The sequence below is a fragment of the Arthrobacter sp. TmtSoilC77 genome (genome assembly GCF_059739415.1).
Genome location: NZ_AP046050.1, coordinates 3,558,086 through 4,476,892, shown reverse-complemented (window position 1 = coordinate 4,476,892; position 918,807 = coordinate 3,558,086). Strand labels below are relative to the sequence as shown.

Sequence of the window (918,807 nt, the reverse complement as noted above, 5' to 3'; positions counted from 1 at the left end):
CGGCTCGCTGCTGGTCCTCGATTTCACCCGCGGTATCACCGGTGCCGTGCTGGCCGAAGTGGCGTTCTCCTTCATCGGCATCGGCATCAAGCTCCCCGATGTGAGCCTGGGTGTGCTCATCGGCCAGGCCACCGGCCAGGTGTCCTCGTTCCCGTGGATGTTCTGGGTTCCGCTGACCGTCATGTTCCTCCTGACCGGTTCGCTCGCGATGATGAACGATGGCCTCCGCGACGCCTTCGACCCCAGCTCCAGTTCGATCGGCCGCGCGAAGCGGACCACAGCACGAACAGTAAAGAAGACCCGCAAATGAGCACCAACATCTCCCACACCCCCGCAGAGCGGCTTCGCGACGCTGGACTCTACGCCCCCGGCGACGCCGTCCTGAGCGTCCGGGACCTCAACGTCCGCTTCAATTCCGAGAACGGTGTTGTCCACGCAGTGCGCGGCGTGGACTTCGACCTCATGCCAGGCAAGACCCTGGGCATCGTGGGCGAATCGGGATCGGGAAAGTCCGTGACGTCCATGGCCATCATGGGACTCCTCCCCGAGACTGCTGATATCTCCGGTTCGGTGCGCTACAAGGGCAAGGAACTCCTGGGCCTCAGCGACAAAGCCATGTGCAGGCACCGCGGCAGCGACATCGCCATGGTGTTCCAGGATCCGCTATCGTCGCTGACCCCCGTTTACACCGTCGGGAACCAGATCATCGAGGCCCTGACCGTCCACAACCCCACCATGAGCAAGCAGGCCAAAGAAGCCCGCGCCGTCGAACTTTTGCGGATGGTTGGCATCCCCAGTCCCAAGGACCGGCTGAAAGCCTTCCCGCACGAATTCTCAGGGGGGATGCGCCAGCGCGTGATGATCGCCATAGCGATCGCCAACGATCCACGTGTGCTCATCGCCGATGAACCGACGACGGCGTTGGACGTCACCATCCAGGCGCAGGTGCTGGAAGTCCTGCACACCGCGCAAGAGGAGACCGGCGCCGCCGTCGTCATGATCACGCACGACCTCGGCGTTGTGGCGGGCATGGCCGACGACATCATGGTGATGTACGCAGGGAAGCCGGTGGAAACCGGGACTGTGGAGGACATCTACTACAACCCTCGGATGCCGTACACCATGGGTCTCCTCGGCGCCGTTCCCCGCGTTGACACCGCCAACAAACAGTCACTGGTTCCGATCGAAGGCACGCCGCCCAACCTGACGCTTCCCGTAACCGGCTGCTCGTTCGCGCCGCGTTGCCCGCTGGCCAGCGATGCCTGCCTGCACGGCGAGCCCGAACTCTTTTCGGTGCCGGGTTCCGAAGGCCACAGGGCAGCCTGCATCAAAACGGACCAGCTATCGGGCGACGCGGACGTCCACGAGATTTTCCAGGCGCCGCCCAAGCCCGTTTCAAAGTTCGACGGCGTGGCTCGCCTTGAGCGGGACAAGGTCCTTGAGCTGAAGGACGTGAAGAAACACTTCCCACTCCTCAAGGGCGCGCTGATCAAGCGCAGGATCGGCACGGTCAAGGCCGTTGACGGGCTGAGTTTCGACATCCGCGAAGGCGAATGCCTCTCGATCGTCGGCGAATCCGGCTGCGGCAAGACCACCACGCTCCTGGAAATCATGGAATTCCACCCGGACCAAGTGGGCGAAGTGGTCATCGGCGGCGTCAGCAATAAGGTTGCCACCGACGCCAGGACGAAGATGGCCATGCGCAAGGAAATGCAGATGGTGTTCCAGGACCCCACGGGTGCACTGGATCCACGCTTCACGGTGTACGAAGTCCTGGCCGAACCGCTGGAAAACCTGGGCATGCCCAAGGCCGCCGTCCGGAAGCGCATTATGGAACTCATGCGGCTCGTGGGCCTGCAGGCGGACCACGTCAACCGTTTCCCCAACCAGTTCTCCGGAGGCCAGCGCCAGCGCATCGGCATTGCGCGGGCGCTGGCAGTGAATCCGAAACTTGTGGTGCTGGACGAACCGGTCTCTGCGTTGGATGTCTCCGTCCAGGCCGGCGTTGTCAATCTCCTGGACCAGCTACGTGCCGAACTGGGCCTGAGCTACCTGATGGTTGCCCACGATCTCTCCGTGGTCCGCCATATCTCGGATCGCGTGGCCGTGATGTACCTGGGCAAGATCGTGGAAACCGGCGACGTGGACGAAGTGTTCGACAATCCGCGGCATCCCTACACGAGAGCCCTGCTCTCTGCGATCCCGGTACCCGATCCCAATCTGGAACGCACGCGTGAACGCATCATCCTGCAGGGCGACCTTCCCAGCCCGCTTGATGCGCCAAAGGGTTGCAATTTCGCAACGCGTTGCCCGGTATTCGCCGCACTACCTGCCGCCAAGCAGGAGAAGTGCCTTACTCTGGAGCCGCCACTTGCTTCAGAAGGTCAACAGGAGTTTGCATGCTTCTTCCCGGACGGGGAAATAGATGCCGACATGCTGGTGGTGCATGCCTGACGACAAATGACTCATTGATTGAACCCTGTATTCAATTCGTAAAGATTTCCAGTCGTAAACATGAAGGGCAAACCATGAAGAAGTACACGACGATCGGCGGCGTAGCAGTTGCAGCTGCACTGATGCTGACCGCTTGCGGCGGGGGAACGCCGTCGGGTCCGGCCTCCCAGAAGGCCGAAGAAGCTGGCGGTGACATCAGCAAGCTCATTAGCGTTAATGCCAAGGAAGCCAAGGACCTGGAGCAGGGCGGCACTGTCACCCTTGCCATAGGCAGCATTGGCCCTGACTTTAACGGCTTCTCCAATGTGGGCAACAGCGCAGACAACTCTGCGCTGATGACTCCGGTTAATACGGCCTCCATCAACAGCGGCGGCATCGGTGGCTGCTGGAAGCTGGACTTCGACGGCAAAGCAGAGCCCAACAAGGACTTCTGCGAAGACGTCAAGAGCGAAGTCAAGGATGGGAAGCAGACCATCACCATCAAGGTCAATGACAAGGCGACCTGGAACGACGGAACGCCGATCGACGTCAAGACCTTTGAGAACACGTGGAAGATGCTCAAGGGCGACGATAAGTCGATCGACATCGTTTCGGCGGGCGCTTACGCTTTCGTGGACTCGGTCAAGGCCGGCGCCAACGACAAAGAAGTCATTGTCACCACCACCCAGCCCGTCTTCCCTTTGGAAGGTCTCTTCTTCGGCCTGATCCACCCGGCAATCAACACGCCTGAAATTTTCAACACGGGCTTTGCAGGCAACATGCACCCCGAGTGGATGGCCGGCCCGTTCAAGATTGAAAACTACGACACCACCGCAAAAACGGTGACCATGGTTCCGAACGACAAGTGGTGGGGCCAGAAGCCGGTCCTTGACAAGGTGGTTTGGCGCCAGATGGAGCCGAGCGCCACGATTGCCGCGTTCAAGAATGGTGAAATCGACGCAGCCAATGGCCGTACCCTGGGCCGCTACAAGCAGCTCGAAGGTACCAAGGATTCCGATATCCGCCGCGGCCAGCGCCTGTTCGCAGGTGGCCTCAACCTGAACGCCAAGCGCCCGGCCCTTACCGATGTGGCCGTACGCAAGGCAATCTTCACCGCAGTGGACCGCAAGGCCATCCGCGATGTCCGCTTCAACGGCTTGAACTGGTCCGAGGAAAGCTCGGGTTCCATGATGCTCATGCCATTCTCCGAGTACTACCAGGACAACTACCCCGTGAAGGAAACCGGCCCTGAGCAGGCCAAGAAGGTCCTGACCGATGCCGGCTACGCCCCGAATGACAAGGGCATCATGGCGAAGGACGGTGTTCCTGTTTCCTTCAAGATCACCAACTTCGGAGACGACCCCACCACGGCGGCAACGTCGCAGACCCTGCAGAACCAGCTCAAGGCAGCGGGCATGGATGTTTCCATCGATCAGCGCGGAGACGCCGACTTCGGCAAGGTCATTGGTGGCCGCGAGTTCGACGTAACCATCTCCGGTTACACCGTGGGTGCAGACGCAACCGACGCCGTGAAGCAGTTCTATGACTCCACCACCAACGAGAACGGCCTGGGCGACGCTGAGCTGGATGCCGAGATCAAGCGCCTGGCAACCATCGCGGATGACAAGGAGCGCAACAAGGCGGCCATGGACGTAGAGAAGAAGCACATGGAGAAGTACTTCTCCATGGGCACCGTCCTCAACGGCCCGGAGATCCAGTTTGTACGTACGGGCCTGGCCAACTATGGACCGTCCCTGTTCAAGAGCCTGTCCAACGTTCCGGACTGGACCACTCTCGGCTGGGAAAAGGGCGCCAAGAAGTAACGCTTTGCCCTAGGACCTAAACACAACGAGGCCGGGAGCTTCCCTGAACTGTTCAGCGGTTCAGGGCGGCTCCCGGCCTTTTCCGATCGTTCTCTCACGTCCTGCGGCCTTTTCCCGATCGTTCTCTCACATCCTGCCGCCTTTTCCCGATCGTTCTCTCACGTCCTGACCTTCCGCAGTGCGCACCGCCGGGAGGTTTACTGAATTAGCCTTGGGGCATGACTTCCAGGCCGATTCGCACCGCCATCGCAGGTTTTGGGCTATCAGGCAGCGTGTTCCATGCGCCCTTCATTGCAAGCAACAGTTCGTATGAGCTTGCCGTCATTGCAACATCCGACGCCCAAAGACAGGCCAGAGCCGCTGAACGATACCCGCAGGCAAAGGTAGTCAGCACGCCGCAGGACATCCTGGCGCTAGCCGGCGAACTGGATCTCGTCGTCCTTGGCACACCGCCCGCCACGCACTATCCGCTGGCGAAAGCCGCGCTGGAAGCCGGGCTCGACGTCGTCGTCGATAAGCCGTTTGTCGTCCACAGTGCCCAAGGTGAGGAGCTGATCCAACTCGCCGCGCAAGCGGGCCGTGTCCTCACCGTCTACCAGAACCGCCGCTGGGACGGAGACGCGCTCACGCTTAAGAAACTGCTCGACGCCGGGACGCTGGGTGCGGTGACCAGGTTTGAAGCGGGAATGGAGCGCTGGGCGCCGGAGATCGCGAAAGCGTGGAAGGCAAGCGCAACTGCCGGGGACGGCGGTGGGGTCCTGTTCGACCTCGGTGCACACGTGCTGGACCTGGCCCTCCAATTCTTCGGACCCGCGCACGTCACCTATGCCGAGATCACAGCCCGACGGCCGCAGGAGAAGGCCGACGACGACGTCTTCATCGCGCTCCAGCACCAATCCGGCGTCGTCAGCCACGTGACCCTGAACCTCAACAGCCACCTCCACGGCCCCCGCTTCCGCGTGCTGGGCACGAAGGGCGGCTTTGTTAAGTTCGGCACCGATCCGCAGGAGCCCTTTATTCTGGGCGGTGGACTGCCGACGGCCGCCGAGTACGGCGTCGAACCTGCCGAAAACTACGGGACCCTTGAGTTGGACGGCAAGCGCCGAACCGTCGCCACCGAGCGCGGGGCCTATCAGGAGTTCTATCGCCTCCTCGCCGAAAAGATCGACGACGGCGGTGCGGCCTCCGCGCTTCCCTCACCTGTGGATCCGGCCGACTCAGTGGCGGTGCTGAAGCTGATCGAACAGGCCAGGGCATTGGCTTCCTAAGCGTGGATTTGTTCAGGCAGGTCCTGCCCGGAAACATTTTTTTGAGGAAGGCGTAACCTCAGCGGTGCCCGGAACGATGTAGAGGGTGTGTGGGCCACGTCCGCACGCTGATCATCCGGCAGCGACCCAAACGCTGCCGGGGCAATCCCCACATCGTTTGTCGGAGGCTTTTATGTCCTTGTTCACTGTCCTTGCCACCAGCAAAGTCGCCGCCGGCGTCCTGGCTGCCGGAGCCGTAGCTGCCGGCGGAACCGGTGTCGCTGCCTTCAATGGCGCGCTTCCCACCGAAATCCAGCAGAGCGCCCACGACCTCGTCGGCGCACCTGCACCGCTCGCCACGAAGGCGGCAGAAGCGGCCGAAGCCGGCCAGGCCAAGGCGACTGACGCCGTCGAGACCGCCCAGGCAAAGGCTACCGACGCCGCCAAGACTGGCGAAGACAAGGCAACGGACGCTGTTGACGCTGCGAAGTCCAAGGCCGAAGACGCCGTCGCCGCAACGCCTGAAGCTTTCGGTCTCTGCACTGCCTTCATCAACGGTGGCCTCAAGGCTGACACCAAGGTCCCCGGTTTCAAGTCCCTGGTTGTGGCCGCAGGCGGCGAAGCCAACGTTGAAGCCCACTGCCAGGCAGTAGTCGACGCCGGCAAGGCTGCCGGTCTGAAGGCTGACGGATCCGCAAACGCTGACGCTTCCGTTGCAGCCAAGGTGCCGGCCGTTCCGGCTGTCCCGGCTGTTCCGGGAACGGACGGCGCCCCGGCTGTCCCCGCTGTCCCTGCAACACCGGCTGCTCCCGCGCTGCCGACGCAGGTCCCCACAGAGGTTCCTACCGCTCCCGGTGCAGGCCTCGATTCGGTCCGCTAAGCGCTCAGCGGTTACGGTTTAAGGGTGGGGCTCCTTCGTCTGGTACGGGGAGCCCCACCACTTTACGGACGGTCGAGTACGTAACAGACGGCAGTGGCAACGGATGTCCTGACCCCGGGAAAGAACCGGGGAGGGTGCTCCAGAGAGGCCGCTGCGCTGCGCGGGATGGAGGCATCCACGGGTGCTAAACCCATTAGCTGATGAATATGTGCAGACGGACAATGACGATCCCGCTCTGCTCTTCACCGATGCCTACAACCAGTTCTCCGGCCCGGTTTTCGGCTACCTCCGCGCCCGCGGGGTGGACGATCCCGAGGCCGTGACGCAGGACGTCTTCCTCGCCCTGTATCCGAAGCTGCCGGATCTGCAGGGCGGCCTCCAAGGCGCCAGGACCCTGCTGTTCTCGATCGCGCACGCGCGTATGGTGGACCATTACCGCAAGCGTGAACGGACCCCGGATTCAGCTCCGTATGAGGTTGAGCTCGATGCGCGGCAAGCGCCCTCGGCAGAGGACCAGGCATTTGGCCGCGGCAGCCTGGGCGTCACGGAACTTCTGGAGGACCTCGCCGCAGATCATCGCGAAGTCCTGGCATTGAGGGTGGTGGCTGACCTCTCCGTGGAAGAAACGGCGGCCATTATGGGCAAATCCCAAGGGGCAATAAAACAACTGCAGCGCAGGGCATTGAGTGCACTGAGGAAAAGTGCACTACGAAGGAATGGCACACCATGAGTGAACACATCACCCCGGCCGGACGACGGACCGGTGGCGCCGACGGTTATACAGGCGAGCAGGCCATTGACCGTCTGTTGGCCGATTCCGGATTCGACGACGCCCGCGACATCCGTGCCGAACTTCTTGAACTGCGCTCCCTCGCCAGCACCGCTCCGCCGCCCTCTGCGGCCGTCCGCGCGTTGATGATCGGCGGCCGGGCGGCCAGCGGCACAAGCACGACGGCGGAGGTCGCCTCCGCCACGGCGGGTGCATCGACGGCGGTACTTGCGTCCGTCGAAGGATCCACTGACTTAACTTCCGTTGACGAACTCGCGGCCCGCCGTCGTCGTAAGCGGCGCACTGCGATCGCCGGGCTCGCTGTGGCAGTGTCATTGGCAGGCGGCGCTACGGCCGCGGCTGCTTCCGAGGGTGGCATCCCGGGTGCTTTCCAACATCTGGGCTCGACGATCGGCTCAGTAGTTTCGCAGCTCACGCCGGGATCAGGCAATGGATCGGGGCATAATCCTGGTTCCCCCTCCGAGCAGGAGCGTGGCCGCACCGTGACTCCGGCAACCCCATACCGATCCGGCAGCAACCCCGGGGGCAATGGCACCTCGGGAAATGGCGCCAACCCGGGCCAGGAGCCTCAAGGGGGCACCAATGGCGCGTCCGGACATTCCAATTCACCCAAGGCTCCCAACGGGGGAACGCCCGAAGTACCCAGGCTCCCCGGGAATGGTCAGCCCGGCAACATCAGCATCCCGACTCCCGCAGCACCCATCACGCCGCCGGGCATCGAGGCCCCCAACGTAACCCCGCCGACCCTTCGGCAATCGGATATCCCTGTGCCGGTTCCCACTCACGTGGTCCCTGAGGAACCAGTCGCCCCCGGCAACGGCTAGAGCACGGGTTTGCTGCCCGGCAATTTGCTGCCCAGCACGGGTTTGCTGCCCAGCACGTGCAAAGCCCGCTATTCCGTTGCTGGACAGCAACGGAACAGCGGGCCGGCGACTTGTCACCGCCGCAAGGGCAAAGCCTAGGCGGTAACCACGCTGTGCCAGTCGGCAACGAGGGGCAGGTTGTGCGCCTCGGAAACCGAGTGGTGTGCCACGTGGCCTGCGGCGATGTTGAGGCCGGCGGCCAGGGCGGGGTCGCGGTCGAATGCGGCCTTGACGCCCAGGTTGGCCAGTGCCACGGCGTAGCGCAGGGTGACGTTGGTCAGTGCGTACGTGGACGTGTTCGGAACAGCGCCAGGCATGTTGGCAACGCAGTAGAAGATCGAGTTGTGGACCTTGTACGTCGGTTCCTGGTGGGTGGTGGGGTGTGTGTCCTCGAAGCAACCGCCCTGGTCCACGGCAATGTCCACCAGTACCGAGCCCGGCTTCATCCGGGACACGAGTTCGTTGGTGACCAGCTTGGGAGCCTTGGCGCCCGGGATCAGGACGGAGCCGATCACGAGATCTGCGTCGACAACTGACTTCTCGATCTCGTAGGCGTTGGATGCCACGGTCTTCAAGCGGCCCTGGTAAAGGGCGTCGAGTTCCCGCAGGCGGTTGATGTTGATGTCCATGATGGTGACATCGGCACCGAGGCCCAGCGCCATGGCGGCAGCGTTGGTTCCGGCAACACCGGCACCGAGGACAACAACTTTGGCCGGACGGACGCCCGGTACGCCGCCAAGGAGGATTCCCTTGCCGCCCGCCGGTGCCATCAGCGAGGAAGCGCCGACCACCACGGACAGGCGGCCTGCGACCTCGGACATCGGGGCGAGCAGCGGAAGGGTGCGGCCTTCCTGCACCGTTTCGTAGGCGATGGCCGTGACGCCGGAGTTGATGAGCTCGGCAGTGAGTTCGGGCTCGGCGGCGAGGTGCAGGTAGGTGAAGAGGATGAGGCCCTTGCGGAAGCGGTGGTACTCGGCCTTGATGGGTTCCTTGACCTTCATGACCATGTCCGCGCGGCCCCAGACGTCATCCGCGTCGGCAACGATTTCAGCTCCCGCGATCGAGTATTCCTCGTCCGTGATGCCAGAGCCCAGGCCCGCACCCCTCTCAACCAGAACGGTGTGTCCGTGAGTGCGGAACTCGTGGACACCTGCGGCCGTGATGGCTACGCGGAACTCGTTGTTCTTGATTTCTTTGGGGACGCCGATGATCATTTGCTGGCTCCATCGTTTGCGGCTTTTTCGGCCGGATATTTGCTGTGGGCTGTGATTCCAGAATAAGTCCGGCTGTGAGGCAGGCGACATGGATCTTGGAGCCCGCCTGAATGGAAACCGCGGAAATTCAAGGAATTCTTGCTATGCGCTTCGACATTTGTCGAGGTCTGGAGCGTCAGGTGTCGCCTGATGTTGGTACGCTTTCTGGATGCAGCAGGACGTCGAGGAGATCGTTGAACGCGTGGCGCTCAAGCTTGGCAGGGGGCTGTCCCTGGAAGACCTCGACGGCGTCCTCCTCGCCTACAGTTCCAACCAATCGCACGCAGACCGCGTGAGGGTGAACTTCCTCCTGAGCAAACGCGTGCCAAGCGATGTCAGTGCCTGGCAGCTCTCCCACGGCATCGCGACGGCGGTGCGACCGGTTGTTGTTCCGGCGAACGACGAGCTGGGCATGCTCGGCCGCGTTTGCGTCCCGCTGCTGGTGCGCGGTTTCCGGGTGGGCTACTTGTGGGTGCAGCAGGACCTTGAGGAGCAAACCGCGACGGCGATACTCGCCGAACTGCCCGGCGTACGTGACGAACTGGACCTGTTGGCTGCTTTGTTGCTGGACTCAAACACCGCGGAATCGGAGTTCAGAAGGAGGCGGGAGCAGGAGTTTCTGGCGGCCTGCACAGGCGAATCGAATGCAGTGGCAGCGGTGGCCGGTTGGAAGGAGATCCAAGGCCGCGGTCCTTGGCAACTGGTGACCATCCTGGACGCGGATGGCGGCGGAACCGACGTCGACCCCATTGCCGCAACGCTAACGCACCGAACAGCAGCGTTGCAGTCCACCATTGGTGTCAACGCCGCGCTATTCAGCGCCGGGACGGAGACCCATTCCGTTGTCCTGTTCCGCGAATCCGGTGGCCGGGCTGATCACGCCCAGGTTCTGGTGCACTATCAATTGGAGCTTGCAAAGCGGGCTGGCCGCAAAGTGGACCGGGTGATCCTGGGCATCAGTGAGCCGTTCCAGGTTATCCGGCAACTGGCGGGCGCCTACAGGCAATCGAAAGTGGCAGCCCAGGCCGCAGCCGTGGATCCGCCCCTGGGGGAACTGGTGGAGAGCCGGGCGGTGGGCGTGTATCAACTCTTCGATCGACTTCAGGCGCCGGGCGGTTGGGATGACACGGGCTCCGTTCATTTCCGGACGTTGGAGGACCAGGACAAGAACGGCGAACTCCTGCCCGTGCTGGAACTGCTCTATGACAACGACAGCTCAGTGCAGGACGTCGCAGCAAGACTTCATCTGCACAGGAGCAGCATCTACAACCGCCTTGGCCGGATCCGCCAACTCATCGGAGCTGATCCGTTGAGCGGGGCCATCAGGCTCGAGTTGCACGCTGCACTGAAGGCACAGCGCTGGGCTTCGCGGCCCCGGATCTAGCGAATATCCGGGGTTTCGGGCCGCCAAGTGTTTCGGGCCGCGGAGTCTTTTGGGCCGCCGAGTGTTGTAGAACGTGTGCTGCGGAACGGCCGGAATTGGACAGTCCTCCAGGCGTCGCTTACGCTGAGAAAACGGTTTCTGACCAATTCTTAGGAGCACTGTGGGCGGCGTTGTGTCCGGGATCCTCATCGTCGCCTCGGTCATCGCGGTGGGTTACTTCGCCGCCCGCTACAAAGTGCTGGCCCAGGATGTACAAAGCGCACTGACCCGGACGGCTTTCTACATCACCAATCCTGCACTGCTGTTCACGGTGGTAGGTGGAAGCGACATTCGTGCCGCCCTCGGCGTCGACGCCCCTCTTGCGCTCCTGTCGGCAACCGTCATAGGCCTTCTCTATTGTTTGCTGAGCTTCCTGTTCTTCCGGCGGCCGGTCGCGGAAACGGCGGTTGGTGCCATGGCAAGCAGCTATGCCAACGCGAACAACATCGGCATTCCTGTTTCGTTGTATGCAGTGGGCACGGCGCAGCACGTTGCTCCAGTCCTTCTGGTTCAACTCCTGATCATGGCGCCCTTCTACCTCAGCGTCCTGGGCGTGGCAGGCGGCACGAGAATCTCGTGGAAACGGATGCTGTTGCAGCCTTTCTCCAATCCCATGATTATCGCCTCGGGCCTGGGGGTGGTGATGGCCCTGACGGGGTGGGAGGCTCCGGAGCTCGTTCAGAGACCCATCGATATGCTGGCCGGCGCGGCCGTCCCCATGGTTCTGCTGGCTTTTGGCATGTCGCTGGCTGGCAAGGCGCCTCTCCAAAAGGGCGATGGCCGCGTGGAGACCGTAGTTGCTACCACGTTGAAGGTGGCTGGCATGCCAGTGGTGGTCTGGGCGCTGGGGCGCTTCGTGTTCGGCTTGGAGGGTCAGCACCTCTTGGCCAGCGTCATCATGGCCGCACTGCCAACCGCACAGAACGTCTTCCTTTTCGCTTCTCCCTACGGACGCGGGATGACAATGGCCCGGGATGTCATCCTCTGCACAACGGTCCTGTGCATCGGGGCGTTGGTTATGGTTGCGTGGCTGCTTGGATAGAAGCGATCGATGCCAGGAACAAGCGACACACGAAACAAAAGAGGCAGGCACCCGGGTGGAGCAGTTCAGGGCCGGGTGCCCGCCTCGTCTTGTTGCCGTGATTCCGGTTGCTGTGATTCCTTAGGCCCGGCGCAACCGCTGGCAGCTCCAGCGGCCCATCCGATTGCGGAAGGTGGCAGTGCGGCTGCTGCTGCAGTACCGGCCATGCCATCCGACGTGCGCGCTGGTCCTGGGAAGCCGCGTGCTCATTTCAAGATCCCAGTGGCGCCGTCAAGTATGCCGTCCAGGTCCAGGGGTGAATCGCTGGACGGTGTGGTGGCACTGGGACTGCCGGTCGGCTTTGGCTTTGGTGTCGGAGCCTGTGTTGGAGTAGGTGCCGGAGTGCCGGTGGGGGTCGGCGTCGTCGTGGCAGGTGGGGTGGTGACCGTGTCCGACGGAACCGGGCTCGGGGCCGGCTGGGTTGGAACAGGAGTTGTCACGCCCGGGACGGGAACAACAGCCGACGGGACTGCCGAAGGCACCCAAACAGGATCCGCGAGTGACACTTGCGGAGTCGGAAGGGACGACGACGGCGCCTGGTCGGGTGCCTCTCCTGACGACTGCGTTGCTACGGTTGCCGGCTTTCCGGCCTCGCTGGTGGCCGACGACGCTGAGGCGCTGGCGTAGGACGAGCTGGGTGCAGGGGTAGCCGAAGTTGACTGCCTGCTGTCGCTACCCGTCTTTGCGTCGCTTGCTTCCTGGGCCGGTGTTTCCTGCCCGAAGAAGGGAAGCTCGAAGGCCTGGCTCATGGTGCCAACGGTCAATACCAAGCCCAAGGCCCCAGCGACGACTGCCATGCGCTGGCCCATTGTTTTGACCGAGGCGGCCTTGGTGAGCACGGCGTGTGGTTCATGGCTGAAGGATGATCCACCCAGTGATGACCCACCCAAGGATGAAGCTCCGAAGGCAGGGGCGCCGCCTGCCGGGGTTTCGCCAGCACTTGCCGACTTTCGGGCCGTACCGCTCCCGGATTCCTGTGCGCGAAGGGCTTTCCGGCTTGCGAGACCAGAGGCGGCGGTCGCGGCTGCGGCGAGCTGTGCGGGGCTCTTAGCCTGAACGATTGGGATGGCAGCGGTGGCAGGTTCGGGATTCGCCGCGGGTTCGGGCACGACCGGTTCGGGCCGCTGAACGATCGGGATGGCAGCGGTGGCAGGTTCGGGATTCGCTGCGGGTTCGGACGCGACCGGTTCGGGCGCCTGAACAGCTGGAATCGCAGCAGTTGCCGGCTCCAGGGGAGCAGGGTCCGCCGGAGCTGTCACTGCTGGAGCAGAATCCGCTGGTGCTGTTTCTGCTGGAGCAGTTTCAGTGGGGACTGTCTCAGCAGAAATAGCTGCCTGGGCTGCCCGTTCACGCTCTGCCGCCCGAGCGGCCGCGCGCGTAGTGGGTGCCGCAGTTTGGGGATTGGAAGCAGAGGCGGGAATAGAAGGAGTGGCGGGTTCCGGCGTCGTGTCTGCTAAACCTGCTTCTGCTTCCGGCGTGCTGGTGGAGGATCCGCTGGGTTGGGCCCGACGGCGTCCGGTTGGCTGGGTACGCTCGCGCGCTATTTGGGCGCGGCGCGGCTGATCCATGGTTGGGGACATGGTGGTTGCCTCTCAACGCCTGCGAGGTTAGCTGTCGGGTTCGGACGAGGCCGTCCGGCCGCACATGGCGGCTTCACCCCAAGGGCCTAGGGAAAATCAGGCCCGGGAACTCTGGGTCCCCCGTCTCTGCCGCGGGTCTGGCGGATTCCGGTTTGCGGCAGAGCTCGGCGTCAACCCGGAAGCGGCCCGGCGGAGATGAGGGTCGCTCTTCGACGGTACATGAGCGGCATAGCAAAGTCACATTAATGTAACGGGCGGGACGCCTTCCGGCTCGAAGGCCCGTTAGGACTTAGGCTCCGGGGCCGGAGCCGGGGCTGGCAGCTCGTACTGGATCCTTTGGACTTGGTGTGCGTAATGGGTCTCGGGTCGGAAAATTTCGTCTGCCACACCAAGCATCCCACCCGTGGCGCCGCGCCGGACTTTACCCTTGCTGTTCTGGCGCAAGACCCAGAACCAAAGGGCCGCAATGAGGGCAGGTGCTGCCAGCACTGCCACTAGTACGGCCAAGATATCCATGGCCCAAGACTAGCTTCCGCCGCGGGCGGCAGGTAGAACATAGTCGTATGGACCTCCCAGTGATGCCGCCCATTTCGCCCATGCTTGCCAAGTCTGTTCCTTCGATCCCTGATGTGGGTCATTTTGAGCCAAAGTGGGACGGGTTCAGGACCATCGTTTTCAAAGATGGCGATGAGATCATCCTGGGTAGCCGAAACGAACGTCCCATGACACGGTATTTCCCTGAGCTGGTGGAAGCCCTTCGGAAGAATCTCCCGGACAAATGCGTGATCGACGGCGAGATCGTCCTGATAACTGGGAACAGGCTCGATTTCGAGGGTCTTCAGCAGCGCATCCATCCCGCCGACAGCCGTGTGCGGATGCTGGCCGAAAGCACCCCGTCCTCCTTCATCGGATTCGACATCCTCGCGCTGGGAGACGAGAACCTTATGGACAAGCCGTTTTCCGAGCGTCGCGCCGCCTTGGAGAAGGCACTGGCCAAGGCTGAGGCGCCCGTTTACGTAACACCGGCGGTGACGGAACTCGATCAAGCACAGGAGTGGTTCGTGCAGCTCGAGGGCGCCGGGCTTGACGGCATACTTTCCAAACCGCTCGAGGGGACGTATCAACCGAATAAGCGCGTCATGTTCAAAACCAAGCATGAACGGACCGCGGACTGCGTGGTAGCCGGATTCCGCTGGCATAAAACGGGAAAGGTTGTCGGGTCGATGCTGCTTGGGCTGTATAACGACGCCGGCCAGCTGCAGCACGTTGGGGTGGTGGCTTCCTTTCCCATGGCCAAGCGCGAAAGCCTGGTGGCTGAACTTGAGCCATACCAGACGGAGTTCAGCGAACATCCTTGGGGTCAGTGGGCCGACCAAGGAGATGCCGCCGCTACTGGTTCCCGGATGCCGGGCGCGCAAAGCCGGTGGAGCGGCGGCAAGGACTTCTCCTTTGTTCCCCTTCGGCCCGAGCTCGTCATCGAGGTTGCCTATGACTACATGGAAGGCGACCGGTTCCGGCACACCACCCAGTTTCGTCGATGGCGGCCGGACCGGACTCCGGAGAGCTGTACCTATTCGCAGCTGGAGGAGCCAGCTGACTATGACCTCGGGGAGATACTGAGGCTGCCGTAACCGGAATGGGTCGCCGCTAATACGTTGCCCCCGCTAATACGTTGCTGGCCCGCTCATGCGTTGCTGGCCAGCGACGGGATAGCGGCTTGGAGACGAGCTACTCTTCGTGTCCTTGGTCGCTGCTCATGCTGCCCTCCGCCGGTGGGGTTTCGCCCGGAGGTACGCCGCCTCCAGGCTCGAGTCCCGTGACGTTGCCGTCCAGGGGATCGGGGTTGGCGGAAGCTGCGGGATCGTCGTCCTCGTCCTGGCGCATGTCGGGATCCGTGTGGACATCGTCGGTGTCGCCGGCAGTGACGCCAGCGGTGTCGCCTGTCGTGTCGGCTGGCTCGGCGTCGCCGGAAACTCCGAAGGTCCGGGGATCGTCCTCAGGGTCATAGCTGGTCATGGTCACCCTTCCTAAGCAAACTTACTTTTGTGCTTGCCCGGCCAGCCTAGTCTCCAGGTCGCAAACCCAACAAGGGGCACCCACGCCGGGTTACGCCGTCGTGCATGAGTGCTTGCATCAGTGCCTAACTCTGGCGGGAGGTGGCAGCGACGAAGCTCATGATGGCGTCCGCAACAGCTTTCGGCCGCATGTGCTGGGCGACGTGTCCAACTCCGGGGATTTCAACGAGGCGCCCTTGGGGCACCGCGCGGGAGAGCTTAAGCGCCCACTCCGGCCCGGCCACATGATCGCGGCTCCCTCGAAGCACCAGCACCGGAGTCCGGATTTTAGCCAACTGCTTTTCGGTCGGGTACTTCATCATTACGGGCAGCTCCGTGAGGTACCAGCGGGGCCCGCATTGCAGATAGTCAGTGATCACGATCCAGTTGGACGATGGGCTTTCGCGGAGAAGGCCATCCAGGAACAGGGCCAGCGACTGCCGCCCCACGTTCTTGTGGCGTGAGTCAACCACGGGACCCATGAGGACAAGATGCAAGGCGCGTTCAGGCGCATGGAGGGCCGCTTCAATGGCGAACTGCACGCCCATCGAGTGTCCTACCAGGATGTACGACTCGATGCCGCAGGCCTTCAGTGCTTCTGCGATGAACGCGCCGTAATCTTCCACGGATAGTTGCCGCCCGGGCTTGGGAGTACCCGCAAAACCGGGAAGGTCCAGCGAGTAGGTGGGCGCGCCCCCTGCCAGGACGCCGTGAAGGCGCGCAAGGTAGCGGTGTGAGACGCCGATGCCGTGGATAAGGATGTAAGCGGGCTGCGCGCTCCCGTGCGTCCCCGGAGGAGGCGATCCCTCCGTCCAGAGAATCCGACCACCTAGACCGCAAGCCTCGACGTCGGCAGACAGTAACGTGCTCCTGTTGCCTCGGCGCCCCGTCAAGGCCGGGCCTGTTCCAGGAATACCGGAGCCCCGGGGCCGGTTAGCTCGTCCTCAGACACTGGCCGTCCGGAAACAGCGAGAAGCAGGGAAATGGCCGGTCCTTGAACCTCCGGGCCGTCGCCGTGCTGGAAGTCGGTGTCCGTGGCAACCAGTCGCCAGCCCGCGGCTATCTCCTTGCCGCCGCCGATCCTTGTTGTTGTCTTGACCTGGTAGGCAAGAGCCAACGCGACCGGCCCGGCCGGATAGTTGCGCGTCATTCCAAGGGGGCGCCGGATGTCTTCGCCATGGACGAACGCTTCCACCAATCGTGTGGCAATCCCCGCCGGTGGTCCCGATGTCCGGGACACTACAGCGCGTAGCGCCGTCAGTGTGCCGCCGGGATCCTTGGCCTTTTCGCGTTCCACCCCCACGGCGTTGTCGCGGTCGAAGTCGAAGCGGGCTTCAATCATTCGCTTGAGGAAGCCCAAACGGGTGGTCTTTGCGCTGTCCACAACGTGCGCCAGTACGTCATGGATGTCCCAGCCCGGGCAAAGTGAAGGCGTCTCCCAGAGTGGCTCGGGGAGCGGTTCCAGATCGTGGATCAGCGCACGACGTTCATCGTGCACGGCGGGCCAAACGACGGAGCGGGAAGTCGAAGCCATACCGCTATTGAAACAGCCCTGGTTCGGGTTTGGGGCTGTTCGACCCGCCCGCATGCTAATCCCGTGTGGCGTCGTCCGATTCGGCGGGGTCGCCGGCGGCGCGCGAAGCGTCGGGGGCGGCGGCAGCGTCAGCCGCGTCCCGGCGTCGGGCGATCTTGGATTCTGTCCACATGGCGACCGCGACAAACGCGACGCACGCAAACATGAAGGTGGCTACGAAGTTCAATCCCATGGCCGATCCCAAGGGTGCGGCAAGGGCCATTGCGGCCACCCCGGCCACGATATGCCACCCTTTGAAATTGCCCACCAAACAAGCGTAACCCCGGGGTAATCAGGTGCTGGCCCGTTGGCTGGGATCGTTGCTTGATCCTTATCACTCCGACGCTTTTAGTCGCTGCGTGCGTCATTTCCGGCGTCATCCCGGCCGTTGTCTTCGCCTTTATCTCCCACGGAGGTCTCGGCCTGCTTGCGCTTCTGGGTTTCAAGCCACTCCATGATCGCAGCCTGGCGGATTCGCCGGTGCGTGCCGCGGTACTCAACGGGGATTTCACCGCGGTCGGTCATATTGCGCAGGTAAGTGTGTGAGATGCCTGCCAGCTCCGCGGCCTGGGACGTCGTGAGCATTTCCTCCACGCTGCTGACCGTGACGGTTTCGCCGCGGCCCAGCCTCGCAAGAAGATCGACGACGGCGTCCCTCGCCTGGTCGGGGAGGCGGTGGACCGTGCCATCGACGAACACGGTGATGTCGTTGCTGTCCTGGAGGGAGCGTGCCAGGTTCCGGGCGTCGTCGGCCGGGAGGCCAGCTGTAACGCGGGGAGCTATCAATGCCATGGCAGAAGCCTAGCGCGGTGCCGGCTTTGTGAATGCGCGGGACAGGCTGGTGGCTGCGCTGGACGAGGGAGCTGGCCCGATTCGATGCTTCGCTGCGTGCAAGACGGTAGGAGTCGTCTTCTGCGCAGCGAGTCGTCGAATCGGGCGGAGGTGGCGCAAAAAGAAATCCGTTGACAGGAAGCAAGTAACGCGCGTAACCTAAATCACACGTTCCAAGTAACGCGCGTTACCAATATCCGTATTTCCAACAGGCATCAGAACCAGGACCCGGAGCATTCAATGGCGAAAAGCACCACCCCCAACAAAGCCGCGGCTGTGCGGCAGCGGGGAGTCACCATGAATGACGTCGCCAAGCATGCCGGCGTCTCCCGGACCGCAGTCTCGTTCGTGCTGAGCAACCGCGAAAATGCCAGCATCTCCGAGGAAACCCGCACCCGTATCAACGATGCCGTGCAGGCACTGGGCTACCGCCCGAACGCCGGAGCACGTGCGCTGGCATCCCAGCGCAGTGATTGGTACGGGATCGTCACCGAGATCGTGACGGCACCGTTCGCCGTCGACATCATCAAAGGAGCCCAGGACCAGGCATGGATTGATCGCCGGTTCCTGCTCATCGCGCCCTCCGACCAGGCCGATGCCGTAGGACCCAACCAGGGCTTGGAAGATGCCGCCATTGAAAAGCTGCTGGAGCAACGAGTGGAAGGACTTCTCTACGCAGCCACTTTTCACCGGGGCGTGCACGTTCCGCAGAGTGCCAATGAAGTACCAACCGTGCTGATCAACTGCTTCGACGCGGACGGAAAGCTGCCCTCGATCGTTCCTGACGAGCGTGCGGGTGGCAGGGTAGCCGTCGAGCGCTTGCTTCAAGCCGGCCACACCCGGATCGGAATCATCAACCTTGACCCGGTCATTCCCGCAGCAGTTGGGCGATTGGAAGGTGCCCGCGAAGCACTGGCCGTCGCAGGACTTGAGCTGGACCCGGAACTGGTGGTGTCCGGATACGCAACGGCCGACGGCGGCTACGACGCCGCCTGCCAAATCCTGGACCGCTATCCGGAAAAGGACAGGCCAACCGCGCTGTTCTGCCTCAACGACCGCATGGCGATGGGCGCCTACGACGCCATCAAAGAACGGGGCCTGACCATCCCCGGAGACATCGCTGTGATCGGCTTCGACAACCAGGAGCTCATTGCGGCCTACCTGAGGCCAAAGCTGACCACCGTTGCCTTGCCGTTCCAAAAAATGGGAGCCCTGGGAGTCCAGACGCTCGCCGCTCTTACAGCAGGACAGCCGATCATTGCCGACCAGCAATTGGTCGACTGTCCGCTGCTAGAACGCTCTTCGGTCTGACCGCGAAATCAACCTCGAAGAGCAAACCCCTTACCCACCCCTTCACCTTGGACGATGAAGATAGGAAAGAGATAACCATCATGACACAACCCCGATTCCTGAGGTCTGCCCGCATCACGGCGGCCGGACTGGCGGTGGGCGCGATGCTGCTGACCGGCTGTGCCGCCACCGTCAACAAGACCGCCGGCACAGACGCCGCAGCAAACGCGAGCGCGTTCCTCACCATCCCGCGTGAGGACATGGGCACGTTCGTGCAGAACTTCAACCCGTTCGCGCCCACCGTCAACCCGATGGTCCAGCAATCCATCTACGAGTCCTTGCTGATCTTCAACCCGGCCAAGGGAGACACGGTGCCGTGGCTCGCGACAGAGTGGAAGGCAGCCGACGACGGCAAATCGATCACCTTCACGCTGCGTGACGGCGTGAAGTGGTCCGACGGCCAGCCCTTCGTCGCTGACGACGTCGCTTACACGTTCGGCCTTCAGAAGAAGATCAAGGGTGGCTACGAGTACCTGGACACCGTGACAGCCGAGGGAACCAACAAGGTCACGTTCAACTTCAACAAGCCATGGTCGCCCGCCCTTTACGACGTCGGACAGCTCAGCATCCTGCCCAAGCACATTTGGTCCGCGCTGGCCGACCCGGAGAAGGACCCCAACGCCAAGCCCGTGGGCACCGGACCGTACACCGAGGTGGACAGCTTCCAGGCCCAGTCCTTCGTACTGAAGAAGAACCCCAACTACTGGCAGCCGGAAAAGCAGAAGATCGCCGGCATCAAGATGCTCGCTTTTGCAGGGAACGACGGCGCCAACCTCGCCGCTGCGAACGGGGACGTGGACTGGGCCCCGCAGTACATCCCGAACATCGAAAAGACGTTTGTTTCCAAGGACAAGGAACACCGCCAGTACTGGTTCCCGGCAACCGGCGCCATGATCAACTGGCAGCTCAACACCGCCAAGGCTCCCTTCAATGATGTTGACGTCCGCAAGGCCCTGAGCATGGCCGTTGACCGCGAGCAAGTCACCAAGATCGGTATGAGCGGCTACGCCAAGCCGGCCGACTGCACTGGCCTCTCCGGCAACTACGAAAAGTGGAAGAACTCCGAGGTCAAGGACAACTGCACCTGGACCAAGCTGGATGTGCAGAAAGCCAACGAGCTGCTGGACAAGGCCGGGTACGCCAAGGGTGCTGATGGCAAGCGCAAACTGAAGGACGGTTCGCCGTTCGAGTTCAAGATCTCCGTGGGCGCCTCGTCCTCCGACTGGCTGTCCGTGGCCAACGTGATCTCGCAGAACCTCGCCGAGGTTGGCGTCACGGCAAAGGTTGACTCCCCGGACTGGGCGGCAGTGGTTGCGGGTTACGAGACGGGCGACTTCGATTCCGGCATCGTGTGGAGCGCCAACGACCCCAGCCCGTACAAGTACTTCAACACCTCCATGGGCACGGCAACAGTGAAGCCGGTAGGAACCAAGACGTTCGACAACTACCACCGCTTCGGTGACACCAAGGCTGATGCCCTGCTGGCTGAATTTGCAGCAGAGTCCGACGAGTCCAAGCAGAAGGACATCGCCAACAAGCTCCAGCAAGAGTACAACGACGTCGCACCGCTGGTGCCGCTGTTCTCCGGCCCGGAATGGGGTGCCTTCAATGACACCCGCTTCACCGGCTGGCCCACCGAGGGCAACCCGTACGCAACCCTCTCGGTACGGTCACCCACCACAGTCCTGGTGCTGACCACGCTGGAACCGCGTAAGTAGTCCCCACCGCCGCCCTAACCTCGCTGCGCTTCGGCCAGGGAACCCGGGCGGCGTGGGCCCAGCACCGCTGGCTCCGGCCTGCACACCGCCGTCCGGCGGCCGCCGTCCCACGGACCGGCCGCCGGGCGTGCCCCAAACTTTCCGTAATTCCCGAATGGAGGGAAACCGTGCGCTTTATCCTGCGCCGCCTGGGTTTCTACCTGATCGCCTTCTGGGCATCCATCACCCTGAATTTCCTGCTCCCGCGCTTCATGCCCGGCGACCCCGTCTCCCGCATGTTTGCCCGCTCCCAGGACAGAATGCAGCCCGAACAGATCGAGGCCCTGCGCAAGCTTCTTGGCGTGGACGATCGGCCCATTTGGGAGCAATACGTCGACTACATGCACAACATATTCACGGGCCAGATGGGCGTTTCCATCTCCCGTTTCCCAACACCGGTCACTGAGGTTATCTCCTCGCAGATCGGCTGGACCCTCCTGCTGGGCGGAACCGCCCTGGTGATTGCCGCCGTCGTGGGTAACCTGCTGGGCATCCTGGCCGCTTGGCGGCGGGGTGGCGCGATCGACTCGGCACTGCCGCCGGTGCTCGTGTTCATCGGCTCGTTCCCGTACTTCTGGCTTGCGATGGGTGCGCTGTACCTGTTTGGCGTGGTGCTGGGTTGGTTCCCGATCCGCCACGCGTTCACGGATGGTTTGGAGCCCGGGTTTACATGGGAGTTCATCGGCGACGTCGGTGCGCACCTGGTGCTGCCGGCGCTGACGATCGTGCTGGTTTCCATTGGTGGCTGGATGTTGGGCATGCGGAACACCATGATCGCCACGAACTCCGAGGACTACATCACCATGGCCGAGGCCAAGGGTCTTAAGCCGGGCCGCATCATGCTCCGCTACGCAGCCCGGAACGCGATGCTGCCCTCGGTCACGAGCTTCGGCATGGGACTGGGTTTCGTGGTGGGCGGTGCGTTGCTCACCGAGGTGGTGTTCGCGTACCCCGGCGTCGGATACCAACTCCTCAACGCCGTCCAAGGCCTGGACTACCCCCTCATGCAGGGCCTGTTCCTGACCATTACCGCCGCCGTGCTGCTGGCGAACTTCCTGGTGGACATCCTCTACGTCCGCCTCGACCCGCGCGTGCGCAGCAACTAGAGGACTGATCATGACAACCGCACTCCTGAAGCAGCCAACTCCAACCCCGGCTGTCCGCAAGCCAAACCGCAGCTTCGTCCACGGGCTCCTCACCAATAAGAAAGCCATGCTGGGCATGGCCGTGATGTTCGTGTTCATCGCCCTCGCGCTGCTGGCGCCCGTGCTGTTCCCCGGCGACCCGTCGCGCATCACCGGGATGGCCTCGCTGGAACCCTCTCCCGAGCATTGGCTGGGCACCACCGCCAAGGGACAGGACGTGCTCGCGCTGACCGTCCACGGCTCGAGGAGTTCCTTGTTCGTAGGGCTGACCGTAGGCTTCGCGTCCACATTCGTTGGCATCCTCGTGGGCCTGGCCTCGGCGTACTTCGGCAAGTTCATCGACGAAGCCCTCTCCTTGGCGACCAACGTCTTCCTGCTCCTTCCCGGCCTGCCGCTCCTGGTCATCCTGGCCGCGTTCCTGCCACCGGGCCTTGGCACAGTGATCCTGGTCCTCGTGGTCACGGGGTGGGCCGGTTCGGCACGTGTGCTGCGCTCGCAGGCCCTGTCCATCCGTTCCAAGGACTTCGTGGCCGCTGCCGTGGTGTCCGGTGAACGGGCGGGCCGGATCATGTTCCGCGAGATCCTGCCGAACATGGCCTCGATCGTCATGGGCACGCTGCTGGCTTGCGTCATTTATGGCATCGGAGCCCAGGCTGGCCTGGAGTTCCTGGGCCTGGGCGACGTCAGTACGGTCTCGTGGGGCAACAACCTCTTCTGGGCCGGCAATGAAGGCGCCCTGCTGACCGGTAGCTGGTGGGTGTTCGTGCCCTCCGGTGTCTGCATCGCTTTGGTCGCCTTCGCGCTGGCACTCATCAATTACGCCGTGGACGAGGTTACCAATCCGCGGCTGCGGAAAATCAAGACACCTGCAACCACCGAAAGGAGCGCCGCCAAGTGACTGTCTCCCAAGTCTCCTTCGGCTCCCACGAGCCCGTCCTGGACGTCAGGAACCTCACCGTAAAGTACGTGGGCGATACCCGCTCAACCACCGCCGTCGACCACGTTTCCTTCAGTATCGGCACCGGTGAGGTGTTCGGGCTGGCTGGTGAATCGGGTTGTGGGAAGTCGACGATTGCCAACTCGATCATGCGGCTCCTGAAGGACCCGGCCAAGATCGCCGGCGGCAGCATCCGCTTCGGCGGCAAGGACGTCCTGGCCATGAGCCCGGAGGAACTGCGGCGCTTCCGTTGGCAGGACGTGGCCATGGTGTTTCAGTCGGCCATGAACTCGCTGAATCCGGTGCTGACCATCGGCGAGCAGATCGTGGACATCTTCACCACGCACGCCGGCTACTCGCGCAAGGAATCGCTCCGCCGTGCGGGCGAGTTGCTGGAGCTCGTGAGGATCGACCCCGCGCGACTGAAGTCCTACCCCCACCAGCTCTCGGGTGGCATGCGGCAGCGCGCAGTGATTGCCATGGCCGTAGCACTGAAGCCGTCGCTGCTGATCCTGGACGAACCAACTACTGCACTGGATGTGGTGGTGCAGCAGGAAATCATGGCGCAGATCAAGGAACTCCAGCGCGAACTGGGGTTCTCCGTCCTCTTCATTACCCACGACATGTCCCTCATGGTGGAGCTCTCGCACCGCATGGCCGTCATGTACGGCGGCCGGATCGTCGAAACCGCCAAGGCGCAGGACGTCTACGCCAACCCGCGTCACCCCTATACGCAGGCGCTCATGGGTGCGTTCCCGCCGCTCACTGGTCCCCGCGTTCCGCTCACGGGACTGCCCGACGGCGTGAAGTTCCGGAACATCCCGGACCTCACCGAAGTGGCGCCCGGGCACCTCGTGGCACCGTTTGGTGCCGACACTGAAGCACTTGTTCTGGAAGGAGTCGCACCATGAGCCACTCTGCACTGTCCCCTGCGATCGAAGGTTCGGCCCGCCAAGTCGCTGCTTCCGAAACACCTGCCCTCGAAGTCCGCGGTCTGGGCAAATCATTCCCCATCGGCGGCCTGTTCTCCCGCCAATCCGTCCGGGCCCTGCACGGCGTGGACCTCACCATTGGCCGCGGCGAAATCGTGGCACTCGTGGGGGAGTCCGGCTCTGGCAAGAGCACCCTGGCCCGCTGTGTTGCCCGGCTCGAAAAGCCGAGCTCCGGCGCCATCCTGGTTGACGGCGTCGACGTCCTTAAACGCGACCGGTTCCAAGCGTCCCGTGCCTTCCGATCACAGCTGCAGATGGTCTTCCAGGATCCGTTCGGCTCGCTGAATCCGGCCCACAGGATTGAGCATTTCCTGCGGAGGTCGTTGGCCATCCACGGGAAGGGCGGTTCGGAGTCCCAGACCCAGCGCCGCCTTGAGGAACTCATGACCACCGTGGGCCTGCAGGCGGACATGCTCAACTCCTACCCGCATGAACTTTCCGGCGGGCAGCGGCAGCGCGTCGCGATCGCCCGTGCCCTCGCCGTGGAGCCACAGGTCATCCTGGCTGATGAACCCACCTCCATGTTGGATGTGTCAGTGCGGATCGGCGTGCTGAATCTGATGCGCAAACTCCGCGACGAGCAAGGCATCTCCATGCTCTACATCACCCACGACCTCGCCTCGGCACGCTACCTGGCAGACCGGACAGCGGTGATGTTTGCCGGTGAGCTCGTGGAGGAAGGGGAGTCCCTTGACCTGCTGGCAAACCCCGCCCACCCCTACACACAACTGTTGGTTTCTGCCGTTCCGGACCCGGCCCGCGCAGGCTCCTACGATCCCGTCCGCCGCGCTGAACTGCGGCAGGCCGTCATGGCCTCCACGGGCTGCGCTTTCGACGGCGATCCCCACCAGGCCTGCTCCGCCACCGAACCTGTGCGCCATCAAGTGGGCGATCCCGCGAACCGCCACTGGGTGCGCTGCCACCTCTACCGGCCGCGGGCTGGAGCCGGCGGACACGCGCTGGCGACTGAACCCGTGGCTACCGAACCCGTGGCGACCGAAAAGACTGACAAGAAGGCTTCCGCATGACTGAACTGACCCACCCGCTCGCCACCGTGCCCCGGGACGAGCTGGTTGCCCGCGCCGAGTCCGACCCCCTCCGACCCCGCTTCCACTTCGTTTCCCCAGCGGGCTGGCTCAACGATCCCAACGGCGTGAGCCAGTGGAACGGCACCTACCACCTCTTCTACCAGTACAACCCGGAGGGCGCCTTCCACCACCGCATCCAGTGGGGCCATGCCACCAGCACGGACCTCGTCACCTGGACGGACCAGCCGGTGGCCTTGGAGCCGTCGGCGGGTCCGGACGCCGACGGCTGCTGGTCAGGAGTGTTGGTGAACGACGGCGGTACGCCCACCTTGGTCTATTCGGGCCGGCTCGGCGAGCGCGAACTGCCCTGCGTTGCCGTGGGATCTGCCGATCTCCTGAGTTGGAGCAAGGTGCCCGAGAACCCGGTCATCGCGGCCCCTCCGGCGGGAGTGGACATCACCGCTTACAGGGACCACTGCGTGTGGCGCGAGGGAACCACGTGGCGGCAACTGGTGGGCTCGGGCATTCGTGGGCGCGGCGGCACGGCGTTCCTGTACGAGTCCTCGGATCTGCGTTCGTGGGACTACATCGGGCCCCTGTTCATTGGAGATGCATCCCAAGGAGACCCAGCCGATACTGACTGGACCGGAACCATGTGGGAATGCGTGGACCTGTTCAGGGCGGGTGGGGGTTCGTTGGGTTCGACCACCGGGCTTTTTGCTGACGCCGATCCTGATGTGCTGGTTTTCTCCGCGTGGGACGACGGCGAGACCCGTCACCCGTTGTATTGGACCGGTCGCTATTCGGGAGATTCCTTCCAGCCTGCAGCCCTGCACCGGCTCGACTACGGCGGACGGTTCTTCTACGCTCCGCAGTCGTTCGAGGACGGGTCCGGGCGGCGCATCATGTTCGGCTGGATGCAGGAAGGACGAAGCGACGCCGCGATGGTGGAGGCCGGATGGTCTGGCGTGATGAGCCTGCCGCGCGTCACCACCCTGGCCAACGACGGAACCCTGGCTTTTGCGCCTGTCCCTGAAGTGGAGAAGCTCCGCCGGGATCACGTCAGCGTGCCGGGACAAGTCCTGGTGGGCTCCGGCAAGCCCCTGGAGACGGGAGTTTCCGGGAACCAGCTGGACCTTGAGTTGGACGTTCAGCTGGCACCGGGTGCGGTGCTGCGGCTGGGCGTGTTGGGGTCGGAGGATGGCGCTGAGGAGACGGTAGTCCAACTAAGCCGCGATCTTGAGGGCGAAAACGGCACGCTCAAACTGGACCGCACCCGCAGCAGCCTGGCTCGAGCCGATGCTGGCCTGGCCCTGGATGTGGAGGACAAGTCCGGCCCCGTTCCGATGCCCGACGGACGCGTGCGCCTTCGTGTCCTGGTGGACAGGTCCGCCGTCGAGATTTTCGCGAATGGCAAGCCGCTCACGGCCAGGGTTTACCCAACCCTTGGCGGGGAGCGCGTGACCCTCTCGGCGGCTGGGGGAACCGTCCGCGTCCTGACCTTCGACGCCTGGACCATGGCCGACATCTGGGGAGGTCCGCGCCCGCTCTTCCCCTAGCACCGCCGCCCAAACCATCCCTCTCTCACATCCCGAGCGCTTTTCGCCGATCTTCTCTCACATCATGGGCGGTTTTGGCGAACGCTCTCTCACCCCTGAGATCAAAGGCGATCTGAATGCATCGGAGAATAGTTGCCGGCCTCACGGCCGCGGTCCTTGGTGTTGGCCTGGCTGGGACGGGGGTCACTGCTCCGGCGGTGGCCCTCGACCCCGCGCCCGTCACCCTCAACAGCACTACGAGCCCCGTTCCGGACGTCGTCGGAGTCAATGGTTCGTGGACCCGGACAGCGCAGGGCGGGTACGCCGCCGTCGCGCCTTCCGGGCAAAATGCGGCGGCTGTCAGCGAGCAGGTCGTGGCGGGAACCGCCCGCTACACGGCTTCGGTGACGGTCGACGCCGGGAGTCCCTACGGTGTTGGGGCGCTCGTCTTCCGAGCGACTCCCGACGCCGGCGCGGGTTACGCCGCTACGATCGACCCCAACCTGGACCGGGTGAGGTTGTTCGACCTCGCGACCGGACAGGACGTGGTTACGCCTGTGTCCCTGCCACTGAATTCGGGGCAGGCCTACACGGTGGATGTCCATGTGGACGGACCACGGATCTATGTTGCGATCGATGGCATCAAGAGGATTGACGCCACGGACTATCGCTACGAATCAGGCCGCGTGGGCCTGCATGCGTTCAACGGATCGGTGTCTTTCGGTACGCCCGGTGTGCGGACTATCGACGCCAGCATCAGCGGCTGGGCAGTCACCGCGAACGGCTGGCAGGCCTCGGCCACAGGTTTCCGCGGTGTTGCCCCTGCGAACACCAATATCCGAGCCGTGGCCACCGGTCAGTTGCCCACAGACGTCGACTTTTCCACAGATGTTCAGGTCACGTCGCAATACGGCGTGGGCACAGCACTGTTTCGAACCAATGCGTCCGGAACGTCCGGTTACGCCGCGGAGGTCGACCCCAACGCAGGCCGCTTGCGACTGTACCGGGTCTCGGACAACGCCACGCTCGGCACGTTCAGCACAGCCATCACCGTCAACAAGGTGTACCGCCTGCGGGTCACGGCGCTCGGCAACCAGCTGGCCGTCTATTGGCAGACCGATTTCCTGGACCCGAACGGCGCCATGCCGGCCATCACGGCCACGGATGCCGCCCATGCTTCCGGCCATGTCGGGCTGGGCTCCTACAACGGCACCGCGGTGTTCCAGAGCATGACGCTTCGAGGACTAGAGACTTCGTTGCAGGGTTGGCGCTCGGCTGCAGGCTCCTGGGAGCCCGATGCCAAGGGCCTCCGGGCTTCCGCGGCGGGTGGCACCGCGCTGAGGTACGTCCCGGCGGTGACGTCCGACGTCGTTGCCTCCTTGGACCTGACCGTCACCTCACCCGCCACCGCCTCAGTGGTGGTCCGCAGCGGTACCGACGGCACCGGCGGCGTGGAACTGAGGATCGACCCCGGGGCGGGAACTGCGAAGCTCTACAACCGGACCACCTCGGCGTTGCTGCACTCCGGCAACCTTCCCTCCACAAGTTTTCAAGACGGCCAACTCAACCGTGTCCAGCTCACTGTCCAGGGCAGCGAAGCGTCTGTGCTGATTAATGGCACAGCTGTGCTAAGTGGCTCTGTGCCAGCGGCATCTGGCAACGGGTTCGCCCTGTTGACCACCGGAACGGCCTGGTTCCAGAGTGTCCGCGCGGACAGCGTGGATCAGTACATGAACGGGCTCTACCAGCCGGGCTACCACTACAGCCAGAATTCGGGCAGCAGTTCGGACCCCAATGGCCTGGTGTACTTCGAGGGCGAGTACCACCTGTTCCACCAGGACCGCGGACGCTGGGCGCACGCCGTCAGCTCGGATCTGATGCACTGGAAGCAGTTGCCCATCGCCCTCCCGCACATGGCTGCGGGGGAGTCGTGGTCCGGATCGGCCGTGGTGGATGCCTCTGACTCGAGTGGTCTTTTCGACGGCGGCTCCGGCCTCATTGCCTACTACACCAGCTTCAATCACGACGCCTGGAACGGAAACCAGTCCGTCCGTGCGGCCTACAGCAAGGACCAAGGCCGCACCTGGCAGACGGTCCAGGCAGATCCGGTTGTGGAGAACCCGGGCGGCCCCGACGGCGGCTGGGACTTCCGCGACCCCAAGGTCACCTGGGATGCAGGGTCCAGCAAATGGGTCATGGTGGTGGCCGCCGGAGACCACATCCGCTTCTACTCCTCCACAGACCTCATCCACTGGACCTTCGCGAGCACCTTCGGCTACGGCGACTGGATCCGCGGGGGCGTGTGGGAATGCCCGGACTTCTTCGAGATGCCTGTGGAGGGACAGTCCGGGGTGAAGCGTTGGGTGCTGTGGTGGAGTACTGGGGCGGTCCGAGCCACGAACGGTTCGGCCGCGCAATATGTGACGGGCACGTGGAACGGTACCGCATTTACGCCGGACACTCCCGCTTCCCAGGTCTTGCAGGCTGACCATGGCAGGGACTACTACGCAGCGATGAGCTTCTTCGGCGCGCCCGATGGCAGGCGCATCATGATCGGGTGGATGAGCAATTGGGACTACGCGTTCAGCCCGCCAACGGGCCGCTGGAACGGCCAGCTCAGCATCCCGCGCGAGCTCAAGCTTGTTGATGTTGCCGGCGCCGGACTCCGCCTGACGCAGGCTCCCGTTGAGGAGGGAGAGTCTCTACGGACATCAACCTGGCAGGCCTCCGATGTCACTGTGACGCCGAGCTCGGCGAACGCGCTCGCGGGAACGTCCGGCAGGTCCTTTGAGCTCGAGGCGGAGGTCGGGATTCCCACCATCGGCGGGGCCAGCTCCTTCGCGTTCGGGCTGAGGAAAGGGGCCGGCACCTCTGGCGCGCAAGAGACATCCGCGCAAGTAACAACGGTGAAGTACGACGCCGGCCCGGGAACCTTGACGGTGGACCGTGGCACCTCCGGACGGGAGGACTTCACGAGGTACTTCGCCGGGTCTCCGGCGGACAATTCCTCGGCGCCATGGAGCTCCACTCTGGTGGGGTCCGAGCGTCGAGTGAAGCTCCGGATGCTGGTGGATGCGTCCTCTGTGGAAGTCTTCGGCGGTGACGGCACGGCTGCCATCACGTCCCTGATCTTCCCGGACCCTTCCTCCACAGGCCTGTCCTTCACCGCTATCGGAGGGAACGCCCGGCTGGTGTCCGTCAAAGTACACCAACTCAGCGACACGGCCCGCGTGACTACCGCGCCGCCGTCGGACGTTCTGCTTCCCACCAGCGGGACAGCACGCCACAACCTGGGCGCGTATGTCGTGGTCCCGGGCGGCAAATGGGAGAGCACAGGCGCAGGCCTGACAGGTACGTTCGACAAAGATTCGACGGCCATGAGCGCAGCCGCGTTCACCAACGTGAGGGTGCAGGCAACGGTGCGGTTCGGCGGCGAACCGTTCAACGGCGAACTCCTCAACCGGGACCTGGCGCCGGAGAAAGGGTACGGCGGTGCAGGCTCGGTGTTGCTGAGATCCTCTGCCGACGGATCCAGTGCCTATTACGTGAACCTGGACCCGAACCTGCGAGAGGTGCGTGTGTTCAAGCTGGTCAGTGGCGTATTCACCGTCATTGCGAGCACGCCCGCAGCCCTGAGCCATGGAGTGAGCTACTCACTGGATGCCGCAGTGAATGGCAACCGGATCACGGTGTCCGTGGAGGGGGCCCAGCTGATCGACGTCATGGATTCTGCGCTGGCCTCCGGCAGGGTTGGCGTCAACGTGTTCGACGGCCGCGCCGCCTACCAGGACGTGGTGGTGACAGCGCTGCCGTAGCTAGTCGAGCCCGATTCGATGGCTCGCTGCAGACCAGACGACTCCTACCGTCTTGTACGCAGCAAGCCATCGAATTGGGCGCCGGGCGCAGGGCACCGAAGGCTACTCCGCGTCCAAATCCGTCTCCAACAAGGCCACGAGCGCGTCCAAGGCAGCGTCGGCGCCGTCGCCCTCCGCCCGCAGCACGACGACGTCGCCCTTAGCAGCTCCGAGCGTCATGAGCGAGAGGATGCTGGCGGCGTCGAGGGCTTCATCCGCGGGTTCGCCTTGCATGGCAATGGTGACCTCCACCGGCTGCTCACCTGCCGCTTCGGCGAACAGGGCGGCCGGCCGGGCGTGCAGGCCGGAGCGGCTGGCGATGGTGGCTGTGCGTTCTGGCATGGTTTTCTCCTTTATGGGTGGACGAAAAACGGGTTAGAGGCCGAGCTCTTCGAGTACGGGGAGCTTGGCCCGGACCCACTCGCGGGCCTCGGTGGCGCTGGGCGCAGTGAGAGCCAGGCGGGCGAGTTCCTGCGACTGCTCCAGGGTGACGGTCTTCAGGACAGTCCCGACGGCGGCCAGCGAGCGCGCGGTCATGGACAGCGTGCTGACGCCGAGTCCGGTAAGTACGACGGCGAGGGCAGGGTCCGCGGCTGCCTCGCCGCAGACGCCCACGGGTTTGCTGCTGCCTTCCCGGCCGGATGCTTCCTGCTCTGCACCTTCCACTGTGAGCTGCACCAGCCTCAGGACAGCTGGCTGCCATGGAGTGTTCAGTTCCGCCAGGGGTCCGAGTTGGCGGTCGGCGGCCATGGCGTACTGTGTGAGGTCGTTGGTGCCCAGTGAAGCGAAGCCAACCTCCCGAAGCACGGAGGCGGCGGTCAAAGCAGCCGAGGGAACTTCGACCATGACACCTGGCGTTTGGATGCCGGCAGCAGCACACAATGAGGCGAAGCGTCCGGCTTCGGCGGCCGTGGAGATCATGGGGGCCATGACCCAGACGTCGGCCTCGGATTCAGAAGCTGCCCGGGCAATGGCTTGCAGTTGGCGTTCCAAAACACCGGGCGTGGTGAAGTCTGTCCGGTAGCCGCGAACACCAAGGGCGGGGTTGGGTTCGGTGGCGTCGGTGAGGAAGGGGAGGGGCTTGTCGGCGCCGGCGTCGAGGGTTCGCAGCACTACTTTCTTGCCGGGGAACGCGTCAAACACAGCCTTGTACGCGGCGGCTTGTTCGTCGACGGAGGGCTCGGTATCGCGCTCGAGGAAGCAGAACTCGGTGCGGAACAGGCCAACACCCTGGGCGCCGAGGCCAGCTGCTGCCACGGCATCCTTGGCTCCACCCACGTTGGCGAGGAGCGGGATCAGGTGGCCGTCCGCCGTCGTGCCGTTTCCGTCAAAGGCGGCGAGCGTTGCGGAGGTTTCCGCCCAGGCGGTCGCCGCAGCGCGCTGCTCTTCCGACGGCGGGGCAGCCACAAGGCCGGCTGCCCCGTCCACGTAGACCTCTGTGCCATCAGCAATGGAATCAACGCCGTGGGCCGCAACAACGGCGGGCAGTCCGAGCGAGCGCGCAATGATCGCGGTGTGTGACTGCGGTCCGCCACCAGAGGTCACCAGTGCCAGCACTTTGGAAGGATCCAGCGTGGCCGTATCCGCCGGTGCGAGGTCCTCGGCCAGCAAAATGAAGGGCGTCTCCGAAGAAGGGATGCCTGGGGCGGGAACGCCGCGCAGTTCGGCGACGATGCGGGCGCGCACATCCAGCACGTCTGTGGCGCGCTCGGCCATGTACCCGCCCAGGTTGTGCAGCATTTCCGAAACGGAGGCACCGGCTTCCCAGATGGCCCGTTCCGCGGACGAGCCCGCATTGATGAGCTTGGCCGCGGACTTCAGGAGCATGGTGTCCTTGGCCATGAGCGCGGTGGCCTCGAGGACGGCCTTGCCGTCGCCGGAGGCGGAATCCGCGCGCCCCTTGAGCTGGTCGTGGACGGCTTGCGCTGCGGCTTTCAAGCCCGCGACGGCGTCCTCCGGACTGACGTCTGCGGCCAGCCGCTCGCCCGACGGCGGTTCACTCACCGGTTTGGGCATCTGGCGGACGGAACCAATGATGCGGCCAGGGCTTACCCCTACTCCTTGGAAATTCTGCACTGAATCCTCTGTTCCTGCGTGTTGGTTCAGACCCACCGGCGACGGCACCACGAGCCTGCGAAATTAGCCTACAAAATTCTGTTGTGAGCCACTTCATATAGCAACGCTATAGGTGCTAGGGTAGCGGTTATGAGTTTCGATGACCAGCTTCCGCCAAAAATTCGGTTGCTCCGTGCAGCTGCTGAATTGTTGGCAAATTCGGAGGGGTCAGCGGTCTCTACGCGCCAGATCACAGCGTTGGCCGGGGTTACGGCCCCAACGCTCTACCACCACTTTGGAGACAAAGAAGGACTGTTCGACGCCGTCGTTTCCGCCGGCTTTGAAGAGTACGTGGCAGGGGAGAGGGACTTTGCTCCTTCCGGGGAGCCCTTGGAAGATGTCCGGCGGATGTGGGACAACCACGTCCAGTTCGGGCTGAGCCAACCCCACCTGTATTTGGTGATGTTCGGCAATATCAGGCCGGAAAGCCGCCCAGCAATCGTGGCCGATGCTGAAGCGCTTCTGGAAGAAATGCTGAACAAGGCCGCCATCGCCGGTCAGATCAACGTGCCGCCCCGCGAAGCGGCACGAAGCATCCTCGCGGCCAACGTGGGTGTAACGCTCATGCTCATCGCCGAACCGGTGGAAGAAAGGAACCTCGAGCTCTCAACGATGACCCGGGATTCCATGATTTTCGCCGTCTCCACGGATACCGCCCGTGGCGCCGCACCGGAGGACTCCGGTAAGTCCTCCGTGGTTGTTGCGGCAATCGCCCTGAATGCGGCACTGCAGGCCTCGCATTCGGACCAACTTTCCAGCTCTGAATTGAAGCTCTTCCTTGAGTGGCTTCACCGCATTTCCAGCAGCTCCTAAGGCTGTTCTCTCTCGATCTATATCGACTGACCCCGCGACGCCGCGGGACACACGTTAGGAATTCACATGGCAACAGAGACCGTTGCGAAGCCCCGCACCAGCCTGCGCGTTGGCGTCCAAAAGTTCGGAACATTCCTGTCCGGCATGATCATGCCCAATATTGGCGCCTTCATCGCCTGGGGCCTCATCACGGCCCTGTTCATCAAAGAAGGCTGGATTCCAGTCGCGGAACTTGGCGGTTTCGGGACCAACGCTGAGGGAGTAACCAACCCCGGACTCGTTGGCCCCATGGTCAAGTACCTGTTGCCACTGCTGATTGCCTACACCGGCGGCCGGATGGTCTACGACGTCCGCGGCGGCGTAGTGGGTGCCATTGCCACGATGGGTGTCATCGCGGGTACCAGCTCTCCGATGTTCATTGGCGCCATGATTATGGGCCCGCTGGGCGGCTGGACCATCAAGCAGCTCGACCGCCTCTGGGATGGCAAGATCCGTCCCGGCTTCGAGATGTTGGTGAACAACTTTTCCGCCGGTATCTGGGGCGCAGCACTGGCCTTGGGTGGCTTCTACGGACTTTCGTGGCTCGTCAAGATTTTCACCGATGGCGCCGGTCAGGTGGTCCAGTTCCTGGTCAACAATGGCCTGCTTCCGCTGACCAGCATCTTCATTGAGCCCGCCAAGGTTCTCTTCCTCAACAATGCGATCAACCATGGTGTCCTGACCCCCTTGGGCATCCAGCAATCCCTGGACCAGGGCAAGTCCATCCTGTTCCTGCTTGAAGCCAACCCCGGCCCGGGCATGGGAATCCTGCTGGCCTACATGTTCTTCGGCCGCGGCGCAGCAAAAGCTTCGGCACCGGGCGCAGCGATCATCCACTTCTTCGGTGGCATCCACGAGATCTACTTCCCGTACGTACTGATGAAGCCGATCCTGATCCTCGCTGCCATCGGTGGCGGCATGACCGGCATCGCAACCCTGGCCATCACCAACTCCGGCCTCGTAGCTCCCGCTGCGCCAGGTTCCATCATCGCCGTCATTGCCCAGACGTCGCGTGACAGCTACGTTGGCGTGATTCTGGCCGTACTCCTGGCGACAACCGTTTCCTTCCTGATTGCTTCACTGATCCTTCGCACCTCCAGGAACAAGGGCGAGGATGACCTCTCCGCCGCAACGTCCCGCATGGAAGCCATGAAGGGCAAGAAGAGCTCCGTTTCCTCCGCGCTCGTTGGTGAGAGCGGGCGGGGAGATGTAGCCGTGCTCACCCGGCCGGTCCAGAACATCGTGTTCGCCTGCGACGCCGGCATGGGCTCCAGCGCGATGGGCGCCTCGGTGCTGCGCAACAAGATCAAGGCAGCCGGCTTCCCGGACGTCAAGGTCACCAACTCCGCAATCGCCAACCTGAGCGATACGTACGATGTTGTGATCACGCACCAGGACCTCACGGAACGCGCCCAGCCGAGGACATCCAGCGCGGTGCACTATTCCGTGGATAACTTCATGAACAGTCCCAAGTACGACGAAATCGTGGAGTTGGTCAAGACGAGCAACACCGAAGGTCCGGCCGCTGCCCATCCAGCCGGCGCAGCAGAAGCAGCAGCAGCCGCCACCCACGGCGCGCATGCCGCTGAGCCCGCTGCCGCCGTCGGGGGTAAAGAAGTCCTGCTCCCCGAAAGCGTTGTGCTGAACGGAACGGCGCACGACCGTGATGCTGCGATCGACGAAGCCGGGCAGCTCCTGCTTGACCGGGGTGCCGTGGATGTCAGCTACGTCCATGCCATGCACGAACGCGAGGAATCCGTGTCCACGTACATGGGCAGCTTCCTGGCGATCCCGCACGGCACCAATGATGCCAAGGAGCACATCCGGCACTCCGCAGTTTCCATCGTTCGGTACCCCGAGGGTATCGACTGGGGTGGCAAGCAAGTGAAGTTCGTGGTCGGCGTCGCTGGACTCAACAATGAACACCTCCACATCCTGTCCTCGATCGCCAAGATCTTCACCAACAAGGCCCAGGTGGCCCAGTTGGAGGAAGCGACCACCGTTGAGGAAGTGCTGGAGCTGTTCGGAAAGGTCAACGCATAGTGAAGGCAGTCCATTTTGGTGCAGGCAACATCGGACGCGGCTTTGTGGGGCTGTTGCTGCACGAAGCCGGCTATGAGGTGGTGTTCGCCGATGTTGCGGACGCGCTGATCAGCCAGCTGGCCTCCGCGAGCAGCTACGAGGTCCATGAAGTGGGCGAGAACCCCGCGGTCAAAACCGTAGACGGGTTCCGTGCGCTGAACTCGAGCACGCAGGAAGCCGCCGTTGTTGAGGAAATCTCGAAGGCGGATGTGGTCACCACCGCGGTGGGGCCACACATCCTGAAGTTCGTGGCACCCGTGATCGCGCGCGGACTCGCAGCCCGGGAACCATCGTTGCCGCCCCTGCAGGTGATGGCGTGCGAGAACGCCATCAACGCCACGCACCTCCTGCAAGTGGAAGTCCGGGCGGCCTGGGACGATTCCGCAGGCGATTTGGACTCAGTGGCTGTGTTCGCCAACACCGCAGTGGACCGTATTGTCCCGAACCAGGCGCCGGGCCAAGGCCTGGATGTCACAGTGGAGACGTTCTACGAGTGGGTCATCGACCGCACACCGTTTGGTGACCACGTCCCCGCGATTCCTGGAGCGACGTTCGTGGACGAACTTGGCCCGTACATCGAGCGGAAGCTGTTCACAGTGAACACCGGGCATGCATCTGCTGCGTATTTCGGCTACGCGGCGGGCCTGGAGAAGATCTCCGATGCCATGGCCGATCCGTCCGTGGCGGCGAAGGTCAGGGCTGTTCTTGAAGAGACAAAGGAACTGCTGGTGGCCAAACACGGATTCGTGGAGGCCGAGCAGGAAGCGTACGTGCAGAAGATCCTGTCCCGCTTCACCAACCCGTACCTGCCCGATACCGTGGTCCGCGTCGGCCGGGCACCGCTGCGGAAGCTTGGCCGGCACGAGCGGTTTGTTGGCCCGGCGGCTGAGCTCGCCGAGCGTGGTGTCACACCGGTCGCGTTGCTGGAGGCGATGTCGGCTGCCCTTCGTTTCGACGACGGATCCGACGACGAAGCCGTGGAACTCGCAAACATGCTCTCCGAGCTGGACGCAGCTGCCGCCGTCGAGCGCATCACCGAACTTCCGCCGTCACACCCGCTGTTCCCCGCGATCCAGAAGCTGATAGAGGACCGCAAAGCCGAAGCCTAGTTCCTCTCGCACAAATGGTTGACGGCGAAGGCGGGTGAGACTGATCGCCAAGCGAGAGAGCGTCTATGGGGCTGCGGCGTGGTGGGCATCGCGAAGCGGGCACAGCCCCATAGACGCTCTCAGAGCGCCGCTGCTACTTTGTCGCTGCCGCGGTTTCCGCTTCAGCCATCGCCTTCCATTCGGCCACGCGGGCTTGGTGCAGCGGCGACTTACGCACGACCGCATAGGCGATGCCGAGGATCGCGAACCAGATAGGCGTCACCAGCAGGGCCGTGAGAGTGTCCGGCTGCGTGGTGAGAGCCCAGACCAGGAACGCGAAGAACGCGAAAACAACCCACACCATCGGGATGCCGCCAGGCATCTTGAACGTTGACGCCGCGTGCTGCTCCGGGCGGCGCTTGCGGTAGACGAGGTAGCTGGCCAGGATGATCGACCAGACGAACATGAAGCAGACGGCGGACACGGTGGTCACCATGTCGAACGCGGCGCCAACGTCCTTGCCCGCATACAGAAGTACGACGCCGGCCAGCAGCAGAACGCAGGACAGGAACAGTGCGTTCCGGGGTACTTTGCGGCTGGAGAGCCGGCCGAAGACCTTGGGTGCGTCGCCGTCGTTGGCCAGGCCGAACACCATGCGCGACGTCGAGTAGATGCCCGAGTTGGCTGAAGACATGGCAGAGGAGAGCACCACGAGATTGACCACGGTTGCCGCCATGCCGAGGCCTGCCAGGGAGAACATGGCGATGAACGGGCTGTGTCCTGCCTTGAACTCGGTCCACGGGGTGACGGACATGAGGATGATGAGCGCACCTACGTAGAACAGCATGACGCGCAGGGGGATCGCGTTGATGGCGCGGGGAAGGTTGTGCTCAGGGTTTTTGGTCTCGGCTGCTGCCGTGCCCACGAGTTCGATGCCCACAAACGCGAAGACAGCGATCTGGAAGCCGGCGACGAAGCCCATGAATTCCTTGGGGAAGAACCCGCCATGGCTCCACAGGTTGGTGAAGCTTGCGGTTCCGGCGTTGGACTGGAAGCCGGTGAAGATCATGACCAGGCCAACGACGATCAGCGCCACAATGGCCACGATCTTGATGAGCGCGAACCAGAACTCGGTCTCGCCGAATGCCTTCACGGTGGGGAGGTTCAGGAGAAGCAGGATGATGATGGTCGCAATTCCCGGGACCCACAGTTGAACGCCTGGCCACAGCTCATTGGCATAGCCGGCGATGGCGATGACGTCGGCCACGCCTGTGACCACCCAGCAGAACCAGTAGGTCCACCCGGTGAAGAAGCCTGCCCAGGGGCCGAGGAGATCGCCGGCGAAGTCGCTGAAGGACTTGTAGTTCAGGTTGGACAACAGGAGCTGGCCCATGGCGCGCATGACGAAGAACAGCATGAAGCCGATGATCATGTACACGAAAATCACGGAGGGTCCGGCGACGGAGATGGTTTTGCCCGAGCCCATGAAGAGTCCGGTTCCGATGGCGCCGCCGATTGCCAGGAGCTGGATGTGGCGGTTGCTGAGCGAGCGTGACAGGTGGGGCTCGCTGTCCCTGCTGGACGCGCGGAGTTGCGCTTGTGTTGTCTGGTCGGACATTAGTTCAAGAACCCTTCGAAGAGCCCACCAAAATGGTGACGGCCGTTACAAATCTGTTTCGATAAAGCTATAGCTAATGTCTGACCAATGGCTAATCGGCTCTCACGGCGAAAGCTCCCCTGTGGAAAAGGGGAGCTTAGGCCGGGGGGATTAGGCGATCTTCCGTCGGTAAGCGGCAATTGCGAAGGCGAACGCCAGAACCAGGATGCCGAAGCACCAGGCCAGCGCAATCCAAATGTCGCTGCCCACCGGCTGTTGTGCGAACAGCGCGCGAATGGAGTTCACGATCGAGGTCACTGGCTGGTTCTCGGCGAACCAGGCCACAGGGCCGGGCATCGTCGCAGTCGGCACGAAGGCCGAACTGATGAACGGCAGGAAGATCAGCGGGTAGCTGAACGCGCTGGCGCCGTCGACGGTTTTCGCGGAGAGCCCTGCGATCACGGCCAGCCAGGTCAGGGCGAGCGTGAACAGGACCAGGATGCCGGCGATTGCAAGCCAGGTGCCCACGGATGCTCCGGTGCGGAACCCCATAAGGAGGGCCACTCCGACGACGATCGCGACCGAGACGAGGTTGGCCACGAGCGAGGTGAGCACGTGCGCCCAAAGCACGCTCGACCGTGCGATCGGCATGGACTGGAAGCGCTCGAAGATGCCGCCCTGCATGTCCAGGAACAGGCGGTAGGCGGTGTAGGCGATGCCGGAGGCAATCGTGATCAGCAGGATGCCGGGGAGCATGTAGTTGATGTACGACTCGTCGGATCCGGTATTGATCGCACCGCCAAGCACATAAACGAACAGCAGCATCAGCGCGATCGGCGTGACCGCGGTGGTGATGATCGTATCGGGGCTGCGCAGGATGTGGCGCAGCGAGCGGCCGGTGAGGACGCTGGTATCGCTAAGGACGTGGGTGCTCATCGGGATGCCTCCTGTTCTTTCTGCTCTTCAGCCGTTTCGCCGACGAGCGCCAGGAAGATGTCTTCGAGCGAGGGCTGCTTCTCGACGTACTCGACCTCGGCCGCCGGCAGCAGCCGCTTGAGCTCGTCGAGCGTGCCGTTCTGGATGATCGTGCCCTTGTGCAGGATCGCGATCCGGTCGGCGAGATGCTCGGCTTCGTCGAGGTATTGGGTGGTGAGCAGCACTGTTGTGCCGTTCCGGGCGAGATCCTTGACGGTCTGCCAGACCTCGAGGCGGGCTTCGGGGTCCAGGCCTGTGGTGGGTTCGTCCAGGAAGATCACCTTCGGCTGCCCGATCAGGCTCATGGCGATATCCAGGCGGCGACGCATGCCGCCGGAGTACGTCGCCACCTTGCGGGACCCCGCTTCGGTGAGGCTGAACTGAGCCAGCAACTCATCTGCGATCTGAGCCGCGTTTTTCAGGTGACGCAGTTTCGCCACCAGAATCAGGTTCTCCTTGCCGGACAGCACCTCGTCCACCGCTGCGAACTGCCCGGTCAGGCTGATGGACTGCCGTACCTGGAGCGACGCGGTGGCAACATCAAAACCCTCGACGGCGGCAGTGCCGGCATCCGCTTTGAGCAGTGTGGACAAGATCTTCACCATGGTGGTTTTGCCTGCTCCGTTGGAGCCGAGGAGGGCGAAGATGCTGCCCGACGCCACCTCGAAGTCCACGCCGCGCAGAACATGGAGATCCTTGTACGACTTCTCGATGCCCTCTACCCGGATTGCGGTAGCAGTCATGATTCAGCCTCCTTCGCTTTATCAACGGCCTTCGTGAGGCGCTCGCGTTCCTTATCAATCCAGCGCTTTCCGCCGTATGCCTGGGCAAAGGCCTCGGCGAACTCGATGGGGTCCTCGCCGACGATCTCGCTCACAGGCGTGCCGTCGACTGCGGCGCGTTCCCATAGGTCGGCGAGGTCGGTGAACATCTGCACGATCGTGTCCCCCTCGGTGACCCCGCCGTAGTACATGAAGTATCGGTTGAAGGCGTTCGCCACGGAGGAGTAGGGCTCAGGCAGCGCATCCAGCCGCGCCTTGGCCTGCTTGTACTGCTTCTTCTGCTCGAGCGATCCGGTTACCAGCTCGATCCACTTTGCTGCCATGTTAATTTCCTCCCTTGCGGAGCTGTTCAAGCCGTTCGGACAAGAAGCTCCATGTGTTCCAAAATTCCTTCAGTTCTTTTTCGCCCTGCGCGTTGAGGGTGTACACCTTGCGGGGTGGCCCCTTTTCGGATGGTCGCTTTTCGACGTCCACCAGCCCTTTTTGTTCGATCCTGACCAGCAGTGCGTACACGGTGCCCTCAGCGATCTCGGTGAAGCCCTGCGCCCGGAGCAGCGTTGTGATTTCGTATCCGTACGCCGCCTTTCCGGTGAGGAGGGCCAGAACAATGCCCTCCAACGTGCCTTTGAGCATCTCTGTCATTTGCTTGCCCATCGGACACCTCCTTCACTACTCAGTAATACTAGCTACCGCTACATAGTAGAACTAGGTACCGGTACTTAGCAATACTGAGTTCTGATCAAAATGGCATGCTGGGGTGGTGACCCCAGACTCTGCCGCCATGCCCGCCCTGATGACTGCCGACGTCGGCTCCGGAACCTTTAGTCTTCGGCGCGCCACTAAAGCCGACTTGCCGCGCATCCTTGCGCTGCTGATTGATGACCAATTAGGTGCCGCGCGTGAAAATCCGGACGACCTCGTGCCGTACGAGCTGGCTTTTGACGCGATCGACGGCGATCCGGCCCACCTCCTGGTGGTGGGCGAACTGAACGGCGACCTGGTGGCCACTTTCCAGCTCAGCTATCTCCCGGGCCTGTCCCGCAAGGGCTCTTGGCGGGCGCAGATCGAAGCCGTGCGGGTTTCTGAAGTGCTCCGTGGCCAAGGCGTAGGCGCGCTCATGATCCAGTGGGCCATCGACCAGGCCCGGGACCGTGGCTGCTCCCTGGTGCAGCTCACCACGGACAAGTCGCGCGTTGCTGCGCACCGTTTCTACGAACGGCTGGGCTTCGTCGCGAGCCATGAGGGCATGAAGCTCACGCTTTAACCCGACTGAGTCGCATTTGTGCGCGTTTTCAGGGCTCTAAACGCGCTCACCTGCGACTCACTTGCGTGCTGCATCGCTTGACTCTTAGGTATCCTAACTATTAGGCTACCTAAGTATGACGAGCACTTCGGCTTTAGACCCACGGCTTCTCCATATTGCTCAGGAATTTCGCGAGTCACTCCGCCTTGGCGTGTACATGTTCCGCCGCCTGGATCCGGAGGGTGAACTCACCGCAGCGCAGCTCAGCCTGCTGTCCATGATTTCCGACGGCGGACTCCGCGTGGGTGACATCGCCAAGAACCTGGGGATCAAGGTCCCCAGCGCCACAGAGCAGATCATCAAGCTCGAACGCTCAGGGCTCGTCAGCAGGCAGCCTGACGTCAACGATTCCCGCGCCGTGCAGGTGGTCATCACCAAAGCCGGGAGGGTCGCCGTCGAGTCCGCCAACCAGCGGCGAAACGCGATGGTGGCCGGGCTGCTGCAGGAGCTGAGCAGCGACGAAGTCGAGCAACTCGCCGCGGCGCTCCCCATCATCAGCAAGCTCAACAGCTCATTCCAGAACTAACCACAACTAAACGCATCGACAAGGAGCCCTTGAATGTCACGCCAATTGGCTGACGCTTCAGAAAGCGCCGAGACAACTACTGAAACCACCCTTGAGGCTGAAAAGGCTTCATTCCTGAGGCAGCCGAAGGCCGTGTGGGCCACTGCGCTGGCTGCCGTGTTCGCGTTCATGGGCATCGGGCTCGTGGACCCGATTCTTCCGGCAATCGCCAAGAACCTTGAGGCCTCCACCAGCGAAGTTTCCCTGCTCTTCACGAGCTACTTCCTGGTGACGGCGATCGCCATGCTGATCAGCGGCTTCGTGTCCTCGCGCATCGGCGGAAAGAAGACGCTACTGATCGGGCTGGCAGTGATCGTGGTGTTCGCATCGTTGTCCGGATTGTCCGGCAGTGTTGAGCAGTTGGTGGGTTTCCGTGCTGGTTGGGGCTTGGGTAACGCCCTCTTTGTCGCCACCGCCCTGGCGGTGATCGTTGGCGTGGCCAGTGGTGGGACCGGAACGGCCATCATTCTCTACGAAGCGGCGCTCGGCCTGGGTATCTCGCTGGGCCCGCTTCTCGGGGCCTTGTTGGGCGGCTGGCAGTGGCGGGCACCGTTCTTTGGAACCGCGGTCCTCATGGCTGCCGCCTTTATCGCGCTACTGGCCTTGCTTCCCAAGACGCCCGCTCCCGCCAGGAAGTCACGCCTGCGGGATCCGCTTCTCGCGCTGGGACACAAGGGCCTCAGCACCACCGCGGCAAGTGCCCTGTTCTACAACTACGGCTTCTTCACTATCCTCGCTTTCACGCCGTTCATCCTCGGCATGGATGCATACGGCATCGGGGGAGTGTTCTTCGGCTGGGGCGTTGCCGTTGCCGTGTTCTCGGTGTTCGTCGCGCCCGTGCTCCAGAAGCGTTTCGGTGCTGTTAAGGTCCTGACCGGCACTTTGGCAGCGCTCATGCTCGATCTCCTCGGACTGGGACTTGCTGCCGGCCACTCGGTGACTGCCGTCGTCGTGCTTGTGATCGTGGCGGGTGCCCTGCTGGGCATCAACAATACGATTTACACCGAACTGGCCATGGGCGTCTCCGATTCTCCGCGACCCGTCGCGTCCGCCGGCTACAACTTTGTGCGTTGGATGGGTGGTGCGCTGGCCCCCTTTGCCGCCGCCCAGCTAGGCGAGCACTTTGGGCCGCAGGTGCCCTTCTTTGCCGGTGCCGTCGCAATGGTGATCGCGATTCTCATTGCCTTCGGAGGCCGCGGGTACCTGAAGTCGCACGAGCCGCACCTGGTGTAATTGCCGCGACTACTGCTCGTGGGAGGTAACAGGAAGCGGTGCCACCGGCGCGCCCTTGGGGACGAAAAGCGTCTCGGCCTGCTCCAGCGACATGCCGTTGGTCTCGGGAACCTTGAACATCACAAAGAAGAACGACGCCGCAGCGAACGCCGCGTACAAGGCGTACGTCAGCGGCAGCGAACCCGCCGCCATGATGGGGAAGCTGAGCGTGATGGCAAAGTTGGCGATCCATTGCGCGGCCGCCGCCAGTCCGAGCGCGCGGGCCCGAATGCGGGACGGGAAGATCTCGCCAAGCAGCACCCAGACGAGTGGACCCCAGGAAGCACCGAAGCTGATCACGAAGACGTTGGCCGCAACCAGGGCAACTGGCCCCCAAGCGCCCGGGAGGCTGATCTCGGAGCCCGTGCCAACAGCCGCGGAGAACGCCAATGCCATGACGCCGAGCGAGGCGGCCATGCCGATGGAACCGGTCAGAAGGATCGGTCGGCGACCAATGCGGTCCACCAGCGCGATGGCTACGAGTGTCACCAGAATGTTGGTCACGGACGTGGCGACGGAGATGGTCAGGGAGTCCTTCTCCTGGAATCCAACCGCCTTCCACAGCGTGGTTGAGTAGTAGAAGATCACGTTGATGCCAACAAATTGCTGCAGCACGGACAGGATGATGCCGATCCACACCACCGCCTGCAGGCCGAATGTGTTGCCCCGCAGCGAGCCCTTCTTGGTGGACAGCAGGTCCTGCTGGATGGATTCGCGGATATCGCGGATGTGCCGTTCGGTGTCGTCGCCCGGGATGAGGGTGTCAAAGATCTTGCGTGCAGCATCTTCCTTGCCGTTGAGCACCAGGAAGTGTGGCGACTCGGGCAAGCGGAATGCGATCCAGCCATACACGGCAGCGGGGACGGCACAAGCGATGAACATCCAGCGCCACGCTTCCATGCCGAGCCAGAAGGTGCTGCCGGCGCTGCCAGCGGAATTAGCCAGGACGGCGTCGCACAGCAGTGCCGCAAAGATGCCGGTGGTGATGGCGAGCTGCTGAAGCGATGCCAAACGACCACGCACGTGTCGGGGAGAAATCTCGGAAATGTAGGCAGGGGCGATCACCGAAGCAAGGCCGATGCCCAAGCCCCCCACCAAGCGCCAGAAGATCAGGTCCCACACACCAAAAGCCAGTCCTGTACCTACGGAACTCACCAGGAACAGGAGGGCACCGATCTTCATGGCCGGGATGCGGCCGTAGCGGTCGGCCACCTTGCCCGCAAGATAGGCTCCCAGTGCGCACCCCAGCAGGGCGACGGCGACAGCAAAGCCAGTGACGGCCTCGCTCATCAGGAATTCGTCCTTCATGGCATCCACGGCACCGTTGACCACCGAAGAATCGAAGCCGAACAGGAAGCCACCCACCGCCCCAGCGACGGCCAGGCCGATCACTTTCCTGGACACTGGTGGCACGCCTTCGGTGCTGGGATTGGACATGGGTCTCCCTTGGGAATGGTGGTGTGGGATTCACGGTGCGGGACGTCGTCGGCTGTTCCGACGGGGACGCCGGTGCACACGCGCTACACAGTGTGGCACGCCATATCCGCCAAGTTCCAGTCAAGGCGGTTCAGATGACGTGCATTCACTAAATTAACGCACCTCTCCTGATTGGCAGCTGGGAGTGGGCTGGAAGGTCCAAGCACGCCCTCTCAAGGCCGGAAGGGTTGCCTTTGGCGCCACTACTTGAACGCAAAGCACGACGGCGGCAGGTGCGTCGCGAGTGGAACGCACCATGCCGCCGTCGGCCCCTTGGAGGAGCTAATGCGTGACGCTAGGACAGCTCTTGCAGCGCCTCCGACAGAAGACTGCCCGGGCTGCCGAGCTGTGTGTGGACGCCGTGCGAGGCTACCAGTTCTCCGGCGATGATGACCTCGGTGACGTCGCTGGAAGTTGCGCTGAATGCCATCTGCAAAGGTCGGGACCCGGCAGTGCGGGTGGATGCCGGATCAATAACCATGAGATCGCACACGGCGCCGACCTCAAGGCCCGACGCGGCAATGGGCGTAGCCATGGACCGGGCAGCCCCTTCGGTTGCGGCCCGCAGGAGTTCCTGAGGTGAGAACCTGCCCCGCTGTCCTGTGCCCAACCGCTCGCCGTGTTCCAACGTGCGCATTTCAGTCCATGGGTCGATCACCGCATGCTGGTCCGTGCCCAGCGCAATGGCTGCCCCGGCGTCGGCAAGCTCCCGCGCGGGACCTATCCCGTCTGCGAGGTCGGCTTCCGTGCTGGGGCACATGACCACCGTGGCGCCTGCGTTTCCGAGCAGGGCGATGTCTTCCTGCGTCAGGTGAGTTGAATGGACGGCGGACAGCCTGCTGGAAAGGAGTCCGTGGCGTTCCAAAAGACCCGCTGGCGTGGTGCCGTAGGCCTCCAGGCAGGCTTGGTTCTCGGCGGGTTGCTCGCTGAGGTGGATGTGAAGGGGGATGTCTTCGGGCAGCTGCCTGGCTACAACTTTGAGGTCTTCCTCCGGGACTGCCCGGACGGAGTGAAGAGCAGCTCCGACGCTGACAAGTTCCTGCGGAAATTGCTGGGCAACAGCTGCCCGGAGGGAACTTAGGCGATCGAGCCAGGCGTGCACATCCGCATCCCCGAACCTTGCCTGTTCGGGGTTGAGGGGCGCGCCGATTCCTCCGGCCAGATACAAGGTGTCCAGAAGAGTGAGCCGGATCCCGGCGGACATTGCAGCTCGCGCGAGGGCCAGCTCCATGGCATGGGGTTCCGCATAGGGCCTGCCGTCTGGTTGGTGGTGGACATAGTGGAATTCAGCCACGCTGCTGAAGCCAGTAACCACCATCTCAGCGAAGACAGCAGTGGCGAGCTTCTCGTATGTCTCCGGAGTCAGCTCGGATGCGCTTCGGTACATCTGCTCCCGCCACACCCAGAAATCTCCGCGGCCGTCGTGGGTGCGTCCGCGCAGCACCCGATGGAAGGCATGGGAGTGGGCGTTGGCAGCGGCAGGGAAGGTAATTCCGGTCAGCCTCTTGTCGCCGGGCTGTGGATCAGCTCCGGTGGTAATGCTGGAAATACGGCCGTTTTGCGTTTCGATGCGTACTCCGGCGGCAGCCACCAGCGTGGTGGGTCCGGCGGTGCGGTCGTTCGAACCGGCGGAATCGTCTGACGTGATGATGGCCGTTTCGCACCAAAACGCGTTCACAGGAGTCCCTCCAGAACATCCGCGAGGGCAACGGTGCCTGCCGTAGCGTCCTCGTCGGCCACATATTCTTCCGGTGAATGCGAGATTCCGCTGGGATTACGGACAAAGAGCATGGCCGAGGGAACATATCCGGCCAACACGCCGGCGTCGTGCCCCGCGCCGGTTGCCAGGACCGGGGCTCCGGGCAACAGGCCGCTGATGCGTCGACTCAGACCCGGGTCAAAGTGCACGGTGTCGCTGTAGGACTCTTCCGTGAGGGTTGCCGTGCACCCTTCGGCTGCGGCGACTTCCTGCGCCGTGCTGTAGATGGCCTCGATGAGGTGAGCCGTCACGGCGTCGTCGGGATGGCGGGCATCCAGCCATAGATCGACGCGCGAGGCGATCACGTTGGTACCGCCCGGAACGGGCGTCAAGCGGCCGACCGTGGCCCGGGCATCGGGCTGTTTGGCGGCCGTATCGCGAACGGCGACGATGATCTGCGCGGCAGCAACCATAGGATCGGCCCGGTCTGCCATGAGGGTGGTGCCGGCATGGTTTCCTTGGCCGCTGACGCTGATCTTCCAGCGCCCGTGACCCAGGATCGAACTTCCCACCGCGATGGCCGGCCCGTCTTGCCCCAGGCCCTTGCCCTGTTCCACGTGCAATTCAACGAAATCGCCGATCCGCGCCAAGGTCTCAGGATCAGGGCCGACATGCCGGGGATCGAGGCCGTTGTCCCGCGCGACGTCGGCGAAGGTGTTTCCGTCCGCGTCGCGCAGGTTCAGTGCCTTCTCGACGTCGATGGCGCCGGTGAGAAGCCGGGAACCCAAACAGGCCACGCCAAAGCGGGACCCTTCTTCTTCCGGGAAGACCGTGACGGCCAATGAACGCGGCGGCTGAACTCCGCGGGCTTTGAGGAGATCGACGGCGGCGAGCGCGGAAGCGACGCCGAGGGGTCCATCGAAGGCGCCGCCACCAGGAACGGAATCGAGGTGGCTGCCGGTGACGAGGGCGCCATCCTGTGGGTCTCCCCACCAGGCCCAGATGATGCCGTTGCGATCTGTCTCAACGTCCAGGCCACGGCTTTTTGCCTGTTCAATGAACCAGTGCCTGAGATCAAGTTCGGGTGTCGAGTAGACGGCCCTGGAGTAGCCTCCGCGCACCGCATCGCGGCCCACATCCTGTATTGAGGCAAGGAGCTGATTGACGGTTTCCACGTGTTCCTCCGATTGATGAAGACTGCCACCAAGTAAAAACCAGATGCCACCACATGGCAAGGGTTGGAGCAACTATTAACAGGCTCGAAACCTGTGCGCGCCTTAAAGGAACAAGCGACGTCTCAAATCCCGGAATGTCAAGTAATCTGCAGCGAAGCCTTGCCATTTGATGAAAATTGATTTTTACTTAGTGGCAAGACATGGTGACTTAGACCACTTGAAAGCAGGTCAGGCAGTGGCAGCAGATTCCTCCACCCGCACAGTCGAAAGGGCGTTGGCTCTCCTTAGCGCAGTCTGCACTGACGGCTCCATCAGCCTCAGTGACGCTGCGCGGGTGGTTGACCTTTCTGCCAGTACCGCGCTCCGCCTCCTTCGCACTCTGGAAGGTAGCGGCTTCGTGACACGGGATCCGGGCGGCAATTTCCGTCCGGGAGCCAGCGTCATCCAGCTGGGAGCCCTCGCCTTGGGCCAGGAATCCCTGGTGTCGCTCTGCACGCCGCACATGAAGCGGCTCGTCGCGGAAACCGGCGAGTCCTGTTATTTGAGTATTCCCGGTCCTGGGGAAACCGGGATCTACATCGCCATCGTCGAAGGTACACGCTCTGTCCGGCACACCAGTTGGGTCGGCAGGAGCATCCCACTGGAAGGGTCCGCTGCTGGCAAGGTCCTGACCGGCGGGCAGAACGGCCGCGGTTACGCCATTGTGCGCAGCGGCGTTGAAGACGACATCACTGCTGTTGCCGCGCCCATCGTGATCGGCGGCCGCACTGTGGCTGCCCTCAGCATCGTCGTTCCCAGTTACCGCTTGGACGAGGCGAAGGCCCGGACATTTGGCGAGGAACTCGTGAAGGTAGCGAACAACATCCTCGTGGAACCCGACGGAAACCATGAAGTGCCCCAGGAAAGCATGGAAGAAAAATGATCAAATTTGAAAATGTCACCAAGGCGTACCCCGACGGTACTGTCGCCGTCGATGGCCTCAACCTGGAGGCCCCGACCGGCAAGCTGACCATTCTGGTGGGCCCATCCGGCTGTGGCAAGACCACCTCGCTGAGGATGATCAACCGCCTCATCGAACCCACCAGCGGCACCATCTATCTTGATGACGAGCCCACCTCCGGCATGGATGCAGCGTTGCTCCGCCGGAGGATTGGATACGTCATCCAGCATGCAGGACTCTTCCCGCACAAGACCATCGTGGACAACGTATCCACCATGCCGGTCCTTCTGGGCGAGAGCCGCCAGAAGGCCCGCACCAAGGCCCTGGAACTCATGGAGCGGGTGGGGTTGCCCGCGAGCTTCGCCAAGCGTTACCCATGGCAGCTCTCCGGTGGCCAGCAGCAGCGCGTGGGCGTGGCCCGGGCACTGGCATCTGACCCGGCATTCATGCTCATGGACGAGCCGTTCAGTGCCGTGGATCCTGTGGTGCGCGGGCAGTTGCAGGAGGAGTTCCTCCGCCTCCAGCGTGAGATCGGCAAGACCATCATCATGGTCACCCACGACATCGATGAAGCCCTCAAGCTCGGCGACCAGGTTGCCGTGATGCGTGTCGGCGGCAAGCTTGCCCAGATGGCAACGCCGTCGGAGCTTCTCACCTCGCCGGCGGATGAGTTCGTGGCAGACTTCGTGGGCCGTGACCGCGGTTATCGCTCCCTCGGTTTCACGAAGGCCGGCAGTGTGGCCATCGGTGAGGAAGCTGTGGTTCAGCTCGGCGCTTCCGGAGAAGAGGCCCGGGCCAAGGCTTCGGGTGCCTGGGTGTTGGTAGTCGACGGCGGCCGGAAGCCTCTTGGGTGGGCCCAGCCCGAGCTTCTCAACGGTGAGCTCAAGCGTGAAAACCTGAACCTCAGCGGTATCCCGGCAGCTGCCTCGGGAACGATGCGCCAACTGCTGGACGCTGCACTCTCCTCGCCCAGCCGCCGCGGTGTCGTTGTCAACGAGCATGGTGAGCTGATCGGAACCGTGACAGCCACCGACGTCGTCAAGGCCATCGAGGCTGAACCACACCTGGAGACGGCCCGATGAACTTTGAGTGGCTGGGCCGCCAGTTCGACAACATTGTTTTCCTTCTCGGCTGGCACGTCCTGCTGGCCGTCATCCCCTTGGTCCTTGGTCTACTGATCGCCTTGCCCCTGGGCTGGTGGGCACACCGGAGCCGCAGGATCTATCCGCTGCTGGTGGGCGTCGCAGGACTCCTGTACACCGTTCCGTCCCTTGCGCTGTTCGTGTTGCTGCCGCTGGTCCTTGGCACGAAAATCCTGGACCCGCTGAACATCGTGGCGGCGTTGACCATCTACACGGTTGCGCTGCTGGTGCGGGTCGTGGCAGATGCCCTGGACTCCGTCCCTGAAGACACCGTCCAGGCTGCCAAGGCGATGGGCTACCGCGGGTACCAGAGCCTCCTGAAGGTAGAGCTGCCCGTGGGCGTACCCGTTATCTGCGCGGGCCTTCGCGTGGCCGCTGTATCCAACGTCAGCCTGGTCTCCGTTGCCGCACTGTTGGGTATCCCGCAGCTCGGCTCCCTGTTTACGCAGGGCTTCCAGCTCCGCTTCTTTACGCCGATCATCGCCGGCATCGTGCTCTGCGTGATTCTGGCCATGATCCTGGACGGGCTGATCATCCTTCTCAACCGGTGGCTGACACCGTGGACCCCCAAGGTGGTGGCATCGTGAACTACTTGTTCGACCCCGCGCACTGGAACGGCGCAGACGGCATCCCGACCCTGATCGGTGAGCACCTCCTCTACTCCCTGATCGCTCTGGCTATCGCTGCCGTTATCGCCGTTCCCCTGGGAATCTACATTGGCGTAACCGGCAAGGGCGTGTTCATGATCGCCGGCCTGGCCAATGCCTTGCGCGCCCTGCCGAGCGTCGGCCTGCTGATCCTTTTGGTTCTGCTCATTTCGCCCGCGTTCCCATCGAGGATGGGCTACATCCTGCCAAGCCTCATCGTCCTGGTACTCCTTGCGGTGCCTCCGATCCTGACCAACACCTATGCCGGCGTGCGCGCAGTGGATGCTGCCGCCGTCGACGCCGCCCGGGGCATGGGCTTCCGCACCATGAAGATCCTTACGGATGTCCAGTTGCCGTGTTCGCTTCCGCTGGTTTTGTCTGGTGTCCGCAGCGCACTGCTGCAGATTATCTCGACCGCGACCATCGCAGCATACATTTCGCTTGGCGGCCTGGGCCGGCTCCTGATCGACGGGAAGGCCCAAAATGACTACAGCCAAATGGTCGCCGGCGCTGTCCTCGTTGCTTTGCTGGCCCTGTTCTTCGACCAGCTCCTCGCTTTCATCACCCGCCGCGTTGTCTCACCCGGACTGACACGGCGAACCATCAAGTCGGTTCCAGTAGCCGAACCCGTGAAGACCCCCGTCACGGTCTAAGCAACACACTGCGCTGGACTTCCAGCACGCAAGAATCACCTCCACCCACCCCCCACCTGGCCACTGCATGCCCTGTAAGCGCCATTTCAGGAGAGTTGACATGAAGAAGTACTTGACCGGTTTCACCCTGGCGGCCGTCGCCGCCATCACCCTGAGCGCCTGTGGCGGCGGGGACCCTATGAGCACGTCCAACACCGCGGCGGCAGGAGGCTCCGGCGACAGCATCATTGTCGGTTCGGCTGACTTCCCCGAGAGCCAGCTGATCGCCAAGATCTACGCCGAGGCCCTCAAAGCCAAGGGTGTCAATGTCACGGAAAAGCCCAGCATTGGCAGCCGCGAGGTCACGATCCCTGCACTCAAGGACGGCTCCATCGACCTCATGCCGGAGTACGGCGGTGCGCTCCTCCAATACCTCGATTCCGCCACCAAGGCAGTATCGTCCGAGGAAGTCACCAAAGAACTGGCCACCAAAATCCCCTCTGGCCTGACGGTTCTGACGGCTTCGGAAGCGGAGGATAAGGACGTCCTCACTGTGAAGAAGGACATCGCCGACCAGTACAAGCTGAAGACCATCGAGGACCTCCAGCCGGTCGCCAAGGAACTCGTCCTGGGCGGGCCGCCGGAGTGGAAGACCCGCCTCAACGGCGTTGCCGGCCTGAAGTCCGTCTACAACCTTGAGTTCAAGGAATTCTCAGCGCTCGACGCCGGAGGGCCGCTGACGCTGAATGCCCTGCTTTCCGGCCAGGTACAGGTAGCTGACCTCTTCAGCACCGATCCCGCGCTGGCCGAGAACAACCTGGTGGCGCTTGAGGACAACAAGAACCTCTTCCTGTCCGAGAACATCCTGCCGGTCATCAACCAGAAGAAGTCCACGGATACCGTGAAGGAAACACTGGACAAGGTCTCTGCTGCGCTCACCACTGAGGACCTCATCAAGATGAACGGCCGCGTAGCGAAGTTTGAGGACATCGGCGAGATCGCCAAGGAATGGCTCAAGAGCAAGAACCTGGGCTAAAGCCGGCCCTCGTGCTTCCGCTGGTTTGCAGGATTTATAGGAGTAAAGAATGACTGCCGATTTCACTTCTGGTGCCCGTCCGGTTAAGGCCGCGCGGGGTACTGAGCTTACTGCCAAGTCGTGGCAGACCGAGGCGCCGTTGCGCATGTTGATGAATAACCTGGATCCGGAGGTTGCTGAGCGTCCGGATGATTTGGTGGTGTACGGGGGTACGGGCCGTGCGGTGCGTTCCTGGGCTGCGTTTGATGCGATCACCCGCACCCTGGAAACGATGGAGAAGGACGAGACCCTGCTGGTGCAGTCGGGCAAGCCGGTGGGTGTGTTCCGTACCCATGAGTGGGCTCCGCGGGTGTTGCTGGCGAACTCGAACCTGGTGGGGGACTGGGCGACGTGGCCGGAGTTCCGCCGCCTGGAGGCTGAGGGTTTGATGATGTACGGGCAGATGACTGCCGGGTCCTGGATTTACATCGGCACGCAGGGCATCCTGCAGGGCACGTATGAGACGTTCGCCGCGGTGGGCAACAAACTCAAGGCGGAGGGACGCCACCCGGCACCCGCCGCGGAGGGCTCGTCCGAGGGTCCCCTGGCCGGGACGCTGACCCTGACTGGTGGGTGTGGCGGGATGGGTGGTGCGCAGCCGCTGGCGGTGACGTTGAATGATGGTGCGTGCCTGATCGTGGATGTGGACGAGACCCGTTTGCGTCGCCGGGCGGGCAAGCGGTACCTGGACGAGGTTGAAACGGATCTGGACGCGGCGATCGCGAAGGTCCAGGCCGCGAAGGCCGAGCGCCGTGGCTGGTCGGTGGGGTATGTGGGCAACGCCGCTGAGGTGTTCCCGGAACTGCTCCGCCGCCACAAGGCCGGGGACGTGACCTTCGATGTGGTCACCGACCAGACATCCGCGCATGACCCGTTGTCGTACCTGCCGGAGGGTATCACCGTGGCGGAGTGGCACACCGAGGCTGAGGCTGATCCGGAAGGGTTCACGAAGAAGGCCCAGGCCTCGATGGCCCGGCAGGTGCAGGCGATGGTGGAGTTCCAGGACGCCGGGGCGGAGGTGTTTGATTACGGCAACTCGATCCGTGATGAGGCACGCAAGGGCGGCTACGAGCGGGCGTTTGAGTTCCCGGGTTTCGTCCCGGCGTACATCCGTCCGTTGTTCTGCGAGGGCCTGGGCCCGTTCCGCTGGGTCGCGCTGTCCGGGGACCCGGAAGACATTAGGGTCACGGACGAGGCGATCAAGGAGTTGTTCCCGGAGAACAAGCACCTGCACAAGTGGATCGATGCGGCCCAGGAGCGGGTGGAGTTCGAGGGCTTGCCGGCGCGTATTTGCTGGCTCGGGTACGGCGAACGGGCCAAGGCCGGTCTGCTGTTCAACCAGTTGGTGGCCGAGGGCAAGGTCAAGGCCCCGATTGTGATCGGTCGTGACCACCTGGACTCCGGTTCGGTGGCGTCCCCGTACCGGGAGACCGAGTCCATGGCCGACGGGTCCGACGCGATTGCTGACTGGCCGTTGCTGAACGCGCTGATCAATACCTCTTCGGGTGCTACCTGGGTTTCGATTCACCACGGTGGCGGGGTGGGTATCGGCCGGTCCCTGCACGCCGGGCAGGTTTCCGTCGCTGACGGCACGGACCTGGCCGCGGAGAAGCTCGAGCGGCTCCTGACCAACGACCCCGGCATGGGCGTGATCCGCCACGTCGACGCCGGCTACGACCGCGCCGTCGAAGTCGCCAACGAACGCGGCGTCCGCATCCCCATGAACGAAAAGTAGGCAACAAAGTGACTCTGACTACCCACGAACCCCTGACCGTTACCCTCGGTTCCAGTGGCGTGACCCCAGAAAGCAAGTAAGCCCACCATCCCCAACTAGGTAGCAGCAGATGTCGTTTTGAGGGCTGAAAACGGCATCAGCTGCTACCTGGTTGGTGGACCGAATTCACGAAGGGATCATTCCATGGTCGAGATCGACGGACGACGCCTTGGGCTTGCCGAGATCGTGGCAATTGCCGCTGGCGGCGAGAAGGTGGTTCTTGCGCAGTCGGCGATCCAACGCATGGCCGCCTCGCAGCGCTCAGCCCGGGCAACGGCACAGACACGTCCGGTTTATGGGCGCTCCACTGGTGTGGGGGCTAACCGTTCCGTAACCCTGGATACATCGGATGCGTCCGCCGACCAACACGGACTCAACTTGCTTCGGAGCCATGCGGTGGATGCCGGACGAGCCCTTGACCGCGAAACGGTGAGGGCCATGCTGGTGGTCAGAGCGTCCCAGCTGGCGGCTGGGGCATCTGGAATCAACCCGGACCTGGTCGAGGCCGTTGTGCAGATGCTGAACGCGGATACCCTGCCCGAAGTGCGGGAATTTGGCGGTATTGGCACAGCAGACCTGCCGGCTCTGGCAGGAACCGCGTTAACACTCCTGGGTGAGCGTCCCACGATGGATGGCACGCCGGTGCCGAAGGCGTTGGATTCCTGGCCTACTGAAGACGCGCTTCCGTTCATCAGTTCCAGCGCCCTCACCATCGGGCAGGCGATCCTGGCTCACCAGAAGCTGGTCACGATGATGGAGAACCTGACCACCATCAGTGCTCTGTCGTTCACGGCCATGTCCGGCAACCCGGAAGCGTTCGGCACCGAAGTCGCAAAGGCCACTGAATCGGACGCCATGGCTGATGTCGCTGCGACCCTGCAGGAATTGGTGGCTGGATCCGGCAAGCCTGCAAGGATTCAGGATCCGTACTGCTTGCGCATGTTGCCGCACTCTCTGGGGGCGGTCATGGAAGAACTCGAATCGATGAGGATCACTTTGGAGCGCTTGTCCGTAGCGGGCCACGAGAACCCTATGGTCTTTGGCTCAGTGGAAGATGGCACCAACGGCGTGTCGCATCACGGCCTGTTCCATATGTCCACACTGGCCCGGCGCATCGATGCCCTGCAGGTGGCCCTTGGGGCGGCGTGTACTACGACGTTGGGCAGGATCACCCGTCTCTGCGATCCCACTTTCACCGGCCTCCACCGATTCCTGGCAGGCAACGATGCAGGCCAGTCCGGAGTCATGATGCTGGAGTACGTCGCCGCTGCAGCGGTAGGCCGTATTCGCGCCAACGCCCAGCCCGTAAGCCTGCAAACCGTCAACTTGTCCTTGGGCGCTGAGGAAGACGCGAGCTTCGCAACTCTTGGTGCGGCGCAGTTGGAGTCCACTGCGCACGCATTGGCGACCGTCGCCGGCGTCGAGCTTCTTTGTGCGTCACGTGCGCTCCGCGCGCAAGGCAGGCGTCCGGGCGCATTCAGCAGCCCCAGGCTGCGAGCCATGATGGAGGCAGGCTTCACCTTGCCATCCGACGTTCAGGACCGCGACTTGCGCGATGACCTTGAGCAGGCGCAACGCCTTGTCCAGGACTCGTACTGATCTCAAGCCCTGAAATGCACTGACACCGAACGACAATGGCTTCAAAACAAGAACGGCAGGCAATCCTCGGACTGCCTGCCGTTCTTGTCGTGAAGGAGCACATACCGCTTAGTGCGCCGGGACGGATTCCTTGGCTGCTGCCTTCGGGTCCATGAGCTTCTTGTTGGGCAACGCGAAGCTGATGAGGAACGCGATCAGCATCAGGCCAGCTGCTGTGAGCATCACAGTGTCAATTGCCTGTGCGAAGCCCTCGGTTATTGGCCGGGTGAGGGTGCTGTTGGCCGCGTGCAGCCAACTTGTGTCGTTCAGGGAATCGTTGGTGGCGCCATTCTTGAAGAAATCGAAGAGTTTGGCATTTGCGGGATCTGCGGCCACGGCCGGATCCTTCATGACCGCTTGGTAGTCCGGGCTGGAAGCTGCGGTCTTCATGCCATCGGCGATCTTGTCCGCTGCCAGGCTGAACAGCATGGAGATGAACACGGCCGTGCCCACAGCCCCACCCATGGAACGGAAGAACGCCGCAGTAGAGGTTCCGACGCCCATGTCCTTGGGCGGCACCGATACCTGCATGGCAAGTGTCAGCGGCTGCATGCAGAAGCCCAAGCCGACGCCGAAGAACACGGCGATGAGTCCGGGAACCCAAAGGCCAGTGTCCACGCCGAGCACCAGACCCATCACAGCGGCTGCGCCAGTCAGGATTGCCGTACCGAGGATGGGGAAGATTCTGTAAACGCCCGACGACGAGATGGTGCGGCCGGCGCTGATGGAACCGAACAGGATGCCCACGGTGAACGTGATCATCATGAGGCCCGCTTCGGTGGGGGTCAGGCCCTTCACCAGCTGCAGGTACATGGGCAGCATGGCGATAGCACCGAACATGCCGATACCGATGATGAAGTTCAGCAGGGATGACAAACCGAAGGTTGCGTTCTTAAAGAGACGCAAGGGGATCAAAGCGTAGTCCCCGGCCCGCATCTCTGCGAACAGGAACGCCACGATGCCGACGACGCCAAGGCCATAACACAGCCAGGATGCGCCCGATGCCCAACCCCAGGACCGCCCCTGCTCGGCTACAAGAAGGAGCGGAACGATTGCCAGGGTGATGGCTGCCGCGCCCCAATAGTCGATCTTCTGCTTCACGTGCCGTGCAGGCAGGTGAAGGAACATGAACACCACAGTGAGTGCCGCAAGGCCAATGGGAAGGTTGATGAAGAATACCCAGCGCCAGCCGTCGAAGCCCAGGATGGTCGATGTTCCCGCGAAAGCGCCGCCGATGACAGGACCGAGGACGGAGGAGATACCGAATACGGACATGAAGTAGCCCTGGTATTTGGCCCGGTCCTTCAGAGCAACGATGTCGCCGATGATTGTCAGTGCCAGCGCCAAAAGGCCACCTGCGCCCAGGCCCTGCACGCCACGGGCGATGGCAAGCTCCGTCATGGAATGGACGGACCCGGCATAGAGGGATCCGGCCAGGAAGATCAGGATGGCTGCCAGGTACAGCGGACGGCGCCCGAAGATGTCACTGAGCTTGCCGTAGAGCGGCGTACTCACAGTAGAAGTGATGAGGTAGGCGGTAGTTGCCCATGCCTGGAGTGACAAGCCGTCGAGGTCATTGGCGATGGTGTAGATGGACGTGGACACAATGGTCTGGTCCAGTGAGGACAGGAACATGCCGAGCATGAGTCCCACCATGACGGTGAGCGTCTGACGATGCGTCAGGACCTCGCCGGCGGCCCGGACGGGCGCAGATTTGGACATATCTTCTCCAGAGGTGGCAGAAAAGTGGATTTTAAGCAGGATAGTTGCTTTCAGTAACTATCCTAATGCCTGTTTGATTCCCGGAAGAAGAATGTTTCTTGAACAACCTTCGTAAGTCGGCCAGTCCCAGGGGTTAGCGTTCCACGAGAATGCCATCCGGGTCGCTGTAGATCATTACTCCGGGTTGGATTCTCACGCGGTCGATCACCAGCTGGATATCAACCTCACCGACACCCGTCTTTGCGCTCTTCTTCGGGTTGCTGCCCAGCGCCTTGATGCCCAGCGGGAGGCGGGCGAGTGCTTCCCGATCCCTGATGGCTCCGTTAATAATGACGCCGGCCCAACCATTGGCCACCGCGCTTTCAGCGATCATGTCCCCCATGAGGGCAGTCCTCAATGATCCCTGACCATCAACCACCAGAACGGCTCCTTCGCCGGGCGTCCCAAGGACTGTCTTCACCAGGGCGTTGTCCTCGAAGCACCTGATAGTACGTACCTGTCCACTGAAGTGCGTGTGACCGCCGAGGTTCTGGAACTGGACAGCAACCGATTCCAATTCCTCGCCCCGATCGTCATAGAGATCAGCTGTATTAATCTGCTCGTTCATGTCCTTCTCCTCACTACGTTTGAGGCCACACTAACGCGTGCGCCAGGTAAGCGGCACGGACCGTCGAGGGCTATGTGGATAACTGACATGAACTTAGGTTCCATGCCCTCCACCCGCGCTAATCTGAATCCAGACGTTGAAACTAGGGGGAACCTGCCATGAGCCTGTCCGACCTGCCCGGTCCTGTGCCGGATCCTGCCATAGTCCGGGGCGGCACGGCCACTGCCCTCGCCGAACCAGTGGACCGTGTCCGCGCACTGTGGATTACTGGCGTCGTGCTCATCAACGTGGGCATCAATGCGGCGTTCTTCGGCCCCATCCAGGTGCTGTTGGGCCAGCAGGCGGCTCACTTCGATGAGGAACAAAAGGAAGCGATCCTGGCGCTGGTAACGGGTTGCGGCGCCGCCGTCTCGTTGGTTGCCAACCCCTTGTTCGGGGCGTTCAGCGACCGGACTGTCTCCCGCTTCGGACGTCGCGTTCCGTGGGTCCTCGTAGGAGCAATCCTGGGCGCTGTAGCACTCGTAGGACTGGCGGGAGCGCCGAACGTCGCGGTCATGACGGTGCTGTGGTGCTTGGTGCAGGCCGGATGCAACGGTGCTTACGCTGCCATTACAGCTGCGATTCCAGACCGCGTTCCAGTGCCGCAACGTGGCACGGTCGGTGGTTTGGCAGCGATGGGACAGACAGTTGGCATCCTGGCCGGCGCGGTGATTGCCGCCGTCGTAGCGGGAAACTTTGCTGCCGGGTACCTGGTGTGTGCAGCGGCGCTGCTTGCCGGCGTCGTGCTTTATCTTTTCAAGAATGACGACCAGCCGCTTCCAGCCCAGGCCCGCCCACCGTTCAGCCTTGCGCGGTTTTTCCAGGGCTTTTGGGTTTCGCCAGCACGCTATCCCGATTTCGCCTGGGCTTGGCTGACGCGACTGTTGGTAAACATTGGCAACCACATGGTCACCCTCTATCTCCTGTTCTTCCTCAGCGATGCCGTGCATGTGAAAGAAACCGAGGGCATCGAACCCGCGATCGGAGTGCTAATCCTGACAGGCCTGTATGCGGTCATGGTGATTATCACCAGCGTGATCGGCGGAGCTTTGAGCGACCGGATGGGCAAACGGAAGCCTTTGGTGATCGCGTCGTCCGTGATCATCGCCGTGGCGTCCTTGATTCTCGGTTTTGCGCCGACGTGGGCCGGTGCCATCACGGGGGCACTGGTCCTGGGCCTCGGCTTTGGAGCCTATCTTGCCGTGGACTTCGCACTGATCACCCAGGTCCTGCCGACGGCACTGGACCGTGGCAGGGACCTGGGCGTGATCAACGTGGCAAACTCGCTCCCGCAAGTCATCGCCCCGCTTATCGCATTCCCGTTCGTCACGTATTTGGGCGGCTACGTCTCGCTGTATGTAGCCGCCGCGGTCATCGGTCTGCTGGGTGCTGTGTTCGTGATCAAGATCAAGAGCGTGGCGTAAGCCTAGAGGCCTAGAAGACGGCCGTGAAGCCGCCCCAGCCCCAGCCGACGACCGGCGAGCCTTTCCATCGGTAGCCGGAGATGCCGGAACCCGCGAGTCCGGTTGTGTCTCCGAGATACATCGTGAGCCGGCCACTGTTATCAATTCCGTAAACGTCGGAATCACCGTCTCCGTTGAAGTCGCCTGCGACCCCAAAACGAGCAACGGTCTCCCAGCCCCAGCCGATGGAACCGGCGAATCCACCAGGCAGGCCGTATTCCTCAAACCATCCGTTTCGGTTTGTCGTGCGCACTTCAAGATTTCCCCAGAAGGGACGGGTCAGAACCACGAGATCTGATGTTCCGAGAAAGTGTCCAGCACCAACGGCGTAGTAGCCCTCCCACCCCTGGCCGATTTTGCGTGGTTGTAGCCAACCCCCGCGCCCATTGCCGGGATACAGGAAGATGTTGCCTGCTGTGTCCTTGGCGAGTATGTCATTAGTGCCATCACCGTTGAAGTCTCCGGGGGCGATCAGATCAGCAAAGCCCTGCCACCCCTGGCCGACCTGTAAGGCTTGCTTCCACCCGCCGGAGCCGTTGCCCTGGTAAAGGAACAAGCGGCCGGAATTATCGCGAGCCAGAACGTCTACCGTGCCATCGCCATCAAAGTCACCGGGAGACACCAGAAGGTTGAAGTTGTTCCAACCCCAGCCGATTACCTGTGGCGCTTGCCAGTTGCCCCGCCCGTCCGTGGGGTACAGCAGGAGCCTTCCGGAGGCGTCGCGGGCAAAGATATCCAGTGTTCCGTCGCCATTGAATCCGCGGGCACGGGCGGCGGCTGCTACCCTCAGCGGATTGCGTGCCTGCACCGTGAGCTGGGAGTCGGCGTCGTAGATGATGGTGACGTATGCGGCTATCACCCGTCCAAGGTCAGCGGCGGTTGCGCGGTAGGTGGTACTCGTTGCACCGGGGATTACAGCTCCGTCTCTCGTCCAAGAGAATGAAACGGAAGGAGAACCGCCGTCAGGTGACACGTGGGCAAAGGTCCGCGAGATGTCCAACTTCAGCAAGCCGCCGACTGTTGGATCGCCGCCCAGTTGGGGTGTTCCGTTGATGTAGACGTAGCGGGTTGGTGCGGCAATTGCAGGTGCGACGGCCTGCGCCGGGAGTGCCGGAGCTACGAGCAGACCTGTCACAACGGATGCGGCCAGGACCGAAAGCCAACGCTGGCGCCTGCGCGCGGTGGGGGGCAAAGGAGTGCTGGTATGCAAGGGATTCCTCCAAAAAGAAGGCTGGCCTGCTGGCCAACCCGGATCATTAACAATGAACTTGGCGGGGGCCTCGTCCTAATCGATTCGGACGAGGCCCCCGCCTAACGGCCTGACGCCGGACTCTAGAAAACAGCGTTGAAGCCGCCCCAGCCCCACCCAACTACAGCGGAGCCCTTCCACCCGCCTGAGCCGTTGCCGTAGTACATGCGCATCTGGCCGGAGGTGTCGATGCCCCAGACATCGTTGGCGCCGTCGCCGTCGAAATCGCCGGCACCGCCGAGCTTGGTGATAGCGTTCCAGCCCTGGCCGATCACGCGGCTGCCAGTCCAGCCGCTGTGGCCATTGCCACCGTAGAACACGAGGTTTCCCGCGCCGTCACGGGCCAGGACATCAGGCTGGTGGTCGCCGTCGAAATCACCAGGGGAGAACACCGAAGTCATGCCGCCCCATCCCCAGCCGACTGTCGAGGCAGCCAGGAAGCCGCCGTGGCCGTTGCCCGGGTACAGCACGAGCTCACCGGAAGACTTGCGGGCAAGGAGGTCGTTGTTGCCGTCTCCACTAAAGTCGCCTGCCGCGAAGATGGTGCTGAAGATCCCCCAGCCCCAACCGATCTGCTGTCGCGGGTACCAACCACCATGCCAGCCAGCTGGGTAGAGGAAGAGCGAACCGGAACTGTCGCGGGCAATGACGTCATTCTCGCCGTCGTTGTTGAAGTCGCCGGCAGCGAACATCGTGTTGAAGATGTTCCACCCCGAGCCGACTTCATATGCCTGCTGCCAGGTGCCGTTTCCGCCGGTCGGGAACAGGCCGAGTCGCCCCCAGGAGTCCCGGACGAACAGGCTCATCGTGTACGAATCCCAATATTCGGCACGGTAGAAGCCGGACGTGTGGGGACGATCGATGTCTACGGGAGTCACGTAGTTGAAGTCCAAGGCGTCCAAGGCCACAGCCGCGGTTCCGGAGGCGGGGAGGTTGCCGGGATTGTGGATCAAGGAACCGTCGCGCCAGTAACCTACTTCCTGGCCGGCTGCGGTTTGAATCTGCATGTACTGGGCAAGGTAGGTTCCCGGCGGGGTCCCCTGTGCAAAGAAGACGTCGAACGAGTACGTCGAATCAGCGGAACTGTACGAGCCCTGCGTCATCGTCGTGTGGAGTTTACCCGTTGCTGTATTCCGGAACAGGACGTAGACGTCGGTAATCGGACCGGATGCCTGGAAGGTAACGCGCGATGTTGCCTGCCCTCCAGCGCCGATCGCGTCTGGCGTCGTGGATACCGCCACAGGTACCGGCGCGAAGGTGTCATCAGCATGTGCTGCGGGTGCCAGACCCAGCCCGCCGACCAAAATAACGCTGCCCATAAATGCGGCCAGCAAGCTGCGCACGCGGCGCAGAGGAGTGCTCCCCATGGTTCCCCCAAATTAGGCCGGTCGCAGATGGCCGGCGGGTGTAAGTGACTTGAGAGTACATGGCGACACAGAAAGTCTGGGAATTTGCTGGCAAAAATTCACGCGAAAGACAAGTCAAACTCAAAACGCAACCAAAATCGGCTTAGAAAACCGCCGTGAACCCGCCCCAGCCCCAGCCAACGACTCCCGCGCCTTTCCATCCACCGATGCCGCTGCCGTAGTACATGTTCAGTTGGCCGCCGGCGTCGATGGCCCAAACGTCGTTGAAGCCGTCTCCGTTGAAATCTCCGGCCCCACCAATGCGTGACATGACGTTCCAGCCTGTGCCGATGGACCGGGCAGTGGTCCATCCGCCGTTGCCGTTGCCACCGTAGAGCCGTAGGTTTCCTGCGCTGTCACGGCCCAGGACATCAGGGTTGCCGTCACCGTCGAAGTCGCCGGGCGAGAAGACCTCGCTGAGGGCGTCCCACCCTTGGCCTACGGCGCCAGGGGATTTGAAGCCGCCTGTCCCGTTGCCGGGGTAGAGCACCAGGGCGCCCAAAGGCGTGCGGGCAAGGACATCGTTGTTGCCATCGCCCGAGAAGTCGCCTGCGGCGATGATCGAATCGAAGACGTCCCATCCCCAGCCGATCTGCTTGCGCGGAAGCCAGCCGCCGGTCCCGTTGCCCGGGTATAGGAACAGCGATCCATCGTGGTCCTTTGCGATGACGTCATTGAAGCCGTCTCCGTTAAAGTCGCCCGCGTTGAAGGCGGTGTCGAACACGTCCCAACCAAAGCCGATGGTCCGCGGAGCTTGCCAGCGGGCCGCGCCGTCGGTGGGGTACAGGAGCAGGTTCGCCGCAGCATCGCGCGCGAACAGGTCAATGGAGGCCCCGGCGTCGAAACCTGTTGTGTGCGGTTTGTTTCGAACTACGGAGCGGCCGAAAACCGTAAACGGACGCGTGGCCGTCACTGGATTGCCCGCTTGGACTACTGCCCGGAAGCCGACGACGGCGCCACGGTCCGCTGCCTGAAGGGTGTAAGTCTTCGACGTGGCACCGCTGATCGCGGTACCGTTGCGCACCCATTCGTACCTGACGATGACGGGGCCGCCGAGTGTCCCGCCGGAGACGCTGCCCTCGTTGAAGACGCCGGTGAGCTTCTCTCCGATGATCAGCTTGCCTTGGAGTGTGGGAGCGGTAGCTGTGATGGGTGACGTGGGTGTCAGTGGGAGCGAGGATGCCGACACAGCCCGGAAGCCTGCCCTTGTGGCCGTGACCCGCACTGACAGGGTCTGGTCCAGGTCTGCTTCTGCGATGCGGTAATTGCTGAGCGTGGCTCCAGGGATCGGCTGGCCGTTGCGCAGCCATTGGTAGGCGAAGCCGGTGGGCGGTTGGGCCCAGGAGCCGTTGTCCGTGGTCAGCACTTGGTCGTAGCGTGCCACGCCTGTGATGGTTGGTGGCTTGATATTTGGATTGTCCACCAGTGGGAAGCCGGGATTGTTGACGGCGAAGTCGACGCCGTCCAAGGCCCCTGGCCGCTGCGTTGGTGCTTCCAGTCCTTGCGAAAGGAAGATGATGTTGCCATCGCGCCCGTAGCGGACTATGCCCTGGCCCAAGGGGAGCATGATGTTGACGCTGAGGAGTTTGTAGCGCCCGGTTCGCTGGAAGGCGCTCCCGTCCACCGGCAGTTTGGCTTGCGCGCTGTAGGGCCCGGACAGCTGGCTGGCAGGTCCGTAGAGGGTGGCCTGCTCCAGGGTGTCCTCATTGACGTAGGTGAAACCTACTTCCTTCGCGGGACCGCTCAGTGTGAAGGACAAGGAGACAATGCTTCCGGGACCCGCCGTTGCCGCCGACGTCCGGGTAACCACGGTGGGAAGCGGGACGATTGTTCCCGCAGCTGTAGCGCGGGGCGGCGGGACTGCAATTGCCAGCGCAGAGCAGAGGAGGATGGCTAGAAGGATGTGAAAACCCGACCGTACCGAGTGCACAAAAGGCGCTGGGCGCACGGAAGAAAAAGTCGTCATGGTCTCCCCCAACCCCCTAGAACAAGGCGTTAAAACCGCCCCAGCCCCAGCCGATGGTTTGGGCGCCGTTCCAGCCGCCGTCGCCGTCGCCGTAGTACGCCAGCAGCTGGCCGGATCCGTCCACTGCATAGACGTCCACATTGCCGTTGCCGTCGATGTCGCCGGCGGCGCCAATGGCTGCCATGCCGTTCCAACCTTGACCGATCACGGCCATGCCTGCCCAGCCGCCGCTGCCGTTGCCCTTGTACAGGCGCAGGCTGCCGGCGGAGTCCCTCGCCAGGATGTCCACGTTGTAGTCGCCGTCGAAGTCGCCCGGCGTGATGATCTGGTTGACCACGTTCCAACCACTGCCGGCCAATGAACGGTTCAGCCAGCCGCCGCTGCCGTTGCCGGGGTAGAGATAAAGCAGTCCGCCGGAATCACGGGCGAGGATGTCGTTGTTGCCGTCGCCGTTGAAGTCGCCGGGGGAGACGATCGACGTAAAGCTGTTCCATCCGCTGCCCACTTGGCGTCCGGCAAGGAAGCCGCCGTCCCCAGTACCTGCGTAGAGGAAGAGCCTTCCGGAGGAGTCCTTCGCAAGGATGTCGTTGGTGCCGTCACCGTTGAAGTCGCCGGGGGAGAGGACCGTGCTGAACCCGTTCCAGCCGGAACCAACGGTCCGGGGGGCTTCCCAGGCGCCGCCAATCCGGGGATACAGCATGAGGGTGCCATCCGTGCGGCGGGCCAGCATCTCATAGGCGCCCCGACCGGTGAAGCCGTTGGCCCTGTTGGATGCTGAGATGGGCGCTGTTTCCTGGCTGGAGACTTCCTGCGGTTCACACCCGTTTTGGCTGGCTGCGACATGGGCGGCGATGGTCTTGCCGCGGTCTTCTTCGCCGAGCTTGTAGTTCCACCACTCCCAGTGGTCCCCCGCTCGAACACCGTCGCGGGTCCAGTAAATCTGGTAGTCAGGGCCTGCCGCGGCGCCGCAGCCACGGTAAGAGTCGGGATCGATCTCCAGTGTGAGCGTTGAGCCAACAAACGGCGCACCGTGAACCACGGGATCTGCGGGGTCCATGGTTGCCATGGCAGGTGCCGGGGCGAAAGCGACGGCGGCAATAAGCGCAGCCGCAATTCCGGCTACCGCTCGGCGCACGCCTGATACACGGCATGATAGAGCGTTCATTGTGTCCTCCCCAGACTTATGCGGCTAATCTTACCGCGGCTGGGACTCAGCTAGAAGATTGCTGTGAAACCGCCCCATCCGTTGCCCACGGACTGGGATGTACGCCACCCGGTCCGGCCATCGCTGTAATAGATCACCAGCCGGCCCTGTTGGTCCACGCCGTAAACGTCCTGGAAGCCATCCTTGTCGAAGTCACCCGCGGCACCCGCAGCTTTGAGGGCATTCCAGCCGACACCGATGAGCCACGACCGCGTCCAACCGCCCGCCCCGTTGCCGCCGTAGAAATACAGGTAGCCGCTGCGGTCACGGGCAAGCACGTCCACCTTGCCGTCGCCGTTGAAATCGCCAGGCGTCAGCAAGGCGTCCATCACCTGCCAGCCCTGCCCGACGGCGGTCCTCGCCAGCCAGCCTCCGGAACCATTGCCGGGGTACAAATAGAGGGCGCCGCCGGGTTCCCTGGCCAGGATGTCGTTGTTGCCGTCCCCGTTGAAGTCGCCAGGGCTGACGATTGAGTCGAAAATGTTCCAGCCTTTGCCGATGGTCTGGGCCGGCTTCCATCCACCGGTTCCGTCGCCGGCGTAGAGATACAGAGTCCCCGCCGAATCGCGTGCGATCACGTCACCCTTGCCATCACCGTTGAAGTCGCCGGGGGAAAGGACAAGGTTGAAGACGTTCCACCCCCAGCCCACGGTGCGGGCGGCGTCCCAAGCGGCGCCTGTCCGCCCGTACAACATCAAAGAGCCGTCACTTCCGCGCGCCAGGAGTTCGAAGCTGCGGCCCGTGAAACCATTGGCCCGGTTGGGCGCAGCGACGGGTCCGGTCTCGTCGCTGTGAAGGGTTTCGCCCCCGCAGGCAGTCTTGCTGGCGGTCAGGTGCACAGCCATGCGTGCGCCCGTGTCATCCTGCTGCAGGAGGTAGCTGCGCCCGGTTTCGCCCGCCACCAGGAAGCCGTCCCTTGTCCAATAGACAGTGAAGTCGGGGCCCTTGCCGCCGCCGCAGCCATAGAAGGTGTACGGGCCGATTTCGGCTGTTAGCGTCTTGCCGACAAACGCTTCACCATTGACTATGGGGTCCGGCCCGTTGCTGGCCGCCGACGCCGGCAGGGGGCCAAGTGCCACGGCCGCCAAAGCGGCGGCCAGCAGCGCTGCTGCCATCCGGCGTCGAAAATTCCCCATAGTGGTCTTCCTCCCGTGCGTGGACCCAACTGGGTCGCATTTAAGCGCGTTTTGAGCGTCCAAAACGCGCTCTACTGCTACCTAGTTGGGTTTACCTGAGCTTCCTGCAGTTTAGGGGCGCAGCGGGGGGAATCCGGGGAACGGCATGGACGCGTTGCAAGCAGGCGCTCTCAGGAAACGGTCATTTTGCTCACGTATCATTGGTGCGATCGGCCTGCCGCGGGTCCTGTGACCTGAGCCGGCCGTTTCCTTGCCAGCCTGCCAAGAGATCGCCGGAAATGCCCGAACCGTTTTCCCTGGAACCGTACTCCCTTGACCTGACGACGGGGTTGCCCCGTATGGCTGCCGCACCTACCACTCCGCGGCAGCTTTTGCGCTATGCCCGCATCCTGAAGACAGCCTCCGGCTTTGCGCAACGTCAATTCGACACCTTGAGTTTGTCGGACGTTGCCGCGAAAGCGGACGTTCCGCTGGGCACCCTCTACCGTTACTTTCCCTCTACGGCGCACCTAATGTTGGCCGTCTACCGGCAGCAGTTGCGCGAGCTTCGCGACGGCGTGCGCCAGAGGAAAGGCAAGGGCCATGCACTGTCAGGTTTGATGATGGAGATCTTCCACCTGAGGGTTATGCAGCCCGGCGTGGAGCACTGCCTCATCCGGCCTGCCGGCAAAGACAGCGACACCGCCCAGCTGCTGCGCGAGATTGACCTCTTGTCCGAAGAAGTTGTGGGTTCGTTGAGCAAAGAGCCCGGAAATGACGCACCGAAGGCCAGGATTCTGTTGCATCTGGTCAGTGGTCTGGTCCAAGCCGTCCGGTGTCGTCGCTTGTCGCTCTTTGAAGCCGAAAAGGACCTCAAGAAGGCGTGCAGCCTCATGACGGGGGAATGACACATAGCTCTTCCGGTCTAGACCACTAGCCCCTGAGAATGCGTTTTTTCGCGTGAGCTGAGTCACTTTTAGATCTGCATAAACGTTTTACTCTCGAATCGTCTCTCTTGGTATTGAATCTTGTACCCTCCGGGCTTCCCTACGCTGGAAAGACCGAAGCGGCTAGCAGCCCAACCTGCAGATGCACCTTCCGGGCCAGCCACCCTTGGTCCGAACCAGCAGTTCTGTTCCTGCCCGAACCATGCCGTGGGTCCACGGCTAGCCTGAGGAGACAAAGACGTGTCCATTGAGACAATCGCTACTGACAACGACGCCCTGGTATTGAGCGAAGAAGAGATCTTCGCAGCACACGAGGGCGGCAAGCTGACGATTTCCAGCACCGTTCCCCTGAACAACAAGCGTGACCTTTCCATCGCGTACACCCCGGGCGTCGCCCAGGTTAGCCGCGCAATCCATGCCAACCCCGAGCTTGCCCGCACCCACACCTGGGCTGAGCGCCTGGTTGTTGTCGTCAGCGACGGCACCGCCGTACTGGGCCTGGGCAACATCGGCCCCAGCGCTTCCCTCCCGGTCATGGAAGGAAAGTCTGCCCTCTTCAAGTCCTTCGGCGACCTCGACTCCATCCCGCTGGTTCTCAACACCACCAACGTGGACGAGATCATCGAGACCCTGGTCCGCCTCCGCCCGAGCTTCGGTGCAGTGAACCTCGAGGACATCTCCGCGCCGCGTTGCTTCGAACTCGAAGAGCGCCTCATCGAAGCACTCGACTGCCCCGTCATGCACGATGACCAGCACGGCACCGCCGTCGTGGTTCTCGCGGCCCTGACCAACGCTGCCAAGGTGACCAAGCGCGAACTCTCCGGCCTCAAAGTAGTTGTCTCGGGCGCAGGTGCCGCCGGCATTGCCATCGCCGAGATTCTTCTTGCTGTTGGCATCGAGGACGTCATCCTGCTCGACTCCAAGGGTGTGGTCAACGCTGACCGTGCCGACCTCGTGGCTGATCCCGGCAGCGTCAAGGCCCGTATGGCTCAGCGGACCAACCCCCGCGGCGTCACAGGTGGTCCCGGCGAGGGGCTGACCGGCGCCGACGTTTTTGTAGGCGTCTCCTCTTCCAAGCTGGACGAAGAGCACCTGAAGTTGATGAACGATCAGTCGATCGTGTTCGCGCTGTCCAACCCGGACCCCGAAGTACTCCCCGAGGTTGCCCAGAAGTACGCGGCAGTTGTCGCCACCGGCCGCAGCGACTTCCCGAACCAGATCAACAATGTGCTGGCCTTCCCCGGCATCTTCCGCGGCGCGCTCGACGCCAAGGCCCGCCGCATCACGCCGGCAATGAAGATCGCCGCTGCACGCGCCATCGCAGAGCTGGCCGAGGAAGACCTCTCCGCTGACTACATCGTGCCGAGCCCTCTGGACGCCCGTGTAGCACCCGCTGTCACCGCGGCAGTTGCCGCAGCCGTGACCGAGTAGCGGTAACCAACTAAAAACCGACGACGGCGACGCCTCCCAGACCGGGAGCGTCGCCGTCGTCGGTTTGTTAAGGAGCAACGCGGGGTCACATACGGCCCATGTTGCCCCGTCGGATGGGCCGTAAGTGACCTCGCGTTGCACGTTGTGGGGGAGGGGCCACACCTAGACTGGGGCCATGAACGCCGAACTCGTTGTGACCATCCTCTGCGGCCTGGCCATTGCCGTGGGTGTGGCCGGAACCATCATCCCTGTCCTCCCGGGAAGCATCCTCATTGGGGCGAGCCTGCTCGCGTGGGCCATTTGGGGTGGCGCAGGAACGCTCGGCTGGGTGATCTTCGCCATCGGCATGGTGTTCGTGGTGGCAGGGATGGCCGCCAGTGCCGTGCTCACAGGGCGAAAGCTGAAACAGCATGGGATTCCCAACAGGTCTGTGTTGATTGGGATAGTCCTTGGCGTCGTGGGGATGTTCGTGATTCCAGTGATCGGGCTCCTGGTGGGGTTCGCCGTCGGGCTTTTGCTGAGCGAGGTCCAGCGGACCCGTGACTTCCGTACGGCCGTCCGCTCAAGCGGCGCCGCGCTCAAGGCCACCGGCATCGGGATTCTCGTGGAGTTCGGCCTCGCATGTGCCGCCGCGAGCACATGGGTCATCGGGGTGTGGCTGTCCTAGTTCACCGAGATGGCAAAAGATGACAATCCCAGGCCGTGGGATTGTCATCTTTTGCCATCTGGGCGGGAACTAGCGGAGGCTGGGTACCCGCACCTGGGCCGGACGGAATGAAGCACCGGCTCCTGGGAACAAAGGGACGTCGATCCGGGCGTGGGTGTGGATTTCCTGAACCGTATCCTTCGTGTGCTGTGCGATCTCAGCAAGCGTGGTGACCCACATACCTTCGAGGCCCTTGACCCGTTCGATCAGCTGCTCCAACGCGACAGCCCTGGACGGCCTGCCGGAGATGAACGGGTGGTTGGTCAGGACGAAGCAGCTGCCCTGGGCGTGGTGCGCCTGGGCCTCAAGAGTCCACATCTCCAAGGCTTTGGCCGGGCTTTCGATGACCCCGCTGCCCGTGATGCCGGGGTAGAACGCGTACTGCTCCCAATCGTCCAGTGCCCAGTCGACGGGGATCTCCACGATGTCCCGGGGATCATCCTCGGCCATTGACATGCGGTAGGGGGCATCGCCGTCGAGAAGGCTTGAGTCGTACAGGAAGCCGCGGTCGGCGAGCAGCGCGGGAGACTGCCAGTTCAACTCCCACCACGGAGCCCGGTAGCCCACGGGCCGAACACCGGCGACGTTGGCGAGAGCTTCCAAACCGCGGTCCAGGTAACTGGCTTCGGTTGCGGCGTCGATTCCCTGCATGGGCTCGTGCAGGTAACCGTGGTGGGCGATTTCGTGCCCGCCATCAGCGATCCTGCGCACCACGTCCGGGTAGCTCTCCGCCGTGAAGCCGGGGATGAAGAACGTTCCCTTGATGCCCTGGCGATCCAGGATCTGAAGGAGCCGCGGGACTGCGATTTTTGGGCCATAGGACTGGTGGCTCATGAGTGACATGCGCCGGGTGCTGGACGGATCGTGGGCGATGGTGCAGGACTCGGCATCGACGTCGAAGGTGAAGGACGCGGCGGCCTTGAAGCCCTCTGGCCAGGTGATCGGGTGCAGGGAGTCCGCGAAGGCGGGCTGGCTCATGCTGTGGTCCTTTCGGGAACGACGGGAGTAGCTGATGCGGCCGACGCACTGGCGGAGACGTGGTTTTCGTCCGCGAGGACGTATTTCCGGTGCGCCCGCGGGCCGAGGATTGCGTAGGCTGCTGCGCTGGTAAGTCCGCCGGCCAGCCACGAGAGATCCCAGCCACCAAGTGCCACGGCGATGGGGCCTTGCATTACGGGTATCAGCCCGTACATGAACAGCCAGGTGCAGAAGATGCCAACCATCAGGGAGACGATGCCGGCCCAGTTGATCACGGGGAGGCGGCGTGTGCCGACGCCGTCGAAGAGCCGTTCCACCTTGCCCGGCCAACGCTTCTCCAGCCAGAAATAGTGCACCAACATGACGCCGCCCCAGGCTGCTACCCACGCCACGAGGCCGATCAGCCAGGCGTCCAGTACAGAGGCGAAGTCCTCCTGGAAGATGAAGAACACCACGGCGAGGAGCGAGAAGACGCCCACGAACAGGTTGAGCTTGCGACGATTGATGTTGATGTCCAGGGCCTGCGTGGCCACGGAGAAGGTATAGATGTTCAAGATGTTAGTGGCGATGGGGCCATGCAACACCATGAGGAGGACGGGAAGGGCAAGGACTCCGAAGTTCTGGACGATCAGCTTGCCGGGGTCGATCTCGCCGCTGTTTGTGGCAAGGCTCGCGCCGAGGACACCGAGCCAGACCACGGGAATGAACTGGCCAAGGACCGAGGCCAGGTACACCTTGCGCTTGGGAACCGAGGTGCTGACAAAGCGTGAGTAGTCCGCGGCGTAGGTGAACCAGGTGATGCCCCAGCCGATGCCGATGGCAGTCATGACCGCACTCATCGCCGCGATCCGCTCGGATCCTTCAAGAATGTTGCCGGCCGGACCTGCGTAACCCCAGTCGATCTTCATGCCGAACCATGCCACGGCGGACATGACGGCCAGGATGATGATGGTGGGCGGAACAGTCCACTTTTCAAAGGCGGCGATCGCCTTGTAACCGAACCAGGCGATGGCAACCTGGGCGGCCATAATGACGGTGGCCACGCCGATCTTCCAGGCGTAGTTCTTTTCAGTGGGGTCCACCCAGCCCAGCGTTCCGAAGAGCGCCATGACCAGGTCCAGGATGATCCATGTATTGACCGCGCACCAGCCGATGACCAGGAGAGCCTGGATGGCGGCGGGGAGATAGTTGCCGCGACGGCCGAACGCGGCCCGGGCAAGGACCATGCCGGTGGCACCGGTCTTTTGGCCGAGGAGGACGAAGCAGCCGAACAGCAGCATGCCGATGAGGTTGCCCAGGACGAGCACAAACACAGTGTCGGCGAAGCCGAGGCCGAGGTGGATTCCGAGTGCGCCCAGCACCCAGTTGATAGGGGCAAGGTTGGCGCCGGCCCAGATCCAGAACTGGCCCGAGACCTTGCGCGTGCGGTCTGACTCGGGGATGGGCTGCAGCCAGGCTTCGCTGTCATGGGCCGGCGCCGTTGCCGGAACTGACTGCGATGAGCCTGGCTGGGGTGAGGCAGGGGAGAGGTTGTCTTGCATGAGGGGGAGCCTCCGTGTGTGAAAGGGACTCTTTCAGCGTATGTGCCACAGATCACAGCAACAAGATACGATGTGTCTAAAGAAACTGCATTCGACCATACGGAGTGTCATGCCTATCCTTCTGGGTCAGGCTTTGGAACGTGAAAGCCTCAAAGCCGCTGCGCCACGCCTGCTTAATTCAGTGGCAGACGCCCTGACCCGCCCCGTCCGATGGGTGCACTCCAGCGAGGTTTTGGACATCGCTCCGCTCCTCAGCGGCGGCGAGCTGCTCCTCAGCGGCGGCCAGGCGCTTGCCCTTGAGAGCGCCGGGCGGCAAGCCGAATACGTCCGCGAGCTGGCAGCCCGCGGAATAGCCGCACTGGCCCTGGAAACCGGACCGACACTGCCAGAGGTTCCGGGTCCTATGTTGGAAGCCGCCGAAGCCGCAGGCCTTCCCATTATTGAATTGCGTCACGTTGTACCGTTCGTCGCCGTCATGCAGGAGATCAACTCACTCCTGGTCAGCGAGTCCGTCGAACAGCTTCAACGCGGCGACCAAACCAGCCACGCGATGGCCGCCGAACTCGCCCATGGCGGCGGACTTGACCAACTTCTGGCTGTCCTGGCGGAAAGGACGGGTGCCAGCGCGCGGTTGGTATCGCCGTCGGGCCTTACCCTGGGTTCGGCAGCAGGTTCGGCAGCAGGTTCCGCGGCAGGTTCCGCACCAGGCTCAGCGCCGCCGGTGGAGGACCGCGGGCTCATCACAGTTGATGTGCCTGTGCGTGGCGTCCTCGCCGCCCGCTTGGAGCTGCGAGTGCCCGACGACGGCGACAGCGGCCTCGCGCGCGTGGCGGGAGAGCGGTCCGTGGACATTCTTGGCCTGGCCCTGTTGCAGCGGATGCCGCCGGGATTGAAGGAATTGGCGGGCATCGAACTGATGCGGGCCATCAATTCCGGGAGCCAATCGTGGCAGCTCCAGCAGCTCGGGCCGGCGTCGGGTTTTCCCGCCAATGGCCCTGTTGCTGCGCTGGTGATCCGCTCCACGGGTGCCGGGCATCTCCGCTCGGCCTTGGATGCATTGCTGCGTGCGAACGTGCCGCACAGCGCCAGCTATGCAGATAACGCGGAGCTGATCGCACTCGCGTCCGTTGGCGATGGCGCTGCGACCCGGGCTGCCTTGATGGACGCGCTCAGGGTATTGGAGACGCCGGCCGGTTCAGCGATAGCGCTTGGCCCGGTGGGCAAGGGGATCGATGAGGCCCCGTGGTCGCTGGCCGAGGCGCGCCGGACCTTGGACCTGGATTTGGCGGAAGGTGGCGTGGTGGATGCTGAAGCTTTCGCCGTGGAACGTCTCGCCGAGGAACATCTTGACCCGGCCACCCGCGAAGGGTTCGTTCAGCGGCATCTGGGGGCCGTCGTCGAGCATGACCAACTGCGGCGATCCGAGCTCCTCCGGACGCTGACCGTCTGGCTGGACACCGGCTGCAACACAGCCCAGGCCGCACGCGAACTGCACCTGGAACGGCAGTCCATGCACCATAGGCTGCAGCGGATCTTCGAGCTGTGCGGGGGAGATCCGCGGGGAACGGGACGGCTCGCGGCCCTGCATCTGGCGGCGCGGCTGGCTCGGCTGCAGAACCCTTAAACGCCAAAACGACGGCCCGCTGCGCACACGACGATTTAATACGTCCAATGCGTAGCGGACCATCGAAATGGGGCGCGCAAGGCCTTACTTCAGCACAATCGTCCTGTTCCCATTCAGGATGATCCGCCCTTCGCAGTGCCAACGAACGGCGTTGCTGAGGGCCTTGCACTCCGTGTCCCGACCGGCGGCTACGAGATCGTCCGGTCCGAACGTGTGATCCACCTCAACCACCTGCTGGGAGATGATCGGGCCCTCGTCCAGCTCGCCGTTTACGTAGTGGGCGGTGGCGCCCACGGTCTTCACTCCGCGGGCGTAGGCCTGGTGGTACGGCTTGGCTCCCTTGAAGCTCGGCAGGAACGAGTGGTGGATGTTGATGGCCCGCCCGTCGAGCTTGCGGGCGAGATCGTCGCTGAGCACCTGCATGTACCGGGCCAGCACAACGAGTTCCACGTCCAGCTCGTCGATGATGTCCAGCAAACGCGCTTCCGCCGCAGGTTTGGTAGCGGCGGTGACAGGGACGTGGAAGAAGGGAATCCCGTGCCACTCAGCCAAGCCCTGGTGGTCCGTGTGGTTGGACACGACGCCCACCACATCGATCGGCAGCTCACCGATCCGCGCACGGAACAGCAGGTCATTGAGGCAGTGCCCGAACTTCGAGACCATGATCAACACGCGACGCTTGGACCCCTGGCGTTCCAGCTGCCAGTTCATGTTGTACTTCTCGCCCACAGGGGAAAACGCAGCCCGCAGCGTGTCCACGGTTGATTCGTCACCGGAGGAAGCGAAGTGCACCCGCATGAAGAAGTGGCCCTCGGCGCGGTCACCGAACTGTTTGTTGTCGATGATGTCGCAGCCATGCTCCAGCAGGAAGCCGGACACAGCGTGGACAATTCCGGGACCTTCAGGGCAGTCCAGGGTAAGGACGTGTTCCACGGTGGTTTCTTCGGCAGGGGTAACAGAGGTTTCAGTTTGGATGGCAGTCATGGCTAGCACTCCACTACGTTGACGGCGAGGCCTCCACGGGAGGTCTCCTTGTACTTGGATTTCATGTCGGCGCCTGTCTCGCGCATGGTCTTGATGGCTTTGTCCAGGGACACCTTGTGGCTGCCATCGCCGTGCAGGGCCAGGCGGGCAGCGTTGATCGCCTTGACGCTGGCGATGGCATTGCGTTCGATGCACGGGATCTGCACCAGCCCGCCTACGGGATCGCACGTGAGGCCCAGGTTGTGCTCGATGCCCACCTCGGCCGCATTCTCCACTTGCTCCGGCGTCCCGCCCAGAACCTCGCAAAGACCAGCGGCGGCCATGGAGCAGGCGGAACCCACCTCGCCTTGGCAGCCAACTTCGGCGCCGGAAATGGACGCGTTGATCTTGAACAGAATTCCGACGGCGGCTGCCGCGAGCAGGAACCGCACGACACCGTCGTCGTTGGCCCCCGGAACAAACTTGGTGTAATAGTGCAGCACGGCCGGCACAATTCCGGCGGCACCGTTGGTTGGCGCGGTGACGATCCTGCCGCCGGCCGCGTTTTCCTCGTTGACGGCCAACGCGAACAGGTTCACCCATTCCATGGCGAGCAAGGGGTCAGCTGAGGATTTGCCGTTCAGCTCGGCGTCGGTTTCGGAAAGCTTCTTAAACAACGACGGCGCCCGTCGCCTGACCTTCAGACCTCCAGGAAGGATCCCCTCGGCAGAGCAGCCGTTGTCCACGCATTCGCGCATGACGGCCCAGATGCTGAGGAGCCGCTCGCGGAGCTCGTCCTCGGATCGCCACACCAGTTCGTTGGCCAGCATGACATCGGAAATCGACATGCCCTCGCGTGAACAAATAGCGAGCAACTCGTCAGCAGTGGAGAACGGGTAGGGGAGCACGGTGTCATCGGCTACTACTTTGTCCGTGCCCGTGGCGTCCCCATCCACCACGAAGCCGCCACCGATCGAGTAGTAGCTGCGCTCACGCAGTACTGCCCCGGTGTGGTCCAGTGCCCGGAACGTCATGCCGTTGGGGTGCGCCGGAAGGGACTTGCGGCGGTGGAGGACCACGTCCTCGTCCCAGTTGAAGTCCACCCGATGGTCGCCACCCAGGCGCAGTTCGGCGTCGAGGGCAGCCGCGGCCACCTGGTCATCAGCCGTTTTGGTGTCGACGGTTTCGGGTGATTGGCCCTGCAGCCCCAGCACCACGGCTTTGTCGGAGCCGTGGCCCCGGCCGGTGGCGCCCAGGGAGCCGAAGAGCTCAGCCTGGACGCGCACCGTGGCCGGAAGCTGGCCGGACGATTCAAGACCGTCCGTGAACTGCTTTGCCGCCCGCATCGGGCCGACCGTGTGTGACGACGACGGCCCGATGCCAACAGAAAACAGGTCAAGCACACTCAGTGCCATTAGGGGACCTCGGGGGAGGCATACTCCCGCATGGCATCAAGAAGCCAGCGTCCCAGGAAATCGGCAAACGAGGCCCGGGGAAAGATCCGGTAGTTCTCGTCCGAGGTCTTCCAAAGCATCACGGGGATGTGTGCGAGCTCCGTTGAGACGGCGGTGCCGGCCTTGAAGACGCGGGGGTGAAGGTCCAACGAGCACGTCTTTTCGAGCACAGCGCGGGCGTGGCTGCCGGAGAGCTCGAACGTGGTGCGGTTGGCGGACAGGTCCACCACCTGACCTTCATCGTTGCCCAGTGCCGTGGTCAGGTCGCTGACCAAGGAGCCGCCGAGTGAGTCGTGGGACTCCTCCGGAGCGACTACCAGGAACTCGGTGGGGCCAAGCCAGAGTGTGTTCACGGAACCGGCCTCCGTCACTTCACCACAAGTGGCAGGCAAGCCGCCGGTGATGGAGGCGACGCGGGCACCGGCGTCGGACGTTCGCTCAACCCGGATACCCACCATGGCCTGGTACGGGATTTCCTTGAGGGTCACCGTGCCCGGCACTGAGCCGGAGGTGAAGGCGTCAGCGAGGTGCTCGGCCGGGCTGCGGCGGGCTCCCCGTACGCGGTCGACGTGTGCGGTTTCTGCTGGTGTTGCTGTTTCAGCCATCTTTGCGGGTCCCTTCAGCATCGAAAAGTACGGTTTCGCCAACAACCACGTCCACCAGTTGGTCTCCCACCGAGGCCACGAGGGTCTCGCCGATGCGGTTGCGGCCGTTTTGGATCAGGGCCAGGCCGAAGGATCGGCCCAAAGCGGCACTGTGGTAGCTCGAAGTTACGAAGCCCTCCATGGGGACGGGTCCGTATGCCGGGTTGACGGGGATGCCCTTCTCCACAAGCTGCGTGCCTTCGGGCAGCCTCAGCGAGTGGTCCACGGGAAGGACGCTCACCAAGTGCTTGCGGTCCTCGCGCTTGGCATCCTCACGGAGGTAGGAGCGCTTGCCGATGAAGTCCTTGGCCTTGGAAACAATCCAGTCCATGCCTGCGTCCTGTGGGGTGACCGTGCCGTCGGTGTCCTGCCCGACGATCGGGTAACCCTTCTCGGCGCGGAGCACGTGCATGGTTTCCGTGCCGTACGGGGTGATGTTGAACTCAGCACCCGCGGCGGCAACGGCTTCCCAGGTGTTCAGCCCGTACCAGGACGGAACGTTGATTTCGTAGGCCAGTTCACCGGAGAAGGAGATACGGCAAACGCGTGCCTGCACTCCGGATGCCAGCGTGGTTTCGCGGAAGGTCATGAACGGGAAGGCTTCAGCATCGAGGCCGCCGTTTTCGGCGAGCTGCGGGGCAACCTTCGCGATCACTGCACGGGACTTGGGACCAACGACGGCGATGGTGCTCCACTGCTCCGTGACGGAGGTGAAGACGACGTCCAGTTCGGGCCACTCCGTCTGGTGCCACTCTTCCAGCCAGTCCAGCACCTTGGCAGCGCCGCTGGTGGTGGTGGTCATGAAGTAGCGGTCCTCGTCCAGGCGCAGGGTCACGCCGTCGTCGAAGATCATGCCGTCCAGGGTGCACATGACACCGTAGCGGGCGGAACCCGGTGCGAGTTTCTTGAAGGCGTTGGTGTACACACGGTTCAGGAATTCGCCGGCGTCCGTGCCGCGGATCTCGATCTTGCCCAGCGTGGTTGCGTCCATGAAGCCCACGGAATCGCGGACTGCTGCGCATTCACGCAGGACTGCCGTGTCCATGTCCTCGCCGGACTGCGGGTAGTACCAAGGGCGCTTCCACTGTCCGACGTCTTCGAACAGCGCACCCTGGGCAACGTGCCACGGGTGGATGGAGGTCACTCGGGCGGGATCGAAAAGCTCCCCGCGCTGGCGGCCTGCCAATGCGGCGAATGCGACCGGGGTGAACGGTGCGCGGTAGGCGGTGGTGCCGATCTCGCCGACGCCGGGAACGCTTTCCGCGCCTCCGAACTTCAACGCAGCGGCGATGACGCCGATTGCGTTGACGCCGGAGGTCTTGCCTTGATCGTTGGCGGTGCTGATGGAGGTGTACCGCTTCACGTGTTCCACCGAGCGCATGCCGGCGCCCGTGGAGCGAAGGACGTCAGCCACGGACTGGTCACGCTGGAAGTCAACGAAGTGGTGGTGCCACTCGCCAGGTTCGCCTTCCTGGCCGGGAACCAGCCACAGCTGGCGTGTCGGCGCACTAGCCACGGGCGCCTGCAGGTCCACCGGGGTGGTTGCGGACTCAAAACCAGCAGCGATGGATGCTGCCGCTCCAGCCGAGATGCCCTCTGCGAGGCAGTCCTGGAGTTCGTAGCTGCCGCGGCCTGCGCCAACTACCTGCTGGTCCCGAACCACCGTGGACGGAACAAACGCTGCGAGCTCGTCGTCCCAGCGCAGCTTGCCCTGGCGCTGGCTGTGGAGGTGCACCACCGGGCTCCAGCCGCCGGAAACAGCAAGGAGATCTGCGGCGATCTGCTCGACGCCCGAGGTGAGTTCGCCGTCGTCGTTAATGCTGCGGACGGTGACGCCGCTGAGGCGGCCCTTGTCATCGGCGCTCGTGTCAGCAACCGCGCTGCCAATGAGGACCCGGATTCCGGACTCGACGGCGGCTGCGGCCTTCGCGCTGATCTGCGGACGGGCATCGACGACGGCGGCAATCGCCACGCCTGCTGCCTTCAGGTCTGCGGCGAGCAGGTAAGCGGAGTCGTTGGTGGTGCTGATGACGACGCGTGAACCGGCCGCGACCGCGTAGCGGTTGAGGTACGTGCGGACAGCCGAGGCGAGCATGATGCCCGGGCGGTCGTTGTTCTCAAAGACCAGCGGACGCTCGTGGGCACCCGGTGCCAGGACAACCTGCTGTGCGCGGATGTGCCAGATACGCTGACGCGAAACGCCCGGCGCGGCCGGAACGGTCAGGTGATCCGTGCGGTTCTGCGCTGCGATGAAGTAGTTGGAATCGTAGGAACCGAAGGCAGTGGTGCGGTTCAGCACGGTGCATTCTTCGGCGGAGACCAACTCGGCTTCCACGTCGGCAACCCATTCCAGGGCAGGCTTGCCCTCGATGGTTTCCTGCAGGCCTTCGGCCGTGGAACCGGAGAGCAGTGCACCGCCCAGTTCGGGCTGGTCGTCGATCAGGATGACGCGGGCGCCGGTGCGGACTGCTTCACGGGCGGCTGCCAGGCCGGCAACACCACCGCCGACCACCAGGACGTCCGTGTGGACGTACTTCTTGTCGTACTCAGCCTTGTCCTCGGCAGGGTCAAGCTTGCCCAAACCGGAGAGCAGCTCAACGTTCATGCCGTCGACGAGTGAAACAGCGGTGGCGGGGAGCATGGATTCGGCAACGTGGCCCGGGAAGCGGGGAGCGATCTTGACCAGGGCGTTGGATTCCTCCACGCCGGCGGCCATGATGCCGCGGGGGCGGTCCTCGTAAAGGGAGTTGCCTGCGTTGATGTGGCCGTTGGCCAGCAGCGCCGAGGCGATGGTGTCGCCGGGGTGGCCGGTGAATTCCTGGCCGTCCACAGTGAAGCGCCAAGCGATGCTGCGGTCAATGCGTCCGCCAGTGGCGAGGCGTGCGTTCTTGCTGGTCACTTCTAGACTCCTTCCGAGGAGGTGGGGGCGGCAGCGGCCGTCGGGGTGGTGGGGGCGCCGGGGGCGAGGCCTGCTCCGCCGGCCTGGCCGTACTCGCCGGTTGTATCCGGGCGGGGCTGGCCCATCGCGTAGATGGAGTGGATGTCGTAAGTCACGGTGTCCCGCAGCATGTTGAACCACTGGCGGCAGCCTGTGCTGTGGACCCAGCGTTCGGCGAATGCACCCTTGGTGTTCTCGCGGTAGAACAGGTACTCAGCCCACTCGCGGTCGGTGAGTTCGTTCGGGTTCTCCGGGTAGGCAACGTGTGCCTGGCCGCCGTAGTGGAATTCGGTTTCGTCGCGTGGCCCGCAGTTGGGGCATGAAATGAGAAGCATGTCTTTTCCCGTCCTTACTAGTGGGCCACGGCTGCGGCGCCGTGTTCGTCGATGAGCGCTCCGGTTTCGAAGCGTTCCAGGGCGAAGGGCTTGTTGAGCTTGTGCGGGGCGCCGGTTGCGATGGTGTGCGCGAAGGTCAGGCCAGCCGCAGGAGTGCCCTTGAAGCCACCCGTTCCCCAACCACAGTTGACGAACATGTTCTCCACCGGGGTGAGCCCAACAATGGGCGAGGCGTCCAGTGTGGTGTCCACGATGCCGCCCCAGGTCCGGAGCACGTGGGCCCGGGCGAAGATCGGGAAGAGCTCCACGGCGGCTGCCATCTGCTCCTCGATCACGTGGAACGATCCGCGCTGGCCGTAGCCGTTGTAGGAGTCCACGCCAGCGCCCATCACCAGTTCACCCTTGTGTGCCTGGGACACATACACGTGGACGTGGTTGGACATGACCACCGTGGGGTGGACCGGCTCGTGCAGTTCAGACACGAGCGCCTGAAGCGGGTGGGACTGGATCGGGAGGCGGAACCCGGCCATCTCGGCAAGGACCGAGCTGTGGCCTGCGGCGCAGAGGCCTACCTTTTCGGTGTTGATGGTGCCACGGGTTGTCTTGACGCCCGTAACCCGGTTTCCGTCCTTGATGAAGCCGGTGACTTCGCAGTTCTGGATGATGTCCACGCCGAGTTCATCGCACTTGCGGGCGAAGGCCCAGGCCACGTGGTCGTGCTTGGCGATGCCGGCACGCGGCTGGTAGGTAGCGCCCATGACGGGGTAACGGATGTTGTCGCTGGTGTTCAGGATGGGGCAGAGTTCCTTGACCTGGTCAGGCTCCAGCCACTCGGCGTCCACACCATTGAGGCGGTTGGCGCCCACGCGGCGCATGCTTTCGCGGACATCGCCCAGGGTGTGGGCCAGGTTCATCACGCCGCGCTGGCTGAACAGGAAGTCATACTCCAGCTCTTCCGGCAGGATTTCCCACAGCTTGAGGGCGTGCTCGTAAATCGCAGCGCTCTCGTCCCAGAGGTAGTTGGACCGGATGATGGTGGTGTTGCGGGCCATGTTGCCACCGGCCAGCCAGCCCTTTTCAAGGATGGCGATGTTGGTCATGCCGTGGTTCTTGGCCAGGAAGTAGGCCGTTGCCAGGCCGTGCCCGCCGCCGCCGACAATAACGGCGTCGTACGAGGATTTCGGTTCCGGGTTGCGCCAGAGGAAGTCGGGGTGTTCGGGGAGGTGGTCCGCGCTCACTGGGCTGCTCCAATCATTTCTTCGAGTTCAGCTGCGGCGTCCTTGCCGTTGCTGAGGTGTGGGTAAAGCGGGAACTTGGCGGCCAGCGCGCTCACGCGGCGGCGGAGTTCGACGGCGGTCGCATCGTCAAGGGTGACGTCACCATCGGTGCCTGCTTCGGTTCCCTCGCCGTTGGTGCCGCTGTTCGCTGCGGCGATCAACGCCGTCGCAATGATGTCCGAGACTTCGGTGAAGTCCTCGGCGCCGAAGCCGCGGGCTGCGAGGGCGGGGGTGCCGATGCGCAGGCCCGAGGAAACCATCGGCGGGCGGGGGTCGAAGGGGACGGCGTTGCGGTTGACCGTGATGCCGATGCGGTGCAGCGTGTCCTCGGCCTGCTGGCCATTAAGGACGGAGTGGCGGAGATCGGCGAGTACCAGGTGGACGTCGGTCCCACCGCTGACCACGGAAATGCCGGCTGCGGCCACGTCGTCCTGGAGGAGGCGCTCGGCAAGGATCTTGGAACCCTCAAGCACACGGACCTGGCGTTCCTTGAACTCCGGCTCGGCAGCCATCTTGAACGCTACGGCCTTGGCTGCGATGACGTGCTCCAGCGGGCCACCCTGCTGTCCGGGGAAGACTGCGGAGTTAACCTTCTTGGCGATGTCGGCGTCGTTCGTCAGGATGACGCCACCGCGGGGACCGCCCAGGGTCTTGTGGGTGGTGCTGGTGACAATGTGGGCGTGCGGGACCGGGCTCGGGTGCAGTCCAGCTGCGACGAGACCCGCGAAGTGGGCCATGTCCACCATCAGGTAGGCGCCCACGAGGTCCGCGATGCGGCGGAACTCTGCGAAGTCCAGGTGGCGGGAGTATGCCGACCAGCCGGCCACGATCAGTTGCGGCTTGTTTTCCAGGGCGAGGCGCTCCACCTCGGCCATGTCGATGGTGTGTGTGTCCTCCTGGACGCCATACGGGACAACCTTGTACAGCTTGCCGGAGAAGTTGATGCGCATGCCGTGCGTCAGGTGGCCGCCGTGGGCGAGGTTCAGGCCCATGATGGTGTCGCCAGGGGTGATCAGTGCGTGCATTGCGGAGGCGTTTGCCTGGGCGCCGGAGTGGGGCTGGACGTTGGCGAATTCTGCGCCGAACAGGGACTTCAGGCGGTCGATGGCCAGCTGTTCGATCACATCAACGTGTTCGCAGCCGCCGTAGTAGCGCTTGCCCGGGTAACCCTCGGCGTACTTGTTGGTAAGGACCGAGCCCTGTGCTTCCATGACGGCCGTGGGGGCGAAGTTCTCAGAGGCGATCATTTCCAGCGTGGACTGCTGGCGGATGAGTTCCAGGGCGATCGCCTGATCGACCTCCGGGTCCGCCTGTGCGAGCGGGCGGATCAGCGGTTCAACCATGGTGTTCTCCTTCAAAAGCTTGTCTAGTGGCCGACTGTTAGGCAACTGATATATTAGAACTATTGCCATAGTATGTTGAAGATCACAAGGTCGTCAACAGGTCTGCGGCAATCCACCCAAACTGGATTGGCGACAACGGGAGAGAGCAATGAGCGCAGCATTGGAAGCACTGGAATCAGCTCCACAGGGTTCGTCCCTGGCGGAGAACGCCTACCTGCTCCTGCGCGACAGGCTCATCATGCTGGACATCAAGCCCGGCGACCCCATCAACGACGGCCAGATTGCTGCCGAGCTCGGCATTGGGCGCACACCCGTCCGCGAAGCCATCAAGCGTCTCGAAAGCGACCACCTGGTGGTCTCCTACCCGCGGCGTGGGACGTTTGCCACGGGCGTGGACATCACCCAGCTCGCTGAAGTCTCCGAGATCCGCGAGCTGCTGGAGCCACTCGCCTCCAGGAAAGCCGCCCGCATGGCCAGCCCTTCAATGCGTTCAGAACTCCGCGCTGTCGCTGGTGCAATTCGCGATCTTGAAGGCCAGGACAATTCCTCCCAGGAACTCATGCGCTACGACATCCAGGTTCACCGCCTGATCTACAAGGCCTCCGCGAACTCACACCTGGAAGACGTCCTGATCCGGTATGACAACCTGGCTACCCGCATCTGGTGCTACATGCTGGAACGGATGCCCTCCGTCTCGGGCCACATCTCCGAGCATGCGGAATTGCTGACAGCCATCGCCGATGGCGACGAAGACCGCGCCGCCGAACTGGCCCTGCACCACGTGGTCAGCTTCGAAGAGACGATCCGCAAGGTCCTCTAGAGCCCCACCGGCTCCGCCGCCGGCACGTTCTCTCACGTCCAACGGTCTTTTGGCGGATGTTCTCTCACATCCTGCCGTCTTTCCGCGGACGTTCTCTCACGTCCGACGGTCTTTTGGCGGATGTTCTCTCACGTCCCACGGTCTTTTGGCGGATGTTCTCTCACGTCCGACGGTCTTTTGGCCGATGCTCTCTCACATCCAACGGTCTTTTCGCGGATGTTCTCTCACATCCAACGGTCTTTTGGCCGATGCTCTCTCACGTCCGACGGTCTTTTGGCCGAGGTTCCCTCACGTCCGACGGTCTTTTGGCCGAGGTTCCCTCACATCCAACGGCCTTTTGGCCGAGGTTCCCTCAAATCCTTCGGCGGCATCTGACTCGCTGTCACGCGCTAAAGCCCGACGTCGGCACTCACCGTGGGAGTGTCCGATGGCAAAGGCGTTCAGGGCCGGTTTTCATCGTGCAATCCGTCGTGCTCTGCTCCTCCCGGTGGGATCCAGTGCGCGGGTGGCCGGGTAGAGGCATTTAACGGCCGCCGGGATGGTCGGGAAGTGTCCGCGGGCCCTGACTGCGCGACGATAGCAGGCGTTGAGGATTCGATGCGTTCGTGCTGCAGATGACGCGACAGATCTCCACGTCGTAGTCCAGGAAGGGGGCGAACTCGCTCCACGCGTTCTCCCACAACCGGATGATCGCCGGATACTGCTTGCCCCATTTACCGGTGAACTCTCCAGGGCGTTCCTTGGCCGCGGGCTCGGACGGCGCCGTGTAAACCGGGCGGAGGTCCGGGCCATTTCGGTCCAGTCCTCCTTGAGGCGTATCGGAAAGTGTTCCGCACCAGATGCACGATGCAGGTATGGACCACAGCCAAGGGCCAAACGGTGTTGATCGCTTCCGGCAGGCCTTTGAGGCCGTCGCAGACAGTGATGCACACGTCCTCCACGCCCCGGTTCTTGATCACAGTCAGTACCGCGAGCCAGAACTCCGCTCCTCACCGTGGGTGTCTGACGTCGGGCTTTCTTTATGAAAGTGAGAGAACGTCCCGCAATGGGCCGTTGGATGTGAGAGAGCGTCCCGAAAAGGGCCGTTGGATGTGAGAGAGCGTCGCGAAGTGGGCCGTTGGATGTGAGAGAACGTCCGGAAAAGGGCCGTTGGATGTGAGAGAACGTCCGGAAAAGGGCCGTTGGATGTGAGAGAGCGTCCCGAATAGGGCCGCTGGATGTGAGAGAACATCCGGGGGGTGGGGCTACTGGTGCAACTCAGTCGCTTCAGCTGCAACAACCGCTCATTCAGGCACGCGAGCGTGGAACATACCCGGAACGCTCAACAAACCCCAATACGACTTTTGAAAACACTCTTGACCGTGACGCGGCCCACACGTAGTCTGGTGCAACAGCGTTGCTTCTAATGCAACCCCAAATATTCTTGGTGGACACATGAGTAATGAACTTTCCTCTGTGGCAGCCGTTCCGGGAGATCAGTCCAATGGTGGACTCGGCACTTCTCCCGAAGCCGGCCCCAATCACACAGTCAGCAAGGACACGCGCCGACGCGTAGTCACTGCAAGCTTCATCGGCAACTTCGTAGAGTGGTTCGACTACGCCGTCTACGGATACCTGGCCGGCATCATCTCGACCGTCTTCTTCCCCGAGTCGGACCGGCAGACAGCCCTTCTCGCGACCTTCGGTGTCTTTGCCGTCAGCTTCTTCGTAAGGCCGCTTGGTGGATTCATCTGGGGCCACATCGGAGACAGGCTGGGCCGGAAGCAGGCGTTGTCGCTCTCGATCGTCCTGATGTCGGTGGCCACGTTCTGCATCGCCCTGATCCCCGGGTACGCCACTATCGGCGTGATGGCGCCGATCCTGCTGTTGCTCGTAAGGGTGGTCCAAGGTTTCTCCGCTGCAGGGGAGTACGCCGGCGCGTCCGCCTTCCTGGTGGAGTATGCGCCGTCGAATCGTCGCGGACTCTATGCCGCCGTCGTGCCTGCCAGTACCGCAGCGGGTCTCCTGCTGGGCTCCTTGCTGGCCGCCTTGCTGAGTTCAGTCCTGACGCCGGAACAGCTGAACGAATGGGGCTGGCGGCTGCCGTTCCTGTTGGCGGCGCCCATGGGCTTGATCGGCAGGTACATCCGCACCAAGCTCGAGGACACCCCTGCGTTCCGTGAACTGTCCGAGAAGGAGACCCCTGTCAAGGCTCCGGCCCTGGCGATGTTCAAGACCTACCGCAAGCAGCTCATCATCGCCACGGGCGCAGTGCTGCTGAACGCGGTCGGCTTCTACGTGATCCTCAGCTACATGCCGACATACCTGTCTGTGGAACTGGGCTTCGGAGCGGCGGAATCGTTCCTTGCCACCACCATCGCCCTGGCAAGTTACATCGGCTTCATCTTCCTGACCGGCATCGCGTCGGACAAGTTCGGCCGCAAGCGCATGCTCATCACGGCGTCTGTACTGTTCGTGGTGCTGACGGTCCCGGCGTTCATGCTCCTGGATACTCGCAACTTCCTGGTGATCGTGCTGGTCCAGATCCTGCTGGGCGGAATGCTCACCCTCAACGACGGCACCCTGCCGAGCTTCCTGGCCGAACTCTTCCCGACGAAGGTCCGCTACACAGGGTTCGCTGTCAGCTTCAACCTCTCCAACGCCTTGTTCGGCGGCACTGCGCCGTTCATGGCAACGCTCCTCATCGGCATGACCCACAATCAACTGGCCCCCGGCTGGTACCTCGTGGCTGCCGCCCTTGTTTCCCTCATCGCAGTCCTGTTCGCCGCCGAAACTTCCAAGAAGCCACTGCAGCAGGACTGAAACCAACCAACCCATTGAAAGGAACACCATGACCATCACCGAGAACGAGGCCATCAACGATGTGGCCAAGCTCGATCGACTCAAGGTCCTCAACAACGGCGAGAAGGTTTCCCTGACCTTCTCCGATGCAGAGTTCGAGCGTCGCCTCGCCGGACTTCGCAACATCATGGCCGAGAAAGACCTCGACGCCGTCATCCTTACCAGCTACCACTCCATCAAGTACTACTCCGATTTCCTCTTCACCTATTTCGGCCGTTCCTACGGCATGGTGGTCACCAAGGATGACACCGTCACCATTACGGCAAATATCGACGCCGGTATGCCTTGGCGCCGCAGCTACGGCGACAACCTCGTGTACACGGACTGGCGCCGGGACAACTACATCCACGCCATCCAGGAAGTCCTGCGCACCCGCGGCATCAACCCGCGCCGCATCGGCGTCGAGGATGACTCCCTGCCGCTGGATAACCGCAACAAGATCCAGGCCGCATTCTCCGGAGCAACGCTGGTGGATGTTGCCCAGGCTGCGATGCGCCAGCGCATGATCAAGTCGGACGAAGAAATCGCAGTCATCAAGCATGGCGCCCGCATCGGCGACCTCGGTGGAGAGGCCATCCGCAGCGCCATCACGGCGGGAATCACCGAGTACGAGGTTGCCCTGATCGGCACCGAAGCCATGGTCCACGAGATCGCCCGCACGTTCCCGGACTCCGAAATCCGTGACACGTGGGTCTGGTTCCAGTCCGGTATCAACACCGACGGCGCGCACAACTGGGCAACTACACGGAAGATCCAGGAACACGACATCCTGTCCCTGAACTGCTTCCCTATGACAAGCGGCTACTACACGGCACTGGAACGCACCCTGTTCTATGGCGAACCGGACGCCCGCTCACTGGAACTGTGGAACATCAACGTGGAGGTCCACAAGAGGGGCCTGGAACTCATCAAGCCCGGCGCGGTCTGCAAGGACATCGCCGCCGAGCTCAACGAGATCTACATCGGTCACGGGCTCCTGGCCAACCGCACGTTCGGCTACGGCCACTCGTTCGGCGTCTTGAGCCACTACTACGGACGCGAAGCAGGCCTTGAACTTCGTGAAGACATCGATACGGTGCTGGAACCGGGCATGGTGGTTTCCATGGAGCCGATGATTACGGTGTTGGACGGCCAGCCGGGTGCCGGCGGTTACCGCGAGCACGACATCCTGGTGGTGGGTGAAGACGGAGCGGAGAACATCACCAAGTTCCCGTTCGGCCCCGAGTACAACATCATCGGAGCCTAGGTGATCCGGCCGGTGGACGCAGTGCACGGCGTCCACCGGCCGAACCCTGTCCCTGTCCGCGAGCTTCAGCCAAATATAGTGAACCCATGACTCCCACGGAATCCAGCGACGTTTCAGGCAACGGCGAAGCCAAAGGTACCTCGGTCATTGTCAATGCCATCGCGGTCCTGCGGAGTTTCAGTGCCGAAGAGCCGCTGTTGGGGGTCACTGAAATCGCAGGGCGCATTGGCCTGCACAAGAGCACAGTTTCCCGCATCCTGGCTACGCTGGAGCAGGAGCACTTGGTGGAGCGCGACGTCGATTCGCGCAGGTTCCGCTTGGGGCTGGGAATGATCGCCATGGCGGGCCCACTCCTGGCGGAACTCGAAGAGCGGCGCGTGGCGTATCCGGTACTACGCGAACTGACCGAGCGCACCGGGGAGACCAGCGCGCTCATGGTCTGGAACGGCACCGAATCCATGAGCGTTGAGCAGATCCCCAGCCGACACCAGGTCAAGCATCTAGCCCCGTTGGGAGTACGTTACAACGAGGCACTCAGCTCCTCTGTTCAGGTCTTCCTGGCCGCGGAGGACAAAGATCGCGTCCGTAATCTACTCCGGAGCGGTGCGGTCAGCCTTCCGGGCTTCGATGAGGAAGCAGTGGAGGCGTATCTGCAGCGGTTGGAGGACTCCACGAAGCGCGGCTGGACGGTGAACTTTGGCGAAACGTCCATCGAGGAAGTGGGCGTGGCCTCGCCCGTCTATGACCACAGGGGAAACATTGTGGCGTCCGTGCTCATCCCCGCGCCAAAGTTCCGCGTCTCCCAGGACACGCTTACGAGCCTCGGCGAAGCTTGTGCCGATGCCGCCGCCAAGGTCACCACGCGGCTTGGTGGCCGCGCCCCGCGCTGAGCCCCGCCGAGATGGCATTTAATGCCAATCCCAGAGCCAAGGATTGGCATTAAATGCCATCTCGGCGGAGACAAAAAAGAACGGCGACCGTCCCCACGAAGGGTCCGACCGCCGTCGTTCGTTGAACCGACGTCCGCGACGTTACATCCTCCGCCGTGCCGCCGTTGTCTCGTCCATGACATCCCTGCCCAGCCAAGCACCCAGACCGATCATGGCTACGCCAAGAACAAAGTGCAGCCAGTTGTCAGCGGTGTTGAACGGAACAAAGTTGGCGCCCGTTTCCTGGTTGATGATCAGGCCGTAGATCCACAGAACGAGATATACGGCGCCGCCGCCAATGAGGAAGAGGCGAGCCATGCGTGCTGTCCTGGCCATGGCCAAACCGGCTACGCCAAACAGCAGATGGACGATGTTGTGGAGAATGGATACTTGGAACACACCAAGCAGCATGGCGCCGGATTCATGTCCCGCGAAGGTCATGGCGCCGTAGTTGGTGGTGATACCCGGGATGAAGCCCAGGACACCCACGAGCAGAAATACAATGCCAACGCCCATGGCGGTGTTGTGAAGAGTCAACCCCATCGCATGATGGTGTTCGGTGGGGTGCGAAGCGGTGGTCATGAAGTCCTCCCTTTCACGCAGTTACACGGCTCTTCTCATGGAGAGCCGTCCCGCGGCAAGGGTGTCGGAAAACCTTGCCGACGCCGCCATAATACTCCTGAAATGCCTCCAATTGCAGGGGAATGGCCAGTCAGGTGGCAGTTAGCATGGGTTCATGAGCCAGGCTCCCAACGGCGATTTCCAATCAATCTTCCATGACACCCGGGATCTCACTCCCTTCCGCGAAGGATATGTGCGCACGACCGTCCGTGGATTGGCTGACGGCGTGGGTGAAGTGTTGTCCGGAGTCCTGACTGGCCGGGATCCTGCCCGCCTTTCCGTGCTGGGCGATGTTCCCCGTTTGAAGCGCCTGTCCACCAAGCAGGCCAAAGCAATGCACGAGGCCGTTTTCACCTCTACTGAGCCTGACCGGCTGATCTCCCTGGGTCGCGTCTACCCGGGGTGGGCGGGCTTGTGTTACGTGATGGCGGGCCTGTTGGCGTACAAACACGGCGGCTATCTGCGGGCGTCGGAGTTGCTGCGGCGCGGCTTAACAACAAGGATCGACGACGACGCGAGCCAGTTCTCGGCTCTCTACCTTGGGCAGGTGGTCACCCGGGTTGAGGTGGCCGAACGCATTGAAGTCCCGGTTTTGTTCAGCGAGGAGTCTGTGTTCCTAGCGTTGGCCCATTGCCTTCGGGAGATGGGAATGATCGAGTCGGCGTTGGAAGCTGTGGTGGGTTTGCCGCCGTCGTTGCCTTCAGCCCTGGCGCGCTGCACCGCAGCGTTTGCTCTGGGCCGGCACCGGGATGTGGTGATGTGTACGGAGGGGCTGTTGAATACGGATGATCTCTCGGCGGCATTGCTCCTGATCCGGGCTCGATCGCAACGGGCGCGTGGCGACTTTGAATCGGCCCAGGCGGCGCTGAAGGAGGTCCTTCGGCGCAGGAAGACCAGCCTGGCCTTGCGCAATGACGCCCTCACGGACCGCGCCCTTCTGGCGTTGGACCAGGGCCGCCGGACCTTGACTCCCCGGTCCAAGCGCCCCGCCCCTCCGGCAGAGCTGGAGGCCTTGGAAGTGATCCGCAAGGACGCCGAGATGCGCCGTTTGTGGGAGAACGACTTTAGGCAGCTAAGCGGGGAATAAGGCATTGTGCACGCCCTGATGCAAGCGTAGTCTTGTAATCAACCAAGTGATTGATAAAGCATTTGGTTGACAAAGAAAGGTCGCGCAGGGTTATGGATCCAGACGCTCTGGACAAGGCCTTCATGGCCCTTGCTGATCCCGTCAGGCGGGGAATCGTTGCCCGTCTGTCCCGGGGAGACGCAACGGTCAACGAATTGGCGGAGCCCTTCGCGATCACCAAGCAGGCCGTCTCAAAACACATCCAGGTCCTGGAGCACGCAGGGCTGGTGACCCGGTCCCGTGATGCCCAACGCAGGCCCGTGCACCTGGATGCAGCTGCCCTCGAAGAGCTGACGGCGTGGATAGACCAATATCGACTGACCGCCGAGCGTCGCTTCCGGCTGCTCGACGAACTCCTGGTCGAGTCCGGCCCCGGGGTCCTCCAGAGGTCACAACAACAAGATGAAGAGGAATTGAAATGAGCAATCCAACAGCAATCACTGCTGATGACGGCGTTCCGTTCGTCGATACTGTCCGAGAATTCGATGCGCCAGTCAGCGCGGTATTCAAGGCCCACGTGGACCCGGATCTCCTGGCCAAGTGGCTTGGTCCGCGGGACGCGATACTGAACGTCACCGAATACAACGCCACCACGGGCGGCAGCTGGCACTATGAAAGTGGCCACGAAAACGCGATGTACGGATTCCGCGGGGTCTTCCACACCGTGGACACCGACGAGCTGATCATCATGACCTTCGAATTCGACGGTGCTCCTGGCCAAGTGGGCATCAGCACCACCAGGTTCGAGGAAATTGACGGTCGCACCAGGATCGTCGTCCACGAGGTCTACCCATCGGTGGAAGCGCGTGACATGGCCCTCGCCACAGGTATGAATTACGGCGTAATCGAAGGGTACGAGCGACTCGATGAGGTACTGGCCGCCTAGGTTCCAGCGGGTTCCGGGGCCGGCCCCTGCTACGCGCCCCGCACCACGATGGGAAGGAGTTGCTCCGTCAACAGCACTGCTCCCAGCCCGATCATGATGATCCCGCTTGCCAGCGTCACCACGCGTGCTGCGCCTGGACGTGAAGCGAGCAGCTTCCGCGAGGTCAGTGCGACCCCGGTGTACACCAGGCCCGCGAGGATCACGAATGTTAATCCCAGCAACCCGGACTGAACAGGAACAGGCAGTGCGGCTTCCGGGCTGACGAATTGCGGCACCAGCGCCACAAAGAACAGCAGGCCTTTGGGGTTGATGCCGCTGGTGCCCATGCCTTGGAAGAACGTGCGGAGCTGGTTTCCGGACTGCACGACGGCGCCTTCCGCACTAAAGCTGGCCCCTCGCCAGGAACGGATGGTCCCGAAGCCAAGCCACAACAGGTACGCGGCGCCGGCAACCGTGAGCCACCCCAGCAGGCCTGGCACTCCCGCCAGCAGGGCTGCCAGACCTGCCGTCATGAGCACGGTGTGAATCACGTATCCGCTGCATAACCCGGCGACAGCGGGCACGAAGCTGCGCTGGCGAAGTCCAGCCGAGATCGAGTAAGCCCAGTCGACGCCGGGGGTGCAGGCCAATGAGACTGCGACGAGCATGAAGGCGAGGAACAGCTGTGGGTTCACGATCTCTCCAGAGGGTTAGTGGTAGGAAAACTCTAGGGAAAATCGCCCGATAAGTGTTCCCTGATTTATCCCCAAAACCTTCAATCCGGGTAAGATCATTGCGTGATTGACCACATTGACAGAAGTATTTTGCGCCACCTTCAAGAGGATGGCCGAATGACCGCCACTGCCTTGGCATCGAAGGTGGGATTGACGGTTGCTCCGTGCCATCGCCGGCTCCGGGATCTGGAGGCTTCGGGAGTTATCCGCGGGTATCGCGCGGACGTCGATCCAGCAGCGGTGGGGCTCGGATTCGAGGCAATTGTGTTCGTCACGCTCCGGCAGGTGGAGCGCACCATCATGGCGGAGTTTGAGGAGCGCGTGACGGCAAGCCCCAACATTGTGGAGGCGCAGCGGCTGTTCGGCTCGCCGGACTACTTGTTGAAGGTCATTGCGGCAGACCTCCCTGCCTATCAACGCTTCTATGACGACGAACTCGCAGCCCTCCCGGCGGTTGAGCGACTCACTTCAACGTTGGTGATGAAGAACCTGAAGACCAACATCGGACCGCCGGTCTGAGCGCTACTCCTTCAGCAGCCCGGTTGTCCGGTAGGGAATCACTTCGCGTAGGAACATGCTGGTGGACGTACGCACGATTCCCGGGCAGAGCCTGATTTCCTCCGAGACGCGGTAGAGGTCATCCGGGCTCTTGGCAACCACCCTGATGATGAGGTCGGTATCGCCCGCGGGTGCATGGCATTCGAGTACCTCAGGGATCTCCCGTAGCGCCGCGATGGCTTCGTTGAGGTGGCTTTGATCGAGTTCGGCGCTGACAGCGGCGGCCACACCCCGGCCAAGTGCCGAGGGCAGCACGCGGCTGCTGTTGGCGCGCAATGCGCCCGATGCCATCATCCGCTCCAGCCGCGACTGGACCGTGCCGCGCGCCAGGTGAAGTTTCTGGGCAAGGACCATGATGGGGACGCGGGGATCCTCATCGAGTGCGGCGATGATCCTACGGTCTGTCGCATCGAGTTCCTGCAAAATGACCACTTCCTGTCTACAAATTCAACTGTGATTAGTCAGATCGACCACTCAATGCCATGTCTATTGCACCTACTGTATGCGTACTGTTGAAATGGTGACAACGAAGCAGGGCGAGGCTACCGCCGGATCCCGCAGGCAGCAGGCACCTGGAACACCACCCGGACCCCTGTACAGGTTTCCCGCAAGGAAGCAGCCGCTGATTGACTCTTGTTCACAGCATTGTCATTCTGCACCCGCCCGTCCTGACGGGCAGCACAGCAAGAGCCCCTGAGCCACCGGATCGTTGCGGTAGCTGAGGGGCTCTTGTGTTGTGCCCGGACGCATAGGCTTGGATCATGACGTCTGCCGGCCGCTTCGCCCCGAGTCCTTCCGGGGAACTGCATGTAGGCAATCTCCGGACGGCGATCCTCGCCTGGCTCTTCGCCAAATCGACTGGCCGCGACTTCCTGCTCCGTGTTGAGGACCTGGATCGTGCCCGGTCCGGCGCGGAAGCTGAGCAGCTCCGCGACCTGAAGGCCGTCGGCGTCAGTTGGGACGCCGCCGTCGTGCGTCAGACTGAGCGCGGGCCGCTGTACGAGGACGCAATTGGGCGCCTGACTGCCCAGGGCCGCACCTACGAATGCTTCTGCACGCGCCGCGAAATCCAGGAGGCGCCGTCTGCGCCGCACTCTCCACAAGGCGCGTATCCGGGGACGTGCCGCAGGCTGTCCGAGGCCGAGCGCGAGATCCGCCGGGCGTCGCGTCCGGCCTCGATCCGCCTCCGGTCGGACGTCGCTGAGTGGGCTGTTGAGGACCAGTTGCACGGACACTACATGGGTGTGGTGGATGACTTTGTACTGCGTCGCAACGATGGCGTTACGGCCTACAACCTGGCCGTTGTAGTAGACGATGCCGCCCAGGGAGTCGACCAGGTGGTCAGGGGCGATGACCTCCTTCCGTCCACTCCGCGGCAGGCTTACTTGGCCACCCTGTTGGGCTTGCCAGTGCTGGAATATGCCCACGTTCCGCTGGTTGTAAACCACGACGGCGTGAGGCTGGCAAAGCGCGACGGTGCGGTGACGCTTGGCGACCTCGCCGCCGTCGGGGTTTCAGCGGTGCGCGTGCGCGACCTCCTCCTTGAGTCGTTGGGATTGCCGGCCGGTTCCTTGCAGGATGCGGTGCCGGAATTCGACCCCGAAAGGCTGCCGAGGGAGCCCTGGGTGTGGAAAACGCCCAAGGGCTGAAGGCAGGCCAAGTAGGCTGTCTGGATGCATTCACAGGTGATCGCCCCAGGTTTCGAATCCGTAGCCGGGCTCTTCGAAAGTTTCCTCGAACAAGACCCTGAATATTCCGCCCAGCTGGCGGCGTACCATCGGGGTGTCAAGGTGCTGGATATCAGCGGCGGGCCCCACACTCGTGCAGATTCAGTGACAGGTGTTTTCTCGTGCTCCAAGGGCATGGCAGGCCTTGTTGTGGCTCTGCTCGTTCAAGACGGCGAGCTGGATCCCGACGCGGAAGTGGCCAAATATTGGCCGGAGTTCGGTGTTGAAGGGAAGGCCTCCGTCACTGTTTCCCAACTGCTTTCGCACCAGGCCGGTCTGTTGGGCGTCGAGGGCGGCATGAGCCTTGAGGAAGTCAACAATTCCGAACTCGCGGCTGCGAAGCTCGCCAAACTTCCGCCCCTGTGGAAGCCCGGTGCGGCGTTCGGCTACCACGCCCTGACAATCGGCATTTTCATGGAGGAGCTGTGCCGTCGAATCACGGGTTCCACGCTCCAGGAGGTCTTCGAACAGCGCATCCGCTCCGTGACCGGTGCCCACTTCTACCTTGGCCTACCGGATGCTGAGGAAGAACGCTTCGCGCCTTTCCGCTGGGCGGCCGACCCCACGTGGCCCTGGGTAGACCCCGCCAGTCACTTCGGATTGTCAGCCAATGCTGCAGAGGGCGACATCCTGGACCTTCCGAACATCCTCGAGGTCCGCGCCGCCGGTATGAGTTCGGTTGCAGGCGTCTCCAGCGCTGAGGGGATGGCCAGGATCTACGCTGCGGCGGTAACGGGGTTGGCCGCCGGCGGTCAGGCCGCCGTCGCAGCCTTCCTGACGGAGGAGACCATCCGCAGGGTTTCCGCTGAGCAGGTGTTCGGAATTGATCGCGTCTTCGGCGAGGCCGGTTGCTTTGCCACTGTCTTCATGAAGCCCCACAGCCGCATGCCCTTCGGCAGCTACCGCGCGTTCGGGCACGACGGCGCCAGCGCGGCTTTGGGGTTCGCGGACCCGGTGTATGAACTTGGCTTTGGATACGTCCCGCAACAGGCCGAGCCGGGAGGAGTTGGATGCCGCAACCTCCTGCTCAGTTCAGCCGTCCGGGAGGCAATTGCAGGGCTTTCGTAGTCCTGCCTGCGCCCTCACGCTGCCTGCGCCCTCACGCTGGCCTGCCCTCATCAGGCTGGTCAGGCGCCCGCTGTGTGTGAGAGCTGCGCGGCTGGAACTCCCGCCGCCATGCCGGCCCACAGGGTGTCAGTAGTGGCAGCAACAACGTCCTCAACACTGTTGCCGTCCAGTTGCTTGCCTGCTGCCAGGAGTGCGGCGCCGTGCAAGCTCACGAAGCACACCATTGCCAGGGTTTCGGTGTCGCCCGGGGCCAGGGCCCCACTATCCTGTGCCTCCGCAATGAGGGCGCGGGCTACGTGGATTCCTTGCTCGCCGATGTTCCGCAACTCAGTGCTGGACCCGGGGTGATGCTTGGTGGAGTACATGACGGTCAAGAGCGCCGGGTGGGTGACTGCGAAGTCAACGTAGGCAGTGGCCACGCTTGCGAAGCGCTGACGAAGGTCATCTCCGGCCTGGGAGGCAGCGAGGATCCGATGGTTCATTGATTCGAACCCAGCCAACGCCAAGGCGTCGATGAGGGATTGCTTGTCGCGGAAATGTTTGGCCGGGGCCCCATGGCTGACATTGAGGTCCCTGGCCAATTGCCTGAGGGAGAGTCCGTCGACGCCGGCTTGCTCAATGGCTTCCATGGCGCGCTCCAGTAAGGCCTCGCGCAGCTTGCCGTGGTGGTAGGGCTGGTCCGTCATACAGATAGTCTAGCGGAGAAGTAGTCATTGACAACAATGTAGACAGTGCCTACGATGTTGGCATTGACTACATCGAGTCAGCGGGCTTCATCCGGAGCCGGCGCTTACAGATTGGACTTGCCATGACCATGACCTATTCGGGTACTACCGCATTGATCACAGGCGCCAGCTCCGGGCTTGGCGCTGAATTCGCGAGCCGCTTTGCCGCTCGAGGTTCCAACCTGGTCCTCGTAGCCCGCCGGGCAGACCGTCTCGAAGAACTGGCCGGGAAATTGCGCTCCGAGCATGGCGTAGCCGTCACAGTGCTTCCCATGGACCTGGGCCGGGCCGGTGTTGGCGCCGAACTCGTGGACGAAATGGCCAAGCGCGGAATCACCGTGGACACCCTCATCAACAATGCCGGGTTCGGAACACGCTCTCCCTTGGTAGAGGAAGATCCGGAAGTCATCGCTTCCGAGATCGCACTCAATGTGGCTGCATTGGTGGATATCACCAGGGCCTTCCTGCCAGCCATGCTCTCTTCGGGCAAGGGCGCCCTGGTGAATGTCTCCAGCACAGCCGCTTTCCAGCCCATCCCCGGCATGGCCGTCTATGGGGCCACGAAGGCATTCGTCCTCAGCTTCACCGAGGCCGTCGCCCACGAGGTCAAGAGCTCAGGACTTCGTGTACTGGCCCTCTGCCCGGGCGCCACCCGCACCGAGTTCTTCGATGTCCTCGGCAGTGAATCGGCTGCAGTTGGACGCATGCAAACCTCAGCGCAGGTTGTGCAAACAGCCCTCAAAGCGCTGGACCGCCCCGGAACGCCGGCAAGCGTCGTATCCGGCTGGGCCAACCGGATCGCAGCCGGTCTGGCGCAGCGCGTGCCGAGGGCGCTCGCAGTAGGCATCGCCGCTCGCGCCGTTCAGGAGTAGGGACCTGTTCAGGAGTAGTGCCAGTGCCTGGGTAGGCGCTGCGCGGGACTTTACGGATAGCCTGATGAAAGGTCCGATTCCTGTTCGGTGCCTACATCAATCCGGAGGCCCGCATGACCGAACCACGCTTCACCGTTGAGACGGCGAAGGTACTCGCCGAGGTGGCCCACAACCGCCAAAAGGACAAGCTCAAGCGCCCTTATCGGGAGCATGTCCTGGCGGTGGGGGATGCGCTCGCCGACTTTGACGACGACATTCGGATTGCGGGCTACCTTCACGACATCGCCGAGGATACTCCCATCACGCGGCAAGCCCTGTTGGACATGGGAGTGTCCGATCGCGCCCTCGCCATCATCGAACGTGTCACCCGCCGATTCCACGATGACCCCGACGATTACGAAGCAGGAATCCGGTTTGTGGCCGAGGACCACGACACCACCTTGGTCAAAATCGCCGACAATGCCCATAATTCCCTGCCGGAACGCGTCCAGGCACTGGCGGAGAAATGGCCCGACAAGCCGCCCATGACCCGCTACGCCGACGCCCGACCGGTGCTCTACCGGGCCGTGCCGCGTGAAGAAGTGGCGCTGATCCTGCAGCGGGTCAACCCGTATCTGCTTCCGGAGCTCGACGAGATCGTTCCTGGGTAACCCGGGGTCAGCCCTCCATCAGGCGCCGGCGATGCTTGAGCTCCTTGGTCCATTCCTTGGTTTGCCGCGCCGCGAAGGGAGACGCGCCGCCGTCGAGGTCGCTGACCAACGAGCCAGTTGCTTTGAGGGCGATGTCCACGCAATGTTGGGCGGCCCGTTCAGTCAGCCCAAGCTTCGCGGCCCAGGCGAGGAAGTGCCTGCGGGAGATACCGGTCTTCTTCCCGCCGACGGCCAACGCGAGCGTCTTGTCGCCGTATACCACTGTGGAGGGAATGTCGTAGACCGGGGCGATGGTGAATTCGCGCGCGCCAAGAACCCCGGGCGCCTCCACCATGGAAACGTTCTTGGCATGCAGATCCCCGTTCCCCGTCAGCCAGGCAAAGGCGAGTTGGATGACCAGATTCCGCAGTGCTGGAAGGCGGGCAGGGCAATGCCCGGCCAGCGCCGCGCAGACCTCGCTGAACGGAACACTGTACTTGTCCGCGGGGTACAGCCCCAGGATCTGCGCGCCATCCTCCACCGCCAGACGCAGAGGCGAGCCATCGGCTGCGGTAACCCGATCAAAACGCTCCACCAAGAGGCCCGCCCTGCCACCGACGTCGTGCACCAACTGCACGTTGCTCACAGGAATCCGCAGCCTGCGCGCATAACGGAACATCAGGAACTCGTTTTCCACCACAGAGGGAAACTCCGGGGCGTTGAGCTTAAGGATGTACCGCTTGCCCGCCTGCGCCACGGGCAGTGAAATCATCCCGGCAGACAACTTGTCCTGCACACCCGCCAGCGCGACGGGATCGATCAATCCGGAATCGCCCAGCAACGCATCAAAGTCCAGCGGCAGTTTTGAATCAAGCACGACGGCGGCGCCCCCTTCCGTCACTGCCTCGCCGTGGGGGACCGTCTGGACGTCGCCCACTGCGTCGCCGCCCGCTGCCATGAGGAGGGCGAGTTCGTCGTCGGCGCTCGCCTTGACACTGCGCCGCAGGGAGTTGAGCCGCCGGCCCTCAGGCAGCAGGCCGGTGAAGTAGGGCGGTACTGCGCCGCTCGGCGTGAAAACAGGCTCGGCACTCACGGGGAGCGTCGTTGCCACGGCGGGTAGGCCGGCGTCGAGGTACTTCGGAAGGTAGCTGAACTTAGTTCCGCCCTCATGCCGTTCGAGGCGCGCCGCGAGGATGCCTTGTTTGTAGACGTCGGCGATGCGGTGGAAAGTCATTGTGCTGGCTCGGAAGCTGCCCAGGAAGCGCCAGGCCTACCGGCTTGGCGGAGGGAAAGTTCCAGGCCGAGGGTGTCCAGCACTGCCACAAGGGGCTCAAGCTGGACTGTGCTCTTGCCTGTTTCCACGAACCTGACGAACCGTTCGGAGACGCCCGCAAGATCGGCGACGTCCTGCTGGCTCAGGCTCAATGAGGCGCGGCGGCCGCGGACTTCAGAACCGAGAGTTGCCATGAGGCTGTTGGCTGGCATGAGGTCCTCCCACTTCGTGAATCGGTACGAACGTGCCGATTCCCCAAGTTTGCACCCGGAACAGCGGCAAATCAAGGCATTCCTGTGAAAAACCGGCACGAACGTACCGACTCCATCCGTGCACCCTCAGCCCGCCGCCGCCTCCAGCCGACGCAGGGCTGCTGCCCGTCCCTTGTGTCCACGGCGTTCATCGAAAATGATCGACAGCCCAAGCACCACCATCATTTCCAACATGCAGAGGGGTACTGACGCGCCCGCGGTGGCCATGGCGATACTTCCCGCCAAAGCGATCACCACCAGCGCTGAGCTCCAGAGAAGCTCCCGGTCCGGGCCGAGCATAATGCTGTAGAGCGTAGTCAGCGAGACCTTGAACAGGATGACAGGGATGGCGATCGAGGCGACCGCGCCAGCCGCCGGGATGTGTGCCTCATGATCGATGAAGTAGGCGGCAACGTGAAGTCCGGCGCCGGTTGCTGCGATAGCTGCGAAAAGGGGGAGGTGCCCGTAGCCGAAGATCCACGAGCGGTGCCGCTGTACGTGGAGGGCAGGACCTGAGGGCAGGATGAAGTAAATCCACCACAGGGCGAACGCCAGGCCCGTCCCGCTCAAACCAACCAGCGCAGCATCCAAGGTCCAGCCGTGGAGGGCAACGATTGCGCGAAGCGTTTCAATGGCGCCGATCAGGCACTCGCCCAGGGCAATAATGGCCAGTAGACCGTACCGTTCGGCGATGTGGTGGGCATGCCAAGGCGTGCGGATCTTCCGTTCTGCGAAGTATGGGGCCGCCATCTCCAGGATGAACAACGGGGCTGCCATGAGGAAGGTAGTTGCGATGCTCGCATCGATCAAGAGGACTGCGACCCACCCCACTTGTACCAGTGCGACGTACTTTGCATACCGCAAACACGTTTCACGGCGGGCAGGATCCTGGCGGGCAGCGCGCAGCCACTGGAAGATCAAAGCCACGCGCATGATGATGTAGCCCAACACCATGGTCACGTTGTCCACGTGCTTGCCTTCGATGATGGAGTGGAACACCGGCTCTATGCCCATGGCCAGGATCAGCACACCCACCATTTGGACCATGGTGACCACGCGGAACACCCAGTCGTCGGTGTCATAGGCGCTCGCGAACCACGTGAAGTTTATCCAGGCCCAGATCACGGCAAACATGGCGAACGCGAACGCCAGGAGCCCTGGCCAGAAATGCGCCTCCGCCACAGCATGGGCGAACTGGCTGCCGGCAACTCCGAAGGCAATGACAAACGTCAGGTCGAAAAACAGCTCCAGCGGAGTGGCCGTGCGGTGCTTCTCGTGGGGATCTCGGCCGCCCATGCGGGCCAGGGCATGGCGAAGTGGGTTTGTGGACATGGGTCAAAGATTACCGTTGCCAAACTTTACACGCGCCCCAGCACATCGATGTCTTCGAGGAACTCCTGGTACACCTCGTCGCTCACCGTCGTGCGGGTATCGGCGATTGCGTCGAGGTAGTCCTGTGTGACCGGCCCCTTCCGTCCGTTCGACGAGACTGCGGACGACGCACCTGAAGCAGCACCGTCGTCGTACACGGCCTTTTCCAGGGCGCGCTGGGACGCGCTGCGCGCGGCAAACTCGATGTCTGCCGGCGAGAAACCCTGGGTGCGTTCCACCAACTGGGCAATATCGACGTCGTCCACAACGGTGGCGGGGATGAACCGCTGCCACATTGCCTCGCGGGCGTGGACGTCCGGCAGGCCGATGGGGATGACGTAGTCGAACCGGCCGTGGCGCAGGAACGCGGTGTCCAGGGCGCGAATGAAGTTGGTGGCGCAGACCAGGAGGCGGCCTGGCTGTTCGCGGAAAGCCGGGATGATCTTGAGGAGCTCGTTGGTGACGCCCTGCAGCGGCGACGGGGGATCGCCCGCGCGCTGCGAGGCGATCTCCTCCACTTCGTCAATGAACACCACTGCGTGTTCCAGCTCGGCGATTTCCAGGAACGTCTCGCGCAGCGCGCCTGCGAGACCCTTGGGATCAGAAGCCAGGCGCGACGGGAACACCTCCACGAACGGCCACTCCAAACGTGAAGCGATCGCCTTGGCAAAGGTCGTCTTGCCGGTGCCCGGAGGACCAAAAAGCACGACGGCGCGCGGCGGCACTACACCGTATTCGTCGGCGAGGTCCGCCTCGGCCAGCGGAAGGACCAAACGGCGTTCCAACAGTTCCTTCTCGCGCTTCATGCCCGCCACGTTTTCCCACAGGTCGCGGGCCAGGATCCGGCCACCCAGCAGGCTCAGCGGTTCCAGCTCCTGGCGCTGCACGGGAATGGTCCGCTCGAAGTACCGCAGGTTCTTCTTCACCACGAAGCCGCGCCCCAGGAACGCTTCCACGCGGGTTTCGGTTTCCGGCATGAGCGCGGACAGTTTGTTGAGGCCGTGCGGAGCCATGCGGTTCTCGACGGCGGACAGCAGCGAAGTGCCGATGCCCCTGCCACGGAACTCCGTCAGCGTGGCGAGGAAAACGACCCAGCCTTGGTCATGCGCCGCACGTCCAACCGCGGCGCCAACCACCTGATCGCCCTGGACAGCCACCACTGCATGGTCCTTCTCACACGAGGCAAGGACCTCAGAGAGTGCGTAAACGGGCTCAACACCATCAGCCTTGAGTGACTCCCAGAGGTGCAGGATGCCGTCAAGATCGGACGAATGGAAGTCCCTGATACGCCAGTTGGTCATGGGGTTTCTCCTGGGTGTGCTTGGTGGATCGCCGTTGATTCCTTGGAGTTGAGCATAGGGGAAGCATCCGCCCTGGGACGTTGCAGGCCCGTTGCGTTACGCAGCCAACACCCGACGGCGGCCTGTCGCCACCGCGTTTCGTCCCGGCGTCGTTTCCCGCACCTAAGATAAGCGCAACACCTGGCTGGGCCACGCCGCAAAGAGGGGGATCCGTGGGTTTGCTGATTGGCACAACGTTTGCTCCGGCCGCGGAAGCTGTCGACGCCGATGACCTCGTGATGTACTACGGCGATGGCCGCGGCGGTTGGAAGGGCGTCGAGACCATCGGCTGGGGCTGGAACATTTTCAACGGGCTCTACTGATTCAAAGCCCACTGAGGGGGAGGGCGAACGTGTCACCAAAGAACTCGATCATCAAAAGCATTGCGGCGCTGTTGTTCGGTCCGGCGCTCGTTGTTTCGGGCTTCGTTTCCCCTGCCCACGCTGCGGATTCGTCTGGCGTGAAGATCTCCGGTGCACCTATTGTCGGCTCGGCGCTGTTCGTTCAGGGTGCCCAGGACTACTTTTCGGGCTGCGGAGGGGACGGGGATCCTGGCTACTCCGTCCAATGGCTCCGGGACGGCCAACCCGTAGACGGGAACCCGCTCTACAACCGGAATCTCTACGTCCTGGAGAAGGACGACATCGGCGGGCGAATCTCGGCCATAGTCAAGGCTTCGCCCGGCAAGTGCCCCGGCCAGGAACTGGTCACGGAAGCAACACCGGCCGTAGCGCAGGGACCGGTGCGCGCGGCTGGCTTCACCGGCCGTGGGGTTTTTGAGCTGGTTGGCCGTACCCATGGCGGCGCACTCATGCTCTACCTCGGTAAGGACAACGTCAAAGGGTGGAAGGAATCCCGCTATGTAGGTCCGGGGTGGGGCTTCTTCACCACGATCATCGCCCCGGGCGACGTGACCCACGACGGTATCGCTGACCTCATGGTCGAGAACACCTCGGGGACGCTCTACCGGTTCCCGGGAACGGGCGACGGAGGGTTCCATACGCTGTACCCGCAAGCCACCTGGGAGTGGCAGCCGACGGTTCTTGCGATTGGACCAGGGGACTTCGACGGGGACGGAATGAACGATCTCCTCAGCGCAGAGACGAACGGCGACCTTTACATCTACCCGTCCAAGCCCTTCGGCACCTGGAATCCGCGCGTGAAAGTCGGCCAAGGCTGGGACGTCATGGACCTGCTCATCGGGCCTGGTGACTGGGATGGAGACGGCAACGTGGACGTCCTGGCGAAAGACAAAGCCGGACGCCTGTATCTGTATGGCGGTGACGGCCACGGCGGATGGACCACGGTGCGCCAGATCGGCCATGGCTGGAACGTCCTGACCATGGCTGGCAGTGCTGGCGACTTCAACCGGGATGGCTTCAATGATGTCCATGGCGTGAATGCCGCTGGCGATCTGGTGATGTACTACGGCGATGGTCGCGGTGGTTGGAAGGGCATGGAGACTGTCGGTTGGGGCTGGAACATCTTCAACGGGCTTTACTGAAACGCCACGCCAACCCAGCCCCAACCAGCGCACCCCTACTGAACCGGCCGCAACCGCGGCCCCTGCATGCCGCCGTCGACGGCCAGCGAGGTTCCCGACGTCGAACCGGACAGCGGGCTCGCGAGGTAGGCGACGGCACCGGCAACCTCGGCAGGGTCCACCATCCGGCCTGACGTGGCTCATTTGCTCAGTGCGTGAGTTTTGGACTCCGGATGGCATCGAGAATGGCTTGTTGCTCGTTGGCGATGTCGGGTGCGAAGGTCTGCGTGTGCCGTTGATGGTGATGGTCGCTGAGCGCCAGATGCCGTCCGCACCCTCCTGATCAATGCCACACCGTGACACTAGATCAAGTTCCATCAGTGCGTGAAAAACTGTACATCCGCAAACATCACCACAGGTCAGCGGCCTGCCGCTCCGCGAGACCACTGCCCGTGAGCCAACTCAGGCCCGAAGCGATTCCTGGGGTGGAGGCGGCGGCGAGGGAGCACCGGCAGGCCGGGCATCGTCTGGATAAGACCGTTGCGGCTGCGAAAGCGGCAGGCGCTTCCTGGACGGATATTGGCCGGGCAGCTGGCATCAGCCGCCAAGCTGGGCAGGTTGCCGTGACGAATTGACAGCACATTAAATGGATATCCTCCTAGCTGCTGCATTGGTTTTCTGAGCAACCAGGAGGACATCCCATATTTAGTTTGTATTAGCGAGCAAACACGTTTGCCCAGCTACCGCTTCCGGAGACTCCCACTAGTCCAGGATCAGCTGCACACCATCGGCGGCTGTGAGTACGGGCGGGAGCTCGTTGCTCGGGCTTGGAGGCATCAATTCTTCCTCTGAAACTGTCCCACGAGCTGCGTACGCTGGCCAGAAGTTCATGCTCGCTCCCCACTGACTCAAAAGAGTGTCTATGGGGATGTAGCAACCGAGAACGGAACCGTTGTAGTTAAGGGCCCCGACGTGCATGCCAACAGCTCGCAGACCTTGGCTGTCCTGTCGCCAAACGGGACCGCCGGAATCACCTCCGGCTCGGGCATAGTTGGCGCAGTAGACGTAAACTCCGTTCCAATCCAAAAAGCGGTATTGGATCGTTCCTTCAGTCCAGCCTGTTGTATTGCCCATCTTGCCGACCGCAGTGCCGAGAGTCTGATCAGCACTGGGCATCTTTCCCGTTACATGTCCGCTGCCAGGAGCATTCCCTGTCTTCGGATCAACAATGGTCTGGTATACGTCGACGCCGGCGTCGGGTCGAACGAGCCCGGAGTCACCGTCAGTGCCGTTGTACTTTCGGTACTCCAGCGTGCCGAACTGGGCGCCCGTGCCGGACACCCGTTCGCCCACAGAAAAGCAATGGCCAGCCGTCAGGATAAAAGTCCCGCTCGTGCCGTTAATGACATAACTGCCGGTACACCAAGGCGAAGTGCCTTTGTACATCGGGTGACCAGCCAAATAGTTGTACCACCCTGCGTGAGCCGGCTGCACGCCGATCACAACGACAAAAAGTGCCGCAATCAGGGCCGAGATCCCAGAGATCCCGCCCTTGATTAACTTCCGCATATTGCCCCCATAATTGAGATTTGGTTGTCGACCACGCCGACTGGAGCAGACTCTAACCTGTTCCTCAGACAATCTGGCTTCGCCACGCCTTTTGCGATCTGGAGCCGCCGTCGTAAGGAAAATACAAGGGCGGAAAGCGGGAGTAACGGGCTCGCTGTTTCTGCCGGTGAACTCGCCTAGGACGCCGCAGCAATGGGAAACTGCTCAATACTGCTTCGCGTGGGCGGGAATTGGCTGGCTAAGTGAAGCCGACGATTCTTCCTCTAACGAAATGATGTTCTGCTGAACGTGCCTCGCGACGTTCGGCGTCCTGTTGCTGTCGAATCGCACAACAAGTTCATAGGGCGTGACAAACGAGAATCACTTTCCGGATACTCTCCAGCACTCCTTCGGTCAAAGATTTCCGAATCTCAAAATCTATGCCAGATTAAAGGGGTTTAGCGTCCCTGGGGTTCATCCCAGCGGTGAGGAGAACCATCATCGCGAGGTAGGCATGCAGGGCCGGTGGACGGACCGTTCGGGCTCAGTCCGTCCACTTGGGGCGGTCATCCCCCAACGGCGACCGCCCCGCCGTGATGTGGGGCAAATCTCTCTGGGGCGACAGCTTAGGGAGCGAAGTCCACCACTGAGGTCCTCAGCGAGGTCCAAGTCGTGACGGTCCCCGCGGGATATCCGGGATAGTCCTTGAGCAACACGGACTGTACCCCGATGACCAGACCCGAGGCAGGATCGATAACGATGTTCGCTCCCGTCACTCCGTCAGATGATGCGATACCGATGGCGATGCCTGTGCGGTCGTCGATCATTGCGTGCCTGTCAGTCACCGTAACGCCGGGAATTAGAGCAGCTGCCTTGTACAGCGCAGCGCGCAGGTCAGCCGGAACGACTCCTGTCCGCAGGCCGTCCGCGATTGCCGTGAAAGCCTCACCGTCGGGAGACTTCCCGGCGCCCTTGATGCGTTCGTAGATCAAATCCAGGAGAGCCCGTGGATCCCTAGGCAGACTCGCGGCCTCCCTTAACGGCGTACCAACGATGACGGTCGGCTCACTCCCATAGAAGACACCTCCCGGGGAACGCAGAATCCCGACGAACTCAGGCTGCCCATCCCACTCGGCTTCCTGAGCCTCACGGACCTCGTCTGGCAGAGCCTTGGCTTCCTCGCTCGGCGAGTCCAAAATCAGGCGAGGTTCCCGGTTCCAGACCCATACATCTGCCCTGTCGGCTGGCACATACATCTGACTGTTTGTGGTCTCTTCCCATCTCACGTCGCTTACATTGGCAGCCTGCCCCCCCGTTCCAAAGACCGACCTCGTTGCGATCTTCAGATACTGGCCGGGTCCCACCACAGGGTCGGACGTTTGAATGGTTGCAGCAGCGGCGTTGTTCAGCACCTCGGCCGCCTCTGCCGTGGTTCCCGGACCTCCAGGTCTGACGACATCGGCAATGACGATACCGCCGACCAACAGCGCGGCAGCGGCAGAAGCGAAAAGGGCACGTCGCCGGAACCGAATAGGCGAAACGGTGGGTTTCCGCTGAGACGCTGAGGTGACGGACGCTTGCACTTTGGCCATGACTTTTTCCCTGCCCCGGGCCAACGTAGCAGGTGCTGAGCCGACATCGCTACGCATCTCGCGGAGCAGCTGAAGGTCGTCCATGGTGGTTCTCCGTTTCGGTAGGTCTTTCAAGGTTGAGCTGGGCTTGAAGTGTTTGCCGCGCACGGTTCAAGCGGGAGCGAACCGTCCCGACCGGAACGCCCATGGCCTGGGCAATGCCTTCGTAAGTCAGATCAGCCCATGCGTAGAGCAACAACGTTTCCCGGTCGATCGCAGCCATATCCCGGAGGGCTTGAGCAATTCTCCCGGTGGCTACCTTGGCGTCGACCTCAGCAGCGATCCGGTCGGAGTCATCGGCTATGGCCTCACTTGAAGCCGTTTTCGCGGCTGTTCTGAGGACGCTGGCTTCGGCCCGGTGATGCTGTCGAAGCAAGTTGGTAGCGATGCCGAACAACCATGGCCGGGCATCGTCCCGGCTCGTGTCGTATCTTTCCAGATGCTCCCAAGCGACCAGGAAGGTTTCCGAGGTAACGTCGTCCGCGGCGAATTCCCCTGCCCTTCTGGCCGCATACCTGTAAATGGCTGAGGCATGCCGATCGTACAGCTCCCCGAAAACTGCGGGGCTGTCCCGGGACCGCCTGATGATTTCGCTGTCTGTGCTCACACTATGTATTGACCGCTGGCCACAAAAGAGTTCACGCAGCGGCCCTTCTTCCTCCCTTGGACCTCGACCACAGACTATCCGTGCCTCGTCATCTCATCTGGGACGCGGCCTTACTCAAGCACTTTGACAAGGTGCAGTGAAGAACCGTCCCACTTGGGTTCTTAGTGGGAACCGCGTGGGAGCGCAGGCGGACCGGGGAGGGTTTGGACGAGTTTCGCAAGGGCAACGGAACTGGTGGTTGCAGTGCAGTGGGATGGAATCGGCCGCAGACCCTTCGGTCGCTGCCCAGCTGTTCCAGCCCGTCAGTCGCCGGGCATCTGCCAGCAGACCGAGCAGACAGGGCGTCGCTCGCTACGCTCACCCGTGCCTGGCACAAACCGAAATGCCACAACAAGCGACAACCGATGGGTACCCCGTAGGCGACACAGGAAGCCGCGCAAGTGGTAGTAAGCTTTGCTCTCATCGGTACGATAACCAGCGCCCCATTGTCACTCGGCATCCAACGTCAAGTATGGACGAGGGGCACGACAGGATAACCACGCCGGATCGGCTGGACGGCTAGCAGTCGGCACAGCCAGCTTCGAGGCCAGGGGTTCCGGCGCCTGCCTCGGAAGGTTCGAAGTCCCACTGTCCATCTCTCTTTTGACACAACACCGCAGCTCAGCGGCCTGCCGGTCCGCGAGACCTGAGCCCGTGAGCCAACTCAGGAGCCATCCCCAACCAACGCACCCCCTACTGAACCGGCCTTAGCCGCAAACCCTGCATGCCGCCGTCGACGGCCAGGGAGGTTCCCGACGTCGAACCGGACAGCGGGCTTGCGAGGTAGGCGACCGCGCCTGCAACCTCGGCAGGGTCCACCATCCGGCCATGAGGTTGACGGGCATTGAGGGCGGCGCGCTCAGCTGCAGGGTCAGCGGCGGAATCCAGGAGGCGCCCCACCCAAGGAGTGTCCACGGTGCCTGGGTTGACGCAGTTCACGCGGATGCCCTCGCGGACGTGGTCGGCAGCCATGGCCAGCGTCAAGGACAGCACCGCACCCTTCGACGCCGAGTACAGCGCCCGCTGGGGCAGCCCGGCGGTCGCGGCAATCGAGCACGTGTTCACGATGGCCGCGGACGGCGACTCGCGCAGGTAAGGCAGCGCCGCTCTGCTGACGCGCGCAATTCCCACGACGTTGATGTTCAGGACCCGGAGCCACTCGTCGTCGTCGTTTGCCGCGATGTCACCTTGGGCGCCTATACCGGCGTTGTTGACCACGATGTCCAGGCGGCCGAACTGCCTGGCAACGGTCTCGACGGCGGAACGCACCGAGGCGTCATCGGCCACGTTGCATTCCACGCCGAAGTGCGGGCTGGTTTCAGGTGCCAGGTCCAGGACGGCGACCTGCGCGCCACCGGCGGAGAGCCGGTGGGCGATGGCAGCACCAATCCCGGAGGCCCCGCCGGTTACGAGTGCTGCCAGACCTTCGAATTCCTGGCCCATAGGGGTTGCCATCAGGCGCTGATGTGGGCAGGGACGGCGGAAACAGTGCCGGCCTGCGCGCGGTAGTATTCCTGGCGCTGCCGGCCCAAGCCGTCGATCTCCAGTTCCACGACGTCGCCGGGCTGGATGTACGGGAACCGACCGGAGAGGGCCACGCCTTCGGGTGTGCCTGTGATGATGACATCGCCTGGCTCCAGAACCATGTACTGGCTGAGGTGGTGGACAATCGTGGCGGGATCGAAAATCATGTCCGAGGTGTTCGAGTCCTGGCGGGCTTCGCCGTTGACCAGGGTCCTCAGCCGGAGGTTGTTGGCATCAACGTCAGCGGCGGGTACAAGCCATGGGCCCAGGGGAGTGGAGGCGGGGAGTGACTTGCCCTTGGTCCACTGTCCGGCGGCTCCGGGAATCTGGTAGTCGCGCTCGGACAAGTCGTTGGCCACTGCGTAGCCGACGATGCATGCTTCGGCCTCGTCCAGGGAGGAAAGGTAGGACGCTTCCTTGCCGATCACGATTGCCAATTCCACTTCCCAGTCGTACTTTTCCGACGACGGCGGGATGGGCGCTGCGTCGAAAGGTCCGCTGATGGTGTTGGACGGCTTCAGGAAAACCACTGGGACCTCGGGCGGCGTGGCCCCTGATTCGGCGGCGTGCGCGGTGTAGTTCAGGCCAATGGCAATCACCGAGCCGGGCCGGGCAATGGGAGCGCCAATGCGCATGCCCTCGACGGAAATTTCCGCAAGTTCCCCGGATTGGAGGGCTGCGCGGGTCCGGGTGAAACCGTCGGAGGCGAGGAAAACGCCGTCGATGTCGTTGGTCAGCGTCGAGAGATCGAAGTACTTCTCTGTGCCGTCGGCGTCTTGGGCGATGACGGCCGGTTGTTCGTTTCCGGCCGTACCCAGCCTGGCGAATTTCAAGGTCATGGCTTCCTCCGTGCGTTTGGGACTAACATCCGAGCTCTAGTGTGCTGTTTCACTACATAATACGGAAATGTGACCCATTGACAAGGTAGACATCGGATGTTTAGCTCTACCTAGATCAACCGCCAGCTGCCAAGCAAGGAGCGCAATGAGCGTCGTCACCGCAGTGGACACTTTCGATATCCGCTTTCCCACCTCACAGGACCTCGATGGCTCCGATGCCATGAACCCGGACCCCGACTATTCAGCCGCGTACCTGATCATTCGCACTGATGCCGGTGACGGCCATGAAGGCCACGGCTTCGTGTTCACGATCGGGCGCGGAAACGAGGTTGAGACGGCAGCCCTCGACGCCCTCCGGGAGCACATTCTGGGCCGTAACGTGGAGGACCTCCTGGGCGACATGGGTGCCACCTGGAAGCTGATGGCCCACGATTCCCAGCTCCGCTGGCTTGGCCCGGAGAAGGGCGTCATACATATGGCCATAGGCGCGGTGGTCAACGCTCTCTGGGATCTGAAGGCCAAGCGGGCAGGCTTGCCGCTCTGGGAACTGCTGGCAGACATGAGTCCCGAGGAGCTCGTGGCATTGGTGGACTTCAGATACCTCACCGACGCCCTCACGCCGGATGAAGCGCTGGCGATCCTCCGGATGGCGGAGCCGGGAAAGGAGCTGCGCAAAGCAGCCCTCCGCGCTGAAGGCTACCCCGCCTACACCACGACGCCGGGATGGCTGGGTTACAGCGACGAGAAACTGACGCGCCTGGCCAAGGAAGCCGTGGCCGATGGGTTTGCGCAGATCAAGCTCAAGGTGGGTGCCTCCTTGGAGGACGATATCCGGCGCGTCGGGATTGCCCGGGCGGCGGTGGGTCCGGACACCAGGATCGCGGTGGACGCCAACCAGCGCTGGGATGTCCAGGAAGCCATCGATTGGATGGCCCACCTGGCTCCCTATGACATCGCCTGGATCGAGGAACCTACCAGCCCCGATGACGTCCTGGGGCATGCGGCCATTGCCCGCGGGGTTGCCCCCATCCCTGTGGCAACAGGCGAGCACGTCCAGAACCGGGTGGTGTTCAAGCAGATGCTCCAGGCTGGTTCCCTCCAGGTCCTGCAGATAGATGCGGCCCGTGTAGCCGGGGTCAACGAAAACATCGCCATCCTGCTGCTCGCGGCCAAGTTCGGGATCCGCGTGTGTCCGCATGCCGGCGGCGTGGGGCTGTGCGAGGCCGTTCAGCACCTGTCCATGTTCGACTTCGTTGCCGTCTCAGGTACCAAGGAAGGCAGGATGATCGAGTTCGTGGACCATCTGCACCAGCACTTCATCACACCTGTGGACGTCCGAAGCGGCGTCTACTGGCCGCCGTCGGCTCCTGGTGCGGGCAACGAAATGGTGCGTGAAACACTGACGGAATACGCCTTCCCCGACGGCCCCGTCTGGGCCCGATAACGTACCGCGACAGCACGTGCACGCTCACAAGGAAGTGATCGCATGACCCAGCAAGCACCACCGCTGCTCTCCCTCCACGGAGTCAGCAAGAGTTTCCCCGGAGTCCGGGCCCTGAACAACATGGGGCTGGAGCTTCGCCATGGTGAAGTCCTTGCGCTCGTGGGTGAGAACGGCGCCGGAAAGTCCACGCTGATGAAGCTTCTATCCGGCATCTACACACCGGACAGCGGCGCCTTCGAGCTGAACGGAACGGCCTTTGTGCCCAACAGTCCCAAGCACGCGCAGGAACTGGGTATCAGCATCATCCACCAGGAATTCAACCTGATGCCGGACCTCACCGTAGCCCAGAACATCTTCATCGGCCGCGAACCCCGGCGCTTCGGAGTGCTGAACGAACGGGCCCTCAACCATCAGGCCCGGGAACTGCTGGACAGGATCGGGCTGCAGCTGAATCCCCGTCAGAAAGTGGGGCAGCTGACGGTCGCCAAGCAGCAGATGGTGGAGATCGCGAAAGCACTGAGCCACGATTCCAAAGTGATCATCATGGACGAACCAACGGCAGCACTGAATGACGCCGAGGTGGCCGCCCTGCACCAGATCATCCGTGGATTCATCTCTCCCACCACAGGCGTCATCTACATCTCCCACAGGATGGACGAACTCAAGCAGATCTCACAGCGCATCACCGTCATCCGCGATGGCGAGTACGTGGACACCGTCAATACAGCGGAAACCACCATGAAGGAAGTCATCTCCCTGATGGTGGGGCGTCGGATTTCAGGAGAACAGCGCCCTACGGCGGTCCCCGCCGAGGTGCGTAACGACGTCGTGCTTTCGGTTGAGGGGTTATCGACGCGAGCCTTGCTGCGGGATGTCGGATTCGAACTGCGACGCGGCGAAATCCTTGGCTTCGCCGGGCTCATGGGCGCAGGTCGGACGGAGGTGGCACGGGCCCTGGTGGGCGCCGATCGTGCCACGTTCACCCGGTTACAGGTACGCGGCGTTGATGCGGCCATCCCGAACCCTGCCGCTGCCGCGAAGCTGGGCATCGGCTACCTGTCCGAGGACCGCAAGCATCTTGGCCTCATGCTTGAGCGCGACGTGAAGGAGAACATCATGCTCTCCTCGCTCGCGGCGAACGCACCGGGCGGTTTCATCAAGGATTCGGCGTTGCGCAGGACCGCTGAGGAATACAGCAGGAAGCTAAGGATCAAAACGCCATCCATCAACCAACTGGCGCGCAATCTCTCCGGCGGCAACCAGCAGAAGATCGTGATCGCCAAGTGGCTGGTCAAGGACTGCGACATTCTCATTTTTGATGAACCCACGCGTGGAATCGACGTTGGTGCCAAGGAGGAAATTTACAGGCTCCTTAACGAACTGGCCGCCGGTGGGAAATCGATCATCATGATCTCCTCGGAGCTTCCCGAGATCCTGCGCATGTCCCACCGGATCGCCGTTATGGCCGAAGGCCGGATCACAGGCTTCCTCAGCAACGCTGAAGCCACCCAGGAACAAATCATGGAGCTGGCCACCCGCCGCGCCATCGCCACACCAGGAGCAATGACAGCATGAGCCTTGTAGAGACCCCCGCGTCCCGCAACCAGGGTACAAAGCCCGGACCCGCCGAACAGAAGCCCGTACGTGACCTGGCAACCCGGTTCCGTTCATCCCTTCAACAGCTCCTGGCCTTCGGTTCACTCATTGTCCTGGTCATCTTTTTCGGTGCGATGAACTCAAGGTTCCTGGTGCCAAGCAATCTTTCGGACATCCTTCTCTCCACCGTCGTGATCGGGTTGCTGGCCCTGGGCGCGACGTTCGTGATCATTACCGGAGGCATTGATCTCTCCGTAGGCACCGGGATGAGCCTGTGCTCAGTCATGACGGGCGTGGTCCTGACCTATCTCGGCCTGCCGCTGTGGGCCGGCGTCATTGGCGGCATCCTGATGGGAGCCGTGATCGGTGCCGTCAATGGGTTCCTCATTTCGTTCCTGAAGATCCCACCGTTCATTGCCACCTTGGCCACGATGCTCGTAGCACAGGGCATGGCCCTGGTGGTTTCCGGAACCAAACCCATCTATTTCACCAGCACTGAAGGCTTCGCCAACCTTGCCCTCGGCAAGCCCATCCCCGGCCTGGTAGTTCCCAACGCAGTATTCATCTTCTTCGCGGTGGCCGTACTGGCCGGACTCGTCATGAGCAAGACGCTCTTGGGCCGCTATACCTTCTCCATCGGTTCCAACGAGGAAGCAACAGCACTTTCCGGCATCAACGTGCGGAACTGGAAATTGTGGATCTATACGGCCGCCGGAGCCTTCACAGGCCTGGCCGGCGTCATCATCGCAGCCCGCCTGAACTCCGCCCAGCCGGGGCAGGGCATGGGCTACGAACTGCAGGCTATTGCCGCCGTCGTGATCGGTGGAACATCCCTGGCCGGAGGCAAAGGCTCCATCGTCGGAACGGTGATCGGCGCCCTCATCATGTCCGTCCTGACCAACGGCCTGCGCATTATCTCCGTGCCGCAGGAATGGCAGAACGTGGCCATCGGCGTCGTGATCCTCGTGGCGGTCTATCTGGACATGCTGCGCAGGAAGGAGACCACCAAATAGCCCCTGCGCTTCGGCTCCAACCACCCGCTTCCGCTCCAACCACCCGCTTCCGCTCCACCCAATCGCATCCTCTCCAGAACGCATCTTCTCCAGAACGCATCCTCAGAAAAAGGGAGTCTTCAATCGTGAGCAAGTCCATCCACAACCGCCGTTCCTTCCTTACCCTCACTGGCCTCGCCCTCGGTGCCGTCGCCATCGCCGGCTGCGAGGCACCGGCCGGATCCGCCTCCGCCAGCGGAGCAGCAGCCAACGGCGCCAAGCCGTACATCGCCGTCGTGTCCAAAGGTTTCCAGCACCAGTTCTGGCAGGCCGTCAAGCAAGGAGCGGACAAGGCTGCCAAGGAATTCAACGTCGAGATCAGCTTTGAGGGCCCGAACACCGAGAAGGACGTCGACCAGCAGATCCAGATGCTCACCACGGCCCTGGGCAAATCGCCTGCAGCCATCGGCTTCGCAGCGCTGGACTCACAGGCCGCCACGCCCCTCCTGGAGCAGGCCAAGAGCAAGAACATCCCGGTCATTGCGTTCGACTCCGGCGTTGACTCCACCATCCCGGCCACCACGGCTTCCACCGACAACAAGGCTGCAGCAGCTGAGGCTGCCAAGCACCTTGCTGAACTGATTGGCGGATCAGGGGAAATCGCCATCATCGGCCACGACCAGACGTCCAAGTCCGGCACGGACCGTCGGGACGGCTTCAAGGAATACATCGAAAAGAACAACCCCGGGGTCAAGATCGTCGCCATCCAGTACGCCGGTGGTGACCAGCTGCTCTCGGCAGACGCTGCCAAGGCGATCATCACCGCCAACCCCAACCTCAAAGGCATGTACGGAACCAACGAAGGTTCGGCAATCGGCGTCGTCAAGGCCGTGGAGGAGCTTGGCCTCAAGGGCAAACTGACGATCGTCGGATTCGACTCGGGCAAGGCGCAAATTGACGCCATCAAGTCCGGACTCATGGCAGGCGCCGTCACCCAGAACCCTGTTGGCATCGGCTATGAGACGATCAAGGCCGCCGTTGCCGCGATCAAGGGTGAGAAGTTGCCGGGCAAGATCGACACCGGCTTCTACTGGTACGACGCCAAGAACATCGACTCCGAGACCATTAAGCCCAACCTCTACCAATAGAATCAGCCCGGATTGGGAAGCACTGCGCGGCTCCCAATCCGGGCCTGACGCTCCAAAAAGCACTGCCAAATCCCGGCACACGGAAGGTATCCCGTTGATCCAGCACGCACCTTGGTTCGAAGAGGCACGCTTTGGCATGTTCGTACACTGGGGCCTGTACGCCCTGCCCGCCCGGCACGAGTGGGTGATGAACCGCGAGGAAACCACTGTGGAGGAGTACTCCAAATACTTCCGGCGCTTTGACCCCGATCTCTACGATCCCCGCGGGTGGGCACGGGCCGCGCGCAGGGCCGGCATGAAGTACGTGGTCCTCACCACCAAGCATCACGATGGCTTCTGCCTATGGGACTCAGCTCTGACGGACTACAAAGCCACCAACACCCCAGCGGGCCGTGACCTGATTGCACCCTACGTGGACGCGCTGCGGGCTGAAGGACTCAAAGTCGGTTTCTACCACTCGCTGATCGACTGGCACCATCCGGACTTCACCATCGACGGCGTGCACCCCCAACGCAACGCAGCCGACGTCGAAAACCTCAACGCCGGACGCGACATGGCACGCTACCGCGAGTACCTGCACGGACAGGTGCACGAGCTCCTGGGCAACTACGGCACCATCGACTACCTGTTCTTCGATTTCTCCTACGCAGGAGACGGACACTCAGAGTTCTGGGGCGGCAAGGGTGCCAAGGACTGGGACTCCGAAAACCTGCTCGCCATGGTGCGGGAACTGCAGCCCGGCATAGTGGTCAACGACCGCCTTGGTATCCCCGGCGACTTCGTCACCCCCGAGCAGTACCAGCCGGCCGGACCCATGATGGTCGACGGCGTCCCCGTCACTTGGGAGGCCTGCCAGACCTTGAACGGCAGCTGGGGTTACGACCGCGACAACCTCAACTACAAATCCGTGGACCTGCTCATCCGAATGCTGGTGGATTGCGTCTCCAAAGGCGGCAACCTGCTGCTTAACGTAGGCCCAACAGGCCGGGGCAGCATCGACCCCCGGGCGCTCGCCTCCCTTGAAGGCATCGGCGAGTGGATGGAACTGCATTCCCGCTCGATTTACGGCGCGGGGACTTCGCAGTTCACAGCACCTGCGGATGCCCGCTACACCCAGCGCGGGGACCGCCTGTACGTGCATCTCTTCGCCTGGCCCTTTGAATACGTCCATCTCCCGGACCTGGCCGGCAAAGTGGAGTATGCCCAACTCCTCAACGACGCATCCGAGGTCTTCCTCCAACAGGTGGACCCCGCACAGCAGGCCATGAACATGACCCCCGGAGGCCAACCAACCGGGACCCTGACCATCAAGCTCCCCGTCCAGCGGCCCGACGTCGCTGTGCCCGTGCTTGAACTTTTCCTGAAGCCGGGGAATCTCAATGACTGAAAGCATCGCCCTCCACACCCGGCTCAAACCCGGAACCGAAGAGGCATACGCAGACGCCCACGCGAACATCCCGCCCGAACTCGTTGAAGCCCTCAAAGGAGCCGGCGTACGGAATTGGCGGATCTGGCGCAGCGGGCTGGACCTTTTCCACGTGGTGGACGTCGAGGACTACCAAGCCATGCGCCATGCGCTCGCGGATCATCCGGCGAACGTTCCCTGGCAGGCCCGGATGGCAGAACTTCTTGAGGTTCAGGACGATTACTCCGGAAACGATTCGGGTATCCAGAAAGTATGGGAACTGCCATGAACTCTGAACCACTGACTCTCGGCAGGCTCGGATTCGGTGGGGCCGGCATCGGAAACCTGTACAAAGCCATCCCGGATGGGGAAGCGTTGGCTACTGTCCTGGCGGCCTGGGATTCAGGTGTCCGCTATTTCGACACCGCACCCCACTACGGCCTGGGCTTGTCCGAGCAGAGATTGGGCGCTGTCCTCCGGGACAAACCCCGGGAAGAATTCGTCATCTCCACTAAAGTGGGCCGCTTGCTGGAAGCCAACCCCGATGCCGGCTCGGCAAAGGACGGCCCGGCAGCGGCCGGCTCGGCAAAGGACGACGAGGGCTTCGACGTCCCCGCTACCAGCAGACGCGTATGGGATTTCACCGAAGCCGGCATCCGGCGCAGCATCGAGGACTCCCTGGAACGCCTGGGCCTGGACCATGTGGATATCGCATACCTCCACGATCCCGATGTCCACGATCTCCAGAAGGGCATCTCCCACGCCCTTCCAGCGCTGGAGAAACTGCGCGCCGAGGGCTTGGTCAAAGCCATCGGCGTCGGCACCAACTCCGCGGAAGCAGCCTTGGAATGTGTCGAGGCCGCGGACCTGGACCTCATCATGCTCGCAGGACGCTACACGTTGCTTGAGCAGCCCAGCGTCCCGCTGCTTGACCGCTGCGTGGAGCAGCGCACCGGCGTCGTGGATGTTGGCGTCTACAACTCCGGGCTGCTGGCCCGTCCCGAAGTCCCCGACGACGCGCATTACAACTACGACCGCGCACCGCGTGCAGTGGTTGAGCGTGCGCGTGCGCTCGCGGGCGTCTGCAGCGACTTCGGGGTGGAACTCCCGACGGCGGCACTCCAGTTCCCCTTGCGGCATCCGGCCGTGGTGAATGTGACAGTCGGGGCCAGCAGACCTGAACAGGTCACTTCGAACGCCAGCCGTATGCAGGAATCCGTGCCCGAAGAATTGTGGGACGCGTTGGAGGCCCTGCGGCGTGATTGACGCGCATCTGCACCTCTGGAATCTCGATACCTTCGTAACGGGAGGTGTCCGGCCCTACTCATGGCTCGGCCCGCAGCACGGTGGGCTGTTCCGCAGCTTCGGCGAGGATGAGGCCGCAGAGGTCCTGGCCGCAGCGGGGGTGAGCGGAGCGGTGATGGTCCAGGCCGACGACACGGTTGCTGACACCGAGAGCATGCTGGGGGTGGCGTCGCGCAATCCGTGGGTACTCGGCGTCGTGGGGTGGATCCAACTCGACTCTCCCGCGGAAGCCGCGTCCCAACTGGACCGCTTCGCCACTCATTCCGTCTTCAGGGGCGTGCGGCATTTGGTGCACGATGATCCCCGGGATGACTTCCTTGACCTGCCCCCGGTACGCGAATCCCTGGCCCTGCTTGCCGCACGCGGCCTGGCCTTCGACGTCCCCGATGCCTTCCCACGTCATCTGGGAGGCACTGTACGGCTTGCCCGCGAACTTCCTGAGCTGACCGTGGTCCTGGATCATCTCGGCAAGCCACCCCTTGCCGACGCCGCTGCGATGGACCTTTGGCGCGCTGATTTTCGAGAACTAGGGCGTCTGCCCAACACCGTGGCCAAGTTGTCCGGCTTGCACTTGCCCGGCGTGGAATATTCCGCAGATTCGTTGCGGCCCTTGTTCGACGAAGCGCTGGAGGCCTTCGGTCCCGATCGCTTGATGATCGGCAGCGACTGGCCGGTCAGCACACTGGGTGCGCCTTACGGCCGGACCTTGGATGTGTTGTTGGAACTCATCTCTTCACTGAGCGTCCCTGAACAGGATGCCGCGCTCGAGGCGACAGCAATCCGCACCTACGGGCTGCCGGTTACGCCGCTTCCACAGGATTAGCTCCCAAGGATTAGGACTTCCTCGGACTAGAGGGCCTGCCGCAGCCAGTTCTCCACGCCGCTGATGTGGACAGTCACCAGGGCCCGGACCAGTTCGGCATCGCCGCGTTCCAGGGCGTCGGCGATAGCGCGGTGTTCTGCCAGCGTATGCGCCACAGCTTTTTCCTGCGTCAGGCCACGCCAGATCCGGGCTCGGACCGTACTGCTGGACAGGGCTTCCAAGAGGCTGCCAAGGTAGTCGTTCCCCGCAGCTTCGGTGATGATTCGGTGGAATTCGAGATCGTGGGCTACGAGTTCCTCGACGTCCGTGTTTTCATCGATGCCGTCCATGGTGGCCCGGAGCGCCATGAGCTCTGCCGGCCCGATCTTGCCGGCAGCGAGGTGGGCGGTGGCCGGTTCAAGGATTCGTCGGACCTCAAAGAGTTCCAGGATGGAGCGGTCCTGATGCAGGTCAACCACAAATGCCACGGCTTCGTTAAGCAGCTTGGCATCGAGGCTGGTGACGTAGGTTCCGTCGCCGCGGCGGACGTCGAGCACGCGGATCAGCTCCAGTGCCTTCACCGCCTCACGCAGTGAACTGCGCGAAAGGCCGAGCCGCTCGCTCAGTTCCTTCTCGGGCGGAAGCCGATCCCCGGCCTTGAGTTCCCCGCGGATCAGCATGTCCTTGATCTTGCCAATCGCCTCATCTGTGACAGCCATGGATCCATAGTAGTCGCGAATCATCGGATGTTTGGCTTAGGCGCGCTCTCACCCAACTACGTAGCAGCAGATGCCCTTTTGAGCGCTCAAAACGGCATCTGCTGCTACTTACTTGGGTTCGTTAACCAACGACGGCGGCACTTGCGTTCCGTTGTTACGGAACCCAGGTGCCGCCGTCGGGCGTTACTTGGAACTGGCGCTATTGGGGACCTTTTAGGAGTCGCCGCCGCGCATGGGGCGGTTGGCAATAACCGGGGCGCTGCCGGTGTAGCCGTCGCGGGTCGCAGCAAGCTCGTGGATCTGCTTGCGGCACAGGTACCAGCCAACCACCATCAGTGCGCATGCGATCGCCGTGACCAGCATGGTGAGCGGGGAGTCGATGAAGACCATCACCAGCACGCCTACCAGGAACAGGAGCGAGAGGTAACCGGTGTACGGCGCACCAAACATCCGGAAGGACGGGCGCTTGAGCCAGCCCTTGTCCGCCCAGCGTTTGAGTTGCATCTGGCACAGGACGATGGTGGCCCACGTGACGATGATGCCCACGGAAGCAACGTTCAGGACGATTTCGAACGCCTGTGACGGGACGAGGTAGTTCAGCGGAACGCCGAGGAGCGAGACACCTGCCGTGATCGCAATGCCACCGTAGGGGACACCGGCCTTGTTCATGCGCTGGGCAAACTTCGGGGCGGACCCTGCAACGGACATCGAGCGCAGGATACGGCCGGTGGAGTACAGGCCGGCGTTCAGCGAAGACAGCGCGGCGGTGAGGACCACGAGGTTCATGATCACGTCCACGCCCTGGATGCCGATGGAACCGAAGAACGTCACGAACGGGCTGACGCCCTTCTCGTAGGACGTGTAGGGGAGCAGCAGAGCGAGCAGGATGACCGAGCCAACGTAGAACACTGCGATACGGAAGACCACGGAGTTGATGGCCTTGGGCATGATCTTCTCAGGGTTCGGAGTTTCACCGGCGGCGGTGCCGATGAGCTCGATCGATGCGTAAGCGAACAGCACACCCTGCATGAGGATGATCATGGGAAGGATGCCATTGGGGAAGATGCCGCCGTTGTCGGAGAGGAGGCTGAAGCCAACTTCCTGGCCCTCCACCGGGGTGCCGAAGATGACGAAGTAGCTGCCTACCACCAGGAAGGCCACCAGAGCAGCGACCTTGACCAGGGCGAACCAGAATTCAAGCTCGCCAAAGACCTTGACCGAAACCAGGTTCAGGCTCAGGACCACGACAAGTGCGATAAGCGCCCATGCCCACTGTGGAACTACGCCGATCCACGGGACGTATTTGCCGAAGAAGTTCATGTACAGCGCCGCTGCTGTGATGTCCACGATGGTGGTGGTGGCCCAGTTGATCCAGTAGAACCAGCCGGAAACGAAAGCTGCCTTCTCACCGAAGAACTCACGGGCGTAAGAAACGAAGGATCCAGACGAGGGGCGGTGGAGAACGAGTTCACCGAGAGCGCGGAGGATCAGGAATGCGAAGAAGCCACATACGGCATACGCGATGACGAGCGAAGGGCCCGCAGCGTTGAGGCGGCCACCAGCGCCGAGGAACAGCCCGGTGCCGATTGCACCGCCGATCGCGATCATCTGGATCTGGCGGGGCTTCAGATCCTTGTGGTAGCCCTTGTCCTCCTTGTGGAGGGCTTTCTCGCTGGCATGCGCTTGGGCCGGGACCGTGTGGTCCGTGATGGGTGGGTTGGTCATTGGAATCCTTAGGGGTGTCCTGTTGGGGGTGTCCTGGACGCGTCCGATCGGGGGCCGGAGCGCAGGACAGGGCCTCGTGGGGGTGTGCCTTATCGGGCGGGACGGCTCTCTTGAGCCGCTGGGCTTACTGGCCGGATTCGGCTTACTTGCTAAGGTTTGCCAGACGTTCCGGGCTGAGCAGTTCCTCAAGCTGGGCAGCAGTCAGCAGACCGTGCTCCAGGACGAGTTCTGCAACACCCTTGCCGGTAGCCAGCGCTTCTTGGGCGATGGCCGTGGCGGAGGCATAACCGATGTGGGGGTTCAATGCCGTGACGAGACCGATCGACTGCTCCACGGTAAGCCGTAGCCGTTCGGTGTTTGCTGTGATGCCCCGGACGCAGCGTGCCGTAAGGGTGCGGCACGCTGCTTCCAGGTGGGAGATGCTCTTGTGCAGGCTGTGCACAATGATCGGTTCGAAGGCGTTCAGCTGAAGCTGGCCCGCCTCCGCGGCCATGGTGACTGTGACATCGTTGCCGATGACTTCGTACGCCACCTGGCTGACCACTTCCGGGATCACCGGATTGATCTTGCCGGGCATGATCGACGAGCCGGACTGAACAGCCGGCAGGTTGATCTCGCCCAAACCCGCACGCGGTCCAGAGGACAGCAGGCGGAGGTCGTTGCAAATCTTGGAGAGCTTCACTGCCACACGCTTGAGGACGCCTGACAGATGAACGAAAGCGCCAACATCCTGGGTGGCCTCAATGAGGTCCGCCGACGTCAGGAGCGGAAGGCCAGTGATTTCGGCCAGGTGACGGCAGGCGGCATCTGCGTAACCGACTGGCGCGTTCAGGCCTGTGCCAATAGCGGTCGCCCCAAGGTTGATCTCGTGGATCAGCATGTGGGACTCGTCCAAGCGGGCACGGTCCTCGCCAATGGTCACGGCGTACCCACCGAATTCCTGGCCCAAGGTCATGGGAACGGCGTCCTGAAGCTGGGTGCGGCCCATCTTCACAACCGTGCGGAATTCACGGCCCTTCTCGGCAAAGGCCAACTCGAGTTCTTCCAGAGCGAGGAGGAGTTCCTTCACAGAGAAGATCGTGGCGAGGTTCACCGCCGTCGGGTAGACGTCGTTGGTGGACTGGCTCAGGTTGACGTGGTCATTGGGGTGCAGCTTTGAGTAATCGCCCTTGGGGTGGCCAAGGATTTCCAGTGCACGGTTGGCAATGACCTCGTTTGCGTTCATGTTGGAGCTGGTGCCCGCGCCGCCCTGGATCACGTCCACCATGAACTGCTCCTGGAGCATGCCATCCATGACGTCCTGGCATGCCTGGTCAATGGCTCCGGCGCGTTCGGCATCCAGGAGGCCGAGCTCATGATTCGTGCGGGCCGCCGCTTGCTTTACCGCGGCGAGGCCGCGGACCAGATGGCGGTTCGTGGACAGAGGCTGTCCTGTGATGGGGAAATTCTCGATGGCCCGCAGGGTGTGGACGCCCCAGTAGGCGTTCCCGGGAATATCGCGGTCCCCCAGGAGGTCGTGTTCGGAACGGATGGGGATCGCCTGATCGACGGTGGTCATAGCTGTCCTTGGTTTAGTTCTTGCTGAAAAATTGCGCTGCGCGGAGCTCGCCGACCGGAAGGCCGCCTCCCAACACCGGTGGGCTTTGAAGCGTGTCCAGGCTGCCGCCGTCGACGCCCAACTGGCGGAGAACCTCAACGGTGACGGGCATGCGCGCGCGGTCACCGCCGTCGGAAATCTTCACGGCCACGCCGCGGCCGTCCGGCAAGCCCACCAACTGGAGGCCTTCAAAACCGTCCTTGGCCAGCAACCCCGGGACTGCGCGCATCAGCGCAGTGACGTCGCGGCCTTCCCCGGCCACCATCTCCGGGAAACGGCGCATGGCGTGGGCAACCTTGCCTTCGACGGTGCTTTGGTCAGCGGCGGCGAGGCGGCCATAGGCGCGGGCCATGCCGTGAAGCGTGTGGGCAAAAAGGGGCGTACCGCAGCCATCAGTGCTCACTGCGGCTGCATCCTCGCCGGTCAGTTCGGTGATGGTGTCACGAACCAGGACCTGAAGCGGGTGCTCCGGGCTGAGGTAGCCCTCCACGGGCCAACCGTTAATAACGCACACTGCGGTCATGGACGCGTGCTTGCCGGAGCAGTTCTGGGCAAGTTGGGTTGGGCCGTTGCCAGCGCGGAGCCATTCTTCGCGCTCAACGACGCCGTATGGCAGGTCAGTGCTGTTGCCCAGTGCCGCTTCGGTCAGGCCGTGAAGCGCCAGGATCTCGGCGGCGCCGTCGCGATGCGCTTTGCTGCCCGAGTGGCTGGCCGCCGTCAGGGCGAGGAGGTTCTGGGGGATGTCCAAGCCCGCGCGGAGGAGGGCAACGGCCTGCAGCGGCTTAAGGGAGGAACGCGGATACATCGGCGCGTCCGGCTCGCCGGCTTCGATGGCACTGCTGCCATCGGCGTTCAGGGCGATCAGCGATCCATAGTGGATGCTCTCCACCAAGCCGTCGCGGGTCTGTTCGACGAGCGGGACGTGGTTGGGTGTTCTCTGTGCTGTTTGGGCCGCTGCTGCCGCGGTCGCTTGAGGCATGGTGTCCTTTGGGTGGTTCATTTGCTGAGGATCGTGTCCAGTGCGACGCTGACGGCCTGAAGGTGATCGGCCATCGCTTTGCTCGCTGCTTCGGCGTCGCCTGCTTCGATTGCGTTCAGCACGGCAACATGTTCGTCGTCCGAGCGGTGTTGCCGGTCAGCGACGAGGTTGAGGGTTTCGGATTGGTGGGCCAAGGCGTCGCGGATATCGGAGACGACGCTGGCGAACACCCGGTTGCCACTGGCCCGGGCGACGGCGGAATGGAAGCTGGCGTCCAGGTTCACCCACGCTTCGGGATCGTTCTCGTTGAGCATTTCCTGGACGATGTCCTTCAGGTGCTCAAGTTCTTCCTCAGTGCGGCGCTGGGCTGCCAGTCCGGCCGCGGGTATCTCAATGTGCGGACGTGCCTCGTTCAGATCACGCGCACTGTACTGGCCCAAGGTAAGGTCATTGGCGACCTTGTTGGCCACAATGAACGTGCCCTTACCGGTCTTGGTCACAGTCAAGCCCAGCGTGTTGCAGGACCGTAGGGCTTCGCGAATGACCGAGCGGCTCACGCCATACTGGGCTGCCAGCGTTGCTTCAGAACTCAGCTTGGTGCCGATATCGAACTGGCCGCCCTCGATAGCCCTTCTGAGTGCCGCGAAGACAGCCTCAGCCGCGGAAATGCGCGAGATCGGCGTATGCCCAGCGGAAGAGCCCTGAGGGGCTGGCTGTCCGGCTGTCCGGCTGTCTGACAGGTTCACGTTATCGAATATGGCACGGGTCACAAGGCTGTGTCAACGCTGAAAGATTCGCTTCACGCTTTGGGGCCGGGGCGCTCCGCTGATTGCGGCGGGGACCTAGCTCACGCGCGCATGACCCTCGATAGACCGGAGGATGCCGAACAGCTTCACCACACCTTCGTCGCCGAACAACACGTCAGGACCGGACGGTGCCAACTCGTTGTAGGGGGAATCGAAGAGGGCAGCGGGATCCACTCTCCCGTTCTCCACCAGATGGTTGGTCAGGACTTGGAGGAAGTCGAGTTGCTGTGCCGTCAGAGTGGTGTCGGCAACGAACTCCGACAGTGCTTCCTCCACTGCATCGCGGTCGAGTCCGACAAGGGAGCGTACGAAGACACCTAAGCCGTCGCTTGCTGCACGGTCCAGGTCTTGCGAGGACCCCAAACCACTTTCGAGCAGGATGCGCTCGAGCTCGGCGATATCCAAAGCCGTTAGCTGTTTGTTCCTGCGGAGACGTTGGATGGTGGTGTGCTGCTGATGCTGCGCGAGGTAGAGGCGTGTTTTCTCTCGGTATCGGACTAGGTCCACGGTGCCATTGCTGGCTCCGGCGAGTTCCATCTCTTCCAGTTCGCCGAGTTCGTCCTGGAAATTTGTGTAAACGACGTTGCGTTTGCGCTTCTCGATGAGGTGAACAAGTTCGCGAAGCCTGAGCCTGATATCTTCCAGCCACTCAGCCGATATTGAGTCCCACTCACCGTCGTCCAGGATTGTTTCGAGCAGAGGCAATTGGGCTGCAATGGCGGGAATGTTTGGCTGGTCTTGCAACGCCGTCGCAACCGCCTGGATCTTCTTGCAGTAAGGAGCTAAGCCCCGGCCCTCCAGTACGGCAAGCTCTGTCTGGAGCACCAAGTAGTCGAAGCGCTTGGCCTCTTCCGTATCCGGCAGGGCTCCTATGGACGCCAGCCGCGCAATATCTGACTCAAGAGCGCTGAAGTCTTCCGCCTTGAGGGAATCCCAAGCGGATGCATGAGTGAACCTTTCTACCCACTTGCGTACAGGCTTCACCAGGAAGTTGTCGTGCGGCAGCCGGTCGACGGTGTGCTTCAGGGTTTTCCTCAAGTCCGCAACGTATGGAGCATCGGCGTCCCACGAAAGGTCGGCGGCAAGACGCAAGAGTTGGACGCGGGTAGCGAACGTGCTCTCTGCTAGGGACTTGCGCAGGGACCCTTCGTTGCCTGGCATTCCGGCGTTGAAATACTCTGCATTGCGGCAGATGTCGAAGATGAAGAAGTCTTTTTTGTCTTCCCCAGGGCCGAATAGATCCGGGCAGAGCCGTGTTCCGCGTCCCACCATCTGCCAGAACTTCGTTTTGGATCTAACCATTTTGAAGAAGACAAGGTTGACGGCTTCCGGCACGTCCACTCCGGTGTCCAGCATATCCACAGAGATCGCGATGTGCGGGTTTCCGTCTCGGGTGGAAAACTCTTCGATGAGTGCCTGGGCATAGTTCACCTGGTAGGTAATTACCCGAGCGAAGTGTCCCTTGTAGTTTGGGTAATTCTTATCGAAGCGGGCTGCGATGAAGTCTGCATGTTGGTTGTTCTTCGCGAAGATAATGGTCTTCCCAAGTCGGTCCCCTCCGGCAACCTTATGGCCGTGGGTCATGAGCACTTCCAGGGCCTTGTCGACGGTGTCGGTGTTGAACAGCCAGGAATTGACTACGGCTGGATCGACGAACTCCGGGATCTCACCGTCTTCGTTCCATTCGAGCTCGTCCCATTGCTCCTTTTCGCTGTCGGGTAGGTCGTCATAGGAGATGCCTTCATAGGGGAATTTAAGCGGCACGGGAATTACGCGAGGGGGCACGAGGTAGCCAGCCTCGATTGCTTCATTGAGTTCGTAAGCAAAAGTAGGGACGTTGTCTTCGATGCCGAAAAGACTGTAAGTATTCCGGTCCACTTCTGACTGGGGAGTGGCTGTAAGGCCAATGAGTAGGGAATCAAAGTACTGGAAGATCGCACGGTACTTCTGATAGATGGAGCGGTGAGCCTCGTCAATGATGATGAGATCGTAGTGGCCCACTCCAAACTTGCGTTGACCCAGGTTTCCCTCGGTCTGATTGATGAGGTTCATCATTGTGGGATACGTGGCGACGTGGATGCGGCTGTCAGCTTCGTCACCGGAGCCAAGTATCACTGGCCCGGAACCGGGCAGGTGGGTCTTGAATGCATTTGCTGCCTGCCTTACCAAAGTGACGCGGTCGGCCAGGAAGAGAACACGCTTAGCCCAGTTGGCTTCCTGCAGCAGCTTGGCGAGTGCGACGACGGTGCGCGTCTTGCCGGTGCCGGTTGCCATGACCACAAGAGCCTTGCGTTCACAGTCATTCTCATAAGCCTCTGTTACGGCTCGGATGGCATTGTGCTGGTACGGCCGTTCGACAATCGAGTTGTCGATTTGCTGCTCGGCCAAGGGTTTACGGATTTCCCGCCGATTCACGAACAGCTGGAGTTGATCCCGCGTGTGGAACCCTTGGACAGTCCGTTCGGGGTACATGGAGTCGTCCCAGATCCATGTTTCATAGCCGGACGTGTAGTAGATGATAGGTCGCCGGCCGAAACGTCGTTCGAGACAGTCAGCGTAGAGCTTTGCCTGCTGCTTCCCGACGTGAGGGTCCTTCGTCGTACGTTTCGCTTCGACGACCGCCAGAGGCAGCCCATCTGCACCCCACAGGACGTAGTCGACATACCCGATGCCGCTCAGCGTGCCGCTTGAAGTGGGCATGGTGTCTACCTTGAATTCACGATCTTCCGGGCTGGAGAGTGGCCACCCGGCTTCGTTGAGATCAAGGTCAATAAGGTGTCGGCGAGTAAGGGCTTCGTCATAGTCGTGCTGGTCAGGGACGGATTGGTTCTGCTTCTTGACCTGTGCAATCTCCGCCTGAAGCTGTATCAGCTGTGCGTTGAGATCTGCAGATTCCGCTGTCGCCTTAGCAAGGGCTTCGTCTTTGGCCTTGAGTTCTTCTTGAAGCTTCTGGAGTTGCTCGGGTGACTGCTGCGGGACAGGCGACTTGGGAACCGGAGCGAGAACCGCGGCGTCGAATACTAACGACGGCGGCAGTTGGCTTCCGTTCTTGGCGTAGTTTCGGGCGAGCCAGTAGCAAACGTGGTGGAGCTCGCGTAGGACGAGTTCTGCACCTTGAACCGTGGGTCCCACAGGGTTGTGGACCGCATTGTTTCCGGCTTTGCGAATAATGGTGAACTTGTTGCCGATGGCGCCGCCCACGAGCCGCTTGAAGGCAGGCTCGTTTAGAAGCGCATTGAGATCGTCTTTGTAGGGAAGCTCTAGTGCCGCTTCCACCTTGTAAAGCCATTCAACAAGGCGTTCGACTGTGTAGCGGGCGTAGAACACGGACGCTCGGGGATCGATGGGGCAAACTGCTCAGCGCGTCTGGCCTGCTGTGCCAAGTCCGGCCATTCGGCCAGCATGAATCCGAAATTGCTGTTTACTGCCCCCATGCAGTCGTCTCCGTTCACACGCACCGATGTCCTGGGATCAGTCAACCATGGGGGAGTGACAGTTCATGTCTTATTTCGTGTCTTGAGACTGAACCAGCGGGAGTTTACGCACGTTGGCCGCTGCGTCATCGGCAACTTTCGGAAGGGGGCCCATCCACTTCTGCAAATCGTCCCTGGCGTAGTCGAATGCTTCCACCATGTGCCGGCAGTAGTGATCGACGACGTCTTCTGCTACATCTACCGCGACGCCGAACTGCGTACCCGTGGAGACCAGCATCTGCCTGCTGATTCGCTGAAGGCGATATTCGCCTTTCACGCTCATTGCGAGGTCGATGCTTGATTCTCCGTCCCAATACGGCGCATAGGTGGCGAGGTCATAGAGCGGGGCCACTTTCACTGCGCTGCCGTTGAGCAGCAAGGAGTAGTTCTTGGCATGTGCGTCAGTGCAGCCGGCCACAGTGTTGAAGACGAAGGCACGATAAAGCACCTCTCCTGCTGTCCGGCGATCGGCCTCGAGAGGAAGCGACCGCGCGAGGGATGCCATATCGCTGGCTCCTGGGCCGCCGTCGCGATGCTGGTACTTCTTTGCAGGTGAAACGCTTAGAGACTGGCAGAGGTCTTCTTGGTGAATGCGGCGCCAAGTTCCGTCTGTGACTTGACGGTCATATCGCCGCGTAACGAACACGTCCCAAGAGCCGATGCGGGCGAGTTCAGATGCTGCTACATCAAGTCCCAGAAAAGCCGCTGCCCTCATGGTCAGCTGCTCGACGACGTCGAGCCGGCTGAAGGTGCCGGCGGAAGGCTTCAAAATGTGTGTCGTTGGCGTTGCGTCTGAGGGGACTCCCCATGTGCCGTCGGCGAACTGGTGTAGGGCAATTTTTGGTTGCGCTCCTGCAAGACTGAAGCGTCCCGCAGCGTCGTCATAGGGCGTGCCATCCTCGTATTCGGCCACGACATGATCCAGCATGTCGGCAACCTCAGATTCGGTGACAGGGGTGACCACATTGCGCGTGAGTGCTCTATCGGAAGATTCCGTGTCCGGTGGCATGAACTGGAGAGCGCCTGCCACATCTGCTCCGATGTGCTCCAGTATGGCGAAAGGATTTGAGGAGGATACCCCAAAGCGCCTGGCTATTGTCCGCAGGGCACCCTCACTGTCCGGCAGCAAGCCTTGTAGAAAGGGCAGGACTGCCCGTTTCTTATGCGAAGCGGCGGCCAGCGGCATGGACAGCGACAACGGAGTTGCGTTCGTCATGGCTCGATACTCGGATGAGTAGCGGAACGTCAGATTGCCTGAGCTTGTCTGCTCGACTAGGCCGCAATGGGTCCCATCCATAAAGACGTCGAGTGCCCGGGCGTTTACCATCGGACCTGGCCAGTTTCAGTGTTGCGTATGGCAACTTCGAACCCCAAGGCTTGAAAGACGTCCATGAATTTCGACGTCTCTACTGTGGCCTTGCCGGACTCAAGGTCGATGACGAAGGTTCGCGAAACGTTTGCCCTGCGGGCCAGTTCTGCTTGGGCCCAGCCCCGCTCTTCACGGAGCTCACGTATGAGTGGACCAGCCTCACGGACGGTTCGCATTCCAGTCTCCTGTCGCCGTACGGCAACTTTGTTAAATGTCGCCGTACGCCGACTTTACCATTTGTTGCCGTACGGCGACAGTGCCTTGACCGAGTGCCGCTCAGTGCCTAGGAAGTTCGGTTACAGCTCTCCTCGGAACGCGCGGTGCTGGAGCGAAGCGAACAAGGTATCCAGTCCGGACAGGTGCTTGCGCTGGGTCACCTTCAGACGCTCGACGGCGGCGATGCGGGTTGCGAAGGTCTGCTGAAGTTCGAGAGGAGGAAGCGGAATGGGTATGGAGAGCAATTTTGGCTTAGCTATGTTCTTCATGGAACCGCCGCTGCCGGATGAGCGTCGGCTGATTTCGTCACGAGTCTCCTTTGACTGGAGCGCCGCCAGTAAGTATCGGGCCTCCACTCGATGCGACGGTACTGCCCTCCACAGTTTGTCCGGCAGGACAGTCGTTCCATTAGTCGATTCGACAAGAGCGCTGGCGCCGACGAGTTCCGTCGTATTTGCCCGACTGATGATGACATCGCCTTTGCGGACAATGTGCTCCGCTGCGGGTTCGTAGCCCGGCGGAAGGGGTTTGGACTGAGATTCGCGGTACTGGCCAGAGGTGATTGCGCTGATTTTGAGCACCCTGCAGGGATTGGAGCTGTCGTCCGACCCGACAAGGTTCTTGCCGCCTACCAACGCCGATACGGCATCAGAAAGTACGTTGGATCTGGGGATATTGCCAAACATAGAATGGAAGATCGACTGTGTGAGGGCGTCGAGGTGGGCGATGGCTTGGCGACGCTTCGTGCGAAGCTCGTCGGCCTCATCCAAAATAGCGGCGATCCGCCGCTGCTCCTGAATGCGCGGATGCGGAACTTCCATGTCCAAGAAGACTCGATTGGGTAGCGAACGACGCCTTGCTGTTGAACCCTGAAGTTTGGCTAAGTAATACGCGATTGCCACGGGTGACCGGAGGAATCGTTCAAGATATAAGGCCTCGGTGACGGTGCTGTCTTTGATATCCCATATAGCATATGCGGGGCTGACTATTCCGGCTGGAAGGGTCCGTTGGAAGGCCAAGACAGCTTCGTCAATCGGAAATCCAACCACAAGCTGCCCGTTTTGAACCACTTTGTACTGGGACAGGTCGGCTCCCGCGACGCGCTTCTTGAACTTCTCGCCCTGAGGAACAAGCCCGTTGCGCATCGTCATGGAAAGCAACGGGTATTCGGTGCTGCCGGCACGCTCCACCTTCGCGGGCTTAACAAGGTCGCCTAGCTTCACTTCAGCAACTCCCGCAGCTCATCCATCCCCTGGGTAATTTCCGCCTCCAGCTCGTCCAGCGCAGCCAGGATCTCCTCGGGGGCGGTGTGCTCGACCTCCTCGTACTCAATCTCCTTGTACCGGTTCAGGGACAAGTCATAGTCGTTGGCCACGATCTCCGACAGTGGGACACAGAATGACTGGTCCGTGCGCCCGCTCGAGTTCCGCCGTTGTGCGTTCATTCCAGCGGGAGAGGACATCCTCAAGGTCGGAAGAACCGAGCGGTGTGCGCTTGTCGTCGAGGCTGAAGCCGTCGGACTTAACATCGTAGAACCAGACGTTCTCCGTGCCACCCGAGTTGGTCTTGGTGAAGAGGAGGATGGCCGTGGAAACACCGGCGTAGGGCTTGAATACGCCGGAGGGAAGCTTCACAACGGCGTCGAGCCTGTGACCCTCGACGAGTGTTTTGCGGAGCGATTTATGGGCCCCCGTGGAACCGAAAAGCACGCCGTCTGGAACGATGACCGCAGCTCGTCCACCAGGCTTGAGCAGCTTGATGAAGAGTGCCAGGAAAAGAAGTTCCGTCTTCTTTGTCTTCACGACTTTTAGCAGATCCTTGGCCACGTTGTCGTAGTCCAGGCTGCCGGCAAACGGAGGGTTAGCCAGAATGACGTTGTACTTTTCCTCCTCTTCGGCGTGCAGGTCGGCAAGTGAATCCCGGTAGGAGACATCGGGATTCTCAACACCGTGCAGCAGCATGTTCATGGAGCCGATACGAAGCATGGTGGAGTCGAAGTCGAACCCATGGAACTGGTCGTTGTGGAAGAACTTCCTGCTCTCATCATTGGTGAGCAGGTTGGGGTTTTTGTCCCTGAGGAATTCACCTGCTTGGACCAAGAATCCGCACGTGCCCGACGCCGGGTCGCAGATGGCCTCCAGCGGCTTGGGCGCCGTCATCGCAACCATGAGATCGATGATGTGCCGGGGCGTCCTGAACTGACCGTTCGTACCCGCCGAAGCAAGCTTGGACAGCATGTACTCGTAGAGGTCGCCCTTGGTGTCTTTGCCGTCCATGTTGATGGCATCGATGACGTCCACAACCTGCTTCAGGACACCCGCGTTGGGGATCTTGAACTGAGCATCTTTCATGTGATGGCTATATGTGGAGTCTTCGCCGTTGGCCAGCTTAGGCAGTTCGTTACGCAAGAACGGGAAGATGCTCTGCGAAAAGACCGTGAACAGCTCGGCTTGGCCAAAGTCTCTGAACTTGGACCAACGAAGGTCTCCGTAGGGGCGGCCCTGGGGATCCAAGCCCTCCGGGAATACTGCATTTTGAAGTGGTAGGCCCAGCATGTTGGCCTTCTTCTCTTCGAGAGTGTGCTTCTCGTCAAGGCGTTTCAGGAACAGCAGGTAAGTGATCTGTTCGATGACTTCCAAGGGGTTGGAGATTCCGCCGCTCCAGAATGTATTCCAGACTTTGTCTACTTGGGACTTAATTTCACCTGTGATCACCCCTGAGAGTTTAGTGGCAGGTGCAGACACTCAAGGACTCGGTGGCTACTCGCTACGCCACGGACGGCTGGGCGACGCAGCGCCCCGTTTGTTGCGGCTTGACACAATGGACCATGCTCTTCACCAAAAAGTCCCTCACCGCCCAAGGTTTCACGGGCTTCCGAGCCTTGGACGACCTCGACGTCATGCGCGTCCCCCAAGGTCCCGGGGTCTTTGCCCTGCTTTGCCCTGCCGGCTTCGAGCCCGTTTTCCTCAACAAGGGCACCGCCGGAACCTTCAAGAAGAAAGACCCATCCCTCAAGCGTGACGCTTTGGAAGCGGAGTGGGTTCCCGATGCTTCCCTGTTGTACCTGGGCAAAGCCAGCGCCGGAAGCCAGGGAAACCGGGGGCTTCGGAAGCAGATCCAGGAGTTTATGGATTACGGCCGAGGGCGACCCACTGTAGTCTGGGACGCCCGCCTCATCTGGCAGCTTAGGGACGCCCTGGACCTGATCATCGCGTGGAAAGAACTACCTCCTTCCGAAGTGAACGCAGCCGAGGCTGCCTACCACGCTGATTTCGTTGCCACTTATGGCCGCCTGCCGTTTGCGAATCTGGTTCAAGCCCGCTCCAGGAAGTAGGGCGTCAAGCACGACGGCGGCACTGGGCTTCTGTTCGGGGCCTGCCATGGGAGCGGCGGGCGGCGCATAATGTCATGCATGACGGCCAGTAACCCCGCTGGAGGCAAACCGCATGAATCCCGGATCACTGTCGAGGTGCCTGTCCTCCGCATAGGCGCCGGGCAAACCGATTACGAGGGACTAAGCCATTACGTCGACTTCCTTCGGAAGCCGCAAGGGCTGCACATGACGTTGCTGCACGTGGGTATCCTCGATGATTTGGTCCAGGACATCGAAGCCTGGACCAAAGGAATGTCGCGGTCAGAGAAGGTACTTCCGGAGATTGCGGGTTGGCTGACAGAGTTGCCCGTACTGCAAGGATTTCTGGGAAAGTCGGACAAACTGATCCCCTTGGGCGGTGGCCGCCTAATGGGCCTGGAAGTGGACGTTCCCCAAGAGGTTCACGACTATCAGGCCCTTCTGGTCCAAGGGCTCCATGTGCTTTTGGACGACCTGGGCCTGGACAACATCGACGACTTCATCCTGAGCTCACCTGCCCTTGGTTACAGGTCACCCCGGTGGTTGCCCCACATTGCTGTTGGCAAGGCCCGGACCCGCCATGAGCCGCCGATGGAAATTGCCCCCGTGCCTGTCGAATTCGGGGACTCGCAGATCCGGAATCGCGGCTCGCTTCCTCTCCCGGGGTGAACATGTTTGTCCTGTCACGGTAAATTGGACGTGACTCCCGTTTCCCAGCTGAGGACTTCCATGCTGCCCCGCACCCTGTTTCGTACCGTTGCTTTTGCCGAAGCTGTGACGTGGACGCTGTTGCTGATTGGGCTGTTCCTTAAGTACGTCACGCACACTACGGAAGTGGGCGTCAGCGTAGCGGGAGGCATCCATGGCTTTGTCTTCCTTTGCTATGGAGCCACAGCAGCCTTCACATGGATCAACCAGAAATGGACTGCCCGCACAGGACTGCTCGCAATCGTCTCTGCCGTGATCCCGTATGCCACGGTTCCCGTGGAAAACTCGCTTGACCGTCGAGGCCTCCTTGCCGGCGATTGGCGCTTGGCTGCCGGAGGAGAGGAACCTCAAGGCGGGCTGGAGAAGCTGCAAGCTTGGGTTCTCAGATACCCGATCCAAGCCGTTGCGATTGTTCTGGTGGGCGTCGCGGGCGTGTTCAGCTTCCTGCTCTTCATGGGTCCGCCGGACACGTGGTTCTCCTGATCTCCTTGCCTGTGGTCCTTTTGGGTGCTGTGGTTTCCTGACCTTCTTTGCGGGCCAAGGCTGCTGTTTTCCGGCGATTTGGCTCCCTTTTAGTCTCAATGAGGGTCGGGAAGCTGCGGGCTCCGTCATTTTTCGGCGTTGGGGCAGCCCCAGGATGTGGGGTTTTCCTGGCAGGTGTCGGCGACGAGTGCTTTTTCTGTTTTCCAGACCTGGATGGTTTTGGGTTCTGTGGTGAGGTCCAGGGTTCCGTTGATGGGCAGTGGTGGGCCGTTGTTCACGGAGTAGGTGCCGGTGTAGCTGGTGGTGATGGTGGCGGGGTAGTTCCCTGTAGCCGTGTAGCTGTGGCTGGTGCGGGTGTCGTTGAGGAGCCAGTCGGCTTCTGGGATGGGATAGCCGGCTGCCGGGGTGGGGCCGAGGCTGGTGCCGTCGCCGAAGGTGTAGGTGAAGCTGGCCGGGGTTGCTGTCAGGTGGACGGTTTGGCCGAGGATGGTGACGTCGAAGGCTTGTTCGGCGGCGGTGGTGTAGAAATTTGTTGGTCCGCCCTTGAGGGTGTGGGGGAAGGGTTGGGCTTGGAGGGTTCCCGGGTTCACGGGGAGTTGGCGGAAGTCGTTCAGGATCCGGGCTGCGATGTTCGCGAGGACGTTTTCGGGTTGGGCGTCGTACAGGCAGGTGGGTCCGCTGATCGCCGGGTAGTCTGTCCACTGCGGGTTCGCGATTGACTTCGGAGCCTGCCTCCAAATCACGGGTGTTCCTTCTTCACCGCCGGGTGTCTTAGGTGGGCATTCCATAGTTAGGCAACCTTTGTCAGGAGTGTCCGTCCCTCCCGAGCGGCAGTGAACATCGGCCATGTACTGGTTGGGGTCGTCAGTGGCGGAGGGCGTGGTAGCTCCACCAGCGCTAGGTGTGGCTGTCCCTGTCGTCGGGTCAAACTCCCATCTGGATCCAACGTCTATGGTTCCGGCGGTTTTGTTAGCCGTAGCCCAGTCCTCTTCATTCTGGGCGGCCCTGCTGAGCGGCGACGTGGCTAACAGGCCTGCGATTAGGGTAGGTACCAGAGCGAGCCTCCATGCATAATCAGCGAATGACACCCGTGTCAACCACCTTCCAGCTCGTTTGGAAGGTGGCAACCACAACAAAGGCATCATTCGTTTCTGCATCTGCCTGACGTCCCTCGGTACCGTCTGCGTTGTAGTAGTTGACGGCGTCCTGAATAACCTGGACCTTGGCTTGATGGGTGTTCTCTGTGTCGTCCCAAACAATCTCAATCGTTGGGATACGCACCTTTCCGCCCACTAGCCAGCGGCCATTCTTGTTGCTGTCCGTTGAGGCTTTTTGGAAGTATGTGCATGCTTGGCATTCGGGAGTGCTCAGTGTTCGGAGGTTTGAGATGTCGCCCGTCTCGTCGGCATAGTTACCGACTGCGTACCAATACCTGATAAACGCCTCCAGCCCCTCCTTCGAGTTCTCCTTCGCCAGCTCGGGCATCACAGGAACCGGCACATTCTCTGCCTTGCCCTTCGCGTCGGCTGGCTTGTAGACAGCGGCGGGAGCAGCACTCCCCGAAGATTCAGTAGCCGAAGGACCTGGCGACAAAACCCCTGAGGTGGGTGACGCCGTCGTCGAGCTTGTTTCGGAAGGAGGACCGCCGGGCTGGCCGCCCTGACAGCCAGTGAGCAGCAACGCGGCTGTCAGTCCGAGTCCGAAGACCGTTCCTCGAACAAGGGCACGTGAAGAATTGGCAAAAAGGCGTGACATGACAGGCTCCCCCAGCAGCTGTTTGGCGATGTGTCGGCCAGTCTAGGCGGGGCAGCGGCAGGGATTCACGTCGAAGAGGACCGCTTGTGGATAACTATTGTTGTTTGTGGAGATGTTGCCCGCAGCTTACGAGACGTCGCGCCGAGGCTTCTCGGCCGCGAGCTGCCTGACCCAGTCGGGAGTTTCTTTTCCCAGCCGGCGGTCTGTGACCAGGCGTAGCTGGGCGGCTGCGATTTGCACACCGCGGTCACGCGCAGCAGCGCCGCGGTCGATCCTGTCGGTTGCCCCGTTGCGTTCGCCGTGGTGTGCCGGCGTTCTCATTGGCTCCGTCATCGTCGACCTCTTATCTGGTATCGCTTGCCACCATTCTGCCCTGTTATCGGACGCCGTTTTCTGCCGCAGCGACTTCCACGCTATCCAAGCAGCAATGACGGCTGCGGCCAGCGCAGCCAAGGGCGCCAGCCCTGCAACAGTTTGCCACCACTCGACCGGCCCAGTATGGATGTTCACGTCGATAGGAGCAGGGGGCAGAGGGATCACTCAACCAAGCTAAACGGCCGCAAGCCAGCAGCGGGTCAGCGGGTGACCGTATGTGGACAACTAACCCCGCAATTTCTCCATGTCCCGCCGGTCCTTCTTGGTGGGTCGTCCGGCGCCGCGGTCGCGCTGGGGAAGGCCGAGCTTGGGGGCGACAGGCCGTGGGGGAGTGTGGTCGGTGAAACAGTGCGACGCAGCCTCGGCGCCAACGCGTTTCGCGATCAGTCGCCTCACTTCGAGGATCCGTTCCCAGCCGGATTCGCGGACCCTGATGGTGTCGCCGATAATCACGCTTTGCGAGGCCTTCGCAGGGTTTCCGTTGATGCGGATGTGGCCGGCGCGGCAGGCAGCGGTAGCCGCGGATCGGGTCTTGTAAGCGCGGATCGCCCACAACCAGGCATCCACCCGGACATTCGCTGGAGATGAAGATGGGATACTCATGATTTGAACGAGTCTAGTCCGGCGTTGACAGCGATCTCGAGAAGCCGGACGGACAAGCCCTACCGAACTGTCACCTCAACCCGCTGGGCCATGTTGTTCCCTATGCCCTGGTAGTTCCACACTTGATCGCTGGGCTGCAGCGCACCCGAGGAGTCCATCGCACGGCACCGCAACTCGTGCTCTCCCGGGCTCGCGACCCACACCATGGTCCACGAACGCCAAGCAAAGTCACCGACAGCAGGTTCCAGGTGGGCCGGCATCCACTCGCCGTCGATTCCTACCTCCACGCGTTCCACTTCACCGTGCCCGGACCACGCCCTGCCGTGCAGCATGACTGGGCCGGCGTCCACTACCCGGCGTCGGGTGAAGAAGTCAGGAATCCCGGGCGGCACCATCAGGGAGCGGACGCGAATGTGCGTCACGGGCAAACCTGGCCCATCGGGTCCCTGGAGGTAGTGGTAGGCCACGGCCTGTTGGAATCCCATGAACCGTGAAGTCACTGCCTCAATGGACGTCAACCACTTCACGCTTGCCATGCCATACCAGCCTGGCACCAGCAGCCGCAGCGGGAAACCGTGCTGGATCGGGAGCGGGTTGCCGTTCATGGCGTAGACCAGCATAACTTCGGGGTGCATCGCCTCGGCGATCGAAAGACTGCGGGCGTATGGTTCCTCAACTCCACCTTGGATACCGCTGTCGGCGCCCGTAAAGACAAGCTCGACGGCGTCATCCGCCAACCCTGCCTCCTCCAGCAGGGGCGCCAAAGGGGTTCCGGTCCACTCTGCAGTGCCTACTGCTCCCAGCACCCAGGGCTGGCTGAGCGGACGTGGCTGCAGGAGCGAGCGTCCATTTCCGGCGCATTCCATGGTGACTGGCATGGTCACAGAAGGCCGCGCCTTGATGTCGTCGAGGCTCAGTTCCAAGCTGTGATCAACCGCGCCACCGAGCCGCAGGCGCCATGCCTCGGCGGAAACGTGCGGGATATCGAAGTGTATGAGCAGATAGTGCAGGCCCGCCGGCGTGATGTCGTCGTGGAGGGCTTCGAGCGGCATTGAATGGTTGCGGCCGGAGAGCTGCAACTCTTCGTGGGTCAGTGGACCTTCGGTCGGCTGTCCCGGGATGACGGCTTTCGCCGCTTCTTGCTTGACATGGGGTTTGGACATGGGAGGCGGCGTTCTACTGGACCTGACGCTGCGGGCGTGCCGCAGCACTTAGGACAAGGATCACGCCATGGTCCAATGCCGTCAATAGGCGATTGTGCGCCCTGCCCGAGGTGCTTCACTAGGACTGAAGGCCACGGAGTGGGCCTCACAGCGCAAGGAACCTACCGGCGTCGAAGTTCCGGGTACTCCAGATGGGGAGCGACCGTGCCGGCGTCCCGCTCAAGGAAGTTGACGGCGGGGGCCACGATGTCATCGATTTCATCCAAAACTGCTTCGCTGAGCACCACGTCGGCGGCCTTCAGGTAGTCGGTGAGATGGTCCTCGGTCCGCGGTCCAATGATCACACTGGTCACGGCGGGGTGGTTCAGGGCAAAGGCGACAGCAAGCTGGATGAGGGTCAGTCCGTACCTGGCGGCCAGCTGTGCGAGTGCGTCTGCCGCGTGCAGCTTGCCCTGGTTGAAGGGAGCGGCCACGTCGAAGCGGCCGGGAACCGCAGCCGCACGTGAGCTTTCGGGCTGGCCCGCGCCAACGCGGTAACCGCCAGCCAGCCAACCGCCGTCGAGCGGTCCATAACTCAAAACCCCGACGCCGTATTGCTGGGTGATGGGGAAAACGTCGCGTTCGTTGGCACGAACCAGAAGGGAATAGGGAACCTGGTCCACCACCGGGGGCGTCAGGTGGTTGGTGTTCGCGATCCACTGTGCCTCGACGAGCTGCGCCGGACTGAACACCGAGGTGCCGTAGTAGAGGATCTTGCCCTGCCGGATGAGATCGTTCAGGGTGGTGATCGTCTCAAGAAGATCAGTGTTGTAGTCGGGACGGTGCGCTTGGTAGAGGTCGATCCTGTCCGTGTTCAGCCGCCTCAAGCTGTCCTCCACAGCCCGGACGATCCACCTGCGTGAGTTCCCGGCATGCGCTGGATTGGACCCCATCTGGCCGTGGAATTTGGTGGCGAGAAAAACGTCGTCGCGCCGTCCGTGGATTGCCTGGCCCACCACGACTTCGGCCTCACCCTGCGAGTAGATATCGGCGGTGTCGATGCTGGTGATGCCGCCGTCCAATGCCGCCTGGATGATGCGGATGCTCTCCGCAGGGCCGGTGGGAGCGGTCCCGGTGCCAAAGTTCAAAGTACCCAGCGTGAGGGGGCTGATCAGGGCGCCAGTGCGTCCAAGCGTTCGTAGCTCGTTGAGGCTCATGTCGGCTTCCTGTGGTGGGTCAGTGGTTTGACAGCTGCGGGCCAGTGGATGGCTCAACCGTCATCAAGGGATGTCCAATCGAGGCTACACAGGGCCGTGGGACCCCGAAATGCAAACGGTAGAACTTCTTCGTTTTTCGTCTTGCGAGGTAATGGAAGGGGCCTTACTTCGCGACATTTCTTGACACGCGGCAACACAAATGTCTTTCGAATCAACAAATATTGCCGTTCCCGGAAGCGGGTGAATTATGGGAAAGGAACTCAAGCAACGCACGATAGGGGACAGCACAATGACACAGACGACCGTGGAAGAAACGGCGGCCATCAAGGCTGCATTTGCGCAGTTCCCGTCCGGAGTGGCTGCCTTCAGTGCCATGGTGGATTTCACGCCGGAGGCCCTGGTGGCGTCGTCCTTCACTGTGGGCGTGTCATTGGAACCGCCATTGGTGATGTTCGCGGTGCAGAACTCCTCCACAACGTGGCCCAAGCTTCGGCAGGCCAGCAGGTTGGGTGTGTCCGTGCTGGCCGAGGGCCAGGAAGCTGCCTGCCTTCAGCTGTCCTCCAAGACCCGGGACCGCTTCGCCGGATTGTCCACCAGTGTCAGCGACTCGGGGGCCGTTCTTATCGACGGCGCGGTGCTGGGTTTCGAATGCGAAGTTGTCTCCGAAACGCCGGCGGGGGATCACGCGATCGTTGTCCTCGAGGTCAAGGCCACCACCATCAACCACGAATCCAAGCCACTGATCTACCACGGAGCATCGTTCCGGCAGCTCGCAGCCTAGGAGTTGCGGCTTGCCCCGCTGAGCGATCCTTTACGGATGGGGCTCGAAGACTTTCCATTCTTGGAAGTGTTCGGGCCTGATTTCTTCGGGCTGTTCCCTTGGGTGGGGCCGTTCCCTTGGCCGGACCTGTTGGATTGAGGCCCGGACTTTTCAGGACCGCTGCCAGGAGACTGCTGCGCGTCCGGGGCCTTCGGGGCGGACGGTTCGTCTTTGCTGGACGGCGGTGTTGGCTCGTCCAGCTCCCGGACCGTCACCTTGATGGCGGGCGGTTCCTCTGCCTTTGCGCGCTCGGCCGCCCTCCGGTCAGCTTCCGCGACGGCGTCGGCCCAGTCCTTTGCAAGTACGGGGGGTTCCTTGCTGGCGGCCACAAGCAAGGGGTGGTGGGCGGTCTGCGTTTCCACCACTTCCTTAACGTGGACCGGCTTGGGCACCTTTTTGGGGCGAACCTTCCACGCACCGTCCTTGACGGCAGAAGTGGCATCCGAGACCCGGCGTCGAACATCGCCAAGGAGGTCCTTCTTGGGTTCCGCGGCGGCAGGATTGTGGGCTGGCTCGGCAGCGGATCCGGCAGGAACGTAGGCAAGATCTTCAAGCGGCGATTCAACAGCGTGACTGGAGAAATCGACGTCGTCACCCGCCGGTGAGGGTACGCGTTCCGGAGCCGGGGGCAAGTGGACGATGGTGACTGTTTCCTTCTTGGGGAAGATGCCGACCATCGCCAAAAGAATCACCGACACAAGCCGTCCCACTCCGGCAACTACCAGAGTGATGATGACGACCACACCCAGGCCCAGGAACATGAGGATAGCCATCCCCACTGTGCCCAAATATGTCAGGTTGATGGCGAGTGTTGTCGGATCCTCCACGTAGCCTCCCCTGGCTGTCGTTTTGCGATGCGCGCATTGCCCACCCAGCTTGCACATCTAGCCTACGGTCCAGCACCGACGGAATCACGCCCCGCACCACCCTCGGGCAGGGTTGTTTCGAAGCTGTTATACGGCGTGGGAAAATATGTTGCCCAGCTCTCATTTTCAGCCTCAGATTGGGACCCAGTGACCCCTGATTTCAGCCGACTCCGCGACGGTGTATGCCCCTGCCTCTCCGGAGAGCAGTACGACGATTGTTGTGGGCGCTTCCACCGGGGCGAGGCCGACGCACCCACAGCCGAGCAGCTGATGCGCTCCCGGTATTCGGCATTCGTCATTCTGGACCCGGACTACCTCCTGCGAACGTGGCACGCCTCAACCCGCCCGGCTTCCTTGGAACTGGACGCTGACATGCACTGGCGCAGGCTCGACATCCTGGGCACGTCCAAGGGCGGGCCCCTGGACAGCACCGGGACTGTTGAGTTCGCTGCGCACTATCGGTCCGACGGGGAACGGGGCGTCCAGCGGGAACTCAGCCGTTTCGTACGCGAGGACAAGGTCTGGTACTACGTGGACGGCGACGTGCGCTAACGCTCCTTCCCGGTTGCCACGGCAAAAACGGCCGAACCGGAGCTTCAGCCCGCGTATCCTTGCGGACACGGCGAGGTGCGCCTGGGACTAAATGGGAAGGAACGCGCCGGATTACCGATACTTGCGGTGCAGGTTCTCCTTGCTTGAGGCACCAGGGGACGCATCGGCGATCCACGGCCCGGTTCCTTCGGACTGGTCCAGGACTCCGGCCTCAAGCCAGGCGTAATCCCCGGCGAGGACTTTGCGCGAAAGGTGGTGGTCGCCGTCGTCGGTGTTCCGCCACAGCTGGTCGAAGTATTCGTCCACCCGCACCCGTGCCTGCTCACAGTAGGCCTCGGCGAGTTCAAAGGCGGTGGCGCCGTGTTCCGGATGGGTACGAAGCAGCATTTCGGCACGTGAGCAGCATGCTGCCATGGCGAACAGTTCGGCGCCGATGTCCACGATCCTGCCCAGGAACGCTTGCTTGTGTTCCAGCTTCGCCTGCCAGCGCCCCATGCCATAGAAAGTCTGCCTGGCGAGCCGTCGCGAGGACCTTTCAACAAACCGCAGGTGCTTGCCCAGGCGCCCGAACTCGCCATAGGACCGCGGATCCATGCCTGCTCCGGCAACGAGTTTCGGCAGCCAGCGGGCGTAGAAACCTGAAGCGCCGACGGCGGCCCTCGCCTTGTCCTGCAAGCTCGCGTCCGCTGAGGCGAGGTCACCCGCGGCGGCAAGGTGCGCGTCCACGGCTTCACGGGCGATGAGGAGTTTCATGATCTCGCTGGAACCCTCGAAGATCCGGTTGATGCGGAGGTCCCGGAGGAGTTGCTCGGCCGCCACGGCGCGCTCGCCCCTGGCTTCAAGGGACTCGGCGGTTTCAAAGCCACGGCCGCCGCGGATCTGAACCAGTTCATCGGCGATCCGGCAGCTGAGTTCGGTGGACCAGAGCTTGGCCAGCGCGGCTTCGATGCGCACGTCCTTTTGGCCGGCGTCGGCCATCTCGGCCGACAATTCAAACACGGCTTCCAACGCGAACGTCGTGGCGGCGATGAACGCAATCTTCTTTCCCACGGCCTCATGCTTGCCTACCGGACGGCCCCATTGTGTACGGGCGTTTGACCATTCGCGGGCAATCTTCAGGCTCCACTTCCCAGCGGCAACGCAGAGCCCGGGGATGGAAAGACGTCCCGTATTGAGCGTGGTGAGGGCGATTTTGAGGCCTTGGCCCTCACGACCCAGGCGGTTCTCCACCGGCACGCGCACTTGGTGGAAACGGGTCACGCCATTCTCGATACCGCGTAGGCCCATGAAGCTATTCCGGTTTTCCACCGTAATGCCGGGGGAGTCCATCTCCACGACGAACGCCGAGATGCCGCCTTTGTGCGTGGTGCCGTCGGCGTCGGTGTGGGCTGGAACTCTTGCCATGACCACCACGAGTTCGGCGATCACCCCGTTGGTGGTCCAGAGTTTCACGCCGTCCAAAAGGTAAGACCGGCCGTCGTCCGACAGAACGGCAGTGGCGCCCATCCGGGCGGGGTCGCTGCCGACGTCGGGCTCGGTCAGGAGGAAAGCCGTGATGGCGCCGGCGGCGCAGCGCGGAAGGTATTCCTGCTTCTGCTCGGGCGTGCCGAATTCTTTGACGGGCTCCGGAACGCCAATGGACTGATGCGCCGAAATCAGTGCGCCCAGGCTCGGATGGACGGAGCCCACCAAAGCCAGCGCGCGGCCATAGTAGACCAGGGACAATCCCAGGCCACCGTATTCGCGGGGGATTTTCATGCCGAAAACGCCAAGGTCCGCGAGGCCTGCAAGGTACTCATCCGGGATCTTCGCGTCGCGTTCGATCACCCGTCCGGACATGGACCTGCAGAACGCCTCGAGCTTGGCCATGAACTCTTCGCCGCGCTCCACGTCCTCCGTTTTGGCTTGCGGCCACGGATGGATCAGGCTGAGGTCGAAGCTGCCCAGGTACAGGCCCTTGGCAAAGCTGGGCCGGTTCCATTCAGTTTCGCGGGCGGCCTCGGCGACGGCGCGGGCTTCTTCTGCTGTGGCGTTGACGCTTGCGGCGGTGAGACTGTTGTCAGTAGCGGACGTCATGGAATAACTCCTCTAGCCGGTTGTGCCGGATGGAGCCAGGGTCCGCCTCGGGTGGGAACCCTTCAGCTGTCCCTCAATGCTACCCGCGGGTAGCTACCCGTGCCAGAGGAAACCTGGGGCTGGAATTCGGCCGGGATTTCCACTTGTCCTGCGTGATGGACCAGGCTGTCCCACGCAAAATTGATGCCATGCACCAAGCCGCCCAGGACTGCCTTGACGGTGTACCAGGCCATTCCCATGGCACCGATCAGAACGATTGTTGCTATGGCCGCTGCTGCGATAAACGCCACCAAAATGGCGGCGAAGACCAGCGTTCCAATGAATACGTAGGTGGCTGTTTCCAGAGCAGTGAAGTCGAAATCCATGGTTCCCCCTATGCGACAGTGCGTGGGTAGACGCGGCGTGGCCGCGTCGATGATCCGACATTAGGGGTGGGCGTGGTTTTCGGCCAGCACAGAATCGCGCCGCGGCCGTGTCGATATGGGATCGAAACCGAACCGGGCGGTATGTAACGGAATGAGTACGACGGCGGCGTGCGGCTTCGGCACCTGCCCCGCCCAACTGTGAGTCTAGGTCGCAGTAGAGCGCGTTTAGGGGCCCGTAAACGTGCTCTGCTGCGACTTAGATGGGTAGGGACGCTCTGCGTTAACCTTGTACGGGGCAGTTTCCGCTGCCAGCCAGGTTTCGCAGCAGCTGAAGGAGAGTAGTTGTCCCGTTCAGCGATGTCCTCCGCCGACGCCATTAGTGCCCGGCTTCGCGACCTTGAGCAACTGACCAAAGGTCCCGCCTGGGCCCTGACGCGTTCGGCACCTTGGGTGATCGCGGTGCTGCAGGCTTCCTTCACCCGCACCCGGCCGCAGCTTCCGCTGGAAGAGTTCCATGCCGACGTCGACGCCTTCCTTGAGCAGCTCCGCCGCCAGGAACCAGGCCTGGGCGGCCAGCAGAACGGCAAGGCATTCGGCGACGAATGGACGCGCAAGCAGTTCCTGACACGCCGCAACCAGTCCGGCCAGATCGTCTACGAGGTCACCGAAGCAGCGGCGCGTGTGCTCGCATTCCTGGACAGCCTTTCCAGCGAGCGCTCCACGCTCAACGGTTCCCGCCTGGGCACGCTGCTTGGCGATGTGGAGAAGCTCGCCAACGAGACCAACCCCGACCAAAGCGCACGTTTGGAGGCACTGGAGGAAGAAATCCAGGAGCGCCAGCAACTCGTCCAGGACATTAGCTCCGGCGAATTCGACGGCCTCCTGGACGACGAAGAAGCTGTTGAGGCCGCAGGCAATATCCTTGACCTCGCCGCCAGCCTTCCCGCTGACTACAAGAAAATGCGCGACCGCATCGAGGAGTTGGTGGGCGAGCTCCGCAACCAGATCATCGAGGAGTCGCTGAGCAAGGGCGCAACCATGGCCCAGGTCCTGGAGGCCGACAAGCGCCTGCGCCAAAGTCCCGAGGGCAGGACGTTCCGCTCCTTCACAGCCTTCCTGGAAGACCCGCAGCAGCAACTGCGTTTCCGGTCCGCGATCGGCGAGGTCCTCAGCCGGCAGTTCGCAGACGATCTTTCGCACGAAGACCGCGAAACGCTGAAGAACCTCGTGGCTGAACTGCGAACCCAGCACAGTCAGATCCAGAGAATCTACGGCAAGCTCTCCGAAAGCCTGAACACCTACATCCAGAGCGACGACGTCCGTCAGTCGGTCAGCCTGCGCAAGGTTCTGGCTGAGGCAGAGCAAGCCATCCGGTCCATGCCCTACGAACGTGACCGGCCCGGCCTGGTACGCGGCCCCGTTCTGTATAACGCCGGATTCGAGTCGTTGGCCATGGTCAAGCTCTTTGACCCGGACGAGTTCGCGACCCCGCCCCGGCTGGCGGACCCCATCGCCTTCAGCGATTCGGACCGGGTGCGCTCGGCACGCACCGGCAAGGCCAAGCCGGCCGTTGTGCGGGCCGCGATGGCCGGCGCAGCCACCCTGGGCGAGGCATGGGAAAACCTGCCCGCCGAGGAACGACACATCAACACCGTCCGATCCCTGCTGTCCATGGCCCTGCACAGCGGCGCGGGATTCGACCGGGCCGCCTGGGAACACATCGACTTCGAACAAATCGACGGCAGTATCCGCACTGCGTACCTGCCTGTCGTCACGCTGAATGAGGATTCTGATGACTGAGGAAATCACGACGACGGACGTCACCGAGGAGGAACAAGTCACCCTTGAGGATGCTGAAGTCCCGGCTGAAACGGCGCCCCACGCCAGCCAAGGCGACCCATTCCGCGTTACCCCGCGGGACACGTTCGTTGACGGCGCTGCGCTTTTCCCCGGTGACACAGGCGTGCTGCCGATGAAGGTCCGTCACGCGCTGGTCAAACTGCTGAAAGGCCCCTACATCGACGGCGGCCGGGACGAGAAGCTCTGGACCACCCTCCTGGACAACCAACTCATCCTCCGCAGCCGCCTTTCGGAACTGTTCCTCACCCTCCAGCTCGATCACGACCGTAAGATCGCAGTCCTCCGCCCCGTTGACCCTGAGATCATCGGCGCCAGTTCACGATCAAGCATCCTGCGGCAGCAGCGTGCACTGAGCCGTGTGGAAACCATCGTCCTGCTGCGCCTGCGCCTGCTCCTGGACCGCCACGTCACAGCCCAGACGGACCCCACCATCACCCGCGAAGAGATCTCGGACCTCGTGGCCAATTACACTCCCCCCGGCCAGCAGGATGCACTCCGCGACTCCGACGTCGTCACCCGCACCATCACCAAACTCCTGGCCCGCCAACTCCTCCTCCCCACCCCCTTGGACGACACCTACACCATCAGCAACGCCCTCCCCCTGGCACTCCCGTTCGAAAACATCGGCGACATCCCGGCCCAAATCGAAGCTCTCGTGGCAGTGGCAGCAGACGAGTCGGGCACGGAGCCCCTCCTGGACATCGACCCAGACTCAAATCAATCCACAACCTCAGATGACGACCTGGACGACGACGCCGCGCCCGGGGCTGGGGACGACGACGACGACGCCGATGCCGCCCCCGCCCCTTCGCCGGACGACTCTGCTGCAAGCAGCGAGCCGCCCGGCTCCGGAAGGCCCGATGCCACTCCCGGGGCGGCATCGGCGTCGTCTACCTCGGGCGCGAACCTCACCGAAGCGAGCGGCGATCCCGGAGACATGCGGCAGCATGCGTCCAAGGTGGGCCCACAACCGCAGGGTTCCCTAACCGAGCTTGCGAGGTCAGGGGGCGGTTGGGGAGGCACGAGCGAGCATGCAGAGCATGTGTCCGGTACCGCCGCGATAGGGGACGAAGCAACAGAGGAGCCAGCCAAGTGACCATCGCAACCATGCTCCCGCTCGGCGAGCTCACCAACCCGGGCCAGATGCGTTTGGCACTCGTGCAGGTGGTCAACTGGGGCACCTTCCATGGGGCCCATACGATGCACGTGGACCGCAACGGGACCCTCCTGACGGGCAATTCGGGCGTCGGCAAGTCGACGCTGTTCGATGCCATGCTCCGCGTCTTTGATGCCCGACCGCGCTCGAATGAGGCTGCTGCGCAGCGTTCCGGTGGCGCTGTGGAGGACAAGAGGACCACGTTCACTTATATGCGCGGCAAGGTCGGTGATAAGGCTGTTGGGGATGGCTCGGCCAGTGCCTTCCAGCGCCCTGGTGCCACTTGGTCCGCCGTCGCACTGACGTTTGATAATGCGGCAGGCACGAAGGTGACGGTCTCTGCGCTGTTTGATTTGCCGAAGAATGGCACTGAGTCCAGTGTCGGGCGTTTTTACGTGATCGACAACAAGCCGCTGGACCTGGAAGCGATCGAGGGGATCGCCCGAAAGAGATTCACCAAGGGCGCGCTGGAATCGATCTTCCCGGACGGGCAGGTCTTCGACGTCCATAAGGCGTTCGCGGAGCGGTTCCGTAGGCTCCTCGGCATCAACTCTGACCAGGCGCTTCCCCTGCTGCGCGTCATCCAGGCCGGGAAAGGCCTTGGCGGAAGCGTTAATACGTTTTTCCGCGACCAGGTACTCGATGCTCCGGCTACGTTGGCTGCGGCTGATGATGTGGTGGAGGAATTCAGCAACCTGATGTCTATCCGGCAGCGGTTGGAGGATGTCCGGCAGCAGCGCGATCAGCTGGCGCCGGTACCTGGGCTGAACAGGGATTATGCGCAGGCGTTGTTGGACGCGAACAGGCTTCGCGAGTTGGCTGGCGAGGAATTTGAGGCGTACAAGCAGCAACTTGCGGTCACCGTCCACGCCAAGACCTTGGCGCGTTTCAAGGAATTGGCACAGTCCAAGGCCCAGGAACTCGCTGCCGAGCGCACGGTCCGGGATGCTTTGGCCAAGGAGCTCCGTGAGCTGGAGCTGGATTACAACAACCGCGGCGGTAATGCGATTTCGGCTATCGAGCAGTCGTTGGAGAACGCCCGCGTCAGTCTGAAGTTGCGCCAACAGGTGGAGGAATCTGCCCGGAAAGCGCTGGCCGATGCTGGGCTGAACCTTGAGTGGTCAGCCGAGGGCTGGGACCAGGCCCATGAGCAGGCAGCTGCCCGTTCGGCGGAGTTGAAGGACGACTCGGAGGCTTTGAAGGAGCTCCGTTTCGAGGCCTTCGACGGCCACGCGACCAAGAAACGCGAGCTGGCTGCGGCTGAGCAGGAGCTGTTGTCGTTGCGGTCACGCAAGTCCCTCTTGCCGCCGTCGAGCATAGAAAACCGGGCCGCGATCGCAGCCGCGACCGGCATCCCCGAGGAACGGATGCCGTTTGGCGGTGAGCTGATCGACCTCGCCGAGGGCCAGGATCAGTGGCGTCCGGCCGCGGAACGTGCGCTCCGCAACCTCGCCACCACGCTGTTGGTCCCGGGAGAGCACTTCGCTGCGGTTACGCGGTACTTGAACGACAACACGGTCCGGGGTGCACTGCGCGCAGTTGATGTGTCCAAGCCCGTTGCCGGTGGCGCGCTGGCTGTGGAGGACGTGTCCGACGGCGACCTCTTGACTAAGTTGAGCATCCTCACCTCGGGCGCCAACGCCGACGCCGGGGCATGGATCCGCGAGCGGATCGCCTTGGACTTCGCGTACCCGTGCGTGGAGGACCCGGACGAGCTTGCGGCGATGGACAAGGGCCTCAGCCTGGGTGGCGTGGTCAAACGCAACCGGCACACCGTGGAAAAGGACGACCGTTTCACGAGCCGGCAGGATTACGTCCTCGGCTTCGACAACGCATCCAAGCTCGAACTGGTGGCGGCCCGCGTGGGCGAGCTGGAAAACGAGCTGGCCAAGGCTGCCGAATTGGCGCAAAGCCGTGAGGATTCCCACCAAGGGATGGCCCGGCAATTGGAAGCCCTTCGCAGGGTGGCCGAGGATGAGCGTCCATGGGAACAGGTCTCCGCAGCTGTTGCCGCGGACGAGCTTGCCCGGATTGAGCAGCGGCTTTCCGATGCGTTGGCTGCCCAGGCCGACCTTGAACCGTTACGCGCCAACATCGAGGCAGTGCGGGAAAAGCACCAGTCCTCCACAGGTGCGGCGGCCGTGCTGCAGAGCGAATACAAAGCGCTCGACCAAAAGATGATCACGGCTGACGGCCTGCTCGATGCCGCCAGGTTGAAACTTGAGCAAGCACCGCCGTCGAGCTCCACCGTGGCCGCGCTGGAACCGTACTTTGCCGGCGTCGGCGATGTATCCGAGCTGTACGAACTCGACAACCTGGCCAACAGCGTCCGCAACAAACTGCTCGACGAGCTGCACGCCGCCGAATCGCGCAGCCAGGCGACGGCCGAGCGTTTGACGCGAATTTTCGAGGCCTTCGTGCGTGATTGGGGCAGCGCCATCAGTGCTGACCATGGCACGTCCATCGGGGCTGCCGGGGATTTCGAATCGCGCTATCACGCGATCGTGAGCGATGGCCTACCCGCGCAGGAGGCCGAATTCCGGCTGTTCTTCAACCAGCGCACGCACGAATCGTTCAGTACGCTGCTGCACCTGCTGGATGAGGAGCGCCGGAGTATCACCAGCCGGATCCTGCCCCTCAACGGCATCTTGTCAGAGGTCAATTTCCACGAGGGCAGCTATCTGGAGCTGGACATCAAGCAGACGCTTCCGGCAACGGCCAAGCAGTTCAAGGATGCGATCCAGAACGCGCTGAAGGCCAAGCACACGCGGCCCTCCCGCAGCGCATCTGCCGCAGCTGGAACGGAGGTCGACGACGACGCCGAGCTCACCGCCCGCTACAAGTCGCTGGAGACCCTGGTGAAGCGTCTCGGTTCCCAAACCCCTGAGGACCGCCGTTGGCGCGCCGAAGTGCTGGACGTCCGCGGCCACCTGTTTATCCAGTGCAAGGAGCACAAGGAGGTGGCCGGGAAGTCGGCGAAAACCGGCAAGGCCGGCAAGAAGAAAACCGAGGTCTTCATGCATGCCGATACGGGCTCCATGTCCGGCGGTGAACGTCAGCGCTTCACGGCGTTCATCATGGCCGCGGCCCTGAGCTACCAGCTGGGTATTGCCGAGCAGGGCTTCACTACCTACGGCACCGTGATGATGGACGAAGCGTTCGTGCTGGCATCCGAGGAATTTGCAGGAGCAGGCATCAAGGCGCTTCACGAGTTCGGCTTCCAGTTGTTGCTGGCCGCGCCGGAAAACGTGATCGACCTGTCGCGTCACCTTGGCTCGGTCACGGAAATCCTCCGCGACAAGCGGACCAACCGGTCCGGCGTGCTCACGTCTCCCGTCATTGCGGGCCCGGGAGAGCCTGGCGCATGGCGGTCAGAGGCGAATCCCGTGGATATCGTCCTCCGCTAAAGCAACGCGGGGTCACCTACGGCCCATGCTGAGGCCATTTATGGGCCGTAAGTGACCTCGCGTTGCTAGCGGGTGGAGGTGCCCCGGACCCGGTCCAGGAACTGGGCTGTGCGTTCCTCAAGCCCGGCGATTTGCCGAACCACGACGACGGCCGGGTCAGGGTTGATTTCATTGGCGGGCGGCTCCTTGCGCACATTGGCGCTGCAGCCGAACTCGGCACAGATCAGGGTCCCCACGGTGTTGCCGTCCTTGCCTGACTGTCCGGCCTTCTTGGCGACCCACAGATAGACGTCGTCTTTGGAGAAGACGTCACGGCACAATTCACAGAGGACCACGCGCTTCTTTCCGGAGCCTCCTTCAGGCGCCCGGAGCATGATTCCGGTGAGCTTGCCCCGGTGCGGGACCACCAGGTAGCCGCGCTGGGGCATTTTTTCGTCGCGCCAGCCGAGGAACTCAAGGTTTTCCCAGTCGATGGTTTCAAAGTCGCGCGGAAGGTTGAGCTTGGCGGCTTCGGACCGGCTGGCATTGATGAATGACGAACGGATTTGTTGGGCAGTAATTTTCTGCATGGCAAAACTTCTTTCGGAGTTGATCGACGGCGCGCTGAACAGGAGCGCTAGCTGGAAAGGAGCGTCGGTCATCTGTGAAAGCGAGGCACAGCAAAGAGACCCAAACAGGAGTTCGGAGTGCGTGTACCTAGAGTGATGCCGACGGGTGGGGGAGTGCCAAGCAGGCCAAAATGGCCACCTCGCCATCCATGGCTGCAGCAACTGAAATCGTGCGCACGCTCATCTCCTCGTCGTTCTCCTTGGAAGCGGTAGTCCGCTGCCGATATCTTAGCAATGTGCACGGTGGACATTACGTGACGCAAACGTTTCGTAATTATCCAAAGGGTAGGCTAGCCTTACTTAGGTTCGCATCCCTTACCTAAGGAGTCCCGTGGCTTCCCTTCTTCCACGCCGCGCCCTGCTGAAGACCGCAGGCACCGCGACAGCCGCTTTGGCCGCCGTCGCCCTTTCCCTCACTGGCTGCTCCACCGGGCCCGCCACCTCCACTCCGGCAACGGAGCAGGCAGAAACCGCTGCTTTCCCGGTGACCATCAAGCACGCTTTCGGTGAGACCACCATCAAGGAACAGCCCAAGCGCGTAGTCACCATCTCCTGGGTCAATGACGACGTCGCAATAGCCCTGGGCGTTGTCCCTGTTGGCGTTCCCAAGAACGAGTGGGGCAACAACGACAAGGGCTCCACCCCGTGGAAGGATGCCGCGCTGGAGAAGCTTGGCGCCGGATTCGGTTCGGACAAGGCTCCCGTGCAGTTCTCCGAGGCGGACGGGATCAACTTCACTGAGATCGCCAAGCTGAACCCGGACGTCATCCTCGGCGCCTACTCCGGCCTGGAGGAAGCCGATTACAAGAAGCTTTCCGAAATCGCTCCCGTGGTTGCCTACCCGGAGCTCGCCTACGGTACGCCCTGGCAGGAAAGCACCACCATCATCGGTAAGGCCCTCGGCAAGGAAGCCGAAGCCAAGAAACTGATTGAAGACACTGAAGCCACCGTCAAGGACAAGGTTTCCAAGTACCCGCAGATCAAAGACAAGACCTTTATCTACGGCAACTTGGAACCGGCCAAGGGTGACGGCGTGAACGTCTACACGGCCATCGATAACCGCCCGCGCTTCCTCTCCGAAATCGGCATGAAGCTCGCTCCGGTAGTGGAGCAGAACACGAAGACCAACAAGGACTTCTTCATTGCGTGGTCCGCTGAAAAGGCCAACGAGCTCGACTCCGATGTCTTCGTGACGTGGGTGCCCGAAGCCGCCACGGCCGACGCCATCAAGGCCGACCCTCTGCTGGGCCAGATACCCGCCGTCAAGTCCGGCGCACTGGTTGCCGACGCCGATCAGACCCTTACGTTGTCCATCTCCGCCTCCTCGCCGCTGAGCCTGCCGTGGGCCCTGGACACGTTCCTGCCGCAGCTGGGCAGTGCAGCGGACAAGGCAGGCAAGTAACTGTAATGAAATTGAGTACGACGACGGCGGCTTCCGTGGGGCAGGTTGGCGGCACATCTGTGCCTGGTAACCAGCGCGATAGCGCACCCCGGAGCAATGTGGCCGGAGGGGGAACCGGTTCCAGGGCAACAAGCGGGCGGAGTGCCTGGCTGCTGGTCGCCGTCGTCGTACTCGTCGCCGCGTGCGCAGCATCCTTGGCGATCGGCGCGCGCGGGCTTCCCCTGCCCACCATTTGGGAAGCCATCACCAACTTCAATCCTGAAAGCGGCGACCACGCAGTGGTCATCGCACGGATTCCCCGAACAGCATTGGGTCTCCTGGCAGGCGCCGCCCTGGGCTTGGCTGGAGCGGCAATGCAAGGAGTGGCCCGCAACCCCCTGGCTGATCCCGGGATTCTGGGACTCAATGCGGGTGCGGCCCTTGCGGTTGTCGTGGGCATCTATGTTTTCGGCGTCGGTTCGCTCACCGGCTACATTTGGTTCGCCTTCATCGGCGCCGCAGCTGCCGCCGTCGTCGTTTACGCCATCGCGTCCAGGGGACGTGACGGTGCGACGCCGGTCAAGCTCGCCCTCGCGGGCGCGGCGCTGAGTGCCGGCCTGTTCTCGCTGATGAATGTCATCCTGGTCTCAAGCCAGGACACCCTGGACCGGTTCCGGTTCTGGCAGGTGGGAAGTATTGGCGGACGCGACTGGTCCGTTCTGCTACCTGCTCTTCCCTTCCTGGCCGTCGGCGCCGTAATCGTTCTGGCCAGTGGCCGCATCTTGAACAGCCTCGCCCTGGGCGACGATATCGCCCGTGGACTCGGTCAGAATGTTGGCCTATCCCGTGGAATCATCGGCCTTGGGATCGTCCTGCTGTGCGGATCCGCCACCGCGCTGGCTGGACCCATCGCCTTCCTCGGCCTGGTGATTCCGCACGCTGTCCGCTCGCTCACCGGTCCGGACTACCGCTGGGTCCTGCCGTTCTCCATGATCTCGGCGCCCATCCTGCTGATCATCGCCGATGTGATCGGCCGAGTGGTCCTGCTTCCCGGCGAAGTTCCGGCCGGCATCATGACCGCGCTCGTCGGTGCGCCGGTGTTCGTGTGGCTCATCCGCCGCGGAAAGGGGGCCGGACTGTGACCACCCTTCGCAAACTCCCCGCCGAGTTGGCACTTAATGGCAATGTTCCCCGGAAACATTCGCATCAATTGTCATTTCGGCGCGTGCCCAGCCCAACGTTCTTCCTCGGCTTGGCCCTCGTTGTCATGTTCGCCGTGTACGTGCTGCTGGGCAGCTACACGGTGACCATCCCTGATTTCTTCAAGATCGTCATCGCACACTTGACCGGCGGCGAGAAGATCCCCGGCGCCAGCTTCATTGTCATGGAGCACAAACTGCCCCGCGCTGCCATCGGAACACTGATCGGCGTGGCCTTTGGCCTGGCCGGCGCGCTTTTCCAAACCATGCTGCGCAACCCCCTGGCCAGCCCTGACATTATCGGCATCAGCTACGGAGCCAGTGCAGCGGCCGTGACGGCGATTGTCATCTTTGGTGCTTCCGGAGCCGTCGTTTCCTGGGCAGCCCTTGGCGGTGCGCTGGGTGTTGCTGCCATTATCTACGCGATTTCGCGTGGCACCGGGTCCGGGGCAGGCGGAGGCAGCCGTGGCAATGCTGCCGGCAACCGCCTCATACTCGCAGGTGTGGGCATCGCCGCGGCACTGCACGCAGTGGTCAACTTTCTCATGACCCGTGCTGACATCCGTACCGCGGCTGACGTCCTCGTCTGGCTTAACGGTTCGCTGAATTCTGCGAATTGGGAGCGCACCGGGATCCTCATGGCCTCCTTGCTGGTCCTGGTTCCGGCGGTCATCATCCTGGCCGGCCCGCTGCGCATCCTCGAACTCGGTGACGATGCAGCCGCCGGCTTGGGCATCAGGGTCAACGCCACCAGGCTGGGACTGGTCTTGACCGCCGTCGGGCTTGCCGCCTCCGCGACGGCGGCTGCCGGTCCCGTTGCTTTCGTCGCTTTCCTGGCCGGACCAATTGCCCGACGCATCGTCCGCAAACCCAGCCTCCCGGCGTCGGCCTTTACCGGCGCGCTGATCGTGCTGGCCGCAGACTTCTTCGCCTCCAACATCGCACCCGCCATCCTCGACGGAACCGTCCTCCCGGTCGGCGTCATCACGGGCGCCCTCGGTGCACCCTTCCTGCTGTGGCTCCTGGTCACCTCTAATCGAAAGGAAGCCTGACATGGCAATGCTTAAGGCCAAGGACCTGACACTCCAATACGAGCAGCGCAAGGTGGTTGAGGGTCTCACCACGGAAATCCCCGAGGGTAAAGTCACGATGATTGTGGGCGCAAACGCCTGCGGTAAATCCACGCTTCTCCGTGGATTGTCGCGGCTGCTCAAGCCCGCCAGCGGGGCCGTGACGCTCGCCGGCAAGGACATCCACTCCCGGCCAGCCCGTGAGCTCGCCCGGACGTTGGGCCTGCTTCCGCAGCACCCCACCGCTCCGGACGGTATCAGCGTGCGCGACCTCGTGGGACGGGGCCGGTATCCGCACCAGGGCTTCTTCCGGAGTTGGAGCGATTCCGACGACGCCGCGGTGCAGCGGGCGCTCGAAGCCACCGCAACGCTGGAGCTCGCAGAGCGAAGCGTCGACGAATTGTCGGGCGGACAGCGCCAGCGCGTCTGGATTGCCATGGCCCTTGCGCAGGAAACTGACGTGCTGCTGCTTGACGAGCCAACCACATACCTGGACCTTGCGCACCAGGTGGAAGTGTTGGACCTCGTTACGGACCTCAACCGCAGCCGGGGCACCACCGTGGCGATCGTGCTCCACGACCTCAACCTCGCCGCGCGCTACGCCGACCACGTCATCGCCATGAAGGGCGGATGCATTGTGGCCGAAGGACCCGCACCCGTTGTGGTGACCGAGCAACTGGTCTACGACGTCTTTGGCCTGGAATCCCGCGTGGTTCCCGACCCCATCTCAGGAACACCGCTCATTGTCCCCATCGGACGCCACCACGCACAGCCCGTTTCAACCAACGAACTGGAGATCGCCTCATGAGTGCACAACCAACACGGACCCAAGCGAGCGCCAGCGTGGAACCCATGACCCTTGCCTTCGACGTCACGGTCTCGGCCGTGCAGGACCTGAGCCCGAATTTCCGGCGGATCACGTTCGGTGGCTACTCGCTGCGGGGCTTCGGCGTTGCAGGGGATACCTTGGACCTGCGCGTGAAGCTGATGATTCCTTCATTCGACGCCCAAGGACAGCAGATCCCCCTACCCGAATTCAAGATGGAAGAAGCCGGGTGGTACCAGGAATGGTTGGCCATGGATACTTCCGTCCGGGGAGCCATGCGCACCTACACGGTCAGGGCTGAGCGACTCGACGCCGTGTACCCCGAAATCGACATCGACTTTGTCATGCACTTTGACGACGCAGGCCATGGCGGACCCGCGGCCAACTGGGCTGTCGCGGCGAAGCCCGGTGACGCCCTCACCATCATCGGCCCCAACAACCGTGCAGCCCAATGCACCACCGCCGGTGCCTACGGCGGCATCGAATGGCGGCCCGGGCTGGCCCAGAGGGTCCTGCTCGCCGGAGACGAGACAGCAGTGCCGGCAATCAGCGCCATCCTCGAGAGCCTGCCCGCGGACATAACCGGCCACGCATTCCTCGAAGTACCCGAAGCCGGGGACTTCCAGGACATCAGCACACCTGCCGACGTCGAAATCACCTGGCTCGCCCGCGGCGCAGCGATTGGCCGCTCCCGCCCACATGGCGAACTCCTCAAAGAAGCCGTCGCCAAGGCTGTTCCCGTCCCGGGTTGGGTAGGAATCAAGGGATCCGAAGCTGCCGGTCCCGAGCCCGAAGACGTCAACGTGGACCAGGACATCCTCTGGGAAACCCCGCAACGCATGGACACTGCTGCCATCGAAGCCACCAAGAACCCCACTTCGCCTGCCGGTGCGCTGCCCTTCTACGCCTGGATCGCCGGGGAAGCGTTCGTCATCAAGGAAATGCGGCGGTACCTGGTGCGGGACGTCGGAATCGATCGGAAGCAGGTTGCTTTCATGGGCTACTGGCGACGCGGCAAGGCAGAGGGCTAAGCGTGAGGGCGCGTCGCGGCCCGGGTCCAACCGGTTGGGTCCGGCCGGTTGGCGGCCATCCTCTGCGTGCTGCTCCTTCGTCGCTTTGACGCACGCTGCCGGATGACCGCCAACCGGCCCCGTGCGTCCCTCACCCTTCCGATGCTCGCTCACTTCCCGCCCGTTTATTCGGTTTGTTCTCTCACTTCCCGCTGGTTTTTTGGGGATGCTCGCGCACTTCCCGCCCGACCTGTTCACTTTGGGTTGGTCGGGGAGTAACCGGGGGTGGGTAGCGTTGTCTGGATGCGGGATGGTTGCGCGGCTGGGGACAGCGGACGACGGCGGTACGTCGCCCTTGGGGATTCCTTCACCGAGGGCGTGGGGGATCCGAGCAAGGTTTTGCCCAACGGGGTACGCGGCTGGGCAGATCGTGTCGCCGAGAAATTGGCCAAAGCGCAGCCGGGCTGGGAGTACGCAAATCTCGCCGTGCGCAGCAAACGGCTCCGGCACATCATCGATGAACAACTCGAGCCTGCCCTCGCCATGGAACCAACACTCATCACGCTTTATGCCGGTGGCAATGACATCCTGGACTTTGGCACGGACATGGACGCGCTCCTCAACGACTATGAACTGCTGGTCGCCCGGCTTGCTGGCACCGGGGCGACGGTGGTCCTTTTTACCGGTTTTGACGTGAAGGTCTCAGCCGTCCTGGAACCGTTCAAGAAGCGCAACACGATGTACAACCAAAAGGTCCGTGATGTGGCCGCAGAGTACGGGGCGATCCTGGTGGATTACTGGTGCTTCGACGCCTACAAAGATTCGCGGATGTGGGCTCCCGACCGGCTTCACATGTCCAAGGCCGGCCACAAATATCTTGCCGCCCAGGTCCTTGACCATCTGAACGTCCCGCACAAGATTTCTCCGAAGCAATGGGACCCACCCCAAAGAATGACAATGCGCGAATGGGAACGCAGGCAGCGGCGCTGGGTGAACGACTGGGTCCTGCCTCTCTTTGGACGTAAACTCCGCGGCATCACCCTGGGGGACTCCCTGAATCCCCGTTGGCCCCAGCCCGTGAAAGTCCCCCGGAAGGGCGGACTGAAGAAACTGGTCGAAAACCAGCAGGCCACGCAGTGAAGGCAGCCAGCAAGCCTTAGTTCTCGAGCAGGTTCTCGTAGCCGTCGGCCACAGTGGTCGCCGTGAATTCGATGATCTCGAACTCGGCCACGCCGTTGCTGAAGAACGGGTCTTTGGCCAGTGAGTCATCCAGGGTTGCCCGGTCAACCTTTGACAGCAGCACGCCGCCCGTGGCTGGAACGCGACGTCCCGACGCAAGGAACACGCCGGCGTCGAACGCGTCTTTAAGCCAGGCCATGTGGGCTGGACGGTGGAAATCGACGATTTCGTCGGGAACTTTGTAGGTCAAGGCGACAACAAACATTCCGCCAGCCTACCGTTTGCGGCTGCAGCAAGGCCGGGGCAACCGGCTAATTCTCCTAAGATGGATCCATGACTGAACCCCGCTGGCTTAATGCCGACGAACGCCGTGCCTGGTTGGCCCTCTTGAGCATCAATACGTTGCTCCCCTCGGCGCTGGATACGCAGCTTCAGTCTGCTGGAAAATTGTCGCTGTTCGACTACAACGTGCTGGCGATGCTCTCGGAAACCGAGGGCAGGTACCTGCCCATGAGCGAGCTTGCCGCCCGGACCAGTGCCTCGCTGTCGCGCCTGTCGCACGTGGTCACCAAACTCCAGAAGCGCGGCTGGGTGGAACGTCAGGCACACCCCGGCGACGCGCGCGTCACCGTCGCCCACCTGACCGAGGCCGGCATGTCCACCATTGTGGCCCTGGCCCCCGGTCACGTTGAGTCCGTGCGGGCGCTGATGCTCGATTCACTCTCGCCCGACGACGTCGCGGACCTCGCGCGCATCGGCGAGAAGATTGTCTCCAGGCTGGACAATAACCATTGGATCCTGCGCGAATCGTAGCCTTTTCCGTGCTTTGTAGGTAGCGGTCGCCTAATGGCAGACTGACGGCATGGATTTTTCTGCCCGTTATGTTGCCTTGGGGGATTCCTTCACTGAGGGCGTTGGCGACGACGACCCAACGCGACCCAACGGCGTCCGCGGGTGGGCCGACGTCGTTGCCCGGCAGCTGGCCCACAGCAACGAGGACTTCGGCTACGCCAACCTCGCCATCCGCGGCAGGAAGCTCCGCCAAATCATGGCGGAACAAGTGGACGCGGCCGTCGCGCTGAAGCCCACTTTGGTGACGATGTATGCCGGCGCCAACGACATCCTGCGGCCCAAGATCGATATTGACTCGCTTTTGGAGGATTACGACGCCGGTATCGCCAAGTTAAGCGCGACCGGCGCCACCGTTGTGCTCTTCACGGGCTTTGACGCCCGCGGTTCGAAGGTTTTCAGCACGATGCGTGGTCGGACCGCGATCTACAACGAACTGCTCCGCGAAATCGCCGAGAACCATGGTGCCCTGCTGGTGGATTACTGGCGGTTCGATGAGTACTACGACGTCCGGATGTGGGCGCAGGACCGGATGCACATGTCGACGGCGGGCCACGTCAATATGGCCAAGCGCGTGCTGGACGTCCTCGAGCATGAGCATGTGCTCGAAGTCCCGGAGCTCGCACCGCTTCCCACGCTGAACCGGTCCGAAGCTATCCGGGCAAACGCACGATGGGTCCGGGAATTCGCCGGCCCGTGGGTAGTGCGCCGTGTACGGGGTACGTCCTCGGGCGATGGGCTTAGCCCGAAGTATCCGGCTCTGATCCGCCCGGTGTAGTTAAGCCGGGCGAGCAGAACTCGCTCAGCCCGCGCTACGAAAACCGGGTGTGGCGAGCAGCGTTCCGGTCCTGCCAACCGCGAGCACGTCGACGCCCCATTTCTCCACAGCGTGATCCAGGGTTTGCGGTCCGCCTGCGACGATGGCTGTTGCCAGGACGTCGGCCGTGACAATGTCCTGTGCCGCGACGGAAACCTGAACGAACTCCGGCCGCACTGCACCGACGGTCCAAATGTGTTCCCCGCGTTCCGCCGAGCCTGACGTTGCAAGGGCCCTCACTCCGCGTTCCGCCGAGGCACTGAGGCGGTATGTACTGAGCAGCTTCCGGCGGTCAAACGGATCAACGATGCCGGCCTGCCACGGATTGGGTTCGTCAAACCCGGAGTCCACCGGCTCCGGTGATCCGCTTACCAGCACGTCCCCGCCGGCGTTGAGGCACCAATTGTGCAGGCCGAGGGCACCCAGGGACAGTGCAGCTTCGCGCATGGCGTGGGCTTTGACGATTCCGGAAAGATCCAACGCACCGTCCGGTCGCTCTGCCGTGAACGCGCCTTCGGTCTCCACGCGCCATTCCGAGGCGACGGCATAGAGCTCCTGCATTGGCTCCGAGGCATAAGCCAACGTCAGTTCGCCACGGGCCAGCCGGCTTGCCTCAGATCCTTCCCGGTAAAGGCTGAACGTCAGGTCGAGCTGCGTAAATATCTCCCCTACGACGTCGACGGCGGACTGCAGCTCATCGACGCAGGTTTGGGCGGAGGTTCCGCTCGCCACGGTCAGGCTCACCACAGTGCCCATGCTGCGGAACGTACGCGCACGGAGCTGTTCGCCGTTAAAAGTTGGCTGCATCGAGGGCCGCCTGGAGGGAGGTCAGATAGGCCTCACTGGTGACTGTTGCGCCACTGACAGTTTGGACGTTGGCTGACTGGGACCGCAGGACTTCGGATCGCAGGACAGGTGCTGCCCGGCTGCTGATCTGGGCAGACTTCCGTTCCGCATCGGTGAGTTGCAGGGGTGTGACCTCGGTGATCTTGCCATTCTGGATAGTCACCTGGACCTGGACTGTGCCGAAGCGGGTCTGGACCGACGCGCCGTCGTACGTTGCCGCCGTCGTGCTTTCCGCGGTGCTGCCGCTGGTTCCGGTGCTGCCGTTCGCCGCTGAACTGCCGGCCGACATGCTGCTGCTCAGGCTTGTTGTTGTGGACGTGGTTGTTTCGGCAACATGAGCTCCTGATTGCCAGCCTGCGAGCAGTATGCCCGCGGACGCCAGTGCCGTTGCCAATGCTGCGCGGATTCTCACCAGTCGAACCTTTCGTAGTGGAGTTGTTCTGCAGGTACCCCTGCGGCCTCCGCGTCCTGGACCACGTTGCCGGCCCAGCCAGCAGGGCCGCAGACGTAGACGTCGGCGTTGGCCACGTCCGGGATATAGGAACGGAGCGTGAAACCGGCTTGGACGGCTGATTCGGGGAGCCATGCGTTGGGGCGTGCGGAGCGCGGGCCGGTCAGGTGGAAGAGGGTCGCGCCGCGGGCTTGGCAAAGGGCCATGATTTCCTGACCAAGGAAGAGCTCGGATTCGTCGTGTCCGCGCAGCAGGACCGTTGCATTGCCAGGCTCAAAAGGCGTGGATTCCAACAGCGACCGCAGAGGAGCAATGCCGATGCCGGCGCCGATCATCACCACTCTGTTGCGGGACCGGGCGGCGGTGCTGAACATCCCGTAAGGGCCCTCAAAGGCGACCCTGGTGCCGGGTCTGAGGCGGGCCAGTCGGACGGATCCGTCGCCTAGATTTCGGACGGTGATACGGAGTTTGCCCGCTGCAGTGCCTGTGGCCGGAAGCGGTTCCCCAGACAGGCTGAAGGGATGCGGCTGCCACCAGAACCTTGGAGCCAGGAACCTCCAGATGAAGAATCTCCCGCCGCTGCCAGCCAGTTTCTCCAGATGCAGTCCGGTCATTTCGATGCTGAAGACATCAGGTGCAACACGGACTACACGACTGACCGTGAGCTGATGCCGGACTGTCGAGGCGAGTGGCAGGTAAATCCTGAAGAACAGGAGCGCCGCGCCCGTTCCGATGCAGAAAGCCAGCCAATACCAGCGCTGCCAGGTTCCTTCGGCAAAGAGTCCGCCAACACTGAACTGGTGGGGGATTGCCGTTGCCACCGCTGCGTAAGTCAGGAGATGGATTACGTACCAGAATTCGTACGGGAACTTGCGTCGCACCGCCACTAACGAGGTCACGACCACGGCGAGGAACAGCGCCATCGCGACGAACGCGAGCCACATATCCGGGACGTTGACCCATAGGGACACCGATTCGCTGATGGGGTCGAGGCCTTCTGCGGCTCCATAGCCGACCGCCAGGAGGATCCCATGTGCCAGCAGCAGGTAAAGCGCCGGCTTACCCAGTGATTTATGGATCTCAAGAGCGCGGTCATGCCCGATTGTGTTGTCGATCAACGGGATCCGGGCCGCAAGGAGCAGCATGAGGAGGACCACGTCCATGCCGACCAAACCAGCCACGATTCCCAGGCCTGTCGCGCCACCGGCAAAGGAGGAGAACCCGCCTGCGCCGCCGTCTGCAAGCCACAAGGCGACTGCGGCCACCGGGGACACCCACGCGAGGAAACCCAGAATGTCAGCCCGGGCCAGCCGCCGTCGGGCTTGCGCCCGGAAGGGTTCGACGGCGGCCGGCGGTGTCCGTGGGCCCGGCGCCGCGGACTGTTCAGCACCCGAAACACGTGAAAGAAACGATGTCATGATCCAAGACTCGCCAGGCATCCTTTCGTTCTGCTGTGAAAGGGCTTGCGAGGGCTTATGATTCCTGATTGGTCTTAATTTGGCCTGGCCCGTAGAATAGTTAGGCGCTAGGTAGTGCGGATCGTGTGCAATTGCTCCGGTTGGCGGTGAGGTCAGTCTGACTGACATCCCGATGGCCGGTAGTTAGGGGCTCAAGTTGCGTGCATTCCTGTATTCGCCCGGTATCCCAGGATCTGTTCCAGTGTTTATCACTGACCGGTTCTGAGGCCCAACCTTCTTCGCCGTACTTGATGCGGAAACTACCGAAATGGTATGGATCGGACGCGAACGCTGCCTGTCGCACGGTAACGCAGGAACATCTGCACACCGTTACATTCAATCTTTGGAGGAGAGTCATGGCAGCACACTGCCAAGTGACCGGGGCCGAGCCGGGCTTTGGACACAGCATTTCGCACTCGCACCGCCGCAACAAGCGTCGGTTCGACCCGAACATTCAGAAGAAGCGCTACTGGGTTCCGTCCCTGCGCCGTAACGTCACGCTGACCCTGTCAGCCCGTGGCATCAAGACAATCGACGTACGCGGCATCGACTCTGTCGTCGCCGACATCCTGGCACGAGGAGTAAAGCTCTAATGGCAAAGGACAAGGACGTACGTCCGATCATCAAGCTGAAGTCCACTGCGGGCACGGGTTACACCTACGTAACGCGCAAGAACCGTCGTAACGATCCTGACCGTCTGGTCCTGAAGAAGTACGACCCCAAGATCCGCCAGCACGTCGAATTCCGAGAGGAGCGCTAAACACATGGCAAAGAAGTCAAAGATTGCTCGCAACGAGCAGCGCAAGGTCATTGTTGAGCGTTACGCTGCCAAGCGTCTCGAACTGAAGAAGACCCTGGTTGACCCCAACGCGACTGACGAAGCACGCGAAGCTGCACGCCTCGGCCTGCAGAAGCTGCCCCGCAACGCCTCCCCGATCCGTCTGCGTAACCGCGACCAGATCGACGGCCGTCCCCGCGGCACCTTCCAGAAGTTCGGTATCTCCCGTGTTCGCTTCCGCGACATGGCTCACCGCGGTGAGCTCCCGGGTATCACCAAGTCTTCCTGGTAATCACGAAGCTCTGAAAGGGCCGGCAACCGTTATGGTTGCCGGCCTTTTCTGCGTTTAAGCGTGTTTGTGCGTGGTTGGCGCGAAGGCGGTTGGGAGGTTGGCGCGTGGGTGGCTGGGTGGCTGGGTGGCTGGGTGGTTGGCGCGGCGCGAATGTGGTGGTCTTCCTCTGCGCGCTCGGTCGTTCCTCCCTTGGACGCGCGCTGCCGGATGGCCGCCGCCTTCTTCGGATGTTCTCTCAGATCGTGCGGGGTTTGGGGGATCGTTCTCTCAGATCGTGCGGGGTTTTGGTGGGTGGGGTGGAAATGTTCGACGGCGGTGGTTGGCTTGGGTGTTTGGCGGCGGGATTGTGGGGTGTGGTTGGTGTGACGGGCTTCACTGGGGTTGGTTTTTGGGGTTTTGGGGTGGTTTTGGCGGGTCTGTGGCGTTGTTTGGCCTGTGTTTGGGCGGTTTTGGCCGGTTTCTGGGTGGTGTTGGGGTGGATTTGTGTGGGGGCTGGTGGGCGTGTAATGTCTTCTGAGTCGCCGCGAGTGAGACAGCCTGGTGCTGGGAACCGCGGGGGCCGACCCCCTTTGATAACAGCCTGGAATATGGTGCGCTTTTGGGCGTGCTGGTTGCCGGGTGGGGCCGGGGCCTGGATCGGGAATCGCGGAAACGTTGATTTGCCAAGAGCGGGTTGATCGGGTAAGTTTGAAAAGTTGCTCCGGAGCGATCCTGTGGCCCTGTTGGGGTTGTGGGTGGTGCCGGTAAGTGTCTGTTGTTTGAGAACTCAATAGTGTGCCAAGTTTGTTGATGCCGATTGTTTTTTTGATTGGTTGAAATTATATGCCGGATCGTCATGCACCCCCGTGTGTGGTGGTTTGGTTTTCAGCTGGTTTCGAATTTTGTGCAGCCGTGTTCGCCGTTATTTCCGGTGGGTGTGGTTGTGTCTGTTTGATTTTTTTTGTTTTCAACGGAGAGTTTGATCCTGGCTCAGGATGAACGCTGGCGGCGTGCTTAACACATGCAAGTCGAACGATGATCCCTGGCTTGCTGGGGGGATTAGTGGCGAACGGGTGAGTAACACGTGAGTAACCTGCCCTTGACTCTGGGATAAGCCTGGGAAACTGGGTCTAATACCGGATATGACCATCTGGCGCATGTCATGGTGGTGGAAAGCTTTTGTGGTTTTGGATGGACTCGCGGCCTATCAGCTTGTTGGTGGGGTAATGGCCTACCAAGGCGACGACGGGTAGCCGGCCTGAGAGGGTGACCGGCCACACTGGGACTGAGACACGGCCCAGACTCCTACGGGAGGCAGCAGTGGGGAATATTGCACAATGGGCGAAAGCCTGATGCAGCGACGCCGCGTGAGGGATGACGGCCTTCGGGTTGTAAACCTCTTTCAGTAGGGAAGAAGCGAAAGTGACGGTACCTGCAGAAGAAGCGCCGGCTAACTACGTGCCAGCAGCCGCGGTAATACGTAGGGCGCAAGCGTTATCCGGAATTATTGGGCGTAAAGAGCTCGTAGGCGGTTTGTCGCGTCTGCTGTGAAAGACCGGGGCTCAACTCCGGTTCTGCAGTGGGTACGGGCAGACTAGAGTGCAGTAGGGGAGACTGGAATTCCTGGTGTAGCGGTGAAATGCGCAGATATCAGGAGGAACACCGATGGCGAAGGCAGGTCTCTGGGCTGTAACTGACGCTGAGGAGCGAAAGCATGGGGAGCGAACAGGATTAGATACCCTGGTAGTCCATGCCGTAAACGTTGGGCACTAGGTGTGGGGGACATTCCACGTTTTCCGCGCCGTAGCTAACGCATTAAGTGCCCCGCCTGGGGAGTACGGCCGCAAGGCTAAAACTCAAAGGAATTGACGGGGGCCCGCACAAGCGGCGGAGCATGCGGATTAATTCGATGCAACGCGAAGAACCTTACCAAGGCTTGACATGAACCGGAAAGACCTGGAAACAGGTGCCCCGCTTGCGGTCGGTTTACAGGTGGTGCATGGTTGTCGTCAGCTCGTGTCGTGAGATGTTGGGTTAAGTCCCGCAACGAGCGCAACCCTCGTTCTATGTTGCCAGCGCGTTATGGCGGGGACTCATAGGAGACTGCCGGGGTCAACTCGGAGGAAGGTGGGGACGACGTCAAATCATCATGCCCCTTATGTCTTGGGCTTCACGCATGCTACAATGGCCGGTACAAAGGGTTGCGATACTGTGAGGTGGAGCTAATCCCAAAAAGCCGGTCTCAGTTCGGATTGGGGTCTGCAACTCGACCCCATGAAGTCGGAGTCGCTAGTAATCGCAGATCAGCAACGCTGCGGTGAATACGTTCCCGGGCCTTGTACACACCGCCCGTCAAGTCACGAAAGTTGGTAACACCCGAAGCCGGTGGCCTAACCCTTGTGGGGGGAGCCGTCGAAGGTGGGACCGGCGATTGGGACTAAGTCGTAACAAGGTAGCCGTACCGGAAGGTGCGGCTGGATCACCTCCTTTCTAAGGAGCTGCTAACAACCGTGTCGGTTCCCGTGCATGCGGGGGCTGGTGGTTGTCAGTGTTGCCCATTGCGCAGGCGTATGTTCTGCGGTGGGTGCTCATGGGTGGAATATCAACGAATCAAACGTTTGTTTGGCATGGCCTGACCGGTTGTGTCCTGGTGTTAGTACGGCAGTGCGTGCCCCTTTTTTGGGGGTGTGTGGTGTTGGGAACGTGCCGGGGCGTGGTTTGTGTGGGTTGTGTTTGGCGCACTGTTGGGTCCTGAGGCAACAGGACCTTTTTGCAGCAATGCAGGGGGACACAGTTCTGGTGTTTCTTTTGTTCCTGCTTCCGGTTCGTACCGGCACCCGTGTGGGTGTTGGGGGTCTGGTTGACGGGGTTGTTGTTTGAGAACTACATAGTGGACGCGAGCATCTAGAACATGCATGGTGCCGGCTCTTCGGGGTTGGTGGGTGTGTGTTCTTACAGCAATTTCTTATGAATGAACCTGGCCTTTTGTGGTCGTGGTTCTCTCGAATAGATGATGCATCGTGAACCGGTGGGCCCCTTTGTTGTGGGTTTGCTGGTTTGTGTGTGGTCAAGTTTTTAAGGGCACACGGTGGATGCCTTGGCATTAGGAGCCGAAGAAGGACGTAGGAATCTGCGATAAGCCTGGGGGAGTTGATAACCGAGCGTTGATCCCAGGATGTCCGAATGGGGAAACCCCGCACAACGCTTTTGGGTGATTGTGTGACCCGCATCTGAACACATAGGGTGCGTGGGGGGAACGCGGGGAAGTGAAACATCTCAGTACCCGCAGGAAGAGAAAACAAGAGTGATTCCGTTAGTAGTGGCGAGCGAACGCGGATCAGGCTAAACCGTTTCCATGTGTGATAGCCGGCGGGCGTTGCATGGGCGGGGTTGTGGGACTTTCCGTACTGGTTCTGCCGGACCGGTGGGGTGTGTAGTGCAGGCATAGGTGAACGGTCTTGAAAGGCCGGCCAGAGAGGGTGTGAGCCCCGTAACCGTAATGTTGTGTACCGCCTGGAGAGGATCCCAAGTAGCACGGGGCCCGAGAAATCCCGTGCGAATCTGTCAGGACCACCTGATAAGCCTAAATACTTCCTAATGACCGATAGCGGACCAGTACCGTGAGGGAAAGGTGAAAAGTACCCCGGGAGGGGAGTGAAACAGTACCTGAAACCGTGTGCTTACAATCCGTCGGAGCAGTCGTGAGTAATCACTAGTAACTGTGACGGCGTGCCTTTTGAAGAATGAGCCTGCGAGTTAGTGTTACGTCGCGAGGTTAACCCGTGTGGGGTAGCCGTAGCGAAAGCGAGTCTGAACAGGGCGAGTGTAGTGGCGTGATCTAGACCCGAAGCGGAGTGATCTACCCATGGCCAGGTTGAAGCGACGGTAAGACGTCGTGGAGGACCGAACCCACTTCAGTTGAAAATGGAGGGGATGAGCTGTGGGTAGGGGTGAAAGGCCAATCAAACTCCGTGATAGCTGGTTCTCCCCGAAATGCATTTAGGTGCAGCGTTGCGTGTTTCTTGCCGGAGGTAGAGCTACTGGATGGCCGATGGGCCCTACAAGGTTACTGACGTCAGCCAAACTCCGAATGCCGGTAAGTGAGAGCGCAGCAGTGAGACTGTGGGGGATAAGCTTCATAGTCGAGAGGGAAACAGCCCAGACCACCAACTAAGGCCCCTAAGCGTGTGCTAAGTGGGAAAGGATGTGGAGTTGCGAAGACAACCAGGAGGTTGGCTTAGAAGCAGCCATCCTTGAAAGAGTGCGTAATAGCTCACTGGTCAAGTGATTCCGCGCCGACAATGTAGCGGGGCTCAAGTACACCGCCGAAGTTGTGGATTTCACACAGTACCCTAGCCTTCGTGGTTCAGGGGTGTGGAGTGGTAGGGGAGCGTCGTGTGGGCAGTGAAGTCGCGGTGGAAACCAGCGGTGGAGCCTACACGAGTGAGAATGCAGGCATGAGTAGCGAAAGACGGGTGAGAAACCCGTCCGCCGAATGATCAAGGGTTCCAGGGTCAAGCTAATCTGCCCTGGGTAAGTCGGGACCTAAGGCGAGGCCGACAGGCGTAGTCGATGGACAACGGGTTGATATTCCCGTACCGGCGAAAAACCGCCCATGCCAAGCGGGGGATACTAACCGCCCGGAGCCTGCCCGCCCACCCTTGTGGTGTGTGGGTTTTGGCCGAGCGCGGGACCTGATCCCGGGAGGTAAGCGTATTAACAGGTGTGACGCAGGAAGGTAGCCGGGCCGGGCGATGGTTGCCCCGGTCCAAGGATGTAGGGTCAGGGATAGGCAAATCCGTTCCTGTGTGTTTCGAGCACGATCCTGAGATCTGATGGGACTCCCGTTCGGGGGGATCCGGTGATCCTATGCTGCCTAGAAAAGCATCGACGCGAGGTTTTAGCCGCCCGTACCCCAAACCGACACAGGTGATCAGGTAGAGAATACCAAGGCGATCGAGAGAATTATGGTTAAGGAACTCGGCAAAATGCCCCCGTAACTTCGGGAGAAGGGGGGCCTGCCCCGTGATGGAGACTTGCTCTCCGTGAGCGGGTGTGGGCCGCAGAGACCAGGGGGAAGCGACTGTTTACTAAAAACACAGGTCCGTGCGAAGTCGCAAGACGATGTATACGGACTGACTCCTGCCCGGTGCTGGAAGGTTAAGAGGACCGGTTAGCCCCTTGTGGGCGAAGCTGAGAATTTAAGCCCCAGTAAACGGCGGTGGTAACTATAACCATCCTAAGGTAGCGAAATTCCTTGTCGGGTAAGTTCCGACCTGCACGAATGGAGTAACGACTTCCCCGCTGTCTCAACCATAAACTCGGCGAAATTGCAGTACGAGTAAAGATGCTCGTTACGCGCAGCAGGACGGAAAGACCCCGAGACCTTTACTATAGTTTGGTATTGGTGTTCGGAGTGGCTTGTGTAGGATAGGTGGGAGACGTTGAAGCCCGGACGCCAGTTCGGGTGGAGTCATCGTTGAAATACCACTCTGGTCACTTTGGACATCTAACTTCGGCCCGTGATCCGGGTCAGGGACAGTGCCTGATGGGTAGTTTAACTGGGGCGGTTGCCTCCTAAAAAGTAACGGAGGCGCCCAAAGGTTCCCTCAGCCTGGTTGGCAATCAGGTGTCGAGTGTAAGTGCACAAGGGAGCTTGACTGTGAGAGAGACATCTCAAGCAGGGACGAAAGTCGGGACTAGTGATCCGGCGGTACATTGTGGAATGGCCGTCGCTCAACGGATAAAAGGTACCTCGGGGATAACAGGCTGATCTTGCCCAAGAGTCCATATCGACGGCATGGTTTGGCACCTCGATGTCGGCTCGTCGCATCCTGGGGCTGGAGTAGGTCCCAAGGGTTGGGCTGTTCGCCCATTAAAGCGGTACGCGAGCTGGGTTTAGAACGTCGTGAGACAGTTCGGTCCCTATCCGCTGCGCGCGCAGGAAATTTGAGAAGGGCTGTCCTTAGTACGAGAGGACCGGGACGGACGAACCTCTGGTGTGTCAGTTGTACTGCCAAGTGCACCGCTGATTAGCTACGTTCGGATGGGATAACCGCTGAAAGCATCTAAGCGGGAAGCTCGCTTCAAGATGAGATTTCCATACACAATACGTGTGAGAGGCCCCCAGCCAGACCACTGGGTTGATAGGCCGGATGTGGAAGCGAGGACCAAAGACTCGTGAAGCTGACCGGTACTAATAGGCCAACAACTTACACCACACACAACACACTGCACGCGTCCACTATGTGGTTCCCGAACAACAACCGTTCCAGGAACCAACAACTAAATACACAACACCACAGTTGTAACCACACAGTCTTCCCACCCCACACCACAAACAGGTGCGCGGGACGGGTAACAAGGTTACGGCGGTCATAGCGTGGGGGAAACGCCCGGTCCCATTCCGAACCCGGAAGCTAAGACCCACAGCGCCGATGGTACTGCACCCGGGAGGGTGTGGGAGAGTAGGACACCGCCGGACAAACATTAACGGGAAGCCCCGACCACCACGGTCGGGGCTTCCCCACTTTAACCACACCTAACAACCGAACCAGACGCTCAGGTCCTAACGACGTCGCCACGTGCCAAAGCGAAAGGCAGACGATCGAAGATGATGCGGATCTCGGCGATCTGATCCTTGTGAATGCGATACAGTTCTGCGCCTGGAGCACTTGGAACTGCCCGATTGGCTGTGTCGTACATGAGCATTGCTTGGTCGTCGGACCCGTAAGCCGCAAGAAGCGCGGATTTTGTGAGGGTAGCAGCGAAGGGCTCCATGAATGCCCGGACAGCGGCACTACCGCTGATGGTGCCGGACGGTGCATGGCAGACGACATCCTCGGCTAAGTGCTTGATTGCTGAGTCCAGGTTCCCGGACGTCCATGCCCGGTGGTACGCGATTGCGATGTCAACGGCTATGGCCTGTTTTTCAGACATGGTCTGATTCCTTTCGTGGGCGGATACTCCTGTTTAGACACCACCTCGCAGCAGATCGGAACGCCCTGGTGGGTCCGTGCCAATATTGAACCGTGACTTCAGCCGAGTTGGAGGCTGCCCGGTCCGGTGATGAGGAGGCTTTCGCCTCGCTCGTAGCCCCCTTTCGCCGGGAGCTTCACCTGCATTGCTACAGAATTACAGAATCTGTTGATGATGCAGATGATCTGCTGCAGGAGGTTTTGCTTGCGGCATGGAAAGGGCTGCCTGGATTTGCCGGCCGATCGTCCTTGCGTACGTGGCTCTATCGGATTGCCACTACACGTTCGCTTAATGCTCTGAGGGAACAACGTCGAAGACCGCGCACGGCCCCTGTACCTCCCTTCGAGCCACCAAACCCGAACGACCGATTCGATCTACCGCATTTGCAGCCTTACCCCGATGCCTTGGTCGACGAGCTTGATCCTGCTGCGCAGGCGGTTGCCCGCGAAAGTGTCGAGCTCGCGTTTGTTGTTGCGCTTCAACGGATGCCGCCGCGCCAGGCTGCAACGTTGATCCTCTGTGATGTGTTGGACTTCACCGTTACCGAAGCTGCTGAGCTGCTCGCGATAGGCCCGACGGCGGTTAAGGGCCTTCTTCAGCGCGCTCGCTCCGCCGGGCCTTCTTCAAGGCCAATCACCACCGGACAACGCCACCACGAATTAGCCCGTAAGTTCGCGGATGCCTTCTCGCGGGACGACGTCGATTCCGTCCTTGAGCTCCTCACAGATCAATGCTGGCTAGCCATGCCCCCGGCCAGCGAACTTTACGTGGGCCGGCACGCCGTCGGGGCTTTCCTCCGTGCCAGTGCGGCTGGCCGGCCTGGCGGCAATTACGCGCTGACCGCTGTCACTGCCGGTGGCAGACCGGCGTTCGTTTGCTATCTGCAAGGCCGGGCCCGCGGACTGTTGGTGATCGAGCCAACCCAGTCTGGCGACAGGATCGCATCGATCATGCGATTCCTCAACGATGGTCTGCATCGGCACTTCGGAATGCCTGACCTTCTTGCCTGAAGTCGAAGCGCAACTGGCTCATTGACGCGTGCGGAGTAGTGCTCGACGGCGGTGCTGGCGCGGGTTTTTGGGGGTGTGTTTGGGTGTGTTGGGGTGGATTTGCGTTGGGGGTGTGGGGCGTGTATTGTTTTCTGAGTCGCCGGGTGCGAAACGGAAAGCCGGAAGGTGTGTACGGTTCGGTAGGCGGCCAAAAATAACTCTTCTTTTCCAATGGCCCTGTTGGGTGTGCTGCTTTTGTGGTGCGCTGTCCGGGGTGATGTTTTGGAGGGTCTGTTGTTTGAGAACTCAATAGTGTGCCAAGTTTGTTGATGCCGATTGTTTTTTTGATTGGTTGAAATTATATGCCGGATCGTCATGCACCCCCGTGTGTGGTGGTTTGGTTTTCAGCTGGTTTCGAATTTTGTGCAGCCGTGTTCGCCGTTATTTCCGGTGGGTGTGGTTGTGTCTGTTTGATTTTTTTTGTTTTCAACGGAGAGTTTGATCCTGGCTCAGGATGAACGCTGGCGGCGTGCTTAACACATGCAAGTCGAACGATGATCCCTGGCTTGCTGGGGGGATTAGTGGCGAACGGGTGAGTAACACGTGAGTAACCTGCCCTTGACTCTGGGATAAGCCTGGGAAACTGGGTCTAATACCGGATATGACCATCTGGCGCATGTCATGGTGGTGGAAAGCTTTTGTGGTTTTGGATGGACTCGCGGCCTATCAGCTTGTTGGTGGGGTAATGGCCTACCAAGGCGACGACGGGTAGCCGGCCTGAGAGGGTGACCGGCCACACTGGGACTGAGACACGGCCCAGACTCCTACGGGAGGCAGCAGTGGGGAATATTGCACAATGGGCGAAAGCCTGATGCAGCGACGCCGCGTGAGGGATGACGGCCTTCGGGTTGTAAACCTCTTTCAGTAGGGAAGAAGCGTAAGTGACGGTACCTGCAGAAGAAGCGCCGGCTAACTACGTGCCAGCAGCCGCGGTAATACGTAGGGCGCAAGCGTTATCCGGAATTATTGGGCGTAAAGAGCTCGTAGGCGGTTTGTCGCGTCTGCTGTGAAAGACCGGGGCTCAACTCCGGTTCTGCAGTGGGTACGGGCAGACTAGAGTGCAGTAGGGGAGACTGGAATTCCTGGTGTAGCGGTGAAATGCGCAGATATCAGGAGGAACACCGATGGCGAAGGCAGGTCTCTGGGCTGTAACTGACGCTGAGGAGCGAAAGCATGGGGAGCGAACAGGATTAGATACCCTGGTAGTCCATGCCGTAAACGTTGGGCACTAGGTGTGGGGGACATTCCACGTTTTCCGCGCCGTAGCTAACGCATTAAGTGCCCCGCCTGGGGAGTACGGCCGCAAGGCTAAAACTCAAAGGAATTGACGGGGGCCCGCACAAGCGGCGGAGCATGCGGATTAATTCGATGCAACGCGAAGAACCTTACCAAGGCTTGACATGAACCGGAAAGACCTGGAAACAGGTGCCCCGCTTGCGGTCGGTTTACAGGTGGTGCATGGTTGTCGTCAGCTCGTGTCGTGAGATGTTGGGTTAAGTCCCGCAACGAGCGCAACCCTCGTTCTATGTTGCCAGCGCGTTATGGCGGGGACTCATAGGAGACTGCCGGGGTCAACTCGGAGGAAGGTGGGGACGACGTCAAATCATCATGCCCCTTATGTCTTGGGCTTCACGCATGCTACAATGGCCGGTACAAAGGGTTGCGATACTGTGAGGTGGAGCTAATCCCAAAAAGCCGGTCTCAGTTCGGATTGGGGTCTGCAACTCGACCCCATGAAGTCGGAGTCGCTAGTAATCGCAGATCAGCAACGCTGCGGTGAATACGTTCCCGGGCCTTGTACACACCGCCCGTCAAGTCACGAAAGTTGGTAACACCCGAAGCCGGTGGCCTAACCCTTGTGGGGGGAGCCGTCGAAGGTGGGACCGGCGATTGGGACTAAGTCGTAACAAGGTAGCCGTACCGGAAGGTGCGGCTGGATCACCTCCTTTCTAAGGAGCTGCTAACAACCGTGTCGGTTCCCGTGCATGCGGGGGCTGGTGGTTGTCAGTGTTGCCCATTGCGCAGGCGTATGTTCTGCGGTGGGTGCTCATGGGTGGAATATCAACGAATCAAACGTTTGTTTGGCATGGCCTGACCGGTTGTGTCCTGGTGTTAGTACGGCAGTGCGTGCCCCTTTTTTGGGGGTGTGTGGTGTTGGGAACGTGCCGGGGCGTGGTTTGTGTGGGTTGTGTTTGGCGCACTGTTGGGTCCTGAGGCAACAGGACCTTTTTGCAGCAATGCAGGGGGACACAGTTCTGGTGTTTCTTTTGTTCCTGCTTCCGGTTCGTACCGGCACCCGTGTGGGTGTTGGGGGTCTGGTTGACGGGGTTGTTGTTTGAGAACTACATAGTGGACGCGAGCATCTAGAACATGCATGGTGCCGGCTCTTCGGGGTTGGTGGGTGTGTGTTCTTACAGCAATTTCTTATGAATGAACCTGGCCTTTTGTGGTCGTGGTTCTCTCGAATAGATGATGCATCGTGAACCGGTGGGCCCCTTTGTTGTGGGTTTGCTGGTTTGTGTGTGGTCAAGTTTTTAAGGGCACACGGTGGATGCCTTGGCATTAGGAGCCGAAGAAGGACGTAGGAATCTGCGATAAGCCTGGGGGAGTTGATAACCGAGCGTTGATCCCAGGATGTCCGAATGGGGAAACCCCGCACAACGCTTTTGGGTGATTGTGTGACCCGCATCTGAACACATAGGGTGCGTGGGGGGAACGCGGGGAAGTGAAACATCTCAGTACCCGCAGGAAGAGAAAACAAGAGTGATTCCGTTAGTAGTGGCGAGCGAACGCGGATCAGGCTAAACCGTTTCCATGTGTGATAGCCGGCGGGCGTTGCATGGGCGGGGTTGTGGGACTTTCCGTACTGGTTCTGCCGGACCGGTGGGGTGTGTAGTGCAGGCATAGGTGAACGGTCTTGAAAGGCCGGCCAGAGAGGGTGTGAGCCCCGTAACCGTAATGTTGTGTACCGCCTGGAGAGGATCCCAAGTAGCACGGGGCCCGAGAAATCCCGTGCGAATCTGTCAGGACCACCTGATAAGCCTAAATACTTCCTAATGACCGATAGCGGACCAGTACCGTGAGGGAAAGGTGAAAAGTACCCCGGGAGGGGAGTGAAACAGTACCTGAAACCGTGTGCTTACAATCCGTCGGAGCAGTCGTGAGTAATCACTAGTAACTGTGACGGCGTGCCTTTTGAAGAATGAGCCTGCGAGTTAGTGTTACGTCGCGAGGTTAACCCGTGTGGGGTAGCCGTAGCGAAAGCGAGTCTGAACAGGGCGAGTGTAGTGGCGTGATCTAGACCCGAAGCGGAGTGATCTACCCATGGCCAGGTTGAAGCGACGGTAAGACGTCGTGGAGGACCGAACCCACTTCAGTTGAAAATGGAGGGGATGAGCTGTGGGTAGGGGTGAAAGGCCAATCAAACTCCGTGATAGCTGGTTCTCCCCGAAATGCATTTAGGTGCAGCGTTGCGTGTTTCTTGCCGGAGGTAGAGCTACTGGATGGCCGATGGGCCCTACAAGGTTACTGACGTCAGCCAAACTCCGAATGCCGGTAAGTGAGAGCGCAGCAGTGAGACTGTGGGGGATAAGCTTCATAGTCGAGAGGGAAACAGCCCAGACCACCAACTAAGGCCCCTAAGCGTGTGCTAAGTGGGAAAGGATGTGGAGTTGCGAAGACAACCAGGAGGTTGGCTTAGAAGCAGCCATCCTTGAAAGAGTGCGTAATAGCTCACTGGTCAAGTGATTCCGCGCCGACAATGTAGCGGGGCTCAAGTACACCGCCGAAGTTGTGGATTTCACACAGTACCCTAGCCTTCGTGGTTCAGGGGTGTGGAGTGGTAGGGGAGCGTCGTGTGGGCAGTGAAGTCGCGGTGGAAACCAGCGGTGGAGCCTACACGAGTGAGAATGCAGGCATGAGTAGCGAAAGACGGGTGAGAAACCCGTCCGCCGAATGATCAAGGGTTCCAGGGTCAAGCTAATCTGCCCTGGGTAAGTCGGGACCTAAGGCGAGGCCGACAGGCGTAGTCGATGGACAACGGGTTGATATTCCCGTACCGGCGAAAAACCGCCCATGCCAAGCGGGGGATACTAACCGCCCGGAGCCTGCCCGCCCACCCTTGTGGTGTGTGGGTTTTGGCCGAGCGCGGGACCTGATCCCGGGAGGTAAGCGTATTAACAGGTGTGACGCAGGAAGGTAGCCGGGCCGGGCGATGGTTGCCCCGGTCCAAGGATGTAGGGTCAGGGATAGGCAAATCCGTTCCTGTGTGTTTCGAGCACGATCCTGAGATCTGATGGGACTCCCGTTCGGGGGGATCCGGTGATCCTATGCTGCCTAGAAAAGCATCGACGCGAGGTTTTAGCCGCCCGTACCCCAAACCGACACAGGTGATCAGGTAGAGAATACCAAGGCGATCGAGAGAATTATGGTTAAGGAACTCGGCAAAATGCCCCCGTAACTTCGGGAGAAGGGGGGCCTGCCCCGTGATGGAGACTTGCTCTCCGTGAGCGGGTGTGGGCCGCAGAGACCAGGGGGAAGCGACTGTTTACTAAAAACACAGGTCCGTGCGAAGTCGCAAGACGATGTATACGGACTGACTCCTGCCCGGTGCTGGAAGGTTAAGAGGACCGGTTAGCCCCTTGTGGGCGAAGCTGAGAATTTAAGCCCCAGTAAACGGCGGTGGTAACTATAACCATCCTAAGGTAGCGAAATTCCTTGTCGGGTAAGTTCCGACCTGCACGAATGGAGTAACGACTTCCCCGCTGTCTCAACCATAAACTCGGCGAAATTGCAGTACGAGTAAAGATGCTCGTTACGCGCAGCAGGACGGAAAGACCCCGAGACCTTTACTATAGTTTGGTATTGGTGTTCGGAGTGGCTTGTGTAGGATAGGTGGGAGACGTTGAAGCCCGGACGCCAGTTCGGGTGGAGTCATCGTTGAAATACCACTCTGGTCACTTTGGACATCTAACTTCGGCCCGTGATCCGGGTCAGGGACAGTGCCTGATGGGTAGTTTAACTGGGGCGGTTGCCTCCTAAAAAGTAACGGAGGCGCCCAAAGGTTCCCTCAGCCTGGTTGGCAATCAGGTGTCGAGTGTAAGTGCACAAGGGAGCTTGACTGTGAGAGAGACATCTCAAGCAGGGACGAAAGTCGGGACTAGTGATCCGGCGGTACATTGTGGAATGGCCGTCGCTCAACGGATAAAAGGTACCTCGGGGATAACAGGCTGATCTTGCCCAAGAGTCCATATCGACGGCATGGTTTGGCACCTCGATGTCGGCTCGTCGCATCCTGGGGCTGGAGTAGGTCCCAAGGGTTGGGCTGTTCGCCCATTAAAGCGGTACGCGAGCTGGGTTTAGAACGTCGTGAGACAGTTCGGTCCCTATCCGCTGCGCGCGCAGGAAATTTGAGAAGGGCTGTCCTTAGTACGAGAGGACCGGGACGGACGAACCTCTGGTGTGTCAGTTGTACTGCCAAGTGCACCGCTGATTAGCTACGTTCGGATGGGATAACCGCTGAAAGCATCTAAGCGGGAAGCTCGCTTCAAGATGAGATTTCCATACACAATACGTGTGAGAGGCCCCCAGCCAGACCACTGGGTTGATAGGCCGGATGTGGAAGCGAGGACCAAAGACTCGTGAAGCTGACCGGTACTAATAGGCCAACAACTTACACCACACACAACACACTGCACGCGTCCACTATGTGGTTCCCGAACAACAACCGTTCCAGGAACCAACAACTAAATACACAACACCACAGTTGTAACCACACAGTCTTCCCACCCCACACCACAAACAGGTGCGCGGGACGGGTAACAAGGTTACGGCGGTCATAGCGTGGGGGAAACGCCCGGTCCCATTCCGAACCCGGAAGCTAAGACCCACAGCGCCGATGGTACTGCACCCGGGAGGGTGTGGGAGAGTAGGACACCGCCGGACACACATTAACGGGAAGCCCCGACCACCACGGTCGGGGCTTCCCCACTTTAACCACACAACCAAGGACGCTAGAGTCACAGGATGCCCCTTAACCGAACTTTGGATGTGTCATCCGGGAACGCCGTGAAGGGAAAAGTCCACCTTCGCACTTTGTCCTTGTCCGACGTCGGGCCCTTGGCGGCCGCCTACACCCGGAACGCAGAGTACCTTGCCCCTTGGGAACCGCGGCGCAGCGAAGCGTTCTATACCAGGGCAGGGCAGGACGCCGTTGTTCGGGGCAAACTGAACCAATATGCCGCAGGCACGGAGGTGCCGTTTGTAGTTCTCCATGACGGGGATATCATCGGCCAGATTACGTTGACGGGCATAGTCCGTGGACCCCAACCTGGGCTATTGGGTCGACCAAGCGTTCACCGGCAAGGGCATTGCCTCTTCTTCGGTGGAGGCGGTTCTCTCCATCGCGAGTGACGATTTGGGACTCCACCGTGTCCAAGCCGCAACCTTAATGCATAACGTAGCCTCGCAGGCGGTCCTCAAACGATGCGGCTTCGAGCGGATCGGGTTGGCGCCCTCCTATCTCCACATAGCAGGCGAATGGCAGGACCACGTCCTGTATCAGCGCATTCTCTTCTGATCCACGGCGGTTGGATGCGCTGCCGGCGTCGTGGTTTCCTGCGCTGGTTGGGGGCCTCTTCAACGCCGTAGGGTACGCCATGTGCGGTCCACACCCCCAAAAACCTTGAAAAACCGGTGATTTTGGTCAAAAAAGCGCGGAAACACGCGGAATTTGCTGGCCAAGCCGGTGCAAGCTGGTAAGTTTTCGAGCAGTGGCTTGCTCGCATTCCGCTTGAAAGCTCAAAAAACGTATTAGTCCAGGAGGACGTAAATGGCTAAGAACCGTAGTGAACTCGTTGCAGAGGTAGCAGGCAAGGCTGGCACCAGCCAGGCAGCCGTCAACTCCGTGCTCGATGCACTGTTCGAAGTTTTCGAGACTTCTGTTGCCGCTGGCGAGAAGATCACCATCCCGGGCTGGCTCGCAGTTGAGCGCACCGACCGTGCAGCACGCACCGGCCGTAACCCGCAGACGGGCGAAACCATCCAGATCGCCGCTGGTCACAGCGTTAAGCTGACCGCAGGCTCCAAGTTGAAGGCTGCTGTCGCCAAGAAGAAGTAATTCCAACTTCGGCGAACGCCTAAAAGGGGCGGCAACCAACTGGTTGCCGCCCCTTTTGCTGTTAAGCCCTGCCCACTACTCCTCCCCAAATGGTTCCCGATTCGCAGCCCAGCCATAGGTAACGGACAATGGATAGGTGCCATCAGCAAGAAGCTCCGCAACCGCCCCATCGCCTGTTCCCAAGCCGGGAGCGCGGGGAGGCGATGCCGTCACGGGCATTTCCCTCACGTGGCAGCTTGCTGGACTCGCGGTGCTCTTCCTGACTTTGGCTGCAGCCCTCATCTTTTCCGGTGCTTCTGCTGCCCGACAGGTCTCGGACCCTGGTGCGCTGGTTCGGTGGGGCCTGCCGGTGGCGAAAGCCGTCCACAACGTTTCCATAGCCACAGTTATTGGTGGACTGATCTTCGCGGTCGGAATCCTGCCCAAGAACCTTAGGGCGTCGCGATCCCGTGAAAAGGATCTGGAGGCCCTGGAGCATCCAGCCTTTGCACGCGCCCTTGCCGTTGCCGCCGCGGCAGGTGCCGCCTGGACACTGTCTGCCGTAGCGGTCCTGGTATTGACCTACGCGGACGTGGCGGGTCAGGGGCTCTCCGGCGACGCAGAATTCACCCGCTCACTTGTCTACTTCATGACGGACATAGAAACGGGCAAGGCCTGGCTGGCCATCACTATCATTGCTGCGGTAGTCACCACCGCGCTCTTCGGCGTCCGATCGCTGACCGGCCTCGCTTTTACGCTGCTGCTTGCCTTGATCGGGCTGATTCCGACCGCGCTGATCGGTCACTCCTCAAGCTCCAGTGATCATGAAGGCGCCATCAACTCGCTGGGCCTTCACTTGGTTGGTGTCTCTGTGTGGGTGGGAGGCATCATCATGCTCGCGGTCCTTTCCGGATTGCTCGCTGGCTCCAGGAGGTCCGGGACAAGCGACATTACGGAACCGACCCTCCGAAGGTTCTCGGCCCTGGCTGGCTTTGCTTTCGTGTTGGTGTTTGCGTCCGGTGTGATAAACGCAGCCATCCGCGTGACGAACCCCGGCGATCTGTTTGGCTCTGCCTATGGCCAGCTCATCCTTGCCAAGGCACTTGCCACGTTGGTACTGGGTGGCATTGGTTTCATGCACCGTCAGTGGGTCATACCTCAGCTGGGGAAGAGCGGTTCGATGTCTGCCCGGCGCGTGCTGTGGCAGCTGGTTCTGGTTGAGCTGCTGGTGATGGGCGCGACGTCGGGCCTCGCCGTGGCGCTCGGGCGCTCGGCCCCGCCGCAGCCCACGACGTACGCACCGGACGCCTCGCCGGCCTTCATCCTGTCCGGCTATGAGGTTCCGCCTGAACTTACGCCAGAGCGCTGGCTTACGGAATGGCGTTTTGACTGGCTGTGGGTTGGAGTCGCCTTATTTGGCGCCGTGTCCTACATCCTCGGGATTATCAAGGTCCGCAAGCGTGGGGATAGCTGGTCCTGGTTCAAGACGGTGAACTGGATGATTGGACTGGTGATTCTCACCTACATCACGTCGGGTCCGCCAGCTGTCTATGGCCGTGTGCTGTTTTCTGCCCACATGGTGGATCATATGGCCCTGACCATGGTGGCACCGATCTTCCTGGTGTTGGGTTCACCCGTGACCCTTGCGCTGCGTGCACTGCCTTCCCGGGGTGAAGGCGCCCACGGTTCGCGGGGTCTTCGGGAGTGGCTGCTCTTGTTCGTCCACTCACGGTTCTCGCAGGTGGTGACTCATCCCCTGTTCGCCGCCGCGAACTTCGCGGGTTCCATCGTGCTGTTCTACTACTCGGACCTTTTCGGCCTTGCCATGCGGGAGCACGTAGGCCATGAGCTGATGAATCTGCACTTCCTGCTGACGGGCTACATTTTTGTACTCAGCATGATCGGCAGTGATCCACTGCCGCGACGTGCGCCGTACCCCATGCGCCTGCTGCTCCTGCTCGCAACCATGGGATTCCACGCATTCTTTGGCGTGGCCATCATGGGCGGTACAGGCCTGCTGGCTGCTGACTACTTCGGCAACCTGGGCAGGACCTGGGGTGCCTCGGCCATCGCAGACCAGCAAATGGGCGGTGCTGTGGCCTGGGGCATTGGCGAAGTTCCCACTTTGCTCGTGGCAATCGGCGTAGCGGTCATGTGGTCACGCTCGGACGAGCGGGAGACCCGACGCGTGGACCGTGCGGCCGACAGGAATAACGACGCCGATCTCAGTGCTTATAACGATATGTTTGCCCGGCTCGCTGACCGCGATGCCAAATTGGCCGGCCGCCCGGCCTCAGCCAGGCCGACGGCCCTGACTACTGAAACGACTGAAGCGACCCGACCGACCGAAGCCATACCGGCTAGCACTCCAGAGGACAGCACCATCCGAAGCGACAGCACCGTCTCAACCGACAGCACCGTCTCAACTGACAGCACCGTCTCAACTGACAGCACCGTCTCAACTGACAGCACCGTTTCAACTGACGGCGCAGCCCCTGGGGACAACGCTTCAACAGGCCACGCCAGGGGAAGCGTTGACCAAGCAAGCAGCAAGACCGAACGAAACACGAAGCTGGAAGGACGCTGATGAGCGAAACCGTACGCACCCAACTCCGGGTCCGGGCCTCCGAACTGGAGGGCCGCGGCTGGCTCAATACGGGCGGCAAGTCCCTTGACTTGGAATCCCTTCGCGGCAAAATCGTGCTGTTGGACTTCTGGACGTTCTGCTGCATCAACTGCCTGCATGTTCTCGACGAACTCCGGCCCCTCGAGGAAAAGTACTCTGATGTCCTGGTAACAGTCGGCGTGCATTCGCCCAAGTTCGAGCACGAAGCCGATCCCGTTGCCCTTGCTGCTGCCGTGGAGCGTTACGAGATCCATCATCCGGTTCTGGACGACCCTGAGCTGGCCACGTGGAAGGCGTACACAGCCCGTGCTTGGCCCACGCTGGTGGTCGTGGATCCGGAGGGTTACATCGTGGCGCATCTTTCCGGTGAAGGACACGCAGATGGTCTCGCCGTGCTGCTTGAGGAACTTGTTGCTGAGCACGAAGCAAAGGGGACCCTCCACCGGGGCAACGGTCCGTACGTCGCTCCCGTTCCGACGTCGGGCACTTTGCGCTTCCCGGGCAAAACGACCCAGTTGGCCAATGGCAATTACCTCGTCGTCGACTCCGGGCACCACCGCCTGGTAGAGCTCCACCCGGACCTGAAAACCGTTGAGCGGGTTATTGGCTCCGGCATTAAGGGGTACGCGGACGGCGACACGGACACGGCCCAGTTCAACGAGCCGCAAGGTATAGCTGTTCTTCCGGCGGAGCTCGCTTCTACGCTCGGTTATGACGCCGTGGTCGCAGACACCGTGAACCACCGCCTTCGCGGGGTGACGTTGAGTTCAGGGCATGTCCGGACTGTTGCCGGCAACGGTGTGCAGCGCTTGCTCGATGCCGGTCCTGCCCGTGTCACAGAGACGGGCGCGGGGGCCTGGTCCGAACACCACGACGGCGGTCCGGCTGACTTTGCTGCCGACGCAATCGACGTCGGGGTGCTTGGCCTTGGTACCGGGGTTTCTCTGTCCTCGCCTTGGGACGTTGTGTGGAGTGTGAAACTGCAGCGTGTTGTGATCGCTATGGCCGGGACGCACCAGATCTTTGCGTTCGATCCCGTGACCAACCAGGTTTCCATCCTGGCGGGCTCGGGCCTGGAGGGGCTGTTGGACGGCGTGGCGGAGGACGCCTGGTTCGCCCAGTCGTCCGGCTTGGCCATTGATGCCGATGACAACATCTGGGTGGCCGACTCGGAGACTTCCTCATTGCGGCGTTTGGTGCTTGACGAAACCGGCGTGACGGTGGAGACAGCCGTCGGCCAAGGACTGTTCGACTTCGGATTCCGTGACGGTGACGCCAGCGAGGCACGCCTGCAGCACCCCTTGGGTGTCACGGTACTCCCGGATGGTTCCGTAGCGATCGCCGATACATACAACGGTGCCGTTCGCCGGTACGATCCCGCCTCGAAGACAGTGTCAACATTGGCGCGTGGCCTGGCTGAGCCGAGTGACGTCGTCGTGGTTAACCACAGCAACAGTGAGCCGCTGCTGGTGGTGGTCGAGTCAAACAAGCATCAGCTGGTTTTGGTGCCGATCCCCAAGGAAGCCCAGCAGGTGGATGAGGGGGCATCCCAGACGCACCGCCCCAAGAGCCCCGTGACACCTGGAATCCTGGAGCTGGCCGTTCGCTTCAAGGCCCCCACCGGGCAGAAGCTCGATGACCGCTGGGGCGACCCCACGCAAATGAAGGTTTCTTCCACTCCGCCGGAACTGTTGGTCTCCGGGGGCGGGACATCGGTGGGCTTGTTGCGAACCATCGAATTGTCGTCCGACGTGCCCGAGGGCATCCTTCACATCACTGCCCGTGCGGCCGCCTGTGACGGACCTGAAACCGAGGACGGCGAGATTCCGGACCACGCAGCCTGCCACCTGTACCAGCAGGATTGGGGCATTCCAGTCATCCTGCAGGCCGACGGCGAATCCGAGCTGGTGTTGGATCTGCGCGGCATGGACTAAACCTGCTGAACTGGCCCGGGTTTGACCCTTGAGAGGGAGGACCCGGGCCTTTTTCATGCCTCCGGCTACTTCGGAACTGGGCCAGTCATTGTCGAAATCGACGGGCTGGCATTTCATCTGAATCCGCGCCAGTTCAAGAGGGACCGTCGGAGGGACAACGACGCGATCCGTCAGGGCTTGCTGGTCCTGAGGTTCTTCTACGGCGATGTGGTTCACACGCCGGATGCGATGCTGCGGCACGTTCGTGAGGTCCTTCGGCGGCGGCGCTTGGTGTAACGAGAGCGGTTTTGGGCCCTCGGAGCCGGCGCGAGCACAGACTGGGCGCCTTAGGTGATGAAAGGTGGGCCAGTGCGGCGCCGCCTAGAAAGTCAGCATCGGGGTGACAGTCACGGTGTTGTTGTTTGTGTCCAGCTGGGTGGTGAAGCTGAAATCGTGCTCCACGTTGAGGTCGTTGACCAGGCCGGTGAACAAATTGATCTCTTGGGCGGAAACCCTTGCCTTGCCGTTGAGCGGGGCTACGACCCATTTGCCGCCGAAGGGCTCAATGGTGATCTTGGGGTACTGGGTAATTTCCCACTTGATGGTTCCGTCTACGACGCGCGCGTTGCTGGCGTGGTAGAACGGGCAATCAGGTTGGAGGCGCTGTTGTTCGGTGGCCTGAGCGGCACAGGTATCCAGGAATTCCCGCACTTTACCGGCAACGGCTTCGTTCATGGCCTTGGTTGACCTGGTCTGCAGGTTCAAGGGGGCCTGGCCGCCGTCGCGGCTTGAAACGAGGGCTGAGGCAGGAGGAGCCTCGAAGTAGGTGCCATTCAGGCTGGCTTCGTATTTGCCGGGGTAGAACACGGCAAAGGTGTTGCGGCCGTTGGGCATGTTCACGGGGACGCCGTTGAGCGCTGCTTCACTGGAGTTGACCACCGTCACTTCGATGGTGGGCAGCGTGGTGGGAACGAAAGCCCATTTGCCGAAGAACAACCATTGGGTCCCGGTGCGCTCCATCAGGAATTCGGTGTGGAGCCGGTTGCCGTCCAAGGTGTAGTCCATGGGAACGGCAACACGGTTACTGCCCCTGGACTCGGCATTTCCGAGTTTGATGTCCGACAGTTTGGAGGCAGCAGTTTGCAGGGCCGTGCCGTCGAGCATGGCGGCATTCGCATTGGGAACTTTGGCTCGCAGCAGTCCCAGGGCTTGCTCGCCTTCGCCCTTCTGCAAGGCCTCCAGATACTCCCGGACGGGCTGTTGCGGACTGGCCACGGAGGAACTCACCAGGTTGATGCAGACGATGGCTCCGGCGACAGCAAGCATCAGACCGAGCAGCCATCCGGCTGCGGTCCTGACTATCGCTTGACTCAACTGCACGCCCTTTACGTTACCTGCCGTGGCAGCGATAGCTGTGCATGAGGGCGTCAGCGTGACCTGCGAAGACTGCTCGTAAAATGCCCGACGGCGGGTGGCACCACCCCGGGCCGCCACCCGCCGTCGGGCTTTTGACAGCCCAAAAGGGCTAGCGGCGGCGCCGCGAGGAGGTACCGAAAACGCCGCGCATGAGGTCGCGGCCAAGCTGTGTCCCCATGGAACGGACCATGCTCTTCAGGCCGCCGCCCAGGGCTCCGCCGAGTGCCCCGGCAAGGTCGCCCAACATGCCGCCGTCCTGCTGGGACGCCCGCTGCGGTGCAGGGGTCGGCGCGGGCGGCGAGGAGGGTGCAGGAAAGGAGGAGGGCGCAGGGGCCGGACGGGAACTCGGGCGGCCGAGGATCTCTTCCTCGATGCGGCGCGCTTCGGCGTCGATGTCGTAGGGCGTACCGCCGGAAGCGCCCGGACCGGAAGCGCCGGAACCGGAAGCGCCCGGACCAGAAGAGCTGGCCGGGACCGGCGGCAATCCCGGTGCGGCGTCGCCGGTGGAGGGTACGGCGTTGCTGGTGAGCTTCTCGTAGGCGGACACGTTGTCTACGGCCGTCCCGTACTTGACCAGAAGGGAGGACGAGGCCACGGTGCTGCGGATGAGGTCGTCGGCGCTGGGGCCCATCACGGATTCGGGGGCACGCAGCCGGGTGAGCGCAACAGGTGTGGGCGCGCCTTTTTCGTTCATCACGGTGATGACGGCCTCACCAATGCCTGCGGAGGTGAGTGTCTCTTCGAGGTCGTAATCGCTGACGGGGAATGTGGAGACCGTGGCCTTGAGGGCCTTGGCATCTTCCGGGGTGAACGCGCGAAGGGCGTGCTGTACCCGGTTGGCGAGCTGGCCCAGGACATCGGCGGGGACGTCCTTTGGTGTTTGGGTGACGAAGAAGATGCCGACGCCCTTGGAACGGATGAGCCGGACCGTGGTGGTGATGGCTTCGAGGAAGGCTTTGGAGGCGTCGCTGAAGAGCAGGTGTGCTTCGTCCAGGAAGAACACCAGTTTGGGCTTGTCGAGGTCGCCGGCTTCGGGGAGGTCTTCGAAAAGGTCGGCCAGTAGCCACATGAGGAAGGTGGAGAACAGCAGGGGCTTGGTCTGCAGCGTGGGGAGTTCAAGGCAGCTGATCACGCCCCGGCCATCGGGCGCCGTGCGGAGTAGCTCTGCCGTATCGAACTCCGGTTCGCCGAAGAACCTTTCCATGCCCTGCGCCTCAAGGGTGACGAGTTCCCGCAGGATGACTCCGGCAGTGGCTTTGGAAAGACCGCCAAGATCCTCCAGCTGTTCCTTGCCCTCGTCCGACGTGAGGAACTGGATCACGGCCCGGAGGTCTTTGAGGTCGATCAGTTCGAGCTTGTTCTTGTCCGCGAAGTGGAAGATCAGTTGGAGGCTGGACTCCTGCGTGTCATTGAGGTCCATGATGCGCGAGAGCAGGATGGGCCCAAATGAGGTGATGGTGGCGCGGATCGGGATTCCGTTGCCGTCCCCGCCGAGGCTCAGGAATTCAACGGGGAAGTTCTTTCCCTGCCACTGCTGGCCGAGGGCCTCGGTGCGTGCCGTGAGTTTCTCGCTGGCAGTTGCTGCCGTTGCCAATCCCGACAGATCACCCTTGATGTCCGCGAGGAAAACCGGAACACCCGCCGTCGAGAGCTGTTCGGCAATCATGTGCAGCGTGACCGTTTTGCCGGTACCGGTGGCGCCGGCCACGAGGCCGTGGCGGTTCATCATGGCCAAGGGTAGCCGGACTTGGGCTTCTTTGTGGATTTCACCATCGACGATCGCCGCGCCCAGCTCGATGGTGGCACCTTCCAGGGCGTACCCCTGCTGGATGGTGGCAAGTTTTTCAGCAGTTGTTGCAATGGGTTCGTTGGCCATGCGCATAGCTTAGCTGGGCAGCACAAGATCCTTGCTGAAGGCCAGATGCTTGATGTCTTCAGGGTCTGCGGCGAGATCGAAGAGCGCTTTATAGCCCGTGGCGAGGTACAGATTCCTGGCCTCCGGCTGGCGTGGGCCGGTGGTGAGGTAGAGCTTCCTGTAGCCCCGGCGTCGTGCTTCATTTTCCAACTCCGTGAGCACCCGCCGTGCCAGCCCGCGCCGACGATGCGCAGAGTGGGTCCAGATTCTCTTGAGTTCTGCGGTGTGCTCGTCGAAGCGCCTGAATGCGCCGCCAGCCACGGATTCGCCGTTCTCCTGGATGATGATCAGTGCTCCGTGGGGTGCGGCGAATTCCTCGGCCGGGTACCTGTTCAGTTCCTCTGCAGCGCCCCCGGTGCCGAAGAGTGTCCCGTAGCGCGTGTCATATTCGGCGGCGAGTTCGTCCAGGAGGGGACGGACGCGGGGATCGCGCATGGGCAGGCTGAGGACGGAAAGGGTTGGCGTTGTGGTCATGTCATGCCTTTCGTAGGTTCACCCCAAGTAGGTAGCAGCTGAGCTCGTTTTGGGCGGTCAAAACGCGCTTAACTGCGACTCAGTTGGGTGGGTAGTCGCCGCGAGGGTGCCCAGGATCCTTCGGGCCAACGCGTCGTTTTCCCGGAAGGGTGCCGCATTGGTGTTGGGGCGGGCAAATGCTCCCGCGCCCCAGCCGGACGTCCACGGCCCCACCCCAAACAAACCTCTCTGTGCTGTACCAACAGGTGACAGGACCTGGTGATTCCCGGAAACCAGGAGTTTGCCCGTGGAGTGCGCACCTTCGGAGGTAAGCAACCTCTGCTCGGTGCCCCATCCGGCGTCGTGCAGGTCTGCCAGGGCGGGATTCGCCGAACGTTCCACGGACGCTGACGGCAACCGTGCCTCGATGTACGCCGAAGCATCCACCACCACGGGTGACTGGAATGAGCCGGCAACAAACCGGCCCGTTGATTCGTCGGTGCGCACCCACATGCCCGGCCCCAGGAACTTCAGGAACCCCGCCCGGTGCAGCGCGAGCATTTCACGGAGACGGTGTGACGGCGGCCCGGAATCCACGAAGCTGAAGAAGCCGTGCCACCAGCCGTGGATCGCCTGTTGGGAGCGTGCATTGAGCCGATCCTGCGGGACCAACCGCCCAAGATCCATGTAGACGAACAACAACGCGGTGAAGAGTGCGAGTGTTTCGGAATGGTCGGGGCTGGTTCGGAGGTCGAGATCGTGTTGGATGTACGCGGCCACCGAGCGCTGCACGGCCTCATGGTCCGCAAACGCGCAACCGCTCAGTGGGTGGTCCAAGGCCTCCAGGTCCAGCCGCAGCGCGGGATCAGGGACGGAGAAGGCAACCAGCTCTTCCCGGGCAGCGCTGTACCAGTCCAAGGCATCGAACCTCTTCTCGAAGCTGGCCCACGTCCCCAAAACCCGCGACGGGTAGCCCGTGAAGAGCTCGCGATAGTAGGCATAACCGGCGTCCTTCGCGATCAAGGGCCACAGTTGTGAGCGGAAGTCGAGTTCCTGATGGCCAGCCAACAACGCATCAACAGCCCCGGCAGTGAAGTACCGCGGACGTGCGATCGGCTCGCCACGCACAACGGAGGAAATTTTGGAGTGGTACGGCACGCCGCGTCGTGAACCTACCCAGAGCCGTGGTTCGGCGCCGGATGGCACATACTCGAGTTCGCCGTCGGGCTTTTGTTCGAAGCGGCCGCCGCGGCCTTCGAACAACAGCACCAACAGGTCGACGAACGCGAGCCCCATTCCGGACACGATCACGTCCTGGCCGGCTTCAATCCCCGAGTAGTCCACGTCCGTTGTGTACGACGGCGGCGCATGGAACCCGCCGTGGCGGGCAGCGAAATCGCTGAGGCGGGCGGACTCGTCATCCGGCAACGAGTCCGTATGGCCCAGGGCGTAAACCACGACGTCGGCCAGCACCTCGGCGCCGGAAGCCAACCGCACGTGGTGCGCACCGGCGTCGGTCCCACCGCCGGCGTCGGAAGAACGCTCGACGGCGGTAGCCGTGTCCCGGTGGACCGTTACCGATACCTCGGGTCCCAGAGCGGTGACTGACCGACGGAAGAACCACTCAAGGTACTTGCTTTGGAGCTGCCGCGTCGGAAATGAAGAAGGTGTGAGCGAACGGAGTTGTGCCAGCAAGTGGGGCTCCAGCGCAGGGACATCGCGGATGCTGCCGTCCAGCACACCTGCCGCCCACGTGGCGAGGCCGGGGCCATCGACGGGAGGACCATCGCACGCCACGGATGCGTCGGTGAACATGGTGACGTCCGCCGCGGTGGAGTTCAGCAGCAGGCCCGGGCTCTGGTCATAGCGCCAGATCCTCCCGGAGCCTGGCTCATACGGCTCCACGACGTGGATGTGCAAGGGGCCTTGGAATAACCTTGGCCGGCTCGCGGCCAGTCTTTCCAGGACGCCGGCCGTGCGCGGGCCGCCGCCGATGAAGGCGATGGCGGGAACTCGTGACGGCATGGGATCTCCTGAAAAACGGCGGGTTGTGCTGCCCAATCTAGGGAGGCGTTGCCGCCGCGGTCGAGGAGCGGGTAACGACCGTTCACCCCGCGTCATCGGACGTTAAGTAGCGCAAAGTCCGGTCTCATATGGCGCTGGGTGAAGTCCCGTGAACCTGCACTAAGTCCAGTGAAGAAGTACAAATTTCCGCCTTGCCGGGCGTACCTGGCGCCCCTAGATTGGCAGCCATCCGATAGTCAACAACCGATCTGAAACGAGGTGGCGCATGAGTGCAACCGCACCGCCTGCCACGGCGGAAACTGCACCGCCCACCGCGGACTACTCCGACTACAAGCTGGTCCCGGCCCGTCATCCATGGCGATGGGTGGGCACTGTCCTGGTGGCGGCCGGCGTCGCCGCCATTATTTGGTCCCTGGTCACCAACCCGCACTGGGAGTGGGGCGTGGTGGCCGAATGGTTCACCGCCCAGTCCGTGGTGAACGGGCTGCTGGAGACCTTGAAGCTCACGGCGATCTCGGGGGTATTGGGTTTCGTCCTGGGTTTCATCCTTGCCCTCATGCGCCTGTCCGCTTCGCCGCTGCTGGTCTCGGTGTCCTGGACGTTCTCGTGGATCTTCCGCTCCACGCCGCTGCTGGTCCAGCTCCTGCTTTGGTACAACCTCGGCTACCTCTACGAGAAGATCAGCCTGGGCATCCCCTTCACGGACGTCCGCTTCTTCGAGGCCCAGACCACCACGCTCATCAGCCAGTTTGCAGCCGCGGTCCTGGGCCTCACCCTGAACCAGGCGGCGTACTCGGCGGAGATCATTCGTGGCGGCATCCTGTCCGTGGACCAGGGCCAGCTCGAGGCTGCGGCGGCCCTGGGCATCCCGGCGTGGCAGCGCAACACCCGGATCGTTCTGCCCCAAGCCATGCGGGCCATCCTGCCCAACGCCTTCAACGAGATCATCGGCCTGGTCAAGGGCACCTCGATTGTCTACGTACTGGCCTACTCCGAGCTGTTCTACACGGTTCAGGTCATCTACAACCGGACCCAGCAGGTGCTGCCGCTGCTCCTCGTCGCCACACTCTGGTACGTGGTGATCACCTCTGTGCTGAGCGTCTTCCAGTACTACATCGAACGCCACTTCTCCAAGGGAGCAGTACGCAACCTCCCGCTCACCCCGTTGCAGAAGGCACGGAAGTTCTTCGCCACCCACGTAGCTGTTTCACCCACAAAGGACGCCCGATGAGCATCATCGCCGCACGCAAAGAATCCACGACGACGGGAAAGGCGGCTCCCGCCGGCGCACCTGCAAGCGCGACGACGGCACAGCCCGCCTCGGCGGACAAGAAGGCCACCCGCGGCCAGGTGCACATCACCAACGTCCGTAAATCGTTCGGCGCCACCCAGGTCCTCAAAGGTGTTTCGTTGTCTGTTCCGCCCGGTGGCGTGGCCGTGATTGTTGGACCATCGGGTTCCGGCAAGTCCACCCTGCTGCGAACCATCAACCACCTGGAAAAGGTGGACGGCGGCTACATCACCATCGACGGCGAGCTTGTGGGTTACCAGGTCCGTGGCAACAAACTTCACGAACTTCGCGAGAAGGACATCCTGAAGCAGCGCACCAACATCGGCATGGTGTTCCAGAACTTCAACCTGTTCCCGCATCTCACCGCGCTGGAGAACGTCGCCGAAGCACCCGTGATGGCCAAAAAGCGTTCCAAGGTGGATGCCAGGAAGCGCGCGCTGGAGCTGTTGGATCGAGTGGGTCTGAAAGACCGCGCCGACGCTTATCCCAGGCAGCTCTCGGGTGGCCAGCAGCAGCGCGTTGCCATTGCCCGGGCACTCGCGCTCGACCCCAGGATCCTCCTCTTCGACGAGCCAACCTCGGCGTTGGACCCCGAACTCGTCAACGAAGTCCTGGACGTGATCCGTGAGCTGGCCAAGTCCGGGACCACGCTGATCATCGTGACCCACGAGATGGGCTTTGCACGGGATGTCGCAGACACCGTGGTCTTCATGGACCAGGGTCAAATCGTCGAGTCCGGCACGCCGCAGGAGATCTTCGGCAACCCCCGCGAAGAGCGCACGCGGAGCTTCTTCTCCAAAGTCATCGAACCAGCTTTCAACATCTAGGACACTCCATGCTTCGCAAGACCCTCGCCACTAACAAAAGCAAGCTCCTGGCGCTCGCTGTACTTCCCGCCGTCGTACTTCCCGCGCTTGCAGGGTGCTCCGATCCTGGGGCGTCGGCAGCCAAACCGGAATCTGAAGCCGCAAAGAACGGCGTCGTTTACAACACTTCCGTGGACCAGAACCGGATCCGAGGTGAAAAGAACACGACGGCGGCCGCAGCGGTTCCGGCGTCCATCGCCAAGGACGGCAAGCTGACGGTGGCCACCACGGCGGGTTCAATACCGCTGTCCTTCCACGCCACGGATGACAAGACGCCGATCGGCGTGGAAGTGGACATCGCCCAGCTCGTGGCAGACAAACTGGGCCTGGACCTGGACCTGCAGGTGACGTCGTGGGAGAACTGGCCGCTCAAGACCCAGTCCGGCGATTTCGAGGTCGTGTTTTCCAACGTGGGCATCAACGCTGCCCGCGTGAAGCTGTTCGACTTCTCCACCTACCGGGCCGCCTACATGGGCTTTGAAGCGAAGAAGAGCTCCAGCTACGACATCAAGGGCTCGGACGATATTTCCGGCTTGAAGGTCTCCGTTGGCTCGGGGACCAACCAGGAGAAAATCCTCCTCGCCTGGAACAAGGAGCTGGAAGCCAAAGGCAAGGCGCCTGCCACGCTGCAGTACTACTCGTCCGACGCCGACACCATCCTGGCGTTATCCTCCGGCCGCACGGACCTGAACCTGGCGCCCTACCCGTCCGTGACCTACCGGGAGAACACCCGCGACGACCTCAAGGTGGTGGGCAAAGTCAACGCCGGCTGGCCTTCCGAGACCCTGGTAGCTGCCACCACGCTCAAGGGCAACGGGCTTGCCCCGGCCATCACGGACGCCCTGAACTCCACCATCAAGGACGGCTCCTACGCCAAGGTCCTGGAACGTTGGGGCCTTTCTGAAGAAGCCTTGCCGGAATCCAAGACCGTCACTGAAACAACCTTTGGGACCGGCAAGTGACATTCCAGGTCCTGGATATCAGCAACCGTCACCGCAGACCACGCCTTTAAGAGGAGCGACTCCGAACATGTCAACGCACACTGAAACAGCACTCGAGGCCTTTGTAGAAGACTGGCAGGCATGGCACGCCGCCCACGAGCGCCACCGTGCCCACCCGCACGGCTTTCTCGCCGTGACCCACCTGCACTGGCTGGACAGCAACCCGACCCGGTTGGAAGGCGCGCCCGGCACCTGGAGTGCGGAAGCCGACGTCGTACGGGTTGTCCTGGAGCCCGGCGAAAGCCTGCAGCAGGACGGCGTTGAACTGAACGATGTTGAACTGAACGATGTTGAACTGAACGGTGTTGAACTGAGCCCGAAAGCAGGTAAAACGCTGGAGTTGGGGCCGATCGAGGAACGCGGCGGCATCAACCTGGTTTCCGGCGACACCGTGATCGAGGTAGCCAAGCGGGGCGGCGAGTACATCGTGCGGCCGCGGAACCCGTCGAATGCCCTCTTGCGGGAGTACCAAGGTACACCTGCTTATGCACCCGATGCGGCGTTCGCCGTGGCCGGTACGTTCGTGCCGTTCGAGGCCCCGCGCCCCACAACCGTGGGTGCCGCCGTTGAGGGTATCCAGCACGTTTACGAGGCGCCCGGTGAGATCCGGTTCAAACTCGCCGGACAGGAATTGGCTCTGACGGCATTCAACGGGCACGCCCCGGGCTCGCTGTCCGTGTTGTTCACAGACCAGACTTCGGGCAAGACAACGTATGCGGCCAACCGCTCGCTGTCCGTGGTTCCTGCAGCCGACGGAACCGTGCAGCTCGATTTCAACCGCGCCGTCAACCTGCCGTGCGCCTACACCGATCTGGCCACGTGCCCGCTTCCGCCCGCGGAAAACCGACTGCCCGTTGCCATCGAAGCCGGCGAGAAGATCCCTTACGAACGGCAGGACCAGAAGTGAGTACCTTCGAAGAACACACGGCCGGGTTCCTGGCCATCGAACTCGATGGCGCCGGGTATGAGGACCTCGCCCGAGCTGTCCTGGCCGCCGAGTCAGCTGGCTTCCACGTGGCCACCTTCGCGGATGCGCCGGTCCCGGGGAGGGTCAATGCTCTCCAGCGTGCAGCCTACGCCGGGCCCGTCACCAGGAATATCGCCCTGGTTCCGGAAGCGGACACGATCTATACGGAGCCCTTCCACATTTCCACGCAACTCGCGAGCCTGGACTACGTCTCCGGGGGCCGGGCCGGCTGGATCGCCACCGCAGCGGAGGCACCCGAGGCTGCTGCCGCCGTCGGGCGCTCCTTCGTTGAAGGTGAGGCGCTCGCGCAGGAAGCTGCCGCGTCCATTGAGGTTGGCCGCCGGTTGTGGGATTCCTGGGAGGACGACGCCGTCATCCGCGACGTCGCCACCGGACGGTACATCGACGTCGACAAGCTTCACTACGTGGACTTCGAAACGCCCGCCGATTTCGCTGGTCCCGGCTATTCCGTGAAGGGCCCGTCCATCATCCCCAGGCCCCTGCAGGGTCAGTTGCCGGTGCTGGCCGCTGCGTCCCTGGTGGGTGACGGTCAGGTTCCGGTGGATGCCGTGGACGCTGTGCTGGTGTCTGCTCCGACGCCCGAACTGCTCGCCGCCGAGGTTCGCCATGTGCGGGCCCGGCTTGGTGCTTCCGTCGCGATTGTCGCGGAGCTCGACGTCGTCCTCGACACGCGGGGGCAGGCTGCGGCGTCGCGGTCGGACACCTTGCAGGACGAGGGCCGGGCGCGGTTTGTCGGCTCGGCACCCGGTCTCACCGACTACCTCGATTCGCTCCTCAAGGAGGCCGACGGCGTCCGTCTCCACCCGGCGTCGCTCGCCGTGGAGTTGGACGAGCTTGCGCGGCTGGTCCTGCCCGAACTGAGGCGCCGCGGGTCTTTGCGTGCGCCGATCCAGGACGGAACGTTCCGTGGGCTGCTGGGCCTTGGACGCGCAGAGAACCGCTACTCGACGTCTGCCGCGGCCGCTGCTGCCGCCGGAAAGTAAGGGACCACCATGACACAGCACAACCGTGCTATTTTCCAGCCGAGTGGGCAGATCCAATTCGGGATCTTCTTCCAAGGCGTCAACTCCGGCACTATCTGGAAGGCCCCGGAATCGGGTTCGCAAACCGACTTCGAATCCTTCCGCCACATCGTCCAGACCGCCGAGCGCGGAAAGTTCGCCGCTTTCTTCCTCGGCGAAGGCCTGCGCCTCCGTGAACACCTAGGACGGCCGCACGCCCTGGACGTAGTGGGCCGTCCTGATGCGCAGACCATGCTCGCGGCCCTTGCCGCGGTGACCACGAACATCGGGCTGGTTGCCACGCAAAACACCACATACAACGACCCCGCGGACCTCGCGCATCGCTTGTCCTCGCTGGACCTGATCTCCGGTGGCCGTGCCGCGTGGAACGTGGTCACCACGGACAACGCGTGGACCGGAGCCAATTTCCGCCGCGGCGGCTACCTCGACCACGCCGACCGCTACAAGCATGCCGAAGCGTTCGTTGAAACGGCCAAGCGGATTTGGGACTCGTGGGAGACTGCCGCTGGACCGGCTCGTCGGGTGCTTCACGAAGGTCAGCACTACACGGTGGACGTCAGCCCACGATTGCCGCGGAGCGCCCAGTACCGGCCCGTGCTGTTCCAAGCCGGAGACTCCCCGGAAGGCCGGAACTTTGCAGCCCGCCAGGCAGATGTGATTTTCTCGGCCCACCCCAAGTTCGACGACGCCGTGGAATTCCGGCGCGACATCGTGGCGCGCTCGGTCGATGCGGGACGTGGGGCCAACGCCGTGCAGATCATGCCGGCCAGCGAGTTCATCCTGGCCGCCACTGACCGGGAAGCGCAGGAGAAAAAGGCCTGGGTTCGCAGCCTTCAGATTGGTCCGCAGCAAGCGATCGCCTACCTGGAGCAATTCTGGGGCCGCGAGCTCACTGAGTACGATCCCGATGGTCCCCTCCCGGAGATCGATCCCGTGGTCGAGGAGACCTCTGAGACCCGCGGCAGTGGCTTCCATGGTGCTAAGGCCCGGCAGCTTGCAGACCAGTGGCGTGCCGAGGCCAAGGACAAGGGCCTCTCAATCCGCCAGTTCGTGACCTCCCGCACCGCGCGGGTGGACGCTACCTTCACCGGTTCCTACACCGCCGTGGCCGATCACCTGGCCGAGTTCGCCCGCGTTGGCGCCGTAGACGGGTTCAACATCTCGCCGTGGCTCATCCCCACCGGCTTGGACGACATCGTGAACCACCTGGTGCCCGAACTCCAGGAACGCGGCGTCTACCCCACGGAATACCGCGGCACCACGCTGCGCGAAAACCTGGGGCTGGAGACACCGGTGCGCTCGGAAGAGTCGGTGCAGGTCTGATGACGGCAGGATGGCCGATGAAGAAGCTGGTGCGGTGGCTCGGGTTCCAGCCGGGCCAACGTGAAACAGCGCCCGACGGCGGCGAGGCGGGTGCCGCCGTCGTCGACGTCTCGCGCGGGAACGTCAGTTTGCAGTTGGCAGTGTGGGGGCAGCCGCTCTAGCCGCCACTTGTGTTCAGAGAAGCGCCTTGAACACGTCCCACCCCGTGCCGATGGGGCCGTAGGGGCCGTACATGCCTGTGGTTGAAGCACCGGTGGCATAGGTGATGAGGTCGCCATTCGGGTCAACGGCGAAGAGTTCGTTGTACTTCGTGTGGCCGGAGCTTCCAAGTCCGGCCACCTCGGAGAACGTGTGCCAACCAGTGCCAAGCCAGACAGGTTCCTCCCAGCTGCCTTCGCCGTCAGTGGGGTATTGGCGCAGATAGCCATATTGGTCGCGTCCGAATATATCTACGCCCCCGTCGGCGTTCATATCGCCGCCGGTGATGATTTTGTTCATGACCTGCCAGCCCCACCCGACCTGTTCCCTGGGAAGCCAGCCGCCTTCGCCGTCCCCCGGGTAGAGGAACAGACCGCCTGCGGCATCGCGTGCCAGCACATCGTTGGTGCCGTCGCCATTGAAGTCGCCCGGGCCGACGATGGCGTCGAAGATGCCCCATCCTTGGCCAACCTGTTCCCGGGCAAGCCAGCCACCTTCACCGTCGCCAGGGTAAAGGAAGAGCTTTCCGGCAGAGTCCCTGCCCAGGAGGTCGTTGTACCCGTCGCCGTCAAAGTCGCCGGGGGAGAAGACAATGTCAAAGACGTTCCACCCTTGGCCTACCTGGCGGGGTTCGTCCCAGGAACCCCAGTACGACGGGCACGGCCCCTCGCAGGCGCCCTTGTAATAGGTGTACGTCCGCGGGTAAAGGATGAGCCTGCCGTCGTAGGTGCGGGCAAGGGGTTCAAAGTTGCCGCGCCCGGTCCACCCCATGGCCCTGCTGGAGGCCTTGATGGGCTGCGTTTCGCTGCTCAGCTGCGTGCCTGTCGGGCAACCCTGGTTCCCTGGCGTGAGGGGATGAACACGCATGGAGATGCGGCTGCCCAGGTCTTCCGGCAGGATCCGCAGAGTGTCTCCTTGCCGTTCCTCCGGGAGTGGCTCGCCGTCACGTAGCCATTCCAAAGTGATGGCATCAGACGTTCCGTCCGGATTCCGGCAACCCCAATAGCTGTAGTCGTACTGTCGGCGGAGCTCCGCACCTACGTAAGGGACGCCGTCGATGATGGGTGTTGGCTGGTAGTCCGCCGTAGCGGGCCCTGTCCCGGCCACCGTGGCTGTCAGAGCTATCGCAGCAGCGCTTGCAAGCGTCCAAGCCCGCGCTAGATTTATCCCCATTGTTCCCCCAGAAGACAGCAGCAATCGTGCAAAGGTTTGTGCTGAGGCTACCGCATTGCGTGGGTTCAGTCAGGGGCTGGCTGTGGCCATCATGAAGACGTCGACGGGATCCTCGGATTCCAGCACGAAGCCATGGCGTTCATAAAGTCGCCGGGCGGGGCTTCCTTGCAGTACGTCCAGGCGGAAGGGCCTCTCGTCCACGGACGCTGCCATGACATGCCGGAGCACGGCACCCCCGAGCCCTTTACCCTGATGTGCCGGGGCCACGTAGAAGTGTTCAATCCACCGCGCATCTGGCTCCGGGCGAACCGCAATAACCCCGGCATCCACACCGCCCGTATGGATCACGTAGGTGTGCTCCGGCTGGAAGCTGTTGAGGAAGCGCTCGCGGACACGGACAGGATCGAATCGCCCGAGCCGTTCCAAATCCGGACGCATCACCACTGCGCGGAGCTCGGCGATCCACGCGGCGTCGGAAGCTACACAGGGACGGAGGACGAAGTCAGCCATGCGAACAAGCCTATGGGGCGATCAGGCTTCGGGGATGACCATGGCAAAGCGCTCTTCCCGGGCTATGTCCGGGTCCGGGCCGTTGCGGTTGCCCGTGTCGAGGGCGTCGATGGCTGCGAGTTCTTCACCGCTGAGTTCAAAGTTGAACACATCGAAGTTCCCGGCGATGCGTGACGGGTTGGTCGACTTCGGAATGGCGGAGCGGCCCTGTTGCAGGTGCCAGCGCAGCATGACCTGAGCCGGGCTCTTGCTGTGTGCCTGCGCAATGCCGGCAAGCGTGGGATCGTCCATGACGTTCCTGCGTTCCTCGCCCCACCCCGGGTAGAACGTGATCCCGCCGATCGGTGACCACGCCTGGGTCAGGATGCCATGTTCGGCATCCGCAGCCTGAACGTCCGGCTGGGTGAAGTACGGGTGCAGTTCAATCTGGTTCACCGCAGGAACAACGTCGGTGGCCGCGAGGAGCTCCTTCAGGTGGTGCGGCATGAAGTTGCTGACACCGATCGCCCGGACGCGGCCATCAGAAAGCAATGTCTCCAGCGCTTTGTAGGCAGCGATGGTTTTCTCGAACCTGTCTGGAGCCGGCTGGTGCAGAATGAGCAGGTCCAAGGACTCGACGCCGAGCTTTCCCACAGCTTTGTCCCATGCGTGCAGGGTCTGCTCGTAGCCGTAGTCGCTGACCCAGACCTTTGTCTCGATGAAGACCTCGGACCTGTCCAGGCCCGATTTGCGGATGCCTTCGCCTACCTCCCGCTCATTACCGTAGGCTGCGGCAGTGTCGATGTGCCGGTAGCCGGTGGCAAGGGCGGCCTCCACTGCCGCCGTCGTTTCTTCGGGGGCGCTTTGGAAGACGCCCAGGCCAAGTGCGGGCATAGCGACGCCGTTATTGAGTGTGATGTTCATGTTGCCTGTTCCTGTCGTTGCGTGTGGACGGGTCGTTGCGTGTGGACGGGTTTGTTAGGTGTGGACGGGCACTTTGTGTGCTTCACCGGGTGGGCGTATTTCCAGTCAACACCGGGCGGAGATTCCGTGGGAGTGCATGCCATTACCCCCTTGAAGTGGGGCCTGGTGGGTTCCGGGTAACGCCAGAGCCTCCCTCGCCTGGGAGCCGCGGCGTAGCGTGGAGGGCATGACACACAGCGATGATGTGCGGAAGTTCCTGACCTCCCGCCGCGCAAGGATCACCCCGGAGGAGGCCGGCCTTCCCGCGTACGGTGGCAACCGGCGCGTAGCGGGGCTGCGCCGCGAGGAGGTTGCGATGCTCGCCGGCATGAGTGTCGACTACTACATCCGCCTTGAGCGGGGAAACCTTTCCGGCGCCTCGGACAGTGTCCTTGAAGCACTTGGTCGGGCATTGAAGCTCGACGACGCGGAGACCGCCCACCTTTACGACTTGGCCCGCGCTGCCACCGCAGCTCCCCGGGTGCGGCGCAAGCGCAGCCCACAAACAGTGAGGCCCAGTGTCCAGCGCGTCATTGACGCCATCACCGCTGCGCCGGCCTGGGTACGCAACGACCGCGGGGACGTCCTGGCCGCCAATGAGCTGGGCAACGCCCTGTACATGGATTTGATGGCCGAAGAAACCAAGCCGCCCAACAGTGCACGCTTCACGTTCCTGAATCCAAAAGCCCGGGAGTTCTTCGCCGACTGGGAACGGGCAGCTGATGACATAGTCGCGGTTCTGCGCTCAACTGCAGGGAAAAATCCCTACGACAAGGACCTCACGGACCTGATTGGTGAACTTTCCACCCGCAGCGAAGAATTCCGCATCCGCTGGGCCCGGCACGATGTGAAGTATCACCGCACTGGGCGCAAACGGCTTCACCACCCGGTGGTCGGGGACCTGGATCTCACCTTTGAAGCCCTTGAGCTGCCCGCAGACCCGGGGCTGAGGATCAACGTCTATACCGCCGACCCCAACACCGCCTCAGAGGACGCCCTGAAAGTCCTCGCCAGCTGGGTAGCGACGCAACGCGAAACTACGGAAGCGGCAGTTAACGAGAAGAAATGAACCCGTCAACAGTGCTGACCATCCTGCGGGGGTCGCAGGGCAGGCGTCCGCCTGGACCATAGGATGATCCGCCCGGACCATAGGATGAGACGGACGAAAGGTGCAGCACACGATGGTCACACGTGAAGAAGTAGAAGCAGCATACTCACGGACGGCAGGCTGGGTACGGCACACACCGGTGGTTGAGAGCGGCAACCAGGAGCCGTATCACCTGTGGTTCAAGTGCGAGTACATGCAGCACACGGGAACGTTCAAGGCCCGGGGCGCGTTCAACCGCTTGCTCACGGCGGGGGAGAACGGCGAACTGAACCCGGAGGTTGGCATTGTGGTGGCGTCCGGCGGCAATGCGGGCCTGGCCAACGCCTACGCTGCGTCCAAGCTCGGAGTTCCTGCCACCGTGTTCGTCCCCGAGGCCGCGCCCGCTGCCAAGGTCCACAAGTTGTTCGCCAGCGGGGCCCGGGTAGTCCAAGGAGGTTCTGAGTACGCCGAGGCCTACGCTGCAGCCGTGAAGTTCGCCGAGGAATCCGGGGCGATCTATTGCCATGCCTATGACCAGCCCGAGATCGTGGCCGGCGCAGGTGGCGTTGGCCTGGAACTGCTGGACGAACTGCCCGACGTCGATACCATCCTGGTTGCCGTAGGTGGCGGTGGGTTGATGGGCGGCATTGCCGCGGCGGTTGAGGGCCGGGCCCATGTGGTGGGCGTCGAGCCTGAGACGGTTCCCACGCTGCACACCGCCTTGGCCAAGGGAGAGCCTGTGGATGTGGCGGTCTCCGGGATCGCCGCGGACTCCCTGGGCGCACGGCGAATTGGCGAGATCGGATTCGGCGTTGCCCGTCGCACGGGCGTGCAGAGCGTGCTGGTCAGCGACGAAGACATTGTCCAGGCCCGCCGCAAGCTGTGGGAGGAGTACCGAATGGTGGTGGAACATGGAGCGGCGGCAGCCTACGCGGCGCTGCTCTCAGGAGCCTACGTTCCCAAGGACGGCGAGACTGTCGCCGTCATTCTCTGCGGCGCCAATACGGATCCCGCGCACTTCTAGGACCGTTCAGGGCGTCCGGCGCAAGAATCCCCGCCGGTTGGTGTCCGGCGGGGATTCGACGTCGGCAGGTCTGCCCTGCCACAGCGGTTCCTACTTTTTGGGCAGGCCTGCCGGGTTCAGTTCGGACGCAGGGATGGCCTCGGAGGACAGGCCCCAACGGTCCAGGATCTTGGCGTAGCTGCCGTCCTTGATGAGGTGGTTGATGGCAGCCTGCGCAGCAGCAGCAAGGCCGTTGTCCTTCTTGGTGGTGAACGCAATCTCAGCCTTCAGTGGCCAGCCGCCGTTGAGCGTGCCCACTTCCTTGGTCTTGCCATCTTTCGCTGCCTTATAGGCTGCGGAGGCGTTGGGCCCGAACGTCAGGTCCGCGCGGCCCGACTGGAGGGCGAGCTGGGAGGCGGAGTCGTCGTCGTAATACTGGAACTCAACCGGCTTCAAGCCGTTCTTCTTGTTCTCCTCGTCCCAGCGCACCAGGATGGCTTCCTGGTTGGTGCCTGAACCGACGATCACGCGCTTGCCGGCGACGTCCTTGGCTTCCTTGACCTCTGAAATATCCGAATCGGCTTTGGCATAGAAACCCAGGAGGTCATTGCGGTAGGTCGCGAAATCGAACTTTTCCTTGCGTGCTTCGGTGACCGTGACGTTGGAGAGGACGGCCTCATACTTGCCCGACTCGACGCCGAGGGGCCAGTCGGCCCATGCCACCGGCAGCACTTCAACCTGCAGGCCAAGGCTCTCGCCGATGGCGTACGCGAGGTCAACCTCGCTGCCGATCAGCGTCTTGTTGTCCGTAGCGAACAGGCTCAGCGGCGGGGTTCCACCGGTTGAGGCCACCGTCAGTTTGCCATCGGCCTTGATGGCCTCCGGAACCAGGGCCGCGGCTGCGGAGTCAACGGTCACCTTGATGCGGTCCTGTTCGGGTGACAGGTTGAAGTCTTTGGCGGCGGCGCTTGAAGAAGAGCCCGACGACGGTGCTGTCGCCGCCGTCGCGCCCGGATCCGAGCAGGCGGCGAGCCCCAGTAGAGCCGTAGCGGCCAGCGCCGCGGCCAGGCCGGTCTTGGCTGCAAAACGTGCCATGGTTTCCCCTTATTTATCCCTCACTGGGACGTCAGATGCGTACTTGTGGCTGCAACTATCCAGCAGGGCGGGAACGCGGTCAAAGCAGTCTGAAACGCTGGGATACAGGGGGTAATTGCGGTTAATCGGGAGTCGAACGAGGTCACAAACGCTTCCGGGGAAACCGGAAGAAGCCCCTGCGCGACGCAACTCACAGAAATAAGCCGGGGACCGCCGTCGTTGTCGCTAGAGTGCCCGCCAACCAACAGTGCGGGTGCCGCGAAACGTACCGAAAGGCATCCCCGTGACTGTTCCTCTTTCCATCCTGGACCTGGCAACCATCGGAAAGGGCCAGACCGTGGCGGAAAGCCTCGCCGGCAGCGTGGCCATGGCGCAGAAGGCCGAAGAGCTGGGCTACCGCCGGGTCTGGTACGCCGAGCACCACAACATGTCAGCCATCGCTTCCTCGGCTACGAGCGTGCTGATCGCTCACGTCGCAGCCCACACCAACACCATCCGGCTTGGTGCAGGTGGCGTCATGCTTCCGAACCACTCGCCTCTGACCATTGCCGAGCAGTTCGGCACCTTGGAGACGCTGCACCCGGGACGCATCGATCTGGGCCTTGGCCGCGCCCCGGGTAGTGACCAAAACACCATGCGTGCGCTTCGCCGCGACCATACGTCCTCGGATGCTTTCCCGCAGGATGTCCTGGAACTGCAGGGCTACCTCACCGGACCCACCCGCATCCAGGGAGTCGAAGCGACGCCGGGCAAGGGCACCAACGTGCCGCTGTACATCCTGGGTTCCTCGCTCTTTGGAGCACAGCTGGCTGCGCAGCTTGGGCTGCCCTACGCCTTCGCTTCGCACTTCGCGCCCGCCGCCTTGCAGGATGCCGTGGCCATTTACCGCAGGGACTTCAAGCCCTCGGAACAGTTGTCCGAACCGCACGTGATCGCAGGGCTTAACGTCACTGCAGCGGACAGCAATGCCGAGGCCCAGGCGATCCACCTCGCCGTGAAGCGTGCCCGTGTCTCGTTGTTCTTTGGCGGCGGCCGGCAGTTCACGGATGACGAAGCGGATATGGTTCTGGATTCCCCGCAAGGCCAGCACATTTCCCAAATGATGAAGTACTCCGCAGTCGGCACGCCGGACGTTGTGCGCGACTACCTTGACGAGTTCGCGAAGCACGCCGATGCGGACGAACTCATCGTTGCCCACCAGAGCATTGGCACGCAGGAACGCCTGCGGTCGGTGGAACTGGTTGCCGAGGTTGCGGGGCTTGTCAGCGCGTAAGGGCGGGCGTCGAAAATAAATTCGAAAGCTTTACGCATTTGCAATGATTCAGGCATGACGCGGAAACTCCACAGGCGGAGACTATAGCTATCTGCAGTGGAAGGATCCGCTATGCCTACGCCCTTAAACCAGTCAGCCGCAGACTCCGCGCTGCTGATGAACTCGCTGCCGCTTGGCCTGCTCCGCACCTTGCTCCGGACGGACGCGCAGCAGGGCATCACGCCGCAGTTGATGGCGGAGCTTAGGGCCATTGCGCGTGTCCCGGGCCTGCTGGTGGCGTGCAACTATGGCGGCACTCTTTGTTCAGCTGAAGGGACCTCCACCGAGACCCTGCCCCTGGACAGTGCCGCTGTGGCTCTCCGTGCCCTCGCAGCACTTCCCAATACGCATACGGCCATCATTTCCGGCCGGTCATTGCGCGACCTTGCTGCGGTGTCCAGGTTGCCGGCAGAGGTTCATTTGGTGGGCTCCCACGGCGTGGAGTTCGACATGGGCTATGCGTACACCCTGTCCTTGGCCACGGAAACCCTGCTCCAGCAGGTGGCCACGGCATTGACTGAAGCGGTCGCCTTCGAGAAGGGCATCAGCATCGTCCGCAAGCCGGTGGGCGTTGCTGTCCACACCCGGCCCGCGACGCCGGAAGTGGTGGAACGCGTCATCTTCCGTTCCCAGCAGATTGCCATTGAGTACGGGCTCTACTTCATCATCGACGGCTCCGTACTGGACCTTACCGTTGAGGAACCGGCCAAGGGCCAGGCCCTGGAGCAGCTTCGCTCGCGCCTGGGTGTGAGCGCTGCACTTTACGCGGGCGACGCCGAAAGCGACGAAAAGGCGCTCGCCACTTTGCGCGGCCCTGACCTCGGCCTTCACGTCGGGCCCGGGAGTACGACGGCGGCACACACCATTCCGGACCCGGAAGCCTTTGCACGTGTGTTGGCTTTGTTGTTTGAACTGCGGCGGGCGTGGCTGTTCGGCGAGGACGCCGTGGGGCTCGAGCGGCATTCGATGATCGGGAATGGCACGTCGACGGCGTTGCTCACCCCTGACGCCAAGGTTTGCTGGATGACCCACCCCCTGCCGGATTCCGGGTCCCTGTTTGCCCATATCCTGGGCGGAGAGCCGGCAGGCCACTTCAGCATCGAGCCAGTCAAACCTTCGCAGGTACTCGCCCAGCGCTATGTGGACAACACCATGATCGTGGAGACCCGTTGGGCCGACGTCACGGTGACGGACTATCTTGAGCCCGCGCCTGAAGGCATCACCAGCCTGGTCCGTGTTCTGTCCGGCACGGGCACGGCCCGGATAGTCTTCGCGCCCCGGCCGGACTATGCCACCGCCCCGTTCAGCATGGAGATCCGTGGCGAGGAAGTCCACATCATGGGCACCTCGGATCCCATCATCCTCTCGGCGCCGGGGGTTGCCTTCCAGATCACCAGCGACGGCAGGTACGCCACTGCCACCGCGGAAGTGCCGCTGCAATATGGTCCCGTTGTGCTGAACCTGCGCTGCGGAGACACAGAGCCGCCACCCGCGGACCCGGTTGGAGAGCCGGCGCGGCGTGCCGCCGTCGGGCAGTCCGCCCGGGAGTGGGTCAGGACGCTGCAGCTGCCCACCATCAAGACCGCGCTGGTGCGGCGCTCGGCGCTGGTTCTGAGGTCGCTGGTGCATGAGCCCACGGGTGCTGTCCTTGCGGCGCCAACTACCTCCTTGCCGGAGGGAATTGGCGGGACGCGCAACTGGGACTACCGGTATTGCTGGCTTCGCGACGGGTCCATGACCGTAAATTCCTTGGTGAGCTTGGGCTCCACAGAGGAGGCCGACGGGTTCCTTCGTTGGCTTGGCCGCATCCTGGAAACTGCGCCCGGGCCGGAGTGGCTCCACCCGCTGTACTCGGTGACCGGTGCCCCGCTGTCCACGGAAGCGATCGTCGAGAGCCTTCCAGGCTACGCCGGTTCGCGTCCGGTGAGGATCGGGAATGCTGCCGACCACCAGGTGCAGCTGGACGTCTTCGGGCCGATTGCCGAGCTGATTCATGATCTTGGCGAGCGGCGCGGGTACCTGCCGGATGAGCATTGGTTCCTGATGGAGCAGATGGCCCACGCCGTCATTGCCCGCTGGCACGAGCCGGATCACGGAATCTGGGAAGCGCGCCGACCGCCACGGCACCACGTTTACACCAAGGTCATGTGCTGGGTGACGCTGGACAGGGCCTTGCGGGCTGCTGCTTTGCATGGTCGTGTGCCACACGAGGACTGGGCGCCGACAGCCGCCAGGATCCGGAAGGAAGTCCTGCGGAAGGGCTGGGACGAGTCCGCGCGGTCCTACACCGTCGCATACGATAGCCCCGACCTGGATGCCGCAGTGCTGCATATCGGCTTGTCCGGCCTGCTGGATGTCCAGGACCAGCGGTTCCTGGATACCGTAACGGCTGTTGAGCGCGAATTGCGGGTGGGTCCCACCGTCTTTAGGTACAGGTACGACGACGGCCTGCCGGGTTTGGAGGGCGGCTTCCACATCTGTACTACCTGGCTGATCGAGGCGTACCTTGCTGTTGGCCGCTTGGACGATGCCCTGGAGCTGTTCAACCAGCTGGTGGCTTTGTTCGGTCCTACTGGCCTGCTGCCGGAGGAGTACGATCCTGCCTCGGAAACGCACCTGGGGAACCACCCGCAGGCGTACTCGCACCTGGGCTTCATCCGGTGTGCACAGCTCCTGGACCATTACCTGGCCAGCGCAGACGTGGAGTAGCCCAACTGAGTCGCAGTTGAGCGCGTTTTGAGCGCCCAAAACGCGCTCAATTGCGACCTAGTTGGGGAGGCGGGGCAATCAGGTGAGCAGCAAGGCCACGGCGATCATCGCGGGCACGGCGACGATTGTCGTGATGAGCACGGTGTCCTTAGCAACGGTGACGCCCGCACGGTAGCGGGTGGCGGCGACGAACACGTTCTGGGCCGTAGGGAGTGCTGCCGTCACCACCACGGCGAACAGCGCGTGGCCGTCCATCCCCAAGGCAAAACGGGCAAAAACGTAAGCGATTAAAGGGTGCACGAACAGCTTGAACCCGCTGGCCAGCAAAGTGTCCAGGCGGCGGCCGGCATCCTTCTGCAAGGGCCTTGACCCATTCAGGCTCATGCCAAACGCCATCAACATGGCCGGAATCGCGGCGCCCCCAATCAGGTGGATCGGCTCCAGAATGAGCGTCGGTACCTGGAAACCCGTTCCTGCCACCAGAAGCCCAAGCCCCGAGCCCACGATCATCGGGTTTTTCACGATCATGAGCAGGAAACGCAGGGGAGTGGTGCGGTGGGAACTCGTGCTCGCGTCCAGGGCCATCAAGTACAGGGGAGTGAAGAACGCGAGCTGGAAGATCAGCAGCGGCGCAACGTAGCTCGCATCACCCAGGACAAACACCGCAATGGGGATGCCAAGGTTCGCGGAGTTCGCCAAAGAAGAACTCATAGACGACATCAGGGCCTCGGGCATAGAGCGCTTCAGCCAGAACTTTACGATCAGGAAAAACAGCAGCCCCGTGATGATGGCCCCCACCGCGGTGACCAGCAGGGGAGCGGCAAACACCTCGTGCAGCTTCGCCTTGCTCAGGGTTTCAAACAGCAGGGCCGGGCTTGCGACGAAGAACGTCAACGAGCTCAACACGGAGCGGGCATTCTCCCCCAGGATCCCGCGCCGCCCGACGAACATGCCCACCAGGATGATGGCCCACACCACGAAGAACCCGGACAGGACGCCGATCATGAGGGCGTGCGGGCGGGGAAGCGTTGGGTCACGAACAACAGCCTAGCCACATCTCCGCGGTGAGTAAGCGTTTTCTGGCGAGAGTTCCGTCATACGGACACTCAACGCGCGACGTCGGCACTCACCTGAGCGCCGACGTCGCGCGCTATTTGCTGGCCGCCGGCCCGTTCGTGGCCTCGAGTGCGGATATCAGCCGACCGACCTGGGTAACAGCCGAGCGGATTTTGGTGGCATCGCTGATGGTGAGGAATTGAAGCATGAGGCCGTCCAGGGCGGCGAAGATGGCAAGCGACGCTTCGCCGCTGGTATCGAGCCCCCGTTGGCTCAGTGCTTCTTCCACCGTGCCCACATAATTCGCGTACAGCCGTTCAACCATGGCGCGAATCTGTGGATTGCGCCTGGACTCAAGGATCATTTCGAACTGGAACAGCTGCAGCTCCGGTTCCGCGGAGACCGTGGCTATGAGTGAGTCGGCAAAAGCCTCATCAAAGTCCGCGATCCCTGCCAGCCCGGTTTCCTCGATGGACCGTTGAACTGACCACTCCATGGTGGCGGCGAGGAGTCCCTCAATGGAGCCGAAGTGGTGGGTGACCAAGGCGTGGTTGACGCCGGCGCGGGCAGCAACTGATCGGTAGGTAACGCCGCGCAGGCCTTTCTCCCCAACAACGTCCACGACGGCAGAAAGCAAGGCGTCCCTGCCGTCTCCGTAGGGCAACTTGCGTGCTTCCTGACTCATACAGCGAGTTTAGCGGTGTGGAAATCAGTGAGGGGAACCCATTGACACTCAGAACTATACAAACGTATAGTTCTGAGTGTGGCGGGAGTCACCTCCCGCACCAAGAGCAGCTTCAGCCTCGCCGCCCGGGCATTCGTCCCCAGCCGCAGGGCTCCCTATCCCTCCGCAGTGGCGATGGCGCCAATGCACTAGGAAAGAACAGCCTCATGAACAAACCCAGCCAGATCGCCGCCGTAGACGGCGTCAAACATTCCGCTCCAGCCGCGGGCCCCGTCCGGCTCAGGGCGGACAAGCTTGGCGTCGTAGCCGTCGCCTTCTTCGCCATTGCGGCGGCAGCGCCGATGGCAGCCGTGGTCGGAGCCAGTCCCGTGATCTTCTCTGCCAGCGGGCCGGCAACCCCGGTCATCTATGTCATTGCGGCCCTGTTGGTAGCGCTCTTTTCAGTGGGCTACCTCAGAATGAGCCAACACATCACCAATGCCGGAGGCTTCGTTGCGTACATAGCCAAGGGGCTGGGCACCAAGTGGGCTACAGGCGGCGCTGGAATCGCAATTCTCACCTATCTCAGCCTCCAAATCGGCCTGTGGTCGCAGTTCGGCGTCTTTGCCGGGCAACTGGTGGAGAGCCTCACTGGCATTGGGTTGCCGGTCTACTTCTGGGTTGTCGCGGTGCTGGCGCTCACCACTGGGCTGACCATGAAAGGCGTGGACGCCAGCCTGAGGGTGCTCGGAGTGCTCATCCTCGGCGAAACGCTGGTGGTTGCCGTGCTGGTCGGGTCCCTGATAGCCCAGAAAGGGCTTGGAATCTTCACCTTCGCAGGGTTCACGGGAGAGAACATTTTTGGGCCGGGCCTTGGGATCTCCCTGTTGTTCGCCTTTGCCTGCTTCACCAGCTTCGAGGCGACCGTAGTCTTCGCCGAGGAGGCAAAGAATCCACGGCGCACCATCCCGCGGGCTGCCTACCTTGTCATCGCCTTTGTTGGCGTTTTCTACGCTGTTTCCACGTGGGCCATTGGAGGTGCCATCGGGATCGACGGCATCCAGGCGGTGGCCACGGAAAATCCCTCCGGCATGATCTTCGACCTCGCCGAAGCCAGCGCCGGTGCCTGGCTGAGTGTCGCCATGCAGGTGCTGGTTGTCACCAGCTTCATAGCGATGCTTCTTGGCCTATCCAACATGTTTTCCCGATACCTGTTTGCGCTCGGTCGATCCGGCGCGCTCCCGGCCAAACTGTCCTCTGTTTCGAATTCCGGGGCACCATCCCTCGCGGGTCTGGTCAACTCCCTGGTTGTCCTGGCCGTGATCAGTGCGTTCCTGCTGGCCGGTGCTGATCCCCTGGCCACTGTCTTCGCGTGGTTCGTGGCCCTGGGAACGGCGGGCTTCATCTCCATCCTGCTGCTGACTTCCGCCGCCATCCTCGCCTACTTCGCCAAAAACCGGATTCGGGACAACCTCTGGGTTACCGTCATCGCCCCAGCGCTATCCCTCCTGGCGTTCATCGTGGTCGCCTACCTGACCTTGGACAACTATGACGTCCTGCTCGGAGGCGCGGGAGACGTAGCACGCTGGCTCCTCCTTGGCATACCGCTTTTCTTTGTGGCCGGCCTGGTTCGTGGAACGCAAAAGCCCACCATCAACTATGCCGCCGAAATCGTCTGAACATCTCAATCGTCTGAAACCCAGGAAAGGGCCACTTACGTGATTACAACCGAACTCCAGGACTACATTCCAGAAGAAGAATGGCCGCCGGTATCAACAATGCTCGACGGCTTTGGGGACCAGACCCTGCCGGCCTCGGACGCGTTGTCCGGCACCACCCTCCGGCTCGCGACGAACCACTCTGAAGTCAGCGAGTACCGCTTCCAGGACGCCACGACCCTGGAATGGTCCGAGCCCACTTCAAGGGGGAGCGCCACCTACAAGGCCATCGAGGCCCGTCCCGGCATCTTCATCATCGATTTCGTCCGCGGACAGCACAAGGAAGAAAAATCCGACGCCGAAAACGTCACCATAGTCTTCGACAGGAACATCGGTGCCGTCACCACCGCCGTGTCCGGATTCGTTACCCGGGATAGCAAAGTCCGCTGCACCACCGAATTCGTGCACTCCAACGTCAACGGTCCCGCGGACGCAATCCACCAACGTTCCCCCGGACTTATCGGAAAACGCATCTTCTACCGTTACAGCGACGTCGAAACCTACGAGCACATCTATCTAAACCAAGGAACCTTCACGTGGCATTGCGTGCGCGGAGGGGAAGCAGGACTGGCTGATACTGACCGTTGCATGACCTGGGCCGTTGCAGAGGACCTTTATCTCTTCTTCTGGACGGAAAAAGTCATGACGGTTGACGCCGTACTCCTGATTGACCTTCGAGAACAGCGCTCCATAGGCCGGATGTTCGGTTGGGATGATCCCGCCGCGGAACCGGTGATCCTGCCGTTCAACTCACGGCTCAGCGTCCTGAACACCACGGGTTACCCGCAGGACACCCACAAGCACTAGTCGCGCAACAACGCAGAACAACCTACGAATCAGGAGCAACACCATGTCCCGGATCTTCCATGCCCATATTGACCCCACAGCGTTTGAACCCTTTGCGCTCGGCAGCGTCCAATGGCTTCGCCGCCCGGGCGACAACGGGAATGAGTCGTTGAGCGGAGGCATCTGGAAAGTCACCCCGGAGGAGGCACCGGAACCATTCGACCTACCGATTGACCAGGATGAAACCATTTATGTCGTTTCCGGCCACCTGCTCATCGAGGTTAAGGGAGGAGAGCGTCTTGAGCTCACGGAAGGTTCCATGGCTTCCCTCTCCAAGGGGGCGATGACCCGCTGGACTGTCCTCAAGCCGACCATCGAATTCTTCGTTTACAGCTGAGTGGGGAGCCAAGTGGAAACCTCCGACGTCATCATTATTGGGGCTGGCTTTGCCGGGCTCACGGCCGCCCGCGAGCTGTCCAAGGGCGGCCACACCACTATCCTGCTGGAGGCGAGGGACCGGATTGCTGGACGGACGCATCTCGACGAGCGCCTTGGACGAAACCTGGAACTCGGCGGCACTTGGGTGCACTGGACGCAGCCGTACGTTTGGGCAGAGATGGGGCGTTACGGGATCAAGGCCGTTCCCGGTCCGGAATTCACCAAGGCCTATTGGACGGCGGGCGGCCACCAACACGAGGGCGACGCCGTGAGTTTGCTGGAATTGCTGGACGCGCCAAATCGCCGGCTCCTGGCCGACTCACGGCGCTACTTCCCCATGCCGTGGTCTCCTTTGGGCAACCCGGACGTGGCGGACATTGACGGGCTCACGCTCTCGGAAGCCATCGATCGCTTGGAACTGCCCGAGGACCAGCGCCAGCTCCTGAGATCATTCTGGACATTGAACTTTAACGGCAGGCTCGATCAAGCCGCCTACACACAGGCACTCCGATGGTGCGCCGTGGCCAGCGGTGACTGGCAGCTCATGTTCGAGGCATGCGCGAGCTTCAAGATCGACGGCGGAACACGTCGTCTCGCTGAGGCGATCCTGGCCGATTCAACAGCGCAGTTGCGCCTGAACCAACATGTGGCGTCCATCGAGCAGGACGAAGCCGGGGTGGTCGTGACGACCAAAGGAGGCAAGCAATACGCAGCCCGGCAGCTCATTCTCGCCCTCCCGCTCAGCGTGCTGAACGACCTCGAAATCCGGCCTGCTCTTTCGCCCCGAAAAAGGGAGGCGGCGGCCAAGGGGCAGGCCGGCCGCGGCGCGAAACTATGGGTCAAGGTCCAAGGCCGGCAGGAACGGTTCGTCGCTCTTGGCCCTGAGGCAGGTGCACTGAACTTTGTCCAGGCGGAGTACATCGACCACGACAGCACCACGCTCGTCTGCTTCGGACCCGACGCCGGCGCCGTGGATGTGGACGACATCGCCGCCGCGCAACGACACCTGGACAGCATTGTTCCGGGGCTGAAAGTGCTCGACGTCACCGGGCATGACTGGGTTGCCGATGAGCACGCAAGGTCCACCTGGCCCATGCACTACACGGGCTATCTCACCCAGTACTTGGCGGAACTTCAGCGACCCGAGGGCAGAATCCGTCTCGCGGGATCAGACTTTGCCAACGGTTGGGGAGGTTTCATCGATGGGGCCATCGAAAGCGGCCTCGACGCCGCACGGGAAGTATCGGGGGCGCTCGCGCTCGAGTGTCAGGACCCTGCCGCCGTCAGCGGCTAAACCGACCCGAAACGCGCCCGACGCGACACTCACTTCTTGAGTGCCGACGTCGGGCCTTTAGCTTTGGCGGTTCAGTTGCTGAGGTGGGCGGCGTTGCTCAGCGCGTGGGGCGGGCGCATGAGCCCGGGTGTGTGGCCCTCCGCGGGGTCGTTGCCGAGCTGCAGGATCTTGTTGTCCTTGCCGACATGGACAACCCGGGGCTCGTAAGCGCGGGCTTCTTCCGTCGTCATCTCGGCATACGTGATGAGGATGACGAGGTCGCCCACATGGACTTGGTGGGCAGCCGCTCCGTTGATCCCGATGACGCCGGAACCGCGCTCGCCGGCGATGGTGTAGGTCTCCAGCCGGGCGCCATTGGTCACGTCAACGATCGAGACGAGTTCGCCCGGAAGGATGTCAGCCGCGTCCAGGAGGTCAAGGTCGACAGTGACCGAACCGACGTAGTGAAGATCGGCATGGGTCACCGTTGCGCGGTGGATCTTGGACTTGAACATTGTGCGGATCATAATGCGATCAGTTTAGCGTGGCACCCTCATCCGGCGCTGTGACGTACCAGACGTTCGGCCTCAGGTCAGGAACGGCTGGTCTGCAGGGCCGGCTCGTAGCGTTCGAGGTTGGTTCCCGCTGCCACGAGTTCGCGCAGCTCAGCCAGCCCACCGGTCACGACGCCCGCCGCACGCGCCTGAACCAGTACGTTGCCCAGTGCAGTAGCCTCGACAGGACCGGCGACTACGGGTTTGGCTGTCGCGTCTGCCGTGAGCTGGCACAAAAGACGGTTCTGCGAACCACCGCCCACAATGTGCACCACGTCCACGCCCCGGCCCGCGAGCCGTTCAGCGTCCGCGAGCGTACGGGCATAACCCGCCGCGAGGCTGTCCATGATGCAACGCACGACGGCGGCGGGCCGGTCCGGGAGCAGCGCACCAGTGTTACGCACGGCTGAGCGGATACGATCCGGCATGTTATCCGGTGCGGTGAAGACGGGATCGTCGGCGTTGATCTGCGGGCCGCCGGCGGGGAGTGCTGCCGCGGCGTCGAGCAACGAAGTCAGCGATTGGCTGAAACCTTGGGCCGCCCACGAGCGTTGGCACTCGCTGAGCAGCCAGAGCCCGCCGACATTCCGCAGATACCGGATAGTGCCGTCCACGCCGCGTTCGTTGGTGAAGTTGGCCTTGCGGCTTGCCTCGCTGAGCACGGGAGCGTCCAGCTCCACGCCCACCAGGGACCAGGTCCCGGAGGAGATGTAAGCAAAGTTCTCTGCTTGGGCCGGGACAGCCGCGACGGCCGAAGCGGTGTCATGCGAACCCACGGCAACCACAGTGGTGTCCGCGGGCAGTCCGGTCCGTTCCAGGATCGCCGGCAGCAGCGTGCCCACTGTTTCGCCGGGCTGGATGAGCGGAGGGAAGATGTCTCCGGGCAGGCCCAGTGCGTCCAGGAACTCTGTGGCCCACTCTCCCGCAACAGCGTCAAAGAGGCCTGTGGTGGAAGCGTTGGTGGCCTCGGTGCGACGCTCTCCCGTGAGCAGGAAGGCGATCAAGTCCGGAATGAGCAGTGCCTGCAGCCCGTCCAGCTTTGGTTCCGCCGCCAGCTGGTACAGCGTGTTGAACTGCAGGTACTGCAAACCTGTTGTGGCGTAGAGCCTGGCAGGGTCAATGACCGAATGCACTCGTTGCACGGTGCCGCGGCTGCGTTCGTCTCGATAGCTGTAAGGCACAGAGACGAGTTCCCCGGCCTCGTTCACCAGGCCGTAATCGACGGCCCACGTGTCGATGCCGATGCTGGCGATGCGCTCGCCGTTTTCCTGCGCCACCGCAGCGGCCGCGGCCAGCCCCTTGAGCACCTCAGCGAACAGGGCGTCGAAATCCCAGCGGAGGCCGCCGTCGAGCTCTACAACTCCGTTGGGGAAGCGGTGGATGGTCTCCAGGGCCACACCCGAAGTGGGCGAGACGCGGCCCAGCATGACGCGACCGGAGGAGGCGCCGATGTCGATGGCGGCGAAAACGTGCTTTGCGTGCTGCGAGGACACCGCCCCGGCGCGTGCCGGGGCGGTGTCTGCGGCTGAACTGTTGCTCATGACGGCCTTAGCGCAGGAAGGCAGCAGCAACGCCCGCGTCCACGGGGATGTGCAGGCCGGTGGTGTGGGACAGTTCGTTGCTGGTGAGCACAGAGACTGCGTTGGCAACGTGTTCCGGCAGGACTTCGCGCTTGAGGAGCGTGCGCTGGGCGTAGTACTTGCCCAGTTCCTGCTCGTCCACGCCATAGACAGCTGCACGCTTGGCGCCCCAGCCGCCAGCGAAAATGCCGGAGCCGCGGACCACGCCGTCGGGGTTGATGCCGTTGACGCGCACGCCGAACTCGCCAAGTTCAGCAGCGAGCAGGCGGACCTGGTGGGCTTGGTCTGCCTTCGTGGCGGAGTAGGCGATGTTGTTCGGGCCGGCGAACACGGAGTTCTTGGAGGAGATGTAGATGATATCCCCGCCCATGCCCTGCTCGATCATGACCTTGGCCGCGGCCTTGGACACCAGGAACGAGCCCTTGGCCATGACGTTGTGCTGCAGGTCCCAGTCCTTCTCCGTGGTTTCCAGCAGCGGCTTGGAGATGGACAGCCCGGCGTTGTTGACCACCAGGTCCAGGCCGCCGAACGCGAGCACGGCGTCCTGGATTGCGGCGGCGATCTGGGCTTCGTCGGTCACGTCAGCCTGGACGCCGATCGCGACGTCGGATCCGCCCAGTTCCTCGGCGACCTTCTGCGCGTTCTCAAGGTTCAGGTCGGCAATCACGACGCACGCGCCGTCGGACGCCAAGCGGGTGGCGATCGCCTTGCCGATGCCCGACGCCGCACCGGTCACCAGCGCGATGCGGGTGGCGTGGGACTTGGGCTTTGGCATGCGGGCGAGCTTGGCTTCCTCCAGTGCCCAGTACTCGATGCGGAATTTCTCGGATTCCTCGATCGGGGCATAGGTGGAGATGGCCTCAGCGCCGCGCATCACATTGATGGCGTTGATATAGAACTCGCCGGCCACGCGGGCGGTCTGCTTATCCTTGCCAAAGGAGAACATGCCCACGCCCGGGACCAGCACGATCGCCGGATCGGCGCCGCGCAAAGCTGGTGAATCGGCGTCGGCGTGCCGGTCGTAGTACGCCTGGTAATCCTCGCGGTAGTCCGCGTGCAACTCCTTAAGCCGGTCGACGGCTTGTTCCAGAGGGGCATCGGCAGGCAGGTCCAGGACCAGCGGCTTGACTTTGGTGCGCAGGAAGTGGTCCGGGCAGGAGGTGCCCAGCGCGCCGAGGCGCGGGTGTTCCGCGGACTCGAGGAATTCAAGAACGACGGCGTCATCGCTGAAGTGCCCCAGCTGCGGCTTGTCCGTGGAGGCCAAGCCGCGGATCACGGGTGCGAGGGCGGCTGCCTTGGCTTTGCGCTCAGCTTCCGGGAGAGCGCCGTAGCCCGGGATCTTGGCACCGAAGGGCTCGGCCTTGCCGTTCTCCGCGATGAATTTCTCTGCCTGGTCAATGATCCAGAGAGAGTTGGCCTCGGCCTCTTCGCTGGTGGCGCCCCAAGCGGTGATGCCGTGGCCGCCCAGGATGGTGCCGATGGCCTGCGGGTTGGCTTCCTTGATCGCGGCGATGTCCAAGCCAAGCTGGAATCCGGGGCGACGCCACGGAACCCACACCACCTTGTCGCCGAAGACCTTGGAGGTCAGTGCTTCGCCGTCAACGGCGGTAGCGATTGCGATGCCCGAGTCGGGGTGCAGGTGGTCCACGTGTGCGGCATCCACCAGGCCGTGCATGGCGGTATCGATCGATGGTGCAGCGCCGCCCTTGCCGTGAAGGCAGTAATCGAACGCGGCCACCATTTCGTCTTCACGCTCGACGCCGGGGTAAACATCCTTGAGTGCCTGCAGCCGGTCCAGGCGGAGTACAGCAAGGTTCTCTGCCTTCAGCGTGCCGAGGTCGCCGCCGGAGCCCTTGACCCAGAGGAGCTCCACGTCCTGGCCAGTAACAGGGTCCTTCTCGGTGCCCTTGGCGGAGGTGTTGCCGCCGGCGAAGTTGGTGTTCCGCTTGTCCGCGCCGAGGCGGTTGGAACGGGAAATCAGGTCTTCAACAGTCTTGTTCGTGGTCATGCTCTTATGCGCCCCATCCGGCTTGCTGGCCGCCTGCGCGGTCCTCGTTGATCTTCTTTTGGTAGCCGCTGGCCTTGTAGGCAGCGATCGGGTCGGCGGGCAGGCCGCGGGATTCACGCCACTCGGCCAGGACCGGGCGGACGTCGGTGTAAAAGGCATCATTGAAAATGCCGTTGGCGGCCAGGACATCCCCGGCACGCTGCGCTTCAGCCAAGGCTGCGGTGTCCACGAGCAGGGCGCGGGCCGTCATTTCCTGCACGTTCAGCACCGAGCGGATCTGGCCCGGAATCTTCTCTTCCAGGTTGTGGCACTGGTCCAGCATCAGGGCGACGCCGGAATCCTTCCCAAAGCCTCCACCACGGATGACCTCGTGCATGATGCGGAACAGCTGGAACGGATCAGCCGCGCCCACAATGAGATCGTCGTCCGCGTAGAAGCGGGAGTTGAAGTCGAAGGAACCCAGCTTGCCCAGGCGCAGCAGCTGCATGACGATGAACTCGATGTTGGTTCCCGGGGCGTGGTGGCCGGTGTCCAGGCAGACGAACGCCTTCTCGCCGAGGGCCAGGGTCTGGGCGTAGGAGGTGCCCCAGTCCGGAACATCGGTGTGGTAGAAAGCGGGCTCAAAGAACTTGTATTCCAGGACCAGGCGGTGCTCGTCGCCGAGGGCCGCGTAGATCTCCTGGAGGCTTTCCGCGAGGCGGTCCTGCCGGCCGCGCATATCGTCCTGGCCGGGGTAGTTGGTGCCATCGGCCAACCAGATCTTCAGGTCCTTGGATCCGGTGGCGTTCATGATCTGGATGCACTCAAGGTGGTGGTCGATCGCGCGGCGGCGCACGGACTCGTTGGACGAAGTCAGGGAACCGAATTTGTACTCGTCATCCTGGAAAGTGTTGGAGTTGATGGTGCCCAGTCCAACACCCAAGCCCGCGGCGTACTCGCGCAGCTCCGAGTAGTCATCTACCTTGTCCCACGGAATGTGCAAGGCCACGGTAGGGGCCAGGCCAGTGAGCTCGTGGACCTTGGCGGCGTCGGCGATCTTTTCCTGGACGGTGCGCGGGGTTCCCGGGGTGCCGAAGACCTTGAACCGGGTGCCCGAATTTCCGTAGGCCCAGGATGGCACTTCAATGGCCAGTTCTCCCAAGCGGCCAAGTGCCGACTCTGTGGTGTTCATGCTTGTTCCTTCTGCTGGGTTGCGACGGTGCTGGCCTTGGCCAGCTGATCCTCAAGATTGAAAACTTCTTCGACGATTTCGAATCCCTGGTCCGGAGGCAGCTCGCTGTTCGCGAACAGGGAGGCCATCTCGGCCTGCCAGCGGGCGTTGACGTCCGTTACGGCCATGCGGGCTTGGACGGCTTGGTAGTCATCGCATTCCAGGTATCCGATCAACTGGCCATCGGAAGCCAGGAAGAGGGAGTAGTTGTTCCATCCCGCGTGCTTGAGGGCGTGCAGCATTTCCGGCCAAACGGCTGCATGCCGGCGCTTGTATTCGTCCATCAGCTCCGGCTGGACGGAAGATCGGAAACAGACCCTCATGTGCGGTTCTCCAGGTCACTCGTCTTTGAATCGTTTCATTTGTTACGATTCAAATTACCCTCGCAAGAACGGGGGTGTCAAGGCGTTTCCTGCAAATCGATGACAACCAGCGGAGATTGGAAAGCATGTCCCAAACAGCGAGCATCAAAGACGTTGCCACCCACGCCCAAGTAGCCGTGGGAACTGTTTCCAACGTGCTGAATTATCCGGACCGCGTATCGCAAAGGACCAAGGAGCGCGTCCTCAAATCCATCGCCGAACTCGGTTTCGTCCGCAACGACGCCGCCCGTCAACTGCGGGCAGGACAGAGCCGCACCATCGGGCTGATCGTGCTGGATGTGGGCAACCCGTTCTTCTCCTCCGTGGCCCGAGCGGCCGAGGACGCAGCCACAGCTCTGGGCAGCGTGGTGTTGGTAGGGGACAGCGGCCAGGATGCTTCCCGCGAAGCGCATTACATGGACCTTTTCCAGGAACAGCGGGTCCAGGGCCTGCTCATTTCGCCCGTTGGGGATGTTGGCGACCGGATCGATACGCTACGCGAACGTGGCGTGCCAACTGTCCTGGTGGACCAACTCGCCGACACCGACCGGTGCAGCTCAGTCTCCGTGGATGACGTAGAGGGCGGATATCTTGCGGCCCGGCACCTGCTGGACACGGGCCGCCGTCGTCTGGCTTTTGTCGGAAGCCCATCCATCCGTCAGGTAGCCAACCGGCTCACCGGTGCGCAGCGTGCTGTCGAAGAAGTAGCCGGGGCAACGATCGAGATCCTCGATTCCGCCGGGCAGACCGTCCTTGCCGGGCGCCAAGTGGGCAATGGTTTGGTGGAGCGGGCGCCAGCCGAAAGGCCGGAAGCCGTCTTCTGCTCCAACGATCTTCTGGCCTTGGGCGTCATGCAGTCGTTAACCATGTTGCGCACTGTGAAAATCCCCGAGGATATTGCCCTCATCGGGTACGACGACATCGACTTCGCGATTTCCGCCGTCGTGCCTTTGTCCTCCATCCGCCAGCCCACCGAGGCGCTTGGCCGCACGGCGATCGAGCTGCTTGCGGAGGAACAGGAGAGCGGCGGCACCAAGCACCGGGCGGTCGTGTTCACGCCTGAGCTCGTGGTCCGCCAAAGCACAGCCGGCGCCGACAGTTAGCGCGCGGCGCACCCAAGTAAGTCGCAGTAGTGCGCGTTTAGAAGGCTCATAACGCGCACTACTGCGACTCAGTTGGGTAGTTACAGGGCGTAAATGGTCCAGGACGCGCTATGCGACGCGCCGGGTTCCAGACGGAACAGGTCCGTGCCGCTGTTGAAGGCGTCGGGCGGGCACGTCATGGGCTCCACCGCCAGGCCGAGCCGGTTGGGCAGCGGCATAGGCTTGTCTGCCGTATGAATCTGCAGCCACGCGCAGCTTTCGTCCCAGGACATCCCGACGCCGGTGCCCGCCGGGTCGCGCAGCGAAAGCCGCGCCAAGCCGGCGTCGAACGCTATTCCTGTGAAGGCATGGTCGACCTCAGTGGTGCCAATGGCGCGCGGGGTCCGGAAATCGAAAGCGTGGCCCTCGACTCCCACAACACCAACGGGCAGCAGCCTGTCAGCGGTGACCTCAAGGAAGCTATCCGCAGAAAAATTGAGGACCCATTGATCCAACGGCGAGGAACCGGCAACAAGATAAGGGTGCGGGCACACGCCGTAGGGCGCTGGAGTGTCACCTGCGTTACGGGCAGTCACCTGCGTGTGCAGCCCGGCGTCGTCCAGCACGTACCGGGCGTCAAGCTCCAGCACGAACGGATATCCCGGCGTGGGCCCAACGGTGCAGGTCAAGGTGAGTGAACCGGCGTCGGACTCTTTCAGTACCCAATCCAGCGGGAAGGCGAGGCCGTGCAAGGATGTGCGCCGGTCCGGTTCGTTGACGGGCAGGTGATGCACCTTGCCATCGAAACGGTAGGTGCCATCCGCAATGCGGTTGGGCCACGGCGCCGCGATGATTCCCCGGTAATCCGGGATGGGTTCGCCGGCCGCAAAGGGAACCACGAGGTCGCGGCCCTGGAACTGCAAAGAACGCAGTGCCGCGGCCCGGGCTGTGATGACAGCCCGGTAGCCGCCGGACTGCAGCGTGAACTCGGTGCTCACAGGCCGCCGGCCAGCTTGTAGTAGGCGGCGTTCCAGTTCAGTTCCTTCTTGAACTGCTTGATGGTGGTGTCTTCGTCGATGGTCAGGAGTTCAGTCTTGGCGATTTCGGCGAAGTCCTCGAACACGTCCAGGCCCACCTGCGTGGACAGCACGGTGTGGTGGGCGGCGCCGGCAGTCAGCCAGGCTGCGGCCGACGTAGCGAAATTGGGCTTGGGCTCCCAGAGCGCGCGGGCCACCGGGAGGTTGGGCAGGGGCTGGTCGAGATCGACGACGTCCACCACGTTGGCTACCAAGCGGAACCGATCGCGCATATCGGACAGTGCGACCACAATGCCGGGGCCGGCGTCCGTATCGAAGACCATGCGGACGGGATCTTCCTTGCCTCCGATGCCGAGCGGGTGGATCTCCACACGCGGCTTCACCGCGGTCAGGGACGGGCAAACCTCAAGCATGTGCGCGCCCAGGATCTTCTCCGAGCCGGGCTCAAGGTGGTACGTGTAGTCCTCCATGAGCGAGGCACCGCCGGGCAGCCCCGCGCCCATGACCTTGGCGGCGCGGACCAGGATGGCAGTCTTCCAGTCGCCCTCGGCGCCAAAGCCGTAGCCGTCGGCCATGAGGCGCTGGACTGCCATGCCGGGAAGCTGGCGGAGTTCGCCCAGGTCCTCGAACGACGTCGTAAACGCGGCCGAGCCGTTCGCCTCCAGGAAGCTGCGGAGACCGAGTTCGATCCTCGCGCTGTACCGCAGCGACTCGTGACGGGCGCCGCCCGCCTGCAGTTCCGGAACCACCTCGTAAAGGCGCTCATACTCCGCAACCAGGGCATCGACGTCGGACTCCGCGGCGCCGTGTACGGCGTCGGCGAGCTCGTTGACGGACCAGGTGTTGACCGAGACGCCGAAGCGCAGCTCGGCTTCGGTCTTGTCGCCTTCGGTGACGGCGACGTTGCGCATGTTGTCGCCGAAGCGGGTCAGCTTCAGCGTCCGCACGGCGGCCCAACCGGCCGAAGCCCGCTGCCACGCGCCCACCTGGCGGGCGATCTCAGGATTGCTGACATGCCCGACGACGGTCTTCCGCGGCACACCGAGACGGGACTGGATGTACCCGAATTCGCGGTCGCCGTGGGCTGCCTGGTTCAGGTTCATGAAGTCGAAGTCGATGTCCGCCCAGGGGAGGTCCCGGTTGGCCTGCGTGTGCAGGTGCAGGAGCGGTTTGCGCAGGGCGTCCAGGCCCTGGATCCACATCTTGGCAGGGCTGAACGTGTGCATCCAGGCGGTCACGCCGATCACGGAGTCGTTCGAGTTTGCCTCCAGCGCAGTGCGGCGGATGGCGTCGGAATCAGTGAGGACGGGCTTCCACACGAGTTTGACCGGCACGTCCGAGGAATCGTTGAGGGCGTTGGCAATCTCCTGCGATTGCGAGGCGACCTGCTTGAGGACATCCTCGCCGTAGAGGTGCTGGCTTCCGGTGAGGAACCAGACCTCGTACTGATCAAGGGACGTGTTGTTGGCGCTGGGCATTTTCATTGCTCCTGAAAGTGTGGTGGACGTCCGCTTTAGCGGCCGTAGACGTTTTGGTAGCGGTTGTAGAGCGAGTCGATCTTGGCCTGGTCAATGGGGAGGGGTTCGCCGAGTTGCCGGGAGACATGGACCGTCTTTGCCACTTCCTCGCACATCACGGCTGCTTTCACCGCGGACCTGGCATCCTTGCCGATGGTGAAGGGTCCGTGGTTCTGCATGAGCACTGCGGGGGAGTGGGAGTTCTTGAGGGTCTCCACGATTCCCTGTCCGATCGAATCGTCTCCGATCAGCGCGAACGGGCCCACCGGGATCGGGCCGCCGAATTCATCGCCCATCATGGTCAGCACGCAGGGGATCTCCTCGCCGCGGGCGGCCCAGGCCGTGGCATACGTGGAGTGGGTGTGCACCACGCCGCCGACCTCGGGCATGTGCCGGTAGACGTACGCATGCGCTGCAGTGTCAGAGGACGGCGAGAGGTCCGGGTTGCCCCAATCAACGGTTCCGCCGCTTCCGATATTTATGCCCCTGACGGGAGTCCCATACAGATCCGTGACCACCATTTGCTCGGGCGTCAGCTCGTCATAGGAGACACCGGAGGGTTTGATGACCATGAGGTCGTAGCCAGGGATCCGGCCGGAGACGTTGCCCGCCGTCCAGACAACCAGCTTGTAGCGGGTGAGCTCGGCGTGGAGGTCGCAGACTTCGCGCCGGACTCTCGCGATGGTTTCCAGGAGCGTGCTCATGCGTTGACCCCTTCTGTGATGGCGCTGTGGGCAGCGCGCTGAATTGCCTTCAGGCGGTGCATGACGCTGTTGGTGCCGCGGCCGAAGTAGTCGTGCAGGGTGCGGTATTCCTGGAAAAGTGCCTCGTAGGCCCTCACATTTTCAGGGATGGGCGTGTAGACCGCGCCCGGGGCAGCTGCCATGGATGCTGCCGCTTCGCGGATGTCCTTGTACTTCCCGGCGGCTACAGCGGCGTGGATTGCCGAGCCGAGTGCGGGTCCCTGCTCGGAGCCGATGGTGGAGAGCTGGAGGCCGGTGATGTCTGCGTAGACCTGCATCAGGAACTTGTTCTTCAGGAGTCCGCCAGCCACGATGAACTCCTTGACCGGTACTCCGGAATCACGGAATGCATCCACAATGGTCCGGGTGCCGAAGGCCGTGGCCTCCAGCAGCGCGCGGTAGGTTTCCTCTGGCTTCGTAGCAAGTGTCTGGCCCACTACGACGCCGGAGAGTTCGTGGTCCACCAGCACGGAGCGGTTGCCTGAGTGCCAGTCCAGGGCAATGAGGCCGTGCTCGCCGATTGCCTGCTTCTCTGCGAGTTCGGTGAGGTATTCGTGGATGCCCAGGCCTTTGGCGGCCGCGGCTTGGTGGTAGTGAGGGGGGACGCCGTTCTTGGTGAACCAGCCGAAGATGTCTCCAACTCCGGACTGTCCGGCTTCATAGCCCCACAATCCGTCCACGATGCCACCGTCCACAACGCCGCACATGCCCGGCACTTCACGCAGGACGTCACCGTTCATGACGTGGCAGGTGCTGGTGCCCATGATGGCTACGAGCTGCCCCGGCTCGACAGCGTTGGCGGCGGGTGCGGTGACGTGGGCGTCCACGTTGCCCACGGCTACGGCAATTCCCGCGGGCAGGCCGGTCCAGGCCGCAGCCTCTTCCGTGAGGTACCCGGCGGCGTCGCCCAACCGGCCGATGGTGTGCTCAAGCTTTTCCGACACGAAGCCCTTGAAGTCCGGGTTCAGGGCGGCGAGGAAATCCTCCGACGGGTAATTGCCGTCCTGGTAGATGCCCTTGTACCCAGCGGTGCAGGCATTGCGCACGTAGCTGCCGCACAACTGCCAGACGATCCAGTCGGCCGCCTCAACCCAGTGGTCCATGGCGCCGTAGACTTCGGGATCTTCCTCAAGCAGCTGCAAGCCCTTGGCGAACTCCCATTCCGAGGAGATCAGGCCCCCATACCGGGGAAGCCATGACTCCCCGCGTTCCTCGGCGAGCTTGTTAATGCGGTCGGCCTGCGGCTGCGCAGCGTGGTGACGCCACAGCTTGACGTAAGCGTGGGGTCGGTCCGCGAAGCGTTCCAGTTCATTCAGCGGAGTGCCGTCCGCCGTCGTCGGGACCATGGTGCAGGCGGTGAAGTCTGTAGCGATACCCACCACGTTGGCCGGGTTGATCCCGGCATCGGCGACGGCGGCCGGTACCGCGTTGCGCAGGACGTCGCGGTAGTCATTGGGCACCTGGAGCGCCCAGTCGGCGGGCAGCCGCTGGCCGGTCGTGGGCAGCCGGTCGGACACAACGGCGTGGGGGTATTCGAACACGCCGCTGCCGAGTTCGGAACCGTCCGAGACGCGCACGACGACGGCGCGGCCAGACAGGGTGCCGTAGTCCACGCCGATGACGAACTGTTCGTCGAGCGGGAGATTTTCAGTGGTATTCATGGGGTCTCCATCCGGCTGGCCAAGGCCTCATTGCCGGGGGTCGGGGTGGAAGAAATGAAGAAGGTCTGATGCAATTGTTAGCGCTCACAACTTTGATGTCAAGAGAGGGCCGGAGAACTGCGTGCTTCGGTTAGTTCGAGAGGGGCGCCGTGGTGGACCGGACAACGAGCCGGGGCTTCACGCTCACCGGACTACCCGTAGTGCCGGTCTCCAGACGATCAAGCAGCAAGCCGATGCAGCGTTGCCCAAGCTCCTCAAAGTCCTGGGCCACGGTGGTCAGCGGCGGGATAAAGTACGCGGCTTCAGGTTGGTCGTCGAAGCCCACAACACTGATATCCGCGGGGACCCGGACGCCCGCTTCATGGAACGCCCGTAGCACCCCGAGGGCCATTTGGTCGTTGGCGACGAACAGGGCCGTCATGGAACGCTCAGCGGCGATTTTCAGGCCCTCGAGGTAGCCGCATTCAGCGCTCCAGTCGCCTTCGATCAGGGCGGCTGGTTCCAGGCCGGCCTCCCGCAGGGCGTCCCGCCAACCCTCGGTGCGGGCAACTGCGTCAATCCAGTCAGCAGGCCCGGAAAGATGCCCGATGTGCTTGTGACCCAACGCGAGGAGGTGCTGGACGGCCAGGCGCGCTCCCTCGCGCTGGTCCACGGTGGCGCCGCTGAGGTGCTCGTCGCCGACAGAGCCCACTGCCACCAGCGGCACTTGAGCGGTGATGTCCTTGAGGACGTCAAAGGTTCCGGGGTGCGGCACTGTCACGACGATGCCGTCCACGCCTTGGTCCATGAAGTGGGCCATGGCGTCCTTGATGGTTTCAGGCGTGACTTCCCGCAAACCGGCGACGCTGACAAAATAGCCTGCGTCCCTGGCTGCCTGCTGCACTCCGAGAAGGGTGTGGGACGGGCCGTACTGCGCCAACTCGCTTCCCAGCACACCGATGGTCTGGGAGCGCCGGGTCACCAGGCTGCGTGCAGCGGTGTTGCGGCGGTACCCAAGTTCAGTGATTGCCTGCTCAACGCGCTCCCGGGTCTTTGAGCTCACGTTGGGGTGGTTGTTCAGAACACGGGACACAGTTTGGTGCGAAACGCCGGCAACGCGGGCGACGTCCTCCATGACAGGAGGCCTGTTTGCTGCGGATTGTTCAGTGCTCACCCTGTCACGATAGAGCACATACGCGGCGATCAGCCCAAGGCGGCCTTGGCGGCGTAATGGCGGTACCTCGTCAGGAACGCCGGCGTCCCGGAAGTCTTCGACGCAGCAACCTCGATTCCTTCAAGCGGCCAATCGGGCAGCTTTCCCGTGAGGACGCCGGCCGCTTGCCGTGCAGCACCGTTTGCCACGTATTCCCCGGGAGCGGGCACGAACACCGGCAATCTGAAGACTTCAGCCGCAACCTGCTGCACAGCCTCGGACTGGGCGCCGCCGCCCACCAGGATGATGCGGCTGGCCGCCACGCCCTGCGCCTGCAGAGCGGCGAGGCCGTCGGCCAAGGAGCACAGGACACCTTCGACGGCGGCCCTGGCCAGATTCGCGGGGGTGTAGTTGGAAACCGTGAGCCCATGGAGGGAACCTGTGGCATCCGGAAGGTTGGGCGTCCGTTCGCCTTCAAAATACGGCACAAGCGTCAGGCCGCCTGCACCTTCAGCGGCGGACAGCGCCAGCATGCCGAATTCCTGTAAGTCCACGCCAAGCAACGCAGCGGTGGCATCGAAGATCCGGGTGGCGTTGAGCGTACAGGCAAGAGGCAGGTAGTTCCCTGTGGCATCGGCGAACCCTGCCACCAGCCCGCTCGCATCCTGGGACGGGACCGCCGACACAGCGAACACGGTCCCTGATGTGCCGATCGAAATAACAACATCTCCCACTGCGGCGCTGACGCCCAGCCCTGCTGCGGCGTTATCGCCTGCACCGGGTCCGATCAGGGCACCGCCCGGCGTCTTGCCGGATGCTTCCAAAGGCCCGACGACGGCCGGCAGCACCGGGACATGGCCGAGGGTGCCTTTGAGGACTTCCGGGAAGTATTCGCCCGTTCTGGACGAGAAGTACCCCGTGCCGGAAGCATCGGACCGATCTGTGCGGAGCAGCTCCAAAGAGGACGGTCCTGTGCCAGGCCCATGACCGGCCAAACGCCACGACAACCAGTCATGCGGAAGGCAAACGGCAGAAGTGCGCCGGGCATTTTCCGGTTCGTTTCGAGCCAACCACCGAAGTTTGGTGGCCGTCAGGGATGCCACGGGCACCGTCCCCGTGCTGGCTGCCCAATACGAAGCTCCGGCCGCGGCATCGCCTTGGCCGGCTTCAAGGATCAACTCTTCGGCGTCCAGCGCGGACCGGGTGTCATTCCACAGCAGCGCCGGGCGAACCACGTTTCCTGATTCATCCAGGCAGACCATGCCGTGCTGCTGGCCCCCGACCGAGACAGCATCGACGTCGTCCAAGCCGCCGGCCTGGCTGATGGCTTCCTGGAGGGCACTCCACCAATGATCTGGATGGACCTCGGTGCCCTCAGGATGTGACGCGCGCCCCTGCCGCACCAGGGCTCCTGTGTCAGAGTCCCTGATGACCACCTTGCAGGACTGGGTGGAGCTGTCGATCCCGGCTACGAGAGGCATGCGTTTGTTCCTTTGCGGACTGTTCTTTTGGGGGACCGTCGCCGGGACTGGCAGCCCGGAAAAACAAGGAACCTTGTGGCCCCGGCGACGGAATTGCGAATGGCTGGTCTTTAGCGCGCGCCCAGAAGGTGCTCGATGGCGAGCTGGTTGAGGCGGACGAACGCGAACGAGCGCTGGGCGGCCTTGTCGGCGTCGAACGTTTCGAAGGCGCCGGCGTCAGCCAGGAGGTCGGCAGTGGTTTCGCCGGCGTTCAATGTGGGCTCGCCGAGTTCGAAGACGCCCGACGTGGCCAGCGCTTCCTGAACCTCCGGATCTGCGCGGAAAGCAAGGGCGCGTTCCTTCAGGAGCAGGTACATGGACATGTTGGACTTGGCCGATTCCCATACGCCGTCGTAGCCATCCGTGCGGGAGGGCTTGTAGTCGAAGTGGCGGGGACCGTCGTACTTGGGCCCGCCGTTGGGGAAGCCATTCTCCAGGAGGTCCACCGTAAAGAAGGCGCTGGTGAGGTCGCCATGGCCGAAGACGAGGTCTTGGTCGTACTTGATCCCGCGCTGGCCGTTGAGGTCGATGTGGAAGAGCTTGCCGGCCCAGAGGGCTTGGGCAATACCGTGGGTGAAGTTCAGGCCCGCCATTTGCTCGTGGCCGGTCTCGGGGTTCAGGCCCACAATGTCGCCGTGTTCCAGCTGGGCGATGAACGCAAGACCGTGGCCAACAGTCGGCAGGAAGATATCGCCGCGGGGCTCGTTGGGCTTGGGTTCCAGGGCAATCCGAAGACCGTAGCCCTTCTCCTTGATGTAGCCGGCGGCGGTGTCCACGCCTTCCTTCATGCGATCCAACGCGGCGGAGAGATCCTTGGAGCCGTCGTATTCGCTGCCTTCGCGGCCGCCCCACATCACGAACGTCTCGGCGCCCAGTTCAGCGGCGAGGTCGATGTTGCGCAGGATCTTGCTGAGGGCAAAGCGTCGGACGGAGCGGTCGTTTGAGGTAAATCCGCCGTCCTTGAAGACGGGGTGGCTAAACAGGTTGGTGGTAACCATCGGAACCTTGAGGCCCGTTTCGGCCAATGCGCCCTTGAAGTTCTTCAGGATGAGGTCGCGCTCGGAGGCGCTGGCGTCAAAGGGGACGAGGTCGTTGTCGTGGAAAGTGATGCCGTAAGCGCCGAGTTCACTGAGCTTATGAACGGCTTCAATGGGGTCCAGGGCTGCCCGGGTTGCAACGCCGAAGGGATCGGCGCCCGTCCATCCCACGGTCCAAAGGCCAAACGTGAAACGGTCCTGGGGAGTTGGCTGCGGGGTCATTGTTGCTCCTTTGCAAGGCGGCGGGGAGGCCATGGATAAAAAGCACTCCAATTAGTTTTCAATCTGAACTATATGGGGGATGATGGATCATGGTCAATGGAAGCCAGCAAAAATCTTTCAAGCCCTTGAGGAGGCTGCCAGAGTGAATGAGCAAGCTGCCCCGGGGCGCGTAGGTGACGTCCGCCGTCGTAATCTTTCGCTTGTCCTGGATTCGATCGCCCGCAACGGCGACGCCAAACCCAGTCGCGCCCAGGTGGCGGCTGGAACGGGGCTGACCAAGGCAGCGGTATCGAGTCTGGTCGCCGATCTCGTGGAGTCAGGCCTCGTCTCCGAGGTGGGTCTGTATCGCGATGGGGAGCGGGGGCGGCCAGGCCAGGGCCTTGAGCTCAGCTCCCGCCGAGGCGTTGTCGGAATGGAAATCAACGTCGACTATCTGGCCGTGGGCTTGGTGGACCTCGGCGGGAACCTGCGTTTCAGTTCCACGGTGGAGTCCCGCAACCGCGGGCTCAAGCCGGGTGCCGTCATGGACGAACTGGGCGTGCTGGCCGGTCAGGCGAAAGCCGCAGCCGCCTCTGCCGGCATCACGATCCTCGGTGGCGGTCTTGCGGTTCCCGGGCTGGTTGACGAGCAACGCGACATCGTCCTGTCCGCCCCAAACCTCCATTGGGAGCACGAGCAATTGAATCCGCGGGCGTTGCTGGAGGACGCGCCGCTCGGTGTCAGGCTGTCCAACGAGGCAAACAGTGCTGCGCTTGGTGAGCTTTGGTACGGCGAAGGCCCCTCGGACTTCCTCTACGTTTCCGGCGAAGTGGGCGTTGGCGGTGGGGTCATCATCGGTTCGGAGCTCTACACGGGACCTGGCGGTTCCGCCGGAGAACTGGGCCACATCGTGGTGCATCCCGAGGGGCCTTCATGTTCCTGTGGAGGGGCTGGCTGCTTGGAAACATTCGCCGGCCAGGAAGCCATTTTCGAAGCTGCCCGCATCCCGGAGGGGTCTCTTGGCGGGCGAACCGAACTTCTGCTCGCCGCCTTGGCCGCCGATGAGCCGCATGCCAAGCGTGCAGTTCGGGACGCTGGACGGTACCTGGGCATCGCGCTCGCCTCTTCTGCGCGCCTGATGGACGTCGAAGCCGTGGTGCTCGGGGGGCACTTTGCCGTCCTCGCCGAGTGGCTGAAACCGGCAGTGCTGTCGAGTTTGGAAAGATACGCACCGGGGCTGCTGAAGCCGGAAAGCCTCACAGTTTCGCTTTTGGAGCACTCCGGGACGCTGCTGGGCGCGGCGGGTCAAGTGATCCGCGCTGTCATTGAATCGCCGTCCGAATTCCTGCTGGGCAAGCCCGCGTAGGGCATCTTTCCACAGGGGCAGTTTCCGGGATCCGCAGGATCTCCGTGCCTGGTTCTTCCATGCAATTCATCAGCATGCTTACTATTAAGTGGTTAGTTTGTTCGCGCATGCTCAACCCACGAACAGGTGTCCCATGAGTACTCAAAATTCAGCACACACCAGCACGGCGAAGGCGGGCAGCGCTCCCGCCCCTGAAGACGAGCGCAAGCCGGATAGTCTCAACGACCTGGTGAAGCCCACGTGGATGTATATAGCCAAGAGGACGCTGCGGGAGTTCAACAAGGATCAGTGTCCCGATGCCGCTGCCGGCCTCACCTACTATGCCGTGCTCTCCCTTTTCCCCGCGCTTTTGGCGTTGGTTTCCCTCATCGGGATCTTTGGCGACGCAGGGAAAACCACCAACGCGTTGCTGGACATCGTGCAGCAGTTCGCTCCAGGGCCCGGTGTTGACGCCATGCGGCAGCCAATTGAGGAACTGACGCGCTCCAACGCGGCGGGCTTTGCACTGGCCCTGGGCATCCTGGTGGCGTTGTGGTCGGCCTCCGGGTACACCACGGCCTTCAGCAGGGCGATGAACCGCGTGTACGAAGTGGATGAAGGCCGCGGCTTCATCAAACTGCGCGGGACGATGCTCGCCGTGACCGTCGTCGCGCTTGTGGGCGCGGCACTGGCCGCCGCGATGCTCGTCCTGAGCGGACCAGTGGCGGAGGCTATAGGTAAGGCAATCGGAATGTCCGACACGATCCTCACGGTGTGGAATATCGCCAAGTGGCCTGTCCTGATCGTGCTGGTGGTCATCGTCATTGCGGTGCTCTACTACTACACCCCCAACGTCAAGCAGCCCAAGTTCCGTTGGATGAGCCCGGGATCCCTCATTGCCCTGGTTATTTTTGCCCTGGCATCGCTCGGTTTTGGCTTCTACGTTGCGAATTTCAGCAATTACAACAAGACCTACGGAACGCTGGCAGGCGTCATCATCATGCTGCTCTGGCTGTGGATCCTGAACATGTCGCTGCTTTTCGGCGCGGAATTTGACGCCGAAATGGAACGCGGGCGGCAATTGCAGGGAGGTATTGAAGCTGAAGAAAGCATCCAACTCCCGCCGAAGGATACCAAGCGCAGCGATAAGCAGCAGAAGCAGGAAGACGAAGTTATCCGCCGCGGGCAGGAACTTCGTGAGAACTACGAAGACGAAACACGCGCCAACGAAGCCCGGGAACGAAAAGCAGATGCCAAAGACAAGAAGTGAAGCGCAGCGCGTCAACGGGTCCGGCACCACGCGCAGGAAGCTTAAGGCTGTTCGCGACGGCGACAGTGTGGAAATCCATGGTGAGATTTTCCGTGTCAGCTCGGTCCAGCCCGAAGAGGGAACCCGGAATATCCGGGTGGAGTTACAAGCCAACGACGGCGGCACTCTCACCTTGATCGGTGTTCCGCGCGCGCAGGTCCACGTGCCCGCCAATCTTTAGCCGGGCTGGGGCTCCGCGCGGATTACGCCCCTGCCGGGAAGCCCTGGTCGGCGTCGTCCCACCAGCCCTCCCAGGCGCTGGACGACAGGCGCTCCGAGGCGAAGGTGGCGGCAGGCGAGTTTTCTTCAGGGGAATCGCCTGAGGAGCCGCTGTGGCTGCTGCTGGCGTCCAGGAAAAAGTTGAGAGTCTTCAAGAGCATCATGGTGGTGTCCTTTCAGTGGTTTCTTGGACCTCTTTGTCCAGGTGAAACCAGCGTAGGCGGCCATTGTTTCCTCTCATCGACGCAATGTTTCAGCTATGTACCACTTATCTAACATGGGCATTCCGCGCCTCCCCGCTGAAACAAAACGATACGAAAAAGCGAGCCCCTGCCGTGACCGGGCAGGGGCTCGCTTGCTTTGGGGGCGGTCCTCCCGCGGAGCTTAGGGCATCCGCGGGAGGACCACGTTCTTGGGGTGTTGGGGTTCTTAGGCGTACGGGAGGACAAGCTCCGCGTAACGCTGCTTCATAGTTTCCAGGACGGTATCGCCATCGGCGTCCCAGATCTCCTGGTTGAAGATCTCAACCTCGATGTCGCCCGTGTATCCGGCGTCGCGGACCCAGGTGCCGATCGTCGCGAAGTCAATGACGCCGTCGCCCATCATGCCGCGGGATAGCAGCGCGTCTGAAGCGATCGGCAGGTTGAAATCACATACCTGGTAGGAGGCAATGCGCTTTTCGCGCCCGGCACGTTCGATCTGCGCCTTCAGTTCCGGATCCCACCAGACGTGGAACGTATCGACGGCGACGCCCACAGTCCTGGCGTCGTACGGCGCGGCGAGATCCAGGGCCTGGCCAAGGGTGGAGATGAGCGCACGGTCGGCGGCATACATCGGATGCAGGGGTTCCAGCACCAGCCGTACACCATTCTCAGCAGCGAACGGGACGAGTTCCTCAAGGCGGTCGGCGACACGTTGGCGGGCAGCAACCACGTCCTTCTCGCCTGGAGCAAGCCCGCCAACCACCAGGAACAGCTCCTGGGTGTCCAGCGCGACTGCTTCGCGGACGGCTTCGAAATTGTCCGCCAGCGCCGCAGCCTGACCTTCAGCATCAGCCGCCGTGAGGAAGCCTCCCCGGCACAGGGACGAAACCCGGAGGCCGGCGTCCTTGATGAGCTTCGCTGCTTTATCCAGCCCAGCCTCGGCAACACGGTCACGCCACGGTCCGATCGCGGGAATGCCGGCGCGTGCACAACCGTCAACGGCTTCGGCAAGAGTCCACTTTTTGGTAGTCGCGCTGTTCAGCGAGAGTCTGGAAAAATCGCTCATGCGCCCACTCCGTTGATCCTGAGGTAGTCGGACATCCGGAATGCTGCCAGTGACGGGTCCTTCAACAAGCCGGCCTGATCGGCAAGTTCGAAGGTCTTGGCCAGGTGCAGCACAGATCGTCCCGAGTGCAGTCCTCCAACCATCTGGAACCCGGGCTGCTTGCCGTTGAGCCAGGACATGAACGCGATGCCCGTCTTGTAGTAGAACGTCGGTGCGCTGAAGATGTGCTTTCCGAGCTCACGCGTAGAGTCCAGGATGGCCCGACCCTCTGCACCTTGGCCGGCGTCGTACTTCTGCAAGGCAACCGAAGCGGCGGGGTAGATGGCAGCGAAGATGCCCAGCAGGGCATCGGAGTGGTGCGTCTGGTCGCCGTCGATAAGTTCGGGATAGTTGAAGTCGTCGCCTGTGTAGAGGCGGACTCCTTCCGGAAGGTTGGCCCGGAGGGCGACTTCATGGGAAGCGTCCAGAAGCGAGACTTTCACGCCATCGACCTTGTCCGCGTGTTCGCGGATCAGGCTGAGGAACGTTTCGGTGGCCGCTGAAACGTCGTCCGAGCCCCAGTAACCGGCCAGCGCGGGGTCGAACATGGTGCCGAGCCAGTGCAGGATGACGGGCTGATCCACTTCCTGCAGGAGCGTCGAATAGACGTGCAGATAGTCGTCTGCGCCGTTGGCCACCTTGGCCAAGGCGCGGGACGCCATGAGGATGACCTTGGGACCCGATTCGCTGACGACGGCGATCTGCTCGCGGTAGGCATCGATGACCGCTTGGATGCCGGCAGCGCCGTCGGGAAGGGCAGCGATATCCAGCTGGTCCGTGCCTGCGCCGCAGGAGACAAGGTCGCGGACGGACTTACCGGCCGTTGCTGCGTTGCCCGTTGCCACCACGGAAGCGGCCTCGGCACCGGTGCGCTTGATGAGCTGCTGGGTAGCTGCCCAGTCCAGGCCCATGCCGCGCTGCGCGGTATCCATGGCATCAGCCACCCCAAGTCCGTAGGACCAAAGCTCATGGCGGTATGCCAGCGTGGCATCCCAATCAAGCTGCGCAGGGGCGCCAGGGGTGTTGTCAGCAGCGACCTCAGGGATGACGTGGGCTGCGGCGTACGCGCGGCGGGCCGTCAGCGGGGCGCTCGGCTTGACCCACGCAGTGGCGGGCTGGAGGCGGTACTCGCGGGTGCCGCCGTCGTTGGTGGGAAGAATGAGTGACGTCATTAGAGGGTGATCTCCGGGATGTCGATGGTGCGGCGCTCTGCGGAGGACTGCAGGCCGAGCTCGGCAAGCTGTACGCCGCGTGCTGCGGAGAGCAGGCCGAAGCGGTGTTCGCGGCCGGCCACCACGTCGCGCAGGAATTCTTCCCACTGCAGCTTGAAGCCGTTGTCCAGTTCAGCGTTGGCCGGAACTTCCTGCCACTGGCTGCGGAAGGATTCGGTGACGGGCAGGTCCGGGTTCCAGACCGGCTTGGGTGTGTGGGCGCGCTGCTGCGCAACGCACTTGTTCAAACCGGCGACGGCGGAACCGTGCGTGCCGTCGATCTGGAACTCGACCAGTTCGTCGCGGTAGACGCGGACGGCCCAGGAGGAGTTGATCTGCCCGATGACCTCGTCGCCGGCCGGGGTTTCGAGTTCGAAGATGCCGTAGGAAGCATCGTCAGCGGTGGCCTTGTATTCCTTGCCGGCTTCATCCCAACGCGCGGGGATGTGGGTGGCGGTCTTGGCGTTGACGCTCTTGACCTTGCCGATGATGCCTTCGAGCACGTAGTTCCAGTGGCAGAACATGTCCGTGGTCATTCCGCCGCCGTCTTCCTTCCGGTAGTTCCAGGACGGGCGCTGGGCTGCCTGGACGTCGCCTTCGAAGACCCAGTAGCCGAATTCGCCGCGGATGGAGAGGATGCGGCCGAAGAATCCCTCGTCCACGAGGCGGCGGAGCTTGACCAGGCCGGGGAGGTACAGCTTGTCGTGCACGACGCCTGCGGTGACGCCGGACTCCTTGCCGATTTGTGCCAGCTCGATTGCTTCGTCGAGGGTCTCCGCCGTGGGCTTCTCGGTGAAGATGTGCTTGCCGGCGCGCATGGCCTTTTTCAAGGTGGCGGCGCGGAGGCTGGTCATAGATGCATCGAAGACGACGTCCACGGTGGGGTCGTTGATGACGGCGTCAAGGTCCGTGGACCATTCGGAGACCTTGTGGAGTTCGGCGAGCTCGCGGATCTTGGCTTCGTTGCGGCCAACGAGGATCGGTTCCACCTGAACCTTGGTGCCGTCGTCGAGCGTGAAGCCACCGGCGTCGCGGATGGGGAGGATGGACCGCAGCAAATGCTGGCGGTAACCCATACGGCCGGTGATGCCGTTCATGGCGATGCGGATCGTCTTTGTTTCGTAGCCCATGTTTTCTCCAGGTCCTTGTGTGCCGGGCGCTGTGCGTTGCCGGTGTTTGCGATTCGAGAGGTGGGAAAGCGCATTCCCATTGCGTCGATCATGCACTACGCAGAGCCGTATTGGCAAGCGCTTTCCCGAAAATGGGTGAAGACTGCCATAATTTCTTTAGCGCCAGTCTCGAAGGCTTGCAGAAAAGGAGGGCCTCGTGGCCGCCAGCACATTGAGTGAAGTTGCCCGTTTGGCAGGGGTCTCCCTTGCCACGGCGTCCCGTGTCCTCAACGGTTCCACACGTAAGCCCGCAGAGGATATCGCGGAGCGCGTCCGTGAGGCCGCGGAAAAGCTCGGCTACGTCCCCAATGCCCAGGCCCAGGCGCTTGCAAAGTCCAGCTCGGGACTCATCGGACTGATTGTCCACGACATCGCCGACCCCTACTTTTCGGCCATTGCCCGCGGCGTCCAGGAGGCAGCCCGCCAACAGAACCGCATGGTTTTGTTGGCCAGTACCTCCGGCGCTCCTTCGGATGAGCGGGAAGCTGTGGCAGCCTTCGCGGCCCGTCGCGCAGATTCAATCGTCATCGCAGGTTCACGCTCGGCACGGCCCGAGGACGAGCAGGGCAATGTGGAGCTGGCTGCCGAGTTGGATCGCTATTGCCGTAATGGCGGGCATGTCGGCGTCGTAGGTCACCCGATCGTGGGCTCCACTACCGACGAGGGCTACCACGTGGTTGAGGTGCCCAACGAGGACCTCGCCGCGGAGCTCGCTGACCAGTTGGCTGCCGTGCATGAGGGCGCCTTCGTCGTTGTTGGCGGCCCTGAAGGGCTCCTGACCTCCGATGACCGGATCCGCGGCTTCCAGCGCGGACTCGCCGACACCGGCCGGCACCCCGCCGAGGTTATTCGTACAGGCTTCAACCGTGCGGGAGGATACGACGCCGGGCTGGCGCTGGCCGAACGAATCAAGGCCTCCGGCGAACGCCTCTGCATCTTCGCGGTGAACGACGTCATGGCCATCGGCGTGACAGCCGCATTGCGGTCACAGGGCGTGTGGATTCCCCGTGACGCAAACATCGCTGGTTTTGACGACATTGAAACACTGCGGGACTTCCGTCCCGCCCTGTCCACGGTCTACCTGCCGCTTGAAGAGATTGGAAGGCTTGCGGCCGGCGACCCGGATGGCGGCTCTGTGGTTGGCTCCGTCAAACTCCGCCGAAGCACCGAGCTTCCGGTGGAGAGCCAAACAGCCTAGTTGCTTGCAGTTTTCGTGAGCGTCGCGGGCCCCTTGGCCGGCCCGGCCCGGGCGCAAGCGTGTATCTGGTTTTCTCGGGGTCGCGCTGGGATTACACATTTGTAGCGAAGTTGCTAGGAATATGTAATGGGCGTAATTGAAGCCTGATTACATATTCATAGCGATACCGCTAGGATTGTGTAATGGCACTGAGTATCCCCGAACTGGCGAAGCGACTTAACGTCAACGAGAGCCGAGCGCGGCAGCTCGTCCAGTCCGGACGTATTCGTGGCCAACGGGTTGGCGGGCGGTGGATCGTTGACGAAGCTGACGCCGTCCAGTACCGGCCTGGTAAGCCTGCTGGCCGGCCGCTCTCAGAACGCAGTGCTTGGCAACTCATGTCCTGCTTTTGGGAAGACAGCCCGGGGCGCTCTCTCCTCGCTTACTTCGAACCCTCGCCGGTCGAGAAACATCGCCTGAAACAGCGCATCAACCGACTGGAGGAGTCCCCGGACTTACTTAAGCTTCTCGCGGCATGGCTGGCCAATCGTGCCGAAAAATTCGAGTTCTCTTCCAGCCCGGATGACATCGCCGAGCTTCGGGAGGACAAACGAATCCACCTCTCCGGAGTCTCTCACCCGCGCTCTCGACTGCTGGCCAACTCAGAGGTTGAAGCCTACGTGCGACGCGACGAACTCAAGGACGTCGTCAGGGATTGGTTCCTGGTTGAGTCAATCCCTGGCAAGAGGCCGAATGTAATCCTCCGCGCCGCCGAGCAAGTCCCCGACGAACTTCCCCCACTAGTGGTGGCGGCGGACTTGGCCGAACGGCCCGGTGTCCGTGAGCAACAAGCCGCACGCGAAATCCTCAGGAGCGTCCATGCCCATTGAACTTCCCGCAATGCTCACCGAACAGCAGGAAGCGTGGCAGGCTGTTGCGGAACGGGACCATCTGGCAAACATGCTTGGTCGCCTTTCCAATGAACCGGAGCTCATGGAGCAAGTGTCGGAAGGTGCCGAGGGCGTGGAACGTCTGCGAATCTCGCTGAACTAGGTGTCGACCGGACGGCGGGATTAGCCGGTCAGCGATTACGCTCCCTAACAGCATTTGAATCGAAGTGGCGCTAGTCTTCCCCGAGCGTAATAGTGTGCAGGAAAGCGGCGTCGTTGAGCACGTTGTCCGGAAGGTCATCCTCAACGAACTCCAACATGATGTCCATATCCTTGCCGTTGCCGCGAAGGACATCGGAGACGGTCTGCCATAGGAGCTTGCGCGACCTCAGTGGATGGCGTTCAGCCTCAGGTCCCCAGGAAAAGCAGTGGACGCCCGCCAGATGGGGGAGGACTTCGTGTAACGACTCCAGCGCCTGCTGGTCGGAAAGCCCGACGGCGGGCTGCCAGTAAGTGCCGACGTTGGCGTGGTTCACACGCCGCAGGAGCTCAAGTGTTGTTTCGGGGGAGTCCGTGAGTGTGTTGCCGTGGTACTCGAAGGCGATTGCGGTCCCTTGGGCCGCGGCCAGATCGGCGATGCGTTGCGTGTCCTTAACCACCGCGTCCCAGTGCTCCTGGCTGGCGTCGGCTGAACCAAGCTCCCCGGCCCAGACCCGGATCCGACGCGCGCCTAGCGCGGCCGCGAGGCTGAGGACGGGCTCGAAATCGCCGAAAGCTCCGGATCGGTAATAGGAACCGAGCGACATGACGCTGAGGCCTGCGGCCTCGGTGGCCTCCTTGGCATGGGCAGCGGATGCGGCGTCACTGACATGGACATCAGTGCCCCACTCGATGCCTGCCAAGCCCGCGTCGGCAGAAATGCGCACGATGTCGTCAATCCCCAACTCCCGCAGGGTGACGGAACAAATGCCGGGCGTAAGGTCCGCCAACGTCGTGAGATCGATCATTTGTTCAGGATAACTGGAATGCGCTTACCCAGTAAGGTTGTATCGCCTGTCGAACACATCACTTCAGGCCTCAGATGAAATCGACGACGAGCGTGAGGTGTTGCGCTTCCGGACCTCACGCAACACGATCTGCTCCGGGCAGACGGTCGAGAGGAAGTCGCCGACTGAGAGGGCGAGCCGCTCGCCGACGAGTGAGTACAGGATGCGGTTGGCGTCCCGCCGTTCCGCGATCAGGCCTGCCTGGCGGAGCACGCTCAGGTGGCGGGAAATAGTTGGGCCTGTGGCGCTGAATCTCGCAGCGATCTCGCCCGCAGCCAACTCGCCGTCCTTGAGGTCCTGAAGAATCTGCCGCCTCGTAGGATGCGCGAGTGCGGCGAAGATGTCGGATGCCGTATCTGCCATGTTTGCAATATAGCACGATTGCTATATACAGTTTAGCTTCATTGCTAATAAGCGAAGGAGCAACGTCATGCGTGTAGCTATTACCGGTGGTACCGGGTTTGTTGGCCGTCACTTGGCAGCACGTCTAGGCAGCGAGAACACAGTGGTGATCTCTCGGCGGACAGGAGTGCAGATCGACGATGCGGATGCCCTGACGGCGGCATTCTCCGGGTGTGAGGTCGTGGTGCACTGTGCCGGCATCAATCGAGAGAACGGAGACCAGACCTTCGATCGCGTACACGTCGACGGTACCCGGGCTGTGATTGAGGCCGCCCGACGAACGGGTGTGAAGCGAATAGTTATGCTGAGCTTCCTCAGGGCCCGGCCTGACTGTGGATCGCCCTACCACGAGACGAAGTGGGCCGCCGAGGAACTCGTCCGGCGGTCCGGGATCGACCACACCATCCTTAAGGCGGGCATGATCTACGGCCCTGGTGATCACATGGTGGACCACGTGACTCGGGCCGTGCGCACATGGCCGGTTTTCGCCACTGTCGGCTATCGTGAGCGGACAGTCCGCCCGATACCCGTCGAGGAAGCCGTCAACGTATTGATTGCTGCCCTTGAGGGGCGGATTCCAAGCCCGACGGTCGCCGTTGTTGGAGCCGAAGAGCTGGAACTTGGCGCCGCTGTTCGTCGGATTGCACAAGTCGCAGGCAGGCGCCCTGTCTACTTACCCGTCCCGGTGTGGGCCATCCGCCTACTTGCGCAGCTCACGGAGTGGACAATGGTGGTCCCGCTTGTTGCAAAAGCACAAGCACAGATGCTCGCTGAGGGTGTCAGTGAACCCTCCCCGTTCGCGCCGGAGCTGCCGGAGGAAATTCGCCCAGTTCTGAGGTTCGATGTCGATCGGATCCAGGCGGCGCTGCCTGACGGTCGATTCGGTCTGAGTGATCTACGAATCGCACAATGGTGGGCCGGGCACCGCCGTCACCAGGCGGGCCGGCCCAGTCGTTAGTTCGACTTGCTCAGCGCCCGGCCCATGATCGCCTGGGTTAGCGCATCAATGACTTCGGCGTTGGCAAGGGGATTGCGGATAAGCGTGAAGTCGACATCTCCCACGGGAGGCAAGTCAAAGCGTTGGGTGATGACTTTGAGGTCTTCGGGAACCAGGGACGCCGGCATCACGGCCACGCCAATACCCGCCCGGACTGCGGCCAGTACGCCGCTGATCTGCTTGGTGCTGCATGTGATGCGCCACGTGCGCCCGGCGGCTTCCAAGGCGTCGATGGCCAACTTCCGGCTCAGGCTTGGCGCGGGGTATGCGATCAGCGGCACGGGCGCGCCCGGCTCCAGGACGGTTTGCTCAACGCCAACCCACGCGAAGTTGTCATGCCGGACCACGGTGCCTTCCTTGGCGCCAGCCACCCACTTCACGAACACGAGGTCCAGCTGGCCGGCGTTGAGGCGTTTGTAGAGTTGGTCGCTTTGGCTGACGGTCAGTTCCAGGTTGATCTGCGGATACAGTTGTCGGAATTCGCGCAGGATCCGCGGGAGCCCTGTGATGGCGAGGTCATCCGCCGTGCCAAACCGGAGGCGGCCCCGCATTGCGGAACCGGAAAAGTATCGTGCTGCGGAGTCGTGGGCGGCAAGGATGCTGCGGGCAAAACCCGCCATGGCGTCACCGTTGTCCGTCAGCCGGACTTCCCGGGTGTCACGGGCCACCAGGACCCGCTTGGCGGCGGCTTCAAGCTTGCGGACGTGCTGGCTCACCGTTGGCTGGGCCAACCCCAACCGCTCGGCCGCCTTGGTGAAACTCAGCGTCTCTGCGACGGCCAGGAAGGAGCGGAGCTGGACAGGTTCAAACACACGGAACTCCTCGGGAGGGTGGAAAAACTGCGAAAGCGCGGGAGCGTCATTGCAATCCGCAATGCTAGTTATAGGCGTAATACGCTTCCATAATTGCTGCTGGCAACCATAGCGTTAAAGGCATCCCACCGAAACTCTCGATCCGAGGACTACCTTTGGCACCCCCACCGCCTTCAGCGGCAAACGTCAGCCAGCCCGTCATCGATTCCCTGTCCGCGCCGCAGACGCCGGACACCGTCACCCAGCCACTCGCCGTCGTAAGCGAAAAGCTGCCCTGGCGGCACACCTTTATCTCCCTGAAAGTACCCAACTTCAGGATCTTCGCAATTGGCCACTTCATCGCCGTGATTGCGATCTGGATGCAGCGCATTGCCCAGGACTGGATGGTGCTCCAGCTCTCTGGTTCCGTCACCGCGGTCGGAATTACCGTGGCGCTGCAATTCATGCCGTCGTTGTTCCTTGGCCCGTGGGGCGGCATGATGGCAGACCGCTTCGCCAAGCGAAAGATCCTCATCATCTGCCAGTCCGCGGCAGCCGTTCTGGCTGCGACGTTGGCGGCGCTTTCCCTCAGCCAGCGCGTAGAAGTCTGGCACGTCTACGCGATCGCCCTGGTCCTGGGCTTTGTGACCGTCCTGGACCAGCCGGCGCGGCAGGTATTCGTCAACGAACTCGTCGGTCCCAAGTACCTGCGCAACGCCATCAGCGTCAACTCAACAACCTTCCAGCTCGGTGGCCTGATCGGCCCGGCACTCGCGGGATGGCTGCTCACCGCCGTGGGCGCTGGCTGGGCATTCGCGGCCAATGCAGTCGCATGCTGCTCGACCGTCGCTATGCTCTTGATCCTCCGCAAAGACCAGCTGCATCTTAGCCGGCCGACGCCCCGCAAGAAGGGCATGCTGCGCGAAGGCCTCCAGTACGCGCTCAGCAAACCCACTATCTACTGGCCATGGTTGATGGCCGGGTTCGTGGCTGTTTTCGCAATGAGCCTCCCGGTCCTGCTGGCCGCCTTCGCGGACCACGTGTACGACGCCGGGGCCGGAGGCTACGGCCTGCTGAACGCGATGGTCGCGCTCGGTGCACTGATAGGCGCGGTCACGTCCACGCGGCGCCGTCAGCTCCGGTTGCGGTCGGTGGTGCTCTCGGCGGGCTTGTACGGCTTGATGCTCTGCCTATCGTCCGTGATGCCGTCGATGGTCTGGTTCAGCGTCTCCATGGTCCTGGCTGGATTCTGGTGCCTCATGTTCCTCACGGCGGCAAACCAGATGGTGCAGACCAGTTCCAACATGAGCATTCGAGGCCGGGTGATGAGCCTGTACTTAGTGGTGCTCATCGGCGGCCAGGCAATTGGCGGCCCCGTCATGGGGTGGCTGGCCGAGCACCTGGGGCCGCACCTGGCCATCCTTGTGGCTGGCGGTGTGCCGGCAGCGGCGGCGGCTGTTGTCGCCGTCGTGCTGGCCCGGAAGGCTTCCCTGCACATCAAAGTGGACCTGCGTGACCGGCGTCGAGTGCTCCGGATCGTGGACCGGACACAGACTGCATAGCGGTAAAAACCGAAAGCAAACAGAAAGGCAGTGCCTGCGGGGAGCCGCAGGCACTGCCTTCTTGCTGTGGAGCCTTTAGCTTACGGACGCTTCCGCCGCAGCCGGCAAGTGTGGGTACTCCGCGGAGCGTCCCTGGAACTTGAGCACATCCGTGTTGCGGATGACGCCGTCGCGAATCTCGATCGCACGGGAGATCGTCTCATTGGCGTCCCACGCCTCCGGACCTGCGGCCACAGTCTCCAGGAATGGCAACAAAGCCTCGCTGATCTCCCAGCTGGCCGAGTTCCACAGGTAAGAAGGACTGTGATCAACGGCGTAGTAGTTCACGTGCCCGCCCACCCGGAACATGGGTTCATCGAACGTTGTGGACCTTGCCCAGCTGAATCCCATCCCGGGATCGCAGGACACATCCACGATCAGGCTGTCCGGCCGGAAATCGGCCAGGTCCTCTGTCCGGAGAAACGTCAGCGGGGAATTCGGATCCTGCAAGGTGCAGTTGACCACAATGTCCGCGGCAGCAAGGAACGGGGCCAACGGCTTGCGACCACCGTCTGTGATGACTTCGCTCAGGAAGGGTGCATTGTTGTCGTGGTCGAACTGCACGATCCGCACTGAGTGGATCGGAGATCCCACCGCGGCGACACCCCTGTTCGTCAGGACCTGGACATCATGGACGCCGTGCGCATTCAACGCTGTCACGGCTCCGCGGGCAGTGGCGCCAAAACCGATGACCACTGCTGTCAGCCGACGACCGTAATCACCCGTCGAGCCGGTCAAAGCCAGGGCATGCAGCACGGAGCAGTATCCGGCAAGCTCGTTGTTTTTGTGGAAGACGTGAAGTCCGAAGCCGCCGTCGGCAGCCCAGTGATTCATGGCTTCGAAAGCGATGAGAGTTAGCTTTTTATCTATCGCGAGTTGGGTGATGGCCTCGTCCTGGACGCAGTGCGGCCAACCCCAAAGGGTCTGCCCGTCCCGAAGTTCCGCAAGATCCTCGACCTGCGGCTTGGGCAGCAGAATGACGTCGTTCCCGGCGATGAGCTCCTGCCGGGTCCCCAGCCCACCCACAAGCCCGGCGAGTGTGCTGTCCGGAACACCAAAGCGTTCGCCGTAACCATATTCAAGGTGGAGCCGTTGGCGCAGTTCCGGAGCAATGCGCTCAAGATGTTGAGGGTGGATCGGTAGCCGTTGCTCGTTGGGCTTCAGCGAAGAACCCAGGACGCCAATGCTTAGCGGACTTTGCGCCCCAATCACTTTTTATGGCCGGTTGCGGGTTTCGCGGCCGCAGTGTCGGGCGTCTCGGCGGCCCGTTTGTCCGCGCGCTTTTCCTTGATGGATTTACTGGATTTCTTCGATGCAGCTTGGCGCGGTGATTTGTCGCCCATGATGGCTCCCTAGAGCGGAGCCGAAATGGCTCCTGACTCCTGACGATACACCCCGCGCCTGAGCAGCTTGGTATCGGGCTGACTCACTGTGCAGGCTCGACGGCGGGCCGGCCATGCGTTACGCGGTGGCTGACGCGATCCGCGGTGTCGTCAACCCGAACGAAGTGCTCCACAGGCTCCATGTAGAACCGGGCACTGTTGATGACGCCCTCTTCCACGCCGAAAATGATGACGCCGGTGAGCTCATGCGGCGTGCCATCCCGCCACGAGCCCTGCATGTGCAGCTCGGTCCAAGCTTGGTTGCCGGACACGCTATGGGAGACCATTCGAACTCTGATGTTCGGCACTCCTGTGAAGAGCTGCTCCCAGTTGCTGCGGATAGCGTCCCTGCCCGTGAAGCCCCTGGTGGGGTGGGCAGGCGTCTCATTGACGTAGCCAGGCGCAAAGCATTCGGCCAAGGCTTCCAGATCGTGCTTGTTCGTGGCTTCCAGCAGGCGGTGGATGACGGCGAGTGGACCCGCCTCAGCATCGTCGGTGAGAGTCATTGGAGGACCTCCCGGATAGGTGGATGTATCTACGAGTTTAGGCTTGGTGGCCGTCGGGGTCGACGGGTGCGGGGCCTTATCTGGTGAGGGCCGGGTTTCACGCGCAAAGAGGGCCAGGACCACACATCGTTCCCGACAAGATGACCCCCTGCCCGGAGGCAAGGGGTCATGATGGAGCGGGCGACGGGAATCGAACCCGCGTATCGAGCTTGGGAAGCTAGCGCTCTACCATTGAGCTACGCCCGCGTCGCACCGGTTATTCGCCGGAGCGAGTCCTAGCTTAGCGCAGTTGCGGGGGTCCTCATGACAGGCGCGCAACCATGTCTACTTGAAGAGCTTCAGGCCGTTCCATCCGGATCCAACCTGCGCGTAGGTAGTCCAGGAACCCCTGCCGAGGCCGTAGTTGTACAGGTTGCCGTCCGCAGTTTGCGCAGTGATGCCGCGCGTGCCGGCGCCGGTGAGCCCGAAGCCCGGAAGCAGCATGCGCATGTACTGCCAACCTGTGCCCACAGTGCTGGCCGGGCCAAAGAAACCAGCCCAGCCGTCTCCCCGGTAATTGATCAGGGATCCGGAAGCTGTCCTCGCCAGGATGTCGTTCGCGCCGTCGCCCTCCCAGTCCGCCATGGTCAGTTCCATGCCGTTCCAGCCCTTGCCGATGACCTGCGGAGCGCTCAGGGCACCGCCGAAGGTGTTGGGGTAGTAGCGCAGCACACCATCCGGAAAATACCCGACGACGCCGGGCCGCGGGTGCGCGTGCGTCCACTTGCCCACGGTGATGGTCATGCGATCCCAGCCGCCGTTCCCCACGACAACCTGGCCGGCGAAGCCGCCGCCCGGGAGGCCGCGGTAAACGCCCAGGACGCCGTTGTTCCACTGCGCAAGGATGTCGTAAATGCCATCAACATCCCAGTCCACTACGAAGCCCTGCTTCAAGCCGGTCCAGCCCGAACCGATCTGGACGGCCGCCCCATACCCGCCTGCCGCCGTCGCGGGGTAACGCAGCATCCGGCCGGAAGAGTCGGCAGCTACGAGGTCGGCGCCGGACTTGATGCTCGCGGCGGCCGCCGGATTTCCGGCGAAGTAATGCTCCAGCGTCGGGAATCCGCGCCGGTTCATATCAGTGGCCAACGCAACGCCAACATAGCGCAAATGCCAGGGCTCGTAGCTGTACCCGGTGGTGCCCGTGTAGCCGTTGGGGTACCGGACGATGAAGCCGTACTTGTGGGCGTTCGCTGCCACCCATTTGCCGGCTGCTGTGTCTCCGAAGCAGGTGCTCAGGCCACAGGAACCGGCAGCATTGCCGATGTCCATGGCGAGGCCGGTCTGGTGTTCGCTGTACCCTGGACGTGCCGAGATGGTGTCCGCATAGGCCTGGCCGTAGATGCTGACGTAGTAGGAGTAAACCTGCTGCTGCTGGGCATAGGACCGGTAGCCGCTCACGATCGACAGGCCGCCCGTCCCGGCGTCCGCCGCGCCCTGGAAGAGGCCATTGAGCCAGGCAGCGGCTTCGGCCCGCATGTACTGGCCGGAGCCGCGGGCATTGATGAGGTCGATGGGGGCGTAGCTGGCGGGATTCAGTGGCCGGGATTTATTGACCAGGACAGAGAAGCTTGCAGGGTTCCCGATGGGATCCACGCTGGGCAGGGGATTCACCGTGGTAGGCGCGGCCACTTTGTTCGCAACTGTGGATGCCACTGCCGTAGGGATTGTTGCTGATAGGGCCGACGCAGGCGCAGCGGCCATGACTCCACCAGCCACCGCCATGGCAAGGAATGCAGCGCAAGCAGACAGCCGCCGTCGTGCGTTCCGGACAAAGTTCCCACGGACAAACGGATGTTTCAGTACTCGCATTACGCCCCCAATTTGGTTTTGCCAGCGGCACGAACTCTACCCGGCCCGGGACTATGTGTCAGCTGTGTCTCAGATACGCCGGCAGGTAACCATTCGGTCAAGGCTCGTTTGTCGTGTGTCGCAGGCAAGCGCGGCTGACTATTCTGAAGGTGTTAGCTGCAGTGTATGGGGAACCGGGCTACGACATTCGAACCGTACGCCGAAAGAGGTTTCCGTGGCATTTGCAGACTATGAAGTGGTGATCAGCAGGGATGCCATGACCGTCTATGGATTCCTGATGGATGGTATGAACAACTCCCTCTGGCGCTCGGGCGTGCGCAGCATCTCGCTCCGATCCGGTGTCCGTGGCCAGAAGGGCGCGGTCTATCAGCAGACGCTCACTGGCCCGGGAGGACGGCCGATCGCTGCAGACTTCGAGATCACGGAGGCCCGGCCGGGCGCAGAAGTGCGCTTCGCCGTGGTGGCCGGACCCGCCCGGCCCACGGGCGGCTACTACCTCAGCACCGAAGGCAAGACGACGCGGCTCAGGTTCGCCCTGGAGTACCACCCCAAGGGCCTGCAGAAACTCATGAACAGCATGATCCAGAAGACCATGGAAAGTGAAGTTGCCCAGTTGGAGCAGCTCAAGACCGTTATTGAGTCCGCCCAGGCGGTTTGATTACCGGGCGATTTGATTACCCGGCGGTTCCCTACTGGGCGAGCTTGAAGCCACTCCAGCCGCCACCAACGCTGACCGGCGTCGTCAGTCCTCCTGAGGTGAGGTCCCAATACTCCAATACACCGTTGGTGCCCAGGCCTGCGATGCCCGTGGTGTTTGCGCCGGTAACTCCTTGAAGTGACCGCAAACCGGTGTAGTCGGTCCATGCCGCACCCACCACTGGCCTGGCCTCCTGCTTCGGGATGGCCAGTCCGCTGCCGCGATACAGCCTAAGGTACCCATTGGGCTCAACCGCGAGGAGATCCTGGAAACCATCGGCGTTGTAGTCCACCATGCTGAGCCGGACGGCCTTGTTGCCTGTTCCGATCGCCGCCTGGGTTCGTATGTACGTCATTCCGGAATTCTTGTAGAACCAGAGCCCGCCGGAGGCATCCATGGCCACAATTTGCGGGAGGCGGTTGTTTGCACACCAAGTACCCACGGCTATGTTGAGGGACTCCCAACCCTGGCCCAGGACTCCGGGCGATCCGAAGCCGCCAGACTGCCTGCCCGGGTACACCAGGAGCGCTCCATCCAGGCGTTGGGCGATGAGGTCAAAAACGCCGTCGCGGTCCCAATCCGACACGAATAGCTCCTTCAAACCGGTGAAACCGATTCCGATCTTGCGGGCCGCGCCGTACTTGGCGTCACCCAAGGACGGATAGGAATAGACCGTTCCGTCCGGGCTGATGGATACAAGGTCTGCAGCGCTGCGGATGGCGGCCGCGCTGAGATTCACGGTAGGCGGCTGGTACTTGCCGCCAGGTTCACACACACCCACTGGATCCGTCGGCGGCGTGACCGTCCCTCCCGGACGCGTAGTGGTTCCGGCGGGCAGCGTGGTGTAACCGAAGAAGTTCACCACGCCCCACAGTGTGTAGCGGTTGGGGGTCGTTTGCCAATTGCCGTCCGTGTAGGTGATCCCGATACCCATCACATTGAAGCGCGGATCGCGCAGCAGGGCGTCGTGGCCGGGAGACCCCTTCCACCACTCCACCAATTGGGCAGCGTCACGATCCCACCGGACGGCAATGACCTCACCAGCACCGTTGTTTGGGTTGAGCGCACGTGGGTCCGTCCAGAAGTTTGGCCTGTGCTGGATCACTTCGCGGCTGGCGATGCTGTCCGACCATTCCTGCGCCATGCTCGCCACCGTTGCGTGATACTTCACCGGGGCAAGGCCCAAAGAAGCGCGATAGCTGTTGATGGCGTTGAACACGGTCAAGATGGCCGCGGTGTTGTCGTCCGGGAGTAGCGCGAGGGCACCGTTGTCCGGGTCCGCATCGCTGCTGGGGGTCTTGCCGGGGAAAGGGGTGGGTGAGGGGGAGGGCGTGGGTGTGGGTGCGGGCGTGGGCGGGGACGCGGGTGAAGATGGCGTGGGCGTGGCTGGCGTTGGTGACGGCGGCGCCGGCGTTGGTGACGGCGCGGAAGCCGTTTGTGACGGCGTAGATGTTTGGGTTGGTGAGGGTGTTGGCGACGTTGTTTGAGTCGATGAGGGTGTTGGCGACGGTGACTCCGACGGACCAGGCCCTGTGGCAGGCGCTGTTGGCGTTGGAACGGAGGTGGGGGAAGCCGACGCGGCGGGAGGACCGGAGACCGCTGGCTCGTTGGCTTCTGGACTCCCGGAGGGAGTGCCTTCCGAGGAAGGATCGTCCGGACCCCATGAGGGACCGATGTTCGGCACCGGAGGAGGTGTCTCAACCATCGGATCTACTGCGACCGGCCTGGTCCGCGCTGCACTTTCGGAACCGGAACCCGTCCCCGAACCGGGGCCCGGCGTAGGGTCGCCAGCCGCTTCGCTGGCGTCGGGGGTCGCCCCCAAAGGTGCGGGGTCCGGCGTCGTACTCGTTTCAGGGGCCGTGAGACCGGACGGCACGCTGCCCGAAGAAGTAGTGCCGCCGCTTGGGAGGGCCTCTGTAGCTGGCAGGATTTGGCTGGACGCGGCTACCAATATGGCTAGCGCGCCAGCCAGCACGATAGCCGCAGGCGCTGACAATTTCCCCACAATTACCCCGCGAATGCTCGTTGCCCCCAAGTACGGGCGCGGCTTTACATGTCCGGGAACTATAGTCCCATGGGGCGGCCCGGACAATGCATGGGGTATTTTTGATGCTGTGCTGATCTCTGACCGCGATATTCGTGCCGAAATAGACTCCCAACGGATTGTCCTTGAACCGTACGATCCCGCGATGGTTCAGCCGTCTTCCGTGGACGTACGGATTGACCGGTTTTTCCGGCTCTTCGACAACCACAAATATGCCCACATCGACCCCGCCGAGGAGCAGCCTGAGCTGACCCGGCTGGTGGAGGTGGAAGGCAATGAGCCTTTCATCCTGCACCCGGGTGAATTCGTACTGGGCTCAACGTACGAGACAGTGAGCCTGCCCGACGACATCGCTGCGCGCCTTGAGGGCAAGTCGTCTCTCGGCCGGCTCGGTTTGTTGACGCACTCCACCGCAGGCTTCATCGATCCGGGCTTCTCCGGGCACGTCACGCTGGAACTTTCCAACGTGGCGACGCTGCCAATCAAGCTGTGGCCAGGCATGAAGATCGGCCAGTTGTGCTTCTTCCGCCTGACGTCCTCAGCGGAACACCCCTACGGTTCCGGTGAGTACGGTAACCGCTACCAAGGCCAGCGCGGACCCACCGCCAGCCGCAGCCACCAGAATTTCCACCGGACGGCCATCTAGCCGGAACCGGACGGGCTTCAGGCGCTGACCGTCAGACGCTGACCGTCAAGCCCTGACGGTCAGGCAGCGGCGCGCTCGGCAGCCCGCGGCGGTGTGCGGGGGCTCCTGCGCAGTGCCTTGACGACAGGCTCCACGAAGCGAGCGGCCAGCGGACCCGTGATGGCCATGATGAGGACATAAGCCGTGGCCAGGGCTGCGACCTCGTCCGGCACGGCTCCCGAGGCCACCGCCAGGCCAGCAATGACGATGGAGAATTCACCACGCGCAATCAGGGCCGCTCCCGCACGGAAGCGGCCCGGCATTGCAATGCCCGCCCGTTTGGCGGCCCAGAATCCGGTGAACATTTTGGTGGCCGTTGTCAGCAGGGCGAGCAGCAACGCCCAGCCCAGGACCGGTGGGATGGATGTAGGGTCCGTGTTGAGGCCGAAGGCAACGAAGAAGATTGCCGCAAACAAGTCCCGGAGTGGTTCAAGGATGCGGGTCGCATTGTGGGCCGTGGCGCCGGAGATGGCGATGCCGAGCATGAAGGCACCCACGGCAGCTGAGACCTGGAGGGCGGAGGCGACACCGGCCACCAGGAGCGCCAGGCCGAGCACGTTCAGGAGGAACACTTCCGAATTCTCGCTGTGAACGGCTTGGGAGACGCGGTGCCCGTGTTTGAGCGCGATCATCAGGACCACCGTGACGACAGCCAGCGCGATTCCCACCGTCTGCAGCCCACCCAGGAACCCGACACCGGCCAGGATGGCAGTGAGAATGGGTAGGTAGATGGCCATCGCGAGGTCCTCGAAAACGAGGATGGAAAGCACTACGGGAGTTTCGCGGTTACCGATGCGGCCGAGGTCCGTGATGACCTTCGCCGCGATTCCTGAGGACGAGATATAGGTAACGCCACCCATCACGATGGCGCCCACGAGACCCCAGCCCAGAAGAACGGCAATCCCGGCGCCGGGAAGGAAATTCAGGACAAAGTCCAGTACACCGGCCTGCCACGAACGTCTGAGTCCGGTGACGAGTTCAGATGCGGTGTATTCCAATCCGAGCATCAACAGCAGCAGGATGACCCCGATTTCGCCTGAAAGATGGGCGAATTCATGCATGCCATCCAATTTGACGAAGCCGCCCGCACCGAAGGCCAAGCCACCCACCAGGTAAAGCGGAATGGGAGACATGCCAATCCGGCCCGCTAGCCGAGCAAGGAGACCGAGGCAGAAGACGACGGCCCCCAGTTCAACGAGGGCTAGTGCGAGCGGATCCATGGCGGGTCAGCCGTTGCGGAGGATATCGGCCGCCGAGTCGAGGCCTTCCTGGGTGCCAACCGCAACGAGCAAATCACCCGTGTGAAGTACGACGTCGGGTGCAGGCGAGGGGACGACTTCCCCTTCACGCATGATCGCGACGATCGAAACACCACTGCGGGTTCGGACCTGGGCCTTGCCCATGGGCTGGTTCACGAACGGGGAGTCAGGCGTGATGGAGAACTGGCGGGTCACGATGCCAGGTATCTCACGGTGGGCCTCTGCCAGGCGCATGGCAATGTGCTGCCCGCCGAGGAGATTGCCCAGGGTTGCGGCTTCATCGGCCGTGAGGGGAATGGAAGCCTGGCACGTGTCCGGGTCATCCCATGTGGACACGAAGAGCTCGGTCTCGCCTTCTCGAAGCTCGACGACACCGATGCGACGGCCAGAGGCCGTGACGAAATCCTTACGGACCCCAAGGCCCGGGAGTTCAGTCTCATCCACGTTCATATCTCCACCCTAACTCTGTTGGATCTGCACTGGTACGGCGTTCGCGCTCAGCTGTTGCAGTGAAGTCAGTGATCCGGTACCACGGCGATTTGCGTCTTGCCGGGCGGCTTCACTGGCAGGATCACCAGGAGGCCGGCAAGCAGGACAACCATAATGCCGAGGATGCCCCATCGCTGGGCTCCACCTTCTTCAACAATCGGAGCGGCAATTGTGATGCACAGGGTGAAGAGGGTGGGAGCCAGGAAGCTGACAGCCCGGCCCGTGGTGGCGTAGAGCCCGAAGAGTTCTCCCGACTCGCCATCGGGGGCAAGCCTGGCCAGGAACGCTCTTGACGAAGACTGGGCTGGCCCAACAAAAAGGCATAGCAGCAGGCCGAAGATCCAGAACGTATTGGCGGCAGGCCAGCTGTTTCCAAAGAACACGTAGTTTCCGTTGCCAAGCACCAGGATGAACGTGCCCGCGATCAGCAGACCCACCAGGGAAAGCACGATGACTGCCTTGGGTCCGATCTTGTCGTCAAGGAAGCCCCCGATGATGGCGCCTACCGCTGCCACGACGTTGCCGAAAATCGCGAAGAAGATAACTTCCTTAAGTTCGAAACCAAAGGTCCCGGCCGCGATCACCCCGCCGAACGTGAAGACTGCAGCAAGGCCGTCGCGGAAGATCGCGCTGGACAGCAGGAAATAGATGGTGTGGGGACTGGTGCGATAGATGGCCACGATGCGCCGGAGCAGCAGCCGGTAGGACGCTACGAAGCCCAAGGACGCAGTGTCCTTCTTCACGGAAACCTCAGGAACGGCAAACAGCACGGGCAGGGCGAAAATGAAGAACCACAGGGCCGAGAAAATGGCGACAAGCCGGATGTTCAGGGATTCTTCAGTGGATGCGCCGAACCATTCGAAAGACGGCTGGACGAAGAGTTGCAGGACCAGCAACAACGCCACGATCCCGCCGAGGTATCCCATGCCCCAACCAAAGCCGCTGACCTTGCCGATGTTCTTGGGTGTGGAGATCTGGGCCAGCATGGCGTTGTAGTTCACACCGGCGAACTCAAAGAAAATGTTGGCAAGCGCAATCAGGCAGACACCCAAAAGGAGGAAACCTGGCTGCGGGAACACAAAGAAGCACAGGGCCGTGAGGACGGCTGTGGCCGCAGTGTTGACTCCGAGCCAGAGCTTGCGCCGGCCGCCGGCATCCGAACGTTGGCCTGTCACGGGTGCCAGCAACGCGATGGCCAGGCCCGCGACGGCCAAAGCAGCACCAAGTGCGGCAGAGGCAGCGTCCTCGCCGCCGAAGGCAGACGAGGTCAGGTAAACCGTGAACACGAACGTGGTCATGATGGCGTTAAAGGCAGCGGAGCCCCAATCCCAGGAAGCCCACGCAAGGATTTGGCCCTTCTTGGAGGAAGCAGGTCCGGAGGCAAGCTCGGATGCTGGGTTGGAGGCTTCGGGAACTGCGGCCGCGTTCATAGCCTGAATGCTATCGGGACTCTGACAGCGACGGGCAGATGACAGACCGCTATGTGGATACCGCTATGTGGATAACGCAGAAAAATTCATCCGCAGGGCCCATCGGCTCCGGCCGAAAACTGTCCGGGCCCCTTGATAAACTGGTCCAACCGAACCCAACGTATGACCGCCTGCTCCAACTTTTGACAATTCGTTTCTGACTTTGCGGAGAAAACAGTGATCACAGTTCTCGCCATCACCTTTGTAGCGGCAACTGTGGCGCCCTTGATCTTCAGTAAACTTGGTCGGAACGCCTTCTATGTCCTGGCAGCGGTTCCCGGGGTGGCCTTCATCTGGCTGGTCCTCCAGCACGCTCCCGTATATTCCGGCGCGGGCATAGAAGAAGTATTCCCTTGGATTCCGAACCTCAAGCTCGAGTTCGCCTTCAGGATGGATGCGCTCGCCTGGGTCATGTCACTGCTCATCCTCGGTGTTGGCTCCCTGGTGCTGGTCTATTGCGCCCGGTACTTCAAGAACAAGGACCCTGGGCTGGGTGGGTTCGGCGCCCAGCTCCTGGCTTTTGCCGGTGCCATGTTCGGCTTGGTGACATCGGACGACCTCCTGATGATGTTCATCTTCTGGGAGCTCACCACTGTCCTGTCCTACCTGCTCATCGGTTATGCCCGCACCCGCCTGGCTGCACGGCGTTCTGCCCTGCAGGCCCTGATGGTTACTACGGCGGGCGGGCTGGCGATGCTGGTGGGGCTCATCATTCTGGGCCAGGCCGCAGGAACCTACCGGATCTCCACCATCCTTGGCCAGGCCGGGACGCTCGTTAACGGCACCACAAATGGCATGGTGGGGGCCGCCGTCGTTCTCATCCTCGTGGGTGCCGTGACCAAATCGGCGCTGGTGCCCTTCCACTTCTGGCTTCCCGGTGCCATGGCGGCTCCAACGCCAGTGAGCGCCTACCTGCATGCCGCAGCCATGGTGAAGGCCGGTATTTACATCGTGGCGAGACTGGCGCCGGGTTTCGCGGAATCGCAGTTCTGGCTCCCGATGGTCCTGGGCCTCGGGCTGGCCACTATGTTGATTGGCGGCTACAGGGCCCTGCGCCAGACCGATATCAAGCTCATCCTGGCCTACGGCACGGTGAGCCAACTGGGCTTCCTCACCATGGTGGTGGGCCTGGGCAGACCTGACGCCGCCCTTGCCGGGCTTGGGCTTCTGCTGGCGCATGGCCTGTTCAAGGCCGCGCTGTTCCTGGTGGTCGGCATCATCGACCACCAGTCCGGGACACGCGATATCCGGAAACTCTCCGGTGTCTTCCGCTCCTCGCGTGCCCTCGGGGTTGTTGCCGCGATCGCGGCCGCCTCCATGGCGGGGGTGCCGCCGCTGGCGGGTTTCGTGGCCAAGGAGTCCGTCTTTGAAGCCTTCGTGCACTATGGAAATGGCCAGGACGCGCCCGCCTGGGGCATCTGGATCCTCGTTGGGCTCGTGATCGGTTCGATCCTCACTTTCGCCTACAGCGCCCGCTTCATGTGGGGTGCCTTTGCCACCAAGCCGGGCATAGAGCGCACGCCCTTTAAAGCCATCAAGCCCGCCTTCCTGGCCGCGCCGGCGCTGCTGAGTTTCCTCACGATTGTGTATGGGCTGTGGCCCGCACCGGTCGATAGTTGGATCCAGCCTTACGCAGCGCTGTTCGCCGGTGGAGAGGAAGCCGTCGACGCCGGACATCTGGCTTTGTGGCATGGGCTCACTCCCGCTTTGGGCCTCACCGCGATCACCTTTGTGGCCGGTGCCGCGATGTTCTACGGCCGCAACGTCGTTTCACGGGTGCAAAGCCTGGTTCCCGATTGGGTGGATGGCGACCGCGCCTACCAACACACCATTGGCGCCTTGGACGACGTCGCAGTGTGGGTCACGGGCCGCACCCAGCGTGGTTCACTGTATTTCTATCTGACGGTCATCCTTACGGTTGCCTTCGCAGTGCCACTCGCGGCTCTGCTCCTGAACAACAAACCGTTGCCCGACGGCGTCTATCTCATCGATCCGAACTCTCCGCTGCAGTTGATCGCGGGTGTGGGCATCGTGGTGGGCGCCCTGGCCGCTGTCCGTGCCAACAAGCGGTTCCTGGCAGTACTCATGGTCTCGGTTACTGGTTACGGCGTCGCGCTCATGTTTGCCCTGCAAGGTGCGCCTGATCTCGCGCTGACCCAGATGCTGGTGGAGACCATCGTGTTGGTGGCCTTCGTTTTGGCAATGCGCAGCCTGCCCGCCGAACTGCGGGACCGGACGGGTGGCCGCCTCCGGGTGATCCGCGTGATCGTAGGTGCAGCCTTCGGCATCACCATGATTTTCGTTGCCATCTACGCCATGGGTGCCCGCGTTGCCACGCCTGTCTCCCTCGAATTCCCGCGCCTGGCCTACGAAGGCGGCGGTGGCCTGAACGTGGTCAACGTAACCCTGGTGGACATCCGCGCATGGGACACCTTCGGCGAAATTTCGGTCCTGGCCGTGGCCGCTACGGGCGTTGCAAGCCTGATCTTCGTGCGCAGCCGCGGCGATCGCATCAAAACCTCGGAGGCCGTGCCGGAAGGAAGCGTGGGGCGGCGCACCGGCGTCGACCGTGACTCCCGCGACGGCGCCCGGCTGGCCGTGGCGAGGAAGTTCACGGACGTGACGCGGGATGCCTGGCTCGTTGCAGGCAGGACGCTTGCCCCTGAGCGGAGGTCAATCATCTTCGAAGTGGTCACCCGGCTGATTTTCCACTCGATGATCGTCTTCTCCATCTATCTTCTCCTTGCGGGCCACAACCTGCCCGGGGGTGGCTTCGCAGGCGGCTTAACCGCTGGCCTCGCCCTCACCATCCGCTACCTTGCCGGGGGACGCTTCGAGTTGAGCGAGGCTGCGACAGTGAGTGCCGGCACGCTGTTGGGGACGGGACTTGCGACGGCGGCAGCGTCCGGTTTCGTGCCTCTCCTCCTCGGCGGACAGGTGTTCCAGAGCGCGATCATCGAGTTTTGGCTGCCCGTCTTCGGAGACGTCAAGTTCGTCACGTCCACGATCTTCGACATCGGCGTCTACATCGTGGTGGTGGGCTTGGCGCTCGACGTTCTGCGCAGCCTGGGCGCCGAGATCGACGAACATTTTGAAGAGAAGGGGGCGAAGGCGGGAAAGACCAAGGTCGCCGAGCCTGCGCCTGCTGAAACTGCCGCTTCCGGGAAGGGCAACCCATGAGCATCAACCTGACCCTCCTGATCGTCATGGGTGTGCTGTATGCCTGCGGCATTTACCTGATTTTGGAGCGGAGCCTGACGCGCGTCCTGCTTGGCTTGATGCTGCTTGCGAACGCCACCAACCTGCTGATCCTCAGTACAGGAGGGTACGCCGGCCTGGCTCCTTTGTTCGATAAGGAAACAGCCTCCAATGAGTACAACGACCCCCTGCCGCAGGCGTTGATCCTCACATCAATCGTCATATCATTTGCCGTTACTGCCTTCATGCTTGGCATCATCTACCGCACGTGGGCCCTGGCACGGCAAGACGAAATCCAGGATGACATCGAAGACCGCCGCGTGGCCCGGACTCCGAGCTTCGACGCGGAAGACGACGCCATTGTCCCGTTGGAAACGTCAGAGTTCGTAGTGACAGCGTCCACGGCCGAGGAACGGCTGCATCCAGAGGCGACGGAAACACCCAAAACCGCATCCACCCGGGAAGGAGGCAGCGCGTGAATCTCGCAAACCTGTCGCCACTGGCTGTCCTCCTTCCGATCCTCGGCGCTGCCCTCGCGTTCGTGCTGATCCGGCACACGGCTGCGCAGCGGGTAGTCAGCATTGTGATCCTTAGCGCGACACTCCTGCTCGAATGCCTGCTCCTGGCGTCCGTGTGGGAGGGAGGCACCACATCCGTCACGCTGGGTGGTTGGCTGCCGCCGTGGGGCGTGGTGTTGGTGGTGGATCAGTTCTCCTCGCTCATGCTGGTGGTTTCCACCGTGGTAAGCCTCGCCGTCCTGATCTACGCCACCGGCCAGGGCATGGCCGACGGCGACCAGGAAGCGCCCGTCTCGATCTTCCACCCCACCTACCTGATCCTGGTGGCGGGCGTGTCCAATGCCTTCCTGACAGGTGACCTTTTCAACCTCTACGTGGGTTTCGAAATCCTGCTGACGGCAAGCTACGTGCTCATGACGCTTGGCGGGACGGGGCCGCGAATCCGTGCCGGCGTCACATACGTGGTGGTGTCCGTGGTTTCCTCGGTCCTGTTCCTCATCGCCATCGCCATGATTTACGGAGCTACCGGGACCATCACCATGGCGGACCTTGCCATCAAGCTGGCGGAGCTGGATCAAGGAACCCAGAACCTGCTGCACGTGATGCTGCTGGTGGCGTTCGGGATCAAGGCGGCCGTGTTCCCGCTGTCATTCTGGCTTCCCGACTCCTATCCAACCGCTCCGGCCCCTGTGACAGCCGTGTTTGCCGGTTTGCTGACCAAGGTGGGTGTTTATGCCATGGTCCGCACCGAGACACTCCTCTTCCCCGGCGATACCCTCAACGTGCCCTTAATGGTGGTGGCGCTGCTGACAATGGTGGTGGGCATCCTGGGTGCCTTGGCGCAGAGCGACATCAAACGTCTTCTGTCCTTCACGCTGGTCAGCCACATCGGCTACATGGTGTTCGGCCTGGCAATGTCGTCCGTCACCGGTCTTGGCGCGGCCGTGTTCTACGTGGCGCACCACATCACCGTGCAGACCAGCCTGTTCCTTGTCACTGGCTTGATTGAGCGGCGGGGCGGATCGTCCTCCATTGACCGCTTGGGTGGCCTGGCCAAGCTCTCGCCACTCCTTGCCCTGTTGTTCTTCGTCCCGGCAATGAACCTTGCGGGCATCCCGCCATTCTCGGGTTTCCTGGGCAAGCTCGGGCTCCTCCAAGCGGGCGTGCAACTGGGTACGCCGCTGGCCATCGTTTTGGTAGTAGGCGGCGTCGTCACCAGCCTCCTCACGTTGTTGGCAATTGCCCGTGTTTGGAACAGGGCATTTTGGCGAAAGCCCGAGGACGCCGAGTACCCGGACCCCGTGCTTCAGACCCCAGGCAAGGTAGGGGTACTTCCCCGGACAATGGTGGGGTCCACTGCGGGCCTTGTGGCCTTCGGTGTTGCCCTCACAGTCTTTGCGGGCCCACTCTTCCACCTCGCCGACGGCTCGGCGGAAATAATGTTGGACCGCACTGCCTACATCCATTCAGTTCTGGGGGACTCCGCCCAGGTGCCAGCCGTGGGTCAGCCAGGGGCTGCCAAATGAGCCGAAAACCAATCTCCTTCCGCACTGAACTGCCGCTGCTGGTATGGCTGGTCATCGTCTGGGGCGCCCTGTGGCGGGATTTCAGCCCGGGCAACCTCCTGTTCGGTGCGCTCATCGCCGTGCTCGTGGCCAAGTTCTTCTACCTTCCGCCGGTGGAGCTCAGTGGCAGGTTCAATGTTCTTCGCGCCATTTCGTTCGCTCTCGTATTCCTGGGCAAAGTGGTGGCAGCGAGCTTCCTGGTCCTCTACCTGGCCGTAGTGAAGGGGCCAAAGGTGCGTAGCGCCGTCGTCGCTGTTCCGTTGCGCAGCCATTCGGACCTCATAGTGACGGCAACCGGGCATGTTATTTCGCTGATCCCGGGCTCGCTGGTGGTGGAAGTGGACCGCTCGACGTCCACCCTGTACCTACATGCACTCAATATTTATGAGGAAGCCGGAATCGCCAGGATCCGTCAGGAAGTCCAGAAGATCGAGGCCACGCTGATCCGGATCATGGGAACGCGTGAGGAACTCGACGCTCTCCAGGATGAAGCAACCCCGGGCATGGAAGGGGCAGCTCTGTGAAAGAACTCGTTCTGTTGGTGACTGCTGTCATCCTGAGCTTGGCTGCGGTGGGAGCGATCATCCGTATCGCCATTGGCCCCTCCTTGCTGGACCGCGTTTTGGCATCGGATGTCCTGCTGGCCATTCTTGGAGCCGCGCTGGCGATCGATATGGCGATGAACCGGCACCTGAACAACTTGGTGTTGCTCGTGGCTCTCGCCGTGATCGGCTTTGTAGGCTCCGTAACGTTTGCCCGGTTTGTCGCGGATCGGAGGGATCAGAGCAATGACTCCTGAACCTACTGGCGTGGATGCCGTAATCGACGCGGTGACGGCCGTGTTTCTTGTGGTGGGTGCCCTGATGTCGCTGGGCGCAGCAATTGGCCTCCTGCGGTTCCCCGACCTCATGAGCCGCATGCACGCGGCAACGAAGCCGCAAGTCCTGGGTCTTTTCCTGATGCTTGCAGCCATGGGCCTGCAAATGCGCACATGGTGGGTTTGGCCGGTTCTCGTGGTCGCCTGGATATTCCAGCTGCTGACCGCACCGGTCTCCGCACACATGGTGGGCCGCTCCGCTTACCGAACCAAGCATGGGCACCGCGAACTGCTCACCAAGGATGAGCTTGAAGCGGTTGTCCAAAGGGCAGCCGGCGACGATTCTACCTAGACGATGTCGTGGGTCTTTGCGAAGCGGGCGATGGCACGCTGGGTGCCACGGCTCGCGAAAACCTGGATGAGCGTACTGACGAAGGCCGAAATCAGCGCGAAGGACAAGGCTGAGCGGAGGCTCGTTTCCATATCGTCGTGGCCCGTGGGCGGCTTGTTGCCGGTGGCCTTTTCCCAGCCCTTGTTGACCAACTTGGTGCCGACGAATCCGGCTGCAAGGCTTACTCCGGCACCCAGCAGCTTGAAAAAGAGGTTCATGCCCCCAGCCTAGCCTCACATGCAGGCGGGTTGGGACTAGCGGCGGTTTTCGCGTTCCTTGAGGAAAGCTGCCATGGAACCGCGTGGTGCCAGGACAGGAACAACATCGTGATCGGCTTCCCAGACGGCATCCACGGTTCCGAGACCGGAAATTTCCTTGAGCAGGTAATACGTGGGTGGCATCAGCTGCAACTGACCGGCCGCCTCGGCCGCCAGGATCCCGTCCACCGGCATCCAGAGTGATTGCCACGCTTCAGTGGTTTGGTGCTGGGGTGCTGCTTCCGGAGCAGGCTTGGCTACATAGAAGTACGTGTCGAAGCGCTTGGGCATGTCCGTGGGCGTGACCCAGTTTGCCCAGGGGCGAAGGTCTGAGGCGTCAAGGCGAAGTCCGGCCTCCTCCCAAACTTCCCGCAGGGCAGCGGTGAGCACCATGCCTGACTTTGCCGGGGCCTGTACAGGATTGACGGCGATGGAACTCAGATGCCAGTCTGCAGCGTGCTGTTCCAGCAGCCGGACAGGGTAATCCCATCCATCCTGGTCAGCGGCATCAACCCGGCCGCCCGGAAAGACCACCATGCCGGCGGCGAAGTCCATGGTGGCAACCCTGTGCTGGACGAAGGCCTCAAGCCCGCCCGGTGCGTCACGGAGCAGGATGACGCTCGCGGCAAGGCGGGGTTGGGGAACTGGCATGTCCGTAATGGGAAGGTCCGTCATGAATTACCCCTTTGCCGCGTCGATTCCTGCTGGATCATTGTCTCAGGTCCTGTTGTGGGGCCCGGTGTGCGTGCTCAGACCGGAGAATGGGGCGCAGAGCCGGCCCCGCAACGCAGGAGACAGGGGAGCCAACCGCTTTGTGACTAGCCCAAGGAGCCCACGAACACCCACAGGTGTAAACTGAACCACGCCCATAAGGGCAGATTAATAACGACAGGGGAGCGCCGCCGTCGGACCTTGCAGAGATGCAGGTGACGCGAGGGCGCTGAGAGTGCGGACAGCCGCAGACCCTCGAACCTGATCCGGTTAGTACCGGCGCAAGGGAGTCGAGCTTCTCAGAGTGTCCGGATCCGGGCGGCGCAGGCCGGCCGGGGGTTTCCGGGGAGCACTTTCCCCTCCTGTACCTCAGGAGGCAGAAAAAATGACCACGGCAAGCGTGAAGAAGACCAGTTATAACTGGCGTGTTGTAGACATCGTGGTGGCAGCTTTGATTGCCATCGCCGGCGGCGTGATCTTCTGGGCCTGGTCCCAGGGCGCCGCAATCGTATCCATCCCCATGAACGCCACGTATCCGCCGCTCACCGGTTTGATCGCCGGTGGCTGGATGATCCCGGCCGTCCTGGGCATGCTCATCATCCGCAAGCCGGGCGCAGCCCTGTTCTGCGAAGCCGTCGCCGCCACCGGCGAACTCATCATGGGTTCCCAGTACGGCACCACCGTCCTCATCTCCGGCGTCCTCCAGGGACTGGGTGCGGAACTCGTCTTCGCTGCGTTCCGGTACAAGAAGTTCGACCTCTCCGCTGCACTCCTCGCAGGTGCCGGCTCGGGCCTCTTCTGCGGTCTCAACGATTCCTTCCTGCCTTGGGGCTGGAACATCGCCTACGAAGCAATCGACAAGCTGGCTTACATCGCCTTCACCACGCTCTCCGGTGCGATCATCGCGGGCGCGCTGTCCTGGGTTGCCACCCGCGGGCTGGCCAAGACCGGTGTACTGAGCTCCTTCGCGTCGCGGAAGGCTGCTTCGGAGCCCGTCTTCAACTAATGCCTGCCACGCAAAGCAGCGGCCAGGTACGGCCTGCCGCCATCACCGCCCAAGGGTGGGGATGGCGGCATGCCGGACGTTCCACACCCGCCATCCAGGACCTCGATTTCCGGATCGGGCCCGGCGAGCGTGTGCTCTTGCTGGGTCCATCGGGCGCAGGGAAATCGACACTGCTCCACGCCCTCGCCGGTGTGCTGGGTGATGAGGAGGACGATTCCGACGAGACCGGCTCGCTGTTGATCGACGGCGTTGCTCCCCGCGAACAGCGCGGCCGCGCAGGTCTGATGCAGCAGGATCCGGAAACCCAGGTAGTGCTGTCCCGGGTGGGTGACGATGTCGCGTTTGGCGCCGAAAACCTGGCCGTTCCCCGGGAAGAAATTTGGGCGCGCGTCCATGAAGCGCTCGACGACGTCGGGTTGCGCACCCCTGCAGGCGGCGGCTTGGCACTGGATCACCCGACGGCGGCCCTCTCCGGCGGGCAGAAGCAGCGCCTTGCGTTGGCTGGCATCCTGGCGATGCGGCCCGGGCTGATCCTCCTGGACGAACCTACGGCCAACCTTGATCCGGTGGGCGTGCTTGAGGTTCGGGACGCCGTGCAGCGCTGCCTGGACAAGACCGGCGCCACTTTGGTTGTCGTTGAACACCGTGTGTCCGTGTGGAAGGACCTGGTGGACAGGATCGTGGTCCTCCAGCCACCCTCGGCCGGGGGCGGTGTGCTCCTGGACGGCCCCCCGGATCAGGTGCTCACAGAGGCCCGCACCATGTTGATGGCAGCGGGAGTGTGGGTGCCCGGATACGTTCCGGCTACCCGCGCCCGCAGGGCCAAGTCCACGGCATCGGTTCCTGCCGGCCATGAATCCACGCACCAGCTCCTCCTCGTCGCACAGGACCTGGCTGTTTCCCGTGGGAAGTCCCGTCGTCGCCGTTTCAAGACCATCCCGCCCGTCCCCGTGCAATCGGATATCAGTGCACAAGTACGGGCTGGCCAGGCACTGACCATCACGGGTCCGAACGGTGCAGGCAAATCTACTTTTGCGCTCACATTGGCCGGCCTTCTGGCGCCGGTTGACGGCAAGGTGAGTGCCGCCGTCGAGCTTTCCGAGGGAGCTGGAATCGACCCGTTCAAGTGGAAGGCGGATCAGCTGATTTCCCGCATTGGCACCGTGTTCCAGGAACCGGAGCACCAATTTGTGACGGGCAAGGTTCTGGACGAGCTGATGTTCGGACCAAAGCATCTGGGCCACGGTGAAGAACGCGTGGATGAATTGCTGGAGCGTTTGCGGCTCACGCATTTGGTGGACGCGAATCCTTACACGTTGTCCGGCGGCGAGAAGCGAAGGTTGTCCGTGGCCACGGTCCTTGCGGCCCACCCTAAGGTGCTGGTCCTGGACGAGCCCACGTTCGGCCAGGACGCCAACACCTGGGCCGAACTGGCATCCTTCCTCTCTGAACTGCTCGATGCTGGAACAGCCGTTGTGTCCGTGACACACGACGAAGAATTCAGCGCGGTCCTGGGCGGCACCGAGCTGCGCCTGGATCCAGCTACGCCGCAAGCTCCGGACCCGCACAGCGAAGCAGCCCGCCAGGAAGCCGGTGCTGCATGAGGGACGCCCTGAACCTGCGCGGCAACCACGCCCTCCTCACGCGCGCCAACCCCTTGGTTAAGTTCGTGTCCGTGTTCCTCATTTCGCTGGTGCTGGCATTGTCGATCGACTGGGTGTCCGCTTCGACTGCCCTCGTCGCCGAGCTGGCCCTGTTCCCGTTGGCTGGCCTCACGCTGGGGCTTCTGTGGCAGCGGGCCTGGCCGCTCATCATTGCTGCAGCGATAGGTGGTTGGAGCACCGCAATTGTGGCGGCTGACAGCGGGGCTGTACTGCTCGACGTCGGACTCTGGTCCATCAGCGAAGGTTCCCTTCAGCTGGGGCTGGGATTCATGCTGCGCGGCCTGGCGATAGCCCTGCCGGCAATCCTCTTGATGACCTGCACAGATCCAACCGACCTGGCTGATGCGCTGGCACAGAAAGCAAGGCTGCCACACCGCTTTGTCCTTGGATCGCTGGCCGCGATGCGCCTGGTGGGATTGATGGCTGAGGAATGGCAGACCATCGGCATGGCCAGGCGGGCCCGCGGAGTGGGTTCGCAGGGCAGTCCGCTGCAACGGCTCAAGGCAACGCTTGGACAGAGCTTCGGGCTGCTGGTCCAGGCAGTGCGTCGGGCTTCCCGGTTGGCCGTCACCATGGAGGCGCGTGGTTTCGGTGGCGGGCAGAGAACGTGGGCCCGGGAATCCACATACTCCCTCCTGGATGTCTGGGTCCTCCTGGGCGGCCTCGTCATCGCTGCCGCTGCTGTACTGGCGGCCGTCGGCGCTGGAACGTGGAGTTTCGTCTGGCGTTAGCTCTTCCGTTGGATCTTCTCGAACCTTGCCCGGGTGAGGAACCCCAACTGGGCTTCCTTTTCAGCCAGCTGGATGACGGGGCCAAGCTCGAAACACGTGGTCTCGAGGCGGCGAACTGCCTTTGCGTTGCGGGCGTCCGGCTCAACAATGATCCGGTCCTTGCCGGGCAGGGAAAACATGTATCGGATGAGGGACGTGACGAGACGTGGTGTGAAGTTGGGAATCGGACGCCTCGCAGGCGCCAGCAGCAAATGCATTCCGATGTCCTCCTCCCGCGCCGGGTATGCCTCGCCTAACGGATCGTGTAACGGTTCATAAGTCTGGAAGAGCGCCAGCGGCTCGCCATCGACCACCACCAAAAAGGCATGGTGAGTGTCCAAGGAGTCAAGGAAAGCGTAGATCTCCAGGACGTCCTCGCGCGAATGCTCCAGCATGCCCCAGAACCTGGCACGAGGCTGGCTGACCCAACCATGAATGAGGTCAAGGTCTTCGGCGGGAACCAACGGGACGATCCGCAGTACGCCCCATCCGTGAAGTTCTTCGGTGTAGATCGTGGTCCGGACAGCGAAGTCCCGGGTGCTTGTGGTCATGATTTCCTTTGGGCTGGGCTGGGCTTGGTTCGTGCGAATTAGGGGGCGTCTTAGGAGTGGTCATGACTGAGCTCGCTCCAGTCCGTGACCACAGGGATCATCTTTCCTGAGGCCCAGAGCGGCATCTGGTCCGTAAAATGTGGATGCTCAGGCCGTCCAGCAGCGCCGAATGGCACAATCCAACGGCTGTTGCTGCGATCGGACAGGTCCCAGACATAGCGGGCCACGGGTCCGCGGAAACTGCGGTCGTCCACACCAGGGAGGCTTTCGGTGCAGAGTACGCATCCGGTATCTCCGCTTAGTTCTGGGGTTGGTGCCGAAGCGGCGAGGTCGCCTGGGAGAACGTGGACCGCCAGGAGCTTATGCCGATCGCCCCATACGGCATCGTCCAGCAAGGAGTCTTCCAAGGCTGCATCCTCGAGTGCGGCCGCGGCCTCCACAGCCATATCGATACCAAGCTGCGAGGCTCTGACCAACAGCGTTTCCAGGGCGAAACCTATGCGTGAAGCGACCGACAGCCAGGGCCCGAACAGAGGGGAATACCCGGTAGGTTCAGCCAGAGCCGCCAGCGCGGGATGACGTGCTATGCGCTGAACCAAGGCGCCCCGCCATGACGCGAAAACGGCCGCAGTGTGGCTGCCGGCCGCCATTGTCCCGTCCCACTCGAGCAGCAGCGTTCGCAGTGACTTGGCCTCCCTGGACATATCTGCCGGGTCGAGGTTGCCCAGCACCTCCCGGAACATGGGCCATGGACCGAGCAAGGAATCCATATGGATGGATTGCATGTGGTCCACGGTCAGTTCACCATGCACCTCCTCCAGAAGCTCCCGAATCCGCAGAGCCCTATGGGCGGGGGCGAACTCCATCGCTACGGCATCGCCGCCGCCTGCAGCACGATCATTGGCGCTGACTGCAAGCCGTTGGACCTCCGTGCGCGGCAGGGCAATGTAATCGCCGTCCCAGCCATGCCGTGCCGACAACGCCGGAGCAGGCAACCGTCGGTTGGCCGGATTTCGTTGGGGAACCAATCCAGCTACGAAATGCCGTACCGCTCCGGCAGCATCAGCAGTCACGACGCTGTTGACCGGTTCCACCCACGAATCGAAAGCTGCTTCGACGTCGCCCACACTCCCGCTTCTCAGCAGTGGCAGGAGGGCCTCGAAACCGAGCCGCCCCTCAACCTGCGCCGGGAAACGCAAACTCAACGCGGCGCCGTCGGGCGTTTCCGAGATCACTGGACCGCGGGCGGTCTCGATGATCTCCACTGTCTCTGTGCCTACAGAGTCGCCATGACGGATATGGATGGTTTCGCTACTTACGACGGCGGGTTCCCAGCCTCGCGGGCCGTGCGCCTCGATGCGCTCGCCGCCCGCCTCCGGGGCGGGGACGCGGCGCAACCGCTCTTCGAAGAGGTCCTGGTAGTCGGCCATGGCGTTGGTGACGGCCCAGGCGGTCTTTCCGGTGTGGCCAAAATGCGGCAGCCCGGGAACGCCGGGAAACGCGAAGCCGACTGCGTCGAACTCCGGGCACGCAAGCCGAACCTGCTGGTACACCCCGGGCAGTTCCATGAGGCGGTGTGGGTCGCCGGCGATCAGGGGGAGTCCGCTCGCGGTCATTGAGCCGTGGACCGCCCACGCGTTGCTGCCGGACCAGACCGGGGCTTCGATGCTGAACAAGCTGATGGCATCGTGGCCCAGCGTCCTGGCCACGTGGGCGCGGAAAAGTTTGTTGGGGAAGGTGGAGAACAGAATGTGATGCACCAGGAACACCCCTAGCGGCGTCCAAGGGTTCCACGGTTCCGGTGCGCTGCCGGAACCGTCAAATTCGGGCCCGCCGCGCAGATTGGTGGCCAGCGCGTGGTTGACGCCTGCAACATACTGGCCAACCCATCGTTGGGTTGCGGGATCCAGCCCGTTGAAACAACGGCGGGCAGTCTCGTTCAGCCGGGACTGCCGGGCAAAACGATCCCATACCACCACATCGGGGCCCAGAACTTCAGCCATACGGCCCTCCGAGCGCCAGCGCTCCAGCTCAATCTGCCATGATCGATCCGTTGCTGCGTTCATGCCCTGCAGGAAGGCGAGTTCGTCCGCCGACCCGGCCCACAGATGGGGGATTCCCCAGTGATCGCGGTAAACCCCGGAGCCGTTCGGCGGGGCGGGGTTTTGCGTCGGGGGCGTCATTCTCTCAGACCGCTTTCCAGCTTAGGTTAGGCTTACTTAAGTTCAAGATAGGTTGATTTGGACCGGTTCTCAAATCGTGGGGCTTTTCATGAAGAAGCTGATTTTGAGGCTTAGTTATCGCACTATGCGGGTACCGTGTGATGTTTGCCGCTGAATCGGCGATTTGTTCAGCAGTTCTAACTCACTTGTGATATTTCTTGAGTATGACGCAACCTACCGCCGAAAATGTAGGCCTCCTGCTCCGCGACGCGCGAAGCGAAAAGGGCTGGACGCAGGGGCAGTTGGCTTCCGAGCTGGGAACCAGCCAGAGCGCTATCGCCCGAATGGAGCAGGGCAAACAGAATCTCAGCCTCAGAATGATCGAACGGCTGGAAGCCATCTTCGGCCGTTCCATCGTCAAAGTAGGCAAGCCGCAGATGACTCACCTCCGGGTGGAGGGCGGCCACACGCTGTCCGGCGAAGTGGATGTCAACAGCAGCAAGAATGCCGGGGTGGCGCTGCTTTGTGCAAGCCTGATCAACCGCGGCACCACCACGCTGCGTCGCTTGGCCCGCATTGAGGAAGTCAACCGGATCGTTGAGGTGCTGACGTCCATCGGCGTCGAATGCACCTGGCTCAACGGCAGCGACCTCCGTATCCGCAGGCCCGAAGTGCTTGACCTTGAATCGATGGATGTGGACGCAGCCCGACGCACACGCAGCGTCATCATGCTGCTCGGCCCCCTCCTGGATGAGACCGCCGAGTACCTGCTTCCCTATGCCGGTGGATGCGACCTCGGCACGCGCACCGTTGAACCCCACATGCAGGCATTGCGCCAGTTCGGGCTGACGGTGGGGGCAAAGTCCGGCTTCTACTCCGTGGTGGCACCCCCTGCCGATGGGCACGACCGTTCCTTCGTCCTCTCCGAACGTGGCGACACCGTCACCGAGAACGCGATCATGGCTGCCGCGCACCGCGAGGGCACCACCGTGATCCGCAACGCGAGCCCTAATTACATGGTCCAGGATCTTTGCTTCTACCTGCAGGGCTTGGGCGTGACCATCGAGGGCGTCGGGACCACGACTTTGAAGATCACTGGCCGGTCAGCCATAGACGTGGAGATCGAATACTTCCCGTCCGAGGATCCCATCGAAGCCATGAGCCTCATCACCGCGGGCATCGTCACGAACTCCGAGGTCACCATCCGCCGGGTTCCCATCGAGTTCATGGAAATCGAGCTCGCCACCCTGGAACAAATGGGCCAGAAGCTGGAAATCTCAGGTGAATACACGGCCCGCAACGGCCGGACGCGTTTGGTGGATGTCACCACCAAGCCTTCTGAGCTCCACGCGCCACAGGACAAGATCCACCCCATGCCGTTCCCGGGGCTCAACATCGACAACCTGCCCTTCTTCGCAGTGATTGCAGGCAATGCCGAGGGCCAGACGATGATCCACGACTGGGTCTACGAGAACCGCGCCATCTATCTGACGGAGCTCAACAAGCTGGGCGCCCAAGTGCAGCTCCTGGACCCGCACCGGATCTACGTCAACGGACCCACCAAGTGGCGCGCTGCGGAGATCGGCTGCCCGCCGGCCCTGCGTCCGGCAGCGTGCCTGCTCCTGGCCATGTTGGCTGCCCGTGGAACGTCCGAGCTTCGCAACATTTACGTGATTGAACGCGGCTACGAGGACCTGGCCGAGCGACTGAACACCATTGGCGCCAAGGTGGAGTACTTCCAGGACTAGGCCCTCCTGCAACGCGGGGTCACTTAGAGCCCATTTAGGGCCCTGACATGGGCCGTAAGTGACCCCGCGTTGCTGTAACCCGGATGCCGCATGAAGCACAATGGTGCCATGCGGACTTTCGGGGTGGAGGAAGAGCTACTCATCGTCGATCCTGTGACGGGCGAGCCCCTGGCCCTCGCGGATGCTCTGCTCGCAGGGCCGGAAGCGGCGCTTGAAAGCGGGATGGGGCTCAGCCACGAACTGAAACTGGAGCAGATCGAAACCCAGACCCGGCCGTGCCATACCTACACCGAGCTCCTCCAGCAGATCCGGCGTGGACGTGCCATGGCCGATGACGCCGCCAGGAAGCACAACGCCCGGGTGGCCGCGATTGCCACCTCGCCACTGGCCAAGAACACCCATACCACCCCGGATCCCCGCTTCGCCGTGATGCTTGAGCGCTTCGGGTTGACGGCCCACGAGCAACTGACCTGCGGTTTCCATGTGCATACCGCTGTGGAGTCCCCTGAAGAGGGCGTGGTGGTCCTCGACCACATCCGCGACAAACTTGCTGTCTTGACGGCCATCAGCGCCAATTCCCCCTACTGGCGTGGGTTGCCCACGGGTTTCGAGAGCTATCGGATCCAGGCCTGGAACCGGTGGCCAACGTCCGGGCCTTCTGCCGTTTTTGGTTCGTTGACTGCCTACCGGCGCATGGTCCAGCGCCTCCTGGACACGGGGGTTCTCCTTGATGAGGGCATGATCTACTTCGACGCGCGCATCTCCCGCAACCATCCCACTGTGGAAGTCAGGGTGGCTGACGTCTGCCTCCGTTCGGAGGACGCAGCCTTGATTGCGGTGCTTGTGAGGGCATTGGTTGAGACTGCTTCCCTGGAAATGCTCGACGGCGTTGAGCCCGCCTCGGTTCCGACTGCCCTGCTCCGGATGGCGAGTTGGCAAGCGAGCAATTCCGGACTTCGGGGAGACCTCCTGGACTTTGGCGACTTCCGTCCCCAGCCGGCAGCGGACGTGGTCTGGGCTTTGGTGGATTACCTGAGCCCGGTCCTGGATGACCAAGGTGAACTGGAGTTGGTGAAGGCCGGAATCGCGGACGTTCTTGAGCGCGGGAACGGGGCCCGGGAGCAACGCGAAGCAGCAGAGCGTTTCAACAACCGGCAGCATGACGCCCGGAATCCGCCAGGGAGTCCGCCGAGCAGGGAGGCCTTGGGGGCGGTGGTTGGGCATGCGGTGAAGGCGACGATTCGTGGTGCTGCCGCAGATGCACGTAAGGACCCGGCCCCCAACCTGACGGCGCCCATCCTGACGAGGGTCCGCAGGCCTTAGGCTACTGCGGAGTCAGTCCCGTCCCACGTCATCAAGTAAGCCCCCGCCAAGCCCTCGACGAGGTAGAACACGAACGGCGGGATGTCCTTCTTCGCCACAAGGATGGCGCCGTATATGGGCGCGCTGGCTGCGGCCGTGACTCCGATCCACCGTTTGGTGGGCAAGGAAAGAAGGCTTCCGCCGAGCGCAGCCAGGGCAAGAACGTGGAGCCCGGAATAGGCAAGGAAGGGCGCATTCGATCCACGGCCGTAGGCAAAGCGTTCCAGATCCGCGGCCCGGCGGGACAAACTGGAGACAAAGAGCGGAGCACCTGCCAGTAAAGCTGCCGCGGCTGCAACAGCCCAACGCTTCGCCTGTCCGCGCGGAAGACGACGGGCAAAGGCTGCGTATCCCACCGGCACCGCGACTGTTCCGGCAGCAGCGAGGTGCTGGCCGATCACCCAGCCACGCTGGCCGGCCTCAAGCATACGAAGACGTTCAGCGGCATCAGGGGTGATGTAGACACGCGATACAGGCGAGATCCCTGCAAACCACACCGCCGTACCGGCAACGATGACTGCTCCGGCACGGCGATGGGGGTGGTTCCCGCTCATGGCAGCAAGGTTAGACCTGTTTGAGGGCCTTCTCCAGATCCAGAATGAGATCGTCCACGTCTTCCAGGCCAACGGACAAACGGACCACGCCGTCGCTCAGCCCAATGGCCGCACGCCCTTCGGGCCCCATGGCCCGGTGGGTAGTGGTGGCCGGGTGCGTGATGAGGGACTTGGAGTCGCCCAGGTTGTTGGAGATGTCGATGACGCGCAGACCGTCCAGCAATGCAAACGCGGCATCCTTGGCCGAACGCCCGGAGGAGGGCAGCAACTCGAAGGTCAGCACGGTACCGCCGGCCTTCATTTGCTTGGCTGCCAGCTCGTACTGAGGGTGCGATTTCAGCAAGGGGTACTTGACCCAGTTGATGGCAGGCTGCTGCTCGAGCCATTCCGCGATTTTCAAAGCAGACGCCGAGCTGTGGTTCACCCGCAGGCCGATCGTCTCCAGGCCCTTGGTCAACACCCAGGCATTGAAGGCGGAGAGTGAAGGTCCGGTGTGCCGCATCAACTGCTTGACCGGGCCATCGATGAATGCCTTGGTGCCCAGGATTGCGCCGCCGAGGACACGCCCCTGGCCATCGATGTGCTTGGTTCCGGAGTACACAATGACGTCCGCGCCCAGGTCACCGCAACGCTGGAGCAAGGGTGTGGCAAAGACGTTGTCGACGACGACGGTCGCTCCCGCAGCATGCGCCAGCTCGCTGACGGCGGCGATGTCCACGATTTCCTGCATGGGGTTCGAGGGCGACTCGAAGAACACGGCGGTGGTCGGTTCGGAGAGGGCAGCCCGCCACTGGTCGAGGTCGGGACCGTCGACGAACACGGTCTCCACGCCCCAGCGCGGCAGGATCTCGTTGAGGATTACGAAGCACGAGCCGAACAGGGAACGGGCGGCAACCACGCGATCACCGGCAGCCAGGAGGGCACCCAAGGCGGTGAACACCGCGGACATGCCTGACGCCGTCGCGAAGCATGCCTCGGTTCCTTCGAGCAACCGCAACCGTTCCTGGAACGTGGCTACAGAGGGGTTGCCGTAGCGGGAGTAAACGAAGCGTTCGTCCTCGCCGGTGAAGGCGCGTTCGGCGGCGGCAGCGGATTCGTAGACGAAGCCGGAGTTCAGGAAAACGGGTTCGGACGTCTCCTGGAAGTTGGTACGGTCAAGGCCGCCGCGTACTGCCTGGGTGTCAGGGCTCCAGCTGGCGGCATCGGGATTGAAAGTCACTTAGTCGTTCCCCAGGTTGGTTGGCAGGCCGCGGTTCTTCCAGCCGTTGATGGTCCGTTCGCCGTAGCGGTCCGGGTCGCCTTCGAAGCCCTCAAGCACGTTGTAGGCGGTGAACCCGGCCTGCGTCGCGGCGATGGCGGCCGAGATGGAGCGCTGGCCTGAGCGGCAGATGAAAACGAGTTCCACGCCCTCACCCTCGGGTGCCTGCTGCTGCAGGTCCTCGATGAAGCGGGAGTTGGGAATGCCACCGGCGAGGTTCCACTGAATGAACAGGGGATCATTCTCTGTGGCTTTGGTGTCCGGGATGCCGATGTGGGCCCACTCGGCCTCGGTGCGGACGTCTACCAGGATTGCGCCTTCTTCAAGCTTGGCCCACGCGTCCTGCGGGGTCAGGTCACCTGCGTAACTCATGCGTGTCCCTCGAATGCTTCTTCGTCGTCGTCGTTCTCCAACTGGTCAACAGCATTCGCGACGGCGGCGTCTGCGTTGGCGATGGCAGCGGGCAGGACGACCGCCTGCGCCACGATGACATCCGTGCCATTGAACGTGGCTGCCGGGCTGCCGTGGAGCACGTAGCCGTCGGCGAGGGCCGTGGTGATCCGCTCGCAGAATTCACGGGTATCCGGACCTGTAATCAGGCGGTAGGAGAGTTTTTCTTCAGTGGTTTCAGGCATTGGCTGGTGCTCCTCAGTCACGCTTGCAGTTCGAAGTGTCGATACGCCGAGTAGTCACCTGAGGCACCCCGCCGGAGAGAGGGTTGCCGACCAGCAAGTCAGGGCTTGGCGCTGGTGCTCATTACTCAAGAAAAACGTAACATCCCGCGGCGGCGGCCCGCACTTGCAAGCGGTTACGCGGTCGTCATGTTGCGTAACCGGCCGGTGCTGGAGTAGCAGCCCAAATGTGACGCCCCGGGAGCATAATTGACGCAGTACGACCCCCTGTAACTTCGCAAGAAATCAGGTCGCGGTGAACGGACAAGGCAGCTCTACACTCAAGCCCATGCTGCATTTTGGATGGTTCGTGGGCCACGGTTTTGGTGTCCAGGGATGGGGAACTCCCGGCTACAGCCTGGGCTACGACTGGAAGAAGCCTGCCCTGTATCAAGACGCCGTCCGCGCGTTTGAGCAATCCGGCCTTGACCTCTTCATCATCGAGGACTCCCTTACTGTTCCCGATACCTATGGCGGCACTGCCGAGGTCTCGCTGGCACACGCCTCCTTTGCGCCCAAACATGATCCCTTGGCCCTGGTGCCGTACCTCCTGTCCGCAACCGAGCACCTTGGAATCGTCCCGACGGTCAGCGCATCGTTCTATCCGCCTTTCACTGCGGCCCGCCTCCTGGCCACGCTGCAGCATTTCTCCGAGGGGCAGTTGGGATGGAACGTTGTCACCTCCGGCAGCGACCTCGCAGCGCAGAATTACGGTTTGGACCAGCAGATTGAACACGACCTTCGATATGAGAAGGCGGAGGAATTCGTCGACGTCGTCCGCAGGCTTTGGCGGAGCTGGGAACCGGACGCCGTCCTTGAGGACGTTGAGGCCGGCGTATTCGCCGACCACACCAAAGTGCACCCTATTAACCACCAGGGTGACTTCTTCAAGGTCCGCGGTCCCCTCAACACCGCACCTCTGCCGGAGGAGCCCGTACTGGTGCAGGCCGGCGCTTCTCCCCGCGGCAAAGCGTTCGCGGGTGGGCATGCAGACGTGGCGATCGCCTTGGCCCGTGGCGTTGACGGCATGAAGGCCTACCGGGATTCCATCCGTGCCGAGGCTGCCAAGGCGGGCAGGAACCCCGACGACGTCAAGGTACTTTTCGTGCTAAAGCCCACCGTGGTTGGTTCATCGGCCGAGGCCGGGGAGTTGCGTGCGCAGCGCCGGGAGCTAACCCAGCGTGATATCGACAGCCAGCTCAATTCGATCTCCTACCTGTCCGTGATCGACTTCAAGCAATTCGACCTTGATGCGCCGTTGCCCGAATTGAGCACCAACAGCAACCAAGGCACGTTGGAGCACTTCGCCAAGGCGGCACCTCCGGGGTCTACCCTGCGCCAGATCCTTCAGGCACGCAGCGGTGGCGCCGGTGATTCGATCATCGGCACGGTTGGTGAAATCTCGGATTATCTCGAGGAGACCGGCGAGGCTGTGGGTGGCGACGGCTTCCTCTTCTCCGGCTTCGTGGACCCCGTCACCGTGCACGGCGTCTTGGACAAGCTCACTCCCGAACTGCGCCGCCGTGGCCTGTTGAGGAAGAGTTACGGCGACGGTGGCTTCCGCCAGAACCTTCTGGACTTCTGACGATGTCCTCCGAGCCCCGGACCCTGTTGATCGGCACATCGCCGGTGGACCCTGAGCGCGTAGCGCAGGCTGCCTTGGATCCGGCGTTTCACGTGAAACTCAACCATGATGCGTTGTCTTTGATCGGCCGCTCACGCGAAGTGCTGGAGCGCGCTGCGACCTCAGGGCAGAGAATCTACGGCCTGAACACCCTCCTCGGATCCGGACGGGATACGGCCGTGGAGGAGAAATCGGTTCTTGCCTATCAAATCCAAGTAGTCAGATACCACAACAGCGGCGTGGGCGCGCATCTGGACCGGCCCTCCGCCCGCGCTGTGATCCTCGCCCGGCTCATCGGCTTCAGCCGCGGCGGCTCCGGCGTGCAGCCGGAGACAGCCCGGTTCTATGCGGAACTGCTCAACCGTGGGGTTCTTCCCGCCATCCCGCGCGAAGGCTCAGTCGGCTCCTCGGACCTCACCCAGCTGGCCGCCGTCGCCGCCGTCGCCATCGGTGAAGGTGAAGCGATCGACGCGAACGGCACCCTGGTACCCGGGGCGAAAGCGCTCGCCGACGCCGGTCTTCAGCCGCTGCGGCTCGCGCCCGGTGAGGCCCTGGCCCTGGTCAGCGCAAACGCCTACTCGGTGGGGGCCGGCACCCTCGCCTTGGTGCGCCTGCAACAGCTGGCGGAACTCGCCGACGTCGCGCTTTCCCTCTCGCTTGAAGCCATTGCAAGGTACGACGGCGGCGGGAACCTCAGCCCGTTTTCGCCTGCTATCCAAGCGGGCAAGGCGGTGGACGGGCAGAAGGACTCGGCGGCAGCCGTCCGTTACCTTTTGCGCGGCGGATGGTTGGAGGACGTTCGTCCCGAAGTCTCGGTGCAGGACGCTTTGTCATTCCGTTCTGCGCCCCAGACGCATGGCGCTTTTCGCTCCCTGGTTTCACAACTCGGCGCTGCGTTGAGCGTGGAGCTCAACGGGCGTGGCGACAACCCCCTGGTTGATATTGAAAGCGGGCAAATGGTGTCCGGAGGGAACTTCCAACCGATGCAGCTGGCTCTTTCCTTTGAGGGCCTGCGGCTTGCGTTGGCGCACGTGGGGATCTCCAGCGAGCGGCGCATCGCCAAACTGTATCCGCCACAACGGGTGATCCGGGCCAGGCATCTGGAGGCTGCCGCCAGGCACCTGGAGGATTCGTCGTCGAATGCGGTTTCCGGGTCCGGACCGGCCGCAGGGCTTGTGCAGGAGGAGTTGCCCGGGCTGCTCTGGTACTCCGCAGCGGGACTCCTGTCCGAACTGAAGTTCCTGGCAGCGCCGGCGACGCTCGGGGCACCCACCCTCTCGGCCGACGTCGAGGACCACTCCACTTTGGCGCCGCTGGCGTTGCAGCAACTTGAAAGGTCCTTGGAGGCCTTGGAGAAATTGCTTGCTATTGAGGCCCTGACGGCGTCGTATCTGTTGTTCGAAGCGGGGGCCGCCCAACCGCTTGGGAAGGGGACCGGCGCCGTCGCGGGCCGGCTGGCTGATGTGCTGGCAGATCGGCCGTCCGCTCCGGACCTGGTGGAGCGCGCCCGACGTGAATTGCGTGATGTGGTGGCGCTGGAATTGCCGCCGATGGCTCAAAGGGAGGGGACCACGTGAGTACCGCAATCAGCAAACAGGGCGCACATGCGGCGGCAGGGCTGCCGGATGGCCTGGATGCCTCCGTCCTGGATAAAGTGGGCAACACTCCGCTGGTGAAATTGGAAGCCCTGGGCCGTGGATTGGGCAGCACCATGCACATCAAGCTTGAGTCCGAGAACCCGGGCGGATCCATCAAGGACCGTACTGCGCTGAGCATGGTCCGGGCGGCGGAGCGCTCAGGAGAGTTACAGCCGGGCGCAACCATTGTGGAGAGCACGTCCGGTAATACCGGGATCGGGCTGGCGCTCATTGGGCGCCTGACGGGGCACCCCGTGGTGGTGGTTACGGGCGACACCATCTCCCAGGAGAAGCTGGCCGCGCTCCACAGCTATGGTGCGCGCGTAGTGCTGACAGACTGGGGCGCGCCCTCCGAATCGCCGGAGAACGCCCGCGCTGTGGCAGCGCGGATCACGGCCGAAACGCCCGGTGCGTGGCGGCCCATGCAATTCGACAACCCTGCCAATCCTGCCGCGCACTACCAAACTACCGGGCCCGAGATTTGGGAGCAGACCCACGGCCTGGTGACGCATTTCGTGGCCGGCATCGGAACCGGCGGGACCATTAGCGGCAACGGCCGGTTCCTGAAAGAGAAGGTTGCAGCATCGCGGCCGGGCGGGCATCTTGAAGTGATAGGCGCCGACCCCTACGGCTCCGCATACAGTGGGGGACATCCGGGCGAGATCCTGGTGGACGGCGTGGGTAACTCCTGGCCGCAGGCTGAATGGCCCAAGGCCTTTGACCGCTCCATTGTTGACCGTTTCCTGCGCATCCCCAACGACGAGGTCTACTCCACGGTGCATCGGCTCCTTGACGAAGAAGGGCTGGCGCTGGGTCCATCGTCCGGACTCGCGGTGGCTGCTGCCCTGCGCGTGGCCCGGGCCGCACCCCACGGTTCGGTGGTGGTTGCCATAGCGCCCGACGCCGGAACGAACTACCTGAGCAAGGCCTTCAACCCGGTGTGGCTGGCAGAGAACGGCATCCACCTGGCCCGCGACGCCACCGAATAGCTTGCTCTCTCACTTCCAGCGGCTTTTGGGCGGATGTTCTCTCACTTCCAGCGGTCTTTGGGCGGATGTTCTCTCACTTCACGCCCCGCTGGAGGGTGCGCCCTCCCCATACGGGCGCACCCTTCAGCGGCGGTTAGCCGGCCGCGAGCCTCCTGATCAACTCCGACTGACCAGGGAACTGCGCCACGAGTGCCTCCACATCTTCGCTCGTGGGCTTCGCGGAATCGCTCGGTTCATAGCCGGGGGACAGGCTGCAGCTCACCAGGACAAACCCGTCCCCAGCCAGCTCAGCCCCGAACCATGTGGAATGCGGCGCCGCGCCATGCAGAATCTCACCAGACTCCGGATCCGGACCGAAGACCGTTGATGAGTACCCCTCTGTCTGCGAAAAAACGTGCAGCCGGATGGGGGTGCCCAGATGGAAGAACCACAGCTCGTCCTGCTTCAAAGTGTGCAGCTGGAGGACTTCGCCCGCCTGCAACAGGTACCAGTTGGAGCTGTACAGTGGATGGTCACTGCCAAAGCGAGGTGGCAATGCCCGCCCGGCGATCAGCTCGTCGCTCACCATTGCCGGCGCGAACCAGCCGCCAACGCCCGACGGCGTCATGTCCAACCGCTTGATCCACTCCTTCGCGTCGGGGCTGGCTGCGTTCGGGCTGGCCGCGTCCGGGCTGGCGAAGTGGATGCCTGGGCTCCCGCCTGCCAGATCCACGTCAGTCATTGGGGGGATCCGCGAGTGAGAAGCAGACAGTGATCCCGATGATGGCCCCGGTGTCCAGCGACCGGAGGAGCCCCTTCTGGGTCACGATGTCCACGTTCACCGTCCCGCCATCCTTCAACGGAACCTCGATGACTTCGTGGAAATTGAGCAGGGGTTTTCCGCTGGCCATCACCTCCTTGTCATGGGCAACATGGGCTGCCCGCGAGTCCTGATGCCCAATCAATTGGTCCTTGGTCATCCCCACGAGGTCGGCGAAGTTTTGGTTCACCCACAGGAAAACGGAATTCGCGTCCTTGACCACCCAATAGATGCCATCCTGCCTGTCCAGGACGTCGGCAACTGTCATCAGCGGCAACGTGGGCAGGACTGCCGGGTCCAGGGCCGGAACCGCGGTCACAGCGCAACTCCCGTGCCGCCGTCGGCCTCCAACCGTTCGGCGAGGTCCTGCGTCAACGCAACCATGGTCATGGTTGGGTTCCAGGACCCGCCGGTCGGCCACAGCGAACCGCCCGCGACATAGACATTTTCGACGCCGTTGAGGCGGTAGTCGGTGCCGACGGTGGAGTCCTCGTCCTCGCCGATGGGAAGGCTGGAGCTCTCGTGGACGAGTCCCGGGACGCGGCGCTCGGGAATGCCGGGCCGGTCCGATCCCCAGGTTCCGGTGTCCGGATCGCCGTGCCAATACTCAACATGATCCGCGCCGTCCGGTGACAGTACGCGTTCCAACATCTGGAAAGTGCCCTCGTCCATGGTGTCCCATGTGGCATCGTCCGTGGAGTTGGCCAGCACCTGAAGAGTCACGTTGTTGGTGGGGTCCGCTCCACCGGAATAGCGCAAGTGGTTTTCCGGATTATCGATGTCCAGTTCGCCCAGTACCGCGCACACGAACACCAGGTAGTCCTCTGAGGACTGCAATTGGGCCAGCGAGGCGGTGGCAACGACGTCAGGTGCGTAACGCTCGGACTTCTGGGCGTTCTTGTCCGGGCTCCGATCCGAGAGCACCGAGAGCTGCACGTGGTACTGCATGCCCGCGGGACTCATGCCTGCCATGTAGATGGCGGCCAGTTCCAACTCGCCCAGGGCCTCGCTGAATTCGAAGTCCTTGCGGGGGACCCTGGCAACGACGGACGTAATGAAGTGGGCGCTGAACTGCTCACCAACTCCAGGCACTTCGGGGAAGGAATTGAGGACCAGAGTGGCAGGTGGCAACGTGCCCATGGCAAGCACCAGGTTTGCGTCTCCGATGTTCACCACACCGCGGCTGGTATCGAGCGCTGTGGCCCGGCCGTCCTGCTGGATGATGCTGTTCACAGTGCAGTCCGTAACGATGCGGAGTGGAGATCCCTTGCCTGCTGCTGCCAACCGTTGCTGTCTGTCCGATAGTTCAAGCAGGACCGATGGCGTTGAGAATTTGGCGAAGTCAATGCCTGAGGTCGCGCCCGAAGCTGCTGCCAATGGTGCCGGCATGGAGCGGGTGGCGGAGTCAATCTTGTGCAAGCCGGCCGCCAGCCGGTCCTGTAGTGCCTTCTGCATGATCCCGTAGACGGGCCGGGTGTTGTTGATGAGATCCACGACGTCGGCAGACGCCCCGGCGTCGATTTGGTCGGCGCTGACCACATTCAGCAGATCCTCTGCGGTGGTGAAGTGCGCTTTTGCGGCATCCATGACTGCGCGTGGCCACCCGCGCATCTCATCCTCTTCAGGTCGCGGACACCAAGCGCTCCACATAATGGAGCGGCCACCATAGAACGGAACCATTCCGTGCTGCCAGGAGATCTTGCCGGCGGGTTGGTTGGCCGTGGCGGCAGCCAGCGTCCATGGGAATGTTTCAGAAAGTCCGCCCAGGGTCTCGCGATAGGGCAACGGAAGGTTCTGAAAATGCTGGGGCAGGAAGAACGGACCCCGCTCAATAACCAGGATCCTGGCCTGGGGGTTAACGGTCAGGGTCCTCTCCGCGAACGCGTACCCGCAGAACCCGCTGCCGATGACAATATGATCGAATTGTTCCGTTTCGCGGACGTCTTTCCATTCTTCCTGGTTGAGGAAAAATACGTGGTCCATGACCTTCTGCGGGGAAGGATCCTGGGGGCCGGGCGTAGGAAACCCGTGGTTGAAATTTTGGGACGAAGAAACTGCACTCACAATGATGCCCTCCATCAACATTCTGTTCTCACGGCGTAGTGAAAACAGTGTGTCCTGCCGGACAGAGAGGGAGTTCTCCCGCCCCAGCAGGGATCACTGCGCCTCAGTGAACCACTGTTGGAATGAGGGCGCAATAGAAAGTGGAAGCGTATTTATTTGCGACCTTGGGTGGGTGCTCCATTTGCATCGATTAGTAGTCAAGTCTCATTTCCAGCTTGTGATGAACTGGTCATAAAATGTCGATAATGCGGCTTCCACCGCCCATCTCTATTTGATTTCGAGCCGGTGCGACTCCGGGGGTGGATGCCTCTCACTCCGGCACTCCATACCAGTTGCGCTAGGCTCCAAGCATGCCTGAACAGGAAACAAAAGCACGTCTCGCCGGCTATCTGGATAAGCAACAGCCCGAGCTGTACGCAACGCTGAGCCACTATGCCCAACAGGTGGTTGGAGAAGCCGACCGCACAGGTGTCCCACGCCGGACCATCGAACTTCTGAACTACCTTGCGTCGCAGATCAACGGCTGCGCATTCTGCCTGGACCTGCACCATCGCCGGGCCTTGGGGTACGGAGAAACAGAACAGCGTTTGTCCTTGGTGGCTGTCTACAAGGAGGTGGCGCTGTTTGAACCGGCTGAACGGGTGGCCATGGAAATCACTGAGCAGATCACCCGCATGAGCACGTCACGGCCGAGCCCTGAACTCTTCGAGCGCGCCCGGGAGCACTACAACGACGAGCAAATCAGTGTTCTCTGCATGGCCGCGATTGGGATCAACGCCTTCAACCGCCTGTCCATCCTGAGCGAGCACCCCGTCAGGACGGCCAAGCCGAAGTCCTGAACTTGGGCGGCCGTTTGGCGTCCTGACCTACTTTCAAACAACATCAGCCCCTGCGCAGCCGGAATGGGTTGCACAGGGGCTGATCTGCCGCCAAAGAAGGTCAGGAAGCCACGGGAATCTTGGCGCGTCGTCCGTACTTGAAGTAGAAGAACGCGTAGCAAGCCCCTACGAACGGGATGCCGAACAGCAGTGCCGCTACCTGGTTGGGGTCAAAGGCAATGCCGATCAGGGACACAACGCACAGCGCGAACGCCAGGACCGGAACCAGCGGGAAGAACGGTGCCTTGTAGGGGAGCGTGCTGAGGTCGCCGCCGTTCCTGATAAACGTACGCCTGTACACGAAGTGCGAGGCCACGATGGACATCCACACGCCCACAGTTGCAAAGCCGGCGATCGAGACGAGAACCAGGTACACGGTTGCCGGCGCCACAATGCTGCTGATCAGCGAGGCAAGGCCACCGAGCATGCTGACGCACAGGGCAATCATCGGGATGCCACGCTTGGTCAGCTTCCTGAACGCCTTGGGGGCGTGTCCTTCGTCGGCCAGCGAGAAGAGCATGCGGGCACAGGAGTAGAGGCCACAGTTTCCAGCAGACAACAGGGCGGTGATGATCACGAAATTCATGATGTCCGCAGCGAACGGAATGCCGAGCATCGAGAAGACGGTGACGAACGGGCTTTCGTCCACGCTGACCTTCTCGTAGGGGATGGTCGCTGCGATGACGGTAATCGCGCCGACAAAGAAGATCATGAGACGGATGACCGTGGTCCGCATGGCCTTGGGGATGTTGGCGCCGGGATTGGATGTTTCGCCGGCGGCCACACCGATCAGTTCGGAGCCTGAGAAGGCGTAGAAGACTGCCAGGCAGGTGACGAAGACGCCCGTGAAGCCGTTGGGGAACAGCCCCTCGGGTGTGCTGAAGTTGCTGGTGAGCGACGGGTAGTCGCCTGCGGCGAGCGGGTGGAAGCCCATCAAAGCGGCGCCGCCCAGGACAATCAGGCCGACGACGGCGGCAACCTTGATGAGCGCGAACCAGAACTCTGATTCACCGAAGACGCGCGATGAGATGGCATTGAGGGTGAACAGGACGCTGGCGAATATGAAACACCAGATCCAGACGTCGACGCCAGGGAACCAGCGCTGCATGAGCAGGCCGGCCGCAGTGAATTCCGAACCCAACGCCACCGCCCAGCAAAGCCAGTAGAGCCAGGCCGTGGCGAAACCGGTGGCAGGTCCGATGGTCCTGGCAGCGTAGATGTGGAAGGCGCCGGAAACGGGGAACGCAACGGCGAGTTCCCCGAGGCATGCCATCACCAGGTAGACCACCACGGCTCCGATAAGGAACGCGAGAACGGCGCCCAAAGGGCCCGCGGTGGCAATGGTGTAACCCGAGCTGACGAAAAGGCCTGAGCCGATGACGCCACCCATGGCAATCATCACCAGGTGCCGGGCCTCCATGGACCGGCGAAGCCCTGCCTGTGAGGCGCCAGTCTCCGACTGCGCCTCGGGTGCCGATGCCTCGGCTGTTGTGGGGGAGCTGTGTCCCATATTCCCTCCGGGAAGTTAGCCAGCAAAGTCTCAAATGGTGTTGGGAGGACGTGATCCAACTAACACGAGAACAAGATTCATCACATGACGGACGCCCATTTCAAGGAGGATAAGGAACGCGATTGAACCCCCGTGAAGCTCACTGCTGAGACCAAGAGTTCCTTATCAATAAGTCATGCGAGCAATTACTCTACTTGTCATCTGCTAGGTTCCAAGCGGAGCAGAGTAGGCCTCAGTCTGGCCGGCCGGAATTACTCGATCCCGGCAAACAGCTCATTCAGTTCGGCAGTGAGCTGTTTCCGGACAGCGGGAGTACCGATCTCGTGGCCGTTGATGTGATTCACGGGCGCGATCAAGCGGATGCTCGAAATGAGCCAAACGGCGTCCGCGTCGAACAGGTCCTGCGGCACCAGCGGCCCATACCCGAGCTCCCAGCCGGCAGCCTTCGCGGCGGCGAACAGCGCGCCCTGCGATGTACCGGGGAGAATGCCGCTATCCAGTTGCGGCGTGATGAGGCGACGAACAGTCCTGACGGTACCCTCGCCGTCGTCCACTGTCTCGAGGTGGGCGAGCAACACAGTGGATGTTGGCCCCTCAAGGACGCGGCCATCCGTGGAGGTGAAGATGGCGTCATCGGCGCCCTGCTTGTGGGCGTAACGCAGCGCAGCCATGTTCACGGCGTAGGAGAGCGTCTTGGCGCCCAGCAGCAGCCACGGCGCACGCTCGCCGGCTTCGGTGTCGAAGCCGCGGTCCAGGAGGACGACGTCGATGCCCGTCTCGCGCTGCCGGCGGCTGCCTGCGGGTGAGGGCGAGGCCTGTACCCAGCATGTGGGGCTCGCCGCACCTTCAACGCCACGGGTCACGATCAGCTTGATGACGACTTCGTCCTCTTCGGGTGTCGGCGCGGGGTGCACCGTGCGGAACTCCGTGATCGCGGTGTCAATCGCCCTTCGCCAGACGTCCTGCTCCGGAATAAACAAGTCCAAGGCAGCTGCGGAAGTGCCCAGCCGGTTCAGGTGTGCCTGCACTTTGCGCGCCCTGCCCTGCACGGCCAGAAGGGACTCGAACACACCGTCGCCACGGGTAGCGCCCAGGTCCGTGGCCATGAGCTGGGGCTGGCTGGAATCGGCAATGCGGCCGTTTTCGAAGGCCGGGTCCAGGAAAACGAGAACCGTGGGGGCAGGAGAAGTCATGTTCCCAGCTTAGTGCGGCACCCCGGTGCGGCCCTCCTGCACGGCGGGCGGATAGGCTGTGGTCACCGTTAGTTCTTGGACCGTGGGGGTTGTGGAGTGCTTTTTCCTTTTCCGATTGGCCCGGAATGGACCTGGCTTTTAGGTGCTTGGGCCATTGCGGAAGTCATCATGCGCATCGTGCTGCTGGGCATCATTCCCGGAAACCGTCGCCCCACTACGGCCATGGCCTGGCTTCTGGCTGTTTTCCTCGTCCCGACCGTTGGGTTCGTGCTCTTCCTGCTTTTTGGCAATTTCCGTTTGTCCAAGCGGCGGCGTGAGCAGCAGGAACAAGTGAACCATCGAGTTCGCGCTGTCACCTCCGACCTGGCCGACCCCGTAAGCACCTATCCTGGCCCGGAATGGGTGAAGTCGGCGGGTGAGTTGAACCATCGCCTTGGCTCGCTGCCGATGGTCGATGGCAACAAGGTGGAGCTCATTCCTGGCTACCAGGAGTCCATTAAAGCCATGGCCGAGGCAGTGCGGGGTGCTACGGACTACGTCAACGCAGAGTTCTACATCATGAGCAGCGACTTCGTAACGGATGAGTTGCTCACTGAACTGGAGAAGGCCGCCGAGCGGGGTGTCACCGTCAGGCTGCTCTTTGACCACATCGGAACGCTGCGCATCAAGGGCTACCGCCGCTTGGTCCGCCGGCTCAAGGCAGGCAAGATCCAGTGGAAGCGGATGTTGCCACTGCTGCCCATCCACGGCCAGTGGCGCCGCCCTGATCTCAGGAACCACCGCAAGATCCTGGTCATTGACGGGACGCTGGCCTTCACCGGCTCCCAGAACCTGATCGAGCCCTCCTATAACAATCCCAAGCATCGCCGTGCGGGCCGTCAATGGGTTGAACTCATGGCCCGGCTTGAAGGGCCGATTGTGGCCACCCTCAACGTAGTTTTCGCAACCGACTGGCTCAGCGAAACCGACGAATCACTCGAGAGCCAGCTTCGCCTTCCCGCCCAGCCCTCCCCGGGACAGGTCACGGCCCAGGTGGTCCCCAGTGGTCCAGGGTTCGCCACCGAGAACAACCTGCGCCTGTTCAATACGCTGATCTACTCGGCGCAGCACAGGATCTCCATCTGCAGCCCATACTTCGTGCCTGATGACTCCCTGCTCTATGCGATCACTACAGCTGCCCAGCGCGGCGTGGATGTGGAGCTCTTTGTCTCGGAAAAGGGTGACCAATTCCTGGTCCACCACGCCCAACGCTCCTACTACGAAGCACTGTTGGAAGCGGGTGTCCGCATCTACCTGTACCGGGCGCCGTACGTACTCCACGCCAAGCACTTCACGATCGACGACGAAGTTGCGGTTCTCGGTTCCAGCAATATGGACATGCGCTCCTTCTCCCTGAACATGGAAGTTTCGGTGATGCTGCTGGGCGCCGAAACCGTGAACCTCATGCGGGCCGTGGAGTCCACGTATCGCGAGGTATCCCGTGAGCTTACGTTGGACGACTGGATGGACAGACCCCCCTTGGCCAAGTATGTGGATAACGTCGCGAGATTGACCGCGACGCTCCAATAGTCCTCAGCCGGGGAAGTCGGCCCCGAGCGTCGACAACACGCCAAACGCCTTGGTCCGGATCTCTTCGTACTCGTCGTCGGCCACGGAATCGGCGGTGATTGCCCCGCCAACGCCCAGGCTCAGCGCGCGCCCGCCGTCGTCGTCAGGGTTAACAACCAAGGTTCGGATCACGACGGCGAGGTCCGTGGCAGCATTCAGCGAGAAGTAGCCGATTGCTCCCGAATAGATACCGCGGGGGCCCGCCTCAAGCTGGTCAAGAATGTCCATGGTGCTGATTTTCGGCGCCCCGGTCATTGAACCGGCAGGGAAGGCCGCAGCCACCGCCTCTGCCCGCGGAGCGCCAGGGCGGAGATGCGCGTCCACGGTGCTCACCATTTGATGCACCGTGGCGTAGCTTTCGATCGCGCACAAGCGGCTGACCGTCACCGAGCCCGGAATGGCGAAATGGCTCAGGTCATTTCGCAGCAGGTCCACGATCATGATGTTTTCGGCGCGGTCCTTCAGCGACGTCTCCAGGTCGCGGCGCAGTTCGGCGTCCTCCGTGGGGTCGGCGGAACGCCCACGCGTGCCTTTGATCGGCTCGGCCCGCATGCCGCCGTCGGAGAGAATCCGCAGGAAGCGTTCGGGCGAAGTGCTCGCGACAACCAGCTCGCCGAACCGAAGGTAACTGGCGAAGGGTGCCGGATTGCGGCGGCGCAACGCCCGGTAGCTCTCCCACGGATCAAGCCCGCCGGCAGGGGCTTCAAGCATGGTGGTCAGGCAGACCTCGTACGAGTTGCCTTCGCTTATTTCATGTTGGGCGTCGGCGATTTTGCGCTTGTAGTCCGTCGCGCTGTCACGGCAAGTGAATTCCGGAGCCACCTCGGAAGCTGGCCCGACGGCGAAAGCAGGGGCGGTTGAAGCAGCCCCGACGGCGGTTCGAGCCTCGCGGAACCAGTCATCGGCGTCGGGCGCGTCCAAGGCGAGCAGCCACACAGTGTGCTCGCGATGATCCAGCACCACGGCCCGTCCAGCGAAGAGCAGGGCGGCGTCGGGAGTCCCTGCCTGGACGTCGTTCCCCCCGGTTTCCCGCTTGAGCTCGTAGCCCAGATAACCCAACCAGCCGAGCGTGAACTGGCCATCGTAGCCGCGGGGTGCGCGCACGGCCCGGCGTCCCCATACGGAATCGAGCCAGCGGAAGAAGGGTCCGGCGGTTTCCACGGTGGCTGTTCCGGCCGTTACCTGGGTGGTTCCCTGACGGTGCTGGACGGACTGTCCGAACGTGCCGCCGTCGTCCGCCAGAATGCTGAAGCGGCTTCGGGCTGCGGCTTGGGACGTCCCTGAAACCGCGGATGCGTTGGAGGAATCCAACCAGACAGCGTTGGCCGAGGAACCGTAGAGGTTCTGGAAGAGCGCCTCGGCGTCAGGAGCGGCGCTGATCTTTTCGGACCGGAGCTGCAGGCCGCGGCGCGCGCTGAGTTCCGGCGAGAGGATCGCTGCCAGCGACGGCAGGTACCGCATGGCCTGCAGGACGTCGTCCGGGGCGTTGCCATCCGCGAGGTTTTGCACACGGATGTCTGCTGCGCCGATGACAGGGTCAGCTTCGAGCCAAAGGTCTTCCTGCGCGGCCCAGGTGTCCCAGTAGGGTTCGTAGGTATCTCCGTCACGGGCCAAAGCCCGTCGACGGCGGTCGTCACCGGGGGATTCGACCCAGACGACGGCGTCCAGCATGGGGCGCGCGGCGATTGCTGCAGCCCCGACACCCTCGACGATCACGATTTCGGCTGGCAGTGTTACGTGCAGCGCGCCGTCGTAATGCTTTTCCCAATCCCAGCTGACCCACTCTGCTGCCTCGCCTTGGCTCAAGGGCGTCAGGACCGTTGCGATGTATCGTTCGATGCCTGTGGCAAGGCCGTTCCACCCGGGATAGATGTCTTCCAGATGGAAAAGGGAAACCTTGTGGTGCTCCCGAAGGCGGGCCGCCAGCTCGACGGCCAGCGTGGTCTTGCCCGCGCCGGACCGCCCGTCGACGGCGATGATCACGGGTGCAGGGGTCATGACATAGAGGTTACCTGCTGGTGCTCGGTGGCTCCGTTACCTACGTCGCTGGCGCTACTCCTTGGGTCTTCCGCAAGGGCAGCGCCCACGTGGCGCACAATGCCTGGAATGGCGGCTTTGATGAGGGTCCAGGTGTTGTCGAAGTCGGTGTGGCCGCCGTACCAGGGATCCTCGATGCCCAGATCCAGGGAACTGCGCCCAGCCATCATGGGATCGAAGCTGCGCAGCATCCGGACTTTGGCCAGCGATTCGCGATCCGGCGCGCCCTCCTGGAGCCAGCCGAAATGGTCGACGTCCAGCGCCAGGATGAGATCCCGCTCAGCGAACCACTCCTGCCGCCACTGGCGTGCGACGTGATCCTCGGAAGCGATGTGGTGGGCGGTCAGTTTGCGGGCCGCCCGGGGATCGATCGGGTGCCCCACCTCGTACCCGGTGGTGCCTGCTGAGTCCACTACGACCAGCTTGCCGAGCCCTTCCGCTTCGAAGGCTTCGGTAAGCATGAGCGCTGCCATGGGCGAGCGGCAGATGTTTCCAGTGCAGACCGTGATGATGCGGTATGGGCTCGTCGTTGAGTACATGCAGCAAGCATGGTTGATGGCACCCCTTCTTGGCTAGGGGCCACTTCACAACGAAGTCACTTTTCCTGTCAAAGCTGTCACAGGGTGTATGAGGGGCAGTTAGTGGACCACTGGAGCTGGCGTAATTTCTGTGGCCGACGACCCGACAGGTGCCGCTTCCGCAGCGAGCGCGGAGGCAGTCAGGTAGACGGTACGCACGACGGCGGCGCGTCGCCTTTCGAGGCGGCCGGGGTCGTTCCCGGCCATGAGTCCATCGAGTGCAGGCAGCACGGGCGCGGCATCGCAAAGACTCACGATGGTGATGAGGAGATCGCCGGCGTCTTCCCTTGAGATTCCAGGAAGGGCTGCAATGGTGCTGTTGACCTTGGACGCACAGTTGGCCATCCGTTTGGGCAGGCCCACAACTTCAGCGCCGCGTTCCAGGCCTTCCCAGAAGAGGAGGCGCGGCGCGGTCGCATCTTTTTGGTGGTGGTCAAAGAGCCGGCCAGCGTAGTCAGCCATGGCCTCCGGACCCTTTCCATGAATGGGTACTTCGTCCATGAGGGAGCTGAGCGCCGCGACGATAACCGCGTCAAAAAGGCCGTTCTTGTTGCCGAAGTACTGGTAGATGCGTTCCTTGTTGACACCCGCCTCAGCCGCGATGCGGTCAATCCGGGCCCCGGCAAGTCCGCGCGCGCAAAACTCGGACGTCGCCGCCTCGAGCAGGAGTGACTTGGTGCGTTCTGTGTCCCATGCCATAACTACAGATTACCATTTCCCAACCAACTAGTTGTATTTGCTCCCGAGTGCGGTTATGGTGGGACCAAGCTAAATGCAACTATCTGGTTGGAGAATGCCATGACCACTCAAACAACGCCGGAAATCGCCGTTCAGTCATCGTCACCCGCAGTCCCGGCTCGCCCGAAAGTGCCCTCCGTCCACGTGAGGGCACTGATCACCTGGCTCGCGATCTTCCCCTTGGTATCCATCGGCATGCTGTTGCTCGGCCCGATCATGGAGCCGTGGCACCCTATCCTTCGGGCGCTCCTGCTGACGGCGCTTGTGGTCCCGGCCGCGGTCTACGTTGTGGTCCCCAAGCTCATGGCCGGCCACGGCGCCCTCACCCGCAAGGCAGTGGAGCGCTCGGCCCAACGCGCAGCCCGCAAGTCCCGCTAACCACCTGGGACGCTGGGACTAAACGCTCCGCAAGCGCTCCACATCCGCGATGCTGGGATAGGCGGCCTGGGTGCCCTTCTTCGTGGCCGCCAACGCGGCAGCCACTGAGGCGAACCCGGCGGCGTCGGCGAGGGAGTCTCCGGCAGCCAGGCGTGCAGCGACCGCCCCCGTAAAAGCATCACCGGCACCCGTGGTGTCGACGGCCGAAACGCGGGTAGGGGGAATGCGCGTGATCTGGTCCTGGGTACCCCGGGCCAAAGAATCCAGCACAACAGACCCGTGGGCGCCCAGCGTTACCAGCACGCGCTGCAAACCCCGGTCAGCAAACTGGCTACGTACCGGCTCCCACGCTTCGGCCTCCGCGTCGGCGGCAGGAACGTCGGCTTCGCCACCAAGGAACAGTGAGGCCTCGTGCGCATTGACCAGCAGTACGTCGCTCAACTCGGCCAGGACCTCCGGCACCTCCGCGTAAGGCGAGAGGTTCAACAAGACGGTAGCGCCGGCGTCGTGCCCTGCTTGTGCAGCGGCGATCACAGTATCGATCGCGACTTCAAGGCAGAGGCAGACCACCGCAGCATTGTTGAAGGTGTCCGCTGCCGCGCGCACGTCCGCCGGGGTTAGAGTCCCGTTTGCCCCGGCCGAGATGATGATGCTGTTCTCGCCGCCGGCATCCACCGAGATGACCGCGACGCCCGTCGCGGCATCTGAACGTCGGACGCGGGTAACGTCCACGCCGGCGTTGGCGGTCGACTCCAGGAGCATGGTGCCGTTGGCGTCATCGCCCACTGCGCCCACCAGGCTGACCTGGGCACCGAGCTTGCTGGCCGCCACCGCCTGGTTGGCACTCTTGCCACCGGGATTTACGGCGAAACCATTGCCGTGGACCGTCTCGCCGGGCTTCGGGAGGCGGTCGCAGTAGATCGTCAAATCGGCGTTCAGGGAGCCGACGACGACGATCCCCGCCGTGGGTGCTTTGGCTTCTGTGCTCATGCGGTGACCTCTTTCTCGGATGTCTCGTTGTCCGCACCTTCGGTGACTTCGGCATCAACCGGTTTGGGGATCAGCAGTGAGGCTCCGAAGGCGGCGAGGGTGATGGCGAGACCCACCACCACAACGGTGAGGTACGCCGCCTTTGCGTCGCCCAGTGCCGACGTTGCAACGAGGACCGCGGGCAGGACCAGGAAGCTCAGGCCGGCGCCGAGGTTGAAGGCGCCCGCGTTCATTCCGGGAAGGAAGCCCGGATTGCCTAGGGGCGAGAGGACCACACCGAGTCCGTTCAGCATGATGTTGACGGTACCGGCGTACATGATGCCCAGCAAGGCCGTGCCCACGATCATCATCGGCAGGTTGTTCAGGCCGAAGAGCGCGATGATCGCCAAGGCTACGAGGCTGCCCACCAGGCCGATGCGAAGGACCTTCGTGTAGCCGAGGACCGGGGCGAGCCTGCCGCTGATCGGGCCGAAGAGCCAACCCAGCAGTGCGTACGGCGTGAGGATCATGAGTGACATCTCGGTGGGACCGACGCCGAAGCCGGGTTCGGCCGCCTGAACGAAGGCAGGGACGATCCCATTAATGACGGCGAAGATACCGGTCATGGTCAGTGTGGTGGTCAAAAGCGGAGCCCACGTGGAACGCTGCCGCAGGTGCACGGTTTCGACCATGGGCTGCTTGGCGCGCTTTTCAACAGTCCAGAAGGCGAAGAACGCGACGGCGGCAACCAGGATGAGGGCGACTGCGAGGGTCAAGGTGCCGGCGTCGAAGGCCGCTGCCAGCTTGGAGCCTTCGTTCAGTGCCGTCAATAGTGCGCCCACGGCGATCACGATGAAGAAGACGCCCAGCCAGTCCATGGTGGTTCCGGCAGCAGGTTTGCTTTCACCGGCCAGGACAGCGATCAGAACCGTAGCCACGAGTGCCAGGGCCACCATGAGCCAGAAGATGCTGCGGAATCCGAAGTTCTCGGCGAAGTAGCCGCCCACGAACGAGTCGACGCCGGCCACCCCACCGTTCACCGCGGTGATGAGGCCCATGAGCGTGCCGTATTTGCGGGGGCTGCTCACTGCGGAACGGAGCATGATGAGGCAGAGCGGGACGGTGGGACCGCTGACACCCTGGATGATGCGGCCTACGAAGAGCCACGTGACATCGGGTGCGAGTGCGGCGATGACTGAACCAACTGCCATCAGGAGCATCATGCCCACAAGGATCTTCTTGCGGCCCACGATGTCGCTGAGGCGGGGGAGGAAGAGGGAGAACAGTGCGGCGGCCGTGAAGAACCAGGTCTGGGAGAGGCCGATGGTTGCTTGGTCGGTCTGGAGCTCATTGCCCATGGTGACCAAGGCGGGACTGAGCATGGAGGCGTTGAGCTGGAAGGCTACGCAAGCTGCCAGCAGGGCGACCATGAGGGCAGTGACATTGCCGCGCGTGGACTTGGTTTCTGCGGGGATGGACATTACTTGGCCTCTTCTGCTGCCACTGCCGCTGCAGCGTCGGTGACGTCCGCCGCAGCCGTGGCGTTAGCTCCGTCGTCGAGCGTTGGTTCGCCAATCCGTTCGATCGCGTCCGTGACCAAATCCCAGAACTTCTTGTGGTCCAGGTCAACAGCCACGGCCGTGTGGCAGTCCTCCGGGGCGGGCGCGCGGAAGTCCGCAACGGTCATGCCCAGGGTGAGCTTGCCCTGCAGCTCGATGTCGACGGGGACCTTGCGGGTGGTCATCACGGTGGGGTCGATGACGTAGGCGACGGCGCACGGATCGTGGACCGGCGGGAAGTCGAAGCCCTGCGCATCCTTGTAGGTCTTCTTGAAGAATTCCATCAGTTCAAGCACGAATTTGGCCGGGTTGGTGCCGATTTTTGCGATGCGTTCCACTACTTCGTCGGTGGCCAGCGCCTGATGCGTGAGGTCCAGGCCGACCATCACCACGGGCCACTTTTCGTTGAACACTATGTGCGCAGCTTCGGGATCGATGATGATGTTGAACTCTGCCACGGCGCTCCAGTTGCCTACGTGGTAGCCGCCGCCCATGAGGACAACTTCCTTGACGCGCTCCACGATGCGTGGCTCCTTGCGGGCAGCCATGGCGATGTTGGTCAGCCCTGCGGTGGGGACCAGGGTGACGGTGCCCGGCTCATGCGCCATGACGGTTTCAATGATGAGGTCGACGGCGTGGCGCGGGTCCAGTTCGATGGCGGACTCGGGCTGCTCCGGGCCGTCCATGCCGGAGTCTCCGTGGATAGTGGGGGCAGTCTCGATGGTGCGCACAAGGGGACGGTCGCAGCCGGCTGCGAAGGGAACGCCAGTGATGCCAGCGATCGTGGCTACCGAGAGGGCGTTGCGCGTGACTTTTTCGAGGGTCTGGTTGCCCACGACGGTTGTCACTGCGAGGAGCTCGATGTCCGGGTTGCCGTGGGCCAGAAGCAATGCCACTGCGTCGTCATGGCCGGGGTCGCAGTCAAGAATGATCTTCTTGGGTGCTGTCATGGGGTTGGGGTCCACGTTTCGTCTCCACGTCATTGGGGCCTGCCAGGGTCTTGCCTGAAGCAGGGCGGTAAGCATTCATTGGGAATTCTGGCACTGCTTCCGGTCTCACGTCAAGCGCTTAACGTTAATTGCGTTAAACGCTTGATGCCTTGAGGGGAGTAGTGCGTGCCGCAACAACGCTACGATCGATGCATGGATACCCTGGATCGGCGGAACGCCCGCGCACCCCGTGTAACGGCTGCGATGGTGGCTGCCCGGGCCGGGGTTTCCACCGCCACGGTCTCCTTGGTGGCCAACGGCAAGACGCAAGGGCGCGTATCCGAGGACAACATCTCGCGGGTCCGCTCAGCGATCGCCGAACTCGGATATGTGGTTGACAGCATTGGGAGTTCGCTGGCACGCGGAGTCAGCTCCATCGTCATCCTCGTGACGCCCGACGTCTCCAACCCGTTCTTCGCCAACGTCATCGCAGGCGTCCGGGAATCGCTGGGCCCGGAATACCAACTGCTGCTCTCGGTGACCGATGCAGGGGAGTCGCCGCAAGCTGAGGATGTCCGCAAGCTGTTGGCGCTCCGTCCGGCCGGCTTGCTGGTGGGTGCCCCCAGTGCCGGGTTTCTTCAGGACCTGGCCGCGGCCGGACCGCTGGTGCTCCTGGATGCCCCGGGGCTGGAGTCCTACGCCCCGTCCGTTAACCTCGACGTCGCGCAAGGCGCACGTGAGTTGGCGCGGCACCTGGCAGCCTCCGGACATACCCGGGCCGCCTACGTGGACGGCATTACCGGCACCACCACTTTTCACTTGCGCAGGGAAGCCTTCCTTGAGGAGGCCGCCGCGTGCGGGCTCCTGGTTGCCGACGAGCATGTCATCAGTACCGCGATCGACGTCGGTGCTGCCGCCGCCGCGTTCGCCGACGCCTGGCCCGCGTGGCAGCGTGAGGGGGTGACCGCCGTCGTCTGCGGTACCGATACCCACGCGTATGGCGTGCTGCAGGAAGCGCGTGTGGCGGGCGTGCGGATTCCTGCCGAACTGGCTGTGGCGGGCTTCGATGACCTCCCGTATTCAGCCACCAGCAATCCCAGCCTCACGAGCGTGCACCTGCCCGCGACCCCGCTTGGACTCAAGGCGGGGGAGCAGCTGCGCGGGCTCATGGAGGGCCGGGATTTGGAGGAGCCCCACGTGACGCTGGAGAGCTCCCTGGTGGTTCGCGGTTCTACATCGCTGGTCTAGCGCGGCTTCTGGCCCGCTTAGTGGATGGTGGCGAGCAGGATGCCAACCAGGACGAAAAGGCATCCGAAGATGCGGTTGAGGACCCTCTGGCCGCGCTCGTCATGGGTGAAGCGCTGGAATGAACGTGCTGCCAGAGCGAAGAAGAGCCACATCACCATGATGTCGATGGCCAGGATCGTGGCGGTCAGCACTGCATATTGCTGGAGCAGCGGCTGCTCTGGCCTGATGAATTGCGGCATGAAGGCAAGGAAGAACACGATCGCCTTGGGGTTCAGCAGGTTCACCCAGATACCGCGCTGGAACATGGACATCGCCGACTCGTTCTTGCGGCTGCCCACCTTTTCCTCGTCCAGGTCCGGCTTGTGCAGGAACTGCCGGATCCCCAGGTACACCAGATACGCGGCGCCTGCGTAGCGGACGACGTTGAATATCACGGGCGAATTGGAGACCAGCACACCCACGCCCAAGGCCACGATGACGATGTGGATGACCAAGGCCAATTGTTGCCCGAGGATGCCCCAGATGGAGCGTCGGAAGCCTGAATTGAGCGAATTGCTCATGGTGAAAATGGCACCGGCGCCGGGAGTGAAACTGATCAGGGTGCCGGCGCCAACCAGGGCCAGCCAAAGTGAAAACTGCACCGTCTCAGCTTATGCCGGTGAGACGGGAGCCCGGGACGCGTTGGGTACTGCTTGTTCGGCCATCCAGATAGTGGGTTGAAGCCCAAATGGGTTGATTTCCGCAGGCCTGGCGTCCGATGAGGGTCAGGAAGCTACTGCTTAGGGCAAACTGGTGCCGTGAGTGGAATCCCGTGGGTGCTGCACGTTGACCTCGACCAGTTCATTGCGGCGGTCGAGGTCCTCCGGCGGCCTGAGCTTGCCGGCAAGCCGATCATCGTTGGCGGCCGGGGGGATCCTACGGAACGCGCTGTGGTGTCCACGGCATCGTATGAAGCCAGGGCGTTCGGCGTGGGTTCCGGAATGCCACTGCGCATAGCTGCCCGGAAAGTGCCCGATGCCGTGATCCTTCCCGTCGACCAGGAGGCTTACCTGGCGGCCTCGCACGTGGTGATGTCCACCCTGCGCGCACAGCCGGGCGCCACGGTTCAGGTGCTGGGCTGGGATGAAGCCTTTGTGGGCGTTGAAACCGAAGATCCTGAGGCATACGCACGACAGATCCAGGCTGCCATCCTGGAGCAAACCCGGCTGCATTGCAGCGTGGGCATCGGCGACACCTTGGTCCGCGCGAAGAATGCCACGGATTTTGGCAAACCTGCCGGAATCTTTCGGCTGACCGAAGAGAACTGGCTCACGGTCATGGGCAGCAAACCCACCAAGGAACTGTGGGGCGTTGGACCCAAGGTGTCTGCCCGGCTGGCCAAACATGGGATCACCACAGTCGCCGAGCTTGCCGCGTCCGATCCCCAGGACCTGGTCCCGGAGTTCGGCCCCAAGATGGGTCCTTGGTATGCGCAGCTAGGTCGGGGTGAAGGCGCCAATGAAGTGGACGACACCCCGTGGGTTGCCCGCGCACACGGCCGCGAGACCACGTTCCAGCAGGATCTCACGGAACCCTCACAGATCAGCGATGCCATCAAGGAGCTGACAGCGCGCGTCCTCGAAGACGTGGCAGCTGAGGGGCGGCCGGTGGTGGGGCTGACCCTCAAGGTCCGGTACGCCCCGTTCTTCACCAAGACCTACGCAAGGAAGATCCCGGAGACGTTAGACCGGGACGAAGTCCTCGCGCAAGCCCTGGACGTCACGGCGCGGATCGAGCCGGACCGTCCCATCCGGCTTCTGGGACTACGCGCCGAAATGTCGATGCCCGACGACGCACGAAAGGGACACACCCCGACGCGTAGCGGATGGTGACATGCACGACGGCGGTCGGCCGGCTACCAGCGTGGGTGGATCGCTTCGCGGAAATAGCGGTCATAGATGTCCTGGACCCCAGCGGTGAGCCCTGAACCGACGTCCTGCATTGCTCCCGCCTCAGCGTTTGCATGTGCCTGCACTGAAGAACGGGCACCGGGGATGGCCGTGCTGACACCGTCCTGGGCGATCACCCAGGCGAGGGCCGCTTGGGCGGTGCTGACGCCGTCGGGCACTAATGCGCTGAACTCTTGTGCGGCCTTAACGCCGGTGGCGAAATCGACGCCCGAGAAGGTCTCGCCGACGTCGAATGAGGAGCCGTCGCGGTTGTAGTTGCGGTGGTCGTTCTCCGCGAACCCGGTTTCCGGCGTGTACTTTCCGGACAACAGTCCAGACGCCAGCGGCACTCTGGCGATGATGCCGACTCCGGCCTGCTTTGCTGCCGGGAGAACTTCATCGAGCGGCTTCAGCCGGAAGGCGTTCAGGATGATCTGGACGGACGCGGTATTCCCGCGGTTGATGGCTTCAAGGGCTTCGTCGGTCCGCTCGACACTGACGCCGTAGTTGCGGATGACGCCTTCGCTGACGAGCGTGTCCAAGGCGTCGTACACCTCATCCCTCGTGTAGACGGCGGTGGGCGGGCAATGCAATTGGACGAGGTCCAGGGTGTCCTGCTGCAGATTCCGCCGGGAACGGTCAGTCCACGCGCGGAAGTTGGCGAGCGTGTAGTTTTCGGGCACCTGGTCCACGCGGCGGCCCATCTTGGTGGCAACCAGCAGGTCCAGCCCGGGATTGGCGCGCAGGAAGCGTCCGATCAGTTGCTCGCTTCGGCCATCGCCATAGACGTCGGCCGTGTCGAAGAAAGTAACCCCGCCGTCGACCGAGGCCTCCAGGACGGCAAGTGCGTCTTCCTCTGTGACGTCACCCCAGTCCGCTCCGAGTTGCCACGTGCCTAGTCCAACGGTGGACACCGACCGGCCGGTCTTACCACGTATGCGTTGTTCCATGGATTCGACTATATGGGGTCAAGACTCGTCCATTCGCGCCACTTTGCCCATCAAGTACCGCCGCTCCTGGAGGCTGCCTGTCTTTTTGGCGGCCTCGAGGTAGGCGGCGCGCGCGTCCACATAAGAGCCTGCCATTTCATGCAGGTGGCCCCGCACAGCATCCAGGCGGTGTGAGCGACCGATCGCCGAATCCAGCCCTGCGAGCAGCTCAAGCCCAGCGGTTGGCCCCTTCACCATGGCCACAGCCACAGCACGGTTCAGCGTCACCACGGGACTTGGCGCCACGGCTTCAAGGACCGTGTACAAGGCGAGGATCTGGGGCCAGTCCGTTTCGGCATCAGAGGGCGCCTCGGCATGAACGGCGGCGATCGCGGCCTGGAGTTGGTACGGTCCAGCCGCGCCACGACCGAGCACGGAAGAAAGGAGCGCGATGCCTTCCTCTATCTGCCCGCGGTTCCATAAACTCCGGTCCTGTTCGGACAGCGGCACGGGCATTCCGTCAGCCAGGGTGCGCCCGGCACGACGGGAGTCCGTCAGCAGCATCAGAGCGAGCAAACCGGTGGCCTCGAACTCATCCGGCGCCACGCCCACCAGCAGGCGTGCCAAGCGGATCGCTTCGGTGGTGAGGTCTTCGCGCTGCAGTGAGTCGCCCGAGCTTGCGGCGTAGCCTTCGTTGAAAATCAGGTACAGGACGTGAAGTACGACGCCGAGCCTCGCCTTCCGCTCGGACTCCGGCGGCATGTCGAAACGGGCGCCTGCCTTCTGGATCCCCTGTTTCGCACGGCTGATGCGCTGGCCCATGGTCGCCTCGGGGACGAGGAAAGCAGAGGCGATTTCCGCCGTCGTGAGTCCCCCTGCGGCCCGGAGCGTCAAGGCGAGCTGCGATGGCGCACTTATTGAGGGGTGGCAACACAGGAACATCAGGGTCAGGGTGTCGTCGGCTTCAGACGCCGTGCTGTCCTGGAAGCTGACCTCCATGGCGGCGACGCGTTCCTCCCGGGCACGGCGCGCGCTTTCACTGCGCCATACATCAACCAGCCGGCGGGATGCGACAGCCAGCAGCCATCCTTTGGGATTTGTTGGCAGCCCGGATGGCCATTGCACCACTGCCTCAATGAGGGCCTCCTGGACGGCATCCTCGCAGGCATCGAACTGGCCGTGCTTGCGTGCCAGCACGCCGAGGACCTGCGGCGCCAACGTGCGCAGCAGGTCCTCGATGTCGCGTGGGGGAACGGCCAAACTAGACCTCCGGGGGACCGTCCGGGATAGCGCGGAGTTCCACTACCTGCGAGTACTTGACGATGCTCGAGCAGATTTCCACGGCGCGTTCCTCGCTGGCCACATCTACCACCCAGTACCCGATCAGCGATTCCTTCGACTCGGCGTACGGCCCATCGGTGGTGATGATGCCGTCCGGGGTCTGCTTGACCAGCTTGGCTGTACCGGGATCGGCCAGTCCGGCGTTGAAGACGAGTTCGCCGGACTGAGTCAGGTCCTTGTCGATCTGGATCATGAACCCGATCATTTCCTTGACCCACTCCGGGTCGGCAGTTTCCATCATGCCCTCGGCGGATCCGAACATCATGATCATGTATTTCATCTCAAACTCCTTATGAAGTGGCGCCCTGATTGGGTGCTTTCACTCATGGGTCGGAACTGCGGGGCGCTTTTCTACATGGTTCGGCAAAGTTTTTTTGCGTCAGGACGCCACGCGCAACCTAGGCCCGGGCGATCACCTCGCCGTTGGGAATGAGGAAGTAGCCATCGTCCGTTGCTCCCCAACGGTGCCAGCCTGCGGCGATCCTGGCGAGATCGGCCTCGTTGGCGAACCCGTATTCGAGGGCTTGCTCGGCAAAAGCGGAGTGGAGGACGCGTTCGCTCCACACGCGGGACTGCCATGCCCGCTGTTGGGCTGTCGCGTAGAGCCAGTTGCTGCTGCTGGGTGCCACTTGGGCAAAGCCTGCCTGCTGCGCCCACGAGACCAGCCGGCGGCCGGCATCCGGTTCGGCACCGTTGCGTCGGGCGATCTTCTGGTAGAGCTCCATCCAGTCATCGAGCTCGGGGACCTCCGGGTACCAGCTCATGCCGTGGAAATCGGCGTCGCGTACGGCCACGATCGCGCCCGGCTTGGCCACGCGGCGCATTTCACGCAGGGCGGCGACGGGGTCAGTCAGGTGCTGGAGGACTTGATGGGCATGGACGAGGTCAAAGGACTCGTCCTCAAACTCGAGATCGTAGATATTGCCGGTGCGGAACTCTACGTTGTCCACGCCGCGGTCCTTGGCCAGCTCAGTTGCCTGGGCGACGATCTCCGCCGAGCGGTCCAGGCCGATGACCTGTGCGGGCGCAACCAGCCCCGCGAAGTCGCACGTGATGCTGCCCGGTCCGCACCCGACGTCGAGGACCGACGTCCCCGGGGTGAGATGCGGAATGACAAACGCGGCCGAATTCTCGGCCGTCCGCGAGGCGTGGGCCCGGACAACCGACTCGTGGTGCCCGTGGGTGTAGACATCTTCAGGCTGGTGCGCGTTCATAGGGAAACGCTACAACTTCGGCGGTGGATTTAGGCGGAAGGCGGTGAGGGGCTCTTCTCCGCGGTTTCCGTGCGGGCCGCTACGGTGGCCTGGATCATATCGGTCATGAAGCGTCGGACAATGTCCAGTTCTTCAGCGCTGTAGGCGCCCATGGCCTTGCCCATGCGGAGGGCCAACGGCATGAACATGGCACTTCCATCCCCGTAGGCCTTGGGGGTCATGTGCAGTTGGACCTGCCGGCGATCGGTGCCGAGACGGTCACGGGTGAGGTGGCCGGAGGCGTGCAGCCGGTCAACCAACGCCGTGGTGGCAGGGGAGCTAAGGCGCAGTTCACTTCGGAGGACGCCCGGCGTGACAACGCGGCCGGCGGCAGAATGGCGCATGATCACTGCCAGGGCGTTGAGATCCGTCCGGTGCATGTCGTTCCGGCCACCGGCGGCGTCAACATAGTGGTTGGCTTCCAGAGTGAAGTCCTGAAGGAGCCGCACCAAATCCTGGGGTGCCGCGATTTCCGGGCGTTCGCCGCCGGGGTGCGGGCCTGAAGCCTCAGACATCCTGCCCTCCCGCCTACGTTCAACCTTGATTGCTGCCCTGTCGGATATTACTCCCCGCCAAACAGGAATCCGGCATCAGCAAATGGTTCACTCTTGGAATACTTCCATCATAGAGATATTCTGTGGTGGAATAAAGAGACTCTCAAGCTTCCGGAAGAAGGACCCATGAACCCGCAGAAGGTACCGTTCTGGCTTCGATGGTTGGTGCCCGTGGTGCTTGTCATCATCTGGCTTGGCATTGCCGGCGTTGGCGGCCCAACGTTCGGGCGCCTGGACGAAGTCTCCTCCAATGACCAGGCTTCGTTTCTCCCGGCAGGCGCCGAAGCGACGGAAGCCGGTAACTGGCAGGCGAAGTTCCGTGATTCCAAGGAGATCCCTGCCGTGGTCATCGTTGAGAACGGGACGGCCTTCACCCCGGCCCAGCTGGGCGAAGCAGCCCAGCTGAAAGCCGACATCGAGGCGCTCAAGCTGGGTGACGCCGTCGTCGGGCCTCTTCCCTCGGAGGACGGCAAAGCTGTCCAGTTCATCGTGCCAATAGCGTCCTCGGATGAGCTGCGCGACAAAATCCAGGAACTGCGCGACGTTGTTCAACCGGGCGCTCCGGACGGGACCCGCGCCTTCGTCACCGGTCCCGCCGGGCTGACCGCCGATCTGGTGAACGCGTTCGGCGGCATCGACGGCATCCTTCTGCTGGTCGCCCTTGGCGCCGTGTTTGTCATTTTGCTGCTCGTGTACCGCTCACTTGTGCTGCCTCTGGCAGTCCTCCTGACATCGGTCTTTGCGCTCTGCGCGGCCATTCTCCTGGTGTTCGCGATGGCCAAACTGGGCTGGATCCAGCTCAATGGCCAGAGCCAGGGCATCCTGTCCATCCTGGTGATTGGTGCGGCCACCGACTATGCGCTGCTGTATGTGGCTCGATTCCGCGAGGCACTGACCCACACCACCAACCGTACGAGGGCAGTGCTCACGGCATGGAAAGCCTCCTTCGAACCGATCCTTGCGTCCGGCGCGACCGTCATCATCGCGCTGCTTTGCCTGCTCTTCTCCGACCTGAACTCCAACAAGGCGCTGGGTCCTGTGGCAGCTGCCGGAATCCTTTGCTCGCTGTTCGCCGCGCTTAGCCTCCTGCCAGCGCTCATGGCCCTGCTGGGCTGCGCCGCCTTCTGGCCATTCCGCCCCAAGCTCCTGCCCGACGACGAACGCGAACCCGAGCTGGTTACTGGACTTGAAGGGCAAAAGGGTCTGTGGCGGGCAACTGCTTCGCTGGTTTCCCGTCGGCCGCGCGCCGTATGGGTGGCTTCGGTCCTGCTGCTCCTGGTGGCTTCGGCAGGCGTCCTGCAATTGAAGGCCAACGGCGTCCCCCAAACGGACGTCATCCTCGCGGCCTCCGACGCCGTGGACGGCCAGGACGCGCTGGCGCGGCATTTCGACGCCGGCAGCGGCAGCCCCGCCGTCGTGGTCGCCTCCGAAGATTCCGCGCAGGAAGTGCTGGACAAGGTCAAAGCGGCCGACGGCGTGGGTGACGCCTACCTCCTGGCCGACGGCAATGTGCCCATCACCGGTGCTCCGGGAACTCCGACCGATCCCGTCGTCCGCGAGGGCAAGGTGCTGATCAATGCGACGCTCGACGCTGCCGCAGACTCGATCGAGGCCGAAGAAGCTGTGAAGTCGCTCCGTGCGGCCGTGAAAGAGGTCGACGCCGGCGCTTTGGTTGGCGGGGTCACTGCCACGGCGCTGGACACCAACATCACCGCGCAGCGCGACCTGGTGGTCATCATCCCCATCGTCCTGGTGGTCATCCTCTTCATCCTGATGCTCCTGCTGCGCTCCGTTGTGGCGCCTGTGCTGCTGGTGCTGTCCGTGGTCCTGTCCTATGCGGCAGCCATGGGCGTCTCGGCCCTGGTGTTCAACGGGATTTTCGGTTTCCCAGGTGCAGATGCCACGGTTCCACTCTTCGGGTTCGTCTTCCTGGTGGCATTGGGCGTGGACTACAACATCTTCCTCATGAGCAGGGTGCGCGAGGAATCGTTGAAGCACGGAACCCGGCCTGGAATCCTCCGTGGCCTGGGCGTTACGGGTGGGGTGATTACGTCAGCCGGTGTTGTGTTGGCTGCTACGTTCGCCGCCCTCGGAGTTATTCCCATCATGTTCCTCGTGCAACTGGCCTTCATCGTGGCCTTCGGGGTGCTGCTGGATACCATTGTGGTCCGCTCACTGCTGGTGCCCGCGCTCGCATACGACATCGGACACCGGATTTGGTGGCCAGCTAAGCCCGGCCGGCAGGCTGAGGCAGTGGCGCGTCCCCGTGAGGAGGAACGGGCGGCGGTGGGACGGTAGCTCGTCATTCGGCCGCGACGACGTAGCCCGCACCTCCGTCCACGGTGACTCGCTGGCCCGTCTTGAGTAGCCGGGTCGCGTTGCCGGTTCCAACGACGGCGGGTATCCCGTACTCCCGGGCAACCAGAGAGGCGTGGGCGGCAAGGGTTCCGCCGTCGGTGACCACGGCGGCGGCTCGAGCGAAAAGGGGCGTCCAGGCTGGTGCGGTGGATCGCGCTACGAGTATCTCGCCATCGAGGAAGCTGTCGAATTCCTCCAGACCTGACATCACCCGCACCCTGCCCGTCGCGCGTCCAGTGCTGGCCGGGTGGCCGACAATTGCACCCGCGGGAACCTCGTGGGTTGTCCTGGCTGCGTCAACAGCGCCCGCCACGGGATCAGCTCCAAACCTGCCGGGTTCGCCAATGATGAGAGGTGCGTCCAGACGCCGTTGCATCTCCCAGGTTGCCCGGCGGCTTCCTACCAGCTCCCTGTAGTCCGCCGAAGGGTTCATCACTTCATTCAGGTGGAGGAAATGGATGTCCTGCGGGTCCTCGATGGCACCTGCGGCAGCCAGGTTTTGTCCCAGGCGTTTGGCGCAACGGCGCAAGACCGGCCATCCCAGAGTGAGGTAAAGGGATTGTTCTTCCCTTAGGGCGGCGTAGTACTGGGCCATCGTGACGAGGGAATCAAAGTGGGTGAGGACCCTTGGACTATCAAGCAGCACTTCCCTCGCTGCGGCTTCGGCTGCCTTTCGCTGTGCGTCAAGAGCCTCCTTGCCGGCCGTGGTTGAAGCCGTTTCAGGGCTTCGGATGCCTGCCTCGCCGAAGGTCGGGTGGTACCAGTCGAGGGAGTAAACGGCCGATTCCGATGGTGTCGCATTGCTGCCTGTGAGGCCTGTGCTGCCAGTGAGTCCTGCGCTGCCCGTAAGGCCGCGGAGCAGGGCCTGATGGCCGAGGCGTCCTGCCGGCGTGTCGCTCAGCGGAGCGGCTAGGTGCTTTTGCCAGAGCCTGGCCAGGGCCGCTTCCATTTTCCAGGCAGATCCGCCCACGACGGCCAATGACCACAGGTAGATTCCCGCCTGCCTGACAATGGCATCCACAAGCTCGATGAGCCTTGCCGGGGAAGCCGTGTCCACCTCTTTCCCTGCCTTGCGCACGAGTTCCCGATAGTCGGGCAGCAGCTGGTGTCGCCATTTCAGCTCCAGACCCTTCAGAACAGCGCGGTGTGCCGCAGCCGGATTGCGGGAGACCCGGAGAAGGACGTTGAAAAGGAACCACGGCAAACGACCACGGCTTCGAACTATCAACGGCGCCACAATCCGTGGGAACGGAACCGGCGGGGCGTTGTAATACCAGCCATTGACGGCGCCATAACGAAACGGCACCCGCACCTGAATATCGTCCTCCATGCCGTCGAGATACCCGGTCTCGATCCGGCGAAGAAGCCAGTCCTCGAACAACGGCGTCATGGGATCCGGAAGCCATTCACCGAGCCTGAAATTCCGCGCCCACAGGCCTTCGCCCGGAGCTGTCCAAACTGCTGGCGTGGGAAGCGCCGTCATCGGGCGGGCCTGAAGGAGGAACAGTGCGTCGTCATAGTCCAGAGCCCACTCGATGTCCTGCGGGACCCCGGCCCGGTGGTGGAGCCGACGGGCCAACGCCGCTACTTGCCTTGCTTGGTCCGAGGTGAGGATGCTGCCATCCGTGGTGCGCGTGGCGTCGCTGGCGCGGACTGTCCATTGCTCTCCGACTGCTTCGCCGGACACCAGCGGCTCCCCAAGACCGGCGACGGCCGTGACAATGGTTTCGTCGGGGTCCCCGGTCAGCGGGTTGGCAGTGAACGCAACGCCTGCGGCACGGGGCTGGACCATCTGTTGAACGAGTACCGCCATGGAAGGGCCTGCCGCATCGCCCCGGGCCGCATCGCCGCGGGCCGCTGCTCCGAGAACAGCCTCATACGCTGCAACTCTATGCTCCGCAGCGGAGGCCAAACACTGCCTGACAGCATGCTCAAGGTCATCCCGCTCAACGTTCAGCAAGCTTTCGTAGAGACCAGCATAGGAAGCGCCTGCGAGATCCTCTGCGGTGGAAGAGGACCTGACAGCGTAGGGTCCCGGGCCTGTCCTGCCGGCAGCAGCTGTCAGAGCGCCCGCGAGGTTGTTTCCGAGTTGCCCCACCACCTCCGACGTGACGACGAACCCCGCTGGCACGTTGAAACCCTCTGCCCTGAGCTCGGAAAGAGTGGCTGCTTTACTGCCCAACACCGTCTGGTCCGCGCTCGCAGAGCCAAGCTGCGGAAACTCGCTCATAGCCATGGCTCTCCCTCTTCGCAGACACTTCCGGTTTCAGACAGTCGCGGAGCGTCTTTCGATCATTAGGGTGTCGCGCCACTGCCCCGCGAGTGGGCCAAGAGGCATCCTGGCGATTCGATTCCGCCGGCCGACAACCGTAAAGCCCTCCGCAACATGAAGCCGGAGGCTCGCTTCATTCTCGGGAAAGACACTGGCTTGGATCGTCCAGATTCCTGCTTCTTCAGTGGACGTGATCAGCGCGCGGAGAAGGGCCTTACCCACACCCAAACCGCGGGCTTCCCCGGCCACGTAAATGGAATGCTCCACGACACCGGCATACGCTGCACGCGAGGAGGTGGCGGACACGGCGGCCCAACCGAGGATCCGGCCTTCTGCTTCCGCGACCAGCCGGTGATCCTTGAGTCTTGTAGCGTCGAATTGCTCCCACGCAGGAGCGGAGGGCTCGAACGTGGCGTTCCCGGACTCGATACCTTCGGTGAAGATCTCCCTGACCACCGGCCAATCGGAACGCGTCATTTTGCGGATCCGGACGCCGCTGTTGGGCAATGGCGCCGTAGTTCCTTTAGTTACCGTTGTGCCTTTAGTCTCCGTTGTGTGAGCAGTCTCGCTCGCCCCTGTAGTCCTGCTTGTCCCTGAAGTCCCGCTTGTCACAAGGTCTCCAGCAGGCCGGAAGTCCGCTCAATGGCACCCGGGACCAAGGAGTAGTACGCCCATGTGCCCCGCTTTTCGCGGTGCAGAAGGCCGGCATCCACCAGGATCTTCAGGTGGTGTGAGACTGTCGGCTGGCCGAGGTCCAGGGGCTCGGTGAGATCGCAGACGCAGGCTTCACCGCCGTCGGCGCTTTTGACGATGGACAACAGGCGAAGCCTGTTGGGATCGGCCAGTGCCTTAAACACGGAGGCGCGGACCTGGGCCTCATAGGCGTCGAGGGAGCCTGTTGACGGTGGACAACAGTCCTTGTCAGTAGCCGGTTCGAGGAGTGGCAGCGAGGTCATCTATCCATTATGCCGCAACATTGACATTCATCAATGTATGGTCGTGGCGCCTTTCGCCGTCAAGCTGCAGCCCTTCGCCGGTGAGCTGCTGGGCCTTCTCCATTAACGCTCTGCGGCTTCCCCCGCATGTGGGATGACCACTTCACTGGCGGAGCGCCCGGCGCCTGGAAAGAGCAGGAGCAGGAGCGCTACGCCCAAGGCTGCGCCTATCAGCTGCGCGGCGATGAATGGAGGCGTGGATGCCGGTGCGATGCCGGCAAACGTGTCGCTGAAAATCCGGCCGAGGGTTACGGCTGGGTTGGCAAATGAAGTTGAGGATGTGAACCAGTACCCGGCGCCGATGTAAGCGCCCACGGCTGGGGCTGCCAGGACGCCCCTATTCGTGGCGGCGAGAGCGAAAATCAGGAGGATCAGCACTGCGGTGGCAACGATCTCGGCCAGTACGTGCCCGGGCGTCGCGCGTTCCTTCCTGGAAATGTCCGTCCCGATCTCAAACATGGCGTTCGCCAGGGCGCTGCCACAGATCGCACCCACGATCTGCGTGGGTATATACGCCCCGAGGTCCCGAAGGCTCAGTCCGGACCCATTGCGCCGCCCCAGGAACCAGTCCGCCAAGGACACTACGGGGTTGAAGTGGGCGCCACTGATCGGCCCGTACACCAGGATCAGCACTGTCAGCCCGAGAACTGTAGCCGTGCTGTTCTGCAGCAGCTGCAGGCCGGTGTCGGCGGGGGACAGCTGTTGAGCGGCAATCCCGGACCCGACAACGACCGCAACCAGCAGGCAGGTACCTAGCAGTTCGGCAATGGCGCGGCGCCACAGGGGTGGCTGGGGTGAAGTCATGGGAACAGCTTGACGCAAAGAATTAACTCAGTCAAAATTGAACCAATGAATATTGAAGCAGTTGAGGTCTTTCAGGCAAGGGTCGCAAGGCATGCCGCCCTCGCTGATCCAGCGCGCCTGCGCATAGTTGACCTGCTAACCCTCGGGGACTTTTCGCCAACGGAATTGCAGGCTGAATTGGGCATGCCGTCCAACCTGCTCTCCCACCACCTGCGCACCCTCGAGGAAGCAGGCTTGGCAAAGCGCCACCGCTCGGAGGCGGACAAGCGCCGCAGCTACTTCCGCCTTGCCAGTGACGCTTTCGAGGGTCTTGTGCCCGGCATCGCCCACGACGCACGTCGCGTCTTGTTCGTCTGCACGCGCAACAGTGCCCGCTCCCAACTGGCCTCTGCCCTTTGGCGGCAGGCCAGCGCGATACCTTCGGCCTCGGCTGGAACGCACCCCGCGGACAGTATCGCCGCGGGGGCTGTCGAGGCGGCCCGGCGACATGGCCTGGATCTGCCCGACGTCGCTCCCCGCGCTCTTGACGAAGTAGCGGATGAAGCCGACTTCATCGTGACCGTCTGCGACAACGCCCATGAGGAGTTGGTCGGCCTCGGTGGGATCCACTGGTCTGTTGCCGATCCCTTGCGGCTGGATACTCCGGCGGCCTTCGATGCAGCCTTCGAGGATATTGCCCACCGCGTCACTGAGCTCGCTGCGCGCGTCGTTGCCGCTTAGAAACGTGGGGCTCAAAATCAAATATTGACAATCATCGATATACCGCCCGATACTTCTATGTATCGATCTTCATCAATATCCATGGATCGATACGGTTTTTCAGAGCTTTACGGTTAGGGCGCATGTCTCCACACCACACACTCGTTCGCACAACACTTCCAGGAGAAAACCCGTGAGCACCGAAACCGCCAAGAAGCCGTCCGTCCTCTTTGTCTGCGTCCACAACGCAGGCCGATCCCAGATGGCGGCCGCGTTCCTAAGCACTCTCGCCAAGGGGGAGATCGAGGTCCGCTCCGCCGGTTCCCAGCCGGCCGACAAGGTCAACCCCGCCGCCGTCGAGGCCATGGCCGAACTGGGCATCGACATGTCTGCCGAAATCCCGAAGGTACTCACCACCGAAGCCGTCAAGGAATCCGACGTCGTCATCACCATGGGCTGTGGTGACGAATGCCCATACTTCCCCGGCAAGCGGTATGAAGACTGGGTCCTGGAAGATCCAGCTGGCCAGGGTGTTGACGCGGTACGGCCTATTCGGGATGAAATAAAGACCCGCATCGAGGGCCTGATCGACTCCCTCATCCCTGCGTCCAAGTAATCCGGCTTCCGGCATAGGAGAGATTCCCATGAGTAATGACATCAGGGCCGAACAACTGATTATCATCGGCTCGGGCCCGGCGGGCTACACCGCGGCCATCTATGCGGCCCGGGCAGGGCTTAAGCCGCTTGTCCTGGCAGGCTCGGTTACTGCGGGTGGCGCTTTGATGAACACCACCGAGGTCGAAAACTTCCCCGGCTTCCCGGGCGGTATCCAGGGCCCCGAGTTGATGGACGGACTCCAGGAACAGGCCGAGAAGTTCGGCGCCCGCATAGTGTTCGACGACGTCACGGAAGTCGATCTGAAAGCTCACCTCAAACGAGTGGTCACCGGCGCGGGGGAGACGCATGAGGCGCCCGCCGTCATCCTCGCTACTGGTTCGGCCTATAAGGAACTCGGACTGCCGGAAGAGAAAAAGCTCAGCGGACACGGCGTGTCCTGGTGCGCCACATGCGATGGTTTCTTCTTTCGGGAACAGGACATCATTGTGGTTGGCGGTGGAGACTCTGCCATGGAAGAAGCAACCTTCCTGACACGCTTCGGCAAGTCCGTGACTGTTGTGGTCCGCAAGGGTGAACTCCGTGCCTCGCGCATCATGGCCCAGCGGGCCAAGGACAATCCCAAGATCAGCTTCGCCTGGAACTCCGCCGTCACCAGGATCCACGGCGATACCAAAGTTACCGGAGTGACTCTGACGGATACCCGCACTGGAGAAACCCGCGAACAGGCTGCAACAGGGATCTTCGTTGCCATTGGTCATTTGCCCCGCACCGAGCTTGTCGCCGGGCAGGTGGACCTCGACGCCGAGGGTTACATCAAAGTCGATTCGCCCACCACCTGCACCAATCTCTCCGGGGTCTTCGCATGTGGCGATGCCGTGGATCACCGGTACCGCCAGGCGATCACCGCCGCCGGCACGGGGTGCGCTGCAGCGCTGGATGCTGAACGATTTCTGGCGGCACTTGAGGACGCAGACAGCATAGCCACGGCACTGGTGGAAGAACCCACCCACGCCTGAGGATCCCAAGGATGAAAGAGGACACCATGGAGACAGCGAAGAACCTTCCCGTCGCGATAATCGGTGCCGGCCCGGTCGGATTGGCCGCAGCAGCGCACTTGATCGAACGTGGCCTCGAACCGGTCATCTTTGAAGCTGGACCCTCCGCCGGTGCGGCCATCGAACAATGGCGCCACATCCGGCTCTTCTCGCCCTGGCGTTTCAACATCGATGCCGCCGCCGTCCGCCTCCTGGAACAATCAGGCTGGGAATCTCCCCGCCCCACGGCCCTGCCTTACGGCGGGGAGCTCATCGACAACTACCTCACTCCGCTGGCAGCCATGCCGGTCATGGCGTCCCGCTTGCAGACGGGCGCCCGCGTTGTCGCCGTTACCCGTCTGGGACTGGACAAGACCCACGTCCGTGACCGGGACACCACCCCTTTCCTGGTCAGGGTGGAGCACGCGGACGGCGAAACCCGTGATCATGTTGTGGCTGCCGTCATCGATGCCTCGGGAACGTGGTCAACCCGCAACCCACTGGGCACCTCAGGCTTGCCCGCCGTTGGCGAAGAGACAGCGGCGGACCGCATATCCTCGCCCCTTCCTGATGTCACAGGGCGGGACCGGACCAGCTTTGCCGGCCGTCGCGTCCTCGTCGTGGGCGCTGGACACTCGGCTGCGAACACCCTGATCAATTTGGCCGACCTCTCCAAGGACGAACCCAACACGCGGATCCTGTGGGCCGTGCGAGGCGGCTCTGCGGAGAAGGTCTACGGTGGCGGAGCCGCGGACGGATTGCCCGCGCGGGGCCAGCTCGGCGCCAGGCTTCGTCGGCTGGTCGAAGCCGGCAGCGTCGAACTGTACACAGGCTTCGGAATAGCTAGCATGAAGGCCCTCGACTCCGGGCTGAGCGTTGAATCCGTTGACGGACGCACGCTGGACGTCGATGTCATCGTTCCGTGCACCGGCTTCCGCCCGGACCTGGAGATCCTGCGCGAACTCCGTCTCAACCTCGATCCTGCCGTTGAGGCACCCACGGAGCTCGGTCCACTGATTGACCCCGAATTCCACTCCTGCGGCACTGTCCCTCCACATGGTGCCAAGCTGCTGGCACATCCAGAGAAAGACTTCTACATCGTGGGAATGAAGTCCTATGGCCGTGCTCCAACCTTCCTGCTGGCCACAGGCTATGAGCAGGTCCGTTCCGTCGCTGCTGCACTGGCCGGTGACCACGAGGCAGCGGATTTGGTGCAGCTGGAATTGCCGGAAACGGGAGTCTGCTCCACGGACGCCGGGACCAGCTGCGATGTTCCCTCGACGGTCATCAACGAAGAAGCGGAGTCGGGCTGCTGTGCTTCACCGGAACCAGCTTTCATCGGCTTCCCGACCGGGTTCGCGCACGGCCGTTCGGGGGTTTAGCCGCTAGGCGTTGACGGTGTTCCGTTGCCGATAGCTATCGGCGGCATAGACGCCCAGGATCCGCACCTCCGTTGTGAAGAATTCCAGCTCCTCCAACGCCCGGCGGAGACGCGCGTCCGCAGGGTGCCCTTCGACGTCGGAGAGGAACATGGTGGCCGCGAACTCGTTACCCACCATGTAACTCTCAAGCCTGGTCATGTTCAGGCCGTTGGTCGCAAAACCACCCAGCGCTTTGTAGAGCGCTGAGGGGACGTTGCGAACACGGAACACGAAGCTCGTGATCGCGGGACCCGGGAGCTCCTCCTTGGTGGGAATTTCGCGTTCCCGGGCCAGAACCACAAAGCGCGTGGTGTTGGTGGGGTCATCTTCGACGCCGGAGGCCAGCACCTCCAGACCATACAAGCCCGCGGCCAGTGGAGGAGCGAGGGAAAGCTTGCGGGGATCGTTCCAGTCGCGCACTTCCCTCGCTGATCCTGCCGTGTCTCCGGCGATAACCGGCTTGAGGCCGGCTTCCCGGATGATCTTGCGGCACTGGCCCAAAGCGTGGATATGGCTGTGAACCTCTGTTGCGCCTTCAATGGTGCTGCCCGGAATGCCCAAGAGGTCAAACCGGATGGGCAGGAAATACTCGCCCACGATTTGCAGCTTGGACTGGGGGAGCAGTGCGTGAATGTCAGCCACACGTCCGGCGATGGAGTTCTCGATCGGGATCATGGCGAGGTCCACTTCACCGGTGGACACCAGTTCAAAGGCGTCTTCAAAGCTTGCGCAGGGCACGCTTTCGAGGTTGGGGAACATTTCCTTGCACGCGAGATCCGAGTTGGCTCCCGGCTCACCTTGATACGCAATCTTCTGGGACATGGTGCTCATGGTTTCACGCGGTTCCCCCAGCAACCCAACCGGGTCCATCCTGTGACCGGCAACCCAACTGAGTCGCAGCAGAGCGCGTTTTGAGGGGTCAAAACGCGCTCAACTGCGACTCAGTTGGGCCAGGAAAGCGGGAACTCAGCCGTTGATGATCTGCGGTACGCCCAGTGCCTTGAGGCCTTCAGCGCCGAACTCCAGGCCGTAGCCGGACTGCTTGGCGCCACCGAAGGGGATGCGTGGGTCCACTGCGCCGTGTTTGTTGATCCACACGGTGCCGGCCTGGATGCGGGAGGCGACCTCGCGGGCGGCAGCCAGGTCGGAGGACCAGACGGAGGCGCCGAGGCCGACGTCGAGGGCGTTGGCTTTGGCGACTGCCTCGTCAACGGTGCTGTACCGGATGATCGGCAGGGCCGGGCCGAACTGTTCCTCGGCGACGAGCGGGTTGTCGTTGTCGATGTCGGCAACCAGTGTGGTGGGGTAGAAGTTGCCGGGCTGATCGGCGTCGGGGTTGCCGCCGAGCAGGATGCGTGCACCGGAGTCGCGGGCAGCCTCCACCAGCCGGGCCACGATGTCATACTGCTGGCGGTTCTGCAGTGGGCCGAGGACGTTGTTCTCATCGAGCCCGTTGCCCATCGGCATCGCGGCGGCGACGGCGGCCAGTTCAGTGCACACTGCCTCGTACAGCGAGTCGTGGACGTACAGGCGCTTCAGGGCGGCGCAGGTCTGGCCGGTGTTGATGAAAGCGCCCCAGAACAGCCCCTCGGCAATGGCTTTGGGGTCCGCGTCGGGCAGGACGATGCCTGCGTCGTTGCCGCCGAGTTCCAGGGTGAGGCGCTTGACGGTGTCAGCCGACGAACGGATGATCGCCTTGCCTGTGGCCGTGGAGCCGGTGAACATGACCTTGCCGATGGCGTCGTGCGCGGCCAGCGCTTCGCCGACGTCGCGTCCTCCGGAGACCACGCTGAGCAGGCCTTCGGGCAGTTCCTGGTTGATGATCGAGGCCAGCGCGAGCACGGACAGCGGGGTGTATTCGGAGGGTTTGACCACCACGGCGTTGCCCATCCGGAGGGCAGGGGCGATTTGCCAGACAGTGATCATCATCGGCCAGTTCCAGGGTCCGATCGCGCCCACGACGCCGATGGGCCGGTAGTGCAGTTCGGCGCGGGTTTCGCCGTCGTCCACTACAGTCTCAGGGTCCAGCGGTGTGGCGGCGGTTGCGCGCAGCCACGCGGCGCACGCGCCGACTTCGAAGCGGGCGTTCGGGCCGTTCAGCGGCTTGCCCTGCTCGCGGGAGAGCAGTTGGGCGAGCTCTTCTGCGGAGCGTTCGACGGCGTCGGCCGCCTTCATGAGTGCAGCGGACCGCGCGTCGTGGCCCAAGGCAGCCCAGGCTGGCTGTGCAGCTGCGGCAGCTGCCACAGCGGCGTCAAGATCTTCAACGGTGTGGACGGGGGCTTCGCCGACCGCCTGGCCCGTTGCAGGGTCAAGAATCGTGCGGCTGTTCTGGCCGGGGGCTGCGGTAATCGAGGCCAGCAAGGCGTCGTAAGTCTCCATTGGTACTCCGCTCGGGTAGTAAGTCTTGGCGGCCGGTGAGGCGCGCGGCGATGATTCCAGTGTGGTTGGCGTCACGCGGAGTCGCCTTGTCTATGCACGAACAGCCCTTGACGGGAAGCGAACGCTTTCCAGCAGCGCCTTTCGTACCGGATAATTTGGCGGGTGACTCTTGCATCCCTCGCTGCCTTCGCCGGTCTCTGCCTGGTCCTGTCCGTAACTCCGGGTCCGGACACCTTTCTGGTCCTTCGCATTGCGTTGAACCGTCCCAGTGCTGGAATTGCTGCGGCGGCGGGGTCGGCCATGGGGGCGATTGTTTGGGCTGCACTGGTGGGCGTTGGCCTCGCGGCCATCCTCGAGCAGTCGGCGGAACTGTTCCGCTGGGTCAAGATCGCGGGCGGCTTGTACTTGCTGTATCTGGGCGTTTCTTCGTTCATCAAGTCCAGGAAAGCGGCCAGGGCGGCCAAAGCAGGCCCAGAGGGAGAGGGTTCCAACGCGCCCCTCCCATACAGCCGGCTCGCGGCGCTGGGCGCAGGAGCTCTCTCCACACTCCTGAACCCGAAGGTAGGCCTGTTCTATCTGGCCGTGGTCCCGCAGTTCATCCCGCACGGCGGAGACACCATGGGTACCTCACTCATTTTGGGCATCGTGGTTGCCGTCATTGCCTTCGCGTACCTGTCGATGATCGCGGTGGTGGCGTTCAAGGCGATGCGGTGGCTCAAGCGCCCCAAGGTGAGTACCGCCGTCGAGCGTGTCAGCAGCGGTGTGATCGCGGGACTGGGCGTCGGCGTGGTGGCGTCGGGCGCCAGCAGCTAGGCAGCCAGCAGTTAGCTAGCCCGCCAGCAACCTTAGATAGTTGTCCAGCTGCCCTTCAAGGTCCTGGGCAAAGTGCTCGCCGGGGGACAGGGCCGCCACGATCTGGGCGCCCAGCATCATGTTGAGCAGATGATCGGCGACGGCGGCGTCCCCAATGGGGGCGGCAATCTCACCGGCCGCGCGGGCTGCTGCCGTGTGCGCCGTGATGGTGTTGTGCCACTGGTTCATGGACTCGCTGTGCAGGGCCGCCATCTCTGCGTCGTTGAGGGCCTTCTGCCAAAACGGGATCACGATGCGGGCTTCGTTGACGCGCTCCTCGTCCAGCGGCAGGACTTCGGCGCAGAAGGCGCGGAGGGCAGCGATGCCGGCCAAACCCGAGGTCACGGCCGCTATGCGCTGGTTGGTGCGGTTGAAAACGTGCCCGAAAGCTGACGTCAGGAGCAGATCCTTGGTCGGAAAGTAGGGCTTGAGCGCGCCATTGGCAAAGCCGGCTTCTTCGGCAATTTCGCGCATGGTGGCGCCTTCAATGCCCAGCCTTGCAATGATCCGCCAGGTTGCGTCCACCAGTTCGAGGCGTCGTTGATCGTGGTCCACAATCTTTGGCACTGAGCGGGCTCCCTGAAAACTTTTTGGCGGACAGGTCTTGTGACTCATCTTACGTTTTGGTTATTCTCTACACCTATAGAAAATAAATCCTGACCCATCATAGGTCCCCGGACAAGAGGCAGCCATGACGCCCACAGCAACCCAGACAGCCACTGACGCAGCCGTTAAGGAAACCCAGTACCGCCTGGCCACAGGTGCCGAAATCTCTGAGGTGCAGCGCCTCCTGCAGGCCGCCGGACACCTCGGCGCCGAGCAGCGGATTGCCTACCTGGGCCTTGTGGATCCGTCCCGCAGCCAGGCAAAGGAAGACCGCCGCTTCCGTGTGTTCATCCACGACATCTCCGGCGGGGCTCCTACCGACGTCCTGGTGTCGGTGACACGTGGTGAGATCCTGTCCGCGACAGAACTGGACACCAAAATCTCCGGCGAACTCCCCGTGCTGGAGGAAGAGTTCGAGGTCGTGGAGACGCTCCTCGCCACGGACGAGCGCTGGCTCGCCGCCCTTGCGGCACGAGATCTGGACGTGGAAAAGGTTCGCGTGGCTCCGTTGTCCGCGGGCGTCTTCGAATACGACGAGGAACGCGGCCGCCGCATCCTTCGTGGCCTGGCCTTTGTGCAGGACTTCCCGGAGGACAGTGCGTGGGCCCACCCTGTGGACGGGCTGGTGGCGTACGTGGACGTGGTCAACAAGGAAGTCACCCAGGTGATCGACCTCGGCGTCATGCCGATCCCGGCCGAGCATGGAAACTACACGGATCCTGAACTGACCGGACCCCTGCGGACCTCCCAGAAGCCCATCAGCATCACGCAGCCGGAAGGTCCGAGCTTCACTGTCACAGGTGGCAATCACGTGGAGTGGGAAAAGTGGAGCGTGGACGTCGGCTTCGACGTCCGGGAAGGAGTTGTCCTCCACAACCTCGCTTTCCGGGACGGCGACCGCCTCAGGCCCATCATCAACCGTGCCTCGATCGCCGAAATGGTGGTTCCGTACGGCGATCCCTCGCCCATCCGGTCCTGGCAAAACTACTTCGACACCGGCGAATACCTCGTTGGCCAGTACGCCAACTCCTTGGAACTAGGTTGCGATTGCCTTGGCGACATCACCTACCTCAGCCCCATCATCAGCGATGCCTTCGGCAACCCCCGCGAAATCCGCAACGGGATCTGCATGCACGAAGAAGACTGGGGCATCCTCTCCAAGCACTCGGACCTCTGGACCGGCATCAACTACACCCGCCGCAACCGTCGCCTGGTGATCTCCTTCTTCACCACCATCGGCAACTACGATTACGGCTTCTACTGGTACCTCTACCTGGATGGAACCATCGAGTTCGAAGCCAAGGCCACCGGCATCGTGTTCACCAGCGCATTCCCGGAAGGCGGTTCGGACAACATTTCCCAGCTGGCGCCGGGCCTCGGTGCCCCGTTCCACCAGCACCTCTTCAGCGCCCGCCTGGACATGGCCATTGACGGCTTCACCAACCGCGTGGAAGAAGAAGACGTGGTCCGCCAGTCAATGGGCGAAGGCAATGAGCGCGGCAACGCCTTCTCCCGCAAGCGGACGCTGCTCACCCGCGAGTCGGAAGGCGTCCGGGAGGCCGACGCCCGCAGCGGCCGGACCTGGATCATTTCCAACCCCGAGTCCCGAAACCGTTTGGGCGAACCCGTCGGCTACAAGCTCCACGCCGAAAACCAGCCCACGCTGCTCGCCGACCCAGGTTCCTCTATCGCCAAGCGCGCCGCATTCGCCACGAAGGACCTCTGGGTCACCCGCTATGCCGACGACGAACGATACCCCACTGGTGACTTCGTGAACCAGCACTCCGGCGGAGCAGGTTTGCCGGCTTACGTCGCTCAGGACCGCGAGATAGACGGCCAGGACATCGTCGTATGGCACACCTTTGGCCTCACACACTTCCCCCGCGTGGAGGACTGGCCGATCATGCCCGTGGACACCGTTGGCTTCAAGCTGCGCCCCGAAGGCTTCTTCGATCGGAGCCCCGTGCTGGATGTGCCGGCAAACTCTTCAGGTTCGAGCTGCCACAGCTCTGCCGCCGCCGCTGGGGATGAACACGGCGATGCGTCCGGCTCGGGTCAGCACGGCCACTGCCACTAAACGGATCCTCGGACACATGACCACGACGACGGGACGGGTCCGGTCAACCGGGCCCGTCCTCCATCCCAGGATCTGCGCGGCCCTCACTGCTGTGTCATGCGCCGTCCACCTGTGGCTCGCCGCCTCGGGACACCACGGCGCGTGGCTTGGCATCCTCATGATTGCCTTGGCGGCGGTGTGCGTGCCGTGCACCTTTCACATCTGGCGCCACAGCCGCGTCGGAGCTCTTCACCAGGTGACGGTTTCCGCTGTGGCAATGATTGCCCTTCATGCCGTCTTGCTGCTGGGAGCGGGAGGCCTGCTGGGAGCGGGCGGTGCCGGCCACTCGCACGGTGGGGGACCGACGTCGAACGCTTTTGATACTTCCGGTGCGACCGGACTGTTGCTGGTGATCGGATTGGAAATCACGACGGCGCTGCTCGCGGCCACGCTGGTAGCGCGGCTCCGGCGTCGGGTACAAATGGCCGCTGTTCCTGACCCTGTTTGGCGTCCGGCATAAGCCCAGCAGGAATTCGGCAGGATATTGCCTCGAGCAGGCAGTTTTCCCGCTTGTTGCACCTTGCCCGAACGCTGTTCAGTAGAGAGGTGAGTAGAGCTGTCAGTAATTCGGGTAATCCAGGCCTTGGCTTGTTCAGGGCGACGGGGATCTATGTAGGTGCCATTCTGGGGTCCGGTGTGCTGGTTCTGCCAGCTATCGCCGCCCAGGTTGCAGGACCGGCGTCGTTATTGGCGTGGGCGTTGCTGCTGGTGTTCTGCACACCGGTGGCGTTCAGCTTCGCGGAAATGTCCAGGCAACAGCCCGACGCCGGTGGGATCGCCACGTTCGTGACCCGCGCTTTCGGGCAGCGGGCCTCAGTTGTGGCCGGCTACCTCTTCTACTTCGCCATCCCGTTCGGGGCGCCCGCCACCGCGGTGATCGGCGGGGAATACATCGCGCATGCCATGGGCGGCGGGCGGGAGACGGCCCTGATCGCGGCCGGCTTCATCCTGGCGGCAGGTTTCCTGAGCAACGCGGTGGGGATCCGGGTCTCCAGCAAACTGCAACTCTTCCTCATGGTCTTGCTCGTGGCGTTGCTTGCGCTCGCCGTCGCCGTGGCCGCGCCCTACGCCAAGGCAGAGAACTTCGTTCCCTTCGCCCCGAACGGCTACTGGGCCGTGGGCGGCGCAGCGAGCCTGCTGTTCTTCTGCTTCGCCGGGTGGGAAGCCGTGACGCATCTGGCCGGCGAATTCCGCAACCCCGAGCGCGACTTGAAGCGGGCCACCTGGCTAACGCTCGTCGTCGTGGGTGTTGTCTACATCGGTTTGGTGGCAGCCTGTGTCGCCGTCCTCGGTCCAGGCCTCGCTGGCAGCAGCGTGCCGGTGGCCGAACTGCTGGCGAAAGGACTGGGACCGGCGGCGGCTCCCGTGACGGCTGTGGCCGCAGCCGTGTTGACGTTCGGACCGCTGAATACTTTCGTCGCCGGGGCCAGCAAGCTGGGCGCCAGGTTGGCGTCCGACGGCGTGCTGCCGCGGCCTTTGGCGCGTGGCGTGGCTGCCGGCGAGGTGCCCTCTGTGAGCCTCGGCGCGCTGGCTGTTATGACGTCGTTTTCCTTTGCCCTGGCCGCTGTGGGGCTCCTCAGCATGGAGTTCCAGATCGGCGCCGCGTCGGCGTGCTTCACGGCCGTCACCGCGTTCGGGCTGGCTGCAGGCGTGCTCCTGTTGCCCCGTGGAACCGCAGCCTGGTACGGCGTGATCGTGGCCGCCGTCGTAATGCTGGTTGTCCTGCTGTTCAGCGGCTGGGCCTTGCTGGTGCCCGCCGTGCTGGGTGTTGCGGCATTGTTGGTGGGGCGCTTGTATTTGAAACCCCCGGTGCCACAATTGAGCCATGGCCGCAGCGTGGTCAATTCGTGAGGGGTTCCGCAGCGGGCCTGACCCTGATGCCCTGCGCCGCCCCTTCTTCATTGCCGCCGTTGTTGTCTTTGCCCTGGTAGTCCTGGCCGAGGTGGGGATGTCGCTCCTGCTGGGGCAGACCGCCGTCGACCCCGTCTCGGCAAGCGACGCCAACAACCTGGGCGTTCCACTGGATGTCTTCCGCAAGACGCAGCGGGCCGATGCCGAACCGCCAGGCGCGGGCATTGGATTCCTCGCATTCCTGGATGGCTTGCTGCTGTTCACAGTGGTGATGCTGGGGCTTAGCCTGATCATCGATCTTCGAACCTATGGCCGGATCCAGGGGCTCACGACGTTCATCGTGACGCTGCTTTGGGTTATCGCGGCGTTCCTCACCGCAATGTTGGCTTTGGCGAAGCTGTTCCTGATGATCGGGTTGTTCGTGGCTACCCCGTTTGGAACCATTGCCTACCTTGCCCTGTGGGGGAGCTTTCCTACCGGGCAGGCAGCGGCGATTCTGGGACTATTGCTGGTCCTGAAAATCGTGTTCGCAGTGTTGCTGATTCTCAGCCAGCCAAAGTTCCTCAAAGTCACGGGACTCGTGGTGCTGCTGGTGGTGTCCGTGCTGCTTCAGATGATCCTGGGGCTGATCCACGAGTTCCTGCCGGGTCCCCTGGTGTCCATTGGAGATCAGTTCTGGGCGCTGATCACTGTGGTGGTGGCGCTGGTGTGGGCATTGATCATGCTGATTGCCTCGATTCCGGCCATCATCAACGCCCTGCGTGTGAGCGGTTCGGCGGGGGACTAGCCTTGCCACCAGTCCGGTGACTTCGCGGGAATCCTGCCACTTCGAGCCAACTCACAGCGAAACCCGCGTCAGCTTGTCCGGATTCGAGATCTGCCGCAACCCGCGGATGGTGCCGTCAGGGCCGCCGTCGAGCACCAGGACGTCGGCGCGGCCCGAGTGCCGGAGTACCAGCGCTGGTTCACCGTTCACAGCGATGAGCACGGCAGTGACGGGCTGTACGGGATCGAAAACCACTGCTTTGCCGAGGATGCCCGCGAAGAACCGCCCGATCCGCTCTGCCCCGAACACCGGGTTCATTGCGCTCTTGACCTTGCCGCCGCCGTCGGCCCATAGCACTGCATCCTGGTCGAGCATCGCCACTACCGTGTCAATGTCACCCTGCTCGATGGCGCGTACCAGCTTCTCTAAGGCTGCGCGATCCTTGGTCCTGGGAGCGGGAGCGTCCGGGTCGATGTCCAAGCGGCGCTCGGCCCTGGAGATCATTTGGCGGACGGCAGTGGGAGTCTTTTCCAGGATGTCCGCGATTTCCGGCGCGGACATCCCAAAAGCGCGGTGGAGCACCAGAGCAGCCCTCGCCTCCGGCGCCAGCTGCTCGGCCAGGTGAAGCTAGGTCAAGGACAGGAGCTCGCGGTTGGCCACGGTTTCCTCCGGAAGCCTGGAAGTGTCCACCGGCTCCGGCAACCAAGGCCCGGTGTAGTCCTCGCGCGCAGCAGCGAGTTGGCGGACCCGGTCAACCGAGCGCCGCACGCACACTGTGGTCAACCACGCGGGCCAGGATTCCACGCGGTGGCCATCGGCCTTGCGTTCCTGCCGAACGGCGTCGATGGCAACCTCGGAGACGACGTCCTCCGCATGGCCGAAATCTCCCAACATCCGGTAGGCGATTCCCAGCAAACGATTCCGTTCGCTCTGCCACGCGGCCGTGGCCGATACCGCAAGACTCATGCCCTCCACGCTACCCCTCAGACGATCGGGTTCTTCTCGTCTACCGGTGGCTCCATTTGCGTGCTCACGGCAATCCTGTTCCACACATTGATCGTGGAGATGGCCAGGATCAAACCGCCCATCTGGCTGTCGTCGAAATGGGTGGCGGCCGCATTCCAGATCTCGTCGGTGACGGTATCCGGACCGAGCTGCGTGACGGCGTCGGTCAAGGCCAGCACCGCCCGCTCGCGGGCATCGAAGAACACCTTCGAATGCTGCCACGCCGCCACGGCATGCAACTTGCGGGCAGGAATCCCGCGCTTCCGACCGTCAGTGGAATGCATGTCCACGCAGAAACCGCAGCCATTAAGGATGGAGGCGCGGAGCTTGATGAGTTCGTACAAGTCGGGATCAACCGACTTCCGGGCGTAGCCCTCCAGCCCGATGACAGCGGCGTAGCCGAGTTTGTTGCTGTGGCCGATATTGATGCGGGTCATACTGTTTCCCTTCCGTGGTGGTGCCTTACATCAGGGATGTCGTAAGGGGCGGCGGAAGTGTGACAGGGGCGGCTAATTGTTAGAGTCGGTCGATGCGCGCAGTAGTTTTTGATGAGGTCCGGACCCAGCCCGACGTTCGGGAGGTCACCAAACCCGAGGCTCCCGCTCGAGGTGTGGTGGTGAAGGTTTTGGCCACCGGCATGTGCCGCAGCGACTGGCACGCCTGGGCCGGCCACGATGACATAGCGGTGCCCCACGTTCCAGGCCACGAGCTCGCCGGTGTCATCGACTCCGTCGGGGAAGACGTCCAGCGCTGGAAGGTCGGCGACCGCGTCACCGTCCCCTTCGTTTGCGGGTGCGGTAAGTGCGAATGGTGCCGTGATGGTGACGCGCAGGTGTGCCCCGACCAGGAGCAGCCCGGCTTCACCCACTGGGGATCGTTCGCCGAATACGTGGCCCTGCACGCTGCCGACAGCAACCTGGTTGCCATACCGGAAAGCGTTGAATTTACGACGGCGGCAAGCCTCGGCTGCCGCTTCGCCACGGCATATCGTGCCCTGGCAGCCCGTGCCCAGGTGAAGGCCGGCGAATGGGTGACAGTTGTGGGCGCGGGAGGCGTGGGCCTCAGCGCTGTGATGATTGCCAAGGCCATGGGAGCCAAGGTCATTGCCGTGGATCGGAACCCGGAGGCCTTGGCCGTGGCTGCACGTTTGGGTGCAGACCACACCGTGCTTGCTGACGGTGCGGATATCCCCGCCGCGGTCAACGTCCTCTCCGACGGAGGCAGCCACGTGGCGGTAGACGCCGTCGGAAGTGAACAAACCTGCGCAGACGCAATCCTCAGCCTTCGCAGGCGGGGCCGGCACGTCCAGATCGGCCTGTTGCCCTCCATTGACGGCAACCCGCAGGTGCCGATGGCCCGCGTGATCGGCTGGGAACTGGATGTCCTGGGCAGCCACGGCATGGCCGCGGTGGACTATCCCGGAATGATGGCCCTCATTGAACAGGGTGCGCTCCGGCCGCAGCTGCTGATCGAACGCACTATCGGGCTGGAAGAAGCAGCGGTCCTGTTGCCGACCTTCGATACATCGACCGTGGCCGGGATGACGATGATCGACCCGGCGCGCTAACTGCCTGGCACCCCAACTGGGTCGCATTTGTGCGCGTTTTGAGCCCCCATAACGCGTGTGAAGTCTCAAGACTTAATGGACACTTATGTCTCATGACTTCGTGGACAGTGTGTCTCAGGACTTCGTAGACACTCGGTGCGGGTTTGCTCGGTTTCATGAGCAAACCCGCACCGAAGTTGAGCGTCCGTCAAGCAGTCGCGTTGTGGCCGACTGATGCCCCTCGGGGTGAAGTCAGCAAGTTCTGCAAGAAGCACGGGGTCTCACGGGCTTGGTTTTACAAAGTCCGGGCAGAAGCCGAAATTGCGGGCCCGGTGGAGGCCTTGGCAACGAAGCGGCCAGTTCCGTTCACGAGCCCCACGGCGACGGCCCCGGCGATGATCGAACTCCTCTTGGCCACACGGGCAGCGTTGGAAAAAGGAGGCTACGATCACGGCCCTTTGTCGGTGATCGCGACCCTGTCCCGCAAAGGCTTCGCGCCACCATCCAGAGCGACCGTGGCCAGGATCTTCAGCCGCGCCGGTGTCGTCATCCCCGAGCCGCGGAAGAAGCCACACAACGCTCAGAAACGGTTCGTCTACCCGCAGCCGAACGCATGCTGGCAGATCGACGCAACCGAGTGGCCGCTCGCGAACGGGAAGAAGGTGGCGATCTTTCAACTCATCGATGACCACTCCCGCTTGGCCTTGGCATCTCTGGTCGCGACCGGGGAAACGAGCGAGGCCGCCATCGCCGTCGTGTCCCTGGCCATCGAACGTCACGGCGTGCCGGAGAAATTCCTCTCCGACAACGGTGCAGCGCTGAATCCAACCCGCCGCGGACGCACCGGAGCGCTCGTGGAATACCTCAAATCCCATGGGGTCGAACCCATCACCGGCAAACCTGGGAAGCCGACCACCCAAGGCAAGAACGAACGCTTCCACTTCACCCTGCACCGCTACCTGCGTAAGCAGCCACCGGCCACGACCATGGCCATCCTGCAAGCCCAGATCGACACCTTCGACCAGTACTACAACACCGAACGCGAACACCAGGCACTGCCAGGGAAACAGACCCCGGAGGAAGCCTGGCACGCGACCCCGAAGACTCCTGCTCCCGCCCTGCCCGAGCCTGCGGTGACCATCCATGAGCAACGTCAAAGCGAACAACGCCGCGTCACCAAGGGCGGCCGTGTCACCGTGTTCGGGACGGCCTTCAACATGGGCAAGGAACTAGCCGGCACCGCCGTGCACATCATCTACGACAGCACCACGGTGATGTTCTTCGATGCCCACGGCACCGAGATCATCACGCACCCCATCCCCGTCAAAGGCACGCTCTACGTCGGCAACGGCAAACCCTCAGGAGTCGCTGCTGACCCTCGAGGCACACGAAGCAAACGAACCAAATACCCGCCACTAAAAGACCGCCGGAAACCGCTCAACCACGAAGTGTCCACGAAGTCCTGAGACATGAAGTGTCCACAGTGTCATGAGACATGAAGTGTCTACGAAGTCCTGAGACATCACAAGCCGTCAAAACGCGCACAAATGCGACCTAGTTGGGTTAATCTGCCGGGCGGTTCCGGTACGCCGCCAGGAAGTGCTCGATCCTGCGCACGGCTTCCTCGATGTCCTCCACGGTCGGCAGGATCACGAAGCGGAAGTGGTCCGGGGTGGGCCAGTTGAAGGCCGTTCCGTGCGAGACGAGGATCTTCTGTTCCTGCAGGAGTTGAAGGACGAACTTCTCGTCGCTCTCAATGGGGTAGATCTCAGGGTCCAGCCGGGGGAACAGGTACATTGCGCCCGCGGCGGGGACGCACGAAACGCCCGGGATCGCGGTCAGCAACTTCCACGCCAGGTCCCGTTGCTCACGCAGGCGGCCGCCGGGACGAATGAGTGCCTCGATGCTTTGGTATCCGCCCAGGCAGGTTTGGATGGCGTGCTGGGCGGGAACGTTGGAGCACAACCTCAGCGAGGCGAGCAATTCCAGGGATTCGCGATAGGCAGCCGTTGCGGTCAATGGTCCCGTTACGGCAACCCAACCCGCACGGTAGCCGGGCATGCGGTAGGCCTTGGAAAGTCCGCTGAACGTCAGAACCGGGATGTCGTCTGCCACCGCGGCGGTATGAATGTGCGGGGCGTCGACGTAGCGGATCTTCTCGTAGATCTCATCGGAAAACAGGACGAGATCATGCTTCCTTGCGAGCGCCGCGAATTGCTCAAGGATGTGCCTGGGGTACACGGCCCCTGTGGGATTGTTCGGGTTGATGATCACGATGCCCCGTGTGCGCGGAGTGATCTTTGATTCGACGTCGGCCATGTCCGGCCACCAGTTCTCGTCCTCATCGCAGAGGTAGTGCACGGCTTTGCCGCCCGTGAGTGTCACGGCCGCGGTCCAGAGCGGGTAGTCGGGTGCCGGGATGAGGATCTCGTCACCGTTTTCCATGAACGCCTGCAAGGTCATGGAAATGAGTTCGCTGACGCCGTTGCCGATGAAGACATCCTCGACGCCGATCGTCATCAGTCCGCGCGTCTGGTAGTACTGCGAGATCGCGGTCCGGGCGGAGAAGATGCCCTTGGAATCGCTGTAGCCCTGGGCCCCGCGGATGTGGTGGATCATGTCCACCACCACTGACTCCGGCGCCTCCAACCCGAACGGTGCCGTGTCCCCAAGGTTCATCTTGAGGATGCGGTGTCCCTCGGCTTCCATGGCCTTGGCGGCCTGGAGGATGGGACCACGGAGTTCGTAGCGGACATTCTGGAGTTTGCTGGAGTGCTGCATCGGACGCATGGTTGATCTTTTCATGTCAGCTCCCCGGCAAGGCAAACCCGTCCCGAAATAGTCACGGGTTCAGCCGCACCTCGCAAAGTTGGGGGTTGCTGAGACAAATGTTTACTGGATCAAGGATGATGCTGGACCTCAACTCAGTCCGCACCAAAATGAGTGCGTTGACGTTGACTTTAGTGCCGACGTCGGGATTGACGCCCACCACTACGCACCGCGTCAGGGAGAGGGGAGGCGAGCTTTGGCAGGCGGAACCCTGGGTGAAGTCCAATTGCAGTTGTGCTGCCTGGAAGGCGTTGCGGGCTGTTTCGATCCGTGATCCGAGGACACTGGGCACGGTGGCCTTCACGGGCACCGCAATTTCCAGGTTGACCGTGCTGCCGCGGCCCACTTTCTCGCCGCCGGCGGGACTCTGGTTGACTACCGTACCTTCGGGCGAGGCGCTTTCGATCTCGCTCGTGGCTGCTTTGAAGCCGGCGTCCGTCACGATCTGGACCGCCTCAGCTTGCGGCTTGGCTTTTACGTCCGGAACGTTGGCGTCCTTGAACATGAAGTACAGGATCACGCCGATAACGGCCAGCAGCACCACACCCCCGATGATCACCCACAACCAGGGGAATCCCGGCGTCGGCTTCGGCTTCTCGGCCGCCGGAACCGTCAAGGTGACCACATGCGCCTGGTCCGCGTAGTCCTCGGGTGCGTCGTCGGCGGAGTAGGCGATCAGCTTCACCGGGTAGCTCCCCTCGGATGCCCCCGCGGTGTCGAAATTGACCACGTACTGTTCGGTGGCCCCGGCGGCGATGGTCCGCAACGGGTTGGGGATGGTGGTGTACGTTTTCGACGGCGGATTGGTCACCTGCCCGGGGAAGGCGCCGAGCACTACGCGCTCGGAAGTGGTGGAGCCATTGGTGACGGACGCTGTCAGCGAACCCTTCCCATCCTTAAGGACGACATCCGGGGAGCTCAACGTCATGGTGATGGCAGTCATGGCACAACAACTCCTGGGATCGCGGTTTGTAGTTTCGGCGCACAGCAGCTCATCTCAGCCTCCGGCTTTCTGGATCAGCAACACACAAGTCCCCAGGGGACAGACGATTCCCAGCTGTCCGCCCGAGGTCCCGAAGGTCAGGTCCACGGTTTTCCCTGGGCCTGAATTCTGCTCAGCGCGCGTCCCCTGCACCAACAGCGAGACGGTGACCGCCTGCTGCGGGGCGAGTCTCGCCCGCTTGGTGGGAGGTCCGAAATAGAACAGGCCTCCACCGAATTCCTTCACATCGAACACGCACGCACCCGTTACCACCAGCTGGGTATCGGACGCCGAACATGAACCGCCTTGGGCAGACAGGTCTGCTGAGGTGAGTTGCGCGCCCGCGGCCGCGTCGGAGAATCCGCCCTGCCAGTCCCGTGCAGCATCGTTGTTTCCGCCACCGCAGCTGACGCCGAACACCAGCACCAACAGCGCGATTACTCCACAAGCGACCACCACAAGAATCGGCGTGCGGTTCTCCTTATTCATGCGTGGTCACCGTTCATCCCCCGCACCTGAACCTCATCCGTCACGTGCGCGGGCTTCATACCTTTGACGATTCTGCGGATCAACTCCAGCTGCCCACCCGCTTCCGCAGGCACCAGCACCCTGATATGGAAGGCGCCGGGCACGGATTCGACGTCGAACCCGGGCACCCCGGTGGCCAGGTGCAGGAAGCGGGTGAGCCCGTCCACAGTGCCGCGGCGAGCAGAGAGCTGCGCCGCAGCTGCGATGAGGTCCCGTTGCCGCGATATGGGAATTGCGCTGGTCGCCGGGATGCTCCCGGATCCAGCGCCGGCCTCCGGACCGGGCAGCGTCAGCCAGTCCAGATCTACCCAGCGCGAGAGAAAAGGAATCAACGACGACGGCGCGCGGCCGGGATCGGGAACGGTATGGATGCGGTCCAGGACCTGCCGGACGGGCTCATGCATGTCCTCGGCCACGGCAAGCAGGGCCTGCAGGGGAGAGCTGGTATCGGCGGCCACCTGGAAAACTTCCGGCAGGACCTTCAGCAGCTTGGACCCGGATGGCCGCATGGGCTCAGCCATTGCCATGGACCACCTCGATCCTGTGGTCACCCGAGCAGAACAGCCAGGTGTCGGGCAGCGTCACGACGTCGTCCACCACGCGCCGTGTGCAGCTCTCCCATTTCACGGCGTTGTCAGTGCTGCGGTACACGCCTTTGGGACCGGCGGCGAGGACCAAGGGTTCGCCGTCAAGGATTGCCCCGGACACGGATTTGACCGGCTCGAAGCGGGTGCGGTCCCTCAACGGCAGATTGCAGTTGACGTCCGGCACGCTCCACTGCGCCGACGACTGGCCCAATTGCAGTCGCAACACCCCGCCGCTCTGGGTAGCGGCATAGGCAGCGTCGCCCATCACGTGGACACCCCAGCAACTTCCCCCGGTCCAGCCAGTGCTGAACTGCTCCCACGAATTCATGAATGACTCATCGAAATCGGTACGGCCCAGCTCATCGATCTTCAGCCGCAGGCATCCCGTCCCGGTCCCTTCCGGCACTGCGCGGCCGAGCCACACATAGCTCGCACCGCCGTCGTACTGGATGGTCATGCAGCGGATGTCCTCGCCGGCGGCCTTGACCTGCTTGAAGCTGTCCGCGGTACCGGCGTCGGGGGAGAGCCAGACGCCTTCCGAGGCCTCCGCAGCCACCACAACACCTGTCCGCCCGCGGACGTCCACCAAGGCGTCCACTGCGTAAAAGCCACGATCCGGCTGGGACGTATCCACCACGTTCTGCACGGGGATTGCCCCTTGGCTCATGGAAAGTTCGTACAGTCCGCGTTCGCCGGCAAGCAACAGCAGCGGCTCGCCTTGACGGTCCACCCAACACAAATCGGCGACGACGAACCCCAGCTCCGCTGCTTTGCGCCAGGATTCGCCGAGGTCCTCGCTGATGTAAATACGGGAACCAGTGCCGGTCACCGTGCTGACGGCCACCATGCCCGGATGCCGCTCCGGACCCACCCGGCCAGGTGCGGGGGAACGGAACGGGGCGATGGCGCGGACGGTTTCTTCCGCCTGGTCGCCGTCGTCGCCAAAATCCGCACAGCCTTCCCAGCCGTCGGCGGCGTTGGTAGTGCGGAACAGGGTGCCGCCTTGGGCCACGAACCACGTCTTGTCCTGGCCTTCAGCCTGGACCAAGGACACGGCATCACTGTCCGGAACTTTGTCCACTTCCAGCCTGACCCGGTCCACATACTGAACGCCAGGCTCGGCCTCCTCCATGGCACGGTACAGATTGGAGACACGCAGTGGCTTCCCGAAGCCGGATCCGTAACTGGACGAATCCGGGCTCAGTGGACTGATCCCCTCAGACAGGCGGCCCACGATCCTGGATTTCACGGCCTCGGCGTCCTCATCGGGACGAACAACGATCCGCGCATCCACCAGCACCTGTTTGTAGAGGCCCCAGCGCACTACAGGCTCGGCGCCAACCGTGGACCGCCTGCGGAGATATTGTTCCACTTCAATCCGCACTTCGTCCCGTGCATGTGACGCAAGGTCCGCTGCGCGTAATGGCTGGGCCGCCCCTGCCCTGCCGCCGGGAACGAATGGCACCAACACAATTTCCACTTCGCCGGGCCTGGCAAACGCCCACAAATCCTTCCTCGTGAACGCCCTTGCCCGGCCCACCCCGCCGTGGCGACGTGCCAGGACCTCGTAGTCCCGGACAGTGACTGCGCGGTCGCGGGCCTGAAAATCCTGGGGCGCGCGCCTCAGGGCGTTCTCCAAGGACTCGCCATCGCGGCCCCCGGTGGCTGGTTCAGGATTAGTGACCTTGGCACCTGGAACAGGGGAACGCAACACCGTGAGCTGACCCGCTCCCACGTTGCCGCCCGAACCGCCACCACTGCGGTACCAGGCGCGAACCTCGGCGCCCGGCCCTGGTACCAACGGGCCCTGCCCGGATTCCGTCCGCCCCCTGGACTCGTCGTCCCACCACGCGAACATCGCGACGCCGGCACTTCGATCAATCCGCACCGGCATCTCACCCGGCCTTGCGTCAGCGAAGGCCTCCACTTCCTTGCAGTACCGGAACGGCTTTCCGTCCACCAGGACAGCCTCGCCACTGCTCAGCCGCGTCCCCGCCGGAACTTCGACGGCGACCGCCAGCCCAGCGCCCGAGACGATCGGTGCGTTCGGGATCACGAAGCTCTGGCCCGGCCTGCCGGTCCCGGTACCAATCGGTACGGCGTCATACATGGTGACGTCGGCTGCGGGGACCAGCACGCTGGTCTCGCCGGGAGCCAAAGTGGCTGCCGCCGTCGTCGTAAATACCGGCTGGGGTGAACCCGGAACCCCTGGCGGGCAGCTGACCTGTGTACCCCTGGGGATGCGGATTTCCTGAACTGCGCTTGTGCCTGTGGCGGATGAGCGGCTGAATTCCAGCATCGTTTCGGCAGTGCTCGGCGGGTACAGGGACGTGCCGAGCAGATTCAAGTAGACGGCGTAGAGCTTGTCCGGCACGCGGTTGAGCCGGTACATGAGCGTGTCCGTGAGGTAGGCGAAGGCCTCGACGATGGTGATGCCGGGATCGTGGACGGAGAGGTCCGTCCACTCAGGGGCGATTTGCTGGATGCGTTCCCGGGCACCGGCCACAAGGTCCGCGAAGCTGCGGTCATCCAGGTTGGGAACGGGAAGACTCATGCTGCACCGCCGGATTCCACGGGCAGGGCGATGGCGATCTCGTCCTCAAGCTGGGTGGTGCGGACACGGTATTTCAGCCGTACCTCGAGGACTTCAGGATCCTCCGGCGAGCGTGACGCATCCAGGGAAAGGACCGTGATGCGCCGCTCCCACTGCTCCACGGCCCGGGCTACGTAGTGGATAGCCAGGCCTGCCGTGGTGTCGTCGGCCGGAGCAAACGCCAAGCGGAATAAGTGGCAACCGTACGTCGGGCGGTTAACGCGCTCGCCGGGCCTGGTGCTTAGCAGGAGGAGGAGGGCTTGGCGGATGGAGGCTGCGTCCGTCACAGTCGCCAGCCTGCCTGACGGGGTGATGCGCAGGCCCGGGACACCTGCCGCGGCGTCGAAGTCCGGATGGATGAAAGCAATCGAAGTGTAGCGTGGGGCGCTCATGCCAGTGCCTCTCTCATGAACCCGACCCCACGAACGTTTGGCCGGGCCGGCGCACGTTGTATTTGACTGCGCCCGGAGGTGTGCCGTCGGTGAAGCCCTCCACAGTGTCCAGGCAGATGGCTTTGCCCCCGATTCTGATGAAGGTTGAGTAGCCCTTGGTGACCGGCAGGGTTTTATTGCATGGTTTGATGTTGATGCCAATATGCGGGCACATGCTGATATCCCGGTCTTGGGGATCCGTCGCCACCAGGATGGGTGACTTTTTGATGCGGACCCACTCCTGCGACGGTACGTTCTCCACTTTGCCGTCGTGCCCACAGCGCAGGATGGCCTCCTTGACCAGGATCCTCATGGCTTAGGCCTCCTCAAAGTCGACTGATTTCGCGCGAATTCTCATGGCTTTACCCGGAGCTTCCAGGACCAGGTCCGTGGCAGCGGTGATTCGAAGCTTGTCCGGCCCCAGCTCCACCGACGAGCCATGTCCGTCCGTGAAACTCACGGTGCGCGCACCGCCGTCGAGCACTATTTGTTGGCCGTCCGCACTGCGGAACGTATAACGGCTCTCCCGTGGTGTGCTGACGTTGTTGTCGGGCGTTTGTTCGCTGCCGTACAGGCCGCCGAGGATGATGGCCTGGGCCGGATCCGTGGCCGGAAGAAGCACCAGGACGTGGTCGCCCGGAGCTGGCGGGGTGACAATTCCCTTCCCGGAACCGGCGGCCGCAGTAAGCACAGGAGCCCACGCGGTCTGGAGATCCGGGTATGCCGGCAGTTGCACACGGGCACGCCCCCGGGCTTCGGGATCGTCCACGTCAGTGATGATCCCGAGCGTAAAGACGTCCGGTCGTCGTTCAGGGACGGGGCTGGGCGGGCGGGTGGTCAGGGTGGTTTCGTAGCCAGTGCCGTCCAAACGGTGTGAGGCGCTCGCGATCAGGTACGTTCCCTCGATGGATGGCGCCACCCCCTTGATCCTGACGCGCCCACCCGCCCTAAGCCGCGGATTGCCCTCGGCCACGAACACCGCCGTGACCTGGCCGGCCATCCTGACGTCCAGCTCGGACTGCGCCAATCCGTCCGCCTCCTGGGTGGATTCCAGTACCTCGTTGTCCCGCCGGAGTTCGCCGCCCGCGCCCACACTGGCCAACGTCGGGTCAGCTGTGACGCGGGCCTTCGCGTCGCTGCTGCTCGTTTCGGCCTTGTGGACTGTGGCATCCTCCGCACGCCAGCCGTTGATCATTGCGGACGCGTACGCGGGTTCCTGGCTGACCTCGATCTCTGCCGAATGCAGGGACTCCCCGAGGCTAAGCTCCAAGGGTTCGCCTTCGCCGTCGAGTCCTGTGAGCCTCAGGGCGCCGTCGTGCACCACAGGGTAGGCGCCCACCCGGGCACTTTGTTCCACCAGGAGGCTCAGGTCCGTGCGGGCGCACTGGTACACCTGACCGAGTTTCGCCCCGCCTCCCACGACGTCCAGTCCGGTGCCCTCGCAAAGTTTCCGTGCGAGGCCTGCGAGATCCACGTCCTCGTGCAGCCTGGTGAATTGGCGCTTCCTCAGACGATGGAGGGCATCGTAGGCACGGATGCGGATTTCTTGTCCGAGGTTGGCCTCGTAGCTGTACTCCACCACGGTCACCTCACCCACGAAGAGCGGAGTCCGATGGCCGCCGAGCTCAACCCTCAGGGCATCACCGGGGGCCGGATCCACGCCACCCCTGGCCGCAGCAGTCCTCCCCGGGCCGGGTCGCCAACTGATGAGGCACTGGGCTGGCCTCGCCAAAGAACCCAGCACCTGGACCGAAACGATGGCAGCTGTTTCTGCGGTTGTCAGTCGTCGTCTACCCAGGCTGACGATGAGTTCGGGAAGGCCCTGGACCTGCCTCATGGTGCTTCACCAACCGGCGGAACGGCGAGCGGCCCGCTGAAGTGAGCGGGGTCGTCAATGTCGTTGTACTCCAGGAGCAGCTTCCAGAGCAGGGGCGTCCCGAAGGCCTCAACCGAAAGACGCCCCAACTCAGCCGGCGGCACCTCGGGAAGGAGCTCGCCGCCGTCGGGCATTGCTGCGTCCCTGTCCGTGCTGCCATCGCCCGTGACAGCCAGCGTGTCCACGGGCGGGGCCGTCAGATCCACGGCAGGGAGTCGCTGGGCGAGCTCGTAATTCTCCCCGCCTTCCTCGTCGGCAGACTGGCCCACGCGCACGAAGACCATCCGCATCCAGGACCTCAGCGGTGAACCGTCAGGGGCGAAGCGGTCAAAGCGCTCCGCCACTTCGGTCACGATTCCCGGCACATTCCACGCGCGGCCCCAGACAAACCGGACCGACGGCGGTCTCCGCTGGCGCTGAACCTCGGCGCTGTTCTCCGCGAGCGCCCAGATGGGCCTGGTCATTTGCCGCACGTCCTGCACATGGAGCGACGCCGGCGCGAGGTCGACGTCGAAGAGCAGGTCCAGCCTCAACTCGGTGTGGCCGCCTCCCGTAAAAAGCAGGGGGTCATCGGCCAGTCCGCTGCCGCTGAGTTTGCCGCCCGCACTTCTCCGGGGCTCCACTCCGGCCGAGCGCTGCATCACCACCGTTTCCGGGTTGAGGAGGCAGCCAAGATGTTCCCCGGTGTCCTCGATCAGGAAGGCGACACGTTCCATGTCAGACCGCCAAGTGTTCGTCAGTGAGGCGGGCTTGGCGGGCGATTGCCTGGGTTAGCGGGGTGGTTGCCGGACTTGCTTCGTTGGCGCTTGTAATGGGCCGCGGGGCAAGGTCCGGCCAATTGCCCTTGAGGGCCGGTGCCGGGGTATGGGTGTGTTGTGGGGCCTGCTCTGCGTTCGATTCTTGGTTTGAAGGGCGCATGTCGGACCCCGCAACGGGGGGTGTCTTCGATGGGTTAGTGTGTTGGCGCAGCGTGGGGGTGTGTTGTGGGGCCTGCTCTGCGTTCCATTCTTGGTTTGAAGCAGGTATATCGGGCCTGGCGACGGGGGGTGTTTTCGATGGGCTCGTGTTTAGGGGCAGCGTGGGGGTGTGTTGTGGGGCCTGCTCTGCGTCCCGTTCTTGGTTTGAATGGCGTGTATCGGGCCCCGCGACGGGGGGTGTCTTCGAGCGGGTCGTGTGCAGGTGCAGGGCGGGGGTGTGTTGTGGGGCCTGCTCTGCGTCCCGTTCGTGGTTTGAAGGGCGCATGTCGGGCCCCGCGACGGGGGGTGTCTTCGAGCGGGTCGTGTGCAGGTGCAGGGCGGGGGTGTGTTGTGGGGCCTGCTCTGCGTCCCGTTCGTGGTTTGAAGGGCGCATGTCGGGCCCCGCGACGGGGGGTGTCTCCGAGCGATGAGGGCGAAGTCCCAGCGTGGGGGTGTGTTGTGGGGCCTGCTCTGCCTCCCGTTCTTGGTTTGAAGGGCGCAAATCGGGCCCCGCAACGGGCGGCGTCTCCGAGCGATGAGGGCGAAGTCGCAGCGTGGGGGTGTGTTGTGGAGCCTGCTTTGCGGGCCAAGAGCGTCCCCAAGCACGCAGTGTGGGCCTCGCAACGGGAGGGGTGTTGGTCGGCGCGGAGGGAGGGACCAACCCGGCGTCGCGCAGTAACTGGACCCAATGCTCCGGTGCACCTTCCACGTTCAGGCCCCGCACCGGCGTCGAACTTTCCCACGAAGAAGGCTCCGAAACGCCCGCGTCCTCGGCCGAAGGCCCCAACGCGCCGACACTCAAAACGCCACCTCCAGAAACACCCGCACCCGGAGAACCCACACCCGGAGAACCCGGGTCCTGGCCCGACCCACGATCCAGCCATGCAGCCACTGCCCGCAACCGGTGCGCAGCCGCCCGCCGCCAGGAAAACCCAGGCTCAGGCCACGGGAGCGCGGGCATCGTCGAGCTCCAGGCGGTCGTATGCGATGCTGAGGGATTCGATGGCGAGGTCCTTGCCCAGTGCGTCAAGGGGTGCGCCGAACCAGTCGCATGGCCAGGCCCCCAGGAGGTTCCAGCGGCGGACTTCCACGGAGCCGGCATCGTTGAGCATGGCGATGGAGACGTTCCGGCGTTCCACCTTTCCGTCCACGGCTTTGAAGAGCCACTGCAGCATCTCGGTGGAGTCCGTGAGCCCGTACTTCAACGTCACCGGGGTGTACTCCACTTGCCCGGGGATGACGCGGACTGTGCTGTTTTCGCCGCCTGAGCGGTAGAGGATCCGGTCGATTTTCAGGCCGAGGCCCTCAACTTTGGTGAAGTGGCCCTGGACCACGCCTTGGATCACGAGCTTGAAGTTGTAGGCCCGATACGGATCCACCACGTTGCCCGGTTGGGCGGCAGGTGTTGGGGTTGTCATGTCAGGCTCCTGCGCTCTCTGTCTCGCTGGTGTTGTCCGCCGACTGCATGAGCTTGAAGATCACAAACTCGGCCGGTTTCACGGGCGCGATCCCAATCAGAGTGACAACTTGCCCGGCATCGCGGACCTCTGGAGGGTTGGTTTCTTCGTCGCACTTCACGAAAAATGCCTGTTGAGGAGTAGTCCCGAGCAGGGCGCCGTCCCGCCACACGTTGGTCAGAAACGCCCCGATATCGCGCCGGATCGACTTCCACAGCGTGTGATCATTGGGCTCAAACACCACCCAGCGGGTCCCGTCGGCCACCGATTCCTTGATCATGTTGGTCAGGCGACGCACATTCACATACCGGTATTCGCTCGCCTCCGGAGCCTTGGTCCTGGCACCCCAAATCCGGATGCCCTCGCCCGGGAAGTACCGGATACAGTTCACGCCCGCCGGGTTCAGGACCTCCTGCTCCCCACGGCTCACGCGCCGCACAAGATCGATCGCGCCTTGGATGGGCTCGTTGGCTGGCGCCTTGTGGACACCGCGGGTGGCGTCAACGCGCGCCCAAACGCCTGCAATATGGCCCGACGGCGGCTGCGTCACCTTTTTCCCGGACACGGGATCGATCATCACGATCCACGGGAAATACAGGGCCGTATAGCCGCCGGGGGATTGCGGGGCGCCGAGATCCTGCTGCCCGCTGGCTTCGATGGCTGCCCCCTCCCGGCTGCCTGCGGCGGCGGGTCGCGGTGAGTCGGGCCAGTCGGGGGAATCTGAGGAAACCGAGGAGGAAGACGACGGCGTGCTGTCGCTGGCTTTTGTGCCTGCAGGTTGTTCAGACGTGTCTTCGGCTTCGCTGGCTTCAGCTTCGTCGGCGTCGCCCGAGCCGGCGTCGCCCGAGCCGCCACCACCCGAGCTGCCACCACCTGAGCCGGCGTCGCCACCCGGCCCCTCATCCGCCGTCGACCGCTCGTCTGCCGTGCCCGAATCCCGCGCACCTACCGGAACGCCGGACGTCGATGCCCTGGTGAGCGCCCCGACGTCGTCAACTTTTTCCACTGTGTCCATGATGGCCATGCGGTCCTGGCGGAGCGGGTGCTCCACATGCGCCGCCAGTGCCGCATAGGATTCAGCGTCCGCGAAGCCCGGCGCAGCCACCATGGAGATGTCGTCCACGGCCTCGAAAAGCGTGAGGCCTGTGGGCTTGGTGGCTGTGCCCGTGAGGCTGCCGTTGGCCCCAATGTTCACCACATAACAACGGCTTCCTCCGTTTGAGAAGAAGCCGTAAACAGCGTTGGAGAGCGGCGTGCCCGCTGTCGCGTTGCCGACATATTGGTCAACGAACTGGGTCCAGTTGTCCAGCACACGGAGTTCATCCACCAAGGCGTCCTGGTCCGGCGCTACGCCTACGAACGCTGCGATGCTGGTGTTGACCTGCCCGATTGCGCGTGCGCCGCTGGGCACTTCCTGAACATAGACGCCTGGCGCCTGGTAGTTCGCCATGGTGCGCTCCCTTTCCTGCCCGCGGTGTCCGCGGATTTACTCCCACCGGATGATGACCGGCAGGCTGCTGGTGCTGGCCGAGACTTCCTTTTCGGTGCCGCTTACTGCCACGGCAAAGTGCTGGAGTTCATCCGCCGAGGCCAGGACCTCGAAGTGGCCGGTCGCATCGCTGACGACTGCCGTGGCGGAAGAATGGGCATGGATGTAGGCATCGGGGATGCCTTTGTTGTGGACGTCAACGAGCCGTCCGTGGATTCGGCGGGCAACGCCAGTCTTGGCAATGAGCGGTTCAAGGACAGGCGGTCCGGAAGGCTCTTCGAAGCGCAGCGCCACGGGGATCCGGACAAGGAACCCGAGCCCTTGCCGGATGGCGCCTGAGTACTCCTCGGGACGGAATTCGCCGGTGGAAACTACCGAGTATTGGCTGTGGCGTTCCACGGCCAGGAGCAGTTGCTCCATATTGTCCAGTTGTTCGGGGCCGTGGCATTCCACTGCCACCCGGAGTTCGAGATCCAGGACCGGGCCATCGCGACGTGACCTTCCCACGCGGTTGAGCGTGACTGCATGGACGGTGACGGGAGCGTCAGGGGTGGAAACGACGGCGTCGGGGGAACCGTCGTCGAACCTTACGCGCTGCGGAGTGACGGCGTCGGAAAGTACCCCCAGAAGGTCGGTCAACGACGAACGCACATAGCCCACGGCAGAACCCAGAACTCGAAAGGTGACCAGAATTGCAACTGGGACTAGGTTACTCCCGCTGTTGCGTGTAGTCACTGGGGAAACAGGAGTAACTCCATTCGATTGAATCTGCAAGTGGGCGCGTGGATGCGAGTCACGTTGTGAAGGCGAGATCCTTGATTGCAATCTGTGCAGGAGTGGGCCAGTCGGGCTTTGAGCGGGACGAGTCGTGCCGCGGCGTGGTGACCGAAAGCGAGCTTCAATTGCCCTGGTTGGTCCCGATGTGCCTGTCGTGGACGAAATGCCAAATGAGTTCTCGCCGGGATGGGCCTAGGCATAGACGCCGGACCTATTGTATGGAAGGAGTTAAACGCCAGTTCGGCATGTTTGGCGATGGATAATCGACAGGACACTCGACGATGCAGCTCTGCAGTTTGCCCCCGCCATCAGTCATTTTCTCGCAGGATGCGGTGTTTCTGCCCGGTTATGAGTTTAACAGTGCTTCCCCGCCCCTTCGAGCGCCACGTGGCCAGCAAATGCCGCTGGAGCAGACAGTGTCTGAAAGTAGCTCCAACGGTGAGTCGTTTCGCTCTACCCGGGAACCACACGACGACTGCAGGGCAAGGTGGCTAAAGTGGCGCGATCAGGTTCCTGAGTTCCACTTCCCGCTGCCCGAGCATCGTTATCTGCGATCCGGAAGGAGTGTAATGGACCAAATGTTTGCGGTGCAGGCCGGCCAACGTACGGCCAAGATTTGCCCTCATAGAATGCGGGAGCCAGTCGGCTAGGGTTGTCTTTGCGACAGTGTCAGGAGCCGCCCAATAAAGCAGAACGAGAACGTGATCGCTCGTTCCGATCGTCTTAAGTAAGCGTGGCTTACCATCAAAAATCTGAATCATGGGAACTTCACGTGTAACAAGCGCCTCAATCGTTTCCTGAGCCTCCTCGGCGCTCATCGCATGATAGAGACGTACTAGTTCCGCAAGTACCCATCCCATTGTTGAAACGACCAACGAGGCATCTTGTGTATTCGGATCGATACCGTCCGATAGATGCGCCGTGTTGCGCTTGTTTCGAATGTCGTAGATAACTCGAAGGGCGCGAGGAATATGCAGTCGGACGCTCTCAGCAACGGAACCCGACGGCAGGACCGCCAGTCTGTTGATTATGGTTTCAGCTTTGAACTTTGGATCTGAAAGTGCAATGTACCCTTTCGTCGTTTCCCATTCCAAAATCCGAAGTACAGCTTCTGAGAAGCGGCCACCCGCCACGGCGTTCGGCATGTAATCTCCGAGGTGAAAGCGTCGTTTAGCCTCTACGAAAGCGTCCAAAAGCTCCCGCACAAGCTCTTCGGGCATCCCCGATGCAGAAAAGCCGCTCTCTACCTTGGCGTAATCAAGCCTCAAGTAGACCCCCGCTAGTCGTGGGTGCCGCGGATCGACGCGACCAATTCCTTCAACTCGCTAATCGCGTCTGGTTTTGTTTTGAGCACCTTCGCCTTAGGCGGGCCGGCAAAGTTCACTCCTTTAGCCGATGCCAAATGGCGTGTAAAGTTGGCAAGGTCGTAGCACTTCAATCGCTCACACTCCTTTCGGACCGCCGCTACTCTGTCGCCTGATTCATCTAGGCCAAAGTGATAGGCCGCAGTCAAAGCAAGTGTCACAGCTCTTGTCTGGACTGACCGTGAGGGACCAAGCTTCCTAGCTGGAACGTTCAGTCCGGGCAGACCCTCGTGCAGATAGAACACCTCTTCAAGTGAGTCTCGATCAATGCCTGTTTCCCGAGAAAATCTACCGAAAAAGTCATCGCTGGATTCTTGAACGACAGGCAGGCGGCCGGAGGTTTCCGGTTCAGGGCCGCGGGCAGTGTTGGTTTGGGGTGGGGCTGCAGGTAGCGCTGTCGTGGTGGAAGACAGGGCAACCCCTTGCAGGCTCAATGCGGCCTTGAAGGCTATTTCATGAAGATGCTCTGGGACTCCTGATTTTTCCACGGCGTCCCAAGCAGCAGCAATTTGTTCGGTAATATCCACTTTTCCCCTCCACAGCAGTTGCTCGAACGCTACCGGTAAGTAACAGGATCAATAAATAGGACACGCCGCCAAGAGCGTGGCCATTGCGCCCGTTCCACGCAAGGGCTTCCTGGTCTACCCCGGACGTCAGGCAGCCCGAGGGGTTACCTGATTCACGGCTCTAGGAGCAACATCGCTGCAGCCCCCGGACCTTGTCCGCAAACTCGTCGTCTCCTCGGTGTCGTTCCGGCCCGACGGCGATCGCGGCGGAAACGCCGAAGCTATGGCCTCAATGACCGTGGACATATCGCCGGCACCCCGATGGAGCAGCGCTATCTGGCTGTTTCGCCGCATCCGGACCTCGAGCACCCGCAGGTTCTGTTGGACAAAGTCGGCGGCTCCAGCGGATGGAGTGAGGACGAAATCCGCGGAATCTCTGCCCCAAGGTTGATCACGGCGGGCGTGACTGCGACATGGTCAAGCTCGAGCATGCGGTGCGGTTCCTCCAGCTGCTGGGAGGAGACGTGAACGGCGACTTCTATGGTGTGCCCGCATCGCAGCTGGCAGCGTCTCCCGGCATCGCGCATCTCTTTGGGTTGGCGAGGACCGCGCTGCTGCAGGACGTCGTTATAACCTTCCTGGATGCTCCGCCGTCTTTCGGCATGGAAGGACCGGTGATTGGCCGGAGTTATTTACGGGCCGTTCCTTGTTGCCCGCTCCGAACAGAACGCTCGTGCGTGTTGGATCGGCTTTAGTTTCCCAAATCGACCAGTCCGACAACTTTGAGGAGACCCGCAGGATTCATCGTTTGGTCGGCCTCCCTCAAAGCGCTGAAATAGTCCGGCAAGCCGATGGCTGGTCCCCAGTCAAAGGTGTACTGCGACGTCAGGCTATATAAGAGGAGATCAGCGAAGAGTCGCGTGACCCGACCGTTGCCGTCCACAAAAGGGTGGATCATGACCAAACGATGATGAGCGGCCATTGCCGCCCAGAACGGGTCAATATCATTCTCGACCCAATAGGCGATCGTACCCAATTCTTCAGGAAGTCTCTGCCGGATCATCTCCGGGGGCACACCTATGGATACTTCCTTGTCGCGGATCTTTCCTGCCCACGCCCAAACATCTGAATAACAAGCACGATGCAGGTCGAACAGAGTCTGATAGTCACAGAGATCGAGCGCTGTGATCCGGCCATCCGCGATGGCTTCCATCATCTCGGATTCGATGGCAAGAATTCCCTCGGCTTCGGCCTGGTAGACCTCTTGTTTTGTCGCAAATGAAACGCCATCAACGAATGCAACGGCGTCCTCGGGATCTACCGGTGTTTGATCGTAGTTCGGGGTCATTCCTTCGAGCCGCCGCGCGATTCTCTACGCTCGAAGGATCTGGCGGCTATGTTTGCAACCGCTTCGGCGGATGCCCGCGTGTGCTTAAGGGTAGGTCTTGCGGTAATCGTCCGTCCCTCAATGGCCATGGAGGCACTCACCTGTTCGACGAGAACGTCGGCAGGAACACGGATGGCTGCTCGCTTCTTCGTCATGGCGGCGGTAATCGCGGGTGAGTAGCTGACCTTTTTCATAAGTGACTCCTTGCGGATGATGTCTCAAACCATTGTGTCACCTGCTGCCTACTTCAATTCCCGGACAGCGTCCCGCCACCACGCCACTGTTGCTGCGGCAGCTTCCGGGAGGGGCGTCGGTTCGAGGCCCAGGAGACGCTGGCTTTGGGAGGAATCCATCACGAACGGCCGCTCGAATTGGTACAGCATCTCGGCAAGCTCCCGCATATCGGTCGAAAAGAGACCCGCCGTCCTCAACACCCACCCGGGAATGGCACTCACCTTCGGAACAGAAACGCCGGCAGCATCAGCGAACGCCGCAGCAAGTTCGCCTTGGGTCAGGGCTGGGCCGGTCGGAGCATGGAGCACGGTGTTCCAAAGCCTTGGATTCCGGGCCGCCGCGATCATGGACGCCGCGAGGTCCGGGACATACGTGAACGAGTGCGGTTGCTGAGCGCTGCCAATCACCTGGACGGATTTTCCCTCCGTGACCAGCGGAACCATCCGCTCGCCGGCGTGGGCCATCCTCACCCGTGGGCCGAAGAAGTCACCGGCCACGACGCTGACTGTGTTGGCTTTGTGCGCAGTGCGGGCCCTAAGCAGTTGCGTACGGACCCCGCGCTTGCCGCCTGAGGCTTCCCGAGGACCCGCTTCAGTCATCACGCTGTCCGGCTCGCTATAGGAATAGAGGCTCTCTGGAAATACGACGACGGCGCCCGCGTCTGCCGCTGCATCCATCACCACTTGTTCGGCTTGCGGTAGCTCGGCCGCCCACGCTGCGGCGCGGTATGCCGATCCGTGGATGCAATGGAAGACCGCGGCCGCACCGTTGAGTGCCTGGCCTATTTGCTTGGGATCGGAGGCGTCGACGCGCATCCGTTCAATGAGGGGATGGTCCGGGCCGCTGCCGGAGCGGGTCAGAGTGCGAACGTCTTCCCCCTGCTCAGCGAGCTGTTCGGCGACGGTCCAACCAACGGGTCCTGCTCCGGTGACGACGTACATGCTGATCTCTTTCCTCGAAGTTCAATCTAATGAGAGAGCACTGCTCTCTGAATTCAGAATGAACCTCAGCGCTGTCAAAGTCAAGAGCAGTGCTCTCATTTGTTGATGGTGCTCTCCCTTGTGGCAAGCTGGTTCCATGTCCTCCTCAGCGCCCGGCGCCGAAGCTGCCCCTAAAGCCCAGCCGAAAGCCAAGCCCCTGACTCCCCGCGAGCGTGCACGTGCTCAAACCATCGCCGATATTGTCCGCCTCGGCCGGGAGCACCTCGCCGTCCACGGTGCGGCGGGGCTGTCGCTGCGGGCTGTTGCCCGGGACCTTGGCGTCGTTTCTTCGGCCGTTTATCGCTACGTGGAAAGCCGGGACGAACTCCTCACGCTCTTGCTCATCGACGGCTACAACGAGCTCGGCGACGAAGTGGATGCAGCCGTAGCGGCTGTTCCCGAGGATGATTTCGCAGGCCGGTTCCGCGCCCTGGGCAAGGCTGTTCGTGCGTGGGCGCTCAAGGAACCAGCCAGCTATGCCCTGCTTTTCGGCAGCCCGGTTCCCGGCTATCAGGCACCAGGTGAGCGAACCACGGTTCCCGGAACACGTGTCATCTATCGCCTCGTGGGCATCTTTGAGGCAGCTCATCGCGCAGGCGCCCTGGAGGCGGAAGTGAATCCCGCCGTCGTCATCCCACCAGGCTTGGCAGAAGACATGCGGAACATCCGGACTGAACTTGGGGTCACGGTGCCCGAGTCTGCGCTGGCTCGGGGCGTGCTGGCGTGGACGTCCGTCTTCGGGGCTGTGAGCTTTGAAGTGTTCGGCCAGTATGGGCCGGATACGTTCGCCGCGCGCGACGAACTTTTCGAGCACCAACTGCTGGTCCTCCAGGGCATGGCGGGCCTGTGACCATCGGACCAGCGACCAGCAGCAGACGGTAAAGTATCAAGATGGTTCGAGGGCTTGCTGACATCGGCGCGGAGGGCATATTGCTCGCCGGCGCCGGGCGTGCCATCCTCCTTCAGATCGCTGACCCGAGGGTGGGGCACGGCGTCGCGGACCATAGCGACTTTGCCCAGCGGCCACAGGATCGTTTGCGGGCCACCCTGACATACGTTTATGCGATCGTTTACGGTTCAGACGAGCAAGTTGCTGCGGTTCGCCGCGCCGTCAACCGCGCCCACGCTCCGGTGCGCCGGAACCCTGACGATGCGACAAAGGGCTACAACGCTTTCGACCCCGGTTCGCAGCTTTGGGTTGTCGCCACCCTGTACGACACCGCCGTCACCGTTTACGAGCAAGTGCATGGACCGCTCGACGACGATACCGCCGAGCGCATGTACCGCGACTATGCACGCATTGGGACGGCATTGCAGCTTCCCGCTAACATGTGGCCGCCGGACCGTGCAGCCTTCGCAGGGTATTGGTCGTCGCACGTGGAGATGCTCAGGCCTGATGAAAAAGCCCGCAAGATAGCCAGGGATTTGCTGTATCCGGCAGGTGGGCCGGCACTCATGCGCCTGGCTATGCCGCTTGCCCGCTTCCTGACCGCCGGCCTGCTTCCGGACCACCTGCGCGAGGGCTTCGGCTTGGAGTGGACTCCCCGCGATGACCGCCGCTTCGAGCGGACCATGCGGTGGCTCGGACGCGTCTATCCCCGGATCCCGCGGCGGATACGGCACTGGCCCAAGGACTACTACCTCAGCCACCTGGAAACCACCCCGTCCAAGTCGAGGGGCAGGGCAGGGAATGCGTAATTCGACCTCGGTGGAGCAAGCCATCGACGACCTCGCGCACCGCTATCTGCAGCGTACGCATGCAGACATGCAGCACGCCCACGGTGGCCGACTCCGCATGCGCCTTACCGAGTTCGTGGTGTTCGGACTGAAGCAGGCATGGGCCTGCGTCTTCGGTGCGGCCCTGCTCGCGGTGATCATCGCGGCGCGTCTCTGGTACCCGGACGACGCCGGCCTGGCGCGGAATGACTTCCTGACCATCGCTGCCGTCGTCATTCAGATCCTGATGATCAGTTTCAAGCTTGAAACGTTTCGCGAGTTGCGGGTGATCCTGCTGTTCCATGCGGTGGGAACAGTCATGGAGCTGTTCAAGACAGACGTGGGCTCGTGGTCTTACGAGGCCGAGGGCTTCCTCCGGATCGGTGCTGTTCCATTGTTCAGCGGCTTCATGTATGCGGCTGTGGGCTCGTATATGGTTCGTGTGTTCCGGCTCTTTGACCTCCACTTCGACCACTACCCATGGCGGTGGATCACGGCTCTTGTGGCTGCCGGGATCTACGTGAATTTCTTCTCGCACCACTACATCTTTGACGCACGCTGGGTGCTGCTTGCCGCCGTCGTGCTTGTCTACGGGCGGTGTGTGATGCACTTCCGCGTGTTCCGTAAGCGCTTCCGGATGCCGATCCTGGTGTCCTTCCTTTTGGTGGCGCTGTTCATTTGGTTCGCCGAGAACATCGGCACGTGGTCCCACGCGTGGCTCTACCCCAACCAGGTGAATGGCTGGCAGGCGGTCTCGATCGATAAGCTCCTCGCCTGGTTCCTGCTGATGATCATTTCCGTGGTGCTCGTGGCGTGGGTGTACAAACCTGAGCCGCCACCCTTGGGCCCTGCCGACACCCGAATCCCTGACGACACCCAAATTCGCGGGGGACGCCCGGATATCCGTGTCGCCCGCCCGCCGGAGTGACGTCGGGCCGTTTGCGTGGCATCACGCTTCGCCGCGGGCGGCCTTGAGCGCCGCGCGCCTGGCTTGGAGTAAAGGCTCGACGTCGGGAATCCGCCTGAGGTCCATGGCTTGCGTATCGCTACGGTTGCCCCGCGCATGGATGACGATTCCATAGCTGCCTGCAGCTCCCGCCGCGAACCAGTAGTCGGTTCCGTTCCAGCGGGCCAGTGGCTGGATTCGCAGGAAACGCGTTCCCGTGCACTACGCCACCCTCACTAGCGTCCATCTGCCATGAACCCAGCATCAAGGGTCCGCCCCAATCCTCAAGCCGGAACAGGGGGAGGCGCTCGGCAGCATGCCGGACCCTCTCCTCCAGCTCGTCGTTCATAGCCCAGAACGCATCCGGCGGCATGAATCCAGCGAAGTCCATCGCGTAAGTCTGCCAGTTCACGCTGGGCGAAACCACCCCTCAGAACCGCGTGATTCCGGGACAAATTTTGGCCCGAAAGACAAACTTGAGCGCACCTCACTCAACTTTGGATTGACATTGAAACGAGGCTGAGTACAGTTGAGTGCAGAACGCTCAACTAGCCGATTGTTGAGTGGGCTCCCGATAACCCAACCGCCCAACGGACCGGTGCCGGGGGCAATCTCCAACATCGGCCATTGAAAGGAAACAAGATATGTCACGTGCAGTAGGTATCGACCTCGGAACCACTAACTCCGTGGTCTCTGTCCTTGAAGGTGGCGAGCCCACCGTCATCGCCAACGCAGAAGGCGGCCGCACCACGCCGTCGGTCGTTGCGTTCTCGAAGTCCGGCGAGGTCCTGGTTGGCGAAATCGCAAAGCGCCAGGCCGTCAACAACATCGACCGCACCATCGCTTCCGTCAAGCGCCACATGGGCACCGACTGGTCCGTCGCCATCGATGACAAGAAGTACACGCCGCAGGAAATCTCCGCGCGTATCCTCATGAAGCTCAAGAACGACGCCGAGAGCTACCTGGGCGAAAAGGTCACCGACGCCGTGATCACCGTTCCGGCATACTTCAACGACGCCGAGCGCCAGTCCACCAAGGAAGCCGGCGAAATCGCAGGCCTCAACGTCCTCCGCATCGTCAACGAGCCCACCGCGGCTGCACTGGCCTACGGTCTGGACAAGGGCAAGGAAGACGAACTCATCCTGGTCTTCGACCTCGGTGGCGGTACCTTCGACGTCTCCCTCCTCGAGGTTGGCAAGGACGAAGACAACTTCTCCACCATCCAGGTCCGCGCAACCGCTGGCGACAACCGCCTCGGTGGCGACGACTGGGACAACCGCGTCGTCGAGTGGCTGCTGAACCAGCTCAAGATCAAGGGCATCGATCTCTCCAAGGACAAGATCGCCCTCCAGCGTCTCCGCGAAGCTGCAGAGCAGGCCAAGAAGGAACTGTCCTCCTCCACCAGCACCAACATCTCCCTCCAGTACCTGTCCGTCACCCCCGACGGCCCGGTCCACCTGGACGAGCAGCTGACCCGTGCCAAGTTCCAGGACCTCACCAAGGACCTGCTGGACCGCACCAAGAAGCCGTTCCACGACGTCATCGCCGAAGCCGGCATCAAGGTCTCGGACATCGACCACATCGTCCTCGTGGGTGGTTCCACCCGTATGCCCGCTGTTTCCGAGCTCGTCAAGGAACTTGCTGGCGGCAAGGAGCCCAACAAGGGCGTCAACCCGGACGAAGTTGTGGCCGTCGGTGCGGCACTGCAGGCCGGTGTCCTGAAGGGTGAGCGCAAGGACGTCCTCCTCATCGACGTCACGCCGCTGTCCCTCGGCATCGAAACCAAGGGTGGCGTCATGACGCACCTCATCGAGCGCAACACGGCTATCCCCACCAAGCGTTCCGAGACCTTCACCACCGCAGACGACAACCAGCCGTCCGTGGCCATCCAGGTCTTCCAGGGCGAGCGTGAATTCACCCGCGACAACAAGCCGCTGGGCACGTTCGAACTGACCGGCATCGCTCCGGCACCGCGTGGCGTCCCGCAGGTCGAGGTCACCTTCGACATCGACGCCAACGGCATCGTCCACGTGTCCGCCAAGGACAAGGGCACCGGCAAGGAACAGTCCATGACCATCACCGGTGGCACGGCACTGTCCAAGGAAGACATCGACCGCATGGTCCGTGAAGCCGAGGAACACGCCGCAGAGGACAAGGCCCGCCGCGAAGCTACGGACACCCGTAACTCCGCCGAGCAGCTCGCCTACTCCGTGGACAAGCTGATCGCCGACAACGACGACAAGCTGCCCGAAGAGGTCAAGACCGAGGTCAAGGCCGACGTCGACGCCCTCAAGTCCGCGCTGGAAGGCACCGACGACGCCGCCGTCAAGACTGCGTTCGAGAAGCTGCAGGCTTCCCAGACCAAGCTCGGCGAAGCCATCTACTCGCAGGCAGCCTCATCTGACGCTCCGGGCGCCGGCGCTGAAGGCGCTCCGGCCGGCGAGAAGACTGCAGCCGACGAAGACATCGTCGACGCTGAAATCATCGACGAAGACGAAGCGAAGAAGTAGCCATGCCCCACCACGGCAACGAAGCAGAGCACTCTGAAGGAAACGGCGACGAGCGCGAAGGCGCCCGTCAGCAGAAACCGGTGATTCGGGACAACCGCAAGGTTGACCCGGAGACCGGGGCTGCCCGCCACCCCGAAGGCGAAGCTGCTGCTCCCACCGAAGGCAACGCTGCCCCCACGGAAGGTGACGCTCTGTCCCAGGCTGAGGAAATCCTCAACGGGGTAGAGGTCCCTGCCGAGGAGTCGGTAGCCTCCGGCGCCGCGGCTGAAGCCCAGGCAGCGGAGCTCCGCAACGACCTCCTTCGCCTTCAGGCTGAATACGTCAACTACCGCAAGCGCGTCGAACGCGACCGCGCCGTAGCAGGAGAAATGGCCGTCATTGGCGTCCTGAACTCCCTGCTCCCGGTGCTGGACGACGTCGACGCCGCACGCCAGCACGGTGACCTCGAGGACGGCCCCTTCGCCGCCATCGCTACCAAACTGGAAAACGCGCTGAAGACGTACGGACTGGAACGCATCGCGGAAACGGGTGTCGAATTCGATCCCACCATCCACGAGGCACTCATCCAGCAGCCCGGCGAGGACATCGACGTGGACACGGTCAGCCAGGTGCTGCGCTCCGGATACCGCTCAGGTGAGCGGGTCCTGCGTGCAGCCCAGGTGATCGTGGCTGTACCGGCGTAAGTTCCACCGCGAAGCGAGACAAGGGGCCCCGCCCCTACGCCGGGTGACTTGGGATCTTCGATCCAAAGCCACCCGGCTCCGGTAGGCCCGAAGCCACTCCCGGGCCCCTTGTCTCGCTCCGCTCCCGCTGTCGGGTCACCTAAGGTGGGTGGACGCAGGTGCTTGTTTATTGATTTGAAAGGAAACGCTCTTGGCCAGCCAGGACTGGGTTGAAAAGGATTTTTACGCGATCCTTGGTATCGCCAAGGACGCGTCCGACGCGGATATTAAGAAGGCTTACCGCAAGCTTGCGCGGCAGTATCACCCGGATACCAATTCCGGGAATGCTGCTGCGGAGAAGAAGTTTAAGGACATTTCCGAGGCTTATTCTGTCTTGTCGAGTCCTGAGGACAGGCAGCAGTATGACGCGATCCGTGCCATGGGTGGTGCCCGGTTCGCTCCCGGTGCGGGGGCCGGGCGTGGTGGTGCTGGTGCCAATGGTGGGTTCGAGGACCTGTTCGGTGGCTTGTTCGGTGGCGGCGCGCGTCAGCCCTCGGGTGCCGGTGGCATTCCTCCGGAGTTTGCTGACCTGTTTGGTGGCGGCTTTGGTGGTGGCCAGACCGGATTCCAGCGGGCACCGCAGAAGGGCTCGGACCGCACTGCGACGACGTCCATCTCCTTTGCTGGATCCATCAAGGGCACTACGGTAAGCCTGCGCGAAAGCAACGGCCACGTGATCGACGTCAAAATCCCCGCCGGCATCAAGGACGGGCAGAAAGTCCGCCAGCGCGGCAAGGGCAACGTTGGTCCCGCCGGCAACGGCGATCTCATCATCACGGTCAACGTGAAGCCACACGAGTTTTTCCAGCGCGACGGCGACAACATCCGCATCCACGTGCCTGTCACGTTCGCGGAAGCTGCGCTTGGCGCGACCATTGAGGTTCCAACGCTCGACGGCGACACCGTCAAGGTGCGTGTCCCGGCCGGAACACCGTCGGGTCGTACCCTCCGGGTCAAGGGCCGGGGCGTGAAAACGTCCAAGGCGACCGGAGACCTCCTGGTGACTATCGACGTCGCCGTCCCCAAGAACCTGAACAAGGAAGCGGAGGAGGCGGTGAAGGCATTTGCTGCCGCGACCACCGACGCCAACCCGCGTCACGACCTGGCCGCGAAGGCCCGGTTGTAAGGAGACGGTCATGGCAATCGACGTCAACCAGCCGATCTTTGTCATCTCCGTCGCCGCGGAGCTTGCCGACATGCATCCGCAGACGTTGCGCCAATACGACCGCCTGGGCATCGTCTCGCCCAGCCGCGCCCCCGGGAAGTCGCGCAGGTACTCCCAGAACGACGTCGAAAAGCTGCGGGAGGTCCAGCGCCTCTCGCAGTCCGGCGTCTCGCTCGAAGGCATCAAGCGCATTCTGGACCTGGAAAACCAAGTCGCTGCACTGCAGTACCGCGTGGCCGAGCTGACGGAGGAACTGACCCGACGCCGCAGCCCCTTGGACACCCGTATTTTCGCAGCGGGAGCAGCCGGCGACGTCGTCAGTCTGGCCCGCGGTCAACGTCCCCGTGCACGGTCGCAAGCCGTCGTGGTGTGGAGGCCGCGGCCTGAGTAGCAACGCCGCGGTTCGTGGCTGGACCCCGCGGTGGGGCATCCACAGGAGCCACGCATTGATGGGAGAGCTCCCACGAAAGAGAGGCCTACGATGGCACCCAGCGAAACGGCACGACGAAATCACGACGAACTGTTCCCAGGTCAGCTTCCGGCCCTGGCGGTTACAGACCCCGAGCTCGTGGAGATTTTCAACAACTTCGCATTCGACGAGGTTTTAAGCTACGGAACACTGGATACCAGGACGCGGCTCATGGTTCAGCTCGCCTCCCTTATCGCGTCACAAGGAATGCGGGAATACCGGACGTTGCTCGGCGCGGCCCTTACCGTTGGGGTAACTCCGGTGGAGGTGAAGGAACTTGTCTACCAAGCCGTCCCGTATGTCGGCATGGGCAAAGTTTCCGATTTCCTGCACGCCACCAATGAAATCCTCAAAGAATTCGGCGTGGAGCTTCCTGTTCCGGGCCAGTCCACCACGACGCCCAAGGACCGGGCGGAAAAAGGGCTGGCTATCCAGAAGGAGATCATAGGGGCAGAACGCATCGACGACATGCGCGCAGCTGCCTCAGCTGATGAAATGCACTTTCAGGAGTACCTCGCCGCGAACTGCTTCGGCGATTTTCTGACGCGCACCGGCATTGATGTTCCAAGGCGTGAACTCCTCACCTTGTCCATGCTCGTTTCCCTTGGCGGCTGCGAGCCACAGGTCAAGGGGCACATTCTGGCCAATCTGAACGTGGGTAACAGCCGCGGGTTGATGCTTGACGTCATCACGCAGTTGCTGCCGTACATCGGGTATCCACGTACGCTCAACGCCCTGCGCGTACTCAACGAGACCGTGCCGGCACCCAACGCCAGGTAGGGCTTCCTTATGCTGTGGATAGTGGCCGGAAAAGGACGATAATAATGTCATGGCACGGCAAGAAGTGCACGTGCTGGTGGTTGGCGTGTAGGCGCTGGAAAGCGTCCCATGCTCGTGTAGTGAGGGAAGATTCCGATGTCGTTGTCGGATGAAGAGCGCAGGAGTTTGGAAGAGCTTGAGCGGGATCTCGCTTCATCGGATCCTGACCTGGACCTTCAGCTGAAGTCGGGGCGGCCGCGCGGTGCGGTGGCGCGCTCAGTTTTTGGTGTCCTGGCAGTTTTGGCCGGTTTTGCAATGGTCATTGCCGGGATCATCACACAACTCGTCCTTGTGGGTGTGGTCGGGTTCCTGCTCGCTGGAACAGGCGCCTACTTACTGTTCAGCAGGATGGTCCTTAGGAGAAGGACTCGGCGACACGATGAGGGCAAGCCAGGCTAGCCCAGCACCGCTTCAACCCGGCACCGGGTCAGCCCGGCGCGGGCCAGCCCGTAGAAATCCGGCTGATTTCAGTACGTCTCCGGCGGCACGTCCGCAGACGTACCAGCGGGGTCATTGGACGTGGACGGGTTCGCCGTTTGCGTGGCCGGCTTGGCAGGGACCGGCTCGCCGGGAGGCACCATCATTCGCCACGCCAGCACCAGGCCCGCGCCGACGCCACCAACTGCCAAAGCAACCAACCACCCGGCACGAGGGGAACTCCGCTGACTGGTTCGACGACTCAAAGTTTGCGTCGCCCTTTTTACCGCTCTGGCTGCGGTGCGCCGAGCCCTCTTCGCGGCTTTACGGTTCCCGGTCAGCGTGAGCATTACGCCGTGCACCACCGACGGGACATCGGCGTGATTGATTCGGGATAACGCCCACCCCACTACTGCGTCGGCTTGCGACGACGTGCCCTCCGCTGCGTGCTTCACCCACTCGGCTGCGAGGTCCTGCACTGCCGGAATGATGTTTTGTGCTTTGTACATATGAACCCCTCACGGAGTAGATGGCCCCGTTGCCAGACTACGCCGCGGGCTGCAGGACCAAAAGGTGCCTGAACGCAGCGCTCTTTTCAGGCCGGGATTATGGCTGCCAGCTCCACGGGGTTCTCCAGTCCGGCCCACTTGCCGCTGAGGGTCAACTCGTTGTGGAGCTCAGCCGCGACATCCACCACCCTGGCAACCTTCAAGCGAAGCTCACCTGCGTCAATGATGGTCACGCCACTGCCCGACACGGGGGCCGAGGCACTCAAGGCGGGGACACCGGCGTCGAGCGTTCCGCTTCCCTTCACGTTGACGGAGCTGGGCCGGGGCTCAGGCTCGCCGTCGACGATCAGCGCGGCCTCTTCCTGGCCCGTGAGGATAGCCGTGGCCAGGGCTTTGACGTAAACGGGATCTGCGCAGGCGTCATAGACCCACCGCTTGCCGAGGACGGAGTGGTCCATGGTGCCGATGAGCCATTCCTGGGCGCCGGCCAGTTCGTAGCCCCTGTAGCTCAGGGGTACCTGGTAGATGCGCTCGCCGGCGGCGACCACATGCGTCTCGAGCCCTACCTCGCCGGCGGGGTCGTCAAAACGGTAGGCCCCAATGAGCTCCGGGGCCCCTTCCTGGATGAACCAGGGCTGCGTCGGCAGGTATCCAGCGATGAGTTCGAGCTTGGACGGGGACAGGGTTGCCTTGTGAATGATCGCCATGTTCTCCAGCCTAGGCCAGGGAGGCGTGCTGTTCGGTACGGGTCCCAATGCGCGGCCTCGCCCCTCCACTGTTTACAATCGAAGGGACGCGCCGTCTATTGAGGGAATCATGAAGAAACTCACCACTGTCCTGATCGCTGCCGGGCTGCTTGCCACGGCATCAGCCTGCTCCTCGCCGCAGCTGACCACCGCAGAAACGTGTGACCGGGTGGGTGTCGCCGTTGCCAGCCTCCCGAGCAACGCCAGCAAGACCGCGACCATTCGAGTCGCAAACGCCATCCGCCCCATTGAACCCGTTGCCTCCAACGAAATGAAGCCCGTGGTCACGGCCATCCTTGAATACTCGGATGAGCTCGTGAAGGAATCCCCGGACGAGAAGAAGATGGGCGAGCTCTCCGCCGCCTACCAGGAAGCCGGCACCAAGTACGGCGAACTCTGCCGCGGCTAATGATGTCCGCTGCCTAACGGCGAATGAACGCGAAGGAGGGGACCAGCTGAGCTGGTCCCCTTCTTGCGTCTGGAACCGGAAAAGACGTTGGGATGTGCGACAGAAACCGATTCGGGTCAGGCAACCCTGGATGCTCTCTCACATCACCGCCCTTAATCCTGGATCTTCTCTCACATCACCGCCCAGAATCCGGGATGCTCTCTCACATGATTGAAGAGAAGCCCCGGACGGCGTCGGCTGTGTGCCCAGGTAAGGCCCGACGTCGAAACTCACTTTGAGCGCCCGGCTTCACCCTTGGCGGACCAGCGAATCAGCGGATTACGCAACGCGGGGTCACTTACGGCCGGTTATCGCCGAGAACATGGGCCGTAAGTGACCCCGCGTTGCTTTGGCTGCGCGTGCAATGTATAGATGTATACAAGTACACATATCCAAGCCAAGGAAGCCGCATGGCCCATCAACAACCACGGAACACCGGGGCACACCTGGTCTACAACGAGCTCAAACGCCGGATCCTCAGCTTGGAGCTCAAGCCAGGTGAGCGCGTTTACGAGCCGGCCATGGCTACTGCGCTGCAAGTCAGCCGAACCCCGCTGAGGGAAGCTATCCGGCGCTTGATTTCGGAGAGCCTCCTGGAGCAACAGGCAACCGGGGGAGTGGTGGTTCCAGCGCTGGATGAGACGGTGATTGCCGAACTGTACGACGTTCGGGCAGCACTGGAATCATTGATGGCACGGGAAGCGTGTGCCAAGGCAACTGCTGAAGATATCGAAAAGCTGCAGGGCATCCTTGAGCGAAATGCGGCCATGGTGGGATTCGCCGATGAAGCCATGAAATACGGCGTGACATTGCACGCCACCATCGCTGGGATCGCCGGAAATTCGTGGGCACAACGCTTCCATGACCAGATCTCCAGCCAGGTTGAGCGATACCGGCATTTCACCAACAATTCCGGTGAGCGCCGGGAACAGGCCCTTGCCGACCACCGCGTACTGGTGGAAGCCATAGCCTCAAAGAAGCCAGACAAGGCAGCGAAGATCGCGTTCGACCACGTTATCGCCGCCCGTGACGAGACGTTGCGTGCCATTTCAGGCGCGGGCCTTGTGGTCGAATGATTGGCGAACTCGGGCGACGCTCGTCCCTTGCACTTCTGATCCACTCCGCACTCATCCAGGCAGTCACGTTCCTGGTGCGGCCAGCCACCAGCTACCGGGCACTGGAACTCGATGTCCCCGGGTTTGCACTCGGTCTTCTCGCTGCCAGTTATGCAGTCTTCCCGCTACTCCTCGCGCTGCCGATCGGCGGACTGGTGGACCGCCTCGGTGAGCGTCGCCTCATGGCGATCGGCTCCGCCGTCGTGCTGGGTTGTTCCGCTTTTCTGCTGTTGTTCGGAACGTCGGTTCCTGCGTTGGTGGCCGGAACTGCGCTTCTTGGCGCCGGCCAGTTGGCTTGCGTGGTGGGGCAGCAGGCGGTGGTTGCGAACAATGCCAACTCCACCCGGCTCGATTCAGCCTTCGGGTACCTGACGTTCGCCGCGTCGCTGGGCCAGGCACTTGGGCCGTTGGCGATTTCCTTGGTGGGCGGCGCCTCTGTCCGCCCGGATACGAACGCGATCTTCCTTCTCGCGACGGCGATGAGCCTGGTGCTGTTCCTCGCGACGTTCGTTGTGTCGTCCCGCGTCAGTGGCCGGAGGGACAAGGCCAAAACAGCGGACAGCCCCAAAGGCGGTGCCATCTCCTTGTTGAGAACGCCGGGCGTGGTCCGGGCATTGGCAACGAGCGCAACCGTCCTGGCAGTGGTGGATCTTACGGTGGTCTACCTGCCTGCGCTTGGCGCCGAACGGGGTCTGACCGCGGCCACAGTCGGTCTCATGCTGACTGTTCGCGCGGGGTTCTCGATGGTCTCCCGGATTGGGCTTGGCAGCATGTCCCGGAAGTTGGGGCGGATGAGGTTGCTGGTCCTGAGCCTTGCGGTTTCCACGGTCTCGCTGGCAGTAGCTGCCATTCCGATGCCGATGTGGTTGCTGTTCGTCGTCATGGCTTTCCTGGGCCTCGGGCTGGGAATCGGACAGCCGCTGACCATGTCCTGGTTGTCGGCCCAAGCGCCTCAAGGCCAACGCGGACGTGCGCTGGCCTTGAGGCTTGCCGGGAACAGGGTGGGGCAAGTTGTCCTGCCGAGCGCCATCGGTGTTGTGGCGGTAGGACTCGGTGCTGCGGGTGTTTTCCTGGCGTCCGCTGTGGCCGTGGGCGGAACGATGCTGTTGCTGCGCGGGGTGCGGCTGGACGACTGACTTTGTTTTGAGCGGCCGCCTCTGGCTCCATCCGTCACGTTTTGTGGGTCACGTTCACTGATAGCTATACGGATCTGAGGGACCAGTTGCCGGAGAGGCAAAGAAGCGCGTTCAAAATGATGGATCCGGACTCAGTATCGGAGCGCGAGGGTGTACGGCGGCCTCCCCGCGGAAGGCCGCCGTCGATAGTCCTAGAGAATAGCCGTCATGACGCCCCATCCCCAACCAACAGCGAAGCGCGGCATCCAGCCACCCTTGCCGTCGCCGGGGTAGTGCCAGAGGACGCCTTCAGCATCGCGGGCCAGGAGGTCGGCTGTGCCGTCCGGTAGGAAGTTGCTGTTGAAGTCGCCGGGACCAACGACGGCGGTCATGGAGTTCCAGCCCGAACCCACCTGGACGCGGGGGAGCCAGCCGCTTGTGCCGTTGCCGGGGTAGAGCCACAACGTGCCCCCGGTATCGATGGCAAAGACATCGTGCTTGCCGTCTCCATTGAAGTCTCCGGGGCCCACGATCTTGTCCATCGCATTCCAGCCTGAGCCGACCGCGACCCGAGGGAGCCACCCGGCAGCACCGTTACCCGGATACAGCCACAATGTCCCTGAAGAGTCCCTGGCTAAGACATCGTGCTTGCCGTCGCCGTTGAAGTCGCCAGGGCCCACGATTGAGGTCATGACATTCCAACCGGCACCGACCTGGATCCGGGGGTACCATTCGCCGTACCCGTTGCTTGGGTAAAGCCACAGGACTCCGGCTGCGTCACGTGCAAGGACGTCCGGCTTGGCGTCACCGTTGAGGTCGCCTGGAGCCACGAGCGATGTCATGGCGTTCCAGCCGGAACCAACTTGAACACGGGGCAGGAAGTGACCGCCTGTGTCGCCCGCGTATAGCCATAGGGTGCCTGCCGAGTCCCGGGCCAGGGTGTCGGCTTTGCCATCGGAGGTGAAATCGTTCTTGGCAGCGTTGACCGTGATCGCGAACCACTTGCTGAAGGCTGAGGGGCTGACACCATTGGACGCAGCCACCTGGACTTTGTAGGTCCCCGCCTTGGTTGCGATGCCGGAAAGAACGCCGGTCTGCTTGTCCAGGGTCAGCCCTGGAGGCAAAGTGCCCGCGTAGACAGAGAATTTAGGTGCTGGCGAGCCCTTCGCTTGGAAGGTGTATTTGTAGGCCGAGCCTACCGTTGCCGCTACGGGCGGCTGGCTTGCCGTAAATGCTGGAGGAGCGTCAGCGCCGTCGATGACTGAAAGTGCGCCGCCCGTCTGGTTTGCGACGTAGGTTTTATTTGTTACCTCGTTGACGGCCGCCACTTGAGGCCAGTTGCCCACCTGGATGATTTCAAAGACGCCAGTGCTGGCGCGAAGTACGATCAGTTTGCCGCGGTTTGGAATGACACCGTAGACCTTGTTGGTGGTTTCGTTGACAACCAGGCTGACGGGGGAGTCCAGGAAGTCGCCGTATTCGAATTTCCTGACTTTGTTCGTTGCTCCGTCCAATTCGGACAGGTAATAGGCGCCCGTTGAAACGTAAACCTTGTTTGTCTTCTCGTTTACTGCAAGGGCGCCGGTGTAGTCGTAGAACGGGATGCTTGTTGTGGCGTTGGTTGCACCGTCAATCACAGTTACCCCGGGTATTGACGTTTCAGTGACACTTTCAGCTGTGACGTAGGCCTTGTTGGACTTTTTGTTGACGGCGACCTGTATAGGTCTTTCTCCCACCGCGATTTTGGTGGAGCTCTTGGTGGTCGCGTTCACAGCGAACACTGCATTCTCATACCATCCAATTGCGTAGACCGTGTTCGTTGCCGAGTTCACGGCCATCCTCGATGCATAGCCATCGAGGGGGACCGTAACGGCTACCTTTGTATCGCCGTCGATGATTAACATACCGGTTTGGTTGACCGCAAAGATCTGATTGGTTGTCTCATTGACGGCGAGTTCTCCTCCGACCGGGCCGGAGTGGACAACTGACACAGCCTTGCTGGCGCCGTCAATGGCTACGATGGTTCCATCCACCGAGGCGTAGACCGTGTTGGTCACCGAGTTGACGGCCAAACCCGACGCCCGTCCCGCCAACTGGATGGAACTCGCAGCGTTCGTCGCCCCATCCACTGCCGTTAGGAAGGGGCTGCCATGGTTGGCAACATAAATCCTATTCGTCACCGGATTCACGACAGTTTCCGTCGGAGCGCTGCCTGTCACGATGTCTGCGACGCGCACGTCCGCCTGCGCTGGCGAGGCCATTCCGAACAGAGCGGCGGCCGTCAGGCTCACGGCAAGCAGCGTAGCGGAAAGAGTCCGCAGGAGTCCCTTTGAACGGGCCCTCAAATGTTCTTGCGTCGAAAACAGCAGAGTGGTCACTGCAGCTCCCCCTATTGATGTGCCAGCGACCACATTCTTGGGCCGGGGAGAGTCTACAGCCAAGCAGCGACTATTCCGCGAACAGCGCCGCCAGGTCCTCCGCCGTCAACGAGCCACCAGCCAGGGCGTCGCCTTCCATCACATCCGCGAACAGCTGCGACTTCTTGGCCTTCAGCGCCATGACCTTTTCTTCGATGGTGTCCTTCGCAACCAACCGGTAGACCATGACGTTGCGGGCCTGCCCGATGCGGTGCGTACGGTCCACAGCCTGTGCCTCGGACGCCGGGTTCCACCACGGATCCAGCAGGAACACGTAATCAGCCTCAGTGAGGTTGAGCCCGAAGCCACCGGCTTTCAGCGAAATCAGGAACACCGGAGCGGCCCCGTTCTTGAACTCGCTGACCACATCGCCACGGTTCCGGGTGCTGCCATCGAGGTAGCAATACTCCACGCCCTCGGCATCCAAACGCTCCCGAACCTTGCCCAGGAAGCCCGTGAACTGGCTGAAAATCAGGGCGCGGTGGCCCTCGGAGATCAAATCCTCCAACTGTTCGAACAGCACATCCAGCTTGGACGACCGCACCCCTGACAACGACGAATCCACCAACGACGCATCCAAGCTCAGCTGACGCAGCAACGTCAAGGACTGGAAGATCGTGAAACGGTTCTTGTTGACGTCGTCGATCAGTCCAAGGATCTTCTGCCGCTCGCGCTGGAGGTGCGTCTGGTAAACCTTCTGGTGCCGCGGGTTCAGCACGACCTCAAGGACCTGCTCCTGCTTCGGCGGCAGATCCTTGATGACCTGTTCTTTGGTGCGGCGCATCATCAGTGGACGGACACGACGCCGGAGCTTGGCCAACTGCGCCGAGTCACCGTTCTTCTCCACCGGCTTCTGGTAGTTTTCCGCGAACCGCTTGGGACTCGGGAACAGGCCAGGCGCCACGATCGACGTCAGTGCCCAGAACTCCATGAGGTTGTTCTCCAGCGGCGTGCCTGTGATGGCCAGTTTGAACCGGGCCGGAAGCTTCCGCGCGCACTGGTAGGCCTTGGATTGGTGGTTCTTTACGAACTGCGCCTCGTCCAGCATGAGCCCCGCCCACTGGAACGATGCGTAGGCATCGTAATCAATGCGGAACAGCGCATAGGACGTAATAACGACGTCGGCACCCGCCAGCGCGTCGACAGGTGACAGCCCGCTCTTGGCGAAAGTTTCACCGACGGTCCGCACAATGAGTCCGGGAGCGAACCGTTGCGCTTCGGCGGCCCAGTTGCTCACCACGCTGGTTGGGGCCACCACCAGGAACGGAGCGCGGGGCGGGCTGTCGGCCACACCGACGTCAGCGGAATCAACAGCAGCAGCCAGCTCCTTGGCCGCACAGATCAGCGCGATCGCCTGCACGGTCTTGCCCAAGCCCATGTCATCGGCCAACACGCCGCCGAGGCTGTGCTTGAAGAGGAAGCTGAGCCAGTTGAAACCTTCAAGCTGATACGGACGCAGCTCGGCGTTAAGGCCTGCCGGCAGCGGCAGCCCGGTCACGCCGTCGTCGAGCAATCCGCCAACAGCTTCGCGCCAAGCTGCGGCCTGTTCGTCAACGATGCCGAGTTGCGCGAGTTCATCCCAGAGCCCGGCCTGGAATCGGCTGATCTGCAGGGTGCCGTCTTTGTTGTCCGGGTTGTCCTGAAGGGAGCGGGCTTCGTCGATCAACGCTCGGAGCTGGTGCAGCTCAGGCAGGTCGAGGGAGAAATAGGCGCCGCTGGGGAGCAGCATGCGGCTCATCCCGGCAGCGAGGGCGGAGAACACGGCGGCGAACGAGACCGGTTCGCCTTCGAGGGTGATGACGATGCCGAGATCGAACCAGTCGCCGCTCGCTGTTTCCTTCGTGGAGATGGAGACAACGGGAGCTTCGGCGGCTTCGCGGTAATCAGCGATGTCACCGGAGGTCTCTACGACGACGTCGGGCAGGTCCTTGAGCGCCGGCAGGATCTCCTCGGTGAAAGCCAGCGTGTCCAGGCCGGAAAGCTCAGCCGAGGCCGCGAGCCGCGGAGCGCCCCAGCCGCCGGTAGCCGATTCCGCCAACGCCGGAACCACGTCCCACGGCCGACCGATCGAATCCAGGATGCGGGCTTCCTTAAGGTCATCCCGGTAGCCACGGTCATCCGGGTGCCGCCACAAGGGCTGCGCGGTGACCAACGTGCCGGACTTGTAATGCCATTCCCAGTGCAGCCGGACTTTGTGGTCGGTGCCGTAGTTGGCGAGCAGGGAAAGCGTGGGGACCGCCAGGGTTGGCAGTTCCACCGATTCATCCGCTGCCTTGACGGGCGTCGACTGCCGCAGCTTCGGGTAGAACGAGGTCAGGAACCGGCTCTCATCTTCGGCCGGAATCAGAAGGGTCTCGCCCTCGGTGACAAACTCGAGCAGTTCGTCGCTGATACCGCCCTCAATCGGGGCGAGCGTGATCAGGTTGTTCTGCTGCGGCACCCCGGGCAAGGCTTCGGCGCCGGAATGCGTGAAGAAAATCCCATACGCGGGCTTGCCGAGGAAGCCCACAGTCCCGGCATCAATCTGCTCACCGCCTACCGTCACCGACGGCGCAAGCTGCAGGCCGCCGTCGGGCGTTTGCTTCCCGTCTTTGCCGCCCAACGCTTCAAGGCGCGCCAAACTGAGTCCGACGACGGCGGGTTGGGTCTCGACGTGGACAGGCTCGCTACCAGCCGCGTGAATCAGCGGAATGCCGGCTTTAGTTGCATCGGCGAGAAGGGTCCAAAGGTTCTTGGCGGCGAAATCATTCAGGCTCAACCACATGGCGCCCGACGGTTGCTGGCGACCATTGCTGGAACCATGGGCAGCGAGGAAAGTCTGAAGCCACTCGACGTGTGCCTCATTGAATTCGCGGCGGAAACTGATGTAGCTCAGGTTGTTCCAGGAGACGTCGCCGCGGATCCATTTTCCCTTGGCACCCATCATCACGGGCCGGGCCTTGAGCTGCCGGACACTGCGCATGGGATCGCGGCGGCCTGTGTAGGAGAAGTGGGCGGCCGGTTCCTCAACCTCGAACTGCAGGGCGAGCGGAATGCCGGCAGTGCTCGGCGCGGTGCCCGGCTTCGCGATCAGCCTGTTGAGGGCTTGCTCCCAAGCCGGCCGCCCGGCACCGCCCTGCTCGGAGGAACCAAGGCGCGAGGTCTGGATCCCGGGTGCCTGGGACAGGAGCTGGGCACGGATAGTGGGGTGGTCTTCAGCCGTGAAAAGCAGGGCAGCCACATGTTTGCAGTCCTTGCGGACAGGGCAGCTGCAAATACCTACGGTGCAGCTCCAGCCGCTGGGCTTGCGAACCAGCTTGGCCGACGTCGAATATGGTTGCGGACCGGTGCCGCGGACCTTGCCCAGCAGGAGGCCGGTGGCCGAATCGAAAGAAATTCCGCTCACGCGGCTGCCCATGGCATAGGCCAATCCGGCCGCCAGGGAGCGGTCGTTAATGGCAGGAGTCTGAATGGCCAGTTCCCAGGTTTCGTCTGTGTGGGACGGCATGCGTCGGGCTACTTTCGGCAGGAGGTTATCTGCTCAATCTTAGTCAGCAGAAAACGGCTCCCAAACTTCGCCCTCCGTTAACCTCAACCTCGATTGCCGAACCGCTCCCATGCGTACGTTGAAAGGGTCCGGAGCACCAACAGCTTTCAGCAGTGAGGATTTCCCATGACTACCAACGAGTACCCCGTCGTCCTGAACAAGGCCAGCTTCGAAGCAGGCAATGCAGACGTAGTGGATTCCAACGTCAACGTCGTGAACCAGATGTATGCGGAGCTCCTCAACAGCGACGAAATCGCGTCCCCCGCGCTCAACAGCTACTTTGTTGATTTCTACCTGACACAGGCGTTGGCCGGTGGATTCGCCCAGTACGTGTTCACCGCCCCGGAGCGTGACGAGTTGGACGCCTACGTGCGTGCCGGTTTGGAAGGCATGGGTGCCACCCGGCACCTGGACCTGTTCAACCGCACCGCTGCAGCCTTTGATGCGTTGAGTGAGGACGACGCCGAGGCCTACCTCGACGGCGAGCTGGACGATTCCGAAGCGCCCCTCGAGGCCGTCGTTGTCCTGGATGAGCTCGACGGCGAGTTCGAAGCCTTGCTGGAGGAAGAGGACATCATCGACCTCAACGCCGCTTACCTTCGGAACCAGCCCGGGCTGCTGGTTCTGTCTGACGAGGAGTTGGAAGCACACATTGCCAAGCGCGTTGCCCTGATTCCGGACCTTGCCGAGCGCCAAGCCGAAGCTGACGAAGAAGCCCTCGCCAACGCACCCGAGTTTGAGGTCATCATCCGGGAACTGTGCGACGTGGCCGGCTACGCGCTGCAGAAGATCACCATGGGAGACCCCAACTACGAGCACGACGGCGTGAAGACCCTCGCCTGGCACTTCTCCACCGACCACGGCGACTACATCATGGTGGAGGACGATGAGGAAGCCTTCATGATCCACCCTGAGACCAAGGAAATCATCGCGGCGGTGGAGTTCGAAGAGTCCGACGAGCTCGCGGAAGCGTAGGCCGCAGCGTTGCAGGCTTCACCCCCGCAGGGCTGAGTTCGCGGGAAAGACCGCCGAGATCGCCGGAACGCTCCGCAATCGCCGTAGCGTTCCGGCGATCCCGCGCTTTTCGGGCGATTTGGCTGTCACCCCTGCGGTGATCGTAGGCCTGGCGTCTCCTCACTTCGCTGGAAACGTGCGCGTTCGTGGGCAAACTTCCGGCGTATCCGCATCGTTCCCGGAGCCTCGGCACTCGGATGTCCACATAGCGTCGCGCACCCCTTTAAGGACTGGATGCTTCGTCGGCATGCTAAGGCCATGGATCCAACATCATCGCCTGAAAGCACCGCCCCGTTAGTCCACCTGCTTCCTGTGCGCGGGTACATGTGGAGAACCGACGAGTTACTCCGCTTCGGCCTAAACAGTCGAAAGGTCAAGGCCCTGGTGGACTCCGGTGAGCTGCACCGCTTGAGGTACGGCTGCTACATCAGGGGCAGCAAGTGGAATGCACTGGGTCCGAGGAGACAGGCCAAGGAGCGGATCCTGGCACATGCGCACGGGACGCTGACAACGTCAACAGGCGGTTTCGTCTACAGCCATTTGTCGGCGGCACGACTCCACGGCCTGTTTGTGTGGGGCGTGGATGACAAGGTTCATGTTCTGCACACGACCAGGCCTTCCTCCGACAGATGGGGCAAGGACGTTCGGGGACACACAGAAAGCTTCACTGAGGACGACGTCGTGCAGGTTCAGGGTTTGCGGGCGACCACACTCGAACGCACCATCTTTGACAGTGCAAGGATGCTTAGCTATCCCAAAGCACTGGTGATTATGGATCATGGACTACGCGTCGGCGCTGATAGAAGCAGGCTGACCTCCTTGGCCACGGTCTCCTCCGGGAAGCGGGGTATCCGCACGCTGCGCAAAGCTTTGGACAACGCAGACCCCCGCTCCGAGTCTGCTGGCGAGACGCTTACCCGTGAGTTAATGCAAAGGCTCAGCATCAGGCCCCCACAGCCACAATTCGAGGTGCAGTCCCGATTGGGTCGCCATCGCATGGATTTCGCTTGGGAAGAGCAAAAACTGGCTCTGGAGTTTGACGGTCGCACTAAATACTTCGACTTCAATCCGACAGAGGAGGTCATCTTTCAAGAACGACGGCGGGAAAAGGCACTCGTCGAGGAGGGATGGCGGTTTATCCGGATCGAGTGGAAGGACCTGTTTCAAGAGCGCGCCTTCAAGGAACGCATCCTTCGGGCACTCAGGTGATGCGGCCTGAGCGCGAGTGCGTGGGAACCCTGCCTGTACGCACGTAACCCTTCGGCGACACGGCAGGCTTCCCACGATCTCGGTGTCACGCTTCAGTATCCCGAGGCGGCGCCCTTGATCATCTCGCCGCTGGGGCTTACCAGGTACCAGACGTTCATCACGCCCTGGCCGTTGACGTCGCCCGGAGCCTTGTCCTTGGCGTAGTAGTACAGCGGCATGCCATTGAGTGTGACCTGCTTCTTCCCGTCAGGGGTAGCTATGGTTCCCACGGTGCCACTGACGCCTTCAACGGCCGGCTTGTCCGACGTCGTCGTGAACACCGGCCAAGCGGCCAGGCAGGCGCCCGTGCATGCACTGGTTCCTGAATCCTTGACGTCCTTGGTGAAGAAGTACAGGCTCATGCCCTTGCTGTCCACCACGATCTGCCCGGCGCCGGATGATGCAACTTTCATCTCTGCGCCTGCCGCGGCCGGGCTGGACATTGCGTCCGTACTTGGGGACATGGAGGTAGGTGCCGTCGAGGAAGTGGCGGCCGTCGGCGCGGTAGTAGACGTGGTGCTTGTCCCGGGGCTCCCGGCGCAACCGGTAAGAGCCACGGCGAAAACCACTGCGCCGAGTCCAACGCTGAGTCTATTTCTCATCTTTAGCTCCTTTGACGGGCCGGCCGGAATGGGTCGGCGCTAACCCCTACGACGCAGGCGGGGGAAGAATGGTTCAAGGAACTGAACCTTTTCGCTGCACGTGGCGTCGTATGGGGGTAGGGCAGCAGGAAACAAGGCGAAGGAGGTGGCTATGCCGTTGGACGAGGACGTGGTGGCGGCAATCTACCGCGATCACGGCACGGCCCTGAAACGCTTTGTGCTCAGCTGCACCTCGGACACGCACCAAGCAGACGACGTCGTGCAGGAAACCATCCTCAAGGTGTGGCAGCACGCGCCGGAGATCACGGGCAGTCTGCGCAGCTACCTCTTCCGGACTGCCCGCAACGTCATCATCGACAACTACAGGAAGGCCCAGAGGCGCCCTGTTGAGGCAGGCGAGCACGACTTTCCAGACCACGTTGCGACGGAACGCGTTGATGAGCTCCTGAACCGAGTCCTCATGGAAGAGGCACTCCTGAGGCTCAGCCACGAACACCGCGAGGTCCTTGTGGCCCTGCACTACCAGCGGTTCACCGTCACTGAGGCAGCGCTGCAGCTGAACATACCGGCCGGAACCGTGAAATCCAGGGCTTTCTATGCTGTGAAAGCCCTCCGAACGATCCTTGATGAAATGGGGGTGGAACGATGAACGGCAACACCGTCCACCAATTGCTGGGCGCCTACCTGCTGGGAGGGCTCGACCCCGAGGAGGCCCGCTCGTTTGAAGAGCACCTCGCCGGATGTGCTGCCTGCCGGCGCGAACTCGAGGAGTTGGAAAGCCTCCCCGCGCTGCTCGACGCCGTTCCTGCCTCCGACGCCGTCGCACTCACCGTGGCGGGTACCGCCGGTGCCCTCTCACCCTTGGAGCTGGGCCGGGAAGCATTGCCGCAGAAGATCCTGGTTGACCTTGCCGCACGCAGGAAGAAATCACGACGGCGGTGGGCGGCTTTCGTGGGGGCGGTCGCCGCTGCATGCCTGGCACTTGGCTTCCTTGCGGGCCCGCTGCTGAACCAGCCACCAAAACCCGATGCCAGCTACTCGGTCCAGTCCGAAACGGGGCTCCAGCTGACAGTGGGCATGGTCAAGAAGACCTGGGGCACCCAGCTTGAGGTCGAAGGCAAGAGCATGCCGCTCGAAGGAACTCTCTACCTCTGGGTGAAGGGCCGGGACGGGGCGGAAGAGCGCACCTGCGGCTGGACGGCAACGCCGAGTGGCCGCATCAAGATCACTGGCGCTACGCCCGTGCAGCTTGGCGGTATAGCCGGAGTGGAACTCCGGGATGAGGCCGAAAAGACAGTGGCCTCAATATCGGTGCCGTAGATCTCAGTGCGGTAGGTCTCAGTGCAGGTGTAGGTCTCAGTGCAGCAGGTTTGCCCGCAGCTCGGTTACGAGGGCTGGGTCTTCGCAAGCCCGTGCAAATGCTTCGATCCGGCGCTCGATTTCGCGGCCCAACAACCAGCTCCCGATTCTCTCTGCCACGGGCTTCACCCAAGCCGGGCGGCAGGAAAAGGTGTACTTCCAGACCGCCCGGGTGCCGCCGTCGTCGGGGGTGAATCGCCAGCCGCCGCCGAAGTTCTCGAAGAACCAAGGCCCGGACACCATGGTCATTCCTACGTTTCGGGGAGGGACGTAGGAGACGTACTCGCTGACCATTTTCAGTCCCATACGGGACACGGTTCGTGTGCGGACTCCCTTGCCTGCTGCCTTGGCTCCGTCCACGAAGCTTTGGGCCGAAATGAACGGATCCCATCTGAGCCTGAATTCACCAGTGGTCTGCGAGAGTGCGAAGGCTGTTTCGGGATCCAAACGGATGAACCGCTCGGCGCGGACCTGTGGCATTCAGGACCCCTGCCCTGAACCGAGCACCAGGAGCACCATGAAGGCAACGCCAAAAACATTGACCGCCATGATCGCCAGTCCGATGATCCCTGTGATGCGGCCGGCATTCATGCGCCCGGCCCGAAATACGGCGATCAGGCCACTGACGACGGACACAATCGCAAGGATCACGGCAACCAGCGCCAGAATGAGCGCACTGAACCACCAGACGTCGTTGCCCGGGTTGTAGCGGCTCATCGCCGAAGCGACAGCGGCGACGCCCAAGGGAATGCTGACCACTGCGGCAATCGGCGAGAGGATCGCGGAGACGATGCTTGTGATGCCCGCACCCAACCCCGGTGTCCGGGACCGTTGCTGCTGGTAGTACTCAACCGGTGGCTGATAGCTCATATTTCCCCCAAAGTCCGTGCGCTAGATCTTGCGATACGTGAGGTCGAAAATCATACGCCCGGCCTCGTGGGCTTTGTTTTCAAAGCTGGTGCGGATACGGCCCTCGAACCTGGGTGCCCAGCCGCCTTCCTCGTCCACGCCCTCGTTCGGACCCGTATGTTCAGTGCTGACAGGTGCCCGGCCTTCCCGGACCGGCGCCCCTCCCACAACAGACTCGACGCCGGACTGCCACACTTGCGTCAGAGGGCTCTCCTCGCCCCTGCGCTCGCCTTCGTGCATGTTCTCAAATTCCGTTGAGCCTGCAAGAACCTCGCGGACGTGTACGGCGTAGTTGGACCAGTCGGTGGCAATGCGCCAGTAGCCACCCTTTTCCAGCGCCTTGGCGGCCACGGAAGCGAAAGCCGGCTGGATCAGGCGGCGCTTATGGTGGCGTGCCTTGTGCCATGGATCGGGGAAGAATACCCAGAGCTCACTGACCGAACCGGCAGGAAGCATCGACTCCAAAACTTCGGGCGCATTGGCTTCCACCACGCGCACATTGGTCAGGCCACGGCTGTTGATCTTGATGATGGTGTTGGCCAGGCCCGGCGTGTAAACCTCGACAGCCAGGAAGTCCTTGTCCGGATTCTGTTCGGCGGCATGGACCACGGCGTCACCCAAGCCCGAACCGATCTCGACGATCAGGGGAGCTTTGCGCCCAAACACTGCCTCGGCGTCGAACGTGTAATCGGGGTGGACTGAAGTGTTGGCGACGTGACGCGGAACCTGGACGGCCCAACGCTCGGCGTGCTCCTCCCACGCGGCCTGCCTGCGACCCTGCAAACGGGTGCCGCGGCGCACGAAACTGACCGGCCGGCCGCCGTAGGTTCCGAAGGAAGCCTGGCTGCCGGGCGTGACTGGTCGCGGGGAATCTGGGGTTTCACTCATCCATTCCAGAATACTTGGGTTCCGGTGGGCAGTAGGGGCGGGCGTCTGGGCACCGCCGTCCGAGCGCCTTCCATAACCCCGCGGCTGACCCTCTCGTCCTACCCAGGCTGAGCTTCGTCATCTGCTTTGTGCCAGCTGTGATGAATTTCAGGTGAGCAGGTTCAAGTACTGCGTCCGAGCCTTCATTGCGTGGATTAGCAACTCATTGCCGCTGTCGAAGCGAAGAACGACAACTTCGAGGAGGCGCCCCGCTGCGTCGAATCCGAGCCTTAGTTGGCGAGCCGGGCTGTCCTCGTCGAGGTCCGCAATGTAGACCGCGTGACCCGCCGCGTGGATTCCATCCTCGGCGCTGATGCCGTGTTTGAGTGCGGAAGCATGCGCCTGCACTACGCGGCGCTGATCCACGCCCGTACGGCCGCGCGTATGGCTTCCGACCGGCTCAGGTGATCATGCTCGGCTCGAGCGGAGAGTTCCCGCAGCAGCTCGGCATCCATGCGCACCGGCACCACTTCGCCGGGGCCATCACCGACTGGACGGCGGCCTCGCCTGCGGAGTTGCTCAGTCGGGTATCCGTGCTCAGCCTCGTCTGCCCAAGCTTGGATCATCTCATCGGTGACCGGCGCGCCATTGACCTTCTCGTGACTCATCTACAAATCGTATTACGAAATGGGCGGCGGGTGAAGGTGGCAAAGCGGGGGTTCGCGCCGTGAACAGCGTCATGGGCACTGAGTCAAGTGCTGGCTGGTAGCGTCCTGCTATGGCTTCAGTGGAGCTTGTCCGATAGCAATCGCTAAGCGCCGACCATGCCTCCCACAGATCTTCCTGTTCCGACGACGCAACCAAAAGACGGGTGCTCATGACATCCGTCAATCCGGCTCCGGCGTCTTCGAGTGCTGTCGCCATGTTCGCGAAAGCCGCGCGCGTCTGAGCATCGAATGAGTCTCCTACAACCTTGCCGTCCGTCGGCGTGGCTGTGCTTGGATATCCCGGTCAGCTTGTTGAGATCGAGACGTTGGCTGCGACTTTCACGCACGCATGAAAAGGGATCCGCGAGTCTTTGACTTGTTCCGTGGTCACATCCCGACCCAATGAACCCAGTGCAGGCTGGCTGACAGAATGGGACGCGTGACCTCCTTCCCGAAGCCCTTCTACACCGAAAAGTCTGAGCAAGAACGCCTCTTGCCCGAAATCGCCGTGGATGCCGAGATCGACGACGTCCCGCCCGCCCCACCTACGCAGCTCCGCTCCAAGAGGGGCCTGATCTACCTCGGCATCTGCCTGGTCCTGATCGGCCTGAACCTGCGGACGGTCTTCTCGAGTTTCTCGGCTGTCCTCCCGGAAATAACGTCCGACGCCGGACTGCCGGGCTGGGCGGTGGTGGTCCTCACAACCGTTCCCGTGACATTGTTGGGCGTTTTCGCACCCCTCGCCCCTGTACTGGCGAGGCGGTTCGGGGCAGAACGGGTCCTGCTGGGAGCGATGGTGGTGCTCACGGCGGGTCTCTTGCTCAGGCCAACGGCGGTCCCTGGCGCCGGGCACCTTCCAGCACTCCTCGCCGGAACGGCAGCGTGCGGAGCGGCCATCGCCCTCTGCAACGTACTCCTGCCGGGCGTGGTCAAGAGAGACTTCCCGCACCGGCTCGGGCTCATGGGCGGCCTGTACACCACGGCGATCTGTGCGTCCGCGGCTCTTGGTGCAGGGTTCACGTATCCGGTTTTTGCGGCAACCGGCCAGTGGACTTCGGCGCTGTGGTCCTGGGCGGTGCCTGCCGGCGTCGTGCTGTTGCTCTTCCTTCCGCTGGCCATCCGCCAGCCATCGATCAAGCACCAAGCCGTCCACGGCGGCGTGAACGTGTGGCGGTCGGGCGTGGCCTGGCAGGTCACGCTGTTCATGGTGCTGCAGGCCATGATGTCGTTCAGCGTGTTCGCGTGGCTGGCGCCGATCCTGAGGGACCGGGGCGTCGATGGCGGAACGGCCGGGCTGATTGTGTCGGTGTCGATCGTGTTGCAGATGCTCGGTTCACTTTTCGCCCCTGCCCTGGCCACGCGGTTCAAGGATCAGAGGGTGATCAACACCGTGGTGGCACTGATGACCGGCGGTGGCTTCGCCCTCAGCATCTTCGGACCGACTGGGCTGATCTGGATCTGGACCGGACTGCTGGGCCTCGGCCAGGGCTCGCTCACCGCTGTTGCCCTCACGATGATCATTGTCCGCACCCGCGATGCGCATACTGCCGCGCACCTGTCCGGGATGATGCAGGGCGTCGGCTACGGAGTGGGATCGGTGGGAACGCTGCTGGTGGGGCAGCTCCACCAAGCCACGGGCGGATTCGCGGCCGCCGGAATCCTGTTCCTTGTGGTCGGAGCGCTGGCTGCCTTCTTCGGCTACCGGGCAGGTCGCGACAAGTTCGTTTAACCCAAGTAAGTCGCAGCAGATGCCGTTTTGAGCGCTCAAAACGGCATCTGCTGCGACTTAGTTGGGAGAACCTAGTGGGTTAGGTCCTTGCCCTTGGTCTCGGGGATCGAGAAGGCGAACGCGATGCCGATCACCAGCAGGATCACTGCGTAGACGTTGAACAGGTAACCCTGGCCAATGCTGGCCAGCCAGGTCTGGAGGTACGGAGCAGTGCCACCGAAGGCAGCCACGCAGATGGAGTACGGGACGCCGACGCCAACAGTGCGGATGTGGGTCGGGAACAGTTCGGCGTAGACGGCCGGGACAATCGACGCGCTACCAGCAATGAAGAACAGCATCACGGACATGGACACGGTCAGCTGCCACGGGGAATCCTTGAGCAGCCACGTCATGGGGAAGTGCATGACCATGGCACCGATGGACGAGCCGATCAGCACAGGCTTGCGGCCAATGCGGTCCGACAGCTTGCCCCAGAAGGGGAGTGCGGCGATGAAGACGACATTGGCGATCACGCCGGCCCAGAGCGCTGCACCGCGGTCCATCTTCAACGTGGTGGCTGCGTAGCTCGGTGCCACGACACCCCAGATGTAGTAGACCACCGTGAGGCCAACCGTCAGGCCGATGACCTGCAAAGCCTGCTTGCGGTACTTGACGATCTGCGGCCACATGGGCAGGCGCTTTTCCTTGGGCGTCTCGGCCTCGAATGCGTGGGTTTCCTTCATCTTGGCCCGCATGAACAGCGCGTAGACGCCCAGTGCACCACCGATGAGGAACGGAATGCGCCAACCCCATGCGCTCATGTCGTCCTTGGTCAGGACAGCCGTGAGGATCGCGCCGAGCAGAGTTCCGGCCAGAATGCCGGCGGTGCCGGACGTGTAGATGAGCGTCGCCCAGAAGCCGCGCTTTTCCTTGGGTGCCATCTCGGACAGGTACGTTTGCGACGACGGCAGCTCACCACCGTGGGCAAGGCCCTGTATGAGCCTGGCGAGCAGGAGCATCACGGATGCGAACGCGCCCACAGCCTGGAACGTCGGAGCGATGCCGATGAGGAGGCTGCCGAGAGCGCCGAGGGCAACCGCTACCGTCATGGACGTCTTGCGGCCGATGCGGTCGCCGATCCAGCCGAACAGGAAACCGCCGAACGGCCGGGCAACGAACCCGACGGCGAAGATCGCCAAGGTGGACAGCACAGCTGATGTTGGGTCTGCCTGGCTGAACAGTGCGCTCGCGATGAACGGCGAGAACGTGGCGTAGATGGCCCAGTCGTACCATTCAACGGCGTTGCCAATGCCTGTTCCTACGAGCGTCCGCAGGTGGGATTTGTGGACCTTGACTTCGGTGGACGTTCCAACGGTGGCGGTCATGTGTTTCTCCAAGGTGGGGTAGGGCTGGGAGTTAGTTGGCGGCGAGGGTCGCGATGCGGGATACGGCGAGTTCGGCGTAGAGGGCAGCGCCGTCGGTGAGGACGCCGTCGTCGAACGTCGCGTACGGCGAGTGGTTGAAGGGCGACGTCGCGTGGTCGGTGCCGGGGGTAACGGCACTGAGCCCGACGAAGGTTCCCGGAACCTCGGCCAGGACGCGGGAGAAGTCCTCGGAACCACCCAGGGGAGTTGCCATCCGGGTGAGTCGGGACTCGCCGAACATGCCGGCGATGACCTTTTCCGCGGTGTTCGTTTCGTCCTCGTCGTTGATGGTGAGGGGGTATTCCTGTTGGTAATCCACATCAACCTCCAAACCGTGGGCTGCAGCGATGCCTTGGAGCAGCTTGGGTACTACCTCCATCATCTTCTGCCGGGACTCTTCGGAGAAGGTCCTGATGGTGGCTTCGATGCGGGCGGTCTCCGGGATCACGTTCCGCTTGGTTCCGGCGTGAAGTACGCCGACGGTGAGGACAACGGGATCGAACATGTTGAACTGGCGGGTCACCATGACCTGGAGGGCCGTGACCATTTCCGCTGCTGCGGTCACAGGGTCCTTGGCTGAATGGGGTGCAGAGCCATGCCCGCCGGCGCCAAGCACAGTCACCACGAGTCCGTCCGAGGAACTGAGCATCACACCGTTCTTGGTGACGAACTGGCCATGGGGTTCCAGCGCGGAGAAGACGTGCATGCCGTAGGCCGTATCTGCCCGTCGGCCGGCAGCATCCAGGACGCCTTCGTTGATCATGTAGCTGGCGCCGTCGAAGCCTTCTTCGCCGGGCTGGAACATGAGGACGACGTCGCCGGCCAGCTGATCACGACGTTCAGCCAGGAGGGTAGCTGCTCCGGCGAGCATGGACGTGTGGAGGTCGTGCCCGCAGGCGTGCATCGCGCCGTCGACACGGGAGGTGTAGTCAACGCCAGTGGTTTCCTGGACCGGAAGGCCGTCCATGTCTGCGCGCAACAACACCACGGGCTTCTGGGCTGACGCGTAAGCAGCGCCACCGCGCAGAACCGCGGTGACCGACGTCGTGTCCTTGCCCAGGGTGATCTCGTACGGGAGTCCGTCGAGCGCTTTCAGTACTTTTTCCTGAGTACGGGGGAGTTGCAGGCCAATCTCCGGTTCGCGGTGGAGGTCGTGGCGGAGGCGGACGATGTCGTCCTGGAGTTCCTTGGCGTCGGCGGCGATGGTCATGTGTTCTCCTGCTCGTGCTGGGGGTATTGGTTCTTCCTGCAATTCTGTGGTGACTGAACTCACAATTCTGAAAACATCTATAAAAATGCACGAAAGGCCAAGAAACGCAGGATTCATGCACCGTTTGCGAGAATGAACTCATGGAACTCAGCGAAGAGGATTTACGCCTCATCAATGCCTTGCAGATTTCGCCCCGCATCAGCTGGTCCGACGCCGGCGAAGTCCTGGGCGTCCACGCCACAACCTTGGCCGCGCGGTGGGACCGCCTGAAGGCTGCCGGTGCGGCATGGACTACTGCGCATCTCATGGGCGATCCGAAGAACATGTGCCTTGCCATGGTGGACATCGACTGCGAAATGGATCTCCGGCCGCAGGTCACGGCAGCCCTGGCAGAGCTCCCCGAGGTCATCACCGTCGAAGAAGCGGCCAGCAACCGCGACCTCACACTCACGGTCATCACCCAGGACCTCGATCAGTTCAGCACCAGCCTGCTGCCGCGGCTCAAAGAAGTCCGGGGGCTCACCAAGTACCACACGTCGCTGTGTACACGCATCCACACCAGTGGCTATGCGTGGCGGCTGAATGTGCTCACGAAGGGGGAACAGCAGGCGCTCCGGGCACTGGCGGGGCCTGAATCAGCCAACCCGTCGGCTCCCGACGCCATAGTCGTGCCGCTACCGGAGAGCCATCTGGCCCTCATCCCGTTCCTTTCCCGTGACGGCCGTGCTTCTGCTGCTGAGATTGCGCGGGCTCTGGGGCGCCATCCCGCCACGGTGCAGCGCCAGTTGGGGCGGGTGCTGAGCAGCAGGATGCTCTCCTTCCGCTGTGAGATAGCCCAAAAATTCTCCGGTTTCCCCATCACCGTTCAGTGGTTTGCGAACGTTCCGGCGGGCCGGCACGAAGCCGCCGCGACGGAACTGCGTTCGGTCCGGAATGTCAGGTTCTCGGCGTCCACCACCGGACGCACCAACTTCACCATGATCATGTGGCTCCGGTCGCTGGCCGAGATCATGGAGATGGAACTCGCCATCCAGCAGCGGATCCCGGGCATCGAACTCGTGGAGAGTGTGGTCATGTTGAACACGGCCAAACGGGTTGGCTGGATGCTGAACCCGGACTCGACCGCCACAGGGACAGTGGTGGCACCGTACGGGGAACTGCTGCCTGAAACGGCGTGAGCTCACGCCCGAACCCGGGTTTACGACGACGGCGTGGCCGGCCTGGGGTGCCGGTTCCGCCAGCATCAGGGGTGCTTGGTGGCCCGCAGGACGGTGTCCAAAACGGTAGCCGCCCCGCCTTCTGGGCCGGTGACGGTGCGTTCCCGGGAAGTAAGGACGTTGACGAACCACGGCTCGCGGTCCAGGCGAAGCGCCCCAGCCAACTGTTCCGGCGAGAAAAACATGCCCGTTTCACGGTGGTGGCTCCACGGCGCGAGCCCATGAGGGTGATGTCCGACCACCAACAACGTCCCGCCCGGAGCCACAGCCGCTGCCGCGGAAGCCACGGAGTCGCGCCACGGCAGGAGGGGGCTGTGGAGGAATTGTGCTGACACGAGGTCAAAGATGGGTTCCGGCTTCCACTCGGCAAGGTCCTGCTGCTGCCAGGTAATCCGGTGAGCGTAGCCCGACTCCGATGCGTGGGCTGCGGCCCGTTCAAGCGCGACGGCCGATACATCCATTCCGGTGACCGTCCAGCCTTGCCCGGCGAGCCAGATGGCGTCTGCACCTTCGCCGCAGCCAAGGTCCAGGGCCGTTCCGGCGCGGAGGCCGGCCACTTCGGCGACCAACTGGGGATTCGGATTTCCGCTCCAGACCTTTGGACGCTCCTTGTACATGCCGTCCCACATGTCAGCGGCGTTGTCGGCGTCCTCGTGGAGGTTGAGCCCGCCATGCCGCGGTCCACTGTGGTCAGTGTCCTGATGGGCGTTCTGGTGTCCGCTGCCAAGGGTGCTGCCGGAGGTGCCGTCCGTGGGGTGGGGAGTGCCGCCGTCGTGAGTGTGTTCAGCCATAAGCCAAGCGTGCCGTGAGCAGGCTACGAAAGGCAACGCCCGTTGCTGCTTCGGCAAAACACACATACGAACAAATGATCTGGTTTTTCCATTTGATGGTGACTAGCGTTTGAGCCAAGCGCCGGACACAAGTCAGTGGCGCATGAAACGGGGGATTCATGATGTTCCGGACGCCTACATTCACTGCGCGTGCTGCCTTTGTGGCTTTGGCGGCGGCCTTAACGCTTATGGCTTCAGGGTTACCGGCCCAGGCCAATACGCTAAAGCCCGACGCCGTCGCGGCAGCCACCGTGCCAACCGTCGCACCCATGGCGACTTTCGGGACGCCTTACAGGATCGAGGTTCCCAGCCCCAACTTCGCTGAGGCGAGTCCGGACGGGCGCAAGCTGTTCACAGTGTCCGGCTCCGGGGCGTTCGCCACGATCGACGTTGCCACCAGCACCGTATCTGCGAGCATCGATGTCCGGGATGTTACTGCCATGAAGGTCAGCCCGGACGGCGCCAGGGTTTACCTGGCAACAAGCGAGTCCCAGGAGCATTTCCTGACTGTCGTGGACACCGCCGCCATAACGGTCGTGGACATACCGGTGGACGGCCCGGTCTTCAGCCTCGCATTTACTCCCGACGCGTCCAGCGTTTACGCGGCTGTGTATGGGACGCCGGCGGACACGGGCTCGACGCCGGGCTCGGTTGCGGTCATCGATGTTGCGACGGCGTCCGTGGTTTCCTCGATTCCCGTTGGTCGCGAGCCCACGCAGGTACTTGTGACGCCGGATGGGGCCAAGGTCTTCGCACTGAATCTCCTGGACCAGTCGGTTTCCGCCATCGAGACGTCGACGAACACCGTGACCAGCACCATTCCGCTCGGCGGGACCTCAACCGGAGGATCCATGTCTCCGGACGGATCCAGGCTGTACTATCCCAAGCTCGAAGGCGGGATTGCCATCGCAGGCGTTACCACGAATACCGTGATCGGGGAAGTGGTGACCCAGTCCGTGGCCACCGCACCAAGTTTCACCCCCGATGGTTCACGGGCCTTCGTGGTGGACCAGCGCCCCAATGACTATTACGTGGCTGAAGTCGATCTTCAAGGGAATTCACTGACGCCGGTCAGCCTCTCTGAAGGCCCGGTCATGAACATGGGGCCCCTCACGGTCCAGGTCAGCCCGGATGGCCGACGACTCTATGTGCTTGGCCACAGCATCAATGTCCTCAGCTTGCCGACGCTCAAGCCTGCGGGCGTCATCAACCTGGATGACGGGTTGCTTCCACGTCAACTTGTCATCGTTCCGGACGGCTCCATGGGGTACGTCGTTCCTGGCAACCAGGGCAATTACGTCGTGGCTGTTAGTACAGGACAGCCGGAGAACGTCTGGAAAGACTACAACTCTGACGGCGCCACGGATGTTCTGGCGAGGGACTCCGCCGGCGGCCTGTGGCTGTACCCCGGAAACGGCAATAAAGGCTGGCTGCCCCGTTCACAGGTTGGCTCCGGTTGGAACATCATGAACCTGTTGATGGCCTCAGGCGACTTTGACGGTGACGGCAAACCGGACGTCCTGGCACGCGACGAGGCTGGTGATTTGTGGCTGTATCCGGGCGACGGCAATGCTGATTGGCTGCCCCGCTCCAAAGTCGGCGTTGGCTGGAACGCGATGACCGCCGTCGTGGCCCCAGGCGATTTCGATGACGATGGAAAAGCCGATGTCCTTGCCCGGGACAGTGCTGGTGACCTCTGGCTGTATCCGGGGAACGGCTCAGGCGGTTGGCTTCCCAAATCGAAGGTCGGCACGGGCTGGAACGTGATGACGGCCATCATGGGGCCGGGAAACCTGCGTTCGCCAGGGAGCGATGTCCTTGCCCGGGATACGTGGGGAACTCTGTTCCTTTACGAACCGGACGGCACGGGCGGCTGGCATCAGCCGCTGCTGGTTGGCATTGAGTGGAACGTCATGTCTGCCATCGTCACGCCGGGCGACTTCGACAGCGACGACGTGCCGGACATCCTGGCGCGCGACGCCAGCGGGACCCTGTGGCTCTACCCAGGGCAGGGCTTCGGGGGATACTCGCCGCGCGTGCAGGTGGGAGTGGGATGGAACGTCATGACGGCGATCATCTAATGCGGCTGGCCGGACAGGTTCCAGCGTTGCGCTCCTGCCCCGGTCGCCCCCAGCTCGTCGGCCGGATTCTGAAGCGTGCACGATTTCAGGCTCAGGCAACCGCAACCGATGCAGCCATCCAGATCGTTCCGCAGGTGTTGCAGCGCAGCAATCCGTTCGTCGAGTTCCTTGCGCCACCGCGACGACAACCGTGTCCAGTCCCGTTTGGTGGGCGTCCGTCCGTCCGGCAGGGAGTCCAGCGCCTCGCGGATGTCCTTCAGAGGAAGGCCAACTCTTTGCGATGTTTTGATGAAAGCCACCCTCCGCAGCGTTTCACGCCGGTACCGCCGCTGGTTTCCGGCCGTGCGTTCGGCTGTGATGAGCCCATTTCGTTCATAGAAGTGAAGGGCCGACGGCGATACCCCACTCCGCTCGGAAAGCTCGCCAATGCTCAGGGGCCGATGGGCGCTGCCGGGAACTTGTGGCATGGCTGGTCCTCCGGTGCTGGTCGTGGTGGATTGACCTCAACATTAGTTGAGGTTCTAGGGTAGCGTCCATGACCTCTGACACCTCAACGGCCGGGATACTCCGCCGTCCATACCTGCTGGCTACCGTTGGTGCTTGTGCGCTCGTTTTCCTCAGCGCCTTCGAGTCCCTGGCGGTAACCACCATCATGCCGCTCGTCAGCCGCGACCTGGACGGAGCCACCCTTTACGCGCTGGCCTTCGCCGGCCCCTTGGCGACCGGCGTGATGGGCATGGTCGGAGCAGGTAATTGGTCGGATCGCCGGGGTCCGGCGGCACCGTTGTACGCGTCGGTGGCACTGTTCGTCGCCGGCCTGTTGATCGCAGGAACAGCCGGAAGCATGGAAGTCCTGGTGCTGGGGCGCCTCGTGCAGGGACTCGGTGGCGGTGCCATGACCGTTGCCCTGTATGTGTTGGTGGCCCGCGTCTACCCGCCGGCTCTGCATCCCAAAATCTTCGCCGCGTTTGCCGCATCCTGGGTTATCCCATCACTCGTGGGCCCGTTCGCCGCTGGCATCGTGGCGCAGCTCAGCAGCTGGCACTGGGTATTCCTGGGCGTGGTGGGGCTGGTTGTTCCGGCACTGCTGATGGTGGTGCCGGCTGTGCGGGGAATGACCTCGGAGCCCGCCACCGAAACTGTGCCGTGGGCTTTCGGACGCATGGGCTGGGCGGCGCTGGCCGCCCTGACCGTCCTCGCACTGAACCTGTCAGCAGAGGTGCCGGGCGTGGGCGGGGTGATTGCCGTCGTCGCGCTTGTCCTTGCCGTGGTGGCGGTACGGCCCTTGGTCCCGCGCGGAACGCTGGTCGCCCACCGCGGCCTTCCCAGCGTGATCCTCACCCGCGGTTTGGCGTCGGCAGCGTTTTTCGGTGCCGAGGTCTACCTGCCATACCTGCTGACCGAACAGTACGCTTTCACGCCGACGTTTGCCGGGCTCACACTGACCGGCGCTGCGCTCGCATGGGCAGGGGCGTCTGCCCTCCAAGGCCGGTTGGGTTCCAAGCTGCCCGATGCCCTTGCGGTGAAAATTGGTGCCGCGCTGGTGCTGGTGGCAATCGTGCTGGCCCTGGTGACTGCGGCATTGGCGCTGCCGGCAGCCATTGCCATTGGGGGCTGGATCCTTGCCGGCGGGGGCATGGGGCTCATGTACCCACGCCTGAGCGTCATGACGTTGGCTCTCTCGACTCCCGATAACCAGGGCTTCAACAGCGCAGCGATGTCCATCTCCGATTCCCTGGGAGGCGCCCTGGCCCTCGCTGCCACGGGGCTCGTCTTCGCAGCATTTACGACGACGAACCCGTTTGCGGGGGTCTTCGCACTGACGGCGGTGATCGCCGTCGTCGGGCTCGCCATGGCGCCCCGGGTCGCCACCCGGGCGGCCGCCTCCACAACGCGGGAAGCCCAACCTGAGCCCTCGCTGCATAAGTAGCCGAACGTACGCATAAGTAGCCCAATGCGGGACTCGACGCCGAACACTGCTAGACTGGGGACACTTGATGTGCGGTGACGCCCTGAAGCAGGTGGCCCAAAAGGCTACGTGACGGGGCATTTTTCATGTGAGAGGCACATCCTGCGTCGATGAACGCGTTCCATTTGGTCCCGGCCAACGCTCCAGCAGCGAACCGGTAGACCACCTGACTTTTCCTCGGCGAACCCCTGGCCCAACCGGCGTCGGGGGCCGATGTCCGCAACTGGACACCGCCCGAAAGACATTAGTAAATGACTACTTTTGCTGCCCTTGGCACGCCCAAGGCCATTGCTGAATCCCTCGCCGCAGACGGCATCGAAGAGGCATTCCCCATCCAGGTGAAGACCCTCCCGGATACGCTCGCAGGCCGCGACGTCCTGGGCCGGGGCCGCACCGGCTCCGGCAAGACCATCGCTTTCGCCATCCCGCTTGTGGCCCGCTTGGCCGAGCGTGAAGCCAAGCACTTCCGCAAGCCGGGCCGCCCCATGGGCCTGGTCCTTGCTCCGACGCGTGAATTGGCTACCCAGATCAACGCCACCATCGAGCCGCTGGCCAAGGCCATGGGCCTGAACACCACGGTGATCTACGGCGGCATCTCCCAGGCACGCCAGGAAAAGGCACTGCGCGCCGGCGTCGACATCGTCATTGCCTGCCCGGGCCGTCTCGAAGACCTGATCCGCCAGCGCATCCTGACCCTTGAGGCCGTCGAAGTTACCGTGCTGGACGAGGCAGACCACATGGCAGACCTCGGCTTCCTTCCGGTGGTCAAGAAGCTCATGGACATGACCCCCACACAGGGTCAGCGCCTGCTCTTCTCCGCGACGTTGGACAACGGTGTTGACAAGCTGGTCAACCGTTACCTCTCCAACCCGCTCACCCACTCCGTGGATGACCCGCAGGCTGCCGTCACCACCATGGAACACCACGTCCTGGTAGTCAACGACCAGACCGTCAAGAAGCAGCTCATCGTCGAACTGGCCTCCGGCGCCGGACGCCGCGTCCTGTTCATGCGGACCAAGCACCACGCCCGCAAGCTTGCCAAGACCCTCACCGACGCCGGCATCCCCGCCGTCGACCTTCACGGCAACCTGTCGCAGAACGCCCGCGACCGCAACCTGGCCGAGTTCTCCAACGGTGACGTTCGCGTCCTGGTGGCCACCGACGTCGCAGCCCGCGGCGTTCACGTTGACGATGTCGAACTCGTCATCCACGTTGACCCGCCCACGGAGCACAAGGCATACCTCCACCGCTCAGGCCGTACGGCCCGCGCCGGTTCCGATGGCACCGTTGTAACGCTGACACTCCCGGAGCAGCAGAGCGACGTCAAGAAGCTCATGAAGGCTGCCGGCGTGGACGTATCGTTCGAGCGCGTCACGGCCAACTCCCCGCTTGTCGCCGAGCTCGTGGGCGACATCGCGGACAAGGTCGACCCCCGCACCCGTGCAGCCCTCCTCGCGGCGAAAGCCCCGCAGGGTGGCGGCACCTCCACGGGCGCCAATGCCCAGCGCAAGCGCGCACGCCGTACTGGCGGTCAGGCGGCTCCCACAACGGGTGGCCGTGGCGGCCGCGGCGGACGCGGCAAGGTCGCCGCTGAGCCGGTTCGCACGGACATCAACCGCGCTGATCGTCGCGCGGCAATGAACGACGACGTCGCCCGCAGTTCACGTGGTCGCGGCAAGGCTGGCGCAACTCACCGCAACGACGTTCCCGGCTCGCAGGGCCAAGGCGGCCGTAGTGGTCGTCCCGCTTCGGGCCAGCGCGCTGCCACCGGTGGCCAGCGCTCGGCTTCGGCTCCGCGCACGGCTTCCACCACGAGCACCCGTACCAGCGGAAACAAGGCCGTATGGTCTTCCGCTACGGGCGCTACGTCCGGTGGATCCTACGGTTCGGGTGCCTCCGGCAACTCCGCTCGTGGGGGCTCAGGCGCGGGTCGTCCGGCACGCAGTGGCCCGCGTCGCGCCTCGGCTCCCGCGTCGAACGAGCGTCGCGGCCGCTAAGTCCCCGCAACGCCTGCTCACCAGCCTCGGGCGCGCCACTCCTCAAGGTGTGGCCGCTCGGCGCCGAGGGTCGTGGGCAATCCATGGCCCGGGTGCACCACGGTCTCGTCCGGATAAACGTCGAACAGCCGCTCTTTCACGTCGTTCAACAGTGAAGTGAAACGTGAAGGATCGCCCTGTGTGTTGCCGACGCCTCCCGGAAACAACGAGTCTCCACTGAAAATGTGGGCCGGCCCGTCCGGATCCTGGTAAATGAAAGCGATCGAGCCAGGGGTGTGTCCGCGCAAGTGGACCGCCGTGATCTCGAAGTCGCCGAACCGCTCGACGTCGCCGTGACCAAGCCGGACATCCACCGGAACGGGCAGCGCATCGGCGTCGTCCGCTCCTGCAGAAGTGCTGGCGCCGGTCGCGGACACCAGCTCACCCAAGGCGCGGATGTGGTCCCAATGCTGGTGGGTAGTGGCGATTCGGACCAGCTTCGGCACTTCGGAAGTATCCGCTTCGCTGTCCTTCAGGAGTTGCTGAATGGCTGGAAGGTCATCGGCGGCGTCGATCAACAGCTGCACGCCTGTGGACTTCGAGGTCAGCAGATACACGTTGTTGTTCATCTCGCTGACGGAGATGCTCCGTATGGTGACGTCGCGCGATGAGTGAATAAGCGAATCCATCGGCTCAGTCTACGCAGTGGTCCTGTTGGCTTCGCGGCCTTGCGACACCCAGTTGGGGTCCGCAGAACGTGAACCCACGACGGCGTCCGCGGCTTGGTCGAGCACTTCAAGTTGCGCTGTTCCCAGTTGCAGGGACAGCGCGCCAAGGTTCTCGTCGATGCGGTGCGTTTTGCGCGTACCGGGGATGGGGACCACCGGCAGCCCAAGGCGCTTGCCCTGGGTGAACAGCCAGGCCAGTGCTACCTGGGCAGGAGTTGCACCCAGGTCATCGGCTACCTCACGAACCGCGGCCACGACGGCCTGGTTTGCATCAAGGGCCTCGTCACCAAAGCGGGGAATCTTGTGGCGGAAGTCGTTTTCGCCCAAGTCGCTCGCGCTAATGGTTCCTGTGAGGAACCCGCGGCCGAGCGGCGAATAAGGCACAAAGCCAACACCGAGTTCCTTCGCTGCAGGAACAACGTTTTGCTCAACATCCCTGCTCCAGATTGACCATTCGCTCTGGACTGCGGCAATGGGATGGACGGCGTTGGCCTGCCGAAGCTCCTCGGCTGTCACCTCAGACAGGCCGAGGTGGCGAACTTTGCCCTCACGGACCAGCTCCGCCATGGCCTCCACGGTTTCCACTATCGGAACGCGGAGGTCACGGCGGTGCAGGTAATAGAGGTCAATGACGTCAGTGTCCAGGCGGCGCAGGCTCGCTTCTGCTGCCTGCCTGACGTAGGGCGCATCGCCGCGAACTCCCGTGTACCCGTTCGCGGCGTTGCCCTCTATCCCGAACTTCGTGGCCAATTGGACCTCGTCCCGCCGGTCTTTCAGGAGCTGGCCCACCAACTCCTCGTTGCTTCCGGCGCCGTAAACATCTGCGGTATCGATGAAGGTGATTCCCGCATCCACCGCATGCCGCAGGGTTTGCAAGGCTTCAGCGGGGTCGATTCCCCCATAGACCGGTGTCAGGGCCATGCCGCCAAAGCCAAGGGGGCTCACAGTAAGGCCATCGCCGAGTTGAACTGCAGTCATGAACTTCTCCCATGCGTGTTGGTATTCGAAGTGCCCTTTGTTGGCGTGAACCCCGCCGTGGGCTTGGGTATTCCTGCTGGTTCTCCGGGTGTGGGCGACGCTCCTTCCCAGTTGGTCCGGGTAGCACCCGGCCCGCATGCATGCCCGCCCCTGTGATTGCGGGGTTTCTCCTGCTCGACCAGGGGTGCCGGGAGAGGCAACTGGGAAGGAGCGCGGAGGAGTGCTGGCTACTCGGCGGACGCCTGGGGTTTGTCGGACGGCAGCGCCTTCAAACCGGCAGCACAACCCACGATTCCGGCGATGAAGAACAGCTTCAACGGGCTGGCGGGTTCGACGCCGCTGAGCATGGCCCAGCCAACAGTGAGCGCCGCACCGATGCCCACCCATACCGCATAGGCCGTGCCGAGGGGGATGCGCTTCACGGCTATGCCCAAACCGAACATGCTCAGCAGCGCGGTGACAGCGAAGACCATCGTCGGTGCGAGCTGGGTGAAGCCGTTGGAGAGTCCCAGAGCTGTGGCCCACACGGCTTCGAGGACGGCGGAGGCAAGGAGAACCAGCCAGAAGAGGCCGTTCTTCGCAGAGTTCCGGGTGGTCGTTGTGGCAGCCATGGCTACGCCACCACCTTCAGGCCAACCACGCACGCGCCGATACCTGCGAGCAGCAGGAGCCGGGCCGTCGTCGCGCGTTCCACCTTGGTGACCATGGCGTAAGCCGACGTCAGGAGGACGCCGACGCCCACCCACACCGCATACGCCGTACCCGTGGGAATGGATTGCATGGCGATCGCGAGGCCGCCGGTGCTGGCGATGACACTTACCAGGAAAATGACAGTGGGGACTGGCTTGCGGAATCCCTTTGAGCGGTGAAGGGCAGCAGCCCAAACGGCCTCGAGCGCTCCGGAGAGAATGAGAATTAACCACGACATGACAGATCCTTTGGCCAGTCTTGTCGCGTGCCGGGTACTGAACCGTCGTCCGGAGGTTCCAGAGCGGAACCTTCATTTCAGGCTAGCAACTCCTGCAGACCGTGGCCACTTCGGGTGGCGAAAGTCACCAGCCTAGACGTTCGCGGGGTCCACTTTGTCGATGGAGATCACGGCAACAAAACCCCGTCCCGAGATCTCGGGGCTGCGCGTATCGGAGCCCACCACGGCGTCGTAGCGGTTCAGTTCAACCGGTTCGGCCGCGCTGGTAGCCGGGCTGGCGCTGTCGGACTCATTCTCCACAGAGGCGCCTTCCACCGGATCCGTGCCAGGAGCGACCGTCGCCTTGCCTTCCAGCAGGACGGCCAACTGTCCCTCGAACACGGGGTGGGCGCGTTTCTTCGAGATCTCGACGATGGAGGTGTACCCCTTGAAGGCACTTGCGCGGGCGATGACGTTGAGGTCCCGGATGTCGCCGGTGGGCAGCGTGGCCGACGATGCCGCCTCTCCGGAGAAACGGAACGGACGATACTTCTCCAGCGGGTGCTCTTCGCCGTCGACGGTCAGCAGGAGCAACTCACCGTCAATGATGGTGATGACCCGTTCCATGCCCGGAAAATTGGAGAAGTCTCCGGCCTTGGAAACATCGGCGATGCTGACGCGCCAATCCCAAGCCCCGTCCTGGGCCGAGGCGACCTTCGGGTGGCTGGCTAGTTCGCGCGTCACCCCGCCTCCGTTGCGCCACGGTTCGGGGTGGATGTCGGCAAAGCGGATGATCTCCATCCGACCAGCCTAGTGGTGGACACAGCTTCTGCGTTGTCAGCATGGCTTGCTAACGTCATATGTGGAAAACGTGGGAATACGGTTGGAGGCACGGAATGTTCGTCAAAGTGTGCGGCTTGAGCACGCCCGAATCCGTGCGCACTGCCGTGGACGCGGGTGCGGACGCCGTCGGCTTTGTGCTGACTTCGAGCCCACGTGAAGTCACCCCGGACCAGGTGCGTATCCTGCTGCCACTGGTCCCCGCAAACGTTAAGGCCGTGGCTGTTTTCCGGCACGAGCCCGCCGCCGATGCCGTTTCTGTTGCGCGCGCCGCAGGACTCACCTGGGTTCAGCTGCACGGCACGCGGACTGCCGAGGACGTCAAAACAGTGCACGACGCCGGGATGCGGCTCATCCGGGCCGTCACCATGGGTGCCGCTCCGGACGAGTTCAGTGATCTGGGCGAGGATCTGCTCTTGATCGATGCCGCCGTGCCGGGTTCGGGAGAATCCTGGGACTATGCCTCAGTACGGGCGAAGGGACTCGGCGGCCGGGAGTGGCTGCTCGCAGGCGGACTCGAACCCGGAAACGTGGCCTTCGCTGCCGCAGCGGCCGATGCCTGGGGCGTGGACGTTTCCTCGGGTGTTGAGTCGTCCCGGGGAGTGAAGGACCTGGCGAAGATCCGAGCATTCGTGGAAGCTGCAAAAGCCTGACGTTCTCTCACGTCCTGCGGTTTTTGGTGCGTTCCTCTCTCACGTCCTGCGGTTTTTGGTGCGTTCCTCTCTCACATCCTGCGGTTTTTGGTGTGTTCTTCTCTCACGTCCTGCGGTTTTTGGTGTGTTCCTCTCTCACGTCCTGCGGTTTTTGGTGTGTTCCTCTCTCACGTCCTGCGGCTGACACGACGTCTCCGACGATTCATGATGTGAGAGAACGTTGGGCAATTCGGGTGATGATGTGAGAGAACGTTGGACAAATCGGGTGATGATGTGAGAGAGCATCCGAATTAGCACTGGCACACCCTGGACTCGCTCCCGACGACACGATTCACTGGAACACGCCACTGGACTTTACACACGGAACCACACACGGAACCACGCACGGAACCACACACGGACCCGCACGGAACACGGAACCAAGCCAACGGACCACACGAAAACCAGGAGTCACACAATGAGCACAGAACAACACACCCTGACCATGACCCGCGAGTTCGATGCTCCCCGTGAGCGCGTCTTCGACGCCTGGATGGACCCAGATCAGCTGACCAAGTGGTTCGGGCCGGCCGGGGTTGATTCTCCGCGCGAGACGATCGTCATTGACCCGCGCGTTGGCGGCGTGTGGCAAGTGGTGATGACCTGGACGGAGGGCGATGAAACCAAAGAAGGTCCTATCGATGCTGTCATCACGGAGCTCAACCCGCCGGCGCTTCTCGTGGCCTCAGCGAAATCGGGCGAGGAATCCAGCAGCGATGAGCTCGAGATGCGCCTGGAGTTCGAAGACCTGGGCGGACGAACCCGCCTGGTAATGACGCAGGGGCCGTTCGAATCCGAAGAATGGGTTGACATGACCCGCGAGGGCTGGGGAACGTCCTTCGACAAGCTGGACGGGCTCCTGGCCTAGCAAAAGTCAGGGCCAATTCAGGGCACACCCCTAGGCTTAATGTCGGTCCGGCAAGGGAGAATTGAGACTATGAAAACGCTGCTCAACATCATTTGGCTGGTCTTCGGTGGTTTCTGGTTGGCATTGGGCTATTTCGCAGCAGGCATTATCTGTTGCGTGCTCATTGTGACCATTCCTTGGGGCATCGCTTCGTTCCGGATCGGCGCTTATTGCTTGTGGCCGTTTGGCCGGATGGTGGTGGAGAAGCCAGGCGGAACGGGTGTCTTCGCGCTTTTGGGCAACGTGATTTGGTTGTTGGTCGCGGGCATCTGGATAGCGATTGGCCACGTGGTCACTGCTTTCGCCATGGCCATCACCATCATCGGGATACCGCTGGCAATCGCCAACCTGAAGCTGATCCCGGTGTCGCTCATGCCTCTCGGCAAGCAGATTGTGCCGACCAACCAGCCGTTCGTCAGTACCTATCGCTGAGGTGATCCGCTCCATTTAGACGACTCGCAGCGCGGCAGACGATTCCTACCGTCTGGCCTGCAGCGAGTCGTCTAATCGGTGGGACGGATGCCCTGAAAAGACCCATCCGTCAGCAGGGCAACCATCGTGCTGCCATCCAACTCGGCCGCGATTGCCACGTCCTCAATGAAGCCGCCATCGATCAGTTCACGACCACTTGAGCAGCCCCGCATCACGGAAGCCAGGTTGGGCTCGGCTGCGTCGAAGGCCGCGGCCGCAGATCCGGCTTCCGGTGAGAAATTACGGCGCCCCGAGCCTGCTAGTCCGGCGATGAAGGCTCCTGCTCCTAGCTCGTCCTCCAAAGCGGGCCGCAACGAACCATTGGTCCACTTCTCACCTGCGGCGATGACAGCTATTACGGCGTCATCCGGCAGGTTCGCATGGACCCAGTCGGCGGTCGCGGCGGCGTTGCGTAGGCACACAGCCACTACTTGCCGGGCTGAGTTGGCGAGCTCATGGCTGAGCGTCGAGCCGTTGGGCGATGGCAGGACCACACGCTCCAGGTGCGGCGCATGACGCAAGCTCGCCGGCGACAAACTCAACCCCTCCCCACCGCGCGGCCCCGCCAACGCAGCGTGATGATGTGCAGCAAACTCGCTCGCAGCAGCGTCCCTCATCGGGTAGGGGAAAACGGCCGCCCCACGATCAACCGCAACGCTGACGCACGTGGTGAACGAGAGGACGTCCACAACCACCGCAAGGTCAGCATGCGGCACCACTGCACGGGCGCCGTCGAGCCCCCATTCAAACCGCACTGAGTACGGAAGTTGCCGCTGCGGCGCTCCGGCTTCGCTCATGCGAGTTCGGAGACCAGGTTCCGATGGGCGGCGTCGGCCCACAGCGCTTTGGCGCGGTCACCGTGGAAGAGCGGTTCCAAGGACAGCAAATGGCGTACGACGGCGGCGCGCCCTTGGGCGAAATCGGCGTCGCTGACGTGGGCGTAGTCTTCGCGGACGGCGGCCAGATACCGTGCGTAGGACTCTTCGTCGCCACCAAGGACGGAGAGGTCGGCGTCGCAGAGGAGTGCGCCGGCGTGGTCACCGGGTTCGGGGCTATGCGTGGCGGTCAGCCGGACAAGGCGCGCCACCTCAGCAACATCGTCGGGCGCCAAACCGGCAGCAGAGAGCCGGTCCTCGGCCAAACGTGCCGAGTCCTCCTCATCCTGGCCCGCGACGCCTTCATACACGGCGTCGTGGAACCAGGCTGCCAAAGACACTGTCCTGGCGGGCAGCGCGGGTTCGGTCAACGTATCCAAGGCTTCAAGTACAGCCAGCAAGTGCGTCCGGCTGTGGTATTTCCGGCCGTCTTCGCCCCAGCGCTCCAGCAGTTCCAGGCCCAGTTCTTCGTGCCCAGGGTAGATGCTGTTCCAACGCTCCATCAGAGGCACTGTCAAGGCCTTGCTCCGTTCCCGGGCAGGAATTCGAAGGCCGCTGGCGATAAGTTTGCGGACCAGGACCCGGGCTTCCACAGGGATTGCCCCCGCAGCAACGAGGTCATCGTAGCGCCGTTCAGGTACGTCGTAGTGGTCACCGTCAAAGGCCCTCTCCGGAACTCCGGCGGCTGCCGCGAACGCGTGCAACTCGTCAAGGGACTTGTCGGACACGAGGTGCGAAAACACCGTCCCGTGCGCAGGCCACAGGGGAGGATCGACGTATACGGCCATGGGCAAAGTGTAAGCCAAACGATCCTTCCCAGTTACCGGTCATCGGAGCGGCTACCGCCGAGCGTCCGCCCCGTAAACACAGGCTTCACTGCCCGTGTGATTCACAGCAACTGGGAAGGAGCGTGGGGAACTCAGCGCTCCGCCGGCAGGATGTTCTGGTTGCCGCGGAACACGTTGTCAGGATCGAACGCGGCTTTGACCTTGGAGAGCCGCCGATAGTTCTGCTCTCCATAGGCCGCCATGATCCGGTCCTGGCCTTCGTCACCGATGAAATTCAGCCACACTCCGCCCGTGGTGTGCGGAGCGATTTCCTGGCGGAACTGCTTGACCCAGGCCTTGGCTTCCTGACCGCCCTCACGGGTCTCGGACAAGCCAAACGGGTGGCTGACCCAAGCGGCGCCACGGTGTTGCAGTGGGGTGTTCGCAGCCGCCGGTCCGCTCACTGCTCCTCCCCAGCGTGCAATGAGCTGCTGTGAGTGCGCACCTGGCAGCCGGTTGGCGGAGGCTACGAAGAGATCCAGGGCATCGTCGTTGAGTTCGTTGTGATAGTCGGCGCTCCAATAGTTGTAATGGTCCGGAGGGTCATCGATCATGCACTGGAAATCGGCGTACTGCATGGGCGAGACGAGGTCTACTGTTGGCCCGAGTTCGCGGAATGGTTTCGCATGCTCTTCTCCGGCCTCAAGGTCGCCTGCATACAGGTAGGCCATTCCGACGGCGAGTTTGCCCACCATGTCTTCCGGCACGAACTCTTCCGGCGGGGCGGTGAGGTACACGAGGGCTGTCCCGACGGCGTCGGGAACCTCAAGTGCCAATCCCCGGAAGGCGCGGGACAGGCCTGTGGCTTCCTCGCCGGGGAACAGCATAAGCCCGGCCATGACCGTAGGGCCGAGGTCGTGGAGTTGGAAGGTGAGCGAGGTCGCCACGCCGAAATTTCCGCCTCCGCCGTGGAGCGCCCAGAACAATTCCGAATTCTCGCCCGCGTTGGCAGTGACACGTTCGCCGGACGCAGTCACCAGGTCGACGGAGAGCAGGTTGTCGCACGCAAAACCGTAGGAGCGTTCCAGCCAGCCTGAGCCGCCGCCCAAGGTGAAACCGGAAACGCCCGTGGTAGATGCGCGACCACCCGTGACTGCGAGCCCATGCTGCTGCGTGGCGCGGTCGAACTCGCTCCACGTCACTCCGGCGCCCACCGTGGCAGTTTTCGCCTCGGGGTCAACGCTGATGGATTTCATGGGACGGACGTCCACTACCAATCCGTCGTCGTTCGTAGACATGCCAGCCACTGAATGCCCGCCGGAACGCACGGCGACATCCAGATTGTGGGTCCGCGCATAGCTGAGCGCTTCGGCCACTTCGGCGGGATCTGAACACTTTGCAATGACGGCCGGTCTGCGGTCGATCATCGCGTTGAAGAGCTTACGGGCTTCGTCATAATCCGGGTTGTCCGGACGAATCCATTCCATGGGACGCTCCTTCGCGCCTGAGACTCTCTCCCTAGAACAGAGTACGGCTGCGGCCCCCGGCGGGCTATGGGTAATGCTTACGGAAGGCTTTCGCTTCGCCTCACGCGGTTCGCCCACTGCGTTCGACGGCGACCACGAAGTCATATTTCGTTTGCGGTGAAATCATGACTCTCAATCCGCATCTACGGATCTAGACTCGTCTCATGCCGCAAATACGAATTTCCGACGCAGCCCGGTTTTTGGGAGTCAGCGATGACACAGTGAGGCGCTGGACGGAGAACGGAACCCTGACCGCCCAAAAGGACGCATCGGGCAGGCTGGCTGTGGATGGGCTGGAACTCGCCAAGCTTGCACGCGACCAGTCGCACCTCCCTGATGACCCTGCGCGGTCTGGAAGTTCGGCCCGCAATCGTTTTGTGGGACTCGTTACGGGTATTACGGCGGACAAAGTCATGGCCCAGGTAGAGCTTCAATGCGGACCGTTCCGCGTCGTTTCCCTGATGAGCAGCGAAGCCGTCCGTGAACTCGGGCTCGAACTCGGCTCAGTCGCTACTGCCGTGGTCAAGGCCACCACCGTCATCATCGAAACGCCCCAAGGAAAGAGCATCGTATGAAGCGCACACGCACGACAAGCGCGCTCTTTGCCACAGTAGCCTTGGCGGCAACCATGGCCGGCTGTGCTTCCAGCACCACGGGCCCAGCGGCAACCGGGAATCAGCCCAATGGCACGATCACCGTCTTTGCTGCGGCCTCCCTGAAGGCAACGTTCACCAAGCTGGCCAGCGACTTTGAGGCGAAGAACCCCGGCACCAAAGTCACACTGAACTTCGCCGGTTCCTCTGACCTGGTCACGCAGATTACCCAGGGTGCACCGGCTGACGTCTTCGCATCCGCCGACACCAAGAACATGACCAGGCTTTCTGATGCAAAATTGGTCGACGGCACTGCAACCAACTTTGCCACCAACGTCCTGGAGATCGCCGTCCCGCCCAGCAACCCGGCGTCGATCGCTTCCTTTGCCGACCTCGGCAAACCGGGTGTAAAAGTAGTGGTCTGCGCGCCGCAGGTTCCGTGTGGGTCTGCCGCCGAAACCATTGAGACGGCGACCGGAACCACGCTGAAACCGGTCAGCGAGGAGTCGTCGGTAACCGACGTGCTCGGCAAGGTCACCTCGCAGGAGGCCGACGCCGGCCTTGTCTACGTCACAGACATCAGAAACGCAGGCGACAAGGTCAAGGGCATCCCTTTCCCGGAGTCGGACAAAGCCGTGAACACCTACCCGATTGCTACAGTGGGCGCGAGCAGGAACAAGGAACTCGCCACGGCATTCATCGGCATGGTCACCAGCAGCGAGGGCAAGAAGGTGCTGAACGACGCCGGATTCGGCACCCCGTAAGGATCCCGGTAAGGACTTCATGAACCGTCGCAGTGGCACCGGCTATACCGGCGTTCCACCATGGATTTACGTCATCGCAGCAGCTGGGGCACTTTTTGTCCTGCTGCCGCTGGTGGCGATGGTGGCCAAGGTCAACTGGCCGCAGTTCATTCCACTGATCACGTCGGAATCCTCAGTCACTGCGCTCTGGCTGAGCCTCCGCACGTCAGCGGCGAGCACGGCGTTGTGCATCGTCCTGGGCATTCCGCTGGCGTTGGTTCTTGCGCGCAGCCCCTTCCCGGGCCAACGGTTGCTCAGGGCGTTCGTCCTGTTGCCGCTGGTGCTGCCGCCCGTCGTCGGAGGTATTGCCCTCTTGTACACGTTCGGCCGCCAAGGCCTGCTGGGGAAGTCGCTCGAAGTGGCCGGTATCCAGATCGCCTTCTCCACCACCGCCGTCGTCCTCGCCCAAACCTTCGTGGCTTTGCCGTTTCTGGTGGTCAGCCTCGAAGGGGCGCTGCGATCAGCGGGGAACCGTTACGAGTTGGTCGCCGCAACGTTGGGCGCGCGTCCCACAACCGTCCTGCGCCGCGTGACCGTGCCGCTCGTCTTGCCGGGATTGGCTTCCGGAGCGGTGTTGTCGTTCGCCCGGAGCCTGGGCGAGTTTGGCGCCACGCTCACGTTCGCCGGCAGTTTGGAAGGCGTAACCCGAACCCTTCCGCTGGAAATTTACCTGCAACGCGAGACCGACGCCGATTCCGCTGTCGCATTGTCGCTCGTCCTCGTGGCAGTCGCCATGGCGGTTGTAGGACTCAGCTATGGTCGTCGCAATGCTGGCGCCCGGGTGGAGGTTCAGCCGTGAGTTTTGAGCTGCGGGCACGCCTTGATGCCAGGGATTTCGACATGTCCCTGAGCCTTGGTCCTTCGGAAACCGTGGCGGTTCTGGGGCCAAATGGTGCGGGCAAGTCGACGTTGCTTGGTGTGATTGCCGGGCTGCTGCGGCCGGATTCCGGCACTGCCCGGATCGGTTACTCGCAGTTGTTCGAGCTCGACGGCGGCGCTCGGCTCTGGAGGGCGCCGCACCTTCGCGGCACGGCGCTGTTGGCCCAGAAAGCCCTGTTGTTTCCGCACCTTAATGCCCTGGACAATGTGGCTTTCGGCCCGCGCAGCACTGGTGCGTCGAAGGCTGTGGCGCGCGAAACGGCCCGCCATTGGCTGGCCGAAGTCGACGCACTGCCGCTCGCGTCACGGAAGCCCGCCCAGCTGTCCGGCGGGCAGGCCCAGCGCGTGGCCGTGGCGCGCGCACTCGCGGCCGATCCAGCACTCCTGTTGCTCGACGAACCCATGGCAGCCCTGGACATTCACGCAGCTCCGTTGCTGCGCAGGGTGCTCAAGCGGGTCCTTTCGGGGCGGCAGGCCATCATCGTCACGCACGATGTCCTGGATGCTTACATGCTCGCAGACCGCGTCATTGTCGTTGAAAATGGGCGGATTGTGGAGGAAGGCCCAACCCGGCAAGTCCTGGAACGCCCCCGCAGCCACTTCGCCGCCGGACTTGCGGGGCTCAACCTCGTCAGCGGAATCATCACAGAACAGGGAATCACGACGCCGGATGGCCGGTTTTTCGCCGGACAGCACGATCCCGTGTGGTCACCCACGCCCGGCCAAGCAGGCGTCGCGGCGTTCCCGCCGTCGGCCGTCTCCGTCTTCCTGGGCGATGTGCACGGTAGTCCCCGCAACTCGTTTCCCGTCACCATCACGGACCTTGAGCCCCATGGGGACCAGATCCGTGTCAGGGCGGCCGGACCGGGCTGGGGGGAGCGCAGCACCTTATCCGCCGATATCACTCCTGCGGCCTCTGCCGATCTCGGACTGGCACCGGGCCTGGACGTGCGGTTCGTCGTGAAGTCAGCGCTGGTTTCGATCTATCCTGCCTGAGGCCTACTCCCGGTAAAGACGCTCAGCGTAAGCGGACCCGTAGTAGGTTTCAAGGTCCTGCAGCGGAGCGTCGGGCTGAACATAGGTTTTGGAGAGCATCGCGATGCTCGGCAAGCCCTCCGAGTCCCAGGTTGCCGGTTCCCACAAGCCGCTGCGCATGAACGCCTTGCCGCAGTGTGTGAATACTTCCTCTACGGAGACCACGACTGCGGCGCGCGGCCGGTGGCCTTTGACCGTCATCTTCCCGAAGAAGTCGGCGTCGCTGACGATGCATGCCGTTCCGTTGATTCGCAGCGTGTCAGTGCGTCCCGGAACCACGGACAGAATCCCGACGTTCGGGTTTTCCAGTATGTTGCGAAAGCCGAAGGCGAGCTTGTTTCCGGGGCGTTCCGGGATTGCAATCGTGGAGTCATCCAGGACCTCGATGAATCCGGCAGGGTCGCCCTTTGGTGACGCGTCCACCCGGCCTTGGGCATCCGCCGTCGAGATGACGCAGAAGGGACTGGCGGCCAGCCACTGCCGGTCGAAATCGCTCAGTGAGGTGCGCACTTTTCGGCGCACCCGGTCCAGGGGTAGGCCGATCAATTGTTCCAGTTGTTCCACAGTGGAGATTGATTCCATGGCCTCAGCCTACGGGTGATGGCTTCCGGCCTCCTGTTATTCACATAGCCGTCGTTAGGTCTGGACACCTGTTTCGCCGTGGGCAAACATGGAACACAGTGGATCAAAAAGCAAAGTTGAGCGTAGTAGACTCAACTTTGAAAGTATTGGTCACACTCCAGAAAGGGAGCTCTCTTTGGACGTCAAATTCACCACCAAAAGCCAGGAGGCCCTTTCTGCGGCCGCCATGAATGCCTCCACTGCGGGCAACCCGCAGTTGGAGCCGGCGCATCTACTCAAGGCCCTCATGGACCAGCGCGAGGGCGTCGCTGTCGCTCTCCTGCGCGCCACGGGTGCTGATCCGGACGCCGTGAGCGTTCAGGCCAGTTCGGCCATCAAGTCGCTGCCGTCCTCTTCGGGCAGCTCGGTCCAGCAAGCCCAGCTGTCCCGGCAGTCGATGCAGGCCATTCAGGCTGCCCAGAACGAGGCCGACAAACTCGGCGACTCCTTTGTCTCTACGGAGCACCTGCTGTTGGGGCTTTCGGCCGGCAGTGACGCCGTGGGCAAATTAATGCGCGACGCCGGGGCCTCCCACGAAGCGCTGCTTGCCGCCCTGCCGGGTGTCCGGGGCGATCGAAAGGTCAACTCGCCGGATCCCGAAAATACGTTCCAGGCCTTGGAGAAGTTCGGCACGGACCTCACTGCCATCGCCCGTTCAGGGAAGCTGGATCCCGTTATCGGGCGCGACAGCGAGATCCGTCGAGTGGTTCAGGTCCTGAGCCGCCGCACCAAGAACAATCCTGTCCTCATTGGTGAGCCTGGCGTGGGTAAAACTGCCGTCGTTGAAGGCCTGGCCCAGCGGATGGTTGCCGGCGATGTTCCGGAGAGCCTCCGTGGCAAGACCCTCATTGCCTTGGACATGGCCTCCATGGTGGCAGGCGCCAAGTACCGCGGTGAGTTCGAGGAGCGGCTCAAGGCGGTTCTGGAGGAGATCAAGAACTCCAACGGCCAGATCGTCACGTTCATCGATGAAATCCATACCGTTGTTGGAGCCGGTGCCACGGGTGAGAGTGCCATGGACGCGGGCAACATGCTCAAGCCGATGCTGGCCCGCGGCGAGCTGCGCCTCATTGGTGCCACCACCTTGGATGAGTATCGCGAAAACATCGAGAAGGACCCTGCCTTGGAACGCCGCTTCCAGCAGGTCTACGTGGGCGAGCCGAGCGTCGAGGACACCATTGGCATTCTTCGCGGCCTCAAGGAGCGGTACGAGGCCCACCACAAGGTGGCAATCGCCGACTCCGCCTTGGTCGCAGCAGCAACCCTCTCCAACCGTTACATCTCGGGCCGTCAGCTTCCGGATAAAGCGATCGACCTTGTGGATGAGGCCGCGTCACGGCTTCGGATGGAGATTGACTCTGCGCCGGAGGAGATCGACCAGCTCCGCCGTTCCGTCGACCGCCTGACCATGGAAGAACTGGCGCTTCAGGGTGAGACTGATCCTGCATCGGTCGAGCGCCTGGCGGCACTCCGCGCCGATATGGCGGACAAGAAGGAAGCACTCAGGGCCCTCAACGCCCGGTGGGAAGCTGAGAAGGCCGGACTCAACAGGGTGGGTGACCTTAAGGCGAAGATCGACGAGCTGCGATCTGCCGCCGAAAAGTACCAGCGCGAAGGCGACCTTGAGTCAGCGTCGCGGATACTTTATGGCGAGCTTCCTGCCCTTGAACGTGAGCTCAATGCGGCTGCAGAGGAGGAGTCTGCCCGGGGCGATGCAAAGCCCGAGCTCATGGTCGCAGAGGAAGTGACTGCAGACGACATCGCCGAGGTCATCTCCGCCTGGACCGGCATTCCGGCTGGGCGCATGCTGCAGGGTGAATCCCAAAAGCTGCTGCACATGGAGGAGGAACTCGGCAAGCGCCTGATCGGCCAAACCAAGGCTGTGCAGGCAGTTTCGGACGCCGTCCGCCGTGCGCGGGCCGGCATTAGCGATCCCAACCGCCCCACGGGCTCGTTCCTGTTCCTCGGCCCAACCGGCGTTGGCAAGACCGAGCTGGCAAAGGCCTTGGCCGACTTCCTCTTTGACGATGAGCGCGCCATGATCCGGATCGATATGTCCGAGTATGGAGAGAAGCACTCTGTAGCGCGCCTGGTCGGTGCCCCTCCGGGATACGTTGGCTACGAAGAAGGCGGACAGCTAACGGAAGCCGTTCGTCGTCGCCCATACTCTGTTGTGCTGCTCGACGAGGTGGAAAAGGCCCATCCAGAGGTGTTCGACATCCTGCTGCAGGTTCTTGATGATGGCCGGCTCACAGACGGTCAAGGACGGACGGTGGACTTCCGCAATACGATCCTGGTGCTGACGTCCAACTCTGGAAGCCAGTTCCTGGTGGACCCGTCCCTGGATGCCAAAGCCAAGCGCGATGCCGTCATGGCGGTGGTACAGGCCTCGTTCAAGCCGGAGTTCCTGAATCGTCTGGACGAGATCGTTCTGTTCGATCCACTGTCAGTGGAGGAGCTTGCCCGGATCGTGGAGCTCCACGTTGCCGAACTCACCAAGCGACTGCGGGACCGCCGCTTGACCCTCGAAGTGACCGATGCAGCCCGTGCCTGGCTCGCGATGTCAGGCTATGACTCCGCGTACGGTGCGCGACCCCTGCGACGCCTCGTCCAGCGCGAAATCGGAGACCGCCTGGCAAAGGAGATCCTGGCCGGCGAGATCAGCGACGGCGATACTGTCCTGGTGGATACCGCGGCCGACCTCGACGAACTCACCATTGAGGGATTCGAGGCGCTGACAGGTCCGGACGGCGGCCCGACGGTGGGCACTGGACTACTGGTTCGCAAGAAGTAGGCCGGGCGCTACCTGTTGAGGAGGTCTTCCTTGATGGTGTTGCCCGAATCCACAACGATGAAGCAATCAACGCGGCGGTCGCCCCGATCCCAACTCGTGGTGCTCGGGTAAACGTTCTGCTGAAGCAGCACGTACTTATCGGCCACCTCGTGATTCAGCTTGACGTTGCCGCAGACTTCGCGGCCCTTGTCCTTCAGCGCATTCGTGCCGGGGAAGGAATCATCTGCTGGATATATGTGGACGGCGCCCAGTTGGGCTGAATGCTCCGTGTCACAGGGAACGGCCCTGGCCTTGGGGGCATTGGGATCGAAGTCGGCAAAGCAGTCACCCACCTGGAAATCCTTGGCTTCGGTGTCCCGCGGTAGGGGGCCAAGGCTTGCGGTCGGGCTCGGTGTAGTGACAACAGCTTCCGGGCGCGTCCCCAGCAGGTTCAACAGCACCCAGATCACGACGCCGATGAGCACCAGGACGCCCACCACAATCGCGCCGATGACAAACCGCTGGCGTTTTACAGGGTCCCCATGCGGAGCGTTTGTAGGATCATGCGTGGGATCCCCGGGTTGGTAGGGGCTGGCTGACTGGTAGGGGCCCGCTGGCTGGTAGGGATCGCCCGGCTGGTACGGGCCTGCTGGCTGGCCCGGGTACTGTGGCTGGCCGGGATATTCTGCCTGGCCTGAGTGCTCGGGCTGGCCGGAGTCGGGCGGCAGCGCAGGATCGGGCTGGTCGCTGGGATTAGGCACGAAGTCCGGGTCCAGATCCGGCGCAGGGTCCGGCTGCAGGCCTGAAGCCTCGGGCTGTGTTCCCGAAGGTTGCTTCGGCTGCTGTCCCGGGGCCTGCGGCGGCGTGGGCGGTACCTTGGGCGCGGGTGGCACCCCGGCCTCGCCTTTATCGCGCGTTGAATCATCACGTGGTGGGGTGGTGTCCTCGCTCATATCCCGGAGTCTGCCTTCCTGCTCTGGAGCCGCATTGAGGCAGACTCTACCCAATTTTTGGGTGTATTGGAGGTGGTGGGGAGCGGTTTGGGCTGCAGTTGTACCCGACGCAGGTCCAGGGTGGCACGCAGGCACCCCTGAAAGCATGTAATCTAGACATACGACAAATTGACCAAACATTCCGGGGCCTCACCGATAGCCAAGGTGACCACCTCCGGTCCAAGTACAAAAGGGGGTCACGCCATGGGGCGCGGCCGTCAAAAGGCAAAAGCTACCAAGCAGGCTCGGGACATCAAGTACTACTCCCCGAACACTGACTATTCGGCACTTGAGCGTGAGCTCACGGGCCCATCCAGTCGTGTGAAAAGCCACTTCCCCGAAGATCCCCCGGAGCCGGACTACTCGGCATATGAGGACAAGTACGCGGAAGACGATGACGACGAGGTAGACACCCGCCGTATCGGATAGCTGTCGCAAATAATCGGTGCCTGTGGCACTGACTTGCGTACCGCCGTCGTACATTAAGGTCGTCGCGCATCTCCGGATGCCGAATATCTCTGAAAGAGGCCCGTAGGCCACGCCAGTCATTGGCGTACCCTGCGGGCCTTTTTGCGTTTGAAAATTTGGTATACCAAAATCGTCAAAACCATTGCGCAGGTCCAATCCCGGGTCTACAGTCTCAATCAAGGTATCGACTCTTTATGACGGTCATAAAGAATTCGAAACATCAGGCTGCGGCCGGTAGGAGGCACGAGTGGAACGGACGTCACGAATTGAGGGAAAACTGCCCGATGTCATCTTTCATCATGGAACCGTTCTGGCGGACCCAACGAGCCCCAACGGTCTGGTGTCGGCCATTGCCGTAGCTGGCCCGTGGATTGTGTATGCAGGCAATGACGTGGAGGCGCTGCGTCTGGCAGGACCGCACACCAAGGTAGTGGACCTACGCGGCAGGTTTGTGTGTCCGGGATTCCACGACTCCCACAACCATATGTTGTCCACAGGCATGGGGATGCTGCTCCCTTCCCTGGCCCAAGCCAGCACTATCGCGGAGCTCATGAAGGCCGTTCAAGGGCAGGTGGAAGCCACCGAGACCGGAGCGTGGGTAGTAACCGCAAGTGACTGGCACGAAAGCGGGCTGGCCGAAGGCAGGATGCCAACTCGAACCGAGCTGGACTCCGTGGCCCCTGGGAATCCCGTGGTCCTTCGCAGGGGAGGACACAATGTGGTGCTGAATTCGCTTGCTTTATCGCTCTTCGGGATCGCGGACCACAGCCATGCTCCAGAGGGCGCGAGTTATCTTCGTGATGGTGGGAAGCTTACCGGCCAGATCGTGGGGAGCGGATACGTAGCAGGATTACTTAGTCAGCTGCCCAAACCCAGCATGGATCACTACCGTGCAGCGCTGGAGGAAGTTCAGAAGCGGTACAGTGCGGCGGGCATCACTTCGGTCATCGATCCCGGGCTGACGTTGGACGAAATGGAGGCCTACAAAACCATCTACGGGGAAGGGCCGCAGAAGGTCCGCGTATCCATGATGTGGAAGCTTCCGACACCGGCTGGTACGGCGGCTGAGGCAGTGAAGCTGCTCGATTCCGGTGCAGTGGAAGCAGAGCTCGAGGATGTCTGGCTTCGGACGCTGGGCGTGAAGGTTTGTGTAGATGGCGGTGTGGAGACCGGCTTCTATCGGGAACCTTATGAGAGGCAGGATGACCCCGACTTCCCACGTGGCAAATCCTTCCAATCAGCAGCTGAGCTGGAAGCCATTTGCCTGGCAGCCAACCGTGCGGGCCTTCCTGTAGGTGCGCACTGCGTTGGCGACGCTGGCATTGACATGGCTCTTGATGCATTTGAGGCATCGCATTCGTGGAGCCCCATCTCCAATGCCCGATGGACCCTCATCCACATGTTGTATCCCCACGACGACCACTGGAGCAGGCTCAATGCCATGGGTGTAGGGGTGGCAGCGCAGGAACCGCTGCACTTTGCCTTGGGTGCTGGATTCTCTGAGTACCTCGGTCCTGAGAGGGCTTCCAATATCGCGCCCTTGTCCCAGTATCTTGCCCGTCTTGAGGCACCCGTGGGCGGCGGATCGGATAGTCCTGTGGCGCCCTTCCAGCCACTCCTTGGCATGTCCAGCTCCGTCACCCGGCGGAGCCGCTCAGCAGGAGTACTGGGTCTCGAATGGGCCGTAAGCGCGGCAGAGGCCCTGGCGATGTATACCAGCGGCAGTGCGTGGTGTGCAGCCGACGAACACAGAACCGGCACTATCCGAGCAGGAATGCTAGCGGACCTCGTAGTTCTCTCTGCGGACCCGAGGACCGTGGAACCCGAAGAGATCAGCGGAATCGACGTGGAACTGACCATGGCGGCTGGCACCGTGACTCACGGATCCTTGGGCCACTAGTACCTAACCAACTCTTTCACGCGCTGCCGGACGTTCGTCCGGCGGCCCAATTCCCTCGCCCGAAAGGAAATATCATGCTTGAATCCAGTACTTCCGCTGGGAAGCCTATTCCACCGCAGGCCGCCACCAGTGGCGTGTCCCGTCGGTTGGTCATAGTCCTAGCCTTCCTGGCCGTGCTGCTCGACGGTTTCGATACGGCGTCATTGGGCCTTGCGGTGCCGGGCCTGGCGAAGAACTGGGCGCTATCACCCGCGGCTTTCGCGGCCCCGCTGATTGCCACCAACGCCGGAGTGGTATTGGGCTATGTGATCTGTGGCCGGCTGTCCCTCCGGTTTGGGCTCCGGGGGATGCTGCTGGCAGGCGTGGTGGCATTCGCCCTGGGTTCCGCCCTCACCGCGACGTCTTCAGGAATACCGTTCATGACGATTGCCCGCTTCCTGACAGGCGTCGGATTGGGGGCGGTACTGCCGTCGGCTATTTCCCTCGCGACAGCGGGCCGGGACGGCGGCCAGCGTGAACGGATTGCCGTTTTCGTGACCATGGGCCTGTCGGCGGGGTCGTTGGCGGCGGGTCTGAGCGGCGGAAAGCTGATCAGCGACCTTGGCTGGCAATCCATCTTCTGGCTCGGGGCGGTACTTCCCATTGTCCTGCTTCCTGTCATGTGGTTCGGAATCACCGAGGCTGATGCGCCCAAGCCGTCCTCGAAGGCCGGTCAGGAAACTGTCCAGAGCCTGTTCCGGCGCGGTTTGGCTCTACCAACCACCCTTCTCTGGCTCTTTGCTTTCCTGATCTTTGCCACGTTCTACGCGTTCTCGTCGTGGCTGCCAACTCTGCTCACCAATTTCGGCCTGAGCCTGGCAATGGCTCCCTTGGGAGCGGCCTCACTTGGTATCGGCGGAATACTGGGAGCCCTTTTGCTCATGATCTTCTCGGTACGGTTCAAGACCAGTTGGATGCTGGTAGTTGCCGCATTGGCAGCTATTTCGTTCCTGCTGGTGATTGCCTTGGGACAACCCGGGGAGTGGCAACTCTTGCTCCTGTTCGCAGGCGTTGGCATGGGGTTGGCCAGCAGCATGGTGGGACAGGCGGCGGTGGCGGTGTCCGTTTATCCGGCCTCCTCGCGGACCTCCGGCGTCGCGTGGGCGGCTGCGTTGGGCCGCTTGGGCTCCATTGCAGGCCCCGCATTGGGTGGCATCCTGTTGTCGGCTGGCCAATCGCCGCAGAACATCGTCCTTGCTGTGTGTGTTCCGGTAGTGCTGGCTGTCGTCGTCATGGCGGTGCTGTCCCGACGCCTTCCGCGCCCGAGCGTTGAAGACGCCGTCCAACCTGTCCGGCTGCCCGGGTAATCTGGTCTGCGAGCCGTGCCAGCAACGGAAAGACGGCGGAGCGTTGTCCTTGTCAGAGCCCGGTACTAAGTTGATGGGGGACGCAGCTCATAGAAAGGGAACGGCATGCCGGTGGTCGAGAGGTACAAGCAGGGGACTCCATGTTGGGTGGACCTGTCCTCCACCGACGTTGAGGTTTCCAAGAAGTTTTACAGCGGGCTCTTTGGCTGGGAGCTGGATCCCATGGACGCCGGTAACGGCATGACCTACTACATGGCCTCTCTCCATGGCCGCAAAGTCGCGGGCATGATGCAGCAAATGCCGGATGCTCCAGAGGGAATGCCGTCCTATTGGGCCAACTACATTGCTGTGGACTCCGTGGATGACGCGGCCCAGCGGGCTGTGGCCGCCGGCGGGTCCATCCTGTTCGAGCCTGACGACGTGCCGAACGGCAGCGGACGGATGTTCTTCGCCATTGATCCCACGGGCGCGCAGATCGGCTTCTGGGAAGCTGGAACCCATCCCGGGTCCGGCTTGGTCAATGAGCCGGGCACCATGATCTGGAATGAACTACAGACTGACGACGTCCCCAAGGCCGTGAAGTTCTACGAGGCCGTGACAGGATGCAGCAGCGAAACTGCACCCGCAGGTGATCTTCAGGAGTACACCAGCCTGCTGGTGGACGGAAAGAGGATTGCCGGTGCCCTCAAGCTGCCGATTGAAGGACTTTCGCCTTTCTGGATGACGTACTTCGGCGTCGAGGACGTGGACGCGGCTGTGGCGCAGGCTGTTGAGTTTGGAGCTCACGTGATCGCTCCGGCTTTCGATGTTCCAGGAATCGGGCGGATGGCTGTGCTCATGGACCCTGCCGGCGCAGCATTCAGCATCATGACAGGACTCGCCGCATGACTTCCCGGACGCATTATTCAAGTGGTGAACCCTGCTGGGCCGATCTGCAGACCCCGGACGTTTCCGCAGCCAAGGCCTTCTACGGCAAGTTGTTCGACTGGACGTTCACGGACCTGCCTACACCTGACGGCCGCAGCTACGCTCAGGCCTTTGTGGGCAAGGACCTGGTGGCGGTTATCGCTCCGCAGAATCCCATGCAGGAGGCTGCAGGCAAGCATGGCCAGTGGAACATCTATCTCGCCGCAACGGACGCTGAGGAGATAGCGGAAGACGCCGTCCATGCTGGTGGGAAGCTCGCGTTCGGCCCGGAGCAGGTGGCCGATACCGGCGTCCTGGCCTTCATCGAGGCGCCCGGCGGCGGAACCACGGGGATCTGGCAAGCGGGTACCCACATTGGAAGCCACCTTTTCAATGAGGCTGGCGCCTTGGCTTGGGCTGAACTGCTGACTCCGGAACCGCAGGCAGCCATCGCGTTTTTCCAGCAGCTTTTCGGGCATGAAGTCACCGAATACCCCCAGGACGACGGCGGCAGCTACAGCACGCTGATAGTGAAAGGCGATGAGGTGGCGGGGGTTGTCCCTGCCGAAGAGGGCGAGGAAGCCGGTTGGCAGATCTATTTCGGCGTGGCGGATATTCGTAAAGCCGCCGAAGCAGCGCTAGCCGCGGGTGGGGTGGTGCTCGTGGAGCCGGAAGACAGGCCGGAAACAGGATCTCTGGCGACCATCCAGGATCCCCAAGGCGGCGTTCTCAGCTTGATCCAGATCTGACCATCCTGGCGTCGGAGGGCAAACTCCGGAACGATCAATACAGGTCAGGAACCTACAAGCAGCAAAACAAAGAGCGGCCGGGCAGTTGAGATCAACTGCCCGGCCGCTCGTGACTAAGAGGAAACGCGCTTAGGCGTAGGCGTTCACCAAACGTACGGCACCGCCGTCGACACCTTTGGCACCCTGGACGTAGTCCGGGCCGGTCTTGTCGATCGAGTCAGAATCCGCAGTAACGGTTCCCATGATCCAGGACGGCAGGCCGCGCTCGTTGAGGCGTGCCACGGCAGCGTCAGCGGCTTCCGGGGACACGATGGCCACCATGCCCACGCCGAGGTTCAGCGTGCGCTCAAGGTCGGCGAGGGGCACGTTGCCCAGCTCGGAAACCAGCTTGAAGATGGCGGGCAGCTCCCAGGTGTTGCGGTCAACCGTGGCCACCAGGCCCTGCGGGAGGACACGCGCCAGGTTGGCAGCGAGGCCACCACCGGTGACATGGCTGAAGCCGTGGACGGCTGCGCCGGCCGATACGGGGAATGTGCGGGCGAGGTCCAGGCAGTCAGCTGCGTAGACGCGGGTGGGCTCCAGCAGCTCCTCGCCAAGGGTGCGGCCGAGTTCGGAAACCTGGCGGTCCAGGGCCCAGCCGGCGTGGTTGATGACGCGGCGAACCAAGGAGTAGCCGTTGGAGTGGAGGCCGGAAGATGCCATGCCGATCACGACGTCGTCGGCGCGGACGCGGTCCGGGCCGAGCAAGGCGTCAGCTTCGACAACACCGGTAGCGGCACCGGCGACGTCGTATTCGTGCTCACCCAGCAGGCCCGGGTGCTCAGCGGTCTCGCCGCCAACCAGGGCGGTGCCGGCAACAGAGCAAGCAGCTGCGATACCGCGGACGATGTCTGCGATACGCTCCGGGACAACCTTGCCGCAGGCAATGTAGTCGGTCATGTAGAGGGGCTCAGCGCCGACCACCACGATGTCGTCCACAACCATGCCCACGAGGTCGAAACCGATGGTGTCGTGGATGTCCATGGCCTGCGCAATAGCAACCTTGGTCCCCACGCCGTCAGTGGACGTGGCCAGCAACGGCTTCTTGTAGGTGAGCAGCTTCGAGACGTCGTACAGGCCTGCGAAGCCGCCGACGCCGCCAATCACCGAGGTGTTGTGGGTCGCCTTCACGGCGTCCTTCATGAGCTCGACTGCGCGGTCTCCCGCTTCGACGTCGACACCCGCGGAGGCGTAGGTGATGCCCGTTGAATTCGGGGTGCTTCCAGCGGCGGGGGTTGCGGAGGTCATACAGACTCTTTCTTGTCGGCGTCGGTCAAACGATCAGCGTCGGTCAGCAGGTTCTCGAATTCAGCATCCGGGCCCGGATCGCAGCCCGTAGCTCCGGGCTTTTCGGCCGGATCCTCGGAGTCGGCGGGGGACTCAGCAACAGGTGGCAATCCGCCGAGGTCCGTGCGCTCCAGCAGGTTCTTGCCCAGCTTGTCAGCATGCGGCAGCTCAATCGGGTACTGGCCAGTGAAGCACGCGGTGCAGAGGCGTTCGCGCGGCTGCTGGGTTGCACCGATCATGCCGTCTTCGGAGATGTAGGCCAGCGAGTCGGCGCCGATTGCCTGGGAGATTTCCTCGATCGTGGCGCCGTTGGCAATCAGCTCCGCTCGGGAAGCGAAGTCGATGCCGTAGAAGCAGGGCCACTGGACCGGCGGAGAAGAAATCTTCACGTGGACAGCCGCGGCACCTGCTTCGCGGAGCATCCGCACAATGGCCCGCTGCGTGTTGCCGCGGACGATCGAGTCATCCACCACAACAACACGCTTGCCGCGGATCACGGATTCAAGGGCGTTGAGCTTGAGGCGGATGCCGAGCTGGCGCAGGGTCTGCGACGGCTGGATGAACGTGCGGCCAACGTAGGCGTTCTTGACGAAGCCGTGCGCGAAAGGGATGCCCGACTGCTCGGCGTAACCGACTGCTGCCGGGGTACCGGATTCGGGCACCGGAATGACGATGTCGGCCTCGTGGGTGTTTTCCCGGGCCAGCTGGCGGCCCATCTCAACACGGGCTTCGTACACGGAGCGGCCTGCGATGGCCGCGTCCGGACGGGCGAGGTAGACGTACTCGAAGACACAGCCGGCGGGCGTTGCCTCGGCGAAGCGCTGGGAGCGGACGCCGTCCTCGTCGATGGCAATGAACTCGCCGGGCTCGATCTCACGGATGAAGCTCGCACCAACGGTAGCCAGGCCGGCCTGCTCGGAAGCGACAACCCAACCGCGGTCCAGCCGTCCCAGACACAGCGGGCGGATGCCGTACGTATCGCGGGCAGCGTAGAGGGTTCCTTCGTCCATGAAGACGAAGCAGAAGCCACCCTTGATCTTGGGCAGCAGCTCCAGTGCGGTCTGCTCCAGGGTCTTGCCCTCTTCACCCTCAAGGAGGGCCGTCACGAGGGCAGTGTCAGAGGTGTTGCCCTGCTTCATTTCACCGGTCAACTGGCCATCGTTGCGCTCGAGGATCATTTCCCGGAGCTCAGCAGTGTTGGTCAGGTTGCCGTTGTGGGCCAGGGCAACCGTACCGGTCGCGGTTGCGCCCAAGGTGGGCTGCGCATTGGCCCAGTGGCTTGCACCAGTGGTGGAGTACCGGCAGTGGCCAACGGCCAGGTGTCCGGTGAGGGTGTTCAGGGTCGTCTCATCGAAGACCTGGGACACAAGGCCCATGTCTTTATAGACATTGATGCGCTTGCCGTCACTGGTAGCAATACCAGCCGACTCTTGTCCGCGGTGCTGCAGCGCATACAGCCCGTAATAGGTGAGTTTTGCTACTTCTTCACCGGGAGCCCAGACCCCAAAGACGCCACAAGCGTCCTGAGGGCCTTTTTCGCCGGGGAGAAGATCATGAGAAAGTTTTCCGTCGCCACGTGCCACTGGTCGATTGTCTCATGTTGTGGCCGTGGTAAGTTCCCGCTCCGGCTTTGTGACCCCATGAACAGGCCCGATTCGGCCAAAATGCGGCGTGTCTCACAGTGGCACCCCGGAAAGAGGTGCGCTGGGCTGGCTGCCTAGCGGCCGCCGTCGTGCTCTGGACCCTCATCCGGAACCGAATCCGGAACGGCCTCCACTACCGCCCGCTTGGTCCGCTTGACGCTGATCCGGTCCAGAACCAGGGCGAGGATCGAGAACAGGATGACGCCGCCGGAAACGCAGGCCACCAGGAAGAAACCGAAGACGGTGCTGGCGTCGAAGGCGGGGTCCGCAGGCCGGCCGTACGCGATGAAGGCGGCGGCGATTGCACCCACAATGGCACCCAGAATCATGAACGGAACGAACCTGGGTGCCCGGCGAACAGTAATTTCGCGGCGGGCAGTGCCATTTCCGGATGGGGCGTTGGTGTCCTCAGAAGCCATGCCTTCCAGCCTACCGTTCCCTGTTTGTGTACAGATAATGCCCCTCGGATTGCTCCGTAGGGGCATTATCTGTACACAAGTCAGCTGCCGCGGTACGTCGAAAACGCGAACGGGCTCAGCAGCAGCGGCACGTGATAGTGCTCACCGGCGTCCGAAACCGTGAAGTTCAGGTCCACTTCCGGGAAGAACGTTTCCGTGCCAAGGCCCTCGTAGTAATCGCCAGTGGCGAAGTTCAGACGGTAGGCGCCGCCGGGAATCCGCTCCGGACCGAGATCCTTGATGCGGCCGTCGGCGTCGGTCTCGCCCTTTGCGACCAGGGTCCAGCTATCGCCTTCGCGGACGTAAAGTACGACGGCGACCCCCGCCGCCGGGCGTCCGGAACCGGTGTCCAGGATGTGCGTGGTTACTTGCGAAACGGTCATGAATTTTCTCCTTCGCTGATCACGCCTGCGAGTCGCAGCAAGGCGATCTCCCGCAGCTGGCCAGCCACGATTACGTCTTCTTCTTCGGGGGTGTGGTTGAGCCGCTCCTGAAGGGAGCCGAGGATCTCCTGGGCGCTGCGTCCTGCCGCGCGGATCAGGAAGACCCTGCCGAACTTCTCTTCGTAGGCGCGGTTTCCCTCGGCGAGGGCAGCGGCCGTGCCGTCGTCGCTGGGGTCCACTCCGGACTGTTCCGAACGGGACATGGCCGCTTCGGTGGTTTGGGCCTTGGGCCGCTCGCCGATCCGGGGGTGGTGGGCCAGTGCGGACTCCACCTCTTCCGGTGTGAACGGCTCGGCAGCTTGGCGGGCCTGCCCCAGCAGTTCGTCGACGCTCGTGAAGGGTCGGGCGTCCGCGACGTCCTCAACCCAGCGGCTGATATCCAGGCAAGGGGTCAGGGTCCTGATGGCCTCGTCCCGGTCAACACTGTTGAATACTGCAAGCTCCATGCTTGTGTCATCCTCGTGCAAATGCTGGCATCCATGGTGTGGGCTATGCGGAACTCCTGCTTTCCGGCAGGAGGAAGCTTGCTTCTACTGATTCCGCATCATGGAACTGTTATTTCAGCATACGTAAATAGTTAAGCCGAGCACTTAGGCTGGTGTCAAGAGAGTACCGCGCCGGAGCGCCGCGTTCTCACAGTCAGGTAGAGGCGGTGCGCCGTAATGACCAAAGCAAGCCAGGCTATCCCGAGAATCCAGGCGGCCAGGACATCAGTGAGCCAGTGGTGCCCGAGGTAGACACGACTCAAGCCCATGGTTGCGGCAAACGCCGACGCCACCACCACCGTGATGATTCTGGCCTTTGCCGTTTTGAGGCGAAGAATGATCAAATAAGCCACGATTCCTGCGATCACGATTGAATTCAGGGAGTGGCCGCTGGGAAACGACGGCGAGTGCTCGTACGGCGGAATCGCGTCCGCGAGGTCAGGGCGGGTGCGGCCAAACAAAGGCTTGCCCAAAACAGTCATGAGAAGTGAGCCCAAGCCCGCCGTCAGCATCAGGATGACAGGAGTCCAGGAGCGGCGCTTCGTGGCCAAGGCGATCATGATCCCCACCGCGATAATGGGCATGCCAACCGTGCCGCCAACATTCGTGTAGGCAGTGACGGCGAGATCCAGTGCGGGGGAGCGAACGGACCTGGCGGCGTCAAGGACCGGGTGGTCAAGGCCCGCAACCCCGTCGGCTTCAGTGACCGACTCGTAAACCTCACCAAAAGCCACTGCGAGGGACACGGCAATGACAAGTCCTACGGCCAACGTGATGATCAGCGCTGCATAAGGGCCCAGCAGTGTGGTGATCCGCTGTGCAGCTCCCGCCAGGACGCGGCCTACCGGGGATTTCCACCGTGTTAGGTCCTGCCCTGCGACGAACCGGTCCTGGCTGACCTCGCCGCGGACGCCCTGCTCCGGTTGCTCTTTTCCTTCAGTCGTCACCCTTGTCCCCTCACCGCGGCGGCCTCCGTAGTGGTGAGTAACCTTAGCAGTTTGGGCTTGGGGCAGCCGGTGTGGCTCGCCCCGCACCGCACGCTGGGGCAGAATGACGAGAACCAGCTGAAGGAGTTCGCACATGCCAGACATACTGACGTCCAGGTTCCTGTTCGGTCCCGGCCCGAGCAACTGCTACCCCGAGGCCATGGCCGCGCTGGCCTACCCGGTGCTCGGGCATTTGGATCCCGCCTTCATCGAACGCCTGGACCGGACGTGCGAGGGGCTGCGGGCCGTCTGGGGTACTTCGAATGCGCGCACGCTCCCGCTGAGTGCCACAGGTTCAGGCGGCATGGAGGCAGCATTCGTGAACACGGTCTCCGACGGCGACGTGGCGGTGATCGCTGTCAACGGGCTCTTCGGAGCGCGCATGTGCGAGGTCGCCAGGCGTTGCGGGGCTACTGTCGTCCGTGTTGACCACGAGTGGGGCCAGCCCGTTGATGCTGACCGCGTGCTCGCGGCGCACCCTCATCCCAAGGTGATCGCCGCCGTTCATGCCGAGACTTCCGTCGGCGTTCTCTCCGACATCGCTGCGCTGGGCGCAGGCAAGGGCGACGCCCTGTTGATCACCGACGCCGTGACGTCCATCGGCGGACTGGAACTTCGGGCAGACGACTGGGGGATCGACGTCGGATATGCCGGGACTCAAAAGTGCCTGGGCGTGCCACCAGGGCTTTCGCCGTTCACGGTCTCGGACCGGGCCTTTGAGCGGCGCATCAAGGATCCGCGCTCGTGGTACCTGGATATCGGCCTGCTCGGCGGCTACGTCGGCGCAGCCAGCGGAGCCCGCACCTACCATCACACGGCGCCGGTCACCATGATCGCCGGCCTCGAAGCCGCCCTCGACCGCATCCTCGCCGAGGGGCTCGACGTCGTACAAGCCCGCCACCGCGCTGCCGGCGCTGCACTGCAGAGCGGACTGCAGGAGATGGGACTTGAGCTGTTTGCCGCTGAAGGCGCACGGCTGCCGAGCCTCACCACCGTGAAGGTGCCCGACGGCGTCAGCTCGGCCGCCGTCCGCGCTTACCTCCTCGAGAACTTCAGTATGGAGATCGGTTCGGGCGTGGGCGAGTTCGCGGATACTGTCTGGCGCATCGGGATGATGGGGCCCAACGCAAACAGCGCCTCGGTGACGTTGGTGCTGGGCGCACTCAAAGAGGCCATCGACAAGGCGTAAGTGAGCGAGCATCCGTACTTCCGATGTTCGCTCACATCCTGACCGGTTTCGCCGGATGTTCTCTCACATCATGCCGGCGCCCGCGATCACTCGGTGACGTGACCGGCGTCGTACGCCAGAGTCGCGGAAGCCGGGGTGGTGCCATCGGCGGGCTGGATCGAAGCGATCGTCAGGAGGCCAGCCCCCGGAAGGGCGACCGACTGACCTGCGCGGAAGGCTTGCTTTCGTTCCTGTTCGGCGGTGCGGATCCAGAACTGGATGGCGGGAGCACCGTCGGCAATTCCGATCTTCACAACCCCCACCCTGACGCCGTCAAAAGTGGGCTGCATGCCTTGCTTGACTGTAACCAGCTGTTCCACGGTCATCCTTCCTTCACGCCCACGGAGTACACGGAGTCAAAGTTTTCCTTGTACTCATCCTCGGTCAGTTCCAGGGTGCCGGCCTTCTGCTCGCCGTCCAGCTTGCCTCCGGCCGGGCCCCACGGGTTGGCCAGAACCACAACTTTCTCGCCGTCGTCGTTGGTCTTTACGTCCACCACTATGTAGGCGTGGTTGGGGACGACATCCGTGCGGCTGACCTCGTCCGGCTCCCAGAACCAGTCAAAGTCGTCGTCCTTGACGTCTTGGGTGCCAACCGAGACCGCCTGACCGTCAGCTAGTTTGTCGTCGATCTCGTCGAGGTCCAGTTCGCCGTCCTTATCCGCGGACTGTCCCGTCATGAGCTCCATTGCATCGTTGCTGAACCCGCCATCAATGTCATCGTATGAACCGCCACGGTGCTCGGCCGCAGCACGTTCATAAATGGAAAGCCAGTTCGGCTGGCCGTCGGCGCCCCGAACTCCACCTTCAGTGGACTTGGCCTCCACCGTCACTTCGACGGGTTCGCCGTCTTCGTACAGAGTCACAACCCAATGCGTTGGAGGGTCTCCCACGGGACGCATGTGGGAGGCAAGGAACTCGTCGAGTTTGCCTTCGCGCTCCAACGTCTGTGCCACAGAGCCTATGCCCGCCAAGAGCCAGCAGTCGCCGATTTGCCCTTGGTGGATATCGCTCGGATCGCCCGCATCGGGATCTTTACGGACGTCGCCTGGAACATCCACATCCGAGGTATCAGGATCCAACGGCCCCGGATCGCCGGGAGGATTTGAATCCTGTTTGCCTGCGTCACCGCTACGGCTGCCTTCCGAACTGGTCTTGTCCTGCTCGTCTGCATTGCGGCTCAGTTCGTTGGCCTGGCTTTGCAACTCGCCGGAAATCAGCTTCAGCATGGGGCGGTGCTCCGACTCCCAAGCCGCCCGGAACATCACTGCGTCGCGGCCCTCCCACGGCGCGCTGGATATGAGCTGGCCCAATTCCAGCGAAAGCGTGCTCATTTTGTCCGAATGCCGGGACATTGTCTTGGCGAGCGCCCGAAGTTGATCAACGTCAGCACCGTAGAATCCCGGCATCTGTCTGTCCCCCTATGTTTGAAGCTGAAGCCTAAGCCAAGTTATCTGTGGGAGCTGCTCATGGCGATGGGTAGAACTTCCCCTTAGCTCGCCGGAAGCTCCGTGGGGTCGCAGGTCTTGGAATCCACGGGAACGTTTATGCGCAGATATGCCGGGCTTTTGGACTCAAGGATTACTGTGGCACCGGTTCCGTCCGTGCTGCGGGTTACTGTCCAGCCGCCGGGAACTGCATCAATTCCATCGAAGGCGGGGAATTCGTGCTGCTTAAGGATGGGATCGGCCGTAGCGAAGACGTCTTCAAAATTCTTGGATGGCTCCACAATATCTGCACTGCTCTTCATGCTCGCCGGGTGGAATATGCACCGGCCGTCGCTCGCCAGAGCCATGGTGGCAGGCTTGTCCACAGCCCAGGTGATTGCCGGCATCGTCTTCTCCAATGCCGCGATCAGATCCCTGCGCAGGGCGTCGTACTTTGTGAAGCTCTCTGCAACCGGGGCAGGCTCGGCAGTCACCGGAGGGGGACTGCTGGGTTCGGTATGGGGGCCGTCGGGAGCGGAGCAGCCCACCATGATTGCCGCCCCAAGTATCAGAGCAGCTGCCAGTACTTTCCGTGCAGTGCGGCCCTTTCCGCGGTCCATGTCATCCCCCAGTTTCATCAAGCCCTCGACGTCGGGCCTCACGGAATGCTTTCACAGTTGCGTCATGTCTGGCGATGGGCAGAACACCCCACGCCGCGTCCCAGGGTTGCGGGACGTGAGCGAGGATCGCCCGGAAACCGGCGGGATGTGAGCGAGGATCGCCCGAAAAGGCGTGGGATGTGAGCGAGGATCAGGTGTTGCGGGTCAGGATCCACGTGTTGGTGCCGTCCTGGCGTTCGAAGGTCACGGTTGTCACCAAGGCCTCGATGAGCGCAAGGCCCCGCCCGGATTCTGCGTCCTCGTCCGGCATGTCGGGCTGCATGTCTTCAGCGAAGGGCTCGCGGGCGTTGAACGCACTGACCCTGGCCACCAGGCGGGTGGGCCGGACGCTGATGTCCACACCGATCTCCACGGGCTTCTCGCCCACGGGAAGGGCGTGTTGCACGATGTTGGCGGCGGCTTCAATGACTGCGGTGGTGAAGGTCATCCGGTCCATGTCAGGGACGAAGGAGGCGTCGTCCCACAATGCGTCAAGCTCGCCGTGGATGGCTTCGATTGCTTCCTCGTTGGACGGCCCGTGGTAGCCCCTGCGTGCGATGACTTCAGTCATTTCCGAACGCCTCCTCGGCTGAGGAATACGCGGTCAGAACGCGGTCCATGTTGGTAAGTTCCAGGACCATTTTGACCTGGGGCTGCACGCCGGAGATCCGTAAATCGCCGCCTGCCTGTCGGGCCGCTTTGAGGCAACCGATGAGGGCTCCGAGGCCGGAGGAATCCATGAAGTCCGTTTCTGCAAGGTTCACTACAACGCGGCTGGATCCACCAGCCACAACCTCTGCCACTAGTTCCCGCAGCTTCGGAGCGGCCACCATGTTCAACCGGCCGACGCTCTTCACCTCCGCGTAGGAGTCTTTGACCTCGTAGCTAAACTGCATCAGCATTCCTCTCTTCGGGGCGTCCAGGACCTTCCGGACCCGCCAATTCCTCAGGGACAAAGCCCTTGTACAAAACTGCCTTGACCAGGACGCTCAGGACCACAAGGTCGAAGGCTACCCACGCTACATTCACCAGGGTTCCGAGGGGCTCCGACAGGCCAGAAAGAAGCCGGGCAAGCCCAACAACCAGTGCAAGGGCAAGCAACGCAGCAACGATGATCTGTGGACGAATCAGGCTCCAACTGGGGCCGCCACTCTGCCTGGCCTTGGGGGTGACGGCGAATCCGAGGGGACGTCCGAACCACACGTTGCGTGCCGCCGTCGTGCAGGCCTTGATCCAGGTGGGGAACAGAGCGAGGCTGTACTGCTGTCCGCGCCAGGTGGGGATCCCGTGCCCGGCGATGACGAACAGCATCTGGTTTACCACCATGAACGGGATGAAACGGATGAAGAAGTCGAAGCTCAGGCTGGTCACGGGAAGGATGCCGAGCGTCAGATAGATGATCGGGGCCGCAAAGTAGACGACGGCCGCGAAGCCGCTCAGGTAGCTCCACATGGTGGAGAAGTACATGAGCCGCTGGCCCCATGTGAGGCGGCGTTGGACGAGAGGGTTCTCGCGCAGGAGGACCTGCATAGTGCCTTGGGCCCAGCGAAGGCGTTGGGTCAGCATGGTCTTGATGTCCTCGGGAGCCAGCCCGTTCGCGAGGACTTCGTGGTGGTAGACGCTCTTCCAGCCGAGGGCGTGCAGGCGCATCGCGGTAGCCATGTCTTCGGTGACGGAGATCGTGGCCAAGGGCATGATCGGCTGGGCTTCGTCGGTTCGTTCCACGGAAATGGCGTCCAGGACTGCGTGGACCGATTCGAGGGCGCCGAGCGGCGACCAGTCGCGTCCGGACATTCGGTCGACGGCGTCACTCGCCACTGTTGTGACACCAGACTCGCCGACGTGGGCCAGTTCCATGGCGGCGATTTCTTCGAGGTCGGATTGGAGCGCTGAGAAGTCGGCGGCCACGAGTGTGCGCACGGCGTCGTCCACTTTGCGGCGCACACGGTACGTGATCTCGCTCAGGGAAGCCCCGGCTTCGAGTTCCTGCTGGGCGTTTTCGGTTGCGGTTTCCACCTCGTTCAACATTTGCTCGACCAGCGGGTTTTCAGCCTCGGGCGACCGCCGGGCCTTCTTAATAGCGGTGCGCGACGCAGCCAGAGCACGGCGCACACTCTTCTCGGTGGCCTTGACGTAGCCCACCAAACCAAGCTGCATGAGGGCTTCCCTGCGCAGGATGGCGTTGGAGCCGCAGAAGAACGCCGCGTTCCAGCCGTCCTTGCCTTGCTGGATGGGGCCGTAGAACAGGGGAGCCTGGCTGCCCAGGGGATCGTCGGCGGGAACGTTGACGAAGTACTGGGGCGTTTGGACCAACGCCACACGGTCATCGTTGAAGTAGCCCAGCGTCTTGTCCAGGATGTCCGGCTCGGGGATCTGGTCGGCGTCGAGAATCAACAGGTACTCGCCCGATGTAATCATGAGCGCGTTGTTCAGGTTCCCGGCTTTGGCGTGCCGCGGCATGTCCGGTGTCCAATCGGCACCGCGGGTCACGTAGCCGATTCCGTTCGACTCGGCGAGCTCGCGCATCTCAGGGCGGTCGCCGTCGTCCAGGATCCAGGTACTGTGCGGCCAGCGGATGTCCTTGGCGGCGAGGGCCGTGGTCATCACCAGGTCTAGGGGTTCGTTGTACGTGGTGATGAAAACGTCCACCGTAGCGGTGTCCGGCGCCGCGGGCGGTGGCTTGCGGATCTTCAGGTTCCACACCGTCATGCCGAAGAGCATGACGTCAATGAGGCTGTAGGTCTCGGCAATCACCAACGGAACAGCGATCCACCACGCTTCCCAGTTCAGCGAAGCCAGCCAGCGCCACGCCACGTAGTTCACGCCCAGAATGACCGTTAGGACAACACAAAGCCGAGTCCAGAATCGCGTCACGTTCCCCCCTTTTTTCGTGGCTAGTACCGGATGATCTAAGCAACTCCGCTGTGGTTGCGTTCCAGCCCTGCATCGAGTGTTGGGTGAACCCCACGCCGTCGGTGAACCACGACGGCGGTCACGTCATCTTCCGCGGTGTCCGCCGGTGCCAGCTCAAGCAGGGCAGCGCAGACGTCTTCCGAGCTGCCCCCGCTCCGCGCCGCCTTCTCTACGTTCCTCACAAACTCTTCAAGGGAATCGTGCGCGTCGAGCACGCCGTCGCTGACAATCACCAGCGAATCGCCGGGCTCCAGCTGCAGTTCCGAGGCCGGCCATTGCTGTCCCTCCAGGATCCCGACGGGTGGCCCCGCGGAAACCAACCTCCGTGCCGCCCCCTCGGCCGGGACGTGCAGCCCAAGTCCATGACCGGCGTCGACATAGCTAAGCCTGCCCGAGGCACTGTCCAGGCGCGCATGGAACATGGTCACGAAGGACCCTGACTGGTCCAGGTCGGAGGTCAGCGTGGCGCTGGCGGAGCCGAAGGCGTCAGCAATTGCCGGGGTATCCGCCACGGACCTCATGACGGCGCGGACGGTGGCCGCTATCAAGGCCGCGCCCATGCCTTTGCCCATGGCGTCGGCGAACGTCAGGTGCATGCCGTCGCTGGTCTGGTACCAGTCGTAGAAGTCCCCACCCACGCTGCGCGATGGGCGGAATGCGCCAGCGACGTCGTAATCGTTCAGCCGCACCGTTTCCTGCGGGAGGAGGCTTGTCTGCACAACCGCAGCGCGGGCGAGTTCGTCAGTCTGGCGCGTGTCCTCGGCGGGCGTGCGTGCCCTGCGGAACAGCGCCCGGATGCGGGCCTGCAGTTCCTTAGGGCTGAACGGTTTGTTGATGTAATCGTCCGCGCCGGTGTCCAAACCGGTGAGCCGGTCAATCTCGTCGGCACGGGCCGTGAGCATCATGATGTAAGCGTCCGAGAACTCCCGGAGGCGCCGGCAAACTTCCATGCCATCGATGTCCGGGAGGTTGATGTCCAGCGTCACCAGTTCGGCGTTGGTGTTACGGACAGCCTCGACGCCGGAAAGACCGTCGGGCGCTTCTGTCACCACGAAATCGAGCTGCTCAAGGACCAGAACGAGGAGGCCACGGATGTCGGCGTCATCTTCGATGACTACAGCATGGCGTGGGGACGCGGTTGAGACCATGGCTCCATTAACTACTGCCGCGGAGCTTTTGTCACGTTTAGTAAAGGTACGTGTAACGCCCGCTCACAATAGTGGGCGGGCGTTACAAAATTTGTGCAGTTATGTGCGAGAGGGATTGCCCTAAAGCCGCAGGATGTGCGAGAGGGATTGCCCTAAAGCCGCGGGATGTGCGAGAGGGTTAGACGCCCAGCTCTTCCTTCAGGGCCTGGACGTGGCCCTGGGCGCTGACCTGGTACTGGGTGAGCTTGACGGTGCCTTCGCCGTCGAGCACAACGGTGGAGCGGACCAGGCCCTCGACGATTTCGCCGTCAACCAGCTTCTCGCCCCAGGCGCCGTAGGCAAGGGCCACGGAGTGGTCCTCATCGGAGAGCAGCGGGAAGGTCAGCGCAAATTCACCAGTGAACTTTGCGAGGGCCTCGGGGCCGTCGGGGGAGATCCCGATGACGTCGTAGCCGTTGCCCTGCAGGCTTGCGAGGTTGTCGCGGAAATCGCAGGCCTCGGTGGTGCAGCCGGGGGTGGCTGCCTTGGGGTAGAAGTACACAATGACGTTGCGTCCGCGGTAATCGGACAGCGAGACCTTGGTGCCGTCGGCGTCGAGCAGCGCGAAGTCAGGTGCTTGCGTTCCGACGAGGAGTTTCTGGGTCATGGCGATCCTTTACGTTTCACCGGCTTGCAGCCGGCATGCATTTAAAACAACAGCGGTCATTCGAAAATTGCGGTGCATTGATCTTTTACAACAGCGAAATCAGATGCTGTATTCCGCAGGTCCGCGCACTGTGGCATAAGGCCCTGGCACGAACTGGTAGCCACCACCACGGACGGTGGCGACAGTGTGGCGGGCGCTTCCGAGCTTCCGCCTCACCCTTCCAACATAAACGTCAATGGAGCGAAATGCCGCGCCGGGGAGGTCAAATGACTCCAGGAAACGTTGCAATTCTTCACGACTGATGGCCCTGGAGCAGTTCACTACGAGGTAGCGCAACAGCTTGTATTCCATGCCAGTAAAGGCAACCGGCTCGCCGTCGAGCAGTACTACTTCAGCCGCGAGGTCGATTGCAAGTTGACTACGGCGCCCGGCCAACATGACGGGCTCGACGGCGGCACTGCCGCTTCCGATCCGACCCCGGCCAACGGACCCATCACCCTCGCGTGCGGAGGTGATTCGTCCGTTCGACGGGGAGTTTCCGTCAGCCAGTGCGTCCGCGAGGGACACTGCGTCCGTCCCGAAAGGGTGGGTACCGGCGTCGGCGGCTTCCTGCGGAGTGCCGCCCCAGGAAGTATCGCCGACGCCGGAGTGTTCTGCCCCGATGGCGGGCCAGATGCGGACTTCCGCCTCCGGGGCAAGTTTCATGGCCCGGGCCAGCACAAGGCGTGCTGCCCGTTCCCAGACTGCAGGATCAATCTCGTCGCCCTCGGCCGGGTTGACCCAAAGAGCAAGGCCGCGCGCGCTCAGGCCGGGCTGTGTCTTGAGTCCCGGCCGCCGACCCATGGCCCGCGCTGCGGGGTCACGGAACGGCGGTGGCCCGTAGGCATTGACTGCCATGACGGTGGACCCTAAACGTTGCCGCGGCGGAGCAGCTTGCCGCCGGGGTTCTGGCCATCGATCGGGGTGCCGCGCAGGTAAGTTTTGCGGACGACGCCGGCCAGGGGACGGCCGTCGTACGGCGTGATCGGGTTCTTGTGCTTGAGCTTGGTGACGTCCACAACGAAGGCCTCGTCCGGGGCGAAGATGGAGAAGTCGGCGTCGTAGCCCAGGGCGAGCTGTCCCTTGTTGTGCAGGCGGGCCAAGGCAGCGGGCTTCTCGGCCATCCAGGACACGACCTGCTCCAGCGGGATGCCGCGGTGGCGGGCTTCGGTCCAGATCAGGGACAGGCCCAGCTGGAGCGAGGAGACGCCGCCCCAGGCCACTGCGAAGTCGCCGTTTTCCAGGTCCTTCAAGTCCAGCGTGGAGGGGGAGTGGTCCGACACGATGCAGTCGATGGTGCCGTCCTGCAGGCCCTTCCAAAGGAGCTCGCGGTTGGAGGCTTCACGGATGGGCGGGCAGCACTTGTACGCCGTGGCGCCGTCGGGGATTTCTTCGGCCATGAGCGTCAGGTAGTGCGGGCACGTCTCAACGGTGAGGTTGACGCCGTCGCGCTTTGCTGAGGCGATCATCGGCAGGGCGTCGGAGGATGAAAGGTGCAGGATGTGGGCGCGGGCGCCGGTCCAGCGGGCGCGTTCGATGACCTCGGCGATTGCCTTGTTCTCGGCGCCGCGGGGGCGGGAGGCGAGAAAGGTCTCGTAGTGGTCGCCGCCGGGGTGCGGGGCGCGGTCGATCGCGTGAGAGTCCTCGGCGTGCACGATCATGAGGGAGTCGAAGGACTTGAGCTCAGCCATGTCCTCTTCCATCTCGTCCGCATCCAGGTGCGGGAACTCGTCCACGCCCGAGTGCAGGAGGAAGCACTTGAAGCCGAACACGCCTTCGTCGTGCAGCGGGCGGAGGTCCTTCTTGTTGCCCGGGATGGCACCGCCCCAGAATCCGACGTCCACGAACGCCTGGTCCTTGGCGACCACGCGCTTCTGCTCCAGGCCGTCCACGGTGGTGGTGGGCGGGATGGAGTTCAGTGGCATGTCGATGATGGTGGTGACACCGCCGGCGGCTGCGGCGCGGGTGGCGGAGGCGAAGCCTTCCCACTCGGTGCGGCCGGGCTCGTTGACGTGGACGTGGGTGTCCACGAGGCCGGGGATGAGGGTTTCGTCGTCTGCGAGTTCGATGACCTCGTTGCCCGTCAGGCCGTTGCCCAAGGGTTCGATGGCGACGATGATGCCGTCGCGGATGCCAACTTCGCGTGCTGCGAGGCCGGCGGTGGTCAGGATGCGCTGGCCCCGGATAACGAGGTCATAGGCGCCAATTGCTTCAGACATTGAGGTACTCCTTGTTGTCGGGGTTGCCGGTCCGCTCCGCCAGGTACACGCCTATGTGCTTACCCAATTGTTCAAGCAACGGACCTGCTTCAGCGATACATTTTTGGACATCTTTTTCCAGATCGGTCAGTGCGTGGACCGTGTGGAAGCCGGCATCCGTGAGTTGTTCCCGGCTCAGGGTACTCCGGCCGCAGACTGCGATCACGGGAACCCCTTGGCGGGCCGCCGCTCGCGCGACGCCCATGGGCGTCTTGCCGAGCAGGCTTTGCTCGTCCAAGCTGCCCTCTCCGGTGATCACCACGTCCGCGCCCTTCAGCCTTTGTTCGAGCCCAGTGAATTCAAGTACGACGTCGATGCCCGGCCGCCGCTCTGCCTTCAGTGCCGCTATGGCAATGTAGCCAACGCCGCCTGCTGCTCCCGCGCCTTCTGCCTTGGCTGCGTACTTGGCGTGCTGGCCGGTTGCTGCTGCGAGCACGTCGACGAAGTGGCTCGCTGCGGCGTCCAGTTCGGTGACGTCGTCCGGCGTCGCGCCCTTTTGCGGACCGAAGATGGCTGGGGCTCCGCTGGCCCCCAAAAGGGGATTGTCGACGTCGGACGCCAGCACGAACTCTGTTGCCTCGACGCGGACGTCGAAGTTGGAGAAGTCGATGCTGTCGATTTCTGCGAGAGCCGCGCCGCCACCGGGGAGCTCGTTGCCGTCCTTGTCCAGGAACACTGCGCCGAGGCCCTGAAGGACTCCAGCGCCGGCGTCGGTGTTGGCGCTGCCGCCCACACCCAGGATGATCTTGCGGCAACCGAGGTCCAGCGCGGCGCGGATGAGTTCGCCCGTGCCGATGCTGGTTGCGGTTTTCGCCGTCTGCGACGTGGGGCCGTCCGGGAGGAGAGCGAGACCGGAAGCTGCCGCCATTTCGATGACAGCTTCCTGGTCCCGCACTGCGAAGTCGGCCTTCACCGGTTCCCCGAGCGGGCCGGTGACGGTGGTGGTCCGGCGGGTGAAGCCGGAACCGATGGCGGCGTCGATGGTTCCTTCGCCGCCGTCGGCTACCGGAATGCGTGTTGCCTCAAGGCCTGTTTGGCCGAAGCCTGCCAGCAATCCTGTTGCGAGATGCCTGGCGACGTCGGGCGCGGACAGTGAGCCCTTGAATTTGTCCGGGGCGATGACAACACGCATTCCGGTGCCTCCTTTTCCTTTAAGCCTTGGCGAGGATCGCGGTGGGTGCGTCCGCCGCGGTTTCTGCCAGCTCTTCGAACTCGTTCACGCCGTTGATCTCAACGCCCATGGAGATGTTGGTGATCTTTTCCAGGATCACTTCAACAACCACGGGAACCTTGAACTCGCCCATCAGTGCCTTGGCCTTGTCGAAAGCGGCAGGCATGTCGTTCGGGTTCTCAACGCGGATAGCCTTGCAGCCCAAGCCCTCGGCCACTTTGATGTGGTCCACCCCGTAGCCGTTGGTCTCCGGGGAGTTGATGTTTTCGAAGGCCAGGGAAACGTTCTGTTCCATGTTGAAGCCGCGCTGGCTCTGACGGATCAGGCCCAGGTAGCTGTTGTTCACCACAACGTGGATGTACGGCAGGTTGAACTGCGCTCCCACGGCCAGTTCCTCGATCATGAACTGGAAGTCGTAGTCACCGGACAAGGCAACAACGGTGGCATCCGGGGTTCCCCTTACAACACCCAGTGCTGCCGGAGCGGTCCAACCCAGCGGGCCAGCCTGGCCTGCGTTGATCCACTTGCGGGCACCGAATACGTGCAGCATCTGTGCGCCGGCGATCTGCGACAGGCCAATGGTGGACACGTAAGTGGTGTCGCGGCCGAAGGCCTTGTTCATCTCCTGGTACACGCGCTGCGGCTTGATGGGCACGTTGTCGAAGTTGGTCTTGCGGTGCAGGGAACCCTTGCGCTCCTGGCACTCGGCAACCCAACCCGAGTAGTCCGGCAGTGTCTTAGCCGACTGGCGCTCGCGTGCCAGCTCGATCAGGCCAGCCAGCGCCGCACCGGCGTCGGACGCGATGCCCAAGTCCGGCGAGAAAACGCGACCGATCTGCGTCGGCTCGATGTCGATGTGAACGAACTTGCGGCCGGCCGTGTAGGTGTCCAGGCCACCGGTGTGGCGGTTGGCCCAACGGTTGCCGATCCCGATCACGAAGTCGCTCTGCAGGAACGTCTCGTTGCCGTAGCGGTGCGAGGTCTGCAGGCCAACCATGCCGGCCATCAGCTGGTGGTCGTCCGGGATGGCGCCCCAGCCCATCAGCGTGGGGATAACCGGAACGTTCAGGATTTCGGCCAACTCAACCAACTGGGCCGAAGCGCCGGCGTTGATGATGCCGCCACCGGCAACGATCAGCGGGTGCTTGGCCGACGTCAGCATGTCCAGGGCCTTTTCCAGCTGCTTGCGGGAAGCCTTGGGCTTCTCGATGGGCAGGGGCTCGTAGGTCTCGATGTCGAACTCGATCTCGGCCATCTGCACGTCGATGGGTAGGTCCAGCAAGACCGGGCCCGGACGACCCGAGCGCATCAGCTGGAACGCCTTCTGGAATGCGCCCGGAACCTGGCCCGGTTCCAGGATGGTCATGGCCATCTTGGTGACCGGCTTGGCGATGGACTCGATGTCCACGGCCTGGAAGTCTTCCTTGTGCAGCTTGGCAACGGGTGCCTGGCCGGTGATGCAGAGCATGGGGATGGAATCCGCCCATGCTGCGTACAGTCCGGTGATCATGTCGGTGCCGGCGGGGCCCGACGTACCGATGCAGATACCGATGTTGCCATCAGCAGCACGGCTGTAGCCGTCAGCCATGTGGCTGGCGCCTTCAACGTGGCGGGCCAGCGTGTGGCGGATACCGCCGTGGGCACGCATTGCTGAGTAGAAGGGGTTGATCGCTGCGCCTGGCAGGCCGAAAGCCTCGGTGGCGCCTTCCTTTTCCAGGATGGCGACTGCCGCGTCAACGGTGCGCATCTTAGCCATGGTGTACTCCTTGTTTTTGCCCTTTTCGGGCGAAGTCTGTGGTGTTTTTGGGTGTGGTGAGGGAGCCGCCGTCGTTTATGTACGACGGCGGGTTCCCTGCTGTGTTGCTGTGTTGCCTCTTGGGCGGCTGGGTTACTTCCGGCCGCTGAGCTGGAGAACCTGCTTGAAGAGGCCCGAGTGGTCGAGGCCGCCGTCGCCCTGGTTGACGGTTGCGGCGACGAGCTGGGCAACGACTGCGCCGAGCGGGACAGCGACGTTGGCTTCGCGGGCTGCGGAGGTGACGATGCCAAGGTCCTTGTGGTGAAGGGCCAGGCGGAAACCGGGGTCGAAGTTGCGGTCGAGCATCTTCTGACCCTTTTGGTCCAGGACCTTGGAACCGGCCAAGCCGCCGCCGAGGACCTTCAGTGCTGCGTTGGTGTCTACGCCGTAAGCCTCGAGGAAGGCGATTGCTTCGCCAAGGACCTGAATATTGACGGCTACGATCAGCTGGTTTGCTGCCTTGACGGTCTGGCCGGAGCCGGACGGGCCGACGTGGACGATGGTCTTGCCCACTGCGTTGAGGACATCCTGTGCTGCCTCGAAGTCTGCAGCTTCGCCGCCGACCATGATGGACAGGACGGCGTCGATGGCGCCCTGTTCGCCGCCACTCACTGGTGCATCCAGGGGGCGGATGCCGGCTTCTACTGCTTCTTCCGAGAGGCGCTTGGCGACGTCCGGGCGGATGCTGGATGCGTCGATCCAGATGGTGCCCTTCTTCGCGTTGGCGAAGACGCCGTCCTTGCCGCTGACTACGCCCTCAACATCGGGGGAGTCCGGGACCATGGTGATGACGACGTCGGCGTCCTTGACTGCGTCCGCGATGCTGGTGGCACCCTGGCCGCCCTCGGAGACGAGTTTGTCGATCTTGTCCTGGCTGCGGTTGAAACCGGTGACCGTGTGGCCGGCCTTGACGAGGTTGATGGCCATGGGGAGGCCCATGATTCCGAGGCCGATGACTGCAACGTTGCTCATTGTGGTTCTCTTTCCGGGGAAGTCTGTGTGTCTTTTAACTCAGGTGTGCTTACCCAACTAGGTCGCATTAGTGCGCGTTTTGAGGGTTCTAAACGCGCTCTGCTGCTACTTACTTGGGCGCGCGGGGCTTAGTTGGCTGCGGCGCGCTGGCGGATGGCCCAGCTGAATGCCGTTTCCTGCGGTTCCTTGTACTCGAGTCCGATGTAGCCGTCGTAGCCGAGTTCGCGGCTGCGGGCGATCCATTCGCCGAGGGGCAGGTTGCCGGTTCCGGGTGCGCCGCGGCCGGGGTTGTCGGCGATCTGGATGTGGCCGAAGTCCTTGGCGTGGTTCTCGATGACGGATTCGACGTCGTCGCCGTTGACTGCCAGGTGGTAGAAGTCGGCGAGGAGCTTGACGTTCTGTGCACCGGATTCTGCCTTGACGCGAGCGATGACCTTGAGTGCGTCTTCAGCCGTGAGGAGCGGGTACTTGGGTGCGCCGCTCACCGGTTCGAGGAGGACAGTTCCGCCGATACGGGCGACGCCGGCTGCTGCGGTTGCGAGGTTCTCGGCACCAATGGCGTCCTGCTTTTCAGGCGATTCGCCGTCGACGCGGTTGCCGTAGAGGGCGTTGAAGGCCTTGCAGCCGAGGCGCTCACCGATGCCGGCGACGACGTCGATGTTGTCCTGGAACTCGGTGGAGCGTGCGGGCCAGGAAACCAGGCCGCGGTCGCCGCCAGGCATGTTGCCGGCGTTGAAGTTCAGGCCCGTGAGCTGAACGCCGGCGTCCTTGATGGCGGTCTCGAACTCGGTTACTTGGGCGTCGGTGGGGACGGAGGTCTCGAAGGGCCACCAGAACTCGACGGCGTCAAAACCGGCTGCCTTCGCGGCGGCGGGGCGCTCGAGCAAGGGCAGCTCCGTCAAGAGGATGGAGCAGTTCACTGTGTACGTCATCGTAGGTCCTTCCGAGGAGGGGCTTTGATCTATCTTCCGGGTTGCTTGGCTGCTGCCTTGGCGCTTGGCTTCAGTTTCCGCTTTGTGGAATTTAGATTCTGCTTTATGAAAAGTTTAGGGAAGGTGGGGGTGGGAGTCAAGGGGGTGGGAATTTGGGATACCAGCGGACGTTCTCACCTGAAGGTTGCCCTGCGGTGCCATGCCATCCCATGGAAGTGGGAGTTTTGAGACGCTTCGGGCTTGAACGAAGAAAGTGGCGGCCAATGTGAGCTGCTGGCCATCGATCCCAAACTAGGATTGCTCTTGGAGTCGGTGAAGGGGTGGGGTAATGATTGGCAGCATAGATACCGTGCGGAGCGTGCATGACTTGGCGTCGGCTTGTGCTGAGGATGGGCATGTTAGATGTGCGAGTCCTGCGAACTGCTCGGAATTCCTCGGTTGGGCGCGTCGTGAGCTGGACGCTTACCGGGCCGTGGTGCAGAATGAACCAGACGCGCAGGCGTTGGGGCCAGAAGGGCCAAGTGCCGCGGCTTCGACGGCTGCATTGTTGGCCTGCGTTGAGTCCAGCATTCTTTCCGAGCCGTGGGTAGGGTCTGGTCTTCAGAGGTCAATCTGGGCAACAACAGCTTTGGCTCGCCTGGCTGAGCGAGGAATTCCTGCGGACGCGGTTGTCCGCAGTCATATGGCCGTCGCCCTGCGGCGGAAAATCGCACTCCATATCGCAATTGCTTGGTCATATTCTAAGCGCGAAGGCAGCCGGGACGGCATTCCCTATCAGGCCCGAGACTGGCTCGAGTGTTTTGAGCAAGCGGTTGATATGCAGGCTGCAGATGCTCCTGACACTTTCGTTGACGTGCTGGTTGCGAGCTCGACGGGAAAATTCCGCGGAGTAATTGATGATTGGCTGGGATCGACCGCTGTAGCTCATATAATTGATTGGCGCATTGGCGATCCGCTTCCAGTGGTGGTGCCGTTGAATTGCATGTCCTGCTCGGGGGGAGCTTCTGCTACTCAGTGGGTGTTGGACCGCTTTAGCAAGCCCTTTATGCATGCCTGGGAACCTGAATCGGTGTCCTGGGAGTTGAGCTTTGCTTTGGAGCCCACCGAAACTGCCAAAAGGAGCGGCGTTGACATCCGGTGGTTGAATGAAAAACCTGCTTCGGCCATTCTTGCGGCAAGTGCGCTTGTCCGCCAGCATACGCTCTGGCCTGATGAGCCAGATTTCATTCTCACTGGGGTTTCAGAGGGTGATGTTGTTGAAGACATTCTCCACCTCGTTGGTTCCGGGGAAATAAGAAGTGCTCAAGAGTTCGCAACCGAGGTTGCCGGTCGAAATCCCGGGAGTTTTGCTCTGCGCAGACTATGTGCATTTACCTTGATACCCACAGATCCAGTGACGGCCCGGGGCATGCTGTTGAAGTATGAACAAGGCGGCGACCCGTGGCTTGGGCAGATAAATCTTATCTGCTGCTTGATTGCCGAAAGGAACTTTATGGGAGCCTTGGACTTGGTCAACGCATCGGACCCGACTGGTTGGGATAGTGAAGGCGGCTGGCTTTGGACGCCCGAGTCACTTATGAGTGACCAGCCGCTTGTTAAAGGCGTGTCAGCTGTGGAGTGGCTGAGTCACACCCGCCATATGCTGAGTTTGCATACTTCACTTCCCTAAAAAGGACTTTCGGACTGACTTCATAGGTATCATGAGCTGCAACTCTGCGACCGGAGACCTGAAGCACTCTGCATGGTGTTCGTAGAATGCACGAGCGTTCTCATCCCGGGCATGGATAAGCACAGCGCGGGCTCCTACCGATTCGCTGATATTTGCGGCCCGATACAAGGCGTCTTGGAGGAGCCCAACACCGATCCCTTGATTCTGGTGACCGTTATCGACCGCGAGCCGGGCCAGGAGAATGCAGGGTATGTCGGATGGTGCACCGCCCTTGGTGAGTTCGGGGTTGACCTGGGCCTTGGCGACTCCAGCAACAGCTATGGAGTAAAAGCCCACGACCCTGCCATCCAGGCACGTCACATATGTAATGGCGTTGTTTGCCCGAAGGTTCTCATATGCAAAACGACGTAGCCACTCATCTATTTCGGCAGCGCCCGAGTCAAAAGTGCTGCAGTCGTCGCTTCGTTCGAGCTTCCGTGGAGGGGTAAAGTCGGAGGTCACTTATCAGATCCGCCGAAAGGGCTGCGGCGCTGCGCTAGGTTGTCGAGCTTGGGTGAGGGTGGCAGGGGTGCATCCAGCAGCCTGTTGAATTCACTCCATTGCGCATCATTCAGCATGAACCATCGACGATCGGCTAGCACTCTCTCAGCCTCCGTACTTGCACTCTCAAGGATGAAGTCGGTCATGGAACGATCCGTAGCCTCGGCCGCTCTCCGGATTAAATTCTCTTGCCGCTCAGTTGCGCGCACGGCGATACGCTGATTTTTGTTGGTCTTGATTTCCATGAGTTTTGCTCCCTTACGTATGTACATTGTGCGTACGTTCCTACGTTGCTGTCAACGTGGGTTAAGTCTCATTCTGGTCAAGATGCATCCCAACTTTTGGGCTTCCGAGAGCTCGCCCACACCTTGGCCGTGCCCCCTGACGCGCTGCCTGGGTTCTCGTTCGACTGCCGGTCCTTTAGCCCCGGAGAGACGACGTGCCGGCCGCGGTCGGTCTGGGCCGCGAATCTGCGGTGCATGAGGGTGGCGGTGCCCAAGGTTTTTCACGCCACAGTATCTCGCTGGGCCTTCGGGAGAGTTGGTCAGTTGATATGAGCCGCTGAGTCGCGGATTCCCACTGCGTGGGGCGTAAGTAGACTCGCTAGAGTGGGCATGGCAAAGACGTGGCAGCAAAGGCCGCACTGCTCGCGGAAGGACAATCGAATGGCTCGGCCGACAGTTCAGGACGTCGCCAGGACGGCGGGCGTGTCCGTGGGGACGGTGTCGCGTGTCCTGAACGGGAGTCCGGCTGTCAGCGCGTCGGCCAAGGAAAAGGTCAACGCCGCCATCCTTCAGCTCAGCTATCGTCCTCTCGCCTCGGCCCGGGACCTCCGGAGAGACCGAACTATGCGCGTTCTTGCCCTCGCCAAGAACCTGGACTCCCTCGTGATCAGCGAAGTCTTCCGAGGTGTCGGCGACGCAGCGGCCGACTCGGGTTACGTCAGCCTTATCGCTGCAACCGACGGGGACCTGGATCGCGAGCAGCAGCTCGTGGACATGCTGCGGAACGGCTCCGTCGACGGACTGGTCATCTTTTCCCCAACGATGCCGGACGAGGACGTCAACACTGTCGCTGAGCAACTAAGCGTGATCCAGGTCTGTGAGATCGTCGACGCAGAAGCAGCATTCGGAGTGTCCATCGATGACCGCCAAGCAGCCTACGACATCACCAAACATCTGATCGACACAGGCGCCAAGAAGCTGGCAATGATCGCCCACAGGGGAGCCCGATCGGGCCGGCTACGCGAGGAAGGTTTCCGCCAGGCACTCACTGAGTCGGGCTTGGAATCGGACCAGATCCTGCTGGGCGAAGGCAACTTCGGATTCCACGCCGGCCGCGATCTCACGAAGAAACTCCTGGAAACAAAGAACCTCCCCGACGCCGTCTTCTGCGGCACTGACGTAGTCGCCGCAGGGTGCGTCCGGGAACTCACGGACGCCGGAATACGAGTTCCAGACGACATCGCCGTAGCCGGCTTTGATGACTCGGCACAGGCGGAAATGTGCGTTCCAGAGCTAACCACCGTGAGGCAACCAGCCTACGAAATGGGCCTCGTAGCTTTCGCCGAACTCCTGGAACGCATGACTGTCGAAGGCGCGCACCGCAGGGGCAGGACCTTCCTCCCGCATCAACTCGTCATCCGAGACTCCACGAAATAACGAGGGTTGACAGCTCCGCGTGGCGACTGTCACACTTCTTTGGAATCGATTCCACGGCCGCAAGGCCGTTTTCATATAGCCTTTTGGAATCGATTCCAAAAGGCTAACAAGCAACACCGGCAATGAAGCCAGGCTCAGGACGCACCACAGCCAAAACGCGCGCTGAACGCCACCGCCCACAGACACCAAAGGAGCCACTCGTGGACTTGAACCGACCTACTTCTCCGCTCCAGAACAAACGAAACCGCAAAGCCCTCGCAGCCACCGCCTTAGCCGCAGCCCTCCTCCTCAGCGCGTGCGGCGGGGGAGCAGCACCTCAAGGTGCGGAACAAGCGGCAGCTGCCGACCCGGCGTCGGGCGCTAATGCCAGCGGCAACGTGAACATCTGCGGCGTCAAGGACGCGAGCGGCATCTATAAGGGCACTGCGGAGGCGTTCACCAAGGCGAACGGCAAGGTCACGGCCAAGTACACCGAGATCGGCGCCACCACGGACGAAGCCCGCACGCAGATCGTGCAGCGGCTCGAAGGCAAGTCCACCGAGTGCGACCTCTTCCTCACGGACGTCATCTGGACCTCCGAGTTCGCCTCCCAGGGCTGGCTGCTGGACCAGACCAAGCTGGTGGAAGCCAACAAGGACCGGCTCATCCCCTCCACTGTGGAAACCACCAAGTACCAGGACAAGTACTGGGCCTCGCCGTTCTTCACCAACGCCGGATTGATCTACTACCAGAAGGACAAGGTGGCCAAGCCCGAGTCCTGGCAGCAGCTCTACGCGGAAGCAGCCAAGGCTCCCGGCAACGGGTACGTCTACCAGGGCAAGCAGTACGAGGGGCTCACGGTGAACTTCCTCGAAATGCTCTACAGTGCAGGCGGCGAGGTGCTCAACGACCAGGGCGACGTCAAAATCGACTCCAAGGAAACCCGCGACGTCCTCAACTTCATGAGCGACGGCCTCAAGAACGGCTCAGCCGACCGCGCCGTCCTCACCTACAACGAAGACCCGGCCCGCCTCGCCTACGAGTCCGGCGACTTTGGATACCAGCGCAACTGGCCGCACGTATACCGGCTGCTCAACGCAACGCCGCTGGCGTCGAGCTTTGACGTGGCGCCGTTGCCGGCATGGGAAGGCGGCAAGGCCTCCGGCGTGCTGGGCGGCTGGAACCTCGCGATCTCGGCCCACTCCACCAACCAGGCCGGGGCTGTCGCGTTCATCGACTTCGCCACCACCCCGGACTGGCAGAAGCACGTGGCCATGGACTACTCGCAGGCACCCGTGAACGAAGCTGCCTACTCTGACGCGGCGGTACTGGAGAAGATGCCGTTCGCCACGGAACTCCTCGCCTCCGTGAAGGGTGCCAAGCCGCGCCCGATCTCCCCGGTTTACCCGCAGATCTCGCAGGCGATCTACAAGAACGTCTACGCCGTCCTCTCCGGTACCGCCTCCACCGAGGAAGCCGTGAGGAAGATGGCCGAGGAAATCACGGCGGCAAAGGCGAGCTTCTAATCATGGCCACCAGAACAATCGCCCCAAGCCGCGTAAGCGGCCGCGACCGCGCCGAGCGCAAGCTCGCGTTCCGCATGACCGCCCCGTCGCTGGTGATCATGGCCCTGGTTGCGGCGGTCCCCATCGGCTACGCGATCTGGCTCTCCCTGAACCAGTACAGCGTCCGCACCGCCGGCCTGTCCCGCTTTGTCGGCCTGGAAAACTACATCAACGCCCTCGCAAGCCAAGAGTGGTGGGCCGCGTTTGGCCAGACGTTCCTCTTCGCAGGCCTCTCGGTCAGCCTGGAACTCATCCTCGGCACGGCCATGGCGCTGCTCCTCAACCTCGCGTTCAAGGGCCGCGCCGTCCTGCGCACCGTAGTTCTGCTGCCGTACGCGATCATCACCGTGGTTAGCGCCATCACCTGGCAAACGATGTTCCAGCCCAACATGGGCCTGGTCACCAACGTCCTCTCCACGCTGGGGCTGCCCGGCGGCGATGTGGTGTGGCTCGGTGAGCACGGCTACGCAATGGCCGTGATCGTCATGGCCGACGTCTGGAAGACCACGCCCTTCGCGGCGCTCATCATCCTGGCCGGCCTGCAGGTCATCTCCGCTGAAACGTACGAGGCCGCGGAGCTCGACGGCGCCAGCAAATGGCAAACTTTCGTGAACATCACCCTGCCGCTCCTTCGCCCGGCGATTGTCCTCGCCGCGATTTTCCGCACCATGGACGCCCTCCGCGTCTTCGACCTCCCGTTCGTGCTCACCCGCGGCGCCAACGGCACCGAATCCATGTCCATGCTCGCCTACACGCAACTGCGCGAAAACCGGCTGGTGGGCGAAGGCTCGGCGCTGTCCATCCTGACCTTCCTCACCGTCATGGTGGTCTCGGTCATCTACGTCCGCTTCGCCGGCGGCAACATCCGCGACGTCGCGAAGGAGGAACAATGAGCACGCTGACTGCAGAACGCCGGAACTTGCCACGCGCCCCAAGGCACCGAAGCGTCGCTTGCGTGGAGAATCGAAACTGCACCCCCTGGTGTGGGTGTTCGTGGTGGCCGTCATGGGCTTCTCGCTCATCCCTTTCTACTGGCTGGTGAACACCTCCCTTAAGAAGGGAGCGAGCCTGTCCCAGGGCGAGCTTTTCCCGAGCCAGCCGACCCTCGAGAACTATCTGGTGGTTTTTCAGAACCCCGAGTTCCTCTTGGCCTTGCGCAATTCGGTGATTATCGCCGTCGTGACTACAACTGTGGCCCTGGTCTTCGCGTCCTTCGCCGCGTATGCGCTGGCCAGGCTGAAGATGCGCCGCAAGGCGATGATCCTGACGCTGATCCTCTCGGTGACCACGTTCCCGGCCATTGCCATCGCGGCCCCGATGTTCTCCATCTGGCGCGAGATCGGCCTGTACGACACCTTGCTGGGCCTCATCATCCCGAAGCTGACGTTCGCTTTGCCGTTGGCCATTTACACGCTGACGTCGTTCTTCAAGGAGATCCCACGTGAGCTCGAGGAGTCCGCGTACATGGATGGCGCGACGCCGTTTGTCGCCTTCCGCAAGGTGATCCTGCCGCTGGCAGTTCCGGGCCTGGCCACGACGGCGATCCTTGTCTTCATCTCGGTCTGGAACGAATTCCTCCTCGCCGTCACGCTGACCACCTCGCCGGAGGCCCGCCCAGTCCCAGTGGCGATTGCATTCTTCAGCGGCACCAGCGAGTTCGACCAACCCCTGGGCACCATCAGCGCCGCATCGGTGATCATCACCATCCCACTCGTCATTCTCGTGCTCGTATGCCAGAAGCGCATCGTGTCCGGCATGACAGCCGGCGCCGTCAAAGGCTAACCCCAAACCTAGAAACCCCAGAAAGAACAGGAACAACGTGAGCATTCAGCAGCAAGCCCCGTCCGCAACCCTCAAAGTGGGAGTTGTGGGCATCGGTTGGGCCGGCCAGCAGCACCTCAAGGCGTACAGCAACATTCCCGGCGTCGAAATTGTCGCCGTCGCAGGGATGGAACAAGAACTTCTTGCCCAGCTGAAGGAGGAGTACAGCATTCCCCACGCCTTCGCCCGCTGGGAAGACATGATCGAGCTTGAAGGCCTCGACGCCGTCAGCGTCGCCGTGCCCACGTTCCTGCACGCGCCGATCGCCATTGCGTCGCTTGAGCGCGGATTGCATGTGCTGAGCGAAAAGCCGTTGGCGCGCAACGCCGTCGAGGGTCAACAGATGGTGGACGCCGCCCGCAAGGCCGGCCGCGTCCTTGACGTCGCGTTCAACCACCGCCGCCGTGGCGACATCCAGGCGCTCAAGGAAGTGATCGACGCCGGAACGCTCGGTCGCCCGTACTACGCCAAGGCATCCTGGCTTAGGCGCCAAGGCATTCCGATGCTGGGCAGCTGGTTCACCAACCCGGAGCTCGCCGGCGGCGGGCCGCTGGCTGACATCGGCGTGCACGTCCTGGACTACTCGCTTCACCTCCTTGGCGAGCCCAAAGTACTGGCCGTCTCGGCGTCGACCCATTCCGAACTTGGCCCGCGCGGCCTCGGCGGCAACGCCCGCTATACGGCGTCGAACTCCAGCCATAAGTTTGAAGTAGAAGACTTCGCATCTGCGTTCATTCGGCTGGAAGGCGGCGGCACCTTGATCCTGGAGGCGGGATGGGCAACCTACCGCGACGAGCGGGACTTGATGGACTTCACTGTTTACGGGACCGACGGCGGAGCGGACTTGCGCTCGGTCGGCGCCTCCGAGAACCCGGTAGCGGACGTCCACGTCTTCACCGAGAAGGACGGCGAAAACGCCGATTTTGAAGTGGTGGCCGAACCCGGGCGAGCCCACCAGGCCGTCGTCGACGATTTCATTGCGGCCGTGCGCGGTGGCGAGACGGTGTGGGGAAGCCACGACGGGTCGCTTGCTCTGAGCCGTGCCCTGGTCCTGGATGCTTGCTACAAATCCGCCCTCGAACAACGTGAAGTGGTGCTCTGAAATGTCTGATTCAAAACTCAAGATTGTTGTGTGGAATGAGGCCGTGCACGAGGCCCGCAACGATCCTTCAACGATGGCCGAGATGTATCCGGAAGGCATCCATGGCGCCATCGCTGCCGGGCTTCGTGCCTACTACCCTGACTCTGAAATTTCCACAGCTACCTTGGCAGATCCCGAGCATGGGCTGTCCGAGGAAGTCCTGAAGCAAACGGACGTGCTGCTGTGGTGGGGGCACATCGCGCATGGGGAAGTCGCTGATGAAGTGGTGGAGCGCGTGCAACGCCACGTCCTCGGCGGCATGGGCCTGGTGGTTCTCCACTCCGGGCACTTCGCCAAGATTTTCACTCGATTGCTGGGGACGACGTGCTCGCTCAAGTGGCGCAACGAAGGTGAACGGGAGCTGGTGTGGACCGTGAAGCCGTCGCACCCGATCGCGGCCGGCATCGAAAGCCCGATCGTCATTCCTCAGCAGGAAATGTACGGCGAACTGTTCGACATTCCGGAACCCGATGACCTGATCTTCATCAGCTCGTTTACCGGGGGAGAGGTATTCCGCTCAGGCGTGACGTTCTCGCGTGGAAAGGGCCGGATCTTCTACTTCAGCCCCGGCGACCAGGAATACCCGGTGTATCACCAGCCGCAGATCCAGAAGGTCATCGCGAACGGGGTTGGCTGGGTGGCTCAGCCGGGCGTTTTCCGGGAGGCGCCCGAGGTTTCCAATCCTGCGCGGAAATGGTTCGAAGAAGCCTAGGCACCCTCTTCCGTATTCATTTCAAGGAGCTTGACCATGACCACTTCCTTTCTTCCCGCTGGCCGCCCCCTGGGCGTGGCCGCGATCGGCTACGCCTTCATGGGGAAGGCCCACTCGAATGCGTGGCGGAATGTGGCCAGCTTCTTCGACGTCCCGGCCTTCGAGCAGAAAGTGCTCGTCGGCCGGGACGCCGCCTTGGTTGCAGAGGCTGCCGCCAAGTACGGCTGGGCCGAATCCGCCACGGATTGGCGTTCCGTGATTTCGCGGGACGACATCGACATCGTGGATATCTGCGCGCCGGGCTGGATGCACGCCGAAATCGCCATCGCCGCCTTGGAGGCGGGCAAGCACGTGCTCGTGGAAAAGCCGCTCGCCAACACTTTGGGTGAGGCTGAGTTGATGGCTGACGCGGCTGCCTCGGCTCAGGCTCGCGGAGTGAAGTCCATGATCGGGTTCAACTATCGACGCGTGCCTGCACTGGCATTGGCCCGCGAGTTGATTGCCGAGGGACGTCTCGGAACTGTGCGGCACATCCGTGCCGCCTACCTGCAGGACTGGCTTTCCGACGCCGAAGCGCCCATGAGTTGGCGGCTCCGCAAAGAAACCGCGGGCTCGGGGGCTTTGGGTGATATCGGCTCCCACGCCATCGACCAGGTCCAGCACCTCACGGGCCAAACCGTCACTGAGGTGACCGGAACGTTGAGGACTTTCGTCACCGAGCGCCCCGGTCCTGGCGGTTTGGAGAAAGTGACAGTAGACGACGCCGCGTGGGCCACTCTTGGCATGACGGGAAACATCAGCGCGTCGGTGGAGGCATCCCGGGTGGCCACGGGCCAAAAGAACTCGCTCAAGATCGAAATTTACGGGTCACTCGGGTCGCTGACATTTGATCTGGAGAACCTGAATGAACTCGGCTTTCTGGACGCCACGCTTCCGGTGCGGGAGCAGGGATTCCGGCGGATTCTGGTGAATGAGCCCGAGCAACCGTACGTTGGTGCGTGGTGGCCGCAGGGGCACATCATCGGTTGGGAGCACACGTTCACGCACCAGATCCCGGACTTCCTGCTTGCCATTCGCGACCGTGAGGCACCGTCGCCGTCGTTCGACGACGGGCTTCAGATCCAGCGGGTGTTGGCCGGCGTGGAGGAATCGGCCGCAAACAGGAGCACGGTGACGGCGGTTCCAGTTGTCACGAAAGAAGTCCGAGATTTCGAGGGCTTGGGGGCGAAATAGTTGGCGACTTCCGCGGAGGTACGCTCCACTGCGCGCTGGTATCAGGAGACTCCATTGGATCTCCGCTGCGGCATGGGTCACCCAACTTCAGAGAGCGTCGTCATATTGCTTGGCGAGGCCTGGTCAATCCGGGCGATGAACTGGTTCAGCCACTCGATGGCGGGAGCGACATCAGGTACGACATCAAGGCCCTCGGCGGCCTCAGCGTACAGGGTCACCCACTCCGCGCCCTCTACAACTGTCGGAGGCCAGACATGAGCCCTCCGGTAGTCGAATAGTCGAACACAAGTGGCCCGGACCGTCGCTAGGTCAATCTGCTCGCGGGCGCCTAGGAGTTGCAGGTCTACGAGGTCTCGGGCGCGATCGCTACCAGACACTGTGGACGCGTGTATTTTTTGGGCAATCTGGTGGTCTGCGGGCATTACCGCCACTGGGTCTGGAGCGGGGAGGCCCACAGAAGTGAACATTTCGCTGATGCTGGGCGCCAGAGCGAACTCGGGATCGTCAGCATCACCGATCTCGTTGTGACCGAGTTCGAAGGGCACTGTGCACCACGGCTTCCCCTGGTAGTCGAGCTTCACATCGAATGGCTTCATCACGTACGAGGTGGGAATTCCCTTGGGTTTCGGGGCTTTTCGCTCAACCAGACGTCCAGTAAAACCACTCCATCCTTTGCGAAGGCGCTCTTCGAAGTCGGCGCGGAATGCCGCCAGGCCTCCTGTACGGGCGGCGTCAAGGTCGCGGGTGAACCTAGTACTGGAGCCGTATCGCAGCGCCATCGCGCTGCCACCTTTCACCGCACCCTCGGGAAGCATTTGTCCGATCACGACCAGAGCCATCGTCGTCCGCCGGCGAAGGGCGAGGGTTTCGTCTACTTCTAAGTTCTTCATTCTCTGGTTAAGAGCGGCGAGGTTACGAGGCGGGCTGTCATAACTCATGCGGCGAGTTCCTTGCGCACACGGTTCCACTCCGCCGTTGTCAGGAATCCCTCAGCACGGGCCTTGACTGCCGCATCTCGCAGTCGCGTGCTGGGGACCCGGCCCAGACATTCGAGGAGAGCTTCGCTGAGCTGTTGGGCGCGGATCCCGCGGTAGCGTGTAACCTTCGTTCCGGCCTGCGCCTGGGTGACCTTCACATAGGCGGGCATTGCGCGGCGGACACGACGGCCGGTTCCCACGGTGATCTTCGTAGGATTCACGTCCCCCAGGCCGAGGAGGGCGAGAACGGATTCTCCGCGAAGGTAGGCGTCGTCTCCTGCGCGCAAGGTCGCTTCGGCGAACTGGTCATCGTCGGTCGGCGGGATGTCAGTCATACGGTAGAGGCCGTATCCGACGTGATCGAGGCCGCCGCGGGCTGTGAGCTTTGGCAGTTCCACGGCGGGCACGCCAGCGCCCACTGCATCCGCGGTGGTGACATAGCCATGGTTGTCGTAGGCGATCTCACGCAGTACGTCTCGATAGGTTGTCCTCATGTCAAGATTCTACCGTGAGCGGTATTGTTTTGCCATCCCATTGGCTATCTTGCAATGTCAGGACTATACCGAAAACGGTATTATTTTGACATCGCATCACTGGGATCGGTGATCAGATGCAAAGGGGGTCCGTTCACCCATGCCCGCCCGCACTGAGCCCCGCCCCAACAGCCGCCACGAACGCATCCGTCTCTGCTGACCGCCGACTCTTCAACCACAGCGCCGACGTCCGCCAAGCCAACGGGTCACCAACCAGCGGCCGCCACACAATTCCAGCGGGAAGAGGCGTCCACGGCTCCTCATTGAAGTGCACACCCCGGCCGGCCAGGATCAGTCCGTGAGTGAAGTGCTGGTTCCTGGCGTGAACAATGGCCGCGGGCAAGTACCCAGCGTCCCGGCACGTGTGCAGGAACGAGTCGTACAGGGTGGGCGCCATGTGCCGCGGGAAGATGATCAGCGAGCTCCCGGCCAAGTCGCCCAAGCGCACAGAAGACGCAGAAGCCAACGGGTGCGAGGCATTCAGCACCACACCCAATGCACGCGAGAACACCGGCCCCGACTCGAAACCCACGCTGCTCAAAGGGTGACGGACCACCGCAACGTCCAGTTCGCCGTCGCGCAGTCGCTCAACCTGCTCCACGGTGGTGAGCTCGTGCAAGTTCAACAGGACATCAGGGGCAAGCGAGCTAAACGAAGAAACCATCGTGGACAGCGCCACAGGGTTCGTGTCCGGCGGCACGGCCACCTGCAGGATGCCCGAAGCGCCAGGCCGGATCCGCCGCATCGATTCCTGCGCCATGGCCACGTGATCCAGAACTCCGCGCGCGTGTTCCAGCAGCAAGGCCCCGGCCTCGGACAGCTCGACGCCGGTGCGTCGCCGATGGAACAACTGCACCCCGAGTTCTTTCTCCAGGTCCTTGATCCGCTGCGAAAGTGGCGGCTGGGCCATGTGCAAACGTTGTGCCGCGCGGCCGAAATGGAGCTCCTCGGAGAGCACCACGAAGTACTTGAGATGGTGGAGGTCCATCTGCGCACCATATCAGTTTGGTATCAAGGCGAGTAGATATTGATGTTAGACGGGTCACATTCGCCGATGGTCAGATGGGAACCAAGAAGCCCTACGAACCAAAGGAAACGCCCCAATGTCCCAAGATGTCCTCTTCGAACAGACCGGCCCCACCGCCATCATCACCCTCAACCGCCCGGACAAGCTCAACGCGTGGACCGAAGCCATGCGCAACGAACTCATCGGCCACCTGGAAGGCCTCAAAGGCAACGACGAAATCCGCACCGTCATCCTCACGGGAACCGGCCGCGCGTTCTGCGCCGGACAGGACCTGGCCGAGACTGCGTCCATGAACCCGGAGGACCACGAGTCCGCCGAGGCTTGGATTGACGGTTTTGACCGTCTTTACCGCGCCGTACGCGACCTCGATCAGATCACCATTGCCGCAGTCAACGGCGTCGCCGCAGGCTCTGGTTTCCAGTACTCACTGCTAGCGGATCTCCGCGTCGGCGACTCCAAAGTACGCATGGGCCAGCCCGAAGTCCTCTCCGGCATCCCAAGCATCACCGGGATCTGGGCCATGTGGAGCATCCTCGGCAAGTCCAAGACCTCCCAGTTCGTCCTCACCGGTGAACTGGTGGACGCTGCCGAGGCCCAGCGTCTCGGCCTCCTCAACTACTTAGCGGACGACGGCGGCGTGCTGGCTTACGCGAAGGACCTCGCCTCGCGCTTGAGCCTCCTTCCTCCGGGTGCGGTCCGACTGACGAAGAACCGTTTGCGCAGCTTGGAAGATGACGACCTGGCGGACGCCATGGCAGAAGCCAAGCGAGTCCACCGCGAGGCCTACGGCACGGGCGAACCCCAGCGCGAGATGGCCCGCTTCCTCGCTGGCCGCCGCTAAGCCGCGATGCAACAGAAGCAGGAGGCAAAACGATGACAACCACAGCAACCCAAGACCGCTACACCGAACTACGAAACTCCCACCGCTGGGAGGTTCCCGAGCTCTACAACATGGCCGTCGACGTCGCCGACCACCACCCAAGGGACAAGCGGGCTCTCATCCTGGAGTCCGCCGTCGAAGGTCAACGGGAGGTGAGCTGGGGCGAAATCCAGGACCGTTCACGGCAAATCGCAGCAACCCTCCAACGAGCCGGCATCAAGAAGGGCGACCGCGTCGCCGTCCTGCTGCCGCAGCGCTCCGATACCCCGGCTGCGTATCTGGGCGTGCTGCGGACCGGCGCCATCCTGGTCACGATGTCGCTGCTCTGGGCCGCGGAACCCATCCGATTCAGGCTTGAGGACAGCGGTGCGTCGGTGATCATCGCCGAGGAGTCTGCGAAGCACCTGTTCGAGGACTTCGACGGCACCTTTATCGACATCGACAGCCCGGAAATCGCCACCGAAACCACTGAATTCCAGAACGTCGAAACCAAAGCCGACGACCCCGCCCTCATCTTCTACACTTCGGGAACCACCGGCCGCGCCAAGGGAATCGTCCACGCGCACCGCACGCTCCTCGGCCACAACGAGTTCGAGTACTGCCACCAACTCGGCGACGGCGATGTGTTCTACGGCGCGGGGGACTGGGCGTGGTCGCTCGCCAAACTCATGGGCCCGCTTCGGCTCGGCGCCACGCACCTCGTGTTCCGGCCGGAAGGCGGCTTCGACCCCGCGGCGCTGCTGGACGCCATGAGCCGCCACCGCGTCACCAGCGCCCTGGTCAATCCGACGTTCCTGCGAAAGATGCGCGAGGACGTGCCCGACGCCGGTGCTCGCTTCCCGCTGTCCCTGCGGACGGTTTGCTCGTCCAATGAGCCGCTAACGCCGGACCTGATTACGTGGTTCGAGTCGCAGTACGGGGTCACACTTTTGGATTACTACGGTTCCACAGAGTCCTACCCGCTGCTGGGGAACTACCCGGATGTCCCGGTGAAACCGGGCTCCATGGGGCGTCCACTTCCTGGATGGGAAGTTCGCCTGCTGGACGAGAATGGGCAGGAAGTGGCGGCCGGCGAGACGGGTGAGATCTGCTTGCGTGCGCGATCCAACCCGCAGTTTCCCTTGGGATACTGGAATATGCCGGAGGCGTCAGCCGCCGCGTTCGGTGGCGATTGGTACCACACGAAGGACCAAGCCTACGCGGACGACGACGGCTACTTCTGGTTCCTGGGGAGGACCGATGACGTCATCAAAACGTCCGGCTACCGTGTGGGGCCGTACGAGCTGGAGGCAGTCATTCGCGAACTCGATCCCGTGCGGGACGTGTCGGTGACCGGCGTGCCCGATGAGCTCCGCGGCCAGTCCATCAAGGCCTGGATCGAACTGATGCCCGGTCACGCGGGGGGAGCGGACCTGAGCGAAACCATCGTGGCGCATGTGAAGGAGAACTTCTCCCGCTTCGCTTACCCGCGATTCATTGAATACGTCTCCGCGCTGCCTAAGTCGGCCACCGGAAAAGTCCAGCGGGCCCAGCTCCGCGAACTCCCACACGTTGTAGCCTCTCCCCGCACCGAAGGACAACAATCATGAATACGATGACCGAGAAAGTCGCTGAAACTGAGTCTTCCCCCCGGCGCAGCCTCAAGCGCGTCGCTGCGGCAGCCGCCGTCGGAAATTTCGTGGAATGGTTCGACTCCGCGGCTTATGCGGTCATGTCCGTGACCATCGCGAAGCTCTTCTTCCCGGATTACTCTACGACGGCGTCACTCCTGGCCGTGTGGGCGATCTTCGCCGGCGGCTTCATCGCCAGGCCGCTCGGCGCGGCCTTCTTTGGACGTTACGGTGACCGGATCGGCCGCAACAAGATGCTCGGCCTGTGCGTGCTGATCATGAGCGCGGCCACGTTCTGCATCGGTATCCTGCCGACTTTTGCTGTGATCGGTATTTGGGCTCCGATTCTGCTTTTCGTGTTCCGTGCGGTTCAGGGCTTCACCACAGGTGGTGAGTACACAGGATCCTCGGCGTTCATCGTGGAGTATGCACCGGAAGGTAAGCGCGCCACCTACGCCAGCATCATCCCGGCCACTGTCGGCCTGGCTTCGGTTGCCGGTGCGTTGCTCGGCGCGGCCATTACTGCGACTCTGAGCCCGGCCGACCTTCAGGCTTGGGGCTGGCGAATCCCCTTCCTGCTCGCAGCCCCGCTCGGCCTCATTGGCCTCTACATCCGCTCCAAGGTGGACGACACTCCGGTATTCCGTGGCCTGGAGAAGAAGGGCAAGGTGGCGAAGAAGCCCTTGGGTGATGCCATCCGGCTTTGCGCACGGCAGATCTTCACGCTGTTTGGCTACAGCATCACCAACGCGATCGCTTACTACCTGATGAGCAGCTACATGATCGCGTACATGACCTCGAGCCTTCACTACTCAAGCACTGAATCGATGATCACGAGCGTAGTCACGATGCTGGTGTACACAGCAGTGTGCCCTCTGGCCGCGCGTGCCAGCGACCGTTACGGCCGCAAGCGGATGCTGCTGGTGGCGTGTGTGGGATTCGTCGTCATGACGATTCCGGCATTCTCCATTATGCCTTTGGGACTCGGTTTCGCGATCTTGGGCACCAGTGTCCTGGGTGCTTTGGTTGCGGTGATTGGTACGTCCAACGTTCCGGCCCTGGTGGAGATGTTCCCCTCGTCGGTCCGTGCTTCCGGGTCTGCGATCGGTTACACCTTGGCCTACGTCCTGTTCGGTGGGACGGCTCCGTTCGTGGCGACCGGATTGGTGGCTGGCTTTGGGACGCCGTTGGCTCCGGCGTTCTACCTGATGGGGATGGCCTTGGTGTCCGCGGTGGTTGTGGTGTTGTTCTTCCGCGAGACGAAGGATCTGTCATTGTCGCGGACGACGGTTCTGTAGGGTTTTGTCACTGATGCTTGCTTCGAAAGCCGGAATCAAGTATCCATGAGTCTTTGCCGTACAACAGCGAGCCCCGAGGGCTATCTCGGGGCTCGCTGCATGAGATCAAAATCTACGACTCAGCACCGCCGGAATCCTGGCTGGTCAACGCATCGTTTTCAAGTTCACGACGAGCATCCTTGATTGCATTCTTTACGGCACGATAAATGACACCGTAAAGGACATACAGGAATATTGCCGCAAAGATCAGCGGTACAAAAAGCGTGAGAGTGAGATCCAAGTTAGAGGGCTCCATAGATCGGCTGGGAAGACTTGCGCAGGACGTCACCCTGGCTGTTATATCCAATGTTCAGGAATCCCCAACCAACAGACACGCTGGCGACACTCCCACCACGGTTTGCCTCGTACGAGAATGCAATTCCCACCTGCGCCGGACCACCAACTGTGCAATTGGCCGCGTTCAGCGTCGATGTGACGTACCCATTGTCGGTCAGGTTTGCGAAACCGGAAGTACCATCTGCAATATTCCAAATGGGGGACTTTGAGCCCACACCGGCGTCCCGCAGGGTGGCACGATTGGTGACCGTTCCATCATACTTGCCGGTATTGGCCAGGAGATTTCCGTGCCGAACACAGTCAGGATAAGTGAACTGCAAGGAAGCCAAGTCCTCGGGGGCGCCTTGGCCGACGAAGTCATCCCGCCAGTTCCACTGGCCATAGACCTTCAACTGGCGGCTTCCCTGTGCCAGCGGCACGTACGTGACGAAGACATTGAAGGCGTCCTGCGGGAAAGCCATCGGCTGAAGCCCCGTGCTCTCGCCATTCAGGACAGCTTGGGCATGCTCCGCGCTGACCTCACCCTCATTGTTCAGCGAGATTCGGGTGCTCTGTCCCGTCAACTTCTTTGAAAGTTTGTTGAGCCCAACAATGTCCTGAGGGTTGTTTGCAACAAACTGATCAATTTGCGCTTCAATTTCAGCATTGGAGAGCTTCTTTCCGACTTCGGCACTCGCCGGCGTAGCCGCAAGTCCGATAAGCAGGGCCGCGCTTGCGATAACGGCCATTTGCTTACATAATTTCCCCATTTTCCCCCCAAATATTTCTGTTGCTGAATTAATGCATGGATCACAGTATAGGACGTCGTGGCGAGCAGCAAGTCATATGAGCGCACCCAAAAATAGATTAGGCACTATAGACGAATCATCGTTTCATTTCCAGTCAATTCATTAGAAAGTGCTGCCCTTGGCATGCTGTCCCCGCGACAAATAGAAGGTGGCCTTGACTCCGTCGGGGTCTGTGGCAGTCACGACTACGCGTCATGAATTGCCTATTCGGAAGGCCGATCCGCGCCCGCAGAACACGAACTGTAGAACCGTCCATACTTGGCCAGCACCAAATACATGACGACGGCGGTGACCCCACCCAGGAGGGGTCCGGCCCAGATCGCTATGGACGTTCCATGAATGAGGATCGCCGCGGCCGTGAAGGCAGACGCGAGGAGGCTAATTGCTGGTGCATCTGAGGCGGTCTCCCGATCGGTCACGGTCGCAACAGTGAGGGCCAGCCCATAAGAGATGGCTAAACCTAGCCAGTAGCTTCGGATCCGCTTGGCTGAGTTCGCGTTCATCGTAGGTTTCCCCAAAGATTCTTCACTGCCGGTTGCGTCTATGGATACGTGTCGCTGGATGGCGAGGTGGACATCGCCCCAGGTGGAGGCGTCATGGATGGCGGCTGCCTCGACATGATCGGGCATTGATTCCACCACCTAGACCACCATTCCCCTCCACCTAGATAGCCCCACGCGGCACTTATCTTTGGGGCATTCCACCACCTAGTTTCGATTTCCTCCTCTGTGGCACCTTCTCCAGCCCATAGCTTCGTTCCAAGAACGAGGGAAATTATTGGGGGTTGGGTAATTGACGCTGAATGAACAACAGACCATTGCCGCGGCGGTAGATCAGTGGATTACCGGCATACCGGGGCGCATCGCAGGCCACGTAGTTTTCGTGGAGAATCCCGAGCACACTGACTACGCAAAAACATTGGCCGGTGAGGGCTCCGTCATCCTTGCCCTCAATGGCGACAGGGACGACGAAGCCATCACAGCCGTGTCCGGCTCGTTCGATGCCACCGGAGAAGAACTCTTGGTGAACGGCACGCTCAGCCTGGAGATACAGGATTACGTAGCCATTCCCTTCGTGAATCTTGTCGGGGTCACGCTTGTCCGCATCACCTCCGACGATGATTGGCTGGCATTCTTCGACGACGCCGACGAAGCCCGCCGTTCGGGCCACTTTATTCGTCAGCTCATCGAGGTCAACGCAGTCTTGGCCGAACGTGGATTGTTGACCGGACAAAGCTGCCAGGATCTCGCGAGGCTGCACATTGCGGCCGACGGAACAGTCCTCAGTGGTCCGTACGGCGCGAAGATCGGCCGAATCGGCGATCCCTTTTCCGATCTCCAAAGAAGATCGCTCGCGCTCCAGCCGGAGTCTTCGATTGCTTCCATTCGCGACCCCCGAAGTGTTCGCGAATCGCTGGCCGCCAGACCATGGATTCCCCGCTACCTGGCAGCGTTGGATGCCTGGAAGTTCATCTCCAGGGAGGACAGTGCCAGCACTCAATTTGTTGGCTTCGGCCTAAGCCTCTACGGAGCATCCACAAATGGCGAGCTGCCATCGCCAGGTGCGCCGTTCATCATTCGACATGGTGGCGAGCACAGTCTTTTGGACACCCAGTCCGGACGGGTCTTCAAGGTCGGGATTGACGCAGCTACCATCATCGAGGCCATCTCCAACCTGCAGGACGTCAGCGCTGCTGCCGCGCTCATAGCGCCGGCCCTCAACCTCCCAGAGGCCGTAGCAACAGGATCCGTGACGGCAATCCTGAATCAGTTCGAGCAGCTCGGCATTGACCTCATCGGCACTAAACGATGACCGTACCTCTAAAACACCAGGCACAGATCCCGCTCTGGGTTCCACTTGTAAGCCAGCACGATTTCGAGGCAGCAAGCTACACAGCGGTCAGGGCCCAGGGGGTCCATGTAAATTTCGAGGACGGGCAGCGACGACTCTGCGCAAAGAGCGGCCTGTGGAACACGAACCTTGGCTATGGCAATGCACAGATTGCAGAATCAGTAGCCAATGAACTGGAAACAGCCTCCTACCTGCCGCTTTTCCGGACTGCGCACCGCAAGGCCATTGAGGCAGCCACGGCACTCCTTGAATTGCCGAAGCATCACTTCGAGCGCGTTCTCTTCTCGACGTCGGGAGGTGCCGCCAACGACGCCGTTATGAAACTCGCGCGCCACTACTTCGTCCTGGACAAACAACCCGAACGCAAACTCGTCATCGGGCTAAGCGGCAGCTACCACGGGCTCACCTACGGCAGCCAGGCACTCAGCGGCGACGACCTCGGCCAAGCCGTATATGGGGTGGACAGGCGGAACGTCCGGCATATCCGGTTCGACGACGGAGGCGTGGAGTTGGCCCAACTCATGCAACGGGAGGGGCACCGCGTAGCAGCAGTGGTGGTTGAGCCCGTCCTTGGTTCGGGTGCGGAAGTTGTACCGGACGCCTTCCTGGCTGCACTCCTCAAACACCGGGATGAGCATGGCTTCCTCGTCGTAGCTGACGAAGTCGCCACCGGGTTCGGCCGTATCGGAGGGTGGTTCGCTTCAGATGAGTGGCGGGAAGCCCCGGACGTCGTTGTCACTTCCAAGGGACTTACCAACGGCACCAGCGCATGTGCCGCCCTCCTCATCGGCCAGCGCATAAGCCAGCTCTTCGATAAGAACGAGGCCGTCTTTGTCCACGGCGAAACCCAAGCCGGAACCCCAGCTACCTGTGCCGCGGTTCTCGCCACGATCTCCGAGATGAAAAGGCTTGACCACAACACTCTGACTCACCGTGTGTCAGAAGGCCTCGACCAGCTCATTGCCAAACTCCAGGCAAGTCCAGGGGTAGCCGGGACCTCTGGACGGGGGTGCATGCGGGGCGTCCTGCTGCGAACCGACAGTGGATCACCCCTTTCTCCGAACGGTGTCCTGGCTGTCGTCCGGCGGATCCATCAAGCCGGGGCTATCGTGCAGCCTGGGCCAGGCCGTATCCAGCTGCTGCCAGCACTGATCTATACACGGGAGAACTTCGGGGAACTGCATGCGGCCATGGTCGATGGGCTGGCAAAGGCGGAACGCGACGGTGTTTTCGCATGATCGCCGATCGCATATGGAACACGCGATGCGTCGTCCTCGACCCAGGGATGGCACCCAAATATATTGGCGGACTCACCCGTGGCCGGACCGGACTCGTGGTGGACAAGGCACTCACGGGTCAGAGGGATGCGTTGTTGGCGCGCGACCTAAAGGGAGCGCCAACACTGGAGCTGAACGCTGCCCCGGTCACAGTCGAAACCCTGCGGGTTGTGGGCAGCTTTGTCCGCAAACACGGACTTCGGACAGTTGTGGGACTTGGCGGCGGTTCCGTGATGGATGCAGTGAAACTCGCGGCATTGTTCACTGCGGACCCGAGCCTCACGGTCTTCGTCGAACGCCATGCCAAACGTTCGGGTCTGATAGTCCTGCCTCCGGTCGCCTATCCAAACGAGCGCTCCCGCACCATCCTCATGCCGTCAACCGTGGGGACCGGCGCTGAAGTCAGCGCAGTAGCGTGCCTGGACACCGCCGTCGGACGCCGTTTGATCTCCTCACGTCACCTCACAGGTGACGTGGCCGTGCTCGACGCCGACAATCTCGCCACCCTGCCCACGCAGCTGCTTTTCGAAGGGTTGCTTGAAGCGTTCCTCCGGGTGGCAGGGACCATGATTGGCAGCAGCTCAAGCGTGTTCGACGACGACGGCCACTCACTTTTGGCGCGGATCGTCCGGCTCGGGAATCGAGTGACACGTGAGGATGCGCCCGAGCTGAGACTGACGGCAGCCCACCTCAGCATGGAGACCCACACCGGCTGGGCCCTGATCGGCCGTGATCCGTACGGAGCGAAGCACTGGTATGTCGCCAACGAACTCGCCCACGTCACTGGGGCCCGAAAGATGACCGCCACCGCCTCGGTGATGGGTCCCATCTGGGCTGAGATAGCCAAGGGAAACGCAGCCTGGGGAGACCAACACAGACTCCTGAAGCTCTGGTCCGTGGTTGTAGATGCGGATCCTTCATTGGATCCCAACCCCGCCAAAGGCATCAACCAATTGATGTGGCGGTGGGGCATTGCGGGTCTGGACGTTATCGGGGAGCAGGCGCTGATGAAGACTTCCGAGGCCGCCCTCCGGAACTGGGGCGGTGGTTTGCCGATGCTGCGGGGCATTGATGCCGTGCAGATCCAGTATGTCCTCTCCAAAGCAGGGCTGGAACAACAAATCTTGCCAGGCCCAGTGGGCGAGCTACGAGCGGTAAGGGAAAGGGGGTGAGCACCATGAGCAGCACTCTTGCACCCAGGACTTTGGACCTCAACGTCCAGGAACTGGAAAGCATCGACGTCCCTGACGACTGGAGCGAACGCATCCACGGCATCACCGTGGGCCTCGCATTGATCGGGATCGCCGTCAGCATCACCTGACGAATACGCGCAGTCCGTCAACCCACAGCGAAGGGAGGTGAACGCAAATGCAGAAACAGCTCAACATCTCCATCCAGGAGATCGAGTCGCTGGAAACCCCGGACTTCAACAACTGGTTCATCGGAGTGTCCCAGGGAGTTGCCATCGGCATTATCGCCGTCAGCATTACCTAACCGTCCCGGAAACGGAACGGGAAAACGACAAAAGACCAACAACAAAGAAAGGAGAACGCAATGATCGCAAACCCGAACCTGCAGCTGACCATCGAAGAACTGGAGAACCTCGACACCCCGGACGATACGCCGTGGTACATGCGCGTTGGTGACGTCATCATCATCGCCGGCATCTTTGTCGGAATCGCCGCCACCTAGCTGGTGCACGCGGGCGGCGCAACCTTTCGCTGCCGCCCGCGTGTAACCCGGACACCAACCAACTCCCGGAGAACACGAGCTGATGAATACCCCACCCGACAAGTCCGCCGATGCCATCCTGCGCGTCCTTGGCCATATGGATCCACCCGAGGATTTGTACAGCGTTTCAGGGTCACGCCTTTACGATCAGATCACTGCTGGCGACCTGACCGAACTTCCCGAGATCCTGGCTGCGGCACGAAAAACCACCGGCCCCATTCTTGAACTGGCTGCGGGATCGGGCCGGATCACCCGCCCTCTCCTTGCCCTCGGACGTCCGCTGACCGCCGTCGATTCTTCGCCGGAAATGCTCGCGATACTCGCGGAAAGAATCGCAACCACGGCGTTCAATCCCCGCGGGGTGGCGGTGGAATTGGTCGAAGCGGACATGTCCCGATTTGAGGTCGACGGCGGCTACGGTTGCGTCGTTCTCGGCGCAAGTTCCATCACGCTCCTGGATTCTCATGGCAGGAGGGAGTTGTTCGGACGCGTCCGTGACTGCTTGACGCTCGACGGCCGCTTCCTCTTGACAGTACTCAACGCGGACAGTCACCAGGCCTCGGAAGGACACGACGGCGGGACGACAGTTTCGGCGCTGGGCGAGGACGCATTCCTCATCACCATGGAAAGTCGTGATCCGATGAACGGGGCCAGACACGTGACCATGATCCATGTCGGCTTCAATGAAGAGGGTACGTACCGATCGTCCGCGTATTCGAGCGACATCGCTTTCGTCAGTAACAGCCTCATCGAGGAGGAAGTGCTGGCAGAGGGTCTCACTATCCTCGAACGGCGGCCGGTCCGCATCGCCACCCCGGTGCCGGGGCTGAACGACATCGAGTTGTGGGTGTGTGGCAGGTGAGCATCGATCCTGTACGTACTCTTGATCCTTCGTTCGGGCTGGTGTCCGAGGCGACGGTCTACCTGCCCAACGATGTTGGGCTCTGGCGCACCGTAGCTTCGCTGGCAAATGGGCGCCCGGATGGGAAAGGGTTCGCAACCGCCGTCGGAGCTTTTGACGTGAAGAAGCGGTCCTCCATGACACGGGGCGCTGGCGAGGCCGTTGAGCGTTTCGCGTTGGTGCCCGGGGCGGCTGACGTCGAACATCTTCTTGCCGGGAGCGTCGGAACGGACAAGCGCATCGATTTCGTCACCGCAGGGTTGGGCCGCGCATCTGCCCTCGCCTTCGACTTCCCGTGGTACCGGGCAACGGATTTGCTGACGGGCCAGGAATCGCACATGCCAGCTGCCGTGGTGGACTACAGCGCCGGAGCCTCCACGTCTCCCGAACCTTGGAGCCGCTTCTTTGACCCTTCGCCGAACGGCGCAGCTTCCGGGCCGTCAGAACGCTTTGCGCAAGTATCCGGCATCAGCGAAGTCATTGAGCGGGATGCCTTCCTTTCCGCATGGCGCCAGAGGATTCCGCTCAACAAGTTTGTGTCTGGGGCAATGCCGGCAGACGTGCTCGACGCGCCCGGGACACGGAGTTTCCTGCGGCTCGTGGCGGCTGCACGCGCTGCAGGCATTGAGCCCACCCTCGCGTTTGTCCCGCACGATGAAAGTCCGTTGCATGTAGCGGTCTGCGTCATCACCGGCCCCCGGGAGCCCGGGCACTTCGGTGCCGTTGGCCTCAAGGCAGCAGCCGATCCCGTCGTCGCACTGGCGGGAGCCCTCCAGGAAGGCCTGCAGATCCGCGAACTCTTCCTGGCACGAACGCCCTCAACAGTTTCATCATCGCAGGTGACAGACGACGAATCCCGTGCTGACTTCTGGACCACCGGGCAGGCCTTGGCTGAACTGCATTTGTGGGTTCGAACCTTCAGACCCGCCCACTTTCCGCCGGTCAATCACGTACCGAACGTCGATGCCCTGGTGAAGTACTTGGCGAGGCGTGACATTCAGTCGCACTGGGTCAGCCTCACCCACCGCCTCCCAGCAGCCATTCAGGAGCTCGGCTGGGTAGCCGGCAAGGCGATTTGCCCAGGCGCGGTTCCGTTGACGATGGATGAAACCAAAGGACTGGTCCGTATGCCCCCAGGATCTGTCGGTGACCCATCCGGCTCGTCCACAACACCGCACCCACTGATATGAGAAGGCCATATCTGTCCGGACCACCCAAGGTTCCGGTACCAGCTCAGTGGCCGGTACAGCTGGCCGCATCGGCCTCCATTGATCAACCGTTACGCGATGGCGGTCCTTGGATTGTTGCCATGAACAGTGTGCCCAAAGCTCGCGTTTCAGCAGATGTAGCTGCTGTGCTCAGGACAATTGACGGCGAGAAAAATCCTGCCCAGGTTGCCCACCGCCTTGGGCCTCCTTGGACTGCCGCCGACGTCATGGGAATCGTTCGCCAGCTGACGCACACCGGCATCTTCGACGGCGGTGCGCACCCGCCGAGGGAACGCAGGGTCCAGTTCCGGGCACCGTTAACGGTGCAGTTCACCTTGTTCAATCCGGCGCCGTTCCTGACGATATTCCGGCCTGTTGTTGCTGCCATGGCGCGGCCAATAGCTGCGTTGCCGGTTGCCTTGCTCCTCATAGGCGGCATCCTCGGCGCCCTGGCAGCTGGGCCGGACGTTTGGCGGGTCTTGGCACGCCCACTGGCCCTGGATGTATACGTCAATGTTGCAGGTGCGATGTTGGCCTCCACGTTGCTGCATGAACTCGGCCATGGAATGGCCCTCAGCTACTTTGGCGGTACGCCTCGACGCATTGGCATCATGTTGTTCTACCTATCTCCGGCATTCTTCTGCGACGTAACCGATGGCTGGCGGTTGAGCTCCCGGAAGCAGCGGGTTGTGATTGCCCTGGCCGGGCCCCTGGTGCATCTTGGCTTAGGGAGCATTGCGCTGGCGGCGCAGGCTTTCCTACCGGCTTCCTCGGTGAAAGATGCGGCGCTGCTGTATGGGGTCATTTGTTGGGCCGTCGCCATCTTGAATCTCTTCCCGTTCATCAAGTTGGACGGTTACGTTGCCTTGATGTCCGCTGTGGACATTCCCCACCTTCGCCGGAAATCCATAAAGGCATTGGCCGACGTCCTTTGCTCAAGGTTTCTTGGAGCGCGCGCCACCTTTCGTGGTAACGGTTTGCTTCCCTGGTTCGGGTTGGCGAGCTCCATTGCAGGTGTCGGCTTCATGGTCATTGGCTTCCAACGCATCGTGCCGATTTTCCTGCAGCTCGGTTATGCAGGGCACATTGTGGTGTTTGCCGTCCTCTGCCTGCTCATCGTGGTGGCTTGCAGAAGCTTGATTCAGTTTTTCCGCATGGCCGCGCAGAATGGCAGCCCAGTGTGGAGGCATGCCGTCATCATGCTCCTGGGAACTCTTGCCATCGGGACGCTTCTCGTCGTAATCCCTGTACGTCCTATGACCATTGCGGGCTACACCTATGTGAATGGTCAGCTGCTCATCGTGACTTCCAACCAAGCTGCCGATCAATCGCTGGAACCGGGCGACAGCGTCACCTTGCAGTCGCAGGGAATGATCATCCATCAAAACCTCGGCCGGGCCATTATTGGCGACCACCCGCCGTCGTCAACCATGGCACCGGTGGACACCGTCGTCCCGATAGCGCTCGCAGACACCACCCTGCCCGTGTTGGCGTACGTCGGCCAGTTGGAAGGAAGCGCCACCCTCCCTGCATCGGGGCGGGCGGAGGTAACCAGCGGGCGTCAAACGAATGTGGCGGAGTGGCTCTGGCAAGCCATTTCACACTCGCCGTTATGGCCCGGACAAGCCGAACCCGACGACTCAACGAAAGGGCACTCATGACAATCCACGCCAGCTTCGAGGGATTCAGCAAGCGAAGGGGCCAACAGCTTGCCGTCGACGATCTAACGTTCAATGTGAGTGCCGGGCGGGTTGTGGGATTGATCGGCCCCAACGGTGCCGGAAAGAGTACGGCGCTCGCCGGGCTGACAGGCCTGGTGAAGGCGACGTCGGGTCGTGCAACGGTCTTCGGACTGGACTATCGCTCGCTCAAGAGGCCGGCCACCAAGGTTGGAGTGAACTTGGACGGGATGGAAGTGGAGCCCGGATTAACGGGGCGCCGCCATCTGCAGATCTGCCGGTTGGCAGCAGGGGTGGGTAGGGAAAACGTTGAGCGGGTCCTGGACCAGGTGGATCTTGCAGCCCACGCGGACAGGAAGGTCCGGGACTACTCGCTGGGCATGAAACAACGGCTCGGGATTGCATCCGCGATCATCGGAAACCCCCGGCTGCTTGTCCTCGACGAGCCTGCCAACGGTCTGGACCCGGAAGGCATCCAGTGGCTGCGCGGCTTTCTCCACGGGTTCGCCGAATCCGGCGGGAGTGCCTTGGTTTCAAGCCACCAGCTATTGGAGCTCGAACAAGTGGTCCAAGACGTCGTCATCCTGAAGCAGCGGACGTTGTTCCACGGGACCCTTGAGGAAGCGAAGGTTCTTGGTGGCGGCAGCCTCGAATCGGCGTATTTCAAGATCCTGGAGGGTGCCCGGTGACGGGGCGTCCCCACTCCAACTGGGCCTGTGGACTACGCGCAGAGCTACTGAGGTACTTCAGCGGCTATTCGATTCTGGGCATCCTGGCCTTCAGCGCCTTGGTGCCCTGGTTCGTGGCCAACTTCCTGGGCTGGCCGGATAGTGCAGATCAGCTGTCCGCGACGGAAAATATTCAAGCGTTTTGGGCTCTGGCCACCAGCATTACGATCGTGGCCACGTTTGCCGGGAGCTACCTGGTGACACGCGAGTCCTACTACGGGACGCTCCGACACAGCCTAGTGATGTCCGGGTCAGTGCAGCTTGTGGCGGTCAAGTACGCTGCTGCGCTCGTGGTTGGCCTTGGCACCCTGGCGGCGGGAATTCTGGCTTGGGGAGCCAGCGTCGTTTTCACCCTGACGCCGGAATTGCGCGCAGAACTCTTCTCCCCAGAGTCCTGGCGGTCCTTGCCCGGCGTCGTGGCCGCGTCAGCTGTTGCTTCCCTGTGGGGTTGCTCGCTGGGCTGGATTATTCGGCATTACTACGCGACGACGATCGTCACCATGTTGATACCGCTCGCCGTCGAACTGCCCGTCGTGGCAAACGAGCCCGAAATAGGGCGATGGCTGCCCTCCGGCGCTTTGGCGGGCATTGCCTCCCTGCCTTTTGAGGGCCTTCTTCCACCAGGCTCCGCGTTCCTGGTGTCGCTGGCGTGGCTACTCGCAGCTGGCGCCTGCCTCGTCGCGGTGCTCCAGAGAAAGGAGTTCTAGGTGGTGCCCGCGCTTCTTGCCGATCTTCGCCGGCCGTGGCTGTGGAAAGGCTCCGGGACTGCGTCCGCGCTTGTTCTCGGTCTACTGGGCACGCTCCTGGTGGCAGCCAATCTGGAACCCACCACGGGTGGTCCTTCTCCCGAAGGACCTCTCCGAGAGGCAGGCCTGTCGCTCATGCTCACAGGTGCGGGCGTGATGGGCTCCTGCTCGTTCACGGCCGACTTCCGGGCGGGGTGCCTTACCCGCCGGGTCCTGTTGTTCCAAAGGATCCCGGCATTTATTGCCCGAGCCCTGACAACAGTTCTTGCAGCACTCCTGAGCGGTGTGATCGTCGGCGCCGCCTTCGGCTTGTCCGGAGCACTATTTCCAGAAGGATGGCAGGTCAGCCCACAGGTGGTGCTGGCCTTCGCCGGAATGGCGGCGATGGGATCCGTTTGGGGATTCGCGATCGGGTCCTTCATTCGGAGCCATCTTGTGAGCCTCTTCGCAGTTCCGCTGAGTCTGGTGGTTCCGCAGGTCCTGCCCCTGGGCAATGCCGGGGCGTACCTCTTTCCGTTCCAAGCTGCCGACTGGGCGAATCAAGCGGCAGTCCACATACCGCCGTCGGGGTCTTTCTCCGGGGCTCTTGCATCGCTGTTAATCGTCTTGGGGGCAGCCTGCGACGTGTTCTCCAAGCGTGACTTGGCCTGATAACCATCAAGAAATCAAGGAACTCATTGTGAATCGTAAACCGCTGGTATGGCTTCTTCTCGCCCTCACCATGGCCTCTTACGCCGTCTATATTTTCCTCTCAAGCAGCAGCGAATCTGTTTGGTCCCTTATTTCCGGAATCATCATCGCGGCGGCTTCGTTGGTGATGTTGTGGAGATTCTGCCGGGAACTCAAGACCAACCGCCAAGAGTGAGCAATTTGGACGAATTGTGGCGAAAACTCTGGACTACGCGGGCGTACAAAGGTTTTGTCACCATCAACCAGGACACGTACCTGGAAGCTGACGGCTCAGTTTCAACCTGGGACGTGATTGCCAGCCCGGACTCCGCCGCGGTTCTCGCCTTCACGGAGGGCGGAACGGAGGTGGTGCTGTTTGAGCAGTTCCGCGTCGGGCCAGGGAAGACCTTGCTTGAACTGCCCGGGGGCTACTTGAACGAGAATGAAACTCCGGTAGATGCGGCCCAACGCGAGTTGGCGGAGGAAACGGGCTATGGTTCGTCGGCCATCTACTACGCAGGATCCGAGTGGTGGTCCGCCAACTCAAGCAGGTGCAAACACCTCGTCATCGCAGCAGAAGCCCGCCCCGGCAACGACCCCTTGTGGGACGCGTCCGAGGCGGGCTTCGTTCGGCTATTGCCAAGTGACGAGCTGATGGACTTCCTGTTGAGCGGTGAACTGACAGACGCGGGACTTGCCTGCCGCGGACTCATGAAGTTCGCTGCCGGCACCCAACCTGCCGGCACCCAAGGGAGCCCTGCATTGGACAAGCTTCATGCGACAGTCCGAGGCCTGTTTCCTGGCTAGTACGTACATCAATCACGGCCCGCTGCTTGGCTTCAAAACCATCGCCGATCCACCTCCACGACGCGTCGGCTCAGCTGCAGCCGTGAGCTTTCCGCCTTCGCCGAACTCAATCGCCGTTGCCGCCCCGATTTCGGCTAATGAGGTGAAGGCATCACCGGCCGGAACCAGATCGTGCCCCAATGATTCCAACGCGGGGCCGTAAGCATCAATGAACGCTGGCTCGGAACTCACGGTGAGACCGTTTCGAGGAGCAGCCCGCGGAGCGGCGATTGCCTCGGAGATATCCATCCCCAGGTCAATGCGGTTCAGGATGGTCTGCAGCACGGTGGTTATGATGGTGGATCCGCCCGGCGAACCGAGGGCCAGGAACGGGTTGCCGTCTTGCAGGATGATGGTGGGCGACATCGAAGAACGGGGACGTTTGCCTGGCTGGATCCTGTTGGGATCAGTCGCCTTGTATTCGGCGCTGAAGTCAGTCAACTCGTTGTTCAAGAGGAATCCGCGGCCCGGGACGACGATTCCGGATCCACCTGTTTGCTCAATGGTCAGGGTGTACTCCACCACGTTTCCCCATTTGTCGGCGACCGTCAGGTTGGTGGTGGAAATGTTCTCGGTGTCCGTCTCGTCGGCGAGCGGTGCAGCCGCGGCCGGGCACGCGCCGTCGTACGTTGTTATGTCTCCCGGGGTAACCGGCTTGGGAGCTGCAACAGTCGGATCAATCTTGCAGGCGCGTTCCTTCCCGAAAATCGGGTCTGTGAGGACATCAGTGGGAACATCAACGAAGGCCGGATCGCCCACATAAGCGCCACGGTCGGCGAACGCCAACGAGCTGGCCTCGAAATAGTGGTGCAGCGCGTCCACCGGCTGCATGTCCTTGAGCTCGAAGTTTTCCAGGATGTTCAGCGACTCGCCAACAGTGGTTCCACCGCTGCTGGATGGCGCCATTCCATAGACGTCATAGCCGCGGTACTCCACGTGCGTTGGATCCTGGTCGAGAGCCTTGTACCCGGCGAGATCGTCCGTTGTCATGAACCCGACCGGTACGGGCAGGTCAGTCTCGCCGGATTTAGGCGGTGCTTTTACTGCGGAGACAATTTCTTCTGCGAGCGGACCCGTGTAGAAAGCGCTGGTGCCTTGCTTTGCCAGCAGGCGGTAGGTCTCGGCCAGTTCGGGGTTCTTGAAGATACTCCCGACGGCGGGAGCGTCGCCACCGGGGAGGAAAAGGTCCTGGGTGGAGGTGAAGGTGTTGAAACGGAACTTGTTGTCCAGAGTCTGGTTCCGGAACGTCTCGTCTACCACGAACCCTCTGTTGGCTACCTTGATTGCCGGCTTCAGTGCCTCGCCCAAGTTCAACGTCCCCCAACGCTCAAGTGCGCGTTCCCACGTGGCCGGGGTGCCGGGGACGCCGACAGAGACGCCGCTGGTTGGCAGTTCGGGCCTCTTGGTCGTAAAGAGATAGGGCTTGCCGGTGGCGGGATCGATGAAAGCATCGTTCGGCATAGTTGCCGGCGCCGTTTCGCGGCCATCAATGGTGCTGACTTTCTTGGACTTGGCGTCGTAGAACACGAAGTAGCCGCCGCCTCCGATGCCTGCGCTATACGGTTCCGTGACGCCCAGCGTGGCAGCTGCGGCCACAGCCGCGTCCGCAGCGTTACCGCCCTTGCGGAGGACTTCGATGGCGGCCGCTGAAGCCTCCGGATCCACCGTGCTTACCGCGCCGCCGTACCCGGTGGCAGTGGGGTTTTTGTCAGTTTCGCGAGGATCGGCGAAGGCAGGACCCGCCACCGCTCCGCTAGTCACGCTCAGGGCCAGGGCTGCGGTGACCGCAGCCAGTTGGCGTCTCACATGTGTCATGGTTCTCCCAGATCTTTCCCAGACGATGATGTGGTTGGACGGTCCGGCCACCCTACTCCGGGGCTTTGGGGAGATTCAACGGTTGTAACTCCAAACGCGGAAAGGGTAAGGGCCGCGCGTCGGCCGATTCATTTTTCCGCACGGGAAGTTCCGGATTCGGATCTGGACGACGGTTCCGTGCCGGTTTAAAAGGCTCCGCGGGAGGCTCCAGCCCGGTGGGAACTTCCACGGACGTCTTGTTCTAGCGCCGGTTCTCGGCCATGCCTCTTTAACTTGTATTCTTGTCCAGACTGACGCCTGTCAGCACATCACTCGAACCTTTTTGGGAAACAAATGAATAAGAACGCTCTGCGTGGCTTGGCTGTGTCCGCTCTGCTGGTCATGGGCCTTACTGCATGTGGCGGCGGAGGCGCGTCCAGTAGTACAACGTCAGCCCCGACGAACGAGCCAACGGCGCTAGCCGAGGTCCCCTTCAGGACCTACACAAAAGCAGAGCTTGGCAAGATTATTGACGATGTTCGGGATTCCAATGATGTACGCCTTTTGGTGATGCCGGACGATCGCTTGCAGGACACCCTCAAACAGGCGAAAGAGGTTATCACCAACAGCACCGTTGAGCCGGCGGAATGCGCCCAGTTTGCGGTGGGGGGCGGTGCATTGCTGGAGGAAGGGGCTACCGTTGGTATCGGCGCATCGGCGAGTTCGACTGCCCAATCCCTGGTGTTGCTGACCCTGGTTTCTGGAGTGTCCGAAGAAAAGGTAAAAGCGCTAATGGCTGCGAAGTCCACCAATGTGGCCTCATGCGGAGCCACACAGGCAACTATCCTCGGACAGGCTGTCGAAGTGAGCACAAAAAGCATGCCGACTTCCGCGAAAACGCCAGGAGCGCTGGCGTACAAGTCATCAGCCATAGCGCCGGGAAGCGCGCAGGATCAGTTGATCCTAACCGCAGCCAAAGGCGGCGTCGTTCTTCTGGCCCAGTCGTCTGGAACGGCCGTCTCGGACTCCGACCTTCCTAAGCTCGAGGCCATGCTGGATCAAGCGTCTGACCTCATTAAGTAATAACCAAACGCAGTAGCAAGAAAAAAGAACCTTTGAAAAAGCCAACATTTATCTTCCTCATTGCGACAGCCGCAACGCTCACCTTTGCGTCTGTCACATGGCTGACGCTCCTGGTCTTAAACGGAGAAACACCTAGCCCAGTGGTCGTCGGTATCCTGTCCCTCGTAGGGCCGGTGGTAGGTGTATTCCTCGGCTCACGATTCTGGGATGACAGGGAAGCCATTCGTCAGCGTGTCATCCAAGACGACGACCAGGCGTAAGGGTACGCATGGACGGGGCGCAACTACCGTCGTGTAACCACATTCAGGCATTGGTGACCGCCGCCTTCGGCATTGCACTCGGAACCTCGCGGCCTCGAGGGTTCCACGTGAACGACCCATCGGAGCCGCCGACGCGATCTGATAGAAAAGACAGCGTGAAATCACTGGATGACTACCGCTTCGACATTGACAACCGGCCGTCGAACGGTGAACTTCGGTTCTGGGTCGGGTTTCAGGTGGTGGTCTTGGGCGGCCTTGGTTATACGGTCCCTTTGTTCATCCTGCACTGGGCTGGTGTGCGGCAATGGCCGCTGGTCATTATTCCGTTGCTCTGCGCGGCCGCGTCAGTGTGGTGGCTCTTGCGATTCCTCAAACGACGTGGCGCAGAGAGCAAGGCGAAATACCGGGCCCACGGCGGCGACCCTGCGGGCACCAGTGACCTTCTGTTCGGCCAAGTGTCCTACGAGATTACGGCTGATGGCCGGTGGAAGTGGCCAACGCCAAGCTCAGGAGAATAAAGCGCTGGAATGTTCCCTGGAGCCGCGACGAAACCGCGACTAATCGCCGGCGTCCGCCCAACTGAGTCGCAGCTGAGCGCGTTTTGACGGCTCTAAACGCGTGTGAAGTCTCAAGACTTAATGGACACTTATGTCTCATGACTTCGTGGACAGTGTGTCTCAGGACTTCGTAGACACTCGGTGCGGGTTTGCTCGGTTTCATGAGCAAACCCGCACCGAAGTTGAGCGTCCGTCAAGCAGTCGCGTTGTGGCCGACTGATGCCCCTCGGGGTGAAGTCAGCAAGTTCTGCAAGAAGCACGGGGTCTCACGGGCTTGGTTTTACAAAGTCCGGGCAGAAGCCGAAATTGCGGGCCCGGTGGAGGCCTTGGCAACGAAGCGGCCAGTTCCGTTCACGAGCCCCACGGCGACGGCCCCGGCGATGATCGAACTCCTCTTGGCCACACGGGCAGCGTTGGAAAAAGGAGGCTACGATCACGGCCCTTTGTCGGTGATCGCGACCCTGTCCCGCAAAGGCTTCGCGCCACCATCCAGAGCGACCGTGGCCAGGATCTTCAGCCGCGCCGGTGTCGTCATCCCCGAGCCGCGGAAGAAGCCACACAACGCTCAGAAACGGTTCGTCTACCCGCAGCCGAACGCATGCTGGCAGATCGACGCAACCGAGTGGCCGCTCGCGAACGGGAAGAAGGTGGCGATCTTTCAACTCATCGATGACCACTCCCGCTTGGCCTTGGCATCTCTGGTCGCGACCGGGGAAACGAGCGAGGCCGCCATCGCCGTCGTGTCCCTGGCCATCGAACGTCACGGCGTGCCGGAGAAATTCCTCTCCGACAACGGTGCAGCGCTGAATCCAACCCGCCGCGGACGCACCGGAGCGCTCGTGGAATACCTCAAATCCCATGGGGTCGAACCCATCACCGGCAAACCTGGGAAGCCGACCACCCAAGGCAAGAACGAACGCTTCCACTTCACCCTGCACCGCTACCTGCGTAAGCAGCCACCGGCCACGACCATGGCCATCCTGCAAGCCCAGATCGACACCTTCGACCAGTACTACAACACCGAACGCGAACACCAGGCACTGCCAGGGAAACAGACCCCGGAGGAAGCCTGGCACGCGACCCCGAAGACTCCTGCTCCCGCCCTGCCCGAGCCTGCGGTGACCATCCATGAGCAACGTCAAAGCGAACAACGCCGCGTCACCAAGGGCGGCCGTGTCACCGTGTTCGGGACGGCCTTCAACATGGGCAAGGAACTAGCCGGCACCGCCGTGCACATCATCTACGACAGCACCACGGTGATGTTCTTCGATGCCCACGGCACCGAGATCATCACGCACCCCATCCCCGTCAAAGGCACGCTCTACGTCGGCAACGGCAAACCCTCAGGAGTCGCTGCTGACCCTCGAGGCACACGAAGCAAACGAACCAAATACCCGCCACTAAAAGACCGCCGGAAACCGCTCAACCACGAAGTGTCCACGAAGTCCTGAGACATGAAGTGTCCACAGTGTCATGAGACATGAAGTGTCTACGAAGTCCTGAGACATCACAACGGCTCTAAACGCGCTCTAATGCGACTCAGTTGGGTTCAAACCCGGACGGTTTCCTTCCCGGAGATCACCTGGTTCAGCTGGGCGAGCGTGTCCTCTGGCGTTCCGTTGGCGTCAACCCGCATGAAGTCGTCGAACTCGGGCAGGGAGCCGTAAGCAGTTCGGAACGCTTCCAGGTCTGCCAACTCTTCATGATCAGTGCCGCGTGCCCTGATCCGTTGGTGGGCACACCGCGGGTCAACCTCGAAGTGGACTACGAGGTCCGGGGCCGGGAGCTTTTCCTGCAGCCACGGGAGGAACCAGCCCCGCCTCAATCCAGCCGCGAGGCGCAGGGCCAGTTGGCAGTGCAGGTGCCTGTCCATGACCACCAAGCCGTCGAACCGCAGGGCTCGGGCATGCGAAACAAGGACGTTGACCACGCGGATGCACGTCTCTACCAAATCGGCACCGCGTGGCGGCAACTTCCACCCAAATCGCTCCGCAACGAGCGACATCCGTCTGCGTGCAGCATGGTTGCTAAGCAGCAGCGCGTTGTGCCCCTCAGCGCGAGCCGAGTCCACCAAGGCGCGGGCCGCCGTCGTCTTTCCTGAGCCGTCTATTCCTGTCAGAACAATGAGCATGGGGCCTCCCGTCGTCTCTCTTCCAACGGAGGGGAGGCCGGTGGTGTGCCCTGTTTGAGGCATAGATCACTTCCCAGTCAAGAACCGTTTACCCAAAGGGCCGCCAAGTAAACCGGGGTTGCTCCCGATTCAGGAAGGCGCTGATGCCGATCTCCATGTCAGGGCTGTCAGGCATGGCGGACCAGGCGGCGGCCCACTCCTGATCGATGTCCGTTTGCCCGTCCGAGGCATCCAGGTCCACCAACCGCTTCATGGAATGCATCGAGAAGCGCGAACGGTTCCGCAGCGACCCGAGAAGCGCCTCGCACTGTTGCTCAAAGGATGCGGAAGGAACGACGTCGGCCACCAAACCCAGCGCTTGGGCTTGGTCTGCAGTGAATGTTTGCCCGGTAAGGAGGATGTATTTGGCGTTGGCGTGCCCCACCAGCCGGACCAGCCGTTCAATGCCCGGGCGTGGGTAGATGATGCCGATCTTGGCCGGAGTCAGCCCGAAGACGGCGCGCTGGTTGGCGATGATGAAGTCGCACGCCGAGGCGATCTGCCATCCTCCGCCCATGCAGGCGCCATCCACCAAGGCGACAGTGGGCTTGGAAAGCGAGGCAATGGCGTGATCGGCCAGGCTGAGATGGTCAACAATGGACCCGTCCGGCTGGGGGTCCAACAGCACTGACGAGAGTTCCCTGATGGAAGCGCCCGCGCAGAAAGTGTCGCCCGCACCGCGCAGTGCCACCACGGCAATGTCGGGATCGGTATCGAGCCGGGGCATCAGCTCCTGGATTTCCAGGCACATTGCCTTGGTTAGGGCATTGCGCTGGGCAGCGTTGCAGATTTCCACGGTAGCGATGCCATCAGCCACGGAAACCGCTATGCGGCCCACACGGCTGGCATATGAAACACGGCCCGCGGAAACACGGGCAGCTTGGGAAACTGTGCTCATCGCCGTGCTCCAATCTTGGCCGGAGCCGAGGCAGGCCCGCATAGAACGCGGCCCTCGCGCTCAAGCCGCGTGACGTCGTCGTAGGTCATTCCCAGCTCCATGAGTACTTCGGTGGTGTGTTCGCCAAGCAGCGGCGGGGGCGACAGGATTTCGCTGGGTTCCCCGTCCAGGCTCAGCGGTCCGCGTAGGAGGGGCAGCTCAGAGCCGTCCCGCCGCTGGCTGTTCTGGACAAGGCCCAGCGCGGCGACCTGTTCGGAGGCCAGGGCCCGCGTGTAGTCGTAGATGGGGCCGCAGGGGATTCCCGCCTGGCTGATCAGCGCCACCCATTCGTCTGCCGGTTTGGCCACCAAGGACGCCTCAATGAGTTCGCTAAGCTGCTGCCTGTTGGCCGAGCGGTCCGCCCCTGTGATAAACCGGGGATCCTGTACAGCCTTGGGAATATCCAGCAGGCTACAGAATGCCTTCCACTGTTTGTCGCTGCCCACAGCGATGTTGATGGATTCGGTGGCGGTGGAAAACTTGCCGTAGGGGGCGATGACGGGATGGTTGTTGCCCTGCGCTGTGGGCGCTTCCTTAAGGCTGAGCGCCTGCTGTCCCTGGAAGGCGGACAGGTTCAGCGCCGTCTCCAGAAGGGACGTGGACACTTTGCCAACGCGCTCACCATTGCGGACTCCGAGCAGCGCTGCGAGGATCCCAAACGCGCACACCATTCCGGAGGTGATGTCCACGATCGGTATTCCCACGCGGTAGGTTTCACCGTGACCCGGCCCGGTGACCGACATCAGCCCGGACATCCCTTGGATGACTTGATCCAGGCCGGCGTCGTCTTTAAGGGGCCCGGTGTTGCCGAACCCGGTGACGGATCCCACTACAAGCCCGGGATTGAGTTCTTCCAACCGCGAAGCGGCGAACCCCATTTTCGCCAGGGTGCCGGGCTTGAAGTTCTCCACCAGGACGTCGGCTCCGGCTATCAGCGTGGAGAGGATGTCGCGTCCCTCTGCTGAGTAGAAATCAACGCAAACCGAGGTCTTGTTCCGGTTCACGGAATCGAAGTACAGGCTGTGGCCATCCTGGAAGGGGGGCCATTGACGGGCGGTATCGCCGCCGTTGATGCTTTCGACCTTGATGATCCTGGCGCCCATGTCGGCCAGGAGTGCGGTGCAGTAGGGTCCCGCGAGGGCTCGGCTGAGATCGACCACGGTGATTCCGCGGAGTGGTTTGAGCATGGTGGGCACCTTTCGTGCGTAGAAGAGTGTGCAAAGGAAGCTAGAGGCTGGATGGAATCACCAAGGCGCCGACCAGCAGGAGTGGTCCGACCACCACCATGGACAGGCCCCAACGGGTAAGGAGCCTGGTGACACGGGGCCGCTCGTCTGCATTTACCGTGGCCACGAAGGTGGCGCCGACGGTCGAGAACGGTGAGACGTCCACGATCGATGAACACACGCCCAGCGCGGCGATGACCGCCCACCCGGCAATGTCTCCGGAAGCCACGAGCGGAAGGGCCAGGGGAACCAGCGCCGCGAGCATTCCGGTGGTGGAGGCGAACGCGGAGATGAGTCCGCCGATCCCGCAGATCACCAGTGCGGCCAGCAGGGGAGTCCCGACGGCGCCCGCTGCTTCGCCGAGCATCGCGACGGCTCCCATGGTCTGAAGGACTCCGACGAACGTGATGATCCCACCAACCAGCAACACCGTGGACCAGTCGATCTTGGCCACTGCCGATTTGCCGGATTGCGGATCGCAAAGGGTGAGGACCGAGGCGAATGCGAAGCAGAGAACGCCGATGTCCGGATTTGAGCCCAGGACCGACATGAGGATGACGGTGACAACCAGCCCTGCCATGCACAGCACTGTGATGATTTGGTTGCGGTTGAGCTTTGAGGCCGACGCCGGTACTTCCGACGCCGCTACCTCCGTCGCCGCGGCCGCGTCAAGGACCTGGACGGCTGCTTGCTTCCCTCGGGCAATGTTGCCTTCGCGCTCAAAGGGGTGCGACGGCGTCGGGCGGCTTGCGCTGAAGGATGGCAGCTGGGTGCCGAAACCGTCAGCGGTACGCGTGTTGAGAAGCCTGAACCCACCGAACATGACGTAAGCGGCGGCCAGCAGAAGGAGATTGGTTCCCAGTGCGACGCTGAACAGGACCAGGGGATCAAGGTCAATCCCAGCCGCACGGGCTGTGCCGTACGTGACAATGCCGAACAAGCTCGTCGGGGCGAAGCCGCCTGCGCTCAAACCGGACCCAATGGCGATCCCCATCAGCATGCGGTCGATGCCATAGCGTTTGGCAAGCGGCATGCCGATGGGTGCCATGACCAGGCCTGCCAAGGGGGAGCCCATGGCCGATATGCCGATGGTGAGCGCGAAAAAGGCGATGGGAAGAAAGAAAGCCCGGTCACCCACTTTGGTGATGGCCAGCTCGATGATGCGGTCGATCGTTCCGTTGGCCTGGGCGATCGAGAAGAAATACGTGACTCCTACCAGCAGGACGAGGATCCCGATGGGGAACCCCGCCACCACTTTGTCGATGGTCATTCCAGCCATCCAAATTCCAACGCCGGCAGCCGCTGCGAACATGAGCACGCCAATGTGCACTTTGCGCAGGGTTGCCAGGACAAAGACGCCCACAAAGATGGCGAGGGCAGCTATTTGTTGTTCCAAGACCCGTTCTCCAATCAAACATCGTCGGTTCACTGGATGAACCAATGGTTCATTTTGGGAAATCGCCTGTACCGTAGGTCATAAGAAAGTGAGCGGTCAAGGGGGAGTGTGAATGAGTACGCAGAGTGTGGTCACGGCTATCCGGGTTCTTGAAGCCGTATCGGACAACCAGCCGGCAGGCCTGTCGGAGCTGAGCCGTGAGGTGGATGTCCCCAAGGCTACGGTCCTTCGCATGCTCAGGACCCTGGCGGAATTGGGATGGGTGGCGCAATCCGAAGCGCAGGCCGGAAAGTGGGTGCTGACCAACCATGCTTTCGCCGTGGCCAGCCGGGGCAGCAGCGGCTCGGTCATCCGCGACGCCGCCATGGGCCCCCTGAATGCATTGCAGCTGGACACCACGGAGACTGTCCACCTCGCGGTCCCGGACCGCGGGTACATGCTCATCATCGAACGCCTCGACACGCCCCATGTCCTGCGGGCTTTCCTGCCGCTGGGATCCCGCTTGCCGATGCACGCGTCCTCCACCGGAATTGCCTATTTGTCCGCTGCTGAGGACGAAATCGTGGATGATTATCTGGCCACGCCCCTTGAAGCCTTAACGCCGCAAACGGTGGTGGACCCGGCGCAGCTCCGGGCCATGATCGCGGAAACCCGTGCACGCGGATACTCCATCAATGAGCAGGGCCTCAGTACGGGAATCACCTCAATCGGGGTTCCCTTGTTGGGGCCAGGCGGCGTGGCGGCAGGATCAATCTCCATTTCCGGGCCGTCCAGCAGGATCGTGCCTGCCAAGTATCAGGAATACGGAGAGGCCGCCGCGGGTACTGCGCGGGAGATCAGCCAGGCACTTGGAGCTTTTTCGGCGAAGAGGTACTAAGTTTCCTGTTGAAATACTTCGCCGGAACACAATGCGCGCCTATCATGATGCTGTGCACGTGCTTCGAGGGCGGCGGTTCTGTTTGAACTGTTGTCATTTGGGGTAAGTACGGAATAAGGAGAGAACATTTCTCCGTTCGGTGCCCGTTGCTTTGGGGTGGAGCTCCAATTGGAGTCCCAGCGGACGCCTTCCTAACTGGACAAATTTGTTTGAAGGGATGCGTAGCTTAGATGAACACACTATTGGTGATTGCCGGCGTCATTGCGATCGTGCTGCTGCTTGTTGGCGGTTTTAACCAGGCCCTGAGTTTCCTGCTGTGGGTAGGAATTATCTTGCTGGTCCTGGCGCTCATTGGCTGGGTTCTGGGCCGGGGCCGGTCGCGCGTATGACAACTGATCCAACCGAAGTTGCCGGCTTCAGTCAGGTGCACGATGGGATCACGACGCCAGGTCATCCGATCCCGCGCGATCTTGGGGCGCCCGACTCCAGCGATCAGGTACCTGTTGGCGACGCATCCGGGGAAGGTTCGGAAGATGCCGCCGATGCCGGGGGAAATGAATCAGCGAATCCACCCGGGCCGGCAGAAGAAAAAGATGAGCGGACCGCAGACGATCGCGGTTTGACTACCGAAACCAATCCTTCGGATTGACATGGGTTTTGCGGTCGCGGCCAGGGAAGGGATCCCGGGCCCGACCGCGCCCTTTGGTCACCCAGCCAGTACTAATAGCCGGGCAGTAATTCTGTTTATCGATTGGGGAAGAAATGCGAATCGGTTCAATTATTGGGCTGTTCGTAGTTGTGTGGCTCGTCATTGGAGCAATAGCGGCCGGCCAACGCGGCTATTACAACGCCCCACCCGCGCAGTGTTCGCAGTTTGCGACCATCGCCCTGAATATTGTGGCCGGGCCCCTTAATTACACAGGCATGGATCCACAAGCCGGTTGCCAGGTTCCGCAGCCATCGTGAGCCGGTACGGCAAGCGCCTGACGACGATTCTTCTGGCTCTGGCGGTACTCGCCGGAGCGCTGACGGCATGCTCACAACGTCCTTCCCCGGAGGCGCTTAAGGGACCAGCCAAGGACGTCTTCTCTGCCGTCCAGGCCACCACCCTGGCGGTGGAAATCAGGATCAAGAACAGCACGACGGCGGCTGCCGGCTCTACTGCCGCAGATGACATGTTGGGCGAGGTCGAGTCCGCTACCGATGAAGTTGAAGGTTTCACGGCTCCCACGGAGGAGGAAAAGTCGCTCCGTGATGACATGTTGGCATCCTTCGCCACAGTCTCGCGCGCCTTGCTGCATGCACGCGACGCGTTGACGGCTCCTGCCGGTAGCCCGCAACCCAGCGGCCCCGAACCCAGCGGCCCCGAACAGGGGCAATCGGGTTCAGGCGAGAATGGCCTGCCCCAAGTCCTGGCCGAACTGCGCAGTGCAACGGACCAGCTCAAAGCCCTCATGACCAAGGCCGGCATCCAGTGAAGCGGCTCCTCGGTGTTGCACTGGGCATCCTGACAGCAATCGGGGGCTTCGTTGACATCGGGGATTTGGTAACCAACGCCGTAGTAGGCTCCCGCTTTGGACTTTCCCTGGCGTGGGTGGTGGTGGTCGGCGTCGTCGGAATCTGCCTTTTTGCCAACATGTCAGGACGGGTGGCAGCGGTATCCGGCCGGGCTACGTTCGAGGTGATTCGCGAACGCATGGGACCGCGCGCCGGACTGGCCAACCTTGGCGCTTCCTTCCTGATCAACCTGATGACGGTCACCGCCGAGATCGGCGGCATCGCCTTGGCGTTGCAGTTGGCCAGCGGCGTGGCCTACCTGCTCTGGGTCCCTGTCGCGCTGCTGGCTGTCTGGCTGGTGATTTGGCGCGTGAAGTTCAAAATCATGGAGAACGTCACTGGTCTCCTGGGACTCTCCTTGGTGGTCTTTGCAGTGGCGCTTTTCCTGCTCAAGCCCGATTGGGGTGTCCTGGCCACCCAAGCGTTCACGCCGTCGGTGCCTCAGGAGGAAGGCGCTGGCGTGTATTGGTACTTTGCCATCGCTCTCTTCGGTGCTGCCATGACCCCCTACGAGGTCTTCTTCTTCTCCTCGGGCGCTGTGGAGGAACGGTGGAAGGTCAAGGATCTGCTCCAGGCCCGAATGAACGTTCTGCTCGGTTTCCCGCTGGGCGGGTTCCTTTCCGTGGCAATCGCCGCGTGCGCCGCCGTCGTTCTCCTGCCTGCGGGAATCAGCGTCACCACGCTTTCGCAAGTGGCTTTGCCCGTTGCCCTGGCCGGAGGCCAACTTGCCTTGGCCGTGCTGATTGTGGGCCTTGTGGCCGCGACATTCGGTGCGGCGCTGGAGACTACGCTGTCCAGCGGCTACACGTTGGCGCAGTTCTTTGGATGGTCTTGGGGAAAGTTCCGGCGCCCGGCGCAGGCTGCCAGGTTCCATATGTCTATGATCGTGGTCCTTCTGGCGGGTGCCGCTGTCCTCGCCACTGGCGTAGACCCCATCCTGGTCACTGAGTACTCCGTGGTGTTCTCCGCGATCGCGCTGCCTCTCACCTATTTACCGATCCTGATTGTCGCGAACGATCCCCAATACATGGGTGAGCACGTCAACAACAGGGCCGTGAACATCGCCGGGTTGGTCTATTTGGTGATCATCCTGGCCGCGTCCTTGGCCGCCATTCCACTCATGATCATTACCGGAGCAGGCGCATGAGTACCGCCAAACGCAGGAAAATCCAGCCGCATGAAATCAGGCCTGCGCCACGCCCGGCAGGGTTGGTCCTGGACGCGCAGCTGCACTTGCTGGACCGGCAGGTGTTGGACGTCGACGGCGTACCCGTCACCACTGTCGACGACCTCGAGTTGAGTGGTCCCGCACCCGACGAGCCCATTCCCGAAGGTGCCGCACCGCCGAGCATTTCGGCACTGCTGACAGGTCCGGTACTGGGCACGCGGATCTTCGGCGGCAGGCCGCCGTCGAACAGGCTGATCCGTATTCCATGGGACGTTGTGTCCGGCGTCGACACCGTCATCTCGGTTGGGGTACGTTCGGACTCACTCGACGCCTCCTGGGTGGAGCGGTGGCTTCGGATCCATGTGATCGGGCGGATCCCGGGAGGTAGCCATGATCCTGACTGACATGCTGGGCAGTGAGGTGGTGGATAGCAGTGGTGACCGGCTGGGAGAGGTTTCAGACGTCCGCTTCGCCCTGGATTCGGCGCCTACCCAGCTCCTGAGCCAAGCCCGCCTGGTGGGCATCATTGTGAGTCCGCGGACGGCGTCGTCTTTTCTTGGGTATGAGCGACAAGGTATGACGCAGCCGTGGCCGGTGGCGCAGCTCCTGCGTTGGTGGCATCGGGGATCGTTCCTGGTGCTGTGGGAGGACATCGCAATGATGGGTTCACGGGAGGTGGTGCTTCGTCCGGACTTCGTGGCTTATGAATCGGGGCTGCCACGATAGCGCCTCAAGCATGAAATTGCTAAGTTTGCTGACTAATTTCTTCAAAGCATGGACACGTCGCCAACCGTCCTTATAGGTTCGAAGTGTTCCATTAACACGTTCCACCGCACGGAAAGGACAGGTCACATGGACAAGCAGAATGCCACGCCTGAAGAGGAAGCGGGGGGCTACGGCACCCCCACAGCAGAGCAGGAAGCGGGCGGATCGCAGGCGCAGCCCCGCGTGGAAGAGGACCTCAGCGAAGCCGGCCTGAGCGAGGACAGCCCTGATGGCGAAACATACGCAACCGGCGCACCAAACCTCAGCCATTTGGATCCTGAGGACTCGGACAGCGCAGGCGAACCTGGTGCAGGCCGCTTCGGTGGCATCGACGAACAGTCCCAGGCCGAGCAGAATCTGGACCAGCCTGCCGACTCCCTCGCCGATGGAAGCGGCAATGATCTGCCCCGGGACCAGTCACCCAGGGACGACGACGAAGAGAACTTCGACGCAGGTTAGGTCGTAACCACGGGGCGCCCATAAGACAGGCGCGCCACCGGTTATGCAGCCAGCCGGCTGGCGCGCCGCCGGCACTGCCCGGCTCAAAAGAGTCCGGCACTTTAGAGCGCAGTACATACAAACGCCCTATAAGAAGACACATCGAAGGAGCGACACCTTATGGCTACCGTCAATAAGTCAGTTGAAGTAGATGTACCCGTGTCCGTTGCCTACAACCAGTGGACGCAGTTCGAGACTTTTCCTGAGTTCATGAACGGCGTGGAGTCCGTGCAGCAGATCGACGACACAGCCCTCCACTTCGCAACGAACGTGGGCGGCGTGAAGCGCGAATACAACGCCCAGATCATCGAGCAGGTGCCTGATGCATTAGTCAGCTGGGCGAGCGTGGACGGCCCGCGCAATGCGGGAACCGTGACGTTTGAACCGTTGGACGCGGGGCACACACGCGTCAACGTAGAGATCGAATGGGAGCCGGACACCCTCGCGGAAAAGGCCGGCTCGGCAGTGGGGGCGGACAGTTTGCGCGTGGGCGCGGACCTGGACAAGTTCAAGAAGTTCATCGAGGCCCAAGGCCATGAGACCGGAGCCTGGCGTGGCACAGTATCCGGTGGTGATGTGGACGAAGGCGGAGGAGCATTGGTTTAAAGGGTTCGTGTAAGCCCCATACCGGTGGAGGTCGGCCAGCGAACGGGCCGGCCTCCATGGGTGCTACGAAGAACAGGCTCCAGTGAGGAGAAGTGATGGCTACGTCCAGCAACGTAGAGGCAGAGCGGAAGTTCGACGTCGATCCTTCCACGCCGCTTCCCACGCTTGACAGGATCGACGGCGTTGCCCGCGTGGGAGAGCCAGTCACCCATAGCCTGGAGGCGGTCTATTTCGACACGAATGACCTCGCGCTTGCGGCCCGTGGAATCACGTTGCGGCGCAGGACAGGAGGCCCCGACGCCGGTTGGCACCTCAAGCTTCCCCACAGCCCCGGACGTCGCACCGAAATCCATGCACCCTTGGGCCAGGCCGATACAGTGCCGGTGGAACTCATGGATCGGATCCTTGCCTACACGCGCGGACACGCAGTCATGGCAATCGCCACACTCAACACCGAACGCACCAGCTACCCCCTCTACAAGGACGACGGCGGCCGGGTTGCGGAGTTCGTGGATGACCACGTGCGGGCACGTGTGTCGCTGGGGAATGCCCATGAACAACAATGGCGCGAATGGGAAGTGGAACTCAACGGCAGCGTGCCCACGGACAATGGCGACGACATTCTGGATGCCGTGGCAAGCCAGCTCACTGGCGCCGGGGCAACTCCCAGCGAACGCACGTCCAAACTGGCAACAGCCCTGGGAGATTCCTGGCCGCGTGCAAAGGGGGCCGGCCGCGAGGTCCCCAGCGGCAAGGGACCGGCCGTGGTGCCTGTCCTGAACTACCTCGACGCCCAAGTGGCAAAGTTGCTCCTGCAGGACGCGCATGTGCGGATGAACCGTGACGATTCCGTCCATAAGATGCGCTCACTGACCCGCCGGATCCGTTCGGTGCTCCATAGTTACCGCAAACTTTTCAAGGGTTCCCCGGTTCAGGAACTTGAGCTTGAGCTGAAATCGTTGGCTCGGACTCTTGGACGCTACCGGGATGTAGAGGTCCTTCATGAGCGGCTCCGAAAGGATGTGGACGAACTGCCAATGAAGATGGTCTTGGGTCCTCTCCACGCTGAACTGGATGAACGGATGAACGTTCGGAGGGACACGGCGATGGCAGCAATCAGGACCCGGCTCAACAGCCCCCGCTATTTCCGGCTCCTGGATGGGCTCGAAGCGTTCCTGGACTCTCCCGCAATTGCACCGCAAGGAACCGGGCCGGCACGCAAGACCACAGCCAAGCTCGTTAACAAAGCGGGCAAACGCCTCGCCAAACGCCACGATGCAGCGGTGGGTGCCGCCGTCGGGCCTTCACGTGACTCTGCGTTTCACAATGTCCGCAAGACTGCCAAGAAGCTGCGCTTTGCCGCGGCCACCGCTGAAAGTGTCCACGGGAAGCGCGCCGCAAAGCTCGCGGACGCTGCCCATGATGTCCAGACCATTTTGGGTGAACATCAGGACAGCGCCATGGCCCGTGCCGAGCTTTTGAAGCTGGGGTCTGCCTCCGGTGCCAGTAACAGCGCTTTCACCTACGGTCTGCTCCATGCCGCAGAACGCGCAAAGGCCGACGCCGCGCAGCAGGAGTACCTGCATAGTGGCAGGAAAGCCAGGAAGCTCCGCCTCAAAAAGTAGGAGTTGCTACTTCTTCAGGAACGCCAGCAAGGCCTCGTTGATCTCGGCGCCGTGCGTCCACAACAGACCGTGGGGTGCGCCCTCGATTTCCTGGTAATCGGCGCTGGGCAGTGCCTTCTTGAAGCGCCGCCCTGTGACGTCGATGGGGAGGATGTTGTCCGCGGTGCCGTGGACGATCAGCGCTGGAACATCGATCTTGGGGATGTCCGCGCGGAAGTCAGTCAGCCACGTGGGCTGGGCGGCTACGGAAGCAAAGGCGCCCGACTGGCTTGCAAGGTTCCAGCTGGCGTCCACGGATTCCTGGCTGAGCCGCTCTGTCCCAAGGAAGGCATCGCTGTTGTAGAAGTTCTTGAAGAAGTCGGTGAAGAAGGCGTACCGGTCGGCCTTCACGGCCTGGGACAGGCCATCGAAGACATCCTGGGGAACACCGTCCGGGTTGTCATCGGTCTTCAGGAGGAATGGTTCCAACGATGCGAGGAATACAGCCTTTGCCACCCGGGCGGAGCCGTAGGTGCTGATGTAGCGTGCAACCTCGCCGGTGCCCATGGAGAAACCAACCAACACGGCATCGTTCAGGTCCAGGGTTTCCAGGAGGGTCTTGAGGTCCGCGGCAAAGGTGTCATAGTCGTAGCCCACCGTGGGCTTGCTCGACTTACCGAAACCCCGGCGGTCATAGGTGATAACGCGGTAGCCGGCATCCAGCAGGGCAGCAGTTTGCTTCTCCCACGATGAACCATCCAGCGGGTAGCCGTGGATAAGGACCACTGGCTGGCCCGTCCCATGGTCCTCGTAATAAAGCTCGATCCCGGTGCTGTTTTCGTTTCCGACGGTGATGTAAGCCAAAACTCAAGTCCCTTCGATGCGGATCTACACGAACGTTCCCAGCCTACTGTCCGGGCTGGGAGAGACACGCCCACAGCGGTGAGGGTGGTGTTCCCACCACCACCATCCACGGACACTGGTTGCCGTCGGCTGCGCGATGGATTCTAGGATCACCGCCGATGACGATCCTAGGAATACCCATGCCACTTGCCCTGCACTCCAACACCCGGAGTTACACCTCCATCGACGAACTCCTGGGCGATGGTCGCGGTCGGTTCTTCAGCCACGGCTACAAGACCACCAACCCCAGGCTGCGGGAACTCCGCGTAAACCACACGGTCTCCGAATCCACGCTCACTGCCCGCGCAGCCCTTGGCGTTGAAGGTACGTGGTCCATGAAGGGCAACTCGGAGCAAACCCCTCACCTTGGCACCACGGACGTCCTTGTTTTGGCTGCCAGGATGGCGGAGGCTTTGTTGGCCAGCCGGTATTCTCCCGGGCTGTTGCCTGCCGCCTACATTTCGTCGGTGACCATTTCTGGTGGCAATGAGCCTGTTGAAGGTGCGCTGGGCGATCTCGAATGCCGGGCGACGCTGCAGGACCTGGGACACGCTTCGGTCCTTCGCTGCTCTGTTGCGTCCATGACCGCGGTACTGGAAGTGGCCCATGAGCACGCCGAGCTCGGGCTGGCGTCAGTCCAGTCTCCGTCGGAGGAAGCTTTGGTGGGTGACGCCGGCACGCGTCTCTACGGTGGGCTGTGGGCAGAACGGCAGGTCTCGCTGCTGGACGTGGTCCTGGATCCCGGTGAAGGAACGGCCAGTGCGCAGCTCTCATTCCGCCAGCGGCCCTCCCAGCAGTCCTCACTGAGAGGAAGCCTGGATGACCGCCGCGGGCTGGAGGCCGCCTACCCGCAGGCGCTGTCCGCCGTCGAATACTTTGTTGCCTCGCTGCAGCTGGGACAGGTACTCCTGTACCGGCTCGATTCCATGGACCGCGCGGACAGCAACACCTTGTGGATGCGCAAAACCCGCATCACACTCAACGGCTCCTGCCCGAGGAATGGGGGCGGGCAGGGGACCGGCCTTGCAGTACGGCTGCACAAGAGCCGGTTGATCGAAAAGGACGGCGGATGGTGGCGCTGCGCTGATGTCGTAGGAACGTTCGACGGCGGTGAAGTAGTTTGCAGCGTTGCCCACCAACTGCCGTCCCAGGTTGCGGCAGTAAGCGCTTCCCTAGGGGATAGGAAATGAGTGCGGCATCCGCCGTTGTCCGCGGCCTTGGCGGAGCACTGCCCAGGAAGGTGGTCACTAACGAGCACCTGTCTGCTGTCATGGATACCACGGACGAATGGATCAGGCGCAGGACAGGCATCGCCGAACGCCGCCACTCTGACGAGACGGAAAGCACCAGCGTGCTGGCAACGACGGCGGGACGGCGGGCGTTGGCCAGTGCCGGCGTCGAATCTGCGCAGCTTTTGTTGGTGGCGACCTCGACGCCGGACAAGGTCTGCCCGGCCACGGCACCCAAGGTGGCGGCGAACCTGGGGTTGAAGGGCATTGCTGCTTTCGATGTGTCCGCAGTTTGCTCTGGATTTGTCTATGCCCTGACCACGGCCACCTGGGCTATCCGTTCGGGATCCGTGGACTCGGCACTGGTGATCGGGGCGGACACCTTTACCCGCTTGCTCGATCCGGGGGACCGGACCACCTCGGTGATCTTCGGGGATGGAGCGGGCGCGGCTTACTTGTCCGCTGGAACAGCAGACGAACCCGGGGCCATCAAGGCGTCAACGCTGCACTCCGATGGCGAGGGCGAAACGCTCATCCACGTGCCGGAAGGTCCGGGTTCATTCTTTGAAATGCAGGGCAAGGAAGTGTTCGCGCAGGCAGTCGCAGCGATGTCCGGTTCTGTGGAAACAGTACTCGCAAGCGCTGGTTGGGCTGCCGGCGATGTGGATTCCTTGATTGCGCACCAGGCCAACCTCCGGATCCTGAACACCGTTGCTTCGGTGACCGGCATTCCGGCATCCAAGGCGGAGGTCCACTTGGACAGGGTAGGCAATACTTCAGCCGCATCCATCCCGTTGGCCATGACCGACGCAGGAACCAAAGGCCACAGGAGCCCCGGAGACAAGGTGGTCCTGACTGCCTTTGGCGGAGGGACTACCTGGGGAGCCGTTGCCATGACCTGGCCATCGATCTCGGTTGTCGACCCGCACTAGGGCCGGACACCGATTCCTGCCGGCCGGGGTGCCTGCAGGACCACTGTGGCGCCGGCCAACCCGGGCCACCTGTAAAAGGGGGAAGCAAATGGAAATTACAGCAATGGACGTCGTAGGGGCGATTGGGTCCACCATGGACGAGCTCGGCCACATGGGACCGGACGACTCCTTCGCCGACCTTGACATCGATTCATTGTCACTCGTTGAAGCCGCCGTGATCCTTAGCAACAAATTCGGTGTTCGCGTGGATGAATTCGAGCTCGCCGAGGCAGGCAGCGCCCGCGCCGCAGCCAGCATGGTCACGGAAAAGCTGGCCCTGCAGCCCGCCATCTAGTTACACCATCACACGTAGACGCACGACCACACAGAACAAACAGGAAGGACACTGATGGCCACTCCGGCGATTGCAGTTGTTTATTTTTCAGGCTCGGGCCACACCAAGGTCCTGGCAGACGCAGTGGTTTCCGCTGCCGCCGCCACCGGAGCCACAACGGCTCTCCTTCGCGTGGATGAGCTGACCCAGGAATCCTGGGATTTCATCGACCAGGCAGACGCCATCATTTTCGGCGCCCCTACCTACATGGGCACGGCGCCATCGGCATTCCATGCGTTCGCCGAGAAGACCGCAGGCCGCTGGGCCGTGCAGAAATGGCACAACAAGCTGGGGGCCGGCTTTACCAATGCCGCTTGCAAGGCCGGCGACAAGAATTCCACCCTGGACTACTTCTCCACTTTCGCAGCCCAGCACGGCATGAACTGGATCAACCTGGGCCTTCTCCCGGGATGGAAGAGCACCAAGGGCACGGAAAACGATCTCAACCGCTTTGGCTACTTCAACGGAGCCGCGGCGCAGACATTCTCGGACGTCGGTGTCGAAGGCGTTCATCCCTCAGACATCGCTACCGCAGAGCACCTGGGGCGGCGCGTTGCGGAAATGGCCGCCATATTCGCTGCCGGCAAGACCGCCCTTGACCGCGAACTCGTGAGCGCGGGAGCCTAGGGCTTTCTCGTTCACTGCTACGGAAAACGCCTGGCGCTGCCCATATCCGGGCGTCGCCGGGCGTTTTCCGTGGCGCTAAAGTGTTCCGGTGTGAACGCTGGCGTCCGACAGGGTGGCTGCCACAAACGCCCTGACCTTCGGGTTTCCTATATGGAACAGATGTCCCCCACCGACTACCTCGATCAATCGTGGCTTCTGCGCGCACCAGTCCGCCCAGCGCCGTGACTCTGAAGCCGTAACCACAGGATCATCAGGGCTGTAGAGGACCGTGGCCGGCACCTTCAACTGGCCGGCGGGCAGCCTCCCGGGATAGCTGTCCAACAATTCCAGATCCTCAAGCAGTACTTCGCGGGCCCGCCCGGAGTGGGCGCCGAAAGCGGCTGCCGCGGCAGCGCCGGCGTCGTACATTCCCGACGGCGGCCGCGCGGCTGCCAGGAACACGTGCAGCACCCGCCCGGTGTCCTGAAGCCGAAGGGCGGCCTCGAAGGCGAGCACGGCGCCCATGCTGTGGCCATAGAGCGCCAACTGCCCCGACTGCGAGCTTGCGATTCGTTCGGCCATGGCGGCCGCGGCGGCACCAACGGAACGGAAATCCCTGCCGCGGTATCCGAGCTTGGTGACGTGCACGCCGTCAAAACGCCAGCCCGCAAAACTGGCCGTGGTTCCGCCCGCGTGGTGCAGGCAAAACAGGTGCATTTCCGGTGTCCCGGCGCTAGTTGAAAGCGAGCCGGTGGCGGTCGTGTTCCATGCGGGAGGCGGCGACGTCGTCCATGTGTTCCTCGGCCCACTCCTTCATCTCGAAGATGATCCGCAGCAGCGAATGTCCGCGCGGAGTGAGCTCGTAGTCAGTTCGCACGGGGACGGAGACGGTCACATGCCGTAAGACCAGTCCATCCCGTTCAAGCGAGCGGAGGGTGGAGGTCAACATTTTCTGGCTTGCGCCGGGTATCCGTTTGCGGAGGTCGCTGTGGCGCTGCTGCCCGTCCTCCAGCGCGAGCATCACCAAGGTGACCCACTTGCTGCTGATGGCCTCAAGCAGCTGTCGTGCCGGGCAAAGATCCAGGGAAGCGTTGTAGTGCTTCCGGGCCTTCATGCGTTTCTGTTCAGCCGTGAGAGTCATATCCCCAATACTTTCCTCATCAAGTGGACTGCTTGCCACAGCATACTTGGGGGTTGTTGCAGGTGGGGAACCGGTGACTCAAACCTTAACCGGGGTGACCAGCAGCGATTCTCCGGCCAAGGCCATGAAAGGAAGGTCCGAACTGTGGTCCCCGTAGGCGAAGCTGCCCGACAGATCCACCGAGAACGCTGCAGCGTGTGCTGCCACGGCCCGCGCCTTGGCGTCGGCTACCAGGGCCTCCCCGATGTCGCCGGTATATATGCCATTGGCGGTAGTAGGGAACGTGCACAGCAGCTCAAGGTGGGGCCACCGCCGTCGAACACGTACCAAAGCCGGCTCAAACGATGCCGTGACGGCCACGATGCGCCGTCCCTCCGAGGTGTGTTTGTCCAGGAGGGAAGCCACGGGTTCCAGGAAGGCCCAGCTATCCGGTGACGAGGCCTGGAAATCTGCCCAGCGCTCGCCGAGTTCCTGGACTTCGCTCACGCTGCGGCCCCGCCACCAGCTGAAGTATCGGGCGTTTGTCACGGAGCGCGGTACGCCATTCCTGGCTGCGGCCCGCAGGCCCTCAAGGAAGTCCTCCGCTTCGGCTTGGCGGGAGTAGCCGGCGTCGAAGCGGAGGAACTCGAAAATGGTGTTGTAGGCGGTGACGGTGCCGTCGATGTCGGTGTACACAGCCTGGGACGTGCCGCTGCTTTGGCCCGTGATGGGGCTTCCGGATTCTTCCACAGGAAGAATCCTAGGGACCGCTCCGGCAATGTGAAGCCTTCCAGGGGAGGGCACTTTGAGGTGCCCTAGGCACAAAAAAGTGCGTTCTTACGCGGCACCCAGCGGCCGGGTGAGGATCGAATACGGGGCACAAAGCGTCCCCGCAGCAAAGCCTCGAAAGGAAGCCAATGCCTACTATCCTCCACATCAACGCTTCTCCCCGCTACGCCAACAGCGACTCCCTGCGGTTGGCCCGGCACTTTATCGACTCCGTCCAGGCTGCCGGTCCGGAGAGCTTTGAGCTGGAGACCCTGAACTTGTTCGACGACGGTGCGTTGCCTGTTTTCGGTCGGATCGCGGCCGCCGCCAAGATGGCTGTCTTCACCGGACAGGACCAGACGCCGGAGCAGGTTGCCGCTTGGGAATCCGCACGCGCTGTGTTTGATCAGTTCGCTGCAGCCGACGCATATGTCTTCAACATCCCCATGTGGAACTCGGGCGTCCCCTACGTGCTGAAGCAGTGGATCGACATCATCACCCAGCCCGGCTGGAGCTTCGGCTTTGACCCGGAGCAGGGCTACCGCGGCCTCATGGAGGGCAAGCAGGCCCTGGCGATCCACACCAGCGGGGTTTACGCTCCGGGTGTTCCGGCCGCTTTCGGCTCCGACTTCAGCAGCACCTTCTTCGCTGACTGGCTGAACTTTGTGGGCATCCAGGACGCAACCCACGTTCGCTTCGCTCCCACGGTCCTCAATGGCGACGTCGATGGCACCCGCCAGGTTGCAGAAGCGGACCTGAGCGACGCTGCAATCGAATTCGCGGGCAAGCTCAGCGCCGCGGGCACCCTCCAGCTGGTCAACGACTAGGAGTTCCTTGTGCGCATTGGCATTTCGGGCACCTATTCCTCGGGCAAGACGTTCACGTCCATGGCACTGTCCCACTACACCGGGTTGCCCCGCACCAGGGCCAGGACCATGCGGGAAATCCTGCCCGAGGCCGCCCCTGGCAAGACCCTTGAGGAATGCACCGCCGCGGAGCTCATCCAGATGATCGTGACCCGACATGTGGAGCGTGCCGTGTACGAGGACAAGCTCTCGGAAGGTTTCATCTCCGACGGTTCATCGCTGCAGGAATGGATCTACGGGTCCGTGCGGGTTTCCCTCGGGCTGAACCCCAGTGCCTCAGCGCACCTGGCTGCGGGGGAGAGTGTGGAGAAGACTCCGGAACTGGCGTTCTTCGAAGAGGTGATGACCAGTCTGGGCAACAGCTTCAAGAGGCACGTCAAGAACTCCTTCGATGTGTTCGTGCACCTGAAGAACGAGCTTCCGCTCTCTGCTGACGGACACCGCCCGGTCAATGATCAATTCCGGAACATGTCGGATGAGATCCTGCAGCACACCATGGACGAGTTGGGCATCCCCTTCCACGTTGTGTCAGGTTCGGCGGAGGAACGCCTCCAGAAGATTGCTTCGCTCTTCAACCTGGAGCCGCGCATGAGCCCGGAGGACGCCACACGCCTGGCAGCCGAGGAATACGCGCAGTTGGACGTGCGCTCCGAACGGGAGCGGGTCCTGCAGTAACTAGATCCTGCAGTAACCAGATCCTGCAGGAACACGGAAACATCCGTTTGGATCCTGCTCACCGGTTCGTCCGGCCGACCCCCGCGTCACCGCGAAGGTCGGCCGGACGCTCGTCTTTTTACTGGAGACCCATTGCCTGCCGACCAGCCTCTTTCCCATCAAGCCCGCTCCAACCACGCCCGCCTTGGCGAGTTCTTCCGCACGCGCCGCGAGCAGACCCGTCCTCAGGATGTCGGATTACCAGTCAGCCCACGACGCCGGACTCCCGGGCTCAGGCGCGAAGAGGTGGCCGTCCTGGCCAATGTCGGCGTCTCCTGGTACACGTGGCTGGAGCAGGGGCGGGCCATTGGGGCCTCGGAGGAAATCCTCGATGCCATTTCGAACGCACTGCGGCTGAGCCCGGAGGACCGGACGTACGTCCGGCGGCTCGCGTCCGCGCGTCGTTCGGGTCTGACCGGCAATAAGGACAGCGCGGCCGGTGGGCCGGCTTTGGGACAGGCTGCCGGCCACAGCTTCGACGTAGGCGACGCCCAGCTCGCTCTGCTGCAGCAACTGGTGGATGCCATGGCGAATCCCAGCTACGTCGCGGACCCTTTTTGGACGGTCGTGGTCATGAATTCGACGGCCGCGGAAACCTTCGATACGCGTGTGGGCGAAAGCTGCCTCCAACGGTTCTTCACGGATCCCGAGCTTGCCCGGCCGCACGTGCACAAGGAGATGATGGCCCGCTCCATGGTGGCGCAGTTCCGTGCGCAATCAGCCAACTTCCCTGACGATCACCGTTTCGATGCCATGGCCCGGGGCCTGTGCCAGGTCTCGGAAGCTTTCCGCGAATTATGGCAGCGGCAAGTGGTTGGCGATTCGTATCACGTGGATGTTGTGTACGACCACCCGGCGGTGGGCCGCCTTAGCTTCGCTCCCATGGTGCTGGGTGTTCCGCAGTTCCCTGCCCTCCGTCTTTTCACGTACCTGCCCAAAAGCGGCACCGGAACGCAGGCTGCCCTGCAAGGTTTGAACAGGAAAGCAGTGGGCTGATTTTCCCTCTAGTTGCCCACAGCAACCAGACGTAAACTGGCCTTCGGTTCACTACGTTGGTTCGGAGTCCCCATGCTTTGGAAGGTTCTCGTTCGGTTCCTGAAGCCGCACCAGCGGTTGCTGGTTGCCGTCGTCGTTTTTCAATTGGCGCAATCCATCGCGTCCCTTTACCTGCCTACGCTCAACGCCGACATCATCGATAACGGCGTGGCTACCGGCGATACCGATTACATCCTGCGCATGGGCGGCCTCATGCTGCTGATCACCCTGCTGCAGATCGCCTGTGCCGTGGTTGCCGTTTACTTCGGCGCGAAGGCAGCCATGGGAATGGGCCGCGACCTGAGAGACGCCATCTTTGCCAGGGTGGGGGAGTTCTCCGAGCAGGAAGTCACCAAGTTCGGGGCGCCGTCCTTGATCACACGGTCCACCAACGATGTCCAGCAGGTTCAGCAATTGGTCCTCATGTCCTGCACGCTCATGGTTGCGGCCCCCATGCTCAGCATTGGCGGCGTCATCATGGCAGTTCGGCAGGACGCCCAACTGTCCTGGTTGATCGCGGTCTGCGTGCCGGTATTGCTGGTGGCCGTCGGGCTGATCGTTACCCGGATGGTTCCGTTGTTCCGCAAAATGCAGGTTCGGATCGACGCCGTCAACCGTGTCCTGCGCGAACAACTCACCGGCATCCGCGTGGTCCGGGCGTTCGTGCGTGAAGACATGGAGACCTCCCGGTTCGGAAAGGCGAACGACGACGTCACTGACGTCGCGCTGCGTGCAGGCCGTTTGATGGCGCTCATGTTCCCGGTGGTCATGCTTGTCATGAACATTTCCAGTGTGGCGGTGATTTGGTTCGGCTCGTTCCGGATCGAGGACGGTTCCATGCAGGTAGGCACGCTGATCGCTTTCCTCAGCTACCTCATGCAGATCCTGATGTCCGTCATGATGGCCACGTTCATGGCCGTGATGATCCCGCGCGCGTCCGTTTCCGCCGACAGGATCGGGGAGGTGCTGGAGACCGAATCAAGTGTCCAGCCGCCGTCGAATCCTGTTACCGGCGGTATCCGGCGGGGCGAACTGGAGATGCGCGACGTCGGATTCGCCTACCCGGGTGCCGAGCAGCCGGTGCTCAGCGGCGTCAGCTTTACCGCCCTGGCCGGCCAGACCACGGCGATTATTGGCAGCACCGGCGCCGGGAAGACCACGTTGGTGAACCTCATGCCGCGGCTGTTCGACGCCACTGCAGGCGCGGTTCGAATGGACGGCGTGGACATCCGCGAGCTGCATCCGGACCTGCTGTGGGGGCATATCGGCTTGGTGCCCCAACGGCCATATCTGTTCTCAGGCACTGTTCGCAGCAACCTTCAGTACGGCAAACCCGACGCCAGCGACGCTGAACTGTGGCAGGCCCTTTCAGTGGCCCAGGCGCGGGACTTTGTCGAAGAAATGGAAGGTGGACTGGATGCACCCATTTCCCAAGGCGGCACCAACGTTTCGGGCGGGCAACGGCAACGCCTGGCCATTGCCCGGGCACTGGTGAAACAGCCGGAACTGTACATTTTCGACGATTCGTTTTCCTCGCTGGACACGGCTACCGACGCCCGCCTCCGGCTGGCCCTCAAACATCACACCAACGGTGCCACGCTGGTGATCATCGCCCAGCGCGTCTCCAGCATCGCGGACGCGGACCAGATACTAGTGCTCGACGACGGCAGGATCGTTGGGCAGGGAACGCACGATGAGCTGTTGGAGACTTCCGAAACGTACAGGGAAATCGTGTCCTCCCAGCTAGCTGCGGAGGAGGCGGCATGAGCGCCATGACAACTGGTCAACGCGGGCCACAGCGGCCACCCATGGGGCCTGGACGTGGTGGTCCGTTCGCTGGAATGAGCATCCCGGCCGAGAAGGCCGCCAACTTTGGTGCCTCGGCCAGGCGGCTCCTGGGCACGTTGCGGCCTGAGCGGTTCTGGCTGACACTTGTGGTGGTCTTCGCAGTGGTCAGCGTTACTTTGTCCGTGATCGGACCCAGGCTGCTTGGCGAAGGAACCAACCTCATCTTCGCCGGCGTCGTGTCCAAACAACTGCCCCCAGGGGTTTCCAAAGCCCAAGTAATTGCTGGCCTGCGTGCCTCCGGCGAGAACAACAAGGCCGACATGCTGGGCGCCATGAACCTGACACCCGGCGTCGGCATTGATTTCGGTGCGCTGTCCTCCGTGCTGCTCTGGGTGCTGGCGCTGTATGTCCTGGCCTCAGCGTTCGGTTGGATGCAGGCCTACGTGCTCAACGGCGTCGTCCAGCGGACGGTGTACCGCCTCCGTGAGCGGATCGAAGCGAAAATCCATCGGCTTCCCCTGCGGTATTTCGATTCCATCCAACGTGGTGAGCTGCTCAGCCGGGTGACCAACGACGTCGACAACATCTCCCAAAGCCTGCAGCAATCCATCAGCCAGGTAGTGTCCTCGCTGCTGACCGTGCTTGGCGTGTTGGTGATGATGTTCCTGCTCTCGCCCCTGCTGGCCCTGATTGCGTTGGTGACCATCCCGCTCACCCTGGGGACCACGGTGGTGATTGCCAAGCGTTCACAGAAACTGTTCGTCGCGCAATGGAAAAACACCGGCGAGCTCAACGGGCAGATCGAGGAAACGTACACCGGACACGCGCTGGTGAAGGTCTTCGGCCGGCAAAACGAAGTCCAAGCGAAGTTCCGCGCCAAGAACAGCGAGCTGTATCAGGCAAGCTTCGGGGCACAATTCGTGAGCGGGCTGATCATGCCGGCCATGACGTTCATCGGAAACCTGGTGTACGTGGGCATCGCTGTGGTGGGCGGCCTGCAAGTGGCCTCTGGAGCCATGCAATTGGGTGACGTGCAGGCCTTCATCCAATACTCACGGCAGTTCACCATGCCCTTGGCGCAACTGGGATCCATGGCCAACATGCTCCAATCCGGCGTTGCCTCGGCGGAACGCGTGTTCGACCTTCTGGATGAGGAGGAAGAATCCCCGGAACCTGTTTCCGGCCAGTCCAGGGGCCCCGCGCGCGGGCGGCTCGTCTTCGAGAATGTGTCCTTCCGGTACCTGCCCGACAAGCCACTCATCACGGACCTTAGCCTGGTGGCCGAGCCCGGTCAAAGCATTGCCATCGTTGGGCCAACAGGTGCGGGCAAGACCACCCTGGTGAACCTCATGATGCGCTTCTACGAACTGGACGCAGGACGCATAACCCTCGACGGCGTGGACATCGCCACCATGTCACGGCAGGAACTGCGCTCGCGGATGGGCATGGTCCTGCAGGATACGTGGCTGTTCGGCGGGACCATCCGCGACAACATCGCCTATGGCCGGCCCACTGCTTCCGAACCCGAGATCCTTGAAGCTGCCCAGGCCACCTACGTGGATCGGTTCGTCCGTTCCCTTCCCGAGGGCTACGACACAGTGCTCGACGACGAAGGCGGCAATGTCTCCGCCGGCGAGAAGCAGCTGCTCACCATCGCCCGCGCCTTCTTGTCCCGTCCGTCGGTGCTGATCCTTGATGAAGCCACCAGCTCGGTGGATACCCGTACCGAGGTCCTGGTGCAGAAAGCCATGAACGCACTCCGCTCTGACCGGACCAGCTTCGTCATCGCGCACCGGCTTTCCACCATCCGCGACGCCGATCTCATCCTGGTCATGGAATCCGGGCAGATCGTGGAACAGGGGACACACGCTGAGCTGCTCGCTGCTGGTGGGGCGTATTCACGACTCTATGAGGCGCAGTTTGCCGCGCCGGCGGCTGAAGAGGTGTGAGCCTGCTGTAATCAGGGAAGCCGGGATGGCCGTAGCACCGTGGCCTAGCCCGCCCGGGATGGGTCCAATGACACGGGGCTTACCAAGACAGCAGGTCCGCGGTGCAGGAGACCCCCGGAAATCACCTGGCAGCGAACCCCACCCCTGCCGCGCATCGCCTTGTGTGCCCCCGGTGCCAGCATCTGGTCCATCCAGGCGCAAGGATGTGCCGGCCTGCCTGCCTTTAGCCGCACGGAGTCGCCGCCGGACTCCAGAGTGAACTCATGCCCCAGCAACGGAGCCAGCTCGGCCCCGCGAAGCACTACGTTTCGCCGGGTTGCCAACGGATCGAAAGGTCCGGCATCCAGTTCAGCGGCGATGGACTCGAGTGCTTCCACCGCGAATACCGTCACGGCGGCGTCCATGTGGGCGGCCTTGCCGAAGAACCTGTCCCCGACGATGCCCTTGCCGGCCACAAGCTCGGCCTGCCTAGCATCCGTCGTCGGAACGTCCGCAGCACCTTCGCGGGCACGGCCAAAATAGGCGTGCGCCGGCGACACCAAAAGATGCAGAACCTCGACGTCGTACCTGTACTCAGCGGTCATTATTCAACGCTAATGCTTCGACGCTTCGAACGGCAGCTCCTTATGTCGTACGCCACAGCGCCGGCGTCGTCCGGAAGATACAGTGGCACGGTGAACTTTGCCGTGGCCCCCGATGGCGCTGAACTCGCCTGGACGTCCGAAGGCGACGGCGAACCAATGCTGTTGATTGCCGGCCAAGCGACCGCCATGGACGGTTGGGGCCCGACGGCGAAGCTTCTCTCCCGCTCCTACCGCGTCATCCGTTTCGATCACCGGGGCATTGGCCGCAGCACCAAGGGTGACGCCGTGCGGTACACCACGAGGCTGATGGCCGGGGATGCAGCCGAGGTCCTCAAAGCTGCGGGCGTTGATGTAGCACACGTGTACGGCCACTCCATGGGCGGACGCGTAGCGCAGTGGTTGGCCATCGACTATCCGGAGAAAGTACGGACGCTGGTCCTGGCAGCCACCAGTGGAGGCAAGTGGCCGGGGGAGGGTATGGCCCCGGCCAAGGCTGCCTTGCAAGCCCTCGTCAGCGGGGATATGGACCGCTTGGTACCGCTCTTCTTTGATGAAGACTGGGTGCGCAACAACCCGGAGGCCACGCAGACGTTCTTCGCTTCCCACGCTTCGGCCTGGGCCAAGGCGCGGCATTTCAAGGCCAGTCGTGAGCACGATGCCTGGAGCCGGCTAGGCGATATCAAGGCCCCGACTCTGATAATTCATGGCACCGAGGATGCCCTTACGCCGTTACCGAACGCCGTCCTGCTCCGCGAGCACATTTGCCGTTCGGTGCTTGTCAGGGTTCCCGGAGCACAACATGGCCTGCACTTGGACCACCCGGAGACCATTGACTGGATTCGGCAATTTGTTACCAAAAAGGGTGCCTAATTTCGGCACTTTGGCGAGAGGCTCTAAAGGGCTTTCCCGCCAAGGTGCCGGACCAACGCGTCCACAATCGGCAGCTGCCCTTTGACGAGCTTTGTCCGGGCCGTGGCTTCCCCAAACCATCGGGCATCGTCTATCTCAGGAAATTCCTTGATGGAGCCGGACCCCTTGGGCCATTCCATGGGAAAGGTATTGCTGACGATTTCATCGGGCTGGAAGGAGTCTGCCTCTGCAGTGAAAGTCGTGATGAGTTTGCCGGAGGGCTGTTTGAAAACCCCTAACAACATGTAGTCGCCGGGTGGCGGTGGAGTACCAATCTCCTCGGTGAATTCGCGTCGGGCAGCAATCAGCGGATCTTCATCCTCAAGGTATTCACCCTTGGGAATTGACCACGCATGCTGATCCTTGTGCGCCCAAAAAGGCCCACCCATGTGGGCAATCCAGAGTTCCAACTCTCCAGTGGAACCGTGCCGGTACAGCAGGATTCCAGCGCTGCGAATCGTGATGCGACCTCCCGGCGTCATGATGTGAACGCGAAATGAATAGACAAAGCCAAGATTACTCCCGGCCACGCTGCCGTTATCCAATTGATGGCATATCGCCCGTTTTGGTTCGTCAATTCCCTTCCTACGGGCTCACGTCTACTTGATAATCGAGGAACTGCACGTTCCTCGTGGGGGTGGAACGTCTTTGCGGTCGCCGGTTTTTGCCGACGACGAGTCTGGGCGCATCAATGGAGGACACGGCTATGGCATGGTCAGTAGGGCTCATTCCGCATGGGCGAATAAAAGCAGCAGGTTTGGCCGTTGTGCTGGCGGTGGGCTTATCAATGCTCGCTGGAGCGGGCCCCTCCCGGGCGGCCGATACAACCCCCATGGCTGAGGATCCCGGCCCTGTGGGCAGCTTTGCCTGGAAGGGTTTCAACTGGCAGAAGCGCTTCTGGGGCGGGGCTCCGATGTACAACGCGAGCTGGGACGCCAACAACGTAAGCAACCCGGACGCCAATGGGTACGTCAAACTGTCCATCACCAACCCAACAGGCTCGGCTCCCAAGGGTGCAGAGTTCCAGTCCACGCGTGAGGGATTCGGCTACGGAACGTACAGCACCACGGTGGAAAAGGACGTGAGCGCGCTCCAGAAGGAAGTGGTCTGGGGTTGCCTGTTCACCTACGACCCCGCGGCGGAACCTGGCTATACGGAAATCGACCTCTGCGAGGCGTCCGCTTGGGGAGGCGGAGCTGCCTACGGCCAGAACTGGCCTGTCACCCAAGGCCATGGCTATTGGTTTGACGCCACACTGCCTCCTGGACAGGGCAACAACACTGTCACGTTCGATGTCACAAACGCCCCGATCCTTACCCACAGGATGGTTTGGGAACCGGGCAAGCTCACCTTTGAGACGTTTGCCGGCGAAGGCTACGGAGGAACGCTGTTGAAGAGGACGATCCTGCAGGGCTCCACAGTTCCACTTCCGGCCAACGAACAGATCCATTTCAATCTCTGGGTTACCGGAGGTGGCGGCGGTGATGCTGCCCATGTGGCACCTGAATCCGTGACGATCCGTGATTTCTCATTCGTACCGGGCATCCCGTTGACGGCCCCAACACCCACTATCTCCGGAACGGCGGCAGTGGGATCAACATTGACTGCCAACCCAGGCGCGTGGACCACTGGAACCGCGTTGACTTATCAGTGGTTCAAGAACGGCACGGCCATCGCCGGTGCAACGGCCCCCACGCGTGTCCTTGCAGCAGCGGATCAAGGTGCCACGTTGACCGTCCGGGTTACAGGCACCAAAGCCGGCTACGCCACCGCCACCAAGGAATCGGCACCCACGGCTGCCGTGGTGGCCGGTACGCTGCTTGCCCCTACTCCCACGGTCACAGGGACGCTCACTGTTGGTTCCACACTGACTGCCAACCCGGGGACGTGGACCTCGGGAACCACCTTGACCTATCAGTGGTATCGCTCCGGTGTTGCGATCACTGGGGCAACTGCCAGGACCTACGTTCTAGTGGGCGCGGATCAAGGAGACACCATGCGGGTGCGGGTTACAGGAACGAAGGCCGGGTACACCTCGGTATCCAAGTACTCCGCCAACACGGCACTCGTAAGTTAGGGAACGTCGGGTTAAGGCAACAAACCCGCAGTTGTGTCGCGCTGGGGGCGTGATCCGACACAACTGCGGGTTTGCTGGGCTTGATGGTTTCTCTGTATGCGCTAGTTTTTCGGCGCGCGGACCGGGACCATCCTCTTGATGGCCAGGCCAAGAGCCAGAATGGCGAAGGCGGCCAGTGCGAACCAGAAGAGGTCCCCGGCGCCGGTCATGGCAAGAGTGCCGGAGCCGGCGCCTCCTGCAATTGCTGCGCCTACGGATCCTGCCGGGTTGTTGTACATGAGTCGTTTACCAAACTTTCTTTCTGTTGAGTGCGGCGTCCAGGTAGGCCTTGGCGTGGACTGCCTGGAGGAAAACGTCGATGACGGTTTCGTACATGGTTGCGGCAAGCAACATGTACCTCCAACCCCGGAAACGCAGGGTTACTATTCGTTCCAGGACGAAGATGCAGGTGACAGCGAGCCAGAATGGGTGGAGATTCAGCCCCATTCCGGTGGTCAGGGCAAAGATGATGGATCCGAGATAGGCCAGGGTCACCAGGACGCCGAGCATGGAGAGAAACTGCCGTCCCCAGTAGGCCCTGGTGACTTTGGTCCATCCGTACTGCACACAGTTCTCCACGGCTCCGCGCTTCCAGCGAAGCCGCTGCGACCATAGTTCCCGCCACGTGGGCATGACTTCGGTAACCAGCGTGCAGTTTGATGGTGAAGCTATGCGGTATCCGAGGGTGAGGAGTGCGAAGGACAATTCGTTGTCTTCGGTCAGCACCGAGGTATCGTAGACGCCGCCCTCGCCGTTTCCGGGAGGAAGCGTACCGTTCAATCGTGCTGAGACGACGTCCCGAAGGGTTTTGATGCGGAATAGCGCCGCAGTCCCTGTGACTACCAGGCATCTGCCGTGGAGGCGCTTTATATCCCTGGCGTAGCGGGCGTACTCATTTCGTTGCAGGTGTCCTACGAATCCGCCTCCGGGTCCACCGCTGAACACTCCGCCCACGGCGCCCAGCAGTTCGTCGTTGAGGAGGTTGTTGGTGGCATTTTCGATGAAGTCCGGGGCGAGCTGCGAATCGGCGTCCTGCACCAGAACCAGGTCGTCGGGATCAGCTCCGGGAAGAAATTGGCCCAGGGCGAAGTTCAGGGCACCGGCTTTCTTATCCTTGTTGCCGACCGTGTGGAAGACTTCGACGCCCTGGGCCAAAGCCAGTTCTTCAGTATCGTCAGTGCAGTTATCGGCCACCACGATCACGCGATCAGGGCGGCGGGTCTGGTTGTTCAGCGAGATAAGGGTTTGGGTAATGCCAGCGGATTCGTTGTGTGCCGGGACCAGAACCGTAACCACACCGCCAGGGGCACGATGGGATCCTCGTGGTGCGGGAGTTGTCTCTGAATTGACGCCCCGATACATGTGGGATACCTCCGTTCGAACCTTGAAGTGGTGTTTCACTTAGGGTTCCAACGCGAACGCAAGAAAGCTGCCCGCAAAGCATCAAGGAAGTCTCAAGGTTTGATCAGGAGTTCCCGGACGGCGTCAATATGCAGAAAACGCAGGAGGACGACGCAGAAAACGCAAGAGGACGACGCCGGGAGGTCCCGGCGTCGTCCTCTTCTGGTGCGTTTGAGCTGCTTAGCGGCTCAGGCTAACGGTGAAGGTTTTCGGTCCGCTGAGCGTTACTGCAATGCCGCAGTTTTCTGCAGCGGCGCGGGGGGAAAGATCCCGGATGGCGGCGTCGATGGTGTGGTCGATTGCCGACTTGTCCCAGATTTTCAGCGTGATGGAGTCAGTATGTGTCGTCATTGTCAGTACTTTCACTCAGGCCGTTAACAGCCCCAAGCTTCTTCGCAGGGGCCGCATCCTCGTCGGTGAGGATTGCTGATTCAGCTTGTATGGGAACGAATTCCCTCATTCATGGTTCATGCTGCCTACCGCGATTGACAAGCTGATCCGGCCAAGTGTGACCGATTACACGTTGGACGTTACTCCGTGTAACCCGTGCTGATGCTCTGCTCGCGCCAACGATCCACCTCGGCGCGCTGGGCTTCCTCCACCGCTCCGTAGGCGTAGACGGCGTCGGCACCCAGCAGCAGGAAGCCTGGTGTTTCAGCTGCTTGGACCGCGGCGATAATCACCTCTGCTGCTTTGTCCGGGTCGCCGGGCTGGGTGCCGTGGACGGTGTCATTTTCCTTGCGACGCTTCCCGGCCGTCTCTGCGTAGTCCTGGATCGCCTGGGCAGATTGAGTCAGCGAACGCCCCGCAAAATCGGTCCGGAATGCACCGGGCTCCACCACTGTCACGGAGATTCCCAGAGGCTTCAGTTCCTTCTGCAACGAGCCGGACAGGCCTTCCAGCGCCGCCTTCGTTGCTGAGTAATAGCCGGAACCGGGCGGGCAGATCCGGGCGCCAATGGAGGAGATATTCACGATCGCACCGGATCGGCGGGAGCGCATCCCAGGCAGGACGGCCTTGATCATGGCCACCGGACCAAAAACGTTGGTATCGAACAGCGCCCGGACATCGCCGTCGTCGCCCTCTTCAATGGCTGCGCGGTAACCATAACCGGCGTTGTTGACCAGGACGTCCACCGCGCCAAAGCGTTCTTCGGCCTCCTTCATGGCGGCTTCAATCTGCGACTGCTCGGTGACATCGAGTGCGACGGCGAGGGCCGTCGTCGGAAATTCTGTGGCCAGGTCCTGCAGCTTGGAAACGTCGCGGGCGGTGACGACGGCGTTATCGCCCCGCGCGAGCACGGCTTGGGCCAGCGCGCGGCCGAGTCCGGTGGAGCAGCCAGTGATGAGCCAGGTAGTCATGATGTTCCTTTCAAGGGTGGACCACTCCCTTGGAACGCTACCCCTTAGAGGAATGGGCGTGGGCTCCTGACTTTCTTTGAATCTTCGACCGCGTCAAAACAACTCCAATCAGTTGGATTTGCGGGCCCTTCGGCAGCAAAGAAGGTCAGGAGGAAGCGAGTCCCGGCCTGTTCACTTCTGTCAAACTCTTGACTGCCGTGTTTTGCCACTGGTAAACATTGAGGCGGAAAGCGTTTTCTCACCCTCCTTGAACCATTGCGAGGGATGCGCTTTGCCATGTATTGAAACGTTCCAAACCGCGTTCGGCAGGCCCACTGCCGCCCAGCATCAAAGGAGATGTTCTTTGGCTTACCCCATGAAGTGTTCCTCCCGCAGTACCAACGGCCGTGCGTTCAGGGGCCTGCCGTTGGCAGCGTCAGCTTCCCTGGCCGCCGCAGCCATAGCCCTGACGGGACTCCCGGTCGCCCAAGCAGCTCCGGCCCCGGTCGGCCCGCCAACGCAATCCGGTCTTCCCGGCGTCGTGCCTGCCGAAAAGGCTGGCCCGACGCTCAAGCGCCAGGTGGAATACCTGGACCGCGCACCCGTCGCCGTCTTAACCGATCAAGGCGTTACCGTGAGCTGGCGAATGCTCGGCCTGGATGAGGACACCGTCGGTTTCCAGGTGTTGCGTGACGGCGTCAACATCACCGAGGAGCCCATCCGCAACGCCACAATGTTCGTGGACCCTGACGGAACCGCGGAGTCCAGCTACGTCATCAAGACCGTTGGAAATGGCCAAGGCCAGGACAAATTGACCGAAGCCGTCACGCCGCTGGCGCAGAACTACGTGGCCATCAAGCTCGATAAGCCCGCCGACGGCGTGACTCCGGACGGCAAGGCCTACACGTACTCGGCCAACGATGCCACCGTGGCCGACCTCGACGGCGACGGCAAGTATGAGGTCATCCAGACGTGGGCGCCGTCCAACGCCAAGGACAACTCGCAGTCCGGCTACACGGGCAACGTTTACGTCGATGCCTACAAGCTGGACGGTACCAAGCTGTGGCGCATCGATCTGGGACGCAACATCCGCGCCGGCGCACACTACACCCAGGTTCTGGCCTACGACTTCGACGGCGACGGCAAGGCCGAAGTTTCCTTCAAGACGGCGGACGGCACCCGTGACGCGGCGGGCACGGTGATCGGAAACGCCGACGCCGACTTCCGCAACAGTTCCGGTTATGTCCTGTCCGGCCCGGAATTCCTGACGGTCTTCAAGGGCGAGACCGGAACCATCATGGATACGGTGGCTTACGCACCCGAGCGCGGCACCGTTTCCAGCTGGGGCGACACCTACGGCAACCGCGTGGACCGGTTCCTTGCGGGCGTGGCGTACCTCGACGGCGAACACCCGTCCATGATGTTCAGCCGTGGCTACTACACCCGCACCGTCCTGGTGACGTACGACCTCGTGAACGGCAAGCTCGTGAAGCGGTGGACGTTCGATTCCAACCTGGCCGGTGACCAATACAAGGGGCAAGGCAACCACAACCTCTCCGTAGTGGACGTGGACCAGGACGGCAAGGACGAGTTCGTCTTTGGCTCCATGACCATCGATGACAACGGCCAGCCGCTTTACAACACCAAGTTGGGCCATGGCGACGCGATCCACACCAGCGACCTTGATCCGTCCAGGCCCGGCCTTGAAACCTTCGCTGTCCACGAAAGCATGAGCCAGAGCGGCAACAGGGGAGCCACCTTCCGTGACGCTGCCACGGGTGAGGTTCTCTGGAGCATCCCGGCCATCAAGGACACCGGCCGCGGAGCAGCAGGGGACATCGATCCCCGATATGCCGGGGCTGAAGGTTGGGCGGTAGGCGGTTCCGCTGCGTGGGATTCACCCGTAGGCCAGCTGATGTCTGCCAAGGGAGAGCTGATCGCGGAGAAGATTCCCGCAGCGAACTTCCTGGCCTGGTGGGATGGCGATCTCCTCCGTGAGATTGTGGACCACGATTACGATGCCACGGTGTCCCGTGGCGTTCCGACCATCTCCAAGTGGAATTGGGAAACCGAACAGAGCGACCGTCTCCTGACGGCCGACGGCGCCCGCAGTAACAACACCACCAAGGGAAACCCGTCCATCCAGGCAGACATCCTGGGAGACTGGCGTGAAGAGATCGCCTGGCCATCCACGGACAGCACCGAGCTGCGCATCTACACCACCACGGCTCCCACCGATGTTCGCCTGCGGACGCTGATGCACGACACCGTATACCGTACGTCCGTCGCCCGGGAGAACGTGGCCTACAACCAGCCGCCGCACCCGAGCTTCTACATCGGCGAGGGCATACAGGTGCCGGCGATGCCCGCCGTCGCCTATGCCGGTCAGAACTAGCGGCCCTTAACAACGCCCTTGCAACCAGAGGTTATTAACAGGAGTGCCGCCCGGATCTTGGTGATCCGGGCGGCACTGGTTGTTTCTTCTGTGGGGGTGCCCGCTACCGCTGGCCGGGCAGCCCGCCCATAGGTGGGATGTAACCCGGGCCGAAGCCCTCGTCGTCCTTCCGTTCCGCGGCACTGCGCGTATCGCTGTCCGCTGTCTCGTCGGAATCGCCGTCCAGATCTGCCAGGCCGTTGGTCTGATCGAAGGCGTGCGTGATGGGATCTACGATCGGGACGTCGGTGGGTGCATCCTTGTCGGCCCCTGTTGAAGCCCCTGCTGCTGCGCTGGTGCTGGCCGCTGTTGCGGCACCGGCTGCTGCGCTCGTGCTGGTTGTCGCGCTTGTGCCGGTTGTTGTGTCGGCAGGTGTAGCCATGGTGCTCGTGTCAGCAGCCCGTTCGGGTGCCTTGTGCTCGACGTATTCCTTGAACTTCTTCAAGTCCGACTCCGCCTGCCTTTCAACCACATGTAATTTGTCGCCCAGGAATTCAAGGACGCCGTGCGGTTCGTATTCCAGCGACAGATGCAAGGACGTTTGGCTCGGTCCGGCTTCCTTGAAGTCCACCCAGCCGGCATTCTTGGCACCTTCCACCGCGGCCCAGGCCACGGCCCGGTCCATGTCCTGCTGGACGATCTTTGCTTCCCAGCGGCGATGGACGCCAGCGATCTCGGCTACCCATTCCAGACGGTCCTCGCCCAGGCGCGTCACGCGTTCCACTCCGCCCATGAAACGGGGAAACTCCTCGAAATGTGTCCATTGACTGTAGGCCGTACTCACCGGAACGTTGACCAGGATTGTCTTGTCTACCTTCGTGGTCACAATGTCCTCCTCTGACTCGGTTCGGTTTTGCCCGAGACGACGTCATGCGCCATCCATTAATAAGCTTACTTACCGTGGGACTTCCTGACCCTTTTGGTTTTTTGAGCGCGCAAAATCGACCCATTTGGCTCAGTTTCCGCCCGCGGCGGCGGCAAGGAAGGTTGGAAACCAACATGCCTTTCCCCGAGCCCTGGCTAGGAGATCACCCTGCCGTCCTGGATCAGGAATTCGAGATGCTCCGACATATCTGCCAGCACGGAAACGTCCGCCACGGGGTCGGCGCCGAGCACCAGGATGTCCGCGTCCGCGCCAGGTGCGATCACGCCAAGTTCACCTTCGCGCTCAAGCAGCTGGGCCGCCGTCGTGGTTGCTGAGCGGATGGCGTCGATTGCTGGCTGGACCTTGCCGAGCAGTCTGAACTGTTCGTTCTGATGGCGGTGCATGCCGCCCAGGAGATCGGAGCCGAAAGCCATTTTTACGCCGGCTTCGTGTGCCCGGGAGATGGCCTCCAGCCCGCTGGTTAGTACGGAGTCCACCTTGGCCCACATCTCCTCGGTAAGCCCGAATTCCTTGCCCTCTTCCTTCAGTGCCCAGTACGTGACGAGCGTGGGAACCAGGAAGGCGTCCTTCTCGATGAAGAGCTTGAGGCTTTCGTCGTCCAGGAGGTTTCCGTGTTCGATCGAGCGGACGCCGGCTTCGAGCGCTCGGTTGATGGCGCGTGCTGTGTAGGCGTGCGCCGCGACGTAGCGGTTGGCGGCTTCGGCTTCTTCCACCGCGGCCCGCATTTCTTCCATCGAGTATTGGGTGGAGTCGATGCGGTCCGTGGGGGAGGAGACTCCACCGGATGCCATGATCTTGATGTGGTGGGCGCCCTTGCGGATCTCGTCGCGGGCGGCTGCCCGTACTGCATCGACGCCGTCGGCTACGCGACCGATTCCGCAGCACCCACGCCCATTGGGGTCGTGGTCTTCGCCGGGAAGGCGCATGTCGCCATGGCCGCCGGTCTGGCTCAGGGCGTGGCCGCAGAAATGGATCTTCGGACCCTCAAGCAACCCTTCCTGCTGGGCCATCGCCAGGCCGAAATCAGCGCCGGACAGGTCGCGGACGGTAGTGAAACCGCGGCGCAGCATCTCTCCCATGATCCGGGCTGTCTGTGCGTACACATACGACGCCGGTGTCCAGGTCAGCGAGCGGAAGTCAGCACTGGACGCGACCACATGGACGTGCGCATCAATGAGTCCCGGGATGACGAACTTGCCGGTGCCATCAATCACGCGTGCTCCGGAAGGCGCCTGGGCATCGGCGCCGATGCTGCTGATCTTTCCATCAACACTCACGACGTCGGCAGTGGAGTACGTGCCTGCCTTGACGTCCAGGACGCTTGCGTTGCGGATGACAAGCGGGGCGGCTTTGGGGGTGGTGCTCATGCTAAACGGTGTCCTTCCCGGGGGCTTCGGTATCTGCAGTGACTTCGGTGGGTGCGGGGACTTCGGTGGGATGGGCTTCAAAGGCTTGGACGAGTTCGGCCAGATTCGCGTTGACCAGCTCGACGGCGGCTTCCACGCTGTGCTGCGTGTACTTGCCTTCTGCGTCCAGTAGCGCCAGGACACCTACAACGTTGCGTTGCGGGTCGAGGACAGGCACATTGATGACGGCGCCGCAGCCGAGTTGCTGAATGAGCGCAGAGTCCGCGAAGACGTCCCTCAGTGCTGTCAGATCGGGGGCCAGGAACGGCTTCTTGTGCTCAATGACCGTCCCAAGCCAGCCTGGTGAGATTTCGACCGTCTTCTCGCCGCCCACGGGGTACTCGGCCGGGTGGCTGGTGAACAGCCGCCTGAGGCTGGAACGTTGGGGGATCCACTGGAGGGCGGTGAAGAGGATGACGCCGGGGTCCTGCTGCAGGGCGTCGAAAGCGTGTTGGAACGTAGTGTCGGTTTTCGTGAAGTTTCCGCTCATTGCTACGCCTTTCCTGCTGGAGCCGGATCATGTTCAGCACGGGCGTTGATGTCCTCCAAGGACTTGCCCGCCGTGGAGGCGCCGAAGATCACCACGCCAAGAACGCCAATGGTCAACACCACCGTGGTCATCGTGAACACCCCACCGAAACCGAGGGCCGCTGAGAAGATGCCGATGATGGATGGTGCGAGGATGCTGCCGATACGACCAACTGCGCTGGCCAGGCCAACACCGGTGGCGCGCATCCACGTGGGGAAGAGCTCCGGAGTGTAGGCGTAAACACCGGCATACGTACCGTTCAGGAAGAAGGACAACGTTGCGGCGGCTACCAGGATCATGCCGGAATCATTGGATTGGCTCAGCCAGAACGCGCTGAGCGCCGATCCCGCAAGGTACAAGGCAATGGTGTTCTTGCGGTCGATCCGGTCGCACAGCCATGCTGCTGAGAAGTAGCCCGGAATCTGTGCCAGGTAAATGATGATCGAGTATTCAAAGCTCTTGGTTACGGTGATACCCCGGCCAACCAACAGCGTGGGAATCCATGAGAAGAAGCCGTAGTAGGAGAAGGTGATCACGAACCAGATCAGCCAGATAACGGCCGTCCGACGACGCATGGCCTTTGACCACATGAACTTCAGGGCGTTCCAGATGCTGATCTTCTGCTCATGCTTGGCGATCTCCTCTTGGGCTGGAGGCAGCGAAGCGAGGTCTTTGCCGGTGGCTTTGACGACGCTCTGTTCAAAGCGCTCCACCACCTCTGTTGCTTCGGCCACGCGGCCACGGCTGATCAGGAACCGCGGGGATTCAGGCAGGCTACGGCGCCACCAGAGCAGGAGAAGGATGGGTATGGCCGTAACCACTTGGGCCCAGCGCCAGCCGTCCTCACCCATAGGCACGATGAAGCGGCCAATCAACGCAGCGCCCACGAAGCCGAAGGAGAAGAAGCCGGCAAGGGTCCCAATGAACCAGCCGCGACGCTTTGGGGGAATGAACTCTGACAGGAACGGCGCGATGATGACACTTTCTGCGCCCGCCCCCAATCCTGCAAAGATCCGTGCAATCAGGAACACTTCGAAGGTGGGAGCCATGGCCGCAACCACTGACATAACGCAGTAGAAGGCGAGGGCCCACAGCATGACCTTTTTCCGGCCAAATCGGTCGCCCATCCATCCGGAGAGGATCGCGCCGAAGAAGAAGCCCAGCGGGGCAGCTGAACCTACCAGGCCGAGGCTGGCATTGCTGAGGCCCCACAATTCCTGGATTCGAGGGAGCAGGAACGCGACCACTGCGCCGTCCATGCCGTCGAATGAGTAGCCGAGGCCTCCGATGAGGAGAAGCTTGTAGTGTGGTCGACTGAGAGCCAGACGATCCAAGCGTGCGGTGAGAGACATGGTGATTCCTGCCAAAGTGGGCCAAGTTGTACATTTTTAGGAATATGCACAAGTCTGTGCAGATGCGATGTATCGAAGGTACGGCGAAAGTGTGAGGTAGGTCAATAGGTGGAAGAAGATTTCGACTCGTCAACGTTGACTGAGTGGCTCGACAGTCGTGTCCAGGGCCGGAAGCTTGCAGCACGCCAAATGCAGGTGGTTGGAATCCTGCGCTCGCAGCCGCGCCTTGCCTCCTACGGGTCTGTGAGTGACATTGCTGCAGCAGCCGCTTCGAACGCCTCCACGGTGACCAGGACCGCTCAAACATTGGGGTTCAAGGGCTGGGCTGACTTCCAATTCGAGCTCAGGTCACGGTTCCTGGCGTCGCTGAGCGCAGTGGAAGTTGCTGCGGAGCATAATGGCCATATCAGTAGTCCTGCACAGGCTGCCGTCTCAACCGATCGCGCGAATTTGGCCCATTTTGAACGAACTTTGGACGCCGACACCATCCACCTGATTGCCAAGGCCATCGCCGGTGCCCGACAAACCTTCATTGTGGCAGCAGGAAGCTACGCCATCCCCGGCAAGGCCTTGGAGCACAACGCAATCATCGCCGGCTACAACGTCCGGCTCCTCGATGCCGACGTCGCTGCACTGACAAATGCCATCGCGCGGCTGGGCGCCGAGGACCTGGTCATCGCCATCAGCCTTTGGCGGGTTTATGACAGCACCATTCGCGCCGTCGATATTGCCCACAACATCGGTGCGCCGGTTGTTTCCATCACTGACAGCGCAGGGTCACCTGTGGCCGTGCATGCCCAGCATCGGATCGTCGTGCCCACCGAAGGCGCCGGTTTCTTCCCGTCCCTTACAGGTGCGGTGGCCGCGGTCCAGGCGATCGCCGTCGAACTTGCCTCCCTGGACCGCGAACGCTCCAACCAGAACATCGCGGCTTCGGAGCGCACATGGGACCAGATGCGGATCATGCATCCGCGGTCGAGCTCCTAAGGCCGCGGCGGCAAAGAGGGTCGGGAACCAACAGGACTTACGACGCCGGGCCCTCCTCACCCGCCAGCGCGCCTCCAACAAGGGCCAGGTTTTGGATGACGGCCAGTCCGAACTGGGCGGTGTCATTGGTGGAAACGGTCGGAGCCTCGTCCACGGGCTGGAGGACATAGGGCGGCAGGATCTTTTTCAGCGTGAACGCCTCGGCATGGTTCAAGTTCTCCCCGCCCTGGGCAAAGCTCTCCCATGCCAACCCGGCCAGGTCCAGGGACCCTAGTCGGGCTGCCGCATAGGCCGTGAGTCGGCTGTGCGCCTGAGTCAGGTAGATGCCTGCAAGGGGCTGTCCTACTTCGGCGGCTTGCTCCTCCGGCGAAGCCAGGAATAGCCGGCAATACTGCATCCATGCTTTCTCGAAGGATGCATCCGGCACCAGGCTGATCAGTTCGCTGCAGATTTCCACCAAACCAAAAACGGCGCTCAGGTGCGAGACGCTGATGACCTCGCGTCCGGCGTCGAACCTTCCTTTGTCCAGGTCGTAGAGCGCCTCGCCGGTGAGGAAGCCGTACTTGAGGGCGCCGATATCGGCCATGGTTCCCAGGAGGCGGTCGCGTGAACGGGGGTTGCCGGTGCGTTCCCAGTCGGTGAGCCACGTGGCGGCGAGCGAGCCCCAGTCTGTACCCAGCCCGACGCCCAAGGCGCCGCGGTCCGGGCGGTAGGTCTCGGCGTCGGGACGCACTTTGCGTACGGGGTCCAACCCCAGGAAGTTCTGGTCGCTGTCCACCAGTTCGGTGAGGAGATCGCCGGTGCGCTCATCGGCGGTCAGGTAATAGTAGAAGCGTCGGTAGGCGGGGGTGCTGATTCGAAGCTGCTTGGCGCTGCAACCCCAGTGCTGCACGTTGTGCCGCGAGCCCAGCCCGCGCCAGGGGCCAAGGTGGTACACATCCACTTCGCCGGTGTGGCGCGTCATTGCCTCGGCAAAGCGGAAGACGTCGGCCCGGCCCGAGCGCAGGTACATGTACCAGAGCCAGAGATCGGGTGAGAGTTCCGAGTTGTCCCACGCGTAGCCGCCGACGTCGTAGCGCCAGACGTGCCGGTCGGAGTCGTAGGTGTGCATGACGTCGCCGTAGTTCCAGAATCCGTACCAGCGGCGCTGCTCTCTTTGGCCTTGGTAGAAGTCGAACAGGAAATCGAGCTTGTCTTCGAGTGCCGCCCGCGCCGGAGTGCTGCGGTCCACCGGCGCCCAGTCGCCGAAGACGCCCGCGGAGTGCAGGTACTCAGGCGATGGCTGCAATAGCGGGGGGGACGCTGCCCGGGCGTCCATGGCGAGGGATTCGGCGCTGGGCGTGGCGTCGTACGCGAACAACGTGAGCTCGTGGGTCCGTGCAATTCCCGTCGGATTTCCGAATCCAGGCTCGTAATCCTCGTACGTAATCTCGAGCCCCTCGAGTTGTTCCTCGAAGGTGTCCTGGCCGAGGCCGTCGTGATAGAAACGCAGGTCCATCGGCTGGGCTTCGGGGGAGTAGAGCCAAGCGGTCAGCGTTGCCTCCCGGGTGGCTGCTCCGCGGATGTCCAGCTGGCCCGGGTGCGACTGCCAGAAGTCCCGAACGCCAACGCCGAAGCCGCCTCGGAGGTCGCTCAGGGAGCAGAGTCCCGCCGATCGCGTCCCGCCAGAGATGCCCACCCAACCGTGGCCCGGGGCCGTGCGTTTGCGGAGCTCGAAGCCGTCCGCGCTCAGCTGCGTGAGCGTGTAGTCGTTCCATGTGGGGATGAGGTGGAGCCGTTCGGAAACCAGGGGGCTCCATTCGTTCACCGGCGGAGTGGGTTCCCCGGCGACCTGGGCTTGGCGGACTTTCTCCCCAGGATCCCTTCTCAGGCCGGTGAGTCCGCGGACCGCCTCCACAAGGAATCCGCCGTCCGCTCCGGCGATCCGGACGTGGCGATCGTGCAATTCGCTCTCGAGCGGGATGGTGAACCGAACTCCAAGTCCGGCCAGGAAATCCTGCCCGGCATCGCCGTCCCAGATGAACGAATGCATCATTCGGATGCTCCGCGCGCCGGCGTAGAAGTAGAAGCGGACGGTGAATGGAAGCCACTCCCTTTCGCCCAGGTCCGCCCGATGGCGGCCTTCCAGACGCACGACGGCGCGAACGGGACCGCGTTGCTCGACCGTAAGGGACGTGACTTCGCCAGTGAGGCCTTCGCGCGTTGTGCTGCCAGCTCCCTCGGCAACGTCGTTCTGCAGCAGGCTCACGAGCCGTCCGTCCTTCGCCACCACTGAACCACCGCGGGTCAGCGTACTGAACAGGCTCGCTCCAGACCGCGGCAGGACCATTTCCAGGGTCCCGGTGGAGACGGTCACGGACTCTTCCCTTTCGGTGACCGTCACCTCGGGCGATCGTTCGACGCCGGCTGCCGGGCCGCCGTCGTGAGCTTGCTTGCCGCTGGAGGTGACGGAGTATGCGCTCGCCGGGTTGCCCGTCGCGCCCAGGGCGATGCCCGCCCACTTGAGGGAACCGTCGGGCCAAGTAGCGAGCGGCCAGGTTTGGGCGTTGACGTGGCGTCCGCGGGCATCCATAACGGATAGCTCAGACGCCTGCGCGACGGTGCCGCGTGCAAAGGGCATCCCCCATGTTGTGCCACCGCTCAGGGCGGCGGGCGGTGCGCCATCGAGCCACGTGATGGGAGCGTGCTGAGTCATGTTCGAGTCCACCTAAAGTTTCGGAAAGCGCTTTCTTTGTTACGTTTCAAGAAACTTACCTCCGGGTGTCGTGAGCCGCAAGGGGTGACCGCTGGATGACCCCAGCGAACAATTGACACGCCCGCATCGCGGCGATATCGTACAACCAAATGGTTGTAGATCAGCTCAATTCCGTACCCTCCAGTGATGTGGACCTTGACCGGTTGTTCCACGCGTTGGCAGATGGCACTCGGCGGGACATTGTGGCCAGGGTGACATCCGGGGAGTACTCGGTGTCCGGATTGGCTGGGCTCTACACCATGAGTTTCGCGGCCGTGCAGAAGCATGTCGCGGTCCTGGAACGGGCCTCCCTGGTGACCAAGGAGAAGCGTGGGAGGGAGCAGATCGTGCGGGGGAACCGTGACGGACTGCAAAAAGCCCGGCGTCTGCTGGACCAATACGAAATGATCTGGCGGCAACGTGCCGGCCGGATCGCCGAAATTCTCGGTGAAGACTAGGAAGGGATCTGCCATGACCGTGGTCAGCGTGGACAAGAATACGGAGGCCCTAAGCCTCACAGTCGTTGCCGAGTTCGATGCCGGCGTCCAGCGCGTTTGGAAAATCTGGGAGGACCCACGCCAACTTGAACGATGGTGGGGGCCGCCTACCGTCCCGGCCACGTTCGAAACCCACGATTTCACGCCCGGAGGCAAGGCCGCCTATTACATGACGGTGCCCGACGGAACAAGGGCCCACGGCTGGTGGCAGTTCACCACCATCAACGCCCCGGACCACCTCGAATTCGACTACGGATTTGCCGACGATCAGGGCACCCCCATGGGCGAGCATGGAGCCGCGCACGCCACCGTCAAGCTCGAGCCCATTGGCGACCGCACCCGCATGACCATGTCCACGCGCTTTGACTCTGAAGAACAGCTTCAGATGATGTCGGACATGGGCATGGAGGAAGGCCTGCGGGAGGCCATCGGTCAGGTCGACGCACTCCTCGCCGAGCCGGCCAACGCCTCACTCCAGTAGCGGCGGCCAAGAAAAACCGGCGACGGCGGGAGCGTCGCGCCGTCGTCGGCGTATCGTTTAAGTCCCGGCCGCCTCTTGGAACGGACTTGTGTCATGGCGCGATTGATCATCATGGGCCCTCCAGGTTCCGGCAAAGGCACGCAGGCGGAAGTGATCGCCCGGCATTTCTCGATCCCCGCGATCTCTACGGGAGACCTCTTCCGTGCACATGTTCGGGACAAGACAGAGCTCGGCGCAGAAGCGGGCGAGTACATGGACCGGGGCGAATTTGTTCCCGACCACGTCACCACGGCCATGCTCCGCCAGCGGCTGGAGGAAGGTGACACGGGGAACGGGTTCCTCCTTGACGGCTACCCGCGCACTGTCATCCAAATTGGTGCCCTTGATGAGATATTGGCCGCGAGGCATCAGGCGCTCGAAGTGGTTCTTGTGCTGAATGTGGAGGATGCCGAACTCGTTGCCCGCATGCTTCAACGGGCTCAGGAACAGGGCCGCAGCGACGATACTGAACCCGTCATTCAGCGCCGGCTGGAGCTGTACCGGGACGAGACGCAGCCTGTGGTGACTGCGTACACGCAACGCGGAATCCTGTTGATGGTGGACGGCTCCGGCGATCGGGAATCGATTACGGCGAAGGCCATTGCTGCGGTGGAGAAGGCACTGGCGGTTTAACGCGCCACGGACGAAAGCCCGGAGCCAAGGGTCCGGAGATAGGCCGCGAATCCTTCGGGTGCCCGAGCCTGCAGCCGCCCGGAGGTTGTCACCTTGGTGGTGTCCGTGGCGATGACCGCCAGCCCGAGCCGCCGAAGGCGTTCAACCAGGACCCGGTCCTCGTGGGACCTTAGCCTCGGAAAGCCGCCCGCGGCCAGGTACGCAGAAGCACGGACGCCAAGGTTTGCCCCGTAAATATGGGGATGGTCTTCCCGGGAGGGGTGCAGTTCCCGCCAGCGTTCCAGGACCGCCTCGTCCATGTCCCGGGAGTCCGGCTCCACGGATCCCAAGATGGCGTCGGCACCGGCGTTGGCAAGTTCCACCTGTCGCACCAGCCAGTGTCCCGGGACGGTGGAGTCGGCGTCGGTGGTGGCCAACCACGTACCTGCGCCTGCGCCTGCGGCGAAGGGCAGGCGTTCCAGGGCGGCACGGATGCCGGCGTCGCGGCTGGCGCCCGTGCTGCGAAATCCGACCTCGACCGGGAGGAAACGGAGATCAGCCGAAGTGTACGCAGCCGTGATGCTGGAGGATCGGTCCGTGCAGGCGTCCAGGACCACAGCGATTGAAACCCCGATTCGGGGGTGCTCGCGCTGCAGGGCATCCGCCGCGGTCTGCAACGCCGCCAATGCTGAGCCGATGTGCCGTTCCTCGTTGTGGGCCGGCATGACCACCGCGACGCTCCGGATTTTTTGCCGGTCCGCGGTGGTCACAGCGTTTCACTCGGGGCAATAAGGATCTCCAGCATGAAGTCCCTTTCCCGGTAGATCCCATGCGCGGGCCACGCAAGATGGCTGCGGGCCATTGCGTGAACTGCCTCTGCGTCCAGTTGCCAGCCCGAGATCGGGTGCCGCCAATGGCAAAGAAGCAGGGTGCCGCCGGGCCGGGTGGAAGCCCGAATCCGGTCCAGTAGTTCGCTCAGTTCTTCCGGCGAAAGGTAATAGCCCGTCTCGGACAACACCACCAGGTCGAAGGTCCCTTCCGGCCACTCATCCGGCACAGTGAGGCGGCGGGCTTCGGCCGACGGGTATCCGGAGAGCCGCTGTGTTGCCTGGAGCAATGCCGTGCTGCTGGCGTCCACTCCAAGGAATTGCCGGCAGCGCCGGGCGAGTTCCTCGCTGAGCGTGCCGATGGAACAGCCCACTTCCAGGCCGGAATCATAAGACTCCTTGGGCAAGGCCGCCAACGTCAGGGCACGCTTGCGGCGTTCGTACCAGCTGGAGGAGTAGTCCCACGGGTCCTCTTCACGGGAGTGGACCTCGTCGAAGATCCGCTCGGCGTCTGCTGCTGTGTTGCTCCCCGCCGTGAATGGGTGCCAGGCGAAGGTCTCGAAGTGGCGGGAAAAGTGCTCCAGGAAAGTCCCGGACAGCAGCGTCTCATCACCCGGCTGCTCGGACAATGGTTCCACTTGCGAGGCATGGGCGCCCATCGCGTCGTTCTTGGCGTCCCGCTCCGCCGCTGTTAACGGGACCCGTACCCATGACTGCCAAGCGGCATCGTCGGGTCCTGCCCAGAGCCAATACCAAATGGGGTACTCCAGCAGGCCATGGCCTCCGGCGGCGGCAACCCTGGCTGCGATCGAGCCCAAGGTGTCGTGGTCTGTGTGCCCGTCCGACCGGTACGGCGCCACGATCACCACGTTGTCCGCCGGATGGCCTGACGCTGCTTCGCGAACCGCCTCTTCGATTCGATCTTCATGGGCTGCCAGCCGCCCGTCCGGCAGCTCCAGGAATTGCCACGCCGCGCTGGGAGCCAGCCCGGACACAGCCGTGCCGAACTCAATGAGCCTGATAGCGGCAAGCTGTTCCGACGTCGTGGTTTGCGACTCCGGGTGCGACGCTTCGCCGGCAGTGCAGAGCAGGAGCTTCACGGTGGCCCCGCTGTGGTGGAGCTTGGCCAGGAGGCCGCCGGCGCCGAGTGTTTCGTCGTCCGGGTGCGCGGCGAGCACCACAAAGGCCATGCTTGTGAGTTCGCTTGCGTCCAGCGGCAACTCCGGCAAGGCAGCGACGCCGCTGGCCGCCCATTCCGCCTCGGTTGTTCCCGTGTCTGCGTGCGAGAAGCTCACCATCCGGCGTCCCCATCCAGAGTCAGGGCGCCCAACTGCGCGTCGTCTCTCAGGGCGTGGTGCTGGCGAATGTATAAGGACAGGTCCGCCATTCGTTTTCCGTACGCCTCGTTGAAAGCCAACGGGCCCGGTCCGAGGTTCTGGCTCACAACCGTTTGGACACGTTCGACGGCGGCGGCAACAGTCCCGCGGACGCGCAAGGCTTCGCTCCAGGCGCTGGAGCCGTCTCCACCTGAATCGGCCAGACCGCCGGCGTCGATCCGTTCGGCTGTTGCGGCCAGGTATCCGCCGACGGAGGTGAGGATCCGGTCCACCTCGCCCAGGGAAGCGAGGGCGATCTGGTCCGGGTTCCGGCCGTTTCCTACGCCCGCGGCCAGGGCTGCCCTGAAGTCACGGGCCATTGCCACGGCTCCGCCGAACCAGCACGAGGCCACTCCCATGCCACCCCACGCGAAGCCGGGACGTTTGAAATACCAGTCCTCGTCGCCCACCGGTGCTGCCTTCACATGCTCTAAGTGGACGGTGCCGCTGGGGATTTCCTGCAGGCCCCGGCTGGTCCACCTCGGGATTTCGCACGATACTCCAGGATCCTTCAGGCTGACGGCGAAGGCCGTCCTGCCGTTGCCCTCCGTGTGGGCTGTGATGATGGCATTGTCCAGCTGGGCGGCCAGCGAGCACCATGGTTTGGCGCCGTTGAGTACGTAGTTTCCGGCAGGGTCGGTCTTGGCCTCGAGTTTCGTGCCGGGACCTTCGGCCGCGAAGACTCCCCACGGGCCTGTCGCGATTGCTTCGGAACCGGACTGGGCCAGGATCGCGAGGGCGTCCAGGTGGGGTTCAAGGACGCGTCCGGCGGCCACGTCCACGGCCGTGACGGACGCCAGGAGTTCCCAGAGCTTGGCGGTGTTGCCCTCGCCAGGCTTCGGAGCAGTGTGTCCTATCTCCCCGGCAATGGCCAACAGTTCAGGGATGTTACCCACGGCCGCCCGGATTTGTTCGAGTACGGGTTCGAGGGCTTGAAGTTGAACGGACTCGGAACTGATGCGTACGGGTTGGGCTTCGGGGTCGCTCATGGACTCAAGCATAAACTAAGGAGCCTTAGTTTATGGGCTGCGAGAAGCAAGAACGACGGCGGGAGGGGCATCACTGCCGACTTCCCAGGTGTCGAGCTATTTATGGCATCGCGCCGAGGTGGGACGGAGGTGAGCATTGCGCTGGGTTTCCAACGAGTCCCGCCCGCGGAAAAGTTCCCATTGGTCTCCACATGACGCAATCTATTCACAAGTTTTGTCACAAGAGTCACATCATCTTGTCATTTCACATGACAGGATTCCTACGCTGGAGGAGTCAATGTTCCCGAGCCTTAGGAGTTCCAGTGCCACAACCAAACGACTCCGCTTCCATCTCCACCGACTCCCACAGCCCGCCCGGCAAGAACCCGCCCGGCAACCCGCGCAAAGCCCAAAGTTTCCTCAGCAACCTCGGCGCCGACCTCCCTGCGTCCTTGGTGGTTTTCCTCGTTGCCCTTCCCCTTTCCCTCGGCATCGCCGCAGCCTCCGGAGCACCTGTCATGGCCGGGCTCATCGCAGCTGCCATCGGAGGAATCGTCGCGGGCAGCCTGGGCGGCTCTCCACTCCAGGTGAGCGGTCCCGCCGCGGGCCTGACCGTCGTCGTTGCCGGCCTGGTTGACGAGTTCGGCTGGCAGGTGACGTGTGCGATTACGGCTGCTGCCGGCGTCGTGCAGTTGCTGCTGGGTGTCAGCCGCGTAGGCCGGGCCGCACTGGCAGTGTCGCCGGTGGTGGTCAAAGCCATGCTCGCTGGCATCGGCATCACGATCATCCTGCAGCAGTTGCATGTGTTGCTCGGCGGCCAGGCCGCTGGGTCCGCCGTCGAAAACCTGACCGCACTTCCAGCGGCCATCACCAATGTCGAGTTGCATTCGGCGCTGCTGGGACTGGCCGTCGTCGCGATTCTTCTGGCGTGGAAATACCTGCCCACTGCGGTGCGGAAGATTCCCGGGCCGCTTGCCGCCGTCGTCGCTGTTACCGCTTTGTCTGCAGCAGTTGCGCCCAGCGTCGAGCGCATCAGCTTCAGCGGTTCCCTCTTCGACGCCGTCGCCCTTCCCAGTTTGCCGGACGGTAACTGGCGTGCTGCGGTCATGGCGGTCATCACGGTAGCCCTGATCGCAAGCATCGAATCGCTGCTTTCCGCGGTGGCGGTGGACAAGATGCATGCAGGCACGCGCACCAACCTCAACCGGGAACTCGTTGGACAAGGGTCCGCCAATATGGTCTCCGGCATGCTGGGCGGCCTCCCGGTGACGGGCGTGATCGTCCGCAGCGCCACCAACGTTGAAGCCGGCGCCGCGAGCCGCGTGTCCGCCATCCTGCACGGCGTGTGGGTCCTGGTGTTCTCTGCACTGTTCGCCGGTCTCATCCAGCTGATTCCGTTGTCCGTGCTCGCAGGCCTGTTGCTCGTCATCGGCGCCAAGCTCATCAAGGTCGCCGACATCAAAACCAGCCTGCGCACCGGCGACCTCCTGGTCTACATGGTCACGCTGGCATGCGTTGTTGTCCTGAACTTGCTCGAGGGCGTCATTATCGGCCTGGCACTCGCGGCCCTCTGCGTGTTGTGGCGGGTACTCCGTGCCCAGATCCATGCCCATGCTCCCGCCGGGGAGCAACTGCCGTGGCGGGTCACGGTCGCCGGGTCCTGCAGCTTCTTCGCCCTGCCCCGACTGAACCGCGTGCTTCACTCCGTGCCCGAAGGGCAGGACGCAGTGATTGAACTCAACGCTGATTACCTCGATCACGCATTCCGCGAGGCTCTGGTCGCCTGGCAGACGCAACACCGCTCCAGCGGGGCCTCGGTGCTGCTGGAGGAACACGGAACCACCGCTTTCAGCGACGCCGCGGACAGCACTCCCCAGCGTCAGGATCCACGCGAATTCCCGCTGCCACCCAGGACTTCCTGGCAGTCGTCGCCGCTGGATGGTACCCACCAGGAAGCGCACGACGACGGCGGGCAGCTTCCGTTGCGGTCGATCCTCCTTGGCATCGACAAATACCATCGACGCTACGAAGACAAGGTTCGCCCGCTGGTGCAGGACCTGACCGAGGGGCAGAACCCGGACACCTTGTTTGTTGCCTGCGTCGACTCCCGCGTCAATCCGAACCTGATCACCAGCAGCGGCCCCGGCGACCTTCTGACACTGCGGAACATCGGCAACGTAGTGTGCCGTGATGGCCGGGATGCCTCGATCGATTCTGCCCTGGCATTCGCGGTCAAGGGCTTGTCCGTGGACTCGATCGTGATCTGCGGCCACTCCAATTGCGGCGCGATGAAGGCCGTTATCGCCGACGCCGAGGGTGCGGCCGCAGCTTTGGGTGGGGGCTTCGATGCCTGGCTGGAGCACGCCCGGCCGAGCTACCGCGCGCTGTTGGACGGTCATCCTGTGGCCCTTGCTGCCGAAGCTGAGGGCTACAGCCGCCTGGACCAGCTCAGCATGGTGAACGTAGCTGTCCAGCTCCAGAAGCTCGAAGAGCACCAGGTCACTGGGCCAGCCCTGGCATCTGGACGAGTGCAGGCCACGGGTTTGTTCTACGACATTTGCACGGCCCGCGTGGTCCTTGTGACTCCCCAGGGCATCGAGCAACTGGATCCGAGCATGGCCGTTCACTAGCCTGCCAGCTGGCTTGCGTTGCTTCACGACCTGCTTTGAGCTGACGCTGGCCCCGACACGCCGTTAACTGCGGCGTGTCGGGGCCGCCAGGCTGTCAAAGGGCTTCGTGAAGCAACAGGCTGCGGCGTTCGTGGAACCAGGAAGCCTAGCGGTCCGTGAGCAGCAGGACGTTCCCGTCGAGGTCCCGGACGGTGAAGAACAAGCACACGTCCGGATCGCCCTCCACCACCGACACGCCATGTCCGTTCCTGAGCAAACGATCCCGCATGCCCGTGAGGTCCTCCACCAGGAAACCGCATGTCGCCCAAGCCAGCCCGGGCTCAGCCGCGATCCCGCTGAGGGGACCCATCAGCGTAACTGTGGCACCGCCGTCGCCCGTTAGAACTGCCGACCACTCCGAAACGGTGACAATCCGAAGCAACAGGTGTTCCGAATACCACCTGGCTGCCCGGCCCGGATCCGAGACGGGAATGAATGCATTGGAAACAGTAGTCACGCGCGGCCCTTCCTATGGGGATATTTGGATTGAGAGTAGCCCCCGCCCCTCCCCGTGGCCCAGCAAAGTGCGGAATACTGGAGCCGGAACCACGATTTCCGGCAGGAGAAGGACTGCCGTGCGAGGAGGTGGCGAAACGTGAGCGCCGGGAACAACGCCTTCAGGCGGAAGCTCGAGCGGGGAGCGGAACTGCGGGCCGTCCGATCGTGGGGCGGCAATGCCGAGGAAGATGCAGAGCTTGAGGCGGCAGAGGCGGAGGAGCGGGAGAAACGCCGCAAGGTGGACGACGCCGCGCGGGTCGAATATTTGATCCGGGATGCCATGAACCAGGGCAAATTCGACAACCTCAAATACGCCGGCAAGCCGATCCCGGGCCTGGGGGAGCACTATGACCCGGACTGGTGGGTCAAAGGTCTGATCCAGCGCGAGCAACTCAGCGGGATCGGGCCACCAGCCATTCTCCTACGGATCGAGGACGCTGAACTCGACGCGAAGCTGGATCAGCAGTACACGGAGAAACAGGTCCGCGACATTGTTGAGGACTTCAACAAGCGGGTCGTTGAGGCTCGTCGACAGCTCCAGGGTGGGCCGCCAGTGATCACCAAGCTGAGGGATGTTGACGCCGAGCTGGAACGCTGGCGCGGACGACGTGCCGCGGCGGCGCCGCCCGAGCCGGAGCCCGTGGAACCAATCAAACGTACTTGGTGGCAGCGGCTCTGGAACGGCTTCGGCTGATACGAAATCCGGCCCTACCGTCGGGGATGCGGCTAGGCGAAGCTGTCTTCCTTTGCCTGCTCCGACTCCTTGCGTCCGCCCTTGATCAGCGACGACAAGTGCGCCTGCTGCTGGCGGAAATGGCCGTGGGCCGTGAGGCCGAACTCGTAGGCAGACTCTGCATGCTGGGTGAGGTCCACGCCGGTTACTTCATGTTCGTGGGCCACGCGGAAGCCGATTGTCTTGTCAATAGCGCGGCCGATCAGGAGGGTGCCCAGGCCAGAGAGGGCGATAGTGAGCAGCACGGCAACTGTCTGTGCCACGAGCTGCTGAACGCCGCCGCCGTAAAGGAGGCCACCGGCCACGCCCTCCGTGGGGAAGGCAACGAATCCAAGGGAAAGCGTGCCGATCACGCCGGCGCCGAAGTGCACGCCCACGACGTCAAGGGAATCGTCGAAACCGAACTTGTACTTCAGGTCTACGAACACTGCACAGGCAGCACCGGCAACGAGTCCCAGGCCAAGGGCCGCGAGCGGGGTGATGTTGGCGCAGGAAGGGGTGATGGCCACCAGGCCGGCGACAACGCCGGAGGCTGCACCCAACGATGTCGGGTGTCCGTGGCGGATCTTCTCCGTGACCAACCAGCTCAGCATCGCAGCGGCAGGGGCCACCAGGGTGTTGACCCAGATCAGGCCTGCCTGCTCAACCGTAGTTGCAGCGCCGCCATTGAATCCAAACCACCCGAACCAGAGGATTGCTGCGCCGATCATGATGAACGGGACGTTGTGGGGGCGGTGGTTGGGGTCCTTGGCGAATCCGTGACGCTTTCCCACGATCAATGCGAGGACGAAAGCGGCCGTACCTGAACTGACCTCAACTACGGCACCGCCGGCGAAGTCGATCACCTGGCCGAAGATCTGCGTGACGGCTCCGCCCGCGCTCATCAAGCCACCGCCCCAGACCATGTAAGCCAGTGGGCAGTAGACCACTGTTACCCAGATGGGGACGAAGAGCGCCCATGCGCCGAACTTGGCGCGGTCGGCGATGGCACCGCTGATGAGCGCCACAGTGATGATGGCGAACGTAGCCGCAAAAACTACCTTGAGGAGGTCAGGCGAACCCATGAGGTCCTGGAGGCCGAAATGTGCAAAGGGGTTGCCGAACAGGCCCAGGAAGCCGTCGCCGGTGGTCATCGAGTATCCCCACAGGACCCACACCACGCCAACAATGCCCGCAGAGATGAAGCTCATCATGATCATGTTGAGCGCTGCCTTGGCGCGGGTCATGCCGCCGTAGAAAAGGCCAAGGCCCGGAGTCATGAAAAGCACCATTGCCGATGACAACATCAGCCAGACGTGTTGCGCAGAGATCTCCACTGCGTTCCCTTCTGATCAAGCCTGAACGGGCCCGTTGTTGCACGGCCCTCACTACCCCCCGATCAATATTCGGTGAGCTATGTTTCCGACTCAGAAGAGCTAAGTTGCAGGGAAGTTACAGAAACACCACGTTCGTGAAGATCAGGTGACTGGCATGTTTCAGGGATGTTACCGACGCTTCCCGCGCGGTCATTTTTCGCGAGGCCCTGTTTCGCGCGGCGTTGTTTCGCGCGGCCCTGTTTCGCGAGGCCCTGCCGGGTATCCGCCACGCCTGCTGAAGATGATGATCCCCAAGGCAATCGCCGTGGGCAGCGCCGCGGCCAGCGGCACCAGCTGAGCCCCAACGGTGGTCAGCGCCAAAGCACCGTAGCCGGCACCGACGGCGATCCCCAGCTGGATGGTAACTACTGTGAGGCCGTTGGCCGCATCCTTGTGCTCCCCGCCGGCGCGAAGGATCGCCGCCTGGTTGTAGATGCCGATCGCTCCGAAGGAAACACCCCAGGCGACCATCAGCGCGAAAACCCCCACCCATGTGCCGCCTAGAACCGGCAGCAGCGCGAAGGCAAGCAAAAGAAGCCCGACGGCGGTAATCACCGAACGCCGGGGACGGGAATCGGCGGTCAGGCCGGCAATCCAGATCCCGACCAAGCCCGAGATTCCCACCACGGACAGGGAAATGCCAGTGAGGGCTTCGGGCAATCCGGAGGCGAGCAGGAAAGGGGCAACATATGTAAAGAGTGTGAAGTGTGCCAGCAGCAAGAGTGGCCAAGCGGTGGCCACGGCGATCACGCCCGGTAGCTTGAGCGCCGCCCGGATCGACGGCGTCTTGTGGGTACCCGGATCATGCGCAGCAGGCAGGAGCCAGAACGCCAAAACTGCCAATAGGACGCCAACCCCGGCCAGGACCACGAAGGAAACCCGCCATGTCATGAGCGTTCCCATCAGTGTGCCTATCGGAGCCCCGACTGCCAACGCGATGCTGGTTCCGCTGAAGACGACGGCCATGGATTTGCCCACCGAGTGGGCAGGAACGATGCGCGCCACGTACGGTGCCATGCTCGACCACAACATGCCATGGGCGATACCGCCCAAGAGCCTTGCAACGATGGCCACTTCAAGATTTGGGCTCAATGCCAGCAAGACGTTGCTAAGTGCAAAGGCAAGTACGGTCCCGATCAACAGGGTCTTTCGTGGGACCCGCCCGCCCAGGAGTCGGGACAAGGGAAGGGCGGTGAAGACGATGATTGCTGCATATGCTGCGGTCAGGGAACCTACAGCCGATTCCTCCACACCCAGATCCCGGCTGATCTGGGGAAGCAGCCCGGACGGAAGCAGCTCTGTTGTGACAGCCGTAAAGCCCGCGGCAGCAAGCACCAAAAGGCCGCCCCAAGGGATCTTGCCCGCTGCCCGGGTTTTCGCTGGGCTTGGCTTGGACTTTCCTTCATCGGGTGTCGCGTGCATCTGGGTTTCGACCGCCAAAGGGTCCTGCTTCAAAGATTGCTCCTCATGGATGAATCACGTTTGTGGGCATGTGCGTGAGTAACCCCAACGCTACCCAGCCAGCGGCGCGTGAGGGAGGCTCTGACAGAAACCCCTTTCTTGGGGTGCAGAGCAGGCCTCGCAAGATCCCTAGCGAGCGTAGAGTTCCGTGAAATTCCTCAAGACCCGCATCGGTTCCGTCACCGAGGCTTGCTTGGCGGTTTCGATGAGTTCATCGGCAGCGTCCGGCGGGAAATAGCCCGCGTTCTTGTAGATGTTGATCCTGGTGATGAGGCCGTCGACATCCAGTTCGGGGTGGAATTGCGTGGCATAGAGATTCTTCTTGATGCGGAACATGTGCACCGGGCAGGCTGCGGAACTAGCGAGCAACACGGCGTTTCCCGGCAGCTTGCTGCAGGCTTCCTTATGCCCGACGAATGCTTCGAAGGTGTGGGGCAGGCCTTTGAGCAGGGGATCGCGCTCCCCGTCCGCGGTCAATTTAATCTCCGTGGCACCCACCGGTTCACCGTAGCGGCGATCAATGATGGCTCCCTGATGAACACCCAGGGTTCCAACTCCGTAGCAGGCACCCAAGAAGGGGAAGTCCTCGGCCACGATGCGATCCAGGAGGGCTGAGAGTTCAGCTTCGACGCGAAGCTGGGCCGGGCTCTTCTCCTCCACAGGGTCGCTGGAGGTGTAGGGACTGCCGCCCACAATCACACCGGAGTATCCGGCCAGGTCAATGGCCGGCAATGGTCCTGACTCGAGCCTGATGCGGACCAATTCCTCAGCCTGGAGCCCGCAGTACCGGAGGTAAGCCTGGTACTCGTCATCCGCTGCCGCGTCTTCGGCGCGCGTGGCCAACAAAAGGAAGGGCTTCACAGGCCAAGTCTGCGGGAGGAACGACTGGCTTTCAAAGTCTTTCTGCCGGCTGGGCCGCGGAAATGGCGCGCAGACCGGGCCCCGTAACGCAGACCCACTCAGCGAGGTGCGGCCGGTGACGTGCTCGGACCAGGGGAAGGCGGGGGAGCCGGAGGGTTGAACGCACCGCTCGGATAGAGGGCGGTGGCCTGCATCATGTAGTTGGCCCACTGCGGGCCGGCGATCATGTAGCCATCCAATGACTTGTAGAACTTGCCGTTGATGGTGACGTTCTGTCCCGCGCGCTGTTGTCCCGCCGTCGTATCCCCAAAGAATGAGGCCGTGGCGAGCCGTGTGGTGAAGCCAGCCACCCAGGTTGCGCCGTTGTTGTTGGAGGTACCGGTCTTGGCCGCCACTGGGACCTGGTTCTGGACTTTGGGTTCGATGTAGACCCCGGATCCGAGCTTGAGCACGTCCTGCAGCACCGCTGTAACTCCCCGGGCCACAGCAGGTTTCACCGTCTCCTTGCATTCAGGGGTTTGCGCTGGGTATTTCCTGCCTTGTGAGTCGCTGATGTCGGTGATGGCGATTGGTTTGCAGTAGGTGCCATCGTTGGCGAATGTTGCGTAGGCGCTCGCCAGGACAACAGGAGCGACGCCGATGGACCCCAGGAGGTTGCCGATCTGGTGCATGTTGATCTGGGCGTTGTCCAAGCCGCTGTGCAAACCGACCGCGTCCACCATTTTTTGGATGCCGCAGAAATCCAACTGGGCGGCAGTAGCGAAAGTGGCGGTGTTAATGGAGTTGTAAAGGCCGTAGTTGATGGGCATTGGGCGGTAGTAGCCCTCGTCGTTGTTCTGCAGGTCATCATCCGCGCCGAGGTTTTGGGCCTTCTGCGCAGTGCTGTATCCACCCAGCACCTTGCCGCAGCTGGACCGCCAGGGGAAGCCAACCGGGTAGACCCGGCGGGAAGCATCCACCACGGCAGTGGGCGACTTGCCCTCGTTGAGCCACTCCGCGAAAATGAACGGCTTCATGGTGGAGCCGGGTTGGAAGCCACCGGCACCGTTGAGGTCGTTGCCGTTTTCGTCCTTCGCATCCACGTTGAAGTTCAACTGGGTATCGAATTTCCCGTCCTGCGGAACGAACACCGTGTTTTGTGCCATGGACAGTATCTTTCCCGTGCCTGGTTGCACGGTGGTCATCGAAGCACCCCACTTGTCCGGGTTCGCGCCTGCAGAGGCATCCACTTGTACTTGTGCCGCCGCCTGCAACCGGCTGTCCAACGTGGTGGTGATGGTGAGCCCGCCCCGGTAGAGGAGTCGTTCGCGGTCCTCCACGGTTGCGCCGTAGGCCTCATTGTTGAGGATCAGGTGGGACACGTAATCGCAGAAGTAGATGGCAATGGTGGCGCCCGCGCAGCCCTGCAGGGAAGGAGTGATTTTCAGCTCAACGGGGCTGGCGACTGCCGCGTCATGATCTACTTGCGTGATCTTGCCTTGTTCCAACATCCTGTCCAGCACCAGGTTTCGGCGGGCGAACGCTGATTCCGGGGCGGTTGTTGGGTCATAGACGCTGGGTCCGTTCACCAGGCCGGCCAAGAGCGCGGCCTGTGGCAATGTGAGGTCTTTTGCTGATGTGCTGAAGAAGTAGCGTGAAGCAGCTTCGATGCCATACGCGTTCCGGTTGAAGAACACGATGTTCAGGTACCCCTCAAGGATTTGGTCTTTGCTGAAGCGTTTCTCAAGCTCCAACGCCAGCTTGATCTCGCGCAGCTTGTCACCCATGGTCTTGTCCCCGCTGAGCACCACGTCCTCGGGCCGACCCTGCGAGAGGCGGGACTCGTTCAGCACGTTGGTGACGTATTGCTGGGTCAGGGTGGACGCGCCCTGCCGGGTTCCCTTGGTCACGTTGGATGTCAGGGCGCGGATGATCCCTTGCGCATCTACTCCGGGATGTTCGTAAAATCGGCTGTCTTCGATGGCCACGATTGCCTGGCGGATGAAGGGTGACATCTGATCCAGAGGTACCTTCACCCGGTTCTCAGCATAAAACGTGGCGATGTGCTGGCCATCCGCACTGAGCACGGTGCTGGAAAGGGACGGCGAATCAACGTCCAGTTGGCTGGGAAGGCTTTCGTAAAAGCCGATGGAACCGCCCATGGTAGTGCTGGTGAACTGAACCACCGGCACCATGAAGCCGCAGATCAGCACCCCGCAGAGGGCGCTCACGAAGAAAAACCCGAAGATCCTCAGAAGGACCTTGCCAAGACCTAACCGTGGACCCTTGTTCCGCGCCATTTCGTGCCATTCCGTCGAGATGTCAGGCTGAAAAGTAGCTACAGAATACGTCTGCGGACGCCGTCAATCCATGGCTCCGAGGCCGCAAAAAGGTCCCAAATTGGACTCAATCCAGTGGCAGTGTCACCCTCACGGTGGTGCCCCGCCCAACCCCGGAGTCGATCTCGACTGACCCTCCGGCGTCGTGTACGGCAATGGACATGAGCAGCAGGCCGAAGCCGTGGCGGCGGCCGCTGGGGGCGGCGTGGATTTCGAAACCTTTGCCGTTGTCCATGATCGTCAGTTGGATTCCGTGGTAGACGGCGTTGAGGCGGATGGTCAGTTCACTGGCGTCGGCGTAGTTCAGCGTGTTGCTGAAAGTCTCCTGGGCTACGTGGTACAGCAGCGCGGCGGACGCGGAGGAGATCTCGATGCCGTGGTGGGGTGTGTGCCAATGGACGGTCACTCCGGAGCGTCGAAGCGGCGCAGCAAGCCTGTCGATGCATCCTGCGACACCCAGTGCGTGGAAATCCACGGGGTGCTGGTCCTGGATGATGCCCTTGACGGCGATCACCTCGGTTAGCGCTGCTGACTGTTCCATTGGTTCCCCCACATCATTGTGATTCTTGCTGGTTGTTCGTTGCCGAAACCCTGATGGATTGATGGAACGAGGGCTTCGTCTGCTTCCAGCGTGGCGCGCCAAAATCAAGGACTCTGTTTGTTTGGCTCAATTTCCCATCAAGTTTGCGGGGCGGGCTTGCGGATGTGGCACTCTTCATGCGGGGGCGCCCGACGGCGGCACGTGCGTCCCGCCGTCGGGCCCTGTTTGTGGGGTCTAACCTTCCTGTGGAAGCGCCGCGAGCAGCAGCCGGCAGGCGCTGGGGATCGGTTGGATGATCTCGACGGCGGTCGTTTCGGCAAGGCGCCGGGCGGTGGCGCTCAGTGGCCCGCCGGCAATGATGACCGCCTGGGAGCCGTCGTTTTCCGTCGCAGCGCTGACTGCTTCGGCCAACTCGTGGAATTGTCTTTCAGGATCGGCAGCGAGGGCCAGCGGCTCGGACTTCGTCAAACGAACACCAGCAAAGTGCTCCGAAAGTCCATGGGCCGCAACCAGCTTGCCCAAGGCGTCCACCAGCAACGGAGTGCTGGTCGCCATCCCAAAACGACGCAGCTTGCCATCCCGAGCGTGGGCTGCGGCGTGCACAGAGCCTTGACCGATGCCCATCACCGGGATGTCCAGTTCCCCGTCCAGTTGCGCGCGCCCGGGATCACCGATGGCGGCGACGATCACGCCGGCGACCCTGCCGCCGTCGGGCCCTGAAAGGTAGTTTTGCACTGCTTCGTTGACATGCCGGGCCGACTCAGCCAGCGAGACGGGATCCACAATCATGGAAGGTCCAGACGACGCGGTGATACCGACTACCTGGAGACCGTGGGGTTCCAGGGTCTCCTTGGCGAGGTCCACCATCATCGCTGTTGTGCTGCTGTTGGTGTTCGGATTTACCAGGAGGACGATCCGGGCTGACGGCCGGGGAGTATCAGTGTCCATAAATTGCCGCCTCCTCGTCGTTGCCGGGTTCCGAGTCTTCTTCCAGTGGCTTCCCGAAGGTTTCCGGCGGGAATTGAACCACGATTGCCAGGACACAGAAGAGCACGGCCAGGGTGGTGAACATGCCGGGCAGACCCGCTGAGTCAAAGACAGCTCCGGAGATGAGCGGGAAGAGACCGCCGGACAACGAGCCTGCTGCGAGGATAATCGACGTTCCGAAGCCTCGGGTGCGGGTGGGGTAGAGCTCCGGGGCGAACAGCCAGATGGTGGTGTTCAGGATGATGACGGAGAAGTTGAAGAGGACACCGAAGATCACTACCAGCACGATGTCGTTGGCGAGGAAGGCCATGGACAGTCCTGAGAGGCACCCAAGGATGGCGGCAGCCGTGAGAACCTTTTTGCGTGGCAATCGGCTGGCCAAATAGGCAGCGGTGGCCGCGCCCAGCAAAGAGCCCGACTGCATGATGAGGGTGAACCAGAGGCTGGTGTTCACGGCATATCCGCGGGAAACCAGAATGGTGGGCATCAGCGTCAGCATCGAAATCTGGGCGGCGTATGACATGCAGACGGCGATGCAGAGCAGGACAGTGCGCTTGAGGAGCTTACCGCGCAGCGCGTCCTTCCAATGTCCTGACGCCGTGACCACCACGGGGTCTGGCACTGCGGTGATGTAAGTTTCCGGATCGGCTATGCGTCCGGAGAGCTTGTTGCGGGCCAGACGGGTGATGACCATGTTTGCTTCGTCGATCTTGCCCTGGGATGCAAGGAAACGGGGCGTTTCGGGGACAAAGCGTCGGAAGAACATCACCAAAAGGGCGGGGATGAACAGCAAGCCGAACACCCAGCGCCACTTGTCCGGACCATCGAAGAGCGTGAAGACAAGGATGCCAAAGGCAGGTGCAAGCATGTTGCCCAAGCCGGCCGCGGTGACGTTGATGAGTCCGACGGCGGTCCCGCGGTGTTTCGCTGCGAAGAACTCCGCCATCATGATCACGGCCACTGCGATTTCGCCGCCCAGCCCAAAGCCCACCACGAAACGGCCAGCGGCGAGGATGGGGTAGTTGGGGGCAACGGCACAGAGCAACGAACCACCAGCGAAGATGATGAGGTTGATGACCAGCATGTGCCGACGGCCATATTTATCGACGATCAGGCCCGTCGCCAGCCGTCCGAGTGCGGTTGCCGTAAAAGTCATTGTGTTCAGCAAGCCGATCTCGGTGGCCCCAAGACCCCACGACTGGCGCAGGATGGGGCCGGTGATGCCCACGGCGTTTTGCTCGAGGGCATCGAAGAATACCCCCAGCAGGATCATGAAGACGATCTGGCGGTGTGCCCCAGTCACTCCGATCCGCTGGTACGCGCCTTCAATTTGTTTCGCCAGGGATCCGGTCCGCGGTGTTGCAGCCTCCTGGGCAAGGTCTTTTTCCACAGTGCGCTCCTTACTGAGCTCTGAAGGTTCATTCATTGCCACGTGAATGGTTCCATCATGCGGAATGCGAATATCACATGAAGGAATGTGATGTAGATTACGCTTTGGGATACCAAAACGCCACGGTTGGCGCGTAAACAAAATGTGACCGGATGCTCATGGATGGACTGGGCGCGAGTGGCTTCGTGCCCCCTTTGGCCATCCTTGGCCATGGATGCAACTGAATAAGGTTGTTTTCTGGCAATTCCATCGCAAAAAGGGTCGGGAAGCCAAGGGCAGCCAGCGGCTCAACCTCACCAACACGGAAAAGACAAAGCACGCCCCGACGGCAACGTAGTATGCCATCGGGGCGTGCTTGGCTGTGTTTTGGAGGTCTGCGTCAGGTGGAACCTAGCGGCGCCCGCCCCCACCACCAGGACCCTGTGCCTGCGTGTACTGGCCTGCCGTCACAGTTCCCTGCTTGTCCGCTCCGTCAATGGACCCAGTCGTCAGACCAGCCTCCGCATCCGCCTTGCCTCCCGTGTAAACCGTGTACGTCTGGCCCTCGCTGATTGCGGACGAGGAGAACACCAGGGAGGCAATGGTCTTGGTTGTCACGAAGGATGCCACCACAGTCCCCGACGGGTCAACGATGTGCACAGGCGTGCCGGCAGCCACAGAGGAGTTGAACGTTACCTGCACGCCGGACTGAGTGGATGAGGCGGCCGGGGTTACCGCCATGCCCGCACTGCCTGCCGCAGCCACGGTCCCACCCGTGACGGTCAATTCACCGTTGACGTCAAGCGCGCCGTTGCCATCGTTCGTGGGGCCGTTGACCACCACCGTTCCCCCGGAAATCGTCGCATTCCCGTTGGAGTCCAAGCCGTCTCCCTGGGAGTTGATGGTCAAGGTGCCACCGGACACGTCAACGGTGTAGTCGCCGACGGTCTCGCCGCCGCCCATGCCGCCTCCCATATCGCCTGGGCCGGTGCCCGCCCCGGAATCCGCAGAGTTGGAGGACCCGCCCGAGGCGTTCACGCCGTCGTCGTTGGATGTGACGGTGACATCGCCACCGGAGACGGCGATGTGCTGGGCCTCAAGCCCTTCCTCCGACCCGGCCACAGTGACTGTTCCTCCCGTGATGGAGAGGGTGTTGAAGGCCTTGACGCCGTCGTCACCCGCGGTGACCGTCAAGGAGCCCCCGCTGACCAGTAGCCAGCCGCGGTTTGCGTCTGTTTCGTTGTCTGCTTTCACGCCATCTCCGCCGGCTGTCACTTGGTAGGCGCCGTCCAGCAGCACGGTGTAGTCCTTGCCGCGGATGCCATCGTCCTTGGCGTCCACCGTGACTTTGCCGGAGGCCATGACCAGGCCGTCCTTGGAGACGATGCCGTCGTTGTAGTTTCCGTTGACGGTCAACGAACCCGGCCCGGCGATGGTCAGGTCCGCCATCGAGAAAAGTGCCGCATTCGGTGCGTCCTCCCCCTGCTCGGCATAGCTCGCGGCGTCGGTCAACGTGTTCGAACTGCCGTCTTCCAAGTAGACGATCGCTTCGTCCGCGCTCTTGACGGAGAACGGCGAACCGGTCGAATTTCCCAGTTCCACACCATCCAGGATGATCCGGACGGTGTCGGAATCGCCTGCGGCCACCACGATCTGGCCGTCGCTCAGCGAGCCGCTCAGGCGGTAGGTTCCGGCCGCGCTGATGGTGACGGTATTGCCGTCCACCGCCACGCCAGTGGAGGCCGACGACGTCACTTTGCTGCCGCCGTCGGCAAGGCTGACCGCCACTTCAGACGCAGGGTCCCAGGTGAGGTCGTCGCTGTCGAAATGGGTATCTGCCTCGATCGTGGCAGCGGTGACGGTCTGGGCGGAGTCGCTGGTGGACCCGGTTGCGCTGGATGACGAGGTGCTGGAAGTAGTGGAACTGGTGGCGGCGTTTGAGCAGCCGGCCAGTGATACCGCCAAGGCGACGGCGGCAACGGAAAGGTAAGTGCGGAAGGAGCGCATGGTGGATTCCTTAGGGAAGTCTGTGGGTTAGCTGATGGTGGCGGGACGCAGGGGCATCCGGCGTCGGAGGGTTTGATTCCAGCGGTTGGCGGGCAGCCCGGGGTGGAGCGCAGCCATGCCGGTGGCGAACTTGGAGATGCGGCAGGGGCGAACACCGTTCCTCCACAGGTGCTTGTCCAGCGGGCCGGGGGCGGATCCGGACTTTGTCTCAACCACGACGGCGTCGTCCAGGACCCACGGCTGCCCGTCCGGGCGTTGCCAGGTGACCTCTGAATCGATCGTCGCGCGGCTCCCGGATTCCGGAAGGAAAAGCGTGGTGCGGCGGTAGCGGGTGGAGAGGACAGGTCCCAGCGGGCCGAAATTCACCCCACCAAGGGTGGCTGCAAGGGTCTCGTTCACGTAGGCCAGGCCTTCCCCCGTGAGCCGGTCGCGGTTGCACAGCTCATAGGGGATGCGCTCCTTGACGGTGGCCTCGCGGGCACCTTCGGTCTTGACCTCCAGGAAGCTCAGTGCGGTGTCCAGGTAAGTACGGGTGCGGATCTTGAAGCGGCGGCGACGACCATGCGCGGCAAGCATGTAGCTGTCCAGGTCCGGGGTATCGAAGTAGACGGAGTCGTAGGCGAACGTCCGATTTCCGTCCATTTCGAGGACCCGCGCCTCCGTGGTGAAGGTCGACAGGATCCACCGGGCGGTTGCGGACGGCACCAGATACTTGCGGTCCACCCGCGTCAGTAGCGCGGCTTCGGTGGTGAGTTCTTCAAGCCCGACGGCGGGTAGCTGGTTCAGCTGGGGAATGATCGCTTCGGCGTCGAAGTGCTTCATGCGACACCCGTCGAAGTGGGCACGGGTTGCTGTGGCTGACTTGCCGACGGCTCTGTGGCGGGCAGTTCCTCGGGTGCCGGCGTGAGTGCGCCTGCAGGCTGGTCGAAGCCGAGCGGGCCCTGCGAAGCAGCGTGGTCCTGGGAAACAGCGTGGCCCTGTGAATCAGCGTGGTCCTGTGGAACAGCGTGGGTTTGACTCACGCGGGAGGACCGTACGGCATACCGGACATCCACGATCGTTTTGTCGTTCACCAGGTCCAGCTCCTGGATGGTGGCCGAGTGGACCGTGCCATCGAGGACTTCCTCAAGCCGGGCGTGGAGTTCGTGTTCGTTGTTGATGGCCCGGTCCAGGACCACGGTCTGGTGCCTGTAAGCGGGGAGGACCCTGGGGTTGTCACCGACGAACATGACCAGGAGGACCATGCCCATGAGGGACAACGTCAGCCAAAGTGGTTCTACGCCGATGCCTGCGATCAGCCCCAGCGCCAGCGCTGAGAAGTAGTAGGCCACCTCGTGCTGCGCGAGTTCCGTGGATCGCAGGCGGATGATTGACAGAACACCGAACAGCCCCAAGCCGAGCCCAATCCCGGCTGCTGAGCCGGACAAGGCCGTCGCAACTGCCAGGACCCCAACGTTCATGCCCAGGTAGGAAACTACAAGGTCACGACGCCGGTGCCGGCGGAGGTAGAGGGCGAACGTGAGGACAGTGATGGCGGCGAGGTCCGCTGCTATAAGGACGATGGTGTTCATCGGATTCTCCGGAATCTGTTGGTTGGCTGGTCTCCACGATTCCCGGTCCTGCTGTGCTGAAACTGTGCCGGGACCAAGGCTGGGATATGCGTTTCGACGTCGGCTGGTTCCGGTGTGCCGGCCAAGGTTGTGCCGGCCTTGCGGGCGAAGAGGAATCGCTGCTGCACGGCGAAGCTCACGCCCAGCAAAGCCATCTCCGTGACGAGCTTGGCCAGCAAATCCGGAACAGCAACGGAGGTGAGGGCCCACATGATCGAGTAGTTGGCGGATAGCAAGATGACAACGAGCGCCATATATCCTGCGGCGGTGGAACGCAGTGATCTTTCCGTGCCGTGATCGAAGACCAGCTGTCGGTTGACCAGGAAGTTCACAGCCGAGCTGATCATCCTGGCTCCGACCACTGCCAGAAGGAGCGAATCCGTAAGCGCGCTGAGGATCAGGAAGGCCACCGTATCCACCAGGAATGCCGAGAAGGACGAACCCAGGAACTTCAACAGCGGTGCGTAGATTCTGATGGAATCGGCCACAGGCCTGAAATGCGAGCCCGAGTTGTTATCCAGGTACACCGTTGCGATGTCCACGGAGTCAATGGCGTATCCGGCCTGCTTCGCCTCCAGCAACAGGTTCAGCTCGTACTCGTACCGTTGGCCGCGGACAGTCAGCAACCAGGGGAGCATGTCCGCCCGGTAGCCACGCAGGCCCGTTTGCGTGTCGGCCATCCGTTGGCCGGTAGCGAGCCGGAACAGCCAGCGCGTAACCGTGTTGCCGAACTTACTGCGTGCAGGAACGTCGCCTGAAAAGTTCCGGCATCCCAGAACCATGGTGGCCGTAACTCGGCCCACCCTGTCCGCAACGGCCAGGATGTCCGCGACGCCGTGTTGGCCATCGCTGTCGGCACACACCACGTCGTTGCCAGGGAATTCGGCCGCAATGAAGGCGAAACCACTCTTGAGGGCATGCCCTTTGCCGCCGTTGACGGCGTAGCTGAGCACGTGGCACCCAAGCCGGGCGGCGTCGTCGAACACGTCATTGAAGTCCGGTCCGGAACCGTCGTCCACCACCACGATCCTCAGCCACGGATCGGCTTCCTGGATGGTGCGGACGAGGTTGATGAGCTGGTGGTCCGGCTCGTAGGCCGGGATCAGGACAATCATGACGACTGGGCGATGTAGAGGATGTCGGAGGTGCCGCGCTCTTTGTTGTCGCCGAGCGGATTGTTCACCAGCGCACCGTTGAAGTACATGGTTGATGAGCCGCCGCCGTCGATGTTGTATGCGGTGGTTGCGCCAAGGTCCTTCATGATCTGTGCGAGGCCGGTCATGGTGACGCCGGCGGAATAGCCCGGGCTGCGGCCATCCACCACCACAAACACGAGATGGTTCCCGTCGATGACTCCCACGGCCGTGCGCGGTTGCTCGCCCTGGATGGAGTGGTTGCCGAAATTCGTATCGACCTCAACATCCTCGATGCCCGAGGCGATCTCGCCATCGTCCAGCAATGAAGGCCCAAACGAGAGCGTGTTCCACACACCATCCGCAAGGAGCTGATCAGCCGACGTGGTGGTCTCGTCGTATACCTTGACGGTGCCGTCCTTGTAGAACGCCAGACCCTGGCGTGCGCCCTCGTCCCGGTACACCACGCCGTTGCGGATCACGATGCCCGTATCCCGGAAACCGTAGTAGTCGCCGTTGATGGCGAAAATGGCGTTGTGGTCCTGCGCGATCGCGGACGTGGTCTCCGTGATGTTCTGGCCATAGGTGTCTTCCGCAAAGGCAGACTTCAGCGTCGTCGCGTCATCAAGCACGACGTCGGCGACGTAGTAGGTGACCGTGTTGTCGCCGCTGCCCGTGGTCACAGTCGAGATGGTGACACCGGTATCGCCAGAAGAGTACGAGGTATCGGTGACCACAGCGCTCGCGGACGTTTCAGCGGAGCTGGAGTCCGGCGTCGTGCCTGTATCTGTTGTGCCCGCCTGGCTCGCTTCGTATTCCGAGACGTTGGTGATTTGGGCGTGGGGAATGACGAAACGGTCCAATGCCCAGGCCGTGGCACCCCCGGCAGAGAGAGTGACCGCCAGGACGGCGGAGACGACGGCGCGCCGGGTCCGGCTGCCCTTACGGTTTTCGGTCTGTTGAGGAGTCATGCCTCATTTCTACGGACCGGGCCTACGCCGGAGGTTTGCTCCACTTATGTGTGGGCTGTGAAGGCTTTTAGCGGTGGAAATCTGCCTCCAGGGCTGCTTCTTCAATGCGGAACCTGTGTGCTGCCCATTCTTCGGAGTTGCGGGACGGGATGTTGGGGTCGCCTGGTCTTTGGCCCGCGGTGGCGTCGATGAGCTCACGGATGATGTCCGCGTGCCCTGCATGCCGCGCGGTTTCCACGCACATGTGGACAAGGATCTGATGGAGCGTCACATTTCGCTTCTCTTCGGACCACCAGGGCACAACGCCGGGAGCATCCAAGGGGAGGGCTTCGATAGTGGCATCGCTGTGGTTGGCCGAGAAGTGGTGCAACTCCAGAATTTCCGCGCGGCTTTCCGAAGCGGGCACCCACAGATCAGCATCCGGCTCGGCGTCCTCCGCGAACCAAGGCAACTCACGGCCGCTCGGACGCCCAAACGTCTCTCCGAAATAGCCCAACTCCACGCTCGCAACATGCTTCACGAGGCCCAGGAGATTCGTACCCGTGGGGGTCATGGGCCTGCGGGCATCGTATTCGCTGAGGTCATCCAGCTTGCCGAGCAGGTCCGCCCGGCGCAGGCGCAAATAACCGAGCAACGTCGCTTTGTCGTCCATGGGGAGCACTCTACCCAAGCGGGGCCGACACGAGTTCGCGGGAAACGCACGAAATCGCCGGAAACTCCAGCGAACTGGCAGCTTTCCGGCGATCTCGGCGCAAGCAGGCAAGGACTAGGTGAGCTTCACCTGGCGGTTCATGTCCTTGTACAGCAGGTAACGGAACTCGCCCGGACCACCCGCGTAGCAGGCCTGCGGGCAGAAGGCACGCAGCCACATGAAGTCGCCGGCTTCCACTTCCACCCAGTCGTTGTTGAGCAGGTACATGGCCTTGCCCTCCAGGACGTACAGGCCGTGCTCCATGACGTGGGTTTCCGGGAAGGGGATCACACCGCCGGGCTGGAAGGTGACGATGTTGACCTGCATGTCGTGGGCGAGGTCGCTGGAGTCCGTGAAGCGCGTGGTTTTCCAGACGTCGTTGGTATCCGGCATGGAGGTGGGCTCCACGTCCTTCTCGTTGGTGACGAAGGACTTGGCCTCGAAACCTTCGAGGCGTTCGTAGGCCTTGCGGATCCAGTGGAAGGAGACGATGTCGTCGGAGACGTTTTCCAGGCCCCACTCCGCGCCGGCAGCGAGGTAGGCGTAGCCACCCTCTTCGAGGTGGTGCAGTTCGCCGTCGAGGGTCAGGTTGACCTGGCCCTTGGTGACGAAGATGACGCCTTCAACGCCGGACTCAAACTCGGCCTTGGGAGCCCCGCCGCCCGGTGCGATCTCCACGATCAACTGCGAGAATGTGGTGGCGAAGCCGGAGATCGGCCGCGCAATGATCCACGAACGCGTGTTGGAGAAACCCGGCAGGTTGCTGGTGACGATGTCCGTCATCACGCCCTTGGGGATCACGGTGTAGGCCTCGGTGACGATCGCCCGTTCCGTGGTGAGGTGGGTCTGCGGCGGCAGGCCGCCCTGGGGGTAGTAGTACTTACCCATGGGAATGCTCCTTATCAGTGGGAAGTCGGTTGCGCGAGCCGCGGGTGCGCCAATGCGGTCAGCTGTGAAAGTTCGACGCCGGCAAGCGCCTTGACCTCGTCGGTCCCCACTGCGCCGCACTGGACGCCACGGAGGACGAAGCCGGCAAGCGCGCGGGCGGTGGCGGGCTCGTCCATGACGCCGCCTTCGGTGCGTTCTACATAGTTACGGAGGCGGAGAGCCGCGGCGGGCAGGCCTTCGCGGTAGAAAGCGTACGACGCCGAGAAACGGCTGGGGAGCTGGGCGGCGTGGAGGTCCCATCCTTGGTAATAGCCGTTTTCAAGGGAGCGGCGGACCAGCCGGCCGTGAAGCTTCCAGGCGTCTTCAACGGCGTCGCCCACAGGAATGATGTTGGTGGAACCGTCAGAGAGGCGGATACCCGTTCCGGCGACAGCGAGCTGCATGACTTCCTTGGCGAAGTCGGCCACGGGATGCTCCATGGATTGGTATTCCGCTGAGATTCCCAGCGAAGCGCTGTAATCGTAGGTCCCGTAATGCAGGGCGCTGATACGGCCCGGAACAACGTGGGGGAGCTGTGCCACGGGAGACGTTCCATCGGCGCCCAGAATGAGCTGCGGCGTTTCCACCTGCACCTCGAACCGGAGCCTCCCCGCGGGAAGCCCGTGGACTTCCTCGAGGCGCGAGACCGCGAAGTCCATGGCCAGCACCTGAGCCACCGTGGTGACCTTGGGCAGGGTGAGGATCAGTCCTGCCGGGAGTTCCCCGGCGGCAGCGAGCGTGGAGACGAACAGGTCCAAAGTACGCAGTCCGCGGGCCCGGGTGGCTGCTTCGAAGCACTTGAATCGGATGCCGATGAACGGCGGAGCGGTTCCCGCTGCAACCGCAGCAGCAACAGCGTTGGCGGCAGCAACGGCGTCGGCGTCTTCTGCCTCATCGCCGCGGTCCCCGTAGCCGTCCTCGAAGTCCAGGCGGAGGTCCTCGATCGGTTCGGAGGAGAGTTTCGCCGCCACACGGGAGGCAACAGCGGCAGCCAAATGAGGCTCCTGGCCCAACAACTGGCCGAGCTTTTCCAGGCCACCGTGAGCTTCCGCCGTCGCGAGCGCCTGGGCGCCCCACTCCGCCGCAAATGACGGCGTGAAGCGGTCCGCCGGGATGTAGACGGTATGAATGGGCTGGCGTGAGCCGTCGTCGCCGGGGTAGTTGCGGTCCAGGAGTTGGTCCGTCGCCTCAAGCTGGGACTCGATGTGAGCCAGATCAGAGGAAGAGAATGAACCCATCTCAGCCCACCAGCTCGTAAGCGGGTGTTGTCAGGAAATCGGTGTAATCGTCTGACAGACAGATGTCCTCGATCAGCTTGGAAGCCGGCTCGTAGTACTTGGTGAAATTCTCGTCACCGAATTCGATGCGCAAACGCTCGGTTTCTTCGCCGAGGATCCGGGTGACGAGTTCGCGGGTCACCGTGTTGCCCGTGTCCGCGAGGACGGACTTGTTGCGGATCTGCTGCCACACCTGCGAGCGGGAGATTTCCGCGGTCGCGGCATCTTCCATGAGGTTGTGGATGGCGACGGCACCGCTGCCGGAGATCCAAACGCCCGTGTACGCGACGGCGACGTAGAGGTTCAGCCGCAGGCCTGCCTCTGTCACGGTGCCGCCGGCGGAGGCGACGTCGATCAGCTGCTCAGCCGTGACGTTCACCTCGGGGCGCTGCTTGTCCAACTGGTTGGGGCGGTCGCCCAGTACCGAATCGAACACTTCGCGGCACGTGGAAACGAGGTCCGGGTGCGCAACCCAGGAACCGTCGAAGCCGTCGTTTGCCTCGCGCGTCTTGTCGGCACGGACCTTGTCGAAGGCCGCAGCGGTGACGTCCGGCTGCTTGCGGTTCGGGATGACAGCAGCCATGCCGCCCATGGCGAAGGCGCCGCGCTTGTGGCAGGTCTTGACCAGGAGCTCGGTATAGGCGCGCATGAACGGCGCGGTCATGGCAACGGTGGCGCGGTCCGGGAGGACGAACTCTTCGCCGGCATCACGGAAGTACTTGATGATGCTGAAGAGGTAGTCCCAGCGGCCGGCGTTCAGGCCCGATGCGTGGTCGCGCAGCTCGTAGAGGATCTCGTCCATTTCAAACGCGGCCGGGATGGTCTCGATGAGGACGGTGGCGCGGATGCTGCCTTGCGGGATGCCGAGGAAGTCCTGGGCAAAGACGAAAACGTCGTTCCAGAGGCGGGCCTCAAGGTGGCTCTCCATCTTGGGCAGGTAGTAGTAAGGGCCATGGCCGTTCAGGAGCAACTGCTTGGCGATGTGGAAGAAGTGCAAGCCAAAGTCCACCAGCGCGCCCACCGCAGGTTCGCCGTCGATGAGCAGGTGGTTCTCCTCCATGTGCCAGCCGCGCGGACGGGCAACAACAACAGCCAAAGGAGCGTCCGTGCGCAGACGGTACTCCTTGCCTTCCGGCGACGTGTAGCTCAGGGTTCCCTGGGCGGCGTCGCGGAGGTTGAGGATCGCATCAATGACGTTGGGCCACGTGGGAGTGCTGGCGTCTTCGAGGTCCGCGAGCCACACCTTGGCACCGGAGTTCAGCGCGTTGATGGCCATCTTGGCAGGGGTTGCCGGACCGGTCATCTCCACGCGGCGGTCCTGCAGGGCTGCCGGTGCCTCAGCGACCTTCCAGTCGCCGTCGCGGATTTCCTGGGTCTCCGGGAGAAAGTCCAGGCGGCTGGTGTCCGCAACCTTCTGGCGCTTGGCTTTGCGGGCCTCCAGCAACTCGGCACGGGTGCCGGCGAAGCGCTTGTGCAGTTCCTCGATGAAGGCCAATGCCTTGGGGGTTAGGATCTCCTCGGCGCGATCGATCGGCCGGGGATCAGTGACTGTGATAGCCATTTGGCGGTGTCCTTTTCTAGAGTGCGCTGGCGGCGTTGGCGTGCGCAGCTGCTGCTACGGCACTGGCCACATCGGCGGCAACATGGGGATCGAAGACGCTGGGGATAATGTAACTCGCGTTCAGCTCATCGTCAGCCACCCGGTTGGCAATTGCCTCCGCAGCGGCCACCAGCATGTCCGGAGTGATGTCAGATGCTCCAGCATCCAGCAGTCCGCGGAAGAAGCCGGGGAAGGCCAGCACGTTGTTGATCTGGTTGGGGAAGTCGCTGCGACCCGTGGCAACCACGGCTGCGTGCTTGGAAGCGATGACGGGGTCGATTTCCGGCGTCGGGTTCGCCATGGCAAACACGATAGCGTTCTCGGCCATGGAAGCAACCTGCTCCTCGCCGATCACGTGCGGGGCGCTGACACCGATGAACACGTCCGCTCCCTTGAGGGCGTCATGCAGGGTTCCGGCGAAGCCTTCTTCGTTGGTGTTCGCGGCGATCCAGCTGCGGTGCTCGTCGTCGTACTTCTCGCCCGAGTGGATGGCGCCCGAGCGGCCGGCGGCGATGATGTGCTGCGCGCCCTGGGCCTTGAGGAGCTGGATAATGGCCGAGCCGGCCGCGCCGACGCCCGAGACAACGATCTTGACCTCGGACAGCTTCTTGTCCACTACACGCAGGGCGTTGACCAATGCGGCGAGGGTGACGATTGCGGTGCCGTGCTGGTCGTCGTGGAACACCGGGATGTCGAGTTCTTCGCGGAGGCGGTTCTCGATTTCGAAGCAGCGCGGGGCGGCAATATCTTCGAGGTTGATGCCGCCGTAGACGGGGGCCATGGCCTTGGCGATCATGATGATTTCTTCGGTGTCCTGCGTGTCCAGGCAGACCGGCCAGGCGTCAACGTTGGCGAACTGCTTGAACAGTGCGGCCTTGCCTTCCATGACCGGGAGGGCCGCGGCGGGGCCGATGTTGCCCAAGCCCAGGACAGCCGAGCCGTCGGTGAGGACTGCGATGGTGTTGCGCTTGACCGTCAGGTTGCGGGCGGCAGCGGGGTCTTCGGCGATCGCCAAGCAGACGCGCGCGACGCCGGGCGTGTAGGCGCGGGACAGATCGTCACGATTGCGCAGGGCTACTTTGGGGACGACCTCGAGCTTGCCGCCCAGGTGCATGAGGAAGGTGCGGTCCGAGACGTGCTGGACGGTCACGCCGTCGAGGGCGTTAAGGGCATCCTTCACACGGGCTGCGTGGGCGTCGTCCGTGGTGTTGCAGGTGACGTCAACAACGATCGTCTCGTGGTGGGATTCCGTGACGTCCAGCGCGGTGATTGCTGCACCGGCTGCGCCGACGGCTGCTGCCAGTTCGCTCGTAGCTGTGAAGCTGGACGGTGCGGCGACGCGCAGGGTGATCGAGTTTCCGGGGCTCGGATTCGCCATTGAAATTCCTCCTGTTAGGCCCGTTCCCGGGCCGCCGTTCCAAACTGAATGTTTTCGTATTATGGATATTATTATCTACAAAGTGGAAATACAACCCCCTACTCGGTCATCTTCGGTGTCATCGCGCATGGGGCCGGCGTGCTGTATCTTGGGTGTTCTAAGCAATTCTTTTCACGATGCGGATAAGAGTTGTCGGAATCTGAGTCATTGGAGACAAGGGAATGGCTGAAAAAGCCTCCGGAGGCGTGCAGTCCGTTGAGCGCGTCTTTGAACTGCTGGAACTGATCACGGATGCGGGTGGAGACGTCACTCTGAGCGAGCTGTCGTCGTCCACTGACCTGCCCTTGCCCACCATCCACCGCCTGCTGCGCACTTTGGTCTCCCTTGGCTACATCCGCCAGCTGCCCAACCGGCGCTACGCTTTGGGCCCCCGGCTCATCCGGCTTGGCGAGGGGGCCAGCAAGCAGCTCGGGGCCGTGGCGCGTCCGCAGCTGAAGACCCTCGTTGAACGCCTTGGCGAGACTTCCAACATGGCGGTGTTGGATTCGGACATGGTCATCTACGTGGCGCAGGTCCCGTCCATGCACTCCATGCGGATGTTCACCGAGGTTGGCCGCCGCGCCCACACGCATGACACCGGCGTTGGTAAAGCGATCCTGGCGCAGCTCGACGACGAACAGGTCCGTGGCATTGTTGCCCGCACCGGCATGCCCACGCCCACGGCCAAGAGCATCGGCGACATCGACTCCCTGCTCGCGGACCTCAAGCTGATCCGTGAGCGCGGCTACTCCATTGACGAGGAAGAGCAGGAGCTCGGCGTACGCTGCTTCGCGATGGCAGTGCCCAATGCTCCCACTCCTACCGCGATCTCCGTTTCCGGGCCCATCACCCGTGTGGACCAGAGCTTTGCCGACCGCGCTGTGCCGATGCTGCGCGAGGCCGCCCTGGCGATCTCCGCGGAGCTCAACCAGAACTGACCCGCCTCCCGCCGAGTTGGCATTTGATGGCAATGTTTCCCCGAAACATTGCCATCAACTGTCATCTCGGCGTGGGTTTTGAGCGGGTAGCTTTCCTCATCACCGGATCCACCCCGACGGCGGCCGCGAAGTTCAAGTGCTTGTCCCGGACATAGATCAGGGCTTCTTCGCCCGACTGGTCCGTCACCTTGAGCGTGTCCTGCGGGCCTTGGGAATGCCGATCAAGGGGACCAATGCCTGACGCAAACCCATCGCGGCGGCAACCCAATGGTGGGCTGCCTGCGAAAGTGAGTGCCGGCGTCGTACATTCCCGTAGGCGATCAGACCCTGCTAGCCGACAAAGGCGGCAGTGTCCCCCAAGGAAACACTGCCGCCTGTTGCTATCTCTGCGACCGGGACCTAGTGCTCGGAGGCGCTGGAGGTCTTGAGCGGGACTTCCTTGCCGTCAGCGTCGATGAGCTTGCCGTTCTCGAAGCGGTCGCCTTCGCTGAGGCACTTGATGTCCTCTTCGCTGACGATCCGGTCCGTACCAGCGACGAACACTGACTGATTGTCTGTGTTGCCTGCCTTGAAGTGGTTGAACAGGATGTTCAGCAGGATCGCCATGACCGCGGCGGAGCTGATGCCGGAGTGGAAGATCGTGGAGAACCAGGACGGGAACTGGTCGTAGAACTTCGGGGCGGCAATGGGGATCATGCCGAAGCCGATCGAAGCCGCAACGATGATCAGGTTCATGTTGTTCTTGTACTCAACCTTGGCAAGCGTCCGGATACCGCTGGCTGCCACCGTGCCGAAAAGCACGACGCCGGCACCGCCCAGGACGGGCGTCGGAACCGCTGCGACCACTCGGCCGAGGATCGGCAGGAGGCCCAGGACCACCAGGATGAGGCCGCCGGCGCTGACCACGAACCGGCTCTTGATGCCTGTGATGGCCACGAGCCCAACGTTCTGGGCGAAGGCGCTCTGTGTGAAGGAGTTGAACAGCGGTGAGATGGCGCTGGAGAGCATGTCCGCGCGGAGGCCGTCGCCGATGCGGCGGGAATCAACCTTGGTATCGACGATCTCGCCCACTGCAATGATGTCTGCGGAGGTCTCGGTAAGTGTTACCAGGATGACGATGAGCATCGAAATGATTGCTGCGATTTCGAAGGTTGGAGCGCCGAAGGCGAAGGGCGTGGGGAAAGCGACGATGTCGCCCTGGCCAACCTTGGAGAAGTCTGCCATTCCTGCGACGAACGCGATGATGGTGCCGATGACCATGGCCAGCAGGATGGAGAGCCGGGAGATGGCGGCGTTGCCCACCTTGCTCAGGAGCAGGACGACGCCCATGGTTGCTGCGGCGAGGCCAATGTTGGCCATGCTGCCGTAGTTGTCGGCCTTCGCGTTTCCACCCATGGCCCAGTTGGCTGCAACCGGCATCAGCGTCAGGCCAATGGTGGTGATGACAGTGCCCGTGACCACGGGCGGGAAGAACTTGATGATCTTGGAGAACAGGGGAGTGATGGCCAGGCCGATCAGGGAAGCCACGATGACCGAACCGAAGACGGCCTGGATGCCCCCGCCGCCTTGGACGATCGCAACCATCGTCGAGACGCCGGCGAAGGAGACGCCCTGAACAAGGGGTAGCTGTGAGCCGAAGAACGGGATGCCCACCGTCTGGAGGATGGTGGCCAGGCCTCCGACGAACAGGCAGGCTGCGATGAGGAGGCCGATATCCTGCGAGGACATGCCTGCGGCGGCGCCGATGATCAGCGGTGGGGCAATGATTCCGCCATACATGGTGAGGACGTGCTGGAAGCCGTAGGCGAACGTGCTTCCGATGGAGAGCCGCTTGTCCTCGGGACGTTCCGGCTTGTGCGGCTGCGAAGAGGTGGTATTCGCAGGGCGGGGTTTCTTCTTGATGTTCATGGCAGACTTTCTGGGTTCATGGCAGACGTCTTCGTCTGGCTAACTGTGTCTGGCTAACAAAATCTTGGGGTTTTTGGGGTTGGAGTTTGTGTGCAGGTCCGGCATTGGGACGCGATGGGGGACCTGCACACAAACTCCTGGTGGTGCGTTGTTAGGGGTGGTGCTTAGCAGAAGCCGGCGATGCCGCTCCATGCAACGGGCGCGGCTGTGGTGTTGTCGCGCTGGACGGTTGCTTCGATGAGGCCGTACGGGCGGTCCGCGGCGAAGAAAACCTCGTTCGGGTTGTCCAGGCCGAACGGGCTCAGGTCAACCAGGAAGTGGTGCTTGTTGGGCATGGAGAACTTGATCTCGTCCACTTCGCTGTGTGCTTCCAGGACCTTCTTGCCCATGTCGAACAGGGTCTGCTGCAGGGCGTGGGAGTAGTTCTCGGTGAAGCCTTCCAGCAGCAGGGCCTTGATGTCCTCGTAGCTCTTGTTGAAGTCCGTGCCGGCAAGGTCCACGTTGGTGTTGTAGCGCCAGCGGGCGGACACATCAGTGGCAAGGATGCGGTCCGTGGTTTCCGGCAGGGTGGTGTATTTGTCGCGCGGGTAGCCGACGAAGCCCGACTGGGTGGTCTTGAGGACGGTAAGGTCCTTGAGGCCGGAAATCACGTGCGTGGTTGCGCCATCGCGGACGACGACGGCGGTACGCACCTCTTGTCCGTTGCGGACGAAGCTGTGGTCGTGTCCCGCGCCGTGTGCCTGGATGCGATCCCAGCTGTAGGCCTCGGCTTCCCAGCGGCCACCGGTTACCCATTCGAACCCGCCGGTGAAGTGATCGGCGAGACGCAGCAGGAAGGACTCCGGTGAGCCGATGCCGTCACGGGCAAAAGCGTAGACAGTGTTCTTCTGGGTATCGGTGGCAACCACATGGCCGTTGTCGCCTTCGAGGTGCGCAGCCTGGAAATCGCCGCGCAGCTGCGAAGTGACATTCAGATCTTCGATGTGGTGGCGGTCAGTATCCCGAGTGACCTTGACGACGCGGACTTCCGCTTTGCCGTACTGGTTTTCGCCGAGGACGATGTTGTTGCTCATGGTCATATCCCAACTTCTGTGAGGTGGAACCTACGTTCCATCAATGAAATTAAGCGCGTGTTTCCACCGCGTTTCTGGTGGAGCCGACCCAACAAAAAAGAGCCGGCATCCATTGATGCCAGCTCATTACGACCCTGCCTGCTGCTCTCAGGTTACGTGACGTACGCCACGAACTCATTCGAGAGTAGCGCATGATTTCGGCTTGTGTATATGGGTTTCCGGAGATCGTTATGAAGCAGCGAAATGTGACCGGAGCAACTCTTCCTCCCTTCTGGACGGGTATTGACGCTTCGTTTGGGAGCTGCCTACACTTTCACATAGCAATAAATAATTTCCGAAATACGGAAACTGCTTGCATGAGAAAGAGGAGGAACAGATGGACTCGAAGGATACGAACAAGGTCGTGGAATTCCCGGCACCGGGTCAGGAGCTGTACCTGCCTTTCGGTGCAACAGATCCGGACTTTTACATTCCGGCCGACTGCGACCGCAATGCGGGCGGATTCTCGCGCTGGCTCCGCGCGCTCCCGGTGTTCGGCCGGCAGCGCCCCTAGGGTCTTTCCTGCATCCACGGGCCGCCTCCAACGCCGCACCCCGTTTCGACGTGTAGCTGCGGGTTAGACGGTAGGAGTCGTCTAACCCGCAGCAAGCCGTCTAGGCGGACTTTTCCACATAGGATCAAACCCTCCTGTCCCAGGGTCACAGGGTCTGGCCAAGCTTGGTTCATGACTAAGACAGCCCTCGGGGAGCTCCCTCCCGGCATGAATCTGTGGCGGACGAGCGAGCTCAATGCGGCGGGATTCAATGCCCGCGCCATAGCCACCCTCGTGCGAGGGGGTGTGCTGGTAAGGCTCCGCCGAGGTTGCTACATCCGCGGGAGCACCTGGGCCGCGCAGAAGCCTTGGGTGCGAAGCCGACAACTGATCGCAGCACACGCTCATGGGACGCTCACGACGTCGGGTGGCGGCTTGGTCTACAGCCATACCTCCGCGGCGCGACTCCACCGGCTGTTCCTCTGGGACGTAGATGACCGGATACATGTCACTCAGGAGAAGCCGCCGTCGCCTATCTCGCATGGCCGCGACGTAGTGGCCCATTCCAGGATTCTCACCAAGGACGATGTGGTTCTTGTGGACGGTCTGCCGTGCACATCCCTGGAGCAGACGGTTGTGGACTGCTGCATGTTGTTGAACGTCCGGCAGGCCCTCATTTTGATGGACCATGCACTCCGCCGTGGCGCGGACGTGGGCAAGCTGAAGGTTATGTGTGCAGGCCTGGCGGGGCGGAACGGTGTCCTTTCGTTGCGGACGGCGCTGGCGAACGCAGATCCGAAGTCGGAGTCGCCCGGTGAAACCCTGACCCGCGAACTTCTTTTGCGGCTCGGGATTGGTCTACCCGAGCTCCAAGTGGAGGTTCAAACGTCCGAGGGGCGTCATCGCCTCGATTTTGCGTGGCGCAGTAAGAAAGTTGCCCTCGAGTTCGATGGGCGAATGAAGTACTTCGACTATGCGCCCACTGACGAGGTCATTTTTCAGGAACGATTACGTGAGAAGGCCCTAATGGAGCTCGGTTGGACCTTTGTTCGCATCCAATGGCGGGATCTCTTCCAAGAACAGGACTTCAAGATTCGGGTGCTTCGGGCTCTCCATGCAGCCGGATAGATGGGTTGCTGCGCATTAGACGACTCCTCCCGTCTAATGCGCAGCGAACCATCGAAACGGGCGGCCCGGCCGGCCCGGAAGAGCAGACCTACCCCGCCACCAACTTCCGCGCCGCCGCAGAGTGCTCAGCGATGAGCCCGGCAACGTCCAGCCCGGGAATTGCACCATCCACCACGCGCCACTGGCCACCCACCATCACCCGGTCCGCACGGTCCGCCCCGCACAGCAACAAGGCGGCAACGGGGTCGTGGCTTCCGGAAAACCTCAACGAGTCAAGCTTGAACAGGGCAAGGTCGGCTTGAAGGCCAGGAGCCAACTGCCCGATGTCGGAGCGGCCCAGGACGGCAGCGGACCCACGTGTTGCCCAGCCAAGGGCCCTCTCCACGGGGACGGAAGCGCCGTACCGGAGCCGCTGCAAATACAGCGCTTGGCGGGCTTCAAGGATCATGTTGGAAGCATCGTTCGACGCCGATCCGTCTACTCCCAGCCCCACGGGCACGCCCGCCGCCTCGAGTTCCAGGACCCGTGCGGTACCGGATGCGAGCCTCATGTTGGAGGTTGGGCAATGCGCGACGGCGGTGCCGGCGGCTCCCAGCCTGGCGATCTCGTCGTCGTTGAAGTGGATGCCGTGTCCAAGCCAGGTGCGGGATCCCAACCAGCCAACTGATTCCAGGTAATCCACGGTCCGCAGCCCAAACATGGAGCGGCAGAAGTCTTCCTCGTCGATGGTCTCGGCAAGGTGCGTGTGCAGCCGGACATCGTAGCGCTCGGCCATGGCTGCGCTCTCAGCCATGATCTCCTTGGTGACGGAGAAGGGAGAGCAGGGGGCAAGGGCTATCTGAACAGAAGCCCCATCGCCGGTCTCGTGGTACTCGCGAATCAGCCGTTCGCTGTCCGCAAGGATCGTCCCGGGTGACTGGACCGTCGTCCGGGGCGGGAGCCCGCCGTCGTCCTCTCCCAACGTCATGGATCCGCGGGTCAGTGTTGCCCGCATCCCCATGGACCGGACCGCCGCGACCTCGATATCAATGGCATCTTCCATGCCGTCGGGGAAGAGGTAGTGGTGGTCGGCGGCGGTGGTGCAACCGGACAACAAAAGCTCGGCGAGGGCAACCTGCACGGCGAGCTCCAGGCTGCGCGGGGTCAGCCGTGCCCACACCGGGTACAGGTTTTGCAGCCAGGGGAACAGCGGCGCGTTGGCCACCGGACCCCACGCGCGGGTCAACGTTTGGTAGAAGTGGTGGTGGGTGTTGATGAGCCCGGGCAGAACCACGTGGGCAGAGGCATCAAAGACGGAACAAGGCATCGAAGGCTGCCCGCCCGTAGATACGAGTTCCACGATCTTCCCGTCGGAAACAACCAGGCCGCCGCCGGCGTCGAGATCGTTTGCGGTGAAGATACCCAGCGGGTTCTTGATCCAAAGTGGGGTCATGTCAGGTTCCTTGTCTGGTCGGCGTGTACGCGTTCCAGCTCAGTTAGGCCCTGTCTGCTGATCCAGGAGCCGGAAGCCAACAAGTGCGTCCGGTGCGAAAAGCGTAAGATGCACGACGGCGGCCGTCAACGTGCGCAGGAGGCCCCCGGTCACATACGGCTGCTAACAGAAATCTCGTATGACGAAATTAAATTTTCAAAAATCTATGGCGCGGCTCACAAACCTGGTGCTACGCTCTAACTGCCAAAGGCGGGCACCCGGACTTCGGGAAGCTATCTACCAGGCGCAACTTAACCTTCATCGCACATGCTGAAGCCTGGTAACCAAGCTAACTGGAGCTCCGTTCCGTAGCGCCCCCAACAGGTCACCTGGCTTCCTCAGCACTAAGGAAGTCGCAACATGAGTACAACCGTCACGGCCGAGCAATTCCTGGCCACATCCATTGAGCTGGCAACAGCCAATGTCCTCAACAGTGGTGGCCCCTTCGGCGCCGTCATTGTTACCGCGGATGGACAAGCCTTTCAGGGCGTCAACCGCGTCACCGCCACGAACGATCCCACCGCACACGCAGAAGTCACGGCCATCCGTAACGCCTGCCGCGAACTGGGGACCTTCGACCTGAGCGGAGCAACCCTCTACACCAGCTGCGAGCCATGCCCTATGTGCCTGGCCTCCGCACTGTGGGCACGCGTTGACCGCGTGTTCTTTGCCGCAGACCGTCACGATGCCGCATCCGTCGGCTTCGATGATGCCGTCTTCTACGAGTACTTCGAGAACGACAACCGGGACGCGCTGATGCCGGTAGCCAAGCTGGAACTGGGCGACCCCCAGGCCCCGGCGGCCCTCCAGCCGTTCACCACATGGAACACGCTTGATTCCAGGATCGACTACTAGGGCCCGGTGGCTGACATGACAATCCTGGATCCCGCAGAAATGCAGACCGCAGCTGAAAAGCAGGCTGCGCTCCTCCCCAACGGAGGCAAAAGCGCAGAGCCCACAGCGGCAAACGCAAAGCACACGGCAACCGGCAACAGCAAGCCGCCGGTGTCGAACTCCTTCCTGGATAAGTTTTTCCAGATCTCCAAGCGTGGTTCCACGTTGGCCCGCGAATTCCGCGGCGGCTTGGTCACGTTCTTCACCATGGCGTACATCGTCATCCTCAACCCGCTCATCCTGGGTGGCTTCTCGGCGGACAACGCACCGGTGGATGTGGCCGGCGGCTGGCTCTCGGCAGCACAGGTGGGCGCAGTGACCGGCCTGACAGCCGGTGTCATGACCATCGTCTTCGGACTGGTCGCCAACCTTCCTTTCGGCCTCGCAGCAGGCCTGGGTATCAATTCCTTCCTCGCCGTGGCTGTCATCCAGGAAGTCACATGGCCAGAAGCCATGGGCCTGGTGGTCATCAACGGCATCCTGATCGTCCTTTTCGGCGCCACCGGTGCCCGTACGGCGATCTTCAAGGCAGTCCCCAAGGAACTCAAGGCCGCCATCACCGTGGGCATCGGTCTGTTCATCGCCTTTATCGGCTTCGTCGACTCCGGCTTTGTCCGCCCCACCAAGGGCGGCCCCCCGGTCCAGCTCGGCACGGATGGTTCCATCACCTCCATCCCAACCCTCGTCTTCATCATCGGATTGCTGGTCATGGGTATCCTCGTGGCACGTAAGATCCAGGGCGGCCTGTTGATCGGCATCGTCGCCACAACAGTCCTCGCCGCTGTAGCCGAGGCCGTGTTCCACATTGGTCCCGGCACAGCAGACAACCCCGGCGGCTGGCACCTCAACGTGCCCATCCTGTCCAGCCAGTTGATGTCCGTCCCGGACCTCAGCCTGGTAGGCCAGTTCGATCTCTTCGGTTCCTTCGCAAGGATCGGCGGACTGGCCGCGACCATGCTGGTCTTCACCCTGGTGTTCACCAACTTCTTCGACGCCATGGGCACCATGACGGGCCTGGCCAAGAGCGCAGGCGTGGCACACAAGGACGGAACGTTCCCCAAACTGAAGTCCGCCTTCATCGTTGAAGGCATGGGTGCAGTGGTGGGCGGCGCAACGTCCGGTTCGTCCAACACCGTGTACATCGACTCGGCTGCGGGCATTGGCGAAGGCGCACGGACCGGCCTTGCCTCGGTGGTCACCGGCTTGCTGTTCCTTGGGTCGATGTTCTTCACCCCGCTTACTTCGGTTGTCCCGTTGGAAGTGGCTGCCGCCGCGCTCGTGGTGGTGGGCGCGATGATGATGGCCCAGATCCGCGAGATCAAGTTCACCAAGTTCGCCATCGCGTTGCCGGCGTTCCTCACCATCGTGACCATGCCGCTGACCTACTCCATTGCCAACGGCATCGGCGTCGGGTTCATCTCCTTCGCGGTGATCAGCGCGGCATCGGGCAAGGCCAAGAAGGTCCATCCGCTCATGTGGGTGGTCACGGCGGGCTTCATCATCTACTTCGCCCGTGGCCCGATCAACGCCTTGATGGGCGTCTAACCCGGAGCCACCCCCGCGCCGGCGGGCCCACACCCGGCACTTCGAACGGCGGTCCATCCGCACCCACCGCACGAATAGGCGTCCGTCGTCGTGGTCCTTTGGGAACAGGCACGACGGCGGGCGGCGGCCCTGTTGATTCAGGAACGGGTGTTGATGCTCCGTCAGGGAACGGGGGCAGGGAGATGAAGCCCTTGCCCCCGTTCCTATGAACTCTTATTCAATAACCGCGACTACCCCTCAACACCTTCTGGAAATGAGATTATGAGGGCAAGATCGCGCACTTCTCCGGCCGGGCCACCTGGCCGGGACACCTGGAAAAAGGACGTGTTGCCATGCTGGATCTGATGCCTTCCCTGGGCAGCTGGCGGCCTGCGGTCTCTGGCCAACGATGTGCTGTGGCCACGATTGTAGGGACCGGCGGCTCCGTGCCGCGCCCCATGGGTACTTCCATGATGGTCTCCGAACACGGCGAAATCCTGGGCAGCCTGTCCGGCGGTTGCGTAGAAGGGGCGGTCGTTGAGGCAGCCTTGGAAGCAATGCGCGACGGCGGCCCTCGCCTTGAATCTTTTGGCTACAGTGCCGAGGACGCGTTCGCCGCAGGACTCACCTGTGGAGGGGAGCTGGAAGTCCATATCCAGCCGCTGGCTAGCGATTCCGGCGAAATGGCCTTGTTCGATATTGCTGTATCAAACGAACCGACTGCCCTCGCGCTCATCCGCAGGCTCGGCGGCGGAGGGGGCGTTGTCGTCGTTGATGATCCCGTGCGCTTCCGTGCCATGGAATCAACGCAACTCGCCCGGTTGGTGGGCGATCATCCTGCCACCTTGATGGCTGCGGCGGCTCAGGTGGAGCCGCTGCTCCAAGGCGGCCGCACGGGGTTGGTCCGGCTGGCAGCGCCAGAGGGCTGCATCGATGGCTGGGTTACCACTGAGAGGTTGGCTATGCCCCCACAAGAAGTAACCCAGCCCGAACCGATCACCCTGTTCGTGGAAAGCCGGTTGCCGGCAGCGCGGATGCTCATTTTCGGTGCCAACGACTTCGGAGCCGCGTTGCTCCCCGCCGGACAGTTGCTTGGTTACAACGTCACCCTTTGTGATGCCCGCCCTGCGTTTGCCCAGCAGACCCGTTTCGCCGGAGCGGACCAAGTGGTCACCGACTGGCCGCACCGGTATCTGGAAGCCGAAGCAGCGGCCGGGCAGGTCGACGCCCGGACCGTGGTGTGCATCTTGACCCACGATCCAAAATTCGACATCCCTTTGCTTGAAACAGCGCTTCGCTTGAACCTGGCTTACGTCGGCGCAATGGGCTCGCGGCGCAGCCACCGGCAACGGATTGACGCCCTGCTCGAAGCGGGCACGCCTGTCGAAGCGCTCGAACGCCTGCATTCCCCGATCGGATTGGACCTTGGTGCAGTGACACCAGCCGAAGTGGCAGTCTCCATCACGGCGGAAATCATCGCCGAGCGGGGAACCCCCAGCCGCGCAGCCACGGGCTTCCCTTCGCTCAAGGACAGCACCGGCCCGATTCACCCGGCACCTCAACACCTCACTCAGGAGGACCCATGGACATGAACACCATCGAGGCCGTGGTCCCCACCACGGATCCTTCGCAATGGCGCGACGGCGATGCCTGGCTCGCCGGGGGCACTGTCCTTTTCTCCTATGGCAGCACCGTCCTCAAGCGGCTCCTTGACCTCGGCCAAGCAGATTGGCCAGCGATCACTGTCACAGACCAAGGCATCGAACTTGCCGCCACCTGCACTGTCGCAGAGCTTTACGCCCTGCCGGCATCCGCGGAAATAGCCAACCGTGAGTGGCCGGGGCTGGCCCTCATCCGTCCGTGCTGCGACTCTTTCGTGGCATCGTTCAAGATCTGGAACATGTCCACGGTAGGCGGCAACCTCTGCACGTCTTTGCCGGCTGGCCCCATGATTTCCTTGTGCGCCGGACTCGACGGCATTGCATCCATCCAGAGCCCGGATGGCAGCAGCCGCAGCGTACCTGTCACCGATTTCGTCACCGGGGATATGCAGAATGTCCTGTTCCCGGGGGAGTTGCTCCGCAGCATCCAGCTTCCGGCCGCGGCACTCTCGGCCCGGGTCGCCTTCCGGCGTCTGTCGCTAAGTAATCTGGGACGCTCCGGCGTGCTGGTCATCGGACGCCTCGACGCCGACGGCGGCATGGTCATCACCGTCACCTCCTCGACGAAAAGGCCGGTACAACTACGGTTCCCCGCCGGGCAGGTTCCCGACGCCGGGATGCTGGCTGACGCCGTCGGGGATTCCATTCCCTGGCCGCTGTACCACGATGACATCCATGGGCTTCCCGCGTGGCGCCGCGATATGACGTTCAAACTGGCCGAGGAAATCCGGGCCGAGCTACTGGGCGAGTCGATGGTCGTGTCAGGCGATTTCTGGCCGCCGCACGCAACGTCACCGCAACCATCCACGCAACCCGCAAACAACAAGCCGCAGAAGGAGGCCTCCCATGGCAATTGAGATCAACGGCGCTGCCTCCCAGGCCACACCCCGCCCCGGCCAATGCCTGCGCACTTTCCTACGGGAGCAGGGAAACTTCGGCGTTAAGAAGGGCTGCGACGGCGGTGACTGCGGCGCTTGCACTGTGCACGTCGATGGCACCCCCGTCCACAGCTGCATCTACCCGGCTGTTCGCGCCGATGGCAAAGCGGTCACCACGATCGAGGGCCTCTCCAACGACCAAAACCTTCACCCGGTGCAGGAGCAGTTCCTTGAAGCGCAGGGTTTCCAATGCGGTTTCTGCACCGCTGGCATGGTCATGACGGCAGCAACTTTCGACGACGAGCAACGTGCCAACCTGCCCCGCAACCTCAAGGGCAATCTGTGCCGCTGCACCGGCTACCGTTCCATCGCTGACGCTGTGTGCGGTCATGGCGGCGGGCACGCGCACGACGCCGGAGCTGACGTTTCCGGGGCACAATCGCCTGGCGCTGGTCATCCTGCCGCTGTGGAAGCCACGCCCGGCCAGCTCGGGGACAATGTGCCAGCACCCGCCGGTCAAGCCGTGGTGACCGGAACTGCCCGGTACACGCTGGATGTCCCGGCCGGGCAGCTGCCCGGACTACTGCACCTCAAGCTTCTCCGTTCGCCGCATCCACATGCCCGGATCGTATCCATTGACAAGACCGCGGCACTGGCTGTTCCTGGCGTCGTCGCCGTATTCACACACGAAGACGCGCCGGCGCAGTTGTTCTCCACTGCCCAGCACGAACACTTCACGGACGATCCCGATGACACCCGCGTGCTGGACAACGTAGTGAGGTTCATCGGGCAGCGCGTTGCCGCTGTCGTGGCCGAGTCCGTTGCTGCTGCCGAGGCCGGAACCCGGGCGCTGGTTGTGGAGTACGAGCTTCTGGAGCCGGTATTTACGCCCCAAGGGGCAATTCTTCCCGGCGCTCCCGCAATCCATGGCGATAAGGACGGCGTTCTGTCCAGAATCTCGCGGCCACTGGAGAACGTGGTGGCCGAAGTCCATGCTGAGCTGGGCAGTGTGGCCGACGGGTTCGCGGCAGCCGACTTCATCCATGAGCACACGTACAAGACGCAAAGGGTTCAGCACGTTGCGATGGAAACGCACGCGTCCATTGCCTGGCTGGATGACGAAGGCAGACTGGTTGTCCGTTCCTCCACGCAGGTTCCGTTCCTGGTGAAGCGCACCTTGATGCGCTTGTTCAACTTGCCGGAGGAGACGGTCCGCGTGATGGCCGGTCGCGTCGGGGGTGGTTTTGGCGGGAAACAGGAGGTCCTCACAGAGGATCTTGTGGCCCTCGCGGCACTGGCTTTGCGTAGGCCGGTCCAGGTGGAGTTCACCCGGACGGAGCAGTTCATGGCCGCCACCACGAGGCACCCCTTCACTATTAATCTCAAAGCTGGAGCCAGCCGGGACGGATACCTGACCGCCCTTCAATTGAACGTCATCACCAACACCGGCGCTTACGGAAACCATGCGCCCGGCGTGATGTTCCACGGCTGTGGCGAATCGCTGGCGGTCTACAAGTGCGTGAACAAGAAAGTGGATGCGCAGGCCGTCTACACCAACACCGTTCCCGCCGGTGCCTTCCGGGGGTATGGGTTGAGCCAGATGATTTTCGCGATCGAGTCGGCAATTGACGAGCTGGCGATCGGAATCGGCATGGACCCCTTGGAGTTCCGGCTTAAGAACATGGTCCGGCCTGGCGATCACATGTTGTCCACCACGCCCGAGCCCGAGGAAGACGTCCACTACGGCAGCTATGGCCTCGACCAGTGTGTGGCCTTGGTCCGGGACGCACTGGACCGTGGCAAGGAGCGTTACCGGGCCGCCGGACTCGACGACCTCGGTCCGGACTGGGTCACCGGCGAAGGTGCGGCCCTGTCCATGATCGATACCGTCCCGCCGCGGGGCCACTTCGCCCACACGAGGGTGAGCCTGGAAGCGGACGGAAGGTTCGCCGTCGACGTCGGCACTGCGGAGTTCGGGAACGGCACCACAACTGTCCATGCGCAACTGGCAGCAACAGCATTGGCAACGGCCGCCTCAAAAATTACCGTCCGTCAGTCCGATACGGACCTCGTGGAGCACGATACCGGCGCATTCGGTTCGGCCGGGACGGTGGTCGCCGGCAAGGCGACGCTCGGCGCAGCCCTTGAGCTCGCCACCAGGATCCAGACCGTGGCGGCTTCCTTGACGGGGTCTGCATTAGCGGATTGCCGTTTGGTGGACGGGGCTGTCGAGTGCGGTGATCGTACGGTGCCACTGACGGAACTTTTCGACGCCGCCCGTCTGCAAGGCGTTCGTCTCGCCACGGATGGCAACTGGGGAGGAACGCCGCGGTCAGTGGCCTTCAATGTCCACGGTTTCCGGGTTGCCGTTAATACGGGAACAGGTGAGCTGCGGATCCTGCAGAGCGTGCAAGCCGCAGATGCCGGCGTTGTGGTGAACCCTCGTCAGTGCCGTGGGCAGATCGAAGGCGGCATCGCGCAGGCACTTGGTGCGGTGCTCTATGAGGAAGTGAAAGTGGACGACGCCGGACACGTCACCACCGATATCCTCCGGCAGTATCACATTCCCTCATTCGCGGACGTGCCGCGGAGCGAGGTCTATTTCGCAACAACCAACGACACCACCGGGCCCCTCGGCGCCAAGTCCATGAGCGAGAGCCCGTTCAACCCCGTGGCACCCGCGCTGGCCAATGCGATCCGCAACGCCACCGGGGTCCGTTTCGGCGAACTGCCCATCGCCCGGGACAAAATTTACCTGGCCCTCCGTGACCGCACCCTGATCCCCAACTGAGTCGCATTTGTGCGCGTTTAGAGCCGTCTAAACGCGCACAAATGCGACCTACATGGGTGAGAGGGTGAGCTCCATGAACACGCTGTTCGGGTCCAGGGTGTAGTCGGCGAAGGGCGGGCATTCGGTGAACCCGTGCCGCGCATACAAGCGACGCGCGGGCGCAAAGTACTCTTCGGTTCCCGTTTCCAAGCTCACACGTTCGTATCCCCGCCGGCCGGCTTCGGCCACGATATGTTCGAGCATGCGGGTGGCCACTCCCCGCCCACGGGCAGCGGTGGTGGTGCGCATCGACTTGATCTCAGCATGCCCCGCGGCCAGTTCCTTCAGCGCCCCGCATCCCAGCAACACGCCGTCCTCGCGGGCTGTCCAGAACGTGATCGTTTCATGCGACAACGCCGAATGGTCCAACGCGTGCACGCTTTCTGCCGGCGACGTCGCAAACATATCCGCCAGATGCTCGCTGAGGAGCTGATGAACATCCGGGCGCGTGGGATCGTCAGGTGCAATCTGGATCATGGATTCAAACTTACCGGCTCAGGATGGGTCGGCCCTACGCTCAGCTCCGCAGTCAGTCCTCCAGCAAGTGCAACTGGTCCTTCGTATCCAGGTCCTCGCCCGAGCAGAGATCGCTGCAATCCACCAGGTCCACCAGGCCCGGATGCGCCTTGAGGAAGGATCGCGCCCCCGTGTCACCATTCGCGGCTTCCGCCGCTTGGGATCGGAGCCCGACGTCGATAATCACCGGGTGCCGACGCTTTAGGCGGCCTGACTCGTCAGGATAGGCGGCTGCCGTGACCCGACCGGGACGGTGGCTGCCCAGCAATCTGCTGACCGCCGTCGGGGTCAATCCGGGCTGGTCCACCAACGCCACCATGATGCTGTGTCCGGGTGAGGCGGCCTCGATTCCTGCGCGGAAAGAGCCCGCCATGCCTTTGGCCCAGTTCTTGTTCTCCACCACCGTGTACGTCCGTAGATCGGTGGTGCTTCGAACGCGGTCCGCCTCGGCGCCAACAACCACAACGACCTCCCGGCAGCCGCCGTCGAACAGCGTATCGGCGAGCACCTCAACCAGCGTTCGGCCGCGGTAGGGGAGCAGCGCCTTGGGTCCGCGGCCCAAGCGCGTACCGGCCCCCGCAGCAAGCAAGACGCCCGTGGTGGGCGCCACGCCGGATTCAGTCATATCCTCACGATACGCGCGGGCATCCGTGAGGTCTGTAGCTCCTTCGGGGCTTTCCACGACATCTACCAAAATCGGTTGCAAACTACTCCTCAGTAGGTCTGTTGGTAGGTTCCGACGGCCATTATTGTCTGTAGGGAATTGTTCAAATCGCTCTAATGCAATGATGCGTGGAGGAAAAGGGGAAGATGGCGGGCAGTTTCGAAATACTCAAGGCCGGGACGAACACGTTCAGGTTCCGACTCACAGCCGATGACGGCACAGTTGTGGCAGTGTCGCCACAGTTTCCCAATTTGAAGGCCGTCGTGGCCGGTATCAACGCGGTCCGCGAAAACGCGGCAACCGGATTCGTCGTAGACCGGAGGAACCTGGGCACCTGAGCCTCCCCCGCAGTACACCAAAAACACAGTAGGCGGCAGTGTTCTTCATGAACACTGCCGCCAACTGTCTTATTGCCTTGTCATGCTTCGGTTGTTAGGCATCGCCGCCCGCTCCGCCGGTGGTGCCGGCGTTCACATCGAGCAGCTTGTAACGGTCAATGGCGTACGACGGCGCACCCTCCTCGACTTCGCCCCTCGCCGCCAGCAACTGGAGGGTTTTGGCGACGATGGAGTGGGTGTCGTTTTTGAAGTAGCGGCGGGCGGCTTGGCGGGTGTCGGAGAAGCCGAAGCCGTCTGCTCCGAGGGAGGCGAAGTCGTTGGGGATGAATTGGCGGATTTGGTCGGGGACGGCTTTCATGTAGTCGGACACGGCGATGACGGGTCCGGTGGTGCCGGCGAGTTGTTCGGTGATGAACGGGGTGCGGGCGGGTTGGCCGGGGTTGAGGAAGGCGTGTTCTTCGGCGGCGAGTCCGTCGCGTCGGAGTTCGTTCCAGGACGTCACGGACCAGACTTCGGCGGCGACGCCCCAGTCCTGGGCGAGAATCCGGGCGGCTTCCAGGGCCCAGGGTACGGAGACTCCGGAGGCGAGGATGTTCGCGGTGGGCCGGTTGGTACCTGTGTTGGCGGCGCCATTGGTGTTTTCCGGGGCGGGGGCGAGGCGGTAGATGCCCTTGATCAGGCCGTTGATGTCCAGGTTTTCCGGTTCGGCGGGTTGGGTGATGGGTTCGTTGTAGACGGTGAGGTAGTACATCACGTTTTTGTCGGATGCGGTGCCGGTGCCGTCGTTGTCGGGGCCGTACATTTCTTCGAGGCCGTGGCGGATGATGTGGCCGATTTCGTAGCCGTAGGCGGGGTCGTAGGTTTTCACGGCGGGGTTGGTGGAGGCCAGGAGGGGGGAGTGCCCGTCGGCGTGTTGGAGTCCTTCGCCGGTGAGGGTGGTTCGTCCTGCGGTGGCGCCGATGATGAAGCCGCGGGTCATTTGGTCCGCGGCGGCCCAGAAGGAATCTCCGGTGCGTTGGAAGCCGAACATGGAGTAGAAGACGTAGATCGGGACCAGGGGTTCGCCGTGGGTGGCGTACGCGGTGCCGGCGGCGGTGAACGCTGCGACGGCGCCGGCTTCGTTGATGCCGGGGTGGATCAGTTGCCCGGCGGGGGATTCCTTGTAGGCCAGGACGAGGTCCCGGTCCACGGAGAGGTAGTTCTGGCCCTTGGGGTTGTAGATTTTCGCGGTCGGGAAGAACGCGTCCATGCCGAAGGTGCGTGATTCGTCCGGGACGACGGGCACGAACCGGGCCCCGAAGTTCTTGTCCCGCATGAGGTCTTTCAGGAGCCGGACGAAGGCCATGGTGGTCGCGGCTTGTTGTTTGCCGGAGCCGCGTTTGGCGACCTCGTAGGATTTGGCTTCGGGCAGGGTCACGGGGGTGTGGGTGCGGCGGCGTTCGGGGACGAAGCCGCCCAGTTCTGCCCGGCGTTCCATGAGGTATTTGATTTCCGGGGCGTCCATGCCGGGGTGGTAGTACGGGGGCCGGTAGAGGTCCGCGTCGAGCTGGTCATCGCTGATGGGGATGCGCAGGTGGTCACGGAAGGCCTTGAGGTCTTCCATGGTCAGCTTTTTCATCTGGTGGGTGGCGTTGCGGCCTTCGAAGTGCGGGCCCAGGCCGTAGCCCTTGACGGTTTTGGCCAGGATCACGGTGGGTTTGCCCTTGAACTCGACCGCTGCCTTGTACGCGGCGTAGACCTTGCGGTAATCGTGCCCGCCGCGTTTGAGGCCCCAGATCTGCTCATCGGTCAGGTCAGCGACCATGTCCTTGGTCTGCGGGGACTTGCCGAAGAAGTGGTCCCGGACGAACCCGCCGGACTCGGCCTTGTAGGTCTGGTAGTCACCATCGGGGGTTTCGTTCATGATTTTCACCAACGCCCCGTCCTGGTCCGCTTCCAGCAGCGAGTCCCATTCCCGGCCCCAGACGACCTTGATCACGTTCCAGCCCGCACCGCGGAAGAACGCCTCCAACTCCTGCATGATCTTCCCGTTGCCGCGCACCGGCCCGTCCAGGCGCTGGAGGTTGCAGTTGATCACGAAGTTCAGGTTGTCCAGGTTCTCGTTCGCCGCGAGCTGGAGCAGGCCGCGGGATTCGGGCTCGTCCATTTCCCCGTCGCCCAGGAACGCCCAGACCTGCTGATCACTGGTGTCCTTGATGCCGCGGTTGTGCAGGTACCGGTTGGACTGGGCCTGGTAGATCGCGTTCATCGGCCCGATACCCATCGACACGGTCGGGAATTCCCAGAAGTCCGGCATCAGCCGCGGGTGCGGGTACGAGGACAGGGCATGGCCCTCACGGGACTTTTCCTGGCGGAACCCGTCCAGGTCCTCCTCGGTCAGGCGGCCTTCCATGAACGCCCTGGCGTACATGCCCGGGGACGCGTGTCCCTGGAAGAACACCTGGTCCCCGCCCGAGGGGTGGTCCTTGCCGCGGAAGAAATGGTTGAACCCGACCTCGTACAGGGTCGCCGCGCCGGCATAGGTGGAAATATGCCCGCCCACCCCGATATCGGCCCGCTGCGCGCGATGGACCATGACCGCGGCGTTCCAGCGCATGTACGCACGGTACCGGCGCTCGAACTCCTCGTTTCCCGGGAATTCTGCTTCCTGGTCCACCGGGATCGTGTTCACATAATCAGTGGTCGTTACCATGGGCACACCCACCGACCGGGCACCGGCACGCTGCAACAACGAACGCATAATGTACTGGGCACGCTCCGTGCCCTGCTCCGCGATCAACGCATCAAGGGACTCAATCCACTCCGCGGTCTCTTCCGGATCACGATCAGGCAGCTGGGCAGTCAACCCGCTGAGGATGTGTGAGGTCTCTTCTCCTGCAGCCACGTCCAACCTCTCTTCATTGAATGTCTGGGCGCTTGCTCTGTGGGGGCGCTCAAGGAATTTCGTATTGTGAGAATAAAATTCTGCAATTCGAGATTACGTCTGCCGATGGGCAGCGTCAACACGGATTACGTAACCGCAACAGTCAACTGGGAAAGGCCGGGTCATTCAACCAAATGTGACCCTCCATACACTTGTGACGCCTTGACGTGACGTGACCTGGGTCATAGAGTACTTTCACTATTCAATAACTTGTTTCCGCTTTGTGGAAACAGTACGAAGTGGAGATCCACGATGCAGACGACTTCATCAGTCGGCGTCACTGAGACTCCGGAAGACAAAACAGCAGGTGGGCCCAACCACCCGGCCGTGGGCAACACGGACCTTTGCGCTATTGCTTCCGAAGCCGCAGGCCGTACCATCAGCCCCAGTCTTTACAACATCGACCTCGCCCCCACCAAGGCAGCCGGCCGCAAGTGGACGAGTTACAGCATCTTTACCCTCTGGGCCAATGACGTCCACAGCCTGGGTAACTACGCGTTTGCCATTGGTTTGTTCTCCCTCGGACTGGGTGGCTGGCAGATCCTGGTGGCACTGGGAATCGGGGCTACCCTGCTCTTCGCCCTCTTGAACTTCTCGGGATTCATGGGCCAGAAGACCGGCGTCCCCTTCCCCGTCATGAGCCGGATCAGCTTCGGCATTCGGGGCGCCCAAATCGCCAGCCTGGTCCGTGGCGCCGTGGCTGTCGCCTGGTTCGGTATCCAGACCTACCTGGCATCGGTGGTACTTCGCGTGATGCTCGTCGCCATGGCCCCTGGCCTGAAGGACCTGGACAGCAACTCCATCCTTGGCCTTTCGACGCTGGGCTGGCTCTCCTTCGTGGCGCTCTGGATCGTCCAGCTGGTCATCGTCAGCTTCGGCATGGAAATGATCCGGAAATACGAGGCCTTCGCGGGTCCCATCATCCTGGTGACAATGGCTGCGATTGCCGTCTGGGTCTTCATTGAGGCCGGGGGCGCCATCCAGTGGAGCGGCATCAAGGGACTCGAGGGCGCCGACATGTGGCTCACCATCTTCGCCGGCGGGGCATTGTGGGTTTCCATCTACGGAACGTTCGTCCTGAACTTCTGCGATTTCACCCGGTCCTCTGTTTCCAGGAAGTCCATCGTTAAGGGCAACTTCTGGGGCATCCCCATCAACATGCTGGTATTCGGTGCAATCGTGGTGGTGATGGCCGGTGGACAGTACAAGATCAATGGCACAGTCATCGAGAGCCCGTCGGACATCGTCCAGAGCATCCCCAATACCCTGCTGCTGGTCCTGGCTTGCCTTGCCTTGCTGATCCTGACCATCGCCGTGAACCTGATGGCAAACTTCGTAGCACCCGTTTATGCACTGACCAACCTCTTCCCGCGGCACCTGAATTTCCGTAAAGCGGCGTGGGTCAGCGGCATCATCGGCCTCATCATCCTGCCGTGGAACCTCTACAACAACCCGATCGTCATCGTTTACTTCCTCGGTGGCCTGGGCGCACTGCTCGGCCCGCTGTTCGGAGTGGTCATGGCTGACTACTGGCTCGTCCGCCGTGGCAAGGTCAACGTCCCGGAGCTCTACACCGACGATCCCAAGGGCGCGTACTTCTACAAGCGGGGCGTGAACCCCAAGGCCATTGTTGCCATGCTCCCCGCGGCCGCCCTGGCTATTGCAATCGCCTTCATCCCGGGATTGGCTGCAGCGGCGCCGTTCGCCTGGTTCATCGGAGCCGGTGTAGCCGCGCTTACGTACTTTGCCGTGGCTGACAAGAAGCAGGCCCACGACGACGTCTCCGGCGAACCGATCGCCGTCGCCAGCACCCACTAATATAGAGGAAACCATGCGCATCCTTGTCGCAAACGTGAACACTACGCAGTCCATGACCGATTCCATCGCCGCCCAGGCCAGGGCTGTTGCGGCCCCCGGCACTGAGATCGTTGGCATCACTCCGCGCTTTGGCGCCGACTCCTGCGAGGGCAACTTCGAGAGCTACCTTGCCGCGATCGCCGTCATGGATGCAGTGGTCAACTATCCCGAACCGTTCGACGCCGTTATCCAGGCAGGCTACGGCGAGCACGGCCGCGAGGGGTTGCAGGAGCTCCTCGATGTCCCGGTGGTGGATATCACCGAGGCCGCTGCCAGTACTGCAATGTTCCTTGGCCACAAGTACTCCGTGGTTACCACGTTGGACCGTGCCGTCCCCTTGATTGAGGACCGCCTCAAACTTGCCGGGTTGGAGGCACGATGCGCTTCCGTCCGCGCCAGCGGTATGGCTGTACTGGAACTTGAGGAACATCCGGACCGCGCGGTCGAAGCGATTGTGGGCCAGGCCGAGCAAGCTGTCCTCCAGGACAAGGCCGAGGTGATTGTCCTGGGCTGCGGCGGCATGGCCGGCCTCGACGAGCAGGTCCGACAGCGGACCGGCGTGCCCGTTGTTGATGGAGTGGCGGCCGCCGTCACCATCGCTGAGTCCTTGGTTAGGCTCGGCCTCACCACCTCCAAAGTCCGCACCTATGCCACGCCGCGTCCGAAGACTGTCATAGGCTGGCCGATAACAGCAGCCCAGACGGCTGCGGGGCAGCCCGTAGAAGCAGCGCACTGACGCTGCTTGCAGCAGCTGTTTTGAAGGCGATTCCCCGAAAGGCCACCACATGACTGACCCACGCCCGCCCGCAGACCCGAGGGTCGCCGTCGTGACCGGTGCCGGTTCCGGCATTGGGAGGGCCGTTGCGCGGCTCATGCTTGCGGAGGGTTACCGCGTGGCGTTGGCGGGGCGTCGCGAAGCGCAGCTGCTGGAAACCGCGGACAACCATCCGGACGCCCTGGTGGTGCCGTGCGATGTAACAGAGCCCGACGCCGTCGCCCGCCTTTTCGCTGAGGTTCGCCAGCGCTGGGGCCGTGTTGACGTGCTGTTCAACAACGCAGGCATCTTCGGGCCAGCCGGCGATGTTGGCGAGATCGACGTCGATGGGTGGGAGGCCACCCTGCGCGTCAATGTCACGGGCTCCATGCTGTGCGCCGCGGAAGCCGTGAGGACCATGAAGGCCCAGGAGCCGCAGGGTGGCCGCATTATTAACAACGGCTCCATTTCTGCGCATTCACCCAGGCCCAAGTCTGTCGCGTACACGGTGACGAAGCATGCGATGACGGGCCTGACCAAGAGCATTGAGCTGGATGGCCGGGACTTTGGCATCACGTGCGGGCAGATCGATATTGGAAATACCCGTACCGAAATCATGGACACCATCGGCGTTGGCTCAGGTGCGTTGCAAGCCGATGGCAGCCGGCGCGTGGAGCCGATGTTCCCCGTGGAGGATGCCGCGCGTGCGGTGCTCATGATGGCCAATATGCCGGCTTCGGCCAGCGTTGGTTCCCTGGTGGTGACAGCCGCTGGCATGCCGTTCATAGGCCGGGGCTAAGTACCCGCCACGCCTGAGTGTGTTGTCCTGACCCTTTTTGCTTCAACCGTGCCCACGGCACGCCCATTTCCTGGGCGTGCCGTGGGTTTTTCCTTGTCAATAGAGGTCAGGAAGCCACGACGCCGCGGCTTGGCAACCAATTGTGACTTTCCGCAATATGGAAATTCAATTTCCCCTTGCGGAATGATGTGAGCGGGCTTACATTTGAAAACAACCCCCAAGTGTGGGGCTGTTCCCAACTGATTGGTTCAGATCAATGAAGATCCCAGACTCTGCGGCGCTGAAGGCGAGTTCGGCCCCGCTGAAGAAGAAGCCACTGTACAAGTCGCTCTTTTTTCAAATCCTGATCGCCGTCGTCGCAGGTGTGCTCATCGGTCATTTCTGGCCGAACCTCGGGTCCACCCTCCGGCCGCTGGGTGATGGATTCATTCAACTCATCAAGATGATCATCGCCCCGCTGATTTTCCTCGTGATCGTCACGGGCATCTCGGCAGTCGGCGACGTCAAGGCGGTCGGAAGGGTCGGGGTCAAAGCACTCCTCTACTTCACCTGCGCCACCCTCTTCGCCCTGGTCTTCGGACTCATCGTGGGCAACATCGTTCAGCCTGGCGCCGGCCTGAACATCGATCCCTCCACGCTTTCCCAGGAAGCCGTGGACGCAAAGACCGGCCACGCCGTTCCCAAGGACGCCGCTGCCTTCCTGCTGGACGTCATCCCCACCAGTGTGATCGGCGCCTTCGCCAACAACAGCCTGCTCCAGGTGCTTTTCTTCTCCGTCTTCTTCGGCGCCGCGATCGTGGTCATTGGCCGCCAGCGCTGCCTGCCCGTGATCAGCCTCATGGAGACCGTCCTGGAGCTGATCTTCAAGATCATGTCCTGGATCATGAAGGTCGCTCCGATCGGTGCCTTCGGCGCCATGGCCTTCATCATCGGCCAGTACGGGCTTGGCACTCTCGGCACGTATGCGCTGCTGATCGCATCCTGCTACGGAGCCGCGATCGTCTTTATCGGCCTGCTGTTCCTGGTGGCCTGGGGCTTCGCCCGTGTTCCGCTGTGGCACTTCCTGAAATACACCCGCGAGGAATTCCTGCTTGCACTCGGCACGGCCTCCACTGAAGCGGTCATGCCGCGCATCATGACCAAGTTGACCAACGCCGGCTGCTCCCGGGCAACCACCGGCCTGGTGGTTCCCACCGGCTACTCCTTCAACCTTGACGGCGCAGCGATCTACCTTTCCATCTCCCTGCTGTTCCTGGCCCAGGCGTTCGGCCATCAACTGGACCTCGGTCAGCAGCTGGCTGCGCTGGGTGTGCTGCTCTTGACCTCCAAAGGCATGGCGGGCGTCCCGGGCTCATCGTTCCTGGCCCTCTCGGCCACGGCTGCCGCCCTTGGCATCTTCCCGGTTGCCGGCGTAGCACTCCTCCTCGGAGCCGACCGCCTCATGGACTCCATGCGCGTCGTCGTCAACCTGCTGGGCAACTGCGTAGCCACCTTCGTTGTAGCCAAGTGGGAAGGCCAGTTCGACCGCAGCGTCATGGTCCGTGCCTTCAACGGCGAGATTACCAACGAGGATTCAGCCATCATGCTGGGCCAGGAGGAAGTGTTCGAGGAGCAGGAGCTTGAGCGCCTCAGCGAGGGCCACCACCCCTCACCGAAATTCCGTGGAGGTCCCACAGCGGACGAAATCCCGCAATTCGAGATGAGCAAGCCAGGCCAACCAACCACCCCGGTTTGCCCCGACTAACTCCATGGTTTGTGTACGGCCAATGCCCTTAAGACACGGTCTTGAGGGCATTGGCCGTACACAAGACCCGTCAGAGGGGAAGCAGTTCCGAGAGGTCCGCGCGCAGTCCGGACGCGGCAACGCGGCCAGCCGAAACGGCGTCTCCCCACGAGATCCGGCCGGTAACCAACTCAAGCCAGGTGGCGGCGTCGCACTCTATGACGTTCGGGGGAGTGCCGCGGGTGTGGCGGGGCCCCTCCACGCACTGCGTGACGCCGAACGGGGGAACGCGGACCTCCACCGAATTGCCGGGCGCGCGGGCGGTGACTTCCTCAAGTGAGTAGCGGACCGCCGTCGCAATCAAAGAGCGCGACGGCGGGGTCGCGTCTTCACCCGAGTGTCCGACGGCGGATTGCCAGGCTGCCAGCGCAGCGCGGCCCTCGTCGACGTCAATACGGCGTCGTGCAACTGCCATGGATTCTTTCCTTATTAAATAGGTGACTCAGTCGAGCATCGCGGATACGGCGTGGCCCAGGCGGATCTTGCCCACCGGACGTCCGCCGCCCAGCACGGGTTCCACGACGCGTTCCAGGACGTTGGAAACCGCGGGAATGTCCACCGCGCCACTCACGGCAAGAAGTGTCAAGCCCACCAAGGAAGTAGCGCGGAGGTTGCCGTCCAGCATCTTGACCGCCACGGTTGCGCCGGTGGACGTGGCGAGGACCAGGATGCCTTCGGCGCCGATCTTGGCCAGGATGTCCAGCTCTTCCATGACGATCGTGTTTGATTCGCCCTTGCCCTGGACCGCCCACGGGTAGTCCAGCATGGAGGTGGCGATGGTGGCGGCGCGTGCGTTCGAGGAAGAATCGCCCGGTGACTTCGCCAACCGCGAATACGCCCGCGCCAGTCCGGTGAGCGAGATCGCCGCAACGGGTGCACCGCAGCCATCGATGCCCAGGTGCGAGATCGTTTCGCCGCTGTACTCCTCGATCACGGACCGGACACGCTGCTGCAACGGATGGTTCGGCTCAAGGTAACTACGAAGGTCCCAGCCGTTTTCCGTGCAGGCCCAGAGGAAAGCCGCGTGCTTCCCGGAACAATTGAAGGCAAGCCTGGTCTGGCCGCGCTCGGAACGGACCAGCCAATTGCGGGCGGTTTCGTCCTGCGGCCAGGCCGTGGGGCACTGAAGCTGATCCTCGCGGACGCCTGCGGCTTTGAGCATTCCCTCCACCACGTCCATGTGGTCCAGTGAACCGGTGTGGCTTCCGCAGGCGACAGCCACCTGCGCGCCCCTGAGCGGGACGCCGGACTGCATGGCAGCGAGGGTTTGGAATGGTTTCAGGGTGGAGCGGGCCAGGATGGGAGCATCGATGTCACCCAGCCGGGTTACCACGCTTCCGTCGCCCGCAAGGACAACGGCAGCACCGATGTGCCGGGACTCTATAAAGCCACTGCGTTCGATGACTGCCAGTTCGACGGCGGACTCAACGTTGAACGTTTCATGCGAACTCATGGGCATGAGCCAAGTCTAGGGCGCGAGCACTGTGTTCCCCGGTCACATGCCCGGTCCGGGCGCGGTCCCGGATCCGGTCATCCATTGCCGGGAGACGACACAGCTTAGGCCCCGCGCCCTACACAAAGTACCCTTGAAGACTGTGAAGGTACTCGTCATTGGCCCAGGCGGCCGCGAACACGCCATTGTCCGCTCTCTGCTTGAAGATCCCAACGTTTCCGAGGTCCACGCGGCTCCGGGCAACGCGGGCATCAGCAAACTCGTTCCCACGCACGCAATTGACGGGAACAGCCCGGAAGCGGTGACCGCGCTCGCCACCAAGCTGGCCGTGGACCTGGTTGTCGTCGGCCCGGAGGCTCCCCTGGCCGCCGGTGTGTCCGACGCCGTCCGTGCCGCCGGGATTCCGGTCTTCGGACCCAGCAAGGAAGCAGCCCAGCTCGAAGCGTCCAAGGCCTTCGCCAAGCAAATCATGGCTGAAGCCGGCGTTCCCACGGCCATGGCCCGCGTTGCCACCAATGCAGAGGAAGCCGCCGATGCCCTGGCTACGTTCGGGGCTCCGCACGTTGTCAAGGATGACGGCCTCGCCGCAGGCAAGGGCGTTGTGGTCACCAACGACCGCGAGGAAGCACTCGCGCACGCGCAGGCCTGCTTCGACGCCGGTGGAACAGTTGTCATCGAAGAGTTCCTCGACGGCCCCGAAGTTTCCCTGTTCGTCCTCTGCGACGGCCGCACTACCGTTCCCCTGTCTCCGGCGCAGGACTTCAAGCGCATCTTCGATAACGACGAAGGCCCGAACACCGGCGGCATGGGTGCTTACACGCCACTCGAGTGGGCTCCCGAAGGCCTGGTCCAGGAAGTTATCGACCGCGTCGCCCAGCCCACTGTGGATGAGATGGCGCGCCGAGGCACACCCTTCATCGGTGTGCTCTACTGCGGCCTTGCACTCACTTCGCGCGGCACCCGCGTCATCGAGTTCAACGTTCGCTTCGGAGACCCCGAGACGCAGGCAGTGCTCGCCCGGCTCAAGACTCCGCTCGGTGCGCTGCTCCTGGCAGCTGCCAAGGGCGAACTGGACACCGCAGAGGAGCTGCGCTGGTCCAAGGACACAGCAGTCGCCGTCGTCGTGGCCGCCGAAAACTATCCTGATACTCCCCGCACAGGCGATCGCATCCGTGGCCTGAAGAAGGTGGATGAGCTCGAAGGCGTCCACGTTGTCCACGCCGGCACCAAGCTGGATGAGGAAGGCAAAGTGGTTTCGGCCGGCGGCCGCGTCCTCGCCGTGGTCGCGCTCGGTTCCGATCTGGTGGAGGCCCGCGAAAAAGCGTACGACGGCGTGGAGTTGGTTCAGCTTGAAGGCTCACAGTTCCGCACGGACATCGGAGGCAAAGCCGCCCGCGGCGAAATCCGGGTGCCCTACGCAGCAACCGGAACCATCCCGAAAGTACAGGCCTGAGCATGACTGATTCGCTCCCCACGGGCGGTTTCAAAACCGAAACCCTGCAGCTTCCCGGATGGACGCACGTCTATTCCGGCAAGGTTCGTGACCTCTACGTTCCCACCGATGAATCCATCACGGAAAAGGTCGGCCAGGAATGCGTACTGGTGGTTGCCAGCGATCGCATCAGTGCTTACGACCATGTCCTGAGCAGTGAAATTCCTGACAAAGGCCGCATCCTTACCCAGCTAAGCCTGTGGTGGTTCGATCAGTTGGATGTTGAGCACCACGTGCTGGCGTCAACCGTTGAGGGTGGCGTTCCCGCGGAGGTTGAGGGCCGGGCCATGATCTGCAAGAAGCTGGAGATGTTCCCGGTGGAGTGCATCGCCCGTGGCTACCTCACCGGTTCCGGGCTGGAGGAGTACAAGCACTCCCGCACGGTGTGCAACATCCCGCTTCCCGAGGGGCTTGTTGACGGTTCCCGTTTGGAGAAGGCACTGTTTACGCCATCTGCCAAGGCCGACGTCGGCGAGCACGACGTCAACATCACCTATGACGACGTCGTGGCCATAGTCGGGGACGATATCGCCGCCCGCCTCAGCGAACTCACGCTGAAGATCTACACCCGCGCCGAGGAGATCGCCCGCGAACGCGGCATCATCCTCGCCGATACCAAGGTGGAGTTCGGCCTCGACACGTACACGGGCATCATCACGCTCGGCGATGAAGTCCTCACCCCGGACTCCTCCCGCTTTTGGGACGCCTCCACTTATTCGCCGGGCAAGTCGCAGCCCTCCTATGACAAGCAGTATGTCCGTGACTGGCTGACCTCGGCCGAGTCCGGCTGGGACAAGTCCTCGGACACGCCTCCGCCGGCCTTGCCCGCTGAAGTCGTGGAGCGCACCCGTGCCCGCTACGTGGAAGCATACGAGAAACTCACCGGGCGGACGTTCGCCTAAGCTTCCCCCAACTGGGTAGCAGATAAGGCCGTTTTGAGCTCTCAAAACGGCCTTATCTGCTACTTACTTGGGTTAGCTGGCTTCGGAGTGCGCTTCCGGGTGTGATGCAGCGGCGCGGCGTTCCGCCAGACGGATCTCCAGGACAGCATCCATGGCTTGCTGGACCCGGTCCGAGGCGCCGGCTGCACTGAAGTCGTGCTGGGCCTCTTCCAGGTAGTGCAGGGCCTCCGTGGTTTCACCTGCTGCCTTCAAGGACTTTCCCAGCAACAGGGAGACCTCTCCAGCCGTGTGGCGGGCCAACACCTTGCGGTCCTTGTAGATCTCGCGAAGCTTGTCCACCGCGGCCGGAATATCGCCCGTCAGGTAGAGCCAGCGGGCACGGATGAACGCTACTTCAAGCTGGTCCGTCTTGTTTCCCCCGACGATGGACAACGCCAGCTCTGCACGTTCAATCGCGGATAGGGTTTCGGGCTCAACAATGCCGGAGGACAACCTGACGGCCGCCGATGCCTTGTTGAAACGGGCCCACAGCTCGATGTCGTTGGCCGGGGAGAGCAGCTTCGCCGCGCGTTCGTGGTGCTTGATGCCCTCCACGTAGTCGTGTCGCATGAAAGCAACGTTGCCCACTACCCACGCGACCTCGCCGGCCAGCTGGGACATGGAGTGCTCGTCCATGTGCTCGATCATGGTCAGGCAGTACTGCCATGCTTCATCCAGCTTGCCGCTCTCCGCGAGGGCGCCGATCAGCGCGCGGTGCGCGCCGATGATCAGCGTGGATCCCTTGGGCAGCTGTTCGGACAGTTGCACGGCCTTCTTTGCATGCTCGACGGCGGTGGCCAGCTGACCCTGTCCGTGACAGACTGCGGCAAGCATCTGCCATGCCCGCACGCCAAGGCCCGCAGATTCCGTGGCCATGGGATGTTCCAGCAAGTGTTCAACAATTTGTTGGCATTCCTTGAGCTGGCCTTGCTTCATCACACACTCGGCCTGCATGTAGGTCATGTTCCACCAGGCGCTGTTGTTCTTCGCCTCGAGGGCGATCTGCGCCGCAGTGGCTGCGTGGCTTGCTGCGAGTTGGTAGTCGCGCAGGTCCCACGCCTGCCGGGCATACAAGCCGGCGAGCACGTACTCTGCATCGCTCACCGAAACGGGTTGGCTCCAGGCTTCCAACGCCTTGGGCGCCAACTCAAGCCTGCGTGCCAGCTCCTCGATGACCTCGGCAGTCGGCTCGCGTCGACCTGTTTCAAGCAGCGAAATGTAGCTCGGGGAATACAGGTTTTTGCCCAGTTCTGCCTGCGTCAACCCGCGTTCGAGCCGTTCGGCACGTAGCTTCTCGCCGAATCCGTTTCCCACGGGGCCCTCCTACAGGTGTCTTTTGACCTAAACCTTGACAGTCTCTGTGGAAAACATTTTACAATGTATGTCAACAGGGACCGTGCAATTTCCGTAACGAATCCGACTCGCATTGGGGAACAATATGTTCAAGAAAATGGCTGCTTCTGTGGCCTTGGCAGGCGCTCTCGCTTTTACGGTTGCGGCTCCCGCAGTCGTCTCTGCTGCTGCAGCGGCAGATTCCGGCTCGGTAAGTGCTATTGGTAACTGGCCCGATCCTATGAGGTCCACCACCACGGTACCTACCAAGTCCGGTGACACGACGTACACGACGTCGTCCATCGGCAACTGGCCGGATCCTATGTAAATCAGTAACTACTGAGGAAAACCCCGGAGCGTGACGAGCGATGCTCCGGGGTTTTCTTTTGCCCGGGAGTGATCCGGCGACACCCACATTCGCCCGAGAGCCGGCAACGGGCAGGCGACACCCGGATTTGGGAGTCGCCGTCGGGGACGCGTGGCGCGGGTGAAGATGCGCGACGTGGTGGAAGCGCGTCGTGGGTGGCGGCTCCAGGGTTAGCAGCGGATTCGGGCAAACAAAAATGGCGCCGATTTCTCGACGCCATTTTCGTATTTGGTCGGGATGACAGGATTTGAACCTGCGACCTCTTCGTCCCGAACGAAGCGCGCTACCAAGCTGCGCTACATCCCGATCCGCTGCGAAAGCAACTGTTCAAGGATAGCTGAATCGCTGCGGGATGCGAAATCGAGAAGGCGGTGTCGCTCCTCACACGAGCGAGTCCCTCCATGCACCATGAAGCCGCGCAAACCGGCCGCCACCGGTGATCAGCTCGGCCGGTGTTCCGTCCTCGACAATCCTGCCGTCGTGGACCACCAGCACCCTGTCTGCTGTCTCCACAGTGGAGAGACGGTGGGCGATGATGATGGCAGTGCGGGCAGCATTCTGGCCGGCGACACCCTCCAGAAGATGCGCAAGCCCTGCCTGAACCATCCGCTCCGAAGGAATATCCAGCGACGACGTTGCTTCGTCCAGAATCAGGACGGCCGGCGCGGCGAGGAAGGCCCTGGCGAAGCCGATAAGTTGGCGCTGGCCCGATGAGACGCGCCCACCACGCTTATTGACATCCGTGTCATATCCCTCGGGCAAGCTCAGGATGAATTCATGGGCGCCCACTGCTTTAGCCGCAGCCTCTATTTCGGCTCGGGAAGCTTCAGGTCGTCCCAATGCGATGTTCTCCGCCACGGAGCCACTGAACAGGAAGGCTTCCTGGGTCACCATGACCACTGCCCGCCGAAGGTCGGTGGTAGCGAGGTCGCGAAGGTCAACTCCGTCCAAAGTGATGGAGCCGGACGTGACGTCGTAGAAGCGCGCAACGAGTTTGGCCAAGGTGGACTTACCGGCGCCTGTCTGCCCGACCAGGGCAACGGTTTGGCCAGCGGGAATGTGCAGGTCCAGTTTGGGCACGACCACCTTGCCATCGCTGTACCCGAACTGCACACCCTTGAAGTCGATCTCTCCGCGTGAACTGTTCAGCGGCACAGGGTTCTTCGGAGGCCGGACGGTAGGCACTTCCTCCAGGAGCCCGGATACTTTTTCCAATGCCGCCTGTGCGCTCTGGAAAGAGTTGTAGAACATGGCCATCTGGTCCACCGGCTGGAAGAAGCGCTTGGTGGACAGGATGAGGGCCAGGAGGACGCCCACGGCGAGGTCTCCGCTGAGCACCCTGAACCCGCCGAACAACAGGACTGCAGCCACACACACGTTGCCGATCAGCACCAGTCCCGGCTGGAAGATGCCGTTCAGGTTGATGGAGCGGACGGTGTTCTTGCGGTAGTCCTCAGCCAGTGCGCCATAGCGGTCAGCGTTCTCACGCTCCTTGCGGAACGCCTTCACTGCACGGATACCGGTCATGGTTTCCACGAAGTGCACGATCAACCGCGCCGAAACCACGCGGGATTCCCGGAAGGCAATCTGTGAATGCTTTTGGTACCAGCGCGCGAGGAAGAACATGGGCACACCCGCCGCAAGCATGATCAATCCACTGCGCCAGTCCAAGGCAAATACCGTGAAGGCCGTGAAGAGCATGAACAGCATGCCCGACGCGAGGGAGCTTACGCCGGAGTCCAGCAATTCCCGCAGCGCTTCGAGGTCCGAGGTTTGACGGGCGATGATGCGGCCGGACGTGTACTTCTCATGGAATTCAAGGCTCAACCGCTGGGTGTGCCTGAAGACGCGGACCCGGAGGTCCAGCAGCATGGCCTGGCTCAATTGGGCTGTGGACGTTACGTAGAGGGCCGTCATGGCAGCCGTGGCAACGGCCGCAGCCAAGTACAAAGCACCGGCGAGCACCAACGGTCCATTGTCACCGGCTTGCAATGCGGGCAAGGCGGTGTCGATCCCAAAGGCGATCAGGGCCGGCCCTGCAACGCGCGTGAGCTGCGAAACCACCACCATCACGATCGTCATCCAGAAACGCAACCGCACCGGGCGGATCAGCGAGCCCAGCAAGGCGAGTGACCGGCGTCGTACTGCTTTGCTGTCGGCTTTGCTCAGGAGCGTGTTGTCCTCGTTGGCGGTTCCAAAGGTTGTGGCGCTCACCGGCGGGCCTCCTCGGCGTCTTCGAGCTCGTCCAGTTCGCTGTCCAGGTCTCGGGGACCGGTATCCAGGCTTGCGATGACGTAGCGGTAGTGGGCGTTTTCGGCCAACAGTTCCGTGTGGGTTCCGACTGCGGTGATGGTTCCGTTCTCAAGCAATGCCACGCGGTCCGCCAATGCCACGGTCGAAGGCCGGTGTGCGACGATCAGCGTCGTTGTCTCGTGAAGTACCTCGCGCAGCCTTGCTTCCACGCGTTCCTCAGTGTTGACGTCCAAGGCCGAAAGAGGATCGTCCAGGACCAGGACTTTTGGCTTCGCAGCGATGGCCCTGGCGAGGGCAATGCGCTGCCGCTGGCCACCTGAAAGGCTCAATCCTTCCTCACCAATCAGGGTGTCGACACCGTCCGGCAAAGAGTACGCGAAGTGGGCTTGGGCGACGTCCAAAGCTTCATCAAGGGCGGCCTCGCTGGGCTCAGCGGCGCCGAGCAGGACGTTGTCCCGTACCGAGCTTGAGAACAACGTGGTGTCCTCGAAAGCCACCGCCACGATGCGTCGGAGTTCCTCGATGTCGTAGTCGCGGACGTCCACGCCGTCAATCGTCACCGAGCCTTCCGTGACGTCGTACAGGCGGGGGACCAGTTGGAGCAGGGCGCTCTTGCCACTGCCGGTGATGCCCACCAGCGCCATGGTTTCGCCCGGACGAATGTCCAGGGTGATGTCGTGCAGGAGCGTCCCGCCGTCGTCGAATCCGAAGCCCGCGTGCTCAAAGCGCAAGGCTCCCGTCACCGTTGCCGGCACCTCGGCATGATCCGGCGAAGTGATGGTGTTCTCGGTATCCATGACTTCGAAGTGGCGGTCCAGTGCAGTCTTGGCAGTCAGTGCCATGGCCAGGAGCATGCCGGAAAATTCCACGGGAGTGGCCACCACGGCGGCGGTCGCGAAGAACGCAACCAGCGAGCCGATACTCAACTGTCCGCTTGCTGCGAGCATGATGCCCACCACCAGTCCGACGCCCAGTGCCAACTCAGGCAGCAACGTGACCACCAGCGTGAAGCCGGCTTGCTGCTTCGCCTTGGCAATCTCCGTCTGCCGCAGCTCTTCTGCCTGGCCGTTGAAATTCTTCAGCGCTTCGCGGCTGCGGCCGAAAGCCTTCAGGACGCGGATGCCGTGGACGGACTCTTCCACGGTGGTAGCAAGATCGCCCGCCTGATCCTGGCTGAGCCGTGTGACCCGGCTGAAGCGACGGCGGAAGCGGAACGAATTGACCATGATCGGCACAGCCGCGCCGAGGAAGATCAACGCCAGTTGCCAACTCATGGAGAACATGACTCCGACGCCAATAATCACTGTCAAAGTGGTGACCACCAGCATGATCGCGCCGAACGCCATCCAGCGGCGCAGAAAACTCAAGTCCGTCATGGCGCGGGACAGCAACTGGCCGGAGCCCCAGCGATCATGGAAAGACACTGTGAGCTGCTGGAGGTGACCGTACAGCGATACTCGCATCCTCGTCTCAACCGTCGTGGCCGGGTTGATCACGAACTGCCTGCGCAAGGCCACCAGTCCGGCTTCGGCCGCACCAAGCGCAAGAATCACGACGGCGGCAACCCAGACAGCGCCTGGGTCACCCCCGGGTTGAAGCGACGTGTTGACCAATACACGCAGCACCTGGGGGATGGTCAGCGCGACGATGCTGGCGAGCAGTGCACAGAGGAGGCCCATAAAAAGCCGGGGGAGGATGGGCCGCACATGAGGGTACAGGCGGCCGACGGATGTGAAGAATGACGTTTGTTTGGACATGCCCGCTTCTCAACAGCTGGATCTTCAGATGGTGCGGAGGTAGTTTCCCGTAGCAACTACCCTATGCCATGCCGTGATTCGTTTCACAGGACCACACTTTGGTATGTGGAAAGTTCCCCAGTTATTGGGATTCGTAATGGTCCATGCGTTGAGATGCGCGCGGCGTTTTAGCTGCGCGCGGCGATTAGCTGCGGGCCGTGAGTGTCAGCAGGACCGCTTCCGGGCGGCACGCGATCCGGACCGGGGCGTAGCGCGAGGTGCCAATGCCGCCTGAGACGTTCACCGGCGTCGTGAACCCGTCGCTTTCCCAGTCGTGGAGGCCCTTGGCCCGCCATGTCGGCAGGTCGCAGTTGGAGACGAGAGCGCCGTAACCCGGGAGGCAGATCTGGCCACCGTGAGTATGTCCGGCGAAGATCAGGTCTGCCTCGGCTTCGGTGAAGTGGTCCAGGACGCGCTGGTACGGCGCATGGATGACGGCGACCCTCAAATGAGGGCGGGCATCCTGGTTCACGGTGCCGCGGGGCCAACCGGCATAGCGTTCGCGCTTCAAGTGGGGATCGTCTACGCCCGAGAAATCGAAACGCAGGCCGTTCAACACCACCGACTGCGCACGGTTGGTGAGGTCGATCCAGCCTCCCATGCCGAAAGCAGACCGCAATCTGGGCCAGTCGAGCTTGATGGGATCGGTCCTGAGCTTCGACGGTCCGCGGAAGTAGCCCGCAGGGTTCTTGATCCTGGGTGCGTAGTAGTCGTTGGAGCCCGGGACGAAGACGCCGGGAAATTCCATGAGAGGCCGGAGCGCGCTGATCAGTGGATCGACGGCCTGTTCGTGGCTGAGGTTGTCTCCGGTGTTGACTACAAGATCGGGCTTCAAATCCACCAAAGACTGCAGCCACTGGGTTTTCTTGTCCTGTCCGGGAACGAAATGGATATCGCTCAGGTGCAGTACGCGGAACGGTTCCGACCCTTCGGGGAGGATGGGGAGAGTCTCATGACGGACCCCGAACTGGTCCTTTTCCCACCAACCGTAGGCAGCAGCTGCCGCGCCGGCAGTGGCACCGAGGGCAGTGGTGACGGCGAAACCGCGCCCGATAGTGCGGACGCGGTTTGCCAGGGAATCAGGGAACTGCACGGTTAGTCCTTGCCAGGGCCGTTGCCGTTGCCGCCATTGCCGCTATTGCCGCCAGTGTTGGTAGGGGGTGCCGGCGGGGCGGGATTGTTTTGCGTAGGTGCCGGGGCGGTACTGCGCTGTGGAGCGGGGCCTCCGAGGAGGTTGGACGGGGGCGCCTGGAACGGGTTGGTGCCATATGCAGGGGCAACGGCCAGCATGTAGTTGGTGAACTGCGGACCAGCAATCATGTAACCGTCGATCGACTGGTAGAACTTGCCGTTGACGGTCAGGTTCCGGCCCGGTCGCTTCTGGTCACCCAAAGGGTCACCGAACCAGGAAGCCGTTGCCAACCCGGTGGTGTAGCCGACAACCCAGGTGGAACCGTTGGTGTCGTTGGTACCGGTCTTGGCGGCTACGGGGAAGTTCCTCGAGTTGAGGGCGGGCCTGATCAGGGATCCCGAGCCTTCGTCCAGAACCTTGCCCATGGCATACGCCACGCCCCGGGCAACCTCAGGTTTGACGGCATCCTTGCAGTTGGAGGATTGCGCCGGGAGATCGGCGCCGGACTGGTCCTTCACCGAAGTAATCGCGATTGGCGCACAGTACTTGCCATCGGCAGCGAACGTGGCGAACGCCGTTGCCATGGTGAGAGGTGCAGTCTGGGTGGAACCAATGAGGTTACCCAGAGTGGTCATGGGCACCTTGGGGTTGGGATCCGTGATCTTGCCGGTGTCATCCCGTGCAGGCAGGCCGCCGTGGATGCCCGTGGCATCGACAATGCCCTGGATGCCACACAGGTCCAGCTGGGAAGCCGATGCAAAGGTGGCGGTGTTAATTGAGTTCATGAGGCCATACAGGACCGTCATGTTTCTGTAGTAGCCCTCATCCGAGTTCTGCAGGTCGAAAGTGCCGTTGGTGGCGTCGTACCAGCCAACAGTGGGTGCAGGACAGGTATTCCGCCACCGGAAGTTTTGGGGGTACCTGCGAACCGAAGCATTAATCGTCGTATTCATCGACTTGCCCTCGTTCAGCCACTCAGCGAACGTAAACGGCTTCATCGTAGAACCGGGCTGGAAACCGCCGATGCCATTGAGGTCGTTGCCCTCGGCATCGAGGACGTCCACATTGAAGTTCTGGGTCTGATCGAACTTGCCCTCTTGGGGGAGCCAGACAGTGTTCTGGGCCATGCTGACGATCTGGCCGGTACCCGGTTGGACCGAGACGATCGAGGCACCCCACTTGTCCGGGTTGGCGCCGGCTGTCCCATCAACCTGCTGCTGGGCAACGGTCTGCGCAGTGGGATCAAGGGTGGTGCGGATGGTCAGCCCGCCGCGCATCACCCGCTTTTCGCGCTCGTCCGAGGTCTCGCCGTACGCCGGGTTGTTCAAAAGCAAGTGGAGCACGTAGTCGCAGAAATACGGAGCCATGGTGGCGTACGCGCAACCCTGGCGTGCGGGAGTGACCTTGGTGGTGACAGGGGTGGCTACCGCTTCGTCGTACTCAGCCTGGGAGATCTTGCCCTGGTTCACCATGGCAGCCAGCACGAGGTCGCGCCGCTTCTTGGAGTTATCCGGGTTGGTGATCGGATCGAAGGCGGACGGGCTGTTCACCAAACCAGCGAGCAAGGCTGCCTGCGGAAGTGTCAGATCCTTCGCAGTAGTGCTGAAGAAGAACTTGGAGGCAGCTTCAATGCCATACGCGTCACGGTTGAAGAAGACGATGTTGAGGTAGCCCTCAAGGATCTGCTCCTTGGAGAACTTCTTCTCCAGGGCGATGGCCAGCTTCATCTCGCGGAGCTTATCGCCGACGCCCTTGTTCAGGCCGTTCAGCTTGACGTCTTCGTCCTTGCCGGAGGCCACAAGCGACTCATTGATGACGTTGTTAACGTATTGCTGCGTAATGGTGGACGCGCCCTGCTTGTTGCCGCGGGCGGTGCTCACGATGGCTCGCATGATGCCGGTGGTATCGATGCCGCCGTGCTCATAAAAACGGCTGTCCTCGATGGCGATGACAGCGTCCTTGATGAACGGGCTCATTTGGTCCAGCGGAACCTTGGTACGGTTCTCCGCGTAGATGGAGGCGATCGGCGTACCGTCCTTCGCCAGAATCGTCGTGTTCTGGCTGGGCGGATCCACCTGCAGCTCCGCCGGCAGAGTGTCAAAGAACTGGATGGAACCACTTGCGGCACTGCCCGAAACGGCGGCTGCGGGGACCAACAGGCCCGCCACCAGGACGCCACAAATCGCGCTCACGCCAAGGAAACCTAGAATCTTTCCGAGGGTGGTGGCAGTGTCGAATATGGGGTTCTTGCGAGTCACCATGTTTTCCACTTTACCGGCAAGGGCTAGGCTTTCTGTCATGACCAAATGGGAGTACGCCACGATTCCGCTCATTATTCACGCCACGAAGCAGATTCTGGACCAATGGGGCGAGGACGGCTGGGAGCTTGTCCAGGTCGTCGGTGGACCCGATGGCAAAGGCCTTGTTGCATACCTGAAGAGGGAGAAGCAGTAATCATGACAACCCCCGCAGAAACCACGTCTGCCGCGGAATCCGGCGCTCCGACGTCGGCTGTTGAGCAGCGTCTCGCCGAGCTCGGCTTGACCCTTCCCGAGGTCGCCACGCCGGTTGCCGACTACGTGCCGGCGGTCGTCTCCGGCAACTACGTTTACACGTCCGGCCAGCTGCCCTTTATTAATGGCAAACTCGAAGCTACGGGTAAGGTCTCGCTCGGCGAGTTGGGTACCTCCGATGAACCAACCGTCGATCCTGAGGATGCCAAGCGCTACGCCGCTGTTTGTGCCATCAACGCCCTCGCTGCCGTCAAGAGCGTCATCGGCGACCTCGACCGCATCACCCGCATCGTCAAAGTAGTTGGCTTTGTTGCATCCGAACCCACGTTTACCGGCCAGCCCGGAGTCATCAATGGTGCCTCCGAACTTCTCGGCCAGGTATTGGGCGACGCCGGCAAGCACGCACGCTCCGCCGTCGGTGTTTCCGTCCTGCCGCTCGACTCTCCCGTCGAAGTCGAGCTCATCGCTGAATTCAGCTAAGGAACCGGTTCACCCAATTGCCGCAGCTTGCCCGCCGCCTGTTCGCACTCCCCCCGGCACTCGAAGGGGCGGCACGAAACTGGCTTGAGCTCGGCGAGCGGACCCCCAGGGCCGCCCGCTACGCATCATCCGTCGTCCTCTTGCGGGACTCACCCACCGGTCTGGAGACCTGGCTTGGTTACAGGCCAGGCTCCTCGCCGCTGGGTGTCGTCGCGTTCCCCGGCGGATCCCTGGACCCGTCCGACGACGACCCCATCGATTGGTTGGGTCCCTCACCGCAGTCCTGGGCTGAGCACATGGGAACGGACGACGTCGGACTCGCCCGCCGCCACGTGGTGGGCGCAATCCGCGAACTCTTCGAGGAAACCGGCGTCCTCCTTGCCGGCCCCGACGCTTCCTCCACCGTGGAGGCCAACTCCACGGTGGAATGGATGAAAGCCAGGGAAGCCGTATCCAGCCAGGAGAAGTCCTTCAGCGAAGTGCTCGCCAAGCGTGGCCTTTCACTGCGCACGGACCTGCTGAAGCCCCTGGTCAACTGGCTCAGCCCCGACTTCGCGCATACCCGTTTCAACACGCGCTATTTTGCCGCCACGGTCCCCGTGAACCAGCAGCCGAGCATCCTGGGCAGCAAGGGAGTCTGGGGCCGTTGGGTGTGCGCCGCGGAAGCCATCGCCCTCCGCGACACCACGGCCCTCGGTGACGAAATAGCCCAGGAAAACACGGTCGGACTCACCCTCGGCCAGCTCCTGGTCCCGGGGTCCGAAATCATGCTCGAAAAAATGGCCCACGCAAACGGCTGCATCGCCTACCTGAGCTACAAGCGCAAAGCCCACGTGTACCAACCCAAACTGGTGGACGAGGGCGGAATTCTCATGCTCGAGGTCGAAGCCGCCAGGACTGTAGCCGGAGAGCCGCAGCGGGAGCGCTAACGGATCCGCTCTCACATCCCGACGGGTTTTGACGGATCCGCTCTCACTTCCCGACGGGTTTTGGCGGATTCTCTCTCACATCCCGACGAAAAAAGCCGCCCCGGTTCATCACCGGAGCGGCTCTCTTGTAAGGACTAGCGCGAACGCTGGCGGAGTCGCTGCATGTCCAGAATGACGACGGCGCGCGCTTCCAGGCGCAGCCAACCGCGCTGGACGAACTCGGCCAGTGCCTTGTTGACGGTTTCGCGGGAAGCGCCCACCAGCTGGGCGAGTTCTTCCTGCGTCAGTTCGTGGGCAACCAGGACGCCGTCGGTGGCCGGACGGCCGAAGCGGTCAGCCAGATCCAGGAGCGCCTTGGCGACGCGGCCCGGGACGTCCGAGAAAACGAGGTCGGACAGGGAATCGTTGGTGCGGCGGAGCCTGCGGGCGAGGGCCTGCAACAGCTGCGCGGAAACCTCGGGACGTGTGCGGAGCAGCGCGTTGAGGCTTTCGTTCTTCAATCCTGCCAGGCGCGTTTCGGAGACGGCGGTGGCCGTGGCGGTGCGGGGGCTGGGGTCGAACAACGCCATTTCGCCGAAGAGTTCTCCCGGGCCGAGGATGGCCAACAGGGACTCGCGGCCATCGGGGGAGGTGCGGCCGAGCTTTACCTTGCCGGAAACGATGAAGTACAGCTGGTCACCCTGGTCGCCTTCGCGGAATACCGAAGCCCCGCGTGAGAGGTCCACCTCGGTGAGTTCGTCCGTCAGCAAGCGGAATGCGTCGTCGTCAAGGGTGGCGAAGAGGGGTGCGCGGCGCAATACCTCGATGTCCATGAAATCTCCTGAATATAAGTTTCGGTCGTGGCGCTCCAGCCATTGTTTCAGAATTTTTAAGCTTCTGTGACGTACTTGGCAGGCGAAACGCTGAAACGGCGCGGTTTTTGCCCCTATCGGGCCTTGTTTGCCGTGCCTTTGAACGCTCGGAGCGACCCCTTATCGTGATGGGACTAACGGTTCCCTGTCAGGGTGCCCATCTACAATTGGCGCTACCCGGTTACGAGGAGCATTGGTGTTTGGCTTGACGATTTTGGATTTGGCATTGATCTTGATGCTGCTGTCCTACCTGATCTATGGCCTGCGAAATGGCTTCCTGGTGACACTGGGTGGAATTGCCGGTTTTGTGGTCGGCGCGATTGCTGCATTCATGGCTGTTCCACTGGTGAGCGGCTGGGTGAGCGACAGCGGTTGGAGGCTGACCGCAACGGTGGGTGCCGCCGTCGTGCTCATTGCTTTGGGCCATGGGCTGGGGACCATGATCGGGCGAAAAGTCCGCCATGCTGTGCGGATCAAGCCGTTGCACGCCGCTGACCGGTTGATTGGCGGCCTTGTCAGCGTGGTGGTTGCCGCTCTGGTGATGTCCATGCTGGCGTTCAGCATCAGTTCGCTTGGTGTGCCGTTTGTCTCACAGCAGTTGGCCCAGTCGCGCGTCATCCGATACATCGATTCGTTGACGCCGACGCCGGTGAAAACCACGATGGCACAACTGCGATCAACGGTGATCGGCGACGGTATTCCCAAGCTGATTGAGGGCTTCGGCCCAGCGACGCCGGTTCCGGTTCCCAACGAGTCCACTGACACTCCAGCCCTGAACCAGGCCGCCGAGTCCGTCCTGAAGATCGCGGGCACGGCCTTTGAATGCGGCCAGAACCAGACTGGATCCGGATTTGTGGTGGCGCCCGGGCGCGTCGTGACCAATGCGCACGTTGTGGCGGGCGTGTCGCAGCCGGTGGTCGAGATTCCCGACGGCGGCGCGTTGCCGGGTCGGGTGGTCTACTTCGACTCCCAGCGGGATATCGCGGTTTTGGCCGTGGACGGACTTTCATCGGACCCGCTTCAGCTGAGTCCAGACCTGGCCGCCGGCAGCCCTGCAGCTTTTGCCGGCTACCCGCATGGAGGTCCGTTCCAGTCCAAACCGGCAACCGTCCAAGGAATTTCGACCATTCTTGTTCCTGATATTTATGGCAGCAATCCCTCTCCGGAGTTGGTCTACAAGCTTGCGGGCGACGTTCAACCCGGTAACTCGGGAGGGCCGCTGCTCACCATGCAGGGGCAGGTAGCCGGATTGATCTTTGCCAAGACCACTACTGATGCTGCGGTTGGCTTCGCACTCACCATGGAGGACATCCAGCCGGTGGCTGCCCAAGCTCCAGGTCTTAGTGCGCCGGTTTCGCCCGGGCAGTGCACACGCAAGTAACTTTGAGGGCAATTCCCGGACATTCTCCCGTCGCCTAATAGATTGGGAGTCATGACTGAAGCCACTCCCGCCACCGAAGCTGGTCGCGGCACCATTCTTGTGATCAACGGACCGAACCTTAACCTTTTGGGCACCAGGGAGCCCGAGAAGTACGGCACTTCCACGCTCGCCGACGTCGAGCAGCTGGCAATGTCAGCGGCGGCTGCGCATGGCTTCACGGTGGACTGCGTTCAGTCCAACCACGAAGGGGACCTCCTCGACGCCATCCATGCAGCACGCGGAACGGCGTCGGGAATCGTCATCAACGCCGGTGCCTTCACCCACACGTCGGTGGCACTTCGTGACGCGCTGGCCGCAGTTCAGCTGCCCGCCGTTGAAGTACACATCACCAACGTTCATCAGCGCGAAGAGTTCCGGCACCACTCCTACTTGTCCGGCGTGTGCAACGCGATCATCGTGGGCGCGGGCGTGCTCGGGTACAAGCTGGCCATTGATTACCTGGCTGAAACGGTATAGCCGGGCGGATGTGACGAGGGTTCCCGGGGAGCCGTCAGGACGTGAGAGAGGGCTACAGGGCAGTGAACCGCAGCAAAAGCGCGTGCTCCGGGTTCAAGACGGGCATCGGAAGGCCCACCTCGCCCAGGAAGCGTCCCGAAGCTTCAGCCCCGGACGCCACCCACGGCGCTGGCTTTGCCTCAGTGAACGTGTGCCCGTAGTCGGCATCCCCGGGTGCTGGGAAGATCGCTTCTACCCGGTATGAGCGGGCAGGATCCAACCCCGGAATGGTCACCCGTCCGGGCAGTTCGCTAAAGCCTGTCCGGGTCTTCACCACGGCGAACAGAGCAGCCGTGGCACCGGACGTTGGAGCATCAGCCACCACGCCGTGCAGCATCATGGACTCGTCCGGCACATCGGCCCGCACCATCCGTCCACTGTGGATCAACCCCCGGTGCTCCTTGTACAGGGTGATGAACCGCTTGAGTTCCTCACGCTCAGCCCCCTGGACTTCCCGGATGTCCCATTCCATGCCGAAATGGCCAAAAAGCGCCGTGATGGCCCGGAACGACAAATCATGCGTCCGGGCCGTGGTGTGCGAGGTGGTGGGTCCGATGTGTCCGCCTACCAGCTCCGGGGGAATCACCATTCCGGTCCAGCGCTGGATGGTTTGCCGCTCCAACGCGTCATTGCAGTCCGAGGCCCAGATCCGGTCGGTGCGTTCCAGGATCCCAAGGTCCATGCGGGCGCCACCGGAGGAGCAACTTTCGATCTCGACGCCCGGGTGCGCTGCACGGAGGGCATCGAAGAGCCGGTAAGCGGCAAGGGTCTGTTCATGCACGGACGATCGGCCGGCATGGCCGTGCTCCACGAGGTCCCGGTTTTGGTCCCACTTGAGGTAACTGATGTTGTTTTCACGCAGCAGGCTGTCAATCCGATCAAAAACGTACTGCCATGCTTCGGGGTTCACGAGGTCAATGATGTGCTGGTGTCGCCATTCGAGAGGCAGCCGGCCACCGTCCTTGAAGGACAGGGCAGAAGGTCCAACGATCCACTCGGGGTGGGCGCGGGCGACGTCGGAGTCAAGGTTCACCATCTCCGGTTCAACCCATAGGCCAAACTCCATCCCGCGCGAAGTCACTGCATCAATTAATGGCGTCAGGCCGCTTGGCCAAAGGGTTTCATCGACGTACCAGTCACCCAGCCCGGCGTGGTCGTCCCGGCGTCCGCGGAACCACCCGTCGTCGAGCACGAAACGCTCAACGCCAAGGTCTGCAGCCGATTCCGCCAGCTCGATCAGGGTGTCCAGTTTGTGGTCGAAGTACACCGCTTCCCAGGTGTTGAGGACCACTGGCCTTGGTTTTGCAGCGACGTCCACGTGGTGCGGGCGCGACCGGAACCAGCTGTAAAACGCTTCACTGATGCCGTCCAAACCGTGGTCGGAGTAGGCGGCAAACAACGCCGGCGTCGTGTAGCTTTCGCCGGGTTGCAGCACTACTTCTGCGGGACCAAGGAGTTCGGAACCGCCGATCATGGTGCGGCCATCGGCCACGCTGTCAGCAAATTGCTCGTGGTTTCCGCTCCACGCCAAATGCGTGGCCCAGACTTTGCCGTGCCGGTTGCCGAAGCCTGCGGTTCCTGCCGCGAGCAGCAGCGAGGAATCGTGCCCAGTGCGGCCGTGACGGCCAGTGCGGACCCAGGTTCCTTGCTGGATGGCCCTGCGCTGTGGGTGCCGTTCGCGGCACCAACGGCCGGTAAGGTCCAAAAGCTCGACGGCGTCCGGTGCCACCGGGAGCATCGTTGCCAATTCGTCCACCTGGAAAGGCGACGTGCCATCGTTGGTGACGGTGTGCCGCAGTTCCAAAAGCCCACCCGGGTGCAAGTTGAGGTTGCTCGTGACGGTGATGCCGGCGTCGGGATCTGATTGAACGATCACCGCCGACCCCCCGTCCCCGGTGGCGCTCACCGCCCGCAGACGTACGGAGAAGTCATGCCCGGGAACTCCATCCGTGAACCGGTGTCCGCGCAACCCCGTCCTGCCCTGCCACGAGGAGGAGGCCTGCGGGAGGAGCCCCGCCGGTACGTTGGCATCGATCGAGGAAGGAGGGATGGGCTCATTGAGGATGGAAAGATCCGGAAGGGCATCGCCCAGGTCTGCTCCCCAGTGGGATATTTCGGCCTCTCCTCGATGAGTGCTGATCACCAGGCTGGTACCTGCGGAACGGAGATGGAGCGGGTGCATGGGTATGAGTCGCTTTCAAAAGATGGTGATGGACTTGTGAGGCCTGCTCTGCGTCCCAACGGGGCGTCAAAGAGCGCAGAGCAGGCCTCACAACGGGAGGTTTTACTTGAAGAGGGCGTTGACCTGTTCGTTGGCGGCCGTAAGGGAACTGGCCGGGGACTTGCCGGCGATCACCGCGTCCATGGCCGGCTTCATGATTCCCGCAACCTTGGCGGCGTTGTCCGTGATGGGGAGCATGAAGGTGGTCTTGTCCTTCACATGCTGGGTGAAGGCGCTGACGTCCACGTTCTTGGCCTTGAAGGCGTCAGCGGCCTTCTCGGAAGAGGTGGTGATGGCCGGGAACACGACGGCCTTGGAAGCGACGACGTCCTGGCACGCGGCAGAGCCGAGGTACTCGACCCACTTGATGGAAGCATCCTTTTTCTTCGTGCCGGCCCAGATGGAATCGGCCAGGCCGTTGAACATGGAGGCGCGCTTGCCGTCGGGGCCCTGAGGGGTGGGGGCGATGCCGACGTCGATGCCCTTGTAGCCGGTGTATTGGCCGATCATCCAGGAACCATTGCTGTTGATGGCAGCCTTCCCCGCGCCGAAGCTATCGGCAGCGTTGGCGCCCACGGTGGTTTCAAGCTTGGGCATGTAGCCCTTCGCAGCGAGTGAGGCCCACCAGTCAATGGTGTCCTGGAGTTTCTCGTCGTCGTAGTTGAAGTGGGTGCCCCAGGGGTTCTTGTCCGTGGTGGTCCAGCCCGTGGTGGCGGACAGGTAGCTCCACTGCGTCTGGCCGGCGTTCTCGGCGTCGGAGCCTGGCAGCCCCAATCCGTAGACGGCAACGTTGTTCTTGTCGAAGCCTGCTTCGTCGCCGCGCTTGCCGTTCTTGTCCACGGTGAGGCGGGCGATCGCCTTCTCGTACGTTCCGCCGTCCTGCGGGTTCCAGTTCAGGGAGCCCATCTGTTCCGGGGTGATGCCGGCGTCCGTGGCCATCTTCTGGTTGTAGAACAGTGCGATGGTGTCCCAGTCCTTGGGCAGGCCGTAGCGCTTGCCGTCCTGGCCCACCCAGAGGTCGGCGAGGCCCTCGTTGTACTGCGAAAGCTCTACCTTGTCTTTGGTGACGGCGTCGTCAAGTGCCACGAGCTGCTTGGTCTTGAGGAAGTCCGGGTACTTGGACAGGTGGTCGGTAAAGACGTCCGGCGCGGTGCCGGAGGCCATGCCGTTGGTGATCTTGGACCAGTAGTCATCCCAGCCGGTCTGGGTGATCTTGACGGTGATGTCTGGGTTGGCTTTGGTGAAGTCCGCGGCGCACTGTTGGTAGGCGGGGAGCTGGTTGGCGTCCCAGAGCCAGTAGCTGATTTCGCCCTTGGCAGCATCTCCTCCGGCGCTTCCGCCCGAACAGGCGGACAGGGCGAGAGCGGCGGCTGCTGCTACGGCGACAGCGCCGAATGCCTTCTTGTTCATCATGGTGTGTCCTTTCAGGACGGGATGGGGTGCGGTCCGGCACATGCCGGTGCCGCGGGAGTGCGGTGGAGAAAGCTATTTGGTGCCGTTGAAGCCGATGGAGTTGACGATCCGTTTGCCGAAGATGGCGAAGAGGATCAGCACGGGCGTGGCGGACACGAGCGTTGCGGCCATGAGCCCGGACCAGTCCGGTGCGCCTTGCGGGGACTGGGATTTGAAGACTCCCAGACCCACGGTGAGCACCCGGGATTCTTCGGAGGTGCCCACGAGCAGGGGCCAGAAGTATTCGTTCCACTGGCCCATGAAGGTCAGCAGTGCCAGGGTCGCGATCGGTGCGGCCGCGTTGGGCATGATGATCTGGAAGAAGATCCGCCAGTGCTTGGCGCCGTCGAGCATGGCCGCCTCTTCGACTTCCCGGGACATGTTCAGGAAGAACTGGCGCATGAAGAAGATCGCGAACGGGGTCATGAACAGGTAAGGCAGCACGAGCCCGAGCATGGAATTCAACAGGCCCAGGTTCTTGATGAGCAGGAAGTTGGGCAGGGCGGTGAAGATCGGCGGGACGAGCATGGTGGCAAGGAACAGGGAGAAGACGGCGTCGCGGCCCTTCCATCGCAGCCGGGAGAAGGCATAGGCGGCCATCGAGCTGAAGAACACGGCGCAGGCTGTGGTGATGCCGGAGAAGAGCAACGAATTCCACAGGTACTGCCAGAAGTTGATCGAGGCACCGGAGCCGCCTTCTGCGATGGCTTCGGAGGCACTTTGGAGGCCGAAGACCCGCTTGAAGGCGCCTAGGTTGAAGTCGGCCGGCAACAAGTTGCCGGAGTTCGCTGCGAGGGATCCATTGGAGGACAGGGCCGTGCGAAGCACCCAGTAGAAGGGCAGGATGCTCACGGCGATGGCAACGGCGAGAAGGGTCAAGGCGATGGCGCGGCGCCAGTTGAAGGGGCGGCTGGAAGGACGACGGCGGGCGCCGTTCTTGTGGGAGGCAAGAGTGGTCATGGCGTGTCCTTAATCCAGGTCAGACTGGTTGCCGCGGAGGAACTTCATTTGGATGAAGGCAACGATGGCGAGGATGAGGAAGAGGATGACGGCCAGGGCGGATCCGTAGCCGAAGTCCTGTTCGTTGAACGCGCGTTGGTAGATGTAGAACTGCAGCACGCGGGTCGCGTTGACAGGTCCGCCAGCGGTGGTGACGGCAACGGTGTCGAAGACCTGGAAGGAACCGATCACGGTCACAACGAGGACAAGCACCAGGACCGGGCGCAGCAGCGGCAGAGTGATCCGCCAGAAAGTGCTCACGGCCTTGGAACCGTCGATGCTTGCAGCCTCGTAGACGCTGTTGGGGATGGCCTGCAGGCCGGCGAAGATCAGTAGTGCTGTGTAGCCCATGTGCCGCCAGGTATTGATGAGCGCCTGGGTGGGGATGGCCCATTGCTCGCTGCCGAAGAAGGCCACCCGAGGCAGCCCGGTCCATTCGATGACCTGATTGATGATTCCGATCTGGTAGTCAAGCATCCAGAACCACAGCAGGGCCGCGATGACGTTGGCCATCAGATAGGGCATCAGGAGTGCACCGCGGATAAGGGTGGACTTTGCCACCCGGTGCATCAGGATTGCCAGGCCCAGGGCCAACGCCGTCTGAAGGACAATGTTGATCACGACGTATTCAGAGGTGACGCCCAGGGCGTTCCAGAACAGCGGATCCTTGGCTATGCGTTCGTAGTTCCTGGCACCAATCCATTCCGGGTCACCCAGGATGCTGTACTCGGTGAAGCTCAGGTAGATGCCCCGGATGGTCGGCACGAGGTAGAAGAGGATCAATCCGACCATCGCGGGAGCGATGAAGAAGAGAGCGACCTTCAGGTCCCCGATGCCGCGGAAGCCGTCGGACGGTTTTCCCCGTTTCCGTGACTTTCGGGGCCCCCCGGGGACGGAGAGCCCCGGATCGGGTTGCTTGGTTAGCGTGGTCATCGTCGACCCTTTCCTAGCTGTGATGTGAATAACAACTAGGATAGAATCTACACGAGTAGATTTAGTTTGTGCAACCTTTTTGGGATTTTTTGTTCGTTTATGTCCAATCTGTTGACTCGAGTAGATCGCAATGGAAGACTCAAGCGAACCCACTAAAGGTCACAACAAACTGCTGCCGAGTCAGCTTCAGGGAAGGCAAACGATGACGTTTTCGATCGGTGTTCTAGGTGTCGGGCAATTCGGCAGCCAGTTCGCGCACCTCTTCAAGCTCCACCCCGGCGTCAGTGCCGTCTACGTGGTGGATGAACTACCGGAGCGAGCCACGGCGGCTCAGGAACGCTGGGGCCTTGATGGCGTGTTGGGAAGTTTTGAAGAACTCCTGGAGTCCGACGTCGATGCTGTCGCCATCTTCACGCAACGGTGGACTCACGGACCCCTCGTCGAGCGGGCGCTGCGCGCCGGCAAGCACGTGTACTCCGCCGTGCCGATGGCGATCTCCGAAGCCGAAATCGAACGGATCATCCAAGCCGTGCGCGACACCAAGCTTGTTTACGCCATGGGGGAGACCAGCTACTACAACCCTGCAACAGTCTTCGCCCGCCAACAGCATGCGGCCGGGAAGTTTGGCCGGATCTTCTACACCGAAGGCGACTACGTCCACGACATGGACCTGGGTTTCTACGAGGCCTACCAGTACAGCGGTGGCGAACGGTGGAAGGAAACGGCGAGCTACCCGCCCATGCTGTACCCGACCCACGCCATCGGCGGCGTCCTCGGCGCAGTGCCAGCCCACGCCGTCAGCGTCAGTTGCATTGGGGTCAAGGACGATCGCGGCGATGGCGTCTTCGACAAGGACATCAGCATGTTCGCCAACGACTTCTCGAATGCTACGGCCTTGTTCGAAATGAACGACGGCGGTGCGATGCGCACCAACGAGATGCGAAGGGTCGGCTATCCCTCGCATCTACGCGAATCCCGTTTCCGCTTTTTTGGCACGGAAGCCAGTTTCGAGCAGCTCGCAACCACTACGGTGTGGCAGGACAAATCTTCTGTGCAAGACGTGTCTGAGCAGGTGGAAACCAAACCGACCATGTCAGCGGACGACCCGTCCCTCGCAGACGTCGCACCCGAACTGCGGGACGCCTTCATCTCAGGCCTGGCACCCGTGCACGACCAATCACGGCTTCCGGAAGAATTCCTCGGGGCGCCCAACGGACACGAAGGCAGCCACCAATTCCTGGTGGACGATTTTGTCACTGCGGTCAACAACAGGACCTTGCCGCCCGTGAACGCCTGGGTTGCCGCCCGGTTCACCTTGCCCGGCATCGTCGCCCACGAATCCGCCCTCCGCGGTGGCGAACGCCTTCCTATCCGCGACTTCGGCGACGCTCCCTCCTTGTAGCTAGCATTTACCTCATGACAACTTCGGCAGTACAAACCCCGCGCGGACCGGTTACACGCAAGGACGTGGCCCGGTACGCCGGGGTGAGTACCGCCGTCGTGAGCTATGTTGTAAACGGCGGGCCCAAGAACGTGGCCCCGGCGACGGAAGCCAAAGTGCGTGACGCCATCCGTATCCTCGGCTACCGTCCCAACGCTGCAGCGCGGGCTCTGAAGCTGGGCTCAAGCGAAACCGTGGGCGTGATTGTTCCCGACAACACCAACCCCTTTTTCTCGCAGCTCGCCCACGCTGTTGAAGATGCTGCGGCAGAACTTGGCTACGGCATGGTCCTCACCAACTCCGGCGGCAGCCTGGCCAAAGAGCGCCAAAACATCCGCAACCTTGCCGCACGGCAAGTGGACGGAGTGTTCCTGGCCAGCTGTGTGTTCGACCCCGACCTGACCGACCTTGAAGCCTCGGAAATCCCGTCGGTGTTGCTGAACAATGCCGGTTCGCCCCCAGGGTTTACCAGCGTAGGTGTGGACCTCGAAGCAGGCGCCCGGGCCGCCGTCGAGCACCTCATAGGCCACGGCCACACAAACATTGGCCTGGCCATAGGAACCAACACAGGTAACCAGCTCGACGGGCGTGAAGTGGGCTGGCTTCGAACTTTGCGTGACGCTGGACTGCCGGATGGCCCCATGCTTCATGGCGAGTTCAGCAGGCCGGGAGGCTACGAGGTAGGCAAGCGTTTCCTCGCCATGGCCAACCGACCCACGGCAATTTTCGCCAGCAACGACATGCAAGCCATCGGAATCCTCCGCGCCCTCCACGAGGCGGGCGTTCGGGTGCCTGATGACATTGCCTTGGTGTCCTTCGACGGTTCCCTTGATTCCGAATACAGTTGGCCGGCGTTGACCACTGTGGCCCAGCCCGTTGAGGCCATGGCTGAAGCCGCTGTTCGGGCGCTCGTGGGGGAGGGCCGGGGAGAGGCACTGCAGCACAGCATCCTGCCCACCGAGTTGATCGTGCGCCAGTCCTGCGGCTGCAAGTAAGCATCCAACGTTCTCTCACATCCTGCCGTGTTGGTGCGGATGTTCTCTCACTTCCTGCCGTCTGGAGGGCCGATGTTCTCTCACATCCTGCCGGTCGATGTGAGAGAACATCGGTCAAAATAGGCTCCGATGTGAGAGAGCGTCCGTCAAAAAGGGCCCCGATGTGAGAGAGCATCGGGGGTTACGAGTCCATGTTGGCGTAGCGTTCGGGCCGGGCGAGTACTTGGCTGATCTGCGCCGTGCCCGCGGCCAGGGCAAGCCGGACCAACAGGAAACCGGCCGCAAAAACTGCACCGACGGTCAGGAACACCACGGGCCGGGTCAACAAGGCAGGACCCGCCAGTGGGAGAACCAACGCTGCTGCTGCGGCCGCAGAGATGCCCGCCACAAGGAGCAACGGCGACATCACTGCCCTGACGCGTGCAGCCACCATTAGTTTCTGCGGCATCCCTACCCGGTCCAGGGCGACGAGGGTGGAGGCGCGGTCGAGCACGGCGGCGGCTTGGTTCACGCCCGAGGAACAGGCCACCATCAGGAATGAGCCCAGCAGGGTGATCATCACGCCGGTGTTCATATCACGCACCAGCAGCGTGGTTTCATCCGACGTGCTGCCGCCCATCGTGTCCGCGACCGCCATGCCGACGCCCACGAACACTCCCACAAAACTGGTCATCGCGACGCCCCCAACTTGTCGCCACGATTCCTTTGGACTTTCCAGGACTGTCCGGGCAGCGAGCAGTTGTTCGGGACGCCTTGCCCTCTTGAGTTGCGATGACGCCTGCAGCCGCAGGACCCATGGCCCCATCAGATTCAGTGCAAGCAGCGCAAGTCCGAAGCAGCTGCCCATGACGGCGATAATCACCAGAAACGCGCCCAAGCTGCTGAGCATGCCCATGGCCACAACTCCGAACACCACCACCACAGCCGCGATGACACCGCGGACCCAGTGGGCGCCGTCGGCCGTTTGCCTGGTCCGCACGCCCAGCGGCGTGAGTACCACCTTCCGCAGGCCAAGCGCAGCGCTCGCTGCGGCAAGCAGGCAAACCGCCAGGATACAGGCCAGGATGGACGGCACGGACAACCAGGCATGGCTGCCGATCGCCTGTCCACGGAACTGGATCAGCCCGAGGAACGGCGCCGCGCAGGCGTACAGTCCCGCGCCCGCCACGGCCCCGATTGCCGCCAGGACTGTTGACTCCATGATCGTCATCCACATGACCGTGGCACTGCTGGCGCCCAAGAGGCGAAGGGTGGCCAAGCGGTCATCACGACGACGGGCGGCGAGTCGCGCTGCAGAGGCACCGAGCGTCAGCAGCGGTATAACGAGCAAAACCATGGCGACGACGGCCAGCGCCTGGTAGGTGCCCGCGATGTCATCAGACCAGGACCAAAAGACTTGGGAACCGCCGGCCACCGTTAAGAGGAGTGCCGTGACGGTGCCGAACGCGAGAACAGGCAACCCGGCGTCGCGCAGTTTGGTTTGGTGCAGCCCGGTTTGACGAAGGCTGCTGCCCCGGGAAAGGTACGGGCTGAGGCGAAGGGCAAGGGCAAGGCTAGACATTGAACGCACCCTTGAAGTCCGTGACTGCGGGAGCCGGCTGGCTGGGAGCGGGAACAGCACAGCCAGTGTCCGCTACGATTCGGCCGTCACGCAGCTCAACGACGCGCTGGCAGCGTGCTGCCACGTTGGGATCGTGTGTGACCACCAGCAGTGTCCGACCATTGGCTGCGACGGATTGAAGCAACACGTCCAGAACTTCACTTGAGGTAGCGGAGTCCAGGGCACCTGTGGGTTCGTCGGCGAAGACGATCCGTGCCCCTGTGACCTGGGCCCGGGCGATGGCCACCCGCTGGACCTGCCCGCCGGACAATTCACCGAGCCTGCGCTGTTCCATGCCGGCCAGGCCAAGGGCCGCCAGCCACTCCGCCGCACGGGCCTCGGAGGTAGTCCGATCGGTGCCGTTCAGCATCAGCGCCAAAGCCACGTTCTCAAGGGCGGTCAGTTCCTGGAGCAGCATGCCCTGCTGGAAGACGAAACCGAATTCCTCCCGGCGGAGACGCGAAAGCGCCCCATCTCCGAGGGAATTCAACCGGATCGGTCCGGCCGCCGAGCTCAAGGTGACCGTACCGGCGTCGGGCTTCAAAATCCCGGCCAGGCAGTGCAGAAGGGTGGTCTTACCGGAACCCGACGGCCCAATGATTGCAATGGATTCACCCGCGATTGCGGCGAAGTCCACGTGGTCGAGCGCGATATTGCCGGGGTAGTGCTTGGTGAGTTGCTGGGCGTGGAGGATGGCGTTCATGAATCCAGCATCCCCAAAGGCCCAATCCCTCGGCGTCAGCCCACTGGTTGAACTCCCCGGGCAGGCCTCCACCCGCGGTATGAGAGCCTACTTGGCCTGGACGTCCGCGATTCTCAGCTTCGCAACATTCTCGGCGAGTACGCGGCGGGCATCCTCACCCAGGTTCGAATCGGTGATGAGCTCGTCGGCTTCTTCCAACTGGGCAATGGAGGCTATGCCCACTACGCCCCACTTGCTGTAGTCGGCCAGGACCACAGTGCTGCGGGCCGATGCCATGAACGCCCGGTCCGTTTCGGCCTCGAGCAGGTTGGGGGTGGTGAAACCGGCTTGTGCGTCCATGCCATGGACACCAAGGAACAGGACATCCAGATGAAGCTGCTTGAGCGAGGACGTCGCAATCGGCCCCACCAACGCGTCCGACGGCGTGCGCTCGCCGCCAATCAGGATGACGGTGGAGCCGAACCGGGCCGGCCCTGATGAAGACCCATGATGGAAGAGATCGGCAATCCGCACGGAGTTGGTGACAACTGTGATCCGGGGACCATGGACGAGCTCCTGCGCCAACGCCCATGTGGTGGTTCCTGCGCTGAGCCCGATCGCCATGCCTTCGTGGACCAGCGAGGCAGCCTCGACCGCAATGGCATGCTTTTCCGCGGTCAGCTGTGTGGACTTGAGCTCAAAGCCGGGCTCGTGGGTGCTGGCATCGCCGGGAAGTTTGGCCCCGCCGTGGATGCGCTCCACCCGGCCCGTTTCCTCGAGGGCTTCGATATCGCGCCTCACGGTCATGGGAGAGACTCCCAACAGCTGGGCGAGGTCCGATACCCGCACAACGCGCTCGCGCTGGACGGCATCGATGATGGCGGAGTGGCGTGCTGCCTGAAGCATCAGGGCCTTTCTGGAGAGCCTCATCAAACATGAGGCTGATTCTGGCTCCAGTCTAGGACGCGACGCTGCTGCGGGGTGGCAAATGCCGTCGCGGCGTCGTCACGATCCTTTTGAACGCACGACGGCGCCGCTCACCGTGGGAGGGGAGCGGCGCCGTCGACCAGTGGGACCGGGTGACGCTACTTACGCAGCGATTCCGCGATCTGGGTCATGATGCCCGGGTCTGCCAGGGTGGTGGCGTCGCCGGTGTCGCGGCCTTCTGCGATGTCCTTCAGGAGGCGGCGGACAATCTTGCCCGAGCGGGTTTTCGGCAGTTCCGGCACGATCAGCAACTGCTTGGGTTTGGCGATCGGGCCGATCTCCTTGCCCACGTGGTTGCGGAGTTCCAGGATGGTCTCTTCACCGTTGTTCACGGCGTCACCGCGGAGGATGACGAACGCGACGATCGCCTGCCCGGTTGTCTCATCGGCGGCACCAACCACGGCGGCTTCAGCGACGGAGGGGTGCGAGACGAGGGCGGACTCGATCTCCGTGGTGGAGAGGCGGTGGCCGGAGACGTTCATGACATCGTCCACGCGACCCAGGAGCCAGACGTCGCCGTCTTCGTCCTTCTTGGCGCCATCGCCGGCGAAGTACATGGTGTCGAAACGGGACCAGTAGGTGTCTTTGAAGCGCTCCGGATCGCCCCAGATGCCGCGAAGCATGGAGGGCCAGGGTTCGCGGACCACGAGGTAGCCGCCTTCGCCGTTGGCCACGGACTCGCCGGTTTCGTCCACCACGTCCACGGCGATGCCGGGCAGCGGAACCTGTGCGGAGCCGGGCTTTGTGGCGGTGACGCCGGGCAGCGGGGCGATCATCTGCGCGCCGGTTTCGGTCTGCCACCACGTGTCCACGATCGGGGCGGGGTGTTCCTTCTTTTCGCCGTTCTTGCCGGCGTTTCCGCCGATGACTTCGCGGTACCACATCCACGCTTCGGGGTTGATGGGTTCGCCCACGGAACCCAGGACGCGGATGGAGGACAGATCGTACTTGCCCGGGATCTCCCGTCCCCACTTCATGAACGTGCGGATGGCCGTAGGGGCGGTGTACAGGATGGAGACTTTGTACTTCTCCACGATTTCCCACCAGCGGCCCTGGTGCGGGGAGTCCGGGGTGCCCTCATACATGACCTGGGTGGCGCCGTTGATCAGCGGCGCGTAGGCGACGTACGAGTGGCCGGTGACCCATCCGACGTCGGCGGTGCACCAGTACACATCCGTTTCAGGGTGGAGATCGAACACAGCCTTGTGCGTGTACGCGGTCTGCGTGAGGTAACCGCCGGTGGTGTGCAGGATGCCCTTGGGCTTGCCGGTGGTGCCGGAGGTGTAGAGGATGAACAGCGGATGTTCGGAGTCATGCCCGACGGCGGTGTGCTCGGTTGCTGCCTTGTCAACGGTGTCGCTCCACCAGAGGTCGCGGCCTTCCACCCAGTTGACGTCCTCGCCATTGCGCTTGACCACGACGACGTTGTTCACAGAGTGCCCGCCGGTGTTTTCCATGGAGCTGAGTGCTTCGTCCACGGCCGGCTTCAGCGGGCTGGGCTTGCCGCGGCGGTAGGTGCCGTCCCCGGTGACCACGAGCTTGGCCTCGGCGTCCTCGATCCGGGACCGGAGCGCGTCTGCGGAGAAGCCGCCGAATACCACGGAGTGCACGGCACCGATCCGGGCGCAGGCCAGGAGCGTGATGACGGCCTCGGGGATCATCGGCAAATAGACGGCCACGCGGTCACCCTTGGCCACGCCGAGGGATTCGAACGCGTTCGCTGCCTTCTTGACCTCTTCGGTCAGCTCCGCATAGGTGTACGTGCGCGTATCGCCGGGCTCGCCTTCGAAGTAGATGGCAACGCGGTCTCCCAAGCCGTTCTCCACATGGCGGTCCAGCGCGTTGTAGGCAGCGTTAACCTCACCGCCAACGAACCACTTGGCGAACGGCGGATCCGACCAATCCAAAGGCTCGCCGAAGTCTTTGTCCCAGCTCAACAGCTCACGGGCCTGCTTGGCCCAAAACGCGGGACGGTCCGCTTCGGCCTCTTTATACTCATCGGCGGTAGCCACGGCGTTCGCGGCAAATTCAGGTGATGGCGGGAATTTACGGTTCTCGTGGAGCAAATTCTCGAGAGCCTCGACGTGCGGTGCCCGACCGTTCTGCGGCGTCGACGCTGCAGCGGTGGTCGTGGATCCGGTGGTGTCCTGGGACATGGTGAACCTCATCATTCATCGATCTTTGCTGCGCGGACGCCGCCGGCTAAGTCCGCACTCCGGCCGTGAGCCGTTGTAGTGCGTCCCGCGGAGGATCCGCAGAGTGCTGTCCGTCTTCAACATTATCGCTTCGGGAGGTCCTACGTGTGCGTGGTCACAAATGGGTCAGCGAGCGGTACGGATTCGGCGACGAATGGCTGCTTTGGTTGTCAGGAAACGTTTACATGACGACGATTGGCAACGCTTGTTTGTAAGGAACCTTGGAGTTTCCTGTGGACGGCGCAGCGTGGCCGATTTCAGCTAGAAGACTGTCAGTGGCGTGGCATAGGCTGAATAAGTCTTGGGACGCATCGTCAGGTGTGCCCGGTTTTCCGCGGAAACCCTGCGGAAAATACCGGTCCGGACTGTCCAAGGCGCCGCCGTACGAAGGAGAAATAGATGAACCAGCTGAGCCCAGGCCCGCACGACTCACACCCAACGGGACCGGACACCGCGGCTGGAAAGGCGAACGACGCCGGTACCACCACTGCTGCGAAGTCCGCCTCAGGCGCACCCACCAAATACGAGGCGGTTGCCGGCCCTTTCACCATTCGTGACCTCACGGTTTTCGGTTCTGTACTCCTGATGTTCATCGCCTCGCTGCTGCCCATGTTCGGTGGCCGCTTCAACCTGTGGAACCTGGACAACCTTTTCTTCCTGCTCCTGGGAATCATCCTGCCGGTAGTGGTTGTGGCGCTTTTCGTTGCCCGTCGGCTGCAGCCCGGGACCATTGTCCGCGTCGGCTCGCTGTCGATTGACCAGTTCGCTTCCGTGACCGCTGCATTCGCGGTGCCGCTGTTCTTCCTGACGATCGTCGACTCCTTCAACGGCAGTGTCCTGCTGGGCCTGGTGGGTTCCGTGGGTCTGCTGGCGGCCACCGTTCTGGCCCCGCATCTGCCATTGCTGTCCGCTGATTTCAAGGGCCGCGCTGAAACGCCGGCGCACATTGTTGCCCGCCAGGCAGCGATTCCCACCCGTAAACCCGCTGCCCCGAAGCCCCCCAAGGAACCCAAAGCGCCGAAGCAGGCCAGCGGTCTCTCGACGCCTGGCTCCCAAGCAACGGGGTATCAGGCACAGAGTGCAGGTTCTGCCGGTTCCCATCCGTATGCTCCGCCAGCCGGTGCGAGCCCCTACGCTCCACCAGCCACCTCCGGCCCCGCTGCTCCGGGCCCAACTGGTGGGCCCGCCGTCGTGCATTCGGCTGATGCCGCGCCTGCTACGGAAGCTCAAGCTGCCGCCCCGGCTGCTGGTCCCTCGCCCGTCGCTGCCGCCCCAACCGCCGCAGCCCCGGCTGCATCCGGGTCGGCCGCCCAGGCGTCACCGGCAGAGCCTTCACCGGCCGAGCCCGACGTCGTCGTGGAAAACCCGGTCGTGGAAAACCCGGTCGTAGGAAACTCGGGAGAACCGCAGTCGCCGACACAGGCACCGGCCACTACCCAGCACGCCCAGCAACCCGCTGCCCAGCAACCGGCCTCCCAGGCGCCCGGCAATGACCGCGGATGGGCTGCCACCATGGCCACGCCTATCGTGTCCCCGAATACCCGTTCCGTGAGCGACTCCATTGGTGCCACCGTGGATCCGTCCAGCCGACCTGATGACTCCGGGTCCTCTCCTGCCTATGAAGCCTTCTGGTTTGCCGTAGCCCAGCCCCGAACTGCGTATGACGAACGGACAGGTGCTCCGGCGTTCACCATTGAGCCGGGCGGTTGGGTTCTGGCGCTCGAGGACCGTGGCGACGAATTCCTGGTTCAGGACACCGATGGCAAGGTTGGGGTCCTGCGGGAGCTCAGCAATATCGAACGCGGCTGAGACCGACGCTGTGGCCATCGCTGAAGCTGGTTCCCTCCTCGCCCTGAAACGCCGGGCACGCAAGATCAACAGGATCCTGGCAGACAAATACCCTTATGCCCACGCGGAGCTGGATTTCCGGAACCCGTTCGAGCTTGTGGTGGCTACGGTCCTCTCAGCCCAGACTACGGACGTGCTGGTCAACCAGGTCACCAAGATCCTGTTTGCCCGCTACCCTGACGCTCGTGCCTTGGCGGAAGCGGACCCTGCTGAGCTGGAATCGATCCTGCAGCCCACTGGTTTCTTCAGGGCAAAGGCCAGGAACGTCCTGGCTCTTAGTACCCGCTTAGTGGACGAGTACGACGGCGAGGTTCCGGGTCGCCTTGAGGATCTGGTGACGCTTCCGGGCGTCGGGCGGAAAACAGCCAACGTGGTCCTCGGGAACGCCTTTGGTGTCCCCGGAATTACTGTTGATACGCACTTCGGGAGGCTGGCACGCCGTTTCGGGTGGACGGTATCCGATGATCCCGTGAAGATCGAATTCGACGTCGCTGAGCTCTTTGAACCACGCGACTGGACCATGCTTTCGCATCGCGTGGTCTTCCACGGCCGGAGGATATGCCACGCTAAGAAACCGGCCTGTGGAGCGTGTCCGGTCGCCAGCCTCTGTCCCAGCTATGGCGACGGCGAGACGGACCCTGTCAAGGCTGCAAAGTTGTTGAAGTACGAGCTCGCGCCCGGCAACGAGGCCCTGTTGGAGAAGTTGCTGGCCGAGACGCACAGGGCGGCGGAGATCCGGATGGAATCACAGAGGAGGCCCGGGTGACCGCGTTTGAGGACCTTGCCACGCTGGTAGCGCGCTTTGAAGCCGGCGAGCAGCAGCATTCTTCCCATTGGTCGCAGTTGCCCGTCACGCCGGAAACCAATCGCGCCGCAGCCGTGCTGATGCTCTTTGGTGTGCTGGACAACATCCCGGCAGAATCCGGACGCCCCTTTGCGCCAGCAGACCTCGACGTCCTCCTGCTTGAACGGGCCCACACCCTGGACGACCATCCGGGGCAGGTAGCGTTTCCGGGCGGGAGCGTGGATCCGGAGGATGATTCCGTCGTGTCCGCCGCCTTGCGTGAGGCTGTGGAAGAGACCGGGCTGGACGTCAGAGGCGTGAAGGTGCTGGGCGTCATCCCCGAGCTCGGGCTGATCCGCAGCAATTTCCGGGTGACACCCGTACTTGCCTGGTGGGACTCGCCATCACCCGTTCGCGTGGTCGATTACGCTGAGTCCGCCCAGGTGTTCCGGGTACCGGTTCGGGATCTCCTGGACCCCGTCAACCGGGTAACCGCCACTCTTTCCCGCTTCGGCCGGACTTTCAGGAGTCCGGGCTTTACGGTCAACGGCGTCGTGGTCTGGGGCTTTACCGGGATGGTACTCAGCGGTTTGTTCGACGAACTGGGATGGACGGTCCCCTGGGACCAGGAGAAGCTGTACGAGATCGAGCTTTAGCAGCTCCGCCGCAGGCGCCGTTCAGGCCGCCCGTCGGTTCGCCGTCGAGCGGTCCACGATCAGCCCTGTTGCGGCGTTTTCACGCACTGCATTAATGCCGTCCACCACGCCTTTGAGATGTTTGAACGTTGGTGACTCCGCTACAACCGTTCCGTCCGCCGCTGTAAGGCGAAACCGGTACGAGCCGTCGGTGTCTTTGAGAATTTCGAACCTGCCAGCCATTTTGTGCTGTCCCCCTTGATGCTTCCTTGCAACAGTCGTGGGCCGGTGTGCCGGTCCCACCTAGAGAACGTATCCAGAAGCCGGCGGGAAAGGAAGTTACTTGGCGGTACTGGTCATGGAATTGTCATGCACCATCACACTGCGGAATGTGACTGGCTTGTTCTGAGGGTGGCAGCTAATCTGGGCCGCTCTCTACTCCATCTACTCCGTCGACGGCGAAGGGGGGAATGATCAACTTGGCAGCATTCGGCGAGGCTCGGGGATAGGGGAGCTGTGCAACGCTGCCTGGAGGCTGGCCTCGGTCTCGACGAGCCGACGAAGTTCCATGCTTTGAAGGGCCTCGACATCCAGGGGCTCTACACCGGGCATTTCTGCGAGGCTTTTAATCCACGCCTGGCCAGCCACGCTGTCGTGTTGTTCCCCGAGGAGACGCTGCAGGACCATGGATGGTTGGATGATCACCGTGGCGCCCGCACCCAGGACCTGGGCCACAGCCTCCACGGAATACCGCAATACTTTGATGTCCTTTCGCGCGCCGTGGAGCACTTCGTTGCGTTCCGCTTCATCAGGATGCCCGCTGTCCGCTTCCAGGCTTCGTTTCGTACTGTCCAAGCTCTTTTGGACCGTCTCCCAACGCGGCTGCAGGAGTTCTGCCACCTCGAGGAGACTGGGGTGGTTGTCAATCTCCCGTGCCGCCGAATGGGCCGTTCCAGGAAGCAGGGCTTGCCGGGTGGCCCGGACGATTCCCTGCCAACGCTTTCCGGTCCCGATGCGGGTAGCCATTTCGTTGCTGCCGGCCAGGAGCTGATTCACGGCTTCATGGAGTGCTTCCGGCGACAACCAGGCTTCTGACGCGTCCAGCCATAGCGCCATACGCTGGGACAGAACGTATGCGTCGCGGGCTTCGCCGAGCGAGCGAGCCAGCCACCGGACGTCCCGGCCCGTGGCCTCAGGGACGTCAGGGAGAACGGATTTGTAGCAGGAAAGGACAGAACGGAGCCGTCGAAGGGCCAGCCGGGCGCCGTGGACCGCCTCCTGGTCAGCAGCGCCAACCAACGGCAAGCAGCCCTCCAGCTCAGCAAGTTGGAAAGCGATGTACGAATCCACGGAATCACGCACGTCCGAACCCACGTGGCCAGTTTCCCCCGGACGGCCGGGGCGGACAAGCGGGCGCCTACTTCGCTTTGTCGTAAGAATCGACGACGGCGACACTCACCGGGAATTCGACCGGAATCCGGCCGAACATCAGCTCTTTCGCTGCGTTTGCGGACTCCTCGATCGCCTGGATACAGGCTTCTACGGCTTCTTCCTGGGCATGGACCATCACTTCGTCGTGGAGGAAGAAGACGAGTTCCCCTGAGGGTAAGCCTTCGGCATCCAAGGCCCGCAGCCGCCGTCGTAATTCCGCCAACCAGCAGGAAGCCCATTCCGCGGCCGAACCCTGGACCACGAAGTTTCGCGTGAAGCGGCCACGAGAGCGCGCCAGGTTGTCGGCCCGCCGCTGCTCCTCGGCCGTGGTGGACTGTTGGCTCCGCAACCAGCCCTGGGACGGGGGTGGGCTGCTTCGTCCCAAACGGGTGGTGACGGTCCTGCCCGCCTCGCCTTCCCTGGCTGCTTGCTCCACAAAGCCCACCGCTCGCGGATACGTCCGTGCCAGTTGCGGCATGAGCCTGCCCGATTCACCGGTGGTGGCGCCGTAAATGGCGCCGAGGAGCGCAACCTTAGCCTTGGACCGATCCCCGCCGAACCCTTGTGCTGCTATGCCTGCGTAAAGGTCCTTGTCGCGTGCGGCCTCGGCCATTTTTGTGTCTTGGGCGAGCGCTACAAGGACGCGGGGTTCCAGTTGGGAGGCATCGGCGACGATGAGCTTGTGGCCAGGGTCCGCACGGACTGCGGCCCGGATATTTCGGGGAATCTGCAAGGCACCTCCGCCGCGTGAGGCCCATCTTCCGGACACCACGCCTCCCACCACGTACTCGGGATGGAACCGGCCATCCTGGACCCAGGCATCCAGCCAGGCCCAACCATTCGCGGTGTGCAGGCGGGAGAGCTTCTTGTACGCAAGCAGAGGCTGGATCGCAGGATGTTTGGACTCCTGAAGCTCCCATTGCCGGGTGCTTTTGACTTCGATTCCGTTCCGATGAAGGGCCCGCATAAGGTCCTGAGGGGAGTCCGGGTTCAGCCCTGGTGATGTGAGGATCTCGCGTAGCTCGTTGCACAGCATCTCAAGTGCCGGGGGCCTGTGGCCAAGTGGGGGACGAGGCCCCAGGACGTCGGCAAGGATTTGCTCGTGCACCTCTTCCCGCCATGGAACACCGGCCTGCTGCATTTCCACCGCAACGATTGCACAGGCGGACTCGGCCGCGAGCAGCAATTGCAGGCGCTGCTTTCGTTGGTCGTCTGCAGGGACCTGGGCGATCGCGTGCTGTTGCGCAGCAAACTGTTCCCGCAGTTCAGCCAGCCCCGGACTTTTGGACGTCGGGGTGAAGTCGTCAAAGAGTGCGCCTTGATCGGCGGGCGGGGGTGGGGGCTGCAGTGCCCGGGGCGGCGTTGAATCGTCGTCCTGCGTCAGCTTTTCTGCGTTCTTTGCGTAGTCTGTGTGCGCCGTGAAAGAGGAGTGCGCCAGGATAGCTCCGCAGAGAACGAGGTCGTGGCAGCGTTCCAGCTTCACGCCGTTCCTCAGGAGCTCCGGGTAGAAGTCCTGCGCGCGATGCCACACCCAGCGGGGCCGCTGGCTTTCCAGTTCACTAACGACGCCGGGCAACTCACCTCGCGTGACGACGCGGGGGTCGGTGGTGGCGTTCCCCGTGGGAGAGACTCTTTGTATGGCTGCGCCGTCCGGATGGGCGGCGAGCAGCAAATACATGGTTTCCATTCTGCCCTGTGGGAATACACCAACTGTTCCTCCACACCCCTTGTTTGGGCCGGTTTGTCCACATGGGGCGTTTGAGAGCTTATGTTCCAGGGTTCGACGCCGGGAAAGTGGCTTCATGAGCAAGCGACATCTTGGGCACAGACGGTCCGGCAACGAACTCCCGGGGCAGGCTGCGGACGATTCCTGGATGCCGGGGGAAGCTGCCGATATCCTCCTCGTCACCGGCGACGCCTATCTTCAGGAGGAGGCGCGAAGAATCGTCGCTGCCGCAGGTGGCAGCCTCCAGTTGGCTGCCGACGTCGGAGCGGCAATGCAGGGCTGGGATGGTGCCGACGTAGTCCTGGTGGGCAGCGACATCCGCGAGTTGCCGCCTCGAAGACAGGCGCCCACTGTACTACTGGGCAGGTCTGTTGAGGGCGACGGTTTGTGGCGGCTGGCTGCTGCCCTGGGCGCAGAGCGCGTAGCTGTCCTGCCCGAGGCCGCAAACTGGTTGGCCGAGTACTTAAGTGTGTCCGGTTCGCCGGAACCTGGCGGGTTTGTTGTCGGGATTGTGGGCGGCTGCGGCGGGGCTGGAGCCTCCACCACAGCAATTTGGCTTGCCCAGGCAGCGGCGGGCCACGGCGTCAGCACCATCCTGATGGACGGAGATCCCCGGGGCGGCGGCCTGGAACTGGCAATCACCGTTCAAGAGTTGGCCGGCCTGCGCTGGCCGGACTTCGCCGAAACGCGGGGAAGCATTGATCCTATCCAATTCAGGGACTCCCTGCCGGTGGCTGGCGGCTTCGCGTTCCTGTCCTGGCCGGGTACACGTGCAGCGTTCACAACACCGGATGCCGGTTCTGTGGCCGCTGTCATGGATGCCGCGCGACGTAGTTTCGAACTCGTGGTGGTGGACATTGGCCGAAGTGAGGACTGCCTGCGAACCTTTGCGTGGGACTGCGAGAGGATCCTTTTGATGACCACAGCCCACCTGAAACCGGCTGTTGCCGCGGCACGCATCCTCAATGAGTTGCCACCCCTGGATACGGGATTGGTGGTCCGGGGTGGTGGCCGTTCTGCCGTTGATGCGCAACTCATTGCCGAGTCGTTGGGACTGCCGCTGTTGGGGATTCTTCCGGAGATTCGAGGAGCAGCCGCAGGGACCGAACTCGGTCGGCTCCTTGATCTGGGGCGTCGCAAGTCCGTGAACCGGTTCGCCCGGGGCGTGCTGGAATTGAACGGCATGGTTGAATGACCCGTCAGGACAGAAGCGCGCAAACCTTCACCCGGACACCCTTCACCGCGGGGCGCCGGAGTCAGAGCCGTCGGTTGGACTCCGTCCTTCTTGAAACTGTCCGGGAGTCTGTCCTCTCGGGAAACGGGCCAGTAACACCCTCCACGGTTGCGGCCGCCGTACAGGCCAGCGGCAAACTGTTGGGTACCGCCGGAGCGCTGGAAGCCGCAGAATCCATCAATGCTGAATTGAATGGCCTGGGGCCCCTGCAGCAGCTTGCGCACGATCCCTCGGTCACAGACATCTTCGTCAATGGCCCGGAGTCCGTCTGGCTCGACCGGGGACGCGGCCTGGAACGGTCCCCGGTGCATTTCGATTCTGAACTGCAAGTCAGGGCGCTGGCCGCAAGGCTGGTTTCTGCAGGTGGTCGACGGCTGGACGACGGCTCTCCCTGCGTAGATGTCAGGCTCAAAGGCGGCTATCGCGTGCATGCAGTTCTGGCGCCGATATCAACCGCGGGGACTCTGTTATCGATTCGAATTCGACGCGAAGAAACCTTCACAATGGCTGAACTGCGCGAAGGTGGCATGTTCGATCACCAGATCGAGGCTCTTCTCCGCGCGATTGTGGAGCGGCGCCTCAGCTTCCTGGTCAGCGGTGCCACGGGATCAGGGAAGACCACACTCCTGTCCACCATGCTTGGGCTGTGCCACCCGTCCGAACGATTGGTATTGATCGAGGATGCCGCCGAACTCAACCCTGTCCACCCGCACGTACTCACGCTCGAATCGCGCCATGGAAACCTTGAGGGAGGTGGAGCGATGGATCTTGGCGAGTTGGTACGTCAAGCCCTTCGTATGCGTCCGGACCGGCTCATTGTGGGGGAGTGCCGCGGCGCCGAAGTCCGCGAGTTGCTCACCGCGCTCAATACCGGTCATACAGGCGGTGGAGGAACGATCCACGCCAACACGGCGGAAGCAGTTCCGGCACGACTGACAGCCCTCGGCGCGCTCGCAGGGTTGAACGCCGAGGCCGTAAGGCTGCAGGTCTCAAGTGCATTGGACGTTGTGATTCATGTGGAACGGACGCCTTTGGGCCGGAAAGTAGGCTCGATCGGTCTGCTGAGTGACTCCTTGCATGGCCAACGAGTAGTGACTGCACTGCAATGGAGCCCCGAAGGCCTGGTGCATGGACCAGCGTGGGCGGAGCTGAGTTTACGGCTTGCTCCTGGACTATCCGGGGAGGCGGACTTATCTTTACAGGGCCTGACCGTCGGCTCGGACGTGCCCGCAGTGACGGGCCTGGACTTGTGATCCCCACCCTGGTTCTAGCACTGGCGTTGGCGGCATTGCTCCAGCTCAAGCCGCCCCAGGCAGGCAGTCGCCGAATGCGGGCGAGACTGGCCAAGCCCCCACCCCTGAGCGGGACCGGTGTTCGGAAAGAGCACGCAACACCAGGAGCGGGCAAAAGGCCGTGGCGCCGGCTCTGGTGGACAAAGGTAGAACCCCTCTCCCTGGTGGTGCTGGTGCAGCAGCTCGCTGCACTCATGCGAGGAGGACGCGGACAATCGCAGCTTTGGGAAGAATTATGGCTCGTCCACGGCTCGGGACAGGGTTTGGAGGCCCAGGCGAGGACTACAACCCACCGTCCGACCCCGGGAATCTCAGTGGAATCGGCCAGGGTGCTGGCTTCAGCGCGGGCAGCCTCAACCATTGGAAACTCCCCAGCAGAGGCCATTCGCAACACCTCCGCGAAGGTCTATCCCGGCCGGGGAAGCACAGAACGCCGCATCTGGATGGAATTGGCTGCATGCCTCGATGTAGCCGAAACCAGCGGCTGTCCACTCGCAGAGCTCCTCACCCGGTTCGCAGCACAGCTCGAGGCTGAGGAGGATTCTGAAGCAGCGCGTCAAACTGCCCTCGCTGGACCCAAAGCCACTGTGAGGCTGTTGTCCTGGCTCCCGGTCCTTGGCTTGGTACTGGGTATGGCCCTCGGAGTGGACCCGTTGGGAATCCTACTGGGTAATGTCCTGGGAGTGGCCACTCTGGTCAGTGGCCTTCTGCTGACCGTTGCAGGGCGTGTGTGGTCCTCCCGACTCGTCGCTTCAGCGGTCGGGGCCACATGATGCTGTCTGCGCTCGTGGCAGTACTGGCTCTGGCAGCGTTTGTGGGATTCGCCAGGCCTGCAGGGCTTCGAAACCGGATGTACGCAAGTTTGGCCGAGGACCCCAACTCCAAGGACGACCCCAGCCTTCAACCGGAGGCCGCCACTGCCGGGGACGGGCTTCGCGACACGGCGATGATGCTGGAACTCGTAGCTTCCATGCTGGATGCAGGTGCCGGAATCGGACGGGCACTGGAACTGATTTCCCTTTGTGCCGCACCGAAAATCAGCCAGGATCTCCGTCCCGTCGTCGCTGCGCTGGCCATGGGGGCCGACTGGGAGGCTGCCTGGCGAAACCCTACGCGGCGTCAGCCCGAGGTAGCGCGCTTGAAGGATGCTCTGTCTTTCGCCGCATTGACCGGTGCGCCCTCGGCTTCCATTCTTTACGCCCAAGCAGCCAGGGAACGCCGCGAGCAATTCCGGGCCGCTGAGAAGCGAGCTGCCGCCCTGGGAGTGAAGCTTGTGGTTCCCCTGGGCCTTTGTTCCTTGCCGGCCTTCATTTGCCTGGGAATCGTGCCCGTCCTCATCGCCATGCTCCCGGCTGGATAAGGGAAGGGCATCAGCGCATGCGCGTCTCTTCCTCGACAGGCCTCTCTCTTCCTCCACAACCAGTCCCAGCGGGTCTTTATCCACTTGGATGAACCAGGGGCTTCAGGGGCGGCCCGAGTCAGGGAAGAGTCGATGTCACCCGGCAGACCTGCCGGATCATTTGAAAGGAACACACTATGGAAACTCCCTCGAGCACCCTCCCCGCCCGGCGCTCCGGGCGACGGAACGGTTCGCGTGCGCTGACGCCAACTCCGGCGGGTGTTGCATCAGTGGGAAATGGCAGCGGTCAGGATGAGGCGCCACAAAACAAGAGTGGCAACCGCGCGGGTGTGCAGTTCGGGATTGAACAGAATGGGATTGACCGGCGTGGAATTGACCAGCGTGGGATGGAGCAGTTGGGGATCGAGCTGTTCAACCCAGTAGAACCTCACGGCCAGGCCGCAATCCCGCGGTTGGACAACCAACGGGTTGGGACAGCTTGGACCAGCAAGTGGACCAACTACCTGCGCTGGCGTACACCCAGCAGGATCCGCCGACGGGCCAGCTCGAAGCCGACCACTGCCAGTCAGACCACTCTCAGCCAGACAAAGCAGAACACTCTCAGCCAAACCATCCCCAGGCGGACCCCTCTCAGGCAGACGACCCTCAGGCGAACCCCGCTCATGGGGTCCGAAAGCGGAATGGCGACGGCGGAATACGCCATAGCAACGCTAGCGGCCGTGGGGCTCGCTGGTTTGCTGGTGGTTATCCTACGGAGCGAGGAAGTGCGGGGATTCCTGCTCAACCTGGTTCGCACCGCGCTGTCCTTGCCATGACCTCGTTGGCGCCTCTCCCAATCAAGCTGGTGTCTCTCCCAATCAAGCTGGTGCCTATCCCAATCAAGCTGTCGCGTCTGCCAATCAAGCTGTCGCGTCTCCCAATCAAGCCGGTGACTCTCCCAATCAAAATGCCCGCAAGACAGAAGCAACGTGGTGCCGTGACAGCTGAGTTCGCAGTCGCTCTGCCGGCGGTGATTTTGCTGTTCGCCTTCTTGTTGGCTGCCGGTGCAGCAGGGATAACGCAGCTGCGGTTGGAGGAGGCGGCCAGGGCCGGTGCTCGAAGCCTTGCGCGGGGTGAGAGTTCCGGCGAAGTGCAGGGCATCGTCAGGCGCTTGGCGGGCGAGGGAGCCGCTGTGGGGGTGGCAAGCGACGGCGATTGGGTGACTGTGACAGCCTCCGCAGCGGCAGGAGGTTCGCTGGGCTCACTGATCCCCTGGACGTTGACGGCTTCGGCGTCTGCCCGCGGTGAAGCAGCTGGGGCATCTGTTCGGAGCGACGCGAGCGACCTGCCGGTGGCCTCGGTGGTCGGTGCACCGCAACTAGCATCACCCGAACTGTCGTCACCCGAACTGGGATCACCGCCACTGGCATCACCGCGGAACATGCCACCGGGGGATACTGCCTCACGGGTTGCGGCGAACCCTTGGATTCCGTTGTGAGGGTGCGCTGCCTACCACTGCTGCGAACCCTCAAGGGGCGTCCTGTAGCGTCAAACCCCGAGCAAGGATCCGGCACAATTCTGGCTCTAACACTGGGGTTTGTAGTCTTGGCGTTGCTTGCCGGGCTGCTGCTTCTTGCCCAAGCGGGGGTCATGGCGTCGCGGGCTGCGTCGGCAGCAGACCTGGCAGCTCTCGCTGCGGCCGATGCTGCGCGTGGAATAGCCTCGGGTGATCCTTGTGCCGTGGCGGCCGGCGTGGCAGGCCAGCAGGGTGCCACAGTGACAGCCTGCGACGTCGTCCGGGGCGAAGTGGTGGAGGTCGCCACCGAACTGGAACAACCGTTCCTCTTCGGCAGGGCTACAGGCAGGGCGCGGGCTGGGCCCCCTCCATAGGCAAGGGGCTGGGCCGCCTCCTTAGCCGAGCGGGCTGGGACGTCGTGTTGGTTGGGACTGCCCCGGGCTAGACCGCGTCTTTCAAGAGGACATCCAGAAGTGTGATGGCGGCTGCCTTGTCCAGTGGGTTGTTCTTGTTGCCGCATTTTGGCGACTGCACACAGGACGGGCAGCCGGCTTCGCATTCGCACGCCTTGATGGCCTCCCGGGTGGCTGTAAGCCACACCTTGGCCTTCTCAAAGCCGCGCTCGGCAAAACCGGCGCCACCGGGGTGCCCGTCGTAGACGAAGATCGTTGGCACCCCAGTGTCAGCATGCAGGGCGGTGGAGACACCGCCAATGTCCCAACGGTCGCTGGACGCCACCAGCGGAAGGAGGCCGATCGCCGCGTGCTCCGCCGCATGCAAAGCGCCGGGGAACTGCGCTTCCACCAGACCGGCACCATGCAACGACCTATTGTCCACAACGAACCACACCGCCTTGGTAAACAGGTCCCTTGCCCCGAGATCGAGCGGCTCCTCGCCCAGGATCTCGTTCGATATCAATGCCTTGCGCTGGAAGGAAACCACTTGGGTTGTGACCTTTACGTCCCCAAAGTGCGCCGTGATGTCGCCCCACTGAACCGAACGCAAGGTTTCCAGGACTTCGATCTGCGTTACATCCCGGGCTGTGGTGTAGAAATCGGGGTTCACGCGCCTCACTATGACGCAGTGGTCGGCCTCGTTGAGTTCCTCCACCAGGTAACTGTCCCCCTGATGGACATAGATCGCTCCGGTGTGGGCCTGATAGTGCGTTTGCGGCGAGTCCATCGTGCCCAAAAGGGAACCAGTCCCGGCGTCGACGATGCTCACGGGTCCGCCACCGTCGGCCCGCAGATTTACCATTCCGGCTGCACTCTCCGGATGGGTCCAGAACCATCCGGCCGGGCGTTTGCGGAGATATCCCTGCACGACGAGCCGGTCAAGGAGGCTTTCCGCTGTGGGCCCGAAGAGTTCGAGCTCAGACGGACCTACGGGCAACTCCGCTGCTGCCGCGCACAGGTGAGGTCCCAGGACGTACGGGTTTCCCGGATCAAAGACAGTGGCCTCGACCGACACATCGAAGATGGCTTCCGGATGGTTCACAAGGTAAGTATCCAAGGGGTCGTCGCTTGCCACGAACGCCGCTATGGCATCCTGGCCAGCCCTTCCTGCGCGTCCAATCTGTTGGAAGAGCGAGGCCCTGGTCCCGGGCCAGCCGGCGACCAAAACCGCGTCAAGCCCGGAGATATCGATTCCGAGTTCCAAGGCAGAGGTACTGGAAACCCCCAGCAGCTGTCCGGACCGCAACGCCTTTTCCAAGGCACGCCGTTCTTCAGGCAGGTACCCGGAACGGTAGGCCGCCACGCGGCTGGGCAAGCTGGGATCCACCTCGTCCAGGAGCCGCTTGGTGATGGACGATATCGATTCAGCACCGCGCCGGGACTTGATAAAGGCAATGGTCCGTACCCGCGAGGAAACAAGGTTTGCCAGGATATCGGCTGTTTCGGCCACGGCAGTCCGCCGTTGCTTCGCTCCATTTTCGCCCTTGACGTCTGTCAAGGCTGGCTCCCAGAACGCCACGGTTGTAGAGCCATGTGGAGAACAGTCTTCGGAAACTTCCCTCACTGGAGCACCGATGAGCCGCCCGAAGGAGACAGCGGGCTCGGAAGCAGTGGCAGAGGCGGCGATGAATACGGGCTCAGGGAAGGAGCTCCCGGCGCCGTAGTAGGCGCAGATCCGGCGAAGGCGCCTCATGAGGTTGGCTACGTGCGAGCCGAAAACACCCCGGTAACTGTGCGCCTCATCCACGATCACATAGCGCAGCCTGCGGAAGAACCGTGCCCACCACGCGTGGTTGGGCAGAATGCCAAAGTGCAGCATGTCCGGGTTTGCCAGGATGAAATTGGCATGGTCGCGGATCCAACGGCGCGACGCGACATCGGTGTCGCCGTCGTATGTTTCTGCTCGAACCGTAGGGAGCTTCAGCGCACGGATGGCCGCCAATTGGTCGGCCGCCAGTGCCTTCGTGGGGGACAAATAAAGTGTCACGGCACCGTCGTCGTGGATCTTTCCGGGCTCGGACAATACGCGCAGCTCCGAGCGGTGGATCGCGTCCAGTGCGGGTAGTTGGTAGGCGAGCGATTTCCCTGAGGCGGTCCCCGTTGCGATTACCACATGCTGGCCCGCCTGGGCGAGGTTGGCGGCCTGGACCTGGTGTCGGTACGGTTCGTGGATGCCCAGGGAGCCGTAGGCCTGGACGATGTCCGGGTGCACCCATTCGGGCCACGGTTCGTTGACGGCCTTGCGGGCAGGGATGGTGTGGACATGGCGCAACTGTTCCGGGTCCGGGGTCCGGCCCAGCAGGGAGATCAGCGAATTTGGTGCATCCACCAAATCATTCTGTCACTCTGCGGCGGCGCCTACGGCGGCACCCGAAGGGACCGGCGTCGACGAGGGCCGTTAAACAAGCGTTCTCACGCTACGGAAAGGTCCGAACCCTCACCGGTGCTCACTGACATCATCAGAACGTGGCACACAACGTCCCACCCCAGGTGGGAGTAGAGCTTCTGGCCGTCCAAGGATGCGAGGAGGAGGCCGTTTTGGACGTCGTGCTCAAAGGCCTGGGCGGCAAGGGCCTTCATGATGAAGCTACCCAGGCCACGCCGCTGAAAGGCAGGCTCAGTAACGATCTTGTCGAAGACTGCAGTGCCGTTCACCACGAACACCCGGCCGCTGGCAGCAACTTGCTCTCCCGAGTGGACCACCGCGTGGTGGACTCCGTTGGATTCTGAAGTGGCAAGTTCCAGGTCGTCATCCGGCAGCCAGGGATCCTCGGCGTCCTGGGTTTCCATGTCCACGATCATCATGGTCTGGGAGGCCGAGTTGACGTTCAACCCATGCTGTTCGGCCAAGTACTTATAACGCTGGACGTCATTGGTGAGTATCGTCAGAATCCGTGTCTCGGCTTCCGCGGTCTTCGCTGCGAGGGCGGCAAACTCTTCGTCGGACGGATCATGGGCGAAGTACTCCCAGTCACCGGTTTTATCGGCGCGCAGCGCGGCAGGGAAGCGTCCCTCTTGACGTGACTCGTAGCCCCGGCAGCCGGACCAGCCGGCCACCCAGACTTCCAAGAGGTGCGCGATGTCTTCAACCAAGGCGTCTGGACTCATGTAGAGAGACTATGCCAGCGCCCGGGGAAGCAACAGAGGGCGGTCAGGGGAAGAATCCGTGCTTATGAAATTGTGACTTCGGCGCTGGGAGCGTGTCAGGTTTCTCCGGGCCTTCAGTGCATCCGTAAGCGTAGCGCAGCGGATTTTAGTACACCCAGTACCCTTTAATAGTGGCTTTGAACCGAATTGTGCTTTTCTATGGCTTTACCCCGATCGCCGACCCCGACGCCGTGCGTCTGTGGCAGCGTGCCCTCTGCGAGAAACTGGGGCTCACCGGCCGGATCCTGATCTCCAAGGACGGTATTAACGCCACGGTTGGCGGCGAGCTCAACAACATGAAGCAGTACGTGAAAACCACGCGCGAATACAAGGGCTTCCATGACATCGACTTCAAGTGGTCCGAGGGCGGGGCTGCCGATTTCCCACGCCTCAGCGTTAAGGTCCGCGACGAAATAGTTTCCTTCGGGGCTCCCGGTGAGCTGAACGTCGACGAAAAGGGCGTGGTGGGCGGAGGCAAGCATCTCCAGCCTGAAGAACTTCACTCCCTGGTGGACGCAAAGAAAGCGGACGGGGAAGAGGTGGTTTTCTTCGACGGCCGCAACGCCTTCGAGGCGCAGATCGGCAAATTCAAGGACGCCATCGTTCCGGACGTCGCCACTACGCACGACTTCATCAAGGAACTCGAATCCGGCAAGTATGACGCCCTCAAGGACAAGCCCGTTGTCACTTACTGCACGGGCGGCATCCGCTGCGAGGTGCTCTCAAGCTTGATGGTCAACCGCGGTTTCAAAGAGGTGTACCAGCTCGATGGCGGCATTGTCCGCTATGGCGAAACCTTCAAGGACAAGGGCCTCTGGGAGGGGTCGCTCTACGTATTCGACAAACGCATGCACGTGGAGTTCAGCGACGAAGCCAAGACCATCGGCGAGTGCGTTCGCTGCGCCTCGCCCACCAACAAGTTCGAGAACTGCTCCAACCTGAGCTGCCGGACGCTGACTCTCTACTGTGCAGAATGTGCCTCAAGTCCTGAAACCCTTCGCTGCCCCGGAGGCTGCGAAGCCGCCTGAGCTCCAACCCCCTTCAGAGCCTGCTGACCCGATACGCAAAGTTCGCGTCGGATCGGGCGCCCACAGTGATGGCCAGGATGGCGTCCTTTTCCAGCTGCACCACGCTCACCCGGGCATTGGCGCATCCCAAGGTCAGGTCAACCAAGTCCGTCTCGCCTACGCTGACTGCGAATGAAACGCGGCGGGTGCCGCGGCACGCCAGCGTCACCGCGTACGTTCCGCCGGGCAACTGCACGGTCTGCTCAGTTCTGGACTCACCGGAATTCAGGAAGCCGCTGCTCGAATAGAACGACTGCCCCTGCGATTCCGGCAAGGCCGCTTTGGCCCACTCTTTCAGGGCCTCACCTGTAACGGTTTGCTCCAGGGCTGGGTCGGGAGGAAGCACGACATTGCTGCCGGTAGTGTCTGTGGGGCTGGAATCCGCACGCCCGCCGTCGTCATAGGTGTACTCGCACGCCGCCAGCGCGCCACCCAGCACGAGCAAGAGCCCGACGGCGGCACTTGCCAGCCGTCTGGACACAACCGAGCCAGCCACCTTGCTGCCCATACGTTGACTTTACGCTGGCCTGGAAGCGCACCATAGTGCTGGCGCAAGGGGCTAATTAGCGGCGGGCACCAGCTGGTAAGCAAAAATCAGCGGGGCATCCACACTACTCGTGGAGATAGTGAGGGCGGCGGTGGCGGGGACTTTGATCTTCACCACTTCAAGGCTGCCGTTGCAGGCGGCTCCCGCGTCGGCGATTTGCTTTCCACCGGAAGAGACGGCGAAGAACACCTTTCCTCCTCCATCACAAGCCATCGTCAGTGTGTAATTCCCTGCTGGAACGCCCGGTGACTCCTTGACCAGCGGGTCCCGGTTCAGGATCTTGCCGGAATCCTCCAACGTCACGGTGCTGGCAGTGGGCAGGACTTTATCTTTCCACGCCGGTACATCGGCATGTTCGACGCTGACCGAACCCTGGCAGGCTGAGGCCGCCAGGAGCGTCCCAGCAGCAATGACAACAAGGCCTGCGCGGCGCCTTGTGGAGGAATGGTTGAGCATGCTTCCACGCTACCGGGTCCCACAACAAGGTTTTGTCCACATAGCCCAAACCGGAAACGTCTCCCATGAAGCGGCGCCCATAGACTTGCAATGTGACTCAAACCCCCGAAATATTTACCGCTGGCAATACTGACGACGCCCCGCGCAGCGACCACCCGGAGCTCCTTGCGTCGCTGGCCTCAGACCTTCGCGCCATCTCATACACGGTCGACGGCGTTGCGGAACTACTGGGGGAATCCGCCTATGCCGCATTGAACAGGGACCAAATCATTCCAGCGTTGTTGGTGAGTGAACGCATGTCCAAGAGCGGCGTGGAAAGCACCCGGGCGCTGTCCGTCATAGTGCGGCTGTGGTTGCTTGCTGTCCCACAGCCGCAGTCCGATATTGACCTTGCACTCCCCGGCGTGGGCGCCCAAGGACTCGCCCGGCTTGGACTTATCACCCTGGACGCCGGTGTTGCCACGGCCAAGGTGGATCTACGTCCCTATGGCTGGGAGGCCAATGCGGACGGCAGCGGGGGAGCGGAGCTTTGGGTAGCCAGTGATCTCGCTGCCCACCAACAAGCCGGGGTCCTAAGGCACGACCACGTTCTGGGGATAGGACGGGCATCAACAACCCTTGTCCAGACAACCATCAGGCAGCACACGCACCGTGCGCTGGACCTCGGGACAGGCTGCGGCATCCAGACGTTCCATTTGTTGCATCACTGCGAACATGTCACGGCAACGGACATCTCCGGGAGGGCGCTCGCCTTCACCCGTTTCAATCTGCTCCTTAACGCTCAGGAACTGGACCTGGATCCGAACAACCTCGAAGCCCGCGTCAGCCTGCGCCTGGGCTCGCTCCTGGAACCCGTGGCGGGGGAACGTTTCGGGCTCGTCGTCTCCAACCCGCCCTTCGTCATTACCCCGCGCAGCGCCGGTGAATCCTTGGCTGATCAATTTACATACCGCGACGGCGGCCTGCCCGGCGATGAGATCGTCGCCTCGTTGGCGCGGACCCTGGCAGGCGTCCTTGAACCCGGCGGCACAGCCCAAATGCTCGGCAACTGGGAGATCCGCACAGGGACACCATGGCATGACAGGCCTTCCTCATGGCTGAAAGGTTCGGGCCTGGACGTTTGGTTCATTCAACGTGAGCAGCTGAGCCCGGAACAGTACGCAGAGACCTGGCTGCAGGACGCTTCGGAGAACCGGGACCGCACTCACTATCAGCAGTCATACGCCGCGTACTTGGACGACTTCGCATCGAGGGATGTTGAAGGAATCGGCTTTGGCATGATCTGGCTACGCCGCCCTCAAACTTCAAACGAAGCACGCATCAGCCGGTTTGAGGAGATTACTTACCCCATTGAGCAACCTATCGGTCCCCATCTGGGCGCGGCCGTGGAACGCGCGGACTGGCTCGCTGGCAGTACTTTGCCGGAAGTACACCTTGTGGTGGCCGAGGACGTCACCGAAGAACGCCATCAGCGTCCCGGGGCGGTGCATCCAGGCGTGATCCTCCTCCGGCAAGGGGCCGGCCTTCGTCGAACAAACCTGCTCAGCACGGAGCTGGCGGGCTTTGTTTCTGCTTGTGATGGCCAATTATCCGTAAGGCAGATTGCCGGAGCCCTGGAAGCACTCCTGGGCGGCGCGGACGACTTCGATTCAGGGTCCTTCCAAGAAGGGCTTCTTGCCGAAGTACGGAATCTCGTCCTGGACGGGTTCCTCCTCCCGGATACGCAAGAGGCGTCCGTATGAACAGTGCACGGCCGCCGCGCCCGCTCGGTAGCAAGTCCTCAGTTAGTGACCCTGCTTACACTGATGAAGTGATTGCGAACAACCAGACATCCCAGGCGTCGGGCGATGCCCCTCGGCGAAAGAGGGCCGAGAAAACGGTTGAGATAACCGATCCCAAGGCTATCCGTGCATTGGCGCACGCCGCCCGCCTGGAGGTCATCTCCGAGCTCTACGCAACACAGGTAAGCCACACAGCCACTGAGCTCGCGGCCCGCACCGGCCTGACGCCCAGTGCCATGAGCTACCACCTCCGTGCACTCCAGAAATGGGGGATCGTTGCCCCGGCCGAAAATGCCGGTGACGCAAGGGAACGCCGTTGGAAGGCTGCTGGAACTGACTTCAGGATTTCAGGCGGCAGCGTGGCCAGCCCGGAGATCGCAGTGGTCGATCTTGAGCTGGATGCCTTCCGGCGCAGAGCTTCGGCTTTTGCCAAGGCCCGCGGAGAACGCCGGCAACGTGGCGAAGCGGCGGACGAGCCGGCGTCGGTGGTGCTGGCGAGCAATTTGCTGTACTTGACCAACCAGCAGCGCAAAGAGCTTTCCGAACGGATCAGGGAGGTCCTGCGGGAGTACGAACTGGACGACCCCACCCGGATTCCACAAGGTGCCGAGCGTGTTGCTACTCTGTGGTCAATGATCCCGGATGACCGCATGGCACCTGGGCACTAGGGGTCCGGCCAGCCCCTCGGATTTCCACGCCGGAACGCAGGATTCTGCAATCTATGGTGAACTAGGCCAATATGGGCACCAGCCCAATTACACATTTTTTCTGTAGGAGCACCGTGCCCAGCAAGGCAAAAACCGGCAAGAAACTCGTGATCGTGGAGTCTCCGGCCAAGAGCAAGACCATCGCCAAGTATCTTGGCGAGGGCTTCATCGTCGAGGCTTCCATCGGCCATATCCGGGATCTCCCGCAGCCATCAGACCTCCCTGCAGAACTGAAGAAGACCTCGCTGGGCAAGTTCGCCGTCGACATCGAAAACGACTTCAAGCCGTACTACGTCGTATCCCCGGACAAGAAGAAAAAGGTCGCCGAGCTCAAGGCGCAGCTGAAAGACGCTGACGCGCTCTATCTCGCAACCGATGGGGACCGCGAGGGCGAAGCCATCGCGTGGCACCTCCTTGAGGTCCTTAAACCCAAAGTTCCCGTGTATCGCATGACTTTTGGCGAAATCACCAAGGAAGCTATTCACCGTGCAATGGATAACCTTCGGGACGTCGATACCGCACTGGTTGATGCCCAGGAGACCCGGCGTATTCTGGACAGGCTCTATGGCTACGAAATCTCACCGGTTCTGTGGCGCAAGGTCGCCAGGGGGCTCTCCGCAGGACGTGTGCAGTCCGTGGTTACCCGCATGGTGGTTGACCGCGAACGCGAACGTATGGCTTTCCGGGCCGCTTCCTACTGGGACCTGACCGGCCAGTTCGGAGCCGACTCGGGATCCTTCAAGGCGAAGCTTGCTGCGGTGGACGGGTCCAAGGTCGCCAGTGGTCGTGACTTTAATGACAATGGCCAGCTCACATCCTCCAACGTGGTGCACCTGAACGAGGAACTTGCCACGTCCTTGGCCGCAGGCCTGCAGAACGCCGATTTCCGCGTTCGTTCGGTAGACACCAAGCCGTACACACGCCGTCCTGCCGCACCGTTCACCACCTCCACGCTGCAGCAGGAAGCCGGCCGAAAGCTCAGGTTCTCCTCGAAGAGCACCATGCAGGTCGCCCAGCGCCTGTACGAAAACGGCTACATCACTTATATGCGTACCGACTCCTCGGCTTTGAGCGATGAAGCTGTCACAGCAGCCCGGCGCCAGGCCGCCGAGCTCTACGGCCCCGAGTACGTGCCCCAAAGCCCGCGCGTCTACGCCAACAAAGCTGCAAATGCCCAGGAGGCCCACGAAGCCATCCGCCCCGCCGGTGACTCGTTCCGAACTCCCGCCCAGGTGGCCAAGCAGCTCAGCGGAGACGAATTCCGTTTGTACGAGCTCATTTGGAAGCGCACGGTAGCGTCCCAGATGGCTGATGCCAAGGGCTCCACAGCCACCATCCGGCTGGGTGCCGTAGCAGCTGACGGGCGCGACGCTGAATTCTCGGCCTCCGGTACCGTCATCACCTTCCCCGGCTTCCTCGCCGCCTATGAGGAGGGCAAGGACGAGAGCCGCGGAGATGAAGACTCCGATGAAGCGCGCCGGCTGCCCAACGTGGCCAAGGATGACTCCCTGCAGGCCTCGGACATCGTCGCTGTTGGGCACGAAACCTCACCGCCTCCGCGTTACACCGAAGCGTCGCTGACTGCTGAGCTGGAAAAGAGGGGCATCGGCCGTCCGTCGACCTATGCCTCCACGATTTCCACCATCCAGGATCGTGGTTATGTCCGCAAACAAGGTTCTGCCCTGGTCCCCAGCTGGATCGCTTTCTCGGTGATTCGCTTGCTTGAGCAGCACTTCACGGATTACGTCGACTACGAGTTCACCGCTGACATGGAAGGCGATCTGGACAAGATCGCCAACGGCCAAGCCGTGGGCGCAGCGTGGCTGAAGCACTTCTACTATGGTGAAGACGCTGATCCCGGGCTGTTGAGCATCGTGAACAACCTCGGCGAGATTGACGCCCGCGAGATCAACTCCGTGCCCATAGCCGAGGGCATCACCTTGCGTGTGGGTAAGTTCGGCCCGTACCTGGAAAGCAGCATTCCCACCGTTGATGAGAAGACCGGTGAAGTGGTGGAGTCCGCACGGGCCAACGTCCCGGAGGAACTCGCACCGGATGAGTTGACAGCCGCCAAGGCAATCGAGCTCATGGAAACTGCAGCTCCTGAGGAACGTGTCCTGGGAACCGATCCACACACGGGCCATACCGTGGTTGCCAAGAACGGCCGTTACGGCGCCTACGTCACCGAGATCATTCCCGAGATGACCGAGGAACAGCTGGCAAACCAGCCCGTTGAGTACTACAAGAACGGCAAGCCCAAGCCTCCAAAGAAGCCGGTGAAAGCCAAGCCACGCACAGGTTCGTTGTTCAAGTCCATGACCGTGGACAGCGTCACCCTGGATGAGGCCCTGCAGCTCATGAGCCTGCCCCGGGTGCTGGGCGAGGACGCTGAAGGAAATGTCATCACCGTCCAGAACGGCCGGTTCGGACCTTACCTGAAGAAGGGTACGGACTCCCGTTCAATCGGCTCCGAAGAAGAAATCTTCACCATCACCCTGGAACAGGCCTTGGAGATCTACTCCCAGCCCAAGCAGCGTGGTGCCCGGGCCGCCGTGCCGCCGCTGGCCGAGTTCGGCCCGGACCCCGTGTCGGAGAAGAACATTGTCGTGAAGGAGGGCCGATTCGGTCCATACATCACCGACGGCGTCACGAACATCACGGTTCCGCGCTCAACGTCCCTTGAGGAACTGACCCGGGAACGCGCCGTCGAACTTCTTGCCGAGAAGCGGGCCAAGGGCCCCGTCAAGCGGACGACTACGCGCAAGGCGCCAGCCAGGAAAGCCGCCGCCAAAAAGTAGCCAGCCAAAAGTAGCCCGGCCAAAAGCAGCCGGGCCAACAAGCAACCGGGCCAACAAGCAACCGGGCCAACAAGCAGGCGGGCCACGAGCGGCCGGCTACAAGGTGACGCCTCAACAAGACAGGGTGCGGTCCGGGAAGCCATCGAATTGCGTCCCGGACGGCATCGTGGTCGAGTAGAACCATGACTGAACAGACGGCTTCACCGGACAACGGACCCTTGAACGACCTCGAAGCGAAGCTCGCCTTGGCTGAACAGCCGGACGCCAACCCGGTAGACGTCATCCTTGCTTTCCTGAACAACGAGGTCTACCTCATCAGTTCCGAAGCAGTGGATGGACCGGACTCTGCCGTAGAGCCATTGGTCCTTTCGAACGCTGATGGACAGCCTGTTCTCGCGGTGTTCAGCCACCCGAGCCGTGTGGATGAGCGCTTCCTGGAAGCGGCCCCGCACATTCTGGGCACCATGGGTTCGGCGATCCTCGGTAACATCGGCGACGAACTGGGCATGGTCATCAACCCCGGAAGCGAATATGGCTTCGAAATCGATCCTGAGGGGATCGCCAACATCCGCCGCGACTTCAAACGGGCAGACGAGGCAGGGGAGCCAACGGAATAGCTGGCATCCTGGGCGCGGGAGGTCTGCCTGTCAGCGAAACGTGGCCGCCAAGTTGCTTCCCCGGCTTCGAATCAGTGAATAATGGCAGAATGCGTCTTGGCGTTCTCGATATCGGTTCAAACACCGTCCACCTGCTGCTCGTGGACGCCCATCCCGGTGCCCGCCCAGTGGCTTTTGCCTCCCACAAACGGCCACTCTCCCTGGTGCAATACCTCGACGGCGATGGCAACATCAACGATGCCGGCCAGACTGAGCTGATTGAGTTCGTCCTGGAGGCGTGGGAGTTCGCAGCACGCCACAAGGCCGAGGATTTGCTCGCGTTTTGTACCTCGGCAATCCGTGAGGCAACCAACGGCGCCGAGGTCCTGGCCCGGGTCAAACACGAGACCACGGTGACTCTCCAGGAGCTCACGGGCAGCGAAGAAGCGTCCATGACTTTCTTTGCCGTTCGTCGTTGGTACGGCTGGGGCGCCGGTCCGATCCTGGATCTGGACATTGGCGGGGGATCCTTCGAAATGGCCTACGGCACGGACGAACTCCCGGAATTCGCTACCTCCGTTCCGTTGGGAGCCAGCCGGCTGACGCGGGATTGGCTCCATGATGATCCACCCAGCGCCAAGAGCATCAAGGAGCTGAGGCGGTACATCCGCTCTACCCTTAAGCCTGTTGTCCGAAATTTCCACGAGCTTGGCCGGGCCAACCTGGTGGCGGGTACCTCCAAGACGTTCCGCTCCCTTGCGCGGATCGCTGGTGCTGCCCCCAGCGCCGCCGGTCCGTATGTGAAACGGGAACTCCACGCCGCCGATCTTGGCTTGTGGGCCCAGCGCATATCCGCCATGAAGGTTGAGGACCGCCTATACCTCCCAGGCGTTTCAGATGCGCGCGCCCGACAATTGCTGGCCGGGGCTCTGGTGGCGGAGGCCGCATTGGAGCTCTTTGAATTCCCTAAGATGGAAATCTGTCCGTGGGCTTTGCGGGAAGGCCTGATCCTTCGACGCCTGGACCAGTTGGTCTTCGATGATGCCGTGGATCCCGCGCCTCACGTCGGGAAGCGCAAGAAGGACAAGTCCAAGAAAAAAGCCGCCAAGGAAGGCGACAAAACGACGGACAACGACGAGCCCCAGCACACGTTTGAGGAGTTCCCTGTGCCCGTGAACAACCCTGCCCCTGCACCAATTCCGGCCCCCGTGGTAGGCGGGCTGGCTTCCTGAGATGAGCACCGACGTCGAGCCCGTTGCAAATAACCGCCATATCCCGGTGGCACTGTCCAGTGCCTCCGTCTATCCGCTGAGCGTCCATGATGCTTTCGCGGTTGCCCAGGACCTTGGTTATGAAGGTGTTGAGGTCATGGTCACCAACAACGCCGTGAGCCAGAATCCCGACGCCCTCATCCAGTTGAGCCATCGTTACCACCAGCAGATCGTCTCTATTCACGCGCCCACGCTGCTGCTCACACAGCAGGTCTGGGGAGCCGCATGGAACAAGATCGAGAAGTCCTGCCAGATGGCCAGGGAGGTCGGCTGCGACACCGTGGTGGTCCATCCACCGTTCCGCTGGCAGTCGAATTATGCCGAGAACTTCGCTGCGGGTGTTCGGGAAATTGCTGCGATGTATCAAGTGCACATCGCGGTGGAGAACATGTACCCGTGGCGCGTCCGCGGACGGGAGGCTGTTGCCTACCTGCCGCACTGGGATCCCTTGGGACAGGATTACGACGACGTCACCTGGGACTTCTCGCATGCGGCAACTGCGGGGGCAAACAGTTTGGAAGCCATCCAGGCACTAGGCAGCAAACTCCGTCACGTTCACCTCACGGATGGTTCAGGTTCCGGGAAAGACGAGCACCTGGTGCCGGGAACGGGGACGCAGCAGTGCGCGGACGCCCTCCAACACCTTGCTTCCAACGGTTTCAGTGGTGTTGTGGTGGCTGAGATTTCAACCCGCAAGGCCAAGGTGGCTGGTGAGCGTGAAGAAATGTTGGCGGAAACGCTTCGTTTCGCACGTCAGCACCTCAGCATCCCGCTGGTGCGGTCGCACGATAATTAGTAGCCAACTCGGTAATTGGAAGCCAACGCCATTAAAAGCGAAAGCACCGGCGGCCGAATCGGGAAATGGGGGAAAACCCGCCCCGGCCACCGGTGCTGTTGGCGGGCATCCCCATGCCCGCCTCATCACTCGCACCCTCAATGAGGTAACTACTAAGTTACGGACCAAGCTTGGGTGCTGCCTGCAATATTCTTGGGAACAAGCTGTGAATCCGGACAGCGTTCGACCCCTCCATGGGCAAACTGCCATGATGGTGCAATGAGCAACCGAATCGCATTCCTTGGCTGTGGATCCATGAACGAGGCAATTCTGGCCGGTCTCCTTGCCGCCGGGGCTGACCCATCCGATGTCGTCGCCACTGTCCGACGTGCCGAGCGCGCAGAAGAGCTTGCGCAGCGGTACGGCGTTATGGCGATCGCCGGCGAGGAAGAGCCTGACAACAACAAGCTCGCCGCCAAGGGTTCCGGCATAGTCATCCTTGGCGTCAAGCCAGTTGGCATTACAGACCTTGCCCGGGAAATCAGCCCGGCACTCGCGAAGGACACCGTTGTTGTGAGCGTGGCAGCTGCGGTTTCCATCGCGCAGCTTGAGGCGGCCCTCCCGGAGGGGCAGCCGGTGATCCGCACCATGCCGAACACACCCGCAAAGCTGGGTCGCGGCGTCGTATCCGTTTCGCCCGGAACGCACTGCACGCCGGAACAGCTGGAGAGGGTGAAGGCAGCGCTGGCAGGTGCCGGCAAGGTTGTGGAGGTGCCCGAGGAACAAGTGGACGCGTTGTCCGCCATCAGTGGATCCGGCCCCGCCTACGCGTTCTATTTGGCTGAGGCCATGGCCGCTGCGGGTGTTGAATTGGGGCTGGACGCCGAACTGTCCGTCATGCTGGCCCGCGAAACGGTGGCGGGCGCCGGTTTCATGCTGGCGGAACCAGGGGCGGACCCCACTGCACTTCGCGTTGCCGTAACCAGTCCCAACGGCACCACCGAGCGGGCTATCGCAGCATTCGACGACGGCGGGATCCCCCGGATCATCGCTGAGGGAGCCCGTGCGGCTGCCAACCGCGCAGCCGAGATCACAAAACAGCTGGGCTGACCGCGCCCTAGGGCCGTGCTGCGAAGCGCTCCAGGAGATCGACGTGTCCGGACACGATCAGCATGTCGTGTCCGGACACCTTGGTTTCCGGCCGTGCATACGTGAAGTCCTCACCGGGGGTCTTCACGCCGACGATCGTCACGCCGTATTTGGAACGCACCTTGGATTCCTCCAGGGTGAAGCCCACAGTTTCCTTGGGCGGATACATCTTGACGATCGCGTAGTCGTCGTCGAACTCGATGAAGTCCAGCATGCGCCCTGACACCAGGTGTGCGGCACGGACGCCGGCGTCGGCTTCCGGGTAGATCACGTGGTTGGCGCCGATCCGGCTGAGGATCTTGCCGTGGGATGGGGTGATCGCCTTGACCCAGAGGTGTTGGATGCCCAGGTCCACCAGGTTCACCGTGATGAGCACCGAGGACTCGATGGACGTGCCCACGCCCACCACGGCGGAGCTGAACTCCTGGGCCCCCAGCTGGCGCAAGGCATCGATGTTGGTGGCGTCCGCCTCAACCACGTGGGTGAGCACGGGCGCCCATTTCTGGACGAGCGTCCGGTCGCGTTCAATCGCCAGGACTTCCCGGCCTTGCTTGACCAATTGCTCGGCTGTGGCCGACCCGAACCGGCCAAGGCCAATGACCAGCACTGGTGCGTTGTGGGCGGGGCGGTTGGCCGCCCCTGTGGTACTAGCCAATGATTGGCCTCTCTTCCGGGTAGTGGTACAGCTGGCTGCGCTGGCGCAGGGCCAGGCCGGCAGCGAGGGTTACGGTGCCCACACGGCCTGCGAACATGAGTGCGGTCAGGACGTAAACGCCCGACGGCGGCAGCTCGGCGCTGAGGTTGGTGCTCAGTCCCACTGTGGCAAAGGCGGAGATGGTTTCAAAGAGCACCCTGTCCAGTGTTGCGCCGCTGATGGAGAGCAGCAGGAATGCCGCGACCGATACAAGTGTGGCGCCGGCAACAATCACCGAGATGGCCACCCGCATGGTGCCTTGGGGAATCGTGCGTCCGTAGACCTTCACATCGGCATCTCCACGGGCCTCGGCAACAATGGCGAGGAACATGACCGCGATAGTGGTCACCTTGATGCCACCCGCGGTGGACGCCGAGCCGCCGCCGGCAAACATGAGGGCATCCGTGAGGAGCATCGTGGTGGATTCCATGTGGTTCTGGTCAACCAGGTTGAACCCGCCTGAGCGCGTCATCACTGATGCAAAGAGGGAATGGATGAGCTTGTCGCCAAGATCCATGTGCGCGATGGTCCGCACGTTGTCCCATTCCATGAGCGCCCACAGGACCGTGCCGGCGAGCAGCAGGATGAAGGACACCTGGATGGTGAGCTTGGTGTGGAGGTTCCACTTCTTCCAGTTCAGGCCGTTCTGTTGCAGAACCATCACTACCGGGAAGCCGAGGCTGCCAAGGAACACGCCCAACATGAGTGGAACCAGGATCCAGAGGTCGGTCTCGTAGGGCACGATTCCGTCCGAGTGCGGCGTAAATCCGGCATTGTTGAAGGACGAGATCGAGTAGAAGACCCCGTGCCACACCGACTGCCAGAATGGCTCGCCGAGAAGCATGAAGCGGGGGATCAGGGCCAAGGCAAGGGCGCCTTCGATCACCACGGAGGTCACGATGACGATGCGCAGCAGCGTACCCACTTCACCAAGCCTGCCGGCGTTGTTCATGGCCTCCTGGGCGATGAGCTTGCCGCGTACACCTAGCCGCTTGCTGACCATGAGGGCCAACAGTGAAGCGAGGGTCAAAGTGCCAAGGCCGCCCACGAAGATGCCCACCAAAATAATGAGCTGGCCAAGGAAGGACCAGTGGGTGGCGGTGGAAACCACGGTCAGGCCGGTCACGCAGACACTGGAAACCGCCGTGAACATGGCCTGGTGCAGAGGAGTAGGTTCGCCCGAAGCCGAGGAGAACGGCAAGGACAACAAGCCTGTGAAGAGCAGGATCACCGAGGCGAAAGCGACCAGGGCCAGGCGGGCCGGGGACGTGTTGGCGATGTTGTCAATGAAGTCGCGCGCACGCGTGAAAATCCACAGACCTTCACGTTCCTGCTGGCCGGGTTGCCAGTTGGCCGGGCTCGCAGAGCGCGACTGGCTTTGAGACATGGGTTCTTCCTCGGTTGAACATGCTTTCCTGAGTAGTAAACCACTATTCCTGCAGCGTAACCGGGCGGTAGAGCTCCGCGGCCTCAGGTAGCCTGTTCTGGATGAACTCCAGGCTTGGAACAACTGCTTCCAGCATTACGCGATCCGCACTGCCAACGACGGTTGTGTGGGATCCGGCCATGACTGCTTACAACTTTGGTCCCAGCCATCCTATGGCCCCGCAGCGGCTGGAGTTAACTGCGAGGCTCGCGGAATCCCTTGGTCTTTTCAGCCACAGCCATGTGGCGGTGGAGAAGCCGGAGCTGGCCACCGACGTCGAACTTTGCTCGGTGCACAGCGCGGAGTACGTCGAGGCGGTGCGCCGCGTTAGCCAGGATCCGTCCATGCCCGAGGAAGACCGGGGGCTCGGAACCGAGGATGATCCCGCATTTGCCGGCATGCACGAGGCCAGTGCCCGGCTCGCCGGTGGTTCCCTGTTGGCTGCTGAGTCCATCCTCTCCGGGAAGGCCGTGCGCGCCGTGAATTTCAGTGGTGGATTGCATCATGCCGCGCGCGAGCGGGCCAGCGGATTCTGCGTCTATAACGACGTCGCAATCGCCATCCAGCGGCTTCTGGACGGCGGTGTGCGGCGCGTGGTGAGCATCGACGTCGATGCCCACCATGGCGACGGAACACAAAGCATTTTTTGGAATGACCCCCGCGTCATGACAATTTCCCTGCACGAATCCGGGCTTACCCTCTTTCCGGGAACGGGTTTCGCAAATGAAACCGGCGGCCCGGATGCGCAAGGCACGGTTGTCAATGTTGCGTTGCCGGCGTTCACGGGAGACGCCGCATGGCTTCGCGCCTTTCACGCGGTGGTACCGCAGCTGGTTGGAGCTTTCAATCCCGAGGTGATTGTCAGCCAGCACGGCTGTGATTCGCACCGCCTGGATCCATTGACGCACCTCAACCTCAGCGTGGACGGGCAGCGGGAGGCGGCCAGCGCCGTCGCCAGCCTTGCCGCCAGGTACTGCGATAACCGGTGGATAGCCACTGGTGGAGGTGGCTATGACATCACGGGTGTTGTGCCACGTGCGTGGAGCCACCTGATCGGGATGGTGACGCAGCGGCCGGTTCCGCTAAGCACGCCCGTTCCCGAGGCCTGGCGGACCTACGTCAGGGAAACTTACGGGGTTTGGGCGCCCGAGTCGATGAGCGATGACGTGGATGTCTGGTGGCGTTCCTGGGAAGTTGGATACGACCCCGCGGACGAGGTGGACCGGACGGTCATTGCCACGCGCAAGGAGATCTTTCCTTTGTACGGGCTCGATCCCTGGTTCGATTAGACGGTCTCGAACCACTCCCTATGATTCGGACCTCTCGGTCTGAAAGACCACGCCCGCCGCACCCACGAGCCAGCCCAGCAACGACAAAGCAAATGCTCCGATGAGGTCCGTGGACGCTTGGCCCTTGAACAGCCATAGCACCAGGACCAGCAAGCCCATGGTGATGTAAACCATGATCGCGACTATCACCCGTCCCGATAACCGTAAGGCAACCTCCGCCGGGCTGACGACGGCACTGGATTCGCCCGCGTTCGCGCTGTCCCGCTTAACCTCCGAAATGGTGAACCCCAGTGCGGATGCCGTTAGCGAACTCAGGGACGTGGCGAGGACTCCCGCCGCGGTAACCAGGGCGCCGTTCAGTTCAGGGGCCGTCAGATCACCTGTTGGAACCCAGGTGCCGACCCGAAGGAGCACGGCACTCCACACAAAGACGAAGACGGCAAGGAACACGCCGGCGATGATGTTGAAGATTTGGCGCCGAAGGAAATCAGTCATTGCCCCGCCCCCGTGCTTTTGGCGGCCGGGGCCTGGCAGCCCGGACGGACCGTGAATCCGTTTTAGCATTGGCCTTGGATAGGGTCAACGATCCACCACCGTCGCGGCACGAAACAGGGATGCCATTTGGCGTATATGTCGCTAGGGTGGGAGGCATGGTGACTGACGACGTATTTGCCGTCATAGCTGAGGCAACCAGGCGCGACATCCTGGTTTCACTCCGCTCTGGGGATAAAGCTGTAGGCGAACTGGTGGAAGAACTGGCTGCAAGCCAGCCCACTATCTCCAAGCATCTGAAGGTGCTCCGCGAGGCTGACCTCGTCAGCATGCGCGCCCAGGGGCAGAAGCGCTACTACGCGCTGAACCCGAAGCCGCTGGCAGGTGTGGCTACCTGGCTGGAAACGTTCGACGTCGGACCCTCGGCTGGTGCCGCCGTCGTACCATCCGAGGAAGCAGCGCCGCAAACGGCGGCTTCCGCTGAGGCTGTGCCCGCCGCGTCGAATGTGGAACCCACTGTGCCGGATCTCGTTGCAACTCGTGCCGAGGCCGTCAGCAAGGCCGTGAAAGTCCACTCAGATGGGGTGCCCGTCTCGCTGGATCCGGCATCGGACGACACCGTTCCGCAGCAGATTGGCCGGACTGTTGGCCGCGCTGCCACTAAAGCGGCGGATCTGCTGGCCAACCTCCCGAATCTTCCCAACCTTCCGAAATTCGGTCGCAAGCGCTAGTTCGCTCACCAACTCAATCCAACGTGATCTTGAACACCTTGTGAGGTTTCATTAGCGTCAGGTTTCCTTGCGTTTGCGGGGTTTTTCTACGGTTGTGTTAACTCTTCCCGTGGGTCACATTCTCGCTGGATGGAGATCCTACGTCCAATGATGCAACGATGACGGGACTGAATCGTCTCGTCGCCAGTCGGCGCATGGATGGATAGGAAGACGCATGGATTCGAGGCTCGAAGCTGTCCGGAACACCGTATTGGCGCGGAACCCTGGCGAGAAGGAGTTCCACCAGGCGGTCACCGAGGTCTTCGAAAGCCTGGGGCCTGTTCACGATCGGCACCCCGAATTCCTTGAGGGTGCCGTGCTGGAGCGTCTGTGCGAACCCGAACGGCAGATCATCTTCCGCGTGCCGTGGACCGACGACTCAGGCCGCGTCCACGTAAACCGCGGTTTTCGGGTGGAGTTCAATTCGGCGCTTGGCCCGTACAAAGGCGGGCTCCGGTTCCACCCGTCGGTGTACCTGGGCATCGTGAAGTTCCTCGGCTTTGAGCAGATCTTCAAAAATGCCCTTACAGGCATGCCGATCGGCGGTGGCAAGGGCGGTTCCGACTTCGATCCCCGCGGACGCTCCGACGCCGAGATCATGCGGTTCTGCCAGTCGTTCATGACTGAGTTGTACCGGCATATCGGTGAATACACCGATGTCCCGGCCGGCGATATTGGGGTTGGCGGGCGCGAGATCGGCTACCTCTTTGGCCAGTACAAGCGCATCACCAACCGCTATGAATCCGGTGTCCTCACCGGCAAGGGGATTTCCTGGGGTGGCTCGTTGGTCCGGCCGGAGGCTACCGGCTACGGCACCGTGATCTTCGCCCAGGAGATGCTCAAGACCCGTGGTGCTTCCTTTGACGGCCAGCGCGTTGTGGTGTCCGGTTCGGGAAACGTGGCCATCAATGCGATTGCCAAGGCACAATCCCTCGGTGCAACCGTGGTGGCCTGTTCCGATTCCGCCGGTTACGTCGTGGATGAGGCGGGAATCGACGTCGGGCTTCTCAGCCAGATCAAGGAAGTGGAACGCGGGCGCCTCACCGAATACGCTGCGCGCCGTTCCGGAGCCAGCCACGTAGCCGGAGGTTCCGTGTGGGACGTGAACGGCACGGTCGCGCTGCCATGCGCCACGCAAAACGAGCTCGACGGCGACGCTGCCGCCAAGTTGGTCAGCAACGGCCTGATTGCCGTAGCTGAAGGCGCCAACATGCCCTCCACGCGTTCGGCAGTGTCAGTGTTCCAGGAGGCGGGCGTTCTGTTCGGCCCGGGTAAAGCCGCCAATGCTGGTGGTGTTGCTACGTCCGCGCTGGAAATGCAGCAGAACGCCAGCCGTGATTCGTGGTCATTTGAGCACACGGAACAGCGGCTTACCGAGATCATGGTGGGCATCCATGACCGCTGCGCAGAAACCGCCGAAGAATATGGTTCGCCCGGAAACTATGTGGTGGGCGCCAATATCGGCGGATTCGTCAAGGTAGCCGACGCGATGCTGGCCCAGGGCCTGATCTAGAGCCCGCGCCCCCAACTGGGTCGCAATTAAGCGCGTTTAGCGGGCTCAAAACGTGCTTAACTGCGACCTGGTTGGGTGGGCTACTTCTGCAGCAGCCGCACGTGGTCCGGGTTCAGATCCGATACCTTGCTGACGCCCAGGAGCGCCATGGTGCGGGTCATGTCCTTCTCGAGGATCTGGATAGTGCGGTCCACGCCTTCGCGTCCGCCGGCCATGAGTCCATAGAGGTATGCGCGGCCGATCAAGGCAAAGTCTGCCCCCAAGGCGAGGGCTGCCACGATGTCGGCGCCGCTCATGATGCCCGTATCCAGCATGATCGCGGCCTTGCTGTTGTCCGCCTGCAGGGCTGCCGAAACTTCAGGCAACAAATGGAACGGGATAGGCGCCCGGTCCAGTTGGCGGCCACCATGGTTGGACAGGACGATGCCGTCGGCGCCGTGGTCCACCACCTTGCGGGCGTCTTCTACCGTCTGGATGCCCTTGACCACAAGCTTGCCCTTCCAGGTTTCACGCAGCCAATCAAGGTCCTCATACGTCAGCGTGGGGTCGAACATTGAGTTGATGAGGTCCGCCACCGTTCCCGTATACCGCGAGAGCGACGCGAAGGTCAGCGGCTCATGCGTCAGGAAGTTGAACCACCACGCGGGTCGGTAGGACGCATCCAGGACTGTCTTGAGTGTCAGCGCCGGCGGGATGGTCATGCCATTACGGACATCCCTCAGTCGAGCCCCGGCTACAGCAGTATCCACGGTCACCATGAGGGTATCGTTGCCTGCTTTGGCGGCGCGCTCGATCAACTCCAGGGAGCGGTCACGATCGGTCCAGAGGTACAGCTGGAACCAGTTGCGGCCGTCCGGAGCCGCCGTAGCAACGTCCTCGATCGAGGCCGTGCCCATCGTGGACAGCGTGTAGGGAATGCCGGCAGCTTCTGCGGCCTGCGAGCCGGCGTATTCGCCCTCGGACTGCATCATTCGGGTGAATCCGGTGGGCGCAATGCCGAAGGGGAGGCGCGATTCCTTCCCCAGAATGTCCGTGCGGAGGTCGATCCTGGAAACATCGCGAAGGATCCCGGGGCGGAATTCGATGTCCTGGAACGCCTGGCGCGCCCGGCGCAGCGTGATCTCGGCTTCCGCGGCGCCGTCAGTGTAGTCGAAGGGGGCCTGCGGCGTGCGGCGTTTGGCGATGTCGCGCAGGTCCCAGATGGTGCTGGCACGCTTGAGGCGGGCGGCCTTGCTGAATTCTGGCTTCTTGAACTGCATGAGCGGCGCCAGGTCCGACACCTTGGGGAGGCGCCGCTTCAGTGCCGGAGGTTGTACGACGGCGGGCGTCGGCTGGGGCGGCCGGCTGACGGTTTCGTCGCTCCCGGCATTGGCCGGGGCTGCTGTGATCTTCGGATCGAGGGTGTCGGTCATGCGGTTCTCCCTTGAAATTCTGTGGTCCTACCACTGTGGTCTAACCACACTGTAAGCCATGTGGTTGGACCACATCAACTAGTATTCCCGTATGCGTACCCACGAACTAGTCCTGCAGTGGATAGAAAAGCAGCTATCCGACGGCGACCTCGCCCTCGGCGGTCGGCTCCCCGGAGAGCGGGCAATGGCCGAGCAGCTGCAGGTATCCAGGACATCTGTACGGGAGGCCGTGCGGATCCTTGAAGCAATGGGTGTTGTGCGCGCGGGTGTTGGCTCGGGCAAGGATGCGGGAACTGTAGTGATCGCCGAGCCCGGCTCTGCACTGGGCTCCACGCTCCGCCTCCACGTGGCAACCCGGCACCTTCCCGTGGCCGACATCGTGGAGACCCGGGTGCTGCTCGAATCCTGGGCAGCTGCCCGGGCCAAAGTTGGCGCCCCTGCCCTTGATGAGGCGGCGGCGCTGCTCGAGCAAATGGACAACAGTCCGGACATCGAGGCGTTCCTGGCCCTTGATGCCCGGTTCCATGTGGCACTGGCACAGGCTGCCGGAAATACAGTGGTCAGTGCAATGATGGCGTCATTGCGGGGCGCCATTGAAAACTACGCCGGCGAGTTGACCGGGAACCTTCCGGATTGGAAGGCGACTTCCGAACGGCTCAGGGCCGAGCATCGCGCCATCCTCGCCGCCGTCAATGCGAACGACGGCGGCCGGGCAGCAGAGCTCGTGGCGGCCCACATCGAAGGCTTCTACAAAGAGGCCGGAGTGGGCTCGCAGACTTCCGGAGAATAGAGCAACGCGGGGTCACTTAGGGCCCATGATGGGCTTCCGGATGGGCCCTAAGTGACCCCGCGTTGCATTTCTAGGCGGGCTTGAAGGCCGGGGCTGCAGTGCTCTTGCGGATTTCCATCCTCGGCGAGAACTCATCCTGGGCTTGGGTGGTGGATTCGCCTGCTTGCTGGATCTGCTCCCGCATCCTGCGCCACGCTAGGCTCCCGAGCTCGTTGATGGGCACGGCGGCGGTGGTCAGCGGGGGAGTGGTGTACTTGGCGAACGGGATGTCGTCGAACCCCGTCACCGAGATGTCCTCCGGAACCCGCATGCCATGCTCGTGCAGGCCACTGAGCAAACCCATGGCGACGAGGTCGTTGAAGGCCAGGATGCCGGTGGCGCCACTGGCGATGATGGCCTCGGTGGATTCATGTCCGGAGTCGAAGTTGGACCCGCCGTGGAGCATTTGGAGTTCAATCTCCGGGTGCTGTTTCCGGAATTTTTCCAGGCCCACCAAGCGCTGGCGGTTGGATGCGCTGTGCTCCGGGCCGGAGAGATAGGCCAGCCGCCGGTGGCCCAGGCCCACCAAGTGCTGGGCGAGTTCCTGGATACCTTGGCCGTAGTCCACGCTGAGGCTTGGAGTGTTGGTGGCCACCGTGGTGCGGTTGATGAGTACCAGCGGATGCAGGGTAGGTGCCAGCTCTTCAAGTTCGGCATCGCCCATTCGGGGTGCGCAGAGCACCACGCCATCGCAGCGGCGACGGGCTTCTCCAGCCAGGATTGCTTCCTCGCTGGTTACTTCGGATGAATCCGCGATCAGGACGCGATACCCGTCCTGGGAGGCGGCAATGCTAAGTCCGCGGAGGATGGCCTGGAACGTGGGGTTTGCCAGGTCCGGGACAACTATGCCGATGGTGTCGGTTTTGCCCAAGGCCAGGCTTCGGCCCACCGGGTTGGGTTGGTACTTCAATTCGGCTGCCGCCGCACGGACGCGCTCGGCAATGCCGGGATCAACGGCGGCGTTACCGTTCATGACGCGGGACACTGTGGCGTGCGAGACGCCTGCCTTCTCCGCGACATCGGCAATGCCAATCCGCCGATTGGTGTTCCTCCGTGCCATGTTGCCCCTTCCGGTTGGCTGTCCGCGTGCTGCCCCTGCGTTGGGGCAATGGTTGACGGAACCGCCAGAGTCTTGATACAAAGCTTATAACGCTCTGAGAAAACGCTTTCTCATGATTCTTCCCAGATCACGCCGGGCCGTCAAGCGGTTCACTCCTGCCTTTTGAAAGGGGCCTTCCCATGGTCAACGTCGACACCGCCGAGACCCAGTCGCCCGCACCGGGCACTTCCGGGTTCTCCGCCGGAAGCACTGCCCGCCATCGGACCCGCATTGCCCTTATCGGGACCGGGGGCCGCTCCGAAATGTACATTCGCGCGATCTATGGACAGCACGCAGACGTAGCTGACCTCGTCGCCCTCTCAGACGTGAACCAGGGCCGCGTGGATTTCTACCAGGAACTCATCAAGGAACTCGGCGGAACGGAGCCGGTGGCGTTCTTCGAGCCGGCAAAGCTGACCGGGTTCATCCAGGCCAACGGCATCGAACGCGTCATTGTCACGACGCCGGACTACACCCACGCGGACTACATCGTGGAGGCGCTCGAGGCGGGTGCCGACGTCGTGGTTGAAAAGCCGCTGACGATCGATGTCGAGGGCTGCCGCCGCATCACCACTGCCGTGGCAGAAACCGGTCGGAACGTCGTAGTCACCTTCAACTACCGTTACTCGCCGCGCAACACCGCCCTTAAGGAGATCATCCAGAACGGCGTGATCGGCAAGGTCACGTCCATCGACTTCACCTGGGTGTTGGACACTGTGCACGGCGCGGACTACTTCCGCCGCTGGCACCGTGAGAAGAAGAACTCCGGGGGCCTGCTCATCCACAAGGCCTCGCACCACTTCGACCTCGTCAACTGGTGGATCAATGACGTCCCCGAGCGCGTTTTCGCCTCCGGGGGGCTCCGGTTCTATGGCGACAAGAATGCTGCCGAGCGCGGTCTGGGTGCCCGCCCGGACCGCGGCACGGTTGATGGCCTGGCGCGTGATCCGTTCCGCCTGGACATGCGGGAGGACGAACGCTTGAAGGCCCTGTACTACGACAACGAAAAGTTCGACGGCTACCTGAGGGACCAGGACGTCTTCACGGAAGGCATCACCATCGAGGACAACCTGGCCCTCGTGGTTGATTATCAGGACGGGCCCACGTTGAGTTACTCGCTGAACGCCCACAGCCCGTGGGAAGGCTACAGGGTCAGCGTCAACGGCACGGAGGGCCGCGCCGAGCTCGAAGTGGTTGAGCGCGCAGCGGTCCAATTCAGCACAGACAAGAAGACTGTGGTGGACCCCAGTGCCACGCCTGTTGAGGAAGAAGACGCCGTTCGACGAAATGGAGAGCGCCTGGTGGTCCAGCGTCACTGGGAGGCGGCCTACGAAGTCCCGATCGTCAACGGGGAGGGAGGCCACGGAGGCGGCGACAACCTGCTGCTGTCCGACCTCTTCAATGGACCCGGCGTAGACCCCCTGGGCCGTCCGTCGGGGTATATCGATGGCCTCCGTTCCGTCTCAGTCGGCATCGCCGGCAACCAGTCCCTGGACACCGAACTCCCCGTCCGCATCAGCGAACTTGGCCTGGGCATCGATCTCAGCCGCGGCCAGGCCTAACGGCCCAACACTCACGAGGACAAACACCATGAGCAGGATTTTCGTCACCGGCGGTTCCGGCCGGCTCGGCCGCAGCGTCGTGTCCGGCCTCGCCCAGGCCGGACACGAAGTGGTCTCGGTTGACCGCGACGCCATCCCGGCGGAGCAGTTGCCGGCCGGCGCCGTGCAGTACGCGGCGGACCTTTTGGCCCCGGGAGAAGCTGAGCGGCTCCTCCGGGAAACAAACCCCGACGCCGTCATCCACCTCGCTGCTATCGCGGTACCTTTCAGCGCTCCTGAGGAAGTCATCTTCAGTACCAACACCCGGCTCGCCTACGCGGTTATCAGTGCAGCCACCGACGCGGGTATTCCGAAGATTATTACGGCAAGCAGCCCCACCGCCCTGGGCTACGGCTCACCGGCCGGGTGGCTGCCGCCGTCGTTCCCGTTGGACGAGCAGACGCCGCCCAAGCCCTGGAATGCTTACGCGTTGTCCAAGCTGATCGCCGAGCAGACAGTGCAGATGTTTGCCGCGGCGCAGGGGGACAAGATCCGGTACGCAGCCTTCCGGCCTTGCTACGTCATTTCCCCCGAGGAGTGGCAGGGCGCGCCCACGCAGCAGGGCCACACGGTTCGCGAGCGGTTGCAGGATCCCGCCCTGTCCGCGCCGGCACTGTTCAACTATGTCGATGCCAGGGACGTGGCAGACTTCCTGGACGTGCTGCTGGAGAAGATGGACGCCATCCCCAACGGGCAGGTCTTCTTCGTTGGAGCGAAGGATGCCTTGGCCATTGCTCCGCTCGCTGAGCTGTTCCCGCGTTTTTTGCCGGGCAGCGGCCCGCTTACCGAACACCTGACCGGCACCAGCCCCGCGTTCTCCATCGGGAAAGCGCATGAGCTTCTGGGCTGGGAGCCCACGCGCAGTTGGCGAACCGAACTTACGACGCCCTTCGAACGCGAAGACTCAGCAGCATCAGAGCAAGCACTACTCAACGACGAGAATCACGCCGGCCTGGTCCCGGCGGGAGCAACCAAGGAGACACCATGAACTTCGACGGCGTACTGTTTTTCCCCGTCACACCCTTTGCCGAAGACGGCTCGGTGGATGTAGCCCTTCTGAAGGAGCACATCACCTCGCGCCTTCCTTACGGCCCCGGAGGTGTTTTCCCAGCATGTGGCACGGGTGAATTCCATGCGCTCTCCCTGGATGAGATCCGCACTGTGGTGGCTGCCGCCGTCGAAGCTGTTGACGGTGCTGTTCCGGTAGTCGCAGGCGCCGGCGGCCCTCTCGGCCACGCACTTGCTGCCGCCAAGGTTGCCGAGGAGGCAGGCGCCGATGCCCTGCTGGTTCTCCCGCCGTACCTCGTTACAGGGCCAACAGACGGCGTGGTTGCTTACGTCGAGGCCATCGCCGCTGCCAGTAGCCTGCCCGTGATCGTCTATCACCGTGGCACGGCGAAGTTCACTGCCGCGGCCATGACCCGCCTTACTGCCAATCCCAAGGTCATCGGGTTCAAGGACGGGATCGGGGACGTCGGCCTCGCGCAGGAAATCGTATCGGCCATCAACGCCAGCGGCCAAACCGACTTCGCACTTTTCAACGGACTCCTCACGGCAGAGCTGACCCAGGGCGCTTACCGCGGCTTGGGCATCCCGCTTTACTCCTCGGCGGCCTTTGCCATGGCTCCGGAGATTGCAAAGGCCTATTACGACGCCTACATGTCAGGCGACGAGGAACGGCGCAACGCCCTGCTCGAGGGGTTCTATTCGCCCCTTGTGAGGCTTCGGGACCAGACGCCCGGCTTTGGCGTCTCGCTGATCAAGGCAGGCCTTCGCCTGGCAGGGCTCCCGGTTGGCTCCGTGCGACCACCGCTGGTTGACCCCACGGAGGAACAGCTGTTGGAGCTCAAGTCGATCCTGGCCAAGGGCCATGAGTTGGCCGTCAGCTGATGACAGCGCGCATTACCGGACTCAGCACACGGTTGATCACGGTTCCGTTGCTGCGCAGCTGGGGTGCTGAAGCCCCAGAGAACCATGTGATCGTCACCGAACTGACCACTGACGACGGCGGCCTGGGCCACGGCTTCTCGTGGACACCTACTATTGGTCCCCAAGCGGTCAAAGCGCTCCTGGAGCACGACATCGCCCCCTTCGTCCTTGGGCTTGAGGCCAACCCGGAGATCGTCTGGGACCAGCTGTGGAAGCGTCTGCACGAAGCTGGCGGGGGAGGCCTGACCACCATCGCCATGGCCGGCGTCGACCTCGCGCTGTGGGACCTTAAAGGGCGGCAGGCGGGCACGTCCGTCACCGGGATTCTGGGCCAACGCCAGGAATCGGTGGAGGTCTATGGCTCGGGCGTGAATCTGCACTACTCCCTGGAACAGCTCGTGGAGCAGGCGCAGCGCTGGGTTGCCGCTGGTCATAAGGCTGTGAAGATCAAGGTGGGAAAGCCTGAGCTACGCGAAGACGCTGAACGGGTGGCAGCCGTTCGGCAGGTCATTGGCCCCGACCGCCTGCTCATGATTGATGCCAACCAACGCTGGGACCTGGCGCACACTTTCCGTGCCTTGGATGTTTTGGGGGAGTACGGATTGGAATGGCTTGAAGAGCCAATCCGTGCTGACGATCTGTGGGCCTACCGGCGCCTGCGTAAACATTCTCCGGTGCCTATCGCGCTTGGCGAGAACGTCCACACTATCTACCGTTTCCGTGACTTCATCGAAGCCGAAGCTGTGGACATCATCCAACCCAACATTGTCCGCGTGGGCGGCATCACGCCGTTCCGCAGGATCGTTGAGTTGGCCCGTGCGAACAGCATCAGGGTGGCGCCGCACCTTTTGCCGGAGCTCTCCGGACAATTGGCGCTCACCTTGGCTGAGGCCGTGAGCGTGGAAGAAGTCGAAGACGCTTCCTTCGAGCAACTCGGCATCCTCGCCGGGCCCTCTCCCATCCGAATCCGCAACAGCAGGCTCAGCTCCGTAGGTCGTCCAGGTCTTGGCTTCGACTTTGCCGCAACGCCGGCCGCACGTCAGAGCTCCGCCCCTGAGAGTAAAGGAAACCACATTGAGTACAGCAACTCTTGACCTGACCGAGGTTACAGCCGCTGCCGCCGCAGCCTTCAAGGTGACCGCCGCAGCGTCCGACGCCGAGCGAGCAGCCTGGCTGACCGCCGTCGCCGACGCCCTGGACGCCAACGTGACGGAACTGGTGGCCATAGCTGACTCCGAAACCAGCCTTGGCACGGTTCGGCTCACCGGTGAGGTGGCGCGGACGAGCGGCCAACTCCGGTTGTTCGCGAGGGTGATCACGGAGGGCTCGTACTTGGAGGCCGTCATCGATCACGCGGATCCTGCCGCCACCCCGCCCAGGCCTGACCTGCGCCGCATCCTGCGTCCGATTGGACCGGTGGCCGTGTTCTCGGCGTCGAACTTCCCGTTCGCGTTCTCGGTGGCCGGCGGCGACACCGCATCGGCGCTGGCTGTCGGCTGTCCGGTGATCGTCAAAGCACATTCCGGCCATCTACGACTGTCCGAGCGGACTGCCGGGATCGTGACCGAAGCCTTGGCCAAGGCCGGGGCTCCGGAGGGCACCTTCGCACTCGTGAGCGGACGCGAGGCCGGTACCGCATTGGTGCAGGATCCAGCCATCAAGGCGGTGGGCTTCACCGGGTCCATTCCCGGCGGCCGCGCACTGTTCGACCTCGCAACGTCCCGCCCGGAACCGATCCCCTTCTACGGCGAACTGGGCAGCCTGAACCCGGTGGTCATCACGGATGGTGCCTTGGCCGATCGTGCTAAAGAACTTGCTGCTGGCCTGGCTGGTTCGTTCACCCAGGGAGCGGGGCAGTTCTGCACCAAGCCAGGACTCGTTTTCATCCCTGCGGGCACCGACTTCGCTGCCCAGGTGGCTGAGGCGAGCAAGGACAAACCGACCGCCGCCATGCTGACCGAGCGGATCGCGGAGGCCTACCCTTACGGCTTGCGCAGCGTCGCTGAGCAGCCGGGTGTTGCGGTGGTGAGCGGAATTGTGGATCAGGACAGCCTGGCCGATGGCGCCGCTCCTGTGGTGTTCTCAACGAGCGCCGCCAATGTGCTGGAACGTCCGGATGAACTGCTGGAGGAGTGCTTCGGCCCCACAACTCTCCTCATTGAGTACGCCAACAACGACGAACTGTCACAGGCGCTCGCCAAAGTTCCAGGCAGCCTCACGGGCACCGTACACGCGCAGCCAGGTGAGGACATTTCAGCGCTTGTGGAGCAGCTGAGTGAGCTCGCCGGCAGGGTCCTGTTTGACGGTTGGCCCACTGGCGTTGCCGTGAACTGGTCGCAGCAGCACGGAGGACCGTACCCCGCCACCACATCGCCGTTTACCTCAGTGGGCGCTACCGCGGTTCGCCGCTTCCAGCGTCCCGTGGCTTACCAGGACGCTCCGGAAAGCATCCTGCACCCGGCCCTGCGCGAGGCGAACCCGTTGGGCATCCCGCGCCGTGTGGACGGTGTGCTGACGCTCGGCTAACTCACCTACAGCGCGCCCAACTAAGTAGCAGTTAAGCGCGTTTTGAGCCCTCAAAACGCGCTTAACTGCGACTTACTTGGGTAAGGGCAGATGAAAGAGGCGGGGTCACAATCGCGGTGACCCCGCCTCTTTCGCGTTGACTCGAGCTTGACGAAGGCGCTACCGCCGCAGGGTGATCGGACGACGGCGACCGTCCACTTCCGTCGTCGGCCAGCGGTCGTCCACGGTCAGCACCCGCAGCCCCGAGTCCGTGAGCAGCACGGTGTCTTCGATTTTCACACCAGGTCCTGAGGGGTTCCACGTGAACGGCTGGTGGAGGACGATCCTGTCCGTAACGTCCGCGGTGACCCGCGGATCACGGCCCGCATAACCTGCAGGACCGCCTTGGTGATGCAGGGTCCACTGCTCTGGACCAAAACGGTGGCGCACATAGGCATCCTGAATCTCGGCGAAGACCTCGTTGAGCTTGGCACCCGGCACGGTGGCCCGGAAGATGTCTGCTTCAACTGCCGCGATGCGGGCTTCGGCGTCGAGCTCCTGCGCGCTACCGGCGTCGAACGCTACCCAACGGGTCACGTTGGCCACCAAGCCATGACGACGTGCGCAAACCACAACCATGGCCCTGCGCCCGATGGGGGCGTGCGTTGCCAGCGGGTGGCGGAAACTGCTTCTCGCAGCACCGTTGCACAGCAGCACAAGGGGCTCGGCGCCCACTGCCACAATCCGGGCAGCCAGGTCCGAGACAAGCTCAAATTCGGTTGTCGCGGGCGTTGCTGCCGTGAGGACGTCCGTCATCGCGGTTGCTGCGTCGGCGGACAACCGGGCGTAGCGGGCTGTTTCTGCAGGCAGCAGCTGTTGTCGCGCTGCCCGTAGTTCCCCTGCGACGGCGGCTTCCATCAGCGGGTTTCCGTTATCGGCCAGCGCGGCCGCAGATGCGTGCAACTGGCCGTGCCACGGAATACTGTGCAGGTTGACGCCCTCCGGAAGTTCCTCGGCCTCGATCCGGCCGGCTTCATTGTTGAACGTCACCAAGTGATCCCCGGCTCGATCCACCAGGAGGGCCGCGATGGGATCCCCTGCCAGGCTGATATGGACCCGGCTGCCGTCCAGGTACCACGTGAGTGCCGTGTTGCTGGTGAGCAGAAGTGAGTCGCGACCCGAATGGTCCAGGATGTCCAGGATGCGGCGGCGCTTCACCACGCGGTCGGCGGCATTGCCGGGAGCCGGGGACGCGGTGCCGGATGTTGGCGCGGTGCCGGGTGTTACTGCAGATTGAGTCGGAGCGTTCATGCTGGGTCCCCCTGGGTTGAGATGAGCTGTTCAATGTCCTGAGTGGCCAGGAAGCCGTCAGCGATGAGCACCCTGACGGTGCGATGCACAGGGCGGCCGGGTTCTGCGGCCACCGGGGACTCCCAGGCCAAGGACAGCCCCACACCCGGATAGCCCGAGTGCCGAACGAACCAGGGGTCCGGGGCTTGGGGGGATGCCAGGAAGACGAGCGTTGCAGGATGGCCCAGGCCCGGGTCGCCCGCAGCAACACCCCCGCCCGTTCCGGCGTCGAAAGTTCCTGACCAAGCCAGCCAGGGCGCGACGCTGCCATGGACGGCATCTTCACCACGCGCCACAGGGGTCCAGATGGTCGCATCATTGACCTTTGGCAGCCGCCAGAAGAAGCCACCGTAACCGCCCTGCCGCCTTCCGTTGGAACCGGGGCTGCCCAGCAGCACCGGGCGTCCCGTGGCGGATTCGAGCGTGAAGTCCAGCGTCAGCTGCCAGGCGGAATTCCCGACGGCGGCCCAGCGCCACTCGCGCTGTTCGCGGAGGAGGGGCTTGCCGTCGGGGCCCACCCAGCTCAGAAGCTCGTGCCTCTGGCCATCCCTGTGCTCCGCAGACTCAAGGAGCACGCGGCCGTGGTCCTTGCGCCAGACGTACGCTCCGGCGTCGCGGGTGTAGGTCCGGCCACCCCAGAAATTGACGCCGTTGACATCCTGGATGGCGACCCCTGCTCCAAGGTGCCACACATGGTCCTCCGGAATGTGGTCACTTACAACCGTGCCGGCAAGGGTTCGCACGGGGTGGAGGTATGGACGCGGCGAGGAGGTTGGCCGGATGCGCGAGCCGTCGTGCATCGCAGCGACGGATACACCGCTGACTTTCAGCTCTGGCTTGACTGCTGTAGCCCCCGTCTGTACAGCCCCCGTCCTCGAAACCCACGGCGTCCCGAGTTCCGCAAACGTTGCTTGCCCAAGGGCGGCCCGGCGGATCCACGATTCCACGTCCTGCACCACGGCATGGGCGTCGTCGCCTTCGCCCAGCCACGTCACATGGTCCGGATGGATGAGCCGGGGTGCGTCCGAGGTCCGGACCGCTTCCAACACGGACATATAGGCGCCCGTTTCACTCAATGGGCTGAGCAGATCCTGTTCGGTCCGTGCTGAAAGGAGGTTTTCCAGCAAGTCCGTCCGCCCGAAAGCCTCATTCCGGATCCCGTCGGGAGTAGTGATCTCCACTTTGTCTTCGGTGTAGGAAAGCCGGATCTGCCCGAGCGTGCCGTAGATGGTCACCGATGGCGCTGACTGCACGGGCGCGCACAACGTCAGGGCGCAGGTCAGCACTGTGCCTGTTGCGGTCCGGACCCTGATCACTGAGGTGTCATCGCTTTCGGTGTCATTCGCCCGGTAAAGGTCGGTTTCAACCAAGTCGACGTCCGCAAGGGTCCTGGCACCGGCGAGTCGCAGCCCGGTGGCCACGGCGTGTGCCAAGGCGTTCGTCGCAACGCCGTCCACAACATCCGTACCGTTCAGGTTTCGCTTGCCGGCCCAGCGGGAGCGCGTGAAGTACCGCTTTGTCCGGAGCCACTGGCCGGTCGCGCTGATGCTGCGGACCTCGCCGATTTCCCCCGATGCCACAAGCTTTTCAATGGCGGGAAGGGCGTGTGAACCAAGGCTCTGGAAACCGACTTGAACCATCCGCCCGGCGCTCGCCGACGCTGCGAGGACGCTTTCGTACTGCGCCATGGAAGCCACGGGAGGCTTTTCGAGGTAGAGGTTGGCGCTGGCCCTCAAAGCGGCGAGGGCGAGCGGGGCGTGGGTTTGGATAGGAGTGGAAATGATGACGACGTCGGGGGCATTTCCCGCAGCCAGGAGCTCATCCAAGGAACTGTAGACGCCCACATCGGGAGGCAACTGGCCTTGGGCCGGTGGCTGTGGATCGGCAACAGCCACTAGTTCAAGCACTCCGGCGGAATTGAGCCGATGGAGGTTTTCAAGGTGTCGTTCGCCGAATCCGTGAACGCCAACCAGTGCTACCCGGGGCAGTTGGTTGTGGGTGGCCGAGCTTGTGTGGGGCGCCGTTACGGGCAAAGTCATAGTGCTGTCCTAGCGGGATCAGTTGAGGGGAAACCCGGGGCTTCATTGGCCTGGAGGGTGGAGGAGAGAAAAGCTGCCGCCTCTTCCTGCATGGCGGTGGAAAAAACATGGGGCCCGGGCCAAACGCTGCCTGTGTACCGCCCAGGCGGCATCCGCTGCGAAAGGTGGGCATCGGCGTCGCGCATGCCTGCTTCCGGAAACAGCTGGTCGGCCAGTGCGTATTGGACCAGGACAGCGCCGGCAGTTGAACGCACTACCAGATCGGGCCAATCCCCCAGCTTTGACAGGCCAGGGGAGTGGAGCAACCAGGAATGCGCATCGAGGTAGGCGGGAAGGAGGGACGCGAAGGTGGTCATCATGCAGGTGACCACGTAGCTGCGGATCAGTGGACTAAGGGCGGCGAGCACCATGGCCCGGCCGCCTCCACCTGAAAATCCGGTGCAACCAAGGCGTTCCGGATCGACTCCGGGGAGGGACGCCAGGACGCCCAACGCCGCGAGGTCGTCATGCGCGACCGTCCCGGCGATGCTGGTGCCAAGGAGCGTTGCGGCTTTTGCCACGGTTTCCTCATGATCGGCCGCTGCTGCGTTGTAGAGATCCGCCGCGGATGGTTCGACGCCGGCCTCCCGCCACAGTGCGTGCTGGCCGTCGACGGCCCGGGCCGTCCGCCAAGGCTGGTTTTCCAGGTCAAAGCCGCGGCTGCCCCACATGAAGGCGTCATGTGCCAGGACAGCGAAACCCTGCTGGGCAAGCCATGTAGCCATGGGCCGCCCACCGTAGAGCTTTTCCCGTAACTGGGCCGGCACGGGACCGAAGCCAACCGGAGCGGTGGCCCCGGCGTCGTTCCCTTCATCTCCTGGAAGCAGGACAAGCCGTTCCGCGCCATGGGATTTGATCCCGCCATGGCAATGAAGGGCCAGTATCCCGGGTAGTGGGTCCGTGATGCCGGTTGGCCGCACGAACCAAGCCGAGGTCCTTGGCCCGAAACCAAGCTGCCAGGACAGGCGGGTGGTGATGACGCCGTCGTGCTTTGTTTCGGTGCCTACCCTGTATTCCGGAACCGTTGCAGTGGGAGGGACGCCGAGGGTGTCAACCAACTGCTGCGCACTTGGAGAGCCTGCCGCGAAGTGCTTCCGGGCGGCGTAAGCGGGCCAATCCTCGTAGCGGCCAAGAGCACTGGGGCGGATGGGCATTCCTGCCATGTCAGCAGTGGTCATGGCAGTCGCCGTGCTTGGGGAACAATGGTGTCCTGCCTTTTTGGTGCGGATGATGTGCGAAAGCACACGCCGGGCTGCTTCGGCGTGTGTAAACCAGGTATGGGCGACTTCCTCAGAAAACGCTTTCTCAAAAATTAGCAAAAGGCTGTACATGGGTCAAGAAAGCGTTTACTTTGGTACGGAGCCGCTGATCACCAGGATGCACATCCCGGCGAGTCAAGGGGTACCGCCAGGAGAACGGCGGCGTCCCGGAAGGCAAGCATCAACCACACTCGTACTCCGTGGATGGCCACGATGACCAAAGGAGACCACATGGCCGCATATGAACACACGGGGACGCCGAAAGGCGTTCGCGGTCAGGCTGGAGGGAAGCCATGAGCGCCATCGGCGAACTCTCCACCATGACCCGCCGCAAGGGGCCCATGACCAAGGAAGAGAAGAAGGCGAACGGCCGCGACAACAAGGCCGCCTATGTTTTCCTGCTTCCGTGGCTGATCGGCCTCGTGGTCATCACCGTGGGTCCGATGCTGATGTCGTTGTATCTGTCCTTCACGGACTACAACCTTCTGCAACCACCGCAGTGGGTGGGAATCGACAACTTCGTCCGCATGTTCGGCGATGCCCGCCTCCATAATTCCTTGCGGGTTACTTTCACCTACGTGTTGGTAGGCGTGCCGCTCCAACTGGCTGTGGCCCTGGTCATCGCACTGGTCCTGGACAAAGGGCTTCGTGGCCTTCCGTTCTACCGTTCCATTTTCTATTTGCCGTCCCTGCTGGGCGGATCTGTGGCTGTTGCGATTCTTTGGAAGCAGATCTTCGGCACCACCGGCCTTGTGAACCAGGTCCTTGCCATGATCGGAATCCAGGGGCCTGGATGGATCTCGGATCCAAACACGGCGCTGGGCTCCATCATCCTGCTGCATGTCTGGACGTTCGGCAGCCCGATGATCATCTTCCTGGCGGGCCTGCGCCAGATCCCGAACATGTACTACGAGGCCGCTGAAGTTGACGGCGCCACCACCTTGCAGAAGTTCTGGCGGATCACGCTGCCGATGCTGAGCCCCATCATCTTCTTCAACCTGGTGCTGCAAATCATTGGTTCGTTCCAGTCGTTCACGCAGGCATTTATCGTCTCCGGCGGCAACGGCGGACCGTCCGACTCCACCATGTTCTTCACGCTGTATCTGTACCAGAAGGGCTTCGGCCAGTTCGATATGGGCTACGCCTCGGCGATGGCCTGGTTCCTTCTGGTCATTATCGGTGTCTTCACTGCCATCAACTTCATCGCTTCAAAGTATTGGGTGTTCTACGATGACTAAAATCCAGACCCTCCCGGCCGCAGCTGAGGCCCAAAGCAGCAAGCCCAGTAAAAGCCCGCGCCGCCGCGAATCGCCAGGAAACCTGGCCTTCAGCCGGAACGCCCGCATCAAGGGACTCATCAAGCACGCCATCCTGATCCTCGTTGGCGGGATCATGATCTATCCGCTGCTGTGGATGGTTGTTTCCTCGCTGCGGCCCAATGACCTCATTTTCCGCGAGCCGGGCCTTTGGCTGAACAACCTGGAAATGAGCAACTACACCGATGGCTGGTCTGCGCTGACGCACCCGTTCGGGCATTACATGATCAACTCTGCGATCGTCGTACTCGGCTCGATCGTCGGAAACCTGATCTCGTGCTCCATGGCCGCCTATGCCTTCGCCCGGCTTCAGTTCAGTGGCAAAAAGCTGTTCTTCGGAATCATGCTGCTGACCATCATGCTGCCGTTCCACGTTGTGATCGTGCCGCAGTACATCCTGTTTTCGCAGATCGGTTGGGTGAATACGTTCTGGCCGCTGATCGTGCCGAAGCTCCTGGCTACGGACGCGTTCTTTGTGTTCCTCATGGTGCAGTTCATTCGTGGCATTCCGAAGGAACTGGATGAGGCTGCCCGCATTGACGGCGCCGGCCACCCGAGGATTTTCCTCCGCGTCATTCTGCCTTTGATGGTTCCTGCCCTCGCCACCACCACCATCTTCACCTTCATCTGGACGTGGAACGACTTCTTCGGTGCGCTCATCTACCTCACGGATCCGGACATGTTCACTGTCCCCGTAGCGCTTCGCGCTTTCGTTGACTCGCAGTCCGCTACCAGCTGGGGATCACTCTTCGCGATGTCCATCGTGTCCTTGTTCCCGGTGTTCCTTGTCTTCCTGTTCGGCCAACGGTTCCTCATCAAGGGCATCGCAACTACGGGCATCAAATAGGACCCTGCCGTACTCACTGGAAGTCCGGGGCTTTCGCCCCGACAAGTAATACAAGCTGGGATCTTGTCACACAAGATGGTGACTTGTACCATAAAAACCACGCAAGAAAACGCTTTCTCAGTTCGCATCAAGATCAAAGAGGATCGGAGACAACAGTGCCGGTATTTCCAAAGGGTGAAGCAGTCGCCCCCGAAGGTGCTTCCAAGGCCCGGGCATCGGAACCCAAGGGCAGGCGGTCCAGGCGGCGGCTTCGCGCCTCGGCCATTATCGCTGCCACAGCTGCTGCCGTTCTGGCGCTTAGCGCTTGCGGCGGTGGCGCAGAACCAAAGAGTGCCGACGGCAAGGTGGAACTCCGCTTTTCCTGGTGGGGTGGCGACAAACGTGCGCAATTGACGCAGGCAGCCATTGCAGCTTTTGAAGCCGAGAACCCCAACATCAAGGTCAAGGCCGAGTATGGCGACTGGAGCGGCTACTGGGACAAGCTGGCAACGCAAGTTGCTGCCAACGATGCTCCGGACATCATCCAGATGGACGAAAAGTACATCACCGAGTACTCCACCCGCGGCGCGCTGCTGGACCTCTCCAAGTACGACATCGACACCTCCAAGCTGGACGAGGCCGCACTGAACGCAGGCAAGGGCGCAAAGGGGCTCACCGGTATTGCGGCAGGCATCAACGCTGCCACGATCCTGGCCAACCCGGCGGTCTTCAAGGCTGCCGGCGTTGCACTCCCGGATGACAAGACCTGGACGTGGGAAGACTTCGAGCGCATCGCTGCTGAGGTCACCAGCAAGTCGCCGAAGGGAACCTACGGGGCTGCTGCATACGGTACCGACGAGGCGTCCCTGGGTGTGTGGCTGCGCCAGAATGGCAAGTCGCTGTACACACAGGACGGCAAGCTGGGCTTCGAACCCTCGGACATCGCAGGTTACTGGGACTTCCTGAAGGATATGAGCGAGAAGAAGGCCGTTCCGTCGGCTTCGGAGATAGTTGAAGCCGAAGCTGCGCCGCTGGACCAGAGCGGTCTGGCAACGGGCAAGAACGGCATGGCCTTCTGGTGGTCCAACCAGTTGCCGGCGCTCGAGAAAGCTGCGGGCGGGGAGCTGCAAATCCTCCGTTTCCCGTCCAAGACGGGCAAGGCCGCTGATACCCAGCTTTGGTACAAGGCCTCCCAGTTCTGGTCTGCATCGTCCAGGACCAAGCACCCTGAAGAGACGGCGAAGTTCATCGACTTCCTGACGAACAACGTCAAGGCCGGCGAAATTCTGCTGGCTGACCGGGGCGTCTACCCCAACTCGGACGTCCGCGAAGCAATCGCTCCAAAGCTGGCCCCGGCGGACACCAAAGTGGTCAACTTCATCAGTGACATCCAGCCCGAGCTCGGTGAAGCCCCGGCTGCGCCGCCCAAGGGTGCAGGTGCCATCCAGGAAATCATCAAGCGCTACTCCTCGGAAGTCCTGTTCAACAGGCTCTCCACTGAGGAAGCCGGCAAGAAGGCCGTGGACGAGATGAAGTCCGCGATCGGAGCCTAGCTTCCGGCGCCACCGCACCAAGAGAACCACCGCACCAAGAGAACCACCGCACCAAGAGAACCACAGCACCAAGAGAACCACGGCACCAAGAGAACCGCGTCCCGGGCGAATCATTCGTGATCCGTCCGGGGCGCGGTTTTTGCGCGCGTGCACCCAACTGAGTCGCATTTGTGCGCGTTTTGAGGCGTCAAAACGCGCACTGCTGCTACTTGGTTGGGCTAGTCTTCCGCGATAACTGCCACAGCTCCGGCGGGGACCACGCCGGTGAAGCGCGCTCCGCTCAGCAGCTCGTCGCCGTCGGCCTTCACGGTCACGTCCTCCCGGCTGTGGTTGATGGCGAAGAGGAAACTGCTGCCATCCGCGGATCGCCGCCGTGTAAGTTCGACGCCGGCAGAAGCCTCGGCAACGGCCGTCACCCCAGCTTCCTCCAGCAGGCGGGCGGTCAGCGAATCGATGCCGTCGGCGTCGGGTAGTGTCGCAAGGTACCAAGCCGCCCCCGCCCCGGTGGGTCTGCGCGTGAGGGCGGGAACGCCGTCGAGCGGGTAGTCCGTAAAGGTGGCCAGGACCTCAGCTGGCCCGCCCTCAGATTCAGCCACGTGAACGTGCTCGCTCCACAAGGAACCAAGTGTTCCATCGCTGAGGGTGACTGTGCTGCCGGGGAAGAGCGGATGGAATTCCTCGGTTCGGATACCCAGTAATTCGCGGAAAGCGCCCGGGTAGCCACCCAGCCGAACGTGGTCCTGCTCATCCACGATGCCGCTGAAGTAGCTGATGAGGACCGTTGCGCCGCCCTCTGCTGCGGCAGCGATAGAGCCGGCCGCGGCATCTGTCACGGCGTAGAGGGTGCAGACCAGAATGAGATCGTAGCCGGAGAGGTCGGCAGAGGGGTGGACGAAGTCCGTACTGACACCACGCAGGTACAGCGAGCGGTGGAAAGCACGCATGGTTTCCAGGTACTTCAGGTCCTGGCTTGGGTGCGAGTCCAGCTCGGAGGCCCACCATGCTTCGTAGTCAAAGACGAAAGCAACGCGCGATTCCACGCGGGAACCCTTCACGGATTCCACCTTGGAGAGGGCTTCGCCGAGCTCCACCACATTGCGCCAGACCTGTGTGTCGCGACCGCCGTGCGGAACCATGGCTGAGTGGAATTTTTCAGATCCAGCCTTGCTCTGGCGCCATTGGAAGAACATGACGGCGTCGGCGCCGCGGGCCACATGGGCCAGGGAGTTGCGGAGCATTTCCCCGGGCATCTTTGGCTGGTTATGGGGCTGCCAGTTGACCGCCGATGTGGAGTGTTCCATCAGGATCCACGGTTCGCCCCCGGCCACGCCGCGCGTGAGGTCAGCGCTGAAGGCAAGTTCGATTTCCCGTTCAGGATCGGCAGCCACCAGGTAATGGTCGTTCGCGATTACATCCATGTCCTTGGACCAATCGAAGTAGTCCAAGGTTTTGGTGGCACTGGAAACCATGAAGTTGGTGGTGGCCGGGACGTTCGGTGTAACTTCGCGGATTACTGCCAGCAGGGCGCGGTAGTAATCGATGAACGCCCACGAGTTGAAGCGTGCAAAGTCCAGTTGCTGTCCCGGGTTGAGGGTGGTGGGTGCGGCGCCGGGCGGGATGATTTCCTCGAATGAGGCGTAATGCTGGGACCAGAACGCGGTTCCCCATGCCTCGTTGAGCGCCTCGATGGATCCGTACCGGCGTTCCAGCCAGGCCCGGAATGCGGCAGCGTCTTCTTCGCCGTAGAACTCGCCAACATGGCAGCCGAGCTCATTGTCCACATGCCACAATGCCAGCGCAGGGTGGTTCTTGTAGCGTTCGGCGATGACCCTCGTCATGGTGGTTGCGTACTTGCGGTACACCGAGGACGACGGCGTGTAGTGACGTCGCGAGCCGCGTTCCAGCCTTGTTCCTTCCGCTGTCACGGGAAGGATTTCGGGGTGTTTCCTGGCCAGCCAGGCTGGCGGTGACGCGGTAGCCGTAGCCAATGCCACCTTGATGCCGGCTTCGTGGAGGTTGTCCAGGACGTCGTCCAGCCAGCCGAAATCGTACTGGCCTTCTACCGGTTCCAGCAGGCCCCAGGAGAAGATGGCGACGCTCAGGAAATTGACCCCCGCCTCCTTCATGAGCTCGATATCTTCACGGCGGACGTCCTCGGGCCATTGCTCAGGGTTGTAGTCGCCGCCGTAGGCCAGGCCATTGATGCTGTTCCATATGGAGGATGCTCCGGACGGGCTTTCGGACGGGCTTTCGGATGTGCCTCGGGAGAGTTCAGGGGAGGACAAGGGGACTCCTTGGTCAGGTTCGGCTGTGCGGGATAACTGTGGAGCTTGGCTGCTATCAGGTTAGGCGAGGATCTTGGAAAACGCTTGCCCAGATTCCCGATTGGGGATATTGTATCGATTCAGAACGAGTGTAAGCGAGGTCACTCTCCCTGGTGGGGAACCGAAAAGGCTTGCACCAACTGAGCAAGGAGGCTCTCATGATCAACAGAAGGAATTTCCTCACCACGGTGGCCCTTGGCACTGCATCCGCGGCATTCCTGTCCGCCTGCGGCCAGTCTTCGTCGTCCAGCAAGACGGGTTCTGCCGATAACCCCGTGACCATCACGTACACCTGGTGGGGCAACGACGACCGTGCTGAGCGCACCCGCAAGGCCATCGCACTGTTCGAATCCAAGAACCCTGACATCAAGGTCAACGGCAACTTCACCGACTTCGCCGGATACTGGCAGAAGCGCGCCACTGAAGCTGCCGGTGGTGGCTTGCCGGACGTCATGCAGTGGGATTTGTCCTACCTGCGCGACTACGGCCAGCGCAACCAGCTACTGGACCTGGGCACCGTGAAGATCAACACGGACGCCTTCGACAAGTCACTGCTGCCCTCGGGCCAGATCCGTGGCAAGACGTACGGTATCCCCACCAGCACCAACGCCTTCGCGGTCTACTACGACCCCGCCAAGCTCAAGGCCATGGGCATCGCTGAGCCTGATGGAACGTGGAACTACAAGGAGTTCAACTCTTTCCTTGCCGAGGTGGGGCAGAAAGGCAACGGAACATTGTTCGGCGGCACCGACTACACCGGTGTTTGGTGGATGTTCAACATCTGGCTGCGCCAAAACAACATTCAGGCCTTTACGGATGAAGGCAAGCTCGGGTTCTCCAAGGACGACCTCAAGAAGTGGTGGAACACTACCGCCCAGCTTCGCGGAACCCCGGCGTTAGTGGGCGAAGACAAAACGACGCAGCTGTTGCCGAAGTCCCCGTTCGGCTCAAACGTCACTGCCACCGAAGCCACGTGGGACAACTTCATGGCAGGTTACCTCGGAGATAGCGGCGCCAAGGAACTGAAGCTGGTGCCGGTTCCGTCGGACAACCCCGACAACCTGGGACTCTTCCTCAAGCCGTCAATGCTCATGGTGGCCAGCGCCAAGACCAAATACAAGGATGCTGCTGCCCGTTTCATCGACTTCATGGTCAACGACCCTGAGGTAGGCCAGATCTTCAAGACCTCCCGTGGTGTTCCGGCATCCAAGACCCAGCGCGACGGAACCACCTTCGAAGGCACAGACAAGCTGGTTGTGGACTATGAAAAGTCCATCGAAAAGTACCTCAAGGATGCTCCGCAGCCGCCCATCGTCGGTTTCGGCACGCTTGAATCCTCTTTCAAGCGCGTCAGCTCCGAGCTCAATTACGGCAAACTCACCATCGACGCCGCTGCAGATGCGTGGTTCAAGGAAGCCGAAGACCTTATCAAGCAGAATGCCTGAGCAGACTTTTGTGTCTGATCCAGGCTTCCCAACTGACGGACTGATCCCGTGACTCAAACCCCAGCCCTGAGCAGGCGCTCCCAGTCGTCCGCTCCCTCGCAGCCGCGTACATCGCGGAGACGAGGGGCGGACGCCCGCGCCGGCTACACCTTCCTGCTTCCTTGGCTGCTCGGATTCATTGCCCTGACCGTGGGCCCGATGATTTCCTCGCTGTACCTTTCCTTTACCAACTACAACCTCTTCGATCCCCCCAAATGGATAGGCCTGGACAACTACGCCACGCTCTTCCAGGACGAACGTTTCCTGCAGTCAGTGGGAGTGACCCTTAGCTACGTAGTGTTCGGTACCCCTTTGAAGCTGGCGGCGGCGTTGGCGATCGCGATGCTTCTCAACAGCAAGCGCAAGGGCCAGGGCTTCTACCGCTCCGCGTTCTATGCCCCGTCCTTGATCGGCGCGTCCGTGTCCATCGCTATTGTCTGGAAGGCGATGTTCGGCGATTCCGGTCCTGTGGATGAAGGCCTGTCCTTCTTCGGGATCAACCTCGGCGGCTGGGTGGGCAATCCATCCATGACGATGCCCATGATGATCCTCTTGACGGTGTGGCAGTTCGGCGCCCCGATGGTGATTTTCCTGGCCGGGCTCAAGCAGATTCCTGCCGACCTCTACGAGGCGGCTTCGATGGACGGCGCCGGCCCGGTCCGTAAGTTTTTCAACATCACCTGGCCCATGCTTTCCCCGGTGATCTTCTTCAACCTGCTCATGGAAACCATCCACGCGTTCCAGATCTTCGCCTCGGCGTACATCATCTCCAACGGTGAAGGCGGCCCGGCAGGCTCCACCCTCTTCTACACCCTCTACCTGTACTTGCGCGGTTTCAGCGACTTCCGGATGGGCTACGCCTCGGCTATGGCCTGGCTCCTGGTGATCGTGGTCGGCATCATCACGCTGATCTTCTTCAAGACCTCCAAGTCCTGGGTCCACTACAGCGGTGATTCAAAATGACAACCATGGCAACGCCCACCCAATCCACGCCCTCCACGACGGCCCCGGACTACAATCCCAAGTCTGAGTCGGGCACCGCCAAGCGCATCAAAAGCATCATCTTCCACATCGTTGCGCTGGCGCTTGTGGGGGTGGTCCTCTACCCGGCGCTCTGGATGGTGGCCTCGTCCTTCAAACCGAACTCTGAAATCGGTGGTTCCACCACCCAGCTATGGTCCAACAACTTCAGCTTCGACAACTTCGTCACGGCCATGGACGGCATCGGCGGGGTGTCCACCCTGACGTTCTTCACCAACTCCCTGATTCTGGCCGTCGGCGCCGTGGTGGGCACTGTCCTGTCGGCGTCCATCTCCGCTTACGCCTTCGCCAGGATCAATTTCCCAGGCCGTGGGTTGTTCTTCGGCATGATGATTGCCACCTTGCTGCTCCCGTTCCACGTGGTGATCATCCCGCAGTACATCGTGTTCCAGCAGCTCGGCCTGGTGGACACCTACGTGCCCCTGCTGATCGGCAAGTTCCTCGCCGCGGACGCGTTCTTCGTCTTCCTCATGGTCCAGTTCATGCGTGGCCTCCCGGCCGAACTGGACGAGGCCGCCCGCATCGACGGCGCCGGACACGTCCGAATCTTCGGCTCGATCATGCTCCCGCTGATGAAACCGGCACTGATCTCCACGTCGATCTTCTCCTTCATCTGGAGCTGGAACGACTTCCTGGGCCCGCTGCTCTACCTGAACACCCCCGAAAAGTATCCGCTTCCCCTCGCGCTGCGCCTCTTCGTGGACCAGACCCAGAGCTCGGACTACGGTGCCATGATCGCCATGTCCGTTCTTGCGCTCCTGCCCGTGCTGGTCTTCTTCCTGGTCTTCCAGCGGTACATCGTAGAAGGCGTTTCAACCCAGGGCCTCAAGGGCTAAGGATTCACAGGAGATGAGCGTCATGGACACCTCAGGAAATTCCCACGCGGAGAAGCCCGGCATTCCGGTCAACCGCTTTGCCCTCTTTGCCGAGACCATCCTTGCGGGCGTCATCGTCCTTCTCCTGTCGATTCCCTTGGTGACGGCGCCGGCCGCCTATGCTGCCGGCGTCGCCCACCTGGAACGGCATCTCAGCGGCAGGGACGATTCCCTCCGCAGCCTTTGGAGCAATTTCCGCCGGGCGCTGCCCGGCAGTTGGAGGACGGGAATCACGACGGCGGCAGCCGCCGTCGTGATTGTCCTGAACCTGCTGCTCGCTTGGGTTGGTCAACTGCCCGGCCGGGCAGTCATCCTTCCGGCGACCTTGATTTTGGCCGCAGCGGGCGCGGTGCTATTCCTGCGGTTCGCCGCCAATTGGAGCGGGGGCGTGAACTGGAGTGGCGATGCCGCCGAACTCCCGGGGCCGCAGCGCTGGCAGGCGGCCTACGCCGAAGCCAAGACTGATGCCGTCCGCGACTGGAGTGGATCGCTCCTCCTGCTGGCAGCAGTGTTCATGGCGGTGGTGTTTGTGTGGATGCTTCAGGCGCTCTTCGTGATCGTGCCCGGCATGCTGATTCTGGCCGCCGCCGCCATCAGGATCAGGACCGCCAACCGCACCCACATCTGAGAGTGCATCCGACAACCTGCTGAATCGAGCTGACAACCCCCCCGTGCCACCGCGTCCGTTGCCACCGCCCCGTCCCTCTGACCAGACCTCGAACTCCGCCGGCAAAGACGCCATACCGCCAAGTCCCCGCTCCACCGAATCGTGGCACTACCCACTCCGCCACCACAATTACCGGATCTTCGTGACGCTTTCGCTCGTCGGCAGCGGCGGAGTGTGGATGCAACGACTCGCCCAGGATTGGCTTGTCCTGCAGCTCACTGGAAGCCCGGCCGCGGTGGGGTTGGCCGTGGCACTTCAATTCCTGCCCATGCTGGTGGTTGGTCCTGTCAGCGGCGTGCTGGTAGACCTCTTTCCGAAGCGCCGAATCCTCATGGTGTGCCAGTCTGTGGCTGCACTGCTGGCCGCTGGACTAGCTGTTTGGAATGCCATGGGCGGCACGGATGTGTTGGTTGTCTATGGCTCCTGCGTTGCTTTGGGAATTACAAGCTCCATTGATGGGCCCGCCCGGCAAGTCTTCGTCAACGAGGTAGTTGGTGATGCCGGCCTGCCGGCGGCTATCGGCCTCAACAGTGCCATAGGTCAACTAGGTGCCATGCTCGGTCCCGCCCTGGCCGGCGTCGTCATTGCCCAGGCTGGCCCAGCCGCCGCGTTTGCGACGAACGCGGGGATCGGGGTGGCCGTTTTGGTGATGATCGCCATTATCCGGCCATCTGAGCTTCATCACGCACACGACCCCGACGCTCTGCCGCGGGACAGGCGTGGACAAATTCTGGCTGGCTTCAGGTATGTGAGGGCGAGGCCCCAGCTTTTGCTCATCATGCTGTTGGCGGGGCTCCTGGGAGCGTTCGGCATGAACGGTCCGGTGGTCCTTGCAGCATTCGCTGACCGTGTGTGGCACAGCGGTCCTGCCGGATTTGGGCTCTTCAATATGGTCAGCGCCTTGGGAGCCTTGGCTGGTGCTCTCCTGGCTCCCCGGATCAAGCACTTGGGCCGCAAGGGGATCGTGGGTAGTGCCGCACTGTTCGGGTTCACGCAGTTCCTTGCCGCGCTCATGCCTACTCAGGAATTGTTCGTAGCCATGCTCGTGGTGGTTGGCTTCATGACGCTCATGTTCCTCACCAGTGCGGCCACCAGCGTCCAACTCGAAGCCGGCCCAAGCGTGCGGGGCAGGGTCTTGGCTCTCTACTTTCCACTTCTCCTGGGCGGGCATGCCTTGGGAGGCTTGCTCGCTGGCTGGCTCACGGAAGATTTCGGCGTGCGTACCGCATTGCTGGTGACCGGTGCACTGGGGATGATATCCGCTGTGGTGATCGGGTTGCTGCTGTGGCGCAAGCGCGCTAGCTGTATTGACCTGGGAGGTTGGTGACGCGGCTGGCCGGTGTCTGACCCTTGAGGGCAGTGTGGGCTCGGTGGTGATTGTAGGCATGGAGCCACTCGGGGAAAGCTGCGACACGCTCGGCCTCGGAGCGGTAGGGCCGGATGTAGGCCCATTCCTCCAGCATCGTGCGGTTGAACCGTTCGACCTTGCCGTTGGTCTGCGGGCGATAGGGGCGGGTGCGTTTGTGCTTGATGTCCGGGCCCAGGGCCTGAGCGAAGGCCTTGGACCGGTAGCAGTTCCCGTTGTCCGTCAGGACCCGCTGGATAGTGATCCCTTGGGCTTGGAACCAGATATTGGCCCGCTGCCAAAAGGCTGCTGCTGTTTCCTTTGTCTCGTCCGCGAGGATTTCGGTGTAGGCCAGGCGGGAGTGGTCATCGACTGCGTTGTGGAGGTAGTGGTAGCCGGGCCGGCGGTTGGACGGCGTCCCGGCTTTGTTTCGGCGTCCGGCGGCCCTGCTCAGAACCCGGTGTCCACCGCCGTCCGGGATCCGGCCGACTCTTCTATGTCTGTCAAGCGGCATTAGTGCAGGAGGCATTGAGCGTCCTATAGATGCGCCGGGCCAGGTAGCGCTTGATGCATCGACGGATTTCCCTGTTTGTGTGGCCTTCTGCCCGCCGCTTCTCGACGTATTTCCGGGTCTCGGGATCGTGGGCCATTTTGGTGAGCGCGACCATGTGTAAGGCTCGGTTCAGGCTTCTGTCGCCCCCGCGGTTCAGGCGGTGGCGGACGGTGTTTCCTGAAGACGCAGGGATCGGGTTGACGCCCGCCAGGGAGGCGTAGGCGGCCTCGTTTCGAACCCGCCCGTGGTGGGACCAGGTGGCGAGGCAGGTCGCTGCAGCGACGGGCCCAAAGCCCGGTTCCTGAAGCAGGGGCGCGGCCTCGCTGATCTGCACCAGCTCGGTCAGTTGGTTCTCGTTGGATTTGAGCTGTTCATCGAGTTCGAGGACACGCCTGGCCAGGCGAACCGCTTCGGCGCGGGCAATGGACAGGGAGAGCTCCTCCTCGCGTGCACGCCACCGTGAGACGTCAGTGATCTGCCCGACTGAAAGAGGCTTCCGGGCGTCCATTCCCAAAACGTGTGTGCGCAGCAGCGCGGTGAGCGCGTTGACCGAGCGGGTCCGCTCGGTGCTCATCGCATCGCGTGCCGTGATCAGGATCCGCAGGGCTTGACGGACCCCGTCGTTCACCCTGGGCCGGCGCAGCTTCTCCAGCGGCAGCGGCAGCACGGCCGCGCCGATCCGGTGGGCGTCCAGGGCATCGGACTTCCCAACGCCGCGGCGCTTCCTGGCATCCATGCGTGGTGCCTCGGCGATCGGGAAGCCCTCGGCGGCAACAGTGCCGGCCAGGACAGCCCCGTAGGATGCGGCGCCTTCGATGACCCAGAGCGTGTCAGCGTCCGCCCCGGTACGGCGGGCGACCCAGGCGATGGCCCTGCTGATGCCGGCAGGCGTCGTGGGAAACTCCCGGGTATCCAGCAGCTCGCCGGTCCCAGCGGCGAAAACGGCGTAAACATGATTCCGGGCGTGGGTATCAACCCCCACGACAAACGGGTGGGAATGCGCAACGATAGACATGGCGGTGCAGCACCTTTCCTCAGCGATGGACAAGGTCCGGCCGCTAAAGGCCGGTACCGGTCCGGGTAGGAATCACATCGGAACAGCACTGTGACGAGTCACGCGCTCAACAACGCGGACAATCTTCTGATCAAGTCACCGAAGTGGGCCGGACAGGTACCGGCCGACCACCCCGACGGAAGGACAAGTCGGACGCAAGACACTACTGGTCATAGTTTCTTTGAGTCACAACCACCGAGGCGGACGGCCGATACTATCCTGCCAGCCAGTCCCAGACCAGCTGCTGATAAGACTCACAGAGTTTCTTGATGTCGACATGGACCAGGTCCCCGGGCCTGTCGTGTTCGTAGCGGCGGATCACCCTTCCGGTGCCGCGGTCGAGCCAGGCCAGCTTCGCCAGCCGGTAACGGGACAGCACGCGGTGCACAGTGGACGGGTGGATGCCCAGCAGATAACCGATCCTGGCAGGCCCCCACCGGCGGTTGACGCGCAGGGCGATGATCCGCCGCTCGATACGCGTTGCCGTCCGCCGTGGAGAAGAATGCGGGCGGCTGGAGCGGTCCTCCATCCCAGCCGGACCGTGCTCGCGGTACCGCCGCGCCCACCGCGCGGCGGTCGGAACCGAGACCTGGAACCGTTCCGCGGCCCGGCGCAGACTCCAGCACTGATCAACGACACATTGCGCGAGCCGCAGCCTGCCACGAGGCGTCAGAAGAGCGTTAGGGTGGGACATGAAGACCTCCGTGCGTGGAATTGGACTCTAGACAAGCCCCACTCCACCCGGAGGTCTTCTTCATGTCACCAAACCACGCCGAGCGTCATCAACGTCCGTGGTCAATACAGCTAGCTCGCGAGACGGCATTAGATGACAGTTGAGACGCAAAACATTGCCATCAAATGCCATCTCGGCGAACCAAGCGTTGGATTTCCTGGAGATCCAGCCTTCCGTCACTGATCCAGACGGAGTTGGTGCGCTTGACGGTGGATCCGGCTGGGAGCTCAACGGCCTTGTCCCAAGCGAGGGCCGAGCCGACGGCCGGGTATTCGGACAACCGGACGAACCATGGGTCCGGCGATTCCGGTGGCGCGGCAAAAACCAGAGTGGCAGGGCCGCCGTCGAACTCTCCCGTCCACGCCAGCCACGGCGCAACGGAACCATGCACGGCAGGCTCCCCGTCACCTGTTGAGGAGAAGACGCGGGGCGAGCCATTGACAGGAAGACGCCAGAAGAAGCCGCCGTAGCCGCTGCCCGGGGCACCATGCGAACCGGGGCTGCCGAGTGAAACATCGACGACGGCGAGCAGTTCCGTCTCGATGTCGAGGCGCCAAGTGCGCGAGTCAACGACGGTCCGCCCGTATGATCGTCGCTCCTTGAGGACCAAGCCGCCGTCGGAGGCCAGCCAGTCGAGTTCAAGGGTCGTCCGGTCGCCTTCACGGGTGATCTTCGCTGCTTCAATGCGGCCGTGGTCCAAGAGGTCCACATACTTCCCAGCCGATCGGCGGTAGCTTCGGCCGCCCCAGAAGTTGCTGCCATTGACGTCCTGCAGGGCGAATCCCGCGCCGAGATGCCAAACGTGATCCGCCGGCAAGTGATCGGTCACCACTGTGCCGGACAACGTGGAGACCGGGTGGAGATACGGCCGGGGCGAGAGCTCGGTTTCGAGGTCCGCTCCGCTGCGAAGGGTGGCCGCAGGGTTGTTCCCTGAAGAGAAGAGAGGCTCCGCACCCGTGGTGGTCGGACGGGCCCAAGGGAGGCCCAATTCGCTGAAGGTGGCGTGGGCGCGGGTGGCACGATCCAGGATTTCCTCGATGCCCGGGATGACGGCGTGGGCCTGATCGCCCTGGCCAACCCAGTCGACACTGGTGTGGGGAATGAGCGCGGGAGCCTCGGCGGTGCGGATGGCCTCGAGGACACGCATGAAGGCGCCGCTGTGATCCAAGGGGCTCAGGAGCGGCGTTCCTGACGACAAGTGCTGGAGCAGGTTTTCGGTGAGGTCGTCGCGGCCGAAGGTGCGGGTCGATTCGCCGTCGCCGTTGCGCACTGTGACATGGTCCTCCGTGTAGTGGAACACGGCAGTTCCTTCCGTTCCGTGGAGGGTGACGTATGGTTCCACGGACTCGGCGGCGCAAAGCGTCAGGGCGCAGGTGATGGGCAACCCGTCCACGGTCCGCATCCGGATCACCGAGGTGTCATCGGCTTCGATGTCGTTGGCACGGTAGAGGTCGGTCTCCACCGAAGCGAGGTCGTTTGCGGTGCGGGCGCCGGCGATGCGCAAGGCCGTGGCAATGGCGTGGGCAAGCGGGTTCGTGGCCACACCGTCCACGACGTCCACCCCGTCCAGGCTGCGCTTTCCAGCCCATCGCGACCGCTTGTAATAGGCGCGGTCCCGAACCCATCGGCCGGTAGCCGAGATTCCTTTGAGGGTTCCAATACCGGGGAGTTCATCCGTGGCTTCGCCGCTGGCCAGGCGTTCAAGTGCCTTGATGGCGTGTGAACCGAGGCTTTGGAATCCGATTTGGACGCTGCGGCCGGCAGCGGTGGCGGCTTCCTGAAGTCGACGGAAATCCTGCATGGACGCGACCGGGGGTTTCTCCAGATAAAGGTCCGCGGCTGAGGCGAGCACTGCGAGCGCCAGTGGCGCATGGGTCTGGATGGGAGTTGCCACGATAATGACGTCTGGCTGGTGTCCACCGGCCAACAGGGCATCCAGGTCGGCGTGAATGGCGGTGTTCTCCGGCAACGCGCCGGGTGCCGGCGGGTTGGGATCCGCCACAGCGACGAGGTCCACCGTTCCCAAATGGCCAAGACGCTCAAGGTTGCCCAGATGGTGTGCTCCGAAGCCGTGAACACCAACCAGGGCTATTCTCGCCGGGGCTCTCCCGGGCGTCTTGGTGCTCAGGGCTGATTCGTCGGACGGCTTGTCCATGGTTCTCCTCTGCTGGCGCTGCAACGAGGCTATGACGCCGTCGTCAAGGTAATTCGTGAAGTGTCCCGGCGGGTTCAGGCTACACCTAGCAAGCGCTTTCCCAGACCCGACTGAGCCTAGTGTAGCGCGGATTTGGCTGGAATGTAACGATTCAAGAATTGTCTTGACTCTGCCGAGGGGATGCGTCTAGATTTTCGGGAAAGCGTTTACTGACTGTGACGCGGCCCACCCGGGCTACCCTGATCGGCTCGCATGACTCGTTATTCTGCCACTTCGCAACAACTTTTCCTGCCGGCCGATCGGGCTTCTTCTGCAACGATGGAGAGGGGATGCCATGGCGTCTGCCGCCTTCGGCTTTAAGGCCTACACGCTCTTTGACACGCTCTTGTGGATTGCATGCCTGAATATCCTGTGGATCATTTTCACGGTACTGGGTGGCGTTGTCCTTGGGTGTGGTCCCAGCACTGTGGCAGCTCACATCCTGGTTCGCGAGAAGGTGCGCGGCGATGCCGCGCCGCTTGTGCGCCGCTTCGCCCGCGAGTACTTCAAGAACTTCGGCAAGGGGAATGCTCTTGGGTTGCCTGTGCTCATGGTCGGCGTAGCGCTCGTCCTGAACTGGGGGTATTTCTCGGCGGGTTGGGACTTTGGCTCGCAAGTAGCGTCGGCGGCGATCTTCGTCGCTGCCCTGTTTGTTGCCGGGGCGTGCTGCTACCTCTTCCCGATGTTTGCCCGCTACACCTTGCCGTTGCCCCAGTACTTCCTGATGTCCTCACGCTTTGCCATGAGGCACCTCGCCGGCACTGCCATTCTCCTTTTTGTGACTGCGGCCGCCGTGTTTGTTTGCCGTTCGGTGCCCGGATTGATTCCGTTCTTTGGGGTCGGGGCGTGGCTCTATGTCACCGGGTGGCTGTGCGATCGCTTCTTTGCTGCCAACGACCACGCCATGGCCGCCGGCGAAGCGGCCGGGGCCGAGGTCCTCGTAACCCCGGCAGCGGCAACCCCGGCAACTGCCGCCCCAGCCGTCAGGCGGGAGGGCAACCTTGTCTGAGGCTCCACGCAACCGCCCTCCCGTTGATACCAGGATGCTCCTTCATCGCTCCTTGGACACCCCGGTCGCCGGCATGAATGAAACGTATCAAAACGAATCGTCACTGTGGAGTTTCAAGAGCTTTCCTGCCAACTCCGCAGATACACCCTCGATCTCAACCAACCCCGAAGAAGTGGAAAAGGAACAGCAATGACCTACAACGTCCTGTCCCGTAAGAAACCAACGCTGGCGGCCGCCGTCGTCGTCGCTGCCGCCTTGGCCCTGACCGCTTGCGGTGGCGAAGCGCCGGCGTCGGACCTCTCATCCGTGAAGATCATGGCGCCCTTCCTGGAGGCACAACCGCCGACGCCGGACGGCGCCGTGCAGAAGAAGCTTGAAGAGATCACGGGCAAGGACATCAACATCTCTTGGGCGCCCAACGCCTCCTACGAGGACAAGATGAACATCACCTTGGCCTCCTCCGAGATCCCGAATGTCCTGGTGGTCCAGGGCAAGTCGCCGGGCTTCGTGAAGAACGCAGAAGCCGGGGCGTTCTGGGACCTCACCGATAAACTGAAGGACTACCCGAACCTGAAGACCACGTTCCCCGAGGTCCAGCAAAACGCCAGCGTCAACGGCAAGGTTTATGGGGTTTTCCGGGCTCGTAATCCGATCCGCGCCGCCGTGATGTTCCGCCAGGACTGGCTGGACAAACTGGGTCTGAAGGCGCCGGAGACCACCGAAGACCTGTACAAAGTGGCCAAGGCATTCACCGAGCAGGATCCGGATGGCAACGGCCAGAACGATACCTACGGCATCACGATTCCCAAATGGGGCGCCCTGGGCACCAACAGCCCCTACGACATGATCGAGACCTGGTTCGGCGCCGGAAACCGCTGGACCGAGCGGGACGGCAAGCTGGTGCCGAGCTTCGAAACCGAGGAATTCCTGCAGGCTGATCGCTTCATCAAGAAGATGGTGGACGAGAAGCTCATCAACCCCGACTTCGCCACCTTCGATCCCACCAAATGGAATGAACCTTTCTTCAACGGCAAGGGCGGCATTATTGTCGACGTCGACTCCCGGGTCAGCGTACTGATCAACCTTTTCAAGCAGGCCAACCCGAGCGACTTCCAGAACAAAGTGGGCTTCGTTGGCAGCCTTAAGGGCCCGGACGGTGAACTGCACGCCCACCCTACCGACGGCTACTCCGGCTTTCTGGCCATCCCCAAGTCCAGCGTCAAAACCGAAGCCGACCTGAAGAACGTCCTGACATTCCTGGACAAACTCAACAGCAAAGAAGTTGCAGTGCTTCTCAACAACGGCATCGAGGGAGTCAACTTCACGGTTGAGGACGGCCTCGCCGCCACCATCAAGCCGGAAACGCCGGAGGGCAAGGTAGTCAACACCGACATCAAGAGCTACGCGCAACTTGGAACCAACGTCACGGGGAACAACTTCTACCCGGTGAAGCAGGCGTCCGAGTACGAGCAGAAAGTCTTTGACGATCGCGTTGCAGTGATGGCAAACGACCTCAAGAGTGCCGTATACAACCCGGCCGCGGCCTTCGTTTCCCCCACGTATGTAGCCAAGGGCGCGCAACTGGACAACATTGTGGCCGATGCCCGCATCAAGTACCTGGCCGGGCAGTTGGACGAGCAGGGCTTAAAGGATGCCATCAAGCTGTGGAACACCAGCGGCGGTGACAAGGTCAAAGAAGAAATAAACAAGCTGTGGCAGGACACCAGGAAGTGACCGCCCCGGTCGTCGAAGCCAAGGCCCCGGAGCGGGCGGCCAGCGTGCCGCCCGCCCCGGCGCGGCGACGCAGCTTTGCAGTCCACTTCGCACATTACAAATGGTTGTATCTTCTCCTCCTGCCCGGCGCCTTGTACTTCGCAGTGTTCCGGTACGGTCCCATGTACGGGGTGTCCATCGCCTTCAAGGACTACGTTCCGTTCCTGGGCGTCAACGGCAGTCCATGGGTGGGATTGACGAACTTCACCGATTTCTTCGCCAACCCGGACTTTCCGCGGCTGCTGGGCAACACACTGATCCTGGCTTTCCTGAACCTGGGGATCGCCTTCCCGCTGACCATCGTTCTGGCATTGCTGCTTAACGAGGTCCGGCTTTCGGTTCTGAAGCGAACCGTCCAGACACTCGTCTACATCCCGCACTTTCTGTCCTGGACCATCGTGGCGTCCCTGAGCTTCCTGCTCTTCGCCCTGGACATCGGACCGTTGTTCCAGTTCGTCAACGGGTTGTTCGGCACCAACGTGGACATCCTGTCCGATCCGAACTGGTTCCGGCCGCTGATCGTGCTCCAGGAAATCTGGAAGAACACCGGTTGGGGAACAATCATCTTCCTGGCGGCACTGGCTACCGTGGACCAGGACCAGTACGAGGCCGCGATTATCGACGGCGCCGGCAGGTTCCGGCGCGTCTGGCACATCACCCTGCCCGGCATTCGGTCCACCATCATCGTGATGCTGATCCTGGCCATAGGGCAGATGCTCAACACCGGCTTCGAGCAGATCTACCTCATGACCAACGCACTCAACCGCAGCGTGGCCGACGTCTTCGATACCTACGTGTACTTCGTAGGCATCACCCAAGGCGCCTACAGCTACAGCACCGCCGTCGGGCTTTTCAAGTCTTTGGTGGGCATCGTACTGATCTTCGGCACCAACTGGCTGTCCAAGCGGTTCAACCAGAGCGGACTTTTCTAATGAAGATTCACAACACGCGCGGCGGGCGGATTTTCGATGCCGCCAACTACGTCTTCCTGTCCCTGATCGGCATCATCACGCTGTTGCCTTTCGTCTACGTCCTGGCAGGATCCTTCGCCAACGAAGCAGAGATCACCCGACGGGCGTTCTTCGTCTGGCCGGAGCAATTCACGCTGGGGGCGTATGAGTACATCTTCTCCACGCCGGCATTTACCAAAGCCCTGATCACCACCGTGCTGGTCACGCTGGTTGGGACGCTGGTGCAGCTGGTCCTCACGGTCACCATGGCCTACCCGCTGGCGAAACGTGGACTTCGGGGCCGGAAACTGATCCTGTCCCTGGTGGTTTTTGCCATGGTCTTCTCAGGCGGCATGATTCCAACGTTCCTGCTGGTGAAGGACCTGGGCCTGCTGAACAGCTACTGGGCGCTCATCCTGCCTGCGGCCATCAACCCGTTCAGCCTGATCATCATCAAGAACTTCTTCCAGGAACTCCCCGCGGAGCTCGAGGAATCGGCCAAGATGGACGGCGCGACGGAGATCGGAATCCTCTGGCGGATCCTGCTGCCGCTGTCCAAGCCGGTGTTGGCCACGTTTGCGCTGTTTTACGCGGTGGGTATTTGGAACGACTTCATGTCTCCGCTTTTGTACCTCAGCGACAACAACATGTGGACGCTTCAGATGTACCTGCGCCAGGTCACCGCCGCCTCGGATCTCCTTGGCACCGGCAACGTGGATCCGTCATACATTCCGCCCGAGCAAGGCATCAAGTTTGCCGTGATCGTGGTGGCAACCCTGCCCATCCTTATCTTCTACCCGTTCCTGCAGAAGCACTTTGCCAAGGGAATGCTGATCGGTTCGGTTAAGGGGTAACAGCTCCTTGATGAAAGGAAAATCATGAAAATCCTCCTCGCGGGCGACTCCACTGTGGCAGCCTGCCCCAGTTACGAATACCCGATGAGCGGTTGGGGAGCCCACCTCGCGCCCGAAACCTATTGGTGGGCTGCGGTGCACAACTATGCCAAGGGCGGTGCCACCACGGAGTCGTTCCGCGGTGAAGGCCTCTGGTATCAGCTGCTGGACCAGACCGGTATGGGCGACCTCGTGCTGATCCAGTTCGGGCACAACGACCAAAAGCGCGGGCACCTCGCTGCCCGAACGGGCTATATGGAGAACCTGAAGCGGATGGTGGCCGATGTCCGTTCCAAGGGCGGCATTAACATTCTGTGTACACCGGTGGAACGCCGGAACTTCCTGGATGGAACGCTGCAGCAGACGCTGGGTGACTATCCCGCCGTCGTGCGTGAACTTTGCATGGAGCTGGGGCTGGACGTCATCGACCTCAACCAGTGGACCCGCGCGCTGTACCAGGAGCTGGGGGACGAGGGGTCCAAAGAGTTGTTCTTCCACTTCGCTCCCGGCGAGCATGCGCACTGGGCTGGCGGCCTTGAGGACAACACGCACTTCCATGAGACGGGTGCGCGCCGGATTGCGGTGTACGTTGCGGAGCAGCTCGAAGCGCTCGGCTATGGGTTGGCCGCCACCCTCAAAGCTGGAGTGGGCGCTTGATCTACTCCAACCCCTTGCGGGGTCCTTCGGATATCGCTGGTTGGGTCGCCGAAGGGCCGGTCCAGTTCGGAGTGTACGACGACGGCGGCCCGGATTTGGGCGGCGACGGAACCAGGGCGCTGGTTCTGTCGGGCTCCCTTGACCCAGAGGAACACGGAGACCATGCCCACTGGACCCTCTGGTGCCCTGAGGAAATCCCGGACCATGTCCGGATCGGATGGGAGTTCCTTCCGCTTGAGGAACCAGGCCTGGCCATGGTGTTCTTCTCCGCGCGGGGGCACGATGGCAAGGATCTGTTCTCCGCTTCGCTGGCACCGCGGACCGGTTACTATCCGCAGTACCACTCGGGGGATATTGATGCGCTCCACATCTCCTACTTCCGCCACAAATACGCCGCGGAGCGTGCCTTCAGGACGTGCAACCTGCGCAAAAGTGCCGGCTTCGAACTTGTAGCGCAGGGAGCGGACCCGCTTCCTCCAGCTGAAGATGCAGGCGGCTTTTATCGGATGGAAGTCATCAAAGCTGGTCCCCGTGTGGCCTTTTCGATTAATGATTTGCCTCTCTTCGACTGGGTGGACACCAGCCAGGAACTCCTGGGCGGCGGCTACTTTGGAATCCGCCAAATGGCCCCTCTGCGGGCGGCTTACCGAAACCTCGTGATCACTCCCTTGTAAGTCCCCGTCCTGGTGACCGGCGACACAACCCTATGACGTAGGATGTCCTCATGCCTCTCTTTGACCTGCCCCTTGAGCAGCTCCGTAACTACACCTCCAGCGCCGTTCCGCCTACTGATTTCGACGCTTTCTGGGAGCGCACCCTCGCCGAGGCCCGGGCCTTGCCCCTGAATGCTGCGTTCGAGCCCGTGGACAACTACCTCAGCGTCATGGACACGTACGACGTCACGTACTCCGGCTTCGGGGGAGACCGCATCAAGGGCTGGCTCCACGTTCCGTCGCACCTTGAGCCCGGGCAGCAGCTTCCCGTTGTCGTGGAGTACATCGGCTACTCCGGCGGACGCGGACTGGTCAACCAGAACACCCGGTGGGCGCAGGCTGGATACGCCCACTTCATCATGGACACCCGCGGCCAGGGCTACGGGGGCGTATCCGGTGACACCCCGGATCCACATCCGTCGGCCGGCGGAATCAACTATGCAGGCCTGATGACCCGGGGAGCCGGCCATCAGGACGATTACTACTTCCGCCGGGTCTACGTGGACGCCTTCCGTGCGGTAGAAGCGGCGCAGAGCCATCCCGCCGTCGACCCTTCCAAGGTGGTGCTGGCCGGTATCAGCCAAGGAGGTGGCATTACGGTGGCGGCCGCCGGGCTGGTGGCTGGAAGGCTCGACGGCGTCATCGCCGCGCTGCCCGACGTCCCCTTCCTGCAGGACTTTCCCCGTGCGATCGAGATCGCGCCTCGTGGGCCATACCCGGAAATTGCCGGCTTCCTGGGGCGGCATCGCGACAAGTATGAGCCCATGCTCGCCGTGCTGAATTACTTTGATGGCGTGCATCTCGGCCGGGCAGCCACGGTGCCTGCCCTCTTCTCAGCAGCCCAGATGGACGATATTTGCCCGCCGTCAACCGTGTTTGCGAGCTTCAACAACTACGGCGCTGGGAACCCGGCTTCGGGCGGAAATGCGCCCGCCAAGGACATCGAGGTCTACCGCTTCAATAACCACGAGGGCGGCCAGGAACACCACTGGATCAAGCAGCTCCAGTTCCTCCGCAAACTTTTGTCATCATGACGGACCCAATTTGCCCGGTTTGACGAACCGCGGTTATGGTGTGGCTATGACTAAGCGTTGGTATGCGTATTTTTCGTTGGCTCTGGAGGGGCCCGCGTCTAACTGACACGCATCCAACTTTCCTTCAGAGCCAGCAGGGCAGAGATTATTCTCTGCCCTTCGCCATATCCGGCGGGTTCTGAAAAGGGGCCCGCTCCGCATCCGGAACAGGACCCAGAAATGACCAGCATCGCTGCAGAATCCACCGAGACACTCGATAACGAGGCACTCCCCGCTGCCGGGAAAGCTTCCCAGCCCGCCACCTCCAACCTGCGGGTGGCCCGGTTCGAGCCCCTTCCGGCCCCTCAGGACCTCATCGCCGAGTTGCCGCTGGACGCCCGCTCAGCTGCCGTCGTCGACCGTGGGCGGGATGAAGTCCGGGCCATCATGGACGGCGTGGACGACCGCCTGCTGGTCATCGTCGGGCCTTGCTCCATCCACGATCCCAAGGCCGGCCTGGAATACGCGCGCCGACTGGTCAGCCAGGCGGAGAAGCACAAGGAAGACCTGCTGATCGTCATGCGGACCTACTTCGAGAAGCCCCGCACCACAGTCGGTTGGAAGGGCCTCATCAACGATCCCCACCTGGACGGCAGCCACGATATTGCCGCCGGCCTGCGGGCAGCCCGCGGCTTCCTCAAGCAGGTCACCGCGCTGGGACTGCCCACCGCCACGGAATTCCTGGAACCCATCAGCCCCCAGTACATGGCGGACCTCGTCTCCTGGGGTGCCATCGGCGCCCGCACCACGGAAAGCCAGATCCACCGCCAGCTCGCCTCCGGGCTGTCCATGCCCATCGGCTTCAAGAACGGAACCGACGGCGACCTCCAGGTGGCCATCGATGCCTGTGGCGCCTCGGCGGCTGAGCAGGCTTTCCTCGGAATCGACGACGACGGCCGGGCGGCTCTCGTCGCCACGTCCGGCAACCCGGACACCCACGTGATTCTGCGCGGCGGCCGCAAGGGCCCCAACTACTCGCAGGAAGACGTTGCCGCTGCCTCCGCCAAACTCGCCGCCAAGGGACTGAACCCACGCCTGATCGTGGACGCCAGCCACGCCAACAGCGGCAAGAGCCACCACCGCCAGGCCGAAGTTGCCTTGGAAATCGGTGCGCAGCTTGAAACCGGTTCTTCTTCTCCTGTTGCCGGCGTGATGCTGGAGAGCTTCCTGGTGGGCGGGGCGCAGAACCTCGACGTCGCCAAGCAATTGGCTGGTGAGCAGGAACTGGTCTACGGCCAGAGCGTTACCGATGCCTGCATGGAATGGGACGTCACCGCTTCAGTGCTGGAGCAGCTCGCTGCGTCGGCCCGGAAGCGCCGGCTGGTCCCGGGGGAGTAGCCGGGGGAGTAGCCGGGGAGTAGAGTCCCACTTACCGGAAATGCTTTCACATTGGTCACTTCAGCCTCTAGAGTATCTAGCACATGGTTGTTTGATGGCTCAGCATCGGCACACCGTTCTACTGGGGGTGTCCTGTCCAGCTGAGAGCAAAGGAATATGGGAAATGTCCGCGGAGACTAACTTCTCGAATGCGCGTTTCATGACTGTGGCTGAAGTAGCCGACGTCCTGCGTGTTTCCAAAATGACTGTGTATCGCCTGGTCCACTCAGGGGAAATGCCTGCCGTCAGGTTTGGCCGCTCCTTCCGGGTGCCTGAAGAAGCCGTGGCCCAGTACCTCAAGGGTGCTGTGGTCGACGGACAATCGGAGACCGCCTGAGGGCGCCGGAGTCCGTCCCGCGGACCGTGGTCACGGGGTGCCCCTTTGAAGCGGTACTCTGTTAAGGAACGTTTTACGTCAATGTAAGAATCTGTCAGTTGTACTGTCTGCTGCTAGTCCGCGGATCCGTTCCAACAGACAGGACCTTCATCTAGTTTGTAAGGAACTTTCGTGGGTTCAGTTATTAAGAAGCGCCGCAAGCGTATGGCCAAGAAGAAGCACCGCAAGCTGCTTCGCAAGACTCGCCACCAGCGCCGCAATAAGAAGTAGAGATACTTCACCAAGCGTGAATGCCCGTTGCCTCCAAGGCGGCGGGCATTTTTGCTCTCTCACATCGGGGCGTTTGTGGCCGGATGTTCGCTCACTTCCTGACCTGTTTGGCCGGATGTTCTCTCACTTCCTGGCCTGTTTGGCCGGATGTTCTCTCACTTCCTGGCCTGTTTGGCCGGATGTTCTCTCACTTCCTGGCCTGTTTGGCCGGATGTTCTCTCACTTCCTGGCCTGTTTGGCCGGATGTTCTCTCACTTCCTGGCCTGTTTGGCCGGATGTTCTCTCACATCCTGGCCTGTTTGGCGTGATGCTCGCTCACATCGCGTTCCTGGCAAACCCGGAGGCAACGGATGGATCCATCCATGCAGTCCGCAGGGCCCTCTTGATCTGCCGAACGGCATTGCCGAAGTTGTCCGCCTGGTCCTCTTTTCCAAAGACAAGGACAGTCCAACCGGCTGCTCTGAAGGCCTTATCCCTGCGCCGATCGCTATGCATCTGCTCCTCCTCAAGGTGATGGCCGCCGTCGTACTGGATCGCGAGGCGACGGGCCTTGAAACCCAAGTCCGCTGAAGGCGAGAAGGGGTCGTTCGCGCGCAGCATCACTTGAAGCTGAGGTTCCGGCAAATTGGCATCAAGCATGGCCATACGTAGTAAAGTCTCTGGAGCCGAGTCGGCCCCGACGCGCATAAGGTCAAGGGCTTGCCGTGCACGGACTACGCCTTGGCGGTTTTTGTGTCGTTCGACCATGTTCCGGAGCTGCTCGGCAGTAGCAAACGGTGCATCGCGCCCCTCAAACTCGGGTCGCGGAATGCGGATCAACTGATCTGCCACGCATACGAGGTCATGAAGGGGGAGACGACGCGCCAAATCCAGCCATGTTCGGGCTCGAGTGCTCATCCAAATCCCTTGGACTTGCTCAATCTCCCCCTCGAAGTGCTTTTCCGTGTGCCCGATGATGCCCTTGCGCCGAACAGATGGCAGATGTCGGGGTTTGCTCAAATGCAGTTCATTGGAATCCGAAAGCCACGCTGGCAAGACAAAACCATAGAGCCTGGCGGCAGTTGTGTGGGAGATCCAAGCGCCAGGGCTGGCTGAGGAAAGGGAACGGGCGGCTGCCGGAAGGTCGAAATCCCAATCGCTTGGCCGGTACAAGCCACGGCTAACGGGAAGGATGTTGCTGCTGCGCCAAATGGCAGCGGGGTTGATGCCCGCTGCTTTGGCTTCGTTCAGGCTGAAAGGCCGCAAGATCGGGCTGGACGGGTTGAGTAGCGAATTCTGCATACCCGCATTGTTTCTTGGAAGCGGCAAAGCGTGCAGAAGTTATCCACAGGCAGACCAGTGCTACTGGAGGATGTGAGAGCGGAACGGTGGAAACGCGTTGGGATGTGAGAGCGGAACGGTGGAAACGCGTTGGGATGTGAGAGCGGAACGGCTAGCGGGGACCACGGAACTTTGAGAACCCTCGCCACAGTCCGTAAATGGCTCCGCCGACGGTTGCGGCCTTAAGTCCAAGGGTTGCTGCACGGCGTCCGGAGCGGAAGTCGTATACAGGCCAGTTGTTGTCGCGGGCATGCCGGCGCAGCTTGGAGTCGGGGTTGATCACCACGGGGTGCCCCACCATAGTCAGCAGCGGGATGTCATTGGCAGAGTCGCTGTAAGCCCAGCAGTGTTCCAAGTCCAAGCCTTCTTGATCAGCGATGAGTTGGACGGCGATGGCCTTGGCCGGCCCGTGCAGGATGTCACCCACAAGCTTGCCGGTATACATTCCGTCATGGACCTCGCCCACGGTCCCCAGCGCGCCCGTCAGTCCGAGCCTTGTGGAGATGACTGTGGCAACCTCAATGGGTGTGGCCGTCACTAACCACACCCGTCGGCCTACACGAAGGTGCTGCTCCGCGAGTGCCTTGGTTCCGGGCCAGATCCGTGACTCGATCATTTCGTCATAAACTTCTTCGCCGAGGGCTTTGATGTCCTCCACGGTTATCCCGGCAGCCAGGGTCAGGGCCGAGTCGCGCACGGCATGGACGTCGTCCATATTCTCGCCACGCATGACAAATTTGAACTGCTTCCACGCGAAGCCAGCCGCCTGGGACAGGGTGAATGCCTTGCGTTCGTACATCTTGCGGGCCACGTGGAAGAGGCTCGCGCCCTTCATCAACGTGTTGTCGACGTCGAAGAAAGCGGCTTCGCCGGTGTGCTGTGGCACCTTGGCGTCGGCGACCACGGCGGCGTTCTTCTCGTCGGGCATGCCTTGAGTCTAGTCAATCGCCCGGCCCCGGCGTTGAGGGCGCACGGTGGGCGACCGCCGGGGTGGATGTGAGAGAGGGATGGCCGGGGAGGGGGTGGGATGTGAGAGTGCCCCTATGTTTTTCGTCAAGCGGTTGCGGGTGTTTGGGGTTGGTATAGGGTCCCGTCTCTGAGCATGGCGTAGAGGGTGTCGCAGCGGCGTCGGGCGAGGGCGATAAGGGCTTGGCTGTGGTGTTTGCCTTCGGCGCGTTTGCGGTCGTAGTAGGAGCGCGATTGCGGGTCTTTGAGGGCTGCGAAGGCGGAGAGGTAGAGGGTGCGTTTGAGGACTTTGTTGCCTTTGCGGGAGGCGCGGTCTGCCCGGATGGAGGACCCCGAACGCCAGGTCACGGGGGCCAGGCCGGCGTAAGAGGCCAAGTGCCCCGCGGTCGGGAAGTCTTTCCCGGCGACTTCGGTAAGGATCCGTGCTGCGGTCCTGATGCCCACTGCCGGCAGAGACATCAGGACCGGGTAAAGAGGGTGGGCCTCCACAAGGGCCTCGACCTGGGCGTGAACCATGGCGCGTCCTTCATGGAGCCTGGCGAGCATTCCGGCCAGTTCCGGGAGCACGATCGTTGCGGCGTTCGTCCCAACAACCGTGACTGTTTGCCGGCCGAGGGCGTCGATGATCTCATCTGCCAGGCGTTCGCCCATGCGCGGGGCGAGCTTGGTCAGCCGGTTCGCGATCCGGCGCCTGCCGGCGTGACGCAGCGCTTCAGGGGTGGGCCAGGTCCGCAGCAGATCCTGGACCGCGGGATGATCCAGCCTGGGACCAAGCACCCGCTCAAGCGCCGGGTGGATCTGGGTCAACAGCCCACGGATCCGGTTGGACGTGGCCGTGGCCTGCTTGGCCAGATCATCATCGAACCCGCACAGCATGCCCAACTCGGCCAACTGCTCGTCAGCGAGCCGGACCGAGCGCAGGGTGTGCGGCATGGTCCGGGCCGCGTCGGCGATGATGAACGCGTCGCGGGCATCGGTCTTGGCCTCCCCGGGATGCAGGTCCGCGATCCGGCGCATCGCCAAACCAGGCAAATACCCCACCAGAACACCGGCGGCCTGGGCCACCGCGACCGGCAACGCACCAATGGTCGCTGGCTGGTCAACTACCAGCAGGATCCGGCCGTGATGCTCCAACTCGGCCAGAATGTCTTGGATCCTGGCCTCGTCGTTAGGCAGCGCCCGGTCCAGCAGCTTCTTTCCCGCCCGGTCCACGGCAACGGCATGATGCTCGCCCTTGCCCACATCCAGTCCGATGAACACCTCAACCGTTTCGTGTTCTGCGATCACGTTGGCACCTCCAGTCGTAGTCAGCTCCCGTGCTGGCCTGTCCGCGGTGTCAGGGCCCGGCATCCACGTTACGCACGACGTTCCCACACTGTCCTGCCCCTATAAGCGGTCTCCCCGACACCTGCCAACCCCGGTGACAACACTCTCAAGATCATCAACAACAGAGGATCACAATCATGCCGGGATCAGCAGGCCAGCACACCCACATCCTGCACCAGGAAACGGGCTACGAAAAAGGTAACGAGGGGTGGCCGGGAGGGGGGTGGGATGTGAGAGAGGGGTGGCCGGGAGGGGGTGGGATGTGAGAGAGGGATGGCCGGGAAGGGGGTGGGATGTGAGAGAGCGTTGGGGCGGTTACCGTTGTGTCATGGCTATTCCCGACGTCGTCCTCCTCACCAAAGCTGACTGCCACCTGTGCACGGAGGCACGTGCCGCCGTCGAGCGCGTTACCTCGGCACTGGGCATCCAGTGGACCGAGCAGGCAATTGACGGAAAGGCAGAACTGCAGGAGCGTTACGCGGAGGAAATTCCAGTGGTGCTGGTGGATGGGGTCCAGCGCGACTTTTGGAAGATCGACGAGCAGCGCTTGACCCGTACATTGAAAAAAGTTCTCGAAGGCTGAGGACCACGGGACTCTGTTACCCGGAAGTACCGGCTTTTGTTGAGTCCGCCCAAGGGCCATAGAGTGGAACAACAAGCGACGCAATGGAGAAAACCGTGACTGCGCTGGAACCGTCCCCGGGGGCAACAAGCGGGGACAACGAACCTGCCGCCAAGCAGATCCCGCCCGCGGCTGTGGCCCGGATGACTCTCTATTTGCGCGCGCTCAACTCGCTCCTGGCAGAAGGCGTGGAACGTGTGTCATCGGACGCGTTGGCCGAGGCTTCAGGCGTCAGCTCCTCCACGCTCCGCAAAGACCTTTCCTACGTGGGCTCGTACGGGACCCGCGGGGTGGGCTACGAAGTCCAGTACCTGAGCCGTCACATTGCTGCAGCCCTTGGCCTGACGCATGACTGGAAGGTCGCAATCGTCGGCGCCGGTAACCTCGGCAAGGCCCTGGCGCGGTACGGCGGCTTCGAGTCCCGGGGATTCGACGTCGTAGCTATTTTCGACGCAGACCCCATGGTGATCGGCAACGAGGTGGGTTGGTTGCGGGTCAGCGATTCAGCGGAACTTGAACGTGTCCTGGAACGCACCCACACCAACATGGTGGTGCTGGCATTGCCCGCCACAGTGGCCCAGGAAGTCTGTGATCGCGTCATCGCTGCCGGAATCCGGAGCATCCTGAGCTTTGCTCCGGTTCTCCTGCAGGTTCCGCCGCACGTGAACCTCCGCAAGGTGGATATGGCCACCGAGCTGCAGATCCTGGCGTACCACGCACAACGGGCGCAGACACCGGGTCAGGCTGTCTAGCCTTTCCGGGTCCGCGCCCGCTGTGGAACGAACTGCCGTGGTTTAGCGGCCGTACGGGTTCTGGTACGGGTTGCCGAAAGGCTGCGGCTTACGGAAATACGGAGCCGACGCCGGCAGGTACAGCAGGACGATTGCGGCAACTCCCAGCAGGATCACCAAGAGCTGCAGGATGCCATACGTAGCACCGAACTGGAACAGTCCGGCGAGGCCGAGGACGGAGATCGCCGCGAAGACGGTGCCCAGGATCCTGGCCCAGTTCTTGCCCTTGCGGACCGGGAATGCAACCAAGGCGTAGAGGCCCAGGGACACGATGGCTCCAATGATGGCGGCAACGACGATACCGCCACGCATGCCTTCCAGGGAGCCTTCCGGGAATTCGGTGCCCTGCTGTGCAGCCTGCTGGATCATCGAGTTGATGAAGGCATCCGAGCCGGTGGTGGCCAGGATCAGCGAGCTGATGGCGGACAGGATGCCCGCTGCGATGATCATCCAGAAGGAGATGTTGACCAGCGGGGGAACCGTAGCAGGCCCTGGCTGCTGGCTGGGCCAGTTGGTGTCCTGCCCGTATTGCGGGGCCTGCTGACCGTAGGGAGACGGCTGCTGGCCGTAGGGCGACTGCTGACCAAACTGCGGCGACTGTTGGCCAAACTGGGGAGCCTGCTGACCATATTGGGGAGCCGGGGGCTGGCCATATTGGGGAGCAGCCGGGGACTGCTGACCGTACTGCGGAGCGCTGGGCTGCTGACCATATTGGGGAGTCTGCTGGCCGTACTGCGGTGCCGACGGCTGACCGTACTGTGGCATGGATGGCTGGCCCGGCTGCTCAGGCTTGTTGGCGTCGCCCTTGTTATCACCGGTGTTGGGATCGCCCGGTTTGGCGTCCCCGGCGTTGGACGGCGGGTATGGAGGGTTGCTCATGGCATTCCTTTGCTTGTTCGACTGCTGGTACGGCTGCCGGGATCAGCAAAAAGACCCTGCCCCCAGCCTGGTTCTGCTTCCACCGTACCTCCGGGGTCCGGTGCTGCGGATGATCACACGCAGGAATTTCCTGCTTCAGATGAAATCATCACGATGGCGTACGCCTTCATGATGAAGGCCGCGGTGGTCCAATGGACCACCACGGCCTTGTGCACCTGTCAGGGCGGCTTGGATGAGAGCCCGACGGCGGTACTTCAGGCAGGTTAGACGGCGCCCTTTACTGCCTTGAACCACAGCTGCGAGTTCGGCAGCCACATCAGCACAACGGCCACTGCGCTGACCAGGAAACCGAACCAGTTGCCACCCAGGCCTGCACCGGGTCCGCCGGCGTTGATGGAGCCGAAGATGGCGAGCAACAGGGAAACTGCGGCAAGGACGGTGAGGGCGAGGCGTGCCCATTCCTTGCCTTCCTTCATCTTCATGGCAAGGACTATCTGGGCGGCTGCAACAGCAAGGCTGATGATCAGGAGAACCAGGAGGAGTGCGGCAACTCCCGGCATGAAAGCGAACGCTGCGATGATGGCGAAAAGCCCGATGAGGCCAAACAGGAGGCCCAGGAGTCCCGAGATGACCCAAATGAAGTACGACACTTTGAGCTCGGTGGGCAGGCCCATGGTCTTGAAGAGGCCCGAGAAACCACCTTGCGGAAGGATGTCATTGAAATTGCGGGGGCCGTCGGTGGGCATTTCGAAGTGGAAACCGCCCGCCTGTCCGGGCTGGCCTGGCCCGGGCTGCGAGTACTGGCCAGGCTGCGAATACTGACCTGGTTGCGACGGCGGCTGGTAGCCCTGGGGTGGTTGGTAACCCTGCGGTGGTTGGTAACCCGCAGGAGGAACATTGCCGGGCTGCGGAGGCTGGGCGCCGGGCTGCTGAGGCTGTGGTACTTCGTCTGGGTTACTCATGGCATCACTTTAGACCGCAGGTTGAGGGATGCATAGGAAATTCGGAGCTGCCTCGCAGTGAACTACAGGGTGTTTGCCGAATAATCGCAGGGTGACTTCCGAGTACGCGAATGAGTATGCGAAACGGCGCCCCCACAGCGGAACTGTGACGGGGCGCCGTTTACTCGGGACTGCTGTACGAGTTCCCGTGCAAGCTGCTGTGGATCTAGGCAGCTGCCGGTGCGATGAACGCGAGTTCCAGGTTGATGACAACCTTGTCGCTGACCAGGACGCCACCGGCCTCAAGCACGGCGTTCCAGGTCAGGCCGAAGTCCTTGCGGCTGATGGTGGTTTCGCCGGAGACGCCTGCACGGGTGTTGCCGAAGGGATCCACTGCGACGCCGTTGAATTCGGTTTCGATGGAAACTTCCTTGGTGACCCCCTTGATGGTGAGATCGCCCACAAGATCGAAGCCGTCGCCGTTTGCCTTGACGTGGCGGGAGACGAAGGTGATCTCCGGGTACTTCTCCACATCGAAGAAGTCTTCGCCCTTGACGTGGCCGTCGCGGTTGACGTCGCCGGAGTCAAAGCTGGCGGTCCGGATGGTTGCGTTGACCTTGGAGTCCGTCAGCGTCTCGCCGACTTCGAGGGTTGCTTCGGCATCCTTGAAGACGCCGCGGACCTTGCTGATACCTGCGTGGCGGACGGTGAAGCCGATCTCGCTGTGGGAAGCGTCGAGGGTCCAGATGCCGGTGGTGACGTTGGCGGGAAGGGTCATCATGATGTTTCTCCTGTATGTAGTGGAAGGTACCGCTTGCTTGCCCGGCGGACTGGTTGATGCATTTACTTGAAACGTCAACCGAGCTTCGTGTCTAGTATAAACATGCATATGCATCTTTTATTCCAACTCCACGGAACATTTTGAGAAAACTTTGAGTTCTACTGACGGTAGAAGATTTCGGATCGCCCCGCTTCTTTGAGAAACTGGTAAACATGCCCCAAGCAACTGTCCATCTGCTTCGCCATGGCGAGGTCCATAATCCCGATGGCGTCCTCTATGGCCGGCTGCCTGAATTCCATCTCTCCGAGCGGGGCCGGGAGATGGCCCGCATGCTGGCCGAGCACTTCACCGTCCGCGCAAACGAGGGTGCCAGGATTGTCCACTTGGTCGCCTCGCCGCTCACGCGCGCCCAGGAAACGGCAATGCCCACTGCCGAGGCACTCCATCTCGATATCCATACAGACCCCAGGATCATCGAAGCAGAGAACCACTTCGAGGGACTCCACCCCACGCGCAGCGAATTCCTGAAGCCCAAGCACTGGCTCTATTTCCGGAACCCCCTGCGCCCGTCCTGGGGCGAGCCCTACAAAGAGCAGGCCGCACGCGTCATGGCTGCCGTTGAAGATGCGCGCGTCAAGGCGATCGAACTGGGTGGCGACGGCGCGGAAGCGATCCTCGTCAGCCATCAGCTTCCCATCTGGTCCACCCGCCTGTCCGCCGAGGGCCGCCGGCTGGCGCACGACCCCCGTAAGCGTGAGTGCACCTTGACCTCCCTGACATCCCTGGTCCTGGACGAGGACGGCAGGATTGTGCGGGTCGAATACAGCGAACCTGCTGCCGTGCTCCTTCCCGGTGCAGCAAGCACTCCGGGGGCGTAGGCACATGAACAACAACGTTTCGCGTCGCGGCGTGCTCACAGCCGGTGGTGTCCTGTTGGCAGGACTTACCATGGGCCTGTCGGCCTGCGCCCAGAAGGACTCCCTCGCAGAGCAGGCCCGAAAAGGCGACAACAAGAACTACGTGGCCGGGGACGGTTCCGTCACCGAGTTCGCCAAAGCCGACCGCGCTGCACCGGTGGCGCTCAAGGGGACACTCTTCAATGGGGAGACGGTCAAGCCCGAAGATCTCAAGGGTAAAGTCACGGTCTTGAACTTCTGGTTCGCGGCCTGTGCCCCGTGTCGCGTCGAAGCTCCCCAGCTTGAAGCCCTGCACCAGGACTTCAAGGACCAAGGCGTTCAATTCTTCGGCGTTAACCTGCGTGACGAGAAAGCCACCGCAGAGGCCTTCGACAAGACCTTCAACCTCACCTACCCGAGCTTCAACGACAAAGACGGGGCCGTGCTCCTGTCTGTGTCCGGAATCGTGCCTCCGGGCGCGGTGCCCACCACATTGGTCCTGGACAAGGAGGGCAAAGTTGCCTCCCGCGTCCTCGGCGAAATTGAGAAGAGCACGTTGAAGGCCCTCATTACGTCCGCAGTGGCTGAGTAGTACCAATGAACAGTCCTTTCGCCGAGACGATCCTGAACGGATCACTGCTGCTTGCCGTGCCGGTCGCGCTGCTGGCCGGACTCGTCTCGTTCCTTTCGCCGTGCGTGCTGCCACTCGTCCCCGGCTACCTTGGCTACGTCACGGGACTGACCGGCGTCGATCTCCAAAAGCAGCGGCGCGGCCGCATGCTGGCAGGTATTGGGCTGTTTGTGCTGGGCTTTTCGGTGATCTTTGTCCTCCTGGGCGGTGCCTTTGGGCAGCTTGGGACCCTCCTGACAGGCCCGCAGAACGCCTGGATCACCCAAGTGCTGGGCATTCTGGTCATCCTCATGGGCGTCGTCTTTATGGGTGGCTTTGGTTGGCTGCAGCGCGACGCCAAAATCCATGCGAAGCCTCCGGCCGGCCTGTGGGGCGCGCCGCTCCTGGGGCTGACGTTCGGCCTGGGGTGGGCCCCATGCATCGGGCCCACATACTCCGCGGTACAGTTGCTGAGCTTGTCCGGCGGATCGTCGGCGGCAAAGGGTGCGCTCCTGGCCTTCGTTTACAGCCTTGGCCTGGGTATCCCGTTCCTCCTGATCGCCCTTGCCGTCCGGCGGGGCATGGGCGTCATGTCCTTCTTCCGGACGCACCGCCTGGCGATCCAGCGGTTTGGCGGAGGCATCCTGATTTTGCTCGGCATCCTGATGGCCACCGGTGTGTGGGGAAACTGGGTGACCGAGTTGCAGTACTGGTTCCAAACCGATGTGAAGTTGCCAATCTGATGAGCGAGTCCGTGAAAGCCAAGAAGAAGTCACCACCCGCTGAAAGCACGAACACGAAGACAGCGGAAGGAAAACTCCAGCAGGCCAAGTCCGAGGCCGCGCTGCCCTCCTTGGGTATCCTGGGCATGCTTCGGTGGGCTTGGACCCAGCTGACGAGCATGCGGACGGCGTTGTTCCTGCTGCTCCTGTTGGCCGTGGGCGCGGTGCCGGGGTCCCTGTTCCCGCAACGCCCTGCGAACCCTGCGGTTGTCACCCAGTACATCAAGGACAACCCGTCCTATGGTCAGCTGCTCGACGCCCTGCAGCTCTATGACGTGTACTCGTCGGCCTGGTTCTCGGCCATTTACATCCTGCTGTTCATCTCCCTGATCGGTTGCGTCACCCCGCGGGCCATCGCCCACTACAAGGCGATGAAGTCGCAGCCGCCGCGCACGCCCAAGCGCCTTTCGCGACTGCCGGAGTACGGCACCTTGGCGCTGCCCGCCGACGCCGGGATCCCGGCGTCGAAAGCTATCAACGATGCCGCCGGACTGCTCAAAAGGCGCGGCTACCGCGTGGAAGTCAGGGACGTCGACGGCGACCTCCCGTCCCTGGGTGCCGAGCGCGGCTTCCTGAAGGAAGTCGGCAACCTGGTCTTCCACACTTCCCTGATCGGCGTGTTGGTTTCCGTGGCTATCGGCGGCCTGTTCGGCTACAGCGGCCAGCGGATCCTGGTAGAGGGCGAGACGTTCGTCAATACTTTGGTGGGTTACGACCAATTCACGCCGGGCACCAACTTCCAGAGCAGTTGGCTCCAGCCCTACTCCATTCAGTTGGACAAGTTCGAGGCCACCTTCGATCGCGAATCGCCGAAGAAGATCGGCCAGCCCATCGACTACACCGCTGAGGTCACCACCAAGGAAAATCCGGATTCGCCGGCGAAGAAGGAAATCCTCAAGGTCAACGATCCCATCACACTGGGCGGCACCAGCCTGTACCTCACGGGAAACGGCTACGCCCCCGTAGTGACAGTCCGCGACGGCGAGGGCAACATCGCTTTCCAGGGGCCGGTCACGGCCAAGGTCCAAGGCGACAACTACTACTCATCCGTGGTCATCAAGGTGCCGGACGGCAAACCGGACCAGCTGGCGTTCCAAGGCTTCTTCCTGCCCACGGCGTTCAAATCCGATGAGGGCATCTCCTTCAGCGCAAGTCCTGAACTCTTCAACCCACAGTTGAGCCTTGACTCCTACTACGGCGACCTCGGCCTGGACAAGGGCGTGCCCCAGAACGTGTTCGAGCTGGACGTCAGGGACCTCACGCAGCTCAACGGCCGGAAACTTGAAGCCGGCGGAATCACGCTTGCCCCAGGGATGACGAAAACGCTGCCGGACGGCAAAGGCAGCATCAGCTTCGACGGCGTCAAGAAGTACATCGGCGTGGACGTCCACCACAACCCCGGGCAGCTGTACGCGTTGATCTTCGGCCTACTGGCCGTTGCCGGCCTGGTGACTTCGCTCTACGTCAACCGCCGCCGTGTCTGGGTCCGCACTGGAACCCACCAGGACGGCCGCACCATGGTGGAGTATGGCCTGCTGGCGCGAGGCGAAGACCACCGGCTCGCGGGCGAAGCAGCAGCCCTCCGCGAACTCTTTACCCGGGAATGGCAGATCTCCTCTGACTCCGGCAACCAGGCAGCAACCCCCACAGTCTCTTCCCCAACCTCGAAGGACCAGTAATGCCCGTCATCAACGAAACCCTGGGCCAGTACAGCGAGCTGTTCATGCTGCTGGCCGCCGGCACGTACACCGTGGCGTTTATCGCGTTTGCCTGGGACCTGGCCAAGAGCAGCAAGGCGCTGCGTGCAATCGACTTGAAGGCTGCCGCCAGCTCTCCTTCAGAGAAGGTGGCGGTGGCCGCTGGTCGCGCCAGCGGACGCTTGGGAGGGGCCGACGCCGGTGGGCCGGCCGGCCGTGCCGAGCGTCCGACGTCGGGCCTCACCATCGAGGGTGGCACAGCGGCCGGTGACATGAAGTACTCAGCCGAACGGCGTGTGCCTGCCCGGGTGGCTGTGGCACTTACAGTACTGGGCGTACTCATTCATGGTGCGGGCGTTGTGACCCGTGCACTGGGCGCAGGCCGGGTGCCGTGGGGGAACATGTACGAGTTCCTCACCACCGGTGCATTCGTCGCCGTGGCAGTCTTCCTGATCGTGCTCATCCGCCGTGACCTGCGGTTCCTCGGTACGTTCGTCATCGGCCTGGCCATCATCATGCTGGTGGCTGCTTCGGTATCGTTCTGGACGCCGGTGGGCCACCTGGTCCCGGCCCTGCAGAGTTACTGGCTGATCATCCACGTCTCCATCGCGGTCCTGTCCTCGGCCCTGTTTACTTTAACCTTCGCCATGTCCGCGCTGCAGTTGGTTCAGTCGTACCGGCAGAAGAACCTGGCCGCGGGCCGGGCGGACAATCTTGGCTTCATGAGGGTGGTCCCGAACGCCCTGAGCCTGGAAAACCTGTCCTACCGCATCAACGCCATCGCCTTCATCGGCTGGACGTTCACCCTCATGTTCGGTGCCATCTGGGCTGAGAAGGCCTGGGGCAGGTTCTGGGGCTGGGACCCCAAGGAAGTGTGGACGTTTGTCATTTGGGTGGTCTACGCCGGCTACCTTCACGCCCGGGCTACCCGTGGTTGGACGGGAACCCGCGCAGCGTGGTTGTCGATCGTTGGCTACGCCTGCGTGATCATCAACTTCACACTCGTGAACACCGTCTTCAACGGTCTGCACTCGTACTCCGGGCTCTAAGCCGCGGAACGCCTTAGATTTCCGGAACGCCTTAGATTTCAGTAACGCCTTAGATTTCCGTTGCGCGCCGGCGTCCGCTTATCAGCCACGCCGTGGTGGACGGCAGGAACAACAGGATCAGGCCTGCTGCAGCCAGGACGTACTGCACGGCAAGCAGCACAGTGGACAGGATGCCTTCGCCTCCCGGCGCGACGACGAAATCGGCCGTGATCACTGTGACCACGGCGTGCAGGAGCGCCACCGGTGCCAGCAGCCAGCGCGCCCAGCTGCGGCGCCTGAAGGCCACAGCCAGCAGGACGGCTTCCATAGCGACCACCAGCGCAAGCATGGCCAGGCTTCCCAGGAACACGACGGCGGTCGCTCCCTCGATTGCCTGGGCGTCGCCGTCGGGGAGTTTTCCCGCGATAACGTCCTGGAGACGATCCAGGTGCGAATCGCGGGCAAGGAAACTGGTGACGACTACTGCGGTTCCTGCGGCAAAGCTGGCTACCCACAACCACCTGGACAGCAGCGCCGGGCCTGGTGGCCCCACGACGGCGTCGCCGGGTGCGGTTTCGACGGGCGGGCTAGGCGAGCCGAGTGGGGGAGGAGACAGGGAAACGCCGGAGCTGGACTGCGGCGTGGACGGTGGTGGCCCGCCGATGGGTGACGCGGTAGTAGAAGACTGCCGTGATCCATCAGCTTGCCGGGCCATGTTCCCTACTTCAGTTCGTCGGTGCCATGGGTATCCGGCTCGCCGCGTTTGGCATCGCCGGACTTGTACCCGGGGGCTTTATTGCCCTGGCTGCCCTCCTGGCCATCAGTACCATTGAGTTTTCGCTCTTTGGCTTCCAGCTCTGCCTTGAGCTTCTTGAGGCGCTCTTCTTCGGCGGTGTTCCGGCGGCGGGTTTCGAGGTTGCGGAGGAACTCGGGATCGTCATCCGGGGCGGTGGGGTGGCGGCGGATGGGCTGCGCCGAGGGCTTGCCGTAGGGCCTGCCGAAGATGAACCAGAGGACTGCACCCAGAAGGGGCAGGACGATCATGACCACGATCCAGGCGGGCTTGGAGATGCCGCGTGTGTATCTGCCATCGGTACGTATCACGTCCACGAGGGCGTAGACGAAGATAACAAGGACGACGACGACGCCAACAACCCGGAGCATGCACCAAGTCTAGTCGCCGGAAGGCATTCACTGGACGCCCGGCTCCGGCTGTGATCAGAGTGCAACCATACGGGCGGCTAAACTTGGATAGTGGCTTTCCTGAAGTATTCCCTCATCCGTTTGGCGCTGTTCGTGCCGCTGTTCATCCTGTTCGCCCTTTTGCAGGTGGGCTGGATCCTGGCGGTGGTCTTCGCGGGGCTGATCGCGTTCGCCATCAGTTACCTCTTCTTCCAGAAACAGCGCGACGCCGCCACTGCGGCCATCCGGGAACGCTTTTCCGGCCGGGCCAAGCCCATTCGCACCGCTGGCGAAGTTGAGGACGCCGAGGCGGAGGATGGCCTGGTGGAGCAGAACCCGGACATTGCCGTCAACAACGACAAACGCCCGGGTTCCAAGTAGCTTTCGTTACAGAAGCTCAGAAGCTCGGAAACTCAGAAGCCGCGGCTCAGGATCAGGCCGAGCGAGAACAGCAGGCTGTAGCCGAGGTTGATCAGTCCGGTCTGCTTGAGCACGGGAATGAGGCTCTTGCGCTTCTTGCCGTTGACCATGAGCCAGGCGGGCATCAGGCAGGCGGGGATCAGCAGAAGAACGATCAACATCCACGGCTTGGTGGGTGCCAGCACAATCACCAGCAGGATGGCGACGGCCAGCATCAATACGTAGCTCTCGCGGGCATGCCTGTCTCCAAGACGCACGGCCAAGGTCCGTTTGCCTGCCGCTGTGTCCGTGGGAATATCCCGGACGTTGTTGGCCATAAGCAGGGCGCAGGCGATGAGCCCAGTACCGATCGCGCCGATGACTGCTGCAAGGCTGACCTGTCCGGCCTGGGTGTAGGTTGTGCCGAGCGTTGCTACCAGTCCGAAGAACACGAAGACGAAGACGTCGCCCAAGCCAAGGTAGCCGTAGGGGTTTTTGCCGCCCGTGTAACCCCAGGCCGCCAGAACGCAACCGAGGCCCACCAGGATCAGCCACCAGGTCTGGGTGATGATGACCAGGATCAACCCGCACACCATGGCCGCGCCGAACAGTCCAAAGGCCGCCCACTTCACTTGCTCGGGCTTGGCGAGCCTGGAACCAACCAGGCGCAGTGGCCCTACCCGGTCCTCGTCCGTCCCGCGGATGCCGTCCGAGTAGTCATTGGCGTAGTTGACGCCCACTTGGAGGAGGAGCGCCACGAGCGCCGCCAGGATCGCATTCGGCAGCCGGAAAGCATGGAGCTCGTACGCCGCTGCCGAACCGATCAGTACGGGCGCGATTGCCGCGGGCAGTGTGCGGAGCCGGGCTCCTTGAATCCATTGTGCAGCTGTCGCCACGTGTAGTACCTCGTGTATTTCGCGTTGATCTTTGGTCGGAGTCATGAGGGCAGAACGTGTCTATTGTCCCTGATGCACGGCGGAAAGCTGTTCGATCATGGCCAGCCGGTCCGGTTTTCCGTTGGGCAGCATCAGCAATTCCTTCCTGGCGACCACAGTCTTGGGGGCCAGAACTCCCAATGCTGCTTCGCGGCGGGCCGTGAAGCCCTTAAGCCCTTCCGGCGAGGGGTCGGACATGGCCACGTAGGCTGCCACGGCCTGGCCCCATTCTCGCGACGGTACACCCGCGACGAAAGCTGCAGTGACGCCGTCGAGCTCTTCCAGTTTGCTTTGGATATAGCCGGCAGAGGCCTTGACGCCGCCGCTGATGATGACGTCGTCGGCGCGGCCCAGGACAGTGAGCTTGCCGTCACCGGCAATTTCGCCGAGGTCGCCCGTGACGAACCAACGCACGCCGTCTTCCTCGAGGAACGCGGACTTTGTGGCCCGCGGGGCGTCAAGGTAGCCCGCCGCCACGGTGTCGCCGCCCAGCAGGATGCGGCCTTCCAGTTCGCCCTCGCCGATGCGGACCTCGACGCCGTCCAGCGGCTCGCCGTCGTACACGCAGCCGCCGCACGTCTCGGCTGATCCGTAGGTGGTCACCACCTTGAGGCCCTCGGCATGGGCGGCGGCAAGGAGTTCAGCCGACGCTGGCGCGCCGCCCAGCAGGATGGCATTGAAGCGGCGCAGCGCGGCAAGGGTTTCCGGTGCGGGGGAGTCCAGGAGCCGCTGCAGCTGGGTGGGGACCAGCGACGTGAAGCGGATCTTGTCCGTCAGTTCCCCCGCCGCAGCGGTGAATGCCTCGGGCGTGAAGCCGTTCGACTGGTCCATCACCCAGGGCCGCGTCCCTGCGTAGAGCGAGCGGACCAGGACCTGGACGCCGGCCACATACTGCAAGGGCAGTGCCAGCAGCCATTGGCCTTCGCCGCGCAATGCCATGGCCGTTGCCACGGAGGAGGCCGCCAGGGCATCCACAGTAAGGATGGTGGCCTTCGGTGTTCCGGTGGAGCCGGAGGTCCGTACCACCACCGCGGCCTCTTCCACGCCGGTCTCTACCGGAACGGCTTCCGGCCGCCCGTCCTCGTGAACCACGATTTCGACGGCGGGACCCTCGCCATGCAGGGCAGTGGCCAGTGCTTTGAGTACGGGATCGATGTCCACAGGGGAGTCCTAGAAGTAGTAGGGGAAGTTGGACCAGTCGGGGTCGCGTTTCTGGAGGAAGGCTTCCTTGCCCTCCACGGCCTCGTCCGTCATGTAGGCCAGCCGTGTGGCTTCACCGGCGAAGACCTGCTGCCCGGCCAGGCCGTCATCGGCCAGGTTGAAGGCGAACTTCAGCATGCGGATGGCCTGGGGGGATTGGCGGGCGATATCAGCCGCGTACTCCAATGCGACTTCCTCCAGCCGCGCGTGGTCCACGGCCTCGTTGACGGCTCCCATCCGGACCATGTCCTCGGCGGAGTATTCGCGGGCCAGGAAGAAGATCTCCCGCGCGGCTTTCTGCCCTATCTGGCGGGCCAGCAGCGCAGAGCCGTATCCGGCGTCGAAACTTCCCACGGTGGCGTCAGTCTGCTTGAACTTGCCGTGTTCGCGGGAGGCGATGGTGAGGTCGCTGACCACGTGGAGGGAATGTCCGCCGCCGGCTGCCCAACCGTTGACGACGGCGATGACCACCTTGGGCATGGTCCGCATGAGCCGCTGGACTTCCAGGATGTGAAGGCGTCCGGCGCGTGCGGGATCGATGGTTTCCTGGGTGTCTCCTTGGGCGTAGCGGTAGCCGTCCCGGCCACGGATCCGCTGGTCGCCGCCTGAACAGAACGAGTGCCCGCCGTCCTTTTCCGACGGTCCGTTGCCCGTGAGCAGCACGGTGGCAACGTCAGGAGACATGCGCGCGTGGTCCATGGCCCGGTACAGCTCGTCCACAGTGCCCGGACGGAAGGCGTTGCGGACCTCGGGGCGGTTGAAGGCGATACGTACAGTGGGGAGATCCTTGACCGTGCCGTCGCTGGAACGCTCAACTTGCCGGTGGTACGTCATGTCCTTGAAGTCGTCGAAGCCGGAAACGGTGCGCCAGCGTGAGGGGTCAAAGATGTCGGAAACCTTGGCAGGGAGTTGGTTGTTCACAGTCCGAGTCTAGTAATGGCCTCGGCTGATGCAGAACTCGCGGCCTTGGCTGCAGGTCCTGGCATGCCTCTGTTACCCGGTGGGGAGGAAGTCCGGCGGGATCGCATAAATGAGAACCACGGCCAGGAGGTTCTTGGCCGCATGGACGAAGTAGGAGAACATCAGGTTCTTTCCCGTCCACACATAGACCGCCACCAGCACAAGGGCCATGCCGAGATAAGGCGCAAGAGCCGACAACGCCAGCCCTTCCCTGCCCACAACATGGATCGAGGCGAAAACTCCTACCGAAATCGCGCAGCAGATCCAAATGTTCACGTACTGCGACAACTTGCCGATCAGCAGGTGCCGGAACAGGTACTCCTCGACGAACGGCCCCAGGACCACCAGCAGCGGCACCATGAGCCAGGCCGGCACACGCTGAAGGAGGCCTTGGATGCCCAACTGGTTTTCGGAGGTCTGCGCCGTACCGAGCGCCGCAACCAGAATTGCCGTGACGATCAGCATGACCACCACCGCAAGGGGAATCATTCCAAGGGTGAACCAGGGACGGGTGCCCAGGATCTTGATGTCGCGGCCAACAATGCGCCAGGCGGACGCCAAGGCAAAGACCCCGACGGCAGCATAGAAGACCGCGTTGACGGCATAGGAAGCCGTGGCGGGGTCGGAAAAAAGCCGGAGCATCATTCGCTCCACGGATTCGCCCGCAAAAGTGAAGTAGACCGTGAACCCCACGTAGGCGGCCACGGCGACTGCGTCCAGGGCATTGAACCGGTAAAGCCTCGCCCGCATCGAAATGGTGCCCATATGACCAGACTATCTTTGCTGGGTGGCCCCCGCTTCGCTACACTTTTCGGTATGCCTAACTTTCCGTTTCGGCGCGCCAAAGTTGTCCGCCGATTCGCCGCCTTACTGACCGCATCCGCTCTGGTGCTCGGGGTGTCCGCCTGCGGAGGGAATTCCTCTGCCGGTGGTGACGACAAGCCCGTTGTCCTGACCACGTTTACCGTTTTGGCCGACGTCGCCAAAAACGTCGCCGGTGACAAGCTCCGCGTGGAATCCATCACCAAGGCCGGGGCCGAAATCCACGGCTATGAGCCAACTCCCGGGGACATCCGCAAGGCTGCCCAGGCCGACCTCATCCTGGATAACGGCCTGAACCTTGAAGCATGGTTCTCCCAATTCGTGGAGGGACTCGATGTGCCCCACGCTGTGGTGAGCGACGGCGTGAAGGTCATGCCCATTGCAGAAGACTCCTACCAGGGCAAACCAAACCCGCACGCATGGATGTCCCCCAGCAACGTCCAGATCTACGCCAACAACATGGCCAAGGCCTTCGCCAAGCTCGACCCCGCCCATGCCGGCGAGTTTGAAGCCAATGCCAAGGCCTACAACGCCAAACTGCAGACCGTCCAGGACGAGATGGTCTCCAAGCTCTCCGTTCTGCCCGAAGCACACCGGGCGCTGGTGACGTGCGAAGGTGCGTTCTCCTACCTGGCCCGGGATGCCGGACTCAAAGAGGTCTACATCTGGGCCGTGAACGCTGAGCAGCAGGCAACGCCCCAGCAGATCGCGCGGGCAATCGAATTCGTCAAGGACAACCAGGTGCCGGCCGTGTTCTGCGAATCCACCGTCTCCGACGCCCCCATGCGGCAAGTCGTCGGTGCTACCGGCGCCAAATTCGGTGGCGTACTCTACGTGGACTCGTTATCAGAAGCAGATGGTCCTGTTCCCACGTATTTGGACCTCATCCGCCACGATGCGAAGACCATCACCACGGCCCTGACAGGAGGAGCGTCATGACCAGTCCCGCGATCGTCGTTGAGAATGTCACGGTCCACTACGGCGAGGTGCTGGCGCTGGACTCCGCATCCCTCACCCTGGACCACTCCAGAATCTGCGGTTTGGTCGGCATGAACGGCTCGGGCAAGTCCACCCTGTTCAAGACCATCATGGGCATGGTGAAGCCCGATTCCGGCCGGGTCCTCATCAACGGTCACCCGCCCATGAAGACCCGCAAGGAGGCCGGGATCGGCTACGTCCCGCAAAGCGAGGATGTGGACTGGGCCTTCCCCTTGTCCGTCCGGGACGTAGTGATGATGGGCCGCTATGGGCACCTCGGTTTCACCCGCCGTCCACGGAAAGCAGACCGGGACGCCGTCGAACAGGCCCTGGACCGCGTGGAGCTTGGCGAGTTTGCCGACCGCCAAATCGGCCAGCTGTCCGGCGGGCAGAAAAAGCGTGCCTTTGTAGCCCGGGGCATCGCACAAGGCGCCACCATGATGCTGCTGGATGAACCCTTCGCCGGAGTGGATAAGCGATCCGAAGCCACTATCACCAGGCTCCTGCGCGAACTTGCGGCTGACGGCGCCACCATCCTTATCTCCACCCACGACCTCCACGCGCTCCCTCAGCTCTGCGACGAAGCAGTGCTCCTGATGCGTAAGGTGCTGATGCATGGCAGCCCGGACGTGGTGCTGCAACCTGAAAATCTAGCCATGGCATTTGGCCTTGACGTCATGAACAGGGGCTAAGCCGTGGAATTCCTGCTTGAACCTTTGAGCTACGACTTCATGGTCCGCGCCCTCGCCACCACGGCAATTGCAGCGGTGGTTTGTGCGGTCCTTAGCTGCTGGCTCGTTCTGATCGGTTGGTCCCTCATGGGCGACGCCGTATCGCACGCGGTGCTTCCCGGCGTCGTGCTCGCCTACATTGTGGGTGCGCCGTTCGCGCTTGGTGCGTTGGTGTTCGCGCTGATTGCCGTGACGTTGATCGGGGTGGTGCGGAACACCAGCCGCGTGAAGGAAGATGCGGCAATCGGCATCGTGTTCACCTCGCTGTTCGCGCTGGGCCTGGTGCTGATCTCCGTGACACCCAGCCAGACTGACCTGAACCACATCATCTTCGGCAACCTTCTGGGCGTCAGCGTCCCTGACCTCATCCAGGTTGTGGTCCTTGGCGTGGTGGCTTTCGCGATCCTGATCCTCAAGCGCCGGGACCTCACGCTGTACGCGTTCGACCCCACGCATGCCCACGCCATTGGACTGTCGCCCCGGCGGCTTGGAGCGCTGCTGCTCGGCCTGCTGGCGCTGACATCCGTGGTGGCTTTGCAAACCGTGGGCGTGGTGCTGGTGGTAGCCATGCTGATCATTCCCGGTGCCACCGCCTACCTGCTGACGGACCGGTTCTCCCGGATGCTGGTGATCGCCCCCGTCATCTCGGTGGCGTGCTCCATGACCGGCATCTACCTGAGCTACTACCTGGACACGGCATCAGGGGCCATGGTGGTGGTCACCCAAGGTGCGGTGTTCGCCGTCGTCTATCTGTTCAGTCCGCGGCAAGGACTGATTGGTACGCGCGTGGCAAAGGCCCGGCGGAAGCGCGCGGTCGCGGCGGCCTGAAACTTGACGTGCCCCGATTCGCCGGGCAGTCTGGAGCGATGAAGTCTTGAGAGCAGCCCGTCCATCCGGCTGCATCCCCAGTAGACCACTGAGGCAGTACCCCAAGCGGTTTCCTGCCATTCACTGCGGACTTTGCGAGGACATCTCTTGACTGACCACCTTCACCTTTCCGGCGTTTCCCACGGCTACGGGGACCGCGAACTTTTCCACGGCGTTGAACTCACCATCGATCACGGCGAGCACGTTGCCATTGTCGGGGAAAACGGGGCGGGGAAATCCACCCTTCTCCGCCTGCTGGCCGGCGTGGAAACGCCCGACGACGGCACGGCCGGGTTGGCAGGAAACGCCGGCTACCGCGTGGGCTACCTCGCCCAGACTCACGGACTTCCTGCCTCAATTACTGTCGGCGACGCGATCGACGAGTCCCTTAAGGCACTCCGTTCGCTTGAGGCCCGCATCACCGAACTGGAACAGGACCTGGCGGACGCGGACCCCGAAACCCTGGAACTCTACGGAAGCCTGCAGACCCAGTACCAACTCCGCGAGGGGTACGCTGCCGAGTCCCGGGTGGAAGCAGCGCTGGACAGGCTGGGGCTGGGAGGCCTGGACCGGCGTCGAACGCTTGGGTCTTTGTCCGGCGGCGAGCAGGAGCGCGTTGCCCTCGCCTGCCTGCTGGCAGATCCTGCCGAAGCCCTGCTCCTGGACGAGCCCACCAACCACCTGGACGCCAATGGCACAGCCTGGCTGGAATCGAGGTTGGCTGCGCACCGAGGCACCGTGGTGGTGGTTTCGCACGACCGCGTCCTGTTGCGGAAGGTAGCCAGCACGGTAATCGAAGTCGACGCCGAGCGCCGTTCCGTCAATAGGTACGGCAACGGCTACGAAGGTTACCTGCGGGAGAAAGCCGCCCAGCGGGCCCGTTGGGTGCAGCAATACGAGGAATGGCTCGACGCCATGGCCGCCGAACGGTTCCAGGCAGCCACGGTTTCCGGCGGCATGGGCTACGGCCGGGTGCGCGACAACGACAAATTTGCGACCGGCTTCAAAAAAGGCACCTGGCAACGCGCAGCCACCAGCAAAGTTCGCAACGCCCAGGAACGCCTGCGGCGGCTCGAAGAGAACCCCATTGACCGGCCACCCGTGCCGCTCAAGCTCGCCGTGCAACTTGACGTTCAGCTGGAGGAAGCTGCTGGACCGGCCATCGAAGCACGCGGCATTAGCGTGCCCGGTCGCCTCAAATCGACTGATCTGCGCGTCGAAACCGGGGAGAAGGTCCTCATCACCGGGCCAAACGGCGCAGGAAAATCAACGCTGGTCTCCGTGCTCGCCGGGACGCTCGAGCCGGCCAGCGGAACATTGGCCGTTCAGGGCACGGTGGGATATCTGCAGCAGGAACTCGACGTGCCCCCGCGTCCCGGGCTCCGGCTCCTTCCGGCGTTTGCCGCAGGACTGGGCGGAAACATCGACGAACATGCCGAGGCCCTGCTTCGCCTGGGCTTGTTCCGGCCTGCGGAGTTCCACGTTCCCGTGGGCAGCCTCTCGGCCGGACAGCAACGCAGGCTCGCCCTGGCCAGGCTGCTCCTGGGCAGCTACGAAACCATGATCGTGGACGAACCCACCAACCACCTTGCGCCGGTGCTCGTGGAACAGTTGGAAGCTGCGCTCGCGGGCTTCGCCGGGACACTGATCATCGTGAGCCACGACCGCGCGCTGGGGGAGTGGTTCGATCGGTGTGCCGCGGCCGGTTCAGTGGGTAGCTGGGTCCGGTACGGGATGCAGGATGGCGAGTTGCTGTAGGCCCACGTGGCCGACGTGGCCGACGCTGCCGCCGGGGTGAGTTGTTCGCAAAGGGATCGTTACGCCCTGTCCTGCATATGGAAACACGGCATCGAGCGTCCTGAAACAACGGCGGAGCACCATGGAAGGAAGCCGGCCGAAAGGATCTTTCCGTGATTTCCAAGAACCTCTTCCTTCAAGGCATATTCCCGTTTGACGGCATCGGTATGGAGAAGCCGGTTCCCCTCCACAGCGAGCTCGCGCACTTTGTTCCGGACGGCGTCGTGAACCAGACGCTCTACTTCCGCGGCGGCAACACCAGCTCCGAACTCATCGCGGTTGTCCTTATGCGCGACGGCGTGCCGATGCGGTATTTCCCCATCGGGGCCAAAGGCGATGTGCACGTCCCGTTGCGGGTTGTGGAAGATATCGAGGGCGGCTCGATGATCGAGTTGTACATCGCCGCGCCGGCCGGCGTCCGCGGTTCCGTGGTGGTGGACCTGGGCATGGTGGAGCACTGATGACCAGGCAGCTGGTGGTCATCGGCAACGGCATGGCCGGTGCACGTGCGGTGGAGGAGATCCTGGCCCGCGGCGGCGGGGACGCGTTCGACATCACCATTTTCGGCGACGAACCGTACGGAAACTACAACCGCATCATGCTCAGCCACGTGCTGTCCGGCGAGGAAAGCGATGCCGACATTTTCCTCAACGCCCTGCCGTGGTACCAGGAAAACAACATCACCCTGCACGCTGGGGTCCGGGTGGAGCGCATAGATAAGTACAGCAAACACGTCTTTACGGCCGATGGCAGGGTGGTTCCCTACGATGTCATGATCATCGCCACCGGAAGCCACTCGTTCCTTCCCCCGATGGATGGCCTCTACACGCCCAGCGGATCGGTGCGCCACGGGGTCTTCACGTTCCGGACCATGGACGATACCCGCAAGATGGTCCAGTTCGCCCAGCACGAGCATCACCGCCGGGCTGTGGTGATTGGCGGGGGATTGCTGGGGCTCGAGGCTGCCCGGGGACTGCAGGCGTACGGCCTTGACGTGGCGGTGGTCCACTCCGGTGGCCACCTCATGAACGCGCAATTAGGGCCCGACGGCGGCGCAATACTGCGGCGAAGCGTCCAGGCGCTGGGCATCGAGGTCCATACAGGAAGCCGGACCACCGCGGTACTGGGCAAGGACCGGATCACCGGCGTGCGGCTGCGTGATGACACTGAGCTGGACTGCGACATGGTGGTTGTGACTGCCGGCATCCGGCCCAACGTGGATGTCGCGGTCGTGAGTGGTTTGGCCGTGGAACGGGCCATCGTGGTGGATGACCACCTGCGCGTCATGGACGAAGAGGACATCTATGCCGTGGGGGAGTGCGTTCAACACCGGGGCGAGGTTTATGGGCTCGTAGCGCCCTTGTGGGAGCAGGCCGCTGTTCTGGCGGACCAGATCACCGGTGTGGATCGTTCCTCGGTCTATCTGGGTTCCAGGACCGCCACCAAACTGAAGGTGGCCGGCGTCGACGTCGCTTCCATGGGCCTGCCGGGCCCGGAACGGGACACGGATGAGCACATTGTTTTCTCGGAACCGAGCCGGGGTGTGTTCAAGTCGATCGTGATCCGGGACAACAAGATGGTGGGCGCTACCCTTCTTGGTGACAGCCGCAAGGTTGCCTACTTGACCCAGGCTTTTGACCAGGGCCTGCCGCTGCCGGAGGAACGGCTCTCGCTGATGTTCGATCTCGGCTCGCCGGGTGAAGAGGAAGGTGTTTCCGAACTGGCGGATTCGGCACAGGTCTGCAACTGCAATGGGGTTTCCAAAGGAACGCTTGTTGCCGCGGTGCAGGGTGGTTGCCGTTCGGTACCGGCAGCCATGGACGCTACCCGGGCCGGCAAGGGCTGTGGTTCCTGCAAGCTGCTGGTTTCGCAGGTGGTGGAATGGGCGGCCGACGGCGCCGTAGAAGATGACCCGGCTGCGAGCTACTACGTTCCCGGTATTCCCCTGGACAAGGCCGCGTTGATGTCCCGGATCCGGGAGCTTGGTCTGCGCTCGGTTTCCCAGGTGTTTGCTGCGCTGGCTCCCGGAAGCGCTGAAGATGCCAAATCCAAGATGGGCCTTGCCTCGCTCCTGAAGATGATGCTGCCAAAGCAATACATCGACGAGCGCGACGCCCGCTTCATCAACGACCGCGTGCATGCGAATATCCAGCGTGACGGCACGTTCTCCGTGGTTCCGCAGATGAAGGGAGGCGTGACGTCCGTGCAGCAGCTCCGCACGATTGCCGACGTCGCGGAGAAGCACAACATTCCCATGATCAAGCTGACCGGTGGGCAAAGGATCGACCTTCTGGGCGTTCCCAAGGAAGACCTTCCGCAGGTTTGGGCCGATCTGGACATGCCCTCCGGCTACGCCTACGGCAAGAGTTTCCGCACCGTGAAGACCTGTGTGGGGAAGGATTACTGCCGCTTTGGCACGGGTGATTCCACGGGTTTGGGCATCTCGCTGGAATCCCGCTTCCAGGGAATCGAGTCGCCGGCAAAACTGAAACTCGCAGTCTCCGGATGTCCGCGGAACTGCGCGGAGTCCTTGGTCAAGGACGTAGGCGTCGTTGCGGTGGAAGGAGGCCGCTGGGAAATCTATGTTGGGGGAGCGGCCGGCGCCCACATCCGCAAGGGCGATCTGTTGGTCACGGTGGATACTCCGGAGGAAGTCACACTGCTGGCGGGTCGGTTCATGCAGTACTACCGGGAGAACGCGAACTGGCTGGAACGGACGTATGCGTTTGTTCCCCGGGTGGGGATCGACCGCATCCGCAGCGTCATCCTGGACGACTCCGAGGGCATCGCTTCCCGCCTGGATGAGGCGATGCAGGAGTCCGTGGAGAACTACGTGGATCCGTGGAGTGAGCGCGATGATCCACTCACGCCCGGCCAATTCCGGACCTCGTTGCCGCTCACAGTCCTGCCGCAGGTGCCGGTCCGATGAAGATTCCACACGTCGTAGGGCCGGTGGACCAAATTCCGTTCGGCGAAGGCCGGGCGTTCGGGATCGACGGCGAGCAGGTTGCGGTCTTCCGGCTACGGGACGGGACCTTGCGGGCTGTGTCGGCAGTGTGCCCACATAAGGGCGGCCCCCTTGCCGACGGAACCATCGACCAGCGCGTGGTGATGTGCCCGCTCCACCAGCACTCGTTCGAGCTGGAAACCGGGTGTTCCACCACGGGAGCCAAGCCCCTGCGGACGTACGAAGTCTTCGCAGATGAGAGCCGGAATATCGTGCTGATCTCCTAAAGCAACGCGGGGTCACTTACGGCCCATTCCGGGGGGAAACATGGGCCGTAAGTGACCCCGCGTTGCTGTGTCCAGGATGCGTGCTGTTGCCTGCGTCACGGGCATTCCCATTAATCCCGTAAGATAGACGGGTTGCGCGAACCTTCGGCGTTCTGCGTTCTTTGTCACACTTCAACGTCCTCCAACGGGGAAAGCTCGAATTTTGTGTGGCCAAGACGCCCATGTTCCGGCATGGGCGTAAACACCTACAGCAATACCCCAACCCACAAGGAACAGCTGTGCCGCAAAGTACCCCCACAGAACTCCAGAACCCCACGGCCCCATCCACCGCCGTCGGCTCCACCCTCAGCGCCGAGGGTTACCAGAAGACCCTAAGCCGGCGCCACGTCACCATGATCGCCATGGGCGGCGCAATCGGCGTCGGCCTGTTCATGGGCGCCGGTGGCCGCCTGGCCTCCACCGGCCCGGCCCTGATTTTCTCCTACGCCATTGCCGGCGTCATCGCTTACCTGCTGATGCGTGCCCTTGGCGAACTCATCATGTACCGCCAGACGTCCGGCTCGTTCGTGAGCTACGCCGGTGAAATGTTCGGCAAGAAGGGCGCCTTCCTTTCAGGTTGGATGTACTTCATCAACTGGGCCATGACAGGCATTGCCGAGCTCATCGCAATCGGGCTGTACTTCCAGTTCTTCTTCCCCAACGTCCCCGTTGAACTGTCCGCCATTGCAGCGCTGGTGCTGCTGGTGGCCGTGAACCTGTTCAGCGTCAAGGCCTTCGGCGAGTTCGAATTCTGGGCCTCGTGCCTCAAGGTCGCAGCCATCCTGATCTTCCTGGCCGTTGGCACCTTCATGGTTGTCACCAACGCCCAGGTGGGCAACGGCCATGCCTCGGTGGGCAACCTGTTCCACGAAGACGGTGGCATGTTCCCCAAGGGCGGCCTGGTCATGATCCTGGTCCTCAACGCCGTGATCTTCGCCTACAACGCAATCGAACTCGTTGGTATTACCGCTGGTGAGATGGAGAACCCGGAACGCGAAGTTCCCAAGGCGATCCGCGCCGTCGTGATCCGCATTATTGTCTTCTACGTCGGTTCCGTGATGCTGCTTGCGATGCTGCTGCCGTCGGACCAGTACAAGGCCGGCACCTCGCCGTTCGTCACCGTGTTCGGCCAGATGGGCCTCGGCTGGATGGGCGACGTCATGAACATGATCGTCATCACCGCCGCGCTGTCCTCCTGCAACTCGGGCCTGTACTCGATCGGCCGCATCTTCCGGACCATGGCCAACAACGGCCACGCGCCGCAGTGGCTCACCAAGATGTCCTCCCGCCACGTGCCGTACGCGGCCATCCTGGCGATCGGCGGTGTGTACCTGGTGGGTATCCTGCTCAACATCTGGCTGGGTGGCTCCCATGCGTTCGACCTCGCGCTGAACACGGCCTCCATCGGTGTGATCTTCACCTGGGGCTCCATCTTCGCGAGCCAGATTGCCCTGCGGAAGAAGCGCGGCAACGTCTCCAGCCTGCCGATGCCCGGTTCGCCGTGGACCAGCTGGCTGGGCCTGGTTGCGCTGCTGGCCATAACCGTACTGATCGGCTTCGACACCATGACCGATAAGGCAACCGGCGAGGTCTTCCTTCTGGGTCTCTGGACCTTGGCGACCATCCCCTTCTTCGCCCTCGTCCTGTGGCTTGGCTGGCAGAAGGTCAAGAACAACGAGCCCAAGAGCGAACTGTTCAGTTAACGCTTGGCTCATAAACGCTCGACGGCGGGTGCCTCCTTTCCGGGGGCACCCGCCGTTCGCGTTGTGGGGCATGGTCTGCGTTCTATGTGACGAGTAGGGGCGCAGGGCAGGCCCCGCCGCGTCTCGGCTACGAGGACGGGCGTTCGGCCAGTTGGACCTTTACTTCCTGCGTTTCTGATCCCCTGCGGAATTCCACCGTCACGTTCTGCCCGGGACTTTTGGTTCTCAAGGCTGCGAGGAGATCCTCGGGGGTTGCCAGGTCCTTGCCATCGAGCTTGACGAGTACGTCCCCTGGCTGGATGCCGGCTTTGGCGGCCGGCCCGCCATCCTGCACCGAAAGGGCCAGCGCCCCGTGGGTGTCAGGCAGGCCCAGCCGGTCGGCGATCTGTTGAGTGATATCCCCCGGTCCCAAACCAATGAAGGCGTGATCGGCTGTGCCATCCTCCTTCAGCTGGTCAGCCACTTTCACGGCGGTGGCAGCGGGGATGGCAAAGCCCAGGGCGACCGCACCTGACTGCGGCGGAATGTAGGCTTCGCTGATGCCGGTCACTTCGCCCCGGCTGTTCACTACGGCTCCGCCTGAGTTGCCGGGGCTGATCGCGGCGTCGGTCTGGATGAGGTCCACCAGGGACTGGCTGCTGGACGCCGAACCCGGGATCTGGCGGTGGAGGCCGGAGATGATGCCCGCCGTCGCCGTATTTTCGAATCCCAGCGGCGAGCCTATGACGATCGCCAGCTCGCCGATCCGGGGCAGGGAGGTTTGGAATTTCGCGGCCGGCAAACCTGTCCGTTTTGCTTCCACGAGGGCAAGATCAGTGATGGCGTCGGTGGCCCGCACGGTGCCAGCCACCCGCTGGCCGTCAGCAAAGCCAACCTCAACATCGCGGTTGCCGCGCACCACATGTTCATTGGTCAGGATCAGGCCATCCTGCGAATATACGACTCCACTGCCCAAACCGCCGTCCGTGAAGATGGTAGCCACCGACGGCTGGACATTGCTGATGATGTCAGGGATGTCCGCGGCACCCTGCTGAGGGGCCGGGTTGCTGTCCCCTTGACCGGATTGTCCGGCGGATTCTCCTGCGGATTGCCCGGCGGTTTGTCCGCCGGGTGGGCTGCCGGTCGCGCCTGGGAACTGTGAAGTCGACGGTCCCTGCAGGCTCGGCCCAGGAGCTGTGCAGCCTGAAACCACGGAGGCTAGGACAGCTGCTGCCGCGAGGAGTTCGACGGGACGGGACGCAGTGCGCTTGGCTGAAGCTGGCCGATGGTTCATTGAAGAGTCCCCTTCATCACCGGGCTCTATGGATGCTTTTTAAGGCTAATCCCGCCCTTGTTCCCCCGCCAGTTGGGACTGTCAGTGCCCGGGTCTAGGCTCGATGTATGGATCACACCACCACCCTGACGCAGCACATCAACGCCAGCCCGGAGAAAGTTTGGGCGGTCCTCTCGGACATCCCGGGCTCCGCGGGCACCCTTTCGGGCATCAACGCAATCCAGATGCTCAGTGAGGGTCCTTATGGGGAGGGCACCCGCTGGAAGGAAACGCGGACCATGATGGGCAGGCAGGAAACCGTGGAGATGTGGGTATCCCAGGCTGACCCACCCCGCAGCACCACAGTCAAAGCACTCCAGAGCGGCGCCGACTACACCACCCGCTTCAATCTGGCGGAGCGCGACGGCGGAACTGACCTTACGCTGACATTCGGCGCCGAGGTCCTCAAACCCACGCTCGGGAGCAAGGTCGCCATGGCCTTGTTCGGGAAGATCGGCATGAGCATTACGCGAAAGGCCCTCAGCAAGGACCTTGCCGAGATCGCTGCGAAGGCGGAATCCCTCTAATGGCGGCTGCAAAAGTGGCAGCCCCCAAGATCTCCCCGGTGCGCCTGGAAGAACTGCGCGACGACGACGCCCCGGACTTCCAGCGTGGCGAACGGTATGACGGCATCAGGTTTACCAGGGTGTCTGCCGATGGGGAGGAACTGAGCGGTGCCGACTTCATTGAGTGTGAGTTCACCGGCGTCTCGTTCAACGAGGCCCAGTTGCGTGGCGCCACGTTCCGGGAATGCATCCTTGCCGAGCCGTATGCGCCAGTCTTCACTGCGGCACGGACTTCCTGGCAGGACGTGGAGATCAGCAATCCGAGGTGGGGATCAGCCGAGCTGTACGAAGGCACGTGGCGTTCGGTACGGATCGAGGGCGGCAAGCTGGACTACGTGAACCTGCGCGGCTCCAAGCTGATGGACGTCCAGATTTCAGATTGCATCATCAACGAGCTCGATCTGGGCGGCTGCACGGGAACACGGCTATCGCTGAAGAATTGCACCATCGGCACCCTGGATGTAACCGGCGCCAAGCTCAAGGACGTGGACCTGCGGAGTTCGGAGTTCCGGGGTATCAACGGGTTGGCCGGGCTTGCCGGAGTTGTTATTGACGATTACCAGTTGAGTCTCATGGCCCCGTTGCTGGCCGGCCATTTGGGCATTCGCGTGGTCTGAGCGATGCCGTGCCGGTTAGGGGAAATGGCTTCATCTGTTGACCCGGACGGCAGGCCGTGTAATCTTTATAGAACGAACGGTCGGTATATTATTCCCGGGCCGGTCCCTTTCACTTCGCGAAGGATGTTCTCATGGTCGAGGCTTTTCTTGTTGGCGGCGCACGGACGCCGGTTGGACGTTACGGCGGGGCATTGTCCTCCGTCCGTCCTGACGACCTCGCCGCGCTGGTGGTCCGTGAGGCAGTGGCGCGTGCCGGCGTCGATCCTGACTCCATTGATGAGGTAATCCTCGGCAACGCCAACGGCGCTGGCGAGGAAAACCGCAACGTGGCCCGCATGGCAACCCTCCTCGCCGGGCTTCCCCTCCACATTCCGGGCATCACCGTGAACCGTCTCTGTGCCTCGGGCCTGAGCGCCATCATCATGGCGAGCCAGATGATCAAGTCCGGCGCCGCGGATATCGTGGTGGCCGGTGGCGTCGAATCCATGAGTCGGGCACCCTGGGTCCAGGAGAAGCCCATCACTGCATTCGCCAAGCCGGGCCAGATCTTCGATACGTCCATCGGTTGGCGCTTCGTCAACCCGCTTTTCACCAAGGGCGAGCTCTCCCGCGACGGCAAGATGACCTACTCCATGCCTGAAACGGCCGAGGAAGTGGGCCGTGTGGACAACATCTCCCGCGAGGACGCAGACGCTTTCGCTGTCCGCTCGCACGAACTCGCTTTGGCGGCCATTGCAGGCGGCCGGTTCAAGGAAGAGATCGTTCCGGTCACCGTCAAGACCCGCAAGTCCGAGACCGTGGTGGACACTGATGAGGGTCCTCGCGAAGGCACCACCATGGATGTCCTGGCGGGGCTTCGGCCAGTAGTCCCCGGTGGCTCCGTAGTCACTGCGGGCAACTCGTCCAGCCTCAATGACGGCGCCTCTGCGATCATCGTCGCCTCCGAGGCAGCCATCAAGAAGTTCGGCTTGACGCCCCGCGCCCGCATCATCGATGGCGCTTCGGCGGGCTGCGAACCGGAAATCATGGGCATCGGTCCTGTCCCGGCAACGCAGAAGGTCCTTGCCCGCACCGGCCTCACCGTGGACCAGCTTGGCGCAGTGGAGCTCAACGAAGCTTTTGCCACCCAGTCCCTTGCCAGCATGCGGCGCCTGGGGCTGGACCCGGAAATCGTCAATAACGACGGCGGTGCCATCAGTTTGGGGCACCCGCTGGGTTCCAGCGGGTCACGTCTGGCCATTACCCTTCTGGGCCGCATGGAGCGGGAGCTTGCCAGCAACAATGGACCGAAGCTTGGCCTTGCCACGATGTGCATCGGCGTGGGCCAGGGCACGGCAATGCTGCTGGAAGGCGTGTAAATGGCACTGAACCAGGAAGACTTCAGCACCCTTCTTCTCGAGGAACGTGACGACAGGCTCACTGTTCTGCTCAACCGTCCCGAAGTACGCAATGCGATAGACCAGACCATGGTGGACGAGCTTCACCTCGTCTGTGCCGAACTGGAGCGCAACCCCAAGGTCCTGATCATCGCGGGCACGGACGGCGTCTTCGCCTCGGGCGCGGACATTGGACAACTCCGGGAACGCCGACGGGATGACGCACTGCGGGGGATCAACTCAACCATCTTCATGCGCATCGCCAAGCTGCCCATGCCCGTCATCGCAGCTTTGGACGGCTATTGTCTGGGCGGCGGTGCGGAGCTTGCCTATGCGGCAGATTTCCGCATCGGGACCCCAAGTGTGCGGATAGGCAACCCCGAAACAGGACTGGGAATCCTTGCCGCAGCCGGCGCCAGTTGGCGGCTCAAGGAGCTCGTGGGCGAGCCGAAAGCCAAGGAAATCCTCCTCGCCGGCGCCGTGTTGAGGGCCGAGGAAGCCCTGCGTATCAGTTTGATCACTGAGATTCACGAGGCCCCTGAGCTCATGGAGGCCGCGCACAATCTGGCTGACAGGATCGGCCGCCAGGATCCCCTTGCGGTCCGCATTACCAAGTCGGTGTTCCACGCTCCTGCGGAAGCGCACCCGCTGATCGACACCCTTGCCCAAGGGATCCTCTTCGAATCCCAAGCCAAATTCGACAGGATGCAGGCTTTCCTGGACAAGAAGGACACAGGCAAGGCCGCCAACTCATCCAACTCCGCTGCCAACGACGACAGGATTCAGAAATGACAGCAGTACCCGCGATTCCCCACGTTGTTGGAGTCCTTGGCGGTGGCCGGATGGGTGCGGGAATCGCGCATGCGTTCCTGACCAAGGGGGCCACCGTGATCGTCGTGGAGAGGGATCATGAGGCAGCCGCCGGGGCGCAGGGGCGGGTAGCAGACGCAGTGGCCAAGTCCGCGGCCCGTGGCACCCTGGGCGAAACCCCTGAAGAAGCGTTGGCCAGGTTCAGCACGTCGACAGACTACGAATCCTTCATCCACTGCGGCCTGGTGGTAGAAGCCGTGCCCGAGGATTACGATCTCAAGGTCGCCGCGTTGAAAGCGGTGGAGGACCGCCTTTCCGCAGATGCATTCCTTGCCTCAAACACGTCGTCTTTGTCCGTGACGGACTTGGCGAATGAACTCCGCAGGCCAGCCAACTTCATCGGGCTGCACTTCTTCAACCCGGTGCCCGCCTCTACCCTCATCGAAGTGGTGCTGGCCAAAGAGACCTCGCCCGAACTCGCCCAAGCGGCGAAAAACTGGACCGAGGCACTCGGCAAGACCGCCGTCGTCGTTAATGACGCGCCCGGCTTTGCGTCCTCAAGGCTGGGCGTCGCTATTGCCTTGGAGGCTATGCGCATGGTTGAGGAGGGTGTGGCATCAGCGGAGGACATCGACGCCGCGATGGTCCTGGGGTACAAACACCCCACCGGGCCGCTCAAGACCACCGACATCGTGGGTCTTGATGTTCGTCTGGGCATCGCGGAGTACCTGCATTCCACGTTGGGTGACCGCTTTGCTCCGCCGCAGATCCTGCGGGACAAAGTTGCCCGTGGGGAGCTTGGCCGCAAAACAGGCAAGGGCTTCTTCGACTGGAACGACTGACCATCGCGTAACCGTTAGGCTAGCCGGGTGACCTCGATTGAACCCATCACCTTGACCGGCAAATTCGTGACCCTGGAACCCTTGCGGCCAGATCACCACGACGACCTTGTGGAGGCGGCCAAGGACGGCGAACTCTGGAAGCTCTGGTACACCTCCGTACCCACGCCGGACGGTATGGCTGCGGAGATTGAGCGGAGGCTGGGCCTGCAAACCCAAGGTTCCATGGTGCCCTTCGCCACCAGGCTCAACAGCACCGGCAAGGTCATCGGAATGACGACGTACATGAACATCGATGCCGCCACTCCGCGCGTCGAGATCGGCTCCACCTGGAACGCAGCGTCCGTCCACGGAACAGGCACCAACCCCGACTCCAAGCTGCTGCTTCTTCAGCATGCCTTTGAAACCCTGGGCTGCCCCGCCGTCGAATTCCGGACGCACTGGCTCAACCACCAATCCCGCGACGCGATCGCCCGCCTCGGCGCCAAGCAGGACGGTGTGTTGCGGAACCACTCGCGCACCAAGGACGGAGTGCTTCGCGACACCGTGGTGTTCTCCATCCTGGAACACGAATGGCCCGCGGTGCGGAACGGCTTGGAGTTCAGGCTGGCCAGGTACAGCGCGTAGTTGGCCAGCGATATGACGCTCTTACCGGCAGATCAGGACATGCCCCGCAAGCCACGGTTCAGTCTTCGCGCGGCTGTTATTGCAATCGTTCTTGGAATTCTATGGCTGCTCCTCTTCCATAACGCACCGCCGCGCGAGGGCACGGTGGCCGGGCACGGAATCGTGGTTGACCAAAAGATCAGTACAAAAGGCCTCTGCGAGCCTATAGCCGACGTCGTGATCGATGGCGCCACGTACCGCACTCCTCCAGGAACCAGCGCCGAGCCCTGCGCCTACGGGATCGGCGAGGCCATCGATGTCACCTACCACCCTGATGACATCACCGGAACGCTTGAGATTCCTTTGGAAGGACCATCCAAGAAGGCTGTAGCGCTTTTGCCCTTGATAGGGGTCGCGCTGCTTATCGGCGGCACAATCTCGCTGGTTGGAAACATCCTTTACCGCCGGAAAGTGAAAGCCCAAAAATAGCTTGTCGATGGGTCTGTACCGCATTGCCTGCCGGGCGTAATCTGGCCAACACATTGCCCCGTACGCGGCCGACGGGTGGGCGAGCCGCGAAGTGATCCCTTTTGACGGACCACCGGAGCCCCAAAGAGCAGCATGAAGGGGAAACACCATGGCAACTCATCGAGCACGACGCCGGCACTTGGCTTTTGCAGGCGGATTGGCCGCCCTTGCACTCACGTTAGGATTCACGGCCAGTCCGGCGACCGCCGCACCGCCGCCACCCATCACGTATGTGGCACTCGGCGATTCGTACACGGCAGGGACGGGGGCGGGGGACTTGAGCAGGCCGCCCGTTGCTTGTTGGCAAAGCCCCGGTGGTTACGCCGACCTTGTGGACGCCTCGCCAAAGGTCACCTTGGTGGCCAATCTTGCGTGCCATGGCGCTGTGTTGTTCCCCGTCCCACCCTTCTATGACGGAGTGACGCCGACAGTTGGGGAACAGATCCTTGCCGGGCAGCAGGCCTTGGCGGGTGCTGATCTGGTCAGCATCACAGCTGGTGCCGTGGATGCCGGCAGTTTGCTTGCCTTGCAGGCCTGCTCTACACCGGATACACAGCTTTGCGCAGCCACAGTTCAAGGCATCATTCAAAACCTGCAGCTTGGTATCCTTCAGGCCCAGCTCGAGGCAACATACCAGGCCATCCAGCTGGCGGCACCGGACGCTGTCATCGCTGTTCTGGGCTACCCTCGCCTGTTTGATCCGTCGCAGGGCGACATTGTGACCAATGGGATCACAATTGTTCCCGTCCAGAACCAAATACTCGTGAATCAAGCTATTGATGCCCTCAACGCGACCATTGCAGCGGCTGTGGAAGGCAGCGGGACCAACGCCGTGTTCATCGATGTGACAAAGCGATTCATCGGGCACGCGGTCAACTCAGACAATCCCTGGATCGTCCTGGATCTCACGCAGCCGTTTTTGGATGCAAACTTCCATCCGAACGACGCCGGATATCAGGCCTACGCATCAGCACTGCTCTCTGCGGTGAAGCTAACTCAGCTCGCCAAACGCTAAACCACTAACACGTTGCGAACCCGCTGTTTCGTTGTTGCCCAACCACGAAACAGCGGGTTCGCAACGTTCAGGCAGGCAGGAAGCCCGCACGTTCACACCTTCTGCCAACGGCTCCCAGCCACGGCGCTGGCCTCAACCGCTGCCAGCACTTTCTGTACCTGCAAGGCATCAGAGAACGACGGCGAGGGCTGCTCGCCAGCGCCGAAGGCATTCACGAGGTCCACCACCTGATGCGTGAATCCGTGCTCGTAGCCCAGGCCGTGCCCTGTGGGCCACCAGTTTCCGACGTAGGGGTGGGATGGTTCCGTCACGATGATCCGGCGGAAACCGGCGTCCTCCTCGGAGGCATCGTAGAAGGACAGCGAGTTCATGTCCTCGAAGTCGAAAGCCAACGAGCCGAGCGTGCCATTGAGTTCCAACCGCATGGCGTTCTTCCGTCCCAGGGCGAACCGCGTCGCCTCGAACACGCCGATCGGGCCAGCGTCGGATGTCTTACCGCCGCCGGATGTCTTTGCCTGGAAACGGGCGGTGAAGATCGTTGCGTCGTCCACAGTTACTTGCCCGCGCGGACCGTCGGCACCGCCATGCCCACCGAGCCCTACGAGGTCCCCGCCGATCGGCCGTTCCTTCACGAACGTCTCCATGAGGGCCGAAACCCCGGTGATGCTGGACCCGGTGATCCACTGGGCAGCGTCGATACTGTGCGCACCGATATCACCCAGTGAACCGGAGCCGGACTTTGACTTGTCCAGGCGCCACGTTAGAGGGGCGTCCGCGTCCGACAACCAGTCCTGGAGATACTGGGCCCTGACGTGCCGGAGCTCGCCCAGCCGGCCGTCGTCCACCATCCGCTTTGCCAGGGCCAGTGCAGGAGTTCGCCGATACGTGAAACCGCACATCGAGTACACGCCCCGCTCGGCGGCCGAGGATGCGACAGCGGTCATCTTTTCGGCCTCCACAACACTGTTGGCCAAGGGCTTCTCGCAGAGCACGTGTTTGCCCGCTTCCAAGGCGGCGATGGCGATCTCGGCGTGCGTGTTTCCGGGGGAGCAGATATCGATCAGGTCAATGTCATCGCGCTCAATCAGGCGACGCCAATCGGTCTCTACGGAATCCCAACCGAACTTGTCCGCGGCTGCCTGAACACCGGAAGCATTCCTGCCAGCCAGCGCCGTCAGCTCGGGCGCAAGTGGGAGATCGAAGAAGCGGGGCGCGGTTCGCCACGCATGCGAGTGGGCCGCGCCCATGAAGGAGTAGCCCACCATGCCCACCCGCAGCTTCCGCGTCACAGCCGAACGCCTTCCCCCGCAAGCGCACTGCCTCCGGCAAGAGCACTGTCTCCGGCAAGCGCACTGCGAACCGATGTCCAGGACTTCAAGACCTCCAACACAGCGGGGTCCCGTTCGGCAAGGAGGGCCTGTTGGTACGAGTTCTCAAGCAGCGCATCCACGGAAACCCGGGCCCCGGACGAGGCACTCAGAATGGCCGCCTCCACCATGGCCAGGCTCATGATGTTCTGGTGCACCTGGCCCATTGGAGTGCTTCCAGTGCGGACTGCAGATACGAAGTCGCGCAGCGAGCCAGTGATTTCCTGGCCCGGATCGGAAGCACCGGGCCCCGGAGGAACAGGCGTCGAGGAAACAGGTTCGTTGTCCCCGTCCCACAAGACCGTGCCGTGCTCGCCGCTGATCCGCCATGAGGCGTTCCACGAGGTTTCCTGGCCCGGGCTGCACCAGCTTCCGTTGAACACGAAGCGCTCCCCGCCGGTCATTTCGAAGACGGCCGTGGCCCCGGCATCACCGCGGTACCAACTCCAGGAGGGGTTGTACTCCTCGCAGAAAACAGAAACGGGATCGGCGTCGAGCAGGAACCGGGCCATGTCGAACTGGTGGATGGCCATGTCCAATAGCAAGGGATGGTCCATGGCATCGCGGAAGCCGCCAAAATGAGGCGCCTTGAAGAATTCGGCAGAAACAATGCCAACACGGCCGAGAGACACGGACAGCCGCTTGGCTTCAAACAGCTGCCGGTTGTAGCGCCGGGACTGGCTGACCATGAACAGCTGGCCGTGAAGCTCAGCAGCTGCTGCCAACGACAGCCCTTGCGCCACCGTCGAGGCCACGGGCTTTTCGCCAAGGACCGGCAGGCCCGCAGCGAGTGCCTCGGTCGTGACCGGATGATGCGCGACTGGAACGGTGACGTTGATGACCGCTTGGGCTCCGGCGTCGGACGCCAGTGCCGCCGTGCCGGCACCTACCGGAAGGTCGGGACGGCCCAGAGAGGCTGCCGCTTCTGAGGCCGTGGCAAGGTCCAGATCCACGATGCCCACGAGCTCCACCAACGGTGACGCCTCAACGGTTCGAAGCCAGGCACGGCCCATGCCCCCGGCACCGACCACGACGACGCGAAGGGGAGTGCCGTCGTCGGGGATTGTGGCGAAAGGCGTGCTCACGCGTTGGCTCCTTGGTAGCTCTTGCCGTTGAAGAAGTCGTTGGTTTCATACCTGAGCAGCTCCGGGACGGCGCGCTCGGGACGGTCGGTGACGGCCCATTCCACGGCGTTGGCGATGACGCGACGGATGTCTTTGTGGTGATAGACGGGGTAGTCCTGGTCGCCGGGGCTGAAGAAGAAGATCTTGCCGTGGCCGCGCCGGAACGTGCAGCCGGAACGGAAGACTTCGCCTCCGCTGAACGAGCTGATGAACACCAGCTCCTCGGGCGTAGGGATATCGAAGAATTCGCCGTACATTTCCTGCTCGGGGATCACGATGGGGTGCGGCACGCCCTTGGCGATGGGGTGGGTCGGGTCCACTGTCCACACGAGCTCGCGATCATGTTCCGAGCGCCAGCGCAGGGTGCAGGTGGTGCCCATGAGCTTGGTGAAGATCTTGGACCAGTGCCCCGAATGGAGCACAATCAGGCCCATGCCCGCGAGGACCTGGCGGTGGACGCGTTCCACGATCTCGTCGTCAACGTCTGCATGGGACATGTGGCCCCACCAGGTGAGGACGTCGGTATTGGCGAGGACTTCCTCGGTGAGGCCGTGCTCGGGTTCGTCTAGAGTGGCGGTCCGGACCTCGACGGCGGAACCCAGGTTCTCCTCGATGCCCGCCTTGACTGCGCCGTGCATTCCCTCGGGATAGAGGCGTGCCACGAGTTCGTCCCGCTTCTCGTGCCGGTTTTCGCTCCAGACGGTGACGCGGATGGGCTTGCTTGTTTCAGGCATGGTTCTTTCCTTCTGATGAGTGACGGTCTACTTGACCGCGCCGCCGGTGGTGCCTGCGGCGATGTATTTTTGGGCCGCGACCAACAGGACGATGGCCGGGATGGAGGCGAGTACCGCCGTCGCCATCACTGAACTCCAGTCGTTCACGTAGGCGCCGATGTACTGGAAGATGCCCAGGGTGACCGGACGGACCGCTTCCGTGGTGGTGAGCGTCAATGCGAAGAGGAAGTCGCTCCAGGCGAACAGGAACGTAAAGAGTCCTGCGGTGATCAGCGAGTTCCGGCTCAGCGGAATCACGATCGACCAGAACGCCCGCACATGCCCCGCCCCGTCCACCCGCGCGGCCTCGATCACGGATGCCGGCATGCCGTTCATGAACGCCCGGATGATGAGGATGGCGAACGGAATTCCGTGTGCCGAGTCCGCGAGGATCAGGCCCGGAATGGAGTTGAGCAGCCCGAGGTCGTTGTACGCCGTGTACAGGGCGTTGGCCACTACGATGCCGGGGATCATCTGGCTGATCAGGATGGCGAACAGGACAACGCCTGCGCCGCGGACCTTGAAGTAGGCCAGCGCGTAGGCGGCCGGGGCTGCGATTGCCAGGCTCAATGCCACGCTGCCCAGGGAGATGACCAGGCTCGTGCCGAGGTTCCCGGCTTGCTCATTGATGGCTGTGGCATAGCCCGTGAAGTCGGGCTTCAAGGGCAACCACGAGGTTTCCAAGGTAGTGCCGTTGGGCTGCAGGGAGGCGTTGACCATCCAGTAGACCGGGAACAGCATGATTGCCAGGAAGAAGATAGCAAGCGCCGTGTAGCCCCAGTTCGTGCGTCCTGTTGCTTTTGATCTGCCAAGCCGGAGCGTGGGTGCTTTCAGTACGGTTGTCATGGTTTCCTCACTCATCCACAGCGCGTCGGCTTGCCCGCAGGTACAGGACCGCGAAGACCAGGGAAATGATGACCAGCACGTTGCCCAGGGCCGCGCCTTCGCCGAATTTGAATTCGTGGAAGGAGAGATCGTAGGACTGGGTGGCGATGGTCTGGGTCGAGTTCGCCGGGCCACCGTTGGTCAGGCCCAGGATGATGTCCAGCACCTTGAGGGTGTAGACGACGCCGAGAACCAGCACCACGCTCACTACCGGCCGGAGCATCGGCCACGTGATATGCCGGAACGCCTTCCAACCCGTGGCGCCATCGAGTGACCCGGCCTCATACAGCTCATCCGGGATCTCCTGCAGGCCGCCGTAGAGGATGGTCAGGTTGAACGGGATGCCAATCCAGATGTTCACCCCCACCACAGCGATCAAAGCCAACGAGGTACTGGTCAGCCACGGAACGCCGGTATCGACGATGCCCAGATCGCCCAGGAAACGGTTGAGTGCGCCGCTGTCCTTGTCCAGGATCCAACGCCACACGGCACTGGAGACGATCAAGGGAAGGAGCCACGGCAGCAGGAGCAGCGACCGCAGGATGCCGTTGAGCGGGAACTTGCGTTGGAAAAAGATCGCCAACGCCAGCCCGATCACGAACTGCCCCAGGATGGAACCTATCGTGAACAGTGCGGTGTTCAGCAGCGAGGTGGAAAACAACGACGACGACAAGACAGTTACGTAGTTGGCCAACCCTACCCATGGGGCTTCTCCGGTGAAGAAGGTGGCCGTGGTGTAGTCCTGGAAACTCATGACGACGTTCTTGACCACCGGGTAGCCAAAGAACAGCGCCATGTAGACCACGGCAGGGACCAGGAAGAGCCACTGGAAGATGCGCTCGCGACGTTGGCGGGTCCGGCGTCGTGGTTTCTGCGCTTCTATAGACGAGCCTGCCGGGCGGCCGTCCTTTGCCTTGGCCTTTCCGGTGGAACGTGCCGCTGTTTGCGACAAATCTGTTGTCAATGACATGGCTCGCCGCTTACTGGCCTTGCGCTTGCTTGAGGGCATCAGCCGGGGAGGCGTTACCGGTCAGGGCTGTTTGGATTGCGGTGTAGATCTTGGTTGCCTGGGCGGGCCATTCTGTACCGAGCTCGCCGGTGCGGGCCCGGGCCGTCTTGATCAGCTCCGTGAACGTAGCAAGCTTCGGGTTTTCGGTGGCGAACTTATCCGCCAGCGTGGTCTTGGAAGGAATGGTGTTGCGGACCTTGGCCATGGCCATCTGGTTCTCGTCGCTGTTCAGGCAGGCAACCACTTCTGCAGCCTTGGCCTGGCGTGCCTTGTTACCGGTCTGGGGGACCGTCCACACCTCGCCACCCAGCGGGGCAACGGACGTCTGGCCGGCTTCACGAACGGGGATCTTGACCACGCCGTACTGCAGAGTGGGCTGCTTATCCAGGGCCGGAATCTGCCACGGGCCGTTGACCATCATGGCTGCTTTGCCGGCCATGAACTGGTCCTTGACATCGGCCTGGGTCCAGTTGAGGGCGGAGGAAGAGACGGAGCCGCTCTTGACCAAGTCGGTCCAGAGCTGCAGTGCTTGCTCGGTCTCCTTGGTGTCGATCTTCTTCTCGTCGCCGCCGTTGGACCACATGACCGGGAGGAACTGCCAGGTGCCTTCATACGTGGGGTTGGCATTGAACGCGAGCCCGTACTGGTCGCCCGCAGTGAGCTTCGCGCTTGCTGCCTTCAGCTCATCCCAGGTGGTGGGCGGGGTGACGCCAGCCTTGGAAAGGATGTCCTTGTTGTAGAACAGGGCAATGGTGTTCACGGTGGGAGCCAGCCCGTACACCTTGTCCTTGTAGGTGCCTGCGCTCAGGACACCCTCGGCGAAGTTGTCAGTGCTGACTTTGAAGTCTGCCAAGGGAGCCAAGGCGCCGGTGGCGGCAATCTGCTGGAGATCCGGATTATCCAGCATGAGCACGTCCGGAAGCGTCTTGGAGGAGGACTGCTGGAGCACCTTGGAGATCAGGGACTTGCCCGGAACGGTCTCCCGCTTGATGGTGACACCTGCCTGGGTGCCGCACTTGGTAAGGGCGTCACCGATGAAGGACTTGTCGGGCTCGTTGTTGTAGTAGTCCATCACGGAAATTTCGGTGACGGCCTCCGACGACGAAGCTGCAGTGGAGGTCCCGCAGGCTGAGAGGGCCAAGGGGAGGCCGACCAATGCAGCGACGGCGAGGGCAAGAGGACGACGGGTTGTCCTTTGTGCTGACTTCATTGTCTGTTCCTTTTTTCTGGGGGTTGAGTTATCGATGCGTATCGACGATGCGTATCGATGAATTCGGAAACTGTAGTACAGGGTGCTTTGAGAGGGTTTAGCTGCCGTGGGGTGGACGCAGCGTGCTGGCACGGTGCGTAATGACCGTGGGTACCAATTCCAGGGATTCGGTTGGTCCCTGGTTTTCGGTTTCGAGGAGATCGCAAATAATCTTCACCGCACGGCGGGATACTTCGGCCGGGCGGAGGTCAATGGTGGAAAGGGGGACGGGCTGAAGCTCAGCCAAGGTGGGGGAAGCGCTGCCGATGACTGAGACATCCGTGCCAGGAGTCAGGCCGCGGCTGGTCAGGACGCGTCGAAGAACGTCCTGAACGGTGCCGTCCGGAGCGATAAACGCAGGTACTCCGGTGGTCTCCGCCAAGGCTTTGTCCACGGATTCCGCGATCGCTTCGCGATCAGTTCCGCCAGGGAGGTGAAGCACTTTGACGCCCAGGCTTTGGGCGGCTTTGTCGGTGCCGGACATGAACCGCTCAACGTAGTTCACGTGGCGGTCTACCACTTCCGGCTGCCAGTCAAGGACGGAGATGACTTCATGGCCTGCCGCGGCGAGGTCCTGGACGCATTGTTCTCCGGCCATTTCAAAGTCGGCATCAATGCAAACCAAACCGGAAGGATCATGCGGGATGCCGATCAGCACCACGGGAACGTGGAGGCTGCGGACCACCGGGAGGCGTTCGTCGTCGCCTTCCACCTGCATCAGGATCAGGCCGTCGCAGATCTGCTGGCCCACCACACGCTGCAGCCCAGGTGCGCCCTCATCCTCAGTGACCAGCAGGATGTCGTGGTCATAGAGGCGGGCGGTGTTGGCGATCACGGAGACGAACTCCATGATCGATGCCATGTGCAACTCGGGGATGAAAGGGATAACGAGGCCGATTACGCGCGTCCTGCGGCTGGCAAGTGCGCGGGCTCCTGCATTTGGCTGGTAGGTCAGCTGCTGGATGGCGTCCTCCACCTTTTTCCGCGTTTTCTCGGAGATGGGCCGCTTGCCGCTGAGAACATAGGAAACCGTGCTCTGTGCAACGCCGGCGGCCTGGGCAACGTCCTTGCTGGTGGGCATGTCCCGGCCTCCTTGCGCTCTCTGCTGAACGGTCTGCGTGTGGTTCTGTGCTGCTCTGTGGTGCTCTGTGCTGCTGGTGTTGCGTGCTTTGTTGTTCGTGTGCGTGCTTTGTTCGTGTCGTCGATACGTATCGTCGATGCGCATCGAGAACGAGTATGACATGAGTCACTCGCCCCGCGCAATACCCCCATTCCGTCCCTCTCTCACATCCACCGCCCTTTCACCGGATGTTCTCTCATTTCCTCACGCCTTTCGGCGGATGTTCTCTCATTTCCTCACGCCTTTCGGCGGATGTTCTCTCACATCGCCCCGGACGAATGTGCTTAGCTGGCTCCTATGGACGGGACAGCACCGCAGTTAGGCGTCCACTGGGATGGCGCCGTGAACGCCTGGCGGATCGCGGGGGGTGTGTACAGGATGGGTCGCCACGAGTGGGTTACCGAAGTTGGGTGGCGCCAAATGTACGACGACGGCATCCGCACTGTCATCGATTTGCGCGCCTCGGGCGAGCGGCGGCAACGCGACACCGATCCCGAGGTGCCGTACGACGTGAAGGCTCGAATCGACGTCGTGCATTGCCCCACGGAGGACCCGGACCGTAGCGATTTTGGCGAGCTCTTCGGCCCGTACCTGAAGGACCCGGCGCGGTACGGCGAGTATGTGGGGCTGTTTGCCGGGAAGATTGCGGCCGTCTTCAAAGCCATCGCGGCCGCGCCTGGCAAGGTCGTGATTCACTGCTCGGCGGGCAGGGATCGCAGCGGGGTGATCGCACTCATGCTGCAACGTTTGGCCGGTATTGGTGATGACGAAATCCTGCGCGGCTATGAACTTGCGGCGCGGGGGATCAATGAGCGGCACCGTACCCACGGGGCACCGCATGCGCACGATCCCTACCTTTCAGACGAGGAGTTTGAGGCCTGGTTGGAGCAGAAGCGGGCTGGCGTGAGGGCCTTCTTGGGTTCGCTGGAAGTCGAATCGTTCCTGACGGGGAATGGGGTCACCGCTGCAGAACTGGCGGCGATCCGCGTCAAGCTGCAGTGATGTGAGAGAACGATGGACCAAAACGTGCGGTATGTGAGAGAACGATTGCGGCCGTATGGTTTTCTGAGACAGCTTGATGGGAGATTCGTTTCAGATGACCACGCCCAGAAGAAAATATGATGCCGCTTTCCGTGAGGAAGCGGTGCGGCTGGTGCTGTCCACGAACCGTTCGGTGAAGCAGGTCGCCGAGGAGATCGGGGTGAAGGAAAGCACGCTGGGGAACTGGCTTCACCGACATCGGGAACGTCAACCAAATGCCCCTGTCCCGTCCGAGGACAGGGGCCCGGTTGCCTGGGAAGAACACCAAAAGGCCTTGGCCGAGAACGCCAGGTTGAAGGCCGAGGTCGAGTTCCTGGGAAAAGTCAGCGCCTTCTTTGCCTCGAAGCAAAAGTAGAGGATTTCTACGAGTTCATCGAAGCGGAGAAGGCCAACCATTCAGTGGTGTGGCTGTGCCGGGCATTGAAGGTTTCCCGGGCCTCGTTCTATCGGTGGCGCAACCCCGCCGGGCCCTCACCACGTGCCGTGCGGCATGAGGATCTGGTCACCGCGGTCACCGACCTCTATACGAAGGAGGAAGGCCGTGCCGGACGGGACCAGTTGGCCTTGTTGCTGAACGCGGCCGGGACCAAGGTCTCCGCCCCAACCGTCGGAGCCATCATGCGCGAGACCGGTCTGCGTGCCATCCGAACTCGGGCCTGGAAACAGACCACGGTCCAGGACCCGCAGGCCAAGACCGCCCACATCGAGAACCACATGCTCGACACCGACGGCAAACGCGACTTCACCTCCACCGTGCCCGGGACCCGTCTGGTCGGCGATATCACCTACCTGCGCACCGGCGAAGGCTGGCTCTACCTGGCCACCGTCATCGATCTGTTCTCCGGCATGGTCATTGGCTGGTCCATGGCCGGACACATGCGTGCGAGCCTGTGCACCGCGGCCCTGCAGATGGCCCGGAACCACGGCCGCTTCGCCGAGGATTCTGTGGTCTTCCACTCCGACCGCGGCGCCCAGTACACCTCTGAGGAATTCCAGCAATGGTGCGGCACCAACGCGGTCACTCAGTCCATGGGCAAGGTAGGGGTGTGCTGGGACAACGCGGTCGCCGAGAACTTCTTCTCCCACCTCAAAACCGAGTTCTACCACCACCACCGCTTCGGTTCCAGGCTCGCCGCCCGGACCGCCGTGATGGACTACATCGAGGGCTGGTACAACCGCCGCCGACCCAACCGCCGGGCCGGCGGCGCACCACCCGTAACAGCCCACACCGCTTACCAAACCACCGTTCAGGGACCCCTGGCCGCCTAACCAACAACAACGAGAACTGTCTCAAAAACTTGACGAGCGCAGATGGCCCAAAACGGGCGGTATGTGAGAGAACGAGGAAATTCCTGCTGTACTCCTCCGGGCATTCATGTACCCTGTATATATTACCGAACGGCCGGTCAGTAATGTTTGTGCTCCCGCAGACCCAATGACCGAGCCGATTTCACGTGCCTTGGAAGGACCCGTCGACGATGACCACTACCGCAGTCGCCCCGGAAACCACAGCCGTTGCAACCGTCCCCAGCTATGTCCAGGATGCTTGGTGGACTCCCGCTCCCGACGCAAAAACCGTCCCGGTCCGTGATGCCAGCACCGGAGAAGTCCTGGCCAACGTCAGCACCGACGGACTGGACATTGCCGCCGTCGTACATCACGGCCGCACCACCGGCCAGGCCGAGCTTGGAAAGCTGACCTTCCACCAGCGTGCGCTCAAGCTCAAAGAACTTGCCATGTACCTCAACGGCCGGCGCGAAGAGCTCTACGAGTCCTCGTCCCAGTCCGGCGCCACCAAGATCGACAACATGATCGACATTGACGGCGGCATCGGCGTTCTCTTCACTTTTGGGTCCAAGGGTCGCCGCGAACTGCCCAATTCGCAGGTTGTGGTGGATGGGCCGATGGAGGTGCTGTCCAAGGACGGTTCATTCGCCGGTGAGCACATTTACACCCGTATTCCTGGTGTCGCGGTGCAGATCAACGCCTTCAATTTCCCGGTCTGGGGCATGCTGGAGAAGTTCGCGCCCGCCTTCCTGGCCGGTGTTCCCACCATCGTCAAGCCCGCCACCCCAACGGGCTACGTTGCAGCGGCTGCCGTCAAGGCGATCGTCGAGTCCGGCATCCTGCCCGCGGGATCCCTTCAGCTGATTTCCGGCTCCGCCCGGACCATCCTGGACGAACTGGATTACCGCGACCTCGTCTCCTTTACGGGCTCGGCGTCCACGGCCAACTCGCTGAAATCGCACCGCAACGTGGTCCAGGGTGGTGTCCGCTTCACCTCCGAGACGGACTCGCTCAACGCCGCCATCCTCGGCCCTGACGCCGTTCCAGGCACTCCGGAATTCGACGCATTTGTCCGGGCTGTCGTCACCGAAATGACCGTCAAAGCCGGCCAGAAGTGCACCGCCATCCGCCGCGTGATCGTTCCGAAGGAGCTGATTTCCGACGTCTCCGCCGCCATCGGTGCACGCATCAACGAGCGTGTCGTCGTTGGCGACCCCCGCGCCGAGGGCGTCACCATGGGCGCCCTGGCTTCGCTGGAGCAGCTCGCCGACGTCCGCGCGGCCGTTCAGTCAATGCTCGACGCCGGTGGTGAGCTTGCGTACGGAACGCTCGATTCGCCGTCGGTCACTTCCGTCGGCGGCAGGGTGGGCGTCGTGGAAGACGGCGCGTTCATGTCTCCTGTACTCCTCAGCTGGGCAGACGCGGAAGCCGAAGAAGTCCACTCACTTGAAGCGTTTGGCCCCGTGTCCTCGGTAATCGGATACTCGGATCTTGCCGACGCCATCCGCCTCGCAGCCCGCGGTTCGGGCTCACTGGTTGCTTCCGTGTGCACCAACGATCCTTCCGTGGCGCAGGAGCTGGTGCTCGGTATCGCAGCGCACCACGGCCGCGTCCACATGCTCAACCGTGAAGACGCGCGCTCGTCCACCGGTCATGGTTCCCCGGTCCCGCACCTGGTTCACGGCGGTCCCGGCCGCGCAGGTGGCGGCGAGGAATTGGGCGGTATCCGCTCGGTATTACACCACATGCAGCGCACCGCCATCCAGGGCTCGCCGAACATGCTCACCGCCGTCACCGGCCAGTGGCACACGGGCGCTGACCGCAACTTCACCGTGGAAACCGAAGGCGAGCACCCTTTCCGGAAGCACCTCTCGACGCTGAGGATCGGCGACGCCGTTCGCTCCGATCTGCGCCAGGTGACCCTCGAGGACATCACGGCCTTCGCCAACTCCACGGGCGATACGTTCTACGCGCACACCAACCAGGAAGCAGCCGAGGCCAATCCCTTCTTCCCCGGAATTGTTGCCCACGGGTACCTCCTCCTGAGCTGGGCTGCCGGGCTGTTCGTTGAGCCCGCGCCGGGTCCTGTGCTGGCCAACTACGGCTTGGAGAATCTGCGCTTCATCACGCCAGTTGCAGCTGGCGACTCCATCCGCGTCACGTTGACCGCCAAGAAGATCACGCCACGCGAGACCGACGAATATGGCGAGGTTGCCTGGGATGCCGTGCTGACGAACCAGAACGACGAGATCGTAGCCACGTACGACGTCCTGACCCTCGTGGAGAAGTAACCCCACATTAAAAGCAACGCGGGGTCACTTAGGGCCTATGTTGACAGCCAACATGGGCCCTAAGTGACCCCGCGTTGCAGTTTAACCGGCGCTTGATTCCCGAAGAGTCAACCCGGGCGCGAAGTCGCGTTCTTTCGGGGGCAGGCCTTGAATTGCATCGATCAAGGCGTCAGCCATGGCAGCGCCCTGAAGGTTGAGCTTGGTGCCGACCGTCGTGAGCCTTGGCCGCAATTGCTCGGCCAACTGGACTTCCTCGCACGCAACAAGGCCGATTCGCCCGGGCGTGGCCAATCCAGCGTCGGCCAATGCGGACATTGCCCCCAAAGCCACGGAAACACTGGACGCCACGATGCCTTCCGGGTTGTCGGGGCCGGAAAGTAAGCGCTGCGTGGCGCCGCGGGCCGCGTCGGTGCTGTACTCGGTGCGGACAATGAGGTCCTCTGCATCTTCATGCCCGGCCTCGCTGCAGGCACGGAGAAAGCCAAGGGTCAGGAACGGCGACAGCACGGACGATTCGCTCCCGCCGAGCAGCGCCACGGGCCAACGCCCTTGGTCCAGCAAATGCTTGGTGGCTTGGTAGGCAACGGATTCGTAATCCGTGGTCAGAACCAGCGCACCCGTCCCGGCAAGCTGCGGAGTGCCAAGCAGAACCTTCGTACCACGGTCCTCGGCCTCCTCAATGGCGGCACGCACAGCGGCCGTATCGATGTCGTCACCTGTTGCCAAAATGACACCGTCAACTCCCTGCAAAGGCAGGGATTCCAGGAGCCGCTCAAGGCGGGTGATGCTGTGGTCAAGGTCGCAGAGAAGGACGCTGTAACCGCGTCCTTCTGCGGCATGGGCAACGGCCTTTGCCAGCTGGCTGTGGAAGGGCTGGGCGATATCGCCCACCAACAATGCGATGGTGTTGGAACGTCCACTGCGCAGGCTGCGGGCCGCGCTGTTCAGCACATAGTTCAGCTGGGCGACGGCGTCCATCACCTTGGTGCGCGTCTCCTCCGCAACAGTCGATGGGGCGGTAAAAACACGCGAAACTGTGGCGCGGGAGACGCCGGCCGCCCGCGCCACATCGAGCATGGTTGCTGGTGCCGCGCTACTTACCGTCATGGGATCTGATGGTATCGAGAAACAGCGCCGCGTAGCGACGTCCGTCGACACCGAGGGCGACGTCGATGCTGTCGCGGCTTAGGTAGCCGTGTGGCAGCGTGGTCTCGGAGGCCTTTGTCCGGCGATCGACGACGGTCTGCCCCCGGGTCAAGGGGTTTGAGAGGCTGACTTCAACCCGATGGCGATGGGTCACAAGGCCTTCGGGATCGATCACGGCACAGACGGCCCCGGCGTCACCGATGCCTGCCGATCCGGGCGAAGTCAGCCGGAAATCATCCGCATTAACCTTCGCCAGATGAGTCAGAAGATGACCGCTGAGCCGGCATCCGGCGTCGTCGGATTCCCTCAGCAGCTCAATGTCGGGTGCCTCGATCGCTACGGAATAGAACACGTCCAGTCCGTACATGGTGATTGGCAAGCCACTGCTGATGACGATCTGGGCTGCCTCGGGATCGTGCCACACGTTGAACTCGGCCACGGGCGACGCGTTGCCCACTGACGCCGATCCACCCATGAAAACGATCTTCCCGATATTCGCCGCAACTTCCGGGTAGGTCCGCAGCAGCAGGGCAATGTTCGTCATCGGGGCGAGGGGCACCAAAGTGACAGGCTCAGGACTGGAGAGGATCTCGCGCCGCAAAAGTTCGACGGCGTGAATCGCCTCAGGCTTTCTGGCTGACGGTTCCCAGCCAAGATCGGCCATCCCGTCCCCGCCATGGACGTGGCCGGCGTCGCGGGGTTCTTCGAGCAGGGGCCTGGCAGCCCCCGCAGCCACCGGTACACCCGTGGCGCCGACAGCGTCCAGGACCGTCAACGTGTTTCGAACTACTCCTTCCAAACTGGTGTTTCCAGCAACGCAGGTGACGGCGCGCAGGTTCCAGTCAGGGTGGCGGGCAGCGAACATGAGGGCGAGAGCGTCGTCCACCCCTGTGTCCACATCAAGAATCAGTTGTCCCATGGTTCTACTCCGTGGATTCAATGAGCTCGGCGAGATCCTCGAGGTCCGGGGTGTCCCTGAACCGCAACACTACGCGATCCATCGCTGCCTCAGGGAAGGCAAACGGTGCCTCGTACTCCGCGGAAACTGTACTGACCGGGTCCGAGCCGATGTCCATGCCCCAGAACGACAGGTGGCTGGACGTGCCGCTGATTGTCGCTGCAGCAACCACCTGATCCCCATGGAGCAGTTCTGCCAGCGCTGCCCTGTCGTCCAGGGGAGTCAGGCGCAGGCCCACTGCCTGCGGTCCGCCGGACAAGGCAGTGTCAGACTTCAGCACATCGCGGGCGCCCAAGGCATGGTGTTCGAAGATCAGGACATCGTTGCGAACGTAGAGCACGTAGCCGCCTTGTTGGTTGCCGCTGGAAATTAAGACCCCTTCCATTCCCGGGTTGAATTCCCGGAGGTGGATGGTGAACTGAAGGGCTCGGTCGCTGCCCGTGATGGCGCTGGCCAACGGGACGTGGCTCTGGCCCGCCCTGAAAACGATCTCCTTGCGATTGACCAAGCCAGCCGGACCCCGGGCAGTGAGCAGCTCTACCAGGGTTCGGTCGTCCAGGGGGAACGCACCTATTTGCTCCGCCTGCTCCCACCAGAGTTTTTGTAGGGTTCGAAGCTTTTCCGGCTCGGCCCCGGCGAGGTCGTGCGCTTCGGCGAAATCTTCCCGGGTGTTGTACAGGCGCCAATCGTCCTGCTCGTAGTCCTGTCCGTGAAGATGTGCCGTCACGGCTTTCCACTCACCATGGCGGATTGCACGGTGGCCCAGCATCTCCCAGAATTGCGTTTCGCGGGGCTCCTTCACGGCTGCATCGACGAACGTCGCAACTGCCGACCCGCCGTCGAACGTTGTATCAGTCTCTATGTTGGCTGCATCCAGGAGGGTGGGCGTGATGTCGATGGCGTGCAGGAACTGGTTCCTGACCTCTCCCGCCTTGGCGATCCCCGCCGGCCAGGAAACGACCAGCGGCGAACGTACGCCGCCAAGGTCAACGAACTGCTTGTAACGGCGGAACGGCGTGTTGCCCGCCATGGCCCAACCCTCCGGATAGTGGGCGCCACCCAGGGGGCCGCCGAGCTGAGGCAGCAAGCTGACCTGCTCGACGGCGGGCCTGCGGACGCCCGAATACGGCGCGTTGCAATCGACATCGCCCGTGGGGCCGCCCTCGCGGGATGCACCATTGTCCGACATGACCAGGACGATGGTGTTCTCGTAAAGGTCCATCGCCCTCAACGCTTGAACAACACGGCCAATTTGGGCATCAGCGTGCTCAAGGAAACCGGCGAAGGCAGCTTGCAGGTGGGTGAAGACATCCTGTTCGGTACTGCTCAACTCCTCCCACGCGCGGACGTCTGCCAGCCGTTCCGTGAGTGCCGTGCCGTCCGGCACGACGCCTAGTTCCACCTGCCGCTTCAGCCTGTCGCTGCGGGTTTTGTCCCAGCCCTTGGTGAAGACATCGATGTACTTTTCGATGTACGCCCTCGGCGCTTGGAAGGGGGCATGGGTGGCCCCCAAAGCCAACTGGAGGAAGAACGGAGCGTGCGGACGGTACGTGGAGTGGTCCTTGAGGAAACGGATTGACTGTTGGGCCAGGTCCTCGCTGAGGTGGTAGCCCTCCCGGGCGGGTGGTTCAATGCTGTGGTTGTCGGCCACCAGCTCGGGGGAGTACTGGTCCGTGCAGCCATCCAGGAAACCGTAGAAGCGGTCGAAGCCACGGTTCAGCGGCCAGTTGTGGAAGGGCCCGGCCGGCGTGAGTTCGTTCAAAGGCGCAAGGTGCCACTTACCGGCCAGATAGGTTCCGTAGCCGTTCCTGCGCAGTATCTCCGGGAGCATAGGCACGTCCGGACGGACGCAGCCGCGCGAGTTGGGGAAGCCAGTGTCTGCATCGGCCAGGAACCGCATGCCTACAGAGTGGTGGTTGCGGCCCGTGAGCAGGCTCGCCCTGGTTGGGGAGCACAGAGGGGTGACGTGGAAGTTGGTGTACCTGAGTCCTTCCCCGGCCAGTCCATCGATGACAGGCGTGTTGATTTCGGAGCCAAAGCAGCCGAAGTCCGACCATCCGGTGTCATCAAGTATGACCATGAGAATGTTGGGTTGTGAGCCGTCGGCTGCTTGCTGCTCGGGCCACCAAGCCTCGGATTCGGCAACTGTGGTGCCGATGCGGCCGGGAAATTCCTGCTGCATTGCTGCGGTTCCGTTCTGTTTCGGGACGTGTTTGTTTGCTTTAGAGCTGGGAAGCAGCCACGGACGCGGGCGATGCCTGGGAAACATGGACCACCTGGGTCTTGCGGGACGTCAGGTATAGCGCGCAGCCGAGGGCGACAAGCGCAACCAGCATGAGATATCCGGAGATGCTCCACGTGGCGCCGCCGGCGTTGTTTTGGAGGGCCTGGGCGATCAGCGGGCCGAATCCGCCACCGATTACCGTGGCCACCTGGAAACCAATGGACATTCCGGTGTATCGGACCTTCGGGTCCAGGACTGCGGCGAAGAGCGTGGCCTGCTGGCTGAACAGCATTCCCACTATGAGTCCGTTCGCGGACATCACCAAGAACAGGGCCAGGACGCTCTTGGTCTCCATGAGCCAGAACATGGGAAAGGCCCACAGCGCCAACGCCACGGTGGCGGTAACCAGAACCCGTCGTGGGCCGAAGCGGTCAGAGATGATGCCGGAAACGGGCGTGATGATGAGGTTGGTGACGGAAGAGGCAATGTTGGCCATCAAGGCTACCGTGGGGCTGATGCCCAGCGTGGTTGTAGCGAAGCCGATGATGAAGACGCCCTGCATGAAGCCCAGCGTGGTGTCGCTGACATGCACGCCAATCATCGCTAGTATCTGCTTCGGGTAGCGGCGCAGCGCAACGACCAGGGGCAGCTTTTCCTTGGCCGCAGGCGTGGCCACGGTCTTCTCGAAGTCCGGCGTTTCCGTGATTTTCAGACGCAGGATCAATCCAAAGATCACCAGGACTGTGCTCAGCAGGAACGGGATACGCCATCCCCAAGCGAGCAGCTCTGCCCGGGACAGTGTGCCCGTGAGAATTGCTACGACGCCGCTGGAGAGAATAACGCCGATGGGAGCGCCGGCCTGGACCAGGCTGCCGAAGAAGCCGCGCTTGGCTTCCGGTGCATGCTCGACGGCGAGCAGTGCAGCGCCGCCCCATTCGCCGCCGAGGCCTATGCCCTGGAGGAAACGAAGTGAAACCAGCATGATCGGTGCCCAGACCCCAACTTGTGAGTAGGTGGGTAACAGGCCGATGCCCACGGTGACGAATCCCGTTAGGAAGAACGTGAAGAGCAGCATCTTCTTACGGCCAACGCGATCACCGAGGTGCCCGATGACGATGCCGCCAAGAGGCCTCGCAACGAATCCGACGGCGAACGTACTCAGTGAGAGGACGGCAGCCAGGCCGGGGTCGCCGCTGGGGAAGAAGACAGCCCCGAAAACGAGTGCCGCCATGGGGCCGTAGACGAAAAAGTCGTAGTACTCCAGCACCGAACCGATAGTGCTGGCACTGGCGGCAGTCCACGGTGAAGTCTTCGTGGGGGCCTTTGACGCATGGGTTGTATGTGGGGGGTTCATGTTAATCCTCGTCGCTTAACTGTAGCCATGGGATCGATCTCATCCTCTTCCCCAATAGACACCTTGTTTGTGATGAGATCGATCCCATCACGTTAGGTGATGTCCGTCACGCGTGTCAAGGGGTGTGCGCATGAGGTTCAAAACCGGTCCTCTCTCACATCCCACTGCTTTTTCCCGGTTCCCCGCTCACATCCCGCGCGCTTCTTTCGGTTCCTCTCTCACATCCCGACCTGTTTTAGCGGTTGTTCCTTCAGATAACGACGAAGCGCGTCCCCCATGCAGGGGGACGCGCTTTGTCTTGAGGGGTTGGTTAAAGCTGGTATTCGGCTTGTTGGCCGAGCGTCTCATGGATGCACAGAACGTTGTTCTCGGTATCCATGAACCAAGCGCACTTCTCTGCGTCGGTGGTGCAAATATGGTTATCGGTCTTGAGCTCAGGCTCGTCGTAATCCTGGAATTTGACGCCTTGGGCTTCCATCTCCGCAACAGTCCGCTCGATGTCCTCGACCTCAAAGCTCATGGCGGTATGACCGGAGTGCTTACCGTCCGTGACCGGCAACAACTGCAGCATAGGGCCGCCGTCGTTGCCAAATAGATCATTTCCGTCCCATGTCCTGCCGCGATGCGGAAGGCCGAGCTTTTCCGCGTAGAACTTTCTTGCGCGGCTCAGGTCATCGACAGGCAGGACAGTTGTGGCTGTGTTAAGGGCTAGATGCATTTGGCCACCTCCTACGCTGAAAATTTTACGCTTGAGGCCCCCGGAAGGATCTTACGAATCATGTCATAAGGTTGAACGATGGGACTTGGCCGGGTTGCGCTAGATGCGTTCCGAGGCCTAACCCTGCCCGATTTAGTCTCGGACCAGACGAGGCTCCTGTTCGTCGGCATCAATCCTGGCCTGCGTGCTGCTGCAGTGCAGGCGCACTTCGGTGGCGGCAGCAATCGCTTCTATCCAGCGTTATTTCGGGCCGGCATCGTCGATCGTCGGATCGATGCCTCTGCAGGGTTCCGCCCCGGGGACCTCAATCATCTGCTGGAACGTGGCGTTGGGATTACGTCCATAGTTGCGGAAGCTTCGGCGCGAGCGGATGAACTCACCCCGGAGCAACTCCTTGCCGGAGCCAAAGCACTATCTGCGCGCGTCGAACTTATGGCGCCGGCAATGGTTGCAGTACTGGGAATCGGAGCCTATCGGACCGCTTTCGCCCGGCCTAGGGCGACGTGGGGACGACAGCCGGATTCCCTTGGGCGTTCCCCGGTTTGGGTACTCCCAAACCCGAGCGGCTTGAACAGGCACGCGAGTCTTGCTGATCTCGCCGCTGCCTACCGTGAAGTCGCCGTCGCGGCTGGCATCGAACCGTTTCCTGGCCCGGAATAGCTACCTTGGTCGGACCAACCGGTGGCCTTCACAGTCCGTCAATGAGCCCGTCGATAATGTTGCTGAACCTCTCGGCTGGCCCACCTGTTTTGACCAAGACGCTTAGTCCGATAACGGACGCAACGAGTTGGCTGGCGACAGCGTCGGGGACCTGGCCACGGCACGGCGACAAAGGGTGAGAGAGGAACCGCGAAAGACCCGCGGGATGTGAGAGAGGAAACGCAAAAGACCCGCGGGATGTGAGAGAGGAACCGTAAAAACCCGCAGGATGTGAGAGAGGAACCGGGAAGGGTCAGGCGGCGGCGTGGAGGCCGTCGAAGGCCATGGTGATGACGTCGTCGGCCAGCTTCTCGGGGGACAACGAGCCGCCCGGCTTGTACCACTCCACGATCGAGTTGATGGTGCCGAACAGGAGCCGCGTGACCGTCCGGGGGTCGATGTCCTGGCGCAGCGAGCCGTCTTCACGGGCAGCGGCTATCAGGGCAGCCACCTTGTGGTCGAAGGCACGCCGGCGTTCCAGGGCATCACGTTCAATCTCGGTGTTTCCCCGCAGCCGCAGCAGCAGGGTGACGAACGGCAGCCTGTCTACCAGCACCGCAATGGTCTGCCGGAGCACGAACTCAAGCCGGGCATCGGCCGGCCCGGAGGTGGCTGAAGGCTCATCCAGGATGGCCTCCAAGCCGCCCAGGGCGTGGTCCAGGGCGAGCTTTAGCAGATCGCCCTTGGACGGCACGTGGTGGTAGATGGCTGACTTGGAGATCCCGAGGTTCTCAGCCAGGATGCCCATGGACGTTGCGTCGTATCCGTGGCGGTTGAAGACGTCGACGGCGATGCGGAGCACCGACTGCTGGTCGTAACCGGGCCGTCCGCGCTTGGTGGTTGTCTCAGTAGGCATGGTGGCATTTTCTCACGATCTCTAGACGGGCTGCCGGTCAGCGACGCCGCATGTCAGCCCTTTGGCCGCAGGTCGTAGATCCGGCGGAGCTTGCCGTTGGAACGCTCAAGGGAACCGGGCTCTACAACTTCAACCACGCAAGAAGACCCGACATGAATCTTGATCTGCTCGCGCAAGGTGCGGGCCGCCGTCGTGCTTGACTCTGCGGGGACGTTTTCGCGCCGCTCGATTTTCACGGTCAGCGAATCCATTCGCTTGCCTTCGGGGCGGGTGATTTCGAGCTGGAAGTGCGGGCTGAGCTCGGGGATGCGGAGGGCGATTTCCTCGATCTGGGAGGGGAAGAGGTTCACGCCGCGCAGGATGATCATGTCGTCGCTGCGACCGGTGATGCGGCCCATCCGGCGGTGTGCGGGGCGGGCGGTGCCGGGGAGCAGGCGGGTGAGGTCCTTGGTGCGGTAGCGGATGATCGGCAGCGCTTCCTTGGTGAGGGACGTGAAGACCAGCTCGCCGGGTTCGCCGTCGCCCAGGACCGTGGAGTGATCGAAGGGATCGATGATTTCGGGGCGGAAGTGGTCTTCCCAGATGTGGCAGCCGTCCTGCGTTTCAACAGCTTCGCCAGCCACGCCCGGGCCCATGACTTCAGAGAGTCCGTAGATGTCCGAGGCCTTGATGTTCATGGTGGTTTCGAGCTCGTGGCGCATTTCTTCGGTCCACGGCTCGGCGCCGAGCACCGCGTACTTCAGCGATGTGGAGGTGGGGTCGATGCCCTGGTGTGCCATGGCGTCGGCGATGGTCAGCAGGTACGTGGGGGTTGCCAGGATGGCGTCCGGCTTGAAGTCCTGGATGAGCTGGATCTGGCGTTCGGTCTGGCCGCCGGACATCGGGATGACCGTGCAACCGAGCGCTTCAGCGCCTGCATGTGCCCCGAGCCCGCCGGTGAAGAGGCCGTAGCCGTAGGCGTTGTGGACCTTCATGCCGGGTCGGACGCCGGAGGCGCGCAGGGAACGGGCCACCAGGGTTGCCCAGTTGGCGAGGTCGTTCTTGGTGTAGCCCACCACTGTAGGGCGCCCGGTGGTGCCGGAGCTCGCGTGGATTCGGGCAACCTCATTCTGGGGCACCGCGAACATGCCAAACGGGTACTCCAGCCGGAGGTCTTCCTTGGTGGTGTAAGGGAACTTGCCGAGGTCGCTCAATTCGCGGAGGTCGGTCGGGTGCACGCCGGCTTCGTCGAACTTGCGCTTGTACAGCGGCACGCGATCGTAGGCGTAGGCCACCGTGTGCTGCAGGCGGCTGAGCTGGAGTGCTTCAAGCTCGTCGCGGGACATCGTTTCTTCGCGGTCCAGGATGGGGGCGGTTGCCGTGGAGGCGGGCGATGTGGGCGCGGCGACGGTGTTCTGGGTCATCTGGAGTTCCTACTTCTTGGAGATGGTGCGGCTGCGGCCCCGGAACTCTGCAATGAGTTCTCCGGGATCTGGATCGGGGGTGGCGCCCGCGGCGCCGGCTGAAGCCGCGTAGATCTGGATGTCGTAGAGGCCGCTGCGGCCAGTACTCGCGCGACGGTTTGCGACGGCGGTAATCACCTGGCCTTCGAACGCCGGCTTGATAAAGTTGATGTCGACGCCGGACGCCACCGTGATGTTGGCAGCTTGCTTTGGCGTTGGGTTGGCCGGGTTGCAGGCCAGTGCGAAGGCGGTGTCCGCGAAGGCGAAGATCATTCCGCCATGGGCCATTCCGAATCCATTGAGCATTTCCTGGCGGAGGTGCATGCGGATGGTGGCATGGCCGTCGTCGATCTTGAGGACCTCAATGCCCATCCATTCAGACGCGTAGTCGTTCGTCAGGATGTGGTGCGTTGCACCGGAGAGGGTTGTTTCAACCATGCGTCATTGCCTCCAGCTTTATTTACCGAATGTTCATTAGGTAATCCCAGATCGGCCCAACTGTCAAGACTGGACAAGCTCAGGGCCGGGATTTGGACGCGCCTAGTAGCCTCGAAGACATGCCCGAAATTGAGCTTCCGATCATGACCGAACGACTCATTCTGCGGCGTTTCGAGGCCGAGGACCTTGAGCGGTTCCACGCCTATCAGTCGCTGCCCGAAACCGCCCGGTACCTGCTCCGAAACGAACTGACCAAGACGCAATCCATGGAAGTCCTGGGCCGCTACGCGAATGCGCAGTTCAGGCATGAAGGCGATTGGGCCTGCCTCGCCATCGAGCTCCAGGACCGTCCGGGACTCATGGGCGAGATCGTCCTGAAATGGCTGGAGGGAACAGGCCAGGCTGAGCTTGGCTGGATCCTCCACCCCGAGGGCAGGGGGCAGGGAATCGCGACGGAGGCGGCGGAGGCTGTCATGAAGCTGGCGTTCGGCCAGTTGAACTTCCACCGCATAGACGCGAAACTCGATGCCCTGAACACCGGCTCCGCCGGTATCTGCAAACGCCTGGGGATGCGGCTTGAGGCCACCCTCGTGGACAACTGGCACTACAAAGGCCAGTGGGCCACCGAGAACATTTATGCGATCCTCGACTCCGAATGGCGGGCGCGCCAAGAGGGGGCTTGACGGCGTCAAAGCCCCAACGCGTCAGCCGCCGCCCACCAGCCAGCCAACCGCCAGCCAAGCGAAAAGGGCGCCGCACCCTAAAGCCAGCCCACCGCCGTCGTGCCTTTAATCCTGGATCGGCCAGGTCTTGTGGTGCTTAAGCTGTTCGGTGAGTTGTGCCTCCGGCAAAGGCCGGCTGAAGTAGTAGCCCTGCCCGCTGGTGCACCCAATGCTGAGCAGGAAGTCTGCCTGCTCTGCGGTTTCGATTCCCTCCCACACAGCACCGAGGCCGCACGCACGAATGAGTTGCAGGACTGCCGCGAGGAGGGCGGGCTGCGCGGGGTCGCTACCGAGTGCCGAGAGGAGCGTTCGGTCCACCTTGACGGCGTGCACGGGCAGGCGGCGGAGGTAGTCAATGGAGGAGTAGCCGGTGCCGAAGTCGTCGATCTCCATCTCGACGCCCAGCCGCCGCAGGCTGTTCAGCGTGTATCGGTCGAGGTCGTTGCCTTGAATGACAGCGCTTTCGGTCAGCTCCAGGACCAGCAGCGATGGGTCCAGCCCGGCCGAGGTCAACGCTTCGCGTACGTCCTCCACGAACTCCAGCCGCTGGAGGTCTGCGGCGGACACGTTGATGCGCATGTTGAAGTCGTGGCGTCCCGTCAGGGGATCGCTGCGCCATCGCTGCAACTGCTCGACGGCGGTGCGCAGCACCCAGCCGCCCAGATCGGAAATCATCCCCGTTTCCTCGGCGATGGGAATGAACTCGTCCGGCATGATCATGCCGCGGGTGGGGTGATTCCAACGGACCAGGGCCTCGACGCCTTCAATTCCGCGGGTGTCCAAGCGGATGATCGGCTGGTAGTAAAGCACCAGCTGCGAACCGGCGATCGCTTCCTTGAGCTCACCCACGAGTTGGTTGCGCAGTTGCCGGGCAAGGAGCATGTCCGAGTCAAAAACCTTCAACTTGCCGCGCCCATCCGCCTTGGACTCATACATGGCGATGTCCGCTTCCATCATCAGTTCCTCGGCGCTCTTGCCGGGATCTGCCATACGGAGGCCCATGCTGGCGCCACACCGTACGTACTGGCCTTCGATCTCCATTGGACCGTCCATGGCGGCCAGGATCCGGTTGCCGATCGAAGCCGCCTTCGCGGCGGTAACGTCCTGCAGCAGGATCGCGAATTCGTCGCCGCCCATGCGGGCAACCATGTCCTCCTCGCGGACGGCAGCGCTGATGCGGGCTGCCACCGTTACCAGCACCTTGTCTCCGATGGTGTGGCCCAGGGAGTCATTGACGCCCTTGAAGCCGTTCATGTCCATCAGCAGAATGGCCGGCCGCTGATTGCCATTGGGTTCCCTGCCCTGGGATTCTGCCAGCGCGGCGGAGAAAGCGGAGCGGTTGTGAAGGCCCGTGAGGGGATCGGTCATCGCCATGTGCTGCATTTCGCGGTGGGCCTCGTGCAGCTGCCGGGTGCGGTCCGCTACCCGCTGCTCCAGCTCTTCATAGACAATCTGGAGGTCCTCGGCCAGGAGGTTGGTACCCATGATCACGGCGTCGATCTCGTCGCGGGCATCGGAGATTTCAATCCTGGTGTGCAGGTCTCCCGCAGCAAGCCTGACGATGCCATCAAGCAGCAATCCCAGACGTGGATCTGATGCGGCATTCGAGTTTTCCTCGGACATGGTTACTCCCCGTGCGGTTCGCCTCGCCGCTCAACCATATCCCGGAGGTATTCGCGAACGGCCGAACTTCGATCAGGCAGCGCTGCCTGATCGAAAAGGCTCGCGGTTTCGCTAAAAGTTGCCACGGCTTCTTCCCGGCGGCCCAGGGCAAGCAAAGTCCTGGCCAGGAGGAAGTGCGACTCCGCGGAGGTTTGGGTGGCGAGGATCGAAGACCGGGCACACAAAGGCTCAAGGATGGTGAGGGCTTCCTGCATGTCACCGTTGAGGTAGTTCCAGTGGGCGCGGACCAGGGACATTTCCAAATGGTCCCGCTCGGAACCGCCCACGATGTCTGTAGCGAGCTCCGCCCGCTCGATGCAGCGGAGGGTGGCGGCATCACTCAGCCGGGCCTGAAGCCGCATTTCGGCTGAGGCGCGGTTGAAGCGGGCCCACAAGTCCACGTCCTTGGATGGTGACAGCCGTTCGGAAGCAAGATCGTGGTACCGGCTTCCATCTTCAACCCGGTTTGCCAGGAAAGCGACGTTGCCGATCACCCAATAGCCCTTGCCCGCGGTGTCTTCGTCGATGTCTTCGGTCAGCAGGGATTCCAGCTCCAAGCACTCACGCCAGGCATCGTCCAGCAGGCGGCTTTCGGCAAGGGAGGCAATGAGTGCGCGCTGTGCCAGGATCTGTACATAGACCAGGTCCGCGTCCCGGGCAGCCAGCTTGGCGGCGTCCGCGGCCATGGCAGCGGCCTCGGCCAGACGTCCCAGGCCCTGCAGGGCAACGGCGACCATGGTTCCGGCTTTGGCTCCAAGCTCAGGCGAGGACGCCGTGAGCTGGTGCCCGTTCAGTTCCAGTGCCAATGCCAGGTATTCATCGATCCGGCCTTGGTCCCGGAGGCATTCCGCCTGCAAGTAACGCATATTCCACCAGGACACTTCATCCCCGGCATCAGCGGCAAGATGTGCAGCTTCGCCGGCCAAGCGAAAGGCCTCATCAAAGTTACGTTCTTTCCATTTGGCGCGCGCATTGAGTCCGGCTACAAGATGGGGCGTTAATTGTGGACTCTGCATGTGCCCATTATCCATGTCCATGGTGAAGAAAAGCTCGTATAGTTTGCCACGTGACCTTTTTCAAGTCACACCGGTAATTCGCATCAGTATGAAAGGGCACAGCGGATGAAGAAATTTGCGGCAACACTGCTCATGGCAGCAGTTCTGGCAGTAACGGGGCTGGCTGCTCCGGCTAACGCCGAGCCTTCGCAGGACAGTAACAGCACGGCAATCGGCTGGTGGCCGAACAGCACAACCACCAAAACGAATACCACCACCATAGGTTGGTGGCCGAACTAAATTGGGGGAGCGCCTCTCAAGGCCAGATGACTCAAACTGATGCCCCGGGCTTTTGCTCGGGGCATCGGTTTTGTTGCGGAGTGTGTCGCGGATTAGTGACTTTGCGGTCAGGTTTCAGGCCAGCCGTTGACGGAGCTGTCAAGGCGAGGCACAAGACGCCATGAGGGCGTCAAGTGAGAAGGAAGGCGAAGTCAACTGGCAATTTGGGGATGTCAACCCGGCCCTTAGGGACCACCAACCGGCAACTCGACGGAAACCGTAGTCCCTGAGCCCAGCGTAGAGTCGAAGACCATCCGCCCCATATGGCGGCTGATGATGTCCTGGGCGATCGCAAGCCCGAGGCCGCTTCCGGGAACGGCGGCTGCCGTGGCGTTTGAGGCCCGGTAGAACCGCGTGAAGATGTGGGGAAGATCGTGTTCGGGGATCCCCAGGCCTGTGTCCGCCACCTTCACCAGTGCTGCACGGCCACCGTCTGCCGATGCAAACATTGAACTCGTGATGCCCACCCGTCCACCTGCCGGGGTGAACTTGATGGCATTGGCCACGATGTTGGTGAAGACCTGTTCCAGCTTGGCTTCATCGGCGGTAACCTCCACGTCCTCGGTTCCCTCGGTGAAGGACACAGCCACCTGCCGGGACTCTGCCAGCGGCCGCAAGGTGGCCACCACCACCTGGAGGAGCTTGGCAATATCCACCGGTTTGAGGTCCAGGTTGCTTCCGTCCTGCATGGATACGGTCAACATGTCCTCGATGAGCCGGCGGAGCCTGTCGGAGTTCCTGGCGATCACGTCCAGCATCTTGCTGATGCCCTCAGGAACAGGGCCGCCCGAACCGTCCCTGATCATGTCCAGGTAGGCCGTGATCGAGGTTAGGGGAGTCCGGAGTTCATGGTTCACCGTTGCCAGGAAGTCCGTCTTGGCCTTGTCCAACTGCCTGAGCTGGTGCAGTACGCGTTGCTGGGCGCTGATCAGGTGGCCCTGAATGAGTCCGTGCGCCACATTGCCGGCGACGTGCTGCATCAATGCGATCTCAGGCCGGGTCCAATCGTGCTGTTCCCCCACCGTTGTGAGAAGGATGATGCCCAACGCTGACCCACCTTCGCCCACAGGCAGCAACACCGATGACACGGGGTTGAGCTCGCACGACCACTCTTTCAGCGCCTGGGTGATCCTGGATTCCGGCTGGGTGCGGTGGTCTGTAACCGCCAGAACGTCAGCTTCGGCCCATAGCCTGTTGGCTGTCTCGACGATCAGGTTCTCGCTGTCGCCCAATCTGGCTGGCAGCATGGGCGTGCCCGGCCGGTTCCATTGGGAGCGAATGGAGGGGACACGTTCGTCCCGGAAGGTTGCAAACCAAACATGGTCCATTCCAAGGGCTTCGCCAAAACCCCGGACCACGTGCTCGGCAATCAGCTGGGGATCGTTGGTTTGCCGGATGGCGGACGAGACGTTTCGTAGGCTTTCGCGTAAGGCTTCAATTTCTCCCCGGGACCGCGCACGCTCCCTGGCCCTGCCAATCAGGGTTTCGGCACGGTAGACAAGTTCATCGGCACGCACGGGGTTCATCACATAGTCCACAACGCCCCAGGCCTGGGCTTCTTCAAGGTCTACGGATTCGCCGGCGTTCAGGAGCAGCAGCACGGGAACGCCCGGATTCCGAAGACCATGCGCCAGGGAGTTCTCCACAACCACCACGGACGGACTTTCGGTTTCCAGCCGCGACGCCATGGAAGCGGTGTCTGCGGCGGCGAAAACTTCGAACCCAGCGGCTTTGAGCGCAGCCTTTGTTAAGGCCAAACGATCAGTGTCTGAATCCGCCACGACGGCGGAGCGGGAAGAGTGCTGCACATCGGCCCCGTTCTTACCCACTGAGCCCCCTCCGTTACAACGTTCGTTCACCGTAATTCCAGATTTGGCAACACACTATCAGCGCCACCGCGGGCTTCGGACCCGCAGGGCCATTTGATCCTCAATTGCGTCGCCCTTCAGGGCATTGCGTCGGGGAGAAGAGCCTTTACATTCGGAGCCGGATTAGACAGCCTAGAGGATGAGAGCCCGGGGGAGGCCTTGTCCTCCTGCTGTCCGCGAGGAAACGACAAGGAGACCAGTGAACCAACCAGCAGCACCGCAAGACCACCAAGAGGTGGCGTTCGAGTTGGAACTGGAAGAGTCCGGAATCCTGCGGCTGACGTGGCCACGCGGCTCCAGGATCCAGCAGACGGATGCCCAGCGGGCGATGGACCGGGTCAACGAGCTCTGTGGTGAAGCGCGCCACCCGATGATCGTGGACATGGCCACCACTGCGGACGTCACAAGGGGCGCCCGCTCCGTCTTCGCCAAGCCCTGCCAGGCCTCACGGATCGCCCTCTGGGGTTCGTCCCCCGTGGACAGGGTCATTGCCAACTTCTTCATTGGCATCATGAAACCGCCGTGCCCCACAAGGTTCTTCACCTCCGAAACAGAAGCCCTGCAATGGCTGAAAGAGCATTAGCGCCACTTATATTTGGAGCATGCTGTCCACGCTTCGGAAATATTTGCTGGTTCCCCGCCTGATCCGGCTTTCCTCGGCCGCGCCCAAGGACCCGCTCACGGCATGGGACCGCTACTGGGGAAACGTCCGATCCACCGGGGCTTCCGGCGATGTGTTGTGGGATTCCGGCAGCTCTCATGAACTTGAGGGTTACGTGCCCAAATTCGCCCGCATGGATCAGTCCCTCCCGGTGGTGGACGTGGGGTGCGGCAACGGCAGCTTCACGCGCTTGCTGGCCCAGCATTTCCCGCACGCGCTTGGGCTCGATTACTCCGCTAACGCCGTGAACCGCGCACGGCAAGAGGCGGGGGACATCACGACGGCGTCATTCGCCGTGTGCGATATGACGGCACCTGACGCTGCGCGGACTGTCGTGACGGCCCTTGAAGCTGCGGGCTGGACAGGCGATGCCAACGTGTTCATCCGAGGTGTATTGCACGTCCTGGACTCCAAAGGAAGGGCCGCCCTGGCCGCAAACCTGTTGCCCGTCGTCGGATCCCGCGGCAGCGTGTTCCTGGCCGAAACCAACTTCCCCGGCACCCCCATTGATTACGTCAGCCACCTCGGCGCCACCCGCCACTCCATTCCTGCACCGTTGGAGTGGGCCATCAAGGGCTTGCCGATGCCGGGCCGCTTCGGCGCCGCCCAGCGGGCCAAGGCGTTCCCGACGGCGGACTGGAACCTCCTCGAGGAGGGCGCGACCAGTATCGAGACCCGGCCCCTGAGCAACCCCTCGGACCCTGACCTCATTCCGGGATACTTCGCCCTGCTCCGCGCACGCTAGCGCCGCACCCGCAGCGCCGCCCCGGCTGACGCCCGCCCCGCTCACCACGAGGAGTGGCACAGGATTCACTGGGGCCGTTGAATTGGAATAAGGTCCGAGTGCCGGTGAACAATCCGCCAGGCGTCGTCCTCGCGGCGGTAGACCTGCGTCGTTCGCATGGTGTAGTCGTCAGGTGAGCCATCAACAATGGCCTGGCTGTGTTCCAACCCAACCGTGTAGGCGAGGCTGCCGCTGGCACCGGCCGCGACAACCTCGAACTCGAACCCGGTGGCGCCGTCGAACCGGTGGGCTTCCCGGCGAAACTTGGGTTCCAGATCAGTCCAGCCGGCTCCGGAAATGTGCGCACCGAACAGTGTGATGGGGTCAGTGTGGGACCACAAAGCGATGCGTGGTGCCACATCGCCCTTGTGCAGGGCCACCGTCATATCGCGCTGCTTGGGAAGGATCTCGGCCAAGAAGGCCTCGGTCTCCCTTCCCATAGCCTGTCTCTCGCCCGTCATGGGGCCCGTCCGGCCAGCGGGCAACGGAACGCTGGCCTCTCCCGCCGGGAAATCAGCGTGACGATGCACGATCCGCCAGGCATCATTTTCACGGCGGTAGACGTGGGTCACCCGCAAGCTGTATTTCCTCGGAGTGCCCTCAACGGTGGTGGTGGTGTGCTCGTAGCCGACCGTGTAGGCAAGGTCCCCGCTGACGCCGGCCGCGATGATCTCAAGTTCGAACGAATCCGATTGCGAGAACCACGAGGCGACGTTCTGGAACATGGGCTCAAGCTCTGCCCGGCCGCTGCCGCTGAGGATCGCACCGAAGAGCGTCAGCGGATCGTTCTGCGACCACAGCGCGAGGCGCGGTCCGGCGTCGCCGTCGTGGATTGCACCGTCCGCGGCAAGCTGTTTCGGAACCATCTCGGCGAGGAAATTATCGGTCTCGGTAGACATGGCCAACTCCATTACAGTGAGACTGTTTTGAATACTGTTAGAATGCATCCAATGGGCGCAAAAATCAAGAGGCCGTACGACTCCACCCGCCGGCAGCAGCAGGCTGCAGAGACACGGCGAAGCATCATCATGGCTGCCAACGAGCTGTTTATCTCGCAGGGATACGGGCAGACCACGGTCAAGCAGGTGGCTGAGCGGGCGGGCGTCGCCGTCGAAACCGTATACGCGGCGTTTGGCACGAAAGCTGCGCTGCTCCGGCACGTTTGGTACGTCGATTTCCGCGGCGACGAGGCAGACGTGACCCTGTACGACAGGGCGGAGATGCAGGCCATCCTGGCCGAACCGGACCTGCCCACAAGGATCCGACGCCACGCCGTATTCGTCACAGCGAGCAATCGGAGGATTGCCCCACTCCTTGAGGCCCTCACGGGAGCAGCAGCGAGCGAGCCCGACGCCGCCGCCATGCTCGGCGAATGGGCCGACCGCCGCTTGGATGTGGCGACGCGCTACGCACACGCTGCGGCTGCCACCGGTCAGCTCGGCGTCACCGAGGAGGAATGCCGCGACGTGTTGTTTGCGACCATGGACGGCACGCTCTGGACCCGGTTCGTAGAGCAGCGCGGCTGGAGCGATGAACGGTTCTCGGACTGGCTTGGCGCGATGTGGATCAGTATGCTCGTCCGGGAGTAGCTACGCGCCGCTACTTGAGCCCGGCTCCAGGAACAAGTTCCGTGGCGCCCAGCGAGTCGGCAACGAACGCGTAGTCCCAAGCCCGCTCCCGCCACTGAACGTACCGGCCGGACGCTCCGCCGTGGCCGCCGTCCATCTCGATCTTCATGACGATCGGCTCCGAGCCAGTGGATACCGAGCGCAGCGCCTGCACCCATTTGGCCGGTTCCACGTACAGCACGCGGGTGTCGTTGAAGGACGTCACGGCGGCGATCTTGGGGTAGGGCACGCTCCGCACGTTCTCATACGGAGTGTAGGACTTCATGTACGCGTAGGCTTCGGGATCGGTGATCGGGTTGCCCCATTCCTCCCATTCCAAAGCCGACAGGGGGAGCTCGGGGTCCAGGATGCTGGTCAGCGGGTCCACGAACGGCACCTGCGCCACTACTGCAGCGTACTTTTCCGGAGCCATATTGGCGATGGCACCCATGAGCAGGCCGCCAGCGGAACCACCCATGGCCGCAATCCGGGAAGGATCCACCCAGCCGGAAGCAGCAAGCCAGTCGGTGGCAGCGATGAAGTCCGTGAACGTGTTCTTCTTGGTGAGCTTCTTTCCATCCTCGTACCAGTGACGGCCCAACTCCCCGCCACCGCGTATGTGGGCAATAACCATGACGATCCCGCGGTCCAGCAACGACAATCGCGCAACGCCAAAGCCCGGGTCCATGCTCATCTCGTACGAGCCATAGCCGTACACCAAGCCAGCGGCCGTGCCGTCCTGCTGTACCGAAGCGTGACGCAGCACTGACAGCGGAATCCGGGTGCCGTCGTCGGCGGTTGCCCACTCACGCGTGGCCACATACTCCTGCCTGGAGTAGCCGCCCAGTATCGGGCTTTCCTTGCGCAGCAGCAGCTGGCCTGAGGGCAGCTCCGACGTGGGCAGAACAAAGTCGTAGACGCGGGACGGTGTGAAGTAGGAGGTGTAGCCCATGCGAATCACAGGGGCCTCGTAGTCGGAACTGGAAACGCCGGCACTGTAGAGCTCTTCGTCGAAGGCCGGCTCCACTGGCGCGGCCTGCTGCGGCGTGCCCAGGCCCGTGAGCGGCAGCACCTGGACACGCTCGATGGTGTCCTTGCGGACGGACAGCACCAGGTGCGTGGAGGTGACGCCCGCACCGTTGACGCGGACGTCGTCGGAATGCCCGACGACGGTCCGCCACTGCTGCTCTGCCAGCGGCTTGGTGAGTTCGGACGGGTCAACCAGGCTCACCATCGAATTGATGGCGTCCTTGTTGTGGGTCAGGAGAAGGGTTTCCTGGCCATCAAGGAGGAAGGGCTCGGCCTCGTAAAGAACGTGCTCCGCACGTGGAATGACCGTGCTGAGCCCGGCGTCGTAATCGTCAAAGCGGAGCAGCCGGGTCTCGCTGAACTCGGAGCAACCGATGCTGAGCACAAGGTGCCGCCGATCGGAGGCGAGATCGAAGCCCAGCCACATGGCGACGTCGTCCTCCTGGTAAAGAACCTCATCCTCGGCAACCGGCGTGCCTAATACGTGGGCCTTGACCTGGTAGGGGCGCCAGGAATCGTCCACCACGGTGTAAAAGATGCGGGTGCCGTCAGGAGAGAAGGCCACGCCATAGAAGATGTTCTCGATGACGTCCGGCAGGAGTTCGCCCGTCCGGAGGTCCTTGATCCGCAGCGTGAAGCGTTCATCGCCGGAATTGTCCACGGCGTACGCGTAATGGTTGCCGTCGATTGTCACGGCAGCGCCACCGATGCTGAAGAACGGCTGGCCCTCGGCTTCCACGTTTCCGTCAAGGAGTACCTGTTCGCCCGGGATCTCCACGCCCGGCTCAACGGATGGCGGAGTCCAGTCGGCCACGGGGTCACCCGTGTTCCGGGCAACTACGCGGCAATGGATGCTGTATTCCTTGCCCTCCACCGAACGGCTGTAATACCACCAGCCATCCTTCCGGCTGGGCACAGACAGGTCAGTTTCCTGCGTGCGGCCCTTGATCTCCTGGAAGATCGCTTCCCTCAGCGGTTCCTGGTGGGCGGTCACAGCCTCCTGATAGGCGTTCTCCGCTTTCAGATGCTCCACTACTTCTTCGGATTCCTTGTCCCGGAGCCACTCGTAGTTGTCCACGAAGACGTCGCCGTGGTGTTCGCGGCGGCTGGGGACGCGTTTGGCAACAGGCGGCCGGGGTGCTGAACCGTTGACAGGGGCAGCGGCAGGCGCGGAGGAAGTGTGGCTCATATGGCAACTCTATAGATGGCCTCTGACACGGAACCACTGATTTCGCTCAGAGCGCCCGCACATGCTCATTAAGGCCCGATGGGAACAACTTGAACCTTCACGTCAGACTCGCGTCATGACTTGGGGTGTCTTCGCACTGCTTAGGAGGCGAGCACCGCTTGGTGCCGTTCCGATTCTTGGAGGGTCAGATGGGTTTGCTTCATGTGCAAGGCCGAACCACGGATTTTGCCTTCGATGTTGAGCTCCTTCTCTGCCTTCAACACGACGGGGCACTGATTGTTGAGCTGCCCGTGGGCTGTACTGACGGAGAAGAGCCCCCCTTCCGCGACGATGGCCAGTAGCGGTAGCTAATCAGTGGATTTATCCGAACATGCCATAACCACCGCAGTGAGTTTGCGGCCCAGAGCTGGAAGCCGGGAAAGGACACCGAACCGCGACCCCAACATAGCTCAAAACAGTGGCTTCCTGGCTGTGTCGGCGGGGCTGGTGGGTGTGGTGAGCTACGCCTGCACCTTGCTCATGGCCAACATGCTGGGGACAGCGGATTATACACAATTCGCCGCCGCCGCGATGATCCTGGGCGTGGTGGGGATCGTGGCCAATGCAATGGTTCCGCTTCCTCTGTCCCACGTGGTCGCCGTGCATCCGGAAGGGTCCGAAGAGCGGCGGAACGGCGTGGCCTTCTCGGTCTTCGTGTCTTGTCTGGCGGGAGTTGCCGCGGCGGCCATCACCGGCGGCGTGACTCTCGCGCTTGCCACCCCGGACCTGGCAGCAGCGGTGGCTCTGGCAGCCTTTGTCATTTTTGTCGTGAATGCGCCCGCCGGGTGGCTCCAAGGCGAACTCCGCTTCACTTGGTACGCAATGTCCACCATCGGCGAGGTTGTCTTGCGGTTGATCTTCAGCCTGCTGGTGATCCTTATGGCGTGGGGTGCCGGGGGAGCGGTCATCGGTTTTGTCGCGGGGTGCCTGGCACCTCTGGTAGTGCCCTGGTCGTTTTATCGGGATCTCCGTTGGCGTCCGGGGGTGCTGCTTCAGAAGTGGCGGTGGGCCGAAACGAGCGATATTGCATCGGTCCTGTGCGTCGTGTCCGTGCTGGTGGGGACCGACGTCGTACTTGTCGGCTTCCTGGACAACGGCTCGGTAGAAGCAGCAGGCTTCCAAGCGCTCGCCACCATTGCAAAGGGGCCCGTTTACGTGGCCGCCGGGACAGCGCTGGTGGCATTTCCCTTGCTTCGCACCCCTGGCGTCAAGGTCAGCGAGGTGCTGGGAGCTTCATTCGCCTCGTTCGGGCAGCTTGTGGTGGTGGCCTTCGCCATCATCGCCACGGCACCGCCACTGATGTCCGGCCTCATAGTTCCGCCGAAGTATCACGGCTCCCTTGGACTCCTGCCATGGCTGGCGGCTTCCGGTCTCGGTTATGCCGTCCTGATGGTGCTCGCCACCATCCTTTTGGCCATGCGTGCCTACCGCCGCTGCCAAATCGGCCTCGCTTGCGCGTGTCTTCTGGTTATCGGCGGGCTGTGGATCGGCTGGCAGGTGAACGCCGTCCCGGGAATGGCCGTGGGATCTGCCGTCGGTGCGGTGACCGCTGGCCTCGTCCTGACACTATTGGCGCGTCCGGTGCTGGCGGCTACCAACCAGGGAAAGGGGACGGGCAGGTTCGCCATCCTGGCGTTCGCCCTGATCGTGGTCCTTGCCGGAGCCGCCCACCTGCAGCCCCTGCTCTGGTTGCTTCTCGCCGGCATCAGCGGAGTCACCGTTCTTGCCCACCAGCGCGGCATGCTGCCGCACAGGAACGACTTCAGGACCTCCCGACGTCGGCAGGCTGGCAGACGCAGCAAATCTACCGGCCGCCGGTCGAATAGGGCACTTCACCGACGTGCTTCTCCAAGAGGACGCCACTACTCCTGATTCAGCGGAGTTGTAAGGGGCAGGGAGCCCTCCAGAAATGTAGAGATGGGAAGACAGCTTTGAAAGTTTTACATTTGGGCTTTGAAGATCCACGAATGCCCGGGGCAGGCGGGGGATCAGTGAGGACGCACGAAATCAATCGCCGTCTGGCGACAAAGGGCTTCCACGTCACAGTGCTGACTACCCGCTATCCGGGCTGGCAGGAACGCATCGAAGACGGCGTGCATTATGTGCCCATCGGCTTCGGAACGGGCAGTAACCGCCTGGCCAGGCTAGTGGCCTATATTGCGCGGCTACCGTTTGAGGTATGGAAGCGCCGGTCAGCTACCGAGCTGGTGGTGGAGGATTTTTTCGCTCCGTTTTCGACCATGGCCGCACCGCTCTGGACCAAGCGCCCCACCATCGGTGTTGTCCAATGGCTGCATGCCAGGGACAAAGCACGGCAGTACAAGCTGCCCTTGCACTGGATAGAGCGACTGGGCGTGTTGACGCACCGCAGGCTGATTTCGGTTTCGCAGGGCATCAGTGATCGGTTAAAGGAACTGAACCCGGACCTGCATGTGGACGTCATCGGCAACGGCGTAGATCCCGGAGCCTGGAACAACCAACCGCGGCTGGGGAAGGATGTCCTCTTCATCGGACGACTGGAGTATGGGCACAAGGGCCTGGACCTCCTCCTGGAAGCCTGGGCCCACGCCTGCGAAAGGGTAGAAGGCAAGCTGCTGATCGCCGGTACAGGTCCGGACGAGGAACGGTTGCGCACGTCCGTCCGGGACAAGGGTCTCTCCGGGCGCGTGCAGATGCTCGGGTGGTTGTCCGGGGAAAGCAAGTTCCAGGTTCTCAGCAATGCACGGCTGCTGGTAGTGCCCTCGCGGCACGAAACCTTCGGGCTGGTGGCCATTGACGCGCTCGCGGCAGGCACTCCCGTTATTGCCTTCGACATTCCTTGCCTGAAAGAGATCATCCCGCCGGGTACGGGGTGGGTGGTAGAGGCTTTCGATGTTCTGGCACTGGCTGATGAAATTGCCTCCCGTTACTCCCAAACGGGGCTGGAGCACGTGGCTGAGCAAGGGCGGAAGTTTGCCGCCGGTTACAACTGGGATGCGCTCGCCGACAAGCAGGCGCAGGCCTATCGCACTGCTCTTACTGAGCTGAAGAACCCTCAAACCCGGCGGCCACAAGCCGACCACGCCGAAAGGGCTTGAATGCCGCTCCGATCACGAGTCGAACACTCCATGGCGGGCGACGCCCCCTGGCTTTTCCTTTCACCGCATCTGGATGATGCAGTCCTGTCATGCGGCTCGCTTATTGAAGCCCAGGCCAAAGGGCGGCAGATCATCGTGGCCACGCTGTTCACTGAGGCCATGCCATCACCCCACACGCGGGCAGCCCGATCCTTCATGCGCCAATGCACCGTTCCGGACGCTGGGGAATTGTTCCAGGCCAGGCAGTCGGAGGATCGTGCCGTGCTGCAGGACATGGGTGTTCAATCCATCCACCTTGGCGAAGTGGACGCCCTGTTTCGAAAGCGGCGAAAGCCCCCATTGCTGGGGAGCAGCCAGTGGGAGCGGCTGCTCCCGGAGCTCACTCACCGCTACCCCACCTATCGGTTCGACATCGCGATGGGAAGGATCGCCAAGGGTGATCGGGCCCTCATCCGCCGGCTTCGCTCCGACGTCGCCGGACTCATGGCACAAACCAAAGCTCAGCTGTTGTTTTGCCCGGCAGGGGTGGGTAAGCATGTGGACCACCTGATCACCCGGGAGGTAGGCAAAGGACACCCGGACAACGTGGTGATGTACTCAGACTTTCCTTATGATCTGGCTGCCGGTCCGGACGAAACGCACATGTCCAAATTGGGCTTTGTGCCGTGGACCTGGGACACCGGACTCGATGCAAAAGCCGGGCGGATCAGGCAGTATCCCACGCAGGCAGATGCCCTGTTCCCCAGCGGAGTAATCCCACTGAAACCGGAAACGTACTTTGTGCCTGGGCACCTCGATGCCGATTAGCCATCTGGTTCACACACACATTTCTTCTGGTTCAGTACTTTTTCGCTTCACATAAGGGTCATTATGAATTCGCTTTACCAACTCCAGGTCACTGCCCCGGGTGGGCGGGCGCGGAGGTCTGCCCATGCCTCCCAGCGGGCGTTGCGGGGACACTTGTGGGTTGCAGCCCTTGTAGGCTTGCTGGCCACGGTCTTCCGGGTGTTCGGTGTTCAACGGGCCAATGACGTTTTCATTGACGAAGTAACCTACGCGGACGTTGCAAGGCAGATAGCGGATGGCCACATGCCATCAATCCTTGGCACCCCGTTTTTCCTGCATCCTCCGGGTTCTTACGCCCTCAACGCACTGGTCATCCGCGTGCTGGGACTCCAAGGCAACTCCACGGACTTGGCGTTGCAGTTGCGTTGGGTCAATAGTGTTCTCGGAGCAGTTGCGGTTGTTGTCTGTTTCCTGCTGGTTCGCCGTCTTGTGGGTGTTGGACCTGCTGCCGTGGCTGGCGTCATTCTGGCCAGCGACCCGTTTGTCCTTCGCATGGATGGGCGGTTGATGATGGAGACTCCAGCTGGCCTGGCGGTCTTGTCGGGATGGCTATTGGTCCTGTTGCTGCTCGACCGTAAGTCGGGGCGAACCCGCCTGTGGCTTGAAATCAGCGCCGGATTGGTTTTCGGACTGGCCATCGTCATGAAAGACATGACTGCAGTGTTCACAGTGGTTCCGTTGCTTGCCGCGGTGGTCTGGCGTAGAACCGTGCCCCTCCAAACAGCCTTGCGAATCCTCGCATGCTCCACAGTTCCCTATCTGGTTTATCTGGGTTTGATCGCTGCCAGCGGGCTGATTCCGCAGTTCGTTGAACAAAAATCGGTGGGCGTCCTGAGGATGATGGGCGTCGTTCAGATGACAGGCTTCAATTCAGTCCACACCGTGAGCCTTGCAGACCGGCTCATTGACCTGGCCGGACGCTTCGGCACCAGCTATCTGCTTCTGGGCCTTTCCGTCGTGGCTGGGGCAGTGACTGCTATGTCTCCGCTGGTGGAACGGCGGGCTATTGGCTTGTTCTCGCTTTTTACCGGCTTGGTGGGTATCTACTCCGTCTTCTTCGGGGCGGCAGAGGAACAGTTTGGCTACTGTGTGGTGCTGTCTGCCCTGGTTTCGGTGCCCGTAGCCGCTGTGATGGTGGTGAAATGGCGCCCCCGCCTGCGGGCGCCCGTTGTGGCTGCCGCAGCAATCATGACCATACTCAGCCTCTTTCTGGGTGTTCAGGCAAGATCAGTCGTCGATGACGGGCTTGTCCGTGCCCGGGACTGGATGAACGCCGAGCTGCCCTTGTCCTCCAAGGTGGGTTTGACGTCAGTAACTGCTGAGTTCGCGCTCATGCCGCATGAGGGGTGGGAGGTCCTGCCATCCTTGCAGTCCCTGCATGACCGCGAGGCGCAGTATGTCCTCACACAGGGGAGGCAACTGAGTGAGGGGTACGGCTTCGCCGCACCTGAGTTCCTGGACTGGCTTCAGGACAACGCCCAAGCGGTTTTCACTTTCAGGGGACCAACGTCCGGTGACACCGTGGTGTGGCAATTGGACCGCGCAAAATTGGACGCCGCTGTGGCGGGAGGGCTGAGCTTCCCTCCCGTGACCGGCGGCTACCCGTGAGAAGCCTGCTTCGTGTGGTCTTGATGTTGATGATGACAACACCTGTGATCGTCGGTTGCAGTGTGCAGACCCAGCCGGCGGCAGAGCTCCTGTCTTTTGGGGTTCTGGGTGCCACGTGCACTCCTGAACGCCTCGCAGAACTTCGCGAGGCCGGCGTATCCGTAGTGGAATTGCCCTTGGCCTGGGATCGGTACCAACCGGGAGCCGGAGGGGTGGACCATCACTACGTGGCGGAGGTTCGTGAACGACTGAACCGCTGCCATGAGGCTGGCATGGCTGTGGTTCTGTCCCCTGGTCTGCATTACGCGCCTGATTGGGTAAGAGGTCTGCCCGGAGGTGTGCTGCGGGGAAGCGCACGAGGAACGCCAAAGGACCAGGGTTCCGAGCTCATATTCAGTGCCGATGTGCGGGATGCGGCGCAAAAGTACTTGGCCCTTGTTGCGTCGGACTTGGGGTTTGAGGGCGTAGCAGCAATACGAGTCGGGACGAATGCCAGCGGGGAGCTAGGGTACCCAGGGCCCGGTGACGGTGGAAATGAACGCGAGTACTGGGCATTTGCTGACGCCCCCCAGTACGGCATCGGTTTAGCTGAAGGCGTTGCGCCTTCTCCCATGCCGGGGTGGATTCCGGGCGCCAGCTCATGGCACGGGCGGTCCGTAACTGATGAGCAGGTCCAACGGTGGTGGGACTGGTATGCCGGATCTGCGGTGGACGCAGCCGTATGGCAGATACGCGAGCTGAGGAAACTTGGGTATCAAGGGCGTTTGCATGTTCCCGTAGCGGGTCGGGGAGTCTTGCCGAATGACAAAGCAACAGCCATAAAAGGACGCTTGGATGGCCGGGCCGATCCGGATGGCGCCCAGGAACGCGGTCTGGACTACGCTGTTCAATTCGCTGCGCTCGCGGCTTTAGCGGGGGTGGATGTGGACTTCACGGGCTTGGATGACATATCGGCCGTGAGTGCAGCCGCTGCCGTTCCGCGGCAAGATCAGTGCCTCCCCACTGACGACGAGAGCATGCTGATGGAAGATGTCTCACAATGGTCCTCCCACAGGTACATCAGCGCCTTGGCTCGGCGAGCCGGGCTGGGACTGGTCGGTGAAAACCCCGGTCCTCCGGATGCACCTTTCACCGGCGGCTCACCGCAATCGCACAGCCTAGCCGAACAATTGCGCACCGCTCCGGGGTACGCCGTGCAATGTGGGATGACGATGTTCCTGTTCGGCTTCGAAGAGAACCTCTTTGATGAGGAAGGCAGCGGTGTCACCACTGAGGACTACAAAGAAGTCATCCAGCGGTTGCAGCCTCCGGCTCAGCAGTGACGCCCCGAAACGGTCGGAGCTATAGGGGCGCGGCACCATCACCTCCAACACTGAAGTTGCTGGTCACTCTAAGCGGAGGGCATTGGCCAGGGACACCCGGTTCCTGCCTGCGGCCTTGGCTGCGTACAGGGCCATGTCGGCTTCCCGCAGCAACTGCTCGGTCCCCGCGCGGTGACCATCGGAAAAGGCCGAGATGCCAGCGCTGATGGTGAGTATCCCATCGGGGTCGCCGGAGTGCTCGATCTGCAGCGCATGCACGGCCGCCCGGACCCGCTCCATCACAACTTCAGCCCCAGCCGCCGTCTGCTCACGCAGGACCAAAAGGAACTCCTCGCCCCCAAACCTGTATACGCCGTCGGACTGGCGGACCTCGCCGGCGAGAGTTGAGGCGATGGCCACCAGGGCGGCGTCTCCTGCCTGGTGGCCGTAAATATCGTTATAACGCTTGAAGTTGTCCACATCCACCATCGCCAGACAGTAATCCCGCGAGTAGCGGTCGCTTCTGCTGTGCAGTTGGCCAAGGTCTTCCGTCAGCTTGAGTCTGTTGTGCAGCTTGGTCAGGGGGTCTGTGCGGGCCTGTTTGGTTAGCGCCGAACGATACTTGGCGAGGTCTGCGTGCAGCGAGGTGATCCGTTGCGCGGCCAGGAGGCGGATGTGCAGGTTGAACGGGTCAAGCGGTTTGGTGACGTAATCGTCCGCGCCGGCCTCCATGCCTGCCAGGACATCTTTTCGCGAACCGTGGGACGTCACCAGGATGACGTACGTGTAGGTGTCCTCCTCATGCGCGCGGATCGCCCGGCAAAGATCCAGGCCGTTCAACCCCGGCATCATCAGGTCCGTCACCACAGCTGCCGGGGCGTGTTCCTGGTAAAGCTCCCAGGCCGAGTCGCCGTCCACTGCCACGATGCAATCATGACCGGATTGCTCGACGGCGGCTTTGGTGATCATCCGGGAGATCTGGTCGTCGTCGGCGATCAATACTTTCATGGGGCTCCCAATAGTGTGCGCTCAAGTGCCCCATCCACTCGAGCGAGTTCCGATTTTAGTTCTTCGAGTACATGCGTTCCGTGCGCTTCAAAACCCGGGACTGCCTCACGTCCAAGTCGTTCCAAGTCCTTGGCCAGGATTGCGGCACCCGTAGCGCCGATGTTGCCGGCCGCACCCGCGAGTTTGTGGGCGGCGGCCTCCACAGCGTCGGCCTGCTGGCTCTCCAGGCCTGAACGAATTGCCTCCTGTGCACGCTGGGCTTCTTCGCGGAAAGCCCGGATGGCGTCAGGCAGCAGGCCCAAACCGTCCGCCGGTCCAAGTTCGCGGAGGATCTGCAGCCGGTCCTCATCGAGGACGGTGACGTCAGGGTCGGCAACGTCGGCGAGAACAGCGGCCTCCGCGTCTGAACCATTTGAGACAACAACGTTCGACGGCGGTGCTTCCGCCCGCTGCTCCTGCGGCACCCACCTGGCCAGGATGTCGCGGAGCTTGTCCAGGTCAACCGGCTTGCTGATGTAATCGTCCATGCCAGCCGCGAAACACCGCTCGCGGTCCTCGTTCAGCGCCCCGGCCGTCATGGCAATGATGGGAATCCTCACGGTTTTTGAGTCACGGGAGCGAATGGTCTTTGTGGCCTCAAAACCGTCCATCACCGGCATGTGGCAGTCCATGAGAATGGCAGCATAGTTTCCGGTGAGCGTCGCAGCAACGGCTTGAGCGCCGTCGTCGACGATGTCCACTTGGTAGCCGAGCCTGTTCGCCATCCCGCGGGCCACCAGCTGGTTGACCTCGTTGTCTTCGGCCACCAGAAGCTTGCCCAACCGGAGTTCCGGGTTCTCGGACGGCGACTCGGGCTGCATTGCATAGGGGAGCGGGGCGCCTGCATTGCCGATCGTTCTCGTTGCCACGAGCCGTAGCAGCCGGTTGTAGAACTCGGAGCTCCGGACGGGCTTGGTGAGGTACTCGCGGATACCTGCGGAGGTGAGATCGGCCTTGTCCACTTGCATGGTGGAGGTCAGGAGAATGATCCCCGGGCCGCCCGAGCCGTTGCTCTCTTCCTTGATCTGGCGGGCCAATTCCAGGCCATCGGTATCGGGCATGCACATGTCCACCACGGCGATGTCATAGGGGTGGTGGTCCGAAACGGCCGAACGGTATTCGTCCATGGCAGTGCGCGCATCTGCGACTGCCACCGGCTGCATTCCCCAGCTTGCGAGCTGGGTCTCCAGCACCAAACGGTTGGTGGCGTTGTCGTCCACCACGAGGACTTTTCGTCCCGCGAGCGAGGCAGGCAGGATTCCGGTGTCCGTAGCCGGAGGGCCGACGGGCAGGTCCAGGACAAACCAGAATTTGCTGCCCACACCCATTTCACTGTCAAGCCCTATTTCGCCGCCCATCACTTCGGTCAGCCGCCGGGAGATGGCAAGACCGAGGCCCGTGCCGCCGTAACGGCGGGTGGTGGAAGCGTCCGCCTGCGCGAAGGATTCGAACAGTCGGTGGTGGTCCTCAGTGCTGATGCCGATTCCCGTGTCTCGGACTTCAAACCGCAGCGAGGCTTTGTTCGAATCCTGGCTGACTACTGAAACCTGGATCTCCACCTCGCCGGCTGGAGTGAACTTGACCGCGTTGGATGACAGGTTCAGCAGGATCTGGCGAATCCGCCCGGAATCGCCCATGAGCCGTTCAGGCACGTTGGGGTGACAGTAGGAGATCAGCTCAAGTTCCTTGCTTTGGGCCTGCTCGGCAACCAGCCCTGCAACTTCTTCCACCAGTGTGCGCGGATCGAATGCCGTGATGTCCAGGTCCACTTTCCCGGCTTCCAGCTTGGAGAAGTCCAGGATGTCGTTGATCAGCGTGAGGAGGACCTCGCCTGCGCCCTTGACCCCTTGGGCGTATTGCCGTTGGACTTCGTTAAGGCGCGTGTCCAGCATCAGCGAGGTCAGACCGATTACAGCATTGAGAGGGGTCCGGATCTCGTGGCTCATAGTGGCCAGGAACTCCGACTTGAGCCTGCTCGATTCCAAGGCTGCTTCCCGGGCGGCCATCAGTTCGGATTCCGCAGCTTTGCGTTCCGTGATGTCCCGGGAAATTGTGGCCACGCCCCAGATGCCCGATTCATTGCGGACGGGGGAGAGTGTCACGGAGACCGGAATGGTGGTCCCGTCCCCGCGTTTGCGTAGGGTTTCAAAGTTCTGGACGTTACCACTTTCGGCGGTTGTTCGGAGGGCCTCGTGTTCATCGTGCTGCAATTCCTCCGGGACAAAGAAATCGCTGTTCCGGCCGACGGCCTCCGCCGCCGTATAACCAAAAATCCGCTCCGCCCCCGGATTCCAACTGAGGATCTCTCCCTCACGTGTCTTGCCGATGATGGCGTCGCCGGAGGAGTTTACGATTGCCCCCAAGCCCTCCAGTTCGGCCGTGCGGGCCGCCACTTTGGACTCAAGGTCCCGCGTCAGCGTCACATTCTCGACGACGATCAGCACCTGCCGCACGATGACGAAGGCCAGGACAGACAGGCCCGTGATCAGCAGGATGGGGTCTGACAGGTTGATGGCCCGGCTGCGGTTGAAAAGGACTGCGCCGAAAACGGGAATGTATGGCAGAAGTTCCAAGGCGGCAGCATAGGTGCGTCCGTCTTTTTTGCTGCTGCTGGCCTCTGGAGCCAGTGGGCTGAGCCCAACCAGCAGGAAGGCTGCTACCCAGCCCAGTGCCAGGGGTGACCCGGTTACACCTGTGACGCCTTCGGTGGTGAGCCGCACGTAGGTTAGGTCGGTCAAAGCGAGCACCAGGAAGCCCAAGCCCAGGCACAACCAGGGAAGGCGCCGGCCCCGGGCGGCCCGCATTGTCAGGACGATGAGCAGGGAGACCATCACCACGTCCACGAACGGGTATGCCAACGTGGTCAGGAACGCAAGGGCATCCTCGTTGCCAGCATCGATCACTGGCCCCAGGACCGCACCCCAGGCGATGAAAAGAACGGCACTGGCCACCGTTCCGACGTCCAGGACCGTCCGGACAACTGACATGCGGACGCTGCCGCCTTTGGAAAGCATGACAAGCCCGACGGCGACCGGCAGCGCGTAGCCGATGAATCCGGCGTCGGAAGCTGATGGGAAGGGGTAGGCGTGGTCCAGCACTATGCCGTTGAAGGTCCAAAGTGCTTGGCCGCAGGACCAAAGAGCCAACCCTGCAACAACGAACCATCGGGCCTTTGTGTTGCCGTGGCCCCGCACAGCGGCACTGGTGTGTGTCATCAGCGCAGTCAGTGCGGCGGTAAGTATCGCCTGGTCGCCTGCAAGTTGGGCTGTGGGTGTCCCGATACCGCTGCCGAGTCCGGCGGCCAGGAGGACCGCGCACATTCCGACTGCTACAAGGAAAAGCGGCATACCCTGCCTCGCCCATGAGCGCACCGGAAGAACCTCGTGCTTCACTCCTGCCACTGAACCCCTGCCTTCGAAAGTGGCCCCACCAAAAGCGAACAACGCATCTTGCCTTTGCGCTGAGGGAAGCATACGCCGGGAAACCCCATCTAGGTAGCAGCTGAGCGCGTTTTGACGGCTCTAAACGCGCTCTAATGCGACGCAGTTGGGTCAGCGCTCCGGGGTGAGGGTCTTCGAGAACAGCACAGCTCCGTTGGCGTTGCGAAGGCTCGCGGTGAACGTGCCGTCCGCGGCGAGGTCCACGTGCCCGAAATATTGGTTCTCGCCATCCCGCGGGGATTCGCCCGGGAAGCGACCAGCTTTGCTGAACACCACTTCGGGTCCGAACGTTCCGTCCATGGCATTCGGACCAAACGAGCCAGCGTTGATGGGACCGGCCACGAACTCCCAGAAGGGATCGAAATCGGTGAACGAGGCCCGTTCGGGGGAGTAGTGATGGGCGGCGCAATAGTGCACGTCCGCCGTCAGCCACACAGTGTTCTTGACACCGTCCCGCTTGAAAGCACTCAGCACACCGGCGATCTCCAGTTCACGCCCGAGAGGAGCCCCGTTGTCCCGGTTGGACAGGCTCTCCTGGTTCACGGCCCCGTCCGGCACGATGATGCCCAACGGGAGGTCCGCGGCGATCACCTTCCATGTCGCCTTGGATTGGCGTACTTCCTTGATGAGCCAGTCCACCTGCTCCTGGCCCAGGATGTTGGTGGCGTAGGGTTCTTTGCCGTCCGTGTTGGGGGACTTGAACGTCCTCATGTCCAGGCAGAAGACATCCAGCTGGGGGCCGCGCGAAATCTTCCGGTAGATGCGGGCAGGTTGGTACTGGCCGGCGTCGAACGTTCCCGGGCGCCATAGCGCCGCGGAGTCCGCGATCGGCATATTCTCCTGCCATGCTTGCCGGCCGCGGGCTGCGAGGACATTCACGTTGCGTTCGGTGTAGCGGGCGTCGTCCAGGATCTGGCCCGGGTACCAGTTGTTGTGTGTCTCGTGGTCGTCCCACTGGGCGATCACCGGAACCTCGGCGAACATGGCGCGCATATTCGCGTCCAGCGAGTTGTAACGGTGCCGGCCCCGGTATTCGGCGAGTGTCTCGGCGACCTTGGAGACTTCCTCGGTGACGATGTTCCGCCACACCTGGCCGTCCTTCTCCGTGACAGTGGCAGCGATGGGGCCGTCGGCGTAGATGGTGTCCCCGGAGTGGATGAAGAAATCCGGCCGCGTTGCGTGCATTGCCTTGTACCCACGCATGCCGCCGATCTCCTCGTTGATGCCCCAGCCCTGCCCGGCCGTGTCGCCGGTCCATACGAAGGACTGCGGGTACGACGACGGCCTGCCGCCTGGGTGGGCTTCTTCAGGCCCGCCGTTCCCGGATGAGTCAGGGGCAGTAGTGAACGTCCCCTTGACTGCCTCGCCGAGGCCGTTCTCGTCCTCGAAGTTAAGTTCAAGGGCGAAGCGGGTCCCGGCAGGAAGTCCTTTGACGTGGATCTTGGCGGTGAAGTCGCTGGCTTCGGTAGCGAGAGGGCCTTGGATGGTGCGGCTGAATCCGTAGCGCCCCCGGAGGATTTCGCCGGCGCTGTCCACTGCCTGCAGCCGGGCGCTCAAACGGCCCGGACCCGAAGCACGTGACCAGAGGACAGCGGAGTCGGTGGTGACATCCCCGGTGGCAATTCCCGTGGGGAGTGTGAGGCGTTTGCGGACCAGGGGGATGGCGGCGGGGGCGGGCGCGGCGGTACCGGTTGCGAGACCGGCCAAAGCCAGGCCGGTTAAGGACGTTTTTACGAGGGTGCGGCGTGAGAGATCAGTCATGGTTCCACTGTTCCGGGCAGCAGTGAACAGAGGATGAGCCTGAGGTGAAGGAAACGGAACGAGTACCGGTGCCCGCCTAAACAAGTGGCCTATCCCGGAAAATTGCGTACTACCTGGTGCAAATTCAGGCAATCAATGAAAAAGACGAGTATCTGCTACTCGTGCGGTGCCAATGGCCAATTCCTAGCATTAAGTTCCCTAGGGTTTCTGAAATTCTGTTCCGCCGGCTCAGCGGTGGTTCGCTCCCTCGCACGTGACGAGTGGCGCTCCCCATAACACTTCTGCGCTATCGCATACGCCCCTCCCCTGGGACTTCTGCGTGCTCAGACCAAAGCCACGGATTCTGGGACATCTAATGAACATTTACAATGACGAGCTTCAAACTACTCTGTCAAAGAACACGCCCGGCGGCACCTTGCTGCATGGGTCGCGCAAAAATAAAGTCCTGTTGATCACAATTGCCATCATCGTTGTTATAGGGCTAATTCCATTGATTTTTGGGGTTCTTTCACAGGCAGGCAACCCCGCAGCCGATGTGGGCCAGAATGTTTCCACTGAACAACTGGCCACCCCCCAGGCCTCTGAGTCCAGCCCCGCCACGCCCGCTGCGAGTGAAGCAGCAGCTGCACCTGCAACCGAAGCCAAGGCGCCGGCTGCAGAACCTGCACCGGCCGTGGCCGCGGCGCCGGCTGCAGAACCTGCACCGGCCGAGCCCGCACCGCCGGCGGTGGATACCAACCTCTATACGGTTGTCGCCGGAGATACCGTGGGCTCCATAGCTGCCCGGTACGGGGTGAACATGAACGAGATGCTGGCTGCCAATGGCTTGAGCGGCTACTCCGTCATCGTGCCCGGCCAGGTCCTGAAACTTACTGGACCAGCTGTTCCACTCATCGAGCCGGCGCCGGCCCCCGCCGCAGCCCCAGCCCAGGCCGCCCCTGCGCAGGCCGCTCCGGCGCAAGCTGCTGCTCCAGTAGCTGCAGGCTGGACGATCTACGTGGCTGGATCCGGAGGCCAGAGCATGGTGGACGCGTGCATAGGGCCGATCCATTTCACTCCCACGGACGCCTACGCATTGTTCATTACCGAGCACGACTTCTGTGGAGGTTGGGCACGCTTCTCCGGTATCGGTGTGGGACAGACGGTTAACATCCCGGGCTACGGCACGTACACAGTGACCGGAAGGGGCCAGGTGCCCAACCCCGGAACCACCAACAATGTGGCGGCCGTCTTCGGCGGCTTCCCCGCTGTTGTCCTGCAGACCTGCATCCCCGGCACGAGCCAGATGTTGGTGATCGGACTTAACTAGTAAGGACAGCCAATCAGGCCGGCGCCGTAAGGCGCGCAAAGCGGAGGATGCCCAAGATGGCCGGGGCCAGCTCATCCTCCATCTGGTGGTAGACCTCTTCCGCTCGGCGGTAGGGGTCTACCACGTCGTTGTCGGCAGGATCGGCCGGCAGTGCCAGATGCCGGACGGAAGCGACACGGGCGGGAAGAGCCCGCCAGAATTCCACGATGTCGCCCTCGGGAACAACGTCGCCACGCGTCTCCAGGACGGCGAGCATCCTCGCAAATTCACGGATGGTGAACGTTCGCTTCAACAAGGAGGCATCCAGTTGAAGGACTTCGCCCCGGTGCTTGGACGTCATGGCCAGCACAAGGTCGGTTTCCCGGAGGATCTTCTGGTTCAGCTGCCTGGCCGCGAAATTGTCCGGGCTGCCACGGAAGGTGCTGATCATCTTGGCCGACAGGGGTTGAATCGGCTCTCCCACCATGGCGCGCGTTCCGGCGCTGCGAACCTCGAATGATCCCGGGCTTGCGTGGTTGAGGCCGGCCTGCAGCAGCCGTTCCGCCACCGGGGAACGGCAGATGTTCCCTGTGCAGACGGTGAGGATCCTGAAGGGCTGGGGCGATTCCACGTGAGGCTCTTTTCTTGCGGGGGCTTGGGACGGCTCGGGTCCCATCCCAAGTTAACACGGGCAGCAAAGCGCACCTTGTCACAACGCCCAGCTGCACCCGTGCGTTGTAATCAGCCCTTGGTGTCCCACCGAACGCTTGACTGAAAACGTCCGCTCCGCATATTCTGAACGAACGGTCGGTAATTTATTAGGAGCAACCATGGCATCGCAGAATCTGCAATCAGTGCCCGCTGAGCTGTCCCCGGAAGAGCAGGAGCGGGAGGCAGCCGGCAAGGCGTACTTTGATCGCATCATTTCGGAAGACTCGCGCATCGAACCGCGCGACTGGATGCCGGAGGCTTACCGCAAGACTTTGCTGCGCCAGATCTCGCAGCACGCGCACTCGGAAATCATTGGCATGCAGCCGGAAGCCAACTGGATCACCCGCGCCCCAAGCCTGAAGCGCAAGTCCATCCTCATGGCCAAGGTCCAGGACGAGGCGGGCCATGGCCTGTACCTCTACTCGGCAGCTGAAACCCTGGGCCAGACCCGGGACAAGATGATGGATGACCTCATTGCCGGCAAGGCCCGGTACTCGTCGATCTTCAACTACCCGGCGATTTCCTGGGCGGACATGGGAGCCATCGGCTGGCTTGTGGATGGCGCAGCGATCTGCAACCAGGTTCCCTTGTGCCGTGCGTCCTACGGTCCTTACGGCCGCGCAATGGTGCGCATCTGCAAGGAAGAGTCCTTCCACCAGCGCCAGGGTTTCGAGATTCTGCTTGAACTCTCCAACGGCACGCCTGAGCAGAAGCAGATGGCCCAGGAGGCTGTGAACCGCTGGTACGCGCCGTCGTTGATGATGTTTGGCCCGCCGGATGATGACTCACCCAACTCCAAGCAGTCCATGGCCTGGAACATCAAGAGGTTCAGCAACGATGAACTGCGCAGCCGGTTCGTCGGCATGATGGTGGAGCAGGTCAAGGTCCTCGGCCTGACCCTGCCTGACAAGGACATCCGTTTCAACGAAGAAACCAAGAAGTGGGAGCACGGACCCCTGGACTGGAATGAGTTCAAGGAAGTCCTGGCCGGCCGCGGCCCCTGCAACTCGCAGCGCATCGAGCGCCGCCGCGAGGCACACGAAAACGGTGCCTGGGTTCGCGAAGCCGCCGTTGCCTACGCCCGCAAGCAAGCACAGAAAGAGAACGCAGCATAATGGCTCCTCACGGTAACCCGGAAGAACCGGCAAGCTCGGCCAGCGAGATCAAGCGCGAGGCCCCCAAAGTTGCGGCGACTACGCCGGCGGAACAGCAGCACCACGAGACCCCGTGGTCCCTCTGGGAGGTCTTCGTGCGCTCCAGCCGAGGCCTGTCCCACGTGCACGCCGGTTCCCTGCACGCTCCTGATGCCGCCATGGCACTGAGGAATGCACGCGATCTTTACACGCGCCGCAACGAAGGCGTATCCATCTGGGTTGTCCCGGCCGAGGCGATCTCCTCCAGCGATCCCGATTCCAAGGGCGCCTTCTTCGAATCGCCGCAGGGCAAGGACTACCGCCACGCGACGTATTACACCAAGAGCGAAGGCGTGAAGCACCTGTGATGACTGACAAAGACACTGACTTCGCCATTGAAGGCCACGGCGACATCTCCGTGGGCGTTCACGGAGCGGGAGCTTCCGGTGACGGTTCAGCCAGCGCCACCCGCATCACCCCGGGCAACGCCCTCCGCCCGGAAGACATTGCCCTTGAAGTACGGCGTGGACAGGTCAAGCCCAGCGATGACGTAGCCGAGTTTGCGCTGCGCATTGGCGACGACGGCCTCATCCTCGCACAGCGCCTTGGCCACTGGATTTCCCGCGCACCCGAGCTTGAGGAAGACATTGCACTCGGAAACATCGCGCTGGACCAGTTGGGCCACGCGCGCTCCTTCCTGACCTATGCTGGTGCGGCCTGGGACAAGTCCGAGGACGATCTCGCCTACTTCCGCCGCGAGCACGAGTTCCGTTCCGCGCACCTGTTCGAGCAGCCCAATGGGGACTTCGCGGTGACAATCGCCCGCCAGTTCATCGTGAGCTACTACCAGTACGAGCTCTACACGGCCCTCACCGCATCCAAGGACGCCACCCTGGCGGCCATCTCCGCCAAGGCCGTGAAGGAAGTGGATTACCACCGCGACCACAGTGCCCAGTGGGTACTTCGCCTGGCTGGCGGCACGGACGAGTCCCGCGCGCGCATCATCCAGGGCTTCAAGCTCGTGTGGCCATACGTGGACGAACTCTTCGAGGACGATGAGCTCACCACCCGCCTGGCCGAGGCTGGCGTGACAGTGCAGCCCTCAAGTCTTCGCGCCGAATTCGATCGCCTCACTGGCCAGATCATGGCCGAAGCCGAACTGGAGATCCCTGCCGTTCCGCAAGCACTGGGAGGCGGCCGTCGCGGCAAGCACTCCGAATTCCTGGGTTACATCCTTGCTGAGATGCAGGTCCTGGCCCGCGAGCACCCCGGCGCGAGCTGGTGACCATCATGGCAACCCTTGCTCGTTCAAAAACACGCACCCAAGAGCAGAGGGCCTGGGACATTGCGTCCACGGTCTGCGACCCGGAGATCCCGGTCCTCACCATCGAGGACCTCGGCATTCTCCGTGGCGTACACGTCGTCGACGTCCCGGACGCCCAGCAGCCCACGGACAAGCAGCAGCCCACGGACAAAGCGGACGACGGCGGCACTTCACGTACCGCCGTCGAGGTCACCATTACGCCCACGTACTCGGGTTGCCCGGCCATGGATGCGATTGGTGACGACCTGCGGAGGGCCTTCGAGAAGGAGGGCTACGCGAGCGTGCACATCAACCTGGTGCTCTCCCCGGCCTGGACCACGGACTGGATGACCGAGTCCGGCAAGGCCAAGCTGCAGGAATACGGGATCGCGCCTCCCACGGGAAGGGCTGCCGCAGGCGGCCACTCCGGTCCCGTTCGTTTGAACCTGGCTGTGAAATGCCCGCAGTGTTCTTCGCTGAACACCAAGGAGCTCACCCGCTTTGGTTCCACGTCCTGCAAGGCGTTGTTCGTCTGCCAGGACTGCAAGGAACCGTTCGACTACTTCAAAGTCCTCTAAGGAATTCCATGACCACCGAAACCCAGACGGCCAGCCGCCGTCGTGCGTCTTTCCATACCCTGACCGTCTCGGAAGTCCGGCGCCTTACGGACGATGCCATCGAGGTGACGTTCGCTGTTCCCGCCGAGCTGGCCGGCCAGTATGACTACCTCCCCGGCCAGTACGTTGCGCTACGCACCACGCTGCCGGATGAGCAAGGTGAGCCGCACGAGATCCGCCGCAGCTACTCAATCTGCGCAGAGCCGCGCAGCTTCGCCGATGGCAGCAGCGAGATCCGGGTGGCCGTCAAGAAGGACCTTGGCGGTGTCTTCTCCACGTGGGCAAATGCCGAGCTGAAGGCCGGCGACAGCCTTGACGTCATGAGCCCGCAGGGCGCGTTCATTTCGCGGCATGGCAAGGACGGCTCATCGGTTCAGCACAACGTTATGAATTCCATGAACCACCCGGAAGAGCTGGCGGGGGAGCCCGGGAACTTCGTTGCGATCGCTGCGGGTTCAGGCATCACCCCCGTAATGGCGATCGCCCGGACGCTGCTGGCCGCCAATCCGGAGACCACGTTTGACCTGATCTATGCCAACAAGGCTGCCATGGACGTCATGTTCCTTGAGGAGCTGGCGGACCTGAAGGACAAGTACCCCTCGCGCCTGGCGCTGCACCACGTTTTGTCCCGTGAGCAGCGGATCGCCCCGCTGATGACCGGTCGCATCGATTCGGAGAAGCTGCAGGCTTTGCTGAGCAGCGCCATCCATGCCGAGGATGTGGACGAGTGGTTCCTCTGCGGGCCTTTCGAGCTGGTCCAGCTGTGCCGCGACACCCTCGCTGCCCGGGGCGTGAAGCCCGAGCACGTACGCTTCGAACTGTTCACCACTGGCCGTCCGGACCGCCCTGAGGGTAACGCGGGCCGTCCCGTTGTGGAGGACGAGTCGAAGGAAACCTACAAGATCACGTTCAAGCTGGATGGTTTGACCGGCGAGGTCGCCAGTCCCACCCACGCCCGTGAATCCATCCTCAATGCTGCACTGCGTGTCCGCCCCGATGTTCCGTTCGCCTGTGCAGGCGGGGTTTGCGGCACCTGCCGCGCCAAGCTTGTGACCGGTACGGTGTCCATGGATGAGAACTACGCCCTGGAACAGGACGAGCTGGACAAGGGCTACGTCCTCACCTGCCAGTCCCACCCCACCAGCGAAGAAGTTACCGTCGACTTCGACGTCTAAGGAGTCCCCATGATCGAGCTCTCCATTGCCAACGGCATTGCCGAAATTGTCCTCAATGCCCCCGAAAAGCTGAACTCGCTCAACGAGGATGCGCTCGCCGAACTGGATAAGGCGTACGACGACGCTGCTGCCGCCGCCTCGCGCGGTGAGGTGCGGGCCCTGCTGCTTCGCGGTGAGGGACGTGCCTTTTGTGCCGGCCGCGACATCGCAGGTGTTACCCCCGAAACCGACGACGCGCAGGCGTATCTCGGTGGGCTGGTGGAACCGTTGTTGAAGAAGATGGCCGCGTTCCCGGCACCCACTTTTGCTGCCGCACATGGAGCTTGCCTGGGTGTTGGTTTAGGTCTCTTGCTGGCCACTGACGTGGTGTACGTGGCGGAGAATGCCAAGTTCGGTTCGCCCTTTGCCAAGCTGGGCGCCACCTTGGATTCCGGCGGCCACTGGTACTTTACCGAGCGTCTGGGCATGCACCGGACACTGGACCTGATCTATACGGCCGACCTGATCACTGGTTCGGAAGCCGTGGAGCGCGGAATGTTCAGCCGGGCGATGCCGGATGACGCGTTGCTTGCCATGACCCGCGCAATCGTCGAGCGCGTAGCCACAGGTGCCACCGGTGCTTTCGTTGCCTCCAAGGAACTCGTGGCCCACATCCGCGATCAGCGCCTGGGACTCTGGGCGTCCATGGCCGAGGAAAACACCGAGCAGGCACGGCTGTGCAAGACCGACGACTACGCCGAAGGCTTCCGGGCGTTCCAGGAGAAGCGGGCGCCGGTTTTCAAGGGGTAGTTCCCTGGCGGTGAAGCTCGCTTAGACAAATTCCTTGAGGAGCTTGTACCCGGCCACTTTTCCTTCCAACGAGATCACGGCCATGCCGTCCTCCGCAGTGGTGAGGTCGGTGAGCGCACCGTATGTGAGTGCTGGGACGGCCACGCCACTCTTCATGCATGGAAAACCCGTAACCGAGCCAGCGCTGATGGCACCGCCAGGCTGGTCCTCGTAGGGTCCGCTTGGAGGTGGCGTGTAGGTGGTCTCCTTCAGGCAGACAAACACGTCCTCGAAGCTTGCCCCGCGGAACTTGCCGGTCCGGGTGTCCAAGAGATTCACGCTCCTCGGGACGCCCGCAATCACCAGATCGCCGCGACTTGCTGTAGGAATGAGTTCCCTCGTGTTCCAGCCGACATCCATGGGCTCGGTTTCCCATGCGGCGTCGCCGGTCAGGGGGTTGTAGCCGACCAGCTTCGACTTGGCACCTCTGTATTTGCCCGCGGGAAATTCTATATACCCCTCGGTGTACTCGCATCGAATGGGGAAGGCGTCGCCACCTTCCAGCTTCGTCGCTACTGTGCCAATGGTTTTGGAGCATTCCACCTGTGAGCCGTCCACTGTCCACAGAATCCGTGCGCTTGAAGCCCGGAAGCCTACGGTCTTGGCGGTTTCGCGCAAGTTTAGTGAGAAGGTTTGCTCCGTAAATTTGTCGGGTGAAAAATCCGTAGGGTTGATTCCAACGGAGCCGACATAGAGATCCAGCTCTTCAGAGTAGGTGAAGTGCCAGCCCATACTGGTGCTGGCCCCTTTGCCAAAGATCTTTTCGATTTCAACTTCCCACAGCACCTCGCCGTAAGAGACATGGGCCAGGGTTTCAACTCCACCAGCCACCACCGAGTACAGTTCTTTGCCCACCGGCCGGAAATTCCCCGTGAGTGGGTTGATTTCGGGACCGGCCAGATCTTCGCCGGAATCCAAGTCCACCCAGTGCTCCACTGTTTGGGAAGTTTCATCAAAGGCGATAAAGCACATGTCAACGTGGTCGTCGCAGGCAAAGGGACGGGTGCCCACCAGTTCCGGCCTGCCGCGATAGAGTTCCTTGCCGGTGTTCAGGTCAAAGGCCACCGGGGCAGTCCACCACGTGGCGCCGCCATTATTGGCCGGGGGAGTCGCCGCCTGCAGGAAAATGGCGGCACTCTTCCCTGTCGCGGTCCTGGTGACAACAGGTTCAAGGGGAACAGCGGGCGCCTCGAGCCCCGGGTGAACAGGCTGGGTCCACAGTTCCTTGCCGTTCGTAACTGAAATGGCATGGGCTGCAATTCCGGCAGGGGTCTTTGCGTAGACCAAGGCAACGCCATCAGCCACCACAGGTTGGCCGATGGCATCCAGCGGTACTTCCCATGCCGCCGTCGCGATTTCTGTGCTCCTCTCTACGGGAGAAGTCGTGGGGGGTGGAGTGGTTGCGACGGGTAACCCCGGAAGGGAAATGATGGTGCACGCGGACAGCAGCATGGCAACACCTACGGCCGCGACGCCGAATCGCACTGGCTTCAAGCGTTCAAAGTAGCGCGCGGATCGGGACTGAATCATGGTTCCCCCAGGAACGTTCATGGTTCAGCACCTGCAGGGCATAGTTCCAAACCAGAAAAGGCCAACAAGGTGTGGCTCAGATAGAGAATACAGCTCGCGGACCTGGATGAATGCAGCTCAGCGAAACAGCATCATTAGCAGCCTCCATAAGCGTCGCTGTCAGTGGACCACATCCAGGACAGCACGGACGATGCTGTCGGTGTCTATCCCGATCCTGCCCATGAGTTTGGGGAATGCCTTTCGGGTCTGGCACCCACTTGACGTCCGGTAAGTGAATGGCAGTCTTTCGTAGTTGTTCCTAGAACTTTGTCAAATGGCGGTCTATTGCGCAATAAGTGAATCCGACTAGTCTTGTGAACATGAATGAGCCCTCCATCGCCCCGGAGCGGGGCACGAGGCCGCGGAACCGGCGCGCCCTGATACTTGCAGCGGCAGGTGAACTCTTCGCGCAGAAGGGATACGCACAAGTCAGCATGACCGACGTGGCCAAAGCCATGGCGGTTCAACCATCCGCCCTTTATCGACATTTCCCGAGCAAGGGCGAGCTGCTTCGGGAGGCAGTTGTGGCCAGCTTCCAGCCCGTTTTGGATACCGTCACCCAAGCCCCTGACGGCGACCTCGAACAGTTGATCGCGGCTCTGGGCCGGGCAGTTTTGGAGCACCGGGACAACGGCGTGCTGTGGGAGCGTGAATCCCGGCACCTTCCGCCTGCCACCCGCTTCGATATTGCGAGCGCCAGCAAGTTCGCGATGAGCAGCAAACTGCAGTCCGGCAGCCATGCGTTGCCGGCGCCCGAGGCGGACCTGCGGGCTTGGGCAATGTTTGCTGTGATGATCAGTGTGTCGTGGAACCCCAACCGGCTTTCACGGGTGGATAAAGAGTTCCAGTTGGCCACGCTCGCCCGCACAGTACTCGTCATGCCATTGCCCCCGATTGAAGCGTCGGGGAACCACCGGCGCGCGTCGATTCCCATGCCGCGTAGCCGTCGTGAGGCATTGCTGGCTGCCTCAATTCGACAGTTCGCCGCGTTTGGGTTTGAAGCCGTGAGTCTTGACGACATCGGCGCCGAGGTTGGAGTCGCGGGTCCCAGCATTTACCGCCACTTCGACAGCAAGGCGGAAATGCTTGCCGCAGCCCTGCATCGCGCCGAAGAAGTGCGGTGGATGGACATGTGGCGCGCTCTATCTGAAGCCGCTGATGCATCCGAGGCGCTGCAGCGCATCCTTTCCTCGCACATTGCTTTCTCGGTGGCCAGCCCGCAATTCCTGCAACTGGCCGTGTCCGAACGTCCACATCTGCCCGAGGAGGACTTCCGGAACCTAATGGACGCGCAGGGCGACTACATCACCGATCTAGCCTCACTGGTGGAGGAAATTTACCCGGGTGCCGATCCTGAGGTGGTCAGAACCCGGGTGAAAGCGGCACTGCACGTGGTCACCAGCGTTGTCCGCACTCCCTTCCTGCGGGACATCCGAGGCATCCAGGAAATTCTCGAACACATGGTAAGGGGCCTCATGGCGCCCACAGCCGACCATGGTGGCTTGTGATGAAGAAGCGCCAAATCAGCTAGGCAAAGTTCCCGGGGACACCTCTAGTCAGAAGGGGAGTGAATCTCCCTCGACTCTAACTATCTCAAGACTAAGATATAATGGAGCACGCTGCAAGATGTCGGTGGAAAGTGCGCGAAAATTGCCGCACGCATTGGGAAGCTCAGTGTTAAGATACTTAGACCGGACGAAGGAGAGACTGCGCATGACCACCGAATCGCGGAACACTGACATGGACGCCGTGGACGCCATTATTGAGGACTGGCACCGCGAGCGCCCTGATCTTGATCCCAGGACCATCGGCGTCTTTGGCCGCCTGCAGAGCCTGGTGGCACGGCAGCGGGCTGTTCAGGATGTGAACTATGAGGAGTACGGGCTCACGTTGGCATCCTTTGATGTCTTGGCGAACTTGCGCCGATCAGGCCCGCCGCATCGGAAGACGGCCGGTGAACTGGCAAGTTCATCCATGCTGACCACAGGTGGCATCACCTTCCGGCTGGACCGCATGGAGGAACAAAACCTCATTGAGCGGGTTCGGTCGAAGGAGGATCGTCGTGTTGTCTATGCCCAGATGACGGACCACGGCAAAAAGCTCATTGACGAGGTCATTTCAAAGCATCTGGAAACGCAGCGCAATATGCTCGCCGGCCTGACCGCCAAGGAGATCGACCAATTGGCGCTGCTACTGAAAAAAGCTGAAGCCTCCATCGTCGCCTATGATCCGAAGGCTTCCTCCGCGGACGAACTCACCCTGAACGTCTAGACGATCACGGCGCCGGTTCGTCCATCCACTCCATCAAGCAAGGAATCGAATGAAGCCAGGAGCCCGCAGGATCGGAATAATCGGACATGGAGCCATTGGGGCCCGTGTTGCTGCTGACATTGCCGCTGGAAAAGTCAAAGGGGCCACCCTTGAAGGAATCATTTCCCGCAGCGCCATAGACAACGCGCCGGCTCCCCGGCTTGAGATTGACGAAGCGTTGGAGTGCTGTGACCTGCTGGTTGAATGCGCAGGGCAGGAGGTCTTGATAGACCATGGCGAGGCGGTGCTTTCTGCGGGCGTAGACCTGCTCGCTACCTCATTGGGGGCGCTGGCGGACCCACACCTCTCAGCGCGGTTGTCGGCTGCAGGGCCCGGCAGGCTTTTCTTGACCCCGGGCTCCATTGGTGGCCTGGACCTGTTGGCGTCGGGCGCCCGCGCAACGGGCTATGACGCCGTCAGGATAACCACAACCAAGCTCCCGGGTTCCCTGATTCAGCCGTGGATGGACGAGGTGGAGGCCGATCGCATTCGGAACACGTCCGGTCCCATCGAGATCTTTTCCGGTCCCGCAGCCCAGGCCACGCAATTGTTCCCCAAGTCGCTTAACGTGGCAGCCGCCGTCGCCCTTGCAGTAGATAACTGGGACGCTGTGGCTGTGTCGGTGAGGGCCGATCCGGCGGCCGAGCTGACGACGCACTTGATCGAGGCTTCCGGAGGCAGCGGGAATTACCGTTTTGAAATCTGCAACAAAGTATCGCCGCAAAACCCCCGCACCAGCGGCGTTGTCCCGTTCGCTGTGCTCCGGTCCCTGGAACTGATCATCGGCGCGCGCGGTGGAATGATCTAGGCCCTGAACCGCTCACCGAGGCTTGCGCTACGGTGGTCCCTTCCCGCATCGCTATCCTTGAATGATGAGCGAACTTGCGCATTCCACCATCGCCCTTGATGGCCATTTCGCCCGGGACTTCCCGGAGATGGCTATTCCGTGGCGGGCGGAAGAAGCGCCTGATCCGAAGCTTTTGGCACTCAACGAGCCCCTCGCCGTCGAGCTCGGTCTTGATCCTGGTTTCCTTCGCAGCCCGGAGGGCCTACGGCTGCTGATAGGTAATGCACTCCCGGAAGAGGCAACCCCGGTGGCCCAGGCGTATTCCGGTCATCAGTTCGGCTGGTACTCGCCCCGTTTGGGGGATGGCCGGGCCCTTTTGCTGGGGGAGATCGCTGGCACTGACGGGAAGCTCCGCGACGTCCACCTTAAGGGCTCGGGGCGGACGCCCTTTGCCCGCAACGGTGACGGCCAGGCGGTGGTGGGTCCCATGCTTCGCGAATACATCGTGAGCGAGGCGATGCATGCTTTGAACATTCCCACCACGAGGTCCCTGGCAGTCGTCGCGACGGGCCGTCCGGTTCAGCGTGAGACCCTCCTGCCGGGCGCCGTTCTGACGCGGGTAGCCAGCAGTCACCTGCGGGTGGGCAGTTTCCAATACGCCAGGGCAACCAACGATATGGATCTGCTGCGCCGCCTTGCCGACCACGCGATCGAACGCCACCACCCGTCGGCGGCGGGGGAAGCCAACCGCTATCTCGGGCTCCTCAAAGGCGTGATTGCGGTCCAAGCGAAACTGGTGGCCCAGTGGATGCTCGTCGGTTTCGTGCATGGTGTCATGAATACCGACAACATGACCGTGTCCGGCGAAACCATCGATTACGGTCCGTGCGCCTTCATGGAAGGCTTCGATCCGGGAGCGGTCTACAGCTCCATCGATGAAACCGGACGCTATGCCTATCGCAACCAGCCGCTGGTTGCCGAGTGGAACCTCGCCCGTTTCGCCGAATCACTCGCTCCTCTTATTCATGAGGATGACGAGCAGGCGGTCGCCCTTGCCGTCGAGGCACTTAATGGATTCCGCCAGCAGTACAGCGCTGCCTGGTTCAACGGCGTGAAGGCCAAGCTTGGGCTACCTCAGGGAATTGACGACGGCGTTGCCTCACCTTTGGTGGATGACCTGCTTGAGTTGGTTCAAGAGTCACGTGCGGATTACACCTCGTTTTTCCGCAGCCTTGGCAATGCCGCCCGCGGGGACGTTGAACCTTCCCGGGGCATGATCCTTGACCTGGCGGCGTTCGATGCCTGGCTGGAACGCTGGCGGGCTGTGTCTCCGGATGCCGATGCCATGGACCGCATCAACCCGGTCTACATCCCCCGCAACCACTTGGTGGAAGAAGCCCTTTCGGCCGCCACGGAAGGGGATACCGGGCCAGTTGAACGCTTGCTTGAGGCAGTTGAGGCCCCATTCAGCGAACGCCCCGGCCTGGACTATTACGCCGCGCCCGCTCCCGACAGCTTCGGGCCATACCGGACGTTCTGCGGCACTTAGTTCGGTACACGGACCGTTGTCCCGGCCTGGAATTCATCCCACATAAAGTGGATGTATCAGTGGCGGATTGTTTTTAGGGCTGTCGACCACGCAAGGACTTGCTCAATGAGGACATCCAGGTCTTCTTCCGCCGTTGCACTCGGGGTGAACGTCGTGAAAGCTTCAAAGTCCGTAGCAAAGGGCAGCGCCACTTGTGCCCGGACGTCGGCCATTTGGAGTTCGCCGGATATCAGACGAAGGTTTTCAACCGCGCGCACCCCACCGGCACTTCCGTAGGAGACAAAGCCGGCCGCCTTATTGTTCCATTCGGCGTAGATGAAATCGAGTGCGTTCTTCAATGCCCCGGGAACGGAGTGGTTGTATTCGGCCGTGACAAAGATATAGCCATCGAATTCCGCTACTGCGCGTGCCCACATCTTGGTGTGCTCGTGTTGATAATTCCCCATGGATGGAGGCATTGGCTCATCCAATAACGGCAGCTTGTAATCGGCCAAATCAAGCAGTTTGTACTCGGCGCCGCCTTTGGCCACCGCACGTTCAATCACCCAATCGGCCACCTGCTTGCTTCGCCGCCCGGGACGGGTGCTGCCCACAACAACCGCGATCTTAATCATTTCGATCACATCCTTCAAAAGGAACTTTGAATGGATTTATAAAGTTCTCAACATCGGGACAGGGCTCTTTCATCCCTCGGAACTGCCTCCTCGCTGCGGGCCTCGTCGGATCCTTGCCCCACAACATATCGAGGTCTAGCCTAAAAGCGGGAGCATGGTCCAGAGGTGGGCAGCAGCCTCCCTTTCTTGAGGAAACAGTCGATGTCGATCATCTCTGATCCCTACCTCCCGGGCGGTTTTCCATCGCCGGGACGAAGTCCATCGGACTATCCTCAGGCGCTCCACTTTCCGGAGATCACAACCATTCTGAACCGACGCGTACTCCAGCGCGCCTCGCAGGCCTACCGCTGTCCGCTGTTTGCGGGCAGCTCCAACAATAGGAGGAAAAATGGAAACCGTTGAAGAAACCATCGATGTCGCCGTCCCGGTACGCACGGCCTACAACCAGTGGACCCAGTTTGAGTCCTTTCCCCAATTCATGTCCGGTGTAGAGTCCGTGACTCAACTGACTGACACCACCAACCATTGGGTCACCAAAATCGCTGGCGTGGAGCGCGAATTCGATACCGAAATCGTCGACCAGGAGCCAGATGACCGAATCGCCTGGCGCAGTACCGACGGGAAGTCCCATGCCGGCGTCGTGCGGTTCACCCGGATGGATGATAACCACACCAAAGTCAACGTCCATTTCGAGTGGGCGCCGGAAACCTTTACCGAGAAGGCAGGTGCGGCCTTGAAGATCGACGAGATGCAGGTTAAAGCCGATCTGCGGAAATTTAAGGACTTTATCGAGTCCCGGGGAACAGAAACAGGTGCTTGGCGCGGAGAAGTGGAGGACAGCGGTCCGGGCGGACAGCTTTAGAAAACCCGCTTCGAACGTCTCGGAAAGCAGTATCTGATGCGAAGAGTCCCAGCGCTTGGAGTATTGGCAGTTGCGGCAGTGGCTTTGGCGGGGTGCAGCGGCGGCGGCGGGGGGAGTGCAGCAAGTCCTTCATCCGCCACTGCTTCGTCGGCCCCAACCTCCGCCACGACACCCGCCCAGGAGAAGGTCTACAGCGAGGATGAATTGCGAGAGCTCATCTCCGGTATGAGGGATGGAGATGGCAACGAGCTCAAGCTCTATTCCAAGGAGCAGGTAGACCAAGGTGGCAAGATCGCCGATCTGCTTTTGAATACGGCCAGTGTGGATCCCGAGGATTGCAAGGACATCGCCACGGCTGGGCTGGTAGACAAGGTTGAACAGGGAGATGTTGCCGTGGCCCTGTCTGACAGTGATCAACCCAGGTCCTTGTCCGCGCAATCCGGCAGCGAAGGTCCTGACGCGGAAAAGGTTCTCAAGGACATCAGCGGAAACATGGACAAGTGCGCAAAGTTCACTGTGAAAGCTGTTGGCCAGACTTATGAAGTCTCCAGTGAGGAATTGGACGCCAAGACGAACGCAAAGGAAACGTTCGGAACAATCAGCACCCGTTCCGACGAAAGCCAGAAGAAGCTGATGCAGGTCTCCGCGGCCGACGGGAGGTTGCTGGTGGTGGCCACTAAGAGTGGGCCAAGCCTGGGCGATCCTGACCAGAAGGAACTCGAAGACCTGATCAACAAGGTGCTTGCGAAAGCCGAGGGCGGTAGCGAAACTCCCGGTGGAATGATGAGTAGTTCTTCCGGAAGCATGACCAGCTCGCCCAGCAGCATGAGCAGCTCGCCGTCGTCCAAATCGTTGACACCGACACCAACCATGAGCACCTCGGAAGGCAGCATGACTTCCTCATCCTCGCCAAGCACATCTCCTTAGGCCGTTCAGGGTGGGCCCGGTTGACTCAGGGTCCATCCCGTTTGATCTAGTCCGCAAGCGCTTGCGTTAACCTGACGTTTGCCGCTACCGTCGTTTTCTATGTCGTCAACAGTAGATGCGGTTGCGGAACGCGCGAATGTCTCGGTATCAACGGTTTCGCGTGCCTTGCGGGATATGCCGGGTGTTTCGCAAGAGACGCGCAAGCGCGTGCAAAGTATCGCGAGGGAACTAGGTTATGTTCCCTCGCTTGCTGGTTCCCGTTTGGCGACTGGCCGGACGGGAGCCATCGCGATTGTCACCCCCAACCTCTCCAAATGGTTCTTTGGGCAGGTGCTGGCGTCGGCGGGGCGGGTGCTTCGCCAGGCAGGCTTTGACGTCCTGTTGTACGAACTTGCCGATACTGCCGCGCGGGAGCGTTTCTTCGCGGGGTCAAGCCTTACCGGGCGGGCTGACGGCGTGTTGATCTTTGCCTTGCAGCCGACTCCGGCGGAGCTGGCCACCCTTGAAGCCCAGAACTTGCCGCTCGCGTTTTTGGGCTCGGGAACTCCTGGCATGTCTGGTGTTCGGGTGGACGACCACGCCGCGGGGCGGGCAGCAGCCCGGCACCTCATCAATTTGGGGCACGAACGCATCGCCTTCATCGGAATTCGCGAGGCTGCAGACAGCACGTTGGGTGGCGTCCCGCCGGCAAACCGTTTGAAGGGATACCGCGAGGCCTTGACCGAGGCGGGGCTGGAGCCCGGCCAGGACCTTGAGGTCCACGAGGAAAATTCAACGGCCGGCGGATCGAGGGCGATGGCCCGCTTGTTGTGCGCGGAAGTAGCCCCTACTGCGGTCTTCGTAGCGTCCGACGAAATGGCTTTCGGCGTGCTGCACACTCTCAAGGCGGCAGGAATCGATGTTCCGGGCCAGATGTCGGTCATTGGCTTCGATAACCACGAACTCTCCGGGATTCTTGACCTGACCACCATGGACCATTCGGTCGCCCTGCAGGGGTCCGAAACCGCGCGTCGGTTGCTGGCTTTGATAGGGCACGACGCCGGTGCGGAGCCGGATTTGGTGCTGTCCGCCCAACTGATTGTTCGCGGCACTACAGCGCCGCCATTTCCCTTGCGAGGCGGGCGCACTGTCACACCACCTGACTAAGAGTCACACCCCACAGCCAACAGTCACACCTTTGAAAGGGACTTAACCCATGGAATATCGCAAGCTCGGCGCCTCCGGAATGTACGTCAGCGAACTGGCCTACGGCAACTGGGTCACCCATGGCGAACAGATCGACCAGGAGGCGGCAACATCCTGCGTACGTCAAGCACTGGATCTTGGGATCACCACGTTCGATACTGCCGATGCTTATGCGGGAACCCGTGCAGAATCGGCCTTGGGTGAAGCCCTCAAGGGGGTCCGGCGTGAAGGCCTGGAGATCTTCACCAAGGTCTACTTTCCCACCGGTGAGGGGAAGAATGATCGTGGGCTTTCGCGTAAACACATGATGGAGTCAATCGACGGCTCGTTGCGCAGGCTTGGTACGGATTACGTTGACCTTTACCAAGCCCACCGCTACGACTACGAAACGCCGCTTGAGGAGACGATGCAGGCATTCGCGGACATCGTCCGGGCCGGCAAAGCACTCTACATCGGAGTTTCCGAATGGACTCCGGACGAGATCCGGGCCGGCGCCGCACTCGCCAAAGACCTTGGTATCGGCCTCATTTCCAATCAACCCCAGTACTCAATGCTGTGGCGGGTCATCGAGGAAGAAGTCGTACCCACCAGCGAAGAGCTCGGCCTGGGACAGATCTGCTGGTCCCCCTTGGCACAGGGCGTCCTTACAGGCAAGTACATTCCAGGCAAGGGGGCGCCCACCGATTCGCGCTTCACCACGGAGGACGGGGCTCTGAAAGACGAGCACAAGTTCATGCGCCCGGAGGTGCTGGAGAAGGTCCAGGAATTGCAGCCCATTGCCAAGGAAGCAGGACTATCCATGGCCGCCCTCGCCGTGGCCTGGGTTTTGCAGAACAGCAACGTCTCGGCAGCGATCGTTGGGGCCTCCAAGCCCGAGCAATTGGTGGACAATGCCACGGCGTCCGGGGTTAAGCTCACCACGGAAATCCTCGCCAAAATTGATGAAGTGCTGGAGCCGGTGATCGAGAGGGACCCTGGAAAAGTCGAGTCATTCCTGACCCGGCCCTAGTCCATGAGGGGGCCGGGCCAGCTGCGTTGCTCTTTCATCACCGGGACATATCGATGCTGGTTCCCAATCCATGAAGGACCGCAGCGTCGTACAGCAGCCGGCCGATGGCCAGGTCAAGCATGCCGATTCCCACCGAATTGAAGAGCGTAATATCGTCCTCGCTTTGGCGTCCCATCACGTCGCCGGCGATGACCCCGCCGAGTTCACCCTCGACGTCGTCTATCGCTATGACTCCTTCGGCCACAGCCATCATGAGGTCGCCCGACTTCTCAATGGCAGTTGGCATGCTGTCCACGAACACTCGTGACCTTAGCATCCCTTCCGAGTCGATTTCCCGATGAGTGGGGCGGGGCCGGGCGCCGACAGCATTGACATGCAGTCCGGGACGGAACCACTCGCCACGAACCAAAGGCTCCACGGACGGCGTCAGGGTACAGAGCACGTCGACTTCCTCCACAACTTGCTGGACACTGGAGGCCCTCACCAATTCGATCCGGTGATGCGCGGTCCTGGCCTCGAACGCCGCGAGTGTAGACGCCCTTCGGGACCACACCACTACCTTCCGGATGGGAAGAACAGCCATCAACGCTTCAACGTGGGCGATGGCCAGGGCTCCTGCACCAACCAGACCCAGAGTTGAACTGTCAGGGCGGGCAAGGAACCTGCTGGCAACGGCGCTCGCGGCCGCGGTTCGAATTCGGGTGGGCACCCGTCCGTCCAGAAGGGCGAGTGTTTCACCTGTCCGCCGATCGGCCAACAGGATACTGGAGCGCTGGGTAGGCAGCCCTTCATGGTGGTTCGCGGGGATATCGGAAAGAAGCTTCACTGCGGCCAGCCCTTGGCTTTCTGCCAGCCCGGCCATGAGTAGGTAGCGCGCCTCCGACGACGGTAGGTGCAGAGATAGCGGACCGGGCTGAAGGGCAGTGCCGCGGGCGATGTCACCAAAACCGCGCTCGACGGCGGTAATGGTTTCGGTCATGCTGGCGAGGGACTCGAGTGTGGATGCTGTGAGAACAAGTGTCATGAGTGCCTCTGTGTCCGGGGGTGGAAGGAGCCAGGGGGTCTGGCATTTTGCGCACGGCGGGAGGGGAGCCTTCCTTCGAGCTGGGCAATGGCAGGGGCCCTGCTGTGCTCAATGTGGGCGACGGCCAAGGCCGAGGCCAGTTCTGCTTGCCCCATGCATATCGCTTGGCACAATGCCCGATGTTCCTGGCACAGCACCGCGGCGTCCTGTTCCACCACATTTCCGAAAAGCCAGCGCATGCGGTTGGCGACCGGCCTTATGACGGAGGTCAGCAGCTCGTTGCCCGTCAGCCGGAAGATTTCGTCGTGAATGGCGATATTTGTCCGTGCCCTCAGATCGGCATCCTGGCTCTCGATGAGCGATTCTGCATGTGCCATGACCGTGAGCAGCTGATCGGGAGCGGCACCATCGGCTACCTGCCTGGCGGCAATGCTTGCTGCTGAGACTTCAATGCTGAGCCTGATATCGAATACTTCATTGACGTCCTGAATGGTCATTTGTCGAACAACGGCACCGTGCCGTGGCCCTGTGGTGGTGTAGCCGTCGGCCTCGAGTTGCAGAAGGGCTTCCCGGACCGGCACACGGGAAACGTTGAGCTCAGAGGATAGCTCCCGCTCCCTGAGCCACGTCCCGGGCGTCAGGTCCCCGCTGATAATCCGGTCTCTGATGTGTAAATAAGCCAAGGCTGTGCGTGATGCTGAAACTGGAACATCGTCCAGGGCTTCACGGTCTGTCATAGGGTCGTGTTCCTGTTCTGGTGTCGTGGGGTCCGGCGATCGCCGGACCCCACGCTTTCACTTGACGTGGCGAAGGAAATTGGCTGTTCGATCGTTGGATGGATGGTCGAGTACCTGTGCTGCCGGTCCTGATTCGACAATCCGGCCTTCATCCATGAACACGACTCTGTCCGCGACTTCCCGGGCGAATCCGATTTCGTGGGTCACGATGATCATCGTCATCCCTTCCTCAGCCACCCGCTTCATGACCGCCAGTACGTCGCCCACCAATTCCGGGTCCAGGGCGCTGGTTGGTTCGTCGAACAACATCAGTTGGGGTTTCATGGCCAGCGCGCGGGCGATTGCTACGCGTTGCTGCTGCCCGCCGGAAAGTTGCGCTGGATAGGAGTCTCGTTTCAAGGACAAGCCAACCTTGTCCAGCGCATCCAGCCCTTGTTTGATTGCCTCTGCTTTGGGGAGGCCGAGGACTTTCCGGGGGCCATACGTGACGTTTTGCAGGGCCGTCATGTGATTGAAAAGATTGAAATGCTGAAAGACCATCCCAATCCTCCGACGCATCAGTGCAGCTTCTTGTTCGGTGTGTTCGTACAGCTGTCCCTTGTGGGTCTTGAATCCCACGCGGTCGCCATCCACGTTGATGGTGCCGGACTCGATTGCCTCAAGTCCATTGATGCACCTGAGCAGCGTGCTCTTGCCAGAGCCTGATGGACCGAGGACGCAGACAATTTCGCCTGGCTCCACCGTCATGTCCACTCCGCGAAGAATGTGGTTACGTCCCAGCCATTTGTTGACATCCCGGGCTTCCATCAAGGGTTCCTGCATTTGAACGGCACTCATGGCTGTCCTGCCTTCCGGATAAGTGCGGATTGCTGTTCCGGCACGGCAGCACGGCCTAGGAAGAGTTGCCGAAATGAGAGGCGGGAGGATGCTCCCTCCGGATTGAACTTCCGCTCCAGGAAGTATTGGCCCACGCTGGCGACGCTTACCAGGATCAGGTACCAAACTGTGGCGACGATGAGCAGGGGAACGATCTTGAAGTTTTGTCCATAGATCAACTGGGTTTGGGTGAGCAGGTCGCTGCCACCGATCGCTGAGACCAACGAGCTTGCCTTGAGCAGTCCGATGAATTGATTTCCCGTGGGCGGAATGATGACCCTGATGGTTTGGGGCAGGACGATCCGGCGAAGGGCTTGTCCCCGGGTAAGGCCGATGCTCAGTCCCGCCTCAGTTTGGCCTTTATTGACGGAGATGATGCCGCCTCGAATAATCTCCGCCATATATCCGGATTCGGCCAGAGACAGGGCACAGAGGCCCGCGGTGAATCCTGAGATCAATTCATTCGTGTCCCTCCCCAGGATGGTGGGGTAAAGCACGGCGAGATTGAACCAGATGAGGATCTGCACCAGCAGGGGTACGCCCCTGAAGAACCAGACGTACAGTTTGCCTACTGCTGATGCCACGCGGTTTCTGCTTTGGCACATGAGGGCGACGCCGAAGGCCAGAACCACCGAGATCAGCATGCTGAAAACCGCGAGTTCCAGCGTGACTGCTATGCCTTTCAGTATGGCTGGATGAAACATGAACTGGCCCACGCCGGCCCAGTCGAGCCTTTCATTGCCGGCCTGCGTCCAACAGAATGCGCCGATGGTTGCCAGGATCAGGGCTGCGGAGGCCCATTGTCCGTATGGTTTTCGCCTTCTTGCCTTTTCTCCGGATACTCCCTGGGACTGGTCCGAACTACGTCGGGGAGTTGTCAGTGGGGAATCGGTCGCCAAATGCACTTTTGTCAGCGCTTCATTATTTGTGGTCATTTGGCGAGGTTGATTCCGGGCTTTGGCAGATCGATGACAGCAACATCCCATTTCTTCAGGATCTCGTCATACGTGCCGTCGGCGTGGATGGCCTCGGTTGCCTTGAGGAAGGCGTCGCGCAATTGAGGGGTTTGCTTGTTAAAGATCATGCCGAGGAAGACTTTTTCCTCGAAGTTCACCGGAACGGACTCCAGCTTTCCACCGGTCTCCCTCTGCACTACGGATACGGCCATATCGGGCCAGAACATAGCGTCCACACGGCCTGAGGTTAGCGCCAGGTTCTTATCGCTTCCGGTGGGGAAGGTTACTAGTTCCGGGGCAGGCTTGCCTTCGGCGGTGCAGGCCTCGGCCATCAGTTTGACCAGACGTTCGTCGTCGTTGCCCTTGACTCCGCCGATCTTGATTCCGCACCCGCCGTTGACCTCGCTGGTGATCTTCTTTGGGTTGCCTTTGGCCACCATGAAGACGGTTCCTGCCACTTGGTAGTCTACGAAATCAACTTTTTCCTGGCGCCCGGGCCGGTCCGTCATGCCAGCAATGGAGGCGTCAAACTTGCCGTTCTGCACGCCCACCAGAAGCTGGTCGAAAGGGACCTTCTGGTAGGTGACTTTAAGGCCCAGCTTGGCTGCCATCGCGTCCATCAGGTCAATGTTGAATCCCTTGACGCCGTCTTCGCCGATCGGAGTGTAGTTGGCGGGTTCAAAGTCGGGCTGTGTTCCGACAGTGATGGAACCCTTTGCTTTGATGTCTGCGGGGAGCAGATCACTTAAGGAGGCATTACCGCTTGCTGCCGGTTCCACCTTCGTAGCCGGCTGTGCGGCGCCACCACAGGCGGCGGTGCTTGCGACTATGCCGACGAGAACTGTCGTTACAGCGACCTTCTTCCAGTATTCAGATACCTGGGGAGCAAAGTTCTTCATTGATCTATCTCCTAATAATTTGAAGGGAACTACTTGGTCTTGAAGGGAACTACATGGTCAAAAGTGGGCAGCACGGAATATCCCGGGGTGTGAACCGCGGGATGTGCGGGGGAGGGGTTAGCGGAGGGAAGCGGCGGGTATGAGGTCGCTGCGGGGCTCGTCCACAAAGACTCCGTCGGCTGCCATCTGGTCCCAGATTCTCTGGACGACCTTGCCGGCTTTGTGGACCAAGGCGGCCTCGTCAACGATAGTCAGGGCGCCGTCGCGGACCTGCCACTGTCCGTCTGTCATGACATTCCTGACAGAGAGGCCATTGGCGTACATGAGGTGGTTCAGGGGTTCGCGCGGCACGGTTCCGACGCCGACGAACATGCCACTGACGTCGATGCTCGTGAGGTCTGCTTTCGCTCCCACGGTGATGCGCCCCAGATCTTCACGGCCAAGTCCCCTCGCTCCGCCCAGCGTGGCTGCCTCGACGGCGGTCCAGATCGATGGGCGGACCATGGGCACCGGGGTGGAATCACCCAGGAAATCGGCGCGGATGCGACCGTAGATGACCGCCATTTTCAGGTTCTCGATGTAGTCGTTGGAGTGGGTGTCCAAACCGATGCCGGAATTGACGCCCGCCCCCAGCACTTCCGGCCACGGCCACTGCGCCGGTGTTACTCCCGCTCCCGTACCGGAAGGGCAGTTGGCAAACGTGAAGCTGGAGTTCGCCAGAAGGGGGAGGTCACGCTCAAAGTCGATACCCAGCAGATGGGCCCCGAAGACGCGAACGGAACCATCGAAGATGCCCATGCTGTGCAGCCACGGTATTTCATCCTGGCCCCACAGCCTGTTCATGGCTACCTTGTCTGGCTGAGGCGCGCGGCCATATCCAGCCTGAAGGTGAATGTGCAGGCCGTGCAGCTCTTGTGCTGCCGACTTCATTGCCGCAAAGGTTTCCGGTGTGTGCACAGCGTTGGTTGCCGGCGCCATCATGGGAAGGATGCGACCATCGTCAACGCCGTTGATGCTGCGGGCGTAGTCCAGGTTTTCCTGGATTTCGGCCAGGGTTTCCGGCACCGAATCGAACAACGCTTGATCGTCCGTACCCCGCTTCCATATGGGCAGGATCCGCTTCATTCCCGGGACAGCGCCTGAAGGGTAGCCCCGGATGCCAAACTCGCGGGCAACCCGGACATATGACTGCATTGAGCGCAGGCCCTTGGACATTTCCACTTGGGTGGTGCAGCCGCCGCGAAGAATTTCAGCGAGGTTCAACGCGGTCATAGTGTCCAGATCTTCGTCCGGAAGGTCTTCAAGGAGCACCATCGCTTTAAGGAATTGCCGCCCCTGCCGCAGCGGCGCCCCTTTGCTCATGGGAGTCAGGTTGCCTTCAACGTAGCCACGGGTGGCTGCGCCTCCGGCTACATGGCTGTGCATGGAGATCAGTCCGGGAAGGAGCAATTGTCCCGGCATATCCACGCGCTCGTCGGTGCTGCCCGTGCGGGGCCTGACTGCCTCAATTCGACCGTTCTTGACCACAACTTCGTGATCGGCCAGGAGAACCATCTCGTCATTGATATGCGCCAGGAGCCAACTCGGGGCCAGAACCAGTGGACGGCTTTGGTCACGGAAGCCGTCAGCTCCGAATCCCCGCATCTTCGCCAGCGCCGACTCGCGCTGCACTTTGTCCTCCATCAGCCCTGTTTGAGCCACCTGGTTCCTGACTGTGCGGGTCTCTCCCTCGAGCACCACATCGCTTCCGCAGTTGGCACAGCCAGCTCCGGCCTGGTTCGAAACGACTTCTACTTCTGCCATTCGTATTCCCTCATCGTCGAGGCATCCAGTCAAGTGGATGCGGAATAGCGCTGACGGTATACCAAACTTGAAAGAAGCGTCAATAGCCTTGCTGATCTTCGCGGAAGATTGCTAGAACCTTCCAAGCCGAATGCATTTTTGGCATACCAACGAGTCTCTTGCGCTCATGTGGGGCCTGGGCTATCGTGGCTGGATAATGAAATTATGACGATCGTCACAATATTGATGAAAGGGGTTGGAGCGGACTGGCGGACAGGCTCGAGCTGCACCTAACGGATACTGGATCTGCCCCTAACGAGGAACAGCGATCGTCACAGTCGAGATGGCCGACGGATAGCTTTACCTCGCCGCTTTTCCCGGAAGCCGATGACCCCTTGGCTCCCTTCGGGAGAGCACTTGATCGCATTGGACAGCAACTGGTCAAAGGCTTTTCAGAACTGGCAGGGGTCCACATCAGCCGTCCCGCCGCGATGGATTTGCAGAGCTATGGTGACAGCCTCTGCGGCGGGCCGCGGCCAGGCACTCCAAGATCAAGTACCCGGCAAGCAAGCAAGTAGTCGGGCCGGCCGGAAACGAGTACCCACTACTCGTGACGGGGCCCTTCTGCAGCCGATTCAATTGAGCACAGAGGATCTGAAATGACGTTTGTTGGAGGGGTTTACGTTGAGTACAGGAATGGAATCGGCAGCAATGTTCGCGGGGTCGCTGCCCGGGCTTCTCCTTATGTCCGTGGGGCAAATAATGGTAGTCGTGTGCCTCTGCTTCGATATGGTGAGGGCGCTGTCCATACCCAGTTCACGCCCCAGGTACGTGGCGAATACGATTTTCAGGACCTTGGCGGTTCCTTCCATCATGGTCATGGGGATCAGCGCGCTCGCTGAAGCGGTCACCTGGTCATGGCTTCAGGTGGCCATGTGCATGGCCGTGCTGGTGATGATCATCTTCCGCTGGCATTCCGATAAGGACGAAGACAACTGGTGGAAGGGCAAGGGCAAGAAGTTGGCCCGGTGGGCGCGTAAGCAGCTCTCGCCACCACCCGTGGTTGCCCCTGCAATGGGCTGACAAAACTCAACGATAAGGCCGTGCCGATGGTGGTGCGGCCTTATTTTTGTGTGGGCAAAGCGAGGGAATTCCTAGGTTTAGCGCAGGAAATGCGCAGGTTCCAGAGGCTTTCCACAGGAAGTCCCAAGGACTCCGATATGGGCCTCCCTCCGTTGCTACGTTGGTTGGGAGCTGGTATCGGGCCAGCCCACATCTCCCCAACTCGCTCAGGAGTTTTCAAAATGTTTGCTACCTTCCGCACCATCGCATCCCGTGCCCGTCGTGAAGAAAACGGCGCTACCGCCGTCGAATACGGCATCATGGTTGCGCTCATCGCCGTTGTCATCATCGTTGCTGTGACGCTGCTCGGCGGGAACCTCGTCGAGACCTTCAACAGCTCAGCCTGTGCCGTCAAGGGCGGCACCTGGACGTCCTCTGCACCAGCTTCGGGTTCGACCCCGGCCGTTGTTGGCAGCTGCTCGAAGTAGTCCGGCTCACAGCGGGTACCCGGGTGGGTGGGTCGGTGGCCCCACCCACCCGTTCCTCTTTTCCACTTTCGATGAGAAGGCAGATCCACATGCGCGGGACATCAGAACGGGGTGCAGTAGCGGTCGAGTTCGCACTGCTCGCACCCATCCTGATCCTCCTGGTTCTGGGGATCATGGAATTCGGACGGGCCTACAACGCGCAGGTCTCGCTCACGAACGCTGCCCGCGAAGGCGTGCGCGTGATGTCCATCGCGAATGATCAGTCGGCAGCAAGGACCGCGGCGAAAAACGCCGCTGTAACCCTGAATCCCAAGCTGGCAGATGCGAACTTCACCTTCAGTGCCACCAGCTGCACGTCCGGCGCGCAGATGTCCGTAACCGTCAAATACACACTCAGCACCCTCACGGGAATCGCAGGACCGTTCCCGATGCAAGGAGTAGGGGTGATGGTATGTGGCGGCTAAATGGCAATGACGACGGCGAACGCGGAGCCGTCGCGGTCCTCATAGCTCTGATTCTGGTTGCGTTGCTTGGCTTTGCCGCCCTGGCTGTGGATGCTGGAATGCTCTACTCGGAAAAGGCGCAGGCGCAGAACGGATCCGATGCCGCGGCCCTGGCCGTGGCGGAGAAATGCGCCGCCAATCTCAGCGACCCGAATTGCTCCACTACGTCCCAAATCGCCAAGGACATGGCCAATAAGAATGCCATAGACGGCCTTGGAAACATCAACTCGGTAAACCTTGATCTGACTAATCGGAAGGTAACCGTGTCCGCCGGCTCCCAGCAAGCGGGCGGCGCTCCAAATGCTGTTTCGCTCGTCTTCGGCCGGGTCCTGGGCATGAATTCGGCGGATGTTGTGACGTCGTCGACTGTTCAGTGGGGCAGTCCTCGTGCTGGAACAACTCCATTTCCGCTGGCCTTTTCGATCTGCCAGGTGCAGGGGTACGTTGGCGGTGTCCAGCAGCTTTTGCAGGCTCACGGAACCGGCGCCAACCCCAGCTGCAACTACGGGCCTTCAGGCGCGGCAGTAGAGGGCGGATTCGGATGGACTGTCCAGGATCCTGGCGTATGCGGTGGCACCATTGACCTGGCGCTCAGCGAAGGCGGCAGCGCCCCCGGGAACAGCGTGCCCACAAATTGTTCCACCACCCTGAACAAGTGGGCAGCCAGCATCAACGCCGGAAAAGACGTCATCGTGCTGCTTCCGGTTTTCGATGCCGTCACGGGCACAGGTACTGGAGCCATTTACCACTTGGTCTCGTTTGCAGCGTTCAAAGTGACGGGATGGAAGTTCACTGGCAACAGCAGCCTCCCGGACACCTTCCACAACGAGAGCCCCTATGTTTCTTCCTCGCTGTCCTGCACCGGAAATTGCCGGGGGATCGTGGGGAGATTCGTCAAGTACGTATCGCTGGCAGATGGCTATTCCTTGGGACCCGTGGATGCCAACGGTGTCACCGTAGTGCGCCTGACCAGCTAGCCTTTCCAATTATTAAGCACAGGAGTGTTAAGTGAAATCACGCTTATTGGCAGGATCGGCAGCAGCGCTGCTGGCGGTCATAGGGGTGATCCTCGTGTTCGCTTATGCGCAGGGCGCTGATCAACGTGCTGTCCAGAACCTTGCCCCTGTTGAGGTGTTGATGGTCAAGGCGCCGATTCCCGCCGGCACGCCGGTAGAGGCCATGAAGGCTTCCCTTGCCGCGCAGCAACTTCCGGAGTCTTCTGTCCCCGAATCGGCGCTCAAGACGTTGGGCGATTCGGCCGGCAAGGTGGCCGCCGTGGACCTGGTACCGGGCGAACCTTTGGTGGCCGAACGTCTTGTAGCTCCGGAGGCATTGAAGACTCCTGGAAACGTTGCAGTGCCTCCCGGAATGCAGGAGGTCTCGTTCCAGCTGGACCCTGTGCGAGTCGTGGGGGGACGGATAGTTCCTGGTGACCACGTCGGGATTTTCATTTCCATGGAGAGCGGTGGAATCGAGTCCAAGCCGGACAAGGAAACCACCCAGTTGTCCATTCACAAGGTGCTTGTGACCGCAGTGCAGCGTGCCCCCGAGCCAGCAGCCACGGCCCAGCCCAGCCCTGCCCCGAGTCCCGGGACCCAAGCACCGGATCCCAAGGACAGCACCCTGCCCACCGGTTCTCTCCTCTTGACCGTTGCAGTGGGCGACTCGGACGCAGCCAAGATCGTTTTCGCCGCCGAGTTCGCCAAGATCTGGCTGAGCAAGGAGCCGGTGGACGCCCAGGAGAGCGGACCCAGAATCATCCAACGGAGCGAGGTGTACAAGTGAGTCGCTTTGTCCTGATAACGCCCAGTGCTGAATTTGATCAGCGGCTACGTCAAGCCGTTGCCGGCGGCCTCCCCGGAAGCGTGCAGACCTTCTTCACCAGCGTCCTGCCCGTTGACCCGGCCGAGCTCTTCGGCGCCCTGGACCAGGGACAACTCGAGGTGCTGATCCTGGGACCGGACGTGCCGGTGGAGGAAGCGATGCGCCTGGCTACAGTCCTTAACGTTCAGGTGCCGGAGCTCAGCGTACTTCTCGTCGCTGAGCCGCAGCCGGACTTTATCCTCCAGGCGATGCGGTCCGGCATCCGCGACATCATGAGTCCGTCCGCAGACATGGCCGAGATCAGGGTCACCCTGGAGCGTGCTTGCCAGTCCTTCGCCACACGTCAGCGGACTTCGGAACCTAAGCCGGCAGGAGCACCTAAGGGACTGGTGATCGGCGTCTTTTCTCCCAAGGGAGGCGTGGGCAAGACGACCATCGCCACGAACATTGCCGTTGGGTTGGGCAAGATAGCGCCGATGAGCGTAGTGATCGTGGATCTCGATTTGCAGTTCGGTGATGTCGCCTCAGGGCTCTACCTCAATCCGGAACATACGGTTACTGACGCGGTCACGCCGTCGGCCAGCCAGGATTCTTTGGTACTCAAGGCATTTCTCACGGTCCATCCCGCGAGCATTTATGCTCTGTGCGCGCCCAAAAATCCTGTTGAAGCAGATGAAATTACTCCCGAACAGGTGGGCCGGCTGCTGGAGCAACTTGCCGAAGAATTTCAGTACGTGGTGGTTGATACAGCCCCGGGCTTGCCTGAAATCGGCCTCGCGGCGTTGGAGCAGTGCACCGACGCCGTGTGGGTGTCAGCCATGGACGTGCCAAGTGTTCGGGGCCTGCGCTCCGGGTTGGACATCCTTCGCAAGCTGAATCTGCTCCCGGAAACCCGCCATGTGGTACTCAACATGGCCGATTCCAAGTCCGGGTTGTCCGTCCAGGACGTTGAATCGACCGTTGGTGCCCCCGTTGATATCAGCATCCCCCGGTCAAAAGCAGTGGCGCTCTCCACCAACCGGGGAATTCCGGTGCTGCAAGAGGGGGCGAAGGACCCAGCAATCAAGGGCTTGAACCATCTCGTTCAACGCTTCAACCCCGCATGGCGGGCTTCGTCCCAGCGAAAACTGCACAGGAGGGTGGTAGTCCAGTGAAGCTGTCCGAACGCCTGCGTGACGCCGAGGCAGAATCCGCGGCTCCAGCCACTGCGCTTGGGCAAGGACCCAAGCCGCTCTCGACGGCGAACCCCACCTTTGCGCAGGCCGCACAGCAGGCCAAACCAAACCTTCAAACGAAGGCCACGGTCGCGTCGAAACCCCACCTCTCGGCGAAATTGGCTGATCATCCGGACGTTCCGATGCCAAAGGCCCAGCAGCCGGTGGACGCCTTCGCTGCGCTGAAGCGACGCGCCGCAACCGCATTGTTTGAACGCCTGGGTGCGAGGTTCAACGACTCAACGTTGAGTGAGCAGGAACTGCGGACTGCTGCCCGCGAAGAGCTGACAAGGATCATTGATTCTGAGCAGGTGCCGCTCTCGCCCGAGGAGCGCAGCCGGCTTGTGGCGGATGTGGCCGATGATGTCCTGGGCTACGGGCCACTGCAGCGCCTGCTGGATGACCCGGAAGTTACGGAGATCATGGTCAACAGAATGGATCAGATTTACGTCGAACGGCGCGGCAAGCTGATCCTCACTGATTCGGGATTTAGCTCCGAAGACCATCTGAGAAGAGTCATCGAACGCATCGTCTCCAAGGTGGGACGCCGGATCGATGAGTCATCCCCGCTGGTCGATGCCCGGTTGGAGGACGGCTCACGCGTCAACGCTGTGATCCCGCCGCTTGCTGTTGGCGGTTCATCCCTCACAATCCGAAAATTCAGCAAAGTGCCCTTGACCATCAGGAATTTGATCGACTTTGGCACGCTAACTCCTGAAATCGCCGAACTCCTGAATGCCTGTGTCAAAGCGAAACTGAACATTATTGTTTCCGGCGGTACCGGAACCGGCAAAACCACGCTGTTGAATGTCCTGTCTTCATTCATTCCTGACGACAACCGAATTGTGACCATTGAGGACGCAGTGGAGCTGCAGATCCAGCAGCAGCACGTGGTCAGGCTTGAGAGCCGGCCCCCAAACACGGAGGGCAAGGGCGAAGTCACCATCCGGGAGCTGCTCAGGAACTCCCTCCGTATGCGCCCGGACAGGATAGTTGTTGGCGAGGTGCGCGGGGGAGAATCGCTGGACATGCTGCAAGCCATGAACACCGGGCACGACGGTTCACTCTCAACGGTGCACTCCAATTCTCCCCGGGACGCAGTGGCCAGGCTCGAAACACTGGTTCTTATGGCCGGAATGGACTTGCCACTGCGAGCAATCCGTGAACAACTCGCGTCCGCGGTTAATCTCATTATCCAAATTTCCCGTCTCCGCGATGGAACGCGCCGCATCACCCATGTGACTGAGGTTCAAGGCATGGAAGGGGACATTGTCACCCTCCAGGACGCGTTTGTTTTCGACTACTCGGCCGGCGTCGACGCTCACGGTATGTTTCTGGGCCGACCAGTTTCTACGGGTATCCGTCCGCGGTTCATCGATCGCTTCACGGACCTGGGCATTCATGTTTCTCCCGAGCTTTTTGCGGCTCCACTGACTTCGACGCCGAGGACGTGAGCGCGCCATGATTCTCTTCGTCGGGCTGGCCCTCATGCTGTCAGCCATCGTGCTGTTCGGGGTCGCTGTTATTTTGCCAAAGACCCCCGACGTTCCGCTGGACCGGCGGAGGCCCTACCAGGTGCTTCCCGGTTCCCATCTGACCCGATTCACAGGGTCAACAACTGACGCACTTCATCGTGTGCTGACGCAGCGCAACGTTCGGCTTTTCAACCGCGAACAACTCGATGACGCGGGTGTGCGAATGAGCCAAGCGGACTTCGTCGTCCTGGTGATCGCATGCGCAGTGGTGGGAGCCCTGATCGGGTTGATTGTCGGCGGCATTCTCGTCGCGATTCTCCTCAGCATTTTGGCACCCTTCGTGGCCCGGCTGGTTCTGAAGTTCCGGGCGGGCAAAAGGCGTGACAAGTTCGATGATCAGCTTGGCGACACACTTCAGCTTCTTTCCGGCGGCCTAAGGGCTGGCCACAGCATCCTGCGCGCCATCGACGCCGCTGCCACGGAATCAGTCAGCCCCACATCCGAAGAAATGCGCAGGGTCATTACCGAGACAAGTCTGGGACGGGACCTGCAAGCTTCCCTGAACGATACGGCGGAGAGAATGCGGAACGAGGATTTCGTGTGGATAGCCCAAGCAATCCAGATCAACCGCGAGGTGGGTGGGAACCTCGCAGATGTGCTGGACCAGGTCAACGACACCATTCGCGAACGCAGTGAAATCAAAGGGCACATTAAATCCCTGGCCGCAGAAGGAAAGTTTTCGGCCTACATTTTGATGGCCCTCCCGGTGGGAATCGTGTTCATGCTCATGATCGTCAACCCCGGCTATATGAACGTGATGTTCACCAATCCGCTGGGCTGGGTGATGATCGGAGGTTCCGTCATCTTGATGACCATCGGTGGTCTGTGGATGCGCAAGATCATCGACTTGAAATTTTGAGGTGAACCTTGCACCCTTTCCTGCTCTTGTCCTTGTTGCTCGTTCCGTTGCCGAGCGCCTATTTCGCGTGGTCCCTCCTTTCAACTGACCGGAGGACCCCGCGGGCAGTCCGTGAGCTCCTGTCGCGGGGTCAAATCGCGATTGAAGTGGAGCAGCAGAGCAGGAGCGGGGCTTTGGAACGCCTGGGCTACAGGCTTACCCCTGGAAGTTACGTCCAGAAGCTGGACAGGCTACTGGCTTTGGCCGGCCGTCCAACCTCGCTCCCGCTGGGACGTGTCCTGGCCGCCAAGCCTGCGCTTGGGCTTCTGGGTGCGATTTTTGGTGTGTTCATCACCAGCACCAGCCAGAGTGGACTCATCAAGCTTGTGGGGATCTTTGTGGTCCTGCTGGGATATTTCATTCCGGACCTGATGCTTTACAGCAAAGGTCAGGAGCGGCAAAAGAAGATCCAGTTGGAACTCGCCAACACCATGGACCAAATGCTCATCTCCGTGGAAGCCGGCCTCGGCTTCGAAGGAGCCATGGCCCGCGCCGGAGAAAACGGCAAGGGACCGCTGGCGGAAGAACTTGTCAGGACACTCCAGGACATGCAGGTTGGCAGGAGCCGCCGCGAGTCCTATCTCGCGTTGGCCCAACGGACCAATATTCCTGAGCTTCGAAGCTTCGTGCAGGCGGTTATCCAGGCCGACACGTACGGGATTGCCATTAGCCGCGTGTTGAGAGTTCAAGCGAAGGTCATGAGGGTTAAGCGCCGGCAACGCGCCGAGGAGAAAGCCATGAAGCTTCCGGTAACAATTCTCTTTCCCCTGCTATTCTTCATCTTTCCGGTCCTGTTTATTGCCATCCTGGGACCAGCGGTCATCAATACCATAACAACCCTCAGTGGTGGATGACGCGTACCCAATTTGCGTAGGCAAAAGAAAACTCAAGAAATCAGGAGGCGCTGAGGATTTGCTCAAGATCAGCACAAGATCGGTTTAGATCTGAGTTCAGGAAGTAGCATCGAGATATGTTCAGTTCAGATTTCAGCGAGGTCGACGAGCGTGGGGACTCCGACCGTACCGGACAGACGAAGGGCTCCACGTGGATGCCCGTCGCGTCCGGACGGCCGATACTGGACCTCGCGGAATTCCAACTCTTGGAAGATCAGGTGGGTGATCCGCGCATAGCGCGCATTTTTGCAAGCGACTTCGCGAGGCTCTGGCCAACACGGTACGAAAACCTCGCGGCCGCCGTCGAACGTGGTGACGAAGCGGCGGCACTGGACACCATCCTTAGCTTGAGAACATCTTCAGCGATGGTGGGAGGCATTCGCCTTTCGGTTCTCGCAGCCATTCTTGAACAACACATTCTGAACGGTGAATTACGCAATGCCCAGACTCTCCTTGATGAGATTGCCGAGTGTGGTCAGCGCACTGTCAAGGAGCTCAGGGAAAGCTACGTACTGAGGAATGAAAGCCCGGAACCGGATCCCATCTCCTAATCCGGCCTTTTCGGGGCGAGTCGATAACCGACTCCCCGGATCGTCTGCAGAAACCGGGGAGACTGTGAGTCTTCGTGCAGCTTTCGGCGAAGATTTCCAATGTGGGTTTCAACAGCCCGTTCGTCGGCCTCGCTGATATAAGCATCGTCGTCGTAATAGTCCCCACGGGCAGCTCGAACCAAGTCGGCCCTCGTCCGAACTTCGTCCGGGTTGCGGAGCAAATCCAGCAGCAGATCGAATTCGCTCCTGGTCAAGGTCAGGGGAGAACCATCCAGGGCCACTGCCCGGGATTTGTAATTCAAAGACAATCCATTGTGTTCAAGGACCGGATCATTGCGTCCATTCGAACGGACCAAGCCGGATTCGCCGGCATCCTCGGGTAAGGACAACCCAACGCCCACACGGGGCCGCCGCATCATCGCTGTGACCCTTGCCCTTAGCTCGCGTGGCAGGAATGGTTTCTTTACATAGTCGTCGGCACCCGTCAGGAAGGCCGTCAGGGTATCCGGTTCGTCGCGGCGTGCAGTGAGCATGACAACATACGCATCACTGAATTGCCGGATTCGCCGCAAAACCTCATGGCCATCCATGTCTGGAAGCCCGACGTCCAGTGTCACCGCCACGGCTTGATGATGTCGGACAACTTCGACGCCTTCGCGTCCAGTGGCGGCGGAATGGACCACAAAACCCGCCTCTTTTAGGATGGCGCCCACCAAGTTCCGGACGTCTTCGTCATCCTCAATGACTACAGCAACCCCAGGCTCGCTCATTGATTCCCTCGAGTCGGCGCACATCCCCGCAAGCCCAGCGCAAAGCGGGAAGCGTCACCCAATACGTACGATACAAGCATTCATGTTTTATAGCACCTAATATGTGCAATATGTGCCGTCCCAACGTTCCGGTTTTACTCTCCGCCCCCTGCTCTTCCCGGAATCGGCGCGAAACGATATTTGGTCCGTGTCCCCCAAACGAAGGATTCTGCCTTGACTGAGCAGCCTTTGCTTCGCACAGCCGCCCGCATCTTTAGAAAACTGACGCCCAGAGCCCGGGTAGCCGTCTGTGAATTGCCTTTGACTCTGGTAGTCGGAGGATTGTTCGTCTCTGCCCCCGCCCTTTGGCCGAGTCTCATGCAGAACGGGTTGTTTGTCATCGGAATCCTCATGCATGGGATCCTTTTCCTGAGTTGCTTCCTAGTTCCATGGGAACGTCTGGCGCCGGGCGCCAGCCTGGCCATCCCGGTCCTGGATCTGGTTGCCCTCGCATTCACGCGAAGTGGTGCCTATGGCTCGCTGCCAGGCCTCGTGGTTCTGGCACTTTTTCCCGTGATTTGGTTATCCGCCTCAGGTCTGCGAACCAGGTCAAGCCTTGTCATCAGCATTCTGGGCCCCCTCGTGATTGCCCTCCCGCCTTTCATTTCGCACTTGCCAAAGCCTCCCTCCTCCGACATGTTCTCGGTTATCGTCTTGCCCTTGGTGATGTTTGCTGTTGCGGTCACCATTCGGCTCTCGGGCTCGAATGCCAGAATCCAGCAACAGCGTGTCAGGCAGCGTGACCAAGCTTTGCGGCAATTGCTCGCGGCGAGCAGGGATCGCGAAATGCTGCTTGCGACGATCCTGGACACAATCGACGTCGGAATTGTCGCCGTCGATTCCAAGGGCCAGACGCTTTTGACCAACAACCAGCAAAAAGAATTCTATCGCGTGGCAGTTCCGGCCCGGCCCGGTGCAACTCCTGCACGGGACGAGCTCTTGATCTTTGGTCAGGATCGACTGACCCCGCTTCCGCCCGAAAAGAGCCCCACTCAAAGGGCAGCCCAGGGAGAAACGTATTCCGATTACCTTGTGTGGTTCGGTACTGGAGCAGAACAGCGGGCCATTTCCACTGCCGCGCGCAGCATGAAATACGGCGTGGACGAAGGTTTCGGCGGTGCTGTGATCGTGTTTCGAGACGTGACCGACGTAGTCCAGGCCCTCGCGGCCAAGGACGAACTGGTTGCCAACGTTTCCCACGAATTCGGATCGCCACTCACGTCCATCCTGGGCAATCTGGACTTGGTGCTCCGCGGAGACGAGGAGCTCTCGGACAGGGCGCGGACCCGTTTGGAAGTCGCCGAACGCAACGCCGAGCGGCTCCGTGCCCTGGTGGATGATCTGCTGATGTCAGCCGCCGCAGTGGAGAGCATCCACCTTCGGCGTACGGACGTGGCCGGCCTGGTTGAGAACAGCTTGGTGTCAGCCCATGCGCAGGCTGATTTTGCCAATGTGGGTCTCGTGGCCGACGTACCTTCACCCCTCTGGGCAGATGCAGATCCACTGAGGTTGGGTCAGGCCCTGGATAACCTCGTGTCCAACGCCATCAAGTACTCCCCGGGTGGCGGACGCGTCACCGTGAGGGCTGCCCGGAACGACGGGTGGATCCAGCTGGAAGTTCAAGATACCGGCATGGGGATGACCACGGAGGAGACCTCGAAGATTTTCACGCGCTTCTTCCGGACAGGTGCCGCCCGCCAGGCTGCCATTCCGGGCGTTGGCCTGGGATTGTCCATCACCAAGTCCATCGTGGAACGGCACGGCGGCAGTATCACCTGCACCAGTAAACCCGGGAGAGGCAGCACGTTTACGGTTTCGCTGCCGGCCACGCCATCCGAGGAGAACTGAAGGCTTAAGCCCGTTCAGTGCATAAAGCCGCTACCGTCCCAGTCGCGATCGTACTTACCGCACCGCGTGCAGCGCCTGTAGCGGCCGCTGCCATCTTCTGCCGATTCCACGTGCCAGGCGTGGCTCAAGTTCAGCTTGCACATGAGCATCTTGAGCATGGCACTCTCCGTTCCTAAACACGGGCAAACCAGCGAACCGTGATTGCTTCGTGCCCCCTCAGTTTAGGCAGTCTGCCCGTTCGGCCGATAGGGCATTGGGGTTCAGGCATGCCGGTTCCGTGTCCTGGAAAGCCCTGATGTCCGGACTCGATGTCGTAGTCTGATGCGTAGTTGGGCCAGCTGCTGACGAACGGGCCATGCCGGTTACTTCCATTGGGGGAATTGATGACAAATGACACGGATGGTGCGGCTTACGGCCAGTCGGAGGTGCCGGCGGCGCCGCTGCAACAGCGGCAGCCCTTCGCACCGCCGGGAGTGCCTGCGGGCTCGTCTCCGTATGGGTCGTCGCAGCCTTTTGGAGCACCCGCTGCTGCTCCAGTGCCACACCATTACCAGCAGCCGCCCTTCCAGCAGGCTCCTTTCCAGCAGCCGCCCTTCCAGCAGGCTCCTTTCCAGCAGCCGCCTTTTCCGTACCAGCCCTACTACCAGCAGCCGCCCTTCCAGCAGGCTCCTTTCCAGCAGCCGCCTTTTCCGTACCAGCCCTACTACCAGCAGCCGCCCTTCCAACATCCCGGCTTCGGACCCCCACCTTTCCCGCAGAACCCTCCGCGGGACAATTGGTCCAGCGGTTCCACGAAGCGCATCGGTCCCTCGTTTTGGATCGTGTGCGCATTGCTTGCCCTACTTGCCGTGGCCAATGCTGTTACAGGGAATGGCGAATCGATCCTGATCTTCATCGGCCTGGCAGCGTTGCTTACCGGTCTCTATTCGCTCATTTTCAAGCGGCCCACTTGGGCTGGGCTACCCAGCAAACAGGCTGCGATAGTGGTTGCCGTCGCGGGAGCGGCCTCGCTTTTCCTCGGCGTGGTTGCTGCCGGGACTGAAGCGGCTCGTGATTCGGCCGTCGCCGCTGCTCAGCGAGCTCCGAGCACCACACAAGACAGGCCCGGAGACGGGACTATCCAAGACGGGATCATCCAGGACGGAACATGGATTGTTGGGAAGGATATCGCCCCGGGAACGTATCGAACCACGAAAGAAGTCACTGGCGCGTGCTCCTGGCAGATCACGCGCCCGGGCAGCACTGATAGCTCTGAAGGAGCTGTCACCAGCGGATTTCCCATGGTGAAACTGGTCCGCGGCCAGAGGCTGATAACGGAAGGCTGCGGAGGCTGGACGAAGCAATAGGCTCCGCCCAGCAATCGCCCTGTCCGCGGACTGCTCGACGCCAGTGCTGCTATCCGTCCGCCTCGAGCCGCTCTTTAAGCCGCCTGTGGCTCGCTGGGGCACCCCGCGCCGCGAGCTGACGTACGGCGGGCACGAGGGCCTTGCCGAAGCCGTGCCCCTCGAAATCGAGCTCAAATGTCACCCGGGACCTTGCGCCGTCGTCGAGAGGTTCGACGTCGATGCTCGCGTGAGGGCGGATCGGGCCCGCAACCCCGTGTGCGGCGAACCGGTGGGGCGGTTCCACCTCCGTGATCTCCTGGGTCATTGTGCGCTCGTTGGGTCCGATCCGGCGGGTGGTGGTGAACCGCGACCCGACCTCACTGCGGTCCGGGCCCTCGAAATGCACCTCCCGGACGTCAGCCTGCCACTCCGGGAAACGCAGCGGGTCGCTCGCATACGCAAAAACCGCATCAGGTGGTCGGTCGATTTCTATGGTGTGCGTGAGTGCTGACATGGCTCCTCCTTCTCCTCCATCGTCTCTCAGCTCACGCGAATCCGACCCGGTGAATAAACGCTGATATCAGCCGCGCTTTTTCGCAGCCATCTCTTTTGGCCCGGGTAGCGCCTTCGTGGTGCGCCACGTGTCCAAGGCAATGACCGCGGCCAGAATGATGAGTGACAAAGAGACGGAAGCGACGACGTCCGTCAGCCAGTGGTAGCCGAGGTAAAGCCTGCTGATGGCTTGGGTAACAATTCCTGCGACGGCGGCGCTGAAGCCGGCAATGACCGCACCTATCCTGCGGCGGCGCGAAAACACAAGGAATGCCCCCACAAGAAGGAAGTCGGAGGCGCCGAGTACGTGGCCCGACGGAAAAGAGTAGGTGCTGTCAGCGCCGAGCACCATGAGATCCATGGGCGGTCGTGGCCGCTCGACCAAACGCGTAATGACTTGGGCGAGGAGCACGCCGGTTAGCATTGCCCCGGCAAGCAAGAGAGGTCGCCAGAGCTTTCGCGCCCTTATTATCCAGATCCCGGTCACGGCGGCCACGATGATGGGCATCACTATGGGGCCAAAAATGGTGGCGAGGACAGCCATGACCGTTGTCGCCGCCGGTGAGCGTTGGCTCACGAACCACGAGCTGACCGTGGCATCCACCGTGGCCAAATCTATTTTTTGCTTTACTTCGGCGAGGATGAGGAAGAAGGATCCTGCGCCGACCAGCGCGAGGACAACCGCGATGATAAAGAGGACCTTCTGACTCCGCGGTGCAACGAATCGTTCCGGGATGGTGAGCTTATCGTGAAGCACTCCGGAGGTATCTCCAGGGTCTCCGGGGGCGTTCGACGGCGGTCTGTCCGGTGAGGGCATAACAAAGGATATCCGTTGCAGCGGGCAACGGACGGTCTGGCTGGGATCCAGTCTCGCCCTTAGAGGTAATCCCCAACGTGGTCCCGTGCGATTTCCAACAGCGTTGTGTGGAACGCAACCTCGGCCGGGGCGTAGACCTTGTCCTGGCGTTGGGCGAGGAGTACCCGGCGCAGCGGGGCAGCAGCGCCGAGGCTCAGCACCCGGACATCCGGGTGCTGGAGTGCGACGGCGGTTTTGGGCACCATGGCCACGCCCATTCCCACGCTGACCATGGCCTGCGCTTCCTGGTAGTCGTTGGCCAGGAATCCGATGGTCGGCTCGAAGCCGGCTTCGTTGGCCGATCGCCGGAGCACTTCCACCACAGGATGGGCATCCGCACGAACGATCCAGGATTCCTTTTTCAGATCCTCCATCTTTACTTCGTCGAGGTCGGCGAGGTGGTGTCCTTTGGCCACGAGGATGACTGTGCTTTCCTGGAAGACTTCGGTTGTCCGGATGGCGTCGTCATGGAAGCGATTCCATGGGTAGTCCCAGAGCAAACAAAGGCCGGTCTCCCCGGATTCGAGGTCTGATACCAGTTCCTCAAAGCGCGCGCTTCGGACTGAGAGGCTGATGGCCGGGTATCGCTTCTTGAACGCTCGGATCACCAGCGGCAGGAACGATCCTGCGAGGGTGGGAAACGTGCCCACCGTCAGGGAACCTCGGCGGAGGCCGGCGATCTGGTCGAGGTCGTTACGGGCCGCGCGCATTTGCCCCACCATCTTGCGGGCGTGCCCGGCGAGCACCTGGCCCGCTTCTGTTGGCACCACGCCACGCGAACGGCGGGTAAGAAGCGGTTGGCCTACTTCCTGTTCGAGCTTCCGTAATTGTTGGGAAACCGCGGACGGCGTGTACAGCATCAGATCGGCCGCAGCAGTGATGGACCCCTGCTCCACCACCTCAACCAGCAGAGCCAACCGCCGAATGTCGAATAATTCCTGACCGTGATCATTAAGCATCAGTTAACTCTCCTCTGATTTTGGTTCATTCTATGCAATGCAGCGTGATTTGGCCCAGCTGTTGCCCAGTAAAACAGCCAAAACGCAGAAGAAAGACAGCCTTCCAACGTTCCCTTCACAGTGAATGAAGCATCACTACATGCCCCATCAAATATCCAACATTGTCTTCATTTGTGATCCGGATCATTCTTCTAATAGGCCCCTGAAACCCAGAGCGGCATGAGGAGATGGACGGATTGCCATGAAGATTGAAGCGGAGTGGATGCGTGGAGGCACCAGCAAGTGCTGGGTCTTCGAAGGTGAACACCTGGACGAAACCCACAAGGACCTGGACTCTTTGCTGCCCCGGCTTTTTGGAAGCCCGGACCACCGCCAGATTGACGGCGTTGGAGGGTCAACCTCCACCACCAGCAAGGCCATGATTCTGCGCCGTCCCGCCGAGCCGGATGTCGACGTCGAGTTCACCTTCGCGCAGGTCGGTATCGAGGAAGCGGCCGTGGACTGGGGGAGTAACTGCGGAAACTGCTCCGCGGTTGTTGGACTCTACGCGATCGAGAAGGGCTGGGTCACGCCCAGCGGCGACAACACCCGGATCGTCACGCGCAACACCAACACCGGCCAGATCATCATCCAGCGCGTTGCCACCCCGGCGGGCGCTTTGCCGATCGTCCCGGATGCCGAGATGCCCGGCGTCGTATTTCCCGGCTACCGGGTGGGTCTGGGCTTCAAGGATCCAGCCGGCAAGACGACCGGGAAGTTGCTGCCCACGGGCGAACCAACGGACACGATAAGTGCCGGCGGCACGCGCTGGACAGTTTCAATGGTCGACGCCGGAGCTCCCGTTGTGATCGTCAAGGCCGAGGAACTGGGCCTTGACACCGCCCGCTTCGAAAGTTGGCAGGCGGGCGTGAAGCTGCAGCTGGACACCCTGGACCAGATCCGGCGGCAGGCCGCCGTCCGCATGGGCCTGGCCTCAACAGTTAAGGACGCTGCCCGCGCTATCCCCAAGCTTGCAATCGTCGGAGCCCCCGGCACAGGGGACAACGGCGCGGGGGACACCGGCATAGGGGATGCCGGCGATGTCAACGTCATGATGCTCTCCATGGGCAAGCCCCACCCCGCCCTGGCAATTACCGGAAGCATCGCCTTGACGCTTGCAGCAAGCACCCCAGGAACTGTCCTCAACAGCATCACGGGCAGCGAACCGCGTTCCATCCTGCGGCTTCGGACTCCTGCGGGCGTGATCGAGACCTGGAGCGAAGAGCGCGACGGGTCCCTGTTGGTCGGGGTGGACCGTACGGCACGCACCATCGCCACCACCACCCTGCATCTCCCGGAACTCCTCGGCAGCGCCGTCGAGCCTTCCTTCGTATCAGCCGCCCATTGACATTGGCTGCCCAGACAGCCCACTCAACGAGGAGTAAAGATCATGACTAAGACCGATTACCAAGCCGCCCCCACATCAGTGGATGATGTCCAGGACGCTGGTTCCAAACGTCCCAACCGCAGCCGCCGTATCCTGCTGATAACAGCAGCCGTGATTGCTGTCCTGGGTCTGGCCGCTCTGATGTTCGGGGGCGCCATTTTCAACCCGGCGGCCACCTCGGGAACGGAGCCGACCTTGACCGCTACGCAGATCATTCCCTTGGTGATCCTCGTGGTCATGTTCGTTGTCGCTACCAAGTGGCCCCTGAACATCGGTGTGATGGGGCTGGTGGCCTCGTTCGGCGTCGGGTATTTCATGCTGGGCATGACCGATAAGGAGATCCTTGCTGACTTCCCGGCAAGCATCGTCCTGACGATCATCGGCGTGACGTACTTCTTCAGCATGGCGAACCGCAATGGAACCATCGACATCATCGTGCAGAATTGCGTGCGCCTCGTCAGGGGCAAGACGATGTTGCTGCCGTGGGTTTTCTTCCTCATCGCCGCCGCGCTGACCTCGCTTGGCACGTTCTCGCCTGCCGCCGTCGCACTTCTTGCACCTGCTGCAATGGGGTTCGCCTACGAATCGCGTATCCATCCTGTCCTCATGGGTGCCTTCGTCATCAACGGTGCACATGCAGGCGGGTTCTCGCCGCTCTCGGTTGCCGGCGTCCTGGTCCACAACATCGCCCACGATAACGGCTTCCCCATTTCCCAGGGCGGACTCTTCGCGGCGAGCTTCGCCATCAACCTGCTTCTCTCGGCACTCTCCCTGGCTTTGTTCGCCGTCTTCGGAAAGCTGAAGGACGGCACGGGGGTCCCGAACGTGGATCTCGAAACTCCCCGCACCACGCGGCCTCATGGCCAGCAGATCCTGACGCTCGTGCTGATCGGTGTAATGCTCGTCTGCACGTTGGGCTTCCGGATGCCGATTGGCTTTGTTGCTCTTTCCGCCGGCCTGCTGCTGGCGCTGATCAACATCAAGGAACACCGGACCTTCATTGGTGGCGTTTCCTGGTCCACCGTCCTCCTGGTGGCCGGGATGATCACCTACGTCTCCCTGCTGCAGCACGTGGGCGTTATCGACACCCTGGCAGAGATGGCTTTGGCTCTCGGCGCACCGCTGCTGATCGCGTTGGTTCTCTGCTATGTCATCGGCGTCGGCTCAGCATTTGCCTCGTCCACGGCGCTGCTGACCGCGTTCATCCCGCTGGCCGGGCCGCTGCTGGCCTCGAGCACGTTGAGTGCATCAGGAACGGTCGCAGCTCTCGCAATCGCAGCAACCGTGGTGGATGTTTCGCCCTTCTCCACTGACGGAGCACTGATCGTGGCCAACGCCCAGGAATCAGACCGTCAGCGCGTCTACAAGCAGCTGATGATCTACGCCGGTGGAGTGGTCCTGGTGGCGCCCGCCATGGCCTGGGCCCTCCTGGTTCCGACCGGCATCCTCTAAACAGGAAGATCCTTTCTCACATGACCGCCGGCAATTCCAGGTCGGTACGCGAAGGGACCCACCCTGCATACCAACGCAACAGGTAACCCGAAAGACGGGCGCAGGACTGGATCATCTCAACGCACCAGAGGCGGGGCCACCTAACAGGGTGGCTCCGCCTCTGTCGTGTCGGCAAAGCGTACGACGGCGGTGCTGCCGCCGCCGCATGTGGGAGGGTGCGCTCTTTCGTGCAGCCCAACAGTGCTCACTGCACGACGTTCAGTACACGATTGCATGAATACAGCGACCGCTGTACTTTAACCATATGGAAACCCTCACCCACGCTCCGGTGCTGGCCCGCTTTGGCTATGCGATCTCGGACGCCACCAGGGCACGCGTACTCCTGGCCTTGGCTGACGCGCCAGCATTCCCGTCGGAACTTGCAGATTCCCTGGGTGTTTCCCGTCAGAGCATGTCCAACCACCTGACCTGCCTGCGCGGGTGCGGCTTGGTGGTCGGGGTTCCCGACGGGCGCAGGACCCGCTATGAACTTGCCGACGCACGCCTGGGCCACGCCATCAAAGATCTGATCGGCGTGGTCTTGGCTGTGGACCCCAATTGCTGCGCTCCTGATGGGACATGCGTGGCATGAGTACCGCCGTGCGGGAAGCAGCAGAACGCAGAACCGTCCTGACGCGTCGGATCAGACTTTTCGCTGCCGCCACCATCACCTACAACGTGATCGAGGCGGCAGTGGCACTATGGGCCGGCGGTGCAGCGGATTCCTCGGCTTTGATTGGTTTTGGGCTGGATTCGGTGATCGAGGTGGCCTCCGCGGTGGCATTGTCCTGGCAGTTCTCTGCCAAGGCCCCGGAACGCCGCGAGCACTTAACCCTGCGGATTATCGCGATTTCCTTCTTCGCCCTCGCGGCCTTCGTCACGTTCGATGCCATCAGGTCCCTCACCGGTGGGGGAGAGGCCCAGCACTCGACGCCGGGCATCGTGATAGCAGCCCTCAGCCTGGCGATCATGCCCGTTTTGTCGTGGGCCCAGCGCCGAGCAGGTCGTGAGCTCGGTTCCAAGACGGCAGTAGCTGACTCCAAGCAGACATTGTTGTGCACTTATCTCTCTGCTGTGCTGCTCATTGGCCTGGTCCTGAACAGCAGGCTGGGTTGGTGGTGGGCTGATGCCGGCGCAGCGTTGGTGATTGCCGCCGTCGCCGTCCGCGAAGGAATCAACGCATGGCGTGGCGACGTGTGTTGCGCCGTGCCCGCAGCGGCCGTTAGTAATGAATCCGCCGAAGCCTCGGGATGCTGCTCGGAATGCCAGACGGCAACGGATTCAGCCAAGATGGTCGTGGAATAACCAGCGCGGGCGTACGCTGGCCGCATGGAGTCCGAGGTCAGGACCGTCGCTTTGCGGACAGGGATCAACGTGCCCTGTTTTGTGCAGGGTCACCTTGATGAAGGGAACGACGACGGCGGCGCGCCCTTGGTCTTGTTGCATGCGTGGGGTGAATCCTGGCGGAGTTTTGAGCGGCTGATTGCCTCGCTTCCGCCCCTTACTCTGGTGGCGCCGGACCTACGCGGCCATGGTGGTGCTGACAAGCCTGAAGACGGGTACTCACTGACAGCCGTCGCGGAAGATGTTGTCGCCATGTTGGATGCCTTGGGTATAGAGAGGGCCCATGTGTTGGGTTCATCCAGTGGCGGATACGTGGCGCAACAACTCGCTGTGAAGCATCCGGAGCTCGTGCAATCACTGATTCTGGTGGGATCGCCGTTGAGCCTGCACGGGAAGCCATTGTTTGCGAACGAGGTGGATGCGCTCACTGATCCGATTTCGGAGGACTGGGTCCGGGAATCTCTGTCCTGGTACCGGTTGCTGCATGCAGTGCCCGCTGCGTACATCGAGGACAGGGTGCAGGACGGCTTGGCCATGCCGGCATCCGTTTGGAAGGCTTCCTTGCGCGGCTACTACGACGCTGTCCCGCCAACCGAAGCCGGAACCATCTCAGCCCCGACGCTCATCCTGTGGGGCGCACATGACCACATCGTCCCGCGGCACCATGAAGAGACCATAGTCCGCCGCATCCCCGGAGCTCAGCTGAAGATCTACGAGAAGACGGGGCACCTGGTGTTGTGGGAGTGCCCGGAACAGGTTGCTGAGGATGTTGGGGCTTTTCTGGCTGGCGTTGCGGGGTAGGGGCTTGGTAGGACCACGCTTTTTTAGGCCCTGGTCAGGCGGGAAAGCTCGGCGAGGAAATGATCGTTAGAAGCTTCGCTGTAGTGGAAGGGTTGCCGGCCCCACCTATGCTTGTCTGCGGCCAGCGGGGCTCCGCCCGGGTAGTCGATGAACCGGATACCCGGCGATTTCTCGATCTCTTTGTACAGGTCATAGAGCAGTCGGTTATTACGATCGAACCACAGGGAACGCCCGAACGGTTGCCCCGATGTGTCAATACTCGCCCAGTAAACGCGGTTGACGATGATCTTGGACGGGTCCACGAGCTTCACAAGAGTATGCAGGCCTTCAACGCGGTCGGCCCATCCGGTGTCACTCCACGGCTCATGCACAGTGGCGGGATCAACTGCGAACTCGATCGTCTTGAGCTCGTCTGATTGGGTAATTGTTGTTCCGCCGAGTTCGATCGTGTTCATGCGTTCGTCGATGAAATCCACAACGAGCCAGTCGTACTCAGTGGTGGTCAGCGACTCGGCAAGACTCTTGTGAATGTCGGACTGAACCATCCGTTGCTGGAACGGGCTCGTCAACGCATCAATGTTTGGTAGCAGGGTATCTGCGGTGGGCGGCTGGCGGAATGCGCTGCCCAAGGACGACCTGGCGAAGTAGCCCTTGAGCTCGAATTCGCTTGGCTTTTCAAAGGGATCTCGGGAAACGCAGCTCCCATATATGAAAACTGAAGGCACCTGCGTAGCCTACAGGAGCAGCGAGGATGGCGCTGGAGCCGCTCGAACCGCCGCGGACCCGTTGCGACATTGAGTTCCTTATGGATAGGTCCGGGTCGTGTGGCCGCCACCCTGCCACCGACCACACTTCCCGCCTTGGAGTGTTTGGCAGTCAGGCGCGTCTTGCCCGTCAAGATTGGACAACCTTACTGACTGGCTGCCTCGTAGCGTTGTCATTTACCGCAAGTCTGCTGTCAAAATTAGTCGATAAACTGGACTGTCGTTGACTTCGTGCCTGCAAGTCGGCTAGATAGACAGTAGGTTAACCCTGTGTAACTACTCTGAAGTAGGCCTGCTGCGAGCAACCTACGAATGATATCCTCGTCGGTGGATAGACATTTGGGATTTCGGAACGCTATTCCATGGGGGATCTGCATCCGCACCATCACACAAATTTGTAATTAGTCTCAGGGGGGACAATTGAAAAAGTCTATTGCAGCGCTTGCACTTGCAGGAATAATTGCACTGACCGGCACCGCTCCGGCCGTGGCATCGACCTACCCGGCTCCGGGCAACGAGCAGGGCACCGTTTCCGACGGCACCATAACTGCCGGCGAATCCATCACTTTTGCCGGGACTGGCTACGTCGGCGGCGAAACCATCAATGTTACGTTCGAAAGGACCGGCGGCAAGAAGGATTCCAACGGCGAGCGGCCCGCTCCGTCCAGCTTCAGTGTTATCGCTGACGGCACCGGCGCTTTCTCCACCTCCATTACCTTCACGGATAGTGGTAGGTATACGATCAGCGCCGTCGGCGCCACGTCAGGCAACACGCGCTGGGCAGCTGTCACCGTTAATGCCGGGAAGGGCGGAGACAAAGGCAGTTCCGGATTCACTGGTGCTTCCAGCGTTACCGCTGTAGGCGCAAACGGCCAAGCCAACACGGCTGCCGATTCCAGCCTGGTCCTGTGGTCGCTGGTTGGCGGAGGCGCCCTGGCCGCCAGCGCAGCATCCGCAGCGCTGATCCGCCGTGCCAAGGTAAGGCTTAGGCTTCAGCAAGTAATACGTCTTTAAGGAGGCAGGTGCTTCCCGGGAAACCGGAAAGCACCTGCCTTATCTTCAGCACGAAGCTGAAGCGGCTTCTCAATCAAACGTGGGGTAGATGCCCTGCAAGCCATTTACTAATATACGAATATCAAATTTCAACATTCCCGTGAGGGTTTATAGAGTTTGTTCATGACTACACGGGGGAATATTGTGCGCAAGGCTGTAATTCCGGCTGCTGGACTGGGTACGCGTTTTTTGCCCGCCACCAAGGCAATGCCCAAGGAGATGCTGCCGGTTGTGGACGCACCGGCAATCCAGTACGTGGTGGAGGAAGCTGTAAATGCCGGCCTCACTGACATCCTGATGATCACGGGCCAAAGCAAGCGGGCCCTGGAAGATCACTTTGACCGGACACCGGCGCTGGAACGGTTACTGGAGCTGAAGGGCGATCAAGCACGTCTGGACGCTGTCCAGCACGCTTCGGCACTGGGCCCGATCCACTATGTGCGCCAGGGAGAGCCCAAGGGGCTTGGCCATGCCGTCCTCTGCGGCCGCCAGCATGTGGGAGACGAGCCTTTTGCTGTCCTGCTGGGCGATGACCTCATTGATGAGCGCGACGAACTCCTGACCACCATGATGGATGTTCAAGCGAAAACCGGTGGGTCGGTCATCGCTTTGATAGAGGTGGAGCCATCACAGATCAGCGCTTATGGCTGTGCCGACATCTCCTCCATTGATGGCGAAGGCTATGTTCGCGTCAATAGCTTGGTTGAGAAGCCCAAAGCGGAAGATGCGCCGTCCAACCTGGCGATCATTGGACGCTATGTGCTGCACCCGGCTGTATTTGACGTTCTGGAAAAAACCGAACCTGGCCGCGGCGGAGAAATCCAGCTTACGGACGCGCTACAGACACTCGCCGTAGGCGAGGGAGACGGCGCCGGAGTCTACGGCGTGGTCTTCCGCGGCCGACGCTACGACACTGGAGACAAGCTCAGCTACCTGAAAGCCGTGATCACTCTGGCCTCCGAGCGCCCTGAATTCGGCGAGGATTTGAAGTCCTGGATGAAGGGTTTCATCGGTTAGGAATTGCCTTGGGGCTAGGAGAACTTTAGACGCCGGGTCCAGGTCAGCAAGCGCACTCCTGCGACGCCAATGACAGTCCCAAGTGTGTTCATGACAACATCAACTACGCTTGAAAAGCGGGCTGTAATGAACAGTAATTGCCCAAGCTCCATGGACGTGGAAACCAAGATTCCAAGCCCAGCAAGGACCCACCAACCTCGCGTTGGAAAGGCCATAGCTGAAAGGATTCCAAAGGGAACGAACATAGCTATGTTGGCCGAGGATTCCACCACGTGGTAGTCGAACCAAGACGGTATGCCGTGCCGGTGCAGCAAATCCAGCAACGTTGCGAGTGTTCCTTGGATAGGCTGGTCAACCGGAGATGGCCAAAAGCCAACAACAGCCAGAGCCCCCAAATATGCAACTAAGGCTATCCGCCAGGGGAGTGTGTTTTTCAATCGTGCCTTAGGAAGTTCGGATCAGCGCCCAAGCGCTGACGCTCGCAGCGGCAACTGCCAGTAGTGCCAGGAGAACGTATTGGGGAAATTCCTGGGGCAACGGTGGTACACGATATGCAGGCAAACGTAGCTCGAAATGCCAACGTCTCCTACGCCAATGTCGCCCCATGCTCATATGAATACCACATAAGCTCTTGGACTAGGAACGCAAAACAGAAAAGGGTGGCTTGTCGACGAAACATCTTCGTCGACAAGCCACCCCAGGTTTGAAGCGTCGTGCCTTTAGGCAGCAGCCTCGGTGTTCTTAGCGCGGCGGCGGGCGACCACCACGGATGCGGTACCAGCGGCAAGCGCGCCTGCGCCCACGAGGGACCAAAGGATCAGACTGGAGTCAGCGCCAGTGTTTGCCAGCGGAACGCCACCGGTGTTGGCAAGGCCTGTGCCCGTACCCGTGCCGGCATTTCCGCCAGTGTTGGAAAGGGCGGTGCCTCCGACTACCACGGTGACAGGACCAACTGTGTGGCCTGAAGTGTTGCCGGTAGCAGTCAAGGCGTATGCGCCCGGAGTGTCAATTGCGACGGGAGCTGCGAAAGCTCCGTTTGCGTCAGCCACGGCGCCCAGCGTTGAGGGAGCAAGCGGAATGCGACCAGAAATGGAAAGGCTACCGGCAGAAACGCTACCGCCGCTTGCTGCCGGCGTACCGGTCGGCGTGACAGTGATGGTGATACCTTCACCCGGAGTAAAACCAGTGCCACTAAAAGTAAATGCTTCTCCCGGTGCCACCGATGCGTCGGAAACTGCAACGCTAGAGTTCGGTGCTGGGTAGTTAGTTGCGACGGCTGGAACTGCGCCGACGAGTGCGATGGAACCTGCGAGCGTAAGCGCTGCAAGAGATTTCTTCATGTGTGTCCCCCTGAGACCCGATTTGGTACCACGTATGTGTTGGAGATTTCCGAGGTCCTGAGCGACCCTAAGGCGAAATCTCATGTGTTGCCCAACAAGAACTTACCATTTGTCCGCTAGTCGAGCAAAGAAAATCCAATCCCGTTACAAAGGATTAACCTGCAAGTCTCGGCTTATTCACACGCCGACACCGCCGGGGCCTTGATGACATCCTTGACTAGCTGTGTTGTTGGCGTGACAACGATTTGCGGTTCAGCATGCTGGACGATGTGCCCAAAAGTGAATTCGACGCTATTGCTTTGGCCGGGCGCTAGTTGGATGGTGGCTGTTCCGACCGCCCTCTGGCCGTGGCGCTGCGCTGCAAACGGGATTTTTGCACCATCTTTGACAACTGTGTCAATATTCGACTGTGCAGGGCCGTATGCAACCAGGTTGGTTTGCACTGAGCCGGCAGGAACGCCATATGCCCCATCACCAGTCACATAGGCCGGAAGAGATCTTGGTGCGTCGGTCGGCGCGGTGTTGGTGTTCGTGACCCGTACGGTCATTTCGCGATATCCGTCCCGCGTGCAGTCTTTGACCACTTGAACGGTTCGCTTCATCCAGTAGTCCATCTTCGCGCCGGTGCCGTCATTGAAGTACACACCAAATTCGGCTGGGGAAGTGGCCTCGCCAGATATCAATCCGCCGAGGGTGTACTTGCCAATAGTGGCTTGTTCGTCAGTCGATGCGGACCAAAGAAGGATGCGGCGTTCCTCTACGCCACGCGAGACGGAGTCCATGAGTTTCTTTGGATCAGTTTTTCCAGACGAAAGGGCAGCGAAGATCTCTTTCGCCGCGCCTGCGAAGTAGACGTCCTGGAGATCCGGCTCGTCGATCTTCGCGTAGGAGTCCGACAACAACGTCCGCACAACGTTCTCCGCTGTCAGTTGAGCGGGGAGGTTGCGCCCGATTTCCTTCACCGCGGGGTCCGTCAGTTGTACTGGGCCAGTTGCTTCCAATATAAAGCTGAGCGCAATTGGATCCAGGGAGAGGACTCCATCCAAGCGCTCGCCAGTGCGCTTCTCCCACATTGCCTGAGCCGTGCTCGCGGTGGTTGGGAAGTCCGGTGTGAGGTTGACGTCTTGCATGAATTTGCCAACTCGGGCAGAGTAAATCGCCTGTTGCTCGGAGTCGATGGACAGTGGCGGGATGAATGCTCCCAGGGCTGTCGCACTCGTTTGTGCCTCCAGCTTCAGATTTCCTTTGTCAATACTTAGGACGGCCAGTGCGCCGGGAATTCCGCCTGAAGCCCGGGCTTCCGCATTGTTCTGCATAAGGAGCAGATACCGGCGAGGAGCTTCGGCGCCCAACATGTCCGGCGCGAGCCTTGCTGCGTCTGCGGCTGAGTTCAGGTCTCCTTGAAGTGAAGACAGTTTGTCTCTTGCCTCAATAAGCGGTGATGAAATCTGAGGAAGGAGACCGTCTACGTCTATGCCATTAAGGCGTTGCGCCGATTCTCTGACTGTGTACGCGGCCGCCTGTACCTGTGGTGCTGCGGACTGCAGCGGGGTGAGATCCATGCCTGCGGGATTGGGGGTCAGTGCTTTCCAGTTTAGAGACTCAAATGCTCTCACGAGAGGAACTGCTCCTAGGCGAGCAACGTCGTCCGCAGAAGTAGCAACTTCACTGGCGGCCTGCATGTTGGGTCCCAAGAACGGCAGTACTGACGCTGCCTTCCACAGGGGATCGTTTGCAGCATCCCGCGCAGCCCCCGTGTGTAGCACAAGCGCTTCAACGGTTCCGGCGGCTGCACCTGCGTCGTTGGTCGCTATATCGGCTTTTAGGTTAGGCAGTAAAGCTATCGCCGCTTTCAACTCTGACTGGATGGTTACGGCTCTCGCTCCTAGCCAGGCAACACAGCCCAAAATGATAATTGCTACCACTGTTGACCAGATACCTGTGATCAGGAGCCGGCGCCGGCTTTTCTGGGTTGAACGACTAGATTTGCTGGCGGTGCCCGAGCCCCGGGTTCGTGTGCTGACGTTATCGCTGCTCACGGGCTACGGCCGTCCGAGTCCACGATACTGCCAACCGGCAGCCCGCCATTTTGCTGGGTCCAGGACGTTGCGGCCGTCCAGAATGCGTGGGTTCGCAACAGCATTTCTAAGCACGTGCGGATCGAGTTCCCGGTATTCCTGCCATTCCGTGAGAAGCAAGACAATATCAGCGTTTTCGAGAGCCGATTCAACGTCTGGGACATATTGAAGCTCAGGAAAACGCCGCGCGGCGTTGGCTAGCGCTTTTGGGTCAGTGACGGTGACGACTGCGCCCTGCAGTTGCAGCTGTGCCGCAATGCTAAGGGACGGGGAGTCCCGGACATCGTCGCTTTCCGGTTTGAAGGCCGCACCCAAAACAGTTATGCGCTTGCCGAGGAGACCATCACCACAGAGTTCTCGGGTCAGCTCCACGACTCGTGTTCGGCGACGCATATTGATGGCATCGACCTCCCGTAAGAACGTGAGGGCTTGGTCCGCTCCCAATTCACCTGCTCTAGCCATGAAAGCGCGGATGTCCTTGGGCAGACAACCGCCGCCAAAGCCGATGCCAGCATGCAAGAACTTACGACCAATTCTATCGTCCATGCCAATTGCATCAGCTAGACGCGTTACATCGGCCCCTGCGGCGTCGCAAAGTTCGGCCATGGCGTTGATGAACGAGATCTTGGTAGCAAGGAAGGAATTTGCTGCTGTCTTGACAAGCTCGGCTGTTGGAAGGTCTGTGATCAGACGAGGAGTTCCGCTAGAAAGCGGCTTTGCGTAGACATCATCTAGGATTTCGACGGCTATGTGATCCTCAGAACCATCGCTAACACCGTAGACAAACCGGTCAGGGCGAAGTGTATCGGCGACTGCGTGACCTTCCCTAAGGAACTCGGGGTTCCAGACTAGGTGAGCGTCAGGCTGACTCTCAGCCACTAATCCCGCAAGTCGTGCCGCCGTGCCAACCGGGACCGTGGATTTGCCCACGACGATGTCGCCAGGGGCTAAATGGGGGATCAGTCCCAGAGTAGCAGCGTCAACGTAGGTCAGGTCTGCACCGTTCTCGCCCTTTTTCTGGGGGGTCCCAACGCAGATGAAGTGAACTTCGCTACCGGCGGCTGCAGCCATATCGGTAGTGAACGTGAGTCGCCCTGTTTCCTGAACGTCTGCGAGCAAGGCGTCAAGACCGGGTTCGTAGAACGGAGCTTTGGCCGACGACAAGTCAGCGATTTTACGGCTGTCTATATCAATTCCGACGACCTCGTGTCCGAGTTTTGCCATGCATGCGGCGTGGACGGCTCCAAGGTAGCCACAGCCGATAACTGAAATACGCATTTGATTGGTTCCTTCCGCAGTTCTCTGCGCTGGTTCGTGGGCTAGTAAGCACCCGTACTGTGGAACACAGCCCGGACTGTGCGGAGTATGATCACGAGGTCCCCGGCCAAGGACCAGTTTTCGACGTAGTAGAGATCCAGCCGCACGGAATCTTGCCATGAGAGGTTGGATCGACCGCTTACCTGCCAAAGGCCGGTTAGTCCTGGTTTGACAAGCAATCGGCGTCGGACATCGTGTTCGTAGGCCTCCACTTCCTGGGGGAGTGGAGGCCGCGGACCGACCAAACTCATGGAGCCTGAGAAGACGTTGAACAGTTGGGGCAACTCATCCAAGCTGTACCTGCGGAGGAAACCTCCGACTCCGGTGATTCGAGGGTCGTCCTTAATCTTGAACAGCAGGCCGCTACCCTCATTTCGATCTTGGAGTTCCGCCAGCCGAGCCTCGGCGTCAACAACCATTGACCGAAATTTCAGCATTTGAAAATGCTGGCCCTCGATGCCCACTCGGTCCTGCTTGAAGAGAATCGGGCCTTTGCTCCCGAATTTGACAAGCAAGGCGATCCCCACCATCAGTGGTGCGGAAATTACAATAACGATTCCGGACACAAAGATGTCGAAAAGACGTTTAGCTACACGTTGGCCGCCTTCGAGCGTCGGGGTTGTAACGTGAATCAGTGGGAGGCCTGCCACTTGTTGCGTATGGATTCTGGGACCGGCGATGTCCGTGAGCGCCGGTGCCATGATCAGCCCGACGTTTCGCGCCGCCAGTTCCCAGCCGAGATGCCGGATTGTCTGCGGATGCAGCTGAACGCCCGCAGAGACAGCTACGGCGTCCGCTCGGCAGCTATCGATCGCTGCCAGCACCGATTCCGTATCAGCCGAATGGCCCAAAATCGGCAATCCGGAGTCGGGTTCAAAGCGGGGGTGACCGACCACGCCGGGAGTATATGCTGCGACCGGGAGATAGCCTGAATGCTTTGCTCCGTAAAGGGAGGAGGCGAGATGAGCCACGGCACTTGGGCCTCCGAGAAGGAGAAGGCGAGACATGCTATTCCCGTTTTGCCGGGCAACGCTGAGATGTTGACGGAGCAGCCACCGGCCAAGCAGAAGTCCAGCTAAGCCGACGGGCAAAGCAATCCCCACGTATCCGCGAGCAGTTTCGATCCTAAACGAGTACGAGAAGATAGCGACAAGGCCGAACAGCCAGAGTGAGGCAGCGGCTACCCGTTTATACTCGTCTGGACCGGCGCCGAGAATGCGACTTTGCCGGCTGTTCCAGGCGCCCAGCATGAACCACCAGACTACGGCTAAGGCGACGGATACCCAGACGTAGTTCGGTTCTTCGCCCGATATTACAAAATCGGGCTCAGCTCCAAATCGAATAACGTATGCACCAACCACAGCCCAAACAATGACGAAAGCATCTACAACTCGCAGTCTTCGCGACGCCCGAACTTGCCAGTCCTTGTCACGACTCAAAGAATCCCCCAATCCCGTACTAGGAACCACAAACCTATCGACGACTAGCTGCGGATCTGGGCGATATTCGAGCGGTACCAAGCAACCGTTGATCGGATGCCCTCTTCCAGACCAATTGATGCGCTCCAGCCAGTATCGGCAAGGTTCGTGACGTCGAGAAGTTTCCTCGGGGTGCCATCTGGCTTCGACGCATCCCATTCGATGCTGCCGGTGTAGCCAACTGCGTTAGCAACGATTGCAGCCAGTTCCTTAATGGTTAAATCCGTACCTGTTCCCACATTGACCTGCTCGGGGCCGTCGTAGTTTTCCAGGAGATGCAGGCATGCTGAGGCCATGTCATCCACATGAAGGAATTCTCGTCGTGGCGATCCGGTGCCCCAATTCATGACGGTCTGAGCACCTGTTGTTACAGCCTCATCGTACCGGCGTATGAGTGCGGGTAGAACATGCGAACCGGTGAACGAAAAGTTGTCACCTGGGCCGTACAGATTTGTGGGCATGGCCGATATCCAGGGCAGACCGTATTGACGTCGTACGGCCTGAATGTGCAATATTCCTGCAATCTTGGCAATAGCATAGGCATCGTTGGTGGGTTCCAAGTGACCCGTAAGCAGCGAATCCTCACGAATAGGTTGTTCAGCAAACTTAGGATAGATGCATGAGGACCCTAAGAAGAGCAAGCGCTCGGTCCCGTGCTCACGGGCAGCATCAAGGACATTGACCTGAATTCTCAGGTTGTCGCTTAGAAAATCAACAGGATAAGTGCTGTTTGCGAGAATTCCGCCCACTTTCGCGGCGGCGAGGACCACATAACGTGGTTTGTGCTTCGCGAAGAAGGAATAGACTGCCTCGCGGTTCTTCAGGTCGAGTTCAGAGGATGTCCGACCGAGGAGGTGATTGAAGCCCTCAGACTGAAGCTTGCGCCAGATGGATGAACCGACCAGACCCCTGTGACCAGCCACAAAGAACCCCGCGTCCCGGTCGAGTGGCCCGGGCTGGAAAGGAGTGGACGTTGCCATTAGTTCTTCCAACTCTCGAGATCCACGGCGTCAATCCAGTCGTTTCCTGCATGCTTAAGTGCTTCGATATCTGCGTCTACCATGATGCGAGCGAGTTCAGGCGTTTCGACAGTAGCTTTCCATCCAAGTTTCTCGTGTGCTTTGGAAGCGTCGCCAACCAGTGCGTCGACTTCGGTGGGACGCAGATAACGTTCGTCGAAGCGAACGTGCTTTTCCCATTCCAGACCAGCGTGTTCGAAGGCGATCTGAAGGAAGTCCCGGACGGTGTAATTGCCGCCAGTCGCAAGAACGAAGTCATCAGGCTCGTCAACCTGGAGCATCCGCCACATACCCTCCACATACTCGGCCGCATAACCCCAGTCGCGTATGGCGTCGAGGTTGCCCATATAAAGTAAGTCTTGCTTGCCAGCCTTTATCGCCGCTACGGCGCGTGTGATTTTTCGTGTAACAAAAGTTTCACCGCGGCGCGGGGACTCGTGGTTGAACAAAATTCCATTGACGGCAAACATGCCGTAAGCCTCGCGATAGTTCCTTGTTACCCAGTAGCTGTAAACTTTGGCTGCGCCGTAGGGCGAACGCGGGTAGAAAGGGGTTTCTTCGTTTTGGGGAGGAGGCGTCGCGCCGAACATTTCCGACGACGAGGCTTGATAAAATCTTGTTTGGATTCCCGACATTCGGACAGCTTCAAGCAGACGGACAGAGCCGACACCTGTCGTATCGCCTGTGTGCTCGGGCTCGTCGAACGAGACCCGTACATGTGACTGAGCGGCCAGGTTATACACCTCGTCGGGTTGGATCTCTGATATCAAAGTGACAAGCCGGGCACCATCGCTCAGGTCGCCGTAGTGCAAGAAGAGTTTCGCAGTAGGGTCGTGAGGATCGACGTACAGGTGGTCGATTCGAGCGGTGTTGAATGTAGACGCCCGTCGGATAAGGCCATGAACTTCATAGCCCTTACTAAGCAGAAGTTCGGCCAAGTACGAGCCATCTTGACCGGTAATACCAGTAATTAGCGCACGCTTTACCATAGGTCCCCCATTAGAGATTGTGTGTTTAGACGAGTGGCGGGCCTAGCGGCTCCGAGCTGAAACGATGGTCGACAGGAACTCATCATAGTGGGCAATTGCAGTGTCCTCAGACAATGTGACTCTTCTGAATCTCAGACCATTCGCGACCATGTCGCGGGCCTGATCGGGCTGCAAACTTAGTTGCTCGATCTGTTCCACTAACAGTGTTGGACTAGCGGCGTCAACACGTACTCCACCTCCCGATGTTGCAATTTCTGCCGCAGTTACGCTTCCGTAGTCGGTAGCGGCAATCACGGGGACGCCTGCGTTGAAGTACGACGTCAGTTTGCTAGGAACTGCCATGTCCTTGACACCCGGTAGTTCATTGACCAGTAGGAAATTGGCGGCGGAAAGAGCGATCTGGAAGTCATCCCCAGGCAGCGGGTCCACAAAGTCTATCCGCCGCAGTCCGGCGGCCATTTGCTCAAGCCTTCTGCGTTGATTTCCGTCACCCATCAGGACGAAACGGAGACGACTATCGCGTTCCTCAGCAATCCTTGCTGCGTCAATCACGTTTTCCAAACCTTGTTTCAAGCCCATGTTGCCCGCATGTAATACAACGATGTCGTCTGGAGCCCAGTTCAGCCTGGCCCGCATTTCCTCTTGCCCGCTTGTGGGCGCAGTTGGAAGATGAGTCCAGTTGCGGATGACGCGAATGCGGTCGGGAGCAACTGCCAGAGAGTCCACCATGAACTGTCGAAAGCGATCGTGAATCGCTGTAACTCCGTCTGCTGCTTTCAGTATTGCTGACTCGAGCTTGCTCATAGCTCCGGCCATGAAGCTTCCGCCGGACCTCGTTTCGACAATCCCCCGGCTGTAGATGTCTTGAACCCAAAGGCCCACGGCAGGGCGATTGGGCTTCAGTTTCGCTCTCGCGATCGCCATACCACTGGAAAAAAGGGCAGGGCTAACAACAAGCACGGCGTCCGGGTTTCCCCATCGCGAGAACATGACACGGAATCCAAAGCTCAACTCCATGTGCATTCGGTTGGCCAAGGTTGGCTTCCTCGGGACGTAGTGGCGCAGTCTTTTTACGCGCACCCCGTTGACCAGGTCGGTATTAGTCCATCCCTTGTAGTCAGGGTTGCGACGCCACTCCGGATAATGGGGATACCCCGTGATCACGGTAACATCATGGCCTGCGGAGGCCAGCCCTTCGGCCAAGCTTGTAGTGTACGGGGCGTTGCCCGTTGGTTCCGGCGAGTAGTTTAGACCGATGATCGTGACACGGAGCTTGGGATTGTTCACTGTCCAAGAATAAACTGACGTTGTCACAAGAGTGTTAACAATCTGAAAATTTGCCAAGGGGCGGGAATGCAAGCGTCGAATGAGGAGTGTGCTAAAGTCCCCACGGACGTTCCAGTCATCGAACTGAGCAAGGCTCCGGGGGAGCGAATGGCCTGGACTAGGTCGCGATCCACAATCTATCTGTGGGCAGTGGCAGAACGGCTGTTTGTGACAAATTCATGGCAGATTAGCTCCCGTTTACGGACAGGTGTACTTCGTCTGTTCGGGGCGAGAATCGGGGCCAACGTAACGTTCAGACCTCGAACGAGGGTCTCTTTTCCGTGGAACCTACGCGTAGGCGACAATTGTTGGATCGGTGAAGGTGTCTGGATCCACAATCAAGACCACGTATATGTAGGAAACGATGTTGTGCTCTCGCAAGAGACTTTCATTACCACGGGGAGTCATGCGCATCGACGAGACATGGCGCTTCTCACGCGACCAGTCCGAATTGAGGACGGGGCATGGATCACCACTAGGTGTGTTGTCCTGGGTGGCGCAAGCGTAGGACGATCAGCAGTCGTTGGACCACTAACCGTAGTTTCCGGTCGAGTAGAGGCTAACAGCGTCATCCAGAGTCCGGAATCTGCCGGCACGAGCACAAGATTCTCAGACGCAGATCGTGGCAATTGACGAGCTGACCTGAAGCTACCGCTGACTAACATCAAATAGTCTTTGACGACGCGAAGAGATACTGGGGATCCATGAAGGTTGGTCATGTTGTTGCGTACGTTTCTGAAGACGGCGCATTTGGAGGCCCTGTCGCTGTTGCGGTCGGACAATCGATTGAGTTAGCCCATCGCGGACATAGTGTAAGTTTGGTCGCCGGCTGGGATCGGGTGGTCCGACTCGATAATCCAGGTATTCAACATCAATTTTTCGGAGTGATCCGTCCACTTGGCCGGAGGCTCTCGGGCATAGTGTCTCTAGGACTTTTACACCATATCTGGCAGCGCGGTAGTGCCTACGACATTCTCCACATACATCTGGGTCGAGACTTGACGACATCTCTTGCCGCGCTGCTGGCGATGCTTCGTCGTGTGCCGTTTGTGGTGCAGACCCACGGAATGGTCATGCCGGACAACCGACTTGTTGCCCGGGTGTTCGATGCAGTCGTTATGAGGCGCCTCTTGGCAACTAGCGTCCGTACCTTCACTCTCTCGCCCAGTGAAGAGGCAGGAATTCGGGAGGTCAGCAGAGGCGCGGCAGTCACTGAAATGATCACGAATGGCATCAGGCCCACCGGGGATCGACCCAGTTCCTTGGCAAGAGAACGACCCCGTGTCGTCTTTTTAGCGAGATTGCACCCCCGCAAGCAAGTCATGATTTTTGCTTTAGCCGCGGCCCAGCTACTCGAATCTGGAACTCAAGCCGAATTCGCAATTTTCGGTCCCGACGAAGGTGACCTCCCAGAGCTGCTTCAGTTCCTTTCTGACCGGAACCTCACCGACCTCACTTATGAGGGAGCCGTTGCGCCCGGCGAGGGTGCCTCCATCTTGGCGAACGCAGATGTGTATGTCCTGCCGAGCGTTGGCGAGGTAGTCCCTATGACGGTGCTCGAAGCCATGGCTGTTGGCACGCCGGTCGTGTTGACGAATGACTGTGCCATGGCCTCCAAACTGGAAGAATGCGGGGCAGCGATGGTGACAGACGGCAGTGTGGAACAGGTTGCCGAGTCCATATCCCGGTTACTCAAGGATCCGACACACGCCACATCGGTTGTGGCGAACGCCAATACGCTGCTCCGAACGTATTACAGTGTTTCCGCGATAGCCGCCAGGCTCGAGAAGGTGTATGAACCTTCCGAAAAGAAAGACTTATCTGATTCCACCGGTATCTATTATTGATCTTTGGTGGGAATTTTTTTGAAGCCTCGTTCGGAGATAAAACAATTAGGCTTAGCAGAAAAGTGCCTGATTGTCGCATGCACCTCGAAATGAATATTAGGAAAGGAAAATAACATGCGAGCAGTGATTACGGGCGTTGCCGGATTCGTGGGCAGTGCCATAGCGAAGCGAGCCTTGGCTGAAGGTCATGAGATTGTAGGCGTTGACTCATTGACGTCATACTATGACCCCCGCATCAAGCATGCGAATCTGGAGGCACTCCCACCCGGAGACTTTACGTTCGTGAATGAGGACATCAACAAACTGGACCTCGATCAACTCCTTGAGGGTGCCGAGTTTGTTTTCCATCAAGCCGGCCAGCCTGGTGTTCGGAAGTCTTGGGGTGAAGAGTTTGCAATCTATGCTGATGCAAACATCATGGCAACGCAACGCCTCTTGGAATCCGCCCGCAAATCGCAGGCTCTGAAAAAGTTCGTGTATGCATCCTCCTCTTCCCTTTACGGAAATGCGGAGGGGTTCCCGACGTCCGAGAAAGCAGTCCCTCAGCCAATTAGCCCTTATGGCGTTTCGAAATTGGCTGGTGAGCACCTTTGCTCACTTTACGCGACAAATTTCACTGTTCCAACGGTTTCCCTTCGATACTTCACCGTATACGGGCCAGGGCAGAGGCCTGACATGGCATTTACCCGTTTCGTGAAGGCCGCAGTCCTCGATGAAGAAATTCGAATATTCGGTACCGGGGAGCAGATTCGCGATTACACCTATATCGATGATGTGGTCGAGGCAAATATGTTAGCAGCAACGACGGAAACCGCTCCCGGTGCGGTGTACAACGTGGCCGGTGGTACAAGCGTTTCCGTCAATGACGTACTCAGCATAATAGAGGAAATACACGGGGCTGAACTGAACGTTCGCTATGTAGATGCTGTTGCGGGAGATGTCTTCCGGACTGGCGGCGACGTCACCGCGATCAAACGTGACCTAGGGTGGGGCCCAGACGTCAGCCTTCGTGAGGGTCTTACTCGACACTACGAGTGGGCTCAGAAAACTTACGAACCTTCCGGTTCTGACTCATGAACCGACAAAATTTAACTTCGATCAGCAGATCCGGTTTGCCATGCCCAGATTGATAGTGGTCATGCCCGCGTGGAATGCGGAATCGACGATTGGCTTGGCCCTTAGGTCGACATTGCGAAACCTGCCAAAGGACGCTCGAATTGTTGTCTGGAATGATGGCAGCACGGATAATACGGTGGACGTAGTCCAAGCAATTTCTGACCCCCGCATCGAAATCATCGATTCTGCGACGAGTGTGGGTGGCGGAGCAGCCAGGGCTGCGTTGCTTCGACAAACAGACAGCGAGTTTGTGGCGAACATGGATGCTGATGATTATTGTTTGCCTTGGCGTTTTGTTGTTCAGGGGCAGCACATCGGCAATCTTGATATATCATTTACCGCCACAGTCAAGTTCAGCAACCAGATTAAGAGCCTTAAGCCAAGCAACCCGATGGGTTACACGTCTACCGATGTCACGACATCTTTAGCGTTCCATAACGTCTTGTCGCATCCGTCAATGTTTGCGCGCCGCGAAGCTTTGGAGCGGGCTGGTGGTTATCGCGACCTAAAAGTTGCACAGGATTACGATCTGTGGTTGCGCGCTGCTGCTGCGGGCCAGAAAATGGGCCGCCTGGGTCTGCCATGTATTGGTTACCGTCAGGCCGAGAATCAGGTCTCGCGCCAAGTAGGTTACGCGGAGCGAATACGCGGCCAGGGCGAACTCCTTGAGGCTTACGGCGGTTTCCTCGAATCTCTTGCCTCAGGGGCGGGACGGCAGTTGGAGATGCTGGTCTCTACGACGGAGAGGCAGGCCTATCTCAAACAGCTCCTGACGGGCCAACTGTCCAATTTTCGTCCTGTCCTGCGCGCCTACTACGCTCGTCTCCTGAAGAAAAACAGACTCGGCCCGCTTGCTGCGTCGTAGGAAAGGAAGAATGCATTGCTAGATGCAGTCCGCTACGCAATTCAGGGTATAGAAGTTGACCAAAGCTATCTGAAGTCACTCGCTGGATCGGCCTTCACGAAGCGTTCGAGTTTAAGGGCTTGGATCACTAATCCAAGTATACGTGCGGCATTTTGGATGCGGCTGTCGTCGCGCGGCGGGATGACCGGACATTTTGCCCGAATGCGGCTTTTGTCCCGTTACTCGTGTGACGTATCTTCAGGGGCTGCACTACAGGGTCCGCTGTCGCTACCTCACCCGCTTGGCATTGTGATCGGCAAGGGCGTTCAGATTTTGGGACCGGCAACGATTTACCAAGGTGTGACTTTGGGTGCAAGCAAGGACGGCCGATATCCCCTGTTGTATGGCAACAATCGGATATTTCCGAATAGTGTGCTTGTAGGCGGGATTAGCATTCATGCCCGAAGCACTATCGGTGCAGGCCTTTTCATTGACTTCGATGTGGCTGAGGGTCAGATTGTACGAGTCGGACGAAATATCGGTCAGTTTGGCACTGAATCTCATTAGTCAAACTCGCCATCACATAAGTTACTCAGATCGGATTTGAATGCTGCGACAGCTGTGGTCTTTTGCGGAGCGATTCTCACCGAGGGTGATATCCGCACTATTGATACTGTTGCTTGCATACTTCGCCGCACCCGAGGCAGTGGGCATTTATAATTGGGGCATCCTCGTTTACACACTGTTTCAGGCCGTGACAGATGCTCCCTTTAGGCAAATCATTTTTTTCACTGCCTCTAGTAGAAAAGGTATTCGGTTTCTGCGACGGTACCGTCTCCTAGTAGCGGTCTTTGGGTTTCTAGGGATTCTTGGTGCCATTATCTGCCTCTGGCGCCTGCTCGAAGTGGCTGACCCGGCCCAGACCTTGTCTTTGTTGCCTATAGCGTTCGCTCCTGCTTTCACTGCAATGGGTTTGCGTGGCGTGGGCAGGCTCCAGGCCGCAGGGAAGTGGCGGACCCTGGCGGCTGGTCAGGCCCTGGCCGCCATATCTTCCTTGATCGTGGCTGTACCCGTCTTATACATCAGTCGATCTCCTCTTGGGTGTTCCTTAGGGCTACTGACGACTGAGGTGGTTTTCGCAATATGGTCTTGGCGGCAGTCGCAGGATCTGCAACCCATTGATGTGCAAAAAGAAACAAGGAGCATGGCCGGCTTGTTTACGAGAATGGCCGGGTACTCCGCTCTTGCATGGTCCCAGGGTCAAGCTGATCGTGTGTTAATTGGAGCCTTTTCAGGTGCGGCCAACCTAGGGATGTTTTCCATGGCCACTGCCTTGGCCCGAAGCCTAGGTGATGCATTAGCTTCCTCGTCGGCGAACGTGCTTCGCAGCGAGATTGGCACCTCGGCTAATTTAGTGGATACATGTGCGCGTGCAAGCAAGGTGCTGAATCGAGGGACAATACTGGCACTTGCCGGAGTCTGGCTTTCGGTTCTCCTGACAGAGACCGTCGTAAGCTGGATCTTGGGCACGGAATGGCAATCGGCTTTGTCGATAGTTCCGATTCTCGCCCTTTGTGTGATTCCTTCGGTGTTCTCATGGAGTTCGGCTGTCCTACATGTTGCGAGACGAAGTGCGGGAAGAGCGCTTGTGGCTCCTTTCATCGGAATCTTGTTTGCCATTCCCATCGCTTGGTTGTCTGGCTTCAATCTCTTTGCGGCTGCCTGGGTGGTTCTGCTGAGGGAACTTTCGTTATCTTGCGTAGCCTATGCGTTGATTGGACGTGCTGCCCCTTGGCGCAGCTACGGATACGGATTGCTGGCCGTGGCAGGGTCCCTCTCTCTAATGCTGCTAACTGGACTGATACGGATAGAGGATGTAACGGCCGGTTGAGCGAAGCGTCTTTGCCAATAACGGGAAAACAGGAGGGCGAGCGGAGAAGTGCCGTCGTTTGAAGCGGTGAGGGAAAAGTGCCTTGTGCAGGGTCCGCCACTCAAGGTAGTTTTTCGTGACTGGTGGTTTGGATGGTGCCGTTGTCCTTGGCATCGCACTGTGGCGAATCATTCGCGTCTAATGCTGTACAGCCACTAGTACGGACGGCCACTTCAGGCAAGAACGTGCTTGGATGAGCCATATATGAAGCAAACGATAAGCAGGAGACTTTGCGACAGGTAGAATTGGCGCGAGACACAAACCGCGTCAGCCCTAAGGCTTACTGCCTGGTCGCTTCCAACTTTCTACACAGGGGACCCAAGTTTGGACATTCATGACCACGTGCGCATCTTGCGCCGAAACTGGATCTTAATCGCAGTCTTCACCCTGGTAGGCGTTCTCCTCGGGGGAGCCGTGTCCGTGTTGTCGCGACCCGTATACACGTCGGAAACACAGTTGTTTGTTTCAATTCAGGGGTCAGGATCTGTACAGGAACTTCAACAAGGCAATAACTTCACTCAGGCGCGCGTCCAGTCCTACGTCAAGACTGTTGATTCTCCTGCCGTCCTGCAACCCACAATAGATGTATTGGGGCTGGACGATACTGCGGAAGACTTGGCCACTAGAGTGCAAGCGAGTACCGATCTAAACACAGTCTTGATCAACATTTCCGTCTCGGACAATTCACCTGTTCAAGCTGCTGCCATAGCTCAGGGCGTCGCTAACAGCCTCATAGAAACGGTTGATTCGCTGGAGAAGCCAAAGTCTGGCGGGACCTCACCAGTAAGCCTTTCCGTGATCAAGCCGGCTAAGGCTCCATCTAGTCCATCGGCTCCGAACGCGCGACTAAACATCCTGTTGGGTCTCGTACTAGGACTTGGGCTCGGTCTCGGTGCGGCCGTCCTTCGGACCACTCTTGACAACAGAATCCGTGGAGAAGCTGACCTGCGACGTGTGACGGACGCACCCTTGCTGGGAGGAATTGCGTTCGACAGTGAAGCGTCGAGAAGGCCACTCCTGACACAGTCGAGTCCACAGAGCCCTCGCGCCGAATCCTTTAGGCAGCTCCGAACCAACCTTCAGTTCGCTAATGTGTCAGGTAAGGCGAATACAGTGTTGGTTACGTCGTCACTCCCTGGTGAGGGCAAGAGCACGACTGCCACCAACCTCGCCATAGCGCTCTCCCAGGCTGGCCAGACTGTCTGCCTAGTCGATGCTGACTTACGCCGCCCGACAGTGAATCAGTATTTGGGCCTAGAACGGAACGCAGGGCTTACCACTGCCTTGGTTGGAGTTGCTGATATAGATGATCTCCTGCAGAAATGGGGCGAGGACGAACTATATATATTGACCTCCGGTCAGATCCCGCCCAACCCCAGCGAACTACTTGGATCCAACGAAATGAAGGACCTTCTAAGTCGGCTGGAGCAGGTCTTTGACACAATCATCATTGATGCTCCACCTCTCTTACCTGTTACGGACGCAGCGGTTCTCTCACAACATGTCGGGGGCGTTGTAGTCGTAGTCGGGTCACAAAAGATTCGGCTACACGATCTTGAAAAGTCGTTAGGTGCTTTAGCCCTCGTCGGATCAAATATCCTTGGTGTCGTGCTTAACCGACTGCCAGTCAAGGGACCTGATGCCTACTCGTACACGTACTACAGTCATGATGACGCGCGCACAACCTCGTCGTCCCGATCGAAGCGTTCGGATGGTTCTACCGCTAGAACTCTCGTAGACGTCGACTCGAACGTTCAGTAGCGAGTCGGATGTAGCGCCGGAGTAGTTACCAAACTGGCATCCAAGTGCCAGCTACGGGTAGCTGGTCGGGGATCGCGTTCCTTTCATTGAAGAGAATCGGCTTGGTCTTGCGGGAATTGTGCGTCTAGGCGCTCCACTAGAACAGGATCAGAGCGATTGGCGCGCCTGTCGCGTCCCAGCGAAGAGCCTTCAACCTCTCCAGTGTCAGATTGTTTCAGTACTCTCGTCGCTGGCCGAAGGGAAGTCCTCTTAGAAGGTGGACCACAACCAGCTGCTTAAGCCAAGTTTTCGGTTTCCGGCCAAGGAAACCACCCTATATGGGTTCAAGGCACGGAAGCGAGGAGTGCTCGTGGTCCACCACTTCACGTGCAAACCAGCACACACTTAGCGTGAACGTCCTTTTCGTCGTGGGCGCTACCATTGGTTCAATCACATCTGAATTTGGGGGAGTCCTTGCGCCGTAGTCAACTAGTGGCCACCGTTGTCCTTTCGTCCACGATGACTCTCTCTGCTGGTTGTGCGCATACGCCGCCGGCAACGTCACAGCAGGTTCAGGACTACTACGACAAGCAGCTCAGCGCCACACCAAATCCCAAGGCAGATACAAACCAGGTTGTGGTTATTGGCGACTCCTACGTATTCGGGTCTGACGTTGGCGGGTTATCGATCCACAACTGGACATACCTCACCCAGACGGCTTTGCACGGTGATCCCACAACCGATGTCACCAACGCCGGTGTGGGCGGCTCGGGCTATGTTGTTCGAGGTCCGAAGGACACAACATTCGCTGAACTATTGCCGCGATACGTGGGGCCAGATACTGATCTTGTGGTTTTTTTTGGGAGTCGGAACGACCGCGCTATCGGCAAGGCCAAGATCGAGGCTGCTGCGCTTGCGACATACGCGGAAGCCAAGAAACTGGCGCTGAATGCCAAGATCCTGGTTGTTGGCCCACCATGGCCGAATTCTGATGTCCCAGTCGCGATGTTTACGACTCGTGATGCTCTGAAGGCTGCCGCTTCTAAGTCAGGCGCTGGATGGGTTGATCCTCTTGAGGAGCGGTGGTTCTTTGACCAGCCCGCCCTCATCGGTTCGGATACGACTCACCCGACCGACGACGGCCATGCCTACATAGCTACTTTGCTCGTCCCGCGTATAAAGAAGGCTCTGGGGGTGTAACCCCGCAGCATAAGCTCGGCCCTCCGAATCGAAGCGTTGCAGACCTCCGAAAGCGCCCGAGCGAGTCTGCTTCAAGAAGGCGTGTGATGCGTCTTCCAGCTCTGACGGATTCTATGGACCGCGACATGGTCCACCCATTGGCTCATTTGTCGCATTGCGAACTCAACGTCAAACTGCTTGAACGGCAGCTTTGTGGTGAAAATGATTGACGTTGGCAGTGATGTGACTGTCGTTGTCCGGCTGTTCTGCTGGAACATTTGCGCCAAGTCCTGCGTGGATTTGTCGCGCCGAGCACGTTGTAACCATCACATCGTCAATGCTGAGGTTCTGCGCGTCGGTCAGTTTCAGAAGCCTCTATGGCTGTATCGAGGATTGGAATTCGGCCGGATGATTTGACTCATCGTCACGTTAGCAACCGCGCGTTGTCTCATGGGACGCAGATACTGTTGCTATCCGGCAAGGGGATCTGTCAGGACTTACCCATACCCTGGCCAAAGGCGTTGCGCCTAATAGGTTACCCAAGTTCCGTCACTTTGTTGCTCCTGTAATACGTAGTGATTTATGGACCTCTCCTTCATTCGCTTTGCTGCGGTCCATGGCGCTACTTCGTAATCGTCGGCGAAGCTGTCTACTTCTTCGTCACTTTCAGACTCAAGAATTCTGTAATTCCTGACAAGATGTTTCGGTGCTGTGACATGTGCATCCAATTCTCTTTTTGCGGCGACTACGGCCGCACGAGCGGTCAGCACGCCTTCGCTGCCGTTTAGTTGGCCGCGGTTTTTGATGGACATGTCCTCGCTCGGTTCATGGGCCATCAATTCTGAAAGCTCTTGGTTTTTTTGTTGGAGCACGCCGAGTAGTCGGCGTGTCTCTTGCTCGTGTAAATCGTTTTCCTGGGATGCTCTCATTCTGACATCGTACCGATCCCCGTCGAATCTGATAATCGAACTGTGAGAATCTCTTGCAGGCAAAATTGTGGAACGATTCAGATCTTACGCTGCAAGTTGCGGAATCGCGCCGGTACCCGTTCCTTGCGGACGCGGGCGGACCGCCGGTTTTTGTTGGCTTAGGTCAAACTCTGATATGAGCACGGTCCGGTGATTGTTTCATGTTGAATTGGCGGAAGCTTTCCCGGCTGTCTTTGTCGTCGCCAGCTGTGGTGGGTCCTTCCAACCAGGTCGTGATGGCCATTACGAGGTTCTTTCGGGTAACCACCACTGAGCGTCCAGCTCCTTCTCTCAGCAGCCGGAGGGCGATGCCATCGCAACGTGTCCGCGCGCCTTCGTTTCTATCTTGGCTTGGTCAACTCGCTAGGAGCTCGGGTCCGCCGAATCGAGTTACCTTGTCTTGGCGACTGCGTGCTTACGCCCCAGGAGTGACCGTTTCAAGTCAAACTCTAAATTCGCTTTCCGCTTGACAGCCTGACGCAATTCTTCACGTCGACGAGCACCATTGGAATACCAAGCAGCCAGTAGAAGTGGGGCACCGGCATAGATCACATAGCTGTAGATCGACCCCGAATCAGCAGCGACGGTGCGGAAAACCAACAGCGTCCCAATGTAGGCGTAAGCAAGTTTGACGATGACAGTGGGTGCGTCCTGGTACTTGCGATCCACCCAGCACGTGATTCGTCCTAACAAAAAACACCCTACGACGATGCCGATTATGCCAAAGTTCATAAACAACTCGGCGTTCAAGCCAGGAACAATGTGAATAAGTGAGCTTGAGTTCAACAGGTATTGGCCCGACATTTGCGTTGATGTCTGAAGTGGTGGGTTCGGGATAGGAATTCCTGTAAGCCTTAGGATGCCCAGTAGGACTGTCGTTATTCCGGCGATGAACGACTCGCCGTAAGCATAGCCGTTCTCTTTCACGTAGTTCGTGGCGAAGCCGGTCATGGAGAAGCGGCCCCATTCCCAGTCCAACCAGGTTGCGACGTTGAATCCATGGTTCACCGTTGACCGGTTCTCGGTGATGGAGATGATGTACGCAGTGGCTGCAGTTACTGCTACCGGCACGGCGAGCCAACGTACTCCGCGCAGTCTGGGCAGGACAACCAAGGCGAGCGGCAAGACCATGACGACAATGACTGAACGGCCACCTGTCCATGACAGCGACGCGACGATTGCAACAACTGCCAATGCGGTGACGAACAAGCTGATAAGCCTGCTCTTGCCTCCTCTGCTCCCAATGATGAGCAGTGCCAAGAAGGAAATGGACCAGACGAACCAGTTCGATATGAAGCTATACCGAGCCATCCCATCGTTCAGAACGATCACCCGCGTAAGTTCCGTAGCCTGAACGTATGACTGAATCTGTAGCGTGGCGAAGACGGTGACGGGCAACATGAAAACTGTAGCTAGTACGACAAACCTCTTCTCGCCCGGGATAAGCCAAGGGTCTGGGATTGGCGTGGGCTTGAAGCTGTCTACTGGCAGCTTGAGCAGGCACGCAACGCACAGAGCGAACAGCCCGAGGATACTGCCTAGTGTTGCGTTGACCATGCCGTCATCGCCGGCCGCAGTTATGTCGAAGTAGCCCCTCGAGGCTCCCTCGATGTGTAGCAGGTGGACTATTCCGGACACCGGGCTAACGACGATGTAGTTCAGAACCACTAAAGTCCGGAAGTTAAGAAAGCGGCCGAGTCGCTTGGCGATGTATAGGGCAACGAGAAGCCCTCCCAACGAATAGAGCGCGAGCCCTAGGATTGGAAGAAAGTGTGTGCCCACGTCCATAAATGTCCCCTAAGTCCCGTTGCTTGGAACCTTTCCCGACAAGCAGCGTCTCCCGGTTCCGGCTCAAGTATATGTGGCGCCGAGTCTTGCCGACCGGCGGCGTAGATGCTGACCAATCGTTTGCCACTCTGATCACATTTGCGGCGGTCGGCTGATTCTGCCCAGCTCAGCGTATGGCCGTTACGGACGGAAGACACTGGCGCACGTCCCAGTCTCACTATGTCGGTGCTTCCTTTGGAGGTTTCGTCGCATCGATGGACGCTTCCAACGGTAAGTCCTTGTCGACGATTTCCGTTGCCAGCTTCTGGCAAATCCCGACGACTTGCCGGCCCCGTGGTGTGCAGGACCCGCCAGATCGCCTTCGCGAGGCGTTTTCACGCCAGCCGATACTCTCCGAGCTGTGGTTGACCGAGGGGCCGGAATGGGCCCGAAAGCCATCGTCCCTCCGCCCACGTGTGCGCTTTTGCCCTTCCTAGCCGCTGCTAGGCACTGTGTGGTCTTCCTCCATTGAGACTTTGAGTGATAGCTGAGGATCACTTCATGCGTTTACTAGGGCTGACCCCGAAATCTTGCGTCACGATCTGGCCCACATGCCCACTCTGTCGGTGAACCACAAATAGGCATGTGGGGACCGGCTCTCCTGAGGTTCCTCACTGCTGCGACTCACTGAGGACTCAGATGCCCGACTCAAAACCCCTGCTCACAATCGTCCTCGGGGAACCAGGTCCCTTGGACCGTGAGTCCGCAATGTACCGGCGGCTTCTGGCGGCGCGCTTACGCTACGAATCGCAATTCACCATCCTTCATGTTGAGGAAACGCTCACAACGGAAGTTATCGCCAGGCTCTGCGGGATCATCGAGAGCAAGTACGTCGTGTTCATGGAGACATCCCACCAGCTTGCCGCGTCCTACATGACGACAATGCTCGAATACCTCCGCACACGGAGTGTCTACCTCGCGGAACCGGTCGTCTACAACGGCGCCATCGCCAGCAACGTGGCATCAACCAAGATCGACGACGCCTATCGTTACGCCCGAGACACCGACGTTTTCGGCGTTGCCTTCAACACTCGCAGGCTGGCTGACGCGTTGGAAGCAATTGGCGACGTCGACCGCTCGGCACTGTATCTCAGTTACCGTCTGTACTGGTCCATCGGAACGGTAAAGCCTCTCCCTACAGGCTTCTCAGTTGCATCTGACACCAAATCCGCCATTGGCCTGCAAATAGCTGAGGATGTCACGCGGCTGGTCCCAGTGATTCCAACGGCTTCGAAGGAGGTCCGTCTCCACTTGGTGCGGTATGTTGCGCTGTTCCTTCGCGGCATGCGTGCTGGGAAGGTGACAAAGGTTGCCTTGGCCAATCTCCGTGATGTGGTTCGTTCGTATCATCTCGTGGAGCTGCTCCGGTTCGTTGAACCGTTGCAGCCGGTGGAGGCGGCCTGGATTCGCTGGCTCTCTGACCCGGAATCCGACATTCACCTCTACAAGCAGCTGAGCGCCAGTGACTCATATTTGTCTTTCAGGGAAGGCCAGCCCACGGAAGGGACGCAGCCGCCGCTCTACGAATTGCAGTTCGGCGGGGACACTGTAGTCATCGAGAAATCGTATCGCCCGCGAGAATTACGGCCTGGCTATTCACGGGCTGCCAGTTACGACTTCTACAGCCGGCCCATCACTCCCGGCTCAACCTTGATCTTCTTTGATAGGCCTCTACAGGCAGACGACAATGCTGAGTACCTGTACGAATATTTCAGGGCGAACCATGCGGAGCACACAGAGGCGTACTTTGCGTTGAACCCAAAATCGCCGGACTGGGAAAGGCTGCAAGCTAAGGGCTTCAAACTGATCCCAATCTTCACTACCGAGTTCTATGAGAAGTTCCTCATCTCGGACCTGGTGGTTTCGTCCCAGATTTACAACATCAGATACCGGGGCAAGTCCTTCGCGAACTCCCGCTTTGTTTATCTACAACACGGCATCCAGTTGAACGATATGACCGATTGGATCCTCTCCAAATACTTCGACGTGTTCGTTGCCACCGGCCAACTCGAAGCCGACTACCTGCGCAAGCTTGCTCCCGTCGAAACCTTGAACTCAGGTCTGCCCCGTTTCGAGGCCCTGACCAGAACGCCACATGATCCACAGCACCTGCTCTTCATGCCAACGTGGCGTTTCAACCTGCACCAAGTGTCCACCGAACAATTCGCCCAATCGGAGTACTTCCGTGCAATCGACGCCGTCCTCGCGGATCCGAAGCTACTGGCATTCCTCGAAGAAACCGGCCGGACTCTCCACGTAAAACTCCATCCCAACGTGGAAAAGAGGGCCGGCCAATTCAGGTTCTCCAAGAACGTTGTCAGGACTGATTTGAACTATCGAGAAGCCATCGCCTCGGCTGAGATGGTCTTCACGGACTACAGCTCGGCCGTGCTTGACGCTGCCTTTATTGGTACGCCTATTGCCTATTACCACTGGGACGCAGCGGACTTCTTTCATGACCAACCCTATGAAGGCCGAGTGGACTACCGCGATGATGGCTTGGGCCCGGTCTTTGAGGAGCATGCAGAGCTGATCAAGCACATCGTCCATCAGGACTACCTCGGACCCCACGAACTATTCAGTGCCCGACGCGAACGCTTCTTCCAGGGAGTGGACCCCCAAAGAATCAATGCCAAAATCGTTGAGAGGATGCTGAGTCTCTAATGAGAAAGATCCGAGCCATAAAACGCACCATCACTGGCATCGCCGTAGGTGCTGCCTACTCCCAGGCCGGCACGGGCTTCGCCCGCAAACTGATGGCGTCCCCAGTTAACGCACCAGCACGGCGATTTATCAAGGCAAAAGGCTTGGAGGGCAGCATTCGCAGGCTGGCGTCCGAAAACCTGCCGCAAGGAACGTACTTTGCCAAACTGACTATTGCAAAGTGGCAAGTGCATAAGGGCAAGGGATTCAGGCTGCTCCAGGACGGCGAAGTGATCTATGGGAACAAGATAGAACCCCCAGCCCGCGGCTTCCCGCTTGAATATCGCAACATCATCGTCACGTCGAGGGATCCCAAGCGGTTTACCCTGGACATCGACGCACCTTATGAGCTGAAGATCGGCCGCGGTGCTTTCACTACTCCGCAGCAGCTGAAATACGATCACCAGTATGGCGTGGAGCAGCACGGGGACACCTACTATTCGCTACGGGGCAACACCACCAATCCCAAGAAGCTCTTCATAACTTTCCCGGGATTCGGGCCATCAACTTCGCGGATCTCGTACGCCGTCAGCTACCTCAAAGCCATTACCAATGCAGACCTGAGAGACACCCTTATGGTGTGCTTTCAGGACCGGTACCATGCCGCAGGCTCATACATGATGGTGGACAACGCCGGTAGGCCTCTGTACGGACGGGTGTGGCAGGCCATCGAGGATCTACGGACCCGCTTCGGTATCGACCCAGCACAGATGCTGTTCTTCGGAGCTTCCAAAGGCGGCAGCATAGCCATCCACTATGCAAAGGACTTCCCGGCCGCCCAGCTCCTGCTAGCTGTGCCGCAAATGAATTTGCCCTATTACTTCAACAAACCGTTCTTTCGAGACAACCTGTTCCGGAACCCTGCACTCCACAAGGTGCAGCAGCCCGAGGACAGCCTGCGCGAATACTTCGCTGAGGGTCGAAGAATCGACTACTTTTACACGAACTCCGATGAACTCAGCAACCACTCACTCGTTGAGCTTGTTGGAGACGTTCCGAACCTTACGAAGTACCGCGTCGATGGTGTTCACTCTGACGTGGCACGGGCAGCTTTGCCCGCCATGCTGGGCATTATCCGTGGGTTTCTGAGCGGTCCGCAGCACCGGGAGATGGCTGTCGACGAAGTACGTTCTTTCCCCCAAGAGAACGGCATTCAAGTGCAGATTCGGGTTGATTCTGTCGGCTCCAAGATTGCCCGCGCCAACTGGTTCATTGAAGGTTGGCTGGGCCAGACCAGATTCCTGCAGTCGATGTCCGAACATTCCTACGACTTCCTGAAGTTCACTTCGGAAAAGCAACAGCTCTATCCGGCCTACGATCCGATCCAGCGTCTTTCAGCGGTTGTAGCGATCGAAGCCAACGGAACCCAGTGGACTGGCACTCTGCCCGGTTCGTTGATGCCGGATTCGAACCAGGAAGTGCAGCACTCCATGAGTGCATCTGCTCTAAGTCTCCATGCAAAGCATCCAGAGACATATGTGGTCCTGGACGGTGAGCAGTTCGCCCGTTTTCGGTATCGCAGCTACGGCGCAGACACTAAGGGCGACACGATGGAGGTCCACTTCGTGGGCGATGCCGAAATCGATGTGTCCAGCGATTCCCTTGACCGTGGCGACCATAAGGCCTCACATGTTGCCGTCGTCGAGCCTCTGGACGGCTGGGCGATGGCGGACCTGCTCGCCTTGAGATTCGTGATCGCTGCGAAGGCAGAACGTCTTTTGATCCTGGTCCACGATGCCGGTTCGGCTGATGAGGCGGTGGATACCTTTGGAGCAGTGGACTGGAAGGCCTCAAGTGTTATTGCCGTAGTGGATGAGGCGCCCTCTACGCATGAGGTGCCGGTAAATGTCAGATAGCGTCTCCGTGGCTGGCTCCGGAAGACCGGGGCAAACCCAGATCATTCGCTCCTACACAGATGTCTCCGCCGTCCGGGACAACGTGGTCCACCTCAACCGAACACCCGAGTCGGAATTTAACGATTCCTTCGTGGAGTTTGCGGGGACTGGAAATGTGCTCTATGTGGAGGACGGAGCCAAGCTGCGCAATTCTCGGCTTCGGTTCTTGGGCAATAACGCTGTGATTCATATCCGCACGTCGCCACTCTATTTACGGTTAGTTACCACTGTTTTCGATGAGTCAGTGTTTTATTTGGGTCCAGGAGCATCGTTTACTTCCGAAGCGCGTTTCCTGCCAACAGAACGCAAACACATCATCATCGGCAGCGATGCCATGTTTTCAACGCGGGTGGTATTCCGTACGGCGGACCCGCATCTGATCTATTCGGCAAGTAATCACCAGCGAATCAATCCCAGCGCATCCGTCTGGGTAGGGGACCACGTGTGGCTGGGTGAAGACACCCTGCTGCTCAAAGGTGCAAGGGTGGGTTCGGGCAGTATCCTCGCGGCCCGGGCGTTGATCACCAAAAGCATCCCGTCCAACTCAACGGCCGCCGGTGTCCCGGCCCGCATCGTCGGCAAACGGATCTTCTGGACGCGTCCTTCGGTGCATGCCTACACGTCTGAGCAGACCGAACGGAGCTTGGTTAGCGCACAGGACGATTTCATCTACACTCGCGATCAGCATGTCCTGGATGTGCCCCAACTGGAGGCCGCCTTGGATGGGGCCTCTTCAGGCTTGGAACGTGCTGAGTGGTGCCATGAGTTGGATCGAACTGCACGGAAGAACCGGTTCTACATCTGATCTGCATCCAACGACCAAGGGTCAAGGTGAGCAGCATTTACGCGTCACCTTGACCCTTGAAGCAGCTGAGGAGCCTAGCTTCCCAGCCCCTTGGCCGTTACATAAGCGGCAAGCTGGTCCTGTCCAATGGCCGCAGCAATCTCCGAGATGGCCGCATTGTCTGCCACGACGATCGACTGCCCGTCGGCCGAGGTTCCCACGCCCAGGTTGGGCAGGGTGAACATGATGGTGTCCTTCTCTCGGAGGTCCTTGAACTGCAGGGCCAGTCCACCGATGGTGGCCGCGTCGAAGTCCTTATCCACGCTGATGTACGGCGAAATCGCATCCACCATGTTGTTGACCTTGACGGGGTTGGTGAGGGTATCCCGGGAGATCGTTTTGCTGATGACCGCCTTCAGGAAAAGCTGCTGGTTCTTCACACGCGAGTAGTCAGAGTCGGGGAACGACTTGCGCTCACGGACGAAAGCCAGCGCCTTCTCGCCGTCGAGCAGGTTCTTACCCGCCTGGAACGTCACTTTGCCCTTGAGTACGCTGGGCGTGAATCCCTGCTTGATGTTCACTTCCACGCCACCCAAGGCGTCTGTGAGTCCCTTGAATCCCTCGAAGTCCACCATCGCCACGTGGTCGATGCGTTGCTGGAAGAGCGACTCGACAGTCTGCACGGTCAGGGCAACGCCGCCTTCGGCCATGGCGGCGTTGATCTTCGCCTCGCCATGCCCGGGAATGTTCACCCACGTGTCTCGCATGATGGAAACGGCGAAGACGTTTTTCCGGTCTGCGGGGACGTGGACCCAGATCAGAGTATCGGTGCGTTGGTCGGTGGGCGCGGCGTCATCCGTGTCTACAGATCGGTCGGCATTCTTGTCTTTACCCATCACCAGGATGTTCATGGCACCCGTGACGTTCTTGGTGGGCCGGGTTGCCTCGTCCGGGAAGGCATTCTGAATCTTCGTGGTCCCGGAGTTGAAGGTCTGGGCCAGATTAAAGATGTAGGCGCCACAGACCAAGCCAACGATCACCACTGCTGCCGCGAAGCCGAGAAGGACATTTCGAGCCGTCTTTTTGGAGCTCTTTTGACGTCGTGGACGGGAGTCCGTCGCAACGGCTTCGGTATCAATAGGGTGCGTCATGTATTCCTAGAGTTGGCAGCAGCAGAGTCGATTCTAACAAATGGATAAACACGTCACGTCCGAGGCTAGCCTTTGGCGCCCCGGGAAGACTGTGCTGTGTAGACGCGTTGCGAATAGAAAGCATCGTTTTCCGCACCCCATCGGTTGGTGACATTGACGGTGTAGTAGCGGCCCGGAGCAAGGGTTGTTTTGCCCACGTTCACAAGGAGCATTTCCAATTTCGGGTTCATGCCGCTCTGGACCCCGTACGCAGTATTTGTGCTTGTGGGCTTCACGGTTTTCACGAGGCGCTGACCGCCTTTGGCGGTCCACTTCACTTCGGCGTTGCCACCTGAAAGGTTGAAGCCTGTTATCCGCACTTGGCCGGTGGCTGCGTCAAAAGTGGCGTCCGTAATGATGGGTGTTGCAATTTCAGACTCCATCTGGGCCTTCAGGGGAACACCCGCACCAACACACGTGTAATACGAATCCCACATAAAGGAAATGACCTTTTGTGCGTTGGAAAGCTGTTGGAGCTGCCGGTCGATCCTGGCTTTTGAGCTTTGCCCACGAAGACTGTCCCCGCAAGGATTGGACGCCGTGGCCGGAGCCATGCCCTCCAAATTTGCCCAGAGGACGGCGCCCGTTCCCGAAATGCCCGCCGCAGCTGCCAGGAAGTACTCCCGAACGGGTGCCACGTACTTGCTGCCCCACGAACCCTTGCCCACGACGCTCTCCGCATACCGGTCCACTGCCGAGTTCGCTTCGTTCGACTGAAACGCTCCACCCTTGCCGGTTCCCATGCCATCTTGGATGGCGATGTTCAGAACCAGTCCGCTGGCGGTCTGCGCGATTCTTCGGATCCCGTTGCGAGCCTGCGTAAGGCTGATACTGAAAGCACTGACGCGCGCGTCAAGGTAGGGACTAACGATTGCGCTGCGAGTGGGGAAGATTCGATGGATGGCTTGGTTCTGCATGCGGTACAGATCCAGGATCGGATCGAAAGTGTGGCCATCGGTCAGAGGCATTTCTGTGTGGTGATAGAAGCCAGCCAAACCGGTCACGTTATATACAGCCGCTTGATACTGAAGTAGGCGCTCGGTGAAGAGTCCAAGGGTCCCTTGGTAGGAAACGTCGGGGAGGTACGCCTTATCAGTTCTCTTCACCGGAGCAGGCAGGCCGGCATAGAACTTCATGCCCAGTTTCGTAGCCGCCACAGCCATTGAAGTCGCTGGATCTGTGCCATTGGCCGCGCCACCGCCCGCCACGACGACATCGTACTTCCCGTTCGTGGACGTGCAGCCACTGCCTTGGGCGGGGAGGACCAGCACAACAAATGCCTTGCCTTGGCTGGTGATCCTGCGGTCGTTGGGGCACTTCACGGCTTGGGTGCCCCAGATGCTTCCATCGGAGTACGTGAAATAGCGGTTGACCTCCAGAGTTCCTGCAGCAGCCTTCGCGCAGTTCACTCCGTCAATGAGGCAATCCTGGGGAAGCGTCGCCAAGGTAGCTGGCACGAGCGATGTTCCAAAAGTGATGACAGTGTCAGCGCCTGCTGCCTTAATTTCGCTGAGCTTCTGTAGGTTCCGGGAACTGCTCGGAGTGGCGTAGACGAAATAGCCCCCAATTGGGTAGCTTGCCGGTTTCGGCGCCTTGACGGCCGGAGTTTTCTTCGCAGGAGTCGGGGGCTGTTTCTCCTGGGCCGGCCGTTCAGCCTCGATGCTGTGGGTGGGCGCAACCAAAGCGGTTCCTGCAACTCCGGCAGTGAGCACAAGTGCCGCGAGGAGGACTTTGATGCGTGGACGGCTTCCGCGAATGAGCGTCATGAATTCCTTGGGGTCGGCATCAGCAGACGATCCTACGGAATCAAATGACTGTTATCCATACGCTAGACTAAATCGGGCTGCCCTCCTGCTGTTGGTGGCCGCGCCTACCCTCATTCAGGTGGACGCGCTGGAACGGACGCTGCTGGCGTTCTGTACGACATATTAACGGGGGGAACGTTGGGCACCGGAATCAGACGTGTTCAAGCCGCACTGGTGGTCGTCATGTTGGCCATACTCGGGTTTTTTGGTACCCAACCGGCCATGGCCACCACGGTAACCAGCCCCGGCACAGACACGGAACAGCCGGCAGACCCATCGCCTGCGCCCGAGCCTACGTTCCCGGTCGTCATCCCGCCCGTTCTTGAGCCGTCGTCTCCTCCCACCCCTCTGGAACCTGTGCCAACGGCTCCTGCCCAGCCATCCGAAGAGCCAGCTCCCGCACCCGTGGTGCCGCCCGTCGTCGAGCCGGTCGCTCCGCCTGCGGAAGTGCCTGGTGTGACTCCTCCCGTTACGTCGCCCGCTCCTGCTGTCCCAACTGAACTCGCCATTGAGAACGTCTTTGTGGAGCCTGAAGTCCCGGCAGAGACCGAAACGGCCACGGCTGAACCAACGCCCACGCCCACTCCTACCAAAACTGCCGCCCCGCCAGTTGTCAGCGCAGACATCACCGGCCCCTTGAAGGTGGCCCTGGCTCCCGTCGCGGAGAACAACCCCCTGGTCCAAGGCCTGACGGTCTTGGTGTTGCTGCTGCTGGGCTTTGCGTACTTCCGTGCCCTACGCTCAAAGGGGATCCGCGGACCCCGCCTCAACGGCAAGTAGTCCATGGATACCTCCCTCCCCAGGGATGCGGCTGCCGAAAATCCTGCATCCCCGTTGCGTCTAATGCTGCTCACCCACTCATATTGGCCGGAGCACAGCCCGCCGCAGCGCCGTTGGCTGTCCCTGACCCGGGAATTCCGGAAGGCGGGCTGGGACGTCGACGTCGTCGCTCCCGTGGCGCACTATCCCAACGGCAAGCGGGATCTGCCCCGGCGAAAGGCCGGATTCGCTTTTGCCCAACAGGAAGGCCCGCACGGCGAAACCATCCGGCGCGTGCCGTACCTTCGGCATCTTGGCACCTCGCCACTGGCACGCTTCGTTGATCAACTCTTCTCCGCTGTCATGTCCGTTCCGATAGGTTTGCGCGGCAAGAAACCCGACGCGATCATCGCCACCGCTCCGAGCCTCCCAACGCTGGCTACTGGATACGTACTTTCCCGGCTACGCAAGGTGCCATTCATCGTCGAGATGCGGGACGCCTGGCCGGACCTGGCCCGTGACGCGCGAATCGTGCAGGGCAGCGTTAAAAGCCTTGTGGAGCGCGTGGTCGAGTTCGTCCAGCAGCGAGCGGACCTGGTGGTCACCGTTACCGACGGTTTCGCCGAGACGCTGCGGGACCGCGGCATCAAGAGCGTCATTACCGTCAGCAACGGCCTTGATTTGGACTCCATGCCTTTCCTTGAGCCACCTGCCCTGGAACGCGACGTCTTCCATGCCGTGTACCTCGGAAATCATGGCAAAAGCCAGCGCCTGGACATCCTCATCAGGGCAAGCGCGCTGCTGGGCGAAGGATTCCACCTGACATTGGTGGGTCACGGCACCAGCCGCCCGCAATTGGTGAGATTGGCCCGCGAGCTCAATGCGCCCGTGACCTTCTTCCCGTCATTGCAGGGTCAGGCCGTCATGGACAAATACCGTGAGGCGGACACGTGCATTGTCTCCCTCCGTGATGACTGGAAATCGTTCGAAACCACTGTCCCTTCCAAGACCTACGAGGTTCTGGCCATTGGCAGGCACGTCACGGCAGTGGTGCGGGGTGAAGCCGAACGCATCATCATTGAAGCCGGGGGAGGCGACGTCGTCGCAGCGAACGCAGAAGCAGTGGCGCAGCTGTGGCGGGAGCTTTCCGAGGACCGAAGCCGGCTTGCCTCGGGCACCAGCGGACGCGACTGGGTCAGGGACAACGCCGACTATGCGCAGTTGGCCCTGCGATACATGGACTCGATAACCTCGTTGGTGAATCCGGAGCCCGCGGACGCTCGGGGGACTGCGTGATCCAACTCTTCAAGAACGTTGCCCTGACTGCAGGAACCGTATCGGAGCACCTCACTGAGTCGCCCTTTGTCTTGTTCCTCCAGGTCCTTCGCCGGCTGCCGTCCAGGATCGTCAGGCCGGTTGCTCGTTTCCTGGCCAGGCTTGCGCCTAATTCGGCCCGTCCCTTCTTCCTGCTGGCCAGCCACGCGGCGGGGGATACCGCCGGGCTCACCCGTCGCTTTGAACATGCCGTCCGTTCCGGTCTTGATGGCGACCGCGCCCGCAAGGCCGCGGAAGTAGCCGTCGCTGCCGGACAGCCAGCGTGGGCGGATGTCTTCCTGCCCCTCGCCGCACGGGCGACCCGGACTCCGGCGACCCTCGCCAGACGCAAGTGGTACGACGGCGACATGAGCGGCGCCGTCGTCGTCCTCGCTTGCGAGCGGGGCGGCATGGCGAAACAGCGGCAGCGGCTTGAGTCCGAAGTCCGCGTCTTCCAAGGGTGGCGTCCAACGCTGACGTCATCTGCAGTGAAACCGCAACCGCGCAGGGTCCTGCACCTGCTGACGAACTCCGTGCCGCATACCGGCAGCGGCTATGCCCGGCGCAGCCACTCGATCCTGACCGCCCAGCAGGACGCTGGTTGGGAAGCGCTGGCTGTAACGCGCCTGGGCTACCCCGTACAGATCGGCGCGTTGACGGCGCGGCAGCATGAGGTTGTTGACGGCGTGCGCTACGAACGTCTCCTGCCGGAGCGCATGAAGCCGTCCATGGATGGTCGCTTGCAGCAGCAGGCCGAAGGCATTTTGTCCCTCGCCCGTGACTTCCGGCCGTCGGTCCTTCATACGACCACCCACTTCGTCAACGGCCTGGTGGCCCGGGAAGTCGCAAACGCCTTGGACGTCCCGTGGGCATATGAAGTTCGAGGACAACTGGCTGACACGTGGGCGTCAACGCGTGGCGAGGAAGCCCGCCGGAGCGAACGGTACAAGCTCTTTACCGAACGGGAAGCCGACGTCATGCAGAGCGCGGACCTTGTGGTGACGCTCGGCGAGTCCATGAAAGACAACATCGTGGCCATGGGCGTCCCGGACAGCAAAATCCTGATCTGCCCCAACGCCGTGGGCGGCGCGTACTTGTCTGAACCGCTCGACCAGGGCGAGGCGCGGTTGGCTTTGGGACTGGACCCGAACGGGCTTTATATCGGGACAGTAAGCAGCCTTGTCGACTATGAAGGCCTTGACGATCTGGTCACAGCATTTGCGCTGCTTGCGCCACGACTGCCACAGTTGAAGCTGGTTTTAGTCGGAGACGGCACTGCCGCGCCCGCTCTTCAGGACCAAGTCCGGCGCCTGGGACTTTCGGAACGGACCATCTTCACTGGGCGCGTCCCTGCGGAGCAGGCTCGCCTCTACCACTTGGCGTTGGACATCTTTGTGGTTCCGCGCAAGGACCTGGCTGTTACCCGGGCCGTGACGCCGCTCAAACCTGTGGAGGCCTTGGCCTCCGGCCGGCCTGTGGTGGCCAGCAACCTGGACGCCTTACGGGAGATAGTGCACGACGGCGTAAACGGCAGGGTGGCGAACGCTGAAGATCCCGGGGGACTGGCTGAGGTGTTGTACGAATTGCTTGATGATGAAGGTTTACGGAAGCGGCTCGGCGCCGCTGGCAGGCAGGAAGTATTGGCTACGAGGACGTGGCAGGCAAATGCCCAGGCATACATCCGGGCTTATGAAAATTTGGGCGTCTAACAACGTAAGGAGGGTCAGCTGATGTCGGCGAAGAAAGCAAAGCTTCCGCCGCCCGCGGCCATCCAACCGATGTCCGTGGACATGCGGAAGTTGTCCAGGGTGGGTTCCAGGCCCGGATTCCTGGATTACTTGGTAAGGCTGTGGGATTACCGGCAGTTCATCTTCTACGATGCCCGTGCCCGCGTGCAGACGGGAACCCGAAAAGACCGTTTGGGGAGCGCCTGGCTCCTGCTCAACCCGGTCTTCAACGGGCTCACTTACTACGTGATTTTCGGCATGCTGCTCAACACGAGCGGTGGCATCGAAAACTTCATTGGGTACCTGATTGTCGGCATCTTCATGTTCCAATTCAGTTCCGGAGCAATTATGGAAGGTGCCCGCTCCATCCGGAACGGAAAGTCTGTTGTTCAGGCCTTCAATTTCCCGCGTGCCGCGCTTCCGCTGGGCGCAAACATCAGGGAGCTCCTTTCGTCTGTCCCGCTGGTTCTGGGCATGCTCTTGTTGATCGTGGTGTTGCCTCCCGCGGAGAAGATCAGCTGGCACTGGGTGCTGATCGTGCCTGCCCTCTTACTCCAATTCATCTTCAACCTCGGAATCGGAATGATCCTTGCCAGGATTATTTCGATTGCCCATGACGTAACGCACCTCTTGCCCTTCGCGATCCGCGCGTGGATGTACGGCTCTGCAGTTTTCTACTCGTATGAACGCTTTGTTCATGAGCCCACATTGCTCGCCATCATGAAGTTCAATCCACTGTTCAACGTCATTGATATCGTCCGGAGCTGCGTCCTCTACGACCGGGTTCCTGCGTGGGAATCGTGGGCTACGTTGGCTGTGGTTTCATTGGCGGCCCTGCTGGTTGGATTCATCTTCTTCTGGAGAGGGGAAGAGACCTATGGTCGCGATTGATGAGGCTGTGTTCCTGGACGGACCGCCCTGCGTAGTGGTGGACCGGGTGAAGATGACCTATAAGGTGCCTTCCTCCATTGAACGTTCCACGTCCACCCGGAAAGGTATCCGGGGAAGTCTCCGGAAGCTTCTGGGACGCGAGAACCTGGTGACGGTCAGCGCACTGAAGGAACTTTCGTTGGTGGTGGAGCGCGGGGAATCCGTAGGCATTATCGGCCGTAACGGCTCCGGCAAGAGCACCCTGATGAAACTGATCAGCGGACAGGCTGCACCCACGGATGGAGCGGTGTACGCCTCAAGCACGCCCGTCCTCCTGGGTGTTCACGCCGCGCTTGTTCCCGATTTGTCAGGTGACCAGAACGTGGTCCTTGGTTGCCTCGCCATGGGTATGGACATGGATGAAATCGATCAGCGCTTCGAGAGCATCGTTGAAGTGTCGGGCTTGGACTCGGCGATCTACCTTCCCATGAAGTCCTACTCATCGGGCATGGCCTCGCGGCTTCGTTTCGCCATTGCCGCCGCAGTCAACCCGGAGATCCTCCTGGTGGACGAAGCTTTGAATACAGGCGATGCCCAATTCAACGACCGTAGCAAGGCACGCATGGATGAGTTGCGGGCCCAGGCCGGTTGTGTGTTCATCGTCAGTCACAGTCTCGATACGATCCGGAACATGTGCACACGCGTGATTTGGCTGGATAAGGGCGAACTGATCATGGACGGCACATCCGAAGAAACCACCAATCTGTACCAGGAATTCTCCTCGAACCTTTCAAAGGGCAACAACATTACTGCCGCACGGATCAGGGACGAAGCAAGGGCAAACCTCGTGGCCACTCAAATCATGGAGAGATCCAGCGGACGCCGAATGGAAGGGCGCTGAGATGAAAATGATGGTTGAAGCCCGCAAGGCAGTGTGGCATTTGCGCGAAGGCGGACTGGATCAATTCAAGGAATGGCTCCGTCGGAAAAGGATAGACCGACGCATCAACTCAGACCGATCAGGGGGCCAACAGACAGAACAAGATGGCCCTCCAATCTTCGGCCCGTACCGGGTTCCTGACCGGGAGCCGCGACGCCCGGACCTGACCGTCGGCGTGATTCTTGACGACTTTTCGTCAGCGGCGTTCTCGTTCGAGTGGAATCTGCTCCATCTCCGCAAAGATCGGTGGCTGCAGCAACTCGACGAGACTGAGATTGACTTCCTCTTCGTTGAATCCGCATGGAACGGAAACCAAGGGTCATGGAAGTATGAGCTTGCGGGAACATCCGGCCCCAAGCCTGAATTTCTGGCACTTCTGGAATGGTGCCGAAAACGATCAATTCCGACAGTCTTCTGGAATAAGGAAGACCCACCCCATTACGAAGACTTCCTGCCTGCGGCGCGTCAGTTCGACGTGGTCTTTACCAGCGATTCCGGCCGGATCCCGTTCTACAAGGAGGATCTGGGCCACGACCGGATCGAGGCTCTTCCTTTTGCTGCGCAGCCAGCCATCCACAACCCCATACGCGTGGGGCAGGGACGGCACTCCCGGGGAGTAGCCTTCGCCGGTATGTATTTTGCGCACAAATATCCGGAACGCCGGCAACAGATGGACATGCTCCTGACGGCGGCCCGGGATGCGTCTGCCAAGTCCGGCCCTGTCCTCGAGATCTTCTCACGGCAACTGGGCGGGGACTCGAACTACCAGTTCCCGGTACCGTTCTCCGAGAACGTTGTTGGAAGCCTGGACTATGCCAGCATGCTCACGGCCTACCGGGCCTACAAAGTCTTCCTCAACGTGAATTCGGTGGTCGACTCGCCCAGCATGTGTGCGCGTCGAATTTTCGAAATCACCGCCTCAGGCACGCCAGTCGTTTCCGCCCCGAGCAATGCCATCAGACGATTCTTCGAACCGGATGAAGTGTTTGTAGCCGAATCCCAAGGACAAGGCGAGCACCAGATTCGTATGCTGGCCCGAAGCCCGGAGCTCAATGATCGGGTAGTCCATAAGGGCCAGCGACGCATTTGGGCAGGGAATACCTATGCCCATAGGGCCGAGACCATCGTGGCTTTTGCCCTGCCGGACCGCAGCCGACCCGTCCGGCTTCCTTCTGCCAGCGCCTTGGTACCAACCATCCGGCCTCATCAGCTTGAGCATGTATTCGCCACAGTTGGAAGCCAGGTAGGAGTGGATCTTGAGCTGGTGCTGCTGACTCACGGATTTGAGATCACATCCGAGCGAGCGGCTTCCTTGGCGGAAAAGTACGGCGTGGAGCGTTACACAGTGCTGACGGAGCCCCGCGGGACGACGCTGGGGGAATGCCTCAATCTCTGTGTCGCCGCCGCTTCAGGAGACGTCCTGACCAAGATGGATGACGACGACTACTACGGTCCGAACTACCTTGCAGACATGCTCCACGCACTTGACTATTCCAAGGCCGACGTCGTTGGGAAGCATGCGCACCACATGCACTTTGTGTCAACTCAGGCCACGGTTTTGCGTATGCCGCACAAGGAGCATCAGTACAGCAGGTTTGTGATGGGTCCAACCATTACGGCTCGCACCGAGGTTTTCAAGGCACACCCATTCGAGCCTCTCAACCGGGGTGAGGACACTGCATTCTTGAAATCAGTTGCCACCGCTGGCGGCTCCATCTACGCCGCCGACAGGTTCAACTTCTGCCAGATGCGTCAGGCAGAAGGACACACTTGGGACATCTCGGACGATGAATTGGCGGCTTCTGGCGAAATCAAGTTCTTTGGAGATCCCAAAGAACACATAACCGTCTAAAAAATAGGGGACAAAATGACCACCACCAGTAAGACTGTCGCAGTTATCGGACTGGGCTACATCGGATTGCCCACTGCAGCCATCCTTGCCACCAACGGCATTAATGTCATCGGTGTCGACGTGAATCAGAACACCGTGGACGCCGTTAACCGCGGCGAGGTTCCCTTCGTTGAGCCTGATCTGGGCGTTCACGTTGCCGGAGCAGTCAGCCAGGGCAATCTGCGGGCGACGACGGAAACTCCAGCAGCGCAGGCTTACATCGTGGCTGTGCCAACACCATTCCGCGAGGACCACTCCGCGGATCTCAGCTACATCGAGGCCGCGGCCCGTGGGATCGCACCCCAGCTGGTCGGCGACGAACTCGTCATCCTCGAATCCACGTCCCCTCCGCGTGCGACGCGCCACTTGGCCGAGTACATCCTGGCCCTGCGGCCGGACCTTTCTTTGGATGGGGCGGCCGGAGCACCGGTTATCCACTTTGCGCACTGCCCGGAGCGAGTACTCCCTGGCCGGGTCATGATCGAACTTGTGACCAACGACCGCATTGTCGGTGGCATTACTTCCGCAGCGGCTGAACTGGCGAAGGACCTCTACGCTGTCTTCTGCCAAGGCGAAATCCTGGTGACGGACGATGTCACGGCTGAGATGGCAAAGCTTGTTGAAAATTCTTACCGCGACGTAAACATCGCCTTCGCCAATGAGCTTTCAGTGATCAGTGACAAGCTGGGTATCGATGTCTGGGAGCTGATTCGATTGGCAAACCATCACCCGAGGGTTAACATCCTTCAGCCTGGCCCTGGTGTCGGTGGACACTGCATCGCAGTTGATCCTTGGTTCATCGTGGCCGCCGCACCCACTGAATCCAAGCTGATCCGTACAGCACGCGAAGTCAATGATTCCAAACCTGAATGGGTGGTGGAACAGGTCCGAAAAGCAGCCGGGTCCTTTGGCAGCGAGGCAAAGATCGCTACGCTCGGGTTGGCTTTCAAGGCCAACATTGATGACCTTCGGGAGTCTCCGGCCATTGGGATCACGGCCTCCCTGGCAGATGAACTGCCCAACGCCAAGGTTCTCGTTGCTGAACCGCACGTCGAGGCGCTGCCCAAGGCACTCGCCAACCGACGCAATGTTGAACTTGCAAACACGGAAGATGCGATCGCCCAGGCAGATGTCATCGTCGTCTTGGTGGACCATGACGAATTCAAGAACGTTGATTCAGGTCTTCTTGCAGGCAAGGCAATCGTTGACACAAGGGGAATCTGGCGCGAACTGACGTCCAAGGGCGTCGAGGCCACCATTACTCTTTAGGGGCTTTACCGCGTCCGGGTACTCCGCCCGGACGCGGTTGTTGATCCACAAGCCGCAGCCGGGTTCTGAATTCGGCAGCTGGTTGTGAGAGAATCCAGCAATAACGCGGGATATGTTTTATCGACGAGAGAAACCATGGACAGTTCGACTGAATCAATCGCAACAACGTCGCTAGCTATTGAACATCACGGCAAACGAATCCTCATTGAAGCCGTGGCGGGCGACCACATCGCTGCCATGATTGATGCGTCCAAAATGTTCTATGAATGGCAGTACCTTGGAACGTTGGCCGAGTATCTCAAGCCCGGGGACTTAGTCCTGGACGTCGGCGCAAATATTGGCAACCATACCCTGTACTTCGCAGCCGTATGTGAAGCCAAGGTTATCTCGTTTGAGCCACTGCCCCTTGCGGCGGATATCTTGCAGCGCAACGTCGATAGTAATTCGCTGCAAGATCATATTGAAGTTCGCCGAGTGGCGCTGGGGGAGAAACCTTCACGAGCCACACTGGATAAACTCGACCTTAAAAACGTTGGTGCGACTACTTTTGCGGTGTCCTCGGACGGCGAATATGCGGTGAGCGCCATTGACGTGGAGGACATCCGGCAACGGGTTGCCCTTATTAAGGTTGATGCTGAGGGAATGGATGTGGCGGTCCTGAAGGGCGCGGTCGATTTGATCGCAAGGGACAGGCCGATCATTGCTTGCGAGGCCGCCACAGCGGTTGAGCAGGCCGAGCTTGAGCAGTTCGCATCCGAGGCTGGCTACTCCTTCGTGGCGCAATTCAACGCCACGCCCACGTACATCCTGGTTCCGTCCGCGACGCCACTTGAACGTGCCCACATGGAACGCCGTGCAGCTGGTCTGATAACGCGTACTAACTGGGCCACCAGGGACTTGTACTATCGTTTAGGACTTGTCAACGGAGAGTTGAAGTCACTCAAGGACGGGTTAGCTTCGGCACCCATTGAACAGGATTCGAGCACCGCGGTCGCGGAACTGTCCGAACGCGTCAAGCAACTGGAAGGGCTCGTTGGGGAACTCAACAGCCGCCTGGAGGAGCGCGACGGAAACTCCGCGGGAGCATAGGGTCGACAGTAGGCCTCTGCGTCGGTCGAATTAACTACCGGCAGTGCCCAACCGATAGGATCGATAGGTTGTCATCCGTCGTACCCTTGGGGAGCCATAATGTCAGAGCGCCGTTACATCAGGCTGAAGGAATCTACGCCTAACCTGGATGGCATGCGAAACCGGCCCGACGGTTACTTCGAAGCAACTGACGGAACCATCGGTGATGGGCCATGGCGGGTTCGGACCGACGAGCACGGTTTCATCATGACTGGCAACGAGACGGCGGAAGGTGCCCCACCGATTGTGTTTCTCGGTGACTCTTTTGTGGAGGCAACTTTCACGCCGGAAGACGTCCGCTTCGTGTCTCAGGTCGAACGTCATTTGGCCAACGACGGCCTAAGGTTTCGCTGCCTGAACGGCGGGTATTCCGGGGCTACCACCCTCCAGCTTTTCAATGTCTTCCTCAACAAGATCGTTCCACTGGTCGGTCGCGGTGGCACGGTGGCATTTTTCCTGCCGCAATCGGATCTCCCCATCTACTTCCGTCCCCACAGCTACTGGTACCCGACAGACAGATACGCACCGTTGCTCCCGCCCGTGGAGCCGGAGGCATCAGACCTTCCACGAGGTTCCGGTGCCCTGACCTCGATCCTGGGGTTGGCCGTGTGGGCTGCCCAGGAATTCGGCATCGACCTGGTGCTTGTGACGTCACCCCACCGCAATGCACAGTGGGCCACCGACTCGTATTATCACCGAATGATCTCTGAGGACCAGCACACTTCACTTGTGCAACGGCGTGCAGATATACGCGGGGCCGTGCAGCGATTTGTCGCCGATAGCGGCGTCAAATTCATCGACGCCGACGCTGAATTTCTGGATAAGCCGTCGGCCTTCTACGACGAACTTCATCTGAACGATGCCGGGCATGACTTCTTCGGTGCCTGGCTGGCCGATCAACTGCGCGTTCTCATCAGCCGCTAAGAAAGGGCTACGGCGCCGAAGCGCCGCAGCCCTGACCCCGGCAGCGCCGTTTAGACCTCTTCGAAGGCCTCCTGGACAAGGGAGATGAAAGCCTCGAGTGAGTACCTTTCACGAACAAACCGCTGGCCTGGCTCTGCATTCTTATTGAATACGTCCAGATCCTGGTTCTCGAGGATGTAATCGCGGATGCCGAAGACATCCTCGAAAATGTAGTCCTCAGGGTAAACGTAGTCCACCCCATGCCAGGGAAGAAAAACTCCCTGGTTTCCTGAGGCGAATCCCTCTCCCGGGGCCACATGGAAACTCTCCAAGTCACTGAGGGACAGCACGAATCCAAAGTCAGCCAAAGCTGTCTTGGTGTCCACCCAGCCGGAAAAGGTGACTTTTTCAGCCAGGTTGTGATCCACAATGTATTGCTCACATTGCTCGTAGTAGTCGCGCTCCACAGGGTTCTTGTAGACCCAGGGGAGGTCTTGCGGCCCTTTCCCAAAGACGGTGAGGGAGTACTCGCCGTGGGCATTCAAGTAATGGAGAAGTTCAAGTGCGCGGTGGTAGCCCTTCAATTTGGGCAGCATGCCCACCATTGCAAGCCTCTTGGTCTTGCTTGGATCGTTACTGGTTTTATAGGCGTTGACGTCGAGGTAGTTCGGTATGATCCGAACCTTCGTTCGGTCCATGCCGAACGTGCGGACCATGTCTTCGCTGGTGTGAAGTGACACAGAGATGAAGCAATCCACCTTGGATTGATCTACCAGATGCCCGAACCTCGCATTGAGTTCAAATCGATGGAGCCGGACTATCAGCCGTTGGTGTGCCTTCTTGTGGTTTGCATACCAAACTGCGTTGCCCAGAAGCCATTCGCAGAAGATGACGTCTGCCCACTCCAGAAGCTCCCGGCTTTGATTCTCATCGTGGGAATCATGCCCGGTCCACTCGTCCAGCTTCACATCGTAGTGCTCGCGCAGCGATGGAATAGCAGGAGAAATGAATTTCAAATCCATGCCGGCGATGAGGACACGCTGTTTAATGTTCTGCTGAAAGTCTTCGTAATTGCCGCTGTTGATAATTTCGAGCGTCTCACGGATTCGGGCGCGATATGGCTTGCCGCTGATGGCCGCCCAGTTGTCTTGGACAAGATGGGAAAGTTTTGAGAACAGACCGGCATCAATGTCACCGCGGTTGAACCTGTAAATGGATTCCAGCGCAACCCTAAGCGCGACGTGGCCCCTGATCTCCATGTAGCTAAGACCAACGTGCGCGAGGGTGGATTCGGCGCTCTCCCATACTTCGAGATGCGAAGCCAGCTCGCGGGCACCGTATTGCTGTGTTGTGGACCGAACAAATCCGATGGTCTTGTGGTAAATGATGGCTGGTTCATCAAGGTAGGAGATGTTCTGGGACACCGCCAAGACACTATTGAGAAAAACAGTGTCTTCTCCCATGTGCAGGTGTTCCGGCCAGATAATGCCGTTGTCGATGAGCAGACTGCGACGGATCAACGACGAGTTTGTCGTACTTTGATCGCGCACGATCTTGGCGATCTTCTCAGTCCTGGACGCTGCACTGTGAAAGTCCACCACCCGGTTAACCAGTTGGGGTTTCTTTCCTCGTTCCACCGTGTACAAGGAGGCCCTGACAATGTCTGAATCTTCCTGTGTGGCAAGTTCCAGCTGCTGGCGCAGTGCTTCCGGCAGAACCTCGTCGTCGCAATCGAGGAAGAAGACGTATTCCCCTGAAGCCTTGGACGTACCAACGTTGCGGGGGCGCGAGGGCGAACCACTGTTGGAGGACAATGCCACGACCCGCCAGTTTGAATGTGCCCGGGCCCTCTCCTCGAGCAAGGCAAATGTTCCATCGGTGGAGCGATCGTCCACAAAGACAACCTCGAAGGAGTCTTCAGGAAGATCGATGCCTTCCAACGACTCCAGGCAGAGTCCGATCTTGGTTTCTGCGTTGTAACAGGGGACAACAATGCTGAGCTTCATATCCGGAGAATCCTCAAGGATTTGCAATGGCTGATTCAACCCCTAGACGAGGTAGAAATTGTCGGAGATGTTTTTGCCGTAGTTGACGACGGCTTTTTTGAAGAAGGCCGGGCCCGCGACAATTTCCTCGACGGCGTGCTGGGCGCTGAAGCGGTACGGTTCCCCGGACTGGATCACCACCGGACCGTCGACGTAAGCGCGATGTAGTGAGGCTTCGTAGATTGCCTTTGCGCTGACCGCCGAATCAGGCGAAATGAGGGCAAACGAATCGCCGCTGATAAACGTGGTGGGGTCCAGAGATTCACTGACAGCCCAGGCCCATGACAGAATCACGACACCAAAGCGGCCATACTTGGCCTGGAAATAGGATGCGTCGCTCTTCTGGAAGCTCCGTCCCAGAACGATGACCACCCGATCGACGACGTCGACATACTCACCTTGGCGGGCGATGGCCTGGTTGAGTTGAGCTTCGCTTTCCACTGGACAAACCAGCGTGATCATGCGGTGCGATTTGGCGTAGTCAAAGCCGATGCTGTCCAGGATCTGTTCGAAACGCCGTTCATACGTGTGATGCGCAAGCACGTCATGGAGAGCAGCGTGCCTGATCTGATCCGCAGTTTCGGTGTCCAGGTCCTGAACGTCTGAATGGCCGTCACCAGCAAACAGTATCCGGCCCTTGAAAAATTCGGCCACGCCTTCGGAGTAGTTGGAGACGACCAAAGTATTGCAGGACATGAGTTCAAATATGCGGCGCGCAAACATAGTGGGCGACGACGTCACGGTGTTGATATTGAGCCCAAGCGTCGTCGACTTGTAGGCGTCGGCAATTTTTGAATGCGGAACGGCGGGGTTGGTGAAGGGACGATAGCGCTCGGGGAAATGGTGCAGCTCGTCATCCGATCCCCAAAATCTATCGAAGATGCGGAGGTCCATGCCGGCATCGAGGATCTGATCGAAAATGACTTCCATCTCTTTGGAGCGGTCAAGGTGGTTTGCGTACCAACTGCCGGCGAACGAGACTCCTGGGGCCCTCGGGGAAGTCTCTATCGGATTGAAAAGCTTTGGTTGTGTAGCAAATGGAAGGCAATGAACACTTGAGTGTCCGTACTCTTCCTCATAGCGGGAAACGCACGTCACGTCAGTGGTAAAAACGTGATCGAACCTCACCGCTGTGTCGATGAAGTTGTGGACCTTGTCATCGAAATGCGTGGGGTCTTCTTTATTCCAGAAGACAGTCGGAATGTCCTCGTTGTCGCACCACTCCAGAATCTCAAGGAGTTCGGTACGGTTCTCCCGGGCAAAGTTGGAACTGGCGTAGATGCGGCCCTTCCACGGCCGCTTCTCACTGTCCACGCCCGACCATGCAGACTCACAGAAAAAGATGTCGGGCCGGTCTGCCTCAAAACGCTCACGCCAGTTGTGAGGCTCGATAATGATCGGCTTGAACTCGTATTTGAAGCAGTTATAGGTGAATTCGTCTGCGATCAGGGCGACCTTCAAGTCCCTGGCCCGCCGTGGTGCCTCGTCTGCGTCATCGATTACGGCGAGTGCGGGAGTACCCCCGGCCTGTTTCCTGGCCGGAACCTGCTTCGACGCTGAAAGTGCCTTAACCCAAATCTGATTGCTCGTCAGCAGCTCTCCCGCGGCAGCCTCCCAGAGCACCGTGCCTACGCGGATCTCTGTTGCGCCTCGAGGCACGCTCAACGTCAGGGACACATCGTTTGGGCGGCGCCCGTCGATGTACTTGTAGGCATGCTCCTCGGATGTTGGGAGGCCAGCGGGGCAAATCCGGCCACCGTCCTTGTCAGCAAATTCCAGGAGTGCCAGCGCGCTCTTCTTGGACAACCCTTCGACCTGAGGAATTACCGAGAATTGAACCTGAATCTGGGGGCCCTTGATGTCGGTCAGTGGAATTCTGGCCCATCGAGCCCGGGAAGTCACTGCCACGTTGGCTCCGAGCTCATGCAATCGATCGAAGTGCAGGGCTTTGCCATTAGCCTGGGGAGGACCGAAGCCTGGGCGGAGGTCGTCAGCGGATTCTGCCTCCAACTCGACGATGTCCAAGGCATTCAAAAGCCTGAGTCTGCCTGGCTCCGCATGCCAGGCCGCGAAAGCCATCCGCACACTGGCGCAATCTGATGGGGCATGGACCTCGAACGAAAACGCACCAGAGGAATCCGGCACCAGATAGATGTACTCGCCGACGGGACCACGGGGAACGTCCGTCAAGCTTCCCACTTCGGCCCCGTGCTTATCGGCGAACCTGAAGAGGACCACGGCATCCCTGAGCCCAACCGGCTCGGAACCTACGAATTGGCCTTGGAGTCTTAGGTGCTTCGCGTCAAGTGTCGAAATGTCGAGGCTGAGCGGCTCCCTGCCCAAACCCACTTCGGACGCAGTGCCGTGCTCACGGGAGACGGATATCCGATTTGACCGGAGATCCCCGGCGCCGGCTTGGCGGGATCCCATGAAGGGCGGGAGAACGTTATGACGTACACGAACTGCATTTGTCAAGGACAGGCTACCGGGATAGCCCTTCCAGAGTGCGAAACCGAGCACTACTTCGGTGCAGTCCATAGGGATGAACAAAGTAGTTTCAGAGACACCGAGAGCGTTCGGAACAATGTAGACGTAGTTGCCCTGGCGGCCCTTGCTGATTCGTCCCCTGCTAGGGACCTCAGTGCCGCTCGAGTCAAGGAACTTCACCCAGATAATCCCGGCTTTAGTGCCGTGCTGATCGGGATTGCTGACTGTTTGGAAGGAGGCGGCGACTTCCGAACCTGGAACCACCTGAAGACGCACTTCATAAGGCCGTTTGCGCAGCACCAAGTGGGCGTTGGGGTCGCTGTTTGAGTCGAGCAGCACAAAAGATCGCGGCTGAGCTGTGTCCTCGCCGGTCCAGATGCTGTGCGGTTGTATTTCCTGGCGGTCAAAGAGTTTGCGTAGCAACGCTTGACTCCAATTTCTGGGTTTGGGGGAGTGATCTAGATTGTTGGCGAGGGGCGTCGCCGTCGATCTAGCGGACTATCTGGATCTCCGTGCCGAATTCCGGCACCCTGGTCCCTACTCCCAGGAGTTCCGCCACTGCCGCAACCGTGCGTTCGGCCGCTTGGCCATCACCGTAGGGGTTTACAGCATTTGCCATTGCATCAAATGCATCCTGCTGATTAAGGAGCCGATCAACTTCCTTGACGATCGTCTCCTCGTCCGTGCCGATGAGAGTGACGGTGCCAGCGTGAACAGCTTCGGGACGCTCCGTGTTGTCGCGCATAACCAGGACAGGCTTTCCCAAGCTGGGTGCTTCCTCCTGAACTCCACCGGAATCCGTGAGGACTACGTGCGCGAGGGACAGCATCCGTGTGAATTCGCCATAAGCCAACGGCTCAGTGACGATCACGTTTGCCTTACCTTCGATTGCCGGCAGGACTGCTTCTCTGACGACTGGATTCTTGTGTGCAGGAAGCACTACGACAAGATCCGGTTCGGCTTCGGCTATTCGGGCCAAAGCGCGCCCTACACCCCGCATGGCGTCACCTTGATTCTCGCGGCGGTGCGTGGTGACCAGAAGGATCCGGCGGCCGCTGGCCGCAAGCTCTTCGAGCTTGGGATCGGTGAAAGGGACATTCTTATTGACTGTGGTGAGGAGCGCATCGATCACGGTGTTCCCGGTGACGACGATGTCAGCCTCGTTGATGCCTTCCGCCAGCAGATTGGCTTTGCTGGTGCTGGTCGGGGCGAGATGCAAACTGGCGATCTGGCTGGTGATCTTACGGTTCGCCTCCTCCGGGAATGGAGAGTACAAGTCGCCGCTTCGAAGCCCGGCTTCGACATGAACAACAGGGATACCGTGATAGAAAGCCGCGATGGCGGCAGCAGTCGACGTCGTGGTGTCGCCCTGAACAATGACAGCATCGGGTTTGTTGCTGCTGAATAATTTGTCCAGGCCATCGATGGTCCTGGTCATAATCGCCGACAGGGACTGACGCTGCTGAAGGATGTTTAGGTCGTGGTCTGGAATAATCCCGAAGAGTTCGTTGACCTGATCCAGCATTTCGCGATGTTGACCTGTGACAGTCACTACGCAATCGAAATCGGTAGATTGTTGAAGGGCGGTGACGATCGGAGCCATTTTGATGGCTTCCGGGCGAGTACCGAAAATTGGCATGACGATTTGCATGGATTCCCCCGGGAAGGCAATGGCTGATCAACCGATGCTATCGCACAGCCAATCGAGGTGATTAATTGTGTGCGACGCCCAACATGCCTCAACCTGCAAACATCAAGGTCAGTACCAGTAGCGGGATGCTAATAGAGACGAGTATCACAATGGTCAGGGCTACCAGCCGCTTTTGCCGGGGGCTGGCTTTCCGTGATCCAGTACTGATGCTCGGTTCAGAAGAAGCCGTGGGTTTGGGCGCAGTGCTACCGCGGGCAGGCCGCGCCGGCTTCGGAGAGGCTGAGAGCCTGGATTCTGAACGAGCGCTATCTACGGTGCCCTGAGTGCCGGGCAAAGTAGATGTGGGAACATCCCCTAGGAATCGACGTTTGCGCATGTGTCGTGGGGACGGCGAAAGTGCCGCCGTTTGGCGGACAGTATCTGTCACGTCTTCACTCCTCAGCTGCGTCCAGATGGAACATGGCCACGCACAATTGTTGCATCCGAGGAGCAAGGGGCCACATTTGGGCAGAAGAGGCCCTCCCAGCCGCACCGTTAGCGGCATGGATTATCTGTATGCCGACAAACGGCGAAGTCGCCATTGAAGGGCGGTCCTGGTGCACCTTCAGCACTTGGACCGCCCTTCCGGCATCGCTTAGCCGCGGTCGGAATAGAGCGCGTCGTTCTTGGCGCCAGAACCGTTGGTTACGTTGATGTAGTAGTACTTGCCGGAGCCAAGGGACGTGCCGCCTAGTCTTGCGGTCACCGATTCCAGGCGTGGATTGATGCCTCGCTGCTTGCCATAGCTCGGGTTGTAATTAATCGCCGTGACGGTCTTGTCGAAGACGCGGCCGTACTTGTCGGTCCATTTCACCTGCACTGTGCCGCCGCTGAGGTTTTGCCCAGTGACCAGGACGTCTCCATTGCCATAGAAGATCGAATCGGTAATCACGGGGGTCATGCTGCCCGCCTTCATCTGGTCGAGCAAGGGGGCCCATGTCCCGGTGCAGGTGTAGAACGGATCCCACATGTACGAAATGATTTTGACGGGCGAGTTGCCCAGCACCTGGAGTTGCCTGTCGTGACGAGCCTTGAAGCTCTGTCCTCGATAGTTGCCGTCGCATTGGTTCTGGCTGGTTGCTGGCGCCATACCTTCCATGTTCGCCCACAGCTCTACACCGGTCCCGTCGATTCCTTCGGCCATTGCGGCGAAGTAATCGCGACTGGATGCCACATATTGGCTGCCCCAAGTGCCAGGACCAACGATGGAGGCTGCGAACTGATCCACGTTGGTTCCACTGTCGCTGCTAAAGAACGCCGCACCCTTCCCGGTCCCCATACCGTCTTGTGGAGCGATCGCGAGCCGAACACCGTTCGCTGTCCCGGCGATGTTCCTAATGCCCTGCCGGGCTTGGTCCAGGGTGATGTGGGCAGAATAGGCGGTGCGTGAGTCAATGTATGGACTGATCAATGCCGAGCGCGTTGGCATGTATTTTGCGATGGCGGCGTTTTGAATCGAGTACACCGTCAAGACGGCGTTCCATACGGAACCATTGCCTACAGGCATCTCCGTGTGATGGTAAAACCCAGCCAGACCTGCCACGTTATTAACTTTTGCCTGATACTGCAGGAACCTGGCGGTGAAGTTTGTGAACGTTGATTGGTAGGTAAGGTCCGGTATGTATGTCACCGTGGTGCTCCTCACAGGCGCGGGCATGCCTGCGTAGAACTTCATCCCCAGGGTGGTTGCCGCCTTGGCTACGGACAGAGTTATGGATGTTTGTTGGCCGCTGATGACCACCACGTCGTATGAACCATTTGAGGACGTGCACCCACTTCCTTGAGACGGGAGAACCAGCACGGTGAAAACGCTCGTACCGCTTGTGACCGTTTTGTCTCGAGGGCATGTCAGTGCCGGCGTCCCCCACTGATTTCCATCGGAATATGTGAAATATCGATTCACGACTACGCCGGCAGAAGCGGCGGTGGCACAGTTGACACCGTTAATGGAGCACGCAGCTGGGACGCTTGACAAAGTGGCAGGCTTTAGCGACGACCCAAATGTTATGACGGTATCCCCACCGACAGACTTAATATCTGTCAGTTTCTTCAAGTTGGCGTCATCACTCGTGCTGCCGAAAATGAAGTAGCCGCTTATTGGGTAAACCGGGGAGGGTGCAGCTTGGGCTGTGGATCCGTGAAGGAAACCCATCACCAAGACGAAGGCGGCCAAGAGGCTGGCAGTGAGATGTCGGGCATTGCTCGTGCTGAAGGTGTACGTCTCTGCTTTAAACTTTGCCACGGAGGATCCTTGGGCTCGTAGGGCTGAGACCTTGGACCTATGGCAAAAGGATGACCGGCATGCTTGTCGAATTCAAGAACTTGACGAAATCCTTCACGTACGACGATACGTCTGAAAGTCAACGAAATTTTGTGACAGTTCTTTTGCGCGGTTCGGCAGGAATTAACGAACTCTGTCACATCGAATTTGTGCCGTGAAACCGAAAATCCGGGAGTGTCCCACTAGTGAGGAGAACACTCCGGCTGCATCCACACGTCGATGAGCCCACCCGTTTCGACGACGAATCGGTCCAGCCATGCCGCGGCTGAAAGGTCGGGTTGCGAGCCGACCATTTGGATCTCAGTAGACGTGCATTGCCGCATTAAAGTACCTGCCCGCATGAGGTGGTAGTCGGACGTAACCACGGTGACGGACTTCCATCCGTTCTGCGCGATCAGCTCCGCAACGCCCTTGGCTTCGCCTCGCGTATTCAGCGGTGAGGGCCGGAAACAAATCAGGTCAGGTGCGTCGTCTTCATGGCACAAAGCGTCGCCCTCCACGTTGCCGGACAGGCCGGTCGTGGAGACCACCAAAATGGGGATGTCCAGGCTTTCCTGGAGTTCCTGGGCCACGGGAAGTCGTTCCCTACTTAACCCGCCCAAAACGACGATGGCGTCGGTCCGATGAGGCACTGCTCTCGGAGGGCTGTAAAAGAACTGAAAAGCGGCAATCAGCCACAGCAGCGCGATCGTCACGACCGACACTGCAGCCCAGAGCGCGGCGCGCGTGACGGAGGCGGTTTTGAGGGGCACGGGGACAGTCTATGGTCCTCAAATGTGCGTTCCGTACGTGGCGCCTGCCACCCGGGCAGTTACCGCGTATCAACGTCCTCGAACACCAGGAAAGTCTGGGTATCCAGCACTCCCTCCATGGACTGCAATTGGTCGAAGATCACACGGCGGAGGTGGATGTTGTCTGTGGCGCGGACCAGCAGGATGACGTCAAAGTCGCCGCCCACCAGCGCAATGTGGTGAACCTCGGGGATCGCCCGCAAGAGCTCCTTGAGTTCCCGCCAGGAATGCTGTTGGACCTTGAGGGTGACGTAGGCGGAAGACCGCAGGCCGGCTTTGATCGGGTCCACCAATGCCGTGAACTTGGTCAAGACCCCCTCGCCGGTAAGCCGCGCAATGCGCGAGTACGCATGTGCCCGGCTGATGTGCACGTTCTCGGCCACTTGCGTAATGGACATCCGGCCGTCAGTGGTGAGCTCGCGGATGATGTCCCGGTCAACATCATCCAGGGGCACGGCAGTCTGCTCCGCCTCGGTCTCGCTCACGTGGTCTCCAATTCGTCTACAGGACTGGCTCGTTACCCAGCTCACATTTGCAATTCGTCTTTCAGAATAGCCACTTCCTGCATGCTCTTCCATGATTTGAACGAAAGCTGGATACGAAACCTCCGTCCGGAACATACTGGAAGCACATAGTGGCTAGAGAAGGACGGACCAATGACGATCCACGCAGACCACACTGCGCCGGAAACGGCAGTAGAGGACACAGCTGCTGACGTCCAGAGAAAATTCGGCATCAGCGTAGAGGACTACATGCTGCCCGCCCGGCACCAGATCCAAATGGTGAATCCGGATGGAACCCTCCGCTCCCACGAAGAGCAGGGCACCGAACCCGGCCACGAGTACCCCACGCCAAGCGATGCTGAACTCATGGCTGCTTACGAGCAGCTCGTCGTCGGACGTCGTGTCAACGATCAGAACTCTGCGCTCGTCCGGCAGGGCCGCATGGCTGTCTATCCGTCAAGCCACGGACAGGAAGCCTGCCAGGTGGCGGCTGCCATGTGCCTCAGTGAAGGTGACTGGCTCTTCCCGACGTATCGCGACGCCGTCGCAGTGATGACCCGTGGTGTGGATCCTGTCGAAGCGATGACGATCTTCCGCGGAGACTGGCACGGTGGTTACGACCCCAAGAAGCACCACGTCGGGATCCAGTGCACACCGCTGACCACACAGCTGCTGCATGCCGTCGGCGTCGCGCATGCCGCCAAACTCCGCGGTGAGGACACCGTGGTGATGGCCATGTGCGGCGATGGTGCCACGAGTGAGGGCGACTTCCACGAGGCCCTGAACTTTGCGGCAGTCTTCCACCTGCCGGTCATCTTCTTCGTACAGAACAACAAATACGCGATTTCCGTTCCGCTCAGCCACCAGTCGGTGGCGCCGTCGCTGGCCCACAAGGCCGTCGGCTACGGAATGGCCGGTGAGCGGGTGGACGGCAACGACCTCGTCGCGCTCCTCGCCGTAATGGACCGGGCAGTGAAGCTGGCCCGCGAAGGCTCCGGACCTCTCCTGATCGAGGCGCACACGTACCGCATGCAGGCGCACACCAACGCCGACGATGCCACGCGTTACCGCCCCGACAGCGAGGTGGCTGAATGGCAGGCGAAGGATCCGCTGAGCCGAATGAAGTCCTATCTCACGCACAAGGGACTTCTGGACGACGCCGCCAATGAGCGCATTGCCGAACATGCAGAAGCCGTGGCAACCCAGTTGCGCGAGGGCCTCGGTGAAGACGTCCCCGTACAGCCGCTGGACCTCTTTAGGTACGTGTTCTCCAAGCCCACCCCACAGCTGAAAGAACAGTCTGAATTGCTGGCTGACGAACTCGCCCGCGCTGAAAGCGCCGAACACGGAACGGAGAGCGCAAAATGACCGTCACCACCAATGCCACCGGCACAACCACCGCCAACGTCAGCGCCGCCACCGCAAGCGCCGCCGCATCCGCTGCAGCTACCGCTGAAGCGAGCGGCCCTCAGTCCATCACCATGGCCAAGGCGCTCAACACAGCGATGGCCGATGCCATGCGTGCCGACTCCTCCGTGCTGGTCTTCGGCGAGGACGTCGGCATGCTGGGCGGTGTCTTCCGCATCACCGACGGCCTCATGGCCGAGTTCGGCGAGCAGCGCTGCTTCGACACTCCGCTGGCAGAATCCGGCATCGTCGGCATGGCTGTGGGAATGGCCATCAACGGCATGCGGCCCGTCATCGAGATGCAGTTTGATGCGTTCGCCTACCCGGCGTTCGAACAGATCGTCAGCCACGTCGCCAAGATGCACAATCGCACCAAGGGCAAGCTCAAGATGCCCCTGGTCATCCGTGTTCCATACGCCGGCGGCATTGGGGGAGTGGAACACCACTGCGACTCCTCCGAGTCCTACTACGCCCACACCGCCGGCCTGAAGGTCTACACACCAGCCACCGTTGCGGATGGTTACCGCATGCTCCGCGAAGCCATCGACTCGGATGATCCCGTGATGTTCATGGAGCCCAAGAAGCTCTACTGGTCCAAGGACCAGGTAGACCTGGACGCCTTGCGCGCAGAGCACGACGCCGGCACCTCCACCGAGGGCCGCGCGGCTGTCGCTCGTCAGGGCACTGACGCGACCTTGATTGCTTACGGTCCCTCCGTTCCCACGGCGCTCGCAGCAGCGGCCGCTGCCGCCGAAGAGGGCCGTTCGCTCGAGGTCATTGACGTCCGGACTCTCGTACCCTTCGACGACGAAACCGTCTGCGCGTCCGTGCGTAAGACGGGACGCGCCGTCGTGATCGCCGAGGCGCACGGCTTCGCCTCCGTGTCCTCCGAAATCGTGGCCCGCGTCCAGGAACGTGCGTTCCACTACCTCGCTGCACCGATCCGCCGTGTGACGGGCTTCGATGTTCCGTTCCCGTCTCCCAAGTTGGAGCACTACTACCTGCCAAGCGTCGACCGCATCCTCGACGCCGTCGACGACCTTCAATGGGAGGACTGACCATGAGCTCAGATATGCAGGTATTCCGTCTGCCGGACCTGGGGGAGGGCCTCACCGAGGCCGAACTCGTGAACTGGCTCGTCGCAGTCGGGGACGAAATCAAGGTCGATCAGCCGATCGCTGAAGTCGAGACGGCCAAGTCCATGGTGGAGGTGCCCTCGCCTTATGCGGGCACCGTGGCGGAGCTTCACGGTGAGGCAGGCCAAACGCTCGACGTCGGCAAGCCCTTGATCTCCATCGCTCGTTCCGGCGCGGCTCCTGTTGCGCCGGAAACTCCATCCACTGCCGAAGATGCGGTCTCGACTGGGATCGTGGCCTCGTCCGAGGTTGATGCGGCCGCCGAGACGTATCGCACGGAGGAGAAAGCTGGTTCCGGCAACGTACTTATCGGATACGGCACTCCTGGTGGCGTGACTGGAGGCCGGACCCGTCCGCGGAAGGCGGGCCTCGCCGTCGTCGATCCCGAAACGGAGGCCCGGGCCGAAACGCCGGTTGCTTCCGAGCCGGCTGTCGCCGGAACACGCATCCCGGGCAAGCTCAGTGCCGTCATTTCGCCGCTCGTCAGGAAGATGGCACGGGACCACGGTGTTTCCCTTGAAACTATCCAGGGCTCGGGTGCCAGTGGGCTGATCATGCGCCGGGATGTGGAAGCTGCGATCTCCACACCGGAAGCGCCTGAGGCTCCTTCTGGTCCTGTATCAGTGCAGGTTGCTGAAGGTGATCTGGACTCCCGTACCGGCCTGGCTGTGTCGGCCAGGACCCCGGTCCGTGGAGTTCGCAAGGCAGTTGCCGCGAACATGGCCAAGAGCCGCACGGAGATCCCGGAGGCGACGGTCTGGGTGGACGTAGATGCCACAGCATTGCTTGATATGCGTGCTGAACTGAAAAAGCGCGCCCCGCATGACACACCAGGCTTGCTGGCTTTCATCGCCCGATTTGTCACAGCTGGGTTAAAAAAGTACCCGGCGCTGAACACGCGCTTTGAAGTCCGCGAGGACGGCTCCCAAGAGATTGTCGGTTTCGACGGGATCAACCTCGGTTTCGCAGCCCAGACGGATCGCGGTCTTGTGGTGCCGTCTGTCCGGAACGCGCACCAGTTGAGCGCCCGCGAGTTGGACGCCGAGATCCGGCGGCTGACCTCGGTGGCGAGGGAAGGCAAGGCCACGCCCACTGAGCTCGGCTCCGGCACCTTCACGCTCAACAACTACGGCGTGTTCGGCGTAGATGGCTCGGCCGCGATCATCAATTACCCAGAGGTTGCGATGCTCGGTGTTGGCCGCATCATCGACAGGCCCTGGGTGGTCAACGGTGAACTTGCCGTGCGCAAGGTTACCGAGTTGACCCTCGCCTTCGACCATCGCGTGTGCGACGGCGAGACAGCAGCTGGCTTCCTCCGGTATGTGGCCGACGCCATCGAGAACCCAGGTGGGGCGCTCGCGGATATGTAGACGGACGGGGTCGGTGCCGATTGGCACCGACCCCCTCTGGGACTGTCGCTAAGAGCCAAGCCCCTTTGTCAGTGCTGCGAATTGCTGGGCGGCTTCGTTGCGTTTGTAAGGCGGACTTCCGCGGTACAGGCCCCGGTGAAGGTCGCCAATGAATTTCTCCGGCTCAAGCTCATGAACTTTTTCCAGAAGTCGTGCTCGTTCAGGCGCCTCGAGTAGGCCGGCAATATGCCTGCCAAAGAGTTCATTCATCGTTAAAGTCAGGTCGAAGTCGTTAGAAACCAATAGGTCAAACTCATTGTTGTAAATGTAGTCCTCATCGGATGGGCTCTCGGCAAGCCAGGTGAGCGCCGTCCCAATGTCTTCCGCATCCTTGGTCTTGTGCGTGCGCCCAGCAAGATCAGCGTGGTTGATTTGCATGCTGCGGAGCTGCGAGCTCAGCACGGGACCAATTTTTGGGGCCAGCACGAAATTCGCGTTGCTCGCTCGGGCGACGGATAGAGCCAAGTTTGGCGGTAGTGGATGCTCAGCGATTTCGACGGCGTTCAGTGTGGCCTCTACGTCCTCAATCACCAAGCGGAGCCTGTAGTTGGGGAGTGGTTTGTTACGGATGGTGCCGATGCGTCTAGCGAACCAACCTTGATCCCGGCATTGGCGGAGAAAGTTTTCGAAGAGAACGTCGGGGTCCATGTTCAATTTTCTAGCCCGTTCAACGCGATTGAACAGCGTACGGCATTGAACGTTTCTTGGAACCTCGATGGGCGTTCGAAGGTGCCCAGCCAGCGACCAAGGATTAAGTAGGCCCAAGCCTGACGCTGGGTCCTGCTCTTTGTGGGGCAAATCTTGGACAAATCCTCGCAAAAGACTTGGCTAAAAGTGCTGCCAACCCTGCGTACAATTTCTGTGGGGGTCAGCTGGTGGTCTCCAGTTGCCCGCGAGCAGCCGTGCATCGTGCGCTGTCGCCGTCGTAGAATGCCCAAAACATGGTAAAAAATCCCCGCATGCGCTCTCTGAGGACCGTAGGCTTCGCACTGGCCACGCTCATCATCACGGCGGGACTGGCCGTTCAGCCAGCTGTAGCGGATGACAATGACATCCTCCCGAGCCCAGCGCAATCACTGCTTCCGGCACCTGAAGTGGCCACGGATCAGTTCATTGTCGGGCTGCGGGACAACGTCAAGGCAGCCGCGGCTGCGGCTACTGCGGAGCAGGCTGCAGACCGCGCGGCCACCAAGCTCGGAGTGGCTGCCGAAAGCGCGCACCAGAACGCAGCGGGCGGGCAGGTCATCAAACTTGCCAAGGCCCTTTCAGGGACAACTGCTGAGCAATTCCTGAAAACCCTTCGTGCGGATCCCAACGTTGCCTACGCCGAAGCCGACGACATCATGCAGGTCGCGGCTGATCCGAACGATGCCTACTATTCAACGCAGTGGGATCTCTCGGAGGATTTGGCCGGCATTCGGCCTTCCGGGGCGTGGCAATACAACCATGGTGAAGGCGTAGTCGTCGCAGTGGTCGACTCCGGCATCACGAGCCATCCGGATCTCAACGCCAATGTGTTGCCCGGCTACGACATGATGTCCGATGCCGCCGATGCCCGGGACGGGAGCGGCAGGGATGCGGACCCTACAGACCCTGGCGATTGGTCTACGGCAAATCAATGCGAGGTGGGCAGCGCGCAGATTAATTCTTCGTGGCACGGAACCCACGTGGCGGGCACGATTGCAGCTATCGGAAACAACACCATTGGTGTGACGGGCGTGGCCCCGAAGGCAAAAATCCTGCCGGTGCGGGCGTTGGGTGCCTGCGGTGGGTATTCATCGGATATCGCAGATGGCATCATTTGGGCGGCAGGCGGCGTTGTTACCGGGGTACCAATCAATCCCAACCCTGCGCGCGTTATCAACCTCAGCCTTGGCGGCATCAGGCCCTGCTCTGCCACCTACCAAAACGCCATCAATTTCGCGCATAACGCTGGCGCGGCGGTCATTGTTGCTGCTGGAAACTCCAATGTTCAGGCGGCCGATTCCAGCCCTGCAAACTGCCAGAATGTCATCACCGTTGCCGCCAGCGACAGGGCAGGAGCAAAGGCGCCGTACTCCAACTACGGGAGCGTCGTGGATGTGACTGCTCCCGGGGGCAACATGAGTTCCTCGGGGCTGAATGGCATCCTGTCCACGTACAACTCAGGGACAACTACGCAAGGCACGCCGGGCTATGCCTTCATGCAGGGAACCTCCATGGCCGCCCCGCACGTGGCAGGCCTTGCGGCTCTCCTCTACTCGGCAGAGGGCAGTGCGCTCACTCCAGCGCTTTTGGAACAGCAGCTGAAGGACTCGTCCCGACCACTTCCTGCTGGTTGCCCGGCCGGATGCGGGGCCGGTTTGGTTGATGCCACAGCCGCCCTCACAACGTTTGGTGGGCATCTTCCGGTAACGCCTGCGCCAGTCGTATTCACAGACCGGGACGGCACCTCGAACGATACGTACACGATTCCCGCCACGGCTGGCGTTGAATACGTGGTGGGCGGAAAGGTTCTGGCCCCTGGCACCTACTCGGGCAGCGGGGCAGTGACCGTTACTGCCCGTGCTCTTGCAGATTATTCGTTGGTCCCATTATCAGTGGCTGAGTGGAAGTTCACCTTCAAGACGTCCTCTCAGAAAATCACTGATTTCGACGGCGACGGCAAGAGCGATGTCCTTGCCAGGGACAGCGGCGGTGTTTTGTGGTTGTATCCGGGCAACGGTTCCGGTGGCTGGCTTGCTGCCCGCAAGGTTGGTGCGGGCTGGAATGGCATGACGTCCATTGAGTCACCCGGTGATTTTAACGGGGACGGCAAGATGGACGTGATTGCGCGGGATCCGAGCGGTGTTTTGTGGTTGTATCCGGGCAATGGTTCCGGTGGTTGGCTTGCTGCCCGTCAGATTGGTTCCGGCTGGAATGGGATGGCCGCGATCGAGGCGCCTGGTGACTTCAATGGGGACGGCAAGGCCGACGTGATCGCCCGGGATGCCAATGGTGTTTTGTGGTTGTATCCGGGCAATGGTTCAGGTGGTTGGCTTGCTGCCCGCCAGATTGGTTCCGGCTGGAATGTCATGACCGCCATTGAGGGCCCTGGTGATTTCAATGGCGACGGCAAAGCTGATGTTCTTGCCCGCAACGGGTCGGGTGTTTTGTGGTTGTACCCCGGTGACGGCTCCGGTGGTTGGCTTGCTGCCCGCCAGGTTGGTTCCGGTTGGAACGTCATGACCGCCATTGAGGGCCCTGGTGACTTCAATGGGGACGGCAAGATTGACGTCGTTGCCCGCGACGGATCCGGTGTTTTGTGGTTGTACCCTGGTGACGGTTCCGGTGGTTGGCTTGCTGCCCGCCAGATTGGTTCCGGCTGGAATGTGATGACAGCCATCGTCTAGTCCAGTCCGAGTTCACCTGCCACCGGGTCATTCCGGCTTCTCCCAGCTGCGCATGGGTAGAATCGAGGCCTGAACATCGCCGGATTGCACTGGATACGGAGAACTCATTGTCAGCTTGGCACGAACTTGGCACGGACAACTACGTCTTGGAAACCGAGGGATCCTTACTCAACACCGGGCTCGTGGTGGGCAGTGAGCTCGCCATGGTCATCGACACCGGCTGTGGCCCACGCCAAGGCCGGGAGATCCTCGCTGCTGTCCGCGAAAAGACCCAGCTTCCGCTGGTGGTAGTCAACACCCACGCCCACTACGACCACTTCTTCGGTAACGCTGTTTTTGCCGACGACGGCGTGACAGAGTTCTGGGCGCACGCCAACTGTGCGGCAACCATCGAGAGGGACGCCGACAACCAGCGTCGCTTCGTCGCCACAAACGAACCCGAGATGGCCGCGGGGGAGGGTGACGCCGTCGACATCGTTGTTCCGAACGCGATCGTTGGCGACCAACCTGTTCTGGTGGACCTTGGCGGAATTACCGCAACACTGTTCTACCTGGGCCGCGCCCACACGGACGGTGACCTCCTGGTGGGGACCAACTCGACACTGTTCGTCGGCGACCTCGTTGAGCAGGGCGCCCATCCTTCCTTTGAGGACTCGTATCCCGAGGAATGGGCGGACGTCCTCCGGCACATCTCAGCTTTGCGTCACCGCTACGAATTCCTGGTCCCGGGCCATGGCAAGCCCGCGAGCGACGAATTCGTCAAGACCATGGCCGACACCATGAGCACTGCAGTGCGGCAGGCAACCCAGTCCATCCGCGATATGCCCAACGATGCCACCAAGGCCATCCCGGTGCTTCCTTATGGACCGGAGCAGTCGCGCTGGTTCATCAAGCGGCTCCAAGAGACCAATGCCCAGCACGGAAGGGCGGCTGGCGGATCCCTTGCAACGCCCGACGTTGGCCCCGGGAAGACTGGCTTCTATCCTTCTTCGTAAATGAAGGTTGCTTATAAATTTGCCCTCTCCCCATGGACTATTGGGTAAGACCAGTCCTAGGATGAAGTCGACCATCGGTTTGCGGCTACCTGGGGGGTGTCGAGATGAAGGCCATTCGCGCTATTCCGCGCGCTACTCAGATTCTCCGCTCCGTCATGATCGCTGGCGCCGGCACCGCAGTTTGGATGGCATTGTCCGCCACGGCCGCCAACGCCGATTCCGGCATCACCGATAACCATTCGCTGGTAGGCGGAGCGACGTCTTCGGTGTCCTCAACTGTTTCGTCAGCCGACATCGTCAGCAAGCAAACCAACAAGACTCTCGATGCTGCAGCGGGTGCGGTCAAGAAGGCGGCCGCGTCCGCTGCTACTTCCGTTGGACCCAAGCCGTCCGCACCAGCCGTCACCATCCCCGTGCCGAACATACCCGCGCCGGCCCCCGCCAAAGCGGTTGTCCCGGCGCACCCGATAACCGTGCACGTTCCTGCTGTAACTCCCGTGGTTAACCGGGTGGCGGACTCCACGGACAAGATCATCGCCACAGTTCCAGTGGTCAACCGGGTAGTACCCAAGGGCGCGGTCGGCAACGTTGTAGATACGGCAGTCAAACCAGCCACCGGAACCATTGACGACGCCGTCGCGGCGGTTGTTCCACCGGTAAACAATGTCCTGGAACCAGTTGGCCTGGACCCCGTGACGGACGTGACCAACCCGGTTGCAGCCCCCATCGTTGAGGTCATCGACACGATCCTCCCCGCTGTCGGCAACGTCTTGCCTCCGATTTCCGGACCCGGAAGCCTGCTTCCCCCGCTCTTGGGCGGCGACGGGGCTATGCTCCCCGCGACGCCGGGCGCTGGAGCTGTGCCGCCTCCCGCCGTCGGGACCTCATCAGCGACTCCGTCGGCCGAAGGTTTGGCCACGGAATCCACTGGCCTGCCCCTCGGGACCCCGCCCACGCTCACTGCCGACGTTTCAGTGGCTTTTGTTCTGGCGCGAGGTTTTGCTCCTGCTTCATCCAGTGCCGTAGCCGGCGCCTCTGTCATGGTCGAACCCGAGGCTCCAGAGGAACTGCCGGCAGACCCTGATGTCGCACCCCTTGGTGTCATCGGCGCGGGCTCGGGTACCTCACAAAACGGGCCGCCAAGCCCTGCCGCAGCCTTCCTGCATGGTGCGCTGATCGTTCCTGCAGACACACTTTCTGGTCAAGCAACGGCCAGCAATGAACACCATCCAAAGCCGGTTTCTTTCGATCCCGGCTCATCTCCTGACTAGTTCCCCAACCCAGCCGCGCCTCTACAAGCGGCCGATGGTTAGCAGGACGATCCGTCATCGGACGTCCTTGGGAACACGACCTTCAGGAGAAGATCACAATGAACTCGACAATTCGCAGGTGCCTGATCGGCACATGCTTTGCCGGAGGCTTGATTGCCCTCGGCGGGACCGCGGCCAACGCGGCAGATACGACCAGCGGAAAGGACGGAACCCTTTCCGGTACACAGGTGGTGGCACCGGTGACGGCGCCAGTCAGCACAGGCTCAACGTCATTGGCCCTCGTGGGAGATTCTTCCTCAACCACAAAGGCGCCGGCTGCCGCTTCGACCACAGGGACGGCACCAGCTGCCAGCACCACCGGTTCCAACGGCGCTGCTTCCGGGACACAAGTAGTCGCGCCTGTAACAGCGCCCATAAACCTGGGCTCGTCTTCAGTGGGTCTGCTGGGGGGCTCCACTGCGACGGGCCCAGCCCAACCTGCCGCGGCAACTGCACCAAGCAGTTCGACGCCGGCGGCTGGCACCAACGGTACTGGCGGCACAGCCTCCGGTACCCAAGTAGTTGCACCGGTGACGGTCCCCGTGACAGTGGGATCGACGTCGACGGGTGTCCTGGGGGACTCATCGGCCACGACAACACCAGCAGCAACAACAGGTTCTGCACCGGCCCAAGCGCCAGCGCAGGCAACAACGTCGGGGGGAGATAGCATCGCATCCGGCGCTCAGGTAGTGGCTCCGATATTGGTCCCTGTTAACATCGGAGCCACTGCCGCGGGTGTGGGTGGAGATTCATCAGCCACGTCCGGCGCACCCTCGAATACAGGCAGCGCACCTGCTGCCGCTACCCCCGCTGCTACGACCAATGGATCGGATGGCATCGCTTCCGGGACCCAGGTGGTTGCTCCGGTTACCGCTCCGGTGACCGTTGGCTCGACCTCGGCCGGTGTGCTGGGTGATTCGTCGGCCACTGGCGCTGGTTCCTCGTCCGGTGCTTCCGGCACGGGTACGACGTCAGGGTCCAGCACGAGCGGTTCCGATGGCGTAGCTTCCGGGACCCAGGTGGTTGCTCCGGTTACCGCTCCGGTAACTGTTGGTTCGACGTCGGCTGGTGTGCTGGGTGATTCGTCGGCCACTGGCGCTGGTTCCTCGTCCGGTACTTCCGGCACGGGAACCGCACCAAGTGGCACCACGACTGGAAGCGACGGGATCCTCTCCGGCACTCAGTTGGTTGCCCCACTCACCGCCCCCGTCACGGTAGGGTCCACATCGCTTGGCATCGGTGGCGCTTCAGTTGGCGCCATCACCCCGCCAGCTGTGAATCCTCCCCTGGTCACCCCTCCGGCAGAGAATCCTCCGGCTGAGAATCCTCCAGTGGTGAATCCTCCGGTGGTCACCCCACCGGTAGGGAATCCGCCGGTGGTGAACCCTCCAGTTGTCAATCCGCCGGAAGTTAACGAGCCTGCTGGTAGTGGTGGACTTGGGTTGGGCGCTGACATTGGCACCAACAACCCGGGTACCGAGATCGGGGGCGCCGCGTATGGCGTCACTGGCATCAACACCTCCGGGATCAACACTGCAGGAACCAGTGGCGCCCAACTGGGTGGCACCCTGGGTGTGCTGACCGCGGGCGTTGCGACCGGCGTCGGGAGTTCCAACTCCCTGGCCACTACGGGATTGGACGGCAGCTTCACTCTCTGGGCAGTCGGCCTTCTCCTCACGGGCTTGGCACTCTCGGCAGGTGGGCATCGTAAGGCAGCCGCTAACCGCAGCTAATCGCCTGGGATAGGCCTCGTCCCGCGAGCAGTTGTTGCGGTTCCGGATTGCCGGAACTGCGACAACTGCCAGGCGGCTTGGCTGGAGTCCTAGGATGAAAGGGATGACAACCACCCAGGAAGACCAAAACTTCACCCTCCGCAGCATCGCGGTACCGGCCTTCGGGCCTGCGTTGTTGTTCTGTATCGGCGAGGGGGCGGTTCTTCCGGTGATCGCGCTCTCGGCGCGTGATCTTGGAGCATCGGTGGCAGTCTCGGCGTTGATCGTGACGCTGATCGGCTTGGGGTCCTGGCTCTTCAATATCCCGGCATCGCTCATCACCATGAGGTTCGGCGAACGCTGGGCAATTGTTGGGGCAGGTGCTGCAGGCGCCCTGGCCCTCGGGGCGGCAGCGTTCGCTCCACAAATGGAGCACGGGATCTGGTTGCTGGCCGCGGCTATGACGTTGGTGGGTATGTCTGGGAGCGTTTTCAACCTTGCCCGTCAGAAGTACCTCACCGAGGCTGTCCCCGTGATGTTCCGCGCGCGGGCGCTGTCCACCTTGGGCGGCGTCACGAGGATCGGAATCTTCATAGGTCCGTTCATTGGTGCGGGGGTGATGCAGTTCGCCGGAATCAGCGGGGCGTACTGGGTTGGCTTTGTGGGGATGATGGCAGCCGCTGCTTTGTCGCTCACCATTCCGGACTTGGTGGCTCCCGCTACGTCCGACGGCGGTCCGATTCCTCGCGCCTCCACCCTCCGGAACGTAGCGGCTTCGCATGCCGGTGTGTTCCTGTCCGTGGGCTTCGGAATTCTGCTCCTCAGCGCGCTGCGTGCTTCGCGCCAAGTGGTCATCCCGCTGTGGGCCGACCATTTGGGCATGGATGCCACGCAAGCATCGCTGATCTACGGCCTCTCCGGCGCGATCGACATGTTGGTGTTCTATCCGGCCGGGAAGCTGATGGATCGCAAGGGACGGCAATGGGTGGCGGTTCCTTCCACCGTGATCATGGGTGTGGCGTTGATCCTCATTCCGTTCACTGGCGGGTTCGTTCCACTGTTGCTGGTTGCCCTGCTGATTGGCTTTGGCAACGGCATCAGTTCCGGGCTCATCATGACACTGGGTGCCGACTTCTCGCCCGACAACGGAAGGAGCCACTTCCTTGGCATCTGGCGGTTCATTGCCGATTCGGGTGCAACGGGTGGGCCGGTGCTCTTGTCCGCCCTGACGGCCGCCATTTCCCTCGCTGCTGGCGTCTGGGCCACGGGAGTCCTGGGCTTCGCAGCGGCAGCCGTGTTCGCCGTCGCAATCCCCAGGCTGAAGCATCGGCGGAACTACTAGGCTCCAATTCCTGGCTGGCCGGCGGAAGGCGAACGTAGGTCAGGAAGCCGCGCGTTCGTGAGCCGCGCGCTCAGGGGCAACTGGGGTCTTCCACTTTCTGTCCGGGCGACGCCCCGTCACGAGTGCCACTGCAACCACCAGCAGCACCAATCCCCATGTTGCGTTGGCGGTATCCAATGCTGTCCGCATCACGACGAACGGCGGAACGATTGCCAGCGCCGTCGCAACTGCGATGCGCCACATTGCCGGCCTCGCAGCACCGGGCGCCAGCGCAGTGCTCGCGAGTTCCAGGCGGACCAAGGGCGTGGACACCAGCAGAACGAGCACCCAGGCTGCCGCGTAAAACAGTGGCCGGCTCAGCCACCACTCCGTACTGGCAGGCTCGGGGAACGGAAGCCGAAGCACCAAGGCGATCCCGAACATGGCGATGATCAGCGGCAGGTGCCAAAGGTAGATGGTCATCGCCCGGCTACCCACTACGAACATCACTTTCTGAACCCACGCCAACTGAACGGCCCGCTGCAGCAAGGGATAGGCAGCCTTGACGAGCAGGATGTGCGCCAGACCTACAAGGATCAGCGGGAACATCGGCGGGTTCTGGCTGGTGAGCATGTCAACGGGGTAGGGCCCACCATGGGTGAGCGGCACCAAGGCGGCATAGCAGCCGATTGCTCCCGCGACGAGCTTCCAGTGGGCAAACCGATCAAAGAAGCCGTCCGCGTAGAAGAACCCGAGCTGCTGCAGCAAGCCCCAGACGAACACCATGTTCACGAGGCCAACGGGATTCGAATCGAAACCCCACGGGTTGCGTTCCAGCCCGAGTCGCAGAACATCAACGACGACGGCGCCCACGGCCAGCGCTGCGACGGTCTTGTAGGGAGCTGCTTCATGAAATTTCGCCATCGTGGGCACCATTGCCTGACAAATCAGGTAAGAGGCAAGGAACCACAACTGCACTCCCGCGCCCGCAGCGATAACTGTCAGCAGGCCGCTGGGGACACCTGCCGCCGTCGCGGTCCACAATGCGATAGTGAGGAACGCATACAACGCAACTGTGGGGCGGACCAGTCGCAGGACGCGGTTGCGCAGGTAGTCGCCCGCATCCCCGCCCTTACGCCGGAGGCTGCGCCACGAGGTCAGCGAAGCGAATCCACCCACGATGAAGAACAGTGGCATGACCTGGCCGAACCACGTGCCTTGGGCGAACCAGCCCAGTGATGTCAGGGGATTGCCGACGCCGATGCCGGAGCCATCAACGCTGATGCCCATCATGAGCAAATGGACGGCCACCACGGCAAACATGCAGGACACCCGGATCAGATCGACCACGAGGTCGCGGGAAGCCGGAACCCCAGCGAGGGAAGGGGGAGTGCCGCGGCGCTGGCCGGACCTGAAGGTGGAAGACATGGGGCTCCTGGGAAGCTTGGGCTTTATTCCATCGATTAGATTAATCGTAGGTCAAGCGTCCCGTGAAGGCCATGGGTACTTCTACCAGATGGTTCTCGCTGGCCCGGGGTCCACCCGGACTACACCGGACAGGTCAGGAATTTTCCGTTGCCCGAGAGCTTCAAACGACGCAGCTCGCCCGTGGCCGTGGTCCCGGTGTTTTGCAAAGCCGTCACTTGAACGTCAACTTCAGGGTTGTGGCCATCGAGGACACCGGCGAGGAAGATGGGACTGCTGGGCGTCAAATCCAAAGTTGCTGACGGAGGCAGCACCGGGATGGAAACGTAGGCGCTGCTGGTGCTCATCTTGCCGCCGACGGTCATCGCCGTGGGGGAGCTCAACCCTGCGACGCTTATCCGGACAGTGCTCGTGGAGATCTGTGTGCAGGTCAACGTTAATCCGACAGGCGTGGTGGGCGTTGGCGTCGGAGTAGGCGTGGGGGTTGGCGTTGAAGCTGCGGCTCGAACAGTCATGGTTGCGTTGGAGCTCTGCTCCCACAACCCGAATGCGGACGTTCCGCCGATGCCCACCAATACAGTCAGGCAGAAAAGGCCAACGGCCCAGGCTTTGGCCGAGGGGCCAGTTCCCTGCTTCACGCAGACTGCCTTTCCTTTCGCGAGCTCCGTACTTCCCGGAACATGGTGAACCCACCGTAGCCGATCAAACCCACGGCACCCACGGCCAGCCACAGTGAGCGGTCGCTGTTGCCCAACGCGTTCGCGACGAATCCCACGAACGGCACGGCGTACAGCAACTTACCGCGCACCTGGATCTCGCGAACGGGCTGGGGATCCGCGACGTCGTTGTTGTCGCCCTTGGTGGTGAGTGTCTTCTCGCCTGTCTGGAGGAACCCGAAACCAACGATCCTGTGCGTAATCACACCCGGCTTGCCGGATTCGATCTGGTACGTAATCACGTCGCCAAGCTTCAGTTCGTCAAAGTCCGCTGCCTGCGAAACCATGAACGTTCCCGGTGCGTACTTCGGCGCCATGGAGTTGGTCAGTACCGAATACGTTTGGGAGCCGGTCACCTTGGGCAGCATGATCAGCACCCCGACCGCCAGGAGTGCAAGCGAAAGAAGCACGACGCCGAGTCCCCGGCCAATGCGGGCAAGTAGCCGGGCGCTGGAAGAACTTTCCGGGGAATGCTGTCCGGCTTCCTGCAATTCCCCATTATTTTGGGGTTCGACAGCGACGGACGCGTCGGCGCCAGCTTCATCAAATGCGGCGTCAATCGTTCTTTCCAGCACTAGCTCATCAAGGCTATTGCGATCTTTCAGGCTACTAGGCGCAACCATTGGGAACCCCACATTTCTGACGAGCGTGCAGCGGAAGAGTGATTGAGACGGAGTTCCCGTCAACGCTGGAAGGTGCGGCAGCGTCCAGGGTTACCTTGAAGCAGAGTGTGGCGGTGGCACCTTTGGCGATTGCCGGCGTCGTAAATCCTGCCCCGGTCAAAGGCTGATAGCCGCTGGCCGATGAGCACGCGGTGCTTGACGCCGCACTGGTGGCACTCACACTGAGATATCCGGCCAAGGTGCCGCCGGATACGTTGCTGACTGTAGGTGCCGTAGCGGTGACGGTTATGTCAAAGACCCCTCCGGCGTCGCTGGCGTTTCCGATTCCTATGGATGAATAGACGGAGCTGCCGCGGGCCAGGTCCCCCAGAGGCGCTTGTGCCGTGGTGAGTGCCAAGGTGGTTGCTTGGTCATTGACGGTCATGGGCATCGAGGAACCGGAAGGGGTTCCTGTCAGGTTGACCGTAAAACTGGATGCTTTGATCGTGCCCGGCTGGGCGATGGCAGTAGCAGACCAGAGTGCGTACGTACCCTGAACGGCCATGAGCCCCAGGAGCACGGCGGCGACCATAAGGCCAGCCGTCTTGATGCTCCTGGGGATTCCCATTGACACTCCTGTTGAATTGTTGGGGGGTAAGGACTACTGCAGGCCGGACTGCTGGACCTGTGTCAGGGTGAACGATACGTTGCCCAGGTTCCTGCTGGCGTTGACGTCCGTGCGGGTTGAGGTGCTGGACTTGAACTCGAAGGTGATGCTGGCGGTGACGTGCTGCGAGGTGGTGAGCGGGTTGGCGATGACGTCCCCATCAGCATCGGTCAGCTTGGGCGAGGTGACCGTGACGTTGGCGGGATCGAACCCTGCGCCCGCACCGGTGTTCGTGGCGACGAGGTTGGCTGCCATCTTGTCGCCGGTGAGGGTGACGTCCAGATCCTGCGTGTAGGTCAGGAGATCGCCGGGGACCACCAGGTATGTGGCGAGGTTGACAGGGTTTCCTGCGCGGTCGGTCCAAACGCCCGTTGCCGCGTGGACATTCAAGTCGCCGGCCACAATGGTGCCTGCTGCTGCGGAATCCGAAGCATTCCACCAAGCCAGTGTCCCTCCGCCACCCAGGAGCAGTGTTCCACCAAGTGCAAGTGCCGCCGCGCCTTTAAGCATTGTTATGTTTTTCACCGTGAGACCTTCTTTCGCGTTGTTATGGCTTCTGCCTAGCGATTACTTTCGTCGTCCCAGATCAAGGCTCCATACGGCGATGGCTCAAGGTTGGATCAAGTTTTTCCGGGTTTGAAACCGAAGATGTTGCACCCCGGAAATATTCCGTAAAGGAGTTTGTAATCTCATAAAAATATGCTTGAAGCAGTGAGGGAATCTGCCAGTGTGGGAAATGTACTCAAACATCGAAGGGGCGGCGCGATTACTATGCACATCAAAGAGTTCTGGGATCAACTTTCACCGGAAACGCAGCAATGGCTCATCGATAATCCGGGAAGCATCATCATCCCGCGCACTCAAACGGCCATCCTCAACAATGAGACGGGTGAGGATAGCCCTGTCGACGGGCATGGGGGCACCCTGCTGACGGAAGAGGACCGGGACTTCATCCGCGCCCAGGCCCGGCGCATCGAGCCAAAGTAAGCTGCCGCCGTCGAGCCTTTGTTACTGGCGCCTTAGCGCTTCCTGGCGGCCAGGCCGAACAGCCACGTCCCGCCCAGGGCGGAAAGGTAACCAGCGACCACAATGAATGCAGTGCCGGCCCAGAAGTAGTCCACAGTGCTGTCTGCGCTGAGTCCCGGCATGACCTGGAGCAGTGAGTAGCCGGCCACGATAGCTGCCAGAAGCAAGGCAATGGTGGTCAGCCATACCCATAGCCGCGATGCAGCCCAGTGCTCGCCGTACCCCTTCCAAACATTCCAGTCACTACCGCCGCGAAGGATCAGCCAGCCAGCGGGGAGCATGACGGCGCCCACTACAAGGAAGGCTGCAACGACGTCGGAGGGCCGATGCCATTGGTTGATGAGGGTCGAAACCCCGGTGGCCACGGCGAAGGTGCTGCCGAGGAATCCTGCGAGAGGTCGCCAGCGGGGCGAGACCATGAGGAAAACCGCCGCAGCAGCAGAGGCTGCCAATGTTGTGTGGCCTGAGGGGAGTGAGTTCAGTTCGAGTGTCTGGACGCCGCGGTCCGGTCTGTCGGGGATGAAGAACTTGAGTACCTGGGTAGCCAGGTTGGCGGCAATGCAGGCTGCCACGGCAATTCCAGCCGCAGTCCAACGGCGACGCGCAACCGTCACGAAGAGCACCACGATGATAGCGATCGCCAGTGACAGGATGGGCAGCATATCCAGGAATTTCGTGGACGCCCTGCCTGCGGATCCGCTCAGTTCAGTGGCTTCAACCAAAGCAGACTCATCAATGAACTGACCCATCGTGGTCCGTACGAAGAAGTAGTACGTCACCACCAGCCCCAGGATGCTGGCGAGGGTAGCCAAGCCGAAAAGCAGCCCTGTACCGACGCCGGGCTTGCGAGCTTGTGCTGACCGGTCAGGGGACATCGCTATGGGGCGGGACTGCTGGGAACTCATTGAATCAAGACTGCCACAGTTCGCTGGAAGGCTCATGTGAGGATGCCTCTGGCGTGGCGCACATATCAATAAGGCGCCTTATGGTCAAGGGCGAATCGGCCTATTCTTAATCTATGGAACCTACTACAGGCCTGATGCTGGCGTTGCTGGCTGTGATTGTCTGGCTGGGGATAACCATTGTGCCGCTGATGCTGCTGGCTCCGTCGCATTCCCGTGAGGAAGATGGCGCCTCCACGAATAGGAAGGGGCGCCGTGAGGGCCGTAGGAGGGTCTTCTCGGGTGCACGACCCGTCTTCTCACACTCGTCCGCGAGTACCCGATCTCTGCGGCATCCTCGCATCCAGCACTGAAGCGTCGTCCGGCACTGAGTCGTCGACCCGCCGTAGGCCGGGACGCGAAACGTTGTCCGGCCGCAGGTCGGGGGCATTGAAGTGGCGCCGCTTTTGTCGGTTGCGAAGCCACCGCTCAACGCTGCCCATGGCGCGCGTCGCCACAGCCCAGTAGGCCACGCCCGCCAGCAATGATGCCGCGAGGGCCAGCCCTTTGTGGGTCTGTTCAAAGAGCGGATACACCAGCCAGTGCGTGACATAGATGTACAGCGATGAGCTGGCCAGTAGAGCCGTGATGCGGTGAAGGCCGCGCGGCACGGGCAGGGTCGGAATCCAGAGGAGGATGAGGAAACCTACCAGGATGGTGGCGCTGCGGTATTCGTTGCTGAAGGACCCTGGAATCGTCAGAAGGGCGAAGGCGGTCATGGCGGCGCGTTGCCACCACTCCCGCGATACAGCAGCAGCCCATCCGAAGGCGAACAGCCACAGGACAGGGCCTTGGCCAGGGTAGGGCAGTTCGATGATGTCGAAGCGCTGCAGGAGGTCGATGCCGGCCAACGCCAGTGGAAATGCCCATGGCCATCTGCGTGCCGCACGGTCTACCGCGGGTATGGCCAGCAGGAGAGCCAACCCGATCAGGATGTGAACCAGCACTTCAACGAACCAGAAGCGGGACATGTCCGTCCACCCTTGGGGGCCAACGATTGAGTTCAACAAGAACACGTTGTGCCAGCCGTAGTCGTCAGTGACGGCGAACGCGACGCCGATAACCAGCACGCTGGGGACGACGATCCGCGTGACGGCACGCAATTGCCTCCGGAGCCGGTCGCGCCGGGATCCCGTCAGTTGGAAGCGGGCAAAGTTGTAGCCGGCAACCGCCATCAGCGCGTGCGCGGTGCCTTCCCAGGAGAAGAACTTGATGTGCGTTGCCACGATGAAAATGATGGCCACCGCGCGCAGCACGATCCCCGTCTCCATGCGTGCTGACAACTTCCCCCGCCAGCTGTGGAGAAATTTCCTGCCAGTGGTGCGCGGATCTTCATGGGCTGGGTGGACTGGATGGCCTGGGGCTTCGGGGGCCGGGACAAGCTCACAAATGGGCATCAGGTGCCACCCTTGCGGGATGCGGCCAAGTGCACGCTCAAGCCGTACCGACGCCGCCACATAGGAGAGCGAATCTCCGCCAAGGGAAACGAAGCTGTCGTTCTCGGTGATGTCTGGCTGTTCCAGGACCTCTGCGAAAATCTTGAGCACAGACTCTGTCCCCGGGGTGGATTCCGTTCCGGGATGGCGCTCCGTCTCTGCGGACAGGCGCTCCGCCTGTCCAGGCACGGGCTCCCGTTGCGCAGACACGGGTTCCGGTTGCGCAGACAGCGCAAGGATGGCCGGATAGTCAGGCTTCCCATTGCCGAGCCGTGGAATGTCGGGCACCGGGTGCAGTTGGACGGCGGCGCGGGGGACACCCAGATCCTGCGCAAGGCTCTTGGCGACCAAGGCAAGATCATGGTGTCCCTCCACGGCTACAACCACGACGTCGTCCGAACCAGCGGCAGCGGCGGTCAGGCCAAGATCTGCGAGGAGTCGCTCGACGCGTCCCAGGTCAACGCGGAGCCCAACAATTTTCACGAAGCGGCTGCGCCTGCCGACGATCTCATAGAGTTCATCAGGGCCGAGCCGGGCGAGGTCGCCCGTGTGGAGTTCGGTAATTTCCCGGCCGAGGGCAAGGTCTTCGGGTTTCTCTGCGTATCCAAGCATGACGTTTGGTCCGGTGTAGACGAGTTCCCAGTCATCCAGCCCCGGCACTGGTTCGAGCCGGAATTCTCCTCCGGGAATCGCGACGCCGATGGCATGCGGATGCTCCGCTGCCAGGTCCGGTGGCAAGTAAGCCATGCGCGCGGTGGCTTCCGTCTGCCCGTACATGACGAAAAGGTCCCAGCCGCGCTCCCGGCCCAACTCCGCATAGGATCGGACGCGCTCTGGGGCGAGGCGACCTCCGGCTTGCGTGATGTAGCGCAGGCTCGGAAGGTCCATGTGCTCGAAACCAACACGGTCAAGCAGCTCGAAAGTGTAGGGGACGGCAGCGAACGAAGTGACGCCCTCGGAACGGACCAAGTCCCAAAAACATGGGTCCACGACGGAGAGGTCCGTCAACGCCAGGGATGCACCCACCAGCAGATGGCTGTTCACCACGCTCATCCCATAGCAGTAGGAGAGGGGGAGTGTTGTGGCGGCGGTATCGCTGGGGCGAAGGTGCAGGTACTGCGCGATGGCTGCCGCGTTCGCCTGGATGGAAGCCCCGGAAAGTCGGACGAGCTTCGGTGATCCTGTGGAGCCTGAAGTGCTCACCAAAAGTGCCAGATCCGGGTGCAAGTGGTGTGCTGTCTCATGGCGGCGCACGTTCAGGACAGGCTCACCGTTGGAGGACCGCGCAATGACGTCCGGATCGTAGGCCGCAATGAGTGTGTCGGCTGCTTTTCCACCGCCGGCGGGCAGGATCAGCAGCGGATGGCCCGATGCAAGGGCTGCGAGATACACCGTCAGGGACGGCAAGGTGTTGCCGGCTTCAAGGGCGATCAGGCGCCGGGCAGGGCCGAGCTGGCGCGCCATGTCCTCTACGCGCGCGGCAAGGTCGCGGTAGCTGAGGGTGCTGTCGCCCGTGATGATGGCGGTGCGCTCGCCGAAAGATGCGAGGTTGGTGGCGAACGAGATTCGAGCCACGTCCGGTTGGGTAGTCACGGGCCAATGTAACAAGGTAAACCTAACCTAACTCAACTGGATAATGCGTTGGCGAAGAATCATGACGCGATTGGCGACTCCCCGGGCACACTGCCGCCGTGAGGCTGCCGCAACATTGCTGTGACGCTTGACACGTGTTAGGTGGCGGGTTTAGGCTTCCTAACACGTGTTAGGGAAGGAAATCTACATGCCGGGAACCAATGGGGCTTTGCGACAATTCACACGCAGAACCGCCCTCACAGCCCTCGGTGCTGGGATAGTCGGAGCAACAGCGGCGTCGTGGCCGCGACTGACAGGAACGGACGTTCCAGGCCGGGGAGACAATAGCCTCAGCATCGCCATCATGGGCACCGCCGCAGACGCCGCAGCCCGCCAGAAGGTCATCGACGCCTTCGCCAAGGTCCACCCAGAGATCAAGGTCAAGGTCCAAGCCATCCAGGCCGTGGACTGGAAGGACTTCTTCACCAAGATCCTCACCATGGTGGCAGCAGGCACGCCACCGGACGTCGTGTACGTGGCAACGGAAGGCGCCCAGCTCTTCGCCGAGAAGCTCGCCCATCCGCTGGACGAGTACCTGCGCCGCGACGCCGAGCACATGAAAGAGTACTTCGAGGACGTCCACCCCAGCCTGGTGGAAGCCTTCATGTACAAAGGCAGCCTGTTCCAGCTCCCCATCGACTGGAATGCCGCCAACATGTACTACAACACTGCGTCGCTCCGCCAAGCCGGTTTGGATCGCCCCGCCGACGACTGGACGCACATGGACTTCCGCAGCACCCTCGCTGCGATGAAGAAGGCCAAGCCCCAGGACTTCACGCCGTATTACTGGACCAACCGACTCTTCGGTGGAGTGGTGCCATGGCTCTACGCAAATGACACCAGCTTCCTCAAGGAAACCAAATCCACCGGCGGCGAATGGCTCTGGGATGGTTTCTACGCCAACGACCCCTCCCGCGGACTCCGCTCCGGCGGTTACCAGTGGCTCGAACCCAACGCGGACGACCCCCGCGTCTTTGAATCCTTCGATTACCTCCGCGGCCTGGTCAAGGACGGACTGGGTGTCCGGCCCGAGGAAGGCGGCGGCAGCGCACTGATCGGTCTCTTCGCCTCCAACAGGATAGGTACGACGCCGGCGGGCGGCTATTGGGTACAAGGCCTCCACGAAGCGGGGATGACAGAGGACGGATTCGACGTCCAGTTCTTCCCCAAATGGCGGACCCAACGGCACCAGTTCGGCACAGCCGGCTACGCGATCATGAAGACCGCCAAGGACAAGGACGCCGCCTGGGAATGGGTGAAGTTCAGCTCCAGTCTTGAGGCCATGAGGATCGTGTTCCCTACACCGAACACCACTCCCGCCCGCCGATCCATGGTCAACGAACAGCTCTATGCCGGCACCGGCCCGCGGAACTGGAAGGTCTTCTACGAGACCCTGGACAAGTTCCCCACCACAGGTCCCATTCCGGCACCACCCCAGCAGGCCGCCGTCGAAACGGCCCTCATGAAAAACGTATCCCTGGCTGTCAGCGGGGACGAGCGCCAACTCAAGCAGGCCCTCGAATCAATGCAGCGCGATCTTGAACTGGCCCTGAGGAGGCAGCCATGAGCACCGCCACCAGCACTCCCACCGGGACCGGGAAGCAGCCGGGCGGACGTCAGGCCTCCCACAAACACAGCCAAGCGTCCAAGCGTGGCCGCGTCCAACAACGCTGGCTGCCATGGGCCTTCCTTGCCCCGACGATCGTGGGCATGGGCATCTTCACCCTCCTGCCGATCGTTGCTTCGGTGGCGCTCGCCTTCTTCCGCTGGGACATCATCTCCGCGCCGACGTTCGTGGGCTTCGACAACTTCGCCGAGGTAGTCCAGGACCCGACCGTCCGGGTGTCGTTCCTCAACACCATCGTGTTCGTCATCGTGGCCGTGGCCCTCCAGCTGGGACTCGCCCTGGGCCTGGCGATCATGGTGCAGGAGAAACTCCCTGCTTGGCTGAGGGTGTTCTTCCGCTCCGCCTTCTTCTTCCCACTGATCCTGTCCGCGGCTTCGGTGTCCATCTTCATGCGCTACCTCTTCAACGAACAGTTTGGCGTCGTGAACTGGCTGCTCTCGCTCGTAGGCGTCCCAGCGGTACCGTGGCTGACGACGCCAGGTGGTTCAGCCGCCGTCGTAATTCTTGTGTACGTGTGGCAGAACTTCGGGTTCTCGTTCCTGCTGTTTGTTGGTGGGCTGGCTTCGATTCCGGTGGAGACGTATGAGGCCGCCTCGATCGACGGCGCCACCGGCTGGCGCAAGCACTTCTACGTGACGCTGCCCCTGCTGAGCCCCACTACCTTGGTTGCCTCGGTGATGGCCATCATCAATGCACTGCAAGTATTCGATCAGCCCTACGTGCTCACACGCGGCGGGCCCGGCGACTCAACGCGCACCGCCGTCATGGTGATCTTCGAGTCTGCGTTCCAACGCCTCGAATTCGGCCAGGCCTCGGCGATCGGCGTGATCCTGACGCTCATCATCATGGCCATCACAGCCGCACAGTTCCGGCTCAGCAAACGATTCGTCTTCTACCAGTAAGGCCCGCCATGACCCTCATTTCAGAACGTGTTGAAACCACGGCGCCTGTGGTTACGCGCAAGAAGCGCGACTGGTCAGTCGTGGGGCGCGTCGCCGCCTTGCTGATCGCGGCCGTCTTTGTCCTGGGCCCCGTTCTCTGGACGCTATCCACCTCGCTGCGGCCGCCGTCGGAATCCTTCAAATTGCCGCCGGCATTCCTGCCCCTGAACCCTGATATCGCGTCCTACCAGCAGGTGTTCAAGCAGCTCAATATTGTGCAACTGGTCCTGAACAGTGCCCTGGTGACCGGACTGATCGCCGTCGGACAGATGGTGACCGCAGCCCTTGCTGGATACGCCTTCGCCCACCTTCGTTTTAGGGGACGGGGCGCGTTGTTCTCGATAGTGCTGGCCACCATGATGGTGCCCGCGCAGGTGACGATCGTGCCCGTGTTCATGCTGATCCGCGGCGTCGGGCTCTCGGATACGCTGCTCGCCTTGATCATTCCGGCCATCCCGACGGCGTTCGGCACCTTCCTCATGCGCCAGTACTTCCTGGGATTGCCGGGTGAGCTCGCTGAAGCGGCTGCGATCGACGGCGCCTCGCCATGGCGAACCTTCCGGTCCGTGTACGCACCACTGGCCATGCCGGGCCTGGCGATCGTGGGCATCCTGGCGTTCAACTTCCACTGGAACGAGTTCTTCAGGCCACTCATCATGACCATCTCCGAGCAGAACTTCACGCTGCCCCTGGGCCTGGTCTCACTCCAAGGCAACCTCGGCACCGGAAGCATCTCCGTGGTGCTGGCCGGCGTCGTTCTCTCCATGATTCCCGCGCTGGTGGTGTTCATGTTCGGCCAGCGCGCACTGCAGGACGGACTCACCGCTGGAACGGGCAAGTAACCTCTCTGATTGAAAGGGTTCCAGTGACGGACCTTGCACTTTTTGATTCCCTGTTGTCTGCTTCGACGCACCCGGATCCGGCCTTCCCGCGATTCCACCCGCGGCCGGCCCAAGGCTGGATCAACGATCCCAACGGCATCAGCTACATCAACGGCCGGTACCACGTCTTCTTCCAGTACAACCCGGAATCGGCCCGACACTCCCAGATCCAGTGGGGACACGTGAGTTCTTTGGATCTAGTCCATTGGGAGGAGCACCCGGTCGCGCTGTCGCCGCAGCCGGACGGTCCCGATTCCGCGGGATGCTGGACGGGCGTGGTGACCTCAGATGGTGGTGTGCCGACCGCTTGTTATTCGGGTGTCCAGGACCACGGCGGCCATTCGCAGGTAGTCATTGCGCGCGGTTCTTCCGACATGGTGACCTGGGAGCAGACCGGCCACGTCGCCGCGTCCATGCCCTCAGATCCTCTGGTCACGGCCGTCCGGGATCCGTTTATCTTCCACTTCAACGGTGCTCGCTACGCCATCCAGGGAGCGGGCCTGTCTGATGGGCGCGCCGCTTTGCTGCTGTACACAGTGGAGTCCCTTGACGACTGGAAGTACCAAGGGATTTGGCTGACCTCTGCCGATCCCGTTGCTGCGGTCCATACGCCGGCCGAGATTTGGGAATGCCCGCAACTGGTGCAAGTGCCGGACTCTTCGGGCGGCTCAGCCTGGGTGATGATGTTCTCGCTCTGGCTGTCCGGCGACGACCACGAGCACGCCAACGGGGTTGGGCACCTGGTCGGCTCCCTTTCCGTGGACCCCCTCTCCGGGCTGCCGGTGTACGTGCCTTCTTCCGGTGGAAAGTCCGATCTCGGGCGCGACTTTTATGCACCGCAGATCGTCCAGCTCTCTTACGGTTCTTCGCCTGCCGCTTTGTTGTGGGGGTGGGCCAACGAGGGTCCCGGACGCGACGGTCGCCGTGGCCGCACCCAGGAAGAAATCGACGACGCCGGATGGTCGGGTGTGCTGACACATCCTCGCCTCCTGTCCGTGGTTGATGGGGCACTGGCTGTTTCCCCGGCGCCGGAGGTGTTGGCATATAGGGGTGCTGCCGTAGCTACGGATGCTGTGGGCTCCGTAGTGGTTCCCGCGTTTGCAGAGGTGCTCGTGACGGGTACGGGTGTGTCCTCTGGTGCCGTGACTTCCGGGGACGTGACTTCCCGTGGTGTGGAGCTGGTGCTCGTTTCCGGTTCAGAGGGCGACTCCGCAGACAGGCAAGTGGTCTACTCGGGTGCATTGGCTCCAGGGGAGGAGCTACGGATCTTCATCGATGCTTCCCTGGTGGAGGTCTACCGCTCCGGCTCGGTTGCCACGACGCTCCGCGCCTACCCGGCTCCTGGGGAGGAATGGCAGCTCACCTTGCCCACAGGCGCAACTGCCGACGTATGGGAGTTGACGCTCCCGGAGTAGGCGGCAGGCCGTCGTCGTGCGTTGTGGGGCCTGATGGGCGTGGTTTGTTGGTGCTTTCGGGCTAGGACGTCGGAAGCCCGCTGTTCCGTTGCTGCCCAGCAACGGAATAGCGGCCCCGCAACGGCGTTGCCCAGCAGTTCACGCCCCGAGCTCAGCGCGTTGGCGCGGGGCCGGTTGATTCCCGGATAACAAGACGGCACGGGACCATCGTTTCCACGCTCGTCTCGGCTGCGTCGTCTGTGCCAGCGGATACGCCTTCGATGGTATCCAGAAGCGTCGTCATGGCTGCGCGCCCGATCTCACGCAGCGGCAGGGCCATGGTGGTGAGGGCGGGGACCATGGTGTCGGCGATGCGTGCTTCGTCGTCGTAACCCATCACCGAGAGATCCGTGGGGATATTGAGGCCCAAACGGGCTGCGGCCAAGGCAACGCCGATTGCCAGGCGGTCATTCGCGCACATGATGGCCGTGGGCCGCTCGGCCGGGGACACGCCGTCGAGCAGTTTCATGGCGCCGTGGAAGCCGGCGTCGATGTCCCAACCCGCCATGGTGATCCGGTCCGCGCGGACCGACAGGCCAGCAGCGGCATATGCGTCCCGATAGCCCTCAACCCGCAGCGGAGCGGCCGGAGAGTCCTCAGCGCCGGCGAGCAAGGCGATGTCCCGATGGCCGAACTGCAGCAGGTGTTCGGTAGCTTCCCTGCCGCCGGTGATTTCGTCCGGGATCACGTGGTGAAGTTGAGGCTTGGAGCTGCTGGCGTAGCAATTGGCCAGGACTGACGGGACCCGCAGCATGCCGTGGGGGACGTCCAGCGGCTTCAAGCCCACGGTCACGTACATGAGCCCGTCCACCTGGCGGTCCAGGAGGGTTTCTATAGCGCTCGCATCCCGGGCGGCGTCGCGCTCGGTGTCCATGACCACGGTGACGAAACCGCGGCTACGGGCGACGTCGTCCGCGCCGCCGATGATGTTGCCGTCGAAGGGGCTGACCACAACTTCGTCGGACACGATGCCGATCACCCGGGAGCGCTGGTTCCGCAGGCTGAGCGCGATCGCGTTGGGGGAGTAGTTGAGTTCCTGGGCGGCCAAGCGGATCCGGTCCTGGCTCTCCTTGGCCACGTTGCCGTCGCCGCGGCCATTGAGCACCAGCGAGACCGCGCTCCTGGATACCCCCGCCCTTTTGGCGACGTCCAGTGCAGTGGCCTTGCGGTTCATCGGGAGGTCCTTCCATCCTTCATTTGTCAGCAGTCTACCTAACGCGTGTGAGGACGGCGCCCAGGACATTAGGCGTTTATCGAATAACCGATCTGGCTATACAGCGACTGCATCATCGTCGACATCCAGATGCCTGCCACGATGAATGACAGTACGACCGTCGCAATCATTGCCCAGATGGGGGCCATGCCTCGGCCGGGCGCCACTTTACGGACGATGATCGTTCGGCCAATGATGTACACAGCGGGGCTCAGGAAGCACCATGCCCAGTGGAAGGGACGGACGACGCCGGAACTGGCCAGCCGCCGATAGTCCAAGAAGGCCATCAGGACAGATACGCCATAGGTAAGCAGCCCTGACGCTTGGAGGAGGAAGTAGCCGGGCGTGTAGATCGACATGGGATCCAGCGTGGTCATGCCCTGCCGAGTAGTCATGTATCGGAATTCCGGCTGCCAGGTGAGCATCAGCAGGAGCGGCACCAGCGGCAGCAGCACCACGGCCCAAATGAACGGGTTGTACACAGGCGTCTGGTTGCTGATCAGAACGCGCTGGAGCGGCATGAACTGCGCGGTGGCAGGGGCAAGATGAGGTGTCCACTGGACCCCGTCCCACCAGCGCATCTGCTGCGGAAAGGAAGGATCCGGGTACCAACCGGCGGGCGTCGTGGAACCGTTGGGTGCGTGCGTCATATTTCCCCTGAAATGAGTCGTGAATCAGAGGATAGCGCGGTTCGCTTCCTCCGTTCGGATGGAACCCTCCCTTTAGCTTTCGTGGCGGTGTAAGGATGGAGCATGACGTTCTTCGACGATCTTCCAGAGCCACCCCAACGTCCGCGCCAACCCCAGCCACTCCGCCCCGGCTGGTCCGGGCCGCCGTCGGACGAGCTGCCTGGCGTGGTGCACATCGACGAGTTCGTTTACAACAGCCGACAGATGGTGATGGCCCTGAAGCTGGTTGAGGTGTATTCCACGGGATGTACTTTGGACCTCGTGTGGTCGGTTCGCCGCGGCGACGAGTCGGACCGGGAGTGGCGTGAGGTCATGGACCAGTCCTTCAACCGTCCCCGTTCAAGCCTTGATACCGGCACGGGACTGCAGCTCGGGGTCGCTTTCCCCGATGGGCGCAAGGCGGTTGCAGCCGGTCCCGGGCCGTCGATGCACGAAGGGGCTGACGACGTCACAGGTCCCGTGCTGACTACGCTGGGCGGCGGCGGGGGGAGCGGCAATTATGAAATGGTTCAGTCAACGGCCCACTACTGGCTGTGGCCCCTGCCCCTCGAAGGAGACACGCGGGTAGTTGCTCGGTGGGATGCGATCGGAATGCCCGAAAGTTCCCTTACCTTGTCCGGTGAGCAGTTGGGTCAGGGACTCGGGAAGGTCCGCAGGTACTGGTCCGACTAACGTGGTCCGGCTATCTGATCAGGGGTCCAGCCGCTTACGCAGGAGGCAGAACTCATTGCCCTCAGGGTCCGCCAGGACATGCCATTGCTCGTTTCCGCTCTGCCCGACGTCAGCAGGGCGGGCTCCGAGGGCGAGCAAACGTTCCAGTTCGGCGTCCTGGTCCCTGTCGACGGGATTGACGTCAATGTGCAGGGGAAGTCTTCCAGTCCGCGGGTCGCTGCTGGGACTCAGGATGATGGTGGGCTGCAGGCCGCCGAACCCGACGTCCGGAGGGCCGATCTCGATCGCGCCATCTTCCCGGTCGAGCTCGACGTAACCGAGGACGTCGCTCCAAAACCGCGCCAGCACTTCGGGATCGGCACAGTGGAGGACCAGTTCGCTGATACGGCATGACATGGAACCCAGTGTACGGATTCTTGGAATGACACGAGTTATCCACATAGGCTGATTGGCCAGCCTTTGGCGCCAGGAGCCGCCGGTACAGTGGCAATATGCCTGATCGCCTTCCCGATTTGCCGCCGCTCGAAGAACTCCTCGACAACGCCCACGTTGTTTCACTGCCCATGCGCGTGAAGTTCCGCGGAATTACGGAGCGGGAAACACTCCTCTTGAAAGGGCCGCTCGGATGGGGCGAATTCTGCCCCTTCCCGGAATACGACGACGACGAATCCTCGCGCTGGCTCTCTGCCGCCCTGGAAGCGGGCTGGACTGGGTTCCCTCCAACACTTCGGGACAGCATCCCCGTGAACGCCACCGTTCCCGCAGTTCCCGCCGAACGCGTGCCGGAAGTACTCGCGCGGTTTGGCCGGGTGGATGCCGTCAAGATCAAGGTTGCGGAGCGTGGTCAGTCTCTTGCCGACGACGTCGCAAGGGTCACCGCCGTGCGCGACGCCCTTCCCGACGCCGCCATCCGCGTCGACGCGAACGGGGGCTGGGATGTTGACCAGGCTGTAGAATCGTTGGGCAAACTGTCAGTTGCCGGACTTGAATATGCGGAACAGCCTGTACCGGACATTGGGGGCCTGGCTGAGGTGCGCCGTCGGCTAGCCGCTGCGGGAACGCCCGTCCTGGTAGCCGCCGACGAAAGCGTCCGCAAAGAAGCTGACCCCCTTCGTGTGGCGAGGGCGGGGGCTGCGGACCTCATCGTCGTCAAGGTTGCGCCGCTTGGGGGAGTGGCACGTGCCCTGGACATTGTCGCCCAAGCCGGCCTTCCCGCCGTCGTCAGCTCCGCCCTCGATACCTCCATTGGGATCCGCGCCGGTCTGGCGCTCGCCGCCGCGCTGCCTTCGCTGCCATACGCCTGCGGGCTCGGCACCGTTTCGCTCTTTGCGTCGGACATCACCCTGGATCCCTTGGTACCCGACGACGGCGCCATCCACCTTCGCGAGGCCGTCGCCGATCCCGGGCTGCTGGAGCAATACGCGGCTCCGGGGGAACGTCGCGACTGGTGGTTGGAGAGGCTGCGGCGCGTACATTCGACGCTCGCTTCCTCCCAAGAAGACCTGTTCACCGAAACTTAACCAGAGAGTCCTCTCGGATTCGGATTGCGCTGAAAGGCTCAGCGGGAACCTCGTACATTCTCTGGAAGGTCCCCCATGTCTGATACCACCGGACGCACGTTCCCGCTGCTGCCAATGTTCGGCCACACCAAAGGCAAACGCAGTGCCGTCACCTGCGCTCTCAAGTGCGACAACGCCTGCGCCGGCGATGTTTGCAACACGAGCTCCAACGGCTACTTTCGCGACATCGCCTCAACGGCGATGACCCGCCGGGCCGCCCTGGGGCTTGGCGCCGCCGGTGCGCTCGCCGTCGTTCTTGGTAGTGCGGTGACTGGTGCCGAACCTGCGGTCGCCGATGCTGGTAACGGTTTGTCGGACGCAGCCAAGATGGGTTTCGAAAAGTCCAAGCTTCAGTTCACGGCAATCAAGCCGGTTGACGCCGCCGTCGACGCCGTCACGGTTCCGGAGGGGTTCGACTGGAAGCCGATCATCCGTTGGGGTGACCCCCTTTTCGCCGACTCGCCGGCCTTCAACCTCAACGCGCAGACCGCTGCCGCCCAGGCCCGCCAATTCGGCTACAACAACGACTACACGGACATCATCCCGGTTCCCGGGTCCAAGGATCGTCGAGCCGTATTGTTCACGAACCACGAATACACCAACGAGAACATCATGCTGCCGGCAGGTTTTGACGCCGCCGAAGCCCGTGCAATTGGCCGGGCCGGTCACGGCCTGACGGTGGTGGAGTTGGAGCGCAAGAACAAGAACAAGCCGTGGAACTACGTTCAGGGAGCACCCCTGAACCGCCGCTTCCTCACGGACACCGTCTACGAACTGACTGGCGCTGCTGCAGGAACCAACCTGGTCAAGACAATCGATGACCCGGAAGGCCGCTGGATCAAGGGAACCTTGGGCAACTGCTCCGGCGGAACCACTCCATGGGGAACTATCCTTTCCGGCGAGGAGAACTTCAACGGCTACTTCGCCGCCCCCGGCACGAGTGACGGCGACAAGCGCTACGGCATATCTGCGAAGCCGACCACGCGTCAGTGGGAACTCGACGAGCCGCGCTTCGACACCCGCAATGCCGGCTACGCCAACGAGACCAACCGCTTCGGCTGGATCGTCGAAGTTGACCCCTTCGACCCCACCTCGACTCCGAAGAAGCACTCCGCCATGGGCCGCTTCAAGCATGAGGGCGCCAACGTGATTGTCGCTCCCTCTGGCCAGGTTGTGGCGTACATGGGTGACGACGAACGCTTTGATTACCTCTACAAGTTCGTGTCCAAGGGCAAATACCAGCCCGGCGACTCAGCGGAAGCCCGCAAGAACAACATGGGCCTCCTCTCCGAAGGTGATCTCTACGTTGCCCGTTTCACGGGAGACTCCCCGGCTGCAGAAATTGATGGCACGGGCAAGGTTCCTTCCGACGGCGCCTTTGACGGCACCGGCGAGTGGTTGCCGCTGGTGGTGGGTGGCGTCTCGGCAGTTCCCGGCATGTCCGTTGCTGAAGTCCTGGTCTACACGCGTCTTGCCGCTGACAAGGTTGGCCCCACCAAGATGGACCGCTGTGAAGACGTCCAGCCCAACCTGCTCACCGGCAAGGTTTACGTGGCCTGCACCAACAACTCGGACCGCGGCAAGGCCGGCAAGGAAGGCGCTACCGAGGTCAACCCCCGTGCGCTGAACCGTGACGGCCACATCGTGGAAATCACCGAAGGCCCGGACCAGACGGGCACCAAGTTCAACTGGACCCTGCTGTTGGTGGCCGGTGACCCCGCCAAGAACACGTCCACGTACTTCTCCGGATTCCCGGCGGACAAGGTATCCCCGATCTCCTGCCCGGACAACGTGGCCTTCGACTCCGTGGGCAATCTCTGGATCTCCACCGATGGTGCACCGTCCTCCATCGGCTATGCAGATGGGCTGTTCAAGGTCACCCTCGAAGGGCCCGAACGCGGAAAGGTGGAGCAGTTCCTGGCCGTCCCGCGCGATGCCGAAACCTGTGGTCCGATCATCCACGATGAAGAGCGCACCGTTTTCGTCGCCGTTCAGCACCCGGGCGAGGAAGGAACGTTCGCTGACCAGCACTCGTTCTTCCCGGACTACGTAGACGCTGGAGCCACGCCCGCTGCCGGTGCGGTTCGGGCTCCGCGGCCGTCGATCGTCCAGGTGTTCCGCAAGTAGCACTAACCCCGGAACGCTCCTCTGCCTGGGATCTCCAAGCAGGGGAGCGTTCCGCGTCACCGATGCTCTCTCGCTTCCTGCGTCGTTTTGACGATTGTTCTCTCACTTCCTGCGTTGTTTTGACGGTTGTTCTCTCACTTCCTGCAGGGTTTTGACGGTTGTTCTCTCACTTCCCGCGTCGTTTTGACGATTGTTCTCTCACTTCCTGCGTCGTTTTGACGGTCGTTCTCTCACTTCCCGCGGGGTGCTGGGCGATCCTTTTCATGGCACAGAGTGTGAGAGAACTTCGGGTGGACGCCGGGTGGATGTGAGAGCGCATCGGGTGGGAGCCGGTTGGATGTGAGCGCGCAATTGGGGTCCCGCCTGCGCCAATAGACTGGAACGGTGACTTCACAGGACTCTCTGACATCCATCGCTGCCGCCAGAATCGCCGTGACTGCACTGCTCGACGGCGGTGTGCGGCACGTGGTGGTGGCGCCGGGTTCGCGTTCTGCACCCATGGCCTACGCCCTTGCGGAGGCAGAAGCGGCGGGCAAAGTTCTCCTGCATGTCCGGATCGATGAACGGGATGCCGGATTCACGGCGCTCGGCCTCGCCCTCGCAACCGAAGCGCCCGCCGCTGTCCTGACAACCTCGGGTACCGCCGTCGGGAATCTGCTGCCCGCCGTGATGGAGGCCAACCACGCGGCCGTGCCGCTGGTGGTCGTCTCGGCAGACAGGCCGGAGGAGCTTCACGGAACCGGGGCGAACCAGACCACAATCCAACTGGACCTGTTCGGCGATCACGTCCGCTTCGCCGTCGACGTCGCCGCGGGGGACAACCCCCAACGGGCGGTTGCCACAGCGTTGTATGCTGCCACGGGCGCCCTCGAGGACACGCCGCCAGGTCCGGTGCAAGTGAACCTCGCGTTCCGCGACCCGTTGGTTCCAGGCGCGGGCGATGCCCTTCCCACCGCCGCTGGTCACAGCGTTTTCCATTACGACGCCGGCCCCCAGGCGCTCGATCTTCCGGCGGCTTCGAGCGAGCTCGCCGAGCGACGCACCGTGGTTCTAGCAGGCCACGACGCCGGTCCCGTGGCTGAGGCCTTCGCACGCGCGCACGTCCTTCCCCTGCTTGCCGAACCTTCGTCCAACGCGCGATTCGGTCCGAATGCCGTGGGCCCGTACCGGGTGTTGCTGGAGCATTTTGGTCCGGGGTCGGCTACACCGATCGAGCGCGTGGTCCTGTTCGGCAGGGCCACCCTTTCCCGGCCAGTGGCCGCGCTCTTGGCACGTCCCGGTATCGAATCCGCCATTTACCAGCCGGTCCCTGTGGCTTGGTACGAGGCTGGCCGACGCCGCGAAACACCCATTGAAACCCTCCCCGAGTTGGCCGCGTTCGCCGGCCGGGGCTCTGCAGAGTGGCTGGATTCCTGGCTCCTGGCGGGGGCGGCCGCCCAACATGCCTTGGATGGAATATTGGCTGGGGAGTCGACTGCCAATGGTCCTTCCGTCGGAGCCGCCGTCTGGGAGCACTCGCGCGGGAAATTGGTTCTCGGCTCCTCCAACGGCATACGCGACGTCGACCTCGCAGGCCAACCGCACCCCGACCCCATCGCCACTGTCTACGCCAACCGCGGCCTCGCCGGCATTGACGGCACCATCGCCACCGCTACGGGAATTGCCCTCGGAAGCGGCCGAGAAACCACGCTTCTCCTTGGCGACGTCACGTTCCTCCACGACGCCGGCGGACTACTCTTGGGCCAGGGCGAGCCCATCCCCGATCTTCGGATCGTGGTCCTTAACGACTCCGGCGGCGCCATCTTCAGCCTCCTCGAGCACGGCGCGGTGGAGGACTCGGGGGCCTACGGCACCGCCGTCGAACGCCTCTTTAGCACGCCACACTCAGTGGACATCGCGGCACTCGCGGCCGCATACGGCGTCGGACACCAGACGATAAGTACGACGGCGGAACTTGCGGAGGCACTCAAGTCGCCGCTGAAGGGACGCACCATTGTGGAGGTGCGCGTGGACCGCGCAGGCCTGCGGGCACTTCATGCCCGCATCAAGGAAGCAGTCTCCGGTGCCGTGGGCAAGGTGTTGACCGCGGGCTAGTCCCGGGCCTAATCTCGGCCGGCGCCACCCAAATCCGTTTGCGCCTCCAAGATTCTTTGGCGCTGCGCATACAGATCCACGCTGCGCGGATTTGGGTGACCTCCGTGAATCTGGGTGTCGGCCAAGACGTGGAGCGTCGTGAACCGGACTGCGAGGCGACCGAATCCGGGTGTCGTTGGTCCGTCTCCGCAGCGGCGGTGGATCGGGAGTTTCCACATACGGCGGAGAGAGCCTACTCAAGGCAGCGTCAAAGCAGAAGGCTGGTGCTATGCGGAGCCTACCCAAACTGATCCTCGCCAAGGACCTGTCACTCATCGGCGGGGATTCCCGGAAATTGTCGGAGGCAGCCAAAGCCGGAAAGCTCGTGAGAATCAGGCATGGGGTGTATGTCGACGCGCAGAATTGGGCGCTGTTGGAGAGTTGGGATCGCTATGCCCTGAGGGTCGAGGCAGCGGCGGAGACGTTCACGTCCGCCACCGTGTTCTCGCACCACTCCGCGGCCAGCATTCATGGCATTCCGACCATCCTCGGACGACAACCCATTCACGCACTCAGCTCCTACGCCGGAGGGGGTAGGTCCAGGGCAGGTGTCCGACGGCACTATGTCAGCGACGGTTTCCAGGAAGCTGAGGAAATGAACGGTTTCCTGGTGACCAGCCGCGTCAGGACGGTATTGGACATCGCAGCTTCCGTGCCCTTTGCCGAGGCTGTTGTTCCCGTGGATTTCCTTTTATCCCCTGGACGTCGTCGCGAACCAGTAACAAGGGATGAGCTGTTGAATGCTATTGATGCCCGGTATTCGAAGGCCGCCGCCAAGCGTATAGCAGCGGTTGTTCAGTTCGCTGCTACGAATTCGGGTTCGCCGGGGGAGTCCTACTGCAGGGGACTCATGCATCTCGCCGGTTTTGCTGCTCCCGAGTTGCAGTATGAAGTTCGAACGAAGATAGGGGTCGTCTATACGGACTATTACTGGAAGGACGTCAGAGTCGTCGGAGAATTCGATGGCCGCGAAAAATATATGAAGCCGGAGTACTTGAAGGGACGTTCGCCTTCCCAAGTAGTGATCGAAGAAAAGGACCGCGAGAATGCCATCCGCGCCACCGGCAGAGGTGTGTTCCGGTTGGTGTGGAGTGACTTGACAGTTGGCAAGCTGGAACGTGAGCTTGTGGCAGCCGGGGTTCCCCGCCGTCGTCGTGCGTCATTAGGACACCCAAATTCGTAGGCGACACAGAAACGGGAGGGAGACACCCACATGTGAGTGTCGCCCTCCCGTTTGCGCGGCGCCAGCGAATTTGCGCGGCAGCGAAGCGTCAGTCCTCCACGACGTCGATATGCGTCGGGTCCAGGACGCGGCGCAGGAATTCCTTGGTTCGCGGCTGGGACGGGGCGCTGATGACGTGTTCCGCCGGGCCTTCCTCCACTACGACGCCGGCATCCATGAAGACCACGCGGTCAGCCACTTCGCGGGCAAAGCCCATCTCGTGGGTGACCACCAGCATGGTCATGCCTTCCTGGGCCAGTTTGCGCATGACGGCCAGGACATCACCCACCGTCTCCGGGTCAAGGGCGGACGTTGGCTCGTCGAAGAGCATCAGCTGCGGATCCATGGACAGCGCGCGTGCAATGGCTACGCGCTGCTGCTGGCCACCGGAGAGCTGGTCCGGAAAACGATCGGACAGGTGTCCAAGGCCAACGCGTTCGAGGTTGCGGCGTGCTACGTCGGCGGCCTCGGACTTGGACCGCTTGAGGACCTTCATCTGCGAGATGGTGCAGTTGTCCAGCACGCTCAGGTGCGGGAACAGGTTGAAGTGCTGGAACACCATGCCGACGCTCTGACGCATGCGGTTGAGGTCGACGTCGGGGTCGGTGGCCTCGAACTTGCCCACGTTAATGGTGCCCGCATTCGGGTGTTCAAGCAGGTTCACGCAGCGCAGGAGGGTGGACTTTCCGGAACCCGAGGGCCCGATCAGGCACACGACCTGGCCCGGTTCAACGGTCAGCGAGATGCCTTTGAGAACCTCATTGTTGCCGTAGGACTTACGGAGGTCCTTGATGTCCACGCCTGCGGCGCGAACGGCTGCGGTGCTCCCGGTGGAGTTATTCATGACTGTCCTGCCTATCGCTTCGTCCGCGCGGAGCGGCTTTCGAACTTCCGTGCCAGGAGGCTCAAGGGGATGGTGATGACCAGGTAGAAGGCACCGGCCACAAGCAACGGCGTGAGGCCGGCTCCGAGGCTGGAGATGCCGTCGCGGCCGAACTTGGTCAGCTCATACTGGGACGCGGTGAGGCCCAGGACGTAGATCAGCGAGGAGTCCTTGGTGAGCAGGATGATCTCGTTGGTCAACGGCGGCAGGACGATTTTAAACGCCTGCGGAATGACGATGGAGACCATCGCGCGCCAGTGCGGCATGCCAAGGGAGCGGGCGGCTTCCATCTGTCCCTTGGGCACGGCCTGGAGGCCGGCGCGCAGGGTTTCGGCGATGTAGGCGGAGGCCACCATGCCCAGGGAAACCATGACCACTATGTTGACGTCCCACTGGACACCGAAGGCCAGGGGCACACCGTAGCCAAAGGCGATGAAGACCAGCAGGGCGGGGACGCCGCGGAAGAATTCGATGTATCCGGTGGCGAGCCAGCGGTAGAGGGGGAAGGATGAGAGCTTCATCAGGGCGAGCAGCAGACCACCGGAGAGGCCCACAACGAAGGCAAGCGCCGTGTAGATGAGGGTGTTCTTGAGGCCGATCAGGAAGATGTCGGGGAACATCGGGCCGATTTTGGCGAAGTTGAAGACGCTGTTTCCAACGGTCTTCCAGTCCACGGCGAGGATTACTGCGGCCAGGGCCACAACGAAGATCCCGGCCTGGACGTACAGACTGACTTTGGCTCGTTGACGTGCAGTCATTGCCATGGTGTTCTCACATTCGTAGTGCGCAGGTGGGGCCCCGAACGGACTGCTTTAACAGATCGTTGCGGGGCCCGCCTGCGTGATTCTGGGGAGCCGGGGCTCGGACTACTTCTTGGTTGCTTCGCCGAACCAGGTTGTCTCGAACTTCTTCAGGGTGCCGTCATCGGTGAGGCGCTTCAGGGTCGCATTGACGGCGTCAGCCATGGCGGTGTTGCCCTTCTTGATGGAGATTCCCAGCTTCTCGCCCGTTGCGTAGTCTTCAACGCGCTTGAGCTTGGAATCGTCCATGATGGCGTAACCCAGAACCGACTGGTTGCCGACGGCGGCGTCGATGGTGCCTGCCTTGAGGGCCTGGACCAGGAGGCCGGAGTCCTCGAACTGCTGGGCGTCGATTCCCTTGTCCTTGGCGTACTGGGCGCCGGTGGTGGCCTGCTGGACGCCCACCTTCTTGCCCTTGGCACCGTCAAGGTTGTTGATGCCCGAGGACGAGGTAGCCACGAGGGTCAGGTCGTCATCCATGTACGGGTTGGAGAAGTCCATGACGTTCTTGCGGACATCGGTGATGGAGATTGAGGAGATGGAGACGTCGCAACCAGTCAGCGCAGTGCCGGTCTCGATTGCTTCGAAGGAGCTGTCCACCACGTTGAGTTCGGCCTTGAGGTCCTTGGCCACTTCGTTGGCGATGTCCATGTCGAAGCCGACGATCTTGCCGTCCTTCTGGAACTCGAAGGGCTCGTAGGGGACATCCGAGCACACGGTGAGCTTGCCGGCGTTGATGAGCTTGGGGCCTGAGCCACTCGAGGCAGCCGGGGTGGAGGCGCCACCGCAGGCGGTCAGGGCCAGGGCGCCTGCTGCGAGCACGGCGGCCATCTTGGTGCCGGACAGAACCGAACGGGAGATCTGCATGTTTTTTACCTTTTGTTGCAGTGGATGCTGAGCTGAGTCGGTTTTAGTGTAGCGCCCAACGTGAGATGTGCATCACAGGAAACTTAGTTTCACTATCAGATAACTAGTTTAGCGAATATGCAAGTGCCACCCGCGAGTCCCAGTCTGAGATCCCAGATTCAGCGCTGGATCCCCAGGGCCTCGAGCATTGGCCGGAATTTGGCCCATGTCTCGGCAAGCTCAGCCTCAGGCTGGGAACCTTCCACGATCCCGCAACCCGCGTAAAGACGTACTGTGTTGGCGTCCTCGATGACCGCGCCGCGCAAGGCAATGCCCCATTCGCCATTGCCGGCAGCATCAAGCCAACCCACCGGCCCGGCGTAGGGGCCACGGTCCAGGTGCTCCAGTTTCCGGATCAGCGCACCGGCCACCAAAGTAGGTGTTCCGCACACTGCCGCGGTTGGATGCAGCGCATTGATCAGGGCCAAGCACGTGGGCACATGACCTTCAATATCAGCAAGCTCGGCTTTGACGTCCGAGGCCAGATGCCACACGTTGGGCAGTTCCAGAATGAAGGGCTCGCTGTGGGAGTTCATCGCCTCGGAAAACGGCGCCAGCTGGCGGGTCAGCGAATCAATCGCAATCTCATGCTCGTGGCGCTGCTTTTCAGATCCGGCCAGAACCCGCTCGGCGTAGGCCATGGGGGATCCGTCCACACCTTCGGCGTCGCGGCGATCCAACGTGCCGGCCAGAACGCGGGCCTGAGCCGTGCGACCCTCCACCTGAATCAGCATTTCCGGTGTCGCACCGACCAGGCCGTCAACGCCATACGTCCAGCATTCCCGGTACCGTGCCGCCAGCTGGCGAAGCACCTCCGCAGCGTTCACGCCGGCAGGCAGGTTGGCTACGACGTCGCGCGCCAGGACAAGTTTCTCCAGCTTGCCGGTGCGGATTTCCGCCACGCCGTTGGAGACAGCCTGCATCCAATCCGTTTCGCTCAACGACCCCCGGCTCAGGTAACCAGCCGCACCGTTGGGCGAAAAAGCGTCAGGTGACAGCCCGACGTCGGACCCTCCTGCCGTAGTGGCCTCACCATCGGCTTCATAGGGGTCGGTGCTGGTCAGCCAGCGGTCCAGGGCGGCGAGGACGCCCGCCTCGGTGAGCTCGACGTCGTCGAAAGTCAGTTGGGTGGCCCATGCGCGGCCATCGCGGATGCCGACCACCATCTCCGGGACGATCAGCCGGGAAACGTGCGGGGACATCTTGGAAAAAGCGAACGAGCCGAACGCAACCGGGCCAGTGCCCGGGATCTCCACGTGATCGATGATTTCGGCCTCAAGAATGAGGTGCCGCCACCAGATATCAGCCTCAAGGAAGCGCTCAGGCCCCGAGGCGTTGAACCGTGTCAGCTCGCCGTACCCCACCAGACCGGCTTCGCGGCGTGACCAGCAGAGGACGTCGTCCCGGACCAGAAACGACGGCAGCCCCCCGGAGGATGATTCGACATCGAGGGGGACTGTCAAGGTACGGAGCGTGCTCGTCATGATGGAACAACAGTACTCCCGCGTGCCGCCAGAACCTGAGCCGAGTTCTACAGCGCAGCAAAGTCGGCTGAATGTCTGAGACAATTGCAGGGTGAACCGAGCATCCTTGGAAAAGCGTCCGGACGAAGTTGCGACGATGTTTGACGATGTCGCCCCCAAATACGACGTCGTGAATGACGTCCTCTCCATGGGGCAGACGCGTCGGTGGCGCCGCATCGTGGTGGATGCCATGGATGTAAAGGTGGGCCAGAAGGTCCTGGACCTCGCCGCTGGAACGGGCACCTCAAGCGAACCGTACGCCGATGCCGGCGTGGATGTCGTGGCCTGCGACTTCTCTCTGGGCATGCTCAAAGTGGGCAAACGCCGCCGCCCGGACATCGACTTCATCGCCGGAGATGCCACCAACCTGCCGTTCGCGGACAACAGCTTTGACGCTTCCACCATTTCCTTCGGCCTGCGGAATGTTGTTGAACCGCGCAAAGCCCTCGAGGAAATGCTGCGCGTCACCAAGCCCGGCGGCCGGCTGGTCATCGCGGAATTTTCGCACCCCGTGGTGCCGCTGTGGCGCAACCTCTACACCGAATACCTGATGCGCGCCCTCCCGGCCATCGCCACCAAGGTCTCCTCCAACCCGGATGCCTACGTCTACCTGGCAGAGTCGATCCGCGCCTGGCCGGACCAGGACCACCTTGCCCAGTGGCTCAGCGACGCTGGTTGGACGGACATCACCTACCGCAACCTCAGCGGCGGCATCGTTGCCGTACACCGCGCGCAGAAGCCGGCCGAGCACCGCGAAAGCGTGCCCGTGGCCAAGCTTCGCCGCCAGATCAAACCGCGCCGGTCCGGCAGCCAGCCCACCTGACGTGCCACTTATTTAGGACGACGTGAAAGTACTGATTGTTGGCGCGGGACCCGCCGGGTCCACCGCCGCGTATTACCTCGCCCAGGCCGGCATTGATGTCACAGTCCTGGAGAAGACCTCCTTTCCCCGCGAAAAAGTCTGCGGCGACGGTCTCACCCCGCGCGCGGTCCGTGAAATCCAGAAGCTCGGATTGCCGCATGCCGAGTCCGAGGGCTGGCGCCGAAACAAGGGTCTTCGACTCATTGCAGGCGGCCGTACCATCGAGCTGCCTTGGCCCGAGGTTTCAGACTTTCCAACCTACGGACTGATTCGGACCCGGCTGGGCTTCGACGAAGAGTTGGCCCGTCACGCACAGGCCGCGGGCGCCGTCGTGCTTGAACGCCACAGCGTCACGTCCGCCCTGCAGTCCGACGACGGCCGCGTCATCGGCGCGCGGGCGTCCATCCTCGACGAGTCCGGACGCAAGACGGGCGAAACGCGCGACTTCCATGCCGACGTCGTACTCGCTGCGGACGGCAACTCCACGCGCACCGCTGTGTCGCTGGGTATGCACAAGCGTGATGACCGTCCGTTGGGCGTCGCCGTGCGAACTTACTTCACATCTCCCAGGCACGAAGACGACTGGATGGAAGGCTGGCTGGAGCTCCCCGGCAAGTCCGGCAAGCCGCTGCCCGGCTACGGCTGGGTGTTTGGGGTCGGCGACGGCACGTCCAACGTGGGGCTCGGAATACTGAACTCTTCCAAGGAATTCGGCAAGCTGGACTACAAGCAGGTCCTGCGCGAGTGGACGGCTGGAATGCCCGCCGATTGGGGCTTCACGCCTGAGAACCAAGTGGGGGAGATCCGCGGCGCCGCGCTGCCCATGGGCTTCAACCGCACGCCGCACTACTCACCCGGACTGCTCCTGCTGGGCGACGCCGGTGGCATGGTGTCCCCCTTCAACGGCGAGGGTATCTCCTACGCCATGGAGTCGGCCCGGTTCGCGGCTGAGTTCCTGATTGACTCTGCTTCACGTTCCGCTTCCGCCGGATGGACCGCCGACGACGCCGACGCCCACCTTTCGCGGTACGCGGACTATGTGCGGGACCAGTGGGGATCGCACTTCACTTTGGGTCGCATGTTTGCTTCTTTGATCGGCAAGCCCGCCGTCATGAAGCTCGCACTGCGCACGGGTATGCCGATTCCGATGCTGATGCGCTTCGTGGTGCGTATGCTCGCCAATCTCACGGACCCGTCCGCGAAGGGCTTCGAAGATCGCGTAATCCGCGTCCTTGAGATGCTCGTCCCGGCCACGTCCAACACTTCCCCTGTCCGCCCTTTTAAGGCGGCAGACTCCGACACCGCGGTTTCCGCAACAACTAGTTAGGGTTAAGCCGTGACGAACTCTGCCGAACACAGCTGGACGCATGCCGGGCACGGCCTGCCGGACACTGTTGAGCCTGCCCCCAACACCACCGCCATCGCCACAGGGCTCCAGCTGCCCGCCGGTTTTGCCGCCATCGCCGGCGACGCCGAACTCGGCCCAGCCATCACCACCAACCTGGCCCGCGTGGAAAAGAAGCTTCGCGAAGCCATTTCCAACTCGGACCCCCTTGCTGACGCAACGTCGCGCCATCTGGTGGAAGCCGGCGGCAAGCGCATCCGTCCGCTGCTCACATTGTTGTGCGCACACCTCGGAGACGCATCCCGTCCCGAGGTGGTCCAGGCTGCGGTCGTGGTTGAACTGACGCACCTTGCAACCCTGTACCACGACGACGTCATGGACTCCGCGCCCTTCCGCCGCGGCGCCCCGACGGCCCACGAAGTGTGGGGCAACTCGGTGGCTATCCTCACCGGCGACCTGATCTTTGCCCGGGCCTCCATCCTCGTCTCCGAGCTCGGCTCCCGTGCCCTCGGCATCCAGGCCCGCACCTTCGAACGGCTGTGCCTCGGCCAGCTCCATGAAACCGTGGGCCCGCGCGAGGACGAAGACGCCGTGGAGCACTACCTCTCCGTCATCGCCGACAAGACCGGCTCCCTGGTTGCAGCCTCCGGCCAACTTGGCGCAATCTTCGCCGGTGCCGATCCCACATACGAGGACGTCTTGGTTGAGTACGGCGAGAAGGTGGGCGTGGCCTTCCAGCTTGCCGACGACGTCATCGATGTCACCGGCGTGAAGGTCAAGTCCGGCAAGTCCCCGGGCACCGACCTCCGCGAAGGCGTGCCCACCTTGCCCGTGCTCCTCCTGCGCCGTGATGCTGCAGCGGGGGATTCCTCCGCGGCTGCCCTGCTGGAGTTGGTGGACGGCGACTTGACGTCCGATGCCGCCCTTGCCGATGCTGTGGCTGGTTTGCGCGAACACCCTGTGACCACCGAATCCTGGAAGATCGCCCGCCAGTGGTCTTCGGAGGCCATTTCGGCTCTGGCGCCGCTGCCTGAGGGCGTTGTTAAGACGTCGCTGACCAACTTCGCGCACGCAGTGGTGGACCGGAGCAGCTAGCTTCCTCGTTCCGTTTAACCGCAACGCGGGGTCACTTACGGCCCATCCCGAGGGGATTTATGGGCCGTAAGTGACCCCGCGTTGCTTAATGTGCTGTGTTTTGCAGCTATATGGAAAACTCCACGGTTCCGTAAATAAGATCATGGTCATTGGAAAATCATTGACGCAAAAAGTTGCGTATGTGACAGAGTTGTCATAAGCTATTCACGGATCCACTAAATGCCTCCGGTGGGTCTGATGCGAACGGAGATTGTGGTCCCGGTTCGGTGCAGCGTATGACTCGTAACGTTGCAGCGGACCGGGGCCATTCCCTTTAACAGCAAGACCCCAAGGGAGGGCCATCGCCAGCCCAAATAAAAACAGCCCCCGCGCCACCCATCAAGGGGAGCGCAGGGGCTGCCAGTCAGAACTTAGTCTTCGTCGTTGAACGCCCACTCGAACATGTCGAAGACGAATTCGGAGAACGTGCCTTCTTCGCTCTTCCACTGGCCGCGGGCGTTGTTGCGGCGCCAGACGATGGGGTCCGGGATGCTGACATCGGCGATGCGGAAGCCCCAGGTGAATTGTTCCTCTTCGTCTTCGAGGAACATGAGGAAGCCTTCGTCATCCACCTCGAGTTCCTCGGGATCCCAGAAGTAGTGGTACGCCTCCATGAGGTCCTCGCAACCACCGAGGGCAAGGTAGAACTCGCGCAGAGCCAGCGGGATGGTAAAGGAGTGATCGGCGAGGGCCTCGTCCAGTTCCTCTGGTGTGAGGCCGTCTTCTTCCTGCCATTCATCCTCGAGATACTTTGGGACCAGCGCGCGGAATTTCTCGAGGAACATGTCAGTCATGCTCTTATCCTAGCTAATCGCGGGCACCCGAAATTGCGCCTGTACCGGTGCCTGCACGCTGCCATCCGCGGACGGCCAGTGGCACGTACCAACTGCGCCTCCAGGCTGTGACGCGGAAGGCAAAAACAATGCCGGCCACCAGGCATGCGGTGAGCCCGCTGAACAGGCCAAGGTGCCAGAGCAGGGTGGTCAATCCGGCCCCCACAAACGCGGGTAGCGCGTAGATGTCGCGTGCATCAAAAAGGGTTGGAACCTCGTTGGCGGTGATGTCGCGGAGCAGGCCGCCGCCCACTGCCGTGGTGACGCCCAAGAGGATTGCAGCCACCGGATTCATGCCGGAGGTGAGTGCCTTCAACGTCCCGGTGATGCAGAAAAGGGCCAGCCCGCCGGCGTCGAACAGCGTTAACAGGGAGGTGAAGCGCTGCGCAGAGGAGAACAGGAAGTACACCAGCAGCGCAGCGAGCAGGGGCGGAATCAGGTAGATCGGGTTTGTGAAAGCAACAGGCGGTCCGGCGTTGATGACGACGTCGCGGATCGCACCCCCACCCAGCGAGACGATGGAGGCGAGGAGTACTGAACCCACGATGTCGAATTGTTTGCGGGCTGCCAGCAGCGAACCCGAGACCGCGAAGAAGAACACGCCGACCAGGTCAAGCCACAGAAGGACAATGTCGATGGAAATCAAGTGGACGGGTTCTTTCTGCCTGCGACTCTCGGTAGGTGCTGGCTCAACGTTACGCTAGCTCCCATGAACAGCCCCGTTTTGATCGCCTGTGCCCACGGAACCCGCAACCCCGAAGGCCAGGCCGCCATCCGTCGCGTCATGGCCGAAATCGAAGCCCTGCGCCCCGGCCTGCAGGTCCTTGAGGCGTACGTGGACGTGCAGGAACCCGAGTTGTCCGGGGTGGTGGAGGGTCTGCCCGAGGCGACTGCCGCCGTCGTCGTACCGCTTTTGCTCAGTACCGGCTTCCACATCAAGGTGGACGTGCCCAAGGCGATCAAGAGCCGGCCGGAAGTAGTGGCCGCGAGGCCGCTGGGTCCGGACCCGCGCTTGGCGGAGCTGCTTGCCACCCACTTGCGCGCCGCCGGACTGAAGGAGAACGACGGCGTGCTGCTGGCTGCCGCAGGATCATCCCTTCCGGACGGCTCGGTGGACTCGGAGGAGCAGGCGCGCCAACTCGCTGAGCTGCTGCCGAACAAGGTTCGCGTCGCCTACGGTGCCAGTGCACAGCCAACAGTGCCCGACGGCGTCGCCTCCTTGCGCGCCGAACTCGCCGAAGACGGGGCAAACGGCAGGGTTTTCGTCGCCTCTTACCTGTTGGCAACGGGCTACTTCCACGACCAGCTGGCCAAGGCTGGGGCGGATATTGTTACGGCTCCTTTGCTGCCGTCGCCGGTTCTGGCGGAGATAGCACTGGAGCGTTACGACGCCGTGTTGGCAAGGGCGTCCTAACCTTTATTGGCGCGGAGGGAGCCCAAAAAGGACCTGCATATACGGGCTCCCGGGACAAGGCCGCTGGCGTGTTCGTGACGAAATGTTTCCCTAGGTGACTTAGCGTTTCCGGACCTTTGCTGACGAAAACTGGCCAGACCTAAAGTCGACGTATGACAGATACAGCTGTAGCCGGTGCGCCCGCGGACTCCGCAGTCCCCTCGCGCCCAGCACGCACCCGCCCTGCCGCCAAGCCCCACGGCCAGTGGAAGGTTGATGGCACTGCGCCGCTCAACGCCAACGAAACCTGGAAGCAGGAAGACAACGGGCTGAACGTCCGTGAGCGGATTGAGTCTGTCTATTCCAAAGAGGGCTTCGACTCGATCGACGGCACCGACCTTCACGGCCGTTTCCGCTGGTGGGGCCTCTACACCCAGCGCAAGCCCGGGATCGACGGCGGCAAGACCGCAACCCTTGAGCCGCACGAGCTCGAAGACAAGTACTTCATGCTGCGCGTGCGCATCGACGGCGGTGCGCTGACCACCGAGCAGCTGCGCGTTATCGGCCAGATCTCCGTGGACTTCGCCCGCGGCTCGGCCGACCTCACGGACCGCCAGAACATCCAGCTCCACTGGATCCGCGTGGAGGATGTGCCGGAAATCTGGCGCCGCCTCGAATCCATCGGCCTGTCCACCACCGAAGCCTGCGGCGACGTTCCCCGCGTCATCCTCGGCTCCCCGGTTGCCGGCATCGCCAAGGACGAGATCATCGACCCCACGCCGCTCATCCACGAGCTCGCCGAGCGTTTCATCGGCGACCCGGAGCTGGCCAACCTGCCTCGTAAGTACAAGACCGCCATCACCGGCCACCCGTCCCAGGACGTAGTGCACGAGATCAACGACTTCGCCCTGGTGGGTGTCGTCCACCCCGAGCTCGGCGCAGGTTACGACCTCTGGGTTGGCGGCGGTTTGTCAACCAACCCGCGCCTTGCCGAACGCCTCGGCGTGTTCGTCTCGGCCGACGTCGCCGCCGAAGTGTGGCTGGGCGTCACCAGCATCTTCCGCGACTACGGCTACCGTCGCATGCGCACCAAGGCCCGCCTGAAGTTCCTGATGAACGACTGGGGTCCGGCCAAGTTCCGCCAGATCCTGGAAGACGAATACCTTGGCTTCAAGCTTCCGGACGGCCCCGCCGCTCCCAAGCCCACGGCTCCCGGCGACCACATCGGTGTCCACGAGCAGAAGGACGGCAAGTTCTTCATCGGCGTGACCCCCACGGTTGGCCGCACGTCCGGCGAGGCGCTGGTCAAGCTCGCCGACACTCTGGAGCAGCACGGCAGCTACCGCCTGCGCACTACTCCCCACCAGAAGCTCGTCATCCTGGACGTTGCCAAGGAGCAGGTGGAGCCGCTCATCGCTGAACTGGACACCCTGGGCCTTTCCGCCCGTCCGTCCGTGTTCCGCCGCGGCACCATCGCCTGCACCGGCATTGAGTTCTGCAAGCTGGCCATCGTGGAAACCAAGGTCACCGCGGCTACGGCAATCGCCGAACTGGAACGCCGCCTGGCTGACCTCGTGGAGACCAAGCAGCTGCCCCAGGCACTGTCCCTCCACATCAACGGCTGCCCCAACTCCTGCGCCCGCATCCAGACCGCGGACATCGGCCTCAAGGGCATGATGCTGCCAACGCCCGACGGCGACCCCACCCCGGGTTTCCAGGTTCACCTCGGTGGCGGGCTGGCCAACAACGAGCGTGAGGAAGCCGGTTTGGGACGTACCGTCCGCGGCCTCAAGGTCACGGTCGAAAACCTGCCTGACTACGTGGAGCGTGTGGTCCGCAAGTTCGTCGCCACTGGCGCCGAGGGCCAGACCTTCGCGGAGTGGGCACTCTCCGCAGATGAAGGAGACCTCCAGTGACAGTTGCAACCAAGCGTTCCAATGAAGAACTCAAGGCTCTGGCCGAGGCCGGGGCTGCAGAGCTCGGCTGGAATGCTCCCGCCCGCGATGTCATCGCCTGGGTTGCCCGGAACTTCGAGCTGCCCGCGGTAACCGTGGCTTGCTCCATGGCCGACGCCGTACTGCCGGCCTTGGTCGCTGACCAGCTTCCCGGCGTCGACGTCTTGTTCCTGGAGACCGGCTACCACTTCAAGGAAACGTACGAGACCCGCGACGAAGTTGCGGCGAACCTGCGCGTCAACGTGGTGGACGTCCTTCCGGAGAACACGGTGGAACAGCAGGACCGTTTGCTGGGCAAGGACCTGTTCGCCCGCGACCCCGCCCAGTGCTGCGCGCTGCGCAAGGTAGAGCCGCTGCGCCGCTCGCTTGGCGGCTACGAGGTGTGGTTTACAGGTGTTCGCCGCGACGAAGGACCCACCCGCACCAACACGCCGGTGATCACTTGGGACGAGGGCTTTGGCCTGGTCAAGGTGAACCCGATGGTCGACTGGACCTTCGACCAGCTGGTCGAGTACTCCGAGGACAACATCCTTCCCGTCAACCCCCTCCTGAGCCAGGGCTACCCGTCCATCGGCTGCCAGCCCTGCACCCGCAAGGTGGCCCCGGGTGAAGATCCCCGCGCCGGCCGCTGGGCAGGATCCGACAAGACAGAATGCGGACTACACACATGAGCACTCAAACAACCAGCGAGGACCTCGAGTTGAACCAGTTGCAGAGCGAAGCTGAAGGGGCCGCCGCGGCGTGGCGGGCATCGCGAAGCGGGCACGGCGGCCCTTCAGGTGAGCGGTTGAGCTCACTGGACACCCTTGAGTCCGAGGCCATTCACATCATCCGTGAAGTCGTTGCTGAGTTCGAGAAGCCTGCGCTGCTGTTCTCCGGCGGCAAGGATTCCGTGGTCATGCTGCACCTGGCCACCAAGGCTTTCTGGCCGGGCAAGGTTCCTTTCCCGGTCCTGCACGTGGACACCGGCCACAACTTCCCGGAGGTCATCGACTTCCGCGACCGCACCGTTGAGCGTCTTGGTTTGAAGCTGGTTGTTGGTTCGGTCCAGGAGTTCATCGACCGTGGCGAACTGGCCGAGCGTGCCGACGGCACCCGCAACCCGCTGCAGACCGTTCCGCTGCTGGATGCCATCCAGCGCAACAAGTTCGACGCCGTGTTCGGCGGCGGCCGTCGCGATGAGGACAAGGCCCGCGCCAAGGAGCGCATCCTGAGCCTCCGCGACGAATTCGGCCAGTGGGACCCGCGCAACCAGCGCCCCGAGCTGTGGAACCTGTACAACGGCCGCCACACCGTGGGCCAGCACGTCCGCGCGTTTCCCATCAGCAACTGGACCGAGCTGGACATCTGGCGCTACATCGAGCGCGAGAATATCGAGCTCCCCAGCCTGTACTACGCCCACGAGCGCGAGGTTTTTGCCCGCGACGGCATGTGGCGTGCGGTAGGCGAGGTTTCCGAGCCGTTGCCGCACGAGGAAGTCATCACCAAGCTGGTTCGCTACCGCACGGTGGGCGACATGTCCTGCACCGGTGCCGTCGAATCCGACGCACGCACCGTGGCCGACGTCGTAGTTGAAGTCGCTGCCTCAACCCTGACCGAACGTGGCGCCACCCGAGCAGATGACCGCATCTCCGAGGCAGCCATGGAAGACCGCAAGAAGGACGGCTACTTCTAAATGAGCACCGATACCGTATTCCTGGATGGCGGGCTTGAGTCCGCGCCGCTCCCGTCCACGCTGTTCCGCTTCGCAACGGCTGGATCGGTGGACGACGGCAAGTCCACTTTGGTGGGCCGCCTCCTTCACGATTCGAAGGCGATTCTTGCTGACACGCTCGACGCCGTTGCCCGCACCTCTGCGGACCGCGGCTTCGGTGGGGACAAGGGCGGGATCGACCTCGCCCTCCTGACCGACGGCCTCCGTGCCGAGCGCGAGCAGGGCATCACGATCGACGTCGCATACCGCTACTTCGCCACCGACCGCCGCAGCTTCATCCTGGCGGACTGCCCCGGCCACGTTCAGTACACCAAGAACACGGTGACTGGCGCGTCCACTGCGGATGCCGTCGTCGTGCTGATCGACGCACGCAAGGGTGTCCTTGAGCAGACCCGCCGCCACCTGTCCGTGCTGCAGTTGCTCCGGGTTGCCCACGTCATTGTGGCGGTGAACAAGATCGACCTCGTTGACTTCAGCGAACAGGTGTTCCGCGACATCGAAACTGACGTGCAGAAGGTTGCCCGCGAGCTGGGACTTGGTTCCGACGGCGTGGCGGACCTGCTGGTGGTTCCGGTTTCGGCGCTCGACGGCGACAACGTCGTGGACCGCTCGGACCGCACCCCCTGGTACACCGGTCCTGCACTGCTTGAGGTCCTTGAAACGCTGCCGGCCGCTGACGAGCTGGAAGCCGAACTGGAGAGCTTCCGCTTCCCGGTGCAGCTGGTCATCCGTCCGCAGGGCGCCTTGGCACCGGACGCCGTGGCGGCTGGGCTCGATGTGGAGGCATACCGCGATTACCGTGCCTACGCCGGCCAGATCACCGAGGGCTCCGTCAAGGTTGGCGACGAAGTCACCGTGCTGAGCCCAGGCCACGAGCCGCGTATCACCCGGATTACCGGCATCGACTTCGCTGGCAAGGAACTTCAGGAAGCGGCTGCTCCGCAGTCCGTTGCCGTTCGTTTGGCTGACGAGATCGACATCGCCCGTGGCGACACCATCGCTGCCGCAGGCACGGTCCGCGAAAGCACTGCTGACCTGTACGCCTCGCTGTGCTGGCTCTCGCCGAAGCCCCTGCGCGAGGGTCAGAAGGTCCTGGTAAAGCACGGTACGCGCACGGTCCAGGCCCTGGTTCGCAACGTCACCGGCAAGCTGGACCTGGCTACCTTCAACGTGGAGCCTGCTTCAAGCCTTGAGCTCAACGACATCGGACACGCCCAGCTTCGCCTGGCTGCTCCGTTGCCGCTGGAGAACTACCTGCACCACCGCCGTACGGGCGCCTTCCTGGTGATCGACCCCATCGACGGCAACACCCTTGCCGCCGGCCTGGTCAAGGACCACCCTGGCGATCACGAAGACGAGCGCTACGTCATCTAAGGTCGAAAAGTCAGATAGACCGCAGCTTGTTCGAAAATCCCGGCCTTGTACGGCGGGGGGATTTCGAACAAGCTGCGGTTTTTTCATTGAGCGATTAAGCAGGAAGATCACCACATGCCACAGAACACAGCACTCAGCACCCTGTTGGACTCCGGCCAGGACCTCGTCCTGGATGGGGCCCTTGCCACCGAATTGGAGGCCCACGGCTGTGATCTTGAGGATGCCCTATGGTCGGCCAAGGTCCTGCTGGAACAGCCACACCTGATCAAGCAGGTCCACCGGGACTATTTCGACGCCGGTGCCTCCGTGGCGATCACAGCGAGCTACCAGGCAACTCCCCAGGGGTTTGCGCGTCGCGGGCTTTCCGTGGAGGAATCGCTGGAGTTGGTGGCCCGGAGCGTCCGGCTGGCCGACGAGGCCCGCCGCGAGCACGCTGCGGCGAACCCTTCCAACGGGCCTCTTCTGGTGGCCGGATCCGTAGGTCCCTACGGCGCCTATCTGGCTGACGGCTCGGAATACCGGGGCGACTACACCCTGAGCGGTGCGGAGTTCATGGATTTCCACCGCCCACGCATCGCCGCCCTTGTGGATGCCGGGGCAGACTTCCTGGCGTGCGAGACCCTGCCGTCGTTCGCCGAAGCGGAGGCGCTGTTGGCGCTCGTGGCGGAGTTCGACGTCGAATCCTGGTTTACGTTCACGCTGCGGGATGCGGAACACATCAGTGACGGAACGCCGCTGGCGGACGTGGCTGCGCTGCTCCGCACGGAACCGCGGGTAGCCGCCGTCGGGGTTAACTGTGTGCCGCTGGAACTTGTGACCTCGGCGCTGGGGACGCTGAACGAAGTATCGGACAAACCGTTGGTCGCGTACCCGAACTCGGGGGAGACGTACGACGCCGTCACCAAGACGTGGGGCCCTTCCGCAGGCGGTCACGGCACAACTACGCTCGCCGGGAACGCCGCTGACTGGCGCGAGCGTGGAGCCCGGCTGATCGGTGGCTGCTGCCGCACGACGCCGCAGGACATCGCAGAGCTGGCAGCAAACATGACGTCAAGTGACCTTGGGTGAACCCAAGTGCCGCACAACCCCACGCAACATTGAAGGCCTGGCGGCGAATATGACGTCACGTGACCCTGCGTGAACGTTGGTTTCCATGGGATTGAAGCGGAAATATGACAGTCCCTACTGTGAACTTATGACCTTTCCGGAATGGTCCTTCCTTGCCCCGAACGGGCGATGTCAAGGGGCCTGATCTTCGCCCCTTTTCGCATCCCACATCTCCTTAGGACCTCCCCATGGCAAACACCCCCGAGTCACAGAAGCCCGATTCCGGCACCACCCGCATCGTCGCTGGTGAGACCAACAAGCCCAAGCGTCGCCGCGGCCTTGAGATCGGCCTGGCCGTCGGCTTGGCCCTGCTGATCGGTGCAGGCGCCGCAGTGGCCTCCGTCGTCTCCCAGAACAACCAGGCCGCCCCGGCTCCTACGACGTCCCCGGCTGCTGAGCTCAAGCTCGGCTACTTCAGCAACGTCACCCACGGCCCGGCCCTGGTTGGCATCAGCAAAGGCATCATCGCCAAGGACCTCGGCGATACCAAGCTCAGCACCCAGATCTTCAATGCAGGCCCTGCCGCGATCGAAGCCTTGAACGCCGGCGCCATCGACGCCACCTACATCGGCCCCAACCCGGCCATCAACTCGTTCGTCAAGAGCAACGGCGAGTCCGTCAGCATCATCGCCGGCGCCGCAGCAGGCGGAGCCCAGCTGGTGGTCAAGCCCGAAATCAACTCCGCGGCTGACCTCAAGGGCAAAGTCCTCGCCTCTCCGCAGCTTGGCGGGACGCAGGACGTAGCCCTCCGCGCATGGTTGGGCCACCAGGGCTACAAGACCAACCCGGACGGCAGCGGCGACGTCAACATCAACCCGACCGAAAACGCCCAGACCCTGAAGCTCTTCCAGGACGGAAAGCTCGACGGCGCGTGGTTGCCTGAGCCGTGGGCCTCCCGTTTGGTCCTGGAAGCAGGCGCGAAAGTCCTCGTAGACGAGAAGGACCTGTGGGACAAGGGCGAATTCACCACCACCATCCTGATCGTGAACAAGAAGTTCGCCGCTGAGCACCCGGAAACCGTGAAGGCACTGCTCAAGGGCCATGTTGAATCCGTGAACTGGCTGAACTCCGCAACGCCAGAAGAGAAGGCCAGCACCATCAACGCTGTCCTGAAGGACACGGCCGGCAAGCCGCTCCCCGCCAACGTGATCGACCGCGCACTGAAGAACATCACCTTCACCACTGACCCGCTCGCGGGAACGTACAAGAAGCTCCTCCAGGACGGTGTGGACGCCGGCACCACCAAAGCTGCCGACATCAACGGCATCTTCGACCTCCGGGCATTGAACGAAGTAGAGGGCAAGAAGACGTCCGCTGCAGGGCTCGGCCAGGACTAAGCACCAACCGGCTGGTCCGCTTCCCCTCCGGAATACGGGTGGGGGAGCGGGCCGGCCTTCAGCCATATCAGCTCCACCAATCAACACGAAGGACGGGACCATGCCAGTCGTACTCGAGAACCTGGGCAAGCGCTTCGGCGACGGCGCCCCGGTGCTGGACGACGTCAACGCCACGATCGCGCAGGGCGAGTTCGTTGCCCTCCTCGGTGCGTCCGGCTGCGGCAAGTCCACGCTACTGAACATCATGGCGGGACTTGAGCATCCGACGTCGGGCGCCCTTGAAGTGCCCAGCGACGGCGCGGCGTTCATGTTCCAGGACTCGGCGCTGTTCCCGTGGTTGACGGCGCGAGGCAACATCGAGCTGGCACTTCAGCTGGCTGACAAGTCCAGCACCAAGGCCAGCCGCCGGGAACGGGCAACTGAACTGCTGGAGCTTGTCCACCTCGGCGGCGCCGGCGACAAGCGTCCGCATGAACTGTCCGGTGGCATGCGGCAACGCGTGGCCCTTGCACGTTCCTTGGCACAGGACCGGCAGCTGTTGTTGATGGACGAGCCCTTCGCGGCCCTTGACGCGATTACCCGCGACCTCTTGCACGACGAACTCGAGCGGATCTGGAAGGAAACCGGCCGCACCATCGTGTTCGTGACGCACAACGTTCGCGAGGCTGTCCGGTTGGGCCAGCGCGTGCTGCTTTTGTCCTCGCGTCCCGGCCGTGTTGTCGCCGAATGGGATGTGACCGAGGAACACCGAACCGATGCTGGTCGTGCCGGGGAGCTGACCGGAGTCATTACCCGCCGGCTACGCGAGGAGATCCGCCGCCATGCCAAGTAATCCCACCACTACCCAGGAGCGGACCCTGCCCGTGAGCGAATCCAGCGAGCACATTACTTCGCCGTCCTTGAAGGGCAACCCCTCCGAACTGCGCGACCTCGAAGCAGGCTTGGACAACCTCCAGTCCGATACCGGACGTAAGGCCGGCATCGAATGGAAGCGCGTACTGCTGCCGATCGCAGCCCTGGTAGTCCTCGTCCTCGCCTGGCAGTTCTACGTCTCCCTCGGCCTTAAGCGCCGTGACCAGGTTCCCGGGCCCCTTGATGTGCTCAACCAGCTGGTGACGCTCTGGGGTGAAGGCAGGGTTCAGGAATCGGTGTGGACTTCGTTGCAGCGCGGCTTGATCGGCTTCCTGATTTCGGTGGTGGTTGCTACGCCTGTGGGCCTGTTGCTGGCTCAGGTCGCTCCGCTTCGCCGCGCGTTTGGGCCTCTGATTTCCGGGCTTCAGGTCCTGCCGTCCGTGGCTTGGGTGCCGGCCGCGATCATCTGGTTTGGCCTGACCGATGCCACCGTCTACTTCGTGGTCCTCATGGGTGCGATCCCGTCGATCATCAACGGCCTCATCTCCGGTGTGGACCAGATCCCGCCGCAATACCGCAGCGTGGGTACTGTGCTCGGTGCGAACCGGCTGCAGATGGCCCTGCAGATCGTCCTTCCTGCAGCACTGCCCGGGTACATCGGCGGATTGAAGCAGGGTTGGGCTTTCTCCTGGCGCTCGTTGATGGCCGCGGAAATCATCGCTGTCGGTGGCACCATCGGCTTCGGCTTGGGCTCGCTGCTTGATCAAGGACGTGCGCTGTCCGACATGGCCGTGGTCATGTCCGCCATCCTGTTGATCCTGGCTGTGGGCATCCTGATCGAGCTCCTCGTTTTCGGCCCGATCGAAAAGCGCCTCCTCCAGCGTCGTGGTTTGCTGGCGGGCAGCAGCCGCTAGGGTCCCTTTCTTAAAGCAACGCGGGGTCAGATACAGCCCATGTTGAAGCTAAACATGGGCCGTAACTGACCCCGCGTTGCTTTGGCTGGCTAGAATCGGCGAATGGGCCTTCTAACGTTCAGCATCAACGTCACTTTGGATGGTTGCGTCGACCACCGTGAGGGCATCGCCGACGACGAGACGCATGCCCATTACACCCGGCTCCTGGAGGAGAGCGGCGCGATGCTCTGGGGCCGCACCACGTACGAAATGATGGAGGCCTACTGGCCGCTGGTGGCCCGTGGCGAAGTCGATGCGCCGCCTGCCCTGCGCGATTGGGCCCTCACACTGGAGACCAAGCCCAAATACGTGGTCTCGGCGACCCGTAGTGACTTCCCGTGGACCAACAGCCACCACGTTGTCGGCGAGCTGCGAACGGCGGTGCAGGAACTCAAGGACCGGACTCCCCGCGGCGTGCTTGTGGGCAGCGGCAAACTTGCCACCGAGCTGGACCGGCTGGACCTGATCGATGAGTACAAATTCCTCATCCACCCCATGATCACCGGGCACGGCCCAACCCTGTACCAAGGCGGACTGCCCACCACCCGACGCCTCGAACTGATCTCTGCCGAGCCGCTGAGCAACGGCGCGGTGGCCATGCACTACCGACGCGCCGGATAAGTTTTTTCGCGAGGAATTCCTGGGCCGTCTCACGAGTTGTCCCGGACATGCACAACAAACGGATCGGCTTCCTTTCCTTCGGCCATTGGGCACGCGTCCCTGGTTCACTGGTGCCGTCGGCCGGTGAAGCAATCAAGCAGGGCATCGAACTGGCGGTGGCCGCAGAGGAACTGGGGATCGATGGGGCGTTCTTCCGTGTGCACCACTTTGCCCGGCAGCAAGCGTCCCCGTTCCCGCTGCTCGCCGCCATCGCGGCAAGGACCAGCACCATCGAGATGGGCACCGGCGTGATCGACATGCGCTATGAAAACCCGCTGTACATGGCGGAGGAGGCTGCGGCCACGGACCTGATCAGCGATGGCCGGCTTCAGCTCGGAGTAAGCCGTGGTTCACCCGAGCCTGCCCTGAACGGAGCCGCCAACTTTGGCTATGTTCCGAACGAGGGCGAGGACGCAGGCGACATGGCGCGGCGCCACACCGCGCTGTTCCGCAAGGCCATTGCCGGGCACGGGGTTGCCCAGGCTGATCCCCACTACGCAGGCGGAGCCACTGGACTTCTGCCCATCCAGCCACTCTCTCCAGGACTTCCACAGCGGATCTGGTGGGGTGCCGGAACCCGCAAGACGGCAGTCTGGGCCGCCGAGCAAGGCATGAACCTCATGAGTTCCACGCTCCTGACCGAAGATACCGGCGTCCCGTTCGACCAATTGCAAGCCGAGCAGATCCACCTGTTCCGCGAAGCCTGGGCAGCTGCCGGGCACGACTTCGAGCCCCGCGTTTCCGTCAGCCGCAGCATCCTGCCGATCGTCGATGAGGTGGACAACCGGTACTTCGGCCTTCGCGCCCAAGCGGACCGGCAGGACCAGGTTGGAATTCTCGACGGCGCGTTGTCCCGTTTCGGGAAGAGCTACATCGGCGAGCCGGACGAGTTGGCAGAAGAACTCGCAGCCGATGCAGCCGTCCAGGCTGCCGATACCGTCCTGCTGACGGTGCCCAACCAACTTGGGGTGGAGTACAACGCGAAGCTCCTGGGGAACGTCGCGAAGTACATCGCACCTGCTTTTGGCTGGGCCCGACAAACGCCTAAGCCCCGGCAAAACGCCTGAGTTACGCCTACGAAGCGGCGGGCAGCCGCCCGATGCCCGCCGCTTCCACAGCAGTGTCCGAAACGCCAGCATCCGAAACCCCAGCATTCGAAACCCCAGACCCGGAAACCCCGGACCCCGAAACTGCAGGCCCGTCCACGAAAACCCGGTAACCGCGTTCGTGATCGAAGCCGTGGATCTCCCGGGTGTCCAAAGCAGCCATGAACTCCAACGTCTGCCGGGTAATGACCTGGCCCGGGACAAGGATGGGGAAGCCGGGCGGGTACGGCGTGACGAAGCCGGCAGAAATGACTTCCTGCCCGGCGCGCACTGCAAGGGCAAGTTCATCGGCGGACAGGTACGCCGTGGATTCGGGCTTGTAGCTTTCGAAGTAGGCTGCGCGGATATCCCCGTCTTCGCAGGCATCGTCCACACGGAACCGTGCGGCAAACGTGCTGAAGTCCGGGAGCGGTGGTGTCTGCCCAACCACCCCTGATGCTCCGGCCTGCGAAGACACAGGCACAGGCACTGTTCGGGGTCGCGCTGAGGGATGCGGGCTTTCGAAACCTTCGGCGAGTTTGACCAGCACCTCGATCAAGTACGCCACGGAACTCCGCGAAGTGCCGATGTTGGTCATGAACAGCACAGTGTTCCGGGACGTCTTGTTCACCTGGATTCCGTGATCGTCCATGAGGTAGCTGTGGCGGAACGTGTCGCCGTCGATGCCTGTCCTGCTGATGTCCAGCGTGAGGCGGCTGGGATCAATGACGAACTCATCGCGCTGCCAGGCGTCCTCAAGTTCCGCCAATCCCTCCCGCAGCGGCATGGCGGCGCTGGTTTCCCGGTATTGAGGCTCAATAAGGTCCCGCGAGGTCAACACGCGGAAGTATTTCTTCAGCAGGGGATGCCGTGCAACGGCTTGCGCGACGGAAACGGCGAGGTCGGATTGCTTCTGGACCAAACCAAAACCTTCCAGCTCCACCTGCCGACGGCCAATGTCCAGGGACGCCAGGATTTGGTAGTTGGGCGAGGTGGAGGTGTGGGTCATGTACGCCTCGCGGAAGGACTCCTGGTTGGAGGCCATGAAGTCCTGGTCGTACACGTGGATCATCGAACCTTGGCGCAAGGACGTCAACGTCTTATGCGTGGACTGGGTGGCGTAAACCCTGATGCGTGCCTTCTCAGGGTTGGGAATCAGCCGCGTGTTCAGCCAGGCCTCATCATCAACGGGCTCACCGGTGACAGGGTCATGCAGGGCCGCTGCTTGCCCGGCGTACCGGGCCGCGTAGGCAGGGTTGCTGAAGGAGGCTTCCAGTGCGGCTGCTGACGCCATTGCCGTTCGACGCCGGTAGATGGGGTGGGAGCGGGCGAAAGCAAACCATGCCTCGTCCCAGAGGAAAACCAGATCGGGTTTGATGGCCAGGCATTCCTCCATGACACGCTCGACGTCGTAAACGATTCCGTCAAACGTGCAGTTGGTGAGCGTGACCATTTTGACCTCGTGCAGCCGTCCGGCCCGCCGGTACTCAAGCAGCCTGCGCTTCAAACTGGCCAAGGGCACAGCACCATAGAAGGCGTACTTGTCCAAGGGGTAGGCATCCAGATATGAAACGCGGGCACCAGCGAGCACGAAGGCGTAGTGATGGGACTTGTGGCAGTTTCGATCAACCAGCACAACGTCGCCAGGAGCCAGCAGAGACTGATGAACGATCTTGTTGGCCGTGGACGTGCCATTGGTAACGAAGTAGGTTCTCTGCGCTCCGAAGGCCCGGGCGGCGAGGTCCTGCGCCTGCTTGATGGATCCATGCGGGTCCAGGAGCGAATCGAGGCCGCCGGACGTTGCCGAAGTCTCTGCCAAAAGGAGGTTTGTCCCGTAGAAATCGGCCATGTCCCGGATCCAAGGGGAGTTCCCTACGGATCCTCCACGCGAAATGGGCAGCGCGTGGAAGACGCTTGCAGGGCGTCGGCTGTAATCCTGGAGAGCTGTGAAGAACGGAGCCTCGTATCGTTCCGCAACCCCGGACAACAGGGACAAGTGCAGGTCCAAGTGATCCTGCCTGCGGAAAATCCTTCGGAACTTCCTGGTCAGCGATCCGGCCAGGGACTCGATGGAGACGCCTGCAACGAGGTAGACGTCCAGCTCAGGCCTGAGACCGGATATTTCCTCGGCCAGGCCAAGGATCCGTTTGACGGGTCGCAAGGCCTGCAGGCCTTCGGGCGTGTGCCCGGCCAGGAACCGGCGGAGGTCGGTGCCAAGCTGCCGGGAGCTGCGAACGGAGAAGCCCGGACGCAGGATCACTGCCTGGATGTCGGGGTTAAGCAGGACGGCGACCAACGCGTCTTCGTAGCTGGGAACCACATTGATTTCGTACGTGAAAGCATCGGAAGGGCGTCGCTGGGCTGCCACGCTGCCCTTCAATGCCTCCGCTTCCTGGGCCGTGATGTTGTCCACCATCAGGACCTCAAAACGGGGTCGTTCAGCCTGCTCGGCTGGTGCAACCTCGTCCTCCAGCGACTCCTGGACAAGCCCGGACGATGAACCTTGCTCCGCTCCGGAAGCCAACGGCAGATGCGCCAAACCGCCCAGAAGTTCCAGCGCGGCGTGGGGGTCGCCGTCGTTCACCAGTTGGCGTAACTGGGCCACAGCGGCAACGCCCGGTTTTGCCCAGTAGGGCTCCACGGCATCCAGAAGAGCGAAAGTCCGGCTGATCTGGGAGTGCAAACCTGAGTCGGAGGATCCTGCGTAAGGGTCCAAGGCAAGCTGCTTGATGGCATATCCCAGGAACTCCCAAGCATCGGCGCGCGACCGCCAGGCGCGGCTGGGCGTGCCAATTTTTGGAAGGGGGGAGAGGGTGCTCATGTGAAGTGTGTTCTCTTTCAAACTGAGGGCGGGTTCAAAGCGGACTGTTCATTACGGATTCGGCCCCTGTGGGCGTACCAGCCACCCACCAGCAGCGGCGCCAGCACCAGCAGGGACGCGAGCACCCAGCGGCCTGTTTCCGAGAAACCCATGGTGATCAGGACAAAGGCCAGGAATCCGAGGGTGAGATAGGAGGTAAAGGGGGCGCCGAACAGCCGGAATGCGGGCCTAATGACTTTGCCGCTCCGCACCCAGGCCTGCAGCTTGATGTGGCAGAGCATGATGGTGGCCCAACCGCCGATGATGCCCAGCGCAGAGACCTCGAGCACGATTTCAAAGACCTGCGACGGAACGATCGCATTCAGGCCCACGCCCATCAAGGTGATGACAGCAGTCAGCAGGATGCCGCCGTAGGGGACGCCGGAAGCGCTGATGCGGGCGGTGAAGCGCGGCGCTGAGCCCTTGATTGCCATGGAACGCAGGATCCGGCCGGTGGAGTACAGGCCAGCGTTGAGGCTTGAGAGGGCGGCGGTCAGAACCACGAAGTTCATCACGGAGGCCGAGATCGCGCCGGCCTGGGGATCGCCAAGGTGGGAGAAGAAGGTCACGAACGGCGACTCACCGGACTTGTAGGACGTGAAAGGCAGCAGAAGGGAGAGCAACAGGACGGAGCCGACGTAGAAAATGCCGATACGGAGAACCACCGTGTTGACGGCTTTGGGCATGACCTTGTGCGGGTTGGCGGTTTCGCCGGCGGCCGTTCCCACCAACTCAACAGCTGCGTACGCGAAGACGACGCCGCTGATTGCCAGGAGTGGCGCCACCGCGCCCATGGGAAAGAGGCCCCCGTTGTCCGCAATGACGTTCAGGCCGGGAACGCCCACGTCCGTCCTGCCACCAAGGACGATGAAGCAGATTCCGACGACGAGGAAGGCTACCAGCGCACCGACCTTGATGAGGGCGAACCAGAACTCCATCTCACCGAAGATCTTTACCGACACGAGGTTCAAGGCCAGCACTACAACCAGTGCGATGAGGGCGATGAGCCACTGCGGGACGTCGTTGATCGGCTGCCAGAACTGGCCCCAAAACTTCACGTACAGGGCCACCGCGGTCACATCCACAATGGAGGTCATGGCCCAGTTCAGGAAGTACAACCAACCAGCCGTGTAGGCCATTTTCTCGCCATAAAACTCACGGGCATAGGAAACGAACGAGCCTGAGGCCGGGCGGTAGAGAACCAGCTCGCCCAAGGCGCGCAGGATGAGGAAGGCAAAGAATCCGCACACCGCATACACCAGGATCAAGGCCGGGCCTGAACCATTGAGGCGGCCTCCGGCTCCCATGAAAAGCCCCGTGCCGATCGCGCCGCCTATGGCGATCATTTGGATCTGGCGGGGCTTGAGGGTCTTCCGGTAGCCCGATTCTTCCGTTGAGAAATCCTGGCCCGGCTCCTGGGCAACAAGCAGGGTGCCGGCCTCGTCGGACCGGTCGGGCGCAGCAGAATGCGCTGAAACTGACGTGGGTATCACTGGGGGTCTCCTTTGACTCCGGCGCCGCCGTCGGCAGCTCAACAGTTCCGAACGGCACAAACCTGCTGAGTGCACAGGCAGAACACACAGTGTTTGTGGCGTTGGGGACAGTAAATAACTCTAGATCTCAGGGGAATCGCGCAAATTGGCTGGCGAACCAAATTCGGGCCCCGGCTCTTGTGCCAGCTGGACAACACTGGTGTCCTGAAGGCCCGGTAATGTTTCTGGCTGTGCGCGATTGCGCAGGAGCATGGGCAGGACTTCTTCAATGGCGAAGGATGTCCGGTTGACCCGAATTGAATACGAGAGGAAGCGATAGCTTCGTTGAATGCCCTGGACATTGACGACGACGGAGTCGTCACCTTGCTGAGCGATGTACTTGAAGACCTGGGCGTGGACAACGCACGGTTATTGCTTGCCCCGGACGCGGACAACCTGACAGTTCGTGAAACGGTCATTGTGGATGCAGAAGACGAGGATGCCACCCGTCCCGGGTCCTTGGTGATGCTCATCGGTGCCCGTGGACGTGTGGCGCTGCCGGCAATCCGGAGGATCATCAGCGGCAGGCCCACGGCCGTGGCCGTCAAGGGCAACGAACGTGAACTCGAAGCCGTGGCGGAACTGCTGCAATCCACCGGAATTGGATTGGTAGCCGTAGCTCCCGGCCTTCGCTGGGACAAGTTTGAAAGCGTCGCTGTGGACCGTATCCGGGAACGTGGTGTGTCCGGGGATAACCCCACCACGGTGCACAGGGACTTGTTCGCCATCGCCCAAACAACCGCAACCCTGACCAACGGCCACGTTGTGATCGAGGATCCGGGAAACAGGGTCCTTGCCTACTCGCCGGCATCCAACGATGTTGATGAGCTTCGGCGCCTGTCCATCCTTGCGCGGCGCGGACCGGAGCGGTACCAGAAACTCCTCAAGGAATCAGGCGTCTACAAGCATCTTCAGGCCACAGAAGAACCCGTCCATGTGGAGGCCAACCCTGATGCCGGCCTTCGGGAACGCGTGGCCATTGGCATCCATGCGGGGAGCCGGGTGATGGGCTACATCTGGCTGCAGGAAGGTGCCGAGCCGTTGGCGCCGAACACTGACAGGCTGATGATCGGTGCTGCCCGGCATGCCGCGATTGAACTGGTGCGCCACCGGAACCAGCAATCCCAGTCGATGCGCGAAGACAGGGTGTCCAGCCTGCTCAGCGGAACGGCACAGGTTCACTCGCAGGCCCAGTCGGCAGGAATAGACCCGTCCAAACCGGCTGCCTTGGTGCTGATTTCGGCGGGCGGGCTGGACCAGAGCGCCCCGGGGCAACAGCTCAGAAGGGGCGAGCTCTCCAACCTCGCCTCCATCCACGCTGCGGCGTACCGTCCGGGAGCAGTGGTGGGGGCCCTGGGCACGGAAACGGCGATCATCCTGCCGGATCTGGACCCGGTGAAGTCTTTGCCCGCCATCAACCGGCTGGTCAACACGATTGTGCGCGACGCCACCACCCACCTTCATTTCCAGGTCCAGGCCGCCGTGGGCCCGATTGTTCCGCGGCTGGACGCCCTGTACGCCACGCTTGACCATGTCCGCAGCGTCCTGAAGGTGTTGCAGAGCACCCCGTCCATCCGTGTTGCTTCCTACCGGGATGTGGAAACCACGGTCCTCACCAACGAGTTGCTGGATCTGCTGGAAACCCGGAAGGGGCTGCGGCACCAAGGCATAGCGAAGCTCTGCGACCGATACCCGGAGTTCGCTCTGACACTGCTCACATACCTCGAATTCTTTGGCGATGTGAACCGCTGCGCGGAGGAACTGGCCATCCACCGCAACACCGTCCACTACCGGCTCCGACGCGCTTGCGAAGAGGCCGGCCTGGACCTGCAGTCCGCGGACGAACGATTGCTCGCCCATCTCCAGATACGACTTTGGACCTACGCAGAGGCCAGGAGCTAGAACCTTGGACATCCAGAATCTCCTCGACGACATCGTCGGGGCAGTGCAGCCGCACGTCGGGCAAGGCAATGTTGCCGACTACATTCCGCAGCTGGGAGCAGTAGACCCCCACCAGTTCGGCATCTCCATCGCAACCCGGGACGGTGACGTCTACTCTTCAGGGGACGCGCATGTGCCCTTCTCCATCCAAAGCATTTCCAAGGTGTTCGCCCTCGCCCTGGTGTTGGCCTTCGACGGCGATGGCATCTGGAAGCGCGTCTTCCGTGAACCTTCGGGCAACCCGTTCAACTCGTTGATCCAGTTGGAGAGCGAGGAAGGGATTCCCCGGAACCCCTTCATCAACGCTGGCGCGATCGTCGTCAGTGACCGGCTCCTCAGCGTCACGGGAAGCGCTGCCCTGGCTGTCCGCGACCTGATGCGCCGCGAAACCGGCAACTCCACCGTGGACGCGGACCACTACGTAGCGGCCTCGGAACTCCGCAACAGCCACCGCAATGCCTCACTGGCCCACTTCCTTGCCAGCTGCGGCAACCTGGAGAACCCTGTGGAAGCCGTCCTCGAGTCCTATGTGGAGCAGTGTGCCCTGGCGATGACCTGCGAGGACCTGGCGCTCGCAACCCGGTTCCTGGCCGCCAACGGTGTTGGAGCAGACGGCACACGATTGCTGTCCCCAGCGCAGACCAAGCGGATCAATGCGGTCATGCTCACCTGCGGGACCTACGACGCCGCCGGCGAATTCGCTTATCGTGTTGGGCTTCCGGGGAAGAGCGGCGTTGGGGGCGGAATCGTGGCAGTGGTGCCCAATAAATGCGCCATCAGTGTGTGGAGCCCGGGCCTGGGGCGGTCCGGCAACTCGGTGGCAGGGGTTGCAGCCTTGGACGAATTCACGACGCGCACGGGCTGGTCTGTTTTCTAGAGGTAGTGGTTTCCGGACGTTTGCCCAAGGAAACAAGGGATGAAGCGTATGTGACGCTGGATTACCCAGCGTTACCGGGTGTTTCCGAGCCTTTGAAGCATATTACGGGCCCGCCCTACAGTTTTTTTATGGCAATACAGGACATTTACCCCACGGCACTGCGGCTGCTCGGCCGCCCGGTGCTGGTTGTGGGCGGCGGGCCCGTCGCGGAGCGCCGTGCCAAGGGACTGCTCGACGCCGGTGCGAAAGTTACCGTGGTCGCTCCCGTTGCCTCCGAAAACCTCCGCGGCCTCGCCAACGCCGGACTCCTCATCTGGGAGCCGCGCGAGTACCGCACATCGGACCTCGACGGCGTATGGTTCGTTCAGACCGCCACGGGCACTGCCCCTGTGGACACCCAGGTAGCAGCCGACGCCGAAGCGCAGCGCATCTGGTGCGTCAACGCCTCGGACCACGAATCATCAGCTGCCTGGACGCCCGCCGTGGCCGTGGTGGATGACGTCAAGATCGCCATCAATGCCGGGGGAGACCCGCGCCGCGCCATGGCGCTCCGCGACGCTGTTGCCACTGCCTTGGAAACCGGCGACCTGCCGCTGCGTCGTCACCGCAAGCCGGACGCCGCTGGCAAAGCGCCTGCTGGTTCTGTAGCACTCGTTGGCGGCGGCCCTGGCGACTCGGGACTCATCACAGTCCGCGGCCGCCGCTTGCTCGGCCAGGCCGACGTCGTGGTTGCAGACCGTCTTGGCCCACGTGAGCTGCTCAAGGAACTGGCTCCGGACGTCCGCGTGATCGAGGTCGGCAAGACGCCGGGCCATCACCCGGTGCCGCAGCTTGAGATCAACCGCATCCTCGTGGACGAAGCCCTCAAGGGCAACCGCGTGGTCCGCCTCAAAGGTGGCGACCCCTACGTCCTGGGCCGCGGTGGCGAGGAAGCAGAGTTCTGCCGGCAGAACGGCGTCGAGGTTGAAGTGGTGTCCGGCGTGACATCGGCGATTTCGGTTCCTGCCGCTGCTGGTATTCCCGTCACGCATCGCGGACTGGCCAAGGGTTTCAGCGTCGTGACCGGCCACGAAGAACTTTCCGAAGTCCCTGCACGGCCGGACCACACTGTGGTTTTGCTCATGGGAGTGGCCCAATTGCGCGAGTCCGCCGCTGCCCTGGCTGGCTCGGGTCTGCCTTTGGACACTCCAGTAGGTATCGTTGAGAACGGGTATTTGCCGGATCAGCGCGTCACTATCGGCACGTTGGGATCCATCGCGGACCAGGCTGAGGCCGTCGGCGTGGCCAATCCCGCGGTGATCGTGATCGGCGATGTTGTCCGTGTCAGCCCCTTCGCCCCACAGCATTTCAAGACCGCTGATTACAGCACGATTACTCCCAACCGACCCCGCGTCCGCACCAACTGAGAAGAAGAAGGAACACAGCCGTGTCAATTAGCACCCCCGTAGGTTCTGCGGACCGTCCGCTTCGCGTCGCCGTCATCGGCTCCGGCCCTGCCGGCGTGTACGCAGCAGACATCCTGACCAAGAGCGAGGCCGTCAAGAGTGGCGAACTCAACGTCAGCATCGACCTCTTTGACCGCTACCCGGCACCCTATGGCCTGATCCGCTACGGCGTCGCTCCGGACCACCCCCGCATCAAGGGCATCGTCAACGCCCTGCACAAGGTCCTGGACCGCGGCGACATCCGCTTCTTCGGCAACGTTGACTACGGCACGGACATCTCCATCGAGGACCTGCGCAAGCACTACGACGCCGTTATCTTCGCCACGGGCGCCATCAAGGACGCGGACCTGAACATCCCGGGCATCGAGCTTGAGGGTTCCTTCGGCGGCGCCGACTTCGTCTCCTGGTACGACGGCCACCCGGACGTTCCCCGCGAATGGCCGCTGGACGCCAAGGAAATTGCTGTCCTCGGCAACGGAAACGTGGCCCTTGACGTGGCCCGTGTCCTCTCCAAGCACGCCGATGACCTGCTGGTCACCGAAATCCCGGACAACGTCTATGCAGGCCTGAAGAATTCCCCGGTCACAGACGTCCACGTCTTCGGCCGCCGCGGCCCGGCGCAGGTGAAGTTCACCCCGCTGGAACTCCGCGAACTTTCGCACTCCAAGGACGTGGACATCATCCTCTACGCCGAGGACTTCGAATTCGACGAAGAGTCCGACCGCCAGGTCCAGACGAACAACCAGACCAAGACCATGGTTGGCACGCTCACCAACTGGATCGCCGAGCAGCCCGAGGACCTCTCCGAGCTCAAGGCCTCCCGTCGCCTGCACCTGCACTTCCTGCACAGCCCGGTCGAGATCGTTGACTCCCCGGAAGCCCCGGGCAAGGTTGCCGGCATCAAGTTCGAGCGCACCGAGCTGGACGGCACGGGCAACGCCCGCGGCACCGGCGAGTTCGTCGACTACCCGGTCCAGGCCGTGTACCGCGCCATCGGCTACTTCGGTTCGGCCCTGCCGGACGTCGAGTTCGACCACAAGAAGGGCGTCGTGACCAACGACGGCGGCCGCGTCCTCGACGCCGACGGTCAGCACGTGCCGGGCCTCTACGCGACCGGTTGGATCAAGCGTGGTCCCGTGGGCCTCATCGGCCACACCAAGGGTGATGCCCTTGAAACGGTGACGTACCTTTTGGAGGACCGCGAAAACCTGCCGTTCGCCGAGGTTCCTGCGGCAGACGCCGTCGTGGATTTGCTCGACTCCCGCGGCGTGCAGTTCACCAGCTGGGAAGGCTGGCTGGCTCTGGACGCCCACGAGCTCGCGCTCGGCGCAGCAGCCACTGAGGCCGGCGGCTCCCACGGTGTTGAGGTCACGCGTGAGCGCATCAAGGTTGTGCCGCGCGAGGACATGGTCAACATCTCCCGCGACGGGGTCTCCGCACAGGTCTAAACCAACGCGGGGTCACTTACAGCCCATTCCGGGTCTTCGGATGGGCTGTAAGTGACCCCGCGTTGCTTTAACCTGAGGTATGGACGTCGTAGTCATCGAAACCACGGCATTGGGGGACCGGAGTTACCTGGTGCATGACGGCAAAGTTGCTCTGGTCATTGATCCGCAGCGGGACACCGACCGCGTTGAGGCAGCCGCGCGTGCCGCTGGCGTCCGGATCACGCATGTGGCCGAAACCCATCTCCACAACGACTACGTCACCGGCGGCCTGGTTTTGGCTGAAAAACATGGCGCCCAGTACCTCGTCAACGCCGCCGACCACGTTGCGTTCGATCGCGTCCCGGTCACCGACGGACAGGTCATCAGTGTGGGGCGCTTACTAGTAAACGTGCTCGCGACGCCTGGCCACACGCACACGCACCTCTCGTACGTGGTGCGGGATGACACGCACGACGGCGGCACTGAGGCTGTGTTTTCCGGCGGCAGCTTGCTCTACGGTTCAGTCGGGAGAACGGACCTGGTCTCGCCCGATGACACAGCAAAGTTGGCCCACGATCAGTACTCTTCGGTCCGGCGTCTTGTTTCCTCGGCATCACGGGACGCCGCCTTGTATCCAACACACGGCTTCGGATCCTTCTGCTCCGTGGGGCCCTCCAGCAAGGTCAAGGCCTCAACCATTGGCGAACAAGCCGCCGCCAACCATGCCCTGACTGATCAGGACGAGGACCATTTTGTGGCCGAATTGCTGGAGAACATCACAGCCTATCCGGCCTACTACGCGCACATGAGCCCCCTCAACGCCGCAGGCCCCGGTGCAGCGAACTTGCACGTGCCTGATTCCGTGGACGCCGCAGAGCTGGGCCGGCGCCTGGAGTCAGGGGAGTGGGTGGTGGATCTGCGGCACAGAGTGGCCTTCGCGGACAGCCATCTCCAAGGCAGCGTGAGCTTCGAATACGGGCGCGGCGACAACTTCACCAGCTACCTCGGGTGGGTGATCCCGTGGAATCAACCCCTTACCTTGCTGGGCCCGTTGGATGAGGTGGAGAAGGCGATCCGCGATTTGGCGAGAATTGGCATCGATGGTCCGGATGCCGCCGTCGGGCCTGGCGCCACGCCTCTGAACATTGGTGCGCTGGCGCCCGGGCATCCACGGGCGTCGTATCCGCACTCGGACTGGGCCGGTCTCGCCAAGGACAGGGCACCGGAGGACGTGGTCCTGGATGTTCGCCGCCCTGATGAATTCGCGGCGTCGCATGTCAAGGGTGCGCTGAACATTCCGGTTTACGAGTTGATCAGCAGGACCACTGAGGTGCCGGACGCCAGGATCTGGGTGCACTGTGCCACGGGATACCGGGCGAGTGTCGCAGCGAGCCTCCTGGACCGGGCGGGACGGGACGTGGTCCTGATCAACGCGCGGTTCAGGGACGCTGCCGGGGTGGGAATCGAGACTGTGCCATAGACGTTGCGAGCCCGCTATTTCGTCGTTGGGCAACAACGGACAAGCGGGCCGGCAATGGGCTAATGAGGGGTCTTGTCTGCGCAGAAATCCAGGTTCCGGTAGACGCTCTGGACTGCGGCGTCGGGATCGTGGGCTTCCAAGGCATCCACCAGTTCGTCGTGGCCTTCGCGGGGGATGCCGTTGAAGCCTTCCTTGCGTTGCTGCCGGAGGAGGTCGTTGTGGAAGACCCCGCCAAAGGAGACATAGAGCTGATGCAACAGCGGATTACCGGATGCCAGGGCAACACGTTCATGGAATTCCCAATCTGCGCGGGCCCACGTGGGGTAGTCCTCTGACTGCCAGGCATCATGACGCAGGGCAAGCAGGCGGCGCATCTCGGCGATGTCTTCCACCGTTGCATGCTTGGTGGCGAGGCGGGCCGCCTGGGTGTCCAGGCCGAGCCGCACCTCCACGATGTGTTCCTGCGTGTGCTCCAGGTACATGCGCTGGGCCGCGCCGGACATTTCACTGTTGGCACGCACGTACGTGCCGTCACCGCGGCGGACTTCGAGCATGCCCGAGTGCGCCAATGCCTTGATGGCCTCGCGGAGGGTTCCCCGCGAAACGCCCAGGCTTGCCATGAGTTCAGGCTCAGCCGGGATGCGTTCCTGGAGCGGCCATTCGCCCGATTTGATCATGTCCCGCAGCTTGGCGGTGATCTCCTCGGCAAGGGCCGGGCGATGCGAAGGGGTAAGGGTCATGCTGTCCTCGGTCCGGTCTTGGTGGCAGTGCGCTTGCTCGTGAGCATGTGGCAGGTAACCATGAGCGCCACCGCCACGATGGACAGCAAGCTCAAGGGCAGCGCCCAGCCGCCCGTAGCGCTGTGGAGCAGCCCCATGCCAAAGGGGCCAATTGCCGCAATCAAGTATCCCAGCGATTGGGCGATCGTGGAGAGCGCGGTGGTTTCCGCCGTCGACCGTCCGCTGCGGCTGATGATCACCAGGACCAGCGGGAAGATGCCCAACCCGAAGCCGAAGAGCACTGCGGAGACCACCGCCAGGGAGGTGGGCAACCAGATCATGGCGGCAATGGCAACCAGCGTGGAGCTGCTTGCGAGGTAGAGGGCAGGCCGCAGCATTCCGGGCCTGGAACCGAAGGCAAGCAGGATCATGCCGGCGGCCACGGAGACCAGCTGCATGACGCCGAACTGCAGACCGCTTTCGGAGGCGCTGAGGCCCTGGGAAGTGAGGATGTAGGCGAACCAGCTCATCACGGCGTACGCGAGGAAGGCCTGGAAGGTGAAGATGGCCGTGATGAGGATGCCCAGACGGGTGCGGAGCAGGGGCCACATGGATACGCGCGGACGGTCCGTCTTGGTGGAATTGCGGTGCGAGTGCAGGACCACCGGCAGGAAGCCGAGCAGCGCCGCGACCCCCAGGATTCCCCAGGCGGCAAGCCCCATCGACGGCGAACCCAGCTGTTGCGCCAAGGGAACGCTCACGGCGGCTGCGAACGTGGCGCCGCCGGACATCGTGAAGGTGTAAAGGCCGGTCATCATCGAGGTACGGTCAGCGTAGTGCTCGCGGATGAACGACGGCATGGCCACGTTGCAGACGGCAAGGCCGGACATCGCCAGAACCGTACCGCCGAGCAGGGCGCCGGTGGCCGGCACGCCGCGAACCAGCAAGCCCCCTGCCAGCAAGGCCAGGGCGATGGCGATAGCCTTCTCAACACCCACGCGGCGGGTCAGCCACGAGGTTCCCAGCCCTGCAACCGCGAAGCACAGAAGCGGAATCGAGGGCAGGATTGAGGCCACCAAAGCGCCGTAGCCCAACACTTGCTGCAGCTCGTGGAAGAGCGCCGCGGCGCTGGTGATTCCGGCGCGGAGGTTCAGCCCGATGAGCACCACGGCAATGATGCCGACGACGGCGACGACGCGCGTCTTGGGGACTGCCTTGACCGTGTGGGCTGTTGCCACGTTGGCGGGGGCAATCGTAGGGATGTTTCCTGTGGTGGGGGTAAGAGGGGTCGTCGCAGCCATATCTAAAGGTTAGACGTTTGACGTTTAATGTCTACACTTTTGTGGCGAATCTCTCCGGCGGTCCGGCTATGGGCGCTTACCGCGGGTTCCGTGAGCCCAGCCGCTGGACGGCCAACGCAAGCCAAAGCTGCACGCGATCCTGCGTCTGTGACGGGTCATAGCCGGTCAGTTCGGTGATCTGGGCCAGCCGATATCGCACGGTGTTGCGGTGCAGCGTCAGGGCTTCGGCGACCGCGGCGACGGACCCGTTGTGGTTCAAGTAGCTTTCCAGCGTGGCTACGAGTTCGGCACCGTGGGCGGCGTCGAACTTCCTCAGCGGAGTGAGCGACTCACTGGCCATGTCGGCCAACGGAACATCCTCGCTTGCAAGCAGGAGGGACGTCAGGCTCAGCCGTTCGGGCTCGTTGACGGGCAAGCCGTGCGCCACGGCGTCGCGTGCTTCAAAGTAGCTCCAGCGTAGGCCATTCGGCTTCGTATAGGCGCCGCCGATTCCGATCACAGCATGGATCCCGGCCTCCTGCAGGTGGTCGCTCAGGCTCTTGGCCAAGGCTGTTGCGGAACTGCCGTCGTCGGTGACGACAGTGACAAGATCCTTCCCGACGACGGCGCTAACGCCCGCTTCCAGCGCCTGGGGCAGCGAGATGCTCACCAGTTGCTTGTGATGTGCCGTGGACTCCGCCACGAGCACCACGTTCTTCCGGGTGCTGTTGATTCCAACGCCTGCCAAACGGCGGGCGGCCTCAATGGTTTCCAAGGTGCCGTGGATAACGTCGTCCAGAACCTGCCCTGCCATGGCGCGCTGGGCCTGGCGCTGCTTGACCATGTTGTTCAGCTCGACACTGATGAGGTTCTGCGCGTAGCTCACAATCCCCGAGTCCACGAACGGCTGGCGCAACCACAATGTGCAGGCATCCCTGCGGCCTGTGGGAATCGGGTACGAAGCCCAGCCATCCGCCGTCGGGGCCGGTTTTCCGGGAACGCTGTTGTAGAGCTGCGCGCTGAACTGGGTGAGCACAACATCAGTGCGCAGCATGCTGCCCAACTGCTTCAGGAGCTCGCCCAGGCCGCCGCCGGTGAGGAGCGACCGGGCCAGGATCTGGTGTCCGGCCAGAAGCCGTTCCAGGTTTGAGTAGTGGTCAGCTGAATGTGATTCGGCCACGAGCTTTCCGATCGCGATGAAGGGAATCTCGTAGGGCACTTCAACCAGGGGCAAACCCCAACGGTTCGCTTCGGCGATGAGCGCCTCCGGAACGGCTTCGTGGGTGAGGCCGATGCCGAAGCCGATGCCCACTGCACCTGCGCGCTGGACCTGCCGGACGAATCGGCGTTGGTCGGCGGCGCTCTTCAGGCGGAGGCCCGTAGTGAGGACCAATTCCCCGCCGCTGAGGAAGCGTTGTGGATCCTCCAGCTCCGTCACGGCAACCCAACTGATGTCCTGGTTCCAGGTTGTTTCGGCGCTGCCTGTTTTACGGAGCTTCAAGGATGGGACAGCGACGAGCGAAGAGAGGGACATTGCCATGGTTACAAGCGTAACCCGGCGCTGGTCAAGCGCACTAAGGAGGGTGTGCCGGTGTGTGCAGCTGACTATTCCTTGGACCCCTTCGCTGGCATAGGCTCTGATCAGCTAAAACCCATGCCCCAGACACCGAAAGAGGGTTGCACACCGTGGTTCAAACCTTGCAGAACTTCATCAACGGCGAATTCGTTACGCCGGCAGGTACGGGTCTCCTGGACATCGTGAACCCTACCAACGGGGAGATCGTTGCCAAGTCGCCGATTTCGGTGCAGGCCGATGTTGACGCCGCCATGACCGCGGCCAGCGAAGCCTTCAAGACGTGGAAGCACGTTACGCCGGGCCAGCGCCAGCTCATGCTGCTCAAGCTCGCCGACGCCGTGGAGGCCAACAGCGAGGAACTCGTTGACGCCCAGCACCGCAACACCGGCCAGGTCCGGTCCCTGATCGCTTCCGAGGAAGTTGCCGCCGGCGCAGACCAGCTCCGCTTCTTCGCCGGTGCAGCACGCATCATGGAAGGCAAGTCCGCAGGGGAGTACTTTGAGGGCCACACCTCCTACGTTCGCCGCGAACCGATCGGCGTCGTAGCCCAGGTTGCCCCGTGGAACTACCCGTTCCTGATGGCTATCTGGAAGATCGGTCCCGCCCTTGCAGCCGGCAACACCGTTGTCCTCAAGCCCTCGGACACCACTCCGGAATCCACCTTGGTCCTGGCTCGCCTCGCCGGAGAGATCTTCCCCGCCGGCGTGCTCAACGTTGTGCTCGGCACCGGCGAAACCGGCGCCATGATGGTTGACCACAAGGTCCCCGGCCTCGTGTCCATCACTGGTTCCGTCCGCGCCGGCATCGCGGTCGCCAGCGGTGCAGCCAAGGGCCTCAAGCGTGCCCACCTGGAACTCGGCGGCAAGGCTCCGGCCATTGTCTTCAAGGACGCCGACATCAAGAAGAGCGCAGCGGCCATCGCCGAATTCGCCTTCTTCAACGCGGGCCAGGACTGCACTGCCATCACCCGCGTGCTGGTGGAAGACTCCGTCCACGATGACGTTGTGGCAGCAATGGTGGAGCACACCAAGACCCTGCACACTGGTTCGCAGAACGACGAAGAGAACTACTTCGGCCCGCTGAACAACGTGAACCACTTCAACGCCGTCACCTCGGTGGTGGAGCACCTCCCGGCAAACTGCAAGATCGAGATCGGTGGCCACCGCGCAGGCGAGAAGGGCTTCTTCTTCGAGCCCACCATCATCTCCGGTGCCAAGCAGACCGATGACATCGTGCAGAAGGAAACCTTCGGTCCGGTCATCACCGTCCAGAAGTTCAGCACGGAAGCCGAAGCCCTCGAGTTGGCCAACGACGTCGAATACGCCCTGGCGTCCAGCGTCTGGACCACCGACCACGGAACGGCCATGCGCATGAGCCGCGACCTGGACTTCGGTGCTGTCTGGATCAACACCCACATCCTCCTGACGGCAGAGATGCCCCACGGCGGCTTCAAGCAGTCCGGCTACGGCAAGGACCTCTCCATGTACGGGGTCGAGGACTACACCCGCATCAAGCACGTAATGAGTGCACTGGATGCATAACCCGGTTGCATAACGCAGTCGCGTAACCCTCCACCCCTGGCTTCCCAGAAAGGCAATCACCCCATGACCACTACCGCGAACGAACTCTCGTACCGCATCGAGCAGAAGCGCAACATCAACGGCGCCTTCCCCGGCCCCAAGTCGCAGGCACTGGCCGAGCGTCGCTCCGCCGTCGTTGCTGCCGGCGTCGCTTCCGGCGTCCCCGTTTACGTTGAAGACGCCGACGGCGGCATCATCCGCGACGTCGACGGCAACTCCTTCATCGACCTCGGCTCCGGCATCGCCGTGACCAGCGTCGGCGCGTCCGATCCCGCCGTCGTCGCCGCTGTCCAGGAAGCTGCTGCGCACTTCACGCACACCTGCTTCATGGTGACCCCGTACGAGGGTTACGTAGCTGTGGCCGAGCAGCTCAACCGCCTCACCCCGGGCGACCACGCCAAGCGCACGGTGCTGTTCAACTCCGGCGCTGAAGCCGTGGAGAACGCCGTCAAGGTTGCACGCCTGGCTACCGGCCGCGACGCAGTGGTTGCCTTCGACCACGCCTACCACGGCCGCACCAACCTGACCATGGCACTTACCGCCAAGGCCATGCCGTACAAGACCAACTTCGGCCCGTTCGCGCCCGAGGTCTACCGCATGCCCATGAGCTACCCGTTCCGTGAAGAGAACCCGGAGATCACCGGTGCCGAGGCCGCCAAGCGCGCCATCACCATGATCGAGAAGCAGATCGGTGGCGACCAGGTTGCCGCTATCATCATCGAGCCCATCCAGGGCGAGGGTGGCTTCATCGTTCCGGCCGAAGGCTTCCTCCCGGCTCTGTCCGCATGGGCCAAGGAAAAGGGCATCGTCTTCATCGCCGACGAGGTCCAGTCCGGCTTCTGCCGCACCGGCGAATGGTTCGCCGTTGACCACGAAGGTGTTGTCCCGGACATCATCACCATGGCCAAGGGCATCGCCGGCGGCCTCCCGCTGTCCGCGATCACCGGCCGCGCCGACCTGCTCGACGCCGTACACCCGGGCGGCCTCGGCGGCACCTACGGTGGCAACCCGGTTGCTTGCGCAGCAGCACTTGCAGCCATCGACACCATGGAACAGCACGACCTCAACGGCCGCGCCCGCCATATCGAAGAGCTCGCCCTGGGCAAGCTCCGCGAACTGGCCGAAGAAGTTTCCGTGGTTGGCGACATCCGCGGCCGTGGCGCCATGCTGGCGATCGAACTCGTCCAGCCCGGCTCCAAGGAACCGAACGCCGAGCTCACCAAGGCTGTAGCCGCTGCTTGCCTCCAGGAAGGCGTCATCATCCTGACCTGTGGCACCTACGGCAACGTGATCCGCCTGCTCCCCCCGCTCGTGATCAGCGATGAGCTGCTCATCGACGGCCTCGAGGTCCTCGCCGCAGCCATCAAGGCCAACGCGTAAGACTTTCTAGCTGTAACGCAGGAGGGCCGGGTTTTCCCGGCCCTCCTCGTGCGTTTAACGCCGGGTTCGAGGGAAAGCGCTGAGTTCGCCGGAGGTTTCCGGGCGGTCTGGCACCTTTCCCGCGTCCTCGGCGTCCTCGTTGCAGGAAGCGCACGACGGCGGAGCCCGCCTAAGTGCCCAGCGTCAGGTTTTTCTGGTGGCCGTGTCCGTCGAGTTGGACGTCGATGACCAGGGGAGAGGCGCTGACAAGGGCCACGCCAGCATCCGAATCCACAAGGGTGCCCCACGCGGAGCCAGCGAGCGTGATCCGCACAGAGGACTGCGTCCGTGATGGATCTGCCACGGACACGGCCAGCCTGTCGCCGGTTTCGCGCAGAGCAAGGGTGCAAGGCCCTGAGACCGAGTAATCCCCAACGCCGCCAGCTGCGAAGAAGTTGGCCATCACCAACTTGTCCTTGGCGACCTTCACCATGTGGACGTCCGCCGAGTTGGCCAGCACTTTCACGCCGGGGTTTGCGGACTCTGAGAACGTGACTTCATGGCTTGCGGCAGGCAACACCATATATGCGTAGCCAGCTCCCACAGGATCCACCCCGTGGTGATGCGTGATGGTCACGTAGTCCCGGGTGACAGGATCAGGGGATCCTCCCGTGTCTGCTCCGGAGTTGACGTCAAACCAGCTTCCTGTCCGGTGGATCACCGCCACCTCCGGAGAACCGGAGACGCCCGGCGCTTCAAGGAAGACGTAGCCGCCATGACCGTCGATGTGGACCGACCTCTGAACCGTCACGGCGGCGTCCCCGGGAGCCAGGGAACGGTTCCGGGAATCCGTCCGCACGGAAGGCACTGAACCCGGAGCAAAGGACCTGTTCTCGATGGTGGTCCGTACCGCAGCCCCACCAGTGCCGGTGATGCCGGCGCCCAGGCAGACCACGGCGTCGTCCAGGAAGAACCATGATTTGCGTCCGGACACTGTCTTGTTGTGGTTGAGGTGGTCCATGCCGATGACACCCCAGCGCCCATCTGCCGTGAGCCCGCCGGCGAAGGCTTGGAACGCGCGCGGGATGCCGGTTCCCGCGCCGCCGGCTCCACTGGCCCGGGTCTGGTCGTTCACGGTGGTTCCGGGAAGGCCATACGGGTCCACGGTGGGCCAGAAGTCGGCGCTGAACTGCGAAGGGTCTTGCCGCGTATAAACGAAAGTCATGCCATCGCCTTGGTACCAGCCGAGGTTGTTCTCGCTGTTTCCCCATTCGTAGCGGCCGATCCTCTTTGATGAGAGGTTTACAGTGCAGCCCCACTGCGGGCGGTGGTGGACCAGCCTGTCCTGGTCAGCGAACATCCGGCTATACACCGGTGCCTGTGCTGAAACCACTGCGGAATCGGACAGGACGCCAAGCGACAACAAGGACTTCGCCAGGCTCTGTGTTGGATGCCCCACGAGTTTCTGGTCGGCACAGCGTTCCAGCCAGCCTTTGGCCAAGGCGAGGAACCTTGAACGGTAGGGCTCATCGCAGCCGGGTGCGAGCAGCAAGACGGCGGAGATCAGGGCAAAGCCACTGACGTAGTCGGGCTCGCGCTGACGGGACACGGCACGGCCGCGGATGGTGTCCATGATGCGGCCGTCCCACACGAAGGGTGCATAGGTGTCCTCCACTGCATCCAGGAGCACTGTGCGCTTGGGGTCGTTGACTGCCCACGTGCTTCCACCGAGCATCGCTATGATCTCGGCGATGCCAGCCAGAGCCACCACACCGTAGGTGCCGGCATAGGGCAGATAACCGTGCTGCACGAACGAACCGTCTGTGTAGAAGCCATCGCCGCTGGTTACGTACGTGAAAACGCTGTTGGTCCCGCCGCGGACGGTGTCACTCAAGGCGTCCCTGCCAAGGGCAATATCGTCCACATTGTTGTCCAGGATGCCCCGCATGCAGCAGGCCAGGGACTTGTCCACGCGGTTTGCCCCGGTCTCTGCAAGGGATGTGGCGCGTCCACGCCAATTAGGGTTCGGCGCGAACCAGCGGACGGCTGCCAGCAATGACGTCCGCAGGTCTTCGGGGACCTCTGCGTACATCAATGTGAGGATGTCCACCGTTTTGCGTGGCACACCTATCTCCCAGAACCACCAGTTGCCCGCTGCCCGCATTCCGGATTTGTAGGCGGTGTCATTCAGGAGTTTCAGGCCAGCCACTATATCCGAGGCCAATTGGGGGTTGCCGGCATAAGGATTTCCTGGAACCGCATAACCCAAGGCCATGTCATAGAGGCGGTTGAAGTGCAGGCCCATGTTGCCTGTGGCCGCCGTCGACTGTCCAATGCCTGTCAGGGGAACGTCATTCCACAAGGACGTCCGGGTGGCTGTCTTATCCAGGGAAGTCCACCAATTTTCCGCGGTTTTCCCCATTCCCTGCAGCTGGGCAGCAAGCTCCGGGATGCCCGCAGCACTTTGTCCGCCTGTGAGGACCATGCGGCGGCGTCCTATGAGTTCCTGTAGCCCGGGTGCCGGTTCCGCAAAGGCCGGGGCAGAGCTGGAAAGCAGGGCTCCGGCCAGTGCGGCGGCACCAGCAGCGCGGAAGAGGGTCCTACGGCTCAGTGTGGGTCCATTGAGGGTCAAAACGGCTCCGTTCAAAACTGTTGCCAGCAAAGCCGGGCATATCCATGTGACTGTCATCTGTGGTTGTTCCCGATCTGGGAAGACCCGTGAATGCCAGGTACTTGGGTGTGCCTCTGGATATTGGCAAGTTGGGGGTGGACGTGGCGGCGAAAGTTTCCGCAACCTTATGTCCGCTTGGTGGACCCCTCAACAGAAATGAACAAAAGTGCTCACACGCCGAGAACGCGGGAACGCGTCCAGACCGCCCGAGGTTTCCGGGCTCTCACGCACGGTTCCGGCGACCTCGCTGCAGGAAGCGCTCGACGCCGGGGGCTAGGCTCCCGCAGCGGCCGCGATCCGGGCCTTTTTCTTCATCGACGAGTTCTTCCTGGCCGTGCGCAGCATGTCCACCGTGAGCACCAGCAGGGCGAGCCACACCACGCAGAATCCGATCCAGCGGGCCGTGGTCATGGTCTCGTTGAAGACGGCCAGCGCCACGATGAACTGAAGAATCGGTGCGAAATATTGGAGCAGACCGATGGTGGTCATGGGCAGGCGACGGGCTGAGGCGCCGAAGAAGAGCAGCGGCACAGCCGTGATGACGCCCGATGCCAGAAGCAACCAGAAATGCCCGGGCCCATGGGCGGTGAGTGTTGCCACGCCGCTTACGCCCAGGACAACCATGGTGGCGGCTGCCAGGGGAGCCAGGACCACTGTTTCAACGGAGAGGCTGGTGAGCGCATCGACCCTGGGACCGACCCGCTTCTTAACGAACCCATAGAGACCGAAGCTGAAGGCCAGGATCAAAGCAATCCAGGGAAGCTGCCCGTAGGAAAAGGTCAGGACGCCCACCGCAATAAAGCCGATGCCCACTGCTGCCCATTGGAGTGGCCGCAACTTCTCCTTGAGCACGAATACACCGAGCAGGACCGACACCAACGGGTTGATGAAGTATCCAAGGGATGTTTCCACAGCGTGCCCTGTGGTCACACCGAAGGTATAGGTAAGCCAGTTGATGGCTATCAATCCAGCTGCCAATGCCAGTGGGCCAAAGACGGAGCGGTCCTTCACGGCGGCGCCGAAGACCCTCCACGCCCGAGTGACCGTGATCAGCAACGCGCAGAAGAGCAGCGACCAAACCACGCGGTTGGCAACGATTTCGATTGCCCCCGCCGGTTGAAGCGCCAGGAAGTACAGCGGAAGCAGTCCCCACAGACTGTAAGCACCAATGCCAAAGAGGATTCCCGCCGTCGACTCGCTCCAGACCGGCTTTCCTCCGCGGGTCCTGCCGCCAGAGGTGTCGCCGCTAAGTTCACTGGACGCACTCACAGTCGCGGGCTGGCTGGAAATGGACGAGTTTGCGGTGATCTGCTCGGGTGTCGACACAATGTCGCCAACACCAAATGGGAACGCAATATTCCGCAATGTTGGCATCAATCGCCTGTTTTCTTGTGACTCCTGCCATATAGGAGGCCGGGTGCGGGGCGGACATCTAGAATTGGAATCTGCGCGCCCCAACAACGGCGTGGCTTACTGCTTCGGAAGGGCTTACGGTGTCCAACTCAGCCGCAACCACCCCCAAACGTCCGCTTCGCGTCGCCATCGTGGGCGCCGGTCCCGCCGGCGTGTATGCCGCCGACATCCTGACCAAGTCCAACGAGGTCAAGGACGGGGACGTGGAGGTCAGCATCGATCTCTTTGAGGCGTACCCTGCGCCTTATGGGCTGATCCGCTACGGCGTGGCGCCGGACCACCCCCGTATCAAGGGCATCGTCAACGCCCTGCACAAGGTGCTGGACAGGGGCGACATCCGCTTCCTGGGCAACGTCACCTACGGCAGGGATCTGACGCTTCACGATTTCCGTGCTTTCTATGACGCCGTGATCTTCTCCACGGGGGCCATCAAAGACGCGGACCTCAACATCCCGGGCATCGGGTTTGAAGGGTCCTTCGGCGGAGCCGATTTTGTTTCCTGGTATGACGGGCACCCGGACGTTCCCCGGGATTGGCCGCTGGACGCCAAGGAGATTGCCGTCATCGGCAACGGCAACGTTGCCCTTGATGTGGCTCGCATGCTGGTCAAGCACCCCGATGAGCTGCTGGTCACCGAGATCCCCGAAAACGTCTACGAGGGCTTGAAGAAGTCGCCCGTTACCGACGTCCACGTGTTTGGGCGCCGCGGTCCTGCGCAGGTTAAATTCACCCCGCTGGAATTGCGGGAGCTGTCCCACTGCAACGACGTCGACATTGTCCTGTACCCGGAGGACTTCGAGTTTGACGAAGCCTCCGATGAGGCGATCCGTACCAACAACCAGATCAAGACCATGGTCAACACCATGACCAACTGGCTGGTGGAAGAACACGCGGAATCCGAGCAGCCATCCTCGCGCCGTCTGCACTTGCACTTCCTGCACAGCCCCGTGGAAATCCTGGACTCGCCGGAAACTCCCGGCAAGGTTTCCGGCATCAAGTTCGAGCGGATGCAACTGGATGGAACCGGCAACGTCAAGGGCACCGGTGAATTCCTGGAGTACCCGGTGCAGTCCGTCTACCGCGCGATCGGCTACCACGGCTCGCCGCTTCAGGAGCTTCCGTATGATGCCCGCCGCGGTGTCATACCGAACGACGGCGGTCGCGTCCTGGATGCCGACGGCAAGCCCGTGCCGGGAATCTACGCCACCGGCTGGATCAAGCGTGGACCTGTAGGCCTGATCGGTCATACCAAGGGCGATGCACTGGAAACCATCGGCTGCCTCCTCGAGGACCGGCTCACGTTGCCTCCAGCAGAGAACGCGGACCCCCAGGCCATCATCGATCTCCTTGAAGAACGCGGCATCGAATACACCACCTGGGAGGGGTGGAACCGCTTGGATGCCCACGAAGCCGCCCTCGGTGCCGCCTGGTCCAAGTCCAACTCGGAGTCCGAATCCGGCAACGGCAACGGTGTTATCCGGGAACGCATCAAGGTAGTCCCGCGTGAGGAAATGATCCAGATCTCGCGTGGCTAGCCCTTGGGTTTGTGTACACCGAACGTCCTGAATCGACTTCGCGGAAGGCGCCAGCTGTACACAAACTCCATTCCTGGAACTAGACTTTCGGGTACTGTGCCGCCAAGCACATGCACGCAGCGCACTGTCGCTGCGAATTACCGGGGAGTTCGATGAGGAATCCAATCCATCCGCCTGTTCCAGGCACCGAAGCCGGAAGGCTGCTGCAGAAGCGCGCCCTGGCTGGCCATGAACAATTGGATATGCTGCGGGCCGGAACTCCCGAGGAAATCTCGGGCCTCCGGCGTTTGGTGCGTGAGTCGTGGCAGCGTTCGGCCACTCTGCTGGCCAATCCTGATATCCCTGAAGCGCCACTTGCGATGGACCGCGACGAACTGGAGGACTACCGCCGCCAACACCCGCTGGCAGCGATCATGCCGGTGATCAGGAAGTTGCTGGTCCAGCCCAGCCATGACAGTGGGTTGCTCGTGGCGGTGGGGGACGACGTCGGGCGGCTCCTGTGGGTGGATGGCGATCCAGTCATGCAGCGCAGGGCCGAGGGGATGATGTTCGTTGCGGGCGCCGATTGGTCTGAAGCCTCAGTGGGCACAAGTGCTCCCGGGACTGCGCTCGCCCTGGATCGCAGCATCCAGATCTCCGGGGCCGAGCATTTCAAGAGATCAGTTCACCCATGGAGTTGTACTGCTGTTCCCTTCCATGACCCGGATTCCGGTGCCGTGCTGGGCGTCGTGGACATCACTGGAACCGAGACTGCAGTGGCCCCGCACACGGTATCCCTGGTGGAAGCAACCGTTGCGGCTGCACAGGCGCAGTTGCGCATCGAGCGTCTCCAGTTGGCTGCTGCCGTACGGGAAAAACCGCGACGCCGGAGCTCAGCTTCTGCTTCCAGCCACACTCTTTACCGGAACAGCCTGCAGTTGTTGGGCCGTGACCAGGCCCTTCTCAGCATTGATGGCCGGACAGTTTCCTTGTCCGCCCGCCACAGCGAAATCCTGGCTATCCTCTGCAGCGAACCGGCCGGCCTCAGTGCGGACGACCTCTGCGCGCAGCTTTACCCCGGAGATGGCTCGGGAGTGACTTTACGGGCGGAAATGGTGCGGCTGCGCAAAGTTCTCCATGAGCTCAGCCCCGGCGCGGTGCCCGAATCGCGACCCTACCGCTTGCCCGTTGAGTTGCTTCCCGATTCAGGCCAGGTGCTCAGTTGCCTGCAGCGCGGAGCCCACCGTATTGCCTTGGAGATCTACAAAGGCGCAGTCCTGCCGCGCTCGGAGGCGCCCGGCGTCGTGGAGTTGCGTGAGCGGGTTTCGCATCTGCTGCGGGAAGCGCTCCTCAGCGACGGCAGCGTTGATTCGCTCCTGAAGTACGCTGAGCTGCCCGAGGCGAAGTACGACGTCGAACTCCGCCTTGCCGTCCTGAAGCTGCTGCCGCCGCGCTCACCCAAGCGGGCCGCCGTCGTGGCCGACCTTGAACGGATCGACACGGAACTGAAAGCGTGAGCTGACTCACATGGTTGCAACGTAGCTGCAACCTGCCCGCTCCTAGGCTCGAATCAATGGCGACAGCCACCGTGATTCGCAGCAAAGGAGCTAGCAATGACCGTTTATGCACAGCCGGGTGCCGAGGGTTCGAAGGTTACCTTCAAGGACCGGTACGAGAACTGGATCGGCGGGGAATGGGTTGCCCCCGTCAAGGGCGGCTACTTCGAAAACATCACGCCCGTCACAGGCAAGGCTTTCTGCGAAGTTGCCCGTGGCACATCCGAGGACATCGAACTGGCACTCGACGCCGCGCACAAGGTCGCGCCATCCTGGGGCAAGACGTCAGCGACAGAACGCGCCGCGATTCTGAACAAGATCGCAGACCGCATAGACGAGAACGTGGAGCTGCTCGCCGTTGCTGAGACATGGGACAACGGCAAGCCCGTCCGCGAGACCCTCAACGCGGACATTCCCTTGGCTGCCGATCACTTCCGCTACTTTGCTTCGGCTGTCCGTGCCCAGGAGGGCCACCTTTCGCAACTGGATGACGACACCACTGCCTACCACTTCAAAGAACCACTGGGCGTGGTGGGCCAGATCATCCCCTGGAACTTCCCCATCCTCATGGCCGTGTGGAAGCTGGCACCTGCGCTCGCCGCCGGGAACGCCGTCGTTCTTAAGCCAGCGGAGCAGACGCCAACGTCGATCCTGGTACTGATGGAATTGATCGCTGACCTGCTGCCCGCCGGCGTAGTGAACGTCGTCAATGGTTTCGGCGTCGAAGCCGGAAAGCCGCTGGCTTCCAGCCCCCGTATCCGCAAGATCGCCTTCACGGGCGAGACCACCACCGGCCGGCTTATCAGCCAGTACGCGTCCAACAACCTCATCCCCGTCACCCTGGAACTTGGCGGCAAGAGCCCCAACATCTTCTTCGACGACGTCGCAGCCCAGAATGACGCGTTCTACGACAAAGCACAGGAGGGCTTTACGCTCTTCGCCTTCAACCAGGGCGAGGTTTGCACCTGCCCGTCACGTGCCTTGGTCCAGGAGGGGATATACGACTCGTTCATGGCTGACGCCGTAGCCCGCACCAACAAGATCATCCAGGGCAACCCGCTGGACACGGAAACCCAGATTGGTGCCCAGGCTTCCAACGACCAGCTGGAGAAGATCCTCTCCTACATCGACATTGGAAAGCAGGAAGGTGCCAAAGTCCTCACGGGCGGCGCGCGGGCCGAGCTGTCCGGCGACCTTGCCGGCGGCTACTACGTCCAGCCCACGATTTTCGAAGGCCACAACCGGATGAGGATCTTCCAGGAGGAGATCTTCGGGCCTGTGGTCTCCGTGACCAGGTTCAGCGACTACAACGACGCAATCGGCATCGCCAATGACACCCTGTACGGCCTTGGTGCCGGCGTGTGGTCGCGCAACGGAAATGTCGCCTACCGCGCGGGCCGGGAAATCCAGGCCGGCCGCGTGTGGGTCAACAACTACCACGCCTACCCGGCCGGTGCCGCCTTCGGTGGCTACAAGTCCTCAGGCATCGGCCGTGAAAACCACGCCATGATGCTGGACCACTACCAGCAGACCAAGAACCTCCTGGTCAGCTACAACGAGAACAAACTCGGCTTCTTCTAAACCCGTCCTGTTCATCGATCAAAGGAGATCGTCAATGTCCGCAACCATGCAAGCTGCAGTAGTCACTGAATTCGGAACCGACCTTACGGTCAAGGAAGTGGAAAGGCCGACGCCGGGTCCCGGCCAGGCGCTGGTCCGCCTCATTACCTCGGGAGTTTGCCACACCGACCTCCACGCCGCCGAAGGCGACTGGCCGGTCAAGCCGACCCCACCGTTCATTCCCGGGCATGAAGGCGTGGGTGAAGTCGTCGCTCTGGGTGAGGGTGTCACGGACGTTGCCGTTGGCGACCTCGTGGGGAACGCCTGGCTGTGGTCCGCCTGTGGGGACTGCCAGTACTGCCGCACCGGCTGGGAAACCTTGTGTGAGTCCCAGCAGAACGGTGGTTATAGCGTGGACGGCTCGTTCGGCGAGTACATGCTGGTGGACACGCGCTTTGCTGCCCGCATCCCGGAAGGCTCGGACCCGGTGGAAGTCGCTCCCGTTCTTTGTGCCGGGGTCACGGTCTATAAGGGCTTGAAGATGACGGAGGCCAGGCCCGGTCAATGGGTCACCATCTCCGGCATCGGGGGCCTGGGCCACATTGCGGTCCAGTATGCGGTGGCGATGGGGCTCCGGGTCGCGGCAGTGGATATTGCCGACGACAAGTTGGCGCTTGCTCGTGAACACGGCGCCGAGCTAACGGTCAATGCACTCCACGAGGATCCGGCGGAGGTCATCCAGCGCGAGACCGGTGGCTGCCACGGTGTCCTCGTGACGGCGGTCCACCCTTCTGCTTTCGGGCAAGCGATCGGCATGGCACGTCGTGGCGGAACCATCGTGTTCAATGGTTTGCCGCCGGGCGACTTCCCGGCGCCGATCTTCGAGATCGTCCTCAAGGGACTCACCGTCCGGGGATCGATTGTGGGTACCCGCCAGGATCTTGAGGAAGCGCTGGAGTTCTATGCCCAGGGCAAGATCAAGCCAACGGTCTCCACCCGGGAACTCTCGGAAGTCAACGCGGTCTTTGACGAGATGAAGCACGCCAAGATCGATGGCCGAGTGGTTCTGAAGTTCTGATGGACCACCCCGTGTTGGAAGCCGCGGTGACGCTGCCCGGGGAGGATTTCTCCCGGGTGGCGCTCACCGCGGCCTCTGTCGAACTGTTGCGGAAGCTCTGGGAGCACCATGGACCGCTCATGTTCCATCAATCCGGTGGCTGCTGCGACGGCTCCGCTCCCATGTGCTACCCGGCGGGGGAGTTCCTCACCGGTGATTCAGATGTGCTCCTGGGCCGGTTCGATATCAGTGCCGGCTTGGGAACCGGAGCGGGCCAGGATCCCAAGCCCCTCGAGTTCTGGATGTCCAGGGAACAGTTCGCCTACTGGTCCCACACCCATCTGACTGTCGACGTGGTTCCGGGCCGGGGAAGCGGCTTCTCTGTAGAGTCCCCGGAGGGGAAGCGGTTCCTGATCCGCTCCACCATCATGGACTGGGACGTACAGGGTGTTTAGTGGTGTGACGGGGGCTACTCGCCTCCGTCACACCAGTCACACCAGTAACGCCGGCTCAGAGACCGTCTCACTATCTGGGATAAATATGGTCGTCCACTGACCGGACACTATTCTTGATGAGTCCTATACCACCCCCATCCAGAATGTGGCATTTTTATGAACATTTTCAGGACCAAGTCGATCGAGCAGTCGATCGCCGACGCCGACGAGCCCGGGCGCAAGCTGAAGCGAAGCCTCAGTACCTGGGACCTGATGATCATGGGTGTCGCCGTCGCTGTCGGTGCCGGTATCTTCTCCGTTGGCGCCAAGGCTGCTGCAAACTTTGCCGGCCCGGCCGTCACCATCTCCTTTGCCATCGCAGCCGTCACGTGCGCCTTGGCCATCATGTGCTATGCCGAATTCGCCACGGCAATCCCCGTGGCAGGTTCGGCCTACGTGTTCACTTACGCCACCATGGGCGAGGTGCTCGCGTGGATCATTGGATGGAACCTCATCCTCGAACTCTTCACGGCGGCTGCGGTGATCGCCAAGTACTGGGGCATCTACCTCAGCAAAGTCTTCGCCCTGATGGGCCTGGATATCCCGCCGGCGCTCAGCCTGGGCGGCGTGGACCTCTATTGGGGCGCCTTCCTCATTGTCGCGATCTTCACGGTGCTGCTGGTGCTGGGGACGAAGTTGTCCGCCCGTGTTGGCAACATCTTCACTTTGATCAAGATTGCCGTAGTGCTGTTCGTGATCGTCGTGGGCTTCAGCTACGTGAAGTTCTCCAACTACACACCGTTCATTCCTGCCTCCGAGCCAACTTCCGGAACGGGTGCCGCCGATGTCATGAAGCAGTCCTTCTTCGGCTTCCTGACCGGTGCTGCTCCTGCCCAGTACGGTACTTTGGGCATTTTCGCAGGTGCTGCCCTGGTGTTCTTCGCCTTCATTGGCTTTGACGTTGTTGCAACCTCCGCGGAAGAGGTCAAGAACCCGCAGAAGACTCTGCCCCGCGGTATCTTCGGGGGCCTGGCAGTGGTCACGCTGCTCTACATCCTCGTCTCCCTTGCTCTGACCGGCATGGTCTCCTACACCCAGCTGGCAGAGGAAAAGAACCCCACATTGACCACGGCTTTCGAGGCCGTAGGCAACAACGATGCCGCCAAGGTCATTGCGTTCGGATCCCTGGTGGGCCTGACCACGGTGATCATGGTGCTGCTCATGGGCCTTTCCAGGGTGGTTTTGGCCATGAGCCGCGACGGGCTGCTGCCGCGGTCCCTGTCAAAGACCAGCGTGAAGCGCTCCACGCCTGCACGCCTGCAGATCATTTGTGGTGCAGCAGTGGCACTGGTGGCCGGGTTGACCAACGTGGATCTCCTGGAGGAAATGATCAACATTGGAACGCTGTCCGCGTTCGTGATGGTCAGCCTGGGAATCCTGGTGCTGCGCAAGAAGCGTCCGGACCTCAAGCCCGCGTTCCGGGTCCCGTTCGGCAAGGTCCTGCCATGGGTTTCCGCCATCCTGTGCATCTACCTCATGACCAACCTGGCAGTCGAAACCTGGATCTTCTTTGCGATCTGGCTGGTCATTGGCATGCTCATCTACTTCTCCTACGGGCAGCGCCACTCGCGGCTCAACGAGAAGTTCGCCTCAGCCAGGTCAGCCGTTAATGGCGGTTCTGCAACCCCCGCGGTCAAGGGCGACGAGGACGAAGACTCCTTTACCAAGGTCTAAACCAATCCCGGCCGCTTGTCAGACAGCTGGCTGGAATCACCATCGAAAGCGCTCGGGAACTGCAATTCCCGGGCGCTTTTGGTGTTCCCGCGCGCCTTGGTGTTCCCGGGCGCTGACTGACGGCGGAACGCGCGCTGTTCCGGGGAGGACCAAGTCCTAGGGTGCAGCGTGCTTCCCAACCCACTCCACCAGCGGCCTCAGCACTTCCCACCGGTCAGCGATCTCGTGTTTTGCCGACGGCGTGGAGAGCCATTCCGGCTCACCAACCTCGACGCCGGCAGACAAGGACTTGTGCTTAAGGAGCTCGGCGCGTGGATGGTCTTTGTCGAAGCCCCGCGGAACGGTCTTGAGCTTCTCGCCCTGGATGGCGAAACCCGCTGCGGCAACTGAGTCCACAATCTGCTGCAGTTCCCCTCCACTATCGGGAGCGTCCACAGCCGCGCGGAAGCGTGCCAATTGCGCGGGAGTGTATGAATGGCAGCCGCCACCGATCAACAGACCGTCGGCACTTACCTGGAGGTAGAACCCGAGGCCTTCGTGTGACGCTGCGAAGGCGCCCTGGGCCGTTTTGTAGGGCGACTTGTCCTGGGAGAACCTGATGTCCCTGTTGGGCCGGAAGATCTTCGCCGGCCCGAACTCAGGCTCCAGCTCCGAAAGGAGGGCCGCCAGCGGCTCCTTGACGGCGGCGTCGTAGGTGTCTTTGTGTTCCAACCACCACTCGCGGTTGTTGTTCTCTTCCAGTTCTTCATAGAAGCGGAAGGCTGCGGACGGAATTCCCTCGAATGTGCTCATGGAAGGATCCTATGGACCGCGGCACCAGAGCAGCCAGAGCCCAGCCCGCCTATGTGGAAAAACAAAGAAGAACACCCCGTTGCGGCGATCCGCAACGGGGTGTTCGACCTGGTACTTACCGGCTCTGATGCTTAGAGCTTGTTGGCTGCTTCGGCGTCGGAAGCGGTCTGGCCTGCACCGAGGTTGGCGCGCAGCTTGGCGCCGAGTTCGGCGTCAACGTTGGTCCAGTACTGGATGGCGCGTTCCTTGATGTCGGCGCTCTTCACGCCACCCACGGCACCGGTGATGGTGTCCAGCAGGCGGGCCTTGGCGGCGTCGTCGTAGACCTCGCGGTACAGGGTACCGGCCTGGCCGAAGTCGCTGTCCTCGGAGTGGAGGGTGTGCGCGGAGAGGGTGAGCTCGCCGTCGTTCTCCCAGCCACCTGCCGGTGAAGCGGGCTCAACAGCAGCCGGGCCACCAACGGAGTTCGGTGCGTAGACCGGGGTGGAGGGGGCGTTGAACAGGTAACGTCCTGCGCCGTCCTGGCTGTAGTTGTTGACCTGGTTCTTGGGCTGGTTCACCGGGATCTGTGCGTGGTTGGTGCCCACGCGGTAGCGGTGTGCATCGGCGTAGGAGAAGATGCGGGCCTGCAGCATCTTGTCCGGCGAGGCAGCGATGCCCGGTACGAAGTTCGACGGCGCGAAGGTGGCCTGCTCGATCTGCGCGAAGTAGTTTTCCGGGTTCTTGTTCAGCTCCATGGTGCCCACGTGGATCAGCGGGTAGTCCGCGTGCGGCCAGACCTTGGTGAGGTCGAACGGGTTGAAGCGGTACGTCTTGGCGTCCTCGTAGGGCATGACCTGGACGTGCAGTTCCCACGAGGGGAAGTTGCCGGCTTCGATGTTCTCGGAGAGGTCGCGGATGTAGAAGTCTGCATCCGAGCCTGCCAGCTGCTCAGCCTGGTCGCCAGTGATGGTCTTGACGCCCTGGTTGGACTTGAAGTGGTACTTGACCCAGAAGCGCTCACCGGCGGCGTTGATCCACTGGTAGGTGTGCGAGCCGTAGCCCTGCATTTCACGCCAGGAAGCCGGGAGGCCACGGTCGCCCATGAGCCAGGTGACCTGGTGTGCGGATTCGGGGGAGAGGGTCCAGAAGTCCCACTGCATGTCAGCGTCACGCAGGTGGGTACCCGGGAGGCGCTTCTGGGAGTGGATGAAGTCCGGGAACTTGATGCCGTCGCGGATGAAGAACACCGGGGTGTTGTTGCCCACGAGGTCGTAGTTGCCCTCGGAGGTGTAGAACTTCACGGCGAAACCGCGGGGGTCGCGCCAGGTGTCAGGAGAGCCATTCTCGCCGGCAACGGAGGAGAAACGGATCAGCATGTCCGTCTCGACGCCCGGCTGCAGGAACGCTGCCTTGGTGTAGGCCGATACGTCAGAGGTGGTCTTGAACGTACCGAAAGCGCCGCCACCCTTGGCGTGCACTACACGCTCCGGGACCCGCTCGCGGTTGAACTGTGCAAGCTTCTCCACCAGGTAGTGGTCGGTCAGGATGATGGCACCGTCGGCGCCGACGGACTTGGAGTGCGCGTCGGAAGTAACGGGGGCACCTGACTGGGTTGTTGAAATAGCAGTCATTGTTCTCCTTGTTCTTATTTTTGAGTTACGGACGTTTGTTTGGGGAGCTGTTGTTTAGCCTGGCAATCCTGGCAGATGCCCTGATACAGGACGTCTGCGATCTGGATGGTCATGGGCTTGGAATTTTCATCCCAGTGCGGTGTGAGGCACGGTGCGTGTCCCACGGCGCAGTCCACGTCTTCCACGCGGCCGCAACTGATGCAGACGGCGTGGTGGTGGTTGTCGCCAACCCGGGTTTCGTAGAGCGCCGGGGAGTGCGGGGGTTCAAAGCGGCGCAGCATCTGCAGATCCGTGAGGTCGCTGAGCACAACGTAAACGGACTGCGCCGTCAGTTCAGGGAGCTCTTTGCGGGCAGCGGCAAGGATGCCTTCTGCCGGGGAGTGCGGATGGTGCTGGACCGCGGCCAGCACTGCCAGCCGCTGTTTGGTCACACGCCTGCCGTGGGCATGCAGGGCACTGGCCCATGCTTCCTGGTCGGCTGTGTGATCGGTCATGCACCCATTGAAGCACTTATTTTGATCAGTTCACAATAAGGCAAAGCTAACTTCCGGCAAATTAAACAAATCCACCATCGGATTGGCTTCCTCCGCAGCAGATCGACCCACCGCATGGATCCGCAGGGTTGAACCCGGATTCCCGCCTTCGCCCGGATCCCCGCCTTCGCCCGGACTCCCGCCTTCGCCCGGACTCCCGCCTTCGCCCGGATCCCCGCCTTCGATTGCTACGCAGCTGAAGCCGGTGAGTCCACTGGTCAACGGCAGGGCACCCAGGGCGCTCCCCATGGCAACGAGCTCCGCTGGAAGGACAGCGGAAATCGCGGCGGCACCGCTGGCGGGCTCAATCACACTGTGATGGCGGGCTGCATCAACTGTCGCCACCCGCGGGAACGGCGCCGGCGGGAACGGCACCGGCGGTAACGGCACTTGGACGGGTACGACGCCGGACGTGGCCGAAGGCGCGGACCCCACCTGACCGGTGGGTGCTTTCGCAACGTTGGCGGCACTGAGCTGGAGAGAATCCCGGATCCGCGCATCCACGACGTCCAGGATGTCCTCAGGCACGGGAACGCGATGGTGGGCCGGCAGCGCGAGTTGGCGTCCCGGCGTCGTGCTTTCCGATTCCCAACGAGCGAAGAGGTGGAACGTGGGCGTGGACGACTCAGCCACCGGCTCGCCGATAGCCGCACCCAAGGGGTGCCACCGGTGGGCGAACATCACGGTGAAACGCTTCGCTCCCAGGACCTCGTCCAAGGCTGCCCGGAGGAGGTTGTGGCAGAACAACCAGTCGGCCGCCGAGGTTTCAGTAAATTCCGTGGAAGGGTCCGAGAGGCGGATCAGCACGTGCCCGGTGGTCAAAGGGTGGCGCGGCCTGGCAAGTTCCCAGATGCCCGAGCGGAACAGCAATCGTCGCGACAAGACCATGTGGACTCCTTCCCCGGGTGAGCCTACCAATCAGTGCGTTACGGCGGGAGACGCACCATGGAAGCCAAACGGACAAGGACGTCACTGGGGTCGCTAGGGTGGCTAGGTGGCGAAACTACTGGCAGACATCACCCCGATCAAGGAGAGCCCGGCATTCCGGCGGCTTTGGCTCGGAGCCTCGGTGGCTGCCATCGGTACCCAGCTCACGTTGGTGGCCGTCAGCTTGGAGGTTTACCGACTGACCCAGGAGAGTTTCTATGTAGGCCTCCTGGGAATCTTCGCGTTGGTTCCGCTGATCATCGCAGGGCTTTACGGCGGCTCCATCTCCGATGCCTACGATCGACGCAAAGTTGCCCTGATCGCATCATTGGTCCTTTGGGTCACCACCGCTGGCCTCGCACTGCAGGCCTGGCTGGAGATCGGCAACATCTGGTTGCTTTACGCATTGGTTGCCATCCAAAGCGGCGCACAAGGCATCAACGGTCCAGCCCGCAGCGCCATCATTCCGCTGCTTGTCCGCAAGGATCTGCTCCCGGCGGCGAATGCGTTGAGCATGCTGACGTTCGGCCTGTCCATGACTGCCGGGCCACTCCTGGCGGGCGTGCTGGTGGCCACGATCGGTTTCGGATGGACTTACACGATTGATGTCATCAGCTTCACTTTTGCCCTGTGGGGCCTTGCCAAACTCCCGCCGCTGCCACCGTCCAAGGATGCCGTCCGGCCGGGGCTTCGCTCCGTGGTGGAGGGCTTCCGGTTCCTCGGCACGCGGCCCAATGTCCGTATGACCTTCATCATTGACCTCATCGCCATGATCTGCGCCCAACCCCGTGCCCTGATGCCTGCAATTGGTGCAGTCATGATTGGCGGCGGTGAAACAACCGTGGGCCTGCTGTTGGCATCCACGGCCGTGGGAGCCTTCCTGGCGGGCTTGTTTTCCGGTCCACTTGGCAGGGTGAGGCGCCAGGGCAGCGCCGTGGTGTGGTCGGTGGTCGGATGGGGTGCCTCGATCGCAGGCTTTGGCCTGGTGGTGTTGCTGGCTGGAGATTCGGGCCGCGAGGGCGTAACACCCTGGCTCCTCCCGGCTGCCCTGTGTTGTGCGCTGGCGGGGATTTCCGACTCTGTCAGTGCGGTCTTCCGCACCACCATCCTCCAGGCCGCCACGCCAGACCACCTGCGCGGACGCCTGCAGGGAGTGTTCATCGTGGTGGTCGCAGGAGGGCCTCGAGTGGGGGATATGCTGGCCGGCGGTGTCACGCAATTCCTCAGCGAAGGCGGGGTGCTGCTGATCGGCGGAATCGTTTGCATTCTCCTGGCCTGGCTGGCATCGCGCCTGCAGCCGGGCTTCGTCGCGTACGATGCGAAGCATCCGGTGCCCTAGCCGGCAGCCTCTGTCAGGGCAGGGCAGGGCAGGGCAGGGCGGGGCAGGGCAGCCCAGGCCTGCCGGCTGCGGAACACGGCGACCGCCGTCGGCGTTAATCGGTACAGAACTGTTCGCGAGCCAACGAGAGTGGAAGAACAACCGTGCACAAACACAACAATGGACTCAAGACCGCGGCGCTTTTCGGTGTGCTGTGGGCGGTGCTGTTGGGTTTGGGCGCCATTATCGGAGCCGGTACGCGCAGCACCACCCCCATCTGGATCTTTGCCCTGATCGGGGTAGCCACTACCGCCTACGGATACTGGAACAGCGACAAGATCGCCATCCGCTCCATGGCGGCCTATCCGGTCAGCGAAGCGCAAGCCCCGCAGCTGTACCAGATCGTCCGGGAGCTTTCCGTGCGGGCCAACAAGCCCATGCCGCGGATTTACCTCTCGCCCACCATGACGCCGAACGCCTTCGCTACCGGGCGCAGTCCCAAGAACGCCGCTGTCTGCTGCACCGAGGGAATCCTGCATGTCCTTGATGCCCGCGAACTCCGGGGTGTCCTGGGGCACGAGCTCATGCACGTGTACAACCGGGACATCCTGACGTCGTCCGTGGCGGCTGCCGTGGCGGGCGTGATCACGTCCGTGGGGCAGATGCTGTTGTTCTTCGGCGGCGGGGACCGGCGCAATGCCAACCCGCTCGCGATGATCGCCATGGCGCTCCTGGCGCCGTTCGCGGCCTCACTCATTCAGATGGCGATCTCCCGCACCCGGGAGTACGACGCCGACGAGGACGGTGCCGAGCTGACCGGCGACCCACTGGCGCTCGCCTCGGCGCTGCGCAAGATCGAATCGGGCGTCTCCCAGCTTCCGCTCCCACAGGATCAGCGGCTCGTGAATGCCTCGCATCTTATGATCGCCAATCCGTTCCGTGGCGGTGGCATGCGGCGCTTGTTCTCCACGCACCCGCCCATGAAGGAGCGCATCACCAGGCTTGAGCGGATGGCTGGGCGGCCGCTTTCCTAAGGACACGGCTTTCCCAGGGCTAAAACGTCGTGAACCCGCTATTCCGTGGTCGGCCAACAACGGAATAGCGGGTTCACGACGTAATAGAGAAATCAGCCTAGGCGAAAAGTCCTTCACCGATGAAGCCGCCCTGCTGGATCCCCGGAGGCACGGCAAAAAGGCCGGAGCCCGTGTGCTTCAGGTATTCCACGGACAACGTATCGCCCTTGGCCAGAGCCAGCTGCATGGGAACGTAGTGGGTCCGCGGATCCTTGACGAACGCGATGAAAAACAGCCCCGCGTCCAGATGCCCGAGTCCGTCTGAGCCGTCGGTGAAGTTGTAGCCGCGGCGAAGCATCCGCACACCCCCGTTCTGGTCGGGGTGGGCCAGGCGGACGTGCGAGTCCAAGGGAATGAGCGGGTCACCGTTGCGGCCCGCGAGCTTGAAATCGGGCGCCGTGAACTCTTCGCCACCGGACAACGGCGCCCCCACGCCCTTCGTCCGCCCTATCAGGCCTTCCTGTTCACCCAGGGACGTCCGGTCCCAGATCTCGATATGCATCTGGATCCTGCGCGCCACAAGGTAGCTGCCGCCCCTCATCCACTCTTCACTCGGCGAAGCCGGGGAACCTACCCAGACATGCTCATCGAGGAGGGCTTTGTCCTCAACCTTGAGGTTGTTGGTGCCGTCCTTGAACCCAAAGAGGTTGCGGGGCGTCACCTGCGCACGGGACGTGGAGGACGTGCGGCCAAAGCCCAATTGGGACCAGCGGACACGCACCTTTCCGAAACCGATGCGCGCAAGGTTGCGGATGGCGT

General features: G+C 62.0%; 833 protein-coding genes, 2 tRNA genes, 6 rRNA genes, 8 pseudogenes and 4 riboswitches (2 of these 853 only partly in view). Of the genes and pseudogenes, 446 read left to right on the top strand and 403 right to left on the bottom strand.

The features are described 5' to 3' along the window. The 7 genes from AC6I99_RS20670 to AC6I99_RS20640 form a co-directional block, all read left to right on the top strand. On the top strand, positions 1-310 hold the final stretch of the coding sequence (locus AC6I99_RS20670; protein ID WP_309928177.1) for an ABC transporter permease. The gene continues 662 nt to the left of window position 1, outside the view; only the last 310 of its 972 coding nucleotides appear in the window; its start codon lies beyond the left edge, outside the window; its stop codon occupies positions 308-310. Further along, positions 307-2,454, top strand: coding sequence for a dipeptide ABC transporter ATP-binding protein (locus AC6I99_RS20665; protein WP_497961674.1), 2,148 nt, complete (start codon positions 307-309; stop codon positions 2,452-2,454). Before AC6I99_RS20670 ends, AC6I99_RS20665 begins: the two co-directional genes overlap by 4 nt. Before the next feature lie 74 nt (positions 2,455-2,528). Beyond that, on the top strand, positions 2,529-4,256 hold the full coding sequence (locus tag AC6I99_RS20660; protein WP_224093255.1) for an ABC transporter family substrate-binding protein: 1,728 nt from the start codon (positions 2,529-2,531) through the stop codon (positions 4,254-4,256). A 218-nt stretch (positions 4,257-4,474) separates the two neighbouring features. Beyond that, a complete protein-coding gene (locus AC6I99_RS20655; protein ID WP_497961672.1) occupies positions 4,475-5,524 on the top strand; it encodes a Gfo/Idh/MocA family protein in 1,050 nt (349 codons plus the stop codon). Positions 5,525-5,696: 172 nt separating this feature from the next. After that, positions 5,697-6,383 (top strand): hypothetical protein, encoded by a 687-nt coding sequence (locus AC6I99_RS20650; RefSeq protein WP_497961670.1) that lies wholly within the window; start codon positions 5,697-5,699, stop codon positions 6,381-6,383. A 181-nt stretch (positions 6,384-6,564) separates the two neighbouring features. Further along, on the top strand, positions 6,565-7,113 hold the full coding sequence (locus tag AC6I99_RS20645) for an RNA polymerase sigma factor (protein WP_497961668.1): 549 nt from the start codon (positions 6,565-6,567) through the stop codon (positions 7,111-7,113). Further along, positions 7,110-7,997, top strand: a complete 888-nt coding sequence (locus tag AC6I99_RS20640; protein ID WP_497961667.1) for a hypothetical protein — start codon at positions 7,110-7,112, stop codon at positions 7,995-7,997. Before AC6I99_RS20645 ends, AC6I99_RS20640 begins: the two co-directional genes overlap by 4 nt. A gap of 134 nt (positions 7,998-8,131) precedes the next feature. On the opposite strand, the gene ald is transcribed toward AC6I99_RS20640, so the two are convergent. Continuing rightward, the gene (gene ald / locus AC6I99_RS20635; protein ID WP_216926266.1) at positions 8,132-9,250 is read right to left on the bottom strand and encodes an alanine dehydrogenase; all 1,119 of its coding nucleotides are present in this window, start codon (positions 9,248-9,250) and stop codon (positions 8,132-8,134) included. Positions 9,251-9,458: 208 nt separating this feature from the next. Here ald and AC6I99_RS20630 point away from each other — a divergent pair, with 208 nt between their 5' ends. After that, a complete protein-coding gene (locus AC6I99_RS20630) occupies positions 9,459-10,673 on the top strand; it encodes a PucR family transcriptional regulator (protein WP_497961665.1) in 1,215 nt (404 codons plus the stop codon). Between the two features lie 160 nt (positions 10,674-10,833). Next, entirely contained in the window at positions 10,834-11,754 is a 921-nt protein-coding gene (locus tag AC6I99_RS20625; protein ID WP_497961664.1) for an AEC family transporter, read from the top strand. Positions 11,755-11,999: 245 nt separating this feature from the next. On the opposite strand, the gene AC6I99_RS20620 is transcribed toward AC6I99_RS20625, so the two are convergent. Beyond that, positions 12,000-13,373, bottom strand: a complete 1,374-nt coding sequence (locus AC6I99_RS20620; protein WP_497961662.1) for a hypothetical protein — start codon at positions 13,371-13,373, stop codon at positions 12,000-12,002. A 2-nt stretch (positions 13,374-13,375) separates the two neighbouring features. Beyond that, positions 13,376-13,526: riboswitch (cyclic di-AMP (ydaO/yuaA leader) on the bottom strand. Between the two features lie 129 nt (positions 13,527-13,655). After that, a complete protein-coding gene (locus AC6I99_RS20615) occupies positions 13,656-13,889 on the bottom strand; it encodes a hypothetical protein (protein WP_224165699.1) in 234 nt (77 codons plus the stop codon). Positions 13,890-13,936: 47 nt separating this feature from the next. Between AC6I99_RS20615 and AC6I99_RS20610 the strand changes: the two genes are divergently transcribed. Beyond that, the gene (locus AC6I99_RS20610; RefSeq protein WP_309928166.1) at positions 13,937-15,004 is read left to right on the top strand and encodes an ATP-dependent DNA ligase; all 1,068 of its coding nucleotides are present in this window, start codon (positions 13,937-13,939) and stop codon (positions 15,002-15,004) included. A gap of 97 nt (positions 15,005-15,101) precedes the next feature. Here the strand turns inward: AC6I99_RS20610 and AC6I99_RS20605 are convergent, their stop codons facing one another. The 5 genes from AC6I99_RS20605 to AC6I99_RS20585 form a co-directional block, all read right to left on the bottom strand. Continuing rightward, on the bottom strand, positions 15,102-15,389 hold the full coding sequence (locus AC6I99_RS20605; RefSeq protein WP_224165697.1) for a DUF6480 family protein: 288 nt from the start codon (positions 15,387-15,389) through the stop codon (positions 15,102-15,104). Positions 15,390-15,513: 124 nt separating this feature from the next. Beyond that, positions 15,514-16,320 carry an alpha/beta fold hydrolase gene (locus AC6I99_RS20600; protein ID WP_497944129.1) on the bottom strand — a complete coding sequence of 269 codons (807 nt, stop codon included), beginning with the start codon at positions 16,318-16,320 and terminating at the stop codon, positions 15,514-15,516. Beyond that, positions 16,317-16,961, bottom strand: coding sequence for a maleylpyruvate isomerase family mycothiol-dependent enzyme (locus AC6I99_RS20595; RefSeq protein ID WP_497944130.1), 645 nt, complete (start codon positions 16,959-16,961; stop codon positions 16,317-16,319). The genes AC6I99_RS20600 and AC6I99_RS20595 overlap by 4 nt, the downstream gene beginning before the upstream one ends. 55 nt (positions 16,962-17,016) lie before the next feature. Continuing rightward, positions 17,017-17,268: a hypothetical protein gene (locus AC6I99_RS20590; protein ID WP_224165694.1), complete on the bottom strand. Its 252-nt coding sequence runs from the start codon at positions 17,266-17,268 to the stop codon at positions 17,017-17,019. An 80-nt stretch (positions 17,269-17,348) separates the two neighbouring features. Then, positions 17,349-17,792 carry a helix-turn-helix domain-containing protein gene (locus AC6I99_RS20585; RefSeq protein WP_309928158.1) on the bottom strand — a complete coding sequence of 148 codons (444 nt, stop codon included), beginning with the start codon at positions 17,790-17,792 and terminating at the stop codon, positions 17,349-17,351. A 279-nt stretch (positions 17,793-18,071) separates the two neighbouring features. Between AC6I99_RS20585 and AC6I99_RS20580 the strand changes: the two genes are divergently transcribed. From AC6I99_RS20580 to AC6I99_RS20545, 8 genes are all read left to right on the top strand, one after another. Beyond that, positions 18,072-19,142 (top strand): LacI family DNA-binding transcriptional regulator, encoded by a 1,071-nt coding sequence (locus AC6I99_RS20580; protein ID WP_497944131.1) that lies wholly within the window; start codon positions 18,072-18,074, stop codon positions 19,140-19,142. Positions 19,143-19,222: 80 nt separating this feature from the next. Next, positions 19,223-20,899: an ABC transporter substrate-binding protein gene (locus AC6I99_RS20575; RefSeq protein WP_497944132.1), complete on the top strand. Its 1,677-nt coding sequence runs from the start codon at positions 19,223-19,225 to the stop codon at positions 20,897-20,899. Between the two features lie 167 nt (positions 20,900-21,066). Further along, positions 21,067-22,044 carry an ABC transporter permease gene (locus tag AC6I99_RS20570; protein WP_497944133.1) on the top strand — a complete coding sequence of 326 codons (978 nt, stop codon included), beginning with the start codon at positions 21,067-21,069 and terminating at the stop codon, positions 22,042-22,044. A gap of 10 nt (positions 22,045-22,054) precedes the next feature. Continuing rightward, positions 22,055-22,981, top strand: a complete 927-nt coding sequence (locus AC6I99_RS20565) for an ABC transporter permease (protein ID WP_497944134.1) — start codon at positions 22,055-22,057, stop codon at positions 22,979-22,981. Then, positions 22,978-23,931 (top strand): ABC transporter ATP-binding protein, encoded by a 954-nt coding sequence (locus AC6I99_RS20560; protein WP_497944135.1) that lies wholly within the window; start codon positions 22,978-22,980, stop codon positions 23,929-23,931. The genes AC6I99_RS20565 and AC6I99_RS20560 overlap by 4 nt, the downstream gene beginning before the upstream one ends. Further along, positions 23,928-25,040, top strand: coding sequence for an oligopeptide/dipeptide ABC transporter ATP-binding protein (locus AC6I99_RS20555; protein WP_497944136.1), 1,113 nt, complete (start codon positions 23,928-23,930; stop codon positions 25,038-25,040). Before AC6I99_RS20560 ends, AC6I99_RS20555 begins: the two co-directional genes overlap by 4 nt. Further along, positions 25,037-26,599 carry a glycoside hydrolase family 32 protein gene (locus AC6I99_RS20550; protein ID WP_497944137.1) on the top strand — a complete coding sequence of 521 codons (1,563 nt, stop codon included), beginning with the start codon at positions 25,037-25,039 and terminating at the stop codon, positions 26,597-26,599. The genes AC6I99_RS20555 and AC6I99_RS20550 overlap by 4 nt, the downstream gene beginning before the upstream one ends. 116 nt (positions 26,600-26,715) lie before the next feature. After that, positions 26,716-30,393, top strand: coding sequence for a glycoside hydrolase family 32 protein (locus tag AC6I99_RS20545; protein ID WP_497944138.1), 3,678 nt, complete (start codon positions 26,716-26,718; stop codon positions 30,391-30,393). A 102-nt stretch (positions 30,394-30,495) separates the two neighbouring features. Here the strand turns inward: AC6I99_RS20545 and AC6I99_RS20540 are convergent, their stop codons facing one another. Together AC6I99_RS20540 and ptsP are read right to left on the bottom strand one after the other, a co-directional pair. Beyond that, positions 30,496-30,774 (bottom strand): HPr family phosphocarrier protein, encoded by a 279-nt coding sequence (locus AC6I99_RS20540; RefSeq protein ID WP_224093305.1) that lies wholly within the window; start codon positions 30,772-30,774, stop codon positions 30,496-30,498. Between the two features lie 33 nt (positions 30,775-30,807). Then, complete coding sequence (gene ptsP / locus AC6I99_RS20535; protein ID WP_497944139.1) at positions 30,808-32,508, bottom strand: phosphoenolpyruvate--protein phosphotransferase; 1,701 nt, start codon at positions 32,506-32,508, stop codon at positions 30,808-30,810. Between the two features lie 129 nt (positions 32,509-32,637). Between ptsP and AC6I99_RS20530 the strand changes: the two genes are divergently transcribed. From AC6I99_RS20530 to AC6I99_RS20520, 3 genes are all read left to right on the top strand, one after another. Continuing rightward, positions 32,638-33,360 carry a TetR/AcrR family transcriptional regulator gene (locus AC6I99_RS20530; protein ID WP_224093309.1) on the top strand — a complete coding sequence of 241 codons (723 nt, stop codon included), beginning with the start codon at positions 32,638-32,640 and terminating at the stop codon, positions 33,358-33,360. Positions 33,361-33,426: 66 nt separating this feature from the next. Further along, positions 33,427-35,442 (top strand): PTS mannitol transporter subunit IICBA, encoded by a 2,016-nt coding sequence (locus AC6I99_RS20525; protein ID WP_309928146.1) that lies wholly within the window; start codon positions 33,427-33,429, stop codon positions 35,440-35,442. Further along, complete coding sequence (locus tag AC6I99_RS20520; protein ID WP_497944140.1) at positions 35,442-36,590, top strand: mannitol-1-phosphate 5-dehydrogenase; 1,149 nt, start codon at positions 35,442-35,444, stop codon at positions 36,588-36,590. The genes AC6I99_RS20525 and AC6I99_RS20520 overlap by 1 nt, the downstream gene beginning before the upstream one ends. Before the next feature lie 133 nt (positions 36,591-36,723). Here AC6I99_RS20520 and cycA read toward each other — a convergent pair whose 3' ends face one another. The 5 genes from cycA to AC6I99_RS20495 all read right to left on the bottom strand — a co-directional run bounded on the left by cycA (position 36,724) and on the right by AC6I99_RS20495 (position 40,577). Beyond that, positions 36,724-38,187 carry a D-serine/D-alanine/glycine transporter gene (gene cycA / locus AC6I99_RS20515; protein WP_497944141.1) on the bottom strand — a complete coding sequence of 488 codons (1,464 nt, stop codon included), beginning with the start codon at positions 38,185-38,187 and terminating at the stop codon, positions 36,724-36,726. 150 nt (positions 38,188-38,337) lie between these two features. Continuing rightward, positions 38,338-39,102 (bottom strand): ABC transporter permease, encoded by a 765-nt coding sequence (locus tag AC6I99_RS20510; RefSeq protein WP_224165680.1) that lies wholly within the window; start codon positions 39,100-39,102, stop codon positions 38,338-38,340. After that, positions 39,099-39,884 (bottom strand): ABC transporter ATP-binding protein, encoded by a 786-nt coding sequence (locus tag AC6I99_RS20505; protein WP_224165679.1) that lies wholly within the window; start codon positions 39,882-39,884, stop codon positions 39,099-39,101. Before AC6I99_RS20505 ends, AC6I99_RS20510 begins: the two co-directional genes overlap by 4 nt. Beyond that, positions 39,881-40,246, bottom strand: a complete 366-nt coding sequence (locus tag AC6I99_RS20500) for a DUF1048 domain-containing protein (RefSeq protein WP_224165678.1) — start codon at positions 40,244-40,246, stop codon at positions 39,881-39,883. The genes AC6I99_RS20505 and AC6I99_RS20500 overlap by 4 nt, the downstream gene beginning before the upstream one ends. 1 nt (position 40,247) lies before the next feature. Next, on the bottom strand, positions 40,248-40,577 hold the full coding sequence (locus AC6I99_RS20495; protein ID WP_224165677.1) for a PadR family transcriptional regulator: 330 nt from the start codon (positions 40,575-40,577) through the stop codon (positions 40,248-40,250). A gap of 139 nt (positions 40,578-40,716) precedes the next feature. Here AC6I99_RS20495 and AC6I99_RS20490 point away from each other — a divergent pair, with 139 nt between their 5' ends. The 3 genes from AC6I99_RS20490 to AC6I99_RS20480 all read left to right on the top strand — a co-directional run bounded on the left by AC6I99_RS20490 (position 40,717) and on the right by AC6I99_RS20480 (position 43,024). Further along, positions 40,717-41,187, top strand: a complete 471-nt coding sequence (locus AC6I99_RS20490; protein WP_224167589.1) for a GNAT family N-acetyltransferase — start codon at positions 40,717-40,719, stop codon at positions 41,185-41,187. A 115-nt stretch (positions 41,188-41,302) separates the two neighbouring features. Continuing rightward, positions 41,303-41,752: a MarR family winged helix-turn-helix transcriptional regulator gene (locus AC6I99_RS20485; protein ID WP_224165676.1), complete on the top strand. Its 450-nt coding sequence runs from the start codon at positions 41,303-41,305 to the stop codon at positions 41,750-41,752. A 33-nt stretch (positions 41,753-41,785) separates the two neighbouring features. Further along, positions 41,786-43,024, top strand: a complete 1,239-nt coding sequence (locus tag AC6I99_RS20480) for an MFS transporter (RefSeq protein ID WP_497944145.1) — start codon at positions 41,786-41,788, stop codon at positions 43,022-43,024. Positions 43,025-43,033: 9 nt separating this feature from the next. Here the strand turns inward: AC6I99_RS20480 and AC6I99_RS20475 are convergent, their stop codons facing one another. The 3 genes from AC6I99_RS20475 to AC6I99_RS20465 all read right to left on the bottom strand — a co-directional run bounded on the left by AC6I99_RS20475 (position 43,034) and on the right by AC6I99_RS20465 (position 47,413). Further along, positions 43,034-44,500 (bottom strand): sugar porter family MFS transporter, encoded by a 1,467-nt coding sequence (locus AC6I99_RS20475; RefSeq protein ID WP_497944146.1) that lies wholly within the window; start codon positions 44,498-44,500, stop codon positions 43,034-43,036. Positions 44,501-44,834: 334 nt separating this feature from the next. Further along, complete coding sequence (locus AC6I99_RS20470) at positions 44,835-46,217, bottom strand: formimidoylglutamate deiminase (RefSeq protein WP_497961659.1); 1,383 nt, start codon at positions 46,215-46,217, stop codon at positions 44,835-44,837. Next, a complete protein-coding gene (locus tag AC6I99_RS20465) occupies positions 46,214-47,413 on the bottom strand; it encodes an allantoate amidohydrolase (RefSeq protein ID WP_497961658.1) in 1,200 nt (399 codons plus the stop codon). Before AC6I99_RS20465 ends, AC6I99_RS20470 begins: the two co-directional genes overlap by 4 nt. 190 nt (positions 47,414-47,603) lie before the next feature. Between AC6I99_RS20465 and AC6I99_RS20460 the strand changes: the two genes are divergently transcribed. The 7 genes from AC6I99_RS20460 to AC6I99_RS20430 all read left to right on the top strand — a co-directional run bounded on the left by AC6I99_RS20460 (position 47,604) and on the right by AC6I99_RS20430 (position 55,222). Then, on the top strand, positions 47,604-48,335 hold the full coding sequence (locus AC6I99_RS20460; RefSeq protein ID WP_396133513.1) for an IclR family transcriptional regulator: 732 nt from the start codon (positions 47,604-47,606) through the stop codon (positions 48,333-48,335). Continuing rightward, on the top strand, positions 48,332-49,435 hold the full coding sequence (locus AC6I99_RS20455) for an ATP-binding cassette domain-containing protein (RefSeq protein ID WP_224093361.1): 1,104 nt from the start codon (positions 48,332-48,334) through the stop codon (positions 49,433-49,435). Before AC6I99_RS20460 ends, AC6I99_RS20455 begins: the two co-directional genes overlap by 4 nt. Further along, positions 49,432-50,082 (top strand): ABC transporter permease, encoded by a 651-nt coding sequence (locus AC6I99_RS20450; RefSeq protein ID WP_224093363.1) that lies wholly within the window; start codon positions 49,432-49,434, stop codon positions 50,080-50,082. The genes AC6I99_RS20455 and AC6I99_RS20450 overlap by 4 nt, the downstream gene beginning before the upstream one ends. Next, positions 50,043-50,795 carry an ABC transporter permease gene (locus AC6I99_RS20445; protein WP_497944149.1) on the top strand — a complete coding sequence of 251 codons (753 nt, stop codon included), beginning with the start codon at positions 50,043-50,045 and terminating at the stop codon, positions 50,793-50,795. Before AC6I99_RS20450 ends, AC6I99_RS20445 begins: the two co-directional genes overlap by 40 nt. A 100-nt stretch (positions 50,796-50,895) precedes the next feature. Then, positions 50,896-51,810 carry an ABC transporter substrate-binding protein gene (locus AC6I99_RS20440; RefSeq protein WP_497944150.1) on the top strand — a complete coding sequence of 305 codons (915 nt, stop codon included), beginning with the start codon at positions 50,896-50,898 and terminating at the stop codon, positions 51,808-51,810. Between the two features lie 49 nt (positions 51,811-51,859). Further along, entirely contained in the window at positions 51,860-53,584 is a 1,725-nt protein-coding gene (gene hutU, locus AC6I99_RS20435; protein WP_497944151.1) for a urocanate hydratase, read from the top strand. A 183-nt stretch (positions 53,585-53,767) separates the two neighbouring features. Next, complete coding sequence (locus tag AC6I99_RS20430) at positions 53,768-55,222, top strand: aromatic amino acid ammonia-lyase (protein WP_497944152.1); 1,455 nt, start codon at positions 53,768-53,770, stop codon at positions 55,220-55,222. A 108-nt stretch (positions 55,223-55,330) separates the two neighbouring features. Here the strand turns inward: AC6I99_RS20430 and AC6I99_RS20425 are convergent, their stop codons facing one another. Next, complete coding sequence (locus AC6I99_RS20425) at positions 55,331-56,983, bottom strand: MDR family MFS transporter (RefSeq protein ID WP_224165667.1); 1,653 nt, start codon at positions 56,981-56,983, stop codon at positions 55,331-55,333. Between the two features lie 133 nt (positions 56,984-57,116). Further along, positions 57,117-57,590, bottom strand: coding sequence for a ribonuclease E activity regulator RraA (gene rraA / locus AC6I99_RS20420; protein ID WP_497944153.1), 474 nt, complete (start codon positions 57,588-57,590; stop codon positions 57,117-57,119). 158 nt (positions 57,591-57,748) lie between these two features. On the opposite strand from rraA, the gene AC6I99_RS20415 reads away from it, so the two are divergent. Beyond that, positions 57,749-59,053: an MFS transporter gene (locus tag AC6I99_RS20415; protein WP_497944154.1), complete on the top strand. Its 1,305-nt coding sequence runs from the start codon at positions 57,749-57,751 to the stop codon at positions 59,051-59,053. Between the two features lie 10 nt (positions 59,054-59,063). On the opposite strand, the gene AC6I99_RS20410 is transcribed toward AC6I99_RS20415, so the two are convergent. The 5 genes from AC6I99_RS20410 to AC6I99_RS20390 all read right to left on the bottom strand — a co-directional run bounded on the left by AC6I99_RS20410 (position 59,064) and on the right by AC6I99_RS20390 (position 66,053). After that, positions 59,064-60,302, bottom strand: coding sequence for an FG-GAP repeat domain-containing protein (locus AC6I99_RS20410; protein ID WP_497944155.1), 1,239 nt, complete (start codon positions 60,300-60,302; stop codon positions 59,064-59,066). Positions 60,303-60,424: 122 nt separating this feature from the next. Beyond that, positions 60,425-61,708: an FG-GAP repeat domain-containing protein gene (locus tag AC6I99_RS20405; protein WP_497944156.1), complete on the bottom strand. Its 1,284-nt coding sequence runs from the start codon at positions 61,706-61,708 to the stop codon at positions 60,425-60,427. Positions 61,709-61,850: 142 nt separating this feature from the next. Next, entirely contained in the window at positions 61,851-63,713 is a 1,863-nt protein-coding gene (locus AC6I99_RS20400) for an FG-GAP-like repeat-containing protein (protein ID WP_497944157.1), read from the bottom strand. Between the two features lie 16 nt (positions 63,714-63,729). After that, positions 63,730-64,878, bottom strand: a complete 1,149-nt coding sequence (locus AC6I99_RS20395) for an FG-GAP repeat domain-containing protein (protein WP_497944158.1) — start codon at positions 64,876-64,878, stop codon at positions 63,730-63,732. A 50-nt stretch (positions 64,879-64,928) separates the two neighbouring features. Next, a complete protein-coding gene (locus AC6I99_RS20390) occupies positions 64,929-66,053 on the bottom strand; it encodes an FG-GAP repeat domain-containing protein (protein ID WP_497944159.1) in 1,125 nt (374 codons plus the stop codon). A gap of 278 nt (positions 66,054-66,331) precedes the next feature. Here AC6I99_RS20390 and AC6I99_RS20385 point away from each other — a divergent pair, with 278 nt between their 5' ends. The 3 genes from AC6I99_RS20385 to AC6I99_RS20375 all read left to right on the top strand — a co-directional run bounded on the left by AC6I99_RS20385 (position 66,332) and on the right by AC6I99_RS20375 (position 69,077). Next, on the top strand, positions 66,332-66,940 hold the full coding sequence (locus AC6I99_RS20385; protein WP_224165656.1) for a TetR/AcrR family transcriptional regulator: 609 nt from the start codon (positions 66,332-66,334) through the stop codon (positions 66,938-66,940). Positions 66,941-67,219: 279 nt separating this feature from the next. Beyond that, on the top strand, positions 67,220-68,410 hold the full coding sequence (locus AC6I99_RS20380; protein ID WP_224165655.1) for an NAD(P)-dependent malic enzyme: 1,191 nt from the start codon (positions 67,220-67,222) through the stop codon (positions 68,408-68,410). 175 nt (positions 68,411-68,585) lie between these two features. Then, positions 68,586-69,077, top strand: coding sequence for a DUF456 domain-containing protein (locus tag AC6I99_RS20375; RefSeq protein ID WP_224093416.1), 492 nt, complete (start codon positions 68,586-68,588; stop codon positions 69,075-69,077). A gap of 69 nt (positions 69,078-69,146) precedes the next feature. Here the strand turns inward: AC6I99_RS20375 and AC6I99_RS20370 are convergent, their stop codons facing one another. Both AC6I99_RS20370 and AC6I99_RS20365 read right to left on the bottom strand, forming a co-directional pair. Then, on the bottom strand, positions 69,147-70,094 hold the full coding sequence (locus AC6I99_RS20370) for a polysaccharide deacetylase family protein (RefSeq protein ID WP_497944160.1): 948 nt from the start codon (positions 70,092-70,094) through the stop codon (positions 69,147-69,149). Further along, positions 70,091-71,635: a purine-cytosine permease family protein gene (locus AC6I99_RS20365; RefSeq protein WP_497944161.1), complete on the bottom strand. Its 1,545-nt coding sequence runs from the start codon at positions 71,633-71,635 to the stop codon at positions 70,091-70,093. Before AC6I99_RS20365 ends, AC6I99_RS20370 begins: the two co-directional genes overlap by 4 nt. Positions 71,636-71,744: 109 nt before the next feature. On the opposite strand from AC6I99_RS20365, the gene AC6I99_RS20360 reads away from it, so the two are divergent. Continuing rightward, complete coding sequence (locus AC6I99_RS20360; RefSeq protein WP_497944162.1) at positions 71,745-73,259, top strand: PucR family transcriptional regulator; 1,515 nt, start codon at positions 71,745-71,747, stop codon at positions 73,257-73,259. Positions 73,260-73,343: 84 nt separating this feature from the next. On the opposite strand, the gene purU is transcribed toward AC6I99_RS20360, so the two are convergent. From purU to glyA, 7 genes are read right to left on the bottom strand one after another with little or no spacing between them, the layout of a single operon-like run. Further along, positions 73,344-74,243: a formyltetrahydrofolate deformylase gene (gene purU, locus AC6I99_RS20355; protein WP_224165651.1), complete on the bottom strand. Its 900-nt coding sequence runs from the start codon at positions 74,241-74,243 to the stop codon at positions 73,344-73,346. A gap of 2 nt (positions 74,244-74,245) precedes the next feature. Next, positions 74,246-75,637, bottom strand: coding sequence for an L-serine ammonia-lyase (locus tag AC6I99_RS20350; protein WP_224093426.1), 1,392 nt, complete (start codon positions 75,635-75,637; stop codon positions 74,246-74,248). Continuing rightward, the gene (locus AC6I99_RS20345) at positions 75,637-76,281 is read right to left on the bottom strand and encodes a sarcosine oxidase subunit gamma (RefSeq protein ID WP_497944163.1); all 645 of its coding nucleotides are present in this window, start codon (positions 76,279-76,281) and stop codon (positions 75,637-75,639) included. The genes AC6I99_RS20350 and AC6I99_RS20345 overlap by 1 nt, the downstream gene beginning before the upstream one ends. Further along, positions 76,274-79,219 (bottom strand): FAD-dependent oxidoreductase, encoded by a 2,946-nt coding sequence (locus AC6I99_RS20340; RefSeq protein ID WP_224093431.1) that lies wholly within the window; start codon positions 79,217-79,219, stop codon positions 76,274-76,276. Before AC6I99_RS20340 ends, AC6I99_RS20345 begins: the two co-directional genes overlap by 8 nt. A gap of 2 nt (positions 79,220-79,221) precedes the next feature. After that, the gene (locus AC6I99_RS20335) at positions 79,222-79,593 is read right to left on the bottom strand and encodes a sarcosine oxidase subunit delta (protein WP_497944165.1); all 372 of its coding nucleotides are present in this window, start codon (positions 79,591-79,593) and stop codon (positions 79,222-79,224) included. 17 nt (positions 79,594-79,610) lie between these two features. After that, positions 79,611-80,831 (bottom strand): sarcosine oxidase subunit beta family protein, encoded by a 1,221-nt coding sequence (locus tag AC6I99_RS20330; protein WP_224093436.1) that lies wholly within the window; start codon positions 80,829-80,831, stop codon positions 79,611-79,613. Beyond that, complete coding sequence (gene glyA, locus AC6I99_RS20325; protein ID WP_497944166.1) at positions 80,828-82,213, bottom strand: serine hydroxymethyltransferase; 1,386 nt, start codon at positions 82,211-82,213, stop codon at positions 80,828-80,830. Before glyA ends, AC6I99_RS20330 begins: the two co-directional genes overlap by 4 nt. A gap of 148 nt (positions 82,214-82,361) precedes the next feature. Between glyA and AC6I99_RS20320 the strand changes: the two genes are divergently transcribed. Next, on the top strand, positions 82,362-83,033 hold the full coding sequence (locus AC6I99_RS20320; protein WP_497944167.1) for a GntR family transcriptional regulator: 672 nt from the start codon (positions 82,362-82,364) through the stop codon (positions 83,031-83,033). Positions 83,034-83,486: 453 nt separating this feature from the next. On the opposite strand, the pseudogene AC6I99_RS20315 reads toward AC6I99_RS20320, so the two are convergent. Continuing rightward, positions 83,487-84,022 (bottom strand): annotated as a pseudogene (locus tag AC6I99_RS20315) (transposase); the annotation flags it as partial. 445 nt (positions 84,023-84,467) lie between these two features. Between AC6I99_RS20315 and AC6I99_RS20310 the strand changes: the two are divergent. The 3 genes from AC6I99_RS20310 to AC6I99_RS20300 all read left to right on the top strand — a co-directional run bounded on the left by AC6I99_RS20310 (position 84,468) and on the right by AC6I99_RS20300 (position 88,010). After that, complete coding sequence (locus AC6I99_RS20310; protein WP_224165645.1) at positions 84,468-85,835, top strand: MFS transporter; 1,368 nt, start codon at positions 84,468-84,470, stop codon at positions 85,833-85,835. A 28-nt stretch (positions 85,836-85,863) separates the two neighbouring features. Continuing rightward, entirely contained in the window at positions 85,864-87,120 is a 1,257-nt protein-coding gene (locus AC6I99_RS20305) for an aminopeptidase P family protein (RefSeq protein ID WP_309928104.1), read from the top strand. A gap of 86 nt (positions 87,121-87,206) precedes the next feature. Beyond that, on the top strand, positions 87,207-88,010 hold the full coding sequence (locus tag AC6I99_RS20300; RefSeq protein WP_497944168.1) for an IclR family transcriptional regulator: 804 nt from the start codon (positions 87,207-87,209) through the stop codon (positions 88,008-88,010). 141 nt (positions 88,011-88,151) lie between these two features. Here AC6I99_RS20300 and AC6I99_RS20295 read toward each other — a convergent pair whose 3' ends face one another. After that, positions 88,152-88,631, bottom strand: a complete 480-nt coding sequence (locus tag AC6I99_RS20295; RefSeq protein ID WP_224093452.1) for a DUF4383 domain-containing protein — start codon at positions 88,629-88,631, stop codon at positions 88,152-88,154. 154 nt (positions 88,632-88,785) lie between these two features. On the opposite strand from AC6I99_RS20295, the gene AC6I99_RS20290 reads away from it, so the two are divergent. From AC6I99_RS20290 to AC6I99_RS20280, 3 genes are all read left to right on the top strand, one after another. Next, a complete protein-coding gene (locus tag AC6I99_RS20290; protein WP_224093453.1) occupies positions 88,786-89,757 on the top strand; it encodes a hypothetical protein in 972 nt (323 codons plus the stop codon). A gap of 92 nt (positions 89,758-89,849) precedes the next feature. Beyond that, on the top strand, positions 89,850-90,218 hold the full coding sequence (locus tag AC6I99_RS20285) for an ArsR/SmtB family transcription factor (RefSeq protein WP_497944169.1): 369 nt from the start codon (positions 89,850-89,852) through the stop codon (positions 90,216-90,218). Further along, positions 90,215-90,682, top strand: coding sequence for an SRPBCC family protein (locus AC6I99_RS20280; protein ID WP_497944170.1), 468 nt, complete (start codon positions 90,215-90,217; stop codon positions 90,680-90,682). Before AC6I99_RS20285 ends, AC6I99_RS20280 begins: the two co-directional genes overlap by 4 nt. A 29-nt stretch (positions 90,683-90,711) precedes the next feature. On the opposite strand, the gene AC6I99_RS20275 is transcribed toward AC6I99_RS20280, so the two are convergent. Beyond that, positions 90,712-91,356 (bottom strand): LysE family translocator, encoded by a 645-nt coding sequence (locus AC6I99_RS20275; RefSeq protein ID WP_497944171.1) that lies wholly within the window; start codon positions 91,354-91,356, stop codon positions 90,712-90,714. 102 nt (positions 91,357-91,458) lie between these two features. Here AC6I99_RS20275 and AC6I99_RS20270 point away from each other — a divergent pair, with 102 nt between their 5' ends. Continuing rightward, positions 91,459-91,914: an Lrp/AsnC family transcriptional regulator gene (locus AC6I99_RS20270; protein WP_224165640.1), complete on the top strand. Its 456-nt coding sequence runs from the start codon at positions 91,459-91,461 to the stop codon at positions 91,912-91,914. Between the two features lie 3 nt (positions 91,915-91,917). Here the strand turns inward: AC6I99_RS20270 and AC6I99_RS20265 are convergent, their stop codons facing one another. Next, a complete protein-coding gene (locus AC6I99_RS20265) occupies positions 91,918-92,376 on the bottom strand; it encodes an Lrp/AsnC family transcriptional regulator (protein WP_497946921.1) in 459 nt (152 codons plus the stop codon). Between the two features lie 338 nt (positions 92,377-92,714). Between AC6I99_RS20265 and gluQRS the strand changes: the two genes are divergently transcribed. Both gluQRS and AC6I99_RS20255 read left to right on the top strand, forming a co-directional pair. Next, entirely contained in the window at positions 92,715-93,602 is an 888-nt protein-coding gene (gene gluQRS, locus AC6I99_RS20260; protein ID WP_497944172.1) for a tRNA glutamyl-Q(34) synthetase GluQRS, read from the top strand. A gap of 24 nt (positions 93,603-93,626) precedes the next feature. Beyond that, the gene (locus AC6I99_RS20255; RefSeq protein WP_497944173.1) at positions 93,627-94,748 is read left to right on the top strand and encodes a serine hydrolase domain-containing protein; all 1,122 of its coding nucleotides are present in this window, start codon (positions 93,627-93,629) and stop codon (positions 94,746-94,748) included. 59 nt (positions 94,749-94,807) lie between these two features. Here the strand turns inward: AC6I99_RS20255 and AC6I99_RS20250 are convergent, their stop codons facing one another. Next, positions 94,808-95,434 carry a TetR/AcrR family transcriptional regulator gene (locus AC6I99_RS20250; RefSeq protein WP_497944174.1) on the bottom strand — a complete coding sequence of 209 codons (627 nt, stop codon included), beginning with the start codon at positions 95,432-95,434 and terminating at the stop codon, positions 94,808-94,810. 122 nt (positions 95,435-95,556) lie between these two features. Between AC6I99_RS20250 and AC6I99_RS20245 the strand changes: the two genes are divergently transcribed. Together AC6I99_RS20245 and AC6I99_RS20240 are read left to right on the top strand one after the other, a co-directional pair. Continuing rightward, complete coding sequence (locus AC6I99_RS20245) at positions 95,557-96,345, top strand: SDR family NAD(P)-dependent oxidoreductase (RefSeq protein WP_497944175.1); 789 nt, start codon at positions 95,557-95,559, stop codon at positions 96,343-96,345. Between the two features lie 113 nt (positions 96,346-96,458). Then, positions 96,459-96,995, top strand: a complete 537-nt coding sequence (locus AC6I99_RS20240) for an HD domain-containing protein (protein WP_497944176.1) — start codon at positions 96,459-96,461, stop codon at positions 96,993-96,995. 7 nt (positions 96,996-97,002) lie between these two features. On the opposite strand, the gene AC6I99_RS20235 is transcribed toward AC6I99_RS20240, so the two are convergent. From AC6I99_RS20235 to AC6I99_RS20220, 4 genes are all read right to left on the bottom strand, one after another. Then, complete coding sequence (locus AC6I99_RS20235; RefSeq protein WP_497944177.1) at positions 97,003-98,208, bottom strand: type II toxin-antitoxin system HipA family toxin; 1,206 nt, start codon at positions 98,206-98,208, stop codon at positions 97,003-97,005. Next, positions 98,205-98,459 (bottom strand): helix-turn-helix transcriptional regulator, encoded by a 255-nt coding sequence (locus tag AC6I99_RS20230; protein WP_497944178.1) that lies wholly within the window; start codon positions 98,457-98,459, stop codon positions 98,205-98,207. Before AC6I99_RS20230 ends, AC6I99_RS20235 begins: the two co-directional genes overlap by 4 nt. Before the next feature lie 126 nt (positions 98,460-98,585). Then, the gene (locus AC6I99_RS20225; RefSeq protein WP_497944179.1) at positions 98,586-99,830 is read right to left on the bottom strand and encodes a low temperature requirement protein A; all 1,245 of its coding nucleotides are present in this window, start codon (positions 99,828-99,830) and stop codon (positions 98,586-98,588) included. Positions 99,831-99,856: 26 nt separating this feature from the next. Next, entirely contained in the window at positions 99,857-101,170 is a 1,314-nt protein-coding gene (locus AC6I99_RS20220; protein ID WP_224093469.1) for an ATP-binding protein, read from the bottom strand. A 212-nt stretch (positions 101,171-101,382) separates the two neighbouring features. Here AC6I99_RS20220 and AC6I99_RS20215 point away from each other — a divergent pair, with 212 nt between their 5' ends. Together AC6I99_RS20215 and AC6I99_RS20210 are read left to right on the top strand one after the other, a co-directional pair. Next, complete coding sequence (locus AC6I99_RS20215) at positions 101,383-101,532, top strand: hypothetical protein (protein WP_497944180.1); 150 nt, start codon at positions 101,383-101,385, stop codon at positions 101,530-101,532. 29 nt (positions 101,533-101,561) lie between these two features. Continuing rightward, the gene (locus tag AC6I99_RS20210) at positions 101,562-102,713 is read left to right on the top strand and encodes an FG-GAP repeat domain-containing protein (RefSeq protein WP_224093470.1); all 1,152 of its coding nucleotides are present in this window, start codon (positions 101,562-101,564) and stop codon (positions 102,711-102,713) included. Positions 102,714-102,748: 35 nt separating this feature from the next. On the opposite strand, the pseudogene AC6I99_RS20205 reads toward AC6I99_RS20210, so the two are convergent. Continuing rightward, positions 102,749-102,883 (bottom strand): annotated as a pseudogene (locus AC6I99_RS20205) (SDR family oxidoreductase); the annotation flags it as partial. Positions 102,884-103,144: 261 nt separating this feature from the next. Between AC6I99_RS20205 and AC6I99_RS20200 the strand changes: the two are divergent. After that, positions 103,145-103,327, top strand: coding sequence for a hypothetical protein (locus tag AC6I99_RS20200; protein WP_224093471.1), 183 nt, complete (start codon positions 103,145-103,147; stop codon positions 103,325-103,327). Positions 103,328-103,454: 127 nt separating this feature from the next. On the opposite strand, the gene AC6I99_RS20195 is transcribed toward AC6I99_RS20200, so the two are convergent. From AC6I99_RS20195 to AC6I99_RS20175, 5 genes are all read right to left on the bottom strand, one after another. Further along, on the bottom strand, positions 103,455-104,261 hold the full coding sequence (locus tag AC6I99_RS20195) for a trypsin-like serine protease (protein ID WP_224093473.1): 807 nt from the start codon (positions 104,259-104,261) through the stop codon (positions 103,455-103,457). Between the two features lie 605 nt (positions 104,262-104,866). Continuing rightward, positions 104,867-105,916, bottom strand: a complete 1,050-nt coding sequence (locus AC6I99_RS20190) for a CU044_5270 family protein (protein ID WP_497944181.1) — start codon at positions 105,914-105,916, stop codon at positions 104,867-104,869. After that, positions 105,882-106,478 carry an RNA polymerase sigma factor gene (locus AC6I99_RS20185; protein WP_224093477.1) on the bottom strand — a complete coding sequence of 199 codons (597 nt, stop codon included), beginning with the start codon at positions 106,476-106,478 and terminating at the stop codon, positions 105,882-105,884. The genes AC6I99_RS20190 and AC6I99_RS20185 overlap by 35 nt, the downstream gene beginning before the upstream one ends. 732 nt (positions 106,479-107,210) lie before the next feature. Continuing rightward, on the bottom strand, positions 107,211-107,960 hold the full coding sequence (locus AC6I99_RS20180; protein WP_497944182.1) for an SDR family NAD(P)-dependent oxidoreductase: 750 nt from the start codon (positions 107,958-107,960) through the stop codon (positions 107,211-107,213). Between the two features lie 11 nt (positions 107,961-107,971). Continuing rightward, positions 107,972-108,880 carry a fumarylacetoacetate hydrolase family protein gene (locus AC6I99_RS20175; protein WP_224165627.1) on the bottom strand — a complete coding sequence of 303 codons (909 nt, stop codon included), beginning with the start codon at positions 108,878-108,880 and terminating at the stop codon, positions 107,972-107,974. Positions 108,881-109,025: 145 nt separating this feature from the next. Between AC6I99_RS20175 and AC6I99_RS20170 the strand changes: the two genes are divergently transcribed. From AC6I99_RS20170 to AC6I99_RS20135, 8 genes are all read left to right on the top strand, one after another. Beyond that, positions 109,026-110,324: an L-fuconate dehydratase gene (locus AC6I99_RS20170; RefSeq protein ID WP_497944183.1), complete on the top strand. Its 1,299-nt coding sequence runs from the start codon at positions 109,026-109,028 to the stop codon at positions 110,322-110,324. Between the two features lie 42 nt (positions 110,325-110,366). Next, the gene (locus tag AC6I99_RS20165) at positions 110,367-111,899 is read left to right on the top strand and encodes a sugar ABC transporter ATP-binding protein (protein WP_224165625.1); all 1,533 of its coding nucleotides are present in this window, start codon (positions 110,367-110,369) and stop codon (positions 111,897-111,899) included. After that, positions 111,896-112,933 carry an ABC transporter permease gene (locus AC6I99_RS20160; RefSeq protein ID WP_224165624.1) on the top strand — a complete coding sequence of 346 codons (1,038 nt, stop codon included), beginning with the start codon at positions 111,896-111,898 and terminating at the stop codon, positions 112,931-112,933. The genes AC6I99_RS20165 and AC6I99_RS20160 overlap by 4 nt, the downstream gene beginning before the upstream one ends. A 125-nt stretch (positions 112,934-113,058) precedes the next feature. Beyond that, entirely contained in the window at positions 113,059-114,060 is a 1,002-nt protein-coding gene (locus AC6I99_RS20155; RefSeq protein ID WP_497944184.1) for an ABC transporter substrate-binding protein, read from the top strand. Between the two features lie 94 nt (positions 114,061-114,154). Next, on the top strand, positions 114,155-115,447 hold the full coding sequence (locus tag AC6I99_RS20150; protein WP_497944185.1) for an alpha-L-fucosidase: 1,293 nt from the start codon (positions 114,155-114,157) through the stop codon (positions 115,445-115,447). Beyond that, complete coding sequence (locus AC6I99_RS20145; protein WP_224093482.1) at positions 115,440-115,754, top strand: L-rhamnose mutarotase; 315 nt, start codon at positions 115,440-115,442, stop codon at positions 115,752-115,754. Before AC6I99_RS20150 ends, AC6I99_RS20145 begins: the two co-directional genes overlap by 8 nt. Beyond that, on the top strand, positions 115,751-116,731 hold the full coding sequence (locus AC6I99_RS20140) for an aldo/keto reductase (RefSeq protein ID WP_497944186.1): 981 nt from the start codon (positions 115,751-115,753) through the stop codon (positions 116,729-116,731). The genes AC6I99_RS20145 and AC6I99_RS20140 overlap by 4 nt, the downstream gene beginning before the upstream one ends. Continuing rightward, positions 116,724-117,593 (top strand): amidohydrolase family protein, encoded by an 870-nt coding sequence (locus tag AC6I99_RS20135; protein ID WP_224093484.1) that lies wholly within the window; start codon positions 116,724-116,726, stop codon positions 117,591-117,593. Before AC6I99_RS20140 ends, AC6I99_RS20135 begins: the two co-directional genes overlap by 8 nt. A 26-nt stretch (positions 117,594-117,619) precedes the next feature. Here the strand turns inward: AC6I99_RS20135 and AC6I99_RS20130 are convergent, their stop codons facing one another. The 11 genes from AC6I99_RS20130 to AC6I99_RS20080 form a co-directional block, all read right to left on the bottom strand. Further along, positions 117,620-118,291 carry a FadR/GntR family transcriptional regulator gene (locus tag AC6I99_RS20130; protein WP_224093485.1) on the bottom strand — a complete coding sequence of 224 codons (672 nt, stop codon included), beginning with the start codon at positions 118,289-118,291 and terminating at the stop codon, positions 117,620-117,622. 213 nt (positions 118,292-118,504) lie between these two features. Next, entirely contained in the window at positions 118,505-120,016 is a 1,512-nt protein-coding gene (locus AC6I99_RS20125; RefSeq protein ID WP_224093486.1) for an amino acid permease, read from the bottom strand. 142 nt (positions 120,017-120,158) lie between these two features. Beyond that, positions 120,159-121,574 (bottom strand): aspartate ammonia-lyase, encoded by a 1,416-nt coding sequence (locus AC6I99_RS20120; protein ID WP_224165619.1) that lies wholly within the window; start codon positions 121,572-121,574, stop codon positions 120,159-120,161. Positions 121,575-121,587: 13 nt separating this feature from the next. Beyond that, the gene (locus AC6I99_RS20115) at positions 121,588-122,613 is read right to left on the bottom strand and encodes an asparaginase (RefSeq protein ID WP_224093487.1); all 1,026 of its coding nucleotides are present in this window, start codon (positions 122,611-122,613) and stop codon (positions 121,588-121,590) included. After that, positions 122,610-123,338: a FadR/GntR family transcriptional regulator gene (locus tag AC6I99_RS20110; protein WP_497944188.1), complete on the bottom strand. Its 729-nt coding sequence runs from the start codon at positions 123,336-123,338 to the stop codon at positions 122,610-122,612. The genes AC6I99_RS20115 and AC6I99_RS20110 overlap by 4 nt, the downstream gene beginning before the upstream one ends. A 96-nt stretch (positions 123,339-123,434) precedes the next feature. After that, on the bottom strand, positions 123,435-126,674 hold the full coding sequence (locus AC6I99_RS20105) for a DEAD/DEAH box helicase family protein (RefSeq protein ID WP_497961655.1): 3,240 nt from the start codon (positions 126,672-126,674) through the stop codon (positions 123,435-123,437). Positions 126,675-126,902: 228 nt separating this feature from the next. Beyond that, complete coding sequence (locus tag AC6I99_RS20100) at positions 126,903-128,168, bottom strand: HipA domain-containing protein (protein ID WP_497962011.1); 1,266 nt, start codon at positions 128,166-128,168, stop codon at positions 126,903-126,905. A 23-nt stretch (positions 128,169-128,191) separates the two neighbouring features. Then, complete coding sequence (locus tag AC6I99_RS20095) at positions 128,192-128,416, bottom strand: helix-turn-helix domain-containing protein (RefSeq protein ID WP_309928072.1); 225 nt, start codon at positions 128,414-128,416, stop codon at positions 128,192-128,194. A gap of 120 nt (positions 128,417-128,536) precedes the next feature. Further along, on the bottom strand, positions 128,537-129,679 hold the full coding sequence (locus AC6I99_RS20090; protein WP_497944191.1) for a restriction endonuclease subunit S: 1,143 nt from the start codon (positions 129,677-129,679) through the stop codon (positions 128,537-128,539). Beyond that, on the bottom strand, positions 129,676-129,831 hold the full coding sequence (locus AC6I99_RS20085; protein ID WP_497961654.1) for a hypothetical protein: 156 nt from the start codon (positions 129,829-129,831) through the stop codon (positions 129,676-129,678). The genes AC6I99_RS20090 and AC6I99_RS20085 overlap by 4 nt, the downstream gene beginning before the upstream one ends. Beyond that, a complete protein-coding gene (locus AC6I99_RS20080) occupies positions 129,815-131,170 on the bottom strand; it encodes a type I restriction-modification system subunit M (RefSeq protein ID WP_497961652.1) in 1,356 nt (451 codons plus the stop codon). Before AC6I99_RS20080 ends, AC6I99_RS20085 begins: the two co-directional genes overlap by 17 nt. A 113-nt stretch (positions 131,171-131,283) precedes the next feature. Here AC6I99_RS20080 and AC6I99_RS20075 point away from each other — a divergent pair, with 113 nt between their 5' ends. From AC6I99_RS20075 to AC6I99_RS20065, 3 genes are all read left to right on the top strand, one after another. Next, positions 131,284-131,790: a hypothetical protein gene (locus tag AC6I99_RS20075; RefSeq protein ID WP_309928367.1), complete on the top strand. Its 507-nt coding sequence runs from the start codon at positions 131,284-131,286 to the stop codon at positions 131,788-131,790. Between the two features lie 78 nt (positions 131,791-131,868). Continuing rightward, the gene (locus AC6I99_RS20070) at positions 131,869-132,477 is read left to right on the top strand and encodes a hypothetical protein (RefSeq protein ID WP_497961650.1); all 609 of its coding nucleotides are present in this window, start codon (positions 131,869-131,871) and stop codon (positions 132,475-132,477) included. Between the two features lie 30 nt (positions 132,478-132,507). After that, on the top strand, positions 132,508-132,999 hold the full coding sequence (locus AC6I99_RS20065; protein ID WP_224165614.1) for a DUF3817 domain-containing protein: 492 nt from the start codon (positions 132,508-132,510) through the stop codon (positions 132,997-132,999). Positions 133,000-133,124: 125 nt separating this feature from the next. Here AC6I99_RS20065 and AC6I99_RS20060 read toward each other — a convergent pair whose 3' ends face one another. From AC6I99_RS20060 to AC6I99_RS20035, 6 genes are all read right to left on the bottom strand, one after another. After that, a complete protein-coding gene (locus AC6I99_RS20060) occupies positions 133,125-133,742 on the bottom strand; it encodes a PKD domain-containing protein (RefSeq protein WP_497961648.1) in 618 nt (205 codons plus the stop codon). A 331-nt stretch (positions 133,743-134,073) separates the two neighbouring features. Further along, complete coding sequence (locus AC6I99_RS20055) at positions 134,074-134,754, bottom strand: DUF6318 family protein (RefSeq protein WP_497961647.1); 681 nt, start codon at positions 134,752-134,754, stop codon at positions 134,074-134,076. Between the two features lie 126 nt (positions 134,755-134,880). Further along, positions 134,881-135,294 carry a hypothetical protein gene (locus AC6I99_RS20050; protein ID WP_309928064.1) on the bottom strand — a complete coding sequence of 138 codons (414 nt, stop codon included), beginning with the start codon at positions 135,292-135,294 and terminating at the stop codon, positions 134,881-134,883. A 60-nt stretch (positions 135,295-135,354) separates the two neighbouring features. Further along, positions 135,355-135,732 carry an RNA-binding S4 domain-containing protein gene (locus AC6I99_RS20045; protein WP_055975330.1) on the bottom strand — a complete coding sequence of 126 codons (378 nt, stop codon included), beginning with the start codon at positions 135,730-135,732 and terminating at the stop codon, positions 135,355-135,357. A gap of 59 nt (positions 135,733-135,791) precedes the next feature. Then, complete coding sequence (locus AC6I99_RS20040) at positions 135,792-136,895, bottom strand: sulfite oxidase (protein WP_224093502.1); 1,104 nt, start codon at positions 136,893-136,895, stop codon at positions 135,792-135,794. A gap of 161 nt (positions 136,896-137,056) precedes the next feature. Next, on the bottom strand, positions 137,057-138,091 hold the full coding sequence (locus tag AC6I99_RS20035; RefSeq protein WP_309928059.1) for an aldo/keto reductase: 1,035 nt from the start codon (positions 138,089-138,091) through the stop codon (positions 137,057-137,059). 289 nt (positions 138,092-138,380) lie between these two features. Here AC6I99_RS20035 and AC6I99_RS20030 point away from each other — a divergent pair, with 289 nt between their 5' ends. Beyond that, complete coding sequence (locus tag AC6I99_RS20030) at positions 138,381-138,872, top strand: flavin reductase family protein (RefSeq protein ID WP_224093506.1); 492 nt, start codon at positions 138,381-138,383, stop codon at positions 138,870-138,872. Here the strand turns inward: AC6I99_RS20030 and AC6I99_RS20025 are convergent. Beyond that, positions 138,869-139,738 carry a hypothetical protein gene (locus AC6I99_RS20025; protein ID WP_497961645.1) on the bottom strand — a complete coding sequence of 290 codons (870 nt, stop codon included), beginning with the start codon at positions 139,736-139,738 and terminating at the stop codon, positions 138,869-138,871. The two genes, AC6I99_RS20030 and AC6I99_RS20025, sit on opposite strands and share 4 nt — an antisense overlap. A gap of 186 nt (positions 139,739-139,924) precedes the next feature. On the opposite strand from AC6I99_RS20025, the gene AC6I99_RS20020 reads away from it, so the two are divergent. After that, positions 139,925-140,329 (top strand): YchJ family protein, encoded by a 405-nt coding sequence (locus AC6I99_RS20020; protein ID WP_497961644.1) that lies wholly within the window; start codon positions 139,925-139,927, stop codon positions 140,327-140,329. 111 nt (positions 140,330-140,440) lie between these two features. Here AC6I99_RS20020 and AC6I99_RS20015 read toward each other — a convergent pair whose 3' ends face one another. After that, positions 140,441-142,405 (bottom strand): acyl-CoA dehydrogenase family protein, encoded by a 1,965-nt coding sequence (locus AC6I99_RS20015; protein ID WP_497944195.1) that lies wholly within the window; start codon positions 142,403-142,405, stop codon positions 140,441-140,443. Positions 142,406-142,467: 62 nt separating this feature from the next. Beyond that, positions 142,468-142,770: a hypothetical protein gene (locus tag AC6I99_RS20010; RefSeq protein ID WP_224093514.1), complete on the bottom strand. Its 303-nt coding sequence runs from the start codon at positions 142,768-142,770 to the stop codon at positions 142,468-142,470. A 342-nt stretch (positions 142,771-143,112) separates the two neighbouring features. Here AC6I99_RS20010 and AC6I99_RS20005 point away from each other — a divergent pair, with 342 nt between their 5' ends. The 3 genes and pseudogenes from AC6I99_RS20005 to AC6I99_RS19995 all read left to right on the top strand — a co-directional run bounded on the left by AC6I99_RS20005 (position 143,113) and on the right by AC6I99_RS19995 (position 149,193). After that, complete coding sequence (locus tag AC6I99_RS20005) at positions 143,113-144,570, top strand: DUF3375 family protein (RefSeq protein ID WP_309931925.1); 1,458 nt, start codon at positions 143,113-143,115, stop codon at positions 144,568-144,570. Next, a pseudogene (locus AC6I99_RS20000) lies at positions 144,563-145,402 on the top strand (DUF4194 domain-containing protein); the annotation flags it as partial. The gene AC6I99_RS20005 and the pseudogene AC6I99_RS20000, both read left to right, overlap by 8 nt. 320 nt (positions 145,403-145,722) lie before the next feature. Beyond that, positions 145,723-149,193 carry an ATP-binding protein gene (locus AC6I99_RS19995; protein ID WP_497961642.1) on the top strand — a complete coding sequence of 1,157 codons (3,471 nt, stop codon included), beginning with the start codon at positions 145,723-145,725 and terminating at the stop codon, positions 149,191-149,193. 65 nt (positions 149,194-149,258) lie between these two features. Here AC6I99_RS19995 and AC6I99_RS19990 read toward each other — a convergent pair whose 3' ends face one another. After that, positions 149,259-149,762: an FBP domain-containing protein gene (locus tag AC6I99_RS19990; protein WP_497961641.1), complete on the bottom strand. Its 504-nt coding sequence runs from the start codon at positions 149,760-149,762 to the stop codon at positions 149,259-149,261. A 370-nt stretch (positions 149,763-150,132) separates the two neighbouring features. On the opposite strand from AC6I99_RS19990, the gene AC6I99_RS19985 reads away from it, so the two are divergent. The 6 genes from AC6I99_RS19985 (at position 150,133) to AC6I99_RS19960 (ending at position 156,427) form a co-directional block, all read left to right on the top strand. Further along, entirely contained in the window at positions 150,133-151,203 is a 1,071-nt protein-coding gene (locus AC6I99_RS19985; protein WP_497961640.1) for an iron-siderophore ABC transporter substrate-binding protein, read from the top strand. A gap of 5 nt (positions 151,204-151,208) precedes the next feature. After that, the gene (locus AC6I99_RS19980; protein ID WP_497961639.1) at positions 151,209-152,324 is read left to right on the top strand and encodes a FecCD family ABC transporter permease; all 1,116 of its coding nucleotides are present in this window, start codon (positions 151,209-151,211) and stop codon (positions 152,322-152,324) included. Further along, on the top strand, positions 152,321-153,433 hold the full coding sequence (locus AC6I99_RS19975; RefSeq protein ID WP_497944199.1) for a FecCD family ABC transporter permease: 1,113 nt from the start codon (positions 152,321-152,323) through the stop codon (positions 153,431-153,433). The genes AC6I99_RS19980 and AC6I99_RS19975 overlap by 4 nt, the downstream gene beginning before the upstream one ends. A gap of 1 nt (position 153,434) precedes the next feature. Next, positions 153,435-154,259: an ABC transporter ATP-binding protein gene (locus AC6I99_RS19970; protein WP_497944200.1), complete on the top strand. Its 825-nt coding sequence runs from the start codon at positions 153,435-153,437 to the stop codon at positions 154,257-154,259. Further along, a complete protein-coding gene (locus AC6I99_RS19965) occupies positions 154,256-155,308 on the top strand; it encodes a siderophore-interacting protein (protein WP_497944201.1) in 1,053 nt (350 codons plus the stop codon). Before AC6I99_RS19970 ends, AC6I99_RS19965 begins: the two co-directional genes overlap by 4 nt. A 282-nt stretch (positions 155,309-155,590) precedes the next feature. Continuing rightward, positions 155,591-156,427, top strand: coding sequence for an SGNH/GDSL hydrolase family protein (locus AC6I99_RS19960; protein ID WP_497944202.1), 837 nt, complete (start codon positions 155,591-155,593; stop codon positions 156,425-156,427). A gap of 16 nt (positions 156,428-156,443) precedes the next feature. Here the strand turns inward: AC6I99_RS19960 and AC6I99_RS19955 are convergent, their stop codons facing one another. Further along, positions 156,444-156,731, bottom strand: a complete 288-nt coding sequence (locus AC6I99_RS19955) for a YciI family protein (RefSeq protein WP_309931908.1) — start codon at positions 156,729-156,731, stop codon at positions 156,444-156,446. A gap of 68 nt (positions 156,732-156,799) precedes the next feature. Here AC6I99_RS19955 and AC6I99_RS19950 point away from each other — a divergent pair, with 68 nt between their 5' ends. Beyond that, complete coding sequence (locus AC6I99_RS19950; RefSeq protein WP_216927438.1) at positions 156,800-157,279, top strand: MarR family winged helix-turn-helix transcriptional regulator; 480 nt, start codon at positions 156,800-156,802, stop codon at positions 157,277-157,279. A 49-nt stretch (positions 157,280-157,328) separates the two neighbouring features. Next, entirely contained in the window at positions 157,329-158,093 is a 765-nt protein-coding gene (locus AC6I99_RS19945) for an SGNH/GDSL hydrolase family protein (RefSeq protein WP_224165598.1), read from the top strand. Positions 158,094-158,117: 24 nt separating this feature from the next. Here the strand turns inward: AC6I99_RS19945 and AC6I99_RS19940 are convergent, their stop codons facing one another. Genes AC6I99_RS19940 through AC6I99_RS19930 form a run of 3 tightly spaced genes read right to left on the bottom strand, consistent with a single transcriptional unit; the run spans position 158,118 to position 160,847 of the window. Then, positions 158,118-158,939 carry an FAD:protein FMN transferase gene (locus AC6I99_RS19940; protein ID WP_497961638.1) on the bottom strand — a complete coding sequence of 274 codons (822 nt, stop codon included), beginning with the start codon at positions 158,937-158,939 and terminating at the stop codon, positions 158,118-158,120. Continuing rightward, positions 158,923-159,390: an FMN-binding protein gene (locus AC6I99_RS19935; protein ID WP_497961636.1), complete on the bottom strand. Its 468-nt coding sequence runs from the start codon at positions 159,388-159,390 to the stop codon at positions 158,923-158,925. Before AC6I99_RS19935 ends, AC6I99_RS19940 begins: the two co-directional genes overlap by 17 nt. Continuing rightward, positions 159,387-160,847, bottom strand: coding sequence for a ferredoxin reductase family protein (locus tag AC6I99_RS19930; RefSeq protein ID WP_497961635.1), 1,461 nt, complete (start codon positions 160,845-160,847; stop codon positions 159,387-159,389). The genes AC6I99_RS19935 and AC6I99_RS19930 overlap by 4 nt, the downstream gene beginning before the upstream one ends. 395 nt (positions 160,848-161,242) lie before the next feature. Here AC6I99_RS19930 and rpmB point away from each other — a divergent pair, with 395 nt between their 5' ends. From rpmB to rrf (AC6I99_RS19900), 6 genes are all read left to right on the top strand, one after another. Next, positions 161,243-161,479 (top strand): 50S ribosomal protein L28, encoded by a 237-nt coding sequence (gene rpmB / locus AC6I99_RS19925; protein ID WP_011776361.1) that lies wholly within the window; start codon positions 161,243-161,245, stop codon positions 161,477-161,479. Next, the gene (gene rpmG / locus AC6I99_RS19920; RefSeq protein WP_003798558.1) at positions 161,479-161,646 is read left to right on the top strand and encodes a 50S ribosomal protein L33; all 168 of its coding nucleotides are present in this window, start codon (positions 161,479-161,481) and stop codon (positions 161,644-161,646) included. The genes rpmB and rpmG overlap by 1 nt, the downstream gene beginning before the upstream one ends. 4 nt (positions 161,647-161,650) lie before the next feature. Further along, entirely contained in the window at positions 161,651-161,956 is a 306-nt protein-coding gene (rpsN, locus tag AC6I99_RS19915) for a 30S ribosomal protein S14 (protein WP_216927432.1), read from the top strand. Between the two features lie 946 nt (positions 161,957-162,902). Then, positions 162,903-164,425 (top strand): 16S ribosomal RNA (locus AC6I99_RS19910). A gap of 575 nt (positions 164,426-165,000) precedes the next feature. Further along, a 23S ribosomal RNA gene (locus AC6I99_RS19905) occupies positions 165,001-168,156 on the top strand. Positions 168,157-168,302: 146 nt separating this feature from the next. After that, a 5S ribosomal RNA gene (gene rrf, locus AC6I99_RS19900) occupies positions 168,303-168,419 on the top strand. A 77-nt stretch (positions 168,420-168,496) separates the two neighbouring features. Here rrf (AC6I99_RS19900) and AC6I99_RS19895 read toward each other — a convergent pair. After that, positions 168,497-168,874 carry a nuclear transport factor 2 family protein gene (locus AC6I99_RS19895; protein WP_497961633.1) on the bottom strand — a complete coding sequence of 126 codons (378 nt, stop codon included), beginning with the start codon at positions 168,872-168,874 and terminating at the stop codon, positions 168,497-168,499. Between the two features lie 92 nt (positions 168,875-168,966). On the opposite strand from AC6I99_RS19895, the gene AC6I99_RS19890 reads away from it, so the two are divergent. The 9 genes from AC6I99_RS19890 (at position 168,967) to AC6I99_RS19850 (ending at position 181,894) form a co-directional block, all read left to right on the top strand. Then, on the top strand, positions 168,967-169,923 hold the full coding sequence (locus AC6I99_RS19890; protein WP_497961631.1) for an RNA polymerase subunit sigma-70: 957 nt from the start codon (positions 168,967-168,969) through the stop codon (positions 169,921-169,923). Between the two features lie 465 nt (positions 169,924-170,388). After that, positions 170,389-171,911: ribosomal RNA gene (locus AC6I99_RS19885) — 16S ribosomal RNA — on the top strand. Positions 171,912-172,486: 575 nt separating this feature from the next. Next, positions 172,487-175,642 (top strand): 23S ribosomal RNA (locus AC6I99_RS19880). 146 nt (positions 175,643-175,788) lie between these two features. Then, positions 175,789-175,905 (top strand): 5S ribosomal RNA (gene rrf, locus AC6I99_RS19875). Together the 16S, 23S and 5S rRNA genes form the textbook arrangement of a ribosomal RNA operon. Before the next feature lie 373 nt (positions 175,906-176,278). Further along, entirely contained in the window at positions 176,279-176,539 is a 261-nt protein-coding gene (locus AC6I99_RS19870; RefSeq protein WP_497961630.1) for a GNAT family N-acetyltransferase, read from the top strand. Between the two features lie 252 nt (positions 176,540-176,791). After that, positions 176,792-177,079: an HU family DNA-binding protein gene (locus AC6I99_RS19865; RefSeq protein WP_011776355.1), complete on the top strand. Its 288-nt coding sequence runs from the start codon at positions 176,792-176,794 to the stop codon at positions 177,077-177,079. Positions 177,080-177,215: 136 nt separating this feature from the next. Next, positions 177,216-179,645 (top strand): bifunctional copper resistance protein CopD/cytochrome c oxidase assembly protein, encoded by a 2,430-nt coding sequence (locus AC6I99_RS19860; protein ID WP_497961628.1) that lies wholly within the window; start codon positions 177,216-177,218, stop codon positions 179,643-179,645. Further along, complete coding sequence (locus tag AC6I99_RS19855; protein ID WP_497961626.1) at positions 179,645-181,618, top strand: NHL domain-containing thioredoxin family protein; 1,974 nt, start codon at positions 179,645-179,647, stop codon at positions 181,616-181,618. The genes AC6I99_RS19860 and AC6I99_RS19855 overlap by 1 nt, the downstream gene beginning before the upstream one ends. 21 nt (positions 181,619-181,639) lie before the next feature. Then, on the top strand, positions 181,640-181,894 hold the full coding sequence (locus tag AC6I99_RS19850; protein WP_497961625.1) for a DUF559 domain-containing protein: 255 nt from the start codon (positions 181,640-181,642) through the stop codon (positions 181,892-181,894). A gap of 84 nt (positions 181,895-181,978) precedes the next feature. On the opposite strand, the gene AC6I99_RS19845 is transcribed toward AC6I99_RS19850, so the two are convergent. The 4 genes from AC6I99_RS19845 to AC6I99_RS19830 all read right to left on the bottom strand — a co-directional run bounded on the left by AC6I99_RS19845 (position 181,979) and on the right by AC6I99_RS19830 (position 187,406). Continuing rightward, positions 181,979-183,007, bottom strand: coding sequence for a hypothetical protein (locus tag AC6I99_RS19845; protein ID WP_497962010.1), 1,029 nt, complete (start codon positions 183,005-183,007; stop codon positions 181,979-181,981). Positions 183,008-183,122: 115 nt separating this feature from the next. Beyond that, a complete protein-coding gene (locus AC6I99_RS19840) occupies positions 183,123-184,895 on the bottom strand; it encodes a helicase HerA-like domain-containing protein (RefSeq protein WP_497961624.1) in 1,773 nt (590 codons plus the stop codon). Positions 184,896-184,898: 3 nt separating this feature from the next. Next, positions 184,899-185,402: a GNAT family N-acetyltransferase gene (locus AC6I99_RS19835; RefSeq protein ID WP_497944213.1), complete on the bottom strand. Its 504-nt coding sequence runs from the start codon at positions 185,400-185,402 to the stop codon at positions 184,899-184,901. Between the two features lie 57 nt (positions 185,403-185,459). After that, positions 185,460-187,406 carry an FAD/NAD(P)-binding protein gene (locus AC6I99_RS19830; protein ID WP_497961623.1) on the bottom strand — a complete coding sequence of 649 codons (1,947 nt, stop codon included), beginning with the start codon at positions 187,404-187,406 and terminating at the stop codon, positions 185,460-185,462. Positions 187,407-187,671: 265 nt separating this feature from the next. Between AC6I99_RS19830 and AC6I99_RS19825 the strand changes: the two genes are divergently transcribed. From AC6I99_RS19825 to AC6I99_RS19795, 7 genes are all read left to right on the top strand, one after another. After that, on the top strand, positions 187,672-188,637 hold the full coding sequence (locus AC6I99_RS19825; RefSeq protein ID WP_497961622.1) for an amino acid ABC transporter permease: 966 nt from the start codon (positions 187,672-187,674) through the stop codon (positions 188,635-188,637). After that, entirely contained in the window at positions 188,634-189,524 is an 891-nt protein-coding gene (locus tag AC6I99_RS19820) for an amino acid ABC transporter ATP-binding protein (protein WP_497961620.1), read from the top strand. Before AC6I99_RS19825 ends, AC6I99_RS19820 begins: the two co-directional genes overlap by 4 nt. Before the next feature lie 8 nt (positions 189,525-189,532). Then, positions 189,533-190,525, top strand: a complete 993-nt coding sequence (locus AC6I99_RS19815) for an ABC transporter substrate-binding protein (RefSeq protein ID WP_497961618.1) — start codon at positions 189,533-189,535, stop codon at positions 190,523-190,525. A 67-nt stretch (positions 190,526-190,592) separates the two neighbouring features. Next, on the top strand, positions 190,593-191,471 hold the full coding sequence (locus AC6I99_RS19810) for a DUF1684 domain-containing protein (protein WP_497961617.1): 879 nt from the start codon (positions 190,593-190,595) through the stop codon (positions 191,469-191,471). Then, positions 191,468-192,535 carry an LLM class flavin-dependent oxidoreductase gene (locus AC6I99_RS19805; RefSeq protein WP_497961615.1) on the top strand — a complete coding sequence of 356 codons (1,068 nt, stop codon included), beginning with the start codon at positions 191,468-191,470 and terminating at the stop codon, positions 192,533-192,535. Before AC6I99_RS19810 ends, AC6I99_RS19805 begins: the two co-directional genes overlap by 4 nt. A 9-nt stretch (positions 192,536-192,544) precedes the next feature. Further along, positions 192,545-193,897, top strand: a complete 1,353-nt coding sequence (locus AC6I99_RS19800; protein ID WP_497961613.1) for an NtaA/DmoA family FMN-dependent monooxygenase — start codon at positions 192,545-192,547, stop codon at positions 193,895-193,897. Then, positions 193,897-194,058, top strand: coding sequence for a hypothetical protein (locus AC6I99_RS19795; RefSeq protein WP_497961612.1), 162 nt, complete (start codon positions 193,897-193,899; stop codon positions 194,056-194,058). The genes AC6I99_RS19800 and AC6I99_RS19795 overlap by 1 nt, the downstream gene beginning before the upstream one ends. A 13-nt stretch (positions 194,059-194,071) precedes the next feature. On the opposite strand, the gene AC6I99_RS19790 is transcribed toward AC6I99_RS19795, so the two are convergent. From AC6I99_RS19790 to AC6I99_RS19780, 3 genes are all read right to left on the bottom strand, one after another. Then, positions 194,072-195,268: an FG-GAP repeat domain-containing protein gene (locus AC6I99_RS19790; protein WP_497961610.1), complete on the bottom strand. Its 1,197-nt coding sequence runs from the start codon at positions 195,266-195,268 to the stop codon at positions 194,072-194,074. 69 nt (positions 195,269-195,337) lie between these two features. Further along, entirely contained in the window at positions 195,338-195,778 is a 441-nt protein-coding gene (locus AC6I99_RS19785) for a GNAT family N-acetyltransferase (RefSeq protein ID WP_224089423.1), read from the bottom strand. A 21-nt stretch (positions 195,779-195,799) separates the two neighbouring features. Beyond that, positions 195,800-196,681, bottom strand: coding sequence for an aldo/keto reductase (locus AC6I99_RS19780; protein ID WP_224089421.1), 882 nt, complete (start codon positions 196,679-196,681; stop codon positions 195,800-195,802). Positions 196,682-196,907: 226 nt separating this feature from the next. On the opposite strand from AC6I99_RS19780, the gene AC6I99_RS19775 reads away from it, so the two are divergent. Beyond that, positions 196,908-197,789 carry a helix-turn-helix transcriptional regulator gene (locus AC6I99_RS19775; RefSeq protein ID WP_497961609.1) on the top strand — a complete coding sequence of 294 codons (882 nt, stop codon included), beginning with the start codon at positions 196,908-196,910 and terminating at the stop codon, positions 197,787-197,789. A gap of 112 nt (positions 197,790-197,901) precedes the next feature. Continuing rightward, positions 197,902-198,831 (top strand): threonine/serine dehydratase, encoded by a 930-nt coding sequence (locus tag AC6I99_RS19770; protein WP_309928639.1) that lies wholly within the window; start codon positions 197,902-197,904, stop codon positions 198,829-198,831. Between the two features lie 90 nt (positions 198,832-198,921). Here AC6I99_RS19770 and AC6I99_RS19765 read toward each other — a convergent pair whose 3' ends face one another. After that, positions 198,922-199,905, bottom strand: a complete 984-nt coding sequence (locus AC6I99_RS19765; RefSeq protein ID WP_497944224.1) for an ABC transporter substrate-binding protein — start codon at positions 199,903-199,905, stop codon at positions 198,922-198,924. A gap of 283 nt (positions 199,906-200,188) precedes the next feature. On the opposite strand from AC6I99_RS19765, the gene AC6I99_RS19760 reads away from it, so the two are divergent. Continuing rightward, positions 200,189-201,178: an LLM class flavin-dependent oxidoreductase gene (locus AC6I99_RS19760; RefSeq protein WP_497944225.1), complete on the top strand. Its 990-nt coding sequence runs from the start codon at positions 200,189-200,191 to the stop codon at positions 201,176-201,178. Between the two features lie 111 nt (positions 201,179-201,289). After that, positions 201,290-203,926, top strand: coding sequence for a trehalase-like domain-containing protein (locus AC6I99_RS19755; RefSeq protein WP_497944226.1), 2,637 nt, complete (start codon positions 201,290-201,292; stop codon positions 203,924-203,926). Positions 203,927-204,004: 78 nt separating this feature from the next. On the opposite strand, the gene AC6I99_RS19750 is transcribed toward AC6I99_RS19755, so the two are convergent. Both AC6I99_RS19750 and AC6I99_RS19745 read right to left on the bottom strand, forming a co-directional pair. Continuing rightward, positions 204,005-204,931, bottom strand: coding sequence for an AEC family transporter (locus AC6I99_RS19750; RefSeq protein WP_497944227.1), 927 nt, complete (start codon positions 204,929-204,931; stop codon positions 204,005-204,007). A gap of 145 nt (positions 204,932-205,076) precedes the next feature. After that, the gene (locus AC6I99_RS19745; protein ID WP_224165575.1) at positions 205,077-205,667 is read right to left on the bottom strand and encodes a TetR/AcrR family transcriptional regulator; all 591 of its coding nucleotides are present in this window, start codon (positions 205,665-205,667) and stop codon (positions 205,077-205,079) included. 206 nt (positions 205,668-205,873) lie between these two features. On the opposite strand from AC6I99_RS19745, the gene AC6I99_RS19740 reads away from it, so the two are divergent. Genes AC6I99_RS19740 through AC6I99_RS19725 form a run of 4 tightly spaced genes read left to right on the top strand, consistent with a single transcriptional unit; the run spans position 205,874 to position 209,882 of the window. After that, entirely contained in the window at positions 205,874-207,325 is a 1,452-nt protein-coding gene (locus AC6I99_RS19740) for an APC family permease (RefSeq protein ID WP_224089406.1), read from the top strand. A 39-nt stretch (positions 207,326-207,364) separates the two neighbouring features. Next, complete coding sequence (locus tag AC6I99_RS19735) at positions 207,365-208,171, top strand: MoaF C-terminal domain-containing protein (RefSeq protein WP_224089403.1); 807 nt, start codon at positions 207,365-207,367, stop codon at positions 208,169-208,171. 43 nt (positions 208,172-208,214) lie between these two features. After that, entirely contained in the window at positions 208,215-208,547 is a 333-nt protein-coding gene (locus AC6I99_RS19730) for a cupin domain-containing protein (RefSeq protein WP_497944228.1), read from the top strand. A 12-nt stretch (positions 208,548-208,559) separates the two neighbouring features. Then, a complete protein-coding gene (locus tag AC6I99_RS19725) occupies positions 208,560-209,882 on the top strand; it encodes a flavin monoamine oxidase family protein (protein WP_497961607.1) in 1,323 nt (440 codons plus the stop codon). 71 nt (positions 209,883-209,953) lie between these two features. On the opposite strand, the gene panD is transcribed toward AC6I99_RS19725, so the two are convergent. From panD to AC6I99_RS19700, 5 genes are all read right to left on the bottom strand, one after another. Continuing rightward, on the bottom strand, positions 209,954-210,388 hold the full coding sequence (gene panD, locus AC6I99_RS19720) for an aspartate 1-decarboxylase (protein WP_224165570.1): 435 nt from the start codon (positions 210,386-210,388) through the stop codon (positions 209,954-209,956). 65 nt (positions 210,389-210,453) lie between these two features. Continuing rightward, positions 210,454-211,956 (bottom strand): rhamnulokinase, encoded by a 1,503-nt coding sequence (locus tag AC6I99_RS19715; protein ID WP_224089389.1) that lies wholly within the window; start codon positions 211,954-211,956, stop codon positions 210,454-210,456. Positions 211,957-211,963: 7 nt separating this feature from the next. Further along, a complete protein-coding gene (locus AC6I99_RS19710) occupies positions 211,964-214,003 on the bottom strand; it encodes a bifunctional aldolase/short-chain dehydrogenase (protein WP_497961606.1) in 2,040 nt (679 codons plus the stop codon). Between the two features lie 4 nt (positions 214,004-214,007). Then, on the bottom strand, positions 214,008-215,174 hold the full coding sequence (gene rhaI, locus AC6I99_RS19705; RefSeq protein WP_497961605.1) for an L-rhamnose isomerase: 1,167 nt from the start codon (positions 215,172-215,174) through the stop codon (positions 214,008-214,010). Beyond that, positions 215,171-215,536 carry an L-rhamnose mutarotase gene (locus AC6I99_RS19700; RefSeq protein ID WP_224165565.1) on the bottom strand — a complete coding sequence of 122 codons (366 nt, stop codon included), beginning with the start codon at positions 215,534-215,536 and terminating at the stop codon, positions 215,171-215,173. The genes rhaI and AC6I99_RS19700 overlap by 4 nt, the downstream gene beginning before the upstream one ends. Positions 215,537-215,661: 125 nt before the next feature. On the opposite strand from AC6I99_RS19700, the gene AC6I99_RS19695 reads away from it, so the two are divergent. Further along, positions 215,662-216,678 carry a LacI family DNA-binding transcriptional regulator gene (locus AC6I99_RS19695; protein ID WP_309928619.1) on the top strand — a complete coding sequence of 339 codons (1,017 nt, stop codon included), beginning with the start codon at positions 215,662-215,664 and terminating at the stop codon, positions 216,676-216,678. Between the two features lie 80 nt (positions 216,679-216,758). Here the strand turns inward: AC6I99_RS19695 and AC6I99_RS19690 are convergent, their stop codons facing one another. From AC6I99_RS19690 to xylA, 7 genes are all read right to left on the bottom strand, one after another. Further along, positions 216,759-217,655: an aldose 1-epimerase family protein gene (locus AC6I99_RS19690; RefSeq protein ID WP_497961603.1), complete on the bottom strand. Its 897-nt coding sequence runs from the start codon at positions 217,653-217,655 to the stop codon at positions 216,759-216,761. Beyond that, a complete protein-coding gene (araA, locus tag AC6I99_RS19685; RefSeq protein WP_497962009.1) occupies positions 217,652-219,172 on the bottom strand; it encodes an L-arabinose isomerase in 1,521 nt (506 codons plus the stop codon). The genes AC6I99_RS19690 and araA overlap by 4 nt, the downstream gene beginning before the upstream one ends. 35 nt (positions 219,173-219,207) lie before the next feature. Beyond that, positions 219,208-219,915, bottom strand: a complete 708-nt coding sequence (locus AC6I99_RS19680) for an L-ribulose-5-phosphate 4-epimerase (protein ID WP_309928617.1) — start codon at positions 219,913-219,915, stop codon at positions 219,208-219,210. After that, positions 219,912-221,615 carry a ribulokinase gene (araB, locus tag AC6I99_RS19675; protein WP_497961601.1) on the bottom strand — a complete coding sequence of 568 codons (1,704 nt, stop codon included), beginning with the start codon at positions 221,613-221,615 and terminating at the stop codon, positions 219,912-219,914. Before araB ends, AC6I99_RS19680 begins: the two co-directional genes overlap by 4 nt. A 130-nt stretch (positions 221,616-221,745) precedes the next feature. Further along, the gene (locus AC6I99_RS19670; RefSeq protein WP_497962008.1) at positions 221,746-222,729 is read right to left on the bottom strand and encodes a LacI family DNA-binding transcriptional regulator; all 984 of its coding nucleotides are present in this window, start codon (positions 222,727-222,729) and stop codon (positions 221,746-221,748) included. Between the two features lie 68 nt (positions 222,730-222,797). Continuing rightward, a complete protein-coding gene (xylB, locus tag AC6I99_RS19665) occupies positions 222,798-224,228 on the bottom strand; it encodes a xylulokinase (protein ID WP_497961599.1) in 1,431 nt (476 codons plus the stop codon). 110 nt (positions 224,229-224,338) lie between these two features. Beyond that, complete coding sequence (gene xylA / locus AC6I99_RS19660; RefSeq protein ID WP_497944235.1) at positions 224,339-225,526, bottom strand: xylose isomerase; 1,188 nt, start codon at positions 225,524-225,526, stop codon at positions 224,339-224,341. 82 nt (positions 225,527-225,608) lie between these two features. Between xylA and AC6I99_RS19655 the strand changes: the two genes are divergently transcribed. The 3 genes from AC6I99_RS19655 to AC6I99_RS19645 all read left to right on the top strand — a co-directional run bounded on the left by AC6I99_RS19655 (position 225,609) and on the right by AC6I99_RS19645 (position 228,340). Then, positions 225,609-226,871 carry an ROK family transcriptional regulator gene (locus AC6I99_RS19655; RefSeq protein ID WP_497962006.1) on the top strand — a complete coding sequence of 421 codons (1,263 nt, stop codon included), beginning with the start codon at positions 225,609-225,611 and terminating at the stop codon, positions 226,869-226,871. Between the two features lie 133 nt (positions 226,872-227,004). Further along, complete coding sequence (locus AC6I99_RS19650; RefSeq protein WP_497961597.1) at positions 227,005-228,120, top strand: YihY/virulence factor BrkB family protein; 1,116 nt, start codon at positions 227,005-227,007, stop codon at positions 228,118-228,120. Continuing rightward, the gene (locus tag AC6I99_RS19645; protein WP_309928609.1) at positions 228,101-228,340 is read left to right on the top strand and encodes a hypothetical protein; all 240 of its coding nucleotides are present in this window, start codon (positions 228,101-228,103) and stop codon (positions 228,338-228,340) included. The genes AC6I99_RS19650 and AC6I99_RS19645 overlap by 20 nt, the downstream gene beginning before the upstream one ends. Before the next feature lie 22 nt (positions 228,341-228,362). Here AC6I99_RS19645 and AC6I99_RS19640 read toward each other — a convergent pair whose 3' ends face one another. The 4 genes from AC6I99_RS19640 to AC6I99_RS19625 form a co-directional block, all read right to left on the bottom strand. Then, complete coding sequence (locus AC6I99_RS19640) at positions 228,363-228,542, bottom strand: hypothetical protein (protein ID WP_224089363.1); 180 nt, start codon at positions 228,540-228,542, stop codon at positions 228,363-228,365. Between the two features lie 265 nt (positions 228,543-228,807). Continuing rightward, positions 228,808-229,647, bottom strand: coding sequence for a sugar phosphate isomerase/epimerase family protein (locus tag AC6I99_RS19635; protein ID WP_497961595.1), 840 nt, complete (start codon positions 229,645-229,647; stop codon positions 228,808-228,810). Further along, positions 229,644-230,858 carry a dihydrodipicolinate synthase family protein gene (locus AC6I99_RS19630; protein WP_497961594.1) on the bottom strand — a complete coding sequence of 405 codons (1,215 nt, stop codon included), beginning with the start codon at positions 230,856-230,858 and terminating at the stop codon, positions 229,644-229,646. The genes AC6I99_RS19635 and AC6I99_RS19630 overlap by 4 nt, the downstream gene beginning before the upstream one ends. Next, complete coding sequence (locus AC6I99_RS19625) at positions 230,858-232,027, bottom strand: Gfo/Idh/MocA family protein (RefSeq protein ID WP_497961593.1); 1,170 nt, start codon at positions 232,025-232,027, stop codon at positions 230,858-230,860. Before AC6I99_RS19625 ends, AC6I99_RS19630 begins: the two co-directional genes overlap by 1 nt. Before the next feature lie 196 nt (positions 232,028-232,223). Here AC6I99_RS19625 and AC6I99_RS19620 point away from each other — a divergent pair, with 196 nt between their 5' ends. From AC6I99_RS19620 to AC6I99_RS19610, 3 genes are all read left to right on the top strand, one after another. Continuing rightward, positions 232,224-233,264: a LacI family DNA-binding transcriptional regulator gene (locus AC6I99_RS19620; protein WP_497961592.1), complete on the top strand. Its 1,041-nt coding sequence runs from the start codon at positions 232,224-232,226 to the stop codon at positions 233,262-233,264. A gap of 182 nt (positions 233,265-233,446) precedes the next feature. Beyond that, complete coding sequence (locus AC6I99_RS19615) at positions 233,447-234,133, top strand: helix-turn-helix domain-containing protein (protein ID WP_497961590.1); 687 nt, start codon at positions 233,447-233,449, stop codon at positions 234,131-234,133. Then, positions 234,123-234,296, top strand: a complete 174-nt coding sequence (locus tag AC6I99_RS19610) for a hypothetical protein (RefSeq protein ID WP_309928602.1) — start codon at positions 234,123-234,125, stop codon at positions 234,294-234,296. The genes AC6I99_RS19615 and AC6I99_RS19610 overlap by 11 nt, the downstream gene beginning before the upstream one ends. Positions 234,297-234,366: 70 nt before the next feature. Here AC6I99_RS19610 and AC6I99_RS19605 read toward each other — a convergent pair whose 3' ends face one another. Both AC6I99_RS19605 and AC6I99_RS19600 read right to left on the bottom strand, forming a co-directional pair. Further along, positions 234,367-235,140 (bottom strand): sugar phosphate isomerase/epimerase family protein, encoded by a 774-nt coding sequence (locus tag AC6I99_RS19605; RefSeq protein WP_497944244.1) that lies wholly within the window; start codon positions 235,138-235,140, stop codon positions 234,367-234,369. A gap of 63 nt (positions 235,141-235,203) precedes the next feature. Further along, positions 235,204-235,542 carry a metalloregulator ArsR/SmtB family transcription factor gene (locus AC6I99_RS19600; protein WP_224165551.1) on the bottom strand — a complete coding sequence of 113 codons (339 nt, stop codon included), beginning with the start codon at positions 235,540-235,542 and terminating at the stop codon, positions 235,204-235,206. Positions 235,543-235,609: 67 nt separating this feature from the next. Between AC6I99_RS19600 and AC6I99_RS19595 the strand changes: the two genes are divergently transcribed. After that, complete coding sequence (locus AC6I99_RS19595) at positions 235,610-236,539, top strand: NAD-dependent epimerase/dehydratase family protein (protein WP_497944245.1); 930 nt, start codon at positions 235,610-235,612, stop codon at positions 236,537-236,539. On the opposite strand, the gene AC6I99_RS19590 is transcribed toward AC6I99_RS19595, so the two are convergent. Next, positions 236,536-237,390, bottom strand: coding sequence for a LysR substrate-binding domain-containing protein (locus tag AC6I99_RS19590; RefSeq protein ID WP_223934726.1), 855 nt, complete (start codon positions 237,388-237,390; stop codon positions 236,536-236,538). The two genes, AC6I99_RS19595 and AC6I99_RS19590, sit on opposite strands and share 4 nt — an antisense overlap. A 155-nt stretch (positions 237,391-237,545) precedes the next feature. Here AC6I99_RS19590 and AC6I99_RS19585 point away from each other — a divergent pair, with 155 nt between their 5' ends. Continuing rightward, positions 237,546-238,931, top strand: coding sequence for an MFS transporter (locus AC6I99_RS19585; protein ID WP_224089353.1), 1,386 nt, complete (start codon positions 237,546-237,548; stop codon positions 238,929-238,931). 75 nt (positions 238,932-239,006) lie between these two features. On the opposite strand, the gene AC6I99_RS19580 is transcribed toward AC6I99_RS19585, so the two are convergent. The 5 genes from AC6I99_RS19580 to AC6I99_RS19560 form a co-directional block, all read right to left on the bottom strand. Beyond that, positions 239,007-240,182, bottom strand: coding sequence for a N(5)-(carboxyethyl)ornithine synthase (locus tag AC6I99_RS19580; RefSeq protein WP_497961588.1), 1,176 nt, complete (start codon positions 240,180-240,182; stop codon positions 239,007-239,009). Then, on the bottom strand, positions 240,179-240,313 hold the full coding sequence (locus AC6I99_RS19575; protein WP_263422272.1) for a hypothetical protein: 135 nt from the start codon (positions 240,311-240,313) through the stop codon (positions 240,179-240,181). Before AC6I99_RS19575 ends, AC6I99_RS19580 begins: the two co-directional genes overlap by 4 nt. 83 nt (positions 240,314-240,396) lie before the next feature. Then, the gene (locus AC6I99_RS19570; RefSeq protein ID WP_224165548.1) at positions 240,397-240,858 is read right to left on the bottom strand and encodes a nuclear transport factor 2 family protein; all 462 of its coding nucleotides are present in this window, start codon (positions 240,856-240,858) and stop codon (positions 240,397-240,399) included. A gap of 172 nt (positions 240,859-241,030) precedes the next feature. Continuing rightward, positions 241,031-241,104 (bottom strand) — tRNA-Gly (locus AC6I99_RS19565). A gap of 78 nt (positions 241,105-241,182) precedes the next feature. Then, positions 241,183-242,553 (bottom strand): M15 family metallopeptidase, encoded by a 1,371-nt coding sequence (locus AC6I99_RS19560; RefSeq protein WP_497961586.1) that lies wholly within the window; start codon positions 242,551-242,553, stop codon positions 241,183-241,185. A gap of 370 nt (positions 242,554-242,923) precedes the next feature. On the opposite strand from AC6I99_RS19560, the gene AC6I99_RS19555 reads away from it, so the two are divergent. Continuing rightward, positions 242,924-243,367, top strand: a complete 444-nt coding sequence (locus AC6I99_RS19555; RefSeq protein WP_224089345.1) for an SRPBCC family protein — start codon at positions 242,924-242,926, stop codon at positions 243,365-243,367. 31 nt (positions 243,368-243,398) lie between these two features. On the opposite strand, the gene AC6I99_RS19550 is transcribed toward AC6I99_RS19555, so the two are convergent. Further along, the gene (locus AC6I99_RS19550) at positions 243,399-244,625 is read right to left on the bottom strand and encodes a CAP domain-containing protein (RefSeq protein WP_497962004.1); all 1,227 of its coding nucleotides are present in this window, start codon (positions 244,623-244,625) and stop codon (positions 243,399-243,401) included. Here AC6I99_RS19550 and AC6I99_RS19545 point away from each other — a divergent pair. Next, positions 244,612-244,893: a hypothetical protein gene (locus tag AC6I99_RS19545; protein ID WP_497961584.1), complete on the top strand. Its 282-nt coding sequence runs from the start codon at positions 244,612-244,614 to the stop codon at positions 244,891-244,893. The genes AC6I99_RS19550 and AC6I99_RS19545 overlap by 14 nt on opposite strands. A gap of 627 nt (positions 244,894-245,520) precedes the next feature. Then, the gene (gene dcd / locus AC6I99_RS19540; RefSeq protein ID WP_216927188.1) at positions 245,521-246,096 is read left to right on the top strand and encodes a dCTP deaminase; all 576 of its coding nucleotides are present in this window, start codon (positions 245,521-245,523) and stop codon (positions 246,094-246,096) included. 59 nt (positions 246,097-246,155) lie between these two features. Here the strand turns inward: dcd and AC6I99_RS19535 are convergent, their stop codons facing one another. The 3 genes from AC6I99_RS19535 to AC6I99_RS19525 form a co-directional block, all read right to left on the bottom strand. Continuing rightward, positions 246,156-247,355 carry a cation:proton antiporter gene (locus AC6I99_RS19535; RefSeq protein WP_497961583.1) on the bottom strand — a complete coding sequence of 400 codons (1,200 nt, stop codon included), beginning with the start codon at positions 247,353-247,355 and terminating at the stop codon, positions 246,156-246,158. A 6-nt stretch (positions 247,356-247,361) separates the two neighbouring features. Beyond that, a complete protein-coding gene (locus AC6I99_RS19530; RefSeq protein ID WP_216927152.1) occupies positions 247,362-247,844 on the bottom strand; it encodes a cation:proton antiporter regulatory subunit in 483 nt (160 codons plus the stop codon). A 65-nt stretch (positions 247,845-247,909) separates the two neighbouring features. Next, the gene (locus tag AC6I99_RS19525) at positions 247,910-249,313 is read right to left on the bottom strand and encodes an MFS transporter (protein ID WP_497961581.1); all 1,404 of its coding nucleotides are present in this window, start codon (positions 249,311-249,313) and stop codon (positions 247,910-247,912) included. Between the two features lie 216 nt (positions 249,314-249,529). On the opposite strand from AC6I99_RS19525, the gene AC6I99_RS19520 reads away from it, so the two are divergent. The 6 genes from AC6I99_RS19520 to mnhG are packed head-to-tail and all read left to right on the top strand — an operon-like array spanning position 249,530 to position 255,802. After that, positions 249,530-252,532 carry a Na+/H+ antiporter subunit A gene (locus tag AC6I99_RS19520; protein WP_497961579.1) on the top strand — a complete coding sequence of 1,001 codons (3,003 nt, stop codon included), beginning with the start codon at positions 249,530-249,532 and terminating at the stop codon, positions 252,530-252,532. Next, positions 252,529-253,029, top strand: coding sequence for a Na(+)/H(+) antiporter subunit C (locus AC6I99_RS19515; protein ID WP_224165542.1), 501 nt, complete (start codon positions 252,529-252,531; stop codon positions 253,027-253,029). The genes AC6I99_RS19520 and AC6I99_RS19515 overlap by 4 nt, the downstream gene beginning before the upstream one ends. Next, positions 253,026-254,594 (top strand): Na+/H+ antiporter subunit D, encoded by a 1,569-nt coding sequence (locus AC6I99_RS19510; RefSeq protein WP_224089335.1) that lies wholly within the window; start codon positions 253,026-253,028, stop codon positions 254,592-254,594. The genes AC6I99_RS19515 and AC6I99_RS19510 overlap by 4 nt, the downstream gene beginning before the upstream one ends. Further along, positions 254,591-255,157 carry a Na+/H+ antiporter subunit E gene (locus AC6I99_RS19505; RefSeq protein WP_497961577.1) on the top strand — a complete coding sequence of 189 codons (567 nt, stop codon included), beginning with the start codon at positions 254,591-254,593 and terminating at the stop codon, positions 255,155-255,157. The genes AC6I99_RS19510 and AC6I99_RS19505 overlap by 4 nt, the downstream gene beginning before the upstream one ends. Continuing rightward, on the top strand, positions 255,154-255,432 hold the full coding sequence (locus AC6I99_RS19500; RefSeq protein ID WP_224089332.1) for an MrpF/PhaF family protein: 279 nt from the start codon (positions 255,154-255,156) through the stop codon (positions 255,430-255,432). The genes AC6I99_RS19505 and AC6I99_RS19500 overlap by 4 nt, the downstream gene beginning before the upstream one ends. After that, positions 255,422-255,802 (top strand): monovalent cation/H(+) antiporter subunit G, encoded by a 381-nt coding sequence (gene mnhG / locus AC6I99_RS19495; protein WP_224165539.1) that lies wholly within the window; start codon positions 255,422-255,424, stop codon positions 255,800-255,802. The genes AC6I99_RS19500 and mnhG overlap by 11 nt, the downstream gene beginning before the upstream one ends. Here the strand turns inward: mnhG and AC6I99_RS19490 are convergent. Further along, positions 255,799-256,059: a DUF4235 domain-containing protein gene (locus AC6I99_RS19490; RefSeq protein WP_224089327.1), complete on the bottom strand. Its 261-nt coding sequence runs from the start codon at positions 256,057-256,059 to the stop codon at positions 255,799-255,801. The genes mnhG and AC6I99_RS19490 overlap by 4 nt on opposite strands. Positions 256,060-256,095: 36 nt before the next feature. Continuing rightward, positions 256,096-256,773 (bottom strand): NUDIX hydrolase, encoded by a 678-nt coding sequence (locus tag AC6I99_RS19485; RefSeq protein WP_497961575.1) that lies wholly within the window; start codon positions 256,771-256,773, stop codon positions 256,096-256,098. A gap of 205 nt (positions 256,774-256,978) precedes the next feature. Continuing rightward, positions 256,979-257,115, top strand: a riboswitch (TPP riboswitch). A 79-nt stretch (positions 257,116-257,194) separates the two neighbouring features. Between AC6I99_RS19485 and AC6I99_RS19480 the strand changes: the two genes are divergently transcribed. From AC6I99_RS19480 to AC6I99_RS19470, 3 genes are read left to right on the top strand one after another with little or no spacing between them, the layout of a single operon-like run. Further along, complete coding sequence (locus AC6I99_RS19480; protein WP_224089324.1) at positions 257,195-257,815, top strand: ECF transporter S component; 621 nt, start codon at positions 257,195-257,197, stop codon at positions 257,813-257,815. Next, on the top strand, positions 257,815-259,419 hold the full coding sequence (locus AC6I99_RS19475) for an ABC transporter ATP-binding protein (RefSeq protein ID WP_497961573.1): 1,605 nt from the start codon (positions 257,815-257,817) through the stop codon (positions 259,417-259,419). The genes AC6I99_RS19480 and AC6I99_RS19475 overlap by 1 nt, the downstream gene beginning before the upstream one ends. Then, a complete protein-coding gene (locus AC6I99_RS19470) occupies positions 259,416-260,210 on the top strand; it encodes an energy-coupling factor transporter transmembrane component T family protein (protein ID WP_497944254.1) in 795 nt (264 codons plus the stop codon). Before AC6I99_RS19475 ends, AC6I99_RS19470 begins: the two co-directional genes overlap by 4 nt. On the opposite strand, the gene AC6I99_RS19465 is transcribed toward AC6I99_RS19470, so the two are convergent. Beyond that, a complete protein-coding gene (locus AC6I99_RS19465) occupies positions 260,207-260,800 on the bottom strand; it encodes a GNAT family N-acetyltransferase (RefSeq protein ID WP_497944255.1) in 594 nt (197 codons plus the stop codon). The genes AC6I99_RS19470 and AC6I99_RS19465 overlap by 4 nt on opposite strands. Positions 260,801-260,850: 50 nt before the next feature. After that, complete coding sequence (locus AC6I99_RS19460) at positions 260,851-262,983, bottom strand: penicillin acylase family protein (protein WP_497944256.1); 2,133 nt, start codon at positions 262,981-262,983, stop codon at positions 260,851-260,853. Between the two features lie 203 nt (positions 262,984-263,186). On the opposite strand from AC6I99_RS19460, the gene AC6I99_RS19455 reads away from it, so the two are divergent. Beyond that, a complete protein-coding gene (locus tag AC6I99_RS19455) occupies positions 263,187-264,710 on the top strand; it encodes a UDP-N-acetylglucosamine 1-carboxyvinyltransferase (RefSeq protein WP_497944257.1) in 1,524 nt (507 codons plus the stop codon). A gap of 108 nt (positions 264,711-264,818) precedes the next feature. Beyond that, complete coding sequence (locus tag AC6I99_RS19450; protein WP_497944258.1) at positions 264,819-266,033, top strand: glutamate--cysteine ligase 2; 1,215 nt, start codon at positions 264,819-264,821, stop codon at positions 266,031-266,033. Here the strand turns inward: AC6I99_RS19450 and AC6I99_RS19445 are convergent. Genes AC6I99_RS19445 through AC6I99_RS19430 form a run of 4 tightly spaced genes read right to left on the bottom strand, consistent with a single transcriptional unit; the run spans position 266,030 to position 268,519 of the window. Further along, positions 266,030-266,626 carry a hypothetical protein gene (locus AC6I99_RS19445; RefSeq protein WP_497944259.1) on the bottom strand — a complete coding sequence of 199 codons (597 nt, stop codon included), beginning with the start codon at positions 266,624-266,626 and terminating at the stop codon, positions 266,030-266,032. The two genes, AC6I99_RS19450 and AC6I99_RS19445, sit on opposite strands and share 4 nt — an antisense overlap. 10 nt (positions 266,627-266,636) lie before the next feature. Next, the gene (locus AC6I99_RS19440) at positions 266,637-267,845 is read right to left on the bottom strand and encodes an O-succinylhomoserine sulfhydrylase (protein WP_497944260.1); all 1,209 of its coding nucleotides are present in this window, start codon (positions 267,843-267,845) and stop codon (positions 266,637-266,639) included. Next, on the bottom strand, positions 267,846-268,256 hold the full coding sequence (locus AC6I99_RS19435; RefSeq protein ID WP_216926789.1) for a rhodanese-like domain-containing protein: 411 nt from the start codon (positions 268,254-268,256) through the stop codon (positions 267,846-267,848). Further along, a complete protein-coding gene (locus tag AC6I99_RS19430; protein WP_497944261.1) occupies positions 268,253-268,519 on the bottom strand; it encodes a DUF1737 domain-containing protein in 267 nt (88 codons plus the stop codon). The genes AC6I99_RS19435 and AC6I99_RS19430 overlap by 4 nt, the downstream gene beginning before the upstream one ends. 14 nt (positions 268,520-268,533) lie before the next feature. Next, positions 268,534-268,645: riboswitch (SAM riboswitch) on the bottom strand. Between the two features lie 166 nt (positions 268,646-268,811). Between AC6I99_RS19430 and AC6I99_RS19425 the strand changes: the two genes are divergently transcribed. From AC6I99_RS19425 to AC6I99_RS19415, 3 genes are read left to right on the top strand one after another with little or no spacing between them, the layout of a single operon-like run. Beyond that, positions 268,812-270,140 (top strand): NtaA/DmoA family FMN-dependent monooxygenase, encoded by a 1,329-nt coding sequence (locus AC6I99_RS19425; protein ID WP_497944262.1) that lies wholly within the window; start codon positions 268,812-268,814, stop codon positions 270,138-270,140. Positions 270,141-270,142: 2 nt separating this feature from the next. Further along, the gene (locus tag AC6I99_RS19420) at positions 270,143-271,756 is read left to right on the top strand and encodes an aromatic amino acid ammonia-lyase (RefSeq protein ID WP_497944263.1); all 1,614 of its coding nucleotides are present in this window, start codon (positions 270,143-270,145) and stop codon (positions 271,754-271,756) included. After that, complete coding sequence (locus AC6I99_RS19415; protein WP_497944264.1) at positions 271,753-272,805, top strand: PLP-dependent cysteine synthase family protein; 1,053 nt, start codon at positions 271,753-271,755, stop codon at positions 272,803-272,805. Before AC6I99_RS19420 ends, AC6I99_RS19415 begins: the two co-directional genes overlap by 4 nt. Before the next feature lie 133 nt (positions 272,806-272,938). Here AC6I99_RS19415 and AC6I99_RS19410 read toward each other — a convergent pair whose 3' ends face one another. From AC6I99_RS19410 to AC6I99_RS19400, 3 genes are read right to left on the bottom strand one after another with little or no spacing between them, the layout of a single operon-like run. Continuing rightward, a complete protein-coding gene (locus AC6I99_RS19410) occupies positions 272,939-273,526 on the bottom strand; it encodes a cupin domain-containing protein (RefSeq protein WP_497961571.1) in 588 nt (195 codons plus the stop codon). Next, positions 273,519-273,923 carry a PAS domain-containing protein gene (locus AC6I99_RS19405; protein ID WP_497961569.1) on the bottom strand — a complete coding sequence of 135 codons (405 nt, stop codon included), beginning with the start codon at positions 273,921-273,923 and terminating at the stop codon, positions 273,519-273,521. Before AC6I99_RS19405 ends, AC6I99_RS19410 begins: the two co-directional genes overlap by 8 nt. Then, positions 273,920-275,587, bottom strand: coding sequence for a GMC oxidoreductase (locus AC6I99_RS19400; protein WP_497961567.1), 1,668 nt, complete (start codon positions 275,585-275,587; stop codon positions 273,920-273,922). The genes AC6I99_RS19405 and AC6I99_RS19400 overlap by 4 nt, the downstream gene beginning before the upstream one ends. Positions 275,588-276,018: 431 nt before the next feature. Between AC6I99_RS19400 and AC6I99_RS19395 the strand changes: the two genes are divergently transcribed. Beyond that, complete coding sequence (locus tag AC6I99_RS19395; RefSeq protein WP_224165525.1) at positions 276,019-276,507, top strand: carboxymuconolactone decarboxylase family protein; 489 nt, start codon at positions 276,019-276,021, stop codon at positions 276,505-276,507. A gap of 100 nt (positions 276,508-276,607) precedes the next feature. Here AC6I99_RS19395 and AC6I99_RS19390 read toward each other — a convergent pair whose 3' ends face one another. Both AC6I99_RS19390 and AC6I99_RS19385 read right to left on the bottom strand, forming a co-directional pair. After that, positions 276,608-278,056, bottom strand: a complete 1,449-nt coding sequence (locus tag AC6I99_RS19390; RefSeq protein ID WP_497961565.1) for an amino acid permease — start codon at positions 278,054-278,056, stop codon at positions 276,608-276,610. 251 nt (positions 278,057-278,307) lie between these two features. Continuing rightward, entirely contained in the window at positions 278,308-279,249 is a 942-nt protein-coding gene (locus AC6I99_RS19385) for an aminodeoxychorismate lyase (protein ID WP_497944269.1), read from the bottom strand. 96 nt (positions 279,250-279,345) lie between these two features. On the opposite strand from AC6I99_RS19385, the gene cls reads away from it, so the two are divergent. Continuing rightward, complete coding sequence (cls, locus tag AC6I99_RS19380; protein ID WP_224089291.1) at positions 279,346-280,818, top strand: cardiolipin synthase; 1,473 nt, start codon at positions 279,346-279,348, stop codon at positions 280,816-280,818. Between the two features lie 3 nt (positions 280,819-280,821). Here the strand turns inward: cls and pabB are convergent, their stop codons facing one another. The 3 genes from pabB to AC6I99_RS19365 all read right to left on the bottom strand — a co-directional run bounded on the left by pabB (position 280,822) and on the right by AC6I99_RS19365 (position 284,171). Continuing rightward, positions 280,822-282,855, bottom strand: coding sequence for an aminodeoxychorismate synthase component I (gene pabB / locus AC6I99_RS19375; RefSeq protein ID WP_497961563.1), 2,034 nt, complete (start codon positions 282,853-282,855; stop codon positions 280,822-280,824). Next, entirely contained in the window at positions 282,852-283,433 is a 582-nt protein-coding gene (locus AC6I99_RS19370; RefSeq protein WP_497944271.1) for a low molecular weight protein-tyrosine-phosphatase, read from the bottom strand. Before AC6I99_RS19370 ends, pabB begins: the two co-directional genes overlap by 4 nt. Positions 283,434-283,532: 99 nt before the next feature. Beyond that, complete coding sequence (locus AC6I99_RS19365; protein ID WP_497944272.1) at positions 283,533-284,171, bottom strand: TetR/AcrR family transcriptional regulator; 639 nt, start codon at positions 284,169-284,171, stop codon at positions 283,533-283,535. Between the two features lie 99 nt (positions 284,172-284,270). Here AC6I99_RS19365 and AC6I99_RS19360 point away from each other — a divergent pair, with 99 nt between their 5' ends. Beyond that, positions 284,271-284,588, top strand: a complete 318-nt coding sequence (locus AC6I99_RS19360) for a putative antibiotic biosynthesis monooxygenase (RefSeq protein ID WP_224165520.1) — start codon at positions 284,271-284,273, stop codon at positions 284,586-284,588. Positions 284,589-284,606: 18 nt separating this feature from the next. On the opposite strand, the gene AC6I99_RS19355 is transcribed toward AC6I99_RS19360, so the two are convergent. The 3 genes from AC6I99_RS19355 to uriH are packed head-to-tail and all read right to left on the bottom strand — an operon-like array spanning position 284,607 to position 288,099. Further along, positions 284,607-285,578: a ribokinase gene (locus tag AC6I99_RS19355; RefSeq protein ID WP_224089280.1), complete on the bottom strand. Its 972-nt coding sequence runs from the start codon at positions 285,576-285,578 to the stop codon at positions 284,607-284,609. Next, positions 285,575-287,038, bottom strand: coding sequence for a uridine transporter UriT (uriT, locus tag AC6I99_RS19350; protein WP_497961561.1), 1,464 nt, complete (start codon positions 287,036-287,038; stop codon positions 285,575-285,577). Before uriT ends, AC6I99_RS19355 begins: the two co-directional genes overlap by 4 nt. Continuing rightward, on the bottom strand, positions 287,038-288,099 hold the full coding sequence (gene uriH, locus AC6I99_RS19345; protein WP_497961559.1) for a uridine-preferring nucleoside hydrolase UriH: 1,062 nt from the start codon (positions 288,097-288,099) through the stop codon (positions 287,038-287,040). The genes uriT and uriH overlap by 1 nt, the downstream gene beginning before the upstream one ends. A 159-nt stretch (positions 288,100-288,258) precedes the next feature. On the opposite strand from uriH, the gene AC6I99_RS19340 reads away from it, so the two are divergent. Continuing rightward, positions 288,259-289,293: a LacI family DNA-binding transcriptional regulator gene (locus tag AC6I99_RS19340; RefSeq protein ID WP_224089279.1), complete on the top strand. Its 1,035-nt coding sequence runs from the start codon at positions 288,259-288,261 to the stop codon at positions 289,291-289,293. Between the two features lie 17 nt (positions 289,294-289,310). Here AC6I99_RS19340 and AC6I99_RS19335 read toward each other — a convergent pair whose 3' ends face one another. Further along, complete coding sequence (locus AC6I99_RS19335) at positions 289,311-289,934, bottom strand: LysE family transporter (protein WP_497961557.1); 624 nt, start codon at positions 289,932-289,934, stop codon at positions 289,311-289,313. 156 nt (positions 289,935-290,090) lie between these two features. Between AC6I99_RS19335 and AC6I99_RS19330 the strand changes: the two genes are divergently transcribed. Continuing rightward, positions 290,091-291,164, top strand: coding sequence for a DNA polymerase IV (locus AC6I99_RS19330; RefSeq protein WP_497961555.1), 1,074 nt, complete (start codon positions 290,091-290,093; stop codon positions 291,162-291,164). A gap of 23 nt (positions 291,165-291,187) precedes the next feature. Here the strand turns inward: AC6I99_RS19330 and AC6I99_RS19325 are convergent, their stop codons facing one another. The 5 genes from AC6I99_RS19325 to AC6I99_RS19305 form a co-directional block, all read right to left on the bottom strand. Continuing rightward, a complete protein-coding gene (locus AC6I99_RS19325; RefSeq protein WP_497961553.1) occupies positions 291,188-292,171 on the bottom strand; it encodes an aldo/keto reductase in 984 nt (327 codons plus the stop codon). Between the two features lie 18 nt (positions 292,172-292,189). Further along, a complete protein-coding gene (locus tag AC6I99_RS19320; RefSeq protein WP_497961551.1) occupies positions 292,190-293,410 on the bottom strand; it encodes an RNA polymerase sigma factor in 1,221 nt (406 codons plus the stop codon). Position 293,411: 1 nt separating this feature from the next. Continuing rightward, entirely contained in the window at positions 293,412-293,771 is a 360-nt protein-coding gene (locus AC6I99_RS19315) for a YciI family protein (protein WP_224089275.1), read from the bottom strand. Between the two features lie 118 nt (positions 293,772-293,889). Then, positions 293,890-294,705 (bottom strand): class I SAM-dependent methyltransferase, encoded by an 816-nt coding sequence (locus AC6I99_RS19310; RefSeq protein ID WP_224089272.1) that lies wholly within the window; start codon positions 294,703-294,705, stop codon positions 293,890-293,892. Between the two features lie 29 nt (positions 294,706-294,734). Further along, positions 294,735-295,259: a MarR family winged helix-turn-helix transcriptional regulator gene (locus tag AC6I99_RS19305; RefSeq protein ID WP_497961550.1), complete on the bottom strand. Its 525-nt coding sequence runs from the start codon at positions 295,257-295,259 to the stop codon at positions 294,735-294,737. Between the two features lie 165 nt (positions 295,260-295,424). Here AC6I99_RS19305 and AC6I99_RS19300 point away from each other — a divergent pair, with 165 nt between their 5' ends. Then, entirely contained in the window at positions 295,425-297,596 is a 2,172-nt protein-coding gene (locus tag AC6I99_RS19300; RefSeq protein ID WP_497961548.1) for an MMPL family transporter, read from the top strand. 4 nt (positions 297,597-297,600) lie between these two features. Here AC6I99_RS19300 and AC6I99_RS19295 read toward each other — a convergent pair whose 3' ends face one another. The 4 genes from AC6I99_RS19295 to AC6I99_RS19280 form a co-directional block, all read right to left on the bottom strand. Next, on the bottom strand, positions 297,601-299,886 hold the full coding sequence (locus AC6I99_RS19295) for a PEP/pyruvate-binding domain-containing protein (protein WP_497961546.1): 2,286 nt from the start codon (positions 299,884-299,886) through the stop codon (positions 297,601-297,603). Positions 299,887-299,922: 36 nt separating this feature from the next. Next, positions 299,923-300,405 carry a GNAT family N-acetyltransferase gene (locus AC6I99_RS19290; protein ID WP_224089261.1) on the bottom strand — a complete coding sequence of 161 codons (483 nt, stop codon included), beginning with the start codon at positions 300,403-300,405 and terminating at the stop codon, positions 299,923-299,925. Positions 300,406-300,536: 131 nt separating this feature from the next. Then, a complete protein-coding gene (locus AC6I99_RS19285; protein ID WP_224089258.1) occupies positions 300,537-300,884 on the bottom strand; it encodes an ArsR/SmtB family transcription factor in 348 nt (115 codons plus the stop codon). A 102-nt stretch (positions 300,885-300,986) separates the two neighbouring features. Next, positions 300,987-301,727: an aquaporin gene (locus tag AC6I99_RS19280; RefSeq protein ID WP_497961544.1), complete on the bottom strand. Its 741-nt coding sequence runs from the start codon at positions 301,725-301,727 to the stop codon at positions 300,987-300,989. Between the two features lie 45 nt (positions 301,728-301,772). Between AC6I99_RS19280 and AC6I99_RS19275 the strand changes: the two genes are divergently transcribed. From AC6I99_RS19275 to AC6I99_RS19260, 4 genes are all read left to right on the top strand, one after another. Further along, a complete protein-coding gene (locus tag AC6I99_RS19275; RefSeq protein ID WP_497961542.1) occupies positions 301,773-302,447 on the top strand; it encodes a metalloregulator ArsR/SmtB family transcription factor in 675 nt (224 codons plus the stop codon). 172 nt (positions 302,448-302,619) lie between these two features. After that, positions 302,620-303,042, top strand: coding sequence for an arsenate reductase ArsC (locus tag AC6I99_RS19270; protein WP_224165502.1), 423 nt, complete (start codon positions 302,620-302,622; stop codon positions 303,040-303,042). Positions 303,043-303,070: 28 nt separating this feature from the next. After that, complete coding sequence (gene trxB / locus AC6I99_RS19265; RefSeq protein WP_497961540.1) at positions 303,071-304,060, top strand: thioredoxin-disulfide reductase; 990 nt, start codon at positions 303,071-303,073, stop codon at positions 304,058-304,060. 26 nt (positions 304,061-304,086) lie between these two features. Continuing rightward, the gene (locus AC6I99_RS19260) at positions 304,087-305,460 is read left to right on the top strand and encodes an FAD-dependent oxidoreductase (protein WP_497962003.1); all 1,374 of its coding nucleotides are present in this window, start codon (positions 304,087-304,089) and stop codon (positions 305,458-305,460) included. Between the two features lie 3 nt (positions 305,461-305,463). Here the strand turns inward: AC6I99_RS19260 and AC6I99_RS19255 are convergent, their stop codons facing one another. Together AC6I99_RS19255 and AC6I99_RS19250 are read right to left on the bottom strand one after the other, a co-directional pair. Next, positions 305,464-306,321, bottom strand: coding sequence for a prephenate dehydratase (locus AC6I99_RS19255; protein WP_497961538.1), 858 nt, complete (start codon positions 306,319-306,321; stop codon positions 305,464-305,466). A gap of 144 nt (positions 306,322-306,465) precedes the next feature. Further along, complete coding sequence (locus AC6I99_RS19250) at positions 306,466-307,878, bottom strand: aldehyde dehydrogenase family protein (protein ID WP_497946940.1); 1,413 nt, start codon at positions 307,876-307,878, stop codon at positions 306,466-306,468. A gap of 162 nt (positions 307,879-308,040) precedes the next feature. Here AC6I99_RS19250 and AC6I99_RS19245 point away from each other — a divergent pair, with 162 nt between their 5' ends. Then, positions 308,041-308,691: a LysE family translocator gene (locus tag AC6I99_RS19245; RefSeq protein ID WP_224089244.1), complete on the top strand. Its 651-nt coding sequence runs from the start codon at positions 308,041-308,043 to the stop codon at positions 308,689-308,691. Positions 308,692-308,706: 15 nt separating this feature from the next. On the opposite strand, the gene AC6I99_RS19240 is transcribed toward AC6I99_RS19245, so the two are convergent. Beyond that, entirely contained in the window at positions 308,707-309,297 is a 591-nt protein-coding gene (locus tag AC6I99_RS19240; RefSeq protein WP_497961536.1) for a TetR/AcrR family transcriptional regulator, read from the bottom strand. A 124-nt stretch (positions 309,298-309,421) separates the two neighbouring features. On the opposite strand from AC6I99_RS19240, the gene AC6I99_RS19235 reads away from it, so the two are divergent. From AC6I99_RS19235 to AC6I99_RS19220, 4 genes are all read left to right on the top strand, one after another. Further along, entirely contained in the window at positions 309,422-311,413 is a 1,992-nt protein-coding gene (locus AC6I99_RS19235) for a primary-amine oxidase (protein ID WP_497961534.1), read from the top strand. Positions 311,414-311,429: 16 nt separating this feature from the next. Continuing rightward, positions 311,430-311,912 (top strand): hypothetical protein, encoded by a 483-nt coding sequence (locus tag AC6I99_RS19230; RefSeq protein ID WP_497961533.1) that lies wholly within the window; start codon positions 311,430-311,432, stop codon positions 311,910-311,912. 86 nt (positions 311,913-311,998) lie between these two features. After that, positions 311,999-313,303: an APC family permease gene (locus AC6I99_RS19225; protein ID WP_224165497.1), complete on the top strand. Its 1,305-nt coding sequence runs from the start codon at positions 311,999-312,001 to the stop codon at positions 313,301-313,303. Continuing rightward, positions 313,278-314,090, top strand: a complete 813-nt coding sequence (locus tag AC6I99_RS19220) for a hypothetical protein (protein ID WP_497961531.1) — start codon at positions 313,278-313,280, stop codon at positions 314,088-314,090. Before AC6I99_RS19225 ends, AC6I99_RS19220 begins: the two co-directional genes overlap by 26 nt. A 51-nt stretch (positions 314,091-314,141) precedes the next feature. Here the strand turns inward: AC6I99_RS19220 and AC6I99_RS19215 are convergent, their stop codons facing one another. The 3 genes from AC6I99_RS19215 to AC6I99_RS19205 are packed head-to-tail and all read right to left on the bottom strand — an operon-like array spanning position 314,142 to position 315,511. Then, on the bottom strand, positions 314,142-314,678 hold the full coding sequence (locus tag AC6I99_RS19215) for a sigma factor-like helix-turn-helix DNA-binding protein (protein ID WP_497962001.1): 537 nt from the start codon (positions 314,676-314,678) through the stop codon (positions 314,142-314,144). 18 nt (positions 314,679-314,696) lie between these two features. Then, the gene (locus AC6I99_RS19210; protein WP_497961529.1) at positions 314,697-315,035 is read right to left on the bottom strand and encodes a sigma factor; all 339 of its coding nucleotides are present in this window, start codon (positions 315,033-315,035) and stop codon (positions 314,697-314,699) included. A gap of 17 nt (positions 315,036-315,052) precedes the next feature. Beyond that, positions 315,053-315,511, bottom strand: a complete 459-nt coding sequence (locus AC6I99_RS19205; RefSeq protein ID WP_497961527.1) for a carboxymuconolactone decarboxylase family protein — start codon at positions 315,509-315,511, stop codon at positions 315,053-315,055. A 92-nt stretch (positions 315,512-315,603) separates the two neighbouring features. Here AC6I99_RS19205 and AC6I99_RS19200 point away from each other — a divergent pair, with 92 nt between their 5' ends. Further along, entirely contained in the window at positions 315,604-316,641 is a 1,038-nt protein-coding gene (locus tag AC6I99_RS19200) for a zinc-dependent alcohol dehydrogenase family protein (protein WP_497961525.1), read from the top strand. A gap of 155 nt (positions 316,642-316,796) precedes the next feature. Next, on the top strand, positions 316,797-318,086 hold the full coding sequence (locus AC6I99_RS19195) for a DDE-type integrase/transposase/recombinase (protein WP_497943955.1): 1,290 nt from the start codon (positions 316,797-316,799) through the stop codon (positions 318,084-318,086). 97 nt (positions 318,087-318,183) lie between these two features. On the opposite strand, the gene AC6I99_RS19190 is transcribed toward AC6I99_RS19195, so the two are convergent. The 15 genes from AC6I99_RS19190 to AC6I99_RS19120 form a co-directional block, all read right to left on the bottom strand. Beyond that, a complete protein-coding gene (locus AC6I99_RS19190) occupies positions 318,184-319,410 on the bottom strand; it encodes a pyridoxal phosphate-dependent aminotransferase (RefSeq protein ID WP_497961999.1) in 1,227 nt (408 codons plus the stop codon). A 52-nt stretch (positions 319,411-319,462) separates the two neighbouring features. Then, a complete protein-coding gene (locus tag AC6I99_RS19185) occupies positions 319,463-320,392 on the bottom strand; it encodes a PASTA domain-containing protein (protein WP_497961523.1) in 930 nt (309 codons plus the stop codon). A 54-nt stretch (positions 320,393-320,446) separates the two neighbouring features. Next, entirely contained in the window at positions 320,447-320,920 is a 474-nt protein-coding gene (locus AC6I99_RS19180; protein WP_497961521.1) for a hypothetical protein, read from the bottom strand. Beyond that, positions 320,917-321,480 (bottom strand): hypothetical protein, encoded by a 564-nt coding sequence (locus AC6I99_RS19175; protein ID WP_497944296.1) that lies wholly within the window; start codon positions 321,478-321,480, stop codon positions 320,917-320,919. The genes AC6I99_RS19180 and AC6I99_RS19175 overlap by 4 nt, the downstream gene beginning before the upstream one ends. After that, entirely contained in the window at positions 321,473-324,100 is a 2,628-nt protein-coding gene (locus AC6I99_RS19170; protein WP_497961519.1) for a baseplate J/gp47 family protein, read from the bottom strand. The genes AC6I99_RS19175 and AC6I99_RS19170 overlap by 8 nt, the downstream gene beginning before the upstream one ends. Next, the gene (locus AC6I99_RS19165) at positions 324,097-324,531 is read right to left on the bottom strand and encodes a GPW/gp25 family protein (RefSeq protein WP_224089213.1); all 435 of its coding nucleotides are present in this window, start codon (positions 324,529-324,531) and stop codon (positions 324,097-324,099) included. The genes AC6I99_RS19170 and AC6I99_RS19165 overlap by 4 nt, the downstream gene beginning before the upstream one ends. Positions 324,532-324,544: 13 nt before the next feature. After that, complete coding sequence (locus AC6I99_RS19160; protein ID WP_224165488.1) at positions 324,545-324,883, bottom strand: hypothetical protein; 339 nt, start codon at positions 324,881-324,883, stop codon at positions 324,545-324,547. A 3-nt stretch (positions 324,884-324,886) separates the two neighbouring features. After that, the gene (locus tag AC6I99_RS19155; protein ID WP_497961517.1) at positions 324,887-326,407 is read right to left on the bottom strand and encodes a phage baseplate assembly protein V; all 1,521 of its coding nucleotides are present in this window, start codon (positions 326,405-326,407) and stop codon (positions 324,887-324,889) included. Beyond that, positions 326,404-327,162 (bottom strand): CIS tube protein, encoded by a 759-nt coding sequence (locus AC6I99_RS19150; RefSeq protein ID WP_224089204.1) that lies wholly within the window; start codon positions 327,160-327,162, stop codon positions 326,404-326,406. Before AC6I99_RS19150 ends, AC6I99_RS19155 begins: the two co-directional genes overlap by 4 nt. Before the next feature lies 1 nt (position 327,163). Beyond that, the gene (locus tag AC6I99_RS19145) at positions 327,164-327,364 is read right to left on the bottom strand and encodes a hypothetical protein (protein ID WP_497961515.1); all 201 of its coding nucleotides are present in this window, start codon (positions 327,362-327,364) and stop codon (positions 327,164-327,166) included. A 976-nt stretch (positions 327,365-328,340) separates the two neighbouring features. Further along, positions 328,341-328,820, bottom strand: a complete 480-nt coding sequence (locus tag AC6I99_RS19140) for a phage tail protein (RefSeq protein ID WP_159708998.1) — start codon at positions 328,818-328,820, stop codon at positions 328,341-328,343. 1 nt (position 328,821) lies between these two features. Continuing rightward, positions 328,822-330,309: a phage tail sheath family protein gene (locus AC6I99_RS19135; RefSeq protein WP_497961513.1), complete on the bottom strand. Its 1,488-nt coding sequence runs from the start codon at positions 330,307-330,309 to the stop codon at positions 328,822-328,824. A gap of 36 nt (positions 330,310-330,345) precedes the next feature. After that, entirely contained in the window at positions 330,346-330,987 is a 642-nt protein-coding gene (locus tag AC6I99_RS19130) for a hypothetical protein (protein ID WP_309928535.1), read from the bottom strand. Positions 330,988-331,616: 629 nt separating this feature from the next. Next, positions 331,617-332,393 carry a hypothetical protein gene (locus tag AC6I99_RS19125; protein ID WP_224089197.1) on the bottom strand — a complete coding sequence of 259 codons (777 nt, stop codon included), beginning with the start codon at positions 332,391-332,393 and terminating at the stop codon, positions 331,617-331,619. 11 nt (positions 332,394-332,404) lie between these two features. Next, positions 332,405-333,016, bottom strand: coding sequence for a hypothetical protein (locus AC6I99_RS19120; protein WP_224089195.1), 612 nt, complete (start codon positions 333,014-333,016; stop codon positions 332,405-332,407). 452 nt (positions 333,017-333,468) lie between these two features. On the opposite strand from AC6I99_RS19120, the gene AC6I99_RS19115 reads away from it, so the two are divergent. After that, positions 333,469-333,750, top strand: coding sequence for a hypothetical protein (locus AC6I99_RS19115; protein WP_497944301.1), 282 nt, complete (start codon positions 333,469-333,471; stop codon positions 333,748-333,750). On the opposite strand, the gene AC6I99_RS19110 is transcribed toward AC6I99_RS19115, so the two are convergent. Genes AC6I99_RS19110 through AC6I99_RS19100 form a run of 3 tightly spaced genes read right to left on the bottom strand, consistent with a single transcriptional unit; the run spans position 333,747 to position 335,557 of the window. Continuing rightward, a complete protein-coding gene (locus AC6I99_RS19110) occupies positions 333,747-334,343 on the bottom strand; it encodes a Fic family protein (RefSeq protein ID WP_224089191.1) in 597 nt (198 codons plus the stop codon). The two genes, AC6I99_RS19115 and AC6I99_RS19110, sit on opposite strands and share 4 nt — an antisense overlap. Continuing rightward, positions 334,340-334,576: a hypothetical protein gene (locus AC6I99_RS19105; protein ID WP_224089186.1), complete on the bottom strand. Its 237-nt coding sequence runs from the start codon at positions 334,574-334,576 to the stop codon at positions 334,340-334,342. The genes AC6I99_RS19110 and AC6I99_RS19105 overlap by 4 nt, the downstream gene beginning before the upstream one ends. A gap of 48 nt (positions 334,577-334,624) precedes the next feature. Next, positions 334,625-335,557 carry an NAD-dependent epimerase/dehydratase family protein gene (locus tag AC6I99_RS19100; RefSeq protein WP_497961510.1) on the bottom strand — a complete coding sequence of 311 codons (933 nt, stop codon included), beginning with the start codon at positions 335,555-335,557 and terminating at the stop codon, positions 334,625-334,627. A gap of 136 nt (positions 335,558-335,693) precedes the next feature. Here AC6I99_RS19100 and AC6I99_RS19095 point away from each other — a divergent pair, with 136 nt between their 5' ends. The 9 genes from AC6I99_RS19095 (at position 335,694) to AC6I99_RS19055 (ending at position 344,342) form a co-directional block, all read left to right on the top strand. Next, complete coding sequence (locus AC6I99_RS19095) at positions 335,694-336,446, top strand: TetR/AcrR family transcriptional regulator (protein WP_497961509.1); 753 nt, start codon at positions 335,694-335,696, stop codon at positions 336,444-336,446. A gap of 41 nt (positions 336,447-336,487) precedes the next feature. Beyond that, complete coding sequence (locus tag AC6I99_RS19090; RefSeq protein WP_497961507.1) at positions 336,488-337,294, top strand: oxygenase MpaB family protein; 807 nt, start codon at positions 336,488-336,490, stop codon at positions 337,292-337,294. Further along, the gene (locus AC6I99_RS19085; RefSeq protein WP_497961505.1) at positions 337,287-338,240 is read left to right on the top strand and encodes a DUF817 domain-containing protein; all 954 of its coding nucleotides are present in this window, start codon (positions 337,287-337,289) and stop codon (positions 338,238-338,240) included. Before AC6I99_RS19090 ends, AC6I99_RS19085 begins: the two co-directional genes overlap by 8 nt. A gap of 662 nt (positions 338,241-338,902) precedes the next feature. Then, positions 338,903-340,768 (top strand): molecular chaperone DnaK, encoded by a 1,866-nt coding sequence (gene dnaK / locus AC6I99_RS19080; RefSeq protein WP_497944306.1) that lies wholly within the window; start codon positions 338,903-338,905, stop codon positions 340,766-340,768. Between the two features lie 2 nt (positions 340,769-340,770). Continuing rightward, complete coding sequence (locus AC6I99_RS19075; protein WP_309928529.1) at positions 340,771-341,451, top strand: nucleotide exchange factor GrpE; 681 nt, start codon at positions 340,771-340,773, stop codon at positions 341,449-341,451. A gap of 190 nt (positions 341,452-341,641) precedes the next feature. Further along, positions 341,642-342,616, top strand: coding sequence for a DnaJ C-terminal domain-containing protein (locus tag AC6I99_RS19070; RefSeq protein ID WP_497944307.1), 975 nt, complete (start codon positions 341,642-341,644; stop codon positions 342,614-342,616). Between the two features lie 10 nt (positions 342,617-342,626). Next, positions 342,627-343,046, top strand: a complete 420-nt coding sequence (locus tag AC6I99_RS19065; protein ID WP_224089172.1) for a heat shock protein transcriptional repressor HspR — start codon at positions 342,627-342,629, stop codon at positions 343,044-343,046. 90 nt (positions 343,047-343,136) lie between these two features. Then, positions 343,137-343,904 carry a carboxymuconolactone decarboxylase family protein gene (locus AC6I99_RS19060; protein WP_497961503.1) on the top strand — a complete coding sequence of 256 codons (768 nt, stop codon included), beginning with the start codon at positions 343,137-343,139 and terminating at the stop codon, positions 343,902-343,904. 135 nt (positions 343,905-344,039) lie between these two features. Then, complete coding sequence (locus AC6I99_RS19055) at positions 344,040-344,342, top strand: DUF3040 domain-containing protein (RefSeq protein ID WP_497944309.1); 303 nt, start codon at positions 344,040-344,042, stop codon at positions 344,340-344,342. A 68-nt stretch (positions 344,343-344,410) separates the two neighbouring features. On the opposite strand, the gene AC6I99_RS19050 is transcribed toward AC6I99_RS19055, so the two are convergent. Then, a complete protein-coding gene (locus tag AC6I99_RS19050; RefSeq protein ID WP_497944310.1) occupies positions 344,411-344,869 on the bottom strand; it encodes a hypothetical protein in 459 nt (152 codons plus the stop codon). 86 nt (positions 344,870-344,955) lie between these two features. Next, complete coding sequence (locus AC6I99_RS19045; protein ID WP_497944311.1) at positions 344,956-345,576, bottom strand: CG0192-related protein; 621 nt, start codon at positions 345,574-345,576, stop codon at positions 344,956-344,958. Positions 345,577-345,685: 109 nt separating this feature from the next. On the opposite strand from AC6I99_RS19045, the gene AC6I99_RS19040 reads away from it, so the two are divergent. The 3 genes from AC6I99_RS19040 to AC6I99_RS19030 all read left to right on the top strand — a co-directional run bounded on the left by AC6I99_RS19040 (position 345,686) and on the right by AC6I99_RS19030 (position 348,314). Then, positions 345,686-346,024, top strand: a complete 339-nt coding sequence (locus AC6I99_RS19040; protein WP_224089164.1) for a hypothetical protein — start codon at positions 345,686-345,688, stop codon at positions 346,022-346,024. 449 nt (positions 346,025-346,473) lie between these two features. Next, a complete protein-coding gene (locus tag AC6I99_RS19035) occupies positions 346,474-347,139 on the top strand; it encodes a GntR family transcriptional regulator (protein ID WP_497944312.1) in 666 nt (221 codons plus the stop codon). Beyond that, positions 347,136-348,314, top strand: a complete 1,179-nt coding sequence (locus AC6I99_RS19030; RefSeq protein ID WP_497944313.1) for an MFS transporter — start codon at positions 347,136-347,138, stop codon at positions 348,312-348,314. The genes AC6I99_RS19035 and AC6I99_RS19030 overlap by 4 nt, the downstream gene beginning before the upstream one ends. Before the next feature lie 191 nt (positions 348,315-348,505). Here the strand turns inward: AC6I99_RS19030 and AC6I99_RS19025 are convergent, their stop codons facing one another. Both AC6I99_RS19025 and AC6I99_RS19020 read right to left on the bottom strand, forming a co-directional pair. Beyond that, on the bottom strand, positions 348,506-350,671 hold the full coding sequence (locus AC6I99_RS19025) for an FG-GAP-like repeat-containing protein (protein WP_497944314.1): 2,166 nt from the start codon (positions 350,669-350,671) through the stop codon (positions 348,506-348,508). A gap of 70 nt (positions 350,672-350,741) precedes the next feature. Continuing rightward, entirely contained in the window at positions 350,742-354,197 is a 3,456-nt protein-coding gene (locus AC6I99_RS19020; protein WP_497944315.1) for a DEAD/DEAH box helicase, read from the bottom strand. A 165-nt stretch (positions 354,198-354,362) separates the two neighbouring features. Here AC6I99_RS19020 and AC6I99_RS19015 point away from each other — a divergent pair, with 165 nt between their 5' ends. Continuing rightward, positions 354,363-355,211: a DMP19 family protein gene (locus AC6I99_RS19015; protein WP_497944316.1), complete on the top strand. Its 849-nt coding sequence runs from the start codon at positions 354,363-354,365 to the stop codon at positions 355,209-355,211. Positions 355,212-355,508: 297 nt separating this feature from the next. After that, positions 355,509-356,459, top strand: a complete 951-nt coding sequence (locus AC6I99_RS19010) for a type IV toxin-antitoxin system AbiEi family antitoxin domain-containing protein (RefSeq protein WP_497944317.1) — start codon at positions 355,509-355,511, stop codon at positions 356,457-356,459. Between the two features lie 92 nt (positions 356,460-356,551). Here AC6I99_RS19010 and AC6I99_RS19005 read toward each other — a convergent pair whose 3' ends face one another. Beyond that, positions 356,552-357,100, bottom strand: coding sequence for a COG4315 family predicted lipoprotein (locus AC6I99_RS19005; RefSeq protein ID WP_497944318.1), 549 nt, complete (start codon positions 357,098-357,100; stop codon positions 356,552-356,554). Positions 357,101-357,251: 151 nt separating this feature from the next. Here AC6I99_RS19005 and AC6I99_RS19000 point away from each other — a divergent pair, with 151 nt between their 5' ends. Together AC6I99_RS19000 and AC6I99_RS18995 are read left to right on the top strand one after the other, a co-directional pair. After that, the gene (locus tag AC6I99_RS19000; RefSeq protein WP_224089146.1) at positions 357,252-357,749 is read left to right on the top strand and encodes a sigma-70 family RNA polymerase sigma factor; all 498 of its coding nucleotides are present in this window, start codon (positions 357,252-357,254) and stop codon (positions 357,747-357,749) included. Further along, positions 357,746-358,420 carry an anti-sigma factor family protein gene (locus AC6I99_RS18995; protein ID WP_497944319.1) on the top strand — a complete coding sequence of 225 codons (675 nt, stop codon included), beginning with the start codon at positions 357,746-357,748 and terminating at the stop codon, positions 358,418-358,420. Before AC6I99_RS19000 ends, AC6I99_RS18995 begins: the two co-directional genes overlap by 4 nt. 36 nt (positions 358,421-358,456) lie before the next feature. On the opposite strand, the gene AC6I99_RS18990 is transcribed toward AC6I99_RS18995, so the two are convergent. From AC6I99_RS18990 to AC6I99_RS18965, 6 genes and pseudogenes are all read right to left on the bottom strand, one after another. Continuing rightward, entirely contained in the window at positions 358,457-358,939 is a 483-nt protein-coding gene (locus tag AC6I99_RS18990; RefSeq protein WP_497944320.1) for an SRPBCC family protein, read from the bottom strand. After that, positions 358,940-359,329, bottom strand: coding sequence for a hypothetical protein (locus AC6I99_RS18985; protein ID WP_224165467.1), 390 nt, complete (start codon positions 359,327-359,329; stop codon positions 358,940-358,942). It abuts the gene before it with no gap. 21 nt (positions 359,330-359,350) lie between these two features. Continuing rightward, on the bottom strand, positions 359,351-360,256 hold the full coding sequence (gene trmB / locus AC6I99_RS18980) for a tRNA (guanosine(46)-N7)-methyltransferase TrmB (protein WP_224165466.1): 906 nt from the start codon (positions 360,254-360,256) through the stop codon (positions 359,351-359,353). Between the two features lie 147 nt (positions 360,257-360,403). Then, on the bottom strand, positions 360,404-360,643 hold the full coding sequence (locus AC6I99_RS18975) for a toxin (RefSeq protein ID WP_497944321.1): 240 nt from the start codon (positions 360,641-360,643) through the stop codon (positions 360,404-360,406). Continuing rightward, positions 360,643-360,903, bottom strand: a complete 261-nt coding sequence (locus AC6I99_RS18970; protein WP_309928514.1) for a ribbon-helix-helix domain-containing protein — start codon at positions 360,901-360,903, stop codon at positions 360,643-360,645. The genes AC6I99_RS18975 and AC6I99_RS18970 overlap by 1 nt, the downstream gene beginning before the upstream one ends. Further along, a pseudogene (locus AC6I99_RS18965) lies at positions 360,863-361,213 on the bottom strand (Rid family hydrolase); the annotation flags it as partial. The gene AC6I99_RS18970 and the pseudogene AC6I99_RS18965, both read right to left, overlap by 41 nt. 168 nt (positions 361,214-361,381) lie before the next feature. Between AC6I99_RS18965 and AC6I99_RS18960 the strand changes: the two are divergent. Next, on the top strand, positions 361,382-362,671 hold the full coding sequence (locus tag AC6I99_RS18960) for an MFS transporter (RefSeq protein ID WP_497944322.1): 1,290 nt from the start codon (positions 361,382-361,384) through the stop codon (positions 362,669-362,671). Positions 362,672-362,742: 71 nt separating this feature from the next. On the opposite strand, the gene AC6I99_RS18955 is transcribed toward AC6I99_RS18960, so the two are convergent. Both AC6I99_RS18955 and AC6I99_RS18950 read right to left on the bottom strand, forming a co-directional pair. After that, positions 362,743-364,035: an MFS transporter gene (locus tag AC6I99_RS18955; RefSeq protein WP_497944323.1), complete on the bottom strand. Its 1,293-nt coding sequence runs from the start codon at positions 364,033-364,035 to the stop codon at positions 362,743-362,745. Positions 364,036-364,066: 31 nt separating this feature from the next. After that, a complete protein-coding gene (locus AC6I99_RS18950) occupies positions 364,067-365,284 on the bottom strand; it encodes a M20 metallopeptidase family protein (RefSeq protein ID WP_497944324.1) in 1,218 nt (405 codons plus the stop codon). 140 nt (positions 365,285-365,424) lie between these two features. Between AC6I99_RS18950 and AC6I99_RS18945 the strand changes: the two genes are divergently transcribed. Beyond that, a complete protein-coding gene (locus tag AC6I99_RS18945) occupies positions 365,425-366,462 on the top strand; it encodes an Lrp/AsnC family transcriptional regulator (protein ID WP_497944325.1) in 1,038 nt (345 codons plus the stop codon). Positions 366,463-366,527: 65 nt separating this feature from the next. Here AC6I99_RS18945 and AC6I99_RS18940 read toward each other — a convergent pair whose 3' ends face one another. After that, entirely contained in the window at positions 366,528-367,292 is a 765-nt protein-coding gene (locus AC6I99_RS18940; protein ID WP_497944326.1) for an SAM-dependent methyltransferase, read from the bottom strand. 158 nt (positions 367,293-367,450) lie between these two features. Here AC6I99_RS18940 and AC6I99_RS18935 point away from each other — a divergent pair, with 158 nt between their 5' ends. Further along, positions 367,451-369,412 (top strand): FG-GAP-like repeat-containing protein, encoded by a 1,962-nt coding sequence (locus AC6I99_RS18935; protein WP_497944327.1) that lies wholly within the window; start codon positions 367,451-367,453, stop codon positions 369,410-369,412. On the opposite strand, the gene soxR is transcribed toward AC6I99_RS18935, so the two are convergent. After that, the gene (soxR, locus tag AC6I99_RS18930; RefSeq protein ID WP_224165461.1) at positions 369,409-369,879 is read right to left on the bottom strand and encodes a redox-sensitive transcriptional activator SoxR; all 471 of its coding nucleotides are present in this window, start codon (positions 369,877-369,879) and stop codon (positions 369,409-369,411) included. The two genes, AC6I99_RS18935 and soxR, sit on opposite strands and share 4 nt — an antisense overlap. A gap of 68 nt (positions 369,880-369,947) precedes the next feature. On the opposite strand from soxR, the gene AC6I99_RS18925 reads away from it, so the two are divergent. Further along, a complete protein-coding gene (locus AC6I99_RS18925; protein ID WP_497944328.1) occupies positions 369,948-371,342 on the top strand; it encodes an MFS transporter in 1,395 nt (464 codons plus the stop codon). Positions 371,343-371,632: 290 nt separating this feature from the next. Further along, complete coding sequence (locus tag AC6I99_RS18920; protein WP_497944329.1) at positions 371,633-373,378, top strand: DEAD/DEAH box helicase; 1,746 nt, start codon at positions 371,633-371,635, stop codon at positions 373,376-373,378. Positions 373,379-373,395: 17 nt separating this feature from the next. Here AC6I99_RS18920 and AC6I99_RS18915 read toward each other — a convergent pair whose 3' ends face one another. From AC6I99_RS18915 to AC6I99_RS18895, 5 genes are all read right to left on the bottom strand, one after another. Next, complete coding sequence (locus tag AC6I99_RS18915) at positions 373,396-374,046, bottom strand: MBL fold metallo-hydrolase (RefSeq protein WP_497944330.1); 651 nt, start codon at positions 374,044-374,046, stop codon at positions 373,396-373,398. A gap of 9 nt (positions 374,047-374,055) precedes the next feature. Next, the gene (locus AC6I99_RS18910) at positions 374,056-375,063 is read right to left on the bottom strand and encodes an aldo/keto reductase (protein ID WP_497944331.1); all 1,008 of its coding nucleotides are present in this window, start codon (positions 375,061-375,063) and stop codon (positions 374,056-374,058) included. A gap of 227 nt (positions 375,064-375,290) precedes the next feature. Next, positions 375,291-375,674 (bottom strand): DMT family transporter, encoded by a 384-nt coding sequence (locus tag AC6I99_RS18905; RefSeq protein ID WP_224089120.1) that lies wholly within the window; start codon positions 375,672-375,674, stop codon positions 375,291-375,293. A gap of 2 nt (positions 375,675-375,676) precedes the next feature. Next, a complete protein-coding gene (locus AC6I99_RS18900; RefSeq protein ID WP_224165456.1) occupies positions 375,677-375,991 on the bottom strand; it encodes a DMT family transporter in 315 nt (104 codons plus the stop codon). A 9-nt stretch (positions 375,992-376,000) separates the two neighbouring features. Continuing rightward, positions 376,001-376,066: riboswitch (guanidine-III (ykkC-III) riboswitch) on the bottom strand. 57 nt (positions 376,067-376,123) lie between these two features. Beyond that, the gene (locus tag AC6I99_RS18895; RefSeq protein ID WP_497944332.1) at positions 376,124-376,771 is read right to left on the bottom strand and encodes a HutD/Ves family protein; all 648 of its coding nucleotides are present in this window, start codon (positions 376,769-376,771) and stop codon (positions 376,124-376,126) included. A 95-nt stretch (positions 376,772-376,866) separates the two neighbouring features. Here AC6I99_RS18895 and AC6I99_RS18890 point away from each other — a divergent pair, with 95 nt between their 5' ends. The 3 genes from AC6I99_RS18890 (at position 376,867) to AC6I99_RS18880 (ending at position 378,841) form a co-directional block, all read left to right on the top strand. Then, positions 376,867-377,463, top strand: coding sequence for a phosphoribosylanthranilate isomerase (locus tag AC6I99_RS18890; RefSeq protein ID WP_497944333.1), 597 nt, complete (start codon positions 376,867-376,869; stop codon positions 377,461-377,463). 457 nt (positions 377,464-377,920) lie between these two features. Continuing rightward, complete coding sequence (locus AC6I99_RS18885) at positions 377,921-378,370, top strand: SRPBCC family protein (RefSeq protein ID WP_497944334.1); 450 nt, start codon at positions 377,921-377,923, stop codon at positions 378,368-378,370. Positions 378,371-378,439: 69 nt separating this feature from the next. Next, entirely contained in the window at positions 378,440-378,841 is a 402-nt protein-coding gene (locus tag AC6I99_RS18880) for a YccF domain-containing protein (RefSeq protein WP_216926600.1), read from the top strand. A 71-nt stretch (positions 378,842-378,912) separates the two neighbouring features. Here AC6I99_RS18880 and AC6I99_RS18875 read toward each other — a convergent pair whose 3' ends face one another. The 3 genes from AC6I99_RS18875 to AC6I99_RS18865 all read right to left on the bottom strand — a co-directional run bounded on the left by AC6I99_RS18875 (position 378,913) and on the right by AC6I99_RS18865 (position 382,009). Beyond that, the gene (locus AC6I99_RS18875) at positions 378,913-379,677 is read right to left on the bottom strand and encodes a 2-phosphosulfolactate phosphatase (RefSeq protein ID WP_224165452.1); all 765 of its coding nucleotides are present in this window, start codon (positions 379,675-379,677) and stop codon (positions 378,913-378,915) included. Further along, positions 379,674-380,543 (bottom strand): DUF4031 domain-containing protein, encoded by an 870-nt coding sequence (locus tag AC6I99_RS18870; protein ID WP_497944335.1) that lies wholly within the window; start codon positions 380,541-380,543, stop codon positions 379,674-379,676. Before AC6I99_RS18870 ends, AC6I99_RS18875 begins: the two co-directional genes overlap by 4 nt. Before the next feature lie 131 nt (positions 380,544-380,674). Further along, positions 380,675-382,009: an FAD-binding oxidoreductase gene (locus AC6I99_RS18865; RefSeq protein ID WP_497944336.1), complete on the bottom strand. Its 1,335-nt coding sequence runs from the start codon at positions 382,007-382,009 to the stop codon at positions 380,675-380,677. 203 nt (positions 382,010-382,212) lie between these two features. On the opposite strand from AC6I99_RS18865, the gene AC6I99_RS18860 reads away from it, so the two are divergent. From AC6I99_RS18860 to AC6I99_RS18845, 4 genes are read left to right on the top strand one after another with little or no spacing between them, the layout of a single operon-like run. Beyond that, complete coding sequence (locus AC6I99_RS18860) at positions 382,213-382,623, top strand: TOBE domain-containing protein (RefSeq protein WP_224089103.1); 411 nt, start codon at positions 382,213-382,215, stop codon at positions 382,621-382,623. Continuing rightward, the gene (gene modA / locus AC6I99_RS18855) at positions 382,620-383,405 is read left to right on the top strand and encodes a molybdate ABC transporter substrate-binding protein (protein ID WP_497944337.1); all 786 of its coding nucleotides are present in this window, start codon (positions 382,620-382,622) and stop codon (positions 383,403-383,405) included. Before AC6I99_RS18860 ends, modA begins: the two co-directional genes overlap by 4 nt. Before the next feature lie 19 nt (positions 383,406-383,424). Beyond that, a complete protein-coding gene (locus AC6I99_RS18850; RefSeq protein ID WP_497944338.1) occupies positions 383,425-384,243 on the top strand; it encodes an ABC transporter permease in 819 nt (272 codons plus the stop codon). Further along, positions 384,240-385,319, top strand: coding sequence for a sulfate/molybdate ABC transporter ATP-binding protein (locus AC6I99_RS18845; RefSeq protein ID WP_497944339.1), 1,080 nt, complete (start codon positions 384,240-384,242; stop codon positions 385,317-385,319). The genes AC6I99_RS18850 and AC6I99_RS18845 overlap by 4 nt, the downstream gene beginning before the upstream one ends. 3 nt (positions 385,320-385,322) lie before the next feature. Here the strand turns inward: AC6I99_RS18845 and AC6I99_RS18840 are convergent, their stop codons facing one another. Beyond that, the gene (locus AC6I99_RS18840; protein ID WP_497944340.1) at positions 385,323-385,940 is read right to left on the bottom strand and encodes an MSMEG_1061 family FMN-dependent PPOX-type flavoprotein; all 618 of its coding nucleotides are present in this window, start codon (positions 385,938-385,940) and stop codon (positions 385,323-385,325) included. 175 nt (positions 385,941-386,115) lie between these two features. Here AC6I99_RS18840 and clpB point away from each other — a divergent pair, with 175 nt between their 5' ends. Then, positions 386,116-388,773 carry an ATP-dependent chaperone ClpB gene (gene clpB, locus AC6I99_RS18835; protein WP_497944341.1) on the top strand — a complete coding sequence of 886 codons (2,658 nt, stop codon included), beginning with the start codon at positions 386,116-386,118 and terminating at the stop codon, positions 388,771-388,773. Between the two features lie 8 nt (positions 388,774-388,781). Here the strand turns inward: clpB and AC6I99_RS18830 are convergent, their stop codons facing one another. Beyond that, a complete protein-coding gene (locus AC6I99_RS18830; protein ID WP_497944342.1) occupies positions 388,782-389,705 on the bottom strand; it encodes a septum formation family protein in 924 nt (307 codons plus the stop codon). Between the two features lie 243 nt (positions 389,706-389,948). Here AC6I99_RS18830 and AC6I99_RS18825 point away from each other — a divergent pair, with 243 nt between their 5' ends. The 5 genes from AC6I99_RS18825 to AC6I99_RS18805 all read left to right on the top strand — a co-directional run bounded on the left by AC6I99_RS18825 (position 389,949) and on the right by AC6I99_RS18805 (position 395,113). Next, the gene (locus AC6I99_RS18825; protein ID WP_024818182.1) at positions 389,949-390,173 is read left to right on the top strand and encodes a DUF3073 domain-containing protein; all 225 of its coding nucleotides are present in this window, start codon (positions 389,949-389,951) and stop codon (positions 390,171-390,173) included. A gap of 286 nt (positions 390,174-390,459) precedes the next feature. After that, positions 390,460-392,112 carry an amidohydrolase gene (locus tag AC6I99_RS18820; RefSeq protein WP_497944343.1) on the top strand — a complete coding sequence of 551 codons (1,653 nt, stop codon included), beginning with the start codon at positions 390,460-390,462 and terminating at the stop codon, positions 392,110-392,112. Positions 392,113-392,186: 74 nt separating this feature from the next. After that, positions 392,187-393,458: an MFS transporter gene (locus tag AC6I99_RS18815; RefSeq protein ID WP_497944344.1), complete on the top strand. Its 1,272-nt coding sequence runs from the start codon at positions 392,187-392,189 to the stop codon at positions 393,456-393,458. A gap of 105 nt (positions 393,459-393,563) precedes the next feature. Then, positions 393,564-394,346: a VOC family protein gene (locus AC6I99_RS18810; protein ID WP_497944345.1), complete on the top strand. Its 783-nt coding sequence runs from the start codon at positions 393,564-393,566 to the stop codon at positions 394,344-394,346. After that, positions 394,343-395,113, top strand: coding sequence for a VOC family protein (locus AC6I99_RS18805; RefSeq protein WP_224089091.1), 771 nt, complete (start codon positions 394,343-394,345; stop codon positions 395,111-395,113). The genes AC6I99_RS18810 and AC6I99_RS18805 overlap by 4 nt, the downstream gene beginning before the upstream one ends. A gap of 129 nt (positions 395,114-395,242) precedes the next feature. Here the strand turns inward: AC6I99_RS18805 and purM are convergent, their stop codons facing one another. The 6 genes from purM to AC6I99_RS18775 all read right to left on the bottom strand — a co-directional run bounded on the left by purM (position 395,243) and on the right by AC6I99_RS18775 (position 400,415). After that, positions 395,243-396,400, bottom strand: a complete 1,158-nt coding sequence (purM, locus tag AC6I99_RS18800; protein ID WP_497944346.1) for a phosphoribosylformylglycinamidine cyclo-ligase — start codon at positions 396,398-396,400, stop codon at positions 395,243-395,245. After that, the gene (gene purF / locus AC6I99_RS18795) at positions 396,397-398,022 is read right to left on the bottom strand and encodes an amidophosphoribosyltransferase (protein WP_224089088.1); all 1,626 of its coding nucleotides are present in this window, start codon (positions 398,020-398,022) and stop codon (positions 396,397-396,399) included. Before purF ends, purM begins: the two co-directional genes overlap by 4 nt. A 134-nt stretch (positions 398,023-398,156) precedes the next feature. Then, positions 398,157-398,501, bottom strand: a complete 345-nt coding sequence (locus tag AC6I99_RS18790; protein WP_224089086.1) for a hypothetical protein — start codon at positions 398,499-398,501, stop codon at positions 398,157-398,159. A gap of 80 nt (positions 398,502-398,581) precedes the next feature. Beyond that, positions 398,582-398,923: a hydroxyisourate hydrolase gene (gene uraH, locus AC6I99_RS18785; protein WP_224089084.1), complete on the bottom strand. Its 342-nt coding sequence runs from the start codon at positions 398,921-398,923 to the stop codon at positions 398,582-398,584. Continuing rightward, positions 398,920-399,429 (bottom strand): 2-oxo-4-hydroxy-4-carboxy-5-ureidoimidazoline decarboxylase, encoded by a 510-nt coding sequence (uraD, locus tag AC6I99_RS18780; protein ID WP_224089081.1) that lies wholly within the window; start codon positions 399,427-399,429, stop codon positions 398,920-398,922. The genes uraH and uraD overlap by 4 nt, the downstream gene beginning before the upstream one ends. 155 nt (positions 399,430-399,584) lie before the next feature. Then, on the bottom strand, positions 399,585-400,415 hold the full coding sequence (locus AC6I99_RS18775) for a phosphatase PAP2 family protein (protein ID WP_309928480.1): 831 nt from the start codon (positions 400,413-400,415) through the stop codon (positions 399,585-399,587). Positions 400,416-400,548: 133 nt separating this feature from the next. On the opposite strand from AC6I99_RS18775, the gene AC6I99_RS18770 reads away from it, so the two are divergent. Further along, entirely contained in the window at positions 400,549-401,643 is a 1,095-nt protein-coding gene (locus AC6I99_RS18770) for a pyridoxal-phosphate-dependent aminotransferase family protein (RefSeq protein ID WP_497944347.1), read from the top strand. An 86-nt stretch (positions 401,644-401,729) separates the two neighbouring features. On the opposite strand, the gene AC6I99_RS18765 is transcribed toward AC6I99_RS18770, so the two are convergent. The 14 genes and pseudogenes from AC6I99_RS18765 to AC6I99_RS18700 all read right to left on the bottom strand — a co-directional run bounded on the left by AC6I99_RS18765 (position 401,730) and on the right by AC6I99_RS18700 (position 415,641). Continuing rightward, positions 401,730-402,008: a hypothetical protein gene (locus tag AC6I99_RS18765; RefSeq protein ID WP_497944348.1), complete on the bottom strand. Its 279-nt coding sequence runs from the start codon at positions 402,006-402,008 to the stop codon at positions 401,730-401,732. Further along, entirely contained in the window at positions 402,005-403,090 is a 1,086-nt protein-coding gene (locus AC6I99_RS18760) for a C2 family cysteine protease (protein ID WP_497944349.1), read from the bottom strand. Before AC6I99_RS18760 ends, AC6I99_RS18765 begins: the two co-directional genes overlap by 4 nt. Before the next feature lie 83 nt (positions 403,091-403,173). Beyond that, complete coding sequence (locus tag AC6I99_RS18755; RefSeq protein WP_497944350.1) at positions 403,174-403,770, bottom strand: hypothetical protein; 597 nt, start codon at positions 403,768-403,770, stop codon at positions 403,174-403,176. A 148-nt stretch (positions 403,771-403,918) separates the two neighbouring features. Further along, the gene (locus AC6I99_RS18750; protein WP_497944351.1) at positions 403,919-404,338 is read right to left on the bottom strand and encodes an ATP-binding protein; all 420 of its coding nucleotides are present in this window, start codon (positions 404,336-404,338) and stop codon (positions 403,919-403,921) included. Further along, complete coding sequence (locus AC6I99_RS18745) at positions 404,331-404,663, bottom strand: STAS domain-containing protein (RefSeq protein ID WP_224089065.1); 333 nt, start codon at positions 404,661-404,663, stop codon at positions 404,331-404,333. The genes AC6I99_RS18750 and AC6I99_RS18745 overlap by 8 nt, the downstream gene beginning before the upstream one ends. Further along, complete coding sequence (locus AC6I99_RS18740; RefSeq protein WP_497944352.1) at positions 404,653-406,641, bottom strand: glycosyltransferase family 2 protein; 1,989 nt, start codon at positions 406,639-406,641, stop codon at positions 404,653-404,655. Before AC6I99_RS18740 ends, AC6I99_RS18745 begins: the two co-directional genes overlap by 11 nt. A 35-nt stretch (positions 406,642-406,676) precedes the next feature. Then, positions 406,677-407,828: a PP2C family protein-serine/threonine phosphatase gene (locus AC6I99_RS18735; protein ID WP_497944353.1), complete on the bottom strand. Its 1,152-nt coding sequence runs from the start codon at positions 407,826-407,828 to the stop codon at positions 406,677-406,679. 178 nt (positions 407,829-408,006) lie between these two features. Further along, the gene (gene bcp / locus AC6I99_RS18730) at positions 408,007-408,474 is read right to left on the bottom strand and encodes a thioredoxin-dependent thiol peroxidase (protein WP_224089058.1); all 468 of its coding nucleotides are present in this window, start codon (positions 408,472-408,474) and stop codon (positions 408,007-408,009) included. Between the two features lie 99 nt (positions 408,475-408,573). Next, positions 408,574-409,371, bottom strand: coding sequence for a winged helix-turn-helix domain-containing protein (locus tag AC6I99_RS18725; RefSeq protein WP_497944354.1), 798 nt, complete (start codon positions 409,369-409,371; stop codon positions 408,574-408,576). Positions 409,372-409,382: 11 nt separating this feature from the next. Then, entirely contained in the window at positions 409,383-410,732 is a 1,350-nt protein-coding gene (gene allB / locus AC6I99_RS18720; RefSeq protein ID WP_224165429.1) for an allantoinase AllB, read from the bottom strand. Beyond that, positions 410,725-411,903, bottom strand: coding sequence for a glycerate kinase (locus AC6I99_RS18715; RefSeq protein WP_497944355.1), 1,179 nt, complete (start codon positions 411,901-411,903; stop codon positions 410,725-410,727). Before AC6I99_RS18715 ends, allB begins: the two co-directional genes overlap by 8 nt. Positions 411,904-411,922: 19 nt before the next feature. After that, a complete protein-coding gene (gene gcl / locus AC6I99_RS18710) occupies positions 411,923-413,698 on the bottom strand; it encodes a glyoxylate carboligase (protein WP_309928470.1) in 1,776 nt (591 codons plus the stop codon). Positions 413,699-413,830: 132 nt separating this feature from the next. Continuing rightward, positions 413,831-414,727 (bottom strand): annotated as a pseudogene (locus AC6I99_RS18705) (2-hydroxy-3-oxopropionate reductase); the annotation flags it as partial. Between the two features lie 110 nt (positions 414,728-414,837). After that, on the bottom strand, positions 414,838-415,641 hold the full coding sequence (locus tag AC6I99_RS18700) for a hydroxypyruvate isomerase family protein (protein ID WP_497944356.1): 804 nt from the start codon (positions 415,639-415,641) through the stop codon (positions 414,838-414,840). Positions 415,642-416,113: 472 nt separating this feature from the next. Here AC6I99_RS18700 and AC6I99_RS18695 point away from each other — a divergent pair, with 472 nt between their 5' ends. After that, positions 416,114-417,310, top strand: a complete 1,197-nt coding sequence (locus AC6I99_RS18695; protein WP_497944357.1) for a hypothetical protein — start codon at positions 416,114-416,116, stop codon at positions 417,308-417,310. Here the strand turns inward: AC6I99_RS18695 and AC6I99_RS18690 are convergent. Together AC6I99_RS18690 and AC6I99_RS18685 are read right to left on the bottom strand one after the other, a co-directional pair. Next, entirely contained in the window at positions 417,299-417,670 is a 372-nt protein-coding gene (locus AC6I99_RS18690; RefSeq protein ID WP_497961997.1) for a GNAT family N-acetyltransferase, read from the bottom strand. The genes AC6I99_RS18695 and AC6I99_RS18690 overlap by 12 nt on opposite strands. 137 nt (positions 417,671-417,807) lie before the next feature. After that, a complete protein-coding gene (locus tag AC6I99_RS18685) occupies positions 417,808-418,095 on the bottom strand; it encodes a type II toxin-antitoxin system TacA family antitoxin (protein WP_497944359.1) in 288 nt (95 codons plus the stop codon). 420 nt (positions 418,096-418,515) lie between these two features. On the opposite strand from AC6I99_RS18685, the gene AC6I99_RS18680 reads away from it, so the two are divergent. The 7 genes from AC6I99_RS18680 (at position 418,516) to AC6I99_RS18650 (ending at position 425,962) form a co-directional block, all read left to right on the top strand. Continuing rightward, positions 418,516-419,511, top strand: coding sequence for a LacI family DNA-binding transcriptional regulator (locus tag AC6I99_RS18680; protein ID WP_497944360.1), 996 nt, complete (start codon positions 418,516-418,518; stop codon positions 419,509-419,511). Between the two features lie 200 nt (positions 419,512-419,711). Further along, positions 419,712-421,016, top strand: a complete 1,305-nt coding sequence (locus tag AC6I99_RS18675; protein ID WP_497944361.1) for an ABC transporter substrate-binding protein — start codon at positions 419,712-419,714, stop codon at positions 421,014-421,016. Positions 421,017-421,018: 2 nt separating this feature from the next. Next, the gene (locus AC6I99_RS18670; RefSeq protein ID WP_497944362.1) at positions 421,019-421,948 is read left to right on the top strand and encodes a carbohydrate ABC transporter permease; all 930 of its coding nucleotides are present in this window, start codon (positions 421,019-421,021) and stop codon (positions 421,946-421,948) included. Positions 421,949-422,006: 58 nt separating this feature from the next. Further along, on the top strand, positions 422,007-422,837 hold the full coding sequence (locus AC6I99_RS18665) for a carbohydrate ABC transporter permease (protein ID WP_497961501.1): 831 nt from the start codon (positions 422,007-422,009) through the stop codon (positions 422,835-422,837). A 37-nt stretch (positions 422,838-422,874) separates the two neighbouring features. Next, on the top strand, positions 422,875-423,978 hold the full coding sequence (locus AC6I99_RS18660; protein WP_497944364.1) for a Gfo/Idh/MocA family protein: 1,104 nt from the start codon (positions 422,875-422,877) through the stop codon (positions 423,976-423,978). Between the two features lies 1 nt (position 423,979). Next, positions 423,980-424,729 carry a ThuA domain-containing protein gene (locus AC6I99_RS18655; RefSeq protein WP_497944365.1) on the top strand — a complete coding sequence of 250 codons (750 nt, stop codon included), beginning with the start codon at positions 423,980-423,982 and terminating at the stop codon, positions 424,727-424,729. Positions 424,730-424,765: 36 nt separating this feature from the next. Further along, positions 424,766-425,962, top strand: a complete 1,197-nt coding sequence (locus tag AC6I99_RS18650) for a Gfo/Idh/MocA family protein (protein WP_497944366.1) — start codon at positions 424,766-424,768, stop codon at positions 425,960-425,962. A gap of 77 nt (positions 425,963-426,039) precedes the next feature. Here the strand turns inward: AC6I99_RS18650 and AC6I99_RS18645 are convergent, their stop codons facing one another. From AC6I99_RS18645 to AC6I99_RS18635, 3 genes are all read right to left on the bottom strand, one after another. After that, entirely contained in the window at positions 426,040-426,852 is an 813-nt protein-coding gene (locus AC6I99_RS18645) for a nucleotidyl transferase AbiEii/AbiGii toxin family protein (RefSeq protein WP_497961500.1), read from the bottom strand. A 44-nt stretch (positions 426,853-426,896) separates the two neighbouring features. Beyond that, on the bottom strand, positions 426,897-427,433 hold the full coding sequence (locus AC6I99_RS18640) for a type IV toxin-antitoxin system AbiEi family antitoxin domain-containing protein (RefSeq protein ID WP_497944368.1): 537 nt from the start codon (positions 427,431-427,433) through the stop codon (positions 426,897-426,899). A 133-nt stretch (positions 427,434-427,566) separates the two neighbouring features. Then, a complete protein-coding gene (locus tag AC6I99_RS18635; RefSeq protein WP_224088999.1) occupies positions 427,567-428,460 on the bottom strand; it encodes a LysR family transcriptional regulator in 894 nt (297 codons plus the stop codon). Positions 428,461-428,575: 115 nt separating this feature from the next. On the opposite strand from AC6I99_RS18635, the gene AC6I99_RS18630 reads away from it, so the two are divergent. The 3 genes from AC6I99_RS18630 to AC6I99_RS18620 are packed head-to-tail and all read left to right on the top strand — an operon-like array spanning position 428,576 to position 432,287. Beyond that, positions 428,576-429,340, top strand: a complete 765-nt coding sequence (locus AC6I99_RS18630; RefSeq protein ID WP_497944369.1) for an enoyl-CoA hydratase/isomerase family protein — start codon at positions 428,576-428,578, stop codon at positions 429,338-429,340. Positions 429,341-429,372: 32 nt separating this feature from the next. Further along, positions 429,373-430,968, top strand: coding sequence for an acetate--CoA ligase (locus AC6I99_RS18625; RefSeq protein WP_497944370.1), 1,596 nt, complete (start codon positions 429,373-429,375; stop codon positions 430,966-430,968). Then, a complete protein-coding gene (locus AC6I99_RS18620) occupies positions 430,965-432,287 on the top strand; it encodes an MFS transporter (RefSeq protein WP_497961498.1) in 1,323 nt (440 codons plus the stop codon). Before AC6I99_RS18625 ends, AC6I99_RS18620 begins: the two co-directional genes overlap by 4 nt. Before the next feature lie 112 nt (positions 432,288-432,399). Here AC6I99_RS18620 and AC6I99_RS18615 read toward each other — a convergent pair whose 3' ends face one another. The 3 genes from AC6I99_RS18615 to AC6I99_RS18605 all read right to left on the bottom strand — a co-directional run bounded on the left by AC6I99_RS18615 (position 432,400) and on the right by AC6I99_RS18605 (position 434,040). Continuing rightward, the gene (locus tag AC6I99_RS18615) at positions 432,400-432,567 is read right to left on the bottom strand and encodes a hypothetical protein (RefSeq protein WP_224088992.1); all 168 of its coding nucleotides are present in this window, start codon (positions 432,565-432,567) and stop codon (positions 432,400-432,402) included. Position 432,568: 1 nt separating this feature from the next. Continuing rightward, positions 432,569-433,351: a hypothetical protein gene (locus tag AC6I99_RS18610; RefSeq protein WP_497944372.1), complete on the bottom strand. Its 783-nt coding sequence runs from the start codon at positions 433,349-433,351 to the stop codon at positions 432,569-432,571. Positions 433,352-433,614: 263 nt separating this feature from the next. Further along, positions 433,615-434,040, bottom strand: a complete 426-nt coding sequence (locus tag AC6I99_RS18605; RefSeq protein WP_497944373.1) for a hypothetical protein — start codon at positions 434,038-434,040, stop codon at positions 433,615-433,617. Between the two features lie 163 nt (positions 434,041-434,203). Here AC6I99_RS18605 and mpaB point away from each other — a divergent pair, with 163 nt between their 5' ends. The 14 genes from mpaB (at position 434,204) to AC6I99_RS18535 (ending at position 445,008) form a co-directional block, all read left to right on the top strand. Next, the gene (gene mpaB, locus AC6I99_RS18600) at positions 434,204-435,223 is read left to right on the top strand and encodes a daptide biosynthesis RiPP recognition protein (protein ID WP_497944374.1); all 1,020 of its coding nucleotides are present in this window, start codon (positions 434,204-434,206) and stop codon (positions 435,221-435,223) included. Then, positions 435,220-436,500, top strand: coding sequence for a daptide-type RiPP biosynthesis aminotransferase (gene mpaD, locus AC6I99_RS18595; RefSeq protein ID WP_497944375.1), 1,281 nt, complete (start codon positions 435,220-435,222; stop codon positions 436,498-436,500). Before mpaB ends, mpaD begins: the two co-directional genes overlap by 4 nt. After that, positions 436,497-437,711, top strand: a complete 1,215-nt coding sequence (mpaC, locus tag AC6I99_RS18590; protein WP_497944376.1) for a daptide-type RiPP biosynthesis dehydogenase — start codon at positions 436,497-436,499, stop codon at positions 437,709-437,711. The genes mpaD and mpaC overlap by 4 nt, the downstream gene beginning before the upstream one ends. A gap of 5 nt (positions 437,712-437,716) precedes the next feature. Beyond that, positions 437,717-437,860, top strand: coding sequence for a daptide-type RiPP (locus AC6I99_RS18585; protein ID WP_224165398.1), 144 nt, complete (start codon positions 437,717-437,719; stop codon positions 437,858-437,860). 47 nt (positions 437,861-437,907) lie between these two features. Then, positions 437,908-438,033: a daptide-type RiPP gene (locus tag AC6I99_RS18580; protein ID WP_263422270.1), complete on the top strand. Its 126-nt coding sequence runs from the start codon at positions 437,908-437,910 to the stop codon at positions 438,031-438,033. Positions 438,034-438,093: 60 nt separating this feature from the next. Next, on the top strand, positions 438,094-438,231 hold the full coding sequence (locus AC6I99_RS18575; protein ID WP_224088985.1) for a daptide-type RiPP: 138 nt from the start codon (positions 438,094-438,096) through the stop codon (positions 438,229-438,231). A gap of 82 nt (positions 438,232-438,313) precedes the next feature. Next, complete coding sequence (mpaM, locus tag AC6I99_RS18570) at positions 438,314-439,132, top strand: daptide-type RiPP biosynthesis methyltransferase (protein ID WP_497944377.1); 819 nt, start codon at positions 438,314-438,316, stop codon at positions 439,130-439,132. Continuing rightward, positions 439,129-440,361, top strand: a complete 1,233-nt coding sequence (locus tag AC6I99_RS18565) for a YcaO-like family protein (RefSeq protein ID WP_497944378.1) — start codon at positions 439,129-439,131, stop codon at positions 440,359-440,361. The genes mpaM and AC6I99_RS18565 overlap by 4 nt, the downstream gene beginning before the upstream one ends. Continuing rightward, entirely contained in the window at positions 440,358-442,040 is a 1,683-nt protein-coding gene (mpaP, locus tag AC6I99_RS18560; protein ID WP_497944379.1) for a daptide biosynthesis intramembrane metalloprotease, read from the top strand. Before AC6I99_RS18565 ends, mpaP begins: the two co-directional genes overlap by 4 nt. Next, entirely contained in the window at positions 442,037-442,747 is a 711-nt protein-coding gene (locus AC6I99_RS18555; RefSeq protein ID WP_497944380.1) for an ABC transporter ATP-binding protein, read from the top strand. Before mpaP ends, AC6I99_RS18555 begins: the two co-directional genes overlap by 4 nt. Further along, entirely contained in the window at positions 442,744-443,493 is a 750-nt protein-coding gene (locus AC6I99_RS18550; protein WP_497944381.1) for a hypothetical protein, read from the top strand. The genes AC6I99_RS18555 and AC6I99_RS18550 overlap by 4 nt, the downstream gene beginning before the upstream one ends. Further along, entirely contained in the window at positions 443,494-444,183 is a 690-nt protein-coding gene (locus AC6I99_RS18545; RefSeq protein ID WP_497944382.1) for a hypothetical protein, read from the top strand. Between the two features lie 28 nt (positions 444,184-444,211). Then, entirely contained in the window at positions 444,212-444,397 is a 186-nt protein-coding gene (locus AC6I99_RS18540; RefSeq protein ID WP_224165391.1) for a hypothetical protein, read from the top strand. A 5-nt stretch (positions 444,398-444,402) separates the two neighbouring features. Continuing rightward, the gene (locus tag AC6I99_RS18535) at positions 444,403-445,008 is read left to right on the top strand and encodes an NUDIX hydrolase (RefSeq protein WP_497961496.1); all 606 of its coding nucleotides are present in this window, start codon (positions 444,403-444,405) and stop codon (positions 445,006-445,008) included. Positions 445,009-445,020: 12 nt separating this feature from the next. Here AC6I99_RS18535 and ggt read toward each other — a convergent pair whose 3' ends face one another. Further along, the gene (gene ggt, locus AC6I99_RS18530) at positions 445,021-446,862 is read right to left on the bottom strand and encodes a gamma-glutamyltransferase (protein ID WP_497944384.1); all 1,842 of its coding nucleotides are present in this window, start codon (positions 446,860-446,862) and stop codon (positions 445,021-445,023) included. 363 nt (positions 446,863-447,225) lie between these two features. On the opposite strand from ggt, the gene AC6I99_RS18525 reads away from it, so the two are divergent. The 3 genes from AC6I99_RS18525 to AC6I99_RS18515 all read left to right on the top strand — a co-directional run bounded on the left by AC6I99_RS18525 (position 447,226) and on the right by AC6I99_RS18515 (position 450,192). Further along, positions 447,226-447,924, top strand: coding sequence for a hypothetical protein (locus AC6I99_RS18525; RefSeq protein ID WP_497944385.1), 699 nt, complete (start codon positions 447,226-447,228; stop codon positions 447,922-447,924). Between the two features lie 415 nt (positions 447,925-448,339). After that, entirely contained in the window at positions 448,340-448,702 is a 363-nt protein-coding gene (locus AC6I99_RS18520) for a hypothetical protein (protein ID WP_497944386.1), read from the top strand. Positions 448,703-448,902: 200 nt separating this feature from the next. Then, a complete protein-coding gene (locus tag AC6I99_RS18515; RefSeq protein ID WP_497943955.1) occupies positions 448,903-450,192 on the top strand; it encodes a DDE-type integrase/transposase/recombinase in 1,290 nt (429 codons plus the stop codon). A gap of 98 nt (positions 450,193-450,290) precedes the next feature. Here the strand turns inward: AC6I99_RS18515 and AC6I99_RS18510 are convergent, their stop codons facing one another. From AC6I99_RS18510 to AC6I99_RS18495, 4 genes are all read right to left on the bottom strand, one after another. Continuing rightward, positions 450,291-450,872: an AAA family ATPase gene (locus tag AC6I99_RS18510; protein ID WP_497944387.1), complete on the bottom strand. Its 582-nt coding sequence runs from the start codon at positions 450,870-450,872 to the stop codon at positions 450,291-450,293. Positions 450,873-450,960: 88 nt separating this feature from the next. Then, positions 450,961-451,809, bottom strand: a complete 849-nt coding sequence (locus AC6I99_RS18505; protein WP_497944388.1) for an enoyl-CoA hydratase/isomerase family protein — start codon at positions 451,807-451,809, stop codon at positions 450,961-450,963. Further along, complete coding sequence (locus tag AC6I99_RS18500) at positions 451,806-453,035, bottom strand: CaiB/BaiF CoA transferase family protein (RefSeq protein WP_497944389.1); 1,230 nt, start codon at positions 453,033-453,035, stop codon at positions 451,806-451,808. The genes AC6I99_RS18505 and AC6I99_RS18500 overlap by 4 nt, the downstream gene beginning before the upstream one ends. Positions 453,036-453,075: 40 nt before the next feature. After that, positions 453,076-454,470 carry an SLC13 family permease gene (locus AC6I99_RS18495; RefSeq protein ID WP_497961494.1) on the bottom strand — a complete coding sequence of 465 codons (1,395 nt, stop codon included), beginning with the start codon at positions 454,468-454,470 and terminating at the stop codon, positions 453,076-453,078. Positions 454,471-454,582: 112 nt separating this feature from the next. Between AC6I99_RS18495 and AC6I99_RS18490 the strand changes: the two genes are divergently transcribed. The 11 genes from AC6I99_RS18490 to AC6I99_RS18440 all read left to right on the top strand — a co-directional run bounded on the left by AC6I99_RS18490 (position 454,583) and on the right by AC6I99_RS18440 (position 461,566). Next, positions 454,583-455,347, top strand: a complete 765-nt coding sequence (locus tag AC6I99_RS18490; RefSeq protein WP_224088968.1) for an IclR family transcriptional regulator — start codon at positions 454,583-454,585, stop codon at positions 455,345-455,347. Between the two features lie 230 nt (positions 455,348-455,577). Next, positions 455,578-455,736, top strand: a complete 159-nt coding sequence (locus AC6I99_RS18485) for a hypothetical protein (RefSeq protein ID WP_216926527.1) — start codon at positions 455,578-455,580, stop codon at positions 455,734-455,736. Next, the gene (locus AC6I99_RS18480) at positions 455,733-455,996 is read left to right on the top strand and encodes a hypothetical protein (RefSeq protein ID WP_497961492.1); all 264 of its coding nucleotides are present in this window, start codon (positions 455,733-455,735) and stop codon (positions 455,994-455,996) included. The genes AC6I99_RS18485 and AC6I99_RS18480 overlap by 4 nt, the downstream gene beginning before the upstream one ends. A 113-nt stretch (positions 455,997-456,109) precedes the next feature. Then, positions 456,110-456,313 (top strand): hypothetical protein, encoded by a 204-nt coding sequence (locus AC6I99_RS18475; protein ID WP_224088966.1) that lies wholly within the window; start codon positions 456,110-456,112, stop codon positions 456,311-456,313. Then, the gene (locus AC6I99_RS18470; RefSeq protein WP_497961490.1) at positions 456,310-456,825 is read left to right on the top strand and encodes a hypothetical protein; all 516 of its coding nucleotides are present in this window, start codon (positions 456,310-456,312) and stop codon (positions 456,823-456,825) included. The genes AC6I99_RS18475 and AC6I99_RS18470 overlap by 4 nt, the downstream gene beginning before the upstream one ends. Beyond that, entirely contained in the window at positions 456,822-458,051 is a 1,230-nt protein-coding gene (locus AC6I99_RS18465) for an Nramp family divalent metal transporter (RefSeq protein ID WP_224088961.1), read from the top strand. The genes AC6I99_RS18470 and AC6I99_RS18465 overlap by 4 nt, the downstream gene beginning before the upstream one ends. Continuing rightward, entirely contained in the window at positions 458,048-458,476 is a 429-nt protein-coding gene (locus tag AC6I99_RS18460; protein WP_497961488.1) for a hypothetical protein, read from the top strand. Before AC6I99_RS18465 ends, AC6I99_RS18460 begins: the two co-directional genes overlap by 4 nt. Beyond that, on the top strand, positions 458,463-458,798 hold the full coding sequence (locus tag AC6I99_RS18455) for a PRC-barrel domain-containing protein (RefSeq protein ID WP_497961487.1): 336 nt from the start codon (positions 458,463-458,465) through the stop codon (positions 458,796-458,798). The genes AC6I99_RS18460 and AC6I99_RS18455 overlap by 14 nt, the downstream gene beginning before the upstream one ends. A 126-nt stretch (positions 458,799-458,924) precedes the next feature. After that, a complete protein-coding gene (locus AC6I99_RS18450) occupies positions 458,925-459,296 on the top strand; it encodes a hypothetical protein (RefSeq protein ID WP_497961485.1) in 372 nt (123 codons plus the stop codon). A 159-nt stretch (positions 459,297-459,455) separates the two neighbouring features. After that, a complete protein-coding gene (locus AC6I99_RS18445) occupies positions 459,456-459,941 on the top strand; it encodes an SRPBCC family protein (protein WP_224088953.1) in 486 nt (161 codons plus the stop codon). A gap of 95 nt (positions 459,942-460,036) precedes the next feature. Next, entirely contained in the window at positions 460,037-461,566 is a 1,530-nt protein-coding gene (locus tag AC6I99_RS18440) for a CYTH and CHAD domain-containing protein (RefSeq protein WP_497961483.1), read from the top strand. A gap of 6 nt (positions 461,567-461,572) precedes the next feature. On the opposite strand, the gene AC6I99_RS18435 is transcribed toward AC6I99_RS18440, so the two are convergent. Further along, entirely contained in the window at positions 461,573-462,409 is an 837-nt protein-coding gene (locus tag AC6I99_RS18435; protein ID WP_497961481.1) for an alpha/beta fold hydrolase, read from the bottom strand. A 179-nt stretch (positions 462,410-462,588) separates the two neighbouring features. Between AC6I99_RS18435 and AC6I99_RS18430 the strand changes: the two genes are divergently transcribed. From AC6I99_RS18430 to AC6I99_RS18415, 4 genes are all read left to right on the top strand, one after another. Next, positions 462,589-463,638 carry an AvrD family protein gene (locus tag AC6I99_RS18430; protein WP_497961480.1) on the top strand — a complete coding sequence of 350 codons (1,050 nt, stop codon included), beginning with the start codon at positions 462,589-462,591 and terminating at the stop codon, positions 463,636-463,638. Continuing rightward, entirely contained in the window at positions 463,635-464,609 is a 975-nt protein-coding gene (locus tag AC6I99_RS18425; protein WP_224165374.1) for a beta-ketoacyl-ACP synthase III, read from the top strand. Before AC6I99_RS18430 ends, AC6I99_RS18425 begins: the two co-directional genes overlap by 4 nt. A gap of 88 nt (positions 464,610-464,697) precedes the next feature. Continuing rightward, positions 464,698-464,943 carry an acyl carrier protein gene (locus tag AC6I99_RS18420; protein WP_224088948.1) on the top strand — a complete coding sequence of 82 codons (246 nt, stop codon included), beginning with the start codon at positions 464,698-464,700 and terminating at the stop codon, positions 464,941-464,943. A 54-nt stretch (positions 464,944-464,997) separates the two neighbouring features. Beyond that, positions 464,998-465,609, top strand: coding sequence for a flavodoxin family protein (locus AC6I99_RS18415; RefSeq protein WP_497961477.1), 612 nt, complete (start codon positions 464,998-465,000; stop codon positions 465,607-465,609). A 75-nt stretch (positions 465,610-465,684) separates the two neighbouring features. Here the strand turns inward: AC6I99_RS18415 and AC6I99_RS18410 are convergent, their stop codons facing one another. The 3 genes from AC6I99_RS18410 to AC6I99_RS18400 form a co-directional block, all read right to left on the bottom strand. Beyond that, on the bottom strand, positions 465,685-466,305 hold the full coding sequence (locus tag AC6I99_RS18410) for a thioesterase II family protein (protein WP_497961475.1): 621 nt from the start codon (positions 466,303-466,305) through the stop codon (positions 465,685-465,687). A gap of 16 nt (positions 466,306-466,321) precedes the next feature. Further along, entirely contained in the window at positions 466,322-466,729 is a 408-nt protein-coding gene (locus AC6I99_RS18405; RefSeq protein ID WP_223934520.1) for a winged helix-turn-helix transcriptional regulator, read from the bottom strand. 78 nt (positions 466,730-466,807) lie between these two features. Continuing rightward, the gene (locus AC6I99_RS18400) at positions 466,808-467,458 is read right to left on the bottom strand and encodes an HAD family hydrolase (RefSeq protein WP_497944400.1); all 651 of its coding nucleotides are present in this window, start codon (positions 467,456-467,458) and stop codon (positions 466,808-466,810) included. 167 nt (positions 467,459-467,625) lie between these two features. Between AC6I99_RS18400 and AC6I99_RS18395 the strand changes: the two genes are divergently transcribed. The 5 genes from AC6I99_RS18395 (at position 467,626) to AC6I99_RS18375 (ending at position 473,828) form a co-directional block, all read left to right on the top strand. Continuing rightward, positions 467,626-468,303 (top strand): FMN-dependent NADH-azoreductase, encoded by a 678-nt coding sequence (locus AC6I99_RS18395; RefSeq protein WP_224088943.1) that lies wholly within the window; start codon positions 467,626-467,628, stop codon positions 468,301-468,303. A 9-nt stretch (positions 468,304-468,312) separates the two neighbouring features. Next, positions 468,313-469,017, top strand: a complete 705-nt coding sequence (locus AC6I99_RS18390) for an AAA family ATPase (RefSeq protein WP_497944401.1) — start codon at positions 468,313-468,315, stop codon at positions 469,015-469,017. A gap of 132 nt (positions 469,018-469,149) precedes the next feature. After that, a complete protein-coding gene (locus AC6I99_RS18385; protein ID WP_497944402.1) occupies positions 469,150-470,052 on the top strand; it encodes a helix-turn-helix transcriptional regulator in 903 nt (300 codons plus the stop codon). 72 nt (positions 470,053-470,124) lie between these two features. Beyond that, on the top strand, positions 470,125-471,858 hold the full coding sequence (locus AC6I99_RS18380) for an ABC transporter ATP-binding protein (protein ID WP_497944403.1): 1,734 nt from the start codon (positions 470,125-470,127) through the stop codon (positions 471,856-471,858). After that, a complete protein-coding gene (locus AC6I99_RS18375; protein WP_497944404.1) occupies positions 471,855-473,828 on the top strand; it encodes an ABC transporter ATP-binding protein in 1,974 nt (657 codons plus the stop codon). The genes AC6I99_RS18380 and AC6I99_RS18375 overlap by 4 nt, the downstream gene beginning before the upstream one ends. A 44-nt stretch (positions 473,829-473,872) precedes the next feature. On the opposite strand, the gene AC6I99_RS18370 is transcribed toward AC6I99_RS18375, so the two are convergent. Next, entirely contained in the window at positions 473,873-474,412 is a 540-nt protein-coding gene (locus AC6I99_RS18370; protein ID WP_497944405.1) for an MOSC domain-containing protein, read from the bottom strand. Positions 474,413-474,502: 90 nt separating this feature from the next. On the opposite strand from AC6I99_RS18370, the gene AC6I99_RS18365 reads away from it, so the two are divergent. After that, the gene (locus AC6I99_RS18365) at positions 474,503-475,282 is read left to right on the top strand and encodes an alpha/beta fold hydrolase (protein WP_497961473.1); all 780 of its coding nucleotides are present in this window, start codon (positions 474,503-474,505) and stop codon (positions 475,280-475,282) included. 23 nt (positions 475,283-475,305) lie between these two features. On the opposite strand, the gene AC6I99_RS18360 is transcribed toward AC6I99_RS18365, so the two are convergent. Further along, positions 475,306-475,785, bottom strand: a complete 480-nt coding sequence (locus AC6I99_RS18360) for an NUDIX hydrolase (RefSeq protein ID WP_497961996.1) — start codon at positions 475,783-475,785, stop codon at positions 475,306-475,308. Between the two features lie 242 nt (positions 475,786-476,027). Between AC6I99_RS18360 and AC6I99_RS18355 the strand changes: the two genes are divergently transcribed. Further along, positions 476,028-477,398, top strand: coding sequence for a hypothetical protein (locus AC6I99_RS18355; protein WP_497961471.1), 1,371 nt, complete (start codon positions 476,028-476,030; stop codon positions 477,396-477,398). Positions 477,399-477,499: 101 nt separating this feature from the next. Here the strand turns inward: AC6I99_RS18355 and AC6I99_RS18350 are convergent, their stop codons facing one another. From AC6I99_RS18350 to AC6I99_RS18335, 4 genes are all read right to left on the bottom strand, one after another. Then, positions 477,500-477,676, bottom strand: coding sequence for a hypothetical protein (locus tag AC6I99_RS18350; RefSeq protein ID WP_497961470.1), 177 nt, complete (start codon positions 477,674-477,676; stop codon positions 477,500-477,502). A gap of 7 nt (positions 477,677-477,683) precedes the next feature. After that, entirely contained in the window at positions 477,684-478,838 is a 1,155-nt protein-coding gene (locus AC6I99_RS18345) for a glycosyltransferase family 2 protein (protein WP_497961469.1), read from the bottom strand. A 180-nt stretch (positions 478,839-479,018) separates the two neighbouring features. Further along, positions 479,019-479,189 carry a hypothetical protein gene (locus tag AC6I99_RS18340; RefSeq protein ID WP_216926503.1) on the bottom strand — a complete coding sequence of 57 codons (171 nt, stop codon included), beginning with the start codon at positions 479,187-479,189 and terminating at the stop codon, positions 479,019-479,021. A gap of 179 nt (positions 479,190-479,368) precedes the next feature. Next, positions 479,369-480,199 carry an oxidoreductase gene (locus AC6I99_RS18335; protein WP_497961467.1) on the bottom strand — a complete coding sequence of 277 codons (831 nt, stop codon included), beginning with the start codon at positions 480,197-480,199 and terminating at the stop codon, positions 479,369-479,371. 355 nt (positions 480,200-480,554) lie between these two features. Here AC6I99_RS18335 and AC6I99_RS18330 point away from each other — a divergent pair, with 355 nt between their 5' ends. After that, a complete protein-coding gene (locus AC6I99_RS18330; protein ID WP_497961465.1) occupies positions 480,555-482,573 on the top strand; it encodes a rhamnogalacturonan lyase in 2,019 nt (672 codons plus the stop codon). A 103-nt stretch (positions 482,574-482,676) separates the two neighbouring features. Here the strand turns inward: AC6I99_RS18330 and AC6I99_RS18325 are convergent, their stop codons facing one another. The 4 genes from AC6I99_RS18325 to AC6I99_RS18310 all read right to left on the bottom strand — a co-directional run bounded on the left by AC6I99_RS18325 (position 482,677) and on the right by AC6I99_RS18310 (position 486,785). After that, on the bottom strand, positions 482,677-483,438 hold the full coding sequence (locus AC6I99_RS18325) for an SRPBCC family protein (RefSeq protein WP_497944409.1): 762 nt from the start codon (positions 483,436-483,438) through the stop codon (positions 482,677-482,679). Positions 483,439-483,632: 194 nt separating this feature from the next. Beyond that, positions 483,633-484,865 carry a metal-dependent hydrolase family protein gene (locus AC6I99_RS18320; RefSeq protein WP_497961463.1) on the bottom strand — a complete coding sequence of 411 codons (1,233 nt, stop codon included), beginning with the start codon at positions 484,863-484,865 and terminating at the stop codon, positions 483,633-483,635. A 1-nt stretch (position 484,866) separates the two neighbouring features. After that, positions 484,867-485,394: a GAF domain-containing protein gene (locus AC6I99_RS18315; protein ID WP_497961462.1), complete on the bottom strand. Its 528-nt coding sequence runs from the start codon at positions 485,392-485,394 to the stop codon at positions 484,867-484,869. A 2-nt stretch (positions 485,395-485,396) separates the two neighbouring features. Then, positions 485,397-486,785: an MFS transporter gene (locus AC6I99_RS18310; protein ID WP_224088924.1), complete on the bottom strand. Its 1,389-nt coding sequence runs from the start codon at positions 486,783-486,785 to the stop codon at positions 485,397-485,399. A 108-nt stretch (positions 486,786-486,893) separates the two neighbouring features. On the opposite strand from AC6I99_RS18310, the gene AC6I99_RS18305 reads away from it, so the two are divergent. Continuing rightward, the gene (locus tag AC6I99_RS18305) at positions 486,894-487,772 is read left to right on the top strand and encodes a MurR/RpiR family transcriptional regulator (RefSeq protein WP_224088923.1); all 879 of its coding nucleotides are present in this window, start codon (positions 486,894-486,896) and stop codon (positions 487,770-487,772) included. Positions 487,773-487,809: 37 nt separating this feature from the next. Here the strand turns inward: AC6I99_RS18305 and AC6I99_RS18300 are convergent, their stop codons facing one another. Continuing rightward, positions 487,810-490,467 (bottom strand): exo-rhamnogalacturonan lyase family protein, encoded by a 2,658-nt coding sequence (locus AC6I99_RS18300; RefSeq protein ID WP_497961460.1) that lies wholly within the window; start codon positions 490,465-490,467, stop codon positions 487,810-487,812. Positions 490,468-490,616: 149 nt separating this feature from the next. Here AC6I99_RS18300 and AC6I99_RS18295 point away from each other — a divergent pair, with 149 nt between their 5' ends. From AC6I99_RS18295 to AC6I99_RS18285, 3 genes are all read left to right on the top strand, one after another. Continuing rightward, the gene (locus AC6I99_RS18295) at positions 490,617-490,964 is read left to right on the top strand and encodes an ArsR/SmtB family transcription factor (RefSeq protein ID WP_497961458.1); all 348 of its coding nucleotides are present in this window, start codon (positions 490,617-490,619) and stop codon (positions 490,962-490,964) included. 13 nt (positions 490,965-490,977) lie between these two features. Continuing rightward, the gene (locus tag AC6I99_RS18290) at positions 490,978-491,484 is read left to right on the top strand and encodes an SRPBCC family protein (protein WP_309928398.1); all 507 of its coding nucleotides are present in this window, start codon (positions 490,978-490,980) and stop codon (positions 491,482-491,484) included. 93 nt (positions 491,485-491,577) lie between these two features. Next, positions 491,578-492,156: an adenylate kinase gene (locus AC6I99_RS18285; RefSeq protein WP_224165356.1), complete on the top strand. Its 579-nt coding sequence runs from the start codon at positions 491,578-491,580 to the stop codon at positions 492,154-492,156. Here AC6I99_RS18285 and AC6I99_RS18280 read toward each other — a convergent pair. From AC6I99_RS18280 to AC6I99_RS18270, 3 genes are read right to left on the bottom strand one after another with little or no spacing between them, the layout of a single operon-like run. Next, positions 492,153-492,860, bottom strand: coding sequence for a glycosyltransferase family 2 protein (locus tag AC6I99_RS18280; protein ID WP_309928662.1), 708 nt, complete (start codon positions 492,858-492,860; stop codon positions 492,153-492,155). The two genes, AC6I99_RS18285 and AC6I99_RS18280, sit on opposite strands and share 4 nt — an antisense overlap. Before the next feature lie 41 nt (positions 492,861-492,901). Then, on the bottom strand, positions 492,902-494,260 hold the full coding sequence (locus AC6I99_RS18275; RefSeq protein WP_497961456.1) for a PIG-L family deacetylase: 1,359 nt from the start codon (positions 494,258-494,260) through the stop codon (positions 492,902-492,904). Then, positions 494,254-495,327, bottom strand: coding sequence for an acyl-CoA dehydrogenase family protein (locus tag AC6I99_RS18270; protein WP_497961454.1), 1,074 nt, complete (start codon positions 495,325-495,327; stop codon positions 494,254-494,256). The genes AC6I99_RS18275 and AC6I99_RS18270 overlap by 7 nt, the downstream gene beginning before the upstream one ends. Positions 495,328-495,629: 302 nt before the next feature. Here AC6I99_RS18270 and AC6I99_RS18265 point away from each other — a divergent pair, with 302 nt between their 5' ends. After that, positions 495,630-497,936, top strand: a complete 2,307-nt coding sequence (locus AC6I99_RS18265) for a SulP family inorganic anion transporter (protein ID WP_497961452.1) — start codon at positions 495,630-495,632, stop codon at positions 497,934-497,936. Positions 497,937-498,081: 145 nt separating this feature from the next. Here the strand turns inward: AC6I99_RS18265 and AC6I99_RS18260 are convergent, their stop codons facing one another. Next, entirely contained in the window at positions 498,082-498,432 is a 351-nt protein-coding gene (locus tag AC6I99_RS18260; RefSeq protein ID WP_497961450.1) for a VOC family protein, read from the bottom strand. Positions 498,433-498,570: 138 nt separating this feature from the next. Here AC6I99_RS18260 and AC6I99_RS18255 point away from each other — a divergent pair, with 138 nt between their 5' ends. Further along, complete coding sequence (locus AC6I99_RS18255; protein WP_497961448.1) at positions 498,571-499,167, top strand: DnaJ family domain-containing protein; 597 nt, start codon at positions 498,571-498,573, stop codon at positions 499,165-499,167. Positions 499,168-499,199: 32 nt separating this feature from the next. Here AC6I99_RS18255 and AC6I99_RS18250 read toward each other — a convergent pair whose 3' ends face one another. The 17 genes from AC6I99_RS18250 to AC6I99_RS18170 all read right to left on the bottom strand — a co-directional run bounded on the left by AC6I99_RS18250 (position 499,200) and on the right by AC6I99_RS18170 (position 519,692). Next, entirely contained in the window at positions 499,200-500,522 is a 1,323-nt protein-coding gene (locus tag AC6I99_RS18250) for an ammonium transporter (RefSeq protein WP_224088915.1), read from the bottom strand. A 189-nt stretch (positions 500,523-500,711) separates the two neighbouring features. After that, positions 500,712-501,983: an MFS transporter gene (locus tag AC6I99_RS18245; protein WP_497961994.1), complete on the bottom strand. Its 1,272-nt coding sequence runs from the start codon at positions 501,981-501,983 to the stop codon at positions 500,712-500,714. Between the two features lie 168 nt (positions 501,984-502,151). Continuing rightward, the gene (locus AC6I99_RS18240; RefSeq protein ID WP_224165349.1) at positions 502,152-502,883 is read right to left on the bottom strand and encodes a glutamine amidotransferase; all 732 of its coding nucleotides are present in this window, start codon (positions 502,881-502,883) and stop codon (positions 502,152-502,154) included. A 98-nt stretch (positions 502,884-502,981) separates the two neighbouring features. Further along, positions 502,982-505,162 (bottom strand): transglycosylase domain-containing protein, encoded by a 2,181-nt coding sequence (locus AC6I99_RS18235; RefSeq protein ID WP_497961446.1) that lies wholly within the window; start codon positions 505,160-505,162, stop codon positions 502,982-502,984. Positions 505,163-505,268: 106 nt separating this feature from the next. Beyond that, positions 505,269-505,742, bottom strand: coding sequence for a sensor histidine kinase (locus AC6I99_RS18230; protein ID WP_224088909.1), 474 nt, complete (start codon positions 505,740-505,742; stop codon positions 505,269-505,271). A 234-nt stretch (positions 505,743-505,976) separates the two neighbouring features. Further along, positions 505,977-506,690 (bottom strand): aspartate/glutamate racemase family protein, encoded by a 714-nt coding sequence (locus AC6I99_RS18225; protein WP_224088907.1) that lies wholly within the window; start codon positions 506,688-506,690, stop codon positions 505,977-505,979. Further along, complete coding sequence (locus tag AC6I99_RS18220) at positions 506,680-508,119, bottom strand: MFS transporter (protein WP_497944417.1); 1,440 nt, start codon at positions 508,117-508,119, stop codon at positions 506,680-506,682. The genes AC6I99_RS18225 and AC6I99_RS18220 overlap by 11 nt, the downstream gene beginning before the upstream one ends. Positions 508,120-508,509: 390 nt before the next feature. After that, entirely contained in the window at positions 508,510-510,105 is a 1,596-nt protein-coding gene (locus tag AC6I99_RS18215) for a carbohydrate-binding domain-containing protein (RefSeq protein ID WP_497961444.1), read from the bottom strand. A 27-nt stretch (positions 510,106-510,132) separates the two neighbouring features. Then, positions 510,133-510,927 (bottom strand): polyphosphate polymerase domain-containing protein, encoded by a 795-nt coding sequence (locus AC6I99_RS18210; RefSeq protein ID WP_497961443.1) that lies wholly within the window; start codon positions 510,925-510,927, stop codon positions 510,133-510,135. After that, entirely contained in the window at positions 510,924-511,676 is a 753-nt protein-coding gene (locus AC6I99_RS18205; protein ID WP_497961441.1) for a DUF4956 domain-containing protein, read from the bottom strand. The genes AC6I99_RS18210 and AC6I99_RS18205 overlap by 4 nt, the downstream gene beginning before the upstream one ends. After that, entirely contained in the window at positions 511,673-512,830 is a 1,158-nt protein-coding gene (locus tag AC6I99_RS18200) for a GtrA family protein (protein WP_497961440.1), read from the bottom strand. Before AC6I99_RS18200 ends, AC6I99_RS18205 begins: the two co-directional genes overlap by 4 nt. Next, positions 512,827-513,819 carry a phosphodiester glycosidase family protein gene (locus AC6I99_RS18195; RefSeq protein WP_497961438.1) on the bottom strand — a complete coding sequence of 331 codons (993 nt, stop codon included), beginning with the start codon at positions 513,817-513,819 and terminating at the stop codon, positions 512,827-512,829. Before AC6I99_RS18195 ends, AC6I99_RS18200 begins: the two co-directional genes overlap by 4 nt. A gap of 67 nt (positions 513,820-513,886) precedes the next feature. After that, complete coding sequence (locus tag AC6I99_RS18190; protein WP_497961437.1) at positions 513,887-514,471, bottom strand: DinB family protein; 585 nt, start codon at positions 514,469-514,471, stop codon at positions 513,887-513,889. A gap of 114 nt (positions 514,472-514,585) precedes the next feature. Then, complete coding sequence (locus tag AC6I99_RS18185) at positions 514,586-515,398, bottom strand: bifunctional allantoicase/(S)-ureidoglycine aminohydrolase (protein WP_017200648.1); 813 nt, start codon at positions 515,396-515,398, stop codon at positions 514,586-514,588. A gap of 14 nt (positions 515,399-515,412) precedes the next feature. After that, complete coding sequence (locus AC6I99_RS18180; protein ID WP_497944424.1) at positions 515,413-516,675, bottom strand: DUF6986 family protein; 1,263 nt, start codon at positions 516,673-516,675, stop codon at positions 515,413-515,415. A 1-nt stretch (position 516,676) separates the two neighbouring features. Next, positions 516,677-518,275, bottom strand: a complete 1,599-nt coding sequence (gene aceB, locus AC6I99_RS18175) for a malate synthase A (RefSeq protein ID WP_224088898.1) — start codon at positions 518,273-518,275, stop codon at positions 516,677-516,679. A gap of 16 nt (positions 518,276-518,291) precedes the next feature. After that, positions 518,292-519,692, bottom strand: a complete 1,401-nt coding sequence (locus AC6I99_RS18170; RefSeq protein ID WP_224088897.1) for an NAD-dependent malic enzyme — start codon at positions 519,690-519,692, stop codon at positions 518,292-518,294. A 221-nt stretch (positions 519,693-519,913) separates the two neighbouring features. On the opposite strand from AC6I99_RS18170, the gene AC6I99_RS18165 reads away from it, so the two are divergent. Next, complete coding sequence (locus AC6I99_RS18165; protein ID WP_224088895.1) at positions 519,914-520,669, top strand: IclR family transcriptional regulator; 756 nt, start codon at positions 519,914-519,916, stop codon at positions 520,667-520,669. A 61-nt stretch (positions 520,670-520,730) separates the two neighbouring features. On the opposite strand, the gene AC6I99_RS18160 is transcribed toward AC6I99_RS18165, so the two are convergent. The 3 genes from AC6I99_RS18160 to pucL all read right to left on the bottom strand — a co-directional run bounded on the left by AC6I99_RS18160 (position 520,731) and on the right by pucL (position 523,656). Further along, a complete protein-coding gene (locus tag AC6I99_RS18160; RefSeq protein WP_497961435.1) occupies positions 520,731-520,856 on the bottom strand; it encodes a hypothetical protein in 126 nt (41 codons plus the stop codon). 212 nt (positions 520,857-521,068) lie between these two features. Continuing rightward, positions 521,069-522,577 carry a nucleobase:cation symporter-2 family protein gene (locus AC6I99_RS18155; RefSeq protein ID WP_497944425.1) on the bottom strand — a complete coding sequence of 503 codons (1,509 nt, stop codon included), beginning with the start codon at positions 522,575-522,577 and terminating at the stop codon, positions 521,069-521,071. A gap of 164 nt (positions 522,578-522,741) precedes the next feature. Beyond that, positions 522,742-523,656 carry a factor-independent urate hydroxylase gene (gene pucL, locus AC6I99_RS18150; protein WP_497961434.1) on the bottom strand — a complete coding sequence of 305 codons (915 nt, stop codon included), beginning with the start codon at positions 523,654-523,656 and terminating at the stop codon, positions 522,742-522,744. Between the two features lie 370 nt (positions 523,657-524,026). Between pucL and AC6I99_RS18145 the strand changes: the two genes are divergently transcribed. Continuing rightward, positions 524,027-524,203: a hypothetical protein gene (locus AC6I99_RS18145; protein ID WP_224088889.1), complete on the top strand. Its 177-nt coding sequence runs from the start codon at positions 524,027-524,029 to the stop codon at positions 524,201-524,203. A gap of 171 nt (positions 524,204-524,374) precedes the next feature. Beyond that, positions 524,375-525,310 (top strand): type IV toxin-antitoxin system AbiEi family antitoxin domain-containing protein, encoded by a 936-nt coding sequence (locus AC6I99_RS18140; protein ID WP_497944427.1) that lies wholly within the window; start codon positions 524,375-524,377, stop codon positions 525,308-525,310. An 88-nt stretch (positions 525,311-525,398) separates the two neighbouring features. On the opposite strand, the gene AC6I99_RS18135 is transcribed toward AC6I99_RS18140, so the two are convergent. Beyond that, positions 525,399-526,742: an 8-oxoguanine deaminase gene (locus AC6I99_RS18135; RefSeq protein WP_497944428.1), complete on the bottom strand. Its 1,344-nt coding sequence runs from the start codon at positions 526,740-526,742 to the stop codon at positions 525,399-525,401. 399 nt (positions 526,743-527,141) lie between these two features. Here AC6I99_RS18135 and AC6I99_RS18130 point away from each other — a divergent pair, with 399 nt between their 5' ends. From AC6I99_RS18130 to AC6I99_RS18110, 5 genes are all read left to right on the top strand, one after another. Next, on the top strand, positions 527,142-527,636 hold the full coding sequence (locus tag AC6I99_RS18130; RefSeq protein WP_224088887.1) for a nucleoside deaminase: 495 nt from the start codon (positions 527,142-527,144) through the stop codon (positions 527,634-527,636). A 6-nt stretch (positions 527,637-527,642) separates the two neighbouring features. Next, positions 527,643-529,220 carry an NCS2 family permease gene (locus AC6I99_RS18125; protein ID WP_497944429.1) on the top strand — a complete coding sequence of 526 codons (1,578 nt, stop codon included), beginning with the start codon at positions 527,643-527,645 and terminating at the stop codon, positions 529,218-529,220. 332 nt (positions 529,221-529,552) lie between these two features. Further along, positions 529,553-530,791 carry an XdhC family protein gene (locus tag AC6I99_RS18120; protein WP_497961433.1) on the top strand — a complete coding sequence of 413 codons (1,239 nt, stop codon included), beginning with the start codon at positions 529,553-529,555 and terminating at the stop codon, positions 530,789-530,791. Continuing rightward, a complete protein-coding gene (locus tag AC6I99_RS18115; RefSeq protein WP_497961431.1) occupies positions 530,782-531,717 on the top strand; it encodes an FAD binding domain-containing protein in 936 nt (311 codons plus the stop codon). Before AC6I99_RS18120 ends, AC6I99_RS18115 begins: the two co-directional genes overlap by 10 nt. After that, entirely contained in the window at positions 531,707-534,529 is a 2,823-nt protein-coding gene (locus tag AC6I99_RS18110; RefSeq protein WP_497944432.1) for a molybdopterin-dependent oxidoreductase, read from the top strand. The genes AC6I99_RS18115 and AC6I99_RS18110 overlap by 11 nt, the downstream gene beginning before the upstream one ends. 48 nt (positions 534,530-534,577) lie before the next feature. On the opposite strand, the gene AC6I99_RS18105 is transcribed toward AC6I99_RS18110, so the two are convergent. Further along, positions 534,578-535,045 (bottom strand): GNAT family N-acetyltransferase, encoded by a 468-nt coding sequence (locus AC6I99_RS18105; RefSeq protein ID WP_497961429.1) that lies wholly within the window; start codon positions 535,043-535,045, stop codon positions 534,578-534,580. Positions 535,046-535,097: 52 nt separating this feature from the next. Next, positions 535,098-535,709 (bottom strand): nicotine blue oxidoreductase, encoded by a 612-nt coding sequence (nboR, locus tag AC6I99_RS18100; protein WP_224088878.1) that lies wholly within the window; start codon positions 535,707-535,709, stop codon positions 535,098-535,100. 185 nt (positions 535,710-535,894) lie between these two features. On the opposite strand from nboR, the gene AC6I99_RS18095 reads away from it, so the two are divergent. Continuing rightward, positions 535,895-536,086: a YegP family protein gene (locus tag AC6I99_RS18095; RefSeq protein WP_223934473.1), complete on the top strand. Its 192-nt coding sequence runs from the start codon at positions 535,895-535,897 to the stop codon at positions 536,084-536,086. Between the two features lie 94 nt (positions 536,087-536,180). On the opposite strand, the gene aceE is transcribed toward AC6I99_RS18095, so the two are convergent. Then, the gene (gene aceE, locus AC6I99_RS18090; RefSeq protein ID WP_497961428.1) at positions 536,181-538,970 is read right to left on the bottom strand and encodes a pyruvate dehydrogenase (acetyl-transferring), homodimeric type; all 2,790 of its coding nucleotides are present in this window, start codon (positions 538,968-538,970) and stop codon (positions 536,181-536,183) included. A gap of 291 nt (positions 538,971-539,261) precedes the next feature. Between aceE and AC6I99_RS18085 the strand changes: the two genes are divergently transcribed. From AC6I99_RS18085 to AC6I99_RS18070, 4 genes are all read left to right on the top strand, one after another. Beyond that, positions 539,262-540,827 carry an NCS1 family nucleobase:cation symporter-1 gene (locus AC6I99_RS18085; RefSeq protein ID WP_224088874.1) on the top strand — a complete coding sequence of 522 codons (1,566 nt, stop codon included), beginning with the start codon at positions 539,262-539,264 and terminating at the stop codon, positions 540,825-540,827. Between the two features lie 13 nt (positions 540,828-540,840). After that, positions 540,841-541,602 (top strand): aspartate/glutamate racemase family protein, encoded by a 762-nt coding sequence (locus tag AC6I99_RS18080; protein WP_224165326.1) that lies wholly within the window; start codon positions 540,841-540,843, stop codon positions 541,600-541,602. Positions 541,603-541,651: 49 nt separating this feature from the next. Beyond that, complete coding sequence (locus AC6I99_RS18075; protein WP_497944435.1) at positions 541,652-542,419, top strand: SDR family oxidoreductase; 768 nt, start codon at positions 541,652-541,654, stop codon at positions 542,417-542,419. Positions 542,420-542,675: 256 nt separating this feature from the next. Then, positions 542,676-544,163, top strand: coding sequence for a cation:dicarboxylate symporter family transporter (locus tag AC6I99_RS18070; protein WP_224088871.1), 1,488 nt, complete (start codon positions 542,676-542,678; stop codon positions 544,161-544,163). Between the two features lie 70 nt (positions 544,164-544,233). Here the strand turns inward: AC6I99_RS18070 and AC6I99_RS18065 are convergent, their stop codons facing one another. Beyond that, positions 544,234-544,617, bottom strand: a complete 384-nt coding sequence (locus AC6I99_RS18065; RefSeq protein WP_309925035.1) for a sterol carrier family protein — start codon at positions 544,615-544,617, stop codon at positions 544,234-544,236. A 27-nt stretch (positions 544,618-544,644) separates the two neighbouring features. Further along, a complete protein-coding gene (locus AC6I99_RS18060; RefSeq protein WP_309925037.1) occupies positions 544,645-545,661 on the bottom strand; it encodes an asparaginase in 1,017 nt (338 codons plus the stop codon). A gap of 136 nt (positions 545,662-545,797) precedes the next feature. Here AC6I99_RS18060 and purD point away from each other — a divergent pair, with 136 nt between their 5' ends. Both purD and AC6I99_RS18050 read left to right on the top strand, forming a co-directional pair. Continuing rightward, positions 545,798-547,108: a phosphoribosylamine--glycine ligase gene (purD, locus tag AC6I99_RS18055; protein ID WP_224167573.1), complete on the top strand. Its 1,311-nt coding sequence runs from the start codon at positions 545,798-545,800 to the stop codon at positions 547,106-547,108. A 2-nt stretch (positions 547,109-547,110) separates the two neighbouring features. After that, positions 547,111-548,049 (top strand): phosphoribosylaminoimidazolesuccinocarboxamide synthase, encoded by a 939-nt coding sequence (locus AC6I99_RS18050; RefSeq protein WP_224165322.1) that lies wholly within the window; start codon positions 547,111-547,113, stop codon positions 548,047-548,049. Between the two features lie 72 nt (positions 548,050-548,121). On the opposite strand, the gene AC6I99_RS18045 is transcribed toward AC6I99_RS18050, so the two are convergent. Next, positions 548,122-549,402: a helix-turn-helix domain-containing protein gene (locus AC6I99_RS18045; RefSeq protein ID WP_224165321.1), complete on the bottom strand. Its 1,281-nt coding sequence runs from the start codon at positions 549,400-549,402 to the stop codon at positions 548,122-548,124. 124 nt (positions 549,403-549,526) lie between these two features. On the opposite strand from AC6I99_RS18045, the gene AC6I99_RS18040 reads away from it, so the two are divergent. Then, positions 549,527-549,748, top strand: a complete 222-nt coding sequence (locus AC6I99_RS18040) for a hypothetical protein (RefSeq protein ID WP_224165320.1) — start codon at positions 549,527-549,529, stop codon at positions 549,746-549,748. A gap of 268 nt (positions 549,749-550,016) precedes the next feature. Here AC6I99_RS18040 and AC6I99_RS18035 read toward each other — a convergent pair. The 5 genes from AC6I99_RS18035 to AC6I99_RS18015 form a co-directional block, all read right to left on the bottom strand. Then, positions 550,017-550,093, bottom strand: a tRNA-Pro gene (locus tag AC6I99_RS18035). A 75-nt stretch (positions 550,094-550,168) separates the two neighbouring features. Then, complete coding sequence (locus tag AC6I99_RS18030) at positions 550,169-552,001, bottom strand: ABC transporter ATP-binding protein (protein ID WP_497944439.1); 1,833 nt, start codon at positions 551,999-552,001, stop codon at positions 550,169-550,171. Next, positions 551,998-553,797, bottom strand: a complete 1,800-nt coding sequence (locus AC6I99_RS18025) for an ABC transporter ATP-binding protein (protein ID WP_497944440.1) — start codon at positions 553,795-553,797, stop codon at positions 551,998-552,000. Before AC6I99_RS18025 ends, AC6I99_RS18030 begins: the two co-directional genes overlap by 4 nt. A 184-nt stretch (positions 553,798-553,981) precedes the next feature. Then, on the bottom strand, positions 553,982-554,929 hold the full coding sequence (locus AC6I99_RS18020; RefSeq protein ID WP_497961424.1) for a metallophosphoesterase: 948 nt from the start codon (positions 554,927-554,929) through the stop codon (positions 553,982-553,984). A 2-nt stretch (positions 554,930-554,931) separates the two neighbouring features. After that, positions 554,932-557,229 (bottom strand): transglycosylase domain-containing protein, encoded by a 2,298-nt coding sequence (locus tag AC6I99_RS18015; RefSeq protein ID WP_309925049.1) that lies wholly within the window; start codon positions 557,227-557,229, stop codon positions 554,932-554,934. Between the two features lie 37 nt (positions 557,230-557,266). On the opposite strand from AC6I99_RS18015, the gene sp36 reads away from it, so the two are divergent. The 3 genes from sp36 to AC6I99_RS18000 are packed head-to-tail and all read left to right on the top strand — an operon-like array spanning position 557,267 to position 558,890. Further along, entirely contained in the window at positions 557,267-557,422 is a 156-nt protein-coding gene (gene sp36 / locus AC6I99_RS18010) for a Sp36 family protein (RefSeq protein ID WP_011775990.1), read from the top strand. Between the two features lie 2 nt (positions 557,423-557,424). After that, positions 557,425-557,961, top strand: coding sequence for a RidA family protein (locus AC6I99_RS18005; protein WP_224088861.1), 537 nt, complete (start codon positions 557,425-557,427; stop codon positions 557,959-557,961). Between the two features lie 17 nt (positions 557,962-557,978). Next, positions 557,979-558,890: an NUDIX hydrolase gene (locus tag AC6I99_RS18000; RefSeq protein WP_224165315.1), complete on the top strand. Its 912-nt coding sequence runs from the start codon at positions 557,979-557,981 to the stop codon at positions 558,888-558,890. 134 nt (positions 558,891-559,024) lie between these two features. On the opposite strand, the gene AC6I99_RS17995 is transcribed toward AC6I99_RS18000, so the two are convergent. After that, the gene (locus tag AC6I99_RS17995; RefSeq protein ID WP_011775987.1) at positions 559,025-559,702 is read right to left on the bottom strand and encodes a Crp/Fnr family transcriptional regulator; all 678 of its coding nucleotides are present in this window, start codon (positions 559,700-559,702) and stop codon (positions 559,025-559,027) included. Positions 559,703-559,937: 235 nt separating this feature from the next. Between AC6I99_RS17995 and AC6I99_RS17990 the strand changes: the two genes are divergently transcribed. After that, positions 559,938-561,122, top strand: a complete 1,185-nt coding sequence (locus AC6I99_RS17990) for a MarP family serine protease (protein WP_497961423.1) — start codon at positions 559,938-559,940, stop codon at positions 561,120-561,122. A 51-nt stretch (positions 561,123-561,173) separates the two neighbouring features. Then, positions 561,174-561,638, top strand: coding sequence for a type II 3-dehydroquinate dehydratase (aroQ, locus tag AC6I99_RS17985; protein ID WP_497961422.1), 465 nt, complete (start codon positions 561,174-561,176; stop codon positions 561,636-561,638). 52 nt (positions 561,639-561,690) lie between these two features. Here aroQ and AC6I99_RS17980 read toward each other — a convergent pair whose 3' ends face one another. The 4 genes from AC6I99_RS17980 to AC6I99_RS17965 all read right to left on the bottom strand — a co-directional run bounded on the left by AC6I99_RS17980 (position 561,691) and on the right by AC6I99_RS17965 (position 567,282). After that, positions 561,691-563,859: an alpha-galactosidase gene (locus tag AC6I99_RS17980; RefSeq protein ID WP_497961421.1), complete on the bottom strand. Its 2,169-nt coding sequence runs from the start codon at positions 563,857-563,859 to the stop codon at positions 561,691-561,693. A 102-nt stretch (positions 563,860-563,961) separates the two neighbouring features. Next, positions 563,962-565,311: an ABC transporter substrate-binding protein gene (locus tag AC6I99_RS17975; protein WP_224088857.1), complete on the bottom strand. Its 1,350-nt coding sequence runs from the start codon at positions 565,309-565,311 to the stop codon at positions 563,962-563,964. A gap of 72 nt (positions 565,312-565,383) precedes the next feature. Next, a complete protein-coding gene (locus AC6I99_RS17970) occupies positions 565,384-566,310 on the bottom strand; it encodes a carbohydrate ABC transporter permease (RefSeq protein ID WP_224088856.1) in 927 nt (308 codons plus the stop codon). A gap of 9 nt (positions 566,311-566,319) precedes the next feature. Further along, entirely contained in the window at positions 566,320-567,282 is a 963-nt protein-coding gene (locus tag AC6I99_RS17965; RefSeq protein ID WP_309925061.1) for a carbohydrate ABC transporter permease, read from the bottom strand. A 202-nt stretch (positions 567,283-567,484) separates the two neighbouring features. On the opposite strand from AC6I99_RS17965, the gene AC6I99_RS17960 reads away from it, so the two are divergent. Further along, entirely contained in the window at positions 567,485-568,684 is a 1,200-nt protein-coding gene (locus tag AC6I99_RS17960; RefSeq protein ID WP_224088854.1) for a Gfo/Idh/MocA family protein, read from the top strand. 14 nt (positions 568,685-568,698) lie between these two features. Next, a complete protein-coding gene (locus tag AC6I99_RS17955) occupies positions 568,699-569,718 on the top strand; it encodes a LacI family DNA-binding transcriptional regulator (RefSeq protein WP_309925065.1) in 1,020 nt (339 codons plus the stop codon). Positions 569,719-569,899: 181 nt separating this feature from the next. Here the strand turns inward: AC6I99_RS17955 and AC6I99_RS17950 are convergent, their stop codons facing one another. From AC6I99_RS17950 to acs, 4 genes are all read right to left on the bottom strand, one after another. Continuing rightward, on the bottom strand, positions 569,900-571,279 hold the full coding sequence (locus AC6I99_RS17950; protein WP_497961419.1) for an FtsX-like permease family protein: 1,380 nt from the start codon (positions 571,277-571,279) through the stop codon (positions 569,900-569,902). Beyond that, positions 571,272-572,021: an ABC transporter ATP-binding protein gene (locus tag AC6I99_RS17945; protein ID WP_497961417.1), complete on the bottom strand. Its 750-nt coding sequence runs from the start codon at positions 572,019-572,021 to the stop codon at positions 571,272-571,274. Before AC6I99_RS17945 ends, AC6I99_RS17950 begins: the two co-directional genes overlap by 8 nt. A gap of 87 nt (positions 572,022-572,108) precedes the next feature. Continuing rightward, positions 572,109-572,906, bottom strand: a complete 798-nt coding sequence (locus AC6I99_RS17940; RefSeq protein ID WP_216927051.1) for a DeoR/GlpR family DNA-binding transcription regulator — start codon at positions 572,904-572,906, stop codon at positions 572,109-572,111. Between the two features lie 179 nt (positions 572,907-573,085). Continuing rightward, positions 573,086-575,143 carry an acetate--CoA ligase gene (gene acs / locus AC6I99_RS17935; protein WP_497946956.1) on the bottom strand — a complete coding sequence of 686 codons (2,058 nt, stop codon included), beginning with the start codon at positions 575,141-575,143 and terminating at the stop codon, positions 573,086-573,088. 438 nt (positions 575,144-575,581) lie between these two features. On the opposite strand from acs, the gene AC6I99_RS17930 reads away from it, so the two are divergent. Genes AC6I99_RS17930 through AC6I99_RS17920 form a run of 3 tightly spaced genes read left to right on the top strand, consistent with a single transcriptional unit; the run spans position 575,582 to position 578,470 of the window. After that, positions 575,582-576,991, top strand: coding sequence for a hypothetical protein (locus tag AC6I99_RS17930; RefSeq protein WP_497944449.1), 1,410 nt, complete (start codon positions 575,582-575,584; stop codon positions 576,989-576,991). Positions 576,992-577,001: 10 nt separating this feature from the next. Continuing rightward, on the top strand, positions 577,002-577,796 hold the full coding sequence (nth, locus tag AC6I99_RS17925) for an endonuclease III (RefSeq protein WP_224088849.1): 795 nt from the start codon (positions 577,002-577,004) through the stop codon (positions 577,794-577,796). Next, positions 577,793-578,470 carry an NUDIX hydrolase gene (locus tag AC6I99_RS17920; protein WP_497944450.1) on the top strand — a complete coding sequence of 226 codons (678 nt, stop codon included), beginning with the start codon at positions 577,793-577,795 and terminating at the stop codon, positions 578,468-578,470. The genes nth and AC6I99_RS17920 overlap by 4 nt, the downstream gene beginning before the upstream one ends. 21 nt (positions 578,471-578,491) lie before the next feature. Here the strand turns inward: AC6I99_RS17920 and AC6I99_RS17915 are convergent, their stop codons facing one another. The 3 genes from AC6I99_RS17915 to AC6I99_RS17905 all read right to left on the bottom strand — a co-directional run bounded on the left by AC6I99_RS17915 (position 578,492) and on the right by AC6I99_RS17905 (position 581,558). Next, positions 578,492-578,692 carry a YegP family protein gene (locus AC6I99_RS17915; RefSeq protein WP_442003434.1) on the bottom strand — a complete coding sequence of 67 codons (201 nt, stop codon included), beginning with the start codon at positions 578,690-578,692 and terminating at the stop codon, positions 578,492-578,494. 231 nt (positions 578,693-578,923) lie between these two features. Further along, complete coding sequence (locus tag AC6I99_RS17910) at positions 578,924-579,823, bottom strand: CHAD domain-containing protein (protein WP_497944451.1); 900 nt, start codon at positions 579,821-579,823, stop codon at positions 578,924-578,926. Between the two features lie 43 nt (positions 579,824-579,866). Then, a complete protein-coding gene (locus tag AC6I99_RS17905; RefSeq protein ID WP_497944452.1) occupies positions 579,867-581,558 on the bottom strand; it encodes a bifunctional 3'-5' exonuclease/DNA polymerase in 1,692 nt (563 codons plus the stop codon). Positions 581,559-581,682: 124 nt separating this feature from the next. Here AC6I99_RS17905 and ssd point away from each other — a divergent pair, with 124 nt between their 5' ends. The 7 genes and pseudogenes from ssd to AC6I99_RS17870 all read left to right on the top strand — a co-directional run bounded on the left by ssd (position 581,683) and on the right by AC6I99_RS17870 (position 587,361). Beyond that, on the top strand, positions 581,683-582,801 hold the full coding sequence (gene ssd, locus AC6I99_RS17900) for a septum site-determining protein Ssd (RefSeq protein WP_497961415.1): 1,119 nt from the start codon (positions 581,683-581,685) through the stop codon (positions 582,799-582,801). After that, positions 582,798-584,093 (top strand): TadA family conjugal transfer-associated ATPase, encoded by a 1,296-nt coding sequence (locus AC6I99_RS17895; protein ID WP_497944454.1) that lies wholly within the window; start codon positions 582,798-582,800, stop codon positions 584,091-584,093. The genes ssd and AC6I99_RS17895 overlap by 4 nt, the downstream gene beginning before the upstream one ends. Before the next feature lie 74 nt (positions 584,094-584,167). Next, on the top strand, positions 584,168-584,905 hold the full coding sequence (locus tag AC6I99_RS17890) for a type II secretion system F family protein (RefSeq protein ID WP_497944455.1): 738 nt from the start codon (positions 584,168-584,170) through the stop codon (positions 584,903-584,905). Continuing rightward, positions 584,902-585,492 (top strand): type II secretion system F family protein, encoded by a 591-nt coding sequence (locus AC6I99_RS17885; protein ID WP_309925086.1) that lies wholly within the window; start codon positions 584,902-584,904, stop codon positions 585,490-585,492. The genes AC6I99_RS17890 and AC6I99_RS17885 overlap by 4 nt, the downstream gene beginning before the upstream one ends. Positions 585,493-586,142: 650 nt before the next feature. After that, positions 586,143-586,307, top strand: a pseudogene (locus AC6I99_RS17880) (DUF4244 domain-containing protein); the annotation flags it as partial. A gap of 161 nt (positions 586,308-586,468) precedes the next feature. Next, positions 586,469-586,969 carry a TadE family type IV pilus minor pilin gene (locus AC6I99_RS17875; protein WP_497944456.1) on the top strand — a complete coding sequence of 167 codons (501 nt, stop codon included), beginning with the start codon at positions 586,469-586,471 and terminating at the stop codon, positions 586,967-586,969. Between the two features lie 2 nt (positions 586,970-586,971). After that, a complete protein-coding gene (locus AC6I99_RS17870) occupies positions 586,972-587,361 on the top strand; it encodes an Rv3654c family TadE-like protein (protein ID WP_497946958.1) in 390 nt (129 codons plus the stop codon). 67 nt (positions 587,362-587,428) lie between these two features. On the opposite strand, the gene AC6I99_RS17865 is transcribed toward AC6I99_RS17870, so the two are convergent. Together AC6I99_RS17865 and AC6I99_RS17860 are read right to left on the bottom strand one after the other, a co-directional pair. After that, complete coding sequence (locus tag AC6I99_RS17865; protein ID WP_497944457.1) at positions 587,429-589,771, bottom strand: DEAD/DEAH box helicase; 2,343 nt, start codon at positions 589,769-589,771, stop codon at positions 587,429-587,431. An 83-nt stretch (positions 589,772-589,854) separates the two neighbouring features. Continuing rightward, positions 589,855-590,550, bottom strand: coding sequence for a GNAT family N-acetyltransferase (locus AC6I99_RS17860; RefSeq protein WP_497944458.1), 696 nt, complete (start codon positions 590,548-590,550; stop codon positions 589,855-589,857). A 170-nt stretch (positions 590,551-590,720) separates the two neighbouring features. Here AC6I99_RS17860 and trhO point away from each other — a divergent pair, with 170 nt between their 5' ends. Further along, positions 590,721-591,617: an oxygen-dependent tRNA uridine(34) hydroxylase TrhO gene (gene trhO / locus AC6I99_RS17855; RefSeq protein WP_497944459.1), complete on the top strand. Its 897-nt coding sequence runs from the start codon at positions 590,721-590,723 to the stop codon at positions 591,615-591,617. A 13-nt stretch (positions 591,618-591,630) separates the two neighbouring features. Here trhO and AC6I99_RS17850 read toward each other — a convergent pair whose 3' ends face one another. Then, positions 591,631-592,164: a DUF6023 family protein gene (locus tag AC6I99_RS17850; RefSeq protein WP_497944460.1), complete on the bottom strand. Its 534-nt coding sequence runs from the start codon at positions 592,162-592,164 to the stop codon at positions 591,631-591,633. A gap of 51 nt (positions 592,165-592,215) precedes the next feature. Then, positions 592,216-592,659 (bottom strand): DUF6023 family protein, encoded by a 444-nt coding sequence (locus AC6I99_RS17845; protein WP_497944461.1) that lies wholly within the window; start codon positions 592,657-592,659, stop codon positions 592,216-592,218. A 92-nt stretch (positions 592,660-592,751) separates the two neighbouring features. On the opposite strand from AC6I99_RS17845, the gene AC6I99_RS17840 reads away from it, so the two are divergent. The 7 genes from AC6I99_RS17840 (at position 592,752) to proC (ending at position 601,697) form a co-directional block, all read left to right on the top strand. After that, entirely contained in the window at positions 592,752-594,401 is a 1,650-nt protein-coding gene (locus AC6I99_RS17840; RefSeq protein WP_497944462.1) for a DUF7059 domain-containing protein, read from the top strand. Continuing rightward, on the top strand, positions 594,398-595,108 hold the full coding sequence (locus tag AC6I99_RS17835) for an ArsR/SmtB family transcription factor (RefSeq protein ID WP_224165300.1): 711 nt from the start codon (positions 594,398-594,400) through the stop codon (positions 595,106-595,108). Before AC6I99_RS17840 ends, AC6I99_RS17835 begins: the two co-directional genes overlap by 4 nt. A 113-nt stretch (positions 595,109-595,221) precedes the next feature. After that, a complete protein-coding gene (topA, locus tag AC6I99_RS17830; RefSeq protein WP_224165299.1) occupies positions 595,222-597,945 on the top strand; it encodes a type I DNA topoisomerase in 2,724 nt (907 codons plus the stop codon). Between the two features lie 182 nt (positions 597,946-598,127). Further along, complete coding sequence (locus AC6I99_RS17825) at positions 598,128-598,562, top strand: SseB family protein (protein ID WP_224165298.1); 435 nt, start codon at positions 598,128-598,130, stop codon at positions 598,560-598,562. 89 nt (positions 598,563-598,651) lie between these two features. Beyond that, complete coding sequence (locus AC6I99_RS17820; RefSeq protein ID WP_497944463.1) at positions 598,652-599,773, top strand: Ppx/GppA phosphatase family protein; 1,122 nt, start codon at positions 598,652-598,654, stop codon at positions 599,771-599,773. 1 nt (position 599,774) lies between these two features. After that, positions 599,775-600,608, top strand: coding sequence for a sugar phosphate isomerase/epimerase family protein (locus AC6I99_RS17815; protein WP_216927041.1), 834 nt, complete (start codon positions 599,775-599,777; stop codon positions 600,606-600,608). Positions 600,609-600,866: 258 nt separating this feature from the next. After that, a complete protein-coding gene (proC, locus tag AC6I99_RS17810; RefSeq protein ID WP_497944464.1) occupies positions 600,867-601,697 on the top strand; it encodes a pyrroline-5-carboxylate reductase in 831 nt (276 codons plus the stop codon). Positions 601,698-601,704: 7 nt separating this feature from the next. On the opposite strand, the gene AC6I99_RS17805 is transcribed toward proC, so the two are convergent. From AC6I99_RS17805 to AC6I99_RS17795, 3 genes are read right to left on the bottom strand one after another with little or no spacing between them, the layout of a single operon-like run. Further along, entirely contained in the window at positions 601,705-602,343 is a 639-nt protein-coding gene (locus AC6I99_RS17805; protein WP_377652913.1) for a potassium channel family protein, read from the bottom strand. Between the two features lie 40 nt (positions 602,344-602,383). Further along, positions 602,384-603,817: a TrkH family potassium uptake protein gene (locus AC6I99_RS17800; protein ID WP_224088821.1), complete on the bottom strand. Its 1,434-nt coding sequence runs from the start codon at positions 603,815-603,817 to the stop codon at positions 602,384-602,386. 43 nt (positions 603,818-603,860) lie between these two features. After that, positions 603,861-603,998, bottom strand: a complete 138-nt coding sequence (locus AC6I99_RS17795; RefSeq protein ID WP_224088820.1) for a hypothetical protein — start codon at positions 603,996-603,998, stop codon at positions 603,861-603,863. Between AC6I99_RS17795 and AC6I99_RS17790 the strand changes: the two genes are divergently transcribed. Continuing rightward, positions 603,997-605,145, top strand: a complete 1,149-nt coding sequence (locus tag AC6I99_RS17790; RefSeq protein ID WP_497944465.1) for an acetoin utilization protein AcuC — start codon at positions 603,997-603,999, stop codon at positions 605,143-605,145. The two genes, AC6I99_RS17795 and AC6I99_RS17790, sit on opposite strands and share 2 nt — an antisense overlap. Positions 605,146-605,163: 18 nt before the next feature. Here the strand turns inward: AC6I99_RS17790 and AC6I99_RS17785 are convergent, their stop codons facing one another. Further along, positions 605,164-605,640 carry a hypothetical protein gene (locus AC6I99_RS17785; RefSeq protein ID WP_497944466.1) on the bottom strand — a complete coding sequence of 159 codons (477 nt, stop codon included), beginning with the start codon at positions 605,638-605,640 and terminating at the stop codon, positions 605,164-605,166. 155 nt (positions 605,641-605,795) lie between these two features. Here AC6I99_RS17785 and AC6I99_RS17780 point away from each other — a divergent pair, with 155 nt between their 5' ends. Both AC6I99_RS17780 and gdhA read left to right on the top strand, forming a co-directional pair. Then, positions 605,796-606,368 (top strand): ArsR/SmtB family transcription factor, encoded by a 573-nt coding sequence (locus AC6I99_RS17780; protein WP_497944467.1) that lies wholly within the window; start codon positions 605,796-605,798, stop codon positions 606,366-606,368. Between the two features lie 214 nt (positions 606,369-606,582). Next, positions 606,583-607,920, top strand: coding sequence for an NADP-specific glutamate dehydrogenase (gene gdhA / locus AC6I99_RS17775; RefSeq protein WP_497944468.1), 1,338 nt, complete (start codon positions 606,583-606,585; stop codon positions 607,918-607,920). An 80-nt stretch (positions 607,921-608,000) separates the two neighbouring features. Here the strand turns inward: gdhA and AC6I99_RS17770 are convergent, their stop codons facing one another. Further along, positions 608,001-609,332 (bottom strand): alpha-hydroxy acid oxidase, encoded by a 1,332-nt coding sequence (locus tag AC6I99_RS17770; RefSeq protein ID WP_497944469.1) that lies wholly within the window; start codon positions 609,330-609,332, stop codon positions 608,001-608,003. Between the two features lie 91 nt (positions 609,333-609,423). On the opposite strand from AC6I99_RS17770, the gene AC6I99_RS17765 reads away from it, so the two are divergent. After that, positions 609,424-610,122 (top strand): FadR/GntR family transcriptional regulator, encoded by a 699-nt coding sequence (locus AC6I99_RS17765; protein WP_497944470.1) that lies wholly within the window; start codon positions 609,424-609,426, stop codon positions 610,120-610,122. Between the two features lie 70 nt (positions 610,123-610,192). On the opposite strand, the gene AC6I99_RS17760 is transcribed toward AC6I99_RS17765, so the two are convergent. After that, the gene (locus AC6I99_RS17760) at positions 610,193-611,221 is read right to left on the bottom strand and encodes a LacI family DNA-binding transcriptional regulator (protein ID WP_497944471.1); all 1,029 of its coding nucleotides are present in this window, start codon (positions 611,219-611,221) and stop codon (positions 610,193-610,195) included. A 179-nt stretch (positions 611,222-611,400) separates the two neighbouring features. Here AC6I99_RS17760 and AC6I99_RS17755 point away from each other — a divergent pair, with 179 nt between their 5' ends. From AC6I99_RS17755 to AC6I99_RS17735, 5 genes are read left to right on the top strand one after another with little or no spacing between them, the layout of a single operon-like run. Next, positions 611,401-612,822: a Gfo/Idh/MocA family protein gene (locus AC6I99_RS17755; protein WP_497944472.1), complete on the top strand. Its 1,422-nt coding sequence runs from the start codon at positions 611,401-611,403 to the stop codon at positions 612,820-612,822. A 28-nt stretch (positions 612,823-612,850) separates the two neighbouring features. Beyond that, positions 612,851-613,849: an NAD-dependent epimerase/dehydratase family protein gene (locus AC6I99_RS17750; protein WP_497944473.1), complete on the top strand. Its 999-nt coding sequence runs from the start codon at positions 612,851-612,853 to the stop codon at positions 613,847-613,849. Next, entirely contained in the window at positions 613,846-614,751 is a 906-nt protein-coding gene (locus AC6I99_RS17745) for a 5-dehydro-4-deoxyglucarate dehydratase (protein ID WP_497944474.1), read from the top strand. The genes AC6I99_RS17750 and AC6I99_RS17745 overlap by 4 nt, the downstream gene beginning before the upstream one ends. Beyond that, complete coding sequence (locus AC6I99_RS17740; RefSeq protein ID WP_497944475.1) at positions 614,751-615,884, top strand: mandelate racemase/muconate lactonizing enzyme family protein; 1,134 nt, start codon at positions 614,751-614,753, stop codon at positions 615,882-615,884. Before AC6I99_RS17745 ends, AC6I99_RS17740 begins: the two co-directional genes overlap by 1 nt. Beyond that, positions 615,865-617,316 (top strand): aldehyde dehydrogenase (NADP(+)), encoded by a 1,452-nt coding sequence (locus AC6I99_RS17735; protein WP_497944476.1) that lies wholly within the window; start codon positions 615,865-615,867, stop codon positions 617,314-617,316. The genes AC6I99_RS17740 and AC6I99_RS17735 overlap by 20 nt, the downstream gene beginning before the upstream one ends. 159 nt (positions 617,317-617,475) lie before the next feature. On the opposite strand, the gene AC6I99_RS17730 is transcribed toward AC6I99_RS17735, so the two are convergent. From AC6I99_RS17730 to AC6I99_RS17720, 3 genes are read right to left on the bottom strand one after another with little or no spacing between them, the layout of a single operon-like run. Beyond that, positions 617,476-618,606 carry a M24 family metallopeptidase gene (locus AC6I99_RS17730; protein ID WP_497944477.1) on the bottom strand — a complete coding sequence of 377 codons (1,131 nt, stop codon included), beginning with the start codon at positions 618,604-618,606 and terminating at the stop codon, positions 617,476-617,478. Further along, positions 618,603-620,684 carry a DUF6807 family protein gene (locus AC6I99_RS17725; RefSeq protein WP_497944478.1) on the bottom strand — a complete coding sequence of 694 codons (2,082 nt, stop codon included), beginning with the start codon at positions 620,682-620,684 and terminating at the stop codon, positions 618,603-618,605. Before AC6I99_RS17725 ends, AC6I99_RS17730 begins: the two co-directional genes overlap by 4 nt. Next, the gene (locus AC6I99_RS17720; RefSeq protein WP_497944479.1) at positions 620,681-621,901 is read right to left on the bottom strand and encodes an acetylxylan esterase; all 1,221 of its coding nucleotides are present in this window, start codon (positions 621,899-621,901) and stop codon (positions 620,681-620,683) included. Before AC6I99_RS17720 ends, AC6I99_RS17725 begins: the two co-directional genes overlap by 4 nt. 374 nt (positions 621,902-622,275) lie before the next feature. Between AC6I99_RS17720 and AC6I99_RS17715 the strand changes: the two genes are divergently transcribed. The 3 genes from AC6I99_RS17715 (at position 622,276) to AC6I99_RS17705 (ending at position 625,677) form a co-directional block, all read left to right on the top strand. Further along, positions 622,276-623,220, top strand: a complete 945-nt coding sequence (locus AC6I99_RS17715; protein ID WP_223934407.1) for a carbohydrate ABC transporter permease — start codon at positions 622,276-622,278, stop codon at positions 623,218-623,220. Then, a complete protein-coding gene (locus AC6I99_RS17710) occupies positions 623,213-624,145 on the top strand; it encodes a carbohydrate ABC transporter permease (protein ID WP_497944480.1) in 933 nt (310 codons plus the stop codon). The genes AC6I99_RS17715 and AC6I99_RS17710 overlap by 8 nt, the downstream gene beginning before the upstream one ends. A 155-nt stretch (positions 624,146-624,300) precedes the next feature. Beyond that, positions 624,301-625,677 carry an ABC transporter substrate-binding protein gene (locus tag AC6I99_RS17705; protein WP_497944481.1) on the top strand — a complete coding sequence of 459 codons (1,377 nt, stop codon included), beginning with the start codon at positions 624,301-624,303 and terminating at the stop codon, positions 625,675-625,677. Positions 625,678-625,895: 218 nt separating this feature from the next. On the opposite strand, the gene AC6I99_RS17700 is transcribed toward AC6I99_RS17705, so the two are convergent. After that, on the bottom strand, positions 625,896-627,962 hold the full coding sequence (locus AC6I99_RS17700; protein WP_497944482.1) for a beta-galactosidase: 2,067 nt from the start codon (positions 627,960-627,962) through the stop codon (positions 625,896-625,898). Positions 627,963-628,159: 197 nt separating this feature from the next. On the opposite strand from AC6I99_RS17700, the gene AC6I99_RS17695 reads away from it, so the two are divergent. Genes AC6I99_RS17695 through AC6I99_RS17675 form a run of 5 tightly spaced genes read left to right on the top strand, consistent with a single transcriptional unit; the run spans position 628,160 to position 633,395 of the window. After that, positions 628,160-629,446 carry an ABC transporter substrate-binding protein gene (locus AC6I99_RS17695; RefSeq protein WP_497944483.1) on the top strand — a complete coding sequence of 429 codons (1,287 nt, stop codon included), beginning with the start codon at positions 628,160-628,162 and terminating at the stop codon, positions 629,444-629,446. A 48-nt stretch (positions 629,447-629,494) separates the two neighbouring features. Then, positions 629,495-630,448 carry a carbohydrate ABC transporter permease gene (locus AC6I99_RS17690; protein WP_497944484.1) on the top strand — a complete coding sequence of 318 codons (954 nt, stop codon included), beginning with the start codon at positions 629,495-629,497 and terminating at the stop codon, positions 630,446-630,448. Then, complete coding sequence (locus tag AC6I99_RS17685; protein WP_497944485.1) at positions 630,445-631,362, top strand: carbohydrate ABC transporter permease; 918 nt, start codon at positions 630,445-630,447, stop codon at positions 631,360-631,362. The genes AC6I99_RS17690 and AC6I99_RS17685 overlap by 4 nt, the downstream gene beginning before the upstream one ends. Positions 631,363-631,384: 22 nt before the next feature. Further along, complete coding sequence (locus AC6I99_RS17680) at positions 631,385-632,029, top strand: Poxvirus protein I5 (RefSeq protein ID WP_497946960.1); 645 nt, start codon at positions 631,385-631,387, stop codon at positions 632,027-632,029. Positions 632,030-632,072: 43 nt separating this feature from the next. After that, positions 632,073-633,395: an MFS transporter gene (locus AC6I99_RS17675; protein ID WP_497944486.1), complete on the top strand. Its 1,323-nt coding sequence runs from the start codon at positions 632,073-632,075 to the stop codon at positions 633,393-633,395. On the opposite strand, the pseudogene AC6I99_RS17670 reads toward AC6I99_RS17675, so the two are convergent. From AC6I99_RS17670 to AC6I99_RS17655, 4 genes and pseudogenes are all read right to left on the bottom strand, one after another. Then, positions 633,367-633,909: pseudogene (locus AC6I99_RS17670) on the bottom strand (integrase core domain-containing protein); the annotation flags it as partial. The gene AC6I99_RS17675 and the pseudogene AC6I99_RS17670 sit on opposite strands and share 29 nt — an antisense overlap. 7 nt (positions 633,910-633,916) lie before the next feature. Then, positions 633,917-634,981, bottom strand: coding sequence for an IS110 family RNA-guided transposase (locus AC6I99_RS17665; protein WP_497944487.1), 1,065 nt, complete (start codon positions 634,979-634,981; stop codon positions 633,917-633,919). A gap of 298 nt (positions 634,982-635,279) precedes the next feature. Continuing rightward, a pseudogene (locus AC6I99_RS17660) lies at positions 635,280-635,714 on the bottom strand (helix-turn-helix domain-containing protein); the annotation flags it as partial. Between the two features lie 160 nt (positions 635,715-635,874). Then, on the bottom strand, positions 635,875-637,908 hold the full coding sequence (locus AC6I99_RS17655; protein WP_497944488.1) for a DUF6807 family protein: 2,034 nt from the start codon (positions 637,906-637,908) through the stop codon (positions 635,875-635,877). 334 nt (positions 637,909-638,242) lie between these two features. Here AC6I99_RS17655 and AC6I99_RS17650 point away from each other — a divergent pair, with 334 nt between their 5' ends. The 10 genes from AC6I99_RS17650 to AC6I99_RS17605 all read left to right on the top strand — a co-directional run bounded on the left by AC6I99_RS17650 (position 638,243) and on the right by AC6I99_RS17605 (position 646,999). Then, positions 638,243-638,956 (top strand): YesL family protein, encoded by a 714-nt coding sequence (locus tag AC6I99_RS17650; RefSeq protein WP_497944489.1) that lies wholly within the window; start codon positions 638,243-638,245, stop codon positions 638,954-638,956. Between the two features lie 189 nt (positions 638,957-639,145). Then, the gene (locus tag AC6I99_RS17645) at positions 639,146-640,690 is read left to right on the top strand and encodes an extracellular solute-binding protein (protein WP_497944490.1); all 1,545 of its coding nucleotides are present in this window, start codon (positions 639,146-639,148) and stop codon (positions 640,688-640,690) included. Then, positions 640,669-641,661, top strand: a complete 993-nt coding sequence (locus AC6I99_RS17640; protein WP_497944491.1) for an ABC transporter permease — start codon at positions 640,669-640,671, stop codon at positions 641,659-641,661. The genes AC6I99_RS17645 and AC6I99_RS17640 overlap by 22 nt, the downstream gene beginning before the upstream one ends. Beyond that, entirely contained in the window at positions 641,661-642,533 is an 873-nt protein-coding gene (locus AC6I99_RS17635) for a carbohydrate ABC transporter permease (RefSeq protein WP_224088785.1), read from the top strand. Before AC6I99_RS17640 ends, AC6I99_RS17635 begins: the two co-directional genes overlap by 1 nt. Before the next feature lie 24 nt (positions 642,534-642,557). Further along, complete coding sequence (locus AC6I99_RS17630; RefSeq protein WP_497944492.1) at positions 642,558-643,229, top strand: rhamnogalacturonan acetylesterase; 672 nt, start codon at positions 642,558-642,560, stop codon at positions 643,227-643,229. Next, positions 643,226-643,903, top strand: coding sequence for a DUF1961 family protein (locus AC6I99_RS17625; RefSeq protein ID WP_497944493.1), 678 nt, complete (start codon positions 643,226-643,228; stop codon positions 643,901-643,903). The genes AC6I99_RS17630 and AC6I99_RS17625 overlap by 4 nt, the downstream gene beginning before the upstream one ends. Before the next feature lie 50 nt (positions 643,904-643,953). After that, positions 643,954-644,976, top strand: a complete 1,023-nt coding sequence (locus AC6I99_RS17620) for an acetylxylan esterase (RefSeq protein ID WP_497944494.1) — start codon at positions 643,954-643,956, stop codon at positions 644,974-644,976. A gap of 219 nt (positions 644,977-645,195) precedes the next feature. After that, positions 645,196-646,353, top strand: coding sequence for a 3-deoxy-7-phosphoheptulonate synthase (locus AC6I99_RS17615; RefSeq protein ID WP_224165272.1), 1,158 nt, complete (start codon positions 645,196-645,198; stop codon positions 646,351-646,353). Between the two features lie 163 nt (positions 646,354-646,516). Then, positions 646,517-646,729, top strand: a complete 213-nt coding sequence (locus tag AC6I99_RS17610) for a helix-turn-helix domain-containing protein (protein ID WP_017199160.1) — start codon at positions 646,517-646,519, stop codon at positions 646,727-646,729. 171 nt (positions 646,730-646,900) lie between these two features. Beyond that, positions 646,901-646,999 carry a 30S ribosomal protein bS22 gene (locus tag AC6I99_RS17605; protein WP_003792170.1) on the top strand — a complete coding sequence of 33 codons (99 nt, stop codon included), beginning with the start codon at positions 646,901-646,903 and terminating at the stop codon, positions 646,997-646,999. A gap of 315 nt (positions 647,000-647,314) precedes the next feature. Here the strand turns inward: AC6I99_RS17605 and AC6I99_RS17600 are convergent, their stop codons facing one another. From AC6I99_RS17600 to AC6I99_RS17590, 3 genes are all read right to left on the bottom strand, one after another. Beyond that, positions 647,315-648,280 carry a DUF559 domain-containing protein gene (locus AC6I99_RS17600; protein WP_497944495.1) on the bottom strand — a complete coding sequence of 322 codons (966 nt, stop codon included), beginning with the start codon at positions 648,278-648,280 and terminating at the stop codon, positions 647,315-647,317. Between the two features lie 151 nt (positions 648,281-648,431). Continuing rightward, positions 648,432-649,247, bottom strand: coding sequence for an HAD family hydrolase (locus AC6I99_RS17595; RefSeq protein WP_224088781.1), 816 nt, complete (start codon positions 649,245-649,247; stop codon positions 648,432-648,434). A 125-nt stretch (positions 649,248-649,372) separates the two neighbouring features. Beyond that, positions 649,373-650,635 carry an IS110 family RNA-guided transposase gene (locus AC6I99_RS17590; RefSeq protein ID WP_497944496.1) on the bottom strand — a complete coding sequence of 421 codons (1,263 nt, stop codon included), beginning with the start codon at positions 650,633-650,635 and terminating at the stop codon, positions 649,373-649,375. Positions 650,636-650,939: 304 nt separating this feature from the next. Here AC6I99_RS17590 and AC6I99_RS17585 point away from each other — a divergent pair, with 304 nt between their 5' ends. Both AC6I99_RS17585 and AC6I99_RS17580 read left to right on the top strand, forming a co-directional pair. Further along, entirely contained in the window at positions 650,940-651,194 is a 255-nt protein-coding gene (locus tag AC6I99_RS17585; protein WP_224088780.1) for a glutaredoxin family protein, read from the top strand. An 83-nt stretch (positions 651,195-651,277) separates the two neighbouring features. Then, on the top strand, positions 651,278-651,985 hold the full coding sequence (locus tag AC6I99_RS17580; RefSeq protein WP_224088779.1) for a redox-sensing transcriptional repressor Rex: 708 nt from the start codon (positions 651,278-651,280) through the stop codon (positions 651,983-651,985). Between the two features lie 42 nt (positions 651,986-652,027). On the opposite strand, the gene AC6I99_RS17575 is transcribed toward AC6I99_RS17580, so the two are convergent. The 3 genes from AC6I99_RS17575 to AC6I99_RS17565 all read right to left on the bottom strand — a co-directional run bounded on the left by AC6I99_RS17575 (position 652,028) and on the right by AC6I99_RS17565 (position 654,622). Continuing rightward, positions 652,028-652,903: a hypothetical protein gene (locus AC6I99_RS17575; protein ID WP_497947277.1), complete on the bottom strand. Its 876-nt coding sequence runs from the start codon at positions 652,901-652,903 to the stop codon at positions 652,028-652,030. Positions 652,904-653,166: 263 nt separating this feature from the next. After that, entirely contained in the window at positions 653,167-653,865 is a 699-nt protein-coding gene (locus AC6I99_RS17570; protein WP_497944497.1) for a hypothetical protein, read from the bottom strand. A gap of 205 nt (positions 653,866-654,070) precedes the next feature. Next, positions 654,071-654,622 carry a YceI family protein gene (locus AC6I99_RS17565; RefSeq protein WP_224091146.1) on the bottom strand — a complete coding sequence of 184 codons (552 nt, stop codon included), beginning with the start codon at positions 654,620-654,622 and terminating at the stop codon, positions 654,071-654,073. 215 nt (positions 654,623-654,837) lie between these two features. On the opposite strand from AC6I99_RS17565, the gene AC6I99_RS17560 reads away from it, so the two are divergent. Genes AC6I99_RS17560 through ccsB form a run of 5 tightly spaced genes read left to right on the top strand, consistent with a single transcriptional unit; the run spans position 654,838 to position 659,659 of the window. After that, positions 654,838-655,503 carry a histidine phosphatase family protein gene (locus AC6I99_RS17560; RefSeq protein ID WP_224088776.1) on the top strand — a complete coding sequence of 222 codons (666 nt, stop codon included), beginning with the start codon at positions 654,838-654,840 and terminating at the stop codon, positions 655,501-655,503. Between the two features lie 4 nt (positions 655,504-655,507). Further along, positions 655,508-656,113, top strand: coding sequence for a TlpA family protein disulfide reductase (locus tag AC6I99_RS17555; protein WP_309925187.1), 606 nt, complete (start codon positions 655,508-655,510; stop codon positions 656,111-656,113). Positions 656,114-656,118: 5 nt separating this feature from the next. Further along, a complete protein-coding gene (locus tag AC6I99_RS17550) occupies positions 656,119-656,874 on the top strand; it encodes a cytochrome c biogenesis CcdA family protein (protein WP_309925189.1) in 756 nt (251 codons plus the stop codon). Beyond that, on the top strand, positions 656,874-658,592 hold the full coding sequence (gene resB, locus AC6I99_RS17545) for a cytochrome c biogenesis protein ResB (RefSeq protein ID WP_497944498.1): 1,719 nt from the start codon (positions 656,874-656,876) through the stop codon (positions 658,590-658,592). Before AC6I99_RS17550 ends, resB begins: the two co-directional genes overlap by 1 nt. Further along, entirely contained in the window at positions 658,592-659,659 is a 1,068-nt protein-coding gene (ccsB, locus tag AC6I99_RS17540; RefSeq protein ID WP_309925194.1) for a c-type cytochrome biogenesis protein CcsB, read from the top strand. The genes resB and ccsB overlap by 1 nt, the downstream gene beginning before the upstream one ends. A 49-nt stretch (positions 659,660-659,708) precedes the next feature. Here ccsB and AC6I99_RS17535 read toward each other — a convergent pair whose 3' ends face one another. Beyond that, on the bottom strand, positions 659,709-660,353 hold the full coding sequence (locus tag AC6I99_RS17535) for a hypothetical protein (protein WP_497944499.1): 645 nt from the start codon (positions 660,351-660,353) through the stop codon (positions 659,709-659,711). A gap of 5 nt (positions 660,354-660,358) precedes the next feature. Beyond that, positions 660,359-660,802 (bottom strand): PLD nuclease N-terminal domain-containing protein, encoded by a 444-nt coding sequence (locus AC6I99_RS17530; RefSeq protein WP_224165264.1) that lies wholly within the window; start codon positions 660,800-660,802, stop codon positions 660,359-660,361. A gap of 87 nt (positions 660,803-660,889) precedes the next feature. Between AC6I99_RS17530 and AC6I99_RS17525 the strand changes: the two genes are divergently transcribed. Continuing rightward, positions 660,890-661,201, top strand: a complete 312-nt coding sequence (locus AC6I99_RS17525) for a DUF4229 domain-containing protein (RefSeq protein WP_497946962.1) — start codon at positions 660,890-660,892, stop codon at positions 661,199-661,201. 32 nt (positions 661,202-661,233) lie between these two features. On the opposite strand, the gene AC6I99_RS17520 is transcribed toward AC6I99_RS17525, so the two are convergent. From AC6I99_RS17520 to AC6I99_RS17505, 4 genes are all read right to left on the bottom strand, one after another. Continuing rightward, a complete protein-coding gene (locus AC6I99_RS17520; protein WP_224088765.1) occupies positions 661,234-662,115 on the bottom strand; it encodes a 1,4-dihydroxy-2-naphthoate polyprenyltransferase in 882 nt (293 codons plus the stop codon). A gap of 60 nt (positions 662,116-662,175) precedes the next feature. Further along, positions 662,176-663,315 (bottom strand): AMP-binding protein, encoded by a 1,140-nt coding sequence (locus AC6I99_RS17515; protein WP_497944500.1) that lies wholly within the window; start codon positions 663,313-663,315, stop codon positions 662,176-662,178. 9 nt (positions 663,316-663,324) lie between these two features. Continuing rightward, positions 663,325-664,275, bottom strand: a complete 951-nt coding sequence (locus tag AC6I99_RS17510) for a 1,4-dihydroxy-2-naphthoyl-CoA synthase (protein WP_497944501.1) — start codon at positions 664,273-664,275, stop codon at positions 663,325-663,327. A gap of 72 nt (positions 664,276-664,347) precedes the next feature. Continuing rightward, a complete protein-coding gene (locus AC6I99_RS17505; RefSeq protein ID WP_309925203.1) occupies positions 664,348-665,079 on the bottom strand; it encodes a CPBP family intramembrane glutamic endopeptidase in 732 nt (243 codons plus the stop codon). 51 nt (positions 665,080-665,130) lie between these two features. On the opposite strand from AC6I99_RS17505, the gene AC6I99_RS17500 reads away from it, so the two are divergent. The 8 genes from AC6I99_RS17500 to AC6I99_RS17465 all read left to right on the top strand — a co-directional run bounded on the left by AC6I99_RS17500 (position 665,131) and on the right by AC6I99_RS17465 (position 674,485). Then, complete coding sequence (locus tag AC6I99_RS17500) at positions 665,131-666,075, top strand: metal ABC transporter substrate-binding protein (RefSeq protein WP_309925205.1); 945 nt, start codon at positions 665,131-665,133, stop codon at positions 666,073-666,075. Beyond that, positions 666,072-666,806 (top strand): metal ABC transporter ATP-binding protein, encoded by a 735-nt coding sequence (locus AC6I99_RS17495; protein WP_224088758.1) that lies wholly within the window; start codon positions 666,072-666,074, stop codon positions 666,804-666,806. The genes AC6I99_RS17500 and AC6I99_RS17495 overlap by 4 nt, the downstream gene beginning before the upstream one ends. 3 nt (positions 666,807-666,809) lie before the next feature. Next, complete coding sequence (locus AC6I99_RS17490) at positions 666,810-667,673, top strand: metal ABC transporter permease (protein WP_224088757.1); 864 nt, start codon at positions 666,810-666,812, stop codon at positions 667,671-667,673. Between the two features lie 147 nt (positions 667,674-667,820). Continuing rightward, positions 667,821-669,470, top strand: coding sequence for an ABC-F family ATP-binding cassette domain-containing protein (locus AC6I99_RS17485; protein WP_497944502.1), 1,650 nt, complete (start codon positions 667,821-667,823; stop codon positions 669,468-669,470). Between the two features lie 152 nt (positions 669,471-669,622). After that, entirely contained in the window at positions 669,623-669,970 is a 348-nt protein-coding gene (locus tag AC6I99_RS17480) for a molybdopterin oxidoreductase (protein ID WP_224088755.1), read from the top strand. After that, entirely contained in the window at positions 669,970-672,438 is a 2,469-nt protein-coding gene (gene nirB / locus AC6I99_RS17475) for a nitrite reductase large subunit NirB (RefSeq protein ID WP_497961413.1), read from the top strand. The genes AC6I99_RS17480 and nirB overlap by 1 nt, the downstream gene beginning before the upstream one ends. After that, positions 672,435-672,743, top strand: a complete 309-nt coding sequence (locus tag AC6I99_RS17470; RefSeq protein ID WP_224088752.1) for a Rieske (2Fe-2S) protein — start codon at positions 672,435-672,437, stop codon at positions 672,741-672,743. Before nirB ends, AC6I99_RS17470 begins: the two co-directional genes overlap by 4 nt. Before the next feature lie 278 nt (positions 672,744-673,021). Then, a complete protein-coding gene (locus tag AC6I99_RS17465; RefSeq protein WP_309925219.1) occupies positions 673,022-674,485 on the top strand; it encodes an amino acid permease in 1,464 nt (487 codons plus the stop codon). A 127-nt stretch (positions 674,486-674,612) separates the two neighbouring features. Here the strand turns inward: AC6I99_RS17465 and AC6I99_RS17460 are convergent, their stop codons facing one another. After that, complete coding sequence (locus AC6I99_RS17460) at positions 674,613-675,758, bottom strand: S1C family serine protease (RefSeq protein ID WP_497944504.1); 1,146 nt, start codon at positions 675,756-675,758, stop codon at positions 674,613-674,615. Positions 675,759-675,865: 107 nt separating this feature from the next. Between AC6I99_RS17460 and AC6I99_RS17455 the strand changes: the two genes are divergently transcribed. The 8 genes from AC6I99_RS17455 (at position 675,866) to AC6I99_RS17420 (ending at position 682,154) form a co-directional block, all read left to right on the top strand. Beyond that, the gene (locus AC6I99_RS17455; RefSeq protein WP_497944505.1) at positions 675,866-676,324 is read left to right on the top strand and encodes an SRPBCC family protein; all 459 of its coding nucleotides are present in this window, start codon (positions 675,866-675,868) and stop codon (positions 676,322-676,324) included. Further along, the gene (locus tag AC6I99_RS17450) at positions 676,324-676,980 is read left to right on the top strand and encodes a pentapeptide repeat-containing protein (protein ID WP_224165256.1); all 657 of its coding nucleotides are present in this window, start codon (positions 676,324-676,326) and stop codon (positions 676,978-676,980) included. The genes AC6I99_RS17455 and AC6I99_RS17450 overlap by 1 nt, the downstream gene beginning before the upstream one ends. 131 nt (positions 676,981-677,111) lie before the next feature. Beyond that, entirely contained in the window at positions 677,112-678,338 is a 1,227-nt protein-coding gene (locus AC6I99_RS17445; protein ID WP_497944506.1) for a thiolase family protein, read from the top strand. After that, a complete protein-coding gene (locus AC6I99_RS17440; protein ID WP_497944507.1) occupies positions 678,339-679,148 on the top strand; it encodes an enoyl-CoA hydratase/isomerase family protein in 810 nt (269 codons plus the stop codon). After that, the gene (locus AC6I99_RS17435; RefSeq protein WP_497944508.1) at positions 679,145-680,008 is read left to right on the top strand and encodes a 3-hydroxyacyl-CoA dehydrogenase family protein; all 864 of its coding nucleotides are present in this window, start codon (positions 679,145-679,147) and stop codon (positions 680,006-680,008) included. The genes AC6I99_RS17440 and AC6I99_RS17435 overlap by 4 nt, the downstream gene beginning before the upstream one ends. 27 nt (positions 680,009-680,035) lie before the next feature. Next, entirely contained in the window at positions 680,036-680,632 is a 597-nt protein-coding gene (locus AC6I99_RS17430; RefSeq protein ID WP_309925233.1) for a GNAT family N-acetyltransferase, read from the top strand. Positions 680,633-680,644: 12 nt separating this feature from the next. Continuing rightward, positions 680,645-681,100, top strand: coding sequence for a hypothetical protein (locus tag AC6I99_RS17425; RefSeq protein WP_497944509.1), 456 nt, complete (start codon positions 680,645-680,647; stop codon positions 681,098-681,100). Between the two features lie 148 nt (positions 681,101-681,248). Beyond that, a complete protein-coding gene (locus AC6I99_RS17420) occupies positions 681,249-682,154 on the top strand; it encodes an SGNH/GDSL hydrolase family protein (protein WP_497944510.1) in 906 nt (301 codons plus the stop codon). A 92-nt stretch (positions 682,155-682,246) separates the two neighbouring features. Here AC6I99_RS17420 and AC6I99_RS17415 read toward each other — a convergent pair whose 3' ends face one another. The 7 genes from AC6I99_RS17415 to AC6I99_RS17385 form a co-directional block, all read right to left on the bottom strand. After that, positions 682,247-683,419 (bottom strand): Gfo/Idh/MocA family protein, encoded by a 1,173-nt coding sequence (locus tag AC6I99_RS17415; protein ID WP_497946964.1) that lies wholly within the window; start codon positions 683,417-683,419, stop codon positions 682,247-682,249. Between the two features lie 20 nt (positions 683,420-683,439). Further along, positions 683,440-684,606, bottom strand: coding sequence for a Gfo/Idh/MocA family protein (locus AC6I99_RS17410; RefSeq protein ID WP_497944511.1), 1,167 nt, complete (start codon positions 684,604-684,606; stop codon positions 683,440-683,442). Then, positions 684,603-685,379 carry a ThuA domain-containing protein gene (locus tag AC6I99_RS17405; RefSeq protein ID WP_224088737.1) on the bottom strand — a complete coding sequence of 259 codons (777 nt, stop codon included), beginning with the start codon at positions 685,377-685,379 and terminating at the stop codon, positions 684,603-684,605. The genes AC6I99_RS17410 and AC6I99_RS17405 overlap by 4 nt, the downstream gene beginning before the upstream one ends. Positions 685,380-685,406: 27 nt before the next feature. Continuing rightward, complete coding sequence (locus AC6I99_RS17400) at positions 685,407-686,264, bottom strand: carbohydrate ABC transporter permease (protein WP_497944512.1); 858 nt, start codon at positions 686,262-686,264, stop codon at positions 685,407-685,409. 7 nt (positions 686,265-686,271) lie between these two features. After that, entirely contained in the window at positions 686,272-687,273 is a 1,002-nt protein-coding gene (locus AC6I99_RS17395) for a carbohydrate ABC transporter permease (RefSeq protein WP_497944513.1), read from the bottom strand. Between the two features lie 10 nt (positions 687,274-687,283). Further along, positions 687,284-688,522, bottom strand: coding sequence for a sugar ABC transporter substrate-binding protein (locus AC6I99_RS17390; protein WP_497944514.1), 1,239 nt, complete (start codon positions 688,520-688,522; stop codon positions 687,284-687,286). A gap of 97 nt (positions 688,523-688,619) precedes the next feature. Further along, a complete protein-coding gene (locus AC6I99_RS17385) occupies positions 688,620-689,642 on the bottom strand; it encodes a LacI family DNA-binding transcriptional regulator (RefSeq protein ID WP_224165245.1) in 1,023 nt (340 codons plus the stop codon). Positions 689,643-689,978: 336 nt separating this feature from the next. Between AC6I99_RS17385 and AC6I99_RS17380 the strand changes: the two genes are divergently transcribed. The 3 genes from AC6I99_RS17380 (at position 689,979) to paaZ (ending at position 694,300) form a co-directional block, all read left to right on the top strand. Beyond that, positions 689,979-690,683: a tyrosine-protein phosphatase gene (locus AC6I99_RS17380; RefSeq protein WP_497944515.1), complete on the top strand. Its 705-nt coding sequence runs from the start codon at positions 689,979-689,981 to the stop codon at positions 690,681-690,683. 94 nt (positions 690,684-690,777) lie between these two features. Then, a protein-coding gene (locus AC6I99_RS17375) for an IS3 family transposase (protein WP_497961410.1) occupies positions 690,778-691,991 on the top strand; the annotation gives its coding sequence in 2 pieces (ribosomal slippage) (positions 690,778-691,039 and positions 691,039-691,991; 1,215 coding nt in all). Between the two features lie 209 nt (positions 691,992-692,200). Then, complete coding sequence (paaZ, locus tag AC6I99_RS17370; protein WP_497944517.1) at positions 692,201-694,300, top strand: phenylacetic acid degradation bifunctional protein PaaZ; 2,100 nt, start codon at positions 692,201-692,203, stop codon at positions 694,298-694,300. A gap of 81 nt (positions 694,301-694,381) precedes the next feature. Here paaZ and AC6I99_RS17365 read toward each other — a convergent pair whose 3' ends face one another. The 5 genes from AC6I99_RS17365 to AC6I99_RS17345 all read right to left on the bottom strand — a co-directional run bounded on the left by AC6I99_RS17365 (position 694,382) and on the right by AC6I99_RS17345 (position 700,700). Then, positions 694,382-695,407, bottom strand: coding sequence for a LacI family DNA-binding transcriptional regulator (locus AC6I99_RS17365; RefSeq protein WP_497944518.1), 1,026 nt, complete (start codon positions 695,405-695,407; stop codon positions 694,382-694,384). Continuing rightward, complete coding sequence (locus AC6I99_RS17360) at positions 695,394-696,365, bottom strand: nucleoside hydrolase (protein ID WP_497944519.1); 972 nt, start codon at positions 696,363-696,365, stop codon at positions 695,394-695,396. Before AC6I99_RS17360 ends, AC6I99_RS17365 begins: the two co-directional genes overlap by 14 nt. Before the next feature lie 4 nt (positions 696,366-696,369). Continuing rightward, the gene (locus AC6I99_RS17355; protein WP_497944520.1) at positions 696,370-698,586 is read right to left on the bottom strand and encodes an arylsulfatase; all 2,217 of its coding nucleotides are present in this window, start codon (positions 698,584-698,586) and stop codon (positions 696,370-696,372) included. A gap of 40 nt (positions 698,587-698,626) precedes the next feature. After that, a complete protein-coding gene (locus tag AC6I99_RS17350) occupies positions 698,627-699,982 on the bottom strand; it encodes an MFS transporter (RefSeq protein ID WP_497944521.1) in 1,356 nt (451 codons plus the stop codon). A 310-nt stretch (positions 699,983-700,292) separates the two neighbouring features. Continuing rightward, positions 700,293-700,700: a VOC family protein gene (locus tag AC6I99_RS17345; RefSeq protein WP_224088722.1), complete on the bottom strand. Its 408-nt coding sequence runs from the start codon at positions 700,698-700,700 to the stop codon at positions 700,293-700,295. 78 nt (positions 700,701-700,778) lie between these two features. On the opposite strand from AC6I99_RS17345, the gene AC6I99_RS17340 reads away from it, so the two are divergent. After that, complete coding sequence (locus AC6I99_RS17340) at positions 700,779-701,360, top strand: mismatch-specific DNA-glycosylase (protein ID WP_224088721.1); 582 nt, start codon at positions 700,779-700,781, stop codon at positions 701,358-701,360. A 292-nt stretch (positions 701,361-701,652) separates the two neighbouring features. Here AC6I99_RS17340 and AC6I99_RS17335 read toward each other — a convergent pair whose 3' ends face one another. Genes AC6I99_RS17335 through AC6I99_RS17325 form a run of 3 tightly spaced genes read right to left on the bottom strand, consistent with a single transcriptional unit; the run spans position 701,653 to position 704,135 of the window. Further along, positions 701,653-702,255 (bottom strand): TetR/AcrR family transcriptional regulator, encoded by a 603-nt coding sequence (locus tag AC6I99_RS17335; RefSeq protein WP_224088720.1) that lies wholly within the window; start codon positions 702,253-702,255, stop codon positions 701,653-701,655. A gap of 53 nt (positions 702,256-702,308) precedes the next feature. Beyond that, positions 702,309-703,658: a phenylacetate--CoA ligase PaaK gene (gene paaK / locus AC6I99_RS17330; protein ID WP_224088719.1), complete on the bottom strand. Its 1,350-nt coding sequence runs from the start codon at positions 703,656-703,658 to the stop codon at positions 702,309-702,311. Between the two features lie 9 nt (positions 703,659-703,667). After that, on the bottom strand, positions 703,668-704,135 hold the full coding sequence (locus AC6I99_RS17325) for a hotdog fold thioesterase (RefSeq protein ID WP_497944522.1): 468 nt from the start codon (positions 704,133-704,135) through the stop codon (positions 703,668-703,670). Between the two features lie 119 nt (positions 704,136-704,254). Here AC6I99_RS17325 and AC6I99_RS17320 point away from each other — a divergent pair, with 119 nt between their 5' ends. Beyond that, on the top strand, positions 704,255-704,818 hold the full coding sequence (locus AC6I99_RS17320; protein ID WP_224088715.1) for a GNAT family N-acetyltransferase: 564 nt from the start codon (positions 704,255-704,257) through the stop codon (positions 704,816-704,818). Between the two features lie 105 nt (positions 704,819-704,923). On the opposite strand, the gene AC6I99_RS17315 is transcribed toward AC6I99_RS17320, so the two are convergent. Together AC6I99_RS17315 and AC6I99_RS17310 are read right to left on the bottom strand one after the other, a co-directional pair. Continuing rightward, positions 704,924-706,480: a putative bifunctional diguanylate cyclase/phosphodiesterase gene (locus AC6I99_RS17315; RefSeq protein ID WP_497944523.1), complete on the bottom strand. Its 1,557-nt coding sequence runs from the start codon at positions 706,478-706,480 to the stop codon at positions 704,924-704,926. Positions 706,481-706,482: 2 nt separating this feature from the next. Further along, positions 706,483-707,535: a hypothetical protein gene (locus AC6I99_RS17310; protein WP_497944524.1), complete on the bottom strand. Its 1,053-nt coding sequence runs from the start codon at positions 707,533-707,535 to the stop codon at positions 706,483-706,485. 105 nt (positions 707,536-707,640) lie between these two features. Between AC6I99_RS17310 and AC6I99_RS17305 the strand changes: the two genes are divergently transcribed. Further along, positions 707,641-707,814 carry a hypothetical protein gene (locus AC6I99_RS17305; RefSeq protein WP_224088709.1) on the top strand — a complete coding sequence of 58 codons (174 nt, stop codon included), beginning with the start codon at positions 707,641-707,643 and terminating at the stop codon, positions 707,812-707,814. 224 nt (positions 707,815-708,038) lie between these two features. Here the strand turns inward: AC6I99_RS17305 and AC6I99_RS17300 are convergent, their stop codons facing one another. Continuing rightward, on the bottom strand, positions 708,039-709,682 hold the full coding sequence (locus tag AC6I99_RS17300) for an ATP-binding protein (RefSeq protein ID WP_224088707.1): 1,644 nt from the start codon (positions 709,680-709,682) through the stop codon (positions 708,039-708,041). Positions 709,683-709,920: 238 nt separating this feature from the next. On the opposite strand from AC6I99_RS17300, the gene AC6I99_RS17295 reads away from it, so the two are divergent. Together AC6I99_RS17295 and AC6I99_RS17290 are read left to right on the top strand one after the other, a co-directional pair. Next, positions 709,921-710,304 carry a DUF7793 family protein gene (locus AC6I99_RS17295; RefSeq protein ID WP_497944525.1) on the top strand — a complete coding sequence of 128 codons (384 nt, stop codon included), beginning with the start codon at positions 709,921-709,923 and terminating at the stop codon, positions 710,302-710,304. 19 nt (positions 710,305-710,323) lie between these two features. Beyond that, positions 710,324-711,127 carry a class I SAM-dependent methyltransferase gene (locus AC6I99_RS17290; protein WP_497944526.1) on the top strand — a complete coding sequence of 268 codons (804 nt, stop codon included), beginning with the start codon at positions 710,324-710,326 and terminating at the stop codon, positions 711,125-711,127. Between the two features lie 65 nt (positions 711,128-711,192). Here AC6I99_RS17290 and AC6I99_RS17285 read toward each other — a convergent pair whose 3' ends face one another. Further along, on the bottom strand, positions 711,193-712,065 hold the full coding sequence (locus AC6I99_RS17285; protein ID WP_497944527.1) for a nuclear transport factor 2 family protein: 873 nt from the start codon (positions 712,063-712,065) through the stop codon (positions 711,193-711,195). Positions 712,066-712,116: 51 nt separating this feature from the next. On the opposite strand from AC6I99_RS17285, the gene AC6I99_RS17280 reads away from it, so the two are divergent. After that, positions 712,117-712,755, top strand: coding sequence for a helix-turn-helix domain-containing protein (locus tag AC6I99_RS17280; protein WP_497944528.1), 639 nt, complete (start codon positions 712,117-712,119; stop codon positions 712,753-712,755). A 10-nt stretch (positions 712,756-712,765) separates the two neighbouring features. On the opposite strand, the gene AC6I99_RS17275 is transcribed toward AC6I99_RS17280, so the two are convergent. Beyond that, complete coding sequence (locus tag AC6I99_RS17275; RefSeq protein ID WP_497944529.1) at positions 712,766-714,991, bottom strand: S9 family peptidase; 2,226 nt, start codon at positions 714,989-714,991, stop codon at positions 712,766-712,768. A gap of 354 nt (positions 714,992-715,345) precedes the next feature. Here AC6I99_RS17275 and AC6I99_RS17270 point away from each other — a divergent pair, with 354 nt between their 5' ends. The 5 genes from AC6I99_RS17270 (at position 715,346) to AC6I99_RS17250 (ending at position 721,883) form a co-directional block, all read left to right on the top strand. Further along, a complete protein-coding gene (locus tag AC6I99_RS17270; protein WP_497961408.1) occupies positions 715,346-716,902 on the top strand; it encodes a lipopolysaccharide biosynthesis protein in 1,557 nt (518 codons plus the stop codon). A gap of 119 nt (positions 716,903-717,021) precedes the next feature. Beyond that, positions 717,022-718,107 carry a glycosyltransferase family 4 protein gene (locus AC6I99_RS17265; RefSeq protein ID WP_497944531.1) on the top strand — a complete coding sequence of 362 codons (1,086 nt, stop codon included), beginning with the start codon at positions 717,022-717,024 and terminating at the stop codon, positions 718,105-718,107. Beyond that, a complete protein-coding gene (locus AC6I99_RS17260; protein WP_497944532.1) occupies positions 718,108-718,914 on the top strand; it encodes a PIG-L deacetylase family protein in 807 nt (268 codons plus the stop codon). Positions 718,915-718,977: 63 nt separating this feature from the next. Continuing rightward, positions 718,978-720,561, top strand: a complete 1,584-nt coding sequence (locus tag AC6I99_RS17255) for an ArnT family glycosyltransferase (RefSeq protein WP_497944533.1) — start codon at positions 718,978-718,980, stop codon at positions 720,559-720,561. A 14-nt stretch (positions 720,562-720,575) separates the two neighbouring features. Beyond that, positions 720,576-721,883: a hypothetical protein gene (locus AC6I99_RS17250; protein WP_497961406.1), complete on the top strand. Its 1,308-nt coding sequence runs from the start codon at positions 720,576-720,578 to the stop codon at positions 721,881-721,883. A gap of 63 nt (positions 721,884-721,946) precedes the next feature. Here the strand turns inward: AC6I99_RS17250 and AC6I99_RS17245 are convergent, their stop codons facing one another. The 3 genes from AC6I99_RS17245 to AC6I99_RS17235 all read right to left on the bottom strand — a co-directional run bounded on the left by AC6I99_RS17245 (position 721,947) and on the right by AC6I99_RS17235 (position 728,110). Then, the gene (locus AC6I99_RS17245) at positions 721,947-722,870 is read right to left on the bottom strand and encodes a GGDEF domain-containing protein (protein ID WP_497944535.1); all 924 of its coding nucleotides are present in this window, start codon (positions 722,868-722,870) and stop codon (positions 721,947-721,949) included. Then, positions 722,867-726,256, bottom strand: coding sequence for a hybrid sensor histidine kinase/response regulator (locus AC6I99_RS17240; RefSeq protein WP_497961405.1), 3,390 nt, complete (start codon positions 726,254-726,256; stop codon positions 722,867-722,869). The genes AC6I99_RS17245 and AC6I99_RS17240 overlap by 4 nt, the downstream gene beginning before the upstream one ends. Positions 726,257-726,460: 204 nt before the next feature. Next, a complete protein-coding gene (locus tag AC6I99_RS17235) occupies positions 726,461-728,110 on the bottom strand; it encodes an alkaline phosphatase D family protein (RefSeq protein WP_497944537.1) in 1,650 nt (549 codons plus the stop codon). 355 nt (positions 728,111-728,465) lie between these two features. Between AC6I99_RS17235 and AC6I99_RS17230 the strand changes: the two genes are divergently transcribed. Then, positions 728,466-729,419, top strand: coding sequence for a LysM peptidoglycan-binding domain-containing protein (locus AC6I99_RS17230; protein WP_497944538.1), 954 nt, complete (start codon positions 728,466-728,468; stop codon positions 729,417-729,419). A gap of 13 nt (positions 729,420-729,432) precedes the next feature. On the opposite strand, the gene AC6I99_RS17225 is transcribed toward AC6I99_RS17230, so the two are convergent. Further along, positions 729,433-730,029: an arsenate reductase/protein-tyrosine-phosphatase family protein gene (locus tag AC6I99_RS17225; protein WP_497944539.1), complete on the bottom strand. Its 597-nt coding sequence runs from the start codon at positions 730,027-730,029 to the stop codon at positions 729,433-729,435. A 199-nt stretch (positions 730,030-730,228) separates the two neighbouring features. Here AC6I99_RS17225 and paaA point away from each other — a divergent pair, with 199 nt between their 5' ends. Genes paaA through AC6I99_RS17195 form a run of 6 tightly spaced genes read left to right on the top strand, consistent with a single transcriptional unit; the run spans position 730,229 to position 735,126 of the window. Then, positions 730,229-731,224: a 1,2-phenylacetyl-CoA epoxidase subunit PaaA gene (gene paaA / locus AC6I99_RS17220; protein WP_224165219.1), complete on the top strand. Its 996-nt coding sequence runs from the start codon at positions 730,229-730,231 to the stop codon at positions 731,222-731,224. Beyond that, the gene (paaB, locus tag AC6I99_RS17215; protein WP_224088683.1) at positions 731,224-731,610 is read left to right on the top strand and encodes a 1,2-phenylacetyl-CoA epoxidase subunit PaaB; all 387 of its coding nucleotides are present in this window, start codon (positions 731,224-731,226) and stop codon (positions 731,608-731,610) included. Before paaA ends, paaB begins: the two co-directional genes overlap by 1 nt. Continuing rightward, positions 731,610-732,527: a 1,2-phenylacetyl-CoA epoxidase subunit PaaC gene (gene paaC, locus AC6I99_RS17210; protein ID WP_224088681.1), complete on the top strand. Its 918-nt coding sequence runs from the start codon at positions 731,610-731,612 to the stop codon at positions 732,525-732,527. Before paaB ends, paaC begins: the two co-directional genes overlap by 1 nt. Positions 732,528-732,532: 5 nt before the next feature. After that, positions 732,533-733,123, top strand: a complete 591-nt coding sequence (paaD, locus tag AC6I99_RS17205; RefSeq protein WP_497944541.1) for a 1,2-phenylacetyl-CoA epoxidase subunit PaaD — start codon at positions 732,533-732,535, stop codon at positions 733,121-733,123. Positions 733,124-733,131: 8 nt separating this feature from the next. Then, on the top strand, positions 733,132-734,337 hold the full coding sequence (gene paaE, locus AC6I99_RS17200; protein ID WP_224165215.1) for a 1,2-phenylacetyl-CoA epoxidase subunit PaaE: 1,206 nt from the start codon (positions 733,132-733,134) through the stop codon (positions 734,335-734,337). A 9-nt stretch (positions 734,338-734,346) separates the two neighbouring features. Further along, on the top strand, positions 734,347-735,126 hold the full coding sequence (locus tag AC6I99_RS17195; RefSeq protein WP_497961403.1) for an enoyl-CoA hydratase/isomerase family protein: 780 nt from the start codon (positions 734,347-734,349) through the stop codon (positions 735,124-735,126). Positions 735,127-735,147: 21 nt separating this feature from the next. On the opposite strand, the gene AC6I99_RS17190 is transcribed toward AC6I99_RS17195, so the two are convergent. Further along, the gene (locus tag AC6I99_RS17190) at positions 735,148-736,716 is read right to left on the bottom strand and encodes a PQQ-binding-like beta-propeller repeat protein (RefSeq protein WP_497961402.1); all 1,569 of its coding nucleotides are present in this window, start codon (positions 736,714-736,716) and stop codon (positions 735,148-735,150) included. Between the two features lie 338 nt (positions 736,717-737,054). Here AC6I99_RS17190 and AC6I99_RS17185 point away from each other — a divergent pair, with 338 nt between their 5' ends. From AC6I99_RS17185 to AC6I99_RS17170, 4 genes are all read left to right on the top strand, one after another. After that, positions 737,055-738,242 (top strand): TetR/AcrR family transcriptional regulator, encoded by a 1,188-nt coding sequence (locus tag AC6I99_RS17185; protein WP_497961401.1) that lies wholly within the window; start codon positions 737,055-737,057, stop codon positions 738,240-738,242. 205 nt (positions 738,243-738,447) lie between these two features. Further along, the gene (locus tag AC6I99_RS17180; RefSeq protein WP_224088645.1) at positions 738,448-739,005 is read left to right on the top strand and encodes a MarR family winged helix-turn-helix transcriptional regulator; all 558 of its coding nucleotides are present in this window, start codon (positions 738,448-738,450) and stop codon (positions 739,003-739,005) included. 49 nt (positions 739,006-739,054) lie between these two features. Then, positions 739,055-739,852, top strand: a complete 798-nt coding sequence (locus AC6I99_RS17175; RefSeq protein WP_497961399.1) for an aspartate dehydrogenase domain-containing protein — start codon at positions 739,055-739,057, stop codon at positions 739,850-739,852. Positions 739,853-739,916: 64 nt separating this feature from the next. Next, complete coding sequence (locus tag AC6I99_RS17170) at positions 739,917-741,380, top strand: protein adenylyltransferase SelO (RefSeq protein WP_497961398.1); 1,464 nt, start codon at positions 739,917-739,919, stop codon at positions 741,378-741,380. Between the two features lie 56 nt (positions 741,381-741,436). On the opposite strand, the gene AC6I99_RS17165 is transcribed toward AC6I99_RS17170, so the two are convergent. After that, positions 741,437-742,003, bottom strand: a complete 567-nt coding sequence (locus tag AC6I99_RS17165; RefSeq protein WP_497961992.1) for an NADPH-dependent FMN reductase — start codon at positions 742,001-742,003, stop codon at positions 741,437-741,439. Between the two features lie 379 nt (positions 742,004-742,382). Here AC6I99_RS17165 and AC6I99_RS17160 point away from each other — a divergent pair, with 379 nt between their 5' ends. The 4 genes from AC6I99_RS17160 (at position 742,383) to AC6I99_RS17145 (ending at position 745,977) form a co-directional block, all read left to right on the top strand. Next, positions 742,383-742,856 carry an SRPBCC family protein gene (locus AC6I99_RS17160; RefSeq protein ID WP_224088637.1) on the top strand — a complete coding sequence of 158 codons (474 nt, stop codon included), beginning with the start codon at positions 742,383-742,385 and terminating at the stop codon, positions 742,854-742,856. A gap of 36 nt (positions 742,857-742,892) precedes the next feature. Then, positions 742,893-743,783, top strand: a complete 891-nt coding sequence (locus tag AC6I99_RS17155) for a hypothetical protein (protein WP_497961395.1) — start codon at positions 742,893-742,895, stop codon at positions 743,781-743,783. 99 nt (positions 743,784-743,882) lie between these two features. Further along, positions 743,883-744,929 carry a LacI family DNA-binding transcriptional regulator gene (locus tag AC6I99_RS17150; RefSeq protein WP_497961394.1) on the top strand — a complete coding sequence of 349 codons (1,047 nt, stop codon included), beginning with the start codon at positions 743,883-743,885 and terminating at the stop codon, positions 744,927-744,929. A 49-nt stretch (positions 744,930-744,978) separates the two neighbouring features. Continuing rightward, entirely contained in the window at positions 744,979-745,977 is a 999-nt protein-coding gene (locus tag AC6I99_RS17145) for an aldo/keto reductase family protein (protein ID WP_497961393.1), read from the top strand. Positions 745,978-746,014: 37 nt separating this feature from the next. On the opposite strand, the gene AC6I99_RS17140 is transcribed toward AC6I99_RS17145, so the two are convergent. The 6 genes from AC6I99_RS17140 to AC6I99_RS17115 form a co-directional block, all read right to left on the bottom strand. Then, complete coding sequence (locus AC6I99_RS17140) at positions 746,015-747,001, bottom strand: ornithine cyclodeaminase family protein (protein WP_497961392.1); 987 nt, start codon at positions 746,999-747,001, stop codon at positions 746,015-746,017. Beyond that, on the bottom strand, positions 746,998-747,738 hold the full coding sequence (locus AC6I99_RS17135) for a GntR family transcriptional regulator (protein ID WP_497961390.1): 741 nt from the start codon (positions 747,736-747,738) through the stop codon (positions 746,998-747,000). The genes AC6I99_RS17140 and AC6I99_RS17135 overlap by 4 nt, the downstream gene beginning before the upstream one ends. Before the next feature lie 57 nt (positions 747,739-747,795). Beyond that, a complete protein-coding gene (locus AC6I99_RS17130; protein WP_275964648.1) occupies positions 747,796-748,575 on the bottom strand; it encodes an amino acid ABC transporter ATP-binding protein in 780 nt (259 codons plus the stop codon). Then, entirely contained in the window at positions 748,572-749,549 is a 978-nt protein-coding gene (locus AC6I99_RS17125; RefSeq protein WP_224088629.1) for an amino acid ABC transporter permease, read from the bottom strand. The genes AC6I99_RS17130 and AC6I99_RS17125 overlap by 4 nt, the downstream gene beginning before the upstream one ends. Further along, on the bottom strand, positions 749,546-750,469 hold the full coding sequence (locus tag AC6I99_RS17120; RefSeq protein WP_224088627.1) for an ABC transporter substrate-binding protein: 924 nt from the start codon (positions 750,467-750,469) through the stop codon (positions 749,546-749,548). Before AC6I99_RS17120 ends, AC6I99_RS17125 begins: the two co-directional genes overlap by 4 nt. Positions 750,470-750,586: 117 nt before the next feature. After that, positions 750,587-752,272 (bottom strand): amidohydrolase family protein, encoded by a 1,686-nt coding sequence (locus tag AC6I99_RS17115; RefSeq protein WP_497961387.1) that lies wholly within the window; start codon positions 752,270-752,272, stop codon positions 750,587-750,589. 675 nt (positions 752,273-752,947) lie between these two features. Here AC6I99_RS17115 and AC6I99_RS17110 point away from each other — a divergent pair. The 10 genes from AC6I99_RS17110 to AC6I99_RS17065 all read left to right on the top strand — a co-directional run bounded on the left by AC6I99_RS17110 (position 752,948) and on the right by AC6I99_RS17065 (position 761,219). Beyond that, entirely contained in the window at positions 752,948-753,334 is a 387-nt protein-coding gene (locus AC6I99_RS17110) for a hypothetical protein (protein WP_497961385.1), read from the top strand. A 221-nt stretch (positions 753,335-753,555) separates the two neighbouring features. Then, on the top strand, positions 753,556-753,801 hold the full coding sequence (locus AC6I99_RS17105) for a Flp family type IVb pilin (protein ID WP_497961383.1): 246 nt from the start codon (positions 753,556-753,558) through the stop codon (positions 753,799-753,801). An 89-nt stretch (positions 753,802-753,890) separates the two neighbouring features. Further along, positions 753,891-754,265, top strand: coding sequence for a TadE/TadG family type IV pilus assembly protein (locus AC6I99_RS17100; protein WP_224165173.1), 375 nt, complete (start codon positions 753,891-753,893; stop codon positions 754,263-754,265). Next, on the top strand, positions 754,253-755,281 hold the full coding sequence (locus AC6I99_RS17095) for a Tad domain-containing protein (RefSeq protein ID WP_497961381.1): 1,029 nt from the start codon (positions 754,253-754,255) through the stop codon (positions 755,279-755,281). Before AC6I99_RS17100 ends, AC6I99_RS17095 begins: the two co-directional genes overlap by 13 nt. 31 nt (positions 755,282-755,312) lie before the next feature. Next, a complete protein-coding gene (gene cpaB / locus AC6I99_RS17090; RefSeq protein ID WP_497961379.1) occupies positions 755,313-756,089 on the top strand; it encodes a Flp pilus assembly protein CpaB in 777 nt (258 codons plus the stop codon). Further along, positions 756,086-757,282 (top strand): CpaE/TadZ family protein, encoded by a 1,197-nt coding sequence (locus AC6I99_RS17085; protein WP_497961378.1) that lies wholly within the window; start codon positions 756,086-756,088, stop codon positions 757,280-757,282. Before cpaB ends, AC6I99_RS17085 begins: the two co-directional genes overlap by 4 nt. A 203-nt stretch (positions 757,283-757,485) precedes the next feature. Next, positions 757,486-758,796, top strand: a complete 1,311-nt coding sequence (locus AC6I99_RS17080) for a TadA family conjugal transfer-associated ATPase (protein ID WP_497961990.1) — start codon at positions 757,486-757,488, stop codon at positions 758,794-758,796. 7 nt (positions 758,797-758,803) lie between these two features. Continuing rightward, positions 758,804-759,736: a type II secretion system F family protein gene (locus tag AC6I99_RS17075; protein WP_497961377.1), complete on the top strand. Its 933-nt coding sequence runs from the start codon at positions 758,804-758,806 to the stop codon at positions 759,734-759,736. Between the two features lie 8 nt (positions 759,737-759,744). Continuing rightward, positions 759,745-760,629 carry a type II secretion system F family protein gene (locus AC6I99_RS17070; protein WP_497961376.1) on the top strand — a complete coding sequence of 295 codons (885 nt, stop codon included), beginning with the start codon at positions 759,745-759,747 and terminating at the stop codon, positions 760,627-760,629. A 116-nt stretch (positions 760,630-760,745) separates the two neighbouring features. After that, on the top strand, positions 760,746-761,219 hold the full coding sequence (locus tag AC6I99_RS17065; RefSeq protein WP_497961375.1) for an Hpt domain-containing protein: 474 nt from the start codon (positions 760,746-760,748) through the stop codon (positions 761,217-761,219). On the opposite strand, the gene AC6I99_RS17060 is transcribed toward AC6I99_RS17065, so the two are convergent. After that, a complete protein-coding gene (locus AC6I99_RS17060; RefSeq protein ID WP_497961374.1) occupies positions 761,216-761,989 on the bottom strand; it encodes a response regulator transcription factor in 774 nt (257 codons plus the stop codon). The two genes, AC6I99_RS17065 and AC6I99_RS17060, sit on opposite strands and share 4 nt — an antisense overlap. A 213-nt stretch (positions 761,990-762,202) precedes the next feature. Here AC6I99_RS17060 and AC6I99_RS17055 point away from each other — a divergent pair, with 213 nt between their 5' ends. Further along, a complete protein-coding gene (locus tag AC6I99_RS17055; protein ID WP_497961373.1) occupies positions 762,203-763,876 on the top strand; it encodes a sensor histidine kinase in 1,674 nt (557 codons plus the stop codon). A 383-nt stretch (positions 763,877-764,259) separates the two neighbouring features. Next, positions 764,260-765,222 carry an Rv1352/Rv1906c domain-containing protein gene (locus AC6I99_RS17050; RefSeq protein ID WP_497961372.1) on the top strand — a complete coding sequence of 321 codons (963 nt, stop codon included), beginning with the start codon at positions 764,260-764,262 and terminating at the stop codon, positions 765,220-765,222. A 49-nt stretch (positions 765,223-765,271) separates the two neighbouring features. Here the strand turns inward: AC6I99_RS17050 and AC6I99_RS17045 are convergent, their stop codons facing one another. From AC6I99_RS17045 to AC6I99_RS17035, 3 genes are all read right to left on the bottom strand, one after another. Further along, complete coding sequence (locus AC6I99_RS17045) at positions 765,272-765,715, bottom strand: SRPBCC family protein (protein ID WP_497961371.1); 444 nt, start codon at positions 765,713-765,715, stop codon at positions 765,272-765,274. 66 nt (positions 765,716-765,781) lie between these two features. After that, entirely contained in the window at positions 765,782-766,570 is a 789-nt protein-coding gene (locus AC6I99_RS17040) for a phosphatase PAP2 family protein (RefSeq protein WP_497961370.1), read from the bottom strand. A gap of 59 nt (positions 766,571-766,629) precedes the next feature. Next, complete coding sequence (locus AC6I99_RS17035) at positions 766,630-767,568, bottom strand: LysR family transcriptional regulator (protein WP_223946737.1); 939 nt, start codon at positions 767,566-767,568, stop codon at positions 766,630-766,632. A gap of 241 nt (positions 767,569-767,809) precedes the next feature. Between AC6I99_RS17035 and AC6I99_RS17030 the strand changes: the two genes are divergently transcribed. The 5 genes from AC6I99_RS17030 to AC6I99_RS17010 all read left to right on the top strand — a co-directional run bounded on the left by AC6I99_RS17030 (position 767,810) and on the right by AC6I99_RS17010 (position 772,630). Continuing rightward, a complete protein-coding gene (locus AC6I99_RS17030; RefSeq protein ID WP_497944567.1) occupies positions 767,810-768,955 on the top strand; it encodes a PrpF domain-containing protein in 1,146 nt (381 codons plus the stop codon). Positions 768,956-768,997: 42 nt separating this feature from the next. Next, the gene (locus AC6I99_RS17025; RefSeq protein ID WP_497961369.1) at positions 768,998-770,446 is read left to right on the top strand and encodes an SLC13 family permease; all 1,449 of its coding nucleotides are present in this window, start codon (positions 768,998-769,000) and stop codon (positions 770,444-770,446) included. A 304-nt stretch (positions 770,447-770,750) separates the two neighbouring features. After that, entirely contained in the window at positions 770,751-771,077 is a 327-nt protein-coding gene (locus AC6I99_RS17020) for an ArsR/SmtB family transcription factor (RefSeq protein WP_224088588.1), read from the top strand. Next, the gene (locus tag AC6I99_RS17015; RefSeq protein WP_497961368.1) at positions 771,074-771,790 is read left to right on the top strand and encodes a cation efflux transmembrane domain-containing protein; all 717 of its coding nucleotides are present in this window, start codon (positions 771,074-771,076) and stop codon (positions 771,788-771,790) included. The genes AC6I99_RS17020 and AC6I99_RS17015 overlap by 4 nt, the downstream gene beginning before the upstream one ends. 24 nt (positions 771,791-771,814) lie before the next feature. Beyond that, entirely contained in the window at positions 771,815-772,630 is an 816-nt protein-coding gene (locus AC6I99_RS17010; protein WP_497961367.1) for an alpha/beta fold hydrolase, read from the top strand. Positions 772,631-772,653: 23 nt separating this feature from the next. Here AC6I99_RS17010 and AC6I99_RS17005 read toward each other — a convergent pair whose 3' ends face one another. Next, on the bottom strand, positions 772,654-773,355 hold the full coding sequence (locus AC6I99_RS17005; protein WP_497961366.1) for a DUF6270 domain-containing protein: 702 nt from the start codon (positions 773,353-773,355) through the stop codon (positions 772,654-772,656). Between the two features lie 459 nt (positions 773,356-773,814). Between AC6I99_RS17005 and AC6I99_RS17000 the strand changes: the two genes are divergently transcribed. Together AC6I99_RS17000 and galU are read left to right on the top strand one after the other, a co-directional pair. Beyond that, the gene (locus tag AC6I99_RS17000) at positions 773,815-774,408 is read left to right on the top strand and encodes a hypothetical protein (protein ID WP_497961365.1); all 594 of its coding nucleotides are present in this window, start codon (positions 773,815-773,817) and stop codon (positions 774,406-774,408) included. A gap of 162 nt (positions 774,409-774,570) precedes the next feature. Continuing rightward, entirely contained in the window at positions 774,571-775,464 is an 894-nt protein-coding gene (gene galU / locus AC6I99_RS16995) for a UTP--glucose-1-phosphate uridylyltransferase GalU (protein WP_497961364.1), read from the top strand. Between the two features lie 14 nt (positions 775,465-775,478). Here the strand turns inward: galU and AC6I99_RS16990 are convergent, their stop codons facing one another. The 8 genes from AC6I99_RS16990 to AC6I99_RS16955 form a co-directional block, all read right to left on the bottom strand. Beyond that, the gene (locus AC6I99_RS16990) at positions 775,479-775,859 is read right to left on the bottom strand and encodes a VanZ family protein (RefSeq protein WP_497961989.1); all 381 of its coding nucleotides are present in this window, start codon (positions 775,857-775,859) and stop codon (positions 775,479-775,481) included. 324 nt (positions 775,860-776,183) lie between these two features. Then, complete coding sequence (locus tag AC6I99_RS16985; protein WP_497961363.1) at positions 776,184-776,804, bottom strand: LPXTG cell wall anchor domain-containing protein; 621 nt, start codon at positions 776,802-776,804, stop codon at positions 776,184-776,186. Positions 776,805-776,977: 173 nt separating this feature from the next. Beyond that, positions 776,978-778,843 (bottom strand): DUF4012 domain-containing protein, encoded by a 1,866-nt coding sequence (locus tag AC6I99_RS16980; RefSeq protein WP_497961362.1) that lies wholly within the window; start codon positions 778,841-778,843, stop codon positions 776,978-776,980. 3 nt (positions 778,844-778,846) lie between these two features. Continuing rightward, positions 778,847-780,160 carry a UDP-glucose dehydrogenase family protein gene (locus AC6I99_RS16975; protein WP_497961361.1) on the bottom strand — a complete coding sequence of 438 codons (1,314 nt, stop codon included), beginning with the start codon at positions 780,158-780,160 and terminating at the stop codon, positions 778,847-778,849. Positions 780,161-780,201: 41 nt separating this feature from the next. Next, on the bottom strand, positions 780,202-781,638 hold the full coding sequence (locus AC6I99_RS16970; protein ID WP_497961360.1) for a sugar transferase: 1,437 nt from the start codon (positions 781,636-781,638) through the stop codon (positions 780,202-780,204). A gap of 44 nt (positions 781,639-781,682) precedes the next feature. Continuing rightward, positions 781,683-782,657, bottom strand: coding sequence for a GDP-L-fucose synthase family protein (locus AC6I99_RS16965; protein ID WP_497961359.1), 975 nt, complete (start codon positions 782,655-782,657; stop codon positions 781,683-781,685). Next, a complete protein-coding gene (gene gmd / locus AC6I99_RS16960; RefSeq protein ID WP_497961358.1) occupies positions 782,657-783,685 on the bottom strand; it encodes a GDP-mannose 4,6-dehydratase in 1,029 nt (342 codons plus the stop codon). Before gmd ends, AC6I99_RS16965 begins: the two co-directional genes overlap by 1 nt. 42 nt (positions 783,686-783,727) lie before the next feature. Next, positions 783,728-784,972, bottom strand: a complete 1,245-nt coding sequence (locus AC6I99_RS16955; RefSeq protein ID WP_497961357.1) for a glycosyltransferase family 4 protein — start codon at positions 784,970-784,972, stop codon at positions 783,728-783,730. Between the two features lie 743 nt (positions 784,973-785,715). On the opposite strand from AC6I99_RS16955, the gene AC6I99_RS16950 reads away from it, so the two are divergent. The 6 genes from AC6I99_RS16950 to AC6I99_RS16925 all read left to right on the top strand — a co-directional run bounded on the left by AC6I99_RS16950 (position 785,716) and on the right by AC6I99_RS16925 (position 793,688). Then, positions 785,716-786,858 carry a glycosyltransferase gene (locus AC6I99_RS16950; RefSeq protein ID WP_497961356.1) on the top strand — a complete coding sequence of 381 codons (1,143 nt, stop codon included), beginning with the start codon at positions 785,716-785,718 and terminating at the stop codon, positions 786,856-786,858. A 114-nt stretch (positions 786,859-786,972) separates the two neighbouring features. After that, positions 786,973-787,935: an NAD-dependent epimerase/dehydratase family protein gene (locus tag AC6I99_RS16945; protein WP_497961355.1), complete on the top strand. Its 963-nt coding sequence runs from the start codon at positions 786,973-786,975 to the stop codon at positions 787,933-787,935. A gap of 40 nt (positions 787,936-787,975) precedes the next feature. Then, positions 787,976-788,839 (top strand): glycosyltransferase family 2 protein, encoded by an 864-nt coding sequence (locus AC6I99_RS16940; RefSeq protein ID WP_497961354.1) that lies wholly within the window; start codon positions 787,976-787,978, stop codon positions 788,837-788,839. Positions 788,840-789,425: 586 nt separating this feature from the next. Next, positions 789,426-790,709 (top strand): lipopolysaccharide biosynthesis protein, encoded by a 1,284-nt coding sequence (locus AC6I99_RS16935; protein ID WP_497961353.1) that lies wholly within the window; start codon positions 789,426-789,428, stop codon positions 790,707-790,709. Positions 790,710-791,072: 363 nt separating this feature from the next. Further along, positions 791,073-792,509, top strand: coding sequence for a tyrosine-protein kinase domain-containing protein (locus tag AC6I99_RS16930; protein WP_497961352.1), 1,437 nt, complete (start codon positions 791,073-791,075; stop codon positions 792,507-792,509). 498 nt (positions 792,510-793,007) lie between these two features. After that, a complete protein-coding gene (locus AC6I99_RS16925) occupies positions 793,008-793,688 on the top strand; it encodes an SGNH/GDSL hydrolase family protein (protein WP_497961351.1) in 681 nt (226 codons plus the stop codon). 506 nt (positions 793,689-794,194) lie between these two features. On the opposite strand, the gene AC6I99_RS16920 is transcribed toward AC6I99_RS16925, so the two are convergent. Together AC6I99_RS16920 and AC6I99_RS16915 are read right to left on the bottom strand one after the other, a co-directional pair. Further along, positions 794,195-794,596, bottom strand: coding sequence for a hypothetical protein (locus tag AC6I99_RS16920; protein ID WP_497961350.1), 402 nt, complete (start codon positions 794,594-794,596; stop codon positions 794,195-794,197). Positions 794,597-795,025: 429 nt separating this feature from the next. Beyond that, the gene (locus AC6I99_RS16915) at positions 795,026-796,423 is read right to left on the bottom strand and encodes an O-antigen polymerase (RefSeq protein ID WP_497961349.1); all 1,398 of its coding nucleotides are present in this window, start codon (positions 796,421-796,423) and stop codon (positions 795,026-795,028) included. Between the two features lie 678 nt (positions 796,424-797,101). On the opposite strand from AC6I99_RS16915, the gene AC6I99_RS16910 reads away from it, so the two are divergent. The 3 genes from AC6I99_RS16910 (at position 797,102) to AC6I99_RS16900 (ending at position 801,865) form a co-directional block, all read left to right on the top strand. Next, positions 797,102-799,126 carry a CDP-glycerol glycerophosphotransferase family protein gene (locus AC6I99_RS16910; RefSeq protein WP_497961348.1) on the top strand — a complete coding sequence of 675 codons (2,025 nt, stop codon included), beginning with the start codon at positions 797,102-797,104 and terminating at the stop codon, positions 799,124-799,126. Further along, a complete protein-coding gene (locus tag AC6I99_RS16905; RefSeq protein ID WP_497961347.1) occupies positions 799,126-801,021 on the top strand; it encodes a hypothetical protein in 1,896 nt (631 codons plus the stop codon). The genes AC6I99_RS16910 and AC6I99_RS16905 overlap by 1 nt, the downstream gene beginning before the upstream one ends. A gap of 82 nt (positions 801,022-801,103) precedes the next feature. After that, complete coding sequence (locus AC6I99_RS16900; protein WP_497961346.1) at positions 801,104-801,865, top strand: acyltransferase; 762 nt, start codon at positions 801,104-801,106, stop codon at positions 801,863-801,865. Between the two features lie 74 nt (positions 801,866-801,939). On the opposite strand, the gene AC6I99_RS16895 is transcribed toward AC6I99_RS16900, so the two are convergent. Further along, entirely contained in the window at positions 801,940-802,995 is a 1,056-nt protein-coding gene (locus tag AC6I99_RS16895) for an LCP family protein (protein WP_497961345.1), read from the bottom strand. 65 nt (positions 802,996-803,060) lie between these two features. Continuing rightward, positions 803,061-804,800 carry a DUF4434 domain-containing protein gene (locus tag AC6I99_RS16890; RefSeq protein ID WP_497961344.1) on the bottom strand — a complete coding sequence of 580 codons (1,740 nt, stop codon included), beginning with the start codon at positions 804,798-804,800 and terminating at the stop codon, positions 803,061-803,063. 261 nt (positions 804,801-805,061) lie between these two features. Here AC6I99_RS16890 and AC6I99_RS16885 point away from each other — a divergent pair, with 261 nt between their 5' ends. The 9 genes from AC6I99_RS16885 (at position 805,062) to AC6I99_RS16845 (ending at position 815,661) form a co-directional block, all read left to right on the top strand. Next, complete coding sequence (locus tag AC6I99_RS16885; RefSeq protein ID WP_497961343.1) at positions 805,062-805,619, top strand: hypothetical protein; 558 nt, start codon at positions 805,062-805,064, stop codon at positions 805,617-805,619. A 3-nt stretch (positions 805,620-805,622) separates the two neighbouring features. Continuing rightward, positions 805,623-806,894: a glycosyltransferase family 4 protein gene (locus tag AC6I99_RS16880; protein WP_497961342.1), complete on the top strand. Its 1,272-nt coding sequence runs from the start codon at positions 805,623-805,625 to the stop codon at positions 806,892-806,894. Then, complete coding sequence (locus tag AC6I99_RS16875) at positions 806,891-808,621, top strand: glycosyltransferase family 4 protein (protein WP_497961341.1); 1,731 nt, start codon at positions 806,891-806,893, stop codon at positions 808,619-808,621. The genes AC6I99_RS16880 and AC6I99_RS16875 overlap by 4 nt, the downstream gene beginning before the upstream one ends. Positions 808,622-808,642: 21 nt before the next feature. Next, entirely contained in the window at positions 808,643-809,530 is an 888-nt protein-coding gene (locus AC6I99_RS16870; protein ID WP_497961340.1) for an ABC transporter permease, read from the top strand. Then, positions 809,517-810,410, top strand: a complete 894-nt coding sequence (locus AC6I99_RS16865) for an ABC transporter ATP-binding protein (RefSeq protein WP_497961339.1) — start codon at positions 809,517-809,519, stop codon at positions 810,408-810,410. The genes AC6I99_RS16870 and AC6I99_RS16865 overlap by 14 nt, the downstream gene beginning before the upstream one ends. A 1-nt stretch (position 810,411) precedes the next feature. After that, a complete protein-coding gene (locus AC6I99_RS16860) occupies positions 810,412-812,301 on the top strand; it encodes a glycosyltransferase family protein (RefSeq protein WP_497961338.1) in 1,890 nt (629 codons plus the stop codon). Positions 812,302-812,316: 15 nt separating this feature from the next. Then, positions 812,317-813,609: a UDP-N-acetyl-D-mannosamine dehydrogenase gene (gene wecC / locus AC6I99_RS16855; protein WP_497961337.1), complete on the top strand. Its 1,293-nt coding sequence runs from the start codon at positions 812,317-812,319 to the stop codon at positions 813,607-813,609. Positions 813,610-813,693: 84 nt separating this feature from the next. Further along, positions 813,694-814,698, top strand: coding sequence for an FkbM family methyltransferase (locus tag AC6I99_RS16850; RefSeq protein WP_497961336.1), 1,005 nt, complete (start codon positions 813,694-813,696; stop codon positions 814,696-814,698). A 99-nt stretch (positions 814,699-814,797) separates the two neighbouring features. After that, positions 814,798-815,661: an SGNH/GDSL hydrolase family protein gene (locus AC6I99_RS16845; protein ID WP_497961335.1), complete on the top strand. Its 864-nt coding sequence runs from the start codon at positions 814,798-814,800 to the stop codon at positions 815,659-815,661. Positions 815,662-815,711: 50 nt separating this feature from the next. Here AC6I99_RS16845 and AC6I99_RS16840 read toward each other — a convergent pair whose 3' ends face one another. The 6 genes from AC6I99_RS16840 to AC6I99_RS16815 form a co-directional block, all read right to left on the bottom strand. Beyond that, on the bottom strand, positions 815,712-817,646 hold the full coding sequence (locus AC6I99_RS16840; protein WP_497961334.1) for a glycosyltransferase: 1,935 nt from the start codon (positions 817,644-817,646) through the stop codon (positions 815,712-815,714). 42 nt (positions 817,647-817,688) lie between these two features. After that, positions 817,689-820,595, bottom strand: a complete 2,907-nt coding sequence (locus tag AC6I99_RS16835) for a CgeB family protein (protein WP_497961333.1) — start codon at positions 820,593-820,595, stop codon at positions 817,689-817,691. A 67-nt stretch (positions 820,596-820,662) separates the two neighbouring features. Beyond that, positions 820,663-821,823 (bottom strand): non-hydrolyzing UDP-N-acetylglucosamine 2-epimerase, encoded by a 1,161-nt coding sequence (gene wecB, locus AC6I99_RS16830; protein WP_497961332.1) that lies wholly within the window; start codon positions 821,821-821,823, stop codon positions 820,663-820,665. Positions 821,824-822,457: 634 nt separating this feature from the next. Next, entirely contained in the window at positions 822,458-823,606 is a 1,149-nt protein-coding gene (locus AC6I99_RS16825) for a hypothetical protein (protein WP_497961331.1), read from the bottom strand. A gap of 719 nt (positions 823,607-824,325) precedes the next feature. Then, positions 824,326-824,895 carry a YdcF family protein gene (locus AC6I99_RS16820; RefSeq protein WP_497961330.1) on the bottom strand — a complete coding sequence of 190 codons (570 nt, stop codon included), beginning with the start codon at positions 824,893-824,895 and terminating at the stop codon, positions 824,326-824,328. Between the two features lie 59 nt (positions 824,896-824,954). Then, positions 824,955-825,419 carry an Lrp/AsnC family transcriptional regulator gene (locus AC6I99_RS16815; RefSeq protein ID WP_224165120.1) on the bottom strand — a complete coding sequence of 155 codons (465 nt, stop codon included), beginning with the start codon at positions 825,417-825,419 and terminating at the stop codon, positions 824,955-824,957. Between the two features lie 171 nt (positions 825,420-825,590). On the opposite strand from AC6I99_RS16815, the gene pdhA reads away from it, so the two are divergent. From pdhA to AC6I99_RS16800, 3 genes are read left to right on the top strand one after another with little or no spacing between them, the layout of a single operon-like run. Beyond that, positions 825,591-826,805 (top strand): pyruvate dehydrogenase (acetyl-transferring) E1 component subunit alpha, encoded by a 1,215-nt coding sequence (gene pdhA, locus AC6I99_RS16810; RefSeq protein ID WP_497961329.1) that lies wholly within the window; start codon positions 825,591-825,593, stop codon positions 826,803-826,805. After that, complete coding sequence (locus AC6I99_RS16805; RefSeq protein ID WP_497961328.1) at positions 826,802-827,902, top strand: alpha-ketoacid dehydrogenase subunit beta; 1,101 nt, start codon at positions 826,802-826,804, stop codon at positions 827,900-827,902. Before pdhA ends, AC6I99_RS16805 begins: the two co-directional genes overlap by 4 nt. Before the next feature lie 2 nt (positions 827,903-827,904). Further along, positions 827,905-829,350: a dihydrolipoamide acetyltransferase family protein gene (locus AC6I99_RS16800; protein WP_497961327.1), complete on the top strand. Its 1,446-nt coding sequence runs from the start codon at positions 827,905-827,907 to the stop codon at positions 829,348-829,350. Positions 829,351-829,398: 48 nt separating this feature from the next. Here AC6I99_RS16800 and AC6I99_RS16795 read toward each other — a convergent pair whose 3' ends face one another. Continuing rightward, positions 829,399-830,037, bottom strand: coding sequence for a hypothetical protein (locus AC6I99_RS16795; RefSeq protein ID WP_497961326.1), 639 nt, complete (start codon positions 830,035-830,037; stop codon positions 829,399-829,401). Between the two features lie 311 nt (positions 830,038-830,348). On the opposite strand from AC6I99_RS16795, the gene AC6I99_RS16790 reads away from it, so the two are divergent. The 3 genes from AC6I99_RS16790 (at position 830,349) to AC6I99_RS16780 (ending at position 835,026) form a co-directional block, all read left to right on the top strand. Then, positions 830,349-832,760, top strand: coding sequence for a S8 family serine peptidase (locus tag AC6I99_RS16790; protein WP_497961325.1), 2,412 nt, complete (start codon positions 830,349-830,351; stop codon positions 832,758-832,760). A gap of 107 nt (positions 832,761-832,867) precedes the next feature. After that, positions 832,868-833,755 carry an MBL fold metallo-hydrolase gene (locus tag AC6I99_RS16785; protein WP_223946688.1) on the top strand — a complete coding sequence of 296 codons (888 nt, stop codon included), beginning with the start codon at positions 832,868-832,870 and terminating at the stop codon, positions 833,753-833,755. 104 nt (positions 833,756-833,859) lie between these two features. After that, complete coding sequence (locus AC6I99_RS16780) at positions 833,860-835,026, top strand: hypothetical protein (RefSeq protein WP_497961324.1); 1,167 nt, start codon at positions 833,860-833,862, stop codon at positions 835,024-835,026. 82 nt (positions 835,027-835,108) lie between these two features. Here the strand turns inward: AC6I99_RS16780 and AC6I99_RS16775 are convergent, their stop codons facing one another. Beyond that, a complete protein-coding gene (locus AC6I99_RS16775; protein ID WP_497961323.1) occupies positions 835,109-835,735 on the bottom strand; it encodes a hypothetical protein in 627 nt (208 codons plus the stop codon). Positions 835,736-835,766: 31 nt separating this feature from the next. On the opposite strand from AC6I99_RS16775, the gene AC6I99_RS16770 reads away from it, so the two are divergent. Further along, positions 835,767-836,798 carry a DUF320 domain-containing protein gene (locus AC6I99_RS16770; RefSeq protein WP_497961322.1) on the top strand — a complete coding sequence of 344 codons (1,032 nt, stop codon included), beginning with the start codon at positions 835,767-835,769 and terminating at the stop codon, positions 836,796-836,798. A 103-nt stretch (positions 836,799-836,901) separates the two neighbouring features. After that, positions 836,902-838,119 (top strand): MFS transporter, encoded by a 1,218-nt coding sequence (locus AC6I99_RS16765; RefSeq protein WP_497961321.1) that lies wholly within the window; start codon positions 836,902-836,904, stop codon positions 838,117-838,119. 39 nt (positions 838,120-838,158) lie between these two features. Here AC6I99_RS16765 and AC6I99_RS16760 read toward each other — a convergent pair whose 3' ends face one another. The 5 genes from AC6I99_RS16760 to AC6I99_RS16740 form a co-directional block, all read right to left on the bottom strand. Then, positions 838,159-839,526 (bottom strand): acyltransferase family protein, encoded by a 1,368-nt coding sequence (locus tag AC6I99_RS16760; RefSeq protein WP_497961320.1) that lies wholly within the window; start codon positions 839,524-839,526, stop codon positions 838,159-838,161. 119 nt (positions 839,527-839,645) lie between these two features. Beyond that, complete coding sequence (locus AC6I99_RS16755) at positions 839,646-840,161, bottom strand: hypothetical protein (RefSeq protein ID WP_497961319.1); 516 nt, start codon at positions 840,159-840,161, stop codon at positions 839,646-839,648. Beyond that, positions 840,158-840,814, bottom strand: coding sequence for a signal peptidase I (locus tag AC6I99_RS16750; protein WP_497961318.1), 657 nt, complete (start codon positions 840,812-840,814; stop codon positions 840,158-840,160). The genes AC6I99_RS16755 and AC6I99_RS16750 overlap by 4 nt, the downstream gene beginning before the upstream one ends. Positions 840,815-840,848: 34 nt before the next feature. Continuing rightward, positions 840,849-841,469, bottom strand: a complete 621-nt coding sequence (locus AC6I99_RS16745; RefSeq protein ID WP_497961317.1) for a hypothetical protein — start codon at positions 841,467-841,469, stop codon at positions 840,849-840,851. A 33-nt stretch (positions 841,470-841,502) separates the two neighbouring features. Further along, complete coding sequence (locus AC6I99_RS16740; protein ID WP_497961316.1) at positions 841,503-842,033, bottom strand: alternate-type signal peptide domain-containing protein; 531 nt, start codon at positions 842,031-842,033, stop codon at positions 841,503-841,505. 174 nt (positions 842,034-842,207) lie between these two features. Here AC6I99_RS16740 and AC6I99_RS16735 point away from each other — a divergent pair, with 174 nt between their 5' ends. Continuing rightward, a complete protein-coding gene (locus AC6I99_RS16735; RefSeq protein WP_497961315.1) occupies positions 842,208-842,495 on the top strand; it encodes a hypothetical protein in 288 nt (95 codons plus the stop codon). A 32-nt stretch (positions 842,496-842,527) separates the two neighbouring features. Here AC6I99_RS16735 and AC6I99_RS16730 read toward each other — a convergent pair whose 3' ends face one another. Together AC6I99_RS16730 and AC6I99_RS16725 are read right to left on the bottom strand one after the other, a co-directional pair. Beyond that, a complete protein-coding gene (locus tag AC6I99_RS16730; protein ID WP_497944613.1) occupies positions 842,528-843,439 on the bottom strand; it encodes a phosphatase PAP2 family protein in 912 nt (303 codons plus the stop codon). A gap of 296 nt (positions 843,440-843,735) precedes the next feature. Then, positions 843,736-846,504 (bottom strand): AMP-binding protein, encoded by a 2,769-nt coding sequence (locus AC6I99_RS16725; protein WP_497961314.1) that lies wholly within the window; start codon positions 846,502-846,504, stop codon positions 843,736-843,738. Positions 846,505-846,691: 187 nt separating this feature from the next. Here AC6I99_RS16725 and AC6I99_RS16720 point away from each other — a divergent pair, with 187 nt between their 5' ends. From AC6I99_RS16720 to AC6I99_RS16705, 4 genes are read left to right on the top strand one after another with little or no spacing between them, the layout of a single operon-like run. Next, complete coding sequence (locus AC6I99_RS16720) at positions 846,692-848,110, top strand: extracellular solute-binding protein (RefSeq protein ID WP_497961313.1); 1,419 nt, start codon at positions 846,692-846,694, stop codon at positions 848,108-848,110. Next, positions 848,107-849,072: a carbohydrate ABC transporter permease gene (locus tag AC6I99_RS16715; protein WP_224165103.1), complete on the top strand. Its 966-nt coding sequence runs from the start codon at positions 848,107-848,109 to the stop codon at positions 849,070-849,072. Before AC6I99_RS16720 ends, AC6I99_RS16715 begins: the two co-directional genes overlap by 4 nt. Positions 849,073-849,080: 8 nt before the next feature. Further along, positions 849,081-849,953 (top strand): carbohydrate ABC transporter permease, encoded by an 873-nt coding sequence (locus AC6I99_RS16710; protein WP_224165102.1) that lies wholly within the window; start codon positions 849,081-849,083, stop codon positions 849,951-849,953. A gap of 23 nt (positions 849,954-849,976) precedes the next feature. Then, entirely contained in the window at positions 849,977-851,407 is a 1,431-nt protein-coding gene (locus AC6I99_RS16705) for a glycoside hydrolase family 32 protein (RefSeq protein WP_497961312.1), read from the top strand. 151 nt (positions 851,408-851,558) lie between these two features. Here AC6I99_RS16705 and AC6I99_RS16700 read toward each other — a convergent pair whose 3' ends face one another. Together AC6I99_RS16700 and AC6I99_RS16695 are read right to left on the bottom strand one after the other, a co-directional pair. Beyond that, positions 851,559-852,620 carry a LacI family DNA-binding transcriptional regulator gene (locus AC6I99_RS16700; protein ID WP_309925550.1) on the bottom strand — a complete coding sequence of 354 codons (1,062 nt, stop codon included), beginning with the start codon at positions 852,618-852,620 and terminating at the stop codon, positions 851,559-851,561. A 68-nt stretch (positions 852,621-852,688) separates the two neighbouring features. Then, the gene (locus AC6I99_RS16695) at positions 852,689-853,309 is read right to left on the bottom strand and encodes a DUF2510 domain-containing protein (RefSeq protein WP_497961311.1); all 621 of its coding nucleotides are present in this window, start codon (positions 853,307-853,309) and stop codon (positions 852,689-852,691) included. A 102-nt stretch (positions 853,310-853,411) separates the two neighbouring features. Between AC6I99_RS16695 and AC6I99_RS16690 the strand changes: the two genes are divergently transcribed. After that, complete coding sequence (locus AC6I99_RS16690) at positions 853,412-854,020, top strand: hypothetical protein (RefSeq protein WP_497961310.1); 609 nt, start codon at positions 853,412-853,414, stop codon at positions 854,018-854,020. An 18-nt stretch (positions 854,021-854,038) separates the two neighbouring features. Here the strand turns inward: AC6I99_RS16690 and AC6I99_RS16685 are convergent, their stop codons facing one another. Next, a complete protein-coding gene (locus tag AC6I99_RS16685) occupies positions 854,039-854,416 on the bottom strand; it encodes a VOC family protein (protein ID WP_497961309.1) in 378 nt (125 codons plus the stop codon). A 95-nt stretch (positions 854,417-854,511) separates the two neighbouring features. Here AC6I99_RS16685 and AC6I99_RS16680 point away from each other — a divergent pair, with 95 nt between their 5' ends. From AC6I99_RS16680 to AC6I99_RS16665, 4 genes are all read left to right on the top strand, one after another. Next, entirely contained in the window at positions 854,512-855,540 is a 1,029-nt protein-coding gene (locus tag AC6I99_RS16680; RefSeq protein WP_497961308.1) for an o-succinylbenzoate synthase, read from the top strand. A 75-nt stretch (positions 855,541-855,615) separates the two neighbouring features. Beyond that, positions 855,616-857,706, top strand: coding sequence for a PhoX family protein (locus tag AC6I99_RS16675; RefSeq protein WP_497961307.1), 2,091 nt, complete (start codon positions 855,616-855,618; stop codon positions 857,704-857,706). Positions 857,707-858,090: 384 nt separating this feature from the next. Further along, entirely contained in the window at positions 858,091-859,800 is a 1,710-nt protein-coding gene (gene menD, locus AC6I99_RS16670; RefSeq protein ID WP_497944619.1) for a 2-succinyl-5-enolpyruvyl-6-hydroxy-3-cyclohexene-1-carboxylic-acid synthase, read from the top strand. 268 nt (positions 859,801-860,068) lie between these two features. After that, a complete protein-coding gene (locus AC6I99_RS16665) occupies positions 860,069-861,022 on the top strand; it encodes a hypothetical protein (RefSeq protein WP_497944620.1) in 954 nt (317 codons plus the stop codon). Between the two features lie 88 nt (positions 861,023-861,110). Here the strand turns inward: AC6I99_RS16665 and AC6I99_RS16660 are convergent, their stop codons facing one another. The 4 genes from AC6I99_RS16660 to AC6I99_RS16645 form a co-directional block, all read right to left on the bottom strand. Next, on the bottom strand, positions 861,111-861,905 hold the full coding sequence (locus AC6I99_RS16660) for an amino acid ABC transporter ATP-binding protein (RefSeq protein WP_224165090.1): 795 nt from the start codon (positions 861,903-861,905) through the stop codon (positions 861,111-861,113). Between the two features lie 11 nt (positions 861,906-861,916). Next, positions 861,917-862,708 carry an amino acid ABC transporter permease gene (locus AC6I99_RS16655; RefSeq protein WP_224088482.1) on the bottom strand — a complete coding sequence of 264 codons (792 nt, stop codon included), beginning with the start codon at positions 862,706-862,708 and terminating at the stop codon, positions 861,917-861,919. A gap of 102 nt (positions 862,709-862,810) precedes the next feature. After that, positions 862,811-863,611: an ABC transporter substrate-binding protein gene (locus tag AC6I99_RS16650; RefSeq protein WP_224165089.1), complete on the bottom strand. Its 801-nt coding sequence runs from the start codon at positions 863,609-863,611 to the stop codon at positions 862,811-862,813. 158 nt (positions 863,612-863,769) lie between these two features. Then, complete coding sequence (locus tag AC6I99_RS16645; RefSeq protein ID WP_497961306.1) at positions 863,770-865,134, bottom strand: isochorismate synthase; 1,365 nt, start codon at positions 865,132-865,134, stop codon at positions 863,770-863,772. A 91-nt stretch (positions 865,135-865,225) separates the two neighbouring features. Between AC6I99_RS16645 and AC6I99_RS16640 the strand changes: the two genes are divergently transcribed. From AC6I99_RS16640 to AC6I99_RS16630, 3 genes are read left to right on the top strand one after another with little or no spacing between them, the layout of a single operon-like run. Next, positions 865,226-865,996: a demethylmenaquinone methyltransferase gene (locus AC6I99_RS16640; protein WP_224088477.1), complete on the top strand. Its 771-nt coding sequence runs from the start codon at positions 865,226-865,228 to the stop codon at positions 865,994-865,996. A 22-nt stretch (positions 865,997-866,018) separates the two neighbouring features. Then, on the top strand, positions 866,019-867,362 hold the full coding sequence (locus AC6I99_RS16635) for a geranylgeranyl reductase family protein (protein ID WP_224165086.1): 1,344 nt from the start codon (positions 866,019-866,021) through the stop codon (positions 867,360-867,362). A 9-nt stretch (positions 867,363-867,371) separates the two neighbouring features. Further along, positions 867,372-868,475 (top strand): polyprenyl synthetase family protein, encoded by a 1,104-nt coding sequence (locus tag AC6I99_RS16630; RefSeq protein WP_224165085.1) that lies wholly within the window; start codon positions 867,372-867,374, stop codon positions 868,473-868,475. Between the two features lie 410 nt (positions 868,476-868,885). Here AC6I99_RS16630 and AC6I99_RS16625 read toward each other — a convergent pair whose 3' ends face one another. Further along, the gene (locus AC6I99_RS16625) at positions 868,886-869,308 is read right to left on the bottom strand and encodes an SMI1/KNR4 family protein (protein WP_224088473.1); all 423 of its coding nucleotides are present in this window, start codon (positions 869,306-869,308) and stop codon (positions 868,886-868,888) included. A 13-nt stretch (positions 869,309-869,321) separates the two neighbouring features. After that, positions 869,322-869,993, bottom strand: coding sequence for a trimeric intracellular cation channel family protein (locus tag AC6I99_RS16620; RefSeq protein ID WP_497961305.1), 672 nt, complete (start codon positions 869,991-869,993; stop codon positions 869,322-869,324). Between AC6I99_RS16620 and AC6I99_RS16615 the strand changes: the two genes are divergently transcribed. The 11 genes from AC6I99_RS16615 (at position 869,994) to AC6I99_RS16565 (ending at position 881,759) form a co-directional block, all read left to right on the top strand. Further along, a complete protein-coding gene (locus tag AC6I99_RS16615; RefSeq protein ID WP_497961304.1) occupies positions 869,994-870,761 on the top strand; it encodes a sirohydrochlorin chelatase in 768 nt (255 codons plus the stop codon). It abuts the gene before it with no gap. 152 nt (positions 870,762-870,913) lie between these two features. After that, on the top strand, positions 870,914-872,656 hold the full coding sequence (locus tag AC6I99_RS16610; RefSeq protein WP_224088467.1) for a nitrite/sulfite reductase: 1,743 nt from the start codon (positions 870,914-870,916) through the stop codon (positions 872,654-872,656). Continuing rightward, complete coding sequence (locus AC6I99_RS16605; protein ID WP_224088465.1) at positions 872,653-873,366, top strand: phosphoadenylyl-sulfate reductase; 714 nt, start codon at positions 872,653-872,655, stop codon at positions 873,364-873,366. Before AC6I99_RS16610 ends, AC6I99_RS16605 begins: the two co-directional genes overlap by 4 nt. Further along, the gene (cysD, locus tag AC6I99_RS16600; RefSeq protein WP_309925589.1) at positions 873,363-874,370 is read left to right on the top strand and encodes a sulfate adenylyltransferase subunit CysD; all 1,008 of its coding nucleotides are present in this window, start codon (positions 873,363-873,365) and stop codon (positions 874,368-874,370) included. The genes AC6I99_RS16605 and cysD overlap by 4 nt, the downstream gene beginning before the upstream one ends. After that, positions 874,371-875,783, top strand: a complete 1,413-nt coding sequence (locus AC6I99_RS16595; RefSeq protein WP_224088460.1) for a sulfate adenylyltransferase subunit 1 — start codon at positions 874,371-874,373, stop codon at positions 875,781-875,783. Positions 875,784-875,897: 114 nt separating this feature from the next. Further along, on the top strand, positions 875,898-876,851 hold the full coding sequence (gene mmuM, locus AC6I99_RS16590; RefSeq protein ID WP_497961303.1) for a homocysteine S-methyltransferase: 954 nt from the start codon (positions 875,898-875,900) through the stop codon (positions 876,849-876,851). Positions 876,852-877,078: 227 nt separating this feature from the next. Next, entirely contained in the window at positions 877,079-878,227 is a 1,149-nt protein-coding gene (locus tag AC6I99_RS16585; RefSeq protein ID WP_224088456.1) for an ABC transporter substrate-binding protein, read from the top strand. A 100-nt stretch (positions 878,228-878,327) separates the two neighbouring features. After that, the gene (locus tag AC6I99_RS16580; protein WP_224165081.1) at positions 878,328-879,059 is read left to right on the top strand and encodes an ABC transporter ATP-binding protein; all 732 of its coding nucleotides are present in this window, start codon (positions 878,328-878,330) and stop codon (positions 879,057-879,059) included. Next, positions 879,049-879,993 (top strand): ABC transporter permease, encoded by a 945-nt coding sequence (locus AC6I99_RS16575; RefSeq protein WP_224088454.1) that lies wholly within the window; start codon positions 879,049-879,051, stop codon positions 879,991-879,993. Before AC6I99_RS16580 ends, AC6I99_RS16575 begins: the two co-directional genes overlap by 11 nt. A 102-nt stretch (positions 879,994-880,095) precedes the next feature. Beyond that, a complete protein-coding gene (locus AC6I99_RS16570) occupies positions 880,096-880,653 on the top strand; it encodes a dihydrofolate reductase family protein (RefSeq protein WP_497944628.1) in 558 nt (185 codons plus the stop codon). A 47-nt stretch (positions 880,654-880,700) separates the two neighbouring features. Continuing rightward, complete coding sequence (locus AC6I99_RS16565; protein WP_497961302.1) at positions 880,701-881,759, top strand: LLM class flavin-dependent oxidoreductase; 1,059 nt, start codon at positions 880,701-880,703, stop codon at positions 881,757-881,759. A 7-nt stretch (positions 881,760-881,766) separates the two neighbouring features. On the opposite strand, the gene AC6I99_RS16560 is transcribed toward AC6I99_RS16565, so the two are convergent. Both AC6I99_RS16560 and AC6I99_RS16555 read right to left on the bottom strand, forming a co-directional pair. After that, positions 881,767-884,598 carry an aminotransferase class I/II-fold pyridoxal phosphate-dependent enzyme gene (locus AC6I99_RS16560; RefSeq protein WP_497961301.1) on the bottom strand — a complete coding sequence of 944 codons (2,832 nt, stop codon included), beginning with the start codon at positions 884,596-884,598 and terminating at the stop codon, positions 881,767-881,769. 17 nt (positions 884,599-884,615) lie between these two features. Beyond that, the gene (locus AC6I99_RS16555) at positions 884,616-886,067 is read right to left on the bottom strand and encodes an amino acid permease (protein ID WP_497961987.1); all 1,452 of its coding nucleotides are present in this window, start codon (positions 886,065-886,067) and stop codon (positions 884,616-884,618) included. Between the two features lie 387 nt (positions 886,068-886,454). Here AC6I99_RS16555 and AC6I99_RS16550 point away from each other — a divergent pair, with 387 nt between their 5' ends. The 5 genes from AC6I99_RS16550 (at position 886,455) to AC6I99_RS16530 (ending at position 893,339) form a co-directional block, all read left to right on the top strand. Then, the gene (locus tag AC6I99_RS16550; RefSeq protein WP_497961300.1) at positions 886,455-888,071 is read left to right on the top strand and encodes a PucR family transcriptional regulator; all 1,617 of its coding nucleotides are present in this window, start codon (positions 886,455-886,457) and stop codon (positions 888,069-888,071) included. Positions 888,072-888,075: 4 nt separating this feature from the next. Then, positions 888,076-888,987, top strand: coding sequence for a glutaminase (locus AC6I99_RS16545; RefSeq protein ID WP_224165076.1), 912 nt, complete (start codon positions 888,076-888,078; stop codon positions 888,985-888,987). Positions 888,988-889,115: 128 nt separating this feature from the next. Then, complete coding sequence (cobA, locus tag AC6I99_RS16540; RefSeq protein ID WP_497961299.1) at positions 889,116-890,393, top strand: uroporphyrinogen-III C-methyltransferase; 1,278 nt, start codon at positions 889,116-889,118, stop codon at positions 890,391-890,393. A gap of 20 nt (positions 890,394-890,413) precedes the next feature. After that, positions 890,414-891,880, top strand: coding sequence for an FAD-dependent oxidoreductase (locus AC6I99_RS16535; RefSeq protein ID WP_497944634.1), 1,467 nt, complete (start codon positions 890,414-890,416; stop codon positions 891,878-891,880). 79 nt (positions 891,881-891,959) lie between these two features. After that, the gene (locus AC6I99_RS16530; RefSeq protein WP_497961298.1) at positions 891,960-893,339 is read left to right on the top strand and encodes an MBL fold metallo-hydrolase; all 1,380 of its coding nucleotides are present in this window, start codon (positions 891,960-891,962) and stop codon (positions 893,337-893,339) included. Between the two features lie 59 nt (positions 893,340-893,398). Here AC6I99_RS16530 and AC6I99_RS16525 read toward each other — a convergent pair whose 3' ends face one another. From AC6I99_RS16525 to AC6I99_RS16515, 3 genes are all read right to left on the bottom strand, one after another. Beyond that, complete coding sequence (locus AC6I99_RS16525; RefSeq protein ID WP_224088446.1) at positions 893,399-894,079, bottom strand: FadR/GntR family transcriptional regulator; 681 nt, start codon at positions 894,077-894,079, stop codon at positions 893,399-893,401. Then, complete coding sequence (locus AC6I99_RS16520; RefSeq protein ID WP_497961297.1) at positions 894,076-895,359, bottom strand: MFS transporter; 1,284 nt, start codon at positions 895,357-895,359, stop codon at positions 894,076-894,078. Before AC6I99_RS16520 ends, AC6I99_RS16525 begins: the two co-directional genes overlap by 4 nt. Positions 895,360-895,435: 76 nt before the next feature. After that, positions 895,436-896,878: a PucR family transcriptional regulator gene (locus tag AC6I99_RS16515; RefSeq protein ID WP_224088444.1), complete on the bottom strand. Its 1,443-nt coding sequence runs from the start codon at positions 896,876-896,878 to the stop codon at positions 895,436-895,438. 146 nt (positions 896,879-897,024) lie between these two features. Here AC6I99_RS16515 and AC6I99_RS16510 point away from each other — a divergent pair, with 146 nt between their 5' ends. Both AC6I99_RS16510 and gabT read left to right on the top strand, forming a co-directional pair. Then, positions 897,025-898,455: a gamma-aminobutyraldehyde dehydrogenase gene (locus tag AC6I99_RS16510; RefSeq protein ID WP_224088443.1), complete on the top strand. Its 1,431-nt coding sequence runs from the start codon at positions 897,025-897,027 to the stop codon at positions 898,453-898,455. Positions 898,456-898,518: 63 nt separating this feature from the next. Beyond that, on the top strand, positions 898,519-899,874 hold the full coding sequence (gene gabT, locus AC6I99_RS16505) for a 4-aminobutyrate--2-oxoglutarate transaminase (RefSeq protein WP_497944638.1): 1,356 nt from the start codon (positions 898,519-898,521) through the stop codon (positions 899,872-899,874). 169 nt (positions 899,875-900,043) lie between these two features. Here gabT and AC6I99_RS16500 read toward each other — a convergent pair whose 3' ends face one another. Continuing rightward, entirely contained in the window at positions 900,044-902,485 is a 2,442-nt protein-coding gene (locus tag AC6I99_RS16500) for a polysaccharide lyase 8 family protein (protein WP_497944639.1), read from the bottom strand. A gap of 312 nt (positions 902,486-902,797) precedes the next feature. After that, the gene (gene rarD / locus AC6I99_RS16495) at positions 902,798-903,889 is read right to left on the bottom strand and encodes an EamA family transporter RarD (protein ID WP_497946988.1); all 1,092 of its coding nucleotides are present in this window, start codon (positions 903,887-903,889) and stop codon (positions 902,798-902,800) included. Between the two features lie 128 nt (positions 903,890-904,017). Here rarD and AC6I99_RS16490 point away from each other — a divergent pair, with 128 nt between their 5' ends. The 6 genes from AC6I99_RS16490 (at position 904,018) to AC6I99_RS16465 (ending at position 911,792) form a co-directional block, all read left to right on the top strand. After that, positions 904,018-905,472 (top strand): FAD-dependent oxidoreductase, encoded by a 1,455-nt coding sequence (locus tag AC6I99_RS16490; protein WP_497944640.1) that lies wholly within the window; start codon positions 904,018-904,020, stop codon positions 905,470-905,472. A gap of 152 nt (positions 905,473-905,624) precedes the next feature. Further along, positions 905,625-906,968: a GAF domain-containing protein gene (locus tag AC6I99_RS16485; protein WP_497961296.1), complete on the top strand. Its 1,344-nt coding sequence runs from the start codon at positions 905,625-905,627 to the stop codon at positions 906,966-906,968. Between the two features lie 96 nt (positions 906,969-907,064). Beyond that, positions 907,065-908,588 carry an acetaldehyde dehydrogenase ExaC gene (gene exaC / locus AC6I99_RS16480; RefSeq protein WP_224088435.1) on the top strand — a complete coding sequence of 508 codons (1,524 nt, stop codon included), beginning with the start codon at positions 907,065-907,067 and terminating at the stop codon, positions 908,586-908,588. A 34-nt stretch (positions 908,589-908,622) separates the two neighbouring features. After that, complete coding sequence (adhP, locus tag AC6I99_RS16475) at positions 908,623-909,645, top strand: alcohol dehydrogenase AdhP (RefSeq protein ID WP_224165065.1); 1,023 nt, start codon at positions 908,623-908,625, stop codon at positions 909,643-909,645. Further along, positions 909,645-910,079 (top strand): DUF779 domain-containing protein, encoded by a 435-nt coding sequence (locus AC6I99_RS16470; RefSeq protein WP_497944643.1) that lies wholly within the window; start codon positions 909,645-909,647, stop codon positions 910,077-910,079. Before adhP ends, AC6I99_RS16470 begins: the two co-directional genes overlap by 1 nt. A 156-nt stretch (positions 910,080-910,235) precedes the next feature. Next, positions 910,236-911,792: an amino acid permease gene (locus AC6I99_RS16465; RefSeq protein WP_224165064.1), complete on the top strand. Its 1,557-nt coding sequence runs from the start codon at positions 910,236-910,238 to the stop codon at positions 911,790-911,792. A 156-nt stretch (positions 911,793-911,948) separates the two neighbouring features. On the opposite strand, the gene AC6I99_RS16460 is transcribed toward AC6I99_RS16465, so the two are convergent. From AC6I99_RS16460 to AC6I99_RS16445, 4 genes are all read right to left on the bottom strand, one after another. Continuing rightward, positions 911,949-912,584, bottom strand: a complete 636-nt coding sequence (locus AC6I99_RS16460) for a DUF2461 domain-containing protein (RefSeq protein ID WP_497961295.1) — start codon at positions 912,582-912,584, stop codon at positions 911,949-911,951. Between the two features lie 131 nt (positions 912,585-912,715). Beyond that, entirely contained in the window at positions 912,716-914,197 is a 1,482-nt protein-coding gene (locus AC6I99_RS16455) for a catalase (protein ID WP_224088432.1), read from the bottom strand. Between the two features lie 14 nt (positions 914,198-914,211). Beyond that, positions 914,212-914,691: a Fur family transcriptional regulator gene (locus AC6I99_RS16450; RefSeq protein WP_224088431.1), complete on the bottom strand. Its 480-nt coding sequence runs from the start codon at positions 914,689-914,691 to the stop codon at positions 914,212-914,214. 30 nt (positions 914,692-914,721) lie between these two features. After that, positions 914,722-915,618 (bottom strand): hypothetical protein, encoded by an 897-nt coding sequence (locus tag AC6I99_RS16445; RefSeq protein ID WP_497961294.1) that lies wholly within the window; start codon positions 915,616-915,618, stop codon positions 914,722-914,724. Between the two features lie 106 nt (positions 915,619-915,724). Here AC6I99_RS16445 and AC6I99_RS16440 point away from each other — a divergent pair, with 106 nt between their 5' ends. Together AC6I99_RS16440 and htpX are read left to right on the top strand one after the other, a co-directional pair. Beyond that, the gene (locus tag AC6I99_RS16440) at positions 915,725-916,996 is read left to right on the top strand and encodes an MFS transporter (protein WP_497944646.1); all 1,272 of its coding nucleotides are present in this window, start codon (positions 915,725-915,727) and stop codon (positions 916,994-916,996) included. A 143-nt stretch (positions 916,997-917,139) separates the two neighbouring features. Then, entirely contained in the window at positions 917,140-918,009 is an 870-nt protein-coding gene (gene htpX / locus AC6I99_RS16435) for a zinc metalloprotease HtpX (protein ID WP_309925647.1), read from the top strand. Between the two features lie 97 nt (positions 918,010-918,106). On the opposite strand, the gene efeB is transcribed toward htpX, so the two are convergent. Beyond that, a protein-coding gene (gene efeB, locus AC6I99_RS16430) for an iron uptake transporter deferrochelatase/peroxidase subunit (RefSeq protein ID WP_497961293.1) crosses the window boundary here: on the bottom strand, positions 918,107-918,807 show its end. The gene runs 754 nt beyond the window's last position; only the last 701 of its 1,455 coding nucleotides appear in the window; its start codon lies off the right edge, out of view — the gene reads right to left on this strand; it ends in the stop codon at positions 918,107-918,109.

Coding starts and splice junctions, on each gene's coding strand:
- AC6I99_RS19400 (WP_497961567.1), bottom strand. CDS start 275,587: ATGGACCACGTATTTTTCCTCAACCAGGAAGAATGGAAAGACGTCCGC.
- AC6I99_RS20485 (WP_224165676.1), top strand. CDS start 41,303: ATGACGAGCACTTCGGCTTTAGACCCACGGCTTCTCCATATTGCTCAG.
- AC6I99_RS18170 (WP_224088897.1), bottom strand. CDS start 519,692: ATGGCGAATCCGAGCCCCGGAAACTCGATCACCCTGCGCGTCGCCGCA.
- AC6I99_RS19945 (WP_224165598.1), top strand. CDS start 157,329: ATGGATTTTTCTGCCCGTTATGTTGCCTTGGGGGATTCCTTCACTGAG.
- AC6I99_RS16690 (WP_497961310.1), top strand. CDS start 853,412: ATGACGTTCTTCGACGATCTTCCAGAGCCACCCCAACGTCCGCGCCAA.
- AC6I99_RS17955 (WP_309925065.1), top strand. CDS start 568,699: ATGACAACTTCGGCAGTACAAACCCCGCGCGGACCGGTTACACGCAAG.
- AC6I99_RS16685 (WP_497961309.1), bottom strand. CDS start 854,416: ATGTCATGCCGTATCAGCGAACTGGTCCTCCACTGTGCCGATCCCGAA.
- AC6I99_RS20145 (WP_224093482.1), top strand. CDS start 115,440: ATGACTGAAAGCATCGCCCTCCACACCCGGCTCAAACCCGGAACCGAA.
- AC6I99_RS18830 (WP_497944342.1), bottom strand. CDS start 389,705: ATGAGCGAGGACACCACCCCACCACGTGATGATTCAACGCGCGATAAA.
- AC6I99_RS19965 (WP_497944201.1), top strand. CDS start 154,256: ATGAGTGCACAACCAACACGGACCCAAGCGAGCGCCAGCGTGGAACCC.
- AC6I99_RS16470 (WP_497944643.1), top strand. CDS start 909,645: ATGGACCACCCCGTGTTGGAAGCCGCGGTGACGCTGCCCGGGGAGGAT.
- AC6I99_RS17960 (WP_224088854.1), top strand. CDS start 567,485: ATGACGTTTTCGATCGGTGTTCTAGGTGTCGGGCAATTCGGCAGCCAG.
- AC6I99_RS17230 (WP_497944538.1), top strand. CDS start 728,466: ATGAACATTTACAATGACGAGCTTCAAACTACTCTGTCAAAGAACACG.
- uraH (WP_224089084.1), bottom strand. CDS start 398,923: ATGACCGTTTCGCAAGTAACCACGCACATCCTGGACACCGGTTCCGGA.
- AC6I99_RS18860 (WP_224089103.1), top strand. CDS start 382,213: ATGCCGCAAATACGAATTTCCGACGCAGCCCGGTTTTTGGGAGTCAGC.
- AC6I99_RS17345 (WP_224088722.1), bottom strand. CDS start 700,700: ATGCATCTAGCCCTTAACACAGCCACAACTGTCCTGCCTGTCGATGAC.
- AC6I99_RS18015 (WP_309925049.1), bottom strand. CDS start 557,229: ATGGTGACTCGCAAGAACCCCATATTCGACACTGCCACCACCCTCGGA.
- AC6I99_RS18350 (WP_497961470.1), bottom strand. CDS start 477,676: ATGTACAACAACCCGGCAGGATCCGTAGGCGCAGCAATTGCAGGAGGC.
- AC6I99_RS17725 (WP_497944478.1), bottom strand. CDS start 620,684: ATGACTTTGCCCGTAACGGCGCCCCACACAAGCTCGGCCACCCACAAC.
- AC6I99_RS19465 (WP_497944255.1), bottom strand. CDS start 260,800: ATGACCACAAGCACCCGGGACTTCGCTGTCCGGACCACGATCTACACC.
- acs (WP_497946956.1), bottom strand. CDS start 575,143: ATGTCCCAGGACACCACCGGATCCACGACCACCGCTGCAGCGTCGACG.
- AC6I99_RS17630 (WP_497944492.1), top strand. CDS start 642,558: ATGAAAATCCTCCTCGCGGGCGACTCCACTGTGGCAGCCTGCCCCAGT.
- resB (WP_497944498.1), top strand. CDS start 656,874: ATGAGCGAGTCCGTGAAAGCCAAGAAGAAGTCACCACCCGCTGAAAGC.
- gluQRS (WP_497944172.1), top strand. CDS start 92,715: ATGACGTCTGCCGGCCGCTTCGCCCCGAGTCCTTCCGGGGAACTGCAT.
- AC6I99_RS20070 (WP_497961650.1), top strand. CDS start 131,869: ATGACGGCCAGTAACCCCGCTGGAGGCAAACCGCATGAATCCCGGATC.
- AC6I99_RS18815 (WP_497944344.1), top strand. CDS start 392,187: ATGCTTGAATCCAGTACTTCCGCTGGGAAGCCTATTCCACCGCAGGCC.
- AC6I99_RS16895 (WP_497961345.1), bottom strand. CDS start 802,995: ATGACGCACCCTATTGATACCGAAGCCGTTGCGACGGACTCCCGTCCA.
- AC6I99_RS16465 (WP_224165064.1), top strand. CDS start 910,236: ATGAACATTTTCAGGACCAAGTCGATCGAGCAGTCGATCGCCGACGCC.
- AC6I99_RS18915 (WP_497944330.1), bottom strand. CDS start 374,046: ATGGATTCGCTTATTCACTCATCGCGCGACGTCACCATACGGAGCATC.
- AC6I99_RS17105 (WP_497961383.1), top strand. CDS start 753,556: ATGTTTGCTACCTTCCGCACCATCGCATCCCGTGCCCGTCGTGAAGAA.
- AC6I99_RS19210 (WP_497961529.1), bottom strand. CDS start 315,035: ATGAGTCTTGCGGTATCGGCCACGGCCGCGTGGCAGAGCGAACGGAAT.
- AC6I99_RS16520 (WP_497961297.1), bottom strand. CDS start 895,359: ATGGCTGCGACGACCCCTCTTACCCCCACCACAGGAAACATCCCTACG.
- AC6I99_RS17575 (WP_497947277.1), bottom strand. CDS start 652,903: ATGAGCAACCCTCCATACCCGCCGTCCAACGCCGGGGACGCCAAACCG.
- AC6I99_RS20320 (WP_497944167.1), top strand. CDS start 82,362: ATGAGCGCAGCATTGGAAGCACTGGAATCAGCTCCACAGGGTTCGTCC.
- AC6I99_RS18140 (WP_497944427.1), top strand. CDS start 524,375: ATGACTAAGACAGCCCTCGGGGAGCTCCCTCCCGGCATGAATCTGTGG.
- AC6I99_RS17405 (WP_224088737.1), bottom strand. CDS start 685,379: ATGCCTGAAACAAGCAAGCCCATCCGCGTCACCGTCTGGAGCGAAAAC.
- AC6I99_RS17580 (WP_224088779.1), top strand. CDS start 651,278: ATGGAGAAAACCGTGACTGCGCTGGAACCGTCCCCGGGGGCAACAAGC.
- AC6I99_RS16915 (WP_497961349.1), bottom strand. CDS start 796,423: ATGGACGTGGGCACACACTTTCTTCCAATCCTAGGGCTCGCGCTCTAT.
- AC6I99_RS19005 (WP_497944318.1), bottom strand. CDS start 357,100: ATGAGAAATAGACTCAGCGTTGGACTCGGCGCAGTGGTTTTCGCCGTG.
- AC6I99_RS17970 (WP_224088856.1), bottom strand. CDS start 566,310: ATGACCACTCTTGCCTCCCACAAGAACGGCGCCCGCCGTCGTCCTTCC.
- AC6I99_RS19785 (WP_224089423.1), bottom strand. CDS start 195,778: ATGGCTGACTTCGTCCTCCGTCCCTGTGTAGCTTCCGACGCCGCGTGG.
- AC6I99_RS19750 (WP_497944227.1), bottom strand. CDS start 204,931: ATGATCGGCGTCCTGTCCGGGTTCTTCGTGGTGTGGGCCATCATCCTG.
- AC6I99_RS19615 (WP_497961590.1), top strand. CDS start 233,447: ATGGCACTGAGTATCCCCGAACTGGCGAAGCGACTTAACGTCAACGAG.
- AC6I99_RS17015 (WP_497961368.1), top strand. CDS start 771,074: ATGAGTACCGCCGTGCGGGAAGCAGCAGAACGCAGAACCGTCCTGACG.
- AC6I99_RS16845 (WP_497961335.1), top strand. CDS start 814,798: ATGTCAGAGCGCCGTTACATCAGGCTGAAGGAATCTACGCCTAACCTG.
- AC6I99_RS17160 (WP_224088637.1), top strand. CDS start 742,383: ATGGAAACCGTTGAAGAAACCATCGATGTCGCCGTCCCGGTACGCACG.
- galU (WP_497961364.1), top strand. CDS start 774,571: ATGACTACACGGGGGAATATTGTGCGCAAGGCTGTAATTCCGGCTGCT.
- AC6I99_RS17240 (WP_497961405.1), bottom strand. CDS start 726,256: ATGCCGCTTTTCCTTGTAGCAGTCGGAATGTGCGCGGTCCTCCTGGCC.
- AC6I99_RS20030 (WP_224093506.1), top strand. CDS start 138,381: ATGACACAGACGACCGTGGAAGAAACGGCGGCCATCAAGGCTGCATTT.
- AC6I99_RS18685 (WP_497944359.1), bottom strand. CDS start 418,095: ATGGAAATCAAGACCAACAAAAATCAGCGTATCGCCGTGCGCGCAACT.
- AC6I99_RS16650 (WP_224165089.1), bottom strand. CDS start 863,611: ATGCAGATCTCCCGTTCGGTTCTGTCCGGCACCAAGATGGCCGCCGTG.
- AC6I99_RS18040 (WP_224165320.1), top strand. CDS start 549,527: ATGTTCAAGAAAATGGCTGCTTCTGTGGCCTTGGCAGGCGCTCTCGCT.
- mpaM (WP_497944377.1), top strand. CDS start 438,314: ATGAATACCCCACCCGACAAGTCCGCCGATGCCATCCTGCGCGTCCTT.
- AC6I99_RS19790 (WP_497961610.1), bottom strand. CDS start 195,268: ATGGGGATAAATCTAGCGCGGGCTTGGACGCTTGCAAGCGCTGCTGCG.
- AC6I99_RS19990 (WP_497961641.1), bottom strand. CDS start 149,762: ATGCAGAAAATTACTGCCCAACAAATCCGTTCGTCATTCATCAATGCC.
- paaE (WP_224165215.1), top strand. CDS start 733,132: ATGACCACCGAAACCCAGACGGCCAGCCGCCGTCGTGCGTCTTTCCAT.
- AC6I99_RS18270 (WP_497961454.1), bottom strand. CDS start 495,327: ATGAGCGACCCCGAAGCCCAACCCGTACGCATCAGTTCCGAGTCCGTT.
- AC6I99_RS18290 (WP_309928398.1), top strand. CDS start 490,978: ATGACCGTGGTCAGCGTGGACAAGAATACGGAGGCCCTAAGCCTCACA.
- AC6I99_RS19810 (WP_497961617.1), top strand. CDS start 190,593: ATGTCAACGCACACTGAAACAGCACTCGAGGCCTTTGTAGAAGACTGG.
- AC6I99_RS19295 (WP_497961546.1), bottom strand. CDS start 299,886: ATGAGCGAGTTTCCGCAGCTTGGCTCTGCGAGCGCGGACCAGACGGTG.
- AC6I99_RS17720 (WP_497944479.1), bottom strand. CDS start 621,901: ATGACCACTGCTGACATGGCAGGAATGCCCATCCGCCCCAGTGCTCTT.
- AC6I99_RS17130 (WP_275964648.1), bottom strand. CDS start 748,575: ATGAGTGCCGTTCAAATGCAGGAACCCTTGATGGAAGCCCGGGATGTC.
- AC6I99_RS16700 (WP_309925550.1), bottom strand. CDS start 852,620: ATGAACCGCAAGGCCACTGCACTGGACGTCGCCAAAAGGGCGGGGGTA.
- AC6I99_RS16780 (WP_497961324.1), top strand. CDS start 833,860: ATGAAGGCCATTCGCGCTATTCCGCGCGCTACTCAGATTCTCCGCTCC.
- AC6I99_RS18735 (WP_497944353.1), bottom strand. CDS start 407,828: ATGGTCTCAACCGCGTCCCCACGCCATGCTGTAGTCATCGAAGATGAC.
- AC6I99_RS16840 (WP_497961334.1), bottom strand. CDS start 817,646: ATGAAGCTCAGCATTGTTGTCCCCTGTTACAACGCAGAAACCAAGATC.
- AC6I99_RS17320 (WP_224088715.1), top strand. CDS start 704,255: ATGCCCGAAATTGAGCTTCCGATCATGACCGAACGACTCATTCTGCGG.
- AC6I99_RS16680 (WP_497961308.1), top strand. CDS start 854,512: ATGCCTGATCGCCTTCCCGATTTGCCGCCGCTCGAAGAACTCCTCGAC.
- AC6I99_RS18490 (WP_224088968.1), top strand. CDS start 454,583: ATGAGTACGCAGAGTGTGGTCACGGCTATCCGGGTTCTTGAAGCCGTA.
- AC6I99_RS17915 (WP_442003434.1), bottom strand. CDS start 578,692: ATGGCTGGCAGGTTCGAAATTCTCAAAGACACCGACGGCTCGTACCGG.
- xylA (WP_497944235.1), bottom strand. CDS start 225,526: ATGACCCCGCAGCCAACTCCCCAGGACCGTTTCACGTTTGGCCTTTGG.
- uriT (WP_497961561.1), bottom strand. CDS start 287,038: ATGTCCATCCCCGCAGAAACCAAGTCCACGCGCGGCAATGTCACTGCC.
- AC6I99_RS16595 (WP_224088460.1), top strand. CDS start 874,371: ATGAGCACCGATACCGTATTCCTGGATGGCGGGCTTGAGTCCGCGCCG.
- proC (WP_497944464.1), top strand. CDS start 600,867: ATGAGCAACCGAATCGCATTCCTTGGCTGTGGATCCATGAACGAGGCA.
- AC6I99_RS18335 (WP_497961467.1), bottom strand. CDS start 480,199: ATGACTACCTGGCTCATCACTGGCTGCTCCACCGGACTCGGCCGCGCG.
- AC6I99_RS19485 (WP_497961575.1), bottom strand. CDS start 256,773: ATGACGGACCTTCCCATTACGGACATGCCAGTTCCCCAACCCCGCCTT.
- AC6I99_RS18645 (WP_497961500.1), bottom strand. CDS start 426,852: ATGAAGAACTTAGAAGTAGACGAAACCCTCGCCCTTCGCCGGCGGACG.
- AC6I99_RS17930 (WP_497944449.1), top strand. CDS start 575,582: ATGAACCAGCTGAGCCCAGGCCCGCACGACTCACACCCAACGGGACCG.
- paaD (WP_497944541.1), top strand. CDS start 732,533: ATGGCAACCCTTGCTCGTTCAAAAACACGCACCCAAGAGCAGAGGGCC.
- AC6I99_RS17530 (WP_224165264.1), bottom strand. CDS start 660,802: ATGCTCCGGGTTGTTGGCGTCGTCGTCGTCCTTGTTATCTTCGTCTAC.
- AC6I99_RS19475 (WP_497961573.1), top strand. CDS start 257,815: ATGCCTGCCACGCAAAGCAGCGGCCAGGTACGGCCTGCCGCCATCACC.
- AC6I99_RS19770 (WP_309928639.1), top strand. CDS start 197,902: ATGGTCACACGTGAAGAAGTAGAAGCAGCATACTCACGGACGGCAGGC.
- AC6I99_RS18575 (WP_224088985.1), top strand. CDS start 438,094: ATGATCGCAAACCCGAACCTGCAGCTGACCATCGAAGAACTGGAGAAC.
- cobA (WP_497961299.1), top strand. CDS start 889,116: ATGGCAATACAGGACATTTACCCCACGGCACTGCGGCTGCTCGGCCGC.
- AC6I99_RS17280 (WP_497944528.1), top strand. CDS start 712,117: ATGGGCGCAAAAATCAAGAGGCCGTACGACTCCACCCGCCGGCAGCAG.
- AC6I99_RS20285 (WP_497944169.1), top strand. CDS start 89,850: ATGGATCCAGACGCTCTGGACAAGGCCTTCATGGCCCTTGCTGATCCC.
- AC6I99_RS18885 (WP_497944334.1), top strand. CDS start 377,921: ATGAGCACAGAACAACACACCCTGACCATGACCCGCGAGTTCGATGCT.
- AC6I99_RS17155 (WP_497961395.1), top strand. CDS start 742,893: ATGCGAAGAGTCCCAGCGCTTGGAGTATTGGCAGTTGCGGCAGTGGCT.
- AC6I99_RS20385 (WP_224165656.1), top strand. CDS start 66,332: ATGCCCGAACCGTTTTCCCTGGAACCGTACTCCCTTGACCTGACGACG.
- AC6I99_RS18805 (WP_224089091.1), top strand. CDS start 394,343: ATGACTTCCCGGACGCATTATTCAAGTGGTGAACCCTGCTGGGCCGAT.
- AC6I99_RS16560 (WP_497961301.1), bottom strand. CDS start 884,598: ATGAGCACCCTCTCCCCCCTTCCAAAAATTGGCACGCCCAGCCGCGCC.
- AC6I99_RS17045 (WP_497961371.1), bottom strand. CDS start 765,715: ATGTCAGCACTCACGCACACCATAGAAATCGACCGACCACCTGATGCG.
- AC6I99_RS17535 (WP_497944499.1), bottom strand. CDS start 660,353: ATGGCCCGGCAAGCTGATGGATCACGGCAGTCTTCTACTACCGCGTCA.
- AC6I99_RS20395 (WP_497944158.1), bottom strand. CDS start 64,878: ATGAACGCTCTATCATGCCGTGTATCAGGCGTGCGCCGAGCGGTAGCC.
- AC6I99_RS19650 (WP_497961597.1), top strand. CDS start 227,005: ATGAGTACTCAAAATTCAGCACACACCAGCACGGCGAAGGCGGGCAGC.
- AC6I99_RS16570 (WP_497944628.1), top strand. CDS start 880,096: ATGGGCCTTCTAACGTTCAGCATCAACGTCACTTTGGATGGTTGCGTC.
- AC6I99_RS17715 (WP_223934407.1), top strand. CDS start 622,276: ATGAGCGCCATCGGCGAACTCTCCACCATGACCCGCCGCAAGGGGCCC.
- AC6I99_RS19395 (WP_224165525.1), top strand. CDS start 276,019: ATGCCTGAACAGGAAACAAAAGCACGTCTCGCCGGCTATCTGGATAAG.
- AC6I99_RS17185 (WP_497961401.1), top strand. CDS start 737,055: ATGAATGAGCCCTCCATCGCCCCGGAGCGGGGCACGAGGCCGCGGAAC.
- AC6I99_RS18085 (WP_224088874.1), top strand. CDS start 539,262: ATGCAGACGACTTCATCAGTCGGCGTCACTGAGACTCCGGAAGACAAA.
- AC6I99_RS18245 (WP_497961994.1), bottom strand. CDS start 501,983: ATGCACGCGACACCCGATGAAGGAAAGTCCAAGCCAAGCCCAGCGAAA.
- AC6I99_RS17420 (WP_497944510.1), top strand. CDS start 681,249: ATGGCAACTCATCGAGCACGACGCCGGCACTTGGCTTTTGCAGGCGGA.
- AC6I99_RS18205 (WP_497961441.1), bottom strand. CDS start 511,676: ATGAACACCATCGTCCTTATAGCAGCGGACCTCGCCGCCATCACTGTC.
- AC6I99_RS16965 (WP_497961359.1), bottom strand. CDS start 782,657: ATGGCAACGTCCACTCCTTTCCAGCCCGGGCCACTCGACCGGGACGCG.
- pabB (WP_497961563.1), bottom strand. CDS start 282,855: ATGACCCCTGCACCCGTGATCATCGCCGTCGACGGGCGGTCCGGCGCG.
- AC6I99_RS16790 (WP_497961325.1), top strand. CDS start 830,349: ATGCGCTCTCTGAGGACCGTAGGCTTCGCACTGGCCACGCTCATCATC.
- ggt (WP_497944384.1), bottom strand. CDS start 446,862: ATGACACATGTGAGACGCCAACTGGCTGCGGTCACCGCAGCCCTGGCC.
- AC6I99_RS20550 (WP_497944137.1), top strand. CDS start 25,037: ATGACTGAACTGACCCACCCGCTCGCCACCGTGCCCCGGGACGAGCTG.
- AC6I99_RS17355 (WP_497944520.1), bottom strand. CDS start 698,586: ATGCAGCAGGAATTTCCCGGCCGCATCGGCACCACAGTTGCCGAATCC.
- AC6I99_RS20125 (WP_224093486.1), bottom strand. CDS start 120,016: ATGACCAACCCACCCATCACGGACCACACGGTCCCGGCCCAAGCGCAT.
- AC6I99_RS19175 (WP_497944296.1), bottom strand. CDS start 321,480: ATGGCTGAGCCCATGCGGCCATCCGGGTCCAAGCTGCTGAAGGTCCTG.
- paaA (WP_224165219.1), top strand. CDS start 730,229: ATGGCATCGCAGAATCTGCAATCAGTGCCCGCTGAGCTGTCCCCGGAA.
- AC6I99_RS19960 (WP_497944202.1), top strand. CDS start 155,591: ATGCGGGATGGTTGCGCGGCTGGGGACAGCGGACGACGGCGGTACGTC.
- AC6I99_RS16730 (WP_497944613.1), bottom strand. CDS start 843,439: ATGAGTTCCCAGCAGTCCCGCCCCATAGCGATGTCCCCTGACCGGTCA.
- rpmG (WP_003798558.1), top strand. CDS start 161,479: ATGGCAAAGGACAAGGACGTACGTCCGATCATCAAGCTGAAGTCCACT.
- AC6I99_RS17335 (WP_224088720.1), bottom strand. CDS start 702,255: ATGCCTACTGAGACAACCACCAAGCGCGGACGGCCCGGTTACGACCAG.
- AC6I99_RS16585 (WP_224088456.1), top strand. CDS start 877,079: ATGGCAAACACCCCCGAGTCACAGAAGCCCGATTCCGGCACCACCCGC.
- AC6I99_RS20360 (WP_497944162.1), top strand. CDS start 71,745: ATGCCTATCCTTCTGGGTCAGGCTTTGGAACGTGAAAGCCTCAAAGCC.
- AC6I99_RS18875 (WP_224165452.1), bottom strand. CDS start 379,677: ATGAGCGAAGCCGGAGCGCCGCAGCGGCAACTTCCGTACTCAGTGCGG.
- AC6I99_RS19015 (WP_497944316.1), top strand. CDS start 354,363: ATGACTACCAACGAGTACCCCGTCGTCCTGAACAAGGCCAGCTTCGAA.
- AC6I99_RS17665 (WP_497944487.1), bottom strand. CDS start 634,981: ATGTCTATCGTTGCGCATTCCCACCCGTTTGTCGTGGGGGTTGATACC.
- AC6I99_RS16880 (WP_497961342.1), top strand. CDS start 805,623: ATGGATACCTCCCTCCCCAGGGATGCGGCTGCCGAAAATCCTGCATCC.
- AC6I99_RS18405 (WP_223934520.1), bottom strand. CDS start 466,729: ATGACTCTCACGGCTGAACAGAAACGCATGAAGGCCCGGAAGCACTAC.
- AC6I99_RS17835 (WP_224165300.1), top strand. CDS start 594,398: ATGAACAGTGCACGGCCGCCGCGCCCGCTCGGTAGCAAGTCCTCAGTT.
- AC6I99_RS17360 (WP_497944519.1), bottom strand. CDS start 696,365: ATGGGACAACTGATTCTTGATGTGGACACAGGGGTGGACGACGCTCTC.
- AC6I99_RS19045 (WP_497944311.1), bottom strand. CDS start 345,576: ATGGCGATCATTCACAAGGCAACCCTGTCCCCGTCCAAGCTCGAACTC.
- AC6I99_RS18060 (WP_309925037.1), bottom strand. CDS start 545,661: ATGCCCATGAGTTCGCATGAAACGTTCAACGTTGAGTCCGCCGTCGAA.
- AC6I99_RS19740 (WP_224089406.1), top strand. CDS start 205,874: ATGAACAAACCCAGCCAGATCGCCGCCGTAGACGGCGTCAAACATTCC.
- AC6I99_RS20505 (WP_224165679.1), bottom strand. CDS start 39,884: ATGACTGCTACCGCAATCCGGGTAGAGGGCATCGAGAAGTCGTACAAG.
- AC6I99_RS17860 (WP_497944458.1), bottom strand. CDS start 590,550: ATGAGTCCAGACGCCTTGGTTGAAGACATCGCGCACCTCTTGGAAGTC.
- AC6I99_RS19190 (WP_497961999.1), bottom strand. CDS start 319,410: ATGCGTCCGATGCAGCACTCCAGCAAACTCCAGAATGTCCGCTACGAA.
- AC6I99_RS18990 (WP_497944320.1), bottom strand. CDS start 358,939: ATGCCACAGGTCCGCGCCGAGCGGTTCATCCGTTTGGATCCCGAAACA.
- AC6I99_RS17795 (WP_224088820.1), bottom strand. CDS start 603,998: ATGGCCGGATCCCACACAACCGTCGTTGGCAGTGCGGATCGCGTAATG.
- AC6I99_RS19865 (WP_011776355.1), top strand. CDS start 176,792: ATGGCTAAGAACCGTAGTGAACTCGTTGCAGAGGTAGCAGGCAAGGCT.
- AC6I99_RS20180 (WP_497944182.1), bottom strand. CDS start 107,960: ATGGGCCAGGAATTCGAAGGTCTGGCAGCACTCGTAACCGGCGGGGCC.
- uraD (WP_224089081.1), bottom strand. CDS start 399,429: ATGGAGCTTGCAGTATTCAACAGTGTTGACCGGGACGAGGCCATCAGG.
- AC6I99_RS17505 (WP_309925203.1), bottom strand. CDS start 665,079: ATGGGCACCATTTCGATGCGGGCGAGGCTTTACCGGTTCAATGCCCTG.
- hutU (WP_497944151.1), top strand. CDS start 51,860: ATGACTGCCGATTTCACTTCTGGTGCCCGTCCGGTTAAGGCCGCGCGG.
- AC6I99_RS16795 (WP_497961326.1), bottom strand. CDS start 830,037: ATGGACCCCGACGTTCTCTTCGAAAACTTTCTCCGCCAATGCCGGGAT.
- AC6I99_RS20045 (WP_055975330.1), bottom strand. CDS start 135,732: ATGAGTATCCCATCTTCATCTCCAGCGAATGTCCGGGTGGATGCCTGG.
- AC6I99_RS20255 (WP_497944173.1), top strand. CDS start 93,627: ATGCATTCACAGGTGATCGCCCCAGGTTTCGAATCCGTAGCCGGGCTC.
- AC6I99_RS19435 (WP_216926789.1), bottom strand. CDS start 268,256: ATGAGTTACGCAGGTGACCTGACCCCGCAGGACGCGTGGGCCAAGCTT.
- AC6I99_RS18955 (WP_497944323.1), bottom strand. CDS start 364,035: ATGACCGCCACCGTTGGAACGTCCACCGAAGTCAAGGTCCACAAATCC.
- AC6I99_RS17455 (WP_497944505.1), top strand. CDS start 675,866: ATGGATCACACCACCACCCTGACGCAGCACATCAACGCCAGCCCGGAG.
- paaC (WP_224088681.1), top strand. CDS start 731,610: ATGACTGACAAAGACACTGACTTCGCCATTGAAGGCCACGGCGACATC.
- AC6I99_RS19780 (WP_224089421.1), bottom strand. CDS start 196,681: ATGAACATCACACTCAATAACGGCGTCGCTATGCCCGCACTTGGCCTG.
- AC6I99_RS19255 (WP_497961538.1), bottom strand. CDS start 306,321: ATGTCCCAGAAGATTGCGTATCAAGGTGAGCCGGGAGCCAACTCGGAT.
- AC6I99_RS17110 (WP_497961385.1), top strand. CDS start 752,948: ATGGAATCGGCAGCAATGTTCGCGGGGTCGCTGCCCGGGCTTCTCCTT.
- AC6I99_RS17980 (WP_497961421.1), bottom strand. CDS start 563,859: ATGCACCCGCTCCATCTCCGTTCCGCAGGTACCAGCCTGGTGATCAGC.
- AC6I99_RS16745 (WP_497961317.1), bottom strand. CDS start 841,469: ATGGGAATCCCCAGGAGCATCAAGACGGCTGGCCTTATGGTCGCCGCC.
- AC6I99_RS16885 (WP_497961343.1), top strand. CDS start 805,062: ATGGCCACCACGGTAACCAGCCCCGGCACAGACACGGAACAGCCGGCA.
- AC6I99_RS18905 (WP_224089120.1), bottom strand. CDS start 375,674: ATGGCTGCCACAACGACCACCCGGAACTCTGCGAAGAACGGCCTCTTC.
- AC6I99_RS17060 (WP_497961374.1), bottom strand. CDS start 761,989: ATGAGCGAGCCTGGGGTTGCTGTAGTCATTGAGGATGACGAAGACGTC.
- AC6I99_RS17285 (WP_497944527.1), bottom strand. CDS start 712,065: ATGTCTACCGAGACCGATAATTTCCTCGCCGAGATGGTTCCGAAACAG.
- AC6I99_RS19365 (WP_497944272.1), bottom strand. CDS start 284,171: ATGGCATGGGACACAGAACGCACCAAGTCACTCCTGCTCGAGGCGGCG.
- AC6I99_RS19390 (WP_497961565.1), bottom strand. CDS start 278,056: ATGGGACACAGCTCCCCCACAACAGCCGAGGCATCGGCACCCGAGGCG.
- AC6I99_RS16675 (WP_497961307.1), top strand. CDS start 855,616: ATGTCTGATACCACCGGACGCACGTTCCCGCTGCTGCCAATGTTCGGC.
- AC6I99_RS17905 (WP_497944452.1), bottom strand. CDS start 581,558: ATGTATTTGCTGCTCGCCGCCCATCCGGACGGCGCAGCCATACAAAGA.
- AC6I99_RS19840 (WP_497961624.1), bottom strand. CDS start 184,895: ATGCGCATGGCCAACGAACCCATTGCAACAACTGCTGAAAAACTTGCC.
- AC6I99_RS18970 (WP_309928514.1), bottom strand. CDS start 360,903: ATGAGTCACGAGAAGGTCAATGGCGCGCCGGTCACCGATGAGATGATC.
- AC6I99_RS19755 (WP_497944226.1), top strand. CDS start 201,290: ATGCCTACGCCCTTAAACCAGTCAGCCGCAGACTCCGCGCTGCTGATG.
- gabT (WP_497944638.1), top strand. CDS start 898,519: ATGACCACTACCGCGAACGAACTCTCGTACCGCATCGAGCAGAAGCGC.
- AC6I99_RS19535 (WP_497961583.1), bottom strand. CDS start 247,355: ATGGATCCGCTCGCACTAGCCCTCGTTGAACTGGGGGCCGTCGTCTTC.
- AC6I99_RS17325 (WP_497944522.1), bottom strand. CDS start 704,135: ATGGTTGAAACAACCCTCTCCGGTGCAACGCACCACATCCTGACGAAC.
- AC6I99_RS20100 (WP_497962011.1), bottom strand. CDS start 128,168: ATGGATGGGACCCATTGCGGCCTAGTCGAGCAGACAAGCTCAGGCAAT.
- AC6I99_RS19575 (WP_263422272.1), bottom strand. CDS start 240,313: ATGGGCGACAAATCACCGCGCCAAGCTGCATCGAAGAAATCCAGTAAA.
- AC6I99_RS18640 (WP_497944368.1), bottom strand. CDS start 427,433: ATGAGGACAACCTATCGAGACGTACTGCGTGAGATCGCCTACGACAAC.
- AC6I99_RS17845 (WP_497944461.1), bottom strand. CDS start 592,659: ATGCTCAACCATTCCTCCACAAGGCGCCGCGCAGGCCTTGTTGTCATT.
- AC6I99_RS18725 (WP_497944354.1), bottom strand. CDS start 409,371: ATGGCAGTCAATGCCTACGGGCCACCGCCGTTCCGTGACCCCGCAGCG.
- AC6I99_RS19775 (WP_497961609.1), top strand. CDS start 196,908: ATGACACACAGCGATGATGTGCGGAAGTTCCTGACCTCCCGCCGCGCA.
- AC6I99_RS20605 (WP_224165697.1), bottom strand. CDS start 15,389: ATGACCAGCTATGACCCTGAGGACGATCCCCGGACCTTCGGAGTTTCC.
- AC6I99_RS20425 (WP_224165667.1), bottom strand. CDS start 56,983: ATGTCCAAATCTGCGCCCGTCCGGGCCGCCGGCGAGGTCCTGACGCAT.
- AC6I99_RS19645 (WP_309928609.1), top strand. CDS start 228,101: ATGCCAAAGACAAGAAGTGAAGCGCAGCGCGTCAACGGGTCCGGCACC.
- AC6I99_RS18610 (WP_497944372.1), bottom strand. CDS start 433,351: ATGGCCGTTATCGCAAGCGCGGCCCTGCTTATCGGACTTGCGGCTACG.
- AC6I99_RS18900 (WP_224165456.1), bottom strand. CDS start 375,991: ATGTCGTGGTTAATTCTCATTCTCTCCGGAGCGCTCGAGGCCGTTTGG.
- AC6I99_RS19285 (WP_224089258.1), bottom strand. CDS start 300,884: ATGACCTCGCTGCCACTCCTCGAACCGGCTACTGACAAGGACTGTTGT.
- AC6I99_RS19430 (WP_497944261.1), bottom strand. CDS start 268,519: ATGCCTGAAACCACTGAAGAAAAACTCTCCTACCGCCTGATTACAGGT.
- AC6I99_RS19895 (WP_497961633.1), bottom strand. CDS start 168,874: ATGTCTGAAAAACAGGCCATAGCCGTTGACATCGCAATCGCGTACCAC.
- AC6I99_RS18295 (WP_497961458.1), top strand. CDS start 490,617: ATGGTTGTAGATCAGCTCAATTCCGTACCCTCCAGTGATGTGGACCTT.
- AC6I99_RS19150 (WP_224089204.1), bottom strand. CDS start 327,162: ATGGAACGTGTCGCCTTCCTGATCGAGGACACCGGGGAACATCTTGGC.
- AC6I99_RS16890 (WP_497961344.1), bottom strand. CDS start 804,800: ATGACGCTCATTCGCGGAAGCCGTCCACGCATCAAAGTCCTCCTCGCG.
- AC6I99_RS20280 (WP_497944170.1), top strand. CDS start 90,215: ATGAGCAATCCAACAGCAATCACTGCTGATGACGGCGTTCCGTTCGTC.
- AC6I99_RS17275 (WP_497944529.1), bottom strand. CDS start 714,991: ATGAGCCACACTTCCTCCGCGCCTGCCGCTGCCCCTGTCAACGGTTCA.
- AC6I99_RS19160 (WP_224165488.1), bottom strand. CDS start 324,883: ATGAGGATCCTGGTCAAGGAGGCCATCCTGCGCTGTGGGCACGACGGC.
- AC6I99_RS18700 (WP_497944356.1), bottom strand. CDS start 415,641: ATGACGTACACAGTGAACTGCTCCATCCTCTTGACGGAGCTGCCCTTG.
- AC6I99_RS18215 (WP_497961444.1), bottom strand. CDS start 510,105: ATGCGCTCCTTCCGCACTTACCTTTCCGTTGCCGCCGTCGCCTTGGCG.
- AC6I99_RS16775 (WP_497961323.1), bottom strand. CDS start 835,735: ATGCTATCTCCCCCCGACGTTGTTGCCTGCGCTGGCGCTTGGGCCGGT.
- AC6I99_RS18115 (WP_497961431.1), top strand. CDS start 530,782: ATGGACATGAACACCATCGAGGCCGTGGTCCCCACCACGGATCCTTCG.
- AC6I99_RS17435 (WP_497944508.1), top strand. CDS start 679,145: ATGACAGCAGTACCCGCGATTCCCCACGTTGTTGGAGTCCTTGGCGGT.
- AC6I99_RS18065 (WP_309925035.1), bottom strand. CDS start 544,617: ATGGCAGTTGCACGACGCCGTATTGACGTCGACGAGGGCCGCGCTGCG.
- AC6I99_RS18680 (WP_497944360.1), top strand. CDS start 418,516: ATGGCTCGGCCGACAGTTCAGGACGTCGCCAGGACGGCGGGCGTGTCC.
- AC6I99_RS20440 (WP_497944150.1), top strand. CDS start 50,896: ATGAAGAAGTACTTGACCGGTTTCACCCTGGCGGCCGTCGCCGCCATC.
- AC6I99_RS19600 (WP_224165551.1), bottom strand. CDS start 235,542: ATGGCAGATACGGCATCCGACATCTTCGCCGCACTCGCGCATCCTACG.
- ald (WP_216926266.1), bottom strand. CDS start 9,250: ATGATCATCGGCGTCCCCAAAGAAATCAAGAACAACGAGTTCCGCGTA.
- AC6I99_RS19730 (WP_497944228.1), top strand. CDS start 208,215: ATGTCCCGGATCTTCCATGCCCATATTGACCCCACAGCGTTTGAACCC.
- AC6I99_RS16450 (WP_224088431.1), bottom strand. CDS start 914,691: ATGACCGATCACACAGCCGACCAGGAAGCATGGGCCAGTGCCCTGCAT.
- AC6I99_RS19795 (WP_497961612.1), top strand. CDS start 193,897: ATGACGGCAGGATGGCCGATGAAGAAGCTGGTGCGGTGGCTCGGGTTC.
- AC6I99_RS16455 (WP_224088432.1), bottom strand. CDS start 914,197: ATGACTGCTATTTCAACAACCCAGTCAGGTGCCCCCGTTACTTCCGAC.
- AC6I99_RS20495 (WP_224165677.1), bottom strand. CDS start 40,577: ATGGGCAAGCAAATGACAGAGATGCTCAAAGGCACGTTGGAGGGCATT.
- AC6I99_RS18330 (WP_497961465.1), top strand. CDS start 480,555: ATGAAGTGTTCCTCCCGCAGTACCAACGGCCGTGCGTTCAGGGGCCTG.
- AC6I99_RS17760 (WP_497944471.1), bottom strand. CDS start 611,221: ATGGCACGGAGGAACACCAATCGGCGGATTGGCATTGCCGATGTCGCG.
- AC6I99_RS18945 (WP_497944325.1), top strand. CDS start 365,425: ATGGAACTCAGCGAAGAGGATTTACGCCTCATCAATGCCTTGCAGATT.
- AC6I99_RS18890 (WP_497944333.1), top strand. CDS start 376,867: ATGTTCGTCAAAGTGTGCGGCTTGAGCACGCCCGAATCCGTGCGCACT.
- AC6I99_RS19145 (WP_497961515.1), bottom strand. CDS start 327,364: ATGCGCCCTTCAAACCAAGAATCGAACGCAGAGCAGGCCCCACAACAC.
- AC6I99_RS19955 (WP_309931908.1), bottom strand. CDS start 156,731: ATGTTTGTTGTCGCCTTGACCTACAAAGTTCCCGACGAAATCGTCGAT.
- AC6I99_RS19115 (WP_497944301.1), top strand. CDS start 333,469: ATGGTCAAGCTCGAGCATGCGGTGCGGTTCCTCCAGCTGCTGGGAGGA.
- aroQ (WP_497961422.1), top strand. CDS start 561,174: ATGACTGAAGCCACTCCCGCCACCGAAGCTGGTCGCGGCACCATTCTT.
- AC6I99_RS20140 (WP_497944186.1), top strand. CDS start 115,751: ATGAACTCTGAACCACTGACTCTCGGCAGGCTCGGATTCGGTGGGGCC.
- AC6I99_RS19930 (WP_497961635.1), bottom strand. CDS start 160,847: ATGACATCGTTTCTTTCACGTGTTTCGGGTGCTGAACAGTCCGCGGCG.
- AC6I99_RS17395 (WP_497944513.1), bottom strand. CDS start 687,273: ATGTCATTGACAACAGATTTGTCGCAAACAGCGGCACGTTCCACCGGA.
- AC6I99_RS17255 (WP_497944533.1), top strand. CDS start 718,978: ATGAATTCGCTTTACCAACTCCAGGTCACTGCCCCGGGTGGGCGGGCG.
- AC6I99_RS17610 (WP_017199160.1), top strand. CDS start 646,517: ATGTCCGCGGAGACTAACTTCTCGAATGCGCGTTTCATGACTGTGGCT.
- AC6I99_RS16760 (WP_497961320.1), bottom strand. CDS start 839,526: ATGTCTTCCACCTTCAGGTCCGGCCAGCGCCGCGGCACTCCCCCTTCC.
- AC6I99_RS19360 (WP_224165520.1), top strand. CDS start 284,271: ATGACCACTCAAACAACGCCGGAAATCGCCGTTCAGTCATCGTCACCC.
- AC6I99_RS20490 (WP_224167589.1), top strand. CDS start 40,717: ATGACTGCCGACGTCGGCTCCGGAACCTTTAGTCTTCGGCGCGCCACT.
- AC6I99_RS19280 (WP_497961544.1), bottom strand. CDS start 301,727: ATGACTTCACCCCAGCCACCCCTGTGGCGCCGCGCCATTGCCGAACTG.
- wecC (WP_497961337.1), top strand. CDS start 812,317: ATGACCACCACCAGTAAGACTGTCGCAGTTATCGGACTGGGCTACATC.
- AC6I99_RS18455 (WP_497961487.1), top strand. CDS start 458,463: ATGATCCTGACTGACATGCTGGGCAGTGAGGTGGTGGATAGCAGTGGT.
- AC6I99_RS19980 (WP_497961639.1), top strand. CDS start 151,209: ATGAAATTGAGTACGACGACGGCGGCTTCCGTGGGGCAGGTTGGCGGC.
- AC6I99_RS19970 (WP_497944200.1), top strand. CDS start 153,435: ATGGCAATGCTTAAGGCCAAGGACCTGACACTCCAATACGAGCAGCGC.
- AC6I99_RS19625 (WP_497961593.1), bottom strand. CDS start 232,027: ATGGGCTACGAAACAAAGACGATCCGCATCGCCATGAACGGCATCACC.
- AC6I99_RS18340 (WP_216926503.1), bottom strand. CDS start 479,189: ATGACGACACATACTGACTCCATCACGCTGAAAATCTGGGACAAGTCG.
- AC6I99_RS19180 (WP_497961521.1), bottom strand. CDS start 320,920: ATGAATAAGGAGAACCGCACGCCGATTCTTGTGGTGGTCGCTTGTGGA.
- AC6I99_RS19355 (WP_224089280.1), bottom strand. CDS start 285,578: ATGAGCACAGAAGCCAAAGCACCCACGGCGGGGATCGTCGTCGTCGGC.
- AC6I99_RS19060 (WP_497961503.1), top strand. CDS start 343,137: ATGGCACCCAGCGAAACGGCACGACGAAATCACGACGAACTGTTCCCA.
- AC6I99_RS20095 (WP_309928072.1), bottom strand. CDS start 128,416: ATGCGAACCGTCCGTGAGGCTGGTCCACTCATACGTGAGCTCCGTGAA.
- AC6I99_RS16720 (WP_497961313.1), top strand. CDS start 846,692: ATGCCGGGAACCAATGGGGCTTTGCGACAATTCACACGCAGAACCGCC.
- AC6I99_RS17885 (WP_309925086.1), top strand. CDS start 584,902: ATGATGCTGTCTGCGCTCGTGGCAGTACTGGCTCTGGCAGCGTTTGTG.
- AC6I99_RS18485 (WP_216926527.1), top strand. CDS start 455,578: ATGAACACACTATTGGTGATTGCCGGCGTCATTGCGATCGTGCTGCTG.
- mpaC (WP_497944376.1), top strand. CDS start 436,497: ATGATCGCCGATCGCATATGGAACACGCGATGCGTCGTCCTCGACCCA.
- AC6I99_RS19090 (WP_497961507.1), top strand. CDS start 336,488: ATGGTTCGAGGGCTTGCTGACATCGGCGCGGAGGGCATATTGCTCGCC.
- AC6I99_RS16765 (WP_497961321.1), top strand. CDS start 836,902: ATGACAACCACCCAGGAAGACCAAAACTTCACCCTCCGCAGCATCGCG.
- AC6I99_RS20565 (WP_497944134.1), top strand. CDS start 22,055: ATGACAACCGCACTCCTGAAGCAGCCAACTCCAACCCCGGCTGTCCGC.
- mpaP (WP_497944379.1), top strand. CDS start 440,358: ATGAGAAGGCCATATCTGTCCGGACCACCCAAGGTTCCGGTACCAGCT.
- AC6I99_RS18895 (WP_497944332.1), bottom strand. CDS start 376,771: ATGGAGATCATCCGCTTTGCCGACATCCACCCCGAACCGTGGCGCAAC.
- AC6I99_RS20310 (WP_224165645.1), top strand. CDS start 84,468: ATGAGTAATGAACTTTCCTCTGTGGCAGCCGTTCCGGGAGATCAGTCC.
- AC6I99_RS19820 (WP_497961620.1), top strand. CDS start 188,634: ATGAGCATCATCGCCGCACGCAAAGAATCCACGACGACGGGAAAGGCG.
- cycA (WP_497944141.1), bottom strand. CDS start 38,187: ATGTCCGACCAGACAACACAAGCGCAACTCCGCGCGTCCAGCAGGGAC.
- AC6I99_RS18110 (WP_497944432.1), top strand. CDS start 531,707: ATGGCAATTGAGATCAACGGCGCTGCCTCCCAGGCCACACCCCGCCCC.
- AC6I99_RS19640 (WP_224089363.1), bottom strand. CDS start 228,542: ATGATGCTCTTGAAGACTCTCAACTTTTTCCTGGACGCCAGCAGCAGC.
- AC6I99_RS17950 (WP_497961419.1), bottom strand. CDS start 571,279: ATGTCTAGCCTTGCCCTTGCCCTTCGCCTCAGCCCGTACCTTTCCCGG.
- AC6I99_RS18985 (WP_224165467.1), bottom strand. CDS start 359,329: ATGAGCTATCAGCCACCGGTTGAGTACTACCAGCAGCAACGGTCCCGG.
- AC6I99_RS19450 (WP_497944258.1), top strand. CDS start 264,819: ATGCGGACTTTCGGGGTGGAGGAAGAGCTACTCATCGTCGATCCTGTG.
- AC6I99_RS18865 (WP_497944336.1), bottom strand. CDS start 382,009: ATGGAATGGATTCGTCCGGACAACCCGGATTATGACGAAGCCCGTAAG.
- araA (WP_497962009.1), bottom strand. CDS start 219,172: ATGCCCAGCGCCAACAACACGTCCCTTGATCAGTACGAGGTCTGGTTC.
- AC6I99_RS18425 (WP_224165374.1), top strand. CDS start 463,635: ATGAGTGCGGCATCCGCCGTTGTCCGCGGCCTTGGCGGAGCACTGCCC.
- AC6I99_RS17260 (WP_497944532.1), top strand. CDS start 718,108: ATGCCGCTCCGATCACGAGTCGAACACTCCATGGCGGGCGACGCCCCC.
- AC6I99_RS17965 (WP_309925061.1), bottom strand. CDS start 567,282: ATGACCACGCTAACCAAGCAACCCGATCCGGGGCTCTCCGTCCCCGGG.
- AC6I99_RS20405 (WP_497944156.1), bottom strand. CDS start 61,708: ATGGGGAGCACTCCTCTGCGCCGCGTGCGCAGCTTGCTGGCCGCATTT.
- AC6I99_RS18005 (WP_224088861.1), top strand. CDS start 557,425: ATGACAACCCCCGCAGAAACCACGTCTGCCGCGGAATCCGGCGCTCCG.
- AC6I99_RS16530 (WP_497961298.1), top strand. CDS start 891,960: ATGGACGTCGTAGTCATCGAAACCACGGCATTGGGGGACCGGAGTTAC.
- AC6I99_RS18420 (WP_224088948.1), top strand. CDS start 464,698: ATGGAAATTACAGCAATGGACGTCGTAGGGGCGATTGGGTCCACCATG.
- bcp (WP_224089058.1), bottom strand. CDS start 408,474: ATGACCCAGAAACTCCTCGTCGGAACGCAAGCACCTGACTTCGCGCTG.
- AC6I99_RS16655 (WP_224088482.1), bottom strand. CDS start 862,708: ATGGCAATGACTGCACGTCAACGAGCCAAAGTCAGTCTGTACGTCCAG.
- AC6I99_RS20055 (WP_497961647.1), bottom strand. CDS start 134,754: ATGTCACGCCTTTTTGCCAATTCTTCACGTGCCCTTGTTCGAGGAACG.
- AC6I99_RS20195 (WP_224093473.1), bottom strand. CDS start 104,261: ATGCGGAAGTTAATCAAGGGCGGGATCTCTGGGATCTCGGCCCTGATT.
- AC6I99_RS19275 (WP_497961542.1), top strand. CDS start 301,773: ATGAATATTGAAGCAGTTGAGGTCTTTCAGGCAAGGGTCGCAAGGCAT.
- AC6I99_RS16950 (WP_497961356.1), top strand. CDS start 785,716: ATGAAGGTTGGTCATGTTGTTGCGTACGTTTCTGAAGACGGCGCATTT.
- AC6I99_RS17730 (WP_497944477.1), bottom strand. CDS start 618,606: ATGAACGCTCCGACTCAATCTGCAGTAACACCCGGCACCGCGCCAACA.
- AC6I99_RS17790 (WP_497944465.1), top strand. CDS start 603,997: ATGACTGCTTACAACTTTGGTCCCAGCCATCCTATGGCCCCGCAGCGG.
- AC6I99_RS17080 (WP_497961990.1), top strand. CDS start 757,486: ATGCCAAAGGCCCAGCAGCCGGTGGACGCCTTCGCTGCGCTGAAGCGA.
- AC6I99_RS19165 (WP_224089213.1), bottom strand. CDS start 324,531: ATGAGCGCCCCACGCTACACTTCGATTGCTTTCATCCATCCGGACTTC.
- AC6I99_RS18210 (WP_497961443.1), bottom strand. CDS start 510,927: ATGAAGCACTTCGACGCCGAAGCGATCATTCCCCAGCTGAACCAGCTA.
- exaC (WP_224088435.1), top strand. CDS start 907,065: ATGACCGTTTATGCACAGCCGGGTGCCGAGGGTTCGAAGGTTACCTTC.
- AC6I99_RS19515 (WP_224165542.1), top strand. CDS start 252,529: ATGAGCATCAACCTGACCCTCCTGATCGTCATGGGTGTGCTGTATGCC.
- rhaI (WP_497961605.1), bottom strand. CDS start 215,174: ATGAACACCACAGAGTCGGCACTTGGCCGCTTGGGAGAACTGGCCATT.
- AC6I99_RS18095 (WP_223934473.1), top strand. CDS start 535,895: ATGGCGGGCAGTTTCGAAATACTCAAGGCCGGGACGAACACGTTCAGG.
- AC6I99_RS20580 (WP_497944131.1), top strand. CDS start 18,072: ATGGCGAAAAGCACCACCCCCAACAAAGCCGCGGCTGTGCGGCAGCGG.
- AC6I99_RS17995 (WP_011775987.1), bottom strand. CDS start 559,702: ATGGACATCGAGGTATTGCGCCGCGCACCCCTCTTCGCCACCCTTGAC.
- AC6I99_RS16865 (WP_497961339.1), top strand. CDS start 809,517: ATGGTCGCGATTGATGAGGCTGTGTTCCTGGACGGACCGCCCTGCGTA.
- AC6I99_RS19655 (WP_497962006.1), top strand. CDS start 225,609: ATGGATCATGGTCAATGGAAGCCAGCAAAAATCTTTCAAGCCCTTGAG.
- AC6I99_RS18235 (WP_497961446.1), bottom strand. CDS start 505,162: ATGGCGCGGAACAAGGGTCCACGGTTAGGTCTTGGCAAGGTCCTTCTG.
- AC6I99_RS17550 (WP_309925189.1), top strand. CDS start 656,119: ATGAACAGTCCTTTCGCCGAGACGATCCTGAACGGATCACTGCTGCTT.
- AC6I99_RS18050 (WP_224165322.1), top strand. CDS start 547,111: ATGACTGATTCGCTCCCCACGGGCGGTTTCAAAACCGAAACCCTGCAG.
- AC6I99_RS19490 (WP_224089327.1), bottom strand. CDS start 256,059: ATGAACCTCTTTTTCAAGCTGCTGGGTGCCGGAGTAAGCCTTGCAGCC.
- AC6I99_RS20430 (WP_497944152.1), top strand. CDS start 53,768: ATGGTCGAGATCGACGGACGACGCCTTGGGCTTGCCGAGATCGTGGCA.
- ssd (WP_497961415.1), top strand. CDS start 581,683: ATGAGCAAGCGACATCTTGGGCACAGACGGTCCGGCAACGAACTCCCG.
- AC6I99_RS17445 (WP_497944506.1), top strand. CDS start 677,112: ATGGTCGAGGCTTTTCTTGTTGGCGGCGCACGGACGCCGGTTGGACGT.
- allB (WP_224165429.1), bottom strand. CDS start 410,732: ATGTCTGAAGCAATTGGCGCCTATGACCTCGTTATCCGGGGCCAGCGC.
- AC6I99_RS20370 (WP_497944160.1), bottom strand. CDS start 70,094: ATGAGCCAGCCCGCCTTCGCGGACTCCCTGCACCCGATCACCTGGCCA.
- AC6I99_RS16665 (WP_497944620.1), top strand. CDS start 860,069: ATGCGGAGCCTACCCAAACTGATCCTCGCCAAGGACCTGTCACTCATC.
- AC6I99_RS19040 (WP_224089164.1), top strand. CDS start 345,686: ATGAAGAAACTCACCACTGTCCTGATCGCTGCCGGGCTGCTTGCCACG.
- AC6I99_RS20175 (WP_224165627.1), bottom strand. CDS start 108,880: ATGACCTTGAAATTCGCCAGGCTGGGTACGGCCGGAAACGAACAACCG.
- AC6I99_RS20240 (WP_497944176.1), top strand. CDS start 96,459: ATGACCGAACCACGCTTCACCGTTGAGACGGCGAAGGTACTCGCCGAG.
- AC6I99_RS18315 (WP_497961462.1), bottom strand. CDS start 485,394: ATGAGCGGAAACTTCACGAAAACCGACACTACGTTCCAACACGCTTTC.
- AC6I99_RS18635 (WP_224088999.1), bottom strand. CDS start 428,460: ATGGACCTCCACCATCTCAAGTACTTCGTGGTGCTCTCCGAGGAGCTC.
- AC6I99_RS17685 (WP_497944485.1), top strand. CDS start 630,445: ATGACAACCATGGCAACGCCCACCCAATCCACGCCCTCCACGACGGCC.
- AC6I99_RS18120 (WP_497961433.1), top strand. CDS start 529,553: ATGCTGGATCTGATGCCTTCCCTGGGCAGCTGGCGGCCTGCGGTCTCT.
- AC6I99_RS18625 (WP_497944370.1), top strand. CDS start 429,373: ATGACAACCACAGCAACCCAAGACCGCTACACCGAACTACGAAACTCC.
- AC6I99_RS19195 (WP_497943955.1), top strand. CDS start 316,797: ATGAGCAAACCCGCACCGAAGTTGAGCGTCCGTCAAGCAGTCGCGTTG.
- AC6I99_RS18410 (WP_497961475.1), bottom strand. CDS start 466,305: ATGCACCTGTTTTGCCTGCACCACGCGGGCGGAACCACGGCCAGTTTT.
- AC6I99_RS20220 (WP_224093469.1), bottom strand. CDS start 101,170: ATGACCAACTGGCGTATCAGGGACTTCCATTCGTCCGATCTTGACGGC.
- AC6I99_RS20525 (WP_309928146.1), top strand. CDS start 33,427: ATGGCAACAGAGACCGTTGCGAAGCCCCGCACCAGCCTGCGCGTTGGC.
- paaZ (WP_497944517.1), top strand. CDS start 692,201: ATGACCACTACCGCAGTCGCCCCGGAAACCACAGCCGTTGCAACCGTC.
- trmB (WP_224165466.1), bottom strand. CDS start 360,256: ATGAGTGAAACCCCAGATTCCCCGCGACCAGTCACGCCCGGCAGCCAG.
- AC6I99_RS18585 (WP_224165398.1), top strand. CDS start 437,717: ATGAGCAGCACTCTTGCACCCAGGACTTTGGACCTCAACGTCCAGGAA.
- AC6I99_RS20585 (WP_309928158.1), bottom strand. CDS start 17,792: ATGGCATTGATAGCTCCCCGCGTTACAGCTGGCCTCCCGGCCGACGAC.
- AC6I99_RS19030 (WP_497944313.1), top strand. CDS start 347,136: ATGATTGGCGAACTCGGGCGACGCTCGTCCCTTGCACTTCTGATCCAC.
- AC6I99_RS19800 (WP_497961613.1), top strand. CDS start 192,545: ATGACACAGCACAACCGTGCTATTTTCCAGCCGAGTGGGCAGATCCAA.
- modA (WP_497944337.1), top strand. CDS start 382,620: ATGAAGCGCACACGCACGACAAGCGCGCTCTTTGCCACAGTAGCCTTG.
- AC6I99_RS19940 (WP_497961638.1), bottom strand. CDS start 158,939: ATGCAGCCAACTTTTAACGGCGAACAGCTCCGTGCGCGTACGTTCCGC.
- cysD (WP_309925589.1), top strand. CDS start 873,363: ATGAGCACTCAAACAACCAGCGAGGACCTCGAGTTGAACCAGTTGCAG.
- AC6I99_RS17695 (WP_497944483.1), top strand. CDS start 628,160: ATGATCAACAGAAGGAATTTCCTCACCACGGTGGCCCTTGGCACTGCA.
- AC6I99_RS18880 (WP_216926600.1), top strand. CDS start 378,440: ATGAAAACGCTGCTCAACATCATTTGGCTGGTCTTCGGTGGTTTCTGG.
- AC6I99_RS17040 (WP_497961370.1), bottom strand. CDS start 766,570: ATGCCCTCACCGGACAGACCGCCGTCGAACGCCCCCGGAGACCCTGGA.
- AC6I99_RS17975 (WP_224088857.1), bottom strand. CDS start 565,311: ATGATGAACAAGAAGGCATTCGGCGCTGTCGCCGTAGCAGCAGCCGCC.
- AC6I99_RS19835 (WP_497944213.1), bottom strand. CDS start 185,402: ATGACCACAACGCCAACCCTTTCCGTCCTCAGCCTGCCCATGCGCGAT.
- AC6I99_RS16575 (WP_224088454.1), top strand. CDS start 879,049: ATGCCAAGTAATCCCACCACTACCCAGGAGCGGACCCTGCCCGTGAGC.
- AC6I99_RS17035 (WP_223946737.1), bottom strand. CDS start 767,568: ATGCTTAATGATCACGGTCAGGAATTATTCGACATTCGGCGGTTGGCT.
- soxR (WP_224165461.1), bottom strand. CDS start 369,879: ATGCCACAAGTTCCCGGCAGCGCCCATCGGCCCCTGAGCATTGGCGAG.
- AC6I99_RS17140 (WP_497961392.1), bottom strand. CDS start 747,001: ATGACACTTGTTCTCACAGCATCCACACTCGAGTCCCTCGCCAGCATG.
- AC6I99_RS19305 (WP_497961550.1), bottom strand. CDS start 295,259: ATGTCTGAGGCTTCAGGCCCGCACCCCGGCGGCGAACGCCCGGAAATC.
- AC6I99_RS20615 (WP_224165699.1), bottom strand. CDS start 13,889: ATGGATATCTTGGCCGTACTAGTGGCAGTGCTGGCAGCACCTGCCCTC.
- AC6I99_RS16710 (WP_224165102.1), top strand. CDS start 849,081: ATGACCCTCATTTCAGAACGTGTTGAAACCACGGCGCCTGTGGTTACG.
- AC6I99_RS19310 (WP_224089272.1), bottom strand. CDS start 294,705: ATGAACGCGCACCAGCCTGAAGATGTCTACACCCACGGGCACCACGAG.
- aceB (WP_224088898.1), bottom strand. CDS start 518,275: ATGGCTATCACAGTCACTGATCCCCGGCCGATCGATCGCGCCGAGGAG.
- AC6I99_RS20190 (WP_497944181.1), bottom strand. CDS start 105,916: ATGGACGACCTTCAGCTGCTCCGCGAGATGCGTAGCGATGTCGGCTCA.
- AC6I99_RS17555 (WP_309925187.1), top strand. CDS start 655,508: ATGAACAACAACGTTTCGCGTCGCGGCGTGCTCACAGCCGGTGGTGTC.
- wecB (WP_497961332.1), bottom strand. CDS start 821,823: ATGCAAATCGTCATGCCAATTTTCGGTACTCGCCCGGAAGCCATCAAA.
- AC6I99_RS16445 (WP_497961294.1), bottom strand. CDS start 915,618: ATGGTCTTGTCGCGACGATTGCTGTTCCGCTCGGGCATCTGGGAACTT.
- AC6I99_RS20225 (WP_497944179.1), bottom strand. CDS start 99,830: ATGTCCACAAACCCACTTCGCCATGCCCTGGCCCGCATGGGCGGCCGA.
- AC6I99_RS18355 (WP_497961471.1), top strand. CDS start 476,028: ATGGCATGGTCAGTAGGGCTCATTCCGCATGGGCGAATAAAAGCAGCA.
- AC6I99_RS20115 (WP_224093487.1), bottom strand. CDS start 122,613: ATGAACCACCCAAAGGACACCATGCCTCAAGCGACCGCGGCAGCAGCG.
- AC6I99_RS19710 (WP_497961606.1), bottom strand. CDS start 214,003: ATGACCACGAACAAGACTGTTGAAGACCTGATTTCCCGTTCCAACCGC.
- AC6I99_RS19290 (WP_224089261.1), bottom strand. CDS start 300,405: ATGACGCGTTCCGATTGGCCGGTGGTCAGGGAGATCTTCACCGAAGGT.
- AC6I99_RS19050 (WP_497944310.1), bottom strand. CDS start 344,869: ATGTACAAAGCACAAAACATCATTCCGGCAGTGCAGGACCTCGCAGCC.
- AC6I99_RS16525 (WP_224088446.1), bottom strand. CDS start 894,079: ATGACCCTTACCCCTTCGCATCGCCCGGCCCTTGCCGAGGAGATCACC.
- AC6I99_RS20345 (WP_497944163.1), bottom strand. CDS start 76,281: ATGGCTGAAACAGCAACACCAGCAGAAACCGCACACGTCGACCGCGTA.
- AC6I99_RS16485 (WP_497961296.1), top strand. CDS start 905,625: ATGAGGAATCCAATCCATCCGCCTGTTCCAGGCACCGAAGCCGGAAGG.
- AC6I99_RS19715 (WP_224089389.1), bottom strand. CDS start 211,956: ATGAGCAACAGTTCAGCCGCAGACACCGCCCCGGCACGCGCCGGGGCG.
- AC6I99_RS19745 (WP_224165575.1), bottom strand. CDS start 205,667: ATGAGTCAGGAAGCACGCAAGTTGCCCTACGGAGACGGCAGGGACGCC.
- AC6I99_RS19340 (WP_224089279.1), top strand. CDS start 288,259: ATGGATACCCTGGATCGGCGGAACGCCCGCGCACCCCGTGTAACGGCT.
- AC6I99_RS16715 (WP_224165103.1), top strand. CDS start 848,107: ATGAGCACCGCCACCAGCACTCCCACCGGGACCGGGAAGCAGCCGGGC.
- AC6I99_RS18770 (WP_497944347.1), top strand. CDS start 400,549: ATGCCAGACATACTGACGTCCAGGTTCCTGTTCGGTCCCGGCCCGAGC.
- AC6I99_RS20450 (WP_224093363.1), top strand. CDS start 49,432: ATGAACTTTGAGTGGCTGGGCCGCCAGTTCGACAACATTGTTTTCCTT.
- AC6I99_RS18620 (WP_497961498.1), top strand. CDS start 430,965: ATGAATACGATGACCGAGAAAGTCGCTGAAACTGAGTCTTCCCCCCGG.
- AC6I99_RS18510 (WP_497944387.1), bottom strand. CDS start 450,872: ATGCTCATTGTTCTGACAGGAATAGACGGCTCAGGAAAGACGACGGCG.
- AC6I99_RS18655 (WP_497944365.1), top strand. CDS start 423,980: ATGTCTGATTCAAAACTCAAGATTGTTGTGTGGAATGAGGCCGTGCAC.
- sp36 (WP_011775990.1), top strand. CDS start 557,267: ATGACCAAATGGGAGTACGCCACGATTCCGCTCATTATTCACGCCACG.
- AC6I99_RS16580 (WP_224165081.1), top strand. CDS start 878,328: ATGCCAGTCGTACTCGAGAACCTGGGCAAGCGCTTCGGCGACGGCGCC.
- AC6I99_RS19230 (WP_497961533.1), top strand. CDS start 311,430: ATGACCACGACGACGGGACGGGTCCGGTCAACCGGGCCCGTCCTCCAT.
- AC6I99_RS17100 (WP_224165173.1), top strand. CDS start 753,891: ATGCGCGGGACATCAGAACGGGGTGCAGTAGCGGTCGAGTTCGCACTG.
- AC6I99_RS17620 (WP_497944494.1), top strand. CDS start 643,954: ATGCCTCTCTTTGACCTGCCCCTTGAGCAGCTCCGTAACTACACCTCC.
- AC6I99_RS16515 (WP_224088444.1), bottom strand. CDS start 896,878: ATGGCAATGTCCCTCTCTTCGCTCGTCGCTGTCCCATCCTTGAAGCTC.
- AC6I99_RS17245 (WP_497944535.1), bottom strand. CDS start 722,870: ATGAAAGTATTGATCGCCGACGACGACCAGATCTCCCGGATGATCACC.
- AC6I99_RS17425 (WP_497944509.1), top strand. CDS start 680,645: ATGACGCTCTTACCGGCAGATCAGGACATGCCCCGCAAGCCACGGTTC.
- AC6I99_RS20305 (WP_309928104.1), top strand. CDS start 85,864: ATGACCATCACCGAGAACGAGGCCATCAACGATGTGGCCAAGCTCGAT.
- AC6I99_RS17095 (WP_497961381.1), top strand. CDS start 754,253: ATGTGGCGGCTAAATGGCAATGACGACGGCGAACGCGGAGCCGTCGCG.
- AC6I99_RS18225 (WP_224088907.1), bottom strand. CDS start 506,690: ATGGACACTGATACTCCCCGGCCGTCAGCCCGGATCGTCCTCCTGGTA.
- AC6I99_RS18745 (WP_224089065.1), bottom strand. CDS start 404,663: ATGCAGTTTAGCTACGAGGTCAAAGACTCCTACGCGGAGGTGAAGAGC.
- AC6I99_RS17075 (WP_497961377.1), top strand. CDS start 758,804: ATGATTCTCTTCGTCGGGCTGGCCCTCATGCTGTCAGCCATCGTGCTG.
- AC6I99_RS20130 (WP_224093485.1), bottom strand. CDS start 118,291: ATGGCTGTCACAGATGAGGCGATTGGCAAGATCAAGGACATGCTGATC.
- AC6I99_RS18650 (WP_497944366.1), top strand. CDS start 424,766: ATGACCACTTCCTTTCTTCCCGCTGGCCGCCCCCTGGGCGTGGCCGCG.
- AC6I99_RS20235 (WP_497944177.1), bottom strand. CDS start 98,208: ATGACTTTCCACCGCATCGCCGACGTCTACAAACAAGGCATCCTCGCG.
- AC6I99_RS18840 (WP_497944340.1), bottom strand. CDS start 385,940: ATGGAATCAATCTCCACTGTGGAACAACTGGAACAATTGATCGGCCTA.
- AC6I99_RS17495 (WP_224088758.1), top strand. CDS start 666,072: ATGACCAGTCCCGCGATCGTCGTTGAGAATGTCACGGTCCACTACGGC.
- AC6I99_RS18370 (WP_497944405.1), bottom strand. CDS start 474,412: ATGACCGCTGAGTACAGGTACGACGTCGAGGTTCTGCATCTTTTGGTG.
- AC6I99_RS20375 (WP_224093416.1), top strand. CDS start 68,586: ATGAACGCCGAACTCGTTGTGACCATCCTCTGCGGCCTGGCCATTGCC.
- AC6I99_RS19065 (WP_224089172.1), top strand. CDS start 342,627: ATGGCAATCGACGTCAACCAGCCGATCTTTGTCATCTCCGTCGCCGCG.
- AC6I99_RS19300 (WP_497961548.1), top strand. CDS start 295,425: ATGAACCCGCAGAAGGTACCGTTCTGGCTTCGATGGTTGGTGCCCGTG.
- AC6I99_RS19525 (WP_497961581.1), bottom strand. CDS start 249,313: ATGAACGCGGCCGCAGTTCCCGAAGCCTCCAACCCAGCATCCGAGCTT.
- AC6I99_RS18475 (WP_224088966.1), top strand. CDS start 456,110: ATGCGAATCGGTTCAATTATTGGGCTGTTCGTAGTTGTGTGGCTCGTC.
- AC6I99_RS17120 (WP_224088627.1), bottom strand. CDS start 750,469: ATGAAGAACTTTGCTCCCCAGGTATCTGAATACTGGAAGAAGGTCGCT.
- AC6I99_RS17595 (WP_224088781.1), bottom strand. CDS start 649,247: ATGCCCGACGAGAAGAACGCCGCCGTGGTCGCCGACGCCAAGGTGCCA.
- AC6I99_RS18555 (WP_497944380.1), top strand. CDS start 442,037: ATGACAATCCACGCCAGCTTCGAGGGATTCAGCAAGCGAAGGGGCCAA.
- AC6I99_RS18850 (WP_497944338.1), top strand. CDS start 383,425: ATGAACCGTCGCAGTGGCACCGGCTATACCGGCGTTCCACCATGGATT.
- AC6I99_RS17765 (WP_497944470.1), top strand. CDS start 609,424: ATGCGTACCCACGAACTAGTCCTGCAGTGGATAGAAAAGCAGCTATCC.
- AC6I99_RS17815 (WP_216927041.1), top strand. CDS start 599,775: ATGAGCACCGACGTCGAGCCCGTTGCAAATAACCGCCATATCCCGGTG.
- AC6I99_RS18080 (WP_224165326.1), top strand. CDS start 540,841: ATGCGCATCCTTGTCGCAAACGTGAACACTACGCAGTCCATGACCGAT.
- AC6I99_RS20455 (WP_224093361.1), top strand. CDS start 48,332: ATGATCAAATTTGAAAATGTCACCAAGGCGTACCCCGACGGTACTGTC.
- AC6I99_RS19000 (WP_224089146.1), top strand. CDS start 357,252: ATGCCGTTGGACGAGGACGTGGTGGCGGCAATCTACCGCGATCACGGC.
- AC6I99_RS19815 (WP_497961618.1), top strand. CDS start 189,533: ATGCTTCGCAAGACCCTCGCCACTAACAAAAGCAAGCTCCTGGCGCTC.
- AC6I99_RS18275 (WP_497961456.1), bottom strand. CDS start 494,260: ATGGTGAGCTTCTCGCACGCAGACACGGGAACAACCGAGGCGGAATGG.
- AC6I99_RS16945 (WP_497961355.1), top strand. CDS start 786,973: ATGCGAGCAGTGATTACGGGCGTTGCCGGATTCGTGGGCAGTGCCATA.
- AC6I99_RS20160 (WP_224165624.1), top strand. CDS start 111,896: ATGAGCCTTGTAGAGACCCCCGCGTCCCGCAACCAGGGTACAAAGCCC.
- AC6I99_RS20650 (WP_497961670.1), top strand. CDS start 5,697: ATGTCCTTGTTCACTGTCCTTGCCACCAGCAAAGTCGCCGCCGGCGTC.
- AC6I99_RS18715 (WP_497944355.1), bottom strand. CDS start 411,903: ATGCGTGTTGTCATCGCCCCGGACAAATTCAAGGGCTCACTGTCCGCG.
- AC6I99_RS19695 (WP_309928619.1), top strand. CDS start 215,662: ATGTCCCAAACAGCGAGCATCAAAGACGTTGCCACCCACGCCCAAGTA.
- AC6I99_RS19630 (WP_497961594.1), bottom strand. CDS start 230,858: ATGACGTCACTCATTCTTCCCACCAACGACGGCGGCACCCGCGAGTAC.
- AC6I99_RS17310 (WP_497944524.1), bottom strand. CDS start 707,535: ATGCAGAGTCCACAATTAACGCCCCATCTTGTAGCCGGACTCAATGCG.
- AC6I99_RS19235 (WP_497961534.1), top strand. CDS start 309,422: ATGACGCCCACAGCAACCCAGACAGCCACTGACGCAGCCGTTAAGGAA.
- ccsB (WP_309925194.1), top strand. CDS start 658,592: ATGCCCGTCATCAACGAAACCCTGGGCCAGTACAGCGAGCTGTTCATG.
- AC6I99_RS18380 (WP_497944403.1), top strand. CDS start 470,125: ATGCTTTGGAAGGTTCTCGTTCGGTTCCTGAAGCCGCACCAGCGGTTG.
- AC6I99_RS17365 (WP_497944518.1), bottom strand. CDS start 695,407: ATGACGGTAAGTAGCGCGGCACCAGCAACCATGCTCGATGTGGCGCGG.
- AC6I99_RS17340 (WP_224088721.1), top strand. CDS start 700,779: ATGGGACTTGGCCGGGTTGCGCTAGATGCGTTCCGAGGCCTAACCCTG.
- AC6I99_RS20545 (WP_497944138.1), top strand. CDS start 26,716: ATGCATCGGAGAATAGTTGCCGGCCTCACGGCCGCGGTCCTTGGTGTT.
- AC6I99_RS20350 (WP_224093426.1), bottom strand. CDS start 75,637: ATGGCACTGAGTGTGCTTGACCTGTTTTCTGTTGGCATCGGGCCGTCG.
- AC6I99_RS17940 (WP_216927051.1), bottom strand. CDS start 572,906: ATGCTTCAGGCAGCACGCCACTCCGCCATCATCGATGCCGTCCAGCGC.
- gcl (WP_309928470.1), bottom strand. CDS start 413,698: ATGGCTAAGATGCGCACCGTTGACGCGGCAGTCGCCATCCTGGAAAAG.
- AC6I99_RS17645 (WP_497944490.1), top strand. CDS start 639,146: ATGACCTACAACGTCCTGTCCCGTAAGAAACCAACGCTGGCGGCCGCC.
- AC6I99_RS17010 (WP_497961367.1), top strand. CDS start 771,815: ATGGAGTCCGAGGTCAGGACCGTCGCTTTGCGGACAGGGATCAACGTG.
- nirB (WP_497961413.1), top strand. CDS start 669,970: ATGACCAGGCAGCTGGTGGTCATCGGCAACGGCATGGCCGGTGCACGT.
- AC6I99_RS17745 (WP_497944474.1), top strand. CDS start 613,846: ATGAACTTCGACGGCGTACTGTTTTTCCCCGTCACACCCTTTGCCGAA.
- AC6I99_RS18440 (WP_497961483.1), top strand. CDS start 460,037: ATGGCTACGTCCAGCAACGTAGAGGCAGAGCGGAAGTTCGACGTCGAT.
- AC6I99_RS18285 (WP_224165356.1), top strand. CDS start 491,578: ATGGCGCGATTGATCATCATGGGCCCTCCAGGTTCCGGCAAAGGCACG.
- mmuM (WP_497961303.1), top strand. CDS start 875,898: ATGCCACAGAACACAGCACTCAGCACCCTGTTGGACTCCGGCCAGGAC.
- AC6I99_RS20555 (WP_497944136.1), top strand. CDS start 23,928: ATGAGCCACTCTGCACTGTCCCCTGCGATCGAAGGTTCGGCCCGCCAA.
- AC6I99_RS20365 (WP_497944161.1), bottom strand. CDS start 71,635: ATGCAAGACAACCTCTCCCCTGCCTCACCCCAGCCAGGCTCATCGCAG.
- xylB (WP_497961599.1), bottom strand. CDS start 224,228: ATGCCTCTCGTAGCCGGGATCGACAGCTCCACCCAGTCCTGCAAGGTG.
- AC6I99_RS17145 (WP_497961393.1), top strand. CDS start 744,979: ATGGAATATCGCAAGCTCGGCGCCTCCGGAATGTACGTCAGCGAACTG.
- AC6I99_RS19020 (WP_497944315.1), bottom strand. CDS start 354,197: ATGCCGTCCCACACAGACGAAACCTGGGAACTGGCCATTCAGACTCCT.
- AC6I99_RS19315 (WP_224089275.1), bottom strand. CDS start 293,771: ATGAAATACATGATCATGATGTTCGGATCCGCCGAGGGCATGATGGAA.
- AC6I99_RS18500 (WP_497944389.1), bottom strand. CDS start 453,035: ATGCTCAAACCACTCCGCGGAATCACCGTGGTCGATCTCAGCCGAGCC.
- AC6I99_RS20630 (WP_497961665.1), top strand. CDS start 9,459: ATGCAGCAGGACGTCGAGGAGATCGTTGAACGCGTGGCGCTCAAGCTT.
- AC6I99_RS19370 (WP_497944271.1), bottom strand. CDS start 283,433: ATGTACTCAACGACGAGCCCATACCGCATCATCACGGTCTGCACTGGA.
- AC6I99_RS19170 (WP_497961519.1), bottom strand. CDS start 324,100: ATGAGTCTTCCCGTTCCCAACCTGGATGACCGCAGCTTCGCGGACCTT.
- AC6I99_RS20655 (WP_497961672.1), top strand. CDS start 4,475: ATGACTTCCAGGCCGATTCGCACCGCCATCGCAGGTTTTGGGCTATCA.
- AC6I99_RS18940 (WP_497944326.1), bottom strand. CDS start 367,292: ATGGCTGAACACACTCACGACGGCGGCACTCCCCACCCCACGGACGGC.
- mnhG (WP_224165539.1), top strand. CDS start 255,422: ATGACTCCTGAACCTACTGGCGTGGATGCCGTAATCGACGCGGTGACG.
- AC6I99_RS20415 (WP_497944154.1), top strand. CDS start 57,749: ATGAGCCTGTCCGACCTGCCCGGTCCTGTGCCGGATCCTGCCATAGTC.
- AC6I99_RS16920 (WP_497961350.1), bottom strand. CDS start 794,596: ATGAGAGCATCCCAGGAAAACGATTTACACGAGCAAGAGACACGCCGA.
- AC6I99_RS17850 (WP_497944460.1), bottom strand. CDS start 592,164: ATGGGCAGCAAGGTGGCTGGCTCGGTTGTGTCCAGACGGCTGGCAAGT.
- AC6I99_RS17615 (WP_224165272.1), top strand. CDS start 645,196: ATGACCAGCATCGCTGCAGAATCCACCGAGACACTCGATAACGAGGCA.
- AC6I99_RS19095 (WP_497961509.1), top strand. CDS start 335,694: ATGTCCTCCTCAGCGCCCGGCGCCGAAGCTGCCCCTAAAGCCCAGCCG.
- AC6I99_RS17600 (WP_497944495.1), bottom strand. CDS start 648,280: ATGCAGAATTCGCTACTCAACCCGTCCAGCCCGATCTTGCGGCCTTTC.
- AC6I99_RS17125 (WP_224088629.1), bottom strand. CDS start 749,549: ATGACCACAAATAATGAAGCGCTGACAAAAGTGCATTTGGCGACCGAT.
- AC6I99_RS18825 (WP_024818182.1), top strand. CDS start 389,949: ATGGGGCGCGGCCGTCAAAAGGCAAAAGCTACCAAGCAGGCTCGGGAC.
- AC6I99_RS19480 (WP_224089324.1), top strand. CDS start 257,195: ATGACCACGGCAAGCGTGAAGAAGACCAGTTATAACTGGCGTGTTGTA.
- AC6I99_RS16735 (WP_497961315.1), top strand. CDS start 842,208: ATGCTTGAAGCAGTGAGGGAATCTGCCAGTGTGGGAAATGTACTCAAA.
- AC6I99_RS17585 (WP_224088780.1), top strand. CDS start 650,940: ATGGCTATTCCCGACGTCGTCCTCCTCACCAAAGCTGACTGCCACCTG.
- AC6I99_RS18075 (WP_497944435.1), top strand. CDS start 541,652: ATGACTGACCCACGCCCGCCCGCAGACCCGAGGGTCGCCGTCGTGACC.
- dnaK (WP_497944306.1), top strand. CDS start 338,903: ATGTCACGTGCAGTAGGTATCGACCTCGGAACCACTAACTCCGTGGTC.
- trxB (WP_497961540.1), top strand. CDS start 303,071: ATGAGTAATGACATCAGGGCCGAACAACTGATTATCATCGGCTCGGGC.
- AC6I99_RS18760 (WP_497944349.1), bottom strand. CDS start 403,090: ATGCCGGGATTCTACGGTGCTGACGTTGATCAACTTCGGGCGCTCGCC.
- AC6I99_RS20530 (WP_224093309.1), top strand. CDS start 32,638: ATGAGTTTCGATGACCAGCTTCCGCCAAAAATTCGGTTGCTCCGTGCA.
- AC6I99_RS19610 (WP_309928602.1), top strand. CDS start 234,123: ATGCCCATTGAACTTCCCGCAATGCTCACCGAACAGCAGGAAGCGTGG.
- AC6I99_RS20640 (WP_497961667.1), top strand. CDS start 7,110: ATGAGTGAACACATCACCCCGGCCGGACGACGGACCGGTGGCGCCGAC.
- AC6I99_RS18750 (WP_497944351.1), bottom strand. CDS start 404,338: ATGACTGAAGTCATCGCACGCAGGGGCTACCACGGGCCGTCCAACGAG.
- AC6I99_RS17785 (WP_497944466.1), bottom strand. CDS start 605,640: ATGACTGATTTCCTTCGGCGCCAAATCTTCAACATCATCGCCGGCGTG.
- AC6I99_RS17820 (WP_497944463.1), top strand. CDS start 598,652: ATGCGTCTTGGCGTTCTCGATATCGGTTCAAACACCGTCCACCTGCTG.
- AC6I99_RS20575 (WP_497944132.1), top strand. CDS start 19,223: ATGACACAACCCCGATTCCTGAGGTCTGCCCGCATCACGGCGGCCGGA.
- AC6I99_RS18130 (WP_224088887.1), top strand. CDS start 527,142: ATGAGTACAACCGTCACGGCCGAGCAATTCCTGGCCACATCCATTGAG.
- AC6I99_RS17180 (WP_224088645.1), top strand. CDS start 738,448: ATGACCACCGAATCGCGGAACACTGACATGGACGCCGTGGACGCCATT.
- AC6I99_RS18445 (WP_224088953.1), top strand. CDS start 459,456: ATGGCTACCGTCAATAAGTCAGTTGAAGTAGATGTACCCGTGTCCGTT.
- AC6I99_RS17305 (WP_224088709.1), top strand. CDS start 707,641: ATGAAGAAATTTGCGGCAACACTGCTCATGGCAGCAGTTCTGGCAGTA.
- AC6I99_RS17380 (WP_497944515.1), top strand. CDS start 689,979: ATGGACGGGACAGCACCGCAGTTAGGCGTCCACTGGGATGGCGCCGTG.
- AC6I99_RS18025 (WP_497944440.1), bottom strand. CDS start 553,797: ATGTCCAAACAAACGTCATTCTTCACATCCGTCGGCCGCCTGTACCCT.
- glyA (WP_497944166.1), bottom strand. CDS start 82,213: ATGGTTGAACCGCTGATCCGCCCGCTCGCACAGGCGGACCCGGAGGTC.
- AC6I99_RS17235 (WP_497944537.1), bottom strand. CDS start 728,110: ATGACTGATCTCTCACGCCGCACCCTCGTAAAAACGTCCTTAACCGGC.
- AC6I99_RS20510 (WP_224165680.1), bottom strand. CDS start 39,102: ATGAGCACCCACGTCCTTAGCGATACCAGCGTCCTCACCGGCCGCTCG.
- AC6I99_RS20400 (WP_497944157.1), bottom strand. CDS start 63,713: ATGACGACTTTTTCTTCCGTGCGCCCAGCGCCTTTTGTGCACTCGGTA.
- AC6I99_RS17890 (WP_497944455.1), top strand. CDS start 584,168: ATGCGGGCGAGACTGGCCAAGCCCCCACCCCTGAGCGGGACCGGTGTT.
- AC6I99_RS20230 (WP_497944178.1), bottom strand. CDS start 98,459: ATGCCAGCCAACAGCCTCATGGCAACTCTCGGTTCTGAAGTCCGCGGC.
- AC6I99_RS18395 (WP_224088943.1), top strand. CDS start 467,626: ATGCCTACTATCCTCCACATCAACGCTTCTCCCCGCTACGCCAACAGC.
- AC6I99_RS17650 (WP_497944489.1), top strand. CDS start 638,243: ATGGCGTCTGCCGCCTTCGGCTTTAAGGCCTACACGCTCTTTGACACG.
- AC6I99_RS19105 (WP_224089186.1), bottom strand. CDS start 334,576: ATGAAAAAGGTCAGCTACTCACCCGCGATTACCGCCGCCATGACGAAG.
- AC6I99_RS18920 (WP_497944329.1), top strand. CDS start 371,633: ATGACTACTTTTGCTGCCCTTGGCACGCCCAAGGCCATTGCTGAATCC.
- AC6I99_RS17460 (WP_497944504.1), bottom strand. CDS start 675,758: ATGAACCATCGGCCAGCTTCAGCCAAGCGCACTGCGTCCCGTCCCGTC.
- AC6I99_RS19570 (WP_224165548.1), bottom strand. CDS start 240,858: ATGACTCTCACCGACGATGCTGAGGCGGGTCCACTCGCCGTCATCCAC.
- AC6I99_RS18505 (WP_497944388.1), bottom strand. CDS start 451,809: ATGAGCACAGTTTCCCAAGCTGCCCGTGTTTCCGCGGGCCGTGTTTCA.
- AC6I99_RS20250 (WP_497944174.1), bottom strand. CDS start 95,434: ATGACGGACCAGCCCTACCACCACGGCAAGCTGCGCGAGGCCTTACTG.
- AC6I99_RS16975 (WP_497961361.1), bottom strand. CDS start 780,160: ATGCGTATTTCAGTTATCGGCTGTGGCTACCTTGGAGCCGTCCACGCC.
- AC6I99_RS18605 (WP_497944373.1), bottom strand. CDS start 434,040: ATGCCCGATCATGTCGAGGCAGCCGCCATCCATGACGCCTCCACCTGG.
- AC6I99_RS20300 (WP_497944168.1), top strand. CDS start 87,207: ATGACTCCCACGGAATCCAGCGACGTTTCAGGCAACGGCGAAGCCAAA.
- AC6I99_RS17570 (WP_497944497.1), bottom strand. CDS start 653,865: ATGAGTAACCCAGACGAAGTACCACAGCCTCAGCAGCCCGGCGCCCAG.
- AC6I99_RS19595 (WP_497944245.1), top strand. CDS start 235,610: ATGCGTGTAGCTATTACCGGTGGTACCGGGTTTGTTGGCCGTCACTTG.
- AC6I99_RS20475 (WP_497944146.1), bottom strand. CDS start 44,500: ATGTCCAATCCCAGCACCGAAGGCGTGCCACCAGTGTCCAGGAAAGTG.
- AC6I99_RS19855 (WP_497961626.1), top strand. CDS start 179,645: ATGAGCGAAACCGTACGCACCCAACTCCGGGTCCGGGCCTCCGAACTG.
- AC6I99_RS17780 (WP_497944467.1), top strand. CDS start 605,796: ATGGTGACTGACGACGTATTTGCCGTCATAGCTGAGGCAACCAGGCGC.
- AC6I99_RS17415 (WP_497946964.1), bottom strand. CDS start 683,419: ATGGTGGGCTACTCCTTCATGGGCGCGGCCCACTCGCATGCGTGGCGA.
- paaB (WP_224088683.1), top strand. CDS start 731,224: ATGGCTCCTCACGGTAACCCGGAAGAACCGGCAAGCTCGGCCAGCGAG.
- AC6I99_RS18995 (WP_497944319.1), top strand. CDS start 357,746: ATGAACGGCAACACCGTCCACCAATTGCTGGGCGCCTACCTGCTGGGA.
- AC6I99_RS17500 (WP_309925205.1), top strand. CDS start 665,131: ATGCCTAACTTTCCGTTTCGGCGCGCCAAAGTTGTCCGCCGATTCGCC.
- AC6I99_RS17680 (WP_497946960.1), top strand. CDS start 631,385: ATGGACACCTCAGGAAATTCCCACGCGGAGAAGCCCGGCATTCCGGTC.
- AC6I99_RS20540 (WP_224093305.1), bottom strand. CDS start 30,774: ATGCCAGAACGCACAGCCACCATCGCCAGCCGCTCCGGCCTGCACGCC.
- AC6I99_RS17770 (WP_497944469.1), bottom strand. CDS start 609,332: ATGACCGACACCCTCGATCCGAAGATCACAGCAGCCCCGGCCAATGCC.
- AC6I99_RS18190 (WP_497961437.1), bottom strand. CDS start 514,471: ATGGACGACAAAGCGACGTTGCTCGGTTATTTGCGCCTGCGCCGGGCG.
- AC6I99_RS19250 (WP_497946940.1), bottom strand. CDS start 307,878: ATGGAGACTTACGACGCCTTGCTGGCCTCGATTACCGCAGCCCCCGGC.
- AC6I99_RS19055 (WP_497944309.1), top strand. CDS start 344,040: ATGTCGTTGTCGGATGAAGAGCGCAGGAGTTTGGAAGAGCTTGAGCGG.
- AC6I99_RS18145 (WP_224088889.1), top strand. CDS start 524,027: ATGGACTCGAAGGATACGAACAAGGTCGTGGAATTCCCGGCACCGGGT.
- panD (WP_224165570.1), bottom strand. CDS start 210,388: ATGATCCGCACAATGTTCAAGTCCAAGATCCACCGCGCAACGGTGACC.
- pdhA (WP_497961329.1), top strand. CDS start 825,591: ATGACGATCCACGCAGACCACACTGCGCCGGAAACGGCAGTAGAGGAC.
- AC6I99_RS19470 (WP_497944254.1), top strand. CDS start 259,416: ATGAGGGACGCCCTGAACCTGCGCGGCAACCACGCCCTCCTCACGCGC.
- AC6I99_RS19825 (WP_497961622.1), top strand. CDS start 187,672: ATGAGTGCAACCGCACCGCCTGCCACGGCGGAAACTGCACCGCCCACC.
- AC6I99_RS18200 (WP_497961440.1), bottom strand. CDS start 512,830: ATGATTGTCCTGATCCCGGCCTACGAGCCGGACCACCAGCTCATCAAC.
- AC6I99_RS20660 (WP_224093255.1), top strand. CDS start 2,529: ATGAAGAAGTACACGACGATCGGCGGCGTAGCAGTTGCAGCTGCACTG.
- gdhA (WP_497944468.1), top strand. CDS start 606,583: ATGGATTCGAGGCTCGAAGCTGTCCGGAACACCGTATTGGCGCGGAAC.
- AC6I99_RS18415 (WP_497961477.1), top strand. CDS start 464,998: ATGGCCACTCCGGCGATTGCAGTTGTTTATTTTTCAGGCTCGGGCCAC.
- AC6I99_RS20290 (WP_224093453.1), top strand. CDS start 88,786: ATGAGCCAGGCTCCCAACGGCGATTTCCAATCAATCTTCCATGACACC.
- purU (WP_224165651.1), bottom strand. CDS start 74,243: ATGACTGCCATCCAAACTGAAACCTCTGTTACCCCTGCCGAAGAAACC.
- AC6I99_RS20295 (WP_224093452.1), bottom strand. CDS start 88,631: ATGACCACCGCTTCGCACCCCACCGAACACCATCATGCGATGGGGTTG.
- AC6I99_RS20245 (WP_497944175.1), top strand. CDS start 95,557: ATGACCATGACCTATTCGGGTACTACCGCATTGATCACAGGCGCCAGC.
- AC6I99_RS17400 (WP_497944512.1), bottom strand. CDS start 686,264: ATGACAACCGTACTGAAAGCACCCACGCTCCGGCTTGGCAGATCAAAA.
- AC6I99_RS19205 (WP_497961527.1), bottom strand. CDS start 315,511: ATGACCCGCATCAATATCGGCCACAGCAACAAACTCGGCTACGCCGCT.
- AC6I99_RS19830 (WP_497961623.1), bottom strand. CDS start 187,406: ATGCCGTCACGAGTTCCCGCCATCGCCTTCATCGGCGGCGGCCCGCGC.
- AC6I99_RS18630 (WP_497944369.1), top strand. CDS start 428,576: ATGTCCCAAGATGTCCTCTTCGAACAGACCGGCCCCACCGCCATCATC.
- AC6I99_RS18155 (WP_497944425.1), bottom strand. CDS start 522,577: ATGAACATCAAGAAGAAACCCCGCCCTGCGAATACCACCTCTTCGCAG.
- AC6I99_RS16910 (WP_497961348.1), top strand. CDS start 797,102: ATGCCCGACTCAAAACCCCTGCTCACAATCGTCCTCGGGGAACCAGGT.
- AC6I99_RS20480 (WP_497944145.1), top strand. CDS start 41,786: ATGTCACGCCAATTGGCTGACGCTTCAGAAAGCGCCGAGACAACTACT.
- AC6I99_RS18925 (WP_497944328.1), top strand. CDS start 369,948: ATGACCTCTGACACCTCAACGGCCGGGATACTCCGCCGTCCATACCTG.
- AC6I99_RS18135 (WP_497944428.1), bottom strand. CDS start 526,742: ATGACCCCACTTTGGATCAAGAACCCGCTGGGTATCTTCACCGCAAAC.
- AC6I99_RS20165 (WP_224165625.1), top strand. CDS start 110,367: ATGACCCAGCAAGCACCACCGCTGCTCTCCCTCCACGGAGTCAGCAAG.
- AC6I99_RS18910 (WP_497944331.1), bottom strand. CDS start 375,063: ATGACTGCAGTTCAACTCGGCGATGGCCTTACTGTGAGCCCCCTTGGC.
- AC6I99_RS19505 (WP_497961577.1), top strand. CDS start 254,591: ATGAGCCGAAAACCAATCTCCTTCCGCACTGAACTGCCGCTGCTGGTA.
- AC6I99_RS20620 (WP_497961662.1), bottom strand. CDS start 13,373: ATGTCCCCAACCATGGATCAGCCGCGCCGCGCCCAAATAGCGCGCGAG.
- AC6I99_RS18180 (WP_497944424.1), bottom strand. CDS start 516,675: ATGGGTTCATTCTCTTCCTCTGATCTGGCTCACATCGAGTCCCAGCTT.
- AC6I99_RS17565 (WP_224091146.1), bottom strand. CDS start 654,622: ATGACCCTTCCCGCCAACGTCACCACCGGCATCTGGACCCTCGACGCT.
- AC6I99_RS17945 (WP_497961417.1), bottom strand. CDS start 572,021: ATGAACGCCATCCTCCACGCCCAGCAACTCACCAAGCACTACCCCGGC.
- AC6I99_RS19110 (WP_224089191.1), bottom strand. CDS start 334,343: ATGACCCCGAACTACGATCAAACACCGGTAGATCCCGAGGACGCCGTT.
- AC6I99_RS18515 (WP_497943955.1), top strand. CDS start 448,903: ATGAGCAAACCCGCACCGAAGTTGAGCGTCCGTCAAGCAGTCGCGTTG.
- AC6I99_RS16985 (WP_497961363.1), bottom strand. CDS start 776,804: ATGAAGAAATCTCTTGCAGCGCTTACGCTCGCAGGTTCCATCGCACTC.
- AC6I99_RS19075 (WP_309928529.1), top strand. CDS start 340,771: ATGCCCCACCACGGCAACGAAGCAGAGCACTCTGAAGGAAACGGCGAC.
- AC6I99_RS18185 (WP_017200648.1), bottom strand. CDS start 515,398: ATGGGTAAGTACTACTACCCCCAGGGCGGCCTGCCGCCGCAGACCCAC.
- AC6I99_RS19680 (WP_309928617.1), bottom strand. CDS start 219,915: ATGAGCACGCTCCTGGAAACCATCGCGAGAGTCCGGCGCGAAGTCTGC.
- AC6I99_RS19410 (WP_497961571.1), bottom strand. CDS start 273,526: ATGACTGACGTGGATCTGGCAGGCGGGAGCCCAGGCATCCACTTCGCC.
- AC6I99_RS19100 (WP_497961510.1), bottom strand. CDS start 335,557: ATGTACGTCGTCACCGGAGCAGGACCCGTTGGTTGGACCGTCGCCGAA.
- AC6I99_RS17385 (WP_224165245.1), bottom strand. CDS start 689,642: ATGCCCACCAGCAAGGACGTTGCCCAGGCCGCCGGCGTTGCACAGAGC.
- AC6I99_RS16860 (WP_497961338.1), top strand. CDS start 810,412: ATGAAAATGATGGTTGAAGCCCGCAAGGCAGTGTGGCATTTGCGCGAA.
- AC6I99_RS16940 (WP_497961354.1), top strand. CDS start 787,976: ATGCCCAGATTGATAGTGGTCATGCCCGCGTGGAATGCGGAATCGACG.
- AC6I99_RS17755 (WP_497944472.1), top strand. CDS start 611,401: ATGGTCAACGTCGACACCGCCGAGACCCAGTCGCCCGCACCGGGCACT.
- AC6I99_RS20665 (WP_497961674.1), top strand. CDS start 307: ATGAGCACCAACATCTCCCACACCCCCGCAGAGCGGCTTCGCGACGCT.
- gmd (WP_497961358.1), bottom strand. CDS start 783,685: ATGGTAAAGCGTGCGCTAATTACTGGTATTACCGGTCAAGATGGCTCG.
- AC6I99_RS19140 (WP_159708998.1), bottom strand. CDS start 328,820: ATGACAACCCCAACACCTGCCGCCCAACCGGGCAACGTGGTGGATCCG.
- AC6I99_RS16870 (WP_497961340.1), top strand. CDS start 808,643: ATGTCGGCGAAGAAAGCAAAGCTTCCGCCGCCCGCGGCCATCCAACCG.
- AC6I99_RS19670 (WP_497962008.1), bottom strand. CDS start 222,729: ATGGAGGACGTCGCCCGCGTTGCCGGCGTTTCGCACCAAACTGTGTCC.
- AC6I99_RS18310 (WP_224088924.1), bottom strand. CDS start 486,785: ATGTCTCTCACCGCACGCTTGGATCGTCTGGCTCTCAGTCGACCACAC.
- AC6I99_RS19545 (WP_497961584.1), top strand. CDS start 244,612: ATGGCGTTGAACACGGTCAAGATGGCCGCGGTGTTGTCGTCCGGGAGT.
- AC6I99_RS17290 (WP_497944526.1), top strand. CDS start 710,324: ATGCTGTCCACGCTTCGGAAATATTTGCTGGTTCCCCGCCTGATCCGG.
- AC6I99_RS20170 (WP_497944183.1), top strand. CDS start 109,026: ATGAGCGTCGTCACCGCAGTGGACACTTTCGATATCCGCTTTCCCACC.
- adhP (WP_224165065.1), top strand. CDS start 908,623: ATGTCCGCAACCATGCAAGCTGCAGTAGTCACTGAATTCGGAACCGAC.
- AC6I99_RS17030 (WP_497944567.1), top strand. CDS start 767,810: ATGAAGATTGAAGCGGAGTGGATGCGTGGAGGCACCAGCAAGTGCTGG.
- AC6I99_RS19765 (WP_497944224.1), bottom strand. CDS start 199,905: ATGGCACGTTTTGCAGCCAAGACCGGCCTGGCCGCGGCGCTGGCCGCT.
- AC6I99_RS17025 (WP_497961369.1), top strand. CDS start 768,998: ATGACTAAGACCGATTACCAAGCCGCCCCCACATCAGTGGATGATGTC.
- AC6I99_RS17655 (WP_497944488.1), bottom strand. CDS start 637,908: ATGGACAAGCCGTCCGACGAATCAGCCCTGAGCACCAAGACGCCCGGG.
- AC6I99_RS16925 (WP_497961351.1), top strand. CDS start 793,008: ATGACTCTCTCTGCTGGTTGTGCGCATACGCCGCCGGCAACGTCACAG.
- AC6I99_RS20040 (WP_224093502.1), bottom strand. CDS start 136,895: ATGTCCAAACCCCATGTCAAGCAAGAAGCGGCGAAAGCCGTCATCCCG.
- AC6I99_RS19635 (WP_497961595.1), bottom strand. CDS start 229,647: ATGAGCGATTTTTCCAGACTCTCGCTGAACAGCGCGACTACCAAAAAG.
- AC6I99_RS19010 (WP_497944317.1), top strand. CDS start 355,509: ATGGATCCAACATCATCGCCTGAAAGCACCGCCCCGTTAGTCCACCTG.
- AC6I99_RS16905 (WP_497961347.1), top strand. CDS start 799,126: ATGAGAAAGATCCGAGCCATAAAACGCACCATCACTGGCATCGCCGTA.
- AC6I99_RS18480 (WP_497961492.1), top strand. CDS start 455,733: ATGACAACTGATCCAACCGAAGTTGCCGGCTTCAGTCAGGTGCACGAT.
- uriH (WP_497961559.1), bottom strand. CDS start 288,099: ATGACGTGGAGACGAAACGTGGACCCCAACCCCATGACAGCACCCAAG.
- AC6I99_RS20015 (WP_497944195.1), bottom strand. CDS start 142,405: ATGACGTCCGCTACTGACAACAGTCTCACCGCCGCAAGCGTCAACGCC.
- purM (WP_497944346.1), bottom strand. CDS start 396,400: ATGACCTCCGCAACCCCCGCCGCTGGAAGCACCCCGAATTCAACGGGC.
- AC6I99_RS17065 (WP_497961375.1), top strand. CDS start 760,746: ATGTTCAGTTCAGATTTCAGCGAGGTCGACGAGCGTGGGGACTCCGAC.
- AC6I99_RS18460 (WP_497961488.1), top strand. CDS start 458,048: ATGAGTACCGCCAAACGCAGGAAAATCCAGCCGCATGAAATCAGGCCT.
- AC6I99_RS19155 (WP_497961517.1), bottom strand. CDS start 326,407: ATGAGGCAGGTCCAGGGCCTTCCCGAACTCATCGTCAGCCTGGGTAGA.
- AC6I99_RS18195 (WP_497961438.1), bottom strand. CDS start 513,819: ATGACTCCTCAACAGACCGAAAACCGTAAGGGCAGCCGGACCCGGCGC.
- AC6I99_RS17195 (WP_497961403.1), top strand. CDS start 734,347: ATGATCGAGCTCTCCATTGCCAACGGCATTGCCGAAATTGTCCTCAAT.
- AC6I99_RS17710 (WP_497944480.1), top strand. CDS start 623,213: ATGACTAAAATCCAGACCCTCCCGGCCGCAGCTGAGGCCCAAAGCAGC.
- AC6I99_RS20010 (WP_224093514.1), bottom strand. CDS start 142,770: ATGGATTTCGACTTCACTGCTCTGGAAACAGCCACCTACGTATTCATT.
- AC6I99_RS18950 (WP_497944324.1), bottom strand. CDS start 365,284: ATGACCATCGCCGCCGACGCCAAGGAACTCCAGGACGACATCGTCCGC.
- AC6I99_RS18670 (WP_497944362.1), top strand. CDS start 421,019: ATGGCCACCAGAACAATCGCCCCAAGCCGCGTAAGCGGCCGCGACCGC.
- AC6I99_RS19420 (WP_497944263.1), top strand. CDS start 270,143: ATGTCCTCCGAGCCCCGGACCCTGTTGATCGGCACATCGCCGGTGGAC.
- AC6I99_RS17350 (WP_497944521.1), bottom strand. CDS start 699,982: ATGAACCCCCCACATACAACCCATGCGTCAAAGGCCCCCACGAAGACT.
- AC6I99_RS18765 (WP_497944348.1), bottom strand. CDS start 402,008: ATGACCGTGGAACAGCTGGTTACAGTCAAGCAAGGCATGCAGCCCACT.
- AC6I99_RS17175 (WP_497961399.1), top strand. CDS start 739,055: ATGAAGCCAGGAGCCCGCAGGATCGGAATAATCGGACATGGAGCCATT.
- AC6I99_RS16565 (WP_497961302.1), top strand. CDS start 880,701: ATGCACAACAAACGGATCGGCTTCCTTTCCTTCGGCCATTGGGCACGC.
- AC6I99_RS17135 (WP_497961390.1), bottom strand. CDS start 747,738: ATGACAGACCGTGAAGCCCTGGACGATGTTCCAGTTTCAGCATCACGC.
- AC6I99_RS19135 (WP_497961513.1), bottom strand. CDS start 330,309: ATGGCGAACTACCAGGCGCCAGGCGTCTATGTTCAGGAAGTGCCCAGC.
- AC6I99_RS17170 (WP_497961398.1), top strand. CDS start 739,917: ATGAGCGAACTTGCGCATTCCACCATCGCCCTTGATGGCCATTTCGCC.
- AC6I99_RS16610 (WP_224088467.1), top strand. CDS start 870,914: ATGACAGATACAGCTGTAGCCGGTGCGCCCGCGGACTCCGCAGTCCCC.
- mpaD (WP_497944375.1), top strand. CDS start 435,220: ATGACCGTACCTCTAAAACACCAGGCACAGATCCCGCTCTGGGTTCCA.
- AC6I99_RS16935 (WP_497961353.1), top strand. CDS start 789,426: ATGCTGCGACAGCTGTGGTCTTTTGCGGAGCGATTCTCACCGAGGGTG.
- AC6I99_RS19185 (WP_497961523.1), bottom strand. CDS start 320,392: ATGACTGCCATCACCATGACGTTGAGCTCCCCGGATGTCGTCCTTAAG.
- AC6I99_RS19445 (WP_497944259.1), bottom strand. CDS start 266,626: ATGAGCGGGAACCACCCCCATCGCCGTGCCGGAGCAGTCATCGTTGCC.
- AC6I99_RS17150 (WP_497961394.1), top strand. CDS start 743,883: ATGTCGTCAACAGTAGATGCGGTTGCGGAACGCGCGAATGTCTCGGTA.
- AC6I99_RS18580 (WP_263422270.1), top strand. CDS start 437,908: ATGCAGAAACAGCTCAACATCTCCATCCAGGAGATCGAGTCGCTGGAA.
- AC6I99_RS19325 (WP_497961553.1), bottom strand. CDS start 292,171: ATGGAACAACGCATACGTGGTAAGACCGGCCGGTCGGTGTCCACCGTT.
- AC6I99_RS17470 (WP_224088752.1), top strand. CDS start 672,435: ATGAAGATTCCACACGTCGTAGGGCCGGTGGACCAAATTCCGTTCGGC.
- AC6I99_RS19460 (WP_497944256.1), bottom strand. CDS start 262,983: ATGACGCCCCCGACGCAAAACCCCGCCCCGCCGAACGGCTCCGGGGTT.
- rpsN (WP_216927432.1), top strand. CDS start 161,651: ATGGCAAAGAAGTCAAAGATTGCTCGCAACGAGCAGCGCAAGGTCATT.
- araB (WP_497961601.1), bottom strand. CDS start 221,615: ATGAATACCACTGAAAATCTCCCGCTCGACGAACAGTTCGTCATCGGC.
- AC6I99_RS17450 (WP_224165256.1), top strand. CDS start 676,324: ATGGCGGCTGCAAAAGTGGCAGCCCCCAAGATCTCCCCGGTGCGCCTG.
- AC6I99_RS18790 (WP_224089086.1), bottom strand. CDS start 398,501: ATGGCTTCTGAGGACACCAACGCCCCATCCGGAAATGGCACTGCCCGC.
- AC6I99_RS16645 (WP_497961306.1), bottom strand. CDS start 865,134: ATGACGAGCACGCTCCGTACCTTGACAGTCCCCCTCGATGTCGAATCA.
- paaK (WP_224088719.1), bottom strand. CDS start 703,658: ATGACCCAGAACACCGTCGCCGCGCCCACATCGCCCGCCTCCACGGCA.
- AC6I99_RS17315 (WP_497944523.1), bottom strand. CDS start 706,480: ATGTCCGAGGAAAACTCGAATGCCGCATCAGATCCACGTCTGGGATTG.
- AC6I99_RS16695 (WP_497961311.1), bottom strand. CDS start 853,309: ATGACGCACGCACCCAACGGTTCCACGACGCCCGCCGGTTGGTACCCG.
- AC6I99_RS17020 (WP_224088588.1), top strand. CDS start 770,751: ATGGAAACCCTCACCCACGCTCCGGTGCTGGCCCGCTTTGGCTATGCG.
- AC6I99_RS20610 (WP_309928166.1), top strand. CDS start 13,937: ATGGACCTCCCAGTGATGCCGCCCATTTCGCCCATGCTTGCCAAGTCT.
- AC6I99_RS18870 (WP_497944335.1), bottom strand. CDS start 380,543: ATGGCCGTATACGTCGATCCTCCCCTGTGGCCTGCGCACGGGACGGTG.
- AC6I99_RS20390 (WP_497944159.1), bottom strand. CDS start 66,053: ATGGGGAATTTTCGACGCCGGATGGCAGCAGCGCTGCTGGCCGCCGCT.
- AC6I99_RS16460 (WP_497961295.1), bottom strand. CDS start 912,584: ATGAGCACATTCGAGGGAATTCCGTCCGCAGCCTTCCGCTTCTATGAA.
- nboR (WP_224088878.1), bottom strand. CDS start 535,709: ATGACTGAATCCGGCGTGGCGCCCACCACGGGCGTCTTGCTTGCTGCG.
- AC6I99_RS19085 (WP_497961505.1), top strand. CDS start 337,287: ATGCGTAATTCGACCTCGGTGGAGCAAGCCATCGACGACCTCGCGCAC.
- AC6I99_RS20500 (WP_224165678.1), bottom strand. CDS start 40,246: ATGGCAGCAAAGTGGATCGAGCTGGTAACCGGATCGCTCGAGCAGAAG.
- AC6I99_RS18165 (WP_224088895.1), top strand. CDS start 519,914: ATGGCTGAAAAAGCCTCCGGAGGCGTGCAGTCCGTTGAGCGCGTCTTT.
- AC6I99_RS18375 (WP_497944404.1), top strand. CDS start 471,855: ATGAGCGCCATGACAACTGGTCAACGCGGGCCACAGCGGCCACCCATG.
- AC6I99_RS18810 (WP_497944345.1), top strand. CDS start 393,564: ATGCCGGTGGTCGAGAGGTACAAGCAGGGGACTCCATGTTGGGTGGAC.
- AC6I99_RS19220 (WP_497961531.1), top strand. CDS start 313,278: ATGGCCGCAGCGTGGTCAATTCGTGAGGGGTTCCGCAGCGGGCCTGAC.
- AC6I99_RS20120 (WP_224165619.1), bottom strand. CDS start 121,574: ATGACCACCGTCGATCAGGCGATCCCCATCCGTTCCGAACACGACCTC.
- AC6I99_RS19260 (WP_497962003.1), top strand. CDS start 304,087: ATGGAGACAGCGAAGAACCTTCCCGTCGCGATAATCGGTGCCGGCCCG.
- AC6I99_RS17750 (WP_497944473.1), top strand. CDS start 612,851: ATGAGCAGGATTTTCGTCACCGGCGGTTCCGGCCGGCTCGGCCGCAGC.
- AC6I99_RS18105 (WP_497961429.1), bottom strand. CDS start 535,045: ATGATCCAGATTGCACCTGACGATCCCACGCGCCCGGATGTTCATCAG.
- AC6I99_RS19530 (WP_216927152.1), bottom strand. CDS start 247,844: ATGAACGTGGATGAGACTGAACTCCCGGGCCTTGGGGTCCGTAAGGAT.
- AC6I99_RS16660 (WP_224165090.1), bottom strand. CDS start 861,905: ATGAATAACTCCACCGGGAGCACCGCAGCCGTTCGCGCCGCAGGCGTG.
- AC6I99_RS20035 (WP_309928059.1), bottom strand. CDS start 138,091: ATGAGCCTCAACGAGCTACGAACGCTTGGACGCACTGGCGCCCTGATC.
- AC6I99_RS17825 (WP_224165298.1), top strand. CDS start 598,128: ATGACTGAACAGACGGCTTCACCGGACAACGGACCCTTGAACGACCTC.
- AC6I99_RS17590 (WP_497944496.1), bottom strand. CDS start 650,635: ATGCCGGGCCCTGACACCGCGGACAGGCCAGCACGGGAGCTGACTACG.
- AC6I99_RS20595 (WP_497944130.1), bottom strand. CDS start 16,961: ATGGCTTCGACTTCCCGCTCCGTCGTTTGGCCCGCCGTGCACGATGAA.
- AC6I99_RS18430 (WP_497961480.1), top strand. CDS start 462,589: ATGCCACTTGCCCTGCACTCCAACACCCGGAGTTACACCTCCATCGAC.
- AC6I99_RS17190 (WP_497961402.1), bottom strand. CDS start 736,716: ATGAACGTTCCTGGGGGAACCATGATTCAGTCCCGATCCGCGCGCTAC.
- AC6I99_RS17895 (WP_497944454.1), top strand. CDS start 582,798: ATGACCCGTCAGGACAGAAGCGCGCAAACCTTCACCCGGACACCCTTC.
- AC6I99_RS19385 (WP_497944269.1), bottom strand. CDS start 279,249: ATGACTTCTCCTGCCCCCACGGTTCTCGTTTTCCTGGACCCGGCCTTC.
- rpmB (WP_011776361.1), top strand. CDS start 161,243: ATGGCAGCACACTGCCAAGTGACCGGGGCCGAGCCGGGCTTTGGACAC.
- AC6I99_RS18320 (WP_497961463.1), bottom strand. CDS start 484,865: ATGAGCACCACCCCCAAAGCCGCCCCGCTTGTCATCCGCAACGCAAGC.
- AC6I99_RS18935 (WP_497944327.1), top strand. CDS start 367,451: ATGATGTTCCGGACGCCTACATTCACTGCGCGTGCTGCCTTTGTGGCT.
- AC6I99_RS18280 (WP_309928662.1), bottom strand. CDS start 492,860: ATGCCGGCCCACAACGAGGAACGGCACATCGGCTCAGCATTGGCGGCG.
- AC6I99_RS16800 (WP_497961327.1), top strand. CDS start 827,905: ATGAGCTCAGATATGCAGGTATTCCGTCTGCCGGACCTGGGGGAGGGC.
- AC6I99_RS17800 (WP_224088821.1), bottom strand. CDS start 603,817: ATGTCTCAAAGCCAGTCGCGCTCTGCGAGCCCGGCCAACTGGCAACCC.
- AC6I99_RS17050 (WP_497961372.1), top strand. CDS start 764,260: ATGACAAATGACACGGATGGTGCGGCTTACGGCCAGTCGGAGGTGCCG.
- AC6I99_RS17635 (WP_224088785.1), top strand. CDS start 641,661: ATGAAGATTCACAACACGCGCGGCGGGCGGATTTTCGATGCCGCCAAC.
- AC6I99_RS16805 (WP_497961328.1), top strand. CDS start 826,802: ATGACCGTCACCACCAATGCCACCGGCACAACCACCGCCAACGTCAGC.
- AC6I99_RS18230 (WP_224088909.1), bottom strand. CDS start 505,742: ATGGAACAGTCAGCAGCGCTAACCGAGGTGATCGCCGTCAAGGGCATC.
- pucL (WP_497961434.1), bottom strand. CDS start 523,656: ATGACCATGAGCAACAACATCGTCCTCGGCGAAAACCAGTACGGCAAA.
- AC6I99_RS19200 (WP_497961525.1), top strand. CDS start 315,604: ATGCGCGCAGTAGTTTTTGATGAGGTCCGGACCCAGCCCGACGTTCGG.
- AC6I99_RS19950 (WP_216927438.1), top strand. CDS start 156,800: ATGACTGAACCCCGCTGGCTTAATGCCGACGAACGCCGTGCCTGGTTG.
- AC6I99_RS18450 (WP_497961485.1), top strand. CDS start 458,925: ATGGACAAGCAGAATGCCACGCCTGAAGAGGAAGCGGGGGGCTACGGC.
- rraA (WP_497944153.1), bottom strand. CDS start 57,590: ATGAACGAGCAGATTAATACAGCTGATCTCTATGACGATCGGGGCGAG.
- AC6I99_RS17560 (WP_224088776.1), top strand. CDS start 654,838: ATGCCCCAAGCAACTGTCCATCTGCTTCGCCATGGCGAGGTCCATAAT.
- AC6I99_RS16625 (WP_224088473.1), bottom strand. CDS start 869,308: ATGACTGACATGTTCCTCGAGAAATTCCGCGCGCTGGTCCCAAAGTAT.
- AC6I99_RS17440 (WP_497944507.1), top strand. CDS start 678,339: ATGGCACTGAACCAGGAAGACTTCAGCACCCTTCTTCTCGAGGAACGT.
- AC6I99_RS19700 (WP_224165565.1), bottom strand. CDS start 215,536: ATGAGGGTCTGTTTCCGATCTTCCGTCCAGCCGGAGCTGATGGACGAA.
- AC6I99_RS19035 (WP_497944312.1), top strand. CDS start 346,474: ATGGCCCATCAACAACCACGGAACACCGGGGCACACCTGGTCTACAAC.
- AC6I99_RS17390 (WP_497944514.1), bottom strand. CDS start 688,522: ATGAAGTCAGCACAAAGGACAACCCGTCGTCCTCTTGCCCTCGCCGTC.
- AC6I99_RS18070 (WP_224088871.1), top strand. CDS start 542,676: ATGAAGATCCCAGACTCTGCGGCGCTGAAGGCGAGTTCGGCCCCGCTG.
- AC6I99_RS17115 (WP_497961387.1), bottom strand. CDS start 752,272: ATGGCAGAAGTAGAAGTCGTTTCGAACCAGGCCGGAGCTGGCTGTGCC.
- AC6I99_RS20075 (WP_309928367.1), top strand. CDS start 131,284: ATGCTCTTCACCAAAAAGTCCCTCACCGCCCAAGGTTTCACGGGCTTC.
- AC6I99_RS20335 (WP_497944165.1), bottom strand. CDS start 79,593: ATGCTTCTCATTTCATGCCCCAACTGCGGGCCACGCGACGAAACCGAA.
- AC6I99_RS19455 (WP_497944257.1), top strand. CDS start 263,187: ATGACGCAACCTACCGCCGAAAATGTAGGCCTCCTGCTCCGCGACGCG.
- AC6I99_RS19605 (WP_497944244.1), bottom strand. CDS start 235,140: ATGATCGATCTCACGACGTTGGCGGACCTTACGCCCGGCATTTGTTCC.
- AC6I99_RS17740 (WP_497944475.1), top strand. CDS start 614,751: ATGACAGCGCGCATTACCGGACTCAGCACACGGTTGATCACGGTTCCG.
- AC6I99_RS18300 (WP_497961460.1), bottom strand. CDS start 490,467: ATGACTCAGCACGCTCCCATCACGTGGCTCGATGGCGCACCGCCCGCC.